Raw genomic sequence first — 922,746 nt, forward strand, 5'->3', positions numbered from 1 at the left:
AAATTTACTTACGAGCCCAATTATCCGTTGAACATTCCACAGGCAAATTTGCCAAAAAATGGCTCTTTGTATCATGCGGGAGAAGGATTAAGTTTATTTGATGATTCTCGTGCCCACAAAGTGGGTGACATCATCACCATTAATTTGGCAGAAAAATTTGATGCTAAAAAGAAAGACGAATCTAAATATGATAAAAGTAACAGTCAAGATTATGGCGTAACAACCCCCCTAAGTATGTTTGGACAAACGCCCATATCACCCATTAGTGCTCCATTTGCCGCAGGTTCTCCAACTGGTTTGGGCATTGGTTATGGCTCTGAAAGTAGTTTTTCTGGTAAGTCAGACGTTAAACAAAACTCTAGTTTAACCGGTGCAATTGCGGTAACGGTTGTCGAGGTGATTCCTAATGGTAACTTGGTTATTCGCGGTGAAAAATGGATTACTGTCCACGAAGGTGAAGAGGTGATTCGTTTTGCAGGCATTATTCGTCCACAAGATATTCGTCCAGACAATACGATTGACTCTGAAAAAGTTGCCGATGTCCGTTTAATCTACAAAGACATGGGAATGTCTGGCGACACAGGTCGTCCTGGGGCATTAACACAATGGCTTAATAAATATTGGCCACTATAGTTAAGTCGTTGTAAAATATAAATATAAGTTTCACACCGGCCTGTTTTTTCAATCTCCTTTTTGACAGGTCGGTTTTTTATTTTCAAAATACGCTCAAACCCCCAAAATTTAACCAGGCCTGGTTGTTTTTGGCGCGTTAAATCGGCTTGATTCGGCCAAATTTCATTTTCTTGAGTTATTTTTTTGCAATTCAATCTTTTGGCATAAGCTGTGCTGTACTTTCCGTAGAACAATAATAAAATCCTAAACAGTTGAAAAAATGCAGGAGAAAACAAATGTTGACCAGAAAGTTTGTCATTTTATTGACGGTATTACTGCTTTGGAGCAGTATCAGTTACGCAGAACGCGTTAAAGATGTAGCCGATGTGGCTGGTGTGCGCTCTAACGCCTTGATTGGTTATGGTTTGGTTGTGGGGCTAAATGGTACGGGGGATAAAACCGCCTATGCAGACCAAAGTTTAATGTCGATGTTAAACAAGTTCGGGATTAATTTACCCGCAGGTACTAAAACCAACTCTAAAAATATAGCCGCTGTTGCGGTGCATGCCGAACTACCCGCTTTTGCAAAACCCGGTCACAAAATTGATGTAACCGTTTCATCTTTGGGTAATGCCAAAAGTTTGCGTGGGGGTACTTTATTGTTAACGCCTTTGAAAGGGGTTGATGGTAATGTTTATGCTTTGGCACAAGGCAATATGATCGTGGGCGGTTTAGATGCTTCGGGAGCGGATGGTTCGAAAATTACCATTAATGTACCCAGCGTGGGTCGTGTTCCCAGTGGTGCCACGGTTGAACGCGAGGTAAATACAGGGTTTGATTTGGGTAATACTATCACGCTTAACCTTAAAAACCCTGACTTCACTACAGCAACGAATTTAATGAATGTGATTAACGAAACCTTGGGTAAAGGGACTGCGGTTGCTTTAGATGGTAATTCAGTAGAAGTGATGGCGCCAAGATTGCCCAGTCAACGTGTTTCATTTTTATCTATGCTTGAAAACTTTGAAGTGACTTCAGGCAGAGATTCAGCAAAAATTATTATTAATTCGAGAACTGGCACAGTGGTGATTGGTGCTGATGTAAAAGTTAGTGCAGCGGCAGTAACGCACGGTAGTTTGGTGGTTAAAATCACTGAGAGCACTGCCACTTCTCAGCCCAATCCTTTAGCGGGAGGCAATACTCAAGTAACCCCTAATAGCGATATCAATGTTGATAAAGGTGACGGTAGAATGTTTAAATTCCCAGAAGGGGTCTCTTTAGACGACATTGTACAAGCGGTTAATAAAGTAGGTGCTGCACCGGGTGACTTGGTTGCCATTTTAGAAGCGCTGAAACAAGCAGGTGCTTTAAAAGCCGAGCTAATGGTTATCTAATTGTTTATCTAAAGGGAGTTGGTCATGAGTGCAATTCAATCTAACCAAACACAACGCTTAAGTGATTACCAAGTTGTTACCGATATTGGCTCTTTGCAAAAGCTCAAAAATCAGGCTAAAGAAGATCCAAAAGCTGCATTGTTGCCAGTTGCTCAACAGTTTGAGGCCTTATTTGTTCAGCAGGTTTTAAAAGAATCGCGTAAAGTACAAATAGACGACGGTTTTATGGAAGGCGATCAGTCTGACTTTTATAAGTCTTGGCATGACGAACAATTGGCGCAACATATTTCTGCTAAAGGAAACCTAGGTTTTGCCGATAAAATAGTAGAGCAGCTTGCACCTAAGTCTTTACCTATGTCACAATCAGAGTTAGAAGCTTACCAGCAAAAATTACAACAAAAACAAAATGCTGCTTTAAATCCCGGTTTATCAGAATCATTGCCAGAGTTAAGTTCTCAAAGCACACAAGGGATTCTAAAACTTCGGGGATTGAATTAATCTTAATTCATTCAATATCATGACCAGATAAAAAAGGATAATGCCATGGGCGATTTATTTAATATGGCGGCGTTGACAACCAACACCTTCAAAAAAGCCATTGAAATCACCAGCCATAACGTGGCGAACGTTGCCACTGAAGGTTATCACCGTCAACAAGTTTCCATCAGTAGTAATGCTGGGCAAATGACAGCGGGAGGCACTTTGGGTGGCGGCTCCAAAATTGATGGTGTTTTAAGAATCTACGACCAATCCATTCAGCAGCAATTATCAACCGCCTACTCTGTCATGAGTCGTTACGAAGAACAACAAAGCCTTACCTCTCAGGTAGAAGGGATTGTTGCATCTAATGATGAGGGAGTACAACAATTTATGCAGCGTTTTTTTGATGCTGCACAAAACCTATCCAATAACCCCACTTCTGAAACCAGTCGGTCTTTATTGTTGAGCGAGGGCGCCAACTTTCAAAGCCATATTGGCAACCTACAACAAGTTTTGGCAGACACTACCGATCAAACCAATAATCAAATTACCGATATGGTAAAAGAAGTGAATACTCGTCTAGAAGCTCTTCAATCCATTAACAAAGAAATTGACCGTGCCAATAATTTTGGTTTAGATGCCCCAAATGATTTACTGGATCAGCGCGATCAAAATATTTATGAGCTGGGAAAATACATTGATGTTAAGTCTTATTACCAGCAAGATGGTTCGGTTGATCTTTACACCGGCGGAGGCAACTTACCTTTGCTGAGCTCAAATACCTTGACGAAAATTGAAGCAAAATATAGTGAGTATTCCAAAGAAGGTCGCGTTGAAGTTTATATGTCTATAGGGGCGACCAGTCAGAAAGTCAGTGAAAACTTTAGATCTGGCTCTTTGGCAGCCACCATAGACTTTAGAAATAAAGTGTTGGATAAATCGCAGGATGAACTGGGCGTGACTGTTGCGGCTATGGTGGCTTCAACCAATTGGCAAAATTATCAAGGTTATGATGCAAATGGTAATCCTGGGCAAAATATTTTTCAGCCGATGAGTTCAACGACCTTAGCCTCTGAAAATAACTTACCACCGCAGGCAGAAGATGGTACGCAAATCTTTGTTACGTTTGATCCTTTGCCAGATGCTACAAGTCCTAAACCACCTTATGCTTCTGCCGCAGCTTTAGATCAACCAGGAACCTACACCGCTAAAAACGCTGATTACCAAACAGCCTTAACAGCTATAGGTCAAATGAATCCAAGAGAATATTTAATTCAATCTGATGGTGCAGGGGGATTTAAATTTTATGATTATTTAACCCGAGAGGATATTACTGCTAAAGCCTCTCCAACCGGTACGGCTGGTGTTTATCAGTTAGAGGGCTTAAAGTTTGACATGTCAACAATCAGACCTACTTCTGATGGCGATCAATTTTTAGTAAAACCTTATAAAGATATGTTGGCTGATTTTAATGTGACTATGAAAAATGGCGCAGAAATAGCCACGCGTGGTCAAAGCCCTAACCCCGCAGATACTGCGCCAACAGCAGCGGCAGACGGCGATAATGTTAACATTGCAAACTTGGCAAACTTAGCCTCTAAGAAGTTGATGTTTGCTAACAACAGTAATCAAGCCTCAGAAACACTCTTTGGTGGTTATTCCCGAATGGCAACCAATGTTGGTATGTATGCTCGAGGTACAGATGTTCAATTAGCAGCACAAACAGCGGTGTATGATAATGCTAAGTCTCGAAGCGAAGGTTTGTCTGGTGTGAGTCTGGATGAAGAGGCGGCCAATTTAATGATGTATCAACAAGCTTATCAAGCTGCCGCACAATTGATTACTTCAACTAAACAAATGTTTGATACCTTAATCGGTGTAATGCGCTAACCATGGGTTTAGCTAGGAGAACAATATGAGAGTTTCGACATCACAATTTCAATATCAAGGCATGTCTGCCATCAATAAGCACCAGCAGGAAATCTTGAATATTCAAGAGAAAATGAGTACGGGTAAAAGAATTAACAAACCTTCAGATGATCCGGTAGGTATGAATCAAGTTCATAGTTTAAAAACGATGATGTCTAAAATTGATCAATTCAAAAACAATGGAGATTTTGCTAAATCTCAATTGAGCTTAGAAGAAACTCAGATAAGTAATGGTGTAGAAGCCATTCAGAGAGCTCGTGAATTATCTATTCAAATGGCTAACGGAACTTACAATGAATCTGATAGAAAAGCTGCGGCCGCAGAAGTTGGCCAATTGGTTTTAGAGCTGAAAAATATTATGAACTCAAGCAATCCAGAGCGAGAGTTATTGTTTGCAGGTAACAGTGTCACTGCGGATGCGGCTTTTGTACCAGATGCTAATAATGCGGCTAATGGTACAAATTATGTTGCCTATATTGGGAGTGCTAACTCAGATATTTCGGGTACGCCAATAGATGCGCAAGCTAATTACGGTGCACGATTTATCCAAGTTAGCTTCGACACTGATAACACCATCAATCCTGATGACCAGGGAGATCCTTCGAGGGTTAGGATTACCGATAATGGCGCTCAAATGTTTAATATTCCGGGAATAACAACGCAATTTAATGGTGGTTCAACTGGTGCAGTCGCCTTTGCAACCCAACCAGATCCTAATATATTAAATGTAATGATTGAATTTCAGTCGTATCTTCAAAATGGTGAAGCTCCTCCTTCTACAATCGCAGAAGATTTTGATTTAGGTTTACGCCACATTTCTCAAAATTTAGCCGAAATTGGTGGGCGCCAAAATCGTATTGAAAGCCAAGAAAATGCGGGTTCTTCTTTTAAACTTGCGTTGGAAGAACGACGAATGAATATTGAAGAAATGGATGTGGTTCAGGGTATTACTGACTTTACTCTTCGTCAAAATGCCTTACAAATGGCTCAACAAGTCTTTGCCAAAGTGCAAGACATGTCTTTGTTTAACTATATTCGCTAATATTATCTTAACCATACCTTAATTGGTATCTTAATTGCTCTTGTCAAAATATCATCTTATTTTGACAAGAGTTTATTGTGAATTTTTCCCGTACCCTAACCTATTTGCTCATTGCTTTCAGCCTGCTGCTTCTCAGTGGTGGCTTTATGACTGCTTTTCAAGCCTGGGTGGTTCAGCAACAAAATGCATCAAAAAGTACAATTAAAAATTATCCTACAGTTTCAGGTATCCGCAATATAGTCTCAACGCCTAAACCCGAGTCAATTTTTAAAACGCCTGAGCCTTTGCTATTTTCAACTCAGACAACCATAGAAGACCAATCTAATGGGGCTTTCTCTCCCGATTTATACTTGCCCCCTAATGTCGTAAACGCTGAATTGAGTTCAGATGATACTCCACAAAAATCTCCATCAAATGATGAGGGCATATTACCGACCTTGGCCGTTTTTCAGGATGCTTTAGTTGTGCAGTTTCCAAAACAAATTGCTTCATTTCAAAATATGCAAAAACACCTTAGCCACTTAATTTTATCCCCTACCTCTTATGATTCTATGGATTGGTTAACTGCAGAACAATTTCAAACAAGTTTGAAACCCTTTTTATATTCAAAAGTTAAAGATGCTCAAGGTCAGTCTATTCGTTATCCCAAACAAGCCTATACTTATGCTAAAACATTGATTGAAATGGCTTTATCCCAAGATGAGGATAACGAAAATTTTGTTAATGTAAGAATTCCGCTAGTAGAAAAAGGTCTTTCAGGTAAAGCCAAAGATTATGAGCAGTTGGTAAGCCAATATTCTAAAGATTTTCAGGTTGAACCTGCATTGGTATATGCGATTATGGAAGTAGAAAGTAATTTTAATCCTAAAGCAGTGAGCAAATCGAATGCGATAGGGTTAATGCAAATAAAACCCTTTGCAGCTGGTAAAGATGTTTTTGAACTGTTAGACGGTAGAGAGGATGCTCCTTCTGAGTTGGAATTATTTGATTCTGAGCAAAATATTCGTATAGGGGTAGGCTATTTAAATTTATTGAAATATGGATACTTAAAAGCTGTTAAAAATGATGAGGCGAGAGAAATTTTAACCATTTCTTCTTACAACGGTGGCTTGTCTACGGTCTTAAAATTATTTGGCGATAACCCAGACAAAGCAATTGCAAAAATCAACCGTATTTCTGCAAAAAGTATTTATGAAACGATACAGCAGAAACATCAATCGGAAGAAACGCGTAATTATTTGGAAAAAGTTTTGTCAGCAAAGCAAAAGTTTCAAGTTATTTTGAGTTGAATAAAGCTTTAAAAAATTTGTAAACAAGGGAAGGATTTTGTTGGTGTAAATGGTTAATTGATGCCACTAAACTTAAGGTATCATCCATAGCATTATGCTCTTGAAGTTCTAAGCATAAATTAAAGCGTTGATAGAGTTGTCCACTATTAATCTGGGTGTCTATGCCAAACTCGTCAAACAAAGGAATTAAGTTGTGAGATTTAAGCCAGTCGATATTCAGCTCATTAATTTGTGCGGTCTCTAACAGTGTAGGCAGATCATTTCCCCAACTAACAATTGGAATGGTGCCGTTGTTACAGAAATCTCTAACCTCTTTAAAAAATTGAGAGGGATGCAGTCCCATATCGACTTGGGTTTGTTTTATACCCGTTAAATTTTGGATGTACTTTGACAGGGTAGGGTTTTTTTGAGGTTGAATGAATTGACTAAAAATGTCTAGATGCTCAATTGAACGATGGCTAACATCAATTTTAATTCCTGCAAATTGTATGAGTTCTCTTGACTCCCAATCAAGCTCCCAGTTGCGCTGAAAAGAGCCTTCCCATGCGGTAAATTCAGTATCATAAATAATTATTTGCATAGGTTTAATTGCATTTTCATTTTGCCCAGTCAATTGTTTTAAAAATTATAGCCATAATTAATTCAAAAAAAAGGATATTTGGCCGATATTAAATTTTATAAGATTGATTTTTATGCAAACAAAAAAACTGACATAGTGTTGTGGCTACACTATTTCGTACCTAGATGATGTTATAAAATCATCATCCAAAGGAGACCCGAAATGGCCAATGCAAAATATGACCCTGAACTCAAAAAAGAAGTGATTGACGCTATCGTTAATGGCGGAAGAAGTTCAGCCCAAGCTGCCAGAGATTATGAGTTACCAGTAACCGTTGTTTACACATGGGTTCGTGCGCATAAACTTAAAAATGATTTGGCAGTGATTCCAAATCAATCTGAATCTCTAGAGCAAGAAAATAAACGGCTCAAAAAAGAACTTGCTCAAGCCAAGATGGAGCGAGATATCTTAAAAAAAGCCACCGCATACTTCGCCAGCCTCGACAAGTGAAGTATGTCTGGATACAAAAGCATCGAGAAGAATTCCTGCTTGCGCTGATGTGCAAGGTATTAAAAGTGCCTATCAGCAGCTTTCATAGCTGGCTAAAACTGGATTTGACAGATAAGGTCGGCGAACAAAAAGATAATGCTGACTTGATTAAAGATGCCTTTACCACCTTAAAAGGAAATGCAGGAGCAAGAGGCATAAAAGGTTATTTAGCCAACGAAAAGAAAGTGACGATGAGTCGGCGAAAAATCGCACGAATCATGAGAGAACAAGGCCTAATCGTGCAAACTCGTAAGAAGTTTAAGAAAGCCAATAGTGCGGCGATTAATGACCCCAAAATAAAGCCAAACCTACTCAAACGTGAGTTTAAAGTCTGCTATATCAACCAAGTATGGGTTGGTGACATAACACAAGTAAAAACCCAGCAAGGCTGGATGTACTTGGCGACCTACATCGACCTCTACTCAAGAAAAGTAGTCGGCTGGGCATTAGAATCACACATGCGTTCTGAGCTGATTGAAACCGCATTAAAAAGAGCCTTGTAGAATCGTAAGCCCCCTAAAGGACTGATGGTTCACACTGACCAAGGTAGTCAATTTATCAGTAATGATTATCGCAAACTGATTGCCCATTGGAGCATTAAGCAAAGCATGAGTCGTCGTGGAAATTGTTGGGATAATGCCGTCATTGAGAGCTTCTTTAAGTCTTTCAAAACAGAAACAATTTACCAGCTTAAAAAAATAATAAGCCAACAAGAAATGCGCTGGCTGGTTTCAGAATATATGGGTCACTACAACCATATCAGACCAAACAGTTCGAACGGTTATATTCCACCGGCAAAATTCGAGAAATTGAGATTAGACCGACTAAAAGAAATTGAAGAAAATCTAGGTACGAAAAAGTGTTGACACTCCATAGAATTAAGCCGCATAATGAAATCTGTAATTGCGCGATATAGCCTTGCAGTAAAACGGTTAGTAAAGCATTGAAGGAAAAAAATGTTTAATAATAAATCAATTATTATTACAGGCGGTACGGGATCTTTTGGCAAGCGCTACACCAAAACACTGTTAGAAAGATACAAACCGAAAAAAATTATCATTTTTTCTCGTGATGAACTCAAACAGTTCGAAATGCAGCAAACTTACAATAATCCTTGCATGCGTTATTTTATTGGTGATGTGCGTGATCGTTATCGTCTAGAAGAAGCGATGGAAGGGTTGGATTATGTCATTCATGCCGCCGCTTTGAAGCAAGTGCCTGCAGCAGAATATAATCCCATGGAATGTATTAAAACCAATATCAATGGTGCTGAAAATGTCATTCGCGCAGCCCTTAAAAATAATGTGCAAAAAGTCATCGCCTTATCAACAGACAAAGCTGCAAACCCTATTAATTTATATGGTGCAACCAAACTTGCCAGCGACAAATTGTTTGTGGCGGCAAATAACATAGCGGGTAAAAAACCCACGCGTTTTTCAGTGGTGCGTTATGGCAATGTGGTTGGCTCTCGTGGTTCTGTCGTTCCGTTTTTTCAAAAGTTGATTGATCAGGGGGCTGCTGAGTTACCCATTACCCATGAAAACATGACGCGTTTTATTATTACCCTGCAGCAAGGGGTTGATTTTGTTTTGAAAAACTTTGAGCGCATGCATGGTGGTGAAATTTTTGTACCCAAAATTCCTTCTATGAATATGGTTGAAGTGGCTAAAGCCATGGCGCCCAATTTGGATATTAAAATTGTGGGCATTAGACCGGGTGAAAAAATGCACGAAACCATGTGCCCTGCGGATGATAGCCACTTAACCCTGGAGTTTGATGATCATTTTGTTATTTGTCCGACCATTCAATTTAGCTATCAGTCAGATTTTTCAGTGAATAAAATTGGCGAAACAGGCCAGTCAGTGGCCATGGGATTCGAATATCAATCTGGCACAAATCCACAGTGGTTGTCTGCGGAAGGCTTTTTGGAAATGGCTAAAGAATACGTCGATTAATTCATGAACTTTATCCCTTACGGCAAACAAAGCATTACTCAGGCGGATATCGATGCGGTGGTTGAGGTATTGCAATCTGATTACCTCACTCAAGGTCCGCAAGTGCCTTTGTTTGAAAAAACAGTTGCGAATTATTGTGGTGCGGAGTTTGCAGTGGCGGTTAACAGTGCAACCTCCGCGTTACATATTGCTTGTTTGGCACTGGGTTTAGGTGAGGGGGATGTGCTTTGGACATCTCCCAATACTTTTGTGGCGTCGGCTAATTGCGGCCGCTATTGTGGTGCTGATGTGGATTTTGTAGATATAGATCCACAAACTTACAATATGTCGGTTGAGGCTCTAGAAGCCAAATTAGAGAAGGCAGAAATCAAAGGGCATTTACCCAAAATTGTGATCCCGGTGCATTTTGCGGGTCAACCTTGCGATATGAAAGCGATTCATGCCTTATCATTGAAGTATGGTTTTCATATCATCGAAGACGCCTCTCATGCCATTGGTGCACAATATCAGGGGCAATCGGTTGGCAACTGTCAATATTCAGATATTACCGTATTCAGCTTTCATCCCGTTAAAATCATAACCACTGCAGAAGGTGGTTTGGCCACCACAAACTCACCAGGCCTGGCTGAAAAAATGCAGCTGTTTCGCAGTCACGGTGTGACGAGAGAGCCACACTTAATGAGCAAAGCCTTGGAGGGCCCTTGGTATTATGAGCAGGTCGATTTAGGTTTAAACTACAGAATGACCGAGTTGCAAGCCGCTCTTGGGGTGAGTCAGATGGTTCGATTGGATAGTTTTGTGCAAACGCGTCATCAATTAGCCAAAGAATACGACGATTCTTTGCAGGGTTTACCTTTAAAGTTACCGTTTCAGAGCCATAAATCGTTTAGCACCTATCATTTGTATCCCGTTCTCATTGAGGCCGATTACATAAGTCGTAAAGCGGTGTTTGATGGCTTGCGCGAGAAAGGAATTGGCGTTAATGTTCATTATATTCCAGTACATACGCAACCCTACTACGCCAAAATGGGCTTTAAAGTGGGTGATTTTCCAGAGGCCGAGTCGTATTATCAAAAAGAAATTAGTATTCCATTATTTCCTGGGTTAACTCAGCAAGATCAACAAGCGGTGATTGATGTTTTATCGGACTTGCTCGGATGACGTTTAAAATTTATTTTTTCTTGTATTTTTTCTTAAGGGTTAGAGCGTTTACATGAGTGGTGAGATTAAAAAGTTATTGCCCATTGGAAAATCCACCTTCAAAACATTGATTGAAGAAAACTACCTGTACGTTGATAAAACCCAATATGCACTGACATTGATTCAATCAGGTACTTATTATTTTCTATCGCGTCCACGTCGTTTTGGTAAATCGTTATTTTTAGACACGCTGGCCACCATTTTCTCGGGCGAAAAGGAATTGTTTAAAGGACTGCATATTTATGATAAACATGCATTTCCCAAGCATCCTGTGATTCGTATCAGCTTTAATGACGGATTGATTCGCTCTAAAGCCGACTTTGATCAATACGTATATCAAATGTTGGACGAAAATCAACGCCATTTACAAATCAGTTGCCCCAAGGATTTTAATGGTGCCGGTTGCTTTAAACGCTTAATTGAAGAAGCCCACCAAAAATACCAAACCAAAGTCATCATCCTAATTGACGAATACGACAAGCCTATCTTAGACAACATCGAAAAACCCGACATAGCCACCGAACTGCGCGATGAACTCAAAGGGTTTTACAGCGTTATAAAAGGTGCCGATCAATACATTCAATTTGTATTTATGACCGGCGTGAGTAAATTCTCAAAATTAAGCCTATTTAGTGGGTTAAATAATTTAGAAGATATTACCTTGGATAAACGCTATGCCACCATTTGTGGCTACACGCAAAATGATATCGAAACCACGTTTGCCGCGCATTTAGAAGGGCAAGATTTTAACCAAATTAAAACCTGTTACAACGTCTATAAATGGTTAGGCGAAGGGGTCTATAACCCCTTTGATATTTTATTGTTTATCAGTAAAGGGTTCATATTTCGTAATTACTGGTTCTCAACCGGCACACCGACCTTTTTATTAAAAATATTGGAAAAAAACCAGTATTTTCTCCCCGACCTAGAAACCGTTGTGGCCGATGATTCTTTGCTGAACAGCTTTGATGTCAATCACATTCAGTTCGAAACTCTAATGTGGCAAACCGGTTATTTAACCATCAGCCACACCGAAACCATTTTAGACAGAATTGAATACCATTTAATCATCCCCAATAAAGAAGTCCAACAATCCTTACTAGGCGTGATTGCTCAGCACCTCACGCAGAGCGCCAATTTTGTGCAATTATCGAATGATGTTTTACGGGCCTTATTAAAACTAGATTTTGAAGCCCTCAAAAACCAACTCATCGCCCTCTATGCCAGCATTCCTTACGAACACTTTACCCACAGCAAAATGCACTTATACGAAGGCTATTACGTAAGCGTGTTTTACGCCTATTTAAAAGCGTTAGGGTTAGAATTAATCGCCGAAGACGCCACCAGCAAAGGCCGTATTGACTTAACCCTAAAACAGCCCGATGCCACAATAGTAATAGAGTTTAAAGCCGATGGCGCAACCGCCGAAGACGCGTTGGTGCAAATAAAAGGCAAAGGCTACGCCAACAAGTATTTAAATAACGGCAAGCCTGTGTACGCGGTAGGGATAGGGTTTGATAAAGAACAACGTAATATTGCAAATCTAGCGTATCAAATAGTTTGTTAGGGATTAAGCCGTGATAAGCAATGATAAGCCAGGCTAAGTCTTAATTTTTTACGCCAAATGAATCATTTAGGTCTCACAATGCAAATACAAACATTATGGCAATCCAACAAGCATTGCGCGTTTACCGATTTGGTTTATTGCAATCACGTTTGGTACTGTGTGTTTCGCGAGGGGTCAACCCACATGTCTTTAGACGGACAAATTGTGGTGCTTACCTCGGACGATGCCGTTTCTTGGCACAAGCACAGCGTATTAAGTTGGCAAGGCGGCGACCTGCGCGACCCTAAATTAAGTGTTACGCCAAGCAATACAGTCATTATGACCGCCGGAATTCGTTGGGCCGTGCCCAATACATCAGTCAGTCGTCTTTATTCAGTGGGTTGGCAATTGGCCAATAATGACCAGGCCTGGTCATCACCCATAATAGATAAAACCAGCGAAGGCACTTGGCGCTGGGCCACCACTTGGCATAAAGGTTACGCCTACAGCGTAGGTTATGGCGGACACGATCAGCAAGGTTGTTTGTATCGGTCGGACGATGGACTGCATTGGGAAGCTTGGCTAAAACCGTTCTTTACCGATGCCACGGTGTTCAGTAATGAAAGTTCGTTGGTCTCAGAGGGTGAAAACTTAGTGTGCTTAACGCGTCGCGATGCAGCCGGTGGCGCTAAAGCTATTTTAGGTTGTACGACCGATGAGCTTAAGGCTTGGCACTGGAAAACCTTACCCATAGCGATTGGCGGTCCCAAGTTGCTTAAACTTTCAAATGGCGAGTGGGTTATGGCGGTGCGACGTATAAATTATAAACGTGGCCTTGCCAAAACGCGTCTTTATAAGCTTAATCCGCACTCTGGTAAAACCAAACATTGGCGCACTTTACCCAGCGGTGGCGACACCAGTTATGCAGGAATGGTTGAGAAAAACGGCCAACTTTATATTAGCTACTATTCATCGCATCAAGACAGTCAAACTAATATCTATCTGGTTACCTTGCCATTAAAGGTAAAAAAACGAAGTCTAAAGTTCGCCAAGTAGCTTATCAAACTAAAGCCTTTAAGCTTTAGTTTGATAAGTCTTGGTCGATACAATATGAAATAACTCGGAATTTAAACCATGAACTAGACATGTTTCATGGTTTAGCTTATTAAATAGGTTATCTTAATGAAAATTGCTATCATCCCCGCGCGCGGTGGTTCAAAGCGCATTCCGCGCAAAAATATAAAAGATTTCTGTGGAAAACCAATAATTGCTTATCCTATCCAAGCTGCGCTTGAGTCTGAATTATTTGACCAAGTTGTTGTCTCAACCGATGATGATGGTATTGTGGAAGTAGCGAAGTCTTTTGGTGCCAAGCTGCCATTTAAACGTCCCAAGTCCTTGGCGGATGACCATGCTGCGACTGCTCCGGTGATTATTCATGCAATAGAGTGGTATGAATCTCAAGGGGTTGAAATTGAAGAGGTCTGTTTTTTATATCCTTGTACACCGTTTGTCACGGCGAAATTATTACAAAGCGCATACGCAGAGTGGAAAAGCAGTGATGCAGCCTATTGCTTTTCAGTGTGTGAGTTTGCATCTGCACCCCAACGTGCGCTTAAGCTGAATAACGATGGGCGATTAGAGAGTCTTTACCCTCAATATAGAGGCGCGCGTACCCAAGATCTAGATAGAGCGTTTTTTGATGCAGGACAGTTCTATTTTGTTAATCCTGACGTTTATAAGAAAAGAACACCTATTCATAGTCCAGCATCACTCCCTTATATCATCCCAAAGTATTTGGCACATGATATTGATACGCTAGCAGACTGGCAGCTGGCAGAAATGTTTTATCGGTTTTTACAAAATGAGAACATAAATGGATAACTGTAAAAAGTTGTTAAAAGAAATGGAACAAGCTTCAACGCTTTATCAGCCCGGTGTTTTCTGGCAAGAGGCTTCAAAGCTGATGTTTGAGTCGCTTAATAATCATGGTTTCGACTCCTTTAGGCGTTTACCTTGGTCGTTAATCTTCTTTGTGCCTACCTATGGTTCGCCGGGAAGTTCCTTATCGGGTAAACACATTGAAAGTCTGCAGGAGTGGATAGTTCAGCAGAACCTAAATTCCAAACAGACTCAGTTGTTATCAACGTTTTCGAGTGGCGAAGAAAGAGCATTAGCTGACTATCGAACTTTGGTAGCTAGCGAGTATCAAACAAGCCTGATGCCGCGTTTAGTTGATTTCAGTGAAAGTACAATCGGTGAACCGAAAGAACAGTTTGAATTTGATGGTAAAAGATATAGTCGTTCAGCCTTAAATTATTTATTGGGCTTGTCGTTTTTTAAAAAACATGCAGACTTAGATAACATTGGCATAATTATGGAGATCGGAGGTGGCTTTGGGACGATGGGTGAAATAGTCTATAAGCTGATGCCCACAACACGTTACATCAATATTGATATTCCTCCCACACTCTGTTGCTCAACTTACTATTTGCAGCAACTCGTAGGACGCACCGAAATCAAACATCCCCTCGAATTCTTAAGCTTTACTTCTATTCAAATTGAAGACCTAAATTTAATAAATGTTTTTGCTTCATGGCAAGTTGAAAAGTTAAAAGGCAAGATTGATTTATTTGTTAACTTTATCTCCTTTCAAGAGATGGAGCCTGAAATTGTTGAAAACTATTTGTTTCATGTATCACGCTTGCAAGCTGAATGGGTTCTTTTACGCAATATGCGAGAGGGCAAGCCTCTTAAAGCACAAAGGCGTTTTGGTGTTGATAAGCCCATTTATTCAGAAGACTATGCACGCATGTTAGAGGGTTATGAGTTAGTTGATACTAACGTCATTCCGTTTGGTTTTAAAACAGTTGATGGTTTTCATTCTGAGTTGATGTTATTTAAGCGCGCTGTCTATTAATGATGAAGGTTGTGATTCGGGTTGATGCCTCAATAACAATAGGAACAGGCCATGTGATGCGATGCCTAGCCTTGGCTGCTGGGCTCAGGCTTAAAGGTGCAAACGTTGTGTTTATTTGTCGTAATCACCCAAGTAATTTGATATCCATGTTACGCGATAAATCTTGGCCTGTTCATATGCTTGATAGTCAACAAAACGATCAATTAGCTTCAGCGAAACAAACGAATTCAGTTTTGAAACATGATAAATGGTTGGGTGTTTCACAGATGCAAGATGCCATTGAATGTAAACATATTTTGAAGACAATAAAACCAGATTGGTTAATTGTTGATCATTATGCGATAGACCAAGCCTGGCAAATGGAGCTGCAACCATATTATAAGAAACTGATGGTAATAGATGATTTAGGTGATAGGCAACATCTTTGTGATTTATTACTTGATCAAAACTATGGCTCGACGCAAGTCAAATATCAAAATTGTGTGCCGGACTATTGCAAAGCCATAACAGGTCCCAGGTATGCTTTGTTGAGGACTGAATTTGCAGAATGGAGAGATATCAGTCTGAGGCGCCGTTCCAAATGTACACAGCTTAAATCTTTATTGGTGACCATGGGAGGTGTTGATGCAGATAACCTTACAGGTCAAATTTTAAAACAGCTTAAAAGCTTAAGTTTGAAGACAGTAGAAGAAATTGTTGTGATAGCGGGTGTGCATTTAGAAACTGTAAAAAAACAGGCAGTATCCATGCCAATAAAAACGATAGTGAAAACCCATGTTAGCAATATGGCTGAACTGATGAGTAAAGCCGATTTGGCCATTGGCGCAGCGGGGGGGACAACTTGGGAGCGAGCCTGTTTGGGTTTGCCGTCTATCCAGCTTGTTATAGCCTTTAATCAAAGAGATGTTGCTGAGCAACTTGAACAAGCAGGCGTGGTTAAAACGGCGGATAATCCTAAAGACATTTTGTCTCTAATAGTCCACTCCGAAGATTGGATGTTAAGCGTTAGCCAGAAATCAGCTTTACTTTGCGATGGTTTAGGGGTTGATCGGGTTATTGAACAGTTACTTAATTTAAACAAATAGTTGGGGCATAAATCATGAAAGCTTATGTGCCGAATAATATCTTTAGACGCGCAACACACGATGATATGGCCTTAATTTGGCAGTGGCGAAATCAGGCGAATATTCGAAAAGTAATGTTTAATAGTCAGCCGATTGAATGGCTCAATCATCAAGATTGGTTTGTAAATATGCTAGCGAGTCATACGCCTGACTTTTGGGTATTCACGCAAAACAAGCGGCCAGTAGGGGTATTAAGTTTTTCCAATCCCCAAGAAAAATTTATTTACTTCGGATTTTATCTGGGTGAAGAGAATGTCTGGCCTGGAACAGGTATGCTAATGGAGGTCGCTGCGTTAGACTATATTTGCTCACTGCAAAAGTTTGCATTCTTACGCGCTGAAGTGCTCTCATCAAATCAACAGGTTATAAAACTGCATCAGCGTTTTGGCTATGAAATTGTTGATATTCAAGAAGGTTTTTTAGAACAGGAAGGGAGCTTGCTTGACAAAATAATTATGGAAAGAAAAGTTGATAACTGGCTGTCGGACAGGCATGTGTTAATGGACAAGCTCCCTCAGCATTATCAGTTAGCGTTAAACCAGCTTGTTTTTGAATAGTTACTAAGGACCAAGAAAATGAATATAGATGCGTTTGTACTACAGTTTGTCCAAATCTTTGGCGAGGAACAAAATAATCAGGCATTAATTAATGCATCTGAAGATACCCGCCTATTCGGTGAACATCTTGATAGTATGGGTATTGTATTTTTAGTGACTGACCTAGAAAGTCAAATTTTTGAAGAATTCGGCTTGGACATAACCCTAGCCGACGAGCGAGCAATGAGTCAGAAAACATCTCCTTTTAGGAGCGTGAAAACCCTAGCTAGTTATGTCGAAATCCTGATCACAGAGTCAAAGGCTGGAAAATGAGCCAAGCTGTTTATCTTATAACAGGAACTCGAAAGGGCTTGGGGAAAAAGCTGGCTGAACACTATCTGACACAGGGGCACTGGGTAGCCGGCTGCAGTCGCGGAAAGTCAACCATTGAACATCAAAATTACCTGCATTTTGAGTTAGATGTTGCCGATGAAAAAGCGGTTATTTCTATGGTGCGACAAGTGAAAAAAAAAGTGGGTTCTATTGATTTTCTGCTGAATAACGCGGGTATGGCCGCAATGAATCATATTTTTACAACGCCTTATCAGCATGCGCACAGTCTGTTTAAGACTAATTTTTTTGGCACGTTTTTGTTTGTACGCGAAGTGGGTAAACTTATGCTGAAGCAGCAGCGCGGTTCCATTGTTAATTTTACGAGTGTAGCGGCTCCGCTTAATCTTGAAGGCGAAGCAGTGTATGCGGCTAGTAAAGCAGCGATTGAAAGCTTTACGCGTGTGGCAGCAAAAGAATTGGGAGCATATGGTGTAAGAGTGAATGCGATTGGTCCAACGCCAGTTAAAACAGACTTGATTAAAAATGTGCCTGACCATAAGTTGCAAGATTTGTTAAATCAGCAAGCTATAAAACGTTTCGGTGAATTCGATGATGTTTTGAACGTAATTGATTTTTTTAATGCGGATAGGAGCCATTTTATTACGGGGCAGACGCTTTATTTAGGAGGCGTAGTTAGCTGATGTCTTGGCTTATTGAGCAGATCAAAACATTTTCAAGCAGGCCTGCTATTGTTGATGGTCAGGGATGTTATAGCTATGCCGATTTAGTAAATCAAATTGTTAGTTATAAAACGCAGCTTGATGCACAGTTTGAGGACGGGCAAGTAGTGGCCATTTTGTCCGATTACAATTTTAATGCAGTCGCGTTATTTTTTGCCCTTTATCAAAAAAAAGCGATTATTGTACCTATTGTATTTTCAAGCCATGATGAACTTGAAAAACGCATGAAAGTTGTAATGCCAGGGGTGGTGATCAAGTTAAATAAGACTGATTTAGTTTTTGATAAAAAAACAGCTATAAAAGATCGCCATCCGATGATCAAAGGATTGCAGGATGCTAAACAACCAGGACTGGTATTGTTTAGCAGCGGTAGCACTGGTGAGCCTAAGGCGATGATTCACAACCTTGCTGTACTGGTAAATAGTTATCAAGGCAAAAAAACAAAGAACCTTAATATATTAGTTTTCTTAATGTTTGATCATATAGGTGGTTTAAATACCCTGCTTAACAGCCTAGCTATGGGGGCGAAAATTGTGCTGCCTAGCTCGCGTAACCCTGATGTTATCGCCAGTTTAATAGCTACGCATCAAATTCATGTTCTGCCTGCATCGCCCACTTTCTTAAATTTGATGCTGATAGCGCGGGTTCAAGAGCGGTTTAATCTTAGTTCTTTGAAGATGATTACTTACGGCACCGAGTCGATGCCAGCAAGTTTGTTAAAAAAAATCAAGACACGCTTTCCAAGGATAAAGTTATTACAAACCTTTGGAACCAGTGAAACCGGCATTGCTCAAACAGCGAGTCGATCATCTGAGAGTTTGGAGTTAAAACTGGATGATCCAAATATCAAATATCAAGTGGTGGATGGTGAGTTGTGGCTGAAAAGTAATACCCAAATAATCGGTTATTTGAATGCGTCTATGGAAAGTTTTACTGAGGACGGTTGGTTTAAAACGGGTGACCTTGTTGAAGAGCTTGAAGATGGTTATATTTGTATTAAAGGACGCGCAAAAGAAGTGATTAATGTAGGGGGTGAAAAAGTTTTACCCGCCGAAGTAGAGTCGATTGTATTAGAACTAGACTTTATTAATGACTGTATGGCTTATAGTGAAAAACATGCGATAACAGGGCAGATTGTCGCTCTGCAGGTAGTTTTAAAGTCAGATATTTTACCAAATCAAGCTAAAAAGCTAATAAGAAAGCATTGCCATTCAAGACTAGCCGGCTACAAGGTGCCAGTCAAAATTGATTTTGTTGCAACAACTAGCTTTAGTGAAAGGTTTAAAAAGCGAAGATTACAGTCATGAATATTAATCACAGACTTATTGGCGCAGAACAACCGCCCTACATTATCGCTGAATTATCAGCTAATCATAATAAAGATATTGCACGCGCATACAAAATTATTGAAGCAGCCAAAATGGCCGGTGCTCATGCGATTAAATTACAATCCTATCGCCCTGATACCATTACGATGGATATGCGTACACCAGAGTTTTTGATTGAAGACGGTCTGTGGCAAGGTAAAAGCTTGTATGAGTTATATGAGTGGGCGCATATGCCCTGGGATTGGCATCAACCTTTGTTTGATTATGCGCATAAACTTGGTATGACAATTTTTAGTTCACCGTTTGATAAAACAGCGGTCGACTTGTTAGAAGATCTTGACGCACCTGCTTATAAAATTGCGAGTTTTGAGGCGATTGATTTACCATTAATTAAGTATGTCGCTCAGACCAACAAGCCAATGATTATCTCCACAGGCATGGCAAGCTTGGTTGAAATTGAAGAAGCCGTGGAGACGGCGCGTGAAGGGGGGTGCACTCAATTGGCCCTATTACATTGTGTCAGTGGTTACCCCGCGCCAGCCGATCAATATAATTTGCGCACATTGCTTGATATGCAACAGCGCTTCAATCTGCCCGTTGGTTTGTCTGATCACACATTAGACAATACTACCGCGATTGCCAGTGTCGCGCTGGGCGCATCCATTATTGAAAAGCATGTTACGCTTGATCGTCAAGGCGGCGGTCCGGACGATAGTTTTTCACTGGAACCAGCTGATTTAAAAGCCCTGTGCTTAGCCAGTCGAACAGCATGGCAAGCACTTGGGCAGGTTAATTATGACTTATTGCCCAGTGAGGTGATCAGTGTTCAACACCGCCGTTCACTCTATTTTACGCGTGATTTGCCTGCTGGCCATGTGCTAACGGAGCAAGACATCAAAAGTATTCGCCCAGGAAACGGCTTAGCCCCGAAGTACTTACCAGGCCTGCTAGGGCGAGTGTTGAGTCATGCTGTAACTTTGGGTTCGCCCGTTAAATGGAATCAGTTAGCATGAAAACAGTTATAACTTATGGAACATTTGATATGTTTCACATTGGTCACCTTCGGCTTATACAACGTCTACAAAAGCTTGGGGATCGCTTAATTGTTGCTGTATCAACAGATGAGTTTAATGACCTCAAGGGAAAAAAAACCTTAATTCCCTTTGATCAGCGCTCTGAGATTGTCGCAAGTATTATGGGTGTTGATTTAGTGATTGCAGAAAATACCTGGGAGCAAAAAAAGCAAGATATTATTAAATACAGTGTTGATGTTTTTGCAATGGGCGATGATTGGCAAGGCAAGTTTGATTTTTTAAAATCTGATTGTGAAGTTGTGTATTTACCTCGAACACGGGATGTTTCAACGACTCAACTTAAAGCAGCATTGGATCAATTTCTTTCTTTGCAAGGTGCTAAAGGGTTGTTGCAGTGAACCTAAAAAACAAGCGCATTTTAATCGCACCCTATACTCCCACATCAAGAGCATTAGCGAGCGCGTTGTTGGATGATGATTTCGATATTCAAGTTATTGGCTATATAGACAACTATAAAACCGGCGAGAACCTTTACTCTAATCAACAGATAGGTGCGTTAGATTATGATCTTGTTTTAATTCTATCGCCTAATCATTTCTCCAGCATCTACAAAAAATTGAAATCGGTTGTAGGGGGCGCAAAATTAATAAAAGTTGAAATCACAAACTATCAATATGCGTTTTTAACTGAAGAACAAATAAAACTTCAGCTTCGTGAAGTTTGGTGTCAAAATATTAAACTGCGGATTTTACATGGATTAAATCGTTTTTTTGATTTAGTTGGGCGCGATCCGAACCGCTTTGTTTTTTTGGCAAAATCGTTTGTTGGCGGCAATCTAAAGGCGTTTTATCTTTACACGGCTGAACAAAATAAAGACGTTACACTGGTTACAGACAATCAAGAAGTCTACCACGCATTTAACGAAGCGGGTTACCAGGTTACTTGGTTAGGGCGTTGGCAAAGTCTTTTTAGGATTGCAAAAGCAAGCTGGATAATTCAAGATCAAGCAAACCATACAGAATATTTCGCTAGTTTTGGCAAACAGCAAAAAACATTGCAAATGTGGCATGGTATCCCATTGAAAAAATTAAGCCCACAGAAAAATATTACCTATGACTTGTTGTTATCAACATCTGATTATGTTTCCAAAACCAGCCTCGCCTCGCTATTTCTTCATCGAAAAATTATCAATACTGGTTATCCCCGAAATGATCTTTTGCAACCAGGCCTGGTGAAAGACGAATACCTGCTAACAGAAAAAACAATTTTTGATTGGGTGCAGGCTGGCCGTGCTGAGTTGCAAAGAATTCTCATCTATATGCCAACCCATCGTGAGTATGATGTGGGTATCGATAAGCCTGGGATGAAAACAATCCCGCTTGATTGGAAGAGTTTAGATCAAGATTTAGCTAAAATGGATTGCTTAATGGTTCTTAAAATGCACCCATTTGTTGAGGCGCATTATCAAAAACTAGTGACCGACCTAAGTTTGAAGCGCGTGAAGGTTTACCCGGCGAAGAAAGATATCTATCCCATGCTGAAATATAGTGATCTACTGATCACGGATTACTCTTCTGTATATTTTGATTATTTACTCCTTGATAAGCCCATTGTGTTCTATTGTTATGATTTTGAGCAGTATGTCGATAATAAAGATGGTTGGACTTACCCTTTTGACGAATTTACACCGGGTGAAAAAGTTTATTCGGCTTGTTACAAAACCTTGATTGAGGCAATTGATAACAACTTGAGATTGGATACATACGTGGAATCAAGACTAAAACTAGCTACAAAACTGTTTCAGGAGGGTGAAGTGTTCAGTGAGGCTTTGTTACGTCAGTTGGATGGTTTGCAAACGGTAGGACTATTTTGAAAAGTATTAATCTAGCCGGAGGAACTGGAACTAGGCTTTATCCCATAACAAAAGGGGTATCGAAGCAATTGTTGCCCATTTACGACAAACCGATGATTTATTATCCATTAGCTGTGCTGATGCTGGCGGGGATTCAAGACACCCTAATCATAACGACGCCTGAAGACCAAGCCGGTTTTAAACGTATGTTGGGTGACGGTTCAGAATTCGGGATCAACTTAAGCTATGCCATCCAACCTAGCCCAGATGGTCTGACACAAGCTTTTATCATCGGCGAAGACTTTATCGGCAACGACAACGTCTGCCTAGTGCTCGGCGACAACATTTTCTGGGGACAAGGTTTTTGCCCGATTCTTAAACGCGCCGCCACCAGGCCTGGTGGCGCAACCGTATTCGGTTATCAAGTCAAAGACCCGGAACGTTTTGGCGTAGTTGCGTTTGACGAAAACAAAAAAGCCATTAGCATCGAAGAAAAACCAGAAAATCCAAAATCTAACTATGCCGTCACGGGTTTATACTTCTACGACAATTATGTGGTCGAAATCGCCAAACAAGTCAAACCCAGCCACCTAGGCGAACTCGAAATCACCACCATCAACCAAATATATATGGAGCGCGGTGACCTAAACGTTGAGCTCCTTGGACGTGGCTTCGCTTGGCTTGACACCGGCACACACGAAAGCCTGCTCGAAGCCGCCATGTTCGTCGAAACCATCGAAAAACGCCAAGGCTACAAAATCGCCTGCCTAGAAGAAATAGCCTGGCGCAACGGCTGGCTAAGTGACAAACAAGTCATGCAGACCGCACAAGCTCTATCTAAAAATAGTTATAGGCAATATTTGGCAAATTAATAGAGAATAAACTATGAGTCTGATTAAAACTCTCTACTTTAAGCCTTTAGGTGATGATCGCGGTTCGCTCGTCGCCCTTGAGGGCAATAAAACTGTGCCGTTTGATATTAAACGTGTGTATTACATTTTTGGTACAAAAGAGGGCGTCTCTCGTGGCTATCATGCACACCGTAATTTAAAGCAAGTAGCTGTTTGTGTTATTGGTTCATGTCGATTTGTTCTGGATAACGGAAAAGAGCGAGAAGAGGTTGTGCTTAACTCATCAACTAAGGGAATTATGATTGAGGACTTAACTTGGCGAGAAATGCATGATTTTACGCCCGATTGTGTATTGATGGTTTTGGCGAGTGAATATTACGATGATTCTGACTATATACGCGATTACCAAGAGTTTTTAAAGGTCGTCAATGATTAAATACAAAATCCACCCGCTCGCCGATGTGCAAACCAACAAAATAGGTGAAGGTACAACTATTTGGCAGTTCAGTGTGGTTCTTAAGCAGGCACAAATTGGTGCTAACTGCAATATCAACGCACTAACACTTATCGAAAATGATGTGATTATTGGCGACAATGTTACCGTCAAATCTGGCGTGCAAATCTGGGATGGCTTGCGCATTGAAAATAATGTTTTTATTGGCCCTAATGTAACGTTTACCAACGACTTTACCCCGCGCTCTAAACAACGCCCAGCCGAGTTTTTAAAAACTATTATTAAACATCAAGCCTCAATTGGTGCTAGTGCCACGATCATTGGTGGCCTTACCATTGGCGCATACGCCATGATTGGTGCAGGCAGTGTGGTTACCAAAGACGTACCTAATTATGCGTTGGTTTACGGCAACCCCGCAAAACAGCATGGGTGGGTATGCGAATGTGGCACAAAATTAAATAAATTAACGTGTTTAAGTTGCAACAAGGTTTATACAATGATTAACAATGCTCTAACAGAACAGAACAGAACAGAACAGAACAGCCGTAAATGACAATCTGTTTTATGCTAACACCCGGCAAGGTGTGGCATGAAGCTCATTCAAGGCAAAAACATAAACCTACGCCCAGCAAGAGTAGAGGATGCGGAATTTATTTTAGGTTTGCGATTGCAACAACATAAAACACAATATTTAAGCGAGGTAGAAAACAACCTCGCCAAGCAGCTGGCCTGGTTAAAAAGTTACCTACAAAAAGAACAGCAAGGCCTAGAGTATTATTTTGTGATTGAAAGTAAACAACACGAAAACCTAGGGCTGGTGAGAGTGTACGATTTACAACCCAATTCCTTCTGCTGGGGCAGTTGGCTGATAAAAGATGACGCGCCCAAAACCACAGCAATAGAATCGGCGTTATTGGTGAACGAATTTGGTTTTGGAGAACTAGGCTATAAACAAGCCCATTTCGATGTACGCAAAGGCAACGAGCGCGTGATCGCCTTCCACCAACGCTTTGGGGCAAGTATCACGCACGAAGATGAATTAAACTATTACTTCAACTACAAACATGAAGACTGTTTACAAATTAAACAAAAATACCGCCGTTACCTGAATTAAGCGGCTAGGAGGCAAGATGAGCCAGTTAGTGTTAGAAATAAAAAATGAAATGGTAAAAGAGCGGTTGCTTTGGCTTTTACAACACTTTAAAAAAGACGAGCTGGAAATTGTTGGCACCTACACCGTTAAAGACAACCAGGTCTGGTCAGATGAATACATCGAACAAAATTGGCGAGAATTGATCATCACATCATCAATGCAGCCGGATTATGAAAAAAGCAGTCAGTTTCGTGAAGAATTTGGCGAGTATTTGGCAGAGAAGAATAAATGAAAAAATTTTTAATTGATTTGAATATCCTGTTTGATAACTATGACGCTAATCGACAAGCTTTATTCCCGAACTCGATTGAGTCGCTTCAGCTTTTAAAGTGTGCACCTGACTGCGAGTTGTTTGTATCATCCAGTTCGTTGCATAATTTACAGTATATAAAAGCGACCAGCATAAAAAGAGAGCACGCTGCAATTACGAGACAAAATGCGGATAAACTGGCTAATCATTTCATCAAGGATGTTTTGTCTTACTGCAAGCTTGCCAAAACCCCAAGCTACATCGACATTGACTACGACGACATAGAAGACTCGCAAATCATCGCCTCCGCGCGAGCCATTGACGCCAAAGTCCTCACCCGTGACGAAGGCATGTTGACGAAATACCCAGATGAGACCATCAGCCCGGCTGAATTTTTAAAAAAAAAAACCGAGCCACAAAAAGTCAGCTTCTTAGATCTCAAGGCGATTAACCAACAATACATCCATGAGTTTGAACAAGCCTTCGACCAAGTGCTAAATTCCGGCTGGTATATCCAAGGCAACCAAGTTAAAGCCTTTGAGCAAGAATTCGCCGACTACTGCGGCACCAAGCACTGTATTGGCGTAGCAAATGGTCTTGATGCGTTGATCCTCATCCTAAGAGCCTACAAAGAACTCGGAAAACTCAAAGAAGGTGATGAGGTTATTGTGCCCGCCAATACCTATATTGCCAGTATTCTTGCTATAACCGAAAATCGCCTTAAGCCGATATTAGTAGAACCCGATGCACAAACCTACAACTTATCACCAGGCCTGGTTGAGACAGCAATAACCCCAAACACCAAGGCCATTTTAGCAGTGCATTTATACGGACAGCTTGCCGATATGCCAGCAATTAATGCCATAGCCCAAAAGCACAATCTATTGGTTATTGAAGATTCTGCACAATCGCATGGCGCAAGTATTGATGGACGAAAATCAGGCAACTGGGGCGATGCCTCTGGCTTTAGTTTTTACCCAGGTAAAAATCTAGGTGCGCTAGGCGATGCCGGCGCCATCACCACCAATGATGATGAGCTCGCGCAAACCATCCGCGCACTCGGAAACTACGGCAGCCATAAAAAATACGAAAACCTTTACCAAGGCCTAAACAGTCGCCTAGACGAAATGCAAGCTGCTTTTTTAAGGGTTAAACTAAAAACATTAGATCAGCAAATTGAAAAGCGCCGTCAGATTGCAACTTGGTATTGTTCGTATATTGATAATAAAAACATTGCTCTACCTGATCGACTACCAAGATCCGACATTCGACATGATACACATCATGTGTGGCATTTATTCGTCATTCGTACCAAGGAGCGTGCAAAACTGCAAGGTTATTTAGCTGAAGAAGGTGTTCATACTTTGATACATTATCCATTAGCCGTTCATAAGCAGCGCGCCTTTAATAATTGGCCAAAACATCATTATCCTGTTACTGAAGCTCTTTCAAGTGAAGTGTTGAGTTTACCAATTAGTCCTGTGATGACCGATGAAGATACATTATCAATTTGTAAGTTGATCAATGATTTTTCGAACTAAGAACCAAAAAAAGCCAATAGTGGTTGACTGCACCCTTCGAGATGGAGGATATTACAACGATGGGGATTTTGCACCAGGCTTGGTGGATGAGTATTTTGTAAGCGTCCGGCGCTACCACATTGAACCACCGCTAAATCCATGTAACCGTACATTCTAAGGCGTATTGACTAACTGACATCCTCAACTAACTTCACCAATCCCGGTGAGACTTTCCATTGACGTCTGTCTTCTGAGACGACAACAACTGTTTTACGATTCACTTTTATCAAGGTCCCAAAGACCTTACCATCCGGTGTATTAAAATGAACCTTGGCACCCAACCTTAACTTCATAATGGCCTGCATATCTTGTTTGGCACGCAGTTCATCTATGCGCTCACAGATAATTTGATTCATTTCCAAGAGTTGCTCGATGCTCATGTCTTCTAGTCGCATAAGGTGGCTTTTATCGGTTTTGCTTTAAATGGTTGTGTTTGTTTAAAAAAAATGGCTAAGCGGTGTTATTAAGTGGCGTTAATATTGAGCCTGTTTGCTCAGTGCTGAGTTTGTTTTGGTAAACAATTCTGATTTTAACGGATTATGGGCAAAAGTTGCTTTCCAGACTCTGGGTGTGAGTTGAATAATATCTTTAGCGGGATGTTGATTGATGCGCAGCAATACATCAGTCAGATAAGTATAGGGGTTGATGTCGTGTAGTTTACAGGTCGTGATTAAACTTTGAATAATCCCCACCTGTTCAGCCCCCATCTCTGTCCAGCAAAAGAGCCAGTTTTTGCGTCCCATAGGAATGGGTCTTAGGGCTATTTCTAAATGATTGGTATCCAGGGGAACCTCTGGGTCACTCAAAAATACCTGTAAAGCCGTTTGTTTGGTGAGCGCATAGTGGATGGCTTTTCTAAAGGGATCTTTAGGGGTAAGATCTGTGCGCTCACTTTGTTGAAGTGCCCATTCAAAAAACTGCTCTACTATGGGTTTTGAGTGTAATAGGCGGTAATTGCGTTTGAGTTCACCTTGTAGATGTTGTTGTTTGATTTGCTCTTCAAAATGATAGAGTTTGCCAATGAGATCTAAAGCCGTATTCACCGCTTCTGTGGCGTGTGTTTGAGCATTGATAAATTGTCGACGGGTATGTACCCAGCATTGGGCATGGGTAACCCCTTCAGCCTGTTGGGCAAAACGCGCATAGGCACTGTAGCCATCACTGATGAGTGTGCCGCAAAAGCGCTCTTTGAGTTGTTTTTCAATATGGAATCGCCCTCGACTGGTACTGAAGGTAAAGACCACTTCATCATCTTGTCCATAAATGGGCCAAAACCAAGCTTGTTTGAGTTTACCGGGGGATGAGAGTCCCGCTTTAATGGGGGTTTCATCCATGGCCAGGACTTTTGAGCGTAGAACATGGTCTAGTTGTGCCATCACGATCGGTCTGAGTAAATCAATGCTGCGTTGGCTAAGATTGGTCAAGGTGCTGCGAGATAGGGTAATACCGCCGTGATTGAGACGTTGGTGTTGACGATAGAATGGAATGTGGTATTGAAACTTGTCTATCAACAGTCCTACGATGAAGCTCACATCACTTAAGCTTTTATCTAACACATTGTCTGGTGCAGGACTGGGAGCGATCACTTGAGTGGTACGGTGTTTGATGATTGGGCGATCATAACGCAAGATGACATAGCTTGAGGGGCGTTGTGCGAGACGAAAGGTTTGTTTTAGGCCGATGATTTCATAATCATCGGCATCAGGGCCTTGCAGCTCAGCTGGCAGGATTTCAATCACTTCAACCGGTACCTGGTCATTAAAGCGTAAACCCGCTTCGTTTAAAGTGTCATCTGCTCGTAGTTTGCCTAAGCGACGTTGATAACTGACGGTGATGACTTCACCCTCAGGTGTTGAAGCCTTAACAGGCGGTGATAGTAAATCTAACAGACTGAGTTGTTCATCAGGAATTTCAACCAAACGCTTTTCAGTTTTTTGTCCAAACAATTGCTTTTTAAACCAATCGAGTTGGTTTTTGAGTAAACGAACTTCTTCTTTAAGTTCAAGATTTTCTTGGCTCAGTGCAATCACATTTTGGGACATATTAAGCGTCATGTAACAGGTCATTTTAAGGGATAAAATTGATTAAAATCACGGGACATATTTTACCATTTCAAAGGCTTTCAGGCCAGGATTAGAGGGCGGTTTTGCAGGGTTTTTGTCATCATTTTAAGAACTGATTGTTTTGGTTTATTGCGAGTATTTTCAACTGAGTTTTTTGCCTTGATAACGCTTGTGTTGATAGAGCTTTTTGACCTTAAGACCTGAGAGCATTAATTGCAGTTGTGTGGCACTAATGGCACTCGTGTTGGCGTCAATTTGAGGCGCTTGCGCCCATTGTCCTTGCTCTAAACGCTTTTGCCATATGGCATAACCATCGGGTTCAAAATACAGAATTTTAAGTTGGGTACGACGCCGATTAATGAAAACAAAATAATCACCGCTTAAGGGCTGGTAGTTCATCTTTTTAACTAAGCCAATTAAGCCGTGAAAAGAACAGCGCATATCGGCAGTGTCTGGATAGAGCCATATATTGGCAAATGGGGCTGGTGCAAACATAATGTGACTAAACCTGAGCTAATTGCAGCTCTATGCCATTAGGGAGTTTTAAGGTGATTTTCCAAGATTGATGGGCGCTTGGGTTTTCACAAGATGAAGTTGTCATCGAACTTAGGGGTGCTGTATTGATTAATTGAGCAAGAGTGTTTAGTTGAATAAGGTTGTGAGTGTCACGGGACTTTTTGACGGTAGGGATTGATGCGAGCCTGTAAATCAAACTGTGTAAACGCTCATAGATTAAAATCCTCAAAAAAGGAAAAAGCTATGAGCAACTTAGACCACAAAAAACTCCAAGAATTGGCCAAAGAACTTGCCAAGTCTGTTAAAACACAAGAAGACCTATCCAACCTTTCATCCATGCTGGTTAAGATGACTGTTGAAGCAGCCCTTGGCGCTGAGAAGGAAGAACATTTAGGCTACTCAAAAAACCAAGTTACCGACTCAACTAACAGCCGTAACGGCTACACCAGCAAAACCCTCAAAGGTGATCATGGTGAAGTTGAACTGTGCGTCCCTAGAGACCGTAACAGTACCTTTGAACCCGTCATCGTTAAAAAAGGCGCTACACGACTCACCCACATGGATGACCAGATTCTTAGCCTTTACGCTAAAGGTATGAGTACCCGAGACATCGTTGACGCCTTTAAAGAAATGTACGGTGCTGATGTTTCACCCACCCTCATTTCTAAAGTCACCGAATCTGTACTCGAGAAAGTTACCCAGTGGCAAGAACGACCCCTCGATGAAATCTACCCCATTATCTACCTTGACGGCATAGTGCTCAAAATCCGCCAAGACAAACAAGTGTTGCGCAAAACCATGTATGTAGCGCTGGGCATTAACCTAGAAGGTAGAAAAGAATGTTTGGGGCTTTGGTTATCAGAAAATGAATCTTCCAAGTTTTGGTTAAATGTTTTAAATGACCTTCACGCCCGTGGCGTGAAAGACATTCTCATCGCATCGGTTGATGGCCTAACAGGATTTCCTGAAGCGATTAATGCTGTCTACCCTAAAACAGATATACAGCTTTGTATTGTCCATATGGTGCGTAACTCACTCAAGTATGTCGGCTATAAAGAACGCAAACTGGTTGCCACTGATTTAAAAGACATTTACCAATCCGTCACTGAAGCAGGTGCTTTAATGGCGCTGGAGCGCTTTGAACAAAAATGGGATGCAAAATTTCCCGGTATCAGCAAATCCTGGCGAACTCACTGGGATAATGTCTCAACCTTGTTTTTATATCCAGAATCAATACGTAAAGCGATCTACACCACTAATGCCATAGAATCACTCAACTCTGTGATTCGCAAAGCGGTGAATAATCGCAAGATTTTTGGGCATGATAATTCGGCATTTAAAATTGTATTTTTGGCGATTGAATCGGCATCAAAAAAATGGACAATGCCGATTCGGGACTGGAATGCTGCGATGAATCAGTTTATACCCCTCAAGGGGGTACTATAAAGAGTGATTTTGCATGAAGACCGCCTTATAGGGCGGGTGTAACCAAATGGGCGTTTACACAGAATTATTTACAGGCTCATTGATGCAGATATTGCAGGATCTTTGGCTGATTCGGTGATGATTTTTCGCCATTTATAGAAACTTGACAGGGTTAAGCGGTGTTGTTTGCAGAATTGGGTAATGCTTAAACCCGATTGTTGGTGAGTTTCAATGATATTTTGCCATTGAGAAAAGTTGCGTTGTTGTGCCATATCGCCTCCTTGTGATTGAAGGCTGTAGCTTAGCGGGATTTTGGGAAATTGTTTAGTACGCCTTAGAATGTACGGTTACAATAGTAATCGTAATGTCGATTACGATTTTCTTGCTCAAAGATTTTATTATTTGGCTACTGTTTACCGAAGACTTTGCCCCCATGCGCGAACTGTTTTTGTGGCAGTTGGTTGGGGATGTGTTGATGTTGTCAGGGTTTTTGCTTTGTTATATTTCAGTGGCTAAAGCTATGACAAAAATATTTATTTTTAAACAAGTCTTTTTGGCGATGGTTTTTGTTTTGGCATCTGTTTATTTAATCGATCAATATGGCTTGGTAGGAGTGACATATGCTTATGTAGTGCTATACGTATTTGGAAATATTTTCGGCTATGTGGTCTATAAGCTTTATATGAAAAATTGGCGAGGCCTATTTGATTGAAGGATTGAGTGCACATGAAAAAGATAATATATAAATTTTTGAAGACCGTGGCTTATTTTTTACCACAACCGGTACAGGTAGTGCTGAAGAAAAAATTCATTTCTTTAACTCGTTTATACAGCTTAAGTATTCTCCCTAGAATTTTGGATGCCAAAAAAAAGAAGCTCGTCCAGAGTGTTTCTGGAAAAAAAACGGTTAGAGTTGTCTTTTTGGCAATTCATAAAAGTGTTTGGAAGGTTGATCCAGTCTTTCAAAAAATGCAGAAGGATTCGTATTTTGAACCTATCATTTTAGTATGCCCCTATGTTCAATATGGTCATCAAAGAATGTTAGACGACTTAAATGCGACTTATGAATATTTTGCTAGTAAGGGCTATCCTGTTTATTCTTCTTTCAATCCAGCGGATGATACTTGGTTGAACTTAGATGAACTGAAGCCAGATATTTTGTTTTTTACCAATCCCCACAACTTAACCCGCAAAGAATATTATTCTGATGTTTACAATGCATATCTGAGTGTTTATGTACCCTATTACTTTATGGCTACAAAACATGCGGGTGATGATTATGCAATGTATGGCAGCCCTTTCCTATCATCCATGTTTAAGGTTTTTTGGCCAAGTGAATATCACTTACAACAACAGAAAAAGGTTACCAGGGGGCAGGTAAAAAATGGTCTGGTAACAGGCTATCCTGCGATGGAACCTATTGTCGAAACAACTAAGGTTATAAAGGTATGGAAGTTGCAAGAAAACCAAAAGAAGAAAATCATCTTTGCGCCGCATCATACGATTGTTCAAGGTGAAAAGTCTCTTTCGTCTTTTTTAAAATTAGCAAGTTTTATACAATCATTGGCGATGCAATTTTCTGATCAAATACAATGGAGTTTTAAACCACATCCCATTTTAAAAGCAAAGCTGATAAAACACCCTGAATGGGGTAAAGAAAAAACGGAAGCTTATTACCAATTTTGGCTAACTAATACATTTACCCAGTTGGATGAAGGCGAGTATATTGATCTCTTCAAAGAATCTGATGCGATTATTCATGACAGTAGTTCGTTTATTGCCGAGTATGCTTTTTTAGAAAAGCCAGCTCTATTTCTTATGGATGAAGAAAAAGCAAACTATATTGTTAACTCTTTTGGCAAGATGTTTTTGCAACAATATCTAGTGACAGATAATAAAGAAGAGATAGTGGAATTTATAAAGGAAGTGTTGCAAGGCAGTATTACAGCAAGTAACAGCCCAAGCCTTAAAAATTACATTACAGAATTCTACATTGAAAACCAACCCTCTGAATTAGTGATAAACCATTTAAAAAAAGCATTATTAAGTTGATATGAAAAGCAAAATAGCAATTTTAGCTGCAGGTATGCCGCACTTTGGTGAACTACCATCTCTCAGTAGTAAAGTAGGTGGCTTGTCTATTCTCGATTGGCAATTAAATAGCTTAAAGGCGCTATCGGCTATAACAGATGTGGTTGTTGGTTTTCGTGCCTCTGAATTGGACCTTGCACAATATGCGAGTATTAATTTGATTGAGAATCCCCACTGGCAATCAACCGGCAGCGTAGGCTCTTTGTTATTGGTTGATATTGAAGATTGTGATGAATTATGGGTCAGTTATGGTGATGTTGTTTATCACCAGAAACCTATAGAGAGGATGTCTGAGATAGATTCGGATGTTGTCATCGCTTATGACAGTGAGTGGACTACACGATACTTGGGGCGTGATCTGTCAGATATTAAGAATGCGGAAAAAGTCATTTTGACAGGTCAAAATATTAGTCGATTAGGCCAAGATATCAATTTGGATTGGGCAACAGGTGAGTTTATCGGCCTCGTTAGAATAACTGGTGAAGCACTAGCAATACTTAAGAAGCTGAAAATAAAGCCTTTAAAAAATTTAGCAAATTTATCTTTACCTGATTTGCTTGAATTGCTTAGGTTGAAAGGTGCCCAATTAATAGGTTTCGATATTAAAGGTCAGTGGGCAGAGCTCAATGAATCTAGAGATTTAGCGCACTTTGTAATGGGGACAAAATCAGAAACACTTTTAAGATTGCATGGAATGTTGAAGTCTGCGGTGATTCAAGAGCAAGCATCTTTTTCAGTTGCTGATTGGAAAACACAATCGCAAGACTTGATTAGACAGATTCAGGCCAATTTACCTCATGAAAAACTTGTGGTGCGTTCAAGTGCGCTAAGTGAGGATGCTTTTACTCATTCTAATGCAGGCGCATATACCAGCGTTTTAAATGTACAGAACAATATAAAAGATCTAACAGATGCAATTATAAAAGTCATCAACTCTTATGATAACCTGCAACTTGATGATCAGGTTTTAGTACAGCCTATGCTGACAGATGTTGTGATGAGCGGGGTAGTCTTTACCAGAACATTGGAGCAGGGTGCGCCTTACTATGTTATTAACTATGAGGAGTCTGGTTCGACAGAGGGCATTACTTCAGGTCATGCGGCACAAAACTCCGTATTTTACTTTTATAAAAAAGCAAACCCAGATAAGGTTAGCTGTAAAAAGCTCAGAAACCTTATAATTTCTCTTCAAGAAATTGAGTTACTTCTTAATTATGATGCCTTAGATATTGAATTTGCCGTCGATAAAGCAGGTAGAATTCATATTTTTCAAGTTAGACCGATCAGTTTGCATCAAAACATTTCTTATCAAACCGATCAAGAGATTGCTCTGTCAATTGAGCAGGCAAAGCGTTTTTATCAACAATGTTGTCTTATGAATGACGGCTTGGTTGGCAATCGAACGATTTTAGGCAATATGCCTGATTGGAATCCAGCAGAGATTATTGGTACCAACCCTGGGAATTTATCTTATTCTTTATATAAATATCTTATTCTTGATGAAGTTTGGGCTCAGCAACGTGCAGAGTTTGGCTATCGTGATGTAAGGCCATATGGTTTGTTAAAGCGTTTTTTAGGCCAACCCTATGTTGATGTTAGAGCGAGCTTTAACTCTTTTATACCCAAGAACTTATCTAATGAACTAGCAGAGAAGCTTGTGAATTTTTACAGTGTTTGGCTAGTCTTAAATCCACACTTACATGACAAAATTGAATTTGAAGTGGTTCCAACTTGTTTGAGCTTAAACTTTGATCGTTGGAAGCAGCGTTTAATAAGAGAGGGTGGCTTTGATGCCAGTGAAGTAACTCAACTGAAAGAAGGTTTGAAAGAAGTCACTAATAATGCCATAACGCGTGTTGAATCAGATCTTAAGATAGTGGAGAAGCTAAAAGTTTTATTAGATACTCCAACCTATAATTCAGATAACTTCGTTAGTATATCTAGTATTAAGACGCTGTTAGATGATTGTAAGCGTTTAGGTACGCTTCCTTTTGCGCACCTCGCACGCGCTGGTTTTATAGCGATTACTTTTTTAAAGGACGCCGTGAAAGTTGGTGTTATTTCTAAACAAGCTCAAGAAGGCTTTTTGGAATCATTAAAAACGGTTTCGCATTCTTTCTCAGAAGATGCTTATTGTGTCAAAACTTCTTCAATGGCTTGGTTAGAGTTTGTTCAAAAGTATGGTCATTTAAGACCCGGAACTTATGACATAAATTCATCGGCATATCACGAGGATTCAGAACATTACTTAAAGCCGGCGGTTGAGCGATCTCAAAAACTAGTTAGTGATTTGGAAAAGCGAAATTGCTGGGAAAAAGAAAAAAACCGGCTATTCGATGGATTAAGAAAAATCGGAATCCTATCAGATGATGAACAGCTTGAGTCTTTTATGCGACAAGCGATAGAGGGAAGGGAAAAAGCAAAGTTTATTTTTAGTCGAAGTTTATCAAAAGCATTAGATCAATTAATTATTTGGGGGGATAGGAATCAGCTTTCGCGCGAATTCATAGCAGAGCTTTCAATAACACAAATTTTCGAACATATAGAGCAAATTTCTTTGAGTGAAACCGAGTGTAAGAAGTTAAAAGAGTTAGCCAATAACAGTTTGCAAATGCGTAAGACGAATTTAGCGTGTGAATTGCCACCACTGATTGTTTCAGAACAAGATTTTCACTATTTTACCTTAAATGAAAATCACCCAAATTATATTGGTTCAACCAAAGTATCTTCTGTAGTTATTGACTTATCAAAAACTGCACAAAATGACCAGGTGAGTGGGAAAATTGTTCTGATTCCGCAGGCTGACCCTGGTTATGATTGGTTATTTGGACAAGGTATTGTTGGACTGATTACGATGTATGGCGGAGCTAATTCGCACATGGCGATTCGTTCTGCAGAATTTGGTTTGCCTGCGGCTATCGGGGTGGGTGAAGCTTTATACAAGAAACTATCACAAGCAAACCAGCTTGAGTTGGACCCATCAAACTCTTTGATACGGTTGGTTCATTGATATGAAGAGAATAGGCATTTCCCAGCGCAGAGACGACGTTCCCAATAGAAACGAAACAAGAGATTCACTTGATGTCATATGGTCAAGTCTTCTGTGGCGGCTAAATATTATTCCAATTCCTCTGTGCAGTGAAATCCAAGATCATCTAAGTTATTTGGCGGCCCTTAATTTGGATGGTTTTATTTTATCGGGCGGAAATGATATAGGTGAAAGCCCTAAAAGAGATCATTTAGAAAATAGCATTCTTGATTATTCAAAAGCAAAAAATTTACCCGTCTTAGGTGTCTGTAGAGGTATGCAATACATAAATTTCTATCAAGGTGGGAGTTTGATCAATATCGGTGGCCATGTCGCAACTCAACATTCCAAGCTGGTGGGTGGATGGGTTTCGCAAAACAGTATTAATTATGTTAACAGCTTCCACAATTATGCAGTCACTGATCAAACAATAGGCGAGCAATTAGAGCCGCTTGCTCATACTGAAGATGGAGTTGTCGAAGCTTTACAGCATAAACACCATCCTTGGTTAGGCATTATGTGGCACCCAGAACGTGAACCCTATCAAACTTCAAACGATAGATTAATTCAACAACACTTTAAGGTTTAAAAGATGGTTTCGCTGATTGAAGAGATAAAAAAAGATTTAGATTATAAAAATCAATTTTTGATTGATCGCCTTTGCTTTTTAATTGATGTAAAAAAGATAATTCATAAAGCATATTCGGATAATGATTTGAAGCAGGGCGATCAAACGCTGACCGCGCCGGATTTAATGCAAATATGTGATTACTTAAAAAGCGCTTCCGAGCAAAAGGAAAATCTAGATTACAAAATTGTCAATAGTTTGCTAAAAATTCAATCGGGTGAAATAGTATGGCCTGAAAAATTTGTTTTCTCAGAAGATGTAGCGAGTTTTTTATATAAGGCTCTGAATGATTTGCAATTACCTAAAATAAAAAATAAGTCCGCTTTATGCAATATTGGTAGCTGGGTAAATGCAGTAAGTGTATCCCCAGGGCAGGCTATAAAAAAAATGGATTTTACATTTGTGAAATGGAATGAAACCCTTGGGAAAGCATATTCATTTGCATTAATGTCACAAAATATTTTGCCGACAAGTGTTATCAAGGTGCGACCCACACAAAGCTGGAAAAGAAGAGTTTTAGGCTTACTTCCAATAATGTTTCAAAAGTTTGTGTTTATCAAATTAAAACCTGGTCTTTTAAATACCGTATCTGTCAAAGGCAGTTTAAATATTTTTAATGAAGATCATTGTTTGCATAAAGTCTATGGCGATAGGCTTGTAATAAAAAATAGTATGGTTGTCAATGCATCAAACATTAATGAGCATAAAATTGTTGATGCGATGAAGAAAGGCAATGGGAGTGCTCTATTGTTTTCGGGTGGTGGTTTGGTTAGACAAAATACATTTGAGCAAGTAAATAAAAAATTTATTCATATGCATCCTGGAAAATTACCAGAAGTGAGGGGCGCGGATGGATTTTTCTGGTCAGTGTTGTTAAATGGTTATCCATCTTGTTCTGCCTTTTACCAAAATGTAGGTATAGATACAGGGGGTGTCATTCATGAAGAGAGTTTTGAGTTGCCAATGTTCAATACGTTATTGATAAGTGAATTAGAAAGTCACGCCAAATCTAATTTTTATGATGTAGTTTATCGTTCGATACTAGATTATTATGACCCAATGATGCGAGCGATTACATTGTCTGACGTTCTTGAGAAGGTGAATGCTGGTAGTTCAATAGATGATTTAGAGTTGCGCTCTCAAAAAGAGATTGAAGGACGCAATTATCATTTTATGCACCCTTCGCTAAGAAATAAGTTAATAGAATTAATTTTAAATAATAGAGAGAAAGTATGAGAATAATTATCCTTGCAGCGGGACAGGGGACACGCTTAAGACCTTACACAAATGATCGCCCAAAATGTATGGTAAGTTTAAATGGTAAACCACTGTTGCATTATCAACTCGATGTGATGAACGAATTGGGCATTGATAAGTCAGATATTGCTTTAGTTGGCGGATATTTACAAGAAGCCTTGGTTGCGCCGGGTATAAAACAGTATAGAAACGAAAAATTTGCTGAAACCAACATGTTGGAAACCCTCTTCTGTGCGGAAGAGTTTATGACGGATGATGATTTAATCATTGCCTATGGGGATATTGTCTATAAACCCGAGGTGCTACAGGCTTTGATTGATACTGAAGGCGATGTAGTGATTACTGCCGATTTGGAATGGGAGCAACTTTGGTCATTAAGAATGGAGAATCCATTGGATGACGCTGAAACCTTCAAAATGAATGATCAAGGTTTTGTTATAGAGTTAGGGAAGAAACCACAATCTAATGAAGAAGTTCAGGCTCAATATATGGGGTTGATTAAGGTTAGTCGTGAAAAAGTAAGAGCTTTTAAAAGTTTTTATCAGAGCTTGGATCGAAAAGCGATTTATGATGGCAAAGACTTTGACAATATGTATATGACCAGTTTTATTCAAAATCTAATTGATGGCGGTTGGAAAGTTAAACCCGCATTAATCAAAAATGGATGGGTAGAAGTGGATACAGTCGAAGAACTAAAGCTTTATGAAAAAATGAAGATCTTTTTACACACTAAGTTAAATAAATCATGATCGAATCCCTGATTGCCCCAGTATCTGAATGGTTGATTAAAAAAGGCCAGGATAAAATTAAGGAGTCGGCGGAGTTTCAAAACACACGCTTGGCGATACGGCAGGCGGTGGTTCGCGAATTACGCTTGAACAGGGCTTTTATTGACGAGGTAATAAAGCTTAAAGAAGACGTTACAGGTTTGACCCTTGCGATGGCTGAAGAATTAGAAGTCAGTGCATTTAATAAGCTAGAAGACTCGTTTATGCCGATTGAGCTTTTTTTCGATTGTGAACGCCCTGCGTTGGATGAAGAAAGTTCGGATGGCCAATTTTTAAACTGGGCCAGTCAGCTAGAAAATGAAGCCTTGTGGGTCGAGCGTATTTATATGCGGTTACGCATTTTAAGAGCACGCTGGCGTTGCAGCAAAGTCCCAAAAAACAAAAGCGTGCAATATGTACGGTGGTTAATCGATACTTGGTTAAAACAGCAGACAAACCGTAACCGTACATTCTAAGGCGTATTGACTAACTGACATCCTCAACTAACTTCACCAATCCTGGTGAGACTTTCCATTGACGTCTGTTGTGGCTACATTATTTCGTAACAAACAAGCGCAGCTTTTAGCGATGCAAAGACGACAAACAGCTTACAAAGCCATAAAGTTAACCTAAACTACGACAGACTGGCTTTCACAGCTCATTGAACAAGATTTAAGCCCACAGCAAGCTGTTGATTATCTGATGCGTGAAAAAGGCATTAGCCTTCATCACGAAACGGTGTACCAGTTTATTTATCGAGATAAAGCCAATGGCGGTCAATTGCATGAACACTTGAGAATTGCCAATAAGCCCTATCGCAAACGCTATGGAAAAAATGACCGCCGCGGGCAAATCAAAAACCGCATCTCAATTGAACAACGGCCTGAGATTGTTGAGCAAAAAACAAGGATTGGTGATTGGGAAGGTGACACAGTTATTGGCAAGGGACATAAAGGAGTATTACTAACGCTTGTAGAGCGTAAGACACTGTATACCCTCATAGTGCCATTACCAGACAAGCAATCTGAGAAGTTAGCCCAAGCAGTGATTAATGCCATGAAAGGCCTTAAATCTCAAGTACTGACGATTACCTATGACAATGGTAAAGAATTTGCTGACCATGAACGGATGGCAAAGGCGTTGGAAGCAGATATTTACTTTGCACACCCTTATGCTTCTTGGGAGCGTGGAATTAATGAAAATACCAATGGTCTGATACGCCAGTATTTTCCCAAAGGTATGGATTTAAGAGGTGTAACAATAGAGCAAACTCAGTATGTTATGGACAGATTAAACAATCGTCCAAGAAGTAGTCGAGGAGGTAAAACACCTAATGAATTATTTAAGGGGCTGCGAGTAGATTTACTGGCAGCGTGATTAAATTGCAGTTATTACTTAAAACCGCGTTTCATAATGATGTTAAGGTGAATCAATTTAATAATCAGCTGGAAATATGCTTTAGGCACTTTAATAAAGAAGATCAAGTTGAACCGTTAATGAAAAATCCGTCTAAACTGAAACCATTTACTATGCTTGAGTTAATGCAAACTACGGTTGATACTTTAATGGGACATGAGTTAAATCGACAGTTTGCGGAGCTAAAAGATTGTGAGATTAAAAATGGTTCATCATACTCATTAATTGATGTTTATGAAAGATGTCAGCTTTAGTGGTTTTTTTAAAAGAACATTTAAAGACCTTTGCACGAGAATCCTTTGAAAACTTCAAAATATTCTGATATTGTGAGTCAACTCCGTTGAGAAATATATAACCTTTTACAACTATAAACGAATCAATTCAGCGATTGATTATTTAACCCCAGTTCAAAAACGGCTGGAATTACAAAATGCGGCTTAGAAACACTACAGAAATACTTGACCATTACAAACGAACCATTGGGGTGGCAAAAAAATACTACGGTTTAGCCCATGCTAGATATATGGGGATTGAGCGTAACTAAGCAAGGCTGACCCTGATAAGCATTGTGCATAAGTTAAAAAGAGCGGCGAATGTTCAAAGGTCTTGTGCCTAAGACCTAGGGTTGGTATTTTCAAAATCTGGAAAATACCAACGAAAACCAACTAAAAGCTGAAATTTTCAGTTAGACTCAAAAAAATGCCGATTTTCGAAATCGGTCAAGTTTTGGGATAGTCTTACAAGAGTCTCATTTAGGAAAAATAAACTCATGTTAGCATCGATTAAATATCCGAAGGTTTCTTTTTTCTTAATGACCTATCAGCAAGAATCTTTTATTGAAGAGGCTGTTTTTTCAGTTTTGAATCAAGACTACCCTAATCTACAAATTGTAATTTCTGATGATGCATCTGAAGATGCAACCTACTCTAGAGTGCTAAGTGTGCTGAGCCATTATTCAGGGCCTCATCAAATTGTGACCAATCAGAATAAAAAAAATTTAGGTATCGGTCAGCACTTCGCCTATGTTATGGAAAGCTTTGTTGAGGGCGACCTAGTGGTAATGGGAGCGGGTGATGATGTGTCACTGTCTAATAGGGTTTCCAGAATTGTCGAGGAGTGGTTGGCGAACAATAAACCCAGTTTTGTTGCGCATGATTTGTTTGAAATTGACAAACAGGGCGTGACTATAATGGATAAGCGGACTCGTCAGTATGCTTTGCAACCCAGATTTGATCAAATGCCCATGGAATTAGCCTTGTTAGAATATACACAAAATCCATATCCCGTGCCCTACTTAGGGGCAGCATTGGCTTATGATAGAATGGTTTATACTCGATTTTCAACTCCAGAGCTTCTGCCGAGTTATGAAGATCATATGATGTACTTTAGAGCATTAATACTTGGAGGTGGAGTATATTTTTCAGAGAAACTTGTAAGATATCGCATTCATGATGATAACTTTACCAGAAAGAAATTAGTTCACGCTAAAGTTGAAGTCCCCAGTCTCTTATCTCCGTGGTTGGGATCCTATATTGAACTTAATCATGAAGGACTGTCGAATTATAGACTTTTTTTACTAGAATTCCAGGAGTGGCTTGATTATAAAAAGGGAGTATATTTAAAATTAATTTCTATAAACTACAACTTAGTTTACTTATTGTGGGAAAAAATTAACTATCGACGAGAGTTAATCGTGAAATTAATTGGAAATAAAAATAGCGTGTTACTATTTTCATCTGCTAACTTTATGCCTTTAAGAACAGTGTTATTTGGCACGGGTAACGTTGCAGTTAAAGTGATGAAAGATATTTCTGATGTTTTTAATGTAGTTGCTGTTTGTGATAACGATTCTAAAAAGCATGGTCAATTTTTTTTGGGCAAACCAGTAATGAGTCCCGATTTATTGAAAAAACAAGAGGAAGAGATTGATTGCATCTTAGTAGCCAGTTCATTTTTTTTCGAAATACAATATGATTTGATACACATCTATAATGTTTCACCTGCCAAGATTTGTCGCGCACCCATTGTATATTTGTAATCCCCCCGGAAAATAATCGAAGTCAAAAGTAGAATTTTCTCATAAACTAAACAAAGGAGATTCTGCATGATTAGGTGCCCCTTGAGGGTAAACATCAAACTTTACAGACAGCCAAATCATGGCGATTTTGAAACAAAATGAAGCAGGCATCAAGGTCCCAGACCTTTGCCGCGAACACAGTATTATTAGCGCTACGTTTTATAAGTGGCGCGCAAAATATGGTCGCATGGACACCTCGATGATAAAGCGTTTAAAAGAGCTTGAAGATGAAAACCGTCGGCTTAAAAAGATGTATGTTTGAGAGTGTCTAAAATCTCAGATTCGTCAGAAAGCACTTTGGGGAAAGTGGTAAAGCCATCTTTACGCAAAACAGAATGTCGTTGCACACAGAGGAATCAGCATTCGACTTGCATGCAATATTTTCGGTATTAGCCAAACTTGCTATCGCCATCAACCCAAGTTAGCGACTGAAAACGACATCATAGCCGACTGGTTATTGCGCTTAACGACCGCTCAAAAGAGCTGGGATTTGGGTTGTGTTTTGACCACCTGTCCAACGTCAAAAAGTTTGGCTGGAACCATAAGCGGGTCTATCGTATTTACCGTGAGTTGGAACTTAATTTACGGATTAAACCTAAACATCGAATTAAGCGCGATAAACCCGATGCCTTGAGTGTTCCAATCGGCATCCCCACGATAGCGGGGATTTCAAGCCGATTAAAAGATTCCCGCTTTCGTGGTAATGACGATTTTTGGCTTAACTTAACGGCATTGGGTCAGAGTAAAACTAAATAACGTTACTCTTACTCCAATTATTTTTTAATTTCTATTCAACACAAAATTTTTAATGAGGTGTATTCGATGAGTCAAGATAATGGTGAAATTTTTGAATCAGCTGTAAGAAACTACTATAGCCACATAGATTCAGACCCTCATCACCGGTTTATTTCTTGGGAGCATTGCTATCTAAGATTTTCATCATCAGATTTCTGTAAGAACGATTTTGAGAAGGATATAAGCGCATTACATTTGGCTTTTTATTTAGCAAGTTGGGGAATGTATAGAGGGTCAACAGATCTTTTAAATAAAGACTATAAAATACTTTTACCAATTATTGATGTCATTAAAAATCATAACGAGCTTAGGCAATATAATTATTTAGATAGTGACCAGTGGATATCTGATCATTATGTAAGTAAAGTCTTAGATGTAAATTCGGAACTCAGTGAAGTATTAAAGAAGGTCTTTAATGATGGCGCGACACCAACAGACACCCTTGTTTCTAAGATTTTACTTGGTACTTTGGGCTGTATACCGGCTTACGATAGATATGTTAAGCAGGGTATGAGTGCTGAAGAAGTAACTCAAGCCATCTCAGAGAAAGGTTTAAAATCTTTAATAAATTTTTGTAAAAATAAGAAAGATAAAATACACGCTTTATCTAATATCATGCGTTTAAAAGATGATAACAATCTTCATTATCCACCAATGAAAATTATTGATATGTACTTTTGGATAACAGGTTTATCTAAAGAAAAAGAAGTTTTGAATTGTGAAAAATGATGCCAATATGAAAACAGATCTAGATTTAAATGAAATTAAAAAAAACAAATTTGGTGATCAGTACTTTTCTGAAATAAACCATCTTACGTTTGACAAGCTGCCTGCAGAAACACTTTATTCGCGTGACTATAATGCGCTTTTTGATCAAGATTCATATTTGTACATTGTAGTAGGATCAGATTCTGGACTGTTTTATGAATTTGTTAAGAAAAAAAACCAAAATTTAGATGTTGCATTTTTGTTTATTGATTACAAAGAAGTTATTGAGTCTTCGATATACCTTAAGCAAGCAGGTTGGAACTCCACGCCGAAATTGGTGGATGAAAAATTTAACTTTACGGATCTACTCCTAACGTTTAAGCATTTTATTTTGAATAGAAAAATTATGCTTATCAAGTCTTATGCAGTTTTAGATGCGACGAAAGGTAGTGCTTATGAGCAGCTTTGGCACGATGTTGAGTTACGGTTCAGTCAGTTTATTAAGGGTGAATTTGATGCTCAAAGTGCTAAGGTTTTTGAAGTTGAGCGTATTTATAATGCGCCAGATAATTTAATCCCAGTTAAAGTGCTTGTGAAGTCTTTAGAAGGGTGTGATGCGGTTGTTCTTGGTGGGGGCCCAACGTTAGATGAGTCGATGGAATGGATTAAGAAAAACCAATCCAAGCTTATAATTTTTGCGGCGGCACGTATTGCTAATCGTATGGCTTATGAGGGAATTATTCCTGACTTTTTTGTCAGTGTGGATCCATTTCCTTGGAGCTTTGATAATGCAAAAGGCGTATTAGCTTTTTCAGAACAATCTGTTCTTATAACCAGTTTCCACGCACAGCATCGCCTAGTAAGTCAATGGCGGGGCGCGCATGTTTTTGCTGGTGAGCGTTTTGCTTGGCAACATGATGGTTATATTAATAATATCAGCGCACCCGGCCCAACGGTAACGAATGCTGCTTTACACATGGCGGTTTCTCTTGGCGCACGTAGGGTGTTTTTGGCAGGCGTTGATTTTTGTTTTGCCGGTGGAAAGACTCATGAATCCTTAAGTGAAGAAGCCAAAGCCAATGATTTATATGGCTACAAAAGTAAGATGAAACTAGAAGATAACTCTGGAAATCAAGTCGAAACAGAACCTGCTTTTTATTCTGCAAAACATGCGATGGAAGAGGCCATACGTTTTTATAAAAGCATGGCAGGTGTTGAAGTTTTTAGTTTGGGCGCATTATCTGCCAAAATCGCCGCAGTTTCTTACATGGCTACTCAAGACATTCTATTAAGTATGGAAGATAAAGCAACCGTTATGTCACCGGTGTTTGAAAAATGCCAAATTACTAAAGAGGCTCGCTTACAAACGCTTAAAAACATTGAAACTGAATTTAATAACCAGTTGAAGCGCTTTAACAAACTCAATAAGTTAGCCACGGACATTTTAAATACAATACCAAAGGTTTATGATCAAAAAACTCAACAATTAAAGGCAAAACCGGCGGCACAAGTTTCAAAAACAAAAAATAAGGTTATGCATTTAATTGGTAACGATGGCGACATGCTTGTGAATTATCAAGCCGCATTTTTTGCGGACAGTTTTAAGGCTGTAACGGACGAAAATAACATGTCCAATAATGAAGTTTCTGAACAATTAACCGCTTTTTTTCAAGGCGTTAAATTTTCTTCAAGCCACTTTTCAGAGGCTATTGAGCAAGGTTTAAAGCGCGTCAAAAATAGAATCCTAGAATCTAAGTCAACCGATCCTTGTGAATTGTTACCTATTTGGCGTGAGTCACATGAAATGGGCAGAGCTTACATTTGGCAGAGTAGCAATTTGAACTGTTCACTTAACGAAGTTCAGCAAGCTTGTTTACAGACTTCATTAGATGAATACGAGGCGGAGTTTTCAAAAAAAGATCATCATTATAGTAAAATGTTGGTTAAAAAAGTTTCTAACGTCGCCACCTTATTTCAGCGTGCAGAAGAAGCATACCGAAATCGAAATGTAATTGAGTTAAGGGGTTTATTTGATCATGCAAACAGTATGGAGTCTAAGGAAGCTTCACATAAAACGTCATTTGTTTACTTTGTTCAAGCAATGATTGAAGAATTAGAAGGTGATATAGAAGATGCGATTGATATTTACTTAAAAGTTGAAATGCCGTTTTTCAGACGGATATCACTTAACAGGATTCTAAATATAAAAATTAACCAAGAAAAATATGAAGAAGCGTTGTTTGTTTTAGAAGCTCTTTGTGAGTATTCATTTGATTTTATGCTTCCTTATGCGGATATGTTAAATCTATTGGGCAATCGTCTAGCGGCAATGGAAGTGTTAGGTATGTATATCAGCCAGAAACCAGAAGCGATTGATGCGCGCTTAAAGCTTGTCCAATTGCAAATCGAAATGGATCAAAAAAAAGAGGCAAAAAAAATCCTAAATCAGGTTTTAGATATTAGTGCCGAAAATAAAGCAGCAATTCATTTACTGTCACAAATCGATAACAGTGATTGATAGTCTGATTTTCCTCTACAATGCGTAAGTTCTAATATTTAAATAATTTCCCTTGTGTTTAGCGGCTCTTTAGCCGCTTTTTTATGTCCTGAATAAAATAAATTAAAAAATCCACTCAAGAAAGCGCCCGCAGTTCCGATAACTTAATTGAAGGCAGGAAACACTGCCAATGATCTCAAAGATCAACGAATTCAAAAGTTAAAAACACAAAACACAGATACAAGGGAGCACAATCATGGCAATGGTAATCAACACGAACATGGCATCACTGAACGCAGTTAGAATGCTAGACAGTACCTCAAAAGAACAATCCACATCAATGGAGCGCCTAACCTCAGGGCTCAGAATCAACCGAGCAGCAGATGATGCAGCAGGCTTAGCGGTTGCTATTGGGATGACCACTCAAATTCGAGGGACAGACATGGCTATTCGTAATGCCAATGACGGTATTGGAATGCTACAAACGCTAGATGGTGCAACCGAAGAAGTCATGAATATGCTTCAAAGAATGCGAGAACTGAGTATACAATCGATGAACGGTACCTACAACATGGACAACCGTCAACAAATGGATGCAGAAGTCACGCAACTACAAAAAGAAATTCAACGAGTGGCAGACACCACTAAATTCAACGGCATGAACATCATGAACGCCAGCTCATTTGGATCTGCCGCGGTTGCCGCATCCTTTGCCACCACAAGTGCTGGTGCTTTATCGGTTGCTGTATCAAACGCATCGGCGATGAAAATACACGCAGGTTGGGAAGGTTCAAGTGCCAACAAAATTGGTATACCACTACTGAACTTCAGCACGTTATCAGCATTAACCACAGCAGGTAACTTATACGCAACTGGTATGTCAAGTTTTGCCTCAGCTACTACAAAAGCCACAGAAGCCCTTAAAGTATTTGATACTGGGTTATCTGTTCTTAAAAACATGCGAGCTAACTGGGGTGCGCTACAAAACCGCTTAGAATCAACGGTTTCTAATTTACAAAATGTGAACGAAAACATTCAAGCATCACGTTCAAGAATATTAGACACAGACTTTGCTAAAGAAAGTGCCAACCTAGCAAGAACCCAAGTATTACAGCAAGCAGGCATGAGTATGCTTAGCCAAGCCAATCAACAATCGCAACAAGTTATGTCGCTACTGCAATAAGGCAATAAACATAAGCGTGCTGATGGAGTTAAACAAAAGCAAAAAAAAGCTAAAGTTTTCTTAAAAGCTGTCGTTACAGTCTTTGGAAAAATAGAAAAACTCACATACAGGGTTTTCATATAAACAAAAAGGAGATTTATCATGGCAATGGTAATCAATACAAATATGGGGGCTCTCAATGCCCAACGTATCCTAGATAGTTCATCAAAAGAGCAATCTACTTCAATGGAACGCCTAACCTCCGGGTTAAGAATTAATCGAGCAGCAGATGACGCAGCTGGACTAGCTGTTTCCACAGGTATGACCACGCAAATTCGTGGTACTGACCAAGCTATACGCAACGCCAATGATGGTATCGGTATGGTACAAACCCTAGATGGAGCAACAGAAGAAGTTGTCAACATGCTTCAACGCATGCGTGAGCTTACACTACAATCCATGAACGGTACCTACAACATGGACAACCGCAAACAAATGGACTCAGAATTTGTGCAGCTTCAAAATGAAATACAACGTGTCGCTGACACCACAAAATTCAACGGCATGAACATCATGAACAACAGCACATTTGGATCTGCCGCGGTTGCCGCCACCTTTGGCGCCACTAGCGCAGCTGCTATATCAGTTGCCGTAGCCAATGCATCGGCCATGAAAGTACATGTTGGCTGGGAAGGAGCTAGTGCTAATAAAATAGGTATTGCCTTACTCGACTTCTCAACTTTAAGTGCGATAGGCGCCACTATCACCCTTGCTAGCGGAGTAACCACATTCGGATCAGCGACGAAATTGGCCACAACGGCACTAACAGCGATTGATGGTAGTTTATCGGTCATCAAAAATATGCGAGCAAACTGGGGTGCGATTCAGAATCGACTAGACTCAACGGTATCGAACTTAAGTAATGTTACTGAAAATATTTCAGCCTCAAGATCGCGAATTCAAGATACAGATTTTGCGAAAGAAAGTGCTAACTTAGCAAGAACACAGGTTCTTCAGCAGGCAGGTATGAGTATGTTGTCTCAGTCAAATGCTAACTCTCAAAATGTATTGTCCTTGTTGAGATAAGTTTTGACGCCAAGGCTTTTTGAGCCTTGGCATAATCTATAGGTTGTCCACGGTCATATGACTTTTGAAATATTTTTATGTAATTTTTGACATGGTTTTATGCTTACAAAGATTTTGTAAAAATCATAATCTCTCTAAGCCCCCAAATTTTTTATTGGTTAATTATTGTATGAGTTTGCTAAAGTCTTTAAGCAAGCATAGTAATTAGTCCCAAGTTTTAAATGATTTCCCTTGTGTTTTAGCGGCTTTTTAGCCGCTTTTTTTATATTTTCGCTAAAGCTTTTTATTTTGTGCCGATAACTTAATTGAAGGCAGGAAACACTGCCCATGATCTAAAAGATCAACGAAGTCAAAAATTAAAAACACAAAACACAGATACAAGGGAGCACAATCATGGCAATGGTAATCAACACGAACATGGCATCACTGAACGCAGTTAGAATGCTAGACAGTACCTCAAAAGAACAATCCACATCAATGGAGCGCCTAACCTCAGGGCTCAGAATCAACCGAGCAGCAGATGATGCAGCAGGCTTAGCGGTTGCTATTGGGATGACCACTCAAATTCGAGGGACAGACATGGCTATTCGTAATGCCAATGACGGTATTGGAATGCTACAAACGCTAGATGGTGCAACCGAAGAAGTCATGAATATGCTTCAAAGAATGCGAGAACTGAGTATACAATCGATGAACGGTACCTACAACATGGACAACCGTCAACAAATGGATGCAGAAGTCACGCAACTACAAAAAGAAATTCAACGAGTGGCAGACACCACTAAATTCAACGGCATGAACATCATGAACGCCAGCTCATTTGGATCTGCCGCGGTTGCCGCATCCTTTGCCACCACAAGTGCTGGTGCTTTATCGGTTGCTGTATCAAACGCATCGGCGATGAAAATACACGCAGGTTGGGAAGGTTCAAGTGCCAACAAAATTGGTATACCACTACTGAACTTCAGCACGTTATCAGCATTAACCACAGCAGGTAACTTATACGCAACTGGTATGTCAAGTTTTGCCTCAGCTACTACAAAAGCCACAGAAGCCCTTAAAGTATTTGATACTGGGTTATCTGTTCTTAAAAACATGCGAGCTAACTGGGGTGCGCTACAAAACCGCTTAGAATCAACGGTTTCTAATTTACAAAATGTGAACGAAAACATTCAAGCATCACGTTCAAGAATATTAGACACAGACTTTGCTAAAGAAAGTGCCAACCTAGCAAGAACCCAAGTATTACAGCAAGCAGGCATGAGTATGCTTAGCCAAGCCAATCAACAATCGCAACAAGTTATGTCGCTACTGCAATAAGGCAATAAACATAAGCGTGCTGATGGAGTTAAACAAAAGCAAAAAAAAGCTAAAGTTTTCTTAAAAGCTGTCGTTACAGTCTTTGGAAAAATAGAAAAACTCACATACAGGGTTTTCATATAAACAAAAAGGAGATTTATCATGGCAATGGTAATCAATACAAATATGGGGGCTCTCAATGCCCAACGTATCCTAGATAGTTCATCAAAAGAGCAATCTACTTCAATGGAACGCCTAACCTCCGGGTTAAGAATTAATCGAGCAGCAGATGACGCAGCTGGACTAGCTGTTTCCACAGGTATGACCACGCAAATTCGTGGTACTGACCAAGCTATACGCAACGCCAATGATGGTATCGGTATGGTACAAACCCTAGATGGAGCAACAGAAGAAGTTGTCAACATGCTTCAACGCATGCGTGAGCTTACACTACAATCCATGAACGGTACCTACAACATGGACAACCGCAAACAAATGGACTCAGAATTTGTGCAGCTTCAAAATGAAATACAACGTGTCGCTGACACCACAAAATTCAACGGCATGAACATCATGAACAACAGCACATTTGGATCTGCCGCGGTTGCCGCCACCTTTGGCGCCACTAGCGCAGCTGCTATATCAGTTGCCGTAGCCAATGCATCGGCCATGAAAGTACATGTTGGCTGGGAAGGAGCTAGTGCTAATAAAATAGGTATTGCCTTACTCGACTTCTCAACTTTAAGTGCGATAGGCGCCACTATCACCCTTGCTAGCGGAGTAACCACATTCGGATCAGCGACGAAATTGGCCACAACGGCACTAACAGCGATTGATGGTAGTTTATCGGTCATCAAAAATATGCGAGCAAACTGGGGTGCGATTCAGAATCGACTAGACTCAACGGTATCGAACTTAAGTAATGTTACTGAAAATATTTCAGCCTCAAGATCGCGAATTCAAGATACAGATTTTGCGAAAGAAAGTGCTAACTTAGCAAGAACACAGGTTCTTCAGCAGGCAGGTATGAGTATGTTGTCTCAGTCAAATGCTAACTCTCAAAATGTCTTGTCCTTGTTGAGATAAGTTTTGACGCCAAGGTAGGTCAATCTACCTTGGCAACATTATTAAATGTAGATTTGAAATTTTTTAATGATTGACATGTTTTAATATAAATGGAATCATAAGAAATTATAAAGTTCTGATTTAATTCCATTCAAGGAGGTTGTTATGGATATCAATAGCTTGCAGGGTTCACTTGCGCTGAACTCATCAACAACTCCATCTTTTTTAGATAAACAAAAAAGTACAGAAACTGCTCGAGTAACAGAACAAACCAATTCACAAAACGCCCTAGACAGAGTAAGTACCGCTAATAATTTACCCCAAGGGGCTGAGGTACAGTCTAAAGAAAAAGTGGATAGTTTATTAACTGGTTTGAATAGTCAGTTGCAAACCTTGCAAAGTTTCTTAAAATTCGAAAAAGATGAAGATAATCAAAAAATGGTTTTCTTCATTAAAAATAGTGAAACTGGTGAGACGATTCGACAAATTCCCTCTCAGGATTTACTAGATATTTCTAAAAATATTTCCAAATATTTAGAAATGGCGCAACAGACGGACGTAGGAGGCAGAACACCTCCCCCTGTTGGCTTGATTACTAACCAAATAGCTTAATTTATTTTGATTTCCCTTGTGTGTTAGCGGTGTTAACTTTGTTTTCACCGCTTTTTTTGTTTTAAAGTTTTTAATTCGCTAGCCGATAACTTAAGTATAAGGTTGGCATTTAGTGTGCTAAAAGCCATAATAATAAAAATAGACATGACCAGAGGGCTAAGCAATGGCAAACGAAATAGGCTCCACACTTTTAAATAGTTTAACGAACAGTACATTTGATATAGGTAATATGGCAAAAGTACTTGCTGAGGCAGATGTCGCTAGTCAGCGCTCAATTGTTGACAAGGGTAAAACCAAAGCAACCACTGAATTAGATGCTTTAAAGTATTTAGAAATCAATCTTCAAGCTTTTAATAGCTATGTCACAGATTTGTCCAATCCCAAGTTGTTTTCTGAAAGACAAGCCAGTTCATCAAATGAATCTGTAATAAAGGTTACGGCTGATGAAACAGCTAGCCTTGGCTCTTTTTCAATTGAGTCCAAACAGTTGGCTCAAGCTCATAATATTGTAATCAATACCAGTTATGCATCTCCTTACGATGCGATTTCTACAGGAAGTTTAAGTATTTCTGTGGGTGGACAAACATTTGAACCAATAGTAGTTGACAGTAGTAACAATAACTTAGATTCCTTGCAACGCACCATTAATAGTGGTGATTACGGGGTAACAGCTTCTATTATCAATAATGCTGGAAATTACCAGCTCATGTTTACTTCGAAACAAACGGGTGCTGCTGGCGAAATTAGTATGTCCGGTATTACTGAATTTGACGATTTTACCACTACGGCTGAAGCACAAGATGCAGTTATGGTATTGAATGGTCTGACTATTTCTAACAGTACTAATACATTTGATGAGGTTGTTAAGGGTGTTTCTTTTACCCTAAATTCAGCTGCCGCAGGACAGAGTCAGGCAATTAATATTTCACAAGACCCAACTAAAGTGACAGATGCTGTCAAAAATTTTGTGGATGTTTACAACCAAATGAATACTATTTTGGATGAATTGGCTAAATATGATACTTCTAATTTAACCCCAGAACAGTTGGAGTCTGATGAGTATAAGTTTTATGGCGATCTTGCTGGCAACAGTACATTAAGAGAAGTGCGTAGCAATATAAAATCTTCTTTGTCGGGCGCTATTGACGAAATTTCAGGTAACTTCAATGCACTTAGTATCGTTGGTATGAAGTTTAACTTGGACGGTGAATTAGAGCTTGATGAAGATACCTTTAATACGGTAGCGACAAGTAATATGGAAGCATTGGGGCAGCTGTTTGCAAAGGGTGGAAGTAGCTCAGACAACTTAATTAATTTTTTGTCGAGTTCAAGTAGTACTCAAGCCGGGCTTTATGACCTGAATATAACTCGGCTGGCCACGAGAGCAACTTCCGATCCAGTGGCAGTTACCTTAGGTTCGGATCAACAAGCTTCTGGATCTCGGGTAACTGATAATGTTGCAGCACTAACAGTGGGGTCTGGTGCATCTTTTGATTTGACTATTGGAGGTGTTGTTAATTCTATTGCTTTGGCGGAAGCAACCTATAGTTCAAAGCAAGATTTGGCTGATGCCATGCAATTGGAAATTAACAACCAATTTGGCTCAGGGTTTGCTACTGTTAAATTTGATACATCACAGTCTAGATTTGAAATTCAAGCTGATCCAGGAAAAACGACGCTCAGTATCTCAAATGCCACAGGATTGGACGCACAGGGCTTTGTGACCGGCGATACTTACGATGGTCAGGGTATGATGGATTTAACCAGCGATGAGTCGTTTAGTATTAAAGTAGATGATTCAACCACTGCAGAAATAGATTTAGCTGCAGGGCGGTATACCTTAGAAGATTTGGCGTTTCAGTTAACGAACAATATTAATAATAATACAGATATCAAAGCGTCCGGAAACGCAGTTAACATAACTGCAATTGGTTCTGACTCGGATGGTTATAGCTTGATTATGACATCAAACCGTTATGGGGGGTATTCTAGTTTAGATATTACCGCCACAACCAGTAACTCTGGAATTTCTTTTGGTATTGCAGATACCTCTAAAACAGGTCTAAGTGTAGATGGTACTATTACGACCGATTTGGGTACGCTCAATCTCGGTGCCTATGCAGACCAAAAAGATGGAAGAAAAATAAATATTAGTGATTTTGCCTTTATAGGCTCAGAACCAGCCGAGGTTAGAGGCTTGTCTTTTGAAGTCTTGGGCGGTAGTTTAAATACAACGCGTCAAGTTTCTTTCGCTCAAGGTTTTGCCAGTCGTTTAGAAACAACTATTAATGACTTTTTCGAACAGGATACGGGGGTTGTTGCTCGTAGAACTGACACGCTTAGTTCAAAACTGAGTGATTATGACGAGAGAAATACTGCTTTAGATGAAAGATATGACAAATTAGAAATGAAATATCGACTTCAGTTTTCCTTGTTGCAGTCGATACTATCACAGTCACAGTCAACAAGAGATTCCTTGACTGCACAGTTTAGTAATAATTAACGATATTGTTTTTAAGAATATTAAAAAACCAAAAAAACAAGTTAAGGGGAAGAAGATGAGCTTAGCTGCCAGAAAAAATTTCGCACAACAATACGCTAATACTTATTTAGAAACATCTATATCTGAAGCATCGCCACATAGACTGATTGAGCTTTTGTATGAAGGTGCAATGAAAAACCTAAAATTGAGTAAAATTTTTATAGAACAAAAAAATTACGAAAAAAAATCTGAGCACTTAAACAAAACATTGTCTATTGTTATTAGTTTAAGAGAAGGGGTAAGTTTAGATAAAGGTGGCGATGTTGCGCAGAATTTATATGCATTGTACGACTACTGCTACCGCCGTTTAGTGAAAGCAAGTATTAAAAATGATATTGAAATTTTGGATGAAGTTTTGGGGTACATTGCAGAACTGAGTGAGGCTTGGAAGCAAATACCTGACAACTATAAAAAACTATCAAAAGATAGTTTAGATAAATTGGCAAGTTAATGGCAATCTTGAATAAAGATAAAACCTTAGATTTTAAAAAGTTGCATTTGCTTGGTCTTTCCAAGCAGATGCTTAATGCAGCCGAAAATGAAGACTGGGATGAGTTTTCAAGATTAAATGTTCAGTTTGATCGTTCTCGACAGCAATTGTTTGAACAATCACCTGATGCTCTAAAAGAGATATTGCCTTCTTTGCTTGACGACAATCAAAGGTATTTAAGTGCAATAAAAGTATCTATGAGCTCACTTTCGAAGCAGAGACTAAAAGACCTTTCAAACCTAAAAAAACTTAAGGCTTATATAAAAGAAACCTAAAGAATCGTGCTTTTAATTAAGAATTTAGCAAAAAAAATGTTATTTGTGCCAAAATTTTGACATTCGTCAAAAAACCCTATATAAAGACATCCTAAGTGTCATTAATATACGGCGGCAAAATGTCTCAAGAACGCTTATCTTCTTTGGTTGGTAGTGGACCGGCCATGCAAAAAGTCAAAAAACTGATTCAGCAAGTGGCGCAAACCGATGCCACTGTTTTGATTTTAGGTGAATCAGGCACGGGTAAAGAAGTTGTCGCCCAAGCTTTACATTCTGTTTCTACTCGTAATGAACGCGCTTTTATTCCCATCAATTGCGGTGCTATCCCCGCAGAACTTTTAGAATCTGAGTTGTTTGGTCACGAAAAAGGGGCGTTTACCGGAGCGATTACTGCTCGTAAAGGTCGTTTTGAAATGGCTGAGAAGGGCAGTATTTTTCTAGATGAAATTGGTGACATGCCTCTGCCTATGCAAGTGAAACTGTTGCGTGTCTTACAAGAGCGCATGTATGAACGGGTGGGTGGTAATAAAAGTTTTGAATGTGATGTGCGTGTGATTGCTGCAACTCATCGTAATCTAGAAGACAATATTGCCGATGGCAAGTTCCGCGAAGATTTATTTTACCGCCTAAATGTTTTTCCAATCGAAATGCCTGCTTTGCGTGAGCGGGTTGAAGATATTCCTGAGCTCATTGAGTTTATGTTGTCTAAGATTTCTGGCTCGGGTCGTCAATTGCCAAAGTTGACAGACAAAGCCATGATTGCCTTGCAAAATTATCCTTGGCCAGGCAATGTCCGTGAATTAGGCAATTTGGTTGAGCGCCTATCTATTTTATTCCCCAACCTTGAAGTCGATTACGACGATTTGCCAGAGCGTTATCAAGTGGAATTGCCCGAAGGCGCTAAGCTGATTTTGACTTCTGGAGAAGTCGATCAAGCCGAACAAACCATGCCAGAGCAAGAAGAGTCAGCAAATGATAATGGCGACGAAACTTCTGATGATGTTATTGCCAAAGAATCTTCAGTCAGTTCTATGGCGTTTGAGCGCCCTGATTTAAGTCAGGCGTTATCGCTTAATGATGGGATTGATTTAAAGTCTTATTTGGTTGAGATGGAAATTCAACTAATTCAAAAAGCGCTAGAACAAACCGAAGGCAATGTTTCCAAAGCGGCTAAGTTATTGCAGACCAATCGCACGACTCTAGTTGAAAAAATTCGTAAATTTAACCTCAGTTAACGGGTTCAAATTAAGATGCCGAATACTTTATCTGCCATTGAACAAAGTCGTTTAAAAGAGCTTGAGCAAGCGTTTGAGTTATTTAATCAAACCTCAACGCAACTCACCTATGCTTATGAATCTTTGCAACGCCAGGTTGTTGAGTTGCAAAGAAGATTAAACGCTTCTGACCAAGAGAAACGACGAGTTGCTGAACGCTTGGAGCAGTTGCTCAATCTTTTGCCCGCCGGCGTGATTGTTTTAGATGAAACCGACAAGATTGTTGAGATGAACCCCAGCGCTGAGGCAATTTTGGGTGCAGATGCTAAAGACAGATTTTGGGATGTTGTGGTGCGTAATGTCTTTTTAAGTCAGAACGATGCGGGCGAGTTGGTCACTCATGAACAGTTAACCTATCAGTTATCTGTTTCCCCCTTGTCGATGGCTCAGCCAGAACATGCCTCGCCGATGATGGGTAAAATATTATTGATTCAAGATGTAACACCGGCCAAAGAATTGCAGCGCCATATCGCTCGTCATCAGCGTTTAGATTCTATGGGGGATATGGCAGCTTCATTGGCGCATCAAATTCGCACACCTTTGGCGTCTGCATTGTTGTATGTGTCGCAAATGAACAGTGAAACTTTGGATGAAGCACAGCGTGAAAAGTTCACCACTAAGGCGCTGAAAAGTTTGCAGCACTTAGAAGCCTTGGTTAAAGATATGTTGCAATACGCCAAAGGTGGACGCGTTCATGACCAAAAGGTTGAAGTGGCTTCGTTGTTGGAGCTTTTAAAAGTAGCCGTTGAACCGAGTATTCAAAACACTCAAAGCAACATTATTTTTCACCCAATTCAACCAGGCTTGGTTGTTTTAGGCGACCAAGATGCCCTTTTAACCGCTTTGCAGAACCTAGTCAACAATGCTATGGATATTGTTTCAAGCTGCGCGCACATTGAAGTTTCTGCGAATGTGATTTCCAAAAATCGCATTGATTTGCTGGTGGTCGACCGTGGCCCAGGCTTAGATGAAAGTTTATTAGAAAAAGTGTTCGAACCTTTTTATACTAGTCGTGCTAAAGGCACTGGTTTAGGTTTGGCAGTGGTAAGAGCCATTGCAGAAGCGCACCAAGGTGAAGCCTGGGTGCGTTCCATCGTTGGGCGAGGCGCAACTTTTGGTTTAAGATTGCCGCTTTATGAGCAAAAGGATAAGGCATGAGTATTGCAAAAATTTTAGTCGTTGAAGATGATGCAGAATTGCAAGAAGCCTTGGTGGACACCCTAACCTTGAATCAATTTGAGGTGTTAAGTGTCAGCAGTGCTGAAGATGCTTTAGTGGCCTTAGATGATGAAATCGCCATGGTGTTTTCTGACATTCGTATGGATGGCATGGACGGTTACGAGTTGATGAAACGCATCCGTGCCATTAAACCTTATTTGCCAATTGTGTTGATGACGGCCTATGGCACCATTGAACAAGCCGTCGATGCCATGAAGTCTGGTGCGGTTGACTACATTGTAAAACCCTTTGAAGCGGATGTTTTGGTTGAAAAAGCCAAATCTTATTTTTACCGTGACGCATCCAGCGATGAAGATTTTGTGGTTGCAGATCCCGTGACTATACAGTTGAAATCCATGGCGAAGAAGGTTGCTGAAAGTGATGCAACCGTTCTGATTTTGGGTGCAAGTGGAACGGGTAAAGAGGTTTTGGCCAGATTTATTCATAATCACTCTAAGCGTGCCAAACAACCCTTTATCGCGATTAACTGTGCCGCTATTCCAGAAAATATGTTGGAAGCCACTTTGTTTGGCTACGAAAAAGGTTCCTTTACCGGTGCGATGAAAGCCATGCCTGGTAAGTTTGAACAGGCGCAAGGCGGAACCATTTTTTTAGATGAAATTGGTGAAATGAAGCCTGATCTCCAAGCCAAATTATTGCGTGTATTGCAAGAGCAAGAAGTTGAGCGTATTGGTAGCACTAAAATGATTCAATTGGATGTGCGGGTGTTAAGTGCATCCAATATCGATATGAAAAAGGCCATTGCTAGAGGTGATTTTAGAGAGGATTTGTTTTATCGTCTCAATGTGTTCCCCATGCGCTTACCGGCTTTAAAAGACCGCCCAAAAGATATTGCTGCCATCACCGAAAAATTGCTTCACCGCCACTGTGTTGGCTCAAGGGTAGAACCCATGATGTCGGCGCCAGCGTTAAAAAAGCTGCTGCAATACCCTTGGCCAGGCAATATCCGTGAATTAGATAATGTGATACAACGAGCTTTGGTGATGATTTCGGGGGATACCATTCATGCAGAAGATATTATTTTAGATGATGATTATGAATCTGCATTTACGGATGAAAATGTGACTCAAGATTCAGAAGCGATTGCAGCGCAGCCTGAAACCCTGCATGAAGCCATAGACTCAGAGCCGCTTAGTCTTGATTTGAAAGCAAGAGAAGTGCAGTTGATTTTGCAAACCTTGAAAGGTTTTGATGGCCATCGCCAAAAAACCGCCGAAACTTTAAATATCAGCCCCAGAACCTTGCGCTATAAGTTAGCCAAGCTAAAGGAAGAGGGGTATGATGTTCCTTAGGCTTTTTTAAACAGGCAGATGGCACAGCAATTGCTCAAACTTGCTGTGATTGTTGGATTTATGACATAATAAAACCATAAAAAACTTAAGTTACTGACCAAAGAAGTTCAGAATATCAAATAGTAGTTTTGGTTTTTCTGGCTTTAAAACGACTTATAAGAGCGAATTAGATGAACAATAGCATTGATACACAAAGTTTAATGTTGCAAATGCGCAGCTTAGCAGCAGAGGCAGCATCCCAATCAGCGCCGGTTGCCAAAATGGGCACAGGGGCAGAGGGTGCGGAAAATTTTGCCGATTTATTGTCAAAATCTGTCAATGCGGTCGCCACAGAACAAAATAAATCCTCAGAAATGAAAGATGCCTTTGAGCGTGGCGAGGATGTCGATTTGTCTGAGGTGATGTTACAAGTTCAAAAGGCCAGTTTGTCATTTCAAGCCATGACGCAAGTGCGTAATAAGCTGGTAGAAGCGTATCAAGATGTCACGCGTATGCCGATTTAAGTTTAATTAAATTCTGGTTTTGCAGCCGATTTGCAAAATCTTTTGTTAGTATCGTGAAACCTTTGCATGATCAACATTGTGCGAAGGTTTCTTGTTAAATAAAGAGCCTTTCAATGTCAGATCAACCGACTCTTGATCCCAGTTTAAATCCGTTATCATCGGAAGGCTCTACGCTCCTCAAAAATCTAACTTCTCTTTCCGTCGCTAAACAAGTCAGTTTAGTCATTGCCTTAGCGGCAACCCTTGCTTTAGCGGTCGGAATCGTGCTTTGGTCGCAAAACACGCAATACACCTTGCTCTTTGGCAGTATGGATGCCAAAGACATGAGCGAAGTCATCCAGACTTTAGATCAAGAAAAAGTTCCTTATAAACTTGAAGCTGCTTCTGGCGCTATCCTAGTCCCAGAAGATGTGGTTCACACTTTAAGATTGAAGTTGGCAGCAGCCGGTTTTCCTAAGCAAGCTGCGACTGGTTATCAAATTTTAGACTTGGATCAGGGCTTTGGGATTTCTCAGTTCAAAGAAACCACTAACTATCACCGTGCTTTAGAGGGCGAGTTAGCCAAGTCTGTTTCAACCATTAATTCGGTTAAGTCAGCCAGAGTCATGTTGGGATTACCCAAGCGCTCGGTGTTTGTTCGTAAGGAGCAAGAGCCCACGGCATCGGTTGTGGTGGTGTTATATCCGGGTCGTGGACTCGATGAGCAGCAAGTCAACGCTATCGTTTATTTGGTGTCTTCGAGTGTGCCAAATATGAAACCGCAAGGCGTTACGGTGGTTGATCAAAATGGGAATTTGTTGACCAGCAATAACCAAATTGGCACGATGCAAATGAGCTTAAAACAGCTTGATTATACCCGCACCGTTGAAGAAACCCTGTCAGGTAGAATTATTAAATTACTAGCGCCTATTGTTGGTGGACAAAACAAGGTGCGCGCTCAAGTCACCGCAGAACTCGACTTTACCCAACAAGAACAAACTCGCGAAAACTATGAGCCAGATCCAGCTGCCATTCGTTCTGAGCAAGAAGTCAAAGAAATTAACCGTAATGATGCGCCCGGCGGCATTCCTGGTGCTCTGACAAATCAACCGCCGAGAGCGGGTCTTGCGCCAGAAGAAAGTTACGATCCTGGCAAGGATCCAAATCTTAAAAACTCCAAAGAAAAGAAAACCAAAAACTATGAGCTTGACCGCACGGTTAGCCATATTAAAAACTCGGTTGGCAATATTCGCCGTTTATCAGTGGCGGTGGTCGTAGATGATAAGCTCACACTGGATGCCGAAGGCCAGGTGGTGCGCACGCCATTGACGGATGAAGAATTGCAGGGTTATCGTCGTTTGGTTACCGATACCGTTGGTTTGGATGAGGCGAGAGGCGATACCTTAAGTGTAGTCAATGCATCCTTTGTTCAAGAAGTGGAAGAAGTGGTTGAAGGTCCTGCAATTTGGGAGCAACCTTGGTTCTGGAATTTGGTGAAACAAGTCTTAGCTGGCTTAGCGGTCTTAATCATTATTTTCGGCGTGATTCGCCCTATGCTTAAAGATCTATCAAAGCGCGAAGAAACTTTTATGGATTACCCAGAGGATGTTGCTGAGGAAGAAGAAGAGCTTGAAAATACCGATGAGATTTCTAAAGCCCTTGAACAGATGAATGCCGAAGTAGAGCAGGTTGCTGAAGAAGCACAAGAAAACTCTAAAGAAGAACATGACTTGATTGAGAAAGTTAAAACAATTGTGGCTGCAGATCCTAAGTTGGCATCCTTTATTATTCGTGAATGGTTAAAAGCGGGAGGTAAATAATGGCAGTCTCTGCAATTGAAGAAATTGGTGAAGAAAAGCAACTCACAGGCCTTCAAAAAACATCCATTTTATTGCTCGCCTTAGGTAAGGATACCGCTTCAAAGGTGTTAAAACATTTGAATCCTCGTGAAGTACAACAGATAGGTACAGCCATGACTACCGTGGCTGATGTCACTCACAATGACATTCATAATGTGATGAAAAGCTTTTTAGATGAATTGGGTGAAGATGCCTTAGGGGTGAATCCTTCTGAATTTGCACAATCTCTGATGGTTGACGCCTTAGGTGAAGGTGGCGGCGGATTGATGGAAGCTGCTATGCTGGGTAACCAAGTCAAAGGGCTTGAAGCACTCAAGTGGATGCATCCTTCGACTATTTCAAATATGCTTAAAAATGAACACCCTCAGGTGGTTGCCATCATCTTGTCTTACTTTGATCCTGACTTATCGGCTCAAATTTTGGCAGGTATTCCAGAGCGTTTTCAAGATGAGGTTATTTATCGTATTGCAACCCTAACCACTATCCAGCCGCGTGCTTTATTTGATTTGAACGATGTGCTTGAAGCCGCTAATAGTGATGGTGAAGGTGGTAAATTAGCAACCATTGGTGGCGAGAAAAAAGCCGCTGAAATTTTGAACCTTGTCGGTGGTGGTATTGATTCGCGTATACTCGATGCCATAGCCGTTGAGCATGAAGATGTCAGTAAAGCCATTCAAGATAAAATGTTTGTATTTGATGACATCTCTGGCATCGATGGTCGTGGTATTCAAACCATCTTAGGTGAAGTACCTACGGATGTGCTGAAAGTCGCTCTAAAAGGTGCAGATCAAGAGATGAAAGACTTGTTCCTTAATAACATGTCTAAGCGTCAAGCAGAAATGTTGCGTGAAGAGTTGGAAATGTCGGGTCCTGTTAAACTCAGTGATGTGGAAACAGCCCAAAAAACCATTATCCAAACCGTGCGTCGTTTGGCGGATGAAGAGCGCATTATGATGCCTGGTGGTGGCGAGGAGTTTGTGTAGGTGGTGGATAAATCAACGCAAGGCTCTAAGCAAGCTGATGACATTGATGAGTTGCCAGAGGCAAAATTATTGCGCGCAGATCAATTGGGGCGTTTAGGTAATCCAGAAGTTAAAGCCTGGCGCTTTTCCGATTTGGCTCAGGATGAAGTTAAAGAGCAACAAGAATTAAGGGCCGATGTTTTAGCCCGAGTTCGAAAAGAAATTGCGCCTGAAGTCAGTCGTCAAACCACCTTATTGAAAAAAGAGGCTTTTGAAAAAGCCCATAAAGAAGGTTATGACGCGGGTTTTCAACAAGGTTTGGCACAGGGCAAGCAACAAGCCTACGACGAAGCGGTTTTAAAAGCAGATGCGGAGCTGAAACCCCAAGTAGAAAGATTGCTGTCGTTATTGGATTTTTTAAAATCCCCCTATGGGGCAATAGAACAGCAGGTTTTTAAATCTTTTGCGGATCTAGCGGTTGCCCTGGCAGAAAAATTGGTTAAAGCTCAGATTGCAGAATCCACGGATTGGGTAATTAAGGCAGTGCAAGATTCGGTGGATTTATTGCCGGAAGATACGGCAACGCTCGAGATTGAACTCAATCCACAAGACATTGATTTGGTCTCTAAATATCAAGCAGACTTTGACAAAACTTGGGTTTTAAAAAGAAACCCTGATATGCCTTTAGGCAGTTGCCGTGTAAAACAAAACTTTTCTGTCGTCGAAAATATCTGGCAAAAGCGTTTGGCAGAGTTATTGGACGAAACCCATCAAGTCATCAAGCATGCCGTTCAACCATCCCCAGATTCTAACGCCAATAACCCTTTAGGATGAACAGCGTATGACGCTCGATGCATCTCAACTGGCAGCTGCTTTAAATCAAGATGTTTTAAAAAAAGCTGCAAAATTATCCCAAACATTACCTTCTGTGCCCAAAATTCAAGTGGCGGGTCGCCTGGTTAGAATGGTCGGCATGACGCTCGAAGTGGTCGGAACCTATGCGCCTATGGGCGCACGTTGTCAAATCATCTCTAATAATCAAGAAACGGTTGAAGCCGAAGTGGTGGGTTTTAATCAAGACCGACTATTTTTAATGCCTATCGGACAAGTACATGGTCTTGAGCCGAATGCCAAAGTGATTCCGTTAGAGGGTGGTATTAAAGTTGGCGTGAGTCCCAGTATGTTAGGTCGTGTGATTGATGGCGCGGGTCACCCTTTAGATGGCAAAGGTCCTATTCCTGTTGAGGGCGAAGTGTCGCTTAACGGACAGCGCATCAACCCCTTGCACCGACACCCCATAGACACGCCTTTAGATGTGGGTATCAAAGCCATCAATGGTTTGTTAACTTTGGGTAAAGGGCAGCGGATAGGCTTAATGGCGGGTACAGGCGTGGGTAAAAGTGTGTTGCTAGGTATGATGACCAAGTTTACCAATGCGGATATAGTGGTGGTGGGGTTGATTGGTGAGCGTGGTCGAGAAGTGAATGAATTTGTGCGCCATAACCTCGGAGAAGAAGGTCTAAAACGCTCAGTGGTGGTTGCTACGCCGGCAGATGATCCGCCACTCATGCGCTTGCATGGTGCGATGTTGGCGACGGCGATTGCAGAATATTTTCGTGATCAGGGCAAGAGTGTTTTGTTACTGATGGATTCTTTAACCCGTTTTGCACAAGCCCAGCGTGAAATTGCTTTGGCGGTGGGTGAACCCCCAGCCAGTAAAGGTTATCCGCCGTCAGTGTTTGCAAAATTACCGCAGTTAGTTGAGCGAGCGGGTAATGGTGTCGAGGGCGGTGGCTCTATCACGGCTATTTATACCGTCTTGGCAGAGGGTGATGATCAGTCAGATCCCGTTGTGGATTCGGCGCGGGGTGTTTTGGATGGGCACATTGTTTTATCTCGCAGTATTGCAGACTCGGGGCGTTATCCTGCGATAGATGTTGAGGCATCTATCAGCCGTGTTATGGTTGAAATTGTATCTAAAGAACAGATTCAATTGGCGCGGCGTTTTAAACAGTTGTATTCCAGTTATCATCAAAATCATGATTTGATTTCTGTGGGTGCTTATCGCAAAGGTTCTGATCCAGAAGTGGATAAAGCCATTGAAAAATATCCGCAACTCAATCAGTTTTTATCTCAAGAAATTCAAGAACAATTTTCGTTAGAAGCCAGCTTATTGTCGCTGAAAAAAACAGTCTCTTAAACAGTGAAAGGTTAATCTTGCCATGTCTCAAGCACGCTTAAAAAAGATGGCAATTTTGTTGGACATTGCCCAAAAAGAACAAGATAAAGCATTGGAAACGCTAGGATTGTTTAGAAGCCAATTAAGTGCGCATGAAGAACAATTGGCATCACTCAAAGCCTATTTGCAAGAATATATTGACCGAATTAACAATGAAGGTTTAAGGTTGATGCCCATTCAACTTCAAACAACACAAACCTTTATTGACAAGTTAAACACGGCGATTCAGGCTCAAACCACCAAGGTAGAAGAGCAGAATCAGTTGGTTGCTCGCGCCCAGGAGGCCTGGGTAGAAAAGCGTGCGCGACTTAAAGGGTTTGAAACACTTTATAACAAAATTCAAAAAAATATCACCCTGACTTTGGATAAACGAGAACAAAAAATGTTAGATGATTTAGCCTCTCAGCAGTTTACCCAAAAGCAACTCAACGCCTGATAAAACGGACTTTATAACCTGCTCTTAATAATTGAATTTTTAAATTGGCTTGCTAATTGCTTTAACCCGTTTGAAATGAAATTACTTTGCTAATGCAGGTACCAATACCATGTTAGAAACTCAAAAAACACCACAACCTCAAGTCGCTCCGTTTATGGTTGCGTCACCCAAAAGCACTGACCGGCAAGCATTGCCGACAGAAGCGGGCAGCAGTCCATTTTTTGCGGGGTTAATGGCTTCTATGGCGCGCGAAGATAGCCCAGCAGCTGGAACGACAAACTTATTAGCCCAAAATACGGCGGAAACTTCAATGCCAGGGTTTGCTAATTTAGCCAGTTCAAGTGACTTGGTTTTGGCGCAATTGGGCGTAAAACCGGTCAATGCAGAAGCAGGAACCTTAGCTGAAGCAGCGCTGAAATCCTTGGAAATGCCCAAAATTCAACCAGGCCTGGTTAATTTAGAGTCTGATTTAGCCAATAATTTGACTGCTGCAGTGCCAGCTATGCCTGTTGAAACCTTGACCGCTGAGACTCAATCACTACCACAAGAACTTGTTTCCTTGAGCGATGTGCCATCTGATGACCTTTTGGTGGAGGTACCTGCTGCCGAGTTAGCTCAGGCTTCGGTGCTGCCCGTGGTTGCAGAGGCAGGTCAGGTGACTGAAGAAGTTTCAAAGCTTTCGGGTGAATCAACTTTAAAAGAAGTGGGTGACCCAGGTTTGGTTAACTCACTGTCGTCTAATAAAGCATCACCTGGTTTTGGTCAAGCAAACACTCAGACAGCTGCGGGTTCTAGTCCTTCTGTGCAATCGATGACCGCAAAAGCGGAACAAAAAGTTGAAGGTGTGAATCCTCAGGTCAGTGCTGCGGCACAAGCTTCAGTTGGCAATGAGAAATTAACTTCTGAAACTTCTGAAAAATTACCCGCTGGTTTCGATAAAATAGCCGCTAAACCTGAAAAGTCTGAAGGCTCAACAACTTGGGGAACGCAAAGCCAACAAGCGGCAACAGTAACCGCTCAGGCGATGCAGACGAGTTCACAAGGTCAGTCAAATCAGCAGGGACAGAATCATCAGTCGCAACAGCAGCAGTTAGCGCAAATGCAATTTCAGGCTCAGCAAAGCGTTGAGCAATCGGTGAAGTCTAGGTTTACTGAAGAAATGAATGCCGCTAAGTCAGCAGAATCATCCGAAAAAGATCGTTCAGCAAATGTGTTGGGGGATTTAGGCAATGCATTTGATAAGCGTGCTCAATTACCCTTAGGCTTGCAGTCTATCAATACACCGGTAAGACATCCGCAGTGGGGACAAGCTTTAGGTCAAAGAGTGGTGGTGATGGCGAATCAAAAAATTCAAGAAGCCAAAATTACCTTGAATCCTGAAAAGTTGGGTCCCGTACAAATTAAGTTGCATATGGATAAAGATCAACAAGTCCATGTGTCTATGTTGGCACAACATGGCACCACGCGTGAAGCGATGGAAAATGCCATTCCCAAATTAAAAGAAATGTTGGAACAAGCTGGAATTGCTTTTGGTTCTATGGATGTGGGTGATCAAAGAGATTTTGATCAGGCAAAAGAAGAATCGGCTTCTGAAAAAGGTGCTCAAAAGTCTTCAAGTCTGAGTTCTTTGGATGATGAAAAAGAAGATAAAACTGTCCTGTTACAAACAAAAAACAATAATTTAGTTGACTATTACGCTTAGGAGTCATGAATATGAAATTACAAAAAACATTATTCGCCAGTGCTTTGGCCATGGCTTCGAGTTCAGTGTTTGCTGACTCAGCCGTCGCTGGAATTCCAATGTTTGGATTTGTTGCCATAGCGGTGGTTGTGACGGCAGTCATTGTTGGCGCTTTGGTTTATTTAGTTTGGTGCAATCGTTCTGGCGTTTGTGAACAATCTGCTTTAGTTGCTCATTTAGAAAAATGCATTGACCAAAAAAGTTTTGATTCCAACATCAAGTCAGATGACTCAGACCCTAAATTACTAAGAGCGATTAATCAATTAATGTCGTTGGCTGATGAGCAAATTAAACATGAACAAGCTCAAGCTAAAAAGGCTAAACAATCTTTAGCCAGTTTAGAAGCGCAAATTGAAGAACTCAATGAGAGTTTGGCTTCGGCTTATGCTCAGGTTTCGAGTGCTAACCAAGCGGCAAAACCTGTGCCTTGTGACTTCTCTGAAATTCGTAGCTTAACGCAAAAATTATCGGAAGTGGTTGTCAAAATCAATGAAGGCTCTAAAGAAGGTGTGCATTCTGCTGAGATGGTTATCAGTGAAGTCAGCGGGTTAACCGATGAAGTGAATGAAGCCAGTGATGTCATTAAACGCCTTGAAAAAGACAGCAGCAACATCGGTACTGTTTTGGTCTTGATTCGCGATATTGCCGAGCAAACTAACTTGTTGGCATTGAATGCGGCCATCGAAGCAGCGCGAGCGGGTGAACATGGCAGAGGTTTTGCTGTGGTAGCTGATGAAGTCAGAATTTTGGCAGGTAAAACGCAACAAGCGACCACTGAAATTCAAAGTATTATCGAAGAACTGCAACAAAGAGCCAGAAATGCCGTTCAGGTTATGGAAAATGGCCAAGAAAAAGTTGAGTTAACGCAAGTACAAGCGGCTAAAGTCAGCACTTTCTTGCACGGTATTGTGAGTAATCTTGATCAATTAAAAGAAGCTCAGGCAGCCTTGTCTGCAGCCATTAAACGCTAAATTCGGTCAGAAACCCAATAAGAATCATTAAGGACCATTAGTTATGAAAGCTATCATCGGAACCGTTGTTGTTATCGCATGTCTACTGGGGGGATATTTACCTCACGGTAGCTTTGGGATACTCATTCAGCCGCTTGAAGTGGTGATCATCTGTGGTAGCGCATTGGGTGCCTTCATCATTGCAAACCCAGGCCATGTGGTTAAAGGCGCTTTTGGTGGGGCTTTGGGCCTAGCCAAACCAGCACCTTACAACAAAGATGTTTATATGGAATTATTGGGTTTAATGTTTCGTATTTTTAACAAAGCCAGACGCGAAGGTTTGATGGCGATTGAAGCCGATGTTGAAGATCCACACTCCAGTGAACTATTTAATGCCTCGCCTAAAGTGGCTCACGATCATCATGCGGTGGACTTTATTTGCGACTACTTGCGCTTAATGATCAGTGGTGCGAGTAACCCTTATCAGTTAGAAGACTTAATGATTTTAGAATTAGATTTGCACCATCATGAAGCGGCTGCGCCCGGTGAAGCGGTGGGCAAAGTGGCTGAAGCCTTGCCAGGTTTTGGTATCGTTGCTGCGGTACTGGGGATTATCGTCACCATGAGTTACTTGGATGCAGGTCCGTTAGAAATTGCTCACCATATGTCGGTGGCCTTGGTAGGAACCTTCTTGGGTATCTTGGTTGCCTACGGTATTGTTGGTCCAATTTCTTCAGATATGGCCAACCGCGCTCATGATGGTAGTGCTTTCTTTATGACGATTAAAACCTGTTTGATGGCTAACTTAAACGGGTATGCTCCTCAAATTGCAGTTGAGTTTGGGCGTAAATCTATTCCTGGGGTCAATCGTCCCAGTTTCCAAGAAGTCGATGAGTTTTTACAAACCCAAAAATAATTAAAATTTAACCAGGCCTGGTCATTTTTGACCGGCTTTTGAATGTTAAAGGTCGTGTAATCATGAGTGATGAACAATCCATCATCATAAAAAGAATCACCAAATGTCCACACTGTGCTCATGGTGGCGCGTGGAAGGTTGCATTCGCCGATTTCATGACCGCTGCGATGGCGTTCTTTTTGATGTTGTGGGTTTTGGGTGGTGTTAACGACGAACAAATGAAAGCCATGGCAGAGTTCTTTAGAGATCCTACTGTCATTGAGGCTTCACCACAGGTGTTGATGGAGTCTCAGTCCGCTGGTCAAACAACCGACTCTATGATTGATATGGGCGGCTTTATGGATGCGCCTAAAGGCAAAGAGGGCGATGAAGATGGCTCTGGCAAAGCTAAAGAAATCGAACAGATGGAAATGATGAAGCTGTTGATTGAACAAAAAATCGCCGAAAATCCGCTGACCAACGAACTCAAAAGCCAATTAAAAATTGATGTAACGCCAAATGGATTGCAAATACAAGTGTTAGATGACCGCAAAAGACCCATGTTTGGATCGGGGGTTGATTTGCCCAAAGACTATGCCGCTAAGCTGTTAGAAGAAGTCGGCAAAGTATTAAAAGTGACCCAAAATCGTATCAGTATTGCAGGGCACACGGATTCTTCAGGGTATACGGCCAATGCCGAATATACCAACTGGGAATTGTCTGCCGATCGTGCCAATGCCGCTAGAAGATTGTTATTAAGTGGTGGCGTAGATTCCAAAAAGATTGCTCAGGTAGTGGGCTTATCGGATACCGTACCATTTGACAGCGAAAATCCGTATAATCCACGCAATAGACGCATCAGTATTATTGTGCTTAATAAAGAAGCGGATGAGCGTTTAAGAAGCTTAAGTGAGGCACCTGGCTTAGAGGATTTGAGCCAAAACATGGCTAGACCTAATTTGGCGAATGAACACACGGGTGCTCACTAATTCAAGATTAACCGATTTTTTTAAAGGGGATTCGTATGGCAGCAAAACAACCCGCCGTTGAAGAAGAAGTTCAAGAAGAAAAGAAAAAAGGGGGCGGTAAAGGCCTCATTATTGTCTTATTGGTAGTGATTATTCTTTTGTTAGCCGGTATGGGTGCTATGGCATATATCATGTTGAGCGGGGGTGATCATAAAGAAGGTGATGCTGCGACAGACGCTGTTCATGGTGAAGCGGCTCATGGTGATGATGGTCATGGTGATGCTCACGCAGATGCAGGGCATGGTGAAGAAGGCCATGGCGAAGGGCATGCCAAACAATACTCTCCAAAATACAAACAATTTGAACCCCCATTACCAGATGCACACCCTGAATATTTTGTAATGGATAAATTTGTGGTGAATTTTTATGGCGATGGCCAAGCTAAGTTTTTAGCAGTTGATTTGCAGTTTATGTCTTATTATCCGCAAATTACTGGCGAAACTGGCGAGATGGAGCATTTGCGTCCCATTTTAAAAAATGACATCCAAAGATTATTGCGTAATCAGCACTTTAATGAATTAAATACCGCCGATGGCCCAGATCATTTGCGCACTGAGATTTTAGAGATTGCTCGTAAAGTCTTGGAAAAACACAATGTCTATCCAGACTTGTTGGAAGATGTTTACATGACTCGCTTTGTCATGCAGTAAAAACAGTTTTAATGAATGCAATCTGGTTTAGCAGGTTGGTTTTAGAGTCAATAATTAGGCATTTCCATGGATGATATTTTAAGTCAAGATGAAGTTGATGCTCTCCTACGCGGTATGGGCGGTGGAGATGTGGAAACTGAAAATGATAATTCCAGTGAGGGAAAAGCCGCTAAAGTTTATGACTTTACCAATCAAGAGCGAATCGTTCGTGGTCGTTTACCCGCACTTGATATCATCAACGAACGATTTGCGCGTGGTTTTCAAAGACATTTTAATGAAATGATTATGTCCAGCGTCGAAGTGACGGCTGGAGAGGTCAAAATCATTAAAATGATTGATTATCTTCGCAACCTGTATCAACCGACCAGCTTAAACATTTACCGCATTAATCCATTAAATGGGGTTTCGTTGTTCACCCTAGACTCAAAATTGATTTTTACGGCGGTAGATATTTATTTTGGGGGAACTGGCCTGTTACCTTTCAAAATAGAAGGTAGAGAATATACGCCTGTTGAAATGTCGATGGTGCGCAGTATTTTGGATATGGCTTCAGAAAATTTGCGAAAAGCCTGGGGGCCGGTCATGGATATCGAGATTGAATATCTCCATTCCGAAATGAACCCTAAATTTGCAAATATCGTTGATGCGACCGATATGATTGTGGTAAGCCCCATTAATATTCGTTTTGAAGGGGTTGAAGGTCGCGTTGATATCGTGATGCCTTATGCGATGCTCGAACCCGTGCGCGACAAACTTGAAGAAGGGATGTCTAACCTTCAGGGCGAATCTGATAATCGTTGGGCGAGAACCCTCAAGGAAGAAGCCAAAAATATTGAGATTGAAATTGCTGTTAATTTATTAGAACTCAAAATCAGTATTGAAGATTTAATGAACATGGAAAAAGGCGACATTATCCCAATAGAAATGCCTAAGCGTGTTTCTGTGAAAGCCGAGGGCATTACTTTCGTTCGAGGAAAACTGGGCGAGAGTAATGATAAAAAAGCCGTCAAAATTGAAGAGATTGTTCATCATCCTGCTTATCAGGAAAGAATGATTGAAAATGTAAAGGAATGGTACGATGAGTGATGAAGATGATTTAAGTGCATGGGGCGATGCTCTTGCTGAACAGGCAGAATCAGAGGGTGCTGATGATGATCCATGGGGGGCTGCGCTGTCTGAACAGGCTGAAGCAACCAGTGGTGAAATTGATGCAGCTTCATTTGACACACTTCAATCAAGCCGTGGTTCTGGAAAAGGTAAGGTTGATTTAGATGTCCTTTTGGATGTGCCAGTCACTTTACAGTTAGAAATCGGTAGAGCAAAAGTGTCTATTAGAAACCTGTTGTCTTATACGCAAGGCTCGGTGATTGAGATGGATCGTTTGGCGGGTGAGCCTTTGGATTTGTTGGTGAATGGTACCTTGATTGCTCATGGTGAAGTTGTTGTCATCAATGACAAGTTTGGTGTGCGCTTAACCGATGTGGTTAGCCCACAAGAGCGTATTAAAAAGTTGAAATAAACTCAAAATCTGACAAATATTGCACTTTTCAACCCAAGCCCACTTTCGTGGGCTTTTTTATTGGTGCAAAACTTGGGTCGATTCGATAGAATGAATCATTTTTACGGAATCCTAACGCGCCCTATTTATGAAGTTACTCAATTACTTACTATTCGTTTGGCTTCTCAGTGTCAGCTCATTTATTTTGGCAGCGGTTCCTGAGTCGGCAGAACACGCCATTATGAAATCCACCCCAGAACCCAGCCAATATTTAGGGCAGATTATTTTGTCTTTAGTGGCCGTTTTAACGCTCATTTTTTTAGCCGCTTGGTTACTCAAAAGTTTTAGCCGTTATCCAGGAGTGGCAAGTGGTCACTTAAGGATTTTAGGCGCATTGTCGGTTGGGCAAAAAGAAAAAATCATCTTACTTCAAGCGGGCAAAGAACAAATTGTTGTGGGGGTGACAACCACTGAAATTCGTTTGTTACATCAATTGAGTGAAACGGTTGAGGTGGAGGAGTTTAAAGCGCCCGTTTTCAATTCAGCTTTTTCAAAAAAACTTCAAGAAGCCTTAAGTGCGAGAAAACCAGATGAAAAGCTTTAAGTTTTTATCGCAACTGCTTTTTTTAGCAGCAACTTTTTTCCCGGTGCTTGTTTGGGCAGAACCCGGTGTTCCAGCGTTTACCGTAACAACCGATGGCCAAGGGAATCAAGATTATACTCTGACCATGCAAATCCTCATGTTGATGACGGGTTTGACTCTGCTGCCGTCAGCATTGATAGCCATGACGGCTTTTTTAAGAATTATTGTGGTGTTGGCGTTATTGCGTTTGGCTTTGGGAACTCAGCAAACACCTTCCAGTAAAGTCCTTATCGCTTTGGCGTTATTTTTAACTTTATTCATTATGTCGCCAATTTTAGATAAGGTTTACCAAACGGCTGTCAGCCCCTATTTAGAAGAACAAATTAAGTTTAAAGAGGCGATTGAGATTGGTTCTAAACCCATTCATGAGTTTATGATGCAACAAACTCGTGAAGACGATTTGGGTATGTTTGCAGAAATGGCAAATACCAAATTAGAAGACCCAGAGACAGTTCCTTTTACCGTGTTAATTCCTGCGTTTATGACCAGTGAGTTAAAAACGGCATTCCAAATAGGGTTTATGATTTTTATCCCTTTTTTAATCATTGACTTGGTCATAGCAACCTTGTTGATGTCCATGGGTATGATGATGTTGTCGCCGATGATTATTTCATTACCCTTTAAAATTATGTTATTTGTGTTGATTGATGGTTGGGCTTTAATCATGGGGACGATGGCAAATAGCTTCGTCGTAGCAGGAGGCGTGTAATGACACCAGAATTTGTACTGACCTTAGGGCAAAAAATGTTGGAAGTGACGGTGCTTTTATCGGCACCTCTCTTAATTCCGCCACTCATCGTAGGTTTGTTAGTGGGTATGTTTCAAGCAGCCACGCAAATCAATGAGATGACCTTGAGTTTTATTCCAAAAGTGGCCAGTGTCGGCATCGTCTTGGTGTTACTAGGGCCTTGGATGCTGAACACTTTGGTGTCTTTTACCCGAGAGTTGTTTGAAAATATCCCCGCTTTAATTGGTTAAGAGGTTTAAATGTCCTTTAGCTATGCTGAATACTTGCAAGTTTTAGGATTGTACTTCTGGCCGTTTGTCCGCATCTCGGCCATGTTGGCTTTAGTGCCTTTATACAGCGGTGTTTATATCACCGTTAAAGCCAGAATCATGCTGGCGATGCTCATCACTTTGGCTGTTGCGCCTACTTTACAAATGCCCGAACCGATCAGTCCTTTTACTTGGCATGGTATTTTAGTCATGATGCAACAAGTGGGGATTGGCTTGGCGATTGGGTTAATTTTTGCAGTGGTGTTTGAGGCATTTGTTATTGCCGGTCACCTAGCGTCTATGGCAATGGGTTTGGCCATGGCCAGTATGGTTGATCCTTCAACTGGGGTGAATACACCTGTTATAGGTCGTTATTATACGATTCTGGTTTCTTTGCTCTTTTTATTGATGAATGGACATATTTTTGTCTTTAAAGCCGTGTTGGATAGTTTTGAATACTTGCCCGTGGGATTGCATTTTTTAACACCAGATTCAGTAAAAAGTGTTTATGGCTTTGGCTCTGTGATGTTTGAAGCGGGTGTAATGATTGCTTTGCCCATAGTAGTTGCCTTATTAATTGTGAATATTTCTTTAGGGGTCATTTCAAGGGCAGCGCCATCGTTGAATGTTTTTGCGATTGGGTTTGCCATTACCATTTTAACGGGGTTTATAATGATCATTATCGTGACCCCTTTAATACTTCCGAATTTACAAACGCTCTTGACGGCTGCCTTTGAGGTCATCGAGCATTTTCAGCTTAACGATTAAGGTTTAAAAGAGACTGGTTATGGCAGAGAACGCAGACGGTACTGAAAAATCCGAAGACGCCTCTGAAAAGAAACTTCGAGAGGCTCGAGAAAAAGGACAAATCCCACGCTCAAAAGAGTTGACGACTTTATTGATGACCTTGGGTGCGGCTGTTTTTTTGTTGTTTTATGGTTATGTGATGTGGCAACAATTTGAAGCCATTGCCATTAAAGGGTTCAGTTTTGATAGAGCGCATGCGTTTGATTTTCAAATGATGACAAACTTGATTATTGGTATGACCATTGAAACCCTTTGGATGATTTTTCCTTTCTTGGCACTGATGGTCATTATAGCGATTATCTCGCCAACCCTGTTAGGCGGCTGGAACTTCAGTACTCAGGCGATGGCGCCTAAATTAAGTAAGCTTAACCCCATTTCTGGGATTGCTCGAATGTTTTCCGTGAATGCCTTAATGGAGCTGATTAAAGCCTTAGCAAAGTTTTTGTTAGTGGGTGGGGTGGCCGTGTTATTTTTATGGCTATCTTATGGCGAAATTATCAGTATTGGCAAAGAAGCATTAAAACCTGCCATGGCGCATGCAGCGACTTTAATCGTTGAAGCGTTTATTTTTGTCAGTTTATCTTTGCTGATTGTTGCCTTGATTGATGTGCCTTACCAAGTGATTCATCACATGAATCAATTAAAAATGACCAAACAAGAAGTTAAAGAAGAATACAAGCAACAAGAGGGTAACCCCGAGGTTAAAGGTCGTATTAGAGCTTTGCAGCGCGAAATGTCGCAGCGCCGTATGATGCAAGCTGTACCGCAAGCGGATGTCGTCATTACAAACCCTACGCATTTTGCAGTGGCTTTGAAGTATAATCCCGATGAAATGCCAGAACCCATGGTTTTAGCCATTGGCAGTGATTTTATGGCTGCACAGATTAGAACGCTTGCTAAAGAACACAATATTACCATTGTTGAAGCACCGCCTTTGGCAAGGGCTTTGTACTATAATGCCGAGGTTGATCGCCCAATACCTTATGATTTATTTAAAGCTGTGGCGGCTGTGTTAGCTTATGTTTATCAGTTGCGAGATGGTAAATCCGCTAAGCCCGTAGATTTTGCAAACCTTCCCATCCCAGAAGAGATGAAGACGGATGCGCCAACATAAAGACACTTGAATGGATTTAAACTACCTACTTGGCAAACTCAAAAACTCCTTCTCTCAAGGATTAGGTATTCCTATTGCTATCTTAGCTTTGCTAGCAATGGTTGTTGTTCCTTTACCCCCGTTTTTACTAGATGTCTTTTTTACCTTTAATATCGCCTTATCTTTGGTGGTATTGATGGTTACCTTGTATGCCAAGCGCCCTTTAGATTTTGCTATTTTTCCAACCATTATCCTCTTAACAACCCTTTTTCGTTTGGCGCTGAATATTGCCTCTACGCGCGTTATTTTGTTAGAAGGGCATAATGGTGGAGAAGCGGCGGGTAATGTTATCGCCTCCTTTGGTGAATTTGTTATTGGCGGTAACTTTGCGGTTGGTTTGGTTATCTTTGCTATTTTAGTCGTTATTAACTTTGTGGTTATCACCAAGGGTGCGGGCCGTGTGGCTGAAGTCAGTGCGCGTTTTACCTTGGATTCCATGCCTGGTAAACAAATGGCAATAGATGCCGATTTAAATGCGGGCTTAATTACCCAAGAACAAGCTCAAGAACGCCGCAAAGATATTACCGCTGAGGCTGATTTTTATGGTTCCATGGATGGGGCGAGTAAGTTTGTCAGAGGGGATGCTGTCGCTGGTATCATCATCTTGTTCATCAATATGATTGGTGGATTTGCCATAGGTGTTGGGCAGCATGATATGGCTTTCGCAGATGCAACGGAAGTCTATATCGTATTGACTTTGGGTGATGGCTTGGTTGCGCAAATTCCATCATTGTTATTGTCTACGGCAACAGCCATTATTGTAACCCGCGTCACGGGTGATACCCGTGATATGAACGAGCAGTTGTCAGATCAAATGTTCGCCAATCCTAAAGCACTCGGAATGACTTCTGGTATTGTGGGTGTTTTTGGCATCATTCCAGGTATGCCGAATGTGGCTTTTTTAACCTTTGCAGCCATTACGGGTGCAGGTGCTTATTTTATTTATAAAAGGCAAGATAAAAAGCCTGCGCCAGAAGCCATGTTGGCGGAAAATATAGAGTCTACCGACACCAAATCTCCTGAGCTGAGTTGGGATGATGTTCAGACCGTGGATGTACTTGGTTTGGAAGTGGGTTATCGTCTGATTCCTATGGTCGATCAATCTCAAAATGGACAATTGCTGGAGCGAGTCAAGGGTGTAAGACGCAAAGTTTCCCAAGAGTTGGGGTTTTTGGTACCTCCCGTGCATATTCGTGATAATTTGGACTTAAAGCCAAATCAATATAAAATCATGTTGATGGGGGTTTCTTCAGGTGGTGGAGAGGTTTTTCCTGACAAAGAATTGGCAATTAACCCGGGGCAGGTTTATGGCAAGATTCCAGGAACGGCGACCAAAGATCCAACATTTGGCTTAGATGCAGTATGGATTAATCCCGCAGATAGAGATCAAGCACAAGCACTGGGTTATACCGTTGTGGATGCCAGTACGGTTGTTGCTACCCATATCAGTCAAATCATTCAAGACTATGCGTTTGATTTATTGGGCTTTGATGAAACCCAGAAGCTGCTGGATAAATTGAAAGCCAGCTCACCTAAATTGGTGGACGAACTCATACCTGACCGCTTGTCGTTGGCGACTTTGGTTAAAGTTTTGCAAAACTTGTTGCAAGAGAAAGTGTCTATTCGTGACTTGCGTACCATTGTTGAGGCTTTGAGTGAATATGCGGGCAAAACACAAAGTCCCAACGATTTAACCATTCATGTCAGAACAGCTTTGGGTCGTTCAATCGTTCAAGATATTGTTGGCCCAGACGCCGAACTAAAGGTTATTACTTTGGAACCAAGATTGGAACAGTTATTGCTACAAGCAACACAAGGTGCGCCAGAAGGCCAGTTAGCCATAGAGCCTGGTCTGGCAGAAAGATTGCATGGCACATTAAAAGAAGAGTCCCAGAAGCTAGAAATGCAGGGAGATGCAGCCATTTTAATCGTTGCACCACAAATTCGAGCGCAATTGGCCAGACTATTTAGATATAGTTTGCCCAGTTTACATATTTTGGCGTATTCAGAAGTGCCAGAAAACCGACAGATCAGTGTGGTCGCTAATGTTGGGCAAGGGTGATAGATGAAATTAAAGCGTTATCTAGCGTCAAATATGCGTCAAGCGATGGCTTTAGTCCGGGATGAGCTGGGGATAGATGCTGTCATTATGTCAACGCGCAATACCCCTGAAGGGGTTGAAGTGGTTGCCGCAATTGACCCTGAAGCGCAAGAACACAAAACTCAATCGAATAAAGGGCATTCAGAGGCTAGGTCTAGTTTTGTTTCTAATGAACTGCGTGGCCAAACTCAAATGACGCCTCAGCAATCCACTGAAATCGCTCGTATGTCAGAAGAGCTTAAAGCGGTGCGTTCTTTGTTGGAGGATCAGCTTTCAGGTTTGGCTTGGGGCCAAGCTGAACAAAATGATCCTAATCGCGTGGCGATTTTAAAGCGATTGGTTCAGTTAGGTATTGGATGGGATTTAGCTCAAAAGTTAACCAATAGAGTGCAAATACATCGCGATTCTGCTTGGTCAGATATTTTATTTGAAATTGAAAAAAGCATCCCAGTTGAAGAGCGAGATGTGGTGGATAAAGGCGGCATAGTTGCTTTAGTTGGGCCAACAGGCGTGGGTAAAACCACAACCATTGCAAAAATGGCCAGCCGATTTGTCATGAGAAACTCCGCCAGTCAGTTAGCTTTGATCACCACGGATTGTTATAAAATTGGCGCTCAAGCACAGTTAAAAACATTTGCAGATTTATTGGGCGTGCCTGTTCATGTTGTCAATTCCGAGGGCGAGTTGTATACCCTGTTAAGTGCATTGACTTCGAAAAAACTGATTTTGATAGATACCGCTGGCATGAGCCAAAGAGATTTAAAGTTGTCACAACAACTGACAAAAGATCAAGCGGGTATGAATACCGTGCGAAATTATTTGGTGATGTCTGCCGCAACGCAATTAAGTGTTATGAAGGACATCGTCAAATCCTTTAAACAAGTAGGATTGACCGGCTGTATCTTAACCAAGGTAGATGAAGCCTTGCAGTTGGGCAACATTTTAACCGTACTGGTTGAACAGAAGTTGCCCATCAGTTATTTGTCTGATGGACAAAGGGTTCCAGAAGATTTAGCACCAATTAGAGTTAGAGATTTAATTGATAAAGCAATTGTGCTCGGTCAACAGCAGTCTAAAACCGAGTCAGAAGACAGTGCGTTCCGATTAGGAATGGGTAAGGAGATATCAGATGCTCAATGATCAAGCCTCAGGGTTAAGAGCAATGCAATCACATCAAGCAAAGACGCCACTTAAGTCTGGGGTAAAACCCATTCAAAAGAATAAACCTGTGCGCGTGATTGCGGTTGCCAGTGGTAAAGGTGGCGTGGGTAAAACCAATGTGTCAGTCAACCTGGGTATTTCTATGGCTAAGCTTGGTAATCGCGTTCTGCTGATGGATGCGGATATGGGGCTGGGCAATATAGATATTATGCTTGGCTTGCAAACCAAATATAATTTGTCGCATGTTTTGGACGGGCAAAAAACCCTGAAAGAAGTCATGGTTGATGCGCCAGGCGGTTTAAAAATTATTCCCGCGGCTTCAGGCGTGAGTCGTATGGCGCAACTCTCCCCCCTAGAAAACGCAGGAATCATTAACGCCTTTGCAGAATTGGATGGTATTTTAGATGTACTGCTGATTGATACTGCTGCAGGGATTGCCGACAGTGTGGTCAGTTTTTGTCGAGCTTCGCAAGATGTCATCGTGGTTGTGACCGATGAACCCGCATCCATGACTGATGCTTATGCTTTGATTAAAGTTCTTAGCCGTGAGCACAATGTTCGTCGTTTTCATTTGCTAGCAAACATGACCCGCTCGGTTGAGCATGGTAGAATACTTCACCAAAAAGTAGCCAAAGTGTGCGAACAGTTTTTAGATGTCACGATTGACTATCTCGGAACCGTGCCATTTGATTACGATTTGAGAGAAGCTGTGCAAAAGCAATCCCCTGTGGTGATTGCCAAACCTGATAGCTTGGCGGCTAAATCTTTTAAAGAAATTGCCCAAAAAGTTGAAAACTGGCCAATACCCACCAGTATCACAGGATATTTACAGTTTTTTGTAGAAAGTTTGATGCAACAGAACGCATAAGGAAAAACTATGAGCGGCATCCAGGCGTACGCAAATGTTCAAAAACAAACTTCAAATGAAGTGCTTGATATTGAAAGCTATCTTCCTTTAGTTAAAAGAATTGCGTATCACCTTAAAGGTCGTTTACCAGACAGTGTGATGGTGGAAGATTTGATTCAATCAGGTGTGATTGGACTGATTGAAGCGATGCAAAAATTTAATGCCAATCAAGGCGCCAGTTTTGAAACCTATGCGGGTATTCGAATTCGAGGTGCCATGTTAGACGAAATTCGCAAGGGCGATTGGACACCGCGTTCGGTGCATCGCAAGTCCCGAGAAGTGACTGCTGCTATCTCTGCTGTTGAAGCGCGGGTTGGTCGCGAAGCAAAAGATTCTGAAATTGCAGAAGAAATGGGGTTGTCGATTGAAGATTATCATTTTATTTTGCAAGACACTAACTCAGCGCAGCTACTGTCTATTGATGAGCCAGACCATGATGAGTTGGCGGAAGATCGCATCATCGGCACAGGAAAAACACCTTTAGCAGAGCTCAGTGACGAAGGCTTTCAACAAGCGCTGGTTGAGCAAATTGAAGATTTGCCTGAAAAAGAAAAATTGGTGATGGCTCTTTATTACGATGAAGAGTTAAACCTAAAAGAAATAGGCGAGATTTTAGAAGTGAGTGAATCTCGCGTGAGCCAAATTCATAGCCAAGCCATTAAACGCTTAAAGTCGCGTTTAAAAAACTGGATATAACCCATTTATAAAATGCATGAAGAGAGAGAATAAAAATGCAAATTGATAGAAATATGAACATCTTAGTGGTGGATGACTTTTCAACAATGCGCCGAATTGTTAAGAATTTGTTGAAAGAGCTTGGGTTTAGCAAGTTTGATGAAGCGGATGATGGTGCCACGGCATGGCCAATGGTTCAAAGTGGTAAGTATGACTTTATTGTCAGTGACTGGAATATGCCGCAAATGACAGGGTTAGACTTATTAAAAAATGTGCGCAAGTCGCCAGAATTGAAAGACACACCCTTTTTATTGATTACGGCAGAAGCCAAACGCAGCCAAATTTTAGAAGCGGCTGAGGCTGGGGTTGATGGCTATATTGTTAAGCCTTTTACCGCTGCAACTTTGAATGCCAAAATCCAAAAAATATTTGAGCGTGTAGCGGAAAGAGAAGCGGCAAAAGTTAAAAAATAAGTCGCCCAGTATCGATACCCCACCCCAAAAGCTCCATTATTGATTCAATAAGGGGCTTTTTTTTTGTTGATTGAATAGTGAGACCAGAAACTATGAAGAATATCCCAATTGAAGCTGTCGAAGAACTGCTCAGTGCTTTAAAGTCCGGTGATGAGCAAACTGCTCGTATTTTGTTTGATGAATTAACGCAGTTAAATCAATCAGATGTGGTTCATCAAGTTGAAGAGATTGCCATCAATCTTCATAACACGCTCGATAGCTTTGACGAGGATGCTGAATTATTAATGGCAACCAAACATGATTTGCCGGATGTTTCAGAAAGACTCCACTATGTCATGCAAACCACTGAAGAAGCCAGTAATAAAACCTTAGGTGCTGCTGAAAATACCCTTGCAATTTTGGATAATTTGGCCGAAAAGTTAGCCCATGATTCGCAAGCGCAAGCGTTATTAGAGCAAGCGCAAAATCAACTCACTGAAATTATGATGTCACAATCTTTTCAAGACCTGACAGGCCAAGTGCTCAATAGAGTGATGATGTTGGTGGGTTCTTTAGAGCAATCTTTGATGGATCTTATCGAAAAATCCGGTATCGATTACGCCAAAATTCCAGCACGCTCGCAAACAGATGCTGACAAAAAATCTGCAGAAATGCAGGGGATTGGACCGAATGTGACCCAAGCCTCGCAAAAGGATATTGCCAGTTCACAAGATGAAGTGGATGACTTACTCGGTGATTTAGGCATTTAGTTTTCAATAATGAAGCGGTAAAGGCATTTTTAATCCTAGCTTCGCTGTCAAAATGGTTTGATTCTTATGAGTGGCATATTCATTGCTTAAATCAGTTTAATTAAAAAACAACTGAAAATTGCCAGTAATTTGGCATCGCATGAATTTTAAGAGGGCGAAGACAGTGGATGAAGAAATATTACAGGACTTTTTAGTCGAAGCCACCGAACTGGTTGAAACCTTAGGCGAACAGCTGGTTGACCTAGAACAGTCACCCACCGATAAAGAGTTACTTAACGCAGTATTTCGTGGTTTTCACACCATTAAGGGTGGGGCAGGGTTTTTAGGTGTGACACCTTTAATTGAAGTGTGTCACCGTGCTGAAAATGTTTTCGACAAAATTCGTAATGGCGATGTGGATTATGATGCCGGTGCTGCCGACATTATCTTGCGTGCCTTTGATGTGATCAGTGATTTTATTGGTCAACTCAATGATGGCGCTCGTGAACTAGAAGATGCCGATGCTGGGTTATTGGCAGAACTCGACGCTTTAACAAAAGGCCAAATCTTAGGTGCTGTGGTAGACGCAGAGATAGTGGAAGAAGATTTCTCTGAAGTTGAAGTTGAGTCTGAAGTTGCTGAACCTTCATCACCCAAATTAGCCTTGCCAGACGGTGTTGATCCAGATGGTGATATTACCGATGACGAATTTGAAGCCTTGTTAAATCAAAGAGATACCCTAGATGAAGCGCCTGAGCCCAAAGCCGGATTAGCTTTGCCTGAAGGCGTTGATCCTGACGGCGATATCACGGATGATGAATTTGAAGCTTTATTAAACCAACGCGATTCTATGGAAACGGACAGTAAACCCGCTAAAGCTGGATTAAGTTTACCTGCAGGGGTTGATCCCGATGGTGACATCACCGATGATGAATTTGAAGCCTTGCTGAATATGCGTGATTTGATGGATGATGATGGCGAAGCGGCTGCGCCCGTAGCAGCCCCTGCGGCAAAACCCGCAGCTAAGTCAGCACCCGTGTCGTCCGCTAAGCCAGCGCCTAAGCCAGCCGTGGCAGCAAAACCTGCGCCAGCTCCCGCGCCTAAAGCACCTCCCAAACCGGCTTCTAAGCCATCTGCACCGGATGGTGACGACGATGAAAATAAAATGTCGGCTAAAAATGCCACGGAATCAACCGTTCGTGTCGATACGCGTCGTTTAGATGAAATCATGAATTTAGTGGGTGAGTTGGTTTTGGTTCGCAACCGCTTGTTAACGCTTAGAAGCAGTCACAGCGGGGATGAGGCCTTGTCAAATGCCGTGGGCAATCTTGACCATGTCACCACAGACCTGCAAGCCTCTGTCATGAAAACCCGTATGCAACCGGTTAAAAAGGTGTTTGGTCGTTTCCCTCGAGTGGTGCGTGATTTGGCGCGTAAACTGGGCAAAGAAATCGAATTAGAATTGCGTGGTGAAGAAACGGATTTAGATAAAAACTTGGTTGAAGCCCTAGCCGATCCTTTGGTGCATTTGGTGCGTAACTCGGTGGATCATGGGGTTGAAATGCCAGATGTAAGAGCAGCAGCTGGCAAACCGCGTCAAGGCACGGTCATTTTAGCCGCTGAGCAAGAAGGTGATCATATTCTGTTGTCGATTACCGATGATGGCAAAGGTATGGATCCTGATATGTTGCGCCGCAAAGCGGTTGAAAAAGGCATGATGGACGAAATGACTGCCAGTCAGTTAGATGACAGCGCTGCTTTCCAACTCATTATGGCGGCGGGTTTTTCAACCGCTGAAGTCATCAGTGATATTTCTGGTCGTGGTGTGGGGATGGATGTGGTGAAAACCATGATTACCAAACTCAACGGCAGTATTGACATTAAGTCAGTGGTTGGCGAAGGCACGCAAATCCGTATTAAAGTACCATTAACCCTAGCTATTTTACCGACCTTAATGGTGTCGTTTGGCGAAGACAGTTATGCGATTCCTCTTACCAGTGTGCAAGAAATTTTTGACTTTAAAGAAGAGCAAATCAATACGATTGACGGGATGAAAATGGTGCGACTACGCGAAAAGAGTATTCCGTTATTTTTCCTCACCGAATGGTTAGCGCCAGATACCATCAAAGAAAATTATAAAGGTGACAAGGTGATTATTGTGTCCATCGGTAATCAGCGTGTCGGTTTGGTGGTTGATCAGGTCAATGGCCAAGAAGAAGTGGTCATCAAGCCGCTGGGGGTCATGATGAAGCACATTGATGGCTATGCCGGTGCCACCATTACGGGTAACGGAAGCATTGCCCTAATTTTAGATTTGCCTGGAGTGGTTGAGCGTTTTGCGCTCTAAAGAAAACGCAAGGAACCTATATGAAAACTCGAGCCTTAACCAACTACGATTTGTCGCCAGACTCTGCTTTATTGGCGATAGAGGAACAAGAAAAATACTCAGGTCCTAGTATTCGCTGTGTTTTATTTCAACTGGACTCTGAAATTTACGGTATCCATGTTAAAAAAATTCGTGAAGTTTTACGCGTTGGCACAATTCGCCGTGTTGAAGGATCTGCTCGCAATGTGTTAGGTGTTATTAATGTGCGTGGCGTTATCGTCACCGTGGTGGATACTCGCATTACTTATGGCATGTGTCCTAAACCTGTTGATGACTTATCACGAATTATCATCGTTGAGTTAGATGAAGAAAATATTGTTGGCATGATGGTCGATTGTGTTCATGAAGTAAAAGACATTCCTGAAAAACAATTTGAACCCTTGTCCAGTACCAAAGAAGATGCATCGCGTTATATTCAAGGCATTGCCCACTTCCAGAAAAAGGTCATTATTTTAATTGATGTGGATACCATGTTTGGTCGTCGCTAGACCCCAGTAACAGACTTTAAAGCGCCTTTAAAAACTAAAAAAGCCCCCAGTTTTAACCAGGCCTGGTTGAAATTGGGGGCTTTTTGCTTTTAAAAATGAGTTGATTCTATTAAAAAATCCTATAATGAGCGGCTAACGATTTGAGAAAGGAAATAAACAATGCCCAAGGCGAATGAACTTAAAAAGGGAATGGTGGTTGAAGTCAATAATGAGCCACATATTGTGCGCACCACTCATTGTGCCAACCCGTCTGCTCGTGGAGCCGCCACACTTTATAAAATTCGTTTTAACAGTGTCAAAACGGGTCAGAAAGTTGATATTTCTTACAAGGGCGATGACTTTTTAAAACCCTTAGATTGTCAGCGTATTCCTGTGCAGTTTTCTTACAAAGATGGCGAAAACTATGTGTTTATGAACTTGGAAGACTACACTCAATATTCATTAACGCCAGACGAATTAGAAGGTCAGTTAGAATATATCACCGAAAGCCTAACCGGCATGGATGCCATGGTTTTGGATGAAAAAGTTATCTGTATCGAAATCCCAGTGACCATTACCCTAGAAGTGGTCGATACCGCACCTGGTATGAAAAATGCCTCTGCCAATAGCCGCACCAAACCAGCGACTTTAACCACGGGCTTAGAAGTGCAAGTGCCTGAATATATTGAACCCGGTGAAAAAATTAAAGTGAACTCTGAAACCGGCAAGTTCATCTCACGGGCTTAATGTCATGCAGCGCTTAGCCGCTTGGAGCCTTTTATTAAGCGTCAGTTTTGCCAATGTGTGGGCCGCAGACCTGTCTTTTTTAGAAGAACGGTTTACCGCCTCTGACCAAACTGGACTGTTGCTAACGGCTGCCAATGGGCAAGTGCTCGCGGCTAAAGATGCCCAACAACTTCGCACCCCAGCGTCGACCACCAAATTGCTCACCGCTTATTTGGCGTTGCAACATTGGGGTGCCGATTATCGTTTTCAAACCCGGTTTTATCTTCATCAGTTACCCAATCAAACGACTTATTTGGTGGTGCAAGGATTTGGCGATCCTTTTTTAACCTCCGAAGAATTGCAAACGGTGGCCAAGTCATTAGCACAGCGTTTGCAAACCCTGCAATTATCACAATTGGCGGGCATTCAACTCGACACAAGTTATTATGTGGCTAACCCAAGCCTGCCAGGCACGTTTAAATCGCAAAACCCTTACGATGCCATACCTTCGGCGATTACCGCCAATTTTAACACCGTGAATGTGATTAAAAATCAAGGACAAGTGCGTTCGGCTGAAGCGCAAACCCCTTTAACACTCACGGCACTAGCGCTCGCTCAAGCCTTAGACAGTTCCCCCAAAGCTCAAAGAATGAACAGTGGCGAACTGCGTGAAACCGGCGAGCAAAATTTTGCAGAACTCTTGGCGATTTTTTTAGCACAACAGGGGATTGCCGTTGGCAAGGAGGTGGTTTGGCAAAAGGTTGATGCGTTAGATACCTTAATGGTTACCCATCACAATAGCAAAACCCTGGCTGAAATGATTGCACCGATGATGCGATATTCGACTAACTTTATTGCCAATCAGTTGGCGTTGAACCTAAGTGCCGAGGCGTTTGGCCCACCGGCATCACCTGAAAAAGTGGCGAAGTTTTACCAGCAACAATTGCAAGCCTTAGGTTGGCAAGAGGCGTTGATTGAAGATGGCGCTGGTTTGTCGGCCAATAATCGGTTAAGCCCTCAGCAACTGGTTGAATTACTAGGGTTATTTGAACCCTATCGTGACTTATTACCAGAAATAGAACCGCGCATCTTTGCCAAGTCGGGCAGTTTAATTGGTGTGAGCACCTTGGCAGGTTACATTCAAAAAGACCAAGATTATTGGCCGTTTGCGCTGATGATGAATGAAAAAATGCCTTATCATTATCGCAATTTAGTGGCTAAACAATTACGCGATTCGCTGAATCCTTAGGGGTCTGTGTTAGGGGTTTGGGCTGGAGGTAATTTGTTTTTAGCTTCAATCCATTGCGCCATGTATTGCGTGCTTTTGTGCAAATGATGTCTGAGCATTTTGCCGGTAAAATTGCGTTTTCTTTCTTCGGTGAGGTGATTCTGCAAGACTTGAATGCGTTCAAAGAGTGCTTGTTCGTAAAACGATTTTTTTGCAAATTGCGCCTCAAATAAAGCATCGCCTTTAAGTTGTGCAGCTTGCCAAATCTCAGGGTTTTGATACAGCGCAATGGCTTGTTCCACAAAAGCGTCAAGGCTATCGACCACAGCACCATTCCATTCTTCAATCGACTGACACATACTTTCTGCACCCAAAGGGGTGGTCACCGAGGGCGTGCCACACAGCATGGCTTCGGCCAGTTTGCCTTTAATGCCAGCGCCAAAACGAAGCGGGGCGAGCATCACTTTTGCCGATTTAACCACCGTTAAGGCATCATCCGCCCAACCTTTGACATAAAAACCTTGTTTGGCATTATGCAGTTCGGTGGCTTTTTTGGGGGGATAAGCACCATAAATATGCAGTTCTGCGTTTGGCAATGCCTGACGAATTTGCGGCCAAATGTGTTTAAGGGTGAGTACCGCATCCCAATTAGGCGCATGGCGAAAATTGCCGATACAAATAAAGTGCTGACGGTTTTCAAATGAGGGTTTGCTGTTTGGGGAGGCGTCGGGGTAAATAAACGGTAAGGTAAACAGCAGTTGAGGGGCTAGATTAAATGCCGTTTGTAACAAGTTGGTTTCAAAGGCTGAAATCATTAGGGTTAAATCACAGCGCAAAATGGCCGAGATTTCTCGAATGGCCAAATCACTGCCAGACATTTTGTTAAACAGGGTCATACTATCTTGGCACAAAGCCGGTTGTAAATGATGACCCAGCGCGTCTTCTTTAACAGCATCTTTTAACATTTGCTGACGCACTTCTCGCAGACTGTGCAAATCTTCAGTATTGAGAATACGCAAGGCGTTGGGGCAATGTTTTTCAACCCGCCAACCAAACTGTTCTTCCATCATAAAGCGGTCAAAAATGACCAGGCCTGGTTGAAATTGCCTTAAAAAGTCGTCAAAACTGCTGTCGTTAAGCAGAATTTCTTGTTGTTGTATGCCCAGTGAATGTAAATCAAATTGATGTTCGCCAGGTTTGGCGGGGCTGGCAAAACATATTTCACAGGCTTGGGCTTGCAAGCTGTGTATCAGTTGCATCATGCGTGTGCCGGCCGCCGATGAATTGGGTTCTGGCCATACATATCCAATGATTAAAACTTTTTCTGCTAGCAAAGTGGTCATAGTGCGACTCAATCAATTAAAGTCGCATTATAGTGGGGGCGCGCTTTAAAATCGATAGCTTATACACAAGCCTTAAGTGCGTCATCAATTTGCGGATAGGTAAACTCAAACCCAGCGTCCAACAAACGCTGCGGGACGATGGCAGAAGAATGGGTAAGCACTTGAGCGCCTTCGCCAAACATCAGTTTCAGTTGCCATTCGGGCAAGGGTAACCAAAAGGGGCGATGCAATGCTTTGGCCAAGCTGGCACCAAACACCGCATTGCTGACTGGATTGGGCGCGGTGACATTGATGGGTCCTTCAAGTTCAGGGTGTTCAATGGCAAAGCTCATGATGCGCGCTAGGTCTTCTAGGTGAATCCAGCTAAAGCATTGTTGTCCACCCGCCACTGGTCCGCCTAAGCCCATTTTAAAGGGCGGTAACATTTTGGCTAAAGCGCCGCCATTTTTTCCCAGCACCACGCCAAATCTTAAAATCAACGGTTTGGGCAGCAGTTTTAGACTGGCTTCCTCCCAGGCCTTGCCCAATTGTCCTAAAACGCCCTCACCTATCTCTGTACAGGTTTCATCAATTAAGTTTGTACAGCTATTTTGCGGGTAAATGCCAATCGCTGAGGCACTGAAAATTCTGGCAGGTGGTTGCTTGCATTGGCTTAAGGCTTGCGCCAAGCGCGCGTTGGTGTTTAAACGACTGTCCCACAAGGCTTGTTTGTGTTGTTTGCTCCAGCGTTCGCCCACATTAGCGCCCGCCAGCATAATCACTAGGTCTTGCCCGTTGAGAGTGCTCGTTAGGTCAAAGTCTGGCGCAAAGGCTTGGCGCCCCAAGGCTTTGACTTGATGGAATTGTTGACTAAAATAGTTGGTTAAATAGTGCCCTATAAAGCCGGTGCCACCCAAAATGCAGATTTTCATGAGGATTCCTTTGGTTAGTTCCTGTACATTAATTATACATAGATAGTTAAATTTGTATAACTATTGCTTCATTTTAATTTACAATAGTGTTAAACCAACATTCCAAAGGTGTTAATTAGGAGGTTTTATGCAGTTTTTTGAACTCAGCGTGACGGGCAAAATTGATAAAGTCCGCCTGAATGGTCGTTCAAGCCAAGAAAAATTTCTTGATTGGATTTTAGAGGATACCCCCTTTGAGCCGGCACCGTTTAATGGCGGCTTTGATGAGGCTCAGCGTCGTTTAAAAAATCTTAACTGGCAAGCCTATGGCAAAACACGCAATCACATGGATGGTGCAGTGAGTCATTTGTCGCCTTATATTGAGCATGGCTTAATTGAACCTCATGCCATTTTGGGCTTTATTGATACCAATGATGACCGCATTCATGCCTATCATTTTTTGCAACAACTCAGTTGGCGCGACTTTTTCCAAAAGAAATATCAAGAAGACCCTAAGTTGATTTGGCAAGATATGGAGCCCTACAAAACGGGTTTCAGAGCCAGTGAATACAGCGATAAAATGCCACAAGACATCTTGTTGGGTAAAACCAATGTTGCAGTTATTAACCAGTTTATTCGTACCTTGCAAACCACAGGATATTTGCACAACCACGCACGCTTATACCTGGCTTCTTATGTGGTGCATTGGCGTCGCGTTAAATGGCAAACTGGCGCCAAGTGGATGTTGAGTTATTTGATTGATGGTAATTTAGCGTCTAATAATTATTCTTGGCAGTGGGTTGCCAGCACCGGCAGTAGTAAACCCTATATTTTCAATTTGGATAATGTTAAAAAGTTTGCCGGTGAAGGCTTGAACTTATCTGGCGCGGATAACTATCCGTTAGTGGGCAGTTATGACGAATTGAAAAAACGCTTGTTTCCGCACTTACAAGAAAGGATCGCGGTATGAAAACATCGGCTAAACCGCTCGAAATTACCAAGGGAGAAATCAAAACCCTCGTTTGGCTGCAAGCCAATCAACTGAATCCGCATCATGATATTTTTAGCAAAGTTGATGATGCGGATGGGGTTTTGTTTATTTGGGATGAAACCTTGTTTGAACAAGGCTTTTTTTCAAGACAGCGTTTGTATTTTATTTGGCAATGTCTGCAAGATTTTAAAGAGCAAGAGTTGCTGGTGATTAAGGGTGAAACCCATGAAGTGTTGATGACACTTTATAAACAAAACCCAGATTTAAAAATCGTGACGCCAGAAAATCCCAGCTTTAATTACGACCGCTGGAACTTTGTGCATAAACTCAAACAAAACCAGTTGGTTATTTATGATGGCAAAATGCCGTTTGGGTTTTTTAAGTTTTGGAAAGAAGCCGAACAACAATTGTTTGGTCAAACAAAAATCACCGGATTTGCACACAAATCGGTGGTTATGGAGTAGACAATGCTCAAAGAACATCACTGGTTAGGGTATGGGGGCTTGATTCCATTTGTGGGCTTAAGCCTGTTAATTTGGCTAACCCCTTGGCAGCTCGATGAGCAGTTGTTGGGGCATTTATTGCTGAATTATTCGGCCATGATTTTGAGTTTTTTGGGTGGTGTGATTTGGATGGCCAGCTTGGTTTATCGCTTACCTAAGCATGCCTTGTATGTGTCGGTTTTTGCCATGTTATGGCCTTGGTTAGTATTGATAGAAGCCGAAATCATGGGGCTTAGTTTACCGCTAGCCTTAAGCATTGCGGCCTTTAGTTTTATTGCCCTGTGGCTTTATGAAAAAAGATTTACCACCGCCGCTTATGATTATGCTTTTTTTAAATTGCGCACCCAATTATCTTGGGTAGCCGCACTTAGTTTATTGCTGGGAAGTCTGGGGTTATGAGTCACGAATTGCACGAGTTGTATAATCAAGACTTTAACAAACCCGCACAATGGCGATTTGTTTCCGATGGTGTTATGGGCGGTCAATCACAAGGCAAGGTCACTTTAGCAGAGCGCAATGAGTCTGGATGTTCCTGTTTAGAAGGGCAGGTGAGCCTAGCCAATAATGGTGGATTTATTCAAATGCAGCTGGATTTGCAAGCCTTTAACGATGGCGAAGTCTACAATGCGCAAGGGTTTGATGGTTTGTATTTAGAAGTGTTGGGTAACTCGCAAGAATACAGTGTGCATTTGCGCACCACCCAGTTATGGTTGCCTTGGCAATCTTTTCGCCAATCGTTTAAGGTGACACCACAATGGCAGCGTATTTATTTGCCATTTACCGATTTTGAGTCTTACAAAACCTTTGCCAAGTTGGATGTGCATAAATTAAAGCGCTTAGGCTTGCTGGCGATTGGTCGAGAGTTTGAAGCCGATGTTTGTGTAAGAAGCTTGGGCTTTTATAAAAACAAAACCATCAGCGTTTAGCTGACAATTAATTAAGAGAGTAGTGGGGGCAATATGGCGTTAACCGTCAAGCATTTTCAGTTAATGGAAGCCGATTATGGCATGGCAAAAAAATTGCGTTACCTTTTGGCACATTTGTATGGCTTTGATGTAGAAGTATCCTGTCGTGATTTTTTAGTGCAAGCCGGTGAAGCAGAGCAAGACACTTGGGTGGCGATTCAAAAAGCTTTTGCCCAAACCAAAGGTGCCAATATTCGCCTGCAACAACTCGCTGAAAAAGCCAACTTAGAATACCAAGTTGAACAAGCCTATGAAGCAGGACGCGTTTGTGCGCAAGAGCTATTGCCTGCACAACTCATTGCCCGAGGCATGGAGTTGCGTTACAGCAAAAACCCTTACTGGCAAAAGGCCGATGTGCCAGAACAAGTGCAACAAGCCTGGTCAGATGGTTTTCAAGAGTATTTAGAGCTGACACGAGAAGAATCTTGGTAGTTTTTTAAAGTTAACGACCATTTAAAAGTCCCTAAATTTAACCAGGCCTGGTTAAATTTAGGGACTTTTTTGTTTGGAAATACTTAAAAATTCAAGGCGCTAAACGAGAAATCACCCAGTCATCTTGGGTTTGTTGGGTATAGACGATACGGTCATGTAAGCGGTTTTCACCGCCTTGCCAAAATTCTATTTTGGTTGGGCGAATACGGTAGCCACCCCAAAAGTCTGGGAAGGGTACTTCGCCTTGTGAAAACTTCTGTTTGAGTTTTTCGTATTGCATTTTCAATAGATCTTTGGACGACACAATTTCACTCTGACGACTCACCCAAGCGCCAATCTGACTGCCTTTGGGGCGACTTAAAAAATAGCGCATGGATTCCGTGGTCGAAATTTTTTCAGCAGTGCCTAAGATTTTGATCTGACGCTCCAAATCTAACCACAAAAACTGCAAAGCCACTTTAGGATTTTGAGCGATATCTTGTGCTTTTTGACTGGTGTAGTTGGTAAAAAACACAAACCCTTGCTCATCAAAATACTTCAATAACACAGTACGCGTACTGGGTTGACCATCCGTATCTACCGTGGCAACAATCATGGCATTGGGTTCAATCAAATCGGCTTGTTGGGCTTGTTCAAACCAACTGGCAAATTGTTTGAAAGGATTGCTATCCATTTCATCTTCATTCAAACCGCCTTTGAGATAAGAACGGCGCAGTTCCTGTAGGTTAAGTTGAACCGAATCTTTGCTCATCAATAGTCCTCGTTTTCGCTTAAGGCTTGCACTTGTGGGTGGCCGTATTCGTCTAACAGAATTTTAAAATGGATGGGGCTGCAGCAGACTGAGCAGTCTTCAATGTAGTCTTGTTCTTCTAGGGTTGGGTCGACCATAATTTCAATTTGCTCCCAGCAATAGGGGCATTGCACTGTTTTCGCTCTTAACATGATTTTAATCCTCTAGAAATTGCTTGAGTGTTGTGGTGAATAGCGTTGGCCTTTCTATCCAAGGAAAATGCCCACATTTCTCAAAAACAGCCACCTGCTGAAAGGACCAATGCGCTTGCATGGCTTTTAAATTATAGGGCATTAAGTAGTCTTGTGTGCAGTCCATGAAATATTTTGGTAACTCAGCGGAAATCTGGTGGTATTTAATCGGGTTGGCATCATATTCTTTCCAGGTATTGACATTTAAATCGATATTAAAATCCGCCGCACTGAATTGTTGGGCATATTTTAAGCCGAGTTGATAATCATAAAAGTAGGTGGGTAAAACCTGTTGTATTTGTCGTAGCGTGATTTTATTCAGATCAATGTTTTCCGGAACACTATTGTCCCAATCCTCTTCAAGGGAAGTGTTATCAGAGGTTTCTTGGGTGTTTCTTTGGTCTATTTCGGTGGTTAAATGTTCCATGGCCTTTTTTTCTGGATCAACTGGGTTGAGCAAAATCAGTTTATTGACGCTATCAGGATGAGCTCTTTGATAGAGCATGGCCATGAGTGCGCCCCAAGAGTGGCCGATTAAGGTCACAGATTGGTTGGGTGCAAGGCTTTGTTTGACCGCTGCAATTTGAGTAATCCAGCTCGGTAGAATAGGCCCATTTAAAGGCGAGGCATTTTCGCCTATGCCTTGCATATCCATCAAAATAGCATAAAAACCCATATCGGCGACTTGTTGTTGAATGGGTTCTAAATTCCAACTGCTAAACGCTGGACCACCGCCTAAAATAAAGGCAACAGGATGCTCTTTTTGACCCATCGCATGATACTGAATGGTTGATTGTGAAGGCATTTGTATGGTTAACGCTGGGGTTGTAAAACCAGCTTGGCTGATGGCTGAATAAAAAATTAGCCATGACAGCATCAGCCAGTTTTGAATAAGGCGGGAAGAGAATGAATTCATTGAAAGACTCGAATAAAAAATGCCATCCCCGAAAAGAGAGAGATGGGGATGGCCATAAACTTGTGAGACTGTCCTGGTAAGGGGACACCCGACTGAGCGTTTAAATCAGTAGGGGCTCACAAGAGACTCTTAAAACTGAGACATAATCTATCTCAATTCCAATTGTAATGCTTTTGTATAGGTTTACCGCGCAGCGGCCTATCACAAACTTGGAGAAATCATGAATGGCTGGCTTGTAATGCTTTTAAATCTTCTATGACATCACGCACATGATGCGATGGGTCAACCGAGCGATAAATTTTAGCCAAGCGACCTTCTGGATTAATGATAAAACTTTGGCGTTTAGCAAACTTAATAAACTTTAAGTCCATCAAAGCATTATAGCTGCCGGTTACGCTACCTTGCGTGTCAGCCAATAGGTCAAAGGGCAGCTCATATTTGCGCTTAAAGGCTTGATGGCTTGCTTGGTCATCTAAAGAAACCCCAATGACTTTGGCTTTTTGAGCAATCAAGCGATTAATATTGTCACGAAAGCTACAGGCTTCGGTGGTGCAGCCGGGGGTGTCATTTTTGGGATAAAAATACAGCACCACCCATTGGCCTTTAAAGTCGCTCAAGGAAATGGTTGTGCCATTTTGATTGGGTAAGTTGAAAACAGGAGCTAAGTCGCCTTCTTGCAGATCATCTTGCGCATAACTCATGGGAGATAAAAAGGTCAGTAGACCAGCTATAAAAGTAAACCATAGGTGTTTCATATAAATATCGCCTTGTTTGAGAGGATTGGTTTAAAAAGACAGAGAGTTAAAAGTTGCTTTAATTATACATAAGCGGGCGGCTTTCTGTAAAAGTCTTGTATAATTTTAAAGCGATAAATAAATATTAATAATCATAGGTGTTTATAATCTTTACACCTAGACGCGGTTTTAGGTTCAAAAAGCGCCCTTTTCGTGACTTCTTGCTTGACCAAACTCAATTCAAGCGGGTAATATGAGTTTAGTTTTTGTTTGATCGAGAAAGGCATAAGTAATCCGATGAAAGACCCCAAATTAAGAAACAACTTATTATTGCAATTGGTTGAAAATGCCCAAGAAGGCATCGTCGTTGCAGAAAAAGAAGGTCAAGACACCATCTTAATTTATGTAAACCCTGCTTTTGAGCAGTTAACGGGTTATGAAGCCGAAGAAATCTTGTATCAAGATTGCCGTTTTTTACAGGGTGACGATACTGAACAGGATGCTGTAAAAACCATTCGTTCTGCGATTGATGTTCAAAAACCCGTGAGAACCGTTCTTAAAAATTATCGCAAAGATGGCTCAGTGTTTTGGAATGAACTAAGCGTAACGCCATTTTTTGATGAGATTGATGAGTTGACCTATTACATTGGTATTCAAAAGGATGTGACAGAAGAGGTTTTGTTACAAGAAGCCTTAGATGCCGCTAACGAGAAAATTGCACGCTTAGAAGCGCAACTGAACAATCAATAACCAACTGTTTTAATTTAAACAAAAACGCCCTCAATTGAGGGCGTTTTGCTTTTGGGCATTTGAAAAATAGGTCTTAAAAAACCTGATTTAAATTAAAGTAGTGGCATTGTAGTTTTCTGTCTAAATCTATGACGGGATCTTCATTTACAAAATAATAGAACTCTAGGGATTTATGCGAGTCGGTCCAAATATCCCATAGGGTGACATTCAGCGGCTTTTGATTGGCCACAACGGCAATCCCTTCACAGCGCAATTTTTGCAAGCCGTTAAATAGCGCTTGGTTGTCGATTTCAGGCAGTAGATGCAACACTGGGTAAATGCCCTGATGGGCAAAATATAAAGCAACTAAGAGCAGTAAAATTTCATCTGAGGTATTGCTGCTATCGGGTTGGAGCCAAATTTTTCGACAAGTGCTTAACGACAAATGGCGGGTTGCAAATCGCAAGCGCGTGTAAAGTCTGGGTAACAATTGGGTTTCCAGTAAAGCTAAATATTCTCTGGATAAATTTCCTGTTTCTAATACCAATATACGCAAATTGTGGTTTAAGGTGGTTTCATCCGCATCTGCAAACAGTAAATCTAGGGTATTGCTGAGTTTTGCCAAATCATATTCACTGAGAACTTGTTTGATTTGTGCAATCAAATCCAACTCTTCAATATTGGTGGTAAGCGGATTACGGGCGTTTTGGTTAACCAAGAGTTGTTTGACTTGGCTAATGGGAATGCCTTGTTCTGTCAATTTAATCGCGGCTTTAATTTGGTCGATATGCTCTTGCGTATAAAGGCGATGACCGCTTTCTGTGCGAATCGGCTCAATCAAACCATAGCGTCTTTCCCAGGCACGCAGCGTGATGGGATTAACACCAGCAATTCGACAAATTTCACGAATGGGGTAAAGGGCATCATTAGCTTTCATAGGCGGCGCTCAATTGGTTGGGTAAATATCTATGCATATCTTAGACAACTTCAGAATTTTTAGCAAATTGGGGTTTTAAGCGATTGCACCCTCGCCAAATGATCTTGGCGAGATTCAGCGAGATTAACAATCGGTTTTGGATAGGTTTTACCCAAAATAATGCCTTTCATTTGGCATTCTTGGGTGTGTTCCCAAGGTGCATGTATGGCTTTATTGGATAAGTTCTTCAACTCTGGCACCCAACGGCGAATATAAAGTCCCTCAGCATCAAATTTGACACTTTGCGTCACCGGATTAAACAATCGATAATAGGGCGCTGCATCCACGCCACAGCCAGCGACCCATTGCCAGCCCATGACATTATTGGCAGGGTCGGCATCAAACAAAGTAAAGTCAAACCAGTTTTTTCCCAACAGCCAATGTTGATGCAGGTTTTTGGTTAAGAGCGATGCGACCAGCATTCGCAATCGATTGTGCATGGTGCCGGTTGCCCAAAGTTCGCGCATGCCGGCATCGATAATCGGAATACCCGTTTGACTGAGTTGCCAGGCCTGGGTGTTTTCATCGGCATCTGCCCAATCCATAGCGTTGTATTTGGCCTGAAATGGCTGGGTTTCAGCATGCGGAAACCAGCAAAGCAAGTGGCGGGCAAACTCTTTCCAAACCAGTTGGCGCATCCAAGGTTGCACGGCTTCGGCTTTTAAACTGCCATTGGCAATACGCGCTTGGCATTCTGTAAATAATCCGCTGACCGAGATTTGGCCAAATTGCAAATAGGGCGATAAACGACTGCTGGCATCGATTGCCGGGAAATCACGATCGGTGTCATAGTTTTGTACCGAGTTGGCTAAAAAAGAATCGGCTTGTTGCCAAGCAGCGGCTTCGCTGATGTCCCAGTGCGCAAGTAGTTTTTGAGCCCAAGGTTTTTGAAGTAAGGCTTGTAAACTTTGGGGCAAATGTTTGGCAGACTCAGGCACAGGGATTTGTGCCGTAGCTTTTAAATCAGGAATGGCGGCATCGAGTGTGTGACATTGGTCTTGGCGTTGCATGAGGGCTTTGTAAAAAGGGGTAAACACCAAATAGGGTTTGCCTTGTTGATTACTAAAGCGGCTTGGCTCAATTAAAAACTCGGAATAGAGCGGTGTGAGTTTGACTTGATGTGTTTGGCAAATTTGCAGCGCTAAGTTTTGCTGGGTGACAAAGGGTTCACCCGGTTGAAAGCTGTAAATCACTTCAGTAATGTTATGGGTTTTTAGCAGTTGAGTAAACTGCTCTGCAAAGTCACCTTCGTGTATCCAAATAGCACCGCCCAGATTTTGAATATCCGTTTGCAGGGCTTGCAAGCTTTTTGCCAGCCACAAGCTGTTGGCAGATTCTGTGCCGCCAATAGTGAGTTTTGGGTCGTGAAAATAGCTAAAAATAACCAGATCTGGTTGTTTTAGCGCCATTTGCAGCCCTAAGTGATGTTGTAAACGCAGTTCTCTTTGGCACCAAACTAGGGTTGTCATGTGTTTTCTCGTGGCGTTTTGAGGTTAAGCAATTCTTTTTTTAGGGACGCAGACAGTGGGTTTTCACCCAACCAAATCCCAAAATACACCGCTTTAAAGCCAGCGGTTTTCGTGGTAAAGACCGTTTGCTCATTGAGTTGTAATTGTGTAATGCCATTTTCATAGCTGAGGCGGTAACAGTCATTGGGTTCGACCGCTTGATAGCTGGCGTGAAGTCCGTTGACGGCTGCTTGTAAATCGACCGATAAGTTGTCAGGCAATACTTCATTTGCGCCCTTTATCAAAATATCAGGGCTAATCGATTTGAAATAACATAACTCTAACTGCAAAGGTTGTTCATTACTTAAAAAGTTGGCCTTTAAGGACATTTTACTTTTAAGTTTGGCTTGGTAAATATCCATAAATAACCAAGTGGCGGTGCCTTGCGAAAGGGTTTGCCATTTGGCAGGCGTAGTGCTTTCAGCCCAACTCATTGAGCTGAATAAACATACACCTAGCCAAAGCCAAGGTAGGCGTTTCATGGCGCAGAATTCTCGAGCGTAGGTTTGCGAAAGAATAAGGTCACTTCGCCAACCTTAAATCCCCATTTGGTCACAGCGGCACGATTGACCATGGTTTGATCATCATGCAGATACATCCAATCGTCAAAGTTAACATGAATACTGCTGTCTTTGTAAGGCAGATCCAGTACATATGCCCAATTGAGTGCATTACCAGCCGACTGTCCCTTGGCTTCGCCAACCACATCGGCTGCAGTACCGATAAACTGATTGGGTTGGGTCTGTTTAATGGTCCAAACACGGGTTTGTTTTTCGCCATCGTTGTATAAAAACTGTTCATCGAGGATGAGTTGAGTTTTATCCGCTGAGAGCGTGCCAGTAATGTCCACCGTAAAACGACGCAATACCATGCCGCTGCGGTCTTGGAATTGACCCCAAGCCTGAGTTTTACCATTAAAAAATGCAAACAAATCCAGTTTGGGCGTTTCGTTAGCATAGTCTTGAATTTTCATGCTGCTGCATCCCGCGGTTAAACTGAGCAGTAGAACTGTCAGCGTCCATTTAAATAAAGCTTTCATGGCTATTTACTCTCAGGTGTCATTTTGCTTAGCACCAACTGGTGCACGGAAATACGACCTGTTTCGAAACCAACCGTGCAATAGTCAAGGTAGTAGTTCCACATTTTTTGGAATTTTCGGTCAAATCCCATGTTTTGTAACATCTCACCTTGCTGATTAAAATCGTGTTTCCAAAGTTGGCAGGTTTTGGCGTAATCTTGGCCAAACGCATAGACATCATCTACCCAAAAACCATGTTGCGTGGCAAGATTACGCAATTGCGTTAGGCTGGGTAATAGGCCGCCAGGGAAAATATAGGTTTGGATAAAATCGACATCTGCTTGATAGCTGTCCGCTACGCTTTCGTCAATTGTGATGATTTGCAAAGCCGCTTTACCATGCGGTTTCAAACAGTTTTGTAACTGCTCAAAATAGCTGTGCCAATATTCTTTGCCAACGGCTTCAAACATTTCAATACTGACAATGTGATCATATTGTTGCGCTTCGTGGCGATAATCTTGCAATGCCACTTCAAAGTGCGACTCATCGGCTTGCGACTCTAGGCGCTGAATGGCATATTTTTGTTGTTCTTCTGAAAGCGTTAGGCCTTTGACATGAGCGCCTCTTTTCAAAGCGGCTTCCATCAGTCCGCCCCAACCACAGCCAATTTCTAACAGCTTGTCGCCTTCTTCAATCCTTAAGGCATCCAGCAGGCGTTGATATTTGCGGTGTTGTGCGGCTTCAAGCGTGGTGTGTTCGTTATCAAAAATAGCACTGGAATAAGACATGGTGTTATCTAACCAACGGCTGTAAAAATCGTTTCCTAAATCATAGTGATACGAGATATTTTTACGGCTGTTTTGAACCGAGTTATGGCGCGAGCGATGTTGCCAAAGTTGCCATAGGTTTAAGGCTTTATTGGATAGAAGCTTGTTAAAAACTGCTTGATTGTCGCTGGCCAAATGCATCAATTGGTAGAGTGAGTGGGTATCCAGCGCATGCTCAAAATAGGCTTGTGCAAAACCCAGTTCGCCTTGGGTTTTAAGCAACCAATAGGTGCGTAAAGGATTGTGAATCGCCAACTCAGCATGACGACCAGATTCTTTGCCTTCAAAACGATGGGTTTCACCATATAAACTGAGGGTAATCGAGCCTGTTTGAATGTGTTTAAAAGGCAAATTTAATATGAACTTTTTAATCAACGAGGGGTGTACCAAGCGTTCTAGCCAGCTGGCTTTGGTCTGTGAAAGCGTTTTTAACATGACTTCATCTCCGTGTGACTGTAATTAACCTCGGCCAAGGCCGCAGGGGTTTTATGAAATTTTCCACCTTTTATCCAAATTTTGAGCGCCCACCAATGAATCATCCACAGCACTTTAAGCGTGTTAAACGGATATTTAAGGGCCGCTAATATAAGGTTGTTGGCGTTTAAGGGTTTGGCTTTGCCCACCTGAATGGCATTGAGCACTGGGGCATTATTTTCTTGTTGGTAAATGCCCACTTGATATCTTTCAGCCGGTTTAAAAAAGCGAAATTCGTAACGACAATCCATACCAATAAAAGGCGACACATGAAACACCTTGGTGGCTTGCGCGCGTATGCCTTCTTTAAGGGGCAGCCCCTTTTCGCACAGCACATAATGATGCCATTGCCCAAAGGTATTAGACACTTCACCAATCACCGCCACCATTTCGTCTTGTGCGTTGTAGGCATACCACATGGCAAGTGGATTAAAAGTAATCCCCAAAAACCTTGGAAAACACACCAGTTCAATGCGTGCGGCGGGTTTTGGTAAACCATAGTTGGCGAGCAGGGCATCTGCCCATGCGCGCCAAGGCTGCTCGTTGCGTGCACCATAGTCTTTAAAATGCACGCTGAATAAATTAAAGCGGTTTAAAGACAAACCCTGGGTATTTTGGGCTTCTTGTTCGATGGTGTCGATATCCACTTTTAAACTGACGACACCATAACGAAACTGGTATTGCATGGGCGCAAAACGCTGATGCATCACTTGTCCAAAATACAGGGCGCTGGACATCTTAGGCTCTTTTAGCTTGTGATGATTTAATGTCCGTTTCCCAGGGTAAATGTAAATCCCAAAGGCGTGCTAAGTTGACCGAGCTGGTGAGCCCATCTTCGTGGAAGCCATAACCAAAATAACTACCGCAGAACCAAAGGTTATGCTTGCCTTGAATGGCTGAGAGTTGTTTTTGAGCGCGCATGGCCGCACTGTCAAAAACAGGGTGTTCATACACCAAGCGCTCGTGGGTCAAACTTTCAGCGGGTGGTGTGTTGGGGTTTAGAGTGACCAATAAAGGTACTTCGGTTTCAAAGTTTTGCAATAGATTCATCCAATAGGTGACTGCCACTTTGTCTTGTGCGCTTTTGGTATCCCGCAAATAGTTCCAAGCCGCCCATGCCAATTTGCGTTTTGGCATCAGGTCTAGGTCAGAATGCAGGTAGGCAATGTTTTCTTGGTATTTAAAATGCGCCAATAAATTAAAATCGGGTTTGATTTTGTCATCTAAGGCTGCATAGGTTTGGTCGGCATGCGAGGCAAACACGACATGGTCAAAGGTTTCGTGATGGTCGTTGGTAAAATAAACGCTCAAACCCAAATCAGTTTTTTCAACCTTTTTAACTTGGTGATTTAACTGGATAGCAAAGGCATTAAGCTCCAGCAATTTATTAATATATTGCTGAGAACCATTCTTAACCGATTCCCACTGGGGTCTGTCTTCTACATTGAGTAAACCGTGGTTTTCAAAAAATCTTAAAAAGCTACCCACCGGAAACTTCAACATGGTTTCGGTTGGGCAAGACCAAATTGCTGCCGCCATGGGCAATAAATAATTATCACGCATATGGTTACTGAATTGGTGCATCAGCAAATAGTCGCCCAACGTATAAGTGAGCGGCGTGATGCTATTGAGGTCTTGCTTGGCTTGTTGATTAAAGCGCAAAATTTCTTTAAGCATACCCCAGTGTTTGGGCGACAAAAGATTACTGCGCTGTGCAAATAAGGTATTGAGGTTATTGCCAGAATATTCTAAGTGTCCACCATCCACACTCACTGAAAAACTCATATCCGTATTTTGCGTTTCAACTTCAAGGTGTTTAAAAAATGCTGTCAGGTTGGGGTAGTTAGGCGTGTTAAACACAATAAAACCGGTATCAACCGGTTGTACTTTATCTTTTAGTTGTAAAAAACTGGTATTGGTGTGACCACCAAGTTTGGCATTTTTTTCAAAAAGGGTGACATCATGTTGTTGACTGAGAAACCAAGCAGCACTTAAACCACTGATGCCTGAACCAATCACAGCCACTTTGCGAGGTTGTGGGGTATTTTTAACTGGGTTGGATGGCATGGTAAACTCCTGATGCTTTAAATGAAATTTTATTCTATACAAAAACTATACATCAATCCACTAAAAAGTTATACAATCATTGAAAAGATTCGCAAAAAGGAAGGTTTTTATGAAAACAACCCAGTTAACGAATCCCCAAATATCAGGGCGTCGCATTTGGTTAGTGGGCGGTTCAGAGGGAATCGGTTTGGCGATGACTCAACAACTTCTAGGGGCCAATCATCAACTGGTTGTGTCAGCTAGGGCTGCCGAACAGCACGAAGCCTTGTTAACATTACAGCAAAATTACCCAACGCAATTGTTTTTATTGAATTTAGATGTCACGCAAAAAGACGATTTGCCTGCCAAAATTGACCAGGCCTGGTCATTTTTAGGGGGTTTTGATGCTTGGATTTACAATGCTGGCGCTTATATTCCGATGACCATAGATGAATGGAATGTGGATGCCTTTGAGCAGATGAATGCCATTAATTATTTGGGTGCTGTATATATCATGCATGGACTGCTGCCAAAGTTTAAGGCGCAAGCGGCTGGAGAATTGTCACCCCAATGGCTGTGGAATATCAGTTTGGCTGGCGACTTTGGGTTGCCTTATGGTGGCGGGTATTCGGCGCCCAAAGCAGCATTACAAAACTTGGCAGAATCGCTTTACCCAGAGCTTAAGCAAGCTGGCATTGCATTAAAAGTAGTGAATCACGGATTTGTGCAAACGCGCTTAACCGCCAAAAATGATTTTGCCATGCTGGGGTTAATGACGCCCGAAGCGGCGGCCACGAAAATCATAGCCGCCTTAGACTCACACAAATTTGAACATCGTTTTCCATGGAATTTGGCATGGGTGTTGGGCACGATTAAACGCTTGCCCAAAAGTTGGGCGCTCAAAATTACGCAAGGAATGTTAAAAAAATGACTATTATGCCCGCAGATTTTCAAGCTGCCTTAGACAACTATGCTCAGGTTTTTGCCGCGCTTACGCCTGAAAACCTGCACACAACTTTGCCACAGGTGTTCGCGCCACAAGCCAAATTTAAAGACCCATTTAATGAGGTGGTGGGATTAGAAAAAATCATGGGCATTTTTGAACATATGTATGCCACCCTAGATGCACCGCATTTTGTGATCACGCATACCGCCCAAAAAGGTATGGTTGGTTATATTCACTGGCACTTTCATTTTCAACTTAAAGGGCAAGTGCAACCGCAAACTCTAGAAGGGCTGAGCCGCATTGTCTTTAACGAACAGCATCAAGTGATTGAGCACATCGATTATTGGGATGCAGGTGCCGCCATTTATGCCAAGATTCCGTTGCTGGGTTGGGGCGTACGCTGGGTTGCCAAAAAACTCAGTGCTCAGCAGGGTTGAGTGTTAAATGTCTTCGCCTGTGTCTGTGTCTAAATCCATATTAAACCGTTGGCAACTCCTCGGTTATGGCGCACTGGGTTGGCCTTTGGCCATGTTGGGCATTCCGCTGTATTTATATTTGCCAGCTTATTATCAGCAAAACACGGAGTTAAGTTTGGCGATTATTGGCATGGCGTTATTGGCTGCGCGCCTAACCGATGTACTCACAGACCCTTTGATTGGCCACTGGAGTGATGCCTTAACTGCAAAAGTGCCGCGCGCTTGGCAAGTGTTGAGTGGGTTTGGGCTTTTAATATTGGGCGTTTATCAGCTATTTTTTCCAATGGGCTTTTACGCACAATCCCTTGAAGCGGTCAGTGGTTGGCAACTCGTTTTTTGGAGTTTTGTCACCTACTTGGGTTGGACTTGGGTGCAGGTGCCTTATTTAACGCTGGCCTCAGAAAGAACCGATGATACCTTTAGCCAAAGTCGGCTATCAGCGAGTCGAGAAGGTTTGGCGATAGTCGGTGTGTTGAGCGTTTTATTGTTACCTCTGTTATTACAACAGTCGTTTACCGAGTTAGCGTTCTTTCAAAATCTGTTTTGGGTATTTGTCGGCTTACTGGGATTGGCGGGTTTTAGTTTGATCCTTTCAACCCCGCGTTTATTCGTTGCTAAAGATAGGCAAGCTCAACCTAATCCAGTCGCTGTGTTGCGCACTATTCTGCAGCAACAACCTATCCTGTTAAAACTTTTGCCGATTTATCTGCTCAATAATCTGGCAAACGCCTTGCCTGCCACCTTATTTGTGTTTTTTGTAGCGGATTATCTGCAGCTGGATGCCGACAAGGGATTGTTTTTATTGGTGTATTTTTTGTCAGGCGTTTTGGCTTTGCCACTGTGGCTGCAAATTTCTAAACGCTGGGGCAAGGCCTTTAGTTGGCAGTTATCGATGGGGTTGGCAGGGTTTAGTTTTATAGGCGTGTTTTGGCTAGACCCGAGCGACTTTTCAGGGTTTATGCTGATTTGTATTTTAACTGGCTTAAGTTTAGGGATTGATTTGGCCATGCCAGCATCTATGCAAGCCGATTTGGCGCAGCAGCAACCCCAATGGGCGGGCTTTTTATTTGGATTATGGGGCATGGTCACCAAATTCGCCTTAGCCTTAGCGGCTGGTTTGGCCTTGCCTTTGTATGATTGGGGGAAAAGTTTAGAACTCTCAACCGATTGGGTGTTGCTAGGGTTATATGCCGGGTTGCCCATTGTTTTAAAACTTTGGGCGATGGGATTGTTGCAGCGGTTTAAAAGTTTATAAACGGTTATAAACGGTTATATAAAACTGCGATAACAGCTAATGGCTTTTACCAAACATGGTTGCCGGCAAAATACGAAAAGCCCACCATGAAAGCAGCTTCTTGAAATTGCTTTAAACCGGTTTCAGCAAAGGTAATCGGTAGCGGATAGTGTTTGAGATTTTCTTTTTGTTGGGTGTTGCCCATAATTAGGGTTTTTAAACCTGGGGTCAGTTGCAATGCAGCTTCTAATTTAAAGCCGTTAGCGCCCCCAGAAAACTTGCCTTTCTTTTGGCGTTCTCTAATTACAAATAATTCAATTTTGTAATCTTCAGCCAACTTCGCCATGGTTTTTTGAAAGTATTGTAAGTCTTCCACACGGTCAGGATTGGCACAGGTGATGCGGCGGACTCGGCAATCTGGCAGGTGAAAGATTTCATCCTGCATTTTGAGTAAACTGATAATCGCATCATTGCCACTGAGTTCTACACCACATACCAGCATCTTGCTTCTCCTAACCGATGGTAAAGACGCTATTCTAGCAAACTCTGCTACTCATCATCTATTTTGCGGTGCTTTTTTGCGCATCCGCATCTGGTACAAACTTCAACACATTGCCATTAATGCAATAGCGTTTGTAAGTCGGTGCTGGGCCATCATCAAATACATGACCTAAATGAATGCCAGAACTGGCGCTACGCACCTCGGTTCGAATCATGCCATGAGATTTATCCACCACTTCAACGATTGAACCCTCAACAGGATTAAAGAAACTTGGCCAGCCAGTGCCGCTGTTAAACTTGGTGTCGCTTCTAAAGAGGGCCGCACCGGTAATCGGGTCTACAAAGGTGCCGGGACGCTTTTCATCCAAATGCGAACCAGTGAAGGCATATTCTGTGCCCTGTTCAAATGCTATATGGCGTTGCTCAGGGGTTAAGAGTCTAAAGCCCAGCCATTTCCAAAAGCGTTCCTTGTCGCCGTTATAACCGGTAAAGCGCGACACTTCTTTGCCGTCTTCAAACAACACGATGGTTGGTGTGGCAAATAAAGCTTTCTCTAAAGTCCAGCCTTTAGGCGGATTAGGGTTGAGCGTGGCGATAATCGGTACTTCAGATTGCCAAGTGTTCATCACTTCTTCTTTAAACTTGGCACAGAAAGGACAATCCTCTGCTTCAAATACAATCAGTTGACGCGTTTTGTTCAGATCAGTGGCATTCAGCAATGGGTGGGTTTTTGCTGTGCTGTGTTCTGAAGGATAAGCCACGCCCGTGCCACCTAATCCGCAATAGCCATTCGGGTTCTTTTTAAGATAATCTTGATGATACTCTTCGGCAGCGATGTAGTTGCGAAGTGGGGCAATTTCTGTGGTAATTTTGCCCAGGCCTGCCTTGCTCAGGGCTGTTTGATAGGTGTCACGCGTTTGGTTTGCTAAAGTAAGTTGCGCGTCACTTTTGGTATAAATCACACTGCGATAATTGGTACCGACATCATTGCCTTGGCGGTCGCCTTGGGTTGGATTGTGGTTTTCCCAAAACTTAATCATTAGGGTTTCTAAGTTAACTAAAGCTGGATTAAAGGTGACTTTAATCACTTCGGCATGATTACGCTTGTTGGATTTGCCCATTTGAATCAATTTTTCTAAGCCTAATACTTCATAGTAGCCGGCTTGGGTATCATCACCACCGGCATAACCACTTTCAACATCTAAAACGCCAGGCACTTCAGAAAGACGCTTTTCAGCGCCCCAAAAGCAACCCATACCAAAAACTATACTGTCGGTTTTAACATCGGGCATATCAGACATTTCAGGGTGTTTTTCGGTCATATTAGACTCCTTTGCGCAACTGGGTAAACTGAGAAAAAGCGGAAGGCACAAGGCTAGCCAGCGCCAAGAACTGCCCAAAAATTTGGGTCGTTGAATGTTCATTTGATAACCTCCTAAATTGGTCAGGTATTTTTGTGGTTATAATAACTCAAAAAAACTCAGTAGGAGTAGTTGAATGAACTCTATGCGTCAGAGGCTGTTACGCTTTTTTGTGTTGTTTAATGTTGTGGTTGGAGGAATAGGGATGCAGGCGGTTGTTGCGGATGAACACAATGTAGGTTTTGAGGTAACGCGTGCCGGACAGCAGATGGCATTTTCAGCGTTTTTAGCGGATTTAAAGACAGCTAAAGTGGCGATAGTTGGGGAGTATCATGATTCTGTGGCGGCTCATGAATTACAATTAAAGGTATTGCAAGGTCTGCAAACGCTCGAACCTCAACAATGGGCGTTAGGCATAGAATGGTTACCGGTTTCTGCCCAAGCCGCGATTGATGATTATTTAGCCGATAAAACCGATGATTTTCAGTTTTTACAAGCGTCAGACTATGTTAATCGTTGGGGATTTGATGCAAGGTTGGTGTTGCCTATTTTGCGTTATGCCAAAGAACACAACATAAAAGTGCTCGCGTTAAATGCGCCCAGCGAACTTACCCGCCAAGTTTCAAAAGAGGGCTTAGACAGTTTAAGTGCGGAGCAAAGAGCCTTGTTTCCCAATCCACTATTGCCTCAAAGCCCTCAGTATCTTGAGTTCTTAGAAGACTTTTTGAAAAACAATCATATTCCCGCGGATAAAAAAGAGATGATGCTAACGGTGCAGGCCATTTGGGATCAAACCATGGCGATGAGCGTTATTAATTTTTTAAAGCACTCTCCAAGTCAAAAGGTTTTGGTCTTGGCGGGTATGGTGCATGCGGCAAAAGGGCAGGGGATTCAAGATGCTTTGCAGCATTTAAACCCTCAGATGAGTATCAAAACCATTGGTAATGGCAGCCTTGAAAACGAAGAAGATTTTCCGTTTGATTATTTTGTGCATCTGCCAGAAATGAACTTGTCACCGGCGTTGGTTTTGGGGGTGATGTTGCAAACGGATCATCAAAAATTGACGGTTGAAGAAGTCAATGCAGAGGGCTTAGCAATAAAATTAGGGTTGCAAAAAGGGGATCAAATCCAGCAAATTGGCGACTATCTAACAAACACCCTGGCGGATTTAAAACTGGCTTTATGGTTGAGTACTGGGCAAAACCAAGTGGTTATCAAGTGGCTGCGCCATGATGATATTTTAGATATTGATTTACCTTATCAAGCTCTTTGGGTGGATTAGAAAGGGTTAAAGCCGTTAAAGCCGTTAAGGGCTTTAAGACAATGCCTTGACGCTTTGAATTAAGCCAATGCAGCCTGACCCAATGCAGGAATTGGGTTGTTGTGCATTCTTCTGTGCCGTTTGTTGGCTAAAATAATCCATTAAGGCAGCTTCAGAGGTTTGATTGGCATCATACACAAAGATACCGATTTGATCATCGGGTTGTAAATATCCCGTTTCTCCAAAAGGGGTATAGCGGGTTGCACCTAACGAGATGATGATTTGCGTTGGAAAACCCAAGTCTGTTAAGTATCCCATCAAGTTTTCAAGTGGCCCAAAGTCCGTTTGGGTATTGAGGGTCACCACGCACCAATCCAATAATTTTTGATAAAAATATTGATAATTGCGCACCGGGCTGTCCATGCCATAAGTCTGTACAACTTGGTTACGACAAATAAACGATGCAATGTGCAGGTTGTCTAGTGAGTCATTAGTATTAAAAGAGTCAATGGCTTGCCAATCTTGCGCCAGGCCGGTGCATTCTAATCCCCAGTTTTTCTTTTCACTGATTTTTTTGGCATTGGGTTTGCGAATAGAGCAATCATTAAACGCTGAAAATGCCTGCGGATGAAGGGTTTGAATGCGTTGATTGGCATCATAATCCACTTTAAATAACACGCACATTTCAGGTTCCATGTGCAGATTAATAGGGCTTGAAAAGTCCGCTTTAATCACATTGGATGACAGCGGATAAACGCCTAAAAAACTGCTGTGGTTGGGCAGATAAATGGGGAAAATCCCCTTTGGAGCCAAAGGGTCAGCCGTTTTGACCTTCACAAAATCGGCATCCTCGCCGGCTTGGCTAAGATGTTCGGCAAAGTTACCGGCGATGCCGAATACTGGGATTTGTTTTAATTGTTCGGTCGTAAAATTGATCATGAGTCTTTAACTTTTTTAAAACATCAACATTTGTAATTTGCGGCGGTAGTTTTTAACCAATTCTGGGTGGCTGTCTTTCAAGCTCTCGAAAAGTTCGACCAGCGTTTTTTGCGCAATATTGTCTTGGAAGTCTTTATGACTGCTGAACAATTTTAAAAGGGCTTTAAAAGCTTCTTCAAACGCATTATGAATAATCAGATAGCCCACCAAACCATATAGGGCTTCTGCGTTACCTGGGTCTTCACGAAGGGTTGCTTGAATGTCTTCAATACTGGGCGATTCGTCTACAATTTTGCCAAAACGCATCAGCAGTTTAAGTGGTTTGCCTTCGGGGGAGTTTTGCGCTTCTTCTGGCAATTTATCAAACAGACTTTGACCTTGTTCAAGATTGCCTGTGTGCAGATACATTTTGACTAAGTCTAAATGCACTCGGTAATTATTAGGGTTGGCTTGAGCCGCTTCGCCCAATAAACGCACCACTTCATCATAATTGCCAACTTGAAATGCTTCTTGTGCCTGCAAACGCAGTTCCTCTGAAGGCTCTGCTTTAAGGTGCGGTTCAAGCATTTCTTTAAATTTGGCTAGGGGGTGAGCGCCTTGCAATTCGGCAATCACTTTACCGTTTTTATAGAGCTTAAAAGAAGGAATGCTTTTAATCTGAAATTGATTGGCCAGTTCGGTTTGTTCTTCGGTATTGATTTTGGCCAAAATGAATCGTCCAGCCCAACTTTGGGCTAGGTTTTCAAGTTGCGGCAGTATTTGTTTGCAAGGGCCACACCAGGGGGCCCAAAAGTCTACCAAAACCGGTAAATGAAATGAGTTTTCTAACACCATTTGTTGAAAGTTGTCAGCGGTAATGTCCACAATCATGGCTTGCATTTTTGGAAGTCCTTCATTCATTTAAAATCTGTTAAAACACAACATTATAGTTGAAAAGTGACTCGAAGGGGTTCGCAATCCAAATCTCAAATAGGGATGCGTAAAATATCTTATTTTTAACGGGCTGAGACAAACAATGGGTGACAGGTGCGGTGGTTTGTAGTAATGTTTATTAGGTAAATTATTTTGGGGTTGTTGACGATGAATATTGAAATTAATGAGGTTCGCAAAAGCCTAATTGCTCGTTACTCACTCGCGCTATTTGTGGTGGCCCTGTTAGCGACCACCGCCTTTGCTGTTTTGGTGTCAGCCCTAAAGAGTTCTGAAGACACCGCCTATATTGTAAACCTGGCGGGTAAGCAAAGAGCGCTCAGTCAAGCCATCGTATTAGATGTGCATCGTTTACACCAAATAAGACTCAAAACGCATGAAGATGATTCCACCGAAAACACGCAAAAATTAAATGCGACTTTTAAGCATTTGCAGGGCTTAGTAAATGAAATGTCTTCTGCCAATCATCAATTGTCAAAAGGGCAGTTGGTTGGTAAAGCGCCTGTTACTTTGTCGTCGGAATTGCAAAATCTCTATTTTGGGCCCAAAAACCTAGCCCTAGAAGTGGAGGACTTTTTAGTTTTGGCTAGAGAAATGTTAGCCTCACAAGATTTGACCCAATCCCAAAATTTACTCAATTTGATGGATGGGTTGGCTTCGCCCTTACTGGTGCTATTAGACAGCGCAGTTAAACAATATCAGATTGAAGGTGAGAAAAAATTGGCTTTTATTGCCAAGTTAGAAACCTTTGTGTGGGGTGGCACTTTAATAACCTTGTTGTTTGAAGTGATTTTTATCTTTCAGCCGTTGGTGAGACGCTTGGTGGATTTGGATGTACAAAACGCAACCAATAGGCTTGAGCTGGAGCATTTGGTGGAAGTGCGTACCTTGAAGCTTGAAAAAGCGAATGAAAAACTTGCCAATCTTGCCTATCACGACTCTTTAACAGGCTTACATAATCGTCTTAATCTTGAGCAAGATTTGGAGAATATTGTTGAACAGTTTCATAGGCATAAATCACCATTTTCAGTATTTATGTTAGATATTGACTGGTTCAAAAAAGTGAATGACCAGCATGGTCATGACGCGGGGGATTTTGTTTTAAAGGAATTTGCAAATTTACTAACCACCTCTGTCAGACAAAACGATGTGGTGTATCGAGCTGGGGGTGAAGAGTTTGTCATTTTATTTGAACGCATGTCTTTAGCTGAAGCCATTAAAAAGGCTGAGGATATTCGTGCCTTAGTCGAACACCATGAGTTTAAATATCAAGACGAAAATATCAAGAAAACTGTCAGTATTGGCGTTTTTCACTCTGATTTAAGCGCCGTTATTAAGGTAAAAGAAGTGTTTAAATTGGTGGATGAGGCACTGTATTTAAGCAAAGCCTTAGGCCGAAATCGGGTTAGCTTGGTTGAAAGAAATCAAATAGCGCATGATGCCCAAATTCCCAAGGAATTTGTGAGCATAGTATTTAATGAGGCTTCATTTAGCGAGTTTGATAAAAATCCAACCTCTCAGGGTGGGCCTTGTATTGTGCCTAAAGTAGTCACGGACAATATTCAAAAATTGTTTGGTGTTCCAGCGGATGTTTTCCTGACAGCGGAAACTTGTTTGCGCAGTTTTATTCATCCAGATGATTATGATTTTGTAGATGAATTAGGCCGCATGGGGTCGGATTTAGAAAACTATCAGCAAAGCTATGTTGAAAAAACGCTGGTCAATTCGACAACCCTGAGGGTGGTCGATGTTCACAATAAAATCACTTTGGTTTATGTAGACATTTATTTTGAACCAGGTGTTTCATCTTACCAAGAGGCTAAACTTGAATTAAAAATTTACACCAGCCAGGATATGCACAGCCAAATCGAAGATGCATTAATGGTTTACAACTTTCATTCTATGCTCGAAAACAGCAATGACTATATTTACTTTAAAGATCGCTACCATGTGTTCACGGCGGCCAGTAAAACCTTGGTCGATGTCACCAATGTTGACAACCGCATGGATTTGGTTGGTAAAACGGATTACGAAGTCTTTCCTAAAGAATATGCCGACAAATACTTTAAGTTAGAAAAGCAGATTTTCAGTGGTGAAGTCGCTGTTGCTCAAGAATTTCAGCCAACCCTAGATAAAGCAGGAAACCACGGTTGGGTGGATAACCGCAAATATCCCATCAAAGATGAGAAGGGTGGAGTGATCGGCTTGTTTGGTATAGCACGGATTATTTCTAATACCGATTACGAAGGAATTATTCGTAAAGAGAAGTTGAAATAAGCATCTGGGTATCCTATGTATCTGAAAGCAGGGTTTTAAGTTGATAAAGGGCATCTAAAGCCATTTTGGGAGTCAGTTCATCTGGGTTAATGTCTTTAAGTGCTTGATGAAGTTTTTCCAGTTTAGGGTCGGGTAGAGCAAACATATCATATTGTGGACTTGTGTTTAGAACACTGGACTGACTGGCAACTTTTTCAATGGTTGGTATTTGATTGGCAACGGTTTGATTTTCAAGGGTATAAAGCACTTGCTTGGCTTGGGTGATGACACTTTGTGGCACACCAGCCAAAGCCGCCACTTGCAATCCATAACTTTGCGAAGCTGGCCCTTCTTGGACCTGATGCATAAAGACAATTTTGTCATTGTGCTCTAAGGCATCTAAATGAATGTTAATGGTATTCTCTAAGCTATCTGCTAAAGTGGTCAGCTCAAAATAGTGGGTCGCAAACAGGCAAAAACCTTGAATGTTCTTGGCCAAATGTTCCGCAATCGCCCAGGCGAGAGCCAATCCATCAAAAGTAGAGGTGCCACGCCCAACTTCATCCATTAAAATCAAGGAGTTGGGAGTTGCATGGTGCAAAATATTGGCGGTTTCTGTCATTTCGACCATAAAAGTAGAACGCCCAGAAGTTAGGTCGTCTGATGCACCAATCCGCGTAAAAATTCTATCTATATCGCCTAAGGTCGCAGATTCTGCCGGGACAAAGCTGCCCATCAATCCCATCAACACGATCAAAGCCGTTTGGCGCATAAAGGTCGATTTCCCCCCCATGTTCGGCCCCGTAATAATTTGGAGTTGGCGTTGTGCATTAAAAATAGCATCGTTGGGAATAAAGGGCGCTTTAGATAAGGCTTCAACGGTTAAATGTCGGCCTTGTTGAATGTGAATGCCCGGCTCTGTTTGCAGCTGTGGGCGAGTCAAGTTTAAGGCTTCTGCTTGATAAGCAAGGTTTACCAAGACATCGGTTTCTGCCAAGGCACTGGCGGTGGTTTGTAACGCCAATAAATGTTCGTTGATGGTTTCAAGCAAATTTTGATACAGCCATTTTTCACGCGCTAGAGATTTTTCGCCAGCCGATAAAACCTTATCTTCAAAGGTTTTCAGTTCTGGAATAATATAGCGTTCTGCGCCCTTAAGGGTTTGGCGGCGAATATATTCCGCCGGCACTTGCTCGGATTGCAGTTTGCTCACTTCAATATAATAGCCATGCACACGGTTATAACCGACCTTTAGGGTGCTGATGCCGGTGCGCTCTTTTTCTTGGGCTTCCAGTTTCAGCAAAAACTCACCGGCTTGGTTTTTTAAATTGCGAAGTTCATCCAATTCCGCATCAAACCCTTCGGCAATAACGCCACCATCACGCATGAGCATGGGTGGGTTTTCACAAATGGCACGACTGAGTAAATCAGCCAGTTCTGGATAGATGCTTAAACGCAGCGCTAACTGCTGTAATAAGTCACTGTTTTGGGCGGCCAGTTGTTGGGTTAAATCGGGCAGTTGATTCAGGGTGCGCCCTAAATGCAATAGATCACGCGGGCGCGCGGAATACAAAGCCACACGACTTAAAATGCGTTCAATATCGCCGACCGGTTTTAAATGGGTTTTAAAGTCGTCGAGCGTATTCAACGCCAAAATATCTTCAATGGCATCTAGGCGTTGATTAATTTTATGGGTATTGCGTAATGGCTGATTTAGCCAGCGCTTAAGCAAGCGACCGCCCATAGGTGTTGAGGTTTTATCCAAAATTTCTGCAAGGGTGTGGGCGGCTCCCCCTTGTAAATTACTGTCAATTTCAAGGTTACGACGACTGATAGCGTCCAAAATCACGGTATCGGTGGTGCGATAATGATGCAGACTAAACACATGGCTAAGCCCGTTTTGTAACATAGACTGGGCGTAGTGCATGACTGCACCGGCAGCCGAAGTCATGGCAGGGCTTTGTTCGCAACCATAAGCACTTAAATCTTGGGTTTTAAAATGTTGGGTTAAACGCAGTTTACAAGCCTTTAAATCAAAGTGCCAAGCGGGATATTTAACCAGGCCTGGTCGTTTTTGGAGGTTTTCTGGCAAGTTTTCAAACCAAACCGGATTATCCGGAATCAGCAATTCGGCGGGTTTAAGGCGTTCAATTTCGGCGAGCAGTTGCGCTTGATTGTCGCATTCTGTGGTTTCAAAACGACCACTCGCAACATCTAAAATGGCTAAGCCGAGTAGGTGATTGACTTCCACTATCGCCATTAATAAATTCTCTGAGCTTTCTTCCATTAAGGCTTCATCGACCAAAGTGCCGGGTGTAATCACGCGCACCACTTTTCTCTCCACTGGCCCTTTGGAGGTTGCCGGATCACCAACTTGTTCACAAATGGCAACCGACTCACCCAGCTTAACCAATCGCGCCAAATAGTTATCTGCTGCATGATGCGGAATGCCCGCCATGGGAATCGGGTTGCCACCCGATTTTCCGCGAGCCGTTAGGGTGATTTCTAACAGCTTAGAGGCTTTCACGGCATCGTCAAAAAACAATTCATAAAAATCGCCCATGCGATAAAACAGCAAGTGATTGGGGTGTTCCGCTTTCATAGCGAGGAACTGTTGCATCATAGGGGTGTGGGCAGAAAGGTCTATCGAGGTGCTGGACATAATGGGCTTAAGGGCTTTGAATTTTTAAGAGGCTGAATTATAACACCTCGCCAAACCAGCCTCAAAAATTGCCATGGCTGGAGCAGGATAAAATTTTAATAAAAATGTAAAAATTAATTTGACTTCAGCGTAGGAGTGCCTATAATACGCCTCATTCACAAAGCGCCCGTAGCTCAATTGGATAGAGTACTCGGCTACGAACCGAGCGGTTAGGGGTTCGACTCCCTTCGGGCGCACCATTATTCAGAACCCCAGTTAAGTTTTTAACTGGGGTTTTTTATTATCTAAATTTCAGTTTTTTGCACACCCCAGACGACTCTTTGCCATTTTTAAAGCCTTTAAAATTTACGCAATTTTAGACCTTCTTTGAGTTCTACAATCTTTGTTTTGTTTTGAGCTTTAAATAGTCTGATGCTAAGATGTTTTTAATCTTAGGGGAATTTACATGAAAAATGCTGCGGCCTCCCAGTTTTTAACCTTGCAAACACTGTTGCAATCTTTAGAGGATGCAGATATTCCTGTGACCATTTCTGATGCTTTGGCAGAAGATATGCCGCTGGTATTTGTGAACCAAGCCTTTTTAAACTTAACGGGTTACACAGAAGCCGATGTTATCGGTAAAAACTGTCGTTTTTTGCAAGGTAATTACCAACAACCTAATGCGACTTATCAAATTAGACAAGCCTTAGAAAAGGGCGAAGTTTGTAATGTTGACCTGGTTAACTACACCCGATCGGGTCGTGAGTTTATCAATCGTTTACATCTTTGTCCCATCAAAAATCATGGTCGAGTTGAGTATTTTTTGGGATTCCAAAAAAATATCAGCGACCATACTCTCGTTTTAATTGAAACGCTTTTTAATGCCAACCAAGATCACAAAACGCTCATTGATGCCATGTCTGAGGGGGTGGTGATTCATGATGCTACGGGCAAAATTGTGGAATGTAATTTAAGTGCTCAGCGTATTTTGGGTTTAACTTTAGACCAAATGCAGGGCGTAACTTCTATGGATAAACGTTGGCATGCGGTTCATGAAGATGGTAGTCCTTTTCCGGGGCAAGAGCATCCTGCCATGCGTGTGCTTCGAACAGGGGAGTCGGTGTTTGGGGAGATAATGGGTATTTATCATGCCTCTGGTGAGTTGCGCTGGTTGAGCATTAATGCCACTCAGTTAACGCACACTTACAACTCTGATGAACCAGGCAAGGTATTGGCGGTGTTTACCGATATTACCCTACAAAAGCATACAGAATGGCTGGCTGATCATGATGAGTTGAGTCGTTTATATAATCGCAGATACTTTAATCATGAAATGCCTAAAGTCATTCAACAGACGCCACCTAATGACCAGCGTTATTTTATGATGATTGATTGCGATTTCTTCAAAGGTTATAACGACAGCTATGGCCACAACGCGGGCGATGAAGTGATTCACCTGGTTGGTGAAATGATGTTAGATCAATTTAAGGGTGAGCAAGATATTTGTTTTCGAGTAGGTGGTGAGGAGTTTGCGATTTATTTTGTCGCGCCCAATAAAACGACTGCTTTTAATCAAGCCGAAAACCTAAGAAAAGCCATTGCAGATAAAGCCATCGCCCATAAAGAAAATATTCCTTGGTGTGTGATGACCGTATCGATAGGTCTTTATGAGTTACCCGATTCGCCTTCCTTGAGTTTAATGAAGGTGTACGATTCTGCTGACAAGGCTCTTTATTTATCTAAATCGAATGGCCGAAATCAGACGAATTGGTATGATGAAGTCATTGTTTAAATGATTGTTTTAAATATAAAAAATATCGAGAGGATTTATGGTTAGTTTAACAACGCCTATTTGTGAGTTTAATTTACCTGCAATTGATTTTGATTTATTGGGTGTTGATGGACAACGCTGGAATTTAGAAAAAGCCAAAGGCCCTAAGGGCTTATTGGTGATGTTTATATGCAATCATTGTCCCTATGTTAAATCCATTCAAACTCGTTTAGCCAATGATGCCCGCATTTTGCGAGATGAATTTGGCATACATTCGATTGCCATCATGGCTAACGATCCAAATGAATATGCCGAAGACTCTTTTGAAAACATGAAGTTAGTGGCAGAAAAGTTTGCCTATCCTTTTCCGTATGTGATCGATGACACTCAAGCCATTGCCAAAGCTTATGGTGCAGTTTGTACGCCGGATTTCTTTGGCTATAACGCAGATCTTAAATTGCAATATCGCGGTCGATTAGATGCCTCTCGCAAAGAAACCGCACCAGAAGATGTGCGCCGTGACTTATTAGAGGCGATGAAATTGGTCGCAACAACTGGGCAAGGGCCTTTAGAGCAAATCCCGAGTATGGGTTGCTCCATCAAATGGAAAGACCATTAAATCGAAAACTGCTGAAGCGTTTGGTGCACCTTTTCAAAGGTTAAAGGGTTGCTAAGATTCGCTTTGGCACAGTCATTTTGCAGTTGTCGCAATTTGGTCACCATCGTTTCTGAAACTTTTGAGTTTGGCGCTAAGCTAACCGTCATTAAATCATCAATTAAATAGGCAAAGGCCCGCAGTTCAAGGTGTTGGATCTGCTGTTTTTGGGGATTGCTCAGCTCATGATATTGACTGGCAGCGCCAAAATCGCCCATTAAGAGATCGGCATTGTCATTTATTAAAATATTGTGTGCGTAAAGGTCGCCATGGCTGATTTCGTGCTGATGTAGGTGTGCCATGGCACTGGAAACGGCTTGCAGTATTTTGAGTGTGGTGGTTTGATTGAGCTGTAACTCTGGCGCAAAAGTATCTCTTGAGCAGGTTTCTAATGACGGTGGCAAGCCGAGATTTTTGTAATCGCTCGGAATCAATTTCATCAATAAGCCCGTTTGCGGGTTTTCTGACGAGTGGTTGTCAAAATGCCCAAGCACTTCAATCCAGTTGGGATGATTGGGTATTTTTAAACTGGTCTGTAATTCATCTTGCGGGTAACCATCGCTGGTTAACTGTCCTTTAAAAATCTTGACGGCAAAATCTTCTTGAGTATGGGCTGTGTTTTTCTGCCAGCGTGCCCGATATATTAACCCTGATGCCCCTTGTCCCAGCAATTCGTCACATTCAAAGTCTTGAGAGTGAAATTTTGAATGTTCCAAGGCGGTTAAGTCGGCGGTGGCACAAAACGGATTGCCTGAAAAAGCTAACCATGCCAGCTTCGGTAGGGCTAAAAGCCAATCGGGCAAGTGGGTGAGTTGATTGGCTGAAATTCGGATGAGTGCCAAGTTTTCGCAGTGTTTGAGTGTTTCTGGCAAAGCCGCCAGTTGATTGCCCGCCAATGCCAGTTTTTCTAATCGAGGACATTGTCCAATGGCATTGGGTAACAGGGTGAGTTGGTTGTCTGTCAAAATCAGCCAGCGTAATTTGGGTGGCAAAGCATCTTCTGCAATGTGTTTTAAGCGGCAAGATTTAAAGCCAATCATTTCTAAGTTGGGGCAGAGTGCCAAAATGCTTGGAAAAATTTCTATGGGATTATTGGATAGAAAAATCACCTTTAAACGATGCAGTTTTGGCAGGTCTTGTGGCAAAGTCATGAGTTGATTGTTGGATAAATCTAGGATTTCTAGACTGTCTGCAAGCGAGTAAATCTCTGTGGGGAATTCAGTGAGGTTTGCAGACAAACTTAAACGCTTTATCCCATTTAATTCCCCGGCTTTCAGTTGTTCTAAAGTTTGCAAATCACTCTCCAATTCTGTGCATTCAATACTCACGGTCGGGTATCATAATTGATTAAAGTCTCAGCTCCAAATCTCTAAGGAATTCATTGTGCAATTTTTGACTGTCATGACATTGTTATTAATTTTTCAACTCTCAGGAGAGTTGTTGGTTTTGTCTTGGGACTTGCCTGTTCCTGGCCCTGTATTGGGAATGATGTTGATGTTTTTGGTATTGCTTTTTAAACATAAGGTGGCGCATCAAATGCGACCAGCCACTGAGCAGTTGTTGAGTCATCTATCTTTATTATTTATCCCCGCGGGGGTTGGGGTTATGGTGCATGTGGTTCGATTGGAGCAGGAATGGATTGCCATTTTGGTTGCCATTTTTTTAAGTACCCTGATAGGTTTATTAGTCACCGCTTGGACTATGCAGTTAATGATGAAACTCTTGCACAGCAAGGATATTAAATAATGCAAACACATTCGGCTATTTGGGTTTACCTTTCCGCCAGTCCTCTTTGGGGGCTGACTTTGACCTTGGTGTGTTATTTGTTGGCGCTTAAAATTTATCGTCAAGCTAATCATCATCCGTTACTCAATCCGGTAGGTTGGTCAATTTTGATGATTATTACGGTTTTGGTGGTCGGTGATATTTCTTATCCGAGTTATTTTTCGGGTGCGCAGTTTATTCACTTTTTGTTAGGTCCCGTAACGGTTGCTTTGGCGATTCCGTTATTTTTTCAGTTAGAAAAACTTAAAAAAGTTTGGTTACCTTTAAGCGTTGCTTTGGTGGTGGGGATGACCGTTTCTGGTTTTAGCGCCTACTTTATTGCACAAGCCTTGGGGGCGAGTGAACAGACCATGCTGTCGATGATTCCAAAGTCTGTGACGGCACCGGTGGCGATGGGGATTGCTGAAAAAACCGGAGGGTTGCCAACTTTGACCGCGGTTTTTGTGGTGATGACGGGTATTTTTGGTGCGTTTATTGGCACCAGTTTATTTAAGTTATTCAGAATTCAAGATGATACGGTGAAAGGGGTGGCCATGGGCGTGACGGCACATGGTCTAGGCACAGCAAGGTCTTTCCAAGTAAGCCCAGAAATGGGGGCGTTTGCCGGTTTGGCAATGGCGTTAGCGGCCTCTTTGTCGGCATTTGTTTTGCCGGTTGTATTGAGCTTGTTAAAGTCTTTTTAAGATTTTAAAAATATCTTAAGGTATAAAAAAGCAGGCCTTAAGCCTGCTTGGTTGTTTGGAGCGTGGCGCTAAAGGTTTTATTTGACCGCAATGTAACGCGTTAATTTTTGAGGCACATAATTGAATTCTAACGGACGAATGTCTGGTAGGCCGTGTTTGTAAGCCAAGGCTCTTTCACCTTTAATGAGTGGGGTTAAATACTCTAAGGCGGCAGGTGTAATGTCCATGCCATCTTCGGTGAGGTATTCATCAGGCACCGACTTTTCTAGGTCTGCCACTTCCATTAAATCCACATTTTTATAACGCCAAACCAACGGACAAGTATCAATCACTTCGATGACGGGTAATACGCCGTGCAATCCATCTAAAGCGGCTTGCACAGCGGCTTTGCCGGCACGATAGGCCATTTCCCAGTCAGTTTGTGAAACTAAATGGCTGGCAGAGCGTTGTAAATAATCTGGAATAGCACTGTGGGTTTTGCAACCAAATTCTTCTGCAACCATATGAGAAAGCGTGTGTGCAACGCCTCCTAATTGCGTGTAGGCATTGTTGTGGGTATGTTCGACATTTTCAATTGAAATGTAGTTGCCGTTTTCATCGGTTAAACCTTCGGATACGATACAAACGCAATAACCTTTGGTATTGATGAGATCACGAACCCGATTTAAAAATTTGGTTTTATTAAATTGTCTTTCGGCAGGCAATATCAGAAGTGGTACTTCAGGAATAATGTTTTTCACCAACCCGCCAGCAATGGTTAACCAGCCCACATTGCGCCCCATGGCTTCGAGTACAAAGAATTTGGTAGAGGTGTTGTGCATGGAATATAAATCCATGGTGGCTTCTAATAAACTGGTGGCTATGTATTTAGCAGCGCTCCCAAACCCTGGGCTGCAATGAGACAGTGCTAAATCGTTATCAATGGTTTTCGCAACCCCAATGCAAGTCATGGGGTGACCATTTTGCGTGCAATAATCCGCCACTTTCTGTGCGGTGACCATGCTGCCATTGCCGCCATTGTAGAAGAAGTAACCAATGTCATAAGCCTTAAAGACTTCTAAAATACGCTCATATTGCCCTGGGTTTTCTTCAAAAGTATCTAGGTCAAAACGACACGCCTCAAAAGCAGCGCCTGGCTGAATTTTTAAACGGTCCAGTTTATCTTCGGTCAGATGGGTGACATCAATAATTTCTTCTTCTAAAACCCCTTTAATACCATTGCGAGCGGCATAGATTTTATTAAAGGCCTCTGGATGACGCTTGGCCATTTCGATGACGCCGGCGGCACTGGCGTTAATGACTGCGGATACACCGCCGGCTTGGGCATAAATAACATTTTTGGATTGTTGTGACATGGCTGATATCTCTTAAATCTGGTATGGAATATTGGGAATTAGTCTACTCTAATGTCAGTTGCTGGTTTTGAATTTTTAATGACACTTCGCCCAAAAGTAACTTTTTAAAAGGCTGTTCAAAGACAAAATGTCGCCAACCTTTTAAAACAGCACTTGAAGATCGCACCATTGCGAGTAAATCCGCTTTATTGGCTAGATTATTGGGGGGGCAATTGATATCGTGGGCAATTTGGGTGAGCAACGCTTGGGCTAAATCAATCAGCTTGGCTTCCTCGGAAGAGGGTGGCGCTGGATGGCTGACTTTTGCTGGCCAAGTTTCAGGGTGCTGAAAAACATCATCAATAATGGCAATCCATTCTGCGCCATAGCTTTTGATAGATGACGACTTAATATTGGGCACTTTATAAAGTGCTTCAACAGTAATGGGAGGGCGTTTGGCAATATCCACAATACATTCGTCTGACAAAACCCAACGCTTGGGCTTATTGCGTGTGATGGCAAAATGCTCACGCCACTCCGCTAGACGAAAACAAATGGCCAGTTGTTTGGCATTTAAGCCTTTCGTGCCTTTAAGCTTGTGTCCGGCTTCGACTGGGGGATTGTCATAATGAATAGGGTTGAGTAGGTCTTGAAAATCGGCTTGTAAAACCGCAAGCTGTTCTTGGCTGAGTTGTTGCACGATTTTTTCATACAAGGGCGCTAAATATTTCACATCATCTGCGGCATAGGCGATTTGTTTGTCGCTGAGTGGACGGCGTTCCCAATGGGTACGGGTTTGGTCTTTTTCGAGAAGGATGCCTAATTCGGCTTCGACCATTTTTGCCAAACCGGCTAGATTGCCATAATTTAAGAAAACGCCTGCAATTTGGGTGTCAAAAATTGCAACAGGCATTTGCTGGCTAACTTGATACAATACTTCGATATCTTGACGGGCAGAATGGAAAACTTTGATGAGATTTGGATTGCTTAAACAGTCCCAAAAAACCTTCAGGTCTTGCATTTGGTTAAAGGCTAAGGGGTCAATCAACGCCAGTTGTCCCGCACTGCTTTGCACTTGAATTAAACAGAGTTCAGGGTAATAGGTGTCCACCCGCATAAATTCGGTGTCAATTGCCATCCATTTACAAGTCTGTAAGTGCGCACAAAATGGCGCTAGGGCATCGGTATTGGTGATGATGTTTGTCATAAAACGAAGTTTAGCATAGCTTAAGGAAGAAAAATTGAAGCATCCACAAAATAGTGATTTATGGGTTCATATTTTAGGTATTGCCGGCACCTTTATGGGGGGCATTGCGCAATTGGCGAAAGCCAAGGGCTTTAGAGTTTCAGGGTCTGATAAAGCCATTTATCCTCCAATGAGTACGCAATTACTGCAGGCTGGCATAGAGGTCACGCCTTATGAGCAAGATACCACGCTGAGTGTTTCAAATCACCATTTTCCGGATGTGGTGGTCATTGGTAATGCCTTGAGTCGTGGACATAATTTAGTGGAAGCAACCTTGAATGCGCAACAGTCTTATACCTCTGGCCCCCAATGGTTGGCTGAGCATATATTGGCCGACCGTTGGGTGGTGGCTGTGGCTGCAACCCACGGTAAAACCACTACTGCATCTATGGTGGCTTGGATTTTAGAGTATGCAGGTCTTAATCCTGGGTTTTTAATTGGCGGCGTGCCAGAAAATTTTGGGGTGTCAGCGCGTTTGGGTGAATCACCATTTTTTGTGGTTGAGGCCGATGAATACGATACGGCGTTTTTTGACAAGCGTTCTAAGTTCGTCCATTACCATCCGCGCACCTGTGTCATCAATAACTTAGAGTTTGATCATGCAGATATTTTTGAAAATCTTGCCGCCATTCAAAAGCAATTTCATCATTTAGTTCGTACGGTTCCAGGCAATGGCTTGATTATTAAGCCCAGTGATGAATTAAATGTGGATGAGGTATTGGCCAAAGGATGTTGGTCGCCAGTGCAGTCGCAAGGCTTGCAAAATGCGGATTGGACCTACCGTTTGTTAAAACAAGATGCCACTGAATTTGAGGTGCTTTTTAAAGGCGAGCTAAAAGGGCAAATTTATTGGGGCATGACAGGATTGCACTCTGTTCGTAATGCTTTGAGTGCGATTGCTGCTGCAGTGCATTGTGGCGTGCCGGTGGAGCATTGTATTGCGGGTTTGTGCGAGTTTAAAGGGGTGCGTCGTCGCATGACTTTGGTGGGTGAAACAGCCAAAGGTATTAAAATTTATGATGATTTTGCCCACCATCCAACTGCCATAGAAACCACACTTTTGGGTGCTAAAAATGCACTAAAAATAACCAGCACCCTAAAGGGCATAAAGCCTGGTCATAATTCTGCTCCAAATGGGCGTTTAGTCGCTGTTTTTGAACCGCGTTCTAATACCATGCGCATGGGTGTGCATCGAGATACCTTGCCTGCTGCGTTTGCCTGTGCTGATGAGGTGTTTGCATTTATTGACCCAGATTGGCATTGGCATCTACCAGCCAGTTTATTTACCCAGCCAGTGACCGTAATGTCTTCTTATGAAGCCTTGTTAGAGGTGTTGATTAAGCAGCTGCAGCCGAATGATACTGTGGTCATGATGAGTAATGGCAGTTTTGGTGGCTTGCACCATCGATTATTGGATGCTTTAAATCAAAAGGATAATGAGTGAGTATTTGGGTATTTTTAGAACTAGGGCTGTTTTTAGCCCTAGTGGTTTGGGTCGTCTGGATGATTCGCCGACGCTAATTTTTTTATTTGGCCAGCTCAGCGGCTTTTTCTTTTAAGGCTTCGATATTTTCGGGTGTAATGCTGTCTTTAACATAGTCCGTTGCGCTTTGGGTGGCATCTTTGGCCTTGTCTATGATGTTGGCTTCTGGCAACAATACGGCAATGGCCACAATAACGGCTAAAACAATCAAAACGGCTTTCATGCTGTTGAGTAAGATTTTGGCTAAAAAGAATATGGCCACTAAGGCGACCAAAACTGCAATCCCTGTGCTGACATCCCCAGCTTGCAGGTTTTCGAGCGTGGTGTTAACCCATTCAGGCATGGCAAACATAAAATGAACTCCGAATTTTCAAAAAACAAAAATCATAGCATATCGAAATGATTTTCATGCAATTTTGTCTAAAATCGGTCAAAATACGAGGTTTTAACCGATTTAGGATTGGCCCGTTTTGAAACGCCAAGATTTCCATTTTGATTTACCCGAACACTTGATTGCGCAGCAACCTGCCGCCACCCGTTTAGGCAGCCGCTTATTGGTACTCGATACCAATGGCGCGTTAATCGATCAACAGTTTCCCGATTTATTCGATTATGTTCAACCGAATGACTGTCTTATTTTTAACAACACTCGGGTGATTCCTGCCCGATTGTTTGGGCAAAGATTGACGGGTGGCAAGGTCGAATTGTTGATAGAACGCATCTTAGATCATTCTCGATTTTTAACCCATATTCGCGCCAGTAATGCCCCCAAAGCCGGCGCGGTGTTGCGCATTGCTGATGCGTTTGAAGTAGAGGTGTTGGGCAGAGATGGCGCATTATTTGAAGTGAAAGTGTTGTCAGATGAATCGGCACTCAGTTTGATTGAAGCGCATGGCCATATGCCTTTGCCGCCTTACATTCAGCGCGAAGACGAGTTAGAAGATAAAACCCGTTATCAAACCGTTTACTCTAGCAAACCGGGTGCGGTAGCGGCTCCGACCGCAGGATTACATTTTGATGAGCCTTTTTTAGAAAAGCTCCAACAAAAAGGCGTGCAGTTGGGTTATGTGACTTTGCATGTGGGGGCTGGCACTTTTAAACCGGTGCAGGTCGATGACATTAGCGAACACCGTATGCATTCTGAAGTGATTGAAATTCTGCCTGAAACTGTTGCCCTGATTCAACAAACCAAAGCCAAAGGTGGGCGGGTGTTTGCCATAGGCACCACCTCAGTGCGTTGTTTAGAAAGTGCCGCTTGGTTAAGTGCCACAGGTGAATTGGCACCTTATCAAGGCGAAACCGATATTTTTATAACGCCAGGTTATGAATTTAAAGTGGTGGATGTATTGCTGACCAATTTTCATTTACCTGAATCGACTTTAATTATGCTGGTGTCGGCTTTTGCCGGTTATCAGCCAACCATGAATGCCTATGCGCACGCGGTACAACAGCAGTATCGTTTTTTCAGTTATGGCGATGCCATGCTGGTTTTTAAAGGAAACTCTCCAAAATGAAGTTTGAATTAGACAAGACCGAAGGCCGAGCCAGACGCGGACGCATGAAATTTGACCGTGGCACGGTTGAAACCCCAGCCTTTATGCCGGTGGGAACCTACGGTTCGGTCAAGGGTATGACGCCAGAAGAAGTGCAAGCCACGGGTGCCCAAATTATTTTAGGCAATACCTTTCATTTGGCGTTGCGTCCTGGCACCGACATTATCGAATTGCACGGTGACTTGCATGACTTTATGCAATGGAAAGGCCCAATCTTGACCGATTCAGGTGGCTTTCAAGTGTTCAGCCTGGGCAAGATGCGCAAAATCAAAGAAGAAGGGGTCACTTTCAACAGCCCAGTGAACGGCTCTAAAATTTTTATGGGCCCCGAAGAGTCGATGGAAGTGCAACGCAAGTTGGGCTCGGATATTGTGATGATTTTTGATGAATGCACGCCTTATCCCGCCAGTCATGAAGTGGCAGCGGATTCCATGCGTTTGTCGATGCGTTGGGCAAAGCGCTCTAAGGATGCGCATGGCGATAATCCTTCGGCATTATTTGGCATCGTGCAGGGCGGTATGTATGAAGACCTGCGCATAGAGTCCATCAATGGTTTGACTGAAATTGGTTTTGATGGTTATGCCATAGGCGGGTTGTCGGTAGGCGAGCCGAAAGATGAAATGATGGCAACTTTGGATTTTACCGAACCCCACATGCCTAAAGATAAGCCGCGCTATTTAATGGGGGTTGGCAAACCAGAAGATTTAGTGGAAGGTGTGCGCCGCGGCATTGATATGTTTGATTGTGTGATGCCAACCCGCAATGCACGCAATGGGTTTTTGTTTACCCATGATGGCGTGGTTAAAATTCGTAATGCGGTTCATAAAACCAGTTTAGAGCCTTTGGATAAAAGATGTGACTGTTACACTTGTAAAAATTACAGTCGTGCCTATTTACATCATTTAGACAAGTGCGGTGAGATTCAGGGTGCACGTTTGAATACCATTCACAATTTGCATTATTACCAAATGTTGATGCGTGAGATGCGTGAGGCATTGGATGCTGGTCAGTTTGAAGCGTTTGTAGAATCTTTTTACGCTGACAGAGGCTGGCCTGTGCCGCCCTTGAATGCACTTAAAACCGCAAATAATGCTTGAAAATAACCAGGCCTGGTTAAATTTAAGTGTGTTTTGAGGTCTCTAAGATAAAAAAAATTTATAAAACGGCACTTGTTGTGCCAAAATAACCCCGATTTTTAATTTACGAAATAATGGAGAAGACCATGAGTTTTTTGATCAGTGATGCATTGGCTGAAGGTGGTGCGGCGGCACAAGGTGGCGGATTTGAAAGTTTAATCCCGTTAGTTTTATTGTTTGTGGTGTTTTATTTTTTATTGATTCGTCCACAACAAAAGAAAACCAAAGAACATAAGAAATTGGTTGAGTCGATTCAAAAGGGTGCTGAAGTAGTCACCTACGGTGGTTTGGCTGGCAAAATTCGTGGTTTAGATGATAACTTTATCGATTTAGAAGTGGCTGACAACATCACTGTAAAGGTCGAAAGACAAAATGTTGCGCGTGAATTACCCAAGGGAACTTTAAAAGGTACTGCTGAGTAATTTGCCTTAGGCAAACGATAACAAAGGGGCTTGGCCCCTTTTGTTGTTTAAAAAACATTCATTTTGCGATGATTTTTTAACCGAAAATCCGTTTTTTTAAACGCTTATCCGATTTGAATGGCGACCCCATTCAACAAAATAGAGTTTTCAATATGTTTCAAACGCAAGCTCCCATTATCAGTAATCAGTATCCTGCTTGGAAATACTTTTTATTGATTGTTATGACCGTTTTGGGTCTAACCTACGCGCTCCCTAATATTTTTGGGGATGATCCAGCGGTGCAAATTTCGCCGGCAAAATCGGTGCAATTTGATGCCTCGACTCAACAAAAAGTGACCGAGGCTTTGACGCAAGCTGGCATAGCGCCCAAATCGGTACAATTTGAAAATGGTCAGTTTTTAATTCGTTTGAACAACAGCGATGACCAACTCAAAACCAAATCGGTTGTCAAAGATTTGATCGGTCGTCAAGGTGTGGTCGCGCTTAACTTAGCGCCTGCTACGCCAGATTTTTTGCGAGCCCTAGGTGGTCAACCGATGTATTTAGGGTTGGATTTGCGCGGTGGGGTGCATTTCTTGATGGATGTCGATATGGAAGCGGCAGTCGAGAAAAGTTACCAGCGTTATTTGGATGAAATTCGTGCGCTATTGCGTAACGAAAAAGTGCGCTATTTAGGCATTGCTTACGAAAACCAAGAGTTGATGATTAAGTTTAGGGATTTGGACGGTTTAGCTCAAGCGCAAACCTTATTGTCGAATCAATATGGCCGTGAGTTTTTGTTGACCGAAAATACCGCCACGGCAGCGCCAAATTTATCAGTTAAGTTACAACCTGCCGCCATTAAAGAAGCGCAAGCCTATGCGTTGAAACAAAATATCACCACTTTGCGTAATCGTATCAATGAGCTAGGCGTTGCCGAACCAGTGATTCAACAGCAGGGTGATAGACGCATCGTGGTGCAATTGCCGGGCGTGCAAGACACGGCTCGTGCCAAAGAAATTTTAGGCGCCACCGCCACTTTAGAATTCCGTTTGGTAGAAGAAAAGGGCGATCCTTATCAAGCCAAAAAAACCGGTTATGCGCCTAATGGTTCTGAGATTTATCAGTTCCGTGATGGTCGTCCTATCTTATTGCAGCGTCGTATCATTATCTCAGGTGACAATGTCATCAACGCGCAATCGGGTATAGATCCACAATCGGGTTCGCCAGAAGTGAGCATTACGCTAGATGGTGTCGGTGGTCGTAAAATGATGTCGGTGACCAAAGAAAATATTGGTAATCGCATGGCGGTGGTGTTTATTGAAAACCGCACCGAAACCACCGAAGTGAATGGCGAAAAAGTCAAAAAACGCATCAGTACCCAAGATGTGATTAATGCGGCCACCATTCGTGGTCAGTTCTCAACGCGTTTTCAAATTACGGGCTTAGATAACCCCCAAGAAGCACAAGACCTTGCTTTATTGTTGCGTGCAGGGGCTTTAGCTGCACCCATGGAAATTGTTGAAGAACGCACCATTGGCCCAAGTTTAGGAAAAGACAATATCGAACAAGGTTTTATGTCTGTAGTGGTCGGTTTTATTTTGGTACTGATTTTAATGGCATGGCGTTATAAAACTTTTGGCTTGATTGCTAACCTAGCCTTAACTTTAAACTTAGTATTGATTTTTGCGGTGCTGTCTTTATTGCAAGCCACGCTCACCATGCCAGGGATTGCAGGTATCGTGTTAACAGTGGGGATGGCGGTTGATGCCAATGTCTTGATATTTGAGCGTATTCGAGAAGAATTGAAGGTTTCGTCTATTCAGTCGGCGATTTATGCCGGTTATGAGAAAGCCTTTGTGACCATTGCAGATGCCAACATCACCACGCTCTTAGCCGCAATTGTGTTGTTCAGTTTTGGCACTGGGCCGATTAAAGGGTTTGCGATTACCTTATCGATTGGGATTATCACCTCAATGTTTACCGCCATTTTAGGCACGCGTGCCATCGTTAATTTACTGTATGGCAATAAGCCCGTACAAAAATTATCGATTTAACTGCAACTCAACATAAAGAAGAGTGAACATGGAAGCACAAGTTACAAATACAAACACGGCTGCTGAACAGCCGGTTAAGCAAATCAACTTTATGAAGCACCGCGGTTTGGCGGTGATTTTATCGGCCGTGATGGTCATTGCCTCGATTGTTGGTTTGGTTTATAAAGGGCTAAATTTTGGTATCGACTTTACCGGCGGAACCATAATTGAGCTGGCCTACGATAAACCTGCCAATATTGAAACCATTCGTAACACCTTGCGTGGCAATGGATTTGATGATGCAGTGGTGCAAAACTTTGGCTCGGTTGAAGATGTGTTAATCCGCATTGCACCGCGTGAAGGCGTGAATGCCGCAACCGTTAGTAACCATCTGATGGATGTTTTAAAAGCGCAAGACAGTGGTTTTGAAATGCGTCGTGTGGAGTTTGTTGGACCTCAAGTGGGTGATGAACTGACCGAAGATGGCGCGTTAGCGGTTATTTATGCCTTGTTAGGGATTTTGATTTATGTCGCATTGCGTTTTGAATTTCGCTTTTCGGTCGGTTCGGTGGTGGCGTTAATTCACGATGTGGTCATTACCTTGGGTGTGTTTGCGTGGACTCAGGCACAATTTGATTTAACCGTATTAGCCGCGATTTTAGCGGTTATCGGTTATTCGTTGAACGATACCATCGTGGTCTTTGACCGAGTGCGTGAAAACTTTAGAACCGTGCGTGAAGGCTCGCCAGTGGAGGTGACTAACCTTGCCATTAACCAAATGTTGTCGCGTACCATTATGACCTCTCTAACCACTTTGATTGTTTTGATTGCGTTGTTTTTCTTGGGCGGCGAAATTATTCATAACTTTGCAATGGCTTTAATTGTAGGGATTTTTGTGGGCACTTATTCTTCAACCTATGTTGCCAGTGCCATAGCTTTGGCGATGGGGGTTTCTAAAGAAGATTTGATGAAACCACCCAAAGACAGCGCCGGCAAAGAGGAGCGCGAAGCCGAATTGACCCGTGCCTTCTTAGAAGAAGAAGCGCGCCGTGAAGCCAGAGAAGCCGCACGCGAAGCCGCTAAAGCGGCCAAACAAGCCAAATAAAGTCGCCTAAAAATAGGCTAAAAGTTCTGAAAAATGACCAGGCCTGGTCATTTTTTGGTTTTTAAAACAGGTTTTTTAACTCAAAAGTATTCAATCATGTCGTTAATTTTAGAAAAAAACAAACGCCGCACCTTTGCGATTATTTCGCATCCGGATGCGGGTAAAACCACCGTTACTGAAAAACTCTTGCTCTACGGAGGAGCTATTCAAATGGCCGGTGCGGTTAAGAGTCGTAAAACCGATCGTGCGGCCACTTCTGACTGGATGAAAATCGAGCAAGAGCGTGGGATTTCGGTCGCTTCCTCGGTGATGCAGTTTCCCTATAAAGATGTCATGATTAACCTGCTTGATACGCCCGGTCACGAAGACTTTTCGGAAGATACTTATCGTACTCTAACCGCCGTGGATTCTGCGCTCATGGTGATCGATGTGGCGAAAGGGGTTGAAGACAGAACCATTAAGCTCATGGAAGTTTGTCGTTTGCGTGATACGCCTATCTTAACTTTTATTAATAAACTTGACCGTGAAGGGAAAGAGCCCATAGAGTTATTGGATGAAGTCGAGGACATTTTAAAAATCAAATGTGCGCCTATTATCTGGCCGATTGGCATGGGCAAACGCTTTAAGGGCATTTATCACCTCTATAACGATACGGTGCGCTTGTTTGAATCGGCGCAAGGTTTGGTAGCCAGCCAAGGTGAGTTGATTCAAGGGTTAGATAATCCTCGTTTAGACCAGTTATTGGGTAGCCAAGCGCAAGAGCTGCGCGATGAAATTGAGCTGGTGCAGGGTGCGAGCCATGAGTTTGAGTTAGATGCTTTTTTAAATGGCGAGTTAACGCCGGTGTATTTTGGCTCGGCGGTGAATAACTTTGGTTTGCAAGAGTTATTGGATGGCTTTGCACAATATGCGCCTTCACCCGTTGGGCGTAATACTGAAACGCGTTTGGTCAAAGCCGATGAAGAGAAACTCACCGGTTTTATCTTTAAAATTCAGGCGAATATGGACCCAAAACACCGTGACCGTGTGGCCTTTATGCGCGTGGTGTCTGGACAATATGAAAAGGGCATGAGTTTAAAACATGTGCGTATTGGCAAGGATGTCAAGATTGCCAAAGCGATTACCTTTTTAGCCAATCGTCGTGACCAAGCTGAAGAAGCTTATCCGGGCGATATTATTGGTTTACATAACCACGGCACCATTAAAATTGGCGATACCTTCACTCAAGGTGAAGATTTAAAATTCACCGGCATTCCAAACTTTGCGCCAGAATTATTCAGACGCGCGCAATTAAAAGACCCGATGAAAATGAAGTCATTACAAAAAGGGCTAACGCAGTTGTCCGAAGAAGGTGCAACTCAGCTCTTTAGACCGATTGCCAATAATGATTTAATTTTGGGCGCGGTTGGTATCTTGCAGTTTGAGGTCGTTGCTCAGCGTTTACAAGACGAATACAATGTCGCTTGCTTTTTTGAGCCGGTGAATGTGTCCACAGCGCGTTGGGTGGTCGGGGATAAACTCGAGATTGAAAAGTTTCTTGCCAAGGTGCGTGATAATGTTGCTTATGATGCAGCGGATCAATTGGTTTATATTGCGCCAACCCGAGTTAATTTGAGTTTGATCGAGGAGCGTTGGCCAAACTTGAAGTTTGTGGCAACGAGAGAACATTAGAAATATTTGCAAGTTTGCAATAGTTTAGGAGAGGGTTGTTATGGAAAATTTTGATTTAAATATGTTGTGGGTGGATTACGCCATGCCTTGGGGTATTAAGCTCATCTTTGCATTGCTCATTTTCGTGCTTGGTAAATGGGTCATCGGTATGGTGATTGGGGTTGTGCGCAAGGTGCTTGATAAATCAAAGATGGATTCTATGTTATCCAACTTTATTTTATCGATAGCCAATGCCATTCTGTTGCTATTCGTAGTCATTGCAGCACTGAGTCAATTAGGTGTTGATACGACTTCGTTGATAGCATTAATTGGGGCTGCAGGTTTGGCAGTGGGTTTAGCCCTGCAAAACTCATTACAGAACTTTGCAGCAGGTGTGATGTTGATTGTATTCAAACCCTTTAAGGTGGGTGATTTTATTGATGCTGGTGGCGTTGTGGGTGTGGTTGAACAAGTCGGGATTTTCAGTTCAACTTTGCGTTCCGGTGACAACAAAGAAATCATAGTGCCAAATGGTTCGATTTATAGCAGCTCAATTACCAATTTTTCGGCCAGAGATACGCGTCGTGTCGATATGGTATTTGGCATCGGTTATGACGCCGATGTGAAGTTGGCGAAAAGTATTTTAGAAAAGCTGGTCACTGAAGATGAGCGCATTTTAAAAGACCCAGCACCGGTGGTTGCTGTTTCTGAACTCGCGGATTCGAGTATTAATTTTGTGGTGCGTCCTTGGGTGAATTCAGGGGATTATTGGGCGGTTTACTGGAGTATGAACGAGAAGGTGTTAGAAGCATTTGCTGAGGCAAATGTCAGCATTCCTTATCCGCAGATGGATGTTCATTTGTACAAAAAAGAAGCTTAAAACCGACTGAAAACGCTGGGGGATTAAATCTCCCCCAGCGTTTTTTTTTACAAATTTTAAATCAAAAGGAAAATTAAGATGAAGTTCAAGAAAATAGTGATGGCTACTGCCATTATCATGTCTAGCTCAGCTGCGATGGCAGATGAAGTTAAAACAGGTTTAAGTGGCGCAGGTGAAGCGGGTTATTCAAATACCACGGGTAATACGGTTTCTGAGTCTTTATTTGCTGGGATAAAGTTAGATTATTTGCAGGCAGACTACAAAGTTAAAGGTTTGATTGAAGCCAATAACAAAAAAGAAAGTGGCGTGCAAACCGCTGAGCGTTATGTGGGTGATTTTCAGGCAGATGTCTTCTTTAGTGATAACCAAAAAATGTATGGTTTTGGTCAAGCTCGCTGGGAAAATGACCGTTTTGCCGATATAGATTTAAGCAGCTATTATTTTGGCGGTGTGGGTTATAACTACTTTAATCAAAAAAATATTGTGTTAACGGTTGAAGCCGGTTTGGGTTATCAAAATGTTAATTACATGACTGCTAAAGACTTTGACCAAGGCGTGAGCAAACTTTATGCTAACTTTGAGTATGCAATTAATGCCAATGTGCGTTTCTTGCAAGATGTCACTGAATACTATGGTAGCGAACAGGCTAAGTTTGAATCGAATACTGGCGTTAAAGTTAAATTAGCAGATAGCCTAAGTATGAAAGCCTCTTATAAATATCGTCATAACAGCGACCCAGCAGCGGGTAAAAAGAATGAAGATACAGAAACTCTATTATCGGTCATGTATGATTTCTAACGCATTCCGTTAGTTTTGAATCCTGATGAAAGCCGACTAAAAGTCGGTTTTTTTATAGAATAATGATGGTGGCGAGGCCTAAAAATACAAAGAATCCTAGCGAGTCCGTGACGGTGGTTAACATGAGTCCGGCGGCGAGTGCAGGGTCAATTTTCATGCGATGCAGTCCTATGGGGATTAAAGCCCCAGCAAGCGCCGCAGCGATGAGGTTAATAAGCATAGCACCGGCAAAAATTAAGCCCAGCGTCCAATCTTGAAAAACTAAGAATACACCCGCAAAGGACATAATTGCCCAAACCAAACCGTTCAGTAAACCAACCGTGGCTTCTTTAAGGATTAACAGTTTAGAGTTGGCCTGACTGAGTTTTTGCGTTGAAATGGCACGAATGACGATGGTAGCCGTTTGGGTTCCGGCAATGCCGCCCATGCTGGCGATGATTGGCATTAACACCGCTAGAGCAACAATTTTTTCAATGGAAGCATCAAACAAGCCGATAACAAAAGAGGCGAATATGGCGGTCAGTAAATTAATGCCTAACCAAAAAGTACGGCGTTTGGCGGCGCGAGAAGGTGGCGAGAATAAGTCTTCTTCCTCATCTAAACCGGCACTGGCCATTTGATTGTGTTCTGCTTGGTCACGAATAATATCAACGACATCATCAATCGTGATACGACCTAACACGAAGTTTTTATCGTCCACAACGGTGGCGGCAATCAGGTCATATTTTTCAAAAATATGCGCTACCTCTTTAGCGGGCGTCATGCCGTGAATGGCGGCTTTGTGACGATCTACTAAGGCTGAAACAAGGGTGTCTTCATCATGGGTCAGTAGGTCATTGAGTTTGAGCGTACCCACATAGCGCCCATCTCTGTCGCGTACAATTAAATCCACCAAAGAATCAGGCAGTTCCCCTATTTTGCGTAACAAACGCATTACCACCTCAAGAGTAACTTCCTCACGCACGGCAATAAAATCGGTGGACATCATGCCGCCGGCGGTGTTTTCTGGATAAGTTAAGGCGATTTCAACGGCAAATCTATCTTCATCCGATAAGGCATTGAGCAGTGTTTTTTGTTCGGTTTCTGGGAGAGATTGCGCAATATCCACAATGTCATCAGTCTGTAAGTGCCCAACGACCTCTAAAATTTCATGTTGTTCCAGTTGGTCAAGCAAACTGCTGCGCACTTGATCATTAGTGTGTGCCAGTATTTCGCCCTGAAATTTAGGGTCTATCTGCTGCCATAGCGCATTTCTTTGGGCAGGGGGAGTTGCCTCAAGAATTTCAGAGATTTCTTCTGGCACAAGGCGTGACAATAAGCTTGCCACTGCAAGCAGATTATTATTGTTAATGGCGTCTAACAATTGTTCAGTCAGTAGGCCGGTATCATTTGGATGGTGTCTGGTGACCATAACAAGTCTCAAAAAAAGTTTTGTTTAATTCTATCAAGACTGGCTGTTAAAGTGCTTTTTATCTGTGTTTTAAAAACAAAAAAGCCCAAATTAATGGGCTTTTTGCTAGCGTTGTGAATCTTTTATGAAAGATTAAGCATCTACAGTGTGTAAGCTACGCGCGCCACCTGATTTTTGGTTGTGGCTAGAAATTTTTTCTTTGTGTTTGATGATTTGACGATCCAATTTGTCTAATAAACCATCAATGGATGCATACATATCTTCACTGCTATGCTGTGCAAATAAATCTCCACCAGAAACATGAACAGTTGCTTCAGCTTTTTGATCTTGTTTTTCAACTGTCAAGATGACATGAATATTGGTGACATGGTCAAAGTGACGCGTTAATTTGTCCATTTTTTCGTTAACATAATCTCTTAGCGCATCGGTAATATCAATGTGGTGACCAGTAATGTTGATTTGCATAATATCGCTCCTTTATATTTATATTTGCGATGGAGGAGAAGTGCTTTAACTTTATGCTCTTGTAACTCACTTCTTAACTTTCGATTTCAGTATAGCACAGTTTGATGGGCTTACAACTGCCTGGCAACAAAATTTGAAGCAACAAATATGAGCATAAGCTGGATGAAAAATGCTGAAAAGATGACAAGAAATTTTGGTTGAAATAGTCAGTGATTGTTGCCAATGTTAGGCAAAGTTTTCACCTAAATAAACGCGTTTAACTTCTTGATTTTGTAAGACCTCGGCGGGTGTGCCTGAGGCTAAAATGGTACCGGCATTCAAAATATAGGCTTGGTCACAAACGCCCAATGTTTCACGCACATTATGGTCAGTAATGAGAACCCCAATATTTTTGGCTTTCAAATGAAGGATGATATTTTGAATATCTTTAACAGAAATAGGGTCTACGCCCGCAAAGGGTTCGTCCAATAAGATAAACTGTGGCTCCATGGCTAAGGCGCGTGCAATTTCAACACGGCGTCTTTCACCACCGGATAAGGCTTGTCCAAGCTGTTCAGTAATATGCCCAATTTGTAGGTCGTCAATAAGATGGTTATAGATGCTGAGGCGTTGTTCGGCATTGAGTTCTGGACGCATTTCTAAAATGGCCATGATATTTTGGGTAACCGTCAGTTTTCTAAAAACAGAGGCTTCTTGTGGGAGATAACCAATACCCATTTGCGCTCTTTCATGAATGGCCAACTGGGTGATTTCTTGGTCGTCTAAATAGATATGACCTGCATCAGCGGCAACCAGTCCTGTCATCATATAAAAAGTGGTGGTTTTACCGGCACCATTAGGCCCGAGCAAGCCAACCACTTGTCCGCTGAAGACATCTAAGTCAACAGAGGTGACAACGGTTCTTTTTTTATAACTTTTGGCAAGGCCTTGGGCGTAAAAGTGTGCCATTTAAGGTTGCTCTGGTGTTGGTGTTGATGGGGTTTCTGCGGGCGTTTGAGGTGTAAAAATCACCTTAATACGCTGATCCGCTTCTCCTGAACCTTTAGCACGGAGTGTTTTTTGAGTGAGGTCATAAAAAATCTCTGGACCTTGTATCGAGTTTTCACCTTCTTGTTCAACTAAGGCATCCCCCTGAAACAAAAGGGTTTTGAGTTTGGCGTTATAGGTGATTTGTTCTGCGTGCCCCGTTAGCCATTTTTGTTGTTCGAGTGAATAGCGTTTAAAGGTTGCGGGTTTGCCAGTGGCAACGGCACTTTCTAAAACTGACAGCGGGTGTTCGATACTGACTTGGTCGCCAGTAATTTTGGTCGTGCCTTGGGTTATGACAACATCCCCAATATAGATACTTTTACCCAATTTTTCTGCCGCATCTAAACGGTTTGCAATCACTTCAACCGGTTGTTCTTCATCCGGTTTAGTGGTTTCAGAGGAAGATTCTGCCCAAACTAGACCGCTGGCGGAAAACAGCATGGATAATATCATTGCCTGTAAAATGCGTGTTTTAGATGTTAAAGCAAGGGTGTATTTCATGGTTTAGTCTTTTGTTGGGCTAAAAATTGTCGTCACTTTAGAGGCAAATTGGTAATGCCCCTCTTCTAAGTTGCCTTGAAAACCCTTGCCTGAAATGCGAGTTTTTGGATCAGTTAATACCACTTCAAGCGGGCTTTCTAATTGTTGAGTGTCGCTATTATAGGTAATCTGCTGAGTTTTTAAGGTTTTATTTGTTTGGTTGAGACTTTGGGATTGCATCAACACATTACCCTCAAACAGAATTTGCGTTTCATTGGTTGAGGTTGCAAATTGACTTTGAATGGTTGTTGTTTTGTCTGTTGACACTTGAATGATTCGAGGTTCGGTAAATTTAGCGACTTTTTGGGTCTCTTGATAGTAAATAGCTTTGGCGTTGATGATATTTTGCTGATTGGGTTTTTGAGCATCTAATGCCCAAGTCGTGGAGTCAAAAATTTGCCAGCTATAAGTCTCTAGGGGTTTAGGCGTGACTGCTGGCGCTTGGGTTGTGTAAGACATTTGTTGTGTCGCCAAAACAAACATTAGCAGCGATAATAGGATAAACAATAACCAGCTCAGTTTTTTGGACATGGTGTCTTCCTATAATTGCAGACTAAGCATCTCTTAAATAGAAGTCCATATGCGTTTGCCAAGCATCTTGCGATTTCATAATGATTTCGCACACTTCTCTTACACAGCCTTGACCGCCTTTGAATTGCGAAATGTAATCCACGCGAGATTTAACTTCTTGGTCGCCATCGGCAGGCGTTACTGATAAACCAACGCGTTTAAGAATGGGTAAATCTAAAATGTCATCACCCACATAAGCAACTTCAGACATTCTAAGCGACAGTTTTTCAACCAGCTCTAAAAAGGTCGGTAGTTTGTCAGGTACGCCTTGGTATAAATGTTTTACTTTCAAGTCGCGCATACGGTTTTCAACCAGTTGAGATTTGCGCCCAGTAATGATGCCTATGTCTATTCCTGATTTTTGTAGCATGACCATACCATGACCGTCACGGGTGTAAAAAGCTTTATATTCTTGACCATCGTCACCGTAAATTAAACGATTGTCCGTCATGACACCATCAACATCTAACAGTAATAATTTGATTTTTTTGGCTTTTAAAGTCAGTGCGTTGGAGACAGTGGTCATGGTGTTACCTCAAAGTTTGTTTAAGCAATCATTCGGAAATAAATTAACACGAGATAAGCAATAAAGCTACCTAAGAGTAAAAACCCTTCAAGCTTGGTAATCATGGCATTCCCTTTACGGGGCAAGGCAACCAATAACATTAAAAGCGTTAAGGTGAGCATAATAGGATAATCAATCAACAGCGTGTTGGCCTCAATGATTGAAGGCGCAATCAATGCGGGCATTGCCATTACCGCTAAAAGGTTAAATAGGTTAGAACCTAAAATGTTCCCAATCATCAAATCAGCCTCATTTTTGCGGGCAGCGCTGATAGCGGCTGCCAGTTCTGGTAGGCTGGTGCCAACGGCTACGATGGTTAAACCGATAATCATGTCAGGTACTTCAAAGAAATGAGCAATTTCAACTGCGCCCCAAACCATTAATTTTGCACTACCAATCAAAATGGCTAAACCGATACCCAACAGAACCAATGCCTTGTTAAGGGACATTTTGGGTAGGTCTTCAATTTCATGAAGCGTTTCTTCGGCTAATGGGTCTTTAGGGTCAATGTTTTTGTTGATTTTGATCATCCAAATCATGACTGCAAAAAACATGGCCAGCAAAATAAACCCGTCAGTTACATCTAAGTCTTTGTCTAATAATAAAATTAAACCAATTAAAGAAACGCCTAGTAAAACTGGAAACTCACGCTTGAGTAGAGATGATTTAATGGCAATGGGCGCAATAATGGCTGTGATGCCCAATACCAAACCGATATTCGCAATATTGGATCCGATAACATTTCCTATAGCTAATCCAGGGTTGCCTTCTACTGAGGCTAGAACAGAAACAATGACTTCGGGAAGTGAAGTACCAAAGCCTAATACGACAACGCCGATGATGAGAGGTGAGATTTTTAAGTGTAAAGAAGTGCTTGCTGCGCCATCGATAAAGATGTCTGAGCTCCAAACCAATAGAACTAATCCAATAATTAAACCCAGCGTTGGTAATATAAGCGTTTCTATCATTTAATAATCTTTGTTTTTTTGTTTCAAAGATTACTATTATAAATGGCAAGGCCTTTAAAATAAATATTATTTATGACTAGGGGTGTATTTAAGTGAATATTTTGGGCTAAAAATCATTAAAAAGGTGAAGTGTTTTGGAAAATTTAACCGTTGGCAGTTTTGGTTGGGATAGAGCGGAATGGCAAGAAATTTTCTATCCTGAAGACTTACCCTCTGAATGGTGTTTGGATTTTTACAGCAATGAGTTTCATTGTGTATTAATACCGCAAACCGAATGGTTAGCTTGGTCTGACGAAGAATTTGAGAGTGTTCTTGAGTCGATAGAAGGGCAAACTTTTGCTTTGTATTTTGCGGTTCAAACCGCATTAGATGCCTCTCAACAAAAGCAGTTGTTAAGATGTCATCAAAAATTTTATCAGTATGAAAAGGGTGTGGTGTTTTGGCAAGAAGCATTCAGACTTCCGTCAGGATGTGAGGATTTTTCTCAAACGCTGTTGCAGAAACTTGATGATAACCATAAAACTGAAGAATTCGAATGGTCTTGGACTTTTGACGGCTGGCGTTTATCTGGCATTCCTTTAGGGCTGGTTTTTAAAATACCCAGCGATGGCAAAGAACAAGCCAAAATGATTAAGTCGTTTGTTGAGAGTTTGCCAAAAGATCAAGTGGGTGCGCCATTTATCTTAGGCGACTTGAATACTCCCCTTGAAATTCAGGATTTGCGTGCGATTAAAACAATTGCCGAGTTATTGGGTTATTAGGGGTATTCTGATGAACGCTATAATTAAAATCTTTAATTCTGTTTTTAAACCGCTAAAATGGCTCTAAAAATAACCAGGCCTGGTTATTTTTAAGTCTAATTTTTGAGAAAAATATGCAGGAAACTACAACGCATACAATGCATCATTCTGAACAAGGTTCCAACGAATCTGGCATGGTGCCGTTAATTGAAATTAAAAATTTGGTCTTCAGTCGTGGCAATCGTAAGATTTTTGATGGCGTCAATTTGGTGATTCCACAAGGAAAAGTGACGGCAATCATGGGCCCGAGTGGCACAGGCAAGACCACCTTGTTAAAGTTAATCGCTGGACAACTTAAACCTGACTCGGGTGAGATTTGGGTGAAAGGACAAAATGTTCATAAGTTGCGCCGCACCAAACTTTACGAGTTGCGCAGTAAGATGGGTATGCTCTTTCAAAGTGGCGCGTTACTCACCGATTTAAATGTTTTTGATAATGTGGCTTTTCCAATTAGAGAACATTCAAATCTCCCCGAAGAAATTATTAAACCGTTGGTGCTGATGAAACTGCAGTCGGTTGGCTTAAGAGGTGCGCAACATTTGATGCCTTCGGAGTTGTCCGGTGGAATGTCGCGCCGAGTGGCCTTGGCTCGTGGTATTGCCCTAGATCCTGAAATGATTTTTTACGATGAGCCTTTTGTTGGGCAAGACCCGATTACCATGGGTGTGTTGGTTCAGCTGATTCGTAAACTTAACGACAGTTTAGATTTAACCAGCGTGGTGGTTTCGCATGATGTGGATGAGGTTTTATCCATTGCTGACTACGCCTGTGTATTGTCTGAAGGACGCATTGTTGCCGAAGGCACGCCAGAGTCTTTAATTGAATCTTCTAATGAAGCCGCTGCTTATGTCGAACAGTTTTTACAAGGAAAACCTGACGGTCCAGTGCCTTATCATTTTCCGGTTAAATCGTATCTAGAGGACTTAACACCATGAGTTCAACCCCAAAAACAAATCAAGTCAGTTCGGGCTGGGTGAATGGTCTGGCTTATTTAGGTTCAGGTTTTATTGGTTTTTTATCAAGTTTAGGGCGCGCAGCTATTTTTATTTTGTCTTTGCTGCCAGCCATGCCCAGTGCACTTTGGCGTTTTGAGCTACTGATTAAACAAGTCTATTTTGCCGGTGTTTTATCTTTGCCGATTATCTTAACGGCAGGCCTATTCGTGGGCATGGTACTCACCCTGCAAGGTTACAATGTTTTGGTTGATTATAACTCTGCCGAAGCGGTAGGTGCTATGACGGCGCTTTCCTTGTTACGCGAGTTAGGGCCCGTGGTTGCGGCATTATTATTTGCGGGTCGCGCAGGTTCAGCCATGACTGCCGAAATTGGTTTAATGAAATCGACCGAGCAATTATCAGCCTTAGAAATGATGGCAGTCGACCCCAATAAATTTGTATTTGCGCCAAGATTTTTAGCCACAGTCATTGCCTTACCTTTGTTGTCGTTACTGTTCATCGCAATGGGGATTTTAGGTGGATATTTAGTCGGTGTTGGCTGGTTAGGGGTTGATGAAGGCGCTTTTTGGTCGCAAATGACCAGTCATGTTGATTGGCAAGAAGATGCGGTCAATGGCATTATTAAGTCGATTGCCTTTGCATTTTTAGTGGCAATTATTGCGTTATATCAAGGCTATGATGCTATGCCCACTTCGGAAGGGGTGAGTGGTGCAACAACCAGAACCGTGGTTCATGCCTCGTTGGGTGTTTTGGGATTAGACTTTATCCTAACCGCCCTAATGTTTAACTAGTTTTATTTAATTTTGAATTATTGAATCAGGAATTTGTGTATGAGTCGTCAAAAGATAGTTGAGGTTTGGGTTGGGGCATTTGTGTTGATGTCACTGATTGCATTATCGGTTATTGCCTTTAAAGTCAGTAATTATCAAGGTTTACAAGAACGTGCAACCTACGAAATCAGCGGGCTTTTTAGTAACATTGGCGGTCTAAAGGTCAGAGCCCCCGTGAAGATTAGCGGTGTGGTGGTTGGGCGAATTAAGTCGATTGAAGTCGATGCTAAAACTTATCAGGCCTTGGTCAAAATGGACATTTATCAAGATTTTAATCAGTTATCGAGTGACACTTCGGGTGTTATTTTGACCTCTGGGTTGTTGGGCGATCAATATGTAGGATTAGAACCCGGTGGGTCTGATGAGTTATTGAAAAACGGCGATCGACTAGAACTCACGCAGCCAGCGTTGGTTTTAGAAGAGTTGATTGGTCAATTTTTAACCAAGTTTTCAGGCGACACTTCGAAGCCTTAGTTTTAATTGTTGGAGCAAAACATGACATTTTTAAAAGTTCAATTGGCGCGTTCTCTCATGGTTTTGGCAATGCTGATGGGATTGATTTCGCAGGCTTATGCCATTAATCAATCGAATCCTGAAACCATGGTCAAAGAAGTTTCAGAACAATTACTGAAAGAGTTGGAGTTGCAACGCGCTGAATTAGAAGGGCAGCCGCAAAAAATTAAGGTCTTTGCCGAACAGTTTGTGTTGCCTTATGTGGATACCCCCAAAATGGCCAGATATGTCATGGGGCGTTACTGGAAAATAGCCAGTGAAAAACAGCAACAAGCGTTTACAGAAGCCTTTACACAAACGCTGATGCGTTCTTATGCCAGTAGCATTTTAAAGCTCAAAGTCACCAGCGTTGTCGTAAAGCCGATGATTGAAGAAAAAGAAGGGCGTGTTCAAGTTCCTTCAGAAGTGACGCAGGCTGATGGGAATGTGACGGGAATTGTTTATCGTGCCTACCTAAACGCGGCTGAAAATAAGTGGTTTTTATATGATGTGTCGATTGAAGGCATTAGCATGTTGCTGAATTATCGCAAGTCTTATGGTTCTGAGTTAGATAAGGGGGGCATTGACCAAGTGATCAATGATATGCAAGCCAAAAATAAAGCTTTCTTAGAGGCAGCGTAAGTGTTTTTTAAATCCAAAAAAGCAGTTTTAAAGTTTTCAGTCAGTGATCAATGTCTTAACTTTGAAGGTCCTGTGAATGCCGATACGGTGAGTCAGTTTGTCAAACAGTGGCAAATTCATATTAAAAAGACACCGGTAGAAGTATTGAGTGTGGATTGGTCGGCGGTGACAGAAAGTGACTCTACGGGCTTGGCCTTAATGCTATCGATACAGGCAAAGCAAGCGGCGCATTTAAGCTTAAAAAATGTTCCGCCAAAATTGCTAACCTTATTGCATTTATATGATTTAGAAGAAGTTTTTGAATTGCCTGCGGCAGCACAATTATCTCACGGAGCAGTTTTGTGAGTGTACCAGCGGTTCAGTTTGAGGGGGTTTCTAAAAACTATCATCATCTGCGAGCACTAAACAACATCAGTTTTGATGTTGAAGAAGGCAGTTTTTTTGGATTATTAGGACCAAATGGTGCCGGTAAATCTACCTTAATCAATTGTATGTCTGGTTTGGTCAAACCATCTGACGGGCAAATTTTTATTAAGGGCGCCCATGTGATTAAGGATTATCGTCAAGCAAGACGCGCCTTGGGACTTGTACCGCAAGAACTGATTTCTGACCCTTTTTTTTCCATTAGAGAATTGTTGCGCATACAGTCGGGCTATTTCGGGTTGGTAGGCGCTAAACAATTGGCATGGGTGGATGAATTGCTGGAGCGTTTGGCACTTAGTGATAAAGCCGATCAAATTACCAATATGCTTTCGGGCGGAATGAAACGACGACTGCTGATTGCGATGGCGTTGGTTCATAAGCCACAAGTCTTGGTTTTAGATGAGCCTACGGCGGGTGTTGATGTAGATTTGCGCCGAACGCTATGGGAATTTGCCCAAGAACTTCATCAGCAAGGTCATACGATTATACTCACAACACATTATCTGGAAGAAGCAGAAGCTTTGTGTCAAAAGGTCGCTATTTTGCAACATGGTGAAGTTAAAGCCATGGACACAACAGCGGCGCTCTTATCAAAGCACCCATATCGTTTTGTTCGAGTATCAGGCACTGGCAATTATAAATCTTTGTTACCACCATTAGCAGAACGCTTGGTTGAGTTTGATGTAAATGGTGGCCTATTCAAAATGGAAAAAGATATGCCCTTACCCGAGATGCTGGGATGGTTGCATCAGAGTGGTTTAAATATTCAAGATATTAGTACCCGAGACGCTTCGTTAGAGGAGGTTTTTTTGAACCTAACAGGAGCCACTAAATGAACTGGACAGGCACTTGGGCACTTTTTGTAAAAGAAGTTAGACGATTTTATTCAGTAGCGGTGCAGACCATCTTTGCTCCGGTGGTTTCAACCTTGTTGTATTTGTTAATATTTGGCAAGGTCATCAGTGCGGATATCGAAGTTTTTTCGGGATTAAACTATAGCCAGTTTTTAATTCCAGGTTTGGTGATGATGGCGATTTTGCAGAATGCTTTTTCTAACAGTTCGTCGAGTTTGATTCAGTCAAAAATGCACGGTAATTTGTCTTTTGTGTTGCTCAGTCCTATCTCCCCGGTTGAACTTTATATCGCTTTTATTGCGGCCTCAATAGTGCGTGGCTTAGTGGTGGGTTTAGGTGTTTTGGTTGTCGGTGTTCTTTGGTTTGATTTAAGTTGGCAGTCACCGATGTGGATTTTGGTTTTTGCAATTTTAAGCGCGGGTTTGATGGGTGGAATAGGCATGACAGCCGGAATTTTGTCTGACAAATATGACCAATTGGCAGCATTTCAAAACTTTATTATTATGCCATTGACCTTTTTAAGCGGGGTTTTCTATTCCATTCACGCCTTGCCAGGTGTTTGGCAAACGCTGTCGCATTTCAATCCATTTTTCTATATGGTGGATGGTTTTAGGTATGGTTTTTTTGAGCAATCCGATGTTTCTGTTTATTTGAGTTTGACGGTCAGCTTTGGATTCTTCCTGCTTATTTCTGCGATAAATGTGATTTTATTGGTTAAAGGCGTTAAAATACGCAACTAAAATTTTTTTCAAGGTAGATTCATGTCCCCAGAACTCATTCAGCAAAAAATAATTGCTCACTTACCCGAAGCGCAAGTCACTATGGATGGCATGGACTGCAATTTTGCTGTAGAGGTAGTTTGCGCGTGCTTTGAAGGCAAGAGCCCCATTCAAAGACATCGTATGGTTAATGATATTTTTAAAGACGACTTTGCTTCAGGAGCATTGCACGCCTTGTCCATTAAAACCCGTACGCCTTAAGCTGAGTTAATATGGATAAAATAGTCATTAAAGGTCCTGGTAAATTGTCAGGCAAAGTTAGAGTGTCGGGATCCAAGAACGCTGCATTACCGATTTTAATGGGATGCTTGCTGGCAGAATCGCCCGTAACCCTGTCTAATGTTCCTCACCTTAAGGATGTCACCACGACCATACAGCTTCTTGCCAGTATGGGGGTTCAGGTTATGTTCGATGAGCGCTTAAATATTGAAATCGATGCTTCCGTGTTAACTTCGAAAGAAGCACCCTATGAGTTGGTTAAGACAATGCGCGCGTCAATCTTATCCCTTGGGCCGCTTTTGGCAAGATTTGGTGAGGCCAGAGTGTCATTGCCGGGTGGTTGCGCCATAGGATCTCGTCCGGTCAATATCCATATCGACGGTATGAAAAAGATGGGCGCAAATATTGTGGTCGAGAAAGGCTATATTATTGCCACAGCAGACAGACTTAAAGGTGCGGATATTTTGATGGAGCCGGTCACAGTCACCGGAACCGAAAATTTATTGATGGCTGCCGTTTTAGCGCAAGGCACAACGATTCTGCGTAACTCAGCGATGGAGCCAGAAGTTTCAGATTTAGCACATTTCTTAAATAAGATGGGTGCAAAAATTTCGGGTATCGGCACGCCAACACTCACTATTGAAGGCGTTGATAGCCTGCAAGGCTGTGATTATCGAGTGATTCCAGACCGAATTGAAGCGGGCACTTATTTAGCAGCGGCAGCCTTAACCCGCAGTAAGATTACCGTAACCCATGTTGATCCTTCACATTTAACCGCTGTTTTGGATAAGTTTGTAGAAGCAGGGGCTCAGTTAGAATTAACTGAAAACACCATAACATTAGATATGCGAGATCAAGCATTGAAGCCTGTGGATATCAGAACAGATCCCTATCCAGGCTTTCCGACAGATATGCAGGCGCAATTTTTGGTGATGAATACTCTGGCAGAAGGTGACTCTAAAGTTGAGGAAACCATTTTTGAGAATCGATTTATGCATGTCTCTGAATTGATTCGTATGGGGGCTGATATTTCCTTAGATGGTAATGTGGCTTACATTACAGGGGTTGATAAATTAATTGGCGCACCCGTGATGGCAACCGATTTAAGAGCCTCTGCAAGTTTAATTTTAGCCGGCCTTGCAGCAGAAGGTGAAACGGTGGTCAATCGTATTTATCATATTGACCGTGGTTATGAGTTGATAGAAGAAAAGTTTCATAAGTTAGGCAGTCAAATTTACCGAGCGTCCTAAAATCTAAAATTTGCTAAAGTAGAATAAAATGATGAATGAACAACTAACATTTGCCTTATCTAAAGGGCGCATTTACAAAGACACGCTTCCTTTATTGGAAGCAGCTGGCATTATTCCGTCGGAAGACCCAGATAAGTCACGCAAATTGATTATTTCAACCAATCATGCGCACATTAGACTATTGATTGTGCGAGCGACCGATGCACCAACCTATGTTGCTCATGGTGCAGCGGATATAGGTATTTCTGGTAAAGATGTTTTGATGGAAGCACCGACAGACAATCTTTATGAGCTTTTGGATTTAAATATTGCCAAGTGTAAGTTGATGGTTGCCGGACCTGCAGAGCCAAAGCCAGTAGGGCATCGCTTAAAGATAGCGACTAAATATCTTAAATCAGCCGAAGCTTATTATGCGCAAAAGGGTGAGCAGGTAGATTTAGTTAAGCTTTATGGCTCGATGGAAATTGCGCCTTTGATTGATTTGGCGGATTACATTGTTGACTTGGTTGATACAGGTAATACTTTAAAAGCGAATGGTTTGGTGCCGATGGAGCATATTGCGGACATCAGTTCACGCTTAATTGTAAATGAACATGCATATAAAACAAAATATGCACAAATAAATGAAATTGTTGAAAAAATAAAATCTGCAGTCGTCTAAGAGAGAAGAAAAAAGATGTTAAATATTAGAAGATTATCTGCCAATGCGACAGGCTTTAGAAAAGAGTTAGATCAACTTTTGGCCTGGGAAACGGTATCAAATGATGCTGTGAATGATATCGTCAAAGAAGTGGTTTTAGCGGTTAAATCGAAAGGTGATGCTGCGTTATTAGAATATACCGCACGCTTTGATAGATTGCAGCTTAAGAGTGGCTCTGATTTGGAGATTCCAACGAGCGAATTACACGCGGCTTTAGAGCGCATTCCACAAGACCAACGAGAAGGTTTAGAAATTTCTGCCGAGCGTGTTCGCGACTATCATCAAAAACAAATTCAAAATTCTTGGTCATACACCGAGTCTGATGGCACGCTTTTAGGTCAACAGGTTACCCCTTTAGATAAAGTGGGTTTGTATGTTCCCGGTGGAAAAGCGGCTTATCCATCATCGGTCATCATGAATGCCATTCCCGCTAAGGTGGCAGGTGTCAAAGAGTTAATTATGGTTGTTCCTACGCCAGATGGTGTGGTGAATGATATGGTTTTGGCAGCGGCAGCTATTTGTGGTGTAGATAGAGTCTTTACCTTGGGCGGCGCGCAAGCGGTTGCAGCTTTGGCTTATGGTACAGAAACTGTTCCTCAAGTTGATAAGATTGTTGGGCCAGGTAATATCTTTGTTGCTACCGCTAAGCGTATGGTTTTTGGTACTGTCGGTATTGATATGATTGCAGGCCCTTCTGAGATTTTGGTTTATTGCGATGGAAAAACCAATCCAGATTGGATTGCGATGGATTTGTTTTCTCAAGCGGAACACGATGAGGATGCACAATCTATTTTGGTGACGCAAGATGCAGCCTTTGCAGATCAAGTTCATGAAAGTATGAGTCGTTTGGTGAAAACCTTGCCACGCGAGGAAATTATCACTAAAGCCATCACTGACCGTGGTGCCATTATCGTGGTTGATGATGAAGAACAAGCCATGGAAATGATTAATATCATTGCGCCTGAGCACTTAGAGTTATCGGTTGAAGATCCACAGGCTTTATTACCCAAAATTCGTCACGCAGGCGCCATTTTTATGGGGCGTTACACTGCGGAAGCCTTGGGTGACTATTGTGCGGGTCCTAACCATGTGTTGCCAACTTCAAGAACCGCTAGATTTTCATCGCCTTTAGGGGTTTATGATTTTCAAAAGCGTTCAAGCTTAATTATGTGTTCTGCTGATGGTGCCAGTGAGTTGGGTAAAATTGCCGCAGTTCTAGCAGATGGTGAAGGTTTGCAGGCGCATGCGGCTTCTGCCAGATACCGCATCAAAAAAGACTAAGCTTTTAAGTTTGATAAATGATTGACCCCCTTTTTTGGGGGTTTTTTATAGGGGAAATAGATGAAAGTGACTGAATTATTGGCATATTGCCATGAGTTATTAGAGGTTAATGCTTATCAGGATTATGCACCCAATGGCTTACAGGTAGAGGGTAAGCAAGAAGTTACCAAAATTGTCACCGGTGTGACGGCTTGCCAATCCTTAATTAATAAAGCCATTGCCCTAAACGCAGACATGGTTTTGGTGCATCATGGATACTTTTGGCGAAATGAATCCCCTGTCATTTCTGGAATGAAACAAAAGCGCATCAAATCTTTGTTAGCAAATGATATTAATTTGGTCGCTTATCATCTGCCTTTAGATGGTCATTTAATTTATGGTAACAATGCTCAGTTAGCTAAGTTATGGTCAATAACAGATGAAACACCCCAACAAAACAGTTTGGTGAGAATGGGTCGTCTAGAATATGCCACCAATATTGAAGATTTTATTGAAATGGTCGCTAGTTCTTTAGGCAGATTGCCATTGCATTTACCTGGAGGGCCAGTCAGGGTGCAAAAGATAGCCTGGTGTAGCGGTGGGGCGCAAAATGATATTGAACAAGCCATAGAGTGGGGGGCTGATGTTTTTATCAGTGGGGAGGTTTCCGAGCAAACGACCCATCAAGCTTTGGAGAATGGAATTCATTATTTAGCGGCGGGTCACTATGCGACTGAAAGGCTGGGGGTGAAAGTGCTTGGAGAACATTTGGCTGAAATTTTTGGATTAGAAGTCATTTTTGTGGATGTTGATAATCCTGTTTAGTAGACTTGATATTAAGTATGGTTATGTCGTGGTATAATCAAAATTTATGGTAAGACCCTAAATAGGTCCTTTATTATTAGTAAAGTTTATAGGCGTATAAGCATATAGTCGTTTATGTTTTGTGAAACCTTGGGTAGAATACCCGCTTATAACTGAGTGAGAAAACCGAATTTCTCACTAATAACAACGGGTGATAGGACGAAATATGTCTCTAGAAAATAACAACGAAGTAAATTTATCTCGTAGAAAAGTCTTAACGGCTGCTACCGGTGTTGTGGGTGCAACTGGCGCTACTTTTTTAGCAGTGCCTTTTGTCAGTTCTTGGCAACCGAGTGAGAAAGCAAAAGCAGCGGGTGCGCCTGTAGATGCCGATATTAGTCATTTACAACCTGGGCAAATGTTGACGGTTTCTTGGCGCGGTAAACCTGTTTGGGTTGTTCGTAGAACACCAGATATGGTTCAAAAGCTCACTGGCAATGTGACTGAGTTAAGAGATCCAGGATCTGAGCAATCTATTCAGCCGAATTATTGTCAAAATGATTCCAGAGCAATTAATGCAGAGTTTTTTGTCGTTGTAGGGATTTGTACACATTTAGGTTGTGCGCCGCTATATCGTCCAGCCATTGGCTCTCCAGATGTTTCAGAAGATTGGCAGGGTGGTTTTTTCTGTCCATGTCATGGTTCAAAATTTGATTTAGCTGGCCGCGTTTACCAAGGGGTTCCAGCACCGACTAATTTAGAAGTTCCTCCCTATCGTTTTTTAAGCGAATCAATCGTGCGTGTGGGCGAAGATACGGTTGAAGGAGGCAAGGCATAATGGCAAATTCAAATCCAAATTCAAAGCCAACCAGTCAAAACTCGCTTTTAGGTTGGCTAGACGCGCGTTACCCTTTGGTCAGCACTTGGAATGAGCATGTTGGCGAATACTATGCACCTAAGAATTTCAATTTTTGGTACTTCTTCGGTTCTCTTGCTCTGCTGGTTTTAGTGAATCAGCTGATTACAGGCGTATGGTTAACCATGAGTTATAAGCCGAGTGCAGCAGAAGCATTTAATTCTATTGAATACATTATGCGTGATGTTGAGTGGGGTTGGTTAATCCGCTATATGCACTCTACAGGCGCCTCAGCCTTTTTCATCGTGGTCTATCTACACATGATGAGAGCATTGCTTTACGGTTCATACAAAAACCCTCGCGAGTTGATTTGGTTGTTAGGGATGTTGATTTTCTTAGTCCTGATGGCGGAAGCCTTTATGGGATATTTACTACCTTGGGGGCAAATGTCTTATTGGGGTGCACAGGTAATCATTTCATTGTTTGGTGCGATACCTATTGTTGGACCAGATTTGGCAATATGGGTGCGTGGTGATTTTGTTATTTCTGATGCAACCTTAAACCGTTTCTTTGCCTTGCATGTTATTGCTTTGCCATTGGTTTTATTAATATTAGTTTTCATGCACATAGTTGCTTTACACCAGGTGGGTTCTAACAATCCAGATGGTGTAGAAATTAAAAAGTATAAAAATAACGAAGGTTTACCTATCGATGGTATTCCTTTTCACCCTTATTATTCTGTTAAAGATTCGATGGGCGCGGTATTCTTTATGTTTATTTTTGCGGCGTTTGTATTCTTTATCCCAGAAGGGGGCGGTTATTTCCTTGAACCACCAAATTTTGAACCAGCAAACCCCTTAAAAACGCCTGAGCACATTGCGCCTGTTTGGTACTTCACACCTTTCTATGCCATTTTAAGAGCTGTGCCAGATAAGTTATTGGGAGTATTGGCAATGGGCGGTGCAATTGCCGTGTTATTTGCCATGCCTTGGTTAGATCGTTGTAAGGTCAAGTCGGTTCGCTACCGTGGCATTTCTTACAAATTATTGTTAACCATGCTCGTCATTAGCTTTATTGTGTTGGGTTGGTTAGGTACTCAGCCTGCAACCCCAGAATTAACTAAGTTGGCGAGAATCTTTACAGCGACATATTTTGCATTCTTTTTGGTATTGCCTTTTACCTCAATTAATGAAAAAACCAAGCCAGTACCAGAGAGGGTTCACTAATGAAAAAGATGTTTCAAGTTTTCAGTATGTTGACTCTAATCGCCTTAAGTTCTGCAGCTTCAGCTGCAGGCGGGCATGGCTTAGCACTCGATAAAGCGCATAACGATATCCGTGATACAGAGTCTTTGCAGCGTGGTGCGGTTTTATTTGCAAACTATTGTCTAGCCTGTCACTCACTAAAGTACATGCGTTATAACCGTATTGCTAATGATTTGGGCTGGTCTAATGAAGAAGTGGTTGCAAAACTAACTTATGGCATGAATAAGCCGGTTGATATTGTCAATAGCCATATGCAAGAAGGCGTTGCTTTGGATGTATTTGGAACTGAAGTTCCAGATTTATCTTTAATGGCGCGTTTGAAAGGCCCTGACTATATTTACACTTTTATTCGTGCTTATCATCAAGATGAGCAGGGTAATTGGGATAATAAAATCTTGGTTGGAACAGCCATGCCGAATGTCCTTGAAGGTTTGAAAAGACATCAGTCTGCTGAAGACTTTGATCAAACCACGCGTGATATTACCAACTTCTTGGAATATGTTGGAGAACCTATCAAAGTGACGCGTTACGACCTAGGTATTAAGGTGATGTTGTTCTTGTTTGTGTTATTCATCTTAACCTACTTGTTGAAAAGAGAATATTGGCGCGACATTAAACACTAATGTTGTTTATTTCGTGATCTCAATTTTCATTAAACCCGCGTCTGCGGGTTTATTTTTATGGAAATAACTATGGCAAAAGCAAAAGTGGCCTATGTGTGTTCTGAGTGCGGTGCAGATTATGCCCAATGGCAAGGCCAATGTATGGCGTGCAAATCTTGGAATACGCTCAAGGAATTTAAAGTCAGTGCCTCTAAATCTAAAGCTAGTTCATCTGGCGTAGTGGGTTACACCGGCGCACAAACTCAAAAAGTATTGTCTGTTAGTGAAGTTGATTTGGCTGAAGTGCCCAGGTTTGCCTCTGGGTTGAGTGAACTCGATAGAGTTTTGGGTGGTGGGATAGTGCCTGGCTCAGTCGTGCTTATTGGTGGGGATCCCGGTGTTGGTAAATCATCCATTTTGCTGCAAGTGTCTTGTTTATTAAGTCAGCAACTGAATGTACTTTATGTGACTGGAGAGGAATCATTACAGCAAGTGGCGATGCGCGCAACTCGTATGCAATTACCCGTTGATAAACTGCGACTGTTAACAGAAACTGATGTTGAGCGAATTGTAGAAGCTTCGGAAGTTGAAAAACCAAAGGTGATGATTGTTGACTCGATTCAGACCATGCAATTAGCAGAGGTTACCAGCGCAGCAGGCGGTGTTTCGCAGGTCAGAGAAACGGCTGCTTATTTAACGCGTTATGCCAAGCAAAATCAGGTGATGATTTTTTTGGTTGGGCATGTCACTAAGTCTGGAGAGGTTGCCGGGCCTCGTGTCTTAGAACATATTGTGGATACCGTCATTTTTTTAGAAGGGCAATCGGACAGTCGATACAGAACACTTCGTGCCATCAAGAACCGCTTTGGAGCGGTGAATGAGCTAGGTGTTTTTGCTATGACAGACAAAGGGATGCGTCAAATTAAAAATCCATCGGCCATCTTTTTATCACGCAGCGAAGAGCCTTCTTCAGGTTCTGTGGTCATGGTGCTTTGGGAGGGGTCTCGACCTTTATTGGTAGAAATTCAAGCTTTGGTGGATGACGCACCTTTTGGCTCACCAAGACGCGTGATGGTAGGCTTGGAGCAAAATCGTATTGCGATGCTTCTGGCTGTGTTGCATCGTCATGCCGGCGTACAAGCCAGTGATCAAGATGTTTATGTGAATGTGGTCGGTGGCGTTAAAATTACCGAAACCAGTGCAGACTTAGCGGTGTTATGTGCCATTGTTTCTAGTTTGCGTAATCGAGTTTTGCCTAACGATTTAATTGTGTTTGGCGAAGTGGGTTTATCTGGTGAAATTAGACCTGTTCCCAGTGGTCAAGAGCGATTATTTGAAGCGGTTAAGCATGGCTTTAAAACCGCAATTGTGCCGCAAGGGAATGTGCCCAAGGGCGGTGTTGCAGGAATGACCATACATGGCGTTTCAAATTTACAACAAGCCTTAGGGTATTTGATTTAAGATACACACATGCTTTTATGAAAAGAGATAACTATGATTGCCAATAAGCCCATCAAAGAACTGCAAGCAATTTTTGCCGATATGGCCATAGCTACAGCGATTATTAAGAGAAATGAAGACTCTGAGTGGTCAATTGTTTGGCAAAATAGTGCGGCGACATCGCTTTGGAGTGAATACGACATCGATGAAGATTTTGATCTCAAGTTATCTTTAATGGATGCTGCCTCCAAGACAGGCGCTTCCAGTTTTGTGTGCAAGTTAGTCAAAAACATTCAACCGTTTCGATTTATCGTTTCTGCTTACAGTGATAATGATTTCTTATTGCAATTTTTACCAGAAGTCGCCGTGAGCGAATATCGTGGAGAAAGACGCCGCAAAGAAGATGTTTATCAATTGGTTATTGAAGGCTCAAAAGTTGGGGTTTTTGATTGGAATATTGCAGACGAATTTATCAGTTACAGCGATAAGGTCTATGACCTTTGTGGTCTTAATCATTCTGAATTAGGCAATACCTTAGAGCAGTTTCTCAGTAGAGTGCATGCAGAGGATGTTGAAGGTTTAAAAGAATCTTTTGAAACGCATCTTGAGCAAAGATGGCCTTATGATTATTCTTTTAGAATCAAAACTTCTGTCGGCCATTATGTGTGGGTTCAAGTAACCGGTAAAGCCGTTTGGAACTCGGTAACGGCTGAGCCGATTCGATTTGTCGGTATGATGTTGAATATTTCAGCCCGTAAAAATGCCGAAGCACAAGTGCTGCAAAGGGAAGCGCTGATTGAACAAATCATTGATAGCCTGCCCATCAGCATTTATGTTAAAGACCACAATGGTTGCTTTAGATTTTTTAGTAAGCAAACTGAGCAAGATACGGGCGTCAGTCGAGAAGAGGCGATTGGGCGCACGGTTTATGAAATTTTTCCAACGACTTTGGCGCGTCAGCAATCCATCAGTGATCAGATAGCGATTACTGAAAATCGTATTTTGGTTTCAGAGGAAAATATTCAAATAGCCGGTTTCAGTCGCTGGCTTATGTTGGGTAAAGGTCCCATTAAGGTTAATCGCAACGGCGAAGATCAGGTTTGGATTTTAGGCTTTTCAATTGACATTACACAGCGTAAAGCTGTTGAAGAAATGTTAGAGCAGGCGAGAGATGCTGCTCAAAAAGCATCCCAGGCCAAATCTGAGTTTTTATCCGTCATGAGTCACGAAATTCGCACGCCCCTGAACTCAGTGATAGGAACGGCTGGTTTGTTGATTGATACCCCGCTCGATGCAGAACAAGCGCAACACGTTGAAATGATTAAACGCTCTGGTGAACACTTGTTACATTTAATTAACGATATTTTAGATTTCAATAAACTCGATGCCGGCAAAATGGAGCTTGAATCTCGTCCAATTGATTTGTATGCACAAATTCAAACCGTTTTTGCCATGTGTAATGTCAATGCGCGTTTAAAGGGGATTGAATTAAACTTTAGTTTCCCTGAGCATATGGGGCATTATTTCTTGGGTGATGAGGCAAGATTTCGTCAAATACTGTTGAACCTAATCGGCAATGCCATCAAGTTCACCGAAAAGGGTTCGGTGACACTAAAAATAATGACCCCTTCTACGGCCTTAGAGGCCGCAAGCGCCCAAAGAATTCGCTTTGAAGTGATAGATACCGGTATTGGTATACCTGCGGACAAAATTGGACTGTTATTTTCTGAGTTTACTCAGGTTGATGCCAGTACAACTCGTAAGTTTGGGGGTACAGGTTTAGGGTTGTCGATTTGCAAAAAATTGGTTGAGGCCATGGATGGCAAGATTGGCATTATCAGCAAATTAGGCGAAGGCAGTACTTTTTGGTTTGAAGTGCCGATGGAAGAAGTCGGTGAAATTGAGGCCAAGAAAGAATTTGCCGATGACTTACCTGAACTCACCCGTAGCCTGAATATTTTGGTAGCAGAAGATAATTTACCGAACCAATTATTAATTAAAGCGTTATTGAAAAAAATGGGGCATGAGGTCGTTTTGGCCGGTAATGGGCTAAAAGCGATTGAAGCCATTGAAGAGCGCGAGGCTGATCATGATTTACCCATGTTTGATTTGGTTTTAATGGATATGCAAATGCCTGAGATGGATGGTCTTGAAGCGACGGCTAAAATTAGAGCTTTAGAGTCAGATGTCTCCACCATTCCGATTATTGCTTTAACCGCTAATGTAATGTCTGGTGATAGAGATAGAGTGATAGAAGCTGGAATGAATGATTATTTAACCAAGCCAATCGATTTGGTGGCTTTAAAAAGAACTTTAAAAGTTTGGGGTTCGATTCGCCCTGAAATTTAAAGCTTCAGGGCTAGACGAGTATTGACCTATCTTTTTAAAGTTAAGATAGCTCTGTTGTCTTCAGAAAATTCTGCCATTCGGCAAAAAGTTCTGGGGTGGTTGCCGCAACAGCAGAGCGCTTAGTGACGGTTGGTACTAAAACGGACTCGCCATTCAGCGCAGCGCTTTGACCACCTGCTTCATTTAAAATGAGCCATCCTGCGGCATAATCCCAAATATTTTGTGCACCATGACAATAGACTTGTCCGCGACCTGCCGCAATCCAACACCAATCTAATGCAACCGAGCCAAAACTTCTTTGAGAGGCAAATGGTGGCGTGACAGCCAGGGTTTGTGCTAATTTTGCGGGTAGCCTTTTGAAATCAATAATTCCAATACACTGCTTAAGGGCTGTTTTAGCTGTTTTGGCAATGAGCGTTTTGTTGTTGAGTTCTGCGCCTAAGCCTAAGCGTGCGCCAAACATTTCATCGCGATAAGGATCGTAAATTAAGCCTGCAACCACTTGTCCTTTAACAACCAACGCTAAAGAAACTGAGAAAAATGCTATGCCACTGGCAAAGTTACTGGTGCCATCCACTGGGTCAAGAATCCAGCAACCCTGTTCTGATGAAAGCGCAGTCGTTTGATCTTCTGAGGTTGACTCTTCACCAAGGAATGCATATTTCGGCCAATGGGCTAATAAGAAGGCTTGGCTTTTAATTTGCATTTGGGTATCAGCTTCGGTCAGCAATGAACCATCTTGCTTAATTTCAGCAGACACTTTATTAAAACGGCTCAGCACTTCCTGTTTGGCTAATTCAATGATGCCTGTTTTGAGTTTTTGCCATTCTTGAGCGTTATTAAAGTGATTCATGTGTTTCTTCCTTTTTAAAAGTCGCTTCACTTTGGTCTTCTCGAATAGTGAGTTTGACCTTTTCGATGGCATTTGCAGAACGCTCAACCACTTCAAGCACATAGGTGTCTTTCAATAATAAGCAGGTTCCTACTTCCGGTAACGACTCAAGTTGTTCTTGGATTAGACCGTTTAAAGTCTTGGGTCCATCAATCGGTAGTTGAAAATTATATTCTTTGTTGATGTCACGAATAAATTCGCCTGCATCAAAGGTGATAGAGCCATCTTCATTAAAGAGCGTGGTTTCTTCTTCTGGATCTACTCGAGAGTCGGTCGTTAATTTACCGACGATTTCTTCCAGTAAGTCTTCCATGGTGAGCAAGCCTTGGATGTCACCATATTCATCAACAATCATCGCCATGCGGCGTTTATTTTGATTAAACTTCGCCAATTGGATATTTAAAGTGGTGGTTTCTGGCACAAAATAACCAGGCCTGGTCACTTTTATAATGTCTTTGAGGGTTGCATCTTCTTTTAAAAGAACCGGCAAAGCGCGTCTAAGATTTAAAATGCCAATAAAGTCATCATCAATACTGCCGCGATAAATTGGAATGCGAGTGTAGGGCGATTTTTGGATGTCTTTAATGATTTTTTTCAGGGGTTGGTCAACATCAACGCCATAAATATCTTGTTTGGGCATCATGACATCTTCAACGGTGACCGATTCTAAACGCAAAATACTGGTCAGCATACTGCGATATTGTTGCGGCAATTGTCCGGTTGCTTCATCAATCAGCGTTTGCAGTTCTTCTTGTGTTAGGCTGTGGTGATCAACGGCATTTTCTTTAACTCGAACGCCTAATAAGCTGAGTAAGTTATTTGAAAAGAAGTTAATCATGGCCACTAAAGGCGACAATATTTTAAGCAGTGGCGTTAGCGCGTAAGCGGCTGGGTAGGCGATTTTTTCTGGATAGAGCGCCGCTAAAGTTTTTGGCGCAACTTCTGAAAATACCAATACCACCATGGTGAGTAAACCTGCGGCAATGGCAATACCGGCTTCGCCCATCAAGCGCATGGCAATAATGGTTGCGATCGACGAGGCGAAGATATTAACAAAGTTATTGCCAAGCAAAATCACACCCAGCAAACGATCGGGCGACTCTAGAAGCTTTTGAACTCGAATGGCTTTGGGGCAACCTTCGTTAACGCGATGCTTTAAACGGTATTTATTAAGGGCCATCATGCCCGTTTCAGAACCTGAAAACAGGGCTGACAAAATAATGAGTAGGAATAAAATTCCAAAAAGAAAAGGTAAGGGTAAGGTACTCAAGAGCGTAAGTTTACATAGTCAATCGAAAAATTATTATAACCAACTATCGAAAAAACATGCAAAAACATTCCAGGTTTATGACCTTTGGTTTTATGCATTCATTAACATTAGAATTAATTGCGTTCCTAAGTAGCTGAGCAATAACAGAATATAGGCCCAAAGTGTATAGCGAGCAGCCTTTTGACCGCGCCAGCCGCGTTTGAAATGTCCCCATAAAAAGATGGCATAGACAATCCAGGATAAGATGGCAAAAAACGTTTTATGAATTAAATGTTGCGCAAACATATCTTCAATAAAAAAACCGCCAGTAACCAAAGCAAAGCTGAGCGCAATAAATCCCATTAACACCAGTTGTACAAGGGTTTTTTCCATAATTTGTAGAGGCGGCAAGGCTTTAAACAAAGAGGTTAAGCGCTTTTGACGAAATCTTTTTTCTTGAATGGAATAGAGAATTGCCTGAGCGGCGGCCAATCCCATAATGCTATAAGCCATAATTGACAATAATATGTGCACACCCAGCGTTAATTCAATGGATTGAACTTCAGGTTGCGCAAATGGCAGTAAGGTTGTGAGCGCCGCAATGGGAAATATGAAGATGCCCAACATTTCGGTATGTTTATTAATGTTGGTTAGCAGTAGCGCCGAAGCAGAAATCCAAGCAATCAGTGAAATAGAAATGGTTAGTGAAAATTGTAAGCTAATACCGTTGAATAACAGCGGCATAAAAGAAATTAAATGCAAGCCGCTGGCCAATAAAACAGTTTTTAGCAATTTTGCACGAGCAAATTCAACGGTTTTACCTTTGATTTTTTGCCAAAGCATATGGCTGGCATAAAGGTAACCAATGCTGGCAACAACTGCGCTGAGATTGCTAATAATCATTCAAAGTCCAATCTTAAGAAATTGTTTGTCGAAAGTCTTATAATAGCGAACATTAATAGTTAATGTAAAGAGAGCATTTCCATGTTTGATAATCTATCCGAACGCCTGTCCCAAACCTTTAAAAATCTAACGGGTCAAGGGCGTCTTAGCGAATCTAATATAAAAGATGCATTGCGAGATGTTCGTCGTGCGCTATTAGAAGCAGATGTGGCCTTACCGGTTGTTAAAAGTTTTATTGACCAAGTTCAAGAACGCGCCATAGGTACTGAAGTCTCAGCCAGTTTAAATCCTGGTCAGGCATTTATTAAAATCGTTCGCGATCAACTCACCGAAGTGATGGGTGCAGAAGCCGCACCGCTCAATTTTAATGTTGAACCTCCTGCGATTATTATGATGGCAGGTTTACAAGGCGCGGGTAAAACCACTTCTGTGGGTAAGTTGTCTAAATGGCTGCAAGAAAAACACAAGAAAAAAGTCATGGTGGTGTCTGCCGACGTTTATCGTCCTGCGGCGATTAAACAGTTGGAAACCCTAGCTGAACAAGTGGGGGCAAATTTCTTCCCTTCGACAGCGGAACAAAATCCCATAGACATCGTTAAGAACGCCCATAAAGAAGCGCGCCGTAAATTTATGGATGTGTTGATTGTGGATACGGCGGGTCGCTTGCACATCGATGATGAGATGATGCAAGAAATTAAGCAATTGCATGCCGCTATCAAACCGATTGAAACCCTGTTTGTGGTTGACTCTATGACGGGTCAAGATGCCGCCAATACCGCGAAAGCCTTTAATGATGCCTTACCCTTAACAGGTGTTATTTTGACTAAAACGGATGGTGATGCTCGCGGTGGTGCGGCCTTGTCGATTCGTCAGATTACGGGTAAACCCATTAAGTTTATTGGGGCGGGTGAAAAAACCGATGCTTTAGAGACTTTCCATCCAGAACGTATGGCCGGCCGAATTTTAGGTATGGGTGATATGCTCAGCTTAATTGAAGAAGCTGAGTCAAAAATTGATAAAGTCAAAGCTGAAAAGTTTGCTCAAAAAATTCAAAAGTCTGGTCAATTTGATTTAGAAGACTTTTTAGAGCAGTTGCAGCAAATTAATAAAATGGGCGGTGTTGGCGGTTTGATGGGCAAATTGCCTGGCATGGGTGCTTTAAAAGGGCAGGTGAATAACGAAGCCATGGAAAAAGATTTTAAACGCTTAGAAGCTATGATTTATTCCATGACACCTCACGAGCGTGCATTTCCGGCTGTGATTAAAGGTTCTCGTAAAAAGCGTATTGCTGCCGGTTCAGGAACACAGGTTCAGGACATTAATCGCATGATGAAACAGTTTGAACAAATGCAAAAAATGATGAAAAAAGTTTCCAAAGGCGGCATGAAAAACTTGATGCGCGGTATGGCTGGAAAAATGCCAGGTATGGGTGGCATGATGCCGCCAGGTCTTAAATAGATTTCACTTTATAAACCCATAAAAAAGGCGCTAATTTTGACCAGCACCCTTAATAGCAAACAGGGCATAAAGTCTGGTCATTTTTAGCGCCTTTTTTGTTTTTATAACTTTAAAAAAGTTTGTTAATAATCAGTTGCGCAAGCTAATGCTTGGCCAGTTTCTCTCTTTGGCGATGGTTTTTAAAACATCGTCACCATCGACCACAGTCGGATTTCCAACAGCTTCTAATAGCGGTAAATCATTTCTGGAGTCAGAATAAAAGTAGGCATCTTTCAAGTCAAAAGGATGTTCCTCTAACCAGTCATTTAAACGAATGACTTTGCCGTCTTGGAAAGAAGGGGTTCCTGAGACTTCTCCTGTAAAACAATGGTTGATGATTTCAGGGTCAGTGCCAATTAAATGATCTATGCCATATCGTAAACCAATCGGGCGGGTTACAAAGCTATTGGTGGCGGTAATGATTAACAGCGTGTCGCCATTGGCTTTGTGCTGGTTGACCAAGTCTTGCGCTTTTTGAAGGTAAATGGGTTCAATCATGGTTTGCATAAACTCTTGATGCCAATCAAGCAGGGTTTGCATCGGGTATTGGGTTAAAGGTTTTAAAGAAAACCTTTGGTATTCCATGATGTTTAGGGTGCCATTTTTATAATTGGCGTAAAAACGATCATTTTCAGCTTCAAAAAAGGCGGGGTCTACGGCACCTTTTTGAATTAAAAACTTTCCCCAAAGGTAGTCACTGTCGCCAGCAATTAAAGTGTTGTCTAGGTCAAATATGGCCAGTTTCATAAGGTCTGAGATTCCATTGCAAAATTTTTATTCATTTTATCTGAATGTTTCACAGATTGCAGTTGGATGTTATAAAAGCGCATTTATAAATTCTCATTAATTGGTTTTATGATTGATTTGGAAGATTTGGTTCTAAAAAAGTGCTCTAAGTTGTAAAATTAATTGAAAAATATGGGGGTTTCTTGCCATAATACCCTTTAATGAAATAAGCGTTTTTAATAGGGTTTACTGTGATCGATGTAGATGGGTATCGACCGAATGTCGGTATCATAATAGTCAATAAGCAAGGAAAGTTGTTTTGGGGTAAGCGAGTGTTTCAAGACGCTTGGCAGTTTCCTCAGGGAGGCGTGCGTGAATCCGAAACCCCTCAGCAAGCAGTTTTTCGTGAACTTAAAGAAGAAGTCGGTTTAGAGCCTTCTGATGTGCGAGTTTTAGGCAGAACCCAAGATTGGATTTCATACGACCTTCCTAAGCATTTAATTCGTCATAACAGTTTGCCGGTTTGTATTGGTCAAAAACAAATTTGGTTTTTATTGGGTTTAGAAACCGAAGAATCCAAAATCAATTTGGCTTTACACGAAACCCCTGAGTTTGAAACTTGGACTTGGGTCGATTATTGGCATCCAGTACAGGATGTGGTTGAGTTTAAAAAAGCGGTTTATCATCAAGCGCTATTAGAGCTTGAAGACTCATTAAAAAAATTCTGGCTGCCATAAGACGTCTTTTGCGGGTAATTTCAAACTTTTACCGCAACACTTCTGTTTGATATTCATTTCTAAAAAACATTTCTAAGTCTTTAAATCCATTCAAAAAATCTTTGTCAATCCTCTGTTTAAAGGGCTTGCTGGGCTTTTTGTTGTTTTGTTGAATTCGCACCTGCCCTTAAAAAGTGGTATTATTCGCTTTCATTAATTTGAATACTGGGTGTTTTATTGCCCATTAAGTGGTATTCAAGCCCCTTGGAAATACTAAGTAGCTGGAAACCAAGGCGGTTTTGAACTCTTAATTGAGTTCATCTGTTGGCGGTCGGCGTAAGAACTACGCTTGCTGAAGACACTCTGGTATTACCCAGCCTCCAGAGTCAAACCAAACCAACCAATGAGGTTAAAAAATTTTATGAGCGATCAGTTCGTTGACCAAGACCCACAAGAAACACAAGAGTGGCTTGATGCTTTAGAAGCCGTTGTATCTTTTGAAGGTACAGAAAAGGCACAACATATTATTGCAGCACTTATCGAAAAAGCCCGTGTTCACGGTATAGATGTGCCTTATGCGGCCAATACTCCTTACATCAACACCATCGCTGCAGAGCAGCAAGTGCAGTATCCAGGTGATATGGAATTAGAAACAAAGATGCGTGCCATGTTGCGTTGGAACGCCATGGCGATTGTTTCTGGGGCCAACAAAAACACCAGCGTTGGTGGTCACATTGCTTCTTACGCTTCAAGCTGTGTTTTGTATGAAGTCGGTATGAACCACTTCTTTAAAGGGCCTAAGCACCCACAAGGTGCGGATATGATTTTCTTCCAAGGGCATACCGCTCCTGGAATGTACGCTCGCTCATACATGGAAGGTCGTTTAACCGCTGAACAACTTCGCAACTATCGTCAAGAAGTAGATGGAAATGGTCTTTCTTCTTATCCTCATCCGTGGTTGATGCCCGATTATTGGCAGTTCCCAACCGTATCTATGGGTCTTGGTCCATTGATGGCTATTTATCAAGCCCGTTTTATGAAGTACATGGAAGCCCGCGGATTAGCCAAAACAGAAGGTCGTAAGGTTTGGGCATTCCTTGGGGATGGTGAAATGGACGAGCCAGAATCTCGTGGTGCCATTCAGCTAGCCAAACGCGAAAAATTAGATAACTTAGTTTTTGTGATCAACTGTAACCTCCAGCGTTTAGATGGCCCTGTGCGTGGCAACGACAGTATTATTCAAGAGCTGGAAGGCGTTTTCCGTGGCGCAGGTTGGGCAGTGACTAAAGTCATTTGGGGTTCTGGTTGGGATCGTCTATTACAAAAAGATGTTTCTGGAAAATTGATCGAGCGTATGGGCGAAGTCGTCGATGGTGAGTATCAAGCCTATAAGGCTAAAGACGGTGCCTTCGTTCGTGAGCATTTCTTTGGTAAATACCCAGAGTTATTAGAGTTGGTCTCAGATATGACCGACAAACAAATTTTTGCATTAACCCGCGGTGGTCATTCACCTCGTAAAGTCTATAACGCCTACAAGCGTGCTGAAGAAACTAAGGGTCAACCAACCGTTATTCTTGCGAAAACCATTAAAGGCTACGGCATGGGGCCTTATGGAGAGTCAGCTAACACGGCTCACCAGCAGAAAAAATTGGATTACGAAGGCTATAAATACTTCCGTGACCGTTTTGCGATTCCTTTTTCAGATGAAGATTTGCAAAAGCAAGTGCCTTTCTATACACCAGACGAAAGCTCAGATGTTATGCGCTATATGAAGGAGCGCCGTGAGGCACTTGGGGGTTCTTTACCTGTTCGTCTAGACAATGCAGAGCCTTTACCCGTTCCGAGTTTAGATACCTTTAAAATGCTCACAGAAGGCACGGGTGATCGTGAAATGTCGACTACCATGGCATTTGTGCGTTTAGTGTCTATCTTGTTGCGTGACAAGACTTTAGGGCCACGCGTTGTGCCAATCATTCCCGATGAAGCGCGTACTTTTGGTATGGAAGGTTTATTCCGCCAAGTTGGTATTTATGACCCAGCAGGACAATTGTATCAGCCAATGGATAACGATCAGTTGATGTGGTACAAAGAAGCTTCAAACGGCCAGGTATTTGAAGAAGGTATCAACGAAGCTGGTGCCATGGCTAACTGGATTGCAGCTGCAACCGCTTATGCCAACTACGGTGTGAGCATGATTCCTTTCTACATCTACTATTCCATGTTCGGTTTCCAACGCATTGGTGACTTGGCTTGGGCAGCGGGTGATTCGCGTGCTCGTGGATTCCTTATCGGTGGGACAGCCGGTCGTACCACGCTAGAAGGTGAAGGCTTACAGCACCAAGATGGTCACAACTTGATTCAATACGATCATGTGCCTAACTGTTTAAGCTATGACCCAACCTTTGCGTTTGAATTGGCTGTGATTATCCGTGATGGTATTAAACGCATGTTTAATGAAAAACAAGATGTGTACTACTACATCACCGCCATGAACGAAAACTATTCACATCCAGCCATGCCAGAAGGCGTTGAAGATGGCATTATTAAAGGGATTTACCCCTTTAAGAAGTCAGAATCAAAAGCCAAAAACAAGGTGCAGTTAATGGGGTCGGGTACCATCTTCCGTGAAGTGATTGCCGCCGCAGAAATGCTTGAAGCTGAGTGGGATGTGGCTGCTGATATTTGGGGCGTACCCAGCTTTAACCTATTGCGTCGTGATGGTATTGAAGTACATCGTTGGAATACCTTGCACCCAACAGAAACCCCGAAGGTGCCTTATGTCACTGAAGTATTATCTGCTTCAGAAGGCCCGTTCATCGTTGCAACCGATTATATTCGTGACTATCCAGAGCGTATTCGTCAATATGTGCCAGGCCACTATAGTGTGCTAGGTACCGATGGATTTGGTCGTTCAGATACGCGTGAACAGTTGCGTAAGTTCTTCGAAGTTAACCGTTTTTATGTGGTTGTTGAGGCGCTGAAGTCTTTAGCAGACACCGGCAAAATCAAGCCAGAAATCGTGGCGAAAGCCATCGAAAAATACGGATTAGACAGCGAAAAAACTTTCCCTGTTCATGCCTAAATGAAGTTAAGCCGCTTTTATGAAAACGGCTTTTTCAAACGAATTTAATCGAAACTGTCAGTCCAAACACTAAAAGTGCTGGCAGTTCCTAGCTATAGGAAATGATGAAATGGCTATACAGCAAATTAATATTCCCGATATCGGTGATTTTGACACAGTCGAAGTCATTGAGGTTTTGGTTGCGGTTGGCGACACCGTTGCCATAGATGATTCTTTGATGACCTTAGAATCGGATAAAGCCACCATGGAAATCCCATCTCCCGTGACCGGAAAAGTCACTAAGGTGATGGTCAAGGTTGGCGATAAGGTGTCTGAAGGCACCTACGTGTTAGATATCGAAGTCAGCGACTCAGCCGCAGCGCCAGCGCCGGCCAAAGCAGAAAAGCCAGCCCCTAAGGCAGAAGCACCTGCAGCAGTTCCAGAAAAAGTGGTTACACCAGCCGCCGCGCCAAGAACCGTTGAAGCCCCTTCAGCGCCTGCAGTAGCACCTGCAAAACCTGTGAATAATCAATCTATGGGCGCGAGCTCTCATGCTTCGCCTTCAGTTCGTGCTTTTGCCAGAAACCTTGGTGTTGATTTAACTTTAGTTTCTGGGACAGGTCCTAAAGGTCGTATTCAAAAGCATGATGTCGAATTATTGATTAAATCAGTGATGCAAGGCACTAAAACGGTTTCTGGTGCAGCACCTGCGGCTTCGGGCGCGGGCATTCCTCCTGTGCCAACCATTGATTTCAGTCAGTTTGGTGCAACTGAAACGGTTGAATTGGGTCGTATCAAAAAAATCTCTGGTAAGCATCTGCACACTAGCTGGTTGAATGTGCCTCATGTCACCCAGTTTGATGAGTGTGATATCACCGAAATGGATCAGTTCCGCGTTGACATGAAAGCAACGGCTGAAAAGCAAGGTGTCAAATTAACGCCTTTGGTATTTGTCATGAAAGCGGTGGTCAAAGCCTTGCAAGACTTCCCTAACTTTAATGCCTCTTTATCACCCGATGGTCAGTCGTTGATTAAAAAAGGCTATTACAACATAGGTGTGGCTGTTGATACACCCAATGGTTTAGTGGTTCCTGTTGTTAAAAATGTTGATCAAAAAGGCATCTATGAGCTTTCGCGTGACTTGATGGAAATTTCTAAAAAAGCGCGTGATGGCAAAATGTCGCCTGCCGATATGTCGGGCGGATGTTTCACCATTTCTAGCTTAGGCGGTATTGGCGGTACACAATTTACCCCAATCGTGAATGCTCCTGAAGTGGCCATTATGGGCTTATCAAAAGCCAAAATGCAGCCAGTTTGGAATGGACAAGAATTTGTACCGCGTTTAATCATGCCTTTCAGTGTGTCTTACGATCACCGCGTGATTGACGGTGCCGAAGGCGTTCGTTTTACCACCACGGTGGGTCAATATTTAACTGACTTGCGTCAATTATTAATGTAATCGGGAGTTTTTAACAAATGAGTACAATAGTTGACATTAAAGTTCCCGATATTGGTGATTTTGCAGAAGTTGAAGTGATTGAAGTGCTGGTGGAACCTGGCCATGAGATTATTCAAGACGATTCTTTACTAACCCTAGAATCTGACAAAGCCACCATGGAAATTCCAGCGCCCTTTGCAGGTAAGCTCATTTCTTTAACCGTTGCTATTGGCGACAAAGTTAAAGAAGGTACCGTTATCGGACAAATGGAAATTGCCAATGTCGAAACGGTTGCAGCCAATGTGGAAGAAAGCGTTACCGCCACCGCAGAGCCAGAAAAAACAGTTGCCCCAGCTGCAGCGACGGATGTTCCTGTTGCTGACAAGCAATGTGAAGTTTTGGTGTTAGGTTCTGGGCCTGGTGGTTATACGGCAGCTTTCCGTGCGGCAGATTTGGGCAAAAAAGTCATTATGATTGAGCGTTACGCTAGCATTGGTGGCGTCTGTTTGAATGTGGGCTGTATTCCTTCTAAAGCCTTATTGCACATGTCGGTGGTTTTGAATGAAACCCGCGAAATGCATCACCATGGCATTACCTTTGCAGAACCACAAATAGACACCAATAAAATGCGTGCCTTCAAAGATGGTGTTATCAATAAACTGACCGGCGGTTTGTCGGCTTTGGCTAAAGCACGCCAAGTTGAAGTGGTGCAGGGTTATGGCAAGTTCAGTTCTTCACACACAGTTACCGTCGAAAAAGCCGATGGCACGACCGAAACCATTGGCTTTGAAAATGCCATTATCGCGGCGGGTTCTCGTGTGGTTAAACTACCATTTATCCCACATGATGACCCTCGTGTGATGGATTCTACCGATGCGCTTGAGTTGGCAGAAATTCCTAAGCGTATGCTGGTGATTGGTGGCGGCATTATCGGTTTGGAAATGGCGCAGGTCTATGATTCACTTGGCGCTAAAATCACGGTAGTGGAACTGGGTGACACCATTATTCCCGGCGCGGATAAAGACATTTCTAAGCCGTTGTTAAAGAAAATTCAAAAGCAATATGAAAATGTTTTCTTGAGTTCAAAAGTCACAAATGTTGAAGCCAAGCCTGAAGGGTTGGTGGTGACTTTTGAAGGCAAAAAATGTCCAGCCACGGATACTTTTGATCGCATCTTAGTCGCCGTTGGTCGTGCACCTAACGGTAAATTGATTGATGCCGACAAAGCCGGTGTTGCGGTCAATGACTGGGGCTTTATCGAAGTCGATCAGCGTCAAAAAACCAATGTCGATCACATCTACGCCATTGGGGATATTGTTGGGCAACCCATGTTAGCACACAAAGCTGTTCACGAAGGAAAAGTGGCTGCGGAAGTGATTGCTGGCTTGCCAAGTGCCTTTACACCGATGAGCATTCCATCAGTGGCCTATACTGATCCAGAAGTGGCTTGGGCGGGTAAAACTGAGCAACAACTTAAAGACGAAGGCATCGAATACGAAAAAGGTGCTTTCCCATGGGCAGCTTCTGGCCGTAGCTTAAGCCTTGGGCGTGACGAAGGTTTAACCAAAGCCTTATTCTGTGCCGAAACGCATCGTTTATTGGGTGCGGGTATTGTCGGACCTAACGCAGGTGAACTGATTGCTGAAGCCATGTTGGCGATTGAAATGGGCGCTGATATGCAAGACATTGGGCTCACCATTCATCCGCACCCAACCCTGTCAGAAACCCTAGGGTTTGCGGCAGAAATGGCGGAAGGCACCATTACCGACTTGTTGCCACCGAAAAAGAAAAAGTAGTTTTAAGCGTTTTAAAACAACACTTACAATAGGTTTTTGCCCTTAAAACCCCACCAAAAATAACCAGGCCTGGTCAATTTTAGTGGGGTTTTTTGCTTTTATAGCCAATATGAATGCGCTCTAAGTGCCTGATGGAGATTTTCTTTGATAACCTTGAGTCCCATTAAGCGCCGCCTGACTTATGTGGTTTTGTTTGAAATTACTGCCATTATATTTTCAACGCTGGTATTGATGTTGTTAAGTGAGAGCGATGCCCAAGAGTCCTTACCCGTTGCGATTTTTATCTCGCTCGCAGCAGGTATTTGGAATTATCTGTTTAATACCGCATTCGAGTTTTGGGAGATGCGTCAGCAAATTCAAGAGCGAACTTTTGCTATTCGTAGTCTTCATGCCTTAGGATTTGAGGGTGGCTTGGTGCTGATTTGTTTGCCATTATATATGGTGTGGTATGGGGTTGACCTCTGGACTGCTTTTACAATGGAAGCGGCTTTGTTGCTTTTCTTTTTGGTTTATACCTTTATATTTACCTTACTTTTTGACCAATTATTTACGTTGCATCTGCCGTTAAGTAAATGATTAGCCCATTATCCAATTTTTGATTTAAGGAAGTTTTATGTCTTTCGCCACTTTAGGCTTATGTGATGAACTTTTGCAAGCGATTGCCGAGCAAGGATATACCTCGCCAACCGCAATACAACTTGAAGCGATTCCTGCAGTCTTAAGCGGGCGAGATGTCATGGCGGCTGCGCACACAGGTACCGGTAAAACAGCCAGTTTTACTTTGCCGATGTTGCAATTGTTGTCGAGAGGAGAGAGTCCGCAAGCCTTGCAGGTGCGTGCTTTGGTGCTCACCCCAACCCGAGAGTTAGCGGCTCAGGTGATGCAAAGTGTTCAAGTTTATAGCACACATTTAAAAATTCGCACTGCCGCCGTGTTTGGCGGAGTAAGAATCGAACCACAAATCGCCGAACTACAAATCGGGGTTGATGTGTTGGTGGGAACCCCGGGTCGCTTGTTGGATTTGCATAGTCAAGGCGCAATGAGCTTTGACACGCTAGAGATTTTGGTACTGGATGAAGCGGATCGTATGTTGGAGTTGGGGTTTATTGACGATATTCAGCGTATCCAGGCGTTACTGCCAGAGAAGCGTCAAACCTTAATGTTTTCAGCGACTTTTTCTGAAGCGATTAAGTCCCTTGCTCATAAAATGTTTACCAATCCGCTGATGATAGAAGCGGCAGCAGCTAATAGCACAGTCACTGCTATTAAGCAGTTGGTGCATCCGGTTGATCAAGAGCGCAAGAGCGAATTATTGATCGATTTGATTAAGAGAAATCAATGGCATCAAGTCTTAGTGTTTATCCGCACCAAAAAGGGTGCGGACATTTTGGTAAGTGAATTGAAAAAAGCGGGTATAAAAGCAGAATCTATTCATGCCGATAGGTCACAACACGCGCGCACTCAAGCCTTGGAAAACTTTAGAAATGGACAAATAGTGGCATTGATAGCAACTGATATTGCGGCACGAGGATTGGACGTCAGTCAACTGCCCTGTGTGGTGAATTTTGACTTGCCCTATGTCCCTGAAGATTATGTGCATCGGATTGGTCGCACAGGGCGTGCTGGGGCGGAGGGGTTGGCGGTATCTTTAGTCAGTGAGGCGGAATACAAACAATTAAAGTCGATTGAGCAACTCATTGGGCTGACCCTAGAACGCAAGATTTTGCGTGGTTTTATGCCCACAGAAAAAGCGCCCAAAAGCCCGTATGATGATGCCGAATATGGGTGTTTTGAGCCTGACAGAAAGCCTAGTAGCAAACCCAAATCTTCGCATCGGCGGGCAAAATCTTCCAGAAGAAGATAAGTTGCCAATATCAGCCAGCCTTTAGTTTGAGTCAGTCATGTTGATTTTATTGAGCCTCATTCATCGCCAGTGCCATGGCTTCTGCCACGCGTATGCCGTCTATGGCCGCTGACATAATGCCCCCTGCATAACCGGCACCTTCTCCAGCAGGGTACAAGCCTTTGGTGTTGATGCTTTGATAATCGTCACCGCGTTTGATACAAACAGGGGAGGAGGTGCGGGTTTCAACGCCGGTTAACATGGCATCTTTTAAAGCGAATCCGCTGATTTTTTTGTTAAAGGCTGGAATGGCTTCTTGAATCGCTTCAAGGCAATAGTCGGGTAATATTTTGGTTAAATCGGTGAGTTTTACACCAGGCTTATAAGAGGGTTCTATTTTGCCAAGCTGTGCAGAAGATTTACCGGCCAGATAATCGCCCACTAATTGTCCTGGTGCATCATAGTTTTCGCCACCCAAAACATAAGCGGCGCTTTCTAATTGGCGTTGCAGTTCAATGCCGGCCAAAGGGCTGTCGCTGGGGTAATCTTTGGGGTCTATGCCAACCACTATCGCACTGTTGGCGTTGCGTTCGTTGCGAGAGTATTGGCTCATGCCATTGGTCACCACACGTTTTTCTTCAGAGGTCGCTGCAACCACTGTACCACCAGGGCACATACAAAAACTGTAAACCGAGCGACCATTTTTGCAATGGTGTACCAACTTATAGTCAGCCGCACCCAGCAAAGGATTGCCGGCGTTTTTACCAAACAGCACCTCATCAATTGCGGATTGATTGTGTTCGATACGAAAGCCAATCGAAAAGGGTTTGGCTTCGATATACACCCCCTTATGATGCAACATTTCAAAGGTGTCGCGCGCACTGTGACCCGTGGCCAAGGCAATATATTTAGAATGGATTTGCTGACCATTTGAAAGGGTTAAGCCTGTGATTTGCCCATCTTCAATATGCAAGTCGTCAACTCTTGAATTGAAACGAATTTCACCACCCAACTCAATAATTTTAGCGCGCATTTTTTCAACCATGCCCACCAGTTTAAACGTACCGATGTGCGGTTTACTGACATACAAAATCTCAGCTGGCGCACCCGCATCTACGAAATCTTGCATCACCTTACGGCCGTAATGCTTTTTATCGTTGATTTGCGTCCATAACTTACCGTCCGAGAAAGTCCCCGCGCCGCCTTCGCCAAATTGCACATTCGACTCGGTGTTTAAGGTGCGGTTGCGCCAAAAGCCGAAAGTATCTTTGGTGCGTTCACGCACTTCTTTTCCTCTGTCTAAAATAATTGGTTTATAGCCCATTTCTGCCAAGACTAATCCTGTGAAAATACCACAAGGACCAAAGCCAACAACCACTGGGCGTTCTGTTAAATTTTCAGGGGCTTGAGCGACATATTTATAAGACATATCCGGAGTCGGGCGGATGTTTTGATTTTGGCTGTGTTTTTTAAGCAAGGCTTCATCATTGTAAGTTTCGACATCCAAGGTATACATCAAACTAATCTTGTGTTTGCTTCGTGCATCAAATCCTCGTCTAAATACCGTAAAGTCAAGCAACTGCTCTGCTTGGATTTTTAGGGTCGCGAGGATTTCGGCTTGCAGTTGGTCTGGGGTGTGATCTAGAGGGAGTTTGACATTGGTGATGCGAATCATGAGAAATCCAAAGTTTATGTTACTTAGTTATAGTAAAAATAAAGAAACACTCAAGGTTTAAAACAGGCTAGTAAGCTAGATTTTAGCTTGCAATCAGCCACTTAATCCGTAGTATACTGATGTTTAAAAGTGAGTGGTTAAACGTAAATTAACCCCAAATTTTAGCAGAAATCGACACTCTAAGGCGAAGAAAGAAAATGGCATTTGTAGTGACTGAAAATTGTATTAAATGTAAATACACTGATTGTGTGGCGGTTTGCCCGGTGGATGCCTTTCACGAAGGGCCAAACTTTTTGGTCATTAATCCAGAGGTGTGTATCGATTGCGATTTATGCTCGGCAGAATGTCCTGCACAAGCCATTTTTCAAGAAGACGCTCTGCCTGAAGGAATGGAAGAGTTTCGCAAAATCAATCTAGATTTAGCACACATTTGGCCAGTCATTAACGCAGTCATTCCTGCGCCAGCAGATGCCGATGAATGGAATGGTGTTGCAGACAAAGCCCAATACCTAGAAATAGAGTAACCCTAACAGTTGTTTTATACCCTAGTTTGTTCGGTAATTTAAAATAGAAATCGGTACGGTTTTTTTCACGGGAAACCCTTCGATTTCTTGGCGTTGAATGATATGCCCTAACAGGCTTTCAATGGCGCAAAGATTTTTAAAGTCGTCTTTCGAGACTAAAGAAATGGCTTCTCCAGTTTCACCCGCTCTGCCGGTTCTGCCAATACGGTGAATGTAATCTTCTGCAGGAAAAGGCAGGTCATAATTGACGACTCTTTCTAGCTTCTCCATATCCAGGCCACGCGCCGCTATGCCTGTGGCAACCAAATATTTTAATTTTCCCTCTTTAAAGCTTTGCCAAACGCTTTCGCGCATGGCTTGGCTTCGGCCACCATGAATTGAGTCGGCGAGGATGCCGCGTTTGCCGAGTTGTTCAACCAGTTTGGCAGCGGAGTGTTTTTTCTCAACAAAAATGAGTGCTTGATTCCAATGCTGTTCTTGAATTAAATGGCTCAATAGCGCTGATTTAGTGTCTTTGTCGACCGTTATTAGCCATTGCTTTATTTTTGGCGCACTTTTGGCGTTGGAGGACAGGCTGATTTCAATTGCATCATGATTGACGACCTTGGCTAAAAATCGAACGTCATCTGTCAGAGTGGCTGAAAACAATAAACTTTGACGATGTTCGGGCAGACGCTCGATGATTTTATGGAGGTCGTCGATGAACCCCATATCTAACATTCTGTCAGCTTCATCGAGAACTAAAAATTCTAAGTCATCAAAAAACAACGCTCTTTGATAGGCTAAGTCTAATAATCGACCTGGCGTGGCGACTAAAATATCTATGCCATTTGCGAGTGCTTGTTTTTGCGCTTCAAGGTCCGAACCGCCGTAAACCGCTAAAGAAGATATTTTTAAATATTTTGCATATGCCTGAATGTTCGCTTCAACTTGAATAACCAACTCGCGGGTCGGTGCTAAAACTAATGCCCGAATGGAACGACCACGCACCTCGCCCAAGCTACTGAGGGTTTGTAAAATAGGTAAACCAAAGGCGGCTGTTTTGCCAGTTCCGGTTTGTGCACCTGCAATGAGATCTTTGCCAGACAAAATCACAGGGATGGCTTTCTTTTGGATTTCAGTAGGGGTTTTGTAGCCTAATTCTGAAATGGCTTTTAAGAGTGGGTCGATGAGTCCAAGTTTTGAAAAGGGCATGGTTATCCTTGAAGGTTTGTTCGAGAAGATTCATTGTAAGAATATAATGATTGGCTCAAAATAAGCGATAAAAAACATCAAAATACGCTAAAAATAACCAGGCCTGGTCATTTTTAATGAGCTTTTTTAATGTTGACGACGGTCTTGAAATTCGCCTTTAATAATTTTTTGCTTTTTAACAAGCATGACGGCTTGATCGATTTCATCAAACAAAGCGTTGTAATCTTTGTCTCCATTAAAGTAGGCGGTTGCATAAGAGGCTTTTGCCAACTGATCTAATTGGTGGTTGATGTCATCTTGTGAAATCACGATAAACTCATCACCACCTATGCGGTAAATATTGAGGTTTTTAATTTTTTTGAGCAATTTAGAAATATCATTGGCCACTTCTTTAATGACTTCATCACCCGCTCTATAACCAAGTTGTTTATTAATGCTGTGCAGGTCATTGATGTCAATTAATGAAATATAAAAGGGCGTTGCCTCTTTCATTAGTTTGGTTATTTTTTTATCAAAATCTTGGCGCAATTCTAAGCCGGTCAAAAAGTCGTATTTGTAGACGGGAATGAACTTATTCAGGAGAATGCAGTTTTTAAGCTTGAAACTTAAAATCATAATGGTCATGGTAATTAATAAAATAATGAGATGAACAATATCATTTTCTAAGAATTCACGCATAGAGCAAGACCAGTTTGATTGATTAGGCTCAGCAGTTTATCAGCAACCGTCAGGCGTGTTGCAATAAATGCTGTTAAGCGTTGGAATGGTTTTTTATAAAATAGCGGAAAGCTTCTGGTGTCATGGGCTTGCCAATAAAATAGCCTTGCATTTGGTCGCAGCCCATTTCTTTGAGCAGGTCCATAACTTTTTGAGTTTCAATACCTTCTGCGATGACTTTTAAGCCTAAGTTGTGTCCGAGATTGATGGTTGAGCTGACAATTTTTCTGTCATTTGCGTCTTCATTCATTTCCATAATAAATGACTTATCGATCTTAAGTTCAGTCACTGGCAAGCGTTTTAAATAGGCTAGGGATGAAAAACCTGTACCAAAGTCATCAATAGAAATGCAAACCCCTAAATCATGCAATTTATTTAAAACCTCTAAAGAAACCGCCAGATTTTCCATCATGACGCTTTCAGTAATTTCGAGTGTTAAATAACCATAGTCTAATTGGTAGTTGTCCATAATCAATTTGACTTCATCTGTTAAGTCCAAGTTAGAGAGATCTCTAACGGATAGGTTGACAGAAACCGTGATAGGGAAGCCTGCTTTGTGCCATTGACTACATTCAGAAACGGCTTTATTGAGCATACTGAGTGATAGTTTGTGAATAAATCCCGCGCGTTCGGCACCTTCGACGACCTTTTCAGGAGAGATAAACCCATATTCTCGATGGTTCCATCTCAACAAGCCTTCGGCGCCACAAATCTCACCATTTTCGGCATTAATTTTGGGTTGGAAGTAAATTTCAAATTGATCTTGTTCTAAAGCTTCTGCAACATCGTGAATCAGGTTAAGTCTGGTTTTGCTATAGATGTTTTGGGTTGCGTCGTAAAAGGTTAGGCCTGTACGATTGCGTTTGGCGGTATACATCGCCATATCGGCATATTGAAATAAGCTTTCCATATCGGTAGCGTCTTCTGGATAGCTGACCATGCCTATACTGATACCAATATTGACCTTTTGACCATTGATTTCAACGGGTTGACTAATTTTTTGAATCAGATCTTCAGCAAGGCGGGTTGCACGCTCTTTGGATGCATCGGGCAATAGAATGGAAAACTCGTCCCCGCCTAATCTGGCTAAGGTATCCGATTTTTGAATGAGCTCTTGCATACGCTTTGAAACTTCTATAAGCAGCTGATCACCGGCGGCATGTCCCAAGGTATCGTTGATGTCTTTAAAAAAGTCTAAATCCATTAGGTAAAGCACAAACGGGCACTGGCGTCTTTCTGAATTTAGCAAGTGATACTCGATGCGTTGATTCAGTAAAAAACGATTAGGCAAGCCGGTTAAGTGATCGTGCATGGCTTGATGTTCAAGCGCAGTTTGGCGCAGGGTGACCTCTTTGTCCATTTCAACAAAGGCATCAATCAGTCGTCCAACTTCTCTGGTGTTTGACGAATGGATATTGGGCAAGTCTATGTCGAAAGCTTTAGAGCGCAGTGCTAAAGAAACTTTTTCAATCGGTGAAAACAGCATCCATTGCATAGAAACTAAAATAGAGGCAATAAATAACAAGAAAAGGGCAATGATGGCAAAAATTAGCTTGTTAAAAGCCTCGTCACTTTCTTTAAGGGCTTCGTCGGTACTGAGTTTTTCAGAGTGAATGGATTTTTCAATATCAATAATGTTTTGGCTGATGTCTTCAATCACTGGAAACACGCGGGTTTTAATGATTAGGGTATCTGAGCGCCATTGATCCGATTCTGAAATTTTTCTAAGATTAATGAAATCTTGATACCAATCTTGGCTGTTGTGTAATGCGTTCTTAAGTATGTCTTCGGCCTCAAAACTGTCTTCTTTGGAATACAAACTTTGCAGTTTTTGTAGGTTTTGAGTGAAAAGGGTGTGTATGTCTTTTAGGCTTTTTCCTTGATCTTCTAATATTTCGGTGGTGAAGGAAGCCAAACGATTAGCCATGTAAATGCGGGTTTGAGAGATGGCATTTATCCAAATAGATTGAGATTTCAATAATAACGGATAGATTTCGGGCGAATTGAGTTGAATGCTATTGGATTCAATTTCGTTAATTAAAATTTCAAACCCAGATTTTATAGAGTCTTGTTTACTTTCCATGATATTGGCGGATATATTCAAACCTGGATATTGTTTGTTGATATCCAAGCGATATTCAATCAAGTGCTCAACTTCTGTTTTCAGTTTTTTAACATTGTGAGCGGCTATGACAGTCAAAGCAGAAATATCTTGATGATAAGGATGTTTGGATTTACCCAGTGCATTTAAGCTTTTCAAAGCAGCGTTGGTATTGGCTGCAATTTTTTGAATGAGATTTTCGTTAAGCGGGTCTAGCAAAAATAGATTAATGTCTTTGTTGACGATCAGTAGGGTGTTTCTGACTTCTTCAATGTGAGTTTGTTCTTGAAGCAAACCTTCATAAGCCGCATTCACTGAATCTTTCGTAGTCACTAGATTTTGATAACTGAAAGAAACAATAATCGTGACAAATAACCCAATCAAAATGGTCAGCAGAATATATCGATTTCTTAAACTGGGTGGATTTTTGTCGATAGGTTTCATGGATTGCCTACTGAATTGCATTCATTTAAATTGAACAGCTGTTGAGCGGGTTAATTGTTAAGGTTTGAAGTTTATATTTTATTGCATTATTAAAAACCGCTGACCAAAAAGAATTAATGTGCTCATGCTTTTAACTTTTAGTATGCATAGCGGTCTTTACCGGCATGCTTGGCTTCATACAATTTTTCGTCGGCAATTTTAATAACTTGTTGGTAGTCTGGGTCTTGTTCAAATTGTGCTAAACCAATCGACACCGTTGCTTTCAAGGTTCTGCCATTGTCTAGTTTGACTTCATTTTGTCTAATGTTATCTAAGATTTTTTGAGCAGCAAGAATGCCATTTTCAAGAGAGGTTTCGGGCATCAAAATCATGAACTCTTCGCCACCAAATCTAAAGGCATAATCGGTCACTCTTAAAGCTCGTTTTAAATGGCGGCCTATGCTTGAAAGCACGGCATCGCCTGCTTGGTGACCGTGAATATCATTGACAGATTTAAAGTTATCAACATCAATCATCAGCAGGGTATAGGGCTCTTGGGTTTTAATCGCTAGCTGAGTTTCGCTTTGTAAAATAGGCGCCATAAAACGGCGTTCAATTAAACTGGTTAAAGCATCTTCACGCGTGGCGTCTTCGATATTTTTGTCGGCAATTTGCCCGAGCATCCAGCCACATTCATTGGTTAACGCATTGATTTTTTGAATGGTTTGCTCTTTGGGCGCATTAGGGGAATGGTGCAGTTCATTAAGGGAATCTTGTAGTTCATCTAAGTTATGGATGATTTTGTTGGTGACTCTTGGGTCGGTGCAAAAAAAGCCCAGTTTATGACGAATCCAGAGGGCAAATTCTTGATGATGAATATCCACTTTGCGGTGGGTAGAATGGGTTAGCAAATCAGACATAAATTGCGTCATCCAACCAAATAGAGCGCCTTTAACGCGTTCAATCTCAATCGCCATTTCATGCGCACTAGAACGGCTTCTGTATTCTTGTGCATGGCGCTCAGTGTTAACGCGTTGATCAAGGTAAGACTCATTGATGAGGCTCAGGGCTGAATCCAAGAGTAGGTTTAACAGAATGATTAAATCGGCTTTGAGTTTGTCTGGAATGTTGGCATCGTTACGCAGGTTAATAAATAAAACCTGCTTAATGGTGCTCATGGCGCTGTTAACCATATGCATGGGCACTTCAATGCGTGAATGCACTTCGCCAACCAGTCGTTGTTTATTCACTAGGGTTTGAATGTCTTCATCCGAGAATTTGGGGCTAAGGGTTTGTTTTATCCAAGCTTGTAATTCAATTTTAAGATGGTTTTCAACCAACTGATTGGTTAGATAACGCTTGGTTGCTGAGTCGGTGAGCAGTACATCATAAAAAGCTTGGGTGCATTCAGCGGCATTATTTTTAATAAATGTTTGATAGGCTTCTAATAGTTGGTTATTGTCTGGGGTGTAAAGGTTGCCAATAAAGAATTGTTGTAAAGTTTGCATTAGAAACCCTTCCCTGAGTTGTTAAGATAAGCGTAAATAATGATGTTACCACATAAATATTATTCTTAAAACAGTCGACTGCTCGGGTGTTTAAATGCGAACTGGATTATCGGTTTCGCCAAATATTAGATACGGCTTTATCACTGCCTAAAAATGCCACAATTAAACTGATGAATCCTATGGCCGCAAAAATAAAGGCGGGTAAAAGTGCAGCCATTTCGTTTGTCCGAAAGCCAAAATAAACCGCAACGCCTGCTAACATTAAAAACAAACTGCCTAAGATTTTTAGAAAGGTCCTGTGCGATGGTCGATAGTTTTCTGGCAAGTCACCTGTTTCAAATAAGTTTAAGATGGGGGCAAAAAGTTTGGTTAAGACGGATTTCATGTTGGGGCAGGGCTCTAAAGATAATTAAGCCTTCATTATAACGGGCTTTTTCAAGCCGTGTTTTTAACTCAACAGTTTTCATTAAATTCCCGATGTAAACACAAAAGTTATGGTTAGGTCTTTCGGGAGCGCGTTTTAGTTTAAAATTCATCCCCAATTGACTTGAGATGAACAAACGAGCATGAGATGACCACAGAGATTCAAGAATTAGGCATTTTGCCAGCCACCACAGAAGCCTATCAGTTGATTTATGCGGACGAAGATTTGGTGGTGGTGAATAAGCCCACTAAATTATTAACAGTGCCTGGTCGGCATCCCGCCAATCATGATTGCTTGGTCAGTCGTGTTCAAACTGAGTTTGCAAGCGCCATGGTGGTACATCGTTTGGATTACGATACCTCAGGCCTGGTTATTTTACCCCTGAATAAAGCGACTTTATCGGATGTGAGTAAACAGTTTCAAGCGCGCACAGTTCACAAACAATACACGGCAATTGTAGATGGTTTGATGACGGACGATGTTGGTGAGATTGATTTGCCGATTGCTAAAGATGACGCCAATCCACGATGCTACAAAATTTGTACCCAAACAGGCAAACCTTCTGTGACACGCTTTGAAGTGCTGGCCAGAGATTTTGAAAAACAGCAAACGCGTGTTTTGCTCAAACCCATCACAGGGCGCTCTCATCAATTGCGTTTACATTTGCGTGCCTTGAGTCATGCCATTTTGGGCGATGAATTTTATGCGTCCCCCAGGGTTTTAGACGCATCTCCAAGATTATTACTCCACTCTAATCAGATCGAATTTGTACATCCTGTGAGTAAAGCGTTGCTCACATTTAATAGCGTCGTGCCTTTTTAAGCCATGAAGATTTTGCAAACCCCAGCTTCAAATCGTCTTGCTTTAATAAGTTTGGCGATTGTTTTGTTAATCGTAACCAAAACCGTGCACATTATTGACTGGCACTATGCGGATGGTTATTGGGATTTAGACAGAGTTGTGGGGTTGGTTTTATTTTTGGGTGTGGTTCACCATTATATTGAACCACTCAAACTGGGTTCTTGGCTTTGGTTGCTGGGCTTGTTGGCGAGCTTTGTATTGCTGGATGCAATCACCTCGCAACTGGGATTGGCAAGGATTGTGCAGTTGTTCATTTTGACTGCGTTGGTTGAAGAAATTCTATTAAGAGGCGTTTTATTTGAAGGGTTACTTAAAAAATTGTCTCCTCGAACCGCGCTGTTATTGACCACGGTATTATTTACAATGGTACACACCAAAGCCTATTCAGACCCTTGGTATGCGCTGGCTTTACTCATCACGGGCGGATTATTAGGGGGCATCTATTTGCATTACCGACAACAGAGTTTGCAAAAAGCAATGTTATGGGCAACCAGTGTGCATATGGTGATTATTCTGATAGGGGTTAATCTTGCCATTGTTCAATGAGCTTAGCTTTTATAATCCCTCGCAGCAGATAACCATGGAGCGACGCTTGTCATGTCATCTTTTTATGAATTAACCGTGTTGGGCTCTGGGGCTGGCGCATCTTCGGTTTATGAAGGCTTAACCAGCAGTAGCTTTATGTTAAGTTGCGATGGGCAGCCGTTTTGTTTGGTGGATTTGGGCTTAGGCGTGGGCAGAGAAGTGATGCGTCAGTTTGGTGAGTTTCCATCAAAAGTCATCATTACCCATAATCATTCAGACCATGCCGGTGATTTGCCGGTCGTGGCTTTGGTAGAACTTAAGCGTGGCAATCGTCTGCAAATTATTGCTCAAACCGAGGTCATGCAACGCCTCAAACAACACCGCATGGCGGAACATCATCAACAAGCAAAGCCAGAAGCCTTAGCCGATTGGGTTGGTTTACCTGAAGGGGAATCTTTTGAACTGGGCTTTGGATTGACGCTGGCGTTTTACCGCGGTGAACATTCCGAGTTGAGTTTTGGTTTTAGGCTGATGGATGCGCAAGGGCAAATTCGATTGGCCTATACGGCAGATTCTTGTGTGAGCACTGCTTTATATGAGAAATTAGCGCCAGCCCAGGTGTTTATTTTGGATGCACGTCCTAAACCGAATGCTTGGCATGCCGATTTTGCGCAAATTCAGCCTTGGTTAAAGCCTGGTGTTTTTATATTGGGGCATGGTTTGTCAAAAGCCAAAGCCTATGAATCTTACCCTGAATTGCCACTATTGCTGGCAGGCCAAACCCTAGTCTTTTGAGGAACACAGAATGCGCTTAAATGTAGCTGAATTAGTCAAACAAATGATTCGATGGGTTTATGCCTTGTCACCATATTTTTGGATAGACCGTTATTTTAAGCAACAAGAACTGGCGTTTGAACCCGAGTCAGACGCTTGGCAAGCCTTGCGCAATAAGCGATTATTTTTGTCAGAGTTTTATATTGTCAGTTGGTTGGTCGGCTCGATGCTACTGGTTGGCCTAACGGTGGCGCTCAATTTAACAGGGGATGCAGATTCTATTTTAAATTCTGCCATTGTCACAGCGGTTGTGGTGTTATTGTTATTGCGAATTTTTGGCATAGTGAATAAAGAAATTGGTGTGATTTTATTTGGGATTTGCAAAATCACCGAAGGCACCATGGTTTCTGCCACCGGTCGGGTCATTGTTTTGGCAATGGTCAACTTTATGACTGCACTATTTTTGTTTGCCACGGTTTATCAATTGCAAGGTCAGTTTGAAGATGTGCCCAGCTTCTTTGGTGCACCTCATTCGTTTGCGGGATTGGTGCATTCTGTATCCTTACATTTTACGATGAATGGTGCTTTTACCCCGGCTGATGCCTTTACTTGGCTGGTGAGTATTTCGCAGGGCATTTTTTGTTTTGCGTTTGGCACCATTGTCATTTCACTGTTTGTGTCTTTATTAAATGTGAAACCGCTTCGAGCTTAAAACCCAGAAGCGGTTAGTGTTTTATTTCTCCCCCAACTTTTATTGCGAGTCTTTTATGGCCTTTAGTTTTGAACCCCAAGTCATTGGTTATATTGCTGGTTTTCTAACCACCATTTCATTTTTACCCCAAGCAATTAAAACCCTTCGCAGTCAAAGTACCGAGTCCATTTCGCTGTGGATGTATGGTTTGTTTGTGACGGGGGTCAGCTTATGGTTGGTCTATGGCTGGCTAATTGCCGATCCCACTTTGATTGCAGCCAATGCGATTACTCTGCTATTTGCCAGTCCTATTTTGATTTTAAAACTACGCCATGTTCTGTCTGCTCGGTAACCTTAAAGGCTAAGATGGACAATTACTTTTTATATTTACTCATTACCATCATCACCATCGCCAGTCCTGGGCCAGGCGTTTTACTCACCCTAACCAATGCCTTGCGTTATGGGTTTAGAGGGTCTTTGGCGGGTATTTTTGGCATTGCCGCAGGCATATTTGTGGTGGCAGTTTTGTCCGCAACCAGCATCGCTTTGGTGCTATCGACTTCGCCCATTGCATTTACGGTATTGAAATATCTAGGGGCTGCTTATTTGATGTATTTAGGGTTTAGACTGTGGCAAAGCCAACCGCAATATCGAGTAACGCAAACGGTTGTTGATAAAACCCATCGATTGAGATTTGTGGAAGGCGTGGGTATTACGGTGTTAAATCCCAAACCCATTTTCTTTTTTATGGCGGTGTTTCCGCAGTTTATTGCAGTCACAGATTCTGCACTAGACCCCTTGTGGCAGTTTTGGTTTTTGGTATTAACCTATTGTGTTTTGGTGGTGGTGATTCACAGTTTGTATGCGGTCATGGCAAAACTGGCGAGAGCGTCTTTGGCGTCAGAACATGGCAGTTATTGGGTGAGTAAAACCAGTGCTGTTTTTCATATTTTGTTGGGTTTAGGATTGGCCTTAGCCACTTAGCTAATCAATAGCATTGAAGTTAAGGTAATGCCAAAACTAAAAAACCGCACTGGGCGGTTTTTGTTAAAAAAAGCGTTAGGCGTTATCTATGATTACGCATTCATATAAGGATAGTCCGTGTAACCTTCTGGGCCTGGCGTATAGAAGGTATCTGGGTTGGCTTGGTTAAGTTCTGCACCTGCGGCAAAGCGCTCTGGTAAGTCTGGGTTGGCTATGTAGGGCACGCCAAATGCCACCGCCACTAATTCACCTCTGGCAATCGCTGCTTCGGCTTCGGCAGCGTCATAGCCCATATTGCTGATTAGGTTGCCTTGATAATTTTGGATGGCGGCGCTGAGAATATCAGTTTTTTGAATTCCAAAAAAGTCACTGCGCATGATGTGTAAATAGGCCAAATTAAAATCATTAAGTTTGCTGCTTAACCAAGCGGTTAAGGCGGCAGGATCACTGTCTTCCATGCTGTTAAAACTATTCACGGGAGAAATACGCAAACCCACACGGTCGTTGCCCCAAACCCCACAAACCCCTTCTAACACTTCAAGTAACAAACGCGCACGATTTTCAATCGATCCACCATAGCTGTCGGTGCGTTTATTACTGCCATCGCGTAAGAACTGGTCTAGCAAATAACCATTGGCACCATGCACTTCAACCCCATCAAACCCTGCCAGTTTTGCGTTAATGGCTGCTTGTTTAAAGCCTTCAATAATGCCAGGAATTTCTTCAAGCGTTAAAGCTCTCGGAACGGTATAAGCTTTTTTGCCTTCAGGGGTGTGAATTTCATCGTTGGTGATGGCAATTTCGCTCGGCGCAACAGGCTGTTTTCCACCGTTAAAATAGGGGTGACAGGCACGACCCCCATGCCAAATTTGTAAGAAAATGCGGCCGCCTTTCACATGAACGGCATCGGTGACTTTTTTCCAACCGGCAATTTGTTCAGCGGAATAGATGCCTGGTTCGGCGTAAAAAGCACTGCAACCTTCCATGGCCATGGTGGCTTCCGCAATTAATAAACCGCTAGAAGCGCGTTGCGCATAATGCTCTGCCATGAGGTCAGTTGGAATATGATTCGCTTCGGTTCTGGCGCGAGTTAAGGGGGCCATTAAAACTCGATTAGGCAGGTCAAGAGCGCCTAATTTCACGGGAGATAATAGGTGTGGATATGCGTTTTTCATGTTGCCTCACTTAGTGGTTGTGTTTAATAAAATGGTTAAATAATTCGGTTTATAGGGCTTTCCAAACTAAAATTCGGTTATTTTGCGGCATGATGATGTCGTCTAGCAGTTGCAAGCCTGCCAGTTTTGCAAGGCCATCACACCAGTCTTTATCTTTAATGCCGCTGAGCGGATTGCGTTGTTTTAGCCAGCAATCAAACTGTGCATTACTCTCACTGGTAAAACGCCCGTTAATATTAAATGGACCATAAATCATGACCAGGGTGCCCGTTTTTAATACTTTTGGCAGGTTGCTAAAAAAGTCGCTTACCTGTGCTTCACTCATAATGTGAAAACTATTGGCGCTGAAAATGGCGTCATAGGGTTGGGTTGGCCAATTAGCATCCGATACATTCAATGCCAAAGGTGCTAAAACATTGGGCAGCTGTGCTTCTTCTAGCCATTGCAAAATGCCGGGAATATTCTCGGCAAGCTCTGATGTTTGCCAAGTGAGATGCGGTAAGGCCTTACCAAAATGCACGGCGTGTTGACCTGTGCCAGAGGCAATTTCTAACATGCTTTGTTTATCAACTAGCAGAGGATGCAAGGCTTCTAAAATGATCTGTTTGTTTTCTTCGGCCGAGCCACTGAAAGGTTTTTGTTGTAAAAAGGTCATGATTTAATTCGCTGAGTTTTTAAAAAGAGAAACCACCCAAATTTGAGTGTCACAGATTTGATACTGAATGTTGAATTCATAGAGCTTAACACCAAAGTCGTTACGCTGGTCGATATTGCCAAAATGAATCGGACGCGGGTTGTGGCTTAAGGTCGATTCAATCAAGGCTTGCAGTTCTGGGTAACGCTCTTGCACCTCTAATAATTGTTGTCGTGCCAGCTCGCTAAAAGAAACGGGCAATAGATTACTTGCAGGTGCTTCATGCGCAAATCCTCCCAGCGCTTGCGGCACTTGATCGGCATAAGGCAAATAGGGTTTGATGTCGATGACCGGCGTCATGTCCAATAAATCTAAGCCTGATACCTTTAAAAACAATTTGCCATTCGATTTTTCCCAGCCATGATATTGCAAAACCGACATGCCAATCGGATTGGGTCGATAGGGTGAGCGGGTTGCAAACACCCCTTGGCGTTTCGCGCCTTCGCGTGGCGGACGCACGGTGGGTCGCCAATCTTCCAGCGGTTTAATCGCTTCATGAAAAATAAAGATGACCCAAATGTGGCTAAACCCCTCTAATCCATTTAAGGCTTCTTCGCGATTCCACGGTGCTAAGAGTTCAATTTTGCCAAGATTGCCTTTAATCAATCCTGTTTGGCGCGGAATGCCAAATTTTTCCTTAAAAGGGCTATGGACTAATCCAATTTGATGGCATGCAAATGGCAAGGGTTGATTCATGGTTTAAACGCCAAAGGATTCTGTGGGCACACTGGGTAAGGAATGTGTTCTAGGGTTTCAGTCATATATTCATCAATCATTTGTCGTTCGCGCTGGCAAAAATCACCAATCCCTTCTGGGAAAGGATTGCGGGTTAGCCAATGGCTTGATTGGGTTTGTACTGGCACAAAGCCGCGCGCAATTTTGTGCTCACCGCCCGCACCAGGTTCGAAAACTTGTAACCCATTTTGGATGGCAAATTCGATGCCTTGATAAAAACAACATTCAAAATGCAAAAAGGGCACATCGGCTACACAACCCCAATGGCGACCATATAAGTGGGTTGGCGAATGATACATTAAAGCGCCGGCAATACAGTTGCCCTTGGCATCGTCAGCCAATACCAACAAGACCTGCTCGGGAATTTTTTTGGCAACTGCTTTAAAAAAGGCTTCATTGAGCGTTGGGGTGCTCCATTTTTCGGTAAAGGTTTTGTGGTAAAAATGGCTAAAGTTTGCCCAATCTTCATCGCTTGCAGTGTGGCCGTTGAGTTGCCTAAATTGTATGCCCTGCGCCGCAAGCGCCTTGCGTTCTTGGCGAATATTTTTACGCTTCTTACCGGTCAGCGCCGCTAAAAAATCATCAAAAGATTGGTAGTTTTGGTTAAACCAATGAAACTGGCAATCGTGTCGCGTGATTTGAGCCGGTTGTTCATTCAACCAATCTTGTTGAGTGGGGTGGGCAAACAAAATGTGCAAGCCGCTGAGGTTGTTTTGCAGGCAGATTTGTTGTGCCCCATTAAGCAATGCCGTTTGACAGGCTTCGTCAGACAGGTCAGTGGCCGCAGGGTTTTTTAAAAAACGCTGTCCTAGGGCGGGAGTATAGGGAATGGCGCTAAGTAATTTTGGATAATAATTTAAACCCACTTGCTTCCAAGCATTTTCCCAACTTTGGTCGAATACAAACTCGCCATAGTTATTGTATTTTTGGTAAAGCGGTAGGGCGGCAATGAGCTGATTATTTTCATAGAGGGCTAGATGACACGGAATCCAGCCAAAGCGTTCACTGGCACAGTTGTGTGTTTCTAACTCTGACAGAAATGCGTGGCTTAAAAAAGGCGACTGCTGAACATTCATAGCATCCCAATCCTGCGCGGGGATGTCTGCAAGATTTGAAATTAATCGCAAAGTCAGCGTTTCAGAAATGGCCATGCCCTCGATTCCTTAAAAAAATAATTGACCATTTTAACAGACAATCCCTCACCGTTTTTTGATGTGACAAACCCCAAAAAAGCCCTAAATCTAACCAGACCTGGTTAAATTTAGGCGGTTTTTTGCTTAAAACTTGTCTTCTTGGTAATCCGTAAAGGCTTGTTCTATTTCTGCTTGGGTGTTCATGACAAAAGGTCCGCGTTGTACAATCGGCTCTCGAATGGGTTGCCCGGACACTAAAATCAAACGACTAATTTGTTCGAAGGTATTTTGCAAACTCACTTTATCACCCTGCGTCAAAATGGCTAGTTCGCCAGACTTTAAGGTTCTCTCACCAATCGATATTTGGCCTTCCAGTACAAACACAAAAGTTTGGTCGTCTGCCGCCAATGAATGTTGAAAGGATTCTTTTGACGTTAATTGAATGTCAAAAAAGGTGGGGTAAACCAGCGTATTTTTAACGGGGCCTTCTGTGCCTGCTTGTGTTTTACCGGCAATGACTCGAATTTGACCGCCAGTTTTGGAGTGCTCAATGGGCACGGCTTCTGGGGCAAAGTCTTGATATTTTGGGGGCGTCATTTTATGGCTGGCGGGTAAGTTGATCCACAGCTGAAACCCTTTTAATAGCCCATTGGTTTGTTCAGGCATTTCTGAGTGAATGATGCCGCGACCTGCGGTCATCCATTGCACGCCACCCGGTACAATCACGCCTTGATTACCCGCATTGTCTTGATGGCGCATTTTGCCATCAATTAAATAGGTCACAGTTTCAAAACCACGATGTGGATGGGGTGGAAACCCGCCAATGTAATCTTGTGGTTGGTCGGTTGAAAAAACATCGAGCATTAAAAATGGGTCAAGGTTACGAATTTCAGAAGTGCCGATATAGCGGCGCAATTGTACGCCTGCGCCATCACTGGTGGCTTGTCCATGAATGATTGTTTTAATTTGACGCATGGTGATTCTCCTTAATTTGATTCCAGTTTAATTGTTGCGTAAATTTTGATAAACCGTAAAATTAAGAAAACATTGTTCACTATAAAGGAATAATCGATGGGGCAGCTAGAAGAGATTGAAATTTTTATTCGGGTTGTTGAAGCCGGTGGGGTTGGCAAGGCAGCCGAGCAATTGAATATGGCGAAGTCTGCGGTTAGCCGCCGGTTAGCAGACTTAGAAGCTCGTTTGGGCATAAAACTCATCAGTCGCACCACACGCACTTCGAATCTAACCGAAGCCGGGCGTTTGTACTACGAAAAGTCGTTGCGATGGTTAGAAGCCTTGGAAGAAATGAATCATGAGGTGAGTAACCAAAATGCGTATTTAATGGGCAGCTTGCGGATGTCTGTGCCCTTGTCTTTTGGTTTATTGCATTTAAAACCTGCGATAGAAGCCTTTGCCAAACAGCACCCACAACTACATTTAGAAATAGACTTTACTGATAGAAAGGTGAATTTGATTGAAGAAGGGTTAGATTTAGCCTTGCGAATTGGGCGTTTGCAGGATTCCAGTATTCAAGCACGCAAGTTGTTCAGGGCGCAATTGGGTTTGTATGCCAGCCCAGATTATCTAGCCGAAAAAGGCGAGCCAAAAACTTTTGAGGATTTAGAGCATCACGCAATATTGCGCTATTCTAACGATCCGAATCCTAAGTTAGAAATGACAGATGCCAATGGTCAACTTTATGAAATGCCGATTAAGGGCAATATGAGCGCAAATAATGGTGAGTTTTTAAGAGATATGGCTGCAGCAGGACAAGGTTTGGTGGTATTACCAAGTTTTATTGCATGGCAAGCAGAGCAACAAGGCGCTTTAAAAAGAATTTTGCCGGATTTTGGGATTGCGGATGTGGCGGGATATTTGGTGTATCCGCAAAATCGCTATTTACCCCAAAAAAGTCGATTGTTTATTGATTATTTGGCGGCATATTTCGCCAAAAATAGAATTTGGGAACTCTAGACGCCCTAACTTGAAAAGCTAGGGCGATGTTTATTTTGGTATCAACTGGTTATTACGCAGGTTTTTTAGGCGATTTTTTGCCGTAGTTGGCTAATAACTGTTGATATTGTTCTGCTGTTAAAACCGATTTAACAAAATCACGACATTCAATTTTAGACATCATAATGTCATGACGCAGTTTGAAAGATTTTTCACCCAAACTGGCGATTTCTTTAGCATCGCCATCTTTTAGGGCCAATTCTTTAGCTTGTTTTTCTAAAGCCACCACTTCTTTCACTTGAGCCATGACCGCCGGAGAATTTTTCTCTTTGTAGGCTTTAAGTTTGGCAAACTGTTCATCGCTTAAATTTAACTCAGCACGGTTTTTCATCACAGCTTTCATCAAAACAGGCATGAAGTTACTGTGTTTAAGGGCTTTTGCAAAGGCCTTGTCATGTTGCGGTTTGGCAGATTGCATGGCAGCTGGTTTAGCTTCTGGCGCAGCGGCGTCATTGGCAAAACTCAATGAAGGTAGGGTAAAAAGTGAGGCTAGGGTCAGGGTCAGTAGGGTTTTTTTCATGATAAATTCCTATCAAGATGTTCAAAATTCGTAAAAAGGTTAAAAACTTTAATGCAGTTTTTTTAAGGCAAACCTATCTTAACGGATATTGCCCAAGTTGAATATAAAAATGAATGCTCAATTTGTTTAATTTTTTGGGTAGCTTGATGGCAGTTGCATTAGGATATGGCAATGATTAAAAAGTTTAAGCGTGAGCAGTCGCATGAGTTTTAAAAGGCGTTGGGATATTTTTTGTACGGTTATCGATAATTATGGTGACATAGGTGTCTGTTGGCGCTTGGCAAAATTGTTGGTTCAAGTGCATCAGCAAGCGGTGCGCTTATGGGTTGATGACTTAGCGGCTTTACAAAAGTTGCATCCGAACACTCAAATAGATCAAGCTAAGCAATGGCTGGAAGGGGTTGAGGTTTGCCACTGGACTTCAAGGGCATTTGACATGGTGAGCATGGGTGATGTCGCAGAAGTGGTGATTGAAGCCTTTGGCTGTGAATTACCCATCCAGTATCAACAGGCAATGGGGCAAAAAGGCGAAGCCTCTTGTGTTTGGATTAACCTAGAATATTTAACCGCTGAACCCTGGGCTGCAGAGTGTCATGGACTGGGCGCTTTGCAAAACAATGGTGTTAAACGGCATTTCTTTTTTCCAGGCATGACCAAGGGCACGGGCGGATTGATGTGTGAGCCCGATTATGAAGTGCGCAGAATGGAGTTTTTAAACAGTTTGACCCTGCAGCAGCGTTTTTGTCAGCGTTGGAATTTGCCGTTTGATGGGTTGGATGACGCAATTAAAGTATCCTTGTTTGCCTATGAAAATCAAGGATTGTTGGGTTTGCTAGACGCCTTTAAAAACTCAAGTCGTCGCGTGGTGGCTTTTTTGCCGGAAGGTAAATTGTTAAATGATTTAAACGCTCAGTTGGGGTTAAGTTTGCAAGCGGGGCAAACTTGGCAAACGGCGCAGCTCACGCTTGTAGTGATGCCTTTTTTACCCCAAGCAGCTTATGATGAGCTTTTATGGTTGTGTGACCTGAACTTTGTTAGAGGAGAGGAGTCTTTTGTTAGAGCGCAACTGGCTGCCAAACCCTTTGTTTGGCATATTTATCCCACCGAAGACCAGGCGCATTTTGATAAGCTCGATGCCTTTTTAGCCATTTACCCAACCTTAGCCATCTTAAAACAAGCCAATGTGGCATGGAATCAAGAGCAGTGGCACCTTGAGCATTGGCATACTATGGTGAATGTATTACCAGAATTACTGGAGTCTGCTGAGTCTTGGCAAAATTCTATAAAACAATTAGGTGAGCTCAGTGAGAATTTAATGACTTTTGCCAAAAAGTTATAAAAATGAATATAATATGCCACACTTTTGTAACTCTAGGAAATTGAAATGAAAACAGCACAAGAAATGCGCGTTGGTAATGTGTTTATGATGGGTAATGACCCAATGGTCATCCTAAAAGCAGAATTTAACAAATCTGGTCGTAACTCAGCCGTTGTTAAAATGAAGTTAAAGAATGTTTTAACTGGCCAAGGCACTGAAACTGTCTATAAAGCAGATGACAAATTAGAAGACATCGTTTTAGATAAGAAAGAATGTACTTATAGCTATTTCGCTGATCCTTTATTTGTATTCATGGACACAGAATACAACCAATATGAAATTGAAAAAGATGATCTAGGCGATGTTGCTAACTACATTGAAGACGGTATGTCAGACGTATGTGACGTGACTTTCTACAACGGTCGCCCAATTTCAGTTGAATTACCAACCATCATTGTGCGTGCCGTTGCCTATACTGAACCTGCCGCGCGTGGCGATACTTCTGGTAAAGTGATGAAAACAGCGACTCTATCAACGGGTGCAGAATTAACGGTCGCCAGCTACATCGAAATCGGTGAACTGATCGAAATCGACACTCGCACCGGTGAGTTCCGTAAGCGCGCTTAATTTTAAGCCTTTGCTTAAAATGGCTAAAGTAACCTGCTGCGGCAGGTTATTTTTTAAGGTCTTGTAATATTATTTAAGTAATATAAAACTTATTGATAGCCTTTTTGAAAAGACTAGGAAGACTCGTTAAATGTTAAAAATCATCCACACCGCTGACTGGCACTTAGGTAGAGTGTTGCACAATCAATCCTTATTGGCCGATCAAGCAGTTGTTTTAGAACAAATTTTGACCTATATAAAAGACCATCAAGTGGATGCCTTGCTAGTGGCAGGCGATATTTACGACCGTTCTATTCCACCGGCTGAAGCCATCAAACTGTTGAACGGCTTTATCAATCAACTCGCTCTAATCAATGTGCCCATTATTATGATTACCGGTAATCATGATGGTGCAGAGCGTTTAAGTTTTGCGTCTCAACAATTGCAAGCCGCCGGGGTTCATATTTTGGGCAATCTCAACCAAGTCACTGTGCCGGTGGTTTTGCAAAAAGCAGATGTCACCGTAAAGGTATATGGTATTCCCTATGCCGACCCAGAAAGTGTGCGTGATGCTTTTGGGTGTGAAGTCAAAGGCTATGATGAAGCCCATACTTTTTTGGTTGAGCAAGTGAAAGCCGTTTATGAGCATAACGCCAATAACCTGTTGATGAGTCATTGCTTTGTGGACGGTTGCGAAACCTCTGAGTCTGAAAAAACCCTTTCAATTGGCGGTTCAGACCGAGTGTCGTTTGAACCCATGATGGATTTTAACTATGTCGCCCTAGGACATTTACACAGTCCACAGCAAAGGGGGGCCGATCATATTCGCTATTCAGGATCCCTTCTTAAATACAGCTTCTCAGAGCATCAACAAAAAAAGGGCGTCACCCTGTTAGAGTTTGATGAGAAGGGTCTGGTTAAACACCAACATCTCACCCTTAAACCCCAAAAAGAAGTCAGAGTTTTAGAAGGCTTATTAGAGGAGGTTATTGCCCAAGGTAAAACTGATCCGCATAAAGAGGATTATATAATGGTGCGCCTCACCGACCAGACGGCATTACTCGACCCTATGGGAAAACTGCGCGTGGTTTATCCTAATATTTTGCACCTAGAAAAAACTCTATTAACGCAAGCCATGGGCAAAACCCCCAATAGAGATGCCTTAAAACGCGGCGCCGAGCATATGATTCAAGACTTCTTTAAGCAGGTCACCGGACATGAGATGACCCCAGAACAACTGACTATTATCGAAGCCACGCTAAAATCCATTCACACCCAAGAAGCCTAAGAGATTCAGCCATGAAAGCACTCGCCTTAACCATCCAAGCCTTTGGCCCCTTTGCCGATACCCAAACCATCGACTTTAATGCGTTTGGCGACAGTTCACTGTACCTGATTAATGGCAATACGGGATCGGGTAAAACCACTCTTTTGGACGCCATCAGTTTTGCCCTGTATGGCGATACCACCGGTAAAGAAAGAGATGCCACCGAGATGCGCTGCGATTATGCCAATGCGTCCTTACTCACGCAAGTCACCTTTGAATTTAAACTCGGGTCAAAAACCTATCGCATTCAACGCATCCCCAAGCAAGATGCGCCCAAAGCCAGAGGCGAGGGGATGACTTCTAAAGGCCCAGAAGCCTATTTATGGGAAATCCATGGGGATGCTTCAACCACTTTGCTGGCCTCTAAAAAAGTCACCGAAGTTACCCAAAAGGTGATTGAACTGCTCGGTCTTAACAGCGAACAATTTAGACAAGTGATGGTGTTACCCCAAGGGCGCTTTAGAGAACTGTTATTAGCCGATTCTAAAGATCGAGAGGAGATTTTTAGCCAGTTATTTCAAACCCAAATCTACAAACAAGTCGAAGACAAAATTAAAGAACAAGCCAAAGAAGTCAGTGACCAAATCAAGGCTTTTGAAACCAAGATTGCCGGTATTTTAGAAACCGTAGAGTTAAGCTCAAGCGATGCCGTAGACACAGAAATAACAACCCTTGCAGTTGAACATCAAATCAAGCTTCAGCAAAAAAACGACCTGGGTCAAGCACATCTAAAAGCCATCAAACAACATCAAGCAGGGCTTAATTGTCAGCAACAGTTTGACAACTTAACCGCTCAGCAAGAAAGGTTAAGCATCCACCTCAAAGAACAACCCAACATAGATCAATTAAAAGCGGCCATGAAGCGTGCGCTCTCGGCACAAAAAATCAGTCCTATGTTTGAGCAGATGGAATTACTCACCCAAGACAAACTTAAACTGGAAAATACTCTTCAAGATTTAAGGGTGTCTAATCAACAAGCCATTCAAGTCCTAGCAACGGCAGAACAGTCGGCCAAAACCGCCAATGACAATGCCAAAACCATTGAGCAGCTTAATCGAGAACTAGACAAGCTGCAAAGCTATCAAGACGCGCTTCAAAAATTACAACTCGCCCACGCAGACATGCAAACTGCGCATCAAGCGGCACAGCATCAGCAAGCCAACCTAACTCAAGCACAAGTGTCCATACAAACGCTTAAAGCCGCACAACACTCAGCCGAGCAGAGTTTAGAAGGCTTGCAAGCCCTTGTCACTCAAGAAACAGATGCAAGATTAAAGCAAGCTCAACTGCAAGAACAGCTGAAAATGGTCGCGGAGCTTGCCAGACTTGAATCGCTACTGAGCCATAAAAAACAAGAAGGCGAGCAAGCCAATCAACAAGTGCAAATCGCTTTGCAAGCACTCAATGCTGCCGAACAAACTGCAACAGAATGTCAAATGCGCTGGCACCTAGGGCAAGCCAATATTCTGGCAAAAACCCTCAAAAACAACCAGGCCTGCCCCGTCTGTGGCAGTTTAGAGCATCCTCAGCCCGCTCAATGGCAAGATGCCAGTCATGAAATAGAGCAATCCCATGTAGATGCCGCATTTGCCCAAGTGGCGGCTTGTCAGAAAAAACACGCTGAAGCCAGTAATCACTTAACCGCTCTTAGAACCCAATACTCAGAATTAAAATCTCAGCGCGATCAACTCAAACACGCTTTAACAACCGATGCCTCTGTTGAAGCCTTAAATCAGTCCTTGGCTGACATTCAAAACCAGATACAACACATTGAGTCCGCCAAGACGGAACAGAATAATACTCAAGCCAATCTTGGCAATATCAAACAACAACTTTCAGCCCTAGAAGCTAATCTGCAAGTTTTACAAACCGAAGTTTATCATTTACAAACGCAAGCCCAGTTAAAACACCAGGCCTGGTCAGATTTACAAACCCAGCTCCCAGAAGCCTACCGCAATTTAGAGGCATTAAACTCGGCTATTAACAATTTGCAACAGCGTTTAGCCGAGTTAAAGCAAGCTCAAGAAACCGCAAGACTGGCATTAGAAGCGGCAAGAAGTCGAGCCGATAAAGCACAGCAGTCGCTTGAAAGCAGCCAACAACAGCTTAAAGACTTAGCGCAAAAACAAGCAGCTAGTCAGCAACAATGGCAAATGGCACTCGAGGCGAGCGACTTCAAAGATGTAACGGAATTTAAGTCGGCACTATGGTCAGCGCAAGCGTTAGAGCAGCATCAAAAAACCATCAACACCTATGAAGAACAGCTCAACCAAATCAACGGTGCGATTCAACAACTTCAAACTAGCCTAGCAGATCAAGCAGCGCCCGACTTAAATCGCTTACAACAACAAGTGGATGAGGTTAAAGTTTTGCTGGATAACGCAGAACTTGAGTTTAAAGCGATTGATCAAAGAGTCACGCTGCTGAAATCCGTTCAACAAAAACTCGCCCTTGCTCATCAAGAAAACCAAACTCTGCAAGATGAATATCACTTGATAGGCACTCTAAGCCAAGTGCTCTCGGGTGCTGCGGGGGATAAGGTTAATCTACAAAGGTTTGTGTTGAGCTTGTTGTTAGCTGATGTGTTAGAGATTGCCTCGTTACGCTTAAAAATGATGAGCAATGGTCGTTATGAGCTGATTCGCAAAGAAGATAAAAGCAAAGGCAATAAAACATCCGGCCTAGATTTAGAAATTTTAGACACCTGGAATGACAGCAGCCGGGGCGTTGCAACCCTCTCGGGTGGCGAATCCTTTATGGCGGCATTGTCTTTAGCCTTAGGCTTGTCTGATGTTGTGCAGTCTTATTCGGGTGGCATCAAACTCGATACCCTGTTTATTGATGAGGGCTTTGGCAGTTTAGACCAAGAGTCACTGGATCGCTCCATTGAAATGCTTAAACAGCTTCAAGCCAGTGGGCGCAGTATTGGCATAATTTCTCATGTGTCTGAGTTGAAAGAACAAATGGCAATGAGGATTGATGTGCATGCCAGCGGGCAGGGCAGTTTTTTAAAGGTAGTGGTTTAAGAGCGGTGGTTTAAATAACTGTTGCAAAAGGAAGATGATGAACTGGTTTGAAAAATTAACAGGCTTTACCGAAACCGACTATCTCACCACACAATCGCAGTTGAGTCTGCAAGGCGAAACTCTGGTTTGCTTGCCCAGCGGCAAACGCTATCAAGCTGGGCTTCTTTTAACACCCACACTGGCAGACTTACGCCAAAAAAACCGCTTTATTGGCGCAAGATAAACAGCCAAATCAGCTGTCGGAATGGGTGGGCGATGTGCAAGTCTTGCATCAAGACCCTAAAAATCAAAACGCCATTTTCCAAGTTGCCTCGCAATTTAATCTACTAGAAATGGTGTCGCCCCGCGTAACCCCGCTAGCAGGTATTACGGGTTATGCATATGACAAAACCCAAGGCCCTGTTTGTGCGATGGCCTGTGCAGCAGGAACGCTTTATCGAAATTATCTAGTGGACATGGCAGGGCAGAAAGGGCAAACAGACCAATGCCAGCTGAATATGCTCGATGAATTCGAGCGAGCGGCCAATCATAAAAAACACGGTTTTTGGACCATGCAAAACGGTTATGTCATGCCCAGCAAGCCAGGCCTGGTTAAATTTAAGCAGTTTTTAAGCGCTTTAAGCACAGAAGAAGCAGAAAATCTTAAAGCCTTAATCAAAGTCGGTCTGCAACAAAATACCCAAGTCACCCTAAACCAAGCACAGCATTGTGTGAGTCAAGTGTATTGTTCTGCCTTGCCATTGGCTTATCACCCTTATCAAGACGACCTCTGGCAACCTTTCGCGCAGTGGGTGCTAGATGCCGCCTATGAAGCCACTTTTCATCACGCACTCCTAGAAAAACACCGCACCGGAAACCGACGCATCTACCTCACTTTATTGGGAGGCGGCGCCTTTGGAAATCCAACGGATTGGATTATCCATGCCATTGAAAAAAGTTTGCATCAATTTGCAAACTGCAATTTGGAAATCATATTTGTCAGCTATGGGCAAAGCAGTCAGGCCGTGCAAAGCCTGTTAAAAAGAGCAGGCGTATCCATATGATGGTGAGGTTTTTAATCTTCGCGCTTTATTAATATCCTATTGTTGTAGGATTTTATCCTTTGGATTGCATCATTTACCTATAATCCTCATGTGTTAGGATTTAAACATGGGTCTAAAGGATATGGTCAAAAAAGTGGTAACCTCTAAAGCTCCCTTGTTCGATGGGGAATTAGATATGAAGATCTTGGGTGAATATATTCGCTACCAACGAACCAATATTGGCATGACGCTGATGGATGCAGCTGCGCTGAGCGATTTATCTAAACAGACAATAGTCATAAAAATAATCACTTAATTGGTTGATGTATGCATAATTAAAAATGATTTTATGCTCGATTAGTTTCAAAGCAGTTGCGACGCAAATAAAAATGTCAGGAAAATTAGGGGTATTCTAAGGAAATTGGTACGACCGAGTGGACTCGAACCACCGACCCCCACCATGTCAAGGTGGTGCTCTAACCAGCTGAGCTACGGTCGTACAATAGGAATTGTACTTTTGAAGTATTCTAGAATGATGGTACCAGTGGTCGGACTCGAACCGACACGCTTTTAAAGGCACCGGATTTTGAATCCGGCGTGTCTACCAGTTTCACCACACTGGCATTCATAGAATGGAGCGCATTATAGACAGCCAGTTTGTCTAAGTCAAACCTTTTGTGATGCTTTTGTTAAAAAGGTTTAAATGTCTTCTAATGCGGTTGGGTGAAGGTGGTCTATGAGTTTTTGCACCTGTCTTTTGCAGCAGCCATTTCCATCAGATGCATAGGTTTGGCAACGCACAGCTTCTAAGGTATCTGCGCCCTCAATAATGGCTTCTATCACTTTAAGTCGAGGGACTTCATTGCATACACAGAGGTTTTTATCAAGATCTCTTGTTAAGGTTTCGGGTAGTTTTTCGAGATGGGTTTGAAGGTTTTTTGCCATGGCTTGCTCAGTGTTTGGGTTGCATCATGTTCATTAAATCTTTGAGGTGGTAAATTTGTCCGGCACCTCCCCAGTTTCCGTCGGCCACTTCATGAAACATCACCCAAACGCGCGCAGCATTCATAAGATTGTCATCTGTGCCTTCTAGTCGCAAAACCTCTTGAGTGAGTTGTTTTGTCAACTGAGATTTATGACGCTCCGTCATGGTATTGGCAAAAATAGAAACATCAAAACGATAATGCGGTTTTGCAACCCGTTTGCCACCAATAAAGTAATCGTTTTGCGGGTGTTTGTGAAAATAAACCCAGCTAAGCATTTGCGCCTTAGGATTTTGTTGCATGCCTTCTAAAGTGAGTAGGGCATTGGATGCAAATTGCGCCAGCTGTTCTTCTTGTTCGGCACTCAAAGCGTTTTGGGGAAGGGTTATATTGATTAAAGGCATGATGAACCTCCTTTTAATATCCTTTAAAGGGTTTAGGTGAGAATTGCATGGCGCAGATTTTTTTATCTTGGTTTAGATAGCGCTGAAACTTTTCTTTAAGAGAGACGGGTAGCACACTGTCGGATATCGTGTTAAAACCTAGCTTTTCGTAAAACTCTGTGAGATGTTCATAGGCAAAGCAATAGGTAGGGTGTGTTCCCATGACATACTGCATGCCCATAATCAAAGTTGAGCCGATGCCTTGTCTGCGTGAATTTTCTTCAATATAAACATTTCTTAGCCAATATGCATGATCTATCCATTCAAGGCGTGCTGCGCCTATGAGGGTTTGCTGGGTGTTTTTGACTACAAACAATTCGTCCTGTTTGCCGGCGGGTGTTTGTTTATGGTTTTTTAAAAACTGATTGCCCAAGCGCTTTTGCAGGTCATCTGCTTGCAGAATAATTAAATCTTTGTTCAGTTGTGATCGGGGATGTGGCATGATGTTTTTTTCGTAAAAAATTTAAAGTAAGAGTACCACAAAATATGTCGAGAAGTCGCTGCGAAGCGTGTTTGCGCTTAGAAAAGCTCTGTTTGTGCGATGCTGTGGTGAGTGTCGATAATGTTGTTGAGGTCTTATTCTTGCAGCATCCTTTGGAAACCTTGCAAGTTAAAAATACCGCTAGATTGGCTTATTTGAGTTTGCAAAATGCGCAGTGGTTAGCGGGCGAAAGTTTTGATGAAGAGGATTTGCTTAAGCGTTTAGCGGATAAGTCTTGGGTGTTGTTGTATCCAGAAACCGTAGAGGATCAAGCGCCTTTAGTAAAAGTCGAGCAGCTAAGAGAAAAGGTGGAATTGCATAATCTGGGTTTGGTGGTGTTAGATGGTACCTGGCGAAAAACGCGTAAGATGTTGTTCTTAAATCCGTTTTTAGCGAAGTTGCCAAGATTGCAAATTTGTATGGCAAAGAAGTCAGAGTATGACATTCGTAAACAAAAGAATGCGCAGACCTATTCAACACTGGAAGCAGTGCAACAGGCATTAAGCGATTTGGAAAATAATTCACAAAAATACGAAAAGATGACCGATGGTTTGCAGGCTTTAATAAGCCAGCAAAAATCTTTTAGCCAAACAGGAGCCCATTAAAACAACAAAAAACCGCCCAAAAACAACCAGGCCTGGTTATTTTTAAGCGCTTTTAGTTGATTTTTAAAGGATTTTAGTGACTTCTCTTGTGCCTTCCAACGCTTTTATGGCGGTGGTGACGCGTTTAAAGAGGTCTTCGCTGTGTTCAGTTTCTTGACGCAAATCAGTTACACCCGCGTGGCTGGTTAGGCAGGTGGTTTCGTTGTTGCCCAGTTTAATTTTTTGCGCCGAGATGGTTTCTTGCGCCAGCTTGGTAATTCGAAATGCATCGACAGCTTTCACTTCGGGTAACACCATCATAAATTGGTCGCAACTCATGCGGCCAATATACCCCAGTTCTTTAACGACATTTTTAATGGCATGCGCGGCCGTTAAAATGGCTTTGTCGCCCATTTCATGTCCATAGGCATCGGTGATGCGTTTGAAACAATCCAGGTTGATTTTGCATAAAGAAACCGGTTTGTTGTTGAGTTTGGCTTTGTTGATTTCTTCATCAACGATGTCCAGAAAATAGTCACGGTTATACAGGTTGGTTAAAGGATCGTTGGAGGACAAGTGTTCAATTTGTTCTTCCATGTGCTTGCGTTCAGTAATGTTAATGGCCAGCCAAATAACCGCCGGTTGGCCATAGGTTTCGGAGTCTATTGGATAGACTCGCGCTTCATACCATTGGCCTTCGGTGACGCGAGGAGACTCTATGCCATCCACATCGCCATCGGCAAGTTGATATTCAATTTCATTAAGGCGTCCGGTTTGAATGGCTTTTTGGACCACTTTTAAAAAGCGTTCTGCCATTTTTTCGGGTAAGACATCCTGATACTTGCGTCCAATTAAAGATTGTCCGTCGGCGTATAACGAGCGTTCTTTGCCGCCGATGATATCCAAGTAAGTGCCGTCTTGTCCCATCACAAAAATAGGGTCGGGCATGGCATTGGCAATGGCTTCGAGGTGCGAGTTAAGCTTGTTAAAGTTGTCCGTCATGGCGAGCTTCCTTTTAAGAGAACTACTTAGTAATAGGCTTGTATTTGATGCGATGCGGTTGTGCGGCATCGGCACCTTTGCGGCGTTTTAAATCGGCTTCGTAGTCAGAGAAGTTTCCTTCAAACCATTCCACATGAGATTCACCTTCGAATGCCAGCATGTGAGTAGCAATACGGTCTAAGAACCAACGGTCATGCGATATAACCACCGCACAACCTGCAAAGTCTAGCAGAGCTTCTTCGAGCGCACGCAAGGTTTCAATGTCTAAATCGTTGGTGGGTTCATCCAATAATAATAGGTTTCCGCCAGTACGTAAAATTTTGGCTAAATGGACTCTGTTGCGTTCGCCGCCCGACAAGGTGCCAATACGTTTTTGTTGATCATTGCCTTTAAAATTAAAGCGTCCGCAATAGGCGCGCGAGTTCACTTCGGTGTTACCAACCATGAAGATATCGTTGCCACCGGAAATTTCCTCCCAAACGGTGTTGTTATCGTTAAGTGCATCACGACTTTGGTCTACATAAGACAGTTGCACCGTTTCACCAAACTCTATGCTGCCTTGGTCAGGTTGCTCTTGACCAGTTAGCATTTTAAATAGGGTAGATTTACCTGCACCGTTTGGTCCGATAATCCCAACGATACCCCCTTGTGGTAAACGGAAAGATAAGTCATCAATGAGTAAACGATCTCCAAAGCCTTTTGAAATGCCATTCACTTCGATGACTTTTTCACCTAAGCGTTCTGCGACAGGAATGAAGATTTCTTTGGTTTCGTTACGCTTTTGCGTGTCTTGTGAACTGAGCTCTTCAAAGCGCGCCAAACGGGCTTTAGATTTTGCATGACGACCTTTTGCACCAGAGCGCACCCATTCCAGTTCACTTTGAATGGTTTTCATGCGAGCCGCTTCTTGTTTAGATTCCATCGCAAGGCGTTTTTCTTTCTGGTCTAGCCAAGAGGAATAGTTGCCTTCATAAGGGATACCTTCACCACGGTCTAGTTCCAAAATCCATTCTGCGGCATTGTCTAGGAAATAGCGGTCATGGGTGATTGCCACAACGGTGCCTTTAAAATCCAATAAAAATCTTTCTAACCAAGCAACCGATTCAGCATCTAAATGGTTGGTTGGTTCATCAAGCAATAACATGTCTGGTTTTTCGAGTAGTAGTTTACACAAAGCCACACGGCGTTTTTCACCCCCAGAGAGCTTGGTAACATCAGCATCCCAGGCAGGTAGACGCAAGGCATCCGCTGCGATTTCTAGGGTGCGATCCATGTTGTGGCCGTCTTTGGCTTGAATCAAATCTTCAATTTCGGCTTGTTTTTTTGCCAAAGCATCAAAGTCGGCATCCGGTTCAGCATAGGCTGCGTAAACCGCATCTAGTTCTGCTAATGCATCTTTAACATCTTGCATGGCCGATTCAATATTACCACGCACATCTTTGGTTTCGTCTAGTTGAGGTTCTTGCGCTAAATAACCAATTTTAATGCCAGGTTGTGGACGCGCTTCACCAATAATGTCTGTGTCTATGCCAGCCATAATTTTGAGTAAGGTTGACTTACCTGAACCATTTAAACCCAATACCCCGATTTTGGCGCCTGGAAAAAACGATAAAGAGATGTTCTTAAGAATATGCTTGGAAGGTGGCACGATTTTGCCAACACGATTCATGGTATAAACGAATTGAGCCATTTAAAAAACCTTATAAATGAATGAGATATTGTTATCAGTTTAACGACTTTTAAAAGTGTTTAATGGATAACGAAAGCGTTAATTTGTAAAAATAAACAAAACTTTACCTAAATTGCGGCGTTTTATAAAGAACTTTATTTTTAAATCATCTGAAGTGGTTTTTTGGTAAACTATGGCGCACTTATTTTTACCATTTGGAGATCACGAAGATGTTTGAAAAGTCTATGACGATTGCGGGTTACGACGACTTAATTGCCGACGCTATTAAAAATGAAGAAAAGCGTCAAGAGTCGCACATTGAGTTGATTGCGTCTGAAAACTACACCAGTCCTCGTGTGATGGAAGCTCAGGGGTCTTATTTTACAAACAAATATGCTGAAGGTTATCCAGGAAAACGCTATTACGGTGGGTGTGAATTTGCCGACATCGTTGAACAAGCGGCTATTGATCGTGCCAAAGAATTATTTGGCGCAGACTACGCTAACGTTCAGCCTCATTCAGGGTCACAAGCCAATGCGGCGGTTTATCTAGCCTTGTTAAATCCAGGCGACACGGTTTTAGGGATGAGCCTAGCGCACGGTGGTCACTTAACACACGGTTCGCATGTTAGCTTTTCAGGCAAAATTTACAATGCTGTTCAATACGGTATTGATCCGGTATCTGGTCAAATTGATTATGCTGAAGTGCAAGCACTTGCAACCGAACACAAGCCTAAAATGATTATCGCTGGCTTCTCAGCGTATTCTCAAGTGATCGATTGGTCAAAATTCCGTGAAATCGCCGATTCAGTGGGCGCTTATTTATTTGTCGACATGGCTCACGTAGCCGGTTTGGTTGCTGGTGGTATTTATCCAAACCCAGTCCCTTTTGCCGATGTGGTGACGACAACCACTCACAAAACTTTGCGCGGTCCTCGTGGTGGTTTGATTTTGGCTAAAGCTAATCCAGATTTAGAAAAGAAATTTAACTCTGCAATTTTCCCAGGTGGACAAGGTGGGCCTTTGGTTCATGTGATGGCCGCTAAAGCAGTGGCTTTCAAAGAATGTTTAGATCCAGGTTGGAAAGAATATTGCCAAGCGGTGGTTAACAACGCAAAAGCTATGGCAAAAGTCTTTATGGCGCGCGGATGTGACGTGGTTTCTGGCGGAACTGAAAACCATTTGTTCTTAGTCAGTTTGATTGAAAAAGGCCTAACAGGTAAGTTAGTTGATGCGGCTTTAGATGCGGCTCATATTACGGTTAATAAAAACTCAGTACCTAATGACCCTATGTCACCTTTTGTGACTTCAGGGATTCGTGTGGGTACAGCAGCGGCAACCACGCGTGGCTTTACAGAAGAAGACTGTACAAACCTTGCCACTTGGATGTGTGATGTTATTGATGCTTGTGACCAAGAAAATACCACTTGGGATGAAGCTGTGATTGCACAAGTACGCGATAAGGTTTCTGCTTTGTGTGCGGCTAAGCCTGTTTACAAATAACCCATTATTAAACGGACTTTAAACCATGCAATGCCCAATATGTGGCGCACCAGAAACGAAAGTCATTGATTCTCGGCTTGCCATGGATGGTGAGCAAGTACGTCGTCGCCGAGAGTGCTTAAGTTGTGGTGAGCGTTTTACCACCTATGAAGCGGTTGAGTTGATGCTGCCGCGGGTGGTCAAAAGTGACGGTAATCGAGAAAAGTTTGACGAAGATAAAATTCGTCGTGGCTTGGTCAAAGCACTTGAAAAACGTCCTGTTGCCAGTGAAGCGATTGAAAAAGTCATCCATCGTATTGCAAAAGATTTAATGGCAGAAGGTATTCGAGAAGTGCCTTCTTCTAGAATTGGCGAGCTGTTAATGGATGCTTTACGCGAGTTAGATCAGGTGGCTTATGTGCGTTTTGCCTCGGTGTATCGCTCTTTTCAAGATGTGAATGCGTTTCGTGAAGAAATTGAACGCTTGATGAAAGCCACTAAAAGTTAATGAAAGTTAATGAATTTTTCTGAGTTTGATGCGTTGATGATGCAACGCGCTTTGGATTTGGCAGAGAAGGGCATTTACTCGACCAAGCCGAACCCTGCGGTGGGATGTGTCATTACCCAAGACTCAAAAGTCATTGGCGAAGGTTGGCATCGCCAAGCCGGTCAACTCCATGCTGAGCGTTTAGCTTTATTAGATGCGCAGCAGCGGGGGTTCTTTGTTAAAGGCGCAACCGCTTATGTCACGCTTGAGCCCTGTTCTCACACGGGAAGAACATCGCCCTGTTCGGATGCTTTAATTGAGGCAGGCATCGGTCGAGTGGTGGTTGCCATGCAAGACCCTAATCCGTTAGTGTGTGGGCAAGGTATTCAAAAGTTACAAGCAGCGAACATACCTGTTGATGTTGGGCTAATGCAAGAACGAGCAGAGTCGCTGAATTTAGGATTTATTCAAACCATGAAAACACAATTACCTTTTGTGAGATTAAAAATGGCCACCAGTTTAGATGGCAGAACCGCGGCGGCTAATGGTGAAAGTCAGTGGATTACGGGTGATGAGGCACGCAAAGCGGTGCATTTTATGCGCGCTAAACATGGTGCTTTAATCACCGGTATTGGTACTGTTTTGGCAGACGACCCCAGTTTAACGGTTCGCTTAACTGATGAAGAATTGGCTTCTATTAACTTAACGCAAGACAATTGTCATCCGATTCGCGTTATTTTAGACCCTCACATGAGTATGCCATTAGATGCCAAAATGCTGTCTTTACCGGGGCGAACCATTGTTATGACCTCTAAGGCATCGGCTGAAAGTCAGCGTAGCCAAATTGATGCTTTTTATGCCAAGGGCATAGAGCTGGTTGCTGTGGCGGCGCAAGATGATGTCTTGGATTTAGAGTCGGTATTGCATTATTTGGCACAAGAAGAAAAAGTCACAGATGTAATGGTCGAAGCAGGTTCGATAGTGGCGGGCGCATTTATGCGTTCTGGGTTTGTTAATGAACTTCATTGTTTTGTGGCACCGACCATTATGGGTGATAAAGCCAAGCCTATGTTCACCTTGCCTGGCATAGAAGCCATGTCTGACAAATTACCGTTGGCATTCCAATCTTGTAACCTAGTTGGGCAAGATGTCCACCTTGTGTTAACTCCTACAACTCAAAAAGGTTAGTCATGTTTACAGGCATAATTGAAGCAGAAGGTCGCATCGCTAAAATCCAACCCGTCGGTGGAGATGTTCGCATGACCATTGAAACGGGTAAACTAGACATGAGCGATGTCAAAATTGGCGACAGCATTGCCTGCAATGGCGTTTGTTTAACAGCGATAGAATTAATGCCTAATGCTTACATTGCAGATGTGTCTGGCGAAACCTTAAAAGTGACAACCTTGGGACATCTAAAAATCGGTTCGGCGGTTAACCTTGAAAAAGCCTTGCGTTTACAAGACCGCTTAGGTGGTCATTTGGTGAGCGGACATGTGGATGGTGTAGGCAAGGTTACGCACATTAGCCAAGATGCACGCTCGTGGCGTTATCAGTTTGAAGCCCCTTTGGCCATTTGCAAATACATAGCCGCTAAAGGTTCCATCTGTATTAATGGCATTAGCTTGACGGTTAATGAGGTTGATGGGCAAGTTTTTGGGGTAAATATTGTGCCGCACACCCGCCAAGAAACCACCATTAAAGAGCTGCAGTTGGGGTCTGAGGTCAATTTAGAGGTTGATTTATTAGCCAGATACCTTGAGCGTATGGTCACTGCGCCGCAAGAAACGACTCATGCCAAACCTGAGATGACGATGGAATATCTCGCCCAACATGGGTTTGCGAAATAACTCACATTTATAAAATAGAACACTTTTAAAAGGCTGCTATGCAACTCAATACCATTGAAGAACTGATTGAAGACTATCGCCAAGGCAAAATGGTTATCCTAATGGATGACGAAGACCGCGAAAATGAAGGTGATTTATTAGTCCCCGCAGAAACCGTTACCGCAGCGGATATTAACTTTATGGCGCGTTATGGACGAGGGTTAATTTGTTTAACCTTAACCCGTGAGCGTTGCCAGCAGTTGCATTTACCTTTGATGGTACAAAATAATCAAGACCCGCATGGCACAAACTTTACCGTATCTATTGAAGCGGCAGAAGGGGTGACGACAGGGATTTCAGCTGCTGACAGAGCGGTGACGATTCGCACAGCCGTTAAAAAAGATGCGACCTCTGCAGACATAGTCACGCCAGGGCATATTTTTCCATTAATGGCACAGAGTGGCGGTGTATTAACCCGCGCAGGTCACACAGAAGCCGGTTGCGACCTAGCAAAATTATCGGGGTTTGAACCTTCGTCAGTGATTGTGGAAATCATGAATGAAGATGGCAGTATGGCGCGCCGCGATGATTTAGAAGATTATGCCAAAACTCACGGCTTAAAAATTGGCACCATTGCTGATTTGATTCAATACCGTTTACAAAATGAAAAAACCATCGAGCGGGTATCTGAGTGTAAATTGCCAACCAAATATGGCGATTTCAAGTTAATTGGTTACGAAGATATTTTAGAACACAGAACCCATTTCGCCCTAACTTACGGCAAAATTGACCCAGAGAAGCCAACGGCGGTGCGAGTGCATATGGCAGATACTTTATGCGACTTATTTGGCTCAACGCGTTCAGAATGTGGCTGGTCTATAGAAGCGGCGATGCAACAAATTGTGGCCGAAGGCAATGGCGCTTTGGTGGTGCTTCGTAAGCATGAAGATGGTGCGGCACTGCTGGATAAGATTCAACAATTTCATTTAAAAGACATGGGTATCAAAACGCCAGATACCATGTTGGATGATGACACCAAAACCTTTGGTTTAGGCGCGCAGATTTTGGCTGACCTAGGGTTAAAGAAAATTAAAGTCATCGGTTCAGCTTGGAAGATGACAGGGCTAGGGGGTTTCGGTTTAGAAATCGCTGGTAATATCGCAAAACAATAATAACGCGTCAATTTAGACATTTAGCAAAGAGAGAAAAACATGAATATTATCGAAGGACACTTAACCGCTCAAGGCATGAAAATCGGCATGGTTGTTGGTCGTTGGAATGGGTTTATTGTAGACAGTTTGGTTAAAGCAGCCATCGACACGGTGATTAGACATGGCGGGTCTGCAGATAATATTGACCAGGTCATGGTGCCAGGTGCATTTGAAATTCCATTGGTTGCGCAAAAAATGGCGGCTTCTGGCAAGTATGATGCAGTGGTTGCTTTAGGTGCGGTGATTCGTGGTGGAACGCCTCATTTTGAATATGTTGCAGGTGAGTGTGTTAAAGGTCTTGGGCAAGTACAACTGCAAACCGGTGTGCCGGTCGCATTTGGCGTTTTAACCGTTGATTCAATTGAACAAGCCATTGAGCGTGCGGGTACCAAAGCAGGAAACAAAGGCGAAGAGTGCACCCTAGCAGCCATTGAAATGGTTAATGTTTTAAAACAAATTTAACAGTTAGAAATGTCATGAATATAAAAGATTTTAAACCGGGTCAAGGTGAAGAGTTGCCGGATGATACGAAACCCTTAACACCTCGCTCTAAAGCCCGTGAAGTGGCAATGCAAGCCTTGTATCAGTGGCAGCTGAATACATCGGATGTTTATAGTTTAACAAAACAGTTTTCTGAAGATGGTTTGTTACGAGATATCGATATGTCACTTTATAACGATATTATTCGTTATGTCAGCACCGAATTTGAAGCGTTAGATGCCTTAATGGCTCCGCATTTAGATCGTCGTGTTGAAATGATCAATCCTGTCGAAAAAGCCATTTTGCGTATGGGCATTTTTGAGTTGAAAGAAAAACTCGAAATTCCATACCGTGTTGTCATCAACGAATCGGTTGAATTAACGAAGCGCTATGGTGCAGATGAAGGTCATAAGTATGTTAATGGCATTTTAGATAAGGTCGCACAAGTGTTGCGTCCTTTAGAGTTTGGTCAAGCCGTCCCAAAATCCTAGCAGTTGCTAGCCTTTACTTCTAGGTGCGTTAGATGATTGGTCTAACGCCTTTTCGCAGTGGTTTTGCCATGTCTCACGAATTTGATTTAATTAACCAATATTTTGCCCCCTTGTCTCAAGTTGATTCTGGAGAAGTCGGTATTGGGGATGATGGAGCTATCTTAAATTGCCCGGCCAATCATCAATTGGTAGTGGTCACCGATACGCTGATTGCTGGTCGACATTTTCCACTAAACACAACCCCTTATGATATTGCATGGAAAGCACTGGCCGTCAATTTAAGTGATTTGGCAGCGATGGGTGCTAAACCGGCTTTTTATTCGCTCGCTTTAACGCTTTCGCCACAAGAAAATAACCAGGCCTGGTTAAAAAGCTTCAGCTTGGGGCTTAAAACGCTCTCAGAACAAGCCCAAATTCGACTCATTGGTGGCGATACCACGCAAGGTCCTTTATCGATTACGGTGACTGCTCAGGGATGGGTGCCGAGTGGAAAAGGTTTGTTGCGCTCAGGCGCTTTGGCCTATGCTGATATTTATATTTCTGGCGCCTTAGGTAATGGTGGGCTAGGTTTGGCGAATGTGTTGAATCAATTGATGCCTGGTGATGTTGGGTATTGCACGGATGCCATTGCTAAACTCAATCGACCCGAGCCTCGCTTGTCTTTAGGACAAGCGTTGTTAGCACAAAATTTGGCCTTAGCCGCGATTGATATTTCAGATGGATTTTTAGCGGACTTGTCGCACATCTTAAAAGCATCTAACTTAGCCGCTAGCATTGACTACGATGCGTTGCCTCTTTCTGAGGCATTGATAGCCTGGGCCAAAAAACAATCAGATTCATTATTTGGTTTAAATACCGGTGATGATTATGAATTGTGTTTTGTGGCTCTCCCAGATAGTGCGTCAGCAATTAAGCAGTTGGCTGATTCTTTGGGATTAAGATTAAGCAGAGTCGGGCAAACCTTGCCTTATACTGCTGAGGGTGAACGCTTGGTTCTGAGGGATTCTGCAGGGAATGTTATGCCTATGAAACGATTGGGCTATCAGCACTTTTAATATTTTTTACATTACGGATACAAAAAAAGGGCGTAAAGCCCTTTTTGTTTTTCTAGTTTGCGAGTTGTATGGATTAAGCCTTTTCGCGTCTGGCTCTAACGCCTTCAGCAAGGGTGGCTAATAATTTTTCGCTATCTGCCCAATCAATACAAGCATCAGTAATACTTTGACCATAGACCAGTTCTTTACCCGGTTGAATGGATTGTGCACCTGCAACCAAATGACTTTCGACCATGACACCCATAATATTTTCACAGCCAGCTTCAAGTTGCTCTTTAATAGATTCTGCAACGATGAGTTGTCTTTCATGTTGCTTGCTGGAGTTTGCATGACTACAGTCAATCATCAGTTTATCTTGCACTTTTGCGGCTTGCAGTGCAGCTACGGCTTCGGCAACAAAAGGTGCTTCATAATTCGGGCCGTCATTACCACCACGCAAAATCACATGGCAATCTTGGTTACCTGTGGTTTCAAAAATTGCAGATTGTCCTGCTTTGGTTAAAGACATAAAAATGTGTGGGTTGTTGGCTGCACGAATCGCATCGACTGCAATTTTAAACCCACCATCAGTGCCGTTTTTAAATCCAATTGGGCAGGATAAACCAGAAGCCAATTCACGGTGACCTTGGCTCTCAGTGGTTCTAGCGCCAATGGCGCCCCAAGAAATCAAATCAGACACATATTGGGGCGAAATCAAATCTAAGAACTCAGTTGCGCAAGGAATACCCATGCTATTGACATCTAATAACAAGGAGCGAGCTAGTCCAAGACCTTTGTTAATTTCAAAAGATTCATTTAAGTCTGGATCATTAATTAAACCTTTCCAGCCAACTGTCGTACGGGGCTTTTCAAAGTAAACGCGCATAACAATCAAAAGGTCTTTGTTGTGCTGTTCAATTTGTCCTTTCAAACGCTCGGCATATTCACGGGCAGCGATGGGGTCGTGAATGGAGCAAGGTCCGATGACAACCAGAATTCTGTCATCACGACCAGAAAGAATGTTATGAATTTCTTGGCGAGTGTCATAAACCGTTTGAGAAGCATTATTCGTTATTGGATATTGAGAATGCAGTTCTTTAGGGGATTGAACTTCGGTAATGCTCTTGATGCGTAAATCATCGGTTTGATACTTGTGTGTCATTGCGAATAAACCTTGCTGAAATCATGACTATATTAAGGTGAAGTATTATGCCATTTTTAGAGGGTCTTGAGCGTAAAAAAACGCTTAAAAATAACCAGGCCTGGTTAAATTTTAAGGATTTTTAAAGGATAAGCGGTTTCGCTTTAAAAATTTTATGGTAAAATTCTGCAAAATTTAAAATTAAACATTTTTTTCATCATTCTGGAACCGTAAAGTGCATTGTAGATATATTATTCAAGGCGTCACTGAAGAAGGTAGAAAGTTTCGTCCAAGCGATTGGATTGATCGTATAGCTTCTATGGGTGCTTCTTATGGTACATCGCATCGTTTGGTGTTTTCTGATATGTTGCACCCTGAATTATATGAAGGCGAAAAATGCTTAATGATTGATACGGCGCTAGAAGAACAAAATCCAAACATGTTTGAATATGTGATGAATTTTGTAAAATCTAACAAACTCAAAATGACCCAAGTCTGTGAGATTGACGAAGAAAAGTTAGGGTCTTAACCCCAACTGATTTTTTGATTCCTGTCTTTGATTAATCCTACATTTGTTGGATTAAGTCACTTCCCCAAATTAACGAAACCCAACCGCCTATGGCTAAATAAGGTCCAAAAGGAATGGGGTCACTGAGCGGTTTTAAGCGTGTTACGGCTAAAAATACCCCTAAAATAATACTGCTGAGTGAGGCAATTAAGATAATTTGCGGTAGGCTGGCAATACCAAACCAAGCGCCCAACGCGGCCAGTAATTTGAAATCCCCATAGCCCATGCCTTCTTTTCCAGTGATTAACTTAAATATCTGGAATATCGTCCACAAAATCATATAACCCGCCGCGGCTCCCCAAATAGCTTCTATCGGCGAAGCAAAAGTTGATTGAGTATTGATTAATAAACCTATCCACATTAAAGGCAGGCTGAGTTTATCTAGGATCAGTTGATGTTCAATATCAATCACGCAAAGGGTGATGAGTATCCAAGTGAAAACCAGCGCATAAGCCGCAGTGATGTTTAAACCAAAGTGATACACCATAAAGAGCGTAAAAAGCCCGGTGATGAATTCAATCAGTGGGTAGCGAGCGGAAATAGGTGTTTTACATGCATGGCATTTTCCTCGGGAAGCCAACCAGCTAAACAGCGGGAATAGGCGATACCAAGGAAGGGGTGTTTGGCATTGGGGACAATGCGATCTGCTGATGCTGATGTTTTTGAGTTGTTCTTCTGGCGCTAGGTCTAGTATTCTTGGCAGGCGCCAAGTCAGCATGGAAATAAAACTGCCGATGATAATGCCAATTAGACCGCTGAAGAAATAGATTAAATAGGCATCATGCATCATCAGTATGATGTTTAAACCATCTTGAATAATTTTTCGAAATTGACGACTTCAAAAACTTTTAAAATTTGTTTAGAAACACCCTTGAGGGTAATGTTATTGGCATTTTCACCTTGAATGGTGCGCAGCTGCAACAGCATTCCTAATCCACCACTGTCAATGCTGTCAGTGTTTGAAAAATCAATAATCACGGATTCAAATTTTTTATTTTCATAGGTTGCTTGAAATTCAGGGAATAGGTTAATGGTAAATGAACCATTCACAAAGATAAAAAGTGTGCCATCTTCAATTTTTGAGCTAATCATTTTTGCGTACCTTGTTTGGAAATTGACTGTCAGTATAAGCCATCAGATTTTTAAAAAAAAGTGGGATATCAAGATAATTTAGAAAATAATGAATTTTTTAGCTAAAAGGATCAGATAGACTCACTGTAGGTCACGCAGTTACGATCATTTTCCCATACAGTTAGGCTGTGCATGGTTACTTCAGGGGTTTGAATTCGGCGTTCAATTTCTTTAAAAAGATAAACCGCAATGTTTTCGGCGGTAGGGTTTACCTCTTTGAAGTGGGGATGGTCGTTTAAAAAGGTGTGGTCGAGTTCTGCGACAACCAATTTTGCATGGCGCTTGATTTCTTTAAAATCGATAACCATACCAATGTCATTTAATTGTGAGCCGACAACTTGAACTTCAATCTTCCAGTTGTGTCCGTGCAATTTAGCGCAATCGCCTGGGTAGCCTCTAAGGCTGTGTGCCGATGCAAAATCCAGTAATGTTTTTAAAACGAATTTTTGTGCCATTTTGATGAGCGCTAACCATTTGAAAAAGAATAATTATATCAAATAATAACCTTTTAATGAAAGCCCTTTAATCGGGTTGCTGATTGAAGCCTTAATTAAATGGGCTTTTTTACCGTCAATGCTGTCGTTGAGCAATATAGTGAGTTAAATCCATTAAAAATGGGGAGTTTAAATTTAAGTCTAGGAGTAGGTTTTGGGCTTCGGTGATGAGTTGATCACGATAAACTTTGGCTTGCTTTAATCCCATTAATTTAGGGTAGGTCGATTTTGACAATTTCTCATCACTGCCTTGGGGTTTTCCAAGGGTTTCGGTGGTGCTTTCAATGTCGAGAATATCATCTTGAACTTGGAAGGCTAGGCCAATGGTTTCACCAAATAACCCAATTTTTGTGTGACGCTCTAAGTCATTGTCTAATAGCAGTGCGCCGAGTAAACAAGCCGCCTTTATGAGCTCCCCTGTTTTTAGAAGGTGCATTCTTTTTAAGTTTTCTAAGGAAGTAAGTTGGCCTTCTGATTGAATATCAATCATTTGACCTGCAATCATGCCTAAACTGCCACTGGCAGCACTTAGGATTTGAATGGCAGATACTTTTTGCTCAGCATTGAGATGATGATCGTTACTGATGACTGCAAACGCTAAGGTGAGTTGCGCATCGCCGACTAAGATGGCGGTGGCTTCATCAAATTGAATGTGACAGGTTGGACGACCTCTACGCAAGTCATCGTCATCCATTGCGGGTAAATCATCGTGAACTAAAGAGTAGCTGTGAATCAGTTCAATGGCGGCAGCTAAGCTATCCACTTTTTCCAAAGGGCATTTAAAGGCTTCTGCAAACGCATAAATTAATGCGGGTCTTAGACGCTTTCCTGGGTTAAGCGTGGCATAGCTCAATGCTTCGTAGAGCGGAGAATGACTTTGGGTATTGAGTATTTGGGTTAAAACTTGATTGGTGCGAGTTTCATACTTTTGTAATTGTTGTTTCAAGGCGTATCCAAAAAAAGGGTTACAAAGATGATTAAAAAAGCCGTCATATGACGGCTTTTAAATAGAGTTATGAACCTAATTATAAATTATAGTTCATCAGCATGTTGACTTAGATATTCAGCAACACCTTCAGGTGAATCTTTCATCCCTGCATCGCCTTTTTTCCAGCCTGCTGGGCAAACTTCACCGTATTGTTCGTGGAACTGAAGTGCTTCAACAGTACGAATGAGTTCATCCACATTGCGTCCTAGCGGTAAGTCGTTGACGACTTGGTGACGAACTACGCCCTTGTTATCAATTAGGAACGCACCTCTTAAAGCAACATTGGCAGGGTGAACAACACCGTAAGCTTCCATGATTGAACCACCTACATCGGCAACTAATGGGAATTTAACTGGGCCAAGACCACCTGCATTAACAGGAGTGTTACGCCATGCGTTGTGTGTAAACTGTGAGTCAATAGAAATACCGATAACTTCAGTGCCAAGTTCTTTGAAACGCTCTACGCGGTGATCAAATGCTAGAATTTCTGAAGGACATACAAAAGTGAAGTCTAAAGGGTAAAAGAAAACAACAGCATACTTGCCAGCAATATGGCTTTTTAAGTTAAAGTTGTCAACAATTGTGCCATCTGCTAATACGGCGGCGGCAGTGAAATCTGGGGCTGATTTTGTAACGAGTACAGACATGTTCTTTTCCTTTGATTAAAATTAAACAACTTAAATAGTATAGTAAATTTGTAGGTTATTTGTGAAGTGTTTTTTGAAGTTTTAAGCTTTTAGTCAGCTCGGCCGATACAGATAATAGGTGTAATGTTTTGCAATCAGTTTTAAATCTAATGAAGTCATTTTCAAAAGGTTTGGCTAAGAGGGTTTTGATGATGTTTATGGTTTATTCTCCAGAGGGTTCTAATGCCGTCAGTCCAGGACAATTGCATGCTGCTTTAAAAGTTGACCCCTCAAAAAAAGTGAATCCTGTGCAGCGCAGTGAGTTAGAGCAAATGCACCTAGAAGCAGAGGATGCGGCCAAAAAACAGTTACAAAATAGAGCGGCATTAAAACATTATCAGTCGACTCAAAATGTGGATCATGAGCGTCATATTGTTGTTAAAGCGTTTGAGATTATGAGCCAACCGGTTGTGACAGTTGATAAGCGCATGTCGATTGCGGATGCCTGGCAGTTTATGCAAGCGAAAAAGATTCATCATTTGCCTGTTTTGGAAAATCAACAGTTGATAGGTTTATGCAGTTCAAGTTGTATTTTGTCACGCGCAATTTTGGACAAAACAGGAGCCTTAGAAGAAATTAAAAATGAGACCGTTGAACAGGTAATGGTAAAAGAAGTGGTGACCACGCATCGTAATATGGATATTCGTAAAATTGCTTTGGTCATGAGTGAGTATGGGTTTGGTTGCTTGCCGATTATGTCTGAAACCGAATCCATTTTGGGTATCGTAACCCTTTCTGATATTGTGCGCAGGGTTGCGGCTGAACCCCCCTTAGGGTTGTATGCTTAGATTCAAAAAAAACGGGCAAGTAGCCCGTTTCGTTTTAAGAGAGTGTCAAACTTTTAGAGCGCAGCAAACTTAACCATCTTGGTTAATTTTTTTTATTAAAGCGCTTAAAGTGGTTTCTGCTTGATCATTTTCCACTTGGCAAGTACCCGCAGCCATATGGCCACCGCCACCATATTGAAGGCAGAGTTCACCAACATTGGTTTTAGATGAGCGATTCAAAATAGATTTACCAACAGCAAAAACAGTGTTCTGCTGCTTGAGTCCCCAAAGTACATGAATAGAAATATTGGTATCTGGGTAAAGCGCATAAATTAAGAAGCGATTAGTTGGGTGAATCAAGCTTTCGTTTCTTAAGTCTAAAACCACGAGGTTACCATGCACAGTCGCACATCTTTGTAGTTGTTCTTTGGCAGCTTCTTCATGTTCAAAGTATAAATCAACACGCTCTTTGACATCGGGTAAGGCTAAAATTTGTTCAATCGTGTGATCTCTACAATAATCAATGAGTTCCATCATTAATTGATAGTTAGAAATTCTAAATTCTCTAAAACGCCCTAATCCTGTGCGAGCATCCATTAAATAATTTAACAGCGGCCAGCCTGATGGGTTTAAGACTTCATCGCGATTAAAGCGAGCGGCATCACCCTTGTCGACAGCGTCCATTAAATCATCAGAAATTTTTGGGAATTTTGCTTTGCCACCATAGTAGTCATAAACCACGCGCGCAGCGGAGGGTGCATTCGCATCAATAATGTGGTTTTCAATTAAGCCATTACGAATACTTTCACTTAAATGGTGGTCAAAAGCTAAATGGCACCCAGGAACATATGGCAAATTAGTGGTTATGTCATTTTCAGTGATTTCGATTTTTTGATCTTGCATGTCTTTTGGGTGAACAAACAAAATGTCATCAATTAGGTCTAGGTCTTTCAATAAAACGGCACAGACTAACCCGTCAAAATCACTACGCGTAACCAAACGAAACTTTTTTTCGGCCATAATTCAATCCTCTGGTAAAACAAACGCTCTATTATAAGAGTCAGTAAAAGTTAATTGCTAAAAGATTAAGCTTTTTCTGCTTCGGCTGCAATATCTTTATGAACTTGTTCCATGTCTAAAGCTCTAAGTTGTTCAATGCCTTTTTCCAAGTCACCTTCAGGAATCAAACCTGGATTTGAATAAACAACAATTTTCTCGCGCATAAAAACGATAGTAGGAATTGAACGAACTTGGAACATACCCGCAAGTTGTTGTTGTTCTTCAACATTGACTTTGGCAAATACGATGTCAGGGTGCTTTTCAGAAACAGCTTCAAAAATTGGCCCAAACTGTTTACAAGGACCACACCATTCTGCCCAAAAATCGAAAATTAGTATGTCATTGTTAGCGATGGTGTCTTCAAATTGATTGATGTCTAAATTAACGGTGGCCATAATCAGCTCCTTTTTAAGAATGGGTTTAACTAGGCGGCATGATTGCCGCATAGCGACTAAACTTTTGGATTGCCGCCTTGGGTTAGTAAGGCTGGATTTAAATATTTTTTAAGGGTGTCTTCATCTAAGTCGGTCATTGATTTGGCAACTTCTAAAACGGGTAAGCCGGTTTTATAAGCTTCTTTTGCAATCGCAGCGCCTTTTTCATAGCCGACAACGGTATTCAGTGCAGTGACTAAAATTGGATTTATGTCTAATGCTTTTTGTAAATTGGCTTCGTTAACCGTGAATCCTGAGATGGCTTGAGTGGCTAGTTGAGTAGCGGCACTGGCTGCTAATTCAATACTTTGCAACAAATTGTGTGCAATCATCGGTAGCATGACATTTAATTGGAAATTGCCAGCTTGTCCACCAATGGTAATGGCAGTATGATTGCCCATAATTTGTGCCGCAACCATGCACACAGCTTCTGGGATAACAGGGTTCACTTTTCCTGGCATGATTGAACTGCCAGGTTGAAGCGCTGGCAATTGAATTTCGCCCAGGCCTGCAAGAGGGCCAGAGTTCATCCAGCGAAGATCATTGGCAATTTTCATTAAGCTGGTGGCTAAAACATTGAGCTGACCGCTAAGTTCAACAGCCGTATCTTGAGAGCTTAGGCCAACATAAAAGTTTGGCATGGACTCAAAATCGACAGCCGTAATGGTTGAAAGATTGGCACAAACAAGGGGCCCAAATTCTGAATCAGCATTAATGCCTGTACCCACAGCGGTTCCCCCTTGCGGAAGGCGCTGAATACGCTTTTGCGTATCGGCCAGTCTTTCAAGGTTATCTTGAATTTGAGCACGCCATCCCGAAAGTTCTTGTCCAAGTGTAATCGGAGTGGCATCCATTAAGTGGGTGCGACCGGTCTTAACAATATGGCCAATTTGCGCTTCTTTATCCAATAAAGTATCAATCAGCAATTGAAGAGCAGGGCGCAAAGTTTCTTCAACTGCGATGGCTGCAGCGACATGAATTGCTGTCGGGATAACATCGTTTGAGCTTTGGCTCATGTTGATGTCATCATTTGGATGGACTTCAATATTAGTGAGTTGTTGGGTTAAGGTGGCCAAAACTTCATTCATGTTCATGTTGGAACTGGTGCCTGAACCCGTTTGGAAAATATCAATAGGGAATTGGTCATCATATCTACCCTGTATGATTTCTTTACAGGCGATTTGAATGGCATCCATCTTTTGTTCTGAAAGCAATCCCAGTTCTTCATTTGCAGAAGCACAGGCAAACTTTACATAGGCTAATGCTTGAATAAATTGAGAGGGCATTCTCAAGCCGCTAATGGGGAAGTTTTGAATAGCTCGTTGAGTTTGGGCGCCATAAAGTGCGTTTACAGGGACTTCTAATTCCCCCATGCTGTCTTTGACAGTTTTAAATTTTGTTTGTGACATGAGTTTAAGGCTGGCAATTAAATGATTAAAATTTATGTTTTTTGTATTTTAGCTTATATTGTTTGGCGTGGTAGAGAGAATTTACCCTTAACCGATTGATTGCGTTTATGAGGTGTAATAAACAAAAGCTTTATGAAAAGAATAAAAGATTTGTGCGAAAACTTTGAATCCCAGCTTGTTCAACGGGTCTTATGGTGGAAAATTTGTGCCGATTTCCCAGAAAAAATTCAGTTTTCTGAAGCTATGGGTGAGTTAATCGGTGCGACTGAAATGGCAGTTGAGCATTTTTTGATGTTAATGCCTGAAGCCAATCGTCAGCCATTTATAGATAAGTTAGCGTGCCTTTTTTCAGAGAGCGATTGTAAAGAAGTTACACCTCAGTTTTTGTTAACCGTGACCCTTAGTCACAAAGTAAAGCATTTTCAATGTCAAGTTCATGACTTTAATTCGGATGGTGTTCAATGTCTTTGGGCGCAGTGCAGTAATGTTTCAGCTTTGGTTGATTTAGAAATGGAGTTAATTCTGTCGCAAAGTCAGTTAGCGCTTAGAGAAATGCAAGAGCAAGCTATTCAGGCTCAAAAGAACCAAGCAGAGTCTGAAGAAAAGTTTTTGCAACAATCCATATTTTTATCCATGCTCAGCCATGAATTGCGTTCACCTTTAGCGGGTATGTCACAACTCATCCAGCAGTCTAAATCTGCGTTGCAGGACGAGGAAAGGTTGCTGAATAATTTATCTTTGTTGAGCATGACAACGGAGCAGTTAACTTTTTTGGTTAATGATATTTTGACTTTTTCACAAAATCAGCACCATCGTTTGCAGTTAACTGAATCTCCTTTTGCCTTAGATGAAATGTTAAATTATGTGATACACCTAACCAAATCGATTGCAAAAGAACGCAATATGGTTGTGACAGCACGAAATCAAAATCCAAATGCGTGTTTTAAAGGGGATGTTTTAAGAATTTCGCAAATACTGATTAATATGATTGTGAATGGCATTAAATACACTCGATATGGCGGGGTGTTTGTAAAAGTAAAAGTGGATGGCGCTTTTGTAGAGTTTAAAGTGGTGGATTCCGGAGTGGGTATTGGTGTCGACAAAATTGATAAAATTTTTGCACCGTTTTCGCAGATTGATACTGGGATTGCTCAAAGTTATTTAGGGTCAGGATTAGGTCTGTCGGTTGTTAAACTTTTAGTTGATTTATTGGATGGTCAAATTAAGGTTACCTCAACAAGAGGAGTCGGTTCGACTTTTACCGTTAGGTTGCCTTTAGAACAAGTAGATTGTCATTGCGTTAATTTAGAAACGACTTCAAATCCAAGTGAACAAAAAAAGCTGGATTTACAAATTGGAAACAAAAAAGTCTTAATTGCAGATGATTCTCTGATAAACCGCAAAGTCTTGCAGCAGATGCTGGAGGAGTTTGGTTGTCAAGTTGAAGCCGTTGAAAATGGGTTGATGGCCTTTGAGCGATTTCAACAGTCGCATTTTGATTTGGTATTTTTGGATATGCAAATGCCAGAAATGAATGGCTGTGAAGCGGCGAAATCGATATTAAATTTGATGGGTTCTGTCGATTTCCCCAAGGTTAATCGAGATATTAAAATTGTTGCTCTGACCGCTGCCCATACTGAATCTGAGCTCCAAAGAATGAATATTAAAGTGGATAAGTCTTTATTTAATGCTTGGTTATTAAAACCCATTACCCAAGACCAAATCATGACGGTTTTGATTGATCATTTCGAGCAACCTGTAACACCAGAAATATTAGAGGTTGTTCATCCCAAAGAAAATTCAAGTCAGAGTGATGGATTTATTGATGAAATTCCCGCATCACTCAAAAGTTTTTTACCAGAGTTGCTCAGCTCGCTGAACAATGAGCTTGAATTATTGGTTAAAGCTTTTCAAGATTTTGATTTTAATACCATGCATGAGGTGGCGCATAAGATGAAAGGGTCGCTAATGATATTTGGGTGGCAACAACTGTTGGTTGAAATTAAAGAGTTAGAATTGGAAATTGATAAAAAAGATACGAAAGGCATTGGCTTAAAATTATATAATGTTAAGTCTATCTTGTTGAATGCACAGGAAAATAAGTAGTTTTTAGTAATATCAAGGGTTTATATGGCAGTTAACATACTTATCGCAGAAGATCACGACTTGGTACGACTTGGTTTTAAAACCATGTTGTCTGGTGAAAAGAACTTTAACATCATTGCAGAAGTTGCGGATGGAGAAGCCTGTTTAGAGGCTGTAGAACAATACAAGCCCGATTTACTACTACTAGATTTGTCTATGCCAAAGCTCAGCGGTATGGCGGTTATTGCTAAGCTTAAAAAGAAAAAGTCAGGTGTAAAGGTTGTGGTGTTAACCGCAGCGGAATCTGTAAAAGTATGGCAAGAGCTACTGGTGCTTGGTGTACAAGGTATTGTTCTAAAATCAGTAGGGCAGGCTGAGTTAATTGAAGGCTTACTTGCAGTCTCTAAGGGTGATTTGTTTTTACATTCGCAAATCTCTAGTCTTTTGGCGGCAGAAGATGCTGTTGAAGGAAATGCTCTGCAGAATGATGATGCCAACGAAGATCTGAATAAAACTAAGGTTGTTAAGTTGTCAGTGCGTGAAAAGCAAGTCATTAAGCTGGTTGCTGAAGGTCGTAAAACCAAAGAAATCGCAGATATTTTAGAAATCAGTGATAGAACTGTCTCAAAACATCGCGAAAATATCATGACCAAATTGGGTATGGACTCATCTGCTGATTTAGTCAACTATGCCAATCATATTGGTCTTTTAAAAGTCAGTATTGACGAAATCCAATAAAATTTTTTAGCTAATGGTTTCAAAGAATTTAGACTATTTGAGAAAAATAGTCTTGAATTCTGGGACTAATATGTAAAAGTCACGACTTCATCTGACACTGCTCTTGAAAAAGAGCAAGTTTCCCGTTTTGATATTAGGTGTCTAATCAAAATCAAAACAAAGGAAACTCACATGATTAATACTAATCAAAAAATCATCAAACATAAAGTCGGATTACTCAATCTTGCAGAAGAACTTGGCAATGTTTCAAAAGCCTGCAAAGTAATGGGCTTATCTCGAGATACTTTCTATCGTTATAAAGCTGCCGTTGATGACGGTGGTGTTGATGCTCTAATCGATAAAACCCGCCGGAAACCCAACCTTAAAAACCGAGTAGATGAAGTAACTGAACAAGCCGTTATTCAATATGCGATTGACTATCCTGCTTACGGTCAACTTAGAGCAAGCAATGAACTCAGAAAACTCGGTATATTCGTTTCATCTAGTGGCGTGCGCAGTATCTGGATCAGAAATGAACTGGCTAACTTCAAAGACCGTTTAAAAGCTTTAGAAGACAAGGTTGCCAACGACGGCATTATTCTGACCGAAGCGCAGGTCGTAGCCCTTGAAAAGAAAAAGCATGACGATGAAGTCAGCGGTGAAATTGATACTGCCCATCCAGGGTACTTGGGTTCGCAAGATACCTTCTATGTTGGCACCTTAAAAGGTGTTGGCAGAATCTATCAACAAACCTTTGTCGATACCTACTCAAAAGTAGCGTTTGCTAAGCTTTATGCCACCAAAACACCGATAACAGCGGCAGATACCCTTAATGATCGAGTGCTACCATTTTTTGAGCAACACGAACTGCCCATGCTCAGAATCCTGACTGACCGTGGCACTGAGTATTGTGGTAAAGCGGAGCAGCACGATTATCAATTATACTTGGCGCTAAATGATATTGAGCACACTAAAACCAAAGTCAAATCACCGCAAACCAATGGCATTTGTGAGCGCTTTCACAAAACCATTTTGCAGGAGTTTTACCAAATCACTTTCCGCAAAAAGATTTACACATCAATTGAACAACTTCAAACGGACCTGGATGAGTGGATTCATTTTTACAACCATCACAGAACTCATCAAGGTAAAATGTGTTGTGGAAGAACACCAATGGAAACATTGGAAGATGGCAAAAAGATATGGGCTGAAAAGTTCGTAGCTTAAACTTAAACTGACAGACACTCATAAAAAACGGGGAACTGTCAGATGAAGTCTGAATTTCTACAACTAATAGTTTATGTCTGTTATTTCATATTCCACTTGAGTGCCATTCGGTAATGAAATAACCACTTCGTCCCCCAAGTTTTTACCTAGCAAGCCTTTAGCGACGGGAGAATGGACTGAAATTTCTTTATGTTCAAGTCTTGCCTCTATGCCACCCACAATCCTATACTCAACAGAATCTCCTTCTAGGGTTTCTAGGGTAACCCATGCACCAAAAAATACTTTTTGGGTATTTCTAGGTTTGTCTCGAACAACTTGGATATCCTTGAGCTGTTTCTCTAGAAAACGAATCTTTCTATCTGTTTCTCTGAGCTCTTTCTTTCGGTAAATATACTCTGCGTTTTCAGAGCGATCGCCTTCTGCTGCGGCATCTGCCAGCGCTTTAACAATTGCTGGGCGTTTGACTTTCCAGAGGTAACCCGCTTCTTGAGTCAGTCTTTGATAACCCTCTAAGGTAATATAATTCATCAGTTTAGATTAAGCCTTTTTTCTGAGCGATGAAGCCAAGACCGTAAAATCCAATGAGGATACACGCTATTAACCAAGCATCCTCTAGTGAAAGCAAATACTTTAAACCTATGGGGGCTAGAACTGCGGTGAGAAAAGCAATACCAAACGCATAAAAAGCAATAAATAGGGATGTTTTAAGAATAAATTGCAATTGACCAAGGTGTTTTTTTAACATGATATTAATTGAGTTGCCAAAAACGACTAAGGATGTTGCTATGAATGCCAGAACTATCGTGCTTAGATATTCTCTTGTCCAATCGGCTGTTATTGTTAAAATTTGGGTTACAAAATCCATTTCATCCATCTTTCAATTTAATGGTTAAAAAGTGTTAAAAGTTGTTTTTAGGGTTAGGAATTGGCTTTTCAGAAATTTCGTAAGCAAAAATTAATACCTGAACAATCGCTTCATAAAGAATTTCAGGAATTTCGTTGTCCAATTCTACTTGAGATAGCAGAGCTGTTAATTCCGAATCACTTTTAATTGGGATATTGTGCTCAGCAGCAATGGCTAAAATCTGTTCTGCAATATGACCATATCCCTTGGCAGTTACTTTAGGGGCTTGATCATTTTCTTTGTAGCTAAGGGTAATGGCTACTTTTTGGTCTAAAGTGATTGGGGTAGAAACAGACAAGATAGGACCCAAAGTAAAAACACCCTAGAAGGGTGTTTGGCTACTTAGGAGATTTGAAGCTTTTCGATTAAGCCAATTTTCTCTGCACTGACTTTTAGGGTTTCTGAGACACCTTCCCAAAGGACAATTTTATCGTCAGCCATGGCATCTTTTATCAGAACAAGTATCGCTTGAAGGCCTGAGGTATCAATGGTATCGAGGTTTGCACCATTGATTTTAATGGTTGAAACATCAGATTGAAATGCGATTTTTAAATCACCAAATTGAGATTCTATGTGGTGAATCGTTAAACTTTCTGGTAAATCAATAGTAGTTTCACTCATTTATGACCTCTCAGGTATTTATTTTAAAGAACGCGACTGATGACAGATAACAATTTTTCTGGGCTAAAAGGCTTAACAATCCAGCCAGTCGCTCCTGCATCCTTACCTTTAGCTTTCATATCACCTGAAGACTCAGTGGTAAGACATAAAATAGGGGTAAATTTGAAGTTTGGCATAGCTCTTAAAGCGTGTATCAATTCAATCCCATTCATGTTTGGCATGTTAATGTCTGTAACAACTAAATCAAATTGTTCTCTTTTAGCAATATCTAAGGCAATCGCTCCATCTTCTGCCTCTGTGACATCATGTCCCGCTGATTTTAAGGACATACTAACCATTTGACGCATGGATTTAGAATCGTCTACTGCAAGAATTTTTGACATTATTCAATCTCTCACTTTATTAAATCTATAAAAATAATTTTTCGTAATTATACCGCTAATCTGTCAGTCCTAAAGACTTTTTAATCTCATGAACAATACCTGAGTTAATTAGTTGGTCAACGTGAAGCACAATAACCATTCTTTCACCAACGGTAGCAAGCCCATTAACATACTCAGTATGAATAGCGCCTGCCACTTCTGGGGCGGCTTGGATATCGCCTGTCATGGTATGCACATCAGACACACCATCTACAACGATTCCAATAATTTTTTCTGAACCTGTTGAATCATGTGCCCTTAAAATGATCACGACGGTGCTTTCATCATAAGTCACTTTTGATAATTCAAAACGCACTCTTAAATCAACAACGGGAACAACAGCGCCTCTTAGATTGATGACACCCATCACATATTCAGGTGTATTGGGTATGCTGGTTGTTTTTTCCCATCCTTTGATTTCTTGGACACGGAGTATGTCAACCCCATACTCTTCGTTGCCTAATATGAAACTTAGAATTTGGTTTTCATTTCTCGAGAAATTTTCAGTTTGTTCAATTTGCTCTTTGATAGTCCCAGTCTCGGCAACCATAATGCAAACCTCTATATTCAATTTAAACTCTTTAACTGTTTGCTTAAATTAACCGATTAAAATTAAAAGGTCTAGCGAAAAATGATAATTTTTACGAATCTTTAGCTTAAATTTTGTATAGATATATCAAAGAAATTATGCAAGTTTGGTGCCATATTTTGAATTTAATAATTTAAATGCTTTATTTAATTAAGTATTTTTTAAATGTGGATATCAATAAGCGCAATTTTGGTGGCATTTTTCGTGGTTATTGGCTTTGCTTTGGCTAGGGTAATCACAGATGTTTTGATGCCAGCGTCTTGAAAGCTTTGTTTGAGATTGGACAAATTTTCTTCAATCTGGGTTTCTAAGTATTGGTTTTCACCCCAAATAAAAGTGCTGACAGTTTCATCCTTGTCTAGGAGAAGTTTAGTAATCATTTCTCCCTCTTCAAGTTGCAGAGTTAAAAGGACTTCAAAGTTCAAACTGCTTTCAGGTGGCGATTTTCGAACATCAATTTCAATGGCTTTGATTTTACTATCAGGGTGTAAGGGAGGTTCAGCATAAATCGTTTGGGGATTTTCGAGTAACTGGATTTGCTGAATGGTTATTTTGTTAATGGCTTTTCCAAGTAAGGTGGCTAGTTTGGAGGTTGACTCGGATAGAGGCGCGTTATTAGCAGCCTCTTGAAGTTGCAATAATTTGGCCTTTAAATCTTGAGTGGGCGGCACTTTATTTTTTAAATTATTTTCTAAAAATAGCCCCGAGTTTTGGAGGCTGTCTTTAAGAGTTTCCCCTTTGAGATTTGCGTTGGGTCTTAAGAGTTGATTCAAAATGGTTTGAAGTTGATTTTGTAAACTTGGCGGAAGCAGTTGTAAAAGACTTGGTTGCGAGAGTATTTGGAATGCTTGGGGTAACGAAATTTGATTAGGCAGTAAAGCTTTTAAAGCATTTTGAATTAAAACTTGGGCTTGGGGAGATAGACTGGTTGAATTTGGTTTTGACGATAAGATTTCTAATTGTAAGCTAGGCTGAGTTGCTTTAACTTGTACTTGTAGGTTTCCTGTTTCCGTCATTGGAAGCGGTGTATTGGCTTTAAAAGTTTTTCCTTCATAAGAGAAGGTCGTTTGATTTTGGCTATTTTGGGTGACAAATATCGTTAATATCTGGCCTTGTGTCAGACGGATCGTGTTGGCTGCAGCAGGTGCGCTACTGGTTGTTGTTTGGTTTAAGCCTGATGAGGAAGTGGGCGAAGTACCTGGGGTTGTTTTGGGTGCGTTAATATTAGGTGTTGATGTTGGGGTTATTGCCATTTAAATAAGCTCATCAGGGATTCGTAAAACTCATAATAAACTGCAAAAAGCCGTTTTAGCAATTATAATTCAGAGGTATTTAATAAATCATTGGATGGTTGTAAATGAGTGAGAGAGAGTTTGATTTTGATGATAAAGATTTTGCTCGAGTTAAAAAGATGGTTTATGACTTTGCGGGCATTGATTTAAACGAATCTAAAAAAAATCTGGTCTACAATCGACTTGCGAAGCGTATTCGTTTTTTGTCGATGAGTTCATTTGGTGAATATTTAGATTATGTCAAAGCTCAAGGAGAATCTGAGTTTGTACATTTAATTAATGCCATAACGACTAACCTGACATTCTTCTTTAGAGAAATTCATCATTTTGAATACTTGGCTCAAACCATAATCCCCATGCTGCTAAAAACAAATGCAGCAAGTAAAAGAATTAGAATTTGGTCTGCGGGTTGTTCTACGGGTGAGGAACCCTATTCTTTAGCAATCACTCTAAAGGAATCTGTACCAGCAGGCTGGGATGCTCGTGTCATAGCCACTGATTTAGACACTAATGTGGTCGAAACGGGCATGGCCGGTTTGTATAAGGTTGATCGCTTAAAAGGCGTGTCTGAGCCCAGAAAAAAGCGTTGGTTCCTAAAAGGTACTGGCGCAAATGATGGCTGGGTAAAGGTTAAATCTGAGTTACAAGAAATCATCGATTTTGGGCAAATTAACCTGATGAATGATTGGCCGTTAAAGGGGCAAATTGATGTTATTTTTTGTCGAAATGTGGTTATTTATTTTGATAAAGAAACTCAGGCAAGATTATTTAACCGTTATGCAGATTTACTGCCGTCACACGGCCATTTATTTATAGGTCACTCGGAATCACTTTATAAAGTTTGTGACCGTTTTGAGTTGCTTGGGCAAACGATTTACAAAAAGAAATTTTAATAATTTGAAACCTTTGTACCTTGCAAAGGCCTCTACAAATTAAATGAGTTTAGAGATAATTTCAAAATTAGAATGGTTCAGCTAAGAATAGTTAGGAAATAAATTATGTCAAAAATAAAAGTTTTGATTGTTGATGATTCAGCGTTAGTTCGTCAAATGTTGCAAGAGATGCTGAATGGTGACCCTGATATTGAAGTAATTGGAACCGCTTCAGATCCTTATGATGCTCGTGAGAAGGTTAAATTACTGCACCCTGATGTGCTGACCCTAGATATCGAAATGCCGAAAATGGATGGGGTGACCTTCTTAAAAAATTTGATGCGCTTGCATCCTCTGCCGGTCGTTATGGTTTCGACTTTAACCGAGAAGGGGGCAGATGTTACTTTTGAGGCACTTGATTTGGGTGCCGTTGATTTTGTGACCAAACCAAAAATTGATTTAGCCCATACCTTTGAGCAATATGCAGATGAGATTCGTCGCAAAGTAAAATCAGCATCTCGTGTGACAAGAACCTCTCTTGAACAGCACTACGCTAGATATGCTGCAAACCAAGAGCATAAGCCAGCGGTGTTGGCTCGAACTCATGCCCCCACAAGTGTTGTAGAGAAATATTCTGCAGATGCTATTTTGCAAAAAACCTCATTCAACAATAAACATTTTAGAACAACCGATAAAATTATTGCTTTGGGCGCTTCAACGGGTGGAACCGAAGCCATTAAAGAAGTGCTCATGCGTTTACCGGCAGACACGCCCGCCATCGTCATTACGCAGCATATTCCCGCAGCCTTTAGTTTACCGTTCGCAAAGCGAATGGACACGGTCACAGAAATGAGTGTTTGTCAGGCTGAGGATGGCCAACAAATTTTGCCGGGCCATGTTTATATAGCACCTGGCGACAAGCATTTGTTGGTAGAAAGAGATGGCGCACGCTATGTTTGTCGCTTAAATGATGGCCCGCCAGTTAACCGCCATAAACCTTCAGTTGATGTGATGTTTCGTTCAGTTGCACAAAATGTTGGGCCCAATTCAATAGGTGTCATTCTAACGGGCATGGGAAATGATGGCGCTGCGGGCATGAAAGAATTACAGGCTGTTGGTGCGCCAACCATTGCGCAAGACCAAAAAACCAGTGTGGTTTGGGGGATGCCCGGAGAGGCGGTAAAGTTAGGTGCTGCGGATTCTATTTTGCCCTTGGATCAAATTCCTCAAAAGATGTTGTCGCATGTTAAATAAACCAAATTGTCGAATTTTTGGCATGTCTTATGCTTTGACAAAAGCAACTTACTTTAAATCGAAGGTATAAACATGCTAAATATCATTAAACGCTTTTGGGCAGCATGGTTGGTAACAATCTTGGGGGTCGTCGTAACCCTCATAGAGATTCCATTTGCAGGAATTATTTCTTTACTGTTGGTTTCGATTGTATGGACAATCTTAGCGGCAAAACTTGCCACTGAGTCCGTCTCGGAAGCTGTAGTCCACAAGACGCCTGCCCAAAGCTCATCGGCAGCATTTGATGCCAGTGTGGTTGATGAAGCCTTGCATGTCTTAATGGGGGATGTTGATGCAGTCATTGATCAAGAAGTTGAAATTGTTCGTGGTGAATTGCTTCAGGTTAAAGAATTGGTGGCAGAAGCGATTGAAACGCTTAATGACAGTTTTTCTGGATTGCATGAACAGACACAGATGGAATACCGTTTAGTTGTTTCACTGCTTGATAACCTAGGCGGCGGTGCTGGCGAAGGGATGAGTATTCAAAAATTCTCAACTGAAATTAAGTCAGTCTTGGGTTATTTGATTGAGTTATTAACAAAGTCTAGTCAACGCAGTTCTGAAACAGTAAACAAAATAGATAACATGGTGGGGCAGATTGAGTCTATTTTCGTTCTTTTAGAAGATGTTAAAGGTATTGCAGACCAAACAAATTTATTAGCCTTAAATGCGGCAATTGAAGCTGCGCGTGCTGGAGAAGCAGGCCGAGGTTTTGCGGTGGTTGCTGATGAGGTAAGAAAGTTATCTCTGAATTCTAACTTGCTTAACGAGCAAATTCGTAAACAGGCAGAAAAAGCAAAACAGACAGTGGATCAGGTTCGTAAAATTGTCAGTGAAACCGCTACCAAAGACTTGGAACAGGCCAATTCTTCACAAACCAAAGTGACTGGTTTGGTTCAAGACTTAGAGGATATGAATGATGGTATTTCAGATAAACTGGGTGATGTTTCAGGGATTATTTCACAAATTGAAACCAGTGTATCAAATGCTATGCGTTCACTTCAGTTTGAAGATATTGTAAGACAGTTAGTCGAGCAGGTTCTGAATCACCTTGAGAATTTGAGTGGATTTTCTCGCGAAATCAATATGTTTATTGCTGCCGGTAAAGATATGCCTGTTGCCTCTCTAAAAGAGCATCAAGAGCGCTTAGAAAACTTTAGACAAACGATTCATGACCAAAGAGAAGATATTGAATCGAAAAGAATGCGCCGTGTAACAGCGGCCTCAATGGATGAAGGTGAAATTGATTTATTCTAAAGAATAATGAATATGCACAAAAAAGCCCGATGGATACATCGGGCTTTTTTTTAATTTAAAGAATTAAGCCATTCCACCCATTTGATTGTTCCATAAACTGCCGAAAATTAAACTGAAAAATAAGCCAGTTGCAAACACAATGTACCAGCGTTGACGCTGTTTGGCGGCTGCTTTAACTTCTTCTTCGGTCATTTCTTTTTCTTCATCTCTATCTTTAAAGAAAACAGCCATAAATCCAATGGCTGAAATAAACCCCGCAATATTGGCAAAATAATGAATGCCGGTAATCATAGAAGTAATGCCTAGCGCCAAGATAGTGCTGTAAGTGATGAGTAAATATTTCATAATAAAGTTCCTAGAGTGTCATAATAATTTGCGATATTGTAAAAAATTTGGAGTATCTCATGTATAAATTTGTTTTCTTTGTGCCAGAAGCCTATTTAGAAAGTGTTAAAAAGGCGGTATTTGCCGCTGGCGCAGGTAAAGTGGGTACTTATGATTTTTGCAGTTGGCAAGTAAAAGGGTCTGGACAGTTTATGCCTAGGGCAGGGGCTAACCCTTTTTTAGGTAAGGTGAATGAGGTAGAAACGGTTGAAGAGTATCGTGTTGAAATGCTTTGTGAAGAAAACTTGATGCATCATGTCATAAGGGCATTTAAACATACCCACCCTTATGAAACACCCGCCTATGAAGTCCTTAAACTAGAAGATTTTTGAAAACATTAAAGGAAAGGACTTGCCTTTCCTTATTCAAAAAAGACTTAGCTTGATTGCTTCTCTTTGCTGGCCATAATAAATTCTATTGTAAATATTAAAGTGGCATTGGGTCCAATGATGTTGCCGGCACCTTTGGCACCATAACCCAGTGAAGGGGGAACATAAATTTCCCACTTAGCGCCTGGTTTCATGCGTTTTAATGCTTCACCCCAGCCTTGGATAACATCGCCCATTTGAAATTCAATGGGGGTTCCGCGATTATACGAGCTATCAAACTCTGTGCCGTCAATTAAAGTGCCTTTATAGTTAGCCGTAATATAGTCACCTTCTGCTGGGCTTTCACCTTGCCCTTCTTCTAGGACTAAATATTGTAATCCGTTAGGCAGAGTCACCACGCCTGGTTTTTTCTTGTTGGTAGCCATAAATTCGGCACCGGCTTTGGCATTAGCCTCGGCTATTTTTTGTTTTTCGGCAGCTTGTTTAGCCAGCATTTCTTTCTTGAGTGCCATGATAGAAGATTGCATTTGTTCTTCGGTGAGTTTCATGGGTTGTTTGTTAAGGTAATCTTGCATACCCTGCACTAAAGCACCTGTATCAATGTCAATGCCTTGACTTTCAAAGTTTTTGGCAAGGTCGGTTCCTAAGGTGTAGCTGGCTTGTTGTTGGGTTGTTTCAAGTTTAATGCTTTCATCTGCATATGAAAGCCCTGTGACAGCGGATAAAGCGATAATTAGTAATGTTTTTTTCATAATAGTTCGTCTTATTTAAGGTGTTAAAAAGCCCCAAAATAAAGGGGCTTTAGTGATTATTTATTATTATGCTTGCGCATCAAGTTGGTCTAGATATTTTTCAGCATCTAAAGCCGCCATACAACCCGCGCCAGATGAAGTAATGGCTTGTTTGTAGACTTGGTCCATAACATCGCCAGCCGCAAAAACCCCAGGGATGGAGGTTTGAGTTGCATTTCCTTGTAAGCCACTCTGCACTTTAATGTAGCCGTTAATCATTTCTAATTGGCCATCGAACAATTGGGTGTTCGGGGTATGTCCAATGGCAATAAATACGCCTGACAAATCAATATCTTTAGTTTCACCCGTATGCACATGCTTTAAACGCATCCCAGTGACGCCCATTTTGTCACCTAAAACTTCATCTAAAGTAGAGTTAAACTCGATTTTAATGTTGCCATTTTCCGCTTTTTCATGAAGGTGTTTGGCAAGAATTTTTTCAGAACTAAAGCTGTCTCTACGGTGAACAATGGTCACTTCTGCTGCAATATTAGATAAGTAAAGCGCTTCTTCAACAGCAGTGTTTCCGCCACCAATCACAGCAACTTTTTGATTACGATAAAAGAAACCATCACAAGTTGCGCAGGCAGAAACCCCTTTACCTTTAAAAGCTTCTTCAGAGGGTAGACCCAAATATTTGGCAGAAGCGCCTGTTGCGATAATCAGTGCGTCACAAGTATATTCACCCGAATCACCGGTTAATTTAAAAGGTTTGTTTTGTAAGTCTGCGGTGTGAATGTGATCAAAAATGATTTCTGTGCCAAAACGCTCAGCGTGTTTTTGCATACGAACCATTAGGTCTGGACCGGTAAGTCCTTCTACATCTCCTGGCCAATTATCAACTTCAGTGGTTGTTGTCAGTTGTCCGCCTTGCTGCATCCCGGTAATCATGACAGGTTGTAGGTTAGCGCGTGCAGCATAAACGGCCGCTGTATAGCCGGCAGGGCCTGAGCCTAAGATTAAAAGTTTACAATGCTTCGTTGCCATACTAAGTTTTCCTTTAGCGTTCAAATGTATTGATTGGAGTAATCTGTTATCTAATCCGCGTTTATAGCCAATACCTGGTGTTAAACGACAGTCTAGTGGAATAAATATGTTAAAATTTTAGCAGTTTTTCTAACTTTCATTTCAGTATATTAAAAATTAATAAAGAATCCCGTTAACCCAATGACTTTTAAGCAAGCCAAAAAACAAACGACACCTGCCGTCAAAGAAGAAAAAACCGAAAATGGTTTTTTTAGAATAGGTTTTCCTGACTTGGGGTGGGTGCTAAAAGACGGTTTGGTTTTAAGCAGTATTGGCCTCGCATTTTTTTTGTTTTTGGTATTGTTCAGTTACCACCCAACCGATCCAGGTTTTGATTCTGCCAGTGCTCAACAAGCCGTTAACAACTATGGTGGCAAAACTGGGGCTTGGCTGTCATCATTCATTCTTTACCTATTTGGAATTTTTGGTTTTTTGATTCCTTTTGGGGTCTTTATGGCCGCTTGGGTAACTTTAAAACTGCGGGCAGGCAGTGCCTTAGATGTGTCGCGTTTTATTTTCAGCTTGGTTGGCCTATTTTTCTTAATTCTGTCGGGTGCAGGGTTGAGCGCTTTGTATCTAGACCCAAACAATAGCTTGATTCAATTGCCTTATTCCGGTGGCGGGGTGATGGGCTATGAGTTGAGTCAAGGTTTAGTGGCTTCTATTGACTTGTTAGGTGCAACTTTAGTTTTGCTGGTTATGTTAGCCACTTCATTTAGTTTATTTACCAGCTACTCTTGGCTAACGATTGTCGAAGTAACGGGCGCTATCAGTTTCAGACTGTTTCAATTTTTAAAGGTTCAGACAGAAAGTTTCCAGTCTCAGATAGAACAAAAGAAAACGGAACAAACCTCTAATCAAAAAACCGTTGAAATTAAGGCACCCCATTCTAAAACCGCCAGTGATTCTCAAGAACATGACAAGGCTGAGCCTCAAAAGCCAATGTTAGGCGTTTTGAAAAATCAAAAAAATAAAGTCATGGCTTTATTGGCAGAAAAGAAAACGGTCAAGGATAAAACTGCAAAAGTAGAACCTAAAATTGTGTCTCCTGAGTTAACGCCAGAAGAACAGAGTGTTAAGCCTAAATTGGGCGGTCAAGTATCTAAGCGAGATAATGATTTAGATGAAGTTGATGAAGATATTGGTGACTATGAAGTAAAAATTGGTCAAAAAATATCTGCCAATAATGCGCTACCGTTTATTGAGTCAGGCGAGTTGCCCAGTGTGGAATTACTAGACCCTATTCCAGAATATGAGGATGGTTTTTCTGAAGAAACCTTAAAAAATCTCAGCTTCTTAGTAGAGCAGCGTCTTGAAGAGTTTGGTGTTAAGGTAAAAGTAGAATCTGTGCAACCTGGGCCTGTGGTTACGCGGTTTGAGGTATTGCCAGCTCCTGGCGTGAAAGTCAGTCAAATTAATAATTTGGCAAAAGATTTAGCGCGTGTTTTATCGGTTAAGTCGGTGCGAGTGGTGGATATTATTCCCGGCAAGTCGGTAGTCGGCATTGAAATTCCCAATGAAGAGCGTGAGGTGGTTAGTTTTAGAGAAGTGATTTCTTCGGAAGAGTTTCAAAAGTCACCTTCGCCCTTAACCATTGCTTTAGGTAAAGATATTGCCGGCAAAAGTGTTGTTGCAGATATCGGTAAAATGCCTCACTTGTTGGTTGCGGGAACCACAGGGGCAGGTAAATCGGTGGGGATTAACAGTATGATTTTAAGTCTGCTGTATAAGTCTACCCCTGAAGAGGTTCGCATGATTATGATTGACCCTAAAATGTTAGAGCTGTCAATTTACGAGGATATTCCGCACTTATTAACACCTGTGGTGACTGACATGAGTGACGCTGCCAATGCTTTGCGTTGGTGTGTGTTTGAAATGGATCGTCGTTATCAGTTGATGGCCAAGCTGGGGGTTAGAAATATTGCAGGTTATAACGCCAAAGTGAAAGGCGCTATTGAAGATGGAAAGCCCATTATTGATCCCTTGTACCAGCAGGTTGCCAGTTTTGGTTTAGAACCTGGGCAGAAGCCTCCAACTTTAGATGCCTTGCCTTATATCGTGGTCGTGGTTGATGAATTTGCCGATATGATAATGGTAGTGGGTAAAGAGGTTGAACAGCTCATAGCCCGTATTGCGCAAAAGGCGCGTGCCGCAGGCATACATCTCATTTTGGCAACTCAGCGACCTTCTGTGAATGTTATCACAGGGTTAATTAAAGCCAATATTCCAACGCGTATTTCCTTTATGGTGAACACCAAAATCGACTCTCGTACCATTTTAGATCAAGGCGGTGCAGAGCAGCTGTTGGGTATGGGGGATATGTTGTTTATGCCGCCAGGCAGTGGTTCGCCAAAGCGGGTGCATGGTGCTTATATGACGGATGACGAAGTGCATCGTGTGGCAGAGTTTGTGAAATCACAAGGTGAACCACAATATTTACCCAGCATTACTCAAGCCCCTAGTTCTAGTGAAGAGGGAGCTGGTGAAGAGGGTGAAGATGCTGAGCAAGACAAATTGTATGATGAAGTGGTCGAGTTTGTGATTGATGGTCGCCGTGTTTCAGTGTCTTCTGTGCAACGCCGCTTTAGCATTGGGTATAATCGCGCGGCTCGAATTGTTGAGGCGATGGAGCGTGCGGGTATTGTTTCTTCGATGCGCTCTAATGGTAATCGTGAAGTGCTGGTGCCTAAGTCCGAATAATGTTGTTATTGAGGTTGTCATTTGTTGTATTTTATTAAGATTTTAATGTTTTGGAGTTTGTCTTTTGCGGTTGTGGCCTCGGATGCCAAAATAGCCCCGTTGCAAAATTTTGTGAATCAGCTTAAAACATTTTCAGCGGATTTTGAGCAGACTCAACCTGAAGAAGAGTTAATGAAATTAAATCTATCTGAAGGCTCAATTTTATTAAAACGTCCTGGCAAACTCGTTTGGCAGTACACCAAACCTGACCCTCAAAAAATTGTGATTGATGGCATAAATTTATGGGTCTATGACACAGATTTAGATCAGGTAACAGTTAGAGCGGTTTCTGAAATTCAAAATGACTTACCACTCAGTTGGCTATTATTTCAAGAGCCGATTGAAACTAAATATCGCATTATTTATGGTGGAATCATAAAAGGTGTGGAGTGGTTTAATTTGGCACCCAAAGAAAATACTTTCTTTCAAAGTTTAGATGTTGGCATGCGCAATGGCGTAATGGTTGAAGTGCATATGTACCAAAACTCTGACAATGTGACCAAAGTTAAGTTCAAAAACATAAAAATCAACTCAGCACTTTCAGATGAGCAATTTGAATTCCGTGCCCCTAAGGGGGTTGATGTGATTGGTCAGCCACAATAATTTTATGAGCGAAGTGCACCTTTACCAACCCTTATCTGATCGCTTACGTCCTCAAACACTGGCGGACTTTGTGGGGCAAACGCATTTGCTGGGTGCTAATCGCGCGTTATCCAAAATGTTCGCGTCAGGTCGTTTGCACTCCATGGTTTTTTGGGGGCCGCCAGGCACTGGTAAAACAACCTTAGCCAGACTTATTGCCAAGCAATCTCAATTGCAATTTATCAGTTTGTCGGCAGTGTTAGATGGCGTCAAAGAAGTTCGTAAAGCGGTCGAACAAGCACAATTACATCGTGCGCAATTTCAACAAGGCACCTTGCTGTTTGTGGATGAAGTTCATCGTTTTAATAAGTCGCAGCAAGATGCGTTTTTGCCTTATGTAGAAGATGGTACTTTTGTCTTCATAGGGGCAACCACTGAAAACCCTTCGTTTGAACTCAACAACGCTTTATTATCCCGCGCCAGAGTCTATGTATTGCGCTCGCTAGATGAAGAAGACTTATTACAAGTGCTCAATCGAGGCATAGCGCTTTTGGCACAAGACATTGAAGCGGATTTGCAAATTGCAGAAGACGCTAAGCAAAAGCTGGTGCAGTTTAGCGATGGCGATGCCAGACGCTTATTAAACCTGCTAGAACAAGCAGTCGATTTCGCAGAAAGCGACCAAAATCAACCAGGCCTGGTTAAAATTACCGCCCAAAATTGCTCTGAGGTGGTTCAAGGTGGGCAGCGTCGTTTTGATAAGGGTGGTGAAGCCTTTTATGATCAAATCTCTGCTCTACATAAGTCAGTTCGTGGTTCAAATCCAGATGCAGCGCTTTATTGGTTGGTGCGTATGCTTGATGGCGGGGTAGATGCCCGTTATTTAGCGCGCCGACTGATTCGTATGGCCAGCGAAGAAATTGGCAATGCCGACCCCAAAGCGTTACAACTGGCTGTTAATGCCGCAGAAGCATATGAAAGATTGGGTTCTCCAGAAGGCGATTTGGCGTTGGCACATGCGGCCACCTATTTAGCAGTTGCACCCAAATCTAATGCAGTTTATATGGGCTATAAGGCAGCGCTCAAAGATATTCAAGAGCACGGCAGTTATGAGGTGCCTTTACATTTACGCAATGCGCCGACTAAACTGATGCAGCAATTAGATTATGGCGAAGGTTATCGCTACGCTCACGATGAGCCGGATGCGTATGCGGCTGGCGAAAATTATTTCCCTGAAGAAATGTTGCCAAGAGATTACTATCAGCCAGTGTTGCGTGGGTTAGAAATTAAAATTGTTGAAAAATTGCGCCATCTAAAACAGTTAGATGCGTCAAGTCCAAATAAACGCCAAAGAACCGAGAGGTAAATAAAATGTTCACATTTCACTGGATGCAATTAGTTGCGGTGGGCGCTGGCGGGGCAATGGGGGCAATGGGGCGCTTTTGGGTTTCCAATCAAATTTACCTGTGGTTGGGTCGAGATTTTGCCTGGGGAACGCTGGCGGTGAATGTATTGGGTTCTTTTGCAATTGGCTTGTTGATGATCTTGATGATTGACAAATTTCAAGCCAGCATAGAAATGCGCAGCTTTATGATTGTCGGTTTTTTGGGCGCTTTTACCACTTTTTCGACTTTTTCCTTTGAAACCTATCTGTATTTGCAAACAGGCGAGATTAATAAAGCCTTGTTAAATATAGCGATTAGTGTAATTACCTGTATTTTTGCCGTTTGGATAGGGATTTGGACTGGCAAACAATTTATAACCTCGTAGAATACGCAGCAACCGCAGAATAAAATTAAAGAGACACAATCATGTTAGATGCAAAACTCCTCAGAACTGAATTAGACACCGTCGCGCAAAAATTGAAAACGCGTGGTTTTGATTTGGATGTTGATACCATCAATAAATTAGAAGCGCAGCGCAAAGAATTGCAAAGCAAAACGCAAGAATTGCAGGCCTTAAGAAATAGCCGTTCAAAAGCCATCGGCAAGGCGAAAGCATCGGGTGAAGACATAGCGCCTTTATTGGCTGAAGTAGAAGACTTAGGTGCACAATTAGAAGCGGCAAAAGTTGGTTCTGAAGAAGCATTGGCTAAGTTAGATGAAATTTTTGCCGGTATTCCTAATTTGCCACATGTTTCAACGCCCATAGGTTCAGATGAGGAAGCCAATGTCGAAGTGCGTCGTTGGGGCGTGCCAGCGACATTTGATTTTGAAGTTAAGGATCATGTTGCGCTTTCAGAAATGAGAGGGTGGTATGACAATGATGCCGCCGTTAAAGTGACCTCTGCTCGTTTTGCGGTTTTAAGAGGGCCGATGGCAAAATTGCAACGCGCCTTAACCCAGTTTATGTTGGATGTGCACACTCAAGAACATGGCTACGAAGAAGTCTACGTGCCTTATTTAGTCAATCAAGACAGTATGCGTGGCACAGGTCAGTTGCCTAAATTTGAAAAAGACCTTTATAAGATTGCTAAAAATGATGAGCACGACACCAGTGATCGTGACTTATATTTGATTCCAACGGCCGAAGTGCCAATTACCAATTTACTGCGCGATGAAATTATTGATGAGGCCAACTTGCCCATTAAAATGGTCGGGCATACGCCTTGTTTCCGTTCAGAAGCGGGTTCTTACGGCAAGGATACGCGTGGATTAATTCGTCAGCACCAGTTTGAAAAAGTCGAGATGGTGCAGATAGTGCATCCTGAAAAGTCCTATCAAGTGTTAGAAGAATTAACCGGACATGCTGAAGCCATTTTGCAAAAGTTAGAATTGCCTTATCGTGTGATGTCTTTGTGCACCGGCGACATAGGTTTTTCATCGGCCAAAACCTATGATTTAGAAGTTTGGTTACCAGGGCAAGATACTTATCGAGAAATTTCATCTTGTTCAAACTTTGAAGACTTTCAAGCGCGCCGTTTAATGGCCAGATGTCGTGCCAATCAAACAGACAAACCACAATTAGTGCATACTTTAAACGGTTCTGGTTTGGCAGTGGGTCGCACCCTAGTAGCGGTGCTTGAAAACTATCAAAACGAAGATGGTTCAATTCGTGTGCCAGCAGTTTTACAACCCTATTTAGGTGGTTTGCAAGTTTTGTAATTTTTAAGAGAGTGGTTTGAGCGAGGTTAAACAAATCTCGTCAAAATTCACCAGTCGACCGTTTTCAATTAAAACGCCTTCAGCTTCTAGCCGTTGGCGTTTTTTTTCGCAACCCAAAACATAGTTTCCCAGTTCGCCTCGGCTATTGACCACTCGGTGGCAAGGGGTGTCTATCAAATTAGGATTACGGTTCATGGCATTTCCCACGGCTTGATAGGCTTTAGAATTTAAGGCTTCAGCAATGGCTTTATAGGTTGTCACCTTACCGGCAGGTACTTGTTTTAAAATTTCATAACAGCGTTGATCAAAGTTTAATTTTGATAAGTGCTTCATACAAAAGCCTTTTTAATAAAGTGTTTTTGCTATTGTAAAAAATTTTTAAATATTTAACAAAAAAGTGTCATATAGCACTTGCAATATCTGTTGGTCTAACTATAATACGCCACATCAAAACATTGGTGGACTGGCTGAGTGGCTTAAGGCGGCGGTCTTGAAAACCGTTGTAGGTTTGTAGCCTACCTGGGGTTCGAATCCCTAGTCCACCACCATATTTTGAAAAAAGCTCACAATTGTTTGTGGGCTTTTTTTTTGTCTAAATTTTAGGCTTATTTTTCACAAGAATTGACTGCATTTGAATTCTTGAGTGATGTAAAATGATTAAATAATTTACATCCAGTAGGAGATAGCGCTATGACAATGGAAGCTTTGGTCGCCAAAGTAGGCGAGGCCTTAAAGAATCATAATGTAATGATTGTGACTGCAGAGTCTTGTACTGGGGGGATGATTGCTGAAGCTTTAACTTCCATTGCAGGCAGTACGGCTTGGTTTGACAGAGCTTACATTACCTATAGTTATGAGTCTAAGCGCGAAATGCTCGGGGTTAAAGAAACCACCATTCAAAAGAAAGGCGCTATCAGTCAAGAGTGCGTTGAAGAAATGGCGATTGGCGGATTGCAAAATTCTCATGCCAAAGTCTGTGTGGCTTGTAGCGGTATCGCTGGGCCTGGTGGTGGAACGCCTGATAAGCCGGTTGGAACAGTTTGGATTTCATGGGCCATGCAAGGGCATGAGGAAATTGTTTCTAAGCTGTATCATTTTGAAGGTGATCGTGAAGCCATTCGTCGTCAAACAACAGAGACCTCTTTGCACGGTGTTTTGGATATATTAGGTGGCTGTGTTTAACTCAAAAACCATCAAACTCTCTATGCAAAATTAATTAAATTATGGGATAATTTCCTGTTCTGATTTTTAAGCCTTTGTGGCTCGGCTAAATGTCTGAGACACAGGGGCTTTTTAATGTCATCAAACTAAAAGTTCATGCAGTTAATGAAGAAATTTTAAGGAAACAGATCAATGGATGAGAATAAACAAAAAGCACTCGCAGCGGCCCTAGGTCAAATTGAAAAGCAGTTTGGTAAAGGGTCTATCATGCGTATGGGTGACAGTGCCGCCGCTCGTGATATTGATGCTGTTTCAACTGGCTCTTTAGGTTTGGACATAGCGTTGGGAATAGGCGGTTTGCCAAAAGGGCGAATTATAGAAATTTACGGCCCAGAGTCTTCTGGTAAAACCACCTTAACCTTGCATGTGATTGCCGAAATGCAAAAGCTCGGCGGCACGGCCGCTTTTATTGATGCTGAACATGCGCTTGACCCTATTTATGCTGAAAAATTAGGCGTGGATATTGATAACCTTTTGGTTTCGCAACCAGATACGGGTGAGCAGGCGTTAGAGATTACCGATTCATTGGTGCGCTCAGGTGCGGTTGATATTGTTGTTATTGACTCGGTGGCGGCTTTAACGCCAAAAGCAGAAATCGAAGGCGATATGGGTGACTCTCACATGGGGCTGCAAGCGCGTTTGATGTCACAGGCTTTGCGTAAACTGACTGCAAATATTAAGCGTACCAATACCTTGGTTATTTTTATTAACCAAATTCGTATGAAAATTGGCGTTATGTTTGGTAACCCAGAAACCACTACCGGTGGTAATGCGTTGAAGTTTTACGCATCCGTGCGTTTAGATATTCGTCGTATTGGCGCAGTGAAAAAAGGCGAAGAAATTTTAGGAAACGAAACACGCGTTAAGGTTGTTAAAAACAAGGTAGCGCCACCGTTTAAACAGGTTGAGTTTGATATTTTGTATGGTGAAGGGATTTCTCGTGAAGGAGAAATTATTGACCTAGGTGTTCAAGAAAAATTGATCGACAAAGCCGGTTCTTGGTATAGCTACAACGGTGAAAAAATTGGTCAAGGTAAAGATAATGTTCGTCAATTTTTGAAAGATAATCCAGAAATCAGCAAAACATTACAGGCCAAAATTAAAGAAGCCTTATTGCCTAAAGCAAAAGCTAAAGTCGCCATTGAAGTGGATGAAATAGATTTAGAATGATTGATTTAAATGATTTAACCAAACAGGTTGAATCAAGAGCTTTGGCGCTTTTAGCTATGCGTGAACATGGCGATTTGGAATTGGTTGCCAAGCTCAATCAGAAGTTTCCAGAGCTCGAAAATCAACCAGGCCTGGTTAAAATTGTGCTCGAAAATTGCCAAAAACAAGGTTGGCAAAATGATGAGCGGTTTATTGAAGCCTATGTGCGCCAAGCCTTAGATAAGGGGCATGGCCCTTATAAAATTCGCCAAGCATTACAAGGCAAAACCAGCCACTCAGAAAGTTTAGAAGCGGCATTGGATTTGGGTGATGAAGATTGGGTTGAGCTGGCGCAAGCGGCATTAGAAAAAAAATATGGTGACTTGGAAAAACCCAAAGCACGCAATGAGCAAGCAAAGCGTATGCGATTTTTGCAAAGCCGTGGGTTTACTCAGTCGCAAATTTATAAAGCCTTTCGTTAAGTCGTTGATTAACTTAAGCAAACAGAATTCATTTTAACTTTAGGGAAGTTCTCTATGACCAGTGCAGAAATCAGAAAAGCGTTCTTAGACTTTTTTGTTAAAAAAGGCCACACGGCTGTTCACTCTAGCCCCGTTGTGCCAAGCAATGACCCAACTTTGTTGTTTACCAATGCAGGGATGGTGCAGTTTAAAGAGACTTTCCTAGGGCAAGAAACCCGTGACTATACGCGTGCGACCACGGTACAGCGTTGTATTCGTGCCGGTGGAAAACACAACGACCTTGAGAATGTTGGCTATACCGCGCGTCACCACACTTTTTTTGAGATGTTGGGTAACTTCAGCTTTGGTGACTACTTTAAAGAAGACGCCATACGCTTTGCTTGGGAATTTTTAACGGTTGAACTGAAATTGCCAGCGGAAAAATTATGGGTCACGGTTTTTGAAGAAGACCAAGAAGCTGAGGACCTTTGGTTAAAAACCATGGGGATTTCGGCAGAGCGTTTTTCAAGATGTGGTGCTAAAGACAATTTTTGGTCAATGGGTGACACTGGGCCTTGCGGTCCTTGTACTGAAATTTTTTACGACCATGGCGCAGAAGTTGCCGGTGGCCCGCCAGGTTCTCCAGAAGAAGATGGTGATCGCTATATCGAAATCTGGAACCTGGTATTCATGCAATTCGACCGCTCGGCTGACGGTACTCTAACACCTTTACCTAAGCCTTCTGTAGATACAGGAATGGGGTTAGAGCGTTTAGCAGCTGTGATGCAGCATCAACACAACAACTATGACATTGATTTATTCCAAGCAATCGTTAAGAAAGCGTCAGAATTAACGGGTGAAAAAGATTTAAGCAACAGTTCTTTGCGCGTTATCGCCGACCATATTCGCTCTTGTGCCTTTACCATCACTGATGGCGTTATGCCGTCTAACGAAGGGCGCGGTTATGTATTACGCCGTATTATTCGTCGCGCGATTCGCCATGGTTACAAGTTGGGGCAAAGTGGTCTTTTCTTTCACCAGTTGGTCGGTGTTTTGGTCGAGCAAATGGGCGAAGCTTATCCTGAATTGGCAAAAGAGCAAGCCAATGTGGAACGCGTTTTAAAGTTAGAGGAAGAGCGTTTTGCTGAAACCCTTGAAAACGGGATGAAACTCTTAGAAGAATATATTGCCACAATGAAAACAAATGTCATTGCCGGCGAAATTGCTTTCAAATTATATGACACCTATGGTTTCCCATTAGACTTAACGGCCGATGTGGCTCGTGAAAAAAATCTCATTGTTGACGAAAAGGGCTTCGAAAAGGCCATGGAAGCCCAAAGAGAACGCGCGCGTTCAGCGAGTAATTTTGGTGCGGCCAGCAAAGGTAAAGTTAATTACAACGGCACAACCCAATTTATTGGTTACACGCAAGATAATGCCGACGCAAAAATCATGGCTATTTTTGTCAATGAACAGTCTGTTGACTCAGCCAGCGAAGGTCAAGATGCCATCGTATTGCTGGGCCGTACGCCGTTTTATGCTGAGTCAGGTGGTCAAGTCGGTGATACGGGCAGTTTGACCGAAGGTATGAACAGCTTTCATGTGTCTAACTGCCAAAAACAAGGTGCTAACCATTTGCACATTGGACAAGTCACTGCGGGCAACATCAAGGTTGGGCAAATTATTCATGCACAAATTGATGTTAAAGCCCGTCGTGCTTCTGAGCGAAATCACTCAGCGACGCATTTATTACACGCAGCGTTAAGAAGTGTTTTGGGTACCCATGTGCAACAAAAAGGCTCGTTGGTTCAGCCAGAAAGATTGCGTTTTGACTTTTCACATTTTGAACCGATTTCTGCCGAGCAATTGCTGGAAATTGAGAAACTCGTTAACCATAACATCATGCTCAACAACGATGTCGGCATGAACGAAATGGATATAGAGTCAGCTAAAGCCAAAGGCGCCATGGCGTTATTCGGTGAAAAATACGGTGATGTCGTGCGAGTGGTGGATATGGGTGACTTCTCTGTAGAATTATGTGGTGGAACCCATGTTAATTCAGCTGGCGATATTGGACCCTTCCGTATTCTTTCTGAAACGGGTATTGCCTCTGGTGTACGCCGTATTGAGGCTGTGACGGGTGAAGGCGCTTGGCAAGCCATTTACGAAAATGATGAAACCTTGTTAAGTGTTGCGGCTGCGGTTAAGTCTGACAAAGCATTGGTTGAAACCAAAGTGACTCAGTTAGTTGCTGACTATAAAGAGCTTGAAAAGCAGCTTAAAGCACTGCAATCTAAAATGGCAGCATCGCAAGGAGATGACTTGGTGAATCAAGCCATTAAAATTGGCGATGTCAGTATTTTAGCCGCAGAGATTCAAGGTGCGGATGCCAACACCCTGCGCGAAACACTCGATAAATTAAAAGATAAATTAGCTCCTGCTGCCATTGTGTTAGCGTCTGTAGAGGGCGATAAAGTAACCTTGGTTGCTGGTGTATCCAAAGAAATTACCCAAACCTTTAAAGCCGGCGAATTGGTCAACCATGTGGCCATGCAAGTGGGCGGTAAAGGTGGCGGAAGACCCGATATGGCGCAAGCGGGTGGGAAAGACCCTAGTAAATTGCAAGAAGCTCTTGCTTCTGTCCAAGCCTGGGCAGAGAGCAAATAGGAGACCTAAATAAATGGCATTAATTGTTCAAAAATACGGCGGAACCTCTGTCGGTAATATTGAAAGAATCCAAAATGTTGCAAACAAAGTTGCAAAATATGTGGATGAAGGACATCAAGTCGTGGTCGCAGTTTCTGCCATGAGTGGTGAAACCAATCGCTTGATGGCAATGGCACACGAAGTGCAGGCCAGACCATCGCGTCGTGAGTTAGATGTACTGCTCACCACGGGTGAGCAGGTTACCATTGCATTGTTGAGTATGGCGTTACAACAAAAAGGCTATGACGCAGTTTCTTACACGGGATGGCAAGTGCCTATCATGACGAATGCGGTGCATTTTAAAGCCCGTATTGAAGATATCGATGCTGAAAAATTGCACAGTCAGTTAAACAAAGGTAAGGTTGTTGTGGTTGCTGGTTTCCAGGGTGTGACTATGGAAGGTGACATTACAACACTTGGCCGTGGTGGTTCTGATACCACCGCTGTGGCTTTGGCTGCTGCTTTAAAAGCCGATGAATGCCAAATTTATACCGATGTGGATGGTGTTTATACCACCGATCCACGCGTAGTGCCAGAAGCTAAGCGTCTTGATTACATTACCTATGACGAAATGTTAGAGATGGCTAGCTTAGGTGCTAAGGTGTTGCAAATTCGTTCGGTTGAATTTGCCAGTAAATACAATGTACCACTTCGTGTTTTATCATCGCTTCAAGATGGCGGTGGAACACTGATTGTTTCTGAAGAAGCTATGAAGGAATTAGTTATGGAAAAACCCTTAATTTCAGGGATTGCTTTTAGTCGTGATGAGGCTAAAGTGATGATGTTAGGTGTACCTGATAAACCAGGTGTAGCTTATCAAATTTTAGGCCCAATTTCGGATGCTAACATCGAAATTGATATGATTATCCAAAACCAGGGTGTTGATGGAACGACAGATTTCACTTTCACGATTCCTCGCGGTGATTTTGACATGGCTTTAGACATCATGAAAGCCACTGCAGCCACATTAGGAGCTCGCGAAGTGATTTCAGATAAGAGTATTGTTAAAGTCTCTATGGTTGGGATTGGAATGAAATCACATTCAGGGATTGCTAGCCGTATGTTTAAAACCCTAGCAGATAACAATATCAATATTCAGATGATTGGTACGACAGAAATCAAAATTTCTGTGGTCATTGATGAAGTTCATTTAGATACAGCGGTTAAAGCCTTGCATGCCGCATTTGAACTGGATAAATAATATTAATCCCGTTTGAAGTGGATGAAAAACGCCCAGCTTTCCGCTGGGTTTTTTATGGGCTAAAAAAATTATCATCAAGTATAAATAAATTCTATGCCTCTATAAGTTAGACTATGTAAAGTCTTGATTTTGAGGATAGCATTATGTTAGTTTTAACAAGAAAAGTCGGTGAATCTTTAATCATTGGTGACAATGTGGTCATTACGGTTGTTTCCCAAAAAGGCGGGCAGGTGAGATTGGGCATAGAAGCACCTGCATCTGTGTCGATTCAGCGTGAAGAGATTGTTAATACGCCAAAATCGACAGAGGCTATGCCCAATTTACAGTCGGTTACCGCCTAAAAAAGTGCGTTTTTAGAAAACTTGCTTAAATTTTTTTGAATTTTTAAATTTAGCAGGAAATCTAAGGCCAAAAGTTATTTACAATTGTCATGATTGTTTGTATCATACGCGCCTACTGGAGATGTGGCCGAGAGGCTGAAGGCACACCCCTGCTAAGGGTGCATAGGGTTTGTAGCTCTATCGAGGGTTCGAATCCCTCCATCTCCACCATTATTCAAAAAAGCTAGACAGAAATGTCTGGCTTTTTTTTTGCCATTGAATAACTCACTTAAGTGTTCAGTCGCTTACACGAGAGGTTTTTTTACGATGAGCTTATGGTTATTTCCTGTTTTGGCAATCGCAGCATCCTGCTTGGCGTTTCTTTTTCCTGAGCTGTTGGTAGGTCAAAAAAGTCTGATTTTTCCGCTGTTAATTTTGATTATGCTTGGCATGGGTATGACTTTAAAGGTAACAGACTTCATCAGTATTTGGCGTTTAAAAAAACTGATTATGCTGGGCGTGGGAGTGCAGTTTTTAGTAATGCCACTGGCAGCTTGGGGATTGGCCAAAGTTTTTCAGTTGCCATTAGAGTTGTTAATTGGACTGGTTTTGGTGGGCAGCACTGCGGGTGGAACAGCATCGAATGTGATGGCTTATTTGGCTAAGGGAAATGTAGCACTTTCAGTGAGTATGACGCTGACATCAACCATTCTGGCGATTGGCGCTCTGCCTTTACTCACTTGGCTATTGTTAGGACAAGTGATTGCTGTGCCTACCCAGTCTTTGTTTGTGACCTTGTTAGAGTTAATTTTATTGCCCTTGATTTTGGGCATGGCGATTAATTATGTGCTGGGTGAAAAAATTAATATTATCCAGCGTTTCTTGCCCGGCATTTCAATGCTAAGTATTGTTTGGATTATTGCGATTATCGTTGCCTTGAATCATAGTAATCTTTATGCGTCGAGTTTAGTGTTGGTTTTTGCGGTCATGCTTCACAATCTAATAGGCATGTCTGCAGGTTATTGGGTAACCAGAGCCATGGGTTACGATTCGATTTTGGCGCGCACTTTAGCTATAGAAGTTGGGATGCAAAACTCAGGGTTAAGTGTTGCCTTAGCGTTGAAGTATTTCACGCCTATGAGTGCGTTGCCTGGTGCTCTTTTTAGTATTTGGCATAATGTTTCTGGAGCAATCTTTGCCAGTTATTGTCAAAAACGCAGTCAGTCAGTTGATTAGTGAATAGAATGTCTTTTCAATCTTTCAAAGTGGGTAAAAACGCATGATTAAAGGAACTGTTTTCATAACGGGTGCTACTTCTGGTTTTGGGCAGGCTTGCGCTCGTCAAATGGCCAAACAAGGATGTTCGTTGGTAATTTGTGGGCGACGAGAAGATCGCTTAATGACATTGGCCGACGAGCTTAGAGGCAGCGTTGCAGTTCATGCGGTGGTGTTAGATGTGCGCGATGCGCAAGCTGTTCAACAAGCCGTGGCAGATTTACCTTTGGAGTTTCAAGCAATTCAGGTATTGGTTAATAATGCCGGTTTAGCTTTGGCGCCAGAACCTGCGCCACAGGTTAGTTTGACAGATTGGCATACCATGATAGACACCAATGTCACAGGTTTAGTGAATGTCACCCATGCATTATTGCCCTGTTTGATTCAGTTTGGTTCAGGGGCTTCAATTATAAACATTGCGTCTTCAGCTTCGCAAACGCCTTATCCTGGTAGCCATGTTTATGGGGCAACTAAGGCTTTTGTGACGCAATTTTCATACAATTTGCGCTGCGATTTGCAAGGCACAGGGGTGCGTGTCACGGATTTATCTCCTGGAATGGCATTAACAGAATTTAGTTTAGTGAGAACCCATGGCAATGCGGATGCCGCAGATGCCGTTTATGCCAATACCGTGCCACTCTCAGCTGACGATGTGGCGGAACAAATTGTTTACATCGCTAATCTGCCTGCCCATATGAACATTAATCGATTAGAGATAGTGCCTGTTCGTCAAGCCTGGGGGCCTTATAACATTCATAGAGATGTGAGCGAATAATTTATAATTTAAAGTGTGTTATGATTTTAGACAATTTTAATGCAACGCAGGAGTTGGCCAATGTTGAAAATGAAAAGCACTTTTTTAAGAATGATAGGTTTATTGTTTTTACTGTTTAGTTTAGGATTTTCTGCTCAAGCAACGGCAGCAGACGCTGGCGCTAAGGTTGTTTATCATGTAGATTTCAATGACCCAACGCGTTATTCAGCAACCTTGACCTCGATTAATAATATTTTAAATTTTTATGAATCAGAGTTGATGGAAGCAGATGTTCAATTGGTGTTTGTGGGTTATGGATTGCGTTTTACGACGGACGATGATTTAAAAGGGACGCCTTATGAGGCAGATGAGGCGCTAAAAGAAAGACGCGCTGAATTAAAAGGGCGCTTACAATCTTTGATTAAAGTGCGTAATGTTAAGGCTTTTTTATGTGATAAAACACGAGATGAAGTGGGTTTGCCACAGTCTAAAGTGTATGAGGGTGTGCAGTTTGCACCGTCTGGCGTTGCTAAAATTGCCATTTTACAAAGCGAAGGCTATTCATACCTCAAAATTCAATAAGCAACCATTAACGATCGCATAAGGCGCAGTGTGAAATACTGCGCTCTTATGAGGTTGATGTTGCAGTTTTAATGGTGACTGCTCGATTGAAGATTTTCATAGGTTGCATCTGCCATGAGGTGTTCGATTTCATCTTGGGTTAAATATTCTAAATGATTGGGCTGAGCTCTAGCGACAATACTGGGTAAATCAAAGTCAATATAATCGAGTTGTTTGCGATTTAGGTCATTGGCAAATTTTTGTAATGCTTGAATCACTTGGCCATTCAAATCACGATTGGTTTGCTCTAAGATAATATCGTGTAACTGATTAACCCATTTCATTTGAGTATCTCTGACTTGACGCGCGTGTTCACTGAGCTGATTGGTTTTGATGGCTTCGGTATAACCTTGGGTTAGGGTGCGAATGTCGTCAATAATCATTTCTGCAATCTGAATGGTTTGCTCTGAAGTCGTTTCAAGACGCTGATCAATAAAGTCCAAGCAAGTAGTGACTTTTTCTGATGTATTCATTGAAGTTGCCATAGTGGTCTCCTGCGAAATTAAGTTGTCAAAAAAATGACGGTTTCATCCGAATATTTAGGATGTTTATTGAGTTATTACAAATAGTGTGCCAACTTTTAACTCTAGTTAAGTTGTTGATTATTAAAGTTTAGTTGGTGTCAAAAAAATGGAATCTTTACAGATTTTTTTTGAAAATGCAGATTTTGTGGTGGTCAATAAACCCGAAAATCTGAATTTTCACAGTGAAAATCAACCAGGCCTGGTTGTTTTTGTGCAGAAAATGTTCCCAAATGACACGATTTTTCCTGTGCATCGTTTGGATAAAATGACCTCTGGTTTGATTTTATTTGCCAAACACAAAACTGCCGCTCAGCAATTAGGAGAGTTATTTGCTGAAAGAAAATTACAAAAATTTTATCTGGCATTAGCGCATGGCAAACCCAAAAAAAAGCAAGGCTGGGTAAAAGGGGATATGCTGCCCGCTCGACGAGGCAGCTGGAAATTATCTAACACCTTAGAGAACCCCGCGATAACCCAATTTGTGTCGCAACTCACTGTGCCAGGTGAGCGATTGTATTTATTAAAATTGCATACGGGAAAAACACATCAAATTCGCGTGGCCATGAAAAGTTTAGGTGTTCCTATATTGGGGGACTTGCGCTATCAAGAAACTGCTAAAGCCAGTTTAGCTGATAGAGGTTATTTGCACGCTTACGCTGTAAAGTTTGATTTTAAAGGTCAAACTTATCAATTTGTTTTACCGCCTAGTCAAGGCGCAGAATTTCAAAAACCAGAGGTTCAAATGCTTATTCAACAATGGGCGCAACCTTGGCAATATTTTATTAAGGAATAACCATGCTAAAACCAACCTTACCCAAAAGCTATAAATCCTCTCAGGAAGTGGCCGCCCCAAAAGTGTCTAATGGGGATGCGCCATTTTGGGAAACCAAAACACTCGCTGAAATGAATTTTGAAGAATGGGAATCGCTCTGCGATGGCTGCGGTTTGTGTTGCTTAAATAAATTACAAGATGAAGACACCGACGAAATCGCTTACACCTGTGTGGTTTGTTCCTATTCAGATGTCACAACCGGTCGCTGTAAAGATTATGACAACCGTAATACGAATGTACCCACTTGCGTGCAGTTAACCGCAGAATTGGCCAGTGAATTTCACTGGTTACCAACGACTTGTGCTTATCGCTTATTGGCAGCAGGCGCCGCCTTACCCAGCTGGCATCCTCTAATCACTGGCGACCCTAAGAGTGTGCAACAAGCCAAAGTGGGATTAACCGCGATTAAAGTGGTCGTGGATAATGGTCAATTGGATTATGAAGACTATTTAATAGACGCTTTATAAATTCATTTTATAAAATCCTTATATAAGGTAATGGATTATGAAGACTATTTAATAGACGCTTTATAAATTCATTTTATAAAATCCTTATATAAGGTAAGTAAATAATTTTATCTCTTATCATAAAAAACTTTGTTTTCTCATTTGCGCTCTAATCCTATAGACTGCGTCCTGCTAATTAAACTATTTCTTGCAGGAGAGCAGGTATGAAAGAAACATCTTGGATTAATTTACCCAGTTTGTCATTGCCAGTGAAGGCGTTGTTTACAGGTTATATTTTTGTGGTAGGTTTAGGCCTGATGATGGCGGGTGCTCAGATCATGCTAACGCATGGTATGGCGGATGGGAAATTAGGTGTTTCTATCGATGACATCGTTTACAGCTACTACGGAAACCGTAATGGCTCAAAGTTAGAATCTAAATTATTAGGTTCAATGAAAGACAAAGCTTCCCCAGAAGAAAACATCACTATGATTAAATGGGCGCGTGATGGTGCTTCGGAAGCAGAATGGAAAACAACCATTAAGCCGATTGTGGATGCCAAATGTGCAATGTGTCACGCCAATATCCCAACTTTACCAAATATTACTAAGTTTGAAGAAATTGCAAAAATTGCTGAGGTTGATCATGGAGCCGATGTAACTGCATTAACCCGTGTTTCTCATATTCACTTATTTGGTATTTCGTTTATCTTCTTCTTTGTGGGTTTGATTTTCTCTTTATCTGTTGGTTTTAAACAATGGCATAAAGCGGTCATTATTTTTGTTCCGTTTGCTTTCTTAATCCTAGATATCGCATCTTGGTGGTTAACCAAAATGAATCCTAACTTTGCTTGGTTTGTGATTATCGGTGGTATCGGTTACAGCCTTGCAGCGGCGATTATGTTGTTTACTTCGCTTTATCAAATGTGGATTATGCCTTTGCGTGGTCAACATTCAGATACCAATGCATGGTTAGAACACAATTAAATTAATAATTATTGATAAAGGCTTCTTCAGAAGCCTTTTTTTTGATGAGTGAAACATAAAAACCTAGGAATAAACTAGGTTTTTTAACTTGATGTTTTTGTAAGCGAAAACCTTAAAAACCCACTGATTAACTAGGTTTATTCATATATAAAATTTATTTTACCTTATAAAAATAAGTGATTTTTATAGTGCATCACCTTTCTCTATACTAGCCGGGTTAATATTACTTCTAGAGCTGTTTTGTTAAAACAAAATGGCTCTCATTAAACAGGGATAAGTTTATGGCCTGGAAATTTCCTAAGCTCACACGCAGAACCTTCTTACAAGGCGCAGCCGCCGCTACTGCAGTTGGTACTTTAGCCACTTCTAAAATTGCTTCTGCACATCTTCCTTCTTGGGATGATTTAATGTTTGCAGATAGCAAACGTAAAGAGATGAAAGAAAAAATCAATTTTACGATTTGTAACTTCTGCTCATCATTATGTGACATTGAAATCAGAACGCTCACGGATGGCGAAAATAGTCGTATTGTAAAATTAGAGGGAAATCCTCACTCTACCCTAAACCGCGGCCGTGCTTGTGCGCGTGGACAATCAGGTGTCTTTCAAACCTATGATACAGACCGTATCAAGACGCCCTTGATTCGTGTAGAAGGCTCTAAGCGTGGCGAAATGGCTTTCCGTAAAGCCTCTTGGGAAGAAGCCTATGCTTATATCTCTAAAAACTCTGAAGGTGTCAAACCTTGGGAATGGACCACGGTCGGTGGTTGGACTAACTGTATTTTCTATATGAATTGGGCTGTGGCTTTCTCTATGGCCAACCAAATTCCAAACATTGTCGCCTCGCCCATGCAACACTGTGTGACCACAGGTCACTTAGGTACCGATGCGGTAACAGGTAACTTCAACATCCACGATGAAATTCTGCCTGATTTTGATAATGCGCGTTACATCATGTACATCGCCAACAATGGCTCGATGGGTGCTGTTTCTACGGCGCGTGTTGTTCGTGCCACAGAAGGGATTCAGCGTGGAGCTAAAGTGGTGGTATTAGACCCACGTTTATCAGAAACCGCTGCCAAGGCTGACGAATGGGTGCGTATTCGTCCTGGTACGGATTTAGATTTCACCATGGCCATGATGAACGAAATCATGTCTAAAGATTATTACGACAAAGAATTCTGTATTAAACACACCAACTTGCCTTTCTTTATTACCAAAGATGCTGATGGCGAGTGGCAAATTGTGCGTGATGCCAAAGGCAATTTTGCCATTTGGGACGAAGTCACAGAGCAAGCACAATGGGTTAAATCTCACGATAACGAAAATACCCGTGATATCAATGGCAAGCGTGTGATTCCAGTATTGCGTTTACCAGAAGGTTTTACGTTTAATGGCAAAGCAGTGCAAACTGTTTTTGAAGCGCAATTAGACGAGATTAAACATGTCACGCCTGAGTTTGCGGCCAAAACCACCACCATCCCAGCAGAAGACATCGTGCGTATTGCTTATGAGTATTCGCATATCAAACCTTCGATTATTGATCCAGGTTGGATGGGCGCACGTTATAACAATGTGCAAATGTTGCGTCGTACCCAAGCCATGTTACAAACATTGGTGGGTGGTATTGATGTGAAAGGTGGCTGGATTAACGCTGGTGAAGTGCGTGAAAAAGTTGAAAAAGCACATCACGCTCGCATGAAAGGTGAAACTCAACCCTATCCATTAGCAACGGTTGCCGGTATGCCATTTGCAGAAATGGTGGTCGATGTTTTCAGTAACCCTAAAAACTTTAACCATGGCAAACCTGCTTGGGCTTATGCATTTGCAGAACAACAAAAAGCGGCTGGCAAGCCTTGGGTGTCATTACCTGTGATGGCTGACACCGGTTTAGAAGAATCTGTGAAGGGTGAATTGATTTACAAAGGCGAACAATATTTAACCAAAGCCTTGTTTATCAACGGTGCTAACCCAGTACACCATTATTTCCCTGAAGGTATGTGGAAAGACATTTTGCAACACGACAATATGAAGTGTGTGGTGTGTATGGATGTTTTGCCATCCGATACAACGGCTTATGCCGATGTTATTTTGCCAAACTCAACCTATTTAGAGCGTGATGAGCCTGCAGTTTATGGTGGCGGTGTTAACCAAGACTTAAACCTAAGAACGCGTTTTAGAGCGATTGATCCTCTTTACGACACCAAAGAAGTCACCGATGTCATGTTCAAGATGACAGAGATTATTTCAGGTGCAGCAGGTGTTGAAGCCTACTTTAATACGATTGAATCTTTAGCAGGTATTTCAGCTAAAACAGCTAAGCAATATATAGCAGAAGAAGTGGCAAAAGGTACGCCAGATCCTTATGCGCAAGGTTTCCGTCGTTTAGGGTTTGAATTGGCGGCATCGAATGTGGGTGAAACCCCAGAAGCGCTTGAAAAAATTCTGCGTGAAAAGGGTGTTTACTACATTAAAACCATGGATGAGCTCCTTAAAGAAGCGGCCATGCCACAAAAAATGCCAGTGCCTACGCGTTCTGGTCGTTTAGAGTTTTATTCTGGATTGTTTGAAAACATTCGTGGCAAAAGCACCACTCGTGCGCCTAACTTTGGTGTTTTGGCAACGCATTTCCCATCAGGTATTTTTGGACCCAAAACCTTCCACGACAAAATGTTGGGTGAGCAAGAGTTTTACTTTACCTATGGTAAGTCACCCACGGTATCGCATGGTTCAACCAATGCCAACAACCCAGTGTTACACGCCATCAATGTGTTTAAAGAAGATATTTACACAGGGATTTGGATTAACCCAGCTCGTGCCGAGAAAATGGGCATAAAAACCGGTGACCAAATCAAACTGACCAATAATGAAGACGCCAACTTGAATGTACAGGGCAAAGCCTATGTCACCAAACAAGTGCAGCCAGAAGCCGTGTTTATGTATTCCTCTTTTGGAACAGAAAACAAAGCTTTAAGCCGTGCCTCAGGGTTCGGAAGCGCAATCAATAAAATCATTGGTTATAAAATTGACCCAGTCGTGGCAGGATTCCGTTCGCAAGAATTCACCATTACGGTAGAAAAAGTTTAAAGGAGATCACGGATGGCTCATTATGCAATGTTAATCGATCTAAACACCTGTACAGGCTGTAATGCTTGTATGGCAGCTTGTGCGATCGAAAACCAAACGCCTTTCTGGTCAGATAAATGGCGCACGAAAGTTCACGATTTAAGTCAAGGTTCAACGGATGAAGATGCGGTTCGCGTGTTTTTCCCAAGACTGTGTAACCATTGCGACAACCCACCTTGCGTAACCGTTTGCCCAACAGGAGCAACCTATAAGTTACCCAATGGGATTGTTGAAGTCGATGACGATATTTGTATGGGTTGTCAAGCCTGTACCTTGGCGTGTCCATATGACGAGCGTTATGCGTTAGATTACGAAGACAACACTGAGAAAAAAGCAGTATTTGGCGAAGAAACTTTAAAGAAAACCCGCCCAGGTGTCGATAAGTGTAACTTCTGTCGCGACCGTGTTGAAGATGGTCGTTTGCCTGCTTGTGTAGAAACTTGTGTTGGGAATGCTCGTCAGTTTGCGGACTTAGACAACCCCAATGATAAGGTTACTCAGTTAATCAAATCAGGGATTGCCCAACCCTTAATGGCGCATTTAGGGACTAAACCTAATGTGTATTACATTCCGGTGAAAAAACAAACCGTTTCTTATGAAAGAGCTGATTTTGGTTATCAAGGTCAAAACTCAGAAGGTGGGTTAAACCCAATGGGCGCGCCAGCAGGTACTTTTACACCTGAAAAAGCTGCTGAACACGCAGCGCACGAGCACGCGTCTTTATTTGATGCAGATAGTCCATTTGCACAACTGCAAGATATTCAAGCACACCAAATCAAAGGGGAGGTGTAATCATGTTCTATTTTGGTCAAGAAGCATGGAACTGGTTAGTCGCCGTCTATTTGTTTTTGGGGGGCATGGGTGCCATGGTGATGGCAATCTCAACCCTGGTGCACCGTTTAAAGGTTTATGGTCAAGACAATACGCAACTGATGATTTGGGGGAACTTAACCGGTTTTGCTATGTTATCGATTGGTTCGGGGATGTTGTTTTACCATCTACTCGATCATTTAGCGGTTTGGAATGTGTTGTTAGGCGTATTCCGTAAACCGGATGCTTGGATTGCTTGGGGTACTTGGTCAATTATTTTTGGCATGATTTGGGGCTTGGTTTACACCTTGCCACACATCCCAACGCCAAAGTTTTTGGGCTGGTGTCAACTGCTTAAATTCTTCAAATGGTTTGGTACTAAATATGCAGGCCCGATGGCTTGGGGTACGGTCTTTATGTCGGTGTTCACCGCTGTTTATACCGGTATGTTATTGCAGTCTTTCCCAGCAGTAGACCTATGGCATAACCCTGGGGTGCCTGTGTTGTTCACGGTATCAGCCACTTCAACGGCTTTGGCTGTGATGTTAATTTTGCAATATGTGGTGGTGCGTGCCAATGACCATGAGTTGCGTCACGGATTTGAGCGCCTAGATACTTGGTTGATTGGGATTGAGTTGGTCATTATTGCGGCCTTCTATTTCTACCTATCGCAAGGGACTTCTAACAGCTTGGTGTCGTTCAACATCTTGTTCTCTGACCCAATTTGGTTGTATGGTTTTATTGCACTTGGTTTAGTTGTGCCTTTCCTAATCAATTTAGCAATGGTGACTCACAAGATTCCAACCAGCGGATTTTTAGTTATCGTTTCGGCCTTGTTGGTATTGATGGGTGGTTACATCCTAAGACACTATATGTTGTTAGCCGGTATGTACGAACTGCCGTACCCACACTAATATTCTATAAATTATGATGTATAATAAGCCCCCGTTTTGGGGGCTTTTTATTCATAAGCCATTCAAAAAACGAAAGGAATCGTATGTCAGAAAAAATACAAGAATTGATTGTTCTATCAGGTTTGTTAGGGGAACCTTGCGAAGAATCCATGGAAGCCATTCAAGAATTAGCGCCGCAGTTAACGTGGTTATCGAATGAAGCAGTGGCTGAAATTGAAAACTTACCGCTAGAAAGATGGCAAATGGAACATACCCGTTTGTTTATTTCAGGGCACCCAAAAACGGAATGTGCCCCCTTTGAATCTGTTTGGGCAGAAGGGCGCATGATGGGCGAAACCACCCATGCCATACAAAGCCTTTATAACAAAGTCAATTACAAACCCGATGCAGAACTACCCGCAGATTATTTGGGTTCAGAGTTGGAGTTTTTAGCGTTTGTATTAGAAAACTATGGTGAACAAGAAGTGTTTTTGGTAGAAATTTTAGAGCATCTACACACTTGGATTCCTAAATTTGCCAAAGCCATCCGCATTCACAGCGACCTCGCGTTTTATCGTGACTATGCCAAGCGCCTAGAAGCCTTATTCGAGATGCATTAAGATGGCCGAAACCGATTCACCCATTAGCGACTTTAGCGACAATGGCGACTGGCAAACCTTACCTGCCAAGTCTTTAAGAGAAGCGCATGAGCAGATTACTCAGGCGTTTCAAACCATCTATCAACAAACTTTTGCCGATGCTTGGATGGGCGTTAATCGTAACCTAAGTGTTGAACTGCGTGGTTTTAAATATGTGGAAGGGTGGGTAACAGGCTTTTTGCTAACGCCTTGGATGCTGGCCAATATTTATATGCCCTTACAAACACCAGCCATCGAAGTGGATGCTGATTGGACCGCCCAAGCGCGACAAAATCAAAACTATGTGGTGATTGGACCTTTAAAAAGTTTTGAGTTGGCGGGCAAGTCTTTAAAGGGCAATCTCAATTATGACCCGCACTTAGGCCATTATTTGTTACAACCTTTGGTGCAGGTCATGGATAAGTATGCCAGTAACGAAGCAGCTTTTGCCGCATGGGCACAAGTGATCCAATTTAAACAAGACTACTACGCTAAGTTAGAAGCAGAGCAATTAGCCGCTGAACAACTGGCACAAGCCTCACAAGCGGAGCAAGAGGCAGCACTGACGCAACCATCCAGTCGCCGAGATTTCCTCTCGAAATGGCGCAGTTAATTAACCGTCAATTAGCCGTTAATTAAAGGCGCTCGGCACTCTAAAAAACCGCTAAAATGAATTATAAAACAGCCAGAATCAACCAGGCCTGGTTAAATTTGCGACTGTTTTTGCCTTTTTAACGGTTTTAAATGAGTTTTATCAATGCTTAAGCTGCCCCGGACATTTTCACTTTCACCGCTAGTTATCGCACTTTGTCTTAATCTAAGCACTTTGCCTTCGGCTCAAGCCCAGTTGTTACCCTTGGTAACGGACATCAATTTGTTACAACCTGATGTCACGCAAGATTGGTTAACGCTGAATACGCCGCATTTTCAAATTCATTATCAACCCGAACACCATGCCTTTGCCTTAGACATGGCCAGCCTTGCGGAAGGGGTGCATGCGCGTTTGTCACCTTGGTTAAAATGGACGCCTAAAGCCAAAACGCAAATTGTGATTAATGATTCGGTGGACGACTCAAATGGTGCTGCCACGCCCTTGCCTTATAACCGCTTTTTTATCTACATGAATGCGCCAGTCGATGGCGAATTAATGGATCAAACCGGTTGGATTGAGCAGGTGTTTACCCACGAATACACCCATTTGTTGCATCACGATCAAGTGTCTGGCACGGCGGAAAATGTGCGTGATATTTTCGGACGCGGTGGCATGATGAGTTTGTTTGCATTTCCAGAATTGTTTGCACCCCATTGGTCGTCTGAGGGAATTGCTATTTATGCCGAGTCTATGAACGGTTTTGGTCGCAATTACAATGCCACTTATGAAGCGAAAATGCGCCAAGAAGTCTATGCGGGGCTGCGTAGTTACAGTGCTGAAAGTTATGAGGGGTATAACAATTCTCGCTGGCCGTTTGGCCAGGTGTATTTGTATGGGGCTTATTTCTATCAGTTTATTGAAGACACCTATGGCAAAGACAAGGTGGTGGAATATATCACTAACTATAATGCCAATGTCATTCCGTGGCGCATGGATCAGCGCGCCAAACGCACCTTTGGACTGAGTGCTGAAAATCTTTGGAAGCAATTCCAAGCCTATTTAACCCAACGCTTTGAGCCGCAAATTACCAAATTATTACCACAGCAATCGCCTGCACAAGCCCTAGTGACCGATCCTTATTTGAATCAATTTCTCACGGCAACTGCCAATGATGCAGTGATTTTTTATCATAATGACATGATAACGCAACCGGAAATTCGTCAGGTCACTGCCCAAGGTGAGCAAACGGTGTTGCTCAAGTTGGATAAGGTGATTGGCTTAGAATGGCATGATCAACAAGGTTTGTTGATTCAGCGTTCCGAGGTGTTTGATAACACTCGAGTAGGGTCGGACTTATATTTATTCAATGTCCAAACACAAAAACTGCAGCGTTTAACCCACGGAGCACGCTTACCGCGCGCAGTTTGGATGCACAATGGCGAAAAGCTGCTGGCAGTGCAGGTGTCTGGCGGGCAAACCCAATTATTAGAACTGAGCTTAGCGGATTTAAAGGCCGGTTTGTTTAACCCCAAAATTCTGGTAGAGTTAAAGTTAGGCGAAGCTTTAGGTGACTTAAGCGTTGCGCCTAATGGACAAACAATAATAGCCAGTGTTAAACGGCCAAAAACCGGTTGGCAGTTGGAAGCGCTTAATCTTACAACCTTGCAATGGCAGGCGCTCACACAAAATGCCCAAAAACCACGCCAACCTAAATTCAGTGCCGATGGCCTGTCGCTTTATTACATTGGCGATGCCGAAAATGGTCATCAGGTAGAGCTGTATTATCTTGCGATGGGGTCTGAAACTGCTCAGCCAGTTACTCAAAGTTTAGGGTATGTGGTGGACTTTGCACTGAACCCTTCGCCTAAATTCCAGGATGTTTGGTTAACTCAATATTCGCGAACTGGGCAACAGATAGCATTACTCAAACCGCAAATCACAACGCCAAGCAATTATGCGGTGTCTTTAACGGGTGATTTACCCAACTTTAACCGCTTGATTGCAAATCATGCGCCTGCGCTCGCACTTGAATCCCCTCAGCCTTATCAGCCCTTAGACACCTTAAAACCCGTGGGTTGGACACCTTTTTGGTCAGCCGCCAATGATTACACCGCTCTAGGGGCATTGTTAACTGGGCAAGATGTATTGGGTTTTCACCGTTGGGCGGCTATGCCAACCTTAACATTTCTCGACAACCAAACTTTGGGTGGTGGTTCGCTCAGTTACGATTTTTACAATCGTTTGATGCTCAGTGCCAGTCAAACTGCGTTACCGAGATTTAGCAGTCGCACCAATCGCTTGGTCAATTACGATGCTGCAACACGCTTTCAGATGTTGGCGCATTATCCCAAAAACACCACCGAAGGCACTTTGGAGATGGGTTTAGGCTTGGCGCAAGAAACGGTGGATACCCATTGGGTGGATTATAACCTGGTGCAATCGTCGCAAAACCAGTTGGTGGGCGGCACGCTGCAATGGAATAATGTGCATCTTTATCCACATGGCATTTCAGTCACCGATGGTTATCAGCTCAATCTCACGCTTGAAAACTATGTCGGCGCATCCGACCATCAGGGGGTGGCAGGCATAGCAGAGTTGGCGGGCTATTTTGATTTGGGCAAAGGTAAGGTTTTAAAATTGGCTGGATTATTGGGGCAGGGCGATGATGGGATTAAGCCTTTTCAATTGGGTGGCAATTTAGACAGTTTGAGCGCTTTGGGACAAACCACTCAGCTTGGAAAACGTGAGTTTTATTTGCGAGGTTATAATGCCTCCAGCGCTTTACAAGGCACATGGATGGAACGAGGCACGCTTGAGTTGCGTTTTCCGTTAACGCAAATTTATGATGGGGGCTCGGTGTTTCCGATTGGGGTTGGTAAGGTCTATGGCAAGGTATTTGCCGATAGCGGCCGAGTCAGTTCTCAGGGACAAGCGATGTCTGATTTTTATACCGGGGTCGGTTTTGAGTTAAGTGCAGAAGCCTTGATAGGGTTTGATTCTGTCTTATTGCCCTTAACCTTGGGCGTGGCACAAGGTTTGGATAAAAACTTGGGCGATCAGCAGGTGTATGTACAGTTGAGTTTGCCCTTGTAGAAGCGTTTATGAAATGGATTGGCTTAAGAGTTGCAAATAATCGCGCATTTGAAAATAAGCCAGTATGGCTTCAAACATCATTCGCCAAGTCAGTTGCATCATTAAAAAGATGCTCAATCCCAGCCCCAATATTAAGAATTGGTCTTTAACACTGAGTTGTTTAAAACGGTTGGTTAAGGTTTGTTGGGCAAGCTGTTGCAATGGTTGCAACCGTTTAAACTTACCAACTAACCAGCGCGCAACCAGCCAACTAAAAACAGGCACCAACACCACACCAAAATAATACATTCCGATCAGAATATTGGGTGTGATGAAGGTTTTAAAGCTTAAAAAATCCAGCATCGCTTGCATCAGCATCACTCAAAGATTAAATTCAATGGCTTAAACATTCCATTTAATTTCTTTAATCTGCCCGCTCATTAAGTCTTGTTCTGTTTGTGGCACCACGGCTTCGAGTTCTGCAGCTTTTAAAATTAAAGACGCCGCTGCCTTGCGCGCCATATCTCTAAATAGTAGCGACACTTTGGCGGTAGGGTCTTTAAAGACCGTAGGCGCGCCATGATCGGTTTCTTCTTGAATGCGTTTGTCTAATGGCAACGAACCTAAAAAGGTCACCAAATATTGTAATGACATGAGTTGCGCGCCATCGTGCCCAAAAATATGTTCCTCGTGACCGCATTTAGGGCAGATAAACATATTCATATTTTCAATCACACCCAAAATCGGAATGTTCACTTGGTGAAACATCTTTAGCCCTTTTTTGGCATCTAATAAGGCAATCTCTTGTGGCGTGGATACAATAATGGCACCAGCGACTGGAATTTGTTGCGAGATGGTCAGTTGCACATCGCCCGTACCTGGCGGCATATCAATCACCAAATAATCAAGATTGTCCCATTCTGTGTCATGTAAAAGGGTTTGTAAGGCTGAATTGAGTTGCGCGCCACGCCAAATAAGTGGGGTGTCTTCGCGGTTTAAGTGGTTAGCGATGGTGGCGATTTGAATATCATGCGCCAAAATCGGTTTCATTTTCTTGCCGTTGATTTCGGGGCGCGCATTGTCAATACCAAACATTTTGGCTTGGCTGGGGCCATATAAATCAGCATCCAAAACTCCCACGCGGGCCCCTTCAGCTTGCAAAGCCAAGGCTAGGTTGGCGGTAATGGTCGATTTGCCCACGCCACCTTTCGCCGAAGACACGGCAATAATGTTTTTAACACCCGCAATCGGATGGTGCTTGGAAGCTGTGCGGTTAGCAATAATGTCGTAAGCAAAGTCTATTTGTGGCATTTTTAAGCCTAAATTTGACCAGGCCTGGTCAATTTTAGCACGCAAATCGGCTTCTGCACCCTGAGCTGGATAGGGTAAGGTTAGGGTGAGGTGTTGATCGTCGCCTTGTAAAAATTGGCTCAGAGGTTGGCCTAAATAAGCATCATTAAGTTGACTGAAAAGTTGAGTGATTTGTGCGTCCATGCGGGGTCTGCCAAGTTGTAGGTTTTTAAAAATTAATAAGGCATTTTAAAAGATTGTGAGCAAACGGATAATCAATTCTTTTAATACTATGCCATTCGGTGCAGTTGATGGGAGAAGATTTCAATTTAAGCCAATTCTGCTATGATGTTGAACAAAATTAAGGAGAGAAGGCAGCATGTTATTTTTTATGTTATTTATTACGGTGGCATCAGTGGCGATATTAATTCCCGTGTGGGTCAAAACCAACCGAGTGATTCCACAAAGTTCCTTATTGTTAGCCGTAACACCCTTTTCGCTGACCTTGTGGGTGATATTGGCATCGCAAGGCATCGGTGGCCAAGCACCGATTCATGGGCTTGAAATGTTGGGGGTTGCGCTCATCACTTTGGTGGCGACATTTTTAAAGCTATTGGTGTGGGACAAAGACCCCGCAAAAGTTGAAAAAACATTTGGTTGGGTGCTTACCGCTTCAGTGGTGAGCGTGTTTGCGTTTAGGCTTTTATTGGCTTAAAAGTACTTTAATCATAGAGCCACTTAGAGCGCAGACAGCGTTTGATTGGCCCAGCCGCTGGCTTTCATGTAGCTGGATGAAATCTCCATAATATTCATGCCTTCGTGACCCATCATAATAAATTGGGTATTTCCTTGTTCTAAGGCTCGAACAATAAATAGCGCTTTACCCATAGAGCCTTTTTGCTGGGTGAGTGCAATTTTGATTTCGTCAGTGATGGGCAGTTTGTCAACAATATCAACCATGGGCACTTTTAAAAAGGCGTTAAGGGTTGAAAACAGTCCGACCATAAAAAAGCGTTCGGAATCTACTTGATGACCCGTGTGCACAGCCACGGCTTCTAAAAATTTGGCGCGAATCAGTGCAGTTGCTAGGAGTTCTTTGGGTACGTCATCCACTTGCGACATCATAATCATATTCACCCAAAACTTAAGGCGCTTAAGCCCCATAAAACTCACGGCTTCTTTAAGGTTATCAATGAAATGTGGTAAGTCATTGCTGGGATGATTGATGGCAGACAGGAGTTTGTGGCTGAGTACCGCATCGGTTTTAATCAGGTTCACAACTTCTTCAAAAGTAATATCAGGGTTGTTGAGCGATGCTAAGAGTTTAACAAGGGCTAAGCGACTGCCTTCAAGTGGCTTGGCTTGTATGGCAATGACCGGCTCGGTAAAAAAATGGCCTTCAAATTGAGTAAAGCCAGCGGCAAGCAATTTTTCGCGCAGCTCTTCATTATCGACATGGGTCAAAATAACATCCGTATTGTTGGGCAGAGCTTGCGTGAGTACTTTGATGTGGTCTAACGAATGTGCTTGGCTAGAAATCTTAACGGTATGAGCAATACTGAGTAATTTCTTATCTTTTTCAGACCCTTGATAATCTTGTATAGACAAACGAATGCCTTGGCCGAGGATTTCTTTGAGGTTGGTCAGATAGGTTTTATTTTCAATGACGCTGGAATGCACTTCAATCCATAAATTGTCATGAGAAAAGTTAGGCAGACTGCTCACTTTTAGGGTTTCAGTGGGCGCAGAGTAAAAGGTTCTGAGTCCTTTAGTTAGGTTGTCAAAACCACCTGACTTTTCGACTTCAATATTTAATTCTGCAATCGCGTCTTGCCATTGCGCTTCATCCAGCGTTTTTTGCCCAACCACATCTAAGGACAAGTGAAACCCTAGCAAGGTATTTTGGGTGCTTAAAATCGGTTGTTTGTTAAATAAAACTGGCAATGAAGAATGTGACATAAGGTTTCCAGAAGCTTAGCGTAAAGGGAGTGTGCGAGACATTTCACCCACATGATACGATAAATTGTTAACAGTTTGGTTAAGTTGATGAAATTGACCATTCATGACTTGCATGTCTTGGTTAACACCCGTCATCGAGGTATTGATGGTTTCAAGGCTTGCATTCACGCCTTGCGTTGAGGTTGTCATGGTTTGCATATTCGACACAAATTTACCCAACTCTTCATTCATCACCGGAACTAACTGGGTTTTTTCACGCATGCTGAGCATGCTTTGATAGAGATCTGCCATTTGCGAAGACATACTGGCAATGTGCTCATGCATCCCCTCGATTTCAGTGACTAGGGTTTTTGCTTCTTGCGTCCATTCGTAGACAAAATAAAAGTTAATCAGCGCAAACAATAAGATAAATACAAAAAATATCGTCAGAATATTGTCTGTTTTGGCTTGAGAAGCGCCCATTTTATGTTGATTTTTTTGTGCATCCTGCTCAATTTGATCAAGCACTTCACCAAGGTTTTTGAGCCATTTTTGGCTAGAGAGTTCGTTCATCAAAGTATCCTTTAGCGGCTGAATGGATTCATCTTGTTAAAAATACGCATGGGTTTACTGAGCGTATCCACATCCGAGTTCAGTTTTTGCACATTGCCTTGCATTTGATAAAACTCTTGGTTCATGTTTTGCATGCTGCTTCGCACCTGCTGGACTTGGCTATCCATCTGGCTCATCCCCAATTGAATACTGAGCATAGATTGATTGAGTTGATCCATTTGTTGTGTCATGGTATTGATTTGACTGACCATGGGCGCCAAACTGCTCATGTCTTGGTTCATGCCTTGCAGCGACCCATTCATTCTAAACATGATTTGTGACATTTTATCCATATTTTGGTTCATAAAACGCAGGCTATCAACGCCTTTATGCATTTGAGTGGTCATCACATAAGCTGTGCCAGAAAAGGCCACTAGGATCAGTAAAAAACCTATGAGCACCATGCGATAAATAAATGAAATACGCTGATTTGCCAATTGATTGGCTTGTTCTTGCATCACCATAATGTGTTGGAATTTAGCCAGTGAGTTTTTGAGTTCAATTTGATCTTCGAGCAGATTCATTATGATTCCATGATTTTTAATTGATAAACCATGCCCAACTGATAAGCCACCGCCTCATCATGAGGATGGCTAATCGATAGAGCGTTAAATTTGGCTTGAGCTTCATCCAATTGATGATCCAATCGCAATTGTAATGCGGTTTCGTAGTCTTCTATAAAACTGGCCAAGCTGATGGAAAGTGGATCATTTTTCCAAGCAATCAACTCATACAGAGCCACTTCGTTTTGACTGATTTGAGTAAAGACTACATCTAATTTGCGCATTAAAAATTGGTCTTTAACTTTAGCATAAGTATGTTCGCAAACAATAATTTGAGTACCATATTGCGCATTATACAAGCTAAGATTTTGCGCTTCATTCACCTCGCCACCCACGGCGGTATAGACCATGCGATCAATCGAGCCAAAGTTTCCAACCACCGCGTTCCCTTGCATCAAACTGATGTAGGTGTTAATCATGGGATAACCTTCTTCGCTGAGCGTGGTGTTTAATTTATTGAGATGCTTTTTGGCGTTTAAGGCAGCTTGGCAGGCAAAAAAGACGTCATTCTCCGTGGCGATGGGCGCACCCCAATAAGCAAAAACCTGGTTGCCTTTAACCTGGTCAACAATGCCTTTTTTCTCATTAATAATGTCATACAAAACCGACTGATAAAGCGACAAAAAATGCACCATTTGTTTGGGGTTAAAGTCTGCGGTCAGTTGGGTGAATTTTGGGATGACAATATTCAACATAGACAAGCGCTTTAAATCACCATGCACTTCTAAGGCGTTAGCGGTGTGCTTGAGTTGTTCTATCAGCGGAGTCGGCACATAGCGCTGTATGGCTTCGTAGCGATTTTTTAGCTCTTGCAGTGAACCATCAATTTGCTGGTATTCCTCTACAAAAGTAAAGATGGGTTTCATTTCGTTGTAGCGTTGTGCGCTTAAGAGTTCGGCATTTTTTTGTACTTGTCTAAGGGGTTTTCCAGCTCGCAATGACAAGATAAAAATAATAAAGCTAATCCCGGTTAAAGAAAGGAGGGTTTGCCATAAAGTGCCTTGCAAATTGCGGTTGATGGGCGCTACCAATTCTGCACTGGAGATACTAATGACCAATTGCCAGTCAGTATTGTGATTGAGTTTTAAAGGGCTGCGAATCAAAATATTATCACCAGTTTGTAGCCGAGTGTTTTCAGTGAAATCGGGTAGGTTTTCTGGTTTAAACAGGGTGTTGTCTTGTGCGTCCAAAATATAAAAAATAGGTCTATCCATTTTGGCCATGACTTGATCTAGGTTTTGCGCCATTTGCGCCAGATTTAATTCCGTGCCGACTAACAGGGTTTGGCCGTTGGCAGAAGGCACAGCATACGCCAAATAAAAATTTTGTTCATCTTTATGCCAAGCAAACGCTTGTTGTTGAACTTGTTTGAATAAATCTTGCCAAACTTGAGGCACTGGCGATTGCACTTGAGTTTCTGCCAGGGGTTTTTGCGCGGGGTTAACATAGCGCTTTTGCGATAGGCCATCGGTATTGATGTATTCAGTCAGTGCGATGGGAAAAGCCACAGTATGCAAACTGCCTTGATTTTCAGTCACCAACCAGGCGGGCAGTTTTTGAACAGAACTCCATTGAGATAATTGAAATCTGAGCCAGTCTTGGTTTTGTGCCATAGACAGCGATTGCAACATCTTAGCCAGGGTTTGCAGTGCGGTATCTGTTTGGTTAAATTGATTTTCAATGGACTGAGATAAGATTTGAGTTTCTTGCTGCAAAATGGAGGATGTGAGTTGTTCCGCAGCTGCTTGGGTGCGGTAAAAACCATTGATGGAAAGCACAACCAGTGTCGACATCAACAAAATAATGAAGGGAATGAAGATGGCTTGGTAGAGCTTTACACGATAAAAGGGCTTCATGGGACTATCTCATTCGTAACAATCATTAAAAATTGGTTATTGAGATTTATATTACCCTATTCATAAGTCGAAAAATTCGATAAGTCAGGGCTTAAATCTAAAATTTACTGATGAGTTACTTTGTTTTATTTATGGTTGAAAATTGTGAGATTGAAAGTCGACTGCCAGAAAAGGTTTTTTCTGGCAGTCGATTCATGTAGAGAGAGATTAAAGTTGACCGTCTTGAATAGATGGTAAGAGTTGGTAAGGAATGTTGGCTTGTGGCAAGTCCGCTTTTAGGTGTTGCAACAAGGCACTCAGCAAGCTCTCAGGCACGGTGATTTCAATCATCATTTTTGGCGTAAAGCCATCTACCTGTTCGCGAATGCTGTGCAGTCGCTGATCGGCTTGATGGGATTGCACTTGATAGCTGATAAAACTCAATGGCATGGCTTCAAAGGTCAGCAGTGAATCCGTCACTGCATGTTTCAATTCTACTTCTAGGTTGAGTCTGAGTAATAGGGTTTGGCTCATTTTAAATCTCCCACGCTTGCCGCTTTAGGTTTTAAACCGAAACGACGATAAATAATCGGCAAAATCAGCAAGGTCAATAGGGTAGAGGAAATCAATCCGCCTATCACCACGATGGCCAAGGGGCGCTGGATTTCAGAACCCGGGCCGGTGGCAAATACCAAAGGAATTAACCCCAAGGCCGCAATGGATGCGGTCATAAGCACCGGTCTTAAACGACGCAAAGCACCCTCAACCACGATTTCGGTTAAGGCCATGCCTTTGGCCGCCAATTGGTTAAAGTAGGTAATCATGACCACACCGTTTAAAACGGCAATCCCTAGCAGGGCAATAAAACCAACCGACGCAGGCACAGAAAGATATTCACCCGCGCCCCACAGCGCAATGATGCCGCCAATCAAGGCGAAAGGCACATTGGTTAGCACCATGATGGCTTGTGGAATGGATTGAAAGGTGCTGAACAGAATAATAAAAATCAATACCAAGGCAATCGGCACAACCACGCTCAATTTAGCCGCAGCTCTTTGTTGGTTTTCAAATTGTCCGCCCCATTCCAAATAATAACCAGTGGGTAAGTCGAGTTCTGCCGCGGCTTTGGCTTTGGCTTCTTCTACAAAACTCACCAAGTCGCGCCCTTGCACATTAGAAACCACCACCGCAAAACGCTTGCTTTGCTCGCGCTTAACGGCTACGGGGCCTTCCACTTCAACGGCATCGACCAGTTGGTTTAGTAGAACACTTTGCCCATTATTGAGGGTTATGGGTTGTTGCAACATTTCGATTTTAGACGACTTGTAATCTTCTGGCCCACGCACCATCAGCGGGATTTGACGAATGCCTTGGTAAATATTACCCACCACCAAGCCATCAATTTGACTGCGTAATAGCGTTTGCACTTCGTCAACTGTGAGCCCTAAAACACCGGCCATTTGGCGATTCACTTGCAGTTGTAAATAACGCGAACCATCATTAGCCGGCGTGAAAACATCCACCGACCCGGGGATGGTTTTTAAAATCTCTACCAAATGTTCGGCAGTTTTGCTCAGCAGTGCAGGAGAGTCACCGAAAATATTAATGGCGATGTCGCCTCGCGCGCCGGTGAGCATTTCGTCAACGCGCATTTGAATGGGTTGCGTAAAGGCATAACCAAAGCTGGGGAATTGTTCTTCGATGACCTGACGAATGGCATCAATCAATTCTTCTTTGGTTTCCATGCGCCATTCATCTTTGGGCTTAAGCACTAAGAAAGTGTCTGTGTCATTCAAACTCATCGGGTCTAACCCCAGTTCGTCCGAGCCAACACGCGCCACGATTTTGGTGATTTCGGGCACTTGTTCCATCAGTGCTTTTTGCACTTGTAAATCTAAGCGCACGGTTTCCTTAAGGCTGATGGACGGGATTTTTTCAATCTGCAGAATAATCGCGCCTTCGTCCATTTGTGGCATAAAGGTTTTGCCCACTAGGGTGTACACATAGCCGGCGACGACCAATGCGACCAGTGCAAAACCAATAATAATTTTGTCGTGCGCCAAAGACCATATGAGCGTGGGTTTGTAAATGGCACTGAGTTTACGAATTAGCCAAGGTTCTTGGTGCGAAGGTTTACCCAAAATAAACGATGCCAAAGTTGGGATAATGGTTAAAGACAATACTAACGAACTGCCTAACGCAAAGATAATGGTTAAGGCCACAGGAATAAAGAGTTTGCCTTCAAGACCTTCGAGCGTCAGTAACGGTAAAAATACCGTCATGATAATCAAAATCCCTGAAATTACCGGCGTAGCAACTTCTTGCAATGCCCGATAAATAATGTGTAGCTTCGGCAAGTTGGCTTTATCGTTTTCTTGATGAGTTACAATATTTTCTACCACTACCACGGCAGCATCCACCAACATCCCCACGGCAATTGCTAAACCGCCGAGTGACATCAGGTTAGCGGACAATCCGAACCAATTCATAAACATAAAAGTCATGAGAGCAGACAAAGGCAGAATCAAAGCCACGGTGATTGCGGCACGAATATTACCTAAAAAGAGTAGCAAGGTTAGCACCACCAATACCACCGCTTCAGTGAGGGCTTTTGAAACCGTGTGAATGGCTTTATCAATCAAGTCACTGCGATTGTAAAACACCTCAACACTGATGCCTTTGGGTAGAGAAGGTTGCAACTCGACCAAGCGTTGTTCGATATTGGCAACCACTTCACGAGCATTGGCGCCACGCAGGGCTATGACCAAACCTTCAACCGCTTCGCCTTTGCCCGATTCGGTCACCGCGCCATTACGATAGAGTGAGTCGATTTTGACTTTGGCCAAATCTTTAACACGCACCGCCACGCTATTTTGGTAGGTGACCACAATGTTTTCGATGTCATCAATTGAGGTTAAGTTGCCTAAGGTGCGCACCAACATCACTTCTTCGCCTTGATTAAGGCGACCAGCACCATCGTTTTTATTGTTGGCTTCAATCGCCGCAATCAGTTGGTTAACAGAAATTTTAAAGGCTTGAAGTCTTTGAAAATCTGGCTGCACGCTATAAGTCCGCACCAAACCGCCTAAAGAGTTCACATCTGCCACGCCTGGCACTGAGCGCAACGCAGGACGAATTACCCAGTCCAATAGGTCGCGTTTTTCCATGTTATTGAGGGTATTGCCTTCAATAGTGAACATGAAAATATCACTTAAAGGGGTTGATAAAGGGGCAATGCCGCCGGTGACACCTGCGGGTAAGTCTATGGCATTGAGGCGTTCGGCCACCACTTGTCTGGCCCAATAAATATCAGTGCCAGGTTTAAAGTCGAGGGTGATGTCGGCAATGGCGTATTTGGCCAAAGAGCGCAAACTGTCTTGATTGGGGAGTCCGAGCACTTCCATTTCAATGGGGGAAATAATGCGTTGTTCAACTTCAGTGGGCGTCATTCCTGGTGCTTTAAAAATCATTTTGACTTGAATGGGCGACACATCTGGGAAGGCGTCAATCGGCGTTTTTTGAAACGCCATCCAGCCCCCAGACAGGATGCTTAAAATCATCAGCACCACCAAAATGCGCTGGGTGAGAAAAAATTGAATAAAATTCGATAGCATGATTATTCCTCACCGCCCATGGCTAGGGCTTTTAAGGCTGATGCACCTTGCACCACCACTTCGGCGGCATCGTTTGGCAAAGGTTGCAGGGCTTTAAAGGTCATCTCAGTGCCATTAAAGGTCAGCACTTGAATGGCAAAAGGTTTAAAGCCTTGAGCAGTTTTCACAAAGACTAAGTCTTGTCCATCCAGCTGGCTAATGGCAGAACGCTGAGTTTGATAAACCTGTGTTTGCTCGGTAAATTCGAATTTTGCGGTCAAAAACTGACCAGGCCTGGTTGTTTTTAGCGGGTTTGGCATGACCATATGTACTTCTACCGATTGTGTGGCAGGGTCGGTAAAGTTGGCGATGTGTTTAATGCTGGCGGCGTGGTTTTCACGCCCTTGAATAATCATCACGCTTTGACCTTCGTGCAGGGTGTCGGCATCTTCGGTGGGAATATTGGCATCTATCACAATGGGATCAACACGGCCGACTGAAATAATGGGGTCATTGGCATGTAAACGCTCACCGATTTTGGCTTGCAAATCAAACAGTTCTCCACTAATGGGAGATTTAATCTCAATTAAAGACGGCTGTAACTGACGCGTGTCTTTTAAGGCTTTTAACGCAGTAGCGTTCATGCCCATTAAGGTTAAGTCTTGAGTTTGTTGTTCGAGCATTTGATTAAGTTTGTCTTGATTAGATTGCGCTTCTTGTAATTTTTTAATCGATACCACGCCCGTTTTATTCAGCTGTATCGCACGCTGATATTCAGCCGTTGCTAAGCGGTAATCGGCATAGGTGTTTAAAAAATCTTTTTGTAAATTAAGCAATTCTGGGCTGAGCAACTCGGCAATGACTTCGCCTTTTTCAATCGGACCATGCACATAAAACAATTTTTGGATGAGACCATTTAAAGGTGTGGTGACCAAAAAAGTTTGCGCCAGTGGAATGACCGCTTGTGCTGGATAAGGATTACTAAAATAACTGCTCTGCGCTTGAAGGGCTGTGGTTTTCAGATTCAGTGCGCTGATTTGAGCATCGCTTAACGAGATAGCCGGTGCAGTACTTAGGTCTGCCGCTTGCGCCATAGGAAAGGCTAAGAGTGCGCTTAAAACAGTGGTAACTAAGGTTAAACGAGCTGGTTTTATATTGGTCAAAGTGTTCATTAAAAAGCAACTCCTGCAATTTGGTTAAAGTCGGCAATCGCCATAAAGGTTTTGGTTTTGGCCAAACGGGCGGCCAGCTTTTGTTCGAGGACGGTTTGTTGTGAAATTAGTAAATTTTGAATACTGGTTTCGCCTAAAAAGTAGGATTGTTTAGCGAGCATTAGGGTTTTTTCGGCATGGGTCAGTTGTTGTTCACTGAGTTGCTGTTGCGTTTGCGCTGAAAAAATGGCTTGTTGCGCTCTAAACAGATCTAAAGGATGGTTTTGCTCAAAGCGACGCAATTCGGCTTGTAAGCGACTGAGTTGGCTTTGCTGTTCAGCTTGCAAAACTTTTTGATGCCCCGCCAAGCTATCGAGCTGTAATGGATAATTAAACTGTGCAATTAAAAAGGTGTCGTTCACCCCTTGATTGCTTTGCTCATTTTTGCCCCCGACATACACGCTGGGATTGCTTTGTTGATTCGCTTTTAGTGCAGCTAATTTTGCGGTTTCAATTTGAATGAGTGCTTGCAATTTTAAGCGTTGTGGGTGTTGCTCTAACAAATCGGCTGGAGCTTGTTGCTCTGGCAAAAGGTCAGGTAGGGCTTGCGTATTAAGTTTGGCTTGGTAGGTATTGAGTGCTACTTCAAGTTCAAAATTGGCAGTGGCAAAATCACTTTGGGCGGCAAACAAAGATTTTTCGGCGAGCAATAAATCCAGTTTGGGGTTTTCACCTTGGGTGACTCTCTGGGTAACCATTTCAACTAAGGCTTGGGTTTGCTCTAGTGCTTTTTGAGAAAAATGGGCTTTGATTTTGGCGGTTTGGGTTTGCCATACTAGGTCACGCAGGGTTTGTGCCGTGAGCAGCTTAAGTTGTTGTTGTTCTGCAAGAAATAAGTTTTGGTAAGCCTGTGCCAATGCATCTTGGCTGTGAGCTTGCCCTGAGCGCCAAATCGGAAATTCCACCCCAGCTTCCCAGGTTTGTTTGGCTTTATTATCGGTCAAGGCATCGTTTTCATGATTAAGTTTAACGGTGACTTCACCTGGCAAGGTTTGGTTTGCATAGGACTGTGCAGCGCTTTGCAATTGTTGGGTATTCGCCAGTAAGGCCTGTTCTGGCAAAGTGGCTTGCAAGGTTGCCGCCAGAGTAGGGTAGTCAGCTGCCCAAACCGTTTGGGCAGTGGTGCTCAGCAAACAGCTGCCGAGCAAGGTATTGAGTAAAACACGTTTCATTTTCTAATCCTAGGATTGTTCAGTATTGCTGAGCAGTATAGAAAATGAAACTGAATTTAAGCTGAATGAAACTTAAAAATTAACCTTTTTGGCGAATGAGTTGATCTAATTTAGTATGCAAAGAAGCCAATTCTTGTTCCAGTTTTTGTTGATGGGCTTTTTGATCAGCCAACTGTTGGGCTTGCTCATTTAATAAAGCATTTTTTTCGTCTTGTTGTTCGTCGGCTAACATTTTGGAATGCTCTTCATCCAACACTTCAACCACGATACCAATCATCATGTTTAAAAATACAAACGCCGAAAAGAAAATAAAGGTCAGGTAATAAATCCAACTGAGTTTATAAACGGTCATGGTTTCATACATGACATCCGTCCAATCTTCAAAGGTTGCGACTCTAAAAAGCGTGAGTAAGCTAATGCCTAAATCGCCCCACAGGGTTGGGTTGATGCTAGAGAAAAGTAGGTTACCAATCACCGCATACAGATAAAAAATAATAAACATCAACAGCGCCACATATCCCATGCGTGGTAAAGCACTGAGCAGTGCCGTAACTAAAACACGCAGTTCTGGAATAAACGAAATCAAACGCATCACACGAAAGAGTCGCAGCATTCGGGCGATTAAAGCATATTCAGAGTCATCTAAAGGAATCAAACTGACCACGACTATGACAAAGTCAAAAACATTCCAACCCTTTTTAAAAAAGTTGAGTACGCGGTCTTCAGCGGCCATGCGAATTAAGATTTCGACCAAGAAAAACAGGGTGACCGCCGTGTCCATAAACACCAAAAACTGTTCAAGATTGGGGTGTAAAGGATAGGTTTTTAAACCGATTAAAAGCGATGACAAAATAATGATTGAAATCACGATCATTTCAAATAATTTGTTGTCACGCAGCTGTTGAAATTGCATTTGAAAAGATTGCCAAGTCATAAAACACCTATAAATAAAATTAATAAAGTGCGGGCATTTTACCGAAATTCAATCGGGTGCGACAATTTGTCGCAGTGATTTTTAAAGGCTAGGTTTTTATAATCTGCGAATTGAATTTTAAAAGCACTTTGCCGCTGCAAAGCTCGCTATAAGATGTTAAAACTTCGGCACAGCCGATTACCAATGGAATCTAATGACCATGAAAATGAAAACCCTAGCCTATTTTGTCGCCACTTGTTTTGTTGGCGTTGCTCATGCACAAGAAACAACCCTATCAACCATTGAAGTTGAAGCACCCATTGAAAAAACAGCTATGCCTCTTGAAGCCGCCCTAGAGCAGTCGGGAAACACAGAAGCTGGAAGTGTGTTACGCCAGATTTCTGGGGTTGAAGGTTCTCGAATGGGCGGTATTGGTTTAGATGTTTTAATTCGTGGTCAAGGCCAATCAGCAGTCAATGTATTGGTTGATGGCGGAAAAATTGAGGGCGGTTGTCCAAATCGTATGGACCCACCAACCCATTACACAGAATTAAATAGTTTTGACAGTATTGAAGTCATCAAAGGCGTACAGTCTTTGCAAACCGGTGTAGGTGGAACAGCTGGAACCGTTATTTTAGAGCGTAATGCGCCAACATTTGAACCAGGAAAACCCTATAACGGCAAAGTGTATGCGGCTACTAATTCGAACGGATTAACGCAAGATATCGGTGCTCAAGCAGCCGTTGGTAATGACCAGTTTTATGTTGTGCTACAAGGTTCTGACAAAATAGCCAAAAGTTATGAAGACGGTAATGGCAATACGGTAAACAGCAGCTACAAAACCCAACAAGGGCATATTGATTTAGGTTGGTCTCCCACGCCAGATCAGCAAATTAAATTATCGCATGAAATTTCAAATACCCAAGATGCTTTATATCAGGGTTCGACCATGGATGCCCCAAAATCCAATGGCACTATGACTCGTTTGAGTTACGAGGGTAAAAACTTTAAAGGGCCTGTCACTGAAGTTGAAGTATCTGGTTATGTTTCAGATGTCGAGCATGTTATGGATAACTTTAGTTTGCGTCCATTTAATCCTTTAATGAAAATGGAGACTCCCACCGATGTAACTACTAAAGGCGGTAAAGTTCGTTTAAGTAGCCAGCTTGCGCAAACTAAACTAGATTATGGTTTGTTGTTACAGACAATTGAAAAGCAAGCTTCTTTGTACTCTCGTTCAGCAGGAGCTCAGCTGGATAAATCTCAAGCGCTTATGTGGCCAGATGCTGTTACCGAACAAAACAGCTTGTTTGTTGAAGCTAATACAGCGATTTCAAATAGTCAAAATGTAGTTTACGGTGTTCGTGTTGATCAGGTTTCTGCTAAAGCTAGAAATGCTAATGAAACACCTGATAACACAACCAAACCAACGCCTGTTAGCGTTTATAACACTGTAAATGCCAATTATTCTGGCAAAACATCTGTGGATGAAACCAATTGGAATGGTTTGTTGCGATATGAGCAAAAACTGGCATCTTCTATGGCTTGGTTTGGCGGCGTGAGTTTAACGACCAATACTGCGGATGAAACTGAACGATTTATGGCAAAAGGGGCAGATTGGGCTGGTAATCCAGATTTAAAACCTGAAAAACATTTGCAGTTCGATTTGGGTTTGACTCAAAAAACCAGCCAGTTTAATTGGGGTGCGAATGTGTTTGCTGATCAAGTAACGGATTACATTTTACGAGATAAAGCAGCCAATCAAGCAAGTTTGAATGGAACAACAGGACAAGAACAAGGTTATGTGAATGTGGACGCTCAAATTATGGGTGCTGAATTTGACTGGGGTTACTCGCTCACTCGTGCCATTTCTTTGGCGGGTAACTTGGCTTACACCCAAGGGCGTAACACGACAGACAGCCGTAACCTAAGTAATATGTCGCCAATCAATGGTCAAGTGACCGCTCGTTATGATGTGACCAGCTGGTATTCAGGTGCACGCTTTAACTTTGCAACCGAACAAGGTGATGTGGATAGCGCTTATGGTGAGTTAAAAACCGCCGCTTGGAGCACCGTGGATGTTTTTGCAGGTTATCAACTTAACAAAACGCTACAATTTAAAGCGGGCGTAAATAATCTGTTTAATCATGCATATGTTACCAGTGTTAACCGTACCGACAGTTATAACGGCAATATTTATAAAGTGATGGAGCCTGGAGTGAATGTTTGGGCAAATGTGGAAGCTAAGTTTTAATTAAAAAAACAACTCTCCTAACGCAACTTAGGTTGCAAATTTAAAGCCAAAGAAGCCTCAGTTTCTTTGGCTTTTTTTATGGGGAGGGTTTTGATTTGTGGATATTAAGCAGGCTAAAGCCTGCGCCCCTAAGTGAGACGTTTGTAAAATTTCATGGGGCGAAGGCTTTAGCCTTCTTCAGTTTAGGCTTTAATTAGTCCTAAAAATAACCAATAACGCCCAGGCCTGGTTACATTTTGCTGGATATTACTTCTCGACAGGACGCTTTTGCAGTTTGCGTTGCAAAGTGCGGCGGTGCATGTTTAGGGCAGCGGCGGTGAGGGTGATATTGCCGTCGTGTTCCGTGAGGGTTTTTTGAATGTGTTCCCATTCGAGGCGTTTCACAGACATGGGAACAAAGTCTTGGGGATTGTCTGCTTCTGGTTGTTCTTCTGTAGGTTCAGAATTTGCACTGTCAGGTTTGGCAAATCTTAAGGCTTTAAGGATGTCGTCAATGCTGGCGGGTTTGCATAAATAATCTAAAGCGCCCAGTCGCATGGCTTCAACAGCCGTGGCAACACTGGCGTAGCCGGTTAATATCAAAACCTGGCAGTCGGGTAGTTGCTCAAGCAAATATTTGAGCAAATTCAGGCCGCTTTGTCCTTCTAGGTTTAAATCTAAAATGGCATAGCCGTAGGTATTTTGTTGAATTTTTGCTTCGGCTTCTTGTGGCGAATGAGCGGTATCAAGTGTGATGGACTGGTTCAAAAATGCCTGTTGGAGTATGCGTAAAAAAGTGGCATCGTCATCTACGGCTAAGATGGTTGATTGCGCTGGTTTTACAGACTCGTTCACTCAAGTTTCTCCGTTTATTTAACTTAAATCAAAGCGGGTTTTAGGTAGCCAAACGCTGGCTTTAAGGCCTTTTTTGGGTTTGTCAATTAGGCTAAAAAGTAACTTGCCTTGAAAGCGTTCAATAATCATACGACTTAAGAAAACGCCCATGCCAATACCGTGATATTCCTCTAAAGGCTGTTGCCCTAAATGCGCCAATTCACTTTCTGGCACGCCACCGCCTTCATCGCAAATGTTAAATAACAAGTGGGTTGCTGTGTGTTGAAATTCTATGACGATAGAGTCTGGGCTGTAACGCGCAGCATTGTCGAGTAGGTTCATAATGGCCAGTTTGAAGCTTTCATCGATCTTTAGATTGATGTTAGTGGCGGGCTCGCGAGTTTGTAAAACACTTTTGGGGTGCAATAGAGCAAATTCTTCTATCAGCGTTTGGATGAAGTTTTGTAGTGAAATGGTTTGTGGATTTTTAGTTTGGGCAAATTCAGCGCGTTTACGCAATCCTTGTAGAGCCTGAGTGCAGATTTGCACTTGCTCGCGATAGGTTTTCATCAAGTCTTTGCCCATGGGCGTGTGGACTTCGTTATCCAATAAAGATTCGAGTAATTTTAAGGTATTAAGCGGGGTGCTGAGTTGATGGGCCGATGCCGAGGCAATGCTGGCGACTGACAGCAAATATTCATTTTGTAAGGCTTGGTTACGCTGCTGTTCGATGGCATAGCGTTGTTGCTCTAGGCGCTTTTTAAGTGGCAAAATAAACATGGCCAAAAACACCACCAATAAAATAAACACCAACATAGATCCATGCAAATGCCAGGCAAAAAAGGCTTGCAAGCTTTGCACCTTAAGCGACATGACGGGCACATAGTGATAGTTGACTAGCCCATAGAGTGCGGCAGAGAGAAATGCCAAAGCGATAAAGTAGCGTGAAGAAAGGATGAGCATCCCTAAGGCTAAAGGCAGTAGCAATAAATGCACAAGGGGATTAATGGTGCCGCCGGTTTCATACAACAAGCCGGTTGTTAATAATAGCGTCCAAGCCAGTAACCCAAATCCCAGATGATCTTGTGAAATGGAAGCCTTATTTAAGTAGTGTTGCACTTGCTTGGTGTAAATGGCGATTAGGGTTAACAGCATCATCCCCATCCATAGGCCAACTTTTTCAAAAGAGAAATGGATGTTTAGGTGTAAATAAAACCAGCCAAGCGTAATGAGCCAAAGTAATGTTAATAAGATCAATAGGTTAGTAAAGTATTTGAAGGGTGCCATATTAATAAGCTTTGTTTTCTAAAGGGGCGTTTTTATGCGGTTCAAAAATCACAGTCACCTTTAACCCCCCCAATCCTGTTTTCGGGGAGCTAAACTGAATGTGAGCCTGATAGGCGCTCACCAAGTCTGCGACAATGGCCAATCCTAACCCTTGACCAGACTGTTGTTCATCTAACCGATAACCGCGTTCTTGAATCTTGGCCAGTTGGGCGGGTGCAACGCCTGGACCATCATCTTCAATGATGATAACAACGCCTGAGGCATGAGATTGAATATGGCAGTTCACTTGGTGTTGCGCCCATTTGCAAGCATTGTCGAGCAGGTTGCCAAACAATTCATAGCCATCTTCTTGGTCTAGACCGAGCTGACGAATAGCTTCATCAGAGCCCTTTAAATCAATTTGAATATTAGGGTAGAGAGTTTGCAAAGAGCTTACCAAGTCTTGAAGATGCTGGGCGTTTAAGCGAGCAGTTTGCACCGCATCGGCCGCAATACGGGCTTTTTTAAGCTCTCTTTCTAACAAACGATAAATGGTTTGTGCTTGTTGCTGCAAAGCCTCACGACTCTCGCTGGGAAGAATTGGGTTGTCGAGTAATTGATAGATGATATTGAGCGGTGTTTTGAGGGTGTGCGCAAGGTTAGCATTGGCATGACGCGATTTTTCCAGTTGTGCTTTGGCATTGCTGAAAGCTTGGTTTAAGTTTTTAATAAGTCCTGATATTTCATTAGGATAGTCTTCACTGTTTAAGTGGATAATCTTGTCATCTTGGAGGTCAATCAAGGCGCTTTCTAGCGGTTTGAGTTGACTAAAACCGCGCTTAAGCCAATAACGCTGTAGACCAAAAATGGTGATTAAAATGACCAAACTAAATCCACCGAAAATCATGTCAAAGGTAAATAGGCTTTGCTGAATCGGTGAGTGGTCTTCGGCCACCCAAATTTGAATGGGTTGATTTTGAATGCGTGCTTGGGTCGATAAAACCAGCACTAATTGTTGTTTGGGGCCTTTGGTTTCATACACCAAGGTTTGTTTGGGTGCAGCTTTGGCAAATAGGGGATAGTTTTCAAGGGAGTTAGAGGTAACATTGTTGTGAGGCGTTTTAATCACAAAATAGTGACCAGAATGTACCTGAGAGTAAATAGGGCTAATTTCTTGTTCTAAATGCCAGCTTTGCCCAGTCCAGATTAAATGTTTGATAATGGATTCTGTGTCGTGTTCTAAACGGGTGACAATGTATTGCTCGGTGACCTTATGAATGGCCGTAATCGATACCCACCAAAACAGACCAAACAGAACCACCAGGCTTAAACCCATTGAAGAACTGAGTTGTTTTTCAAGTGACTTCATGCGTTTTCCTCGGGTGGATTCAAATTGACCAAACGGTAGCCTTGTCCTCGCAAGGTTTCTATGGATTCTTTACCCAACAAACGGCGGAGTTTGGCGATGTACACCTCAATCAGATTACCGCTGGTGTCGCTGTGTTGGTCGCTGATTTTTTGTAACAGCTGGTCTTTTGAAAAGATTTGGTTGGGATGAGAAAAGAACAGGTGTAATAAACGATATTCGTTTTTGGTTAAACTAATGGTGTCAGACGCGGTTTTTAAACTGCGCATTTGACCGTCTAGGGTGAAGTTTTTATAGACAATGTTAAAGCTATTGTCGGGTGTTTTTCGCTTAATTAAGTTTTGAACTCTTGCCAGTAACTCTTCGAAATGAAAAGGTTTTCCTAAATAATCATCCGCCCCAGTTTTTAAGCCTATCACGCGGTCTTGCCAGGCATTGCGCGCGGTTAATACCAAGACAGGTGTGTGGGTATTTTGGATTCTAAACTGCTCTAAAACAACCAGGCCTGGTTGTTTTGGAAGCCCTAAATCGAGAATAATGCAATCATACTCAAACTCGTTTAATAGGTGTGAGGCTTCCTCACCATTACCGGCTAGGTCACATAAAAATCCGGCTTGCTGCAGATTTTTGGTCAGACTTTCTTGCAATAAAGGTTCGTCTTCAACGAGCAGTAATTTCATTTAGGGTTTCGACTCTTAAAGCGACAAAAGCCAGCTCTGGGCTGGCTTGTTAAAAGGTTGAATCGGTTGCGCTTAGTGGTGGTGATGTCCGCCAGCACCGTGTGCATGACCATGTTCAATTTCTTCTGCAGTCGCATCACGAATCCCCATGATTTCAACCGCAAAGGTTAAATCCATCCCTGCCAACTCATGGTTGCCATCCACAGTTACATGTTCATCAGAGACCTGAGTAATGACCACCGAATGCATGCCTTCATCTGACTGTGCTTGAAAACGCATCCCGACTTCTAAATTTTCTACGCCTTGGAACATTTCTTTTGGCACATTAGCCTGCACTAAATGATCCATTTTGGGGCCATAAGCATCCTCTGCGGGGATGGTGACGGTGAATTTATCAGAAACACTTTTGCCTTCTAATTCTTTTTCTAAACCGGGAATCAAATTGTGGTGGCCGTGCAAGTAGGCTAAAGGTTGGCCATTAGACGCATCGATTTGATTGCCTTCGGCATCCGACAGTACATATTCAATCAAGGCGACTTTGTTGTTTTCAATTTTCATGATTTCTTCCCATTTTTCAGTTTAAAAATCGTTATGATACTGCAAACAACTTAATCTATGGAGAAAATCAATGTTGTGGTTAAAAACTTTTCATATTCTTTTTATGATGTCTTGGATGGCAGGAATCTTTTACTTGCCGCGTATATTTGTGCATTTTGTAGAAGGGCAAGCGGCGGGTCAGCAAGTCGATAGATTGGCGATTATGGGGGATAAATTGTATAAGTTTATGACCATTATGATGATGTTGGCGATAGGCTCGGGTATTTGGTTATGGCTTGCTTATTGGCCCATTGCACAAGGTATGGGCTGGCTGCATGCCAAAATTGTGTTTGTCGGCTTAATGCTGGCTTATCACTTGTGGGCAAAAAAACGCGTCAAAGAAATGCAGTTGGGTCATTTAGACCACAGCGGTGTTTATTACCGTTGGGCCAATGAAATTCCATTATTGTTGGTCACGATTATTTTGATTTTGGTGGTGGTTAAGCCTTTTTAATTCAACACAGAGATTTAAAATATAAAAAGGCCTTTGTTGGCCTTTTTTTGGTTTTAAAGAAATGGATAATTAAATCCTTATTTAGTTGAAAGTGCGTAGTATTCGTTTTATGATGCATCTAACCATGGCATGTTTTTGATTGCCTAGACACCTTAAAGCTCTTAGATGGCCCTTGGATCGACTCGATGACTGAAAATTCATGTCTTAAAGCAAACTCGCTAATTTTTGAAGGCTTGTTAAAATCAATGCCGGTAATCGTGTTTGTGTTGGATCAGTCGGGCACTTTTTTATTTTCTAGAGGTGCGGCATTAAAACCTTTGGGGTTAAAAGACGATGAAGTGGTGGGTTTAAATTATTTAGATATTTATGCCGAGCAACCCAAGATTGTTGAGCAAATCAAAATAGCTTTATCAGAGGGTTTTTTGAATGCAGAAACCGAACTGAACGGTTTGCATTATCGACTTTTTTACCGTCCTTTGATGGATGGTCAAATCGTTGGGATTGCATTAGATCAAACCGAGTTTGCCCACCTTAAAAAACAGTCTGATTTTTTTATCAACGAGTTATTGACCGCTTATGAAGTGTCTAATGAGGGAATGTGGTCTTGGCAGGTTCAAGAAGGTACTGTTGAACATAACCGTCGCTGGAGACAAATATTTGGTTATTCTGAAGAAGAGCCGTCCAATCTCATTACACATTTCTCCAATAGAATCCACCCAGATGATTTGCCCAGAGTTTTAGCGACCGTTGAAGATGCTTTAAAGTCGGGTGAAACATTTTCACACGAATATCGTTTGAATACGCCTACCGGTCTTCGTTATGTTCAAGACCGTGGCAAAGTGGTCAGCCGAGATGATCAGGGCAATCCTCTCAGAATGACCGGTTCTTTAAACGACATTACTCAAGAACATCTCAATCAAATCAAACTAGAGATGTTGGCTTTTAAGGATGAGCTAACGGGTTTGCCCAATAAGGTTTCAAGTGAGAATTTTTGGAATCAACATATCCCTTTAAAAGACACGCAGCAAGTTGGTTTTGCCATTTTGGACATCGACAACTTTAAGTTGGTTAATGATGTTTTAGGGCATAAAGTGGGTGATGTGCTTATTCAAAATGTGTCCAATCTTATTTACAGCCAGTTAACCGATAAGGCCCAATTTTATCGCTTGGGTGGCGATGAGTTTTTAATCATCGGTCACAATATCACCCAAGAAAAATTTCTATCTCATTTAGGGGCTTTATTGGCTTCGGTCAAAAAAGTGGCCTTTCATAAAGATGTGAATATCAAAAATACCTTTTCTTGTGGCGTGGCGTTTTATCCCGCAGATGGTCAGCATTATGATGATTTGTTTAGACGCGCTGAAAACGCCTTATATCATGCCAAAAACCAAGGTAAAGACCAGTTGGTTAGGTTTGATATGGCCATGGAATCAGCCGTTGAACACCGCTATCAAATTTTGGTAAAACTGCAAAAGGCACTGGCTCGCAAACAATTTTTCTTTCATTATCAGCCACAAATTAGCCTAGAAGATGGGCGCTGTGTTGGCGCAGAAGTCTTATTAAGATGGCAAGACGATGAAGGCAATTTGATTCCACCAGATGTGTTTATTCCAATTGCCGAACAATCGCAGTTAATTATTCCGATGACCTATTGGATTATTGAGCAAGCTTTTTTAATCAAACAGAAATGGCATAAACAAAACGAGCCCAATATTGAGTTGGCCATTAATTTACCGGCACAATTTTTATCTGAGCCTAATTTGTTGACTTATTTGCAGCAGATGACGCAAAAGTTTCATTTACAAAATGATGAGATTACGCTGGAAATTACAGAATCTCAGCTTATGCAAAATCAACGGGTAGATTATTTTGAGGTTTTGAGAGCCTTAAGATCAAAGCATTTTGGACTAGCGGTCGATGATTTTGGAACAGGGTATTCAAATCTAGCCAATTTGGCTAACCTGTCATTTTCGAAGCTGAAAATAGATAAAAAATTTATTGATGCCTTGTGCATATCCACCGAACAATCCGCTCAGCCATTTGAGGGCACAGCCATTGTTAAAGCCATGCTGGGAATGGCAAAAGCCTTAAACCTTGAAGTGATTGCAGAAGGCGTTGAAACTTTGCCACAAGTGGAGTGGTTGAAGCAGAATGGCTGCGACCGAATTCAGGGTTATTATTTCTCAAAACCCTTATCAGAAAATGATTTCTTAAAATTCTTGAGACAATCGTCCTCAAAATAACCTTGTTTATCGCAAATGATATTCAATCGGCACGCTGATTACCCAATCGCCACGCGGCGTTTCTTTTGGGAAAGGCTTAAAGCGCTGATTCATTTGATCATAGAGTATCGATAGCGCTGCTTCATCTAAAATGCTGTAGTCAGATGAATTGACCAAATGAATATTGTGCATACTGCCATCAGCATGCAGCGTAAATCCTAAAACCACCAATCCTTGCCAGCCGCGGCGTTTTGCCCGATTGGGATAAGTGTCTTGTGCTAAAAGCGCCAAAGTGGTTGCTAACTCATGTAAATAGCTTTGTTCTGCACTGGCGATTTGTGCCTGTGAAAATTGTGGAGGCGCAGGTTTCGTTGGCTGAGGTGGCGTGGGTTTTACCACGGGCTTTGGCTCGGCAACGGGTTGGATTTTAGCCGGTTTTGGCGGTATTTTGGGCTCGGGCTTTACCTCAACAGGCTCAACCGGTTTGGGCTTAGGCAGTGGCTTGGGTTTTTCAACGATTGGTTTTTTAGGTTCAACTTTTGGCTCAGGCTTGGGTTTAGGCTTTGGTTTGGGTTCAACTTTAGGTTCGACTTTGGGTTCGACTTTGGGTTCGACTTTGGGTTCTGGCTTGGGCTGCTCAATCGGTTCAGATTTGGGGGCTTCTTCAACCACCGGTGGTACGGGTGCTAATTGAAACATCGCCATCTTGACAGACACGGGTTTTAAATCGACAGTTTTTTCTTCGATTTCAAGTGTGCTTAACCAAAAAACAAAACTGGCCAATAAGCCTGAAATGGCTAAAGCGCTGACAAAACTTTGAGTGTAGCAAGATTTCATAAGGGTTGATTATTCAGCTTGCGTCAGGATGGTGAGATTATCAAGTTTATGCAGTTTGAGTGCATCGATGAGTTTTACAAAGTGTTCAAAATCCGCTTTTTTATCCACTTGAATAACAATAGGGCGCTTGGGGTCTATATCGGCCAATTGGGTTGTCAAGTTGGCAAAATCTATTTCGACTTCGTTCATAAATAATTGATTTTGAGGGTTAATGGCAAAGTTAAGCGGGTTTTGTTCTTTAGGCGGCGTATAGCTGTGGGTGCTTTGGGTTTCGGGCAGGTCAATTTGCAGGCTGTCTTTCACAATAAAACTGGCCGTGGTTAAAACGATGGCAAGCAACACCAGCATGACATCAATCAAAGGAATAACATTAATGGTGTCAAAGCGTTTCATTTGCATAATGGGTTACCTTAATCTTGAGTTTTAAGGTCTTGATGCGCTTTAAATTGCGCGCTGAGTACATCCACTTTTCGCATCAGTCCGTTGTAAGCCATAATGCTGGGAATGGCCAAGGCTATGCCCGCAGCCGTGGCTTTAAGCGCCAAAGCTAAGCCCATCATAATCGCACCAGTTTCTAAGGTGTGTTGGTGACCGAGTTCATAAAAGGTAATCAAGATACCCAAAACGGTTCCCAGTAAGCCAATATAGGGTGCATTGGCGCCAATCGTTGAAATGGTGGTGAGGTTTTTGGTGAGGTCTACTTGAAGTAGTTCAATGTGATGGTAGTTTTCAGGTTGCACTTTTTTAAAGTAAAACAATCTTTCTAGGGTCATCCAAAGCGCAATAAAGGCCATAAAACCCAAAATGCCAAAAACGCTGATGTCTAAATAAGCTTTTAAAATTTCCACAAATCACACCCTTTTAAACGAATTAGGGTATTTTAGCGGTTTTGAATTGAGAATGTTTTAATAAAACCTTGAGTCATTCAAGCTCGCTTGGGTGATAAAAATCATTCAAATAGGTATGAAAATCGGATATTTGCTGACCAAATAGGATTGGAAAGTTGCCATACATTTTGATCATAAAGAGGGTTTTCAATCCATTGAATGCTGGGGCTGATAAAAAAGTTTTTAAAAGGTTGGTGGCGAACATAAACCTCAAGCAACTGGGCGTTTTTTTGATAGCGAGAATCCGACATTTTGTCGGAGGCTTTTGTCCAACTGTAACCTGAGCCCAATACCCAGTTGGGTCTTTTATATTCATACGCCAGCGACCAAAACCATTCTCCCGTTGAAACTTCGGGGTTAGCATAGGCGAGGCGCGTTTCTAAGCTGTGGCGTTCTATTTTTTTATAGGCATTGAGGTAACCCCCAAAGTTAATGAGATGATTATTTTGTGGGTCATTCAGTGATTCGTGTGGTGCTGTATGTGTCCAAACACCCGCAGTAAAGTATTGTGCTTTAGGCTGGTAGCTCAGTTCAGCATTGATAAACGCGCCTTTTTCATCCTTGCCCAGTTCAAATGCCTGGCTGTAATTGCGAGAGGCGTTATCAGCTAAGCCATGAGAAGAAGAAATTAATAAACGGCCAAAATACTTGGGTTGCAGTTTTTGCTCTAACACCATGCCTAATGCATAGTCAGGAAAATCGATAATAGGATTGTTCACCAAAGGAGCAGAAATAAATTGTAAGTTTTCATCATTGCTAATCACGCTGGTATCCATAAATGCAGTGGCATCTAATAACCCAGCAGTGAATTGAGTTTTGGGAGTCAGCTTATGGCTAAAATACAATTCTGAAAGCTGAATGCGTCCTTGATTGCGATCATCAATCGCTGAACCAGAGTCGGCATTTGTTTGTGGCAATACTTGAGCCGCGCCACCTGCTTGTGGCGTAGTTGCCGCTTCAAGGTGCGCATAAAATCGGGTTTTGTGCCACAAAAAATTAAGGTTTAAATCGCCCGATAAGGTAGCGTTTGATGATATTTGAGATTCACTGGGGTGTTGATAAATGACTGTGACAACACCATCGTAAGTCCAGTTTTTTTGAGGGGTTTCAGCGGCAGACAAGTTTAAACTGTTTAAAAGCACTAGACTGCTGATTAAGTATCTTAAGTTGACTAACTGAAGCATTGCTGCATTTTCCTCATTGAATCATTTAAAAATCTGACGCACAAAATTGTAAAAAGTCACATGGCGCATGATAAAGAATAACGCCAAAAATGCAATTCAATCATCAAACACCGCAAAGCTAATCAATCTTGCTGATAAATCAGGTAAAATATGGTCAATTTTTTTGGCATTTTTATTAAGAGATTTTTATGAGTAAACAAAAACCTACGGTCGGTATTGTCAGTTTGGGTTGCCCCAAAGCAACGGTGGATTCCGAACGAATTTTGACCCAATTACGCACCGAAGGCTATGAACTGACCAATTCTTATGAAGATGCCGATGCCGTGATTGTGAATACTTGCGGCTTTATAGACAGTGCAGTGCAAGAATCTTTAGACACCATTGGTGAAGCCTTAGAAGAAAATGGCAAGGTTATCGTAACGGGTTGTTTAGGCGCGCGTTCTGAAGAAATTACCAATGTGCATCCCAAAGTGTTAGCGGTTTCTGGGCCAGCGGCGTATCAAGAAGTATTGAATGCGGTGCATGATGCCATAGCACCACCGCCGCATAACCCATTTGTGGATTTAGTGCCGCCCCAGGGTATTAAGCTCACCCCTAAGCATTATGCCTATTTAAAAATATCTGAAGGCTGTAACCACCGTTGTACTTTCTGCATTATTCCTTCTATGCGTGGTGATTTGGTTAGCCGCTCGGTGGGGGATGTGATTGCCGAGGCCAAGCGTTTAAAAGCCGCTGGTGTTAAAGAGTTGTTGGTGGTTTCACAAGACACGGCCGCTTATGGTGTGGATGTTAAATACAAAACCGAATTTGCCGAAGGGCGTCCCACCAAAACCTCAATGGTTGGCTTAAGCGAAGCCTTGGGTGAATTGGGTGGTGTGGATGAGTTTTGGGTTCGCTTGCATTATGTTTATCCTTACCCGAATGTTGAGGAAGTGATTCCTTTAATGGCGGCAGGTAAAATTTTGCCTTATTTGGATATGCCATTGCAGCATGCCAATCCGCGAATTTTAAAAGCCATGAAGCGTCCGGGCAATGTGGAACAAACCCTAGAGCGCATCAAAAAATGGCGTGAAGCTGTGCCTAATTTAACCATCCGTTCCACTTTTATTGTCGGCTTCCCAGGTGAAACGGAAGAAGAATTCCAAGACTTGCTCGATTTCTTAGAAGAAGCGCAACTAGATCGCGTGGGTTGCTTTCAATATTCGCCAGTCACGGGTGCGGTTGCTAATGATTTAGCACCGCCTGTGCCTGATGAGGTTAAGCAAGATCGTTATGAGCGTTTTATGGAAACTCAGCAAGTCATCAGCGCCAATAAAATGAATGCAAAAATTGGTACGGTTATTCAGGTTCTGGTGGATGAAGTGGACGATGAAGGCGCTATTTGCCGTTCGCAGGCCGATGCCCCAGAAATTGATGGGCTGGTGTTTATTCCCGATGCTCAACATCTTAACCCAGGAGATTTTGTCACGGTCAAAGTGTTTGCCGCCGACGAATACGACCTTTGGGCCGAGCCTGTCGGGGACGAGTTTGTTGCGCAAGAAACCTCTTATATAGAGCTAGGTTAAAGTTCCTAATTAGGCTTAAAACGCCCTAAAAACAACCTAAAAACAACCAGGCATAGTTGAATTTAGATGATTTTTAGCCTGTTTTAAGCACTCAATTTGATTAAACCCGCGATGCAAATCGGCGGGTTTTTTATTGCTCAATTCAAAAGGTTGTATTACACTGTCTTACATTGAGATTTTATGGAGGCTAGGTCGTTATGGGGTCACTTACCATTCGGTTAGATGATGAGGCAGATGCATTGCTTGAACACTTTTCAAAAGTGCTCAACCAAAATAAATCTCACTTAGCACGAACAGGCATAATGAATTATTTGCAACAACAGCAAGTATTAGAGGAGCAAAAAGCAGCCTTAAAAAATGCCATTACCTTGGAGAGTCATGCAGAAGTTGCTAGCCGTGTTCGTGAATCAGAATTGAGTTATGTCTTGTCTGACGAAGAATATGAACAGGAAATGGATGCTTTTTTTGCCAAGGAATTGGGTTTAATTCGATGAGAATGATCAAAACCCGTTTTTATATTCAACAATTACAAATGATTTTGAAATATATTGCCCTCGATAATCCTTATGCTGCTTTGGGGTTTGAAAAGGAATTACAAGCAAAATTAAATCTTGTGCTCACACAACCTTACCTTTGCAGGGCATCGCGTTATATGGACGATCCGTCCTATCGAGATTTGATTCATCAGGGATACACGCTTATCTACAAAATTCACAAAGATCATTTGTTATTGCTCGATATTTTTAAATGGCAAGTTCGTTAGTGTCCTGTTCCACAATCACATCAGATTAATATTTTAGAAAGACTGCCTAAAATCTAATTTTTTCCTCATCTTCAGTTTCTATTCAGCTTTATGCGTTATGGTTTACTTCTTTGTGCCTTAGAATGTTTTTTATTTTAAGCAAAGGAGTTTAATCATGGTATTTAAAAAATTAATGTATGCAACCCTGCTCAGTGGTGCGGTTTTGTTTTCTCAAACTGCGATAGCGGATGCGCTTCAGTTAAAGCCACAAAGTTTTGAAACGCAGTTTGATCAAACCCTGTCTTTAGATGCTCAAACGCAATGGGTCATTTTTTCGACCACCAAAGATGGTGGTAATTGGGTGAAAGAGACTTTTGCCAAGTTAGAATTTAATGAAGCCACGCTGGACTCAAAACATCTTTTGTATGTTGCCGACATTCACAAAATGCCGTCGTTTATTTCTAAGATGTTTGCCATTCCCAAAATGCGTGATTATGGTTTTCCAATTGCTTTAGATAAAGAAGGCGAGGGTACGCAAGACTGGCCAACCCAAGAAAATGCCGTGAATGTTTATCAACTCAATCAATTAGAGGTGGTCAAAACTTTGCATTTTGCTAACCAAGCGGACTTGGAGAATTTCCTTAAAGGGATTTAGAATCAATTATTTAAGTTTAATCAGTTCAACCGTTTTATGGGTGTTATCAGGAGGGGATTCTCAATGAATGTGTTACGCTTTAGTCTGTGGATGTTTATGTTTATCTTTTTAATGACATTCATCGACATTGTGGGCGACTTCATGAGTGAAGGGGTGTTTGACACCCATTTAACGGTAGAACTCTTGGTTGCTTTGCTGGCAGTTTTTGCGTTTGGTATTTTATGGTTTTCTAGTTGGCAGCAACAGAAAGCGAATCGCCAGTTGATGACCAAAATGCAACGCATTCAAACCGATCTTACAGAAACTCAGGCACATACTCGCAAATTGATGGGTGAATTATCCGTGGTGATTCAGCAACAATTTGATGAATGGCAACTCACCCCAAGTGAAAAAGAAGTGTCATTGTTATTGCTGAAAGGCTTATCTTTAGATCAAATTGCCAGTGTGCGAAACTCTTCTGAAAAAACAGTTCGTCAACATGCCTCTAACTTGTACAAAAAAGCCCAAGTGTCTGGGCGTCATGAATTAGTGGCATTTTTCTTTGAAGATTTATTGCAGGTGCCTGAGCCCAATTAAATCTTAAAAGCTTTATGCCAAATGTTAAAAAAGCCCGCTGGTTGGTTTTGAACCCGCGGGCTTTTTGTTTTAAAGGTGACTATTGCAAGATGACTACTTAAAAGTATCTGCAAACAGATTACCCGCCCAATCCCGCATTTCAGAGAAATATTGGGTCGAAGGCGTTGGCGCACTTTTGACTACTTGTAAGTCCATGGTTTGCGTGGTGGCGTTGTAACGATACACGCCGCTTAACCAGGTAGCTGTTGTGCTGGAGAGCGGGCTGTAACAAGCAGAGTTGGTAACCGGCTGACTATAAGGTTGACCACCTGCCAATAATTGCAATACAGCTAAGGCACACACTTTGGCTTCAGAGTTGGCAATGTGTCCTGCTTTGGGTTGGCTGGTGGCTTGGCTATCGCCGATGACATGAATATTGGCTGCTGCAGTGGACTCATAACTCAGTGGATTAACCATGGCCCATTTGCCACTGCTGTCATTCGCAAGACCACTGTCGAGGATAATTTGTCCGGCTGTTTGATTGGGAATGACATTTAATACCTTAGCCATATAAGTTTTAGGCGTGCCATTTTGGTCAACGGTGACAGATTTTGCAGTGGAGTCGACAGAGGTCACCGTGCTGTTTGGCACATAGGTAATGCCATAGTTTGCAAATTGCGCACTGAAAGTTGTTTCTTCGACAATGATATTGGCATTTGCGTCTAATACGATGACTTTTGACCCAGGTTTGTTTCGAGCCAAATAATCGGCCACCACGCACGCACGCTCATAAGGTCCTGGTGGGCAGCGATAAGGTGCTTTGGGTATGGTCATCACAAAAGTATCGCCGGCATTCATGGCTGACAATTGCTCTTGAAGCAGGGTCGTTTGCGGGCCAGCTTTCCAGGCATGGGGTACAAGGTTATTGTCTAATCCGGTAATGGCTTCAAGCTCCATTCCGGGGGCTAGAATTAAACGGTCATAGGTCAGTTGTTTGCCAGATTCTAAATAAAGAATTTTGCCTGTTTTATCGATGGTTTTAACCGAGTCTTGTTCATGGGTAATGCCATAGCTGAGTAACTGGGTGTAGCTAAAGGTTAGGCTGCTTAAAGACATTTGTCCGGTGACGACTAGGTTGCTTAAGATGGGCGAAATATAGCTGGCATTGGGTTCAACCAAAATCACTTCTACATTATTTGCCCCCCAAAGTTTTAAATATTTAGCAGCCGTTGCACCCGCAAATCCGCCCCCAACCACCACCACTCTTGGAGTAGCGGCGACCGCTGGTTTAGTTAAAGCTAAGCTTATGCTAGCCGCTAGGCTGCCCAGTAAAAATTGTCTGCGGTTGAGATTAATCATCGTCACGATCTCCTGAAGTGATGGCCGTTCCACTAAGCCCCATAAAATATTGGCTCATCAGAGTTAATTCTGCATCGCTATAGGCAAGCGCATGAGGATACATAATATGGCTGGTTTTGCTGCGATACTCAGCCATTTCTTCAATAAACTCATCTGCCTCATTAATGATGCTGTCAATGCCGGTCACTGAAATTCCATAAGTGCCATGACACTGGGCACACTGAGACGCTAAAAGTTTGGCTTGAATGGGTAAGCTGGTATCTTCGGTAACACTGCGCAAATCATTGGTCGTAAGGGTGTTTAGGTTGTCTAAAGAAGTGGAGGATTCATAAGTGTCGGAATCAGATTCTGATGTAGATTCAGATTCAGATGCTCCGCCGCATCCAACGAGAAATAGACTGCTCAAGAGTAAACTTGAGAGCAGAGTTTTTTTAAATGGGTTTTTCATCAGTGAATTCCTTTGTAGGTTTGACTTGGTTATTAGCTTAACCTTCAATTCCGATACTTAACATCGGTGGAATGTCTTAATTCACTGTAAATGGTAGGGTAAATGATGTTTAGGACATATGTCCCGCACTGAAAACCCCATGAAACTGGGGTTTGTTGATTGAGCAGAGTGACAAAATAAACGGTTTATTTAAAAGTCCGATATAAAAATCTCACAAATACCGCGAGAGCAACCGCCATCCAAGGGTAAACAAACCAGCGAATCAACTCGTAGAATGATTGCATGGCGTCTGACATCTCGGATACGCCTTCAACGGTCAGTTGTCCGTTGGTGGAATGTGACAAGGTCATCAGGGCAACCATTAAAAAGATGGCAGCTAAGGCAGCGCCTCCGTATAAAAAGAGTCGAGTTAATAAGTCCATTAGGGCTCCTGTTTGGCTAGCTTGGCTTCTAAGTTAAGCACGAGTTGGGTGGTTTTAATCACACTGTCGGGGTTTAGGCTGATGGAGTTAACGCCCATCTCAACCAATTTTTGAGCAATTTCTGGGTAGTCGGATGGCGCTTGACCACAGACACCTGAATGCAGTCCGTTGCGTTTAGCGCCTTCGATGGCCCATTGAATCATTTTTAAAACCCCGGCATCTCGTTCATCATAATCATAAGCCACTAAGTCTGAATCTCGGTCAACGCCTAATACCAATTGCGTTAAATCATTGGTACCAATCGATATGCCGTCAAAGTAGGGCGCAAAATTATCAATTTCGAGCACATTATTGGGTATTTCACACATCATGTAAACTTTAAGGCCGTTTTCACCGCGGCGCAAGCCATATTTAGACAGGGTGCCGATGGTTTGTTTTGCCTCAGCCACTCGGCGCACAAACGGAATCATTATGTGCATATTGGTCAGCCCAAATTGCTCACGCACATTTTTAATGGCTTGGCACTCTAGGGCAAAGGCAGGCTCAAACAGGGCAGAACTGTAGCGTGATGCGCCTCTAAAACCAATCATGGGGTTTTCTTCTTCAGGTTCAAAACTCTTTCCACCAATTAAGCTGGCATATTCATTGGACTTAAAATCAGAAAGTCGCAAAATCACAGGTTTGGGGTAAAACGCCGCACTGAGCGTGGCTATGCCTTCGCTGAGGTGTTGAATAAAATAGTCGCCACCCGATTTAAAGCCCAAAATACGCTGCCGAATATTGGCCTGTTCGGTTTCATCGAGCACCTGTTCTGGGTGTAACAAGGCTAAAGGGTGCACTTGTATCGCTTGGTTGATGATAAATTCCATGCGCGCCAGTCCCACGCCTTGGTTAGGTAGAAAGCTGGTGCGAAACGCCATATCGGGATTGGCGAGATTGATTTGAATTTCAGTATTGGGCGTGCCCAAATCTGTGAGGTTGGTTTCGATAATTCTAAAAGGAATATGCCCAGAATACACCTGACCAATTTCACCTTCCGAGCAAGAAACCGTTACAAAAGGATTGTCTTGTAAAGATTCTGTGGCATCGCCACAGCCGACTATCGCAGGAATGCCCAGTTCCCGGGCAATAATGGCAGCATGGCAAGTACGGCCTCCACGATTGGTGATGAGTGCCGAAGCCAATTTCATGATGGGCTCCCAATCGGGGGTGGTGATGTCTGAAACCAAGATATTGCCAGGGACGAATTGGTGAATATAGGTCACATCGCTAATCACTTGCACCTGACCTTGTGCCACTTTTTGTCCAACGGCTCGGCCAGTAGTGAGTACTTTAGAGCCTTCGGGGACTTCAATTTCATAGCTAATCAGTTGATTAATTTGCGTTTGTGAGGTTACGGTTTCTGGACGCGCTTGCACAATATAGAGATGACCGTCTAGCCCATCTTTTGCCCATTCCATATCCATTGGCTTGCGATGTCCAGCCAGTTCGGAATAATAGTCTTCAATGCGAATAGCATAGTCTGCTAATACCAATACATCGGCATCGCTGATACAAAATTGTTGTTGTTCTTTGCTGCTGGTAGGAATGTTGCGCACGGGGCTTTTGGTGGTGTCAGCCGCATAAACCATTTTGATTTTTTTGGCGCCTAAGTGGCGTTTTAAAATGCCGCGATAGCCCAATTTAAAGGTGGGTTTGTGTACATAAAACTCGTCTGGGTCAACAGCACCCTGCACCACATTTTCGCCCAATCCATAAGCGCCGGTGATAAAGACGGCCTCTTGAAAACCTGTTTCGGTATCAATTGAAAACATGACGCCCGATGCCGCTAAATCAGAGCGCACCATTTTTTGTACGGCAATCGACAGCCCAATACTAAAGTGGTCGAACCCTTGATCAATCCGGTAGTGAATGGCGCGGTCGGTAAACAAACTGGCAAAACAGCGTTTGCAAGCATTAAGCAATGCCGCTTCGCCTGTAACATTTAAATAGGTGTCTTGCTGTCCTGCAAAACTGGCCGTGGGCAAATCTTCCGCAGTGGCCGAACTGCGGATTGCCAAACTTAGCTCACCATTAAATTCGTCACAGAGTTGTTGATGAGCCTGCAAAATTTCTTGGGTGAGCTTTTCGGGAAAGGGCGCATTAAAAATCAGCGTTCTGGCTTGGTTACCACGCAGGGCGAGGTCTTGCGGATTGTCTTCTTCTAGTGGGTCTAAAATAGCGTGTAAGTCTTGCCACAGATTATTTTCAGTGAGCAAGGCACGATAGGCTTCGGCGGTAATAGCAAAGCCATTTGGCACTCGCACGCCTTGCGGCGTAAGGGCTTGATACATTTCACCCAAAGAGGCATTTTTGCCGCCCACTAAAGGTACATCGTTAATCCCGATTTGATTAAAGAATCGCACATATTGAAAGCTGGGTTGGGTTTTTGTTGACTGTTCGTTCATATTAAACTCCTACGGATGGTTGTGCGAAGCTGGCTTTGGGAAAGTGGCGATCTAAAAATTTAAGCACCGCAATTTTGACTGCATCGTTGATAAACATCCAAATCAAGGCATAGAGCCAAATGAATCCAGCCATTTCCCAGCTGATCGGCGCAATAAAAATTCCATACACGGCAAACAGCGTGCCGAGGATTTCAGTGCCCAAAATGGCGCTGAACAGCCATGGTGATGGGAAGGGTTTTTCCCAAAACCAGCCTTCAGAGCGCAAAATCCACAGCGTAAAATGACCTGCCACCACCAGTTTTAGGAAAATCATCGATTGAATAATGTCCTCGGCAAAATTGAGATGTTGCAAAGTAAAAAACAATAAAAATGAAGAAATTACACCCGTAATGCCTAAAGTGGTAGATAGGGTCAGCATACGACTCATGCGCCATCTAACCGGGGTATTGCTGACTTTTACTTGGTCATAAGCAATCGCGAGAATCGGCAAGTCATTTAACAATGCCAGCATAATGACCATGATGGCGGTGATCGGATAGAAATTAAAAATCACGATCGACAGTGTCATAAACAAAATCAGTCGAATGGTTTCTGCAATCCGAAAAGTGGCATAGGTGCGCATACGCTCAAAGGTTTCGCGTGCTTGAGTAATGGCATCGTTAATAATCGATAATCCGGGTTGGGTAAGAATAATGTCGGCAGAAGCGCGGGCTGCATCCGTTGCCCCAGACACCGCAATACCGCAATCGGCCTTTTTAAGCGCAGGGGCATCATTCACCCCATCCCCCGTCATGCCCACAAAATGGCCGCCGCGTTGCAGTGTATCGACAATTTTGAATTTGTCTTCGGGAATGACTTCGGCAAAAATTTCGGTTCTTTCAATCAAAGCCACCAAGGCGGATTGATGTTCTGACAAAAACTCGCGGTCTAAGCGAGTGGTGTCATAGAGTTGATTGAGTTGTTGAATGACTTTACCGGCAAAATGTTTGGCTTGGGTTTCGGTCGCCTCAGTATCCAGGGTTTGATAGATGGCTTGGGTTAAAAACTCGGCCAGTTCTAACAAGACCTGACTGCCGCCACCGCTGAGTTTTGAGGCTTTGAGACTGGCGCCTTCTAATCCGAGTAAGCGCCCAATTTCTTGGGCAATGGCTAGGTTGTCACCAGTAACCATTTTGACTTGAACCCCGCGAGATTCAATTAAGTCTATGGTTTCTTTAGAGTCTTCTCTGGGTGGATCATACAGTGGAATTAAACCAATCAGTTCAAGAGTCGCGTCGGGTTCATCACTTTGACAAGCAACGGCTAGGGTTCGATACCCTTGGCTGGCAAGACTGTCTATGTGCAGTTGCATGAGGTTGCGAACTTCATTGGTGAGCGTACAGCGATTTAAAATCACTTGCGGCGCGCCTTTATAAGCCACAAAACTGCGCACTTCAAAAGTGTAACTGGCTTTGGTGAATTTGTCATTGGGGTTAAAAGGGGTGAATTTTTGTTGCCGATAAGCCAGGTGGTTCAATTCGGGTAATTGGCTTTGGGCATATTGAAATAGGGGCTGTTCAATCGGGTCGTGGTTTTCCAGTTTAGAAGCCATGAGTGCATTGGCAAACAGGTCTAGCTCGGTTTTGCCCTCAGCTAAGACAGGGCTAGAAACTTGCATTTTGTTTTGGGTTAATGTTCCCGTTTTATCGGAGCAGAAGATATCAATACCGGCCAGTTCTTCAATGGCCGTTAGCTTAGAGACTATGGCTTGGCGTTTGGCAAGATTCATGGCTCCCACCGCCATGGTGACGGATAGCACTGCGGGTAATGCCACGGGAATAGAGGCAACGGTGAGCACCAATACAAAGCGCAAAATATCGCCAATGGGATCGCCCCGACTCAGTGACACTAAAATAATAATCATCGCTAAAAAGACAGTGAGGGCGATTAAAAAATGCCCAATTTGCAATACCATTTTCTGAAAATGGCTGGTTTCAGATTGTTGGGTTTTGGTGATCAGAGCCACCACAGAATGAAAGCGGGTTTGAGCGGCGGTATGTATAATGACGGCCATCATTTGACCTTGTTTGACCACCGTATTGGCATAAGCGACTTCTTGAGATTGTTTATTGACAGGCAAAGATTCACCGGTGAGGGCGGATTCGTCAATCATTAAATAGTCGCCAGACACTAATTGCACATCGGCAGGAATCATATCGCCGATACGCAGTTGAATCAGGTCGCCGGGTACCAACTCGCGGCTGGGAATCTCGATAAATTTGCCATCACGAAGAGCGGTGGTTTGTGTGGCTAAACTGCTTTTTAGCACCTTTAAGGCATTCAGTGCACGGTGTTCTTGTAAGAAGTCTAATAGGCCGTTGACCAGCAACAGCACCATAATAATGGCAAAATCTTCCCACTTATTTGCGATGGCGGACAGCAGGGCAGCGACTTCAATCATCCATGGTATAGGGCCCCAAAAGCGTTGCAACAGGCGTTTTAAAAAAGAGACTTCATGGGTTTGAATTTCGTTGAAACCGAATTGTGACAAGCGTTGTTGCGCTTCGGTTTGGGAGAGTCCGGTGGACTCGGAAGTATTGAGTTCTTGCAGGGTGCTTTCAATAGGCTGCGATGCATATTGATCGGTGGTTTTCATGCTTTCCCCCTTGGTTGGGATAAAACTAGAATCATATTGATATAGCTAGTTTAAAGCATGAAAGTCAGTTTTTGCGAGAGATTACAAACCTTTCACGAAATTAAGCATGGCTTGTGCATGGTCGCTAGGGTCAACACCATATTCGGCATAGACCACGGTGCCCATTGCATTGATGACAAAAGTGGAACGCACGATGCCCATTTTCTTAACGCCATTTTTCTCTTTTTCACGCCACACATCATAGGCTTCACATAAGGTGCCTTCGGTGTCGGCTAGTAAATCTATGCCCAAATCAAACTTTTCAATAAAGTCTAAATGGCTCGAACAGCTGTCTTTGCTTACACCCACCACGGCAGTATTGGCTTCATTAAACTCAGCCGCCAAAGCGGTAAAGTCATTGGCTTCAATCGTACAACCGGGGGTGTCGTCTTTGGGGTAAAAATACAGCACTAGGTTTTTGCCCGCAAAATCATTAAGCGTAACCATTTTTTGGTGTTGATTGGGTTGTGAAAAATTTGGGGCGGCTTGCCCAACTTGAATACCAGTGGCGTTCATATCCATGGGGTTTTCCTTTATTGTTTGAGTTTTTTTAAGCAGATTTTCGGTAAAACGGTAAGAAAAAAATAACGCTGGCAAAATAATCGCAAAGCTAAAAAGCACGGTCAGCAAAATCTCAGTGAGTGGGGCACCCTGAAAATGCAATACGCCACCAATCACAAAAGACATAATAATGGCATTACGCAAAGCGCGTTTAAAGGGGGAAAGTGTGGGGGTGAAACGAGCAGTCATTTTAGGGCTCCATGCCAGTTTTTAAAGGGTTATTCGGTGAAATCATCCATTCTTGAATGGAACCATCATACAGGCTGACCTGCTCAAAACCGAGGTGTTTTAACATCGGAAAAAGACGAGCGGCACGATGTGCTGTATTGCAATACAGAATGATGGGGTGTTTTTTATCAGTCACTTGGGTTAGAGCGAGCATTTCCATCAGTTGCGCATCAGTGCGTTGTTGAAAACCATTTTTGCTGTCCAAGCTGGCATCCCACGGAAATAAAACAGCGCCAGGAATATGGCCTGTGCGCGGCTCTTTTGGGTCGCCAGTGTATTCTTCTAGCGTGCGCGTATCCATGAGCAAAGCCTGATGATTTTGTAAAACTTGGCTAACCTGTTGCTGAGTTGCCGTCAGACTGGCAGTATCATCTTGGGCAGGGGTTGGGTAATTTGCTGCCTGAATTTTAGGTAAATCTTGGGTCACTGCATAGCCTTGTAAAACCCAACTCACCAGGCCGCCGTTTAATAAATACACCTTTTGATGACGCAGTTTTTTAAGCTCCCAATACAAGCGACTGGCATCCAAATTCCCCATGCCGTCATACAGCACCAGCGTATCTTGCGGGGTAATACCCAGTTGCGATAAAACGCGCGCCATATAATCAGAGCCACCACTGAGCTCAATGCCTTCTTTGGGTTTAATCAACCACTTGTAATTCACCCAAAGGGCGTTAGGGAGGTGAAACTTTTGGTATTCCAATTGACTGCTTAGATCAATCAGCTTGATATTTTTTAGGTTTTGTTGCGTCCAAGCGGCGCTGACAAATACCGTTTTCTCTGAAGGATTTTCGCTCGCCCAACCATTTGAAAAGCCACTGAAAGTGGTTATTAATAACATTAATAAAATGGCTTTAGTTTTTGAAATCATTGACGAATCAGTCCTTTTAGGCAGGTTAAGTAAGTCGCCTCATCTGGCAAGGTATTATCTCGCTGTGACAACCATAGAGATTCCGCCAAACACTCCATCATGGCGTGTTCAGTGTCATGCACATCACCCAATTGATGGCCCAACTTTTGGTAAATCGCTTGAATCCCTTCGGGTCGATCCAAAGCCACTTGTTCTTGTAAACCCAAGTGTAGCCCCATGTGTAAGAATGGATTGGTTTGTCCCATTTCGGGATGATATTCATTGCCAAGGTGATGCGCGTTGCTCAACATTTGATGGTATTCGGGATGCATTTCAATCACTCGAGCAATGCGAGTTTCCATGGCATCTAAGGTTTGATGACTGCGAGCTTTTTGCCAAACATCGACATAGAATTGGCGCAGCTTGTCTCTTTCTTGGGTGTAAAACATAATGAGGATTTGCGTCTAAAGTTAAAGAATAATAGTTTACTAGATTTAAAGGTTATTTGAGCAGTTTCAGATTGAAATTTGACCAGGCCTGGTCATTTTTGATGGGTTTGATTAAGTTTAAAGAATCTTTCATGTGGGTTTGTTAATCTATCTTTTTGAATGGAGTTCGCCAATTTTGAAATCAGTGCTTGAAGTGTTTTGGCAGTTTTTGGGTTTAGGTTGGATTAGCTTTGGTGGACCGACGGCGCACATTGCGATTTTTCAGCGCCATTTTGTCGAGCAACGCCAATGGTTGGACATGGATACCTTTGGTAGACAGTTAGCGCTGGCGCAAATATTACCAGGCCCAACCTCAAGCCAGTTAGGGTTTTTAATTGGACTGCAGCGGGGTGGTGTTTGGGGCGCTTGGGCAGCTTTTTTAGGCTTTACACTGCCATCTTTTCTCATTATGTTCAGTTTGGCTTTGACTTTGGATGTGCTAAATCCCAATGTTTGGCAGGCGGTGTTGCAAGGCTTGCAATGGTTAATTGTGGTGATTGTATTGGATGCTTTATGGAGCATGAGTAAAAGTTTTTGCCAAACCCATCTAACCAAAATTTTAGCGTTACTTTCTGCACTGGCCATGATTTTTGTGCCTTCCATAGCATTACAGCTGACCATCTTAGTCTTAGCGGCGGTTTTGACTGGGTTGTGGCACAACCCTAAAGTTGTTGGATTGACAGAAGTTGAAAAGCCAACATCCAAAAGCCCCATACGACTCAATCTCGCCGCTTGGAGTTTTTTGGCGCTATGGTTGGGTTTACCCCTGTTGGCTCTGGTGTCATGGCCAAATCAAACAGCAAGCTCATTACTTGAGTTATTGAATGTTTTTTATCAAGCCGGTAGTTGGGTTTTTGGCGGCGGTCATGTGGTGTTGCCTTTGTTAGAGACCCTGTTGCAAAGTCAATTTACGGCCAATCAAGTGAGTTCTCAAACCCTATTATTAGGTTATGCTGCGGCACAAGCGGTGCCGGGCCCTATGTTTAGTATCGCTGCTTTTTTAGGCGCACTCTTTTGGAACTCAGCCCCTTGGATGGGCGCTTTGCTCGCCACGCTGATGATTTTCTTACCCGGCTTTTTATTGGCCTTAGCAATTCATCCACATTGGCAAACTTGGACAAACCAATCGGGCATTAAAGCCGCGCTCATGGGCGTGAACGCTGCCGTGGTTGGTTTGTTGTTGTCTGCCTGGATTCATCCAATTTTAAGCAATGTACATTGGGATAGCTATGCCCTAGTTGGAATTGCGATGGCGGCAATAGCCGTTAGGTCAAAAAAAGTGCCTATGTGGATATTGGTCATCAGTTTTGGCGCAGCTGGTTTTGTTTTATATGCTTAAAAATCGATAAAACAGTTCTAAAAACAACCAGGCCTAGTTGTTTTTAGGACTGTATTTTCGCCTTTAAACGGTTTTTTCTTTGAACTCGCATAGGTCATAAATGCAACAAGCGCCGCATCTGGGTTTGCGGGCGGTGCAGGTGTAGCGTCCGTGTAGGATGAGAAGATGGTGTGCGGGAATGATGTATTGTTTTGGGATGTTTTTAAGCAGGGCTTTTTCTACTTCTAACACATTTTTGCCTGGTGCCAATTTAGTGCGGTTGGAAACTCTAAAAATATGGGTGTCTACTGCCATGGTGGGATGCCCAAAGGCGGTATTCAGAACCACATTGGTGGTTTTTCTACCAACGCCTGGCAAGGCTTCGAGAGCAGCGCGGTCTTCTGGGATTTGTGAGCCGTGCAGCTCAATCAGCATTTTGCAGGTTTTGATAATATTGGCACCCTTGGTGTTAAACAGCCCAATGGTTTTGATATATTCTTTGAGTCCGTCCTCGCCGAGCGCATAGATAGCTTCAGGGGTGTTGGCGACGGGGAACAACTTAGCGGTGGCAATATTGACGCCCTTATCAGTGGCTTGTGCAGACAGGATAACTGCAATCAGGAGTTCAAACGGATTGCTGTAATTGAGTTCGGTTTCTGGGTTGGGAATCGCCTCAGATAGGCGTTGAAAAATCTCAAGGCGTTTTTGTTTATTCATGGGGTTCAAGCATTATTTGATGGGATTAACAGCAACTTGAATACCCAGTGCATTTTGCTTTTTCTCAGCTTTACGCAGTTCAATGGCATTTTTAGCTGCCACAAATAGACCCAGTGCTATGAAAGCGCCCGGCGGTAAAATCGCTAATAAAACAGGGTGAAAATCTTCGCTCAAATAGAAGGTCATGTTTTTGGCACCTTCACCAAACATCAAGTCCATCTGGTCAAACAAGGTGCCGTTGCCGATCAACTCACGCACAGCGCCAAGCAATACTAAAATGAGTGCAAATCCCAGCCCCATAAAGAGCGCGTCAACTATGGCTTTATCCACTGGGTTTTTGGAGGCATAGGCTTCTGCACGCCCAAGAATGGCGCAGTTGGTCACGATGAGTGGAATAAAGATCCCTAAAATGCCATGTAAGGTATGCAGATAAGCGTTCATCAATAAATCAATAATGGTCACTGCTGAGGCAATAATTGCAATGAAAACAGGAATGCGAATTTCATCTGAGACATAATCACGAATCAACGACACCAAAACATTTGATACCAATAAAACCGCCATGGTCGCTAAGCCTAACCCGATACCATTAACGGTATTGTTGGTGACAGCGAGCAATGGGCAGAGTCCCAGTAAAGCAACTAAGGCTTGGTTATTAGACCAAAGTCCGCTTTCGGCAATTTTTTGATATTCCGCCAATTTCATTTTTAAAAAGCTGGGTTGTGTGAGTTCAGTCATAGAGGGCATCTCTGTGTTGGTTGAGATAATCAAGGGTATTACGCACGGCTTTGACAACCGCTCTTGGGGTAATGGTAGCCCCAGTGAACTGGTCAAAATCACCACCATCTTTACGGACACGCCAGCGCGGGGCATTTTCATCACGCAAATTGCGGCCATCAAAAGTGCGAATCCATTGAGATTTTTTGATTTCTATTTTGTCACCTAACCCGGGGGTTTCTTTGTGCTCTAACACACGCACACCAGCAATGCGGCCATCCGCTAAAACGCCCATGAGGATATGAATATCCCCACTGTAACCATCGGGGGCTATGGTTTGCAAAATGACACCCGTGGGTTGTCCGTCTTTACGCACTCGATAAAGGGTGACTGGCTCAGAAGTTCCTAGAAATTCAGGTGCAATGATTTGTTTGGTATCGAGTAAGGGGTCGTTGTTATAGTTTTCGGGTGGCATCACCTGATTAAAGGTGTCTAAGATGGTTTGTTTTTGCGCGATGGCAATGGGTTCTGCGGTGATAAAGCGGATGCCAAGGAGCAAGCCAACACCGACCAAGGTAAATAGGCTTAAAGACACAGCAGATTTGGCCATTTGTTGCCAAAGGGTTTTTGAGGGGATTGGATTAGGTTGGCTCATTTTAAATCCATCATTTACGCACTAAACCATGCCCAAACACACGCGGTTGAGTGTATTGGTCAATCAGCGGGACACACATATTCATAATCAAAATCGCAAAGGCAATACCATCGGGGAAAGCGCCCCAATTACGAATCACATACAATAAAACGCCTATGCCTGCAGCATAAACCAAACGACCACGAGGGGTTGTTGAGGCGGTGACTGGGTCGGTGATAATAAAAAATGCCGCTAACATAGTGCCCCCTGAAAACAGATGGAAACTAACTGAGGCATATTTGGTTGGGTCGATTTCATGGAAAATAAATGCCATTAAGGCCAGCGAGCCTAAAAAAGCCACTGGAAAATGCCAACGAATCGAGCGGGTGTAGAGCATCCATAAGCCCCCAACAAAAAAGGCTAAGTTTACCCATGCCCAGCCAGCACCTAATTCTAGCGAGTTGAAAATGGTTGAGCCTAAGCTGTCGCCAATGCCACCACTGCTGGCCACTTGGGTTTTAACAAACCCTAAAGGCGTTGCACCGGTAATGGCATCTAGGGCAATGCCAGCTGTTGTGCCAAAAAAGATTAAATCAATTGAGTGCATAAAATCTAAATGCACGCCGCTGACACTGCTGGGAAGTGTCCAGACCGACATTTGCGCCGGAAAAGAAATCAGCAAAAACGCGAAGCCCAACATGGCTGGGTTGAACGGGTTATAGCCCAAACCACCATAAAGATGTTTACCAAAAATTAAAGCAAAAGCACTGCCGGAAACCACGACCCACCAAGGCGCTTCTGGGGGCAAACAAAACACCAAACCGGTCACGGTAATTAACGCACTAAAGTCGGTTAAGTAAGGCTTAATAGGGCGGCCGCGAAGTTTTAGCATGATCGATTCAACCACCAGTGCGGTGATGACTGCCAAAGTCCATTGAATGGTAATGCCCCATCCAAAAAAGTAAATGTGGGTCAGCATGGCAGGGATAGCGGCAATCTGTACCTGCATCATGGCTTTTTGCACGCTGTGAGCGCTGTGTGAGAAGGGCGAGGTATTTAAAATATTCAATTAAGCGTCCTCTTGGGCGGATTTGGCCAGTTGTGCCGCCTTGCGTTCGGCAGCTTTTTGTTGCGCAGCGGCCATGGCGGCTTTGCGCTTATCTGCAGCAGACTCAGTGGGCATTAACGGAGTTTCAACAGCGGTGGATTCTGCAAAAGGTTCATCACTTAAATCAGCTTTAACATCTGCTGAAGACGACAATAACTCGGCCACTTCAGGGGTTGATGTTGTAGGAGATGCGGCTTGTTTTTTGGCCAAAGCTCTGGCTTTAGCGGCTTCAACCGCCGCTTGGCGTTTGTCTACCAATGACGGCTCCGCTGGCTCTGCCGTCTCTGCCATTATTTGGGTAGATGGTTCGGTGGCTTCTTCCGTTGGTGTTGCAGCGGCTTGCTTTTTGGCGAGAGCTCTGGCTTTAGCAGCCTCAACCGCCGCTTGGCGTTTATCCACTAAAGTAGGTTCATTGGCTGTTGATTGTTCGGCATTAGGCGTTTTGGTATGTTGGCGTGCTGCTGCCATGGCTGCTTTTCTAACGGCAATGGCAGAAGGCGTTGTTGATTCTGAAGCTTCTTCGGTTTGTGAAGGCGTTACTGCTGCAGCTGCTTTAGTTGCGGCGCGCTTTTTAGCGGCTTCGATGGCTTTATCTCTGGCAGAAGGCACTGCGGTTGCTACCGATTCTGCTGTATTAGGTGCAGAAACCGGCGCAGTTAAATCAGTCGCTTGACCTGGCGCAACATCGCTGACCGGATGCTGATGACTTTTACCCGCTGCTTTTTGACGCGCAGCGGCGGCTCTAGCGGCTGCCGCGGCCGCACCACCGGCAGGTTTGGGTTTATCCGATTGCGGTGCGGGTTCTGCCTGAGCTTTATCAGCCGCTTGTTGTTTAACAGCTTCTTTTTTGGCTTTTAAACGCGCTTCTTTTTCTGCCTGCTCGCGTTCTATACGGGCAAGTTTGGCTTCGTGTCTTTGTTTGGCAAGTTCGGTGGCTTTTTCTTCTTGTTTGAGAATCTTTATTTCGGCCTTGGCATGGCGATAGTACTGCACCAATGGAATATGGCTTGGACATACAAAAGAGCAACACCCACATTCAATACAGTCGGCAATTTTCAGTTTTTCGACCTGTTGATATTCTTCAGCGCGCGCATACCAATACATTTGTTGCGGCAATAAATTAATTGGGCAGGCATCCATACATTCGCCACAGCGAATACAAGGTAGAGCTTCTTCAACCGGTTCAGGAGGGTTTGCCAAAACACAGTTGGTGGTTTTAATCACAGGCACTTGATTATTGGGCATTTTTACCCCCATCATAGGGCCGCCCATAATCAATGGGTAATCTAATGCCACTTTGGGTTTTGCTTGATTGGCAAGGTCTTCAAAAGAGGTGCCCAACAAGGTGTCTATGTTGTAAGGCTCATTAAGACCCAGTCCAGAAACTGTCACAAAACGCGAGGTTAAGGGGTTGCCATGTACGACGGCTTGATAAATGGCGGTATAGGTGGCGACATTCATCATCAATAAACCGATATCAACCGCATGGGCATGGGCTGGGATTTCGATACCGGTGAGCTCTTGAGTCAGCTGTTTTTGACCGCCCATTGGATAAACCGTGGGGACTTTACGAATTTCAACCAAGGTGCCTTGCGCGGCTTTTTTCATGGCGGCGATGGCTTGAGGTTTATTGCTCTCTATCCCACAAATGGCTTTGGTTGAGCCCAATGCCTTGGCGACAATCAGGGCACCTTGCACAATTTCTTGGGCTTTGATTTGCATGAGCAGATCGTCACAGGTAATAAAAGGCTCACATTCCGCACCATTGATTAATAGTGTGTGAATTTGCCCAGCTTTTTTGGGCAGTTTGGCAAAGGTTGGAAAACCTGCACCACCCATACCGACTATACCGGCATTATGCACAATGGTTTTAAGCGCATCGGGGGTTTCTGGCCATTCGCCATTAACGGCTAAAGCATTGTGAATGGCTTCGTCTTTAAAGTCTGGCGTAATCACAATACAGGGTGCACTCATACCAGAAACATGCGGAATCACACGGTTTTCAATGGCAGTAATGATGCCCGAAGTGGGCGCATGAATGGGTGCGCTTAGCCCTTTATCGGTATCGGCGATGCGTTGGTTTTTGAGAACGCGTTCCCCAACACTTACCAAAGGTTCGGCAGCGACGCCCACATGTTGCTGTAAAGGTAGCGTTAGAGTCTGTGGAATATAGTCCGACTTAAGCGGATGACTATTGCTGAGCTCTTTATTGTATTTTGGAAAAACGCCACCGTGAAAATGGTGGGTCCAGCGCTTAGCCATAGGGTATAAATAGGAGTAAATCTCACCAAACCATAGCAATAATTTAGGTTTGCGTTTTTTGGGTTTTGGGATGGCAATCGGCGTATATTTCATTTTAGTCCACCTGTTAAAGATGACTCTTCAGGTTTTGGCCAAGCCCAGTTTTTAAGTGTGGTTTCTTCAGGACGCATTTCAATGCAGTCCACAGGGCAGACCGGAATACATTTTTCGCAGCCAGTGCATTCTTGTTGAATGACGGTGTGCATGAGTTTGGTTGCGCCCATTATGGCATCCACTGGGCACTCTTTAATGCAGTGGGTACAACCAATGCAAAGGTCTTCATCAATAAATGCGGTGATTTTGCGCGGTTTGTCTTCTGGCACGGCATCCATTTCTTTGGGTTCACGATGGGTGATTTCAGAAATTAAAATCATCACCTCATTGCCACCGGGAATACAAAAATTCACTTCAGCCTCGCCATTAGCAAGCGCTTCGGCATAGGGTTTACAGCCCGGATACCCGCATTGTCCACATTGGGTTTGGGGCAATACCTTATCAATGGATTCTGCAATCGGATTGCCTTCGACTTTAAAGCGAATCGAACCATAGCCCAGCAGTAAACCAAATAGCAGTGATAAGCCTAAGAAAATGAGTAGCGCTTCTAACATGGTGAATAAGGTTCCTTATTTGACCAAACCGCCAAAGCCCATAAAGGCCACAGACATGAGTCCGGCAGTAATCAGGGCAATGGGTGCGCCACGAAAGGGTTTGGGTACATCCGCGTATTCAACACGCTCGCGAATTGAAGCAAATAATATCATGACTAAAGTGAAGCCCACCGCAGCACCAAAACCGTAAAATGCAGACTCTAAAAAGTTATTTTTTTCGCCAACATTTAGCAGCGCAACGCCCAAAACAGCACAATTGGTGGTAATGAGTGGCAAATAAATACCCAATACTTGATAGAGCGCTGGGCTGGTTTTATGAATGGCCATTTCAGTAAATCCGACGACCGCTGCAATAGCCAAAATAAAACCGATGGTTTGCAAAAACTCTAAGTGAAAGGGTTCTAGCAAGTAGGTGTAAATGAGGTAGCTCAACACGGAAGAAAGTGTCATCACAAATGTAGTAGCGAGCCCCATACCTAAAGCGGCATCTGTTTTTTTGGACACACCCATGAAAGGACATAAGCCCAAAAATTTGACCAATACAAAGTTGTTGACCAAAACGGTACTGATAATAATGAGTAGGTAATCTGTCATGGGTTGCTTTATTACATTTAAATAAAAGTTATGGTTAGATGAAAAATACGCTTTATTTTACACGCATTCCTGGTAACGCGCCTTCGTCAGGCGTGAGTAGAAAAATATCTGCCCCACCTGGTCCTGGTGCTAATACCATGCCTTCGGACATGCCAAAACGCATTTTTCGGGGTTTTAAATTGGCGACCATGACGGTGGTGCGGCCAATTAAGTCTTCAGCTTGATAGGCTGATTTAATGCCCGCAAACACTTGGCGTTGTTCAAACCCTAAATCTAAAGTGAGCTTTAAAAGTTTTTCTGCTTCTGGCACGGCTTCGGCGTTGATGATTTTGGCAACACGCAAATCTAGTTTTAAGAAGTCTTCAATTGTCACCTCAGGCGCAAGCGCTTCAAAGCCAGTTGCCTGAGTTGATGCTGTTTTTTCTGGCTTTTCAGCTTTTGATTTAGCAACCACTTTAGGTGCTTCCGTAGCTTTAGGGGCAGCAAGGCTTTGACGAGAGTCTTCTATCATTTTGTCGATGGCATCTTTGTCAACGCGTTGCATGAGCGCTTTAAAGGCGCTGATTTGATGGCCGAGTAAGGGCGTTTGGACGCTGTTCCAATCCATTACATCCAACTGTAAAAAGTCTTTTGACTTGGCCGCGGTTTCTGGTAACACGGGCGCTAAATAAGTCATGATGATTCTAAATAGGTTAATACCTACCGTGACAGATTCATGTAATTCAGCCTCTTTGCCTTCTTGTTTAGCCAGTACCCAAGGCGCGGTTTCGTCAATGTATTCATTGGCTAGATCGGCAATCGCCATAATTTCACGCATGGCTTGACCATAATCTCGAGCTTCGTAAAGGTCTGCAATTTTGTCTGCTTGAGCGGCGGCTTGTGCAACCAATCCTGCGGCTCTGTCAGACCAAGTAGTCGCCAGTTTGCCGTCAAATTTTTTGACCACAAACCCAGCGCAACGGCTGGCGATATTGACGACTTTACCGACCAAGTCTGAGTTGACGCGTTGTGCAAAATCCTCAAGGTTTAAGTCAATATCATCAATGCGACTTGAGAGTTTTGCAGCAAAATAATAGCGTAAGTATTCTGGGTTTAAATGTTTTAAGTAGGTGATGGCCATAATAAAAGTGCCGCGCGACTTAGACATTTTTTGGCCATCAACTGTTAAGAAGCCATGCGCAAAAATGGCATTAGGGGTTCTAAAACCAGCTCCAGACAACATAGCAGGCCAGAAAAGCGCGTGGAAGTAGATGATGTCTTTACCGATAAAATGGTAAACCTCAGCATCTGAGTCTTGTGCCCAGAAATCATCAAAGCTTGTGCCAGTTTTGTCGCAATAAGCTTTAAAACTGGCCATATAACCCACCGGCGCATCTAGCCAAACATAAAAGTATTTGTCGGTTTCGCCTGGAATTTCAAATCCGAAATAGGGCGCATCTCTTGAAATATCCCATCCGCGCAAACCAGATTCAAACCATTCATCGAGTTTATTAGCGATTTGGGTTTGTAAGTGGCCTTTGTGAGTCCAGTCTTTAAGCATTTCTTCAAAATGCGACAATTCAAAGAATAGGTGGTCCGTGTCTTTTTCAATGGGGGTTGCACCAGAAACCGCTGATTTTGGATTAATGAGTTCGGTGGGGCTATAGGTTGCACCACAGGCTTCACAGTTGTCACCGTATTGGTCTTCAGTGCCACATTTAGGACAAGTGCCTTTAATAAAACGGTCTGGCAAGAACATGGCTTTTTCGGGATCATAGAACTGCGAAATGGTTTTGCGGCTGATATGGCCTTGTTCTTTTAACTGGGTGTAAATGTAACTGGCAAAGTGCTTGTTTTCGGGTGAGTTGGTGCTGTGATATTGGTCAAAGCCAATATTAAAACCAGCAAAATCTGTTTGGTGTTCTTCTGATACTCGTGCAATTAAGGCTTCAGGCGTAATACCTTCGGATTGAGCACGTAACATAATAGGCGTGCCATGAGCGTCATCTGCACAAACATAAATACAATTATGGCCACGCATTTTTTGAAAACGCGCCCAAATGTCAGTTTGGATATACTCTACCAAGTGCCCCAAGTGAATCGGGCCATTGGCATAAGGCAAGGCGCTGGTAATTAAAATTTTGCGTTTGGCTTGATTGGTCGATGACGACATAGTTACTAACATCCCACTAGGTAACAAACCTTTCTATCTTTAAAATCAAGAAGGTTGAGTTTTAAAAGCGTTAAAAATGCCACTATTATAGCTTTTGATGGATTTAATTTTTGATAAAGTTAAGCTTCTTTGCCTAGGTTTTAAAGGGCGTTGTTTTAAAAAAGTGGTTAAATTTATGCTAACAATAAATTTATTTATTTTGCATGTTGCTGTTCTTCGATTTAAGATAAGCGCACATCACACATAAAAAATAAATAGGAATGAAACGATGTCTGTTACAAGTGAAGTTTTAAATGATGAAGTTAAGGTCATGATCGATGGTAACTTTGATATCGGTTGCTATGAGGACTTTAACGCAGTTGTCACTCAGAATATGGGTGGGCAGCGTGTCTTTGTGATAGACCTTTCTAGAACAACTTATTTAGACAGTTCAGCATTAGGGATGCTACTTTTGCTAAGAGAAAAAGTTGGCGGAGATACTTCTAGAATGCGTTTGGTTAATGTCAGTGAGTCAGTTTTAAAGGTTCTTAAAATGGCTAAGTTTGATATGCTTTTTAGCATTAATTAATTTTCATTGCCTAAAACGAAAAAAAACGCCGTAAGGCGTTTTTTTTCGTCATGAGAAAAGTCAGCAAAATATGTTTAGGGTTGTGAAATCGCTGGATTTTCAGAATCTTGCGCAAGCAATTTCAGGTTTAAATCAATGACCGCTTGGGTATTTTCTGCATTTTCCTGCATACCTAATTTTAGGTAGGAAACTTTCATCAATTCAAGTGCTTTAAAATTAACCATAGAGCGTGGATATTTTTCAATGACTAAGGCTGCACGATTGGCGGCTGCTAAATAGGCTTTGCGGTCAAAGTAATAAGACGCAACTTGATATTCGTGGCGTGCTAAGCGGTTGCGCAAAGCAATCAAGCGTTTTCTGGCAGTTGGAGAATAGCTGCTGGTCGGGAAGCGTTTAAGCAATTCTTCATAGGCATTATAGGCATCTTGAGTGGATGCCATATCTCTACGGGCTGGGTCCGAAAGCCACGAATCTAACCAGCTTTTGTTAATAGAGTCGGTTGCTAGGGCTTTTAAGTAATAGGCATAAGGCAAAGCACTGTGTTTTGGATAGGTTCTGATAAACTCGTTAAGTTCACGAATGGCAGATTCTGGTTCATCAAACTTGTAGTAGGCGTAAGCCAGTTCTAAATAAGATTGTTCGGCATATTTGCCATAAGGGAAATAGGCTTTTAGCTTTTCATAATACTGGGTTGCCGTATCCCATTGCTGGTCATCAAAGGCTTCTTTGGCATGGTCATAAAACTCTTGTACGGTCCATTCAGACTCATCTTTTTGGATGAGTGAGCAGCCTTGTAGAGATAAAAGCGGGATTAGGATGAGGGATAACAGCAGCTTGTTCATTTTTTGGGTAAAATAGCACAAAATTAAAAACCGAATCATAACATAAACCTTTATAGAGAGAGCTTATTTTGAGCAGCCAACAATTACAGTGTGTCATTCCAATCGATAAAATGGGGCAGCGTTTAGATGCGGCTTTGGCCGAGCAGTTTTCAGATTATTCGCGTAATCGGGTCCAAGATTGGATTAAAGCAGGGTGTGTGAGTGTTGATGGTCAAATCAAAACTAAGCCCAATGTAAAGCTGTTAGGCGGTGAACGCATTGTTTTGCAGGCGGACATTGAGGATGAAGTGAGTTCCGAAGCGCAAGATATTGAGTTGGATATCGTTTATGAAGACGATGATATTTTAGTCATTAACAAGCCAGTAGGCATGGTTGTGCATCCTGGAGCGGGTAATCCTGATGGCACCTTATTGAATGCTTTGTTGTTTCATTATCCAGAAGTCAGAGAAGTACCGCGTGCGGGTATCGTGCATCGTTTGGATAAAGATACCTCTGGCTTGATGGTAGTGGCCAAAACGGTTCCTGCCCAAACCCACCTGGTGGATCAGTTGCAGCGCCATGATGTTGAGCGTGTCTATGATGCGGTGGTCATCGGTAAAATGATTTCAGGTGGCAAGGTAGATAAGCCCATCGGTCGCCATCCGCATGATCGCAAAAAAATGTCGGTTGTTCCAGAGGGTGCGGGTAAACACGCGATTTCTCATTATCGCGTGTTAGAGCGTTTTAGAGAACACACGCTAGTACGCGTTCAATTAGAAACAGGTCGTACCCATCAGATTCGTGTCCATATGTCGCATTTGGGTTTTCCCTTAGTGGGTGACCCAGTGTATGGGGGTCGCTTAAGAATCCCACGCCAAATGGAGGCTGAGTATGTTGATTATATTAAAGGCTTTAATCGACAAGCGCTCCATGCCGGTAAACTTTCTTTAACACACCCCATTACCCAAAAAGAAATGACTTGGCGCGTGCCTATGGCTGACGATATGTCGGAGCTGATCGATATTTTGCGTGAAGATGTTGAAGCCTTTGCTAATCGTTTTGAGCAAGGTGATTATGACGAGTTTGATTATGATGATGGTATTGAATGGGCATGGGTAACGGATGCCGATATTCCCAATGAATGATACACAATCGGTCAAGTGGATTACGCCAGATTGGCCAGCGCCTTTATCGGTTAAGTCATTAGTCACGACTCGACAAGGCGGCGAGAGTTTAGCGCTGTTTGATGGCTTTAATTTAGCGCTGCATGTCGGTGACAACCCTATCCATGTGATGAAAAATCGTGAGCAATTGCAGGCACAAGCCTGTCTTCCCAGCACACCTTTTTGGCTGAATCAGCAGCACACCATAGACAGTGTTTACATTTCTGGTGATGTCTTAAATAAAACCCCGCCCATTGCCGATGCCAGTTGGACAGATTTGCCAGGGTTGGTGAGTGTGGTGATGACCGCGGATTGTTTACCTATATTGGTGACCAATCATGCGGGTTCTTTGGTGTGTGCCATTCATGCTGGTTGGAAAGGCTTGGCTGATGGGATTGTTGAAAAAACGCTAAAACAATTACCGGAGCATCCCAAAAACTTGCTGGTGTGGATAGGCCCAGCCATTAGCCAAAAGCACTTTGAAGTCGGCATGGATGTTTATCAAGCTTTTTGTGACAAGCGCCAGCATTTGGAGGCGTTTTTTGAACCAATTTTAACCAGGCCTGGTTATTTTTTGGCTGATTTGGTATCCATTTTAAAATTTATTCTGCATGAATTAGGGGTAAATGATATTTACGGCGGACATTTATGCAGCTATGCGGATGAGGCTTTGTTTTATTCTTATCGCCGAGATGGAAAAACTGGCCGCATGGCCAGTTTAATATGGTTGGATGCGGCAAAACCTTAAGCGAGTTAGGTATTTTGAATCACAATGTTTGGAAAAGCGTTGCTGTAGTTGCGGCGTTGTTTGGCAATCTCAGCGCTCACTTGGTAAGCAATATTTTTATACTTTAAGGTTATTTCGCTGGTGGGTTCGGCAACCACGGTGGGTTTTCCTTCATCAGCTTGTTGACGAATTTTGCCATTTAAAGGCATCGCCCCTAAAAAGTTTACCTGATAAGCTTCCGCCATTTTTTGGCCGCCATGTTCTCCAAAAATCGCTTCTTCAAATCCGCAATTAGAACAAATGTGGGTGCTCATGTTTTCAATAATGCCTAAAATCGGAATGTTGACTTTTTCAAACATTTTCAAGCCCTTGCGTGCATCAATCAGCGAAACTTCTTGAGGTGTTGTCACGATGACTGCACCCGTGACAGGGATTTGCTGTGCCAAGGTCAATTGCACATCGCCAGTTCCGGGCGGTAGGTCGATAATTAAATAATCTAAATCTTGCCAGTCGGTTTCTTTAAGCAATTGGATTAAGGTTTGAGTCACTAATGGACCACGCCAAACCATGGGTGTGTCGCTGTCCATTAAGGCGCCAATGGACATGGCTTGCAGGCCATAGGCTTGTAATGGCAACATGCTTTTGCCATCTTGGGTTTGAGGTTTTTCTTTAATATTGAGCATGGTGGGAATGCTCGGGCCGTAAATGTCTGCATCCAATATGCCAACTCGTGCGCCTTCTTGTTGTAAAGCCAAAGCCAAGTTAACGCTGGTGGTTGATTTACCAACCCCCCCTTTACCAGATGCCACAGCAATGATATTTTTAATATTGCTAAAAGGTGTGGTGCCTCCCTGCGTTTGACGAGTGGTAATTTCAGTTTTCCAAGTAAAAGTAATACTGTCAATTTCATCAATTTGCGTTAGGAGATGCGTGATTTGTTGTTCATAATGTGGCCATAAGCTTTTGGCAGGATAGGGCATTTTTAAATGAATGTCTAAAATGCCTTTTTTGAGCGATAAGGATTCTAGGGCTTTAGCCGCCATTAAATCTTGTTGCAAATTTTGGTCAACAATCAAAGCCAACTGTGTTTCGATTTGGTGTTGTAAATCTTCTGAAATGCCATTGCCAAATAATTTTTTTAAAAAACTCATATTGCGTTGCTCTTGGATAATATAAAAATATTTTGAGAAACTGGGATTGCCGATTGATCCCAGCTATTTAAGACTTATTGCGAGAGTAAATCGAGCTGTCTTTCTTGGCTAGGAAGCTGTTGGTCTTCCGTAATACGACTGGCTGTTGGGCCTTTTTGATTTTTGTATTTAGCATCTTTACGGGTGTTGTAAGGTTTGATGGATGCACTGGATAAGGTTTCAAAATTAATCGCACAAATATCCATGCCAGGTTTCAGTGCCAAGGGTAGCTTGCCGCTGTTAAAAATTTCTAACACGATTTGACCATGCCAGCCTGGATCAATTCGGTGAGCAGTAACATGCACCATTAACCCTAAACGCGCTAAACTTGAGCGACCATCTAACCATCCCACCAAATCATCAGGAATGGTGACCGATTCAAAAGTAGAGGCTAAAGCCAATTCGCCGGGGTGTAAGAAAAAAGATTGCCCTTCTTTAACTTCAATTTCATCACTCATAATGCTGTCCATGATTTTTTGGACTTCACTACTAGGACCGCTTAAGTCTACATAGGGCGCAGTATGGTCATTAAAAACTCTGAATTTATTATCCAGTCTTAAATCAACACTGATGCCCTTGATTTTATTTTGATCAGGTTGAGGGTCTATGGCAATTTTGCCAATTTTAAGGTGTTGAATAATATCTCTGTCGCTGAGTTTCATAGGTCTTCTATTTTTTAATAAAATTTAGGGGCTTTATTGATTTCTAACACAATACGGCGGTCTTTTTCTTTATTTAGAATTTCAATCCTGCCAGGAAAGTAGCCATATTGCGGAACAAGCCAAAGTTTGGCCTCTATTTTAGCATTCGAAAACTCAAAGCGTAATGCTGATATGGCATCGTCCACAAAATCAGGTTCGATATCATCCTCTATAAAGGTTTTTTTTAACTCGATGAGGGTTTGTTGTTTTTCATCTTGCAAATAGAAACCTTCCAAGGGACGCTTGTTAAGTACTTGATACTGAATGGCATAAGCAAGACTGATGACATCAAAGGCTAAAGGTTCTGCAGGCCAGGTTTTATCGCCTTCCAAGTAACGCAATTGTTTTGGCTGTGTTTCAAGTTGGATGGTATAAGTTTTGTGTTCTGTTTTGTCATCGTAGTGTCGAGTTAACAATTTTTTATACTCTAAAAGCTTAAATTGTTCTTCAGACATAGACAGCTGAATTTTTTCAATGGATTCTTCATTGATGAAACGGCGCGCCCAACTGGGTGGAATGGCTTCACTGACAAGATTGCATTGATGATCATCTTGGTCGCAGCTGAGGGTTTGCGTGGCTTCGCCAACATTAAAACCTAATACCCGAACATCAAAAGTGGCTTTAAAATCTTTGAGCGTAACAGCTTGAACTGTGTCGGTCATCAAGAGTAAAACAACGGGAATGAATGATTTGAGGAGTTGGCTATAGATTTTTGAATTCATGAACTACTCCAAATGTTGAAACACCAATGGGGCGCTTAAAACCTTTTGATTAAAAAGCGCTTGGTTGTCTACCAATTGAATTTTGCCTTGCGCCAACCAATCGGTGACCAGTGGATAAATCTTATACTCTTCTTGATGAATTTTATCTTGTAATGTTTCTGGGGTGTCATTGTCTGCAATTTGAATGACAGATTGCAAAATGACAGGACCACCATCTAATTCAGGGGTTACAAAGTGAATGCTGACGCCATGTTGTGAATCTTTGGCCTCTAATGCTCGCTGATGCGTATGCAGGCCTGGGTATTTTGGCAGTAAAGATGGGTGAATGTTGAGCATTCTGCCCAGAAAATGCTGGGTAAATTCCGGTGTGAGGATACGCATAAAGCCAGCCAAGATAACCCCTTCAATCTTGGCATCATCCAAAGCTGCCATAAGAGCTTTGTCAAAAGTTAGACGATCTGCATAGGTGGTATGGTCAAGCACAAGTGTTGGAATGTTTGCATTTTGAGCGCGAACCAACCCATAAGCCTGAGGTCTGTTGGAAATAACCAAAGCGATTTCATAATGCGCATGGCTTTGATAATCTATCAGGGCTTGAAGGTTGGAGCCACTTCCAGAGATAAGAACGGCAATTTTCATGGGATTCACGATACGGATCTTTTGTAAGGGCTCAAAAAACAGAATGCCCAAAAAGGGCATTCATTGGGTAACAATTTAAGTTGGTATTAACTAAGTTTAACAAAAGGTGCTTCTTGCTCAGAAGCTTCAATTTTACCTACGATAGAAACGGTTTCACCTAATTGCGTTAAGAGTTCAACCGCTTTGGTTTGGTCAGCGGCGGAAACCACAATGATTAAACCAATACCGCAGTTTAGAGTACGGTGCATTTCTTCAAACTTAACATTGCCCGCTTCTTGTATCCAATCAAACACCACCGGACGATTCCAAGATTTGGTGTCGATATGAGCAACCGTGTTGTTTGGCATAACACGCGGCACATTTTCTAACAAACCGCCACCCGTGATGTGTGAAATGGCATGAATTTCAACCGACTTCATTAACTCTAAAACAGACTTAACATAAATACGCGTTGGGGCCATTAAGGCATCAATTAGAGGTTGGCCGCCACAATCTTGTTGAGGGTCGGCTTTTGAAACTTCCATGATTTTACGAATTAAAGAATAACCGTTTGAGTGAGGGCCAGAAGAGGCAAGACCTAACAAAACATCACCGGCCTTAACTTTGGTGCCATCAATTAAGTCTGACTTTTCAACAATGCCCACACAGAAGCCTGCCAAATCGTAATCACCTTTTGGATACATTCCTGGCATTTCAGCGGTTTCACCACCAATCAGTGAACAACCAGATTGTAAACAACCTTCACCAATACCTTTAATAACAGAGGCTGCCACAGGCACATCCAAGTGGCCGGTTGCATAGTAGTCCAAGAAGAATAAAGGTTCTGCGCCTTGCACAATTAAGTCATTAACGCACATGGCAACCAAATCAATACCCACTTGGTCGTGTTTGCCGCTGTCGATCGCTAAACGCAATTTAGTCCCAACTCCGTCAGTTCCAGAAACCAAAAGAGGATTTTTGTACTTAGACATGTCTAGTTCAAAAAGGGCGCCAAAGCCCCCTAATGAAGCACTGACTTCTGGTCTAGCAGTTGCTTTTGCAATGGGTTTAATGGCTTCAACCAAGGCGTTTCCAGCATCAATGTCAACACCGGCATCTTTGTAACTAATGGATTGTTTTTCTGTCGTCATAAGTCGTATTTATTCTTATTTAGGGGGTTAAAATCGGATAACATATTGTAACTAAAATTCTTGAGGTTGATATGAGAAGTTTTGCAGTTTTATTATCCTTGGCTCTGGTGATGTCGCAGTCAGTCAGTTTAGCAGCCGAAGTGGCGGTTGCTGCCAATGACAAAACCGAAACTGCTTCGGTAACTGAAAAAGCAGATCAAACCAGTTTATTTAGAGTAGAGCTTGAACCCAATGCTCAGCAATCTTTTGCTTCTTTATTAAATGAGGCGATGCGCGTTGAGTTGGTTCGCTTAACCGGCAGCCGCCAAGTCTTCAATCAGCCTGAATCGCAGTATTTCTTAGATAATCCGAAATTATTACTCAAAACCTATGGCTACATTCCTCGTACGGTCGAGGGGGTTGTGGTTGGTCAAAATATCTATTTTGAATTTGATAACCAACGGTTTTACGAGCTTTTTCAAAAAAAGAATCTTCAAATTTGGCCTTTAGCAAAACGCCCCAAACTTTTGGTGATGATGTCTGAAAACTTAGCAGGCAGCATGACTTACTTTACCTCTCCTATCTTAGACGAACGCTTCGATGTCGATTTTAGAAAGGTGACTGAACGCTTGGCTTTGCCGGTGAGAGTACCTGTGTCTGAACAGGATTGGATGTTGCCAGATTCCGAATTAAAAAATGCCATGCTATTAGAAGTTTTACAGCAACAACAAGAAAACTACCTACTGAGCATACAATTACAACAGCCTAAATTAAACAAAACCACTTTAGTTTGGACACTTTACAATTCACAGCTTGAAATACTTGAAGAGAAAACACAGCCTTTAGAAAATAATGACAAGGTGGGTCAAGCTTTGTCCGATATGATTACGGGTTTGTTTGAAAATTTTTCAGAACCTTATTTGGCAAGTGCCAATGTTTTAGGGCAATTTAATTTAGAAGTATCTGGGCTTAATCAGTTTGAAGCTTTAAAACAGGTTGAAGATTTTTTACAATCTCAAAAACCTCAGTTTAGACAGGTTAAACTCTTATCTTTATCAAAAGGCGTGGCCGAATTTGATATAGAGTATCAAGGTGAATATACCGCGGTTATTGATAAAGTTCAGGCTTTAAAGACCTTGCAGTTGCTTGAAAATAATGCGGTTATTGGCATCGCAAAAGCTCAGTGGATTGACGCAAAATAATGAATTTATCTTTGATTAGTAAAAGGGTTTTAATGCTAGGGTTTATATGCTGAGTATTCAAATGCCCTTAAAAATTGGGTTAAGAGAAGAGGTGAGCTTTGATTCATTCGTTACCGAATCAGCAGCCACTGCGATTTCTTTAAATCAGTTTCAAAAGTCGTTACAACAATCTTCAGCGTCTGCTTTTTATTTACAAGGCGGTCCTGGGGTTGGTAAAACGCATCTTCTTCAAGCCGCTTGCCGGTTTAAAGCCAATCGACATGAGTCTGCCGTGTATTTACCTTTAAATGACTCAAGATTGCCGTTGATCGCAGATAGCCTAAATGGCCTAGATCAAACGGATTTGGTGTGTATTGATGATATTGATGTGAAAATAGTATCCGTTGAGTGGCAAAAGGCCTTAGCGAATTTACTCATAAAATCCCAAACCTCGGGTAATGTGGTAGTTTTTTCTGGACAGGATTCCTTTTTAAACTGGCCAGTGCAATTAACCGAATTAAACAGTGCTTTAGTCAGTGTACTCACTTTGCAAATTCCAGCGTTATCAAAAGGGGAAAGTTTAGTGGATGCCTTACAACGACATGCGCAAAAAAGAGGGTTTGAGCTTCCCTTAGAAGTTGGAAACTTTTTAGTGAAAAAGTTTTCGGCCGAAATATCCGAATTAATGGCTGTGCTACACTTATTAGAACAAGCAACCTTGGCAGAAAAACGCCGCCTAACGCTCCCATTTGTAAAAGATTTTTTAAAAAGATAAAGGAAAACGCTGATGTCACTCATTTTTAAACCTATGTTGGCTATGTTTGTAGCCTGTGTGATGTTATTAAGTGTGACTCAGGTTGCTCAAGCCAAAGAGACTAAAGATATTGCCTTTGTTGATTTAGAGGGCAAAGTGGTTAAATTATCTGATTTTAAAGGCAAATGGATTGTTGTTAATTTTTGGGCAACCTGGTGTCCTCCCTGCTTAAAAGAAATTCCAGATTTGACCTTATTTCATGACAAGCATTCAGAAAAAGATGCCGTCGTGCTGGGTGTTAATTACGAAACCAATTCCGTTGAAAAAGTAAAAGCCTTTGCTCAAGAACAAATGATTAATTTTCCAATTGTTCGCATTCAAGGGGGTGCAGATGGTCGCACTACGCCTTTTGGTGTTTTGAGAGGTTTACCTACCACCTATATGATTTCTCCAGAAGGTGACGCTGTTGCTGCGACAACGGGTATGGTTGATACGGATGCACTAGAGTCTTTTATTCAAAAATATGGTCAACAAGGTGAGGCAAAATGATGAAAAAGTGGTGGCAAAAATTAGCACAATCTTTAATGGTTTTAGCAATGCTTGGTTTACCGCTTCAAGCGGCTCAAGCCAGTGATTTTTTTGATGAAACATTTGGTAACTTGCAAGATGAGTTAGCAACTGCTAAAGAAAATGGTAAACAGGGTGTTTTTCTATTTTTTGAAATGGAAGAATGTCCGTTTTGTGATCGTATGAAAAAAACCATTTTGGTTCAGCCAGAAGTCATTAAATATTTTAAAGAACATTTTTTGACTTACCAAATTGACATAGAGGGTGCCAGTACTTTAATTGATTTTGATGGCACTGAAGGCACATCGCAAAGTATCTCTGAAAAAAAATATCGTGTTCGTGCCACGCCCGTCATGATGTTTTTTGACCTAGAAGGCAACCCTACGGCTCGTTATACCGGGCCTACCAAAACAGCGGATGAGTTTATGTTGTTAGGCAAATTTGTGGTAGAGGGCATTTACAAAGAGATGTCGTTTACCAAATACAAACGCTCGGTAACCACTGACACGGCGGCACAATAATGATGCAAACTTTACAGTATTCACACTTCAAAGTGCGGCCGTTGATTTTGGCGCTGGCGGTGTCAGGATTGTTTGTATCGGGACTAAACACTGCCAAAGCTGCGGAAAACACTGAAACTCAAGTGATTGAAGCGAATGCGGTCTCTTCCCTACCTTCGCCTTTAACCTTGCAAAGTCTGTTAGCTTTGCCTTTATCCGTTAGTCCGCAAGTTTTGATGCAACAGGCACAAGCAGACGCGGCGAGTGCTAAAGCACAACAACAAAATGCTCAAGATGCGTTAGAAGTGAATTTACAAGGGCGTTTGGCATGGCGTGAGTATGCGCAACAAACCGAGGATTTTCATTTATTAGCATTACATGTCGGCAAACAACTGTATGACTTTGGCCAAAGCAGTTCAGCCTATGAGGCGCAGCAAAAGTTTTCTGAAGCAGAAGCGACTTTAATTGATGATCAAATCAGTCAATACCAGTTAAGAATTATGCGCAATTTTTTCAATGTATTACTGGCTGATATGCAATACCGAGTGGAAAATGAAGCCATGGCGGTTTCTTACGTTAGCTTAGATAAAGCCAAAGATCGCTTGGAACTGAAGCGCATTTCTGAAGTCGATTATCTAAAGTTAGAAGCGGAATACCAGAGCATTTACGTGAATCGAGAACGTGCATCTTACGAACAAAGACGCACTCGTTCACTGTTGGTCAATATGGTTGGTCAACCTCAAAATTTACCCGATAAATTAGTATTGCCCAATCTAAAAACTTATGAAAATCGTCAGCTGGATGTGTTAGAAAAATATCAAACCCAAGCGCTAGCGCAAAATGTTCAATTACAAAGTCTTAAATTAAAACAACAAGCGGCTTTTTGCACTCTTGAGTCTGAAGCGGCGGGCAATAAACCAACTGTTCGAATGGATGCTTGGGGAGGTAAGTTGTCGTCTTATGAAAAAATAAGAGAAGGGGCTTGGCGTTTTGATTTATCCATTGATGTGCCGCTCTATGATGATGGTATGGTGTCTTCTAAGGTGAGTCAGGCTAAAGCTGAGCTTCAAAAAATCAATGCTCAAATTGCTCTTTTAGAGCAAAACCTGCGTGATGATGTGGCTAATATTTACTTTAAATTACAAATTTCAGCGGCAGAGCGCAAGCAGAATCAAGCGTTTGGTGCTTATAGTGACTTGTATTTAGATTTAAGCAGAGCCTTGTATGAAAACGAATCTACTACGGATTTGGGTGATGCCATGGTGCGCGTTACTCAAGCTAATTTGCAAGTGATGCAACAAGAGTTTTCACAAGCCTTAAATTGGGCACAACTCGACTATTTGACCGGACAAAAACTCTCGCTTGCTGCGTTATAATCAAAGGAACTTAGATGAAAAAAATGAAGCACTTTATATTAAAATCTTTTGCAGTTTCACTCGTCGCTGTGGCCTTACCTGCTTGGTCGCAAGTCATTCAGATTGGCTCCTTAGTAAGTGGCGAAGTGGTGCAAGTGTCTGTCAAAGCCGGTCAAGCCGTAACTGCAGGACAGTTACTGATGAAAATTGATGATGGGCGATATCAGGCAAAATTAAAAAGAGCTCAAGCAGATGCAGAAATGAGCCGTTTAACACTAGAAGACGCCAAAATTGAATTGGCACAAGCCTTAGATTTATTTGACAGAACCGTTTCAGCAAAACGCGAATTAGATGCTGCGCAATTAAAGCATGATGTAGCGGTGCAAGTCCTTAAAAAAGCGCAAGCAGAGCTTCAAGCAATGCAAGCTTGGGCAAGATATTATGTGATTAAATCCCCTGTGAGTGCCAAAGTAAAAGCCATTCAAGCGCCCCTTGGTAGCACGGTATTTAATGAGAACACGCCTTTAATTCAGTTAGAAAACTAAGCTAGAAAAATTAAAAGAGAAGACTAATGAAAAATAAATTATTGATGGTTTTGCTATCAGCATCCTTCTTGATTGGAGTGACAGCCTGCAGTTCAGCCCCTACTGGGCCAGACAAAGAGTATCAAAAACGCTCCGCGGAAGTATCCGATCAACAACTTGATCGTGAAGTCGACAAACTGAAAAAATAATCCAAAAGCTTATGATTAAGCAAGAGATAATTAAAAAATGAATAAAGTGAAACTAGGGTTTTACCTAAAGTATTGGAAGCTGGGAGCGCACCTGGTATTAAAAACCAAACATTTTGGGGTAAACAATCGTTGGTGGGTTAAGCAACCGTCAGCAATAGGCTGGGAATGGTATCAAATCATCTGGGGTGTTTTGACGATTATGCCGATTGTTCGTAACTATCAATCATTAAAAGTGCGTGCTTGTTTGGGATGGATGCCACAAGCAGATTGTGAAGCGCTTGGGTTTTCTCCAAAATCCTAAGGTTTTAAAAGGTAAGACATTATGATTCAACTAGACCTTGAACAACGCCAGTCCTCTCGTTTTTCGCGTCCATTTTGTGTGACCGATCATGAGGATACTGAGTTTGCTTTAGCTTTTGATGGCTTTGATGTGAACTTAACGGGGCTGAGTTTTTGGGTCGATGAACCGGATATGTTTTTACCTTCGCAGTTGCTCAGTATAAGAACACGCAATGAACAAACGGATGAAGTTTATTGTTTAGAAGGCGTAGAGGTGATTCATTTACGAGAGGTGAGTGGACGTTATCTATGTGGTTGCCATATTTCACAGGTGACATCGGGTCAGTTATTGGCACATCATCGTCTGGTGATGACCGATGAGCAAAGTGCATTGGTGTCTATGCAAGACTCTGAGTTATCTGAGTTTAACTTTGTTGAGGAAGGTTCAAAACTCTCTACTGATGAAGCTGATTTTCAGGAAGCCAGTATGGCGCTTAACCTTGCTGTCGCTCAGTCGGAAGCGAATCTTAGAGAAGTGGAAAGTTTTTTTGACCGCACGGCAAAGATTTTAACCTTACCGCTTCCCGCAGCGGCAAAGTTGATTGACTTAAAAGAAGAGTTTGAATATTTTAAGTCGCATGTAAAAACTATGAATGAAACCACCTTGGCATTTGCTACCTTAGCAAAATTATTGGCCCATACACCAGAGGGTGCGCGAGACAGACAAGCTTGGAAAACATTGATTTCAGATTTTGAAAATCGTTTTCTATCTGAAAAACAGCAAATTGCTTATGACTTTATGCATCAAGGCATGAGTGCCGGTGAAGCAATTCGTTTAGCAGAAGAATATTTGTCTAATCAATCGCATTAAGTATTAATAAATTATCTGGCTATTCGGCAACTAATTGTTCCGACCTAAAAAAGCCAGTTTTTGGTGCCAGCTGTTTAACTAAAAAGGCCAGCGCTTCATCTGCAGCAGCCTTTAAAGTCCAAGGCGGATTAATCACAATCATGCCACTACTGGTCATACCTTGCTCGCCATCTTTATGAATCCCCAACTCAAATAATTGGATATTACGAATACCACTTTTTACAAAAGTGTTTTCCAATTCGTCAATTCGATATCTGTCTACCACCGGATACCAAAGTGCATAAGTGCCTGTGGCAAATTTTTTGTGGGCAGCAATCAAACTGTTTACTGCGGTTTGATAATCTTGTTTAACTTCATAGGGCGGATCCATCAAGATATAGCCGCGTTTTTCTTTAGGGGGTAGCTGGCTTAAACAGGCATGGAATCCATCCGCTTGAAACGCTTTTAGGCGACGATCATCGGCAAAATTTGCGGTGAGGGTTTTAAATTCTCTAGGATGTAGCTCAAACAGCGAAGCTCGGTCAAATTCTCTTAACAAGAACTGAGCAAACCAAGGGGAGCCAGGATAATGGTTTAAAGTGGATTCTGCGTTGAATTCAGCGACTAAATCTAGGTAATTTTTAACCAGGCCTGGTAGATTTTGTTGGGTTTTTAAGTCCCAAAGCTGGCCAATGCCATTGAGATATTCTTGGTTTTTTTGCGCTTCAGCTTGTTTAAGACTGAATGCGCCGGTGCCTGAATGGGTATCTAAATAAAATAAGACCTTCGGCTTTTGCGTCATGTAATCCAAGATATGGACACTGATGCTATGCTTTAAAACATCGGCAAAATTGCCGGCATGAAAGGAATGTAAATAGCTGAGCATAAAGGCGTTACCTCTTAAGAGCGGCCGCGGCTGCGTTTATTGTTTTTTTGTTTACGCGCATCCAGTCTAGCTTGCTTTTTGGCTTCTTTTTCGGCACGAGCAATCTCTACTTGCGCCAGTTCTGCGTGCATCATTTCAGGCGTTTCTAGGGTAATGCCGCCAATCATAGTGGTGCGATATTCGTTAATAAAGATTCGTGAAATTTTATCTAAATCCACCATGCCGCCACTGCGTAAGCAGCCACGGCTGCGCCCTATGGATTCTAAAAATGCCATATCATTGCTAGGCAACACCTCAAAACCATAACGAGTTTTCATCAGTTCAGGATAGGCTTTTAGGAGGTATTCTGCCAGATAGCTTGAAATATCTGGCAATTCAAATGCGGTTTCTTTGATGCCACCGGTGGCTGCTAAGCGAAAACCTGATAAAGGGTTTTCTATGTTAGGCCAAAGCATGCCAGGTGTATCAATCAGCGTAATATTGTCTTCGAGCTTGATGCGCTGCTGCATTTTGGTCACGGCAGGTTCATTGCCCGTTTTGGCAATTTGACGACCTGCCAAGGCATTGATGAGCGTGGATTTTCCAACATTGGGAATTCCCATAATCAAAACATGTATGACACGCGTAGAATCCCCACGATTGGGCACCATTTTTTTGATTTGGTTGAGCACTAAATGTTTGCGATCAGCTTGTTGGGTGCTGAGTGCTAGGGTTTTAATGTTGTGCGTTTTTTCCATTTCTGCTTGCCAGACTTTTGTTAGCTCTGGGTCGGCCATATCGGATTTACTGAAAATTTTAAGCGTGGGTTTGTCTTGGCGCAACTCAGCAATGAGTGGATTTTGGCTACTGTAAGGGATGCGTGCATCAAGCACTTCGATGACCATATCGACTAAAGGAAAAATCTCTCGGACTTCTTTTTGGGCTTTGTGCATATGCCCTGGGAACCACTGAATTTGCATTGTGTTTTGCCTAATCTTGTTGAATAGCGCAATTATAGCGTTTTGTGAGGGAGGGCGGTTTTAAATCGAAAAAGAGGTGGTTTTGAAAATGCGACTATTTGAAGGATTCAAATAGTCTTTCATGGAGTCGGCTGAGTGTTTAAGACTGATAATTATCTTTGGCGTTTTGATAGACAGCAATCAGTTCTGCCATTTGTGTGGCATCATAGTCACGAAGACCACTTAAAATCATAGTCTTGCAACCTTTTCCGACCACCTTGTCTTGGTCAAAAATTTCAAACTCCATTTTGACCGAACCACGCTTGCCAGTCATCTGTAAGCGGCTGTTCGATAACTTCAGTGTGGGTGCAATCAAGTTAAGATGTTCAAATTGAAAAGCCATGCTTTCATAAATCACCATGGGTTTTTCCACGTTAATCATCACCTGATGTTGTTTCATTAGCGGCACCAAAATGTGCGGGAAACTGTGGCCAGAAAATGCCACATAGGCTTTAGAAAAACTCTCAATGACGGCAAGATTGTGAATGCTTTCGCCAGAACGCTCAAGTTCAAGATAGGTTTTATCATTAAGGTCTTTAATGGAAAGCGTGGTGGCTTCTGTCGGTGCAAAAACCAAGTCAGTATCTTTGCCCACCATGCCGGTGTACTTAAACGCCATCTTTTGTGATAAGCCGTATTTGGCTAAAACCAAAGCAAACAATAAATCACCGGGTACACAAAAACGCTTGGAGTCCGCATTATGAAGCGGATTAAAGTCATCTGAAATTTCTTTAGCAAATGCACTGCCTTGCTGAGGTGTAATCGAAATAAGGGTGTCTTGCGACTGGTGAAAAGCGTCTAAATACATGGTTTCTCGAAGGATAAAATTTTAAAGAAATGTAATGATACTCAATGCGCTTGTAATAATCACGCATAAATTGTTTTGCAAGGGATAAATGTGTTGAAAAAGTGTCTGAATCTATATTAATCAAGGGTTTAAGCAGATTGGGCACAATATATGCTGGATTTTTGCTGAAATCTGACTGATTATTTTGGCAAATAAGCCGATAAATGCTTTAAGGAAGGCTTTTCTGCCCCTCAAATTCGCTAAGAAGGAGATGGCCATGCTAGAAGTTTTACACTTAGTTTCTAACCCCGAAACGCTCCAGTCCCCTCGTGCGCAGCTAAAGGTTGCACCAGAACAAAGCAAGTCTGCTCAAAAATTGTACCCAATCAGCAAAGTGGTTCAATTTGTGCCGAAAGAAGTGGATATGATGCCAGGTAACTGGGCGGAACCAGGTAATCCAACGCCCTACGAATTATGCACCACTTTGCAAACCTGTAAACGCTTGTGGCATTTAAATAAAGAAGCCTTAACCTGTTTTGACTGTGATCAAGAAGTGACTTTACACAACATCAAAGTGCTTGAGAAATTGTATATTCATTTAATGGATTATTTAGTCGAATAGTGGGTCGAATCATTGGTTGGTGATTTGTTGCCTGTGCTTTGCCAGTCGGTTGAAATTGTCGTCTTAAGAAAGTCGCGCTTTCAACCCTTGGCAAAGTTTTGGAATATCAAGGTTTTTGATAGGGTTTTGCAAGGCTATCTTGCGTGAGTTTGATAATCACCGGCGATAATACCAACAGAGCGATTAAATTAGGAATGGCCATTAAAGCATTGAGCACATCCGCCAAAATGAGTACCGTATTAAAGTGGTTTGACAAAGCTGCGCCAGCAAATACGGCCAGCACCCATAAAATGCGATAGCCAGTAATGATGCGTGTGCCGGCCAAATATTCCGCACAGCGTTCACCGTAATAACTCCAACCGATGAGTGTGGTGAACGCAAAAATCGCCAGTCCAACCGCAACCACGATAGAACCACAATGCGAGTCTAACCCTGTCGTAAAAGCTAAAGCCGTTAAAGGCGAACCCGTTTCGCCACTTTGCCAGACACCGGTTACCATAATAACCAAAGCCGTCATGGTGCATATAATAATGGTGTCGATAAAGGTACCGAGCATAGCGATATGACCTTGTTGAATCGGGTCTTTGGTTTGAGCGGCAGCATGGGCAATGGGGGCAGTTCCCATGCCAGCTTCATTGGAAAATACCCCACGGGCAACACCAAACTGTAAAGCTGCAATGATGGTTGCGCCAGCAAAACCACCGGCAGCGGCACTGCCAGTAAAGGCACTTTCAACAATGGTGCTAAAAGCACTGGGTAATTGGTCAATATGGATGCCAATAATCAACAATGAAAAACCGATATAAACAATGGCCATCACGGGCACTAAGGCCGTGGCAGTTTTGGCGATACGGCTAATTCCACCAAATAAAACCAACCCCACCAAAACCATTAACACCAAACCGGTGATTTGATTGTCTATGCCAAAAGCACTTTCCATGGCACCTGCAACCGCGTTGGCTTGAACCATATTGCCTATCCCAAAAGCGGCGATGGTGCCGAATAACGCAAATGCAAACGCTAGGGGTTGCCATTTTTTACCCATGCCATTACGAATGTAATACATGGGGCCGCCAACATGTTTGCCATCGTCATCCACTTCTCGATATTTCACCGCAAGAACCGCTTCACTGTATTTGGTTGCCATGCCCACTAAAGCCGTCATCCACATCCAAAAAATTGCACCGGGTCCACCAATGAATAGAGCCGCTGCAACACCTGCAATATTGCCTGTGCCAACGGTTGCCGCTAGGGCGGTCATTAAGGCACTAAAAGGCGGAATGTCGCCCTCCGCGTTTGAGTGACGACCTTTCCATAGCAAACTGAACGCATAAAACAAATGGCGCATCGGTAAAAAACGCAAACGAATGGTGAGGTATATGCCTGTGCCGAGTAGCAAAGAGAGCATTAAAGGGCCCCAAGCCCAGCTGCTGGCCACTGATAAAATTTGATTAATGTCTTCCATAAAATCCCTTGCGTCGTTTGGTGCGCCAAAAAAATACCTAAACGCTATCCTAATATGCGCTCAGGCTCGGGTCAATTCATAAAAGGGTTATCACGAAGGTTTTTAAGCTGAATTTTTAAATGGGGAGATTGAGATGGTTTTGGCAAGATATTTGTCCCTAAAAATGACCAGGCCTGGTCATTTTTGGGGGAAAAATGGGGTCAAATGGTCAGTCTATCGATAATCATCGTCCGAGTGATCAAAGTCGATATCCAAGTTATCCTCGTAATCAGGTTCAAAATCATCGTCTAACTCAACTTGTTTTGATTTTGGTTTTGCTTTACGGCGACCAGGCTTAGCCAGGATTTCTAGGTAAAAAGACTTTAGGTGATTGTCCACCGCTCGCATAATTGAGGCATCAATTTGTGCAACATGGATGCTTTCGCTGTCTTCAGCATTAGCACCAAAAGCGCAGTCAAAATCCCAAAAGTCTACCCCGGTGGGTAGTGGCTTGTTGCGCTCTCGTTTTAGGTAACGGCGAATCTCGTGTTTAATGGATTCTACCAAACGGTCGGGGTGGATTTTTTCATGGGTTAATTTAAAGGTTTTTTTCATGGGGGTCTCAAGTAAAAATTCCCAAGGGCTTGGGAGGGTAGGCAATAAGTAAATTATAAGGGATTTTTTAGCACTTCATTAGGATACCTAGAAGTCTTGCGGCACATATTTAAGATTCGTTGGGTAGATAACGCTTTTTGATCCAAAGTAAGTGATAACCATGCACCGTTTTAAAAGGTCCTGTGATGGTTTCGAGGGGTTCTGAAAAAATGGCATTCTCTAATTCTGTGACAATCACGCCGGGTTTGGTTAAGCCAAGGTCGCCGCCAATTTTTGCGGAAGGACACAAAGAGTGTTGTTTAGCCAGTTCACAAAACTCGTCTAAACAATTAATTTTTGCCTTTAAGGTGATGGCGGTTTGTTCATCACTTAATAAAATATGATGTGCTTTGGCGCGTGCGTCAGGATGTAACATAAGGTTTCTCTAGGGGATTAAGATTAAATTTTAAAAGATTTGCATGGCTAACGATAGGTTAAAATAATGCCCAAAAATTGAATGGATGGAACACATGGCAGGCAATCTCTTTGATCAACTCAAAAAAGCAGGTTTGGTGAATGAACAAAAAGCCAAACAGCTAAAAAAAGAAAAATATCAACAAACCAAACAAAACAAAGGCAAACAGGTCGAAAACGAAGCCACTGCCTTGGCGGCAAAAGCAGCTCAAGAAAAAGCTGAAAAAGACCGTTTGCTCAACTTAGAGCGTCAAGCGGCTCAAGCCAAAAAAGCATTGCAGGCAGAAATCAAGCAAATCATCGAGTCGAACAAAATAACGGGTTATGACGGTGATTTAGTGTTTAATTTTGTCGATCAAGGTAAAGTTAAATCGTTAAATGTGAATGCCAAAATTCGCCAGAGATTGGTGGATGGCGTGATTCGCATTGCTTGCGTGGCTGGGGCTTATGTGCTGATTTCTGATGAAGCGTCTGCCAAAATTGAGCAACGCGATGCTAGCCTGTTAATTCCGCTCAAAGAAGCCGAAAAGATAGCCGACGAAGATGCGGAATACTATGCCAAATTTGCCATTCCGGATGATTTAGTGTGGTAGTGCGTTCACTTTAGTTTTTAGGTGCGGTAAATGGTTTCAATCAGGTGATAACCAAACTGGGTTTTCACAGGACCATGCACGGTGAGGAGCGGCAGTTTAAAGACCACCATATCAAATGCTTTGACCATGGCGCCGCGATTAAATTCGCCTAAGTCACCGCCTTTTTTTCCGGATGGACATAAGGAATGTTTTTTCGCGAGGGTAGCAAAATCGGCGCCTTTGGCTAATTGGGCTTTCAGTTTTTCAGCTTCTGCTTGCGTTTTCACGAGAATATGTCTTGCACAGGCTCTTGCCATAGCGTTCTCCTTAAGTTTTTTCTATTATAAAAGAGTCTTGTCAAAATAACAGTTTGTTTCAGTGACCTTTTAACCCTGCTCGCTTTCTAATAGAGACCAAGAGTAAGGCACGCTAAAAAATGGTTAAAATCCCTCGTTTTTTTCTCGCCTCACTCATGCAAAGGTTTATGAGTAATTTAGGTTAATATGGATAGCCAGTTTTGCCAAAAACCCGTTAATTATTTTTGGTCATGTTGATGACATTTGAGTACCCTAAGATAGGGTTAAGGAAGACCAGTGAATGTAAAAATGAATGTAGAAATGACCGCTTTTAAAAATGTTTTTCGAATTGAAAATGCTTGGACGAATCAAGACTACCATGCCATTTTGGCGCTCATGGAATTTGAAGACGACTTAGTTGGGCTGTCAGCCGCGGATTTAAAAGAAATGTGTTTAATGTCTTTGGCAGATTTAGAAGCTGAAGATGCAGCAATTATTGTTTTAAAGCATTTGTTTAAAGCTGACTTGGAAGCGGGTGATTTAACCGAAGGCAAGATTATTCAGGTAGCACATCAAATGCCAGAAGGTAATAGCTGGGAAGATTACCCTGATCCTTTAAAGCATCGAGATTTTTTTAACGCTTATGGCTTGTTGCGTGAAGCCTTTAATGGTCGCTTTGCTAAACCGACCGGTGTATTGATTAACTTGAAACTGAGTGCCAAACAAAAATCAGCCTTTGACATTTTTGCAATAAATCCTAAACCAACATTGGTTAGATTGCTGAGCTGTGGTTTAGACGAACATGCGATTTTGAATCGGTTGTATGATGAACAAATTTTAGGAAAAACATTTCCAGAAGCGCAAGGCATGATTTGGGATTTAAAATGGCTTGAACAGTCAGATACTACAAGAGAGGTTCAAATTTTAAGTTCTGCGTTATGGTTTGCCGATTTGGCGGAACAATTTGAAGGCACAACCCATCAAGATGAAGTTTAAAAGCCTATTTGCTAGGTTTGATAAAGCATCCTCAGAAAATTAAAATATTATCTGAGGTGCTCAAGCAATGGTGCTGATTAAGCAACGATTTCTAAGAGTTCAACATCAAAAATCAATGCTGAATAGGGCGCAATCTTAGCACCAGAACCCTGAGGCCCATAAGCCAAATTGTGCGGAATATACAAGCGCCATTTTGAACCGACTGGCATCATTTGCAAGGCTTCTGTCCAGCCTGCAATTACGCGGTTGACTGGGAACTGTGCCGGCTGTCCACGCACAACAGAGCTATCAAACACTGTGCCATCAATTAAAGTGCCGTGGTAGTGCGTTGAAACCGTTGAAGTGGCTGAAGGCATATCGCCTTGACCTTCGGTTAAGATTTCATACTGTAATCCAGATGCAGTAATCATCACGCCCGTTTTTTGCGCGTTTTCTGCTAAAAAAGCTTCACCAGCAGCGGCAGCCATTTTGCCTTTTTCGGCTTCTTTGTCAGCCATGATTTGGTGCATTTCTTCAAACGCTTTCATAAACGCCTGTTGGTCAATCGGGCTGGCTTTGCCTTCTAAAGCATCCATCACGCCTGCGGCAACCGCTGAAGGATTAACGCCTTCAAATGGGTCTGACGCCAATTGATCGCCCATTTGACGGCCAATGCCGTAACTAACGATTTCTGAAGTGGTGGTGAATTGCTGAGACATGGTTTGAAGTCCTGTTTTAAAAAAAGAGCGTAGTTTAGCATAAGTCAGCGTGACTTAAAAATCGCTGAAATTTTTGAGTTATTTAAACTGATGAATGGTAGCGGTTACCACACCCCAAATCACCACTTCAGATTCTTCTCTGACAGGAATAGGTGGGTAGTTATCATTCTCAGGTACCAGCCAAGTGCCTGTCGATTTAATGGAAAGGCGTTTCACAGTGAGTTCACCATCTAGTGCGGCGATAACGATTTTGCCGTCGCTGGGTTTCAGGCTTTTATCAACTACCAGTAAGTCGCCATCAAAAATGCCAATTTTTTTCATGGAATCCCCTTGTACGCGTAGCAAAAAAGTCGACTCTTTATGGGGGATGAGTTGGTCGTTTAGATTTAAGCGGTCTTCAATATAATCGTCCGCTGGACTCGGAAACCCAGCAACCACTTTATGGCTATAAAGGTTGAGCCTATTGGCCTCGGGATCTTGTTCATCAGTGGCTAAATAAACTTGTGCTTTATTTTTGGCGAGTGCTTGGAGTTCATTTTTAATTTGGCGTTGCTTGTCTATTTCGGCAGTTTCTCGCAGCCAGTTTTTAACTAAAGTGACTTTAGATTCTGGAATACGAATCACTTTGGTGTCTTCACCAAATAAGCCACTGCCTTTTTTGCGGCCTGCACCGCTGCGTTTTCCGCCATGTGTTTTTTCTGTCATTTTGAATTTTGTAACATTATTTTTGAATTAGAGTTAAAATTGTAACACTAATCAAAAAATGGAATGTGAATATTCATGAAAGTCTTGTCTAAATCGCCAGAAAAATCAGTCTTTGCGTTAATTGATGGCAACAGTTTTTATGCTTCCTGCGAAATCGCTTTTCAGCCGCATTTGAGCCATCGACCCGTAGTGGTTTTATCCAATAATGATGGTTGCATCGTTGCGGCTAACCAAATTGCCAAAGATTTGAATGCAGAGCTCATGCAAACGGTTAAAACGCTTGGGCCGGGTGGTTATCGTTCGGCAGTGATGGATAATATGATGTTTCAACCTTACTTTAAGGTGAAAGACATTTTAGAAAAATACCGAGCCGCTGTATTCAGTTCTAATTATGAGCTTTATGCGGATATGTCGAGTCGTATGCATCGCATTGTGGGTGAGTTTGCGCCTCGACAAGAAATTTACTCAATTGATGAGAGTTTTTTAGACTTAACCGGTATGCACAACTTTAACCTGACAACCTTAGCATTGCAGATTAAAGATAAGGTTAAGCAAGATATTGGTATTCCGGTGGCAGTTGGCATAGGGCATTCTAAAACACTGGCTAAGTTAGCCAATCACTTGGCTAAAAAGCAAGCTCAGCATCAGGGCGTTTTAGATTTAACTCAGTGGGATGAAACCACTTTAAATGCCGTGTTGGCTAAGGTGGATGTTGGTAAAGTGTGGGGCATTGGCTCACGCTTAAGCCAGCAACTTAAACAACAGGGGGTTGCAACGGTTGCTGATTTAAAACAGGCCAACCCTAAAACCATGCGTAAAACCTATGGCGTGGTGATGGAGCGCACTTGGCGAGAGTTGCACGGTGAGTCCTGCTTATCACTTGAAGAGGTCAGCGCCCATAAGAAGCAAATTATTTCTTCGCGTTCATTTGGTGTGCCGATTACGGCTTATGTGCAAATGGAGCAGGCGGTGGTTTCTTATACTTGCCGAGCCGCTGAAAAATTGCGCTCGCAAGGTTCGGTGTGTGCGTTTATCTCGGTGATGGTGACCACCAATCCTTTTGCTAAGGATGCGCCGTTTTATCGTAACCAACAAACAATAGGGCTTATTTATCCCAGTGATAACAGTATTTTATTAACGAAATTGGCCAAACGAGCTTTAAAGTCTATTTGGCGAGCCGGTTATGCTTATCATAAAGCCGGTGTCACCTTAGGTGATATTGATTTAAAGCGTGCGTTACAAGAAGATATTTTTGCACCCAATCCAAAGTATTCGGGCAATCCTAAGCAGGCGGCTTTAATGCAAGTGATGGATGGTATTAATCAACGAGATGGCCGCAATACGCTATTTTTAGGCGCATCGGGCATTAAAAGTAAAAATACTTGGCAGATGAGACGCAATCTGATGTCACCGCGTTATACCACGCGTTGGTCAGAATTATTGCAAGTACGCTAGCCGTTGGCGGCCGCCAATAAAAAAGGCCTTCAATTGAAGGCCTTAGTTAATTAGTTAAGGAGCATTATTTTGCCAGTTTGCTTTGTAAAAAGCTCATAAACTCCGCTTGCGGAATTTCTTGTGATTCTGCATCACGGCGATATTTATACTCTAACATGCCATTATCCAAGCCGCGCTCACCAATGACGATGCGATGTGGAATCCCAATCAAATCCATGTCGCTGAACATCACGCCAGGACGCTCACTGCGGTCATCTAACAAAACATCAATGCCTTGTGCTTGTAAATCTTTGTAAAGCTGTTGGGCGATTTCGGCCACGCGTGGTGACTTATGCATTTGCATAGGCACAATACACACTTGGAAAGGCGCAATGCTTTCTGGCCAAATAACGCCCTTGTCGTCGTAATTTTGTTCAATCGCTGCGGCAACCACGCGAGTCACGCCTATGCCGTAACAACCCATTTCTAAAATTTGCGCACGACTGTTTTCGTTTTGCACATTGGCATTGAGTGCGGTGGAATATTTGTTACCCAGTTGGAAAATGTGGCCGACTTCAATCCCGCGACGGATTTCAATATGCCCATGTCCGCAAGGAGAAGGGTCGCCTTTAACCACATTACGCAAGTCAGCCACTTCGGTAATTTGGGTATCTCTGTCCCAGTTAGCGCCTGTAAAATGGAAGCCATCTTCATTGGCACCACACACAAAGTCTGCCATATGCGCCGCAGAGCGGTCGACGATGACCGGAATTTTTAAATCAACCGGACCAATCGAGCCGGCCTTGCAACCCGCCGCATCCATAATGGCTTGATCAGAAGCAAAGGCAAACGGCTCTGCCACTAAGGGGTGTTTAACGGCTTTGATTTCATTGAGTTCATGATCACCACGCAATACCAAAGCCACCACAGGGTGTGCTTCGGTTGCCCCTTGCACCAACAGCGTTTTGGCGACTTTCTTTTGTTTTAGCTGTAAGAAATTACATACATCTTCAATGCTGTGTTTGTTGGGCGTTGCGACTTTGGTGAGTGCTTCGGTAGCTGCAGGGCGCTCACCTTTGGGTGCTAAGGCTTCTGCCAATTCGACGTTGGCCGCAAAATCTGAGTGGGTTGAGAAGGCAATGTCATCTTCACCCGAGTCGGCGAGTACATGAAATTCGTGCGAACCATCGCCACCGATTGACCCTGTATCAGCTTGCACAGGACGGAAATCTAAGCCCAAACGACTGAAGATTCGGCAATAAGCAGCATGCATTTCATCATAGGTTTCTTGTAAGCTTTCGCGGTCCATGTGAAAAGAGTAAGCGTCTTTCATAATGAATTCGCGTGAACGCATCACGCCAAATCTAGGACGAATTTCATCACGAAATTTGGTTTGAATTTGATAAAAGTTAACCGGTAGCTGTTTATAACTGCGAATTTCTTTGCGCACCAAATCGGTAATAATTTCTTCATGCGTTGGGCCTAAAGCAAAGTCGCGTTGATGACGGTCTTTAAAACGCAATAATTCTGGACCATAGTCATTAGCACGCCCAGACTCTTCCCAAAGTTCCATAGGTTGTACCACAGGCATTAACACTTCTTGTGCGCCAGAACGATTCATTTCTTCTCGAATAATCGCCTCTACTTTTCTTAAAACACGAACACCCAGTGGCAACCAGTTGTAAAGACCGCCCGCTAAGGGGCGGATAATACCGGCACGAATCATCAGCTGATGGCTAATGACAACGGCATCAGAAGGGGTTTCACGGGTTGTGGCAAGTAGAAGGTTGGATGTTTTCATGAAGTGATAAGACCTTAAAATGGGCAAAAATAATGGGGCGTATTTTAACACGCACGCGCTAAAAGACTTAAGTTAATCTTAGGTCAAATGTTGGATTGCGGATGTTTGTGACTGTGAGTCCATAGCAAAGTGTTTTTGGTTGTATTCTTGCAACCAAATTTCGAAGGCTTGGGCATTAAGAGGGCGTGAACCATAATACCCTTGATATTTCTGACAGTGAATAGCAGCTAGATAATTCACTTGATGCAGCGTTTCTATACCTTCTGCAACCACTTTGATATTAAGCGTTTTAGCGATATTAACCATGGTTTCTATAAATATAGCGCCCGTATTGGTGTCATAGTCATCCATAAAGGACTTGTCTATTTTTAAGGTATTGATGGGGAGTCGTTTTAGATAAGACAGGGATGAGTAGCCAGTACCAAAATCGTCTAAGGCAATACGAATACCTGTCGCACGCAATTTTTTAATTAAGCTTAGGTTGTCGTTGGAGTCTTCTAGTAACACTGATTCAGTCATTTCCAATTCAATATTTTGGGGTGCGGCTTCGGTTTCTTTCATTAGGTTTAAAAAGAATTTTTCAAACTGTGGGTCATTTAATTGGTGCGCGGATAAATTTATCGACATTTTTAGAGAACCAACATTAGCCTTAAGCCAAGCGGTTTGCTGGCGAATGGCGGTTTCTAAAATCCAGTAGCCAAGTTTTACGATGAGCCCGTTTTTTTCTGCGGCAGGAATAAACTCTAGGGGTGAAATCGTGCCTTTGGTCGGGTGATTCCAACGAATCAGGGCTTCTACGCCAACCACTTTTTGAGTGCGGAGTTCAATTTGAGGTTGGTAGTAGAGTTCGAAAGCATCGGTTTGCAATGCTTGTCGCAAATCGGCTTCCATGGACATTTCATAGTTCACTTGGTCTTGCAGGGATTGCGTGAAGTATTTATATTGGTTTTTACCAGACTTTTTAGCATCGTACATCGCCATATCGGCAGATTTCATCAAGCCAGTTAAGTCCACGCCATCATGCGGATAAAAGGCAACCCCTAAACTTGCAGAAACGCTTAGAGGGTGTTCTTGGACAAGAATGGGCTCTGACAAAGCTTGTAGCAAGCGGTCTAGAACATGATTTAAGTCACGCATACTTAAGTCATTGCTCATCACGATAACAAACTCATCTCCACCCACTCGAGCAATAATGTCGTATTCTCTGAGTTGATCACTCAAAATATGGGCAATGGATTTCAGCAGTTCATCACCAATATCATGCCCTAAGGTATCGTTAACCGTTTTAAAATTGTCTAGGTCAATAAATACCAGCGCAAATTCAGCGTTAGTTCTTTTGGACTTGGCAATTAACCATTTAAGGCGTTCTTGAAGTAGGTTGCGGTTAGCCAAACCACTAAGATTATCGGTTCTGGCAAGGTTGTAAAGGTCTTGTCTTTCTTCTTCTAGGCGTTGGAAGGTTTGTACCATAGAAGCACGAACATACTCCAACTCTTTAATTTTAAAAGGGGTGGGTTTTTCAGATTGGTAATAGGCATACTGGCGCAAGCGCTCAAAAGGAAAGGTGATGTATTTACGCAACACCAGCCAGAAAATCAGCAGCGTTAACAGGGGAAGCAAGCCAAACACAAATAAAAATCGATTTCTAATGTCTTGAAAATAATTTTGTAAGAATTTTTGATCACTGTAAAAATAAAGGCTTAAGAGCTCAGGTTGATCTTGAACAAAATAATGGACCTTAGCCTCATAAATGGGTTGTTTAAGTAACTGAGAGGTTGTTTTGGGGAGTGTGGTTGTTTTTAAGTCATGCGCTGAGGGTGGCGTAACAATGTTGGGGTTGGTGGTTAAAAGTACTTTTTGATCTTTAACCAGTGTAATTGCCGCATAGGATTTGGTATTCACTACTTTACGAATGAGTAAAGATTTAAATTGATTAACTGATTGTAGGTCTGTCATTTGTGACGAAATAATATACGACATTTCAGCGAGGTCTTGGCCAATACTGTCTAAAACTAGGTCGGTCTTTTTTTGTTGGTCTAAGTGAAAATAAACCATAAAAACCAAATAAAAAACGCCTGTTAAGGACAGGAGTGAAATCAAGAAAAATCGTTTAATACTCATTAGTTAAGCGTGGCCTCTAATGGAAATTGCGCTTCTTGAAGTCGCTGATTCAGTTCGGGAGAAATGTCTTTATTGAGCCATTGAATACTGTCTAGGCTAGATAAAAACTCTGGGTAACTTGGGTTTTCTAGATAGATTTTTACTTTTTCGTAATAAGCCTTGGGATGGGCGTGTAAATCTTGCAGGCTTCTGTCTAACAGTAATTTTAGGGTTCGAAATTGCGCTGCGTGTTTTTTAAATGTTTTGGGTTCAGTGTAAAGGGCATCTATGACCAACAGTTGCAAGTCATCGCCGGTTGAACTGATGGTTGTCATGCCTTGTTTATTTAATTGATGGTTAAAAGGCTCATAGGTAACCACGACAAAAAAAGGACTTTTGTTAGGATCCTCAGCTGGATTTTTTGCTTTAAAACGATTCGTCACTTCTGTGTGAATTTTAATTTGATCTTGGTTGATAAAATTAAATGACTTATTTGTCAGAGCGTTCGCTTTAATAAAATCTTTAAATATGAGCGAGTTAACGGAGTTGATTTCTAGATAAACATCTATCTGGCCAGGCGTTTCTTGGAGTTGCTTAATCGAGCCATTGCTCATGACCATGTCGCCACCATTTGACTTATCTAACATAATGACTGGCATTAAATCGGGTTTGGATTTTTTGGCTTGTTGATATTCGAACTGAGTGCCGGTAAAGGCGTCAAATCCAGCATTTTCATAAAGAGATAAACTTTCGCCTAAAGACACCACTGTGTAAAGTTCAATGTTGTTTTCAACCAACCAACCCTGTTCTTTAGCATAAAACAAAGGCGAGTACCCAATCCAAGAATTGGCAATAATCTTAAGAGGTTTTTCAGTTTGTAAAGAACAACCACTCAAGCTGATAGAGAGCCACAATCCCAAAAAAAGTACAAGGGTTTGATGGAAGCGGGTCATAGTGATTTTTTAAACCGTTACTTATCTAAAGTTTTGCATTTTTCAATCGCAGCCCAATATTTAGGATTGCTGGATTTAGAATTGCTGGTTGCTGTGGCATCCCAATACTGACTGGCATCAGCCTTGCATTTTTCGTATTCGGAAGTACTGCAAGCAAAAAGCGCAATGCTAAATGAAAAAAGCGTCAGGGTTAAAAGTACTTTCATGAAAAGATAACCTTTAAAAAGCTAATAATAAAAAATAAGTATAGACAAAAATACTCAATTTTTCTTTAAAAATAACCAGGCCTGGTTGTTTTTGAGTATGATTATTCAATAATTTAACTCAAAAGGTAAGCAACCTATGCAAGAAGAACTGTTATGGACCGAACGCTACACAGATTTTTTGGCAGACCAACCTTCTAGGCCTGCCAGAATTGTGTATCAACGAGACAGGGCGCGTGTTATCCATTCAGCTTCTTTTCGACGCTTACAAGCCAAAACTCAAATTTTTGGTCTGAATGAATCAGATTTTTATCGCACCCGTTTAACCCACTCGATGGAAGTCGCACAAATCGGTTCGGGCTTGGTTGAGCAGCTGATAACAGTGGGTGATGGTCAGGCATATATGGATTGGTTGCCTTCTTTTTATTTGATAGAAGCCATTTGTTTGGCGCATGACTTGGGGCATCCGCCTTATGGTCACGGTGGTGAAGTGGCTTTGAATTATATGATGCGCCATTACGGTGGGTTTGAAGGCAATGCACAAACTTTACGAATAATGGCCAATTTGGGTGAATATACCCCTCAAAATGGTATCGATTTATCAAGGCGCGCCACTTTAGGGGTTTTGAAATACCCTGCCTTTTATAACGACATTACTCGTCAAAACTCAGCCTATCAATTGCAACTACAAGAGCCTACGGTTTCAGACTTTAGAACCTTAGAAATGCGGCGCTGGAATCCCCCTAAAAGTAGCGTTTATTGTGAAGAAAAAAAGGTTTACGACTGGGTAATGTCGGCCTTTTGCGAAGCAGATAGAAAACTGTTTACCGAATTAGTCGATTCTGAAAGTGATTTAGGTTTTAAACGCACTCGTTACAAAGCCTTTGATACGACCATTATGGAATTGGCGGATGACATTGCCTATGGTATTCATGATTTAGAAGATGCCGTAGCCATGAAGATGGTGCCCAAGGTTTTGTGGGAAAAAGAGGTCATGCAACATCCTGATTTTTTAGCCAATCCTTTATGGGACGATGAGATGACCGAAATGTTGTTTAGCCACAGTTCTAAAGGGAGAAAGCACGCCATATCCAAAATGGTGGGAATCATGGTAGAAAGTATTTATGTCACTGAAAATACCGTGTTTGAACATCCACTGTTGCGCTACCAAGCCCGTTTAGGGGAGGCAGAAATGCGCATTTTAGAACGCCTCAAGCAATTTGTTTATACCCATGTGATTACCTTGCCAGAAGTGAAAAGTATGGAATACAAAGGACAGTTAATTGTGTTGGAGTTATTTAAGTCGTTACGCGCCAATCCTGCTGCTTTATTACCCAGAAGCACCTATGCAAAATACCAAAATGCAGAAAGCACCGTGGCGCAACAACGAGTCATTTCGGATTACATAGCGGGAATGACCAATACTTACGCCGCCAGAATGTATGCAAAACTGTTTATGCCAACGCAAGGGTCAATTTTTGATCGGATGTAAGAAAACCCTCTCTTCAATAGAGAGGGTTTGAGCAAGATTAAAGTTTTGCCATAACTCTATCTGCGGCGGCAATGGTGGCTTCAATATCAGCACTGGTATGTTTTGAAGATACAAAGCCAGCTTCATAAGCTGAAGGTGCCAAATAAATCCCTTCTTGTAACATACCGTGATAAAACGCTTTGAATTGTTCCATGTCACCTTTTGCAACTTGGACAAAACGGCTGATGTTTTTCTCTGTATTGAAAAAGAAACCAAACATACCGCCCACTTGGTTGGTGGTAAAAGCAATACCATGTTTATCAGCCGCAGCTTGCAAACCATCCACTAATTGTTTGGTTCTGGCTTCTAGGTTTTCAAAAAAACCATCTGCTTGAATCAATTCTAAGGTTTTTAAGCCCGCTGCCATAGCGATTGGATTACCCGACAAAGTACCTGCTTGGTAGATTGGACCTAAAGGCGCGATGCGTTCCATAATGGCGCGTTTACCCCCAAAAGCACCCACGGGCATTCCGCCGCCGATGACTTTACCAAAAGTGGTGATATCGGGAATCACATTAAAACGACCCTGCGCACCTTGTAATCCCACACGGAAACCGCACATCACTTCATCAAAAATCAATACTGTTCCATACTGATCGCAGACTTCACGCAAAGTTTCTAAAAATCCAGCTTCAGGGGGGATGCAGTTCATATTGCCCGCGACTGGCTCAACGATAATACAGGCAACTTCAGAACCAATTTCTGCAAACACTTGTTTGACTTGCTCGGCATCATTGTGCGTTAAAGTGATGGTGAGTTCAGCTAAAGCAGCGGGTACGCCGGGTGAAGAGGGTTCGCCCAAGGTCAACATGCCAGAGCCTGCTTTAACCAATAAAGAGTCCGAATGACCGTGGTAACAGCCTTCAAACTTAACGATTTTGTCGCGACCTGTGTAACCACGCGCTAACCGAATCGCTGTCATGGTGGCTTCTGTGCCTGAGCTCACCATGCGAACCATATCCATAGACGGAATCAGTTCACACACTTTATCCGCCATGGTCGTTTCGATTTCGGTTGGCGCACCAAACGACAAACCATCAACGGCTTTTTTCTGAACCGCTTCAATCACTTCTGGGTGAGCATGGCCTAAAATGGCAGGCCCCCAAGAGCCCACATAATCAATATATTGTTTGTCATCCGCATCAATTAAATAAGCGCCTTTGGCCGCTTTAAAAAATACGGGATCTCCCCCAACGCCTCTAAAGGCACGCACTGGCGAGTTAACACCACCAGGAATATGCTTTTGAGCCGCGATAAAAAGATCATGAGATTTTGACATGGAAATTCCTTTAAAAATAAATAGGGAGAGGGGATTTTAATTTTGTTTTGATTTTAACCAATCTAAGTAGCCGCCAAACATTACCCGCGCATTTTCATAGCCGAGTAGGCGTAAAGCCATATGTGCTTTAGATGACAAGATACCTGTATCGCAATAGAGGATGATCATCTTGTCTTTTGGTAATTCATCTAAGTGATTAAGAATGTCACGCCACTCAATATGAATGGCATTAGGAATGTGACTGACAGCATAATCTTGAGATTTGCGCGTATCAATGATTAGGGCTTGGTGTTGCATTTCATTCACTAAAGCAGGGGTTAAAACACCATCGCCAAAACTCGCAAACTCAAAATAACCCTGTAAGTTATCCAAAACTTCAGGATTGGGTTCGTCCGAAATGGCAAGTGGAGCATTCATCAACAGAGAACTGCCCAGAATCAGTGGTAAAAATTTTTGGATGCTTAGATTGGGTTTCATAATTTTGGACTCATCTGTTTAATGCGTTCTTCAACCTGAGCAAAATCAATGTCGCCAATTTTTTGGTAAACAATTTTGCCATTGGGGGCAATCAAAAAGCTGGTAGGTGTCAATAGGATGTCACCAAAATCTTTGGCGATTTTTCCATCAGAGTCCATGACAAAAACAAAAGGGTAATTATTAGCGGCAATAAATTTTTCAACCTGTTCTTTGGGATCATAGTCCATAGAAACGGCCACTAATTCAAAACGGTCGCCCAATTCTTTTTTCATGGCGGCAAGGTGTGGCATTTCTGCAACACAACCTGGGCATGAGGTTGCCCAAAAATTAACCAATACGGGCTTTAGGGGTTTGCTCAAATCAATTTGCTGTTCTTGAACAGTGACTTTGATATTAGGTGCTTGCCCTAAACCGTCACTGAAAACGGTTAGGTAAAGCAGTGTGCCCAATAGTAAAGCTACAAGCAAACCAAAAATTTTGCTGCCAATATTTTGCATAACCAAACTCCTAGAGTGAAATCAGTTTTTGAAAACCTGAGAAAAAAAACGGGCCGTAAAGCCCGTTTTGTTGGCGAATAAAGCCATTAGGCTTCTACTTTTTCAACGCCAGTTGGGGTGCCATATAAAATAACATCCGCTTTACGAGCGGCAAATAAGCCATTAGTGACCACACCAACAATGCCGTTTAACTCGTTTTCTAAAGCAACGGGATCGGTAATCTGCAAACCGTGTACATCCAAAATAACATTGCCATTGTCTGTAGTGAAACCATCACGCAAAACGGGTTCGCCGCCAAAGCGTTTTACAATTTCACGCGCCACATAACTTCTTGCCATAGGGATAACTTCAATTGGTAAGGGGAATTTACCCAATACGCCGACTTTTTTAGATTCATCTGCAATACACACAAATTTTTTGGCTACGGCTAAAACAATTTTTTCACGAGTTAAAGCACCACCGCCGCCTTTGACCAAATGGCAGCCTGCATCAGCTTCATCTGCGCCATCAATGTAGACAGAAATTTCTGCAACCGAATTTAAATCAAGCACTGGAATACCATGGCCTTTTAGACGAGCTGCAGAGGCTTCTGAAGAAGCTACTGTGCCTTCGATGGTATGTTTAATTTTAGCCAATTCGTCAATAAAAAAGTTGGCGGTTGAGCCAGTTCCAACCCCAATAATGGTTTCTGGAACAACATAATCGATAGCGGCTTTAGCAACGGCTTGTTTTAATTCATCTTGAGTCATGGTTTCTATCCTAGGTTTGGTTTATTTTCGAGTCATATTATTTTAAGCATTTTCGACCAAAAGTATAGTCAAAGCATAAATGGATGTGAAAACGCTTTTACTGACTGTGACTGCCGCCGGGTGTGTTGTAAATAACCGGTGGTGGTTGAACTGCAGGCACTTCATGAACCAATTGCGGGGGTAACTCGCCTTCTTTACGGTCTAAAATGTCCATAATCAGTCCAGATTGAGAAACATAATATTTATCTGGGTAGACATGAACAACTTTATAGGTCAAAGGGCGGAGTTGACGCGCTTGTTCTGCTAAAGGTTTACCTTTAATCATATAAAGACCACAGGTTGAGGAGCCTTTGTAAACTTCTCCTTTAGGCATACCTTCTTGGTCTTTAAAACTGATCATGCCGCGTCGGTCAATTTCGGTTTTTAAAACTTCTTTACGCTCTGCGTTAGCCGAGTTGTATTCCAAACATAAGTCAATCGTTCTAGAAACGGTTAAGTCTTCGGCTGCAAAAACGGAGCTATTTGCCATTAAAAGACAGCTTAGGGTAAGTGTTTTGATAGGTGTGCGCATTGGGCTTCCTTGCTAATTTAATCAGCATGTATTTTATCCAATAACGAAGGACAGTGCATTGAAGGAGTGTGAATGGGTTTTGCTTGAATAAAAAAAACGAGCGCTCTTTTAAGAAACGCTCGTTTGTTTGAGAGGGATTACAAAATATAAATTAGTGTTGCATGTGCATTTTCATGCCGCCCATGCCCATTAAAGATTTCACTGGCATTTCAACTGTTTTTTGGCTGCCATCTTCAAAGGTTAGGTCAACTTTAACCTGGTCACCAGCTTTAATGCCTTGGTTGAGGTTAATCAGCATGATGTGTAAACCACCCGGTTGCAAAGCGGTTTCACCATGCGCAGGAATAACAATGTTTGGAATTTGACGCATTTTCATCACGCCATTGTCGTGAGTGTGTTCGTGTAGTTCTACTTTTTTAGCCACAGTAGAGTTAGCGCTGACCAATTTAATGTCTTGGTCGCTGTTGTTTTTAAGCGTCATAAAGCTGGCAGAAGCCATAGCGGTTGGTGGCACTTCACGAGCGAAGGGGTTTTCAATCAAAATGTTTGCGGCTTCATTGGCCATCGCTGAAAAACTGCTGACTGAGGTTAAGCCAATAAGCGCCATTTTTAAAAGAGTTTTGTTGAGCATTTTAAGAGTTTCCTTTTTTATTTAAGGTTTTGTTGGATGGTTTTAATAAAATCGTCTGGAGCCGTTGCATGCGGTAATTGCGTTACTAGGTTGCCGTTTTGGTCAATCACATAAGTAAAGGCTGAGTGATCGACAGCGTAATATTCATCTTGTGGATTTTTTTGGTGTGACAAATATACCACCCCGTAGTTTCTGGCAATTTGAGTAATGTTTTCAGGTTTGCCGGTTAAGCCTATGGCGTTCATTTCAAAATAACCGGTGTATTGTTTTAGGCGTTCAGGCGTATCACGAACGGGGTCTACCGACACAAATAAGATTTGAACCTTGGCCTTCTGTTCAGGCGTTAAGCGCTGATAGGCAACAGATAAGTTGCCCAAATTGGTCGGGCAAATATCTGGGCAAAAGGTATAGCCAAAGTACAATAAAACCAATTTGCCTTTAAAGTCACTGAGCGATTGTGTGCCTTGCACACTCATCAATGAAAAATCGCCACCCTGAGGTCGGTCATTCGAAATTAAATTTGCGGTGCGTTCTTCAGAATTCTGAGTTATGGCTGGCCAAATAATAATGCCCAAGCCAATTAAAATGCCGGCAAGGATAATACCGAGAATAGATTTGTTCATGTAAGGTCCTAAGGTTTATCAACCCAAAAGGGAATCATTAATCTAAATTATTGTTTTGAATAAAGTTGCGATATGGCAAGATTTTATCAGAACATCCTAGGTTGAGATGAACCTAGTAAAGGCAAAAAACTGCTTGTTGATTCAAAAATTGGATTTTAAATGATTTTAGAGGTTTGCAAATTTTAAACTCTTAAGAAATTGGGTTAACTTATGAGAAATACTGTCAAAACCTTGAAGTGTGGGTGCTTAAATGATTCATATCAATTTTTAAAGCCGGCCGATGGGGTTTGTTATAATCATTCGATTAAACTTAAATGAAAGGATTGTGCATGCCCGTTGAAATTTTGCGTCGAGTTTTAAGTGCGCCTGTTTATGATGTGGCCATAGAGACGCCTTTAGAAAGAGCGCCGTTAATTTCTAAAAAAACCCTCAATGATGTTTGGCTAAAAAGAGAAGATTTACAACCGGTCTTTTCCTTTAAATTACGCGGCGCCTATAACCGTATGGTGCACTTAACAGAAGAGCAACGCGCCAAAGGCGTAATTGCGGCATCGGCGGGTAATCATGCGCAGGGCGTGGCTTTATCGGCGACCAAAATGGGGGTTAAGGCCATTATTGTGATGCCACGCACCACACCCTTAATTAAAGTGAATTCTGTGCGTAATTTGGGTGGCGAAGTGGTTTTGTTTGGTGACAGTTACGATGAAGCTTCCAAGCACGCTAAACAAATGTGTGAAGCGCAGGGTTTAACCTTTATACATCCTTATGATGATTTAGATGTTATTGCAGGGCAAGGCACCATTGCTTTAGAGATGTTACGCCAGCATAAACCGTTTGACATTATTTTTGTCTGCGTAGGCGGTGGCGGTTTAATTTCTGGCATAGCGTCAGTGATTAAACAAGTATCGCCCAGTACCAAAATTATCGGTGTTGAACCTGAAGATGCAGCTTGTATGACTGAGGCCTTAAAGGCGGATGAGCGCGTTATTTTAAAACAAGTCGGATTGTTTGCCGATGGCGTGGCAGTGGCTCAAGTGGGTGAAATTCCGTTTAGGATTGCCAAAACCTGTGTGGATGCAATGGTCACTGTAACGACCGATGAAATTTGCGCCGCCGTAAAAGATATCTTTGAAGACACCAGAGCTATTGCAGAGCCAGCCGGTGCGGTTGGTTTGGCGGGCATGAAAAAATATTTGGCAGAGAATCATTTAACCGGCTTAAGCATTGCTGTGACACTCAGTGGTGCCAATATGAATTTTGATCGTTTGCGCCATATTTCTGAGAGAACCGAAATCGGTGAAAAACGCGAAGCCGTTTTTGCGGTGACTATTGATGAAAAGCCGGGTAGCTTTAAGCGATTTTGTGAATTATTAGGGGATAGACGCGCCATTACGGAATTTAATTATCGTTATGCAGACAGTCAAAAAGCCATCGTATTTGTCGGTGTGAGAACAGAGGGTGGTACATCTGAAAAAGAAGCCTTAATTAAAGAGTTGCGGGGTTGTGGTTATGCCATTGAAGACATGAGCGACAACGAAATGGCTAAACTGCATTTGCGTTATATGGTGGGTGGTCATGCAAAAGGCATTGAAAACGAAACGCTGTATCGTTTTGAGTTTCCGGAAAGACCGGGCGCTTTGTTGCAGTTTTTAATTCAAATGAGCGAAGAGTGGAATATCAGCTTGTTTCATTATCGCAACCACGGTGCTGCTTTTGGGCGTGTATTGGTTGGTGTGCAAGTGCCTAAAGAGCAACATTCGCAATTTGAATGTTATCTCGAAAACTTGGGTTATCCTTATGTCTGCGAGCAAGATAATCCAGGCTATCAACTCTTTTTAAGACCGATTGCTTAAGCCTTTTATCAACTAAAAAGCCGCTAAAAATGACCAGGCCTGGTTGTTTTTAGCGGCTTTTTGCGTTTTTAGTCGGTTTAATTAGTGTGTTTTTAATCGGTTTAATTAATGTGTTTTAAAATGGTAAATTTGCTGTTCGCTGATTAATGCATCTAGTGGCACATCCCAGCTTGCACTGCTGATGAAACTGACTTTTTGGCATTCATGTGCCCAACCAACCAGTTTAGGTCGAGACATCATGGCTTTATGCTGTTGGCGTTTAAAAGCAAACGCTCTATCGTAAAAACCACCCCCCATGCCAATACGATGTCCTTGCTCATCAAAGCAAGTCAAAGGCACGATAATTAAATCAAGTTGTTTGCCGTGCAGATGATGTTGCTGTTTGATGTGAGGTTCAAGCATTTTTAAATGATTTTTAAACATTTTGCTTTTCGGAAGATACTCAGCAAAGGCCATAGGGCGACCACGCAAGGTTTTTAGAACGGGCAAATAAACACGATGCTGGCTATGCCAGAGTGCTTGAATAAGAGGGTTAGTCCCTAATTCGCCATCTTGAGATAAAAAAACGGCAATTTTTTTGGGTCGTTGTAACCAAGCAGATTTCAGTAAGCGTGAGGTGGCTTGTTTGGCATGTTGAATTTGTTGGCTATGACTCAGTGAACGGCGTTGTTCACGGCACCATTTGCGCAAAGATTTTGGATCAGAAGCGGGAGTTAAAGGATTCATAAAATTAACTCAGAAATGGGACATACGAGCCGGGCAAAAAACACCTTGAACCGTAAAGTTCAAGTGGCAGCCTCCACTTAAGATTTAGGTTTCTCGGACATAAGCGAGAATCTCACCATCGAAAGCTTCTGACCCCAGGGTCATAATTATCGGAACGGGGTTTAAAACCCAACCCGTATGCTTGGTTTTATTATAGCACCGGCTAAAATGAAGTGTTGTGTTTTGTTGCAAACTTTTAATTATTTAGCTGATTGGTCAGTAACTTGATTCAAAATGTCTTCAACTTGGCTGTCGAGTTGCAGGCAATATTGTGTTGCGTCATCTTTTAAACTTAAGTAATCATAGCAAAGATTTAATGCCACCATCAGAACCTTGCTCTCACCTTTTAAATTTTCGACTTGATCCAGTTTATCTTCTAGCAGTGTGGCGGCCTCAATCAAGCGGGCTTTATCTTCTTCTGCGCAGGGAACATGGAAGGTATGGTTCATGAGAGTCAGAGTAAGCATTGGGTGTCCCTTTGATGTTTTATTTGGGTCTTTGAGCCATTTTGGTCTCATTAAAACCCGATTAGTTTATGGTATTATTCACAAATTAGTTTCAGTAAACAAGGAAAGACAATGGATTTTAATCAAGTTAGTGAAGTTTTAGCACCGTTTCCAGAATTAGAGTCTGCCTCATTTGTACATGGTATGTTGGTGGGTCTAATGAGTGGTGACAGTGAAATTAAAGAAACTGTTTGGATTAAAAAACTCATCGAAGAAGCTGATATCAAATCAGTTAAAGAGTCTTTCTTGCAAGTGTTGCATCAACTTTACCTTGAAACAGATGCGGGATTAAACGGCTCCGGTTTTGATTTTGCACTGTGCATTCCTGACGATACTGAAGAGCTTGGATTTCGAGCCAGTATGTTGGGGCAATGGGCCGAGGGTTATCTGTATGGTATGGGGCTGTTAGGTAAATCTGACAAAGACTTGGCACGAGAAGTCATTGAGTTTTTAAGCGATCTAGGTGACATTGCTGGAATTGATGCGGCAGGTTTGAGCGAACCAGGTGATGAAGAAGAAGCAGATTTTATGGAAATCAGCGAGTTTGTGCGCATGGGGGTGCTGATGGTCAATGAAGAATTAAACCCAACGCAGGCGGCACCCATTATGGAAGCTGAGTGTCCAACGGATACCTTGCAATAATGACTCTGCAAAATTCTATTTGTGCCGCCAGAAGGGCAAAACTGCTGGGTGAATTGCCCATCAATTCTGTGGTATTGGTTCATTCGGGTGAAGAACTGATTCGCAATCATGATGTAGATTATCCTTTTAGAGCGCTGAGTGACTTTAATTACTTAACTGGTTTTGCTGAACCCGACAGTGTGCTGGTGTTGGTCAAAAAGGCAGAAGAAACTGCGGTTATTTTTTGTCGACCTAAAGATCCTGAGCAAGAAACTTGGCAAGGTAGACGCTTAGGTGTCGACAAAGCAGCCGCTACTTTGGGTGTGAATCAGGCATTTGCAATCGAACAGTTGGATGAGCAAGCGGAAATTTTTTTAGAAAATATCGAGCATGTTTTTTTCAGTTTTTCGCAATTGGCATTTTGGCAACCAAAGTTGTTAAATTGGTTACCAAAGTTAAAGTCCAAAGTTCGCAAAGGTATTCAAGCACCCAGCCAGCTCAGAGACCTAGATTTAATTTTGCATGAGTTGCGTTTGATTAAATCGGCCGATGAACTTCAACTGCTGCGCCAAGCCGCTCAAATATCCGTTCAAGGGCATTTATCGGCCTTAAAAATGACCAGGCCTGGTCAATTTGAGTATCAAATTCAAGCCAGTTTAGAGCATACTTTTAAACAATTAGGCTCTCCCAGAGTGGCATTTAATTCAATTGTCGCAGGTGGTGAAAATGCCTGTATTTTGCATTACACAGAAAATGATGCCGTTTTAAAACATGGTGATTTAATTTTAGTGGATGCGGGTGCTGAGTTTGCCGGTTATGCAGGTGACATTACCACCACCTTCCCTGTGAGTGGTCAATTCTCAGTCGCACAAAAACAGCTTTATGAAATTGTCTTGGCGGCTCAGCAAGCAGCCATTGCCGTTATAAAACCAGGTGTCGCCTACAACCAAATTCATCTTGCTGCTGCAAAAGTGATTATTGCAGGTTTGGTTAAATTGGGGTTGTTGCAGGGCGAAGAGTCAGAACTGCTAAAGGACGAAAGCTACAAACGATTTTTTATGCATGGAACTGGACACTGGTTAGGTCGGGATGTGCATGATGTTGGTTTGTACAAAATTAACGGTGACTGGCGAGATTTAGAGCTAGGCATGGTTGTTACGGTTGAGCCAGGCATTTATATTCCTTCGGAGAGTGAAGGGGTTGACTCAAAATATTGGGGCATCGGCATTCGTATTGAAGATGATGTGTGGGTTACCGACACAGGATGTGAAGTGTTGACACATGGTCTTCCAAGAACACCAGAGGAAATAGAACAATGGATGAAAAACAACTCCCTACATTAGATTCGGCTACCAAGAAAGTCTTTATTTCTGGTGGCGGCCCGGTGGGTTTAATGCTGGCGATAGGATTGGTGCAAAAAGGGTTTTCGGTTATTTTGGCAGAAAAGAATGCCGATTTTGCATCAGAGGGCGCGGCTCATCATGGGTCTTTTGATGGCAGAGTGCTGGCGTTAACTTACGCCTCTAAACTGTTTTTAGAGTCCTTAAATTTATGGTCATCCTTACAATCCAAAGTCACGGAGATTCATTCTGTCCATGTGTCTCAAAAAGGGTACTTAGGTGTGACCCATCTCCATGCCTCAGAAATGGGTGTTCCTGCGCTAGGTTATAGTATATCTGGCTCTGATTTAGGTCAGGTTTTATGGCAAGCCTGTCAACAGTTACAAGCAGCTGATCAGGCATGCTTACAGATTTTGTGCCCAGCAGAACTCATTGATTTGCAACAAGATGAATCGGCTGTTCAATTAAGTCTGCAAACAGAATTTGGGTCTCAGACACTGGATGTTGATTTTGTGGTTGGCGCTGATGGAACACAATCCAAGGTAAGAGAATTACTGGGTTTGCCCATTGAAATTAAAGATTACGATGCTTATGGTGTGATTGCCAAAATAGAAACAGAGCTTGCGCCAAATCATTGGGCCTATGAGCGTTTTACCACACAAGGGCCAGTTGCCTTGTTGCCAATGGGTGGCCATGCCAGTAAAGCAGTATTGGTGTGTGAGTCCAAAGATATTGACACTGTAAAAAGTTTGGATGACACAGCGTTTATGGCCTTATTTGCTGAAAAAATGGGCGAAAGACTCGGTGCGTTTACGCAGGTTTCTGAAAGAGTGTTTTATCCGTTAAAAGAAACTTATGTTCCACAAATGGTTCAGGGGCGAGTGGTTTTAATGGGGAATGCTGCCCATACTCAGCATCCAGTCGCGGCTCAAGGTTTAAACTTAGGCATTGCCGATATTGAGGCATTTTTGCAACAGGCTAATCACCTAATCAATCCTGAAATGGATGTGGCGCCTGTTCTTGAGTCTTACGCCAAACAACGCGCTGAGCATCATCAAAAAATAATGGGGCTTACCGATGGTTTAATTGAATTGTTTCAAGCGCCATCACCGGTAATTGGTCATCTAAGGGGTATTGGTCTAATGGCAATGCAGTCGTTGAGTCCGCTCAGAAAACGCTTCTCAAAATTAGGCATGGGGATAAATCAATAATGCAATCCAATCTACAAGTTGAAATTTCAGATGCTGAAAAAACCAATATTATCAATACTGTTTGGGATGTGGTCGTCGTTGGTGGCGGAATGGTTGGCGCTGCCGCTGCACTGGGTTTGGCTCAGGCAGACTTTAAAGTGCTGTTGCTAGAAAAAACACCTCCTCAATTGCAATGGTCTAATACTCATCCTTATGAAACGCGCGTCAGTGCTTTAACCAGAGCTTCAGAGAACATTCTGAGAAACCTGGGAGCCTGGTCTGGGGTTGTCTCTCGACGAGGACATGCATTTAAGGCAATGCATATTTGGGATGAAGCCAGTTCTGGCGAAGTGCATTTTTCGGCCGCTGACATACATGAACCCAATCTAGGTTTTGTGGTTGAAAACTCAGTCATTCAGGCGGCAATTTGGGATCAGATTGTTTTGTCAGACAAAATTACTACCCTATTTGATAGAACCGTTGGCGAGCTTTCATTAGAGGAAGATTTTGCAAAACTTGAACTGGAAGGACTTGGTCATGTTCAGACCAGGTTGATTGTTGGTGCCGATGGTGCGCAGTCGTTTATTCGAAATAAAGCGCATATTGGCCTTGAGACGCATGATTATGGTCAGTGTGCCGTGGTGGGTTGTGTTCAAACCGAGTTGCCTAATGAAGATACCTGTTGGCAGCGATATCAAAAAGACGGTCCGTTTGCGTTTCTAGCTATGGACGAACAAATGAGTTCTATTGCTTGGTATTTGCCGCTTGAAAAAATGGAGTGGGCATTGAGTTTGGACGATGCGTCTTTTGCAAAACAAATTGAAATAGCTTCCGAAGGTCGTTTAGGTAAGATTTTAAAAATTGCTGAAAAAGCAGCATTTCCTTTAACGCGACGCCATGCAGAAGCCTATGTCAAACCGCATTTAGTCTTGGTGGGGGATGCTGCTCATACCATCCATCCTCAAGCTGGACAAGGGGTAAATTTAGGGTTGCTAGATGTTGCGGCTTTAATCGAAACCCTGAGCAATGCAAAACTTGAAAATGCCCATAAGGACTGGTCTAGATTTGCGGTTTTGCGTCGTTATGAAAGATGGCGCAGAGGGGATAATGCAATTGTTCAGCGTTCAATGGAAGGTTTTGATTGGATGTTTAAGCAGGATACTCAACTTAAAAATTCGGTGCGAAGCGTGATACTACCTTTAGCAAACCGCCTAGCGCCTGCCAAAAATTGGTTAATGCTGCAAGCCCTTAAAGGGCGTGAGGCAACCCCTTTGTTGGCTAAAGGACTGGTTCATTAATATGGCAATTAACTACAAGGCTTTATTGGGGGTCGCAGGGGTTCATGCAAACGAGAATGATCGTGCACAGCGCTTCGGAACTTTATTTTCTTATTTGGTCTTGTTAGCACTTTTAGGTGTGGTTGTTCAGCTGATATTAGATTATTCAGAAGTTCATTTTAATGGGATTTGGTTGTCTTTGGCTGTTTGGTGGATATTTTTTGCGGAGTTTGTGGTTAGCTTAAGTTTGGTGGATCAAAAAGTTCGTTATATCCGCCATAATTGGTTGAATTTAGTCATTATTTTCTTAGCTTTTCCTTGGATGGAGTGGGGCGGTGATTGGGCAGTCATATTTAGAGCCTTGCGTTTAATTCTATTTGTAAGGGTGCTGGTAACGGTTATTGAAGATGTAGTGGCTATTTTAAGACGCAACAGTTTTGGGCGCGTTTTAGCGGCAGCAGTCGTGTTTGTGGTGATTTCAGCGGCCATTTTTTCGGCCATAGAAGATAAGCCTTTTACATCAGGTTTATGGTATGCCCTAGTTACCATCACTACGGTCGGTTATGGGGATGTTGTTCCCTTAACGGATAATGGGCGCTTTTATGGCGCCTTTTTAATTATATTTGGTGTGGTACTATTTTCTTTGTTAACTGCAAACATTTCAGCTTTTTTGGTGGGCGCTGAACAAAAGAAAATGGAAAGTGAAATTCTAAAATATGTGCAGTTAACCGAGCAACGCATGGCGGAGCAGTCTAAAAGGCATGAGCAAATGTTGGAGTCGATGTTAAAAGAAATTGATGACAGGCTTATTGTTCTTGAGAAAAAAATTCATGAGAAACAAACAGAAACCTTGCAAAATCATCTTAAAAGTATTGAACAACATTTGAAGGATAGGTCGAGATAATTTCTGTTTAATACCCCTCAATAGGCTTATATTAAAGCCTTCTAACAGGGTAATATAAAGATAATTTTGACTTTCATGTAATAAAGTTTTATATTCACCTCCATCAATTTTTTTTATAAAAAATTCACTTAATTAGTTTTTACTCTAAGGCAAATTTAATGGCTGATAGACGACTCCAAGTATTTCACACAGTAGCGCGTGTGATGAGCTTTACCAAAGCAGCTGAAACACTGCATATGACGCAACCCGCAGTGACTTTTCAGGTTAAGCAACTCGAAGAATTCTTTAACACTCGTTTATTTGATCGAACGCATAATAAAATCACACTGACCGACGCGGGCAAGGTGGTTTATGACTACTCAGAAAAGATTTTGGATAGTTATGAAAAGATGAACAACGAAGTTCGCGAATTAACAGGTGAAGTGACTGGAAGTCTGATTATTGGTGCCAGCACCACTATTGCAGAGTATTTGCTGCCAAGTCTATTAGGTGTTTTTAAAAAGCAGTTTGAAGATGTTAATATTCGTTTGCAAGTCGGTAACACGGATGCCATCGTTTCAATGGTTGAAAACAATATGATCGATTTGGGTGTTGTTGAAGCCCCTGTCTATAATAAAAACCTTGAAGTAGATGTTTGCCGCCTTGATGAGATGCAGTTGATCGTTCCTGTTAACCATCCTCTAGCCAATCGCAATAAAATTTCAGTTGAACAGATTCGTAAGTATGGCTACATCTCTCGTGAAGAGGGTTCTGGTTCGCGTGCAGTTATTGACAACTATATTCGTGAGCAAGGCTTAAGTTATAGCGACTTGAAGGTGGTTATGGAGCTTGGTAGCCCAGAGGCCGTCAAAATGTCGGTGGAATCTGATGTAGGTATTGCAATCGTTTCTCGCACCACTTTATCAAAAGAGTTGCAGTTAGGTACTTTAAAAGCCATTCCTTTAGATCCACCACTTTACAGACCTTTTTCTCATGTGAGACAAAAGCATAAGTTTAGACATAGAGCCGTTGGGGAATTGTTAGATTTTGCGGTTACCTATTGCAAAGAGCGAGCTTTAGAGCAAGGATTCCGTATTCCTACTGAAGAAGAGAAAGAAAAGTTTCGTTAATATTTGATGAATCTTAAGAAGTAAGAAAAAAGGCGGATTTACCGCCTTTTTTGTTTTTTGGACTTTGTTTTTGGACTTTTATAAGTTTTCGTTTGCAAACTCAGCCAATCGAGAGCGTTCACCTTGTTTTAAGGTGATGTGAGCACTGTGTTCCCAATATTTAAATCGATCCACAACATAAGTTAAGCCTGTGGTGGTTTCAGTTAGGTAGGGTGAATCAATTTGTCCAATGTTTCCTAAACAGACTATTTTTGACCCTTCGCCTGCACGAGTAATTAGTGTTTTCATTTGTTTAGGGGTTAAGTTTTGCGCTTCGTCTAGAATAATGAATTTTTTCTGAAAAGTACGCCCACGCATGAAGTTCATAGATTTTATTTTGATGCGGCGATTCATCAGTTCTGTGGTGGTGTCTTTCTCCCATTTGCTGACATGACCTTCAGTTTGCGACAAGACTTCAAGGTTATCCATTAATGCTCCCATCCAGGGCGTCATCTTTTCTTCTTCAGTGCCGGGTAAAAAACCAATATCTTCACCAACAGGTATGGTGGCACGGGTCATGATGATTTCTGAGTATAAATTGTCTTCAAGCGTTTGTTCTAAAGCTGCCGCAAGGGTTAAAAGGGTTTTACCCGTTCCCGCGACACCCAGTAAAGAGACAAATTCAATCTCAGGGTCCATTAAGAAATTAAGCGCCATATTTTGCTCTTCATTACGAGCGCTTATCCCCCAAATGCTTTTTTTGCTTTGCTGAAAGTTTTGCATATATTCAAGCGTTGCAATATTGTTTTCTACTTTTCGAACAATGGCACTAAATCCCGCTTCATTTGGGCTAATTAAACATTGATTGGGATACCAGTGAACCGTGTTATCGATTTCGATTTCATAAAAAGTTCGACCATCATTTAACCAAGACTTCATGCGATGCGCATTTTGCTCAAAAAAGTGTTCGTCTAAATAATCCCAACCGGTATAAAGCAAATCGGCATCTTCTAAGACGCGGTCATTGTAATAGTCTTCAGAGTGCAGTCCAACAGCGGAAGACTTTATTCTCATGTTGATGTCTTTGGTAACCAAAGTGACATTGCGCTGCGGATAGAGTTCTTTCAGCGCTAAGCCAGTTTGCAGAATATGGTTATCTGCTTTGTGGCTGGGGAGCGAGGCAGGTAATTCTGCTTTTAGGGGTTCAGTTTCAAAATAAAGTTTACCTAAATGCAGTGTTTGGCCATCTTTTAAGGGGTGAATGCGTTCAAGGCTGAGTCCTGCTTTGATTTCTTCAAAAGTGGCATTGCAAATGATTTGATCAATTAGGCGGTTTGTCTCGCGTACATTTCGAGAAACTTCAGACATCCCTTTTTTGCCAGCATCTAACTCTTCTAGAACGGTCATGGGTAATAAAATGTCATGTTCTTCAAAATTAAACAGCGCCATAGGGTCGTGCATCAGAACATTGGTATCTAGGATAAATAAGCGTTTAGAATCTTGATTCATTTGTGCTTCCTTAAAGTGTGAGTAATCGTGTATTTAGAGATAAGTTTTTAAAGTGTCTATAACCGATGCAACATGCCCTTTAACAGAAACTTTTCGCCATTCATGAATCAATTTACCTTCTGGGTTGATTAAAAAAGTAGATCGTTCAATGCCAAGGTATTCTTTGCCATAGTTTTTCTTTAATTTGATGACATCAAATAATTGGCAGAGGGTTTCATCAATATCCGCAATCAGTTCAAATTTAAAATTCTGTTTCGCGATGAAATTTTGATGCTTTTTTAAGCTGTCTTTTGATACCCCAATCACTTGTGTGTTGAGAGATTTTAATAATTCTACTTGCTCAGAAAACTCTAAACCTTCGGTTGTGCAACCAGGTGTGTTGTCTTTGGGGTAGAAATATAACACAGTGAATTGCCCCAGAAAGTCTTTTGAAGTCATGTATTTGTCGGGGGTTGATGTGACTGAAAACTCTGGAAGAGTATCGCCAATTTTGATGCTCATATGCTTACCTTTGAGAAGAAATACAAGGTTAGTATGCCGTCTTTAAATAGGATATTCCAATGAAATTTCGTTGAAATTAATTGAGGGTTTTTAAGCCCCGCAAAGTCGGGAATAATTGCTTGAAGAAAAGGGCTTTAGGCGGTAATATTACGCTCCTGTAACTTGTAAAGTAATTCTTAGGGAGTAAACCTGTGTTTAGAGGCAGCATGGTTGCGTTGGTAACCCCAATGCATGAGGATGAGTCTGTTGATTTTGAAGCTTTAGAGAAATTGGTTGAGTTTCACATAAAATCAAAGACCAAGGCCATCGTTGCGATGGGCACTACCGGTGAATCTGCCACTTTAACTTTTGAAGAACATTGTGAAGTCGTCAGATTTGTTGTTGAAAAAACAGCTGGTCGCATTCCAGTGATTGCAGGCACAGGAGCCAATTCTACTCAAGAAGCTATTGAATTGACTGAATGCGCCAAAAAAGCAGGGGCTGATGCTTGTTTACTGGTTACGCCTTATTACAATAAACCGACTCAAGAAGGCTTGTACCTTCACCATAAAAAAATAGCTGAATCGGTTGATATACCTCAAATTTTATACAATGTACCTGGGCGCACAGCCTGTGATATGTTGCCTGAAACCATTGCCAGATTAGCCAGCGTTAAAAATATTATTGGTGTAAAAGAAGCAACGGGTGATTTAACGCGTGTGACTAAAATTCAAGATTTACTCGCAGGTCAAGAGTTTGATTTATACACGGGTGATGATGCAACGGCCATCGATTTTATCTTGATGGGTGGACACGGTGGTATTTCAGTCACCGCAAATGTTGCCCCGCTTGAACTCAGTGAAGCCTATGACTTAGCCTTAGCAGGTAAAGCAGAAGAAGCCAAAGCCAAAGACGCACCTTTGCAGGGTTTACACAGCAAATTATTTGTAGAAGCCAATCCAATCCCCGTTAAATGGGCAATGAATCAAATGGGGCTGATTGGTCCCGCCTTGCGTTTACCTTTGACGCCCTTGTCAGCTCAATGTCATGATGTAGTTAAACAAGCGATGATCGAAGCAGGAATTATTTAAGTGTCTTATTCAAACAGTTTGCCTTACTCTTTAACCTCTCATAAAACTTTATGGACTTCTTGTGTTTTATCAGCTTTGTTAGCCTTATCAGGCTGTGAATCTTTAAACTCTAAAGATGCTTCTGGCTCAGAAGGGGATTACAGATCCACTGAGTCTTCGCTGTCACAATCACTTGAAATGCCCCCAAATCTCATAGCGCCCAACTTTCAAAAAGACGAGTTTTACAAAATTATTGATAGCGCTAGCACCGAAGAAACCAATTTGATTCCTTCTTATCAAGCTAAGGGCTTAGCAGTTAAGTCTAATTTGGGTGAACGCTGGTTAGAAATGGACACGGTTGATGGTGATAAGGTTTGGACCGGTCTAGAAGCATTTTTAAACTCTATGGGCTTTAGTATTAAATCGGCTCGTAAAGATATTGGGGTGATTGAAACCAACTTTACGCCTAGAAAAGAGTTGGTTCCGCTTGATGATCAAGGCCCTTTAACCAAGCTATTAAACAGCTGGCGTTCAGAGTTCGCAGAAGGTGCCTATGATCGTTTGATTGCCCGTGTTGAAATGGATGCGCAAACTCAAAAGACGCGTGTTTATTTTTATCATGCCAATATTTTCAGCGGGGTAGACGCAGATGGTGACACCACGCTGGGTAATTCCAAAATCCGTCCAAGCAATCCATTCTTTGAAGCAGAAGCTTTATATCAGGCAATGATTTTCTTCGGTGCTGTTCAAGCAGATGCATTGCAGCAAATTGAAATGACTGAAAATCGTATGGAGTTAACTCAGGGGACGGCTTTTGATGGTTTGAAACTAAAAGCTGGTTTAGAAGAATCCTGGACTTACTTTAAAGCCATGACTTATCGTGTCAATTGGTCCATTGAAAAAATGGATGCTGATAATCACCAGGCCTGGTTAAAATTACCTGACGAAATTAGAAAAGATACCTCACTCACTTCTAAGTTAGCTTTTTGGCGTGATAAAGATTCTATGGTGTTGCCAGAAATCATCAAGTTTAGTTTAACACCCATTGAAGATGCTAAGACTGGTCAGCCTATCGATCCACCTATGAGCCTTTTGCAGGCGCGTTCGCTTGATGAAGAAGTGCCTTTAGATGAGGCTGCCCGTAAATTGGTGTTTGAGCGTTTAGGGTTGCTCAATACAAAAAATTCTGAAAAAGATGTTGGCTCAAAATAAAGTCTGATTCAATTTAGGTTTTGATTTAAGCCTCTACAGATATTTAGAGGCTTTTTGTTATAAGGAAATATTATGCAAGTTATTTGGGGTAATTCAGCGCTTTCTGAATATCGTCGTGGTCAGCTTTTAACTAAGTTGAGTGCAGTGGGTGACATCACAGAAGTCCATGCGCAATATATTTATGTTATGGACTGCGATGAAATTCTTTCTGCGGAAGAAGAAAGTCATCTTAAGAAATTGCTCAATGGTGATCAGTCTGATAAGACCTTACCCTTAACCAAAAATGCTTGTATTGTTGCACCTCGTGTCGGCACCATTTCTCCTTGGGCCTCTAAAGCAACCGATATAACTCATACTTGCGGCATTAATCGTATCAAGCGAATTGAGCGAGCCATTGTTTATCGCTTTGTTGGCATTGAAGCAGGCTTGCAGTCACAAATGGAAGCCATGATTCACGACCGAATGATGCAAACAGTATTCCATGACATCGTCGATTTGAAGGCACTTTTTTCACATCAATCGCCAAAAGCTTACAGTGAAGTGGATGTTTTAGGTGGTGGCAGACCGGCATTAGAAGCCGCAAATAAATCCATGGGTTTGGCATTATCATCTGACGAAATTGATTATCTAGTGTCTGCTTTTGAAGGGTTAAAGCGCAATCCTGTTGACGCTGAGTTGATGATGTTTGCACAAGCGAACTCTGAACATTGTCGTCATAAAATTTTTAATGCTGATTGGACGATTAATGGTGAAGATAAATCTCATTCGTTGTTCGGCATGATTCGTAATACTTATCAAAAAAATCCTCAAGGCGTTTTATCTGCTTACAGTGATAACGCGGCAGTGGTTGAGGGGTCTTTGGCCTCCAGATTTTTTCCAGATCCAAAAACACGCGTATATGCAGCTCATCCAGAAAATGTACATTTTCAAATCAAGGTTGAAACCCATAACCATCCCACGGCTATCTCTCCTTGGCCAGGTGCTGCAACGGGTGCCGGTGGCGAAATACGAGATGAGGGGGCAACTGGCCGTGGTTCAAAACCTAAGTCAGGTTTAACAGGTTTTACCGTTTCTAACTTAAATATTCCAGGCTTTGAACAGCCATGGGAAAGACCTTATGGCAAACCCTCTCGTATTGTATCTGCTTTAGATATCATGATCGAAGGCCCTTTAGGCGCGGCTGGATTTAACAATGAGTTTGGTCGTCCTGCCATTAATGGTTATTTCCGTACCTATGAAAATGCCATGATTACGCATGATGGACTTGAAGTGCGTGGTTACCACAAACCCATTATGTTAGCGGGTGGTTTAGGGAATATTCGTGAACAGCACATTAAAAAGAATATGATTCCGGTTGGCGCAAAACTGGTTGTTTTGGGTGGCCCTGCGATGTTGATTGGTTTGGGTGGTGGAGCTGCTTCATCGGTTGACAGCGGCGCAGGCTCTGAAAAACTAGACTTTGCATCAGTGCAACGCGAAAACCCAGAAATGGAGCGTCGTGCCCAAGAGGTTATTGACCGTTGTACTTATTTAGGTGAAGAGTCTCCGATTGCATCAATTCATGATGTGGGTGCGGGTGGTTTATCCAATGCTTTCCCAGAGTTGGTCAATGATGCTGGGCGTGGTGGTAAATTTGATTTGCGTTCCGTGCCCAATGACGAACCCGGCATGTCTCCGATGGAAATCTGGTGTAACGAGTCACAAGAGCGTTATGTGATTGCCATTTATCCTGACAAAATTGCACAGTTTGAAGCCATATGTCAGCGTGAACGCTGTTTATATGCCATAGTCGGTGAGGCAACCGCTGAACAAAAGCTGGTGGTAAACGATACGGTTTTTGACAATAATCCCGTGGATATGCCCCTTAATGTGTTATTGGGCAAACCACCCAAAATGCACCGTACGGCAGAAAGCCGGCAAATTCCGCAGCCTGGTTTTGAAACGGCTGTGCTGGATTTAACAGATGTGACAGAGCGCTTATTAAGCTTGCCAACCATCGCCAGTAAAAGTTTTTTAATCACCATTGGTGACCGCTCTATTACCGGTATGGTGACGCGTGATCAAATGGTGGGTCCTTGGCAGGTTCCGGTAGCCAACGCTGGGATTACATGTAGTGATTATTTAGGTTACACCGGTGAAGCCATGGCTTCTGGGGAAAGACCGCCGGTGGCGTTGATTAACCCCAAGGCTTCAGCACGCTTGTCGATTGCAGAGGCGATTACCAATATAGCCTGTGCTAAGATCGCCAAAATGAGCGATATTAAAATTTCTGCTAACTGGATGGCAGCAGCTGGGCATCCGGGTGAAGATTCTGCGCTTTATGATGCAGTAGAAGCGGTGGGCATGGAGCTTTGCCCTGCACTGGGTATTGCGGTTCCAGTGGGTAAAGACTCTATGTCGATGAAGACCGTTTGGGAAGACAATGGGGTTGCAAAATCAGTTACTTCACCTATGTCACTCAATATTACCACCTTTGCACCTGTAGAAGATGTTCGTAAAACGGTCACACCGCAATTGCGTAACGATTTGGGTGCGACAGAATTGTTATTGATTGATTTGGGTCGCGGTCAAAACCGTGTCGGCGCGAGCTGCTTGGCTCAGGTTTACAATCAATTAGGTGATGTATCCGCTGACTTGGATAATGCGCAAGATTTATTGAATTTGTTTGATGCGGTGCAAGCCTTAATGGCTGATGACTTATTGTTGGCTTACCATGACCGCGCCGATGGTGGATTGTTAGTCACCCTGCTAGAAATGGCATTTGCAGGTCACACAGGTTTAAATGTGGATGTATCTACTTTAGGAGCTGAGCCGATTGCAGCTTTGTGTGCGGAAGAGGTCGGTGTTGTCATTCAAGTTAAACAAGCCGATAAAGACAAGGTTGAAGCCATATTGAATCAATTCAAGCTTGCTGATATGTCGCACTGGATTGCAGAGCCGTCAGATACGGATGACATTATTATTGTTTGTAATGACGAAGTATTGTTGGATGAGTCTCGTAAAGCATTGCAACAAATTTGGTCAGAAACTTCTTATCGTATGCAGGCCATTCGTGATAATGCGGATTGTGCGCAACAAGAGTTTGATGCCATCGAGCATGACGAAAATACGCATTTGAATCCGCTGGTCACTTTTGATATCAATGACGATATCACCTTGCCATATGCACATTTGCCAAGACCCAAAGTGGCTATTTTGCGGGAGCAGGGTGTTAATGGTCAGCAAGAAATGGCAGCGGCCTTTACGAAAGCAGGTTTTGATGCCGTTGATGTACATATGACGGATGTTTTATCTGGCGAACTCAGTTTTGATGACTTCCGCGGTCTAGTGGCTTGTGGTGGTTTCTCTTATGGGGATGTGTTGGGTGCAGGTCGCGGTTGGGCAAATTCTATTTTGTTTAACGATACAGCTCGCAGCACTTTTGAAACATTCTTCAAACGCCAAGATACTTTTACACTGGGTGTTTGTAATGGTTGCCAAATGTTGTCTAATCTTAAAGAGATTATTCCTGGGGCTGAAGGTTGGCCAGCTTTTGTGCGTAATCAGTCTGAACAATTTGAAGCGCGTTTTTCGCAGGTTGAAATTGTTGACTCTCCATCCGTGTTACTCAAAGGAATGGCGGGTTCTCGCATTCCGGTTGCTGTGGCACATGGTGAAGGTCGTATGGATTTTGGTGCAGGTTCAATGGCGGATGTTGAAGGTTTGGTTGGTGTGCGTTATGTTGATGCGGCTGGCAATCCGACTGAAGCTTATCCCTTTAATCCAAATGGAACTCAAGCAGGTTTAACCGGTTTGACCACACCCGATGGTCGCGTGACCATTATGATGCCACATCCAGAACGCGTTTTTAGAGCAGTGCAAAACTCTTGGCATCCAGATGACTGGATTGAAGATGCACCTTGGATGAGATTGTTTAGAAATGCTCGTAAATGGGTAGCCGACACGGTTGACGCCTAAGCTTTCTTGAGTTTGGGGTGTTTTGCGTATAAGTAAAACCTTATTGGTATATAACCACAGCTTATTAGACTTATGCGGTTAATTGCATTAGTATTAATAAAATTTATTTCAACGCTTGCGCTATTGAATTTATTTAATAGTTCAAGCCAATTTAACTGACTAAAACGGAGCGGACCTATGTCTCTAAATCGTCGTGAATTTCTTCATGTAATGTCTTTGGCAGCAGCAGCAGGTATGTTACCTGGTACTGCAAAAGCAATGTCTGGAAGTCCAGCTAAGAAAATGGGTTCAGCAGCCACTGCTGAAATGTACAATCTACCTATGAAAGGTAAGGTTCGTTTACTGCACATCACAGATACTCACGCACAATTAAAGCCAATTTATTTCCGCGAGCCTAATGTAAACCTAGGTACTGGTCCAGCATTCGGTAAGTTACCACACGTTGTTGGAACTAAATTATTGAAAGAAATTGGTGTTGCGGAAAACACACCTTTAGCACACGCATTTTCATATATTAACTTCCAAGATGCCTCTGAGCAATATGGTAAGGTTGGTGGTTTTGCACACGTTAAGACTTTGTTAGATAAGCTACGTGAAGCAGCTGGCGGACAAGACAATACCTTGACTATGGACGGTGGTGACTTGTGGCATGGTTCTGGTACGGCCCTTTGGACTCGTGGACAAGATATGGTTGAAGCCTCTAACTTGTTAGGTGTTGACATCATGACAGGTCACTGGGAATTCACTTACAAAGAAGAAGAAGTTTTAACAAACCTTAACAAGTTCAAAGGTGAATTTTTAGCGCAAAACATTCGTGTTAAAGAAGATTCCTTGTTTGGTGACGCTTACCGTGAAATGGTTGGTCAGCAAAATGGTATGGGTCTTTATGATGAAGAGTCAGCTCGCCCATTCAAACCTTACACTGTTAAAATCGTTAACGGTGAAAGAGTTGCTGTTGTTGGTCAAGCTTTCCCACGTACTGCAAATGCTAACCCACAATCTAACTTCCCAGACTGGTCATTTGGTTTACGTGAAGATGATTTACAAGACACTGTAAACCATATCCGTGAAAATGAAAAAGTGGCTGCAGTTGTGATGATTTCTCACAACGGTATGGACGTTGATATCAAAATGGCATCACGTGTTGATGGTATTGATGCAGTATTCGGTGGTCACACGCATGATGGTATTGCTAAGACAATCCCAGTTAAAACACCTAATGGTGGTGTTTGTCACGTAACTAACGCAGGTTCAAACGGTAAGTTTGTAGGTTGTATGGACTTAGACATTGTGAATGGTAAATTAAAAGGTGTTAACTACACTTTATTACCAGTGTTCTCAAATGTACTAGCAGCAGATGCAACCGTTCAAACATTTATTGATCACCTATACACTAAAAAGTATGATGAAAACATCATTGAATCTCGTGACCCATCGCGTGCTTACAGCAAAGAGCGTTTAGGTAAAACTTATGGTGAAATCTTAGGTGAAGAATTAGCTGTTGCTGAAGATACTTTATACCGTCGTGGTAACTTCATGGGTACTTGGGATCAAATCATTGTTAACGCCTTGCGTGAAGAGCACGATACTCAAATCGCTATGTCAGCAGGTGTTCGTTGGGGAACTTCAGTTCTTGCGGGTGAAATGATCACTATGGAACGTGTGATGGACGAAACTTCAATGACTTATGGTGAAACTTATAAGTCTGAAGTGACTGGTGCACAAATGAAAGATATCCTAGAAGGTATCTGTGAAAACCTATTCCAAAAAGACCCATACCTACAATCGGGTGGTGACATGGTTCGTTTAGGTGGTATGGATTACACTTGTGAGCCAAATGCTTCCTTAGGTAACCGTATTTCTGAAATGCGTTTAGATGATGGTACGCCACTTGAAGCCAACAAAAAGTACTCTGTTGCTGGTTGGGCTCAGGTTGAGGCCGTTGGTTCTGGTCGCTTAATGTGGGATGTGGCTGCTGATTACTTGCGTAACCACAAATCAAGCACTAAGTTGAAGAAAGTAAACCATCCTAAGCTTAAAGGCGTTAAAGACAACCCAGGTATCGAAAACTACCCAGGTCAAATGGCTTAATCATTTAAGATTAAGTTAGTAGAGTTACAAAAAACCCTCGATTCGAGGGTTTTTTTATTTGAGACCTTTTACAATTTATCTATCTACGCAATTGCGTAATCTGCAGTGCTTGATTTGGCTTTAATAAAAAGTTACATAAAATTTTGTAAGTATCCAATTCAATCATTAAATCTTCTTGTTTAGAAGTTATCAAATCTTCTAAGTCTGACTCATTATCCGCACTACCTAACCAGCACCATTGGTCAATTAAATGAATTTGTTCGATGTTTTCTGACATTTCTTTAACCAAGATCGGTGTTTTCCATGGCCAGACCTTTTGTTTAAGAGGTTGCAATGCCATTTCTAGGCGTAGATTATAAAGCTCTGGTTTTTCCTGCCCAACACAAGCGCCTTTGCAGCGTTTTAATTGAAATGCGAAGCAGGTCCCAGATTTTTTCTTTTCTAAACCTGTCAGTCGTTGGCAAAGTTGATGTTGAGCCACGCGTTTTTCTAAGTCTTCCAATGCTTGCTTTTTTGAACGATATAAACCATAAGATTGTATGAGTTCAGCGGGCGATAAATCACTTGTGGTGTTCAAAATTAAGGTGTTATAGCCAGCAGCATCTTTGCTTAACGCAAAGCGCCATAGGTGAGTTGTTTTTCTCAGTCGGACATTATAGGTTGGGCTAATGCGTTTAACTTCTCTGGCTTCAAGCAGTTGTGCTCCTAAATCTCCGCTGCACTCTGTCCAGTCAATATGAGCAATTTCTTGTGTTATTTTGTGATCTTTGGCAGTTTGTTGTCCGGCACTAAAGTGACTGAGAATTCGGGTGCGTAGGGTGACCGATTTGCCAACGTAGATAACTGTGCCAGCCGCATTATAAAACCGATACACGCCTGGGGAATCTGGGCAGTTTTCAAGGGTTTCTGCATCTAAATTTGGTGGCAAACTGGGTTGTTTTAATTGTTCAAGCAGGGCTTGCTCAATCACCGTGCTTGAATGATATTCTGGCAGTTTTTGAAAAAATTGCCATATCATTTCAGCATCGCCCATCGCTCTGTGTCGAGCATCGCAGGTGAGTTGAAAGTGTTCAATAATTTGGTCTAAACCGTGGCGTTGTGCTTCTGGAAAGAGCTGGCGAGACAATTTAACGCTACAAATAACAGGGGCTTTAAAGTCTAAGCCAACTTGCTTGAAGGCCGCTTTAATAAAACCATAATCAAAACGAGCATTATGTGCCACAAAGGTTTTATGGCTTAACCAAGCGGCTAATTCTTCTGCAATCTCTGCAAAAGAGGGCGCATCCATCACCATGGCGTTACTGATGCCCGTGAGGCGAGTAATCCAAGGCGGAATACTTTTTTGAGGTTTTAGAAGCGTTTGATAGCGTCCAACTTCTTCACCGTCACTGATGTGAATTAAGGCGATTTCGGTTATTTCTGCTTGATGGAGTTTGCCGCCGGTGGTTTCTATGTCAACAAAGACCAGATCTTTTAAATTTGCCATCTTACTCAGACTGACAACCAATCAAGAAAAATAGAGCGATAGAGATGAAAACAAAGGCCATCGCCAAATAGATAAAAATAGGGCTAAATTCAAGCATAAAGGATCTCTTTAAATTAATCTTAACTATCTTAATATTTTACCATTGGATAGAATTTGAAACTTTTGAAGCCTTAAGTTTTTAACTGTTTTTTTGGAGTTTAAATGAATTTTGCATGCATAAGATTAATCATAACAATGACTTAAAATTTATTTTTCAATATTATTTCATTCATCATTAACCAAGTCTTCATCTTTAGGTTTAACGGTTAAGTGATATTAATGCGGGGTTTTCAGTAGAATACTCTTTAATTGCAAAAGCCAAGGAGCTGAGATGATTTACAACAATTTAGGCGCTTCAGATATTCAGGTCAGCCGTATTTGTTTGGGCACTATGACTTGGGGAGAACAAAATACTCAAGAAGAAGCCTTTGCGCAAATGGATTATGCATTAGAGCAGGGCGTTAATTTTTGGGATACGGCCGAACTTTATGCGATTCCACCTAAAGCCGCGACTTACGGTAAAACTGAAATCATGATTGGTAATTGGTTTGCCAAAACTCATAAGCGTTCGCAAATTATTTTGGCTAGCAAAATGGCAGGGCCGGGCCCTGGATTTGTCGATCATATTCGAGGTGGACATAGCCAATTTAATGCTCAACAAATTCCATTAGCGATTGACGCATCTCTAAAGCGATTGCAAACAGATTACATTGATTTGTACCAACTTCATTGGCCCGAAAGACCGACCAATTATTTTGGACAATTAGGATTTCATGCACCCCAAAAACCCGCCGAGTTTACCCCGTTTGAAGAAACGCTCTTGGCATTAAGTGAACAGGTGAAGGCAGGCAAAATTCGCATGATAGGTTTGTCTAATGAAACCGCTTGGGGAGTGATGAAGTTTTTAGAAACGGCGCAACGCTTAGGCCTAGAAAAAATCATCACGATTCAAAACCCTTATAGCTTGCTGAACCGCAGTTTTGAAGTCAATTTAGCCGAAGTCAGTCATCATGAAAAAGTGGGCTTGTTGGCCTATTCACCTTTAGGTTTTGGTGTTCTCAGTGGTAAATATTTAAATGGTCAAAAACCTAAAGGGGCTCGTTTATCCTTATTTAACAATTACACACGCTATTCAAGTCCAAATGCCCAAAAAGCAACCGAGCTGTATGCCGCTTTAGCCAAAGGCAATGGCTTAACGCCCACCCAATTAGCGCTGGCATTTGTGAACAGTCGCCCCTTTGTGAGCGCAAATATTATTGGGGCAACCACCATGGAACAACTCAAAGAAAATATTGCATCCATAGAGATTCAGTTGTCTGACGAGGTGTTGGCCCAAATTGAGCGTATTCACAGCCAATATACTTATCCTTCTCCTTAAGGTTTTTTAGCGCCGATTAATGGATTCATAATCGGCAAACGAGTTTCCTCAAATGTTCTATTGGTTAATCCCTTTGCTGTTGATTGCGGCTTTTTTGGTGGCAATCCACATCAGTTTTCGTGCGCCGCGTTGTCCCAATCTTGAGCAACCAACCGCTTATGATTTACCCTTTAAGTTGATTGCTTTCAAAGGGCTACAAGGAACATTGTTGTCTGCGTGGTGGATTGAGGCAGCTCAAAAAAGTGATACGACCGTTTTAATCTTGCATGGCTGGGGTGCCAATAAAAGCATGATGTTACCCTTGGCCAAACCCTTTTATGCGGCGGGCTTTAATGTGTTATTGATAGATGCGCATAATCATGGAGACAGCCAAAAGAGAGGGGTATCGAATATGCCCAAATTTGCTGAAGACCTGAATTCAGCCATCAACTGGCTGCAAAAACACTATCCCACTGAAAATCAAAAGCAAATTATTGTAGGGCACTCAGTGGGTGCGGCGGCCACTTTATTGGCAGCCTCACAGGACATTCATGCCAATGCGTTTATCGCTATTTCGAGTTTTGCACACCCCAAGTTAATGATGCAAAGATATCTAAAACGCTTAGATGTTTTTCCTGGGTTAGTTACTTTGATTTCTAGTTATGTGCAATGGGTCATAGGCTATCGGTTTGATACGATTGCTCCGGTCAATACACTTCAGCAAATTCACAAACCTGTATTACTCATCCACGGTGATGCAGATCAGGTCATTCCGCTAAGTGACCATCTTTTGCTTTGCCAAGCGGCGGCAAAACAGTCGGTTGAGTGTCTGGAAATTGCTGGAGCAGATCACGATTCAATTGATAAAATAGAGCTGCATTTTAATAAGGTACTCAACTTTATTGAAAAATATTTAAATGCGTCTAGCAGTCAAAATTAAGCAAAAAAGCCCCTAAAACTAACCAGGCCTGGTTGTTTTTGGGTTAAAAATACCATAAAAACATTAGCTTATTTAACGGAGTTAACAATGAATCGAATTGTGTTGGTTGGCATACTTTTACTGTCTAACTTGTTAAGCTCTGTATCACACGCATCAGAAGAGGCTTTTTGGCAATTGCTTGAGGGCGGCCATAAAGTTTTGTTGGTCAGACATGCAACTCTCAGCGAAGAGTTTGGTAGTCCTTTTGTATTGGATGACAGTTGTTTTAGTGAACGCAATCTGAGTGATTTTGGAAGAGAACAGGCTCGCTGGATTAACCAGCAACTTAAAGCCCACTCTATTTTAGTTGAAGCTGTTATGGCAAGCCCACATTGTCGTACCCAAGAAACCGCACAACTCTTGGCTGAAGGATTGCAACAGGTAACGGTTAACCCCAGTTTGCGCTTAACCAAAGCGGTGAGTCCAGAAGTTGCAGAACGGAACATGGCAGCCACTCGAGATTTGATTCGCAATTATCAAGGCAAGGGAATTTTAATTTTGGTAACGCATCGACCCAATATTGGGGAATTAATTTATCAAAGTATTGAGCCGGCAGAAATGGCGGTTGTTGAAGCTTTTGCGGGTGATACCTTTGATATTTTAGCGCGCTTGCAAGTCCCTTTGATTAACCAAAATCAATAACCCTTGAGTGAGCTTAACTGCCATTGAGCTACATTTGGGTGTCGCAAAGCCTTTGAACATGAGAGCTGCCTGATCATTAACCGCATTTTGTTGGTGAATTTTGGCAGAGTTATTCAGATTTATTGGTAAACTTCGTCTTTTAAATGACAAGACCGACAACGCAATGCCACAGTAAGCCATTTTTAATATCCTAATGGCTCAGCGTTTAAAGTCTGCGCACTCAAACTTTTACGACAGCCCATCAAAGGTGATAGGTTAAACCGCCATCAAATTAAAATTTCTATACCTACAGGGAAAACCATGCACACAGAAAGCATAAAAACTTTAGATCGTTATTATCATCAGGTTTCCGATATTATTCTTGCTCGTCAAAATCCGATTACCGGTTTGCTGCCAGCCAGTACTGCCATTACGGCGCATGGCGATTATACCGATGCATGGGTTCGTGATAATGTTTACAGCATTCTGGCCATCTGGGGTTTAGGACTAGCCTATCGAAAAGTTAACGATACGGAAGGTCGTGCAGTGTTGCTTGAGCAGAGCGTTGTTAAGCTCATGCGTGGTTTACTGATTGCCATGATGAAGCAATCTCATAAAGTAGAAGCCTTTAAATTTACCCAAAATCCGTTGGATGCTTTGCACGCTAAATATTCCACCACCACAGGGGATTCGGTAGTGGGCGATGATGAGTGGGGACATTTACAATTAGATGCCACCAGCCTGTTTTTATTGATGCTGGCGCAAATGACTGCCTCAGGTTTGCACATCATTTACACGTTGGAAGAAGTCCACTTTATTCAAAACCTAGTGCATTATATTGGGCGCTCTTACCGCACCCCTGACTATGGTATTTGGGAGCGTGGCAACAAAATCAACCATGGTATTGCAGAGGTCAACAGCAGCTCAGTGGGAATGGCTAAGGCCGCACTAGAGGCCATGGATGGTTTTAACTGCTTTGGTTCAGAAGGGGGCATTAACAGTATTATTCATGTCATTCCCGATGAAATTGCCAGAGCGCGTATCACTTTAGAAGCAACTTTACCCGCAGAATCTCTCTCAAAAGAAGTCGATGCGGCAACGCTAAGTGTTATCGGCTTTCCAGCCTTTGCTTTAGAAGATGAGGAACTGGTTGACCTGACGCTTAATGAAGTGATTGATAAATTAGCGGGCAGATATGGTTGTAAGCGTTTCTTGCGAGATGGCCATCAAGCGGCGAATGAAGATGTTAATCGTCTGCATTACGAGCCAGAGGAGATGAAGCAGTTTGAGAATATTGAAAGCGAATGGCCGCTATTTTTCAGTTATCTGTTGCTGCATTTTTTATTCACCGACCAACCTGAAAAAGCCAAAGAATATCGTGAAAAACTAGAAGGTTTGCTGGTAGAACATAACGGGCAACAACTCTTACCAGAAATCTATTATGTGCCTTTAGAAAAGATAGAAGCGGAAAGACAAAATCCCGGTTCACAAGAGCGTCTTCCTAATGAAAATGTGCCTTTAGTGTGGGCGCAAAGTCTTTATCTGTTGGGCGCTTTAGTGCAAGATGGTTTGCTCGACATCAGTGATATTGATCCTTTAGGGCGTCACCAAAATATTGGTAAAAACATTGGCCGACAAATTCAGTTTTCTTTGATTGCTGAAAACGAAAAAGTTCAAGATAAACTGCATGAATATGGCTTAGTGACGCAAACGCTGGCACAATTAAAGCCGATAGAAATTTTGTCGGCCAGTTCGCTGGCAGAAGCGTTTGAATCCTTAGGGCGTTGTAAAAGTCTTGGGCTAACCGGGCGACCTCAGCGCAACCCCAGAGGCTTAACCACCGCTTGTGTTTATGAGTATCAAGGCAATCAGTTTATTTTCCAACCACAGTTTTTAAGTCGTCACGACTTTTATCTCACCCAAGATAACCGCATGTTGGTTAAGCGGTTAAAAATGGAAATGGGCTATATCTTTCGCCAATGGAATTTACCGGGAAGACCTTTGGTGGTCATGGTGGTGGATGAAGCAATGCTCAGCCGAGCGGGCAAAAGTGCGCTATTCAACTTTATGGAGGAGTGCCGTCACGGTAAAGTTGCGGATATCCCTGTAAAACTGGGTATGCTGAAAAACTTTTTACCAACATCCGCCAAAAGAAACTTACATTATTTAGAACATGCGCCAGGTGCTCACGAGCAAAGCGGTTTTTATTCTGAACAGTGTTTAGCGTTAAAGCAAATTCAAGCCAATTCTGCCAAAACGCTGGATGTGCAAGTGTGTCAAAAATGGGCAGATGCTGCTTTAATCGCGCAACTAGTGCATACCGAAAACTTGGCCGAGCAGTTTATGATGACTGAGATATTATTTCAGCGGCACGATGGCGCTTTCCAAACCGGATTATCGGGTTCTGATGGAACGCCCTGCACCTTGCAAAAACTGATGGAAGCCATTTATCTGCAAGCCAAAGAAGTTAACGACTGGAATATCATTCGTCGAGCAGCGGCTTGGTTAGGAAAGCATGATATTGACTTGGAAGGTGCGCTAACCGAAATTTTGGTGCGCAAAATTGCCCTAAGTGTTTCTCGCCAATACAGTAAACATTCCACCTTTAGACAACCTGCGGGTGCGGTAGAAATTCTTAGAATGATTAAAGAATTTAATCTGGATGACCTAAGAGCGCAAATTTTGACCCAAGAATTGATCTTAAATTTAGGCCTATTAATCCGCTCTCGCCCTGAGTTGCTCAATAATATGCCGTTGATCAGAACGGGCCAGCTATTGCAACTTTTGGCCGGCCATATTCGTTTTGCGCAAGGGCATGGCAGTGCTGATGATGCGTTGGATTTGTTAATGACCAAAGCACCTTACGAGATTGCTCAGGCACTTGAATATGTGCTTGAACACTACGCAGATGTTCAAGAGCAAATTTACAAACAAGAATTAATGACCTTCGATAAAACTGAGCACGACTTATATTTGCCAAAATTTGAGTCTAATATGAACCCCGAACTAGGCGAAGCGTTTGACTGGTATGAATGGCGAAAAATTCATGGCAGTATTGGCCGTTATTCACCGGGATTTTATGAAGGTGCTTGGGATGTGGTTAACCAAACGGCTGGCCTGAGTATTGGTGACCAATGGAATCCTAAGTTGCGTTTAAATCATGCGCTCAGTGCCAATATGACTCGTGGTGAAAAACTGTTTCAAGACAAGGTAGATCATTTATTAAATAAAACACCATTGCCAGAAGTGCGTCGCCTTTATGCCGAAGCCATCATGGTGCTGGGGTTAATTATGAAGGCCAATCAAGATTTGCACTCGCAAGACTTAATCTTTTTAGATGTGTTATTGGGGCATTCGGTGAGATTACACTGGTTATCCTTAGCCGACAATCAATTATCAGCTTATGAAGATGACCGCGAAAAAGCTTGGCAAGCCTTCTATTTGTTAGCACCCAATGAAGTTGCCAATGCGATAGTAGAGGCATTCCGTTTTTTACATAAAGCACAATAGTTTGCGCTGATTGAGTCGCATTACAATCAAGGAGTGAAGATGAAACAAATTCTAGCCGGAGATATTGGTGGCACTAAAACCGTGTTGGCGCTCTATCAGGTCAGCGATGACGGACTTAAAGAAGTTAAAAAATCCATGTTTGCCAGTGGCCAGCATGAACACTTTGAAGATTTATTGCGAGAGTTTTTGGGTTCCGCTACTCAAATCGATATGGCCTGTTTTGGGATTGCGGGCCCCATTAAAGAGCAGCGCTGTATTACAACCAACTTGCCTTGGACGATTGATGCCTTAGAAATCAGTCAAAGCCTAAAAATCCCTAAAGTACATTTGTTAAATGATTTAGAAGCCGCTGCTTATGGTATTTTGCAGTTGAATCAGTTTCATGAACTAAACCCTTCTGCAATTGAAAGAGCAGGGCATATCGGTGTCATAGCGGCGGGAACAGGCTTGGGTCAAGCCGTTTTATTTTTTGACGGTAAAAAACACCATGCCATGCCATCAGAAGGGGGGCACTGTGACTTTGCGCCACAAAGTCTGCAAGAAGATCAATTGCTCGTCTTTTTAAGAGAACGCTTTAAGGGGCATGTCAGCCTTGAGCGAATTTTGTCTGGTGATGGCTTTGGTCACCTGTATGACTTTTTAAAAGCGTCAGGTTTTGCTCAAGTGAATCCAGAACTAGAGGCGAAAATGCAAACGGGTGACCGCAATGCCTTGATTAGCCAAATGGGACTGGAACAATCAGACCCAATATGCACAGAAGCCTTGCGCCTGTTTTGCAGAATTTACGGCGCAGAAGCAGGAAATCTCGCGCTAAAAGTATTGCCATTGGGCGGGGTTTATATTGCCGGCGGCATTGCACCGAAAATTCGTCAAGCACTGGAGTCCGGTATTTTTATGGAAGGGTTTTTAGACAAAGGTCGTATGACAAGAGCGATTGAACAGATACCCGTTAGAATCGTCGATGACCCAGAAGCACCACTGTTAGGAGCAGCCTACTTTGCCAAAGTGTCTTTAAAAGATTAAATTGTTCCAAGTAAAAGCCTCAATTGACTTAATTTGACATAAAAATAACCAGGCCTGGTTATGGTTGCGTATTCAAGCGTTAGTATCTTCCAAAGGGAACCGACTTTAATCAAGTTACCCATAAACAGATAGATTTTGTTATGAACAGGCTAAACACTCGTCGTCGAAAAACACGAGATGGAAAACAACCCGCTGAGTTATTTTTAGGAAAAGCTGTTGATTTATTCGCTGCTTAAATGAAGTTGCACTTAATATGCGAATTCAAGATTAATAAACTACGCCATAAAAATGAATACCCAACTACAAATCCTCTATCAGACAAGGTTATTGAGCTTTTAAAATGTTGGCATGAGCAAAATGGTTCACCTCAATATGGATACGTGTTTGCAAATCCATCCACGGGAAAACCATTTTTACGTTTATACAAACCTTGGGAAAAGATTAAAGCCTTGGCTCAACTTCCAAATGAGCTTGAAAACTATACTTTAAGGCATAATTTTATCAGCCAGCTAGTAATGAATGGCGCAAACTTACTCAGTATCGCCAAGCTTGCAACCACCAGCGTAGAAATGATTGAACAACATTACGGCCATCTTCAGCCAGATCTACAAACAAGATATATTAATGACTTTGCCAATCAAACCGATAATAAAATTATCCAACTGGATAAAGTGGCGGTATAATCAATGATAATTAAAAAATTTAGATTGGATGGAGGCTATCCCTTTGATGAAAGCCTTGCACAAATTAAAGACCCATTGGCTAAGTCACGCGTCTTAGCCAGATTACGCCGACTAGAACTTGATAATCGCGGAGACTTTAAAAATATTGAAGGCTCTCTCTACGAATTGCGCATAGACGTTGGCCAAGGCTGGCGCGTTTATTATCAGCAAAAAGGAGATGAGCTTGTTTTGCTTTTCTTAACGGGAAACAAATCAACCCAATCTAAAGACATTGAAAAAGTAAAAGGATGGATTCATGAACAATCAAACTGAAGAAGATTTTAAAGTTTCAGATTATCTTCAAACCGCAGAGGATGTTAAAAATTATCTTCAAGCGGCTCTTGATGAAAACGACCCTGCTTTTTTTGTTGATGCGCTTGGAGTTGTCAGCAAATCAAAGGGGATGAAGCAAATTTCAGAACAAACTGGGCTTGGTTATCAAAGCCTTTATAAATCATTTGGCGAAGGTAAACACCCACGCTTTGAAACTGTTTACAAAGTCGTTCAAGCGCTAGGGCTAAACTTTAAATTAGTTGTATAATCATATCCTTAAATAAAATACCTACCTTATTTATAAATAATGTTGCATAACTTTAAAAAAATATAGATAAAAGTCCTTGAGAACATCCGTCTAAAATTTGGGGTGTATTTAGAAGTTCGCCTTGTGCGTTTCGGTCAGCCACTAAAAACCAAATGCTGGGACGTCCAAGGCATTGTTGAAAACGCTGGGCTTTGACGAGTGACCAAATCAATTAATTGGTCATTTCGATAGCTTCTCCAGCGGTTAATATCTTCAATATTCAGTTTTCGTGACTTGTTATTAAAGTTAGCAATCAGCAATTTTGAGTAGTTATCGACAAAGGTTTGTTGATAGATTCTGCCAACACCTTTTAAGGTGCCAACATAGATTCTTTTTGATGCTTCGCTCACACCCCTAAATAAGGGCCTGAAACGCCTATTATCGCCTCAAGAACCCCTAAGCTAAGGTTAATCGCAATGACTGGACGCATTTTTTGGTTCATTAATTTTCCTGCCTCAGGAAATTGTTGCTCCGCCACCAAGGTTTTAAACTTGGCAAACGGCACAAAATACAACCAAGCAAACAATACAATCATCAGCCAACCAATCCACTGCATGGCATGCAGATAGAGCGGCATGTGTGCTAAGTCGCCAAAACGGGCAAACCAGTCCCAATAGCCTGAGATAATCAGCGCAAAAATAAAGCCCCATACCCACGGGAAAAATCGCCCAAAAGCGTTCACCCAGAGTTGCAATCGCACAGGGGGTTCAAGCATCATCGCCGCAGGACGCAAAACACGATACGCGAAGAAAATACCGCCCACCCACAAAACCGCCGCAACGGTATGAATCGACATCATTATGCTGTCAAAGACCATAAAACACTCCTTTAAAATGGCAGTCCTTCTTCAATCGGCAACTCAGGGTTTCGTGACCATTCGTTCCAAGAACCAAAGTAGAGTTTTACATTATTCACACCCGCGGACTTCAGTGCAACCAAGGTATTAGAGGCGCGCGCACCTTTAAAGCAATACAAATAGACTGCAGAATCTTTGGTAATGCCCACGGTTTTACATTCGGCCAAAATTTCATCGGGGGTTTTTAATAAAGGCACTTTGCCAGGTTTCATCATGCGATACCATTCAATCCAAACTGCGCCTGGCAATCTGCCTTTGCGTGGGCAAAACTCTTTGCCGTAAGGCGAAGAACTGTCGGCAATCCATTCATCGACATCGCGCACATCCAACAAGACAATGTCCGTTCCAAGCGCTTTTAGAACCGCTTCTTGATCCACCATTAAACTGTCACCCGTGTCTTTCACTGGGAAGGATTTGGCGGCGGGCATCACCGGTTCCATATTGATTGGGTAACCACCTGCTAACCAAGATTGGTACCCTCCGTGCAAAATGCTAATTTTTTCATACCCTAAATAACCCAATATAAAATAACCACGGCAAGACTGACCAAAGCCCGTGTCCATTGAGTCTTCATAAAACACCGCGGTTTCGCTGCCCGATAAGCCCGCATCCCCAAACGCTTTGGCAAAGGTGGCTTTTAATTCTGCCAGGCCTTCTGGGCTAGACATGGCGAGATGAGTAAAAATACTGTGAATGTTGACGGCACCAGGAATATGACCTTGTTCAAAAGCCTCTGCTGAGCGGGTATCAATAATCACAACTGGCTCACGGTCAATCATTTGCGCCAAACTTGAAGCATTAATCAGTAATGGGGTGGACATTTTCTTTCTCCTTAACATTCAACCTTATTGGGTTGGTTTAGCTGATTTAAAATGCATCCCCACGCTGGGTGCTAACACAACAATCGTGTATTTTTCTATCTTAAAAGCAGGCAATAGACCACCAAAGCAATACGGTTAGATATCAATAAGTTATTAAAAATCATTAGGTTATTCCCATTTATTTATGTTTTTAAATGTAGATAAATGACAACATTAGGCAACAAACAAGAACATTCCAGTCTCTCGAAGTTGATTTTTCACCAGAACAGAAATTTAATTAGACTGTCGTTTTTAGAAATGTTGCGCCATTAAACTGTTCCAGTCTAATAATACCGAACACCTTTTTTGATAATCATCTTAAAGGGCTTAAATTTTGTTTTTAGTTGATGTATTGATGTCTATTAATTTGATATTTTTTAATGCGAGATGCAAGTGTGGTGGGTTTTATTTTTAATGCTTCTGCCGCGCCATTTTGTCCAAATATTTTGCCACGGCAAGCTTTAAGTGCATTAATAATATTTTGTTTATCTAGGTTCGATAGTTCTTGTTTAGTTTGTATTTGAAATGTATTTTCAATGTCGTTTTTTAAGGATGTGTAGTTCTGATTTGTTAGCGGTAGATTTAACTCCAGACGCGAATCGGTAGCTAAAATGATACCTCTTTCAATGACATTTAGTAATTCGCGAATGTTTCCAGGCCATTGATAATCAATTAATTTCTGTATATCACCTACGGTTAGTTGAATATTTGGTTTTACAAACTTTTTACGGGCAATTTTTAATAAGTGGTTAGCTAATAATGGAATATCTTCAGTCCTTTCACGCAGTGGGATTGACTCTATTGGGAAAACATTCAGTCTGAAAAACAAATCTTCTCGAAACTGTTTTTTTGCGACTTCTTCTTTTAAGTCTCGATTAGTTGCGGCAATGATTCTTACATCAACAGAGCGTGTTTTAGATTCACCGACGCGTTCAAATTGCTGTTCTTGAAGTACACGCAATAGTTTTCCTTGTAACTCAAAAGGTATTTCACCGACTTCATCTAAAAAAAGCGTTCCGCCATTTGCTAACTCAAAACGTCCTGCACGGTCATTTATTGCACCAGTAAAAGCCCCTTTAACATGACCGAAAAATTCACTCTCAAAGAGTTCTCTAGGGATAGAGGCGCAGTTCACTCTAATGAGTGGACGATTTTTGTGCTGACTACTATCATGAATTGCTCTGGCAATCAGTTCCTTACCTGTGCCTGACTCGCCACTAATGAGTACGCTAGCATCTGTAGGTGCAACCAGTTCAATTTGTTGAATGACTTTACGAATTGCGAGGCTTTTGCCAACAATTTCTTTATAGTGATGTTCTTCGCGATATTCTTCTTGTAAATAGGCATTTTCAAGTTCTAATCGTTTCTTTAGAGATTGCACTTCATTTAAGGCTTCGTGAAGTTTTCTTTCTGCAAGCTTCCTCTCGCTAACATCGCGAAAAATAACCACTGCACCTATGAGTTGATGGTTATCCATAATGGGCGTACTCGTGTATTCGACCGGAATAGGGTAATTATTTTTATGCCAAAAAATTTCATTATCTACATGACGCACTTCACCATCCCTAAAGGCTGCATAGATATGACAGTTTTTGCTTTCATAGTGATTCCCATCCTCACGGCTATGGTGAATCATTTCATGCATGCTTTTACCTATCAGTTCTTCAGATTTCCAACCCAATATTTTTTCAGCCGCTGGGTTTATGAAAGTAGTTTTTCCGTGAATGTCCACACCGTAAATGCCTTCACCAGCGGCCTCAAGAATAAGTTTATTTTCGTGTTCAAACTCACGAAAAATATGCTCTATGGTTTTCCAGTGTTCCAATCCATTTTGATGTAAAAATTTAGCGTCTGATTTAATCCGCCTGCGATTTATTTCTTGTTGGCTTTGTAGCGTAAGGCAAATAAACTCTTTTCTTTGATTGCTATTTTGGGATATTTTTCCCGCACTAACCTCGAGATAAATCGGTTGATCATCATTAAATTGGATGTGTAAATCTCTTGTCCAAGCGGTTGTTTTAATAAGTGCTTCTTCAGTAAAAGTGAACAGAGTAGGGATGCAGTGCCGAAATAATTGAGTTGCTTTTAAAGTTGTGAGTGTTTTATTTGATTGCTTTAGTAAAGCTTCAGCAGCTAGATTTACATAACAAATTTCATCCTTTACTGGGTCGATAATAATCATTGCATTAGGATTTTTGTTAAATGCATCACTAAAAATTTGAGACATGTTTAGACTCTTTCAAAAAGTATGATTGTATTAAATGAGTGCAAATGAGCGCGTTTTAATAAACAAAGCAAGGCTTATACCGATTACGAAATTTAGTAGTAGTGTTACGAAAAATTGTACTTTAACGAAAATTTGTAGTTATTTAGACGGTTGTTTTTAATGTAAAAATTCATGTTAAACAATTGGTTAAAAGTATTTTTATGTGCTGGCATATCTTCTGCTCAACATCTCATGATTTTAAAGAAATGAACACAATAGTTTAATTGCACCAAAATATTTACAAACCACGAGTCGAGGTATGAATCATGTCATTTAAAAGCTTGAACGATCCATTTAATGAAAAGAAAAGTTTGTTGCACAAAGCAGATTGCGATTGTCCAATTTGCAAAGTTGAATCATCACCGTTAAATCCATCTCAAAAGCAGGCTGAAGTTGAGCGTTCTGTTTATGAGTCATCTATTCAAGTTTACGGTAGTCATGAAATGCCAGAGCATAATTCGGCTTTAGATAGTAATGAAGCCATTATGGACAGGGCAATTGAGAGTGCGGTTGTACGCTCGGTGTTTGGACACAATGAATTTAGTCGCCGTTCATTTTTAAGTATGGTTGGAGCCGGTACGGCTGCTGCGGTTTTGGGTACTGTATTCCCAATGGAGGAGGCCAAAGCCGCTTTGAAAGAATCTATGGGTATGGGAAAACTTGAAAAAAGTAAGCTCAACATAGGTTTTGTACCGATTACTTGTGCTACGCCAATTATTATGGCTCACCCAATGGGTTTTTATGAAAAAAATGGTCTTGATGTCAGTCTAATTAAAACAGCTGGCTGGGCTGTGGCTCGTGATAAATCTTTAGCTAAAGAATATGATGCTGCACATATGTTGACACCTATGCCATTGGCAATGTCTATGGGGGCTGGTTCTACGGCTAAGCCATTCATTATGCCTACGGTTGAGAATATTAATGGTCAGGCAATAGTATTGCATGTTGATCACAAAGATAAGCGTGATCCAAAACAGTGGAAGGGCTTTAAGTTTGGCGTACCATTTGAGTATTCCATGCATAACTTCCTTCTTCGTTACTATGTTGCTGAACATGGTTTAGATCCAGATAAAGACATTCAAATTCGTGTCGTTCCACCACCAGAAATGGTTGCAAACTTACGAGCAGGAAACCTGGATGGTTACCTTTCACCTGACCCATTTAACCAGCGTGCAATTTGGGAAAAAGTCGGTTTTATTCATACATTAACTAAAGACATTTGGGAAGGACATCCTTGCTGTGCATTTGCCTGTAGCAAAGAGTTTGCTGTTGAAAACCCAAATACTTATGGTGCATTGTTAAGATCAATTATTGATGCAACTGAATATTCGGCCAAAGCTGAAAATCGCAAAGAAATATCTGCAGCGATTGCTCCTAAAAACTATCTAAATCAGCCTGTTCCAGTTATAGAGCAGGTATTAACGGGACGTTATGCTGATGGATTAGGTGGTGTTCAAAATGTTCCTGATCGAATCGATTTTGACCCTTTCCCATGGCATTCTATGGGTGTATGGATTCTAACGCAGATGAAGCGTTGGGGTTATATCGAAGGTAACATTGACTACAATAAAATCGCCGAAGAAGTTTATTTAGCTGCTGAAACTGGGAAAGTTATGAAGGAGTTAGGTTATGCGCCTCCTGAAAAAACTTACAAAAACTACTTCATCATGGGCAAGGAGTTTGACTACAACAAGCCAGAAGAATATATCGCTAGTTTTGCAATTAAACGTTAGCAATAGTCATTAAACCCTGTGACCAAGACTAAAGATATTGATTATCTTAGTCTTGGCTTAACTGAGAATTTATGAGTGGCTTGCTACTCATGTTTTGTCTAAAAATTATTGATTATTTTAATTTGTGTGTAAAAGCTGTACTAGGAGTCTTAAATGTTAAAATCGCTATCGCTTAGATCTGCACTGCTTTCAGTCGTCTTGTTAGCTGTTTTGCTGGGTTCTTGGGAGTTAATGAATCAAATTCCATCTGACAGCAAACCTATGACGGAATATGAAATGTTGATGGGTGGAGCCTCACAAGAAGCCCGTGTGCCGCCACCATCAGCAATTATTGAATTGGCAATAAAAGAACTGAGTGACCCTTTTTATGATGCTGGGCCAAATGATAAAGGAATCGGCATTCAGTTAGGGTATTCAATTTATCGTGTTTTGGTAGGTTTCTTTTTTGCTGCATTGATAGCCATTCCAGTCGGCTTTTTGATTGGAATGTCACCGTTAATGTATAACGCTCTAAATCCATATATTCAGGTTTTACGCCCCATTTCGCCTCTAGCTTGGATGCCTTTAGCACTCTTCATTATCAAAGACTCAGAAACGTCAGCAATATTTGTGATTTTTATTTGCTCTATATGGCCGATGTTATTGAATACTGCGTTTGGTGTATCAAATGTTCGCAAAGATTGGATTAATGTTGCTAAAACTCATGAACTTAGTCCTATTAAGACAGCTTTATTAGTTATTTTGCCAGCGGCTGCCCCAACAATTTTAACGGGGATGCGCATTTCAATTGGGATTGCCTGGTTGGTTATCGTTGCAGCAGAAATGTTGGTTGGTGGAACGGGTATAGGTTATTACGTTTGGAATGAATGGAATAACTTGGATCTTGCCAGTGTCATTTTTTCAATCCTGATGATTGGTTTGGTTGGCATGCTTTTGGATATGTTTTTGGCTTATGCCGCATTGTTAGTTGAATATAAAGAATAGGATTGCGCATGACATCAAAATTTCTTGAAGTACAAGGGTTAAAAAAGAGTTATCCGGGACAAAATAAGTCGGAATCTGTAACCATCTTTGAAAATGCCAATTTTAATATTGAAAAAGGGGAGTTTGTCTGTGTCATAGGACATTCTGGTTGTGGAAAATCAACAATTTTGAATATTTTGGCAGGTTTAGACGATGCCTCGGATGGGATTGTTTTAATGAATGGTCGAGAGGTTTCCGGCCCAAGTCTTGATCGAGGTGTTATTTTTCAAAACTACAGCTTATTGCCATGGCGTACTGCCTTGCAAAATATAACTTTTGCAGTGCAGGCTAGATGGCCGAACTGGAGTAAAGAAGATGTCTTGGCTCATAGCCAAAAATATTTAGATTTGGTGGGGCTTAAAGATGCCATACATAGAAAGCCGTCTCAACTTTCTGGGGGAATGCGTCAACGTGTTAGCATTGCGCGTGCGTTTGCTACTCAGCCTCAATTGTTGCTTATGGATGAACCATTTGGGGCTTTAGATGCTTTGACAAGAGGGGTCATTCAAGAGGAGTTAATTAAGATTTGGAGTGAGGACAAGCAAACCGTATTTATGATTACCCATGATGTTGATGAGGCCATTTTGCTGTCAGATAGAATTTTATTAATGACGAATGGTCCAAAGGCAAGAATTGCGGAATCCGTAAAAATATCGATACCAAGACCTCGAACACGCACGGATATTATTCATCATCCAAATTACTACAAAACCCGTAATCATTTGGTTGATTTTTTAGTTAACCGCTCCAAAACCCTTTCGGGTGAAAATCAAGAAACCGTTATAGGTAATTATCCAAAAGAAGTCATTTTTCATGATTAATATCCATAGGGTATTAGAGTTTAAATCTTAAAGTTAAAAGTAAAAAGAGGGGGATACGATGACTAAAATTGAAATGACAGAAGCGATTATTCTTGCCAAAGCATCAAAGAATGTAGGCTGGTCTGAAATTGCTGCCGCGACAGGATTGAGTGAAGTTTATACAACCTCTGCTTGTTTGGGTATGAATCACTTAGATTCTGAACCAGCAGCAAAATTATGTAATTTTTTAGGTTTAGACTCCACTGTAGAGGACACACTAAAAGCCTTTCCTCATAAGTCTTGGGATAAACTAGTGCCAACAGATCCATTAATTTATCGGCTATACGAAATTGTCGGCGTATATGGTCCGACTATGAAAGAGTTAATTCATGAAAAGTTTGGGGATGGCATTATGAGTGCTATCGACTTTACAATGGATATTGAAAAAGAAAAAAATCCAGCAGGAGACCGCGTGGTGATTACAATGAATGGTAAGTTTTTAGCTTATAAAGCTTGGTAATATTTCGAGAATATATTAAAAGTATTGATGATTTTCTTGCTCTATCCTGTCCCAAGGCGCAATTAAGTCATCAAATACTGATTAGACCCACTTCAACCCGATCTTTAATCACCTTGCCTGATGGAATGATTTGAAACAAGTCGCCGTTTTCGCCTAGCAATACAGTTTGTGCCAGTTGGTGTTCTTTAATTAACTGTGCGTGGGCTTGTAAGTCAATGGCTTCGCCATGTACCCTATTCGTAAAAAAGTAGAGCAAGAAGCCGCTTTTAAACTCCCTGTTAAAACCTATCAGGCACTTGGCTACGCCTGCAGCCGTATGTCTTTTAAAGGCTTGGGTGGTCGTTCTTTTAGCCCCTTTAATCAATCAAAACCATGGGGTTTTAAAAAAAAATAGAAAAAAAATTAGTTTTTGACCATAAAAAATTGTGTTTTTTAGTTATTTCAGTTAACTTTCTTTAGATTTTTCTAAAAATCTGCAACTGCTTGGTAAGCACATAAATTAAATATGTCTAAAATTGATTAGCTGTCTTTGAATAGCTTGCCGATAACTTGTTATTGGCCACAATTTTTCGATTAAATCAGACAAATTTTTAAACATTTTTTATCGATCAGTCGTGCAAAGCACATTCAACATTTCATAAAGGTGAATCTATTTGTAATGGGTTCGCGACTTAAAGCTGTTTTTTCAATTTAACGGATTGAATTTAGGAGATGCCAAACTCATGACGCCAATATTTAAAAAGCAACTGATGTTTGCGCTACCTATTTTTTTAATTATTTTAGGGTTAATGCTCGCGGTATTTGAAATTGATCAGTCCTTGCGTGAAAAGACCATTATTCACAACTTTAAAAATGACACCAAACACATCGCGGAACACATTCAAAACCATTTGGTTGGGGTGAATTCTGATGTGCTATTTCTTGCCGCGCAAAAAAAAGCTTTGGGGACGTTATGCTACCAACATGAAGATAAACTGTCCAGCGGCTTGTCTGCTGAGTATTTGAAATTTATGGAACTCAATCCTCAGTATATTCAATTACGCTTAATTGACCTTATGGGGCAAGAAGTGGTTAGAGTTGACCGTATCCAAGATCAAGTCATTGCGACTCCTTATGAGGCTTTGCAAGACAAATCAGGGCGCTATTACTTTAAGGAAGCCGAGCATATTACCCCAGGCACTGTCTACCAGTCTTTATTTGATTTAAATATAGAGCAGGGTGTGATTGAGCGGCCATTTAAACCCACAATTCGTTTTTTAAGCCCAGTGGTGGATGAACTTAATAAAACGGTGGGGTTTGTGGCGCTCAATTTAGACGCTTCTCGCCTATTAAATGAGCTTGAAATCTTTGCAAAAAATAGCAAAGGTGATGTTTATTGGGTGAATCGCAATGGCTATTATTTTATGAGCCCAGATGAAAGCCAAAACTGGGGTTTTATGTTTGGTAAAACGGCTTGGAGCCTAGCTTCCGAGTTTGCAGATGTTTGGAGAAACTTGCCTAACATAGATGCTCAGGGAGACTTGTTAGATAACTCAGTCTTTTATCAGCTAGAGGTTTTAAATAGTCAAACGCCTATGTCAGCTGAGCAATTTAATTATCATCAATTGCCTAATCAGGGGGCAGATATGCCTTGGTATGTGGTTGGTCGTTTAAATTTAAATGACTTGCCTGATTTGGTTTGGTGGCAACACTATTGGCCGTTGGTATTTTCCGCCTTATTAGCGCTGGTTTTATTATTTTTACTCAGATTGACGAGTCGCTTGGTGACAACGGTTTCAGAGCTGTCGCGTCGTGAGTCTGCATTAGTTGAGTCGCAAAATGCGGTGATGCAATCACAAACGCGATTCAAAGAATTGTTTGAAGCCGTCCCCGTTGGGTTGATGATTATTAATCAACATGGACAGGTTGAGTCGAGCAATCAACAAATTAAACAATTACTTAATCTGAGCTTACCAAGTAGGCCTGATGAACAATTGACTAATTTGGTAAAAGAACTCTTTAAGTTTGCTTTGCACCAAACGCTAGAGGATTTTTTTGCGGCGCCTAAAAGAGTTGAGGTCTTGCGTGATAACCCCTTTGTTTGCAGCTGCGATGGTGACATTCAAAAGTTTTTTGAGGTGATTATTGATCCTTTGTCTTATGGGCAAGAGCAGTTAGCGATTGTGGTGATGCGCGATGTGACTTCGGGGTTACAGATAGAAGATCAACTGCGACAAAGTCAAAAAATGGAAGCGATTGGGCAACTCACCGGTGGCATTGCTCACGATTTTAACAATATGCTGGGTATTGTAATGGGCAATTTAGAGTTGTTAAAATTGAACTCAGAACAGGACGAAAAACAGCTAACTCGCATTGATAATATGATGACCGCCCTTAAAAATGCTGCCAGTTTAACTCAGAAGTTGTTGGGTATTTCGCGCAAAAAAACGTTGAAGATTGAAACCATTGATGTGTCTTTGTTGATGAATGAAGTGCTTGAAATGTTGCATCGCACTATTAAACATCGCATCCAAATTCACTATCAGTCTGGGTCTGATTTACCGCTTATTCGGGTGGATGCATCCGAATTATTGAATGCGTTGATTAATCTAGCCGTCAATGCTAAGGATGCCATGCCGGACGGGGGCAGTATATTTATCAAAACTGAGCGCGTTTATTTGGATGAAGCTTATGTGAATTCAATAGCCGAAAGTATTCCAGAGGGTGAATATTTAAAAATTGAAGTTGAGGATACCGGTAGCGGCATTCCGCCAGAAATCATTGATAAGGTTCTAGAGCCTTTTTATACCACTAAAGAGATAGGTAAGGGCACGGGATTAGGCTTGGCGATGGTTTACGGGTTTATCAAACAATCTAATGGACACATGCATATTTATAGTGAGGTTGGCAAGGGTACCAATATTCACATCTATTTACCGGTAGTAGAGGATGGCAGCTTAAAAACCCTTAGCGCAACGCCTAGCACACAATCATTAATACATTTGGCAGGAAAAAAAGTATTGGTTGTGGATGACGAAATTCACTTAGCAAGCATTTTAAAAGACTATTTGTTGTTGGATGGTATGGAATGTGATTTGGCTTTTACAGGTGACCAGGCCTGGTTGAATTTAACCCAAAAAAGTTACGATTTGGTGATTTCTGATATCGTGATGCCCGGCAAAATTGATGGTATAAAACTGGCTGAATTGATTCTAACCCTAAAGCATCCTATGCCGGTGATTTTATGCAGTGGTTTTTCGAGTGATTTATTGGTGAAGCAACACCTAATGAATGGAGACATTTTATTTATTAAGAAACCTTATTCGCGCGATATTGTTCAACAAACGGTACTTAAGGCATTTAAATGCTTAGGAGCCAATCATGCCAGCTAAAGTTTTTGTATTAGATGATGAGTCTTTGTATGGACAGATGATTGCTGAGTTTGCTGATTTGTATCACCTAACAACCATTGCGCATGACGATGCCAGCAATTTGGAAACGCTGTTAACAGGTATTGATGATTTTAGTTTGTTCTTTTTAGATTTGCACATGCCCAAACACGATGGCATAGAGGTGTTACGCTTACTTGAGTCCTCGGGTTATCAAGGCAAAATTGTTTTAATGAGTGGATTTGATGAATCAGTATTGGCATCTGCGTATCACTTGGCAGTTACGCAAGGTTTGCGCGTAGTCGACACTTTAAGCAAGCCTTTTAATTTGGATAAATTGCGCGGCATCTTGGCTGAGTTTGCCAGTGAAAAAAATCCGCCTAACTTACCAGTGCGACAGGCGTCAGCTGAGATCTCAAAACTTTCTCACGAAATGGTGATTAAGTCTTTGTATGAAGACAGGTTTATTTTGCATTATCAACCGCAAATTCGTTTGGTCGATCACAAATTGATTGGGCTAGAATGTTTGGTTAGGCTTAAAGGCGACCAGGGTTTGATTTACCCTGGGCAGTTTATAGAAGTGATTGAACAAAATGCCTTAACCAACTATTTGATTATGGCCGTGGTTAGGAAACTATGCGAGGATTACCAACGCTGTTTATCACAAATCCACGAGGTGACTTTTTCAATTAACGTGTCTGCGTTGGACTTAGATAATTTAACCTTTCCAGATTTTTTAGCAGACTTAATTGCTAAATGTCAGTTGTCACCTCAGCAAATCGTAATTGAAATTACTGAAAGTCGTGCGATAGAGCAAATCAAAATTGGATTGGATGTTTTGACTCGCTTACGTTTAAAAGGGTTTCATTTATCGATTGATGATTTTGGCACTGGCACAGCTGTACTAAGTAATATTAAAAATATGCCGTTTAATGAACTCAAGATTGATAAGTCTTTTGTGGATAGGCTTACTCGTGATGGGAGGACTAATCAATTAACACAAGATTTGATTCATATGGCGCACAATTTAAAGTTGATGACCGTGGCTGAGGGTGTTGAGAATATCGAATCCTTAAATATTTTGAAAAAATTAGGTTGTCAAATCGTACAAGGTTATTACTTTGCCAAACCCATGGCAGCAGAAGACTTGATGAGTTGGGTTGCGCAAAATCAGTGGGATTAATTTGCGATTAGCGCTAAAAGTTTTACAATAATTTTTTACCAAAATAAGCGTCCTTAAAGTTGTTTGAGGATTTCAGGATGATTCTATTGCTCTATCCAGTCCTAAGGCGCAATTAAGTCATCAAATACTGATTAGACCCACTTCAACCCGATTTTTAATCACCTTGCCTGATGGAATGATTTGAAACAAGTCGCCGTTTTCGCCTAGCAATACAGTTTGCGCCAGTTGGTGTTCTTTAATTAACTGTGCGTGGGCTTGTAAGTGAATGGCTTCGCCATGTACCGGTATGACCAAGGGTGGTTTGAGGTGTTGATACAATTCTACGATGTCCTGTTGGCTTGGATGGCCTGATACATGAAGATGCTTATCTTTGTATTCTTCGGCGTGAATGACCGTGATGCCTTGCAATTTAAAGGCCTGTATCAAGTTTTGAATACGCACAAGGTTGTCTGGAATTTTGTTAGCACTGAATATAATGCAATCCTCCGCTTCAAGCCCCATAAATCTAGAGTTATTTCGAGCTAAACGCCATAAACCTGAGTTGGGTTCTCCTTGCGAGCCAGTCGTGATAAGCATGACTTCATGGCGGGGTAAATAACCCAGTTCATAAGGCGATAGTGCTTGCAGGTCGGCAGGCCAGTACCCATGAGCCTTGGCAAGACTGAGCATTTGCTCCATCGCACGCCCCATCACTGCAAAATATCGTCCTGATGCCTTAGCAACCCTAGCCAAAGTGATTAAGCGCGCTAGATTACTGCTAAAGCAACTGACCACAACTCGGTAGGGTTGTTGTTGAACGGTTTCCAACAGATCAGCAAAGCAGGCACTTTCTGAAGGCGTTTTACCAGGCTTTAAGGCGTTGGTCGAGTCACCAATCAGAGCAACCAAGTTTTTGATGTGACCAAACGGTTTAAAACTAAAAGGGGCTTCTAAAAGGGGATTGGCATCCATTTTCCAGTCGGCTGTGTGCAAAACAGTCCCCAAAGCCGTGGAAATCTGAAGACTATGAGATTGAACAATTGAATGAGTTACCGGTAACCATTGCACTTCAAAAAACCCAACCGTAACTGGGTTTAGGGTCGCAATGGTATAAAGAAATCGACTGATGTCCAACTCCGCCTGAGCAAACTTACGCTCAATCAAGGCAGCGCTAAAGGCACTGGCGTAGATAGGGACTTGAAGTTGTGGCCATACATGAACCAAAGCGCCTAAGTGGTCTTCATGGCCATGGGTAATCACTATGCCTTGTAAGCGATTTTTTTGGCTTAATAAAGGGCTAATGTCTGGCACAACGCGTTGGGTTTGAGTTATTTCATTTGGCAGGGATAAAAAGCCCATGCCACAATCCACCATCAAGTATTGCCCTGCATGACCATAAATCATCAGGTTTTGACCAATCTCTCCCACACCGCCAAGGGGCAAGCACCAGAGCTCACGCGAAGATGGAATGGGAAACTCTGGTTTTGTTGTAAAAAAATTCAGCATTATGTTGATTGATCAAAAATTCGTACACAAGAACCGGTTTTTAATTAACTTGCTTAATGCCCTTTGATTTGACTCACCGGGAAAAAATGCTTAAGCCCATAGGGGTTTTCGATTTCCTTTTCCATCAAGGATTCCATATCATCCATCAAACCAGGATACAGCAAGTCATATACGGTATTTAACTTTTCCAAGTCATCGTCTTCAACCTGAACTTCAATGACCATGGCTTCATCATTTTCGAAATATAAAATACTCATCGATTCCAAATTCATCTTATCGTTTTCAAAATCGTACTCATCTTCACATTCTTTAACAATCCAACCCATTTCATCGCTCCATCCAAACATTTTACGAATATTCACAATTCACCTGAGTAAGCTTGTGGATAAATCGTTATAAAAAACTTAAGTATTTGGCAGCAAAGCGAAAATTAAATTCTAAACAGTCCTGCCCATTTTTTAAGCAAACCTAGAGATTAGTCATAGGCTGCTTGCACAGTGTTTTCAAGCAAGGTTGCAATGGTCATAGGCCCAACACCACCAGGAACAGGCGTTATCCAGCTAGCCTTATCTTTGGCAATATCATATTCAACATCACCTACTAAACGACCATCGTCTAAGCGGTTAATACCCACATCAATCACAATTGCACCAGGTTTAATCCAAGCCCCTTTGACCATTTCTGGGATACCAACACCTACTACGACTAAATCTGCCTCGGATACCTTCTGAGCCAAATCCTGAGTCGCACTGTGGCAAACTGTTACAGTTGCACGAGCATTTAGCAATTCTAATGCCATAGGAACACCCACAATATTAGAAGCGCCAACCACAACTGCATTTAAACCACGCAATTGAATACCTGTTTTTGCCAACATGGTCATCACACCATGAGGTGTGCAAGGCGCTAAATTAAGGGTGCGAGTTGCCAATCTGCCCATATTGTAGGGATGAAAACCATCAACATCTTTTTTAGGGTCGATTCTTTCAATAATGGCTTCAGAGTTAATATGCTTAGGAACCGGTAATTGAACAATAATACCGTGAACATCTTCTCTTGCGTTGAGCTCATCAATCTTGGCTAACAATTCCTCTTGAGTTGTTTCAGCAGGTAACTCTAAAGAAACATCATTAAAGCCAGCTTTCTCACAAGCAATCTTTTTGTTTCTTACATAAACTTGAGATGCTGGGTCTGCCCCCACCAAAATAACCGCCAAACCTGGGCGTGCTTTACCTTTAGCAACTTCATCACTAATTTTTTGAGCAATTTTCTCTCTCAATTCCAAGGCAATCGCCTTACCATCTAAAATTTTTGCGGTCATTTTCAAAAATCCTTAAAACCAAATAAAAAAGTAAATATATGAATAATATTAAAAATCATAATGATAACTTAAAAGCTTGTCATCTAGATGTAAAATATTTTAAAAAAAGCTGAAATGCGTGTTGACAGCTACCATAGGCGTCTATACAATACGCCGCATCTTCACGGAGTATAGCGCAGCCCGGTAGCGCACCTGTTTTGGGTACAGGTGGTCGGGGGTTCAAATCCCTCTACTCCGACCAAATTCTATTTGGTTGAAACAACCTAGTTTCAGCCAGATGTTTAAAGCGGTTCGATTAAAGCGCCCATAGCTCAACTGGATAGAGCATCGCCCTTCTAAGGCGAGGGTTTCAGGTTCGAATCCTGATGGGCGCACCATTTCGGTGGGTCGATCACACCATTATGGCGGATGTAGCTCAGTTGGTAGAGCCCAGGATTGTGATTCCTGTTGTCGCGGGTTCGATCCCCGTCATTCGCCCCATTTATCTTTAAATTTTATGCACCTCCAAAATAATTAAACCCTGATATTCCTTAGTTTCAAAACCATTTTTGTTGGCTTTGTTTTACCTCAATACCTACATAAGATATTACAGATCAATTTAGTCCAAATTTTTGACTAGATAAAATACTCTTAGCCATTTTTCGCGCCTAATTTGCGCTAAACCCAACCTGAATTAAAATCACCCTAAGATTTAATTTAAACTCATTTCGTTTTGCAAATATGTTCTGTTCAAGAAAAACTGACAATTTTGATCTAGCAGAACCTTTGGATCGGCATAAGACAATATTACATATATTAAATACTTTGGATTTTTATTGTTTTGGCTCAGTAGCCATGAAATTTGCAAATTTATGGATGGAAAAGTCTTTAAAAATGCAGAACAAGTCAGCGCTAAAAGTGTCATTAGTCAAATTGCATTTTTAGATCAACCGCATTGTTACTGCTATTTGTTGGTTGAGCTGGATAGGAAGGTACAGTTTTTGAATCGATTGAAACTTAATTTTCGTCAAAGCGATTCTCAAATCAGTTTCACTTTTTGAGTTTGTTTACATAAAATAGACTTCAAATTTAAAACCGCTTAAAGCGGTTTTTTAATATTCAATCATTATGTTAGTAGGCTATTCAGCTTGATTGTTTTCTTCAGGAATAGGTTCTGGTGTTATCCCTAAATATTGGTTTTTAAAGTTTTCCATACCTTTTTGTACAAGGTCAGTGGTGGCGCTAAAGTTATCTTTAACGAGGCCATCAAACACTTTGAGGTCTGACAAGATATTTTGTGCTTCGTCAAATCCTTGTTGTAATCCGCCGCCAACTACTTCTAAGAATTTGTTCATTAACTCTTCACCTTGTAGTTCAGGATGTGCAGTTTGAAAGCCGCTTAAAAAGGCGGTGGCACTATTCACAATTCTTGCTGAAGTGTTTTCTGGATTCCAGTATTCGATGCCGCGTTTGTCCAAGTTTTCTTGAGTAATGGCATTGTCACCATAAGCATCACCCAGTTCGGCTTTGAATTTTTCGTTGAGTTTTTCAATAGCCGCTTGATAGGTCATTTTTAGACCATTTTCGGCGTTTTGGGTTTCGCCATTCCCAAACAAATGCGCTACTAAGCTGGCTTGTTTTTCATTGCGAATCGTCATCTGATCCACTTTGAGTTCACCCTTGCCTTGGCTGATAGATGAATAATCAATTTGGGTTTTTTCAGATGTTGTTTGAGTAAGGCCGGCCATTTTTTGGTAGGCGTTAACGCTGTTTGGAATTTGTGGAATAGACATGGCCATTTCCTCTTAAAACTAATGTGAATTCATTGTAAACCTAAAAGCATTCAATGACATCTTTCGACATTCAGTTATTCAAAAATCTAGGTTTGCAAATAAGTTAGCGGCTGCATTTTAAGAAACTTTAGATAAATTTTTGTTTTAAATGAGTTTCTTAGCCTATTCGATAAAGGTGTGCATGTGGTATTATTCCGCTTTTATTTTTCTAATGAGTTTTTAACAGTTATGGCCATGGAATTAAACCCCATTTACAACCGTATCAAAGATTATTCTGAACGCACCGTGACGATTAGGGGGTATCTTTGACTTTGATACTAAGCAAGAGCGTTTAGTTGAAGTCTCACGCGAGTTAGAAGCCCCTGATGTCTGGAATAATCCAGAGAATGCACAGGCACTTGGCAAAGAAAAATCGCAACTCGAAGTGGTTGTTGAAACCATTCTTGAGTTAGAAGATGGGCTTTCTTCAATTAAAGAAATCGTTGAGTTAGCTGAGATGGACGATGATCAAGGCATGGTTGATGAGGCGGTCGTGGAGCTGGATGAGCTGGGTGAGAAATTAGAAAAGCTCGAGTTTCAACGCATGTTCTCTGGTGAAATGGATCCCAATAATGCCTATCTTGAAATCCAGTCAGGTTCAGGCGGCACTGAGGCGCAAGACTGGGCGAATATGTTGCTCAGAATGTACTTGCGTTGGTGCGACCGTAAAGGCTTTAAAGCCGAAATCATGGAAATCTCAGATGGTGATGTGGCAGGCATTAAAGGCGCCACCATTCATGTGCAAGGGGATTATGCTTACGGTTGGCTAAGAACCGAGCTGGGTGTGCATCGTTTGGTGCGTAAATCACCGTTTGACTCTAACTCAAAACGCCATACTTCTTTCTCGTCGGTGTTTGTTTCGCCAGAAATTGATGACAGTTTTGAAATTGATATTAACCCAGCCGATTTGCGAATTGATGTTTATCGTGCCAGTGGGGCGGGTGGTCAGCATGTTAACCGAACAGAATCCGCCGTGCGTATTACCCACTTGCCAACCAATACAGTCACGCAATGTCAAAATGGTCGTTCACAACATCAAAACAAAGCCGAAGCCATGAAACAACTCAGAGCCAAACTCTATGAGCTAGAAATGCTGGCGCGTAATACCGAGAAACAAGCGCTTGAAGATTCTAAATCGGATATCGGCTGGGGCAGTCAAATTCGTTCTTATGTGTTAGATTCTGGGCGTATTAAAGATTTGCGCACCAGCGTTGAAACCGGCAACACCAGTGCGGTGTTAGATGGCGACCTAGATCAGTTTATTATTGCGTCGCTCAAAGCTGGCGTTTAAAACAAGGCAAAAAGCCTTAAAAAGTATTCAATTTTAACCAGGCCTGGTCAAATTTCAGGCAAAGTTTAAGGAAAAATCATGTCAAACGACAATCAAAATACGCCAGAAGCGGTCGCAGTTGATGAGAACAAAATTATCGCTGAACGACGCGCTAAACTCACTGCACTCAGAAAAGATTGCCCAGCCAATGCGCATCCAAACAAGTTTAGACGCGATGCTATGGCAGCGGACTTGCATGAAAAATATGATGCCATAGAGAAAGAAGCCATGGCAGAGATGGAGCCAATTCGCGTTAAGGTTTCGGGGCGTATGATGTTGCGTCGTATTATGGGTAAAGCCAGTTTTGCCACTTTGCAAGACATGTCGGGGCGTATTCAAATTTATGTAACTCGTGATGATTTGCCTGAAAACTTCTACAACGAACAATTTAAAAAATGGGATTTGGGTGACATTGTTGCCGCAGAAGGTTTCTTGTTTAAAACCAACACGGGTGAGTTATCGATTCATGTCGAGCGTATCGAATTATTGACTAAGTCATTGCGTCCGATGCCTGATAAGTTCCATGGTTTGCACGATAAAGAAATTCGTTATCGTCAGCGTTATATTGACCTTATGGTCAATCAAGAAAGCCGTGATGTTTTTCAAATGCGCTCCAAAATTGTGGCGCATGTGCGTGCCTTCTTAACCCGCAAAGGGTTTATGGAAGTTGAAACGCCCATGATGCATGTAATTCCCGGTGGTGCTTCGGCTAAACCTTTTAATACGCATCACAATGCTTTAGATATGCCTTTATTCTTGCGTATTGCGCCAGAACTTTACCTAAAGCGTTTGATTGTTGGTGGTTTTGAAAAGGTGTTTGAAATTAACCGTAGCTTCCGCAACGAAGGGTTATCAACACGCCATAATCCAGAATTTACCATGGTTGAGTTTTATGAAGCCTATGAAGATTATGTAACCTTAATGGATCATACCGAAGAGTTGCTTAAAGAATTAGCCGTCTTAACCAAAGGTCAAACAGAGTTTGAATATCAAGGCCAAGTCTTTGATTTTGGAAAACCTTTTGACCGTTTAACCATGAAAGAATCCGTGTTGAAATACAACCCCAGTATTTCAATGGAACAGCTAGAAGATTTGGAGCAAGCGCGTGCTTTGGCTAAAAAATTACATTGCCATATAGAAGAGTCTTACGGCATTGGTCGTGTGGTGACAGAAATTTTTGAAGCCACCGTAGAAGAAAAGTTGATTCAACCAACGTTTATCACTGAATACCCAGCCGAGATTTCTCCATTGGCACGTCGTAATGATGAAAATCCAGAAGTGACAGACCGTTTTGAGTTGTTTATTGGTGGTCGTGAATTAGCCAATGGTTTCTCAGAATTAAATGATGCAGAAGACCAAGCTGAACGTTTTAAAGCGCAGGTAGAAGCCAAAGATGCAGGCGACGAAGAAGCCATGCATTATGATGAAGACTACATTACTGCTTTGGAATATGGTATGCCGCCAACGGCTGGAGAAGGGATTGGGATTGACCGTTTGGTCATGCTGTTTACCAATTCGGCATCGATTCGTGATGTTTTGTTATTCCCACATATGCGTCCTGTTGAATGATTTAAGCCTTTCTAACAAACATTAAAAAACCCGCGCTCGCGGGTTTTTTAATGGGCTTAACATTGTTAAATCAAGACCTATTCATCGGTTAAATCGTAGGGCATAGGTTCAATCGAAACCGCAACGCCAGATTCTGTGGCTAAACCACCCGTGACATTTTCAAGCGGTTTAAGCGTTCCAACCCCTAACATCATAGAGCCTTTAAAAATGTCAGGATTTTTATTAATAATCATAAACTTATAATGTTTTTCTGCGGCATCATTTAAGATAATCTCCTCACCAATATTAACATCAACCGGTTCATCAAATCTCAAACGCATCATGCGTTTAGTGACTTTGCCACGGTAGTGCATGCGGGCAATAATCTCTTGCCCTGGAAAACAGCCTTTTTTAAAATTAATCCCCGAAAGTTTATCTAAATTTAAAAATTGCGCGACTAGCTTGCCTTGCGTTTGAAGATTGATACTGGGAATGCCCGCAGCAATGTTTAAAAGCTGCCAGTCATGTTGATTGGTTTGTTCCGAGTTACTGCGCAGTTTGCTCCATATAAACTCAGCAGAAGACGCATCCGCAAAAATTTCATAGCGATGGTAGGGGCCAGGCACTTTAATCAACGTGGCTTTGGCTTCTTCTTTATCTAACTGGGCAACTTCGTATTCATTTTTAAGTTTTGTGCCCAATAAACGCTGTACATCTAAATCGGCAAAATCACCTGCAAAACCAATGCGAATAAGGTTTTGAGATTCGTCAGTAATTTTGACTTTGGAGCGCATAACAAACATGGTTAAGCGCTTTTGAATGATTTCTTTTAGACTGCCATCAAAGCTTAAAAAGAAATCGTCGCCCACCTTAAAAATTAGAAATATGGCGAGCACATTCCCTTGCGGGTCGCAATAGGCTGATAATTGAGCGTTTTCAACGGTAACATCTTTAAGGTCATTTGAAAGTTGTCCTTGTAAAAATGCAAAGGTATCTTCACCGCTTAATTTGAGTAAACCTTGATGGGCTTGGCTGGTCATTACGGGACCATTTTTAATTAAGAATCTTTCTAGGTCTGGGTGTCCAAAACTGTCTACACCGAAATTATCGCCAAATATGGCGCCTTGAGAGGCGAGAAATGTTTGCCATTGCGGGTTAATCACGAATTTATCCTTTCTTTGAAAGATGCCTTAGAGGCAAGGTTAACAATTTAGCGTTGTATTATATCGAAATGCGGTTTTTTTTGCAGACGCCCTGGGTAACTATAAATAGGTTTCGTAGACCTTAGTGGTATTTTTATTTGAATAAGGTAAAAATTATCGGTAATATCACGAGTATTAAATTAGCGTAAGCAAAGGAACGAATAAAATCATGGCAACTGAAAAAAAAGAGTTTTTAACCTTTAAGTTGGCCCGCGAAGAATTTGCGGTTGAAATTAATCGAGTGCAAGAAATTCGTGGTTGGCAAGTTCCCAGCCCTTTACCCAATGTTCCGTCTTTTGTAAAAGGCGTTATCGATTTGCGTGGCACCATCGTGCCGATTTTAGATTTGCGTGACCGTTTTAAGTTGCCAGCTTCTTATAATGCAACAACGGTAGTCATTGTTGTTCATATTTTGACTAAACAAGGCGAGCGTATTGTTGGGTTAGTTGTGGATGCGGTGTCTGATGTAAATGAGTTTGATGTTAATAATCTTCAAGCTGCACCTGATATTTCTAACTCAATTGATAACCAGTTTATCTTAGGCTTGAGTACCATTTTTGACAGCAACTCGCAGTCTGCCGCGCAAGTGGTTTCTGGTCAGGATGCTAAACCTAAAAAAGGCCGAATGGTCATTTTGGTGGATATTGACAGCTTGGCAAGTGAAGGCTTGATTGATCAAATTTCTAGCAATGCTGATGGTGTGATTACTGGAAACGGTTAATAAACCATGCTAAAAAACATAAGAGCCGTGAGGCTCTTTTTTTTGGCTTATAAAAGTAACAGCTCTGACTATTTTTGAATAGCAGCAATTTGTTTTTTGGGTTTTAACACTGTATTTTTGGCCTTGCTGAGTTGTTTAGGGTAATCCAAGTTAAAATGTAACCCTCGGCTTTCTTTGCGTTTTAAGGCGCTCCTAACCATCAGCTCAGCGACTTGAACCAAATTGCGCAGTTCAAGCAGGTCGGTGTTTAGCGTATGAGAAAAATAGTAGTCATTAATTTCATCTTGCATAATTTCAATACGTTGTAGCGCACGTTTTAAGCGTTTATCACGGCGCACTATGCCCACATAATCCCACATCACTCGGCGCACTTCGTCCCAGTCATGGCTGATGGTGACTTTTTCTTTGGGGTCGGTGACAAAACTGCTGTCCCAATCTTTAATGCAAATCACTGGGCGTTCTTGAAAGTTTGCCAAAATGTGTTGATATGCTGTTTCGGCAAAAACCAAACCTTCTAACAAAGAATTACTGGCTAAGCGATTCGCGCCATGCAGTCCGGTATGGGCGGTTTCACCTATTGCATAAAGATTTTGAATATCCGTTGCGCCATTTAAATCGGTTTGAATACCGCCACAAGTGTAGTGCGCGGCGGGAACTACTGGAATCGGTTCTTTGGTGATATCAATCCCGACTTTTAAGCATCGAGCATAGATGGTGGGGAAATGTTCAATAATGAAGTGTTCTGATTTATGGGTAATGTCTAAATAAACACAGTCAATCCCGTGGCGTTTAATTTCTTCATCAATGGCACGGGCCACAATATCTCTAGGCGCTAAGTCTTTGCGAGGGTCATGGTCCTCCATAAAAGCATACCCATTGGGCAATCGTAAAATACCCCCTTCGCCACGCACCGCTTCAGAAATTAAAAACGAACGGTCTTTTGGGTGAAACAGGCAAGTAGGGTGAAATTGGTTAAACTCCATGTTTGTCACAGAGCAACCCGCACGCCAAGCCATGGCAATACCATCACCTGTTGAAGTATCCGGATTGCTGGTGTAAAGATAGGCTTTACTCGCACCGCCCGTTGCCAGAATCGTGACATTTGCTGTAATGCTGCTGATGACTCGGCTTTTTTTATTAAGCGCATAAGACCCAATACAACTGGATTTATCTTGTGACAAAATTAAATCAATGGTCATGTGATTGGGCATAAGTCGAATATTGGGATGTTTGGTCACCGCAGAAATCAGCGTGTCTATCACGGATTTGCCAGTATGGTCAGCAGCATGAATAACGCGTCTATGGCTGTGGCCACCTTCTTGGGTTAGGTGATATTGGTTGCCGATCTGATCTTTGCTAAAAGGCACACCCAGTTCAATCAGTTCATGAATTACGCCAGAGGCTTTTTCGGCGACTAATCGAATGGCCGCAACATCCCCAAGCCCCGCGCCGGCACTCAGGGTATCTTGAATGTGAGAATCAATGCTGTCAAATGGATCTAAAACGGCGGCGATGCCACCTTGTGCATATTGAGAGCTGCCTTCTGCAATATCTGATTTTGCCAGCAGGGTAACCTTGAAGTGTTTAGCCAGCTTTAGAGCAACAGACAAGCCTGCGATGCCGCTGCCAATGACTAAAATATCAGTATTTAGGTGAGTGTTATTGTCGGGTATCAAGGAAGTGTCCTAGCAAAGCTTGAAAAATAACAATTATGTTACCATATAGGTCATTAATCACGAATGCTCTAAACTAACAAAGACCAAGGTATTAAGCCTTAAATCTGAAAGGATCCCCCCATGCAACCTCAAGAATTAACAAATGCAGATGAATTAGAAGCTATTGGTAAGGTCGTGATGGCGGATGAATCGTTTATCTGGGTGAAAACACAGCGCCAGTCTGGGTGTTCTGGTTGTCAGTCTGAAAAAGGCTGCGGCACCTCAACCCTAGCCAAATTGTTTGCGCCCGAATCCAGTAGTCCGCTCAAAATTTTAAATACGCTCAACGCAAAAGAAGGGCAGCAAGTAATGTTATCTTTAAATGAGGCAGACTTAATAAAGCACTCCTTTATGGCTTATGGCTTGCCGTTGCTAGGATTGTTTGTCGGCGCATTTGCGTTACAACTGGTTTTAAAAGACGCCGTTAGCAGTGATTGGCCTGCCATTTTAGGCGGGTTTTTAGGCTTGTTTGCTGGCTGGGGTGTCACGCGCTGGATTTATAAACCCGTTCAGCCAACTTTAAAATCAATTATTTCTTAAATCTGTTCAAACATAAAACGGGTTTAATGTTAATTAACTTGAGCCGTAATAGCTCTATTAAAATCAGCTAGATTTGGAGTCATTTAAAATGATAATGAAATATGCGATGAAATCTACCCTCAAAGCAGCCAGTGGACTGATGATCGTTTGGGCACTGCTCTTACCCATCAATGCACAAGCCGCGCCGATGGTTTTACTACCTGACTTTTCTGTGCTGGCAGAAGAAAACAGCCCTGTGGTGGTCAACATCAGTACCACTAAAAAAGTGTCACGCTCTCAACAGCAGTTTCAAGGCATTCCAGATGAAATGCTGCGTTACTTCTTTGGTTTGCCAGGTGGCAAAGGCGGACATGGTCAAATGCCTAGAGATGAAGCACCTAAAGAAGAAGTTTCTTCTCTAGGGTCTGGATTTATCATCAGTGAAGATGGCTATATCGTGACCAATAATCATGTGATTGATGGCGCAGACGATATAGTGGTGCGTATGCGTAACCGCCAAGAGCTTAAAGCCAAAGTGGTCGGTGCGGATGCCAGAACAGACATTGCCTTGCTTAAAGTCGAAGCCACTGGGCTACCGATTGCCAAAATTGGATCCTCAGCTGCATTAAAAGTGGGGCAGTGGGTGGTAGCGATAGGCGAGCCTTTTGGATTAGATTACACCGTGACACACGGTATTGTCAGCGCTTTAGGTAGATCTTTGCCAGATGATACCTATGTGCCTTTTATTCAAACCGATGTGTCGATAAACCCTGGAAACTCAGGTGGGCCGTTGTTTGACATGAATGGTGAAGTGGTCGGGGTTAACTCACAAATATATAGCAAAAGTGGCGGTTCAATGGGCTTATCCTTTTCAATTCCGATCGACCTTGCCATGCATGTTGTTGAGCAAATCAAAAGCAATGGTAAAGTTAGCCGTGGTTTCTTAGGCGTACAAGTCCAAGAAGTGACTGCCGATTTGGCAAAATCTTTTGGAATGTCAAAACCCTCGGGCGCACTGGTTGCTGAAACCGTTAAAGGTTCTGCCGCTGAGAAAGCGGGTATTCAGTCGGGTGATGTCATTTTAGAATTTAACGGCCGTAAAATTAATAAGTCTTCAGATTTACCACCGGTGGTTGGCACCAGTCCGCTTGATAAAAAACTGCCCATTTTGATTTTGCGTAATGGTGAAGAAAAATCGTTAAAAGTAAAATTACAATCGATTGGCGATGATGAAATGGCTGACAACGGTGAGTCGGTGTTAGAAAGTAATGCTCTCAATGCTGAACTCGGTGAAGTGGACGCAGAAGTGCTTAAACGCGCCAACATTCCTTTTGGTGTTAGAGTGGTTCGCCTTGCAGAAGGTGCGGCACAACAAGCGGGCATGATGCCGGGCGACATTATCGTCACCATCAACTTTCAGCCCGTTAAATCGGTTGATGAGTTAACTAAAATACTCAAAAATGCACCTAAAGGGCGCTCAATTCCTGTCAGAGTTGTGCGAGATAAGCGTTCGTTGTTTTTACCTTTAGTACTTAAATAAAGCCAAAAAACAGGTCATTTACAGCCTAAAAGTAACCAGGCCTGGTTATTTTTAGGTGGCTTATGACCCATTTTGTGCTTCTAAAAGGATGCTTTAAAAGCATCCTTTTTATTATCCGCATTAAAAATATCTTCGCAAAGCTTAAGGTAAATCGCTTAAACACACGAAAATAATGAGATTTAAAAGGAATTAGCGTAAAATACGCCCATAATTTTTTGAGGCCTTGGGAATGATTCTGGGGTTTCTATTTTAAAAGAGGGAGTTCACCAGACTCCCTTTTTTGTTAGAGGTTTTAATGGCAAAGCAACAAATTAAACACATTCGAAATTTTTCAGTCATCGCCCACATAGATCACGGAAAGTCCACCTTATCTGATCGCTTTATTCAACTGTGCGGCGGCTTAACCGACCGTGAAATGTCAGCGCAAGTTTTGGATTCTATGGATTTAGAAAAAGAGCGTGGTATCACCATTAAAGCGCACAGTGTGACGCTTTACTACAAAGCAGACGATGGTGAAACTTATCAGCTTAACTTTATCGATACCCCTGGCCATGTTGACTTTTCTTACGAAGTATCGCGTTCTTTAGCGGCTTGTGAAGGCGCTATTTTGGTAGTAGATGCCTCGCAAGGGGTTGAGGCGCAAACCGTAGCCAACTGTTATACCGCGATTGAACAAGGTTTAGAAGTTTTGCCAGTGTTAAATAAAATCGATTTGCCTGCCGCTGAACCAGAGCGTGTAGTGGATGAAATTGAAGAAATCATTGGGATTGAAGCCCATGATGCTGTGCATTGTTCTGCTAAAGCCGGTATTGGCATTAAAGAAACCCTTGAAGAAATCGTTAAAAAAATTCCACCACCAGAAGGCGATTTAGACGCTCCGTTACGCGCCTTGATTATCGACTCTTGGTTTGATAATTACTTGGGCGTAGTGTCTTTGGTGCGCGTGATTGATGGCAAGATTGGTAAAAAAACCAAAATGAAAATCATCTCTACCCAAGAAGAGCATTTGGTAGATTCGGTTGGCGTTTTTACGCCAAAATTGACTCAAACAGAATTCCTAAAAGCGGGTGAAGTCGGTTTTGTGGTTGCTGGTATTAAAGACATAGATGGTGCGCCAGTGGGTGATACCATTACCCTAGCGGGCAATAATATCGAGCCTTTAGCCGGCTTTAAACCTGTGCAACCCCGTGTATTTGCTGGTTTATTCCCCATCAGTTCAGAAGATTATGAAGACTTGCGTGAAGCCCTGCGCAAACTGCGTTTAAATGATGCCGCGCTTCATTTTGAGCCAGAAAGCTCTGATGCCTTAGGTTTTGGTTTCCGTTGCGGATTCCTTGGAATGCTGCACATGGAAATCGTACAAGAACGCTTAGAGCGTGAGTACGACATGGACTTGATTACTACCGCTCCCACGGTGGTATATGAAGTGCTGACCAAAAAGGGCGATATTTTAAAAATAGATAACCCATCCAGTTTGCCCGATCCTAGCTTAATTGATGAAATTCGTGAGCCGATAATTCGTGCCAATATCTTGGTGCCACAAGACTATGTTGGGTCAGTGATGAAACTGTGTTTAGAAAAACGCGGTGTACAGAAAGATATGTCTTATGCCGGTAATCAGGTTTCAATCAATTATGAATTGCCTTTAAACGAAGTTGTATTGGATTTCTTTGATCGTTTAAAATCAACCAGTCGTGGTTATGCCTCGATGGACTATGAATTTTTAAGATTCCAAGCAGATCAATTGGTTAGAATGGACTTTTTAATAAACAGTGAGCCAGTTGATGCCTTGGCGATTATCGTGCACAAAAGCATGGCAGTTCAGCGCGGTAAGGTGTTGATTGAAAAATTGAAAGATATTATTCCAAGACAGATGTTCGATGTGGCCATTCAGGCCGCCATCGGGGCTAAAATTATTGGTCGTAGCAATGTTAAAGCGTTGCGCAAAAATGTAACCGCCAAGTGTTACGGTGGCGATGTGTCGCGTAAGAAGAAGCTACTACAAAAACAAAAAGAAGGTAAAAAACGCATGAAGTCTATCGGCAGTGTTGATTTACCGCAAGAAGCCTTCTTAGCGGTGTTGAACACCAGCGAAGATTAATGAATTAAGGAATAGGGATGAATTTTGAACTCATTTTAGTCATAGTGACCGCTGTCACAGGCATGATTTACTTCGTTGATAAGATGGTATGGAAGCCAAAGCGTGATCGTTCTGTGACCGGTGAAAAAGAACCTTTATTGGTTGAGTATTCGCGTTCATTATTCCCCGTTTTCATTATTGTCTTGGCATTGCGTTCTTTTGTTTTAGAACCTTTTAGAATTCCATCAGGGTCTATGTATCCAACGCTCGAAATTGGTGATTTTATTGTGGTCAATAAATTTGCCTACGGCGTCAAACTGCCTGTTTTGCAGACCAAGGTGATTCCTGTGAGTTTGCCTGAAAGAGGGGATGTGATTGTTTTCAAGTTTCCTAAAGACCCAAATGTGGATTACATCAAGCGTGTGATTGGATTACCCGGTGATGAAATTACCTATGTTGGCAGAACCTTGTTTGTGAATGGTAAAGTGGTTAACCAAAAGATGTTGGGTGCTTATGTAGGGCAAGGGTCAGGAAAAATGATGGATGGCGCTTCTCAGGTTGAAGAAACCAATATCGATCAAAAAACCTATCAAGTTTTGTTAGACATGGATAAATCTAGTTTAGACATGAACACCATCAAGGTGCCAGAAGACCATTATTTTGTGATGGGCGATAACCGCGACCACAGTAATGACAGTCGTTTTTGGGGCTTTGTACCTGAAGAAAATATCAAGGGTCAAGCCTTTGGTATTTGGATGAACTGGGATGATGGCGTTCACTTTAATCGCATAGGCCGTGGGATAAATTAGTGTGACTTCTGAATCTATGACATTTGAGCAACAGGCTAAAATTCAACGCTTAGAAAAAGCTTTGGGTTATACCTATCAAAATAAAGACTTTTTATTGCGTGCTTTAACACACCGCAGTGTGGGTGCAAGAAACAATGAACGCCTAGAGTTTTTAGGCGACAGTCTGGTCAATTTCATGATTGCTGATATTTTGTATCACCAATTTGAAAAAATTTCGGAAGGCGATTTGAGTCGTATTCGTGCACACCTAGTCAAAGGTGATACCCTGGCTGAAATTGGTAAAGAATTTAATCTCAGTGAGTTTTTAAAGCTCGGCCCGGGTGAGCTCAAAAGTGGCGGGTTCCGCCGTTTGTCAATTATTGCTGACGCGGTTGAGGCCATTATTGCTTCTATTTATGAGGATGGTGGATTAGATGAATGTCGTGAGTTTGTAAAACGCATTTATGTTTCTCGTTTAGAGGACTTAGATCCAAAAGAAGTCGGCAAAGACCCTAAAACTCGGTTACAAGAACTTTTACAGTCTATGCAAGAGCCTTTGCCTGAGTACAGTGTCATCAGTGTCAATGGACCTGCCCATGCACAAATGTTTACCATTTCTTGTTATGTGGCTAAACTCAACACTAAATTTGAAGCCACAGCTTCTAATCGTCGCAAAGCTGAACAAAAATCTGCTAAGCAAGCCTTGTCTAAACTTGAGGAAATAAAATGACCGAAACTCCAGAAACCCCTGCTGTTGAGGATTATCAAGCTGGCTTTGTCGCGGTGATTGGTCGCCCCAATGTGGGCAAATCTACTTTGATGAATGAATTGCTTGGTCAAAAATTAAGTATCACCTCTCCAAAACCCCAAACCACTAGACACCGCATTCATGGTGTGCACACTACAGCAACGCATCAAATCGTTTATGTGGACACGCCTGGAATGCACATAGGCGGCGAGCGTTCAATCAATGCCTATATGAATCGAACGGCCAATAGTGCTTTTGCTGATGTTGATTTGGTATTGTTTGTGGTGGAAGCAGGGCGTTGGACTCATGAAGATCAGGCTGTTGCAGATAAGTGTAAAACCATTGATGTGCCAGTGGTGATTTTGGTTAACAAAATAGACAAGTTTAAAAAGAAAGAAGAGCTCTTCCCGTTTTTACAAAAAATTGGCGAAAACGCTGAATTTACAACCTTAATCCCTGTGTCGGCTTATAAAAAATCTGGACTCGATTTGATTGAAAAAGAAGTGCTTAAGTATATTCCTCATCAATCTATGATTTTCCCTGAGGATTATATTACTGACCGTTCAACCCGTTTCTTAGCCTCTGAAATCGTGCGTGAAAAACTCATGCGTGTTTTGGGTGAGGAAGTACCTTATGGCGCTACGGTTGAAATCGAGCAGTTTAAATATGATGAGGCTGAAGGGCGCTGGATAGTCAATGCGTTGATTTTGGTAGAGCGCGAAGGCCAGAAACTCATCGTCATTGGGGCTAAGGGCGACATGATTAAGCAAATTGGAACTCAAGCTCGTAAAGATTTAATTACCTTGCTAGAAGGTCGTGTGCATTTAGAATTATGGGTTAAGGTTAAAGAAAACTGGGCAGATGATGAACGCGCTTTAGCCAGTTTGGGTTACAACGATACCCATTCTGGGTAACCATTTTACCCATGGGTATTGAAAGAGATTAGGCCGCTGCGATGGCTCTCGAAATTGAACAGGTGGCGTTGGTTTTACACAGCCGACCTTACAAAGAAACCAGTTTATTATTGACGCTCATTACCCCTGATCAAGGCAAAATCAATGCTTTGGTAAAAGGGGTCAGAAGCAAAAGCAAATCAGCTGCCATCAAACAAGCCTGGTGCCAGCCCTTTCAAGAAATCCGAGTGCGCTGGACTGAAAAAGGGCTTCAAAAACAACCAGGCCTGGTTAATATTCATCAGTTTGAGCCCACACAAATTCGCTTTCCGTTGCAGGGTGAAGCCAATATTTGTGGTTTGTATGTCAATGAATTACTGTACCGTTTGTTATATCCTCAAGTGCCTGTTGAATCCTTATATCAAATTTATCAGCAAACCCTCTATGATTTGGCCATTGCCCAAGATAGGCACGCTCAAGCTTGGGCGCTACGCCAGTTTGAATATGAATTGTTAATGTCACTTGGCATCGCATTTGAATTGTCTTTTGATACGCAACAGTTGCCGATTGAAGCGCATTTAAAATATCGCTTTTATCCAGAGTTGGGCGCAGTGCTTGAAACAACAGCCAGTCAGTCTTCAGAGTTGAGTGCTTTTGGCAGTCAAATTTCAGGGCAATGTTTGTTACAATTCGCGCAGTTTGAGCCGTGTGAAAGTTGCATGCAGGAATGGAAAAGATTATTTAGAAACCTGCTAAATCATTATTTGGGCGGCAAACCCATACAAACACGCGCTTTATTTCAGTCTTAAATTACTTTTCTATAAGGAATTACCACGATGCATCCTATTTTTCTTGGGTTAAATATTGACCATGTTGCCACACTTAGACAAGCACGAGGCACCCGTTACCCAGACCCGATTAAAGCAGCACTTGATGCAGAAATGGCAGGGGCAGATAGCATTACACTGCATTTAAGAGAAGACCGCCGTCATATTCAAGACCATGATGTGGCACGCATCAGTGCCATGCGTCAAACCAAGGTCAATTTGGAAATGGCGGCCACTCAAGAAATGTTAGACATTGCTTTGCAATTTCACCCAGAAGATGTCTGTTTAGTGCCAGAAAAACGCGAAGAGTTAACCACCGAAGGCGGCTTGGATGTGGCTGGTCAGCAACCTTGGTTGACAGAAGTCTGTGCAAAATTGGCAGAAATCGGTTCAAGAGTCAGCTTGTTTATTGACCCTGATAAAACACAAATTGACGCGGCAAAAGCGGTGGGCGCACCGGTAATCGAGTTGCATACCGGTACCTATGCTGAACTGGAAAAACCTGCCGAAATTGCCGCTGAATTACAGCGCATTCGTGAAGCGGCCGTTTATGCCAAATCGATTGGTTTAGTGGTTAACGCGGGTCATGGTTTACATTATCACAATGTGCAAGCCATTGCCGCCATCACCGAAATTGAAGAGCTCAATATTGGTCATGCCATCATTGCCCAAGCCGTTTTCAGTGGTTTACCTTCGGCCGTTTCAGAAATGAAGCGCTTGATGGTTGAAGCAAGACAGCAAGCTTACTTAGGTTAAAAGATTCAAAGCAGTTTGTGACTATGATTGTTGGCATCGGCACTGACATTGTTGAGATAGAACGCATTACCCAGGTGTATCAACGCCAAGGGGAAGCGTTTGCCAAACGCTTGCTCTCAAAAACAGAACTGCTTGAATTAGCCAAACACCGCTTCCCCGAGCGATTACTTGCCAAACGCTGGGCTTTAAAAGAAGCGGTTTCTAAGGCTTTAGGCACTGGCATTAGCCAAGGCGTTTGTTTTCATGATATGACCATTGCCCACCAAGCATCTGGCCAACCCTATCTTATTCTGACCGATAAAACGCTTGAAAAAGCCAATTCACTGGGCATAACGCATTGGTCAATCAGTGTCAGTGATGAAAAAAATCATGCCGTAGCATTTGTCATTGCTGAGAATCAAACTTTATAATCAGAGTTTCATCTCTTAAATCCATTCTTTAAATTTTAGAGGACTTTATGGATAAAAGTTTTTTAACCAATTTAATTGCCTTTTTCATCTTAGCAGCCGGTTTAATCCTTGAGAACTCTTTGTTAATTTGGGTTGGTCTATTTGCCTTGTCTGGTGCTTTAACCAATGCTTTAGCGATTCATATGCTGTTCGAAAAAGTACCAGGCCTGGTCGGTTCTGGGGTTATTCCTGCGCGTTTTGAGGCTTTTAAAGCAGCGATTAAACACCTAATGATGTCGCAGTTTTTTACTCAAGAAAATATTGATCGATTCATGAGCAACTCAAACACTGCAATGCCAACGCTGCAGTTAGCGCCTGTCATTGAAAAAGTGAATCTTGAGCCAGCCTTTGACAAACTGGTTGAAGTGATTATGCAGTCTTCTTTTGGCAGTATGCTTAGCATGTTTGGTGGAGCATGTGCTTTAACGCCTTTAAAAGAACCTTTTGTGATTAACCTAAAAGAGTCTTTGATTGAAATGACTGAAAAAGCAGAGTTTCACGAGTTGCTCAAACAAGAAGTTGATCAGCCTTCGGTGATGAGCAGCATTCAATCTAAGGTTGCTAATATTATTGATGCTCGACTTGAAGAATTAACGCCGCAAGTGGTTAAAGAGATGGTTCAAAACATGATTCATGAACATCTGGGTTGGCTGGTGGTTTGGGGTGGCGTTTTTGGTGGTTTAATTGGGGCCTTGTCGGTATTAATTCCCTACTTTTGGAGTTATTGATAAACACACCTTAACAAAAAACCGGGTTGCCCCGGTTTTTTTGTTTTAGCTGTTTTTAATGTCAGCTTATTTGACCAATTGTTTAACCCATGCTTCCATGGTTTCGTTGGCGATAGGGTTAGGGGCTTCCATAAAGTTGACGACAAATTTGTCTGCAAACTCAGTCACACCAATCGAGCGAGGGCGAACAGCCACAGGTTCTGCACCTGGCAGTTGCATCCCAAAACAAAGAATGATGTTTTGCGCATCTAAAATAGCAGGGTTAATTTCACCATTGATATTTTTAGTGTGGCTGTAATGGTCAAAGCGGGCAATATTAACTGCCTTAGCATGAGCATCAATTTGCGCGGCTAGAAAATCTAAAATAGCAGGCACATTGGCAAACTTACATTCTTCTTTAGAAATTTCTAAGGTAAAAATTGGGTATTTTTCTTTGAAAATAGATTGTTTCATTTTAATCCTAACTGTTTGTAAATATTAACGATATTGTCTTGTGTAAAACCATTCAAAGGCGCGCTTGGCATAATGCATCAAACGACAAGGAGGCAACATAATGGTGCCTTTTTCGGTGCGCTTAATTAATACGCCGTGAGTTAAGGTATCGACAATACAGACCAATTCATGTTTAAAGGTTTCAAAGTCGCTTTCACCCTTTAATTCTTTAATCAAATTACGAGCTGATGCTAAGGCTTGCAAATCTGCCATGTGTGCTTGCTTGGCCTGCCAGTCTGGCCCAGGATAACTCCCAGAATCGCCTGCAACATAAGTGTGGCTGTAACCCGGAATTTGGCAATGTTCGTTAGCTAAAATTAATCCACCTGCTGATTTTGGAATTTCAGAGTTAGCAGACCAAGCAGGGCCAGTCATTCCTGGCATAAACAAAATCAAATCTGCGTGGAATTCACCACCTTCGGTTTTCACTTTGTTGGCTTCAAAGGCTACCATCTTATGACCTAAATGCGTTTCGATATCACGCTTTTGCATCATCTTTAATACGGCAGCGGGTACTTTATCGCCTAGACGCATCCCAGGTTTGGCGGCCGGATTGAAGAAGATAATCTTAAACTTGTCACGGCGACCTTGCTTGCGTAGTAAGTTATCAATGCCAAATAAGAATTCAAACATTGGCCCACCACGCATGGCAGAAGGCTCGTTAGGGTTGCCCCCAAATCCAATGGCAATGGTGCCACCACTCAAAGCGTCTAAACGGCTTTTAATTTTTTCAGCGGCAGGAATCCCTTCACAAGGCGTGATGGCATTTTCAATGCCAGGCAATTTTTTAATAAAACGACCACCTGAGGCAATAATCAGACCATCATTTTTAAAATCACCTTGATCCGTTTTGACCGTGCGGCCTCCGTCTATAACATCTTCAACACGGGCTTTCACAAATTGCACATTCATGCGATTGAAAAAGTTGTGCAGATTAATACGAAGGTCATCTCCAGTGCGAATACCTGCCGGAATCCAAATTAAACTGGGGTAATAAATCATTTCTTTTTCAGGCGCTATCACCGTGATGATACTGCTGGGTGCTTGTTTTCTAACTTCTTTAATGGCTGTTAGAGCTGCAAAGCCCGCGCCTAAGATGGTAATGTTCATAACCTGGTAACCTCATATTGAATCATGGTTAGACGGATGCGATGAATCACCGCAATATCGTTATTATAAGAAAATTTTATCTAGGATTAATAGAATCTATTACTATTTACATATAAGTAATGATTATAGGCAATTCTGAGAACATTTGCACTTGTGGCTAACAGGAAAGAATCAATAACTCTGTTGATGTCTAGTAATAACAACTTAAAAGCCTTAAAATCAACGGGTATCAAAATTGGGTTGACTAACAACAAGGATAAAAACATGAAAAAAATTGCTTTAACTTTAACATTGTTATTTTCAGTAGTGACAACTGCGCAAGCTGGTTTTTGGGATGATGTAAAAGCAGATGCCGCAAAAGCATGGGAAGGCACTAAAGCAACGGCGGGTGGTATTGCCGATGATGCAAAAGAAGCCTACAAAGAAGGGGAAAATACTTCATTGGATAAAATCAAAGAAGATACTGAAAAACAAGGCTACTTACCCGTTAAACCTAAAACGGACGAAGCGGGCATTCCGCAGCAATAACACAAAGGTATCTACTTAAAGGTTGTCATGTGAAAAAATTTATTTTAATGTCTTCTTTTTTGACGCTATTACTCAGTCTTCAAGGTTGTGAAAAAGTGTCAAACAGCGCTAAAAATATTCAATCAGATTGGATAGGTTTGGATCGAAAGGTCGAACTTTATTCTTGCATGACTGGCCAATTAATCAAATCGTATCAAGGCAGTATTCGTTTAAATCCAGAGGACCAATACGGGACTTCTTTATTAATAAACGGAAAAAAACTTCATACCAATCTTTGTTATGTCATCAGTGAAATTGGTATTAAAGAAATGCCGATTTCAGTTGTCAAATAACGTTTAAATTAAAAGAATTTCATGAAACAAATTGCAACTTTATCCAGTTTAGTGGGCACTTTAGCAGTGCTTTTTTTATTCACCGGTTGTAGCTCTGTGCAAACTCAAGCTCTGCAAGCCGAGGATGGGGAGCAAAGATTTTTGTTGCAAGACTTTTATCATGAGCCTCCACAAGCCCTTGAAAGCCGATCTTTAGCATCGGCCGCTGAAGATGCTTGCCCTAAAGGTTATGACATTCTTTTAAAACAAGCCAGTAAGCATGCTCAATTTGGACAAGATCATGCCCAATGTGCTTCTCCTGGTGGCTGTGATTTTGTTTTGGAATGGCGAATTATATGCGCTGAAAAACCCGAGAAAAAATTCTCAATTTTCGGTAAATATTAATTTGGCTTTAAGTTAAATGATTCATTTAATCTGGCAACTGCCTTTAATGTGGTTTGCCTATTCTCAAATAACTGAAATTCAACACTGGCCAATCGCTTGGCAGTCTTTGCTGATGATGGCGCCTTATGTGATTTCCGCATTAGGCGTGTTTATTGCGGTTTGGTTAAACCGAGCCCAGCCTGTGATGATTTTGCTCACATTAATGGCCTTAAATGCCATGCTTTTTTACTTTTTGGGGCAAGAGCGTCACGACATCAGCGCTCAAGTTGCCTATCCTTTATTAACCATTCTATTGCCCTTGAGTTTTTTTGTTTGGCTCATTATTCCTGAGCGGGGCATTCAAAATAAACCCTATCTATTCTCGGCAGCCAGCATTTTTGCCATGCTAGGCGTGACTTTTTTCTGGGCGTTAGAAGGCTTACCGATTGATTTGATTAAACATTTATCCATGCCGGTGCAAAATATTTCAATGGCCATTAAAATCCCAATGATTGGCATGGTCATCTCATTAGTGATTTTATTATTAATGCTGACCCGAAATGCCATGTGCCAACGCTTAAAAGTGCTTGATAACACGCTGATTTTAGTGCTAATTCTGCTGATGATTGGTTTGAATGACTTTCAAACCTATGGTGTGATGGCATGGGTGTCGAGCTTATCGGCGTTGATGATTTTATTGGCCATTATTTTTGATGCGCATCACATGGCTTATGTTGATGAACTCACGGGTTTAAAGGGGCGACGAGCCCTATTTGAAACCTTTATGGGGCTCGGTCGAAAATATTCTATTGCGATGATGGATATTGACCATTTCAAAAAATTTAATGATACCTATGGGCATGATATTGGCGATGTGGTGTTACGAGCTGTGGCAGATAATCTCGCCATGATTGAAACGGGATCCGTTTATCGCTATGGTGGTGAGGAGTTTACGGTTGTGCTCAAAGGTAAAACACCTGAAGAAGCAAAACCCTATCTCGAACAAGTTCGCCAAGCGATTGAACACATGAAACTCAAAGTGCCTGTTAAAAATAAAATGACCGAAGTTAAGGTGACCGTTAGTTTTGGGGTTGCTGCCCGTGATGACACACATAAAAAACCCACGCAAGTCATGAAAGCTGCGGATGAGGCGCTTTATCAAGCCAAACAAGCAGGGCGCAACTGCACTTTTATTTCTGGCGAAAAAACCACTAAAACGCCCGCAAAAAGGATTAAGCAATGAACCAAACCTCCGAATCTCAAGTCCTATTAGTCACAGAAAATTCTCGTCTGGATATAGAATTTGAGCTGTCAGTATTTGATGGCCCACTGATTGAAAAAACCGCTGAGGGAGAAGTCTTTAGTTTTCAAATCGGCGATGGACAGTTATTGCCGCAACTAGAGAATTTGTTGATTGGTTTAGAAGTGGATACCACCGCAAAATTTACTTTAGTTCCAGAACAAGCCTTTGGCCGTAGTGACCCAAATAACTTTCAAGTCATGCCCAAAAGTGATTTTCCGGCAGATATGCCTTTAAGCTTGGGTCATGTGATTGGTTTTGACACCCCAACGGGTGATGAAGTTCCTGGGACGATTATCGCCGTGAATGGTGATGAGGTGACCATCAATTTTAATCACCCCTTAGCAGATAAAGTCATTGTTTTTAGCGCAACGATCAAAGCCATTTATCAAGATTGAGCCTTGTTAGCCATCTGGTGATGTGCTTCGCTACAATAAAAAGCATCTCCATCTTGGATGGCTTCATTTTGCGGTAAATGCACTTGGCACACTTGGCAAATCACCATGGTTTCTGCGGCGACTTTTTGCGCATGTTCTTGAGCTCTGGCTTCGGCGTCTTGTTGAGCGCGAATGAATCGAATGCGTTGTAAAGTAAAGCGAACGACCAAAAATATCAGAACAATCAACAGTAAAAAAAGGATAGCGCGCATATTTTTCCTTAAATTGTCAGGTTGTTTATAGCAACTAAACCCATATCCTACCCGATAAATAATGCATTTGTAGGGCAAAACTCATAAAATAAGCGTAATTTTTTGCATCTCACTTAATTCTTCAAAGGGTTGAAATGAATTTACACGAATACCAAGCCAAGGCTCTTTTTCAAGAAGTCGGCATAGCGGTTCCTGCTGGACAGTTAATCACGGAACTTTCACAATTAGACGCAGCATTGAATGCCATCAACAGCGATGGCTGGGTTGTAAAAGCGCAAATTCATGCGGGTGCACGCGGTAAAGCCGGTGGGGTTAAGTTGGTTAAAACCGCAACAGAAGCTCATGAAGTTGCTGCTAGCTTGTTGGGGTCTTCTTTGGCCACCATTCAAACCGCTGGAAAAGCCTTACCGATCAACAGTCTGTTAATTGAACAAACACTACAAATCCAAGAAGAATTATATTTAAGTTTATTGGTTGACCGAGAAGCCAAAAGCTACGCATTTGTGATTTCAGCCGCAGGCGGCATGGACATTGAAGCAGTTGCCGAGCATTCTCCTGAAAAAATCCTCAATTTCCCCATAGACCCTGTGGTGGGCGTGATGCCTTACCAAATGCGAGAAGCTGGGTTTGCCTTGGGGTTAACCGGCGATGCCTTTAAACAACTCGGTTCAATGATGCAAAAGTTTTATCAGTTAGCCTTAGACAAAGACATAGCGCTGTTAGAAATAAATCCATTAGTGGTTACAACTGACAATCAATTAATTGCCCTAGATGCCAAGGTTAATATTGATTCCAATGGCCTTTACAGACAACCAGGCCTGGTTAAAATTCGTGACTTTTCGCAAGAAGATACCCGCGAAGCCAAGGCTTCGGAGCACCAACTTAACTATATTGCCCTAGACGGTAACATTGGGTGTATGGTGAATGGTGCAGGTCTAGCAATGGCGACGATGGACCTGATCAAACTCTATGGTGGCGAGCCGGCTAACTTTTTAGATGTAGGTGGTGGCGCAACGCCTGAGCGAGTGTCTGAAGCATTTAAATTGATTTTGTCCTCCTCAGAAGTGAAATCGATTTTGGTCAATATCTTTGGCGGCATCGTGCGTTGTGATTTGATTGCTGAAGGCATTATTCAGGCGGTTAAGGAAGTTGGGTTGACCATTCCGGTGGTGGTGCGTTTAGAAGGTACCAATGTTGAACAAGGGCGTGCATTGTTAGCCCAAAGTGGATTGAGCATTATCAGCGCAACAGGATTAACCGATGCCGCACAACAAGCTGTGGCTGCCGCAGGAGTGAAGGCATGAGTATATTAATTAACAAAGACACCAAAGTCATTTGCCAAGGTTTTACCGGTAAACAAGGCACTTTTCACTCAGAACAAGCCATGGCTTATGGCACTAAAATGGTTGGCGGTGTGACACCAGGCAAGGGCGGTCAAACGCATTTAGGTCTGCCCGTTTTTAATACGGTGAGAGAAGCGGTTGAACAAGCGGGCGCAGAAGCCTCGATGATTTATGTGCCACCGGCCTTTGCCGCTGACTCCATTATTGAAGCCATTATGGCGGGTATTAAAGTCATTACCTGTATCACAGAAGGCATTCCCGTGGCGGATATGATTAAAGTAAAAGCGGTCTTAGAAAAGTCCGATGCTTATTTAATCGGTCCTAATTGCCCAGGTTTGATTACACCAGGTGTCAATGGAGAAGGCTGTAAAATCGGTATTATGCCAGGGCATATTCATCAGCCAGGCAGTATCGGTATCGTTTCTCGTTCGGGTACCTTAACCTATGAAGCTGTGCATCAAACCACCCAAGTCGGCTTGGGGCAATCCACCTGTGTGGGCATAGGCGGCGACCCGATTAATGGCATGAACTTTATCGATTGTTTGCGTTTGTTTGAGGCAGATTCTCAAACCCAAGGCATTATTATGGTGGGTGAAATCGGTGGACAAGCCGAAGAAAATGCGGCCGCCTTTATTCAAACCAAGGTAACCAAACCTGTTGTGGCTTATATTGCTGGGGTCACAGCTCCTGCGGGTAAACGCATGGGGCATGCTGGGGCAATCGTGTCAGGTGGTCAAGGAACGGCTGAGGCAAAATTTGCAGCCTTAGAAGCCGCTGGCGTGACAGTTGTGCGCTCACCCGCAGAACTGGGAACAGCCATTGCGGCAAGACTTAAAGCTTAATTCAGACAAACTCGGTTTAGCGACGCAAAGGAAACACTCACTATGTCAGAAAATATTATGGTTGTCATGGCGCAAATAAACCCGGTGGTGGGTGATATTGCGGGCAATGTTGCGCGTATTATCCAAACTGCACAACAAGCCAAAACCCAACACAATGCTGATATCGTGGTGTTTCCAGAAATGACCATCACCGGTTATCCGCCAGAAGATTTATTGTTGCGCCCCAGTTTATACACCCAAGTTAATCAAGCCTTAACTCAAATATGTGAAGCTGTAACCGATGTGGTTTTAGTGGTTGGTTACCCCATGCAAGATGATTTAGGCGACCGTTATAATATGGCTGCCTGGATTGAAAAGGGTGTGATTCAAGGCAGCTATATGAAGCAAAACTTGCCTAATTACAGTGTCTTTGATGAAAAACGCTATTTTTCGCCAGGCTCTTTGCCCTGTGTTTTGGAGTACCGTGGCGTTAAGTTTGGACTTTTGGTGTGCGAAGATATTTGGAAATTTTCTCCTAGCGAGCAAGCTGCGTCTGCGGGTGCCGATGTACTGCTTAATCTAAATGCCTCTCCTTTCTCGTCTGAAAAACATCAAGATCGTTTAGCGGTGGTAAAGCGTCGTGTATCAGAAGTAAAAAAACCCATCATTTATGTCAACCAAGTCGGTGGCCAAGATGATTTGGTGTTTGATGGTGGATCTTTCGCGGTCAGTGCCGATGGGGAAATTCAAGTTCAAGCACCAGAGTTTAAAGAATCTCTAACCACTGTGTCTATTCTTAAGCAATTAGATGCCATAGCAGTGATGCCAGGTGAACAGGCAGAATTGTATGAAGATGAAGCGCGTGTTTATCAAGCCTTGGTTTTAGGCGTTAAAGATTATATCCAGAAAAACGGCTTTCCAGGTGCGTTGTTAGGGCTTTCGGGTGGCATAGATTCCGCGCTAACCTTAGCCATAGCGGTAGATGCTTTGGGCGCTGAAAATGTTGAAGCGGTGATGATGCCGTTTCGTTATACCGAACAAATCAGCCAGTTAGATGCCGCAGAACAAGCCAAAACCATGCGTGTTCGTTATGAGTCTTTGCCGATTGAGTCAATTTATAGCGGTTTAGAAAATGTTCTATCGGAACGCTTTACAGGCTATGAACCTGATTTAACCGAAGAAAACTTACAAGCCAGAATTCGCGGCACTTTGCTGATGGCTATTTCAAACAAAACCGGGCGTTTAGTATTAGCGACCAGTAATAAAAGTGAAGTAGCGGTGGGTTATTCAACGCTTTATGGTGATATGGTCGGTGGATTCTCGCCCTTAAAAGATGTGCCAAAAACTTTGGTGTATCGATTAGCCAATTATCGCAACAGCTTGTCACCGGTGATTCCGCAAAGAGTGATTACCCGAGCTCCATCTGCCGAATTGCGTCCCAATCAAACCGATCAAGATTCATTGCCTGATTATGAGATTTTAGACAATATCATCAAAGCGTTTGTCAAACACGACCTTAGCCCCATGCAAATCGTTGAAACCTATGGTTATGATGAAACCGAAGTACGCCGTGTCATACAAATGATAAACCGTAGCGAATACAAACGCCGTCAATCGGCACCGGGTATTAAAATAACACCTCGCGCTTTTGGTCGTGACCGCCGCTATCCCATTACCAACCGTTATCAAGAGTAGTCACTGCTGGTTTAAAACAAAAGGCTTCCACTGGAAGCCTTTTTTTTGTGAGTTGAAAATCAGCGCGACCTATCAGAGTCCTATCAGCGACCCAATCGAATAAAGCTGGTAATTTTTTCGACATCTTCGGGTAATCCAGCCACAATTAAAATATCGTGGGCTCTTAGACGGGTTTTATCATCTGGAGAATCCCCTCTAACACTGCCACGCTTAATCCCTTGAACCGTTATATTCATATCCTTAAAAGGCAACTCTCGCAGTCTTTTGCCAACCCCATAGGCACTTTCTTCAAGCGGAATGGTTTGAATAATACTGCCGATAACCTGATGCTGTTCACTGGTAGACACATCCATTTCACCTGGGTAAAAATTGTCCAGAAAACGATAACGGTTTTTACGAACTTCGCGGGTTTGGCGCAGCACTTGACTGGGTGGATGACCAATCATTAACAACAAATGTGACGCTAACATGATGCTCGATTCAAAAATATCTGGCACAACTTCAGTGGCACCCGCTTCCAAAATATCATTGACATGGGAGTCATCCGTGGTTCTAACCAAGATGGGTAAATCGGTACGCAGGTTTTTAACGGCGCGAATAATTTTGAGGGTGGAGTGATAGTCACTGAAGGTGATGATTAAAATCTTGGCAGATTCAATATGCGTTGCCTCTAAAATACTTTGTCTTGAGGAATCACCATAAAAAACCCGTTCACCGGCTTGTTGAGCTTCTTTTACACGCGTGATGTCCAAGTCCAATGCCAAGTAGGGAACCCCAGATGTTTTTAGGAACTTAGCCGTGGTTTGACCAACACGACCAAAGCCGCAAAGGATGACATGGTCTTTGAGGTATTGCGTATCGATTTCGATTTTATGCTCAATATCGATAAAGTTTTGTTGATAGGTTTTTGAGAAAATACGCTTGGTGATTCGACCATTAAATTTAATTAAGAAGGCAGAAATCATCATACTCATCACCGCAGAGGTTAAGAGCAATTGACCCAACTCACCCGTTATTAAAGAATAACTCAGCGCGAGGGTAATCAATACCAGACCAAACTCACCGACTTGAGAAACCGATAAGGCTGTGCGCAGAGCAACGCCTTCTTCTTTCTTAAAACCGTATTTCATCATGCCGTAAATTACTGAGCCTTTCACAACAAAAATACCTAAGGTAATGAGCGCAATCATTGCCCAGTTTTCAATCACAATCATCGGTGAAATCATCATACCCACGGTGATAAAAAACAGACCTAACAGAATGTTTTGGAAAGGTTTAATGTCAGATTCAATTTGATGTCTAAACTCAGTTTCGCCCAGCATCATACCGGCTAAAAAAGCACCTAGCGTCATGGAAATATCCATTTCTTCGGTAAAGGCAGCTGCGGTTAATACCACCGTTAAGACGGTTAGGGTAAAGAGTTCGCTGGATTTTGAAGAGGCCACTTCATGAAATAATGGGCGCAATAAATAACGGCCTGCCAATAACATGACCACCACCACAAAAGCACCTTTCAAAAAGGCAATCGCCAAATCATTGGCAAGCGCATCGGCTGACGCCGTTCCCAAAGCAGGAATCAAAATCAACAAGGGAATGGCCATAATGTCTTGAAAAATTAAGATGCCAACGGCCGATTTCCCATGGCGCGATTGAATTTCAGATTGTTCAGACAGCTGTTTAATCACTATGGCTGTGGAAGAAAGCGCAAAAGCACTGGCAACGATGATGTTAGTCACACGGTCTAACCCAACGACTTCTCCGATGATAAAAGCCAGTAAAGTGGTGATAAAAACCTGTGCTGTGCCTAAGCCAAACACTTGTTTGCGCATTGCAATCATTTGCGATAGAGAAAACTCCAAGCCAATCGAGAAGAGTAAAAACACTATCCCAAATTCCGCTAGGAAATGTATATTGCCTTCGCTACGAATCCACTCAAAACCATAAGGCCCAACAATAATCCCAACAAAAATATAGTTGAGTATCGGGGGAACATGAATTCGACGCGACAGGGATACAATGATCACCGTTAAGGTGAGTAATAATACAATGCTAAATAAAATATGATCTTGCATAAGCCTTATTCTTTAAACTTGAAACGCATTGAAAAATCAATGGCTTGAACATGCTTAGTTAATGCTCCAGTTGAGATAAAATCGACGCCAGTTTTAACCAAGCCTGGTAGATTTTGGTGTTCTACATTGCCAGAAACCTCTAATTTTGCGGGCGTGGCATGGTGCTTATTGATAGCCACTGCTTCTGCGATTTGTGGCAAGGTAAAGTTGTCTAACATAACGATATTGGCCTTAGCATCTAAGGCCTCTCGAAGTTCGGTGAGGTTTTCGGTTTCTACTTCTATCGACACACCAGGGTGCATTTTTTGCGCCGCCTGAACCGCTTGCGTAATGCCACCTGCAGACATAATGTGATTTTCTTTAATCAAAATGGCATCATAAAGACCAATGCGATGATTGGTACCGCCACCACAAGCCACGGCATATTTTTGTGCCAAACGAAGTCCTGGAAGGGTTTTACGGGTGTCAAGTAATTTGGTTTGGGTGTTTCCCATAGCTTGAATGTAAGTGGCTGTTTGAGTGGCCGTTCCTGAAAGGGTTTGCAAAAAATTTAAGGCGGTTCTTTCTGCGGTTAAGATATGTGCCGCATTTCCTTGAACCGTAAAAATTAAAGTATCCTTAGCAACGCTTTGACCTTCTTCAACCAACCATTCTATCGTGAGGTGTTTATCGATTTGATGAAACACTTCATCTACCCAAGGGCGTCCGCAAATGATGGCGGTTTCGCGACAAAAAACTTGGGCAAATGCTTGTTCATTGGGTGAAATTAAGCCAGCCGTTAGGTCGCCTTGACCAATATCTTCGGCAAGGGCTCGACTGACGGTTTCAACAAGATCGGAAAAATAAAACTCTGGAAATTCAATGGACGACATAGGAAACTTTGGTATCAATTTTAAAAGATACTATACTATCATACTGTGAAAATTCTGCACTCCGAACCCCTAAAACTCTAGAAAAAATCAGCTATGGCCAACCAAAAAACTGTTTTTGAAATCGATTTAAATACCCACCTGCTTAAAAATGTAAGCTATGTCGCCAGCCCTAATTATGACGAACGACCCAATGACATCAATCCTGAGTTGATTGTGGTGCATGGTATCAGTCTGCCACCGCAACAATTTGGCGGGCCAGGGGTAGTGCAACTGTTTACCAATCAACTGAATCCCTTAGAGCACCCGTATTATGCTGAAATTCATCAGTTAAAAGTGTCTGCTCATGTGTTTATTAGACGGGATGGACAGGTTATTCAATTTGTCCCGTTTCATCAGCGAGCTTGGCATGCGGGTTTATCAAATTTTAACGGGCGTGAACGCTGTAATGATTTTTCGGTGGGTATAGAGTTAGAAGGAACGGATGATAAGCCTTATGAGCCGATTCAATATGAACAGCTGGCTAAGATTATTTTGGCACTGCGGAAAGCTTATCCAACCATCAAAACTGAAAATTTAGTTGGGCATAATGACATCTCGCCGGGGCGAAAAACTGACCCAGGCGAACACTTTTGCTGGCAAACTTTGCAGTCATCGTTAAACAAATCCGCCGAGCAAACTCAGGTTTAAGCGACCCAACCTGTTTTATTACTGGAGCGCGGTGGCGGTGGATTTTTGGGAGAAAACTTCAAACACTTTTCTCCAGAAGCGTCTAAAACCACGACACTGGGCATCAGGTGCGTTTTAAAACCAAACGCCTTACAACCCTTAGGATTGCTGGCTTCCCAAGTGACATAAAAGTGACGGCATTGAAAGCAGTCAATGATTTCGTTTTCAGAATTAGTTTTACTCATAATGACCGATAAAATTTTTTTGAATTGTCCGCCTAAACAAGTGTGCTAGAATTCAGCTATCAAATAAAGTGATGCGCTATAAATGAAATTTTGGGCGATAAAAGTCCAATCCCATTCATAGCAAAGTATTTTACCGAAAAATCAGAAACAAAAAGGATTAAACCATGAGCAAAGTTGGCCTATTCTATGGAACGGATACAGGAAACACCGAGCGCGTAGCCGATATGATTAAAGATAAAATCGGGGCAGATTTGGTTGAAGTGCATGATATTGCTTCAGCTTCTGTTGCCGATTTTGGTAAATATGACAAGATCATCTTAGGCCAACCGACCTGGTATTATGGTGAGTTGCAGAGCAGCTGGGATGATTTTTGGGAAGATTTCAAGACCATAGACTTCACGGATAAAACCGTCGCATGTTTTGGTTTAGGTGACCAAGCGGATTACTCAGAGTACTTTTTAGATGCCATGGGTATGATGCATGATATCGCGGTTGAAAATGGTGCCGCTCCAGCGGGTTACTGGCCAACAGCGGGTTATGAGTTTGATGAATCTAAAGCAGTGACTGACGACAACGAGTTTTTTGTGGGGCTTGCGATTGATGAAGATCAGCAACCTGAAAAAACCGCTGAACGCATTGATGTTTGGGTTGACCAAATCAAAGAAGAAATGGGTTTATAATTTTATTTTTTAACCCTTCAACTTTCTAAAAGCCCGATTTATCGGGCTTTTTTTATCTGATATATTACTACTATTATCGTGCGTTTATTGCACGTTTAGCCCGTCTTAGCTCACCTCCCTTAGTTCGTACGTTATTTGAATATTATTTTCGTGCAGATATTGCACGTTTCATTCTGAGATTAGTTTAGCTTGCGAAAAAACCGCTACAAATATAAACATGTACAGTATAATGTCCATGTTGTGATAAAATAATAAAAAAGGAGGTGCTTATGCAAGTTGTAAGCTATACAGACGCAAGAAACAGTCTAAAAAGCGTATTGGATTCTGTTGTCGATAATGTTGATGTCACAATCATTACACGTCGGGATGCTGATAACGCGGTAGTGATGTCTCAAGACTATTTTAATAGCCTAATGGAAACGGTACATTTATTGAAATCGCCTGCCAATGTGGCGCACCTGAAAGAATCTATTGCACAGTATCGTTCAGGCAAAACCATCCCAAAAGGTTTAATTGATGAAGATTGAAATTCTCTCTTGGACTGAATGTGCCTGGAGCGATTATCTTTACTGGCAAACTCAAGACAAAAAAACGCTTAAACGAATTAACAAACTCATTACTGATGCAATGCGTTCGCCATTTGAAGGAATCGGTAAGCCTGAACCATTAAAAGAAAACCTTTCAGGATTTTGGTCAAGACGCATAGATGAGTCAAATCGACTTGTTTATGCGGTTGATGATAACCAGATAACGATAATCGCTTGCCGATACCACTACGATTGATGGCAATAGTTAAGTTTGGCTAGTTAATAGTTCAGGTATCCCGTTGTGGCTAAAATTTCATTCAAGACTCAAAAATTCAGCGCTTAAACATTTAAGTGTTCAAGAACCTTTTCTTGTGAGAGTGTCCGGGTTTTTCAAGAAGCGGCTGTTCTGGCCAGCGATGTTTGGGATAGCGACCGCGCATTTCTTTAGCGATTTCAATATAGGAATTTTGCCAAAAATGATGTAAGTCAGCGGTCACTTGCAAAGGGCGCATGGCCGGAGACAACAATTCAAAGGTCAGAGCTTGCCCTTGACATCCACCTAAGATGGGCGAATGAACTTGACCAAATAATTCTTGGAGTTTAACGGATACAAAAGGTGAACGATGTAATTCATAGTGTATCGCAACCGTTTGACCACTTGGCGTTTGATAGTGCGCAGGCGCATCTTTGTCTAGGGTTTGCTGTTGTGAGTAATCTAAGCGATTCTGTAACAATGCCAAAAGGTTTAATTTTTTTAAATCATTTAAGCTCTTAAAGTTGGTGCAGTAGGGCATCAACCAATCATCCATACTTTCTAAAAGCGCAGCCATTGAAAAGTCTGGAAAGGTTTCTTGAACACTATGGAGCCACTGCGCTCGCTTAAGCCAATGCTCAGATGCGGGTGTCCAGTTTAGTAAACTCAGTTGAGTCTGCCGAAGGGCTTGTTTTAAACACATTAGAAATGCGCTGGCATCAAACTCTTGACTAGGTTGTTCAGCCAAAACCAACCCCTTAAATTGTTGTCGAGTGATTCCTAGAAGCGTATTTTTTTGAGCATCATACTCATAACGGGTCGAGCGAGTAATTTGGCTCTGATAAAGACTTTCTAGGTGCGACGGGCTTATTTCACAGGCTAAAAAAATACGCCCGCCTTGTCGTTGACCATCAATTTCTGCCGCAATTAACCAAGCAGCCTGTCCCAACCGATCCTCATTTGAAATGCTTGCCGCTTTTCCGTTGGACAGTAAATAATTGCCTTCAAGACCTGGGCGGCGTTTGGCAATACGATCTGGGTAAGCTATTGCCAAAAGGGCGGCTGTCCATTCGGCTAATTCAGCCGTGTTAAATGTGTTTGCGCGTTTAACCCCTAAGCGTTTTTGCCATTGCTGACCGAGTTGTTCAACTTGTTTTAAACGGTTTAAATGCACTTGCGTGGCCGAAAATGGCTGATGATGTTGTCTGGCATGAACATAATCGTGTAATAAACTTAACCGCTCTAAAACATCCACACTGGGGCGTTCACTCAGGTTTTTAAGGAAGTCTTGTTCAGACAAAATAGCGGCTAAATCACAGGCTAAAACAACCCATTCTTCGATATTCGATTGCTGAGCAAAGCTCATCATTTTCGCGACACGAGGTTCAAAACCCATTTGCAAGGTTTGCTGACCGATGGCTGGTAGCGTGCCTTGTGGTGTCATTAACCCCAACTCGATCAACAATGCCTTGGCTTTTGCAACATGGCTATTGGGTGGCGGTGTTAGCCAGTTGAGTTGATAGATGTCGGTTTCACCCCAGAGTGCTACTTCAAGACACAGTTGACTTAGGTCAGCACGCAGTATTTCAACGGTTTCATGGGGCGCTCGTTGATTGTTTTCAGCTTGCGTCCACAGTCGATAACATTTTCCGGGCCCTAAACGACCTGCACGACCACAGCGCTGTTGGCTGGCAGCTTGTGAAATGGTTTGAGTTTGTAAGCGACTCATGCCACTGCTAGGGTCATAAGTTTGTTGCCGCGCCAGACCTGAGTCAATTACACAACCAATATTGGGCAGGGTTAAACTGGTTTCGGCAATATTGGTGGCAAAAATGATTTTTCGTTGCGAATTTTGACCAGGCCTGGTGGCTAAATCTTGGTCTTGGGCGCTTAATCCTGCATATAAAGGGAGTAACAAAGGTTGTGGGGTTAAGCTGAGTTCTTTTGCCTGGGCGATGGCATTTAAAATTTCTCGCTGTCCCGGCAGAAACACCAAAATATCTTGTTGAGTTTGATGAAAGGCTTTACTCAAGGTTGGCATTAACGCATTTAACGCTTTGTGTGAAAAATTTTGGTGTGGATTGGCGTAAGATTGCAGATATTCAATGTCAACTGGATATTGGCGACCTTCACAAAACACACTATGGGCTTGGGGTAAAAAGGTTTGAATTTGTTGGGCATCAAGGGTTGCTGACATAATCAAGAGTTTTAAATCCTCTCGCAAAGCAGCCTGAATTTCTAAACTGAGTGCTAAAGACAAATCGGCTTGCAAAGAACGCTCGTGAAATTCATCAAAAATGATGAGCGCCACATCCTTAAGCTCTGGGTCAGACTGAATGCGGCGCGTTAATATCCCTTCGGTGACTATTTCGAGTTTAGTCTGTGCGCTAGACTTTTTATCGTTGCGAATGTGATAACCAATGGTTTGCCCAATGGGTTCATTTAGCAATTTGGCTAAATAACGCGCGATGGATTGCGCCGACAATCTGCGTGGCTCTAGCATAATGATTTTTTGCTGGCCTAACCAATCGGCCTTAAGCAAACTCAAAGGCACTTGGGTTGACTTACCCGCGCCCGGCTCTGCTTGCAAGACCACTTGCTGACTGAGTTGCAGGGCTTTTAAAATGTCGGGTAACTTGGCAACAATCGGCAGATTAGAATCAATGATGTGCATAGGGCGCAGAGGGGTTGATATTTAATCTAACGGAATATGCGAAAAATTAGGTTCGGAAAAATGAATAGATTTTAAAATTTTCCCGCCTCGATAGGCTTTACCATCTATACCTGTTTGGTCATGGGTGGAGCGTATTACAAAAAAATCATCGACTTTTTCATAACTCACAGCAACGTCCAAGGACTCTTTATAAAAGGCTTGGGTTTGTTGTGCTTCAGCTTCATGTTGACAAAACTTCGAGAGATTAGAACGCACCACTTCCTGAAAAACAGCCAAACTGACTTCATAAGGTTGTTTTAATTGCAGTTGATCCAACACATATAAAATCGACATTTGACTGGCCACCATGGGCGTTGTTTGCTGTAAGTGATGCGCTATGCCCCAAGCCACAAAAATCATATCCCCCAAGGCATCCAGTTTTTCTGTCAAATCTTGAGCGGATTGCGCATCCCAAAACTCTTTGGCTTCTTCATCATAAAAAAAGACATGGTTAATGGCATGTTGGGTAGCGGGTGCATTGCCGGCAATGGTTTGCCAGCGTGCTGTCGGTTCTAAGAATAAAGTTTGCGCTTCTGGTGAGTCAAAAAGGTGCTTTCTTAACATTGCTCAAACCTCTTATTGACTTTTTGCCATGAACAAAGCACTTTCAAAACTTTTGCAAACCGCCATAAAGCCAGACTTATGACAGAAAACTGCGTCTGTTAAACCTGTAACAGGGTTTAATTCATCTGCACGCAACCCTCTAAAACGCTCTGGTAAATGATTTTCTGCGCCATTGCAATAAATGCCATAACCTTCGTCACCTTTTGGGTAAACCACACGCTGTATTTCTGGGTGTGAGCGAATAAAATCTTTAAAGGGTAGGTTTTTATCCAAAATCAAAATGCCATCTTGAATATGGGTTGCCAATAATTTTGATAATTCGGTAAAAACCTCAGCTTCTTTCATGGCGGCTTTTAAAAAGTTGACCAAAATCCCTTGGGTAAAATCGATGGCTTTATAAAAAGCGGCAGTTTGCTGTTCCTCATCATCCGTCGATGAGGCGTTCATCATGCCTATCACTTGCGAAATAGAAGGGCGTGGGTCGTCATTAAACCAACCATTATCAACGGCATCGATATCACGAATAATTTTTTGATCTACCCATTGGGTTGCAAAATCAATTTCAGACGCATCCTTTAAACCCAGGTGTTTGAATATTTGCTCAGCATAGTGACGCCAAACCAAACCTGCCGTGGCAAACGGAATGCCATCGGCGCGGGTTTCTGTAAAACTGTTTTGATGATGGTCAAATCTTAAGTTAGCAGGGTCATATTCTGCGCCCACATCTAACACGATATTGGCTTGTTGAATCACCGCCATATCGCGTGATCGGGTAATGGTTTGTGGGCCAAGTAGGGTAATCATCGCAATGGCGAAAATCTCGTCGGCGTGAAAACGCCCTGAATGGGTAACAAGCATGGTTACAACCTTTAAAATCGGATTATAAAAAACAAAATCGCCGATGAACGGCGATTGGCAATGGGAGTTAGACCGTTTTATTGCATCACGAAACGCGTGATATAAACATCTTCTAACAAGTCTGGATAGATATTGTGATGTTCTAAAATTTTACGCGCTTCTTTTAAAATTTCTTCACGCAAAATATCTGGGCCATCCGGCTTGCTTAAGTTGGTGTAGGTTTGGTTTCTTAAAACACGATCTAAATTGTTTTTTAGAATTGGGCGTAGATGTTCCATTTCACCTTCTTCAGCGACAACTTGAGGATAGTAAGACATAAACTTCAAATCCACGGCTAAAAACTTTGCTTTACCTTCACCCCTAAAATTGACCACATTTTTTTCCATGGTGAAATAACTTGGAGGACTACCTGGGGCTGGCGGTGGAAACTGTTTAAATTTTGGCGAATATTGTTTTTCTAGGGGGTTGTGTTCATCACTGGCATGAACCATAGGTGTGACTAAAAATGATAAAAGAGCAAACGCATAGACGGCCAATTTCAACATTTTGATTCCTTATTAAATTTATTTATTTTAACTATTATACAAAAAGCCCCGCCAAAATAAATTTTAAGCGGGGCTTTTTAAGGGGAATCTTTAAAATGGCTTTAAAAGATTATTTACCGCGATAGGTAATACGACCTTTGGTTAAGTCATAAGGCGTTAATTCAACTTTAACTTTATCACCTGCAAGGATGCGAATGTAGTTTTTACGCATACGACCTGAGATGTGCGCCAGAATTTCATGACCATTTTCTAAGCGGACTTTGAACATAGTGTTGGGTAGGGTGTCGATGACTTCGCCATCAAATTCAATAACATCTTGTTTAGACATAAAAACCTGCTTATTAGGCACCTTTGTAAAAAATAAGCGCGGATTATACCAGTCACAACACTAATATACAATTAAAATTATATGACTTATCTTTTTGAAAAAACTCAGAGTTTTTAAAGGGCGCTGCTTTGGTGAGAAGAATCACATGGGATTGCCAAAAAAGGGGCTTGCCAATCGACTTCAAATTGCCAAGCTTTTGGAGGGAATTTTTTTTGCGTGTTTCGCTTTAAGATTGACTCAAAATGTTCGCGCGTAATGAGCTGTGTTCCGAGGGATTTTAAATGTTGGGTTTCAACCTGACTGTCAATAATTTCAAATCCCCAAGCCTTAAGCTGTTGGCATAAAGCCACAAAACCCACCTTGGAAGCATCTGAAACCAGACTGAACATCGATTCGCCATAGAACATTTTACCCAGCGCAACGCCGTATAATCCGCCAACCAATTCGCCGTTTTGCCAAACCTCTACCGAATGGGCATGTCCTTTTTGATGGAGCTGTGTATAGGCGTCACGCATTTTCGGTAAAATCCAGGTGCCATTTTGACCAGGCCTGGTTATTTTTGAACAGTTTTCCATCACTTTTTCAAAAGCCGTGTCTAAAGTCACCGTAAACTTTTGTTTACGAATCACTTTTATTAAACTTTTACGAACAATTAAATTCTCTAAAAATAAAACAGAACGCGGATTGGGTGACCACCATAAGATGGGGTCGTCTTCATTAAACCAAGGGAAAATACCTTTTTGATAGGCATTTAACAACCATTCAGGCGAGAGGTCGCCCCCTATGGCCAATAATCCATCTGGGTCGGTTAAGGCCAGTTGCGTGGGTGGAAACAGCACTGGATAAGGGTCAAGCCAAAAAGGTTTTTGAATAGGTCTGGCCATAAATGTCAACAAAAAACGGTGTTATAAAAAAGCCTATTTTGTCAGCGTTATCAGACAAATTGGCATAGAATACACCGCATATTATAAATAAAATCACCTAAGACGATACGCCACTTTCTATGACGCAATTTGTACACCTTCATGTTCACTCAGAATACTCTGTGATTGACTCAACACTTAAAGTGAAACCTTTGGTTGGTTTAGCCGCAAAAAATCAACAACCTGCTTTGGCTTTGACTGACCATATTAACTTGTTTGCGTTGATAAAATTTTATGGCGCAGCCATGAGTGCAGGGGTAAAACCCATTATTGGCGCCGATGTTTGGATTGAAAATGATGCCGGTGAAGTGTTTAAAGTGGTGCTGTTATGTCAAAACACCCCAGGTTATTTGAATTTATCGCATTTAATTTCACAGGCCTATTTAAAGAACCAAAAAGTCATCGACAACCAAAACCGTGCTTTGATTAAACAAAGCTGGTTAGCGCAAGGCAATGAGGGGTTAATTGTGCTGTCCGGGGGCCGAGAGGGCGATGTGGGGCAAGCCATCTTGGCAGAAAAACCCAATTTGGTGGCTTCTCGTTTAAAGTGGTGGCAACAATATTTTCCAGAGCGTTTTTATCTAGAGTTGGTGCGCACCGGCCGTGAAAACGAAGAAGTCTATATTGCCGATGCACTCGAGGTGGCATCGCGTTATGAGATTCCGGTGGTGGCCACCAATGATGTGCGTTTTGAAGAGCCTGAAGATTTTGATGCACATGAAGTGCGAGTTTGCATTAACGAAGGCTTTGTATTAGAAGACCCCAATCGTCCTAAGCGTTATTCTGAAGAACAATATTTTCGCAGTTCAGAAGAAATGATTGAGCTGTTTAAAGATATTCCAGAAGCCATTGAAAATACAGTAGAAATTGCTCGGCGTTGTAGTTTAAGTTTAACACTAGGTACTTATTTCTTACCGGATTTCCCGGTGCCAGAGGGCATGACCGAGGCTGAGTATTTTATTGATGAATCGCAAAAAGGCTTGGAAGAGCGTTTAGCGTTTTTATATGGCCATTTATCAGCGGAAGAATTTGCAGAAAAGCGTAAAGAATATGACGAACGCCTCAAGTTTGAGCTCGACATCATTATCCAAATGGGATTCCCCGGTTACTTCTTTATCGTTGCCGACTTTATTCAATGGGGTAAAGATCATGGGGTTCCGGTGGGGCCAGGGCGGGGTTCGGGTGCAGGTTCTTTGGTGGCTTATGTGCTTAAGATTACCGACCTTGACCCGCTTGAATATGATTTGCTGTTTGAGCGTTTCTTAAACCCAGAAAGGGTTTCCATGCCCGACTTTGATGTCGACTTTTGTATGGATCGTCGTGATGAAGTGATTGACTATGTGTCACGCAACTACGGCAAAGACCATGTATCGCAAATTGTCACTTTCGGTACCATGGCTGCCAAAGCGGTGGTGCGTGATGTTGGGCGAGTGCTGAGTTTGGGATATGGCATGGTAGATGGCATCGCCAAATTGATCCCCAATGATTTGGGTATTAAGCTCAAAGACGCTCTTAAGCAAGAAGAACAATTGCAACAGCGTTATGACACCGAAGAAGATGTTAAGCAACTCTTAGACTTGGCGCTCAAGCTCGAAGGCACTGTGCGTAATACCGGTAAACACGCCGGTGGCGTGGTGATCGCCCCCAAACCACTGGATTATTATTGCCCCATTTTGTGTGATGCTGATGGCAATAGCGTGGTCACGCAACTGGATAAAAACGATGTGGAATATGCAGGCCTGGTTAAATTTGACTTCTTGGGGCTGCGAACCCTCACGATTATCGACTGGGCTTTGCAAGAAATTAACGCCGGCAAAAAACCGGGAGACGAAGGGTTTGTGGATATTGCGCGAATTCCGCTGGATGATCCGCAAGTTTTTGAGTTGATTAAAACGGGTAAAACCACGGGGATTTTCCAGCTGGAATCTTCGGGTATGCAGAACCTCATTGTTAAACTAAAACCCGACTGTTTTGAAGACATTATCGCTTTGGTCGCCTTGTTCCGTCCCGGGCCATTGGATTCGGGAATGGTGGACAATTTTATTGCCCGTAAACATGGTAAAGAAAAGGTTTCTTATCCAGATGCGCAATATCAGCATATGTCGTTGCAACCGATTTTAGAGCCGACCTACGGGATTATTTTGTACCAAGAACAGGTCATGCAAATTGCACAGGTCTTGGCGGGTTATACGCTTGGCGGTGCGGATATGCTGCGTCGTGCCATGGGTAAAAAACAACCTGAAGAGATGGAAAAGCAACGCTCTATCTTTAAAGAAGGTGCCATCAAGAATAATGTCGATGGCGACCTAGCGATGAAAATTTTCGACTTGGTAGAAAAGTTTGCCGGTTATGGATTTAACAAATCTCACTCCGCCGCCTATGCTTTGGTGTCTTATCAATCGGCCTGGCTCAAAACGCATTTCCCGGCTGAATTTATGGCTGCACAGATTTCATCAGATATGGACAACACCGACAAGGTGGTTCACATGGTCAATGAGTGTTATTCGATGGGTTTAAAAGTGCGTCAGCCGCATATTAATGAATGCCAAATCCACTTTAAAGCCGTCAAAGGCAAACCTAAAGGTCAAGAAGAACTTTATTATGGATTGGGTGCGATTAAAGGCGTGGGTGCTGCGGCGTTAGAGGGCATTATTGAATCGCGTCAGCAAGATGGGCCTTATAAAGACTTGTTTGATTTTTGTATGCGTTCCAATAAAAAAGCCAATAAACGCGTTATGGAAGCTTTGATTTTGTCTGGGGCATTTGATTGTTTGCATGATAATCGTAATGCTATGTTAGAAAGCTTGCCAATGGCAATTCAAAAAGCCGAACAAAAACAAAAAGATATTGACGCGGGTCAAAGCGATTTGTTTGGCGATTTGATGGCGTTTGAAGACGAAAATGCCGATACTTTGTTGGATGTTGCTCCTTTTATCGACAAGGTTAAACTCAAACACGAAAAAGAAGTCTTGGGTCATTACATGACAGGCCACCCAATTCATGCCTATCGTCAAGAACTGGATGCTATCGTTGGATATCGTTTGAGCAGTTTAAAACCCGAAAAATGGAACAAACGCTGGGCGGCAGGCTTAATTGTTGAAACCCGCGCTAAAGTGACCAAATCCGGAACCAAGATGGGGTTTTTGGCATTAGATGACCAGACGGCGCGTTTAGAAGTGGTTTTAAAACCGGCGGTATTTGAGTCCTCTAGAGAAATTCTCAAAGTCGATACCGTGGTATTGGTTTTTGGCGAAGTGGCGGAAGACTCTTTTAACGGCGGTATTAAACTGGATGCTGAGCAGGTGGTTTCTTTAGCAGAATATCGGGCTGAAAAGGCTCGTGCCATTAAAATTCAAGCCAATGAGCAGACAGGCCTGGTTAAAATTGAGCAACTTTTAGCCTTGTTAAACGACTATCGCGTTGAACAATCGGATAGTGGATTGCCTTTGGTCGTCAATTATCAAAATGCCCAAGCAACCGCCCAGTTGGTCAGTCAAGAGGGGTGGTATTTATTACCTGAAGATGATTTATTAGATGTGTTGCGCAGTCAAGGTTGGCAACCTGAAGTGGTTAACTAGGCTAAGAACTCATCAGGTTGAAAAGGTTAAAGGTGCAATTTTGAAACTGGTTATCTCGGTATCACAACAAACAGCGTATCTTCTTGATGGCCTAGAGGTCATATTGGAGTGTGCCGTCAGCACCGCTTTAAATGGCGTTGGCTGTGAGAAAGGTTCCAACCAAACCCCTTTAGGAAAACACCTTGTGCGTGCCAAAATCGGGCAGGATGAACCGCTAAATGCGGTATTTAAAGGTCGTCGTCCAACCGGTGAGATTTACACGCCAGCTTTAGGCCAAGCCTACCCCAACAGAGATTGGATTTTAACCCGTATTTTATGGTTATCCGGCACGGAAAAAGGCAAAAATCGTTTAGGAAGCGTCGATACCATGCAGCGTTATATTTATATTCACGGAACCCCCGATACCGAACCGATGGGGATTGCACTCTCTCATGGTTGTATTCGTATGCGCAATAGCGATTTGGTGAAGCTGTTTGATTTAATTGCTGTTGGCACCCCTGTGGTGATTGAAGCATGATGGGTGATTTATGAAGGCTAATTTATGATCAGCTATTTAATGCGCTTAGGAATTAATGTGGCCTTTATTTCCTGGGTGGTGGGTTCTTTGGTGTTTTTATTGATTCATCTGGTGCCTGGTGATCCGGTGGCGGTGATGTTAGGCGATTGGGCCAGTCCGGCGGATGAAGAAGCCTTGCGTGAACAGTTAGGGTTAAATCTACCCTTAACCCAGCAGTATCTAAATTATTGGTTAGGGTTGGTGCAAGGTAATCTGGGGCAGTCGTTGTTTTTTAATCAACCTGTGTCGAGCTTAATTGGTGAGCGTTTTCCCTATACCTTGCAACTGGCATTATCTTCTTTGGCGATTGCTTTATTGATTTCTTTTCCGCTGGGCTTATGGGCTGCTTTGAAAGCAGGGCGTTGGCAAGATCATATGGCAATGACCGTGTCTTTAGTTGGGGTTTCTATTCCAAACTTTTGGCTAGGACCTATGTTGATTTTAGCTTTTTCGATAGGTTTGGCTTGGTTTCCTGTGAGTGGTGCAGAACAACCTTGGGCGTGGGTTTTGCCCTCAGTGACCCTGGGCACCGCCTTGGCTGCCATTCTTGCGCGGATGTTACGTGCCTCTTTACTAGAGATTTTTCATGAAGATTACATCCGCACCGCACAAGCCAAGGGTTTATCGGCTTGGGGCGTTTATGGCAATCATGCGCTCCGCAATGCATTATTACCCGTGGTGACCATTTTGGGATTACAGTTAGGCACGCTCTTAGGCGGAGCGGTGATTACCGAAGTGGTGTTTGATTGGCCGGGCTTAGGGCAACTTTTGGTGGAGTCGATTCAGCGTCGTGATTATCCAGTGGTGCAGGCATGTATTTTAATTATCAGCGTGGCTTACATTACGGTGAATGGATTAACCGAAATTGTCTATGCCGCCTTAGACCCTCGGATTAGGTTAGCCAAATGATGAATCGCTTCGCTTATTTGCTACTGATTATTTGGGTTTTGATGGCCTTAGGCGCGTTTGCGATAGGCGAGTCGGCTAATCAGGTGAACCTTGCTGGGTTTTTAAAGCCACCTTCGACTGATGCTTTACTGGGAACGGATGAATTAGGGCGATCTGTTTGGCAACGCTTGGTGTTAGGGGCGCAAACTTCTTTTGTGGTGGCGCTGGGCGTGGTGGTTTTTTCTGCCATTATTGGCACCACAATTGGCGTTTATTCGGCCTATCAAGGTGGTTGGGTAGATAAGCTGATTACCAAATTGATTGATGTATTTTTAGCGTTTCCGGGTTTATTATTAGCGATTGCCCTTGCTGCAATCTTAGGACCCGGCATTGAGAATGTGGTATTTGCATTGGTGGTGGTTGGCTGGGTGGGATATGCGCGTTTGGCGCGGGCGCAAACCCTCAGCCTAAAACACCGTGAACATATTTTGGCCGCTAAAGCCTTGGGTTCGAACACCTGGGTGATTATGACCCGTCATTTAATGCCGTTGATTTTAGCGCCCCTAGGGGTGGAGGCCACCTTTGGCATCGCTGGAGCGGTTATTTCTGAAGCCGGTTTAAGTTTTTTAGGATTAGGGGTACAAGCCCCAGATGCCTCTTGGGGCAGTATGATTCGGGAAGGCACGCGGTATTTATTGGTCGCTCCGCATTTGGTGCTCGCACCCGGTTTGGCCTTAATGCTGGTGGTGCTGGCGGTGAACATCGCCGGCGACCGATGGCGAGACAGTTTGGATGTTCGCAGTCGCCAAAGTCGTTAGTGCTTAAAGCCTAATTCCTAAAGCCAAAGTTTTAAAACCAAATAGGGGGTTAAGCCAAAAATGACGATGAGTATTTTATAAATGGCTAAAATCACAAAATAGGTCTGTGAAAATTGTGCTTCGGTCATTTTAAGTAATGGACAATACCATCGACAAATCAGTGGCTGAGCAAACAGCCAAATGGCAAAACTTAACAGTAAAAATCCAAAGTTAATCACGGTAAAACCCAGTAAAAAATTTTCTAAACTCATAATATCCACTGACATAAAGCGCTCCTTTGCTAAGTATTAATCTCATCTTAGCGCAAATGTCACTTAACCGAAAAGAAAAACACTTATGATGAAAAAACTGTCCGGAGAGTCGATGCCATTAGGTTGCGTAATGGTCGATTTGGCAGGCACGCAACTGCAACCTCACGAAAAAGTAAGATTGCTGGATCCTTTGGTGGCTGGGGTTATTTTATTTGCGCGTAATTATGAATCACCACAACAAATCGCTGAACTCTGTGAAACCATCCACAATTTGCGTCATCCACGACTGTTAATTGGGGTGGACCATGAAGGTGGCAGAGTACAACGCTTTAAAGAAGGCTTTACCCGCATTCCGCCGATGGGACTCTTGGGCAAACTATATCAACAAGCCCCCGACAAGGCCTTAGATTTGGCCGAAAAAGCAGGCTGGTTATTAGCCACTGAGCTGTTGTCCGTGGGTGTCGATTTTAGTTTTACCCCTGTTGTGGATTTGGATTATGGCGATAGCCGAGTGATCGGGGATAGAGCGTTTCACAGTGATCCCATCGTGGTGGGTAAGTTGGCCTTTAGGTTAATGAAGGGGATGCGAGAAGCCGGCATGGCGGCTGTGGCCAAACATTTTCCTGGGCATGGTTATATTCAAGCAGATACTCATGTAGAAATTGCCGTTGATGAGCGAAGCTTTGAACAAATCAGACTTCAAGATTTACAACCCTTTTTAAAGTTAATTGAAAATGGCGTTGATGCCATTATGCCTGCGCATGTGCGTTATCCCAAAGTGGATGATTTGCCGGCCGGTTTTTCAGCCACTTGGTTAAAACAGGTCTTGCGCCAGCAATGTCATTTTGAGGGCGTTATCGTCAGTGATGATTTATCCATGCATGCTGCGAGTGCTTATGGCGATGTGACCCAACGCGTTGCCATGGCACTGAATGCTGGGTGTGATTTGGCGTTGGTGTGTAATTCTCCGCAAGAAGCCGTTCAAGTATTGGCGCAATTAAAAGTCAGTGCCAATCCCTTGTCACACGCCCGCTTAATTCGATTACATGGACATGCGCACCACCATTATGCGCAACTGGCAACCAATCCTTTATGGCAAGCAGCCAGTTTAATTGTTAATAGAGCGCTATCGCAAGATGGACAACAGGAGTTAATTTAATGGAAATGATCTTTCCTTACATAGAACAAAACTGGCCTAATTTAGTTGCCGTATTTGGCGGTCATGTTTGGTTATTAATTGTAATGGTCATTTTAACGGCCACGCTCGTGATTGATCTGGTCACCAGAACCTTAATTAGAAAAACGCATTATTTATTGGCGCGCAAAAAAAAGCATGTTTTGGATGCATTTGTGGATGGATCCATCTCTCCGGTCAGCTTTTTTATTTGGGTCAATGGTTCTGTTTTAGCTTTAAGTTCAATCCTCACGACTTTTCAGTTGGGTTTAACGCTGATGGATTATGTTGAATCCACCAAATCTTCGGTTTTAATCTTAGCGCTGGGTTGGTATGTCATTCGGGTGGTCAATCGTCTGGAAGGGGAGCTCAAGCTCTATGCTCGTCATGACGAACACCTAGACGAAGTCACCGTTGAGGCGCTGGTTAAAATCATTAAACTCACGGCATTTGTCATTACGGGTTTAATTATTCTCAGTGCGTTTCATGTTAATTTAACCGGTTTATTGGCCTTTGGGGGCATGGGCGGTGTTGCTGTTGGGTTTGCTGCAAAAGATTTACTGGGCAATATTTTTGGTGGCCTTATGATTTATATGGATAAACCCTTTGTGGTTGGCGAATGGATTCGTTCTCCAAATCAAGAGTTAGAAGGGACGGTTGAAAAAATTGGCTGGCGCATGACCATCGTGCGTACTTTTGATAAACGCCCCTTGTATATTCCAAACGGAACCTTCTCTAATATTTCTATCGAGAACCCATCACGCATGAGTAATCGCCGTATCAAAGAGATCGTGGGGGTGCGTTATAACGATGTGCATCGTGTTAAAGCCATTAGCGATGGAATTCGTGAGATGTTAAAAAATCATCCTGAAATAGACACCAACCAAACCCTAATTGTGAATTTCTTAGAGTTTTCAGCGTCTTCATTGAACTTATTAGTTTATACCTTTACCAAAACCACTGATTGGGTAACTTTTCATCATATTAAAGAAGATGTCTTGTTGAAGATTGCACAGGTGATTGAGGATAATGGCGGTGAAATTGCCTTCCCAACACGCACTTTACATTTGGCTGAACCGCTTGAGTTTCAAAGCGTTCAGCAGACTGCGCCATGACATTTGGAAACTAGATAAGTTAGATACGATAGTTTAGATAATAATGACTTCTGGCTCTAAATGAATGCCGTATTTTTGGTCAACATCGCCCTGTATTTTATGGGCGAGTTGACGAATTTCTTCACCGCTGGCGCCGCCTAGGTTGACTAGAAATAGGGCATGTTTTTCAGAAACAGCGGCTTTTTCCTGTTTAACACCTTTCCAACCCGAGTTTTCAATCAACCAAGCAGCAGGGATTTTATATTGATTCTCAACCGTTTTATGATGAGGTAAATCAGGATAGGTTTCGAGCAGTTTTTCGAAATACTCTGGCGTAATCAAAGGGTTTTTGAAAAAACTGCCGGCATTGCCGTAAATTCTGGGGTCTGGAACACGCAGTTTGCGAATTTCGACCACCTTGTCATAGACTTCTTTGGGGGTTAATTTGGGAATCTGCTCATGCGGAAAAGCATCTCTTAGATGGTCATACACCAAATTAGCACGCCCATGACTTAGCTTTCTAAGACGAAAGGTCACTCGATGAACAAGCAGTTGATTGGTATAGCTTTGTTTAAAAATGCTGGTGCGATAACCAAAGTTGCATTCTGAATTACGAAATTCAATGCGCTCGCCACTGAAGAGATTCAAAGTTTGCACTCGGGTAATGGTGTCGCGAGCTTCGGCACCATAAGCCCCAATATTTTGCACGGGCGCAGCCCCCACTTTACCGGGAATTAACGCTAAATTCTCAAGTCCCCAGAGATTTTGCTCTACGGTGTAGGTCACCAAATCGTGCCAGTTCATACCAGCGCCAACCGAAATCCACACATTTTCCTCATCCTCTTTAACCACTTTGAGCTTGTCGTAGCTGCAAGTGACGATGACACAATTCATGTCGTGGGTAAACAGAATGTTGCTACCGCCACCGATAATGACCCAGGGCATAGAGGTTAATTTTAGGTCGGAGCGTAAAACCGGAATATCTGATTGCTTGGTCACTTCAACAAAATACTTTGCTGAAACATCAACCTTAAAGGAGTTGTGCGGTTTTAAGGAATAGTTCGCCTGAATATGCATATTTGTTTATAATCAAATTCAAATAATAATTATGTAATTATAGAGGAATTAATATGGCGCGGTTGAAACTTTCGCACCAAGCGTGGAGCACTCAAACAGCTTTTATTTTAGCGGCCATAGGTTCGGCGGTGGGATTAGGTAACCTATGGAAGTTTCCCTATATTACCGGTGAAAATGGTGGCGGGGCTTTTGTTTTGGTCTATCTTGGCTGCATTGTTTTAATTGGGTTGCCCATTTTAATCGCTGAACTTACCCTAGGGCGATCTGGGCAAGCCAGTCCGCCTCAAGCAATGGCTATTTTAGCGCAAGAAGCCAAAGCCTCTAAATCTTGGGTTTTTTTAGGGGTTAATGGTGTATTGGGTGGACTGTTTATTTTGTCATTTTATACCGTGATTGCCGGATGGGGTTTATCGTATTTTTTTGACAGTCTTTCGGGTCAATTTATCGCGATGGATGCTGATGCCGCAGGGGTTAATTTTGATGCGTTGGTTTCGAGCAGTGGACAGTTAATTTTTTGGCATTCTGTGGTCATGATCATTACGGTGTGGATTGTTTCTAAGGGCGTTAAAAGCGGACTCGAAAAAGCCATCAATTTAATGATGCCCGGCTTGTTTATTATTTTGGCGATTTTGCTAGGTTATGCCACCACAACCGGCGCTTTTAGCGAAAGTTTTCACTTTTTGTTTGATCCTGATTTTTCTAAACTGACATGGAATTCGGTTTTGATTGCATTGGGTCATGCCTTTTTTACCCTCAGTTTAGGGTTTGGCACCATGATGGTTTATGGTTCTTATATTCCAGCTCAATATTCAATTGTGCGTGCGGCTTTATGGATAGTGGTTGCGGATACGGTCATTGCTTTAGTGGCAGGCCTGGTTATTTTTTCGATTGTTTTTGGCAATAATTTGGCGGCAGGTTCGGGGCCAGGTTTACTTTTTCAAACCTTGCCAATTGCCTTTGGGCAAATGTCTGGCGGATGGATATTTGGCACTCTGTTTTTTGGTATGGTGGTTTTAGCGGCCTTGAGCTCATCAATTTCCATGATTGAACCAGGCATCAGTTGGCTTGAGCAAAATTGGGGATATAGTAGACAAAAGGCGGCGTGGAGTTTGGGTCTAGCGACTTGGGCATTAGGCCTAGGCACTGTTTGGTCATTTAATTGGCTGAGTGACATGCACTGGATTGGACAGCGCAACTTTTTTGAATCGCTCGACTTTTTAACCGCCAATGTCATGTTGCCTTTGGGTGGATTATTTACCGCTTTGTTTGTGGGTTGGGTTTGGTCTCAGACAAGACGCAACCAAGAAATTGAGCTGTCCAATCCAATGCAAAAAATCTTTAGCATAACCATTAGATGGGTTGCGCCGATACTGGTCGCCTTAGTCTTTGTTGCTAATCTTATACAGTCATAACATGATTTTCTAGACATAAAAAAACCGAGCAGTCCTCGGTTTTTTTATGGAATTTGCTATTTGCCAATTAGGTCATGTATTCATTTTTGACCATGCGTTGCATATCCATGTTTTCTTGCAGCATTCTGCGTTGCAATTGGTGCGAGAAGCGCAGAATTGAACGCATAACATTAAAGACAACTTTGGGGTGAGCGTCTAGCAAGCCTTCAAAGTCTTCTCTAGATAACACTAACACTTTAGAGGATTTACGCGCTTTAATTCGCATAGTGTGCGCATTACCATCAATAAAGCTCAACTCGCCAATCATGGCACCTTCTTTAAGCACATTAATGCTAACGCTGTTGTTAGGCCCCAATACCTTAATGATTTCTAATTTGCCTTCTATCAATAGGTAGAGGTTACCATCAACTGTATCTGGCTCAAATAAGACATCATCTAGCTCTAACGAGCGGTATTTGACGATTTCTGAAAGAATTTCACATTCAGCAATGGAAAGGTCGGTTCCTAATACGGACTCTGAAATGAGTTTTGCTTCGGCTTGTTTTGCCATATCTATCTGCCTTATAAAATTAAACCCAAAGATTGTACGCCTATTTATCCAGCCTTTCAACCGGGAAAAAGACATCCAAAAAGACGCTCATGCCCAATACAAACCCTAAAATAAGAACAAAAACAATCAATAACGAAAATGCTTGTTTATTTTGGATAAACTTTTCTTTCCACTCTTCATTCTTGAGGTGTGGCCAGATTAAGAAAATAAACAATGCTAAGGCAAAAATTTGTAACAATATTAACCAAGTACTCATGCTAACCCTTTATTTTAGAAGCAGTAATTCAAGCGTGCGCTGATAAATTGCGGTGAGCTTTTCTAAGTCAGCAACGCTGACACATTCGTTCACCTTGTGAATCGTGGCATTGAGTGGCCCCATTTCAATAACCTGAGCACCGGTGGGCGCGATAAATCGACCGTCTGAAGTGCCACCAGCGGTAGAAAGGTTAGGTTCGTAGCCCATCTCAATTTTAATGGCTTTACGAATCGCTTGAATCAGCTCTCCTTCAGCAGGTGTAATAAAAGGTAAGCCTGATAAATTCCAGTCAATCTCATACGCAAAATGATATTGATCGAGAATTGCGTGAATCCCTTTTTTTAGACTTTCTGGGGTTTGTTCCGTTGAAAAACGGAAGTTAAATAACATTTCAACATCACCCGGAATAATATTGGTCGCGCCAGTTCCTGAGTTAATGTTTGAAATTTGAAAAGAGGTGGGCGGAAAGTATTGATTGCCCGCATCCCAGCGCACATTCACCATTTGCTCTAATGCGGGTGCAAGCCTATGAATGGGATTGTCAGCCAACTCAGGATAGGCTATGTGCCCTTGAATCCCTTTAACAATCAATTTACCGTTTAATGAGCCGCGGCGACCATTTTTGATGGAGTCGCCTAATTTATCTGAGCTTGAAGGTTCGCCCACCAAACAATAATCTATTTTTTCTTGGCGCGCTTCTAAGGTCTCAATCACTTTAACCGTGCCATCAACCGCTGGACCTTCTTCATCACTGGTAATTAAAAAGCCAATCGAGCCTTTTGCATTAGGATGCTCTGCTAAAAACTGTTTGGTTGCCACCATAAAGCAGGCAATTGAGCTTTTCATATCGGCCGCACCGCGGGCATACAGCATGCCATCATCCGCAATGGTGGCTGAAAAGGGCGGGTATTTCCAAGCAGACTCTTTGCCGGTGGGCACCACATCTGTGTGGCCTGCAAAAACCACTAATGGGCCATCACTTCCTCTTCTGGCCCATAAATTGTCAACCTCGCCGAATTTCATCGGTTCAATATTAAACCCCAGTGGAGAGAGATAATCGGCGATCAAAATTTGGCAGCCTTTATCGTGAGGCGTAACCGAGTCAATGGTGAGGAGTTGTTGGGCAAGCTGAATGGTTTCTGACATGATGCGCTCTCTTAGGCCAATAAAGTTTGATACTGGGCTTCATTAAAGCCAAATATTACAAGGTTGTCGGAAAATAAGACCGGGCGTTTGATTAAAGTTGGATACTCAACCAACAGTCCAAGATCTTGTTGCGATTTAACCGCTTGTGTTTGTTCTGCGGTTAGTGTTTTCCAAGCGGTGCTTTTGGGGTTTAAAACCGTTTCAAAAGGCACTAATTTTAACCAGGCCTGGATGTCTTTTTGAGTAAAATCGCCTTTTCTAAAGTCTATAAACTCATGGGCAATCTGATGTGTTTCTAGCCATTTTCTGGCTTTGCGAACGGTATCACAGTTGGGTATGCCGTATAAAATCATACTTTTCCTAATGTTTAGTTTTCTAATCTGCCAATTTTAAAGCATTTTAAGCAGGGATGATGGATTCAGTCTAAAAAAACTCCAAGAAATGGCTGGTTTATAAACATTTGCTGCGGATAAATTGAAGCTTTTGGGGCGCAATTTATTCTCAGCTGGCGTTGGAGCGGGTATAATCTTGGCTTTATTTATTTTTGTGTTTATGTAAGAGAGTAGCATTATGACCATCAAACGAATCGGGCATCGTTATAGAGATTCTAAAACAGGCGTCACCTTGGATGTGTGGTTTCCACGCAGTAACAAAGAAATTGCGCGTAACTGTTTGGCTTTAAAAGCGGGCATCATTATGGGGGAATTTGTCACGGTTGAAATCGCATCGGTTGATGAAGCTCCTAAGTCTGCAGAAGACGCTTATTTGCGCCTACATTTATTATCAGAGTGCGCCTATAAACCTCATCAACTTAATCTAGATGGCATGTTCGGTTTGTTGGCAAATGTTGCTTGGACCTCTGCGGGTCCAGTTTTGCCTGCAGAAGTGGAAAACCTGCGCGAAGCGATTGCCGGTGAAACGCATCATTTAAATGTCACCTCTATCGACAAATTCCCACGCATGACGGACTATGTAATCCCTGAAGGTGTGCGTATTGGTGATGCAGACCGTGTGCGTTTAGGCGCACATTTAGCGCCAGGCACCACGGTTATGCACGAAGGTTTCTGTAACTTTAATGCCGGTACTCTAGGAAACTCTATGGTCGAAGGGCGTATCAGCGCCGGTGTTGTGGTCGCAGAAAACTCTGATATTGGCGGTGGCGCATCGATTATGGGCACACTTTCTGGGGGCGGTAAGCAAGTGATCTCTATGGGTCAAAGAAACCTATTGGGCGCAAATGCTGGCTTGGGGATTTCGTTGGGCGATGACTGTATTGTTGAATCAGGTCTTTATTTAACAGCGGGCACCAAAGTCCAAATGCCCGATGGTTCGATTGTTTCGGCACGCGATTTATCTGGGCAATCTAAATTATTGTTCAGACGCCATAGCCAAACGGGCGCAGTACAAGCCATCGTCACTGACGGCACTTTGTGGGGTGGTTTAAACACCACTTTGCATAGTAATGATTGATTAAAGGTCGCAAGCCGTTGAGTTAACGCTTTAGGTAACTCATTCTGCTGTAATCATCTTAACGCTCAGTCTTGCCTAGCAAGCTGAGCGTTTTTGTTTGTAGGACTTACTTTAAAGGAGCACACATGGCCAAAGTCATTGGATTCGATCATGTCAGTATTATTGTTAAAGACGCTGAAAAGTCGTTGAAGTTTTATCAAGATTTATTGGGCTTAAAACTTTTGGATAGACCTAATTTAGGTTTTCCAGGTTATTGGTTAGATTTGTTGGCTGGGCAGAGTTTGCACATTATGGAATTAAGCAATCCCAACGAAAATACTCTGCGTCCAGAACATGGCGGAAGAGATTATCATTTTGCGTTACGCGTGGATTCTATCGATGAGTATATAGAGGTTTTGGAAAATCAAAAGGCCATCTTTACCAAAAGTAAGTCAGGACGAAAAGCACTCTTTATCAAGGACTTAGATAACAATGCTTTTGAATTGTTTGCGGTTTAATCTTATATACAAAAAACCCAGCATGAGTGCTGGGTTTAAGTGATAAGTTTTTACTAATTAGTACTTAACACCGTAAGTTTTGAAATAAACTTTATCGGCTTCAATATTGTAAGTCCACTCAGCCCCAGAATGTTTCCAGCCACTGTGTGCACGGTAGCCTTTCAAATCACCGTCTTTGTTTTTGCCGCCTTCAAAACCATCAGTCATCACATACACATTTTTATAACCATATTGGTCCATTAGTTTTGCCACTGGCGCAGCACGAGTTGCCCCTGAGCGACACATAATGACATAAGTGGTTTTTTCATCTGCACCTAAGTCTGCAATTTTGTCTTCAAATTGTGAAATCCACTGTGGATTAGGGGCTGGCATATAACGAGGCTTGTTTTGTTTGGTATCCATTTGTGAATAATCAAACATCACGGCCGGTATCATGATTTGAGCTGCTTTGGTATAGCCAACAAACTGCCATTCTTCAGGCGTACGAACATCCACTAAAATAACGGAAGGATCTTTGGCCATCATGGCTTGGGTTTCTTTAGCATCTACATAAAGCCCTTGCGGAGATTGACGCGTTGGGTCTTTAGGTACGGGTGAAGCGTGACTGAAAGAAACTACACTCAAAAGTGTGGCTGCAGCAATTAATTTTAAAGAATGTTGCATTGATAATATCCCTATAGAGTTTAATAATCATTATTTCGGGCTCATTATCCTCAATTATATTAGAATATCCTAATACATTGTGCTTATGATCTTATCTAAAGATAATTTATGGCGTTCAGTTTATTTTGAAAAAGGAAACAATCATGTCATCTGAAAACTTTAAAATTCAAGATATCAGTCCAGAGCAATATCGCAAAAAATCACGCAACGCAACCCTCATTATTATGGGCATTTTTCTTGTCATAGGCTTTGCGATGGCCGTGTCTTTTGTGAACTGGTGGGGCGAATATACCCACAATCAATTGGTCTTAAATTTTATGGGCGCACTGGTGGGATTGGCCATTACGGCGATCATCGTCAAAACTTTTTTTATTAAACAACCTTGGATGGCCGAAGCAATGTATGGTGTGCGTCTTAAGCGTCATCTCATGATGGTTACTAATAAATTGCGCCCCGTTCAAGAAGCGGCAGAAAGCGGGGATGAGAACGCCATGAAGATTATGCGCTTTTATCATTTAGGGTTGACTCAAATGCATAAGTTTGAAAATAATCATACGGCTTTATTGGACATGGCCGCTGAAAAACAAACGCTAGAAAATCGTCTCATTGAGCACCAAATTGACCTAAACCAAATTGAGCTCAATCCAGAAATACTTGAACCTTATCAATATTCAGACAAACAATCAGATTCAGATTAAGAGTCGGGTTTTGTGTTTTCAAACAGGCTTTTATATTGTTTCATCACATTGAAAGCCGAGGTTTTAAAACGCACCGATACCTTTTGAATGGCCTCTTGCTTGGGTAAGCCGCTATCCATTAGCTGTTGCACTGCTTGAGCAATCGTGTCGTTATTGATTGCCGTATTCATTTGCGTATTTGGCTTTTGAAAAAACGCGGCCAGTAATTGTTGGTTTTTTTGGCTTTCGTCAAGTGCCAAGATAATTTGTTTCGCATAGTAGGGCAATACATTGTCTGGCAAAAGGCGGTGCTTTAATAATAAGGTCGCAATTCGAAAACTGTCGGTGTCAAACTCCACCACACCATTTTGCCAGCCTTTAATGAGTTCAGCGTGCTGACTCTTTAATTTTGTTTTTTCAATGGGATTCAGCGGGGTTAAATCAGTTGTTAATTCAATCATAATCTCAATTAAAACTCGTAGCGTAAAGAGGCGGTTGAATAGGCATTATCGTATCTGGGGTTAGAGCAATCTCTATCGTCATAACTTAAGCGAAGTTTAAGTTGCTTAGAAAGATTTGCACTATAAATGAAACCCCAAATACGCATATCGGTATTTAGCAAAATTTTATCAGGTGTTTGCGTTTGAATATAGCTTACCACAAGGGTTTGCTTAAGGTTTTTTGGGTAATAAAATGGCAGCTTAACCGCTAACTTTCCAGCTTGAGTGCCTGCAACCGCAGACGCTACCTGTCCCTCTGGGTTTAAAAAAGGGATACCGACAAATTCTGGATATCCACCCCAGTTACCAAATGCGGTGACTGTGTTTTCGTTGCCAGTATAGTGATTATATGCGGCAGAAAAAGTAATTTCTTTTGGTAAATATGTCAGATTGGCTTTTACACCAAAGAGTTCATAGTCGGCATTTAAATGTTTTGTTTCTAAAAAGTTTTTAAATTTACCAACAGCCGATACTTGATAAATTTGGGCTTGTATGGAAGCTTTAAAGGTTTCATTAAGCGTAAGTTTTAATTGCCCATCTGCATACCAAGTATTAAGCGTATCAACACCCAAATAATTCCATATTTGCAATGAATGGGTTTTGTCATATTGCCACCCCAGCATCCAAACCCCGTTGTGACCCACAACCGTTGATAAGTCAAGAATGTCACTGTTATCGGCATCAACTTGCCCCTGAGCATCCAAAGCCAATGAGGTATAAGCTTGCTGCGACATGCTTTTGAAATCTGAGAAACTCACCAAACTATCAAGGCCAGTCATCTTTTCTACATAAGAAATGGTTAGGCGTTGATTGTCAAAAGACTCATTGCTAAAGGTATAAGCTTGATAAAGGTTAGGGATAATTCGGTAATCGTAGGTTTCTATTAGCGGTGAAGATATTTCTTGGCGTCCCAAAATAAGCTCATTGTGATTTTTTTGATAGATCAACTGAGCTTCACCCAAAACTGAAAAAGGTTTTTTATCAATATCAAACATATACAAATCGGTTTCTTTGGCATTTTGGCTAGCCAATCCCAAATCCGTGGCGGTATAGCCCGCCAATTTGATTTTAAAGTCAGAAATTATCCCCGTTTCAACGCCTAATTTACCGCCGAAACCTGGTGTTAATTGGTCTAATCGACCACCTTTTTTGTCGTCATAAACCACCATGGATTTTGCAAAACCATAAACTTGAGATTGGCTGATTGCATCGATAAAGGTTTGTGCATAAAGAGCCGGGGCGCTCAATAAACCAATACAAAATAAGCTGACTTTTGAGGTTTTAACCACTAACAACTTGATTGCGCCCCTGTTTTTTTGCTAGGTAGAGCGCTCTATCCGCTCTTTCTATGAGCTGGTGGACTTCCTCATTATTTTGACAGCAAGCGATACCGAAACTGGCTGTTGTTTGATAATCATTTGCAAAGTGAAGGTCTTCAACGACCACTCTCAATTTTTCAGCATAGGTAAAAAGTCCTTCCAATTCAGTTTCTGGGCAAATAATCAGAAATTCTTCACCACCCCAACGACCGATAATATCAACTTCTCGGCTATGAGTTTGTAAGGTATTTGCAATGGCTTTCAAAACATCATCACCAAATTGGTGACCATATTGATCATTTACTTTTTTAAAAAAATCAATGTCCAGCAAAATAACCCCAAAAGTCTTTTGAGTTCGCTTAAATCTCATGTGCTCTTTTTCAAGAGTTTCATCGGTTTTCAATCGATTATAAAGGCCTGTTAAGCGATCCGTTATCGACAAAACTTCTAATTGTTTATTGAGCGAATTGAGTTTTCTAATCCACCAAAACAGTAACGCAAAAATTAAAAAAGAACCGATCAAAATTTGCAAAACTAAATAGATGTCAAAGCTTTTTTCAATTTTCACATTAATATAATTATTAACAATAGAATCGCGTTCTTGGAGGGTAATCGTTGCAATACCCTTATCTAAAATAGATTTTAAAATTGGCTGGTTTTTTAAAACCCCCATTCTAAGATGATTGGTATATTCAGGTACTTGCCCCGCAATTTTTAAGTTAAACCAACCTTCATTACGTATCGTGTAGGCAGCAATTATCAAAGACCGAATCGTTAAATCGGCTTTGCGTTGATCAATTAATCGGAAAGACTCTCTTTCATCTTCTGTGGTGATCATTTTCAGATTTGGATAATCATTTTGAATTCGCTCTTCAATCATGGTATCTCTAGGGACAGCAATTTTATGGTTACTAAGGCTATTGAGGTTTGCCACAAAACCATGTTCTTCGCGGGTAATAATGACATTGGGGTCAGACATCAAAGGTTGTGTAAAAACTAACCATTCTTCGCGTTCCGGCGTTTGATTTAAAAAGCTCATGGTTTCACACAAACCGTCTTTAGAGGCCTTAATGCTCTGGGCCCAAGTTTTAGTCGGATAGCGTGAAATGTTTATACCAATTCTATGAGAAAGAATTGCAATTAAGTCTGCCGAAATACCATAGAAATTCCCTTGTTGATCAATGGCTTCAAAAGGATACCAATCGGGATCGGTGCAAACATAAATTGATGGGTGAGAAGCGATGTAGTCTTTTTCTTGTTGAGTAAACTGTATATTGCTAGGCGAATTTTCTTCAGCAAAAGAAGGGGATACAAAAAAATTTATTAAAACAAGCAATATAATTTTTAGCATGAAAATGACTCAGGTTATTTACCTGTCATTTTAATTCAATTAAGTAAAACTTGGGATAAAAATAGAAATTTGACTTAGATATGATATCTAGAAAATGGTGCCCGGGGCCGGACTCGAACCGGCACGGAGTTTCCTCCGAGGGATTTTAAGTCGTAAACAATCGAATAATAGAGTTTTTTGATGTTACTTACAGTTCTTTATAATACCTTCAAATTCTTTGACTTACAAACTCTTTCAAGTAATTCTTCTTCACATGCATTACACATTAATATTTCCTTCATGTGTAAATATTGTCAGAAATTTACACACAAATTACTGCTGAGTATTGTGAGCCTATGGTGTTTACTGCTTAAAAAGTTTTAACTCTAATCTGTAGGGGGGTATTCGGTTAATGAATGATCTAATGCCATACAATGTTTGTGTGATCTTTTTTAATCTTATATCCAGTTTCAAATTCGGACTATCCAAGCGAAGATAACCACTCTCATTATAGGCAGGGTCAGGATTCGCCTTTAAATACTCTAAAAACTCCTCACGGCTCTTAAAGGTAATCCTTTCAGTACCTTTAGGCGTTGTTTAAAAAATGATTAGATGTGACATTCGCCTTCAATATTTCAATTCGCTCAGGGTCAGTAGATATCCAGAAACAACGTAATTGCAGTTTGAGAGTCTTGTCATGATTATTCTCAAAAAAGCACATAAATCTTTTAACTCAATGAAGACTTCTAATGTGTCTGTATTACCTGAACTACAACTTGCGCGGCTCGTGGACATTGGGCCCGGTCTAAATCAGACTATTTATAAATATATCTGAAGTCAAACAAGTGTGTACGTCTATACTTTTTGGGTAAAATAAAGCTTCCTGGTAAACATCGTTGTTATATCGACCAGTCAAATGTGCACTAAACTATTTTTAATGCACTGCCATAAGAAAAATTTCTAATTTTATTATTGGCCAAAAAATTGAATACCAAATGCACGTTAAATGCCTTATGGGTAGATAAAATTCGCTGGGATTTATCAGGGCAAAGATTCAATGAAATGTTAAGGAGACATATGATGATCTTCGAGTGGTGAATTAAATCCAGATAGAGTTTGTTAAATTCTAATTTTTTAGAACATCATGAGACGCTTCTAAATATGTTTATAAGTATTCCCTTTAGTCGCAAAAGCGAATGAAAGATTAAAGCGGGTTAGACAGTTGATTATTTGTATAGTCTGACCGATTCAATTATTAGTGAAGATTAAATGAAGCTAAAAGTACAATTTACAAATTTTTGGGTAGCACTACTTTTATTCACAGCAGCAATTTTCGTGATTTTTTTTGTGGTGCTTCATACTTGGGAGTCGATTGCAGGTTTTCTGGGATTATTAGATATCAACTTCGTTGAGAGCAAAGAAAATATTAAAGGTAATATTGTTGTCGACCCCGGTAAGTTCTTAGACTCAATCAGTAACTCATTGGGGTTAATTATCGGAGCTCCAGTTGCTCTGGCAGGCTCTGCTGTAGCGATTATTCTTGCACAAAGAGCATTGGCTGTATCCGAACGCCAAGAGTACAGTGATAACATAAATTTAATTGATGAAAAAGTAAGCGAATTAAAAGAATTGATTTGGAGTTTGTCAAAAGCATACAGAGAGTTTTCTAACAATGCTCAAAAGCTTACGATAAGCTACCATAACTATTATTTACTATTTAAAGATGATGAGCCTGAAAGAAAAAATTTTTTAGATTTATCTAAGAAGGTTGAAAATTCGCAGAAAGAATTTATAGATTGTTTTTTAAAAGCTGTGAAAAACCCAACTATCAATGAGTACATTAAGGATACAAAATATAGCTTATTTATCAATCAATTTATTGAGACTGTTTATAAAAACAATAGTTGTGAACGTTCTACATGGGGCGAACAAGAACTTTACCAAATTCCTGATTTAGCAGAGCTTGCTTTAAAGTTAGAGTTTGCATTTTGCGCAGATGATTATGAAAAAATGCTTGACGATTATTTTTCAGAGGTAAAAACAGCCATGCTTATTGGCCAAGGGAGTTTGGAGGGTTGGGATAAGGTTTATTTTGGATATTATACTTCAGGTTTTCATTTTTTTAAAGACAAGTCATCTTATGATTTTAATGAGCGCATTAAAGCCTCTATAATAAATTATTCTCCTGAAAAGTTTTTTATGGAAGGTGCTTTATTTAATAAGCAAGAATATTTTCTTTCAAGGTTCCGAGACGAACCTCTATTGAGCCTTGATGGCTCAGTCTACTACCCATATTCTGAATTTGTAAAGCTTGATTTTTATGACCCAGACGAATCATATGTATGGGATGAAATGGAAGGAGTTGTTTCAGATTTAAATTTAGGTTCTGCTTTTATTCTGGAGTTGGTAAACTTTTTAAAAATTGATAATGAAAAGTTAAAAGAACTTTTTATAAAAGGTAATCATCTTTTTTTTACACAGGAAAATAAATTGCTTAGAGAATTGGTTGATCGAGAATTCTCTACTATTCAGTTGACTTCTCTTCTACCCAAAAGAGTTTTTGATTATTTAGATTTTATAAAACATTATCAAATGTTTAACTTTGCAGATAGTAAGTTTGTTGGTTTCTATGAGATATTTGATTACATAGAGCTTATAAAAAAAGAACAAGATGTGTGGCCAGATGATCTTGAAACTATTACTAGTGAACAAGTTAAATTATTAGAATTGATTTTTGTAAGAAAGAAGAGAAATATTCCTAATGAGTCCGGACCTACTGATTTCGTTCAAGAAGATGATTTTCCTTTTTTTTAGTATTAAAGCATCTGTATTTTTATAAATCATAATAGGTTGTCAAAGACCTAACCTCTTATGGTTGATTTAACTTTAAATCTGGAGGCTATGAAGCCCTCAGTGCTTTATACTGCAGATATAAATCTTGGCCTCTCATGATCTAAAAACTCTTCGATGCCTTGTAGATATTCAAAACTCTAAATGCTGAGTAGGATGTAATACCTTGACCTCAGAAATATTAAAATGTCTAAGAATTTAAATATCAAACAAGTAACCGCAGCCATTGCGATACAAAATGGCAAGGTGTTAATAACTCGCCGGGCAACAAATGAAAAGTTAGCCGGCTTATGGGAATTTCCAGGCGGCAAGCTTGAAGCAAACGAAACACTCTTTGAATGCATTGAGCGTGAAATCAAAGAAGAGTTAGGTGTTCTGTGCTTGGCCAAAGAAATCTTCACCGAGGCCATTTACGAATATGAATTTGGAGCTATTAAACTGATAGCCATATTTATTGAATTTGAATCGACAGAATTTAAGCTTACTGTTCACGACCAAGCTGAATGGTGTTTTATAAGCGAGCTAGGGCAATATGAACTTGCGCCTGCAGATATCCCAATAGCAAAGGAACTCATTAAATGTCATCAATAGGCCTCTCAGAACTCAAGATCGGTAATATCCTTAATAATGGTGAGCTTTGTGAAGTTTTCAAATGCAGTCCCCAGGGAGGGATGAGACGTGCGCTTAAAACTAATTCACTCGTACTGATATCAAACCATGTTGATGCCATTTATGACGATCGTTGGGCAGAAGATGTATTGCACTATACCGGCATGGGGCAAATCGGCGATCAAAAGCTAGAGGGCAATCAAAACAAAACGCTTTATGAGTCAGAGAAAAACGGGGTTGATATTCACTTATTCGAAGTTTTTGAAGACAAACAGTACACTTACACAGGATTAATGGCCCTAGCAGATAAGCCATATCAAGAGATTCAGCCTGATATAGAAGGCAACCCTCGACTTGTATATGTTTTTCCTATTAAAAGGGCATTTGACTCCTCATATAAGCCTGCAAAAGAGCAATTCGAAAAGCCTTTTATTAAAAAACAAAAACAGGCGAGAAAGCTCTCAGATAAAGAATTATTAGCCAAAGCAAAACAAAACCCACATCAAGAACCAAGTTCTAGAGAAGTATCATCTAAGCAGTATATTCGAAGTCCTTGGGTAGTAGAACATGCGCTTAGGCAAGCGAACGGGGTTTGTCAACTATGCGATTCTCCGGCGCCCTTTAAGACGGTTGATGATAAACCTTTTCTTGAGGTCCACCACATCGTTTGGTTGGCAAACGGTGGTGCAGACAGCATCGATAATGCAGTTGCCCTATGCCCCAATTGTCATAGAAAAATGCACGCATTGAATATTCCAAGTGACGTACAAAAGCTCAAACTGAAAGTTAAAGGTATTACATGAAATGAATGTTTTCTCACCAATTATCATGATTACTTTAGCCTTATTTTGCGGCGTTTCATTAGTTCAAGCGGAAACCCTCACCGGCAAAGTTATTAGTGTCACTGACGGCGATACTATAAAGCTTTTGGTCAAAGAAGGTGACCATCAAACCCAAGTCAAAATAAGACTAGCCGAAATAGATGCGCCTGAAAAGAATCAGCCTTGGGGGCAGAAATCAAAACAGGCATTGTCTGACTTAATATTTGGAAAAATTATTACCGCTGAAGTACAAACAACAGATCGTTATGGGAGAAGGGTTGCTGACTTGTTTAAAGGGGAGTCTTGGATTAATGGAACTATGGTTCGTTCAGGACATGCATGGGTGTACACAAAGTACAGCAAGGATCCTCAAATAAGGGGGCTTGAGCAACAAGCTAAAGCAGAACGCTTAGGTTTATGGGGGCTACCTGAGCCAGAAAGAATACCGCCTTGGGAATGGCGACACAATAAGAAGAGTTCTTCGGCGACAGGAACTACTAGCTCATCTAGTCCAATCAAAAATTACCCAACCCAATCTAGTGTTCAAAGCCAAAGCAGAAAATGTGAGGGGAAAAGAACATGTGGGCAAATGACGTCCTGTTCTGAAGCATATTTTTATTTGAATCAGTGTGGAGTGGGTTCACTTGATAGAGACAGGGATGGTATTCCTTGCGAGAAGATTTGTAAATAAAGACTAATTTTTATATTGTCACGACATACTATCAGAATAATAATTATAGATCTTGAAACTTTTTTAAGTGTTTTGTGAAAAAACTGGGATACTCATGAATAAAAATTTAGATTTATCGAAAATTACATCTGAAATTAACAGCTTCAGAGACGATAGGGATTGGAAGAAATTTCACACAATTAAAAACCTATCAATGGCACTTTCCGTTGAGGCCTCTGAATTAATGGAGATATTTCAATGGGCCTCCTACGATGACTTAAGTAATTTAGTCGCTGAAAAGGAATTGGCTATTTCTGAAGAAATCGCAGATATATTCATTTATTTGTTACTCATTGCGAATGAGGCAAATATAGATATCGAGACAGCAGTTTTTAACAAAATGGCAAAGAACGCCAAGAAATACCCTATAGATAAGTCTAAAAGTTGCAGTAAAAAGTACTCAGAGCTTTAGTCATGTCATTTGAATTTATAGACAGAACCTTCATTTTTAGTTCTTTAACGTCCCAACAAATAACCTACGAATATCCTACTTACGTAAACTTTCCAGTTGTCTACATAATTTATTCTGAAAGTGAAGGGTTGGCATATGTTGGAGAATCAACAAATATTCCATTAAGGATCAAACAGCACTTAGGGAATGAGCAGAAAAAGGGTTTGAAAAATATTAAAGTGATTTTCAGCCATTTTTTTAATAAGTCAGCCGTGTGGGATATTGAATCAAATTTAATAAAGTACATGGGAGCTGATGGTACTTATAAACTTCTGAATGGTAATGATGGAATTTCTGGTCACCATTATTATCAAAGGCAACAGTATCACGAAGTCTTTAAAAATATCTGGAGTGGGTTGAAGCTAAATAATTTAGTCAAGACAGATTTACTAGATATCGAGAACTCTGATTTGTTCAAGTTTTCTCCATATAAAAAGCTTTCAGACGATCAATACCTTTCTCTAAAGGCATTTTTAGAGTTCACCGTTATGGGAAAGACTCAAACCGCCTTTTTTGAAGGTAGTGCTGGCACAGGTAAAACTATCCTAGCAATCTATTTAATCAAATTACTTTTGAATAATGTAAAAAAGGATGATTTAAAAGAGTCTTCTGAAAATAATTCATTAATAGAACTTGCAAATAAAGCAAAGCTTTCTCTTTTTATAGACCCAGAAAACCCAAAAATTGCTCTAGTTGTGCCCGTCAAGTCATTAAGAAAAACATTAAAAGGGGTATTTAAGAGCATATATGGATTATCACCCAAAATGGTTATTGGCCCTAGCGAAGTAACTAAGTTAAAGGACAAATATGACTTATTAATAGTTGATGAATCTCATCGACTTAAAAGAAGAAAAAATCTTGTAGGTTACGGTGCATTTGATACTACGAATATAGAGTTTGGATTAGATAAGTTAGACGGGACTGAATTAGATTGGGTTGTTTTATCGTCAAGGAGTATTGTTTTTTTCTATGATGATAAACAATCAATTAAACCATCAGATGTTCCAAAAGTTAAATTTGATCAGATTAAAGATCAATCAACTGTATTCAAACTCAAGTCTCAAATGAGAGTTCAAGGGGGTTCTGACTATATTGAGTTTGTTGATAAATTATTAAGCAATTCAGAGTCCTTGATTCCGTGGATTTCGGACGACTACGAAGTAAAATTATTTGAAAATATTCATGAATTTGTAGAGGCGATAAAGCAAAAAGAAGCTATATTTGGCCTGTGTCGTACTATTTCAGGATACTCATGGGAATGGCTTTCAAAAAAAGATAAAACTCAACCAGATATCACCATTGATGGAATAGAATTTTTTTGGAATAGAACAGACGAAGACTGGATAAACTCTACTAAAGATGTTTGCGAGATGGGGTGTATTCATACAACGCAAGGCTATGACCTAAACTATGCGGGCATTATTTTTGGGAGTGATATTACGTACAATGAGTATACCCAAAAAATAGAAATCATACCTTCAAACTACTTCGACAAAAAAGGTAAAGCAGGTGCTAGTGAAATCGAGCTACATGATTACATACTAAATATTTACAAAACAATTATGTACAGAGGTATTAAGGGAACATACGTATTTTGCTTTGATAAGAAATTAGAGAGTTATTTTAAGAAATATATTCCAGTTTAATTAAAAATAATTCAATTTAAACCTCAAAGGTTTATTTAGATTAAAGCAATTAATAGTTTAATATTCAACGATGAAAGACTTTAGAAGCATTCTATTTTATGCTGGGACTGGAGTACATGAAATCACAATAAAGGTCCTAGCTATTTAATAGACTAAACAGTAAAAAGGGACTTTTCTCTCAACATCTAAAGTTAGTTAATCCATAACTTTGTTATCACGCATCCAAGTCGGAATATCCAACAGCTCATCATTCGCATTCTGAGGCCGAATTCGCTCACTAAATGGAATGCCGAATACTTGCTTATGCGCGTTATTAATAATGGCTTGCAGATCCGTTTTATTAACCACATTCAAGACCAGTCCAGCCTCCATAAAACCCTCAATTTTAGGGTCCGACTTCTTACGCATGCCGCCATCTTTTATCAAGGTGTAATTCTCTATCAGTAACTGGGTTAAACGTTCTTGGTAGGGAAGGGTATCCATGGTCTGCTCCATATGTAAGATCAATAAAGATAAGTATCTTACTGTTTTTGATCGCCAAATATCAGCAGATGTTAAGCTATAAAAATAGAGTTACAAGTAAGTTAAGTTGTTGTTATTATTACATTTTAAGTGGTTTATGATATAATTAACTTGTTGAAATTAAACAGAATTAACCCAAATGAGCCTATACAAAATACGTCGCAAAATTCTTAATGTGATGCTCTTAGAAGCCTATGACAAGGCACAATCTGCAAAAGAAAAGATTGCTGCAATTAAGGTGCTGGGAAAAGTAAACGGGCTCTATCCACATAAAAGGAAAAAATATGACCATTATGTATGATCCCATCAAAGACCAACTCGACATCTATCTATTCGACAAAGACCATTTAGGCGAGCCTTTCAAACACGAATTGAACACGGATATAGAAATATGCCACTATGACCTAGAGCTACATGGCCCTAATTGCCCGCAGGTCATCAGTATTTCTAATGCATCACAACACGGTTTTTGGCCGATACAGTTAGCCAATTACAGCGGCAATCCTATCGCAGACCTACGACACAAGTACGGCTTAACTCAAGCGGATCTGGGAGCCATTATGAAGGTCAGCAAGGCCAGAATCAGTCAAATGGAAAATGGCGGCAATGTCAGTGTGGAAAACTTCGAGCGTGTGCGTAAGGCAGTAACAGGCTTAGCTTCCAGTCATTGGGCTAATAATAAGGTTACCACAGAGCTGCTCAGCTAAAGGCATAGCCAGCCGTTTAATAGGCTTGCGATTGGCCACCAGTCTGCTCACCTACGAGGCGGCAGTGCGTGCCGGTTAAGACTGCTTTACTTCTGTGATGCCGAACAACAAAAAAAGGCCACGATTGAGTGGCCTTAGTTTTTACCAACAATTTTTGATAGTTGGTCGATGTATCGATGTGGGTTAGGTGGGTTATGTGGGGTGGAATTTGCTTATAAGATAATTGATAATTTTAAAAACTATTTTTTTCACAGAATAAGAATTTACCCCACTTAACCCACTTTAACCTGCTCCAGCCCTTTAAATACAAGGCCTGCAGCTAGGTGGGTTATGCAAAAACAACCCCACTTTGACCCCACTATTTAGTGGGGTAGAGTAACACCTCCTTCGCTCGAACCTGCATCAAACCCCATAGCGACGGGCGAGATTGTAAGCCCTGGCTTAACCCGTGCAAGCGCAGAGGCAATTTGAGTTGCAAGATTTGCATCTAACACCTCAACCCAATAACTTTTAGAGCCACTGACATTAGTGCTTCTTAAGACAAGCCCCTTAGTAATGCGATCCACTCGGTAACTGAGTTGATTGCCAATGCTTCGGGCACTTTGAGCAGCATGTTGCCCTGCAAGCCCTGTTAAGGTTTCATAGACATTGGTCTCTGTCTCGCCAGCCATGCCGTTGCGGGCATGACGTATGTTATTGTGCAATTCACCAGCTTTAAAACGTTCTTGGTTAGGGTACAACTTGGCTAAGTTGTAAAGTAGCTCAAAAAGGTCATCAAGCTCTGGATTAGCTTGCGCATTTTTGAGCATTACCGTCATAGGATCAACCAACTTAGACTCGGGTAAAGTCCTTGCTAAGAATGCAATCGGCTGGCGGACTAACTTATCCCAGCTAGAAAAGGAAGCTGCGCGACCTTTTTCTTCTGGTGCACCTGCATCTATCCAGTATTGCACTAATGCCAACACTGACATAATGATTTTAGGTCGAGTTTCCCTAGCCAATTCAATCGGGTCAAAATCAAAAGTACGATTAATCGGTTGTTCAGATTGAGGATTAATACGACACATCAAAACCCGTCGACTCATATCGCCATTCATCTGCAGGTTATTACCCGTGAAGATAAAAACGCAGTTGTTAATAGTATCCTGCATGTGACTAATACCCAGTTCACGATCTGAATAGCCTTCTTGTGTTATGACCGAAGCCATAGAAGGTGAGTCAAATACACCAACCATATTGTCGAATATGGCAATCTGTTGATCGGCTATTAGGAGACTGAGCAATCGTTTACGGACTTCATCCTCCTTTCGACTATCCAGTGGTGCCATAGCGCTCACAATTTCGCCGGTGCCAATGACAGATAATGCAGTTGCCAGTAGCGTCTTGCCGGAACCTTGTAGCGGTGCATCAAAGCCAAAAGCAGGGCAAGTTTTAAGAATGGGTCGAAGTACAACACTAAATATAGCAGTAATAGCCACCGTAAGATCTGCGTTTGATTCGAACGGAAATTCACGGAAGGGCTCAAAGATCACTTTTAGGTGATGCAAGGCGCGCTGCGCGTCAATATTACGCTCAAAATCAGGGAAGTCATCCATGTTAAATACCCCCATAATTTCAGTAGAACTGTCATAACCGGGCTTTAGCATGGGTTTCAGATCGCCTCTGATAAGAGGGTGATCGGTAATTGCCTTCAAATGTTTCAAGCGATTGAGCTTGCCGACTTCGATGATGTTCTTAACAAGATTTTTACTGGGGTTAATGGGCTTACCATTCACCTCATAGTTAAAATTTAACCCAAGGAAGTGCTGCAATAAATGCTCATTAACAGGCACCATGCTCGTATTGTTTAACATGACCATATCATTGCCATGACAAAATATCTCTGAGCCCTTGCTTAATATCACTAAAGTATGCTCGACACCAACATCAAGCTGATTAGGTGCATAGGTCACCGTAAAACGCTTGTTGACTAGCTTAAAGGTTCTTTCGCCACGAGCAAAAGAATGAATGGACGGGTATTGTTGGTTAGAGTAGATTTTACCAACTGTACGACCGCCATCGTAGTCAGGCTCAATCGGATCTAAGCAGACCGCTCCATGATATTTAACCTTGTTAGACAAGATGTCATTAACAGTGGTAGGCTGCATTTCACCATACATTCGCACAACAATTGGCCAGTAACCCGGTAGATCAGCGCCATCTAAGGCCTTCTCAATTTCCGCTCTTACTACTTCAATATCGATTTTAGGATCAAATGCTTGAGCATCAGCAAGCTTATTTTCGATATAGTCTTTACGGATTGCATCTGCCTTAGATCTTGCCAATAACTTACCATTAGTCATTAGGTCACTAACACGATGAAGTTCAGCATCAGAAAGGTCAGGTAATGCGACCCTAGTATCGAGTAAAGGTTGCATACCTTTAATGAAGTCAGGCTCACCGCGTCGCTGCTCCAATGGGGCTACGCAGTGGGCTCCTGCAGCAAAATCTAAACGACTGGGCTGGTATACCGTCATGTCAAACGGCACACGCTCAAGCATAGTGCCAGCGGTTGTGATTTTGATATAACCATGTCCAGCAAGCCATAGTCTTTGCTCAATCACTTTAGCTGCACGAGGAATGTCAGTGCCATCAGCAACCATAATATAGATACGCTGGCCACTAACACCGCTGAGCTGTTCATCCGTATCCTTGTTGTAAATCAAAGAAGATGATGACCCCCACCACAAAAGGTCAACCGCCTTAACTCCTGGAACGTTAGAGCGTAGCAGATCTATTAAATAGTCTTTGCTTAAGGCACCTGCACCATCTTGAGGATCATAATCCAACATCATAATTGCAGGACCACATGGCCATCCAAAGTGTTCATTAGTACGACTAATGTAACCCGTCTTATCAGCAAGCTTATTGTAACTAGATGAAGTCACAACGGTTGCATCCGTAACACCATTTATGGGGATACCATAGGTTAGGGCTTGATGACTTTTGAGCGACACAAGGACTGCCTTAAAGTCGCTTAAATTGTTAAAAGTCTTAACCTCAGCTCGCCCATGAATAAGCTGTGCAGTTGGGGTTTTGACGATTTTGTCATCAACCAACTCTACTTTTTTGGTAAGTATTGAAGGGTTATTGGAAGTAATAACCGTAAAACGAGCAGCAGAATGAACGCCTTGCCAGTTGATAATGTTCATATCTGTGCTATCATTAACTTGTATAAATTTTGCCATGAGTCTAATCTCCTATATTGGCATTTAAATTGAATGTCACATACTTGTAATATGTGACACTTTAAAGCTGCGAACGGTTTAAACCCCCGTCAGCACAGGGCTTGAGTAGTGTTAAGCTAGTTAAGTCATATTTGAACCTCCGAAATTTTTTATAATTTTTTGGTGGGTTTGCTTCTGCTTTTATTACCCCTAGTCGCCTAGGCGATGGGGGCCAACCCTGATTTCGTTTTTTGCGGAAACGAAAATCAGGATTGGAAAAAGTGGAAATCAGTGATTATTCACTTCATGATAGATACCACTCAAAAAATCTTTCTGGGTTAACAAGACGACTCTTTCCTTTCGAGTTAAAAACGATTCCTTGGTCCCTTAACTCATAAAAGTTACGGTCAATCATTCTTCTTATTGCTTCTGGTTTAACGCCTATCTGAGGCGCAAACTCTTTAGCAAACGTTACGATCGGCTTAACTTGAATTTGCATTAGTTTTAGCTCCTGTGCATTAATTGAATAATCCATACCGGCAGTTTATTGCTGTTATGGTCTGTTCTTTGGGTTCGGTTTAAATTATGGCGGAGTTGAAATTTGATTGCTGATGTGTAGAGTTAAGAAAAAATCTTAAAAAATTAACGATTTTTTTATTGACACAAAAAAGCCGCTAAAAAGCGGCTTGAATTATCTCTTTAGTATGAATGATGGTGGCTTGGAAAGGTCAATGCTCATTATGATATTGAGCAAAGGTTCTATTGTGTTCGTATATCCGGATTCGTTTCTGTCTTTACCTAGCTCTGCATAATGAACTAAAGTTTTCCTAGCAAAACGTTTAGGTTTATTTACTGCCTCATAGAGCTTCAAATCTAGGTAAGCTAATAATGAATAATTAATTACATCTGACATTTTGATTAGTTTTTTTTTGGCCTCACCATAAACAACCAAGTTATTAGCCTGCCTTTTTCTATCAATAATAAGCTTCAACTCTGAGAAAATTTGTTGGTCACTTGCAGTAACATCAATTGTTATATTAACTAAGTCAACAGGAAGGGGGGTATCTAATTCATTTCGTTTAATTAAATAGAAATCTTCAGGTGAAAATTTTTCGCCATTTACTTCATTAACAAAGCACTCGTAAGGATTGTGTTGTATTGAAAAAAAGCTCGCTTCAATCTCTAAATGCGGGTCATTATAGATTTCATTCGGATTTGCAAACCATTCATCTAATGAATGTAGCTCTATGGTTAAGTTGCTTTCTTTAACGCTTCTAACATCAACTTCAATATAACTCTCATTTTCAAGATCGTTTTTTACATTCCCCATATCCAAAGCGCCAATTTCCAATATATATTTTGGAACTTGAATTAAGGAGGGTGGTATAGAAAGCGGGTTGTCGATGAGTTCGTTTATGGCCTCTTTAGAGCGCGCTAAATCTGTAGAAACTAACTCAAACAAGGTCCGCCTAACCCAAATAAGTTTAGCGAGCCTATCTAGTTCGATACCAAAAAGATCATATTTTTTTGCACTGAAAGACTTAGGTGGTTGCCTAATTTTCTTATTTTCATATGTCATATCATTATCCAGCCAAATAATTAACATCTCGTTTTAAAACAGTACTAACAATTTTAGCATGGTGAGCATAACGGTTCGTCATTTGGACTGATTTGTGATTAAGGGTTTGCTTAATATCTTCCAATGAAAACCCATCTTCAAGCATAGTGCTGGCGGTAGTGTGTCGTAGGTCGTGGATCCTTAAATTTGACGGCATATCAGATGCTTCTTTTGCACGTTTCCAGTAATAGTCAAAGTTTACCATTGGTTTTTTGGGGTTGTTAGGTATTGGGAAAACCCAATTTGAAAGAGGAGATTGCATCTTAAATGCTTTAAGCATTTTGACAGTTTCACTACTAATCAATATCTTATGGTCATCACCGTTTTTAGTGTTTGTAAGCAAGACAAATCCTTTTTTAAGGTCTACATTTTCCCATTTCAACTTAGCAATTTCGTTTCTACGTGCACCAGTAGTCAGGAGTAATGTTAATAATACCGGTAATCCAATCCAGCCAGCATTTTGAGACGCAATTAATAAGTCTGCTTGTTGTTGTTTAGATAGAAACACTTCTCTACCTTTAGACTCCTTGCGTCTAACAATACCGATGGTTGGATTAACAAGTTGTAGTTCTCGATATTTGCGTTGTTGAGCCGCCCATTTGAAAAGGCTTGATATTGCAGCTTGATATCGATTTATTGTGGGGCCAGCTAATGACTTTCTCTCTGCGATATCATCAAGTGCATTCTCGACCATAATCCGAGTTATTACATTGATCGGAGTATTCCCCCAAAAATCTAGAAAGTAATCTAATTGCTTTTGTGCGTGGTCACATTTAAGGCCTAAGTTTGCTGACTGGTAGTCCTGAACAACCTGAAAATAAGTAGGTGTTTTAGCTCGAATTTTAAGTTCGTCAATCTGTGTAAGCTCAGCTTTTGCAATTTTGCCAAGTGTTGTTTGGGTATTTGCGTGATTGATAAGACTTAACCAATCGTTTGCTTCTTGAAGCGTAGGAAAAGATTTAGAGTAGCGTTCACCATCAATCATTTTATTGACGCGATAACGAGTAGAGTTTTTAGTTTGATATTTAGAAATCGACATTTTGTAACTCCCGAAAACGGAGTCAAAAACAACAATTACGCATGAAATTACACATTGATGTTTTGACTAGAATTATGTTAAGTTTTAAGTCGAACCCAAAAAACAAAAATTATTCAATCAAATCAACGAGTTAAAATGGTGCCCGGGGCCGGACTCGAACCGGCACGGAGTTTCCTCCGAGGGATTTTAAGTCCCTTGCGTCTACCGATTTCGCCACCCGGGCATGGTGTCCAGTTAAAGAAATTAACTGAGTAGTGTCAAATTGTAATTACGATAAAACCATTTAGGAAATGATGGAGGCGGAGCCCGGAATCGAACCGAGATCCACGGATTTGCAATCCGCTGCATAACCACTCTGCCATTCCGCCGAAAATGGAGCGGGAAACGAGGATCGAACTCGCGACCCCAACCTTGGCAAGGTTGTGCTCTACCGCTGAGCTATTCCCGCTTCGTAATGTGTGCGTATTATAGGGGGCTCAAAGGAAAATACAAGGTTTTTTTTAATAAAAATGTCATTTTTTGATAAAAAAATAGCGGGGTTTAATCCGCTAGTTTTTAAGCTGATGTTTTTAATGAATTATCAGTTTTTTGGGTCGCTGTTCATAATAACAGGTAGGGCTGCTTTAGTGTATTGAACCCAAGTGATTAAAGTGAGTGTTGCTGCAAAATATAGCATTGGGAAGCCTAAATATCCCCAATCAATCCCCCAAAGCTCACCACCATAAATTAACCAGGTTAAAGCGGCCAGTTGTGAAGATGTTTTTATTTTACCTAGATTGGATACAGCAACCACTTCGCGGGCATTGTTTTCTGCCATCCATTCTCTGAGTGCTGAAATGCCTATTTCACGCATCATGATAATAATGGCAGATAGAATGACCCACAGGTTGTCATGATATTCAGCAGCCACCACAATTAAAGCGGCACTGACAATCAGCTTGTCGGCGACTGGGTCTAAAAAAGCACCTAGTTTAGAGCTCACACCGAGCTTTCTGGCAAGATAGCCATCAAACCAATCGGTGATGGCCGCAATCATAAAGGCTAAGCCTGCCCAAAAACGCGCATCTTCGATGGGCGCATAGTAACAAATGATAAAAACGGGTATTAGAAAAACTCGTGACCAAGTCATGAGCATGGGTAGGGATTTTAGGTTCATACAACAGGCTTTAATATCTTAAATTTTAAACAGCGATTAATTTGTTGAATATTATCATAATTGCTTAACAAGGCGTTAAGTCTTGAGATTTATATTTCACCATGAAAGAAGTCATAAACTTTTTCGGCAATGCTTTGACTGATTCCTGGAACTTTAGCGAGCTCTGAAACGGCGGCATTTTTTACTTCAGCCAGCCCGCCAAAATGCGTTAGTAATTTTTTGCGTGTTTTGGGACCCACGCCTGGAATATCTTCAATTTGCGAATGGGTTTGGGCTTTTTGTCTTCTAGAACGATGACTGGTAATGGCAAAGCGGTGCGCCTCATCCCGAATATGATTAATTAAATGAAGCGCTATATCATCCGCTTCTAGGTCAATGCCTTCCTCGTTATAGGGTGTATACAGAATTTCTAACCCCGCTTTTCGACCTTCGCCTTTGGCCACCGAAACCAGCGGCAGGTGTTCTAAGTCTAAGGATTTTAATACCTCGATGGCTTGGGTTAGCTGACCTTTACCGCCATCCACCACAATTAAATCGGGAAGTTCCGCATTTTGAGTTTTGAGTTTGGCATAACGACGACTCAAAACTTGATGCATCGCGGCGTAATCGTCGCCCCCCGTAATCCCCTCGATATTAAATTTTCGATAACGATTGGTATCGGGGACACCTTGATTAAACACCACACAGCTGGCAACAGTTTGATTGCCTTGGGTGTGGCTGATGTCAAAACACTCCATATAATTGGGTGCTTTTGCCAACATCAACACTTCTTTTAAAGCGTCGACGCGCGATTGTTGTGAGGCTTTTTGATTGAGATGTTGCTTGAGTCCAGACAAGGCATTGGTAACTGCCAATTGAACCAATTGCTTTTGCCCAGTTTGCTTGGCAACTTGCAGTTTTACATCACGATTTTGCTTGTCAGAAAGCCACTTTTTTAACCAGGCCTGGTCTTCTAAGTCGGTTTTAACCAATATTTGAGAGGGAATGGGGTGCTCAAAATAATGATGCGTGATAAAAGCCGTGATGATTTCTGATTCACTTGAATTGTGTTCAATCTTTGGAAAGCTGTTTTGACTTCCCCATAAATGCCCACCGCGATACATCATTAAAGTAAGACAAGTTTGGTTGGCTTCGGTTGCTAAAGCGATAACATCAATATCTTGATCAGTTGGTTGATTAATTAAGTGCTGATTTTGGATAGCGCGCATCGAGGCAATTTTGTCGCGAAACTCCGCGGCTAACTCAAACTCTAATGCTTCTGATGCGGTTTGCATTTTTTGCCCTAAAGATTCAATCACTTCAAAACTTTTACCGGCCAAAAAGTTTAAGGTATTTTTAACATCTTCTTGATAATCCGCATCAGACACCAAGCCCGCTACGCAGGGCCCAGAGCAGCGTTTAATTTGATATTGCAAACATGGGCGTGAGCGATGATTGAATACCGAGTCAGCACATTGGCGCACCTGAAAAATCTTTTGCATACTGTGCAAAGTTTGATGCACGGCAGCAGTATTAGGAAAGGGGCCAAAATAGTCGCCTTGGCGTCGTTTAGCGCCACGGTGATAGCTGAGTGCGGGATATTTTTTGTGCGTTGAAACATAAATATAGGGGTAAGACTTATCATCCCTAAACAAAATATTGTATTTGGGCATGAGTTTTTTGATGAGGGTGTTTTCTAAGATTAAGGCTTCACTCTCGGTATCTGTGACGATGGTTTCGATACGAGCCACCTGTGAAACCATGGATTCAGTCTTGATATCGGTATGTTGCTTATTAAAATAACTCGAAACACGACGCTTAAGGTTTTTGGCTTTTCCGACATAAATAATTTTGTCGGCTTCATTAAACATTTGGTAAACGCCAGGGCGTTCGGTTAGGTTTTTTAAAAAGGCTTGTATATCGAATTTTTCAGTCATGGGTTTTCAGGTAGAATGCCGTTTAATCTATTATTGATGTTAAATTATAATTGTTTTGAAGGATAAAGAGATGGAAGACAATCAACAAGGTTTGAATCGTCTGGCTAAAGCGGCAGAGATTTTTATTAAACAAGAGCGCTGGAGCCGCCGTTGGACCAATTTACTGAAGCTTTCTGTTATCGCCTATTTTGCGGTTTTAATTTGGATGATGACCGCACAGTTTTCACCAGAAGTTGAATCTATGAGCGGCAATGAGCACCTAGCCGTTGTTAAACTAGATGGTCCAATTATGCCTGGCACAAAAATCAGTGCTGAAGCTTTTAATCCTTTATTAGAAGAAGCCTTTAAAGACAAACAGGCTAAAGCGGTGGTGATTCAAGCCAATTCGCCTGGCGGCAGTCCGGTTCAGTCAGCCATGATTAATGATGAAATCACCCGCTTAAAGGCGCAATATAACAAGCCGGTTTATGTGGTGGTTGAAGATATGTGTGCTTCAGGCTGTTATTACATCGCCGTTGCTGCAGATAAAATTTATGCCAATAAAGGTTCTATTATTGGATCTATAGGCGTGCGAATGGACAGCTTTGGTTTTACCGGTTTAATGGACAAGCTCGGTATTGAAAACCGCTCTATGCATGCTGGTGAACACAAAACCTTTATTGATCCGTTTGGGCCTAAAGATGAAGCGGGCAGACAATTTTTTCAAGAGCGTATTTTAGAAAGAACCCATCAACAATTTATTGAAACGGTTAGAAAAGGCCGTGGCGACCGAATTAAAGAAACCCCAGAAACTTACACTGGATTGGTTTGGTTAGGAGATGAAGCCGTTGAAAACGGTATGATTGATGGCCTAGCGGATATCGGTAAAGTAAAACGCGATATGGGCTTAGAGGATGTTCGCGTGTTTGAAGGTGAGAAAAGCGTTATGCAACAGTTGATGGGCGATTTGGGATCGGAAGCCTCTTTGAGCTTTCAGCAGTTTTTAACCACCTTAAAGTAATCTTTTAAAGATACAAAAAAACCGAACTCAGTTCGGTTTTTTTGTTTTTAAGGGTTTTAAATTAATCTTCAACCGGCTGAACTTTTACCAAAGCACCAAACAGCGGATGGTCTATGTAATGAATTTCATCTTTCAATACTTTACGAGATTCTTTCAAATAAAAGCGCCATACAGGGGGCATGCCTACCATAGGCTCGACTATTTCCATTTTTTGTTGCTTTCCCAAGTCATCTCTGACTCTGCTCGGAATGGCTTTATCAACCTGAAACTCAACATCTATATGCGGATAACGCGATTTATAAAATAAAAAATCGCCTTTTACTTTAGAGGTCCATTCCGTTTCTGGGTAGTTTTCAAACGAAATGCGTGTTGCCTTTTCTTCTGGCAAGCCGTAAACCGCATAGGCTTGATGCATTAAAATTTTGTAACCAATCTCAGGTTTTAATTTTTTGGCTTGGGATGCCAGCATCAAATACTTATCATTAAGGGGCTCAGCGGGCACGCTACCATCTAGGTCTATATCGGTATCAATCAATGGCCAAGTTTCTTCTGTCCAACCGCGTATGGCTGTGGTTTCAAAAATTAAAAGTTCTACTTGGTATTTGGGATACGGCTGACTATTTTTGTCAGATGCCATCGTTGCTAAGGGCAATGTGGCCCAAGCAGCGAATATAACAGGAGTTAGTGAGCGTAAGTTCAATCGATTCATCTTTAACTTGAAATTCTCTTTAAGTGAGCTTTATTTAAAGCTCAAAATTATGAACGCACCCTAATACTTTCAACAATCACTTCGAGCGCCTGAATGCGTTGTTCAATATTAGGCATTGTAGCGAAATATTTCAGTTCGGTTTGACCTTTTAGTTGGTAGTGTTTAGGAGCATTTTGAATCAGTTTAATCAAAGACAAAGCATCTAGGCTAGGTTGTGGACCAAACTGGATGCGAATCATGCTGTCATTGGCTTCAACTTTTTGAAAATTCATGGGGTCGATTAACAGCTTGACCTGGGTGACTGCAAATAAGTGTTTGACTTGATCGGGCAATAAACCAAAACGGTCAATCATTTCGACCTCTAATTCTCGTAAAGCATTCTCGTCATTGGCACTGGCAATACGCTTGTAAAAAACCAAACGCGTGTGAATATCTGGCAGATAATCCTCTGGAATTAACGCGGGAACGCCCAAATTCACTTCACATCCTTGATGTAAAGAAGTACTCAGCTCTGGGCGTTTGCCAGATTTTAAAGCTCTCACGGCTCTATCAAGTAGTTCAGAGTAAAGGGTGAAACCAATTTCTTGGATTTGACCTGACTGGCCATCTCCCAGCAATTCTCCCGCACCTCGAATTTCCAAATCGTGACTGGCCAACATAAAGCCCGCCCCAAGGGTGTCGTGTTTGGCGATGGCGGTTAATCGCTTTTCGGCATCTTTGGTCAACAAAACCTTTGCAGGTGTAAACAAATACGCATAGGCTTTGTGATGCGAGCGTCCCACGCGACCACGCAATTGATGTAATTGTGCCAAACCAAACTTATCAGCACGATGAATAAGAATGGTATTTGCGGTCGGAATGTCGATCCCCGTTTCAATGATGGTGGTACAAACCAATATTTGAAATTTACGGTGATAAAAGTTTTCCATTACCTGCTCAAGTTCTCGTTCATGCATTTGGCCATGCGCAGAGGCAACTTTGGCTTCTGGTAGCAGAGCTTGCATTTCTTCGGTCATGGCTTCTATTTTGGCAACATCATTAAACAGTAAATAAATTTGACCACCACGGCGAATTTCACGCAAACAGGCCTCACGCACCACATCTGGATTCCATTCTTGCACAAAGGTTTGTACAGCAAGGCGTTTCGCAGGCGCTGTGGCAATAATGGATAAATCACGCAAATCATTCATGGCCATATTAAGCGTTCTAGGAATTGGCGTTGCGGTCATGGTGAGCACATCAATTTCGGCACGCATCTTTTTGAGTTGTTCTTTTTGACGCACCCCAAAACGATGTTCTTCATCAATAATAATCAAGCCTAAGTTGCCAAAAGCCATATCTTTTTGAATCAGCTTGTGTGTCCCGATAACAATATCCACCTGATTATTTTTGACCGCCTCTAAAATATCTTTTTGTTCTTTGGCGGTTTGAAAACGAGAAAGCCCTTCAACTCGAATTGGCCAGTCTGCAAAGCGGTTTCTAAAGTTTTCTAGGTGTTGCTGAGAAAGCAGGGTGGTTGGCACCAATACCGCAACTTGTTTACCCGCATAAGCGGCGGTAAAAGCGGCTCTCATGGCCACCTCTGTTTTACCAAAGCCAACATCGCCGCACACCAAACGATCCATGGGTTTATCGGAGTGCATATCTTGCAATACGGCTTCAATGGCAGCTTCTTGATCAGGCGTTTCTTCAAAGGGAAAGCCATTTTTAAAACGCGCATAGGCTTCTTCGTTAGATTCAAATGCAAAGCCAGATAAAGCAGCTCTTTGTGCATAGATGTCGAGCAATTCGGCAGCAACATCATGGACTTTTTCAGCGGCTTTGCGTTTGGCTTTTTCCCACTTATCAGAACCTAACTTATGCAAAGGAGCAGTTTCTGCACTGGCACCTGTGTATCGACTGACCAGGTGCAAAGAAGTAACAGGCACAAACAATTTGTCTTCGTTGGCGTATTCAATCATCAGAAACTCTTGTTCTTCTGCTTGAATAACCATTTTTTCTAAACCACGATAACGTCCAACACCATGATCTATATGCACAATTGGGCTACCCATGTCTAGTTCGATGAGGTTGGCAATGGCGGTGTTAAAGTCGCTGTGTTTGGTTTTACGACGGCGCTTTTGCACCACCGTTTTACCCAAAATTTGGCTCTCAGAGATAATACAAAACTCTGGCGTGACTAAAGAGTCTTCTAGAGGACCGACCACAATAGAATATTGAGCTTGCCCATTTTTAGACGGTTTAGACTGTTCAAGTCCTTGGGTAAATTCCAGCCAGCTTTCAATGGGCTTAGGATGATGTTTTTGCTTTTTCAAAAGCCCAATAAGCGTTTCTCTGCGGCCGGTTGACTCAGCACAAAACATCACTCGACCAGAATATTGGTCCAAAAATGCATTGAGTTTGGCCAGTGGATAATCGCTGTGATTTTGAATGGTTAGGTCAGGCAAGGCTTGCAGGTTAAAAAACAAGGTATGCTTTTGTTGCTTAGCTGCTTGCTCGTCTAAAAAAGAAACGCGATGAAATTGTTTAAGGTGTGTCAGGGTTTCCGTTTTATTTAAAACCAAAACCTCTGGCTTTAAAATCGGGTAATCAGGATTGTGCTGCCCGATTTGGTAGCGTTCTTGATAATCCGCATAGTTGGCATCCAACGGGTCTTCAATACTATTGTCATCAAAAAAGACCGTTGTGCTCGGCAAATAATCAAATAAGGTTGCCGTACTCTTGTGGAATAAGGGCAGATAATATTCCAACCCATCTACCATTTGTTTTTGGCTAACGCTTTTGTAAATGTGACTATTGCGAGCATCTTCACCAAACACCGTACGGAAAGCTTGGCGGAATTGTTCAATACCTTGCGGGTTTAAATCATATTCTTTGGCTGGCAATAATTGGATGCGCTCAATTTTTTCTAGCGAACGCTGAGTTTCTGGATCAAAACTGCGAATAGTTTCAATTTCAGTGTCAAACAAATCCAGTCGATAGGGGGTTTTACTGCCCATGGGAAACAAATCAATCAAAGCGCCTCTGACCGCAAATTCACCATGCTCATTCACTTGGCTAACTCTTTGGTAACCACCCACTTCTAGTTGGCTAATAAAAGATTCGATATCCAGCTCTTGTCCGCGATTGAGCAAAAAGGTGTATTGATCAATAAAGCTATGCGGCACGAGGCGCTGCATCAAGCCGGGCAAGGTAATCACTAAAATACCTTTTTGCGTGCTCGGCAATTGATAAAGTGTTTTTAAACGCTGTGAGATAATATCTTGATGAGGTGAAAACTGATCATAAGGCAAGGTTTCCCATTCCGGAAACTGTAGAATAGGCAAACTTTCATCTACAAAGAAAGACAACAATTCAGACATTTGATTGGCTAAAGTGCTGTTTTCAGCCAAATAAATAACCAGGCCTGGTTGTTTTTGAGCCTGATTAATCAGTGAAATGGCTTTTTCAGTCGGTGAGTTTAAGTGCCAATAAGAGCGATGACCTTGCATCAAAATGGCATCTTTGAACAGAATCGGGGTGGTTGCAGATTTTTTAGACATGAGTAACTGGTTTTCTTTCAAAAACCGTATTCTACCCTAAGCGTCGCCTAAGTTTGAGTGTTGCCGTCAGGATTCATAAAAGGAAAACATAAAATGGAAGGTGCTTGGGCATTTAATTGGGTACAAATCTTGAGACATCAGAGTCGCTCAGTTTGGCTATTAGGATTGACCTTAACAGGCTTTGCCTTGTGGGGATGGACTGGTTTTACTAACGATTTATGGCAGCCAGTTGTGTTGGCATTTATTGCGCTTGTTGTGATGAGTTTGCTCAGTATCTATTTATTAGATTCATTCAAATCCGCCGTATTTATTTTTGGCGCCAGTAGCCTATTGTTCATATTATTGATAGGGTTAGGTCTTCTTTTTAATGACAACTATCAAGAATCAACGGCGTTTGGCTGGGTCATTATTTTGATTATGATGATGAGCAATCTCACCCATATCATCACCACCTTACACCGCGAAATGGCGCGCGGCGCTCATCAATATGATGGCATTGCAGAAGCCATTCGAATCAACAGTGGGCCAATTTTCTTGTCTAACACAACCACCTTAGCTGGCTTTTTGATGGTGGGTTGGTTTGATACAACATTTCAAGAGATGGCGCTAACCGTTTTATTGGGTTGGGCTTTAATTACAATTTTGCTGCTGATCTTTTTACCCTGGATTATGATGAACTGGTTATTGGAATTCAGAGTAGGGCATTACCAAGACCGCCACGGTTTTTTATTTATTGCGGATTATTTGCAGAAATCTCCTGTGAGTGCTAAAGCACTCAGTGCTCTGTTAATTGCCTTGTCGGCAGTGGCATTAGGACTATTGGTTTGGGCATTTTCAGACTATCAGGCTCTATTAATGATGTTATTAAGCAGTGGTATTCTACTGGGCATTTTTTGGCAAAATTTAAAGCTTACCTTAGCTGTTTTGGCCGTCAGCGCCTTAGCAGTATTACTGGCATTTGCCATGATGAAGTTGAGCATTGCTTTCGATGAACAAGCACTCTTAATCACCTTAGTCATTCCTTTAGGGATAGTTTTGGATGATGCAATACATTTTTTTAGCCGAATTAGACGAGCTAAACAAGGATTTTATCGTGATGATTTATCCGCAATCCGCTTCACTTTAAGCAGTATTGGGCGCCCAATTTGGAATACAAGCCTGTTACTTTTTGTAGGGTTAACGGTTTTATTAATATTTGGTAACTCTATGATTTATCAGTTAAGTATCTTAACTTTACTTTCGATAGCATTGGCTACCTTTATGGTGCTAGTCTTATTGCCCGCACTTTATATTAGTAAATCCTTATAAGTAAAAATATTATTCCATTCATCAAACTTATTTATGGCAATTATTCATAAAATCTATTTTTAATTTTTGAGTATATACTGCAAGATAGGCGACACAAAAGTTACGGCAATTCATTTATGACTTCAAAATTCTTAAATGATTACCCATTTATAAAAATGCAATAAAGGAAATAATCAGATGGCAACTATTGTTATTGTAGGTTCAAGTACCGGTGGCTTACCCATGGCATACGATGTTCGTAAGCACCTAGGTAAAGAACACACTGTAAAAGTCGTTAACGCGGTAGAAGAATTTAGTTTCGTCCCTTCAAACCCATGGGTTGCAGTGGGCTGGCGTAAACCTGAAGATATTTCTTTCAAACTAGAACCTCACTTAACTCGTAAGGGTGTAGAGTTTTTCAACCAAACAGTCACCAAACTAGATGCAGACAATAACAAGCTAGTTTTAGACGATGGTTCTGAAATGGCTTATGACTACCTAATTTTAGCCACTGGCCCAGCCTTGGCATTCAATGAAGTGCCTGGTTTTGGTCCTAAGAGCCATGGTGGTAACACAGTGTCTGTTTGTACAACGCCTCATGCTGCTGAAGCTTATGAGCAATGGGAAGAATTCTGTCAAAACCCTGGTCCAATCATTATTGGTGCGGTTCAAGGTGCTTCATGTTTCGGTCCAGCATACGAATTTGCCATGATTATGGAAACAGATTTGCGTAAGCGTAAAATTCGTAGCCAAGTACCTATGACTTTTGTGACCGCAGAACCTTATATCGGACATTTAGGTTTGAATGGTGTTGGTGATTCTAAAGGTTTGATGGAAGCTGAAATGCGCGCACGTCACATCAACTGGATTTGTAACGCCAAAACAACCAAAATTGAAGATGGCGTCATGTATGTTGATGAACACAACTCTCGTGGTGATGTGATTGACCAACATGAATTACCTTTCAAATACTCAATGATGTTGCCTGCATTTAAAGGTTCACAGTTCCTAGTTGACTTGGTAGATCCTGATGCTTCAAAAATGGGTGGCCCATTAGTCAACCCACGTGGTTTTGTTAAGGTTGACCAATTTAGCCGTAACCCAACTTACCATAATATTTATGCTTTGGGTGTTGGTATTGCCATTCCGCCTGTTGACACTAAGTGCCCAGTTCCCTGTGGTACGCCAAAAACTGGCTTGATGATTGAGTCAATGGTAACGGCAATTTGTCACAACCTAGAAGCCAACTTGGAAGGCAAAGATCCACACGAAATCCCAACTTGGAACACTGTGTGTCTTGCTGACATGGGCGATACAGGTGCCGCTTTCGTTGCCTTACCTCAAATTCCTCCACGTAACTTAACTTGGGCTAAAAAAGGTAAGTGGGTGCATTTAGCGAAAATTGCGTTTGAGAAATACTTCATCCGCAATATGAAAGCAGGTAACTCTGAGCCAATTTATCAGAAGTACATCATGAAAATGCTAGGCATTACGCGTTTGAAGTCTGATAGTTAATTGAGTCATTATTGACGCTTCTTAAAAGCCCTCTTAAAGAGGGCTTTTTCATTTATAATGCTGCCTCAATTGCCTATTTGGTCTGAGGACTCGCACACATCATGGTTGAAATTTTTTCTGGCTTACACTATCTAGACATTTTGGGAACGATTGTTTTTGCGTTTTCAGGTCTGCTGGCAGCCAGCCGTAAACAACTGGATTTATTTGGCGCTATTGTCATTGCCATGGTGACAGCGATTGGTGGCGGTACCTTGCGAGACTTAATTCTAGACCAACCTATTTTTTGGGTTAAAGACCCTTCTTATATTTACATCATCACTGTCGCAACCATTTTTTTATTTTATTACGCGCGTTTCTATCATGTACCCATGAAATCCTTACTTTTTTTAGACGCCGTTGGACTCGCCGCCTTTACCGTTATTGGTGCTCACAAAGCCATCTTATTGGATTTAGATGATGCCATTATTATTATGACAGCCGTCATGACCGGGGTTGTCGGGGGTGTCATTCGTGATGTACTGGTTGGAGAGGTTCCTTTAATTTTTCGTAAAGAAATCTATGCCACGGCAGCATTTGTGGGCGCAAGTTTAATGTTACTGGGCATGAACTTTGGGCTGTCAATTGAATGGTCTATGTTCATTGCCATGCTGGTAACCTTTGGAATGCGATGGATGGCCATTAAATATAACTTTAGTTTGCCGGTTTTTAAGCCTGTATCGCACCAAGATTAGGAAACGATCTCATGTTCAAACTCCCTTTTGAAACTCTATTAGGTTTTCGCTATACCCGAGCCAAACGCCGCAATGGATTTATTTCTTTTATTTCCTTGTCATCTATGCTCGGCATAGGTTTAGGTGTGGCGGCCTTAATAACCATTATGTCGATTATGAATGGCTTTCAATCGGAATTACGCGACAGAATTCTGGGAATGACAGCCCACATGAACCTGTCTGAATCTAATGACAGACTCACACACTGGCCAGAACTTTACGAGATGGTTAAAAGCATTCCTGAGGTCACCGGTGCAGCGCCCAATATTACAGAGCAGGGCATGTTAACCAATGACCAGCGCGTTAAGGGGGTTATGGTGCGTGGCGTTTTGCCCGAGTACGAGCAGCAGGTCAGTGATGTTGATGGCAAAATGATTGTCGGTAAATTGGCCGACTTAAAAGCCAAAGAATACAGCATTATCTTAGGCGCAGAATTAGCATTAAGTTTAGGTGTTTCTGTGGGTGACAAAGTCACTTTGCTGGCACCCCAAGGCTCGGTTTCCCCCATGGGCATTGTCCCAAGAATCAAACGCTTTACCGTGGTCGGTATGTTTAAAGCGGGCATGTATGAATACGACAGCGGCTTGGCACTGATTCACCTTGAAGATGCCAAAAAAATATTTAAGTATGACGATGAAGTTGGGGTTTTACAGCTGAAACTTCTTGATATGTTCGACTTAGGACGCGTGAGAAATGCCATCGCTCAAAAAGCTGAAAGCACACTTTATATGCGAGATTGGACACAGCAACACGCCAACTTTTTTAAAGCCATCGAGATGGAAAAACGCATGATGTTCATTGTTTTAGCGCTGATTATTATGGTTGCTGCCTTTAATATCGTATCCACCATGGTGATGGTCGTCACCGATAAACAAAAGGACATTGCCGTTCTGCGTACCATTGGGGCATCCCCCATGAGTATTCAACGAATCTTTATTGTGCAGGGCTTGATTATTGGCATCATCGGTTCATTACTAGGTTTAGCAGGTGGTATTAGCTTGGCCTTAAACATTGATGTGATAGTTCCCTTTATAGAACAAATGCTTGGGGTTCATTTCTTCCCAGCAGACATTTACTATATCAGCGCAGTTCCGTCTGAATTGCACTGGGATGATGTGTGGCTAGTTTCAGGTCTGGCATTTGTTCTAACACTACTCGCAACGCTTTATCCAGCATGGCGCGCTTCTAAAACTCAACCTGCGGAGGCATTACGCTATGAGTAATCCAGTTCTTGAAGCTAACAACCTACAAAAAGCCTATCACGATGGCAAGCTATTAACTTCTGTGATTAAACAGGTCGATTTTCAATTAAATGCTAAAGAAAAATTGGCCATCGTCGGGAGCTCCGGTTCAGGTAAAAGTACTTTACTTCATTTATTGGCTGGTTTAGATACGCCCAGTGACGGCAAAGTGTCTTTAATGGGACAGAACTTTTCTGACTTAAACGAAGCCAAGCGTGGCTATTTGCGCAATGAACACTTGGGGTTTGTTTATCAATTCCATTTTTTACTGCCGGAATTAACAGCGCTTGAAAATGCCATGCTACCCTTAAGAGTTCGCCGTACGCCGGCCAAAGTTGCCGAAAAAGAAGCGCGCTTTCTATTAGAGCGCGTGGGATTGGGGCATCGTTTAGAGCACAAACCCAGTGAACTCTCCGGTGGCGAAAGACAGCGTGTTGCCATGGCAAGAGCCTTAATCACCAAACCTGCTTGTATCTTGGCAGATGAACCGACAGGCAACTTGGATGAACACTCGGCACAACAAGTTTTTGAGTTGATGCTAGAACTCAATCAAGAGCTGGAAACCGCTTTATTAATCGTGACGCATGATTTATCTTTGGCAGCCCGCATGGATCGCCAACTTTATTTGCGTGATGGTACTCTGCATGAAATGGCAGCTTCAAACTAAGCTTTTTACCTCAAATTTAACCAGGCCTGCACTTTTTTATGCTCTCAATTCAATCCATTTCTCTTAATGCTGGCATCAAACCCTTATTTGATAAAGCGTCCTTAACCCTACATCCAGGACAAAAAGTGGGTTTGATTGGACAAAATGGCACGGGAAAAACCACCTTATTTAAAGCCATTTTGGGCGAAGCCCACCTGGATAGCGGCAGCATACAAATGCCCACTACCTGGCAAATAGGTCATGTAGAACAAGAAGTACACGCCACAGAAATGCCCGCACTGGACTACGTTACCAGTGGCGATACCCTTTATGCGCAAATCATGGCGGATATCCGTTTAGCTGAACAAACGGATCACCATGATCAATTGGTGCACAGCTATGATGCTTTGGATAAAATTTCTGGTTACCAAGTACCTTTAAAGGCGCAACAGTTATTGTTTGGTTTGGGGTTTAGCGAAAGTGATTTTGCGAAAAAACTACACGAATTTTCAGGGGGTTGGCAGGTTCGTTTAAAACTGGCAAGAGCTTTAATGCAACGCGCAGACTTGCTACTGTTAGATGAACCGACCAACCATTTAGACATTGAAGCCGTCGCATGGTTAATTCAATGGCTTAAGCAATTTGAAGGCGCGGTAATTGTTATTTCGCATGATCGGCATTTTTTAGATGAAGTGGTGCAAGGCATTGCGCACGTTGATCAACAGAAACTATATTTGTACTCAGGTAATTTTGAAGCCTTTGAACGCCAGCGCAATGAACGCTTAATGCAGCAACAAAGTCTGCATGAAAAACAAAAGCTTCAAATGCAGCACTTAAAGTCATTTATTGATCGCTTTAAGGCAAAAGCTTCTAAAGCCAAACAAGCGCAAAGCCGTGTTAAAGCCCTAGAGCGCATGGAAGAAGTTGCCGCTGTACACGCCACCAATCCGTTTCAGTTTGAGTTTTTTGAGCCTGACCATTTGCCAGACCCCATGTTGCAAGCAGAAGGGTTATGCTTTCATTATGGTCAAGATACGGACATTATTCACCAAGCAAAATTTGTCTTGCGAGCAGGCGACCGTATAGGTTTGGTAGGGGTCAATGGTTCTGGTAAGTCAACGCTTTTAAAACTATTAGTGGGCGAACATAAGCCGCAAAGTGGCAAAATCCTAATCAGCAAAGGCGTATCGTTTGGTTATTTTGCGCAGCACCAATTAGAGTCTTTGTATTTGGATTTATCCCCAGTACAACATCTGCTTAAAATCTCTGAAACCATTAGCGACCAAGAAGCGCGAAACTTCTTAGGGCAGTTTGGTTTTTCTAGTGAAAAAGCGCTTGATCCGGTTAAGGTATTTTCTGGAGGCGAAAAGGCGCGCTTGTCTTTAGCCATCATGATTTACCAAAAACCTAACTTGATTATTTTAGATGAACCTACCAACCATTTAGACATGGAAACTCGCGACGCCCTAGACATTGCTTTACAGTCTTTTGACGGTGCCTTAATCTTGGTAACCCATGACCAGCATCTATTAGAAAGTATCGTAGACCAATATTGGTGGGTTCATGATAAGCAAGTCATTCATCATCACGGCGATTTAAATAGTTACTTGCAAGCGCGTTTAAAGCACATTAAACAGATGCAAGCGGCACTCAAAGAAGCTGAAAATTTGACCAGGCCTGGTCAAAATACCCCCACCAAAAAGGCGCAGCGCCAAGAAAATGCCGCACAAAGAAATGCCTTGCGTCAAGCCACCAAACAACAGACTCAAAAGTTGGCTAAAGTTGAAACACACATGGCTCAGGCACAACAAAAACTCGATGCTTTGCATCAAATGCTTGAGGATTCTTCTCTTTATGAAAGCGCACGCTCAGAAGAGTTAAAAAAGCTATTGATCGAAGAAGCGGCATTGAAAACGCAAATTGAACACTTTGAAGAAGATTGGTTGTTATTACAAACAGAAATTGAAGAAATTACCGAACAATTTTTAGGGTGATAAACAAAAAAGGCTGTTTAAAAACAGCCTTTTATATAAGATTTATCAACTGCGCTTATTTAAAAGCTGAACCATGTTGCAAACCAAATTTTTCTAGGATTTTAACCATAGGGCAGAATCCAGTAATACCAGAGAATAATAGGTTAGCGCCAACGAAAGCGGTTAAATAAATCCACTCAGGAGCGTGATAAATACTCAAAAGTGAAGACGCTAAAACCATGGTGCCTGCAGCCAATAAGACAACTTTTTCGATAATCATTTGAAATCCTTTAAAATTCAAAGTGAACGGTCATAAAAAAATAGAATCCAAAAATGATAAATTAATGCATTCATAAAAATAAATTATGGTAATTTTACCATGAGTTGCAAACTACGCAAAATAACTTTTTCTTTTCATAACGAATGTTAGTCAGTATAATCTAGCGTTTATTTTTTAAATCGATGGTATTGAGATTAAATCATGCAAGTAACAGTACAAAAACCAGAGCAAGGCCTTGAGCATAAAATTAGCGTTTCTTTCGCATCAACAAACATTGATTCTGCTGTTGAGAAAAAACTAGCAGAAATGCGTCGTACCGTTCGCATGGATGGCTTCCGTCCAGGAAAAGTACCTTTAAATGTTGTTAAAAAGCGTTATGGCATACAAGTTCGTCAAGAAGTCATGGGCGAAGAAGTTCAAAAATCATTTTATGATGCCCTAGATAAAGAATCTTTAAACATTGCTGGTTATCCTCGTTTTGACGAACTAAACGATCAAGATGGTAATATCACTTACACCGCATCTTTCGAAGTTTACCCAGAAATTACACTTCCAGAGTTTTCTGCCATTAAAGTAGAAAAAGTAACCGCTGCAGTGACTGATGCCGATGTTGACGGCATGGTTACTAAATTGCGTGAACAGCGCCAAGCTTGGAAGCCTGCCAGTGCCGCTAAAAAAGCCAAAAAAGATGAGCAAGTAATCATCGATTTCGTAGGCAAGCTAAATGGTGAAGAGTTTGAAGGCGGAAAAGCTGAGAATGTGCCTTTAGTTCTAGGCAGCGGCCGTATGATTCCTGGCTTTGAAGATGGCATCATTGGCATGAAAAAAGGGGAGGAAAAAACGATTGAAGTGACTTTCCCTGAAAACTACCACGCCGAAAACTTAAAAGGTCAAACAGTCACTTTTGACATCACTGTTCATTCTGTTCAAACTCAAGTTTTACCAGAGTTAGATGAAGAGTTTGTTAAAGCGTTTGGCATTGAAGATGGTAAAGCAGAAACCTTGATTGCTGAAATCAAATCAAACATGGAAAAAGAATTGAAGCGTGCTGTTGAAAATAAAAACCGCACCAATGTTCTAGAAGCACTTTCGCAAGTGGTTGATGTTCAATTACCTAAGTCAATTTTAGATCAAGAAATCAATGCCTTGATGAACCGCGCGGTCCAAAACATGCAGCAACAAGGTATGAAAGCTGAAGATGTTAAAATCTCTGCTTCTGAGTTTACCGAAGAAGCGACGATTCGCGTTAAGCTAGGGTTAATCTTGGGTGACATCATTAAAGCTCACGGTATTCAAGCAACTGAAGAAATGAAAATCGCTTTCATTGAAGATCAAGCGTCTTCTTATGAAGATCCTTCTGAAGTGATTAACTGGTACAAATCTAATCCAAAAGCAATGGCTGAAATCGAGTCTATTGTTGTTGAAAAAGAAATCGCCAATAAAATTTTAGAACAAGCTCAAGTCACTGAAGTTAATAAAACTTTTGATGAAATTGTAAACGCTCGTTAATCTAAAACTTTCATAAAAACTTAACGCTAAGAGGAAACTCTATAATAGATAGCGTTAAGTTTTTTTTTACCTGTCGTAAATAATCAGGTAAATTGTCACTATAAAAATTAAAAAAGGGATTTCTATGAGTATCGAGATGATTCAAAATGCATTGGTACCAATGGTTATTGAACAAACCAGTCGTGGCGAAAGATCCTATGACATTTATTCAAGACTGTTAAAAGAGCGCGTTATTTTCTTGGTTGGGCAAGTAGAAGACCACATGGCCAATTTAATTGTGGCTCAAATGTTGTTCTTGGAATCAGAAAATCCTGATAAAGATATTCACCTTTACATTAACTCGCCTGGTGGAAGCGTCACTGCCGGTATGGCCATTTATGACACCATGCGTTTTATTAAGCCTGATGTGAGCACTATGTGTATTGGTCAAGCTGCAAGCATGGGTTCATTTTTATTGTCAGCTGGCGCCAAAGGCAAACGCTTTGCACTGCCAAACTCTCGCGTGATGATTCACCAGCCTTTGGGTGGCTTCCAGGGGCAAGCGAGTGATATTGCGATCCACGCAAAAGAAATCATTTCTATCAAAGAAAAGTTAAACAATGCCTTGGCAGAACATACTGGTCAACCGGTAGAACGCATTGAACAGGATACCGATCGTGATAACTTTATGAGTGCACAACAAGCCTGTGATTATGGTTTAATTGATAAAGTTCTTACAAGCCGTAACGCTTAATACCCCTAAACACACAAAAGAGAGAAGCGAAAATGCCAGAAAAAAACCTCTATTGCTCTTTTTGCGGCAAAGGCCAAGAAGAAGTTCGCAAACTCATTGCAGGACCTTCAGTTTATATTTGCGATGAATGCGTTGATTTATGCAACGATATTTTGCGCGATGAATTCGGCACAGAAGCTTTAAGCTCTTTTGAGTTGGATAAACTTCCGACACCTAAAGAAATCAGCGCAATTTTGGATGATTATGTGATCGGCCAACACCAAGCCAAAAAAGTTTTGGCGGTCGCTGTATACAATCATTACAAGCGTTTACAAAATGGTTATCAAAAAGATGATGTTGAGTTAACCAAAAGTAACATTTTGTTTATTGGTCCAACGGGTTCTGGTAAAACGCTTCTTGCCCAAACTTTAGCTCGTTTATTGGACGTACCTTTTGCCATTGCAGATGCAACCACCTTAACCGAAGCTGGGTATGTAGGTGAAGATGTTGAAAGTATCGTTTTAAAACTGCTGCAGCGTTGTGACAATGATCCTGAAAAAGCTGAGCGCGGTATTATTTATATCGATGAAATTGATAAGATTACGCGTAAATCTGAAAACCCATCCATTACACGAGATGTATCTGGTGAAGGTGTTCAACAGGCTCTATTAAAGTTGATTGAAGGTACGGTTGCTAATATTCCTCCCCAAGGCGGCAGAAAACATCCTAATCAAGATATGATTCAGGTGGATACCTCTAAAATCTTATTTATTGTGGGCGGCGCTTTTGAAGGCTTAGATCGTATTATTGATCAGCGCATTGAAAAAAATGTGGGTATTGGCTTTTCTGCTGATGTGAAGTCAGCGGATGAAAAGAAAACTTTGTCTGAAAAATTCCAAAGCATTCAACCAGAAGACTTAATTAAGTTTGGGTTAATTCCAGAATTTGTGGGTCGTCTGCCGGTGATTGCATCTTTAGATGAATTGGATGAAGATGCTTTAGTGCGTATTTTAACAGAACCCAAAAACGCTCTAGTGAAGCAATTTCAAAAAATGTTTGAGTTGGAAGGCGCTCAATTGCAATTTAGAAAAGACGCGCTCTTGGAAGTTGCAAAAATGGCCATAAAAAGAAAAACAGGGGCTCGTGGTTTAAGATCTATTTTGGAGCAAACCTTGCTTGATACTATGTATGAGTTACCCAGTTTAGAAAATGTTGAATCTGTGGTCGTGAATAAATCGGTTATAGAAGGCAAAAAGAAACCCGTACTGGTTTACCAAGAAGCGGATAAAAAGGTCGTTAGCGAATAACTATAACGCCTCATTCACTTCCAATAAAACCCAGTCGACTCATAAATTAACACGCTTAATTTAGGTATCACTGGGTTTTTTGATTTTATAAAACTAAAACGCAATCCCATAACATAACAAAAGAAGAAGCCTATGGATATTAATCAAATTGACTATAAAACCAATGTATTTGTACTTGCCTTAAGAGATGTCGTGGTTTTTCCAGGGATGGTGGTGCCCTTATTTGTTGGGCGAGAAAAATCCCGCAATGCGCTTAAAGAAGCCATGAAACATGACAAACAAATCTTTTTGGTGACTCAAAAAAATAATACCGATGAATCTCCCAAAGCTTCTGATTTGTATCAAGTTGGGGTTATGGCCAATATTTTGCAAATTTTAAGACTGCCCGATGGCACAGATAAGGTGTTAATTGAAGGTGTAAAGCGTTTTGAATTGTTGTCTTTATATGATGAAGAAGCTTTTTTAACGGGGGATGTCAGACAAATCAGTTCAGATGACGAGTTATCCGCTGATGTCAGTATTTTGGTGCGCGCTATCCAAGATCGTTTTGCAACCTATGCGGATTTAAAGAAAAAAGTGCCATCAGAAGTCAAAAAGAGTGTCGCTTCAGCCACAGATGCCAATCGTTTAGTTGATATTATCTCTGCAAATCTTCGTTTGACCATTGAAGAAAAACAAACGCTGCTTGAAAAAATTTCTTTAATTGCCCGTCTTGAACACATTCTTGCAACCATTGAAACTGAAATTGATATTTTAGAATCAGAAACCCGAATTAATGCTCGTGTTAAAAAACACATGGACAAAACTCAGCGTAATTTTTATTTAAATACCAAGTTAAAAGCCATTCACGAAGAACTGGGTGAAGATGCCGTTGAAGAAGAGGGCGATGAACTCGCCAAGCTCAAAGAAAAAATTGAAGCCGCGGGCCTACCTGAAGCACCCATGAAAGTTGCGATGGATGAACTCAAAAAATTGCGTTCTATCCCCGCACAATCCCCAGAAGCCAATATTGTGCGCAACTACCTAGATTGGTTAGTGAGTATTCCATGGAAAAAGCGTTCACGCGTTTCTAAAGACCTAAACAAAGCACAAGTCATTCTGGATGAACAACATTATGGCCTTGAAAAAGTTAAAGAACGAATTGTTGAATATTTAGCCGTTCAACAGCGTGTTAATAAAATCAAAGGACCTATTTTGTGCCTAGTAGGGCCTCCAGGGGTCGGCAAAACCTCTTTAGCCAAATCAATTGCTGAGGCCACTAACCGAAATTTTGTGCGTATGTCGTTGGGTGGTGTGCGAGATGAAGCTGAAATTCGTGGTCATCGTAAAACCTACTTAGGGGCTTTACCAGGTCGTATTATTCAAAAAATGAAAAATGCTGGGACTAAAAACCCACTATTTTTATTAGATGAAATAGACAAAATGGCGCGAGATCAGCGAGGCGATCCAGCCAGTGCTTTATTAGAGGTGTTAGATCCAGAACAAAACAAAGCCTTTAACGACCATTACTTAGAAGTGGACTATGACTTGTCCGATGTTATGTTTATTGCCACTTCCAATTCCATGGATATGCCTGAGCCTTTGATGGATCGTATGGAAATCATTAATTTGTCTGGCTATACTGAAATTGAAAAATTGAACATTGCCACAGAACATTTATTGCCAAGAGAATTAAAAAATCATGGTTTAAAAGCAAATGAACTGGAAGTTCCTGCAGAAACCATCACTCAAATTATCCAAACCTATACTCGTGAAGCCGGTGTTAGACTGCTATCACAAGAATTGGCAAAAATTTGCCGTAAAGCGGTTAAGCGTATCGTTACTGGCGAAGCAACAGCACCCATTGTTGTATCACCGAATGATTTAAAAGATTATTTAGGCGTAGCAAGACACAGAATTGGTTTGGCGGATGAGAAAAATCAAATTGGTCAGGTTGCAGGTTTAGCCTGGACAAGAGTTGGTGGTGATTTATTGCGCATTGAAGCGACAGCCATGCCAGGAACAGGCAAAAACACCACGACTGGGCAATTAGGTAGTGTCATGCAAGAATCCACTCAAGCTGCTATGAGCGTCATCAGAAGCCGTACAGCCCAGTTAGGTTTAAAGCCCGACTTCTATGAAAAGCAAGATATTCATTTGCACTTCCCAGAAGGGGCTATTAAAAAAGATGGTCCTAGTGCCGGAATCGCGATTTGTACTGCCATTGCTTCGGTTTTAACGCAAATTCCGGTCAGAGCGGATGTTGCCATGACAGGTGAAATCACTTTAAGAGGTGAGGTATTACCCATAGGTGGTTTAAAAGAAAAACTTTTAGCCGCATTAAGAGGGGGCATTAAAACCGTCTTAATCCCTCACGATAATGTCAGAGATTTGGCCGAAATATCAGATGATATTAAATCAAAATTGGATATTCATCCGGTTCAATGGGTTGAAGAAGTCTTGAATTTAGCCCTAGAAAGTCAGCCAAAACCGCTTGATATGGCAATTGAAAAAATTGATGAAAGCCTGATATCTTCAGAGGTTGGAGGCGAAATCAAGGAAAACCAACCAAAAACACACTAAAAGTAATCGTTTTCCTTGACACAGGGGTTAAGTGCTTGATATAAATGTCGTAACCGCAAGGTGACAGGATTACTCAAAATTTTATGGAGAAACATACACATGAACAAGTCTGAACTAGTAAGCGCAATCGCAGAAGAATCAGGATTAACCAAAGCAGATTCTGCTAAAGCCCTTGACGCAACTGTAGCGGCGATTACAAAAGCGATGAGTGCTGGTGATTCAGTGGCAATTATTGGATTTGGTACATTTAAGGTTGGTGAGCGTGCTGCTCGTACTGGCCGTAACCCACAGACGGGTGCAGAGATGCAAATCCCAGCTGCTAAAGTACCTAAGTTCTCAGCAGGTAAAGCACTTAAAGACGCTGTAAACTAATAAGTATTTAGATTATTGAGTTGTTATTGACTTAAAGCTTAACAATTCATTTAATTAAAACCTTGCCTATAAATTCTGTAACTTGATGAATTTTATAGGCAAGGTTTTTTTTTGCCCAAAAACTGTCAAAAAATTGTAAAAATTCTCATTAAATGCGTTGACAACCCTCCACATCTCTTTATAATACGCCACATCAATTAGGGACCTGATAAACATTGTTTTAAGGCGCTTTAATTGTGTTGTAAATACTCAACAGCTACAGACTGGGTGATTAGCTCAGCTGGGAGAGCATCGCCCTTACAAGGCGAGGGTCACTGGTTCGAACCCAGTATCACCCACCAATTTGTTGCTTGTTGTTATGTACGGAGTGGTAGTTCAGCTGGTTAGAATGCTTGCCTGTCACGCAGGAGGTCGCGGGTTCGAGTCCCGTCCACTCCGCCATTATTTATAACAATTTCGAATTGTCATTGTATGATTACGATTCGGGTGATTAGCTCAGCTGGGAGAGCATCGCCCTTACAAGGCGAGGGTCACTGGTTCGAACCCAGTATCACCCACCATTTATTTTAGATAATTGCCCAAGTTATCAACTTTCCGGAGTGGTAGTTCAGCTGGTTAGAATGCTTGCCTGTCACGCAGGAGGTCGCGGGTTCGAGTCCCGTCCACTCCGCCATATTCAAATATTAAACCCTCTCATGAGGGTTTTTTATTGTCCAAAATAATTCAAATATCAACAAACCTTAAAGCTATTGGCCTTAACAAAATTTAAACCAAAAAAATCCCCAATTAAGGGGATTATTTTATCCAATCAATCAAAAATCAGGTTGAAGCGGTAATGTTGTAACCGCCATCGACATAAGTCACTTCACCGGTAATCCCCGAAGCCAAATCAGAACATAAAAAAGCTGCCGTATTGCCTACTTCTTCAATCGTTACATTTTGACGTAAAGGCGTTGCTAAGGCAGCTTTCTCAAGCATCGAGCGGAAATCTTTAATACCTGCCGCGGCAAGCGTACGGATTGGACCCGCAGAAACCGCATTTACACGAATACCATCTTGACCTAAGTCAGCCGCTAAGTAACGCACAGTGGCTTCTAGAGAGGCTTTAGCAATACCCATGACATTATAGTTAGGAACAGCACGCTCAGCCCCTAAGTAAGAAACGGTCATGACCGCGCCTTTGTTCTTTTTAAGGAGTTCATAACCGCCTTTGGTGAGTGCAGTTAAGCTGTAGGCTGAGATATCGTGTGCAATCGCAAAACCTTGACGAGTCGAAGCATCAATCATGCGTCCTTCTAGTTCTTCGCGAGGTGCGAAAGCCACTGAATGCACCAAAATATCTAGACCACCCCAAACTTTTTCAATTTCTGTGAAAACCGCGGTAATCTCTTCATCAGAAGTCACATCTAATGGCAAAACAATGCTGGTGCCTAGTTCTTCAGCAATCTTTTCAACACGACTTTTTAATTTTTCGCCTTGAAAGGTTAAGGCAATTTCTGCACCTTGTGCTTGCATTTGCTTGGCAATACCATAAGCAATTGATTTGTTATTGGCGACACCCACGATTAGGGCTTTTTTTCCGTCTAGAAATCCCATTTTGACTCCTTTGTTATAATGAGGCAGCGTTTAAGCAACGCTTAAAGGCTATTGAATAGATTTAAATTTTCAACAATTATAACCCGAAAATATCCTATATAATGCTTAACTTTAGGGTTTGATAAGGCATAATGTTTTTGAAAAAGCTTGCTTTGATCGGTATTTTTTTAAGTTTACCGGGATGTTCGGAACAGCCTTGGAATAACCCCTATGCTGAAAATACTGTTCAACAACCCATTCTATTCAGTTCTTTTTCTGCCCCCCCTAAACATCTTGATACAGTTATTTCTTATAGTTCGAATGAGTGGGGCATCAGTAGTCAAATCGTTGAGCCGTTGTTACAGTACCACTATTTTAAACAACCTTACACGCTCGAACCCTTAACCCTGCAAGCCATGCCAGAGCAGGTTTATTTGAATAATGATGAGGTTCAAGTCTCAGCAAACTCAAATGACATCGTTTTTACAGAATACCGCTTTAAGCTCAAAGACAATATCCAGTTTCAGCCACACCCTGCTTTTGTAAAAACAGCTGATAACGATTATCCGTTGCATCATTTATCGGAAAAAGCCTTACAAAATATTGTCAATATGACCGATTTTTCAGAAGTGGCTTCCAGACCCTTACGGGCCAGTGATTATGTTTATGCCATTAAACGCATGGGCTATGCCAAAAATCATTCGCCGATTTTAGGCTCCATGCAAGAGTATATTGTGGGCTTAAAAGCGTTTACTGAAAACTTAAAAGACTTACCCAAAGACAAAATAGATTTACGCAGTCTTGAAATTTCAGGGGTTAAAGTTATTAATGATTTTGAGTTTACGATTCGTATTCACGGGCAATATCCGCAATTTATTTATTGGTTAAGCATGAACTTCTTTGCGCCAGTGCCTTGGGAGGCTATAGCCTTTTACAATCAACCAGGCCTGGTTAAAAAGAACATCACTTATGACACCTATCCCGTTGGCACAGGGCCTTATATGTTGGTTGAAAACAACCCCAATAAACGCATGAGGCTTTTAGCTAACCCTAATTATCATCATGGATTTTATCCAACAGAAGGGCTTGCCGAAAAAGCGGATGCTGCTTTGTTAAAAGATGCCGGAAAACCTTTACCCTTTATTAAAGAATTGATCTATTCCCTTGAAAAAGAAAGTGTACCCTTGTGGAATAAATTTATGCAGGGTTACTACGATGCATCGGGTGTAAGCTCGGACAATTTCGACCAGGCCGTTTCGATTGGTGGCAATGGTTCGATGAACTTAACCGCTGAAATGCAAGATCGTGATATACAGTTTTTAAATACCATTGAGCCGAGTATTTTTTATTTTGGGTTTAATATGGCCGATGAAGTGGTGGGGGGCTATTCAGAAAAACAACGCAAACTTCGCCAAGCCTTAAGCCTTGCCATTAACTACGAAGAGTATATTTCTATCTTCCTAAATGGCCGAGGCGTTGCCGCCCAAGGGCCTATTCCACCGGGTATTTGGGGATTTCAAGAAGGTGAAAAGGGGGTCAACCCAATCCTGTATGACTGGAAAAATGGTCAAGCACAACGAAAATCCATAACAGAAGCCAAGCGTTTATTAGCCGAAGCCGGCTATCCCAACGGCAAAAAGCCAGATGGCACTAAACTTACCTTACATTACGACACCGCCGCAACCGGCCCAGACAGCAAAGCACAATTGAATTGGTATCGTAAACAATTTGAAAAGCTCGGTGTTGAATTGGTTATTAGAGGCACAGACTATAATCGCTTTCAAGAAAAGGTTCGTAATGCCAAGGTTCAGTTGTTTAGCTGGGGTTGGAATGCGGATTATCCCGATCCAGAAAACTTTTTATTTTTATTGGCAGGCGAAAATGCACCTATCAATAATCAAGGCACTGGGGTTAACGCTGCTAACTACGACAATCCTGAATACAATCAATTGTTTAAACAAATGAAAAGTTTAGAAAATGGTGAAGAGCGCCAAGTCATCATTGAAAAAATGCTACAAATTTTAAGAGCCGACGCCCCTTGGGCTTGGGGATTACACCCTAAGTCTTTAGTGCTTTACCATGGTTGGTATCAAAATGTATGGGCGAATCCTTTAGCGAACAACACTCTAAAATACAAAAAGTTAGATGAAGCATTGCGTTTCAAACAACAACAAACCTGGAACCAACCGGTTGTTTGGCCCTTGTGGTTGTTATTATTGGGTGCCGTCTTAATCAGTTATCCATTGGTTCGTGGCTACCGAGCCAGACAAAGAGCGGTGATTCAAACCGAGGTAAATCGCTAATGCTCAGTTATATTATTCGACGATTACTGTTCGCCATTCCCATTTTAATTGGGGTTAACTTCATCACCTTTGCCCTGTTTTTTATGGTCAATACACCAGATGACATGGCCAGAGCACAACTCGGTGCCAAACAAACCACACCTGAGATGATCGAAGCCTGGAAGCAGGACCATCATTATAATAAACCTTTATTTTTCAATGAGTCTGCAGCAGGTTTTGACAAGGTTCAAGAGACCTTATTTGTGCAAGAGTCGCTGAAATTATTTATGTTTGAGTTTGGTAAGTCAGATTCTGGACGCCAAATCTCCAGTGATATTTTAGAGCGCATGGTACCCAGCTTAACACTTGCTTTACCAACCTTTATCATCGGCCTAACCACCAATATTGCGTTAGCATTGCTGATTGTATTGTTTAGAGGTTCTCGACTGGACATGGCTGCCATGATGATTGCCGTTGCTATTATGTCGATTTCTGGACTGTTTTATATTATTGCCGGACAAGTCTTGTTCAGCAAAATTTGGCATTGGGTGCCTATTTCTGGATATGAAAGCGGCTGGGACAGTTTAAAGTTTATTGTATTGCCGGTGTTAATCGGGGTTTTTGCCGGCATAGGTTCTGGTTTACGCTGGTATCGCAGTCTATTTTTAGAAGAAATTAACAAAGATTATGTTAGAACGGCGCGCGCTAAAGGTTTGTCTGAAATCCAAGTACTCTTTAGACATGTATTTCAAAATGGTTTACTGCCCATTTTAACTGGCGTGGTCGTGGTTATTCCGAGCTTGTTTATGGGCAGTTTAATTATGGAATCTTTTTTTGGAATTCCAGGTTTGGGGAGTTACACCCTAGATGCCATCAACGCCCAAGATTTTGCCATCGTTAAAGCCATGGTGTTCCTGGGTTCGGTTTTATATATTATTGGATTAATACTCACAGATATTTCTTACACCTGGTTTGATCCAAGAGTGAGGTTATCCAAATGAGCCTGACTTTCTTATGGACCGATATCCTCGTTTGGGGCTTAGTCATTTCGTTGTTTATTTGGGGCAAACTCATTGGACGCTCTCCCCAAGTTCAGCAACAGTGGTTAAGAGTATTTAACTCTAAGGTCGCCATGGTGAGTGCAGTGTTATTACTCACCTATGTCCTGTTCGCGTTATTAGACTCAATTCATTTGGTTATCAATCAACACACCCATAGCTTGCTCGACCTAGCGCTTCAACATTTAATTGATAGCACAGAACGCACCTATTCAGCGCCATTTGCGCTCACAGAATATAACAAGAGCACCCAAGTGCTCGCAGACGGCACAACGGCTCAAATTTATTTGCCACTTAAATATGTCAATCCACAGCAATCCATTGGATTTTTAATCTTGCAAGGATTCAGCCTAGGCTTATTAATCAGTGTCTTATTGGTAACACTACATACTTACTGGAGAAGCCTTAAAAACAACCAGGCCTGGTTAATTTTAGCGCCCAAAATGCTCAAAAATGAAACACAACTGCCTTGGCTCACAGCCTATATCACTTTAACTCTCGTGCTCATCACCTTTAGTGTCATCTATCAACTCAGCCACCATTATCATGTTCTGGGCACGGATAAAGTGGGCGGCGATGTTCTGTATGAATCGCTTAAGAGCATTCGAACCGGCGTTTTAATTGGCGTACTCACAACCCTGGTGATGTTACCCGTGGCTCTGATTTTGGGCATCAGCGCTGGATTATTTAAGGGTTGGGTCGATGATGTTATTCAATATCTCTACACCACACTTAACTCCATTCCAGGCGTGCTATTAATTGCCGCAGCAGTCTTGGTGATGCAAGTGATTATGGGCAATCATCCCGACTGGTTTGCCAGTACTGAAGAGCGTGCTGATATTCGATTATTATTTTTAATTTTCATTTTGGGCCTCACCAGTTGGACTGGTCTGTGTCGACTGCTGCGTGCTGAAACGCTTAAAATCAGCCAAATAGAATTTGTCACTGCCTCTCGGGCGTTTGGCGTCAGTCGAATTAAAATCATTTACAAACATATTTTGCCAAATGTCATGCACATCGTCTTAATAGCCGTGGTATTAGACTTTAGTGGTTTGGTTTTAGCGGAAGCCGTATTATCCTATGTCGGCGTCGGGGTAGATCCCACCATGCATAGTTGGGGCAATATGATTAACCAAGCTCGCCTAGAAATGGCGCGTGAACCCATGGTTTGGTGGTCTTTGTTATCGGCTTTTTTCTTTATGTTTATTTTAGTATTGGCCGCTAACTTATTTTCGGACCGAGTACAATTTGTTCTAGACCCGCGTAACCAAGACGGGCGTTTTTAATATCAAGGCTTATGCATGACTCAAAAACCAGAAAATAATGCCGCTCAGCCAGTACTTGAAGTGAATCAGCTTTCTTTAAAAGTTGGTCAACAAGACTTGCTCAAAGCGGTGAGTTTTCAAATACAACCCTCAGAAATATTTGCCTTAGTGGGCGAATCGGGCAGTGGAAAATCCTTAACATCACTCGCTATCATGCGACTCTTACCTGATGCCATTCGGGTGACGCAAGGGAATATTCAGCTCAATCAATCTGACTTATTTTCTTTGCCAGAATCTAAAATGCAACGCATCAGAGGCCAACAAGTCGCCATGATATTTCAAGAACCCATGACCTCACTCAACCCAGTGATGACCGTGGGTGAACAGGTTGCTGAGGTGTTACGCCTTCACCTTGGGCTTAATCAAAAAACCGCACGCGCCCAAGTAATCGCTTTGTTTGACGAAGTCGGGATTCCGAGCGCTTCTGAACGCTACGACTGGTATCCACATCAATTATCAGGTGGGCAAAAACAACGCGTGATGATTGCCATGGCTTTGGCTTGCGAGCCAGATTTGTTGATTGCTGATGAACCTACCACGGCCCTAGATGTAACCATTCAAGCCCAGGTTTTGCAGTTGCTTAAAAAAATCAGAGCAGACCGCGGTTTATCGATTTTATTCATTACCCATGATATGGGGGTGGTGTATGAAATGGCAGATAGAGTTGCAGTAATGCAACAGGGGCAAATTGTGGAGCAAGCTGAAAAAGAAACTTTCTTTGCAAACCCCAAACATCCCTACACCCAAAAACTGTTAAATGATGCCATACCCAAGCGAATCTTTAAAGAACAAACATCCGCTGAAAAATTGCTCAACATTCAAGATTTAACCGTTTATTTCCCCATTAAAAAAGGCTTATTTCAACGAACGGTTGGGTTTGTCAAAGCAGTCGATGGTGTTTGTTTAAGTATTCCCAAGGGCAAAACTCTCGCACTGGTTGGCGAGTCTGGCAGTGGCAAAAGCACCATCGGACAAGCCATTTTAAAATTAATCGACACCACCTCTGGTGAGGTTAATTATTTTAATGATGCAGAACCGATTGATTTAGCAAAACTTTCTGAGCGCCAAATGAAGCCGTTGCGCAAAAAAATCCAAGTAATCTTTCAAGACCCTTTTTCAGCCCTCAATCCTAGAATGACAGTCGGTGAAATCATTAGAGAGGGCATGACCAGTTTGCAAGTTGGCCCACAAGATAAAGCATCGCAAAATACGCGTATTCAATCATTACTAGAACAAGTCGGTCTTTTGGCAGAACACATGCAACGCTATCCCCATGAATTTTCTGGCGGCCAGCGCCAACGCATTGGTATTGCCAGAGCTTTAGCGGTTGAGCCAGAATTGATTATTTGTGATGAACCCACCAGTGCATTAGATGTGTCTGTTAGAGCACAAGTCTTGAGTTTATTAGAAGATTTACAACAGACATACCAAATGTCTTATTTGTTTATCACCCATGACCTATCGATTATTCCCGCCATCGCTCATGAAGTTGCCGTGATGCAAGCAGGCAAAATCGTTGAACAGGGCCCAGTTGAAGCGATTATGAAAAACCCGCAACATCCTTATACCCAAGCACTGTTAAACTCAGCGCCCAGTTTAATTCGTCAAGTGATTTAGGTTTCCAGTAAGGCCAGTTTTTGCTGGCGAGTCATTTTTTTAATTTGGGCTTCGAATTGACTTGCTGATGAGCGATTCTCTTGCGACCAATGTTTTTTTAAGACAACAGGGCGACGCACTGCGGTATATTTGGCACCACCCACCAATTCACCATTATGCTGTTTCAGTCTTCGCACCAAATCATTGGTCACGCCACAATATAAAGTACCGTCGGCACACTCTAACAAATAGGTAAACCAAGTTTTGTTTGGGTTTTCTAAATTGTTTATTGAAATGCCTGTCATGAATTTGAGCCGACTTGCTTGGATAACTGTGTAAAGTCATCTTGAAAATCTTGCAGCTTTCGTTGAAGGTACTGTTTTTGGGAAGCATCCAAACTGCTTAACAAATCTGCTAAAAACTCACTGAAAACACTTTGATTCGTTGCCATTTTTTGATTTAGTTCATCAGACCAAAATTGGCGTCTATTTTCGAATAACGCTTTGATTGTTGTTAAACGACTGTTTTCTGGCATTTTAAAAGCATCTGCTAAACGCGCCTGCCAAGCTAAACGATTTTGATAAAAATCGGGCGACATCCAAACGGCGTCTTGCCCCCAGCGTTGTAATCTTTGCTGTTGCGCTGGCGTTAAATCGCCCAACCAGTCTTCCAAAAAATCTCGCATTTTATCAACGCCATACTCAATCGCTTTGGTTTTACCTGGCTCAATAAACTTTTCGCGGTATTCTGCGGTTTTCTCACTGAGATTTTCCAACAGTTCGGTTTGCTGTTCTGGGGTCATTTTCGCCATCAATGGGGCAAAGTTCACGCCAAACTGTTGAAATAATGCATCAGCAAAATCATCGCCCTTATGCATAAACTGCTGAACCTGTTCAGCGCTAACGCCCAAGGCTATTTGATCAGCAGCTTGCGATAAAAAATCCGCATACTCAGGCAGTTGAGTTTGACGATGCCATAACAATAATTGATTGAGCGCGGCTTTAAACTCTGGTTTTTGATAGTTTTCAAGCGTGACATAGTCGCTTAAATACCAAGGTACCAACCAATCTAATTGATTGTAAATAAACCGATTAGAACAAGCGCTTAGCAACACACTTAAACACAGTATGACTAGCCCAGCTCGCAACTGAGTCAGCGAAATATTTTTCATGACACCACCCGGTAAAGTGTTTTATGTAATTTTAAATCTAGTTATCATCATAAATGAATTTACCCAAAAAATGATGTAGATACAATGGCTTAAAGATAAACTTTGAAGCCATCCAACTTTACAACCACTTAAACCGCTTCAAGGTTTTGAGTTTCAAATTTTAATTCAAACCATTCCGTTTAGCCTAAACCTTTAAAAACGCATATAATTAGCGAATCTTAAAATTTGAAGACTACCACAAAACTATGTTACCCAACCCAAACTCTCGTCTTGAAAATAGTGCCAATCATTTCAGCGTTGCCCCGATGCTAGACTGGACAGACCGTCACTGCCGCTATTTTCACCGTTTGTTAACGCAACAGGCCTGGTTATATTCAGAAATGATTACCACCGGTGCAATTATTTATGGCCAGGATTTACCCAGATTTTTAGGACATGATCATGACCAACCAGTGGTTTTACAATTGGGCGGCAGTACACCCAAAGACATGGCCACTTGTGCAAAACTTGGACAAGAATGGGGTTATGCGGAAATCAACTTGAATGTGGGTTGCCCATCTGATCGCGTACAAAATAATATGATTGGCGCCTGCTTAATGGGGCACCCTGAGTTGGTTGCTGAAAATGTAGCGGCGATGAAATCAGCAGTCGATATCCCTGTAACGGTGAAAACGCGTATCGGAATTGATGAGCAGGAAGACTTTGAAACCTTGGTGCATTTTGTAGAAAGCTTGGTCGGTGCGGGTGTTGATGGTGTGATTATTCATGCCCGCAAGGCTTGGTTGCAAGGCTTGTCGCCTAAAGAAAATCGTGAAGTACCTCCCCTAAAATATGAATGGGTGCATCAACTCAAACAAACTTTCCCAGATTTGGCCATTGCCATTAATGGTGGATTACAAACCCTAGATGCCGCGCAATTGCATTTACAAAATTATGCCTTTGAGGGCCAAAACTTACCAGGCCTGGACGGTGTGATGCTGGGTAGAGCGGTTTACGAAAATCCTTATTTGCTGAGCAATGTTGATACCCAATATTATCAAGCAAAAACAGCTATTCCCAGTCGTGAAGCGGTGCTGGAACAATTGTATCCTTATATTGAAAATCATCTGAGCCAGGGCGGAAAGCTCAATCAGGTCAGCCGTCATATTTTAGGCCTTTTTTACGGTATGCCTGGTGGCAGAATGTGGCGTCGCCATATCTCAGAAAATGCATTTGCCACTGGCGCGGGTATTGAAGTGATTCAACAAGCCCATCAATTGGTTGCCACCGAAATTGAAAGAATGGCACAACAAATATCTGAAAGAGCAGGGCAATCATAATGTTGTTAGTTGTTCCCTTTGCTGAAAAAGAACAAGCAAAGTCTCTAGGCGCCCGCTGGAATCCGGTCGAAAAAAAATGGTATGTGCCAGACGACCTTTTGCATGACCTAAGCCCTTTTGCAAAATGGTTACCGCAAACTGCTCCATCACAATCGCTAAGTAATACAACCTTAAATCTTGAAATAGAGCCAAATGAGTTATCCGAAAAGGGCGTAACGCTCAGTCAATTGATGGCACAAGTGCAGGTCAGTTTGCGCCAAGCTTTTCCAGGTGCGGTTTGGGTCAAGGCAGAAATTGCCAATATCAGCGAGCGTCGCGGTCACTTGTATTTTGAATTGTCCGAAACCAATGAGGCGGGGCAGGTATTAGCCACTTGCCGTGCCATGATTTGGCAGGGTCAGGCGCAACGCATTTTGCAAACCTTTCAACAAGCAACCGGCAGTGCATTACAAGCGGGTCAAAAAATATTGTTATTAGCCGAACTCACCTTTCACGAAAAATTTGGTTTTTCATTGGCGATACAAGATATTGATCCCGCCTTCACTTTGGGAGAGTTAGAAGCCAATCTTAATCAAATTCGTCAGCAATTAATTGCCGAACAGCGTTATGACAAAAACAAACGCTTTAAATTGCCGAATGACTTTTTTCGGGTTGCTGTTATCGCTCCACCAGCGGCCGCAGGCTTAGGGGACTTTAGAGCAGATGCCGATCTGTTGCATCAACAAGGATTGTGCGACTTTAACTATTTTTATTCTGCTTTTCAGGGAGAGCAGGTTGAGTCAGAAATGCTCAGTGCCTTTGATGCTTTTTTAGCAATGCACCAAGCCAAACCGTTTGATGCCTTGGTCATTATTCGCGGTGGTGGCGCCAAGTTAGATTTAAACCCGCTTAATCTGTACAGCTTGGCGCGCATGATTGCCGACAGCCCTTTACCGGTATTAACCGGCATAGGTCACGAACGCGACTCGACTATTTTAGATGAAGTGGCTTGCCAAAGATTTGATACGCCCAGTAAAGTAATAGGCGCGATACGCCATGCTATATTTCATCAAGCACAGCAAGCCAAAAACCACTGGCAGCAAATTGAAAAATCCAGTTTAAATTACATCCAAAAACAGCAACAAAAATTACAACTACTAGACCAAACCGTTCAACAACAAAGTGTCACGGTGTTGCACAAATGGCAAGAAAAATTAACCCCCATGCATTATCAAATTCAACGCAAAAGCCAAAGCATCACCAATGATGCCAATGCACAGTTAGAGCGTTTATTTCATAATTTAGTTAATCGAGTGGAACAAAGTGTTGCCCTTAAAAAACACAGCTTAGAACAAATGCATCAAGCCATATTGGACAATCATCAAAAACCCCTGATGCAAGCCAAAAACCAATTACAACAATGGATGGCATTTATCTTAAGTTCTGGGCCAAAATCGCAAATGCAACGCGGTTTTGCCATGGTGAGTTCCGCTGAAGGTAAAATTTTAAAAACCGCTGCTTTAGCCCAGCAAGAAACCCAATTAAATTTAAAATTCATGGATGGCGAAGTATCCGTGAGCGTCAATCCAAAGGAGAAGGCATGAGCCAGTCAGCACAAAGCTTTAAAACCAATTATCAAAAACTGCAAGAAATTGCCCAGAAATTGTCTTATTCAGATGAAATTGATATTGATGAATTAGTACCCATGGTGGACGAAGCCACTCGAGCCTATAACTTATGTAAATCTCGAATTGAAGCGGTTGAAAAAGCCTTGAATCAACGCCTTGAAACTGAACCCAAAAACAACGAACCCACAACGGATTTGGTTTAAATCTATTTTATTGAGTGTTTAAAAGGGGCTTTCTATGACAAAACAAGCAACTATCTATCATAATCCGCGCTGCTCAAAAAGCCGTAGCTGTTTTGAGCTGCTCATGGCGCATGGCTATGAAGTTATGGAAGTGCGCTATCTAGATAATCCACCATCGCCACAAACTTTAGGGCAACTCATTCATGCCATGCAAAAATCTCCGTTAGAAATAACGCGCACCCAAGAAGATCTTTTTAAAGCTTTAAAATTAGACCAAAATCCCCCTAAAAATGACCAGGCCTGGTTAGAAATGCTGTCGCAAAACCCTAAATTAATCGAAAGACCCATTATCCAAATTGGCGAAAAAGTCATTATAGGGCGCCCACCAGAAGTTTTATTAAGCCTTTTGCAAAGTCTGCAAGCCCCATAACTCTTGTCAAAAATGAGTCATCAGTTTGCTATTTCAATGTCATTTATAGCCCTTATGCTCTTAAAACCTTCAAGCAAACTTTTAAGCATTTTGAGTTAAGCATAATGACACCGAAAACTTTTGACTCTTTTCTCGCCAAACCCTTAGTATTTTCATTCACGACCGCTTTGTTTTTACAAAGCAACTTAGCCATGGCAAATGTAGCACCTGAAGAACGGCTGTTTAAAGTAGATTTAACGCTCGAAAGCAGCCAATATCGCGCTGCAAAAATCAGTGATTCCTCCGGGAAATTAGGGGCAGAACACAGTAAGGTGTCGGTAGGTAACTTTTTAGTTACCGCCAGTTATGAACATTATCAATTTCAAAATGATGAGATTCAAAGCAGTGACTTGCATTATCCCATTCATCAACTCCACGAAGTTAAACTTGAAACTAAGTTGCCTTATCCTTTAAAAAAAGATTGGCTTTTAGTCGGTGGCTTACAACTCATTAACGCCTATGAAAAGCAATTTAGCAAAGATTTTACGGTTCAAGGATTTGGCTTGGTAAGCCATCAAGTTAAGCCATTGTTATCCTGGCAACTGGGCGGTTATGTCAGTTACCATCCCGTTGAAACGCAAATTTTGCCCATCATGGTATTAACCTATAACTATCAGTCACCGGAACATCGCGGATTTTATGGGCATCTAGGATTTCCCAAAACACAAATAGGTTATCACTTTACGCCAAAACTGCGTTCTGATATTGGGGCTATTTACCAAGAAGTGACCGGACAATTGGCTGAAAATAATCTGGTTGCCGCCAAGGGTTATTTTCAATTAACCAGTTGGCGCGCGGAATGGGCAACTTATTATGACTGGTCTAAAAAACTGGCCATCAAGCTGGCACTTAAAATGACCTTTGATAATGAGATTGATGTTTTCTCTAATCAGTATCAAAAACAAAAGAACCTAACCCTAGGAAATGAAAGCGGTTTTGGCGCAGGCTTGATTTATCATTTTTAAACTTTGGGGACGATAGGGGGTAGAAATGAGATAGGGGTTAAGCTGTAAACTATCAAATATCTAATTTAACATAATATACATTATGCGAACATTTATCCTAGTTACAAAAAAAGCGCCCTAAGGCGCTTTGACTATTTTCACTGATTAAATCAATAAGTTTTCATGCGAGATCTAAGACGCAAATTTGAAATGATGGCTAAGCACCATAATCATGGGTGCTGCAGAAACGATCGCTAACAAGATTGGAATCCAAGCTTTCTCTTCTTTATTTTTAAGTCCTATCAGACCAGCAATCACTGCAATCGGTGCGGCAACCCAAGCAATCGGCGGAAACACAAAAGCAAACAAAACAGCAACCAATCCGGCAACCATACCCAAAGTTGCTGAATTTCCTGGCTGGTAAGTTTTTGTATTACGCATATCGTCAGGTGTTGAGCTTGCTGATTGCATTCTTGAGATAATACTAGAAATCTGAGATTCAGAAAGTTCAGGCTGAACCACCTCTAAATCCGTCATTCCCAATGTAATTTTCTTTTCACGATACAAGGCTTTGACCAAATCATTCCATTGCGCATCATCTGCTAATCCGTCGACGATGGCGTGAGCTTCTTGTTTAATTGACATGTAATTTCCCGTTTATTAAGATTCTTTTACTCTGATAATTTAGAGCATTTGCACGACAGAATGCTTCAAAATGCTGGTTTTAGAGCGATTTAACGCCGTAAATCATGCAAGAAACATACCGATTTCATGAATTATCGATTATTATAGCGGTTATCATTTTTTACTCAAATTAAATAGACCGTACCCGTTATTCAAATTTTCAATAGCCGTTTTGATAAGCGTTAGGAGAATAGGTTCATGGCCCTCATGCCTGGTTTACAACTCAATATGGGACAACAGCTCAAGCTGACCCCACAATTGCAACAGTCAATCAAAATACTCCAATATTCTGCCCTTGAGGTACAGCAAACCATTGCCGCAACTCTCGAAACTAATTTTATGTTAGAGGTTGAAGAAGAACGCCCAGATGAAGATGAAGAAATCATCCAAACTCAACAAAATGCTGATAATGAAGAATTTTCTCTGAACCTAGATAAGTCAGAACAAGAAATTAACATTGAAAATGTGGACACCAATACCCTGTCTGACGATATGGATGTGGACTGTAATTGGGACGAAGTTTATTCCGATGTTACAGCGCCCTCTTCTTCCTCGGGTGATTCTGACGAATATGTATCTGCCGAAAACTACACTTCAGCTGAGCAAAGTTTGCACGACAAACTTTATTGGCAATCTGACATCTATCCTTGGAAAGGTGAACAAGAATTAATTGCGTCTTTTATTATTGATGAAATTAACGATGAAGGTTATCTATACACTGAACTCAGTGACATTTTAGAATCTATTCTGGCCAAAGAACCTGATTTAGGTTTAACCATGGTGGATATGGAAACGGTTTTAGCCATTATTCAACAGTTTGAACCCACAGGTGTTGGCGCGCGCTCAATTCAAGAATGTTTAACTTTACAGCTGGCACAACAAAAACAAACGCCTTTTGTGGTAACCGCCAAATACTTAGTTGCTGAAAACTTTGAATGGCTGGCGCTTCACGATTTTAAGAGAATTAAAAAGGTTTATGGTGTTAACGACGAAGAGTTAGAAAAAATTATTCGCGTCATTCAATCTCTTGACCCCAGACCTGGTCGAATTTATGCCTCCATTCAAAACGAAATTATTACGCCAGACTTAAAGTTAACCCGCGTTAAAAATGGCTTTATGGTTGAACTAAATCCAGATGCTTTTCCCCGATTATCGGTCAATTCAGCCTATATTGATATTGCCAACAGTTCTTCAGACAACGAACAAACCCGTAAAATTAAAGAACAGTTACTAGAAGCCAAAGGGTTAATCAAAAGCATTCAAAGCCGTGGCGAAACTTTATTACGCGTAGGGCGTTATATTGTCGAAAAACAAGCGCGCTTTTTTGAAGAAGGTGAACACTTCATGCAACCGATGGTGTTGCGAGATGTTGCGGAATATTTAGAACTCCATGAATCCACGATTTCCAGAGCGACCAATCAAAAATACATACAAACGCCCAGAGGCACTTTTGAATTAAAATATTTCTTTTCAACGGGTGTCGCTCAATACGGCAATGAAGATCAATCTTCCATTTCCATTAAAGCTTATATTAAAGAACTGATTTCTGCAGAGGATCCTAAAAAGCCTCTAAGTGATAATAAGCTCATGGATTTATTAGAAGAAAAAGAAATCAGTGTTGCCAGAAGAACCATTGCTAAATACCGCGAAGCCCTTGGTATTCCGTCGTCGAGTGACCGTAAAAAACTCAATAAATTTAAATAACCCCCCCTGCTGTAATGATAAAAAGCATTCAAAAACTTATCTTACACAGGCAAAGTAAACGATAAAACAAGGACGTTAATATTATGATTCCTAGCGCTGCCATCAATATTGAACAACGCCAAGAAGCCCAACAGCAATGGGAAAAAATGGCTGAATTTAAAGAGTATATGTCGGCTGTCAATCCGCCTATGCCAAAAATCGAGGTTAGAGATTTTCCTGCTGAAATGCATGAACAAGGTAATACTCGCATCATACCTCTCGATTTATCTGACATGATTAAAACCCAATACGAGGCAACAACCCCTAACTTATTGGCCAACTATCTAAAAATTAATACTTTAGATACCTTAAAAACAGATGCCAAAGTCACCTCACAGATGTTCTATGTAATTAGAGGTAAGGGAAAAACCCAAACAGAATACGGTACGATTCACTGGAAAGCGGGCGATCTATTTACTTTACCTTGCGTTAATGATGCTTTGCATACTGCGACAGAAGATACGGCTATCTACTGGGTGCATGATGCCCCACTCCTTAATTATTTGGGCGTTGCGCCAGCCAATGCCAGATTTGAACCGGTGCTGTACACCAAAGAAAGATTAAATGCAGAACTTAATAAAGTTCGTCAAGAAGGTGTCGGGCGTAATCGTACAGGGATATTATTAGCTCACCCTAACTTCCCCTTTACCATGACACTGACCCATACCCTATGGTCGCTTTACAATGTATTACCAGCAGGTATTGTTCAAAAACCCCATCGTCATAACTCAGTGGCTTTGGATTATTGTGTTTCTGCCGGCCCTAATACTTACACCATGATCGGCAAAGAAATTGATGAGAACGGTGAAATCATCAGCCCCATTAAAGCCATGTGGAAAGCAGGCTGTGTATTTGTAACACCGCCTGGTTGGTGGCATTCGCATCACAACGACTCTACTGAAGATGCAGTTGTACTGCCTATTCAAGATGCTGGATTAATAATGAATATGCAGATTCTTGACTTTAATTTTGTGGGATAAAAGCATTAGAATTGAATTTAGTTTTTTTAACCTAATCAGTTTACTGCTCATCTTGAATGGAAGGACCCAACAATGCAAAACATGGACTTTACAATTGCTGTCATCGAAGATGACCCAATACAATTGGAAAACTTGCAAACCGCATTAAAAGGGCAAGGTTTCTCTGTGGTTAGTTATGCTGATCGCGTCAGCGCGGAAAAAGGGTTTAATCAATCCTTACCAGACCTGGTTATTTCTGACATTATTTTGGGTACAGAAATGGATGGTGGATTCGATTTAGCCAAGCACCTATTAACATTTGAGCGCCCTATTCCGATTATTTTCTTATCTGAAAGACAGTCTGAGTTTGATATCTATACAGGGCACGCTTTAGGCGCCATTGATTATTTACCAAAACCCATCAGTTTGAATGTGATGATTGCTAAGGTCAAAAACCTGTTAAGAATTACAGGCTCTACTGCCAGCAACCCCACACAACCGCAAAGTGCATCGAAAATTGAAGGGCTTCACTTAGCAGACAATCAATTCAAAGCCTATTGGAATGATAAACCCTTAGACCTAACAGCAACCGAATACGAAATGCTACGCCAATTTGCCCTATCGGGTCAAAAAACAGTGGTTACTTATGACACTTTGCAAGAGTCGACTCAAGGGGTTGTAGAGCGCAATACCATCAATACCCATATTTGCCGTATTCGTAATGCGTTTAAGAAAGTTGATCAAGACTTTAATCTCATTCATAACGAATATGGGCGTGGTTATAGTTGGCAAAATAAAAACTAACTGAATTCAATTTTTGGATGATGCAATTTTATAAAAGAGACCCTGTGTCTCTTTTATTTTTTAAAGAAGGCGGTTTATGTTGAACTTAAAACACCGAAATTTTCGGGTATCGATAAGATCTCGATTTTTTATATTATTGCTCACCTTAACCATTCTGCCTTTTTTAGCTTATCGATTTGCCATAGACTTACATCATATCTTGCTTAAAAACCAAGCGACCATTCAGCATCAAACCGCCACAAACTTATCACTCATTTTAGAAAACCGTACTGACCTATGGGCACTCCAAATTTTAGAAGGGACCCCCACCAGCCAATTGGCGCACCTAAACTTGGAAAACTCTGTTTTATGGATAGTCAATGAACGCGGACAAACCACCTATGTGGTTGGACAATTTAATACCAAACTTCAACCCAATAAAGACCCATTTACTTGGCTAGGTAAAAGCATTATCGAAACCTTTGCCAGTATTTTTCCTTTTACACTGCCCTATCCCTATCCTCAGTCCGAGCATCCAGAAAGCACATTATTTCGTCAATCCATTCAAGGACAGACTTTTCAGCAATACCGACTCGACAAAAATCATCAGCCAGTTTCCCTCATGTCGTCTAGCCCTTTAAGGGTGAATGGTAAAACGCTTGGCATTATTGTGGTGGAGCAACAAATGTCTAGCTTGCTGGGTGACTCGCTCAATAACTTTTATCGGCTAATTGGTATGGGTGCACTTATCTTTTTATTTGTGATGCTCAGCGCTATTTTCCATATCGGTGCACTTTCTAATCGTATTGTGAGATTAGATGGCGATGTTCGCAAGACCCTCAGCATTAAGGGCAAAATATCGACCAATAATTTCCCTGACCGTTTTCAAACAACCTACCATGATGAACTCTCTGATTTACGCCATCACATTTATGAAATGCTACAACAACTGTCCTCTTATGAGCGCTATTTAAAACAATTTCCCAAAGCATTACGTCATGAATTGCACAATCCTTTAAACCGCTTGTCTATGTCTTTGTCATTATTAGAAAATGAAATTAACCACAAGCAACTAGACTTTGCACAACACGCCCTTCAACAACTCAAACAAATCATTGCCTCCTTAACCGAAGCGACAAGCATCGAAGACAGTTTGCAACTTCAAACCCCCGAAGCTTTTCCCATTGGCGAAATGATGCATCATTATCTCGATAACATTGCGACCTTAAATCAAGAAGCCCCTTTAAAAATTAAAAAGAACATTCCAATGGATGTGATGATTATGGGGGATGGATTTATGATTGAACAGTTGATGGACAAATTGTTAAGCAATGCCAAAGATTTTAATGATGAAAAAGCCCCGATTGAGGTTCAGACCTATCAGCAAAACAAATCGGTCATTATCAAAGTCATTAACTCTGGGCCTTTATTGCCCGCAGGTTTTGAATCTAGAATTTTTGACGGCATGACGAGTATCAGACCCATTAACCAAGATGATCAAGCCCACTTAGGATTAGGCTTGTATATTGTGAAATTAATCGCTGATTACCATAAAGGGAAAATTAATGCGCGCAATCGATTTGATATCAAAGCAACGGATGGAACAAGTGTCAATGGGGTTGAGTTTATATTAGAAATTCCAATACTGTAAAACTCTATACCCCGATTACCTTCAAAAGACTATTCAACTCTGACCGTCAAGTCTTTGATTTTTCTAACCCAAGGAGAGATATTGTGGTTAGCCTTTAAACTGTTGGCAGCTTTATCTGCTGCTTGTCGTTCGTTAAAACTGCCTACCAACAAAACATAAGAAGTTACGTCGTTTCGTGTTTGAGGAATAATTTTGGCATCTGCCAACCCTTTTTCATCTTTCATTTTTTGTGCCGACGCATAATCCGCTAAGCTGGCTAACTGCAAGGTAAAATTAAACGCCGGTTCATTCATCAGCCAATTCACTTCAGGAGAATAATTTTTTAAAGGATCTGAAGGTTCTTGAGGTTTTTCAGGCAACTTAACGGTTTTAACCAATTTCACCAAAGGTTGATCTAGCGTTTTAATACTGGGCGCCTGTGGCTCATTGATCGTTAGCGGCTCAAAGGTTTTTTCAGAGGATGCTTCTTTTGCTTTAGGTGACAAAACGGATTGAGATGCATCATTTTCAGCAGGCGAGGCTATTTTTAAAAATTGCATTATCAACTCTAGCTTACTGTCGATTTGCTCGGTATACACTTTTAACTTAGCATCGAGCACTTCATTAGTGACTAAATTACCGGCGTTAGCAGCGACTAAAACTTCTGACGCCTGTTCAACCGGAACAGCCTGAGCAGCTAGTGGCATTGCCGGTGGATTTTTAATCAATTCTGCTTGCTGCGCTTTTAATTGATTTAATTCTGTTTCTAAGGCGGCTACTTTTTCTTTTAAAGCATCAAAAGATTCGGTTTTACCGCCAGTAATCACGGTATTTTTTAACTCAGCAACCTGAGCCTGCATTTCAGTGAAGGCTTCATTCATATTTTTATTAGTCGCCATCACCTTTTGTAATTCGTTATGAATACTGGTGTATGCAATATAGAGAACACCCAAAATCGTCAACAACAAAGACAGCATAATAATCACGCCAAAAAAAGACGCCTTTGAGGTGGCTGGCTTATTGGTTGACTTAGCCGCACTGGCAGCAGCATTAGCGTTTCTTGGGGCGGCGGTATTTCTAACAGGACTTGTAGGCATAACTTCCTCTGCGGCATTTAACCAGTCTTTAAGTGTGTGTTCTACGGGAGCATCAGCATTTGTGCTGCGTTGACTGGAAAACTGTTGTGCCTGCGACTCTATGGCTTGCAGGAGTTCAGCGCGTTCTTTTTCCAGTTCGGAGATGGTTTGTGCCATTTTTGACTAAAATTCTATATTGAAAAGTGCCTTTATTGTAGAATGTTTAGCTTTAAAAGGAAAGGGATTCAACATGGAAAGTATCGGTCTAGACGAGGTAGGAAATGCGCTTCTAATCACATTGGGGTTATTAGTCGTTTCTATCTCAGTAGTGACTTTGGCGATGTGGGGTGTTTATCGTTTTTTTAAAACGAAAAATGATGACAAGCATTCAAACGAGCCAAAATCTGAGTAATTAAAGGTTTAAAAAATTTCCCCATCAATGTACATCCAGTGGCCAGCAGAATCTTTCTTAAACTGGCTCAATTCTTCTAAGATGCCTGATTCATTTGGCTCTAAACGATAACTGGCTTTAAAATGAACTTGCCCTCGTTTATCTTTGATTTGCCCCTTAACCACTTCAACAATTTCTAAACCTTGCCAAATAAGCCCTTTTTCAAACGAAAATTGACCAGGCCTGGTTGTTTTTGCCCAGGTTTTCAGCAAATAATCCGCATTTTGCAGCGCAAAAGCACTGTATCTTGAGCGCATTAAGGCTTCAGCTGTGCGCGGCCAAAGCGTTCCTTGATGGTAAGGTTGGCAACAATTTTGATAAGACTCATTCGAGCCACAAGGACAGAGTTGCATCATGACGCCATCTCCAACACAGTTCGTTTCATTAATTGTCTTAATTGAAAAGTTAAGATAACGGCTGCAAAGAAAATGCCAATAAAAATGCCCAACCAAAATCCTTCAACGCCCATGGCTGGCACTAAAATATCCGTTAAGGATAGGACATAACCCATTCCCAAACCTATCAGCCAATAACTGACAAATGTCACGACCATGGTAATCTTAGTATTATGTAATCCTCGCAACGCGCCGGCACTGGTCGACTGAATAGAATCAAAGACTTGATACGCTATCGCATAGAACAATAATATTAACGCCAATTGAGACACCGCTGCATCACTGGTAAACCAACCAACAATCGTTTGATTCAGTAGGTAAGTAAACGACATTAAAATCAAACCGACCGCTAAGGCTATCGCCATAGACACTTTATATACGCTCAGTAGACGCACTTTATTATTTTGACCATAAACGGTTGCAATTCGCACGCTCACCGCCATCGACAAACTTAAAGGCACCATAAAAACCAGTGAAGAATAACTCAAGGCTATTTGATGTGCAGCAATCACTACCGATCCTAACTGCGCAATAAACAAGGCAATTAAACTGAACAAACTCACCTCAAATAATAACGCTAAGGTATTGGGAATGCCCAAAGTGAGAATGCTTTTTATCGCCGAAAAATTGGGTTTTTCTAAAAGTTTGTTTAAGTATTGGCGTGTTTCAAATCCAGACAAGACATACCCAAGTCCAACCAAAAACATTGACCACATGACTAAACTACTGGCAATACCACAACCTGCCGCACCCTGAGCCTCAATGGGACCCAGTCCATAAATAAATATCGCATTCAGCGGAATGTTAATAAGCAATGCAAAAAAACTAATCAGCATGGTAGGCAGGGTTTTACCCAACCCTTCCCAAAAAAATCGAAGCGCCTGAAATAATGCGATGCCAGGCAAGCCCCAAGCAATATAGGTTAAATAATCTAAGGTCAGCCTAAAGACTTCGGGTTCTAAAGATAAGGAAAGTAGCAAAGGTTTAAGGTTTAATAACACTAGAGCCGCAATTGCCCCCAAAGGCAAAGCAACCCAAAGCCCTTGAATCAAAAACAGCCTAATTTGTAGATGATCTTGCTTGCCATAAGACTTAGCAATTAAAGGCGTTAAGGCCAGCAAAATACCTGTTGGAACCATAAATATCGGCAACAGAATACTGCTCCCTAACCCTATGGCTGCTAAATCATGCGTGCCCACCCAACTCGACATAAGCGTATCGACCACACCTAAACTGGTGAGCGCAATTTGGGCTAAAAATATCGGAATGGCTAACTGTATCAGCAGTTTGGCTTCTTGAATAAACTCAGCTCTTTTCATTGAGTAGCAGACATCGACATTAAACTTTATGACTCAAATCGTCAGATTTTTTAGGGTGTTCCATTTCTGCGGCATCTAAAAAGTCATCAGATTCTTCATCTAAATTTGTGTTTATGTGAATGATTGTGTGTGGAAAAAGTAAAATCACTAACAACTTTATTGACCAATACAAGAATGCATAAATGACGATTGCAAAAACCAATACAACCGGTAAGCCCAAGAGCAAATCCACCATTAAAGCCTTGCCTGCAAATACATTTTCTAAAAAAGACTTATGAATAAAACTGAAATATAGCCAATATAAGACCGTTCCCCAACTAATCAGGGAGGCTAAAAAATGAAACATGGGCGACAAACGCGCGTTTCTAAACAAACACAACATAAACGAAAATCTCAATTAAACCAGATACTCATCAACCTAGGCTGAATGAGTTAAAAAGGGAACTCTTTGAATGCCGTCAATTAAACGGCTAACTTTTGAAAAAACAGCCATTGCAAACCAATCAGCGTGCTGGCAACATTAAATTCTGCGGCCATTAAGCGTTGCTTAGCTTCAGAAAAAGACAGTTTCACCAAGCGAATATCTTCATGATCTTCTGCCAAACCTGCATAATCTGGAACCAGTTGGGCATCAATTTCAGCGGCAAACAAATGCAACACTTCATCACTCCCACCAGGACTGGGATAAAACTGATAGATAGGTTCAAATTCAAGTACCTGAATACTGGCTTCTTCTTGGCATTCTCTAACGCAAGCATCATAAGGCTTTTCACCGTGATCAATCATGCCAGCTACCGGTTCTAACAACCAAGCATTATTAGGATTTTCATAAGCGTGCATTAGAGCACCCGCTCGGCATTGTTCTACCAGAACGACCTGTTGGGTTGCCGTATCGTACAACAAAACAACCACTGCCTGACCCCTGCCAAACAATTCTCGGCTAATAATCGGCGTCATTCCACCTTGAAATAAACTGTGTTTAAATTCGATACAATCGATTTTAAAAAAACCATCATAGCCGCGCTTTTTGGAAATAATTTCTAATACTTTATTCATTGTCTGATTTCTCTGATTGAATTAAGAAGCACGAACTTCAATAATAGGAACGCGTGCCGTGACACCACACAACAATTCATAAGCAATGGTTGAAGCATGCTTGGCCACCTCATCAACGGGTAAACCTTCACCCCAAAGTATGGCTTCATCGCCAATTTGAACGCTATCAGCTAGGTCTGTTAAATCGACGGTAATCATATCCATAGATACTCGCCCGATCAAAGGTACGCGTTTTCCTGCCACTAAAACAGGTGTTCCCGATACGGCATGTCGTGGATAGCCATCTCCGTAGCCAACGGCTAAAACACCCACAAAAGATTTTTTAGTAGCCTTCCAGGTTTGTCCATAACCAACCGACTCACCCGCTTCTATCCATTTCAAACTGGTGACTTCCGTTTTTAAGGTCATCACAGGTTTTAAAGGGGATAATTGCTGACCTGTTGATAAATCACCCGCCCCATAAAGCATAATACCCGGGCGCACCCAATCAAAATGCGCCGCGGGCAAATTTTGAATCGCCGCAGAATTGGCTAAACTTTTGGCGCCATTCATTCCTTGCGTTAGTGAATTAAAACAATCTAATTGCTCCAGAGTAAACGCTGTCGATTCACCTGCCGATGCAAAATGCGACATAGTGATAATATTAGGCTGAACCTTGAGTGTTTGAAGCTTTTTAATGACCTTTGGAAAATGCTCTGGTAAAAAACCCAAACGGTGCATTCCAGTATCTATTTTTACCCAAACATTTAACGGTTGAGAATGATTTAAGCGCATCAGCCAGTCGAGTTGATGTTCGGAATGAATCACAAAATCTAGACGGTGTTGAATAACCAATGCAAATTCGGACTCACAAAACAGCCCTTCCAGTAACAAAATGCGATGCAAAAAACCCTTATGACGCAACTTAATCGCCTCATCAATAGAAGCAACACCAAACGCATCAGCCATAGAGAGTTGCTCAGCAACCCTTGTCATGCCATGACCATAACCATTGGCTTTAATCACCGCTAAAATCTTAGACTTAGGCGCAAAAGCTCTTACCTGTTTTAAGTTAGATTTTAGTGCTTCGAAATTAATAAAGGCTTTAACGGGACGATAGTTCATCATCTAATAACCCTGGTCTGGCACATTAAAACCAGCATGATTTTCAAATCTTGTGTATTTTCCAATAAAGGTGACTCTAACCGTGTCTAATGGCCCATTACGATGCTTACCAATAATAATTTCTGCCGTACCCTTATCTTCGGTATCAGGATGATAAACCTCATCTCTATAGATAAACAAAATCAAATCCGCATCCTGCTCAATGGCACCTGATTCACGCAAATCGGACATAACGGGACGCTTATTAGGGCGCTGCTCCAAGCTGCGATTTAACTGAGATAAGGCAATCACGGGAATATTTAATTCTTTGGCAAGTGCTTTAAGTCCTCTCGAAATCTCAGAAATCTCATTGACGCGGTTATCATTGCTATTAGAACCACGCATAAGTTGTAAGTAGTCAATCACCACCAAACCTAGGCCGGTAACTTTAGACTCAGGATTTTCAAACCCCTCTTCAGTTGCCTTTTTAAGTTGTTTGCTACGCACATCTTTATCAATGCGTCTGGCTCTGGCTCTGAGCTCTGTAATCATCAAAGCTGGCGAGTCATCAATATAAACATCTGCGCCGGATAGAACACTGACAGCCTTGTTTAATTTTGGCCAGTCATCTTGTTCAAAGCGCCCAGTTCTCATGCGCTGCGCATCAATTTTGCCGATAGAGCTAATCATACGCATGGCCAATTGTTCGCCGGGCATCTCCATACTGAATACCGCGACAGGCGTGCCATTTTTGGTGGCGATATTTTCAGCCAAGTTCATTGAAAAGGTTGTTTTACCCATAGAAGGACGACCCGCAACGATGATTAAATCACCTTTTTGCAAGCCAGAGGTGATCTCATCAAACTTGGTTATATGCGTTTCTAGCCCAGTAATGTTTCCGTTAGAGTTAAACAACTCATCAATCTTGACTATCGCCGACTCCAATAGGGTTTCCATGGTTTTATATTCGCGTTGCTTGCCAGAATTATGCTCAGCAATCCGCATAATACGAGATTCAGAAAAATCTAGAATTTCTCGAATATCCTTACCTTGGGGGTGGTAACAAGTTTCTGTAATCTCATTACATGAAGTAATTAATGAACGCAATATGGACTTTTCTCTGACCAACTGTGCGTAATAAAGAATATTGGCGGCACCTGGGGTGTTTTGCACCAACTCAACCAAATAGCCCTTTTGACCTGCAACTTCAAGCAATCCACTTGAGGTTAAAGATTCAATGACGGTGACTATATCAAAAGGCTTGTTTTTTTGATTTAGGTCAATAATCGCGCCGAAGATCACTTGATGTTGCTTAGTATAGAAATCAAATTCATTCACAATCACCGCAACATCTTCTATCTTTTCATTAGACAGCATCAAACCGCCCAATACCGATTGCTCAGCGTCGATGGAATGTGGTGGCGTTTTAAATAATTCTTCGTTATTGTTCATAATCGGGTCTATGTGATAAGGGTGTTTATTATAACGAAATTCAGGAAACAGATGAGTGACACTGCTGATTTAACCAGCAATTAATCTAGACAAAAAAAATGGAGCCGAAGCTCCATTTTTTGCAAAACAATTGAAAATTAAGCTTTAGTTGCTTTAACTTCAACCGTGATTGACGCAACCACATCAGTGTGTAATTGAACATCAATTTCGTAAGTACCCACATGACGCAATGCGCCTTCTGGCATACGAACAGCTTTACGCTCAACTTCAAAACCAGAAGCAATCAATGCATCAGCAATGTCATGCGTTCCGATAGAACCGAACAACTTACCTTCGTCACCAGCAACAGACTCAACAGCAACTACTAAACCGTTCATTTTTTCATAAACAGCTTGTGCATTCGCTAAAGCTTCAGCAGCTAATTTTTCTAATTCAGCACGACGCGCTTCAAACTCAGCAATGTTTTCTTTAGTTGCTGGCTTAGCTTTTCCTTGCGGAATCAAAAAGTTACGCGCGTAACCAGATTTAACAGTAACATTATCACCTAAGTTACCTAAGTTTTGTACTTTCTCAAGCAGAATAATATTCATAGCTCAAACCTCTAAAATTTAATCTTTTTGCAATCGAACACGGACATTCATCCAAATATCCAAAAGTCCAACCGTGGCTAAAACCAAAAGTGTTTGTGGAAACAACAACAATAAAACATATAAGCCTACTAGCCAGCCTGTGTTTAAAGCTCTTTGATTGACAGCAAAATGAATAATTGCCAATCCCTGAAACATTAAACCTGCCATCAGAACACTTGATAAATCTTGTATCAAATTATTGCCATCTAAAACCAGCCCTAGCACAGCAAAAACAACCGTGACATAGGCGACATTTTTAGGCAGTCTAAGTTGATAAAAATCTTCTCTAAAGCGACCTGGATAATACAACTTGCTTTGCCACCAACGACCCAACAGCACTATTGAAAACCAAAGTGTTACTGCAAAAATAGCCATTAACAAGGTAATCATAGATACCATTTGAGTGACATCCAACTCTTTAAAATCAACGCCTGCCTGCTCTAAGAGCGGGGCCAGTTGAGTGTTATAAAGTTGAATCCACCAGGCTTCTGTATCACCAACCATCAAATGAAAGCCGATAACCAGAAGCCCAACTAACATCATGATGGCATTTAATGCCAGTGCCAAAGAGTTAGTATTACGAAGAACGACGGAAGCAATCCATACTGGGAGCATATACTCCATAATGGAAACCAAACCCGGCCAATAACTTCCTAACATGGTCGTTGATAGTAAAATACTGGTGGCACCAGCGACTATCAATGTTTTTAACCCTTCAATCACCCCAATTCTAAGGGTTACCAGTGCAATTAAAGCACCAACAATAACACCAAATGGGGCTAACCAAACGGTCAGCGCTGAAAATACCAGGGTTGCAATAAAGGCTTGTGTAGCCCCTTTCATCGAAAAACTTGCAACTGCTAACATTTCAACCCCTTACTGCAGTTCTACAAACTTCTTATTTGTGTTGATCTGTGTAAGGCAACAACGCAATATAACGAGCGCGTTTGATAGCTGTTGCTAATTGACGCTGATATTTTGCACTTGTTCCAGTAATACGACTTGGAACAATTTTGCCAGTTTCAGTAATATAACTTCTTAAGATATCTAAATCTTTGTAGTCAATCTCTTTGATTCCATCAACTGTAAAACGACAGAATTTCTTTCTACCAAATCCTCTAGCCATTGTAAGCTCCTTGACGTTTTTCTTCTTTTTTACCTTGGAATACTGAAGGTTCAGTAACCGCTTCGTTACGCTTAATAATCATATTGCGTAAAACGGCATCGTTGTAGTAGAACAAGTTTTCTAGCTCTTTAAGCTCTACTTGACCACATTCGATGTTCATTAGGATGTAATGAGCTTTGTGTACTTTGTTGATTGGGTAGGCCAATTGACGACGACCTAAATCTTCAAGACGGTGAACTTTTCCACCTTTTTCTTCAATAACACCACGGTAGCGTTCAACCATTGCAGGTACTTGTTCGCTTTGATCAGGGTGAACTAAAAATACGACTTCATAATGACGCATTCAAATCTCCTTTTGGATTAAAAACAGCCCCCTGGCCTAATTAAAAAATCTTTTTAAAAATGAACCAGTGAAGCAAGGATTTCGGGCAACTTGCCGAAAGCGTGGATTATACCCATTTTGTAAATTTTAACAAGCTAAAATCTTAAAAAAACAGGTACTTAAATAGAGTTTTAGGCAATTGATTGATTGATTTGGTCTAACACTGCACTTGGATCATCCGCTTGAGTAATTGGTCGCCCCACGACAAGGTAATGTGAACCCGCCTGCATCGCTTCAGCGGGCGTCATGATACGCTGCTGATCATTAGCATCACTGCCTGCTGGACGAATCCCCGGAGTGACCAAACAAAAATCTTTACCCAACTCAGCTTTCAGAATTGAGGCTTCTTGTGCAGAACATACCACACCGTCCAAACCTGCTTTTTTTGCCAAACTCGCCAAACGCAACACATTCTCTGCGGGTGTTCCGGCAAGCCCAATTTGCTGTAAATCCTCTTGCCCCATACTGGTTAAAATGGTCACTGCAATTAAAATTGGCGGCTTTTCAAATTCTGCTAAAGCATTTTTAGCAGCCGTCATCATTTTATAACCCCCTAAGGCATGAACATTGACCATCCATACGCCCATTTTGGCTGCTGCTTGGCAGGCTTTTGCGACCGTATTTGGTATATCGTGATACTTTAAATCTAAAAAAACATCAAACCCTTGCTTAATAAGGGCTTCCACAAATTGTGGACCACCGACAGCAAACAATTCTTTACCAACCTTTAGACGACAACTCTTTGGTGAAACGGTGGATACAAAATTAAGCGCTGATTCAATCGTATTAAAGTCAAGTGCTATGAGAACTTTGGGATCTAACGACATGGTTTTTAAGCCTTTGTAAAATTATAAAAATCAATTTAAAGTTAAATTCTGGCTGGTTTCTAAAGATTTTTGACCAACCTTAAACTGTGTTATTTCTTTGGTTAATTGAACGAGCTGATCTGCTTGTTTTTGATTTTTTCTGACTTGCGCCTTGAGCAACCAACGCATTTTTAATACTTGTGCAAATACAATTAAAGCACCCAATAAAGCACCTAAAACCAAAGTTAAAGCGAGCAGCACTGATAAAGGTAACTCAAAAACAGCAAAAAATGCATCAAACTTGACCAAGGTAGGATTTAAAACCCCCAGCGCCAAACCAAACAACAAAACGCCTACAGTCACGATTAAAGATAAAATTTTCAACATAATTGGTCTATTTCTTCAATAAAAAAAAAGGATACAACGGAAAATCCATTGTACCCTTTTTTAAATTAAGGAGCGAATGATGCAAACCTAATTACATCTATCAAACCTTTAAAAAATCACTTTATGATATCGGTGTTATCTTTAGAAGCATCTACCCCTTCACGCAAGGATTTACCTGGCTTAAAGTGCGGTACACGCTTATCACTCAGCTCAACCTTTTCGCCCGTTTTAGGGTTACGACCAACTCTTGCTTTGCGATGATGCAAACTGAAACTCCCGAAACCGCGAATTTCAATTCTGTCACCCTGTGATAATGCATCTATCATAGAGTCTAAAACTTGATTAACTGCAAGCTCAACATCCTTCTGACTAAATTGAGTTTGTTTTCTTGCAATCAACTCTATCAATTCTGACTTGGTCATGCCATTTTCTCTATCTAATCATTAGAAAGGTGACAGGTGCAAATTTAATAATGAGCACCTGACCAAAACGACCCTTCTGAAGGGTACCTCAGGGTTGATTAACCTTTAAGGTCTTTCAACAAATCACCTAGCGTATTGCTAGAAACATCAGTAGAAGCAGAGTAATCTTTAATAGCATTAGCTTCTTCTTGTGCTTCTTTCGCTTTTACAGATAATGAAACTGAACGATTTTTGCGATCGATGTTGATGATTTTAGCTTCAACTTCATCACCTTCTTTCAACACAGTGCGTGCATCACGAGTATCTTCCATCAATTCAGAAGCGCGAAGGTAACCTTCAACTTCTTCACCTAGGTAAACAACAGCGCCTTTCTCATCAACAGAAGTCACTTTACCTGTAACGATAGAGTTTTTACCGTTAGTGCTGACATACTGTCCAAAAGGATCTTGCTCTAACTGCTTAAGACCTAAAGAAATACGCTCACGCTCAGGATCGATAGATAGGATGATTGTTTCTAATTCATCACCTTTCTTGAAATCACGAATGGCTTCTTCGCCAGTTTGTGACCAAGAAATATCAGTTAAGTGAACCAAACCATCGATGTTACCTTCTAGACCTAAGAAGATACCGAAGTCAGTGATAGACTTGATGTTACCAACAATCTTGTCACCTTTGTTGTGAGTTGCAGAGAAAGCTTCCCAAGGGTTAACAGTACATTGCTTGATAGACAAAGAAATACGACGACGCTCTTGATCAACATCTAGAATCTTAACGTTAACTTCTTGACCCAAATGAACCACTTTAGATGGGTGAATGTTACGGTTAGTCCAATCTAGTTCAGACGTATGAACCAAACCTTCAATACCATCTTCGATTTCAATGAAAGCGCCGTAATCAGTAATGTTAGCAACCTTACCTTTTACTTCAGCACCCATTGGGTAACGAGCAACCATATCAGACCATGGATCATCAGCCAATTGCTTCATACCTAGAGAAACACGGTTTTTCTCTTTGTCGAACTTAAGAACTTTAACATCAATCTCGTCACCCACTTGGATAACTTCTGAAGGATGGCTAACACGACGCCATGCCATGTCAGTAATGTGTAATAGACCGTCAATACCGCCTAGGTCGATAAATGCACCGTAGTCAGTTAGGTTCTTAACGATACCTTTTAGAACTGTGCCTTCTTCCATTGTGTCTAGTAACGCATCACGCTCTGCAGAGCTTTCTTGCTCGATAACAGCACGACGAGAAACAACAACGTTGTTACGCTTACGATCTAATTTAACTAATTTTGCTTCAACTTCTTTACCTTCTAGGAATCCGAAGTCACGGATAGGACGAATATCCACAAGAGAACCTGGCAAGAAACCACGAACGCCTTGAACATCAACCGTTAGACCACCTTTTACTTTACCAGTAACAAATGCAATAACAGTTTCTTTAGCTTCAAGAGCCGCTTCAAGAACATCCCAAGTCTTAGCGCGTTTCGCTTTTTCGCGTGACAAGCGAGTTTCACCGAAACCATCTTCTAGGCTTTCTAGGTAAACTTCTACTTGATCACCTACAGCAACTTCTAGTTTGCCGTTAGCGTCTAAGAATTGTGATTTTGGAACTGCTGACTCAGACTTCATGCCTGCATCAACAAGAACGGTTTCTTTGTCGATACCAACAACAGTACCGATAATTAATGAACCAGTTTGGAATCTGACTTGTTCGTCAGATTGTTCGAATAACTCAGCGAAAGATAATTCACTCATGGATAATTTACCAACATTTTTTCAAACCGTGTTTTTCTTCTGATTGGGGTTTCCAAAACAACAACGGGTCAATTATTAAAAGGTGCATTTCCCAATTAATGCAACCGAAAAATCTGTAAAAACAAAATCCCCGTTTAGGCAAACCCCAACGAGGATTATTAACTTTTATTATCAATGAGTTAAGTTAATTCGCTTATCACTCAAAGAAAAACATCATTTTAAAATGCCTGCTTTCCATAATAAATCAATGGCCTTATCGCACACTTGATTGATGGATAACTCGCTGGTATCTATAATCACCGAGTCACTGGCAGGCACTAAAGGCGAGGTGGTTCGAGTACGATCTCTTTCATCTCTAGCCATAATGTCCGAAGTTATCTGTACAATATTAGCACTAACCCCTTGAGATTTCAACTGATTTACTCTTCTTTCTGCACGAACTTCGGCAGAAGCTGTTAAAAATATTTTAACGGGGGCTTGTGGAAAAACAACGGTTCCCATATCTCGGCCATCAGCCACTAAGCCAGGCGCCATCGCAAATCCTTTTTGGCGTTTGAGTAAAGCCGCGCGTACCTCCGGAATTGCCGCCACTATAGAGGCAGCAGCAGCCACTTCTTCATTGCGCACTTTAGAGGTGACATCTTCACCCTCATAAATAATTGAGGTATCGACAAATTTAACGGGTAAATTTTCTGCTAAATTGACCAGGCCTGGTAGATTTTCCGCTGAAATATTGGATTTTAAAGCGCCAAAGGCTAAGGCGCGATAAATCGCCCCACTGTCCAATAAATTAAACCCTGTTTTACAACACAAGTATTGCGCCAAGGTCCCCTTACCGACCCCACTAGGGCCATCAATCGCAATGACTGGATGTGATAAAGCGTCCATTTATGCTTGCTCCGCAGTGACTTTTAAACCGACTTGATTGGCCAGGGTTAAAAAAGTTGGGAAAGAAGTATTCACATTCGCACAATCTTCAATCACCACTTCAGACACTGCCGTTAAACCGGCAATGGTCATCGCCATTGAAATACGGTGATCGTGATGACTTTGAATCTCATCTTTCTGAACTTGTTGCTTGCCACCCACAATCACCATACCATCATGGGTGGGTTGCGCGTGAATCCCAACGGCATTTAAGGCATCCGCCATAACTTGAATACGATCGGATTCTTTAACACGTAACTCTTCAGCGCCAAATAAAACCGTTTTACCTTCAGCCGTTGAGGCTGCAACAAACAACACCGGAAACTCATCAATGGCTAACGGAACCAAATCCTCAGGGATTTCAATACCTTTCAGAGGCGCATAACGCACATGCACATCTGCCACAGGTTCGCCACCGACAGTTTGTTCGTTTTCAAGCGTAATGTCCGCACCCATTAGTTTAAGAATATCGATAACACCCGTGCGGGTTGGATTAATACCAACATGCTCAATCACCAAATCAGAACCAGGTGCAATTGATGCTGCCACCATAAAGAAAGCCGCTGAGGATATATCTGAGGGCACATCAATATTCATCGCTGTTAGTGTTCCGCCGCCAGTGACTGTCATTTTTGACGCTGACCCATCAAGCTTTTCCGTGTGCACAGCATAGCCAAAACCATTCAACATTCTTTCTGTGTGGTCACGCGTTGGCGCTGGCTCAATGACTTCTGTTGTACCTTCAGCATAGAGTCCAGCCAAGATTAAACAAGATTTAACCTGGGCACTCGCCATTGGCAAAGTATATTGAATCCCTTTTAAAGGCTGACCTTTTTTTAATTTCAAAGGGGGCATACCGCCTTCTGCGGTATCAATTTCTGCGCCCATCTGTCTTAAAGGATCCGTCACGCGTTTCATGGGACGCTTTGATAAAGAAGCATCACCAATCAATTCACACTCAAAATCTTGCCCCGCTAAAATGCCTGCCATTAAACGCATCGCCGTGCCAGAGTTTCCCATATCCAAAGGCACTGAAGGCTTTTTCAAACCCCTTAAACCCACACCGTGGATTGTCACATCCCCGTTATGAGGGCCTTCAATTTGCACACCCATCGCCTGAAAAGCTTTTAAGGTAGCCAAACTGTCTTCGCCTTCTAAAAAGCCGCTAACATGGGTTACACCTTCGGCAATCGAACCCAACATAATACTGCGATGAGAAACAGATTTGTCACCCGGCACTCGAATACGACCTTTGATTGAACCACCAGGTTGGACTTTAAAACGGACATTTTTAGACATAATTTTCCTCAAACCTTACTCTTAATACTTCACGATTGAATGGGTTGTTTATTGACAATATGGGCATCACGAGCCGCTTTAGCACTGGCAAATAATTTGTATAAGGCGTCGCCATCTTGTTTTTGAATCAGCTCGCTCATGTGACGCAAAGCTTGTTGGTAGTTTTCTAACCATTTTAAAACGGCATCACTATTAGTGAGTGCTATGTCGCGCCACATGGTGGCATCACTGGAAGCAATACGCGTAAAATCTCGAAAACCGCCAGCGGTGTACTGAAATATATCACCTAACTCTTTGTGCTCGTTAAGCATATCCACTAAGCCAAACGCTAAAATATGGGGCAAATGACTGGTCGCCGCAAAAACTTCATCGTGAACATGCGATGGCATTTCTGTCACTAGCGCACCACAAGCTAACCAAAGCTGGCGAACCAATTCAACGGCTGCAGGATTTGTATCAGCCAAAGGCGTTAAGATCACCCGATGTTTTTGATACAACATCGCATCAGCCGCTGTCACGCCACTTTTTTCTTTTCCGGCAATCGGATGCCCTGGGACAAAATTAGCAGGAACTTTTCCATAAACGGATTCAACCGCACGAATGACCGCCATTTTAGCGCTGCCAGCGTCGGTCACTATCGTTTGTGGCTCTAAAAAAGGTTGCATGGCTTGCAGACTAGATGCCATTGCACCTAGGGGCACAGCCAGCATCACCAAATCTGCCCCCTTCACGGCACTTTCCATAGACAAGCTGTAACTGTCAATCACACCCAAGGCAACCGCAGTTTTTAAATTAGCCTCATTTTGACCAAAACCAACGATATTTTTAACCAGGCCTGTCTGCTTTAATGCTAAGGCAAAAGAGCCGCCAATTAAACCGACGCCTACAACCGTGAGCTTATCAATACCTTTAAACTCAGAAACTGCCGAATCAAGCATACAACGACTTTAAACTTTTAAGTACATCAATAAAATGCTGATTTTCAGCCACAGAACCAATCGAAACACGCAAATGATCAGGCATTTTATAACCCGCCAAAGGGCGCACAATAACACCCTGCTTTAGTAAAGCTTGGTTAATTTCTGCCGCCAGACCCGGCTTTTGCGCAAACTCCACACACACAAAATTGCCATATGAGGGAATATAATTTAACCCCATATCCGCAAAGGCATTAACCATTTGCTGCATGCCGACCTTATTTAAAGCGACACCCTTATTAACAAAGGCTTGATCTTGCAAAGCCGCCACTGCGCCAACCTGCGCAAACTGATTAATATTAAAAGGTTCGCGTAAACGGTTAAGATAGGCAATCACTTCCTCTGACCCTAACATAAAACCAACTCGCAATGATGCCAAGCCATAGGCTTTTGAAAAGGTTCTTGAAATCAATAAATTAGGGTAAGTTTCTAAATATTCGCGACCATTTGCATAGTCGGCATCCTCAACATATTCGACATAAGCCTCATCCAAAACCACGATGACCTGTTTTGGTACCTGGCTAATAAAAGCCTCCCATTCAGCTCTTCGAAACATCGTGCCGGTTGGGTTATTGGGATTTGCCAAAAACACCATTTTAGTCTTAGGCGTAATGGCTTTTAGCATTGCAGGTAAATCATGCCCCCAATTTTTAGCAGGCACTTCTACACCGGTTGCACCAACGGCTTGCGCACAAATAGGATAAACCGCAAAAGCATATTGTGAATAAACAATTTCATCGCCTGGGCCGGCAAACACACGAGCAGCCAGCTCTAACACTTCGTTAGAGCCATTCCCCAAAGCCACTTGTTGTTCAGTGACCTTAAAAAATTTGGCCAACTCAGACTTTAAATAAAAGGCATTGCCATCCGGATAACGCGCAATATCAGCAAATTCTGCTTGAATGGCTGCTGTCACTTTTAAGCTAGCACCTAATGGATTTTCGTTAGACGCTAATTTAGAAATACGCTTTAAACCCAGTTCACGCTGTAACTCGCTGATGGGTTTTCCAGGCACATAAGGACTAATCCCTAAAATTTGAGGTTGAATTTGATCGCAAAACATAGAGATTCCAAGAATTAGTCTAGAGGAGAAACGGGAAATGAGCCAAGCAACTTATAAAACAAAGACTTATCTTTCACTTCTTGCAAGGCTTCTTGCAATAAAGGTTCATCTTGATGCCCTAAAACATCAATAAAGAAAACATAGTCCCATTTTTTATTAACCGAAGGCGTTGAAATAATGCGCGTCATACTGATTTTACGATTGGCAAAGCTAGCCAACACATCCATCAAAGCCCCTGCCTTATTCGGCATAGACACAATCAAAGCCGTTTTATCAAGTCCACTCGGTGCAGTTTTTTCAGATCCAACAACCCAAAACTTAGTGGTATTGTCTTTTTGGTCTTCTATATTGGCTTCAAGAATATGCAATTCATATAACTGTGCCGCTTGTTCGGATGCAATCGCCGCAAGCGTTGGATCTTCCTTAGCCATTTTAGCGGCCAAGGCATTGGACTCAACAGGCATGAGTTGAACGCCAGGAAAATTATTTTTTAACCATTGTTCACACTGCCCAAGCGCTTGAGGATGTGCAGCAACGCGCTCAATGGTTTCTATGTCGTGACTCACCGAAAGTAGACAATGATGAATGGCTAAGTCCACTTCTCCGCTGATTTTTAAACCCGTTTTAATCAATTCGTTTTGGGTTTGCTTGACTACCCCTTCAGAGGAGTTCTCAACGGGCACTATACCGTAATCCGCTTCACCCTTTTCAACGGCTTTAAAAACATCTGAAATTGTAGAAACTGCTAAAGGATGGGCAGAAGTCCCAAATTGTTTGAGTGCGCTGGAGTGAGAATAACTGCCTTCTGGCCCAAGATAAGCCACTCGAGTCGGATGCTCTAACGCCAAACAGACTGACATAATTTCACGAAATAGTCGTGCCATGTCATTATCAGAAATTAAAGATTCATTGCGTTCACGCACCGCGCGGAGCACCTGCGCTTCTCTTTCAGGGCGGTAAAAAACCGCCTCAACTTTTCCGCCTTGTGTTTTGATGTCAGCAACTTTTTGGGCACATAAAGCGCGTTGCCCTATTAAGTCTTGAATCTGGCGATCAATGGCATCAATGGCATTGCGTATTTCGGTCAGCTGAATTTTTTCGAGTTCTGCCGCTTGGCTATCTTGCATAGAAAAACAGTTCCGTTGTGTTTAAGCGTTTTTAGCTTCAAAGGCTTTTAAAAATTCAACCAAAGCATCCACGCCTTCTTCGGGCATGGCATTGTAGATACTGGCTCGCATTCCACCATAAGCCTTATGACCTTTCAAACTTAAAAAACCAGCCGCTTTAGATTCTTTTAAAAAAGCATCTTCAAGGTCATGATTTTTAAACTTAAAGGTGACATTCATCCATGAGCGAACTGCAGGATCAACTTCGTTATAGTAAAGATTTGAAGCATCAATCAGGTCGTATAATTTTTGGGCTTTGCGTTGATTAATTTGACCAATGGCTTCAACACCACCCACTTCTTTAATCCATTCAAAAACCAAACCGGCTAAATACCAAGAGAAGGTTGCTGGGGTATTAAACATAGATTCGTTATCGTTGTAAGTTGCCCAATTTAAGAGTTTTGGCGTTTCAGGACGAGCATGACCGATTAAATCTTCGCGTACAATCACAATACACAAACCCGCTGGTCCAATGTTTTTTTGTGCACCGGCATAAATCACGCCATAGTCAGACACATTAATCGGACGCGACAAAATGGTTGATGAAAAATCAGCCACAATGATTTTATCGGTTTTAGGAACTTCTTGGAATTCAACCCCGGTAATGGTTTCGTTTTGGCAAATATGCACATATTTGGCATCTTTTGAAAACTGCCAAGTCGATTCTGCTGGAATACTATTTTCATCTTTGCAGACTTCATTCACTTGAATATATCGCTTGGCTTCTGTCATGGCCTTGTCTGACCAAACACCGGTATTAAAATAGTCGGCTGAATCACCTGCTTGCGTTAAATTCAATGGAATGGCTGAAAACTGTAAAGAAGCGCCACCGTGGGTAAACAACACTTTGTAATTATCTGGAATAGCCATCACTTCACGCAAAGTTGCTTCCATGCGGTGTGCCACAGCCATATATTCTTTACTGCGGTGACTGACTTCCATCACTGACATTCCAGAATGATCCCAGTCTAAAAATTCTGCATGTGCTTTGCGCATGACCGATTCAGGCAGCATGGCTGGACCCGCACTAAAATTAAAGGCTCTCATAAAGTTCTCTTTCAAAATAAAATTGCAACAAAGGTGCAGGCGTTTTAAACCTGCACATTTCGTTAATATTGTTATTATTCGGTTTGATCTGTGGTATCGGCTTCAGCGCTGGGTGCATCAGGGTTTGGGGCTTGACTTGCCGCTGTTTCAACAGAAGCGTCTAGGACATCTTCATCAGAATCCTCTTCCATATCGACCACTGCTATACCTACCACCAATTCGCCTTTGCCAACATTAATCAACTTAACGCCTTGGGTGTTGCGTCCAACAATCGACACCTCTGAAATGCGCGTACGCACTAGGGTGCCTTTATTGGTAATCAGCACCAACTCTTGGTCTGGTGTTACGGCAACAGAATCCACCACATTACCATTACGCTCGGATGTTTTGATGGATATCACACCTTGACCGCCACGGTTAATGGTCGAATAATCTTCAACAGGCGTACACTTGCCGTAACCATGTTCGGTGGCGGTCAAAATCAAGGTATTCTCAGAAGCAACTTGCATACTGATGATATGCATATCATCTTGCAGCTTCATACCACGAACACCACGGGCTTGACGACCCATCACGCGCACATCATTTTCATTAAAGCGTATGGCTTTACCGACATTACTGAACAACATAATGTCTTTCGAACCATCCGTCAGTGCAGTACCCACTAATTCGTCACCTTCATCTAGGTCAACGGCAATAATTCCGTTGGCTCTTGGGCGAGAGAAATCAGACAGAGCCACACGCTTAACAACCGACGAGCGCGTTGCCATAAATACGAAATGCTCACCATCAAACTGGCTGACTGGCAATACCGATGTAATGTGTTCGTTTTCATCTAAAGGCAACACATTCACTATGGGCTTACCTTTAGAACCTCGACTGGCGAGCGGCAATTGCCAAGTTTTTTGCCAATAAAGCTTACCTTTATTAGAGAAGCACAACAGCATGTCATGAGTGTTGGCGACAAAAATTTGCCCAACTTCATCTTCTTCTTTCATCTGAGTTGCAGATTTACCACGACCACCACGACGCTGAGCACGATAATCTGATAACGGCTGAGTTTTGATGTAACCATCTTGAGAAAGCGTGACGATTCTGTCTTCTGGGGTAATTAAGTCTTCTGCATCCAAATCTTGATAAGCATGGTCGATTTCAGTCCGACGCTTATCACCATAGTTTGCGACCACTTCTAACAACTCATCACGAACCACTTCGGTTAAACGGTCTGGGTTGCACAAGATTTCAAGATATTCAGCAATTTTAGCCAACAATTCTTTATATTCGGCAATGATTTTGTCTTGTTCTAAGCCCGTTAAACGGTGTAAGCGCATTTCTAAAATCGCTTGCGCCTGAACAGGAGATAGGCGATAAACATCCCCATCTGCACCAAAGCCTTCGGGTAAATCCTCTGGACGCACATCTTTCAATTCAACGCGCTCTAGTAATTCAGTCACCTTACCTATGGGCCATTGGCGCTCTAGCATGCGCTCTTTTGCAACCACAGGACTTGGTGAGGCTTTAATCAATTCGATCATTTCATCGATATTGGTCAACGCCAAGGCTAAACCTTCTAAAAGGTGTGCTTTTTCGCGGGCTTTACGCAATTCATAAATGGTTCTTCGGGTCACGACTTCGCGGCGATGTTTGATGAATGCCGTTAAGACCTCTTTCAAATTCAATAGCTTAGGCTGACCATCTATCAAGGCAACCATGTTAATACCAAACACGGTTTGCATGGCTGTTTGCTTGTAAAGGTTATTGATGATGACTTCAGGGACTTCATTACGACGCAATTCAATCACAATACGCATACCGTCTTTATCAGACTCATCACGAAGCGCCGTGATCCCTTCAATTTTCTTTTCTTTAACCAGTTCCGCAATACGCTCAATTAAACGCGCCTTGTTGACTTGATACGGAATTTCGTAAACAACAATGGTATTCTTGCCAGACTTATCGGTTTCAACTAGAGTTCTGGCACGCATTTGCACGCGGCCACGCCCTGTTTCATAGGCTTCACGAATACCCGCATTACCGTTGATAATGCCATAGGTGGGGAAGTCAGGGCCTGGTAAATAATCCATTAATTCACACACAGTCAAATTGGGATCATCAATCAACGCAATACAAGCACTCACGGTTTCATTGATATTATGGGGCGGAATATTGGTTGCCATACCCACCGCAATCCCCGACGAACCGTTCACCAATAGGTTAGGAATACGCGTGGGCAGCACATTTGGCTCAGACTCAGATTCATCGTAGTTAGGCGTAAAATCGACAGTTTCCTTGTCTAAATCTGCTAATAATTCATGAGCAATTTTAGCCATACGCACTTCGGTATAACGCATGGCGGCAGGTGCATCACCATCAATCGAACCAAAGTTACCTTGACCATCAACCAACATATAACGCAATGAGAAAGGCTGCGCCATACGAACGATGGTGTCATAAACCGCCGTATCGCCATGCGGATGGTATTTACCGATCACGTCACCGACAATACGAGCCGATTTTTTATAAGGTTTGTTCCAGCCGTTACCCAATACATTCATGGCATAAAGCACTCGACGATGCACTGGCTTCAAGCCATCACGCACATCAGGTAGTGCTCTGCCAACGATAACGCTCATGGCATAACTGAGGTAGGAAGTTTTCATCTCATCTTCGAGAGAAATGGGTATTATTTCGCGTGCAAAATCTGACATAGAATAAGTCGTTCTTTGGTTTTAAATGAATTTCGCATTATACCGAAATTTATTTGTAATAATCCACTAAATGCAAGGCCCTAACCCATTCATAGCTTTGCTTTCAAGGTTGTTTAGCAAGGTTTATTTTTCATCAAACGACAAAAACGCTATAATCTCGAACAATTTCATCAATTCAAAAAGCCAACCTATGACTCGCAATGCAGATCCGCAAGAACTTGACAACTTTAACCGCCTTTCTTCCACCTGGTGGGATACCGAAGGCGAATTTGGCGCACTTCACAAAATCAACCCCATTCGCTTGGAGTTTATCAAACACTTTCAGCCCATAAAAAACCAAACCGTTTTAGACATAGGGTGCGGTGGCGGTATTCTTTCAGAATCTTTGGCGCTGGCTGGCGCTAACACCACTGGAATTGATTTGGCTGAAGAAGTATTAACCATTGCAAAATTGCATTGTTTGGAAACCGGCATTCAAGTGAATTACCAATTGATTGCCGCTGAAACCTTTGCCGAGCAAAATCCCGAACAATTTGATGTGGTGACCTGTATGGAAATGTTAGAGCACGTCCCCGACCCAGCAGCCATCATCAAAGCGGCTGCGCTGGCTTGCAAACCCGGCGGTTGGATATTTTTTTCAACGCTCAACCGTAATTACAAGTCCTATTTACTGGCCATATTTGCTGCAGAGCAACTGCTCAACCTAGTCCCTAAAGGCACCCATACCCACGAAAAATTTATTAAACCTTCAGAATTAGATGCCATGGCGCGCCAAGCAGACTTGGTTTTAATGGATGGTCGCGGCATCCACTTTAATCCTTTAACCCAGCATGTTGGCCTATCCTTTAAAATGGATGTGAACTACCTGATGGCTTATCAAAAACCCTTATAATTTTTGGAAAAATCATGACTCAAGCCATTCAATGCGTTCTTTTTGACTTAGATGGTACGCTACTCGATACCTCTTACGACTTTACCTATGCGCTTAATGCCACCTGCCGACATTTCGATGCACCACCGCTTAATTATCAAGACATTCGTAAAGTGGTATCACAAGGTGGCATGGCCATGACAAAACTGGCTTTTCCAAACTTGCCAGAATCAGAATTAGAAGCGCGCCGCCAATTCTTTTTAGATATTTACAATGAGCATATTGATTGCCACACCCGGATTTTTCCAGGTCTGGAACTGGGTTTAGAAATCTTAGCTAAAAAGCAAATTCCTTGGGGAATCGTCACCAATAAACCCGGTTGGCTCACTGAAAAACTGATGATGTCTTTTTTATTCCCTAGCCAGCCTAAAACCGTTATTAGTGGTGATACTCTGGCAGTGCGTAAACCTTTTAGAGAACCCATGGATTTAGCCGCCAAAGAATGTGGCATTGCTAATGAAGCCTGTATTTACATTGGAGACCATCCGCGCGACATCGAAGCTGGCATTAATGCCCAGATGCAAACCGGAGCCGCCATGTATGGCTACCTACCTGAAACGGCCCGCTCAAAAGATTGGCCCGCCGATCATCGGTTTGACACCCCGTTTGATATCAGCTTATTCATTCAAAAAACCTTTACGGAGTAGTGCATGGCCGATTTTTCAACGCTTTGTTTGCCTAAAAACGCTCAAACCATTTTAATCACTGGCGCTGCAGAAGGTTTAGGTCGCGCGATGAGCTTGCTATTGGCGCAAAACCAAAATCAGTTATTGTTATTGGATAAAAACCAGCCAGCGCTCAACGCACTTTATGATGAGCTGGTTACCAAAGACTGTGAACCTGCGATTATTCCATTTGATTTACAAGGCGCTAATCCAGACGACTACCTACAGCTTGCAGAATCAATTCAGCAACAATATGGCAAACTGGATGTCTTATTTCTAAACGCGGCGACCCTACCCGGTTTTACACCCTTAGCAGCGTTTGACATCACGCAATGGTATCAAGTCATGCAAGTGAACTTAAACGCCAACTTTCATCTGATTCAAAATTGTTTGGCATTACTCAAGCAATCTTCTGACGGAAAACTGGTCAGCATTATTGACCAAGAAGTTGAAAAACACCCAGCCTATTATGGCGCCTACGGTGTTGCCAAAGCAGGGCTTGAACAACTGATGAAAACTCTGGCCAAAGAACAAAGCCAAAGTGGCATTACTTTTTATAATGCCAAACTAGAAGCCTTTGCCAGCAACACTCGCAGCCGACAGTTTCCCAGCGAAAACCCGAATAACCTACCCAGCACAACCCAAACTGCCACGCAACTCCTAGACATTGTATTCAATCACTTGCAGTCAGAATTTATCTTAAAACAACACTGATTTCAAAACCCTAAAATACAAAAAAGCCGCTAATTTTAACCAGGCCTGGTTATTTTTAGCGGCTTTTTAGGGTTTTAAGTGCTTTAAAGCCTTAGAGTTTAATCAAATCAAACCCTGCAGCTTCGGTGATGGCGCGCGTGCCTTCGTGTGTTAAGACAGCCCATGAAGCTTGCTCGGGTAGCAGGTATTTTTGCGCTACCGTGCGACATTGTTCAAGGGTGCAATTCAACACACCTAATCGATAGGCCATACGCAATTCGTAAGTTTTGCCATACAAATCTTGATAAAAGGCTTTTTTGGCTTCGCCAGCCGGTGAGCCGGGTTTATCCATGGCACTGATGATATTGAGTATCGCTTCTTCAACCTGTGCTTGTTTGGCATCCGAACTCATCAACCAGTCAATCGCACGGTCAAAATCTGCATAGGTTTCCATCAATCTTGGGTCACGGTACGAATAAAAATTAAACGCCGCCGACTCTGGATTAAAAGAAGCACCGCCGCCATAAGCACCGCCCTTTTCGCGCACTTGCGAGTGCAAAAAGCCATTACGCAATACCGCCGACAGCACCGATAAAATCGGTGCGTCTTCATGCCCAGCCCCCACCACCGGATAGGCTTTAGCGCAAAAGTTGACTTGTGAACTGGTTATCCAAGCTTGCTTCACCGACATCTGGGATGCCGATAAACGCAAACCTTGAGTCTGTGGTGCGTGATTAAGTTCTTGCCAAGCCGTCGGCAAGGTTTGCAATGCCAAGGCTTGTCCTGCTTCATCAGCCACTAATAAAGCCTGTTTGGGTGTATTCATCATTTTGCGTTGAATACCACTTAAGGTATTGGCAAATGCTTGTAACGCTTGTTGCCCATCTTCACCTTCAGTATTAATGTCTTTGTACAACTGCTTGATAAACTGAATACCGGCAAAACCACTGCGGTTAAATGCCCAGTTAGCCACCGGCGTAAAATGCTGACTGGCCGCCATCATTGCCAAGCCATGACCATTGCCGGTAACACCTTGGTCCACCGATGAGCGCACTTGCCCCATTAAATCATCTAAACGATCTAACTCGTCAAATCGAGCAGTTTGCAAGGTTTCTAGGAGCACTTGTGCTAAATCCGATTCATGGCGATTAAGCGCTTTGCCAGACAAGACCAAGTGACTTTTAAAAATTTGAGGATTAAGCAAATCCGTACGCAAATTGGTTTTGGCACTGATGCCGCCAGTGACTGCAGAGTGTCGTGCTTGCGTTGCTAAATAATCGCGACCTGCAGACCCAACCTCTGGTAAACAGGCATTAAATAAGGGCAGTAACGCCTGTTCTTGCGGCGTTAAATCTGGTACATCAATAATGATTTGTTCGTAAATCAGCCCATTAGTACCGGCCACATAATGAGTTAAAGGCAAGTCATTCACTTTATCTTGAACGCCGTGAATTTGTTTAATATCCGCTGGAATATCTGCTTTGGTCACTTCTGGCAAAATCGAAATATCATCTTCCAATTCTTGTCGAGCCTGCAAGGCCAAAGATTGGTCGATAATCGCCTGCGCCGCTTCAGGGCTTAACTGAGCTTTAATTTGCGCTAGGGCGGATTTTTCGGCCTGTTCTTTTTGCTCTGATAATTGTGCATCTGGCGCAAGGGTAAAACAGACTTGATGCGGATTATCTAACAACCAAGTTTGAATCATTTTTGGAATAAAACCAGGTTTTAGAGCTTCGACGCGCAATTTATTGAGCGCTGCATCTGTATCCAACAAGGCAATCGGATCACCATCATGCATAGCACCCGCTAAAGATTGCAGCATCAGTTGTAAGCCGTAGGGATAACCATCCCCACCAATTTCTCGTTGCGACAGTTCGAGTTGATGCAGCGCAGATTCAATCATTTCCGCATCCACATCTTCTTCTACCACCGCTTTTAGGGTTTGCAAAATGAGCGTTTTAATGGCATCGGTATGCGCTGCTTCGGAACCTTGCACACCCACAATAAAAGCCATTTCACGGTTAGAATCTTCCAAACCACACAAAGGCGACGGTGCATTGGCCAGCTCAGTGGTTTCTAGGACTTTGCGCAATGGAGAAGCACTGTTTTCGAGTAACACTGAAGACAACAAATGCCCTTTTAACACATCCATCGTATCTTTGTTTTCACCCAACAACCACCCCATCACGATATGAGTTTTGGCTTCTAAAGAAGCTTCGTTTAAGGCATACACACCCTGGGCAATTTTCGGTTCTGCATAGCGTTCTTCTAAGCTGACTTTAACCACAGGCACTTTATTTTTAAACCGTGCCAGCGCCAAATTTTCAAACTGAGTTTGATGCTCTGCCGCCGAAATATCGCCATAAGTCATAAACACCGAATTGGAGGGATGGTAGTGATAACGGTGAAACTCCACTAATTGCTCATGGGTTAACTCTGGAATATTAACTGGGTCACCACCTGAGTTGTAATGATAGGTGGAAGTGGGATACAACTCTGCCGAAAAATCTTGCCATAAGGTAGACACGGGAGAGCTCATAGCGCCTTTCATTTCATTGTAAACCACCCCTTTATAAACCAATTCTGATTCAGGATTCTCCATCTCGGCAAACTCTAAACGATGCCCTTCCTGAATAAAATCAAGTTTATTTAAATTGGGAAAAAATACTGCATCCATATAGACTTGCAAAAGGTTTTGAAAGTCTTTTCTATTTTCAGTGGCAAACGGATAAGCGGTCCAATCACTGGAAGTAAAAGCGTTCATAAAGGTATTGAGTGAGCGGCGTATCATCATAAAAAACGGATCACGCACCGGATATTTCTCACTGCCACACAAGGTGGTGTGCTCTAGAATGTGTGCCACACCGGTTGAGTCCATTGGCACCGTACGCAAAGCCACCATAAAGACATTTTGTGGGTCGTCAGCGGCTAAATGATAATGTTCAGCGCCCGTGATGCGATGACGATAATGCTCCACCACCACTTTTAGTGAGTCAATCGGTTGGGTTTTTAGCAATTCAAAAGGGTTTGATTTCATAACATCCTCAGATGATAAAAAAGGCCGTTAAAACGGCCTTATTAAAAAGTAAAAACAACGATTTAGGCTTTAGGTTCAGCTTCTTTCATAGACAACTTAACGCGACCTTGCTTATCGATATCAATTAACTTAACGCGAATTTCTTGACCTTCTGCTAGGTATTTAGAAACATCTTCAACACGCTCTTCGGCAATTTGAGACACATGCACTAGGCCTTCACGGCCTGGCATATAAGCCACAAAAGCACCAAAGTCGACAATCTTTTTAACGACCGCATCATAGGTCATACCAATTTCTGGCTCAGCAACAATTTCGGCAATTTTGCGTTTTGCGATTTCAGCAGAAACATCATCCGTAGCAGCAATTTTAACATTACCATCATCATCAATTTCAATCACACAACCTGACTCTTCCGTTAACGCACGGATGGTTGCGCCGCCTTTACCAATGATTTCACGCACTTTTTCAGGTTTTACTTTAACATTAAAGAAACGCGGTGCCGTGGTAGCGACTTCGGTATTTGAATGATTAATGGCAGAGTCCATGGCTTTTAAAATGTGCAGACGACCCGCTTTGGCTTGTTCTAGGGCAATTTGCATAATTTCTTCAGTAATACCCTGGATTTTGATATCCATTTGTAGAGCCGTAACGCCTTGATCGGTTCCAGCGACCTTAAAGTCCATGTCACCCAAATGATCTTCGTCACCTAAAATATCAGACAAAACCGCAAAACCAGAATCTTCTTTAATCAAGCCCATGGCAATCCCAGCGATAGGCGCTGCAATCGGCACACCCGCATGCATTAAAGACATAGAGGTACCGCAAACCGTTGCCATAGAAGAAGAACCGTTTGACTCTGTGATTTCAGACACCACACGAATGGTGTAGGGAAATTCATCGGCCGTTGGCAATAAGGCAGCAACACCACGACGCGCCAACATACCATGACCTATCTCACGACGCCCAGGCGAACCTGTACGACCACACTCACCAACAGAGAAAGGTGGGAAGTTATAATGCAACATAAAACGGTCATGATAAGAACCGGTTAATTCATCAACAATTTTGGCATCTTTTTCAGTCCCCAAAGTGGTCACGACCAATGCCTGAGTTTCGCCACGCGTAAACAAGGCAGAACCATGTACTTTTGGTAAAACGCCAACTTGGCAATTAATGGCACGAATTGTTTTGGTATCACGACCATCAATTCTTGGCTCGCCTGCAATGATGCGACTACGAACTATGTCTTTTTGCAATTTTTCAAACATGCCCTCAATCGCTTTGGCAGCATATCCTTGAGGATTCGTTTCCGTTGCAACCAAAGTTTCAAGTAATTTTGCTTTAGCAGCATCTAAAGCCGCATAACGCGCCATCTTGTCTGCAATGCTATAAGCCGCTTCCACATCCGCACGCGCCGCGGCATAGACGGCATCTTTTAATTCAACATTAACGGGTGCTGCTTGCCAATCCCAAGTGGGTTTGCCAACTTGCGCCTTAAACTCATTTATCGCATCAATGGCCACTTGCATTTGTTGGAAACCAAACATAACCGCGCCCAACATGATTTCTTCAGACAACTCAGCGGCTTCTGATTCAACCATCAACACCGCATCTCGCGTTCCTGCAACACTCAATTCTAAGTCAGAGGTTTCTAAATCTAATTCTGAAGGGTTTAGTAAATATTCACCGTCACGGTAACCGACGACAGCAGCACCTAAAGGTCCATCAAATGGAATACCAGAAATGGCTAAAGCCGCTGAAGTTCCTAGCATAGCGGCCACTTCAGTACCCACTTCTGGATCTAAAGCCAAAACGGTGGCAATGATTTGCACTTCGTTCATAAATCCTTTGGGAAATAAAGGACGAATCGGGCGGTCAATTAAACGAGAAGTTAAGGTTTCGTGCTCAGATGGACGCCCTTCACGCTTTAAAAACCCACCTGGAATTTTGCCAGCCGCAAAAGCTTTTTCTTGATAATTAACGGTTAGCGGGAAAAAATCTTGACCTTCGCTGACACTCTTTGACGCCACTGCCGTGACTAAAAGGCGCGTATCGCCCATGCCGATCATTACTGCACCGTCTGCTTGGCGCGCAATTTCACCTGTTTCTAGAGTTACCGTATGAGCGCCATACTGAAATGAATGTGTCACTTTTGCCATGATTTTTTCCTTTATCAAATTTCGAGCCGAAACCTGAATCCCAAGACAGTCTGCTATTTCAATAAACTCTCTAGGGATTCAGGCTTGAGGTTACCCTCATCTGGGTTTGCGACTCTTTTTTTCTTGAGTTACGAACAATTAAAAACCTTACCATTCTACCTGAATTTGACCGCAACGAAATCACCTTTGTAAGCATTAACCCACAATTTAGGCAAAAAAAAACCTCGCAATGCGAGGTTTCTTCTGTGACACCGCCCTAGCGATGATTACTTACGCAAGCCTAAACGCTTGATCAATTCGTAGTAACGCGGTGCGTTTTTACGGTGTAAATAATCTAATAACTTACGACGACGGCTAACTAAACGCAATAAACCAGTACGAGAATGGTTGTCATGAATGTGCGTTTTGAAGTGGTCAGTTAGGTATTTAATTCTGTGCGTTAAAAGTGCTACTTGAACTTCTGGTGAACCAGTATCGCCTTCAGCAGTTGCGTATTCTGCAACTAATGCTGCTTTATCTTCAGGTGTTAACATGTATTTTCCTTGTTAATCGGTTTATTAAAGTTAATTTCCACAACCGATGGTAGAAATTAATTTGCGCATTATACTCAAAAGTATTGTTAACACAAGTATTTAAAGTGGATTACGCAAATAAAATCAGCGTTTGCCGATACCAGACATGTAATTTTCAATATGAGACAAATCTGTCGACATATGACGAATCAAATGATCCAAACTGACAACGGCATTTTCAACCAAGTTTACCGCGATATAAGGATGTTCAACTTTTAGACGATCGTACATGGCACGCGTAATTTCTAATAAAACCACCTCTTTAGAAGCCGCCGTCATTTTAAGCATTCTAGGTTTACGGTCAAAAAACGACATCTCCCCAATTAAATTACCAGGCGTTTGGCGACCCACATCGGCTTCACACTGACCATCGTGCGTTGAAAAGGCAACCTTACCGGCAATAATAAAGTACATCGCATTTCCAACCTCACCCATGTCTGAGATAATTTGGTCTTTTTGAAAGTTTTTTTCCTGCAAATAATTTGTCATGGTCTCAACTTCATTACGCGTGAGAGATTCACAAATTTTATTTTGTTGAAAGTAATCAAATAATTGGGCTGCTGTCATTTCTTGCATGGAATTAACCTTTCTTTTGAGCGATAAACGAGGCCACGGGTCGGCCATCTGGAAGTGAGTCTATTCTATCAATTAAAATAGTGAAATCATGAAAAACTTCACTTAATTCAGCGGGTTTTAAAATGAAATTGGGATTTTTGGGGCTACCAAAAACTTCACAGCCTTCGGTAAAAGTCTGAAACACAACAAATCCTTTGGGGCGGATGGATTGACGCATGACTGGGAAAAGTTGACGATTCAAAAACCTGATACACACCACTAAATCCCAGCGTTCAAAATCTTGTTCACCATAACAATTTGGATCGGTTAAATCACAAGATTTAAAATCAATGGTTGCTTGATGGTGTTTGGCTAACTGCTGTGCACGCTCTAACACGGCGGGCTTGTGTTCAATGGCTTTAACAAACAATCCCTGTTGCGCCAAAAACACCGCATCGCGTCCACCGCCACACCCTAAGTCAATGGCTTTTAGGTTTTTTAATGGTTGATGCAAATCCGCTTGAACGAGCGTTAGCCATTCTTTGATTAAGGGGCTAGGCGACCACAAAATGCGCGATTCTGTGCCAAAACTAACCAGGCCTGGTTGTTTTTGAGTCAATTTTGCTTGCCAATCCACCTCTATTTTTACGCGATAACCTTTTGAAACTAAGTATGCTTGTGCAGCAATACAATCTGTTTCAGAGCCCATTATGCTTAATAATGCAGGACGAGCAGGTAATTCATTTAAGCGCTCGGGCAATTCTGCCCAAGGTATATGGGTGGCGCCAACCAAATGACCTGCACAATATTCTGGTGTGTTGCGTAAATCAATTAAGGGCAGATTCATCAAACAACTACAAATTAAAAAGACGCTTTGCTTTCACCATTTGCTTGGTATCGGACCATTCACCCACCCCAAAAAAAACACCCTCTGGGTTATAGAATTTGACCAATTCAGTGGCTGGTTTTGGCAAGGCTAGCATTCCGCCATGCTGGATAAAATCCGTTTGTTCTTGGCTTAAATTCAAGCTTTCTAAATGCCCCAAAGGTAAATCTAAGGGCAACAAGCCATAAGATTCATCCAAGGCAACTTTTGTGGCCAACTCATCCATATCCATCATTAAGTCGGCGGTTAAACAGCCTGTTAAAACCCGATGTAAGGCAATTAAATGCCCCACCGTACCTAAAGCTTGTGCAATGTCTTCTCCCAGGGTTCTTACATAAGTTCCTTTAGAACAATTCACTTCAAACTTAAGGGTGTCCGAGCCATTAAACTCAAGAAGTTTTAAATAACTTAAGTGAATATGTCTGGCAGGACGCTCAATTTCAATGCCTTGACGCGCATAACTATACAGGGGCTTACCTTGATATTTGAGTGCCGAATACATGGGGGGCACTTGAGTACTGTCGCCTAAAAAAGTTTCTAGGGTCGATGCTATCTGAGCGCTGGTTAAAACAGGCACTTCTGCGGTCAAAGCCGGCTCGCCATCTTTATCGCCCGAGTCAGTTGCTTGTCCTAATTTTAGGGTCGCAATATATCCCTTATCAGCATCTAGTAATAACCCAGAAATTTTTGTGGCTTCACCAAAACAAATGGGCAGTAATCCGGTGGCAAAAGGGTCTAAAGCACCGGTGTGTCCGGCTTTTTCTGCCGAATAAAAGCGCCGCACTTTTTGCAAAACTGCGTTTGAGGTTAAGCCTTCTGGCTTATTCACTATCACTAGGCCATTGACTTTTTTCCAAGTTTTCTTAGCCGGTTTTTCTAACTTATCGGTCATGCGAATGGAGGGCTTTTTGAATTAAAATTTCAATTTCACTGGCATTTTCAGCCACTTCATCATAAAAAAAGCGTAAATGTGGCGTAATGCGCAAACGCAAACGCTGTCCGATTTCTGAGCGAAAAAAAGCACTGGCTTTTTTGAAGGCTTCAACCGCATCCGTCACTTCTACATCACCTTTGTTACTGCCAATAATGGTGAAATAAACCGTGGCAATGCTCAAATCCTTAGAGATTTTGCACTCGGTAATATTGACCTTTGCTAAACGGGGATCTTTAGTTTCTGTGTGTAATAATTCGGCCAGCGTTTTGCGGATTTCTAATGCCACGCGCTTAGGGCGACTCACTTCGTTATTCATAATATTCCTAAAATAAAAAGGGTTAAACAAATATACCCCAGTAAAGGGGTATATTTAAATGGACTTACTAAAAACTAAACGCTTAATCTAAAGTACGCTTAATTTCAGTACGCTGGAAGACCTCAATTTGGTCACCGGCACGAACATCGTTGTAATCTTTAACACCGATACCGCACTCCATGCCTTGACGAACTTCTGCAACATCGTCTTTATAACGACGCAGAGATTCTAAAGCACCTTCATAGATAACCACATTGTCACGCAATACACGAATTGGCGCATTACGCTTAACAATACCATCAACCACCATACAACCAGCAATTGCACCAATTTTAGGGGCTTTAAAGACATCACGAACATCTGCGATACCGATAATTTCTTCTTTAAACTCAGGTGCAAGTTTACCTTCAATAGCACGCTTAACTTCATCAACCACTTCATAGATGATGCTGTAGTATTTCAAGAAAATACCTTCGTTATCAATCAAACGCTTGGCTTTCGTATCGGCACGAACATTGAAACCGAAAATTAAGGCTTCTGACGCTAGGGCTAAGTTAGCATCGGTTTCAGAGATCCCACCTACACCGCTCGAAACGATATTGACGCGAACTTCTTCGTTAGATAACTTGATTAACGCATCTGAAATAGCCTGAATTGAACCTTGCACATCCGCTTTAAGCACGATATTAACATTTTGCATATCGCCTTCAGCCATCTTGTTAAACATATTGTCTAACTTAGATTTTTGCTGACGCGCAATCTTCATTTCTTTGCTCTTCGTTTGACGGAACATGGCAACTTCACGAGCTTTTCTTTCAGACTCGACCGTAATCATGTCATCACCCGCAACCGGAATACCTGACAAACCTAAGATTTCTACTGGCATTGATGGGCCAGCACTCTTAACTTCAACACCTTTTTCATTGGTCAACATGCGCACACGGCCATATTCCATACCGCACAAGGCAATGTCACCTTTCTTTAAGGTACCTGTTTGAACCAACACAGTTGCAACCGCTCCGCGACCTTTATCCAAACGAGATTCAATAACGATCCCTTTTGCATGACCGTCAATCGGTGCTTCTAATTCAAGCATTTCTGATTGCAATAGAATGGCATCTAGCAGTTCATCAACCCCAAAACCAGTTTTAGCAGAAACAGGTACAAACTGAACATCGCCACCCCATTCCTCTGGAACAACTTCTTCAGCAACCAATTCTTGCATTACGCGGTCTGGGTTTGCGCCCTCTTTATCCATCTTGTTCATGGCAACCACCATACCAACACCTGCCGCTTTGGCATGTTGAATGGCTTCTTTGGTTTGTGGCATCACACCATCATCAGCTGCAACCACGATAACAACAATATCCGTTACCTTAGCACCACGCGCACGCATCGCCGTAAAGGCTTCGTGACCAGGTGTATCGATAAAGGTTACACCACCATGACCTGTGTCAACATTGTAGGCACCGATATGCTGGGTAATCCCACCGGCTTCACCAGAAGCGACCTTGGCTTTACGAATGTAATCCAACAAAGATGTTTTACCATGGTCAACATGCCCCATGATGGTCACAACGGGTGAACGGTGTACTGTTTTACCGGTATATTCTTGGTTTACAACGGAATCTTCTAGTGCATTCTCGTTAATAATTTCAACCTGATGCCCTAATTCTTCAACCACCAAAGTAGCTGTGTCTTGGTCTAACACCTGGTTAATGGTTGCTAAAGTGCCCATTTTCATGAGCTCTTTAATCACTTCAGCAGCCTTAACCGCCATTTTATCGGCCAGCTCTGAAACTAAAATTGTTTCACCCAAAGCAACGGTACGAACTTGTTTTTCAACCGGTTTTTGGAAACCATGTTCGTTATCCTGCTCATGTTTTTTGAACTTACGGCGACGACCAAAAGTACCCTCATCAGCAGCAAAGGCCAAGTCTTTTTTAGGCACTTTGATTTTTGTCTGAGGCTTGCCTTTATGGGCTTTCCCCTCTTTATCAGACAATTCTTTTTTGTGGGTTTTCTTAATGTCTTTTTCAACATTATGTTTAGGAATGCTTTTAGGCTCTTTTTTATCGGTGACGACAACAGCGGCACCTGCGCTATTATCCTCTACAACCGCTTCAACCTTAACATCTTCAACCGGTAAATCCACAACCGCTTCAACTTCTGGTGTTTTTGGAGCAACCGTTTCTACTATAGGTGCAGCAGCTTGTGCAACTTCGACAACGGGGGCTTCTGCAATGGGTTCAACCACTTCTTCAGCAACCACTTCGTCTGGTTTTTTAACATAAGTGCGCTTTTTGCGAACTTCAACATTGACGGTGCGCTTACCTGAACCAGAAGACAGGTTTAAAGTTTTGACTTGCTTACGCTTTAAAGTCACTTTTTGAGGTGCTTCAGCCGTATCACCGTGCAACGCTTTTAAATAACTTAAAAGCGTTTGTTTTTCTTCGTCACTGATAGAATCTTTAGCGGTTTTTTTACCAACACCGGCGGCTTCTAATTGTGCTAAGAGTCTTTCCTCAGAAAGATTTAAGGTTTCAGAAAATTGTTTAATCGTTACTCCGGACATACAGTTATATCCTCCTTTATTCAAACCATGGTGCACGAGCTTTCAGGATTAATTCTCCAGCAGCTTCTTCACTCATCGCTATAATTTCAATTAGTTCGTCAGTACCTAGTTCAGCCAAATCTTCTTGGGTGACAATACCTTTGCTGGCCAGTGTTTTAGCCATATCATCTGTCATACCGTCTAGTGCCAGCAAATCTTCCGCAGGCTCTGCCATCGCCAATTTCTCTTCTTTGGCAATTGCTTGAGTCAACAAGGCATCTTTAGCACGGTCTTTTAACTCTTGGACAATATCTTCATCAAAACCATCAATATCTAACATTTCAGCAGCAGGCACATAGGCCACTTCTTCAAGTGTTGTGAATCCTTCTGCAACTAAAACTTCAGCCAATTCTTCGTCAATATCTAAAGCCGTCATGAATAATGCTAACTGAACCTTAGACTCGTTATCGTGCTTGGCAGACATATCTGTTTGTGTCATCACATTCAAAGTCCAACCGGTTAACTCAGAAGCTAAACGAATGTTTTGCCCTGCTTTCCCTATGGCTTGCGACAATTGATCGTCCGCCACCGCTAAATCCATTGAATGCTTATCTTCGTCAACCATGATGGAAGTAACTTCAGCAGGCGCCATAGCGTTAATCACGAACTGAGCATCTTCTGGACTCCAAAGTACGATATCAATACGCTCACCATTTAGTTCATTCGTTACCGCTTGAACACGACCACCACGCATACCCACACAGGCACCGATGGGATCTAGACGAGGGTCATTAGCGCGAACAGCGACTTTAGCGCGCAAACCAACATCACGAGCAGCACTCATAATGTCAATTAAATCATCACCAATTTCAGGGACTTCAATTTTGAACAACTCTATCAACATTTCTTTACAGGCGCGTGACATCGTAATTTGTGGACCACGAGGACGGAATTCAACTTCTTGAACATAACCACGCACACGGTCACCCATTTTGAAAACTTCACGGTTAATCAATTCTGAGCGCGGAATAATGGCATCCACATTGTCACCCAAATCTAACACAACATCGCCACGATCAACACGCTTAACTTGACCAGTAATAATTTCACCCACGCGTTTTGAGTATTCTTCAACCACTTTCTTACGCTCAGCTTCACGCACTTTTTGCAAAATGACTTGCTTAGCTGTTTGGGCACCAATGCGACCAAACTCAATTGATTCGATTTCTTGTTCGATGAATTGACCCACTTCAATGTTTGGATCCTCTTCAACCGCATCCATCATGCGAATATACCAATAAGGGTTTTCTTCGATTTGAACATCATCTTCGATGACTTCCCAGCGCTGATAAGTGGTGTAATCACCTGTGTGGCGATTGATCTCTACCCGAGCATCTAACTCATCACCATGACTTTTACGGGTTGCTGTGGCCAATGCGGCTTCGATGGCTTCAAAAATAATGCCTCTATCAACACCTTTTTCGTTGGACATAATTTCAACAACAGCTAAAACTTCTTTGCTCATGTTATTTCCTTGCTTTTTTAATCTCTTAAATGACCTGACATTTCAGGCGTTTTATTAAAATTCGATCACCAGATTTGCTTTGTCTATTAAAGCGAAATCGATATTAAATATTTCACCATCGACTTCTATTTCGATATGGTCTGCGGTGACTTCTACTAGAGGGCCTTTAAAATTGCGGCGCCCCATAATAGCGCTGGTTGTTCTAACTCTTAATAAACGCCCTTTTTGAGGCGCATATTGCTCAGGTCTAAATAATTGACGATCAACACCTGGAGAAGAAACCTCTAGCATGTAAGCACTGCTAATCGGGTCTTCGACATCCATAATGGCACTGATTTGGCGGCTGACCAATCCACAATCATCCACCGTTACCCCTTCAGGCTTATCAATGTAGATTCGTAAAGTGGAGTGTTTGCCAGCAGCAAGATATTCACATCCCCAAAAATCGAAGCCCATAGATTCCACGGTGGGTTGACACAAATTTTGAATTTTTTCTTCTAAAGTCACAGATTATTCCAATCAAGTTAAGGGCTTCTTAAGCGTGTTTAAAACGAAATTCCTGAGTTTAAATAACAAAAAACCCCGTAAAAACGGGGTTTTTAAAATTTAAGCAGGCTATTCAATCGGGAGCGTCTTGTAATGATTTTGCTCAACCGATTGTTTTTAACACTCTTAAGAAGATTTCAAAAAACTGTGCGTATTATAGTAAAAATGCTTGTTTTGTCAAGCTTTTAGGCACTTTCAGCTTAATTTATCGTGTCTTTTTTAGGCCTTGTAACTTTACATAGATTAATGCGGTCATTAAAGCATCCGAAAACGCATCATGCTGCCCCAAATTAGGCAATTGCAATTCCTTCAAAATCGCCTGAAAACTCAAATCAATCATTTTTTGCGGAATCAAATCTTCTTTGAAGTCGTAATATAATTCAGACACTTCTATCGCTTGATTGGGCAAACTGATACCCAGCCAGGGTTTAATGACTTGATTGACCATGGCACGATCAAATTCCAAATAATAACCCACCAAAGGTCGATGGCCAATAAAGTTTAAAAATGCACTCATGGCTTGCTGCTCTGTCATGCCATCCTGAGCATCCATATTGCGAATATGATGCACCTTAATACTTTCTTCGTTTATCTGCGCTTGTTGTTGAATTTTTAAGGTCAGCGCATCACTGGTTAGAATTTGATTGCCGCGGATTTTAATGGCACTGAGGGTGATAATTTTGTCTTTCTTGGGGTTTAAACCGGTGGTTTCACAATCAAAACACACCACTTCATCGGTTAGCGCATCATCAAATAAAAATGCAAAATTAGCATCTTTAAGTTGGCGCTTTTGATAGTTTCTTATCCATCGACGAATCATTGGCTCATCCCTTAAAGCACATGGTGCAATTTAAAATGATGCTCTATCAATTTTTTAAAGCGATTGACCACCAAAAAGGATTCCTTTAACAAGCCTTGCTGCTGCTGGGTTAAACGATCGACTCTTACAAAATTATCCATCTCCAAACCAGCTTGCTGTTGGAACAACATTGCCTCTAAGCGTAATGAATTTAGATAGTTAAGGGTTTCACCTAACTCTAAACCAAACTTTTCGGTCAGGACTTTTTGATCCATCAAGGCTTTGATACGCCAATGGGTATTGTTTTTAGTAATGCCGCGTTCCATGGCCAAACAACGCACACCATGCACGATTGGGAATATGCCACCCTTTTTTAAATCAATTTTGGATTCTTGTTTAATATTCTCAGTCACCAAACTCCCAAAAAAACTCACAGGGGTTTCAAACTGCAAAACGGGTTTGGCAAAATGACTCAAAAACTGTTTATGGCCAGCAATCCAATCCAGCAACATTTTTTTGGTATCCAATAACAACTGCTCATCCCCACAAACAGGCTCTGCATCGACAAAAATTGCCAAATTCATAAAGGTATTTTCATTGGGTGAGCGCAGCCAGTCTTTAATCATGGTGTTAAATTCAGTGAATTTTTTTGACCAAAGCGGATTACAAACCATAATATTGCCAGAACATCTTGGAAACCCAAGTGTGACCAATGCCTGGGTTAAAGCGTCTGTATAGGCTTGCAACTCTGCTGTGGAATATTCAAGGGCATCTGGGAGTAAAAGTGCATTATCTTGGTCGGTGCGCAAAACCTGTTCTGCACGCCCTTCACTGCCCATAACTAAAAAGCAGGCCTGGTTAAATTGGTTATTTTTATCACAAATTTGCACCACCTTTTCAATCACTTTGCGATGCAACGCATTCACCAACTTAGCAATATAGTGGGTTTTTACCCCGCGGTTAAACAAGCTGGCCACCAAACTGTCTATTTGCCCCATGGCCGTTTTTAAAGTCTCTAAATCATCAGCCTGTTGTATCGAAAAAGTGACCAGGCCTGACTGATTGGCAAACATGGACATCAATTCTTTTTGATGCAAAAAGCCAATTAACCCCGTATCGCTTCTCACTGCCAGGCGATTGATATGGTGTTGCGTCATTTTGAGCAATGCATTAAACAAGTAATCAAACTGATGCACCGACACAACAGGATAATTCGCTAAGCTACCGATGGCGGATGACAAAGGCGCGTCTTTTAAAGCCAAAGCATTCAGCAGGTCAGTAATGGTGACAATACCTTGTTGCCCCTCATCCCCTTCAACAATACAAGCATCAGTATTAGCCTCATTCAGCGCCATCACGCAGGCTTTGATAGAAGTGGTTTGCGGCAAAATGACTAGCTTTTTTAAGGGTGCTTGAGAAACACTCGCCATCATCATTTCACTGGAAGATTCTGCTTGTAGCTGACTATGATGCTTGTTAAGTTTGGTTGTAATATCGTCAACAAAAAAACTCTTTACGGATTCAGAAGTTAAGCAAGCCAAAAAAATATCTTGTGGCAAACGATACAAAATAGCTTCTTCAGTCACCTCATAAAACAATCTATCTTCTTGCTTTAACAGCACCGCTTCACCAAAAAAGGTATGCGCGCCATAGGTTGCTTGATGGCGTTTAGCCGAGTCAAATTCTGCGACTCGACCTTTAATCACAAAAAATAAAAATGCATTTTCAGATAGAGAAATCTCAAACGACGCCCCCATTTGAAAATACACCACATCGACGGCACCCGCCATATCATTGAGTAACAATTGGCTCAACTCATTAAAGGGGGCAATATTTTCAATAAACTGGCGTTGTTGTTGAATAGACATAAATAACTCCCAATAAAATTGCGAAAAAAAAGGAGGCCTAAACCTCCTTCTTTTAACTTAACACACTAAAAAATTAATGCGCTGACGATGAAGTTTCAGCACCAATACCCGTTTGAGAACGGATAAATTGTGCTTCAAAACCTTCACGGTCTTTTTGTGCTCTGGCGGATTTGTCAGTAATTGAGAAGAACCAAATACCCACAAACGCAATCGCTACAGTGAACAAGGCTGGGAATTTGTAAGGCACAATCGCTTTACCCATATCCAAGATTTGTGTCCAAACCACTGGTCCTAACAATACCATGATGACCGCAGCCGCTAGACCTAAAGATCCACCGATAACCGCACCACGCGTTGTCATGTTGTTCCAGTACATAGACATAATCAAGACTGGGAAGTTAGCCGATGCCGCGATTGTAAAGGCCAAGGCCACTACGAATGCTATGTTTTGCTGTTTAAAGGCAATACCCGCAACAATCGCAGCAATACCAATCGCAATGGTTGCATACTTAGACACTTTCATCTCTTGCTCTTCAGTGGCATTTGGATTAATCACATTGGCATACAAATCGTGAGAAATCGCAGAAGCCCCTGCCAGCGTTAACCCTGAAACTACCGCAAGGATAGTTGCAAAAGCAACCGCAGAAATAAAGCCTAAGAACAAGTCACCACCCACTGCTTGAGACAAGTGAATCGCTGGCATGTTTTTACCACCGATCATTGACTTCATTGTTTCAGGATCAGTGAAGTATTGTGGGTTACCCATAACGAAAGCGACCGCACCAAAACCGATGATGAAAGCTAAGATATAGAAGTAACCGATAAAACCTGTTGCAAAGAAAACGGATTTACGCGCTTCTTTAGCATCCGGAACGGTGAAGAATCTCATCAAAATGTGTGGAAGACCTGCTGTACCAAACATTAACGCAATCCCTAAAGAAATCGCATTGATTGGGTCAGAAACCAAACCACCTGAGAACATAACCGCTTCACCCTTAGGGTGCTTGCTAACGGCTTCAGCGAACATTGCATCAAAACTGAAGTTGAAGTGAATCATCACCATTAAGGCCATGAAAGTTGCACCAGACAACAACAATACTGCTTTAATAATTTGTACCCAAGTCGTTGCCAACATACCACCAAAGGTGACATAAGCAATCATTAAGGCACCTACGCCAATAACCGCATAAGTGTAATTAACACCAAACAAAGTTTCGATCAATGAACCCGCACCTACCATCTGAGCAATCAGATACAAGATAACAACCGCAATTGAACTTAACGCGGCTAGAACACGAATCGGTGACTGTTGGAAACGGTAAGCGGCAACATCTGTAAAGGTATATTTACCCAGGTTACGCAAACGCTCAGACATTAAGAACAGAATGATTGGCCAACCCACTAAGAAACCGATGGCATAAATCAAACCGTCATAACCATTTAGGTAAACTGCCGCTGTAATCCCCAAGAATGAGGCAGCAGACATATAGTCACCCGCAATTGCCAAACCGTTTTGCAAACCAGTGATTCCACCACCTGCAGTATAGAAATCTTTCGCAGAACGAGTTCTCTTAGCTGCCCAATAAGTGATTCCTAAAGTTCCACCCACAAACAACAAAAACATGGTAATTGCAGAGTAGTTAACAGAATCACGCGCTTCCATCTCAACCATATCACCCGCAGCAAATGCCAATACGGGCATCAACGCTAAAGCAATGGCTAAAGATTTTTTAAAAAGAGACATTATAGACATTACTCCCCTACCTCTCTTTTAATCTGTGCAGTTAAATCGTCGAAATCTGCGTTGGCTTTTTTAACATAAACACCTGTTAACGCAAATGCAAACAGAATGATACCCACGCCAATTGGAAAACCAATGGTGGTGTGTTCACCCGCCACAACAATTTTAAAGAAGTCAGGGTTAAACGCTAACAACATGACATATCCGTAATATACCACCAACATGGTAATAGACAGCTTCCAAGCTAGGCTTGTGCGTTCTTTTACCAACTGGTGATATTGTGGAAGGCTTTTAACCTTCTCGATAGTTGACTGATCCAAGAGATCCTCCTTATATTTTTATACTCAACTTTGAGTTTAAACTTCTTTTAAAACAAAAGGTTAAAGATAAAACCTATAACCATTTGATTTAAAAGCATTAACCAAAAACACCCAAAACCTGCTTAAAAATAACCAGGCCTGGTTGTTTTTGGGTTAATTTCTACAACAAAAAGCGGTTTTAAAACCGCTTTTATTCACTTCTAAAAATTAATGTTTTTCCATAAACTGGGCAAGAATGGTTGGATCTTCTAGTGTTGAAGTATCGCCACACAAATCTTCACCCTTAGCAATGCCGCGCAGTAAACGACGCATAATTTTACCTGAACGGGTTTTAGGCAAGTTAGTGCCAAAACGAATCTCGTCAGGTTTTGCAATGGGGCCAATTTCTTTAGCAACCCACTCACGCAACTCCTGAACCATGGCCGCTTTTTCTGCCGCTTCATTCAAATTGTTAGACAAGACAACGAAAGCTGCAATTGCCTCACCCTTAACATCGTGTGGACGACCAACAACCGCCGCTTCAACTACCGCAGGATGCGACACTAAAGCTGATTCAATTTCCATAGTGCCTAAACGGTGACCGGATACATTCAAGACATCGTCAATACGCCCCATAATCCAGAAGTTGCCATCGGTATCTAAGTGCGCGCTGTCGCCCACCACATAATATTTGTTTTTAAACATGGCAAAATAGGTTTCTACAAAACGCGCATCATCATTCCAAATGGTACGAACCATCGAAGGCCATGGCTTGCGAATCACTAAATATCCACCCTCACCATGCGTTAACTCAGTGCCTTCTTCATCCACAATATGAGCATCAATCCCTGGAAGCGGCTTAGTACATGAACCAGGTTTAAGCGCAGTAACCCCAGGCAAAGGCGCAATCATGTGAGCACCGGTTTCAGTTTGCCACCAAGTATCCACAATTGGACATTCGCCACGACCGATAACATCGTGATACCAAATCCAGGCTTCTGGGTTAATTGGCTCACCGACCGTACCTAATAAACGCAATTTAGACAAATCATATTGCTTAGGCAAGTCGCTACCAAATTTCATCAGTGCACGAATAGCGGTTGGCGCAGTATAGAAAACGGTGACCGCATGATCTTGACAAACCTTCCAGAAACGACCTGCATCTGGATAAGTAGGAACCCCTTCAAACATCACAATGGTCATACCCATAGACAAAGGGCCATAAGCCACATAAGTGTGACCCGTAATCCAGCCCACATCCGCGGTACACCAGAACACATCATCATTTTTTAGGTCAAAAACCCATTCATTGGTTAGATGAGCATTCAAGAGATAACCACCCGTTGAATGTTGAATGCCTTTTGGCTTACCTGTTGAACCTGAGGTATACAATAAAAACAAAGGATGTTCAGCATTAACCATCACCGCATGGTGATAGTTAGACATACCAGCAATCGCATCATTCCAAGTTATGTCACGACCGGCCTTCATTTTGACGGCTTGCTTAGTTCTTTCGTAAACAATCACACTTTCAACTGAACGACCACCTTTCTCAAGTGCTTCGTCTACCGCATTTTTAAGTGCAACCGTTTTACCACCACGGAACCCACCATCGGCAGTAATGACCATCTTAGCGCCCGCATCTTCAATACGATCTTTTAAGGCTTCTGCAGAAAAACCACCAAATACGATAGAGTGAATGGCGCCAATTCGCGCACAGGCTTGCATGGCAAAAACCGCTTGAGGAATCATCGGCATATAAATAATAACGCGATCCCCTTTTTCGACGCCCTTAGCCACCAAAGCATTGGCTAAACGACACACTTCATCGTGCAAGTCTTTATAGGTATAAGTTTCGGTTGAACCGTCATCTGCTTCAAAGATAATGGCATTTTTGTATTCTTTTTCTTCAAGGTGGCGGTCAATACAGTTATAAGAAGCGTTCAATTCGCCATCGGTAAACCATTTATAAAAAGGCGCTTTTGAGTCATCTAATCCAACGCTAAAGTCTTTTGACCAGCTTAACTTTTCACGAGCTAGGTCGCTCCAAAAACCAACATAATCTGTTTCAGCTTTATCTTTGAGTTCTTGATATTTAGCATCATTGATGGTGGCTTGCGCTTTAAATGCTTCTGAAGGCGGGAATACACGGTTTTCGGTTAAGATGGATTCAATAGTATGCGACATCAATGTCTCCTATTTATACTGAATGTAAGGTCTGATCAATTATCTTTAACCCCAGCATTGGGTCAATATTGAACGCTAGATTCACAAATTTGTAAAATTACCGACAATTCTACTGACTCAAGCGCGCTATTAAAACCCCTGCTTAAGGTTTTTTCACTTATTGGGGGTAAAACCTAAGCAATTTAACCCAGTAAATGACTCTTTAAAAAAAAGGGAGTTAAAAAACCTCCCTTAATCGAATTAAATGAATCTTAAAATTTTGACTATTCAGACTTTTTTTGAGCTTCTTGCTCCGCCAAACGCACTTTGTTTTTGCGAGCAATTTCATCCCAATCAATATTGTTACAGGCTTCACATTCTTCTTTAAAAACACCAACCAACACTAACAAAGAATGAATTTTACAACCCACACAAAAACCTAATACCGTTTCCATCCACATAAAGCCCAAACAAATCCATACCAAAACCAATGGAATATAGGGGGACATATAGTTTTCGGTTGTCGGCAATAAGTTACTGCCCCAAACGGTATTGACCCAATGTGCAAAAACTTCGGGGTTGAAAAAAATTAAACAAACGATAATAAATGACGAACCCAAGCCCCAAGCAAAGCGTTTAGGTACTAATGGCTTCCAAACTGGCTTTTGTTTTCTGGCTAAAAAGCTTGAGATTAAAATGATAGGTGATAAACGAGAAGACCAAACAAACATCCCAGAAAGCATTTCTAATAACGCATAAATAAGAACATAGGTTTGAAAAGTGTAATCAAAGACGCGTCTGGTGGCATCTACATGATAAATAATGTGATTATCCCAGTCGATGTCGCCTGAATCGACCGCCGTATTGCCATCGACAACCCAATTAGAAACGAAAATGGCATCGTATAAAGTAAAACTCATAAAAATAGGAATGGCCAACAAGAAACCCGCTCGGATTCTAACCGCAACATCATTTATGAACAATGTTTCTTCTTTAACATCCCGAAACCACAGTTTTCGCAACACCTCTAACACATTAGCCTCCCAAGAGAAATTTAGTGAGTATTAGTTTTTTCTAATATGGTGATTATAACCGACTGCCATACTGGGTTATCACTCAGAGTTTTTATTGCCCCATATTATTTTTTAGGGACAACAACCCATCAAATCGCCCATCTGCAAACATTTTGACATCGCCTAAAGTGTTACGCGCCACCATAAACTGATCTTCATACCATAAAGGCAATACCGCTAAAGTATCTTGCAGGTGCGTCTGTAATTGTCGATAAAGCGCTTGTTGTTTTGCCAAGTCTTGAGTTTGCGTAGCTTCAGATATTAATTGGTCAGCCAAAGCATCTTGATAAAACCCTCTATTGGCGCCTTTGGGCGGCACCGCTTGGCTGTCAAAAACATACTGAAAAATATCAGGACTTTTTACCCCCACCCAAGCCAAACTGTAAAGTTGAAAACGACCCTGTTTGATATCGCTGTAAAAGGTTCCCCAATCATAGCTTTGAATTTTTAATAGGATGCCTATGGATTTGAGTTGCGCCTGATAAATGGTAGCCAAACGAATGCGGGTGGGATCAGATGATGTTTTGTAACTCAGCTCAATAAACCCCTCAGAATTGACCAGGCCTGGTGGAATTTTGCCGCTTTTTTTCAAATTAGCAATGAGTTGTTTGGCTTTTTCAGGTTGAAAATCAAAGCCCTCCAATCCCGCCACGCCGCACCAATGTTCTGGCACCAATAAACCACCGGCTAAACGCGCATGACCATCAAACATGGCATTGATAACTGAGCGACGATCGATGCCATAGGCAATGGCTTGACGCATTTCTAAATGCTGCAAAAGACTGTCTTTAAAATTAAAACCGACATACCCAAAACTGGTACCCGCATGCCAAGTTGCTTTTAAATCGGGATGTTTTTCACAGTAGTTCACTAACTCGGGCGACAAATCATTTTGAATAATGTCTAACTCGCCTTTTTGTAATTTTAAAACCCGTACAGTGGCATCTTTCACCGGCACAAAATGCAACTCGTGAGCATCAGAACGCTTTAAAACTAGGCGCTGCTCAGTCATAGATACAAATTGACATTCACCACAACCGATCGGATGTTTAGAAAACTCATAACTTGCTTGCAATAAATCTGCTGGCAAAATACCGATTACCAAACGCCCAACAAATAAGGCATCAGGCTCAACCAATTTAAAATCGATTGTTTGCTGATCGAGCGCTTCCACACTGGCAATATTCTTTAAAGACCCACGATGCGCAGAACCCGTACTCGGATCCAAAATACTCAAATAAGTGGCAACCACATCAACCGCCTCTAAGGGCTTACCATGATGAAATTGTGGAAACATTTGCAGTGTAAACCGATAGTGCGTCGGTGAGACTAATTGCCAAGTGGCTAAATCTGGAATGGTTTCAAATGACTCATTAAAGTCAATGAGCTGGCGATAAATCAAACGATTAACCCGACTGGACAAGGCATCCGTTGCTTGTCTGGGGTCTAACATGCGAGGGCGAGCGGTCACCCCCATATGGATTTGAGCAACACCTGAGGGTTCATGAGAACACCCTTGTGTGCTCAACAAAGATGCACCGCTTAAGACCAGTGCATGACTTTTAAGAAAGGCACGCCGACTGAGTCGGCTTTTAGACACAAAGCTTTCTAGTTTTGAGGAAGCACTCATCATGAAAGGAAAAGCATCATAACCAACCCTGTTTAATGGGTAGGCTCAGATAAAATTGCATCATAGCTAACCAATTTATCAGCATTCAAACTACCGGCCGCCACTTCTAAGCTTAGGCCAGACAAAATCACTTTGTGCAAAGCATCGGTTAAATCGCGTCTTGCTTTAAATTTATTGGTACGCGCCGTTAAGACTTCAAGCAAGTTTTTCAAACCCACTTTATAGCCTTCCTCCGCCGCTTCTAAAAACGCATCGTTAGATTTAACGGCTTCGCGTAAAGCATCTACTAAAGCCATGCCTCTCTCAAGGCTGCGCACCTGAACACGGGCTTCAAGCTTGGCTTGTTCGCGTGCATTTCTAAGGGCTTCAGTGGAAGACTTAAATTGATACTTAGCTTCAGCAACTTTTGAAGTCACGGCACCGCCTGAATAAATTGGCACATTCACATAAGCACCGACATAGGTATCTTGCTTATCCCTAAGTAATACCGAACTGGTATCAGGATAACGAGAATCGGTATAACTGGCTTGCAAACCTGCCGTCGGCAAATGCCCTGATTGCTGAGCTTCAATTTCTTGTTGAGCGATTTCTGATGCGGCTAAAAATTGTTTTACCGTTAAATTATCTTGTTCGGCTCTGGCTTCCCAATCGGCTATATTTAAACTGGGTTTTGGAAGATTAACATTGAGCGCTACAATTTTTAAAGATTCAATGGATTGCCCCGTTAATTTCATCAGTTGCTCATAGGCAACATCCAAATTGTTTTCTGCATTGATGCGCTCAGACTTGGATAAATCGTAACTGGATTTAGCTTGTAAAACATCGGTTTTACTGGCCAAGCCGACTTCAGCAGAAGCATTGGCTCTTTCCCACTGAGTTTTATCCGCTTCTTCTTTAGACTTAGCCAAACTCACATCTTCTTGACCTAACAATACATTAAAGTAGGCGTTAGCAACACGCAAAATAATGTCTTGCTCTGCTGCCTTAATTTCAGCTTCAGATTTTTCCAGTTGTAATTTGGATTGGTCATATTTCACAAAAGTGCTTTTGTTATAAAGAACTTGATCCAATGCCACTGAAAATTGCGCGGTACTCGCATCGTAATTAGAAGAGGAGCTGTAAGTCTTTCCAAGAGTCGCTCTGCCCGTTACTTGAGGCAACAAGGGCGATTTGGCAACAGTGACCACTTCTTGATTGGCTTCATAACTTGCTTTGGCTTGCGCTAAAACCGCATCATGTTCTAGAGCTAATTGATAAATATCCATCAAACCATAAGCGGCAAATGCCGATGGCGCCATCAAGCTGGTCGCTAGGGCAGAGCAAAGTGCTAAGTTCAGTTGAGTTTTAAATACTTTTTTCATGGGGTGTCCAATCCTTATAAGGTTTTTGTGACAAGCTGACATTGTAAAATCTGGGTATATTGGTGACTTCCTGGCCAATCCATTGCGGCAAAATAACCGCTTCGTCTTCTGAGCTCATTTCCACTTCAGCGACAATCAGTCCGCTATTATCACCCAAAAACTCATCTATTTCCCAGAGATGTTGTTCATAGGAAACCAAGTAACGAACTTTTTCAATCACTGGCCCAACTGCCAGAGTTTTTAACATATTTTGAGCATCTTTTAAATCAATCGGATACTCATATTCATCACGACTCAAGCCAATTTCAAGACTCTTGATATTGATATTAGCCACATCGCCTTCTATGCGAACTCGTACAGAACTCTTGGCACCCGATTGCTTAATGTCGTTTAAGTAGCCCTGTGCAAAATGCGTTTGTTGATGTGCTAAAGTTTTCCATGAGTCGCCTTTGACCAAAAACTTTCTTTCAATTTCTCTCGCCATGTTTTATCCAAATACCCCAGTTGATAAATATCGATCACCTCTGTCACAAACAATGGCCACTATAACGGCATTTTCAACCTCGCTGGCAACTTTTAATGCCGCTGCCATAGCGCCCCCAGATGAAACACCTGCAAAAATACCTTCCTGTGTGGCCATGGCGCGCATGGTATCTTCTGCCAAGGTTTGTGACATATCAATAATTCTATCAACACGAGTTGATTCATAAATTTTGGGCATATATTCCGCTGGCCAGCGACGAATCCCGGGAATAGCTGCACCATCTTCAGGTTGCACACCCACAATTTGTACTTGTGGATTTTGCTCTTTTAGATACATCGAAGTGCCCATAATTGTGCCGGTGGTTCCCATGGCACTGACAAAATGCGTGACTTTGCCTTGCGTATCTCGCCAAATTTCTGGGCCAGTTGAATGATAATGCGCCAATGGATTATCTGGATTGGCAAACTGGTCTAATACGATGCCTTGCCCTTCAGCTTGCATGCGATTAGCAAGATCACGCGCACCTTCCATACCCTCTTCTTTAGAGACCGTAATCAACTCTGCACCATAGGCTGCCATGGAGGCTTTGCGCTCCATCGACATATTTGAGGGCATAATCAGCTTCATTTTATAGCCCATCATGGCCGCCACCATCGCCAAAGCAATGCCTGTGTTGCCACTGGTGGCTTCAATCAGCGTATCGCCTGGTTTAATTTGCCCGCGTAATTGAGCCTGCTTAATCATATTAAACGCTGGACGATCTTTTACCGACCCCGCTGGATTATTACCCTCTAACTTACCCAAAACAATTGAGTTGGTTTGGGGGTTAACCAGTCTTTGGATTTTGACTAAAGGGGTATTGCCAACCTGATCCATTAAAGTTTTATACATAATTTTTTCTCAACATGATTAATGTGCTAAAAACAAACCGAGCGCAATCAGCAGCGGCGTTAAAATATTGACCGCCACATTTAAACCCAAAGCCGGCATCAGTCTTTCTAAATCATCGTGATAGGCTCGAACCTTTAATGCCAGTGGAACAGCCATCAACAAGGTTAAGCCCCCTAAAAGCGCCCATAAAGGCAAATATTCTAAGGCGACCAAAAACAAAATTACCAGATAACTGCTTAATAAAAATAAGTTAAAAATACCACCCGATGCTTTAGAGCCTAGTAATATCAAAACATTATAACGCCCCACCATTTTATCTGCGCTGGCATCCGGAAACTGATTGAGTAGCAATAGGTTATTCACTAAAAAGAAAGGCACTAGAGAAACGCCAAAAACCACCCAATCATATTCACCGGTTAAAACATAATAAGCCCCCATCACCATCAAAGGCCCAAAGGCAAACCCTGGCGCAATCAAACACAACCAAGGCATTTTGGTTATTTTAGAGGTATAAGCAACCACAATCAGCAACCCTATCAAGCCCAGCGGCAATAATCCCCAGCCCCGCAAGGCAATAAAATATACACCTAAGGCCGCAACAAATCCCAGAAAAAACCACCCCATCTGCAAGACCCAAGCTGCCGCTTCAGGTACCGCCTGAAGACTGCCACTACCACCACTAAAAGGTGTTTTGACCGTTAAGTCGTCTAAGCCAGAATGAAAGTCCTCATATTCATTGAGCATATTCACGGCGATATGTGCCGACAACCCACCCAGCAAAACCAAAACAAACAAGCTGACAGACCACTCTTGATTTTGAAAATTTGCCAAGGCAGCCGCCAAAGAAATCACCGCTAGGGTTAAAACCAAAAATGGCGGACGCATACTACCAATCACGGCTTTAAAAATTGCTTTATTAAACATTTAGTTGTTATAACCCTCTAGGCGTTTAAACCATCCCTTTAACCATCTCTGCTCATCGCGTTCTGGTGGTGATAAGGCTATGCGCTGTTGTAATTGTGTTTTAGCTTGCTTTATAAATTGCGGCAAGGCATCAGATTCAGTGATGTTTGCAGGTAAATTGGCTAAAGCATCCATCAAACCCCAACCCTTGCCTTGATATTGCTCTTTAGCATTAAAACCCAACCCCTTAAAGTTAAAGTAATCTATCACCGCATAAAGCCCCTTTTCTGAACTCAACAGCAAATTCAACTTGGCCGATAAACTTTGCTGCGTTTCTAAAGGCAAAGACACAAGTCGGTTTTGCCATTTTGCTAAAAACTGAGAAACAATAAATTCGGCTTGATATTGTTGAGTGCTAAACAGCCATTGTCGTAGCGCAATGAGATCTTTTTTTGACCAGGCCTGGTCAAATTCTGCCTTATTTTTCCAGGGAACTTCAAAAGGATTTAACGCATTCAGCCACAAGGGCGCAGGCACTTTAGTACTGACAAACGCAAACATTTGCGGAAAGGTTTCTTCAAAAACAACCTTAGATTGCTTGGCTTGCGGCGTAAGCCAAATAAAATGTCCAATGCCCAGAGAAGGAAAATCCTCTCCGGTATTCCAATGCGTCAAATAATCGGGATTAAGATTCGCTTCGTTTTTAAAAATCTTATCCGCCAGCTTTTGATAATTGACATCGTTTAAGCTGGGCAAATCTAGCTTCGATGGGTGATTGGATGCTTGCCCTGCTTTTGCTTGCACAGCGAAACAACACAACAACCCAACCAACAACAGCCGCTTTGCTAAGGTTAATTGCAAAACTACTTCACCAAACTGGCAAGATAACCGTTCATATTTTTAATCATGCCGCTATAAAGTTGAGGCAACTCGGGAACCACAGAAGACTGTACACATTCTCTGGCCAAACAGGCTTTAGACCAATGGGTTATTTTTGGCAAATCTCCTAAGAAATCAACACCACAGGTTTTGGAAATTAAATCCAAACGCATAAACAAGGGCGCATAAGCCGCGTCAATCAGTTGAAAAGTTTGTCCATTAAAAAAGTCATGGCCAGAATGCGCATCTTCTAAGCGCCCTAATTTAGTGAGCATTTCACCCTTAGCTTCTTCGTAGGCCGTGGCATCATGCGCACGAATCATTTTCATGGGGCCTTCAAAAACACCACCCGCAAAGGCAATCCATGCACGGTTTTTGGCTTTCAGTAAGCTGTCGGTGGGCATTAAAGTTGGTGGTGTAATTTCATCTACATATTCTTGTATAACGGAGGACTCGAAAAGCACATCATTCCCTACTTTTAAAACTGGCACTTGCCCAAGGGGTGACAAAGCTTTAAACCAATCTGGCGGGTTATTGAGGTCGATGAAAGTAATATCAAAATCCACCTGTTTGTTCTTTAAAACAATCACCGCTCTTTGCACAAATGGACACAACTTAAAACTGATTAACTCTAACTTTTGTGACATGACCTAACTCCTAAAGTGATATAAATCTGATAAGACATTATACAAACTCATTTCAGTTAATTCGGGCTAAATTCTGCTCTTAAATGCGCTTTCAAATCGGTTATATTAGCTTTTGATGAAATTCCTGAGAAACCCTTGATGAAAACCACTCATATTTTCACTTATGGCTCTTTAATGTACGATCCCGTTTGGCAATCTTTAGTGACACAAAACTATGCTTTTCAAACAGGACTTGTGCGCGGATTTACCCGCAAATCTGTGGTTCAACAAACCTATCCTGCGCTCATACCAAGCGCACACACGGCGAGTTGTGTTAGTGGAAAAGTTTATTTAAATGTTTCTGCTGAAGACTGCATCAAACTTGATGCTTTTGAAGGGGAAGAATATGATCGAATCAGCCTTAAGGTTGAACTAGAAACCGGCGGGCAGATTTTGGCGGATACCTATGTGTTTAAGCCTGAGTTTTATCATAGAGTTGATAAAAGCGACTGGTCTGTGGCCGAGTTTGAGAAACAAGGTTTGAACCAGTTTTTACAGCATTACAAGGGGTTTAAATAACTGTCAGCGCACCATCTTAGCTAAATAGCGTTTAAATTTTGTCGCTCAAAACAAGCTGTTCAAACTTTTCTAACAAGGTCGCCTTGTCTTCCACTCGGTTCGGATCGGTAATGATGCAATCAATCGGGCAAACGCTGATGCAAGTGGGCGTGTCATAAAAGCCAACACACTCGGTACACAGGTCTGGATTGATTTCATAAATTTTGGCACCGTACGAAATCGCTTTATTAGGGCACTCTGGCTCACACATATCGCAATTGGTACAGTTATCTAAAATTTTTAGCGCCATATCCTTAGACCGCTACTGCTTCTTTAGCCAATTTTGCATCTCGTGCGGCTGCGTCGCGTTTGGCATCTCCGCCCCAAGCTTCGTTGCGCATCACCAAACCAAAACGCAATACTTCCATACCTATGTCTTTAAACGGATTAGGAATACGCACTAACCAGCCAGAACCCAAAGCGGCTTCAACCGGTTTATCGTGATGGTCTTGCATTTCTGGTAAAACCAAGGTGACATTACCCACGGGTGTCATGATTTCAATAGAATCGCCCACGCAGAATTTGTTTTTTACATCCACTTCTAACAAGCTTTTGCCATCGCGCTCGATGACATCAACCACTTCACCCACAAAACGCTGACGGTCAGACTTAGAAACGCCGTATTCGTAGTTTTGATATTCAGAATGCACATGGCGACGCAAGAAGCCTTCGGTATAGCCACGACTGGCCAAGCCTTCTAGCTCGGATAATAAGTTGGTATCAAACGGTCTGCCTTCGGCGGCATCATCAATGGCTTTGCGATACACTTGTGCGGTACGCGCCACATAATAATGTGATTTGGTACGTCCTTCGATTTTTAAAGAATGCACGCCCATATCGACCAACTCAGGAATCAGCTCGACAGCACGCAGGTCTTTAGAGTTCATAATATAAGTACCATGCTCATCTTCATAAGCTGGCATATACTCACCGGGGCGCCCTTCTTCTTCTAACAATAAGACTTGGTCGGTCGTTTTCCCTACCCCTAAAGTCGGCTCTTCTGTGTAAGGATTTTGAGAACCGCCCGTTAAATCCGTGATGTTGCTGATTTTTTCAACCGGAATGCCAACAATATCGCCCGCATCGTTTTCTTTACCTTCGTAGGTATTGTAGTTCCAGCGACAGGCATTGGTGCAAGTGCCTTGATTGGCATCACGCTTATTAATATACCCAGACAATAAACAACGCCCTGAATAGGCAATACACAAAGCACCGTGCACAAACACTTCTAATTCCATGCCAGGAACTGCTTCGCCGATTTCACGAATTTCTTGCACCGACAGTTCTCGTGACAACACCACTCGGCTAATGCCTTGTTCATACCAAAACTTCACCGTGGCCCAGTTAACCGCATTGGATTGCACCGATAAATGAATTTCTTGTTCAGGATATTCGGCACGCACCATGGCAATCAAACCTGGGTCAGACATAATCAGCGCATCGGGTTTCATGGCAATAATGGGGGCAATATCACGCATATAGGTTTTAATTTTGGCATTGTGCGCAGCGATGTTACTGACCACATAAAACTTTTTACCCAAAGAATGCGCATATTTAATACCACGATCTAAGGTTTCCTCATCAAACTCATTATTTCGCACGCGTAAACTGTAACGAGGTTGTCCTGCGTAAACGGCATCTGCGCCATAAGCAAAGGCAAATTCCATGTTTTTAAAAGTGCCCGCAGGCGATAATAATTCGGGTCTAAAGTTGTCTGCTTTCAAGGCAAATTCCTTTTAATATGATGAAGAAATTAATAAAGCGCGTATTTTACTGTATTTTTTGTAAAATTTCTCGCCAAAACAACCACTTATCTTCTAGGGTTAAAGCCGCATTGGCGGGACTGGTGGATGGTAAACAAATCAGCTCTAAATCTGCTGGCAAATTTTGGTGTTTCAAAACCTGTTTTTTAAATAAATCGAGTGCGGCTTTACCATTAAAAATAATCCTTTTTAAGTCCGGATTTTCAATAAAAAGCGCTTCAAAGTCATTGGCTTGCGGCTGCTTAATGGCTGAATCTAAACTGCCTTGGCGTTCACAAGTTTGCAGCACATCCCAAAGCATAATATTGGCATTAAGTAATGCTTGTGTTTTTTGTTCGACTGTTTGTAAGTCACTATTTAAATAACGCGCCATGATTGCCCAAAAGGCATTACGAGGATGCGCATAGTAAAAATCATCTTCAATTGAACGCACACTGGGCATGGTTCCTAAAATAAGCACTTTAGGTTGGTCAGGTTTAATTGCTTGAAATCCCACAACATGATGATTGTTCATAATTTTTATATGGCCATTAAAAGAAACGCAATAACGCATTCGTGTTTTTTCTTATAATTTTATCGAAAAGCCCTTTAATTAAAGCTTTATTCTATTGTTAATGATTATTTAAGAAAGCGTTTTCAAGTGTCTAAATCTCATATTAACTATTATTGGATATTAGTACTTCTGCTCTCGCAATTCTGGGCGATGTCCGCCTGGGCAAAAACAGACTATACCATTGGTATCTTAGCATTTCGGCCTGCTGAAGTGGTCAAAGCAACCTGGCAACCGCTGGTTGATGAACTTCAAGAAAAAATTCCCAACGCTCGCTTCTCTCTGGTTCCTTACAATTATCCCGACCTAGAAAAAGCCGTTAACAATAAATCCATCGATTTTGTTTTTACCAACTCCGCCAACTACATTTTCTTACAGCACTTTCATCCGCGAATGACGCCGTTGGTGAGTTTGATTAACCAATATCAAAATCAACCACTCTATGGGTTTGGCGGTGTGGTTGTGGTTAGAGCAGACAGTAATATTCGTTTTCTCAACGACTTAAAAAACAAAACCATCGTCGCGCCAAACACCCATTCCTTGGGCGGTTATATGATGCAAGTTTTCGAACTTTTGAAGGCTGGAGTCCCAACAAATCAATACCAAGTAAACACTGTGGGTATGCCACATGACAAATCCATTAAAACCTTACTAGATGGCAAGGCAGATGCCGCTTTTGTGCGAACGGGCGTCTTAGAGCAATTATTCGCCAGTGGTGCTTTAAAACCCAATCAAGTCAGAGCGCTGCCCAATTTACAAGAAGCTCAATTCCCGCTCAAAATCTCCACTGAAATCTATCCTGAATGGCCATTTGTGGCGATGCCCCATATCGATGAAAAACTAGCCAGTCAAGTGGCGAGCGTGCTTTTGAGTATTCCACAACAAGGCGAGTTGGCCAAAAAGCTAGGTATTTTTGGGTTTAAAATTCCCAGCGACTATCAGCCTGTGCGTCAAATCTTGCAAGCGCTCCGCGCCGAACCCTATAACACCACACCAACTTTTACACTTGAAGATATTTGGTTCAAATTCCACACATCCATCTTAACGATTTCGGCCTTAAGCTTGGTGGTTTTGGTTTTGGTCGGATTGCTGTTTAATACCTATCGCAAGTTGCTCAAAAGCCACCAAAAACTCAAAGAAAACGCTGAAGAGCTGCAATTAACTGCTTTGTCTTTTAACAGTTACCAACCGATTTTAATCACCAACGATAAAAAAGAAATCATCAAAATCAACAAAGCTTTCACTGAAACCTTTGGCTACACCGAAAAAGAAGTTATCGGACAAAACCCCAGCATTTTTGCTTCTAGAGAACACAAACCCAATTTTTACAAAAATATTTGGGAGCAAGTCGAAATCAACGGATTTTGGCGGGGTGAAATTTGGGACAGAAAAAAATCGGGCGAATTATTTCCCGTGTCTTCAACCATTACCGCCATCAAAGACCCCACAGGCAAGGTCACTCACTACCACGCCTCTTATCTAGACATTACTTTCGATAAAGCCCTTGAAGAACATTATAAAAACCTCGCCTTAACGGATCCTTTAACCAAACTGGCCAATCGCACTTTACTGAAAGATCGCATTGAACATGCCATCGCCAGTGCAAAACGCTATAAAACCATTTATGCACTGGTCTTTATCGATTTGGATAATTTTAAAGTTCTTAACGACAACTATGGCCACCATCTTGGCGATTTGCTTTTAAAAGAAATCGCCAACCGACTCACCCATAATGTACGCGACCTAGATACCGTTGCGCGCTTGGGTGGTGATGAATTTGTTTTGCTCCTTGAGTCCTTAAGCACTAGCCCTGAAGAAGCCTATGAGTTCGCCGCCGAAATTGTCGGCAAAGTGCAACAAGCCATCTTAGTACCCTATTTACTTGATGAACTCAGCTATGAAGCCTCTGCCAGTTTTGGCATCACTTTATTCTCTGACCAAATCAGCAACGAAACGCTGATTATGAAGCAAGCAGATACTGCCATGTATCAAGCCAAAAACGCAGGCAAAAACACCATCAGCTTTTATCCTTATAACAGCAACGAAGAGTCGTTTTCTTAAAGACACCTCACCCAAACGCCCCCTATCTTATTTTGACATCCACTCATATTTGAGTATACTTCGGTTTTTTAGGTGCTTTGATGGGCTCTGCCCTCAAAGTTAAACGGGAAGTTTGGTGCGCTAATTTAATCGCAATGCCAACGCTGCCCCCGCAACGGTGATAGAGAAGACTTAACACTGGCCATTGAATGTACTGCATTTGAGAAGGCGTTAAGAAATGGCTCTTAAGCCCGGATACCGGCCTAAAAACAACCAGGCCTGGTTATTTTTAGTGCTTTTTTAAGCCTTTTGCCAGCCAAAACCGATTGCGGTGGGCAATGCGGCGTGAATTTATCTCTATTGAATACCTTAATTTATTTCTGATAAATCAAGGCTATTTACCTTTGTAAACTAACGACCCAATTGCCTTCGTTCATTAAATACTTTATGAATTGAAGGAAAATTCCATGAAACTTTCAAAATTAAGTTTGGCTATTTTAGCCACGCTCAATGCTTCTGCCATCTATGCAGAAACCTCAACAACGCAACTCAGTCAAGTGGTGGTTACCGCCAATAATACCGAACAACCTCTCAGTTCAGTGACAGCAAACACCACCATTATTACCGCTGAAGAAATTGCCGAAAAACAATATAAAACCTTAGATGAAGCGCTTAAACAAGTGCCAGGTATTTTTATCACAAACCAAGGCGGACTGGGTAAGCAAACCACTATTTTTATGAGAGGTGAAACCGGCAAACGCATTTTGTTTTTACAAGACGGTGTTGAACTCAATGATCCTACCAGTGTTGGCGGAACCCATGTTGAAGCCCTTTTACTGGATGATGTGGAGCGTATTGAAATCATTAAAGGGGCTCAATCCAGTGCTTGGGGAAGTGGCGCTATGGCGGGTGTTATTAATATCATCACCAAAAAGCCTGGGCAAAAAGCGCAAGCCACAATTAGCGCGGGTAGTTACGGTTATCAAAAATTAACCACCACTTTAGGCGCGGGCAATGAAAAAGTTGATTTCGTTGTGAATTTAACCGATGTGAGCAGTGAGGGTTTCACGGCAATCAAAGACGCTCATAAATCTGTGGATGGCTATGAAGCAGATCCTTATTCTCAAACAGACATCTCTTTTAAAATGGGCATAAACCCAACTCAAAACCAAAGAGTCCAATTGTTTGTTAAACAAAGTCAATATGCAACCAACATTGATTTTGGCAGTAGCCCAAGTACCGACTCACCGTCCACCTATCAATCACAATTAAGACAACTTTCTTATCAAGCCCGCATGGGTTCTTTCACGCCGAGTTTCGCATTGCAAGAAAATACCCTTGAGAGCACTTATAGCAAAGGTAAGCAAACCAAAGTTTCCACTCAAGTAAAGATGAATTATTTCAATAATCAATTTGCAACGCTGTTTATTGATAAGAAATTCTTAACCAACGAAAATAATGCTAAAAACAACTATGACAACTTGGGTTTTGGACTCAATAATACCAATTTGTTTTTAAAGCAAAAGCTGATCTTAACCCAATCATTAAGAAGCGACGAATATGACGCCTATCAAGATAAAGTAACCGGTAACTTGGGCGCAAAATTTCTGTTTACCAACACAATTTCCCTAGCGGCGAATATGGGTACTGGCTATCGTGCGCCCTCTTTGGCGGAGTTATCTTATGCAAGTGTGCCTGTTTACCCTGAAACCAAAGAATCTTACGATATTACGCTTGCGCTTTTGGGTTTAGAGCTGACTTATTTCAACTCCAAAATAGATCGTGAAATTGATTACGATAATAGTATTGGCAGCTATGGAAGCTATACTAACTTCACTGGCAGCTCAAAATATCAAGGGTTTGAAGCCTCCTATAAAATCAACTTTGGCAACATCCAAACCAATGCAGGCTTTAACTATACCGCCCAAACCGCTAAAGACGACAATAATCAATGGTTAGCGCGTCGTCCAGAACAACAAGCTGGTCTAACTTTGGATAACTATTCTCTAAACAACACTCACTTGGGGTTAAGCACTCGTTATATTGGCAAGGTCTATGACAAAGCCAATCAGGCTGGCGCGCAAGTTGGTGAATATTTTGTGACCGATTTAACTGCCGATTACCAAGCAACCCAGCATGTGAATGTGTTTGCTAAGGTAGAAAACCTGTTTAACCAAGATTACACCACCGCAGTAGCCGCTTACCAAGCCGATGGCGTTACACCGAGTTATGTTTATGCCAATGGTGGCACTCAATTGTTTGTTGGCGTCAAAGGCAGTTTATAAATGACAACAACCCTCATGATTCAAGGCTGCACATCGGATGCGGGCAAAAGCACTTTAGTGGCGGGATTATGTAGGGTTTTGGCAAGGCGCCATTTTTCGGTGGCGCCTTTTAAGCCGCAAAACATGGCACTTAACAGTGCCGTGACCCCAGATGGCGGAGAAATTGGCCGAGCCCAAGCCTTGCAAGCGCAAGCGGCTAAAATTCCAACATCGGTTCACATGAACCCAGTGTTACTCAAACCCAGCAGTGATACAGGCGCTCAAGTGATATTACAAGGTCATTCTATTGGCAATCTTAATGCCATGGATTACCACACTTATAAACCCAAAGCGGCAAAAGCCGTTTTCGATTCTTTTCAAATTCTCTCACAGCAATACCAGTCAATTTTGGTAGAAGGCGCAGGTTCACCTGCCGAAGTTAATTTGCGCCAAGGCGATATTGCCAATATGGGTTTTGCCGAAGCCGTGGATTGTCCGGTGATTTTAATTGCCGACATCGACAAAGGCGGTGTGTTTGCTCATATTGTAGGTACGCTGGCGTGTTTGAGTGAATCTGAAAGAAATCGCATCAAAGGCTTTGTGATTAATCGCTTTCGTGGCGATATTGCTCTATTACAAGGGGGGCTTGATTGGTTAGAAACCGAAACGGGCAAACCAGTGCTGGGCGTTTTGCCCTATTTGCATGGTTTACATTTAGATGCGGAAGATGCCATTGCCAGTGAAAACGCCAAATCTAAAACCAGTCAGGCAACTTTTAAAGTCATCGCCCCGCTCCTACCCCACATCTCAAACCACACGGATCTTGACCCGCTGATTTGTCATCCGCACATAGATTTTCAGTGGGTCAAACATTTAGAACCTATACCACCCTCAGACCTAGTCATTTTGCCAGGCAGCAAAAGTGTTGGGTTTGATTTGAATTGGCTTAAGTCTCAAGGTTGGGAAACCTATCTGCAAAAACATTTGCGCTACAACGGTAAACTCATCGGCATTTGCGGTGGTTTGCAAATGTTGGGGCAACACATTCTAGATCCATTAAAAATGGAATCTGAAGATTGCCAAATCACTGGGCTGAACTTAATGCCCTATTCCACCGAATTTAAAGCAGACAAACAACTCATACAACGCACCGGAACCCTTAACTTATCCAACCCATCGCCGGTTGTTGGCTACGAAATTCATCAGGGCATCACAGACTTTAAACATTTAACCCCAGCCATTCATTGGACGACAGGTGAACAAGATGGCGCAATTTCTGAAGACAATCAAATTTTAGTCAGCTACTGTCACGGATTGTTTGATCATCCTAACGCATTAAAATCATTGTTAGCTTGGTCAGGTCTCAATCAAACCGTGTATTTTGATATAGAGCAACAAAGGGAAACTCAATTGAATCGACTGGCCGATACCCTAGAAGCTCACCTAGATTGGCAAAAACTCAACCCTATTTTAGGCATTACGGAATAACAAACCCTTATTGTGATCATAAAATTCCAAACCCAAGAACACCTTGCGCTTGGTTTATAATGATTTTTTTAAGAAGAAAGAGATGAGATAAACACCATGAGCCAAACTGCTTTTATTTTTGATATTAACGCCCAAAACTTCGATGATTTAGTGCTCAAAAATTCACATAAACTGCCTGTGATTCTTGAGTTTATGGCTGTTTATTCGGGCCCTTGTATCACCTTAGAACAAACTTTAACCGCTGCCGCTAAAGACTGTGCAGGGCAGTTTGTGTTTGCAAAAGTGGATATTGATGAGCAGCCTGAACTGGCGCAACAATTTGATATTCAAAATGTACCCACGACCTTTGTCATGAAAAACGGTGATATCAGTGAAGCGGTTGAAGGGCTCATAAAACCCGATGAAGTGGCAGCTTTATTACGCAGCTTAGGCATTTTTAGAGTTTCAGATGATTTAAGAGAACAGGCAAGAACGGCTTATCTTTCAGGTCAAGTGGGTCATGCGATTCAACTATTAACCCAAGCCGCTCAACAAGACCCCAGCAATCCTCGCGTTGCCATGGATATGGTGCAAATCATGATTGATTTAGACCAATTTGAACAAGCTAAAACCATTTTTAACCAGTTACCAGACTCTGCTAAACAAAGTGATATGGGGCGTTCTTTATTAGGACAACTCACCTTTAAAGATTTGGCGGCAAAAACCCTTGGTAAAGAAAAGTTGATTCACCAAATTGCCCAAAATCCACAAGATGGCGATGCCTTATTTGATCTAGCTATCTGCCTGGTCGCAGAACATGACTATGAAACCGCTTTAAACCATTTGTTTACGCTTTACCAGCTAGACAAAGATTTTAAAAACGGTGCTGCAAAAGAAATGATTGTGAGTATTACCAATATGTTGGAAGCCAATGCGCCCGAGTTATGCAAAAAATTCCGCAAGCGTTTTGCCAATTTAAATGCGGCTTAATCAAGATTTAAAGTTTCATTAAGAGGCTTCTATGTTTAAAAAACTGCTATTGGTCATCACCTCCCTAACTACTTTCAGCTCGGCAAGCTTTGCTCAGCCATTTGAAGATGCGTATTTAAAAGGCTTTGAAACCTATGCTAAAGAAACCGGCATGGCTTCATTTCAAACCTATGTGGATGAGGTGAAAAAACTTCAAAAAGCTCAAGGTTATATTGGAGAAGCCTTGCCTTTACCTGAATTTAAAGAAATCATGCCCAATGTTTATACCATGACAGGTGCTTTGATGTGGGCCACCAAAGAAAACTTTGGACTGAATAATAACATCAGTTTTGTCATATTTCCGGAAGGCGTTTTTGTGTTTAATGCTGGGCCAAATCCTGTGGTGGCCTATAGCGCGCACAAAATGATAAAACGTATTACCTCAAAACCGATTAAGTGGATTGCCATTGAAAACAATCAAGGGCACGCCAACTTAGGTGCTAGCTATTGGTGGGATGTGGGTGTTCGCCATATTTATTCTCAAGAACTCGCGATTGAAGATTTTAATAAAAGTTATGACCGCAGTGTGCAGCGTGGCATGGAACGCGGTGATGAAGCCCTCTATGGCATTACGCGCAATATGTCGGCGCACTATACGCCTTTTAAAGACGCCCTAGATATTGATGTAGGGGGTGGCGAAAAAGTACAGTTGCGCTATTTTGGTGAAGCGCATACCCGCGGTTCGACAGTGGCTTATGTGCCCAGCAAAAAACTGCTCTTCACTGGTGACCTAGGCTACGCTGACCGCATGATTGCGGTATTCCCTTATACCAACACCCAAGACTGGATGGGCGCATTCGCCAAAATGCAAGCCTTTGCAGGTGACGATGCCACTGTGATTCCTGGACATGGTGGTGCGGCTTCCATGCAAAAAGTAAAAACCGACACCTACGACTACTTAGTTTATATGCGAGAAGAAGCACTGAAACTGATCAAACAAGGTAAGGGTGTTGAATCTGCAAGCGAAATAGATCAATCACAATTCAACTGGCGCCCTGTTTACGCTCAAACCCATGAGGGCAATGCTAAAAAGATTTTTAATGATGTTTTGCGTCATCTAAAACAACACCCTAATCCATAAACTTTAAGAGAATCTCATGTCTGAAAAACTGAATAATGAAGATCAAAAATCCAAATATCACAAGATTCGTATGGAACGCAAAAAAGCTCAAATTGATGCCGCCATTGCCAGCGCCACGCAAAAAAAAGGCTTGTTGCTGGTGATTACAGGGAACGGCAAGGGTAAATCCACTTCTGGCTTTGGCATGGTGGCTCGCGCTTTAGGACATGGTCTAAAGGTCGGTGTGTGTCAGTTTATTAAAAGTAGAACCGATACCGGAGAAGAAGCCTTTTTTAAAACGCACCCGAAATGTGAATGGCATGTTTTGGGAGATGGCTTTACTTGGGACACACAAGACCGAGCTGGCGATATTGCCACCTCCGAAAGAGGTTGGGCAATTGCCACCCAAATGCTGCAAGACCCCAGTTTTGATTTGGTGGTATTAGACGAACTGACCTATTTGCTGAGTTATGAATACCTCGATAAAGATACTGTGCTAAACACCATCAGCCATCGCCCTGACATGCAACATGTGGTGGTCACTGGGCGTTCAGCCATTGCTGAGCTGCGTGACATGGCCGATACCGTATCAGATATTAAAGATGAAAAGCACGCCTTTACCAGTGGCATTCAAGCACAACCCGGTTTTGATTTTTAATGCATTTTTTTCTGAGTTTACTGAGCGTCATTTTAGGCTTACAAAGCTGGCACTGCCAAGCAAACGCTCAGCAAATTGAACGCATTATTTCTTTGTCACCTGGCACCACAGAATTGGTTGCCAGCGCAGGGGGATTAGAAAAATTAGTGGGCGTTATTGAGTTCTCGGATTTCCCTGCCTTTGCAAAATCCCTACCCATCGTTGGCAATTCATCAGGCTTGAATATCGAAAAAATCATTCAACTGAAACCCGATTTAATTGTTGCTTGGCAAGGTGGCAATCGTTTACAAGACATCGAAAAATTACAATCTCTCTCTAAGCAATTAGATTTTAAATTAATGTTATTTAACGCCAAAACCTTAGAAGAAATTCCCAATACGATCAATATATTGGAACATATTATTCACAAAACTGCTTATAAAGCATCCATCGTCAATCAGCTTAAAAATCAACTGAATCATCAACGCAGTTTGTATCAAAACGCCAGACCTGTTTCCGTGTTTTATCAAATTTGGAACAGTCCTTTAATGACCATCGGCAAGGATCAATTCATCAGTCAAGCCATAGAAATCTGTGGTGGTAAAAATCTTTTTCACGACCTTAAACAGCCAGCTGCCGAAATCGGTTTAGAATCGATTATTACCCGTAACCCAGAAGTTATTTTGCTAGGTGGTCAATCCGCCACCCAAAAAGATTGGTTAAACACTTGGCAGCGCTGGCCTTTAATCGATGCGGTAAAACATAAACACATCTACCCTTTAGATGCTGATCAACTGCAACGCCCTACTGCGCGCTTAATTCAATCTTTACCGGTTCTCTGCAAGACCATTGACCAAGCCAGAATACCCCAAAAATAACCAGGCCTGGTTAAATTTGCACCTAAAATGCCCTTTTAATCCAGTTTATTGAATCGCTAAGATGCGCGTTATTCGTTGCGTTGCAAAACTTCCCAATGCACTTCGCAATCGCCTTTGGCAGTGGCAATATAAGCGGTATCGCCGCTAAAGGTCACCGAAAAATCTAAGGTGCGCTCTACCAACTTTGCCAAGGCTTGAATGCCATTCCAGTCAAAACGCACCACCTCTAATGCCAAGGTTTTAAATTGCGACTCACCTTGCAGCCACCAAACATCAGACTTGGAATTAAAACTATAAACCTTGGTTTTCTTGGCAATGCGAGTGGCTTTTTTAATACGCTCAAATGCCGGCTCTCCCACATCTATCCATAACAGTAATTGGTCATCTAAACTTTTGGCCCAGAGGGCGGGTTCGTCGTTATCATTTAACCCTTTGGTAAAGGTCAAGCCTTCAAGGGGTGCGTTTAGGCAATAGGCCAATACTTGCACCATCATGCGTTCTGCGGTTTCAGAGGGATGTTGCGCAAATGTTAAGCTTAATGCATCGTAATAGTCACGGTTCATGTCTGAAACCGCTGCTTTAAATTTATAAATGGTGGGTTTGAGTGCCAAGGGAATGCCTTAAATTAGGGAGTAAGATTAGAGGGTGTGTGACTAAGCTGCAATGAAAAACCACAGCATATAAGCGCCATAACAGGCAACCATGACGATGGCAAATAGGGTAATGGGACGCATACCCTGCTGCTGGATAACGATACCTTGAGCTTCTAGCTGACGATGTTTAAAGTGGCGCTTAATCATCCAATACACAAAATACAAAAAAGCGCCTATAAACACTAAATTTAAAAGCTTACTCATGTTAAACCGATAAGCCTTGCTTTTGTGCCATCAGCTGGCGCACCAAATTTAGTTGTTCCAGGGTATCCACCCCAACTCCGGCTTCACACAGGGCGTCCAACACCAAAATTTTCTCGCCATGCCACAATACACGCAATTGCTCGAGTTTTTCAATTTGTTCTAACGCACACTCGGGCCAAGCTACATATTGTTTTACAAAACCCGCACGATAGGCATACAAACCGATATGGCGCTTGTAATGCCAATTTTTTGGAAGTGTTTTAGGGTCTGTATTGAAAGTATCTCTTGACCAAGGCAAGGGCGCTCGGCTGAAATTGATGGCACGATTGGCAACATCACGACTGACTTTGACCGCATTGGTATTAAACAGCGTGGCGATATCTTCAATCGGTTCGCACAGGGTTGCCATAGAAATTTCTGGGTGATCTGCCAAACCATCAGCCACTTGATGAATTAGCTCAGAAGGCAACATGGGTTCATCACCTTGCACATTAACAATGATTTCATCACCGCCAATATGCGCTAAATCGATGACTTCGGCAATGCGCTCAGTCCCAGATTGATGATGTGCGCCGGTTAAACACACCTCGGCACCAAATGCTTCACAAACCGCTTTGACTTCAGCCGATTCCGTGGCAATAATAATGCGCTCTGCTCCAGATTGCTTGGCTTGAAGCCAAGTCCATTCAATCATGGGTTTGCCTAAAATATCCATTAGGGGTTTGCCGACTAGGCGGCTGGAGTCAAATCTGGCAGGAATAATAATGGTAAACGCCATATTATTTAGCTCTTTTTAGCGCGGTAAGTTTCAACTTCATCGCTACTGAGTTCGCGAGCCTCGTCTGCCAACATGATAGGAATACCATCTCTCACGGGATATGCTAACTTGGCTGCCGTTGAAATCAGTTCTTGAGATTTTTTGTCATAAAATAAAGTCGTTTTGGTAACGGGACAAACCAAGATATCAAGTAGTTTTGGATCCATTGTAGATTTCCTAAATTTTAGAAGTGCGTTGCTTACGCGCGATGATTGACTGAATGGTTTCTTTGACACGCATTGCAAATTCATCAGAACAGTGCGGCGAAATCTCTAAATACCAAGCGCTATCTGGCGCAAATTCTAAACATTTTACCGCATCTTTCTGAGTCATAATGATGGGATTTTCACTGCTGGGTAAATTATCAAAAATGGCTTTAGAAAATGCCTGATGGTCTTTTAGGGGCATTTCTAACAGTGACAGCCCCATTTTTTTGAGCGTTTCAAAAAAACGCTGCGGATTACCAATACCTGCCATCGCAGTGACAGTGTGCTTTGAATAGAGATGAACAAACTCATCTAAGGATTTAAAATGATTGGGATTATTCACTTGTCTAAAACCTATTGGCTTGAGTTGCATTTGCCAGTTTTCTGCAGCACTAGCCCCGTTATAGACCACAAAGTCTACGGCTTGCAAACGCCTTTGGGGTTCTCTTAAAGGACCTGCAGGTAAACACAAACCATTGCCAAGTTGGCGTTGCGCATCTATCAAAACAAACTCCAAATCACGCGCCATGGCAAAATGCTGTAATCCATCATCAGAAATAATCACATCCAATGCTTGTTCATTTAACAAAAATTCAATCGCCTCTGGACGCTTTGGGGAAACCGCTATTGGGCAACCCGTGGTTAACGCCAGTAATAATGGCTCGTCCCCCACCAGTGTAGGGTCAGAATCAGTGGTTACCTTGAGTGGCCAAACTTTTGATTGCCCTCCATACCCCCGACTGACAATGCCAACTGTGAGCTGCAAATCTTGACACTGCTGAACCAGCCATTGAATAAAAGGGGTTTTGCCACTGCCACCCACCACGATATTGCCCACCACTATAATCAGCGTGTTGCTGGAGGTTGCTAATTTTTGTTGTTTAAACTTGTTGAGGCGATGTTTTGCGATACGGCACACTAAGGCGCCCAGTGGCATAAGCAACCAAGTTTGCCATTGTTTTTTTACCCAAAATCTTGGCCAACTCACTGGTAAAACCTTCCTTTTTCATCTTCAAAACAGCGATGATGATACCATTTTGCGCTCAGTTCTCTAAAGCTTTCTATTTTAAGCTCGCTTTGCTTTTGCGCACTGATTGAAATGGCTGAAGCGCAAGCCGTGTTTAACCAAGTTACATTTTGCGCCTCAACCTGCTCAATCACCTGTTGATTAGGAAAACCAAATCGATTTTGATAACCACTACTAAAAATAACCATTTCCGGAGCGACCCCCTGTAAAAATTCTGTAGAACTGGCCGTTTTACTGCCATGATGCCCTGCCACTAACAGCGTAGATTTTAAAATATCGGTTTTCTGATAAAGAGCCACCAGTCTTTTTTCATAGGCTTGACTTAAATCCCCTGTCATTAAAATAGATTTTTCGCCTTTAAGTGTTGGAAAACTGGCTTTAATAACGCACGAATGATCATTGTCATTTTTAGGAACTGGCCAAACTTCAACATCGGAATCTGGTGCCAAAACGGCAAGACTCAAATCGTCAAATTGCCAAGTTTGCCCTGCTTGGCAGGGGGTAAAGGTGGTTGTGTTAAGGGCTTGATTGAGTTGAGTTGCTTGCCCTGAAACAGCTTTAATTATGGGTAAGCTATCCATCAGGCGTTGAGTACCGCCGCTATGGTCTAAATCGCTATGACTAACCACTAATAAATCAATTTTCTGGCGGTTTTGCGTTTTAAGATAGGGCAAAATCGCCATACTGGCGCCGTCCAGGTTAGCATTCCATCGACTGCCAGTGTCAACAACAATCGTGTGGTTTGGGGTTAATAAAACCACTGCTTGTGCCTGCCCAACATCTAAGATTTGAATGGTGATTCCCTCAAAGGATTTAGGCATAAAACCATACCCCAAAATACTTAAGATGGGTATCCATACAAGCAAGCGGCTCTTTATCCCCCAATGATTGTTAGGGTTTACCCACAAAAACAATCCCAAATAAATGAGCACAACTTGCCAAAGTGTCAGCGTTAAAGGCATTTGGTTAATTGGTGATAAGGTTAAAAAATTTAAATAACCCCATAACCCTTGCCAGGCATGATCATTCCAGCTCACCAATAAATTCATCCAATCAACCGGTAAAACCCAATCGAGCAACCCCAATAATAGTAATACTGGTAAACCATAAAAACTAACAAAAGGAACCGCTATCCAATTTGCCAGTAACGACATTAAAGGAAATTGTTGATAATAAAATGCAATTAAAGGTGCCAGCCCCAAAAACAATACCAGCTGTATCAACCAAAATTTTTGCCATTTGCTTTTAGGTTGTATTTTTGGATGAAACAAGGCACCAAAGATCAGCGCGACAGCCACAAAGGATAGCCAAAAACCTGGGCTTAGCACAGAAGTCGGTTGCCAAATGACAATCAATAATGCCGCTAATGCCAATGCTGCAAAGGGTTGAAAAGCCCTTTGTAAAAATACCATTAAAAGCACCACCAGCACCATTAACCAAGCGCGTTGCGTGGGGATTGCATAGCCAGCCAAGGTTAAATAAACCGTTGAAAATAGCAAAGCACCCAAGCCTGCAACCCAAATCTTTGGCGTGTTTAGCAGGCGATATTTAATCGCGCGGGGTAAGTTTGATGAAAAACGAATGCTTAACGACCAAAGTCCACCCAACAAAAAATAGCCTATGGCTGCCATAATCCCCATATGCAGTCCAGAAATCGCCATGAGATGAATGGTGCCCGTTGCTTGCAAGGTCTGCCAATCTGCTGAGTCTAGGTCGGTTTTTTGACCGACCAATAATGCCAAAAATAATCCTCTAAACTCAGAGTTTGAAAATAATTGACTCAATCTCTCTGTTAAGAAGGTTCGAGCATCCATCCCAAAAGCGCTTAAGGGTTGATTTTTAATAGATCCTTTAGATAAAACATAACCCGTGGCCGCAATACCCTCTCGAAACAAGTAGGTTTCGTAGTCAAATCCGCCAGGATTCAAGGAAGCATGATTCGGTTTTAATTTGACGGCTAACTGCCAAACTTCACCTGCTACGGGTTTTATGATTGCCCTATCTTCTGACGCAATCTGATACCAAGACAGGCGCACTTTGGGTCTAGACCCAAAGCCAAAAGTTTGTACAATTCCATTTGGCGTTTTCATGTCGTGTACACGCAAATCAAAACGCCATTTTTGTTGCTTTGATTTGCCTGACTGATCAGTTACCGATTCCTCTACCAACCCCTCAATCTGCCCGACCAATTCTATGGGTTGATTTAAAAATGTGGTTGGCACCTGTGGAATAAAAAAAGTCTGCCAAAAAACTAACTGAAACCCTATAATGAAGCCGTTTATAAAATCTACAGGGCCTTTAAGTCCCCGCAAGCGCCAAAACACAATCAACAAGATGATTGAACCTAAAGCGATTGCAAAAGATTTACTGACCGAGAAGACCGGAAGCTCGGGTATTTGATAAAAGCCAAAGGTGGCCGCTAAGACCCCTAATACAAAACGAATAAACATATGCCTAAAAAATTACTCCAGCGCTTTATTCCTAATCCGGAAAAAGTTCGCAATATGAAAGGCTTGGGATTTCTAAGTCAGTGGCTACACAAACCTTATTTATGGCACCTAAACAGAGTTCCTGTCAGTCGGGCTTTTTGGATTGGACTTTTTTGGATGTCTATTCCTATCCCATCTCAAATGGTTACTGCAGCCATCAGTGCGATTATTTTCAGAGCTAATTTACCATTAAGTGTTGCTTTAGTGTGGATTAGTAACCCCTTTACCATGCCGCCAATTTTTTACTTTAATTACTTAGTGGGCACCTGGATACTGGGGCAAACCGCTGAAGAAAGCCTTGGTTTTGATATGAGCTGGGATTGGATTTTAAATACCTTAGGAGAGTTATGGCTGCCCTTGTATCTTGGCAGTGTGGTTGTCGGTTTAGTTCTAGGGTTAATCAGTTATATTGCCATTCAGCTTTTTTGGCGCTGGCATGTGATTAAATCTTGGCGGAATAGAGTTAAACAAAAACAGCAGCTATAAAAGAAAAACCCTCTTGGCAGAGGGTTAACTTTAAAAAGCCATCAGCGTTTAAACACTAATCATCTTTGTCGTCTTTATCCTCTTTCTCATTGAGTTTTTCAAGTGCTGTGACAATTTTATAATTTAAACTGCCCTCTGGAAATTGCCCAAAAGCATTCGGTTTACCAGCCGGTAATCCTGTCATTAAACTTAAAGCATCATCGATGTGCGCCATCGCATAAATATGAAATTCACCCCGCTCAACCGCTTCCCTGACTGGAATATCCAACATTAAATGACACATATTGGCTGTTGGAATAATCACCCCTTGTTTACCCGTTAAGCCTCTTTCTTGGCAGATTTTGAAAAAGCCTTCTATTTTCTCATTCACACCACCAATAGGCTGTATCTCACCAAATTGATTAATGGCACCTGTAACGCCCAAATCTTGGCGCAAGGGCACTTGAGAAATGCTGGATAACAAGGCTAAAAGTTCTGCTGAAGAAGCACTGTCGCCTTCAATACCATCATAAGTTTGTTCCATCACGATCGACGCAGTAAAACCATGGGCTTTTTCACGCATATAGCGACCTCTTAAAAACCCTGAAATAATCAACATACCCTTTGAGTGAATTGGGCCAGACATATCTACTTCAGTTTCTATATCTATAACACCATCTTCACCTGCACTGGCTTGTGCGGTAATACGAACCGGTTGTCCAAAAGATTGTTTTCCAAAAGACACCACCGTTAAGCCATTAACCTGACCAATTTTTTGCCCTTCAGTACTGACTAAAACCTGTTGTTCAACAATCGCACGATGATGATATTCTTCAACCAAGCCCGTATGAAATGCCTTTTGTTGCAAAGTGGCTTCAATCGTTGCACGCGAGACATGACCTTCTTGATTTGCTCTGGCATAGGCATTAGCTTCGGCTAAAACATCTCTTAAGATTGCTTTGTTGGTGTACAAACGATTTTGATGTTCTGCCATGCGTGAGGCATATTCAATCAGTCTTTCTAGCGCAGAAGTATCCACGGGTAAATCTTCCCAGTCTTCAATTTCACCGGCTAATTTTTTGGCCAAGACTAACTCATGCTCGTGGGTGCGTTCCAGTTCCGTTTCAAACTCAACCTGAACCTTAAATAAACGATCAAACTGGCTATCGACTTCTTGCAGCGCGTAAAAATGCGAGGGTTGACCCAGCAAAACCAAAGTGACATTAATCGGAAAATCTGGCAAATGGTAAGGCACAACAGAGCTACTGGATGGAATTTCAAAAGTCATGCGTTTAGTCATCAAAGCGGCTTTTAAATTAGACCAAATTTCTGGGTCTTTTAATAGAGAGGCCACACTTAACATTAAAAAACCACCATGCGCTTTTTGTAATAAACCCGCTTGGTGATTCATGGCTAAGCTCACGGTATCTGTGGCATTGGCAGTGGCCGAATTAATGGTGTAACCAAATAATTTAGGCATGGATACATTCTGTTCATAAATCACAGGAGCATGTTCCATTCCGCGATGATCAACCAGTAGGTTAACTTCAAAAACGGCTAAACCTTGTTGTTCCGCCAACAGTTCTTCCATTGAGGTTTGCTGACTACTGGTGACCTGCTCAGAATTTTGATCCCAAAATAAATGCAACTTGTTAACAACGGCTTTTTGAAGAGAATCTAAATAATTTTTGATGTCATCTGTTTTGCCAAACTCCATACGCAAGGCATTAATCAGTGGCAATAAATGCTCATTGACCACTTGAGTATTTAGGCGTTTACCCGCATCCATAAACTCGTGTTGCAAAAATGGGAAATGGGTTAAACCCTTATTGAGTTCTGCCTCTACTTCATCTAAAGCCTGCATGAATTGACGCTGTACCGCTTCTTCTTGAGTTTTAAGATCTGCGGAACGAACCCTTTGGCCATCAATCAACGCATAGAGTACAAAGCTGTTTTCGGTTTGTTGAATTTCAATACTCAAAGATTCAGCCAAATCAAATGCATCTTCCAAAGCCGCTTCTTGCTTGGCTAATAATTCATTTTCTATTTGCTGACTTCTTAGCTGATAGTTATGACCATCAAAAATCACCGGCAACTGACTCTTTAATTGTGCAATGAACTCTTCTATCGCACTTTTAAAGATGTGTCCCTGCCCTGCATCAAAGTACAAATATTGTGTTTTGTTCGACTCATTAAAATCGGATACCAAAACCACATCGTGTGGCATAGGCTTATTTAAAGCCGCTCTGCGGAGCATGGCTTTGGTCATACCAATGCGTCCGACACCCGATTGCCCCATGATAAAAATATGGTTTTGATTGCGCTTTAGATGTAACCCAAAATTTAATGATTGATAAGCCCGTGGATGAAAACGCTCCATAAACTCAATGGTATCTGGCCCTGCATCATCAAAAGCTTTAGGGTCAATTTTTGTATAACGATAGAGTTGATCGGATGTTAATTTTTGCATAAGCCTATCTATGTATTGAAAAAGTTTTAAAATGAAGCAGAAGCCTAATTAAAACTCATATAAAAGAAAAACCCACAACTGTCAGTGTGGGTTGTTTGAAAAAATGGGTAAACTTTTAGGCGCTCAATTGTAGCGCTAAAATTAAAACTCTTCTCTTGGTGGATTTGCGTGAATTTTATGAATCGACAAATCGGCACCTAAATATTGGTCTTCATCAGACATTCTTAAGCCCATGGTTTTTTGAACCAGCTTGTAAATAATCCAACCACCAACAAATGCAACCAACACACCGACCAAAGCACCTATTATTTGTGACATTAACGAAACACCACCTAAACCACCTAAGGCCGCAGAACCAAATATACCGGCTGCAATGGCACCCCACAATCCGCAAAGACCGTGTAAAGGCCAAACACCTAAGACATCATCTACTTTTAGTTTATTTTGAGTCCAAGTAAAGGCTTTAACAAACATTGCACCTGCGACTAAACCAATGACTAAAGCACCGAGCGGGCTTACCACATCAGATCCAGCACAAATGGCTACCAGTCCAGCTAGAGGACCGTTGTGCACAAATCCAGGGTCTTTATCGCCAACCACAGTTGCCGCAATGATACCACCGACCATGGCCATCAATGAGTTCATGGCGACTAAACCTTGAATGCCTTCAATGGTTTGGGCTGACATCACATTAAAGCCAAACCAACCGACGGATAGAATCCAAGCACCCAACGCTAAAAATGGAATGCTTGAAGGTGGGTACACATGACGAATCGTGCCGTCTTGGTTGTAGCGATTGTGTCTTGCGCCTAACACCAAAATCGCTGCTAAGGCTATCCAACCACCCACTGCATGCACCACCACCGATCCAGCAAAATCATGAAAACCCGCACCAAAAGATTCTTTTAGCCAATCTTGAAAACCAAAGTTGCCATTCCAAGCCAAGCCTTCAAAAAATGGATAAACAAAAGCCACTGTTAAAAAAGTTGCCATTAAAACAGGATAAAATTTTGCTCTTTCTGCAATACCACCCGAAACAATCGCCGGAATCGCCGCAGCAAATGTCATCAAAAAGAAAAACTTAACCAACTCATAACCTGATTTTTCGGTCATCATTTGAGTTAGCTGTCCATCTAAATTGAAACCTAGAAAAACGCCATAAGAGACACCATAACCAATGAAGAAATAGGCAACGGTCGAAACGCCCAAATCTGTCATAATTTTAACCAAAGCATTGACTTGGTTTTTGTGTTGCACAGTTCCGACTTCTAAGAAAGCAAAACCTGCGTGCATGAATAACACTAAAATAGCGCCTAATAATATGAATAAAACATCCAAACTGGTGGTTAAGTGTTCCATAAGCTCTCCAAACTGGGAAAAAATTTCGTCATAAAACGCGCGCAATTATAACAAATGATTTATCCGATAGCCCAAAATTAACCTATGATGCCAAAAACTCCACTTTCGACAACCCCTTTGCAAATGCTAAAAAGCCCTTTGTTTGAAGATGCAAACATCGAAGTTTTTATGAAACGCGACGATTTAAACCATCCTGAAATACAAGGTAACAAATGGCATAAACTCAAATTTAACTTGGAACAAGCAAAACTTCAAAACAAAACTACTTTACTGACGTTTGGCGGTGCCTACTCAAATCACATTGCGGCCACGGCTGCGGCTGCCAAACTTTACGGTTTTTCAAGCATGGGTTTTATTCGAGGTGACGAACTGCAAAACACCCCATCAAAATGGAGCCATACTCTTAAAACTGCACACTTAAACGGTATGCAGTTACACTTTTTAAGCCGAACTGATTATCGACTAAAAAGTCAACTCAACTTTCAACACCAGCTTCAACAAAGTTATCCAGATGCATGGATTATTCCCGAGGGCGGCAGTAACGATTTGGCTATTGCCGGTCTACAAACACTTGCTACCGAAATAGACCAGCAATGCCCCAATTGGACGCATCTCATCACCGCTGTTGGCACAGGAGCCACTTTGTCTGGTTTGGTTCGCCATTTAAAAATGAACAGCGCTCAAACCGTTTTAGGGGTAGCTACACTGGGCAGTGGAGACTTTTTAAAAACGGATATTTGTCGGTGGATACAAAATGACAATGACTGGGTCGCTGAGAAAAACCCAAAAAATTGGGCATTTTTGAACCTTGAAAATCCCATTCGTTACGGCAAAATAACCCCCGAAATTGAATTAACTCAGCAGCAATTCAGAGCCGAGTTTGATATTGTTTTAGACCCCATTTACACGGCAAAAATGGTTTTGGGGTTTTACGAAGCCTTGAGTAAAAATCGCTTCCCACCCAACTCAAAGATTATTTTATTGCACACGGGGGGCCTACAAGGTTTGCAAACTCTTACAAGTGACCCGTTTTGACCAAAATCACCGTTTCCTCATTCACATAGGGATTATGTTGGCTTAAGTGTGGACTGCGCAACCAACTGCCAGCAGGATATACACCATGCTCATCACAAAACTCACCCGATAGAACTAAAATTTCCTCACCTCCCCAATGATGATGCGGTTGAAATTGTTCATTTTTAGGCCAATGCACTAAAGCGGTGTGCTGAGCCTTAAAGCTGTGCAAACTCATTACCTGCAATCCACCAATCCCAGGATGCCAAGGCGTTTCAAAGGTATTGAGCACCACTCGTTCCGAGTCTTCAGGGTCAAATTGATCCAACTTCACAAACAGCACGCATCCCTCTCGGCTGTAAGGCGAATGATATGAACCTGGCGGATTTCGAATGTAGGTACCCGCAGGATAGTGCCCCGTTTCGTCTGAAAACACGCCCGATAAAACTAAAATTTCCTCGCCAAGAGGATGAGAATGCTGCGGAAAACTGGCTCCCGGTAAAAAAGTGACCAAACTCGTTGTTCTGCCCGATTCTGCCAAAGCTCTTTCCAACGGTTTTCTGAGTACAAACTCTGAACGACTTCCTTGCCATTCTACCGCTTGGGTTTCTATAACCACTTTTTGGGTTAAATCTAAGTTGAAGTTTTCAACGGGCTTGGTATCGGCATTTAACGATTCTGGCACTCGATTTGGCACATCATAAACCGACGAAAAAACTTTCATGCATCACTCCTGCTCAATAAAACTTTATTAATGACTTGAATTACTCATCACAGTCCACGAAACTATAACAAATTTTACATTTCTGAAAGGATTACAAAATGACTTCATTAAACTTAGATGTTAAAAAACTTTTGAAGATTGCCTATGAAGAAGCGCTGATAGGTTTTAATGAAGGTGGGGTTCCTGTGGGTGCCGCTTTACTTGATTCGCAAGGTAACTTATTAGGTAAAGGGCGTAATCGTCGAGTGCAAGACGATGACCCATCGGTTCATGGCGAAACCGCGGCATTTAAAAACGCTGGGCGACAAACCTGTTATACCGATAAAATTTTAGTCACCACACTTGCACCCTGCTGGTACTGTTCGGGGTTGATTAGACAATTCAGAATTGGCACGGTTATCGTCGGCGAATCTCAAAATTTTGAGGGGCATTTAGATTGGTTAAGAGAAGCCGGTGTTGAGGTGATAGAGCTTAATGATGTTGGGTGCAAAGTTTTGATGGCAAAATTTATTCAACAAAATCCTGATATCTGGAACGAGGATATTGGTGAGTGTGGGAACCACACTCACGCATGATTTTCTAATACTATTAGCGAACAACACCTAACATTTCAGTTTCCACTTTCGTTAAAGTGTTCACGATTAAGTCAGTATCGACTTTACCGATAAAGTAGTTGGCCCCCATCTCAATAACTTCACGACTGTTATTTTCACTGGTCATGGAAGTATGAACAATGATAGGCATTTTCGCCGTTTTTGGATCCGCTCTTAACTCTTTAATGACCGTATGACCAGAGGCTTCAGGCATTTCAAGATCCGTAAAGATGACTGAAATGTCATTCATATTCGGCAAGTCTTTAATGTAATTCAACATCAAACGACCGTTATCAAAGCCCTTGTGTTTTAACCCTAACTGATCAAACACCATTCCCATGTATTTCTGAATGGATTTACTGTCTTCTGCAAATAAAATCGTGCCATTTTTGACTTTGTCACTGAACACATGTTTATTTTTATCAACTTGCTTGGCAGATGCAAAAATCTTTTCTGCCATAGCCGGCATGGCTTCAATCAGTAGTTTTTCGATATCCAAGATAAAACATAAGGTTTTACCATCATTCAAATAGGTATGGTTAACAATTTGGTTGGTATTAACATTCACATTGTAGTTGGATGCGGGACGAATCTCAGCCCAGTCTTTTTCTTCTACACCGTGAATATGGGCAACGCGCATCCCGATAAAGTTATGGCTAAAGTCAGAAACAATGATAATTGACTTATCTTTTTCTTCCGGCGTCATTTCAAAACCCATCCACTTAGGCAAGTCAATGACAGGCAAGTAAACGCCCCGCAACTCAATCATCCCTTCTATCAAAGCGTTCGAGTCTGGCATGGGTGATACATCATAGGCACGCGCTTCAAGCACTTCTCTCACCTTGAAAACATTCATCCCGTAATAAGGTGGTTGATAGTCAGGCTTAGGAAATTGCACCTGAAAAATCATCAAACTCATTTGATTATTTTTACTAAGTTGAGCGGTTTTTTCGACTTGTTCTAATGTAGTACTCATGAGTAACGATCACCTTATTGGAAGAATGGAATAATATTAACTCAAAGCAGGACTAAAAATCGACCCACTACGCTAAATTTACCCCAAAAATAACCAGGCCTGGTTAAATTTAGGCTGGGTTTTGACTTAAAATACACTTTACCGGTTTAAATGAAGTGCGATAGCCTTCAATTAAACCAAATTCTTGAATGGCTTTTAAATGTGCCTCTGTTGGATAACCTTTGTGCTGGGCAAACCCGTATTGCGGATAAAGAAGGTCTAAATCCATCATTTGCTGATCTCTATGAACCTTAGCCAAAATAGAAGCCGCTGAAATTGCCATGACTTTCGAATCCCCTTTCACAATGGCTTCACAGGCTGCCGTTATTTTAGGGCAGCGATTACCATCAACCAGCACCTTGTCAAAAGGTATTTTGATACCCGCTATCGCTCTTTGCATGGCCAACAGAGTGGCTTGTAAAATATTGATTTCATCTATTTCAGCCGGACTGGCCGATGCAATACAAAAAGCCAAGGCTTGCTCTTTGATTAAAGCCGAAAGCTCTAAACGGCGTTTTTCTGACAGCTTTTTTGAATCTCGCAAAGGCAAATCACAGTCGTCCGGTAAAATAACTGCTGCCGCAACCACTTCGCCAATCAAAGGCCCGCGCCCAACTTCATCAACTCCGACGACTCGTGCTGTCGCCAAACTAGAGTCTAAAATAGATAAATCTAACTGTTGCATTAACTTAATGAGTCAACGGCTGTGATAAATTTGCCCAATCAACCACTGCATCAGCCGCAAGCTCTGATGCATTTTGTTTAAGTTGATGATACTGAACATCAAAGGCCGCTAACTGTTTATGTTGTTGCTTGGTGTCTGCCATGAGTTTACCCAATGCAAGAGCAATCTTGTCAGCCGTTGCCTCTTCTTGAATAAACTCAGGTATCAGAGATTGTTGCGCCAAAACATTCGGCAAACCGATCCATTGGGTTGTTGAGAGCTTCTTCATTAACCAATAAGAAAAAGGGTGTACCTTGATTGCGATGATGATGGGGCGTTTCATTAGAGCCGCTTCTAAAGTGGCTGTGCCAGAGGTCACTATCAAAAAGTTAGACGCTTCCATCACCTTTTGCGCTTGCCCAGAAACCAAGGTTATTTGCTTTTGTAATCCCAGCAAAGCCACTTGCTCAGCAATCAGAAGTTGTGCGGCTTGATGCACACAGGGAATTAAAAAATGTAAATCGGGCATGATTTCTAACAGTTTTTTAGCTGCCTGCAAATAAACCGGAGTCATTAAGCGAATTTCACTCATTCGCGAACCCGGCAACAAACCGACCACAGTTTTCAAAACAGATAATTGAAAGTAAACCCGTGCCTGCTCTAAATTGGGTGACTCAGGGACTTCATTGGCTAACGGATGACCAACAAACTTAACCGGTATTTGATATTTGTCGTAATAGGGTGTTTCAAAAGGGAATAAAACCAAAACTCCATCGACACATTGCTTAATCTTGACTAAGCGTTTTTCTCGCCAGGCCCAAACGGATGGCCCAACATAATGAATGGTTTTAATGCCGTTTGATTTAAGTACTCGTTCTATCTTAAAGTTAAAGTCAGGAGCATCAATCCCAATAAATACATCTGGCTTAAGCGCTAGCAAAGTTTGAATCAAAGAACTGCGTAATTTGAGTAATTCAGGTAAGTGTTTTAAGACTTCAAAAATACCCATAACGGATAATTTTTCCATAGGGAAAAAAGACTGCAATCCCTGCCCAATCATTTTGGTGCCACCCACACCTATAAAGGTGGCGTGCGGAAAACGCTGTTTTAAGGAGCGAATAAGCCCTTCGCCCAAGGTATCACCAGAGGCCTCTCCTGCAACTAAAGCAATCACAGGATGCGAAATGGGTTGTTGAACTGACTTAGCGAACGATGCCACGACTGGAGTGTTGCAAGAAATGAATTAAATTAGATAGCGTGCCTTTTTCGTCATTTAATGATTCAATTTCATTAATCGCCGTTTCTAAACGATTGCCTGAACGATAAAGGGCGCGGTAGGATTTTTTAATGATATTGATCTGCTCTTTATCATAACCGCGTCTTTTAAGACCTTCTAAATTTAAGCCACGAGGTACGGCTAAGTTTCCAGAAACCGTCACGAAATTAGGCACATCTTGACTCAGAACACTGCCCATGCCACAAAAACTATGTTGACCGATATGGCAAAATTGATGCACCAAAGTATAGCCACCTAAAATTGCCCAGTCATGCACAGTAACATGCCCGGCTAAAGCCACAGCATTCGCAAAAATGACATTATTGCCAATGACACAATCATGCGCAATATGAACGCCCGCCATGATCCAGTTATCATCACCAATGGTGGTTTCGCCTCTATCTTGAACCGTCCCCCGATTAATGGTGACATTTTCTCGAAACATATTGCGATGACCAATCACTAAACGAGTGACATCACTGGCAACAAATTTTTTATCTTGAGGGGCTGCACCAATGGAGCCAAACGGATAAAAATGATTTTTTTCACCAATGACCGTAGGCCCAGAAATAACAACATGAGGCTCTAAAATACAACCTGAACCAATCGTTACATCCGCGCCTATGACACAAAAAGCACCAATTTTGACATCATCAGCAATGCAGGCACTAGAATCAATAATCGCTGTAGGATGAATAAGACTCATAAAATAGAATTAAACCTTTCTTTCCGCACACAATAAATCTGCTGAAGCAATGACTTTGCCATTAACTTTAGTGACACATTCAAACTTCCAAATGCCGCGTTTATTACCCGTAGTCACCACTTCAAAATCAAGACGATCACCTGGAACGGCAGGCTGACGAAAACGACAATTATCGACCGCTGCTAAATAATACATAGAAGAACCATCAGGTTTTTCACCCTGTGAACGGAAGGCTAAAATACCAGTACATTGTGCCATGGCTTCAATAATCATCACACCCGGCATAATCGGATTATTGGGAAAATGTCCGGTAAATTGTGGTTCGTTAAAGGTCACATTTTTATACCCTTTTAATGAAACGCCCGGCACAAACTCCGTCACACGATCTACCAATAAAAATGGGTATCTGTGGGGTAAATAGTCAAATATGTCTTTAACTTCCATCATTTTATTTTTCTTCCAGTTGATTTTTTAATTCTTTGATTGATTGCTCAAGGTCTTTAATTTGCAGAGCCATTTTCTGTAAGTTTTTAGCTCTAACGGTATTTTTTTGCCATTCACCTGTCGGTATGGCTGGAAAACCAGAGTAACTTCCAGGTTGTTTGAGCGAGTGAGTGACGCCCGCTTTTGCCATAACCATTACACCATCTGATATTTTTAAATGCCCCACAACACCAGCCTGCCCTGCAAAAATGCACTGTTTTCCGACTTGTGAGCTACCCGCAAATCCAGTTTGAGCAGCAATGGCACTGCCTTGTCCAATCTTAACATTATGAGCAATATGCACTAAGTTGTCTATAATGCAATCATCTTCAATCACGGTATCCTGTAAGGTGCCTCGATCAATGGTTGTATTGTTTCCAATGGAAACATGATTACCAATTATGACTCTACCAATTTGAGGAATTCTAATCCACTGCCCTGCCTGAGGCGCAAAACCAAAACCTTCGCCACCGATGACGCATCCGGCTTGCAAAATAACCTCATCACCCAAAACACAGTCATTCATAATCACCACATTTGGGCCTAAGTAACAGTTTTTTCCTAAAGTAACATTTTTACCTAAGTAACAACCCGCTGAAATTTGACAACCTTCTCCAAGAAGCACACCTGATTCTATAACAACATTCGGTCCGATATAACAGCTAGCAGGAACAACCACAGAACCGTCAACAACGGCTGAGGGGTGAATTCCTTTTTGACTGGGTAAAGGATTGAATTTTTGGGCAAGGAGCGCGTATACATAATAGGGATTTTTAACGATTAAGCGATTACAAACCGTTAAATCCGAAAATTCAGCCTTTAAAATAACCAGGCCTGCTTGAGTCGACTTTAATTGTTCTTTGCGTTTGGGGTCATTAAAAAAGGCAATCTCTTGAGAGGTTGCCTTTTCCAAATCTGCCACTTTTGTCAATGCTAGGGCATCTTTACCCTGATACTCAAACTCAATTTCATTTTGAGACAAAAATTCTAGTAATTCGTCCTTTTGCACAATTCTGCCTCAGAATTTATTGATTAAATCCAGCACGCTTGTCATTGTTGAGCTTTTTCAAATAATCCAAAACTGCCTGAGTGACATCTAAACGATTGTTAGTGTAAGCAATCCCTTCATAAAGGATAAGATCGAACTCTTGCTGCTTACCAATTTCTTTAATGGCCTGGTTCACCAAGCCTTGCAGTTTAGCCAGCTCCTCGTTACGACGAATATTAACCAATTCTTGGATGTCATTTTGTTTTCTTTGGACTTCGCGAGTCAACATGGTAATTTCGCGTTCTTTTGTGGCTTTTTGCGTTTCGGTTAACAGCATTTTATTCTTTTGGTAGTCTTGCTGCTTTTGCTCTAAATCTTTAGCGGCAGCCTTGAGTTCATTTTGCTGGGGGCCGAATTCTTTTTCCAAATTAGAGCTGGCCTGCTTAGCTTGTGGCGCTTGTTCTAACAATAAACCAACATTCACCACGCCTAATTTGGCGGGTGCTGATTCTGCAGCTTGAACAAATCCAACTAAAGAAGCAACACTTAAAATGACACCAAACAAAATATTAGAGGTTGAACGCATTTTACTAAACCTTTTCATTAACAAAACATTGAAACATTTTAACCCATTATTCTGGGCTAATTTAATCTTTTACATAGGGATGCCTAAGTTAAATTGGAACACCTGGGTTTTATCATCCGGCTGATCATTTAAGGCTCTTGCCAAACTGAATGCGAGCGGCCCAACTGGTGTGATCCAAGAGATCCCTAAACCTGTTGAGGCTCTGAACTCTTCAACTTTAACCTGATTAAAATCCGTGAAGACATTCCCTGCATCCAAAAATAAACTGACACGAATATTGGATGAGTCTTCAATAAATGGCATGGGAAATACCAATTCAGCACTTGAAATTAGCTTAACCCGACCACCCACAGGGCTACTTGAACCTTGAGTAGCGTAATCATACACAGGCCCTAAACTATTAGGCTCATACCCTCTAACAGAGCCAATGCCACCTGCATAAAAGTTTTCATAGAAGGGTAAACCTTTGTACCCCCCCAATCCATCACCGTAAGAAACATCACCCTTAACTTTCAATGAAACCGCATTGAAAAGTGGAACATAGACAGTTTCATTGGCATAAATTTTATAAAAAGCTATATTTGACTCATCAATCGGAGTAATAATTTCACCCGTTAAGCTGGTTGATTGTCCTTTACTTGGAAAATAAAAAGCATTTTTAGAATCATAGCTCCAGCCCATAGACAAACGAGCTGATCCAAAATGCGTTCCATAAACATCACTGTAATCTTTACAAGCGGTAAAGGTATCAATACAGATTAAATTTTGATCATCCAATTTAAGTCCATAAGACACATTACTGAACTCACTTAAGGGATAGCCCACATTTAAACGAACACCATAATTATTGGTTGAATAATCTGAAACGCCTAATTCAGCAGCATCGATTTCGCGATAATAAACACCGCCACCTAAAGAAACGCCATCTTGTGTAAAGTAAGGGTTGGTAATACTCAAATCTAATGATTTTGTAGAGGCGCTATAACGACCATTAAAACTAGCGGTATTACCCGAACCGATGACATTTCGTTCTGTAACCCCCATGGTTAAACTCATACCATCTATCTGAGAATACCCTATCCCCGCATTAAAAGAACCGGTTGACTGTTCTTCAACCTTAACCACCAAATCAACTTCGTCTTTACTGATGCGCTGGGTATCTACCTTAGCGACCTTAAAATAACCGAGTCGATTTAAACGGGTGTTAGATCTTTGTACCGCTTTCAAAGAATAAGGCGCCGCTTCAAATTGACGCATTTCGCGGCGAATCACATGATCCCTCGTACGCGTATTGCCTTCAATCAAAATTCTGCGCACATAGACTCGGTCTTTTGGCTCTATTCTGAAATCAATCTTGACCGTTCTTTGTTCTTTATTAAGTTGCGTTAAGGGCTCTACTTCTGCAAAAGCATAACCCTCTTCACTTAAGCGATCTCGAATGGCATTAACACTGCTAATCACCGCACTACGATTAAATAAATTATTATCTTCAATACTGAGAAGCTGCTTTAATTCGTCTTTAGGCAGTATGGTATTGCCTGAAAAAACAATATTTTCAACCGTGTATTGAGGACCTTCATTAAGATTAATGGTGATAAAAACTTTGGTTTTGTCCAGTGACAAGCTCACCTGTGAAGAAACGACCTCAAACTCCGCAAAACCTCGGTCCATGTAGTAAGACTTAAGGGTTTCTAAATCGGCTTGTAATTTTGGTTTGGCGTATTTATCACTGTCACCCATCAATGCAGACTCAGATAATAACAATTCGCCTTTTAGCAACTCATCAGCATAGGTTTTATTACCCACCAAAGTAATACGACCAATGGATGCTGGCTTACCTTCTTCCACTTTAATATTTAATGCCACGCGATTGCGCGGTAGCTCATCGACAACAATATTCACATCTGCCGCATAATAGCCCTGGTTTTGATAACGGCGTCTCAGGTCTAGAATGATTCGGTCCATTTGCGTTGCATTAAAAATACGACCCTTCTTAATGCCTAAGGCTTCTAAAGCCTGATTCATGTCATCTGTTTTGATCAGTTCATTACCTTCAATTTTAATATCAGAAATAGAAGGTCTTTCTAAGACTTTAACCACCAAAACATTTTCATCTTTTAAATAAAGACTGACATCTTTAAAAAACCCAGTTTTATAGAGCGCCTGAATACTGCCTTGAATCTTTTCGCTGGTCAGCTCTTGTCCTTTATTGATGGGCAAATAACTATTAACCGTTTCATAACTGATTCGCTGATTTCCCTCTACCTGAATCGACATGACTAAAGGTGCTGCTTGTGAACTCATCACAGGCAAAGCTATAAGACTGCACACTAAAGCAGTTTTTTTCAAAACATTTAAAAAATTAAGCATTATAGAGCCGAACCACATCATTAAAAATTACAAAAAATGTCAACATCAGAATCAAAAAGAGTCCAATTTTTTGACCAATCAACTGCACCGACTCATTAACCGGCGACCCCTTAATCATTTCGATTAAGTAATAAAACAAATGCCCCCCATCCAAAACAGGAATGGGCAATAAATTTAAAACACCTAAACTCAAGCTTAACAACCCAAGCAAACTTAAAAAAGAAATCCATCCCGTTTGCATGGCTTTACCTGAAAATTGTGCAATGCTGATAGGGCCTGATAAATTATTCATAGACACTTCGCCAAACAGCATGCGTTTAATCATAACCAAAGTCAAATCTATTAAATTGAGACTGTGTTCAGCACCTCTAACCATTGCTTCAACAGGACTGAAACTTTGCTGAATGATGTAGGGCTCCAAATCCGCAGGTCGCATCATGACTGAAATGCCCATAGAACCCTGCAAACCCTTTTCTGTCATGCGACTTTTCAGTGGTAAATCGACTGAATACTGCTGCTGATTTCTTAAAAATTTTAAACCGACTTTTCTATCAGGATTAACTCGAACGACCTCTACCAGTTCTTGCCAATTTGAAATGGTCACACCATCCATTTCAATGATTTGATCTCCCGTTTTAAGAGCCGCAATTTCAGCTGCCGAACCCGGCTGGATTTTATTAATAATCGCAGGAACTGGCGGTTGAAAAGGATCAAAGCCAAGTATTTTTAGCCAATCTTGCTTAGGGGCATCCAAATCTAAGCCTTTTAGACTCACCTGGACTTCAAGCGTTTGCTGGGTTGCAAAATTTTCAATCATCAGCGGTAACGAATTTTCATCTTTAACCAATCCACTCACCACAGATTGATAGACCTCTTGCCAAGAATAGATAGTCTGACCATCTATGGCTTTTATCTGCCAAACGGCTTGACTAAGATCCGTCATAGGATTTTCTTTAAGAATAGCGTTCGTCACAACTGATGCTTTGTTATCAGCAACAAATAACGGTTTTAAACCATTAATTCCAGAAACATAAATGAGTGAAAATGCAATCCACGCAAAGACTAAATTCACCAAAGGTCCGGCGGCAACAACCACAAAGCGTTTGTAAACCGACTGTCTATTGAAGGCCCGAGATAAATCTTCTGGCGCAACAGGACCTTCTCTTTCATCCACAAAACGGACAAAACCACCCAAAGGTATTGGACTTAAGCAAAACTGAGTTTCACCGACTTGTTTGGTATAAAAAGGTTTACCAAACCCTAAAGAAAATTGGAGGACTTTAATATTAAAAATTTTGGCGGCAAAATAATGACCATACTCATGGATAAACACCAGCAAACTCATGGCCACCAAAAAGCCTAATAAAGACCAAATAATATCCATTAGGCTTGAACCCAATACCACAATAAATAAAACATGGGCATGGCAATCATTAAGCTATCAACTCGATCCAGCATACCCCCGTGACCCGGAAAAATGACACCGCTATCCTTTATCGCTGCTTGACGCTTCAGTAGACTTTCGTACAGATCACCCACCACAGAAAATAAGGCAATTGCCGCCATTGCTAAGGCCATCCAAACATAAGAAATATGCAATTGCGGTGTTAACAATTGCAATCCTACCCAAGCAATCACAAACGACAACAAAAAGCCACCCACGACACCTTCCCAAGTTTTACCTGGACTGACATAAACAGCCAGCTTGTGCTTACCAAACTTTTTACCACTAAAGTAGGCGCCTGTGTCAATTGACCAAACCACAAACATACTAAAGAGCAAGAGCAGAGGGCTAAAAACCTCACGGAAATCGATTAGAACTTTGGAAAATAAAAAGATTGAAACTAACCCCAATAGTAAAATTAAGGCTCGAGAAGTTAACAAGGGTTGGCCTTGAGTTTTTTGATAGCGAACCACTGTAAAAAACATCCAAATGGCTGATAGAGCCGTTAACAACTCTAATCCAGAAAAACTTAAAAAAGGTAAAAGAAACCAAGTTAATAGCGTTACTAATATACTGTATTGAATTTTTTGAGCTATTTTTAAACCACTTGCAAACCCTGCCCATTCCCAAGCCGCCACGGCTGTTGCCAACAGAACAAACCCTTGCCAAACCAAAGCATTGGCTTTAAACAGTAAGATTCCAACAACACTCGCCAAAATAATGGCCGTAATGACTCTAGTTTTTAACATCTGCAACCTGTTCACTGGTTTGCCCGAAACGACGCTCGCGGCTTTTAAAAGAAGCGACTGCTCTATCCATAGACTGCTCATCTATTTCTGGCCAAAGCTCATCTGTAAAATAAAACTCAGCGTACGCCATTTGCCAAATTAAAAAATTGCTGATGCGCTGCTCTCCGCCGGTGCGTATCAACAAATCAGGCTCGGGCAAATCTGCCAAACAGACGCTTGCACTCAAATCAGCTTCCGTCATTTCAGCAACGCTTTTGGTTGGGTTATTTTGCTGCCAATGATGCACCGCATTCACAATATCCCAACGACCACCATAGTTGGCTGCAATGGTTAAGGTTAAACCGGTATTCTGCGCGGTTAGAGCTTCGGCTAAGTCAATATGGGTTTGAATGGCTTCATTAAATGGACTTCTATCTCCAATAATGCGTAACCGAACATTATTTTCATTTAAAAGTTCAACTTCTTTTTGGAGCGCCTTCAAAAAAAGTTTCATCAACTGTGAAACCTCTTCCGCGGGTCTTTTCCAGTTTTCGGTACTGAATGCAAATAAGGTTAGCGCATCAATTTGGTGATTGGCACAATAAGAAACCACTCTTTTAACCGCTGAAAGTCCACGCTGATGCCCTACAAATCTTGGCAAAAATCGCTTTTTAGCCCAACGACCGTTACCATCCATAATAATGGCAATATGGCGTGGCATATTTTGACTGATATTTTCTTTAGACAAATCAATCCCTTAAGCTTTTATGGAAATAAATCTAACAGCATTCAACGCAATTACACTGGAAAGTACTGCATAATTTGCACAAACAAAAACGGCCCGAAATAGTTAAACTTCAGGCCGTTTAATAACCTAGCACACAATTATGCCATACTAGGCAAGCATTTACGCTTAGATTTCGAGTAAAGTTTTTTCTTTTTCAGCCAATAACTCATCCACCTTAGCGGTAAATGCATCGGTTATTTTTTGAATGCCATCTTCCGCTTGGCGCAACTCATCATCGGTAATTTCTTTTTCTTTATTCAAGGCCTTAAAATCGCCATTAGCATCACGACGAATATTGCGAATCGCAACCTTAGCTTGTTCTGCCTCAGTGCGAGCGACCTTAACAAATTCACGACGACGCTCTTCCGTTAAGGGCGGCATAGGAATGCGAATTAAATTTCCAGAAGTCGCTGGATTAATACCCAAGTCAGACATCATAATCGCTTTTTCAACCTTGGCAATCATCGGATGCTCCCAAGGCTGAACCGTTAGGGTACGGGCATCTTCCACATTAATATTAGCAACTTGGCTAATAGGCACTTCTGTACCGTAATAATCCACCTTAACAGAATCCAAAATACTCGGATGAGCACGCCCCGTTCTTATTTTGGCAAAATTCACTTCTAAACTTTCGACAGACTTAGCCATTCTGGCTTTAGCATCTTCACGAATATCATTGAGCATTTTATTCTCCTCCAGAAACCAGGGTGCCTTCGGCTTCCCCTTTGACAATTCTAATGACGGCATCTTTTTTAAACATATCAAAAACACGAATGGGCATACGATGTTCACGACACAATACGAAAGCCGTCATATCCATAACTTGTAAGTTTTTTTGTATCACTTCATCGTATGATAAAAATTCATAGCGTGTAGCCGTTGGATTCTTCTTTGGATCTGCTGTGTAGATACCATCGACTTTAGTGGCTTTTAATACAATGTCTGCATCAATTTCAATACCACGCAATGCGGCTGCTGTGTCGGTGGTGAAAAATGGACTACCCGTTCCGGCTGCAAACAAAGCAATTTTACCTTGCTCTAATTGCTTTTTAACATGATTAGCATTAAAGCCATGCGAAACACCTTCAATCGACATTGCTGAAAATACGGTTGCATGCATACCCATATCTTCAATCACATCGCGTAATGCCAACGCATTAATCACGGTTGCCATCATACCCATATGGTCGCCAGTGGTTCTTTGAATGCCTGCACCCTGAATTTGTGCGCCACGGAAAATATTCCCGCCGCCCACAACAATACCAACTTCAACACCTAGGTCGTGCAATGCTTTAACTTCTGCCACAACTTGACGCAAAGTTTGAGCGTCTAAACCAAAATCCGCTGACCCCATCAAGGCTTCACCACTAAATTTAAGCAATACGCGTTGATACTTTAAAGCCATGTTAAACCTCTTTTAAAACTTAAACGATCATTGGATACTTTGTAAAAACCAATTGAGAACAACTCTAGTCAAAACCGTCTTTTAGAAAATATCTGCAAATCTTATATACAAAAAAGCCATGGCACACAAAACATACCATGGCTTTTTATCATAACAACAAATTAACCTTTTTGAGCCGCAGCTGCCGCAGCCGCTACTTCATCAGCAAAGTTAGTTTGTTCAATCACAATACCCTCACCCACTTCTAAACGAATGAAACCTTTACAAGCTGCATTGTTAGACTTAAGCAATTTTTCAACTGTTTGATCTGGATCTTTAATGAAAGACTGACCTAACAAAGTAATGTCTTGAAGGTATTTACGCATACGCCCTTCAATCATTTTCTCAATGATTTCCATTGGCTTGCCAGATTCTTGAGCTTGTTCGATTTGGAACTTGCGCTCTTTTTCTAAGACTTCAGGATCTACCTCATCAGAAGACAAGGCTTGTGGCTTAGAAGCCGCAACATGCATCGCTAAATCACGAGATAAAGCTTCATCTCCACCCTCTAAACTGACCACAACACCAATTTTTTCACCGTGTTGATATTGACCAATCTGACCAGAAGTTTCGACTAACTCCATGCGACGAACCGCCATGTTTTCACCGATACGAGCAATCATTTCACGACGAGTTTGATCAATTGTCTTACCAGAAGCCATTTTTTCGTTCATTAAACTTTCGATGTCTAGATTGCCAGTTGCTAAAGCAATCGCAGCGATTTCGTTTGCAAAGTTTTTAAATTCATCACCCTTAGCAACGAAATCTGTTTCACAGTTAACTTCTGCAATGATTGCTTTTTTCTTGTCATCAGAAACTGCAATTGCAATGACACCTTCTGCAGCAACACGGCCTGCTTTTTTATCAGCGCTTGCCATACCTTTTTTGCGAAGAAACTCAATCGCCGCTTCCATATCACCGTCAACTTCTGCCAACGCTTTTTTACAATCCATCATACCTGCGCCAGTCATTTCGCGCAGTTCTTTAACCATACCAGCTGTAATTGCCATGTTGTTAATGTCCTTGTCGTTATCTTGATAATCTAAAAACAAAAAGGCCCGGTTTTTGACCAGGCCTGGTTCAAATATCTAAACTTATTCTGCTTTTTCTGCTTCTACGAAGTCATCACCTTCAACAGTAGCACCTGTTGTAATGGTTGATTTGCCTTCGTTTACTGCTGCTGCAACGGCAGACAAGTATAAAGTGATGGCACGAATCGCATCATCGTTACCAGGAATAACATAATCTAATCCCATAGGGTCGTTATTAGTATCGACAACACCAACCACTGGAATACCTAAGTTTTTAGCTTCTTGAATAGCAATTTTTTCATTTCCTGTGTCGATAATGAAAATAGCATCTGGCATAGCGCGCATATCTTTGATACCGCCCAAAGAAAGCTCTAACTTAGCTTTTTGACGCGTTAACATCAAAGCTTCTTTTTTGGTGATTTTTTCAAAAGTACCATCTTGTTCCATAGTCTCAAGTTCTTTTAAACGCTTGATAGACTGTTTGATGGTTTTGAAGTTAGTCAACATACCACCCAACCAACGGTAGTCAACATAAGGCATGCCGCAGCTTTTAGCGAATTCAGCAACCAATGGACCTGCAGCTTTCTTAGTTCCAACAAAAAGGACACTGCCTTTTTTAGCTGCAACGCCACCTAAAAAGTTCAACGCGTCGTTAAACATAGGTAGTGTTTTTTCTAGGTTGATGATATGAATTTTGTTTCTTGCACCATAGATGTACTGAGACATCTTTGGGTTCCAATAACGCGTTTGGTGACCGAAGTGAACACCGGCTTCTAGCATTTCACGCATAGTGACTTTTGCCATGATTTTTTCTCCAATAGTTGGGTTATGCCTCCGCTTATCCCAAAAAACGAACTTTAAAAAGACTAACTTCTTAAAGCACCCCGTTTGATGTGCCGACAAGCGTGTGGATTTTTTGTTAAAATTAGCTCTCATTTGAGAAAGCGGCGCATTTATATCATAATTTAGCCAAAATAACAATCATCACCATTCAATTTAATGAATGCATAACAACTGACGACTTGTTACAGTCAGTTGGGTAGTAACGAGAAGCACATGACCATTAAAATCAAAACAGCCGAACAAATCGAAAAAATGCGTGTCGCGGGCAAATTGGCCGGCGAAGTCCTTAGCATGATAGAACCCTATGTCAAAGCTGGCGTATCAACGGGCGAACTAAATGATATCGCACATGATTACATGGTAAATGTTCAAGGCACCATTCCTGCCACTTTAAACTATCGCGGATTTCCGGCGTCTAGCTGCATATCTATCAACCAAGTGGTTTGCCATGGTATCCCTGATCCAAATAAAATCCTTAAAGACGGCGACATCGTTAATATAGACATTACAGTGATTAAAGATGGTTATCACGGTGACTCAAGTCGCATGTTTGAAATTGGTCAAGTTAAACCTTACGCCCATCGCTTATGCCAGGTAGCACTAGAATGTATGTGGCTTGGTATAGAACAAGTCAAGCCTGGCGCGACCTTATATGATGTTGCTCTAGCCATCGAAACCCATGCTCATAAAAACAATTATTCTGTAGTTGAAGAATATTGCGGCCATGGCATAGGCGCAGATTTTCATGAAGAACCTCAGGTTCTGCATTACGCCTCACCAGACTTAAAATCTATTGTTTTAAAAGAAGGGATGATTTTTACCATAGAGCCCATGATCAACATGGGGAAAGCAGGCGTTAAGGTTTTAGGCGATAATTGGACAGTGGTCACTAAAGATCGCAAGCTTTCCGCGCAATGGGAACACACTTTATTAGTAACCGCGAATGGCTACGAAGCGCTTACTTTAAGAGACCAAGAAACGCCAGTACTTCCGGGTCAAGCATGACAGACATAATTAAGGACTCAACACCTTCTTCAACTCCTTTTCCTGCGCTCAGTAATTTTGTTTTATTGTTGCAAAAACAAGACATGAATGAGGCCTTGAAAGTTGGCCGAAAACTTCTAAAAGCCTTTAATGAGCAGCAATTCCAAAACTTTGATGCACACACCAGTGTTGAGCTCCTTATTCAAGAGCGCACATCGTTTGTTGACCAATTGCTCAAGAAGATTTGGAAACATTTTATTCCCGTTACTGCCCAAAGCGAAGTTTCACTGATTGCAGTTGGGGGTTACGGACGCAAAGAGTTGCAGCCTTTTTCGGATATAGACATTTTATTAATCTCAGAGCAATGTACCGAGCTTGAAGAACCTTTTTCTAAATTGGTTACCTTTTTATGGGACATTGGCTTCAAAGTGGGTCATGCCATTCGAAGCTTTCAAGAAACCATCGACGCCGCTAAAGAAGATGTTGCGACGGCTACCAACCTTCTAGAGTCGCGCTGGCTGAGTGGTAACTATGAGCATTTTCAAAAATTACAAATGCTGTGGCGCTCTAAAAAGTTTTGGCCCAGCGAAGAATTTTATAACGCTAAAGTTGCTGAGCAAAATCAACGCCACAAACGCTTTAATGACGCCTTCTATCAACTTGAACCTAATATCAAAGAAAGCCCTGGTGGCTTGCGTGACTTACACACCTTGCTCTGGGTAGCCAAAAGACATTTTGGGGCAGACTCGTTGCAAGAACTGGTCGGCCGCTCGTTTATCAGCACCGAAGAATATCAAGAAATTAAATCGGCTTATTTATTTCTAAATCGCATTCGCTTTACTCTGCATCGCCTAAAAAACCGTTTAGAAGACCGCCTATTGTTTGACAACCAACAACAAGTAGCCCATGCACTCGGTTACATTGAAAACGATGAACGCAAAGCGGTCGAACACTTTATGAGTCGCTATTATCAAAATGTCAGCATCATTGCCAAACTCAATGAAATTTTGCTGCAACATTTTAATGAAGAAATCTTCAATCAAGGTAAACCTGTCATCACCGAAATTAACCCTAGGTTTCAAATCGTTAATGACTATCTTGATGTACAACAAGACAACCTATTTCAAAAAAACCCAACCGCTTTATTAGAAATTTTTATCATTCTTGAAAACTACACCCATGTTATCAAAGGTATTCGCTCAAGAACCATACGCTTAATTCGCACTCATTTGTATTTGATTGACGAACAATTTCGTAAAGACCCCATTAACAAAGCTTTATTCATTGAAATATTTCGTCAACCCAAAGGAGTTCACGCAGCCATCCAACGCATGCACAGTTATGGAATATTAGGCGCCTATTTGCCAGTATTTCAAAAAGTCTGTGGCTTGATGCAATTTAATATTTTTCACGCCTATACGGTTGATGAGCATACTATTTTGGTGATTCGCCATTTGCGTCGATTCTTTGTAGATGATTATGCCTATGAATACCCAACAGCTCATCAAGTGGCTAAAAATCTCTGCAAACCAGAAATTTTGATTTTATCTGGACTGTTTCACGACATTGCCAAAGGTCGAGGCGGCTCACATGAAGTTTTAGGCGCTGAAGATGCCAAACAATTTAGCACCTGTCACAACCTAACTCAAAAAGACAGTGACCTCCTAAGCTGGTTGGTTTTAAAGCATTTAGATTTCTCATCAGTTGCACAACGCAAAGATTTATCAGACCCAGAGGTCATTCAATCCTTTGCAAAACTGGTTGGTTCGCAAGAACGTTTAGACTATCTATATTTATTAACAGTCGCAGATGTATTATCGACCTCAAAAGAAGTTTGGAATGAATGGAAAAATTCTTTATTTTTGCAGCTCTACAATGCCACTTCTAAAGCACTTGATAAAGCCGATACCATCCCTAAAGATCGAAAAAAATTAGCCCTTTATAACCAAGAAAAAGCCAAAGATATTTTGATGCAACGCAACATCACCTCACAGGATTTTCAATGGTTTTGGGAAGATTTTGCCACAACCCATTTCTTTACTCAGCAGTCTGCTCGAGAAATTGCGCGCATGACTAAACTGCTCTACACACAAAACCCACAAGAAATCTATATACACATTGAAGCCAAAACCCAAAAAGGCGCCTCAGAACTCATTATTTTAATGCCTGGCAGAGATTATCTTTTTGCCCACTTTACTCACATTCTTGAACAGCTAAACCTCAACATTGTGGAAGCTAAACTTTATACAGGCAATGAAAATATCTCATTGGTCTTGGTGTACTTTCTCGATACCGCTCATAACCCTGTTACAGATGAAAACATTTTAAAACAAATTCAAGAAACTCTAGAAAACGGACTTAAACAAGAAGTCCCCTCCAAAACCATCAGTAAAGCGCTCAATCGTAGAATTAGATGCTTTGACACACCCACCGAAATTGTATTTGCACAACTTAACAGCAAATGGACAGAGCTGACCATCAACACCAAAGACATCCCTGGACTACTGGCTAAAATTGCGCAAGCATTTAAAAAATGCAAAGTACGCGTGCATGATGCTAAGATTCACACCATTGGGGAAAAAGCAGAGGATGTGTTTTTAATCAGCAACCTCAACAACGAAGCGCTTGAAGATGAGAAAATGCAATTACTACTGAAAGAAGAACTCTTAACCGCTATAGAATGCTGACTTCTAAACAACTTAAATTACAATTTTTTGGATATTAAAAATAAATGGTCAAACTTAAAAAACTAGCAAGTTCAATGATTTACATTTTTTTTACCCTGTTTTTGAGTGCTTGTGGTGGTGAAACTAGCTCCCAAATAACAACCGCAGGGCTCAACTTAACCAGTTTTACCCTAGCTTCTAACGGTATATCAACAACCACTATTCCCTCAAACGACACCGCAGTTATCAAAATTAAACTTCTCGACAGTTACAAACGACCTATCATTGGTGCAATTATTACGGTTTCCACTAATTTAGGAACAGTAAGTCAACCTCGTCTAACTGACACTAACGGTGAAACCAGTTTTAATGTAAGTCCGCCATCTGACTTAAGTACCAGTGCATCTGTCGGTACAATTACGATGACCTATGACACTTACACCACAACACAAAACTTTGAAGTTATTTCAACCTCAACAACAGGTACCAGTTCTTCAAGTGTCAGTTCAATTCAATTTATTTCAGCTGCCCCGACACAACTTTCTCTTAAGGGGACTGGCGGAATAGGTTTAGCTGAACAAGCTAAAGTCACATTCAAATTAGTCGATACTTCAGGATTTGCAGTTGAAGGGGCTACGCTTAATTTTAAGATCTCAACCTCTGTAGGCAATCTCAGCCTGACCAACAGTAGCGCCATCACAAATAGTGATGGTGAAGCTTTCACCTATGTTTTGTCAGGCACAGTACCTACTAGCGTTCGAGTAACCGCTTTTACGACAGATTTAAACGGAAACACTATCTCTATCCAATCAGATATCCTTGGTATAGCTACCAGCATACCGGATCAAAATAGTTTTGAAATAACACTAGAAACCCTAGCTCCTCAAGGGTGGTCTTATAGTGGCGAAGAAGTTTTGGTTACCGCTAGAGCTGCTGACCGAAACAACAATCCGGTTCCTAATGGAACCGCTGTTTACTTCACTGCAGAGGGTGGCAGCATTGAACCTGCTTGTCAAACAGATAATGGAGTATGCTCAGTTACTTGGCGTAGCCAAGCGCCTAGACCTGTCGATCACCGTGTTACCATTATGGCCTATACCATAGGTACAGAAACCTTCTATGATCGTGAAGGCGGAGAAGATGGCGTCTTTGATAATGTAGATATTTTTGATGACCTACCAGAAGCCTTTCGAGATGATGATGAAAATGGGGTTTATAATCCTATTGCTACATCAGGGTTTGTGAATGATCTAGCCAGAGATGAGCGCTATGTTGATTATGATAGTAGCAACACCTACACATCTGCTGACGGGAAATACAATGGTTTTCCTTGTAATCACCCAACGGATTGTCCTACTGATGCCAATAATCTCGCGGGGCGCTCCAATTTACTCACGCATGTGCGTGACAGTAAAGTCCTTATTCTTGCTGATAACCACCCCAATATTGAAATATATGAAACCAATGGCACAGTAAACACCTGCTTAACAGCTGCAGGAAAAATTGATACTGTTAACTGTTTAAATGCCAAAAATACGATTCAGCCTTTTGCTGTAGGAACTAGCAATCAATTTTTTTGGGTTTTAATTGAAGATACGGCTGCGAAATGTCAAACCAGTGCAACAAATTTAACTCGCATAGACACTATAGACCCTAATGCCGCTGCTTGCTTATATGCCGTTAGGCAGTCTGCACCAACCGGATCATCTTTATCTGTCAGTTCAGAGGTCGGAACACTGTCAGGGGTTCCGGAAAGTACTATAGCTAACAGCCGTCGTCACAGAGAATTTTTAGTGACAGTAACTTCAGCTCCAGATAACGACACCGTGATCTCAGGTAATTTTGAAGTGAGTATTATTTCACCAAAAGGCGAAGTAACCTCTGCGTCCGTAACTTTAAGTGACCCTATTAATTAACAAAGAACTCTCAAAAACAACCAGGCCTGGTTTAATCGGGAATGAACGATTTGCTTTCAATTTATATTGAGCGCAAATCGTATTGCTTATAAAACCCTTATTTTTCAGGCAAAACCAAATTCAACTCTAGCACTTCAAAGCCATTGGCTTCGTCTATGCTGATTTGTAGTTTGTCTTGATCTATTTCGACATACTTGGCGATGACATCCAAAATTTCTTTACGCAATTGGGGTAAATAATCTGGTGCATTGCGTTCTGACTTTTCATGTGCCAACAATATTTGCAGACGGTCTTTGGCGACATTGGCGCTTTTTTTCTTTTTCTGCCCGAGCAGATACTCTAATAATGCCATGGTTATTTCCCAAATAATTTCTTAAGTAGGCCTTTTTTCTCTACCGTGATAAAACGGTGTGCTTTTTCCTCACCCAAAAAGCGATCAACAATGTCTTTATAGGCTTCTGAAGCATGAGAAGTGTCATTCATAATGACCGGCTCACCAGAGTTAGAGGCATTCAAAACATCTTCTGATTCTGGTGTCACACCCAATAAATTGATTTTAAGTAAATCAATGACATCGTCCACAGACAACATTTCACCCGTTTCTACACGCTTAGGGTTGTAACGAGTTAACACCAAATGCTCTACGATTGGCTCTTCGCCTCTTTCAGCACGACGAGATTTGGCTTGTAAAATGCCCAAAATTCTATCTGAGTCACGCACTGATGAGACTTCTGGATTAGTGACCACTATGGCTTCATCTGCAAAATACAGCGCCAATTGCGCGCCTTTTTCAATTCCTGCGGGTGAATCACAAATGATAAAGTCAAAGCCATCTGCTTTTAGGTCTTCAATCACTTTCTCAACGCCTTCTTGAGTTAAGGCATCTTTGTCACGCGTTTGCGAGGCCGCTAAAATATGTAAATTAGGGACGCGTTTGTCTTTAATTAAGGCTTGCTTTAAAGAGGCTTCGCCTTGAACCACATTCACAAAATCGTAAACCACGCGGCGTTCACACCCCATGATTAAATCTAAATTACGCAAACCCACATCAAAATCGATCACGGCAACTTTATAGCCTTTTTGAGCTAATCCGGTTGAAAAACTGGCGCTGGTGGTTGTTTTTCCCACTCCGCCTTTTCCAGAGGTGACGACGATCACTTTAGACACGCTGGTGTACTCCTAAATCTGATTAGAGGTTAGTCTAATATTTTGGTATTAAAAATTAAATTATCGTTTTTTAATGAAACTTCAACAAAGCCTTGTTGAAATTCATTGGGAATGTCTTCTGCCAACTGATAGGCGCCCGCTATGCAGACCAATTCGGGTTTCAACTGTCTGGCAAAAATACGCGCACCGGTATCGCCAGATGCGCCGGCAAATACTTTGCCCATGACTTTGCCAAACACATGAACATGGCCGTCAGCCACCACTTCTGCACCAGGATTTACCGACCCATAAATAATTAAATCACGATTTTTGGCAAAAATCTGCTGGCCTGAGCGAACAGAAGTTTGAATCAGCATAGCGGTCTTTAACCCCTCTTCTGGCAATTCAACCGCAGTTTGTTCAGTCTTAGGCTTTTCTGCTTCTCGTACTTTTTTAGGTTTGATTTCTTTAGGAAAAACAGCCAAACCAATATACTCAGCCTGCTCTATCAATTGAGCATCTTCTGTTCGAATACCGATGGGAATCATTTGATATTGACGCAAAAACTCAAGCAACAAGGCTAAATAGGTGGCATCACCCAAAACCACTTTTGGCTCTAATACAACGGGAATCCCAGCAAAAAAACTGGGCGCCTGATCTATCTTATTGGCCAATGCAGCTTTGGTTTCCGCAATATTATCAGAATGCAATCTTAAAACGGTGAGCGATAAAATCGAACCTTTTAAGTCTATAATTTTGGACATAGTTTCTTTAATGAAGTTACAAAAAACCTCTGTACAGCTTTGTACAGAGGTTTTAAAAGGGTTAATTAAGCGACAGCAACGCCAATGTCAGACAATTTTTTTGGCGCAATCACTTCATAATCCGCCATTTCATCAAATTGTAAATAACGGTAAACTTCACCCGCCATGGTATTTAAGCGTTCAACGGCGGCTAAATATTCAGCATGCGTTGGAATTCTGCCCAATGAAGCACAAACCGCTGCCAATTCCGCAGACCCCAAATACACATTCGCCCCATTACCTAAACGGTTCGGGAAGTTACGAGTAGAGGTTGAGAAAACGGTCGCACCATCCGCCACTCGCGCTTGGTTACCCATACACAATGAACACCCTGGCATTTCGGTACGCGCGCCCACTTTGCCGTAAGTGCTGTAATAACCTTCTTCAATAAGTTGGCGTTGGTCCATTTTGGTTGGTGGTGCTATCCACAAACGCGTAGGCACATTACTCATGCCTTCCAACACCTTACCAGCTGCACGATAATGCCCGATATTGGTCATACAAGAGCCGATAAACACTTCATCAATTTTGGCATTTTCAACAGCAGACAAAAGTTTCACATCATCTGGGTCATTAGGACAAGCCACAATCGGTTCTTTGATAGTGTTCAAATCAATTTCAATCACTGCCGCATAATCGGCATCTGCATCGGCTTGCAACAGCACAGGATTATCAATCCAAGCTTGCATTTCATCACGGCGACGCAATAAGGTACGGGCATCTTGGTAACCGTTTTCAACCATCCAGTCAATCAATGCCATATTGGATTTTAGGAATTCAACAATCGGCTCAACACCCAACTTAACCACACAACCATTCGCAGAACGTTCGGCTGAGGCATCAGACAATTCAAACGCTTGTTCCGCTTTTAAATGCTCAAGCCCTTCAATTTCAAGCACACGGCCATTGAAAATATTTTTCTTACCTTTTTTCTCAACCGTCAAAAGCCCTTCTTGAATCGCTTGATAAGGAATGGCGTTAACCAAATCGCGCAAAGTAATGCCAGGTTGCATTTCACCTTTAAAACGCACCAATACTGATTCTGGCATATTTAAAGGCATTACTCCCAAAGTGGCGCCAAAAGCAACCAGGCCTGAGCCTGCTGGGAAAGAAATCCCGATTGGGAAACGAGTATGAGAGTCACCTCCCGTACCAACCGTATCTGGCAACAACAAACGGTTTAGCCAAGAGTGAATAACCCCATCCCCTGGGCGTAACGCTACCCCACCACGGCTGGTCATAAAGTCTGGCAAGCTGTGCTGTAATTTCACATCCACAGGTTTGGGATAAGCCGCCGTGTGACAGAAAGACTGCATGACTAAATCCGCTGAAAAACCTAAGCAAGCCAGTTCTTTCATTTCATCACGTGTCATGGCACCGGTGGTGTCTTGAGAACCCACAGTCGTCATGTGAGGCTCGCAGTACATACCTGGGCGAACTCCCGCTATTCCACAAGCTTGCCCAACCATTTTTTGAGCCAAAGTATACCCATGGTCAGCCTGAGATTTATCGGTTGGTAATATAAATAAGTCAGAAGTTGCCAAGCCTAAGGCTTTACGCGCTTTATTGGTTAAGCCGCGTCCAATGATTAAAGGCACTCGCCCACCCGCACGCACTTCGTCGGGCATGGTATCAGGTGCCAGTGTAAAGGTTGAAATGGTTTCACCCGCTTCATTAGTCACTTTACCAGCATAGGGATGAATGGTAATCACATCCCCCATTTGCATTTTAGAAACATCACATTCAATCGGTAGCGAACCTGAATCTTCCGCAGTGTTAAAGAAAATCGGCGCAATCGTGCCACCCAAGACCACGCCACCTTGGCGCTTATTAGGCACATAAGGAATATCATCACCAAAAAACCACATCACAGAGTTCATGGCTGATTTCCGAGAAGATCCCGTTCCGACCACATCACCCACATAAGCCACTGGATGCCCTTTGGCTTTTAGGCGATCTATAGTGCCAGGCACATCTTCCATTCTGGCGGCTAACATTTCTTTGGCGTGCAACGGAATATCAGGGCGCGACCAAGCAGCGGTTGCTGGAGATAAATCATCGGTATTGGTTTCACCATCCACTTTAAATACGGTGACCGTAATAGTTTCGGGTAATGCTGGGCGTGATGTAAACCACTCGCCGTCTGCCCAGGCTTGCATTACTTGTTGAGCATAAGCATTGGTTTTTGCCTTTTCAGCCACATCGTGGTAAGCATCATATACCAACAGGGTTTTTGAAAGCGCTGCAACGGCCGCTTCAGCAACACTGGCTTTAGAGGCATCTAATAAATCGATTAAAGGTTGCACATTATAGCCACCCAACATGGTGCCCAATAAAAACACCGCTCTTTCTTCGGAAATTAAAGAAGTTTTGACCACACCCTTGGCAACATCTGCTAAAAAGCTGGCCTTAACATAAGAAGCCTCATCTACCCCAGGAGGCACTCTATCGGTTAAAAGCTCAACTAAAAACTCACCTTCCCCAGCGGGAGGGTTTTTAATGAGTTCGACCAAGGCCGCGGTTTGTTTGGCATCTAATGGCAAAGGCGGGATGCCCTGAGCGAGTCTTTCTGCAACCTGTTGGCGATAGGCTTCTAACATAATCATGTCTCCTAAAAATGGATAAGTCTTAGATAAAATAATAGTTAACGCATTTTAGCACAGCGAAAACAGCGGTTTTCCAAAAATAGAACGCATTCGGTTGACAAAATTTTTAGCAACCCTTGAAAATCTTTGACAGAATCTATCAACTCAACCCTTTTAAAACAAGGTGTGTAAAGAATGATTGTTAAATGCAGGTCTTTTTAGACAATCATCGCTGAGATTAAATGAAAGTTTCAATTACAATCATTTAAAGTTTAAGCCAGCAAAGGAGCACTATCATGAACCTAAACAGCCCATTCAAAATTCATTTAGTCTTTTTTGGCTTGCTCTTCGTGTCGCTCAACGGCTTGGCGAATGACCCACAAAAAACTGATGACCTATCTCCTGAAGAAAGAGCTTGGTTAGAAGATGATTCTAGCGCACAAGCTAGAGAAATCAGTGGTGGTGAACTTCGTTGGGTCACCCCAGATAAAACGCTCAATCAATATCGACTAGAAAATACCTTAACACTCAATTCCGACAGCCTAAAAAGCGGTTGGATTGATTTTAGCCAATGCCATTACCAACTCGACCCCCGTATTGCAGTTGAAATTGTTTATGGGGTTAACCGCACTCAAAATCTTAAAGTGATCAGTAGCCAACTCATCGGCAGCATTGAAACCGCAGAAGACCATATCACCCTTAAAGACATTCAAAAAAATGCCCAAATTTGCATCTCTGGCAAAACAAAAGTGCTCAACCAACTCAGCCCCAAACACTACAAAATGTTGCGCGGGCCTTATATGCGTCGTTTTTTAGATGGTTTTTATCCGATGCAAGTCACAGAAACGATTCGCTGGGAAGGCGTGCCTATCAAACTCAACGACATCACAACCCAATCTGCCTTGGGTTATGACTTTAAGGTGAGCGACACAGAACTGATTGCCAACTATTGGTTTGAGGGACTTTTAAAACCCTTTTATGAATTTACCCTAGAGTCGAATTAATAAATCTTATAGATAACCGGGTTTTTCAACACTGGGATTTTCTTCGGGCTTTCTAGGAATGGGCGGATGCGACCAACCGTGTGGCATTTGACGCAAACGCTCTTGCACTGCTTTGCGCTGTGCTTCACGGAAGCGTTGCACCATGGTTACGCAAATGGCTTCTTCATCCGCAACCACTAAGGGCGGCGGATTTTGAATATCTGGAACATCCACATACCCTAACTTGGCTTGTCGTAACGCCGCAAAAGGCACTTCGCAACGCTCTCTCAAGCGTTTGCCGACCACTTCAGCGGTATCCGCTAAATGTTCCACCTCAGCAACCTGCTTATGTAAACAGGCGCGTATGGCGAGAGAAATCTGTTTTTCATCCAATTTGCGTTGTTCTGCAGTCATCGCCACCGCGTTAGAAGACTCAGAATGACTGCATGCCACTAGGCCGCCACTTAAACTGACTAACGCCACCCATAAAATATTTGCCTGCAATCTCAACATATTGCCTCCTAACGGACTCTATTTAAGAAATATCTTATCATTTTCACGAAACCCTGTTTTTTCAGACAAAAACGATTTACCGCCGCGCCATTCAACTAGAGGCAAAATTACGGTATAATCCGACGCAATTTTTCAATTTTGAACACAAGCATAACAAGGACCCGCCATGGAACTTTCTGAATTAACCGCCATTTCTCCCGTTGATGGACGCTACGGCGCTCGCTTAAGCAATCTAAAAGAAGTTTTCAGTGAATTTGGATTGATTAAAAATCGTGTTAAGGTCGAAGTTTTTTGGCTCAGAATGTTAGCCAACCATCCTGGCATTTCAGAAGTCCCTAAATTAAGCAGTGAAGCAGAAAACCATTTAATTAAATTGGTTGATGAGTTCAGCCTAGAAATGGCGCAACGCGTTAAAGAAATTGAACGCACCACCAACCACGATGTGAAAGCGGTTGAATACCTAATTAAAGAACATTTTGCGGGTAACGCTGAACTTCAAGCCGTGGGCGAATTTGTGCATTTTGCTTGTACATCTGAAGACATTAACAACCTAGCCTACGCGCTGATGTTAAAAGACGCTCGCGCCACCATCATCGTGCCAGAAATGCAAAAGCTAATCGACAAAATTGCTGAAATGGCAAACGACATGGCTCACATTCCTATGATGTCGCGCACCCACGGACAACCTGCCTCGCCAACCACCGCGGGTAAAGAATTTGCCAATGTTGCTTACCGTTTGCAGCGTCAAGTGAAACAACTGATGAATGTGCAAATCATGGGTAAAATTAATGGCGCAACGGGCAACTATAATGCTCACCTAGCCGCTTACCCAGCCATTAATTGGTATGAATTGTCAGAACAATTTGTACAAAGTTTAGGACTAGCATGGAACCCTTACACCATTCAAATTGAACCGCATGATTACATTGCTGAATATTTCCATGCCATGCAGCGCTTCAACACCATTTTGATTGATTTTGACCGTGACGTGTGGAGCTATATTTCGATTGGTTTCTTCAAGCAAAAAACCGTTGCTGGCGAGATTGGCTCATCTGCCATGCCTCACAAAGTGAATCCCATTGATTTTGAAAACTCCGAAGGTAACTTGGGGATTGCTAATGCCATCTTTGATCACTTGGGTCAAAAACTACCAATTTCAAGATGGCAGCGCGACCTAACCGACTCGACCGTGTTGCGCAATCTGGGTGTAGGGGTTGCTCACACCATGATTTCTTTACAAGCCACTTTGAAAGGCTTGGGCAAACTAGAAGTCAACGCCCAGGCCATGGCAGATGACCTAAACAATAACTGGGAAGTTTTAGCCGAAGCCATTCAAACAGTCATGCGCCGTTATGCGTTTGAGAAACCTTATGAGCGCTTAAAAGATTTAACGCGTGGTCAAAAGGTTAATCAAGAAATCATGCAGAATTTTATTGATGGACTGGAAGGCTTACCACCCGAAGCCAAAACCTATTTGCGCAACCTAACGCCCGCCACCTATATTGGTAACGCAGGTCAACAAGCTGCCAATATCGAATTGGCATTGACCATGTTAAAAGGCCGTTAGTCTAAAAAACGTATCAATTGCGCTTAAAAATGACCAGGCCTGGTTGTTTTTAGGCGCAATTTTGACTGATTAAAAATTTTTTTTAATACTCATAGCAAGCCTTAATCTTCTTTGCGTTAGGGCGTGCTACAATAATTTCATAATAAATTCCCTGCAAGGCTGCAGGTATCCAAATTCACTTTCCAGACTCTTAGAGCCTGTCGAACTTAAAAAATCAGCTGATTGACATAAGCTCTACAGACTCCATGACACTTCATCTGCCTTTAAGAGACCTCTGCAGATTTAAATCAAATTTTTTTAATTTCATTTAAAAGCGAAGGTTATTAATGTGGATGAACAATCCAAAAAACTACAAAAGGACTACAAAATGGCTTTGCAGGTGGCGATTTCCCATAAAACCAAGTATAAATTCGATCGTAAAGTTTCCCTGTCTCCACACATTTTTAGACTGAGACCTGCACCTCATAGCAGAACGCATATCGAATCCTATTCAATGAATATTTCCCCCAAAAATCATTTTATTAATTGGCAACAAGACCCCTTTGGCAATTATTTAGCGAGAGTAGTTTTCCCTGAACAGACTGAGGAACTCAGTGTTGAGATAGATATCGTTGCCGATATGAAAGTCCTTAACCCCTTTGACTTTTTTGTCGAAAAAAGTGCAGAACATTTTCCATTTAAATATTCAAATGTGCAAAAAAAAGAACTATTACCTTATTTAGAAGTCGATGAAAGTGATAAAAAACTTCTAAAATTTGTCAAAAACATCAGCACAGAAAAAAAACCCATAGTAGATTTTTTAGTCTATATCAATCAAACCATCTATCAACACCTAAACTACACGATAAGATTGGATCCAGGCGTCCAAACTTGTAGACATACCCTAAAACACAAAACCGGTTCTTGTCGTGATTATGCTTGGCTTTTTGTTCAAGTATTAAGACATCTTGGTTTGGCTGCCAGATTTGTATCGGGTTATTTAGTGCAACTGAAAGCCGATGTTGAATCACTCGATGGCCCCAGTGGGCCTGCGGAAGATTTCACCGACTTACATGCCTGGACAGAAGTTTATGTTCCCGGTGCCGGCTGGATAGGACTGGATGCCACCAGTGGACTCTTTGCCGGAGAAGGCCATATTCCGCTCGCTTGCACGCCCCACTACAATTCAGCGTCCCCTGTCGAGGGCGCAACGGATCAATGTGAGGTTGAGTTTGAGTTTTCAAACCACGTCACGCGAATTTTTGAGTCCCCTAGAATCACCAAGCCCTATAAAGATGAACAGTGGCAAGCGATTTATAATCTTGGCTTTCAAGTCGATCAAGATTTGCTAGAGGGTGATGTGAGATTAACCATGGGCGGAGAACCCACTTTTGTCAGCATCGACGATATGGAATCCCCCGAATGGAACACCGAGGCTGATGGTGAACATAAACGCGAACTTGCCGATGTTTTGACACAAAGACTTTGGAAGCGTTTTGCTCCCGGTGGCTTAATTCATCAAGCTCAAGGAAAATGGTATCCCGGTGAAGTCCTTCCTAGATGGGTGATGAGTTTATTTTGGCGCAAAGATGGTAAAGCGATTTGGCAAAATCCGCACCTTTTAGCCCGTAATAACGAAACCTATGATTACACCACCGAGGATGCCAAAAACTTTATGGGGGTTTTATGTCGTTATTTGGGGATTAGTGCACAAAATGTTTTACCTGTTTTTGAAGACCCCATTGAATATTTAGCGACTGAAATGAAGTTGCCACTCGATGACAATGCCAAGGAATTTAACCTCAAAGATGATATTGCTCGACAAAAATTGGCTGAAGTTTTGAGCATTGGACTTGACGAGGAGATGGGTTATGTATTGCCACTCAATTGGGAGCTGACAAAATGGATTACTTGTGGCTGGGAATTGAAACGCGGCAAGCTCTTTCTAACCCCTGGAAACTCTCCTATTGGTTTACGACTTCCCATCAACTCTTTACTTTTAAAACCCCATATTGAGCTCGAAAAATCTTTTGAGCCAAATTTGTTTGGTGACAATGGGGCTTTAGGTGATTACTTTGATCAAGTGGTCGCTCGTGGTAAAGATGCATCTGAAAAAACCACTCTTAACAATACTTATTCAAAATTCGTCCGTACGGCGCTTTGCGTTGAACAAAGAAATGGCAAAATTTATATTTTCTTACCCCCTTTAACCGACACAGAAAGCTTTTTAGATTTGATTGCCTGTATTGAAGCAACGGCTTTAGAGATGCAAATTGAAGTGGTTATAGAAGGCTATGAACCGCCCAAAGACAATCGCATTGAAGTTCTAAGAGTTACGCCAGATCCCGGAGTGATTGAAGTCAACACCCACCCAAGCAGCTCTTGGAGCGATCTGACAAAAAATACCATCGACCTTTATGAGGAAGCCAGACTGAGCAGACTTGGCACTGAAAAGTTTATGCTCGATGGTAAGCATACCGGTACAGGCGGAGGTAACCATGTCACCATCGGTGGAGTCACGCCCGCCGACAGCCCTTTACTTAGAAACCCTAATTTGTTGCGTAGCTTAATCACCTTTTGGCAGCATCATCCCAGTTTGAGCTACCTGTTTTCAGGCGCTTTTATCGGGCCAACCAGTCAAGCCCCTAGAGTGGATGAAGGCAGAGTTGAAAACTTGTATGAGCTTGAAATTGCCTTCAGCCAGATTCCTGAAGGTGAAGTGCCATTTTGGTTAACCGATAGACTTTTCAGACATCTTTTAACAGATATCACTGGAAACACCCATAGAAGTGAGTTTTGCATAGACAAACTTTATTCTCCAGATTCAAGCAGTGGCAGACTGGGGATTTTGGAGTTTAGAGGATTTGATATGCCGCCTCATGCGCAAATGAGTCTGGTGCAAATGTTGTTAATTCGCGCGCTGGTGTCTGTCTTTTGGAAAAACCCTTACAAACACAATCTGGTGCGTTGGGGCACCCAACTTCACGATAAATTTTTACTGGAGCACTATGTTAAACAAGACATGGCAGAAGTCGTCGACTTTCTGAATGATCATGGCTATGCGTTTAAATTAGACTGGTTTGATCCATTTTTTGAATTTAGATTCCCACTTTACGGCATGGTCACCGTTGGCAAAATGCACATCGAGGTACGAAGCGCCATAGAGCCTTGGAATGTCCTTGGCGAAGAAATGGGCAGTGGTGGAACCGCGCGCTATGTAGACTCATCTCTTGAGAGAGTTCAAATCAAAATCAATGACTTTAATGATGCCAGATATATTGTCACTTGCAATGGCGTGAAAGTACCCATGGTGGCGACCGACAAAAAAGGCGAATTTGTCTGTGGCGTAAGATATCGCGCTTGGCAGCCTTGGTCTGCACTGCATCCTACGATTGGGGTTGATACACCGCTGGTTTTCGATATTGTCGATACTTGGAATAGCAAGTCCGCTGGTGGATGCACTTATTTTGTATCGCACCCAGGTGGTCGCAGTTATGATTCCTACCCGGTCAATTCCTATGAAGCAGAATCGCGTCGAATCAATCGCTTCTGGGATTTGAGCTATCCTCAAAACGCTCACACACCAAAAGAAGAAGATAAACCCAAAGATTTATTTTTACGAGGCGAAGCAGAAACCCATATTGAAGTTAATAACCCTCAAAATGCATTTAGATATATTGAACTTCCACCCAATAATGAGTTCCCGCACATTTTAGATATGCGTAAAAAATGGCGTGTGAATTAAATTGCTCATGGCCTATCCCCAAGCTTAAATGGGGAAAGGTCTTGCTCTATATGGGTTCAATTTGATGCTATAATATCAACCCAAAATAACTAAAAACCACCAGGTCTGGTGGTTTTTTGTTTAAAAATTCCCTTTTTTTGCCATATTTTTTCGTTCTAGGAAAACACCATGATTCAGTTTCAACAAGTTGATTTAAAAACCTTTTTATCTGACTACTGGCAAAAAAAGCCCCTGCTCATTAAAAATGCCCTGCCCAATTTCATCACGCCTGTGAGTCCTGAAGAACTTGCTGGTTTATCCCTAGAGGAAGAAGTGGAAAGCCGTATCGTCATTCAACACTCGGCGACCGATTATGAACTGCAAACTGGGCCATTTGATGAGGATACTTACGAATCTCTACCCGAAAAAAACTGGACGCTGTTGGTACAAGGCATGGACCGTCTGTTGCCAGAAGTGGCAGACTTACTCAAAGATTTTGACTTTATCCCTCAATGGCGCATCGACGACATTATGATCAGCTACGCCACCGAAGGCGGTAATGTAGGCCCACATTTTGACCATTACGATGTCTTTTTACTGCAAGCCCAAGGCAAGCGTCGCTGGATGTTGAGCGCACAAGATTGTGACGAATCTAACTATATTAAGGGCGTTGACTTACGCTTAATGCAAAACTATGTGGTCGAAGACGAATACATCGTTGAAACAGGCGATATTCTCTATATTCCGCCAAAATGGGGACATCATGGCGTTGGCCTAACCGACGATTGCATGACTTTCTCAGTAGGTTATCGCACCTATCGTGGCATTGAACTTTGGGACAGCTTTGGTGATTATCTCGCCGAAACTGAGTCTTTTAGAACCCTTTACCAAGACCCTAACTGGAATGGCGCATCGCCCGGTCAAGTCACCGATGGCGCATGGCAACAGGCTAAAACTTTGTTACAAAGCGCACTCAATGATGATATGGCCATGAAACGCTGGTTTGGTCGTTTTGCCACGCAACTGGATGACGGCGCCAATCGATTATTACCTACGCCTTTAGATGAAGATGAAGCGCCCGACATGGAAACCTTAATCAGCGCTGCTTATGATGCCACTGGTATCGTGCGTGATGAAATTTGTCGTTTTGCCTATGCAGAGTTTGATCAACAAGTGGCTTTATATGTGAATAGTCAAGAATGGCCCCTTGAAAATGCTCAAAACGACTTTATTAGACACCTATGTAATTTTAAAGTCATTGAGGCACGCACTTTACAAGGGTTTTTAGAACACCCTGACAATCATGCCTTGTTTTATAGTTTATGGGTTCATCAATATATTAGTTTTGTCGAATAAGTAAAAAAGACTAAAATACGCAACTACTTTGCCATCCATTAGAATTTAGTTTCGTTTTACCCCGCAACCAAAAGGAAAAAGCGCTCATGCTGAATGCCGCACAGCAAATGGCTGAAAAAATTTTTAGCCAGCACGAGATTAACGATCAAATGTTGCATGCTTGTGAGCTCGCAATCGAAGCGCAAAACCTACCTCGGGTTGGAAAAGTCTTTAGCAGTGAAGTCGCCTTGATTCTAGCGGGTTTAAAACTCGACAAAGACACGCTCATTGCCGCCCTTCTCAGTGACATCAACTTAGAACCCTTTTACCCAATAGAACAACTGCGTGAGTCCTTTAGCGATAATATTGCCAACCTGGTGCAAGGTATTCGTAAACTCAATCAGTTTAAAGACCTGCATTCCAAGATAGAAACCAACGAAGTCCAAAACGAACGCCTGCGCCAAATGTTATTGGCCATGACTTCAGACATTCGCATTATGATTGTTAAGTTGGCTTATCGGGTTGCCCGCATGCGCAATCTTAAAATGGAAGATGACGAATCGCGCTTTCAGGTTGCCACTGAAACCCAGTTAATCTTTGCACCCTTAGCAAACCGTTTAGGCATGGCGCAACTCAAATGGGAATTGGAAGACTTATCTTTTCGCTACTTGCACCCCGAAACCTATAAATCGATTGCCAAGCAGTTAGATTCTAAACGCATTGGGCGCGAAGCCTATATTCAAGAAGTCATTGCGCTTTTTGAAAAACAAATGCAAGAATCTGAAATTCCTTACCAAATTTCTGGTCGCCCCAAGCACATCTATTCCATCTGGAAAAAGATGACCAAAAAACAATTACCCATTGATGAACTTTACGACCTTCGTGCCATTCGAATTTATGTTGAAACCGTTTCTCAGTGTTATGAAGTGTTGGGGATGATTCACAGTCGCTGGAATTATGTTAAAAGCGAATTTGATGACTACATTGCCAGCCCCAAAGAAAACGGTTACCAGTCAATTCATACGGTGATTTATGGCCCTGAGAACAAGACCGTTGAAATCCAAATTCGCACCCACGAAATGCACTACACCAGCGAATACGGTGTTGCTGCGCATTGGAAATATAAAGAAGGTGGTAAAAATATTGATGCCAGCCTAGAGCAAAGTATCAATATAGTGCGTCAAATGTTGGAGTACAACGACGACCCAGATTTGCTCAATCAAATCAGCACTGAACTACTCAGTGAACATATTTATGTCATGACGCCCACCAATGACATCATCACCTTAAGTGTGGGATCAACGGCGTTAGACTTTGCCTACCAAATTCACACCAATCTCGGACATGGTTGTCGTGGTGCCAAAATTAACGGCAAAATCATGCCCTTAACCACGCAACTGCAAACAGGTGATAAGGTTGAAGTGCTTGCTGTTAAAAATGGCGGCCCAAATCGTAATTGGCTAAACCCTAACTTGGGTTATTTAGGCAATGCACGCTCTCGTGCCAAAGTACGCACTTGGTTTAATCATCAAAACAAAGAAGCCAATATCGATGCGGGTGAAGCGCTCCTAAACAAAGAAATCAAACGCTTACACCTAGAAAAAGTCGACTATAAAGCGCTCTACCAAAAGTTTCATGTCAATAACAAAGAACAGTTCTTTGAAGCGATTGGTAAAGGCCAAATTAACGAACGCCAGCTGGCAAGCGCTTTACAAAAACAACTTCAACCCAAACCCGTTATGCCGCAGCGCCCCTTATTTGATTTGGATAAGGTCGCCGAAAAACCCAATGGGCAACAACCGGTTTTTGTGGTGGGTTCTCCCACGCTTAAAACGCATTTAGCACCTTGCTGTGAACCCCATGAAGGGGATGATATTGTTGGCTATGTGACGCGCGGGCGTGGGGTTACGGTTCATAAATCTGAATGTCCGAACATTTTAAATTTAACCCACGAAGAACTACAACGCATCATCGAAGTCGATTGGTTTGGTATTGATAAGCCGATTATGACCTACACGGCTCAAATTGACTTACTGGCATTTGACCGCAAAGGCCTATTGCGTGATGTGATGAATTGCTTAACGCAAAACGATATTAACTTAACAGCTTCTAATACCTTAACTGATCCGCATGAACGCACGGTGACCATGCATTTAACCGTTGAATTAGATGAAACCATTGATTTAGGAAACTTGCTCGACAAGATAGAACAAATTAAGAATGTCGAGTCAGCGTCCATTTTAACGCAGCCGACCTAAGCAATTTTAAGCGATGAATAACTGAGTGAAAGCTCACTCAGTTAACAAAACTTAATAGATGGATTAAATGAAGCCCGACAGGATTTAAGAATTATTGCGGCAACGCCGCAAAATCTAATAAGACTTCAGTGCGTTCTTGCCCCACCACTTGGCTAATGGGTAAAGGCTCACCCGCTAACCATTGTTGCACGGCGGGTTGTTTGCCTGCACCTGTGACCAATTTCATCACGAAGCGTGCATTGCTCAAACATTCAAAAGACAAAGACACTCGCTCGGGTGGCATTTTTGGTGAGTTAAATTCCGTCACCACCTTTTGTCCTGTTGGGTAATCATGGCCTGGGAACAAGCTGGCGGTATGCCCATCTTCACCCATGCCTAACATCACCACATCAAAACAAGACACCTCTTTGAGCACTTTTTCATAAGCGGCAGCCGCTGCCCTTGCGCCTAATTCCGCAGGCATAAAAAAGATATTTTGTGCCGGAATTTGCCCTAAATTTAACCAGGCCTGGTCAAGATTAAGGCTATTTCGCTCTTGATCGTCTGCGGGCAAACAACGCTCATCCCCCATATAAATAAACCATTTGGCCCATTCAATATCCGCTTTTGATGAAGTCAAGTCCGCTAATAAACGATAACAGGCCATCGGCGTTGTACCGCCCGCTGTCACTAGATGAAACGCCCCTCTTTCAGCAATCGCTTGAGTTGCGCGCTCTAGAATTAAATCCACAGTTGCCTGCGCCACAGTAGCGGCATCAGCATAAACCAACCAATGGTCTGGCAAGGTGGTTAAATTGGCATCCGCCACTTCAACTTCACTCATCTTACAAGCCTTCTGTTTTTAAGCTATAACGCCAGCCTTGATCCGCCGAATCAAATAACTTACTGGATCCCGCAGGCCCCCAAGAACCCGAAGGATAGGTATCAATATAAGACGCATCTGAAGCCCAAGCTTGTAAGATTGGGTCAACCACTTTCCAAGCCGCCTTCACTTCGTCGTAACGCAAGAACAAAGAACGGTCGCCTTTAATCACATCTAACAACAATTCTTCATAAGCATCATTAGATTGCTCACCTTCTTTTTTCATGGTGGCATTCAAGCTCATTTGTTGGGTGTTGATTTCTAAACCAGGCTGTTTGGCGGTCATTTCAATCCAAATAGACTCTTCTGGCTGAATACCAAACACTATCCAGTTAGGTTCCATTTTTTTGACCTGAGAATCTCTAAAGAATTGCTTAGGCGGATGTTTAAAGCAAATCGAAACCAAAGTCTTGTTTTTAGGCATGTTTTTACCGGTTTGAATATAAAACGGTACACCTGCCCAACGCCAGTTATCAATATAAACTTTTAAAGCTGCATAGGTTTCAGTGACACTGTCATCCGCCACACCAGGTTCATCCAGATAAGCCGGCACGGCTTTGCCATTCACCGTGCCTTCGGAGTACTGCGCACGATAAGCTTGAGAATTGACATTGTTTTTTGAAATGCTGCGAATAGACTTTAACAATTTCACTTTTTCATCACGCAAGTCTTCCGCATCCATCGACGCAGGCGGCTCCATCGCGACCAAGGCCAATAACTGCAAAAGATGCGATTGAATCATGTCACGCATCGCACCACTGGTGTCGTAATAACCCGCTCGAGTACCAATCGGTTTATCTTCTGCATGCGTGATTTGAATGTGGTCAATATAATTGCGGTTCCACAAGGGTTCCATCATTAAATTGGCAAAACGGAAAACCATGACATTTTGCACCATACCCTTGCCCAAATAATGGTCAATGCGGTAGGTTTGTTCTTCTTTTAAATACTGATTCAGTTGTAACTGAAGTTGTTTAGCACTGTCAGAATCATAGCCAAAAGGCTTTTCTAACACCACGCGCTTCCAGCCACGGGTTTCGTCCAATAAAGCGGATTTACCTAATTGCTTCACAACACCGGCAAACTGATCTGGCCCGAGCGATAAATAAAATGCCATGTTACAAGACCAATTTGAGTCTTCAACATGCTTTTGCAAGGCTTGGTAGGCCGCTGGATCGGTAATGTCCATTTGAAAATAATCCAAACGATCACAAAAACGCTTAAAAACGGTTTCATTAATCCCGCCGCGCGCTTTTGGCGAAACCGCTTCGCGAGCCACCTTAACCCATTCTTCACGAGACCATTCACGACGACCAATCGCTAAAATGTTCACTTCTTCTTGCAAGCGCCCCATTTCTTCTAAATGGTAAAAGGCTGGCATGAGTTTAGTGAGCGATAAATTTCCAGTGGCACCAAACACCACATAAGTACAAGCTTGTGGCATGATTAAACCTCGTAAGTGGTTGAAGACACTTTGCCACCCGACGCAATCCAGTCAGTGTGGAAATACTCACCACGCGGCGCATCAATACGCTCATAGGTGTGCGCGCCAAAATAATCGCGCTGCGCCTGTAATAAATTCGCTGATACCACCGCACTGCGGTAACCATCAAAAAACGCCAAGGCTGAGCTCAACGCTGGGGTTGGGATTTGTTGACGAATACCGAAAATAATCGCTTCACGCCAGTTGGCTTCTGAAGATTTGATGGCCTTCTCGAAGAAAGATGTCTGCAATAGGTTTTGTAAATTTGGCTCAGCATCATAAGCGGCTTTAATTTCACCTAAGAAGGTGCTGCGAATAATACAACCGCCACGCCACATTAAGGCAATACCACCGTAGTTTAAATCCCAGCTAAACTCTTTGGCGGCTTGTGCCATCAACATATAGCCTTGGGTATAAGAGATGATTTTTGATGCATATAACGCGTCATGAATGGCTTGTAAAATGCGTGATTTTTCTTCTGTTGATACGGCAACGGCGGCTTGTCTTGGATAAATTTTAGCCGCAACACCGCGTTCGTCTTTTAAGGCAGATAAACAGCGTGCATAAACTGACTCGGTAATTAATGTCAGCGGAATACCCAAATCTAAAGAGCTAATCCCTGTCCATTTGCCAGTGCCCTTTTGACCCGCAGCATCTAAAATCTTATCAACCAAAGGCGCACCATCGGTATCTTTAAAGGTCAAGATATTGGCTGTAATTTCAATCAGATAAGAATCCAACACCCCTTTGTTCCATTCGGCAAAGATTTCATGGCACTCATCCGCAGACATTCCCAAACCTTCGCGCATTAATTGATAACTTTCCGCAATCAATTGCATATCGCCATATTCAATGCCGTTGTGTACCATTTTGACATAATGCCCAGCGCCTTCTGGTCCAACCCAGTCACAACACGCCTCATCACCCGACTTAGCCGAGATGGCTTGAAAGATAGGCTTAACCGCAGGCCAAGCAGCAGGGTTTCCACCTGGCATAATCGATGGCCCGGTGCGCGCGCCTTCTTCTCCACCAGAAACGCCTGACCCCACAAACAAGATACCTTTGTCAGCAAGCGCTTGGGTGCGACGCGTAGAGTCGGTATATAGGGAATTACCGCCATCAATGATGATGTCACCCTTATCTAATAACGGTAATATCATATCAATAAAGCTATCTACCACGGCACCGGCTTTAACCATCAACATCACTTTACGCGGTGCTTTCAAAGAACCGACCAGCTCTTCCAAAGAATAAGTGCCCACAACCCCTTTTTCACCCGCCTCACCAGCAATGAATTCTTGGGTTTTTTCAGGAGAACGGTTATAAACCGACACTTTAAAACCGTGATCTGCCATGTTCAACACTAAGTTTTGGCCCATGACCGCCAAACCGATTAAACCGATATCTGAAGTTGCTGTAGACATATTTTTACTCCGAATAAAAAATTTTTGAATTGCGCCATTCTACAATTTTAAGCAGGTCTTTTACATGAATAACACGAAATAATTGGCAGGATTATGCAGAAAGTTTAAAAACCATGAGAAATTTAACCAGGCCTGGTTAAATTTGCGCTTAAAAAGCCTTATTTAAGGTTTTTGTAAAGCCGCTTTGCTCTATTGGGTTTTGATTATAGCGTTTTTTACAGGCAATAAAAAAGCCCGCAACGAAATTCATCATTGCGGGCTTTAGAATGTGGCGTCCCGTAGGGGAGTCGAACCCCTGTTACAGCCGTGAAAGGGCCGTGTCCTAGGCCTCTAGACGAACGGGACGAATTTATTGCACTATTTTGGATTATTTTTTCCAATCTCTTCGTTGTCCATCAGTCACATACAGGTGTATGCTCCTTCAGTCCGCCTCGACCTTAAAAAAAAAACTAATCGCAAACTAGTTGCAAAAATTGATTAAACACTATTAATGCTTAATCGAGTGTTGGTATTACAACCAACGGTTTATTGATACTCATCGTTCCGGCCTAGTGGAACTCCTATCAACAGACCTAAAAATGGAGCGGGAAACGAGGATCGAACTCGCGACCCCAACCTTGGCAAGGTTGTGCTCTACCGCTGAGCTATTCCCGCATAGTGGCGTCCCGTAGGGGAGTCGAACCCCTGTTACAGCCGTGAAAGGGCCGTGTCCTAGGCCTCTAGACGAACGGGACACTATATAAAAACACAATTACAAACTTAAATTATCAAACTACGGCCTAGTGTAATTTTTAGTGATAATTCAGTACACATTAGATGACTAAACCTGCTTACAACTTAAAATCAAATTGTAAATTGGTGGAGCTAAGCGGGATCGAACCGCTGACCTCAACACTGCCAGTGTTGCGCTCTCCCAGCTGAGCTATAGCCCCATTTAAAACATCGTTTTGCGCTAGGTAACTGATGGGTGCGTATTATATAGACTGGCTTTATAAGGTCAAGAGAATTTTTATCAAAAGATGACAATTTTTTTACGAATGTTTATCGGAGTGCTTTAAATACAATAAACGCCCAAGGATAAAACCCCTGAGCGCTTTGATAATGCTCACAATATTGTAAAAACTTAGGCGTTTTGGGCGCGCACTTTAATATAGTCTAAAGCCATACTGATGCGTGCCAAACATCTTTGTTGTCCAATGAGTTCTGCCGTTGCATCAATCGAAGGTGACTGTCCACCCCCCGTTATCGCAACGCGTAACGGCATACCCACTTTACCCATGCCCACTTCTAGCTCATCTGCTGCCGCTTGAATGGCTTGATGAATGTTTTCAGTTTGCCAATCCGCTAGGTCTGCAAATTTTTGCTGCACTAAAGCCAAAGCCTCTTCTGCCACAGGGCGTAGATGCTTTTTCGCAGCACCCTCTTCAAACTCACTAAAGTCTTGGTAAAAATAAACCGAGGCATCCGCCATTTCTACCAGCGTTTTAGCACGGTCGCGCAATAAATCCGCCACCTTAGCAAGCTCTGGGCCTTGTGTTAAATCAATTTCTTTTTGACCCAAAAACGGCGATAAATAACGCGCTAAGTGCTCTGCTGGTGCCGCTTGAATATGTTGCTGGTTAATCCAAAGCAATTTATCCATGTCGAAAGTGGATGGCGAACTGTTGACAGAATCTAAGTCAAAGTATTGCACCATTTCATCAATACTAAACACTTCTTGATCACCATGCGACCAACCTAGGCGTACTAAATAGTTCAGTAAAGCTTCTGGTAAAAAACCTTCTTCCTTAAACTGCAACACAGATACCGCCCCATGACGCTTGGATAAACGCGATCCATCAGCACCCAATACCATTGGGATGTGGGCAAACTTAGGAACTTCTGCACCTAGAGCTTTGTAGAGGTTAATTTGTCTTGGGGTATTGTTTAAGTGGTCATCGCCACGAATGACATGCGTCATTTTCATGTCCCAATCATCCACCACCACTGTTAAATTGTAAGTGGGCGTGCCGTCTGAACGAGCAATAATCAAATCATCAAGCTCGCGGTTATTGATAATCACCTGCCCTTTGACTAAATCATCAATCACCACATCACCCTCTAGAGGGTTTTTAAAACGTATAACAGGTTTAATGCCTTCCGGAGGAGTCCCGGTAAAATCACGATAACGCCCGTCATAACGCGGTTTTTCACCGCGCGCTTTCTGTTGTTCACGCATCTCATCCAGTTCTTCTGGCGAGGCATAACAATAATAAGCTTTTCCTTCGTCTAACAGCTGTTGTACTACGGCTTTATAACGGTCAAAACATTGTGTTTGATAAAAAGGACCCTTGTCGTAATCAAGCCCTAACCAAGCCATGCCTTCTAAAATGGCATCAACCGATTCTTGTGTGGAGCGCTCTAAATCAGTGTCTTCAATGCGCAAGGTAAATTCGCCGCCCATTTTTTTTGCATAAAGCCATGAAAACAAAGCGGTTCTTACACCACCTATGTGCAGATAACCGGTTGGACTGGGGGCAAAGCGAGTGCGAATCACAAGCATCTCCTAAATTATTAAACGGGTTAAAAAAATGTTGGCACATTATAAAGCCTAAAGCCGCCAATACGAAATTATTGCAAAGCGCTGTCGCCAAAACTTCATTTAAAAAACAACTTTACAAACTAACACAGGGGCTATAATTATGGGCAATCATATTTTTAACTTTGGAGTTTTTATGGAAACGCCTGCGTCAAGATTACAATTTTTTCCTATTGCATTATTCGGGTCAGTCATGGGGGTTGCGGGATTTAGTCTTGCCCTACAAAAAGCCACACCTGTCTTAGGCTTGCCACCTGCTTTAAGCTTGGCCTTTACTCTGTTAAGTGCTGTTTTCTTTATGCTGATGACCAGTATATACCTGGTCAAAAGCACGCGTTTTCCGCAGGCGGTTAAAAAGGAATTTAAAAATCCTGTGGGCGCACATTTTTTTGGTGCTTTCAGTATCAGCATTTTGCTCATTTCGTTGCTATTTCAAGACATTACCCCACAAGCTGCTCAAATACTCTGGTTTGTCGGCGTTATTTTGCACTTTGGTTTAACGCTGGTTTTATTAAACACTTGGCTACTCAATAATCCTTGGCACCTGGGGGAAATGACCCCCGCGTGGTTTTTACCCGCCGTGGGTAACATCATTATCCCGCTGGGAACGCCCATGTTTGCCGACCTAGAAACCGGCTGGTTTTTCTTTAGCACAGGTTTGGTCATGTGGCTAACACTTCTTATTATTGTGTTTTACCGCATCTTCTTCCATCCGCCCATGCCCAAAATTTTAGAACCCTTCTTATTCATTTTTATTGCGCCACCTGCCATGGGATTTTTAGCCTATGTCATGCTCAACGATGGATTGGTCGATAACTTTGCGCGTATTTTGTACTACATTGCCCTGTTCTTTGCTGTTTTCTTAATCACACAAACCCCAAGATTGATTAAGTTACCTTTTGCAATTTCATGGTGGGCTCTAACCTTCCCCTTGGCAGCATTTGCGAATGCCAGCTGGGTGATGTATTTCAGTTTATACTCACCGGTTTATCAAGGCTTAGCCTTGTTATCTATGGCCATGGTGTTATTACTGATTGGCTATCTCACCTTTAAAACCTTACAACTGGTTGCACAAAAAAAGCTGTGCCAACCACCGGTTGCACCACCGCCACAAGACCCTATTGATCCTGCCGAACAAAATCAACCTTCAGACTGAGGAAAAAATGCCTACCGCAAATATTCAATATCAACTCTGCCCCGAAGATCCAAAGGGGCATTTATTCAGCGTCAGTCTTAAAATCTTAAACCCAGAACCCACCGGGCAAACTTTGCATTTGCCCAACTGGATTCCTGGCAGCTATATGATTCGCGACTTTGCTAAACACATTATTCAACCCTTTGCCCAAACCACCGAAGGCAGACCTTTGGGTATGCACGCCATTTCAAAAAACGCTTGGCAAGTTGAACCCTTATCAGACAGTGAAGTCGAGCAAAATATAGGGCTCGACATTAGCTATCAAGTTTACGCTTGGGATTTATCGGTAAGAGGCGCGCACTTTGATGAGAGCCATGCTTTTATCAATGGCACTTCGGCATTTATGGCGGTCGACCATCATGAAGACACCCCCTGTCAGGTCTCCCTAACGCCCTCTCATCATGCGTTTATGAATGATTGGTCCGTTGCGACAACCCTGCCCAAAATCGATACCGATAAACAAGGATTCGGCACTTATTTAGTTCCTAATTATCGAGAGCTAATTGAATACCCCATCGAAATGGGTAATTTTTTAGATTTACAATTTGAAGCCAATGGCATACCACATCGCATTGTTTTCACAGGCCAAATAGAGCGTGACAAACTCGATGAAAATCAATTATTAGCCGACCTTAAAACCATTTGTGAAACAGAACTCAATCTATTTGGCAAACCCTACCCAATTGAAACCTATTTGTTTCAAGTGATGATTACTGCCGATGGCTATGGTGGACTAGAACACTTAAATTCCACGGCACTCATGGCCAGCCGCAATGATTTGCCTTATATCAATGACACCAAGCGAACCGATGGTTATATTCAATTTCTAGAACTTTGCGCCCATGAGTATTTTCACACCTGGAATGTTAAACGCATTCAGCCAGCCATTTATCAAACCACCGACCTAAATACTCCGGTCTATACCAATCAACTTTGGTGGTTTGAGGGTATTACCTCCTTTTACGATGGGCTGATTTTGCAACGCGCAGGCATTGTTTCTAAAGAAGACTATCTAACACGCTTAGCCAAAGAAATGACGCGTGTCTATCGCATGCCGGGGCGTTTTAAACAGTCGGTTGCAGAATCCAGCTTTTTAACCTGGACTAAGTTTTACCAGCAAGACGAAAACGCGCCTAATGCCATTATCAGCTATTACACCAAAGGCAGCTTAATTGCACTGGGCTTAGATTTAACCATTCGGGCACATACCCAAAACGAAAAATCACTCGATACCGTTTTACTCTATTTATGGCAGCATTATGGACTGACGGGCAAAGGTCTAAAAGAAGGTGAAATTGAAGCCATCTGCTCTCAAGTGAGCGGGCTGGGTTTAAAATCATTTTTTGATGCTTATTTGTACGGTACCGAAGATTTGCCCTTTGAAGAACTCTTTGCAGAACTTGGCATAGACTTTGAGCTGCGCCCAGCCACCTCTGCCAAAGATTTGGGCGGCCCCACTGATACAACTCAATTCCCGCTTAACCTAGGTGCTAATTTAGCGGCCACCGAGCATCAAACCGTTAAGGTCACCCATGTATGGGAAGCCTTAACGGCTTACCAAGCTGGACTGGCACCGGGTGATGAAATTATTGCGCTTAATCATTTCAAGATAACCAATCCACAAAGCCTAGAAGATTTTTTAAAACGCTATCAGGTGGGAGATATTCTAGATTGTCACTATTTCCGCCGTGACGAACTCAAACATACACAACTGGTGTTGCAAGCCCCTATTTGTGATCGTGTGGTTTTAAGTTGGCTAGACACTGCTGAAACGGCTGAAGAGGTGCTCGAATGGCTGAGCAATTAACCCAAACCATCCAAGCGTTGAATCTAAAAATTCAACAACTGGAAGAAAAGTCTGCCTATCAAGAGGATACCCTTGAAAGTTTAAACGACACGATTGGCAAACAACATCAAGACATTCAAAAGTTGCAAACTCAGATCAGACTCTTATCTGAGTTTATTAAAAACCTCAAATCTGATCTCGACTCTGGCATTAAACATGCCAGCGAAGAAACGCCGCCACCGCATTATTAAACAACGCTTAAAACGCAAAAAAGCCGCTAAAAACAACCAGGCCTGGTCATTTTTAGCGGCTTTTTAACGCTATACCGCAATCTCAATTCAACCCGAAATCCAAACCATAAGATTTAATATTTTTTGATTTTAAAGAAAGCCATATCACTCGACAAGGTAGAACTCTGTTCGTTTAGGCTTTCCGAGGCCGCCGATGTTTCTTCAACCAAAGCGGCATTTTGTTGCGTAACCGTATCGATTTGGTTGATTGCCGTATAGACTTGGCGAATGCCCGTCAGTTGTTCCTGAGAGGCAATCGAAATATGTTCAATCATGTCTGTGACGGTATCCACCGCTTCATTGATTTCGGTTAAAACTGCGCCAGAATCAGATGCCAACTTGGTTCCTTGATCAATTCGGCTAACACTTTCATTGATGAGTGAAGTAATATTTTTAGCAGCATCCGCTGATTTTTGTGCCAAATTACGCACCTCACCCGCAACCACCGCAAATCCTCGACCGTGATCGCCCGCTCTCGCAGCCTCAACAGCTGCATTCAACGCCAACAAATTAGTTTGGAAAGCAATGCTGTCAATCAAGGTCACAATTTCGGCAATTTTACGACTGGAATCTTGAATTTCATTCATGGCATCGATCGTTTGTTGCATGACTCTGGAGCCCTCTAAAGATTTGGCCTTAACCTTTTGCGCCACATCCGAAGCTTCTTTGGCATTATCAGAGTTATTTTTAACCGCTGAACTCATTTCTTCCATGGTTGAAGAGGTTTCTTCTAGAGCCGCGGCCTGTTCTTGTACACGCTGACTTAAATCTAACGCACCCTGCGCCACTTCGCTAGAAGCTGAATTGACCACATCAGCAGCATTCACTGCGCGTGCCACCACTTCTTGTAAACGGCTGGTGGTATCATTCACTGCTTTCTTTAATACCCCAAGTTCGCCGTCATAATGGTGAGTAATTTGTTGCGTTAAATCCCCTTTAGATTGGGCTAATACGATGGTAATCACATCTTTAATGGCACTTTCTAGTGCATCCATCGAAGTATTAATGCCGTTTTTCAAGGTCAGCAAATCACCTTTGGCATCCACAAGTACCCGCTGATTAAATTGCCCTTGTTGCATCGCATTCATCACCTCAATAATGGCGCGAATACTGGCATTAACAGATTGGGTCGTTTCAGCCGTGTTGTTAACCATGGTCAAGAATTCACCTTTCACAGCAGCCGTTAACGACAAATTAAATTGCCCGTTCTTCATGGACTCCATCACACGGCTCAGCTCTTTAATAACACTTTCGATAGATTCAGCCGATTGATTAACGCCTTTTTTCAACATCAATAAATCCCCTGAATAGTCCGCCTTAATTCGGGTATCCAGTTTGCCGTTTGCAATATCTGCAATCACACGGTTTGCATCATCTACCGCTTTTTTCAGATAATTTATGAGTTGGTTGAAAGCGATAATACTCTCACCCACCTCATCTTTTGAAGTGCAATCGACTGAGCTAGAAAGATCTCCCGACTTTAAGACATGCGCAACAACATCGCGCATTTTTTGAATCGGGCCTACGATTGTTCGCGTCACGAGCAAGGCAATTACTATACTGAGGAGCACAACAAAAAGTGTTCCGAACATTGTGAAGTTATTGGCAAAAGTGGCGGTGGCTTTTTGGTCTTCATTTCTGATGACAATCAAGCTTTCTTCCGCAGCCACAATATTATTGATTTCTGCACGAATCAAATCCATATAGTGCTTGCCAGTACCTTTAGTCATATCAGCAATCACATTTTCAATTGTGACAGGGTATTTGTTCATATCACGACGCGCATCGATTTCAACATTAGCCACTCTGGTTTGCCATTCTGACACCGCTTGACGAATCTCATTCACATTTTTGGTATAGGCATCTGAATACTTAGTCAGTTCCGTGACAGCAGCCAAGAGGTCTTTCTCGCCTTGAATGTATGGTTCTAATGACGCCTCAACACCACTAAGCAAAAACCCTCTCTGCCCGGTTTCCATATTCACTAGGGCAAGTAACGCTTGATTAGATAAAAGCTTTTCATGCAGATTATTTTTGGGGATTTGGGCATCTAAAGTCGCCAATTTAACGCGAATACCATCAAACAAAGTCTTGCCGAGTAATCTCGCAGACACCTGCTTGAAGTTAGCCAGTGACTTCTCACCTTGCGTAATGATTTTGCGCTGTGCAATTTGGGGTTCAGCCCACTTTTCAAGCCAAAGTTTTTTCATGTCTGCAACATTGGCCCAGCGTTTGACTTGGGCAGGATTGTCGCTGGTTAATTCCGCACCTTTTTGAACTAAGGTTTTAAACTGTTTGTCGCCAGCAAAATAGGGTTCTAAAAATTCTTCATTGCCAGTGACTAAAAAACCTCTTAAACCCGTTTCCATATCGACCATAGAAGCAGACAAACTTTCACCAACACGGATCACCTTGTGCGTATGGTCTACCCAGCCAGAAGTTTGAATCATCGAATTGATACTAGAATAAGAAATGACCGATAAGGTTGTCACAAGGATGAGCGTCAACCCAAAACCCAACCCTAATTTGTTACCTACTTTTAAGTTTTTAAACCAATCCATGGAGGACTCCTGCCGAGGTTACTCGAGATATTAATTATGATTGCATAATGAATTTAGACCCAAACCCTTCAAAACTCATAAGGCTCAAATTTAACACTATAAGTAATAATACACAATTAAAAAGCCAAAAAGCATCTCAATACTTGAATTCAAGCCTTAATGAGGATTTTATGAAAGATAATTGATAGCAATGACTGAATCAGACTTCTGAAGCAGAAAGGGTGCCAGAAACTGCGAGAGATGAAGTTGCTCAATAACCTGCCTTAATTGAAAGGGCGGGTTATTGGCTAGACAGCTAAGGGAATTTAAAACCGCAACAATTTACTTAGAATGTTGGCGAGTTGGTTTTTTTGCTGTTGTTTTAATAGAAGGTCTTCTTGCAGAAGACTTAGGACCTTTACGATTGCGTTCACGCTCTCTCAAAGTAGCGGCATGACGCAAATCTGGGCGTGGCTCTTCAGGCAAATCTAAACTTTTAAGCAGTTGATTAACTTGTTTCCAAGTTAACTCTTCCGTTTTAGAGCGGCGAAGACTGCGGGGTAAAGTAAAGTTGCCATAACGCGTTCGAATCAAACGATTCACTTGAACGCCTTGCGATTCCCAGATACGACGCACTTCTCGGTTGCGCCCTTCTTTAATAATAACCTTATACCATTGGTTAATGGAGTCATCATCTTGTTGCGGTAGTTTCGTGATGCGTTCAAATTTAGCCATGCCATCTTCTAACATCACGCCTTTACGGAGGTTGTTTAAAATTTCTTCAGTGATTTCTCCAAACACACGAACAGAATATTCACGCTCAACTTCATAGGATGGATGCATCATACGGTTTGCGAGTTCGCCGTTATTGGTCAAAATCAATAAGCCAGCGGTATTGATGTCTAAACGCCCAATACTGACCCAGCGGCCATTATAAATTCTGGGCAAATGATCAAAAATGGTTTCACGACCTTTTTCATCTTTACGAGAACAAATTTCACCTTCGGGTTTGTTATACAAAATCACCTTGGTGGCTTGTTTTTCTAAGCGCGTTTCTTTAACCAATTGGTCATTCACTTTTAAGGTATCCGCGGGCATGGCTCGATCACCTAAAGTCGCTGTTCTACCATTCACTTTAACCAAACCTTGAGAGATCATTTCCTCAACAGAGCGACGCGAACCAAACCCGGCACGCGCTAGAATTTTTTGAAGTTTTTCACCCGCCACTGTCGGTGCTTTAGGAGAAGGATGAGTAGATGTTTGTTCGGTCATGTTTTAGAGTCCAACCATAGAGAATAAGAATTGTTGTATTGCAACATAAGGCCCAGACAAAATCGGACCCAGAAAGCCTAAAAATAATAAGCCTAAAATAATAAAAAAACCATAAGGCTCCAAACGATTGTATGTATAAGCCAAGCGATTGGGTAACACAGCAGACAACACTCGACTGCCGTCTAAAGGTGGAATGGGGATCAGATTCAGCACCAATAATATTAAATTAATCGCCACACCCGCTAAACCACTGTAGGTCAAAAATTGCCCTATGCCTGGCATGCTAGGCTCTAGAATTAAGCCCAGTTTGGCAATCAATACCCAAATAATCGCCATGATTAAATTTGAGGCGGGGCCAGCAATGGCAACCCAAGCCATATCGGTTTTAGGACGATGTAAATTGTTCATATTCACCGGCACAGCTTTAGCCCAACCAAACACAAAACCACCTAAAACGAGTAGCACAGCCGGCACAAGAATCGTCCCTACCGGATCAATATGTTTGATAGGATTTAAGGTTAAACGACCCAATATTTGTGCAGTTTTGTCACCTAATTTAGAGGCAACCCACCCATGGGCAACCTCGTGAACTGTAATCGCTAAAATAACCGGAATGGTCCATACGGCTATTTTTTGCATCAGCGTCAGCTCATCCATCATTCCTGAAAAATTCCTTGTCCTTGACGAACTAACACCGGAACATCCTCCGTAAAATCAATCACAGTCGTCGGCTCGTGCCCACTGTAACCGCCATCCAAAACGGCATCTAGCGCATGCCCTAAAGTTTCTTGGATTGTCCAACCATCTGTCATGGGATGATCTTCACCCGGCAAAATAAGAGATACACTGATTAAAGGATGTTCAAAATAGGCCAATAACGCATTGGTGACCACATTTGGGGTCACTCTTAACCCAATGGTTTTCTTTTTGGGGGTTTGCAAACGGCGCGGTACTTCTCTGCTGGCCGGTAAAATAAAAGTATAAGGCCCTGGTAAATGGTTTTTGAGGTAACGATATTGCACATTGCCCACTTTAGCGTAATGTGACAAATTGCTTAAATCTTGGCACATAAGTGTAAAGTCGTGATTAGGTTCTAAACGACGAATTTCACGAATTCTATCAGCACCTTGTTTGCTCTCTAATAAACAACCTAGGGCATAGCCCGACTCTGTTGGATAGGCAATCACACCATCTTTTTCTAAAATTTCGACCACCTGCTGTAACAAGCGAGGTTGCGGGTTCACATCATGAACACTGATATAACGACTGTCTCGACTCACGCGTAAACTTCCATCAAACAAAATTGCACTTTTATCGACATCTTGGTCTATCCAGACAAAAGTGTTAAAAATAATCTTTTAGTAAAGCAGATACTACCTTACACATTTTAAAACAACATTATACCCGTTTAGCAAAAGCGTTTCAGACTAGGTATCGACACAGGCTTAACTTAAGGTTTTGAACGACAAAAAGGTAATGTCATCATCAAATTGCTGGCGTTGACTAAACCGATTAATAAAGGCTTCTATTTGTGCATGTAACGGTAAACCACTTTGATACTCTTGTTCAAGATAGGCCTGCAAGCCCTCTTCTTCTAGCATGTCACCCTGAGGATTCGTCATTTCGGTCAAACCATCACTAAATACAAACAACTGATCATTTTGGTTAATCGTACATTCATAAAAAGGCACATTAAAATCTTTACCAGCCATGACCCCTAAAGGCAAACTATTAGAAGCACAGCTTTGTTTTAAGACGCCTGCATGATAATGCAGTACATTAGGCAAACCAAAATTCCAAACCCTGATGACTTTGGTAGACAACTCAAACTCTATCAAAGTGCCCACCATAAACATATAGGCGGGAAGCTTTTCAGCCAACTCTTGATTGAGGGTCACAACCATTTGCTGTCCAGAAATGCCGTGAGAAACTTGTGTGTAAAATAGGGTAGAAACCACAGAACCACACAAAGCTGCCGCAAGGCCATGTCCGGTAAAGTCGCCAAGTAAAATCAATTGTCGATTATCCGGCGTTAAACCAGAGAAAACCACATCACCATTAGTGGCTTCCATCGGCTTAATAAATGCCTCAATATTTTTGGCATAAAAACGAGAATCTTCCGACATTTTTTGAACGATGTCGCCAATCCTGTTTTGTTCAAACACTAATTTTTGCGTAGCACTTCTAAGCTGAATATGGGTATTAATTCTAGATAACAAAATGGGGCCAGAAAAGGGCTTAACAATATAGTCTACCGCGCCGGCTTTCAAACCGCTCAATTCGTTTTCAATAAAGTTCATGGCTGACAAGAATAGGATGGGAACATCTTTAAAGTGCGGTAAGGCTTTAATTTTTCCGCAGAGCTCATAACCATCCATGCCTGGCATGTTGACATCTAACAGCATCAAATCAGGCCGCATATCATTCAGTATCTCAAGGCAATCTTCACCAGAAGTGGCCGTGGTTACCTCATAAGATTCCTCAAGTAGCTCCGCCAATAAAAATAAGTTTAATGGCTCATCATCCACTGCCAAAATTTTATGGCGTTTTTGAGTGTTCAAGATGCGCTCCTTCTGCTAAAAGTAAGTGTGGACTACCTTCTAAGGGTAGAGTAAAACTGAATCGAGCATATTCACCAACTTTCGATTCAGCCCATATATTTCCGTTATGGCGTTTAATGATTTCGCGACAAATACTCAAACCTAAACCCGTGCCCATTTGCAGTTTAGCATGCTTGTCTGCCTGTACAAATTTATCAAAAATACTCTCTAATTCCGCTTCTTCTATGCCTTCACCTTCATTATAAACATAAAATACTAAAACCGAAGGTGTGTCTATTTTTATAGACCATTTCACTTCAATTAAGCCGTATGCGGGGGTAAATTTAATGGCGTTAGATAATAAGTTTGCAATCACCTGATGAATACGTAAATCATCACAGACCACCTGCATTTCCGTGGAAGATGAGCGCATTTCTAAACGAATATTTTTACGCGCCATCTCACTGTTTTGTTCTCGCAAACAAGCCGCGACTAAGGCATTAAACTCTACACTTTTAAATTCAAATTTCATTTGCGTTGATTCTAGTTTTGCCAACTCTAAAATCTCTGTCAAAAGTTTCAAAAGGCGCTCACCACTGACTCGAATGGCTGAAAAATATGACTTAATTTTTTCAGAGTCCGCACGGGTTTCGCCTAAGGTTGCAAAACTCAATACGCCATGCAAAGGTGTGCGCAACTCATGTGACATATTGGCCAAAAACTCTGATTTTAAACGCCCTACTTTTTCGGATTGTTCTACCGCTGTTTCTAAAGCTTTAACTTGGTTTTTATAACCGGTTAAATCTTTGGCCAAGCAACTGTAGTAAGACTTGCCTTCTCGCTCAACTTTTAAAACTGAACATTGAACCGATACCACTGAACCATCTCTATTTTGTAAGTCTGTTTCGCCTTCCCAGGTTTCACCGACCAACAATCCCTCAAGGTTTTTTAGGAAAGATTGAGGATTTACCCAATAGTCTTCCAACTTTAAATCAATTAAGTGGTCATGACGGTAACCCAAAACTTCGCATGAACTTTGATTGACCTCAACCAAACGACCGGTCGCTGAGAATAAAAAATACAAATCAGAAGACTTATAAAATAGTGCCTGAACTCTATCTTGCTCAAATTCCAGTTGCTCTCTAAGTTTTAAAAAGCGGTTAAAATCTCGAACTGAAAAATATACAAAAAAGCCTAACAAGGTCGCAAATAACAAATACAGAAAAATATTTTGGCGAAACGCTGTTACTTGAGATTGATACTTTAAATTATTCTGCAAATCGATTTTAAAATTCATTTCCCACTGAGTTTCACCAAAGCCAAGCACTGCCCGATAACTGATGGGATAACTTGGGTAAATGGTTCCTAGTTTAGAAACGGTTGCTTCCGTTTTAAACATTTGATTATCCAACCAAATGGCTTTTTGAAGTCTAGAATCATCACCGACTTCAACCGAATAAAGGGTGATATCTTTTAAATCGTATCCCATGGGTTTAGAAAACCTAGCAATGAGCTGGCTCGCCTCTAGTATGTCTGGCACTCGTAAAATAAACAACACCACGCCTCGCAGTGCATCCGTTGCTTTTTCTTTAACGGGCATGTACAACAAAACGGACTTTTCATTAGATTCTTCTTGCACCAATTGAAATGGTGGTGAAAACAAGAAAGGAATGCCCTCTGATAACTGCTTAATCATCACCTTATTAAATGGTCGAGAGTTGACATCAAACCCGTGCGCTTTTTGATTGGGCAAAAAGGGTTCAACCCACATAACCGGATAATAAACCGCCTGAACACTGCGCTTTACCATCGCATTTTTATCGTTTCTTTCAGAAATTTGATAGGTTGGATAACCTAAAGCTTGTACCTCTGCTTCATGTGTTAAACGATCTTTATCCAAGACTTTGGGCAGAAATTCAACCGCCTTTATTTCTGGAGAATGCTCTAAAAATTTTTGACTTAACTCCACAAACTCAGATTGAGAAAAATCAGTGCGCTGGGTTAATACGGAGGCCAAAAGCCCGAGTTGATAAATATTATGTTGAACCACCTGCTGAATGGCTTGGGTATACTGAGTATTTTGCGATTTTAGCTGCTGCGCCATTTCGTGTTGTAATTGAGTGACGCTGTCAAAGTAACGATACAATCCAAAACTGGTAATTAATATAAATAGCAACAAGGCTGACGTAATCGGTGTCCATCGATGCAATGAATGCGGTATGGATGCGGGTAAAGATTTGTCTAACATTGCAAATGCTCAGTGGGTTGCCATAAAGACCACACGGGTTTACACTTTGCAGGCATTGGCGCCAACCAACCTAAACCTCGCCAATTTTGTTCTGGGCGATGAAAATCACTGCCTAAAGAAGCATAAAGTTCATAACGCACCGCTCTATCGGCCATGCCAGTTTGTTCCGCACAGACTCGTGGTTGATTAACCACTTCTATGGCTTGCCCACCTGCTGCTTTAAATTCAACAATCATTTGGTTGAGTTTTTTACTGGTCATTTTATAAATATGCGGATGCGCAATCACAGCAACCCCACCTGCTTGAGTAATCCAGCCCACCACCTCAGATAACTCTGGCCAATCAACCGCCGCATAGGCGGGTCGGCCTTTGGTTAAGTAACGGTCAAAGGCTTGTTGTTGACTAGACACTATGCCTCTTTGCAAGAGCAACTGCGCAAAATGTCCACGCCCCACCATACTGGTTTGCACCATTGGCATCAGGTCTTCAAACACTTGTTGAATATTTTTCTTTTGCAACTTGCTAATCATTTGAAAAGCTCTTTGCCAGCGCAAAATACGATTCCAAAGTAAACCGCCTTGCAGCACCGAATTATGTACATCAAAATTCAGCCCAACAATGTGAATGGTTTTTCCCTGCCATTGGCAAGAAACCTCAGTGCCCGAAATTAAATGAATGCCTTGTTGCTCGGCATAGCTTAAAACAGACTCATAACCTTTGGTGGTATCATGGTCGGTAATTGCTAAGTCGGTAATTTCATATTGTTTTGCTCGGTCTATCAAGGCTTCTGGGCTTAAACTGCCATCAGAAGCATTGGTATGGCAATGAAAATCTGCTTTCAATTGGGGGAATTCCTAGATAGAATGCTGGAACGAAATTTATAAACACTTGTTATTTAACTTAACATTTTAACAAACAAAATCAGACTTTATCTCTAATGAAACTTTTATTTGATCTTTTTCCCGTTATTCTATTTTTTATTGCCTTTAAGCTCTATGGCATCTATGTAGCCACCGCAGTTGCCATCGCAGCATCGGTTGTTCAGGTCAGTTATATGTACCTCAAACATAAAACCGTTGAGAAAATGCACCTTATTACCCTCGCGATTATCGTTGTCATGGGGGGTGCAACACTGATTTTGCATGATGAAGTTTTTATTATGTGGAAACCAACCGTGATCAACTGGGGATTTGCTTTAGTCTTTTTGGGTAGCCATTTCATTGGCAAAAAACCCATCATCAGACGTATGATGGACGGATCGCTCAGCCTTCCAGATAACATCTGGGTCAAATTGAGTGCCATGTGGATAGTGTTCTTTATTTTCTCAGGCTTTTTAAACCTGTATGTGGCTTATAACTACGATACAGACACTTGGGTAAACTTCAAACTGTTTGGTTTGATGGGCTTAACACTGGTATTTATTGTGATTCAAGGGATTTATATTTCGCGTTATTTGAAACCTGAAGATGAAGACAGTTTACAAGCCGTTAGCGACAAAGAATTAGACATCCTAAGCCAAGTGGAATTGGACAGTATTCACAGCCATGATGCCCAAAAAAATAACGATGATAAACCTTCGTCCAAAACCTTTTAATCTCTTGCACTGCTTTAAGGAACGCCCATGCTTTATTCTATTTTCGCTTATGATGTCGCTAACAGTTTACCCATGCGCAAAACCGCTCGACCAGCACATATTGAAAGACTACAAGCCCTAGCCGATCAAAACCGTTTAATATTAGCAGGACCCAATCCTGCCATTGACAGCGCTGATCCAGGCGAAGCCGGTTTTACAGGCAGTTTAATTGTTGCCGAATTTGAGTCTTTAGAGGCCGCACAAGTTTGGGCCAATGCAGACCCCTATTTGGCGGCGGGTGTTTATGAAAAAGTGGACGTCAAACCCTTTAAACAAGTGTTTCCTCAAGCTGTTTAATTTAAAAAACCTGTGAAGAATTAAGAAAATAAAGGTGTCGTTATGCCCAATGTTGCTTATCTCATCCCTAAACGCAATCAAAAACTCGCGTTAGAAACCGCCGATCCTTTAGAGTTGGTGGATTTGCAATTCGTAGAAATCCCATTACTGGGTTGGACATCTGCAGGTCAACCCATTCAAATGGAAATGGATTACGACACCGTGAGTGTGCCCAGCACCATGGTCAAAAAAGAAACCTTTGCGCTCAGAGTAAAAGGGAATTCGATGATTGAAGAAGACATCAAAGATGGCGATATTGTGATTATTGAACGCCGTTCTTCTGCTGAAAATGGTGAATCCGTGGTGGTCAGAATCAATAACGAAGTCGTCACCATGAAAAAGTTCTATATTGAAAAAACAGGGATTCGCTTACAACCGGCCAATGCCGATATGGAGCCCATTTTTATCACCAATGAACAAATCGAAATTCTAGGCATCGTTACCGGCATTTTGCGCACACCTTAAACATTAGAAAATTAATTCTAGGCCAGTCACTTTCATGCAAATTTTCATTACCGGCGGCACCCTTGATAAAGATTATCACCCGATTCAAGGGCAACTGACATTCGAGAAAACTCAGCTGCCAGAAATGCTCGCCCAAGCTAATCTAACGCAACCCACCGCCCTAAGTGTTTTAATGCTCAAAGACAGCTTAGAAATGACCGATGCCGATCGCAAAATCATCACCGAGTCTTGTTTGAACTGCAGCGACAACCAAATCCTCATTACCCATGGCACAGACACCATGCCCATAACAGCCGCCACCCTTCTCAAACATCATACGCAAATGCCCGAGAAAACCATTGTACTCACTGGCGCTATGCGTCCTTTTGCTTTAGGCAATTCTGATGCGACGTTTAATCTTGGCAGTGCCATTATGGCGTTAAATTTAACCAGGCCTGGTGTTTATATTGCCATGAATGGGCAATTATTTGAGGCAGGTAAAGTCACTAAAAACACCCAAAAAGGGCTTTTTGAAGTCACATCACCTAGCAACAACTTAACAACTTAATAACCTAACAACTTAATAACCTGAACATATCCTGACCTCTTTTTTCTCCAAAGGCATCCCTTGAAAATCATCTTAGCTTATAGCACCGTAGTTCTCATTTGGGCAACGACTCCCCTAGCCATTCAATGGAGTGGCCAAATGGATTGGTTTTTAGGGATTTCAGGGCGATTTTTTATCAGTGCAGCCTTGTGTTTACCGTTGATTTTTTGGTTTTCCAAAACACCCTTCTCACTGCAATGGCGAGAAATGCGCATTTATTTAGCGGCAGCTATTGGCATGGTCGGCGGCATGAGCGGCATGTACTATGCGGCGCAAACCATGCCTTCAGGTTGGATTTCACTGGTATTTGGTTTGACCCCAATTATGACAGGCATTTTAGCTGCAACCCTCTTTAAAAACCTGACCTTATCGCCTTCAAAATATTTAGGAATGTTGGTTAGCTTTATGGGGTTAGCGGTTATTTTTTACCCCAATCTCAATACTCGATGGACAGAACTCAGCCTAGAACAAACGCCACTCATTATTGGTTTGAGCATTGCCTTGGGTGCGGTTTTTTTGCATGCTCTAAGCACTTTATTGGTCAAAAAGGTCAACTATGGAATTTCTAGCCTACACTTGGTCGCTGGCACGGCTTGGATCAGCAGTTTGATTTACTTAATGATTGACCCAAGCTTTTTATGGAGCTGGACAAGTTTGCCCTCAAAATCACTTTGGTCAATTGCCTATTTAGGAACCTTTGGCTCGGTATTAGGATTTGTGCTTTACTACTTTTTGCTCAAACAAATCGATGCGATACGCTTAGGGTTTATCACCTTAATCACACCGGTTGTGGCGTTATTATTAGGGCATTATTTTAATGAAGAAGCCTTGAACCTAACCATTTGGCTGGGGGCAGGCCTGGTTATTTTTGGATTGGTTTTATATGAATTTGGCAGTCGGATTTGGAAGCGCACCAAACAAAAATCTGTTTAGTGCTGAGGTTTTTAAAGATTAAATTTGCCTACCACTCTAAGCCTTTCAAATACTGAAATAAAGCGCGTGCAGACTTAGGCGGTTTGTTTTCTTCGGCTTCTTTTTGTGCATTACGAATCCATGTACGCAACTGACTTCTGTCAGCATGGGTGTACATATCCATAAACTCATTTAAGGCTTCATCACCACCCGCTAACATACGGTCACGCCAGACTTCCAAGCGGTGAAAATGTGCATTCATTGCTTTGGCTTTAACTTCGGCCTCTTCTAACTTGGTTTTGATTTCAATAATAATTTCTTCATGTTGACGCAGTAGGCGACCCAAAAACAACTTTTGTCTTTTCATGGCAGGACCTTTGTCCATGCCTTTTAACATTAAAACAGCATCTTGCACTTCAATGGGCAATTGCATTTTTTTAATTTGTGTGACGGTCATTTCTGTTAATTGCTCACCCAAATCTGTCACGGCTTCAGCGGCTTTTTTAACTTCTGTTCGGCTTTTAAACTCCTCTTGTTCCCAATCGGGAACCTCTTTAGGAGCTACTTTGCGATTAATATTACGCGGTCTTACCATTTTTTATCCTTCAACCTGGGGCATCATTGCCAACCATTCATTTTCTGTTAAAACTGGGATACCTAAGGCTTCTGCCTTGGTTTTCTTGGAGCCAGCTTTATCGCCAGCCACCACAAAATCGGTTTTGGCAGAAACACTTCCCGTGACTTTTGCACCGACTTTTTCTAACAAGCGCTGCGCTTCGTCGCGCGCCATCACCGTCAGCGTGCCGGTTAAAACCACCACTTTATTGGCAAAGGGCGATTCAATATCTGCTATAAATTTTTGGATTGCTGGCCATTGTACGCCTAAATCACACAAGGCACGAATCACTTCTTGATTATGAGTTTGTTTAAAAAAGCTTTGGATGTGGCTTGCCACCACATCACCCACATCATCCACTGCAACCAAGTCTTCAAGACTGGCTTGCATCAAGGCATCCAAGGTTTCAAAGTGAAGCGCTAAGTTTTTCGCCGTTACTTCACCCACTTCGTTAATACCCAAACTGTATAAAAAACGGGGCAAGGTGGTATTTTTTGAAGCTTCTAAGGCATCCAAAACATTTTGTGCCGACTTTAACGCCATGCGTGGCAAGCTGGCTAAATCTTCCAGCGTTAGCCGGTAAAAATCATCTGGATGAGCAACCAAACCCTGTTCAACCAAAGTATCTATGAGTTTTTCACCCAAGCCCTGAATATCCATGGCTTTTCGCGACACAAAATGTGCCAAGGCGCGTTTGCGCTGGGCTGGACAAAATAGCCCACCCGTGCAGCGATGAACTGCCTTATCAAGCTCTTTTACAACATCCGACCCACATTCAGGGCAAGCGCTGGGCATCACAAATAACTGCGTAGTGTCTGGGCGTTTAGCCAACACAGGCCCGACAACTTCAGGAATCACATCCCCTGCTCGACGCACAATTACCGTATCGCCGACTCGAACATCCTTACGGTGTAATTCTTCTAAGTTATGTAAAGTGGCATTAGAAACCATAACACCACCCACCGAAACTGGCTCCAACCTAGCCACAGGCGTTAAAGCCCCCGTGCGCCCCACTTGAACTTCAATGTCTAGCAAAGTGGTCCAAACTTCTTGCGCAGGAAACTTTCTGGCAATGGCCCAACGCGGTGCTCTGGCAGTAAAGCCCAACAGTTTTTGTTGTGCAATTTGATCACATTTATAAACAATACCATCAATTTCATAAGCCAAACTAGCACGCTTATCCGCTAAGGATTGGTAATATTCCAACATCGCCTGTTTGCCAAGAACGACCTTTGCATCTGGGTTAATTGGCAAGCCCCAGCGCTTAAACTCCACCAAAACTTGGGTATAACGCTCCGGCAACTGAAACATTTCTGAAACCTCACCCCAACCATACACATAAAAACTTAAATGGCGTTTGGCAGTTATTTTAGGGTCCAGCTGGCGTAAAGAACCTGCCGCAGCATTTCTGGGATTTGCAAAGGGTTTTTCCCCTGAAGCCAGCTGGGTTTGATTGAGTTGTTCAAACGCTGATTTTGGCATAAAAACCTCACCACGCACTTCTAAAACCTTAGGCCAATCTTGGGTTAAAAGTTGCAAAGGAATGGTGCGAATGGTTCTGATATTGTGCGTGACATCTTCACCCGTTTGACCATCGCCACGTGTGGTGGCTTGTATGAGCTGGCCATTGTCATAGCGCAAATTAATTGCCAAACCATCCATCTTGGGTTCTGCCGAAAAACTCAACTCGCTGTTTTCAGAGAGATTTAAGCCTCTTAGAGCACGCTGATAAAATGCCATTAGGTCTTCATCACTAAAAGCATTATCTAAAGACATCATGGCCACAACATGCTTGACAGATTCAAAGCCTTTTAAAGGTTCAGAACCCACGCGTTGTGAGGGAGAGTCAGGGGAAATCCACTCTGGAAAACGAGCTTCAAGACTTAACAATTCTTGGAACAGGGCATCATATTGTGCATCACTGATTTGCGGATTATCCAAAGCATAATAGTTAACATTATGCATTTGAATTTCGGTTTTTAAGGTTTGATAGCGAACAGAATCCGTAGGATTTTGAGGGGTGTCGGCGTGAATAGGCTGGGGGTCATCACCAAATAAATCTAAATTAGACATCAATCAGTAAAACCATTAAATGCCAACGGTTTCGTAGGCAATTGCCGCATCGCGCATGGCTTGAATATCAGATTCTTTCAATAAATGTCTTTGCGCATCATACAGACGGCCATTTAAACGCTGTGATACTTTGCGAGCAATCATAATCATATCATTCATGGCTGCTGGCGCTTTCACACTGGTTGGCAGTGACAAGATCAGCACCACACCTTGTGTCGTGAATGCACTAAACCGTTCTTCTTCCATGGCAGGAAAAGTGCCTGGTTCCATAATATTGGCGACATGCAGGTAAGGCTTACCAAGGGTATCTTTTTTAACATAAATACCTTGAGGCGCAAAACTTAAACCAACACCTAATAACGATTTATTTAAAGCATCCATCGCAAAGTCTTGCGAACCCATCACCATCACCGCAAACACTTGCGGTTCAGTCACTTCGGCCAATTTATTTTCAGACTCGGTAACCGGCGTATTAGCGGGCTTGCCAAAAGAGGGTTGTTTGTCACCCGCCGCACCAATTGGCCCGACTTCATCCAATGTTTTTAAATCTTCAACTTCTAAAACAAAATGTTGCGGTGCGCGATTTTGAGTTTCAGCGCTTTCTTTGGTGGCTTTTTCTGCTTGAATTCTGGGTTTATACGCGGGTTCATGGTCATCAAATTCATCACCAAAGGGTAATTTTCCTTGATTCTCAGGAACGGTTTCAACATCTTCATCAGACTGGGCATGAAAACGCGCTTGGGTTTTATTAGACACCGGAATATGGCCTTCGCCAAATTCGTTCAACGCATGACTGGCTTTTTGACGGTGTTCAACGCTGTCAGCGTTGTCCGATTCAGGGCGCACACTTTTAGATGCTCTTCCTTTTGAGGCAGGTGTGGGCTGATTACGGTAATGTAAAAACACCATCACAGCGACCACAACTAGGGCGAATATCAGCAATACCAGCTGTAATTCATTCATGAAAACACTCCTAAAATCTTCCGTAAGCTTAGACTTGGGACAAAGCCATTACAATTCCAAATCCAGGCTGCAAAATTTTCGCTTTGACAAGCTGGCATAAATGACGACAATTCTAACCCTTGTGGCGGTTTTTTTCCACAAAAACCTCAAATCAACCTGGCTAAAATAGCCCTGACTATTTTAATTAAATGCAGCAATTTTTAATGCCGCTGACACTTGAAGAGAAACGCATGACACCAAAAGCTAGTCCGACTCAAAATGACCGCTCGCCTTTAATTTTGGGCATTGACCTAGGCACCTCTGGCATTCGTGGCGCGCTGATTGATACTCAAACTCGCCAGCCGATCGCTTTTTACGCGGTACCCCTGGCGCTACCCATCAGAAATGCCAACACCAGCGAGCAATCTCCAGAGCTGTGGCTTGAGGGTTTTGAACTGCTGTTACGCAAAATACAAAACGCCCAACAGACTGCGTTCATAGAACACATCATTCTTGACGCCACCTCATCAACCGTTTGCTTGGTTAATGCCGACTATCAGCCAGTATCAATGGCATTGATGTATGACGATAAACGCGCCACCGCAGAAGCGCAATTGATTGCCAAAATTGCACCGAGAAACAGCGGTGCACACGGTGCTTCCAGCACCTTAGCCAAAGTGATGTGGCTTTATGAAAACACCCCACACTCAGAATCGTTTTTTGTGTGCCACCAAATAGATTTTATCAATGTTTTTTTAACTGGCTTACCTCAAATTACCGATGCCAATAATGCTTTAAAAATGGGATTTGACCCCATCAACATGGTTTGGCCAGATTGGATTTCGCAATTACTCCCAACCATCACGCTGCCAAAAGTGGTGCTTCCAGGCGATTTTTTGGGCCAAATTCAACCAGGCCTGGTTGAAAAATATGGGTTTTCCAGCAAAACCAAAGTTTATGCTGGTACCACAGACAGTATTGCCGCTTTTTTAGCCAGTGGCGCTCACCAACTGGGGGATGCCGTAACATCATTAGGGTCAACCCTGGCACTTAAACTCATCACAGAAAAACCCATCTTTGCCCCAGAATATGGCATTTACAGTCATCGACTTAAAAATCAATGGCTGGTGGGCGGCGCCTCTAATACGGGCGGTGCCGTTTTGTTAAAGCACTTTGATTTAGAGGCGTTAATCGAGCATCTTAAAAAAATACCCGAGCGACCCCAAAATACGCATCTCGATTACTATCCCTTGCTTTGCCAAGGAGAAAGATTTCCCATTTCAGACCCCTGTTTTCAAGGCAATTTAGACCCAATACCCGATAATCCAGAAACATTTTTATTGGGTTTGATTGAAGGGTTGGTGTCTGTAGAAAAATTAGGATATCAGCGCTTAACTGAATTGGGCGCAAGCCCTGTGACTCGAATATTTACCGCGGGTGGAGGATTGAAAAACCGCGTATGGATGACTTTAAGAAGTCAAGAATTGAGCGCTCCAGTGCTGCAAAGTTTGCACACTGAAGCGGCTTTTGGTGTGACACAGTTACTTGAGATTCAATCGTTTAACGATCAAACTTAAGCATCAGCTTAAGAATAAACTTAAGCCTTGGCAAAAATTTCTTTAACCAAAGCAAGGTCTAACTTATTGCGACCATAAACCTCACCGGCAATCAATTCAAATGGCGTTTCATCGTCACCCATATGATTCAACACAACCGCGGCTTTAGAGAAGTCATCTTCTTTGGTATATTCGTTGATAGTCACAATGGTTTTAACATTGGCCGCAGATGAAGACAAGATTCCGTTTAATGAATCTTCAAAAGCAATGGCTTGGTCTGCTGTTAAACCCATTTGCTCGAGTGCCCAAATATAAATATCTGGTGCAGGCTTTTTAGCCGGAACGATATCACCCGCAGCAATCACCTCAAACCAAGACTCGGAATCTGGGCCTAAAGTGCTTTCTAATAATGCGGTCACATTGGCAGGCGTTGTTGTGGTCACCACCGCCATACGCATACCCTGCGCACGCGCTTCGTTAATCAGGGCTTCCACACCCGTTCTGAGCGGGATTTTGCCTTCTGCCATCAACTGGGTATAAAACTTTGTTTTGGCTTCATGTAAACCCTTAACAAAAGCATCAAAATTTTCAGGTTTTGCAAAAGTGGTATTAAACTTTTCTAGGTAAAAGCGAATACGCTCTTTACCGCCAGTAACCGCTAAAAGCTCGCCATATAAAGACTCATCCCAAAACCAATCTAAGCCTGCTTCATCAAATGCCATGTTAAAGGCAACACGGTGTCCATCTCTTTCTGTATCCGCTAAAGTACCGTCTACATCAAATAATAAGGCCTGTAAGTCCGCCATGGGATTCTCTCCAATTGTTATATTTAAAAGGTTAACCGAGTAAACTATACGGGATTTATCTTTAAATTTCTATGAGTGCGATAAAACTTTTTTGTTTGTTAAACCCTATAAAAATTGATATAAAAGCGAGTTAGTTTCACTGACATTGTTTCTTTTTGACGCCAGAAAAATAAACTAAACATTGTTTGTGTAACCCATTTTTGGTGATAAAATGCCTGCTTTAAAATTTGTTGTGATAAATCAAGTACAACTCCCTAACCGGCTTTTGTAATCAAGTTTAATGTAAGATTTATTTTAAATTTTTTTAACAATCGCCTAGAAGCCAATGATTTTATAAAGTTTTATAGAATCTAAAGTTGAGAAGAAAAATGAATACAAATACTGATTTCATTGAAGACTACCCACGCTACGAAATGGAGCCGGGTGAAGAATATATGAGCGCTAGAATGCGTGAGCATTTCAGAGGCAAGTTAATGGCCTGGAAACAACAGTTGTTAAATGAAGCGTCCATGACGGTCAGCCACCTTAAGAATGATTCAGTAACACCTGCCGACCCTAACGATAGAGCATCACAAGAAGAAGAATTTGCCCTAGAGCTAAGAACCCGTGATCGTGAAAGAAAGTTAATTTCAAAGATTGATAAGTCATTGGTAGACATCGAAACTGGCGAATACGGCTACTGTAAAATGAGTGGTGAAGAAATCGGTCTAGCACGCATGGAAGCTCGTCCAACAGCTGATCTGACGGTTGAAATGAAGCGCAAGCAAGAAATCCGCGAAAAACAAGGGATTGCTTAATATCTTCTGAAATGTTGGGGTTGAAACTTTTCAACCTCGGCATTTTTTTACCAAACCACCCTCAACAAAACACCCTTTTGAGATAGATTTTACTGTGCAAACAGAACAACTCATACAACATCTTCTCAATCCCAATACTTACACCCATCCCGTTAATTTGATCACCACCATAGAAACGCATATTTCGATCGTATTCTTAACTGGGGATTATGCTTATAAACTTAAAAAACCCGTTAATTTTGGCTTTTTAGACTTCTCTACCCTTGAAGCTCGCCAACAATTTTGCGGTTTAGAACTCACGCTAAATCGTCGTACAGCACCCGATTTATATTTGGATGTCTGCCCGCTTTTTGCTTCAGCAAATTTGGCGCAGTTAAGTTTTACACCGCTACGCCCAAATGATGAACCCATTGAATACCTCGTTAAAATGCGTCAATTTGACCCTAACCTAGTATTGGGTAAACATTTACAAACGGCTACTTTAAATCGTACTCAAGTGAGTTTTTTAGCCAAAACCATTGCTAATTTTCACCTCAACGCAGAATCGGTTAATCAGGATTGCGACTTTGGCCACCCTGATAATTTAATCCAACCTATGTTGGATAATTTTCCGTCTTTACTGAGTACCTTCGAACACCCAGAACTGCAATATCGCTTAAGACAATTAGCAGAATGGACGCACTTCACGCAAAAAACTTTTTGGGACAGTTTGTGGGCGCGCAAAGAAAATGGCTTTGTTAAGGCCTGCCATGGGGATATGCATCTTGATAATATCGCCTTGATTAACGATCAACCCATTTTGTTTGATGGCATTGAATTTAACGAGCAATTTCGATGGATCGACACGCTGAACGATTTGGCATTCTTGTTAATTGACTTAGATTATCGCCAGCAATTTAGTTTAAAGCGTCAAATTCTCAATGATTACATCAATGAAACAGTCGACTTTGCCGGTTTAAAGCATTTACGCTTTTACCAAGTTTATAGAGCCATGGTGCGTTCTAAAATTACTGCTTTGCGCTACCATCAGTTTCCAGCCAACAGCCTGCAAAGAACAGAATATTGGCAGCGTGCTTTAGACTATTTAAAACAAGCCGAAGACTACGCCTATCAAGTACCCAGTCCGCAACTCATTTTGATGCAGGGCATCTCAGGCTCTGGAAAGTCTTATTACGCCCAGCAAATCTTAAAACAACAAGATTATTTGACCATCAGCTCAGATAGAGAGCGCAAACGCCTGTTTGGTATTTCTGCACTCACCCGCGCCACGGAACAACAACGCGCAAAACTCTACTCGGCACAAATGAATCAAGCCACTTATGAGCGTCTTCAAGAATTGACCTCACAACTTTTAGCAGAAGGTTTTTCGGTAATTGTCGATGCAACCTTTTTAAAAGCACAGCATCGCCAACCCTACTTTGATATCGCTCGTCAAACTCGAGCCAGTTTAATGATCTTTAGCATTGCTACTAACCCAGAAATCGCGGGTCAACAAATTTTACAACGCCAAACCCTCAACCAAGACCCATCAGATGCAGATCTAAGCGTTATGCAGCATCAGCTAAATGTCAATGAAACACCCAATGCTGATTTTTATGTTTGGCAACAACCCGCGGGCACTGAGTTTGACCCCTTGAGCTTTTCAAATTGGGCGCAAGACACTCAAGAAAAATGGCAAGAAATCCTTAATGCCAGTGACATCGTCCCTTAAGTAATCGGTATGTCAGCCGATAGCATGACTATGAAAGTTTAAAGCTGTGACTCCACTTATGAATAATAAAAACTTAATCCTGACCATAACGCTGATTGTAAACAGCCTATTCCTCACGCCATCTTTGGCGGCTGTTAAAGATGTATCGTTTTTAGGCATGAAACTGCTTGAACAAGACCTTAACGGTGTTCGTAATCAACTGTGGAATATTGGTGGCTTTTTGCAAGACCCGTCAACCACTAAACAACGCAACATTGATAAGTTTTTTACCTGGTCAAACATTCGAGACAGCTACTATGTTGAGTTTCGTTATGATAATGCGGGCAAAGTCGCCTCCGCCATGCGTTTGTATCGACCTCAATCGATTTTAAATGCGAACAAAAGAACCCCCATTGAAACCCGTGATATTGCGCTTGAAATTATTGCGCAAATTGGTCAGCCCACCCAAGTCATTCGCAAAGGCTGGGGCGGCTCGCCAAGTTATCGCTCTTATATTTGGAAGGATGATGAGCTCACGGTCATTGTTGACCGGGAAGGCAGTGAAATTTATGGGAATGTATTTGTGAAATACATCGTTAACAAAGTTGACCCCTTTTTTGTTGAGCCAAAAGACAAAAAGCCTTAAACTAGTCAAATTACTCATTTAAAGGACAAGCCAATGAATATTTCAGGAAGCGCCCAAGCCAACGCCTACATGGGCATGCAAAAAGGGTTTGACAGCTTGGCCAATAACGCAAAACAAATAGCCGACCCCAATAACTCTGACTTAACCAAACCCCTGATTGGACAAATGATGGACAAAACACAGGTTGAGGTTAACGCCAAATCTTTTAAAAATGCCGATGATCGAATTGGAACCCTACTCGACCTTTTTGCTTAATATTCAAAAACTTGCTTTATCAATTGAAAACGCATCTAGCTGCAATTCTTTTTTAACAAACGCCAATACGCTTGGCCAAGCTTCTGTTAAATGATCAAACGCGTGACTTCCCCCTGGGTAACATAACACCTCTGCACTAGATTCATAAGCAGTCAAACTGGGCTGAAACGGAATCACCTCATCCCCTTCATCTAACAACAACAAGGTCGCTAAACTGGCATCGGGCTCACGGGTGAAGGCTTTTAATTCTGCTAAATACCACTCATCCAACACCAAGGTTTCCTGAGTTTTAGGGTGGACATGAGCGCCTTGATATTGGCCCAAAACTTCCACGGCTTGTAATGCAGGATTAATCATCACCAAAGGTTTCCGATACTTTTGCGCCAAATATTGTCCATAAAAACCACCCATGGACGACCCCATCACCAACCAATTTGAGGTGGCGGTCATCGCTTCTAAACGCTGAATTTCTGTTTCTAAAAACTCAATTGATTTTTGCGGCGAAGCGATGGGATAAGTCGGCGTGATCACGGCTATGCCTTCAGCGGCAAATGCCTGTTTAAACCATTGGCCTTTTGCACTTTGGCCGGTGCTTAAAAAACCATGTAAATAAAGAATCATGCTAAAATGCCTCACCATGAAAAAGACTCAAATTATCGAACGCCCTTACGCTGAAAGCGACTATTTAAATGCCCTAAAATTGGGAGTTACTGACCTACAAGCGCGTTTAATTGCCCGCAGAGTTTTTGACCCAAGCACAGAATCCCTGAGCATCGAACAACTGGATGCTATCGTCTTCCCAAAATTAAAACACATTCAGCACCCTAATGAGCTCAAAAACTCTCAGCAAGCAGCACAAATTATCGCTGACGCCGTGCAAAGCTCTGGCAAAATCGTCTTAGCCACAGACTATGATACTGATGGTGTTACCTCTGCTTGGGTAGCCACCACTGCACTGGTGCAATATTTTGGTGTATCACAAGAACGCATTGTACATATGATTGGCGAACGCAAAAATGGCTATGGCATAACAGATGCGATGTGCGATGCTATTTTGGCCATTCCTGATCCCGTGGACATCGTGATTTCTGCGGACCAAGGCTCCAGTGATGAACCGCGTATTCAACGCTTAGCGCAAGCTGGCATTCAAGTGTGTGTGACCGACCATCACCAAATGACGGTTGAAGGCGCACCACCGAGTGCCACTTGTACGGTTAATCCCCAACAAGCCGAATGCCAATACGACAAAACCGTGGCCGGCTGTTTTGTCATTTTTTTGGTGATGGGGCAAGTCAGAAATGAACTGATTCAACGCGGTGTACTCCCAGAAACAACGCCAACCCTCAAAGATTTAGCGCTCAATGTCGCCCTTGGTACGATTGCGGATAGCGTATCACTCAAAAGTCATAATAACCGCGCCATCGTGGCTTTTGGTTTATCACAAATCAATCAGTTTCAAAACCCTGCTTGGCAAGCCATGCGCCTTATGAACAACAACAACGAAGCCCCTTTTAATGCAGAATACCTGGGGTTTCAAGTCGCTACCCGCATCAATGCAGCCAGTCGCGTTAGCGATGTCACCACCGCATTTCGCTTTTTAAATGCGCCCAGTGTTGAAGAAGCACAAGCCTATTTAGCGCAATTGGATGCCGACAATCAAGACCGCCGCGAACAGCAACAAAGTATGTTGGAACAAGCTCAAAATCTTGCAAAAGCACTGTATCACCCCAAAAAATACAGCCTAGCCATCAAAATGCAAGGCAACGCTGGGATTCAAGGCATTATTGCCTCACGCATTGGCGAACAATATGGTGTGCCCACCTTGGCCATGACGGAATTAGAAGATGGCACCTTGGCTGGCAGCGGACGCGGCATAGTCCCCAGTGTGGATTTGCGTTTGGCGTTTCAATGGATGTCAGAACAGCATGAAGGACTATTCATTTCAATGGGCGGTCACAAGGGTGCGGCTGGTTGTATGATTCAGCTCCAGGATTTTGAACGCTTTGCTGAACTGTTAGAAATCGCCATCAAAAATCAGCTTGGCGATGACTCGCCAATTCCCACCATAGAAACCGATGGTGAATTGGCAGACCATGAGTTGACCACTGCACTGATGGACGAAATTAATTTATTAGAGCCTTTTGGCAGAGAATGGCCGCAACCCACTTTTTCAGGACACTTTCGGGTGATTGATATCAGAGAAGTCGGGCAAACCAAAACCCATTTATCTATGAAGTTGAAAACGCAAAATGGCTTAATCTTGTCTGCCATCTTTTTTAATGCCAAAACTTCTGAGCAAGAAGAAACCCCTTTCAGCGTAGACCAGCAAATTCAATGCGCTTATCAACCCAGCCTCAATCACTATTTTGGCAAAACTTCTTTACAGCTCAAAATTCAAGCGGCCACTTTAAGCTAAACAGTTTTAAACAGCCATAAAAAAACCCGAGCAAAGTCGGGCTTTAAACGCTTGATTTAAAATGATTATTTTAAAGTGGCAATATACTCAGACACTAAAGTAATGTCTTGATCTGATAATTGTGTCGCATTGGGAATCATCATAGAGCTCATCGGCCCGATTTCTTTACCTGCTTTATAAACCTGTAATTTTTGTGCTAAGTCTGCCACCGTTTGACCTTGTAATTTTGGCCCAACTCCACCCTCTCCAGCGGCACCATGGCAACCCACACAGGTCGCGTACACTTTTTCACCCATTACCTCAGCTTTAACCACCTCTGCAGGCGCTGCAACTTTTGCAGGCTCTGGTGCTGCAACAGGCGCAACAACCGGTGCGACTGGCGCAGGTGCTTGCGCTGGCGTATTGGCGGCGGCAACGGGTTTAGCGGGTTCTTCTTGTCCACAGGCTGTTAAGCCCAATACACCGGATAACGCCAAGGCGACCATTAATAATTTTGATTGAGTTTTCATCGACTGTCCTACCTCTAATTTTAGAAACAACATCTTCATTATAGTCAGCTGACATAAAACAAATCAAAAACTTACAAACTTTTTAACATTTTTTCAATGCGAGCAATCGACACTGGCTTTAGGGTTTTCATGGGTTGCGCAAATAAAGACAATCTTAACTCTTCCAAAGCCCAGCGAATTTCAACCAGGCCTGGTTGATTTTGGGGATTATTTTCCGCCAAAATGAGTTGATAGGTTTTTAATAACGGACTTAATTGTTCTAAAGCCGCTAAATCTTTAGTCGGATCGATATCCATTTTTTCTAAGCGTTTTTCAATGCCTTGCAAATAGCGCGGCATTTGCTCGAACCAAGTTTGCGGCGTCGTTCGCACAAACTCTTTAGAGATTAAGCCGTCTAATTGCCCCTGCAAATCTGCCAAAGAACCCAACCATCTTGGGTTTACCTTACCCCTTAAGCGTTGCGCAATTTTTTGATGTTGTAATAATAAGGCTTCCACCTGTTTAGCAATCTGTTGCGCATGATTAATCCACGCCAAACGCACCGTTTCTAGGGTTTCAAGATAGACAGCTTGGGTTCTGATAGACTCGGGCGTTGGCACCAAGTGTGTTAACGCACGGTCAATCACCTGTTGGGTTAAATCTTGGCAAGTGCCATAGGTGGCAAAACACAAGCAGGCTTTTTGCAAGGGCAGTTTCTTTTGTAGATACTTTTCTTTATCGGCCAATGCCAAACGCAACAACTGCAAAACCCCTTCGCCATGCAACTGTTTGGCAAAAGCAGCATCACTGACCAAGCCCAAAATCACCTGGTCTTTTTTTACTTGTAACGCAGGATAGGCCACCATTTCTAAGCCCTGATTTTTAAGGGTTTGTTGGGCGGGTAAATCGCCAAAGTCCCATTGCTCAATCACTTTTTCAGCTTGGCGTTTTTGATGGTGTTGATGAATTTTGCGCTCAACGAGATGTAAATAGTCATCTTTTAAAACCTGCAAATCCGCACCTTCTGCTAACTTTCTACCCCCTTCATCTTCCAAGATAAAATAGGGTTTTAAGTGTGACGGTAAATCGGCCACGGCAAAATCCGCTTCGGTGACGCGATGTTGTGCACGACGATTTAAACTCCACACCAACTGCGCTAATAATCCACCCTTTTTATCGGTGAATTCTTTTGAAAGTTCAGGCAAAACCAAATCGGCATACTGCGGCGCAGGGATAAATTGCTTTCGAAGTTGTTTGGGTAACAATTTGATTAAATTTGCAATTTTCTCTTTTAAAAACCCAGGGGTTAACCATTCAAACTCAGAAGCCTGTGCAACATTGAGCGCATTTAATGGAATGTGAAACACCACACCATCTTGTTGTTTTCCAGGGTCAAATTGATAATCAATTTTAAGCGGCAGCTGATTACGCAGCGCCATTTGTGATGGAAAGCTGTCTAGCAAACTTTCGTCAACGGCTTGTTTGAGCAAAAATTCTTGGGTTAAATAACAACTTTGCAAGGCATCTGCATTTTTAAAAAGGGACTTTTTAGCCCACTTTTCAAAGGCAGGTTTGTTATAAATGTGACTGGGAATACAGGCATCATAAAAATGATAAAGTGCCACATCGTCAATCATATAGTCCAAACGGCGCAGCTTTTGTTCGATGGATTGCACCTCTGCAATCAGCTTTTGGTTATGCACAAAAAAAGCGACCTTAGAATCCATTTCACCTTGCACCAACGCCCCTTGAATAAAGATTTTACGCGCTTCAACAGGGTTAATGGCGCCATAATTGCACGGGCGTCGATTAACAATTGGCAAACCATAAAGCGTGACTGACTCATAGGCACTGACCTGGCCTTTATTCTTTAACCAATGCGGATCGGCATAGGATTTTTTAATCAAATGCCCTGCCAAACGCTCAACCCAGGCCACATCAATGGCGGCATTAGTGCGCGCATAGAGCTTGGTGGTTTCAACCAATTCGGCAGACAATATCCATTTGGGTTTACTTTTAAAAAGCGCTGAACTGGGATGAATAAACAATTTGGTATTGCGCGCGCCCAGGTAACCGATTTCATCATCCCGCATTGCCAAATTACCTAACAAACCTGCCATTAATGAGCGATGCACACCAAAATGATGTATGTCTGCCAAGCGTTCGGTGACCTGATTGCCTTGGCGAACTTCTTCATAAAGATGACATTGAGGCACTTTGATACCGAGTTGTTTTAAACTCATTTCCAACTGGACAAACAAATCGTGCCATTCTTTCATGCGCATAAAGTTGAGTAGATTGGTTTTGCACAGTTTGCGCAGTTTGTTTTGCGATAAATGGCGACGCTGATTTTCGTAAAAGCGCCACAGATTTAAGAAAAACAAAAAGTCCGAGCGGCTGTCTTCAAATTTGGCATGCGCCTGTTTCGCAACTTGACGATTACTTTCGTTAATATCTCTGGGGTCTTGAATACTGATTGCGGCGGCAATCAATAATACTTCAGCGAGTACACCATTCGCTTGAGCTTCCATGACCATTTTGGCGATACGAGGATCAAGCGGCAAACGCGCAATTTGCTGCCCTGTTTCGGTCAGCTGGCGATGCTCGTCTAATGCGCCAATTTCATGAAGTTGGCGAAAGCCATCATTCACCGCCTTGTCTTCTGGTGGCTCAATAAATGGAAAATTGTGCACATCACCCAGCTTAAGTTGGGTCATTTGCAAAATAACCGACGCTAAAGAGGTGCGGTGAATTTCGGGCTCGGTAAACTCTGGGCGGGCATTAAAATCAGCTTCATCATATAACCGAATACACACCCCAGAGCTGACACGACCACAGCGGCCTTTGCGCTGGTTAGCAGAAGCTTGTGATATTTTTTCAATTGGCAAGCGTTGCACTTTAGAGCGCACCGAATAACGGCTGATGCGATTCAAACCTGGGTCTATGACGAACTTAATGCCTGGCACGGTGAGAGAGGTTTCGGCGACATTGGTGGATAAAATTACGCGGCGTTTTTGCGACAGTTGAAACACTTTGTTTTGCTCTGCCAAACTCAATCGTGCATAAAGCGGAATGATTTCGGTGTTGGGCAATTTGTGTTTTTTAAGTACTTCGGCGGTTTCTTTAATGTCTCGCTCACCAATTTGAAAAACCAGCACATCGCCAAAAGGGTCTTCTAATGCCAATTCATCCAAGGCATGCGCAATGCCTGTTGCAATGTCCTGCTCAAAAACATTGCCTTCATCATCTTCAAACTGACTCAAAGGTCGATAACGCACTTCAACAGGATAGGTACGCCCCGAAATTTCAACAATCGGTGCATTATCAAAGTGTTGAGAAAAACGCTGGGTATCAATCGTCGCCGAGGTAATAATCAGTTTTAGGTCAGGGCGCTTAGGTAATAGCTGCTTTAAGATGCCCAATAAAAAATCAATATTGATACTGCGTTCATGGGCTTCATCAATAATAATGGTGTCGTATTGATTGAGAAATTTATCATTTTGGATTTCGGCCAGCAAAATCCCGTCCGTCATCACCTTAATCAAACTTTGCTCATGCACCTGATCATGAAAACGCACTTGATAACCCACAAGGTTACCCAGGGTAGAACCCAACTCTTCGGCTATGCGCTCTGCCACACTGCGAGCCGCTAAGCGTCGTGGTTGGGTGCAGGCAATGCGACCAAAAATGCCACGCCCAGCTTCTAAACAAATTTTAGGGATTTGCGTGGTTTTACCAGAACCCGTTTCACCGGCTAAGACCACTACTTGATGTTGTTGAATCAGCGCCAGCAGTTCATCTTTTCGCGCTGCCACAGGAAGATTGGCATCAAACACGATGGGTTTAGGAACGGCTTGTCGTTTTAAAGCCACTTGCGCCTTGGAATGGGCGATTTTTTGCGCTAAATTTAACCAGGCCTGGTCATTTTTAGAAGCCAATTCCCCTAATTTACGATCAGAAAGTTGTAAAGCTTTGAGCTGTTTTGAAAAATAAAAACGATCCTTGACCAAACATTGCTTAATGGATTTGTATAAGTTTTGTTTATCTAAGTCACTATTTTCTATGACATTTTTAATACTGTGGTCAGGATTCAAGGCTTGCGGAGTCTCAGTTAATAGATATAATTATTTGTTAATATTACTGACTAAATAGGGGCTATTTTACATGAAAATCCGTCAGCTTTTCGATTACGACACCTGGACCTACACCTACATCGTTTGGGATGAGGCTACCCTGGAAGCCGCTATCATTGATACGGTTTTAGAAAAAGTCGATCGCGATGTACAGCACATCACAGAACTCGGACTCACGGTAAAATACCTTTTAGAAACCCATATTCACGCTGACCACATTACAGGCGCGGGCCCTATTCGCAAAAAACTGGGCGGACAAATCGTGGTTCACAAAAACTCCAATTCAGAATGCGCTGACATTTTGGCACAAGAAGGTGACGAATTTAAATTGGGTGAACAAACCATTCGTGTTTTACACACCCCTGGCCATACCAATAATGACATCACCTATTTAATTGATGGCGCAGCTTTTACTGGTGATACCCTATTGGTTAGAGATTGCGGTCGTACCGATTTTCAATTAGGCAGTAATGAGCAGATGTATCATTCCCTAACGGAAAAATTATTCAAATTGCCAGAAGACACTTTGGTGTTCCCAGCGCATGACTACAAAGGGTTTAGCCAATCTACGATTGGTGAAGAAAAACAATTTAATGTGCGTGTCGGCCAACAAAAAGCTTATCAAGATTTTGCGACCATTATGGATGGTTTGAATTTACCTAATCCCAAGCGTATCGATATCGCCGTGCCTGGCAATATGAAGTGCGGTAATCTTTAAAGTTATAGCCTCGTTCTCTATTAGAAACGGATAACTACTCCGCTAACAACTCTAATAAATACTCACACCCACGCGGTTCACTTGAGCCGTTGGGGTGTTGATTTCCCCCAGCGGAATCACTCGCCAATCCCAACTTTTTTGCACCTCTGGTACGCTGACTTCCCACAAGGGATCAAAGCCATCAACTTCTTGCCCCTGTGTGTCGATTTCGGTCACCCAACGATCCGCAATTAAACATTTCACGCCCGAGCAGGCGTTGAGCAAATTAAGGTGTTCGTTGATCAGCTGTTTGGCTAAAACATCTGCTTGCTGCTCAGAAATACCAAAGTGTTTCATTAACCAGGACACCGGAATCAGCGGCAGTTGAGATAATAAATTCAACGAAACTAAACAATCAACCTCACTTAAATCTAACCAGGCTTTATGACCTTGAGGGTTGAGGGCAGGTTTTGCTTGCACAGCGCCCTTTTGGCAGGCTGCCAAAGAATCGGTCACATCTTGTTCAATCAAACGGACATTTGAAAAAGGTTTAACCCTTTTTCTGGCGTCTTTTAAAAAAACCAAATCGATCAGACAAACTTCGTCAAACTCTTGAGCCAAATAATCCAAGGGCACATCCAATAAAGAACCCGCGCCCATAATGACTATTTTGCGTTTTTGCGTGCAACGCTCTACCGCTTCACGAATCGTGGTTTGGCAATTTTGAAAGTGCGTATCCCACTCAGCTCGGCAACGCTTGCGTCTGGCAGCCATGGCAATGGCTTCTTCTAAAAACCCCATTTCTTTTGCCAAAGGCAAAGCCACGGGGGTGGTGAAATATTGCCAAGCTTCCCAGAGCATGCTTAGTCATCCATGCCCAAAGCTTGCGTTTTGCGCGTAAGAGTATTACGCCCCCAGCCCATCAGTCTGGCCGCTTTTTGGCGGTGATTTAAGCTGGCTTTCATAGCCTCTTCAATCAATACTCTTTCAAACATGCCTTCGGCTTCGGTGTGCAGACCATCTTTACCTGAATACAAAAACTTTTCAGCCCACAAACGCAAAGGGGTTAACCAATCATCTTGCTCTGTGGTTTGTAATTGAGTCGCACTGCTGCCGCCTTGTAACTCTAAAGGCAAATCATCCATATGCACTTCTTTGTCGGGTGCCATAATGGTTAACCAAGTACACACACTGCGCAATTGGCGCACATTCCCCGGCCAAGGCAAGGTTGATAAGTAGGCTTCAACTTCTTTGCTGAGGGTTTTTTCATCCAAATTATATTGCTTGGCTTCTTCACTTAAATAGTAAGACAGCAAGGCTGGAATGTCGTCACGTCTTTCACGCAAGGCGGGTACTTTGATGCGAATAACATTAAAACGATACAGTAAATCCTCACGGAATTTACCCTGGCGCACCATTTCTTCCATGTTACGGTGGGTAGCGGCCACCACACGCACATCGGTTTTAATCGGCAATTTGCCACCCACGCGATAAAAAGTGCCATCATTTAACACACGCAATAATCGGGTTTGCAAATCAACCGGCATATCCCCTATTTCATCTAAAAATAGCGTGCCGCCATTGGCTTCTTCAAAGCGTCCAATACGCTGAGTGTGCGCACCGGTAAACGAGCCTTTTTCGTGACCAAATAATTCTGACTCTAATAACTCTCTTGGAATGGCCGCTGAGTTGATGGCCACAAAAGGTTGATCAGCACGGCGACTGAGTTCATGGAGTGCTTTGGCAACTAACTCTTTACCCGTTCCTGTTTCGCCATTAATCAACACGGTCACATCTACTTGCGACACTCGCCCCAAAATACGAAACACCTCTTGCATGGTCGGTGCTGAGCCGATGATGTTTAAAGGCTGTTTGGTGGTGCGTTTTTTACGCGTGCCACTTTTGCCACCCGATAATTGGCGACGCACCGCACGATCAATTAAGGCTAAGGCATCTTCAATTTCAAACGGCTTGGGCAAATAATCAAAAGCTTTACTCTGGAAAGACTTTACTGCTGTGTCTAAATCCGTATGAGCGGTCATAATAATGACCGGAATACTGGGATTGATTTCATGAACGGCTTCCATAAAGGTTAGCCCATCCATTTCAGGCATGCGTACATCACTGATGACCACGGTTGGCGGCTCATGCATATTTTGCAAAGCCGTTAAAGGGGAATCAAACGAGCGCACTATATAATCACGGTCTTCTAGCGCAGCGTCTAATACCCAGCGAATTGAGGCATCGTCGTCAACGACCCAAATGACAGGGGTAGTTTCCTGAATTTTAGTTTCGATCATGATGAGCTCCTTTCACTAACGGCAGCGTCGCCGCGATTATGGTCAAACGGTAAATAAACATTAAAAACGGTGTGTCCTGGCTCACTTTCAGCCACGATTAACCCACCATGGTTACGCACGATATTTTGCGAAACGGGCAAACCTAAGCCCGTACCCTCTTTTTTACTGGTCACCATGGGGTAGAAAATAGAATCAAAAAATTCTGGCAAAATGCCCTCTCCTTCATCAATGATGCTCACCACCGCGACTAAGGGATAAGTTTTAGAACCCAGGGTAAATTTAGATTCAACACGAGTACGAATGGTTAAAAACCCGCCATGTTGCTCCATGGCTTGCATGCCATTTTGTATCAAATTTAAAAAGGCCTGCACCATGGATTCAAAATCCATGGATATTTCGGGAATACTGGGATCATAGTCCAAACGGATGAAAATATGATTGGGTTTTTCGGGGGAAATCACATCCAGAACATAGCGAATAATTTCATGTAAATTCTGTGGCTCTTTTTCGGTTTTGGTGCCTGGCCCGAGCATACGATCCACTAAATTTTTAAGACGATTAACTTCATTGGAAATCACCTCTAAAAATTGTTTGGCTTTTTGATTTTCGGGAAATCGCTTTTGCAATAATTGGGTTGCGCCATAAATGCCGGCTAATGGGTTTTTAATTTCGTGAGCCAAGGTTTTGGCCAATAAGTTACCAGCCTCATATTGGTGCCATCTCTCATCTTCTTCAACAATTCGGTGATGGCGCTCGGTATTAAGTATTTCAACCAACCAACCGGCTTGCGAATCAAATTCATAATACGAAAAGGTGCAGGTGACACGCGTTTTTTGGCCATCGGGTAATTCAATGGAGTGCTCATGAATGGTTAAGCGCCCATAACCGCACGTATTTAAATCGGTCATTAAGCCAGGAAAAAGATTATGCCAACTCGCCCCGACAATTCTAGAAGGGCTCATTTGTAATAATTCTGCAGCGGCAATGTTTAGATACATCACTTCGTGCTGTAAATTGACCCAAAAAACCGCACAACTTAAGCCTTCTAAAATATGAATTGGCGTTATTTCGGGCAATAAATTGGCACTTAAATCTTCCGATAATAAAGGATTCAGGGTATTCATAAACAAGTCTCCGAAACCAAAATAGATTTGGCCATTCGATAATCTATAGAGCAAAGTTGGTTGGGTAAACTCAAGGTAACTGGCCCTTTAAAGGGGGCCTTAGATTTGACCTGAACACATATGCCTTTGGTTAAGCCGATGGATTCAAGGTAACGCAGCTCTTCTGGGGAACGATTTTGAATGCGCTCTATGGTCACTTGAGCATCTAGGGCTTGATTGGCCAAACAACCCCAGTTTTGCACCATCATTTGCCCTGATTCATCGGGAATGGGCGAACCATGGGGGTCTTGCGTGGGACACCCTAAGTCTTGCCACATACGATTGGCCAACTTGTCAGAAATGGCATGCTCTAAAATTTCCGCTTCCTCATCCACTTCATCCCAACCAAAGCCTAAACGCTCTACCAAAAACAATTCCACAATCCGATGACGACGAATCATATTAAGAGCGATTTTTTGGCCTTGCTCGGTTAAAGCAACCCCTTGGTAAGGCGCATAATCAATAAATCCCTGCTCCGACAACTTTTTCAGCATATTCGAAACCGAGGCTTTTGAGATATTCAACCGAGCGGCTATGTCAGTGGTGCTCACCCCCTTAGATGCGGGTAACCCCTCTTGAAGTTTGAAGATGATTTTCAAATAATCTTCTAAAGCCGTTGATGCCATAACCGCCTCTTAAATCCGTGTTATTCTGCCGTTTTCATCATTTCTTGCACCACGCTTGGGTCTGGAAAGGCGGCATAATAAAAGGCCGCAAATAACGCAAGGAAAATAAATCGCGTAGGGCCTTTTAATTGCAATACCGGATGCGACATCACCATAAAACCTAAAGCACTGGCTGCCGCGCTCCAAGCCGATAAAGTCAAAGCCATCAAACCCATCAAGGCGCCGAAAGCCATCAAATAATAGTGCCAAGTAAACTTTGCTTTTGGGGTATTCATTGGTAATATCTCACAACTAAACTTAAGGTTGCACTATTTTAATTCAAATAAGGTTCATTATGGAAAATTCAATTTTAAAATCACCGATTATCGTCGTGGGCATGGGAGAATTGGGCAGTGTTTTCGCCCGCGGGTTTTTAAAACTAGGCTGTCCAGTACAAGGCATCACCCGCAATATGTCGATGCAAACTGTGGCTGAAAGCTTGCCAACCCCTCAGGCAGTCTTAATTGCAGTGGGGGAAGCCGATATTCACGCCACGCTTAAAGCTTGCCCCAGCGAATGGGCTGATAAGGTTATCTTAATTCAAAACGAACTCCTCCCCCGCGACTGGCAAACTACGCATTTAATTGACCCTACCGTGATTTCCGTTTGGTTTGAAAAGAAAAAAGGCATGGACAGCAAACAAGTTATGCCCTCTCCGGTTTATGGACAACACGCGCAGCTAGTGGCCGATGCTTTGGCAGAACTTGGTTTAGAAACTCGCATTTTAGAAACGCCAGAACAACTTAATTATGAGTTGGTGCGCAAAAATTTATATATTTTAACCACCAATATTGCAGGACTAGAAGTGGGGGGTAATGTCGATGAGTTGGCTAAAAACCATGCAGCAGTGATGAACGCGGTTGCTTTAGATGTGCTGGCCATTCAGGATTTTCTCACCGCCCAACAAAATAGCGTTGAACCTCTTATGGCGGGTTTATTAGAAGCCTTTGCTGGTGACCCGCAACATGGCTGTATGGGTCGTTCTGCACCGGCCAGATTAAAACGCGCCCTGATGTTTGCCGACCAAGCCAATTTAAGTGTTCCTACCTTACGAAAAATTGCTGCTCAACATTTATAAAGAGAACTTTGCACGACTAAAAGCAGGTCTAAAAGCACGCCCAAAATGACCAGGCCTGGTCATTTTTTAGAGGCTTTTTTATCTAATTTGCCAACCAAGTTGGCAGATGCTGTTTTAAGGTTTTGGTCAGGTTTTGCGGGGTTTGAGTTAAGAGGATTTCAAGGGGCGTTTCAGGGGGTAAGTGTTCGTGAATACTGTGCAAGGCTTTAAACATGGGCAAATCTTGTAAACTGGCTTCTAGTTTGCCACAAATCGCAACACAAGGCACATGATGGCGTTGCGCCATCAGTGCAATTTGCGCCGGTAATTTACCATATTGCGTTTGCTCATCTATCTTGCCTTCCGCGGTAAGTACACAATCAATTTTTTGTTCTTCAAATAAATTTTCCAGCGCCAGTAAATCCGCCAACAGTGTAAAACCTGAGACAAGCTTGGCATCTAAAAAACCCACAAATCCGCCGGCCATCCCACCGGCTGCGCCAGCACCGGGCAAGTTTCTGACCGATCTTTTAAACCTACGCTCCATCAAGTCCGCAAAGTGTTGCAAGCTGGTTTCTATCATCGAATACAAGGCTGGGGTCACCCCTTTTTGAGGGCCAAAAACTGCCGTTGCACCCAAGGGCCCTAATAAAGGATTGGTGACATCACAGGCAATCACCCACTCTATACTTTGCAGCCGTTCAAGGGTTATTTGCCCTTGAGGTTCAAAGCCAATCTTAGATAATTCGCTCAGTCCCTTAGGGCCTGGGCCTATCGACTGATTATGAGAATTGAGCATTTGAAAACCCAAGGCCTGTAATGCACCCGCTCCGCCATCGTTGGTGGCACTGCCCCCAAGTCCTAACACAATTTTTTTAGCTCCCATTTCTATCGCTCTGACCAAAAGCTGGCCTGTGCCATAACTGGAGGCTTTAAGGGGATTGCGTTCATCTTGACTGAGCAAAGGCAAACCTGAAGCCTGAGCCATTTCAACAATGGCTGTGCGACTGTCTGGCTGCCATGCAAAGGTTGCCGAAACCGCTTTACCAATGGGGTTTTGCACCTCCAGCGTTACCGATTGAGCCAAGCCCGCATAAAGCACGGCATCCACAAAACCCTCACCCCCATCCGACATCGGCCGTGACACCACTTGAATTGGCCACCCCATTTTTTTGACGACTTTTTCAACACTTTGGCAGATGGCAACCGCACTGAGCGACCCCTTAAAAGAATCAGGCGCAACTAAGAGCGTTTTGGGCACTTGGGGGTGGATAGGATTCATGTGCTCAATGCCTCCGTGAATTTGGCCCCTGCCTTACTGACTGGCAGGCTTAGGCGCAGTAGGTGTGGGCGCGGTCTTCTTAAAGTTATCGGGTAGTTTTCCTGAGCTTTCAACCAGCTCATCAATAAAGCGCAGCTTGCCTTTAACGACTTCAGAAATGCTAAATGGGTAAGGGTCCATTAATCCCAAACTGCGATTTAGGGCCGTCATGACTTGTGCCACTTTACCCCATTCCGCAAACCAATCGTCAAAGTCGTTTTTCTTGGGTTCATAAACACTCAAACCATAACTGACGGCTGTTTCTAAAGTGTCTACCATGTGCAAATAATGCGCCCAAGTTTCCGCCCAATCTTCGTGCGGATGACTGCCTGCATAGGGTGTGATAAAACGACTCATCCAACGGTTTTGCAGCCCCATATCATAGTATTTTTTGAGTGCTTCACCATAATCGGCGCGTTCATCTCCAAAAACTTGTCTAAAGGCGTCATGTCTGCCTGGAATATCAATTAATCTACACCAAAAATAATGTCCAATTTCATGACGAAAGTGTCCTAATAATGTGCGATATTTTTCGCCCATTTGCTCTTTCATCACATGTAAAAAACCTTCATCGGCTTCGGCCACATTAATGGTGATTAAGCCTTGATAATGGCCGGATAATACATGTTCAATTTCGGATTTTGGGTTACTGCGTTTATCTTCAAGAAAATCAAACTTCAAACCTTTAATCGAATCACCTCCCATGGGAGAAATCAATTTCAAGTCTAACAGTGCGGCCATCATACGGCGCTTAGCCATTTCGAGCAGACGCACGCGTTTTTTATTTTTTCGTAATTTTAAATCTGGCTCAGTTTGAGTCGTCCGACAGGACAAACAAACACTCGAGCCATCTTCATCAAAACTACTCACGACCCAGTTGCAAGCTGCTTCTTTGAAGCGATTCTTGCATATTTTCATCACATACTGATTTTTGCCCGAGTTTGAATGAGCATAAAACTGATAACCCTTGCGTAATTCGCCACTCCACAAGGTTCTTGCAGAAGGGTCATAAACCAAATCTCTGGCACACTGATTACAGTACAGATTGTTAAAAAATACTTCTTGCCCACATTGACAAAAAAAGCGTTTCATTCGGGCATTATCCTTGTATTGCTTGCTTAATTAACATTAAGCTGCGAGTTGTTTGGGGTTAAACCATATTTCATAAAATTTATTATGTACCGTTGATAACGCCATTTGCAGTTCATCCAAATAGTCGTGTAAAGCAGTTGAACCCACCTCATAAACCGTGTCTTGGTCGATGTGCAAAACCAAAGCATCCAACTCTTCTTTAAGTTCGCTAGAATTGGGCAACTTGGACACCACCGAGCTGACAAAGTTAATGCAAAAACGCACCGAACGCGCAAACTCTTTGTCTTTCATTAAAAAGTCAACCACATGCTGGCCGGTGATTTCGGTTTGTACATTTTGACGATACATAAAATATGCACTGACAGATTTTAGCAAATTTGCCCATAAAATACTGTCTGAAGGATATTCATCATCCACCACCGTTTCTTGCGACACGAAAAAACCGCCCACATCCAAAATACGCGAAGTCATGTCGGCACGCTCAATGGCTGTGCCCAGCATAATGAAACGATAGGTGTTGTTTTGGCTCATGGTGCTGGTCATCATGCCGGTCCAAGACTGGCATCCTTTGATAATTTTGTCGAGCAAGGCATTGCGTTTACTGCGCGATTCAAAATCTTCTTTATTTTCTTTGACCATTAAATAAAGTTCGTTGATATGCACCCAAGCCTCTCTGGGTAAAATATCGCGTGTCGTGCGCATATTTTCACGCGCCCACCACAAAGAAGACAATAAAGAGGTACTGTTGTCACGATCACTGAGTAACATGCTCATGCAATTTTTTTCGGTTTTGGCTTCATAATGTGTGTCAAAAAACACCTCGTTACTGGTGATTTGCACCAAGGTATACCAGTTCAATTTGACCGCCTTAGGCAAGTCAAACATCAACTGCGAAAACACTTTTGCTAAACGCGCCGTATTTTCAACGCGCTCAATGTAACGCGCTGACCAATATAATCTTTCTGCCACTTTAGAGAGCATGTTGTTCCCCTTCTGATCTTTCTGTTTTGACAATCCAAGTATCTTTACTGCCACCGCCTTGCGATGAATTAACCACCAAACTGCCTTTACGCAAAGCCACACGCGTCAAGCCGCCAGCGGTGACATAGGTTTTAGCGCCTTGCAAAATAAAGGGTCTTAAATCGACATGACGAGGGTCAAGTTCATCGTCACAGACGGTAGGCACAGTGGATAGATTAAGCGTAGGTTGTGCGATGTAATTGCGTGGATTTTCTTGAATAAGACCTTTAAAGGTTTCTAATTCTTCTTCAGAGGCATGAGGACCAATCAACAAACCATAACCGCCTGACTCGTTAGCGGGTTTCACCACCAACTCAGCCAAATGCTCTAACACATAAGCTCTGTCTTTAGGGTTACTGCACAAATAGGTGGGTACATTCGGCACCAATGGCTCTTCATTTAAGTAAAAACGAATCATATCAGGCACATAGGCATAAACCACCTTATCGTCCGCCACTCCACAACCGGGCGCATTGGCAATGGCCACATTGCCTGATTTCCAGGCGCGCATTAAACCTGGCACACCTAGAGTTGAATCTTCTCGAAACACTTCAGGGTCCATAAAAGCATCATCAATTCTGCGGTAAATGACATCCACTTTTTTCAACCCATCGATGTTACGCATATAAACACAATCGTCACCCAATACCACCAAATCACTACCTTCTACCAATTCAGCACCCATTTCGTGTGCCAAATAAGCGTGCTCGTAATAAGCCGAGTTATAAACGCCCGGTGTGAGAACAACAACTTCAGGAATTGGGTCGTCATTTGGTGATAAAGAACGCAACATAGACAGCAAGTTGGTGGGATATTGGTCAACCGGCATAATGTTCATGTCGTGAAAAACTTCTGGCATGACTTGTTTCATTACCGCACGGTTTTCTAACATATAGGAAACCCCTGAAGGCACGCGCAGATTGTCTTCTAAGACATACATAACACCATCTGCGCCTCGCACTAAGTCAGTTCCGCAAATACAAGCCCAAGAACCATGCTTGAGTTTCATGCCCACACACTCTGGACGATAGTCTTTAGACGAGGTAATCACATCTAGCGGCATAATGCCTGCCTTAAAAATCTTTTGCTCGTTATACACATCTTCAATAAAGTGATTCAGTGCGCGCAAACGCTGTGTTAAGCCTTTAGAGGTTTGACTCCACTCTTTAACATCGATGGCTCTTGGGAAAACATCAAACGGCCACAGACGGTCAATATTGCCTTTGTCGCTGTAAACCGTAAAAGAAATCCCAAACTGCGCAATAGTCGTATTGGCGTTCTTTTGCAATTCTTTAAAGTCTTTCGACTCTAGTTTGCTCATGTAGTCAAATAATTGTTCAGAAGCCAATCTTGGCTTGCCGTCTGCTTGAACCGATTCATCATAGATCCCTTCGGTGGGGTAATCTGCTAAAAGATGCGCCATACTTATTCTCTGCTTTGAAAAATAAAATTGTGAAATGTTTAAAAATATCAAAAACGGTTGTTGTTAATCAGTCATGGGTGCCCATAAGGCAGACACCCCATCAACGCTTTCTGGCATTAGCCATAAAGATTGATAAGGTTGTACCACCAGCTTTTCTTCGGCACTGCTGACACCCTGGTTGTCTAATAAATTAATCCAATAACTGAATCGTTCAATGCCGACGATTTGAGCAATATTGAGCAATTTAATATCCGGCGTTAAATTGTGAATTGTCAGCAACGGAAACCGTAAATTGGGACCATCACGCCACAAGGCAAAAAAATCTGCCCCCAAATCCAATACCTGTTGCGGTGTATCTGGGTGGAATGCCAAATGTTTTTTGCGTCTTTGTAATATATTAATCAGTCTTTTCAGAACTTCAGCATTCGATGTTCGGCCACTTTCAATTAAAGCCTGCAAGTAATCATAATCCCAACGACGGCGATTAATCGATCGGGTGCGCCCAGTTTTTTCAACACCCTCTTTATCATTAGGCGTAGCGATTAAACTGTGAATATAAAATGCGGGTATGCCTTGTAAAGACATCATAATCGTTTGTGAACAAATAAATCGTTCTACTTGCCATTGATCCGGTCCATTTGAGCTATGAGTTTCTCTAAAGGCGCTGAATAATGCAATATTTAATTCATAAGGGCTTTCTGTGCCATCGGGATTTGCCTTCATAGACACAAATCCACCCAAGCGATGCATACTGGTGACCAAATCCTCAATTTCTCGGGGCGGTAAAATGCCTTCTACTGGTCGCACCCCTATCCCATCATGCGAGGCGGTAAAGTTTAAAAAACTGCACCCTGGTGGTGGTGGGGCTAATTTAAGTGCCCAATCGGTTAAGTATTGTCCATCCCCACGATGTAATGCATGCAAAATTAACGGCGCTAAAGCAAATTGATACACCATATGTGCTTCATCTTGTTCGCCAAAATACGACAAATTTTCTTTGTGCGGCACATTGGTTTCGGTCAATAAAATGGTATTAGGATTTACCAATTCCATCACATCGCGAATCAGCTTAACCACTTCGTGAGTTTGCGGCAAGTGAATACAAGTGGTGCCCAATGTTTTCCATAAAAAAGCAATTGCATCCAAACGGATGGTTTTGACACCTTTCTGCAGATAGAGCACCAAAACTTCTAGCATTTTGAGCAGCACTTGCGGATTTTTAAAGTTTAAATCTATCTGGTCTGCACTGAAAGTTGCCCACACCATTTTTCGACCACGATGGGTATAAGCCGGCACTAACAAAGGCGTATTACGGGGGCGCGTGACTTGAGAAACATCTTCGTCACCTTCCATTTCAATAAAAAACTCGTTATAGGGCGCCAAATTGGCTTTGTAATCCGTAAACCACAAACTTTCACGCGAGATGTGGTTAATAACCAAGTCAAACATGAGCTTGTAGTCTTGCCCTATGGACTCTATGTCTGGCCAATCGCCCAAATCTGGATTGACTTGGGTAAAATCAATCACCGAAAACCCATCATCTGAACTATAAGGGAAAAATGGCAAAATATGCACATTATTGATGGCATTTTTAATGTATTTGTCTAAGAAATCTTTTAGGGTTTCGAGCGGTTTTTGACCTTCTTGTAAAAAAGTATCTCCGTAGGTAATCAGCATAACATCTTCATGTGACCACTTCGATTGTCGATGCATATTTTGCGCTATTTTTGGCAATAAAAAACCCACTAGGTCAGTATAAACCCGAACGCCATCGCCCTTACCATAAATAGTGATTAATCGAGATTTTATTTGTTCAAATAGCGCATCATTCATCGTTCTTTCCTACACTTTTAGGCGGCTTACAACCTGTCTAAAATTGAGCGGGCTTTTAAGGCTGATTATCCAACTCTACCGCTTCTTGGATTTGAGCCAAAATGTCTGGACAAGCACTGACCACTCGATTCCAATTCGCCATAAATGGAATCTCCCCTGGGTTATCCATAAAATCTTGACCCGCTTCTAAAATGTTTTGAGCAAACAATTCAATCACCTGCTCCTCGGCGTGCAAATCCAACTTTAAGCCATTCATCTCCGCATCAAACGCATAAGACTCTAGTTGATCCAATGCGGTACGATAATATTGCGCTCTAATGGTTCTTAAGGTTGCTGGCGAAAACTCATGCCCGCGCACCGCTAACTTGCGATACAAGGACTTCGCGATGTCTTGGCTCATACGCGACAGGCCGGCTTGTTTGTTGTCAAACGACACATCTTGGTGTTTGTGGTCATACACATCAGCAATATCCACTTGGCAAACTCGGCGATTAGAGTAGTTACGCAAAACCTCAGACATCACGCCTATTTCAAGCCCCCAATCCGAGGGGATGCGAATGTCTTGTAAACACTGCACATCCATCGCAAATTCACCGGCTAAGGGGTAACGAAAACTGTCTAAATAACTCAAGAGCGTATCTTGCCCAACCACCCCTTTCAAAGCGCGCAATAAGGGTGTCACCAATAATCTTGAGGCCCTACCATTCAGTTTGCCATCGGCATAACGCGGATAAAAACCCTTGGCAAACACAAAATTAAAAGTGGGATGTGCCACCGGATAAATCAACCGTGCCAATAAACTGCGGTCATAGGTAATCACATCACAATCGTGTAAGGCCACCGCTTCGACTTTGTCTGAAGCCAATAAATAGCCAAAACAATTCCAAACATTACTGCCTTTGCCGCGCTCCTTTGGCGCTAAATCCATTTCTCTCAGTTTTTCAGTAATGGCCTGCATTCTAGGCCCATCATTCCAAATAATTTTGAAGTCTTGCGGAAGGCCCGAGAAATACTCTTTGGCATAAGCAAACTGTTTGGCATCTGCTCTATCAAGCCCTATCACGATTTGCGTGAGATAAGGCACTTTTTTGAGCTCTTCAACAATATTGGCCAAAGCTGGCGCTTCTAACTCACTGAATAACGAGGGTAAAATTAAACCCAACGGCTTTTTTTGACCAAATTTAATTAACTCTTTTTCTAACTCTTCAACGGGTCTATCCGTAATATTATGAAAAGTTGTAACATTGCCATTTTGAAAAAAATCACTCATTTACTCCCCCTTGAGTTTGCGTCTTGATGGTTTCAGGTGATTCACCAATTTAAAAAAAATAAATTAACCTGCCTTGGCGTTAGCAGAAAATAATAAGGATTCAACCGCATTCACCCAGCCCATAGGCGCGGGATCTGAAGCATAGATGGCATTAGACACTTCTAACACACGACCACTCGCATTGGGTAAAACCACTGCAAAATCGGCATAATTAAGCATAGATAAGTCATTTTCACTGTCACCCAAAGCAATGGTTTGACAATGCTGACCACATGAAAAGTATTCTTTATTGACTAAAAAGTGCATTGCATCAGCTTTATCGTGATTACCCATCACATGATAAAAGCGCCCGCCTTGCTTTAACACCAAATGTTCCGCCGCTAAAGCCTGCTTAAACAATTCTAAGTTTTCGGGCGAATCTTGCCATAAAATCGGCTCGGTCACTTCTCGCTCCATCGCCAGCACAGCATCATTAGAATGTAGACCGGTGTGCCCCATCACTTCTGAAACCGTCCAGTCCCCAAAACCTTCAAACTGCCAATGATAATGCTTACGCAAATGTTTGATATAAGAACGAATTTCAGCGTAGGGCTGACCAATGAGAATTTTATTTACACCAGTGCCTGTATTATTAAGCACTTGCAAAACACCACCATTTTCGGCAATTAGAGGTAAAGGAAGTGATAATTTAGACTGCCAAGCCTCAAGCTCAGCTAGGGTTTTGCTAGAATTTAAAATAACAGGAATATTGGCCGCTTTTAAGCGCGCCAAAATTGGACAGACTGCAGCGTAATCATAAGTATGATGATTTAACAAGGTTCCATCTAAATCGGTAAATATAATTAACTTGGACATCTTTGCGCACCAACCTTATAAACTACATAAGGCTTTTAAAGCTAAAGATAAACCAATAACTATATTTACATTACATTCATAAGGTTATTGACATTAGTTAAACTTTTTCAGCATTTAAAATGCAAAAATTGCACCAAATTTAACCAGGCCTGGTTAAATTTGGATGCTTTTTAAACAAAATAAACTCGCAATTTCAAGTAATCGTTTAATCACTATTTGGGCGTTTTTCTTGAACCCAATCATCATCTTGCCGCGGATCCATTTCAGCTAACATCTGTGCAGACGCTGCCGGAATAGCCACATATATATTTAAGTTTTCATCAGGAATTCGCTCATTCATCAGAGCATAGCCGCCCAACATTAAAGCAAAGCCTGTTAATACGACAAAAAAGAAATCCACCGAAAACCCTAAAACAAACCCCAATAATAAGGGCGCAAAAAAGGACCCTACGCCATAAGAAAACAACAGGCTACGACTGATTTCTATGATGTCTCTGTTTTCATCAAAAACATCATTGGCTCTTGCGACACTTAAAGGGTAAATACTAAATAAACTCATGCCCAATAAGAATCCTAAACCATACAAAATGACCAAACTATCGTGCCAGATTTGCGGTAAAAACAACATAAGCAGTAATACACCCGCACTAAAAAAGCCTGCCCAAGCCAAGAGTCTTCTGCGGCCAAAACGATCGGATAAAATCCCAACGGGCAATTGAGCAACCAGACCGCCTAAAATGGTCAAAGCCATAAAAACCGAAACCACATTCGTTTGCTCAAACACCCCTAAAATATACAGTGGCATCATAGTGTAAAAAGAGCCTACAAACACCCCGCCTATAAAACTGCCCACTAAAGCCAACGGTGCAATCGATAGCAACTTAGGCATACTGTAGCGTTCAAAAGGCTTTAAAACAGGCTGAATCACTCGAGTGATGGCCACTAACACCAAAGACCAAAGCACCAAAATAGAACCTAAAATAAAAATCGTGTTAGAAGACATTGCAAACATTAATAGCAATTGTCCCAAAGCCAATGCCAAGAAAAACACTATGGTGTAAATGGCTAAAATTTTGCCACGATCTTCTGTTGCACTTTTTTCATTCAGCCAGCTTTCTAACACGATGAGCATAGAATAAAACGCAAAACCCGAAAACAATCTGAGAACACCCCAAAACCAGGGATCAAACCAGAGTGCGTGACCCAAAAAAGTGATGACCATAATGGCCGAAAACGCGGAAAAACTTCGGGCATGCCCGACCGTCACAATGAGTTTTTGACTGAAAACGGCCGACAACATCGCCCCTAGAAAAAAGGCGGCATTGATTAAACCTATCACACCCGAACTGAGGCCTTCCTGCTTTAAGAATACGCCAATAAAAGTCATTAACAATCCATAACCCGTGGCCAGTAACGCGATTGAAAAAAACAAAGAAGAAATAGGCAGCAAAGCCCTTTTAAAAAACAAATGACACTCCAAACTTTATACAAAACACTCTAATTCAGTGGCTTATTCACAAATAACTTTTTTAATTTAAACATAGGCACAAGCCAGATAAAAGCAGTTATTGAAATGCCTAAAATCTTCATAAACGCCGAATACGCCATTTAAAGCCTCCATTTTTTTTGAATCCCTGAAAACTTTTTACCTGACATTTTTATTCTCAACCGAGGCAACTTTATAATCTGCGGCATGAGCTAATGGCTGCAAAAAAACCATAACTTTCCAGACCTACCGCTCATAATCCGTATAATGAAAATCCATTGTTAAATTTTTTAATTAAAATTATGGGTTAGTTTTTGTTAGTTATTACATTTTTAAGTTTTTTAATTCTCTTTTTATTCATAGGGTTAGCCTCCTACTTTTCTAGCCAGAAAACCACCGAAGACTATCTTCTTGCTGGCCGCTCAATCTCTCCTGCCCTGGTCGGTTTATCTGCAATAGCCACGAATAACAGTGGCTTTATGTTTATTGGCATGATTGGCATGACCTATACATCAGGGCTTTCAGCCATTTGGCTTGCCCTAGGCTGGATTCTGGGCGATTTTATTGCCAACTTTATTGCCGTTAAAAAAATACAAATCATCGGTCATCAAAAAAATATTCAATCTTATGGCGAACTTTTGGCAAGTTGGCAAGGCAAAAACTTTAAGAAAATTAGAGTGCTTGCCGGGTTTTTAACCCTTATTTTTCTGGTTGTTTACGCGGCAGCACAGCTAAAAGCTGGTAGTAAAGCAACGGAAACTATGCTGGATTGGTCGGCTTCAAGTGGCATAGTCATCAGTGCAATGATTATTTTGGCCTATAGTTTTGTCGGCGGACTTAGAGCCTCTATTTGGACAGATGTTGCCCAATCTATTGTGATGATATCTGGCATGTTATTGCTACTTTGGGTTGGCACCCATCATTTTGGTGGCATAACCAACACCCTTGCAAAGCTACAACTCGTTTCTGAAACTTACATGAATTGGTTTTCAGGCACCTATTTTGAATGGCTATTATTCTTTTCTGGCTGGGTCTTTGGAGGCTTAGGCGTTTTGGGGCAACCTCATATTGTTATTCGGTTCATGACTTTAGATAAGGTTGAAAATGTTAATAAAATGCGACTTTATTATTATTTTTGGTTTTTAATTGCTTTCTTAGCCACGATTGGCGTTGGGCTATTAACCCGCCTAGCAATTCCCGAATCTGCAGGTTTTGATGCCGAACTGGCGCTTCCAACTATGGCCAATCAACTCTTGCCAGAGTTTTTGGTCGGCATGGTTTTAGCCGCCATGTTTGCTGCAACCATGTCAACGGCTGACTCTTTAATTTTGGCGTGCTCCGCTGCCATCACCAAAGATTTATTACCGCATAAAAAGTTCAATCTCATCACAACCAAACTGATTACATTATCAATCTTAGTCTGCGCTACACTCATGGCATTAAGCAATAATGATACGGTTTTCACCTTGGTTTTATACGCTTGGGGAATATTAAGTTCGGCTTTTGTGCCGTTAATTTTAATCTACGCCTTCAACAAACCCATTACCGAAAAACTTGCCTTAATGATGATCATATCAGGCCCAATCGGCTATTTGTTTTGGAAACACTCAGACAATTCAGCCCTGATTTATGCCGTAGCTTTAGGGGTTATGAGTGGATTATTGGTTTATTTTATCGGGCAATTTCAAATAAAACGCATCAAACATGACTGAGATTACGACCCTTGAAAACCTAACAGCCTTATTTCCACAACCTAAGCCCTTGGTTTTAGATAAGGTGGTACAAAAGTTAGACCCTCACACGCGGCATTTTTTAAGCCTGTGTTCAATGGCTGTCTATAGCACCATTAACCCTCAAGGTCATGTTGATACATCGCCAAGAGGTGGGAAAGCTGGATTTATAAAGGTTTTGAATGATTCAACCTTATTACTCCCCGAATATGCGGGGAATCATCGCCTCGATACCTTAAAAAACATCCTTCTCTCAAGTGATCAAGAAATGGGCATTTTATGTTTCGCACCTGGCATCGAAGAAACTTTACGCCTAAAAGGGACTGCCAAAATATTCGACAAAACGGATAATGAAGCACTTTTTTGTCATTTTGATACTCAGCCAAAAATCGTTATTCAATTTCAGCTCCACACCTTATATTTTCAATGTTCATCGGCACTTAAGCTTGCTCAATTATGGCGCAAATCGCCCTATATTAAGGCAAAGGAGTGGCCCAGCATTTACAAAATAATTAACGACCAAATAATTTACAATTTACAAAATAAAGATAAATAAGTTTAATATTCATAATCTTAACTTGATATTTTAGAATAAATACTTATAATTAGCTCGCTTTACAACGCTTTAAAGGTTTTACAATTACATTCTCACAGACAAACAATGTTGTTTTTTCTGCACCAGAATTATCTGATGGACTTGCGATTTACCACCTAGTGAAATCCTGCCCACCCTTAGATTTAAATTCGTCTTACTTGTATTTTTTACAAGCCAGCCACTTTGCAGATACTTGTATTCTTGCCAAACAAAACAATAAAATTGTAGGCTTTATTTCTGCCTATATTCGTCCCGATGAAGCCAATAATCTTTTTATTTGGCAAGTTGCAGTTGCTGAAGAAATGCGCGGCCAAGGTTTAGCGAAACAACTGCTCAATCATTTGATAATGCGCCCACACTTAGCAAACATTGACACCATCACTACCACTATCAGTCCGTCAAATTTATCGTCTCAAGCTGTTTTTAGAAAAATGGCTCAACATTTTAACTGTGACATCACTGTTACCTCTTTTCTTGATTCAAGTATTTTTGGTCAAGACACTCATGAAGCTGAAGACTTATATACCCTCAAGTCTGCACAAGCAACGCCACTTATTAAATGCTTACAAAGCCAAAAGGATTAACCACATGCCTCTATCTATTTTTGACCAATATGAATCAGAAGTGCGCGGATATATTCGCTCATTCCCAACCATTTTTAGCCGAGCAAAAGGCGCTGAAATCTGGGATGAACAAGGTAAACGCTACATAGACTTTTTTGCCGGTGCTGGCGCTTTAAACTACGGCCACAACAACCCACTGATTAATGAAGCCATGATTGAACATCTTCAAAATGATGGTGTGCAACATGCACTAGACATGGGAACAACTGCTAAAAAAGACTTTATGCAAACCTTTGTAGACAACATTTTAATTCCTAGAAAACTAGACTACAAACTGCAATTTGTTGGACCAACAGGCACAAATGCTGTTGAAACTGCTTTAAAAATAGCTCGAAAAGTTAAAAAGCGTAAACAAGTGATAAGTTTTACCAATGGCTTTCATGGCATGTCAATGGGGGCTTTAAGTGTGACAGGCAATCGTTATTATCATGATGATAACTATGGTGTTCCTGCCTACACCACTCAAGTGCCTTTCCATAAATATATGGGGGCTGAAGTCAACACCATGGCGTATCTGCGAAAAATTTTAGACGATGCGTCTTCAGGACAAGATTTGCCGGCGGCCATTATTTTAGAAACCATTCAAGCCGAAGGTGGTATTAATGTTGCCTCGAATGAATGGCTTCAGGAATTACGCGCCATTTGCGACGATTTTGATATTTTGTTGATTGTTGACGATATTCAAACAGGCAATGGACGCTCTGGGGACTTTTTCAGTTTTGAGCGCTCAGGTATTACGCCAGACATAGTTACCCTTTCTAAGTCAATCGGTGCTGGACAACCCATGTCACTGCTACTTATGAAAAGAGAATTAGATCAATGGCTACCCGGCGAACATTCTGGAACTTTTCGCGGTAATAACCTTGCCTTTGTTGCGTCAGAAAAAGCCATATCTACCTATTGGAAAGATGCTGCATTTTCGGATGAAATTAAGAAAAAATCACGCTTAGTCGAACAACAAATGCAAACCATTAAAAACACTTACCCTGAACTGGTCAAAGAGGTTCGCGGATACGGCATGATTTGGGGAGTTGAGTTTAAAGACCCAGAATTGGTATCTCATATTTGCTCTAAGTCATTTGAACTTGGGCTTGTCATAGAAACAGCCGGTTCAGAAGGTCAAGTCATCAAATTTTTAGGCCCTCTAATCATCTCTGAAGACTTAATTAATGAAGGCTATGAGATTTTAAATCAAGCCATTCAAGAATCAATTGCGGCTTAAAACTCCCTAAAATTTGCAAAGGAAATTTCATGATTGTTAGAAACTTATATGATGACATTATAGGGTCAGAGTCAGATGTTGATACCCAACAATGGAACAGCAGACGACTTTTGCTGGCCAAAGATGGCATGGGATTTTCATTGCATGACACCATTATTAAAAAGGGTGAAGACCTACACCTTTGGTATAAACACCACTTTGAGGCGGTTTATTGCATAGAAGGTGAAGGACAAATTTTAGAAAAAAAAGATGGCAAAGTGCACGATATTCGACCTGGAACGGTTTATGCCCTCAACGAAAATGATGCTCATATTCTCAGTGCCAATAAGGGCTGTGATATGCGCATGGTTTGCGTATTTAACCCGCCTGTTACCGGTCAAGAAGTTCATGATAAAGATGGGGCTTATGCGCCACATCCTGAAGCGGACTAACACCATCAACAACCTTTCATCAGCGAATCTTTTCAATATTTGTCATGTAAAGATTCGCACATCGCTCATCATGCACATCCATAGGTTTAACCTAAAGAAGTTTTATCGATTTACCGACTTTAAAGAGTAGCACGCCATGAATTTACTCAAACAATTCACTTTAGGTCAACGCCGCGCGTTAACTTTTGCAACAGACACCCATACCCAGCTGAACGATCAAAAAACGATTGAGTTAATAGACTTTATCCTCAAATCAAACTTAGCATTGCCCAATACCCAAGCCTGTTTAAGTTTTGTAATCTTACAAACGGCTTATCGTTATTATGCTTTTTCAGAGCGTTTGCTCAACCAAATCGAAAAACCTGAAATGGCACAAAGCTATTCCCTTGAGCAATTGCCAAAACATTTAAAGGCACTTCAAAACACCCTCGGTTTTTATCAACATATTTCTGTTCAAGCCCATTTACCAGAAAATAATCTTGTCAGCGTGCAAAGCTGCACAAATCAATTATTTGCCATTTTTGCCTTGCACTTCAAACCACAACTCCTAGACTTAGAAACCCATTGGCAAAAAGCCTTATCACTCTTAATCCCTTTTAGCCGAGACGAGCTTATTTACGAACCTGCTTTCTCAGCAACCCATTTGGAGTTTATGAAAGCTGTCGATGAAACCCAATGCATTTTTGCGCCTACTGGCAAATATTGGGGAGCAAACGAATGGGATGAAACCTTGTCTTTTCAAAGTAATGTTGAAGGGTTTAGCCAAGACTTTTTCAGATTTATGAGTCTTGCTAAAAAAGAGGGATTTAAAGGATTTGCTGTGCGATTTCCGGCCAGTTATAGCGCATCGCTAGAAACCTTGTCACAAACCGTTGCGCAGTTTTTTCAGGCAATGAACCAAGTCGACCCCGCACAATCGGCTTGTTTAAAAAATAACATTACCGAGCCAGGTTGGAAATTTACCTGGGCAAATGAACCGATGTTTTTAACCGCTTTTGGGACCTGTTATCCGCTTAAGCACCCCAGAAATCCTTATGGATTTAACCATACTTATTTTTTCTTTCAACCTGATTTTGTTTTAAGAAAACATCCGGGCTTAACCGATGGTAAAGAACAACAATCTAGAGAACGCATCCTGCAAAATTTTACCCGCAACGACATGGCTTATGACAACCAAGGCAAAGAATTAGAAGTTCAACGCTATATTCGTCCCATGCAAGCCACCGACCCAGCGGTCAATTGGTGGCAATACTTGGTTTAAATTTGAGTGTAAACGCATAATATGAACGGTTTTCTAAATATAGCATATTTTTCAAAGCCTTAACTTTGTGAAAATATCAGTGCGATGACTTTATTTTCATAACTGTCGGTAATTTTATATTCACGATAACCTTGAGAAAGCTGATAACCCACCAGATAGTTGATGTGGTTAATCTCTACTTCAAAAGTACCATTGTCTGAGCGTAATGCACTTAGATTGAACCCTAATTGTAAATGAGAACCCACTTCAAAATTCATGGGGTTTTCGGTGATTGAAATCACTTGAGCATGATCATCTACAAAAGCGGCGAATGCGCCGGGAATACTTTGCCCATTCACATCTTTGGGTAAAAAATCTTCTAAAATGGCTTTAAACTCTGGCTCTGCATTAAACACCACGCCTACCCCGCCAACATTTTCATATCTTGATGAAATCGGTTTGGCAATCGACGCATAATAAATATAGGTAGGTTTATTTTGATAAAGAGGGGTTTTTTCAAACGCTGAAACACGGTAATCAATCGGGGTTTGCAATTTGAGCGCCGCTTTTACCCCCGATAAATGACCGATGTTTGAACCGAGCATCTTCTGATTTTTGGAATCAGACATCGCCACCACATCTGCATTTTTATCAAAAATAATAATATTTTCATAAACGGTATAGAGTTCGTTAATGGCTTTTAAGACATCCGTCAACTCATTCCTTTGCTGATGCGTCAGCGGTTCTTCAAGGCTAAGTAAGCGTCTAAAATTTGGATTGACCGACCACCAACGGCAGTCATTTGCCCGCTCATACAAGTTTCTGTCCATAATATCCATGGCCAGTTTGGCTAAAAAAGAAACCTCGGCGGCTAGGGTTTGATGGGTAACTTGGTAAATATGTTCTATGGAAGTCGCAAAGATTTGGCGGATTTGTTCACCAATTTCCTGAAAGGAGTCCAACACTGGTAAAAACGCTTTGACCTTATTTTTAAGGGAAATGATTTTGCCATTCAAGACAACGATCAACAAGGCCGTATTAATTTCAAGATTCAGTTCATTTAAATCATGGGGGAATAACGCAGAGGTTTCATTCAACTCAAAATGATGTTCTGCAGCATCACTTTTAAAGGCTACATCTAGCGGGTGTAAAACAACACTTTGCCAGGGCAGCCCTTTAAAACCTTGATAACCCTCTGCCTCTGTAACATAAGCAAAATATTGTCGGCCACTGAAAGACACTATTTCTAATTGATTGGACTTTAACGCGGGTAGAGACTTACCCATTTCTGTCGAATGCTTGGCAAACATTATGTTTTTGGCTTGATCACATAACAAAAAGTTTTCTGACGATGGCTCACTTTCTGCTGAATGGCTTAAAGTATCGCTGAGTTGCGTTAACTCATCTACAAACTTAAAACTTAAACATAAAATCCCTACCACCTTGCCCTGGCGATTGCAGATACGTTGCAAATAGCTTAAGGGCAAACTTTGTTTAGGAAAAATATCGAGCGGCTTATCGTATTCAATATAGCCATCATGCGTAACCACCTTTGACCAAATATCGTTATGAGATTGTATCGGCGCAATTTCTTTATCCTCACGCACCAATACCTTTCCAGTTGGACTCAGAATGGCCACATCATCATAAACGCTGTACTTCAGAACATAGGAAGTTAGGCGTTCTTGTAGGTGAAACAATTTTTCTTTAGAAAAATCTTCCGCCTCTAAAAAGCCAACAATATCATCATCTATGGCTAAAAATCCGACATCCGCGGTTCTTTCAAACAAGTTTCGATTGAGGGTATTGATAAAGGCTTGTGATTTCAGTTTTAGGCTAACGCTCACTTTATCCAAATAGCGTTGCACCATGTTCTCAATTAAATTGGCACGGAGCTTTTCAAACTGGGCTTGGGTTTCGGTAATGGATTCTAGTAGCTGACCATCCATGTCTTGATTATTCACTTTACCGACCATGGCAACCACTGTCCACCAAAGGTTTTGCTTTTCTAAATCGTCATCGTACTGACGAATTTTAGGAATAAACTTGGTCATTTGTGGAAGGTTATCTAACATGAGTTTGGTTTCCCTGGTTTACTTACTTTCCTAATTAAAAGCCACAATCATTTCAACTTTTGCAATTAATGCTCTATCGCTTCTAAACGGGACAGGGCTTGGTCAAGCTGTTGAGTCACTAGTACAAACTCATCTAACAAGGCATCTTTTTCTTTCATTAAGGCAACATTCACGCCGTTGGATTCAGACTCTTTTTGGGTTTGCATCAAGTCAATGACCTGCTTGACTAACCGATGCTGTCTAAGATGCAAATCAACCGTCTTTTTAAACTCACTTGAGCTTTGAATACTGGGGGCAGCTTGAGCAATTTTTTCCAGAGCAACGCCAACATTACATAAATCTGGATTGATGGCTTTTTCAACATCTATCTGAACATTAACCCCGTTTAAAAAAGACTGGGCGTTGGTTCGCCAAATACGCATACTTTGACGAACATCAGACAAATTAACGCCATAAAATTCGGACGAATTTTGAATTAAAGCGTGAGCCATTTGCTCATCAATCAGGAACTTGCTGGTTTCTTTGCCTAATAAAATTGCCTGCTCTTTTAGAGATTCTGCCGCAGACGAGGTTTCTTCAACCAAGGCGGCATTACTTTGAATATTACTGTCTAGGTGACCTATTGCCGTGGCAACTTCTGTGACGGAATGCTGCTGCTCTTTAATCGATAAAACCACCTTATCTAAGGCAGTTCCCATAGAAGTGACTTTTTCATTCACGATTTCAAAAGCCTGATTGGTTTCTTGTACTTTGCTAACCCCTTGTTGCACCTTACTGACCGACTCATCAATCAATAATTTAATTTCTTGTGCGGCAGTGGCTGATTTTTGCGCCAGACTTCTGACTTCTCCAGCAACCACGGCAAAGCCACGCCCATGATCCCCTGCGCGCGCCGCTTCTACCGCGGCATTTAGCGCGAGTAAATTGGTTTGAAAGGCAATGCCATCAATCAAAGAGATAATATTTGAGATTTTTTCTGAGGTTTGTTGAATATCTTCAATGGCAGACACAGTGGCTTCTAATGCACTTTTTGCCGTGGCATTTTCACCCATGGCTTGATTAGCCATGTCATTCACTGAGATCAGTTCTGCCGCATTTTCTTTTTGCAAACCATGCACCATTTGCATAGAGGCGTTAATTTGCTCTAAAGTGGCGGCAGCTTGTTGGGTTCTGTCAGACAAATCTAAGGCCGCTGCCGAAGATTCTTTAGCCGCGCTACTCACAGTTTCTGTGGCGCGTTTGATATAAAGTACAATACCACTCAAATTATCCAGCGACACATTGGTGGCACCTTTCATGGCTGCCAGAGAGCCTTGTAAATCTTTCTCTACTCGCCCTCTCAAATCACCGGTGGCTAGATTGGTCATTACCATCACCATGTTTTCAATAATGCTGTTAAGCTCAATCAGCAATGAGTTGATGTGATTGGAGGTATCGAGAAAAAAGCCGGACAAACCTGTGGTATTAATCGACAAATTGGTGTGTCCTAAAGCCGCCATTTCTAAAGTATCTTTAAGATTATTTTCAATTTTTCTTTGTTGGGTTAAATCCACCCACTCAATCACCGAACCAATTTGTTGTTGAGCATCATTAAAAACGGGTTGAATTTTTAAGTGAATAATTAACTCCCCTAAAACCACTTCGGACTCTTGGGCATGTTCCATATCGGCAAACACAGGCTGACTGAAGACTTCACTGATGGGACGACCCACTAGTTGGGTTTCGTCAAAGCCTTTTGAAATCGTTTTAAGATGAGCGCGATGCGCATTTAAGAATTTTTGCATTTGTTGGTTTAAATATAAAACTCGCCCGCGTTTATTAATCATCATCATATTCGCCGAGGCACTGTGTAATGCCGAGCGCAAGCGCGTGGTGCGCTCTAGTTGATTTTTGGCTTCGTCAACCATAGCACCGAGTTGAACTTGCATCATTTTCACCGCCGCAATCAAACGACTGAGAGAATGGTCACCATAAAAATCAACTTGCCCGGTAAAGTTGCCCTCGCGCATCATATCCATGACAACTTTAGCGCGTCCTAAACGCTTGAAGGCATAGGTTCTGCCCGCCAATGAAAATGCCAAAAACCCTAAGCCCAATAATAATGCCCAGCCACCGTGCAAGGTAAAGACATCAAATCCCGCTAAGATTAACAATAATCCCATCACGCCAATCATCATCACCATTAAATTAATGGGGTGAAAACGATTGAATAAACACATTCTTTGCAACGGATCTAACACATAACCATTGGTAATTTGCTTATTGCCGCGATGAATCTCTTTGTATAACTTGGCAGCAGCGGCTTTGGTTTCTTCTGAAATGGCGCGTCTAACCGACAAAAACCCAATGATTTTGCCATTTTCTAAAATAGGCGTAACATTGGCTTCTACCCAATAATACTGACCATCTTTACAGCGATTTTTAACAATTTGCACCCAAGGTTTGCCCGATTGCAAAGTGGCCCACATATCTTTAAACACGGCTTTAGGTACATCAGGATGGCGCAAAATATTATGCGGCTGACCAATGAGTTCTTCTTTTAAATAACCACTGGCATCTACAAAAGCATCATTCACTTCAAGAATAGTGCCTTTTAAATCCGTTTTAGAAACGATGGTTCCTAATCGTGAAATGTCTTTTTCAAAATCGCTCATGATGCCCCCATTGGCCTTATTCAAATAGAAATCTGTACCGTTGCTGCGGATTTGTCGTGATAAAACACATCAAAACACAGCACATATAATTGACCTTCTAGGGTCATGGATTTGGAGAGTGTTAAACAAAGTTGCATATCAATCAAAGAACGATATGGCTCTGAAACATACAATTGTTCTGGGTAAGTTTTGGCTTGTACAAAATAGCGGCGATTTTTCCAACACAAGCCCTTGCCTTTGCCCATAAATTCAATTCGGCTATCTAGGTTTTCCTTTAAATTTTCTTCACTGACTTGATAACCTCGTTCATTCAAAATGAAAAAACGCTTCACAAAACTTAAAGATACCCGCTCTTGCATGGCTTCTTCTAAATCTTGCAGCGTCAAACAGCTGTCTAAATTTTCGTATAAGGTTTCGTAACCTTTTTGCTGGATATTTTTAACAAACTTTTGTTCCGCCAAATAAGCCGGATACTGTTCCGTCACTTCACGAATGCAAGCTTCGCCTTTAGGCACTTGTTCAAGCAAAGCGTTAGGACGCGCAAAATAAAAACCCTGCACCAAATCTACCCCAACATCCATCGCCAATAAGGCTTGATCTTGCGTTTCAATGCCTTCTAATAAACACACGCTGCCAGACTGCTTTATCAAACGAACCAAGTTGCGCAAGGTATTTTGACTGCGCAAACTTTTGGTGGCTTCTACCAAAACTCCGCGGTCAAGTTTGACAATATCAGGCTCTACTTTCCAAATTCGGTCAACATTAGAATGCCCCGCACCAAAGTCATCCAGCGCAATCAAACACCCGATTGCTCTTAATTGCGTTATGATTTCTTTAAACAAAATCTCATCACGAATTTCACTTTCCACCACCTCAACCACAATTTCTCGACCATGAATGGTCATCTCACGCACTAAAGACTCTAAACATAAATCTTCAAGTCTTTTTATGGAGGCAATTTCGATATTGATAAACAACCATGCATTAGGCACTTTATGGTCTATCCAATTGTTTAAGTGCATCGCATTCAACTGATAAAAATAATCGGACGCATTAAAATCTTCTGGTATCTCCAAACACTCTGCAACTGGCACTTGAAAGCCCGTTACAGGATGTGTTCCTCGCACCAAAACCTCCGCCCCAATACAGGACTGATTGGAAAAGCTATAGATTGGCTGAAAAACTGAATAGAGCGTTTTATCTTTAAGCTGCATCGTGTGTTTCTTTTCCTGTTGAAAAGGCGATTTTTTAAACAATTGCACTTTGTTTTCCTATAGCAATCAGTGTTCTACTTTGCGTTGTTTTTCATATAAAAAACGCAACACTTCAGAACGATAATGGTTATAAGTAGGGTCATCCGCTAAAGCCAAACGGTCGCGCGGATGGGGTAATTCCACTTTTAAGATTTCACCAATCGTGGCTGCTGGCCCATTGGTCATCATGACAATTCGATCCGACAATAACACTGCCTCATCAACATCATGGGTAATCATAATCACGGTGTTGTTCAATTCCTTTTGAATTTCCATTAATGAATCTTGTAAATGCGCGCGGGTTAAGGCATCTAACGCACCAAACGGCTCATCCATCAACATGACTTCTGGCTGCATGGCCAACGCTCGGGCAATCCCCACACGCTGTTTCATCCCACCCGAAATTTCATCTGGGCGTTTGTGCATGGCATGATCCATGTGCACCAACTTGAGGTTATGCTCAATCCATTCTTTTTTCTCTGCGGCCGTTTTGGTTTTTTTAAACACCTGATCTACCGCCAATTCCACATTTTCGTATGCAGAAAGCCAAGGCAATAATGAATGGTTTTGAAACACCACCGCTCTTTCTGGACCAGGCGCATTCACTTCGCGACCATCCAATAAAACGCCGCCTTCTGTGGCTTCATACAAGCCCGCAACAATATTTAAAACCGTTGATTTACCGCAGCCCGAGTGACCTATCAAAGAGATAAACTCACCCTGCTCTATTTTTAAATTGACATCTTGTAAGGCTCTAAACGGGCCTTTAGGCGTGGGGAACTCTATCCCCACATTCGTTAATTCTAAATGTACTTCTGACATAGGATTCTCCAAAATTTTGATTAGCCGTTCTTAACGCAACGCGACCGATTTATCCCAAGACACCCAGCGTTGAATCATCAACATGCCTCTGTCTAAAAAGAAACCGACGATACCAATCACAATCACCGCTACCATAATTCGACCGAGCGAATTAGAGCTGCCATTTTGGAACTCGTCCCACACAAATTTGCCCAGGCCTGGGTTCTGTGCCAACATTTCTGCGGCAATTAACACCATCCAAGCAATCCCTAAAGAAATACGCAAACCGGTAAACATCATTGGAATAGAGCAAGGCAATACAATCTTGCGCACATGTGTCCACCAGCTTAAATTAAGCACCTTGCTGACATTTTTTAAATCTTGCGTCACCGTAGCCACACCCGCCGCGGTATTGATAATGGTTGGCCATAAACAACACAACAACACGGTAAACATCGAGTTTAAAAACGCCTTATCAAATGCAGGGTCGTCTGTGACATATACCGCCGACACCACCATAGTGACCAAAGGCAACCAAGCCAAAGGCGAAACCGGTTTAAAAATTTGAATTAACGGATTCACCGCCGAATAAGCATTGGCACTCAAACCAATCACTATGCCAATCGGCACGGCAATTAAAGATGCCAAAATAAATCCACTCATCACCGTAATTAAACTGCGACCAATTTGATCAAAAAAAGTTGGCGGCCCCACATAGTCACGAATGGTGACATCCGCACTCGGATCTTTTTCTAACTTTTTGGCATTACGCTCTTCTTGACGCTGATAAAACTTCTCTTCTTTAAGAGCAGCGGCTTTGGCTTCATCTTGTAATGAAACAAACTGCTCATAAGTTTGCACAGGACCAGGAAACTGCCCCAACGAGGTATTAATGTGCGAAGCCGCACCCTGCCAAACCATTAAAAAAATTAAAATGCCTGAAATCGGTAAGCCAATCATTTTTACAATGGTATTTAGCTGACCTCTGCGGTCTTCACCGATGGCTAATTTGTAAAAGGGCTCAATAAACGCCCACTTTAAAGGATTCATACGCTTCACCTTTGTATCGTGAAAAGCCCTGACTCAACAGGGCTAAAGGGTTTGAAAAAAAATTACAGCTTGTCTTGACCTTTCAAACCAATTTTTAAACTATCAATATAGGCGTTTGGCTTAGAGCCATCGTAAGGAATGCCATCCATAAAATCATTTTGCACACCACGGAAACCGTCTGTTGTCATGACTTCAGCAAACTCCGATTTTTGCATCACGCCATCTTTAATCAACTCTGCCACGGCCATTTTATAAATGTCTGGACGGTAAACTTTTTTCGCCATATCGGTATACCAACTGTCGGGCTTGTACTCAGAAATTTGCCCCCAACGACGCATTTGCGTCATATACCAAATGGCATCTGAATAATAAGGATAGGTGGCGTTATAACGGAAGAACACATTAAAGTCTGGCTCTGAACGCTTATCGCCCTTTTCATATTCAAAAGTACCTGTCATAGAGTTAGCGATAACTTTGTAATCTGCCCCCACAAAATTGGGTTTAGACAAAATTTTCACCGCTTCTGGGCGATTTTTGTTGTTCTCTTCATCCAACCATTTCGCCGCACGAATCATGGCTTTCACCACACGAATTGTCGTATTGGGGTACTGGGTATAAAAATCTTCACGCAAGCCAAATACTTTTTCTGGGTTGTTGGTTTGAATCGAGTTATCCGAAATCACTGGCACACCTATGCCTTTAAATACGGCTTGTTGGTTCCAAGGCTCACCAACGCAATAACCTTCAATCGTTCCAGCTTCCATGGTGGCAGGCATTTGAGGTGGTGGCGTGACCGATAACAACACATCAGCATCCAAGGTTCCGGCGGTGTTGCCTTTTTCTGGTGCATAAAACCCTGGCTTTAAACCACCTGCTGCTAACCAATAACGCAATTCATAGTTGTGCGTAGATACCGGGAAAACCATTCCCATTTTAAAAGGCTTGCCTTCATTTTTATATTGCTGAACCACCGGCTTCAAAGCCGCCGCGCTGATAGGATGCTTGGGCTTACCCCCTTCCATCTCAACATGAGGTTTCATCGCTTCCCAAGTTTTATTAGAAACCGTAATGGCATTACCATTTAAATCCATCGATAAAGGTGTAATAACATTAGCCTTAGTCCCATAGCCAATCGTCGCGGCAATTGGCTGACCCGCTAACATATGCGCGCCATCTAACTGACCATCAATCACTCGGTCTAATAATACTTTCCAGTTAGCCTGGGCTTCGAGTTGCACATAAAGACCTTCGTCTTCAAAAAAGCCTTTTTCATAGGCAATCGCAAGAGGCGCCATATCGGTAAGTTTAATAAAGCCGAATTTCAAATCAGGTTTTTCAGGTTCGCCCAGCGCCATGGCTGAAGTGCTATAAATACCTGAAGATAAAGCTAAGGCTGCTGAAACTGCTAGAACAGATTTCTTAAGAAAAGTACGACGAGAAGATGATGTTTTCATGAGTAAACCCCTTTAAAGTAAAAAAATCAAAATCGGCATTGTTCCCTAATGAACCATCTGACTTCCTTTTAAGGGGATGCTCAGTGAAACCTCTTTAAAAGTAAGAAGGTTCATCAGAGCATCAACACTCAATCTATCTACTTACAATAAAACAGTTAATAAGCCAACTCTAATATAGCCATATATTTCAATAATTTAAGATTTTTCATTAATTAAAAAGCACCGACAGAAACCCCACAATCACACCAAATAAAACATGGATGCACCAAAAAGAAAAATAATAGGCAATAAAAAACCCGACAGAGCGGGCTTTAAAATAATGGAATAAATCAAACCTATTAGCAGACTAAAGTCTACACCCCACAGTTTTGCAGGATTTGAGGCGAAGGCTTTAGCCTTCTTTTTTGACAGAATCGCGCAACTGAGCAGACTCAAGTCTGCGCCCCATATTTCAATTCAATCGGGGTGAAGGCTTTAGCCTTCCTTTTGGCATCATCGCAAAACTTAGCAGACTAAAGTCTGCGCCCCATAGTTTTGCAGGATTTGGGGCGAAGGCTTTAGCCTTCCTTTTGGCATCATCGCAAAACTTTGCAGGCTAAAGCCTGCGCCCCGTATTTCAATCCAATAGGGGCGAGGCCTTTTGATTTAAATTTTTAGAAATGTTTGGGTTAAATCGGGACGATAAACTTCTGTGGCTAGATGTTCTATAGAAACGGTTTCTGTTATTTGCCCTAGCGTTTGCATTTGGGTGAGTATCCATAATGCGTCTTGAATTTTGGGGAGATTGGCGTGATCTTTATAGGGTTTTGCAAACTCAGGCACCAAACGACAGGTTTGACTGGTTGGGTGACAGACTTTTCCAGCAAACGCATATTCCAATGCCGTTTGCGGCACCCCGACATACTCGGGCATAGACAAAAATGTCATTAACTGTGGATGATTTTCAGCCTTATCAATCCAAGCACTGGCTTGATAGAGGGCTTGCACCAATTTGGCGTGCTCTTCAGTATGGATTTCAGCCCATTCTTGAGTAACGCCCAAGACTTTTTCGGGAGCGTTGTTCCAAATTTCATAACCCGTGATTAAGGTCACCCCCACCCCTCCTATAGCGGCATGGCTATTCCAAGGCTCGCCCACACAATAGCCATCAATCACATCTTCTGCCAGGGCTTGCACAACCCGTGCCGGCGGCACTACCATAATTTCGACCTGCTCTAAAGCAATGCCACCACTGACCAACCAGTGATTTAACAAGTAATAATGCATCGAATAGGGAAACACCACTGCAAAACGCAATTTAGGTAAGCCAGCCGCCACACGCTGTTGAATCACTTGAGCCAAAGCACGGGCGGTTTGTTCAGGGGCATCCATTAAATTATCTGCAACCGCTTCTAGCTCGGCAAATACTGAATTAGAAACACTGATGGCATTGCCATTTAACCCAAAAGAATAGGCCGTACAGAGCGGTTTTTTTAGTCCCCCTAACCCTAAAGTGCAAGACATAAGCATGGGCGCAAGCAGGTGCGCAGCTTGGTATTCACCAAACACCAATTTGTCGCGAATATTAGACCAAGACACTTCTTTGCAAAGTTCAACATCCAACCCTAAATTGGCAAAAAACCCTAACTCTTTGGCAACCACAAGGGGCGCACTGTCGGTTAAGGCCGTAAATCCGATTTTTATCTTCTCTGACATCATCATCCCTTTACAACTGCATATCCAATACTTGGATAATATTTTGAGCCACTTCACTGACTGGCTTATTTTGATCCATGGACATTTTCATAATGGCTTTATGCGCCTCGTCTTCTGTGGCTTTTTTATGCTTCATCAGCAAGGCTTTGGCTTTTTGCATTAAGCGACTGGTTTCCAATTCCGATTTGGTTTGTTGTAACTCGTCTTTGAGCGCTTGATACTCGCGAAATCTGGCCACCGCCACTTTCATAATACTTTTGACGCGTTCGGGTTGAACATGGCTTGAAATATAACCACTCACCCCCGAACGAATGGCTTGTTGAATCACCGCTTCGCTTTCTTCATCAGCAAACATCACCACCGGTAAAGGATTGTGTTTATTCAATAAAGACACACTTTCTAACATATCTCTATCAGGGCAATCCGTATCTATCACAATCATGTCGGGCATGACTTGGGCAATTTTCGCCAGTAAACTGGGGCCAGGCGCAACGCGCGAAACCACTTGATAACCTTGGTCTTGTAAGGCTTGACTCAATAACGCTGAACGCGCCGAGTCGTTATCCACTAACATCACTTTCACGATGTTTTCTCCCGAGCTTGCCAGAGTTGTTCCGCTTTTAACAAAGCGCGTTCAGGGGTAAGGTTTTCTAAGCCAACCAAAACCATGGCTAGGGTTTGCAAAATCGTCGCTTGCCCAAAAGCATTTTCAGCTTCCCCTAACCAAACCGCTTTTAGCAAATCCAGCTGCATTTCTTTTGAGGTTGGATCGGCATTTTCAAAGGTTTTGGGCATTAAAAATGACCAGGCCTGGTTGTTTTTGGCGGCCTTGATGTCGGTTTGTTTGTCTGGACGCACTTCTGCTTCGCCGGCATCGCCACAAAACGCTAGGGTTTGTGTTTTGCTGTTGAGTAAAGTAGCGGTGATTTGATGTAAATCGTCATAACCTTTGTGAAAAACCCCATGCACCGAAACCTTGGCATTGAATGGGTTGAGCATTCTGGCCACTGTATGCACTGGCGAACGCAATCCAAGCTCGGCGCGGTGATCCATCAAGACTTTAATCTGCGGCACAAAAGTTTCTGCAGGCACATAGACCAAATTTTGCTGTGTTAAGAGTTCGCCTGCGTGCGTTAAAGAGTTGGCAATCGGCCAATCTAAATACTCAACCACTTCTTGGGTATATAGACGCCCAGTATCGGTGCCAACGATGCCATGCAAACACACCTTATACCCTTGTTGCGCCAACACCTGTAATGCCAATAAATACCAAGGCAAAACCCGTCTTTTACCGGCATAACTGCCCCAATCCAAATCCACTTGAAAAGGCAGTACTGGCGTTTCAAACACTTCTCGCAGGGCTTCCACAAAACCGGCCGCTTCTTCGGGGGTTTCTTCTCGCACGCGTATCAACATTAAAAAAGCACCCAACTGCATATCAGTCACCTTGCCTTGCAAAATTTGCTGCATGGCGGCTTTGGCTTCGGCTTGCGTTAAGCTACGGCGGCGCTTTTGACCGCGCCCGATGGTTTGAATATAAAACTGAAACGGCACTTTATTAGGGGTGTTCATGCGGATTCCTGTGCATAAAATTGTTTTTCTGATTCGCTTAGGGCTTGCGGATTTAATAAGCGTTCTCTCACCCGAATCACCTCGCCCACCACTAACAAGGAAGGCGGCTTAATGGTTTGTTTTTCAATGGTCATGGCCAATTCTCCCAAAGTAGTGACCGTGGTCTTTTGGTTTGCGCGCGTCCCATTTTCAATAATCGCAGCAGGGGTATTGGGGTTCATACCATGCTCCAAAAGTCCGGCTTGAATTTGCGGGGCATTTTTGATGCCCATGTAAAACACCATGGTATCACCTGACTGTGCCAAACGGGCATAATCTACACCCTTGGCTCCGGCTTGCTGATGCCCAGTGACCAACACCACCGACTGCGAAAACTCGCGATGTGTCAGCGGAAAACCGGCATAAGCCGAACAACCTGCCGCAGCGGTAATGCCAGGCACCACTTCAAAAGGCACCTTATGTTTAACCAACAATTCGGCTTCTTCGGCACCGCGTCCAAAAATATAAGGATCGCCACCTTTTAAACGAGCCACCCGCTTACCTTCTTTGGCTAAATCCACCATTAATTGATTGATGTCTTGTTGCGGTAGCTTATGCCATTTATCTTTTTTACCAACATAAATGCGTTCTGCCTCACGGCGCGCCATGTCTATAATTTCGGGGGCGACCAAACGGTCATACAACACCACATCGGCCTGTTGCAATAAGCGCAAGCCTTTAAAGGTCATTAGGTCTGGGTCACCTGGACCAGCGCCAATCAAATAAACTTCACCTTGCGGAATGGATTGGCCTTGCGTTTTAACCTGTTCAAGCGCTTCATCCAAAATGTGTTCGGCTTCTTGTTGCGAACCATGCACGACCTTATCAATAAACAGTCCACTCAGTGTCGCTTCCCAGAAGGCTTTACGCCCATCTAAATCGGCAATCGCATCTTTCACTTTTTGACGATAAGCACCCACCAATTCGGTTAAGCGGCTGAACCCATGCGGAATCAACATTTCCAAGCGGGCCTTCATAATACGCGCTAACACCGGCGAACGGCCACCGGTTGAAACCGCTATGGTCATGGGCGCACGGTCAATAATAGCAGGTAAAATAAAATCACAATACTCGGTTTGATCAGCGACATTCACTGGCACTTCTAGGGCTTTAAAGGTGTGATACACCGTCAGATTCACCGCTTGATCATCGGTGGCGCAAATCACTAATTTGGGTTTGGGCATCTCCGCAATTAACTCAGTTTCAAATTCTGCCATGTGCCACACAATATGACCATGCGATAAATGAAACTTCATTTCATTGCCCAGCTTGGGTGCAATCACGGTCACTATGGCGCCCGACTTGATAAACAAATCTGCCTTACGCGCTGCCACCGCGCCGCCGCCCACAATTAAACAGGGTTGATTTTTGATATTGATAAATATTGGTAAATAATCCATAGCTAACTTCTTTGTTAAGACAATTGAGTCACTTGCGACGCTAAAATTTCGGTGAGTTCTGGCACACAACTCCCACAATTCGTGCCGGCCTTTAAGGCTTTGCCGAGGGCTTCCACCGTGGTTAGGTTTTGCTGTTGCATGGCTTCTAAAATGGTATTGATGCCAACGCCATAACAGGCGCAAATGGTTTTGCCCACATCCTTAACACCCGATGCACTGCCCGCCAAAATGCTGCGGCGGTTAAAGTCGTTGATTTGGGTTGCCGAAAATAAGTCGCCCAACCAGCTACGCGAAGGCAGCTGATGGCTGGGCGCTATAAATACCACCCCAACCAATCTGCCATCAGACAAAACCGCTGCACGATAATGCCCAGCACGAGCATCTTCATACTCTAAAAAATCCTGATTTTCCTGCCAGTTTAGGCTTAATTTTGCCCAGGCCTGGTTATTTTTAGGCCAGTTTTTACCCGCAATTTCAATTCGGGTAAAGGCCTTGCCGGTTATTTTTGCCCAATAATCCAAGGCTTCTGTTTGATTGATTTGCACCGCGCTGAGTTGCTGGGTGGTTAAGATAAATCCGTGCCATGAGACTTCAAAAGGCACGATATTGACCACCGAATGTTTGGACTCTGGTTGCCCAGATAAGGCATCCACCCTAGGTGCTACGCAAACATCTGCACGACCTTGGCTGGCATATTGCGCTGTCCAGTGCATGGGGGCAAAGAGTTCGCCGGGTCTTTGAGAGTCACTGATTTCCACTCGCCCAACATACTCACCATAGGTATTAAACACTTTGGCTAAAGCACCTGCTTTTAAGGCTAATTTTTCAGCATCTAACGGGTGAACCGTGACATAGGGTTCATCAATATGTGCCATGAGTTTGGGCGTTTTAGCGGTGCGTGTCATGGTATGCCATTGATCACGAATACGCCCCGTATTAAATATAAAAGGCGCTTCTGCAGAGGGCTTACTAAAAGGGGCTTGTGGGGTAATGGCAATCAATTTTGCTTTACGATTTGGCGTAAAAAACAAGCCATCCTCAAACATGCGTTTTTTGCCTTTTGGATGTTGCGCATTCACAGGCCATTGAACGGGTTTAAAATCGGCATACTCTTGTGCGGTGATTTGCGAAAATGCGGAGATATCAAAATCACGACTGCCATTATTTTCAAACCCAGACAGCTGGGCGTGCTCTCTAAAAATATCGACTGCCGATCTATAATCAAACGCTTCTGGCCAGCCCATTTTTTTGGCCACTTCAGCTAAAATCCACCAATCAGGACGCGCCAATTCTGGGCCTTGGGTAAACTGGCGTTGTATCGAAAGGGTTCTATCCGAATTGGTCACTGCGCCATCGGTTTCCCCCCAAGTGAGTGCGGGTAACAAAATATTGCCAACGGCGGTGGTATCTGTGTGTTGATTGCAATCTTGCACTATGACGGTATCACAAGCTTGTAAAGCGGCTTTCACCGCATCGGCATTGGGCATAGACACCACGGGATTGGTGTTCATAATCCAAATGGCTTTAATTTTGCCCTCGGCCACGGCATTAAACATGTCCACCGCTTTCAAACCATTTTGTTGTGCCATATTGGGCGCCTGCCAAAAGCGTCGCACCAAATCGATATGCGCAGGATTGGCAAAATCCATGTGCGCTGCCAATTGATTGGCCAAACCACCCACTTCACGCCCGCCCATCGCATTGGGTTGCCCCGTAATTGAAAAAGGCCCAGCCCCTTCTTTACCAATACGCCCTGTCGCCAAATGACAGTTAATAATCGCATTGGATTTATCCACGCCTGTGGTGGATTGATTGACACCTTGCGAATAAAGCGTAACCATTTTAGGGGTTTTGGCGGCTAAATTTAACCAGGCCTGGAGGTCTTTAAGGGGCAAATCACATTGCTTTGCCAAAGCTTCAAGATCGCCCTGTAAACTTTGTGCCTGCGCTAAAGCGGCTTCAAATCCCTCAGTGTGCTGCTGAATGTACTCGGAATCAAGCGCATCGTTTTGTGCTAAATACGCCAATAAGCCATTAAATAATGCCGCATCCATGCCGGGTTTAATGGCTAAATGGATATCAGCGATATCACAAGTGGCAGTGCGGCGCGGATCAATCACCACCACTTTTAAGTTTGGGCGCGCCTTTTTAACCGCTGCAATCCGCTGATACACAATGGGATGCGCCCAAGCGGTATTAGAACCGACGATGGTAATTAAATCGGCATGGTCTAAGTCTTCATAAGAACAAGGCACGGTATCAGAACCAAATGCGCGCTTATAGCCCACCACGGCTGAGGCCATGCACAAGCGTGAATTGGTATCAATATTAGCCGTGCCGATAAACCCTTTAATCAGTTTATTGGCGACATAATAGTCTTCGGTTAAAAATTGACCCGACACATAAAATGCCACCGCATCCGGGCCATATTCTTGAATAATTTGGGTGAGTCGTGAAGCGACTTCGGAAATGGCGGTCTGCCAATCAACGGTTTCCCCGTTAATTTGAGGGGCGAGCATACGGCCTTCAAAGCCAGTGGTTTCGCCAGCCGATGAACCTTTAACACAAAGTTTGCCAAAGTTGGCTGGATGCAACTTGTCGCCCAACACTTTAACCTCTAAACCTTTAAGAGTCGTTTTGGTGGATACCTGCATACCGCAGCCTACGCCGCAATAGGGACAGTTAGTTTCAACCGTGTGAGTTTTGTTGGATGGATTCAAAGTGACACCTAATCTCGAGTAAAAAAAAAGCCCACCCAGTTCGATTGAACGGGGTGAGCTTCAACACTCTAACCTTATGAAAATGAAAACGAAAATTGCTCTGCTTCGCGCCTAAGATATAACAGACTATAGACCAACTTTAATAGAACTATAAAAATCAATTACTTAGAGTTAATAGATTTAAAAAGCCACTTTAAAAGATGCTTGCTTTAAATCGATATGCACCAAAAAGACTTCAAAATTTTTCTTTCGGTGCATTCTAGAAAATCCGTTATCAAACTTTAAATTTGGCCATCACACCAGCAAAGTCTTGCGCTTGCTGACTCATAGATTCTGCATCTTCTGAGGCCTCTGCCACTATATGTGTACTTTGTTGGGTTTCTTGGTCAATGCGGGCAATGGTTTTATTGACCTGCGAAATTTCTTGCGATTGCTGATTCAGTGCCAAACTCATTTGCGCAATCAAGGTTCCAACCTGATTAATGTTTTGGTTGATTTCGTTAAACGAATCATTGGTTTGATGCACCAACTCTGTTCCTGAATGAATTTGCTCAGTGGTGTTTTGAATGAGTGATTTGATGTCTTTAGCCGCTTCGGCTGATTTTTGAGCCAGGTTACGCACCTCGCCTGCAACCACCGCAAATCCTCGTCCATGCTCACCTGCACGCGCCGCTTCAACCGCCGCATTTAAGGCCAATAAGTTGGTTTGGAAAGCAATGCCATCAATTAAGTTCACAATATCATTAATTTGCGCGCTGGCTTGTTTGATAGACTCCATGGCTTGGGTGGTTCTTTGCATCACCTCAATACCCGATTGCGATGCCGTAACCGTTTGATTGGTTAAATCGTTGGCCTCTTGAGAATTTTGTGCCGTTTGCGTAACCACCTTGGTAATGTCTGAAACCGCTAAAGCCGTATCTTGCAAAATATTGGCTTGTTGCTGAGAGCGCGCCATTAAGTCATGACTGTTAGCGGCGATTTTAGAAGCCGATTGAGAAACAATCCCAGAAAGTTGATTGGCTTCATTAATTAAAGTGTTTACATTATTCAAAGACTCATTCATGCCCTTTTGCAAATCGGCTAAACGTCCTTTAAAGTCACCCTTAACCTGTTGGGTTAAATCGCCTTCACTTTGCGCTTGTACCGATTTAAAAATAGACTCAATAGATTGATTGACCTGCGTTAACGCCATATTTAAATTGGTTTTTAAAAGGTTTAATTCACCGGTCATCTCAGCTTGAATAGGCTTATTAAATTGACCCAACGACATTTGTTTGGCCACTTGATTAATTTCTGTAATCGCTTGATTAACCTGTAACAGGGTATTTTTTTCTAGTTGTAACAGCTCTTGAAATTGCCCAGAAAAGTGATCCGGAATTTTAAGATCAACATTAAACTCACCCTTAGACAAATGTAAAAGCCCAACCTCTAAATGCTGTATTGCGCTAGAAACCGTTTCCAAACTGGCATTCATGGAATCCTTGAGGCGATCCATTTCTGCCCCAATTTCGTACTCTACCTTGGCATCAAAATTCCCACTGGCCAGTGATTTAACCGATTCGTTGATTGAGTTAATGGCATATTGCGACATGTTCATTAAGTGGTTAAACGCCAAGGCAATTTTGTAGGTTTCATCATGACTGAGAGGCATTTTAATGCGCATATCTAAACGCCCAGACTCCATAAAACAACGCATTTTTGCCAAAGGATCTTTAATGGATTTAAACCCTATAAACACAAAGATTAAGATGGATACGATTAATATCGTGACCAATCCAGTGAGTATCCAAAAAACGCTTTGCGCTTTTTGATAAGCCTGTAATATTTTAAGATTTAGCGCATCCGCTAAAGCATCATCCACCACTTTTAATTGGTTAATTTTAGCCGTAATCGTATCAAACCAATCTTGTGCATTTATGCCAAAACCGCCTGTCAAATTGCGCTCTTTGGCGACCGCTCGCATCTCTTCAACTTTATTAAAAGACTCATCTTTAATCGCACGGTCGTAAACCGCTAAATTATCAGGCGTTGCATGGGATTTAAAGTTTTGCATATAGGTGTTTTGTTCGGAGACCAACCCTAAAAACCGCTCGTAAAACCCAGGAGCAAACTTGTCTTGGGCAAAGGTATTGGTTAAAACAGCACGCTCAATCCCTGCTCTTTCCTTAGATTGCAAAAATGAAGAGTAGGCAAACAAATCGTTAGAAAGCTGAGGGTCTTTTGAAATTTTGCTGAGCGATGCCACGCTGTCTAACATTTTGGCGTTTAAACTGGTGTAAAAGCTTAAGGCTTTTGGTACGGCAATTTGCAAGTTATCCACCGCTTTACGAGTGGGCTCCAACTGATTCAATTGATTGAGTATGGCTTTGACTTGTTCGCCAATCAAGTCTGATTTTTGCAATTGGTGTTCTTTCACAAAACGCTCAAAATCAGCACGACGCGCATCAAAGAGTCGTCGTTCGTCAGGTAATTGGGTTTTAAATTTCTCGCCTTTAGAACCCAAATAACCTGCGGTCATCCCGCGTTCTTTTTGCGATTCATGCACCCACAAACTATAAATGGCAGCAAATTCGGTGTAGACCTTCATCTCTTGCATATTATGTTGGGTTTGATAAGCATCTTTGATAAACCAGCCCGCCAAGATGACTGCAACCAATAAAGGAGGCAGAGTAGCCATAAAAAATTTGCCGGCAATGCTAAATTTTTGCATCCATACAATGGGATTAATCCAATTAAGCAAGGAGTTAGCGCCATAAATAGGGTAACCATTCACCAATTTTGCTTTACCCGCTTCGATATCGGCATAGAGTTGTGTGGCTTGTTGAATTTGAGCTTCGGAAGCAGGCGTTCTCACAGAAACATAACCGACCAGCTTTCCCGCTTCGTAGATTGGTGAAGTATTGGCTTCTACCCAGTAGGCATCACCTGATTTAGATCGATTTTTGACGATGGCATTCCAGTCTAAACCTGCTTTGATGGTTTGCCATAAGTCTGCAAACACCTGCTTAGGAACATCAGGATGGCGAATTATATTATGAGGTTGGCCAACCATTTCTTCGGCATTGCCATAACCAGATACTTCAACAAAGTCGGGAGAAACATGGGTTAAGGTTCCATGCAAGTCTGTTTTGGAAATTAACACAGCTTCTTCTGGAATGATGATTCGTCCATTTTGAACTTGTAACATAGCAACCCTGCCTTTTCTAAATCGGTAATGAAAACTGGAGAAGAATTTTTTTCTTCAAGTAATACTAAATTTTATATCGACCAATTGCAATAAAAGCTTATAAAGCAGTTTTAGAAATTTTGTGGCTCCTTACACCTCAATAAACACCCTATTATTTTTAAGTTGCACAGGATAGTTTTGCAAAACAACGCCCTCTTTATCCATACATGCGCCGGTTTCTAAGTTGTAATGTAACTTTTGTAAGGGCGAGGCAACCATGGGTTGTCCTTTTAAATCACCAATCATACCGCGCGACATCACATTAGCCTTACCCACGGGATCATAATTATTCAGGGCATAGACTTTGCCTGCCAACAAAAACAATGCGATTTGGGTGTCTTTTACCAAAGCAGCTACGCCTGCACCTTCTACCAAATCTTGTAAACCACACACCTCAATCCATTCTGACATTTTTAACCTCTGTTTCTGCGTTAAAAGGCCTGAAATTTAACCAGCACCCTAAAGGGCATAAAGCCTGGTTATTTTGGGGCCACTTTTTAGTTTATTTAGGCAATTTGTTTAATTTCAACCGCAATGCCAGACAGCTTTTCAGCTTCGGTGGCTGGGCGAATTTGACCTCGCTCTTGCACAAATAATTGCGGCGCGGGTGTATCCACGTTCACAAAAGAGCGGAAGCGCTTGGTAAACTCAGGATTTTCAATGGCCGTTTTCCAGTCACAGCGATAAGTTTGATGAATCGCTTCCATTTGGGCTTCAAACTGCTCACCCAAGCCTAACGAATCTTCAATTACTACTTTTTTGACATACTCTATGCCGCCCTCTAGGTTATCCAGCCAAGTGGCGGTGCGTTGCAAACGGTCGGCGGTTTTGATGTAAAACATCAGCAGTCTATCAATGTATTTAAACACTTCTTCTTTGCTGAGATTGGTAGCAAACAAATCGGCATGACGCGGTTTCATGCCTCCATTACCGCACACAAACAGGTTCCAGCCACTTTCGGTAGAAATTAAGCCGATGTCTTTGGCCTGCGCCTCGGCACATTCACGGGTACAGCCAGACACGCCCATTTTGAGTTTGTGTGGCGAACGCAATCCTTTGTAACGGTTTTCAAGTTCAATTGCCATGGTCACAGAATCGTCTAATCCAAAACGACACCAGGTTGACCCCACGCAAGACTTCACGGTGCGCAAGGCTTTGGCATAGGCTTGCCCAGATTCAAATCCGGCATCAATCAAAATTTTCCATATTGCGGGCAAATCATTCATCTGCGCGCCAAACAACACAATGCGTTGCCCACCGTTGACTTTGGTATAGAGCTTATATTTTTGTGCCACTTCACCTAAAACTATCAGTTTTTCGGGGGTAATTTCGCCGCCTGGCACGCGTGGAATCACTGAATAGGTGCCATCTTTTTGCATATTGCCCAGATAGTTATCATTGGTATCTTGTAACGGAATTTTGTCTTTTTCTAAGGCATAGCTGTTCCAAAGCGAGGCAAAAATACTGCCTGCCGCTTGCTTGCAAACTTCGCACCCACTGCCTTTACCATGCTGATGAATTAATGATGCAAAGTCTTTAATTTCTTCCACTTGACATAGGTGATACAACTCTTGGCGCGTATAGGCAAAATGCTCACAGATATCGGTATTGACTTCGACGCCCAGTTTTTCAAGCTCACTGTTCATCACCGAAGTGACCAACTGCACACAACCCCCACAGCCTGTGCCGGCTTGCGTGGTGGCTTTAATATCGCTTAGTGTGCAACAACCGCCCTTAACGGCTGTCGCAATTTCGCCCTTAGAAACATCATAACAAGAGCAAATTTGAGCCGTTTCTGGCAGGGCATCTGGGCCAAACAAATCATTGGATGCGCCATCCCGATTGGGCAAAATCAATGCATCTGGGTGTTCGGGTAAATCCATGTCATTGAGCATGATTTGCAAAAGGTTGCTAAAGTCACTGGCATCTCCCACCAATACGGCACCTAATAATTTTTTACCATTTGGGCTGACCACAATTTTTTTGTAAATTTCATCTGGACCGTTTTCGTATATATAAGATAAAGCGCCTTCATCTTTGCCATGTGGGTCACCAATCGAGCCGACATCTATCCCCATTAGCTTCAACTTGGTGCTCATATCCGCACCTTCAAAAGTGCCGGGTTTGTTATTTAACTGGTTCACCACCGCTGCCGCCATGGCATAACCTGGTGCAACCAATCCATAAATCATACCGTTATAGAGTGCGCACTCACCAATCGCATAAATGTCAGGGTCTGAAGTTAAGCATTCGCTATTAATTAAAATACCGCCGCGGGGTCCCAGTTCCAAGCCCATTTCTTTTGCCAAATCATCACGCGGACGAATCCCCGCGCTGAATAAAATCATGTCGGTTTCTAAGGTTTGCCCATCGGCAAACACCATTTTGTTTAAACTGCTTTCGCCCTCAACAATTTCGGTGGTGGCTTTGGAGGTATGCACCTTGACGCCTAATTTTTGAATTTTGCGTTTCAGTAAAGCAGCACCCCCCTCGTCTAACTGCACCGGCATCAATCTTGGCGCAAACTCCACCACATGGGTTTCTAAGCCTAAATCAACCAGCGCCTTAGCCGCTTCTAGCCCTAATAAACCGCCACCCACGACCACACCTACCTTGCCTTTGGCAGCGGTGGCTTTCATGGCTTCTAGATCCTCAATGGTGCGATACACCAAACAGCCTTCTCGATCATTACCCTTAATCGGTGGCACAAAGGGATAAGAACCCGTTGCCATAATCAATTTGTCGTAGCTAACCACTTCACCCTTGGAGGAAGTAACTGTTTTTGCAACTCTATCAACGGCAACAGCTTTGTCGTCTAATAACACTTGAATGTGATTATCTTCGTAAAACCCTGGTTTTACCAACGACAAATCTTCAGCGGTTTTGCCCGAAAAATAAGACGATAAATACACACGGTCGTAAGCCAGACGCGGCTCTTCACAAAAGGTGGTGATGCTGACCTCTGATTTGCCAGAAGCCACCAGCTTTTCAATAAAGTTATGACCCACCATTCCGTTACCAATAACGACTATTTTTTGTGACATACTGAACTCCTAATACGATTGATAACCCTGGCCAAATACCAAAGTGTCTCTAAATTTTGAAATATCGGTTTGCTGTTGCAACAATCCAAAATACCACTGGGCATCCGTAGTATCGCCAAATAAAACAGTGCCAACTAATTGATTGTCCTTGACCACCATTTTGCGATAAATGCCTTTTGCCGAATCTCGGTAGATAAGCGTTGCAGAATTTGGAGATTCTTTAAAATCACCCGCCGAAAATAATTCAATCCCCGTGACTTTAAGCTGGGTGGCTGTCAATGAACCTTGATAACTCGCCGCTTCACCGACTAAGGTTTTTGCCAAGACTTCTGCTTGCTCAAATAAAGGGGCGACCAACCCATAAACCTGCCCACGATGTTCGGTACATTCACCCAAAGCATAAATATTAGGTACCGATGTTTTGAGTTGGTCATCGACTAAAACGCCACGCTGAACAGCCAAACCTGATTGTTTAGCAAGATCTGTATTGGGTTGAATACCCGCAGCCATGACCACCAAGTCCGCTTTAAGCTCTGAGCCATCGCTAAATTGCACAGCTGTAATTCTATCTGACCCTAAAAAGGCTGAGGTTTGTTGATTCATGCAAAACTCTAAGCCGCGCGCGGCTAAACTTTGTTGCAGCAAATGACCGGCTTCTGCATCCATTTGCTGACTCATCAAAATAGGCCCACGATGCACCACCGTGACTTTCATCCCCTGCTTTTGCAGCCCATAAGCCGCTTCAAGCCCTAGCAAACCGCCGCCAATCACCACGGCATGTTGATATTGTTTAGATAAAGCAATCATGCGATTCACATCTCGAATATCCCTAAAACTAACCAGGCCTGGTAATTCTGAGCCAGGAATAGGCAAGATAACGGGTTTTGAACCGGTAGCGATGATTAAATCATCGTAAGGATAAATTTGACCTAAATCGGAAGTGACTGTTTTTTGTTGAGTATCAATAGATTTTATGGTGGTACTGCTGTGTAAATGAATGCCATGATTCATAAACCAGGTTGCATTGTGAGTAACGATATCTTGGAAAGACTTTTCACCTGCAAGCACAGGAGAAAGCATGATTCGATTATAGCCAGCAGCAGATTCTTTATTAAATACACGAATGTCAAAAGCCTGCGGGGCCAGTTGTAAGAGGTGGTCTAGAAAACGGTTGCCCGCCATCCCAGACCCTATGAGTATGAGTTTGCGCGCCATCACCGTTTCCTTCAAATTTTTACTAACTATAACACTTAGCGTGCCAAGTTTTTATTCACTTGTTTATCAACAAGTTACATTTTTTAATGACAAATATATTTGGTTATTTGCCCCATTTCAATTTCAAAAGTGGTGCAAAATTTCCAAAATATTACTGAACTTTCTCTTTTAAAGCATTTTCTTCTAAAGCCGCAATCACATTGCAAATCTCAGTCGCTATGTCTGCAATCTTCTTACCTTGATCCATCGCCATTTTCCGCATGGTGCTATAAGCCACATCCTCGGTCATGTGTTTATATTGCACCAACAAACCCTTGGCCTTTTCAATGACTGCGCGCTGTGAAAGTTTATCTTTAACTTGCGCTAATTCTTTTTTAACCGCTTGGCACTCGTTGAAACGCATCATGGCCACATCCAGAATGGGTTTTAGGCGTTTAACATCTTTACCTTCAACGATATAGGCGGTAACACCCGCTTTTACGGATTTTTCAATAATCTTGGTATCGCGTTCTTCACTAAAACATACGATGGGTTTAGGGCAGTATTCATTAGCAAATGAAAATTGTTCAAACAACATGGCAGTGGGTTTTTTGATATCCAAAACGATTAAGTCAGGGGAAAACTCATTCATTAACTTGAGTATATTTTCACTCACAGATGCCACATGCACCTTTTTTGCACCAGACATGATTAGCCCAGCATGCATTTCATCGGCAGACGACTCATCTGTCACTAACAACACTTCAAAATTAGAACGCATCTTTGCTCTCTCCCAAAATCTAACTGAATGAATGTGGTAGATAAAACAGGAATTAAACCAAAATAGCTTTTAAGTTATTTTTCAATGAGTTAACTATAAAATTAGCATCTAAGACAGCATCAGTGAAGTAGATTTGCACCAAAAGAGAATAATAAAATTTCAGATTGGAAGAAGTTAAAGTATTAGAGGCATTAGAAGAAAATGGTGGGTCGTGCGCGATTCGAACGCGCGACCAATTGGTTAAAAGCCAACTGCTCTACCGGCTGAGCTAACGACCCGGAAAGGTATTTAAAGTTTTGAACTTTAAAAGGATTTGAGATATTTCAGACTGTCCATTTAGGAAAATGGTGGGTCGTGCGCGATTCGAACGCGCGACCAATTGGTTAAAAGCCAACTGCTCTACCGGCTGAGCTAACGACCCGTCTGGAATGGGGCGTATTATACAATCCCAGCGCCTTTTGGCAAGCCATTTTTGACATTTTTTTTACATTTAAATGGCATAGGGAGTGGGGTCGTCAAGCCCTGCTTCTCTAAACCCTTGTTTTCTCAACAAACATGAATCACATTGACCACAGGCCAGCCCTTCTGAATTAGCCTGATAACAGGATACTGTTTTTGCATAATCCACCCCTAAAGCAACCCCTTGTTGGATAATCTCGGCTTTGCTTAAATGAATTAAAGGGGTTTGAATTTTGACTTTATGCCCTTCTAGAGCAGCCTGGGTCGCCAAATTGGCCATGGTTTCAAAAGCAGCAATATACTCTGGGCGACAATCTGGATAACCCGAATAATCAACGGCGTTAACCCCAATAAAAATATCTAAAGCGCCGACGACTTCCGCCAAGGCTAAGGCGTAAGACAAAAACACGGTATTACGAGCTGGCACATAGGTAATGGGGACAGTTTCAGATAAACCACCGGTAGGTACCGCAATATCCATATCGGTTAAAGCTGAGCCGCCTATGGCGTTCATATTCATTTGCATGACGCGATGGGTTTTGGCATGAAACTGCTCAGCAATTCTAACGGCCGCATCCAATTCCGAACGATGGCGCTGACCATAATCAAAACTCATGGTGTGGCACTCATAACCCTGAGCAGTTGCAATCGCCAAAACCGTGGCAGAATCTAATCCACCAGACAATAAAACGATGGCTTTTTTAACTTCATTAAAAGAGGATGTGCTTGGCTTCATATTATTTAACCAACCCTTCAATTCTGGTTTTGGCTTTTGCGGCTATGGTTGAATCGGGATGTTGTTTAATGAGTGATTCATAGAGCGCTTTGGCTTGTGATTTTTGATTGGTATCTCTTAAGGTATCTGCCTGACGCAGCATTGCGGCAGGCTTTTTAGACGAATCTGGATAGAGCGTTTGCACCACATCAAATGCGGCTATGGCCTTGTCTTTTTCACCCGAAATCAAATAGCCTTCGCCAGCCCAATAAGCGGCGTTACTTGAAAGAATGCTTTCTGGATAGCTTTTACGGAAATCTTCAAAAGCCTGAATCGACTCAGCATATTGTTTCTTTTTCATTAAATCGAAAGCCGCTTGATAAGCTGCTTTTTCTTCATCAGTTGCAGGGCGAGTTTTGATAGCCGTTGGATTAGCAACCGGTGAGACTTTCTCAGGTTTTACTTGAACCTGCGGAGTCGCTGGCTCAGCAGCTTGAGGCGTTTTATCAACTGGCGGTAGAGAAGCATCCGTCACACTGACCGGTAAAATCGCTGGCGTTAAAGGCACCGAGGTTGCCTCGGGTATCAGGTCATTTGGCATCGTTTCTGCATGACCAGGATTTCGATCTGCCTCTAGTTCGGTTAAGCGCGCATCAGAATCTCGGTAACGCTTGCCCGCTTGCTCTTTGAAATTTTTTAAATCAAATTGCAAACGGTCGATTTGGTCATACAAGCCCTGAATTTCACGCTGTTGATCTGCTAAACGACGACTTAACTGCAATAAAACAGGGTTATCAGCCATACGCTCTAAACGCTCTATGCGGTTTTGGAGATCCGTTGTATCCACTTGTGTTTTAACTGCAGGTGTTGTCGCTTGAGCCGTCGTATTAGGTTTAAACTCTGCTGCAGTGGCGTTGATACTCAACGTACTTAGCGCCAGCATTATAGATAAACATAAAGAATGTTTTTTAAACTCTGTCACACGATTCATGGGGTGAAATCCTTTAAGATTTTCAATTATTAACGAAACTGATTACAGAAAGACCTTTGCAAAAATCTCACTGACTAATACTAAACTCAACGCGACGATTTTGTGCCCAAGCTTCTTCGGTTTGTTCATCAATCACCGGCATTTCTTCACCCATGGTCACCAGACTAATGCGTGATTCATTCACACCGTATAACATAAAAATTTCTTTCACTGACTTGGCGCGTTTTTCGCCTAAGGCTAGATTATACTCGGGCGTTCCGCGGGCATCTGTGTGACCGGTTAAGGTAATTTTTTCTGCCAAATTTTGATTTAAATATTCTGCATAGTGCACGATGGTCGCCATATTTTGCTCATCTATGGCACTTTGGTCATAGCCAAAATACACAACAGGTCTAAACGTTTTGGCTGCCATGTCTTGTTGCTTGCGAATTTCTTCATCCGTTAAACTTTGAGCCTCTAAAGCAGAGTTTTGTGCCGCTTCATCAACCGCACCAATCACTTCAACTGGGGCTTTTTCGAAAGGCGCATTGCCTTTGTCGATGGTATTTTCATCCATTTGCCCTTCTGGCGTAATGGCTGTGGCATCATCATCTGAAGGTTGCGTTTGAGCGCCGCCACCACAAGCACTTAATAAGGTCACAAGAGAGAATGCAAAAATAAGATTTAATGTTTTCATAGGGTTTCCTTTATTGGGACAATCACAATTTGATGAATAAGTCAGTTAGTCTTTAAATGGGCCCCAAGCTGGCTCACGAACTTGACCAGATGTTGAACTGATAATTTGGGTAATTCGACCATCGACTGACACAGAAGCTAAGCGTCCAACACCGCCACGATTCATTGCATACAAAATCATTTCACCGTTAGGTGAAAAACTTGGCGACTCATCCAAAAATGTTTTGGTAATAATGGAAAAATCGTTGGTGTACAAATCTAGCACGCCTATGTGAAATCCACCACTACCATGCACCATGGCCAAATAGCGCCCATCTGGCGAAATCTCTGGATTGGCGTTGTAATTGCCTTCAAAAGACACACGGCGTTCTTCACCAGTATCTAAAAAGACTTGGAATATTTGAGGCTGACCGCGTCTATCCGAGTTATAAAACAATGAACGCCCATTTGAAGACCAAACAGCTTCGGTTTCTATCGCCCAATTCGTGGTTAAACGGCGCAAATTTTTAGTCTTTAAATCCATAATATAAATGTCAGCAGAACCATCTTTAGAAAGGGTTATTGCCATTTGTTTGCCGTCTGGCGACCAAGCTGGCGCACCATTAATGCCTTTAAAGCTGGCGAGCAATTCACGATACTTGCCATCTAAACTTTGCGCAAACACTTCTGAACGACCGTTTTCAAAAGACACATACGCCAATTGCTTGCCATCGGGTGACCAACTTGGAGACATGATGGGAAAGCTGGATTTAAGAATTTTTTGCGCCCCAAAACCATCGGCATCCGCAACCTCTAAAGCATAACGACGCTCGCCATCGACTTTTTCTAGGGTTACATAAGCAATTTGGGTACTGAAAGCGCCTCGAATCCCGGTCAGTTCTTTGTAGGCTAAATCACTCATTTGATGAGCGACTTTGCGTAACCATTTTTGAGGGATATTTGCCCAGCGTTTGGCAATGACTTGTTGACGACGCAACACATCAATTAAATATAAATCAATGGTATAAAAACCAGGGCTGTCTTCTTGTATGCTGCCGGTAATCAAAGTATCCACATCTAGATTACGCCATTGATCATAGCGCACTTCTTCTAAACTGTGCGGCAACTGCGGCATATCGGCTTCATCAATGGGTCTAAACTTTCCGGTGCGATGAAAGTTAGCGGCCATGACACTGGCTAGATCAACTGGTGCCGTTGACGCAGCGCCCTGCCAAGCTAAAGGCACCATGGCAATGGGTAAAGCATTTTCATCACTTTGATCAATTTCAATCGTTAAATCAGCATGCGCCAGGGTTAAACTGAACACCCAAATTAAACTGACTTTCAAAAATGACTTCAACATTGGACTACCTTTTTAATATTAGGGTTTAAAGTTAAATTGAATATTGCGTTCAAACAACTCTTTGACAGGAGGTGCTGGCAAAGGCGCCGAACGATAAACCGCTTTCTCAGCATCTTTTCTAAATTGCGCATTTGCCTGTGCATTACAGTTCAAAATATTCACACTGGTGATATCGCCAGTGGGCGTTTGAATAATGGCAATGTCACACTGCGCATCGGGCGAAACCTTGGCCGCGGTTTTCCAGTTGTCTTTGACTTTTGCGGCAATTGAAGTGACATAAGTTTCTTGCAAACTTTTCATTTCTTTGGCTTTTAAAGCCGCTCTGCGTTTGGTTTCTTCAGCTTCCAAAGTTCTTCTTAATTCGGCTTCTTCTTCCTCTTGTTCTTTCTGTAATTTAGCCAACAGCGCTTGTTGTTCTAATTTTTTCTTTTCGGCTTCTTTTTTCTCAATTTCAGCTTTTAACAACTGGGTTTTCTGCTCTTCTTCTTTGCGCTGCTTTTCCGCTTCTGCAATTTTTAAGCGCGCTTCTTTGCGTTGTTGTTCTGCCAAAACGGCTTCTTGCTTAGCTTGTTCGGCTTTCTTTTGCTCTGCTAAAGTGCGTTCTTTTTGAGCCTCTACCTTTTGCTTTTCAATTTCTGCTAAGCGTTTAGACTCTTCTGCTTTGCGCGCTTCTAACTCTGCAATGCGTTGCGATTCTTCTGCTTTGCGTTTTTCTAACAGAGCTTGTTGCTTAGCCGCCTCTGCTTTTTTTTGCTCTTCAAGTTGTTTTTGCTTTAAGAGCGCTAGATTTTGTTTTTCGGCTTGCGTCTTGGCATTTAAACGCTCTTGTTCACGCTGTTTTTCGGCTTCTGCTTCTTTTAACAAGGCCAATTGCTCTTCAACCACTTTGGCATCCACTGCAAAGGTTTTCATCGGTTGCATGGTTTCAACTTTGGGCTGAATGACACTGGTAGAATCGCCATCGACTGACACTTTCAACACCGTTGGTTTCATAAAATCTGCATAAGTAAAGCCCAAAATAATCAAGGAATGCAAAACTAAAGCAGCCAAAATGGCCATAGGATGGCGCGCTATAAATTGCATCATAACCCCTTGCCCTCCGGTTGCGTCATCAGCGAGACTTGGTCTACGCCATTGGCTTTTAGCAATACAAACAAATTCACCACCTTGCCATAAGCGGCTTGTTGGTCGCCTTGAATATAGACTGGCACATTAGGATTGAGCGTAACACGCGCCATGGTTTCCCCCACTAAAGCGGCTAGGTCTTTTTGGCTTAACATCACATTCGGGTTTTCACTGGTAGAATAAAGGCCATCTTTATTAACCGTAATCACGAAAGGCTTTTCAAACTCACCCACTTTTTGCTTTTTGTCTTTGATGGTAGGTGTTGCGGGTAAATCGACCTGTACCGCTTGTTGCACGATGGGTGCGGTAATCATAAAAATAATTAACAATACCAAGGTCACATCGATATAAGGCACGACATTAATTTCGGCCATCAAGCGTTTTTTATGGCGGTTGCTTCTAAATCCTGTTTGCATCATTTCATCCAATCAGTTGAGCGTCAATTGAGTCGTTATTAATCTGGGGTGTGCGCTTGTCTTTGCACAATGGTTAAAAAACCTTCTGCAAAGTTTTCATATTGATTAATCAAACGCTCTGTTTTATTGGTTAAGCGGTTATAAGCAATAACCGCAGGAATTGCCGCAAATAACCCAATCGCTGTGGCAATCAAGGCTTCTGAGATACCGGGAGCAACTGCCGCCAAGGTGGCATTTTGAATATCGCCTAACGCAGAAAAGGCATGCATAACCCCCCATACGGTTCCAAACAAACCAATATAAGGCGCTGATGAACCAACGGTGGCAAGCATGGGCGTATGATTTTCAAGGGATTCAATTTCACGACTAAAGCTGATTTTCATGGCGCGCTGCGTGCCGGCAACCAAGTCATTGGCATCGGTCACCCCTTGCTTTTTAAGATTAACAAATTCTTTGAAACCCGCTTCAAAAATGGCCGCTAACCCTTTATTAGTTTCATAATTACCGTTTAATTGATTATAAAGTTGCGTTAAATCTTGGGTATTCCAAAAAATTTCTTCAAACTCTTGGCTGGCATTGCGCGCTTTGCGTATTTGATGACTTTTGGAAAAGGTCACTGCCCACGCGGCAATTGACATTAACAGTAACAATCCCATCACCGCCTGAACGACTGGACTCGCATTCAGCACTAATAAATAGACAGATTGTTCATTCATTGTAATTTCCTCAGTTTTTAAGACCAACCTTAGGTCTTAATTTGCAATTAAAATTGTGTCAGTGTTTTATAAATCTGAAAGGGTTCTTACCAAACCCAAGTGGCGATAGCCATTATCCGTAACGACTCTGCCTCTAGGGGTGCGCATTAAAAAACCTTGTTGAACCAAAAAGGGTTCAATCACATCTTCAATGGTTCCGCGCTCTTCACCCAAAGCCGTCGCTAAACTATCTATACCCACCGGGCCGCCGTCAAATTTATGGACCATCATTTCTAATAAGCGACGATCCATTTTATCCAAGCCAAGATTGTCTACTTCTAAAAGGTTCAACGCTAAATTGGCAATAGGTTGAGTAATCACACCATCCCCTTTGACTTGCGCATAATCTCGAACGCGTCGCAACAAACGATTTGCAATGCGTGGTGTTCCGCGCGAACGCCTAGCAATTTCAAGTGCACCCTCTGGCTCAGCATGCAAACCTAAAATTTGCGCTGAACGCGTCACTATTTGCTCTAACTCTGCATCCGAATAAAACTCTAAGCGCTGCACTATGCCAAAACGGTCGCGTAACGGTGATGTCAATAAACCTGCGCGCGTGGTCGCCCCCACTAAAGTAAAAGGCGGAATATCAATTTTGACCGTTTGTGCTGCGGGCCCTTCCCCAATAATAATATCAATTTGGAAATCTTCCATGGCTGGATATAAGATTTCTTCAACAATTGGGCTAAGGCGATGAATTTCATCCACAAACAGCACATCATGCGGTTCAAGACGCGTCAAAATCGCAGCCAAATCACCGGGTTTATCAATGACCGGCCCAGAGGTTTGGCGTAAAGTCACGCCCATTTCGTGGGCAATAATATGGGACAAAGTGGTTTTACCCAAACCCGGTGGACCATACAGCAAAACATGATCTAAATGCTCACCGCGCATTTTGGCCGCGTGAATCGCCAATTCTAAATGTTCTCTGACCGCAACTTGCCCAATATAATCTTGAATAATTTGAGGGCGCACGGTTGGCATTACATACATGTCTTCTTCGACTTGCTGGCCGCCAACTAAACGATCTGTTTCTATCATCGGTTTCTCTTTTGTCCTTAAACCTTAACGGCTTGCAATGCTTTTTTAATTAAGGCTTCTAGGGTAAGGCCTTCGGCATCTATATCGCCAATCATACTTTCGGCTTGCGCAGTTTTATAACCTAAAGACTCTAGGGCATTAATTGCAGACCTTTGTACTTGCCCCAGGGTTTGAATTGGCGCGACCGAAGCGCCCTGAGAAACTAAACTCAACGGCTTTCCATTAGCAGCAAACATCAATGCCCAATTTTTCAAGCGGTCACGCATTTCAATCACCAAACGATCGGCTGTTTTTTTGCCAACCCCAGGTATTTTCGTTAAACCAGCACTGTTGGCTGCATCCACCGCAAACACAAAATCTTGCACCGACATAGATGACAAAATGGCTAAAGCCATCTTAGCACCCACACCATTGACTTTAATCAATTCTTTAAACAATGCACGCTCATGTTCGGTCGCAAACCCAAATAACAACATGGCATCTTCTCTGACATGCATATGGGTTAATAAAGTCACATCTGATCCTTCCGCGCCCAGCGCATAAAAAGTGGACATGGGTGCTTCAACCTCATAGCCAACGCCATTGACATTGACCAACAACAAGGGCGGTTGTTTGGCGTGTAATTTACCGATTAAAAATCCTATCATAATCTTCCAGTCAAACCCTTGAGGCTTCTATGAAAACCTAATTTAAAATCTCGTTAAAATCTTGTGCCTTTAGAAATGGCTTGCGGGTCTATGCCCAAGGTCATATAACGATCATGACAAAGCGCACACGCGAGCGCATCGGCGGCATCTTCTTGCGGACATTGCGTGAGCTTTAACAGATTTTGCACCATAAATTGAATCTGCGCCTTGCCCGCATGCCCTTGACCCACGATGGTACTTTTGATTTGAGTGGGCGTGTATTCCATAATGGGGATATTTTTTAAGGCTGCCGCGCACAAGATAACCCCACGAGCTTGACCTAAAATAATCGCTGAATTGGGATTTTTGTACACAAACACCTTTTCAACAGCCACCACATCAGGTTGATATTGTTCAATAATTTGTGTCACTGATTCAAAAATATTCTTAAGACGATCTGCGCCCGAATATTTTTCAACCCGAATCACGCCGCTCACCAAATATTTTGGATGATAACGGCCTGACTCTATCACACCAAACCCGGTTTTTCGTGACCCTGGATCTATGCCTAAAATACGACTGATTTTTGCCAAATGTGCCTCAATTTTGACCAGGCCTGGTCATTTTTATGCATGATTAGTGCATTTTTAGCGCGTTCTTATAACGAGTTTTTAGCGCATTTTAGGCCTGAATTTTCACCAAGCCTTGCTGACGCGAAAACTGCAACATACGCTCAACCGATGCCAAGGCTTTAACTCGAATAGACTCTTCAATTAAAACCTCACCTGTCATATTTTGTAAACAAGCTGCCAGGTTTTGCAAACTGTTCATCGCCATCCACGGGCAGTGCGCACATGAATTACAGGTATTTTTAGAACCGCCTGTGGGCGCGACTATGAGCGTTTTGCCCGGTGCGACCTGTTGCATCTTATAAAAAATGCCATAGTCAGTGGCGACAATAAATTTTTGATCGGGCATATTTTGCACCGCTTCAATCATAACGCGCGTTGAACCCACCACATCCGCCAAAGCCACCACTTCTTTTGGGGACTCAGGATGCACCAATACTTTAGCATCAGGATGTTTTTCTTTTAAGGCTTGCAACTCGTAGGTTTGAAATTCGTGATGCACGATGCAGTTGCCCTGCCAGCGAATCATTTCAATACCGGTTTGCTGCTCAATCCAATTACCCAAATGCTGATCCGGCGCCCAAATGATTTTTTCGCCTTGGGCTTTTAGGTGCGACACAATTTCCAAAGCATTGCCAGAGGTGACCACCCAGTCGGCAATGGCTTTCACTTCGGCACTGGTATTGGCGTAAACCACCACTTTATGGTCGGGATATTTGGCACAAAACTTAGCAAACTCTTCGGGCGGACAGCCTTCATCGAGCGAACAAGTGGCATTTAAATCTGGCATTAAAATGGTTTTTTCAGGGCTGAGCATTTTGGCGGTTTCGCCCATAAAACGCACCCCGCAAACCACCAAAATATCCGCCTTAGACTGGGCACCAAAATTCGCCATTTCTAAAGAATCGGCAACCTTGCCGCCGGTTTCTTCAGCCAAGGCTTGCAGTTCATCATCTACATAATAATGCGCAACCAGCTGGGCATTTTTTTGTTTGAGCAGGGTTTTGATGGTGTCTTTAAGGTGTTGTTTTTCAGCGGCAGAAAGCCAAGGAGCAGTAGGCGCAGCAATGGCCAAAGCATCAATTCGAGATTGCAATGCTGCAGGAATGCTTTTCGCTTGTAAATCTAGAATATCCATAATAGTCCTAAGCCCGCGTAAGCGGGCTTGGTAGAATCCTTAAATAAAGAAAAAACGCGGTTAAGACTTAGGTACTGCCGGTTTTCTAAAACGCAAATCTAAATCAATCAGTTGCTGATCATCCACAATACCAGGGGCTTCTGTTAACAAACAGGCGGCTGACTGAGTTTTCGGGAAGGCAATAACATCACGAATCGATTCGCGTTTAATCATTAACATGACTAAACGATCTAAACCAAACGCCATACCTGCATGTGGTGGGCAACCGTATTTAAGTGCATTGAGTAAGAAACCAAACTTCTCATTAGCATCTTCATCGCTAATACCTAATAACTTAAAGACCGCAGCCTGCATATTGGTATCGTGAATACGCACCGAACCACCGCCCACTTCAATACCGTTAATGACTAGATCATAAGCTTTGGCCAACATTTGGTGTGGCGCCGTGTGATTTAGAATTTCTTCGGTGGTGGCTTTAGGTTGTGTAAATGGGTGATGCACTGCGGTTAGACGCGCTTGTTTTTCATCCATTTCAAACATTGGGAAATCCACCACCCAAACAGGCGCCCATTCTTGTTCAATCAACCCTAAATCTTCACCAATTTTACAACGCAAAGCACCTAAAGCTTCGTTTACGATTTTGGCTTTGTCGGCACCAAAGAAAACTAAATCACCATCTTGTGCACCCACGCGCGCCAAAATTTCCATGACTTGGTCTGGGAAGAATTTAACAATCGGTGATTGCAATCCCTCAATACCCGCAGCCAAGTCATTGACTTTAATATAAGCCAAACCTTTAGCACCATAAATACTGACAAACTTGGTGTAATCATCAATTTCTTTACGGGTCATCTTGCCACCTTGTGGCACACGCAAAGCTGCTACGCGCCCCATAGGATCTTTGGCGGGTGCTGCAAATACTTTAAAGTCGATGTCTTGCAATAAATCAGCAACATCCACCAATTCCATCTTGATGCGTAAATCAGGACGGTCAATTCCGTATTTTGAAATTGCATCTGCATAGGTCATGCGAGGGAATTCATAATCAAAATGCACATCCACGCCTTCACGGAAAATGGTTTTGGCCAAACCTTCCATTAAGTCCATCACTTCTGCTTCAGACATAAAAGAAGTTTCAATATCTAATTGAGTGAATTCAGGTTGACGGTCGGCACGCAAATCTTCGTCACGGAAACAACGCGTGATTTGATAATAACGGTCAAAACCTGACATCATCAACAATTGTTTAAACAACTGCGGTGACTGAGGTAACGCAAAAAATTTGTTTAGGTGTGTACGACTGGGCACCAAATAATCACGCGCGCCTTCTGGGGTTGACTTGGTTAGGATAGGTGTTTCCATGTCCATAAACCCTTTATCATCTAAATAACGACGCATTGAGCGCGTGACTTTGTAACGGGTTTTCATGGCATATTGCATCTCTTCACGACGCAAATCTAAATAACGATAAGTTAAGCGCACTTCTTCAGAAATGGTTTTGTCGTCTAACTGGAACGGAATGGGGGCAGACACCGAAAGCACTTCAATATCGCTCGCTACAATTTCGATTTTACCGGTCGCCATACGCTCGTTAATGGTTTCTGGTACGCGGGCAGTCACTTGACCAATCACTTTTAATACATACTCAGAGCGAACTTTTTCGGCTTTAGCAAACTTCTCAGCATCGTCTGGGTTAACAACAATTTGCACTAAACCTTCACGGTCACGCAAGTCAATAAATATTACCCCACCGTGGTCACGGCGACGGTGAACCCAGCCAGAAACCGTGACTTGTTGACCTTCTAAAGCTTCAGTTACTTGTCCACAATAGTGTGTACGCATCATGTTGTTAAACCCTTTTATTCAAATATCTTTATTAAAATTTAGTGTGTTTCTTTAGCAGGCGGCTCAGACGATTCCGCGGCGTGACCTGCTTGTGGAGCAACCGCATCAGATTGAAGTGCAGTTGCCTGTTCTATTTTTTGCATTTGCTTGTGTTTTTCGAGTGGTACAACTACACCACCGGAAATGACCATTTTTAAAGCACTGTCTACTGACATGTCTAATTCAATAATTTCATTCTTAGAGGCCATTAAGAAAAAACCAGAAGTGGGGTTTGGCGTCGTCGGCACAAACATATTGACCACTTCGTTTAATCCTGTTTTGCGCTGCGCTTCACCCTGTTGCAAACTGGTTTGGAAAGCCAATGTCCAAAGCCCTTGGCGCGGGTATTGTATTAAGTACACCTTTTGAAAGGTTTGCGAGCCATTCCCAAACAAGGCTTCGGCAATTTGCTTTACTGCGGTATAAATAGACCGCACCAGAGGAATTCGCGATAACAAACCTTCCCACAGCCCTACAATTTTGCCACCCAAGAAGTTGGCCACCAACATACCGGTGATTAAAATCAATGCCAAAGAGAGCAAAATCCCAAAACCGGGTACATGGACGCCAAGCAATGCATCTGGGCGATATTGTGGCGGTAACAGTAATAAACTTTGATCAAACAAATTAATCAAAAATATTAAGGCCGCAATGGTGACACCCAAAGGTAACCAAACCAGTAAACCCGCAATTAAGTAGCGCTTTATCAATCCCATAATTCAACCTCTGCCGCAGCAGTAAATGTACTCTGAATACTTTGGAGCGCGTTATTATATTAAAAATTCCCAACAAACCTTTGATTAATTCAACGAATCTTGACAATTTTTAAAGGCAATTATGCTAAAGTTTGGAACAATTCATTCTGATTGGTAAAAGCCCTGTGTTATCTCAACAAAAACCCATTATTTTAATCACCGGCTGTTCTTCTGGTATTGGCTATAACGCTGCCAAAACTTGCCAAGCCAAAGGCTATCAAGTCATCGCCACTTGCCGTCAACAAGCAGATGTTGCGCGCCTTAACCAAGAGGGGCTCACTTGTTTTCAAATGGACATGGCCTGCAGCCAGTCCATTCAATTTGCTATGAGTCAAATTTTGCAATTCACCAACAACCGCTTAGATGTTTTATTCAATAATGCCGCATTTGGCTTACCGGGCGCCGTTGAAGACCTAAGCCGTGACGCCCTTCGTTTTCAATTTGAAACCAATGTGTTTGGCACACAAGAGCTCACTAATTTGGTCATTCCCGTGATGCGCACGCAAGGCAGTGGCAAAATTATTTATAACAGCTCTATTTTAGGGTTTGCAGCCATGCCTTATCGTGGCGCTTATAACGCCAGTAAATTTGCGATTGAGGGCTTGGCAGACACACTCAGACTAGAGCTTAAATCAGCCAATATTCAGGTCAGCATTATCGAACCAGGCCCAATACTGTCTAAATTTAGAGAAAATGCCTACACCCAGTTCAAACAATGGATTGCCGGCAAACCCTCTGCCCATCAAGAAAACTATCAAGCCATGATAAATCGCCTAGAAACCGTGGGGCCCAGCGCACCCTTTACCCTCGGCCCTGAGGCAGTGACCCAATGTTTGTTACATGCCATCAATAACCCAATTCCCAAAGTGCGTTATCGAGTCACCCTTCCCACAAAAGTCTTTGCCGTGCTCAAACGCTTATTACCCAGCCGCTGGCTTGACCAACTGTTAATTAAGGCCGGTGGCAACGGTAAAAGATGACATTCCATAATTTCAACACTAAAACCCTGCTGCAAATCCTGTTGGGCATGGTTTTAGCGCTTAATTTTAACCAGGCCTGGTCATTTTCAACTCAAAACAGTGTCGAAAATCGCCCTAAAATTGGACTTGTTTTGGCGGGTGGAGGTGCTCGTGGTCTAGCACATATCGGCGTAATTAAAGCCCTAGAGAAACAAAATATCCCTATCGACTACATCAGCGGCACCAGCATGGGGGCACTCATTGGCGGGCTATACGCTGCAGGCCTTAGCATCTCAGAAATTGAAACTTTTGCGACGCATATTGATTGGGAACAAATTCTCAATGACAATCCGCCACGCTACTATCTGTCTTTTCGCCGCAAACAAGACCAATATGGCTATTTTATCCCGGGTGAAATCGGCATGAACCACTGGGAATTGCTCTTTCCCAGCGGACTCTTGCAAGGACAGCAACAATACAACCTCTTAGAAGGATTACTGGTCAACAGCCCTATTCAGGGAAAATCCATCGACTTTAACCAACTTAAAATACCCTTTCGCGCAGTGGCTACCGATATCGAAAGCAGTGAATCGGTTATTTTAGACCATGGCAATCTCGCCAAAGCGTTACGCGCCAGTATGTCTGTGCCGGGTGTTTTTGCGCCGGTTAAAATCAACAATCATTTATTGGTCGATGGCGGCATTACCAACAACACCCCCATTGATGTGGTGCGCCAAATGGGCGCAAACATTGTGATCGTGTCAGACATCCATACACCCAAAACTAAAAAAGAAAATTTGGGTAGTTTTGTGGCGATTTCTGATCAAATAATTTCCAGCATGACCACCAATAACACCCTTGCGCAACTGGCTACTTTACAAGCACAGGACATCCACTTAATACCTCAATTAGGCAATATAGGCGCTGGAAACTTTGACCAGGCAGTCAAGTTAATTAAACTGGGCGAACAAGCGGTTGTACAACAACAAAATGCCCTAAAAAAATTGGCTTCTCGCCAAACTCTACCCGAAAAAACAACCTCGGCACCGCTGATTATTCACCGACTCAACATTCATAATCGCACCCGACTTTCAACCACCATGATTCAAGAGCATATTCGCCAGCCTTTAGGCGAGGAGTTCAATAAAACGCTACTGGATACCAATATCGCCACGCTCTATGGCACAGGATTTTTTCAGCTACTGCACTACGAAATCGAAGAACACCAACAGCAAAATGAACTGCACATTTACGCAGAAGAACCCTCCTGGGGACCCAACTTTTTTAAGCTGAAATTTGATTTAGCGTCAAACTTTTACGACACCAATATTTTTAATCTTGGGATTCGACACACCTATATGCCCGCTAATTCGATGGGCGGCGAATGGCGAAATGAAATGCAATTTGGTGACACCGTATTATTGCACACCGCCTACTATCAACCCTTTAATGACCGACATGAGTATTTTATAAAACCCTTTGTTGAATATCGTGACCATGTCTATCGAATTGTCGATACCGAAAATCGCAATTTGTATTCTGAATTTAGACTAGAACACCAAGCGCAATCTTTCGGTGTTTACTTTGGTTACAACCTATCTCAACAATTAAATGTCAGCCTAAAGCTTTATGCAGAAAAAGGTGAGTTAGCGCTCGGCCCTAAAACCAGCGCCCAAGTTAAAACCAATTACTATGACAAAATTACAGCGCTCGAATTGTCTTATGACACCCTCAATCAGGTGAGCTTTCCTGATCGCGGAACTCGCTTTAATGCGCAAATACTCAATAACCGTGAAAGCTGGAGCGACCTACCCTTGGCACAAGAGTGGCAAATGGAATTTTCTAAATTTCACTCCATCGGACGCCATACTTTTAACGGTTTTTTTCAATATAGTGATTCAGACAATAACTCCCTAGCCAACATTCACAGCTTTAAAACGCTGGGCGGCTTTCAACGCTTATCAGGTTATGCCGAAGACGCTCTATTTGGCGACCGCTTAATTTTTGGGCGTATTAAATACCAATATAGACTGTCCGGAAACACCAGCCGAACCCTCAATTTTCCACTTTATATTGGTACCACCTTAGAAGCGGGCAATGTGTTTGATGCCACCACAGCGGACAACAAAAGATCTAATATAGACTTGAACAAGTTGCTTTACGCCAGTAGTGTTTTCGTTGGACTCAATAGTTTTATTGGACCAGTCTATTTAGCTTATGGCTATCAAAACACCAAAAACCAATCGCTCTACTTGTATTTTGGCAAAGAATTCTACTAAGCTCACTTCTCTAAAAACGACAAAACCTTACACCAATGTTTACATTTGTAAACATTGGGTCATAAAAAATAACACCCTACCTCATCAAATTTTCTGATATTTTAGGTTAAATCTTTGATTTATATAAACTTTGTTAAGCTGGCATATCAACTGCAATAGCTGGGCAGAACAAGGAGATCACTGATATGAAAAAAAACTTACTAAGCAAGAACATCCAAGCCATCATTGCAACTTCTGCACTTGGCTTAACTTCACTATCAACCCCACAAATCGTCTTTGCTGATGAGTTCACAGATGCACTCACTGGCGGCAAAGCAACGGTTGATATTCGCGTGCGTTACGAAGGTGTTGACCAAAAAGGCACTGACAATGCCGCAGCCTTTACGGAAAGAACGCGTATCGGCTACATGACTGGTGACTTTAAAGGTTTTTCAGCATTTATGGAAATGTCTGACACCTCTTCATTAGGCGCTCGTGACGGTTACAAAGTACCACTAGGACCTGATGCAAACACTGGCACCAAAGCCATTGTTTTAGATCCATCAATCACTGTGTTAAACCAAGCGTGGATTGGATACAAAATCAGCGAAACCCAGTTAAAAGCAGGTGAGCAGCGCATTATTATCGACAACCGCTTTTTAGGGAATGTTGGCTGGCGTCAAAAAGAACAAACCTACACTGGCTTCTCTTTAAAATCAAAAGACATAGCCAGCACCCTAATTGACTATGCCTATATCACCAACGCCAGCAATCCGGTTGGCGTTGAATTACCTATGAAAACACATGCCTTCAAAGCACAGTACGATGGTTTTTCTTTCGCAAAACTTGAAGGTTATGCATTCTTAATTGATTACGACGCAGGCACAGACAGCAGTACCATGGGTGCTAGACTTTCTGGCGGCACACCCATCACTGAAGACATGAAAATCAAATACCACTTGGAATATGCTTCACAAGGGGATTATGCGGACAGTAAAAATATTACTGGAGGTGAATACACTCGTGCTGAATTAGGGCTGGCCTACAAAACTGGCTCTATCACCCTCGGTCAAGAGAAACTGGGCGGCGATGGCACCAAAAGTTTCAACACACCTTTAGCGACTTTACATCTTTACAACGGTTGGGCAGATAAATTCCTAGTAACGCCTGCAACAGGCCTGGTTGATAATTACATCGATATTTCAGGAAAAGCCTTCGGATTAAAACTCGCTGCAATTTACCACGACTTTAGCGCTGACAAAGGCAGCACTAAATACGGTACGGAATATGATTTATTGGTCGCTAAAAAATTCAATAAAATCTATACCGCTGGCATCAAATATGCGGCCTATAGTGCTGACAAACTTTATACAGACACTAATAAAGTATGGATCTGGGGAGAAGCTAAATTCTAATTTCAAATCAAAGGTAAACAATAAATTCATTAACCCGCTTTATGCGGGTTTTTTTATGCCAATTTGGAATTGCTGCACCAAAATACGCCAAATTACGAAAATGCGCCTGACAAATACCTACCAAATTAAGACAATTGTTAACAATTAATTACAAAAAAGACGCATTTTTAGCGAAATTTGCACTCTTAAATAGATATGTTGTTGATTTTAATACACTTTAAACATATGGCACTAAGCACGCTATGTATACATAAAATTAACTTATGAAAAAAGAGACTCACTATGCCCAGTAAAGCTTCAAATGTATGGATTGCCAACCTTTCGCATACTTTCAAAAAACAAACCAAACCAACACTTAAGGATATCAACCTATCCATTCCCAAGGGTCAGTTAACGGCCTTAATCGGTCGAAGCGGTTGTGGTAAGTCAACCCTTTTGCAAATGATTGCTGGTTTATTAATTCCTTCTGATGGTGCCATTCGCATCAATGGTCATACAGTGACTAAGCCGAGCGCCAAATGGAACATGATGTTCCAAAAGCCCTCGCTTTATCCTTGGATGACCGTTCGTGAAAATGCCGCTTTGGGATTGGTTTTTTCAGGAACCTACAAAGACAAAAAGGACAAGGTTGAAGACTTACTCGACATGGTCGGCTTGGCTGAACACAAAGACAAAAATGTTCAGCAATTGTCTGGCGGACAACAGCAAAGGGTAGCTTTGGCGCGCTCTTTGGCCACAGAACCAGAAATCCTACTTTTGGACGAACCTTTTTCTGCGCTAGATGCGTTTACCCGAACTTCTTTACAAAATGAAGTGTCGCAAATTTGTCACGACCAAGGCATCACTATGGTGATGGTAACACACGACATTGAAGAAGCCGTCGCCATGGCTGATAAAGTAATCATCATGAGCCAAAACCCAGGCGAAATTGTTGGCGAACTCAGCGTGGATTTTTCTTATCCAAGAGATCGCAGCTCTGATGCTTTTAATATTCTTAAAGAACAACTGTTTGCCGAATTCGAAAAAATTGACCAGGCCAAACAGAAAGCTCTGCAAGAAACCGCTTAACCCCATTTAACAAATTGACCGAATTAGCTATTAAATTTTAAAAAACCAGGAGTAAGAACCATGTGCCAATATTGCAATGTTGAAAATGAGTCCTCAAGATTAGATTATGTCTACAACCCTAAAAAAGGGCGTCGTGAATTTATATTAGATAGCCTAGCCACCGCTGGGGGCTTGGCCGCAGCCATGAGCTTGCCTTCGCAAGCTTTTGCCAATATGGAAATGCCAGAAGATGAAGTGGTTCGTATCGGCTATCTACCCATTACTGATGCCAGCGCCCTTTTGGTTGCTCATGCCATGGGCTTTTTTGAAGACGAGGGTTTAAAAACTGAAAAACCAACTCTTATCCGCGGTTGGTCACCTTTAATTGAAGGCTTTGCAGCGAAGAAATTTAACCTAGTCCATTTCTTAAAGCCCATTCCTGTCTGGATGCGGTATAACAATAAATTCCCTATCAAAATCACAGGTTGGGCACACACCAATGGCTCAGGGCTAGTGGTTGGAAAACATACGGGCATTGAAGAATTTTCGCAATTGGGTGGTAAACAAATCGCCGTGCCTTACTGGTATTCTATGCACAATATTGTGCTACAAATGGCCTTAAAAAATGCCGGTCTAGAACCTGTGATTCAAGACCAAAAAGATCCACTCAAACCTAATCAAGTCAACCTACAAATTATGCCTCCGCCAGATATGCCACCGGCTTTGGCTGCTAAAAAAATTGATGCTTTTATCGTAGCCGAACCCTTTAACGCGGCGGGCGAATTATTAGCCGGCGGAAAAATGTTGCGTTTTACCGGCGACATTTGGAAAAACCATCCTTGCTGCGTTATTTGTATGCATGATGATGATGTTGATAAAAAGAAAGAATGGTCACAAAAGGTTATGAATGCTGTGGTTCGTGGCGCACTTTATGCACAAGAGCACAAAGAAGAAGTAGCCCATATGCTTTCTCGTGAAGGCAAAAAATACTTACCTATGAAAGCCAATGTTGTTTTAAAAGCCATGACTGATTACTCGGTTGAGCATTATACAAAACCAGCCGCCATTGAACATGCCGACTGGGGCGTTGGTCGTATTGACTTTAACCCTTACCCTTATCCATCAGCCACCAAGTTCATTGTTGATCAACTCAAAGAAACCCTAGTGACAGGCGACATCACTTTCTTAAAAGATTTGGATACTGACTTTGTTGTGAAAGACTTAGTGAATTATGAATATGTTAAAAATGCGATGGACAAGTTCGATGCTTGGAAAAAAGTACCTGGTGTCAATCCAAATGACCCACTGAATCGTGAAGAGGTATTTGTATTATGAGTTCAATCGCGGTAACCCCTAAATTGACTTTGAGCGACTTGTCAAAACGCTTTAAAAGTTTACCCACAGGCGTGCAAGGCTTTGTATATGCAACCATGGGTATGGGCATTTTGCTATTCCTTTGGTGGATTGGGGGGTTATTAATTGCCTCTAATCCAAATACCGAAGCATTTGCCGCTTTTGCACCCGGCCCAACTTTTGTTGCCTTATGGGAACTGATTCTCAATGGCACGCTATGGGAAACCATTTACTCAAGTTTATACCGTATTATCTATGGTTTATTCTGGGGGATTGTGATTGGGGTTCCCATGGGTATTTTGGTCGGTTACTTTTTACCGGTTCGCCAAGTTGCTAACATGCCTTTTCAGTTTTTACGCATGATCAGTCCATTAGCCTGGATGCCCATCTCTGTTTTGGCTTTTGAAAGCTGGGACAATGCCATTATCTTCTTATTGGTTATGGCAACCGTTTGGCCGATCATTTTCGGGACTGCTCACGGTGTGCAACGCATCGATCCCAACTGGTTCCAAGTTGCTCGCAACCTAGGTGCTGATGGTTACCAAATGCTTAGACGCGTCATTCTGCCAGCCATCGCTCAAGATGTGTTTGCAGGGATTCGTTTAGCCATAGGCGTTGCTTGGGTTGTGTTAGTGCCCGCTGAATATCTTGGGGTAACCTCTGGATTAGGCTATGCCATTAACGATGCTCGCGACACTTTAGATTACGACAAACTGGCAGCCATCGTAGTGGTCATCGGTGCGATAGGTTACTTATTAGACTTTGTAGCCGTCAAACTCATCAAACGCTACTCTTGGCATGTTGAATAATTCGACAAAATCCATAAAACCAACCTTAATCGGTTGGTTTTATCATTTCTATGGCCAGTAACCCATCTAAATCTACCCATTCATCTGTCGCGCTGACAGCAAACTCTTTACCCGATTTAGCGGTTAAGGTCTTAATTTGTCCTTCGAATAATTTAGTTTTATCCTCAAACACCAAACGAACAGCTTGACGGTTTGAAGACATGATTTCCAATTGATCATATAACGAACATGCAATACCCATTTTACAAATCCTTACAAAGGTTAACAATTACATTTTACTTTAGCGGTAAACACCACCATAATAGATTTTAATGAAGTTAACAAAATACTATTTTCGCGCTTTTAGAACATTTTTGGGAGTTGCTTTTGAAAAAATATGAACGCATAGACATTACCAATCAAACTGAGTATTTGGTGATCAAAGAAGCAGCCGAAGAAATTGAAAATGCCTACCAGCCAGAAAAAGCCATACACACCATCTTAAGTTTGATTTCCCGACAAATCGGCTTAAATCGTGGGCGCGTTTTACTCCAAGAAGCTAACACCGGATTTTTAAAAGCCGCCTATGCTTATGGACTCACCCAAAATGAAATCGCCAAAAGCCGCTTTGCCATCAAAGAAGGGATTTCAGGCAAGGTCATGCACACTGGAACACCAATTATTGTGCCAGACATTGACCAAGAAACCGACTACCTATGCAGAACTGTTGATCGCTCCACCCTACCACAAGAAACCGTATCTTTTTTAGCAACACCAATTATCCGCAACGGCACTGTTGTGGGCGTCTTAGCGGTTAACCGTTTAAGAAAAAGCACTCGGTCTTTAGACAAAGATTTAAGCCTACTCAAATTAATTGCTGTTTTTATCAGTGAAATTCTCGCTGTACACAACATGCTTGAACGCCAAACCCAAATTCTTAAAGAAGAAAACGAACAATTAAAAGCCCTAACGACCAGCCAAGGCAGTCAGTATGGCATTATTGGCGAAAGCAGCAGCCTTATGAACGCTCTCAATCAAGTCAGTCGTGCAGCCAATGCAGCGGTCACGGTTTTATTAAAAGGCGAATCGGGCACTGGTAAAGAAAAATTCTCTCGAATGCTTCATTTATCATCAAGACGCCAAGATGGTCCGTTTATCGCCATTAACTGCGCCGCCATTCCAAAAGATTTACTGGAGTCAGAACTTTTTGGCCACGAAAAAGGTTCATTTACCGGTGCCGGTAAAACCAAACAAGGCCAAATGGAATTAGCCAATCAAGGCACGCTTTTTTTAGATGAGATTGCAGATTTAGACCTGAGCCTACAAGCCAAACTTTTAAGGGTGTTAGAAGATAAATCTGTGACCCGTGTTGGGGGTGTAAAACCGATTCCGGTGGATGTCAGAATCATTGTGGCATCTCATAAAGATTTAAATGAAGCCGTTAATCTTGGAAAATTTAGACTCGATTTATTTTATCGTCTAAATGTTTTCCCCATTGAATTGCCGCCTTTAAGAGATCGCGCGGGGGATATTCGATTATTAGCCAGACACTTTCTCAACCAAGCAAACCAAGAATATCAACTCAGCACTATTTTTGATGTCGGCGCGATGGAATTTTTAGAACATTACGACTGGCCTGGCAATATTCGTCAGCTTGAAAATGTGATTAAAAGAGCTGTTTTAATGGCAGACCAGCACAGGCTGATTAAAGCCCCTTTGATTCAATCGATTATCAGCGATGAAAAAGCCATCAACCTTGGTGGCAAGGCATCAAGTAACCGTCAAGCTGAAAAAACACCAGCCACTCCTCAAGGTTGGCCCATGCAACAAAATCCTTTTCCAAACACTAACATGGCCCCACAATCCCCAACCTTGGGGCAAGGACAATTTGCCAATTATGAGGGCGGCTACAACCCAGCCTTGAACTCAGCGCAACCTTTTCAACAACCTAACCCATTTGGACAAACGGGTTATTTTGAGAAAAGAGATTATTGGAAAGTGTCGGATGCCGAAGTTGAAACCCTAAAACAAGCCTTAGAAATGGCGCGCGGCAATAAAACCAGAGCCGCTTTAATGCTTAACATGACACCTAGACAATTCAGTTATCGTCTTAAAAAATTAGAGCTTGAAGAATAAGAATGAGACAAAGCTGGCTAATGCCAGCTTTGGAGAAGGTTTTTAGTTGATGGGTTTATAGGCGAAAGGGTTATAAATGATAAGTTTCTTTGTAAAGGGCATTGGCGGTTGAAACTAAGTCGCCACTTAAGGCAAACCCAGTCACTTCAGTGCCTTGGGTATAAAACAGTCTTTGGTTATCGCCCGCCTGCATATTCATTTCCCATTGACCGTGAGTCGCTTTTAAAGGCGGACTTAACATAATCGCCAAGCTCGGTGTTTTGGTTTTTATCAGCGTCGGGATAATATTAAACTGACTGCTATTATCGCCCGCAATATGACTAGCCAGCACTTTAACCTGACGACGAATGGGCTCTAAATAGGCTTGCACCACGCCATCGGTTTCTGCACAATCACCCACCGCATACACATCAGGATCACTGGTTTGACAATAGGCATTGATGCAAATACCCAGGTTTGTTTTTAGCTTAGCTTTTTTGGCTAATTCAATATTCGGTGCTAAGCCGATGGCAGCCAACACCAAACCAGACTCCAAAACTTCGCCTTGGTCGGTTTTTAATTGATAGCCACCCTTTTCTGAGGCATTCATTTCAATGACTTCAGAATTAAAAATAAGATTCACACCACGAGATTTCAATTTTTCGGCTAAGTTTCTCGAAATCATCTCTGGCATGATTTGGCTCATCAAATGCGCGCCTCTCACAATCATATCGACTTCGACACCAAAAGATCGCAAATCCTCCGCTAATTCAGTGGCAATCAAGCCGCCGCCAATCAAAGTGACCTTTGGCTTGTCTAATAGGAGTTTATAAAACTTTTTATAGGCATTTAAATCATTCACCGTCATCATTTCGTGAGCCGCATCACCTGCAATTTTCGGTGATAAAGCCTTAGCGCCTGTGGCTAACACCAGCTTTGCATAACTAAAACTGCCGGTCGTGGTGGTGACTTTTTTGCGCTGGGTATTAATCGACATGACTTTGGTGCGTGTTTTAACCCCTATGCCCAATTCGTTAGCTTTTTCATTGGCAGTTGCTTCAGGTAAATCGTCTGGCGTTCTGTTTTGACTGAGTGCCATTGACAGTGCTGGTTTAGGATAAACCGTGCCATCGTCTGCCGTTAATAAAGTAATCACAGAGTCTGGACTGGCTTTTCGAATAGCCTCAGCGGTTTGCCAACCTGCATAACCTGAACCGATTATTAACACATCTGCTTGATTACTGACTTTGGATTTTGGCTGGTCAGCAGAAGCTGATTTTGCTGATTCATCAATCAACACAAAATCATCTTTGCTCACCAAGCATAGTGGACAATACCAATCATCAGGAATATCAGCAAAACGAGTTCCAGGTGCTAAACCTGAATCTATATCCCCTAACTCTTCGTCATAAATTAAACCGCAAGTTCGGCAAATGTATTTCTGATATGGCTGAGTCATGGTGGCTCCTTAAGCGGCTTCTAGCCTAGCTATTTCTTTTCTTAAATGTTTAATTGACGGGGTAACGATAATCACAAAGTAAGCCTCTCGCTGTTTACGGTGCGCCGCAGCATCAACGATATACCCTTTAGCACCCGCATGTTGCATCACAGAATCCGCCGAGCGTTTGCAAATTTCCGCACCCAATAAACGCGCTTCTAACACAGACTTAATATAGTCTTCGCCTGGGGTATAGGGATCTTCACATAACCCTTGAATAAACTCTAAAGCGTCATCTAATTCTTCTTGAAGCTCTTCTGGCGAATCATCTAGGTAAGCATTGGTTTCACCCAAGGTTAGGTTAGATTTTTTCATTTCATTAATAGAACCCTGAATCACGCCGGCAGCCATTCCGGTTTGCAGCAATATAAATCCAGCTTTCATTTTTTTAAGCAGTGGTGTCACAGGATCTGACAATAAATACTTTTTAGGTAAAAACGCATTGTCAAAAATCAAAGCGTAAGTGCCTGTGCCTTCCATACCCACAAACTGCACCATTTGTTTCATGGTTAATCCATCTAGGTCACAAGGAATTAAAGCCATTGCATCACGGTCTGCTACGCCATCTTTACCATGGACGGTAAAAATTGAACCAAAGAAGTGCTTGCTTGAACCTTCTAAAAGGTTTGAAACCCAAGGTAAAGTGCCATTGATAATGTAACCTTCTTCTGTTTCTGTCGCAGACAATTTTAACTCTTCAATACCTGCAAAATACTTCATTGGGTTAGACAAAGAAGTCGCACCAAACAATTCGCCTTCAACCATCTTCGGCAAAATTTCAGTTTTAAGCCACTCGTTTTCAGAGTTTTCAATATACCAAGCACAAACTGTTTGTGCCCACATCATAAAGCCGGTTGACATACATTCTTCTGAAACCACCGCCATATCTGCAATGGTGCCAAACAAATTCAATTCACCATTATTTTGTGATGGAATATGATGACGAAATGCGCCTGCTTTACCTAACTTTTCTAAAATCTCAGTGGTATAAGTACCATGGTCAATTGAGAGTGTTAGCGGCTTTAAATCTTTTTTAACAATATTCTGAATCATTAGATTTACTCCAATTTAGGCCTGAAATTAACCAGGCCTGGTCAAATTTGGTTTTTATTAAGCGAGTTTTCCACTCATATTGACGGCATTTAAATAAGTATTTGCCACTGGCGACCACTTCATGGCATGAGCCACTAATTCTTCTAGCGTTTCCTTAGATGCGCCTGGAGATTCAATCACAAAAGTGGCACGCACATCTGTCACCCCTAATTTTTTGTTAGGGTCAATATCACCCGTACCCCAAACGGCGGTGATGTTAATATCACCTTCTAAATGCACTTCTAATTTTGTTAAAGGAATACCACGCTGAGTGGCGTTAGCTTGAACCCCAACAGACAAACAAGAACCCAAAGAGAGCAATGCCATTTCAGATGGGTTGGGTGCTGTATCTTCACCCAAAAGAACAGGTGGCTCATCAACGACCACTGGCTCTAAATCACGAACATAGTTAAAGTTCTTAAATTGCCCTTCAAGTACTGTCTTAGACTTTAAGGTTTTAATGGCGTTAGGGTTTGCTTTACCTGCTTCACCCAGTTTATTAAGTCCGTCAGTATCAATTGGACGAATGCAAGATGGGATGTAAATTTCAGTCATGTTGGAACTCCTAGATCGTTTTAATTAATTTTAAATTTATTTCGGTAATCGAAAGTTACCCAGACATAGCGACCAGAATGCCAACACAGCAATAACTATAAAATTCAATAAGTTATCTAATTTTTAGCCCAAACTGTGACTTAAATAATTCACAATTGTTAACAATTAGTTACATTTAACTTAACAATGTAACATTTTGTACGACAAAAAACCTTTTGACGCAATCAAAAATACATTTTATCAATACAAATCAAGCACTTAATAAGTCTGGCATATCGCTTGCATAAGAGTGTTCGTCTATTTATTTAATGTTCAAAAAAAGGAAGAAACTATGTTGTCTAAAGTAGCAATGACTGAAGCAATTATTTTGGCTAAAGCAGAAAAGAAAACCGGTTGGGTAGAAATCGCAGCCGCCACAGGTCTCAGTGAAGTCTATACAACCTCGGCTTGTTTAGGTATGAATCACTTAGAAGCAGAGCCAGCAGCAAAGCTGTGTGCATTTTTAGGATTGGACGCTGATGTTGAAGCGGCACTACAAACTTTCCCTCACAAATCTTGGGACAAGCTCGTACCGACAGACCCTTTAATTTATCGTTTGTATGAAATTGTGGGTGTGTATGGCCCAACCATGAAAGAACTCATTCATGAAAAGTTTGGTGACGGTATTATGAGCGCCATCGATTTCACAATGGATATTGATAAAGAAGAAAATCCAGCCGGTGACCGCGTTGTTGTTAAAATGAACGGTAAATTTTTAGCTTATAAAGCCTGGTAAAACAGGGTTTAGCAAAATTAAATGCCGTTACGCCCAATGGGATAACGGCTTTTGACGACGCCAAAACTTCTTAAAATGTTTAGGCGTGATATGAAAATATTGACCTAACCCTAAATCGATTAACAAGGATTCGATTTCACCAGCTCTGAGCTGCGCTTCAAATACTGAAAACCAATCATTTTCAAGGGTTTGCAAGGATTCTAACCATTGCGATTCTGTCACATCAGATAATTGATGATTCAATTTATCCGGGTAAACGAAATAGCGTTTTTTCGTGCTTAAATTTAACCAGGCCTGGTCGTTTTCAGTGTTAGCGTATGGGTTATTTTGAGGTAAATCTTGGACTGCTGAACCCGACCAATTCGCCAAACCTTTTAGATAAATATCTTCAGTTAAGAAGCACCAATCCTGAGCGATCTGATCAAATTCAGGCAATCGCCCCTCACCCCAAATCCAAACGCTGTTAATCTCAGGCAAGCCCTGCATTCGACGCGTTTCATTTACGGGGTGGGTATAAAACAACATTTGGGTTTCGTTGAGCAACTGTTTCCAATAGGTAGCCGCATTCCCTTTTGGTAGTTTATCTTGTATAGAACAACCCGCAGCTTTTTCAAGTGATGTTGATTGCACATCCACCACCTGCTTGATCGACAAATACCAACGCTGTGGCGCACCATATAACAATTGCACTTGATCTGCTGCAAAGTGCTCATTAAATGCCGTGATTAAAGCCTTAGCTTCACTTTCAGTGACCTTAAGGATATCTGGCGGCATCATCAAAAGTTGATCTCTATCAGGCACCATTTGAACAGGGTCAACCCTTAACCAAAACAAACTGGGATCAAAATTGGCTAAATCCATACTGGCGGTGATTGGCGCTACCGGCAAGGCGTGAGGATAATGCGCCAAGTGACACGCTTGTTCTGCAAATTCGCGAGACTTAGAGGAAAAGGCGTCTGCTTTGGATAGCAGGTTTTGTAGGTGGCGTAAGTTAAGTTTCTTTAACTCAGCGGTTGCGGATTGAACTCTGGCTGCCGGTAATGCATTCGGCAGCCAAAAGGTGACTATTTTGGGTGTCATACCAGCCAATTAAGCTAAAAACTTTAAAATTTCAGCTTCAATATCTTGTTTATTAATCACTGTTTTTTGCGCAATAGGCTTATCAAACAAGGCTTTAATCGGTGCAGGAATGGCAACACCTAAAGTTTCTGAAATGGATTTCAGTGCATCAATATCCTGACCATCCACTTCGCCCGTTAAAGCATTGGCAATTACCGGTGAAAACTTAGTCCATTCGGCAGTTGAATAGATAATGGATTTTAGTGTTTTATTTTCACGACAGGTGTCATGCGCCTTAAAACAAGTCGCGGTATGCGGATCCATCAAATACCCTAAATCATAAGCCTGTTTAATATAAACCTTGGTTTCTTCATCATTACAGAAATCTGCAGCAAAAATCGTTTGGACTTGCGCCAACTCTTCAGCCGTTAACTGATAAAACTTGTCCTTATCCAATGCCAACATCAACTCTTTGGTGCGAGCAGGACCAAACATATCAAACAATATACGCTCAATATTAGACGACTTTAAAATATCCATGGCAGGAGAAATGGTTGGAATAACCGACGTGTTGCGCAAGTCATAGCGCCCTTCGTTAATAAACTGCGTCAGCACATTGTTATTATTTGATGCAATGATGATTTTCTCTACTGGCAAGCCCATTTGGTAGGCATAGTATCCACCTAGAGCATTCCCAAAATTACCACTGGGCACATTTAAATAGACCTTGTCGCCCAATTTAATTTCGCCCTGACGCACCAACTCCAAATAACTATGAAGATGATAAATGGTTTGGAAAATAATACGACCAAAGTTGACCGAGTTCGCCGCAGACAAACTGATGTTATTTTTTTGTAATGTCGCCTTAAATTCATCAGAGGTTAGCAAGGTTTTTAAAGCACTTTGCGCATCATCAAAGTCGCCGTGAATCCCAATCACTTTTAAGTTTGCCGCATCTTCGGTGACCATTTGTAAGCGCTGAACATCTGAAGTTCCACCATCTGGATACATACAGGCCACTTGAATATTTTCTTTGTTTCTAAAGGTATCTAAAGCAGCAGGCCCAGTATCACCAGAGGTCGCAGCTAAAATCAAATATTTTTCGCCACGCGCTTTGGCAATTGCCGACAAAACCGAACCGAAGGGTTGCAAAGCCATATCTTTAAAGGCGCGTGTTGGGCCATGATAAAGCTCACTGACAAATAAGTCATTTGTTACCTTAACCACCGGCACAGGATTAGCAGGGTCATCAAAACCGTCGTATAAACTTAAAGCCTCATCCAAAACAGCTTCAGAAATGTCAATTTCGAATAACTGTAACATCGCTTTGGCGAGCGTTTTGTAGTGGGAATTTAAATGCGCTTCTAAAAACTCTAACCCCAAATGAGGGAGCTTTTCTGGCGAATAGAGTCCACCAAAAGAAGACATGGGGCTTAAAATGGCTTCTGAAAAGCTAAACGCTAAAGGAAAATGGCCGTCATTGCCACGAGTTTCAATAAAGTTCATGATGATTTTCCGTTTTATAAAACTGCTATAAACAAAAAGGCCATAAGGCCTTTCGTCTCTTAAAACCCAGCGTTGGCTTAGGCTTATAAATGATTCAATTATTTAGATTTTTGCCCTAACGCATCCACACGAATGCGCTGAATTGGCGTATCAATTTCAGACATTTGACTTAACTCTGCCAAGGCTTCGTTCATTTTAGACTCTAAGACTTTATTAGTAATCATAACCAAAGTCGCATCTTCTTCATTGTCTTCGTTTGGCTCTTGGTGCAAGTGTTCAATACTCACGGCATTCTTAGCTAAAATAGCCGTTACCTTGGCTAACACACCGGCATGGTCTTCGGCATAAAAGCGCAAGTAGAAAGCGGTTTTGATATTTTCGATTGGCTCAACGGGGGCTGACTGAAGTTGATCCAAAGCAAAGCCCAAGGCAGGTATTTGCGCAGCAGAATCTTGGCTAGATGCACGTACGATATCAATAATATCAGCCACAACCGCACTGGCGGTTGGACCCGCACCAGCACCTGGACCATTATAAAGCGTTGGCCCGACATGATTGCCCTGCACCATGACCGCATTCATCACCCCTTTAACATGCGACAATAATACAGTTTTAGGTACTAAAGTAGGGTGCACTCTTAAAGAATAGCCATTGGGCGTGCGAGAAGCCATGCCTAAATGTTTGATTTCATAACCTAATTTTTGTGCAAAACGAATGTCCGCCGCCGTAATCTTAGTAATGCCTTCGGTATAGACCTTATCAAATTGCAATTCTATGCCAAAAGCAATCGAAGCTAAAATGGTCAGTTTATGCGCAGCATCAATACCTTCCACATCAAAAGTTGGATCAGCTTCGGCATAACCTAAGTCTTGCGCCACTTTTAAAACTTTAGCAAAGTCGGCACCTGGCTTTTGCATTTCGGTCAGGATGTAGTTACCTGTACCATTGATAATACCCGCTAACCATTCAATTTTGTTGGCCGCTAAGCCTTCACGCAACGCTTTGATGATGGGGATACCACCTGCAACCGCGGCTTCATAGGCAATAATGACATTTTTGGCTTTTGCTTTAGCAAACAACTCATTACCAAACTCAGCAATCAAGGCTTTATTGGCAGTCACTATGTGTTTGCCATTGTCAATAGCGGTTTCTAAGCATTGTTTGGCTAAACCTGTACCGCCCATCAACTCAACAACGATATCGACTTCTGGGTTATTCACAACTGCCATCGGATCGTTGGTAATCGGGATATTTTTGGTATCTGCAGAACGAGCCTTGGTTAAATCGCGCACCGCAATTTGCACGATTTCAAGTGTTGCATAACCGCCTAAGCGTCTTTCAATTTCTGAAAGCGTTTGGTTTATAATCTCAACCGTTCCACCACCGACAGTTCCGAACCCTAATAAACCTAACTTAACCTGCTTCACTTGCTCTCCTACACTACTAGTAATTTTTTGAATCTAATTATAGATTGACTTCAATCAGCCCATCTTTACGGAACATATCACGAATCCCGCGAATCGCCTGACGCGTACGGTGTTCATTTTCAATCAAACCAAAACGCACATGGTCATCGCCATAATCGCCAAAACCGATTCCTGGAGAAACAGCAACCTTTGCTTCCGTTAATAACTTTTTAGAAAATTCAATGGATCCCATGGCTTTATATTCTTCTGGAATCGGCGCCCAAACAAACATGGTGGCCTTAGGCGGTACCACTGGCCAACCAATTGCATTAAGCCCTTGGCAAAGCACATCGCGACGGGCTTTGTACATATCAGAAATTTCTTGTACGCATTCTTGTGGCCCTTCTAAAGCCGTGATGGCTGCCACTTGAATCGGGGTAAAAGTACCATAATCCAAATAAGACTTCATACGCTTCAACGCATAAACCAACTCAGGATTACCCACCATAAAACCAACTCGCCATCCTGGCATATTGTAGCTTTTGGATAAGGTATAAAACTCAACGGCTATGTCTTTTGCACCAGGAACCTGCATGACTGAGGGGGCTTTATAACCATCAAATGCAATATCAGCGTAAGCTAAATCGTGAATCAACCAAATACCGTGCTCTTTACAAATGGCGACCACCTTTTCAAAGAAATCTAACTCAACTGTTTGAGTGGTTGGATTGCCAGGAAAGTTTAAAACCAACATTTTTGGTTTTGGCCAAGAGTCTTTAATCGCTTTTTCTAACTCTTCAAAAAAATCGACATCTGGCGTCATACGAACATGACGAATGTCGGCACCTGCAATCACAAACCCATAAGGGTGAATCGGATAAGCTGGATTAGGCACTAAGACAGTATCGCCTTTATCAACGGTCGCCAAAGCTAAATGTGCCAAGCCTTCTTTTGAACCGATGGTGACCACCACCTCTGAATCCATGTCTAGATCAACATCAAATTTGTTTTTATACCAGTTACAAATGGCTCTACGCAAACGCGGAATGCCTTGTGACACAGAATAGCGGTGGGTACCTTCACGCTGAACCACTTCAATAAGCTTATCAACGATATGCTTTGGCGTATCTTGGTCTGGATTTCCCATACCAAAGTCAATGATATCTTCACCTCGGCGGCGCGCTTCGGCCTTAAGTTCTCCAACTATATTGAACACATAGGGAGGAAGTCGTTTGATTCTTTGAAAGTCGGCAGTCACGAGCGTAAACCTTTTTAAAAGCCCAATTTTTCTTAGGGGTAGGTGTCAAAAATTTAATCTAATAATGATACAGAATTGTTTTTTTTCGTCAATTGAAATTACGCTATAATCGGCGTTAAATGCTCTTTAGGAACACTATTTTTTGGCTATATTGAGGCGTAATATTCATGAAATTTACTGAACACCGCGATTCTAATGTGTTGACCGTTCGCCAATATCAACCAGGCCTGGTTAAAATCAATGAACTTCAGATACAAAAAAGCTGCTTTTTTAACCAAAAAACCCTCATTCAAGATTGGCCATGCAGGGCGATTGAAGACCTTAATGAAACCTTATTGGATGACATTTTGGCTTTACAGCCTGAAGTGATTATTTTGGGTACAGGAGAAAACCAAATTTTTCCAGCACCTAAACTGTTTGCCTATTGTGCACAAAAAGGCATTGGATTAGAGGTTATGGACAATGCAGCGGCTTGCCGCACTTATAATGTATTAACCACAGAAGACAGACCCGTGGTTTTGGCGCTCATTTTTGGCAAAGCCCTCGAAAATTAAATGCTTTTATGGGAATTGAATTGCGCTAATGGGCTTTAAACAACCCCTTGGCGTTAACTTTGCGACCTAAATATCTAACTTCAAAATAAAGCTCAGGTTTTTGGGCATCCCCGCTCTGTCCAGCTCTCGCAATCATATCCCCTGCTTTGACTTGCTGACCTTTTTTAACTTCCAAAACATGATTATAGGCATAAACCGTTACATAACCATTATCATGCTTTAACACCACCAAATTGCCATAATGCGGTAAATCATCCCCTGCATAAGCCACTCGACCATCGTCTACCGCAAACACGGGCAAACCGATATCCGGAAAAAAAGACAATCCTGTTCTGCCTGATGAATCTAAGGTATAAGTATAGGGAACCGCATCTGCCATTGGCCAAACCCAATTAACGGGTGCATTATTTTGCAGCGCCTCTACCCCATTACGCCCCTCTTCATCACCTAACAAACTTGGCGCATCACCCACTTGTGGAACAAATAAAGTTTGTCCAGCCGTCAATCGATAAGGCGGCTCAAGATGGTTCAATTTAGCCAGTTGCACCATATCAATTTGGCATTTCAAAGCAATCTCACTGAGCGTGTCGCCCGGGACAATTCTATAATTGTAAGGACATTTATTTACCTTAGGTTTTTCAACCGTTGGCTTAATTTCAGTGTCATCAGCGGTTTCATACCAAGCACTATGCCTGGCTGAACCATTAGGATTGACCGCACAACTGGTTATGAATAAGGTTGTGAACAGCCATATTAAAACGCTCATGACATTTTTAATGATATTTTGCCGACTATCTAAACCCTTGAAAAAATTCAAAACTTACACCCATCCCAAGTATCTTAAAACGATGTATAAAACAATTAACACCACCAAACCATAACCTATCGCATCAACCGAGTTGCGAATTTGGGTTTGATATTTTTCGCCGCCCCAGCGCATCAAACCGGCCACAAGATAAAATCGCGCGCCCCGTCCGATTAAAGACGCTATTAAAAATGGCACAATAGCCATGTGCGTTGCGCCGGCAGCGATGGTAAACAATTTGTAGGGAATGGGACTAAACCCAGCAATAAATACCACCCAAACACCATAGTCTGCAAAAAAGGTTTCTATATGATGATATTTTTCAACATAATTAACCGATTCTAGCAGCGGCCAAATGGCATCTAACATCCAATAACCAATTAAGTACCCAAAAACACCGCCCAATAACGAAGAAAGCGTCGTAATCAGTGCAAAACGATAGGCCTTATCCGGTTGCGCCAAACTCATCGGCATAAGCATCACATCGGGTGGGATCGGAAAAAATGAAGACTCTGCAAAACTCATACCGCCCAAGTACCAAGGGGCTTTGGGGTGCTTAGACCAACTCATCGCTTTATCGTAAAGCGCTGAAAATATTTTCATCGTTCAATTCCTTGTTTCATAGGCACAAATAATACCTCTCCTAAACACTCTTCAATAACCCCTGTTGAGGTTTTCACATAGCCAAACAACAATTGCTGCGCTTCCCCCACCGGCATCACCAAACGCCCACCCTCAACCAGTTGTTCAAATAATTCTTCTGGCACTTTAGCTGGAGAAGCCGCTGAAATAATCCCATTAAAAGGCGCTTTTTGGCGCCAACCCCAATGACCATCATTTAACTCAAACTGAATATTATTGAGCTCTAAGCGTTTTAAAACAGCCTGCGCACGCAACAATAAAGGTTCAATACGCTCAACAGAATAAACCTGTTTAACCAAAAGACTGAGTATTGCCGTTTGATAACCTGAGCCAGTGCCAATTTCTAACACCTTAGTGACCTCACCGGTCTTTAATAACCACTGCGTCATTTTTGCAACCACCCAAGGCTGCGAAATGGTTTGTGCATACCCAATGGGCAAAGCAGTGTCTTCGTAAGCTCTTGAAGCCATTGCCTCATCCAAAAAAACATGGCGCGGAGTCACGCGCATGGCATTCAAAACCGCCAAATCTTCAATATGGTATTCCGCCTGCAAACGCTGCACCATTCGATTGCGAGTTCGCTGCGAGGTCATGCCCATGCCCTGCATGCTGGCAAAAGCCTCGTTGGGAAAAATTAGCGGTTCATTTAACGCATCTAACATAGAGTCTTTCACTTAGCGACTTAGGCTGGGGTTAAAGAAAAATCTGCCGCCCAGCTTTGCAGTAGCGTGTGCATACGGTAGTGGGTTAAATCAATTTGTAAGGGCGTAATGGACACATATCCCTTGTCAATCGCATCAAAATCAGTACCATCAGACGCATCCGCAGCACTGCCAGGTGGCCCAATCCAAAACAATGGCAACCCTCTGGGGTCGTTACCTCTCACCACCTTCTCCGATGCATGGCGGCGACCTAAGCGGGTAATTTTTAAGCCTTTGAGTTCTTCGTAGGGCAAATTTGGCACATTGATATTTAAAATGGTATTAGACTCTATGGGTAAATGTGAAAACTCACTCAATACCTGGGCTAATACTTTCGCTGCCGTGGCAAAATGCTCATAACCACACAAAGAAATCGCTATCGAAGGCTTACCCAAAAACCGACCTTCCGTTGCGGCAGCCACTGTTCCAGAGTAAAGAACATCATCCCCCATATTCGCACCAGCATTGATACCAGAGATGACCATATCGGGATCATCGTCTAAAGCGCCATTCACCCCTAAATGAACACAATCAGTTGGCGTTCCAGAAACGCTATAAACCCCCTCAGAATGCTGAGTCATGCGTAACGGATCTAATAAAGTTAAAGAGTTGCTGGCCGCACTGCGATTACGATCGGGCGCAATAACGGTTAGGGATTTACACAAGGGATGTTGACGCAAGGTTTCTGCCAAACACAGAATGCCCGGTGCAAAATAACCATCATCGTTCGATAAAAGAAGCTTCATACAGTAAAATACTCGCCAAAAGGTAATCGAGCAATTATAAATGACTGGTTTTAAAAAGGGTGACAAACATCAAAATACCCCCACACAAGGATACTCTGAAGAGGAGGATTTAGCCTTATTTCAAAATGCCATGCAAGGTGTCACCCGCTTAGCTACGGATAACAAGGTGCATGCAACGCCTAGCCAACCTAAAGCCAAAAAACTTAAGCACCTTCAAATGCAACCTGAAAGTCACTTGCAATTCGATTTTAATGTGCATGCGGCAGACAATACCCAAAGTGTTGGCACGGATGAATATCTGATGTTTCATCGCAAAGGTTTAAGACTGCAAGAATTGAGCCGACTGAAAAAAGGCGAGTTTCAAGTAGAAGCTGTTTTAGATTTACATGGCTTGATTGTGGACATTGCTGACCAGCAATTAAAGGCTTTTATTCACCAGGCCTGGTCAAAAAAATGCCGTTTTTTGTTGATTATTCATGGCAAGGGTTACAACTCAGAGGCAGGACACCCCATCTTAAAAAACTTAGTCAACCAGCGTTTGCAACAATATCCAAAAGTCTTGGCTTTTTGTAGCGCTTTGCCCAAAGATGGCAGCACGGGTGCGGTTTATGTTTTTTTAAAGGCCCAGTAAATCTTCAAGCTTATTCAGCGGGACCCGCGCCTTCCGGCTCAGATTCATCCAAAATGGGTACAGGCACATCAATGATGGGCAGACTCATCGCTTGAGGTATTTCTGGAACTTCAATCACCCGAACAAATACTTCATTTTCACCAATCATTCCCAGCTTGCGCCGCGCAATGGTTTCTATGGCTTCAGACCCTGACTGCAGATCTTCAACTTCTTGTCGCAATAATTGATTTTTTGCTCGCTGAGCAGCCACTTCTTCTGAAATGCCGTCAAGTCGAGAACTCAGAGAGAGGTATTCGCCTATTCCCCCATCAGAGGATAAAAGGCGAACACTCAATAGGAAAATCACGAACCCAAGAGCGATGAAAATGATTTTCAATGCAAAACCTCCTGGGTTAGAGAAAAACGCTTATTTTTTGAGATTGTAGAAAGTGGCTAAACCAGGGTAAACGGCTTCTGCACCCAAAGCTTCCTCAATACGAATCAATTGGTTGTATTTCGCAATACGGTCAGTACGCGACAAAGAACCTGTTTTGATTTGACCACAACCTGTCGCAACCGCAATGTCCGCAATTACAACATCTTCTGTTTCACCCGAGCGGTGCGAAACCACTGCGGTATAACCGGCTTTTTTCGCCATAGCAATGGCTTCAAAAGTTTCAGTCAAAGTACCAATTTGGTTGATTTTGATGAGGATAGAGTTACCAATCCCTTTTTCAATCCCTTCCGCTAGAATTTTAGGATTGGTCACGAATAAGTCATCACCCACGATTTGTAAACGGTGACCATCTTTTTCAGTTTGGTATTTGAAACCATCCCAGTCAGACTCATCTAAACCGTCTTCGATAGAGATAATTGGGTATTTATCAACCCAGCTAGACAATAAATCGACCATTTCTTTAGAAGACAAGACTTTGTTTTCAGAACCTAAAGTGTAAACACCATCTTTATATAGCTCAGAAGATGCCGCATCCATCGCGATCATAATGTCTTTACCAGCGATGTAACCCGCTTTTTCAATGGCTTCTAAAATAACGGTAATCGCTTCTTCATTAGACTTAAGATCCGGTGCAAAACCACCCTCATCGCCGACTGCGGTGTTATAGCCTTTATCATGTAACACTTTTTTCAAAGTATGGAATACTTCAGCACCGTAACGAATCGCTTCAGCCATGGTAGGTGCGCCGACAGGAACAATCATGAATTCTTGGAAATCCACTGAGTTATCCGCGTGTTCACCACCATTGATGATGTTCATCATGGGCACAGGCATTTTGTAATCATCTGTTTTTAAGTAGGCATACAAAGGCACATTTTTTGACTTGGCTGCTGCTTGAGCAACCGCAATTGAAACCGCCAAAATAGCATTTGCACCTAAACGCGCTTTGTTATGAGTGCCATCCAAAGCAATCATGGCGTTATCAATAGCAGCTTGATCCAAAGCATCTTTACCAATCAATAAGGCTCTGATTTCAGTGTTGATGTTGTTAACGGCTGTTAAAACACCTTTACCACCAAACTTAGACTTATCACCATCACGCAATTCAATCGCTTCACGAGAACCGGTTGAGGCACCAGACGGAGAAATTCCACGACCGATTGAACCGTCTTCTAAAATAACATCGGCTTCAACCGTAGGGTTTCCACGAGAATCGATGACTTGACGAGCTTTAATATCCTTGATAATTGACATTGTTTTTTCCTATCAAAATTAATACTGAACTTTTAAAATTTAATCATTGTAAGGGTTAGACATGACAGGCCAATGACAAGTCACCTGCCGCTCTCAACTTTGAGGTTTCTAACCTAAGAATTCACTTTCAATAAAGCCTTCTGACTTCACCAACGCATCTAAACGCTGCATGGTTTGTAATAAGGGTTTTAAATTGCCTAAAGGCCACATATTTGGACCATCGCTCAAGGCATTTTTAGGGTCTGGATGGGTTTCCATAAAAATCCCAGAAATCCCTGCCGCAATCGCGGCACGCGCCAATACAGGCACCATTTCACGCTGCCCACCCGAAGTCGTTCCATTGCCGCCCGGTTGTTGTACTGAATGCGTGGCATCAAACACCACAGGGCAACCGGTTTGGCGCATTGACGCCAAACCACGCATATCTGAAATCAAGGTGTTATAACCAAAAGAAGTGCCACGGTCACAAACCATAATGTGTTCATTACCCACTTCACGAGCCTTAGCAACCACCTGGTCCATATCCCAAGGCGCTTGAAACTGACCTTTTTTGATATTCACCGGAATACCTTGACGACAAACATTTTGAATAAAGTTGGTTTGGCGCACTAAAAAAGCAGGCGTTTGCATGACATCCACCACCGAAGCGACTTCATCCAAAGGCGTATCTTCATGGACGTCAGTCAATACAGGCACCCCAATTTCATCTTTCACTTTTTGCAAAATACGCAAACCTTCTTCAACCCCTAAACCACGAAAGCTTTTGGTTGAAGAGCGATTAGCTTTGTCATAAGAAGACTTATAGATAAATGGAATCCCTAACTCATCGGTCATTTCTTTCAATTTAAAAGCCGTTTCTAACGCCAAGGCTTCCGATTCAATGACGCAAGGGCCGGCAATTAAAAAAAGTGGCTGATCAATGCCGGCTTCAAAATGACATAATTTCATAAGGGGTTCTCTTATTTTTTAAATTGGTTAGCGGCTTCAACAAACGCTTTAAACAATGGATGACCGTTGCGGGGTGTTGAGGTAAATTCTGGGTGAAATTGACAAGCCACAAACCATGGGTGGTCGGCAATTTCAATGGTTTCTACCAAGCTACCATCTTCTGATTTTCCGGCAAAAATCAAACCCGCTTCCTCCAATCTTGGAATATAACCATCGTTTACTTCATAACGGTGTCTGTGTCTTTCACGGATGCTATCTGCGCCATAAATCGCGTGCATTTTGGAGCCAGGCGTTAGACTACAAGCTTGGCCACCTAAACGCATGGTTCCGCCTAAGTCAGCATGCTCATCGCGTTGAATGACTTGGCCTTCTTCATCGGTCCACTCGGTAATCAGTGCGACAACCGGATGAGTGGTCTTTGGATTGAGTTCTGTGGAGTGCGCATCTGCCATACCTGCAACATGACGAGCATATTCAACCACGGCCATTTGCATCCCTAAACAAATGCCTAAATAAGGAATCTTATTTTCACGGGCATACTGAATCGCAGCAATCTTTCCTTCCACGCCTCTTTCACCAAACCCACCGGGGACTAAAATCGCGTCTGCGCTTTCAATCATGCCTGTGCCGTCAGTTTCAATGTTTTCAGAGTCGATGTAATCAATATTAACTTTGGTTTTGGTATGAATGCCCGCATGAATCAAGGCTTCAATCAAAGACTTATAGGCTTCGGTTAAATCAACATATTTACCAACCATGGCAATCTTAACTTCTTTTTCTGGGTTAAGTTGCGCATCGACCACCGCATCCCAGTCTGATAAGTCTGCCGCAGGCAATTCCATTCTGAAACGATTAACAACCAAATCATCCAAACCTTGCTCATGTAACATTCTGGGGATTTGGTAAATGGTTTTAGCATCTAAAGAATTGATAACCGCCGCTTCTTGCACATTGGTAAACAAGGCAATTTTGCGTCTTTCGCTTTCAGCTAAGGGGCGCTCAGAGCGACAAATTAAAATATCAGGTTGAATCCCGATGGAGCGTAGTTCTTTAACTGAATGTTGCGTCGGTTTGGTTTTGACTTCACCGGCGACAGCAATATAAGGCAATAGGGTTAAATGCATAAAGATCGCACGGTCACGCCCGACTTCAATCGAAAGCTGACGAATCGCCTCTAAAAACGGCAAAGATTCAATATCCCCAACCGTGCCACCCACTTCCACCAAGGCAACATCAGCACCTGCGGCACCGAGTTTGATGCGGCGAATAATCTCATCGGTAATGTGAGGAATCACTTGAACAGTGCCGCCTAAATAATCACCGCGTCTTTCATTACGAATCACGCGATCATACACCTGACCGGTTGAAAAACTGTTGCGTTGCGTAAAATGACGCTGCACAAATCGTTCATAGTGACCCAAATCCAAATCGGTTTCTGCGCCATCATCGGTCACAAAAACTTCACCGTGTTGAAACGGGCTCATGGTGCCAGGATCGACATTGATGTAAGGATCCATTTTGAGCATGCTGACTTTTAAGCCACGCGCTTCTAAAAGCGCACCTAATGAGGCTGCTGCAATGCCTTTCCCAAGAGAAGAAACTACGCCACCCGTTACAAAGATAAATTTTGTCATGAAATCACTATTGAATTGAATAATCAGAATGGGTGTGAATTATAGCGTAAAGCAGGATTTACAGCAAACTATCTCAGGGGTTTAGACAGGCGGGTTTTGATATTGACTCAAGGTCTTGAACCCAAGAATTGCGACCAATTGATTTTCATACGCCAACACCGGCCAAATTTCACGCAGCCAAGGGGCAATTTTATGGTTTTTAAACCAAGTTTTGAGCCCGGGCATTGCTTGCAAATCACTCGGATGAATACTTCTAATCGAAAGCCCTTCTCGCAACCAAGCAAAATCTACTTGATGACTTAAAAACCATTTAGGAGAAATCAAAGTTTTAAAAGGATACCTCAAAGACAGCTTTGAAAAATTCTCAAAATCATAATGATAAGGACGACCTAACTCTGCCTGACAAAGGCAATATAACGAAAATCCATGAATCCGTAAAACATAGCCATTTGCCAAAGCAAAACTGGGCGAAGACGATGACCGATAAGACGCCAAAGTATGTCTTAGCCACTCAAAAATAGATTGGTTAATACCCAATTTTAAATGCGTTTGAAACCAATACTGCAAAACATTTTTTTGACGCGCCCAATCCAAACCGTCCAAAACTTGCAAATCCAATCCATAGACAGAGCAATTTTTATCCCCCACATCAATCAAAGCTAACTGCTCTAACAAACTGGCCGATTCATGCAATAAAGAGGCTGAAAGCGCAATATTTTGCTCTGAAAATGACCAGGCCTGGTTAAATTTAGGCAAGATTTCATGCCGCACGAAGTTGCGTTTAAAGTCGATATTTTGATTAGACGGATCTTCTACCCAAAACAATTGATGCTCAGTGGCATAAGCCAGCAAAGCTTCATACGGCACATTTAATAAGGGTCTTGCTTGGTGCAACTGAGTCGATTGAAAAGTTTTGTCCGTTTCTGGGGTCATCCCACTCAGGCCTTGTACACCTGACCCTCTTGCCAAAGCCATTAAAACGGTTTCTGCCTGATCTCGCTGATGATGTGCCGTTAATAAAACCCCTTGATCTCGAATTAAATGCGCAAAGGCTTCATAACGCTTTTGGCGAGCCACGGCTTCAATACCTTGACGAGCAACCGCTTTCACTTCAACTGGAATTGCAAAAAAAGTGACCAGCCAGTTATCACAGATTTGTTTGCAATGACTTTGCCAGTCATCGGCTGCTGCTTGCAAACCATGATGCACATAGACAGCTGTTAAATTCAGTTTGGGATTGGATAAACGCAGTTGCGTTAAGGCGTGTAATAAAACCGTAGAATCTAGGCCGCCACTAAAAGCAACCCAGAGAGGAGAGGTGTTTTGCGCCACAAAATCTTGTAACGCACTGACCACTTGTTGTGGCGAAGCATTATTGGCCACAATCAAAAAGCTTAAACGATTTCAAAGTTTCCATAACCCATGTAACGCTGATAACGGGCTGGCAATAATTGATCAATTGGCTTATCTCTGAGTAAAGTGAGTTGTGTCAGCAAGGCGTCTTTTAACGCAGAAGCTGAAGCCGCATGATCACGATGTGCACCGCCCAAAGGCTCAGGAACTATCACATCTACCAGCCCAAGTTCTTTTAAGCGCGAGGCAGTAATCCCTAAGGCAGCCGCCGCATCGGGTGCATTCGCCGCATCTTTCCAAAGAATGGAAGCGCAGCCTTCTGGCGAAATGACTGAATAGGTGCTGTATTGCATCATCATAGTGACATCACCAACGCCAATCGCCAAAGCGCCACCCGATCCACCTTCACCTATCACCGTGCAAATGACTGGCACTTTCAATTCTGACATTTCAATCAAATTACGCGCAATAGCTTCGCTTTGACCACGCTCTTCAGCATTAATCCCTGGATAAGCACCTGGCGTGTCAATAAAAGTTAAAATGGGCAGTTGAAATCTTTCGGCCATTTTCATTAGGCGCAAGGCTTTACGATAGCCTTCTGGGCGCGGCATCCCGAAATTGCGTTTAATTTTTTCTTTGGTATCTCGGCCTTTTTGTTGACCAATCACCATAACGGCTTCACCATTAATACGAGCCAAACCGCCCATAATAGCAGGATCATCTGCAAAAGCACGATCACCGTGTAATTCTTTAAAGTCGGTGAAAATATTTTTTAGATATTCTTTTAAATAGGGACGCTGAGGATGTCTGGCTACCTGAGCAATTTGCACATCACTGAGTTTCTTAAAGATGGCTTCTGTCAGGTTCTTGCTTTTCGATTCGAGCGCAGCCACCTCTTGAATTAAGTTCATATCTTGCCCATCTAAGTGGCGCAATTCTTCAATTTTGGCCTCTAATTCCGCGATGGGTTGTTCAAAATCTAAAAAATCTAATTTCATGAAGTGGTTCCCTAAGACAATTTCTGTCTAACTGACAGACGAAAATTTTTTTGAGCATTCTAACAAAATCCAACAATAAAATCAGCTTATATCAAATGGCCGTTACAGCACTTTGCTTGGCTTGATTCACTCTTTCATAGACTTTTAAAAGGCCTTGATGCTTCTGACTTTCAGCAAACATCGCCTGTCCAAAAGTCATTCCCCACAACACTTCTTCGCCTTCAATATTGGCCATCACTTGCTTAACCAATGTCTCTCCAAAGAGCGTTTTATGCACCTCTAGGTTAATTTCTGAATCCCAATCAGAGTCTTGCGCCGCCAAAATAAACCCTAACACCTGGTAGCGTTTGCCTAAATTTGCATCATGCACATAATAACTAGCCGTTTCTAATAATTCGCTCACCAAATAACGATCTGCAAAACTTAAGGCTAGCGCCAATTTAAGGTCAATCACTTTAAACTGTTTCCAAGGGCTGTTGTCATCCGGTAATAACCCAATTAAGTTTGCAACATTTTGATGGTCGCTAAATCCTAAGTGATCAATTTCTTCATAAGCAAACTCAAAATCTTGGGCGGCTTGGTCAGAGTCTGCCAATTCATTCAACAACTCACGCAAAGTTCTACCCAGATTTTGATTACGACTCAACAACTCATCCATGGGATAAATTTCGGACATTCCTGGCACTATCACCCTTGCCGCAGGCACGCCATAATAATCGTAAAAACCTGAATAAACGCCAAAACCTAGGTTTTGCACCTTGGTCACCAAATACTGCCATTGCTCTTGGGTCGTGCCCTCAAAATTCCATGGAACAAACGCATAATCATATTGATGAGAAATAAAATGCGCGTGCATCAAGCCACTGGAGTCAATAAAGTGATTTTCAATATTTTCATCATCTCCAACCAAGTCTTGGTCAAAAATCGGTAATTGAAAGCCATCCAATAACTCTAAACTACGCCCCTGTAATGACTCCGTTAAGGTTCTCTCCAAAGCCACCTCAAAAATTGGATGCGCGCCAAAAGAGGCAAAACAAGTGCCGGTATTTTGGTCAAACAAGGTGACATTCATCACCGGATAAAAACCGCCTAAAGAGGCATCTCTAATCGAAACGGCAATGCCTTGCGCTTGCAATTTGGCTCTGGCTTCGACAACGGTTGGCAAAGTTTGGATGATGGCTTCTGGTACTTCAGGCAAACAGAGATTTTCACGCAATATTTTGGCTTTAACCCAGCGCTCAAAAACCTCAGACAAACCCTGCACCTTGGCCTCTAACTCAGTATTTCCCGCGCACAACCCATTACTGGCGTACAAGTTACTGAACACACTCATCGGAAAATAAACCAACTCCCCGCTGGCCTCATCTTTTAAGGGCAAACAACGCACCTTTTGACTGTCATCATTTAAGCTGAGTAAATCTTCACCCGCCCATTCTTGCTCTGGGTCATATATATCCCAAAGTTCTGGGGTTAAGGCTTGGCGAAAGTCATCCACATTTAAAGATTTTTCATCTGGGTAATACAACCAACCCTGAGCCGTTTCTTGGCCCAGCCAAAAATCCGAGAAAAAGTAGTTGGTTTCAACACGCTCGAAAAATTCACCTAACGCACTGGCTAAGGTTGCTTTACGGCTGGCGCCTTTACCATTGGTAAACAGGGCGGGGCAAATGGCATCTTTAATATGAACCGAATACACATTGGGCACGGGATTCAACCAAGAGGCTTCTTGAATTTGAAATCCTGCGGTCGCTAAACCACTTTGCATCTTTTGAATCGATGCCTCAAGACAAGCGTCCTTACCCTTAATAAATGTTTGTTCAACCATCTTATTCACCCTTGTAGCCCGCTTAAATTCAAGCATCTGAGCCGTGTTAAAAAAATAATGCAATAACCTAGTAAATAGGTAGAATAATATTCACAAAAACCAAAAAACGGTTTTAATATTAATCATGAACTTTAGAAAAATTTGTATTTTAAGGAGTATGCTGATGAAACACCAACCACTTATTATAATGGGGCTGTCAACAATATTAATGTCTTCGGCATTTGCTAATGACGAAATGCCTGGAAAAGCCCTGCATGACGATGCCAACTGCTTAAAATGTCATGCCTCTAAACCTTATAATCCTGCTAAAACCAACACCTTTCCAAAGCTAGTTAAGGCGGTTTCGTTTTGTAACGACAACCTAAACAGCGGCTGGTTTGAGGACGAAATTCATCATGTTGCCGAGTATCTAAACGCAACCTACTACCATCACCCCAAATAATCCTTTCAAAACAAAAAAGGCAGATAATTTATCTGCCTTTTTTAATTCAGCCTGCCCACAAAACGCTAAACTTTTGCACCTAAAATTCTTAATCTTTCTCTAAATTGCTTTAAGACTGCTGGATCAACTTTATCCAAATCATCTTCCGCCGATTCATAGGATGCATCGAACAGTATTTTATCTAAGGCTTCAATTAAAAAATAATGCTGAGTTGAAATGGTTTTATTTTTCCAATCGCGAGATTTCTGACGCCACAATTGGTTCAACTGCTTATCCGACTTAAGCGTTGTGATGACATCGGCCATCAAATCATTCAATTTGGGAACCGCTTCGTACGGCCAATAAGGACGACCTATACCTGGCTCATAATAAGATTCGCGTTCCTTTTTGGCCAATACCAAGGCTGGAACCAACTCGCTTAGTCCTAAAGACTTGGCTTTTGCCATGGCAATATCAAATTGATCTAAGGTCATAATGGGTGCATTTGACTTCCAACGCGAAAAAGTAATGTATAAATTATTACGCTCTATAAAATCAAATTGCCCTGTTTGTAATTTACGCACATTGGCTTGAGGCACAATATATTGCATGCCCTTACCGAAAAGCTGAGTTCTATCTGTCCACATTTCCCAAACCACTTCATTGGTGGCTTGACCTAACTCATTTTCACGGATAGGTACACACGAAATTCCGTAATCATGGCCTTTGACATAATCTAAAACAGAAATTTGATAATCACCATTCTTCACTTGCTGGCGAACCAATCCGATGATGTAAGCATCGTCTTTGATATTATTTGCTGGATAAGCCACCATTACCGTTTCACCAGGTAAAAAGTCTTTAGCCCATGCGGTTGCATTTAGAGTTAAGAAAGTCAAACACACCCACAACACACTTTTGAAAAAATCTATTTTCAAATCAAACTCCCTTTTTCTTTTCAGCAACATTGTTTCTTAAATAAACCGGCACAGGCACTTTCTCTAATACCGAACAAGCTTGATCCATTCTTTGGCTAGCAATCATCGCAATTGCCGCCGCTTTGGGTAAATCTGCCTGCCAAAACGCTGTCATTTCAACCAGGTCTGGGTATTCTAATGCAATATCACCCACGCCATTTTTATCCTGTAAACGCTGCTCAGCGATTTCTAGAGAAACCAGTTCGGTTGGTTCACTAACCAAACGACCGTCAACAACAGACCCTTTCTGACAATAGACCTCTTTCATGCGCGCATCTAGACAGGCTTGCCATTCAGTTTTACCCGTTGCCTCATAAGCTTGCCAAATAAGCGCCTCTAAGGTAGAAACGCCAATCACTGGTTTTTGCCAACCATAAGCCAAGCCTTGAATAACCCCTGTGGCGACGCGAACCCCAGTAAATGCGCCCGGCCCTTCGCTAAAGGCTAAAGCATCTAATTGTCCTGGTAATAAACTCGCTTCGGCTAAAACCGCTTCCACCATGCCCAAAATTAAATTGGCATGTTTTTGAGGTGCCATTTCAAACCGCGAGAATAGCACGCCCTCTTTGTAAACACTGGCTGAGCAAGCTTGGGTTGCCGTTTCTATGGCTAAAATATTCATGCATCTTTCTCTTGTTTAGAATTCAGACTCTTGTCATTTTCTTTTAAAAAGCTTAAAACGGTTTGCACATCATACACCCAAGGAAAGCTAGGTAAACTTTTGGCGATCACTTTGCCATAAGGTTTTTGCGAAAGTCGTGGGTCGCATAACACCAAAATGCCGGTATCTTGCACATCTCGAATCAGACGACCTGCGCCTTGCTTCATGGCGATAATGGCTTCGGGCAATTGAAAATTAACAAAACCATGTAAACCCTTTTCTTTTAAATAGGCTTCTCTGGCCTGCACTATGGGGTCATCAGGCGGCGCAAAAGGAATACGGTCAATCATCACCACTTTTAAGGCCTCTCCCTTAACATCAACCCCTTCCCAGAAACTGCTGGTACCCAATAACAATGCTTTTTCGGATTCTCTAAAGCGTTGCAATAAAGCACTTTTAGGGGCATCGCCCTGCACCAACAAAGTTCCCTGCCAATGGGTTAATAAAATCTCGCGGGCTTCTTGTAAAGCCTTATGACTGGTAAACAGTAAAAATGCGCGACCTTCGGTTTGTGCCAACAAAGGCCAAATGGCTCTTAAACATATTTTGATATAGTCAGGGTCGCGGGGCTGAGGCAAACCAATTGGGTGGTAAATCAAGCCTTGCGAATCATAATCAAACGGACTGTCCCAACAAGCATTATCGGCATCTTCTAATCCCAAACGATTCGCAAAGTAACTAAACTGACCATTCACACTTAAGGTGGCGGATGTAAAAATCCAAGCGCCGCCCATTTCTTCACGATGCCGACTGAACGGCCCAGCCACACTCAAGGGCGTTAAGTTCAGTTTAAAACGAGCTTGCGAAGACTCTAACCACCGAATTTGAAACTCATTTTCAGCCTTTAACCAATGCGACAACTGTTTTTCAAACTCCTGCGCACGACGATGCACCGCTTGGATTTGCTTACCTCGTTCGGTCAAAGGCTTAAGATTATCCGCCACTTGCGTTAAATGATTCAGTAGCCGCTTGAGCATTTTTAGACTGGCTAAATCATTTTCAAACATTTCCCAAGTCCAGCGCTTTTCCCACTTACCCAAGGCATCACAAAAAGTCACCACCGTTTCTTCTAGGCCTTTGACTTTATCCATCACCTCTTGGGATTCGGGCGATTCCATTTTTAGCGCATTGATGGCATCTCTAGCCAAATCATCTAATTGGTGGCGACTCAGCGAAAAACCCAAAAACTGCGCCGCAATGTCCGGTAACTTATGTGCTTCATCAAAAATCACGATTTCGGCTTCAGGTAAAATTTCACCATAGCCGTTTTCTCGCAAGGCTAAATCGGCACAAAACAGATGGTGATTAACCACCAATATTTGTGCCTCGTTGGCTTGCTGTTTGATCTTGGGATAAAAACATTGGGTTTCAGGATGACAGTCCGCCGCTTGGCAAAACTCCATGCGTGAACACACTCTTGACCAAACAGGATCATTTTCATCCAACTCGGTCAACTCAGCCTTATCACCCACTTTGGTTTTTTCTGACCAATGTTGAATTTTGTTCAGTTTTGCCCAAACGGCTTTGGTATTGGCTTCTGCTGTTTGTGCTAACTCTAAGCGCTGCGGACACAGATAGTTTTCGCGCCCTTTTAAAAGTTGCACATGGCCCTTAATTTTGAGTGTTTTCAGTAACAGCGGTAAATCTTTTTCAACCAACTGTTCTTGAAGATTTTTAGTCGCCGTGGAAATAATGACCGTTTTGCCAGACAATAGAGCAGGTAATAAATAGGCATAAGTTTTACCTGTTCCCGTGCCCGCTTCTGCCAAAAAAGTACCGTCTGTCTCAATCACTTCAACCAATTTTTCGGCTAAAGCGATTTGCGCTTGGCGAGGTTCAAAACCTGGAATTTTTTGTGAGAGTTCACCGCCGTCAGCCAAATATAACTGAACTTGTTTGCTTAAAGTATCTGGATTCACAGAGGTCGTTAACTCGCATCAAAATGGAAAAAAGAAGAAGTAAAAGGCACTTTTGAGGGCCTATCCTAAAATAATGGAGGAATTTTAACAAACATCCTCTTAAAAACCAGATAAAAACTGGACAAACCGGCAAAAATAAGTAAAATACGGCGCTTCAAATTTGAACTTAAGCTAGATTGGTTTAGAAATATTTAGCACCCTCAGAGCACTCTGTGTAAGATACCTAGGAATTTTAAAATGAAAATTTTATCTTCATTAAAGTCTGCCAAAACTCGTCATAAAGATTGCCAAATCGTTAGACGTCGTGGCAAAGTTTATGTTATCAACAAAACTAACCCAAGATTCAAAGCGCGTCAGCGTTAATTGATTCTGCAAAGCCAAGACCCGTGTTTTAAGTGTCCACAAACCGCTTAAAATGCCAGTTTTAGACTGACGAGTTTAAAACTCAACGGCAGACAAATAAAAAACCCGCTCTAAGCGGGTTTTTTATTGTCCTTCAAAAGACGCTTTTAACGCCTAATCCACCAAAGCTTTTGCTAACAAGATGATCTCATCGTTTGCAACGCCTATTTCAACTTCACCACCGTCTTGCAACTCGCCGAACAAAATCAATTCAGACAGGGGCAGTTTAATTTTTTCTTGAATTAAACGATTCATCGGTCTGGCACCCATTAAAGGGTCATAGCCTTTTTTAGCCAACCATTGACGCGCATCGTCACGCAACACCACGGTGACCTTTTTATCTTGCAAGCTTTGCTCTAGCGCAAAAATAAACTTATTAACGACTGATGCCATAGAGGCTTCGGTTAAACGGTTAAATTGAATCACCGCATCTAAACGATTGCGAAACTCTGGCGTAAAGAGTTTTTTCAATTCTGCTTCAAAGTCCATCGTATGGTCTTGAACCGCAAATCCCATACTGGCGCGCGCCATTTGCTCGGCACCGACATTAGAGGTCATCATTAAAATGACATTTCTAAAATCCGCTTTGCGACCGTTGTTATCCGTTAGCGTGCCGTTATCCATAACTTGCAGCAAAATGTTAAAGACATCAGGGTGGGCTTTTTCGATTTCATCAAGCAACACCACCGAATGGGGATGTTTGGTGACTGCTTCAGTCAACTGTCCACCTTGATCGTATCCCACATATCCTGGTGGCGAACCAATCAAACGCGACACGGTATGGCGCTCCATATATTCCGACATATCAAAACGCAATAACTCTATGCCTAAATGTTTTGCCAACTGGGAGGTCAGTTCGGTTTTACCCACGCCAGTTGGCCCAGCCAACAGAAAAGAAGCCGTTGGACGATTGGCGTCATTCAAGCCTGAGCGCGCCAACTTAATGGCCGACACCACTTTTTTAACCGCATCATCTTGCCCAAAAACCACGCGCTTTAAGTCAGCTTCTAAATCAAACAACTTGTCTTTTTCTTTTTGGGTGATTTGTGAAATGGGAATACGCGCAAGATTGGCGACAATTTGCTGAATTTCTGGCACACCGAGCTGTTTACGGCGTTTAGATTTAGCCATCAAGCGCTGCTTTGCCCCCGCTTCATCAATCACATCAATCGCTTTGTCGGGCAAATGACGGTCGGTGATATAACGCGCTGATAAATCCACGGCTGCCTTTAAGGCTGGCAAGGTGTATTTAACATCGTGATGTTCTTCAAATTGGGTTTTAAGACCTTTGAGAATCTCATAGGTTTCTTGAATGGTGGGTTCTTTAACATCAATTTTTTGGAAGCGTCGCGCCAAAGCACGGTCTTTTTCAAAAATACCGCGATATTCTTCATAGGTGGTCGCACCCACACAACGCAACTTGCCAGAAGCCAAGGCTGGCTTCATCAGGTTAGAAGCATCCATTGCGCCACCCTGCACAGCACCTGCGCCGATGATGGTGTGGATTTCATCAATAAATAAAACCGCATGTGGCTGTTTTTCAAGCTGATTTAACAAGGCTTTAAAACGCTTTTCAAAATCACCTCGATAACGCGTACCCGCCAGCAAAGCGCCCATATCTAAGCTATAAACCACCGCGTCTTGTAACGATTCAGGAATCTCATTATTCACTATTTTATAAGCCAACCCTTCGGCAACCGCGGTTTTACCCACGCCTGGCTCGCCCACTAAGAGCGGATTATTTTTGCGACGACGCGATAAAATTTCTAGGGTGCGGTTCGACTCCCAACCACGACCGATTATCGGGTCTATCTGACCCTTTTTGACTTGCTGGTTCAAGTTGGTGGTGAAGTCAGCAATGGGGTCGGAGGCTTTTTCGCCATCCGAGGATGATTCTGATTTTGAACCTTCTGACGAAAGGAAATCCTGATCTTTTTGTTGTGCGGTAACACCATGCGAAATGTAACTTAATACATCCACTCGCAATAAACCGTTAGACTCTAGTAAATAAACGGCTTGTGAATCTTGCTCTGAGTACATAGAAGCCAAGACATGCACGCCTGTCACTTCAGTGTAGCCATTCGACTGCACCAAATAAATGGCTCGCTCTATTACTCGCTGAAAGGCAATCGTCGGCAATAATTCATGGTTGGTGTTAGCAATGGGTTCCGCTTCTAGAAAATTCTCCAACTCGGTTTCTAGGGCTTCAGGTTTAATGCCGCAGCCTTCAACCACTTCACGCACCGCTGGCAAACCCAACAGTTCTAACAAAAGGTGTTCTAGGGTAACAAACTCATGCTGATATTCATTGGCCACACTGAAGGCATTGCTCAGCGTAAGCTGTAATTCTTTACTTAACATTACACCACCTCCATTTGACATTGTAATGGGTGCTTATTTTGACGAGCATATTGATTGACTTGCTGGACTTTCATTTCTGCAACCTCGCGACTGTAAACACCACAAACCCCTTTACCTTGATGATGAACGGCTAACATCACCGCACTGGCCTTAGCCTCATCCATCCCAAAAAAGCGCATCAAAACATCCACCACAAACTCCATGGGGGTAAAGTCATCATTCAGTAAGACCACTTGATAGCGTTTGGGCGGTTTTACTTTTGCTTTAGCGACTTCTAAAATAACATGACCATCATCTTCATGCATCGACATACGACTATTCATAAAAAACCTTTGGGATTTGAAGACACCTAAGCGGCTATCAACTTGGTATAAAGATGCCCTGCTTGATAGTGACTATCAGCGGGCAACCCCATATTTTGAATTTTAATGTATTCTTCTGAAGAATAATTATAAGGGATTTGCAACATCATTGGGCCAGACGGCGTATCTATCTCAAGAGAATTGCCGGCAACCAACAGGGTTTTAGGAATGGTGACAGAACCATATAAGTCAGAGCCTTTTAATTCCCAGCGCAAAGACTCTAATTTAATCGAAAACTTCACCAAAAAATCCCCTGGTTCGCCGCCAAATAAACCGGTATACCCCTTGCCTCTCAGACGAAAAGTTTTATCGCTGAAAGCCTCACGGGTAAATTTCATTTTGACTTTCAGCCCAGGAATATAAAAGTAACCAATCTTTAAGAGTCTAATGGCATAACGCAAAGTTAAAGGGTAAGTAATCACCCTATCTTTACCACGAATGGGCTGCTGACGACGGTAACTGCCATAGCCACTGGATTGTTGACGACTGGAGTCTTGAGTGTGAGAAGTGTGCGATTGTTTAGATGTATTATCCGCAAAACCACTTTGGCTGTTATCCGAAGACTGGGTGCGCGTTTGTTGTGAATAATGGCGGCGATTGCTTCTGGCAAAGTCGGCACAATAACGCTCACGATGCTTGGTTAAAATCTCATAGGCCTCAGCAATTTCTTGAAACTTTTGCGTGGCATTGTGAATTTTAGAAACATCAGGATGATAGCGTCTTGCCATCTTACGATAAGCCAATTTGACGGTTTTTTCGCAAGCGTTGTAATGCACGCCCAGTACCGAAAAATAATCTATAGTCGCATCGTAATTTTGATTAAACATGAAAAGGGACAAAAACTCACTTAGTGGGAATGCTTATGTTTTATGAGACCACAAACAAATTTCAAAACATTTTACCTGTTTTCAAATGATTTTTTTACCCAATATTGGCTGGTATGGGTTGGTAATCGTTGGATTTAACCTGTTTTTTTGCTTTTAACGGCCAGATGGGCATAATACCCTAAACTAAAAACGGAGAAACTTATGAGTATAGAGCAAGCCTTATTAGAAAGAAGTGGCCATAAATGTGAATTATGCGGTGCAACGGATGATTTAAGTGTTTTTGAAGTCAGCCCATCCGATGGTTCTGAAGAGCAGTCTATTTGTATTTGCAGCACCTGCAAATCACAAATCGAAGCCCCAGAAACCGTTGATGCCAATCACTGGCGTTGTTTAAATGACAGCATGTGGAGCACGGTACCTGCCGTTCAGGTGATGGCATATCGTATGTTGAATAACCTGCGCGCCGAAGGATGGCCGCAAGATTTATTGGACATGATGTATCTCAATGATGAAACCAAAGCTTGGGCAGATGCTGGATTGGCCGGTGCGGTTGAAGATGACCGTGAACCCACCCTAGATAGCAATGGCGCTCGCTTAGTTGAAGGTGACAATGTCACCTTAATTAAAGACTTGGATGTTAAAGGGGCCAACTTCACAGCTAAACGCGGTACCGCGGTGCGTGGTATTCGTTTAACTGACAACCCTCTGCATGTAGAAGGTAAAGTCAATGGCACGGTCATCGTTTTGGTTGCCGCCTACTTGAAAAAAGCCTAACCACAAAACCTCACAAAAAGCCCTTAAAACGCTCCCAAAATTGACCAGCACCCAAAGGGCATAAAGCCTGGGTGTTTTAAGGGCTTTTTTGCTTGTTAAATCTCAATCAAAACCTTAGTTAAGATCCATGATTTTCCAGCATGGCCATTTTGATTCCGGTGAAGAGTAAAGTTAACCCCGCTGCACGATTGATCAAACGAATCAGCCAGGCTTTGAGCTTTTGGCGCGCCATATGAAATCCTAAATAGCCATACAAGCTATACACCAAACAATCTGCCAAAAACAAGGTTAACGCCATCACAGCCAATTGCATCAATAAGGGTTCGTTTGGGTTAATGAATTGCGGCAAAAGCGCTGAAAAATACATCAAGGCTTTCGGATTCGCCAACTGAATCACCAGCCCTTGTCTAAATAGTTTACCCGTTCGAGCATCGATTTTTTTGTTTTCAAACTGTATGGCAGACGCTTTACTCAATAAAACGCTCAATCCCAAATAAATCAAAAAGGCAACGCCCAACCATTTAATCACTGAAAACAGCGTACTTGAAGCCACGATGAGCGCTGAAATACCGGTGGCCGACAACCCAAAAAATATTAAATCGGCAGAGGCAATCCCCAAAACCCCAATAAAGGCTTTAGACGACTGCAAGCTGGCACCCTGCGCCGCTGCCGTTAAGGCAGAAGGCCCTGGCACAAGCACTAACAAAAAAGTGGTGATGAAAAAAATCGAGAAATGCTCAATATCCAATCTTTAAACTCCGCTTAGAAAGTTATTGTTAAAACAGATTACCCAACTGCACACCTAAACTCAGGGTGTTATTTTTGTAGTTATAATCAATCAGGCTTTCGCCATAGCCATAAAACCATTGCACATAACCATTCAAATTACGATGAATGGGATAGGTGTAACTCAACTCAAACGAGCCTTTATTATCATTCGCGTCAAAATTATTGCGCACTATCACCCTAAAATTTTGCTCATCGTATTTGGTAAGATAATAAAACTCGCCATAACCCATGTATTTCAAAATATCGGGATTGTCATCTGTTGGATCGGTTTCTGGCAGTCTAATCCAGGGCATAAACCCAAACGCAGAATTCTCCTGTTCAAATATAAACCTAAGATAAGCGCGATTCCAAGACCGAGATAATGCACCAGTTTGCCCATTAGACTGATGCACCACGCCCAAATCTACTAAACGATTTTGCCAGCCGAGTAGACGCCAATCATTGTCAAAACTGATCCAAGCCTCAGGCGCATGATTGGTTTCTCGAAACGGTGCAGAAATCGTGTGATTATAGGCCTGCCAAAATGAACGATTGGTGTAGCCAACAAACCAATGGTCACCCCAGCCTAAAAAGTTTTCTGAAATCGGTACTTTTAAACTGATTTGAAACTTCACCTCAACTGGGTCAAAAAACTCTTCACCCTCATAAACCTCTTTAAACGGTTTTTGATTGGTGCCTGAAAAGTTATAAGACCCAAACAACACATAATTGGGCAGGTAAGACTGAATTGAAAATTGATTATTGCGATTCAAACGCTCCTGCTGCAAGCGCTTTTCAAAAGCGGAAATCTCGATGTTTTTCGCTTCTTTTAAGACGCATTGTTTGCGAATCTCTTCGAGCGTAGTTGCGCTGTCCAACAAGGCTTTTTGGACACAATCAGTGTCGTATTGCGGTGCACCTTCTGCCAAAGCCAGTTGACTGCACAGCACTAACCCTGTGAAGAGTCCAACCTTAAATGCATTTAATATCATTCAAGTAGTCGAATTTGTGATGGTTCTATGGCAATTTTTTTCAGTTTTAATAAGCGCCCAATTGAGCGTTTATAATTGGCTTTACTGTCACGATAAACAGCAAAAATGGCCTCAGGCGTACTTTTATCGGTGAGGTTAGAAACCCCATTATTTTCCGCCAAATGCGCCAAAATTTTGCTCGACAAATCATCTACTGCCGCATGGCCTTGCTTATTGATGGATAAATTCAACTTGCCATCCGGACGCACTTCTTTGATATAACCCTTGAGTTTTTGTCCCATTCTTAAAGGCTGCAAAATTTCTGAGTTATGAATCAACCCCAAGTACGTGCCATTCACCACGGCGCTGTAACCTAAATCACTGCGACTGGCGACCAGCAAAGCCACTTCTTGCCCACGCTTAAAATTGCGACCCTCTTCACTTAAGTGCAAACTCAATTTGCTGGATGCGGCCATGCGTCCGGTATTGTCTTCATAAATATAAACACAATAAGAACGCCCTTCTTCCATGGGCACACGCTGTTCTGTGTAAGGTGCGAGCAAATCCTTAGGCATACCCCAATCCAAAAACGCACCGGTTTTATTGACTTGCGTCACCTTTAAAAAGGCCACTTCACCAATCGAAGCTAAGGGCTGATCTGTCGTTGCCACCAAACGATCTTGCGAGTCTAGATAAATAAACACTTCAAGGGATTGCCCAATTTCAGCATTGTCCGGCATATACCGTTTGGGCAATAAAATTTCGCCTAAATTGCCGCCATCTAAATAAACGCCAAACTCTACTGCTTTTACAATCTTGAGTTTATTGATTCTGCCGACTTGTGCCATGGGTTATTCCTTAATGTGAAAACTTAAAATTGAAATGGTTTGGAGGAGGTTTAATAACAACAGCAAGAAACTTAACGAAGGGGTTTAAGTTCAAAGTATTGTGCGCCATCTGCGGAAAATATAATCATTAATAAACCAATGATAATCAGCAACAATACAAAAGGAATCGCTCCCCAACTGGTCCAGTTGCCGCCAGATGATCGTTTGCCGTCAATAATAATCAACAATAAACTAAAAAGCCCCACCATCGTTAAAATGATGCCGCCAATATAAGCCCCTGCATAAAAGCCATAGCCAACTCCACCCAACACAGAAAAGCCAAGCAAGTTGCCAAAAATCGATGATTTTTTGGGATGAGCATGGACTTTTTCGCGCGTCTTTAAATAGTTGTTATACCATTGATCTGAGATACCTAAATCATCGTCAGACTCGGTCTTTAACGGATTTGAATCTTTCATTTTTATTCCTTAAAGACCCAAAAGCCTCTAATTTTGACCAGGCCTGGTCATTTTTAGAGGCTTTTATCATCATTTTAGACCTGAGTTATGTGGTAATAACGCGATTAAATCGAATCAATAATCGCGTTTAAGGTTGCACTGGGGCGCATTACCTTGGCGGTCAATTCAGGATTCGGTTGGTAATAACCGCCAATATCCACTGACTTGCCTTGCTCGTTAATCATCTCGGCAACAATTTTAGCTTCGGTGTCGGCCATCGCTTTGGCAACAGGCGTAAAACGCGCTTTCAAATCAGCATCCTTATCTTGATCTGCCAAAGCTTGTGCCCAATACATCGCCAAATAGAAATGACTGCCACGGTTATCAATGCCGCCGACTTTACGCGAAGGCGACTTGTCGTTTTCTAGGAATAATCCTGTCGCAGCATCCAAGGTGTCTGCCAAAACTTGTGCTTTGGCATTGCCAAAGGTATTGGCCAAATGTTCCAAAGACACTGCCAAGGCTAAAAACTCACCCAAGGAATCCCAACGCAAATAGTTTTCAGATAATAACTGTTGCACATGCTTAGGCGCAGAACCGCCCGCGCCCGTTTCAAACAAGCCGCCGCCATTCATTAAAGGCACAATCGACAACATTTTAGCCGAAGTACCCAACTCTAGGATTGGGAATAAATCGGTCAAATAGTCACGCAATACATTACCTGTCACCGAAATAACATCTTGACCATGCTTGATGTGGCGCAAGGTAAAACGCGTGGCTTCTTCTGGCGACATAATGTGAATTTCTAAACCCGTTAGGTCATGGTCTAATAGATATTGATTCACCTTAACAATCAACTCGTGGTCATGCGCACGCTTGGTGTCTAACCAAAAAACCGCAGGCGTTTTAGAGGCTCTGGCGCGATTCACTGCCAATTTTACCCAGTCTTGAATCGGTGCATCTTTGACCTGACACATACGAAAAATATCGCCTTCTTCAACCGTTTGCTCCAATAAAACTTCGCCCTTAGCATTTAACGCACGCACTTTTCCTGCGCCAGTCATTTGGAAAGTTTTATTGTGTGAACCATATTCTTCAGCCGCTTGCGCCATTAAGCCCACATTGGGCACGCTACCCATGGTGGTTGGGTCAAAAGCACCGTTATGCTTACAGAAGTTAATGGTTTCCTGATAAACACCGGCATAACAACGATCAGGAATCACCGCCAGCGTATCTTGTAGTTTGCCTTCAGCATTCCACATTTTGCCAGAGCTGCGAATCATTGCCGGCATAGAGGCATCTACAATCACATCACTTGGCACATGTAAATTGGTAATCCCTTTGTCGGAATCCACCATAGCAATTTGCGCTTGTGCCGCAATCGTGGCATGAATATCGGCTTCTATTTCGGAACGATGCCCTTCTGGCAAACTTTGAATCTTACTTAAAATATCACCCAATCCATTGTTTACATTGACTTTAAGCGCTGCCAACACTTCTGCATGTTTGGCAAATACATCTTTAAAATAAACACTGACCGCTTGACCAAATAAAATTGGGTCAGACACTTTCATCATGGTGGCTTTTAAATGTAGAGAGAACAAAATGCCTTTCTCTGCTGCTTCACTGATGGCTTTGGCATAAAAGGCTTGTAGCGCTTTTTGCGACATGACCGCCGCATCAATCACTTCACCCGCTTGTAAGGGCGCAAAATCTTTTAAAACTTTTTTAGTGCCATCTGCGGCTTCAAACTCAATCTTAAACTCTGTGGCTTCTGGCACGGTTAAAGATTTCTCTGAACCATAAAAATCGCCCTCACTCATATGAGCCACAGAAGTTAAAGAATCCGCGCTCCAAGCGCCCATGGAATGTGGATTTTTCTTGGCATAATTTTTTACAGACAAGGGCGCACGACGATCGGAATTACCTTCACGCAACACAGGGTTTACGGCACTGCCCAATACTTTTGCATAGGTGGCTTTAATGGCTTCTTCTTCAGCATTGGTTGGGTTGGCTGGATAATCTGGCACAGCAATGCCATGCGCTTGTAACTCGGCAATGGCGGCCACTAACTGTGGAACTGAAGCACTAATATTGGGCAATTTAATAATATTGGCATCCGGCTGCGTGGCTAAAATGCCGAGTTCTTTAAGGGTATCTGGCAATTGTTGTTCTGCAGGCAAACGATCTGAAAAATTGGCAATAATGCGCGCGGCCACAGAAATATCACGCGTTTCTACCACCACATCAGCAGCTTTGGTAAAGGCATTGACTATCGGTAACAAGGAATAAGTGGCTAAAGCAGGTGCTTCGTCAGTTAAGGTATAGATAATTTTGGATTTTGCTGTCATAAGAGTTCCTTAGAAAGAATGCCTCATCGTTGAGCGCTGGCAAGGGTCAAAGAGACCTTTGCGCGTGCAAAGGCTTCTTAAAATGTTAGAATTGGCATTATTCTAACCCAGCCACCTTGAAAATATAAGTCAACTCTTAACAGATGTCTCAAATACTCCTATTTAATAAACCTTTTAATGTGTTATGCCAATTTACGGATGAACCCGAGTTTAAAGGGCAAAGAGAAACCCTGGCCGATTATATTCAGTTGCCCAATTTTTATGCCGCAGGCCGTCTTGACCGAGATTCTGAAGGTTTACTCTTGCTAACGGACGATGGCAAATTGCAGCATAAAATTGCCGACCCGCAGCACAAGCAACCCAAAACCTATCTGGTGCAAGTCGAAGGTGAACTCAATGCTCAAGCCGTTGGGCAATTGCAAAAAGGCGTCACCCTTAAAGATGGCCTAACGCGCCCTGCCAAAGCCCGCAAGGTTAACGAACCCAAATGGATTTGGGAGAGAAACCCGCCAATTCGCCAACGCCAATCTATTCCAACCAGCTGGCTCGAATTGACCATTACTGAAGGCAAAAACCGCCAAGTAAGGCGTATGACCGCGGCGGTTGGCTTTCCCACTTTACGCCTCATTCGCATTCAAATCGGTGAATTCAAATTGGGTAATTTGCAACCTGGCGAGTCAGTATTGCAAACGATTTAAGTCAATATTCATGGTAAAATCACGCACAAATGAATTTAAATGAGTTAAAAATGTCACAAGAAAATGCACAAACCAAAGTCATCGTCGGTCTGTCTGGCGGGGTGGATTCCTCAGTGGCGGCTTTGTTGTTAAAACAACAAGGCTACCAAGTGGAAGGCCTGTTTATGAAAAATTGGGAAGGTGACGATACCGAAGACTATTGCCCGGCTGCCGAAGACTTAAAAGATGTACTGGCCATTTGTGAAAAGCTTGATATTCCCTTGCATATTGAAAACTTCTCAAAAGATTATTGGGACAGAGTATTTGCACATTTTTTAACTGAATATGGCGCAGGCCGTACGCCCAACCCTGATATTTTGTGTAACAAAGAAGTGAAATTTAAAGCCTTTTTAGACCACGCCTTAGACTTGGGCGCTGACTATATTGCCACCGGGCATTACACGCGAGTGAGTCAAGACGACCAAGGGCATTTTCATTTATTAAAAGGCTTAGACAATAATAAAGATCAAAGTTACTTTTTATATACCTTGCAACAAAACCAGTTAAAGCATTCCTTGTTTCCGGTGGGCGAGCTCGAAAAACCCTATGTGCGCCAACTTGCCGAAGAAGCGGATTTGATTACCCACAACAAAAAAGACAGCACGGGTATTTGTTTTATTGGGGAACGGAAATTCAAAGATTTTTTACAACAATTTTTACCCGCACAACCCGGCGATATTGTCACCACTGAAGGTAAAGTCATCGGTAAGCACGATGGATTGATGTATCACACGCTAGGGCAACGCAAAGGCTTGGGTATAGGCGGAGGGCATGGCGTAGAAGATATTCCATGGTATTCGGCAGACAAAAATCTTGCTACCAATCAATTGGTTGCCGTGCAGGGCTCGGATCACCCCCTACTCAACCATGCCATTTTAACTGCCAATACTTGCGACTGGGTTTCGGGGAAATGTCCGACGCTTAATTCGCCACTTAAAGCTAAGGTACGCTACCGTCAGCCAGAACAACCTTGTGAAATTGTGGCTGATGAGCTGGGACAAATCACTGTCGTTTTTCAAGAACCGCAAACCGCGATTACCCCCGGACAATCCGTGGTGTTTTATCAAGGTGACGACTGTTTAGGCGGCGCAATTATTACGGGTCGCTATCACCAATTGAATGAAATAAAGGCTTCTACCAGTTTATGAATTACACAGAACAAGATCGTGCCATTGCCCTTATCGGTATTTACCAGGCAGCCCAACAGGTTTTCGACCTAGCTACCACCGGTAAAACCGATGAAAAAGCCTATCATGCCTCTTTAGAATCGTTGTTTATACAAAACCCCGCGGATACCTTAGCCGTTTTTGGCGGTGATGTAGACAATATCCAATGGGGTGTGAATACCTTGTTGGCACAAATGAGTTCAGACATAGCCGTGTCTAACCGCAATATTGAAATTACCAAATATGTATTAAGTTTGATGATTCTGGAAAAAAACATCCAGCAGGCTGATGGCGTTTTTAACCAAATTTCAAAAGTGATTGACTCCGCACAGGCACAGCGCGCCCACTTTGGTGAGTTTCATGAAAATGTGATTGCCACCCTTGCCAGAGCTTACTCTGAAAATGTCAGCACTATTAATCCGCGCATTATGGTGAATGGTCAACATGGCCATTTACAAAACCCAAGAATTGCCAATAAAATTAGAGCCTTATTATTGGCAGGCATTCGTGCAGTGGTTTTGTGGCGACAAGTGGGCGGAACCCGCTGGGGATTGATTTGGAATCGTAAGAAATATCTCAGAGCCGCACAAGCATTGTATCGTGCACCCCAAGCAGACGATCATTCAGAGCCAACCAGTCTATTCAAAAAAGATTAACGAGCCTGACAAACATGACCATTCACATTCAACACCAACCCTCGCAAGACCAATTACAAACACTGGGCGTATTCAATTGGCCTATTTGGGAAAAAGAGAGTTCTGCTTTTGATTGGTTTTATGACGCTGAAGAGACTTGTTACCTATTAGAAGGCCAAGTGGTCGTTTCTTATGGTAAGGGAGAAGCGGTTAGCTTTGGGGCGGGGGATTTGGTCACTTTCCCCAAAGGACTGACTTGCCGCTGGGATATTCAAAAGGCTGTCAAAAAACACTATCAATTTGCTTAAAAAGCGCCAAAAAACAACCAGGCCTGGTTAAATTTTGGTCTTCAAACCTCTTTTTTAAACCACGTTTTAGATAACAAAAAGCCCCAATTAAGGGGCTTAGTGCATACTGCTAACGGGTATGTAGATTACTTTAAGGTTTTATAAACCGACTTTTTCTCAACTGTCGCTTCACTTACCAGGGTTTTAATTCGGGCATCGACTTCCGCCGTGCCATAAATCTCAACCAAAGTATCTTTTAATTGCGTTAATTGCTCAGCCGGTAAAGCTTGCTCTGCTTGCTTAACGCCTGCTAATTCCAATACCAGTGAATCACCCGTTGATAATTGCATCACTTGATAAGTTGACGCATTTTCAGCGGGTTTTGGCATTTTAAAAACAGTTTGGGTAATTTGCGGTAATACGCTACGGTTTTCATGACCAACCCATCCCACAACCGTCCATTCAATCCCCGGCGCTTCAAGGGACTTTATCTCAGCACCCTGCTTCACTTTTTCGAATAAAGACGCTGCCAATTCGCCAGATGCTTTAACCGCTGATAGGCGTTTTAACTCAGTGACAACGGCTTCGCGGACTTCAGCAAATGGCTTTTGTCTTTCGGCAACATAATCAGCAACTCTAACCACCACTGAAGACTTAGGCGACATTTCAATCGCGGCACTGTTCAATTTATTTTTTAAAACATCCTCTGAAAAGGCTGCTTCTAATACTTTAGCATTGGTTGTAATCGGCGAATCGCCACCTTGTTTTTGAAACAAAGGCGTGGTTTTTACCGTTAAACCGACAGCATCAGCCGCTGGAATTAAAGAGTCAGACTGCTCATAAGCTGCGGTGCTCATTTTTTCTAACAAATCAAAATACTGTTTTTCAGCTTCTTGCGCACGATAAGCAGAATCCACCTGGTCTTTGACCTTATCAAACGCTTGAATGACTTTAGGTTCAATTTTAATTAACTTAATTAGGTGATATCCAAAGTCAGTTTTGATAGGCTCACTGGTTTGACCTTCTTGCATCGTAAACACAGCTTCGTCAAACTCAGGCACCATCATGCCCTGTTGAAATAACCCTAAATCACCGCCTAACTTAGCAGAACCCGGGTCTTGAGAGTATTTCTTTGCCAATTCCGCAAAATCAGCACCAGCGGTCAATTCTTTTTGAACTTCTTGAATTTTTGCTAAAGCCTCTTTCTCCGAAGCTTCACTGCCTGGCGTGGTACGGATCAAAATATGACTTGCTTGACGTTTTTCAGGAATCACAAAGCTATTTTTATTGGCTTCATAATAAGCCGACAAATCATCTGCACTCACCGCTAAGTTTTTTGCCAATTCATCTTGTGACAACTCAATGTAATTTAGACTAACTTGCTCAGGCGCAACATAATCAGCCATGTGATCGGCATAATAGCCATCCACTTCTGCATCCGTGACGGTTGCTTTGGCTAGAAATGGTCGCTGATCAACACGCAGATAATTAAAAGATCTTTGTTGTGTTTGCAAAGCCACCAAACTATCGACTTGGGCAGGCATGGCCATGGCTGAGGATTGTGTCAATTGGCGCATTTGATTTTCAATTAAAAACTGACGTTGTTCATATTCAAAACGTGCAACACTTAAGCCATTACGCGCCAAAATATCTTCATAAACCGTTTGGTCAAACTTGCCATCTTTTTGAAAAACCGATGCTGAATGAATAGTCATCGCCAACTGCTGGTCAGACACTCTAAGATTATGCTTATCCGCCCATTGACGAATGGCTTCCGACTCAACCAAGGCTTGCATGACTTCATCACGCAACTGTTCGTCTTTGACTACTTGGTCATACATCTCGCCAAACTGCTGCTGTAACCGATTTTTTTGACGGTTATAGAGCGTTAAAAACTGACTGGCAGTGATGTCTTCACCGTTGACAGTCGCAACCACAACGGTTTTATCGCCTTTTGCATATTGTTCAATACCGAACAACGCAAACGTGAGAATAATCAATCCAACTATAACCCAAGCAATCCATCCTTGAGCGTGTTCTCTAATGGCTCGTAACATCCGACCTTTCCCTAGAAAAATAAAAACACTATTTTAACAAGGTATCATGGTGTTTTCAGGGTTATTTATGAACTATCCTGTGCTATTATTGTTTACTATTATTTGATTAGACAAAAGTGAGCAACAAATGACCAGTGTTTTATATATTGATGACGCATCTTCTATGAGAAAATTAGTAGAAATGGTTTTGGGAAGGGATTATCAATTAACCCTTGCAGAAAATGGTCAAGAAGGCCTGGACGCTCTTCAACTTAAGCAGTTTGATGTGATTATCTCTGATGTGAATATGCCGGTGATGGATGGCATTACTTTCTTAACTGAAGCGCGCAAATTAGCCGCCTATAAGTTCACGCCCATTTTGATGATGACGACAGAAGCCAGCCCAGAAATGAAAGCCAAAGGTAAAGAAGGCGGCGCAACGGGTTGGATTGTAAAACCTTTTGACCCTCAAAAACTTCCAGGGATCATCCAAAAAGTGGTTAGCTAAAACACATTTTGACTCAGTACCCAAAAAAATAAAACCCGCTTTCGCGGGTTTTGTTTTTTGAATGACTCAGATTTATTTCACTTTAAACTGCGACACCAGTCCAGTTAAAGCATCGGCTTCATCTCGCATGGTTTCTGCTGCCGCAGAGGTTTCTTCTACCAAAGCGGCATTTTGTTGCGTCACTTGGTCAATTTCAGAAATGGCCATCCCAATTTGGTTAATCGATGTGGATTGCTCATTAGACGCTGCTGTAATTTCAGAAACAATATCCCCTACTTTACGAATCGACTCGATAATGCCTTGCAAAGCGGCATCTGAATCTTCAGCACGCTGAGTGCCTTCATCTACGGCTTGAACCGCATTTTCGATTAAGGATTTAATATCTCTTGCCGCATCAGATGACTTACCGGCTAAGTTTCTCACCTCTCCAGCCACAACGGCAAATCCTCGACCATGTTCACCCGCTCTTGCCGCTTCAACCGCGGCGTTTAAGGCTAACAAGTTGGTTTGGAAAGCAATGCTGTCAATTAACGAAATGATCTCTTCAATTTTATGAGAAGCGGTTTTAATATTGCTCATCGAATCAATGGTAGAGCGCATAATCACAGCGCCCTTGTCGGCCTGAGATCTTGCCGAGGCCGCCAATTGATTGGCAGATCGAGCGTTGTCAGAGGTTTGGGCAACCGCTTGAGTGATGGCTTGCATGGTGGCCGTGGTTTCTTCTAAAGAGGCGGCTTGTCTTTGCGTTCTATCATTCAAATCTTGGCTGCCATGATGGATTTGATTCACATTATCCACCAAATTCACCACGCCTTGACGCGTCTGAGCAATTAGGTTTGATAGGTTTTGACTAGATTGCATTAACAATTTGACCACTTCACCAAACTTACCTTCGTATTGCGCACTGACTTGGCGCGTGAAATCACCCTCAGCCAAACCGGCAATCACAACCGAAATTTCTTCTAATGCTTTACCGGTTTGTTGAACGCGAACATTGATACGGCTCGACAATTTTCCAAACTCACCTTGCGATTGAACCTGTACTTGCTGGGTAAAATCACCTTTTTCCATGGCGGTAAGTACTCTATTTACATCTTCCATGACTTCTTGCATAGAGGTCATGGTTTTGTCGACCGACAAACGAATTTCGCCAGGAACTTTTTCATTCATACGAACCGTCAGGTCGCCAGCCTCTAGCGCTCTGACCACGCTATTGAGTTCGCGCATGGTATGGTCAACACTGGAGATAGACTTATTGGTTGAAGTTTTAAGATCTTCAAATGCCCCCACATATTGACCTTGAATACGCTTGGTAAAATCACCGCCCGCAACGGCTTGCATGACTTGATTGACCTCTTTCAAGGCATTTTCAACCATGCCAATTAAATTGTTGTTTGCACAAGCCGCTCGGCCAATTTCATCATTAGTAGCTACGCTAATACGATTATTTAACTGGCCTGTTTTTTGAATAGTTTCAACCATCCCAAGCATTTCATCTAGAGGTTTAAAGGCTTTAGACAACAAAAACTTAACTGCAAAATAAGCTATGAGCAACCAAATAATCACCAACAGCATGCCGACATTAAAGGCTGTTTTTTCGGCGTTTTTAAGCTCTGTGCCATTGGTCAGCGAAACCAAGTGTGCAATTGGCTTACCTTCAAAATCTGATAATGGCTGACTTACGACATGATAAACATTATTTTGAAAATCTAAATCTGTCAGTAAAAACTCAGATACATCCAATCCTAAACCGTTTAACGGAGCGGTCAACTCGTCTTTAGAGCCAGTGATGAGCGATTTTTGAGTATCAAACAGAAACAATTCATTGCCAGACACGCGGGCTTCGTTGCCAATAATGGCATCTAAACTGAGTGCTAAATCGATCACTGCAATCAACTGCCCTTTGGGCGCAATCGGAAATACAAAATGAATCTCAGGAATGGCATTACCCACTTTTTCGATGCCATTCTTAAGCATCATCTGATTTCTAGCCTGTTCAGCCAGCTTTAAAGGATATACGCCTGACTCAGATTCTTGACGAGTGAACAAGATTTGGTTGTTACCATCTAAAATTCTGAGATTGGAAATCACCCCCGTGGCCTCTAGTAAATTAGCTACGGTGTTAGCTTTGGCCGCAATACCTTTTAAATCGCCAGCCTTAATGGCTGACAGTAATTTTTCGTCGCGCGTAAATGAAAAAATACTTCTTTCCATTTCGGCAACTGCCTCACCCACCATCAGTTGTGTGACCACTTTTTGCTTTTCACTGAGTGACGTTTTAAGTTGTTGTTGCGCTTGATATTGGTTGACCATAAAAACAGCCCCAAAAATCCCTACCGTCATCAAAACCACCAGTACAGTAAAAACTTCTAAGCGTCTTTTTAAAGATGTTTGTTTCATATAAGACTCCGGCTTAGATTATTCGTAGGGAAATTGAGCGTTTTTCCATGATGGAAACCCTAATCGAAAATAATAGACTTGGGTGTAACCAAACTTAACCAGTAACTCGGCGCCCTTTTGCGCTCTATGGCAAAGCTCTGCATTGCAGTAGCTCACCACTGGTTGATCTTTAGCGACATATTGACCAATATAATTTGGATTAAATTCTGGATTTTTAACATTGATGTGCAGTGCACCAGGAATACGACCCGTTTCCCAGTCTGAAGAGCTGCGCGTATCAATAAAAGCTGCCCCCTTTAACCAGAGCGCTTTTGCTTCTTGAGCATCAATTGTTTTAGCACCCTCTACTGTTTCTGCAGAGGGCCCTGCCGCTAATACGCTCAGGCTTACTAGCCAACTCAAAGCCAAAGTCATCCCTTGGCTTAAAATCAAATGTCTTTTCATATCTAACACCCTGTTACCTGTGGCATTTTATGCCAAATTTTAGTACTAAAATAAATGCCTAATCATCATTCTTTAAATACTTTTATCGTTAAACTAGCGGTACAAGCGGTGATAAGTACCACCCTTCTCCAAGAGTTCGTCATGACTGCCTGTTTCTATAATATGACCATCTTCAAACACTAAAATTCTATCGGCTTGCTTAATAGAGCTGAGTCTATGCGCCACAATCAAAGTGGTTCTTCCGGCAAAAAACGGCGCCAAATCTTCATAGAGTTTACGCTCAGTTTCCATATCTAATGCAGAAGTGGCTTCATCCATAATCACCACTCTGGGGTTCTGCAAAATCATTCTGGCTATAGCCAATCGTTGGCGCTGTCCGCCAGATAATTTAATACCATTGCGCCCAACGACAGAATCCAGTCCTTCTTCTAATTCCTCAACGACTGACTTCATTTGAGCCATATCCAACGCAGCCCACAATTCATCATCCGCAATTTTACCCCCTAAAGTTAAGTTAAAGCGAATACTTTGATGAAAAAGCATCGGGGTTTGCAACACGATGGCGACATTTTGGCGTACCACATCTTGGCCAATTTGTTCCAAAGGAACATCGTTATAACAAATTTGACCGTCCGAATGATCGTATAGTCCAAGCAACAGCTGTACCAGCGTAGTTTTACCGCCGCCACTTGCGCCCACCAAAGCCAGTTTTTCGCCTGGATGAATATCAAAAGATAAATTATTTAAAACAGATTCTGTTTTGCCAGGATATTGAAAACTCAAGCCTTTTACCGAAACCGCAATCGGTTGCGTGCTTTCTTTAAAAGGGTTTCTTTCAGCAGGATAAGGCGTTTCTTGTTTTAAATCTAAGACATTATTGATGCGTTGCAGAGCGCCACTGGCGGCACTAAATCCATATTGAATGGCTAAAATTTCCTGTACCGGTCCCATCATAAACCACAGATAACCAAATACTGCCATCATCTGGCCAATTGATAGGTCAGACAGCACCACCATCATCATGCCAACGCCTCTAAAAATATCAAAGCCGACTAAAAAAATTAAAAATGATAAACGAGATGCCGCATCTGAACGCCAAGTAAAGGCTTCAGAATGAGTTTTGATGTCGTGCGCTTTGCCGCGAATTCGATCAAAAAATGAACTGTCTTGATTTGAAACTCTCACTTGCTGTAATGCATCTAGGGTTTCGGTTAAAGACTGCTGAAAAATTTCTATGGCAGAGTTTTCATTTTTTTTGAGAGTTTTAACTTGGCGTCCCATTACCATCGTGAAATAAACCACCAAAGGATTCATCAGAATAATAAATAACGCTAACTGCCAGTTAAGCCAAATCAATACCACAGAAACACCTATCAAGGAAAATACTGCAATGACAAGCTTACCAACCGTTGTGCCTAAAAAGTTATCAATGCTATTAACATCACTGACCATCGTGGAAGAAACGCTGCCACTGCCTAAGGTTTCATATTGCACCATAGCAACTTTTTGCACCCGCCCTAGCAAATCGTTACGAATTTGATAGGTCACCTCTTTACTAATCAGTGTAAATTGCTGCATTTGCCAAACACCTAACACCACGCCAATTAAGCGCAATAATATGGTAATCACGGTAATGATTAATATATAGCCCAGTGCCGTTTGCCAATTTTGCGGGATAAATTCATTTAAAGAATTGACGATAAATCCCGGTTGATTTAGTAGGACTTCATCAACTAATAAAGGGAGTAGCATGGGGAGCGCCACAGTAGATAACATGGCAAACAAGGCGATAAAGTGTGCTTTAATCAAGCGCGATTTATGACGAATCACCAAATCATAAATGCGTTCCCAAGAATATTGTCCGGTAACAGGACCGATTTTTTTAGGTAAATCTTGTGCCATTGATCTCATGATTAGACTCAGTTTTGTAAATGAAACAAACGATTAAAATTATCCGTGGTCGCTAAAGCAACCTCTTCAACTGCCAGACCTTTTAACTTGGCAATTTCCTCAACCACATAACGCGTGTAGCCGGGTTGATTGGTTTTGCCTCGATAAGGCATGGGGGCTAAATAGGGAGAGTCCGTTTCTACCAATATTTTGTCTAAAGGTAAAACGCGCGCGACCTCCTTTAACTCTTTGGCGTTTTTAAAGGTAACTATGCCGGAAAAGGAAATATAAAAATTAAGCGCAATAGCCTTTTGGGCAGTGTCTAAATCCTCAACAAAGCAATGCATAATACCGCCAACGGTTTGGGCATTTTCTTCTGCCAAAATCGCCAAGCAATCGGGGGTAGAATTTCTGGTGTGAATAATCAGCGGTTTATTTAGCTGTTTCGCGATACGAATATGCTGGCGAAAACGGTTTTTTTGCCACTCCATATCTTGAGTATCCGCCTCAAAATGGAAGTAATCCAAACCCACTTCACCGATAGCAATCACTTTGGGATGCGAGGCCGCGGCTATGAGTGCTTCATCTGTAACCTGAACACTTTCATCCTCGCAAGGATGAATACCCACTGAGGCAAAAACTGGCGCATATTGTTCTGCTAAAGCCAAATTTTCTGCCCACTTATCAGGACTAATCGCCACCGTCAGCATTCGGGTAACCCCCAATTCTTGTGCTTTGGCGATGACTGCCTCAATCGACCCAACCTGTTCGGATGGTAAGATATTTAAGTGGCAATGAGAATCCACAATCATTTACAACATTCCTCTTAACAATAATCCTTGCATGGGATTCGCTTCTGGCGAAATATCTGGCAGGTGACCTTGTTGATTTAACGCCACCCAATCCATGCAAAGATTTTCTAAAATTAATTCTTTATTGCCGTTGCCGTCCCAAGCCTGTTGAGCGACCAGCACTTGTTGCTGAAAACGCAACCAATCGTGATTGAGCGGGAACTTTTGTTGGTAGCTCGCCGCTCGAATTCTTTGAACAGTCCATAGATAAAAATAATCAAACACGACTTCGGGCTTTGACCATTTTTTCCATTTATCGACTGCCTGTGAAACACCCAATTGTCCTTGCATCAATTGCACCAAACTGTCTTGCCAGGCTTGCTCAGTTTCAAACTGCTTATCATTAATCCAGTCTAAGGCTTGCAGTGGCGCGCCCCAATTAATGCGTAAACTCTTTTTAATCAGCGCGTCATCTGCTTCTGGCAGCGCTAATTTTAACCAGGCCTGGGCAGTTTCAAGGCTTGGTTTGGCAAAACGCAGCAGTGCACAACGGCTTTTAATCGTTGCGGGTAAACGACTGGGTTGATAGGCCGTTAAAATTATGACCGTTTTGGCTGGCGGCTCTTCAATGGTTTTTAACAAAGCATTGAAGGCACTGGTGTTTAAGTGTTCCGCTTGCTTAATCAAAGCCACTTGATATCCGCCTTGATGCGCCGTTTGAAACAACTTGGCATTCAAGGCGCGAACTTGATCAATGCCCACTTCTTTTTTATCTTCTAACACTTCTAGTGAATAAAAATCCGGATGACTCATTTGTTCAAATAAATGGCATTGCGAACACTCACCACAAGCACCTTGGCTGTGATTTGGATGGTGACACAATAAAGTTTGCGCCATATCCAATGCAAATTGCGTTAAACCAATACCATCAGAACCGGTTAATAAATAAGCGTGCGCTAAACGGTCATTTTGGCTTAACCAAGACTGCCAAAGTTCAGTTTGCCAAGGATATTTTGGAGCTTGAAATGCCATCTTTTATTCAGCCTTGATGCTGCAACAATGTGAGCAGGTGAGTGTCTATTTCCGCTTGAACTTCTTCAAGGGTTTTAGCCGCATTTAAAACCGCATAGCGTTGTGGCGCTAAAGCGGCTCTTTGTAAGTAGGCATCGCGAACTTTTTCAAAGAAGTCGGCTTTTTCTTGTTCAAACCGATCGGTTTGGCCACCGCGGGCTTTAACGCGCTGCATGCCCACTTCAATGGGTAAATCAAATACAAAGGTTAAATCAGGTTGAAAGCCTTGCTGAACCCAATGTTCCAGTGACGCAATGCGATCAAACTCCAAACCTCGAGCTGCGCCTTGATAGGCATAGGACGCATCGGTAAATCTATCCGAAACCACCCATTTTCCGGCTTGTAATGCGGGTAATATTTTCTCTTCTATGTGTTGATTGCGTGCGGCAAACATTAATAACAACTCAGTATTAGCGGTCATTTCTGTAAATTCGGTATTTAATAAAATACCGCGAACCGCTTCACTGATGGGCGTACCCCCTGGTTCACGCGTCACCACCAATTCAATGCCCTTTTGAGCCAACCAGGCTTCAATATACTTTAAATTGGTGGATTTACCGGCACCTTCTGTGCCTTCAAGGGTAATAAATTTGCCGTGTAAACTCATACAAAAACCTTAGTCATAAAACACTGAGTGAGATAATTCAGTTAAAAAATTCAGCTAAAAACTTAATTTGATAGCTGATAGGTTCTGACCGCTTGATTATGTTCAATCAAAGTTTCAGAAAAATGATGCTGCCCTTGCCCTTTCGCCACAAAGTATAAGGCATGCGTTTCCGCAGGATGGCACACAGCCTCTAGCGCATTGCGACTGGCCAAAGCAATCGGCGTTGGCGGCAACCCATTGATGCGGTAGGTATTATAGGGCGTCAGTGCCAGTATATCTTTTTTGCGAATATTGCCATTAAAGGCATCGCCCATGCCATAAATAATGGTGGGGTCAGATTGCAAACGCATCCCCTTGCGTAGTCGGTTTAAAAACACAGCGGCAATCATTGGGCGCTCGGCAGCATCTCCAGATTCTTTTTCAACGATGGATGCCAAAATCAGTAATTGCTGCGGCGTTTTAATCGGCAGTCCTTCTTGGCAATTATCCCAAGTCTGCTCTAAGGTTTTTTGAAGCGCTTGATGCGCTCTAACCCAAAGGGATACTGCAGAATCTTCTCTAGAATAATGATAGGTTTCGGGTAAAAACTGTCCTTCAAGATGTGTCAAATTAAGCTGCTTTTTTAACACACTCTCCAATGATTCATTCGATTCTTTCAGTTGAGGATTTAAACTTTTTAACAATGCCATATTTTGGGCAACCGTTTTGCCTGCAATCAAGGTTGCCGGATATTGCACCGTTTTACCAGCAACCAACGCATCAATTAATTCATGAACCGTCCACTGAGGGTTAATTTCAAACTCGCCTGCTTTTAGAGATGCACTTTTACCTTCGTACTTTAAAACCCAAACAAACCAAGTCGGATGATGCAGCAATTTTTGTTGATACAACAGGTTTGCAACTTGTTTTGCCGAACGCCCCTCTGGAATGGTTAAAACCGGCTTAGTTTCCAGCTCGGTAAAACTGATGGGCTGAGTGACAAAGCGATAAAAACTCCATCCCTCTACCGACAACATAATCACTAAGAAACTGCTCAACAGCGTCCATAATAAGAGTTTAAGTTTTTTCATTGAGCCTTCTCTTCAAAGGTTGGGTTGGTTAAATAGGTCATTATTTGCTGGTGTAGCGCTTGACCTTGTTTGATAGACCAAGGCTGGCCTTCTAAACTTTCCATGGACATAATGCCACGCACGGCATTACAAAAAAAGACTTCATCAACCTGGTTTAAAAATGCCAAATCAAAATCGACTTCTTGCCAATCATACCCCATCGTCGGTGCCCAGTTTTTTAAGCTGGCCAAAAAAGTACCCTGAATGCCACATGAATCTAAATTAGGCGTTAATAAAGTTTTACCTTTTAGCAATACAATATTGGATTGAGTTCCCGAAATCACTCGACCAGCAGCATCCAACATAATGCCTTCAGACATGCCCTCTGCCAACTCATTACGCGCTAAAACATTATCAAGCCGATTGAGGTGTTTTAGCCCTGCCAACTGTTTGTTTTGGCTCCAAAGGGTCTGACAAATTTGTGCTTTTACGCAAAAAAACGACCAGGCCTGGTCATTTTTAACGGTTTTAGAAGCGATTTTAACGGCCGTTTTATCAGTTGCGGGATAAGGCAAGGTTTGCACTAAAATACGCGGGGTAGCCTCTGAGCTGGGTAAAGGTTGATAGCCTTTACCGCCGCATCCGCGAGTCACTATGATTTTGATCACCGCTGGTTCGCTCTGCGATATTGACGCCAATGCGCTCTGACACATTTGCTGTAAACTTTTCCAGTTTAATACCGGAAACTTTAAGCGTTCTGACGCTTCTTTTAAACGCTGTTCATGTCTTAGCCAGTTTACCAACTGGCCATTGATGACGAGCATGGTGGTAAAAAAACCATCGCCATAGGCCAAACCTCTATCGCAAGCTGGCATAACCTCTTGTTGCTGACCATCCACCCATATCATTTAGACGATAATCCAAACTTCACATGATTGAGCGCGTTAATAAGACCTTTGGCTTTATGGCGGGTTTCTTCCAATTCTTTATCCGCTATCGAATCGGCGACTATGCCCGCTCCTGCCCGAAAAGTCACTTGATTGCCTTGCATGAGCATGGTTCGAATGAGAATATTAAAATCTAAAGAGCCATCATGGTTGATATAACCCAGCGAACCTGTGTAAGCCTTTCTTGGCATTTGCTCAAGTTCAGCGATGATTTCCATACAACGCACCTTAGGGCAACCCGTAATGGTTCCCCCAGGGAAAACGGCATGAATAATGTCTAAAGGCAACATTCCTGCTTGCAGTTTGCCGCGAATATTGGAAACAATGTGATGTACATGCTCATAGGTTTCAACCACCATCAACTCATTGACTTCAACCGTTCCGGGCTGACAAATTCGTCCCAAATCATTGCGTTCCAAGTCAATCAGCATAATATGTTCAGCACGCTCTTTGGGATGTGAAATCAACTCGTCTATCAAGGCTTGATCCGCCAAGGCATCGGTGCTGCGTTTGCGAGTACCAGCAATGGGCCGTGTTTCTACCCAAGGATGCTGATACTTCACCAAGCGCTCGGGCGATGAGCTGAGCAATTGCCAATCGCCAAAATGAACACAAGCCGCAAAAGGCGCAGGATTATGCTTCCGTAATGCCCGATAAACATCTGCATAATTGTCACCGTCTAAAGCAACTGACCATTCACGGGATAAATTTACTTGGAAATTATCACCCGATAAAATGTAATCCTTAATCGCTTCCACACCAGACAAATACTTGGTTTCTGGCTCTTCCGAGGCACTCAAAATCACTGATGAATTGACAGTTTTAGTTGCTTGGGGGGCATGATTAACAGCTAGAACGCTGGCAATATCTGCTTCTATTTGAGGCAAAAGTGTTTGAAACTCAAACTCCGCCAATAAAAATAACGACTCAGTGGCGTGTTGCTTAATCAAAGCCGCAGGCATTCTGGTGAGCGTTGCCAAAGGCAAATCAGACATGGGTAAATTTAAAGAGGGCTCAACGACATTGGCATAGTCATAGCTAAAATAGCCAAACCATCCGCCACGAAATGGCAAATGTTCATCTAAATCATCGGCTAAAGATGAAGGCAAGGATGTTTGCAAAAACGCTTGATTAAATTTTTCAATAAAACCAGCGGCATCCTCTAAATTTTGGCAAGTGATGGTGTGCTGTGGATAAGCAAACAAAATATCAAACGCGCCCAAACTGCCATGAGCGACACTTTCCAGCAAGAAAGGATAACGCTCAGGAAACGCTTGATGTAAGTCTAAAAAATCCAGGTCTGCATAATGCGGACTCTGGATTTGAATCAAATTTGACGAGGCCAACTAAACTAGGCTCCGCATCAGAGCTTGCCTAAAATAATCGACGCATTGGTGCCACCAAAACCAAGAGAGTTTGATAGGGCGTAATCAATCTTAGCTTGACGCGCTTCACCTTGCACAAAATCCAAATCACAGCCTTCTTCTGGGTCTTCAAGGTTCATGGTGGGGGGCATCACTTGCTCATAAATCGCTAAAGCGGTAAATACAGCTTCCATCCCTCCAGCAGCACCGAGGGCGTGGCCTGTCATGGATTTGGTAGAACTAACGGTTAGGTTATAAGCATGTTGTCCAAACACTGATTTTACCGCCGCCGCTTCACACACATCACCCGCTGGGGTTGAAGTACCATGCGCATTGATGTACTGAATTTGATCAGGATTTAAGCCTGCATTCAGCAATGTTTGTTTGACACAGCGAGCACCACCTTCTCCTCCGTCTGCTGGCTTAGTCATGTGATAAGCATCACCCGACATTCCAAAGCCCATAAACTCAGCATAAATTCGAGCCCCGCGAGCTTTGGCGTGTTCATACTCTTCCAAAACCACAACACCCGCACCATCACTGAGTACAAATCCATCACGACCTTTATCCCAAGGACGACTGGCGCTTAGAGGATCATCGTTTCGAGTAGACAAGGCTTTAGCGGCTGCAAAGCCTGCCACACCTAAAGGCGTTGTGGCATATTCTGCGCCACCAGCGACCATGACATCGACATCCCCAAATTGGATTAAGCGTGCTGCATCGCCAATGGAGTGAGTTCCCGTGGCACAGGCGGTACTGATGGCTAAATTAGGACCTTTTAAACCATGCATAATAGAAAGGTTGCCTGAAATCATGTTAATGATTGAGCTGGGTACAAAAAATGGCGATACGCGTCTTGGTCCAGAATTGACTAAAGTAGCGTGTTGCTTCTCAATAGATGAAATCCCACCGATCCCTGAACCTATGGAGACGCCAATTCTAAAAGCATTTTCTTCCGTGACTTCTAAACCGGAGTCTAACAAAGCTTGAGTACCGGCCGCCATGCCATAGTGAATAAAGGGGTCCATCTTTTTGGCTTCTTTGGCAGAGATATAATCTTCTATATTAAATCCCTTAATTTCACCGCCAAAAGTAACGGCAAAACCTGTGGTATCAAAGCCTGTTAAAGGGGCAATACCACTTTTACCAGCCAAAATCGCATCCCAGGTATCCTTAACATTATTTCCCAAAGGTGTTACACAACCCAATCCAGTAATCACAACGCGGCGCTTGCTCAAAATTTAATCCTCAAAAATTTCAATAAAATTTAATTTTTTAAACCCTAACCTTAGAGACTAGAAAATTAACTCTCCGTTAAAAACAAAAAAAGCCGTCAAGACGGCTTTTTTGTTCTACTGACCTAAGAATTAAGCTTCTAGGTGGGCATTCACATAAGCAGTTGCTTGTGCAAGTGTAGAGATTTTTTCAGCTTCTTCATCAGGAATTTCGCAATCAAATTCTTCTTCTAAAGCCATAACTAGTTCAACTGTATCAAGAGAATCTGCACCTAAATCGTCAATGAATGATGCATCTGGTGTTACTTGAGATTCTTCAACACCTAGTTGCTCAACAACGATTTTCTTAACTCTTTCTTCAATACTGCTCATGGAATACTCCGGTTTTTTGTTTAAAAATTTTTATCAACATAATGTTTGTGGTGTATTTTCGCTCCAAGTGGATTTTTTATCAAGCTTTTTTAACAGCCTAGAAAAACCACCCTAAACAAATCAAGACGACATATACATGCCACCATTCACATTAATGGTTTGGCCTGTAATATAAGTGCCGCCTTGCGACGCCAAAAAGGTCACGGTTCTGGCAATATCTTCTGGCTCACCCAAGCGTTTCAGAGGGATTTGTTGTGCCAAAGCATCTCTTTGCTCTTGAGGTAAAGCACGCGTCATATCGGTATCTATAAAACCAGGTGCAACGGTATTAACCGTGACATTCTTTGAACCCACTTCGCGTGCCAAAGATTTGGTAAAGCCCATAATACCGGCCTTAGCTGCTGCATAATTGGTTTGACCTGCATTACCCATAACACCCACAACAGATGCGATATTGATAATACAACCACCTTTAGCTTTCATCATGCCGCGCAAACAAGCCTTAGACATACGGAATACTGAGGTTAAATTGGTTTGAATAATATCATCCCATTCCTCGTCTTTCATACGCATCAAAAGGTTATCGCGAGTAATCCCTGCGTTATTCACCAAAATAGTGGGAACACCAAACTGCTCTGTAATTTCAGCCAATACATCGGTAATCATTTGACCATCTGTGACATTTAAACATTTGCCAACGCCACCAAACTCTGCCAAATATTCGGTAATATTTGCAGCACCTGAATCAGAAGTCGCTGTCCCGATGACCGTTGCGCCATTCTTAGCCAAATCCAAGGCTATCGCCTTACCAATTCCACGGCTAGCGCCGGTTACAAATGCAATTTTTCCAGATAACATTTTAAATTCCTTATTTATAGCGTTTCAAGCGCTGCATTCAGCGAAGCAACATCTAAAACAGGCTTCATACCCATTTTGCGATCAATTCGACGGTTAAGCCCCATCAATACTTTGCCTGGCCCCAACTCATATAAATCTGTCACACCCTGCGCCTGCATCGTCTGAACGGTTTTTACCCATTGCACAGGTTGATACAATTGGGCCACCAGCGCTTGTTTAATTTGCGCGACATCTTGATAAGATTCTACCGCCACATTATGTAACACCGGCACTGTCGGCAAATTAAAGTCCATGGTAGACAACTTAATGGCTAAAGCATCTGCCGCCGGTTTCATGAGTGAACAATGAGACGGTACACTCACGGCTAAAGGCACAACACGACTTGCGCCAGCGGCTTCCATTTTGGGGATCGCTTCGTCAACGGCATCTTTTGTGCCTGCAATAACCACCTGCCCAGGAGAGTTAAAATTAACCGCTTCAACAACACCATCAACCTCGGCACACACAGTAACAACCTGAGCATCTTCTAAACCTAAAACAGCTGCCATAGCACCGGTACCCGCTGGTACAGCAGATTGCATTAAGCGCCCACGCTCGGCAACCAATTCAACGCCCTGTTCCAGCGTTAAGGCACCTGAAGCAACCAATGCCGTATATTCACCCAAAGAATGCCCCGCCATAAATGCTGGAGCTACAGCTTTTTGCGATAACAAAACTTGATAAACGGCATAGCCAGCAGTCAACATGGCGGGTTGAGTGACATCGGTTTTATTCAGCGTTTCTTCTGGTCCATTTTGAACCACATCCCACAAATCGTAACCCAAAACCGCAGAAGCTCTGGCAAAAATGTCTGTAACCAAGGGGTATTCTGCGGCCAATTCAGCCAACATACCAACCGATTGTGAGCCTTGACCCGGGAATACAAATGCATATGACATAAACAATTTCTCTATCAATATTTAATTAAAGCTGAACCCCAGGTGAATCCACCACCAAAGGCTTCTAATAATAAGGTTTGTCCGCGCTGAATTCGGCCATCACGAATGGCTTCATTTAAGGCCATAGGCACAGATGCGCTTGAAGTATTCGCGTGTTTATTAACGGTAATAACTGTTTGGTCATCACGCAATTTTAATTTTTTTGCCGTCGCCATAATAATCCGCATATTGGCTTGATGAGGCACTAGCCAGTCTAAATCTTCTTTGACCATGCCATTAGCTTCTAGGGTTTCACTGGCGATGGAACTGAGCGTATTCACAGCCACTTTAAATACTTCATTGCCTTTCATGCTCATGGTGCGTTCTGCAATATCGTCAGTTAGTGGACGCTTTGAAACACCCGAAGGTACATGTAACAATTCTTCGTATTGACCATCTGCGTGTATATGTGTTGAAAGAATGCCAGGCTTAGTCGATGCCTCTAAAATAACCGCACCCGCGCCATCGCCAAACAACACGCAAGTATTGCGATCTTCCCAGTTGGTGATACGAGACAGCGTTTCCGCACCAACCACCAACACTTTCTTTGCCATACCGGTTTGGATAAACTGATCTGCCACACTCAAGGCATAAACAAAGCCCGTGCAAACCGCCTGAATATCAAAAGCTGGCGCGCAACGATTACCCAAGCGCGTTTGTAGCAAACAAGCCGTACTCGGAAAAGTTTTATCAGGCGTCGTGGTTGCCACAATAATTAAATCTAATTCTTGTGAGTTTATCGCCGCCATTTTAAGGGCTTCAATGGATGCTTTTTCAGCCAAATCACAGGTTGTTTGGTCATCGGCGGCTATGCGTCTTTCTTCGATACCCGTGCGCTCACGAATCCATGCATCACTGGTTTCAACAATCTTTTCTAAGTCAAAATTAGTGACGACTTTTTCAGGTAAATACCCACCTGTTCCAATAATACGACTGTAGATTCTTTGATTCATGACAACATTCTTTTTATTATATTTCGTTATGAGTAGCTTCGATGACTTGGGGCGTTAATAAAGTAGCAACTTCTTGCGCTATTAATGCGGGTACATTTTTTTGCACTTCTAGACGCGCCTCAGCGATGGCGTGAAAGAAAGAAAATGCATCTGCGCCACCATGACTTTTAATCACAATTTTACGCAAGCCTAAAAATGAAGCACCATTATAGCGTCTTGGGTCGACTTTTTCTTTAAAAGCTTTCAAAACGGGATAAGACAACAAACCTATAAATTTAGTGAAAAGGTTACGATTAAAGGCTGCTTTTAAGTAAAAACCAATCATCTTGGCGACACCTTCGCTGGCTTTCAACGCAATATTGCCATCAAAACCATCACAAGACACCACATCCACATTGCCTTTGTAAATGTCATCGCCTTCCACATAACCAATATAGTTAATATCGATCAGCTTCAAAAGACTATTGGCATCTTTAATGCGTTGATGCCCCTTAATTTCTTCTTCGCCAATATTGAGCAAACCAATACGCGGCTTAGGATTTCCATCAATGGCTTTTGCCAAAACAGACCCCATCACGGCAAACTGCGCTAAGCTTTCGCCCTCTGAACCCACATTCGCGCCTAAATCCAAGACATGAACATGACCTTTCATGGTAGGCATACTGGTGCATATCGCTGGGCGATCAATACCCGGAATGGTTTTTAAAACAAACTTTGAAATGGCCATCAAAGCGCCGGTATTTCCCGCACTGACACACGCCTGAGCCACATCATCTTTCACCAAGTTAACAGCCAAGCGCATCGAAGATTGACGCTTGTTGCGTAACGCTTTAGAAGGCAGCTCATCCATATCAACCACTTGCTCTGCATGGGTAATGCTCAAGCGATTTTTATCAAATGATTTAGAAGCCAACTCGGCTTCAATCAATGCCTGATTTCCAACAAGATTAATATGAATATCTGAAAAATCTTTTAAAGCATGCAATGCTGCTGGCACAGTTACGGAAACTCCGTGGTCGCCGCCCATTGCGTCTATGGCAATATGAATTGTCAAAATGTCATCCCTAGTCACTCAGCTCAACGAAGGCGTTAAGTTTTGCGAAAAAAACCAATAAAAAAGGCGACTTCTTAAACCCAACCCAGGTTTGGGTCAGATTTAAGGCAGTCGCCTCAATCAAAATAAATTAGAGCAATTGCTAAATTTATTTCTCAATAACTTTTTTACCTTTGTAAAAACCGTCAGCAGTTACATGATGACGACGGTGCACTTCACCCGTTGTTTGATCAACAGTGATTGCAGCAGCGTTTAATGAATCATGCGAACGACGCATTCCGCGTCTTGATGGGGTTTTACGACTCTTTTGAACAGCCATGATTTTCTCCTAAGTTGTTACTTTTTTCCTAAGCCCTGCAAAACTGCAAAAGGATTCGGTTTCGATTCTAATTCTATTTCTGCTTCCGCCGTTTCTGGCAAAGTTCCCACCGAGATTAACAACATCTCTGACGACTCATCTATCGGTGCGAGCGGTATATTTAGCAACAACTCATCTTCAACTATTTCCATTAATGAGATAGTTTCAGAAGGTAATTCGTAAACTTCCACTTCTTCAGGCACATCGTCGGCTAGGGCTAACGATTCTACAAACACGCCTTTTACTTTAGCTTGAAATGGATAATCAAACGCTTTTAATGAGCGCTGACACTCTAATACTAAAGTGGTATTGAGTTGCATTTCGAAAGCTGGAAACTTTAGCCCTCGGTCGTAATAAAATGAAATTGATATTTCAACATCATTGTCATGCGACACAGTGGCTTCGACCAAACGCGGAAATAAACCCTGATTGACTCTGGCATCAAATCGCTTATGATGTTGCACAGCGTGAATCGGATCAATTAAATTTGGTAGCTTATTTAACATGGCGCGGATTTTACATTTTCCTTATAGTAAAGTCAAAAAAAATTAACAATTAATCCACAGAATCAAAACCCTTTAAACACAATAAAAACAACAGCCTATTTATCATGTCAAAAATTACAGACTTTCCGCAAATCATCCTAGCCTCTAGCTCGGTCTTTAGACGCCAACTCTTGGAAAAACTTCACATTCCTTTTCAATATGTTAGCCCAGATATTGATGAAACACGCTTAAGTCATGAAAGCCTAACAGACATGATTGACCGTCTGTCTATAGCAAAGGCTAAAGCCGTTGCCGACAGCCATAAAAACTGCATTATTATTGCGTCTGATCAAAGTGCCTTTTTGAATAACGAGGTACTTAACAAACCTGGTAACTATGAAACGGCATTTGAGCAACTTAAAAACGCCAGCGGGCAGATCATAGAATTTCACACCGGACTGGTCGTTTTAGACACTCGGAAAACGCCTATTAATATTCAATGTCATCATGACATCACGCGCGTTCACTTTAGAAACCTTAGCAAAGAGCAAATTCACAGCTACCTAACGCTTGAAGAACCCTTTCAATGTGCTGGCAGTTTTAAATCTGAAGGCTTGGGCATTACCCTCTTTAGCAAAATTGAGTCTACCGACCCGAATGCACTGATCGGCCTCCCTTTAATCGCCTTAACCGATTGCTTAAATACTCTAGGTATTGAATTGCCATACTTGGTTAAAAACGCTTAAAAAGTGCCTAAAACTAACCAGGCCTGGTTGCTTTTAGGCTTGATAAGCCTGGCAATTCTCTAACAACCACGCCTGCAACCCTGCTAAATCATCAAACAATTTGAGTGGTGCAAACTTTTGCAAGCGATCCGCTTCATGCACGCCATGCGTTAAACCCACTCTATCCATGCCAATACGATGCGCCATTTCCATATCAAATTCCGTATCACCGACCATCACGGCTTGGTGAGGTTGCAACTTAAAGGCTTCTAGGATTTGACTGAGCATCAGCGGATTAGGCTTAGAAGCAGATTCATGAGGGGTTCGTGTCATGTCAAACAGATGCCCCATACTATATTCGCGCAAAACCTGATCTAAACCGCGACGACTTTTACCCGTGGCAATGGCCACCTTGACACCTTGCTCTCTCAACGCAGCCAACAACTCTAGCGCACCTGAAAAGGTTTCCATCTGCTCATTAGAGTCCTGCAAAAAATGTTGCGAGTAAGCATTTGCCATACACTGCACTTGCGCTTCATCAGCTTGCGTATACAAAGCTCTAATCGCATTTTCTAGACTGAGCCCAATAATCTGCTTAGATTCAAAAGCCGATAAAACCGGGAAACCACATTTGGCTGCTGCAGCTTGAATGGAGGTCACAATTCTGGCCTCAGAATTCATCAAAGTCCCATCCCAATCAAAAATTACGCACTGGTATTGCTTAGTTGTCATATGTTTAACTAACCCTTTCTTAAAACCTGTAAAGCCTGTTTAAAATCTTCAAACAAGGGGGCTTCTAAACGAATCCATTGTTCGGTCACCGGATGCTTAAACCCTAAAAACTGCGCATGCAATGCCAAACGCTTTAAGCCGGTTGATTTAAATGCTTTATTAAAATCTTTATCACCATATTTATCATCGCCCACCAAAGGACAGCCTTGTGATAAGGCATGGACCCGAATCTGATGCGTACGGCCTGTTTTGAGTTTGACCGCCACTAAATCACAGTCTGCAAAGGTTTCTTGCACGGTAAAGTAACTGATTGAAGGTTTGCCATCTTTGGATACCTGCACCATGCGTTCACCGGATTGCAGGGTATTTTTTAACAAAGGCACATCAACCTTACACTTACCTTCTGGCCAATGCCCCTTCACCAAACACAAATATTCTTTCGACATTTCATCTTCACGAATTTGCTCATGAAGCAATTTCAAAACCTGTGCTTTTTTGGCCAACAAGATACAACCCGAGGTATCTCTATCTAAACGATGCACCAACTCCATGCGTTTTGCCAAAGGGCGTAAGGCACGCGCTGCTTCAATCAATCCCATTTGAATACCACTGCCACCATGCACCGCTAATCCAGAAGGTTTATTAAACGCAATAATATCGTTATCTTCGAACAAAATACTGGCTTCTAAAACCTCTAGCAATGAATCTGAAGGCGTTACCTCAAGCTTCTCAGGCACTGTCACCGGCGGAATGCGCACAATATCGCCGGCTTTAATTCGCGTATCTGGCTTAACTCGCCCTTTATTAATACGCACTTCGCCCTTACGAATAATTCTATAAATTAAGGATTTAGGCGCTTTTCTTAGATGGCGCATTAAAAAATTATCCAGCCTTTGACCTTCATCTTCGCTAGACGCTTCTACATATTGAACCGACATTCAGACACCGCACCTTGTTTGTGTTTTAAAATTTTGGGCTAGTTTACCGTTAAACCCGTCAAATGTCATTGCATGCACCGGCAAGGGGTGCTATATTTACGCAACTATTTTTTGTAGATGAAATAGTCGGTTATTTATGTTATTGGAAAAGAACATAAAACCACTTCGCAGAATAAAAATAATAATTGAAGGCGATCACAAGCCCTCATTAGACAACCTTCGAAGAACCGTCGCAAAAGAATAGAATTTTTTAAAACATTCACAATCGCAGCCGCCCAAAAGGTAAGGAACATAAGACGATTGATGAGTGATACGGAAAAACGAGTTGTAAACCCGGTTATGCCCGAACCCGATGCGAAACTATTGAAAGCCCATCATCCGACCATAACCTTGGCTAAGAGCTTAGACGGCACCAAAGTCTAAGCTCGAAAAAAACAATGCATATTTGAAACGAATTTAAGCAACCTGACACAGATGACCTTACAGGTTGCATCGCTATGGAAACGCCATAACGAGGCTGCATTAAGACGCCCCACCTCTGCCTATCCGTCCTTTAAAATCTCTATTCTCAGTGTCGAACTCTTCCCCAAACTTAAAAAGAGAATCGCATGAAAAGAATGCTGATTAACGCTACTCAAGCCGAAGAAACCCGCATCGCGCTGGTTGACGGCCAGCAGCTCTACGACCTAGATGTCGAAACCCCCCACCACCAAAAGAAAAAAGCCAACATTTACAAAGGTAAAGTCACGCGCATCGAGCAACACTTAGAAGCCGCTTTTGTAGACTATGGCTCAGATCGACACGGTTTTTTACCCTTCAAAGAACTTGCCGACGAATACTATCCTAATGGTCGCATCGACCACAAACTGACCATCAATGAAGTGCTTAAAGAAGGCCAAGAAATCATTGTTCAGGTACAAAAAGAAGAACGCGGAAACAAAGGCGCAGCCTTAACCACGCAAATCACTTTGGCCGGTCCTTATGTGGTTATGATGCCAAACAACCCCAAAGCGGGCGGTATTTCTCGTCGTATTGAAGGCGAAGACCGCAGTGAAACGCGTGATGTTCTGTCAGACCTAGATGTGCCAGAAGGCATGGGCATGATTATCCGTACCGCAGGTGTGGGTAAATCGACTGAAGAATTGCAATGGGGCGTTAACTACCTTGTGCAACTTTGGGAAGCCATTAAATCAACCGCAGCCGATAAAGCCGCACCGATGTTGATTCACCAAGAATCAGACATCGTCATTTTGGCGATTCGCGATTACCTGCGCCAAGACATTGGTGAAATCATTATCGACAATATGGAAGTGTTCCATAAAGCGCGTGAATTCATTCAACATGTTATGCCGCACCAAGTTTATAAAGTGAAACCTTACCAAGACAAGGTGCCTTTATTTACGCGCTTCCAAATTGAATCACAAATTGAAACCGCCTATCAGCGCGAAGTCACCTTGCCTTCTGGCGGCGTGATCGTGATTGATATCACCGAAGCCCTAACGGCGATCGACATCAACTCCAGCCGTTCGACCAAAGGTGGCGACATTGAAGAAACCGCTTTCCACACCAACATGGAAGCGGCTTGCGAAATTGCCCGTCAATTACGCCTGCGTGACTTAGGTGGTTTAGTGGTCATCGACTTTATCGATATGCACTCCAACAAACACCAACGAGATGTTGAAAACAAAATGCGTGATGCCGTAAAGTCGGACCGCGCTCGCGTGCAAATCGGCAAAATCTCTCGTTTTGGATTGCTAGAAATGTCGCGTCAAAGACTGCGTCCTTCGATTGAAGAATCGACTCAAGTGGTGTGCCCTCGCTGTAAAGGCGTTGGCGTGATTCGCGGCGTGGAATCTTTAGGATTGTCTATTCTTCGTTTATTAGAAGAAGAGTCTATGAAAGAGAACACCCGCCGCGTGACTGTACAGTTACCAGTTGATGTGGCGACTTTCTTACTCAATGAAAAGCGTAGCCAAATTACGCACATTGAAGATAGACACAAAATGCACATTTTAATCGTACCGAATGAGCATCTTTCAACGCCACAATATTTGATTGAACGCACACGCATCAATGACGATATTCCTGAAGGCGCAAGCTATGCCATGAAAGAAGTCATTGCCAAAGAAGAATATGCGTTCTCTGAACCTAAATCTCAACAAAAACAAGAAGAGCCTGCATTGAAAGGCATAGAGCAAATGAGCGCCCCAGCCCCAGTGGCTGTTGCGCAAGTTGCAACGCCTAAAAAACCTGGTTTGCTAACTCGCCTCTGGAATGCTTTATTCAGCGCCGCTGAAGAAAAAGAAGCCCAGGTTGAAGAACAGCAAAAAGAAGTGCGTCGCAACTCTCGCAATAACAACAATCGTAATCGTAACGACCGTAATGATCGCAATCGTCGTCGCAATAACAACCGCAATTCTCAAGAAGGTGACGCCAACACGGATACTGAAGAGAAGGTTGAACGCACCGACCGTAACCGCAATCGTAACGAGCGCCCTGAACGCAATGACGCGCCTCGCAACGATGCTGCAGAAGGCAATAGCAATCCTCGTCGTAGTCGTCGTAATCGTAAGCCTCAAACACCTGAAGCCTTAGAAGCTCTGGAACAAGACTTGGAAAACAACAACTCACCTTTAGTGACAGATGACTCGTCTGAAAAACGCCCTGCTAATGAACGCAATACGCGTTACAACAAGGCAAATGAAGAGAAAGTTGAAGTTGAAGATTCAACAGATGACAATCAAGAAGACACCGATGGTGAAGAGGGTGACAAACGCCGTCCAAGACGCCGCAGCCGTTATAACACCCGCAGTTACAATGGTCGTCGTCGCGCACCTGCTGGCGCTGCAGACTTGTCAATTCACTCAACTATGGAAGAAACAACTGAAACAGTTCCCACTGAAAGTGTTGAATCTACAAATGCAGAGTCGATGACACCGCCTACCGATGTGATTGCTGAAAAGCCAGAAACGGTGACTCAGGTTGAAACAGCCGAAACCACTGAAACAGTCGAAGCGCCTAAAGAAGCTGAAACTGTGACTGAAACGGTTGTTGAAGCGCCTGTTCAAGCAACAGAACCGCAGGTTGTTGAAGTTGCTGTTGCAGAGCCCGTTGCTAAAATGCTTGTTGAATCAACCTCAGAAGTTTCTGCACCTGCTGAAACCGAGGCTGTTGTTGCAACTGAAGTCACCACGCCAGAGGCACCAATATCAGAAGCGACGCAAACCGTTGCAGAAACGTCTGATACAGAAGAAAAGCCAAAAGTTTAAGCGATTCGTGCGCAAACCGCTTTCCTAAAGTTAGCGGTTTTTCGAATAAAACCTTAAATTTTGCACAAAAAATAACCAGGCCTGGCCTGGTTTTTTTGTATCTGGCGTTTGCAAAAGCCTTTTTAGAAACGGCTTTTACAATTGATTCAACTAAGAACGACGCCAGCTTGTACCCGCAGCCGAATCTAATAATTCAATGCCTTGCGCCAACAACTCATCGCGAATCTCATCTGAGCGTTTAAAGTTTTTGGCTTTTCTAGCCTCCGCTCTTTCGACAATCAGCGCTTCAATATCCGCATCACTCAAATCCGAATCTGAAGGTTGAGATTTAAAGAAAGCTTGTGGCTCCTGCTGTAATAACCCCACCTGATTGGCTAATTGTTTTAGCAAAGCACCTAAAGCGCCATCCTTTTGCTTATTAACCTCTTTAGCCAACTCGAACAACACCGCAAAGGCTTGTGGCGTATTAAAGTCATCATTCATAGCAGCCATAAAGGTGGCTTCAAATTCTGTGTTTTGCGTTGCTTGCTCAACCAAAACCACACCATCTAAGGCTGAATATAAACGCTCGACACTTGCCTTGGCGATTTGTAAATTGTCTTGCGAGTAATTCACCGCACTGCGATAGTGGCTTGACAATAAGAAATAACGAATCACTTCGGGATGGTAGGCTTTTAGCACTTCGCGAATGGTGAAAAAGTTATTGAGTGACTTGGACATTTTTTCATCATCTATGCGAACAAAACCACAGTGCATCCAAGTGTTCACATAATGTTCACCCGTGGCACACTCAGATTGCGCGATTTCGTTTTCATGGTGCGGAAATTGCAAATCCATACCGCCACCGTGAATATCAAAATGATTCCCTAAACATTTAGTCGACATAGCCGAACACTCAATATGCCAACCTGGACGCCCCTGTCCCCAAGGTGATTCCCAAGCCGGTTCGTTTTCTTTTGAGGCTTTCCACAATACAAAATCATTGGCATTTTGTTTGGCGGCATTAACCTCAACCCTTGCCCCAGCGGTTAAATCTTCTTGCTGTTTACCCGACAAGCGACCGTAAGACGCAAATGAATCCACTTTAAAATACACATCGCCATTGTCAGCCGCATAAGCGTGCCCTTTATCCACCAAGGCTTGAATCATGCTGGAAATTTCGCCAATATATTCGGTCGCTTTAGGTTCTTCATCGGGGCGCAATACATTCAATGCCGTTTCATCAGCGTGCATGGCTTCGATAAAACGACCGGTTAAACTTTGAATGGTTTCTTGATTTTCAATGGCGCGATTGATGATTTTGTCATCAATATCGGTGATGTTACGCACATATTTAACGTTATAACCCAAGGCTCGCAAATGACGCACCACGGTATCAAATACCACCATGACACGGGCATGACCCACATGGCAATAGTCATACACCGTTACCCCGCACACATACAAACCCACTTGATTTTCATGGATGGGTTTGAAGATTTCTTTTTGACGAGATTCAGTGTTATAAATTTGTAAGGCCATTGCGCTACCTGCGATGAATGTTAAAATAGCGCCTATTGTATCAAAACCAGACCTAAAAATCGGAGCACAAGATGTTAAAAAACCTATTGATCATGTTTCAAACCACCTTACTTTGTCTTGGACTGACTAGCCAAGCCATCGCACAGTCCGACGAACCGGCAACCGGAAATAATCCGATGGTGCTAATGGAAACCTCAATGGGCAATATTATGATTGAGTTGTATCCAGACAAAGCGCCAGAATCGGTTAAAAACTTTTTACGCTATGTGAACGAAGGGTTTTATGACGGCACCATCTTTCACCGCGTGATTCCCAACTTTATGGTGCAAGGCGGCGGCTTTAACAAAGACATGCAAAAGAAAATGACGCACGCGCCCATCACTAACGAAGCCGATAACGGTTTGCGTAACGAAATTGGCACACTTGCCATGGCTCGCACCAATGACCCACAATCAGCCACGGCGCAATTTTTTATTAATGTCGCTCAAAACTCGTTTTTAGACTTTAGAGAAAAAACGCCACGCGCCTGGGGCTATGCAGTTTTTGGTCGCGTCACCCAAGGCATGAAAGTGGTTAACTCAATTCGAAATGTCAAAACTGGCTTTAAAAATGGCATGGGCGATGTGCCAGTTGACACGGTTGAAATCATTAAAGCACGCCAAATTAAATAAAAGTAATCTAAAAATCAGCAAAAGGAAAAAACATGACACAAGTTGTATTTACCACCTCCATGGGTGACATCACCATCGAAGTTGACCACGAAAACGCGCCGATTGGTGCAGAAAACTTCGTACATTACGCCATGGAAGGCTTCTACAACGGCACCATTTTTCACCGTATCATCCAAGGATTTATGGTGCAAGGCGGCGGTATGCTACCTGGTCTAGAAGACAAAGAGTCTGGCGACCCCATTGAAAATGAAGGCGACAATGGTCTAAAAAATGTGCGTGGTTCATTGTCTTATGCGCGCACCATGGATCCGCATTCTGCCACCACGCAATTTTTTATGAACTTGGTTGATAATGATTTCCTAGACCACCGCTCCAAAACCACTCAAGGTTGGGGCTATGCCGTATTCGGTAAAATTGTTGAGGGTTTAGAAGTGATTGATGAAATGGCAAAAGTCAAAACCACTTCGCGCCGTGGCCATCAAGATGTGCCAGTAGATGATATTTTAATCATCAGTACCAAAGTGATTGAAGCCTAAAACGCAATCCAGTTTGCCTGGCTAAACAAGCATTTTCAACAAAAAAGCCCCTAAAAATGACCAGGCCTGGTCAGATTTAGGGGCTTTTTTCATTTCAGAACATGGAGAAATCAATGCAAAAAAACCTAACTGAAAGCATTTTAAAACACCATTTTGAGGCGTTTGACCGTCAAGATTTACCTGATTTACTCAGTGACTATGCAGAAAACGCCCTACTCTTGGTTCACGAAAAGTGCTATCAAGGGCATACTGAAATTAGCGTTTTTTTTAAAGACTTTATGCAAAATCAATTGGTTGCAGAATCAGACTTTGAATTACAGGTCATGCAAGTGGTCGATAATTTAGGCTATATTGTTTGGCGCGCAACCACCCCAACCCAAACATTTGAAATGGCAACAGATACTTTTGTCATTCAAGACGGCAAAATCCAACAACAAACCTTTGCTCGCTTATTAACCTCCAAAGCATAGACTTATCTGGATCTAAAATATCAAAATCTTGATTAACATAAACATCAAGTAGGCTAAAGCTTACGCCCCTATGGCAAAGAATGTAACGGGGCGAAGGCTTTAGTCCTCTCTTGCAAATATAAGCTGGTGTAGGTTACAGCTAAGAGCTTATTGACTCCAAGTATCTCTTAAACCAACCGTTTTGTTAAAAACCAAGCCGCTTTCGACATTATCGCGACAGAAATAGCCTTCTCTTTCAAATTGATAGGCCAGTTCTGGTTGTGCATTTGCGAGGGTTGGTTCTACAAAGCCCTGTTTGATAATGAGTGAATCAGGGTTTAACACGCTTTCAAAGTCTTCTGCTTTACCTGGATTTTCAACGGTGAATAAACGATCATACAGTCTAAATTCAGCAGCCACAGCCGTACTGGCTTCCACAAAGTGAATTACACCTTTTACTTTGCGACCATCCGCCGGATTTTTACCGTGGGTGTCTGGGTCATAGGTGCAGAACACGGTGGTTACCTTGCCATTGGCATCAGTTTCGAAGCGTTCGGCTTTGATGATATAGGCGTTACGCAGACGCACCTCTTTATCAATGGCCAAACGCTGAAACTTGCCATTGGGCGCAACCGGTTCAAAATCCGCAGCATCAATATACAACTCGCGCCCAAAATGAATTGGGCGTTTGCCCATGGCTTCGTTTTGCGGATGTACAGGTGCTTCAAGCGTTTCTAGGGTTCCTGGGTGGTTTTCGATAATCAGTTTAATCGGATCAATCACGCCCATGGTACGCGGTGCGACCACATTCAAATCATCACGAATGGCGGCTTCTAAAATGCTCATTTCGGTCATACTATCGACTTTTGAAATCCCTATACGCTCGGCAAAATCACGCAGCGCCGCTGGCGTATAGCCACGACGACGCATCCCCGAAATAGTAGGCATACGCGGGTCGTTCCAACCAGTCACCAATTTATCGGCAACTAACTGATGCAATTTGCGTTTTGACATCACGGTATAAGCCAAGTTTAAACGCGAAAATTCGTATTGGTGTGGTCGGTCAGGTTTATTAAAGTCGTTTAGATTGTCTAATACCCAGTCGTATAAACGGCGATTGTCTTGGAATTCTAAGGTGCACAAAGAATGGGTAATCCCTTCAATGGCATCAGAAATACAATGCGCAAAATCGTACATGGGATAGATACACCATGCATCGCCTGTTTGGTGATGGTGTTCAAAACGAATACGGTATAGGGCTGGGTCGCGCATACACATAAAGCTTGAGCTCATGTCGATTTTGGCGCGCAACACACATTCGCCCTCTTTAAAGCCACCGGCTTTCATTTTGGCAAACAAGGCCAAGTTTTCTTCAACTGAGGTATCACGATAAGGACTGTCTTTACCGGCTTCGGTCAAAGAACCGCGATAGGCGCGTGTTTCTTCGGCGTTTAAAAAACACACATAGGCTAAGCCTTTTTGAATGAGTTCAACCGCATAATCGTGGAACTGTTGAAAGTAGCCAGATGAATAGCGTGGTTCGCCTTGCCATTGAAAGCCTAACCATTTGACATCTTCCATAATGGAATTGACAAATTCCATATCCTCTTTGGCAGGATTGGTATCATCAAAACGCAAATTACATTGCCCTTGGTAATCTAAGGCAAGACCAAAGTTTAAACAAATCGACTTAGCATGACCTATGTGCAAATAGCCATTCGGCTCAGGCGGAAAGCGGGTTTGGATGGCTGTATGCTTGTGTTCTGCCAAATCGGCATCGATGATATTGCGAATAAAATTAGTGGGTTTGGTTTCTGACACTGGGTTAGACATACCGAAGGGCTCTCAAAAGTCATTAAAAAATTGGCATGAATTATATCATCAATTGGTACAATCTTGTTTATGAAACCCAACCCAAACCCCACAAACCGCCCTACCTTTTTGATTGCTGACATCCATTTACAGCCAGATGATGCACACCCCATCAATCAAGCCTTTCATCAATTTTTGACGACCCATGCCCAACAGGCAGCAGCCTTGTATATTTTGGGGGATTGTTTTGAAATGTGGGTGGGCGATGATGTGGGTTGCAAGGTTTATGGCAAAACCTTAAGTCTGTTTAAAGAATTAACGGCTAAGGGTTTGCCGATTTATATGATGTTTGGTAATCGCGATTTTTTAATGCGCCAACGCTTTTGGCAAATTACCGGAATTAGCCATATCAAAGAACCAGGCCTGGTTAAAATTGGCGACTTTTCTGCCCTGATTTGTCATGGCGATGGGTTATGTACTGATGATATTGAGTTTCAAAAAATGCGCAAAATTTTGCGCCACCCGATTATCACTTGGTTATTTCTGCGGTTGCCGCAAAAAAAACGCATTTCAATAGGTGAAGGGATGCGCGCTAAATCGCAAAAATATAATTTGAACAAGGCCGAGAACATTATGGATGTCAATCAACAGGCCGTTGAAGCTTTGTTTGATGCGCATCCTGGCGTTACCCACTTAATTCATGGTCACACCCATCGAGCAGCACATCATACTTATGAACTCAACAGCCAAACTTTTCACCGCTGGGTTTTAGGCGACTGGCGTCCTGAAATGCAATATCTCAAAATCCAAAATGGTGAAGCCAGTTTGCATAGCTGGTCACCTTTTGGTTAATATTTTAAGCGTCGAGCGTTAAAAACTTAAAGGTGACAACACCTTCTTCATCCAAGGTAAAACGCACTTTTTCAGACACGCGCCCCGACTCCTGAGTGCCAGAGCAAGTCCAAGCAATATCCCAATCGTAAGAATAATCGCATCGGTATAGATTGTCTTTGAGATGGGTCACCGCATCAATCTGCAAGCCACCATTGTATTTAGCGGCATCACTGATATGACGCAAATCCTGAATCAAGGAGTCTTCTAAAGTGGCTAAATGCTGCGTGAAAACTTTTGCCAAAATCTCTGACATTTCGGGACCTTGTTGAACGGGTGCTTCCACCAAACTTTCAAAAATAAATTTCATAGCTTTCCTAAAAATGTTTTGAAACCAATACCGATGTTTCACCTTCGGATTTTGCAATAATAATCGCACCCACCGAATCGCTAAAAACATTCACCGTGGTTCGCATCATATCCAAAAATCGATCAACCACCAACAACAGTCCTATGGCTTCGGCAGGCAAGCCCACGGCGACCAAAATAATGCTAATCGCAACCAAACTGGCCGATGGAATCCCTGCAACGCCAATAGAAGTCGTTAAGGCAATGAACACTATGAGCAATTGCGTTGCAAAATCCAACTGCACGCCAAATAACTGCGCAATAAAAATGGCCGCGACACATTCATAGAGCGCCGTACCATCCATATTCACCGTCGCGCCCAAGGGCAATACAAAACTGGATACTCGGTTAGAAACCCCGGCGCGTTCTTCTAAACTGCGAATGGTAATCGGCAAAGTTGACGACGAAGAACTGGTTGAAAATGCCGTCAACAAGGCGGGCGCCATGGCTTGGTAATGCAACCACGGGTTTTGCACCTTGCCGACATATTTGAGTAATAAGGGCATCACGATTAAAAAATGCACACCCAAGGCTAGGGTGACTGTTAAGAAAAACAGCGCTAAATTGCCAAACTGATCAAACCCGGTTTTAGCCACCGAAGCAGCCACCAAACCAAATACCCCTAAAGGCGCAAATTTCATCACCCATTCGGTCATCAACATCATCACATCAAAAATACCCTGCCATAAATTGGCTAGGCTTTCTTTGTAAGGAGTGTTGATTTTGGTCATAAAATAACCAAACAGCAAACTGAAGAAAATAATCCCAAGCATTTGACCTTCGGCAGCGGCATCCACAATATTGGTCGGAATCATGCGCAAAAACACTTCAACCACATCACCAGTCGATTTACCGGCCACCGCTGCTGCAACCTGACTGTTTTGTTCTAATACCGGCGCACCCTGATCGCTCACACCCGGTTCAATCCAGTTCACCAATACCAAGCCAATCATTATGGCAATAAAGCTGGTGGCAACATAATAGCTCAGCGTTTTTAACCCCATGCGTCCAAAACCACCTTGCGACCCTAGAGTGCCGATACCGGTAATAATGGCTGCCATGACTAAAGGCACGACGATCATTTTGAGCGCGTTTAAAAACAAAGTGCCAATAAAAGTATAAATGGCTAACCAGGTGACAGAGCCAATACTGCCCTCGGTTCCACTGAGTGATCCCATTACAACAGCTAAAGCCAGTGCTATGAGAATTTGCCAATGTAGTGCTAATTTCATGGGGTTTCCTTTTGATGTTTCGTCAAAATAAACTAAAAAAAAAGCACCGAGGGCGGTGCTTCTTTGCATAGGGCTAATCTATCAGGCGTCGGGACATTGAAACCAAACTTGGTAAGGCCCCATGTTATAAACTTCGTCAAATCCTAAAGACATTAAAATTTGCATTGCCATGTGTGAGCGCTGTCCAGAACGGCAGAAAACAATCACAGGCACATCTTTATTTAACATACTATCACCAACACGGTCGATGTCTTGAAGTGGAATATTCACGGCACCGGGTAACTTGCTCATTGAAAACTCTTCTGGGGTACGCACATCAATCAATTGTGCACGCTTTTCTTTAATCAATCTCTTCGTATCTTCACAAGATATAAACATCTAACCTACTCCACTTAACTCTTTTAACCGTAACTTGGTGTTTTACTGAATATTTTCCGGCAAATATACACCATCCACCATAAAAAATCCATATTGCACAGCCCAAATTATGATTATGGCATAACAAGCTGCAATAATATCATCCAGCATTATGCCTGCTCCGCCACTGACTTTTTGGTCTGCCCAATTGATTGGCCAAGGTTTAAAAATATCAAATACTCTAAAGGCAATAAATGCTGCCACCCAATACCACAGAGATTGTTCGGGTAGAAAAACCATCACCAACCAAATGCCCGCAAACTCATCCCAAACGATACCGCCATGGTCATGCACTTGCATCATATCGGCTGAACGACCACAGATAAAATTGCCAAACAGCACACTTAAAACCACCAGACCCCAAGCCGCCCACTCGTTCCACAAAATTAACGGAATCATGAGCAACAATCCTAAGAGCGTGCCCCAAGTGCCCGGACCAGGTTTTATCAACCCAGACCCTAAACCAAACCCCAACATTAAAACGGGCTGTTGCAATAGCTCTTTAAAACTGGGAAACCGCACCTGCATTTTATGAGACATATTACCTCCTTATGCACATCCCTAAACAAAAAAGCACGCTGAGTGCGTGCTTTCTAGAACTTTAAAACGCTTTATTTTAAGCGTTTTTTAGCGGCGGTTCTTAAACGCAAAGCATTCAACTTGATGAATCCTTCAGCATCTTTATGGTTGTAAGCACCACCATCTTCTTCAAAGGTGGCAATGGCTTCGTCAAACAAGCTGTATTCAGAAGTACGACCTACTATGACCACATTACCTTTGTACAATTTAACGCGCACATTACCGGTTACATAGGTTTGTGACTGGTCAATCAACGCTTGAAGCATTTCACGCTCTGGTGCAAACCAAAAACCGTTATAAATCATCTCAGCGTATTTAGGCATTAACTCATCTTTTAAATGCGCCGCATTACGGTCAAGCGTTAAAGACTCCATCGCGCGGTGCGTTTTTAGCATAATGGTTCCCGCTGGGGTTTCATAACAGCCGCGTGCTTTCATACCCACAAAGCGGTTTTCAACAATATCATCACGACCGATACCATTCGCACCGCCCACTTTGTTTAAGTATTCCATGACGGTTGCCGGCGACATAGCTTCACCATTGATCGATACGATGTCCCCTTTTTCAAAACCAATATCAAGGTAAGTGGGTTCATTAGGCGCGTTTTCTGGGGAAACACTCCATAACCACATATCTTCTTCGGGTTCGTTAGCAGGATCTTCAATCACGCCACCTTCATAAGAAATGTGCAGTAGGTTGGCATCCATCGAATAAGGCGACTTTTTGCCTTTTTTCTTTTCAATCGGAATATTGTGCTCTTCTGCATAGGCCATTAATTTTTCGCGAGATAATAAATCCCATTCACGCCAAGGGGCAATGACTTTAACATTGGGCATTAACGCATAAGCATTCAGCTCAAAACGCACTTGGTCGTTGCCTTTACCCGTTGCACCATGCGCAATCGCATCAGCACCCACCGCTTTGGCAATTTCAACCAAACGCTTAGAAATGAGCGGACGCGCAATTGAAGTCCCCAAACGGTATTCGCCTTCATACATGGCATTAGCACGCATCATGGGGTAAACGAAGTCGCGCGCAAATTCTTCACGCAAATCTTCGATGTAAATTTCTTTAATACCCATGGCTTTGGCTTTGGCGCGCGCTGGCTCTACTTCTTCGCCCTGACCGATGTCGGCAGTAAAAGTAACCACTTCACATTGGTACTCATCTTGTAACCATTTTGCGATGATAGAAGTATCCAAACCACCTGAATACGCCAATACAACCTTTTTTATGTCTGACACAGAAAGATTCCTCTCATTAATAACTGTTAATCCGCAAAATTATACATTAAAATCAGAGTAATTTTTACTTTCCAATAGGATGACCCATGGGTTTTATGGATTTTTTGAAGGTTACACCGCAGTACTTTATTCCAAAACATCTATTGTCTGAAGCCATGCATAGTTTCATGCAAATAGAGCAAACTTGGGTTAAAAATACCACGATTAAAATGCTCACCAAACTTTACGGTATTAACATCTCAGAAGCCTTGCATGAAGAACTGGACTATTACCCACATTTTAATGCTTTCTTTACCCGAGCCTTAAAACCCAGCGCCCGTCCGATTGATGACACCGATGGGCTTTGGGTCAGCCCAGTCGATGGCGTTATCAGCCAGTCATCGCCCATTCATCACAATATGATGATTCAAGCAAAACGCCACAACTATACGATTGAAGCCTTAGTGGGCGGCGATATTGAATACGCCAAGCACTTTCACAATGGTGACTCGGCAGTGATTTATCTATCGCCCAAGGACTATCACCGTATTCACCTACCTTACGCCGCAAAACTTATTTCCATGACTTATGTCCCCGGTGACCTGTTTGCGGTTAACCCGGCCACTGTGCGCCAAGTGGAAGGACTGTTTGCCCGCAATGAACGCTTAGTGATTCGTTTTGAAAACGAACACGGGCCTTTTTGCTTGGTGATGGTCGGTGCGATTTTTGTCGGTAGCATGGAAACGGTTTGGGAAGGAAAAATCACCCCAGAATATCAACCGACCTTGCAACATTGGGATTACTCTGAGCGTGACATGACATTTACAAAGGGTCAAGAGATTGGGCGTTTTAACATGGGATCTACCGTGGTTTTAACAACACCGGCCGGCATCATGCCAGAATTGGGGCAAATTCCGAATAATACCCCGATAAAAATGGGGCAACCGCTTGCCAATTATGCTCAATATGATGCACAATCACACAACACTGAAACACAAACTAACGAATCCAACGACAGTTACGAGGAAACCAACCTATGAAAATGATTACCGCTATTATCAAGCCCTTTAAATTAGACGATGTTCGTGAAGCACTTCATGAAATTGATGTCTTTGGTATGACTGTGACTGAAGTCAAAGGATTTGGTCGTCAAAAAGGTCACACAGAAATGTACCGCGGTGCAGAGTATGTGGTTGAGTTTTTGCCAAAAGTTAAAATCGAAATTGCGATTGCTGCAGACAAAGAAGAAATGGCGATTGAAGCCATCTTAAAAGCCGCTCAAACAGGCAAGATTGGTGATGGCAAAATTTTCGTAACCACCATTGAAAAAGCCATTCGTATTCGTACTGGTGAAATGGATGATGATGCATTGTAAGATTGCGTCAATTCGCTTAAAAGCACTCTAAAAACAACTAGGCCTGGTTATTTTTAGAGTATTGAATATTAAAAAGCCAATAAAAAAGCCCGAAATTTCGGGCTTTTTTATTGCTCAATTTTACTAGATATTATGCAAATGGATCTTGCAACACTAGAGTTTCGGCACGATCTGGCCCAGTGGATAAAATCGCAATCGGCACACCCACTTCTTTGGCTAAAAACTCAATGTAATTTTTAGCTTGGATGGGTAAACCCTCCCAAGAGTCAGTACCTACCGTAGAAGTTTGCCAACCTGGCATGGTCACATACTTAGGCTTAATCAACTCATACTCATCTGCACTGCTCGGGGGCAACAAGGTTTCATTACCACTCGCATCAATATAAGCCACACAAATAGACACCTCTTCTAAAGTATCCATAACATCTAGCTTAGTTAAACAAATGCCGCTTAGACCATTAATTTGCGCTGAACGGCGCAAAGCCACCGCATCAAACCAACCACAACGACGCTGACGACCGGTGGTTGCCCCAAACTCAAAACCGCGAGTTCCTAGAATTTTACCTATGGCATCACCGGTATCTTCCGCAGCATTATAAGGTAACTCGGTCGGGAAAGGCCCAGCACCCACACGCGTGGCATAAGCTTTAGTAATCCCCAAAACATAATCCACTTGAGTAGCACCCAAACCAGAACCTGCCGCCGCACCACCTGCCGTCGTGTTAGAGGAGGTCACATAAGGATAAGTTCCATGATCTATGTCTAAAAGCGTACCCTGTGCGCCTTCAAACATTAAACTCTTGCCTTGACGATTGTAGGTATCAATTAAATTTGGAATATCCGCAATCATAGGAATAATTAAGTCAGCATAGGCTTGACACTTTTCCCACTGCGCATCAAAAGACACTGCTTCGCAACCATAATAGTTGGTTAGCATATAGTTGTGATACGCCAAAGTCTCTTGAAGTTTTTGCTTAAAATGCTCTAAGTTTTTCAAATCGCCAGCACGCAAACCACGACGAGCCACCTTATCTTCATAAGCCGGACCTATACCACGACCCGTTGTGCCGATGGCTTTATTGCCACGAGCTCTTTCGCGCGCCTGATCTAAGGCAACATGGTAGTCCAAAATTAAAGGGCAAGCGTCACTGACTTTTAAACGGTTTCTCACCGACAAGCCAGTGGCTTCTAACTGGGTAACTTCTTTAGCCAACGCATCCGGCGCAAGAACCACACCATTACCAATAAAACATTCGACTTCTTCACGCAAAATACCAGAAGGAATTAAATGTAAAACGGTTTTCTTACCATTAATCACTAAGGTATGACCCGCATTGTGCCCACCTTGAAAACGCACGACAGCAGCCACTCTATCTGTTAAAAGGTCAACAATTTTGCCTTTACCTTCATCACCCCATTGAGTGCCTACAACGACGATATTTCGCTTTGACATATTTACTCTCTTCTTAATCTAAGCGTTAACCAAAACCCAAGCTGAGTTCTGTTTTTCTAATTTTAAACTGCCTTCTGGCAGGTCTGAATTGGGGAGCTGTCGAATCACACGATAGCCTTCTGCCTTTAATTTTTTCACCGCATCCACCAACGACAAATCATTACTGGTTGGAATAAACACCTTAGTCTTAACTGGCACAGGCTCTTTATCGAGCATATCCAGTGCACTGCGTAAATCCATACTAAAACCGGTCGCAGGATGCGATAACCCAAAGGTTTCACCGATACCGTCATAACGCCCGCCTTTGGCGATGGGATAAAGTTTTTGTCCAACACTGTAACAGGCAAAAATAATACCCGTATGGTAACGATATCCGCGTAAATCTGATAAATCTAGGTGCACTTTTACCTGAGGGTAATGCATAGAAACCGAGGTAACAATTTGATTTAAACGGTTTAAGTGCGGTTCAAACCCAAAATCTTTTTGGTTAAGGACAAACTGCGCTTTTTCAAGTACATCAGGGGCATCGCCCACCAAAGTCATCAAACCCAAAAACTGCTTGGTACTAACGCCATCTATGCCTAAAGAAGCAATAAAATCGGTAAACTCAGGAATTGCCTTACGCTGCAAAATATCAACCAAGGCTTCTCTTTGAGATGTCGACAACTTAGCATTATTCATCAAAGTTTCAACGATGCCCACATGACCCAAACTCAAGTTTAGGTTTTTTAATCCTAAACTTTGCATAGAATCGAGCATTAAATGGATTACTTCAATATCACTCTCTACACCAGAATCGCCGAACAATTCTGCCCCAATTTGGATAGGACTGCGAGAACCTTTGGCTTTATTGTTGAGCGTTTTAAGAACTTCACCCACATAGCACAGGCGAATAATCCCTTTTCTGTCCTTAAAACGATTCGACACAATTCTAGCAACCTGCGGCGTCATGTCTGCACGAACACCCATCATTTTGCCGCTCTCTTGATCGGTAAAACGACAGGTTTCGGTTGCCATCTGGCTGCCCGTTCCGGTTAATAAGGAATCGGTAAATTCAGCAACCGGTGGCAAAACAAGGTCATAACCGGACGCATCGAAACTATCCAGTAATTGACGGCGATAAAACTCCAGCGGTTTTGCTTGTTGGGGTAAAAGGTCTTCAATACCTTCAGGGGTAAACCAAGATTTCTGATTCATTCATCATCACTTTTTTCAGGAAATTTAATGACAGTGCGCCAATAAATTTAATAAAACAACCAGCTCAATCGACTGAACTGAATGCGTAAATTATGTCAATAAAAATAAAACACCCAAACCAATACAGACGCTTATAAAGCCCATGGTTCGCAACTGTTTTTCACTTAACAGTATGGCTTGCGACATCGTCTTACGCCAAAAGTTAGGAAAGACAAAAGGCAATAGTCCCTCAAAAATAAAGACTAAAGCAATTGCCGAAATGAGTATTGTATCCAAATTTTAGCCACTTCCATAAAAAAGGTGGGAATTTCCCACCTTTTTTAGTTTTTGATTAGGTTTTACTTCTGTGCATTGAAGTACTTAAAGAAATCAGACTTTGGATCAACTAAGACCACATCAGACTTGTCTTTAAAGGCTTCTTGATAAGCATTCAAACTTTGATAAAAGGCATAAAACTCTTTATCTTTGTTATATGCTTTGGCATAAATTTCAGCGGCTGAGGCATCCCCTTGACCACGAATAGTTTCAGCTTTTCTGAAAGCATCCGATAAGGTAACTACTTTTTGACGATCCGCGTCTGCACGAATTCTTTCAGCAGCTTCTGCCCCTTCTGAACGCAACTCTTTAGCAACACGCGTACGCTCTGCTTCCATACGACGGTAAACAGATTCAGAAACATCTTGTGGTAAGTCTACACGCTTAACACGCACATCTGCCAATTCAATACCGAATGACGCCACATCTTTTTGAGTGCTCACCGTAATGTCTTTGACAATGGTAGAACGATCACGAGAGATGGCTTCTTGAACAGTTCTATTACCAAACTCAGCACGCAAACTGTCTTTGATGATTTGCGCTAAACGCATATTGGCAATACGAATGTCGCCGTTAGTTGAGGTATAGAACTTTTTGGCGTCCACAATGCGCCACTTCACAAAAGAATCGATTATTAAGTTTTTCTTTTCTTTGGTTAGATAACGCTCTGGTTCTGCATCAAGGGTTTGTAAACGCGAATCAAAAGTTTTAACACTGTTAATAAAAGGCGTTTTAAAGTGCAACCCTGGCTCAACATCTGTTTGAACGATTTCCCCTAAGCGAAATACGATGGCAGTTTCACCCTGCTGTACCGTAAACAAAGCACTGCTACCGATAAACAAGGCTGCCGCTACAAATATGGATAATAAGGATTTCATCAACGAATCTCCCGCGTTCTTAAGTAATCACGAATGTTAGTTCTCTGGCCATTACTACCAGGCGTGTTTTCAGACGCAGCTTTTGCAGCAGCTTGCACATCTAACTCAGCGGGTTTAAAAGGCACTGTTGCTGGCGTACTGCTCATCATTTTATCAAGCGGAAGATACAATAAGTTAGTCCCAGAATCTGTGCCGACAAATACTTTAGAGGTTTTGCCTAAGACATCACCAATGGCATCCATGTATAGACGCTGGCGTGTGACGACTGGCGCTTTTTGATACTCAGCAACAATACTTTCAAAACGACTGGCTTTACCGGTTGCTACCGCGATGACTTGGTCGTGATAAGCGCTGGCTTCTTCCATTTGACGCGCGGCTTGACCACGTGCTTTAGGTAGAATATCGTTTGAATAAGCTTGTGCTTCGTTGATTAAACGCTCTTTATCTTCACGCGCTTTAACCACATCTGCAAACGCCGATTGCACTTGTTCTGGTGGCTGAGCGTCTTGCAAGTTAACCGAAGTAATGATTAAACCTGTGCGGTAAGTGTCCAAGTTGGCCTGAGCTAGCTCCCGAACCTTAGTGACCACCTCGTTACGGCCTTCAGTCAATACAAAATCCATTTTGTTTTGACCTACGACTTCACGCAACGCACTTTCTGTGACTGCGCGTAAAGAAACGTCTGGGTCTGAAACATCAAATAGATATTGACTGGCATTTTGAATTTTGTATTGAACCGCAATACGAATATCCACAATGTTTTCGTCTTGCGACAACATTAAAGATTCTGATGCAACACTACCCGTTTTATTACGAGCATCTGAGCGATAACCGATCTCTGCAGTACGAATTCTGTCCACATTCACTTTGGTGACGCTTTCAATTGGGTAAGGCAGATGCCAATGCGGACCTGCCGTCGTTTCTTCAACGTAGGCTCCGAAACGTGTTACCACGCCTCTCTCTGGTGAGTCGACGATATAAATACCGCTGAGTAGCCACAAGACTAAAACGACTAAAAATACGACTGAAGCACCCATGCCACCGATAAATCCATTATCGTTCATAGAGTTTTTTGCACCACCAAACAATTGCTGGGCTTTTTTGAGCATCTCGTCCAAGTCAGGATCATTTTTCGAGTTACGCGGTTTATTTGGCTTTTTAGGCTCTTCAGGTTGCTTCGATCCATTAGGATTCGAATTACCCCAAGGGTCTTGTCCAGGTTTACCAGGTTCATTCCAGGCCATGGTTTACTCCAATAAAAAAATTTAATGGTTATTCTAATTGCTTGAGGGGTAAAAGTCACGCCTAAAGACTTGAGGAACTCTCAAGCACTAAGCGCTTTGCTTTTGAAAAACCAAAAGTTCTGGCCACTTCTTTATTAAATCAGCTTCCAGTTGAGTCAGGCACATTTTAAAAGTACTGTTGCCAGCCTCATCAAATCCTTCTTCTAGAATCGTACCTAATTCATAAAGTTCCGAGCGTCTTTTGCCTGCCGCAGATGAAAGAACTAAATCTACATTCACAAACTCACCTCTAAAATAAGCCGCAACGGCATCCATCATTAGGTCTATACCTTGATTCTTTTGCGCCGAAATCCAAACGCGCTCCGGCAAGCCCTGCTCGTTAAAGTCTACTTTGGGTAATACTTCAGGCTCCAAAGCATCAATTTTATTGTAGACGATTAGCTGCGGGACTTCTTCCGCCCCAACTTCTTTAATAACAACCGCCACATCTCGCATTTTTTCTTCGCGGTGTGGATCGCTGGCATCCACTAAATGAATCAGTAGATTCGCTTCACTGGTTTCTTCAAGGGTCGAGCGAAAAGCCGCGACCAAATCATGCGGAATATGCCGAATAAAACCAACCGTATCTGCAAAGATAACCGAACCTGCGCCGGGTAATCGTACCTTGCGTAAAGTGGCATCAAGGGTTGCAAAGAGTCGATCTTCGGCATAAACCCCCGCTTGAGTCATTTGATTAAATAAGGTGGATTTACCCGCATTGGTATAACCGATAATAGCCACAGTTGGCATCTCTGATTTTTTACGAGAGCGACGCGCCAAAACTCGCTGTTGACGAACTCGTTCAATTTTTGATTCTAATTGTTTGATTTTACCTTGAATCAGTCGTCTATCACTTTCAAGCTGAGTTTCTCCAGGACCTCTTGCACCTATACCGCCTTGACGGTCAAGGTGAGTCCACCCTTTAACCAATCTTGTTGACATGCGCTTAAGCTGCGCCAACTCAACCTGAAGTTTACCTTCATGAGAGCGCGCGCGTTGTGCGAAGATATCTAGGATTAACCCCACTCGGTCAATGACATCGCATTCTAACATTCTAGAAAGATTGCGCTCTTGCGCTGGGGTGAGGGCATGGTTAACGATGACGATGTCTGCTTCATGCGCCCGAACTGCCTCTAGCACCTCTTCGGCTTTACCTTTGCCGATAAAGGTTTTGGAGTCTGGTGCAGAGCGTTTAGTCGTTAGGAGTTCACAAACTTCAGCGCCTGCTGAATCGACCAATTCATAAAACTCATCGAGTTCTTCGCGGTCGGTTTCGTGATAAAAGTCAACGTGAACCAAAATGGCTTTTTCGAGTTCTCGTTGTTTGATTTTGCCGAATAGTTCCATGTCGGATTAAACCTCCGCCCATAGAAAATTGCCCTGCGAACAGGGGCTTAACAAAAATATGATTTGCAAGATGGTTTATTCGTCTTTTTCGATAGGTGTTTCGTGCTCATACTCTTTAGGGTCACGAGCCGGCACGATGGTAGAAATTGCATGTTTATAGACCATTTGAGTTACATTGCTACGCAACAAAACTACAAATTGATCAAAAGAATCCACGCGTCCTTGTAACTTAACCCCATTTACCAAATAAATCGCTACACTGATTTTTTCTTTGCGTAATGCATTTAGGTAAGGGTCTTGAATTGGTAAAGCTTTTGCCACTGTTATTCTCCAGGATTTTTTATTATATTTTTATTTTCTATTTTTCTGCGCCATCAACAAAGATGCTAGCCCATAGAGTTTCACAAGAGCATACCATAATTTTAATGCATTGGAATCTCTGTTACGGACAAAAATTGATTACCCATCGATTAGGTAATTTTATATAAAGCAAAACTTGCGCCTGTATGCCTTCAAAACCCTTTAATAATGCCCAAATTTAACCAGGCCTGGTCATTTTTAGACACTTTTTGGGTTTTCAAGAAGCGATTGCGTGAAGTAATTTAATGTTTGGCTCAACAGTGCTTCTTTGGATAATTCAAACGAATCTAAACTTAATGCAGTCTGTTCTTTACGCAACCAAGTAATCTGACGCTTAGCCAGTTGACGAGTGGCTGAAATGCCTTGCTCTATAAAGGTTTCTTCATTCATTTCGCCCATCAAATATGACCAGGCCTGGCGGTAACCCACGCTGCGAATCGATGGTAAATCTGGGTGTAATTCGGGATTGGTCATCAGGGTTTCCACTTCACTTAACAAACCATGATCCAACATTTGCATAAATCTGAGTTTGATTTGATGATGCAACTCGGCTCTACTTTCTGGCAATAAAACCACCTTAACCAAATCAAATGCGCTTAGACCTTGGCCTTGCCCTTCTTGCTGGAGCACTGATAGCGGTTTGCCTGTGATTTCATAAACCTCAAGTGCGCGCATAATCCGCTGTTGATCATTGGCATGAATTCGCTGACAAATTTGGGGATCCACCGCCTGCAACTGGGCATAGACGGCCGCGGCATCTTCAAACCACTCAACCATTAAGCGCGATCGAATGGCCTCATTGGCTTCGGGCAGTTGCGCCATACCTTGTTGGAGCGCGTGAAAATACATCATAGTGCCGCCCACCAACACAGGCAGACGACCCCGCGCAAAAATTTCGGCCACTAATCGATGCGTATCAGCCACAAACTCTGAGGCTGAATAGGTTTGTGAAGGTGACAAAATATCAATCAAATGATGTGGCACCTTATCTAATTCTGCCGCAGTTGGCTTGGCGGTGCCAATATCCATATCACGATAAATCAGCGCCGAATCAACACTGATAATTTCAATCGGCAAAACCTCTGCCAAAGCCATCGACAAACGGCTTTTACCGCTGGCAGTTGGCCCCATGATGGCCAGTACTTTTTTTTGTTCTATCAGCTGCGCCAAAATTTGTGGCTCTAGCATGTCTATTGCCCTCTCATAAATAAGCTGTCGAGTTGCTCTAACGACAATTGCACCCAAGTGGGTCTTCCATGGTTACATTGATTGGAACTGGGGGTCATTTCCATATCTCGCAACAAGGCATTCATCTCTGGAATCGTTAATTGGCGATTGGCTCTCACCGAGCCAAAACAAGCCATGGTGCCTAAAATACGATTGATCTTTTCATTTGCCAATTCGGTTCGCCCCATCTCAGCCAGGTCTGACAACATGTCATTCATTAGGCGCACCAAATCCCCTTTGGCTAACAGCCCGGGCACCGTGGTAATTTTGAGTTGTTCTGGTCCATAAGCCTCAATTTCGAATCCAAGCTGTTCAAACACGCTTTGAAACTCTTCCCAGACCTGAACCTGCGAACTTTCCAAGGCAACCACCATAGGCACCAACAAGGGTTGTGAAATTAAGCGTTGGGTTTGCCATTGATTTTTGAGTCTTTCATACACGATGCGTTCATGCGCCGCATGCATGTCAACCAGCACCAACCCCTTGTCATTTTCGGCCAAAATAAAAATGCCATGAATTTGCGCTTTGGCGTATCCCAAAGGTGGTGAAGAGGATTGCGAATCTTGCCTTAAAACCTCAGCTGACGCGTCATAATGACTTTGGGATTCTGCTATGTGTGACAAGTTTAATGGCTGTGCCGATGATGGATTATATGCCTGATTAAATGATTGATTTAAGGGCTGTTGAAATTGCATACTGGCTTGGATTGCTCGTTCACTGGGCGATGGCGTTTGATAATGAGCAAAAACCGCAGGATTTGCGGCAACAGTTCCCCCTGAGGATAGCGGTTGTTGCCCTAAAGGTTGGGTCACTGCCTCACGCACCGAGCGTCTTAAAAAATCATACACCCAACTGCCATTGGCAAAACGCACCTCGTATTTTGCTGGATGCACATTCACATCCAATAACTCAGGCGGTATGTCTAAAAACAAGCAATAAGCAGGATGACGACCATGATACAAAACATCCGCATAGGCCTGCTTGACGGCAAAAGTCAGTAATTTATCGCGAACAATTCGGCCATTCACAAACAGATATTGCATATCTGCCTGGCTACGATTAAAGGTCGGTAACCCCGCCCAACCGCTTAAAGCTATGTCTTGCGCCTCATAACTCAACTGCAAGCTCTCTGCCATAAAAGGCGCGCCCATCAAACTTTGCATACGCTTGTGCAACTGGGCGTCATTACTGCTCACCGAAACCTGTCTAACTGGCTTTTGATTATGCATCAGCTTAATGGACACTTCTGGACGACTGAGCATGACCCGCTTAACCAACAAGTCTATTTGGGCAAATTCAGCGCGCGGCGTTTTTAAAAATTTTTTTCTGGCTGGGGTATTAAAAAATAAATCTGCAACCGTGACCCGCGTCCCCACGGGATGAGCCACTGGCTCAGGCGCTTGCCAGCGACCTTCGCCTTCACCTCTTAACAACCAAGCATGGTTGGAGCTGGCTTGTCGACTGGTGAGTTGAAACCGCGAAACAGAACTGATACTGGCTAAAGCCTCTCCTCTGAACCCCAAGGTGGTAATGGCGCTTAAATCTTCAACGCAGGCAATTTTGCTGGTGGCATGGCGACTCACCGCCAAAATCAGCTCTTCTTTAGCGATGCCTGCGCCATTATCAATCACTTCAATTAAAGATTCGCCCCCTTCTTCAATCCAAATTTCAATTTGGGTGGCGCCAGAATCTAAAGCATTCTCTAGCAGTTCTTTAACCACCGAGGCAGGTCTTTCAACCACTTCTCCGGCTGCGATTTGATCCGCCAAATGAGATGGGAGTAATTGAATTGAGGATGGCATTAACAAAAACTTGACCTTAACACGAAAATTAAAAAAGTCATTATAGCCAACTTTGCTCAAAATCAGGCGTTTGAAAACAAAAAAACCGAGAGGCTAACGCTGTCTCGGCAAGGATTAAACATGACCAGATGTTTAAATGAGGTTGGGCGAGCCTACAAAGAGGCCACCACAGATTCGGTCAGTGGAATCTTGAGTCTAAGACCGATATACAATTGATTGGAGTTTTTAATATTATTGAGTTTTTTCAGTTCAAGGGTTGAAATGTCGTAGTTTGCCGCAATTTGAGAAAGCGTATCACCCGCTTTAACTCGGTACTGCACATAAAGGACTTCTCCCCAGCGAGGCTCTCTGGCATTTTTACTGACAAAGGATGCAACTCCCTTGGCAATCGACTGAGCCATTTTGCTTTGATACGCATCATTGGTGAGTTTTTTCTCTTCCACTGGGTTAGAAATAAACGCGGTTTCTATCAATAATGAAGGCATATCAATCGATTTTAAAACGGCAAACTCTGCAGATTGAACGGTTTCTTTGTGTAACTCAATTTGATCACCCATCTCTCCTAATACGGCTTTGGCTAATTTACGGCTGGCGCGAATATTGGCTTCGCGGCTTAAATCGCTCAATACAAATGCCACATCACTTTCTTTACCCTTTAGCTTAATGTCATGTAAAGAGGCATTTTCACTTTTAGCCAATAATCTCGCCATCACACTCGATGCGCCATTGGTTGACAAAACATATACCGAGCCACCTCTTGCCTCAGCCGTTGGAAAAGAGTCGGCATGCAACGAGATAAAAATGTCAGCATCTTTTTGATGAGCAATTCTGACTCGCTGATTGAGTGGAATAAATTCATCTTCAGTACGCGTCAGTACCGCTTTAAGGCCGGGTTGTCTATCAATATATTTTTTTAGTTTCAAAGCCATTTCTAAAGTAATATCTTTTTCAAATACCTTGCCCGAGTGACCTATGGCGCCAACATCTTTACCGCCATGGCCTGCATCTATTGCGATGACCACTTCATCTTTGACGATTAAAGGCGTGCCTGCATTCAAAAGCTCATTGGTCGCTTTGGTTTCTTTTAAAGAAGACTTAGGCAATATGCTGACAACCGGTGCTGGCTGAGTCACTTTAGGCGCAGCGGCAATAACTGGATCTGAAGATTTTGCTTTAACAGGTTGCTCTTCTTTAACTGCTGCACTTGCCACAACTTTTGGCGCTGGCTTTGGTGTTGGCTTCTGTTCAACCTTGGGTTTGTTTGCTAATACCGTCGGGGCAGGTTGAGCAACTGGTTTTACCAAACTCGACTTGACATCAATCACTAATCGCTCAGCGCCCTGCTTTGTTTTAGCCAAGGTAAAATAGCGATAGTCAAAATCGTTGCGTAAATCCAAAACCACGCGTGTTCTGCGAGAATCATCATTCACTCTGATGGCTTTGACGCGCTTATCAAAGAGTTTTTTATAATCAAAAGCGATTTTGTTCTTGGCTTTAACAAAATCCACCACCAGTCTGCTGGGGTTGTTAAGCTGCTGAACTTCAAACGAATGATTATCTTTGATTTCGAAAACGACACGCGTATAGGCAGGATCTTGTCCAACACGAATTTTTTCTAATGAGGTTGCGTAGGCTTGCGAGGATGCAAATGCCGATGCCAAGACCGCCAATAAAATCAATAGTTTTTTAATTTGAGAAGACTGTTTAGCCATGTTTCTCTCCCATTTATTAGAATCATTAGAATCCTTTATTTAAAAAGACCTCTAGGGATACATGGGCTAGTAAACAATTAGCGTGCCAAGTGTTTGTGCCAAATAATTAACGACAGCTAAACCGGCTTGACTTTGAGGGGTTAAGGTCAGTTTTCTGCCAGGGGTTTGTGATGTGTTTTCTAAGTGAGTCAGCTCAACAACCATATCTGCCTCAGGTAGCTGGCCAGCGCCTTTTGAAGGCCATTCTATGAGTGCAATATAGGCGCCCGATAACAAATCCCTAAGCGCCAAAAACTCTAACTCTTCAGGGTCACATAAGCGGTATAAATCAAAATGCACAATCGTGCCTAAGGGAGTTAAATAACTTTCAACCAGCGTATATGTCGGACTTTTGACCTTTTGATTGGGTAAATAAGATTGAATAAAGGCTCTAGATAGATAAGACTTGCCGGCCCCTAAATCGCCTTCTAAAAAAATAACCAACCCTGCATCAAAGCCATTTAAAACTTTGCAACCTTGAGCAAACGCTTGTCCGAATCGTGTTGTGGCAGATTCATCTGCTAAATAAAAACTGACTTTGTTAAAATGCATTAATCAACACCAAGGTTAAATTCTAAAAAGGTAAAGATGTTACCAACCCAAGTTCTTGAACCTGCCGAACAACAAATGCTTAGCCAACAGATTAAAGACTGGGGCAAGGCTTTAGGCTTTGCAGATATCGGCATTACCGACACTGACCTGTCTTATTACGAAAACGCCTATTTTAAATGGATAGCGCAAAATTTTCAGGGTGAAATGGACTATTTAGCAAAACACGGCACGAAACGCACCCGACCCGCTGAATTAGAACCCGGCACTTTATCGATTATCAGTTGCCGAATGAATTATTTTGATGGCGATGCCAATAACGCGATTACCCAGCTCCAATCATCCAATCATGCCTATATTTCACGCTACGCACTGCACAAAGATTACCATAAACTGATGCGTAAGCGTTTAAACAGCTTGGCTGAAAAAATTCGTCAATCTGTACAACTTAACCACCCAAACTTGCAATTTCGGGTTTTTAGCGACTCTGCCCCGGTGATGGAAACCGCTTTGGCAGAAAAGGCTGGGCTGGGATTTAAGGGAAAACATTCATTGGTGATTCACCCCAAAGCCGGTTCTTGGTTTTTTTTGGGTGAAATATACCTGAGCATTGCTTTGCCGCCCGACCCACCTTTTCCAAAATCTGGCTGTGGGCCTTGTACAGCCTGTATTCAAGAATGTCCCACTCAGGCGATTATTGGCGATGGTCTGGTGGATGCGCGACGCTGCATTTCTTATTTAACCATTGAACACAAAGGCTCTATCGACGAGGCCTTGCGGCCCTTAATGGGTAATCGCATTTATGGGTGTGATGATTGTCAGCTGGTTTGCCCTTGGAATAAATTTGCCGAACCCACCACTGAGAACGCCTTTAAAGCCAGCCAACACGCACTTGACCAAGCCAGTTTGCTTGAGTTATTAGCTTGGGATGAGCCACAATTTCAAAAAAATTTTGAAGGCTCCCCCATTCGCCGCATTGGTTTTGAACAATGGCAACGCAACTTATGCATCTCACTGGGCAATGCCGAACCCAATCAACAAACGCTGCAAGCGTTAGAAGCTTTAATTACCGAGTCTGCACTGGTTAATGAACATCGACTTTGGGCACTTCAACAACTAAAAAACAGCCTAAAAACAACCAGGCCTGGTCATTTTTTAGTCAAAAATACACCTGCCAAAGCCAAAAAGTATTACTTACCTGCACAAGTCTTGATACGTCCAAATGACTCTAAATCTAAACAATAAAAACAATTGAATGGGTTATCAGGTATAGTCAAAGACTCTAAAAATGTAAGATTTATTAAGGGTATTCAATATGTGGCTAAAAACCCATTGTAATTTTGAGTTTACCATTACTGGTCCAACGCCTTTAGTGCTTATGTTGCGTCCCAGAAGTGGGGAAAACCAATGGATTACGCAAGAAGAATACCTGATAGAACCCTTTACGCCAGTGGTGGAATACACCGACATCTATGGCAACCTTTGCCAAAGACTGGTTGCCCAACCTGGCAAACTATCCATTCATACCTCGGCAAAGGTTAGAGTACCCAAAGTCCTTAAGTCGGCTCCTGGTGCACCCTTTGTTGAGGTTCAAAATTTACCCGACTCGGTATTGCAATATTTACTACCCAGTCGTTACTGTGAGTCAGATCGTTTTGGCAATATGGCCGCAGAGATTACCCAAGACTATTTATTGGGCTACGATCAAGTGGCCGCCATCGAAAAATGGATTAAAAGCAACTTTCGCTATGAACCTGGCTCTAGCATCACGCCTTTGTCTGCGATGGAGGTCAATGCCAATGATTATGCCGTTTGTCGGGATATGGCGCATTTAGGGATTGCGCTGTGTCGTGGCCTGAGTATTCCAGCCAGAATTGTGGTTGGTTTTTTACACGAACTGAAGCCTATGGATCTGCACGCCTGGTTTGAAGCCTATGTGGGTGATCAATGGTATACCTTTGATGCTACCCAAGGCGACGCCAAAGGTGGCTATGTTGCCGTGGGATATGGCAGAGATGCTGCAGATGTGGCCATTTACAATCAATTTGGCCCACAGACCTATCACGACGCTCAGTACATTCATGTAGAACAATTAGAGAATTAAGTCATAAATTCTTAAAAACTAAGCACATTTATCTTGTCATAGGCGTAAACTAAAAGTGATACCCATCACTTAAGGAAAACGCCATGCGAAAAACCATTATTGCCCCATCCGCTCCAACTCATGACCAACCAGATGTTCAATGGTTAAATGTGCCAGACATCGCACACATTGCGATTACCTCAGAAGCACCTGATTATCCCATCGAAAATGTGTTTGCTTTAACAGCAACGTCGGGTTGGCGAGCGGCCACCTCAGGACCCCAAATATTAAACCTGACTTTTGACCAGCCACAAGATCTCAAGTGCATTTGGCTTAAATTCATAGAAACAGAGCATCAAAGAACGCAAGAGTTTCTTTTAAGTTACTCCAAAGACCAAGGGCAAATTTTTCATGAGTTAGTCAGACAACAATGGAATTTTAATCCCCAAAATGCAACTCAAGAAATTGAAAACATCCAAGTTGACTTAACTGCTGTCACGACACTTCAACTCGTCATTACCCCTGATATGAGCAACTCCCCGCTCACGGCCAGCCTTTGCGAATGGAGAATGGCTTAACAAGCCAAATAAATGTAAATTTTTTACATTTATATTGACATCACCACCCACAAAGCTTAATATGCACTTAACAAATGTAAAAACTTTACATATTTTAAGCCGATGGGAGAAATCATCATGTTAAGCCAAACTTTCAAATTCAAAAAAATCACCCTAGCCATAGCACTGACCCTTCCGCTTTTAAATGGCTGTAGCGGAACCAGCGGCGCATCTTCAGCAGATACCAGCAACTTAACCACTACGGATATCACCGTAGAGCGTGGCCCAGTGCTGAATGCGGTGGTTAAAGATAAAAATGGCAAAATGGCGGTTGCGCAAGGCAACGGCGTTTATCGTTTCACAGGGGATTTCGAGTATCCGCTTGAAACCACGGGCGGAGTGATTGACTTAAATCACAACGGTCTAGTTGATGATGGCGATCTTAAAACCGATGGTTTAAAACTTCGCGCCAATGAAGGTAAAGTTTTAACCTTAGCGAGCACCCTTGCTATAAATACAGAGTTACAACAAAAACTGATTGATAATATTGATTTAACGGCAGATGCCATTCAAACGCATACCCCAACCAATGACAAAGCCATTGCCGCCTTAAGTGACGAAATTTATAAATACTGTATTGAAAACGGCATTACCGATGCATCTACCTTAACCACAGAACAATGGGAAGCCATTGAATTAAATATTCAAAACCGCATTGCCAACTATCTTGCATCCGAAAAAACTGCAGCTGAACTTGAACAAGAAATGGTTGATGGATTAGTTGACCCATTAAATCCACCCCCATTACTTTCTCAAGCAGAAATTGATGCCATTAACAACAATGAGGGCACTCATTCTTTAGAAGCAACCCTAGCCACTTTGCCAGTCTACGACCTAACCGATGAACAAAAAGCCACGCTGGCTTTTATGTGGAATGAAGAAAAAATGGCCAAAGATCTCTATTTTTCATTAAACGATCTTTACCCAAGCCAAACGCTTTATAACATTGCCACCAATGCAGAAACTGAGCATCAAAACTCAGTTGCAGCCTTACTGCAAAGATATAACTTGGACTTAGAATATTACACTGACCCAAGCTATTCGTTCTCTCAAGAACAGCTCGACAGTTACCCAACAGGCAGCTTTTCAAACAGTGATGTTCAAGCACTTTATAACGCACTTTACAGTGAAGGAGCGGCTTCCGCACAAGCCTCTTTAGAAGTGGGCTGTAAAGTAGAAGTAACTGACATTAATGATTTAAACACTTATATTGAAGTGGCTGGAGAAGCGCAAGATATTAAAATGGTATTCGAAAACCTTCGTAAAGGCAGCTATAGCCATTACTGGGGATTTGACACTGCCTTAAAAGCACAAGGCGTCACAGATGGTTGTTGTTCTTTGGGTGCGGACTTCTGCCATCCAGAATATCCTGCTAATGATATGCAACAACAAGGACAAGGGTCTGCTGATGGCACGGGTGAGGGCATGAGACTTCAAAAAGGCAAACATTAAGTCTCACATTTAGGCAAACTGAAGTCCAACTAAAAAGTGACTGATTAGCATGGTATAAAACGGGTTAATTCTAACTAGGCCTGGTTAAAATTGGCCCGATTTTATGCTAAATTTCAAGTATTTAATAGACTCAAAATATATATTTTTTACCCCATTGACTTGCCCAAATAGCTAATCAATACTATTGGCGAATATGTAAATTTCTTACATAGCACCCTATCCAGAAGGAAAAAATGTAAAATGAGTCACACGCTTAAAGCACTTTTTGTAACCGGCTTAATTTTAACTGCAAGCACCAGCTTTGCGGCAGACGAAGAAGATACCCAAGCCAAGTTGGCCAAATTTCAACCAACTGCAGCTCAATTGCAAGCTGGTTTAGATATGGAAGAACCCGAAAAGGATGAGTCAGCAAAAGCAGAACCTAGCAAGACTGAAACCCCCGCTGCAAAATAAGGGGATTAAGGTCTTTAGGTTCTTCTCCTAAAGGCCTTAAAATGACAAAACACAACACATCATTTTGGATTTTTTTAGTAGCAGGTGTTTACGCATCTGCCACTTTTTCAGACGACACGGCGATTTCAACGCAAATCACCAGCGGTTTTTTTATTAGCCAAGGCCAAAGTCAAACCTTAGGCAGCCCGAATTCAACAACCTATTCAATCCCTTTAATGATTTCCAGCCGCTCAGGTCGATTTCAAGGGGCGCTTATTACCAATTATTTGCAAGTCAACAATGATTACCCCACCGTCAACCTAACCAATCAGCAACAAGGCATGGGCGATACCATTTTATCTGTGGGTTATGATCTTCTTGAACAACCTTGGATAACGCTTAAACTCAAACATAAATTTGCCACAGGTGATAAAAATAAAGGCCTAAGCACCGGAAAAGACGATACTGCTTTGCAGTTAGACTGGTTAAACCAATTTCAACCCAATACCGCAGGCTATGCAACCCTGGGGTACAAGTGGGTTGGTCAAGTGAATGAATATGCCATGCAAAATAGTGGCTATGCCACAGCAGGTTTACTCCAGCGTTTAACCCCTCATAATCATTTAGGGGTTTCCTTGGACTACACTCAAACCAGCTATACCGAACTTAAAGATGCCCTAGGGGCAAGTTTATTTTTAAGTCATCAACTGAATACATCGATGACTTTAACCAGCCTTTCCAGTTATGACTCAACCTCTAGCAGCAATTTTGGTTTAACAATTACAAAACAATTTTAAGAGCCACCTATGCCCATTGAAGAAGAATTAAGCTTAAAAGACAAAGCCCTAACCAAAGCATTAAAAACCATGCTTAAGCCCTTAGTGCGCTTGCTGATTCAGCAAAATATCACTTTTATTGGCCTACAAAATTTGCTCAAACGCACCTTTGTTGAAGTGGCAGATGAATCTTTTTGTTTAGAAAATAAAAAACAAACTGACAGCCGTGTCAGTTTATTAACGGGTATTCACCGTGCAGATGTTAAACGCATTCGCAACGAAGACCCAACCCAACTCTCCGAAAAGGAAATCAAAGCCAGTTTAAGCGCACAAATTATTTCAGTATGGACGGGTAATACCCAATATCTCGACGAACAAAATCGCCCAAAACCCTTGTTAAGAACCAGCCAAGCCAATGCCAATCAGAAAAGTTTTGAAGAGTTAGTGCTGTCCATTTCCAAGGATAAACACCCCCGCTCTATTGTGGATGACTGGCTTAATCAGGGGATTATAGAACTTAAAACCGAAGGCGAAACCGAATGGGTTCTGCTCACCGAAAAAGGTTATGTACCAGAAGCTGACTTTGAAGAAAAGTTGTTTTTTGCTGGCAAAAATATTGGCGAACATTTGCATGTGGTGGCCAGCAATTTAGAAGGTCAAGCGGCACCCCTATTTGACCGAGCTGTTTATTATGAAGGGCTGTCAGCAGAAGCCATTTTAGAATTGGAAACACTCGCCAAACAAAAAATTTTACAAGTCATGGTCGAAGTAAACCAGCGCGCCAACCTTTTACAATCACAGCAAAAAGGCATGCCTGAGCCTTGTCAAAGTTTTCATTTTGGCGCTTATTTCAGCAAAACCACGCCCATCAGCCAAACGCAAACAGAGGAAAAATCATGATGAGCTTTTCTCTGTTCAACAAGCGCTCCTACCTTTTTATCCTAAGTATTTTAAGTTTGTTTGCACTGCTTTCGGCTTGCCAAATACAACCTACTCAAACCGCTAACACCTCTGGGTTTGGTGGCACCGGTTCGCCCATGATTGCCTTGCAAGATTCCATGAGCGGATTTGGCGGCACAGGTAAAACCTCGTCTGGGTTTGGTGGTACGGGTATCGTGGGCACCATTCAAGCATTTGGCAGTATTTGGGTGAATGGGATTGAAATTGGTTACGGCGAAAAAACCCAAATTGAGTCTAACTTAATGCGCCATGACACCTTAAAACTGGGACAACAAGTTCACTTAGAAACCTTGCCACTAGAAGACAAAACCCTCACCGGGCAAATTCATGTTTTTTACCCGATTGCAGGAGAGATTACCCAAATTGACGAACAAAACCTAACGATTAATCATCAGTTTATCGTGACCCGTGATGATGCCACCTATTACGATGACAATCTAACCCTTCAGGTTGGAGAATTTGTGGCCATCAATGGTTATCAAAATGCCGAGCAAACTTGGATGGCAACCCGCATTAATGCTAACCCAGACCATAAAACTTTTTACCAACCAGAACCTACGCTCAACTTTTCAAGTTCGGTGAAACAAATGGTGATTGAACAGCGCTTAATCAACTTTAAACCCTGGGAATCCTTGCAAAGACTTCAAGCCGTTCCGCTCAAACAAAATCATTTTGACAGCAAAATTTTGAGCAATGAACCCTTAGAAAATAAAGCGCATCCTGAACAGCCCATGCAAATCATGCAGCCTTTAAATCCACCAAAAACGGAAACTATGGCAAAACCAGAAATGCCACTGCAGCTTTTACAACAACAGAAAAGTTTAATGGATGTTCCTCGCGAACAGCGAGATTTAATGCAGTTGCAAAGAGATTTGCAAACCCAGCAACAAGGGCTTCGTGAGCAACAGCAAGGATTACAAAACTTAAAACCCTTGATGCAACTCAATAACCTCAGACCGCAAAGCCATCCCTAAAAGTGCCTATCTAGGCAAAAGAAATAGGCAATATAAAATATCACTTTTTAATCTTCAGAAAAACACATACTGTAGGGACGAGCCATGTCTTGTGCCACTTTTTGCAGACTAAAGGTGCGCACTTCTTCAAAAAACTTTTGGCCTGTAAAATAGACCTGCAAAGTTGGTAAACTCAACACGCCGTTTTGAGCACAAATATCCGTAGTGACATGGCAATCGACATAAGCCAAGGTCATTTTAGGGTAATGTTCCGCCATTAAATCAATCAACTTGGGTTTAATGACATGACATACATTACACTCTTTACCCCCAAACAACACCACCAAGCCGTCTTCAGTGGCTTTTAGGCTGTCTAATTCAGCAAAACTTTCTAAGGTTTTCATTGATTCTCCATTCACTCACATTGATTACAACCAAGCCGCTCCACGTACGCCACTGGAATCGCCCCATTTAGGCGGTTTTAAAACCGTTTCTACCACATCACTAAAAACCCACGCCTGCCAAAGCTCCGGCACGCGTTGATACAAATAATCAATATTCGACATTCCACCGCCTAATACGATGATATCTGGATCCACAATATTAATCACCGACGCTAAGCCTTTGGCTAACCAAACACAATAATTTTCTAAATGCTGTTGCGCAGTCGCATCGCCCTTTTGCGCCAATGCCACAATTTGCTGGGCACTCAAGGCTTGATGGGTTTTGTGGTGATAATGCGCCTGAAACCCCGAACCAGACAAAAAGGTTTCGGTGCAGCCTTGCAAACCACAGTAACAAGGCATCGCCACATCTTGCTGCGTTTGCCAGGGCAAAGGGTTATGTCCCCATTCGCCGCCTATGGCGTTAATGCCATTCAAAATTTTGCCGTTGACCACCAAACCGCCACCGCAACCCGTGCCAATAATCACACCAAAAACCACCTCTGCCCCTGCCGCAGCACCATCGCTGGCTTCAGACAAAGCAAAACAATTTGCATCATTGGCGAGTTTGACTGGCGAACTTAACTGACTTTGTATATCACCTTGTAAATCTTGACCTATCAACCAGGTAGAATTGGCATTCTTAATCAAACCTGTTTTTTTAGAAACAGCACCTGGAATACCGATGCCAATTGAGCGCGCGGTTTGTTGAGTCGCCTGCTCTGCTTGTTTGACCAAATCAATCAGGGCTGCAAGCGTTTTTGCATAATCCCCTTTAGGGGTATCCATACGCTGCTTAAAAATAACCGCACCCTTTTCATCCAGCGCCACTGCTTCAATTTTAGTGCCGCCTAAATCTATGCCGATACGCATGTCGTCCTCAATCCTTCTAAAGATCTTTTAGTAAAACCATTGTGAAGTCATTGGGTAAATAATCTTCAATACAAATCACTTCATTTGCCAAGCTGTCACAAAATACTGTCATGTCATGGGGATAAAAACTTTGCAAATCGGGGCGAGACGCTATCCAAGCTTCGTTACGGTTTAACAAATTAAAAACCACGCCCTGTTTGGCGAAACGCAACATCTGTTTTATCACCGAGTGTGCATATTTCCCAGAATCATCCACTACTTCATTTAACGCACCGGATAATATCACCCAATCAAAACTGTTATCTGGCCAGTTAAAATCAAAGATTTCTCCATTAAAAGTCACCAGGCCTGGGTATTTTAGCTGGCTGGCAGCGACCATATCAGGCGATACATCTATGCCAACATACTCAAACTCGCAAGCATTTTTAAGTGCATAGGCGTTAAAATCACCAAAACCACAACCCACATCTAATAGCTTTAAAGATTGCGTGACATCTGAAAATTCTGCTATCGCATTTAAAATGACCTGAAAGCGCAATTCTTGAATTTCTTTACTGCTCCAAAACAAAGCACTGGGCTCGTAACCATAACGCTCTATCGAATACTTGTGGCGCGCTTGAATACGCAAGCGTTGCTTTTCAGTTAAGGCCATTAGGCATTGGCCTTATTGGCAGCAACCGCTTTAGCACTCTGCGACTCGATAGAAGTCAACCAGGCAATTTCATCTTCACAAAATCCCGCGGCGATACGCGCTTCAATATTAAAGGGGCCTCGTAAATCACCGTGGTAATAATTTTCGAGAATTTCCTTAAAAGTATTAAATGGATTCAAACCTCGCTCGGCGCATAAGTAGCGGAACCATCGAGTACCGACTTCCACATGACCAATTTCATCACGCAATAAAATCTTTAAGATTTCTACCCCCCGCTTATCGCCAATCGCACGCAATTTTTGTAACATGGGTGGGGTCACATCCAAACCACGAGCTTCTAGAGTACGCGGCACCAAAGCCATACGCACTAAGGGATCATGGTCGGTTTCGTAGGTGGTTAACCACAAACCATTATGGGCGGTTAAATCCCCATACTCGGCACCTAGATGGTACAAATGCTCACGCACCATTTGAAAATGATAAGACTCCTCACCCGCAACGCCTAGCCAATCTTGATAATAAGCACGTGGCATTGTCTGAAATCGGTAAATGGCATCTAAGGCTAAGTTAACCGCATTAAACTCAATATGCGCAATCGAATGCATTAACGCAACTTGCCCTTCTTTTGATCCTAAACGGCGTTTAGGTAAATCCTTAGGGCTGACCAAAATCGGCAATTCAGGCCGACCTGCATCTGGAACACGATGAATTTCTGCGGTGGGCGTAAACTCAAAAGCATCTTCCGACCATAGTTCTTGCAAGGCTTGAAGTTTTTGGACTTTAGCATCCAGTTCTTGAGTCATTAAACACTCATAAACCGTCGTAAAAATATTGAGTTTAGCCATGGGGACCTTATTGAGCTGGAAGTTTCTAAACAAAAAAACCGGCACATGGCCGGCTTTTAACACATCGTTAACTCAAAAATTAACGGTAGTAAGATGCTTGTAGGAAAGGAACACCTTTAAATTGTTTAGCATCGATAGAATCAAACAATTTAGCCCACTTAGCACGATCTTCTGGAGTCATAACTGCTGAAGGGTTAACACCTTTAGTTGCGTCACCGTATTTAGCTTCAATCGCATTTAATTCTTCGTAGCATTGAGCAAGGGTGGTTTTTTGTTCAAGTGCCTTAGCTTCTTTGATGCCTTTAGCTTTTGCAGTAGAAATTAAGTTTTCTGCATCAGACACACACAAATTGTAAGTTGAATCTGCTGCTTGAGCATTCAATGAAAGAACTGCAAACGCAGAAATGAATAATGCTTTGATTGATAATGATTTCATTCTTGAGTAACTCCGAATAGGTTGTATTTGTTTTAACGGACACATTTTGACGGGTTTAGGGTAAAAATGCAACTTGAAAATATTAGAAAATAATGAATCCCTTATAAGGGTTTTTTATAATCCCCATATCTTAAGGCTTGCAGCCATTCTTATGATGGCTCGCCTCAAGTATCTAGTCATTTTTTAAATATATTGAACTTGAATAATCTCGTAGTCAATATTACCTTTAGGCGCCTCTACCACGATTTCGTCACCTTCAGATTTTCCAATCATGGCACGCGCAATCGGTGAATTGACAGAGATTTTATTGTGTTTTAGATCGGCTTCTTCGTTACCCACAATTTTGTAAGTTAACTCTTCGTCAGTATCAATATTTAAAACCGTCACTGTTGCCCCAAAAACGACCTTGCCATTCGGGTTTAATTTGGTCACATCAATGATTTGGATATTGCTTAAAATTGCTTCAATCTGCTTAATACGTGCTTCAATCATGCCCTGTTGTTCGCGTGCTGCATGATATTCAGCATTTTCCTTTAGATCACCATGTTCACGCGCAGTAGCGATGGCTTCGGTAATCGCAGGTCTATCTTCTTTTTTAAGCTTATTTAATTCTACTTGCAGCGCATCAGCGCCTTCTTTTGTCATAGGATGTCTTTGCATAACCCATCAACCTTATAATTTTATAATTTGAGCCCCACTCGTGCAAAGGTCTCAATTTGAATCTTTTGTATTATAAATAAAAACGCCAAGATCAAAGACCTCGGCGCTTTAAGTTCAAACCAGTTTTAGTGAATGTCTTGTAAACGAGTAACGGTTTGGTTGTCCAAAAACTCCATCGCCGCAACCATTGCCAAAGCTCCCGCCATGGTCGTGGTGTAACAAGTTTTATGCATCAAGGCTTCACGACGAATGCTCGATGAATCTTTAATACTGACCGAACCATCAGATGTATTCACAATCAAAGCCACTTCTTCATTCACAATTGAGTCCACAATATTTGGACGCCCTTCAGTAACTTTATTCACGATTTGACATTCAATATTGGCTTCTTGCAAGGCTTTCGCCGTGCCACGTGTTGCCAAAATGGTAAACCCTTTGGCAATCAATTGGCGAGCTAATTCAACCACTTTAATACGGTCTGCTTGGCGCACACTTAAGAATGCTTTGCCTGAAGTCGGCAGAATAGTTCCGCCCGCCAACAAGGCTTTTTGATAAGCCTCGGCAAAAGTTTGGCCGATCCCCATGACTTCACCCGTTGATTTCATTTCTGGCCCAAGAATTGGGTCAACACCCAAGAACTTGATGAATGGGAAAACCGCTTCTTTAACCGAATAAAAATCAGGGCGAATTTCTTTGGTAAACCCTTGATCAACCAATTTTTGCCCCACCATACAACGTGCGGCAATTTTAGCCAAAGGCTTGCCCATGGCTTTTGATACAAACGGTACCGTTCTTGAAGCACGAGGGTTAACTTCTAGAACATAAATGTCTTCGCCTTTAACCGCAAATTGTGTGTTCATAAGACCAACCACATTCAGACCTTTGGCCATTTTCTCGACTTGAGAACGAATTTCATCTTGAATATGCATTGGAATGCTGTAAGGCGGTAATGAACACGCTGAGTCACCTGAGTGAATACCCGCTTGCTCAATGTGTTCCATCACGCCACCAATGACAACGAGTTCGCCATCACATACCGCATCAACATCCAACTCAATCGCATCATCTAAGAAACGGTCTAATAACACTGGAGAATCATTAGAAACCGAAACCGCTTCAACCATATAACGCGATAAATCAGCATCGTTATAAACGATTTCCATGGCACGACCACCCAATACATAAGAAGGACGCACCACTAATGGATAACCAATTTCGTTAGCCAACACCAAGGCCTGGCTTTCACTGCGGGCAGTGCGGTTAGGCGGTTGTCTAAGTTCCAAAGTATTTAATAGCTGCTGGAAACGCTCACGGTCTTCTGCCAAGTCTATCGACTCTGGCGATGTACCTATAATCGGCACGCCGGCTGCTTCTAAATCTTCAGCCAATTTAAGCGGCGTTTGTCCACCGTACTGCACGATAACGCCTTTAGGCTTTTCAACATCAACAATTTCTAATACATCTTCAAGCGTTAAAGGCTCAAAGTACAAGCGGTCAGATGTGTCGTAATCGGTAGAAACGGTTTCTGGATTACAGTTCACCATAATGGTTTCATAACCATCTTCACGCATCGCCATGGCCGCATGAACACAGCAATAATCAAATTCAATGCCTTGACCAATTCGGTTTGGACCGCCGCCCAACACCATGATTTTGTCACGAGTGGTTGGATTCGCTTCACACTCATCTTCGTAAGTAGAATACATATAGGCCGTTGAGGTTTCAAATTCCGCCGCACAGGTGTCCACACGCTTATAAACCGGACGAACCCCAAGGGTATGACGGAATTTGCGAATAAAAGCCGCATCGGTTTTTAAAAGCGCCGCTAAACGGTTATCCGAAAAACCTTTACGCTTTAAACGACGCAAGTAGTCTTTATCCAACGCATCTAAACCGCGTTGTTTCAACTCGTCTTCCATGTCCACCAATTCTTTGATTTGCGCTAAGAACCAGTGATCAATTTGGCAGGTATCATAAACGGTTTCAATGTCCCAACCGGCACGGAAAGCATCTGCTACGTACCACAATCTATCTGGGCCAGGCATACGCAATTCGTGACGCAATACATCTTTAATATCTTTCTCATCCATGGTCGCCAAAGACATGACTTCATCCAGACCATTTTTACCCGTTTCTAAACCACGCAATGCTTTTTGTAAAGATTCTTGGAAGTTACGACCCATCGCCATGACTTCACCCACAGATTTCATCTGGGTGGTTAAACGCTTATTGGCTTGAGGGAATTTTTCAAAGGTAAAACGCGGAACTTTGGTGACCACATAGTCGATTGAAGGTTCGAAAGAGGCTGGGGTTGCACCATCGGTAATGTCGTTTTGAAGTTCATCCAGCGTATAACCAACCGCCAATTTCGCGGCCACTTTGGCAATCGGGAAACCAGTTGCTTTTGAAGCCAAGGCTGATGAACGCGATACACGCGGGTTCATCTCTATGATAATCATACGACCAGATTCAGGGTTAATCGAAAACTGGACGTTTGACCCCCCTGTTTCAACCCCAATTTCACGCAGAACAGCCAAAGAGGCATTACGCATGATTTGGTATTCTTTATCCGTAAGCGTTTGGGCAGGTGCAACAGTTATCGAGTCACCGGTATGCACCCCCATAGGATCCAAGTTTTCGATAGAACAAACAATAATGGCGTTGTCGTTTTTGTCACGCACCACTTCCATTTCGTATTCTTTCCAACCAATAATCGATTCTTCGATTAACAACTCATTGGTCGGTGACAAATCTAAACCAAACTTACAAATTTGTTCAAACTCATCTTTATTGTAAGCAATACCGCCCCCAGACCCCCCAAGCGTGAAGGATGGACGCACCACCGTTGGGAAACCGACTTGCGCTTGAATTGCCCAAGCTTCTTTCATGGTGTGAGCGACCGCAGAAGTGGGCATATCCAAGCCAATTTTTTGCATGGCGGTGCGGAAACGATCACGGTTTTCTGCTTTGTCGATGGCATCAGCATTCGCGCCGATCAACTCAACATTAAATTCTTTTAAAACACCGTGACGATCTAAATCCAAAGCACAGTTCAAGGCAGTTTGACCACCCATGGTTGGCAAAATCGCATCAGGGCGTTCTTTGGCAATGATGTTACGAACGGTTTTCCACTCAATCGGCTCGATGTAAGTAGCATCGGCCATTTCAGGATCGGTCATGATGGTCGCTGGGTTGGAGTTAACCAATACAACGCGGTAACCTTCTTCTTTCAAAGCCTTACAGGCTTGAACACCGGAATAGTCGAACTCGCAGGCCTGTCCTATGATGATAGGACCGGCACCAATGATCATAATACTTTTTAAATCACTTCTTTTGGGCATCTCTAAATTCCTATCAATTACACTTGAGTTTGTTTAAATTTTTGAATATTGGCAATGAACTGATCAAACAGCGGCGCAACATCATGAGGCCCTGGGCTGGCTTCAGGGTGACCTTGGAAGCTAAACGCAGCCTTATCTGTACGCTCAATCCCTTGCAATGAACCATCAAACAAAGACTTGTGAGTGGCTTTGACATTGGCTGGTAGCGTATCCGCATCCACCGCAAAGCCGTGGTTTTGCGCGGTAATCATCACTTTTTTGTTATCGATGTTTTGCACTGGGTGGTTACCCCCGTGGTGACCAAACTTCATCTTAACGGTCTTAGCACCTGACGCTAACGCTAACAATTGGTGACCTAAACAAATACCAAACACCGGAATATCAGTTTTTAAAATATCTTGAATCGCAGTAATTGCATAATCACAAGGCTCTGGATCACCAGGCCCGTTTGATAAAAATACTCCATCTGGATTCATGGCTAAAACTTCGGCAGCAGTTGTTTTAGCAGGCACAACAGTTAATTTACAACCACGGTCTGCCAACATACGCAAAATATTGCGTTTCACGCCATAGTCAAACGCAACCACATGATATTGATTATTGGCTGAGCAATCGGCATGCCCTGCATTTAATGCCCATGAACCTTCAGTCCACGAGTAAGTGGTCGGTGTAGTGACTTCTTTAGCTAAGTCCATACCTTTTAAGCCTGCAAATCCTTTAGCTTTGGCAACGGCATCTTCGGCATTGATATTATCACCGGCCACAATCACACCGGCTTGCGCACCCTTGTCACGCAAAATGCGTGTCAGTTTACGCGTATCAATATCGGCAATCGCCACGACATTTTGTTCTTTTAAATAGTCTGGCAAGGTTTTTTGCGCACGAAAGTTACTCATCACTGCTGGGCAATCTTTCACGATTAACCCTTGCGCCATAATTGCGTTTGACTCAGCATCTTCTTCGTTAACGCCAACATTACCAATGTGAGGATAAGTTAAGGTTACGATTTGTTTGAAATATGAAGGATCCGTTAGGATTTCTTGATAACCGGTCAATGAAGTATTAAACACTACTTCACCTACAGTTTCCCCTAACGCACCTAATGAGACTCCCCAAAAAAGGGTGCCGTCTTCTAATGCCAGTAAAGCCTGTGTCATGTGTATTTCCCGCCCGAGAGTTTGCCGATGTTTGCTGCTAACTAAATATGAAGGATTAAAAGATAAAAAGCGTATATAAAAAAACGGAGCCAATCCCCTTACAAGGATGTGCTCCGTTTATGAATGCCAAATGACTTTTGTCATCTCCGCTAAATACCCCGTTACCCGCTGCTAATGTCATTTTAAAGTCTTTTAGCCAGCTAATTTTAATTACGCGGATTTTACTCGATTAGCCTTGGCATGTCTAGGCGATATTCCGGAAAAAAACTGATTATTTGCAGCTAGGTAGCGTAACGCCAAATGAGATTTTGGCGCCCTATTCATGGATTAATTCGTTAATAATATTAAGGGCTTGTGGATTCTGCCAATCATAACTGCCAAACAAGGCATAGCGAATTTTACCCTGTTTATCGATTAAATAAGAACTGGGATAAGCAAACACCTGCCAATCTTGCACAGCTTGACCTTGCAAATCCATTAAGACAGGAAAATTTAAAGGATGCTGCTGCTTAAACTGCTTAATCACCGCTCGTTCTTCCGCCAAATTGACCGCCAAGATTTCAAAAGGTTTTTGATTGAGCTGGGTTTTTAAGTTTGCCATGGAAGGCATCTCATGCACACAAGGCGGACACCAACTCGCCCAAAAATTAAGCAACACCACCTTGCCATGCAAATCGGTCAAGCTCACCATATTACCTTCAAAGCTGGGCAAAGCGAGCGGTTTATTCGCCAGACCTTGATAAACTTGTAATCCAATCTTTCTATCTGGCACTTTAATTTCAGTTGCGATTTCAGCTTGCCCAACCGCTGAATTAAAGCGTTTTTCGGCTAAATAAGGATTTAATAACCTCATGGATTGCATCAAATCTGCTGCCAAAAACTGCGCTCTATCCTGCTCGTAGGCATTCGCATCGGCTCGAAAATAATAACGGTCGCGTAATTTTGGCAAGAGCTGTATAAAAACATCTGACCCACGCATGTTTAACTGCTCTTGCAAGGCTTGCAAGTGCCAACGAGAAGGCGCTAATTCAGCTTGGCGAATGTAAATGGGATAATTGACTCGTGAAACCTCTGGCCAATATTCTGCCAACTTGCCAGGTTCAGGCGTACTGATATAGAGATTGGGATTTAAAAAGATAAGACCCAAATTCTGCGATTTGGGTTTTGCCGCCAAGGCTTTTAAGGCCAAAGTGGCACCTCGATTTGAGGTGATTAAATAATGAGGCAAACTCGGCTGTTGTTTTTGAAACTGTGCTATTAATTCAGTGACATCAGCCACGGGCACTTTCAGCAAACTGCTGGGGGCAATGGGCAAAAAATAAGATTCAAACAAATCTGGCATCCAAACGGATATTTGTTGCTGCTCCAACGCTTGAGCCAAGGCTTTTTCTTGAGGCAAAACGCCTCTTTCAGAGGGCAGCCATAAAACCAATGCCTTTGGATTCTCAACCTTAAATTGCGTCAACTGAATCTCATCCGCAGATGCAAAAGCCGCTGCAAAGCCCATCCAGATTAACCATAAAACCCCCCAAAACTTAAGCATCTAAAACCCTGCCTCTTAATTGTTTTATCACACTGCGATTGGTTTTGGCTTCAAGGCGGCGGCGTTGCGAAGCTCGGGTTGGCCGAGTTGCTAAACGAGTTTTGGGCTGTATCATGGCTGTTTTTAGCAATTCCACTAAACGCGCCAAGGCATCTTCACGGTTTAACGCTTGGGTACGAAAACGCTGCGCCTTAATGACTAAGTCACCCTCTTTGGTAATGCGTTTATCGTTTGAGCTTAACAAGTTGTCTTTGACATAATTAGGCAAAGAACTGGTTGGAATATTAAAACGCAAATGAATGGCACTGGAAACCTTATTCACATTCTGACCACCCGCACCCTGCGCTCGCATGGCAGTAATCTCTATTTCGACTAGAGGCAGCGACAAGCGCGGTGAAAGCACTAACATTGTGCGCTTCCAACAGGCAATTTCAGGGCTAAATTTAACCAGGCCTGGTTAAAATTTGGGCTATTTTTTAACAAAAGTCGCCACATACAAGGCCTCAACTTCTGCTCTTGCCCAAGGGGTGCGGCGCAAAAACTTTAAACTGGATTTCACCGAGGGGTCTTGATTAAAACAATTAATTTTTACCCGCGAACCCAAACCACCCCAACCAAAGTGTTCATATAAATCCACCACCATTTTCTCAAGCGTGATGCCGTGTAATGGATTATTTTTTTGTTCAGTCACTGAAGTTTTCCTTGTTCGTTGCTGTATTAACTTGGCTTAAAGCCTGCACTTCTGGTGGCGTTAAGCGCCGACTTTGGCCAGGCAGCAAGGAGGCATCTAACTTTACAGGCCCTATTTGCACGCGATGTAATGCCATCACTCGATTACCTAACCGTTTAAACATGCGTTTGATTTGATGAAAGCGCCCTTCCCACAGGGTCACTTCTGCCAAATTTGGTGCCAAGATTTTTAACTTTGCAGGTCGAGTGGTGACCTGTTCGTAAGTCAAAAAAACACCTTCATTAAAGCCTTGCACCATTTGTTCCGTGAGTGGATTTTGTACCACCACCTGATATACCTTAGGCATTTTATTATGCGGCGCAATCATGGCTTGCGACCAACGCCCGTCATTGGTTAACAATAATAACCCAGAAGAGTGTAAATCTAAACGCCCCACCAAATGCAAATCTTGGCGTTGCACTACAGAAAGCGCTCTTAGACAATCCACCGCCACAGGATGTTTGGCATCTTGCGTGGCACTTAAAACACCGACGGGTTTATAGAGCATCCAATAATCTGGCGTTTTTTTAGCTAGAATTTGCCCCTCAACCCTCACTTCGCAAAATTCATCAACCGTTTGCTGAACGGACTGTGCGATTTGGTCATCTACCCAAATCTTGCGCTGCGCCACCAACATTCGCACTTGCGATTTACTGAGTGTCGTTTGCTGACTGATATAGCGATCAAGTCGGGTTTTGTGGCCAGACAATTCAAGACTCCAAAACAAAAAAGCATCCAAAATGGATGCTTTTATTGAGGTTATTACGTTTGTGTTTTAACGCAAGTTTAAAACATCTTGCATATCAAACAGACCTTTTTCCTTACTGCCTATCCAATGACAAGAGCGCGCCGCGCCCTTGGCAAAAGTCATGCGACTAGACGCCTTATGAGTGATTTCAACACGCTCACCTTCTGTGGCGAATAACACCGTGTGGTCACCAACGATATCGCCCGCTCTAACGGTTGCAAACCCAATGGTATTGGGGTCACGCGCGCCGGTAATGCCTTCACGACCATAGACCGCACAAGTTTTTAAATCACGCCCTAGGGTTTCGGCAACCACTTCACCCATGCGTAAAGCTGTGCCAGAGGGTGCATCTACTTTATGACGATGGTGACCTTCAATCACTTCAATATCATAGCCTTCATTCAAAACTTCTGCCGCTTGTTTAAGCAACTTTAAACATAGATTCACACCCACACTGTAGTTGGCAGCAAACACCACCCCGATAGTTTCTGCGGCTTGGTGAATGGCTTTCAATCCCGCTTCATCAAACCCTGTGGTGCCTATGACAATTTTTTTACCCTTGGCAACACACACTTCTAAATTGTGAACCGTGGTTACAGGTGTCGTAAAATCAATTAACACATCAAAATCATCCACCACCGTTTCTAATGAACCGACCAAAGCAACCCCAATTTTTCCAATGCCGGCTAATTCACCAGCATCCGCACCAACTAAGCTAGAATCTGGGCGCTCGATCGCGGCACTCACTTGCAAGCCTTCGGTTTCTTGAACCGCCACAATTAAGTTTTTCCCCATGCGCCCGGAGGCACCAATAATGGCTACTCTCATATTTTTTCCTTAATCAGTTCCAAGGACCGTCTTTTTTGTCATCGTCTTTTTTATCATCTTCACCTGTGAAGAAAGATTTCACCGAATCAAAAAAACTATGTTCTTTGGGGCTGTGTTGTTTGTGGTGTTTGCCTTGCAAACTGGCTTCGAATGAACGCAAGATTTCTTTTTGTTCTTCGGTTAATTTTACCGGTGTTTCAATTGACACCTGCACAATCATATCGCCAACATGCGAGGTGCGCACTGATTTAACACCTTTGCCAGCCAATTTAAAGCGTTGTCCAGACTGAGTACCGGCAGGAATTTTTAAACTGGCTTTGCCATTTAAGGTCGGCACATCAATTGCACCGCCTAAGGCTGCGGTTGTGAAAGCCAAGGGCAGTTCACAGTAAAGTGTGTTGCCATCGCGCTCAAAAATCTTGTGTTGTTTAACGCGAATGCGCACATATAAATCGCCACGAGGTGCGCCTGTTTCGCCAATTTCGCCTTCGCCTTGCAAACGAATACGATCACCATTATCCACGCCTGCTGGAATTTTAACCGACAAGGTTTTATGGCTATGGGTATAGCCTTCGCCACGACATTTTTTACAAGGCGTTTTAATAATCTTGCCTGCACCGTGACAGGTTGGACAGGTGCGTTGCACACTGAAAAAACCTTGTTGCATGCGCACTTGACCTTGACCATGGCAGGTTGGACAAACTTGAACATCTGAACCTTTTTCGGCACCAGAACCATCACAAGCATCACAGATTTCTTTGGTTGGAATACGAATATCCACCGTTGTGCCAGCCACGGCATCTTCTAATGAAACCTCTAGTTCATATTGCAAATCCGCACCCGGTTGTGGGCCGCGTTGACGACCGCCACTGAAGCCGCCGCCAAAAATATCACCAAAGATGTCACCAAAATCCGCGAATCCACCACCGCCGCCAAATCCGCCACGACCTGCCGAACCATCAACGCCCGCGTGACCGAATTGGTCATAGGCCTGGCGTTTTTGCGCATCCGACAAAATTTCATAAGCTTCTGAGGCTTCTTTGAATTTGTTTTCGGCTTCTTTGTTATCTGGATTGCGGTCAGGGTGATAGCGCATTGCCATCTTGCGGTAGGCTTTTTTAATTTCGGCTTCTGAGGCGGTTTTGGCCACTTCTAGAACTTCGTAATAATCTCTTTTGCTCATGGGAATTAATCGCTATTTTTAATCGTTAACATTCAAAATTGACCTAAAAACTCACTAAAAAACCCCTAAAAACAACCAGGCCTGGTTAGTTTTAGCAGACTTTTTGGCTTTGTAAGTCCTTTTTGAATGGTAACTATGGTGTTAATGGGTTAAATAAAAACGGGCAATTCTAAACGAATTGCCCGAGGTCTAACAGAATAATCTCAAAGATTATTTCTTGTCATCTTTAACTTCTTCAAATTCTGCATCAACGATATCGTCATCTGCTTTTGAAGAGCCTTGTTGTTGTGCACCCGCATTGGCATCAGTTGCTTGTTGTGAATAGGCTTTTTCAGTTACCTTTTGGCTTGCTGCTGCTAAGGCTTGCGACTTGGCTTCAATATCAGCTTTGTCATCGCCTTTGATAGCGGCTTCTAGGTCTGTAATCGCTTTTTCAATGGCTTCTTTTTCAGAAGCTTCAACGGCTTCACCTTGCTCAGTCAATAATTTACGCGTACCGTGAATCATTGCATCTGCTTGGTTACGCACTTCAACCAATTCTTTTAACTTACGATCTTCTTCAGCATGCGCTTCGGCATCTTTTACCATGGCTTCAATTTCTTCTTCAGATAAACCAGAAGACGATTTAATGGTGATGTGTTGCTCTTTGTTGGTTGCCTTGTCTTTAGCAGACACATTCAAAATACCGTTGGCATCAATGTCAAAGGTTACTTCGATTTGTGGCATACCGCGTGGCGCTGGTGGAATTTCGTCTAGGTTGAATTGACCTAAAGACTTGTTGCCAGACGCCATCTCGCGCTCACCTTGTAACACATGAATGGTTACCGCAGATTGATTGTCATCCGCTGTTGAGAAAGTTTGTGACTTACGCGTTGGGATTGTGGTGTTTTTGTCAATTAACTTAGTCATAACACCACCCATGGTTTCTATCCCTAAAGATAGCGGTGTTACATCCAACAACAACACATCGTTTACATCACCCGACAATACCCCACCTTGAATCGCAGCACCCATGGCCACCGCTTCATCTGGGTTAACATCACGACGAGGCTCTTTACCAAAGAACTCTTTAACACGCGCTTGTACCATAGGCACACGTGTTGAGCCCCCAACCAAAATAACATCATCAATTTCAGAAGCGGATAAACCAGCATCTTTCAGTGCAATACGGCAAGGTTCGATAGAACGCGCCACTAGGCCTTCAATTAAAGATTCAAACTTAGCACGGGTAATTTTTAAATTTAAGTGCTTAGGCCCAGTCGCATCTGCGGTGATGTAAGGCAAGTTAATATCCGTTTGCTCACGTGATGACAATTCGATTTTGGCTTTTTCAGCCGCTTCGCGTAAACGCTGTAACGCTAAAGGATCTGCCTTTAAGTTAACACCCTGTTCTTTTTTGAATTCTTCTACGAGGTACTCGATGATGACCATGTCAAAATCTTCACCGCCTAGGAAAGTGTCACCATTGGTAGACAAGACTTCAACTTGCTTTTCACCGTCCATGTCAGCCACTTCGATAATTGAAATATCGAAAGTACCACCACCTAAGTCGTAAACCGCAATTTTGCTGTCTACTTTAACTTTATCCATACCATAAGCTAAAGCCGCTGCTGTTGGCTCGTTGATGATACGCTTAACTTCTAAACCAGCGATCTTACCAGCGTCTTTAGTGGCTTGACGCTGTGAATCGTTGAAGTAAGCAGGAACCGTGATCACCGCTTCAGTCACTTCATAGCCTAAATAATCTTCAGCGGTTTTCTTCATTTTCATCAAAGTACGCGCTGAAACTTCTTGTGGTGAAAGTTTCTTACCATTGACTTCAACCCATGCATCGCCGTTATCTGCGGCAACGATGTTGTAAGGCACCATGTCTTTGTCTTTGGTCACAACCGCATCTGTGGCACGACGACCAATCAAACGCTTAATTGCAAATAAAGTATTTTTTGGATTAGTCACTGCTTGACGCTTTGCAGAATCCCCAACCAATACTTCACCATCATTGGTGTAAGCAACGATTGATGGGGTTGTACGCGCGCCTTCAGCGTTTGGGATAACTTTAACTTCTTTGCCTTCCATGATGGCTACGCAAGAGTTGGTAGTTCCTAAATCGATACCGATAATTTTTGCCATTTTTCTATTCTCCAATTTTGAAATCTGTTTTTTTCGTTAACCCTTTAATAAGGTTGTTTTGATGGCTTTCAAGGGTTAATTTAAAATTTATTTAATACTTTGCTTACTGAGCAACAATGACTCGCGCGGGTCTTACCAAACGCTCATTAAGGGTATAACCCTTTTGAATAACATCCACCACCGTATTACTTGCATGGTCTGGTGAAGGAATCATTGTTAAGGCTTCATGCAATTTCGGGTCAAATACTTCGCCTTTTGGGTCAATGCGTTCAACATTAAATTCATTTAAAACATCCAGTGTTTGCTTAAAAGTCATTTCTAACCCTTCACGAATGCTCTCAATACTGGCTTCGGTATTTCTCGCCGCCACTAATCCCATGTCCATCGAATCTAAAACAGGCATGAGCGCATTTACAAATTTTTCTAGCGCAAATTTATGAGCACTTTCAATATCGATACGCGTACGGCGTCTTAGGTTTTCCATGTCCGCCAGCGTTCTTAAAGCCAAATCTTTTTGCGCATCCGCTTCTTTCTTGGCTTCTGCCAACAAAGCCGTTAAGTCATCCGACACCGCTTGTTCGGCTTGTTCTAAGGTTTGTTCCGCATCATCCACCGTTGGGATTTGCTCTTCATTCAGTTCAGTTTGTTTATCAGACACGGGGTCTCTCCTAGGATGTCAAATTAAAATCTTTGGCTTTATGGGGTTAGCAATTTTTTTTTCAAGTCCTCAAGGGTTAAATAATTTAAAATAAAATGATTCAAACTCAGCAGATTCCTCATTATGTTTAATAACATCGTTATTTATGGCAAATACAACGGCATTCAATCTTGGGAGCTGATTGATAAGGCGATTCATTTTTTGCAAAGCCGCCACAAGACTGTTTTTTTGGACGCCTTTTCCTGTGCTGATTTCCCAATTGACCGCTATGGCGTAAAACTGGTGCATCGTGACGAAGACCTAGACAATATGGATTTGGCTATCGTCGTCGGTGGCGATGGAACTTTATTAGATGTGGCGCGCAGCATTGTCACCAAACACATTCCAGTCATTGGCATCAACCTAGGGCGTTTGGGATTTTTAACAGATATCTCACCGAGCGTGATGATTCAATCGCTCAGCGACATTATTAATGGCGAATATGACCACGAAAAACGCAATTTACTAGAAGTGACCATTATCAAAAACAATAAGGTGCTCTTTAACCAAGTCGCCTTTAATGATGTGGTATTACATAAAAACGACTCGCCACGCATGGTCGAGTTTGAAACCTTTATCGACAACCGCTTTCTGTCTAGCCAACGTTCAGATGGTTTAATTGTGGCCACCCCTACCGGCTCTACCGCTTATGCGCTGTCGGCTGGCGGCCCGATTTTAGACCCCACCATGGATGTATTCAGTTTGGTTTCAATCAATCCACACACCATGAGTAATCGCCCCTTGGTGATTTCTGGGCAAAGTGAAGTGATGATTCGCCCTCACGAAAACTGCGAAGGCAATGCCAGCATTATCTGTGATGGTCAGGTGACTTTTCACATCACAGCAGATCACAAAACTTTCATTAAGCGCCATGCCAATTTACTCACCATGATCCACCCTAAAGGTCACGACCATTTACAATTGTTACGCGCCAAACTCAATTGGGGACAAAAACTGTAACAAATTTCAAACTTGCTTTTCTTTAAGGTAATTATGATAGAATCTTGCGCACACTCAACTTAGGCACTGGACACATCATGCTGCAAGAACTCAGTATTCAAAATCTCGCTCTTATTGAAAAACTCACCCTAGAATTTAAAACGGGTTTCACCACCTTAACAGGCGAAACCGGTGCGGGTAAATCCATTTTATTAGACGCATTAGGCTTGTGCTTGGGCGAAAGAGCTGACAGCGGACTGGTGCGCTATGGTACGGATCGCGCGGATGTCACTGCCGACTTTGCCATCCAAAAAGTACCCCATGCCCTTGAATGGCTCAAGCAACAAGAGCTCGATGACGAGGACAATTGTTTATTACGCCGCACCGTAACCAGCGAAGGTCGCTCTAAGGCCTACATCAACGGACTGCCCGTGGCGATTGGGCAGCTCAAAGAACTCAGCGCCCTGCTGATTGACATACACGGTCAACACGAACACCAAACGCTCTTACACGCCAACCAACAACTTGCGTTATTGGATGCTTACGCGCAACACCCAGACTTGGTCGAAAAATGCCGTAAAAACTACCAGGCCTGGTCAAAATTAACGCAACATTATCAAAAATTAACCGCTGAACAGAGCGACAAAACCTCCAAAATAGAACTCCTAGAGTTTCAACTCAAAGAATTCAATAAGGTTTCACCACAAGCGGAAGAATTTGAATTATTGTCTGAGGAACAAAATGCCCTGTCACACGCCCAAGAAATCCAACAAGCCAGCTTAAATGCTTATGAACTGATTGATGGAGAAGATGGCGTGAGCGAACGCTTGGCCAGAGCAATTGATGAATTAGAGTCGGCGGTAGAATTTCAACCACAACTTAAAAACACCTTAACTCAGCTTAACTCATTATTGATAGAAGCCCAAGAAGCCGCTGCAGATTGCCAGCATCAAGGCAACAGCATTGAACTGGACCCAGAACGCTTACAACAAGTTGAAGAACGCTTGGCAGAGCTGTTTGGCTTGGCCAAAAAATACCACCTTTCGCCCGAAGAATTGGTGGGAAAACACCAACAACTGCGCCAAGAACTTGACCTACTCACCGACTCTTCTAACTCACTAGAACACTTGGAAACCGAAATTAAAAACGCTTTCCAAACATTCGAACAATCTGCCAAAACTTTGAGTGCATCGCGACAAAAATCGGCCAAAATTTTAGCCAAAACCGTCACCGCCTCTATGCACGAACTGGGTATGCCCAACGGTCAATTTGAAATAGCAATTACGCCTTTAGAAAAACCGCTGGCAACGGGCAGCGACAGGGTCGAACTTTTGGTGACCGCCAACAAAGGCCAACCTTTGCAACCACTTGCCAAAGTGGCTTCAGGAGGTGAATTGTCGCGCATCAGTCTAGCTATTCAAGTGGCAAGTGCCGAAGTCGCCAGTTTGCCAACTTTGATTTTTGATGAAGTGGATGTCGGCATCGGTGGCGGAATTGCCGAAGTGGTCGGGCAAAAAATGCAAACTCTCGGCAGCCATCGTCAAGTCTTGTCTATCACCCATTTGGCGCAAGTGGCCGCGCACGGCAATCAACATTACCACATTAGCAAAACCACCGAAAACGACTTAACCTTTACCCAAGTCAACGAACTGAACACCGCAGACCGCATTGAAGAACTCGCAAGAATGCTCGGCGGACTCAAAATCACCGAACAAACCCGCAGCCATGCACAAGAAATGCTAGAAACGGCGCAATCCATATCAACAAGCCCGAATTAATCGGGCTTTTGCTCAACATCCAACTCAAATCAGTGATGAATCACTGGCGTAGTTACACCCGTCAATTCGCCCTCTGGAACCTCTTGCCAAACCACTTCGTCCAACGGTTTGACATGCGCATCTCGGCTATAAATATAACTTTGCTCATCCACAATAACCTTGTAAGCCTTATTCAGCTGCAAAGCACGCTCGCGAGATGGAATCAAAAGCTCTGCAATATCATCGTGCAATAAGGACAACTGATCTTGCTTAATCGAGCCATCCGAATTCCAAAATTTAGTAATAACTTCATCATTGTTACGAAATTCATTGGCAGAATGGTTGTTTAACAAATATTCGGTATATTGATAAGTGCCATCTTTAAACTTAGGTTCTTTCAAACCCGCCAAACTTTTTTGCGTCCAGTGGTACCAACCTTGTTGATAATGCGAAGTATCTAATTTTCGTGGAAAGGCAAAGCTTGAATCGGTGGTAATGCCAATGCCTGAGTGACAACCCATACAATTGAGCGTTTCTTCAAAATTTTGTGGGCGCAACTTGCCATCAACATTTTCAATAAATCCTTGATAAACCCAACCGACCCCATTGGATAAGCCAAACTCCGCATCGCCTTTAATTCTTCTTAAACGATCAGGATTCAAATCGCCTTCTTTAATTTCTGATAAGGTCGCATTTTTTAATTGAAAATAGGTGTTCCAAAAAAGTTTCTTGCCATAACGCAATTCTTTGAGTCTGGGAGATAAAGTAACTTGGCCCTTGTCATCCAAAGCCAAATAACGCACCGAATGCAAAAACTCTGTGCCTTCTGGATACAAACCTGCCGCAAGATGCAAACTGCCCGCTTCTTGCAAAGATTTTGCTTTACCCACATAAAACATCAATTTATTTTCTAAGGGCGCCCAGTCATAAACTACTTGCTTAGCCTTATCCAGCTGACCATTTTTATTTAAATCAACACCGTAAATGTTTTCGTCGGTTTCTGGAATGGTAATGTTTTGTCGTTGAATCATCGCCAAAACAATCGACAGATTCAAATTGTAAACTTCTCGACTGTATTGCCCTTGGCTATCTTGACGCATGGATTCCGGCAAACGAATCAACACATCATCGGTGGAACCATTAGTTGGCCAAAAAGTCCCTAAAAAAGGTGAATATGCAAAAGCTCGCCAACCGGTATCTTTTCCAGACGGGTCTTGGTCATACCCCTCGGAATCAAAATGATAATAACAATCGGGGGTATAACCGTCCCACTTGCCATTACCGTCATAATCCCAGTTTTCGGGTAAGTTCTTTAAACGCTCCGCCAGCTCAATCTTGCCATCTCCGGTCAAATAGTTGGTTTTATTAACATAGTTTAAAATGGTATCATCAGATATTGCATTCACTGCGCTCGTGCGATCTTTAAATAGATTTGTCCAAGCGTTTTTTTGGGTGGTTGCCCTAAAGCCTGCCACCAACTGAAATTCACTATCGTCAATATAATTGGGTTCTTGTCCCACTGTATGACAACTAAAACATGGATTATGCACCTGACCTGCGACATTGGTTTTGGTGTAGCATTGGCTGGGAATATAGGCGTAAGGGTTATTTAATAAATCATTGGATTTAAGACTGATACCTAAATCACTTTTAGGAGCAGAACTACGTTTAGCTGAATCTGCGGATAAAGCGTTGTCAATAGGAATAACCGTCTCTTTTGCGACCTTATCATTATTGCCCTTAAAAGATACTACTAAAATAGCTGCCAATAATGCTAAGCCAGAAAACATGTATATTTTTTTCATTATTTTTCCTAAATACTCGTAATATTTTTAAGAAAAACCACTAAGACAATTAGCTTACTTAAAAACACTATTTACAAAAAAGGCGCACTAGGCGCCTTTTTAGGTTAATAAACCAAAGCTTTATTTCAACTTACTGAAATTGAAAGGGCCAATAACGCCTGTTTCAGTTTTTGATTCAACGCCAGTTGGACGTACATAAGTTGAAGACACTTCACCAAACGGATGTTGAGCCGTATTGGTTAAATAACCAAACCCGTTGATATCCTTGTACCAATAAGAATTGGTCATTTCAGAACCGAATGGACCTGTTGCAATACGCTGCATTTTGCCAGTATTGATGTCATATGACCAAACCATATCATTTGGATGCATATCAGTATCTTCACCAATGATTAATGTGCTAGTTCCTTCAAGGAACGTGACATTATCAGGGTTCGCAATACCATCTACATCACAGGTATTGCCTGACAATGCTGAAGTTGAAGAGTAAGTTGTAGGAATACCTGCAACAAGACCTTTCATGTTATAAGCAACATAATCTGAACCAATCGTTGTATCGGTAGCAACGCCTAAACTATAAACAGCACCACAAGAGTTTTTAGTTAATTTGATATCATTATTGCCGCCTAGATCATTAGAGGCATTATTGTCTTCCATACCGTTACCAATTTGAGACATAGCAATGTACATCACTTTGCCACTATCGTTAAAGGTAATACCTTCTTTTTTACGGAACTCAGAGGTTGCGCCTAAAATAGCACCCATGCGGCGAGACTCCAAACGACCTGCTAATGCTTGATCAGCTGCATCAACGGTTGAATCGCCATTAATGTCTTTAAGCTTCAAACACTCATTACCCCAAGAAGTATTCACACTTTTGAAACCTGTAGTCAAACCATCTCCAGGTGTAGGGCACACACCGGAAACTGGCGTTTCAGTATCAAAAATGTCAGCAAATTTAATCGCGTCAGTTCCGGTTGTTTTGTCATTGTCTTTATTCAATAAAGCTTCAATTTGAGCATTCGTTGCATGACCTAAACTGATCCAAGTTAAGTAAGCAGCCCCTGCTCCGACATCTGAAGTTTGATTCCATTTTGCAGCATACAAAGTACCCGCAGAAAGATCACCTGCAGTATCCGCTACAAACATGAACAACATACCGTTAGTTCCATCATCTGTTAAGTAAGTAGTTTTTTGGTCAGGCATGACATAAGCCAATTCATGCGCAAATCGCCCCATTGAATAATGTTTGGTATATACAGGATTACCAGAAGCATCAACAGAAACCTCTGGAGTCCATCCATAGTAGTAAGCACTAGACTTGCTATCGTCACCTTTCCAGAAGGCATCAACGGTTGCTTTGTAATACTTATCATCAGCAGAGGAAAGAATGTTACGAGCATTAGGTTCATACTCTTCTGAACCTAGGTGAGACTGCCAAGGTGTAGTCATACCCGCACAATGAACCCATCCACCAAAACCTTCCTTTTGACTTACAAATTTAAGCGTATTAGGGGTAGCTGACAAAGCACCAGTCGATGAATTTTGAGTGACTTCATTCATGTACATAGCGCCAGGCTCACACTCGAACTGTGACACCATATAAATTTTGCTGTTTTTTTGTAACAATGAAACGTGGTCTAAACCAGAACCAACACCTTCATCTGTACCGTTACAAAGATAAGTTGACCCATCTGAAGCTAAAGCGGGCTGATCTTGATAATCCTTTACAACACCAAAGGTTTCGCCGTTATCAGTATCACCCGTTTTCATTAAACGCGTGTAAGAAAGAGTTTGAGATTCACCCGCGATTTTTACAGCGGTTGTCGTACGAATCACATTTTTCTCTTCTGAAGTGATTGCTGGGGCAACTTCAGTAAAGTCAAGCTGGGTTGAATAGACTTCACCTGTAGCGCCAACCGCACCATCTTTTCCATCTGCACCACAACCAACCAAAGCTATTGTTGAAGCCGAAACAGCCATTGCCATCGCAATGTTTAATTTTGTAAATTTCATTGTAGGGTCACCCTTTAGATTTGAAGTTAAAAATAACATTGCAAATATTAGCGACCATTTGTTACGGTTTATTGACTCAAAAATGAAATTAATTTTGCGGATTTGTGACATCCATACACCCTTTGTGGCTTTGGTTTGAAAACAAAAAAACCAGGTTTCCCTGGCTCTTTGATTAGGTTTAATATATTTACTTATTCTTTACAAGTGCCATAAATCACCAGACTATGCCCTGAAAGCTCATAACCTTTTTCTTTAGCGATTTGTTGAATACGATCTTCGATGATTGGATCCACAAACTCTTTGACTCTTCCGGTTTTGACACACACTAAATGATCGTGGTTATCACCGGTATCTAGCTCAAAGGTTGATAAATTATTTTCAAAGTTTAAACGACGCACTATCCCAGCTTGTTCAAACTGGGTTAAAACTCTGTAAACCGTTGCTAAACCGACCTCTTCATCTTGTTCCAGCAAAATTTTATAAACATCTTCCGCTGTTAAATGATGATCTTCATCACCTTGTTGCTCAAGAATCTCTAAAATTTTTAATCTGGGCAAAGTCACCTTTAACCCAACTTTTTTTAATTCAGCACCACTCATAACAACCACATTCTTGATTAATAATAAAAGGTATAATAAACCAATTTAACACTCAACAAAACTGTTATTACCCTATGCTTTTATCAAAAACCTTTCAGCTGACTGCCATACTACTTGCCGCTTCCATATTAAATGGTTGCTCTTATCTCAAACCATACAAGGCGCCAATTACGCAAGGCACCATCATCAAACAAGAACAGGCTAATCTATTACAAGACGGCTTAACAATGCAGCAGGTGCAATCCATTTTAGGGCCACCTTATGGCAAAGATCCTTTTAACCCTTTGCACTGGGAGTATGTTTTTTATACCACGGATAAAGACTACTACCCGAATTCTATTCGCTATTTAGCGTTAAATTTTGACAGTGATTCATACTTAAAGAATTGGGAAATACGCAGTCAAGAAGTAGAAATAAATACCCATGATGGCTTTATTGACAGACTATTTTTAGAAGATTGATTGACAACTATAGTTATTTAATCGATTCTTTACGCTCTTTTTCCACAGAATCTCTGCGGCGTTTGCGCGGATCGATTTTTAAAGGGCGATACACTTCAATTCTATCGCCAGCTTTCAACACGGTTGAGGCTGGCATCAGTTTGGCAAAAATACCCACTTGCTCGTAGTTTAGATCAGGAATTTCTTTAATAAGCGGTGATAGTAAAACGGCTTGCTCGATAGTACTACCCTCTGGCACTTCAAATCCGTACAGATACTGTTTATCCACTAAACCGTAGGCAATTTCAACAAAAATCATTTTAGAATCAGCTTCCATAAACTTGCTTCGCTCTTTTGCAAAAAGAATCAACAAAGGTTGAGGCAATCTGCTCAAAAATTGGTCCTAATGCCATATTGAGTAATCCATTGCTTACCTCAAACTCCACCTCAAACTGTATCTTACAAGCCGAGTCATCGAGTTTTTTAAAAGACCACTCGCCCTGTAAATAACTAAAAGGTCCATCGACCAAAGTCATCAAAATCTGCTCCCCAGGAACCAATTGATTTTGAGTGGTAAAGGTTTTACTCAAACCGGCTTTAGCAATGGTTACACTGGCAGTCATTTGATGATCAGTTTCATTTAAAACTGCAGCTCCGCCACACCAAGGCAAAAACTCTGGATAGCTTGTAACATCATTCACCAGCAAGTAAACCTGTTGCGCTGAAAAAGGGATCAAGGCAGAACGAACAATTTTTTTCATAGGTCAGTCATCACTCGATTGAGTATTTTGTCTTTAAAACGGATATAATCCGCGTATTATGGCAAAGAAAAAACCAAAACAAAACAACTCAAACCAAATCGCCCAAAATAAAAAGGCGCGTTTTGACTATTTTATTGAAGCTGATTATCAAGCAGGTTTAGCTTTGGAAGGCTGGGAACTGAAAAGTTTGCGCGCCGGTAAGGTTCAAATTAGCGAAGCTTACATCATTATCAAAAACCATGAAATTTGGCTTTTTGGTGCTTTGATTACCCCTTTGATTACCGCTTCAACCCACTCCGTTCATGACCCGCTTCGTCTTCGTAAGTTGCTGATGCATCGCCGAGAAATCGACCGTCTCATGGGCATGATTGACCAAAAAGGCTATACTTTAGTGCCATTAAACCTTCACTGGTCAAAAGGCAAAGTAAAGGTTTCTGTGGGATTAGCCAAAGGTAAAAAACTCCATGACAAGCGCGCCACAGAAAAAGAACGCGATTGGAATCGTGATAAATTGCGAATTTTAAAAGGTGACCATTAATAGTCCAATTTAAAAGAGACTATTCAGTTATAATACAAAGCTAAATTTTTACCTACCTCTGGGGCTGCACTTGGTTTCGACGGGGAGTACAAAGTTTAAGATGCATGTCGAGCCTGAATGATGCTCGTTAATCCTTATTTCAATTTGTTATAGTTGCAAACGACGATAACTACGCTCTAGCCGCTTAAGCCGGCTAGTGCAGACTAGGACCGTTGTTCGTAGCCCCTAGTCTGTATCGACTTATACGGAATCGTGTTGTGCATGTGTTTGGATGTACCTCACTAAACTTTACAAACTCGCCGAATGTGATCCCTGCTAGTCGGGTAACAACTTGGTTAAATCAATAGACTAAATAAACATGTAGACTTTTAGATGGCGACTTTGCGGACGGCGGTTCGACTCCGCCCAGCTCCACCAAACACCTTTCCATTGACATCCGGCAGTGGTTTTAAAGCCCTTTTTAAGGGTTTTTTTATTGTTTGACTGATAAAAGAAGAACTCAGAATGACTCATCCTACCGAAAACCAAAAATACCTGGTCTCTTGGGACCAATTACACCGTGACTGCCGCAGTTTAACCAAACAGATTATTGCGATGGATCGTAAATGGGACGGCATTATTGCCATTACCCGTGGCGGCATGATTCCCGCTGCGATTATTGCGCGTGAATTGGGGATTCGTTTGGTCGATACCATTTCGGTGCGCACTTATAGCCACCAACAAATCTCTGAACCCGTCATCTTAAATGATGTGTCTGCCACCCAAGATGGTGAAAACTTTCTGTTGATTGATGATTTAGTGGATACCGGAAAAACCGCAAAATTTGTGCGTGAAAGATTGCCAAAAGCTTTTTTTGCAACGGTTTATGCCAAGCCAGAAGGCAAGCCATTGGTGGATGCATTTATCACCGAAGTGAGCCAAGACACTTGGATTTATTTTCCATGGGACTTGGCGTTAGATTATGTTAAACCGCTTTCAAAAACGGCAGACGAATAAACTAACCTTGTTACACAATACAAGGGCGAAGGCTTTAGCCTTCTGTTGATTTTTCTAGCAAACCTTAGCAGTCTAAAGCCTGCGCCCCATAAAGTATTGAGTCAAAATTTAATCCGTGATGAGTTTTTTTACACGGATTTGCGCTATCTTAATTAATTCGTTCAGAGCAATCGGCCATTCAGCTGCTTCAGTTGACTGAACCCGCACAGCCATCAGCTCTAAAATTTGTGATTTATTCAGCCCTGTCACCGCCACAACAAATGGAAAACCCATTTTCGTTTCATAAGCCTGATTCAGCGTTTGAAATTGCAACAACTCTTCATCACTTAACTGAGATAAACCCGCTTGCGCTTGTTCAGATTGTGAAAAACCTGGTTGTGCCTTGCCCACCCCCAATTTAGGGTGCAAACACAAGGCTTGTTTTTGCAATGCTAAAGGCGCACTTTTTAAAGCCAACCCTAATTTGTGCTGCATATCCTCAACACTCATAAAGGGTCGAGTTGCCGCTAACTGTGGCAACACCCAATCACAGTGTTCTAATAAAGGCTCGCAAACTGTTACAAAAGCTTGCAAAGATAGTTGGTTTAATTCAGTCAAAGTCATGGCTTACTACTAATTTCTAAACGCCCAACGGGTCATGCGTTTTTCTAAGACCGCAAAAACCGTGTACATGGCCAAACCTTCTACCGCTAATACCACCATGCCGGCAAACATTAAGGGCACATCAAAGTTAGCTTGCGCAGATAACATCAAATGTCCAATCCCTGAATTCGCTGCCACGGTTTCAGCCACCACCGAACCCACAAAGGCTAAGGTAATCGAGATTTTCAAGGCGCCAAAAAAATACGGCAAGGTATTGGGAATACCCACTTTAAATAAGATTTGGCGTTTACTGGCTTTTAACGCACGCATCACATCGACCACTTCTGGTTCAAGTGTCGCTAATCCTGTGGACACATTCACCACTATGGGAAAAAACGAAATAATCCATGCGGTAATAATCGCAGGGGTTGTGCCTATGCCAAACCACAAAACTAAAATCGGCACTACCGCCACTTTGGGGACGGTTTCAAAAGCAATAAACAATGGGTAGAGTGCATTATAAAGGGTTTTAGAGTTCCCAATAATGGCACCCACCGCCACGCCAAATACCACTGAAATCGCAAAACCGATCACCGTAGTTTTGAGGGTTTGCCAACCATTTTCTAACAAGGCTTCTTCGTAAGTGACTAGCGTTTCAGCAATTTTGAGCGGAGTGGGTAAGAAATACTCGGGGATATTCGCCCATACGCAAATCAACTGCCAGATTAATAAAGCGCCCACAAAAATACCAATCGGCGCGCCTATTTCAAAAGATTTAGACTGCGTTAAGGCTGTCCATCGGGTCTTTTTCATGCGGCCTCCTTAGCGGTTTTAATAAGGCCTCGCAGCTTTTGCACCAGCTTTGAAAACTGCGGTTCATAGCGCAAATTGATATCTCTGGGGCGTTCAAAACCAACCTTTTCATGATGAATAATCCGACCAGGACGCGATGACATCACATAAATATCATCCGCCAAATAAGCGGCTTCTTCTAAATCGTGGGTCACCAATAAAACCGTGAATTTTTTATCGGCTTGCAACTCACTCAATAAAATCCACAACTCTTCACGGGTAAAGGCATCTAAGGCGCCAAAAGGTTCATCTAAAATCAACAAACTTGGGTCATGCACCAACGCACGACAAATCGAAGCGCGTTGTTGCATGCCCCCCGAGAGCTCCCATGGAAAATGATATTCAAAGCCTTTTAAACCCACTTGTTGAATCAGCGCAATGGCTTTATCCACATAGGCCTGTTTGTTTTTGCGATATTTATATTCATAGTCTGGACTCACCTCAAACGGCAAGAGCACATTGTCTAAAATATTACGCCAAGGCAAGAGTGTGGATTTTTGAAACGCCATCCCCACGCCCGACACTGGCCCCTTGACCTCACGATTATTCATAAACACATAACCCAGTGTGGGTGCTTGTAAGCCAGATAAAAGTTTCATCATCGTCGACTTACCGCATCCGCTGGGGCCAACCACCGCAATAAAACTGCCTTCTTCAAAAGACAAATCTACTTGGTGAATGGCCATGTCTTCTAATCGCTCTGATCCGTTATAGCTAAGAGAAACCTTCTCTAGTTGGATAAAAGCGTTCATCAATTACATCTCTCTGGCTGATTTAGCTGGCAAATAAGCATCGGTAAAAATTGCTTTAGAAGTGGGTTTGTGATGAAAGTCATAAGTCATCCCAACCTGTTCAATCGCTTCATCCATACGACCATAATCAATACCACCAAATCCATTGGCTTTGACGTTATCGGTTACAACATTGTCTTTAAGACACATTTTTAAACGCTCGGTTTCAACAGCCTCATTGGCGATTTTGTTGCGTTCCAGCACATACTTAACACTTTCTTCGGGATGTGCGGCGGTGTATTGCCAACCTTTAATCGTGGCTGCCACAAATCCTTTTACCAAATCAGGATGCGCTTCGGCAAAGGCTGGATTGACTAGCAGAGTATTGCCATAAAGCTTTAGACCATAGTCTGCCATTAACATGACATGAATGTCTTCTGGCGCCATACCGATTTTTTTAAGGTTTAGGAAAGAGGAAAATGAAAAACCAGCAATGGCATCTACGCGTTTTTGCACCAACATAGATTCACGCACCGCAAAACTCACATTATCTATCTTAACTTTAGAGGCATCAATTCCAGCCACTTGGGTAAAGGCTTTCCACTGGGCATAAGCCCCATCAGGTGCTGGTGCCCCCAGCACTTTACCTTCTAAATCTTTTGGCGTGTTCACACCCGTTTGCTTAGAACCGATAATGGCAAACGGTGGTTTGTCGTATACCATTAAAATGCCTTGTAAGGGTGAATCAGGGTTTTGATCTTTAAATTTAATCAAAGAGTTGACATCTGCAAACCCAAATTCATAAGTGCCCGAGGCTACTTTTGGAATGGCGTCTAAAGAGCCGTTGCCCGAATCAATCGTGACATCCAAGCCTTGTTCTTTGTAAAAACCTTTTTCAAGCGCCACTAAATAAGCGGCGGCAGGGCCTTCAAATTTCCAATCAAGGGTAAATTTAACAGCGGTATTGGCTAAGGCCGAAAAGCTAGATAAAGAAGTCATGCCCACAAAGGCAGCAACAACAAGCGGTTTAAGTTTCATAGTGATCTCCTGATCTGAGTCTTTAAGGGAATTACTTTAAAACTAACGCCGTTGCTAATTTTAGGGGTTTTTATAAAAGTTGATTAAACTGGATAATGATGTTTCGTCCAATGCTGTGCAATTTGTTCACGAGTGCATAACCAAACTTGCTCATGCGATTTCACATAGTCCACAAAGCGTTTCAGCGCCAAAAAACGACCAGGCCTGCCGATTAGACGGCAGTGCAGCCCTATTGATAGCATCTTGGGCGCCACCTCACCTTCGTCATATAAAACATCAAAGGCATCTTTTAAATATTGAAAAAACTGTTCGCCCGAGTTAAATCCCTGAGGTGTGGCAAAGCGCATATCATTCACATCCAACGTATAGGGCACAATTAGATGGGGCTTTTCATTACCTTTTACCTCACTTTTTACCCAATAGGGTAAATCATCGGCATAAGAATCAGCATCATAGAGTGGCGTGGTCATTTCTAACAACAAACGGCGTGTGTGCTCACTGTTGCGCCCAATATACCAACCAGCAGGCGCTTTGCCAGTAAGCTGGGTGTGAATCTCCAGTGCTTTTTGTAAATGTTCGCGCTCCACCGCTTCGGTTTGCTGGGCATAATCAATCCAACGATAGCCGTGACTGGCAATTTCCCAATCAGCATCCAACATGGCTTGCACCACCTCTAGATTGCGTTGCAACGCCATTGCCACCCCAAACACAGTGACCGGAATTTGCTGTTCGGTAAATAAACGATGCAAACGCCAAAAGCCTGCTCGACTGCCATATTCGTAAATCGATTCCATATTCATGTGGCGTTGCCCCACCCAAGGACTTGCCCCGACGATTTCTGACAAAAAGGCTTCTGATGCTGGATCACCATGCAACACACAGTTTTCGCCACCTTCTTCATAGTTCACGACAAACTGCACCGCAATTTTTGCAGCATTGGGCCAAACCGCTTGCGGCGGTGTTGAACCATAGCCCACTAAATCTCTAGGGTAAACATCTGGCATCGTCAACTCCTTTGACCGATTGTTATGGCGCCTTAAATTGCGTAATCCATGCGGCTAACAAGGCTCTCTCGTCAGGCGTCATCTGCGTTAAATTGCCAATTGGCATGGCATGGGTTGCAATGGTTTGCGCATAAATGGCATCCACCTGCTGTTCAATTTTAGCTTGGGTGTCTAGTTCAACCCCCTTCGGGGCAACCTTAAAGGCAAGATCCGTGGGCGCGGCAGCGTGACAAGTGGCACAACGCAGCTCCATAATCGGTGCAATTTGCGCAAAGGTTACATTTGAAGTTAATGCCGTAGGCTCGGGGGTTTTAGGAAAGGTTAAATAAGCCAACACCACCATCAGCGACGCAGCCAAAGGCAACATCCACTGATGAACCTTGCCACGATTTTTTAAATTGAAGTAATGACGCGTCAACACACCAATCAACGAAATTGCCGCCAAAACTAACCAGGCCTGGTCATTTCCAAAGGTTTGTGGATAGTGTCCGCTGAGCATAATAAACAGCACAGGCAAGGTAAAATAATTATTATGGAAAGAGCGTTGAAAGCCTTTTTTACCTACACTGCCGTCTGGCACTTGACCAGCTTCCATGGCAGAAACCATTTTTTGTTGTGAGGGAATAATCGAGAAAAAGACATTGGCGACCATGATGGTACCCACCACGGCACCCATTTGGATGTAGGCGGCTCTAGGGCTAAATACTTGACTGAGCAAATAGGCCTCTAAGGTTAAGGCACCAAACACTATCCAAAAAACTAGGGCATTATTATGACCAATCGACGATTTACAAAGCTGGTCATAGGCTAACCAACTGATTAATAACGACGCTAAACTAATACTGATGGCTTGAAATGCAGTGATGTCAGCGACACTTTTGTCGATGAGATACAAATGCGGGCTGATATAGAAAACCAAAACTAATAATGCAAACCCGCTAATCCAAGTTAAATAGGCTTCCCATTTAAACCAATGCAAAGTGGTTGGCAGTTTTTCGGGGGCGACTTCGAATTTTTCAACATGATAAAAACCACCGCCATGCACCGCCCACAAATCACCCGCCACGCCTTTATTTAAACCGGCCTTGCCACGCTCTAAATTACCTTCTAACCAGTTAAAATAAAAAGAAGCCCCAATCCAAGCGATGCCCACAATTAAGTGAATCCATTTGACATTAAGGTTTATCCATTCGAGGATGAGTGCATCCATAATCTGCTCCAAAACTGTTAATTTCTAGAGCTTAAAACACTCTAGACTTCTTTTAACAGTGCATATAAATCGGGTTCTACTTCTTGTTTCTTTAAAAACAAACTTTCTTCAATGTGGCGTAAATGCACATCCATCAGTTTTTCAGCTTCATCGGGCGTGCCCTCTAAAACCACTTTTACCAAGGCCGAATGGTCCACACAAGCGCAGCCACCCGACCCAGACAAGTTATATTGCGCCACTATTAAAGAGGTGCGGGCAATCAACTGTTTAGCCATTTCTGCCAAGGGCTGATTTTTTGAGGCCTCGGCAATAAAAAAGTGAAACTCGGTTGACTTTCGCAGTCCTTTAGCACGGTTACCCGTATCAAAATAGCGATTTTCTTCGCGTACCATGGCTTGCAAAGTTTCTACCTGATAATGGCTGAGTTTGCCAACCACCATGCGAATCAAAGCACATTCCACAATGCGACGCGCTTCAAAATATTGCGCCACTTCTTCAGCGGGCGTGGTCACCACACTGGCGCCCACATTGGGTTTAATTTCAACCACACCTTCATGCGACAGTCGCAATAAAGCGCGGCGCACCACCGTGCGACTTACCCCAAAAATCTCAGACAAAGGCACTTCAACTAAACGCACCCCAGGCTGAAGTTTTTGCTCTAGAATGACATCAAATAAACGATCATAAATAATCTGTTCTTGATTTCTAGAACTTTTATTTTTTTCCATAAGGACGCTCCTGCTGTTTGGCAAGGCTTAACATTGTTGCAGAACCACTTCGTCCGTGTAAATGTTAAGTTAGATTGTATACAATTTATTAAAGGATAGTAAATAATAATTTTGATAATTTTAAGATTGCCATTAAAAAACTTTTAGAAAACTAGTCCTAAAATCCAGCTAAACTAAAATAATTTCAAACACTTAAACAGATTATTATTATTTACACAAACAAACACTTCATTAGGTCTATTTTAAACCTTAGCCCTCTAAAATTCTGACAATTTCTAACTAAAATTGTATTCAATAACCTCAAAACTTGTTTTTGACATCTCACCGCACTGCAAATAACTGCTTGCGATTGTATACAATTTAGATATAATTTTGTTTAACACTCAATTTACTTCTGCCAAAGGAAGTCACATGACAGCACTCACCACGCATATTCTTGACACCAGCAGCGGCAAACCCGCCGCTGCCATTATCATTTATCTTTATCAGTTATCGGGTGACCGCAAAACCCTTCTTACCCAAACCTACAGCAACCAAGATGGCCGAACCGACCAACCTTTATTGCAAGGAACCGCGTTTGTCGCAGGGCAGTATGAGTTGGTATTTGCGATGGGCGACTATTTAAAAGCCAGCCATGCCAACCTACCCGATCCATTATTTTTAGACGACATTGTGATTCGTTTTGGCATTGCCGACCCCAGCCGTCATTATCATGTGCCACTCCTAGTGTCACCTTTTGGTTACAGCACATATCGAGGGAGTTAGGTCATGGCACAAGACAACCCAATTTGTTTTTACCTAGGTCAAGAACTCAAAACCCTCAGCGAAGTGCCTGCCACCCTCACTGTCTTGAACTATCTGCGTTTGCAAGAAAATGCCATCGGCACCAAAGAAGGCTGCGCAGAAGGCGACTGTGGCGCTTGCACCGTAGTGTTGGGCGAACTGATTAATGGGCAACTGCAATATAAAGCGGTCAACGCTTGTATTCTGTTTGTGCCCATGCTGGATGGCAAACAACTGATCACTGTCGAACATTTAAAATCGTTTAATCAAGGACAACTCCATCCCGTGCAACAATTGTTGGTCGACACCCACGGTTCGCAATGCGGATTTTGTACACCGGGGTTTGTCATGTCAGGTTATGCACTTTACGAAAACACGCGAAAAGCGGGCAAAATTAACGAGGCCTGGTCAAATTTAACAGAACAAACAACCGATTTAACCAACACCATCAATAAAGCCTTTGCCGGTAATTTGTGTCGCTGCACGGGTTACGGCCCCATTATTGAAGCGGGTAAACAAATGGTGCAGCACGCCTTAAATGCCCCGCAAAATGAAAACGCTGAACAAGACAGCATGACCGCTAAGCTGCAAGCCATTCAACCCAGCCACCCAAAACAACAGCACACCGCAACCCAAACCTTTATTCAACCGCACACCATCACCGACCTCACCCAAGCCTTAGTAGATTTTCCTGAAGCCAAATTGCTGGCCGGCGCCACCGACTTAGGGCTGTGGGTGACCAAACAACACCGCCATTTGCCAGCGCTCATTTCGGTGAACCAAGTCCCAGAATTGCAACAGATCACCTTGCACACCACGCACCTTGAAATTGGCGCAGCGGTGACCTACAGTCAAGCCATGCCGGTGTTGTGTCAGTATTTTCCAATGCTGGAACCCTATCTTGAAAGACACAGCTCCACTCAAATTCGCAACTCTGGCACCATTGTTGGCAATATCGCCAACGGCTCGCCCATAGCCGATATGCCGCCCCCGCTGATGGCATTGGGCGCTACCCTACGTTTGCGCAATGCACAGGGCGTTCGAGACTTGTTGTTACAAGATTACTTTATTGAATATGGCCGCCAAGGCCTACAAGCTCATGAGTTTATTGAAAGCGTATCGATTCCATGGCTGAATTCGGCAGCTTACTTTCAAGTGTATAAAATTTCCAAGCGCTTTGAACAGGACATTTCCAGTGTCAGCGCAGCCTTTTATATTGAGCTCACCGACCAAAAAGTCAGCCAAGTGCGCCTATGTTTTGGCGGCATGGCGGGTACGCCTAAGCGTGCTGCACTCGCCGAAGCAGCCTTACTCAATCAACCTTGGCAAAACGCCACCCTAGACCAAGCCGTCGCTGCTTTGACGCAAGACTTTACGCCTTTAGACGACTTTAGAGCCTCTAAAACTTATCGCATGACCGTAGCGCAAAATCTTTTACGCAAATTTTTTATTGAAACCCAAACCACAGGTCAACCGCTTAGCCTAACGCATACTGGGGAAATCAAACATGCCTAACACCGCTCAAATCGCCCAACTTAAAAGCGGTGTCAAAGCCGCCTTGCAACACGACAGTGCGCTCAAACATGTCAGTGGCGAAGCACTCTATATAGACGACTTGCCCGAGCCCAAAGATTGTTTACACATTTATATTGCCCAAAGTCAGCACGCCCATGCCAAAGTTACCCAACTCGATGTCAGTGCCGTTAAAACCGCCCCAGGCGTGGTTAAAGTGCTCACTGCGCAAGATATTCCCGGCAAAAATGATTTTGGCGCCGTCATCGATGGCGACCCCATTTTTGCTGATGGCTTAGTGGAATATTTAGGGCAATCGCTCTTTGCGGTAGCGGCCACAGACATAACCTCTGCCAGAGCCGCTGCCAAATTAGCTGTGGTCAACTATGAACCCTTGCCAGCGTTCATTCATGTTAAAGAAGCTCTCGCCGCTCAATCCTTTGTATTAGATTCCAAAACCTTTTACCGCGGACAGCCAGAAGCCGAGTTGCCTTTGGCCACGTATCGTTTGCAGGGTGAAATCGAAATTGGTGGCCAAGACCATTTTTATTTGGAATCCAATATTGCCCTCGCGATTCCTGGTGAAGACCAAGATTTAAAAATCTACAGTTCCACGCAACATCCCACCGAAGTGCAACATTGCTGCGCCAAGGTGCTGGGATTACCCGACCATGCCATTCAAGTTGAAGTGCGCCGAATGGGCGGTGGCTTTGGTGGCAAAGAATCGCAACCCGCTTTATTTGCCAGCATTGCCGCCTTGGTGACCCATCACACCGGCAAACCCGCCAAGTTAAGACTGGATCGCGATGATGACATGACCTTAACGGGCAAGCGCCATGATTATGTGATTAGCTATGATGTGGGGTTTGACGATACCGGGCGCATCCGTGCGATTCAATTTGAAGCGGCATCTCGTTGTGGCATGTCGGCGGATTTATCTGGCTCAATTAACGACCGCACCATGTTTCACTTGGATAATGGCTATTATCTCGACCATGTCAAAATCGTGTCGCACCGTTGCAAAACTCATACGGTGTCTAATACCGCTTTCCGAGGGTTTGGTGGACCACAAGGCATGGTAGCGATGGAGCGTGTGATTGATGCCATTGCCTACCGTTTGCAACAAGACCCACTGATTATTCGCAAACGCAACTATTACGGCAAAACTGAACGCAATGTCACGCCCTATCACATGACCATTACCGACAATATTCTGCCAGAGATTACCGCCGAACTCGAAGGCGCATCCAACTACGAACAACGCCGCGCCCAAGTGCTGGCGTTTAACGCACAAAGCCCCTATTTGAAAAAAGGCATTGCTTTCACGCCGGTCAAGTTTGGAATTTCGTTTACCGCTACTCATCTCAACCAAGCCGGTGCATTGATTCATATTTACAGCGATGGCAGCATAACACTCAATCACGGCGGCACTGAAATGGGTCAAGGCCTGTTCACCAAGGTGGCGCAAATTGTGGCTGAAGAATTTCAAGTCGAAACCAGCCAAATCAAAATCACCGCCACCACCACTGATAAAGTGCCCAACACATCGCCCACGGCAGCTTCTAGCGGATGCGATTTAAACGGCAAGGCGGCACAAAATGCGGCGATTATTCTTAAAAATCGCTTAATTGAGTTCGCCGCCAATCACTATCAAGTAACAGCAGCCGACATACATTTCACCCCAGCAGGCGTGCAAATCGGCGCTAGCCTAGTGCCTTTTAAAACCCTAGTGCAACAGGCCTATTTTGCGCGGGTTTCTTTATCGACCACCGGCTTTTACAAAACGCCAAAAATTCATTTTGACCCAGCCCAAGGTAAAGGTCATCCGTTCTTTTATTTTGCTTATGGTGCGGCGGTGTCCGAAGTCACTATTGACACCTTCACTGGTGAATATAAGGTCGATAGAGTTGATATCGTGCATGATTGCGGCGACAGCATCAACCCTGCCCTAGACAGAGGACAGGTGGAAGGTGGGTTTATTCAAGGCATGGGTTGGCTCACCACCGAAGAATTGGTATACGACGCCAGCGGCAGACTGCGCACCCATGCGCCCTCTACCTATAAAATTCCAGCCTGCGGTGACCGCCCCAAAATTATGAACATCCATTTGCGCTGCGAAGCCAACCCCGAAAATACCGTCTACCGCTCCAAAGCCGTTGGCGAGCCGCCCTTAATGCTGGGCATCAGCGTCTTTAATGCGCTCACCGATGCCGTCGCCAGTGTCGGCAATTACCAAACTTGCCCCAACCTAAATACCCCAGCCACCCCAGAACGCGTTTTGCTGGCATGCCAAGCGTTGCGAGACACTACAGCGGAGCTAGCCCATGCTTAACTGGACACGCCTTGCCACCCTTGCTCAACAAACCGAAATCTTTATGCTGGTGAGCGTAGCCAAGGTACAAGGCTCATCCCCCAGAGAAGTGGGCGCAAAGATGGCGGTTTTCGCCAACCGAATTGAAGGCACCATTGGCGGCGGACATTTAGAATATGCCGCCATCGAGCAAGCCAAAACCTTGTTAAACCAAGCACCCGACCATCACATCAGCCTAACCCAAACCCCCTTAACCCCGCGCTTCGACCAATGTTGCGGCGGGCAGGTCACCTTGGTATTTGAAAAAATTAATCCAATAACATCACCTTGGTTAAACGATTTGGCAAGGCTTTTAAAGCCATTTTCAGCCGAAAAACCACCCAAATTTAACCAGGCCTGGTTAGTTTTTGACCCCATTTCGTTTAAAAAACATATTTCGCAAAGCCCACCGCAACCCGAAAAACACCTTATTATTGAAACCATCCAACCGCATCCGTTTCCAATTATGATTTTCGGTGCTGGTCATGTAGGTAAGGCGCTGGTGAACCAATTGCAATTTTTAGATGCCAAGGTCACGCTGGTCGATAGTCGTGCTGACCAATTTCCCGAGCAGCCACCCGCACATATTCAGTGTATCACCACGCAAAACTGGCAAAGCCTGATTGACTCGGCACCCAGCCACACTTACTTTTTAATTCTGACCCACAGCCATCAACTGGATTTTGCCTTGACCCAAGCCATTCTGCAAAAAGGACAATTTGCCTATTGCGGTCTGATTGGTTCTAAAACCAAAAAGGTGCGCTTTGAGCGTCAACTCAGTGCAAATGGCTTAACTCAGCCCCAAATAGCCAGTTTGACCTGCCCCATCGGATTGCACAACATCCCCGGAAAATCGCCCGAAATCTTAGCGATTTCTGTGGTGGCACAACTCTTGCAAATTCAAGCGCAAGCCAGCTCACTAAAACCTTCAACCCACAAGGAACTTCGCCATGTCACAGCCCAGCTTTGATGCCATTCAAAAAAACCTCATGCGCCATGCCATTCAACTGTCGCACGACAAAATGGTGGCCGGATTTGGCGGCCCGTTTGGCGCGGTCATCACCAAAGATGGCGAAGTGATTGCTGAAGGTTATAATCAAGTCACCTCCAGTAACGACCCTACGGCGCACGCCGAAGTCACCGCCATCCGCGAAGCCTGCAAAAAACTCAATACCTTTGATTTAAGCGGCTGTCAAATTTACACCAGCTGCGAACCCTGCCCCATGTGCCTAAGCGCCATTTACTGGGCGCGCCTCGACACCATCTATTACGCCAACTCGCGCCAAGACGCGGCAGACATAGGGTTTGATGACGAAATGCTCTACAACGAAATTCCCAAACCCATTTTAGAACGCTCTATTCCCACCTATCGATTGCTCGAAGACGAGGCCATTCATCCCTTTACTTTATGGAAAAATAAAAGCGACAAAATTCATTATTGATTGTCCAAGAGGATTGCACTATGTCACAGGCCAGATTACAGCTTGAACAAATCACCAAAGCCTTTCCCGGATGCCTTGCCAACGACCAAGTGCATTTGGCCATTTTACCCGGCGAAATTCATGCACTATTGGGCGAAAATGGCGCAGGAAAAAGCACCCTCGTTAAAATGATTTACGGCCTACTCAAACCCGACCAAGGCCAAATTTTATGGGAGGGCGAAGCGGTGGATATCAGCAGTCCCAAGGTTGCGCGCAGTTTGGGTATTGGCATGGTGTTTCAACATTTTTCGTTATTCGAAGCCCTCACCGTGCTGGAAAATATTGCGGTCGGTATGGATGGCGATTTTGATTTAAAAACACTTGAAAAGCGCATTAATGAAGTGTCGCAAAACTATGGTTTATTTATTGACCCTAAAATGACCATTCACGATTTATCGGTTGGCGAACGCCAACGCGTGGAAATTATTCGCTGTTTATTACAAGCGCCCAAATTGCTGATTATGGACGAACCCACCTCGGTGCTCACCCCACAAGAAGTCGATAAATTGTTTGTCACCCTCAAACGCCTGTCGGACGAAGGGGTGTCAATTTTATACATCAGCCATAAGCTAGACGAAATCAAAGCACTCTGCCACAAAGCCACTATTTTGCGGGGTGGACGCTACATTCAAGAACTCGATCCCACCGCAGAAACTGCCCAAAGTATGGCGCAATTGATGGTCGGCGAAAAAATCACGCCCCCAAAACGCACCGCCTCAACGGCATTTGGCAAGGAAGTCATTCGGGTTAAAAATCTATCGCTCAAGTCTTCTCAACCGTTTGGCAACGACATTAAAAATGTCAGCTTTATGATTCGCGAAGGTGAAATTTTGGGGGTGGCTGGCATCGCGGGCAATGGCCAAACGGAACTGCTGTCGGCACTCAGTGGCGAAGCCGATACCGCTGTCGATAGCATAGTGATTCACGGTCGTCCCAGTGGCAATTTACCGACCAATCAACGCCGAATGTTTGGCATGGCTTATGTACCTGAAGAACGCTTAGGTCATGCGTCTGTCCCCAATAATGCGCTCCATGAAAATGCGTTTTTAAGTGGTTACCAAACCCAAAACTTGCAAAAACTGGGATTCATTAATTTCAAAAAACGCAATGAATACGCTCAAATGATTTGCGACAAATACAAAGTTAAACACAGCGGCATTGGTGCAGCAGCTAAGAGTTTGTCGGGCGGGAATTTACAAAAATTTATCGTAGGTCGCGAAATCGAACAAGGCCCTAGCCTACTCATCGCCGCGCAACCCACCTGGGGCGTGGATGCGGGTGCCGCCGCGGCGATTCATCAATCGATTTTAAATCTGGCCGAAAAAAATAGCGCCGTGTTACTGCTCTCCCAAGATTTGGACGAGTTGTTTGCGGTCTGTGATTCGATTTGCGTGATTTATGAAGGCACGCTTTCAGCTGCCTACCCGGTCAATCAAATCAGTCGTGAACAAATTGGATTATTGATGGGGGGTGTCACGCCACCCGGTATGTCCGTCATGGACAATGCGAAATTAGGAGAAGATTATGATGCAGCTTAAACTCGAAGCGCGCAGTATGGCTTCCACCAAAATGACCTATTTATCCCCCATTTTGGCGGTGGTGCTCACCTTGATTTCTGGCATGATTTTATTTGCCAGCATGGGGCATTCGCCGTTAGAAGGTTTGTATGTATTTTTTGTTGAACCCATTACCAGCGTTTATGGCTTGGGCGAACTGGCGGTAAAAGCCACGCCACTCATTTTGATTGCCGTGGGATTGGCGATTGGGTTTAAAGCCAATGTTTGGAATATCGGTGCCGAAGGTCAATTGGTGATGGGCGCGATTGTGGGCGGCGGTTTGGCGTTGTTTTTTCATGAATCCGACAGCGCATGGGTGCTGCCACTGATGCTGATAGGCGGCATGCTTGGCGGCATGGCTTGGGCCGCAATTCCTGCGTTTTTGAAAACCCGCTTTAACACCAGCGAAATTCTCACCAGCTTGATGCTCACCTATGTCGCTATTTTACTGCTCAACTTTATGGTCAATGGCCCTTATCGTGATCCAACAGGCTACAACTTCCCAGAATCTCGCATGTTTGCCGAATCCGCTTTGTTGCCTATTTTATTAGAAGGCACACGCTTGAATTTGGGCAGCTTGATTACGCTGCTAATCCTTGCCGCTTTATGGGTAATGCTCTCCAGAACCATAATTGGTTTTCAAGTGCATGTGGTTGGCCAAGCGCCGAATGCAGCGCAATATGCCGGCTTTAATCACAAAAAGATTGTCTGGTTTACTTTTTTACTGGGCGGTGCTTTGGCGGGGTTGGCAGGGCTCATGGAAGTGGCAGGGCCAATTGGGCAACTCCTCCCTACCATTTCCCCAGGATACGGCTTTACAGCCATTATCGTCGCCTTTTTAGGGCGTTTACATCCTGTTGGCATTTTATTGGCGGGCCTGCTCATGGCTTTATCCTACTTGGGTGGCGAAACCGCACAAATCGAAATGGGCTTGCCGATTGCGCTCACAGGGGTTTTTCAAGGACTATTACTGTTCTTTTTACTGGCCGCCGATGTGCTGATTTTGTACCGCTTAAAACTAACTTTTAAATCCGCTCAAGGAGTGAACTGATATGGACTTTACCCTAGACACCTATTCACTCATCATCGTCACCATCATCGGTGCTGCCACGCCTTTATTATTAGCCGCACTCGGTGAGCTGATTAACGAAAAAGCTGGTGTGCTTAATTTAGGATTAGAAGGCATGATGATTGTCGGCGCAGTGGTCGCCTTTTTTACGGTCACCAGCACAGGCAGTGCAATCCTTGGCGTTTTAGCGGCCATTTTATCGGGCATGGCGATGGCTTTGGTATTTAGCTTTTTAACCCTGTCGTTGCAATCCAATCAAGTTGCAACCGGTCTGGCACTTACCATTTTTGGCATTGGCTTAAGCTCGTTGATTGGTAAAAGCCTAGTCGGCATTGCCTATGAAGGCTTACCCAAACTGGACATCCCTTATTTGACCGATTTACCCTTTATTGGCAATGTGTTATTCAGCCATGATATTTTGGTGTATTTCTCTATTTTCATGGTGTTTGCCACCACTTATTTCCTCAACAAAACCAAGTCAGGCTTGGTGTTAAGAGCCGTTGGCGAATCGCATGATGCCGCCCATTCCATTGGCTACCCAGTGATTAAAATTCGCTATATGGCCGCACTCTATGGTGGCGCTATGAGTGGTTTAGCGGGTGCTTATTTATCACTTTCCTACTCGCCCATGTGGGCCGACAATATGACCGCAGGTCGTGGTTGGATTGCTTTGGCGCTGGTGGTATTTGCGATGTGGATGCCATCTCGCGTATTGATGGGTGCCTACATGTTCGGTGGCATTACCATCTTGCAACTGCACGGACAAGGACTGGGCTTGGATGTCCCTTCCGAATTCTTATCCATGCTGCCCTATTTAGCCACCATCGTGGTGCTGGTACTTATCTCAAGACAAGCCCAAAACAACTTTGCACCCGCCTGTTTGGGCAAACCGTTTTATTCTAGTCACTGAATCAAGCACTATAATCACTCAAGCTCCCATGCTCCTGCATGGGAATCCCTCAAATTAGGGTCATCAAAAGCGACCTTAATTCAAAAACCACAAATTTTTTTTTGATTCCAGCTAAAAGCAGGCTAAAGCCTGCGCCCCAAAAATGGCAATTTCCATAGGGGCGAAGGCTTTAGCCTTCCTGGATTTTTACCCAAGCCTGTCTCCCCTGTTTGAGATTTTCATTTTAAGGTCGCTTTTGGGGATTGTATTTCTAAATGGGACTTCTGCCTCGCGCCCATGTAACTTTTTTGCTTCGCCAAAAAAGTCACCAAAAAAGGCGACCCCACTCATCCAATTCTAGCTCTCTAAGCTTGTCGCCAGACAGCTGCGAACTCGCTTCGCTCAAACATGCGCAGCTGTTTATCCGGCGCCTTCACTAAGAGGGCTTACGAATTGTCTTCAAGGGGGAAGCTGATCATTTCCTGAAAAACCGCAAGCCTTGTCAGAAGGAAACCTTTCTCCCCTTCTCAAAATTTCGTGATGCCCTTTAGCGAAGGGACTGGGAAAAAAATGGCGCTGTTTGAGCGCAGCGAGTTCGCCATTTTCCAGGCACGAGCTTAGGGGCATAGAAATTTTGAGTGGGTCGGTTTTTTGGTTACTTTTTGGGCGAGCCAAAAAGTAACAAGGGCGCTAGGCACAAAACATAATTTAGAAATACAAACCCAAAAAGCGACCTTAAACAGAAACCTTAAAAGCAGAAAAATAAACCGATGACTAATCCCAGAAGGCTAAAGCCTTCGCCCCATTAAACTTCGGAACCCAATAACTGGGGCGCAGGCTTTAGCCTGCTTTTAAATCCAAATAATTCAATGCCCAAAATAAATGCCTAATGAACAACCCGTCTTACGCACTCATCCAAAAAAATATTGCATTAAATTGGTGCAAATCATAACACAAAGCTCTCAAATAAAACCTATCCTTATGATTTATAAATGATTTTTGATTCGGCACGCCACTTGCTTATTACAAAATATAAAAATCGTAATAACGCATGATAACAAAGGCAGGATTATGGCTCTTTTCCCCACCGCTTGGACAACCCCTAGAGCACCATTGGACAATGGTTCGCGCCGCCTGCTGACTTTTACCAGTTTTCTGATTCCACTGTTGTTATGGAGTTTAGTCAGCTATGTGCCTTTTATTTGGCATCCACAAATGCAAATTACCCAACCCGGTGATGTGAGTTACTTTCGAGAGGGAACTTTGGTTGATAAAGAAGTGTTTTATCGAGAACTGGCCAAGTTAGAATCCCAAGCACAAGAAAAGACAGTGAATCTTCCACAAGGCAATCCCGCCAACCCTGTTTACCTGCCTGCACCCCACGAAGTGGCGATGGCACTTTACACCGCTTTTACCACCGAACCTAAACGCTCCAACGAACCTTGGTTTCATGAAAGTTTAGGGCATTCTATTCAAATCATTGCTTGGGGATTTTTCTGGTCAATGGTGTTTGGATTGCCTCTGGGGATTATGGCAGGCACCTATGAGTCGGCTTCCAAAATTGTTGAACCCTTTACCGAGTTCTTCCGCTATTTACCCGCCCCTGCCTTTGGGGCTTTAGCCGTTGCCATTTTGGGGATTTATGACGCCCCCAAAATTGCCATTATTTTTATCGGTACTTTTTTTCAAATGGTGCTCATTACCGCCAACACCACGCGCAAATTTAATCTAGCCATCATAGAAGCTGCCCAAACGCTGGGTTGCAAAGGGTTTTCCTTAATTCGTCGGGTGATTTTACCCGGCGTTTTGCCAGACCTTTATCGCGATATGCGCATCCTACTTGGTTGGGCATGGACCTATTTAATCGTGTCTGAATTGATTGGCGCCAGCTCTGGGATTACTTGGTTTATTACCCAACAAGCGCGCTACAAAAATTTTGACAATGTCTTCGCCGCGATTTTGATTATCGGTATTATCGGTATCGTGACTGACATAATTTTAGCCAAACTTGGCAAGCGACTTTTCCCTTGGAATAACGGACACTAAGAGGTCAAACTATGAATCACCAAACAGACACTCATCCGTTAACTGGCTTACAAACCCCTGAAATTGCTGATCGTTATCAGCGTATTTTTAAGCGTCCTCTAGCCCTAAAAATTGAAGGTTTGCACAAATCGTTTGAACACAAAGGTGTGTCGCACAAGGTGCTTAATAACATTGATTTTACGGCTTATAAACGCGAATTTATTTGCGTGGTGGGCCCATCTGGTTGCGGTAAATCAACCTTGGCGCGTTTGGTTGCTGGCTTAGAAACTCAAGAGCAAGGCCATATTTTGGTAGATGAGAAACCCGTTACTGAACCCGGCCCAGACCGCGGCATGGTGTTTCAAAGTTATTCGCTTTTTCCGTGGATGACGGTCAAACAAAATGTGATGTTTGGGATGACGCAAAACGGCATGTCGAAAAACGCTGCTGAATCTGAGGCTTTTCAATGGATTGATTTAGTCGGACTGACTAAATTTGTGGATGCTTATCCCCACCAACTTTCAGGCGGCATGAAACAGCGTGTGGCAATTATTCGTGCGCTGGCCACCCAACCGAAGATTTTACTGATGGACGAGCCTTTTGCTGCACTCGACCCGCAAAATCGTTTAAAAATGCAACAGTATTTATTAGAAATTTGGCAAAACATCGACATCACCATTTTTTTCATCACTCACGATTTAGATGAAGCCATTTTTTTAGCCGATCGCATTCTGGTGTTAGAAGCCAATCCTGGGCGCGTGCATGAAGTGATTAATGTGCCTTTAGCGCGCCCTCGCCCCAAGGATGTGCAAGATTCTGAGGCGTTTAAGGCAACCAAAACCTATATAGAAGCCTTGGTGCATCCGCCAACGCCAGAAGAAACCGACACTGAAGATAAACTCAGCATGGTGCGCCTAGTGCCCATCAATGCGCAAGTACCGGATATTTTTTAAATGACAAACACTCATGCAAATGCTCAATCTAAAGGACTGGTGCGAACCAGTGCCTCTTTGCCAGCGCAGGTGCTTGAAGACCTAGATCAGTTGGTGATTGACCGTGGTTTTCCCAACCGCTCGGCTTTGCTGGCTGAAATGATTCAAAAAGAAGTTTCCGCTTTTAGACAAGACTATACTAATGAGATTATGGCCGGCACCCTAACCATGGTCTATGAGCACAACACCCCTGGTTTGCAAATTAAACTCAATCAACTCAAACACTTGCATGTGGCCGAGATTATCTCATCTACCCAAGTTCAGCTGATGGACCAACAAACCCTAGAGGTGATTTTAATGCAAGGAGCAGCGCAAAAACTCAATAGCATTTCGCATGAATTACTGGCAAACCGTGGCGTTAAAACAGGCAATCTCTACTTAACTAATTCATCCTTACCCCCAATTTATACGCCTGATACTGCTTCACAGGAGACAAAATAATGAGCGATTTTCCAAAACCCAAACCCAGTTTTATCTGGTCTGAAATCCTGCCGGGTGGCGCACACTGGTCGGGTGTGATTCGTCGCGGCACCGTGTTGCGCCTCACCGATTTGGAGGGCAATGCCAATGTAGCTATGTTAATCAACAATCTCGAAGTCAAAAACGAACGCTACAACATGCCCGATACCCTCAAGGCGCAAAAAACCGCTTTTTTAACCGCACCCAATATGTGTTTTAGCGACATGGGGCGTGTGATGTGTTCCATTATTGCCGACACCTGCGGCTGGCACGATACGCTGGGCGGATTATCTAATGCCAGTTTGGTGCAAAAAAAATATGGCATCAAAACCTATCAGCAAGCCCACAACGACTATTTTAAAAATGCTTACGACAGCTTGCTTAACGAACTCGGCAAATGGGGGCTCAACGCCAGCGATGTGGTGCCCAATATCAATTGGTTTAGCAAAGTGCGCATTGAAGACTCAGGGCAAATGACTTTTGTGCCCAATCATTCGCAAGCAGGCAGCACTGTTGATTTGCGCTTTGAAATGGACTGCATTGTCTGCCTGTCTACCGTGCAACACCCGCTTGACCCTAATATTTACTATGCTCCAAAACCAGTAGAGTTAAGTGTGTCTAAAGCAAACCCCGTATTGGCTGATGACCCCTGCCGCAAACACCGCGCCGAAAATGAACGCGCTTATTACAACACCAAAACTTACTACGGAGAAAACCCCAATGAATAAGCAATTTTTTACCGAAAACAGGGTGGTTTACCGAGCAGTGGTGGCGGCTGGCGATCCGTGGATGTATGAAGTTAAAGCTGGGCAATATTTCCGTATTGTGGATTTAGAAGGCAATCAGGCTGTAGATACCCTGTTTTACAACGCCCAAGACCATTCCGAGCGTTACTCTGCAACCGACACCATTCGCGAACAGGGCAATATTTATTTGACCACGGGTTCGGTGCTGCAATCTAATCTCATCAACCCCATGTTAACCATAGTCGATGACACCTGCGGTCGTCACGACACCATTGGTGGCGCTTGTTCTGCTGAGAGTAACACAGTGCGTTATGCCATTGAAAAACGCTCAATGCATTCCTGTCGCGACTCTTTTTTAACGGCGCTTGGCAAATGCAGCTGTAATCATGATAAACCCATGACCAAAGCAGACCTTTCCAGCAACATAAACTTTTTTATGAATGTGCCTGTGTCACCCGATGGCCATTTAGATTTTGACGATGGCATTTCAGCACCCGGGCGTTATGTCGAAATGCAAGCCCATATGGATGTGTTGGTTTTGGTGAGCAATTGCCCACAACTCAACAATCCGTGTAATGGCTATAACCCAACCCCTGTTGAAATGATTATCTGGCAGTAAAATTTAAAACCGCTTTAACAAACGCTTTAACAACCACTTGGGACGACCCAAGATGCGAACCCACTTCAGAACGGTCTGAAAAAGGAAACCCCATGTTTAAAAAAGTGCTCATTGCCAATCGTGGCGCCATCGCCACGCGCATTATCCGTACCTTAAAAAAAATGAACATTCAGTCAGTCGCCCTCGCATCAGACGCCGACCGAGCGTCTTTGCATGTGCAAGCGGCGGATGAAGTTATTTTTTTAAAAGGCAATGCGGCTAGTGAAACCTATTTAAATGTGCCACTGATTTTAGAGCATGCCAAAGCCTTAGGGGTGGATGCTGTGCATCCAGGTTATGGATTCCTCAGCGAAAACACCTCATTTGCCGAAGCCTGTGAAGCCATCGGCATCACCTTTATCGGTCCAGAGCCCAAACACATTCGCGATTTTGGCCTTAAACACACCGCCCGCGAACTCGCCATTCAAGCTCAAGTGCCTTTATTGCCCGGCTCGGGCTTGTTGGAATCGATTGAACATGCCAAACAAGAAGCCAATCGAATTGGTTATCCCGTGATGCTTAAAAGTACCGCTGGCGGCGGTGGCATCGGCATGCAAAAATGTGACGACGAAAAAACCCTTGCCGACACTTTTGAACAGGTCGCCCGCATGAGCCAAAATGCCTTTGGGCAAAACGGCTTATTTTTAGAGAAGTTTGTGGTCAATGCACGCCATCTCGAAATTCAAATTTTTGGTGATGGGCAAGGCAAGGTGGTTTCCTTTGGCGAGCGTGACTGTTCATTACAACGCCGCAATCAAAAGGTGGTGGAAGAAACCCCAGCCTTTGGCGTCGCGCGTTCACAAATTGCCGAAATGGAAGCTCATGCCATTCGTTTGGGCGAGTTGGTCAACTACAAATCCGCCGGAACCGTGGAATATGTTTACGATGCCGACACTTCGCAATACTACTTTTTAGAAGTCAACACGCGTTTACAAGTAGAACACGGCATTACCGAAATGGTGAGAGAGGTTGATTTGGTGCAATGGATGGTGCATGTGGCTTATCACAGTGCTTTCCCAGAAGCTGTCAAGCCAGCCAAAGGTCATGCCATTGAAGTACGCGTCTATGCGGAAGACCCGTTTAAAAACTTCCAACCCAGCTCGGGCAAACTGACCGGTTGGCAAATGCCATCAAATTGTCGAATCGACACCTGGTGCGACCGTGGCATAGAAGTCAGTTCTTTTTATGACCCGATGTTGGCCAAAATCATCGTCACCGGACAAGACCGAAAAAGCGCCGTACAGGCTTTGCAAGCGGCTATGAGCAAAACCCGCATTGATGGATTTGAAACCAATATCGCTTTTTTAGAAGCCCTCAGTGCAGCGCCAGAATTTGTGGCCGCCGAGGGTTTATACACCCAGTTTTTAAACCGTTTTACCCATGCCCCTTACAGTGTTGAAGTACTTAACCCTGGCACCCATTCTATGCTCGTGAGTTATCCAGGGCGCGTGGGCTATTGGGATATAGGTGTACCACCCTCTGGCCCAATGGATGCCCTATCGCATCGTTTGGCCAACCGTTGTTTAAACAACCCTGAAGATGCCGCCACCATTGAAATGACCGTTTCGGGTGTGAGCCTCAGCTTTGACCGTGACACCATGATTTGCATCACCGGCGCAGACATTCAGCCGACTCTAGACAAACAACCCATTCCACAAAATGTTGCTGTGCCGGTTAAAGCCGGGCAACAACTCAAGTCCAAAGTGATTAAATCACTCGGTCAACGCGCTTATTTAGCCATCGCCGGTGGATTTGATGTGCCCGATTATATGCGCAGTAAAACGACTTTTTCTTTGGGCAAGTTTGGCGGACATGGCGGTCGACTATTGCGTGCGGGCGATGTGTTGCATTTAAGTAAAACCCAGGTACAAACCACCCCCAATGTTTTGCCTGCAGGCTTGCTCGCCAAACTGCAAAACGAAGTGGAAATTGCGGTGATTTATGGTCCGCAAGGTTGCCCAGATTTTTTCACCGAGCAGGACATAGCGACCTTTTTCGCCACCCAATGGGAAGTGCATTACAACTCCAGCCGCACGGGGATTCGTTTAATCGGCCCTAAACCCCAATGGGCGAGAAGCTCTGGCGGCGAAGCGGGCTTGCACCCATCTAATATTCACGACAATCCCTATGCCATAGGTGCCATCGACTTTACCGGGGATATGCCTGTTATTCTGGCGCAAGATGGCCCAAGTTTGGGAGGGTTTGTGTGCCCAGCCACCATTATCGAAGCCGAACAATGGAAAATGGGACAACTACGCCCTGGCGATAAAATTCGTTTTAAACCCGTATCAACCGAAATGGCGGAAGCTGCTTTAAAAGCACAAGAAGCCGCGCTGAATGCCTTAGATGCCAGTGCGTTACTGCCGCTTAGTTTTTTAGCGCACCCAACTGAACAATCTTGTTTGGCCGTTGAAGTCTCAACCGATGAGCACGAATTTGGTTATAAAATTCGTCGCTCTGGGGACAGTCATGTGTTGTTGGAATATGGCGCCATGGAATTGGATTTAGCATTGCGCTTTAGAATTCAAGTCTTGTTTGAACGCTTAAAAACCCTTAAAACTGAAGCCAAAAACAACCAGGCCTGGTCATTTTTAGAGGATTTAACGCCAGGAATTCGCTCTTTACAGGTGCATTACGATCCAAAACAAATTTCTCAAGGCGAGATGATAAAACGCTTGGTAATGCTTGAAAAAGAGATTGCATCAGCCAAAGACCTAACGGTTAAAAGCCGCATTGTGCGTTTGCCACTGTCTTGGGATGACCCAAGCACCAAATTAGCCATTGAAAAATATATGCAATCCGTGCGCCCTGATGCGCCTTGGTGTCCAAGTAATATTGAATTCATTCGCCGCATTAACGGGCTTGACTCTATTGAAGATGTGAAGCGCATTGTGTTTGATGCCAAATATTTGGTCATGGGCTTAGGCGATGTTTATCTAGGCGCACCGGTTGCCACGCCTTTAGACCCGCGCCATCGTTTGGTCACCACCAAATACAACCCTGCGCGTACTTGGACGCCTGAAAATGCGGTGGGTATTGGTGGCGCTTATATGTGCGTGTATGGCATGGAAGGCCCAGGCGGTTATCAGTTTGTGGGACGCACCATTCAAATGTGGAATGCTTATCACACCACCGAATTTTTCCCGGCTGGCAAACCTTGGTTATTAGATTTCTTTGACCAAATCCAGTTCTATCCGGTTAGCGAAGCAGAATTGGCGCAAGCGCGCCTAGATTTCCCCTTGGGGCGTTTCCATATAGATATTGAAGAAACTGAATTATCATTGTCAACCTATCAAAATTTCCTTGCCGAAGAAGCCGACAGCATTGCGCGTTTTAGAAACACGCAACAAGCAGCCTTTGAGGCCGAGCGTTTACGCTGGGAAGAAAGTGGGCAAGCCAACTATGAGTCCAACAATGCACAAGATGAAGTGCAAAGCGAATCTTTGGGCGAAATTCCCGAGGGCTTTGAAGCCGTCTTGTCACCCATTAGCGGAAGTGTATGGAAAATCACCGTCAAACCCGGTGACCTTGTCAAAGAAGGCGATGTGCTGGCCATTTTAGAAACCATGAAAATCGAAATTCCCATTGAAGCAGAAACCAATGGTGTGGTCACTGAAATCTTAATCAATGAAACGGATTTGGTACAAAACGGCCAAGCCTTGTGCATTTTGGAGGTCAAATGAACCTAACACTCGACACCCTTAAACAAGCCTATGCTGCAGGTAAAATCACGCCACGCAGTCTAGTCAAGCAGCTTTTAGCTGAGGCTAAGACCTATCAAGACCACAATATTTTTATCCACTTGCTCTCAGAGGCAGAACTGGAACCCTATCTCACCATGCTGGAGTCCAGCCATGTCAATTCCATGCCTTTGTGGGGTGTGCCGTTTGTCATCAAAGACAATATTGATTTAGCGGGCATTCCCACCACGGCGGCCTGCCCTGCTTTCAGTTTTGTACCAGAGAAATCCGCGTTTGTGGTGCAGCAACTCATTAATGCCGGCGCCATTCCCTTGGGCAAAAGCAACATGGACCAATTTGCCACAGGTTTGGTGGGCACTCGCTCACCTTATGGCGCGTGCCATAATGCCTTTGATTTTGACAAAATCTCAGGCGGTTCTAGCTCGGGTTCTGCCTTGGCTTTGGCATTAAACTTGTGCAGTTTTTCATTAGGCACCGACACCGCTGGCTCTGGGCGCGTGCCCGCAGCGTTTAATAATTTGATTGGTCTAAAACCTTCAAAAGGTTTGCTCAGCACCAGCGGTTTATTACCCGCGGTGCGTTCGCAAGATGTCATGAGTATTTTCGCCCTCAATGCTCAAGATGCTTATCAAGTATTTGAAATCGCATCCACCTATGACAAAGCCGATGAATACGCTCGCCAAGAACTGACCCTAACCCCTCCTGCTTGGCCGGCCAAACCGGTGATTGGCATTCCAGACAAGCTGAGTTTTTATAATGATGAACTGGCTAAAGCCCAATTTTTTGACACCCTAGCCACCCTTAAAAATCTGGGTTATGAAATCAAAGAAATCAACTTTGAGCCCTGGATAGAAACCGCCAAACTGCTGTATGGTGGAGCTTGGGTTGCGGAGCGTTATACGGCCATCAGCGAGTTTTTTGATGCGCATGAATCCGACATGGATCCTGCCGTTGCCAAAATCATTGCTGGGGCAACCTCTTTAAGCGCCCAACAGGCCTATCAAGGCAATTACGATTTACAAAAAGCCCAGCGTTTAACGCAAGCTGTTTGGCAAAAAGTCGACTGTATGCTCACGCCCACCACGCCGACTATTTTTGATATCAAAGCCGTGCAAGCGGATCCCATTAAGCTTAATTCGGTATTAGGCACTTACACCAATTTTATGAATTTATTGGACTATGCCGCTGTTGCCCTGCCAACGGGCTTTAGAACCGATGGTTTGCCCGCCGGGATTACGCTGTTTTCCGCCGCAGGTTCTGATCGCCAATTGCTTAAACTGGCCGATCAATTACACACCGAATTTGTGAACACTGCTGGCGCCAAACAAACACCTTTGCCTATTGCACAACCAGAACATTTCAACACACCACATCACATTCCCCTCGCCGTAGTGGGGGCACACTTAACGGGCTTTCCGTTAAACGGTCAGCTGATTGAGCGCGGTGCTAAGCTGCTTAAAACCACAAAAACTGCCCCTAAATATGCGTTTTATGAACTGGCTGGTGGCCCCATTTTAAAGCCAGGCCTGGTTAAAATTAACCCAGAAAGTGACCAAAAAGGCGCATCTATAGAAGTGGAAGTTTGGTCAATGCCCAAACAACATTTAGGCAGCTTTTTAGCCTTGATTCCCTCACCGTTAGGTTTGGGCAAAGTAGAATTGATAGATGGTAGCCAAGTAGTCGGTTTTATCTGCGAACCGATTGGATTAGAGGGTGCCACCAACATCAGCCATACAGGTGGCTGGCGCAACTGGATGAAAGAGCGCAACGCTTAGTTTATAAACAACTAAGTCTAAGGTTTTATGATTTGGCGGGCTGATGCGTTATTTCTGAGGAATGACTTTCTTTAAAGGCTTCGAGCAAGGTGGCACTTAAAATGAGGAGTCCGCCTATCGCCTCCCAAAAATGCAGCGTTTCATTGCCGATGAGAATGGCTGAAACCACCGCAACCACCAATTCCATCACCATAATAATGGATGAGCGACTGGCGGGTAAATGCGTTACGCTCCATTGAGAACCCAAATTGGCAATCAGCAACCAAACCAAGCCATAACCCGCTAACCAAAACCAATCTAAGCTACTGGTTTCTGTAGGTAACGTCGTTTGGGCAACGATACACAAGATGCCAGAAAAGATGAGTGTACCGATAAACAAAGCACCTAACTTGGGTACTAGAGGCAAGTCTTGATGGGCGCGAAATGCTAAATTATTCATGGCAAATAAAAATCCAGACAGGAGCGCGACACCATCTATCCAGGTGGGTGGCGTGGTAAAAATATCAAAGCCGCCAACAATTAAAAACGCCCCAGAAATCGCAAGCCCTGCCGCTAACCAGCCCAACCTGCCAACCTTTTCATGCAGCAAGAATTTGCCACCCAAAACACCCCATAAGGGCAATAAATAAAACAGCACCATGACTCGTATGACTTCGCCTTCTATCAGGGCAAAATTAAAGGCCAGATTGGCGCCACCGCCTAATAACAAAATGCTAAACCAGGCTTTAAAGTGTGATGCGATATAGGCACGGTAGCGCAATATCCAAGGTAAAAAAGCCAACGATAAAAGACCATAGGCAACCAATATAATGAGTGGTCCTTCAAAACCCAGTTGATTCAGCGTTTTAAGCGGCCACCAGCTTAAGCCCCAAAAAAATGAGGCAAAAACTAAAACCCAAACCGGTAACAGCGCTTTAAAAGATGGGCTCAAATCACTACTCCTGCCTGACTAAAATGGGCAAAATCTGAGCGTTCAACTTGGTTCATCCATTGATTAATTTTCCAATTATCCGCCACCGGCGTTTGAGTAAAAGGCACTTGTTGGCAATAGCCATCTGGTCCAAATTCTGGCGTTAAGGTCGTCAACTCAAACCCTCTATTCATTTGTGATTGCCAGATGGCTCGCCATATGGCTTGATGGCTGTGTAAGGCATTTTGGTATTCTGGAGAAGCGGGATGTGGCACTTGTGGACCTTGTGCATAACCCACTCGGGCATGAATGTGAAACACCTGCGGCAAAATCGCTTGAATACTGGGAAACTCTAAACTCATTAAGCGTTCACACACCACACACCAATGACTGATATCTGCCGTTAGCTTTAAGTTTGGCAAGGCTTTCACAATGCGTTCGGTGACCCATGGATTAAATAGTGAACGGCTGCGATGGGTTTCAAAACTTAAAGGAATGCCATATTTTTGTTCTAAGCTCATGGCCTGCTCTAAAAACTCGATACTTTGGGATTCTGACCAAGCATCACTGCCAGTGATTAAGGTGATTAATCTTGGATTGAGCGGCAAGGCTTTTTGGATTTGTGCCTCCATATCTTGCAAATGATAGGGCATCGTCCAACTTAAATCGGGCACATAATCACCGCCGGTGACCACTTCTAGCACAAAATCACATTCAAAGGCATAGAGCGCATTTTGCCAACGCTTAATGGCCGCAGGCGTCACGGGCGCTCGCCCCTCAATACCATCAAACCCTGCATTTTTAGCCTGAGCACAGGCTTCTTCAATAATCAGTTGATTACCCCAAAGTGTTTTATAGGTTTTGAGCTGCATCCAAAAAGTCCTTATTCGTAGGGTTTGGGAAAGGGATTGTGATTTTGAAAAAATGTCCAATCATGGTTGGGCCAAAGGTTAGCTTGATGCTCTAGCTCAAGCCGTTTTAGCTTTTGAATACTTTGAATTGCAAGGGTTTCGTTCTCTTGCCAACATAGGCCTGGGGCGATTTCGTCGGTGATATTTTCCACCAAATCTGCCGCATCCCCGGCTAAGAGAATGGGTTTACCTTTAGGCAGTTCAATCAACATCGACATATGCCCCGCGGTATGCCCGGGCGTTTCAATGGCACTCACGCCGGGCACCAAATCATACTCGCCCGTTTGCACTTTCCAGTTTAAGGGCAAGTCAAAATCGCTTTTAAAATAGGCTTCATCTGCTGGTAGCAAGGCGGCTTGCATTTCTTGCTGATGCACATGGACTTCGGCATGACAAAATTCACACAAACCCCCTGCGTGGTCAAAGTGCAAATGGCTGCAAAAAACCACATCCACATCCTCAGTTTTTAAACCCAGTCTTGCCAATTTATTGGGCAACTGTTGTTCTTCGGTCATGTCTGGCGGACCAAATGGAAAGCCTTCGTGCTCGTAATAGGTTTGGCGTAATTTAGGCTGTTGAATTTTTTGATAGTCACAGCCTACATCAAACAAAATTCTGCCATTTTGGGTTTCAATTAAATAGGCCAAAATAGGCGCTTGAATAATCTCACCCTGCCCGCGTCCTCGGGTTGATAAGGTTTTTTCGTAGCGATGTGTACCCGTCAAAATAGGCCAAAACTTTTTCACTTGCGTCACACACCCTCCTGCTTATTCTGTTTAATGTGCTGTTAAAAAAGATACGCCATCCACGCCAATGAAGGTTTCACCTTCATTGTGTTTAATGGGCAAGTTAATGGGGTCACCATTGAGTATTCTGGGCACTCTATAACGGTGATAACTTTTGATGAGATGTCGAAAAGTTAGGAGTTGCGAATAATCTCGACCATACATGGCTTGATGTAACGCCGGCAAACGATACCAAGGTTGCAATTGTTGGTCATGGTGCACATTGTGATAACAGAAATTGAGTACCAACAAATTTACCCAAGGATAACGAACTGACAACAAATTGGAGTAGGTATTGTGTTCTTCAAACTCACGATTGCGCAGTTTAGATTCTGCGCCCCTAGGTAAGTCTAGGGTTTCATACACTTCATAGGTATGCTGATGCACATCCATAAAGCGCATCACCGTTAAAAACAGCAAATAAGCAATCGGATATAACCATAAAACTTGCGGTGCCAGCATTGCCAAACCGGCAAAAAAACCAATTCTGAGTAACAAGACACTGATCACTCTAAGTCGTCGCGCTTTGCGATTGGGTTTGATAAACGGCAAAGCAATCACCAGAAAATGCATCCAGACTTCTAATGCTGGGATATAGGCCCATTCCAAGATTTGAATGAGTTTTAAAAACTTAGGGTGGCGTTGTAAAATTGGACGAAAATCAAATGACACTATATCGGCTCGGTCAATATGATGGCGGATGTGTTTGTGTTGAATATCGTCAAAATTCGAATAACTATTACCCGTTATCCACAAACAAAATTCGGCAAACCAACGGTTGTGGTTTTTAGATTTAAATACGCTGTAATGAGCAGCTTCGTGAATGAGATAGGCAGCAATAACCATCGCATGCGCCAATAACAAAATGCCCAGAATATTTAAGCTAATCGCATCTGACAATATGCCATAAAAGCCAAAAACATAGCCACTTAAAACATACAAAACTGCCAAAGCGGTGGGGATAAGGGCATCGGCTTGTCGAAAAACGGAGGACTGGGCTTTCATAACATCACCTAACACCTAAAATAATCTTTAATAAGCTAAAAATGACCTAATAATGAGGTGGCAATCTAAATTGAGGACTTTAGATTGCCAAGGGGGAGGAATTTTACATGGCGTTGGTTAAAGATCCATCCAAGTAACTATCGACATCTTGTGGCGTGTCGTAAACTTTGTTGGCCACATTGAAATCATCAGACAACTTGGTAGACCCATAAATTGAGGTTAAAGCAGAGCCTTTTTTGTAGGCCGCTTTGGCTTCTTCTAGGGTTAACAATTTGGTGCCTTTAAGAAATGGCGCATATTCTTCCGGCGCTAAACCAACACGGTTAGCCATGATTTTAATGGCATCGCCCTGAGTTTTAGGGTCTTGAATATAAGCAACCGTTTTATACCAAACTTTGAGCACCTTAGCCCAGTCTGCCTTGTGAGCCGATAAACTGGCAGGACTCACCGAAAGACCATCGTAAATAATCCCAGGATTATCCGCTGAGGTGAATACCGCTTTAGAACCTGGAACACCTGTTAAAGCCTGACCAGAACTGGGTTGCCAAGCAACAATGGCATCAACTTCGCCAGAGGCAAGCACCTGAGGCGTTTCATTGGTGGGTACATTCACTAGGGTGACATCACCCTCTTTCATACCATTGGCTTCAAGTGCGGTTAACAGTAACAAATGGCTCACAAAGCCCACTTCTACACCAATTTTTTTACCTTTTAAATCTTTAATAGAAGCGATGCCTGGCTTGGCAACCACCATGTCATTACCATTAGAATAATCGTTTAATAAAATCATCACGCTCTTAGCGCCAGTAGCCCCCGTGACCAACGCATCACCATTGGTCATGTGCACTGCGTCTAACTTGCCTGCAGCAAAAGCATCCATCGAAGCAACATAATCAAACCACTCAAACTGGACATCAACGCCTTCTTTCTCAAACCATTTTTTCTCAATGGCAACATCCCAGGCAACCCATCCTGGCCAATCACTGTAACCAATTTTTAAAGGTTCTGCGCTGACAGAAAATGCTTGGGCAGATAAAAATAAGCCTGCTAAAACACCGAGTACTTTTTTCTTTTGAAACATGATGGATACCTCGTTATTACAAAAACAAAAATTAGTAATAACTCATAAGCATACTTAATCCCACTTTAAATAAACTAAATAAAAACAATTATTTAGTTAAATATAAAACCTTAAAAACTCTTTTAAAATCGACAATTGCACCAATATTTTAATCAAAAAACCAAATATGCACCAATTAAGAAAGGAAAAACCTTTTTAACACCCAAAAAAAAGGGTCGCTGATGCGACCCTATTTAACTCAAGCAAGAAGGTTATTTAGGCAACTTACCTTCAACCCCTTCCACATACCAGTCCATGCCCAACAAAGCACCATCGGGTAAATGCTCACCCGCTTTTACCTTAAGCACACCGGCCTGATCTTTTATGGGCCCTTGGAAAGGATGAATAGAGCCATCCTCAATACCTGCTATGGTTTTTTCTGCCATGGCGACAACCTCTGGAGGCACGGCATCACTGAAAGGTGCAATACCGACCATGCCAGACTTAATTCCACCCCAAGTGTCTTCAGATTTCCAAGTACCGTCCATCACCGCTTTGACTTGGTCAACATAATAGCCACGCCAATTATCAATAATGGCACTCAACTGAGCTTTCGGTGCAAAGGCTTTCATGTCCGAGGCCTGACCTATACCATAAACCCCGCGCTGTTCAGCCACTTGCAAGGGCGCAGGCGAATCTGTGTGTTGAAAAACCACATCCACACCCTGGTCAATCAAAGCCTTAGCCGCATCGCCTTCTTTACCTGGGTCATACCAAGAGTTCACCCAAACCACTTTGATAGTTGCCTCTGGATTCACCGATTTTAGCCCCAATAAAGTCGCATTAATACCGCGCACCACTTCTGGAATAGGGAAAGAACCGATATAACCAATCACATTAGATTTAGTCATTTTACCGGCGACTTGCCCCATCACATAACGACCTTCATAAAAACGCGCACTGTAAACACCGACATTTTTAGCGGTTTTATAACCTGTCGCATGCTCAAATTTGACATTTGGAAATTGCTTAGCCACTTTTAAAGTAGGGTTCATAAAACCAAACGAAGTGGTAAAAATTAAATCGTGACCTGTTGAGGCAAGCTTACGAATAACGCGCTCAGCATCTGCGCCTTCGGGTACTTTTTCGACAAAGGTGGTTTCTACTTTATCGCCAAATTCTTTTTCAACCGCTAATCGCCCTTGGTCATGCTGATAACTCCAGCCATGGTCACCGACTGGCCCAACATACACAAAACCAACCTTAGTCTTATCTTCGGCTTGCGCCAAAGGTGCTGCTAAACCGGCAACGGATAAGGCCAGAGCAGCCACCAAAGGCTTTAAAAATGTTCTTCTATTCATGTGTTTCTCCACTTTGGCATTTAGAGCGTCTTTAAAATTAAACGCCCATTCAAATGATTAGAAAGTCCACTTAACAGCGGCTTGAGGAACACCTTCATCAATGCCTTTGGAACCATATTTGTTGTGCCAGTAGCTATACTCTACACCCACTGAAACTTTCTTTGGCGCACCAAAAAAGCTACCAACATCCATCGTCAAACGAGGTGAAGCAACAATGTTCTCAACTTTATTTACATCTTTTTCTTCAGTGGCGTAATCTAGATAACCTTCAAAAGTCCAACTCGTAGGACCTACATTAAAGGGTGACATCCAAACAATGGTGGCTTGTTGACCTGAACCTGTTTTACCTGGCGCAAATTTTGAAGTTGATGTTCTTTGATAAAGTGTAAGGCTTGCAACCGGAACACCTGGAATATCCAAAGCAAACCCAACACCTGCTAATAATGCATTGGTATTCTGACCCAACTCCCAAGTCCCTGCGATACTAACATCCTTAACAAAACCAAATGACATGTCTTTACCGGTCATTTTGCTTAATGAAAGCGATGGTGAGAATTCACCATAAAAACTACTCACACCGTCAGCAGAAGTGTCATTAAACGCTTTACCAGCAGAATTTGGGTTAGTGACATCAAAGAAGAAAAAGTTAGAACCATATTTCCAACCATCAACATGTTCTAGCGTTAAAACTTGTGTATTGAATTTGGTGTCGGCTGGCACATTTTTATAGCCTGCACCATCCAATAACAACATACTAGTCGAACTCCAATCCGCAGCTTGCGCTGATGCGCCCATTGCCAATCCTGCTACTAACGCTAAACTGCTTACTAAACTTTTTTTCTTAAATGAATTCATTGTTTGCCACCTTCTTTTGTAAAATTTTATGTAAACAACATTGTACACAATGTATTTAAAACAATTAAGCAATCGTTAGACCAACTTTGTCAAAGTTATGAATAAATTATGACAAAAATATTAACCTGTTGATTTATAATGATTTACTCATATTTATGATTAAATTTTGACCTAAAAACAACCAGGCCTGGTTATTTTTAATGCACTTTTATGGGTTTTTTGCACCATTTAAAACAAAATTTTGCACTTTAAATTTTCTAGGATTGTACACAATCTGTAATTTAACTGATTAATGAACGCGCGCTTTTGGAATGATTGGCCATCAAGGCACTGATATCTAAGCCCAATAACTGCCCGTCTACAACACGCCATTGCCCAGCAACCATTAAACGGTCTACTGCTTGTGCACCACACATGATTAAAGCCGCCAAAGGATCGCCCGCTCCTGAAAAACGCAGTTCATCTAATTTAAACAGTGCCAAGTCTGCTTGTTTGCCCACCGCAATTTCACCAATGTCCGAACGCCCTAAGCAGCCAGCAGAACCTTGTGTTGCCCAACGCAAGACATCCAAATGGGTTATTTCATCTGCTTGATAACGCAAGCGCCCAATCAATAAGGCCTGGCGTACTTCGTTAATCATATTCGAACCATCGTTTGACGCTGACCCATCAACCCCTATACCAACCGGACAACCCGACGCTTCTAACTCCAACCCTCGACAGATGCCCGAGGCCAACACCATATTGGACGATGGACAATGACTAATCCCCACGCCTGCTTGCCCTAAGCGCAACACTTCTGCATCATTAAAATGTATGCCATGCGCCAACCATACTCGATTGGAAAGCCAGTTTACTTTTTGCAAATAATCCAATGGGCGTAAGCCAAACATTTTGAGACAAAACGCATTTTCATCTTCGGTTTCCGCTAGATGGGTATGCAAGCGCACATCAAACTGTTCTGCCATGGCTGCTGATTGCACCATTAAATCTTCTGTGACCGAAAAGGGTGAACAGGGTGCAAGCGCAATGCGTGTCATCGCGCCATCTTGGCGTTGGTGATAGGTTTTAATCAGGCGTTCGCTGTCATCCAATATAACCTGCTCAGTTTGCACGGTATTTTGGGGCGGTAATCCCCCTTGTTCCACACCCAAACTCATTGAACCGCGGGTTAAATGGACACGCATCCCCAACTTTTGCGCCGCTGCAATTTGAATATCTATGGCATTTTCTAAGCCATCGGTAAATACATAATGGTGGTCAGAAGCCGTGGTACAGCCAGATAACATCAATTCGGCCATTGCCAAGGTTGAGGCAATTTCGAGTTGCGCTTGTTGCAAATTAGCCCACACAGGATACAAGGTTTTTAACCAAGGAAACAAGCGTTTATTGAGCGCTGGCGGATAGGCACGCGTCAGGGTTTGGTAAAAATGGTGATGAACATTGATAAGCCCAGGCAAAATAACCTGTTCGCTGGCATCAAAAACCTGATAGTTTGGCGTCTTGGGGATTGCGCCCTGCGCAACGAGTTCGATAATTTCGCTGCCCAGCACCACCAAACCGCCTCTTGCGTCTTGGTCGTTACCAGTAAAAATGGCTAAGGGGTTTTGAATCCACAGAGGTTGGCTTGAGGACATAACGCACTCCGTTGCTTACATTGTAAAATTAACATTGTATACAATCGGCGCAAATGGTTCAGAAAAAAGTGTTTGTAACTCAGTACATAATCAGTCTGTTTTTTAGGGATATTTTGAGATGTGCTTTTTGGCAGGCTAAAGCCTGCGCCCCGAAGTTGTCAGAATTCAACAGAGCGAAGGCTTTAGACTTTTAAGCGCTTGGACAAGCTCAATGAAAATAGTTTTCAAACTCAGGAAAAGAATGTGGCGTAACCAACAAACCGTCTTCATCCGCATACAAGGTATCGGTTGGCATGAGGGTCATATCAGCAAAAGTCAGGGGGACATTATGCTGTGCCTCGGTGAGGCGACTGCCTTTTTTAGGATAATGACCCAGCGCCCAAACTCCTAAAGGCAAGGTTTGCAAAATGGCAGTGTCGCGAATATACCCATTAATGACCACGCCTTTCCAACCATTTTTAACGGCAAGGTCAGCCATTTTGTCGCCCATGACCGCCCCGATGTCTGCGCCTGCATCCACCACCAAAATGCGTTGTTTGCCGGGCGTACGCAACAGTTCCCAAAACTTGGCGTTGTTTTGGTCAATTTTTAGGGTTTCAATCACACCCGTCATTCGGGTTAAGCCGCCGTAAGATTTAAAAATGGGTAAGGCAACCTGAATGTCTGCGCCATACTGGTCACAAATATCAGGGGTTCCGAGGGCATAGATGACATCACTCATGGGGTGACTCCTTGTTTTTCAAGATAACAAATGGCCAGTTTATCCAATGCTAACAGCACCGTTTCAACCGCTAAATCGGCATCTTCGGGTTCAACGGATTCCGCAGGATTATGACTAATGCCGCCTTTGCAACGCACAAAAATCATTCCGATATCGGTGATGGATGCCATATTCATGGCATCGTGCCCTGCACCGCTGACCAAAGTTTTGACATGCACTTTTTGTTCAGAAATAGACTGTTCAAACAATTGTCTAAAATCCACATGACAAGCTCTGGCTGGCGCCCAGTGATATTCTTTCCAGTAGATATCCAAACCGCGTTGCATACTGATGGCTTCGCTGGAGTGGAACATTAAATTCATGACTTTTTCACGCAAGGCATCATCATCACTGCGAATATCCACAGTGAATTCAACCATGCCTGGAATCACATTCACCGCATTCGGATAGGCTTTTATGTGCCCAACCGTCGCAACCAGCCCATGAATTTGGGCATTTTTTTCGATCATTAAAATAATTTCGGCGGTGGCAGCCAAAGCATCTTGGCGCAACATCATCGGCACGGTGCCGGCATGCCCAAATTCGCCTTCTACCATCACCTTAAAACGACGCGCCCCAGCAATGGCGCTGACCACACCCACGGGTAAATTTTCAACTTCTAATACAGGGCCTTGTTCCATGTGCACTTCCCAAAAGCCCAGTAAATTATCTTTGCTGCGGTCGGCTTTAGGATAGTCATGCGGATTTAGCCCACACTCTAATAAAGCTTTTTCTAAGGTCATGCCTTGGGCATCGGTTAATTCGAGCAAGGCATCTTCCCACTTACCTATGGCCGCACGACTGCCCAACATCGAGGCTTCAAAACGCAAGCCTTCTTCATCGCCAAACCCCACCACTTCTAAATGAAACGGCAAGGTTTTGCCTGTTTGCACCAAACGCTCGACCACTTCTATACCGGTCACCACCCCCAAAATACCATCAAACTTACCCGCATTGGGCACTGTGTCTAAATGGGATCCGATGATTAAGGTTGGCGCATCAGGGTTGGCGCATGCAAAGCGCCCCCATTGATTGCCAGCCGCATCCACCCAAGTGGTCATGCCCGCTTGTTGCATCCACTCGGCCACCAGCGCCAAACCCTGCATATAAGCGGGAGAAAGATAGATGCGAGTGATGCTACCGGGCGAATCCGTGATTGTGGCGAGTTGTTCACAGCGCGCGATAACTCGGGACATATTATTGCCCCTGTCCGTAAACAGCCATGGCACGATCTACCGCTTCGCCCATCGGCAACTTATGCCCCATGCGACGCAATACATTTTCAAGGGCCGCAAGGGTTACCAAAACCGCATCTTTACGGGCGTTGTATCCCATGGTGCCAATCCGCCAAATTTTGCCTTTTAAGGGACCAAACGAAGTGCCGATTTCAATACCAAAATCCAATAACATAGCAGTGCGAACCGCTTCACCTGGAATTCCCTCCGGAATATAAACGCCCAAGACATTGGTCATTTTATGGTCTTGGTCACCAAATAATTTTAAATTTAAGCCTTCTGCACCGGCACGCATGGCATCGCCATTGAGTTGATGACGCGTGATGCAAGCATCCAGCCCTTCTTGCAACACAATTCGGGCACATTCACGGGCGCAATAGAGCATGGAACTGGCTTCAGTATGGTGATTTAAACGCTCTTCGCCCCAGTAATCCAAAATCATCGGAATATCAAAATAGTTAGAGCGAATGATTTGCCCTGCACTGTCTTGATGATGCGCATCCCGAATACCCGCTTCAACATGCTGACGCTTACGCACCACTTCAACATAACGCTCACTAAAAGTCACCGGCGCACTCCCCGAAGGACCACCCAAACATTTTTGCAAGCCAACCGACACCGCATCCAAGCCCCAAGCATCAGTTTTAAAAGGGTTACCAGCAATTGAAGCGGTTGCGTCAGAATAAAATAGCACACCATAGCGTTGGCAAATTGCGCCTAATTCTTCTAGGGGTTGCAGCATGGTGGTGGAGGTATCGCCTTGCACCACCGCCAACATTTTGGGCTGTACTTTTTTAATAGCTTCTTCAATTTGCTCTGGCTTAAAGACTTCACCCCAAGGCATTTCAATGGTGTGCACCTCTGCGCCACAACGATGCGCGATTTCGGTGAGTAAATGCCCAAAGCGTCCAAACACTGGCACCAAAACCTTATCGCCAGGCTCAATCGCCGACACCAAAACGGCTTCAATCCCAGCGCGCGATGTGCCATCGATTAAAATCGTCCATTGATTTTGGGTTTCAAACACCTGACGATACAACGCCATGGTTTCGTTCATGTAATGCGTCATGGCAGGATCATATTGCCCAACCAGTTGTGCAGACATCGCACGCAACACTCTAGGGTCGGCGTTAATCGGACCCGGCCCCATCAGTAATCTGGCAGGCGGATTAATTTGATCGAAAATTTCAGACATTTTATACTCCATGATTGTGCCCCGCCTTAAACGCCAAGGGCTTGTAAAAACATACGCACGCCAGTGATTCCTAAGACGATTGCAAACACTTTCTTTAAAGTTTGAGCGGGTAACTTTTGCCCCAACTTAACGCCCAAGGGCGCAAATAAAACGGTTAAAGGCACTATGGCCAAAAAGCTTGGCAGGTTAACCAACCCAAAACTGCCCAAAGGGGCATTGGGCGGAGTTTGCCCCAACACAAACATCACCAAGGCACCTGGCAAGGCGATAATCAATCCAAAAGCCGCTGCCGTGCCCACGGCACGATGCGCCACCAATCCAAATTTTGATAACAGCGGTACGCCAATCGTGCCGCCGCCTATGCCGGCCATCACCGACAAACCGCCCAAGGCAGTGGCGCTGCTGCGTTGAATGCCAAGACTTGGCAAACGGGCATGAGCATTGGTTTGATGCAAGAACATCCTTACTGCAACACTCATGGCAATCAACGCAAACAAGCCAATAAAAATTGGGCTTTGAATTTGCGACACCAAAACACTGCCTAAAAATACGCCAAACAACATAAAAATTAACCAGGCCTGGGTGATTTCCCAGTCCACATTGCCCTTTTTATGATGCGCGCGTATCGATGAAATCGAGGTAGGTATAATGGTTGCCAAGGAGGTGCCCGTAGCCAAACTCATGGCATCCGCAGGGGTCATACCAAGATTTTGAAATATAAAATACATCACCGGCACGATCACAATACCGCCGCCCACACCGAGCAATCCAGCCAGCAATCCAGCCACTATGCCAGTGCCCATTAAAGACAGCAAAAATGGCCAATAATTGAAAAGTTCCAACTTACGCCCCTCCTTCAATGATTAAGGCAGCGCCATCACTGCGAGGGTCGGTGGCGGCACTGACATCACCATCTGGGAATAAAACAACCGCTCCGGCGTGTCCCATTTTTTCGGTTTGTTGTGGCAAGACTTGAAGCTCATGCCCCATACTTTGCAATGTTTGCCCGATGCGACTCGCCAAAGTCGGTTCCATTTTTAAATCGTGCTGTTGATCACCCCAAGTGCGCCCCAGCAACCAGCGGTCTTCGGCAATGGCTTGATTAAGCGATAGGTGCTGATAAGCATAGCGACTGTAAACCGCCGCTTGAGTTTGCGGCTGTCCTTCGCCCCCCATAGTGCCGTAGACCATTCTGCGTCCATCTTTGAAAACACACATCGCTGGATTCAGGGTATGAAACGGCTTCATGCGAGGCGCTAAGGCATTGCGACTTTTGGGGTCTAGGCTAAAGCTAGTACCCCGATTATTCCAGACTAAACCAAACTCTGGAATCACTACGCCCGAACCAAATTCCCAATAAATACTTTGAATATAGCTGACCATCACCCCTTGGGCATCCACACAACCCATCCAAACAGTATCGCCATGCGCTGGGGTGTGCGGCCAAGGCAAAGCCTGGTCTGCGCTGATATTGGTCAAACAAGTTTGCAATTGCGCTTCGCTCAACCACGACTGCAAATCAGCTGTCAGTCGGCTGGGGTCGGTAATCACGGCATCTCGAATTAAAAACGCTTGTTTAGTACATTCCACCAAATGATGAACCTGTTGCGCTTCGCTCCAATCGGGTTGCACCAAACGGTCATATAACGCCAAGATGAGCAAAGAGGCCAAGCCTTGCGTTGGTGCGCCCACATTGTAAAGCGTGCCTAAAGCGGTATCCGCACTGAGCACAGGCATCTCTTGCGCATGATAGGCATTTAAGTCTTCTGTTGTAATCGGGCTGCCAACTTGGCTTAGCACTGCGCCTATTTTTTGAGCAATGCCACCGCGGTAAAAATCGTCCAATCCCTGAGTAGCCAATTGATTTAACAGATCACCGAGTGCAGCATTTTGAAAACGTTCGCCTGCCACCAACGGACGACCTTCTGGCGCAAAACAGGCCGCAAACCCTGGAACCTCTTTAAGGGTTTCAAAGGTTAAGCGGCTCGCTGCAGCCAAACTGTCGGTGACTTCAATGCCTTGCTTAGCCAAATCCATTGCGGTTTGCAACACTTGATTTATGGGCAAATTCTCAAACCCAAAATCGACCATTTTGTGACGCGCCAATTGCCAACCGCTCACTGCGCCTGCCATCGTCAAGGCAGCTTTCGGACCACGTGCGGGAATGGCTTCTAACCCATCATACAAACTGACATCCGCCGCTTGTGCGGCCCAACCCGAGGCATCTAAAGCAAATGGCGCTTGACCTGGCACTTGCACCAGCCAAAACCCATCGCCCCCCAAACTGTTCATGTGCGGATAAGCCACAGCAACCGTCGCAGCCGCAGCTACCATGGCATCTACCGCATTGCCCCCCTGTTCCAAAATCGCCAAACCGGCTTGGGTTGCTTGATAATGCGGTGCGGTAAAGGCAATCTTAGCCATGCCATTTCTCCAAAAATTGAGTTGCCAAGGCAATCAGTTGACAATCAGACTGGGGCGCACCAAACAGTGACATACCCCAAGGTGCGCCCTGGTCTACCAAAATCGGTAAATGCAGTTGTGGGCGTTGCGTCAGCCCAGCTAGAGCGGTTAAACCCATTAATAAATTACGGTAACTCGCCAAATCCTCAGCGCTAGAATTGAGCAAAGGCGCTGCACCCGGTGTGGTTGGCAAGAGTGCTACATGCGACGGCGTGGGTAACCAAGCATTCATTTGAGCTTGAATGCTGGCTTGATCACATCTGGCTTGTTGTTGCTGTGCCTCAGTAATTGTGCTGCACCAGTCAAACCTTTCAGCAATGTCGGAGGCAAACACGGGGCGCGTTTTTTCAATCCACTCACCATGCACCTGCCAAGCGGCGTAGCCTTGTAAAGTACGATAGGTTTGGCTTGCAAAGGTTAAAAATTCTTGGGTTAATACCACTTCATCCGTTAAATCAACCCTTGGCAAACAGCTCTGCCAGCTGGATGTCAACTTAGATTCATTGGGCCATAAAATGCCATCTTGCAATTCTGGTTTAAAATAAACCAATTGCTGAGGTGTGCTATTGAAACGTTCAACCAAGGTGTCTTTAAAAATCACTTGCGCCACTGCACTCAGCGTTGCTAAATCGCGCGTTAACCAGCCCACCGTATCAAACTCGGGTGCCAGTGCCACCATGTTATCCATGGCAATCATGCCATGAGTCGGGCGCAGCCCAAACAAGCCGTTATAACTGGCCGGAACACGCACCGAACCGCCGGTGTCAGTGCCCAGCCCGATATCCACCAGTCCACAACTGACCGCCGCCGCCGAACCACTACTGGAACCACCGGGAATGCGCTCGGGTGCAGCAAAGTTGGTTGGGGTTCCATAATGGTAGTTAATACCATTCAAACTATAAGCCAGTTCATCGGTTAAGGTTTTGCAGACCAACTGCGCACCTGCATTCAAGAGTTTATTAACACTTGAAGCCGTTGCTTTGGGAATAGAATGAGTTTCGAGCCAATGCGGGTTGCCAGCAGAGGTAGGGAAACCTGCGATATCAAATAAATCTTTAACGCCCAGTTTAAAACCACTCAATGCCCCAGCCGCCTGAGACTCAGTGACTTTAAAGTGACTTTGCAGATCTTGAAATACGCCCCTTGAAACATTCATTAACTGAATTCCCACAACTAGATTTTAAAATGTAGACACAATTGTACACAATTTGTTAATTTATTTGAAACAATAATTTTTTAAGGCATGGGCAATTTGAATTGTGACGACTTTATAAACATGAAAAATAAGCCTTAAAACAAAAAAAGCCCCTAATTTTGACCAGCACCCTGAAGGGCATAAAGCTTGGTTAAAATTAGGGGCTTTTTAAAGCTTTTAGAAGGCTAAATTAATTAGGCAACTTCGAGCACTTCGATTTTGTAATCTAGGGTTTTGTCAGCCAATGGATGATTGCCATCTAGGAAAACTTTATCGCCATCAATTTCGGTAATCACAAACTCAATGGTTTCACCGTCTGGGTCTTCCGTTTCAACCACTTCACCCACTTTTAACTCAACACTGTCGTCAAAGTTATCCGCTTCTGCATACACCACTAAATCTTCCGTTCTCACGCCATAGCCGTCTTCTGGAGAAATGGTCACACGCGCAGTAAATCCAGGCTCTTCACCCTCTAAGAATTCCTCTAGGCCGGAGATCAATTCACCTTCGCCGTGAACATAATGAACCGGTTCTCCGCCAAAAGTAGAATCGATTAACTCGCCTTTTTCATCTCTTAATTCATAATGAAAAGTGACTTCACACCCTTTTTTAATTTTCATTTTCTGATTCCTAAATCATTTAAAATAACAGCACTATTCTAACTGATGGATTAAGTTCATGCGTCAAATTATTCTGGACACCGAAACAACAGGATTCAACCCTTTAACGGGCGATAAAATCATTGAAATCGGAGCTGTTGAACTGATTAAACGCCGCTTGACCGGTAATAATTACCACCAGTATATTCAACCCGAAAGAGAAGTTCCGCCGGATGCCATTGCGGTGCACGGCATTACCGATGCCTTTTTGAAGGATAAGCCCATCTTTAAAGATGTGGTTGAAGATTTTATGAATTATGTGGCGGGCGCAGAACTCATTATTCATAACGCACCTTTCGATGTTGGTTTTATCAATGCAGAGTTAGCGCAATTACCCAAAAACCCTTGGGGCAAAATTGAAGACCATTGCACCATTACCGACAGTTTAAAAATGGCTCGCAAGGCCTTTCCTGGGCAGCGCGCTTCTTTGGATGCTTTGTGTAAGCGTTTGGGCATTGATAATTCCAACCGAACCCTACACGGCGCTCTACTAGACTCTGAAATCTTGGCAGATGTTTATTTGATGATGACCGGCGGCCAGACAGATTTAATGCTGGCCAGCGCCTTTGAAAATGCGTCGGATAAACAAACCCGCAATGTTTCTTTACAAAAAAATCGCCATTCATTAAAAGTGATTCGTGCTACGGCAGAAGAGTTGGAAATGCATCACAATAAGCTGGCGGAAATTTCAAAAAAATTTGGCGCTACCTTAAACTGGTAACAAACTGAAAACGAATTTTTTGACTTTTAACTTGGCTAATTCAACCCTTCAGTGCTTGCAAACCGTTATAATATTACTCATTAAAATTATGTAGAAGTTGCTTAACTGCCCATGAATACCATTTCTTTAGTTGATGACAAAAATGCGTTCTTAAATTATTTATCGCAAATGGCATCGGTCAATGATTTATCTAAAGCGGCCATTGATTTTCTGATTCCATTGCTTAACGCCCGCCATGGCAGCTTGTACATTAATAACCCCTTCACTGAAAAAAATAAGCTCATTTATCAGACAAATGCGCATAAACCTCGTCCCATGCCAGCACCTAAGTCGTTTGCCATCTTATATGAAAATGGACAGGCCATTATTCCGCTAATGGATGACCAAACTCTCTTGGGCTACATGGTTTTTGAGGGCTTGCAAGAAGATCAACAACCCTTGCCGGGATTAGAAATCATCAAATTTACCCTGCCCTTTCTAGCCCTCAAAATGAAAGGTTTATTGGATAAAGAAACCCTAGAACATAAATTACGCGTGATTAACCAACACCAACTCAGTTATGAGCTTTCGCCCGATGGGTATTTGGTAGATATCAGCTGCGCTTTGGCGAATGCATTAGGTTATGAGCGACATGAACTCATCGGCAAACTACCCAACTTTTTAAATACCCATGACAATGATGATGCGAATGCCATGGAAGCACAAATCTTTAAAAAAGATGGTAGCCAAATTTGGGTAAAAACCGACATAGTGCCAGCCAAAGACATTTGGGGCGACGACTCTGGACGCAAAATTTGTTTTCAACAAAACATCTCACGAGAAAAGCAAATTGAAGAAATGGCCATCAGAGATGACTTAACCAAACTTTATAATCGCCGCTTCTTTAACCAAGTGTTTGCCAAACAAATTGATAACGCCATACGCAATCACAACTATTTGGCTTTTATGATTATCGACATCGATAATTTCAAAAAATATAACGACACCTACGGACACCAAGAAGGAGATCGCGTTTTAGCGTTGGTCGCCAAAACCATCGCAAGCGCTTACAAACGCAAAGGCGATTATAGCTTTAGATTGGGTGGAGAAGAGTTTGGGGTGATTTGTAATGTTACTCACCCAGAAGACGCTGAAGTGCTGGCTAATTATTGTCGCAATGCCATTTTAGAACTCGCGATTCCGCACACCGGCAACCCTGATTTTAAATTAGTAACCATTTCAACAGGCCTGGTCATTATTGATGGCGCAAACCTGTTAGATGCGAATGAAATCTATAAAACCGCAGACATTGCTTTGTATGAGGCCAAATCCTCTGGGCGTAACTGCGTAAAAGTCGCAGGCCAAGAAGATGATATTGAGCTCTTTTAGGTCTTTGCGACTTTATTGGTACACCAAACTTTAAAAAACATCTAAGCTGTAGAAATTCAGACTTCATCTGACAGTTCCCCGTTTTTTATGAGTGTCTGTCAGTTTAAGTTTAAGCTACGAACTTTTCAGCCCATATCTTTTTGCCATCTTCCAATGTTTCCATTGGTGTTCTTCCACAACACATTTTACCTTGATGAGTTCTGTGATGGTTGTAAAAATGAATCCACTCATCCAGGTCCGTTTGAAGTTGTTCAATTGATGTGTAAATCTTTTTGCGGAAAGTGATTTGGTAAAACTCCTGCAAAATGGTTTTGTGAAAGCGCTCACAAATGCCATTGGTTTGCGGTGATTTGACTTTGGTTTTAGTGTGCTCAATATCATTTAGCGCCAAGTATAATTGATAATCGTGCTGCTCCGCTTTACCACAATACTCAGTGCCACGGTCAGTCAGGATTCTGAGCATGGGCAGTTCGTGTTGCTCAAAAAATGGTAGCACTCGATCATTAAGGGTATCTGCCGCTGTTATCGGTGTTTTGGTGGCATAAAGCTTAGCAAACGCTACTTTTGAGTAGGTATCGACAAAGGTTTGTTGATAGATTCTGCCAACACCTTTTAAGGTGCCAACATAGAAGGTATCTTGCGAACCCAAGTACCCTGGATGGGCAGTATCAATTTCACCGCTGACTTCATCGTCATGCTTTTTCTTTTCAAGGGCTACGACCTGCGCTTCGGTCAGAATAATGCCGTCGTTGGCAACCTTGTCTTCTAAAGCTTTTAAACGGTCTTTGAAGTTAGCCAGTTCATTTCTGATCCAGATACTGCGCACGCCACTAGATGAAACGAATATACCGAGTTTTCTGAGTTCATTGCTTGCTCTAAGTTGACCGTAAGCAGGATAGTCAATCGCATATTGAATAACGGCTTGTTCAGTTACTTCATCTACTCGGTTTTTAAGGTTGGGTTTCCGGCGGGTTTTATCGATTAGAGCATCAACACCACCGTCATCAACGGCAGCTTTATAACGATAGAAAGTATCTCGAGATAAGCCCATTACTTTGCAGGCTTTTGAAACATTGCCAAGTTCTTCTGCAAGATTGAGTAATCCGACTTTATGTTTGATGATTTTTTGATTAGTATTAATCATGTGAGTTTCCTTTGTTTTGATTTTGATTAGACACCTAATATCAAAACGGGAAACTTGCTCTTTTTCAAGAGCAGTGTCAGATGAAGTCGTGACTTTTACATCTAAGCTTTTTTAGCACTAACCTAAGGCTTTAATTGCTGTGCTTCATCCATGGCTTGATTGGCTAACTCATCAACCCTTTCGTTTTCTGCATGACCGGCATGGCCTTTAACCCAAGCCCACTCAACTTGATGCTTTTGCACTGCCGCATCCAATCTTTGCCATAACTCTTTGTTTTTAACGGGTTGTTTGGCGGCAGTTTTCCATTGATTTTTCTTCCAATTAGCAATCCACTGAGTAATGCCGTTTTTGACATATTGAGAATCGGTGGTAATTCTCACCTGACATGGGCGAGTTAAAGCCTCTAAGCCTTGAATGGCCGCCATTAATTCCATTTGGTTATTGGTGGCTTCTAATGCATAGCCTTTAAGCTCTTTTTCAATCTGACCAAAGCGTAATAAAGCTCCCCAGCCACCCACACCAGGGTTGCCACGACAACCGCCATCTGTAAAAATTTCTACCATCACGCGCTTTTAACCCTTTTTCATTTTCGCATTTTTCATGGGCGCAGCCGGTTCTTGTCTTGAAGCCGCAGAAACGCTTTTACCCACTTTTCTAACACGCATCCAGTCTGATAACTTCCAGTTAAGCCCCACAGGCGTTGGGGAACTGATGCGCTTTTTAGCCATAATCGCATAAACATTGCCTGTTTCTAAACCCACAAAAGACATGGCTTGACCAAAACGCCGCGCTATTTTGCCGGAAGGTTTTGAGTTTGCCAAACAGGTTGTCGCACTAAAACCTATCCATTCAATGTCATAACCCAACAATCTTAACCAGTCGACAATGCGTGCCGGAGATATCAAATTGGCCTGTTTAAACATGGCTCTGTTTTGACCCACTTTTTGCATGAAAACCGCGCAGCCTATAGGGTTAAAACCTGTAATCAGAACTTTACCCTCAGCAATCAGTAAATCGTCAATTTGCCTTAACAAATGGTAAGGATCTTCAACGGTTTCCAAGGTATGCGGCAAAAAAACCATATCAACCGAATCGTTGCGAATGGGTAGATAATTTAGGTCGGCCACGATATAGGCATCAAAAAAATCTTCAACAATCGAGTCATCCACTAAAATTTTTTGAGTTAAGCGGCAAGAATCCAATAAAGGACGCCAACTGGTTAACCCAATTTGCAGCACATACAACCCAAAGGATTTACGCAAGGCAAAGTCAATCAGACTTTTTTCATCCCGTAATAATCCCTGGCAGGTTTCAGTTTGATAAAGTCGCATTAAAAACTGTTGAAAGTGCTTGTATATCATGATTTATCGCAATTATTTAACTTGATATTTGCTAGAATATTGACCGATTATAACAACTTAAGAACCCTACATGAAAATCATTGGTCTTCCCGCTCTGGTTGGCAGTTACGATAACTATATCTGGCTACTTGTCAAACAAGAAATGGTTTGGGTGATTGACCCTGGGCAAGCACAGCCGGTTCTTAACTATTTAGCAAGCCACTCGCTAAATTTAGCGGGTATTTTAATTACCCACTATCATCACGACCATGTTGATGGCATTGCCGAACTCAAAAAACAATTTCCTGCCGCTAGGGTTTATGGCCCGCAAAAAACACCTAATAACCTGATTGAGCAGCGTCTTGTAGACGGGGATGAGGTTAGCCTGTTTGATGATTATCATCTTAAGGTGATCGAAACACCAGGTCATACTTACGACCATATTGCTTATTATAATCAGCAAGACTTATTTTGTGGCGACACCCTCTTTGGCGCGGGATGCGGACGACAATTTGATGGGGGTTATGATGCCTTTGCCAAATCTTTGTTGAAACTTCGCGCCCTACCCGATGGTTTAAATTTTTATTCTGCCCATGAATATACCCTAAGCAATTTAAAGTTTGCCCAGTTTGCCGACCCATCGAATGTCGACCTGCAAAACCGCATCGCGACAACACACATTGAATATCCGCAGCCCCTAGTCGCACCGCAATCGACATTAAAACTCGAAAAAGCAACTAATCCATTTTTGCGTTTCGATCAGTTGCCGATTCAAGAAACTTTATTGGCTCGCGGCGCCCAAAACACCCCAGAAAGTCTTTTTAAAACCTTAAGAGACTGGAAAGATCACATAGACCAAAAAGGCTATCCAGCAAAATGATATACCGCTTTATTTCCAAGACCACTTTCGACCAAATTTGGCCAACCAAAGCAAAATGGGTTATTTTGTCTTGCAGCCTGACTTTGTTGTCGGCTTGCCAAACTGTGCCAACCCAAACCGCGCAAAATGCAATCTCCGAACCAACCCTGACCACTGATGAATCTCCTAAACTGCCTATTTTGGACTTAGAAATTCACAATGCAGAATCTGACATACCTGAAGACCTTGCTTTAAGGGTTTTGCAAAACACCCAGCAAAATCTTAATTTATTGGCCGACACGACACCTGAAGAACCCTTATCGATTTTTGTTAAGCCAACTGAGGGCGCTAAAGATCTTTGGCCAGTATTGTCTGAACGTTTTTTTATTACGCCCGCTAATACTCATAACTTTCAGGACTATTTAAACTATTACACCAAAAACCCTAATTATCTCACCCGCATTTCAGATAGAGCACGGCCTTATTTGTATTTTATTTTGCAAGAAGTCAAAAGTCGTCAAATGCCCTACGAAGTGGCTTTATTACCGGTGGTTGAAAGTGGTTTTCAACCCTATGCCAAGTCTTATCAAAGCGCTGCCGGACTTTGGCAGTTTATGCCCAATACAGGTGAAATGTTTGGGCTAGAACGCAACTGGTGGTATGACGGTCGTCAAGACATACATCGCAGTACTGAAGCCGCTTTAAATTACTTGCAACAACTCTATGTACAAAACGAATACGACTGGCTTTTGGCCCTAGCCTCTTATAATGCTGGTTATGGCAATGTGCTTAAGGCAAAACGACTTTACTTAAATAAAAACCCGAATGGGGATGCCAATTTTTGGAACATTCGTAAATATTTACCCAAAGAAACACAACATTATGTGCCGCAATTGCTAGCAGTAAGTTATTTGGTAAAGCACCGTCAGAGTTACCAAATCACTTTAAACCCCATTGAAAACCATGTGCATTTTGAAAAAGTCAACCTAAGCCAACAAGTGGACTTTATCAGCTTGGCTAAAATTACAGGGGTTGCTAAAGAACAATTAAAACTGTTAAACGCTGGGTATCTTCAACCCACGACACCGCCTAAGGGTCCATTTGAAATATTATTGCCTGTCGCAGCCAGTCAAACCTTTAAAGCGGCATTGGATAAACAGCCCGAAATTTTGGCAGTACAATGGACTAAACATGTCGTTAAAAAAGGCGAAAGCCTAAGCGTTATTGCCGAAAAATATAAAACCAGAGCAGCTGCCATCCAACGCCTCAATGAGATGAAAAATACCAATATCCGCGTTGGCAAAACCTTATTAATACCCGTACCCGTTCAATATGCCAAGCAGCTTTTAAAACCCAAAGAACCGGTTAAATATCAAGGATCGGTTGTTTTTCACAAGGTTAAAACAGGCGAATCCTTATGGACAATTGCACGCTATTACGACATAACAACCAAAGAGTTATGTCAATGGAATAATATCGGGATACGCGAGCCGTTATATAAAGGCCAAAACTTGAAAATTCGTTCCAATCAATATGGCAAACAAGTAACTTATACCCTGAAAAATGGGGATAGTTTATGGACTGTGGCTCAAAAATATAAAGTGTCAACCAATCAGTTAGCGCGATGGAATCAAATTTCGGAAGCCGAGGTGTTACAGCCTGGCCAAAAAATCAGCGTTTGGGTTAAAAGTTAGTGTTTTTTTTTAACGCTTATTGCCTAAAAAACAGTCATCACTCGCTTATTTACTTAGGCTTGTTTTTGCTTTTTTTTTCAAACCCCAATTTTGCAAAACCGGATATTGCCAGCCTAACCGAACAACAGCGCTTATTTTTAGAGGCTTACGATGCCATTAATAAAAAAGACCGTGCGCTCATTGCTGATTACAAAAAACGTCTTTCCGGTTATGTACTTGCTCCCTACTTAAGCTTTTTTGATTTTTATAAAAACATCGACAGCACGCCTAACAGCGCGATTGAACAGTTCGTTATCCAAAACAAAGACAATCATTTGTCTGGCCGCCTAAAATACTACTGGTTGAATCACTTAGGGCGAAGCCAACAATGGCGCAGTTTTCTAGCCCATTATAATTCTGAAGATTTTACGGCTCAGAACCTTAAATGTTATGCCACTTTGGCTGAACTCAACACCCAACCCAAACCAGAATCTTCAGACAAGGCTAAAGCGCTTTGGCAAACTGGCAAACCCCTGTCAAGAGCTTGCCAACCCCTAGAAAACTATTTAATCAAAAACAAGCTATTAACAGGCTCTATGGTTTGGGAAAATATCAATATGGCCATGGGTCGTGATGAAATCACCTATGCGACCAAGTTATCCAAACACTTATCGCAAAACGAGCGCAATATTTTCCAGGCCTGGTTAAAAATTCACAAAGATCCAAGCCAATTAACCCAGCCTTTACCCTCAGAGTATCCGGGGCAAGTTCGCCAAAATATTTTTATTCAAGGTATTAAAAAGCTTTCTAAAAAAGACCCTAAACTTGCCCAAAAATTGGTCACGCAAGACGCTAAGCGTTATGGGCTGAACCAAGCTGAAGAATTGAGTTTAATGAGAATTATCTCTTTACGCTTAGCAAGAAATTACCAGCCAGATGCTAAGTCCTTATTAGACCAGGTCAATGAAACAGACAGCTCTGAAAGCACGCTTCGTTGGCAGTTACAACTGGCTCTGCGCCATTCTGACTGGGCAAGTGTTCTTGAAGTCTATGAAAAACTAGAAGATGATGAAAAGACCACCGAAAAATGGCAATACTGGCTAGCAAGGGCACTCGATAACACCCAAGAACCCAAAAAAGCCCAGCAAATTTATAAAAACCTAGCCACAAAAAGAAACTTTTATGGTTTTTTAGCCGCGGATAAACTCAAGCAAGATTATCAATTTAACCCTAGCCCCTCTAAAAAAATAGATGTTAATGAATTAATTCAAAAATATTCACAACTTCCCAGAATTAAAGAGTTGCTGGCGATTGACTGGCTTTTGAATGCGAATCGAGAATGGTACCATCTGCTTCAAACGGCCAAAAATGATGAATTAGAAGCCATCAGTTATTTAGCGACCGACTGGCAACAACATAACATAGCGATTCGTGGACTGGCGATGGCAGAAAACTGGAATAATATTGAACTGCGCTTTCCGACACCCCATAAAACACCTGTGCTGCAAGCTGCTAAACAACATGCCGTTGACCCTGCATGGATTTATGGCGTTATGCGCCGAGAGAGTGCGTTTGCCACAGACATTCGCTCACCCGTAGGCGCAACTGGGTTAATGCAACTCATGCCCAATACGGCGCGATTTATTGGTCAGAAAATTGGGGTCAAACCACAGACCTACAAAAACCTAACCAATGCAGAATCTAACATTGAATTAGGGTCGGCCTATTTAAGTTATCTCAATGAGAAATTCCAAGGTAATCGTATCCTTGCAACCGCGGCCTATAATGCAGGGCCTAACCGCGTAGAAGATTGGATTCCAGATGATCAACAACTCCCCGCTGATCAATGGATTGACAGCATTCCCTTTAACGAAACGCGCCGTTATGTAAAAGCCGTTTTAGAATACACGATTATTTTTCAGTCATTATTGAATCAAAAATATGACCGCTTAGAAAATTACTTGCTACCGATTGGTCAATTGCAAAGTGCAAAATCTGATTCGTCAACTTTGGTAAAAAATTAACCAGACTCATTTTTGCTAGACGAAAAAAAACCCTAGGGACAACTAGGGCTTAAATAAATTACTTCAAATTCACTTATGAACTAGAAATAATCAGAGGAGGATACTCATGAAGAAACATGAATGGTTGCAGTATATTAGCAACTCCTTATCTTGTCAAATATAATTTTTAATATTTTTATGAGCCCCAAATTTTTTTTATGACAACTTAAGCGCTTGTTATTACTATAAATCCTTAAAAAAACAACCAGGCCTGGTTATTTTTAATTCAAAAATTCGACTTATTTGTGTAAGTATTTCTGCTCTATATCCGCCAATAGCCCAACTGAAGCGGCTTCTACCAAATCAAATACAAAATTAAATCCATCTGCACCGCCATAATATGGATCTGGCACTTCTTTCTGATTAAATTGCGGCGCAAACTCTAAAAATAAACGAATTTTATGACGATGCTCTGGCAATGCCATTTCTAATAGGTCAGCATAATTAGTTTCGTCCATCGCTAGAATATAATCAAACTCAATAATATCTCCCAAATCCACTTTTCTAGCGCGCAAATCATCCATGGCTATGCCACGCTGCTTGGCCACACTGCGCGAGCGTGCATCCGCCTGTTTGCCCACATGATAGGCTGCCGTGCCTGCCGAATCAATTTCAATATGATTCGCCCAACCCTTATCATTGACTAACTGTCTAAAAACACCATGCGCTGTTGGCGAACGGCAAATATTGCCCAAACACACAAATATTACAGATACCTTTTTCATATCACTGACTCTTTAAAGTTAAAATAATGTTTTGTTCATTATAAAGCCAAGCCACAATGAGTACAAAAGCGTCCACTGAAAACTTTTTATTCTCTGAGGATTGGATTATTTTCCAAGATGACGATATTTTAGTGGTTAACAAACCTTCTGGACTCTTATCCGTGCCCGGACGCTTAACGGATCCAAGTTTTTGTTTAGTTGGCCGCCTACCCGACAATTTGCAACACTGTTTAATCGTGCATCGCTTAGACATGGACACTTCGGGCATCATGATTTTAGCCAAACACAAAGACGCTCATAAACATTTGAGCATGCAATTTCAAAACCGAGAAACACAAAAACATTATCATGCATTGATAAGCGGCTATCCATCCTGCCATCAAGGACAAACAATGCTCCCAATGCGCTGCGACTGGGAAAACCGACCTTTACAAATGATTGATTTTACACATGGTAAAACCGCCCGCACCCTTTGGTCAATTGAAGAAACTCATCGAATACCGCAAACAAACACTTTTTATTCACTGGTTAAATTAACCCCTATTACGGGACGCTCTCATCAACTGCGATTACATATGAAAATGCTAGGACACCCCATCTTAGGTGATAACTTATACTCAGACAACTTAAGCTATCAGCTGACTAAACGGCTTTGCTTGCATGCAACAGAACTCACGATTCAACACCCAGCCACACACGCAACACTTACCTTTAATCAACCTATTAATTTGAACGAATACATTAACCCCATACTCAATGGCACAAATCATGCTTAGTGTCCAACAACCCATTTTATAAGCCGACTTAATACGGTTCTAGTGTCAAAAGGAAGAATTCTATGTCTATCAATACTGAAAAAGATGATCAGGCCACTCAAGAAATGATGGCGATGTTGGGCGTTCCCGAAGATGATAATAGCCTATCAGAAGTAGATGATTTATTAGATGCCATTGATGACTTAGATGCATTTGATACCGAAACCACCGCAGAAGTCGATAATGATGCTAATGACCCAACCGCAGAGCTTACTAAATCAGCGGATTTGTCTGCGTTTGATGCAGTGGAATCTGATGACACAGATATAGATTTAGACGAAATTGAACTCGACGCAGATGGACTCATCCCAGAGTTAACCGATGACCAACAAATCAGCACAGATGAAAGTGAATTAGAAGCCTTAGGTGTGTTAGATGACTTAGATTCCTCTACAGAAGTGCCCGACCTTGAAACGCCAGAAGCAGATAATTTACTTGATGACTTAGATGCATTAATCGATACGACAGAAGCCAGTGACGAAATACCTGAAGTTGAAGATTTAGAAATTGCTGACAACGCATCTGAAGAGCCAGAAGAAATTTTAGAAATCCCTGAAGATCATGATTCTATTGAACCTACTGAATTAAATGACTCTGAGATTGAAAATGAGCCTGAAACTCCTGAGGATGATCTTTTAGCATTAGATGAAGAAACTGGTGAAAATATTTCCGAAGATATTGACGAGAATATAGCTGAAGATGAACCCGAAACATCAATCGAAGATTTAGTAGAGGAAATTCCTTCATCAGATGATCAAATAACAGCGGAAGACGAAGAAGCCAATCTTGAGGCCGTTCGAGCAGAGCTACCAGATACCCTAGATGAAATTCCCCAAGATTTCGAAGACACTATTAATCAAGAAGAATCCTCACTTGATGACGAACTTGAGCTGGTCAACATTGAATTACCAGAGGTGCCTGAAGTGCCAAGTGTTAAATTACACAGTGAAACAGATCATCAACCAGATTTAGATCAAACAGCCGATGCAATTGATGAAATGAGTAAAGCGATAGCGGCGGATCAAGAGATTAAAGAAATTGCTCAAAAGCTGCACCAAACCGCACAAGAAGCCACTAAAATTGCATTAGCAACTGCCTTAGAGGCCCAAATTTCTGCCGAAAAAACTCAGGCAGCGATAAATGCGACCTTTGAAGCAACAGAAAGAGCTTTTAATGCTGCTAAAACAGCTGGATATGACATTGATTTAGAATCACTGAAACTTCCAGTAGACAACGAAGAATTGGCAACCAAAATTCAACAAATTAAAGCCAAAAATGACAGTATTAAACATCAAAATCTTGCGATAAAACAACGCGTAGATGCGTTACAAAAACCATAAAGGTCTTATCATGAACGACTTAACTGACGACATTCTCAGCGATTTAGCAGATCTAGAATCAAGCACTGAAGAATTAACACAGAAAACGAGCATGGCAAAAAATAAACATCATACCCTTGAAGGTTTAGATTCTGCGCAACGAATTGATTCTGCAACCTTAGTCTTAGAAGCCGCTAAAGCAGCCCAAGAAGCTGCAACGCAAAGCCAGCATGCGGCCGAATCTGCCATAAAACTTTCAAATGACTTCAAAGCGCAAATTATTGAACTCTCTGACTCAAATGCGTCATGGCGCCAAACAGCCAGAAGTACTTCGCAAGACATCTTAAAAAGTCGCAACGCAATGCTCGTTACCATGTCAATTACTGTGGTCATGGGCGTTATCACCACTAGCTTATCCGCATGGTTTTTATACTACAACAGTAAAAAACAAGAAATGTTTAAAGGTGAAGTGCTTGATTTAATACAAACTGAAAATGCGCTCAATAATAAAGGGATTACCCTAAAAGTAGACCAACTATCTTCTTTGATAGAAGCCCTTTCAGCCGATATTCAAGCGCTAAAAATTCCCAACATGACAACCAGCACCAGTGCAAAAGAACCTACTCACGCGCCAGTCAATATTCATGCCGTTAACGACGATGAGCCAATTGAAACGCCTGAAACTGCCAACGCACATGACAACGGACACAATGAGCACGCCCTACCAGATGCACACGCCGGTCACGCCCCTGTTGAAAATCATGTCAATCACAATGAGCAAATGCACCACCAAGATACACATGCGACAGAAAATAAACCTATAGCCCACAACTCTCCAACATCGCATGATAATCATGCAGCTGCTGAAGAGCATCAAGATACTCCTCATGCCGTGGCGCCAAAACAACATGAAGAGCATGCAAGCAACCCTATTGTGTCTGTAATGAACAATCAAAGTTATGAAGAACTTAAAAATTTAGTGAACTTGATTTTAGATAAGCAACAAAAACTTGAAGCGGCTATTTTGACGCAATCTCAATGGTTGCAAAAAAATAAAACCATGACAACCACACAACCCATTTTAGCCGAAAACTCAAACCTGTCTGATAAACAAGTAAAACAGTTGGACGGCATTGGTTGGTTAGTCAGAAAACAAGAAAAAACACTCAATGAAATTCAAGCAATTGTAAAAAGCTCTGGTAAAACAAGCGGTACGACAATTAGTAACGACCAAGGAATTCAAAACATCGAAAAATCACTGAATGAATTGAAAGCCCAAATACATAATTTAGCAGCGCAACAAAGAGATATCGAATCACAAGTAACCGACCTACAAGCGCAAACCAAAAAATTATCAGAGTCCCCTAAACCCTATAGCTACCAATCCAGATAAAAAATAAATCCCCGAATAGTTGGGGATTTTTTTATGCATCAACATTAATCTAAAAAGTCAATTGGGGCCAAAACTGTATGACAAACACTACACTTATTTTGGACATAAAAAAAGCGCTGAAACCAATATGATTTCAACGCCTTAGAATTTGGTAGCGGGGACAGGATTTGAACCTATGACCTTCGGGTTATGAGCCCGACGAGCTACCATGCTGCTCCACCCCGCATCAATTTGAATTATCAAAACAACTTGTTGTTTCGATGTGGCGTATTATAGGTTGTTACAGAATTATTGCAAGCCTTATTTAAGCGTTTTCTTATTTATTTTTAAAGATAAAACTGCGTAAATTATATCGATAAATAAACCCCGGAAACGCAAAGATGACAAACATAAAGAATGTCACCGCATAAAATTCCCAATCTTGTGGGGCAACATTACCCATACTTTTATTTTCTAATAAATATGCCAAAATGCCTGTGAGCATAAAATACAAAAACCACTCGGTTAAACCTATCAAAAAACTCTTATTTGGTGCAGGAACAAAGATAAACACCTTATGCATCATAATCCATGGAATATTCGCCAGAACGATAGCTGTTAGCAGTAACAACCAAACCGCTTGATCTAATGACATTCACTTTCTCCTAGGAATAAAAAAAGCCCTATTATAGGGCTTTTTGAGTATTGAAATATTAAGCTAAACTTGAATAACAAAGACTGATTAGCGATGACGGTAAAATACCCATTACCAATAAGGCGATGGCAACCAGGCTGACCGCCCAGTTGAGTTCACTACTAATGGTATCTACCTTAGATTTATCTTCATTGTTATCAAAGTACATGGCTTTAACAACTTTTAGATAATAGAAAGCACTGATAACTGCAGTTATGACCGCTACGACCGCAAGCCATGTAAACCCAGCGTTTACAACTTCTTCTATGACTAATAGTTTTGCATAGAATCCAACAAACGGTGGAACACCAGCCATAGAGAACATGATGAACAACATCATTAACGCCATCCAAGGATTGCGCTGATTTAGGCCAACAAAATCTGAAATTTTATCAAACTCATTACCTGTTTTCGCCAAGGCAACGATCATACCAAACCCAGCGACACCCGTGATAGCGTAGATAATCACATAGAACATGGCTGATGAATAACCTTCTGGGTTAGCCGCAATGAATCCTAATAAGATGAATCCAACATGCCCAATCCCCGAGTAAGCCAACATACGCTTCAAGTTATCTTGAACAATGGCTACAAATGCACCGACCACCATAGATAAAATTGAAATCATGATTAGCAAACCTTGCCAATCATGAACTAAACCGGGCAGACCATCAATCAAAATACGGTACATCATTGCAAAACCAGCAATTTTAGGCGCTGTTGCTAAATATAAAGTAACCGCAGATGGCGCACCTTGATAAACATCAGGCATCCACATGTGAAATGGAACTGCACCTAATTTAAACGCCAGACCTATGACTATAAAAACTAAGCCAAAAGATAACACGACCTTATCAGCATTACCCGCTTCGATAATTTTTGCCATCTCAGTAAAGGTAATTGAACCTGTTGCGCCATAGATCATTGAGAATCCATACAACAACATACCCGTAGCCAAAGCACCTAATACAAAGTACTTCATTGCAGATTCAACTGCATGAGCAGAGTCTTTACGCATTGCTATCATGGCATATAAAGATAATGACATGATTTCAAGACCCAAATACATAGTGATTAGATTATTGGCCGAAACCATAACAAACATACCCAATACACCAAAAAGTCCTAAAGAGAAAAATTCTCCAGCAAAGAACTTAAACTGTAATAGATACTCACGAGAAAATACAAAAATTCCGATTGTCGTTAAAACAATAAACAACTTCAAGATATCGGCAAAAGAATCTCTAACAAAACTTCCATCAAAAGTTATGACGGTTGACGTTGTGAAACTGGAAATAATTAAATAACCAACAAAAACTAATGATAGCTGAGCAGCGTAATAGGTAGCAAACTGGTATCTTTTAGACCAAAAAGTATCTGCAACCAAAATCAATGAAGTCAGCGCTAAAAGCACCATCTCCGGGATAGCGGGGGCAAAACTTGGAATGATAAAATTCATAAATTAACTCTCTACTCTTCTGCTGTTATAGTTTTGATGTGGTTGCTTGTACTAAAAGTTGAGCAACTGAAGAATGCATTACATCAATTAAAGGCGCAGGATAAACCCCTAAAACCACAATCGCGATTGCCAATGTCCACATAATCATCATTTCACGCTTGTTGAGGTCTTCTAAAACCGCAACATTATCATTGGCCACTGGACCAAAGAAAACGCGTTTTACCATCCATAAGGTATAAGCAGCACCAATAATAAGTGTAGAGGCCGCAACAAAACCATACCAAATATTTGCTTTAAATGACGCAATGATAACCATGAACTCACCTACAAACCCTGAAGTTCCAGGTAAACCAGCATTTGCCATGGCAAATAAAACCGCAAAGAATCCAAACCATGGCATTTTATTAACAACACCACCGTAAGCACTGATTTCACGAGTGTGCATTCGATCATATAGAACACCTATTGCCAAGAACATTGCTCCAGAGATGAATCCGTGAGATACCATCTGAATCATGGCTCCTTCTAAACCAATCATGGCACCTTGTGTTGATCCTGTATTTTGAACGATGTCATACACTAAGAACATACCAAGCGTTACAAAGCCCATATGAGAAATAGACGAATAAGCAACCAGTTTCTTCATATCATTCTGAACCAAGGCAACAAGCCCGATATACAGAATTGCAATTAGGGAAAGAATAATGACCAACCAGTCAAGTGTCATTGATGCGTCAGGGGTAATTGGCAAACTAAAGCGAACAAATCCGTAACCACCCATTTTCAACATAATTGCCGCTAGAACAACTGAACCAGCCGTTGGTGCCTCAACGTGAGCGTCTGGCAACCAAGTATGAACTGGAAACATTGGAATCTTCACCGCAAAAGCAACCAAAAAGGCTAAGAAGATGAAAATTTGTGCCGTCATAGCAATTGGCATATTTTGGAAGTCTAAGATAGAAAAACTTCCTGATTGGTAATGCATATATAAGAATGCAACCAACATAAATACCGAGCCTAGGAAGGTATACAAGAAAAACTTAAGCGTTGCATAAACTCTTCTTGGCCCACCCCACTTACCAATGACTACAAACATTGGAATTAATAAGGCTTCCCAAAAAACATAGAACAAAATTGCATCAAGGGCAGCGAAGACCCCGATCATGACGCCCTGCATAATCAGAAACGCACCCATATACTGCTCAACGCGCTCTTTAATAACTGTCCAAGCAGACAGCACAACTAAAACCTGTGTAAAGGTCGTTAGTAAAATTAAAGGCATAGATAAACCGTCAACACCCAAATAATACTGGATGTTAAATGTAGGGATCCAAGGCGTTTTTTCAACAAACTGCATGGCTGCAGTCGTTGTGTCAAACTGAGTCCATAATGGTAATGACAACAAGAAAGTTAAAACAGCGATTGCCAATGAAAACCACTTAGCAAAGTTATCACGATCTCTTCCTAAAAACAGAACCAGCAAACCACCAATAATCGGCAGCCAAATCAAAGTACTTAAAATTGGTAAACCCAGTGTCATGTAATCTAAATCCTTATCTTCTTATTCTGTTTAATTACCACAATACCCAAACCAGCATGCCGAGCAAACCGAAGATCATGACAAATGCATAATGGTATAAAAACCCTGTTTGACCTTGACGCAATACACCTGCAGCATTGTATACAGACATAAAGGTATTCGTCACCATACCAACATCAATGATTTTACGGTCAACGCTGCTAGAGAAAAATGCACCTAATTTACGACCACCGTCAACAAAAACAATTTCATTTAAGCGGTCAAAACCATAAGCATTATCCAGTATGTACTTACCTCTAGGGCATGCATTAGCCAATTTAACCGGTAAATCAGGGCGCTTCATATAGAAGAACCAAGCCAAACCTAATCCACCCAAGGCTAACCAAACAGGCGGAGACATAAAGCCATGCAAAATCATTCCAAAGACACCATGGTAAGACTCATAAACTGCTTTCATAACATCATGTTCAGGCAGAACTGTAATTGCATTTGCAAAATACTCACCTGACAAAATAGGTCCAATCATTGGTAGCCCCATTATTGCGGCGGGAATAGCCAACATAATCAAAGGCACAGTAACAACCCATGGAGATTCCTTAATCTGATGGGTACGGACATATTCACTTTCTTGACCATGGAAAACGATAAAGAACATTCTAAAGCTATAGAAAGCCGTTACGAAAACGCCAATCATTAATAAAGTCATTGCATAGGTTGAACCAAATAACTCACTTTGACCGACTGACAATAAGATCCCGTCCTTAGAGAAGAATCCTGAAAAGCCTGGGAATCCTATTAATGCTAGAGATCCAATCAATAAAGACCAGTAAGTGATGGGCATATACTTCTTAAGCCCTCCCATCTCACGAATATCTTGTTTATGGTGCATTGCAATGATGACAGAACCTGCCGCAAGGAAAAGCAGTGCTTTAAAGAATGCATGTGTTAATACATGGAACATTGCCATTGAATAGGCTGACACACCTAATGCAGCGGTCATATAACCCAACTGAGATAAGGTTGAGTAAGCAACTACACGCTTAATGTCATTTTGAATTAAGCCTAACATCCCCATCATGAAAGCTGTTGTTGCGCCCACAATTAAAACCACACTCAAAGCTGTTTCAGATAATTCGTAAGCGGGCGACAAACGCGCAACCATGAAGATACCCGCTGTAACCATTGTTGCCGCGTGAATCAAAGCAGAAATTGGGGTTGGACCTTCCATTGATTCTGGTAACCACACATGCAAAGGCATTTGCGCAGATTTACCCATAGCACCAATAAATAACAAGATGGCCATTACCGTAATCATAGACCACTCAACGCCTGGCCATACAGTAATCATCGTACCCTTATGATCATTGAGTCCTGCAAAAAACTCTTGATAATCCATCGTATTAAAGTAAACGAATACCACGGCAATACCTAAGATAAAACCAAAATCACCCACACGGTTCACCAAAAAGGCCTTTAAATTAGCCTGAATAGCCGATTCGCGCTTCATGTAGAAACCAATCAACAAATAAGACACTAAGCCTACTGCTTCCCAACCAAAAAACAGCTGCAAGAAATTGTTTGCCATAACCAATGACAACATTGAGAAAGTAAACAAAGAAATATAACTGAAGAATCTTTGGTAATAGGCATCGTGGTGATCATAATCTTCATCGTGATCCATATAACCAATCGTATAAATATGAACCATTAAGGATACAAATGTTACCACCAACATCATCGTCGCTGACAGGCTATCAATCATGTAACCTATCGAAAAATGAACTCCATCGCTCACAAACCAATGATAAACATTAACATTGTAGGGCTCTGCATTTTGCAGCACGAACAAATAGAACACATACATTGATAACACAGTAGAAACCGCAACACCAAAGATTGTTACGACATGCGCACCTTTACGACCAATTTGACGACCAAATAATCCCGCAGCCATCGCACCAAATAGTGGGGACAAAAGGATAATGGTTAAAATAAATTTTAAAAACATTCGACGACTACCCTTTTAGAGAACCAATATCATCAACATTGATGCTATTTTGTTTACGGAAGACTAATACAATAATAGCCAAACCTATCGCTGCTTCTGCCGCGGCGACCGTTAAAATGAAAAACACAAATATTTGTCCAGTGACATCATTCAAGTAACTTGAAAAGGCAACAAGATTGGTATTAACCGCTAACAACAATAATTCGATAGCCATTAATAAAATAATAATATTCTTACGATTTAAGAAAATGCCTGCCATGCTGATCATAAACAACACTGCGCCAAAAATAAGATAATCCGATAATGCAATCATTATGCTTTCTCCTGCGCTTCAATGGACTTTTCAACCGTTGCGTCCATCTTGACCATACGGAAACGATCTTTTGCAAGCGTCTTAACTTGTTTATCAATGTCTTGGTATAGCACTTCACTGTTTGGACGACGACGAAGTGTTAAGGTAATCGCCGCTACAATACCAACTAATAGCAATACAGCTGCCAAAATAAAGGCATAAGCATGAGTTGTATATAGAGGAATACCCAAGGCTTCAGTATTACTAAAATTAGCCGCAACTCTTTCTGGTGCTGCATAATGCTCTAAACCAAACCGCTCAGGACCAAGCACTAGCATCATCAAACCAAATATAGCTAATGACGCCACCACGCCAAGGGGTAAATAACGTGTAAAACCTTCTTTCATGACCGCTAAATTAATATCAATCATCATGACAACAAACAAGAATAAAACCATAACAGCGCCAACATACACCAGAATCAACACAAGCCCTAAAAATTCAGCTTGAGCCAAAATCCAAATACCCGCTGTTGATATAAATGCCAACACCAACCACAAAGCAGCTTTAACAGGATTTTTAATACTAATCATCATCAAACCTGAAACAACTGCTACAAATGCCAGTAAATAAAAAACAATTTGTTCAAAACTCATAAATTTTCTCTTTCTAGATTAGCGATACTTAGCATCTGCAGCTCTATCTGCTGCTATTTGAGCCTCATGCTCGTCACCAAACGCTAACAAGTGTTCTTTAGTAACAATATGTGGTCCTCTTTCATGGAATTCATATTCGAAAACACGGGTTTCAACGATGGCATCGACTGGGCAGGCTTCTTCACAAAAACCACAATAGATGCATTTGAACATGTCGATATCATATTGCGTTGTTCTACGAGTTCCGTCTGAACGCTCTTCAGCTTCGATGGTAATGGCATTCGCAGGGCAAACCGCCTCACACAATTTACAAGCGATACAACGCTCTTCACCATTTGCATAGCGGCGTAACGCGTGATGACCTCTGAATCGATTCGACAAAGGGGTTTTTTCTTCTGGGTAACGAACCGTAATCTTTTTCTTAAAAAGATACTTACCAGTGATAGCCAAACCTTTAAATAATTCAATTAATCCAAAGGTCTTTACTTGATGTTTGATAAAAGTAATCATTGATAAAAGCCCTTAATTAAACCAAGGTCCAAGTTGGACATATTGCATGATGCCCACTACAAACACCCATAGAATCGTGAGAGGAATAAATACCTTCCACCCTAAACGCATAATCTGGTCATAACGGTAGCGTGGGAAAGTCGCACGGAACCATAAAAACAAGAACAATAAAAATGCGACTTTGATAGACAACCATGCTAATTGCGGTACCCAAGAAAACAAGGCCTCTAAAAATGGAATACCTTCAAAAGGAGACAACCATCCCCCCAAGAACATTATAGATGTCATGAATGAAATGAGAATCATCATGGCGTATTCTGCCAACATGAAGACCCCAAAAGTCATCCCTGCATAGTCAACATGGAAACCGGCAACAATTTCAGCTTCACCTTCAACAACGTCAAAAGGCGTACGGTTAGTTTCTGCAAAACCTGAAATGAAATAAACAAAAAACATAGGCAGCAAAGGCAACAAATACCAGTGCCAAATGCCGCCTTTTTGTCCATTGACGATATCGGTTAAATTCATGCTGCCTGCAATCATTAAAACAGTAACCAGCGCAAAGCCCATGGCGATTTCATAAGAGATTTTTTGAGCTGAACCACGCAAGGCACCTAAAAATGCATATTTAGAGTTAGATGCCCACCCCGCAATGATAACACCGTAAACTAGAATTGATGAAACAGCCAATACATATAAAATGCCTGCATTAATATCAGCAACAACCACACCCTCAGAAAAAGGGATTACTGCCCAAACGGCTATGGCTGGCACTATGGCTAAAATAGGGGCTAGAATAAATAAAAATTTATTAGATTGCGCAGGAAAAATGATTTCCTTAGTCATTAGCTTTAAAGCGTCAGCAATCGGCTGCAGCCAACCACCTGGCCCAACTCGGTTAGGACCCATACGCACCTGCATATACCCGATGACCTTACGCTCAGCATAAGTTAACCAGGCAACCGTTAACATAATCGGCAACACAACCGCTACAGCCTGAATAACCAAAGTGATTAAAATAGCCAACCAATCAAATAAAAAGCCAGCCAACCAAGATTGTAAAGAATTAAACATATATTTCTCTCTATTACTGAGTTACAGGCACAGCTTGTGCATCTGGCGTAGCAAGCAACGCAGGTGATCTTCTGACTAAAACATCTACACTATAAATACCGTATAAACGATAACTTGGCATAACAGGTGCATGATTTACCAACTCTGTTTTTAATTCAGCAAAATTTACTGTCTTAGCTTGACCATTAACTTCTGCAAAGATTTGGTTAGTATGGGTATAATCAAATCCTTCAAAATTCAACATATTACCTAAAACACGCAAAATCTTCCAAGCCGGTTTTGAATCACCAATCGGTGTTGCAGCTGGTTTAAAAGACTGTTTTAAACCTTGAGCATTTACAAAAGTACCGGCAGTTTCAGCAAAAGTTGCTATCGGTAACAACACATCTGCATATTCTCTTTGAGTCGGCGTATCAAAAGCCGTAAAGTTAATAACTAAATCAGCGTTTTGCATGGCTTTTAGAGCCAAATCCCCTTCTTGGCAATCGTGTTCTGGCTCAATGCCGAAATTAATATAAGCTGGCAATTGTTTTGAAATCATTTGAACCGTATTCAAACCGTCTTTTGGCAAGAATTCAACCAGATGTGAACCCACTTCATTCGCGGCAAAAGGTAATACACTTAAGACAGCGCCTGTAGCCTTAGCAATGACTTGCGATAACTTCAAAATCAAACCATATTGCAGATCAGAAGACGCAATTTGACCCACCATAATAGAAGCTTTAGCCGCATTGGCTTTCAAATGTGCGGCTATGGCATCAGATTCTGCACTCACAGTCACGGAATTTAACCAGGCCTGGTCATTTTTAGCCGCATTTGCAGCAGATTTAGCCACTTGTGCCAATAAGCCTATGTAGTCCTGTGCAAATAACTCATGTTTTAAATCAAAGTTAACATCAAACTTTTCAGGATTAATCGTGAAAACCTGAGCACCATTTAGCTGAGCCTTGCGCACGCGATGGTTCAATAAAGGTAATTCTTTTCTAAGATATGAACCCACTAATAAAACCGACTTTAGTTGCTCAACTTCTGGGAAAGTATGATTTAACTTAGGGGTAAAGAAACCTAGAGAATCCATACTGAAATCGACTTGCTTTAGTCGTGTTTCGGTATTTTTAGTCCCAAGCGTATTAGTAAACTTCTTCAACAACGCTAATTCTTCAAGAGTTGAATTTGGAGACGCTAAAACGCCAATCTCTGATTTATCTGCAACTGTATTCAGTTTATCAACGGTAAAGGCTAGAGCCGTTTCCCAATCTACTTCGGACCAAACGCCATTCTTTTTAATCATAGGTTGCTTTAAACGCGATTCAGAATTAATGGCTTCATAAGAAAAACGATCGCGATCCGATATCCAAACTTCATTAATCGCTTCGTTTTCGTCGGGCACGACACGCTTCACTTCTCCATTTTTGCAATGCACGATAATGTTTGACCCCACCGAATCATGCGGAGCAATGGATTTGTGAGCTGTTAATTCCCAAGATCTGGCTGTGTAACGGAATGGCTTAGAAGTTAATGAACCTACTGGGCAAATATCAATCATGTTACCTGATAATTCAGAAACAATCGCACCCTCAATAAAAGTACCAATTTGCATAAACTCGCTACGACCAGTTGCCCCCAGTTCCATCATTCCGGCAATTTCTTGGCCAAAACGGACACAACGAGTGCAGTGAATACAACGGGTCATATCTGTTTGAATCAGCGAGCCCACATTACGATCACCTAAAATTCTCTTAGGTTCGCTGTAACGCGATACATCATCGCCATAATCCATAGCAACATCTTGCAATTCACACTCACCACCCTGATCGCAAATCGGGCAATCCAATGGATGGTTGATTAGTAAAAACTCCATAACAGACTTTTGCGCTGCAATCGCCTTAGCAGATTTGGTATGAACTTTCATACCGTCAGTAACCGGTGTTGCACAGGCTGGCAAAGGTTTCCAAGCACCTTCAACTTCAACCAAACACATACGGCAATTACCAGCGATGGACAGTTTTTTGTGGTAACAAAAACGCGGGATAGAAATCTGTGCTTGATCAGCAACATCTATCAACATATCGCCTTCATGCGCTTCGACAACTTGTCCATTAATCTCTATTTTGACCATATCTAAAACCTAATTTATTGTGGATGGGGCTTTACACCCATTTTCGCCAGTCTTTACTTACTGCTTATCAAAAATGCTACAACCGTGCTCTATGTAATGCAGGAACTCATTTTCAAATTGTTCTATGAAACTAGAGACAGGAATGGTCGCTGCATCACCGAGTCCGCAAATAACATGACCCATGATTTTGCCAGTCGTTCCTTTCAGTAATTCTAAATCTTCTGGGCGACCTTTACCTTGCGCGATACGATGCACAACACGATACATCCAGCCAGTTCCTTCACGACAAGGGGTACACTGACCACAAGACTCTTCATGATAAAACCAAGATAAGCGCTCTAGCACTTTAACCATATCGGTGGTTTCATCCATGATGATGACTGATCCAGCCCCCAAGAAAGACCCTGCTTTGGCAATGGAGTCATAATCCATATTCATGGCCATGGCTTTGTCAGCCGGTAAAACCGCTGTTGAGGCACCACCAGGAATAACCGCCTTTAGTTTGCGGCCCTTCCAAACGCCACCTGCCAGTTCCAAGAGGTCTTTAAAGGGGGTACCCATACGAACTTCAAAGTTACCTGGATTATTAACATGCCCAGAAACTGCATAGCATTTAGTGCCGCCTGCATTTTGAACACCTAAATCATTAAACCATTCACCACCTTTTGCCAAAATCATTGGGATAGAAGCAAGCGTTTCAGTGTTGTTAATGGTGGTCGGTTTACCGTATAAACCATAACTGGCTGGGAAAGGCGGCTTAAATCTTGGCAAACCTTTCTTACCTTCTAAAGATTCAATTAAAGAAGTTTCTTCACCACAAATGTAAGCACCCGCGCCCAAATGGGTATAAAGATCAAAATCGAAACCTGAACCTAATATGTTCTTACCCAACAAACCTAATTCACGGGCTTGGTTAATCGCATTGTCAAAACGCTTGTAAGGTTCCCAGAATTCGCCGCGAATGTAGTTATAACCTGCACAGGCACCAATGACATAGCCAGCAATCATCATCCCCTCAACCAATTGATGAGGGTTATAGCGAATAATGTCACGATCTTTGAAAGTACCAGGTTCACCTTCATCTGAGTTACACAGAATGTATTTGGGGCCTGGCGCATTACGATTCATAAAGCTCCACTTCAAGCCTGTTGGGAAACCTGCTCCCCCACGGCCACGAATACCTGAGGCTTTAACTTCTTCAATAATTTCTTGAGGCGTAATTTCACCTGCTAAAACTTGTTTCCAAACAGCGTAACCGCCATTGGCCATGTAGGTTTCAATATCCCAAGAGTTTTCTAAATGGTTTAGACGATAACAACATTCATTTTGTGGAATCATTTTGCTAACGCCTCCAACAATTCATCAACAGAAGCTTCTGTTAGATTCTCGTAATAATCTTTACCCACCATCATGGCAGGTGCGCCACCGCAGGCACCTAAGCATTCAACTTTTTTAATTGAGAAAAGTCCATCTTCAGTGACTTCACCCACATGAACACCTAATTTCTTTTCTAGGTACTCTAAAATTTCATCACTACCACGCAGCATACAAGAAATATTGGTACACAAGGCCAGTTTGTGTTTACCGACAGGCTTGTGTTCATACATTGAATAAAAGGTTGCCACTTCATAAACCGCAATTGGGCGCATGTCTAGATAAGCAGCCACTTCATTCATCAATTCAGTGGTTAAGTAACCACCATTTTCTTCTTGCACAATACGCAATGCTGGCATCACTGCAGAAACTTTTTGATCTGCAGGATAATGCGAAATCCAACGATCGATTCTTTCTTTGACGGAACCTTGGATCATAGCTTCTGAACTCATCGATCTACCTCTCCAAATACGATATCTTGTGTACCAATAATGGCAACCACATCTGCAATCATATGCCCTTTAGCCATTTCATCTAAAGCAGCAAGATGTGCAAAACCGGGCGCACGAACTTTCATGCGATAAGGTTTATTTGCCCCATCTGAAACCATATAAATACCAAACTCACCTTTTGGATGTTCAACAGCAGAATAAACCTCGCTGTTAGGTACGGTATAACCTTCTGTGAACAATTTGAAGTGGTGAATTAAGGCTTCCATATTTGACTTAGCATCTTCACGAGAAGGCGGAGCCACTTTATGGTCAGCGCTCATCACTGGTCCTGGATTGGCCTTTAACCAAGCAACACACTGTTTAATGATTTTATTAGATTCACGCATTTCAGCAACACGAACCAAATAACGATCATAACAATCACCGGTAACCCCGACAGGAATATCAAAATCTAGACGATCATAAACTTCATAAGGTTGTTTTTTGCGTAAATCCCAAGCAATTCCAGAACCTCTTAACATAGGCCCCGTGAAACCAAGTTGCAATGCACGCTCAGGGGAAACAATGCCAATATCCACAGTTCTTTGTTTCCAGATACGATTATCAGTTAAGAGTGTTTCATACTCATCAATGTAACCTGGGAAACGCTGCGTAAAGGCTTCAATAAAATCCAACAACGATCCTTCACGGGTTTCATTAAGTTGGTCTAAATTTTTACCAGAATGCCATTTAGACTCTTGATATTTCGCCATGGTGTCTGGTAAATCACGGTAAACCCCACCCGGACGGTAATAGGTAGCATGCATACGCGCACCAGAAACAGCTTCATAGCAATCCATTAAGTCTTCACGCTCACGGAAAGCATACAAGAATACCGTCATCGCCCCAATGTCCAATGCATGAGCGCCCAACCACATCAAATGGTTTAGTACACGAGTAATTTCATCGAACATGACACGAATATATTGAGCACGCTCAGGGACTTCAACGCCCAACATTTTTTCAATGGCCATAACATAAGCATGTTCGTTAGCCATCATAGAAACATAATCTAGACGGTCCATATAACCAATGGATTGATTAAACGGCTTATACTCCACAAGCTTTTCAGTGCCTCTATGAAGCAAACCGATATGCGGATCGGAGCGAACAATAGTTTCACCATCCAACTCTAGTACAAGACGCAACACACCATGCGCAGAGGGATGTTGCGGACCAAAGTTAAGCGTATAGTTACGAATTTCAGACATAATGTTTTCCTATAGTCTCCGTTCTTGCATCAAACTTCGTTCGCGCGAATCACGCGTGGGACATTAACACGGTTTTCAATTGAAACAGGTTCATAGACAACGCGCTCTTTTTCAGCGTCATAACGCATTTCGACATGACCAGTCAACGGGAAATCTTTTCTGAGTGGGTGTCCGACAAAACCATAGTCTGTCAAAATACGGCGCAAATCAGGGTGTCCACTAAAAATAATACCAAACAAATCAAATGCTTCACGCTCAAACCAATTTGCGCAATTCCAAACAGAAACCACTGACGGAACGACTGGCATAGCCGTATCATCAGGATAGACTTTCACACGAAGTCGTAAGTTTCTTTCAACGGACAATAAATGATACACAACCGCAAATCTTCGAGGTTGCATTAAGTCCTGATCAGACTCCTCTTCTGCAAAATCGAACACGCCACGGCTGTAACCAGTATTGGCGGCACCAAAGGTTTCCCAATTTGCTTTTCCGTAGGCTAGATAATCAACACCACACAAATCAACCATCTGTTCAAACTTTAATTGCGTTTTAAGCGTATCCATCGCTTCTAAGGCCATATCTGGCTTTAGTTCAATGGTCAATTCATCCAAATTAACCACTGAGTTAACAAGCGAGCTTGCTAGCACACTGGCAACTTCTTTCTGTAAATCTAAAATCGACTGTTTCATAGCAAATCTCTTTCTCTAGCGGGCGATTGTATTGGTACGCTTTATCTTATTTTGCAACTGAACAATACCATATAAAAGGGCTTCAGCCGTTGGAGGGCATCCTGGCACATAGACATCAACAGGCACGATACGATCGCATCCACGAACAACAGAGTAAGAATAATGATAGTAACCCCCGCCGTTCGCACAAGATCCCATGGAAATTACCCATCTAGGCTCAGCCATCTGATCGTAAACTTTACGCAATGCAGGCGCCATCTTATTCACCAAAGTTCCTGCAACAATCATGACATCAGACTGACGCGGACTGGGTCTAAAAATAATCCCAAAACGGTCTAAATCGTAGCGTGAAGCACCCGCATGCATCATTTCAACCGCACAACATGCCAATCCAAATGTCATGGGCCACAAAGAACCTGTACGCGCCCAGTTAATTAGTTTGTCAGCGGATGTGGTGACAACACCTTCCTTTAAAACGCCTTCTATTCCCACTCTAGCGCTCCTTTCTTCCACTCGTAAATAAATCCAACGACAAGGATGGTTAAAAACACACCCATAGCCAACAAGCCAAAAGTTCCGATTTCATCGAGAACAATGGCCCATGGAAATAAAAATGCGATTTCCAAGTCAAAGATGATAAATAAAATTGCAACAAGATAGAAGCGCACGTCAAACTTCATACGCGCATCTTCAAAGGCTTCGAAGCCACACTCATAAGGTGAGTTTTTTTCTGAGTCAGGTTTGTTAGGTCCTAGAATGAATCCAATGATAATTGGACCAAGACCAAAAAGAGCACCAAGCACGATAAACACGAGAACTGGTAAATAATTTTCTAGCATTGGTTTTCGACCTCATCTAGCTAGGAGCGTTCCTAGGTGTTAACAAATTACAATCACTGTAATCGATTGAGATAAACCCCTAGTATAACAACTAGGAGCAATGTATGGTGCCGATGGCCGGACTCGAACCGGCACAGCCTTAAGCCACTACCACCTCAAGGTAGCGTGTATACCAATTTCACCACATCGGCTTTAAAATTAAATTTTATTCTGGAACCACTGGCGAATTAGATTTCGCTGGTTCAACAGGTTGTTCTATTTTCTTAATAACACTTTCATAACCCTTGGCTTGTTCCGCACCCAAATAGGCAAGTGTCAGACTGGTTACAAAAAATAATGACGCCACTAAAACGGTGACTTTCAGCATAAATGAGCTGCCACCGCTACTGCCGAAAACACTCTGTGAAGATCCACCACCAAAGTTAGCACCAGCGTCAGCGCCTTTACCCTGTTGCAGCATTACTAACACAACCAATACAAAAGCAATTATTAAATGAATTGCCAAAATAATTTGAAACATCTTAAGCCCCTGCTGCTTGACAGATGGCCATAAAGTCATCTGCGTTTAGTGAAGCCCCACCAATTAAACCACCATCGATATCTGGCTGACCAAATAACTCTTTGGCATTATCTGGCTTTACGCTACCACCGTATTGAATTATAACTTTTTCTGCTACTGCTGGATTTAACCCAGCTAATTTACCACGAATAAATGCATGCACCTCTTGAGCCTGAGCAGAAGAAGCTGTCTTACCTGTGCCAATGGCCCAAACAGGCTCGTAAGCGATGACAATTGCAGAAAACTTATCAATACCTACTTTATTTAAAACCGCATCTAGTTGACGACCAATCACTGACTCAACCTGATTAGCTTCACGCTCTTCCAGCGTTTCACCTACACACAAAATTGGGGTTAAACCAGAATCTAATGCAACACTTACTTTTTCCGCTATTAGAGCATCTGTTTCGCCATAAATAGCGCGTCGTTCCGAATGTCCTAGAATAACATATTGACAGCCACAGTCTTTCAACATGCTTGCCGACAGTTCGCCAGTATAAGCACCTTGCCCTGGAACTTGGCACATATTTTGAGCTCCGACAAAAATTCCATCACCTGCTAAACATTTATGGGTGTAATCCAAATAAACCGCAGGTGGACAAATAGCCACAGTCACATCACCAATTAGGCCAGACTTTGCATTTAAACCTGTCATTAAATCTTTAATAGAGGCTTTTGAACCATGCATTTTCCAGTTTCCAGCTACAAATGGTTTTCTCATGAGTTTGTCTCCGACACAAAAATTCCCGCTATATTAGCTTTTAATTTTATAAATTACAATATTGACAAATTTATGAAAATTCTGTTTCAACCAATTTAGCCAATCTTTCTGCTAAATTTTGTATCAGTTTTGCATCCTCACCCTCAATCATCACTCGAATTAAAGATTCAGTTCCAGACGCTCTTAACAACACCCTACCCTTGCCCAACATCTCTGCTTCAACTTGCTCAACTGCAGCTCGTAATGCTTGATTACGCTCAAAGCCAGACTTATCTTTAACATGAACATTGATCAAAACTTGCGGATAAACTTGCATAGGTGCAATGAGTTCATCCAAGGTTTTGGACTGATTCACAATAATTGCCATCACCTGCAAGGAAGCAATAATGCCATCGCCTGTTGTTGTTTTATCCAAAGACAGTACATGTCCTGAAGATTCTGCACCCAACTGCCAATCCCGAGCCATTAAGGCTTCCATGACATAACGATCCCCAACCTGGGTACGAACAAAGTCTATATTTTTTTCTTTAAGGGCATTTTCTAAACCCATATTCGTCATCAGGGTTCCAACAACACCCCTAACTGGTTTTTTGGCATACACCGCCAAAAGATATAACAAGGCATCGCCATCCAAAATTCGACCTGAACCCGAAACCATCATGACGCGATCTCCGTCGCCGTCATAAGCAATGCCAAGATCAGCAGAACTGGACAACACTTTTTGTTGCAAAGCCGCCAAATCAGTCGCACCACACCCCAAATTGATATTTAGACCATTGGGGGAAACACCCATTTCGATGACTTCCGCACCCAACTCTTGAAACACCGAGGGGGCCACATGATAAGTCGCACCATTGGCACAGTCTAATACAATTTTAAAACCATCCAGTTTTCTTTGCGCATGATAGGTACTTTTACAAAATTCAATATACCGCCCCGCAGCATCGTCAATTCTTCGCGCTTTTCCAAGAAGCTCTGAAGACACGGTTTCTATTTCGCCTTCAAAAGCTGACTCAACCTCTAATTCTATCTCATCTGAAATTTTTAATCCCTTCGCAGAAAAGAACTTAATACCGTTATCATAATGCGGATTATGTGAAGCACTGATGACTATGCCGGCATCACAATGAAATGTTTGGGTTAAGTAAGCGATTGCAGGGGTTGGCATAGGACCCACCAAATAAACATCTATGCCTGCCGAAATAAAGCCTGCTTCAAGAGCTGATTCAAACATATAGCCAGATATTCGAGTATCTTTGCCGATTAGGACTGATTTTTCACCGTGTTTTTTAATGACTTTACCCGTAGCCCATCCCAGCTTCAAAATCTGGTCTGGACGAATCATTCCCTTGCCCACACGATTACGAATACCGTCTGTGCCAAAATATTTTTTTTTCATAACACCCTAATTTCTGTTAATTATGCAAACCCAACGCCGAAGCTACTCTTAGAGCTTGCAAGGTTTCTGGCACATCATGCACCCTTAGAATCTGAGCGCCTTTTTGCATGGCAACTATGGCTGCCGCAAGCGAACCCGCTAACCTTGATTCATTGAGATCCATCTTTTGGAGCGCGCCAATCATAGACTTTCGTGAAACCCCGACCAAGACAGGGCAATTTAACTGCTGAAAAACTTCTAAAGAGCCGAATAATTCTACATTATGTTGTAATGTTTTACCAAAGCCAAATCCAGGATCTACACAAATGTTACTGAGTTGAAGCCCTGATTCCTGACATTTTTCCAGTCGATTCTTCAGAAAACTCATCACCTCTTCAACCACATTTTCATAAGAGGGGCTTGCCTGCATGGTCTGTGGCGTGCCCTGCTTATGCATTAAACAAACTTTAACATCATGCTGAGCCAATAACTCTAGCGCTCCTGGAGCTTGCAAAGCATTGACATCATTAATCATCCAAACACCCTTAGAAAGCACTTCACGCATCACTTCTGTTTTGTAGGTGTCGATAGAAATCGGTAAATCACAAGCTTCTCTAATCCAATCCATCGCCGGTAAAACCCGCGCTAATTCTTCGTCTACTGAAACAATATTGGCACCAGGCCTGGTTGATTCTCCACCTATATCAATCAAATCAGCACCTGATTTTGCCATCATTTCTGCTGCTCTAATCACCGAGTCTCGATCGACAGTTTTACCACCATCCGAAAAGGAATCTGGCGTGACATTCAGGATTCCCATTACCAAAGGTAAAGCTTGCTTGTTATTATGCATCTTGAATTTCATCCATAAAAAAGCCCCATTGCTGGGGCTAAATTGCTAACGCTAAAAGGTTTAGCTTAATTTAACATCTGTCGCGCCGTCAATATCCACCGTTTTAGGAGATTCGACTTCAGTTTGAGTTGCTTTCTCATCTTGAGCAGCAACACTGCCGCTATCATTCTTATCAGAATGATCTTCACGATTCATTTCATGCCATTCTTTAGGTTCACCGGGTGGCTGTCTGTTCATTAAGTTCTTGACCTGATCTGCATCAATCGTTTCATAGGTCATCAAAGCGTCTGCCATTGCATGCAAGATATCAATATTATCTTCCAGGAGCTTTTGTGAGCGCTGGTAGTTACGATCAATAAACTTACGAATTTCTAAGTCAATTTCTTTAGAAATTTCACCAGATACATTGGCGTTACGAGATGACCCCATAATTGAACCATTGTCATCTTCTTCGTACATCAATGGACCTAAAGACTCAGACAAGCCCCACTTGGTCACCATATTACGAGCAATGTGAGTTGCACGCATAATGTCGTTGCTGGCACCGGTGGTTACGGCTTCTGCACCAAAAATCATTTCTTCTGCAATACGACCGCCATACAAACTTGAGAGCTGGCTTTCTAGCTTACGCTTAGAATACGAATAAGAATCTTCTAAGGGCAAATACATGGTGACACCCAAGGCTCTACCACGCGGCATAATACTGACTTTATAAACGGGATCATGCTCTGGCACTAAGAAACCGATAATGGCGTGCCCAGCTTCATGATAGGCCGTTAACTTTTTCTCTTCTTCGCTCATGACCATCGATTTACGCTCGACACCCATGAGGATTTTGTCTTTCGCTTTTTCAAAGTGAGCCTGAGTCACTATCTTATCGTTATTTCTGGCTGCAAATAACGCCGCTTCGTTAACTAGGTTAGCCAAGTCAGCACCCGAAAACCCTGGGGTTCCTCGAGCAATCATAGCGGGTTTGACACCAGGATCTAAAGGTACTTTTCGCATATGTACTTTTAAAATCTGCTCGCGACCACGCACATCGGGTAAACCAACAGTGACTTGACGATCGAAACGACCAGGGCGCAGTAAGGCAGGGTCTAAAACGTCTGCACGGTTAGTCGCTGCGATAACGATAACCCCTTCATTTCCTTCAAAACCATCCATCTCAACCAACATTTGGTTTAGCGTTTGTTCACGCTCATCATTACCACCGCCCATGCCAGCACCACGACTACGACCTACGGCATCGATTTCATCGATAAAGATGATGCAAGGCGCATGGGCTTTAGCCTGTTCAAACATGTCACGAACACGAGAAGCCCCAACCCCAACAAACATTTCTACAAAGTCTGAACCTGAAATACTGAAGAAGGGCACTTTCGCTTCACCCGCAATGGCTTTTGCCAAAAGTGTCTTACCAGTTCCTGGTGGTCCCACCATCAAAACGCCACGCGGAATATTTCCGCCTAGGTTTTGATATTTTTCGGGGTCTTTTAAGAAATCAACAATTTCACCCACTTCTTCTTTGGCTTCATCAGCACCAGCAACATCATCCAAGGTGACTTTAACTTGATCATCCGTCAGCATTTTGGCTTTTGACTTACCAAACGACATTGGGCCGCCCTTTCCACCCAGGCCGCCGCCCATGGAGCGCATAAAGAATATCCATATTCCAATCAATAACAACATTGGGAACCATGAAATGAAAATCTGCATCAAAACACTTTGCTGCTCAGGAGGCTGAGCATTAACGACGACTTTATTATCCAGTAGATCACCCATCAAACCTGGGTCACCTGGATTGTAAGTGGTGAATGCTTGACCGTTCGTGTAGGCACCACGAATGGTTGAACCTTCAATTGACACTTGACTCACGCCACCTTGACGAACTTGATCAATAAAGTCCGAATAAGCTAACTGAGAGCGTGACGATAATTGTTGGCCACTGAAATGATTAAAAATGGACATCATCACTGTTGCGACCACAGTCCAAATCAAAATGTTTTTCAACATATCATTTTTCATAGAATTCCTTTCAAAAATTCAATTTCAATAAATTGAAACTTTACCATAATTTAAGATAAATTTTACTTATAGTTCATTAGAGTTTACTAATACAATGCTGAATATATTATGAACTGGCCTCAAGGGTTGACTCTACAGTTTACGCCTTGCCAACACATAAATCTCTTTACTGCGAGGACGCGAAGCTTTAGGCTTGCGGGTAATGACCGTTTGATACTTCTGCTTTAAATCTTTCAGCAAAGCATCATACCCTTCACCTTGAAAAACTTTCATCAGTAAATCTCCACCTGTTTTCAATACTTGATCTGCCAAATCGACTGACAACTCCACCAAGTACATCGCTCTGGGGATATCCACGCCCGGATTACCGCTCATATTGGGCGCCATGTCCGACATCACCAAATCCACTTCACGGCCACCCAAGCTGTCAATTAAGTTTTGAAACACCTCATCTTCTTGAAAATCGCCTTGAATAAAGGTCACACCCGCAAAAGGTTCAACCGGCAAAATATCCAGTGCGAACACCTCGCCTTTGCTACCCACCTTGTGACTGGTCCATTGCGACCAACCGCCTGGCGCAGCGCCCAAATCTATGACCACCATCCCTGGTTTAAATAAATGGTCTTTCTCGTCTATTTCTTGTAATTTATAAATGGCTCGAGAACGCCAACCCTCTTGCTTGGCTTTGTTGACATAATAGTCATCAAAATGCTCTTTTAGCCACCCAGCACTCGATTTACTTCTCGCCATAATGAGATTTTCCTATAGAATATTATTTTTATAACGACTTACTTTGGAATTTCAATGTCGAATCAAAAAAACCTTACCCCGTCCCAAGTTAAATTTTTGCGCGGTATCGCCCACGGTTTAAACCCTATTATTATCATTGGGAGTAAAGGGGTGACTGAAAGCTTAATGGAAGAATTAGAATCTTCGCTTGAGCATCATGAGCTTTTAAAAATTAAAATTGCCATTGGCGAAAAAGATGACCGTAAAGAAATCATCGAACATATCGTTGCTCAAACACAATCGCAATTGGTTCAAAGCATCGGCAAAACTTGTGTCATCTTCAGAGCCAAAAAACAAACTGAAATCCAACTGCCTAAATAACTTAATCGTTTTGTAGTTGGTTTACAAAAAAAGCGCCGGCAAGGCGCTTTTTCTTTTTACACCAAGATTATTGGCTGATTAAATCTAATCCACGCTGAATATCTGCCTGAATATCCACAAAAGATTCTAATCCGACAGAAATACGCAATAAATTTTCGGTGATTCCCGAACGCTCTCTTTCGTCTGGTGAAATTCGACTGTGCGTTGTGGTTGCCGGATGGGTAATACTGGTTTTTACATCACCCAAGTTAGCGGTAATCGACAACATCTGAGTCGCATCCACCACTTTCCAGGCTGCTTCACGCCCACCTTTTACTCGAAAACTGACCAGGCCACCCGCAGCGGTTTGCTGTTTCTTCATTAACTCAAACTGGGGATGCGAAGGCAATCCGGGATAAAAAACTTGCTCAACTGCCGGATGCTGCTCTAACCACTCTGCCAAAGCTAGGGCTCTATGGCAGTGTGCTTCCATTCTAACGGGCAAAGTTTCCAAGCCTTTTAAAAACATCCAAGCATTAAATGGACTCATAGTAGGGCCAGCGGTGCGCATAAACCCACGGATTGGCTCTTCAACCAATTCACTAGAGCCAACCACTGCACCACCAATACCACGCCCCTGACCATCTAAAAACTTAGTTGCTGAATGAATTACCAAATCGGCACCTAAGGCTAAGGGCTTTTGTAGTACAGGTGTACAAAAACAATTATCAACCACCAATAAAACACTCTTGCCCTTAGCCAATTTAGACAAAGCAGATAAATCTGCAATTTCCGTTAAGGGATTAGAAGGTGTTTCACAAAAAAACGCTTTGGTATTGGGACGAACGGCTGCTTCCCATGCTTGCAAGTCAGTTAAAGCGACAAAGGTTGTTTCAACCCCAAATTTTGCCAAATACTTGGTAAACAAAACTTTAGTCGTGCCGAAAATACTTTGCGAAGAAACAATATGGTCACCAGCTTTTAAGTGCCCCATAAAGGTACTCAAAATAGCCGACATGCCAGAAGCCGTTGCAACACAAGACTCTCCACCTTCCATCGCGGCTAAACGATTTTCAAACGCTCGGACGGTTGGATTGGTAAAACGAGAGTAAACATTGCCCTTTTCAGCGCCGCTGAAACGATCGGCCGCCTGCTGAGCTGAGGCAAATCTAAAGCTCGATGTTGGAAAAATAGCCTCGCTATTTTCTAGCTCGGCCGTTTGCGTGTATCCAGCGCGAATGGCGAGCGTTTCTAACTCAAACGCCTCAGTCTTCATCTGAATCGCCATTATGAATACCAACGGATTCTTGAGCAACTTGTTGCTTTTTGGCTTGAGCATGATCATTTCGAGAAGAATCAATCGATGCTAAATATTCAGGTGTAATGTCGCCCGTAATGTAACAACCACTGAAACAACTGGTATCAAACTCTTTAATGGCTTTGTTGCCAAAACCAACGGCATCAACCAAATCATCTAAATCTTGGTAGAACAAACGATCTGCCCCAATAAACTCTGCTATTTGTGCGGTATCTCGTCCATTCGCCACCAACTCCGAGGCAGAAGGCATATCAATACCATAAACATAAGGAAAACGAACCGCAGGCGCGGCAGAAGCAAAATACACTTTCTTAGCACCCGCATCTCTGGCCATTTGCACGATTTCACCCGAGGTGGTTCCGCGCACAATAGAATCATCTACCAATAATACATTTTTACCCTCAAACTCTAAGGGCACAGGATTTAACTTTTGACGCACAGATTTTTTACGCAGGGTTTGCCCAGGCATAATAAAAGTTCGGCCAATATAACGATTTTTAATAAAACCTTCGCGGTAAGGTTTATTGAGAATAGTGGCCAACTCTAAGGCAGAAGTGCGGCTGGTGTCGGGAATGGGCATAACCACATCTATGTCATTATCTGGAAATTCTTTCATGATTCGATAAGCCAGCTTCTCGCCCATTCTTAGACGAGATTTGTAAACTGAAACACCATCAATCATGGAATCCGGACGAGCAAAATAAACATATTCAAATATACAAGGCGTTAATTGTGGTTTTGCCGCACATTGTTCAAATTGAATCAATCCTTCATTGGCAATCACCACCGCTTCACCAGGGTCTAGGTCACGCATTAACTGATAACCTGCCGCATCCAAAGCCACCGACTCTGAAGCCACCATATAATCAACACCCATTTCAGTGACGCGTTTGCCCACCACAATCGGACGCAAAGCAAACGGATCACGGAAAGCAAAAACACCAATACTGGGGATAATTCCCACAGCAGCATACCCACCTTTTGCGCGTTTATGAACACCGCGCACGGCGTTAAAAATATCTTCCGCATCAATGAATAATTTTTTCTGCTTCATAAGTTCATGAGCAAACACATTCAACAGGACTTCTGAATCAGAATTGGTATTTAGATGGCGTAAATCTTGTTCGTAAATTTCTTTAGTCAGTTGCTCGGCATTGGTTAAGTTACCATTGTGCCCCATGACTATTCCATAAGGAGAGTTTACATAGAAAGGCTGCGCTTCTGCACTAGAACTAGAGCCCGCAGTGGGATAACGGACATGCCCAATCCCGACCACGCCATGTAAATCGCGCATATGTCGAGTTCTGAAAACATCTTTAACCATGCCATTATCTTTTCTTTGATAGAGACGGCCTTTTTCACAGGTAACGATACCCGCTGCATCTTGACCACGATGCTGAAGCACCGTTAGCGCATCATATATCTCTTGATTGACAGGTGTATTTGCAACGACCCCAACAATACCGCACATTTTAACTCTCCAGTTCCTAGAACTTTATTCAACAGACCTTGCCAAGGGCAGCGATTTGTTGAAAAAAGTTAACTCATTGATAGGGAAAATATCCATACCAGCCACTTACCAATCACACGCATCTTACAACGAGGAAGGTGTAATTTTAACCAATTCTGACTTCACGCGTAAGAGTCGATTCAACTCATTTTGATCTTTCTTAGCCTGAGCTTCATCCAAATAAGGTCCAATCCGGACTGAATAATAGTCAGTTTTTGGAAAATACTTGATAAATGCCTCATAGTCATAACTTAAACGCGATCGCATTTCTTCGGCCATCTCTTTGTTTTTATAGGCAACAAGGCGCAAAATCCAAATAGATTGCTGTTTCTTGGCTTGAGTTTTAATAACACCCTGCTGTTCTTTGGCCTGAGTTGACTCAGTTGCTTGAGCGTCACTCTTTTTGTCGTCAGCCTTAGGTTTGGCAGATTTTTCAGCCGATTGCTTGGCCAAATCAGCTTCAACAAGCTTTGCAGGCTCTTCTTTTGACTTGGGTGAAGTGGTTTGAACCGGTGTTTTTGGCACAACCGCATCTTGCGGTAAAACAAACGCATGACTGACAACTGGCGTAGCCGGTTGTGAGGCATTCAGAGTATTTGAGGGATGAAAATCGACCGGATCGTTATACCAGATAGGTACCACAACCACCAACAGCAACAGCCAAACCACTGAACCGATTAAACGATTGCGACTGACAATGGCGTCTTGTACAGAATCGTCTTCAGCCTGGCTCATTGTTCTAAAACCGCTAAGGCTTGCGCAACCGTAATAAACGACCCCCAAACCAATACTCTAGAAGATTTAAGCCGTGCTGCTTTTACCGCTTGCGCGATCGACTCAAAACCACGCACTGCTTGTTCAGTCACCCCTGCGGTTTTCAGTAGTTTTTGCAGGTTCTCTAGGCTGGTTGCTCTAGGCACTTTTAAATCTGCAATCAACCACTGCGAAGCAAAAGGTTGAATGGCTTTTACCATTGGCAACATATCCTTGTCACTCAGTGCTGAGAAAATAACGCTGTCAAAATGCAATGTTTGACTCGCTAAATATTGTCCCAAAACGGCTGACGACTGGGGATTATGAGCAACATCGATTAACCATTCTTGCCCCTCAATCGTCAACCATTGCAAACGACCTGGGTGCTTGGCTTGCGCCAATCCTTGTGAAATTTGAGCGGGCGTAACTGGCAAAACCGCTTGCAAAGTTTGCACCACTGCCACAACGCCAGCGGCATTTTGAAATTGAAACTCTCCTGACAAACTGGGATTATCGAGCGTTAAAGTGGGGGAATTTTGGGCTAAAAACAACCAGGCCTGGTCATTTTTAGGCATTTTTTCGAACCCAAAATCTCTACCCAATAAACTTAAAGAAGTCGGTAATTGATTGGCAAAATCAATCAGGGTTTGTGGGACAGTGGGGTCAGAACAAATCGCTGGCTTACCAGCACGCATAATGCCCGCTTTTTCTAAGGCAATTTGATTTTTATCACTGCCCAACCAATCAATATGATCCACATCAATCGCAGTGACCAGTGCAATATCGGCATCCACAATATTTACCGCATCTAAACGACCGCCTAAGCCGACTTCCAAAACAATCACATCTAAGGGTTGCTGTGCAAAAACCCATAAGCCCGCCAAGGTGGCGAATTCAAAATAAGTGAGCTTGGTGGTGCCACGAGCCGCTTCTATCTCGGCAAAAGCCTCAACAATCGCTGAATCCGCTACAGGAGCGCCATTGATTTGAATGCGTTCATTAAAGCGTAAAATATGGGGAGAAGTGTAAGCGCCGACACCATAGCCAGCGGCTTGATAGATAGATTGCAAAAATGCAACACTTGAACCCTTGCCATTGGTACCGGCAACGGTAATGACTTTAGCTTTAGGCTGTAATAACCTTAAACGCTGACCCACTTCGCGCACACGCGTTAGACCAAGATCAATTTCTTGAGCGTGTAAGCTGAGCAACCAATCTAACCAATGGGTTAGGCTTGAATGTCGTGTGGGCTTTTCCATAAAATTTTAAATCACTAAAACGCAAGCCTTAGGCACTGCGTTTTAACAACATTTTGCAAAGGGCGGCTAATTCACTGCTAAGCTGATGGCGATGCACAATCATATCAATCGCACCATGCTCTAACAAAAACTCACTGCGTTGAAAGCCTTCTGGTAATTTCTCGCGCACCGTTTGCTCAATAACACGCGGACCGGCAAATCCAATTAAGGCTTTCGGTTCGGCGACATTAATATCACCTAGCATCGCAAAACTCGCCGATACGCCACCCATGGTCGGATCTGTTAAAACAGAGATAAATGGCAAACCTTCGGCACGCAATTTACCTAAAGCTGCGGAAGTTTTAGCCATTTGCATCAACGAAAACAAAGCCTCTTGCATACGCGCGCCACCACTGGCCGAAAACACAATTAATGGGCATTGTCTGGCTATCGCTTCGTTGACCGCACGCACAAATTTCTCGCCCATCACCGAGCCCATCGAACCGCCCATAAAATTAAACTCAAAAGCACCGGTGACGACTTCTAATCCTTGAATTTTACCTGTCATGGTAATGAATGAATCTTTTTCGCCGGTAACTTTTTGCGCTTGCGCCAAACGCGCCTTGTAGGCTTTGATGTCTTTAAATTTTAAACGATCAACGGGTGACACTTCTGCACCGATTTCAACGGCAGTTTTGTCATCCAAGAAATTCCACAAACGTTGACGGCCACCCAAACGCATATGATGATCACATTTTGGACAGACTTCTTGATTACGCGCCACTTCAGAACGATAAAGTGTACTTTCGCACTTTGGACATTTAGTCCATAGACCTTCAGGCACAGACTTTTTGCGCTCAGTCACTTGTTTAATACTCGGTAAAATTTTTTCAAACCAGTTCATATTGTTCTCCATTCAAGAAGCTTAGCACAATAGTGCCTCTGCGAAATCTAATGCGCGCATTCTACTGCGTAATGCGCCAGAAACCAAATTATGCTTCAGCGTCTGCTTTATCCAGTGCCGAACGAAACTCTTTCATTTTGTGGCTGATTAAATTCGCTAAGGTTTCATAACTGGCACCTGGCTGGTCTTCTACTAGGCGAACTAAAGCAGACCCCACAATAATGGCATCACCAATTTTGGCCATTTCATAAGCAATTTCACCGCTTGAAATCCCAAACCCTATGCCTACTGGTAAATTAGTTTTTGACTTTAAATGTGCCACATGGCTTTCAACATCTTTAACATCCAAAGCTTTTGAGCCGGTCACGCCTTTTAAAGAAACGTAATAAACAAACCCAGACCCTTTTTCGTTGACGGCTGCTAAACGACCATCGGGCGTGGTTGGTGAAACCAAAAATACTCTATCCAAACCATGATTCGATACCGACTCTAAATAACCCATAGTTTCTTCGGGTGGCATATCGACTGTTAAAACGCCATCGGCACCCGCAGCTTGTGCTTCTTGAGCAAAGGTTTCAAACCCTTTGGCTTCAATCGGATTTAAATATCCCATGAGTACAATCGGCGTGTGATGATCGGTAATACGAAATTCACGCACATAATTTAAAACGTCATCTAAGCTGACATTGTGCGCCAAAGCACGCTCAACGGCTTTTTGAATTACTGGGCCATCCGCCATAGGATCTGAAAACGGCACACCCAACTCAATGATGTCTGCGCCCTCTGACACCAATAAATGCATCAGCTTAACCGTCATGTCTGGATGAGGATCACCTGCGGTAATGTAAGGAATTAAAGCTGTTTTGTTTTGTGCTTTAAGGGCAGCGAGGGTTTTTTGTAGTTTGCTCATAGTCGTTTTATTTCCGTTAAATCTCGTAGCCTTCAATTTTAGCGATGGTGTTCATATCCTTATCGCCACGCCCTGACAAATTCACAATAATGGTTTGATCTTTACGC

879 protein-coding genes, 23 tRNA genes, 1 other RNA gene, 5 pseudogenes and 1 riboswitch (2 of these 909 only partly in view) are annotated in these 922,746 nt (G+C 42.4%); of the genes and pseudogenes, 425 read left to right on the forward strand and 483 right to left on the reverse strand.

From position 1 onward, the window contains the following. The 6 genes from THMIRH_RS04155 to THMIRH_RS04180 form a co-directional block, all read left to right on the forward strand. Nucleotides 1-633, forward strand: partial view of a flagellar basal body L-ring protein FlgH gene (locus tag THMIRH_RS04155; protein WP_173290906.1) — the 3' portion only. It extends 93 nt beyond the left edge of the window; only the last 633 of its 726 coding nucleotides appear in the window; its start codon lies beyond the left edge, outside the window; it ends in the stop codon at nt 631-633. A gap of 275 nt (nt 634-908) precedes the next feature. Continuing rightward, on the forward strand, nt 909-2,006 hold the full coding sequence (locus tag THMIRH_RS04160; RefSeq protein WP_279585852.1) for a flagellar basal body P-ring protein FlgI: 1,098 nt from the start codon (nt 909-911) through the stop codon (nt 2,004-2,006). 24 nt (nt 2,007-2,030) lie between these two features. Continuing rightward, a complete protein-coding gene (locus THMIRH_RS04165; protein ID WP_173290907.1) occupies nt 2,031-2,504 on the forward strand; it encodes a rod-binding protein in 474 nt (157 codons plus the stop codon). 45 nt (nt 2,505-2,549) lie between these two features. Then, a complete protein-coding gene (gene flgK / locus THMIRH_RS04170) occupies nt 2,550-4,376 on the forward strand; it encodes a flagellar hook-associated protein FlgK (protein WP_173290908.1) in 1,827 nt (608 codons plus the stop codon). 25 nt (nt 4,377-4,401) lie between these two features. After that, complete coding sequence (gene flgL, locus THMIRH_RS04175) at nt 4,402-5,457, forward strand: flagellar hook-associated protein FlgL (RefSeq protein ID WP_173290909.1); 1,056 nt, start codon at nt 4,402-4,404, stop codon at nt 5,455-5,457. A 77-nt stretch (nt 5,458-5,534) separates the two neighbouring features. Beyond that, nucleotides 5,535-6,746, forward strand: coding sequence for a murein transglycosylase domain-containing protein (locus THMIRH_RS04180; protein ID WP_173290910.1), 1,212 nt, complete (start codon nt 5,535-5,537; stop codon nt 6,744-6,746). Here the strand turns inward: THMIRH_RS04180 and THMIRH_RS04185 are convergent. After that, on the reverse strand, nt 6,733-7,326 hold the full coding sequence (locus THMIRH_RS04185) for a 3'-5' exonuclease (protein WP_173290911.1): 594 nt from the start codon (nt 7,324-7,326) through the stop codon (nt 6,733-6,735). The two genes, THMIRH_RS04180 and THMIRH_RS04185, sit on opposite strands and share 14 nt — an antisense overlap. A gap of 201 nt (nt 7,327-7,527) precedes the next feature. Here THMIRH_RS04185 and THMIRH_RS04190 point away from each other — a divergent pair, with 201 nt between their 5' ends. From THMIRH_RS04190 to THMIRH_RS04300, 22 genes and pseudogenes are all read left to right on the forward strand, one after another. Continuing rightward, nucleotides 7,528-7,815 carry a transposase gene (locus THMIRH_RS04190; protein ID WP_173290884.1) on the forward strand — a complete coding sequence of 96 codons (288 nt, stop codon included), beginning with the start codon at nt 7,528-7,530 and terminating at the stop codon, nt 7,813-7,815. Beyond that, nucleotides 7,812-8,720: pseudogene (locus tag THMIRH_RS12165) on the forward strand (IS3 family transposase). The gene THMIRH_RS04190 and the pseudogene THMIRH_RS12165 overlap by 4 nt, the downstream one beginning before the upstream one ends. 90 nt (nt 8,721-8,810) lie before the next feature. Continuing rightward, complete coding sequence (pseB, locus tag THMIRH_RS04205) at nt 8,811-9,809, forward strand: UDP-N-acetylglucosamine 4,6-dehydratase (inverting) (protein ID WP_173290913.1); 999 nt, start codon at nt 8,811-8,813, stop codon at nt 9,807-9,809. 3 nt (nt 9,810-9,812) lie between these two features. Further along, on the forward strand, nt 9,813-10,970 hold the full coding sequence (pseC, locus tag THMIRH_RS04210; protein WP_173290914.1) for a UDP-4-amino-4,6-dideoxy-N-acetyl-beta-L-altrosamine transaminase: 1,158 nt from the start codon (nt 9,813-9,815) through the stop codon (nt 10,968-10,970). 52 nt (nt 10,971-11,022) lie between these two features. After that, nucleotides 11,023-12,576, forward strand: coding sequence for an ATP-binding protein (locus THMIRH_RS04215; protein WP_173290915.1), 1,554 nt, complete (start codon nt 11,023-11,025; stop codon nt 12,574-12,576). 183 nt (nt 12,577-12,759) lie between these two features. Continuing rightward, entirely contained in the window at nt 12,760-13,611 is an 852-nt protein-coding gene (locus THMIRH_RS04220) for a sialidase family protein (RefSeq protein WP_173290916.1), read from the forward strand. 126 nt (nt 13,612-13,737) lie between these two features. Then, entirely contained in the window at nt 13,738-14,439 is a 702-nt protein-coding gene (pseF, locus tag THMIRH_RS04225) for a pseudaminic acid cytidylyltransferase (protein WP_173290917.1), read from the forward strand. Continuing rightward, nucleotides 14,432-15,475, forward strand: a complete 1,044-nt coding sequence (locus tag THMIRH_RS04230; RefSeq protein ID WP_173290918.1) for a putative sugar O-methyltransferase — start codon at nt 14,432-14,434, stop codon at nt 15,473-15,475. Before pseF ends, THMIRH_RS04230 begins: the two co-directional genes overlap by 8 nt. Then, entirely contained in the window at nt 15,475-16,560 is a 1,086-nt protein-coding gene (gene pseG, locus THMIRH_RS04235) for a UDP-2,4-diacetamido-2,4,6-trideoxy-beta-L-altropyranose hydrolase (RefSeq protein ID WP_173290919.1), read from the forward strand. Before THMIRH_RS04230 ends, pseG begins: the two co-directional genes overlap by 1 nt. 14 nt (nt 16,561-16,574) lie before the next feature. Beyond that, nucleotides 16,575-17,156, forward strand: coding sequence for a UDP-4-amino-4,6-dideoxy-N-acetyl-beta-L-altrosamine N-acetyltransferase (pseH, locus tag THMIRH_RS04240; RefSeq protein ID WP_173290920.1), 582 nt, complete (start codon nt 16,575-16,577; stop codon nt 17,154-17,156). Between the two features lie 18 nt (nt 17,157-17,174). After that, entirely contained in the window at nt 17,175-17,468 is a 294-nt protein-coding gene (locus THMIRH_RS04245) for a hypothetical protein (RefSeq protein WP_173290921.1), read from the forward strand. Continuing rightward, nucleotides 17,465-18,169 carry an SDR family NAD(P)-dependent oxidoreductase gene (locus THMIRH_RS04250; RefSeq protein ID WP_173290922.1) on the forward strand — a complete coding sequence of 235 codons (705 nt, stop codon included), beginning with the start codon at nt 17,465-17,467 and terminating at the stop codon, nt 18,167-18,169. The genes THMIRH_RS04245 and THMIRH_RS04250 overlap by 4 nt, the downstream gene beginning before the upstream one ends. Then, nucleotides 18,169-19,515 (forward strand): ANL family adenylate-forming protein, encoded by a 1,347-nt coding sequence (locus THMIRH_RS04255; protein WP_173290923.1) that lies wholly within the window; start codon nt 18,169-18,171, stop codon nt 19,513-19,515. Before THMIRH_RS04250 ends, THMIRH_RS04255 begins: the two co-directional genes overlap by 1 nt. Beyond that, a complete protein-coding gene (gene pseI, locus THMIRH_RS04260) occupies nt 19,512-20,549 on the forward strand; it encodes a pseudaminic acid synthase (RefSeq protein WP_173290924.1) in 1,038 nt (345 codons plus the stop codon). The genes THMIRH_RS04255 and pseI overlap by 4 nt, the downstream gene beginning before the upstream one ends. Further along, complete coding sequence (tagD, locus tag THMIRH_RS04265; protein WP_173290925.1) at nt 20,546-20,968, forward strand: glycerol-3-phosphate cytidylyltransferase; 423 nt, start codon at nt 20,546-20,548, stop codon at nt 20,966-20,968. Before pseI ends, tagD begins: the two co-directional genes overlap by 4 nt. After that, nucleotides 20,965-22,443, forward strand: coding sequence for a CDP-glycerol glycerophosphotransferase family protein (locus THMIRH_RS04270; RefSeq protein WP_173290926.1), 1,479 nt, complete (start codon nt 20,965-20,967; stop codon nt 22,441-22,443). Before tagD ends, THMIRH_RS04270 begins: the two co-directional genes overlap by 4 nt. Then, a complete protein-coding gene (gene rfbA / locus THMIRH_RS04275) occupies nt 22,440-23,294 on the forward strand; it encodes a glucose-1-phosphate thymidylyltransferase RfbA (protein WP_173290927.1) in 855 nt (284 codons plus the stop codon). The genes THMIRH_RS04270 and rfbA overlap by 4 nt, the downstream gene beginning before the upstream one ends. 13 nt (nt 23,295-23,307) lie before the next feature. Continuing rightward, nucleotides 23,308-23,709, forward strand: coding sequence for a sugar 3,4-ketoisomerase (locus tag THMIRH_RS04280; RefSeq protein WP_173290928.1), 402 nt, complete (start codon nt 23,308-23,310; stop codon nt 23,707-23,709). Beyond that, on the forward strand, nt 23,702-24,280 hold the full coding sequence (locus THMIRH_RS12140; RefSeq protein WP_173290929.1) for an acyltransferase: 579 nt from the start codon (nt 23,702-23,704) through the stop codon (nt 24,278-24,280). The genes THMIRH_RS04280 and THMIRH_RS12140 overlap by 8 nt, the downstream gene beginning before the upstream one ends. Nucleotides 24,281-24,316: 36 nt before the next feature. Continuing rightward, a complete protein-coding gene (locus THMIRH_RS04290) occupies nt 24,317-24,841 on the forward strand; it encodes a GNAT family N-acetyltransferase (protein WP_173290930.1) in 525 nt (174 codons plus the stop codon). Nucleotides 24,842-24,857: 16 nt separating this feature from the next. Beyond that, on the forward strand, nt 24,858-25,112 hold the full coding sequence (locus THMIRH_RS04295; RefSeq protein ID WP_173290931.1) for a hypothetical protein: 255 nt from the start codon (nt 24,858-24,860) through the stop codon (nt 25,110-25,112). Then, nucleotides 25,109-26,671: a DegT/DnrJ/EryC1/StrS family aminotransferase gene (locus THMIRH_RS04300; RefSeq protein ID WP_173290932.1), complete on the forward strand. Its 1,563-nt coding sequence runs from the start codon at nt 25,109-25,111 to the stop codon at nt 26,669-26,671. The genes THMIRH_RS04295 and THMIRH_RS04300 overlap by 4 nt, the downstream gene beginning before the upstream one ends. 167 nt (nt 26,672-26,838) lie before the next feature. Here the strand turns inward: THMIRH_RS04300 and THMIRH_RS04305 are convergent, their stop codons facing one another. The 3 genes and pseudogenes from THMIRH_RS04305 to tnpB all read right to left on the reverse strand — a co-directional run bounded on the left by THMIRH_RS04305 (nt 26,839) and on the right by tnpB (nt 29,268). After that, nucleotides 26,839-27,105, reverse strand: coding sequence for a transposase (locus tag THMIRH_RS04305; RefSeq protein WP_173290933.1), 267 nt, complete (start codon nt 27,103-27,105; stop codon nt 26,839-26,841). Between the two features lie 78 nt (nt 27,106-27,183). Beyond that, a pseudogene (tnpC, locus tag THMIRH_RS04310) lies at nt 27,184-28,731 on the reverse strand (IS66 family transposase); the annotation flags it as partial. A 183-nt stretch (nt 28,732-28,914) separates the two neighbouring features. Then, entirely contained in the window at nt 28,915-29,268 is a 354-nt protein-coding gene (gene tnpB / locus THMIRH_RS04315) for an IS66 family insertion sequence element accessory protein TnpB (protein ID WP_173290935.1), read from the reverse strand. 264 nt (nt 29,269-29,532) lie between these two features. Between tnpB and THMIRH_RS04320 the strand changes: the two genes are divergently transcribed. Beyond that, nucleotides 29,533-30,735, forward strand: a complete 1,203-nt coding sequence (locus tag THMIRH_RS04320) for an IS256 family transposase (protein ID WP_173290936.1) — start codon at nt 29,533-29,535, stop codon at nt 30,733-30,735. Nucleotides 30,736-30,803: 68 nt separating this feature from the next. Here THMIRH_RS04320 and tnpA read toward each other — a convergent pair whose 3' ends face one another. After that, nucleotides 30,804-30,986: an IS66 family insertion sequence element accessory protein TnpA gene (gene tnpA / locus THMIRH_RS04325; RefSeq protein ID WP_173290937.1), complete on the reverse strand. Its 183-nt coding sequence runs from the start codon at nt 30,984-30,986 to the stop codon at nt 30,804-30,806. A gap of 92 nt (nt 30,987-31,078) precedes the next feature. Here tnpA and THMIRH_RS04330 point away from each other — a divergent pair, with 92 nt between their 5' ends. The 53 genes and pseudogenes from THMIRH_RS04330 to THMIRH_RS04590 all read left to right on the forward strand — a co-directional run bounded on the left by THMIRH_RS04330 (nt 31,079) and on the right by THMIRH_RS04590 (nt 85,526). Continuing rightward, nucleotides 31,079-31,426 (forward strand): MATE family efflux transporter, encoded by a 348-nt coding sequence (locus tag THMIRH_RS04330; protein ID WP_207710571.1) that lies wholly within the window; start codon nt 31,079-31,081, stop codon nt 31,424-31,426. 14 nt (nt 31,427-31,440) lie between these two features. Continuing rightward, the gene (locus THMIRH_RS04335; RefSeq protein WP_173290939.1) at nt 31,441-32,766 is read left to right on the forward strand and encodes a CDP-glycerol glycerophosphotransferase family protein; all 1,326 of its coding nucleotides are present in this window, start codon (nt 31,441-31,443) and stop codon (nt 32,764-32,766) included. A 1-nt stretch (nt 32,767) separates the two neighbouring features. Further along, the gene (locus THMIRH_RS04340) at nt 32,768-35,815 is read left to right on the forward strand and encodes a PEP/pyruvate-binding domain-containing protein (RefSeq protein ID WP_173290940.1); all 3,048 of its coding nucleotides are present in this window, start codon (nt 32,768-32,770) and stop codon (nt 35,813-35,815) included. 1 nt (nt 35,816) lies between these two features. Then, nucleotides 35,817-36,422: a gamma-glutamyl-gamma-aminobutyrate hydrolase family protein gene (locus THMIRH_RS04345; RefSeq protein WP_173290941.1), complete on the forward strand. Its 606-nt coding sequence runs from the start codon at nt 35,817-35,819 to the stop codon at nt 36,420-36,422. 3 nt (nt 36,423-36,425) lie between these two features. Further along, nucleotides 36,426-37,697 carry a formyl transferase gene (locus THMIRH_RS04350; RefSeq protein ID WP_173290942.1) on the forward strand — a complete coding sequence of 424 codons (1,272 nt, stop codon included), beginning with the start codon at nt 36,426-36,428 and terminating at the stop codon, nt 37,695-37,697. Continuing rightward, complete coding sequence (locus THMIRH_RS04355) at nt 37,694-38,467, forward strand: phosphocholine cytidylyltransferase family protein (RefSeq protein ID WP_173290943.1); 774 nt, start codon at nt 37,694-37,696, stop codon at nt 38,465-38,467. The genes THMIRH_RS04350 and THMIRH_RS04355 overlap by 4 nt, the downstream gene beginning before the upstream one ends. Continuing rightward, entirely contained in the window at nt 38,464-38,961 is a 498-nt protein-coding gene (locus THMIRH_RS04360) for a hypothetical protein (RefSeq protein ID WP_173290944.1), read from the forward strand. The genes THMIRH_RS04355 and THMIRH_RS04360 overlap by 4 nt, the downstream gene beginning before the upstream one ends. A 91-nt stretch (nt 38,962-39,052) precedes the next feature. Beyond that, nucleotides 39,053-39,862 (forward strand): annotated as a pseudogene (locus THMIRH_RS04365) (IS30 family transposase); the annotation flags it as partial. A 47-nt stretch (nt 39,863-39,909) separates the two neighbouring features. Next, complete coding sequence (locus THMIRH_RS04370) at nt 39,910-40,155, forward strand: hypothetical protein (RefSeq protein ID WP_173290945.1); 246 nt, start codon at nt 39,910-39,912, stop codon at nt 40,153-40,155. Between the two features lie 76 nt (nt 40,156-40,231). After that, nucleotides 40,232-40,342 (forward strand): annotated as a pseudogene (locus THMIRH_RS04375) (IS3 family transposase); the annotation flags it as partial. 328 nt (nt 40,343-40,670) lie between these two features. Continuing rightward, on the forward strand, nt 40,671-41,939 hold the full coding sequence (locus THMIRH_RS04380) for a glycosyltransferase (RefSeq protein ID WP_173290946.1): 1,269 nt from the start codon (nt 40,671-40,673) through the stop codon (nt 41,937-41,939). Between the two features lie 118 nt (nt 41,940-42,057). Next, a pseudogene (locus THMIRH_RS12110) lies at nt 42,058-42,620 on the forward strand (transposase); the annotation flags it as partial. A gap of 180 nt (nt 42,621-42,800) precedes the next feature. Continuing rightward, nucleotides 42,801-43,502, forward strand: a complete 702-nt coding sequence (locus THMIRH_RS04390; RefSeq protein WP_173290948.1) for a hypothetical protein — start codon at nt 42,801-42,803, stop codon at nt 43,500-43,502. Then, entirely contained in the window at nt 43,492-45,999 is a 2,508-nt protein-coding gene (locus tag THMIRH_RS04395) for a 6-hydroxymethylpterin diphosphokinase MptE-like protein (protein WP_173290949.1), read from the forward strand. The genes THMIRH_RS04390 and THMIRH_RS04395 overlap by 11 nt, the downstream gene beginning before the upstream one ends. 235 nt (nt 46,000-46,234) lie before the next feature. After that, nucleotides 46,235-47,161: a flagellin N-terminal helical domain-containing protein gene (locus THMIRH_RS04400; RefSeq protein ID WP_173290950.1), complete on the forward strand. Its 927-nt coding sequence runs from the start codon at nt 46,235-46,237 to the stop codon at nt 47,159-47,161. Nucleotides 47,162-47,302: 141 nt separating this feature from the next. Further along, nucleotides 47,303-48,226 carry a flagellin N-terminal helical domain-containing protein gene (locus THMIRH_RS04405; RefSeq protein ID WP_173290951.1) on the forward strand — a complete coding sequence of 308 codons (924 nt, stop codon included), beginning with the start codon at nt 47,303-47,305 and terminating at the stop codon, nt 48,224-48,226. Between the two features lie 393 nt (nt 48,227-48,619). Then, nucleotides 48,620-49,546: a flagellin N-terminal helical domain-containing protein gene (locus THMIRH_RS04410; RefSeq protein WP_173290950.1), complete on the forward strand. Its 927-nt coding sequence runs from the start codon at nt 48,620-48,622 to the stop codon at nt 49,544-49,546. 141 nt (nt 49,547-49,687) lie between these two features. Next, nucleotides 49,688-50,611: a flagellin N-terminal helical domain-containing protein gene (locus THMIRH_RS04415; RefSeq protein ID WP_173290951.1), complete on the forward strand. Its 924-nt coding sequence runs from the start codon at nt 49,688-49,690 to the stop codon at nt 50,609-50,611. 144 nt (nt 50,612-50,755) lie between these two features. Further along, complete coding sequence (locus THMIRH_RS04420) at nt 50,756-51,202, forward strand: flagellar protein FlaG (protein ID WP_173290952.1); 447 nt, start codon at nt 50,756-50,758, stop codon at nt 51,200-51,202. A gap of 163 nt (nt 51,203-51,365) precedes the next feature. Further along, the gene (gene fliD / locus THMIRH_RS04425) at nt 51,366-53,705 is read left to right on the forward strand and encodes a flagellar filament capping protein FliD (RefSeq protein WP_173290953.1); all 2,340 of its coding nucleotides are present in this window, start codon (nt 51,366-51,368) and stop codon (nt 53,703-53,705) included. Nucleotides 53,706-53,760: 55 nt separating this feature from the next. Next, entirely contained in the window at nt 53,761-54,195 is a 435-nt protein-coding gene (gene fliS, locus THMIRH_RS04430) for a flagellar export chaperone FliS (protein ID WP_173290954.1), read from the forward strand. After that, nucleotides 54,195-54,509 carry a flagellar protein FliT gene (locus THMIRH_RS04435; RefSeq protein ID WP_173290955.1) on the forward strand — a complete coding sequence of 105 codons (315 nt, stop codon included), beginning with the start codon at nt 54,195-54,197 and terminating at the stop codon, nt 54,507-54,509. Before fliS ends, THMIRH_RS04435 begins: the two co-directional genes overlap by 1 nt. Before the next feature lie 119 nt (nt 54,510-54,628). Then, entirely contained in the window at nt 54,629-55,744 is a 1,116-nt protein-coding gene (locus THMIRH_RS04440; protein ID WP_173292387.1) for a sigma-54 interaction domain-containing protein, read from the forward strand. A 15-nt stretch (nt 55,745-55,759) separates the two neighbouring features. Further along, nucleotides 55,760-56,941, forward strand: a complete 1,182-nt coding sequence (locus tag THMIRH_RS04445; protein ID WP_173290956.1) for a sensor histidine kinase — start codon at nt 55,760-55,762, stop codon at nt 56,939-56,941. After that, nucleotides 56,938-58,314, forward strand: coding sequence for a sigma-54-dependent transcriptional regulator (locus tag THMIRH_RS04450; RefSeq protein WP_173290957.1), 1,377 nt, complete (start codon nt 56,938-56,940; stop codon nt 58,312-58,314). Before THMIRH_RS04445 ends, THMIRH_RS04450 begins: the two co-directional genes overlap by 4 nt. A gap of 170 nt (nt 58,315-58,484) precedes the next feature. Continuing rightward, nucleotides 58,485-58,817: a flagellar hook-basal body complex protein FliE gene (gene fliE / locus THMIRH_RS04455; RefSeq protein ID WP_173290958.1), complete on the forward strand. Its 333-nt coding sequence runs from the start codon at nt 58,485-58,487 to the stop codon at nt 58,815-58,817. Between the two features lie 113 nt (nt 58,818-58,930). After that, entirely contained in the window at nt 58,931-60,616 is a 1,686-nt protein-coding gene (gene fliF / locus THMIRH_RS04460; protein ID WP_173290959.1) for a flagellar basal-body MS-ring/collar protein FliF, read from the forward strand. Next, the gene (gene fliG / locus THMIRH_RS04465; RefSeq protein ID WP_173290960.1) at nt 60,616-61,638 is read left to right on the forward strand and encodes a flagellar motor switch protein FliG; all 1,023 of its coding nucleotides are present in this window, start codon (nt 60,616-60,618) and stop codon (nt 61,636-61,638) included. Before fliF ends, fliG begins: the two co-directional genes overlap by 1 nt. A 3-nt stretch (nt 61,639-61,641) precedes the next feature. Then, nucleotides 61,642-62,451: a FliH/SctL family protein gene (locus THMIRH_RS04470; RefSeq protein WP_173290961.1), complete on the forward strand. Its 810-nt coding sequence runs from the start codon at nt 61,642-61,644 to the stop codon at nt 62,449-62,451. Nucleotides 62,452-62,458: 7 nt separating this feature from the next. After that, nucleotides 62,459-63,817 (forward strand): flagellar protein export ATPase FliI, encoded by a 1,359-nt coding sequence (fliI, locus tag THMIRH_RS04475; RefSeq protein WP_173290962.1) that lies wholly within the window; start codon nt 62,459-62,461, stop codon nt 63,815-63,817. 22 nt (nt 63,818-63,839) lie between these two features. Then, entirely contained in the window at nt 63,840-64,292 is a 453-nt protein-coding gene (fliJ, locus tag THMIRH_RS04480) for a flagellar export protein FliJ (RefSeq protein ID WP_173290963.1), read from the forward strand. Between the two features lie 109 nt (nt 64,293-64,401). Beyond that, the gene (locus THMIRH_RS04485) at nt 64,402-65,994 is read left to right on the forward strand and encodes a flagellar hook-length control protein FliK (protein ID WP_173290964.1); all 1,593 of its coding nucleotides are present in this window, start codon (nt 64,402-64,404) and stop codon (nt 65,992-65,994) included. A gap of 11 nt (nt 65,995-66,005) precedes the next feature. Further along, nucleotides 66,006-67,004, forward strand: a complete 999-nt coding sequence (locus THMIRH_RS12145) for a methyl-accepting chemotaxis protein (protein ID WP_173290965.1) — start codon at nt 66,006-66,008, stop codon at nt 67,002-67,004. A gap of 43 nt (nt 67,005-67,047) precedes the next feature. Then, nucleotides 67,048-67,899, forward strand: a complete 852-nt coding sequence (gene motA, locus THMIRH_RS04495) for a flagellar motor stator protein MotA (protein WP_173290966.1) — start codon at nt 67,048-67,050, stop codon at nt 67,897-67,899. 62 nt (nt 67,900-67,961) lie between these two features. Next, nucleotides 67,962-68,867, forward strand: a complete 906-nt coding sequence (gene motB / locus THMIRH_RS04500; protein ID WP_173290967.1) for a flagellar motor protein MotB — start codon at nt 67,962-67,964, stop codon at nt 68,865-68,867. Nucleotides 68,868-68,902: 35 nt separating this feature from the next. Then, on the forward strand, nt 68,903-69,556 hold the full coding sequence (locus THMIRH_RS04505; protein WP_173290968.1) for a flagellar basal body-associated FliL family protein: 654 nt from the start codon (nt 68,903-68,905) through the stop codon (nt 69,554-69,556). A 66-nt stretch (nt 69,557-69,622) separates the two neighbouring features. Next, nucleotides 69,623-70,642, forward strand: coding sequence for a flagellar motor switch protein FliM (fliM, locus tag THMIRH_RS04510; RefSeq protein ID WP_173290969.1), 1,020 nt, complete (start codon nt 69,623-69,625; stop codon nt 70,640-70,642). After that, the gene (gene fliN, locus THMIRH_RS04515) at nt 70,635-71,075 is read left to right on the forward strand and encodes a flagellar motor switch protein FliN (protein ID WP_173290970.1); all 441 of its coding nucleotides are present in this window, start codon (nt 70,635-70,637) and stop codon (nt 71,073-71,075) included. Before fliM ends, fliN begins: the two co-directional genes overlap by 8 nt. A gap of 127 nt (nt 71,076-71,202) precedes the next feature. Further along, nucleotides 71,203-71,658, forward strand: a complete 456-nt coding sequence (gene fliO, locus THMIRH_RS04520) for a flagellar biosynthetic protein FliO (protein ID WP_173290971.1) — start codon at nt 71,203-71,205, stop codon at nt 71,656-71,658. Further along, entirely contained in the window at nt 71,645-72,406 is a 762-nt protein-coding gene (gene fliP, locus THMIRH_RS04525; protein ID WP_173290972.1) for a flagellar type III secretion system pore protein FliP, read from the forward strand. The genes fliO and fliP overlap by 14 nt, the downstream gene beginning before the upstream one ends. After that, complete coding sequence (fliQ, locus tag THMIRH_RS04530; RefSeq protein ID WP_173290973.1) at nt 72,406-72,675, forward strand: flagellar biosynthesis protein FliQ; 270 nt, start codon at nt 72,406-72,408, stop codon at nt 72,673-72,675. The genes fliP and fliQ overlap by 1 nt, the downstream gene beginning before the upstream one ends. Nucleotides 72,676-72,684: 9 nt before the next feature. Beyond that, on the forward strand, nt 72,685-73,461 hold the full coding sequence (gene fliR, locus THMIRH_RS04535; RefSeq protein WP_173290974.1) for a flagellar biosynthetic protein FliR: 777 nt from the start codon (nt 72,685-72,687) through the stop codon (nt 73,459-73,461). 19 nt (nt 73,462-73,480) lie between these two features. Further along, a complete protein-coding gene (gene flhB, locus THMIRH_RS04540) occupies nt 73,481-74,614 on the forward strand; it encodes a flagellar biosynthesis protein FlhB (protein WP_173290975.1) in 1,134 nt (377 codons plus the stop codon). A 10-nt stretch (nt 74,615-74,624) separates the two neighbouring features. Beyond that, the gene (flhA, locus tag THMIRH_RS04545) at nt 74,625-76,715 is read left to right on the forward strand and encodes a flagellar biosynthesis protein FlhA (RefSeq protein WP_173290976.1); all 2,091 of its coding nucleotides are present in this window, start codon (nt 74,625-74,627) and stop codon (nt 76,713-76,715) included. A 3-nt stretch (nt 76,716-76,718) separates the two neighbouring features. Further along, nucleotides 76,719-77,894, forward strand: coding sequence for a flagellar biosynthesis GTPase FlhF (gene flhF, locus THMIRH_RS04550; RefSeq protein WP_173290977.1), 1,176 nt, complete (start codon nt 76,719-76,721; stop codon nt 77,892-77,894). Next, nucleotides 77,884-78,783, forward strand: coding sequence for a MinD/ParA family protein (locus THMIRH_RS04555; RefSeq protein WP_173290978.1), 900 nt, complete (start codon nt 77,884-77,886; stop codon nt 78,781-78,783). Before flhF ends, THMIRH_RS04555 begins: the two co-directional genes overlap by 11 nt. Nucleotides 78,784-78,792: 9 nt before the next feature. Next, nucleotides 78,793-79,518: an RNA polymerase sigma factor FliA gene (locus THMIRH_RS04560; RefSeq protein WP_173290979.1), complete on the forward strand. Its 726-nt coding sequence runs from the start codon at nt 78,793-78,795 to the stop codon at nt 79,516-79,518. Nucleotides 79,519-79,553: 35 nt separating this feature from the next. After that, nucleotides 79,554-79,970, forward strand: a complete 417-nt coding sequence (locus THMIRH_RS04565) for a chemotaxis response regulator CheY (RefSeq protein WP_173290980.1) — start codon at nt 79,554-79,556, stop codon at nt 79,968-79,970. A 92-nt stretch (nt 79,971-80,062) separates the two neighbouring features. After that, nucleotides 80,063-80,719 (forward strand): protein phosphatase CheZ, encoded by a 657-nt coding sequence (locus THMIRH_RS04570; RefSeq protein WP_173290981.1) that lies wholly within the window; start codon nt 80,063-80,065, stop codon nt 80,717-80,719. A 163-nt stretch (nt 80,720-80,882) separates the two neighbouring features. Then, nucleotides 80,883-83,045: a chemotaxis protein CheA gene (locus tag THMIRH_RS04575; RefSeq protein ID WP_243831503.1), complete on the forward strand. Its 2,163-nt coding sequence runs from the start codon at nt 80,883-80,885 to the stop codon at nt 83,043-83,045. 20 nt (nt 83,046-83,065) lie between these two features. After that, entirely contained in the window at nt 83,066-83,572 is a 507-nt protein-coding gene (locus THMIRH_RS04580) for a chemotaxis protein CheW (protein ID WP_173290983.1), read from the forward strand. 159 nt (nt 83,573-83,731) lie between these two features. Then, nucleotides 83,732-84,298 (forward strand): elongation factor P-like protein EfpL, encoded by a 567-nt coding sequence (efpL, locus tag THMIRH_RS04585; protein ID WP_173290984.1) that lies wholly within the window; start codon nt 83,732-83,734, stop codon nt 84,296-84,298. A 4-nt stretch (nt 84,299-84,302) separates the two neighbouring features. Next, a complete protein-coding gene (locus tag THMIRH_RS04590; RefSeq protein WP_173290985.1) occupies nt 84,303-85,526 on the forward strand; it encodes a D-alanyl-D-alanine carboxypeptidase/D-alanyl-D-alanine-endopeptidase in 1,224 nt (407 codons plus the stop codon). Here the strand turns inward: THMIRH_RS04590 and THMIRH_RS04595 are convergent. Together THMIRH_RS04595 and THMIRH_RS04600 are read right to left on the reverse strand one after the other, a co-directional pair. After that, on the reverse strand, nt 85,523-86,848 hold the full coding sequence (locus tag THMIRH_RS04595) for a glycosyltransferase (RefSeq protein WP_173290986.1): 1,326 nt from the start codon (nt 86,846-86,848) through the stop codon (nt 85,523-85,525). The two genes, THMIRH_RS04590 and THMIRH_RS04595, sit on opposite strands and share 4 nt — an antisense overlap. Before the next feature lie 59 nt (nt 86,849-86,907). Further along, nucleotides 86,908-87,759, reverse strand: coding sequence for a TIGR01777 family oxidoreductase (locus THMIRH_RS04600; protein WP_173290987.1), 852 nt, complete (start codon nt 87,757-87,759; stop codon nt 86,908-86,910). Nucleotides 87,760-87,886: 127 nt separating this feature from the next. Here THMIRH_RS04600 and THMIRH_RS04605 point away from each other — a divergent pair, with 127 nt between their 5' ends. The 5 genes from THMIRH_RS04605 to THMIRH_RS04625 are packed head-to-tail and all read left to right on the forward strand — an operon-like array spanning nt 87,887 to nt 90,629. Then, nucleotides 87,887-88,708 carry an FAD-binding domain-containing protein gene (locus THMIRH_RS04605; RefSeq protein ID WP_173290988.1) on the forward strand — a complete coding sequence of 274 codons (822 nt, stop codon included), beginning with the start codon at nt 87,887-87,889 and terminating at the stop codon, nt 88,706-88,708. After that, nucleotides 88,705-89,193, forward strand: a complete 489-nt coding sequence (locus THMIRH_RS04610) for a cryptochrome/photolyase family protein (RefSeq protein WP_173290989.1) — start codon at nt 88,705-88,707, stop codon at nt 89,191-89,193. The genes THMIRH_RS04605 and THMIRH_RS04610 overlap by 4 nt, the downstream gene beginning before the upstream one ends. A 3-nt stretch (nt 89,194-89,196) precedes the next feature. Beyond that, the gene (locus tag THMIRH_RS04615; protein WP_173290990.1) at nt 89,197-89,631 is read left to right on the forward strand and encodes a DUF3429 domain-containing protein; all 435 of its coding nucleotides are present in this window, start codon (nt 89,197-89,199) and stop codon (nt 89,629-89,631) included. After that, entirely contained in the window at nt 89,628-90,158 is a 531-nt protein-coding gene (locus THMIRH_RS04620; protein WP_173290991.1) for a CIA30 family protein, read from the forward strand. Before THMIRH_RS04615 ends, THMIRH_RS04620 begins: the two co-directional genes overlap by 4 nt. A gap of 33 nt (nt 90,159-90,191) precedes the next feature. After that, a complete protein-coding gene (locus THMIRH_RS04625) occupies nt 90,192-90,629 on the forward strand; it encodes a hypothetical protein (RefSeq protein ID WP_173290992.1) in 438 nt (145 codons plus the stop codon). 91 nt (nt 90,630-90,720) lie between these two features. On the opposite strand, the gene pdxH is transcribed toward THMIRH_RS04625, so the two are convergent. From pdxH to THMIRH_RS04645, 4 genes are all read right to left on the reverse strand, one after another. Then, nucleotides 90,721-91,380, reverse strand: a complete 660-nt coding sequence (gene pdxH / locus THMIRH_RS04630; RefSeq protein WP_173290993.1) for a pyridoxamine 5'-phosphate oxidase — start codon at nt 91,378-91,380, stop codon at nt 90,721-90,723. Further along, a complete protein-coding gene (locus THMIRH_RS04635; protein ID WP_173290994.1) occupies nt 91,380-91,571 on the reverse strand; it encodes a CPXCG motif-containing cysteine-rich protein in 192 nt (63 codons plus the stop codon). The genes pdxH and THMIRH_RS04635 overlap by 1 nt, the downstream gene beginning before the upstream one ends. 4 nt (nt 91,572-91,575) lie before the next feature. Then, nucleotides 91,576-92,526, reverse strand: coding sequence for an alpha/beta fold hydrolase (locus THMIRH_RS04640; protein ID WP_173290995.1), 951 nt, complete (start codon nt 92,524-92,526; stop codon nt 91,576-91,578). Nucleotides 92,527-92,744: 218 nt separating this feature from the next. Beyond that, on the reverse strand, nt 92,745-93,281 hold the full coding sequence (locus THMIRH_RS04645; protein ID WP_173290996.1) for a peroxiredoxin: 537 nt from the start codon (nt 93,279-93,281) through the stop codon (nt 92,745-92,747). A gap of 276 nt (nt 93,282-93,557) precedes the next feature. On the opposite strand from THMIRH_RS04645, the gene THMIRH_RS04650 reads away from it, so the two are divergent. Further along, on the forward strand, nt 93,558-94,010 hold the full coding sequence (locus THMIRH_RS04650) for a PAS domain S-box protein (RefSeq protein ID WP_173290997.1): 453 nt from the start codon (nt 93,558-93,560) through the stop codon (nt 94,008-94,010). Nucleotides 94,011-94,083: 73 nt separating this feature from the next. Here THMIRH_RS04650 and THMIRH_RS04655 read toward each other — a convergent pair whose 3' ends face one another. Genes THMIRH_RS04655 through THMIRH_RS04685 form a run of 7 tightly spaced genes read right to left on the reverse strand, consistent with a single transcriptional unit; the run spans nt 94,084 to nt 100,859 of the window. After that, nucleotides 94,084-94,926: a MerR family transcriptional regulator gene (locus THMIRH_RS04655; protein WP_173290998.1), complete on the reverse strand. Its 843-nt coding sequence runs from the start codon at nt 94,924-94,926 to the stop codon at nt 94,084-94,086. 59 nt (nt 94,927-94,985) lie between these two features. Further along, nucleotides 94,986-96,434, reverse strand: a complete 1,449-nt coding sequence (locus tag THMIRH_RS04660) for a cryptochrome/photolyase family protein (protein ID WP_173290999.1) — start codon at nt 96,432-96,434, stop codon at nt 94,986-94,988. Continuing rightward, entirely contained in the window at nt 96,431-96,955 is a 525-nt protein-coding gene (locus THMIRH_RS04665; protein ID WP_173291000.1) for a chalcone isomerase family protein, read from the reverse strand. Before THMIRH_RS04665 ends, THMIRH_RS04660 begins: the two co-directional genes overlap by 4 nt. After that, on the reverse strand, nt 96,952-97,512 hold the full coding sequence (locus THMIRH_RS04670; protein ID WP_173291001.1) for a DUF3833 domain-containing protein: 561 nt from the start codon (nt 97,510-97,512) through the stop codon (nt 96,952-96,954). The genes THMIRH_RS04665 and THMIRH_RS04670 overlap by 4 nt, the downstream gene beginning before the upstream one ends. 2 nt (nt 97,513-97,514) lie before the next feature. After that, nucleotides 97,515-98,753, reverse strand: coding sequence for an SAM-dependent methyltransferase (locus THMIRH_RS04675; protein WP_173291002.1), 1,239 nt, complete (start codon nt 98,751-98,753; stop codon nt 97,515-97,517). Beyond that, nucleotides 98,747-99,529: a DUF1365 domain-containing protein gene (locus THMIRH_RS04680; protein ID WP_173291003.1), complete on the reverse strand. Its 783-nt coding sequence runs from the start codon at nt 99,527-99,529 to the stop codon at nt 98,747-98,749. Before THMIRH_RS04680 ends, THMIRH_RS04675 begins: the two co-directional genes overlap by 7 nt. Before the next feature lies 1 nt (nt 99,530). Then, nucleotides 99,531-100,859 carry an NAD(P)/FAD-dependent oxidoreductase gene (locus THMIRH_RS04685; RefSeq protein ID WP_173291004.1) on the reverse strand — a complete coding sequence of 443 codons (1,329 nt, stop codon included), beginning with the start codon at nt 100,857-100,859 and terminating at the stop codon, nt 99,531-99,533. Between the two features lie 109 nt (nt 100,860-100,968). Here THMIRH_RS04685 and THMIRH_RS04690 point away from each other — a divergent pair, with 109 nt between their 5' ends. From THMIRH_RS04690 to THMIRH_RS04700, 3 genes are read left to right on the forward strand one after another with little or no spacing between them, the layout of a single operon-like run. After that, nucleotides 100,969-101,769 (forward strand): SDR family NAD(P)-dependent oxidoreductase, encoded by an 801-nt coding sequence (locus tag THMIRH_RS04690; RefSeq protein ID WP_173291005.1) that lies wholly within the window; start codon nt 100,969-100,971, stop codon nt 101,767-101,769. Beyond that, entirely contained in the window at nt 101,766-102,221 is a 456-nt protein-coding gene (locus THMIRH_RS04695; protein ID WP_173291006.1) for a nuclear transport factor 2 family protein, read from the forward strand. Before THMIRH_RS04690 ends, THMIRH_RS04695 begins: the two co-directional genes overlap by 4 nt. Before the next feature lie 7 nt (nt 102,222-102,228). Next, nucleotides 102,229-103,515: an MFS transporter gene (locus THMIRH_RS04700; RefSeq protein ID WP_173291007.1), complete on the forward strand. Its 1,287-nt coding sequence runs from the start codon at nt 102,229-102,231 to the stop codon at nt 103,513-103,515. 46 nt (nt 103,516-103,561) lie between these two features. Here THMIRH_RS04700 and THMIRH_RS04705 read toward each other — a convergent pair whose 3' ends face one another. Together THMIRH_RS04705 and msrA are read right to left on the reverse strand one after the other, a co-directional pair. Next, nucleotides 103,562-103,996: a DUF3010 family protein gene (locus tag THMIRH_RS04705; protein ID WP_173291008.1), complete on the reverse strand. Its 435-nt coding sequence runs from the start codon at nt 103,994-103,996 to the stop codon at nt 103,562-103,564. A gap of 58 nt (nt 103,997-104,054) precedes the next feature. After that, nucleotides 104,055-105,317 (reverse strand): peptide-methionine (S)-S-oxide reductase MsrA, encoded by a 1,263-nt coding sequence (gene msrA / locus THMIRH_RS04710; protein ID WP_243831504.1) that lies wholly within the window; start codon nt 105,315-105,317, stop codon nt 104,055-104,057. A 175-nt stretch (nt 105,318-105,492) separates the two neighbouring features. Here msrA and THMIRH_RS04715 point away from each other — a divergent pair, with 175 nt between their 5' ends. Further along, nucleotides 105,493-106,638 (forward strand): ChaN family lipoprotein, encoded by a 1,146-nt coding sequence (locus tag THMIRH_RS04715; RefSeq protein ID WP_173291009.1) that lies wholly within the window; start codon nt 105,493-105,495, stop codon nt 106,636-106,638. 33 nt (nt 106,639-106,671) lie between these two features. Here the strand turns inward: THMIRH_RS04715 and THMIRH_RS04720 are convergent, their stop codons facing one another. Together THMIRH_RS04720 and THMIRH_RS04725 are read right to left on the reverse strand one after the other, a co-directional pair. Next, nucleotides 106,672-107,556 carry a DUF5718 family protein gene (locus THMIRH_RS04720; protein ID WP_173291010.1) on the reverse strand — a complete coding sequence of 295 codons (885 nt, stop codon included), beginning with the start codon at nt 107,554-107,556 and terminating at the stop codon, nt 106,672-106,674. A gap of 15 nt (nt 107,557-107,571) precedes the next feature. Further along, nucleotides 107,572-108,456, reverse strand: a complete 885-nt coding sequence (locus tag THMIRH_RS04725) for a tetratricopeptide repeat protein (RefSeq protein WP_243831505.1) — start codon at nt 108,454-108,456, stop codon at nt 107,572-107,574. Between the two features lie 180 nt (nt 108,457-108,636). On the opposite strand from THMIRH_RS04725, the gene THMIRH_RS04730 reads away from it, so the two are divergent. After that, on the forward strand, nt 108,637-110,763 hold the full coding sequence (locus THMIRH_RS04730; RefSeq protein WP_173291011.1) for a diguanylate cyclase: 2,127 nt from the start codon (nt 108,637-108,639) through the stop codon (nt 110,761-110,763). A 13-nt stretch (nt 110,764-110,776) separates the two neighbouring features. Here THMIRH_RS04730 and mutS read toward each other — a convergent pair whose 3' ends face one another. After that, nucleotides 110,777-113,404, reverse strand: coding sequence for a DNA mismatch repair protein MutS (gene mutS, locus THMIRH_RS04735; protein WP_173291012.1), 2,628 nt, complete (start codon nt 113,402-113,404; stop codon nt 110,777-110,779). Nucleotides 113,405-113,566: 162 nt separating this feature from the next. Here mutS and THMIRH_RS04740 point away from each other — a divergent pair. The 3 genes from THMIRH_RS04740 (at nt 113,567) to THMIRH_RS04750 (ending at nt 115,773) form a co-directional block, all read left to right on the forward strand. Beyond that, a tRNA-Arg gene (locus tag THMIRH_RS04740) sits at nt 113,567-113,643 on the forward strand. 206 nt (nt 113,644-113,849) lie between these two features. Then, on the forward strand, nt 113,850-115,175 hold the full coding sequence (locus THMIRH_RS04745) for a sensor domain-containing diguanylate cyclase (protein ID WP_173291013.1): 1,326 nt from the start codon (nt 113,850-113,852) through the stop codon (nt 115,173-115,175). 37 nt (nt 115,176-115,212) lie between these two features. Then, nucleotides 115,213-115,773 carry a thioredoxin family protein gene (locus THMIRH_RS04750; protein WP_173291014.1) on the forward strand — a complete coding sequence of 187 codons (561 nt, stop codon included), beginning with the start codon at nt 115,213-115,215 and terminating at the stop codon, nt 115,771-115,773. Here THMIRH_RS04750 and THMIRH_RS04755 read toward each other — a convergent pair. Next, entirely contained in the window at nt 115,770-117,137 is a 1,368-nt protein-coding gene (locus tag THMIRH_RS04755; RefSeq protein WP_207710572.1) for a leucine-rich repeat-containing protein kinase family protein, read from the reverse strand. The genes THMIRH_RS04750 and THMIRH_RS04755 overlap by 4 nt on opposite strands. Before the next feature lie 55 nt (nt 117,138-117,192). On the opposite strand from THMIRH_RS04755, the gene THMIRH_RS04760 reads away from it, so the two are divergent. Further along, nucleotides 117,193-117,555 (forward strand): CidA/LrgA family protein, encoded by a 363-nt coding sequence (locus THMIRH_RS04760; protein ID WP_173291016.1) that lies wholly within the window; start codon nt 117,193-117,195, stop codon nt 117,553-117,555. Then, complete coding sequence (locus tag THMIRH_RS04765; protein WP_173291017.1) at nt 117,555-118,277, forward strand: LrgB family protein; 723 nt, start codon at nt 117,555-117,557, stop codon at nt 118,275-118,277. Before THMIRH_RS04760 ends, THMIRH_RS04765 begins: the two co-directional genes overlap by 1 nt. A 77-nt stretch (nt 118,278-118,354) precedes the next feature. Here the strand turns inward: THMIRH_RS04765 and THMIRH_RS04770 are convergent, their stop codons facing one another. After that, on the reverse strand, nt 118,355-119,632 hold the full coding sequence (locus THMIRH_RS04770) for a 6-phosphofructokinase (protein WP_173291018.1): 1,278 nt from the start codon (nt 119,630-119,632) through the stop codon (nt 118,355-118,357). A 43-nt stretch (nt 119,633-119,675) separates the two neighbouring features. Then, a complete protein-coding gene (gene rnd / locus THMIRH_RS04775; RefSeq protein WP_173291019.1) occupies nt 119,676-120,818 on the reverse strand; it encodes a ribonuclease D in 1,143 nt (380 codons plus the stop codon). Between the two features lie 94 nt (nt 120,819-120,912). Between rnd and mpl the strand changes: the two genes are divergently transcribed. Beyond that, on the forward strand, nt 120,913-122,301 hold the full coding sequence (gene mpl, locus THMIRH_RS04780; RefSeq protein ID WP_173292390.1) for a UDP-N-acetylmuramate:L-alanyl-gamma-D-glutamyl-meso-diaminopimelate ligase: 1,389 nt from the start codon (nt 120,913-120,915) through the stop codon (nt 122,299-122,301). A gap of 82 nt (nt 122,302-122,383) precedes the next feature. Here the strand turns inward: mpl and THMIRH_RS04785 are convergent, their stop codons facing one another. Further along, nucleotides 122,384-122,692 carry a hypothetical protein gene (locus tag THMIRH_RS04785; protein ID WP_173291020.1) on the reverse strand — a complete coding sequence of 103 codons (309 nt, stop codon included), beginning with the start codon at nt 122,690-122,692 and terminating at the stop codon, nt 122,384-122,386. Between the two features lie 118 nt (nt 122,693-122,810). Here THMIRH_RS04785 and queA point away from each other — a divergent pair, with 118 nt between their 5' ends. From queA to THMIRH_RS04825, 8 genes are all read left to right on the forward strand, one after another. Then, nucleotides 122,811-123,854: a tRNA preQ1(34) S-adenosylmethionine ribosyltransferase-isomerase QueA gene (gene queA, locus THMIRH_RS04790; protein ID WP_173291021.1), complete on the forward strand. Its 1,044-nt coding sequence runs from the start codon at nt 122,811-122,813 to the stop codon at nt 123,852-123,854. Next, nucleotides 123,851-124,990 (forward strand): tRNA guanosine(34) transglycosylase Tgt, encoded by a 1,140-nt coding sequence (tgt, locus tag THMIRH_RS04795; RefSeq protein WP_173291022.1) that lies wholly within the window; start codon nt 123,851-123,853, stop codon nt 124,988-124,990. Before queA ends, tgt begins: the two co-directional genes overlap by 4 nt. Nucleotides 124,991-125,115: 125 nt before the next feature. Beyond that, nucleotides 125,116-125,451 (forward strand): preprotein translocase subunit YajC, encoded by a 336-nt coding sequence (gene yajC, locus THMIRH_RS04800; RefSeq protein ID WP_173291023.1) that lies wholly within the window; start codon nt 125,116-125,118, stop codon nt 125,449-125,451. A gap of 152 nt (nt 125,452-125,603) precedes the next feature. Continuing rightward, nucleotides 125,604-127,487 (forward strand): protein translocase subunit SecD, encoded by a 1,884-nt coding sequence (gene secD / locus THMIRH_RS04805; protein ID WP_173291024.1) that lies wholly within the window; start codon nt 125,604-125,606, stop codon nt 127,485-127,487. A gap of 28 nt (nt 127,488-127,515) precedes the next feature. Then, complete coding sequence (gene secF, locus THMIRH_RS04810; protein ID WP_173291025.1) at nt 127,516-128,571, forward strand: protein translocase subunit SecF; 1,056 nt, start codon at nt 127,516-127,518, stop codon at nt 128,569-128,571. 96 nt (nt 128,572-128,667) lie between these two features. After that, nucleotides 128,668-130,242 carry a peptide chain release factor 3 gene (locus THMIRH_RS04815; RefSeq protein WP_173291026.1) on the forward strand — a complete coding sequence of 525 codons (1,575 nt, stop codon included), beginning with the start codon at nt 128,668-128,670 and terminating at the stop codon, nt 130,240-130,242. A gap of 40 nt (nt 130,243-130,282) precedes the next feature. Continuing rightward, nucleotides 130,283-131,101, forward strand: a complete 819-nt coding sequence (locus THMIRH_RS04820; RefSeq protein WP_173291027.1) for a mechanosensitive ion channel family protein — start codon at nt 130,283-130,285, stop codon at nt 131,099-131,101. Between the two features lie 78 nt (nt 131,102-131,179). Then, the gene (locus tag THMIRH_RS04825; RefSeq protein ID WP_173291028.1) at nt 131,180-131,899 is read left to right on the forward strand and encodes a DUF481 domain-containing protein; all 720 of its coding nucleotides are present in this window, start codon (nt 131,180-131,182) and stop codon (nt 131,897-131,899) included. Between the two features lie 52 nt (nt 131,900-131,951). On the opposite strand, the gene mgtE is transcribed toward THMIRH_RS04825, so the two are convergent. The 7 genes from mgtE to THMIRH_RS04860 all read right to left on the reverse strand — a co-directional run bounded on the left by mgtE (nt 131,952) and on the right by THMIRH_RS04860 (nt 137,447). Then, nucleotides 131,952-133,310: a magnesium transporter gene (mgtE, locus tag THMIRH_RS04830; RefSeq protein ID WP_173291029.1), complete on the reverse strand. Its 1,359-nt coding sequence runs from the start codon at nt 133,308-133,310 to the stop codon at nt 131,952-131,954. Nucleotides 133,311-133,442: 132 nt separating this feature from the next. Continuing rightward, entirely contained in the window at nt 133,443-133,775 is a 333-nt protein-coding gene (hpf, locus tag THMIRH_RS04835) for a ribosome hibernation-promoting factor, HPF/YfiA family (protein ID WP_173291030.1), read from the reverse strand. A gap of 225 nt (nt 133,776-134,000) precedes the next feature. Further along, nucleotides 134,001-134,723, reverse strand: a complete 723-nt coding sequence (lptB, locus tag THMIRH_RS04840) for an LPS export ABC transporter ATP-binding protein (protein WP_173291031.1) — start codon at nt 134,721-134,723, stop codon at nt 134,001-134,003. Next, nucleotides 134,724-135,305 carry a lipopolysaccharide transport periplasmic protein LptA gene (lptA, locus tag THMIRH_RS04845; protein WP_173291032.1) on the reverse strand — a complete coding sequence of 194 codons (582 nt, stop codon included), beginning with the start codon at nt 135,303-135,305 and terminating at the stop codon, nt 134,724-134,726. A 3-nt stretch (nt 135,306-135,308) separates the two neighbouring features. Next, nucleotides 135,309-135,875, reverse strand: a complete 567-nt coding sequence (lptC, locus tag THMIRH_RS04850; protein ID WP_173291033.1) for an LPS export ABC transporter periplasmic protein LptC — start codon at nt 135,873-135,875, stop codon at nt 135,309-135,311. Between the two features lie 22 nt (nt 135,876-135,897). Next, the gene (gene kdsC / locus THMIRH_RS04855) at nt 135,898-136,440 is read right to left on the reverse strand and encodes a 3-deoxy-manno-octulosonate-8-phosphatase KdsC (RefSeq protein WP_173291034.1); all 543 of its coding nucleotides are present in this window, start codon (nt 136,438-136,440) and stop codon (nt 135,898-135,900) included. A 20-nt stretch (nt 136,441-136,460) separates the two neighbouring features. Continuing rightward, the gene (locus THMIRH_RS04860) at nt 136,461-137,447 is read right to left on the reverse strand and encodes a calcium/sodium antiporter (protein WP_173291035.1); all 987 of its coding nucleotides are present in this window, start codon (nt 137,445-137,447) and stop codon (nt 136,461-136,463) included. A gap of 134 nt (nt 137,448-137,581) precedes the next feature. Between THMIRH_RS04860 and THMIRH_RS04865 the strand changes: the two genes are divergently transcribed. The 18 genes from THMIRH_RS04865 to THMIRH_RS04950 all read left to right on the forward strand — a co-directional run bounded on the left by THMIRH_RS04865 (nt 137,582) and on the right by THMIRH_RS04950 (nt 153,968). Then, nucleotides 137,582-138,208, forward strand: coding sequence for a hypothetical protein (locus tag THMIRH_RS04865; protein ID WP_173291036.1), 627 nt, complete (start codon nt 137,582-137,584; stop codon nt 138,206-138,208). A 173-nt stretch (nt 138,209-138,381) separates the two neighbouring features. Next, the gene (locus tag THMIRH_RS04870) at nt 138,382-139,182 is read left to right on the forward strand and encodes an ATP-binding cassette domain-containing protein (protein ID WP_173292391.1); all 801 of its coding nucleotides are present in this window, start codon (nt 138,382-138,384) and stop codon (nt 139,180-139,182) included. Continuing rightward, complete coding sequence (gene mlaE / locus THMIRH_RS04875) at nt 139,179-139,994, forward strand: lipid asymmetry maintenance ABC transporter permease subunit MlaE (protein WP_173291037.1); 816 nt, start codon at nt 139,179-139,181, stop codon at nt 139,992-139,994. The genes THMIRH_RS04870 and mlaE overlap by 4 nt, the downstream gene beginning before the upstream one ends. 39 nt (nt 139,995-140,033) lie before the next feature. Then, nucleotides 140,034-140,507 carry an outer membrane lipid asymmetry maintenance protein MlaD gene (mlaD, locus tag THMIRH_RS04880; protein ID WP_173291038.1) on the forward strand — a complete coding sequence of 158 codons (474 nt, stop codon included), beginning with the start codon at nt 140,034-140,036 and terminating at the stop codon, nt 140,505-140,507. A 21-nt stretch (nt 140,508-140,528) separates the two neighbouring features. Beyond that, a complete protein-coding gene (locus tag THMIRH_RS04885) occupies nt 140,529-141,167 on the forward strand; it encodes an MlaC/ttg2D family ABC transporter substrate-binding protein (RefSeq protein ID WP_173291039.1) in 639 nt (212 codons plus the stop codon). Further along, on the forward strand, nt 141,168-141,512 hold the full coding sequence (locus THMIRH_RS04890; RefSeq protein WP_173291040.1) for an STAS domain-containing protein: 345 nt from the start codon (nt 141,168-141,170) through the stop codon (nt 141,510-141,512). Continuing rightward, complete coding sequence (locus tag THMIRH_RS04895; protein ID WP_173291041.1) at nt 141,509-142,426, forward strand: ABC transporter ATP-binding protein; 918 nt, start codon at nt 141,509-141,511, stop codon at nt 142,424-142,426. Before THMIRH_RS04890 ends, THMIRH_RS04895 begins: the two co-directional genes overlap by 4 nt. Further along, nucleotides 142,423-143,184 carry an ABC transporter permease gene (locus THMIRH_RS04900; RefSeq protein ID WP_173291042.1) on the forward strand — a complete coding sequence of 254 codons (762 nt, stop codon included), beginning with the start codon at nt 142,423-142,425 and terminating at the stop codon, nt 143,182-143,184. Before THMIRH_RS04895 ends, THMIRH_RS04900 begins: the two co-directional genes overlap by 4 nt. Nucleotides 143,185-143,205: 21 nt before the next feature. After that, on the forward strand, nt 143,206-143,424 hold the full coding sequence (locus THMIRH_RS04905) for a BolA family protein (RefSeq protein WP_173291043.1): 219 nt from the start codon (nt 143,206-143,208) through the stop codon (nt 143,422-143,424). 11 nt (nt 143,425-143,435) lie between these two features. Then, nucleotides 143,436-144,692, forward strand: coding sequence for a UDP-N-acetylglucosamine 1-carboxyvinyltransferase (gene murA, locus THMIRH_RS04910; protein WP_173291044.1), 1,257 nt, complete (start codon nt 143,436-143,438; stop codon nt 144,690-144,692). 31 nt (nt 144,693-144,723) lie between these two features. Continuing rightward, nucleotides 144,724-145,353 (forward strand): ATP phosphoribosyltransferase, encoded by a 630-nt coding sequence (hisG, locus tag THMIRH_RS04915; protein WP_173292392.1) that lies wholly within the window; start codon nt 144,724-144,726, stop codon nt 145,351-145,353. A gap of 15 nt (nt 145,354-145,368) precedes the next feature. Continuing rightward, nucleotides 145,369-146,673, forward strand: a complete 1,305-nt coding sequence (hisD, locus tag THMIRH_RS04920; RefSeq protein ID WP_173291045.1) for a histidinol dehydrogenase — start codon at nt 145,369-145,371, stop codon at nt 146,671-146,673. Nucleotides 146,674-146,733: 60 nt separating this feature from the next. Beyond that, complete coding sequence (locus tag THMIRH_RS04925; protein ID WP_173291046.1) at nt 146,734-147,477, forward strand: Nif3-like dinuclear metal center hexameric protein; 744 nt, start codon at nt 146,734-146,736, stop codon at nt 147,475-147,477. A gap of 205 nt (nt 147,478-147,682) precedes the next feature. Then, nucleotides 147,683-148,294 (forward strand): ubiquinol-cytochrome c reductase iron-sulfur subunit, encoded by a 612-nt coding sequence (gene petA / locus THMIRH_RS04930; RefSeq protein WP_173291047.1) that lies wholly within the window; start codon nt 147,683-147,685, stop codon nt 148,292-148,294. Then, on the forward strand, nt 148,294-149,538 hold the full coding sequence (locus THMIRH_RS04935; protein WP_173291048.1) for a cytochrome b: 1,245 nt from the start codon (nt 148,294-148,296) through the stop codon (nt 149,536-149,538). Before petA ends, THMIRH_RS04935 begins: the two co-directional genes overlap by 1 nt. Next, nucleotides 149,538-150,200, forward strand: a complete 663-nt coding sequence (locus THMIRH_RS04940) for a cytochrome c1 (protein ID WP_173291049.1) — start codon at nt 149,538-149,540, stop codon at nt 150,198-150,200. Before THMIRH_RS04935 ends, THMIRH_RS04940 begins: the two co-directional genes overlap by 1 nt. A gap of 69 nt (nt 150,201-150,269) precedes the next feature. Further along, nucleotides 150,270-151,640 carry a DNA repair protein RadA gene (radA, locus tag THMIRH_RS04945; protein ID WP_173291050.1) on the forward strand — a complete coding sequence of 457 codons (1,371 nt, stop codon included), beginning with the start codon at nt 150,270-150,272 and terminating at the stop codon, nt 151,638-151,640. A gap of 33 nt (nt 151,641-151,673) precedes the next feature. Next, entirely contained in the window at nt 151,674-153,968 is a 2,295-nt protein-coding gene (locus tag THMIRH_RS04950; protein ID WP_173291051.1) for a hybrid sensor histidine kinase/response regulator, read from the forward strand. 40 nt (nt 153,969-154,008) lie between these two features. On the opposite strand, the gene THMIRH_RS04955 is transcribed toward THMIRH_RS04950, so the two are convergent. From THMIRH_RS04955 to THMIRH_RS04965, 3 genes are all read right to left on the reverse strand, one after another. Next, a complete protein-coding gene (locus THMIRH_RS04955) occupies nt 154,009-154,821 on the reverse strand; it encodes an inositol monophosphatase family protein (RefSeq protein WP_173291052.1) in 813 nt (270 codons plus the stop codon). Next, on the reverse strand, nt 154,808-156,043 hold the full coding sequence (locus tag THMIRH_RS04960) for an HlyC/CorC family transporter (protein ID WP_243831506.1): 1,236 nt from the start codon (nt 156,041-156,043) through the stop codon (nt 154,808-154,810). Before THMIRH_RS04960 ends, THMIRH_RS04955 begins: the two co-directional genes overlap by 14 nt. A gap of 177 nt (nt 156,044-156,220) precedes the next feature. Beyond that, the gene (locus tag THMIRH_RS04965; RefSeq protein ID WP_173291054.1) at nt 156,221-157,012 is read right to left on the reverse strand and encodes a cytochrome C assembly family protein; all 792 of its coding nucleotides are present in this window, start codon (nt 157,010-157,012) and stop codon (nt 156,221-156,223) included. Between the two features lie 81 nt (nt 157,013-157,093). Here THMIRH_RS04965 and ffh point away from each other — a divergent pair, with 81 nt between their 5' ends. Next, a complete protein-coding gene (gene ffh, locus THMIRH_RS04970; protein ID WP_173291055.1) occupies nt 157,094-158,470 on the forward strand; it encodes a signal recognition particle protein in 1,377 nt (458 codons plus the stop codon). A 129-nt stretch (nt 158,471-158,599) separates the two neighbouring features. Here ffh and THMIRH_RS04975 read toward each other — a convergent pair whose 3' ends face one another. Continuing rightward, nucleotides 158,600-159,256, reverse strand: a complete 657-nt coding sequence (locus THMIRH_RS04975; protein ID WP_173291056.1) for a histidinol-phosphatase — start codon at nt 159,254-159,256, stop codon at nt 158,600-158,602. 230 nt (nt 159,257-159,486) lie between these two features. Between THMIRH_RS04975 and THMIRH_RS04980 the strand changes: the two genes are divergently transcribed. The 6 genes from THMIRH_RS04980 to THMIRH_RS05005 all read left to right on the forward strand — a co-directional run bounded on the left by THMIRH_RS04980 (nt 159,487) and on the right by THMIRH_RS05005 (nt 168,110). Continuing rightward, entirely contained in the window at nt 159,487-159,972 is a 486-nt protein-coding gene (locus tag THMIRH_RS04980) for an RNA pyrophosphohydrolase (RefSeq protein ID WP_173291057.1), read from the forward strand. Nucleotides 159,973-160,372: 400 nt separating this feature from the next. Beyond that, the gene (gene aceE / locus THMIRH_RS04985; RefSeq protein WP_173291058.1) at nt 160,373-163,033 is read left to right on the forward strand and encodes a pyruvate dehydrogenase (acetyl-transferring), homodimeric type; all 2,661 of its coding nucleotides are present in this window, start codon (nt 160,373-160,375) and stop codon (nt 163,031-163,033) included. A gap of 109 nt (nt 163,034-163,142) precedes the next feature. Further along, nucleotides 163,143-164,471 carry a dihydrolipoyllysine-residue acetyltransferase gene (gene aceF, locus THMIRH_RS04990; RefSeq protein ID WP_173291059.1) on the forward strand — a complete coding sequence of 443 codons (1,329 nt, stop codon included), beginning with the start codon at nt 163,143-163,145 and terminating at the stop codon, nt 164,469-164,471. A gap of 17 nt (nt 164,472-164,488) precedes the next feature. After that, nucleotides 164,489-166,246 carry a dihydrolipoyl dehydrogenase gene (gene lpdA, locus THMIRH_RS04995; protein ID WP_173291060.1) on the forward strand — a complete coding sequence of 586 codons (1,758 nt, stop codon included), beginning with the start codon at nt 164,489-164,491 and terminating at the stop codon, nt 166,244-166,246. A gap of 144 nt (nt 166,247-166,390) precedes the next feature. Continuing rightward, nucleotides 166,391-166,822 (forward strand): PACE efflux transporter, encoded by a 432-nt coding sequence (locus tag THMIRH_RS05000; protein ID WP_173291061.1) that lies wholly within the window; start codon nt 166,391-166,393, stop codon nt 166,820-166,822. 37 nt (nt 166,823-166,859) lie between these two features. Further along, nucleotides 166,860-168,110 (forward strand): DEAD/DEAH box helicase, encoded by a 1,251-nt coding sequence (locus THMIRH_RS05005; RefSeq protein ID WP_173291062.1) that lies wholly within the window; start codon nt 166,860-166,862, stop codon nt 168,108-168,110. A 46-nt stretch (nt 168,111-168,156) separates the two neighbouring features. On the opposite strand, the gene THMIRH_RS05010 is transcribed toward THMIRH_RS05005, so the two are convergent. After that, the gene (locus THMIRH_RS05010) at nt 168,157-169,764 is read right to left on the reverse strand and encodes an NAD(P)/FAD-dependent oxidoreductase (protein WP_173291063.1); all 1,608 of its coding nucleotides are present in this window, start codon (nt 169,762-169,764) and stop codon (nt 168,157-168,159) included. 197 nt (nt 169,765-169,961) lie between these two features. On the opposite strand from THMIRH_RS05010, the gene fdxA reads away from it, so the two are divergent. Further along, a complete protein-coding gene (gene fdxA / locus THMIRH_RS05015; protein WP_173291064.1) occupies nt 169,962-170,288 on the forward strand; it encodes a ferredoxin FdxA in 327 nt (108 codons plus the stop codon). Between the two features lie 21 nt (nt 170,289-170,309). Here fdxA and THMIRH_RS05020 read toward each other — a convergent pair whose 3' ends face one another. The 5 genes from THMIRH_RS05020 to THMIRH_RS05040 all read right to left on the reverse strand — a co-directional run bounded on the left by THMIRH_RS05020 (nt 170,310) and on the right by THMIRH_RS05040 (nt 176,616). Next, on the reverse strand, nt 170,310-171,482 hold the full coding sequence (locus THMIRH_RS05020) for a DEAD/DEAH box helicase (protein ID WP_173291065.1): 1,173 nt from the start codon (nt 171,480-171,482) through the stop codon (nt 170,310-170,312). Nucleotides 171,483-171,608: 126 nt separating this feature from the next. Further along, the gene (locus THMIRH_RS05025; RefSeq protein WP_173291066.1) at nt 171,609-172,160 is read right to left on the reverse strand and encodes a diguanylate cyclase domain-containing protein; all 552 of its coding nucleotides are present in this window, start codon (nt 172,158-172,160) and stop codon (nt 171,609-171,611) included. A gap of 73 nt (nt 172,161-172,233) precedes the next feature. Next, nucleotides 172,234-174,744, reverse strand: coding sequence for a putative bifunctional diguanylate cyclase/phosphodiesterase (locus THMIRH_RS05030; protein ID WP_173291067.1), 2,511 nt, complete (start codon nt 174,742-174,744; stop codon nt 172,234-172,236). A gap of 137 nt (nt 174,745-174,881) precedes the next feature. Then, nucleotides 174,882-176,231 (reverse strand): GGDEF domain-containing protein, encoded by a 1,350-nt coding sequence (locus THMIRH_RS05035; protein ID WP_173291068.1) that lies wholly within the window; start codon nt 176,229-176,231, stop codon nt 174,882-174,884. Nucleotides 176,232-176,337: 106 nt separating this feature from the next. Next, on the reverse strand, nt 176,338-176,616 hold the full coding sequence (locus THMIRH_RS05040) for a hypothetical protein (protein WP_173291069.1): 279 nt from the start codon (nt 176,614-176,616) through the stop codon (nt 176,338-176,340). A 186-nt stretch (nt 176,617-176,802) separates the two neighbouring features. Here THMIRH_RS05040 and THMIRH_RS05045 point away from each other — a divergent pair, with 186 nt between their 5' ends. From THMIRH_RS05045 to THMIRH_RS05070, 6 genes are read left to right on the forward strand one after another with little or no spacing between them, the layout of a single operon-like run. After that, on the forward strand, nt 176,803-177,477 hold the full coding sequence (locus tag THMIRH_RS05045) for an RluA family pseudouridine synthase (protein ID WP_173291070.1): 675 nt from the start codon (nt 176,803-176,805) through the stop codon (nt 177,475-177,477). Nucleotides 177,478-177,480: 3 nt separating this feature from the next. After that, nucleotides 177,481-178,062, forward strand: a complete 582-nt coding sequence (locus THMIRH_RS05050) for a CPBP family intramembrane glutamic endopeptidase (protein ID WP_173291071.1) — start codon at nt 177,481-177,483, stop codon at nt 178,060-178,062. Nucleotides 178,063-178,113: 51 nt separating this feature from the next. After that, nucleotides 178,114-178,836: an MBL fold metallo-hydrolase gene (locus tag THMIRH_RS05055; RefSeq protein ID WP_173291072.1), complete on the forward strand. Its 723-nt coding sequence runs from the start codon at nt 178,114-178,116 to the stop codon at nt 178,834-178,836. A gap of 10 nt (nt 178,837-178,846) precedes the next feature. Beyond that, nucleotides 178,847-179,527: a hypothetical protein gene (locus THMIRH_RS05060; protein WP_173291073.1), complete on the forward strand. Its 681-nt coding sequence runs from the start codon at nt 178,847-178,849 to the stop codon at nt 179,525-179,527. 55 nt (nt 179,528-179,582) lie between these two features. After that, the gene (locus THMIRH_RS05065; protein WP_173291074.1) at nt 179,583-179,858 is read left to right on the forward strand and encodes a SemiSWEET transporter; all 276 of its coding nucleotides are present in this window, start codon (nt 179,583-179,585) and stop codon (nt 179,856-179,858) included. A gap of 14 nt (nt 179,859-179,872) precedes the next feature. Then, nucleotides 179,873-180,490 (forward strand): LysE family translocator, encoded by a 618-nt coding sequence (locus THMIRH_RS05070; protein WP_173291075.1) that lies wholly within the window; start codon nt 179,873-179,875, stop codon nt 180,488-180,490. 92 nt (nt 180,491-180,582) lie between these two features. Here THMIRH_RS05070 and THMIRH_RS05075 read toward each other — a convergent pair whose 3' ends face one another. The 5 genes from THMIRH_RS05075 to THMIRH_RS05095 form a co-directional block, all read right to left on the reverse strand. Further along, on the reverse strand, nt 180,583-181,665 hold the full coding sequence (locus THMIRH_RS05075; RefSeq protein WP_173291076.1) for an alkene reductase: 1,083 nt from the start codon (nt 181,663-181,665) through the stop codon (nt 180,583-180,585). Between the two features lie 49 nt (nt 181,666-181,714). After that, on the reverse strand, nt 181,715-182,320 hold the full coding sequence (locus tag THMIRH_RS05080) for a DUF938 domain-containing protein (RefSeq protein WP_173291077.1): 606 nt from the start codon (nt 182,318-182,320) through the stop codon (nt 181,715-181,717). 3 nt (nt 182,321-182,323) lie between these two features. Further along, the gene (tsaA, locus tag THMIRH_RS05085; RefSeq protein WP_173291078.1) at nt 182,324-183,055 is read right to left on the reverse strand and encodes a tRNA (N6-threonylcarbamoyladenosine(37)-N6)-methyltransferase TrmO; all 732 of its coding nucleotides are present in this window, start codon (nt 183,053-183,055) and stop codon (nt 182,324-182,326) included. Next, nucleotides 183,052-184,245: a GNAT family N-acetyltransferase gene (locus tag THMIRH_RS05090; protein ID WP_173291079.1), complete on the reverse strand. Its 1,194-nt coding sequence runs from the start codon at nt 184,243-184,245 to the stop codon at nt 183,052-183,054. The genes tsaA and THMIRH_RS05090 overlap by 4 nt, the downstream gene beginning before the upstream one ends. Nucleotides 184,246-184,371: 126 nt before the next feature. Then, nucleotides 184,372-185,202: a pirin family protein gene (locus THMIRH_RS05095; RefSeq protein ID WP_173291080.1), complete on the reverse strand. Its 831-nt coding sequence runs from the start codon at nt 185,200-185,202 to the stop codon at nt 184,372-184,374. 96 nt (nt 185,203-185,298) lie between these two features. On the opposite strand from THMIRH_RS05095, the gene THMIRH_RS05100 reads away from it, so the two are divergent. Beyond that, the gene (locus tag THMIRH_RS05100) at nt 185,299-186,201 is read left to right on the forward strand and encodes a LysR family transcriptional regulator (protein ID WP_173291081.1); all 903 of its coding nucleotides are present in this window, start codon (nt 185,299-185,301) and stop codon (nt 186,199-186,201) included. Nucleotides 186,202-186,253: 52 nt separating this feature from the next. Here the strand turns inward: THMIRH_RS05100 and THMIRH_RS05105 are convergent, their stop codons facing one another. Further along, complete coding sequence (locus tag THMIRH_RS05105; RefSeq protein WP_173291082.1) at nt 186,254-186,760, reverse strand: Spy/CpxP family protein refolding chaperone; 507 nt, start codon at nt 186,758-186,760, stop codon at nt 186,254-186,256. Between the two features lie 202 nt (nt 186,761-186,962). Between THMIRH_RS05105 and earP the strand changes: the two genes are divergently transcribed. From earP to THMIRH_RS05135, 7 genes are all read left to right on the forward strand, one after another. Beyond that, a complete protein-coding gene (earP, locus tag THMIRH_RS05110) occupies nt 186,963-188,099 on the forward strand; it encodes an elongation factor P maturation arginine rhamnosyltransferase EarP (protein WP_173291083.1) in 1,137 nt (378 codons plus the stop codon). Nucleotides 188,100-188,144: 45 nt separating this feature from the next. Beyond that, a complete protein-coding gene (gene efp, locus THMIRH_RS05115) occupies nt 188,145-188,705 on the forward strand; it encodes an elongation factor P (RefSeq protein ID WP_173291084.1) in 561 nt (186 codons plus the stop codon). 130 nt (nt 188,706-188,835) lie between these two features. Beyond that, a complete protein-coding gene (locus THMIRH_RS05120; RefSeq protein ID WP_173291085.1) occupies nt 188,836-189,972 on the forward strand; it encodes an exonuclease SbcCD subunit D in 1,137 nt (378 codons plus the stop codon). Nucleotides 189,973-189,983: 11 nt separating this feature from the next. Then, nucleotides 189,984-193,037: an AAA family ATPase gene (locus THMIRH_RS05125; RefSeq protein WP_173291086.1), complete on the forward strand. Its 3,054-nt coding sequence runs from the start codon at nt 189,984-189,986 to the stop codon at nt 193,035-193,037. 37 nt (nt 193,038-193,074) lie between these two features. After that, a complete protein-coding gene (locus THMIRH_RS12075) occupies nt 193,075-193,260 on the forward strand; it encodes a hypothetical protein (protein WP_198415248.1) in 186 nt (61 codons plus the stop codon). Then, nucleotides 193,247-194,080: a hypothetical protein gene (locus THMIRH_RS05130; protein WP_198415249.1), complete on the forward strand. Its 834-nt coding sequence runs from the start codon at nt 193,247-193,249 to the stop codon at nt 194,078-194,080. The genes THMIRH_RS12075 and THMIRH_RS05130 overlap by 14 nt, the downstream gene beginning before the upstream one ends. 106 nt (nt 194,081-194,186) lie before the next feature. Beyond that, nucleotides 194,187-194,375, forward strand: a complete 189-nt coding sequence (locus THMIRH_RS05135) for a hypothetical protein (RefSeq protein WP_173291087.1) — start codon at nt 194,187-194,189, stop codon at nt 194,373-194,375. 106 nt (nt 194,376-194,481) lie between these two features. Here the strand turns inward: THMIRH_RS05135 and THMIRH_RS05140 are convergent. From THMIRH_RS05140 to THMIRH_RS05160, 5 genes are all read right to left on the reverse strand, one after another. Then, nucleotides 194,482-194,558 (reverse strand) — tRNA-Val (locus THMIRH_RS05140). 37 nt (nt 194,559-194,595) lie between these two features. Continuing rightward, nucleotides 194,596-194,682 (reverse strand) — tRNA-Leu (locus THMIRH_RS05145). A gap of 76 nt (nt 194,683-194,758) precedes the next feature. Further along, nucleotides 194,759-195,004, reverse strand: coding sequence for a (2Fe-2S)-binding protein (locus THMIRH_RS05150; RefSeq protein WP_173291088.1), 246 nt, complete (start codon nt 195,002-195,004; stop codon nt 194,759-194,761). A 7-nt stretch (nt 195,005-195,011) separates the two neighbouring features. Further along, nucleotides 195,012-195,446: a tautomerase family protein gene (locus tag THMIRH_RS05155; RefSeq protein WP_173291089.1), complete on the reverse strand. Its 435-nt coding sequence runs from the start codon at nt 195,444-195,446 to the stop codon at nt 195,012-195,014. 13 nt (nt 195,447-195,459) lie between these two features. Then, nucleotides 195,460-195,927 carry a GNAT family N-acetyltransferase gene (locus THMIRH_RS05160; RefSeq protein WP_173291090.1) on the reverse strand — a complete coding sequence of 156 codons (468 nt, stop codon included), beginning with the start codon at nt 195,925-195,927 and terminating at the stop codon, nt 195,460-195,462. Nucleotides 195,928-195,971: 44 nt separating this feature from the next. Here THMIRH_RS05160 and THMIRH_RS05165 point away from each other — a divergent pair, with 44 nt between their 5' ends. Next, a complete protein-coding gene (locus THMIRH_RS05165) occupies nt 195,972-196,571 on the forward strand; it encodes a tRNA-uridine aminocarboxypropyltransferase (RefSeq protein ID WP_173291091.1) in 600 nt (199 codons plus the stop codon). Nucleotides 196,572-196,634: 63 nt separating this feature from the next. Here THMIRH_RS05165 and THMIRH_RS05170 read toward each other — a convergent pair whose 3' ends face one another. Both THMIRH_RS05170 and ettA read right to left on the reverse strand, forming a co-directional pair. Beyond that, entirely contained in the window at nt 196,635-197,552 is a 918-nt protein-coding gene (locus THMIRH_RS05170) for a sensor domain-containing diguanylate cyclase (protein ID WP_173291092.1), read from the reverse strand. A gap of 22 nt (nt 197,553-197,574) precedes the next feature. After that, nucleotides 197,575-199,242 (reverse strand): energy-dependent translational throttle protein EttA, encoded by a 1,668-nt coding sequence (gene ettA / locus THMIRH_RS05175; protein WP_173291093.1) that lies wholly within the window; start codon nt 199,240-199,242, stop codon nt 197,575-197,577. Between the two features lie 209 nt (nt 199,243-199,451). Between ettA and glyA the strand changes: the two genes are divergently transcribed. From glyA to thiL, 8 genes are read left to right on the forward strand one after another with little or no spacing between them, the layout of a single operon-like run. Next, complete coding sequence (glyA, locus tag THMIRH_RS05180; RefSeq protein ID WP_173291094.1) at nt 199,452-200,723, forward strand: serine hydroxymethyltransferase; 1,272 nt, start codon at nt 199,452-199,454, stop codon at nt 200,721-200,723. 25 nt (nt 200,724-200,748) lie between these two features. Beyond that, nucleotides 200,749-201,210 (forward strand): transcriptional regulator NrdR, encoded by a 462-nt coding sequence (gene nrdR, locus THMIRH_RS05185; RefSeq protein WP_173291095.1) that lies wholly within the window; start codon nt 200,749-200,751, stop codon nt 201,208-201,210. 9 nt (nt 201,211-201,219) lie between these two features. Beyond that, on the forward strand, nt 201,220-202,377 hold the full coding sequence (ribD, locus tag THMIRH_RS05190) for a bifunctional diaminohydroxyphosphoribosylaminopyrimidine deaminase/5-amino-6-(5-phosphoribosylamino)uracil reductase RibD (protein ID WP_198415250.1): 1,158 nt from the start codon (nt 201,220-201,222) through the stop codon (nt 202,375-202,377). A gap of 2 nt (nt 202,378-202,379) precedes the next feature. Next, nucleotides 202,380-203,039, forward strand: coding sequence for a riboflavin synthase (locus THMIRH_RS05195; RefSeq protein ID WP_173291096.1), 660 nt, complete (start codon nt 202,380-202,382; stop codon nt 203,037-203,039). A 38-nt stretch (nt 203,040-203,077) separates the two neighbouring features. Beyond that, nucleotides 203,078-204,190, forward strand: a complete 1,113-nt coding sequence (gene ribBA / locus THMIRH_RS05200; protein ID WP_173291097.1) for a bifunctional 3,4-dihydroxy-2-butanone-4-phosphate synthase/GTP cyclohydrolase II — start codon at nt 203,078-203,080, stop codon at nt 204,188-204,190. 39 nt (nt 204,191-204,229) lie between these two features. After that, nucleotides 204,230-204,691: a 6,7-dimethyl-8-ribityllumazine synthase gene (ribH, locus tag THMIRH_RS05205; protein WP_173291098.1), complete on the forward strand. Its 462-nt coding sequence runs from the start codon at nt 204,230-204,232 to the stop codon at nt 204,689-204,691. A 14-nt stretch (nt 204,692-204,705) separates the two neighbouring features. Continuing rightward, nucleotides 204,706-205,200, forward strand: a complete 495-nt coding sequence (gene nusB, locus THMIRH_RS05210; protein WP_173291099.1) for a transcription antitermination factor NusB — start codon at nt 204,706-204,708, stop codon at nt 205,198-205,200. 32 nt (nt 205,201-205,232) lie between these two features. Continuing rightward, nucleotides 205,233-206,255, forward strand: coding sequence for a thiamine-phosphate kinase (thiL, locus tag THMIRH_RS05215; protein WP_243831507.1), 1,023 nt, complete (start codon nt 205,233-205,235; stop codon nt 206,253-206,255). Nucleotides 206,256-206,328: 73 nt separating this feature from the next. On the opposite strand, the gene THMIRH_RS05220 is transcribed toward thiL, so the two are convergent. Then, nucleotides 206,329-207,396: a 3-deoxy-7-phosphoheptulonate synthase gene (locus tag THMIRH_RS05220; RefSeq protein WP_173291100.1), complete on the reverse strand. Its 1,068-nt coding sequence runs from the start codon at nt 207,394-207,396 to the stop codon at nt 206,329-206,331. A 214-nt stretch (nt 207,397-207,610) separates the two neighbouring features. Here THMIRH_RS05220 and THMIRH_RS05225 point away from each other — a divergent pair, with 214 nt between their 5' ends. Then, on the forward strand, nt 207,611-207,904 hold the full coding sequence (locus THMIRH_RS05225; RefSeq protein ID WP_173291101.1) for a DUF3579 domain-containing protein: 294 nt from the start codon (nt 207,611-207,613) through the stop codon (nt 207,902-207,904). Between the two features lie 37 nt (nt 207,905-207,941). On the opposite strand, the gene THMIRH_RS05230 is transcribed toward THMIRH_RS05225, so the two are convergent. The 5 genes from THMIRH_RS05230 to THMIRH_RS05250 all read right to left on the reverse strand — a co-directional run bounded on the left by THMIRH_RS05230 (nt 207,942) and on the right by THMIRH_RS05250 (nt 211,203). Next, nucleotides 207,942-208,733 (reverse strand): prepilin peptidase, encoded by a 792-nt coding sequence (locus THMIRH_RS05230; protein ID WP_173291102.1) that lies wholly within the window; start codon nt 208,731-208,733, stop codon nt 207,942-207,944. A gap of 11 nt (nt 208,734-208,744) precedes the next feature. Next, on the reverse strand, nt 208,745-209,035 hold the full coding sequence (locus tag THMIRH_RS05235; protein WP_173291103.1) for an STAS domain-containing protein: 291 nt from the start codon (nt 209,033-209,035) through the stop codon (nt 208,745-208,747). A gap of 110 nt (nt 209,036-209,145) precedes the next feature. Then, a complete protein-coding gene (queD, locus tag THMIRH_RS05240) occupies nt 209,146-209,529 on the reverse strand; it encodes a 6-carboxytetrahydropterin synthase QueD (RefSeq protein ID WP_173291104.1) in 384 nt (127 codons plus the stop codon). 115 nt (nt 209,530-209,644) lie between these two features. Beyond that, nucleotides 209,645-210,514 (reverse strand): polyprenyl synthetase family protein, encoded by an 870-nt coding sequence (locus THMIRH_RS05245; protein ID WP_173291105.1) that lies wholly within the window; start codon nt 210,512-210,514, stop codon nt 209,645-209,647. An 86-nt stretch (nt 210,515-210,600) separates the two neighbouring features. Next, nucleotides 210,601-211,203, reverse strand: a complete 603-nt coding sequence (locus tag THMIRH_RS05250; RefSeq protein ID WP_173291106.1) for a peroxiredoxin — start codon at nt 211,201-211,203, stop codon at nt 210,601-210,603. Nucleotides 211,204-211,391: 188 nt separating this feature from the next. Between THMIRH_RS05250 and THMIRH_RS05255 the strand changes: the two genes are divergently transcribed. Then, a complete protein-coding gene (locus THMIRH_RS05255; protein ID WP_173291107.1) occupies nt 211,392-212,030 on the forward strand; it encodes a CBS domain-containing protein in 639 nt (212 codons plus the stop codon). A gap of 69 nt (nt 212,031-212,099) precedes the next feature. On the opposite strand, the gene THMIRH_RS05260 is transcribed toward THMIRH_RS05255, so the two are convergent. From THMIRH_RS05260 to THMIRH_RS05270, 3 genes are all read right to left on the reverse strand, one after another. Further along, entirely contained in the window at nt 212,100-213,029 is a 930-nt protein-coding gene (locus THMIRH_RS05260) for a DHH family phosphoesterase (protein ID WP_173291108.1), read from the reverse strand. Nucleotides 213,030-213,094: 65 nt separating this feature from the next. After that, on the reverse strand, nt 213,095-213,463 hold the full coding sequence (gene trxA, locus THMIRH_RS05265; protein WP_173291109.1) for a thioredoxin: 369 nt from the start codon (nt 213,461-213,463) through the stop codon (nt 213,095-213,097). 56 nt (nt 213,464-213,519) lie between these two features. Then, a complete protein-coding gene (locus THMIRH_RS05270; protein ID WP_173291110.1) occupies nt 213,520-214,911 on the reverse strand; it encodes a class II fumarate hydratase in 1,392 nt (463 codons plus the stop codon). A 132-nt stretch (nt 214,912-215,043) separates the two neighbouring features. Between THMIRH_RS05270 and THMIRH_RS05275 the strand changes: the two genes are divergently transcribed. The 3 genes from THMIRH_RS05275 to THMIRH_RS05285 all read left to right on the forward strand — a co-directional run bounded on the left by THMIRH_RS05275 (nt 215,044) and on the right by THMIRH_RS05285 (nt 218,940). Further along, on the forward strand, nt 215,044-217,017 hold the full coding sequence (locus THMIRH_RS05275) for a hybrid sensor histidine kinase/response regulator (RefSeq protein ID WP_173291111.1): 1,974 nt from the start codon (nt 215,044-215,046) through the stop codon (nt 217,015-217,017). Between the two features lie 24 nt (nt 217,018-217,041). Further along, nucleotides 217,042-217,734 carry a response regulator gene (locus tag THMIRH_RS05280; RefSeq protein ID WP_173291112.1) on the forward strand — a complete coding sequence of 231 codons (693 nt, stop codon included), beginning with the start codon at nt 217,042-217,044 and terminating at the stop codon, nt 217,732-217,734. A 171-nt stretch (nt 217,735-217,905) separates the two neighbouring features. Beyond that, on the forward strand, nt 217,906-218,940 hold the full coding sequence (locus THMIRH_RS05285) for an IS481 family transposase (RefSeq protein WP_173289970.1): 1,035 nt from the start codon (nt 217,906-217,908) through the stop codon (nt 218,938-218,940). 63 nt (nt 218,941-219,003) lie between these two features. On the opposite strand, the gene greB is transcribed toward THMIRH_RS05285, so the two are convergent. The 7 genes from greB to THMIRH_RS05320 all read right to left on the reverse strand — a co-directional run bounded on the left by greB (nt 219,004) and on the right by THMIRH_RS05320 (nt 222,729). Beyond that, the gene (gene greB / locus THMIRH_RS05290) at nt 219,004-219,468 is read right to left on the reverse strand and encodes a transcription elongation factor GreB (RefSeq protein ID WP_173291113.1); all 465 of its coding nucleotides are present in this window, start codon (nt 219,466-219,468) and stop codon (nt 219,004-219,006) included. Between the two features lie 4 nt (nt 219,469-219,472). Beyond that, on the reverse strand, nt 219,473-219,805 hold the full coding sequence (locus THMIRH_RS05295) for a DUF3392 family protein (protein ID WP_173291114.1): 333 nt from the start codon (nt 219,803-219,805) through the stop codon (nt 219,473-219,475). Nucleotides 219,806-219,839: 34 nt separating this feature from the next. Next, nucleotides 219,840-220,142, reverse strand: a complete 303-nt coding sequence (locus THMIRH_RS05300) for an EscU/YscU/HrcU family type III secretion system export apparatus switch protein (protein ID WP_341829834.1) — start codon at nt 220,140-220,142, stop codon at nt 219,840-219,842. 44 nt (nt 220,143-220,186) lie between these two features. Then, the gene (locus tag THMIRH_RS05305; protein WP_173291115.1) at nt 220,187-220,465 is read right to left on the reverse strand and encodes an STAS domain-containing protein; all 279 of its coding nucleotides are present in this window, start codon (nt 220,463-220,465) and stop codon (nt 220,187-220,189) included. A gap of 23 nt (nt 220,466-220,488) precedes the next feature. Next, the gene (locus THMIRH_RS05310) at nt 220,489-220,848 is read right to left on the reverse strand and encodes a response regulator (protein ID WP_173291116.1); all 360 of its coding nucleotides are present in this window, start codon (nt 220,846-220,848) and stop codon (nt 220,489-220,491) included. 55 nt (nt 220,849-220,903) lie between these two features. Continuing rightward, the gene (locus THMIRH_RS05315) at nt 220,904-221,437 is read right to left on the reverse strand and encodes a chemotaxis protein CheW (RefSeq protein ID WP_173291117.1); all 534 of its coding nucleotides are present in this window, start codon (nt 221,435-221,437) and stop codon (nt 220,904-220,906) included. Between the two features lie 200 nt (nt 221,438-221,637). Continuing rightward, a complete protein-coding gene (locus THMIRH_RS05320; RefSeq protein ID WP_173291118.1) occupies nt 221,638-222,729 on the reverse strand; it encodes a hypothetical protein in 1,092 nt (363 codons plus the stop codon). Nucleotides 222,730-222,833: 104 nt separating this feature from the next. On the opposite strand from THMIRH_RS05320, the gene THMIRH_RS05325 reads away from it, so the two are divergent. From THMIRH_RS05325 to THMIRH_RS05335, 3 genes are all read left to right on the forward strand, one after another. Then, the gene (locus tag THMIRH_RS05325; RefSeq protein WP_173291119.1) at nt 222,834-223,661 is read left to right on the forward strand and encodes a CheR family methyltransferase; all 828 of its coding nucleotides are present in this window, start codon (nt 222,834-222,836) and stop codon (nt 223,659-223,661) included. A 105-nt stretch (nt 223,662-223,766) separates the two neighbouring features. After that, nucleotides 223,767-224,894 carry a protein-glutamate methylesterase/protein-glutamine glutaminase gene (locus THMIRH_RS05330; RefSeq protein ID WP_173291120.1) on the forward strand — a complete coding sequence of 376 codons (1,128 nt, stop codon included), beginning with the start codon at nt 223,767-223,769 and terminating at the stop codon, nt 224,892-224,894. Between the two features lie 72 nt (nt 224,895-224,966). After that, nucleotides 224,967-226,190: a methyl-accepting chemotaxis protein gene (locus THMIRH_RS05335; RefSeq protein WP_173291121.1), complete on the forward strand. Its 1,224-nt coding sequence runs from the start codon at nt 224,967-224,969 to the stop codon at nt 226,188-226,190. A gap of 63 nt (nt 226,191-226,253) precedes the next feature. Here the strand turns inward: THMIRH_RS05335 and THMIRH_RS05340 are convergent, their stop codons facing one another. Further along, nucleotides 226,254-226,535: a hypothetical protein gene (locus tag THMIRH_RS05340; RefSeq protein WP_173291122.1), complete on the reverse strand. Its 282-nt coding sequence runs from the start codon at nt 226,533-226,535 to the stop codon at nt 226,254-226,256. Nucleotides 226,536-226,594: 59 nt separating this feature from the next. On the opposite strand from THMIRH_RS05340, the gene THMIRH_RS05345 reads away from it, so the two are divergent. Beyond that, nucleotides 226,595-226,906, forward strand: coding sequence for a YqfO family protein (locus tag THMIRH_RS05345; protein ID WP_173291123.1), 312 nt, complete (start codon nt 226,595-226,597; stop codon nt 226,904-226,906). Nucleotides 226,907-226,950: 44 nt separating this feature from the next. On the opposite strand, the gene THMIRH_RS05350 is transcribed toward THMIRH_RS05345, so the two are convergent. Together THMIRH_RS05350 and trxB are read right to left on the reverse strand one after the other, a co-directional pair. After that, entirely contained in the window at nt 226,951-227,655 is a 705-nt protein-coding gene (locus THMIRH_RS05350; RefSeq protein WP_173291124.1) for an FKBP-type peptidyl-prolyl cis-trans isomerase, read from the reverse strand. Nucleotides 227,656-227,721: 66 nt separating this feature from the next. Next, nucleotides 227,722-228,681 carry a thioredoxin-disulfide reductase gene (gene trxB / locus THMIRH_RS05355; RefSeq protein WP_173291125.1) on the reverse strand — a complete coding sequence of 320 codons (960 nt, stop codon included), beginning with the start codon at nt 228,679-228,681 and terminating at the stop codon, nt 227,722-227,724. Nucleotides 228,682-228,861: 180 nt separating this feature from the next. On the opposite strand from trxB, the gene THMIRH_RS05360 reads away from it, so the two are divergent. The 5 genes from THMIRH_RS05360 to serS are packed head-to-tail and all read left to right on the forward strand — an operon-like array spanning nt 228,862 to nt 235,145. Further along, complete coding sequence (locus tag THMIRH_RS05360) at nt 228,862-231,420, forward strand: DNA translocase FtsK (protein ID WP_173291126.1); 2,559 nt, start codon at nt 228,862-228,864, stop codon at nt 231,418-231,420. Between the two features lie 21 nt (nt 231,421-231,441). Next, nucleotides 231,442-232,062 (forward strand): outer membrane lipoprotein periplasmic chaperone LolA, encoded by a 621-nt coding sequence (gene lolA / locus THMIRH_RS05365; RefSeq protein ID WP_243831508.1) that lies wholly within the window; start codon nt 231,442-231,444, stop codon nt 232,060-232,062. 4 nt (nt 232,063-232,066) lie between these two features. Next, nucleotides 232,067-233,407 (forward strand): replication-associated recombination protein A, encoded by a 1,341-nt coding sequence (locus tag THMIRH_RS05370; protein ID WP_173291128.1) that lies wholly within the window; start codon nt 232,067-232,069, stop codon nt 233,405-233,407. Between the two features lie 5 nt (nt 233,408-233,412). Next, nucleotides 233,413-233,811 (forward strand): fluoride efflux transporter CrcB, encoded by a 399-nt coding sequence (gene crcB, locus THMIRH_RS05375; protein WP_173291129.1) that lies wholly within the window; start codon nt 233,413-233,415, stop codon nt 233,809-233,811. Nucleotides 233,812-233,852: 41 nt separating this feature from the next. Further along, complete coding sequence (gene serS / locus THMIRH_RS05380; protein WP_173291130.1) at nt 233,853-235,145, forward strand: serine--tRNA ligase; 1,293 nt, start codon at nt 233,853-233,855, stop codon at nt 235,143-235,145. Nucleotides 235,146-235,148: 3 nt separating this feature from the next. Here serS and THMIRH_RS05385 read toward each other — a convergent pair whose 3' ends face one another. Continuing rightward, nucleotides 235,149-235,478, reverse strand: coding sequence for an MGMT family protein (locus THMIRH_RS05385; RefSeq protein WP_173291131.1), 330 nt, complete (start codon nt 235,476-235,478; stop codon nt 235,149-235,151). A 124-nt stretch (nt 235,479-235,602) separates the two neighbouring features. On the opposite strand from THMIRH_RS05385, the gene THMIRH_RS05390 reads away from it, so the two are divergent. The 11 genes from THMIRH_RS05390 (at nt 235,603) to THMIRH_RS05440 (ending at nt 244,814) form a co-directional block, all read left to right on the forward strand. Continuing rightward, nucleotides 235,603-235,693 (forward strand) — tRNA-Ser (locus THMIRH_RS05390). Nucleotides 235,694-235,835: 142 nt separating this feature from the next. Then, nucleotides 235,836-236,327 carry a CinA family protein gene (locus tag THMIRH_RS05395; RefSeq protein ID WP_173291132.1) on the forward strand — a complete coding sequence of 164 codons (492 nt, stop codon included), beginning with the start codon at nt 235,836-235,838 and terminating at the stop codon, nt 236,325-236,327. A gap of 171 nt (nt 236,328-236,498) precedes the next feature. Continuing rightward, nucleotides 236,499-237,536 carry a recombinase RecA gene (gene recA / locus THMIRH_RS05400; protein ID WP_173291133.1) on the forward strand — a complete coding sequence of 346 codons (1,038 nt, stop codon included), beginning with the start codon at nt 236,499-236,501 and terminating at the stop codon, nt 237,534-237,536. Next, the gene (locus THMIRH_RS05405) at nt 237,533-237,997 is read left to right on the forward strand and encodes a regulatory protein RecX (protein ID WP_173291134.1); all 465 of its coding nucleotides are present in this window, start codon (nt 237,533-237,535) and stop codon (nt 237,995-237,997) included. The genes recA and THMIRH_RS05405 overlap by 4 nt, the downstream gene beginning before the upstream one ends. Nucleotides 237,998-238,051: 54 nt before the next feature. Beyond that, complete coding sequence (gene alaS / locus THMIRH_RS05410) at nt 238,052-240,643, forward strand: alanine--tRNA ligase (protein ID WP_173291135.1); 2,592 nt, start codon at nt 238,052-238,054, stop codon at nt 240,641-240,643. A gap of 13 nt (nt 240,644-240,656) precedes the next feature. Next, entirely contained in the window at nt 240,657-241,883 is a 1,227-nt protein-coding gene (locus THMIRH_RS05415) for an aspartate kinase (RefSeq protein WP_173291136.1), read from the forward strand. Between the two features lie 143 nt (nt 241,884-242,026). Then, on the forward strand, nt 242,027-242,224 hold the full coding sequence (csrA, locus tag THMIRH_RS05420; RefSeq protein WP_173291137.1) for a carbon storage regulator CsrA: 198 nt from the start codon (nt 242,027-242,029) through the stop codon (nt 242,222-242,224). A 117-nt stretch (nt 242,225-242,341) separates the two neighbouring features. Beyond that, nucleotides 242,342-242,434 (forward strand) — tRNA-Ser (locus tag THMIRH_RS05425). A 96-nt stretch (nt 242,435-242,530) separates the two neighbouring features. Next, nucleotides 242,531-243,439, forward strand: coding sequence for a bile acid:sodium symporter family protein (locus THMIRH_RS05430; RefSeq protein WP_173291138.1), 909 nt, complete (start codon nt 242,531-242,533; stop codon nt 243,437-243,439). 43 nt (nt 243,440-243,482) lie between these two features. Next, nucleotides 243,483-244,253, forward strand: coding sequence for an SDR family NAD(P)-dependent oxidoreductase (locus THMIRH_RS05435; protein WP_173291139.1), 771 nt, complete (start codon nt 243,483-243,485; stop codon nt 244,251-244,253). A 60-nt stretch (nt 244,254-244,313) separates the two neighbouring features. Beyond that, nucleotides 244,314-244,814, forward strand: coding sequence for a DsrE family protein (locus tag THMIRH_RS05440; RefSeq protein WP_173291140.1), 501 nt, complete (start codon nt 244,314-244,316; stop codon nt 244,812-244,814). 68 nt (nt 244,815-244,882) lie between these two features. Here the strand turns inward: THMIRH_RS05440 and THMIRH_RS05445 are convergent, their stop codons facing one another. Then, nucleotides 244,883-245,338 (reverse strand): hypothetical protein, encoded by a 456-nt coding sequence (locus tag THMIRH_RS05445; protein ID WP_173291141.1) that lies wholly within the window; start codon nt 245,336-245,338, stop codon nt 244,883-244,885. 145 nt (nt 245,339-245,483) lie between these two features. Here THMIRH_RS05445 and THMIRH_RS05450 point away from each other — a divergent pair, with 145 nt between their 5' ends. The 9 genes from THMIRH_RS05450 to THMIRH_RS05490 all read left to right on the forward strand — a co-directional run bounded on the left by THMIRH_RS05450 (nt 245,484) and on the right by THMIRH_RS05490 (nt 256,792). Next, nucleotides 245,484-246,170 carry a TIGR01621 family pseudouridine synthase gene (locus THMIRH_RS05450; RefSeq protein WP_173291142.1) on the forward strand — a complete coding sequence of 229 codons (687 nt, stop codon included), beginning with the start codon at nt 245,484-245,486 and terminating at the stop codon, nt 246,168-246,170. 2 nt (nt 246,171-246,172) lie between these two features. Further along, complete coding sequence (locus THMIRH_RS05455; protein ID WP_173291143.1) at nt 246,173-246,676, forward strand: YcgN family cysteine cluster protein; 504 nt, start codon at nt 246,173-246,175, stop codon at nt 246,674-246,676. A gap of 203 nt (nt 246,677-246,879) precedes the next feature. Continuing rightward, on the forward strand, nt 246,880-247,641 hold the full coding sequence (locus THMIRH_RS05460) for an elongation factor-1 alpha (protein WP_173291144.1): 762 nt from the start codon (nt 246,880-246,882) through the stop codon (nt 247,639-247,641). A gap of 281 nt (nt 247,642-247,922) precedes the next feature. Next, on the forward strand, nt 247,923-250,727 hold the full coding sequence (locus tag THMIRH_RS05465; RefSeq protein ID WP_173291145.1) for a molybdopterin-dependent oxidoreductase: 2,805 nt from the start codon (nt 247,923-247,925) through the stop codon (nt 250,725-250,727). Between the two features lie 12 nt (nt 250,728-250,739). Continuing rightward, nucleotides 250,740-251,558, forward strand: coding sequence for a 4Fe-4S dicluster domain-containing protein (locus tag THMIRH_RS05470; protein ID WP_173291146.1), 819 nt, complete (start codon nt 250,740-250,742; stop codon nt 251,556-251,558). Between the two features lie 2 nt (nt 251,559-251,560). After that, the gene (nrfD, locus tag THMIRH_RS05475; RefSeq protein WP_173291147.1) at nt 251,561-252,490 is read left to right on the forward strand and encodes an NrfD/PsrC family molybdoenzyme membrane anchor subunit; all 930 of its coding nucleotides are present in this window, start codon (nt 251,561-251,563) and stop codon (nt 252,488-252,490) included. An 83-nt stretch (nt 252,491-252,573) separates the two neighbouring features. Continuing rightward, on the forward strand, nt 252,574-253,089 hold the full coding sequence (locus THMIRH_RS05480; protein WP_173291148.1) for a TorD/DmsD family molecular chaperone: 516 nt from the start codon (nt 252,574-252,576) through the stop codon (nt 253,087-253,089). 1 nt (nt 253,090) lies between these two features. Then, entirely contained in the window at nt 253,091-253,720 is a 630-nt protein-coding gene (gene hybE / locus THMIRH_RS05485) for a [NiFe]-hydrogenase assembly chaperone HybE (protein WP_173291149.1), read from the forward strand. A 144-nt stretch (nt 253,721-253,864) separates the two neighbouring features. After that, nucleotides 253,865-256,792 (forward strand): BamA/TamA family outer membrane protein, encoded by a 2,928-nt coding sequence (locus THMIRH_RS05490; RefSeq protein ID WP_173291150.1) that lies wholly within the window; start codon nt 253,865-253,867, stop codon nt 256,790-256,792. Nucleotides 256,793-256,798: 6 nt separating this feature from the next. On the opposite strand, the gene THMIRH_RS05495 is transcribed toward THMIRH_RS05490, so the two are convergent. Then, a complete protein-coding gene (locus THMIRH_RS05495; RefSeq protein ID WP_173291151.1) occupies nt 256,799-257,143 on the reverse strand; it encodes a DUF4282 domain-containing protein in 345 nt (114 codons plus the stop codon). Nucleotides 257,144-257,173: 30 nt separating this feature from the next. Further along, on the reverse strand, nt 257,174-258,265 hold the full coding sequence (gene apbC, locus THMIRH_RS05500) for an iron-sulfur cluster carrier protein ApbC (RefSeq protein ID WP_173291152.1): 1,092 nt from the start codon (nt 258,263-258,265) through the stop codon (nt 257,174-257,176). Nucleotides 258,266-258,440: 175 nt separating this feature from the next. Between apbC (THMIRH_RS05500) and THMIRH_RS05505 the strand changes: the two genes are divergently transcribed. Continuing rightward, nucleotides 258,441-258,776: a hypothetical protein gene (locus THMIRH_RS05505; protein WP_173291153.1), complete on the forward strand. Its 336-nt coding sequence runs from the start codon at nt 258,441-258,443 to the stop codon at nt 258,774-258,776. Between the two features lie 23 nt (nt 258,777-258,799). Here the strand turns inward: THMIRH_RS05505 and THMIRH_RS05510 are convergent, their stop codons facing one another. The 9 genes from THMIRH_RS05510 to THMIRH_RS05550 all read right to left on the reverse strand — a co-directional run bounded on the left by THMIRH_RS05510 (nt 258,800) and on the right by THMIRH_RS05550 (nt 269,919). Next, nucleotides 258,800-260,020, reverse strand: coding sequence for an EAL and HDOD domain-containing protein (locus THMIRH_RS05510; RefSeq protein WP_173291154.1), 1,221 nt, complete (start codon nt 260,018-260,020; stop codon nt 258,800-258,802). A gap of 15 nt (nt 260,021-260,035) precedes the next feature. After that, nucleotides 260,036-260,572 carry a hypothetical protein gene (locus THMIRH_RS05515; protein ID WP_173291155.1) on the reverse strand — a complete coding sequence of 179 codons (537 nt, stop codon included), beginning with the start codon at nt 260,570-260,572 and terminating at the stop codon, nt 260,036-260,038. Nucleotides 260,573-260,583: 11 nt separating this feature from the next. Continuing rightward, nucleotides 260,584-261,135 (reverse strand): hypothetical protein, encoded by a 552-nt coding sequence (locus THMIRH_RS05520; RefSeq protein ID WP_173291156.1) that lies wholly within the window; start codon nt 261,133-261,135, stop codon nt 260,584-260,586. Next, on the reverse strand, nt 261,135-263,030 hold the full coding sequence (locus tag THMIRH_RS05525; RefSeq protein ID WP_173291157.1) for an adenylate/guanylate cyclase domain-containing protein: 1,896 nt from the start codon (nt 263,028-263,030) through the stop codon (nt 261,135-261,137). Before THMIRH_RS05525 ends, THMIRH_RS05520 begins: the two co-directional genes overlap by 1 nt. Before the next feature lie 207 nt (nt 263,031-263,237). Next, nucleotides 263,238-263,543, reverse strand: coding sequence for a DUF3240 family protein (locus THMIRH_RS05530; protein ID WP_173291158.1), 306 nt, complete (start codon nt 263,541-263,543; stop codon nt 263,238-263,240). Continuing rightward, nucleotides 263,540-266,623 carry an efflux RND transporter permease subunit gene (locus tag THMIRH_RS05535; protein WP_173291159.1) on the reverse strand — a complete coding sequence of 1,028 codons (3,084 nt, stop codon included), beginning with the start codon at nt 266,621-266,623 and terminating at the stop codon, nt 263,540-263,542. The genes THMIRH_RS05530 and THMIRH_RS05535 overlap by 4 nt, the downstream gene beginning before the upstream one ends. A gap of 2 nt (nt 266,624-266,625) precedes the next feature. Next, nucleotides 266,626-267,774 (reverse strand): efflux RND transporter periplasmic adaptor subunit, encoded by a 1,149-nt coding sequence (locus tag THMIRH_RS05540; protein WP_173291160.1) that lies wholly within the window; start codon nt 267,772-267,774, stop codon nt 266,626-266,628. Further along, nucleotides 267,774-268,985 (reverse strand): TolC family protein, encoded by a 1,212-nt coding sequence (locus THMIRH_RS05545; RefSeq protein WP_173291161.1) that lies wholly within the window; start codon nt 268,983-268,985, stop codon nt 267,774-267,776. Before THMIRH_RS05545 ends, THMIRH_RS05540 begins: the two co-directional genes overlap by 1 nt. A gap of 79 nt (nt 268,986-269,064) precedes the next feature. Beyond that, nucleotides 269,065-269,919 carry an ion transporter gene (locus THMIRH_RS05550; RefSeq protein WP_173291162.1) on the reverse strand — a complete coding sequence of 285 codons (855 nt, stop codon included), beginning with the start codon at nt 269,917-269,919 and terminating at the stop codon, nt 269,065-269,067. A gap of 193 nt (nt 269,920-270,112) precedes the next feature. Here THMIRH_RS05550 and THMIRH_RS05555 point away from each other — a divergent pair, with 193 nt between their 5' ends. Next, nucleotides 270,113-272,152, forward strand: coding sequence for a TonB-dependent receptor domain-containing protein (locus THMIRH_RS05555; protein WP_173291163.1), 2,040 nt, complete (start codon nt 270,113-270,115; stop codon nt 272,150-272,152). Nucleotides 272,153-272,398: 246 nt separating this feature from the next. Here the strand turns inward: THMIRH_RS05555 and THMIRH_RS05560 are convergent, their stop codons facing one another. From THMIRH_RS05560 to THMIRH_RS05580, 5 genes are all read right to left on the reverse strand, one after another. Continuing rightward, a complete protein-coding gene (locus THMIRH_RS05560) occupies nt 272,399-272,986 on the reverse strand; it encodes a response regulator transcription factor (RefSeq protein WP_173291164.1) in 588 nt (195 codons plus the stop codon). A gap of 18 nt (nt 272,987-273,004) precedes the next feature. Then, entirely contained in the window at nt 273,005-274,252 is a 1,248-nt protein-coding gene (locus tag THMIRH_RS05565) for a sensor histidine kinase (RefSeq protein ID WP_173291165.1), read from the reverse strand. 1 nt (nt 274,253) lies between these two features. Next, on the reverse strand, nt 274,254-275,600 hold the full coding sequence (locus THMIRH_RS05570) for a sensor histidine kinase (protein ID WP_173291166.1): 1,347 nt from the start codon (nt 275,598-275,600) through the stop codon (nt 274,254-274,256). Next, entirely contained in the window at nt 275,597-276,277 is a 681-nt protein-coding gene (locus tag THMIRH_RS05575) for a response regulator transcription factor (protein WP_173291167.1), read from the reverse strand. Before THMIRH_RS05575 ends, THMIRH_RS05570 begins: the two co-directional genes overlap by 4 nt. Nucleotides 276,278-276,349: 72 nt before the next feature. Next, nucleotides 276,350-276,835 (reverse strand): FKBP-type peptidyl-prolyl cis-trans isomerase, encoded by a 486-nt coding sequence (locus tag THMIRH_RS05580; RefSeq protein WP_173291168.1) that lies wholly within the window; start codon nt 276,833-276,835, stop codon nt 276,350-276,352. 70 nt (nt 276,836-276,905) lie between these two features. Here THMIRH_RS05580 and THMIRH_RS05585 point away from each other — a divergent pair, with 70 nt between their 5' ends. Both THMIRH_RS05585 and THMIRH_RS05590 read left to right on the forward strand, forming a co-directional pair. Then, on the forward strand, nt 276,906-277,328 hold the full coding sequence (locus THMIRH_RS05585; RefSeq protein WP_173291169.1) for a CopD family protein: 423 nt from the start codon (nt 276,906-276,908) through the stop codon (nt 277,326-277,328). Nucleotides 277,329-277,513: 185 nt separating this feature from the next. Further along, nucleotides 277,514-279,571 carry a sensor domain-containing protein gene (locus THMIRH_RS05590; protein WP_173291170.1) on the forward strand — a complete coding sequence of 686 codons (2,058 nt, stop codon included), beginning with the start codon at nt 277,514-277,516 and terminating at the stop codon, nt 279,569-279,571. Nucleotides 279,572-279,577: 6 nt separating this feature from the next. On the opposite strand, the gene THMIRH_RS05595 is transcribed toward THMIRH_RS05590, so the two are convergent. The 4 genes from THMIRH_RS05595 to THMIRH_RS05610 form a co-directional block, all read right to left on the reverse strand. Beyond that, nucleotides 279,578-280,387, reverse strand: a complete 810-nt coding sequence (locus tag THMIRH_RS05595) for an energy transducer TonB (RefSeq protein ID WP_173291171.1) — start codon at nt 280,385-280,387, stop codon at nt 279,578-279,580. A gap of 9 nt (nt 280,388-280,396) precedes the next feature. Next, nucleotides 280,397-280,786 carry an ExbD/TolR family protein gene (locus THMIRH_RS05600; protein WP_243831509.1) on the reverse strand — a complete coding sequence of 130 codons (390 nt, stop codon included), beginning with the start codon at nt 280,784-280,786 and terminating at the stop codon, nt 280,397-280,399. A gap of 11 nt (nt 280,787-280,797) precedes the next feature. Then, complete coding sequence (exbB, locus tag THMIRH_RS05605) at nt 280,798-281,235, reverse strand: TonB-system energizer ExbB (protein ID WP_173291172.1); 438 nt, start codon at nt 281,233-281,235, stop codon at nt 280,798-280,800. Between the two features lie 101 nt (nt 281,236-281,336). Beyond that, nucleotides 281,337-282,458, reverse strand: coding sequence for a carbohydrate porin (locus THMIRH_RS05610; RefSeq protein WP_173291173.1), 1,122 nt, complete (start codon nt 282,456-282,458; stop codon nt 281,337-281,339). Between the two features lie 188 nt (nt 282,459-282,646). Here THMIRH_RS05610 and rimO point away from each other — a divergent pair, with 188 nt between their 5' ends. The 5 genes from rimO (at nt 282,647) to THMIRH_RS05635 (ending at nt 285,996) form a co-directional block, all read left to right on the forward strand. Next, the gene (gene rimO, locus THMIRH_RS05615; RefSeq protein WP_198415251.1) at nt 282,647-284,023 is read left to right on the forward strand and encodes a 30S ribosomal protein S12 methylthiotransferase RimO; all 1,377 of its coding nucleotides are present in this window, start codon (nt 282,647-282,649) and stop codon (nt 284,021-284,023) included. 197 nt (nt 284,024-284,220) lie between these two features. Continuing rightward, nucleotides 284,221-284,517 carry a hypothetical protein gene (locus THMIRH_RS05620; protein ID WP_173291174.1) on the forward strand — a complete coding sequence of 99 codons (297 nt, stop codon included), beginning with the start codon at nt 284,221-284,223 and terminating at the stop codon, nt 284,515-284,517. Further along, nucleotides 284,514-284,786, forward strand: coding sequence for a type II toxin-antitoxin system RelE/ParE family toxin (locus tag THMIRH_RS05625; protein ID WP_173291175.1), 273 nt, complete (start codon nt 284,514-284,516; stop codon nt 284,784-284,786). The genes THMIRH_RS05620 and THMIRH_RS05625 overlap by 4 nt, the downstream gene beginning before the upstream one ends. Before the next feature lie 154 nt (nt 284,787-284,940). Next, nucleotides 284,941-285,420 carry a hypothetical protein gene (locus THMIRH_RS05630; RefSeq protein WP_173291176.1) on the forward strand — a complete coding sequence of 160 codons (480 nt, stop codon included), beginning with the start codon at nt 284,941-284,943 and terminating at the stop codon, nt 285,418-285,420. Between the two features lie 63 nt (nt 285,421-285,483). Beyond that, entirely contained in the window at nt 285,484-285,996 is a 513-nt protein-coding gene (locus THMIRH_RS05635) for a helix-turn-helix transcriptional regulator (RefSeq protein WP_243831510.1), read from the forward strand. Between the two features lie 93 nt (nt 285,997-286,089). Here the strand turns inward: THMIRH_RS05635 and THMIRH_RS05640 are convergent, their stop codons facing one another. The 8 genes from THMIRH_RS05640 to THMIRH_RS05675 all read right to left on the reverse strand — a co-directional run bounded on the left by THMIRH_RS05640 (nt 286,090) and on the right by THMIRH_RS05675 (nt 295,413). Then, complete coding sequence (locus tag THMIRH_RS05640) at nt 286,090-287,334, reverse strand: NAD(P)/FAD-dependent oxidoreductase (protein WP_173291177.1); 1,245 nt, start codon at nt 287,332-287,334, stop codon at nt 286,090-286,092. Further along, nucleotides 287,327-287,782, reverse strand: a complete 456-nt coding sequence (locus THMIRH_RS05645) for a c-type cytochrome (protein ID WP_173291178.1) — start codon at nt 287,780-287,782, stop codon at nt 287,327-287,329. The genes THMIRH_RS05640 and THMIRH_RS05645 overlap by 8 nt, the downstream gene beginning before the upstream one ends. A 185-nt stretch (nt 287,783-287,967) precedes the next feature. Continuing rightward, nucleotides 287,968-288,204 (reverse strand): hypothetical protein, encoded by a 237-nt coding sequence (locus THMIRH_RS05650; protein WP_173291179.1) that lies wholly within the window; start codon nt 288,202-288,204, stop codon nt 287,968-287,970. Beyond that, complete coding sequence (gene ppsA / locus THMIRH_RS05655) at nt 288,204-290,651, reverse strand: phosphoenolpyruvate synthase (RefSeq protein WP_173291180.1); 2,448 nt, start codon at nt 290,649-290,651, stop codon at nt 288,204-288,206. Before ppsA ends, THMIRH_RS05650 begins: the two co-directional genes overlap by 1 nt. Before the next feature lies 1 nt (nt 290,652). Next, complete coding sequence (locus THMIRH_RS05660; RefSeq protein WP_173291181.1) at nt 290,653-293,286, reverse strand: plasma-membrane proton-efflux P-type ATPase; 2,634 nt, start codon at nt 293,284-293,286, stop codon at nt 290,653-290,655. 81 nt (nt 293,287-293,367) lie between these two features. After that, nucleotides 293,368-294,075: a peroxiredoxin gene (locus THMIRH_RS05665; RefSeq protein ID WP_243831511.1), complete on the reverse strand. Its 708-nt coding sequence runs from the start codon at nt 294,073-294,075 to the stop codon at nt 293,368-293,370. A gap of 1 nt (nt 294,076) precedes the next feature. Continuing rightward, nucleotides 294,077-294,985: a sulfurtransferase gene (locus THMIRH_RS05670; RefSeq protein ID WP_173291182.1), complete on the reverse strand. Its 909-nt coding sequence runs from the start codon at nt 294,983-294,985 to the stop codon at nt 294,077-294,079. Continuing rightward, nucleotides 294,982-295,413, reverse strand: coding sequence for a DUF1841 family protein (locus THMIRH_RS05675; RefSeq protein ID WP_173291183.1), 432 nt, complete (start codon nt 295,411-295,413; stop codon nt 294,982-294,984). The genes THMIRH_RS05670 and THMIRH_RS05675 overlap by 4 nt, the downstream gene beginning before the upstream one ends. 184 nt (nt 295,414-295,597) lie before the next feature. Between THMIRH_RS05675 and chrA the strand changes: the two genes are divergently transcribed. Next, nucleotides 295,598-296,791 carry a chromate efflux transporter gene (chrA, locus tag THMIRH_RS05680; RefSeq protein ID WP_173292400.1) on the forward strand — a complete coding sequence of 398 codons (1,194 nt, stop codon included), beginning with the start codon at nt 295,598-295,600 and terminating at the stop codon, nt 296,789-296,791. Between the two features lie 63 nt (nt 296,792-296,854). On the opposite strand, the gene nth is transcribed toward chrA, so the two are convergent. From nth to metG, 8 genes are read right to left on the reverse strand one after another with little or no spacing between them, the layout of a single operon-like run. After that, nucleotides 296,855-297,487 (reverse strand): endonuclease III, encoded by a 633-nt coding sequence (gene nth, locus THMIRH_RS05685; RefSeq protein WP_173291184.1) that lies wholly within the window; start codon nt 297,485-297,487, stop codon nt 296,855-296,857. Between the two features lie 12 nt (nt 297,488-297,499). After that, a complete protein-coding gene (locus THMIRH_RS05690; RefSeq protein ID WP_243831512.1) occupies nt 297,500-298,225 on the reverse strand; it encodes an electron transport complex subunit E in 726 nt (241 codons plus the stop codon). Then, complete coding sequence (gene rsxG, locus THMIRH_RS05695) at nt 298,218-298,859, reverse strand: electron transport complex subunit RsxG (RefSeq protein WP_173291185.1); 642 nt, start codon at nt 298,857-298,859, stop codon at nt 298,218-298,220. The genes THMIRH_RS05690 and rsxG overlap by 8 nt, the downstream gene beginning before the upstream one ends. Before the next feature lie 10 nt (nt 298,860-298,869). Beyond that, nucleotides 298,870-299,907: an electron transport complex subunit RsxD gene (gene rsxD / locus THMIRH_RS05700; protein WP_173291186.1), complete on the reverse strand. Its 1,038-nt coding sequence runs from the start codon at nt 299,905-299,907 to the stop codon at nt 298,870-298,872. Next, nucleotides 299,908-302,301, reverse strand: a complete 2,394-nt coding sequence (rsxC, locus tag THMIRH_RS05705) for an electron transport complex subunit RsxC (RefSeq protein ID WP_173291187.1) — start codon at nt 302,299-302,301, stop codon at nt 299,908-299,910. Further along, complete coding sequence (gene rsxB / locus THMIRH_RS05710; RefSeq protein WP_173291188.1) at nt 302,298-302,855, reverse strand: electron transport complex subunit RsxB; 558 nt, start codon at nt 302,853-302,855, stop codon at nt 302,298-302,300. Before rsxB ends, rsxC begins: the two co-directional genes overlap by 4 nt. 15 nt (nt 302,856-302,870) lie before the next feature. Next, on the reverse strand, nt 302,871-303,449 hold the full coding sequence (gene rsxA, locus THMIRH_RS05715; RefSeq protein WP_173291189.1) for an electron transport complex subunit RsxA: 579 nt from the start codon (nt 303,447-303,449) through the stop codon (nt 302,871-302,873). 52 nt (nt 303,450-303,501) lie between these two features. Beyond that, on the reverse strand, nt 303,502-305,601 hold the full coding sequence (metG, locus tag THMIRH_RS05720; protein ID WP_173292402.1) for a methionine--tRNA ligase: 2,100 nt from the start codon (nt 305,599-305,601) through the stop codon (nt 303,502-303,504). Nucleotides 305,602-305,869: 268 nt separating this feature from the next. Between metG and THMIRH_RS05725 the strand changes: the two genes are divergently transcribed. Continuing rightward, a complete protein-coding gene (locus THMIRH_RS05725) occupies nt 305,870-306,169 on the forward strand; it encodes an STAS domain-containing protein (protein ID WP_173291190.1) in 300 nt (99 codons plus the stop codon). A gap of 74 nt (nt 306,170-306,243) precedes the next feature. Here THMIRH_RS05725 and THMIRH_RS05730 read toward each other — a convergent pair whose 3' ends face one another. Beyond that, complete coding sequence (locus THMIRH_RS05730) at nt 306,244-307,050, reverse strand: outer membrane protein assembly factor BamD (protein WP_243831513.1); 807 nt, start codon at nt 307,048-307,050, stop codon at nt 306,244-306,246. Nucleotides 307,051-307,079: 29 nt separating this feature from the next. Here THMIRH_RS05730 and rluD point away from each other — a divergent pair, with 29 nt between their 5' ends. Together rluD and pgeF are read left to right on the forward strand one after the other, a co-directional pair. Further along, on the forward strand, nt 307,080-308,135 hold the full coding sequence (gene rluD / locus THMIRH_RS05735) for a 23S rRNA pseudouridine(1911/1915/1917) synthase RluD (protein ID WP_173291191.1): 1,056 nt from the start codon (nt 307,080-307,082) through the stop codon (nt 308,133-308,135). Then, entirely contained in the window at nt 308,128-308,901 is a 774-nt protein-coding gene (pgeF, locus tag THMIRH_RS05740) for a peptidoglycan editing factor PgeF (RefSeq protein WP_173291192.1), read from the forward strand. Before rluD ends, pgeF begins: the two co-directional genes overlap by 8 nt. A gap of 5 nt (nt 308,902-308,906) precedes the next feature. On the opposite strand, the gene apbC (THMIRH_RS05745) is transcribed toward pgeF, so the two are convergent. The 5 genes from apbC (THMIRH_RS05745) to purM all read right to left on the reverse strand — a co-directional run bounded on the left by apbC (THMIRH_RS05745) (nt 308,907) and on the right by purM (nt 313,262). Further along, nucleotides 308,907-310,031, reverse strand: a complete 1,125-nt coding sequence (gene apbC, locus THMIRH_RS05745) for an iron-sulfur cluster carrier protein ApbC (RefSeq protein ID WP_198415254.1) — start codon at nt 310,029-310,031, stop codon at nt 308,907-308,909. Nucleotides 310,032-310,105: 74 nt separating this feature from the next. After that, complete coding sequence (gene dcd, locus THMIRH_RS05750) at nt 310,106-310,732, reverse strand: dCTP deaminase (protein ID WP_173291193.1); 627 nt, start codon at nt 310,730-310,732, stop codon at nt 310,106-310,108. 14 nt (nt 310,733-310,746) lie between these two features. Next, nucleotides 310,747-311,493 carry a DUF3108 domain-containing protein gene (locus THMIRH_RS05755; RefSeq protein ID WP_173291194.1) on the reverse strand — a complete coding sequence of 249 codons (747 nt, stop codon included), beginning with the start codon at nt 311,491-311,493 and terminating at the stop codon, nt 310,747-310,749. Between the two features lie 3 nt (nt 311,494-311,496). Further along, the gene (gene purN, locus THMIRH_RS05760) at nt 311,497-312,132 is read right to left on the reverse strand and encodes a phosphoribosylglycinamide formyltransferase (protein WP_198415268.1); all 636 of its coding nucleotides are present in this window, start codon (nt 312,130-312,132) and stop codon (nt 311,497-311,499) included. An 86-nt stretch (nt 312,133-312,218) separates the two neighbouring features. Continuing rightward, on the reverse strand, nt 312,219-313,262 hold the full coding sequence (gene purM, locus THMIRH_RS05765) for a phosphoribosylformylglycinamidine cyclo-ligase (RefSeq protein ID WP_173291196.1): 1,044 nt from the start codon (nt 313,260-313,262) through the stop codon (nt 312,219-312,221). Between the two features lie 71 nt (nt 313,263-313,333). Here purM and THMIRH_RS05770 point away from each other — a divergent pair, with 71 nt between their 5' ends. Genes THMIRH_RS05770 through THMIRH_RS05810 form a run of 9 tightly spaced genes read left to right on the forward strand, consistent with a single transcriptional unit; the run spans nt 313,334 to nt 319,481 of the window. Next, nucleotides 313,334-314,443 (forward strand): DUF2066 domain-containing protein, encoded by a 1,110-nt coding sequence (locus tag THMIRH_RS05770; protein WP_173291197.1) that lies wholly within the window; start codon nt 313,334-313,336, stop codon nt 314,441-314,443. 46 nt (nt 314,444-314,489) lie between these two features. Further along, nucleotides 314,490-315,197 carry a DnaA regulatory inactivator Hda gene (gene hda / locus THMIRH_RS05775; RefSeq protein ID WP_243831514.1) on the forward strand — a complete coding sequence of 236 codons (708 nt, stop codon included), beginning with the start codon at nt 314,490-314,492 and terminating at the stop codon, nt 315,195-315,197. 12 nt (nt 315,198-315,209) lie between these two features. Next, the gene (locus tag THMIRH_RS05780) at nt 315,210-315,725 is read left to right on the forward strand and encodes a TlpA family protein disulfide reductase (RefSeq protein ID WP_173291198.1); all 516 of its coding nucleotides are present in this window, start codon (nt 315,210-315,212) and stop codon (nt 315,723-315,725) included. After that, complete coding sequence (locus tag THMIRH_RS05785; RefSeq protein WP_243831515.1) at nt 315,722-316,264, forward strand: thioredoxin family protein; 543 nt, start codon at nt 315,722-315,724, stop codon at nt 316,262-316,264. Before THMIRH_RS05780 ends, THMIRH_RS05785 begins: the two co-directional genes overlap by 4 nt. Then, the gene (locus THMIRH_RS05790; protein WP_243831516.1) at nt 316,264-317,619 is read left to right on the forward strand and encodes a TolC family protein; all 1,356 of its coding nucleotides are present in this window, start codon (nt 316,264-316,266) and stop codon (nt 317,617-317,619) included. Before THMIRH_RS05785 ends, THMIRH_RS05790 begins: the two co-directional genes overlap by 1 nt. Nucleotides 317,620-317,633: 14 nt before the next feature. Continuing rightward, a complete protein-coding gene (locus tag THMIRH_RS05795; protein ID WP_243831517.1) occupies nt 317,634-318,143 on the forward strand; it encodes an efflux RND transporter periplasmic adaptor subunit in 510 nt (169 codons plus the stop codon). A 26-nt stretch (nt 318,144-318,169) separates the two neighbouring features. After that, nucleotides 318,170-318,331 (forward strand): hypothetical protein, encoded by a 162-nt coding sequence (locus tag THMIRH_RS05800; RefSeq protein ID WP_173291199.1) that lies wholly within the window; start codon nt 318,170-318,172, stop codon nt 318,329-318,331. A gap of 37 nt (nt 318,332-318,368) precedes the next feature. Beyond that, nucleotides 318,369-318,632 carry a hypothetical protein gene (locus tag THMIRH_RS05805; RefSeq protein WP_173291200.1) on the forward strand — a complete coding sequence of 88 codons (264 nt, stop codon included), beginning with the start codon at nt 318,369-318,371 and terminating at the stop codon, nt 318,630-318,632. Between the two features lie 21 nt (nt 318,633-318,653). Further along, nucleotides 318,654-319,481 (forward strand): PilZ domain-containing protein, encoded by an 828-nt coding sequence (locus THMIRH_RS05810; RefSeq protein ID WP_173291201.1) that lies wholly within the window; start codon nt 318,654-318,656, stop codon nt 319,479-319,481. A 19-nt stretch (nt 319,482-319,500) separates the two neighbouring features. Here THMIRH_RS05810 and THMIRH_RS05815 read toward each other — a convergent pair whose 3' ends face one another. From THMIRH_RS05815 to THMIRH_RS05825, 3 genes are all read right to left on the reverse strand, one after another. Next, complete coding sequence (locus THMIRH_RS05815; RefSeq protein ID WP_173291202.1) at nt 319,501-320,346, reverse strand: 23S rRNA (adenine(2030)-N(6))-methyltransferase RlmJ; 846 nt, start codon at nt 320,344-320,346, stop codon at nt 319,501-319,503. A 14-nt stretch (nt 320,347-320,360) separates the two neighbouring features. Further along, on the reverse strand, nt 320,361-321,305 hold the full coding sequence (gene ylqF, locus THMIRH_RS05820) for a ribosome biogenesis GTPase YlqF (RefSeq protein WP_173291203.1): 945 nt from the start codon (nt 321,303-321,305) through the stop codon (nt 320,361-320,363). A gap of 139 nt (nt 321,306-321,444) precedes the next feature. Further along, nucleotides 321,445-322,152, reverse strand: a complete 708-nt coding sequence (locus tag THMIRH_RS05825) for a DUF3581 family protein (RefSeq protein ID WP_173291204.1) — start codon at nt 322,150-322,152, stop codon at nt 321,445-321,447. Nucleotides 322,153-322,408: 256 nt separating this feature from the next. Between THMIRH_RS05825 and THMIRH_RS05830 the strand changes: the two genes are divergently transcribed. After that, the gene (locus tag THMIRH_RS05830) at nt 322,409-322,753 is read left to right on the forward strand and encodes a hypothetical protein (protein ID WP_173291205.1); all 345 of its coding nucleotides are present in this window, start codon (nt 322,409-322,411) and stop codon (nt 322,751-322,753) included. A gap of 106 nt (nt 322,754-322,859) precedes the next feature. Here THMIRH_RS05830 and THMIRH_RS05835 read toward each other — a convergent pair whose 3' ends face one another. The 3 genes from THMIRH_RS05835 to THMIRH_RS05845 all read right to left on the reverse strand — a co-directional run bounded on the left by THMIRH_RS05835 (nt 322,860) and on the right by THMIRH_RS05845 (nt 325,227). Then, nucleotides 322,860-324,218, reverse strand: a complete 1,359-nt coding sequence (locus THMIRH_RS05835; protein WP_173291206.1) for an alanine/glycine:cation symporter family protein — start codon at nt 324,216-324,218, stop codon at nt 322,860-322,862. 213 nt (nt 324,219-324,431) lie between these two features. Further along, on the reverse strand, nt 324,432-324,812 hold the full coding sequence (locus THMIRH_RS05840) for a DUF6172 family protein (protein ID WP_173291207.1): 381 nt from the start codon (nt 324,810-324,812) through the stop codon (nt 324,432-324,434). A gap of 109 nt (nt 324,813-324,921) precedes the next feature. After that, nucleotides 324,922-325,227: a peptidylprolyl isomerase gene (locus THMIRH_RS05845; protein ID WP_173291208.1), complete on the reverse strand. Its 306-nt coding sequence runs from the start codon at nt 325,225-325,227 to the stop codon at nt 324,922-324,924. Between the two features lie 94 nt (nt 325,228-325,321). Between THMIRH_RS05845 and THMIRH_RS05850 the strand changes: the two genes are divergently transcribed. After that, nucleotides 325,322-325,858 (forward strand): DUF2058 domain-containing protein, encoded by a 537-nt coding sequence (locus tag THMIRH_RS05850; protein WP_173291209.1) that lies wholly within the window; start codon nt 325,322-325,324, stop codon nt 325,856-325,858. A gap of 17 nt (nt 325,859-325,875) precedes the next feature. Here the strand turns inward: THMIRH_RS05850 and THMIRH_RS05855 are convergent, their stop codons facing one another. Continuing rightward, nucleotides 325,876-326,154: a peptidylprolyl isomerase gene (locus THMIRH_RS05855; protein ID WP_173291210.1), complete on the reverse strand. Its 279-nt coding sequence runs from the start codon at nt 326,152-326,154 to the stop codon at nt 325,876-325,878. 276 nt (nt 326,155-326,430) lie between these two features. Between THMIRH_RS05855 and THMIRH_RS05860 the strand changes: the two genes are divergently transcribed. Beyond that, complete coding sequence (locus THMIRH_RS05860) at nt 326,431-327,129, forward strand: hypothetical protein (RefSeq protein ID WP_173291211.1); 699 nt, start codon at nt 326,431-326,433, stop codon at nt 327,127-327,129. A 77-nt stretch (nt 327,130-327,206) separates the two neighbouring features. On the opposite strand, the gene bamJ is transcribed toward THMIRH_RS05860, so the two are convergent. Both bamJ and THMIRH_RS05870 read right to left on the reverse strand, forming a co-directional pair. Further along, the gene (gene bamJ, locus THMIRH_RS05865) at nt 327,207-327,827 is read right to left on the reverse strand and encodes a BamJ family beta-barrel-assembly machinery protein (protein WP_173291212.1); all 621 of its coding nucleotides are present in this window, start codon (nt 327,825-327,827) and stop codon (nt 327,207-327,209) included. A gap of 78 nt (nt 327,828-327,905) precedes the next feature. Next, nucleotides 327,906-328,532, reverse strand: a complete 627-nt coding sequence (locus THMIRH_RS05870) for a LexA family protein (protein ID WP_173291213.1) — start codon at nt 328,530-328,532, stop codon at nt 327,906-327,908. Nucleotides 328,533-328,607: 75 nt separating this feature from the next. Here THMIRH_RS05870 and THMIRH_RS05875 point away from each other — a divergent pair, with 75 nt between their 5' ends. Further along, nucleotides 328,608-329,987 (forward strand): Y-family DNA polymerase, encoded by a 1,380-nt coding sequence (locus tag THMIRH_RS05875; protein ID WP_173291214.1) that lies wholly within the window; start codon nt 328,608-328,610, stop codon nt 329,985-329,987. 64 nt (nt 329,988-330,051) lie between these two features. Here THMIRH_RS05875 and THMIRH_RS05880 read toward each other — a convergent pair whose 3' ends face one another. The 4 genes from THMIRH_RS05880 to THMIRH_RS05895 form a co-directional block, all read right to left on the reverse strand. Further along, the gene (locus THMIRH_RS05880; protein WP_173291215.1) at nt 330,052-331,767 is read right to left on the reverse strand and encodes a proline--tRNA ligase; all 1,716 of its coding nucleotides are present in this window, start codon (nt 331,765-331,767) and stop codon (nt 330,052-330,054) included. Between the two features lie 78 nt (nt 331,768-331,845). Further along, on the reverse strand, nt 331,846-333,888 hold the full coding sequence (locus THMIRH_RS05885) for a putative bifunctional diguanylate cyclase/phosphodiesterase (RefSeq protein ID WP_173291216.1): 2,043 nt from the start codon (nt 333,886-333,888) through the stop codon (nt 331,846-331,848). After that, nucleotides 333,888-334,820, reverse strand: a complete 933-nt coding sequence (locus THMIRH_RS05890) for a substrate-binding domain-containing protein (RefSeq protein WP_173291217.1) — start codon at nt 334,818-334,820, stop codon at nt 333,888-333,890. The genes THMIRH_RS05885 and THMIRH_RS05890 overlap by 1 nt, the downstream gene beginning before the upstream one ends. A gap of 17 nt (nt 334,821-334,837) precedes the next feature. Next, nucleotides 334,838-335,026: a hypothetical protein gene (locus tag THMIRH_RS05895; protein ID WP_173291218.1), complete on the reverse strand. Its 189-nt coding sequence runs from the start codon at nt 335,024-335,026 to the stop codon at nt 334,838-334,840. A 136-nt stretch (nt 335,027-335,162) separates the two neighbouring features. On the opposite strand from THMIRH_RS05895, the gene THMIRH_RS05900 reads away from it, so the two are divergent. After that, nucleotides 335,163-336,515, forward strand: a complete 1,353-nt coding sequence (locus tag THMIRH_RS05900; protein WP_173291219.1) for an anti-phage deoxyguanosine triphosphatase — start codon at nt 335,163-335,165, stop codon at nt 336,513-336,515. A gap of 37 nt (nt 336,516-336,552) precedes the next feature. Here the strand turns inward: THMIRH_RS05900 and hemL are convergent, their stop codons facing one another. From hemL to THMIRH_RS05935, 7 genes are all read right to left on the reverse strand, one after another. Further along, complete coding sequence (gene hemL, locus THMIRH_RS05905; RefSeq protein WP_173291220.1) at nt 336,553-337,833, reverse strand: glutamate-1-semialdehyde 2,1-aminomutase; 1,281 nt, start codon at nt 337,831-337,833, stop codon at nt 336,553-336,555. Between the two features lie 36 nt (nt 337,834-337,869). Beyond that, on the reverse strand, nt 337,870-338,310 hold the full coding sequence (locus THMIRH_RS05910; protein ID WP_173291221.1) for a rhodanese-like domain-containing protein: 441 nt from the start codon (nt 338,308-338,310) through the stop codon (nt 337,870-337,872). Continuing rightward, the gene (locus THMIRH_RS05915; RefSeq protein ID WP_173291222.1) at nt 338,307-338,807 is read right to left on the reverse strand and encodes a TlpA family protein disulfide reductase; all 501 of its coding nucleotides are present in this window, start codon (nt 338,805-338,807) and stop codon (nt 338,307-338,309) included. The genes THMIRH_RS05910 and THMIRH_RS05915 overlap by 4 nt, the downstream gene beginning before the upstream one ends. Nucleotides 338,808-338,893: 86 nt before the next feature. After that, nucleotides 338,894-339,556 carry a ribose-5-phosphate isomerase RpiA gene (rpiA, locus tag THMIRH_RS05920; RefSeq protein ID WP_173291223.1) on the reverse strand — a complete coding sequence of 221 codons (663 nt, stop codon included), beginning with the start codon at nt 339,554-339,556 and terminating at the stop codon, nt 338,894-338,896. Between the two features lie 97 nt (nt 339,557-339,653). Then, nucleotides 339,654-340,085 carry a hypothetical protein gene (locus THMIRH_RS05925; RefSeq protein ID WP_173291224.1) on the reverse strand — a complete coding sequence of 144 codons (432 nt, stop codon included), beginning with the start codon at nt 340,083-340,085 and terminating at the stop codon, nt 339,654-339,656. 193 nt (nt 340,086-340,278) lie between these two features. Further along, nucleotides 340,279-340,758: a copper chaperone PCu(A)C gene (locus THMIRH_RS05930; RefSeq protein WP_173291225.1), complete on the reverse strand. Its 480-nt coding sequence runs from the start codon at nt 340,756-340,758 to the stop codon at nt 340,279-340,281. A gap of 17 nt (nt 340,759-340,775) precedes the next feature. Further along, nucleotides 340,776-341,381 carry an SCO family protein gene (locus THMIRH_RS05935; protein ID WP_173291226.1) on the reverse strand — a complete coding sequence of 202 codons (606 nt, stop codon included), beginning with the start codon at nt 341,379-341,381 and terminating at the stop codon, nt 340,776-340,778. Nucleotides 341,382-341,710: 329 nt separating this feature from the next. Here THMIRH_RS05935 and ilvA point away from each other — a divergent pair, with 329 nt between their 5' ends. Continuing rightward, nucleotides 341,711-343,234 (forward strand): threonine ammonia-lyase, biosynthetic, encoded by a 1,524-nt coding sequence (gene ilvA, locus THMIRH_RS05940; RefSeq protein ID WP_173291227.1) that lies wholly within the window; start codon nt 341,711-341,713, stop codon nt 343,232-343,234. Nucleotides 343,235-343,339: 105 nt separating this feature from the next. Here the strand turns inward: ilvA and THMIRH_RS05945 are convergent, their stop codons facing one another. Together THMIRH_RS05945 and THMIRH_RS05950 are read right to left on the reverse strand one after the other, a co-directional pair. Beyond that, complete coding sequence (locus THMIRH_RS05945; protein ID WP_173291228.1) at nt 343,340-343,960, reverse strand: 5-formyltetrahydrofolate cyclo-ligase; 621 nt, start codon at nt 343,958-343,960, stop codon at nt 343,340-343,342. A 239-nt stretch (nt 343,961-344,199) separates the two neighbouring features. Beyond that, the gene (locus THMIRH_RS05950) at nt 344,200-344,466 is read right to left on the reverse strand and encodes a cell division protein ZapA (protein ID WP_173291229.1); all 267 of its coding nucleotides are present in this window, start codon (nt 344,464-344,466) and stop codon (nt 344,200-344,202) included. Nucleotides 344,467-344,577: 111 nt separating this feature from the next. On the opposite strand from THMIRH_RS05950, the gene THMIRH_RS05955 reads away from it, so the two are divergent. The 6 genes from THMIRH_RS05955 (at nt 344,578) to THMIRH_RS05980 (ending at nt 350,946) form a co-directional block, all read left to right on the forward strand. After that, nucleotides 344,578-345,147 (forward strand): UPF0149 family protein, encoded by a 570-nt coding sequence (locus THMIRH_RS05955; protein WP_173291230.1) that lies wholly within the window; start codon nt 344,578-344,580, stop codon nt 345,145-345,147. After that, on the forward strand, nt 345,147-346,469 hold the full coding sequence (locus THMIRH_RS05960; protein WP_173291231.1) for an aminopeptidase P N-terminal domain-containing protein: 1,323 nt from the start codon (nt 345,147-345,149) through the stop codon (nt 346,467-346,469). Before THMIRH_RS05955 ends, THMIRH_RS05960 begins: the two co-directional genes overlap by 1 nt. Then, entirely contained in the window at nt 346,442-347,677 is a 1,236-nt protein-coding gene (locus THMIRH_RS05965; RefSeq protein ID WP_173291232.1) for an FAD-dependent oxidoreductase, read from the forward strand. Before THMIRH_RS05960 ends, THMIRH_RS05965 begins: the two co-directional genes overlap by 28 nt. Then, nucleotides 347,677-348,954, forward strand: a complete 1,278-nt coding sequence (locus THMIRH_RS05970; RefSeq protein WP_173291233.1) for an FAD-dependent oxidoreductase — start codon at nt 347,677-347,679, stop codon at nt 348,952-348,954. The genes THMIRH_RS05965 and THMIRH_RS05970 overlap by 1 nt, the downstream gene beginning before the upstream one ends. Nucleotide 348,955: 1 nt before the next feature. Beyond that, a complete protein-coding gene (locus tag THMIRH_RS05975; protein ID WP_173291234.1) occupies nt 348,956-349,837 on the forward strand; it encodes a potassium channel family protein in 882 nt (293 codons plus the stop codon). Between the two features lie 158 nt (nt 349,838-349,995). Next, on the forward strand, nt 349,996-350,946 hold the full coding sequence (locus tag THMIRH_RS05980) for a LysR family transcriptional regulator (protein ID WP_173291235.1): 951 nt from the start codon (nt 349,996-349,998) through the stop codon (nt 350,944-350,946). Nucleotides 350,947-351,024: 78 nt separating this feature from the next. Here THMIRH_RS05980 and THMIRH_RS05985 read toward each other — a convergent pair whose 3' ends face one another. Beyond that, entirely contained in the window at nt 351,025-352,434 is a 1,410-nt protein-coding gene (locus tag THMIRH_RS05985; protein WP_173291236.1) for a PhoH family protein, read from the reverse strand. Between the two features lie 33 nt (nt 352,435-352,467). Continuing rightward, entirely contained in the window at nt 352,468-352,935 is a 468-nt protein-coding gene (locus THMIRH_RS05990) for a peroxiredoxin (RefSeq protein ID WP_198415255.1), read from the reverse strand. A gap of 191 nt (nt 352,936-353,126) precedes the next feature. Between THMIRH_RS05990 and dapA the strand changes: the two genes are divergently transcribed. The 4 genes from dapA (at nt 353,127) to THMIRH_RS06010 (ending at nt 361,244) form a co-directional block, all read left to right on the forward strand. After that, nucleotides 353,127-354,005 (forward strand): 4-hydroxy-tetrahydrodipicolinate synthase, encoded by an 879-nt coding sequence (dapA, locus tag THMIRH_RS05995; RefSeq protein WP_207710573.1) that lies wholly within the window; start codon nt 353,127-353,129, stop codon nt 354,003-354,005. Next, a complete protein-coding gene (locus tag THMIRH_RS06000; RefSeq protein WP_173291237.1) occupies nt 354,006-355,196 on the forward strand; it encodes an outer membrane protein assembly factor BamC in 1,191 nt (396 codons plus the stop codon). A 72-nt stretch (nt 355,197-355,268) separates the two neighbouring features. After that, the gene (purL, locus tag THMIRH_RS06005) at nt 355,269-359,153 is read left to right on the forward strand and encodes a phosphoribosylformylglycinamidine synthase (protein WP_173291238.1); all 3,885 of its coding nucleotides are present in this window, start codon (nt 355,269-355,271) and stop codon (nt 359,151-359,153) included. Between the two features lie 177 nt (nt 359,154-359,330). Further along, the gene (locus THMIRH_RS06010) at nt 359,331-361,244 is read left to right on the forward strand and encodes a 5'-nucleotidase C-terminal domain-containing protein (RefSeq protein ID WP_173291239.1); all 1,914 of its coding nucleotides are present in this window, start codon (nt 359,331-359,333) and stop codon (nt 361,242-361,244) included. Between the two features lie 79 nt (nt 361,245-361,323). Here THMIRH_RS06010 and THMIRH_RS06015 read toward each other — a convergent pair whose 3' ends face one another. After that, nucleotides 361,324-362,730: an exonuclease domain-containing protein gene (locus tag THMIRH_RS06015; RefSeq protein WP_173291240.1), complete on the reverse strand. Its 1,407-nt coding sequence runs from the start codon at nt 362,728-362,730 to the stop codon at nt 361,324-361,326. A gap of 370 nt (nt 362,731-363,100) precedes the next feature. Here THMIRH_RS06015 and THMIRH_RS06020 point away from each other — a divergent pair, with 370 nt between their 5' ends. The 8 genes from THMIRH_RS06020 (at nt 363,101) to THMIRH_RS06055 (ending at nt 371,522) form a co-directional block, all read left to right on the forward strand. Beyond that, complete coding sequence (locus THMIRH_RS06020; RefSeq protein WP_173291241.1) at nt 363,101-364,147, forward strand: NADP(H)-dependent aldo-keto reductase; 1,047 nt, start codon at nt 363,101-363,103, stop codon at nt 364,145-364,147. Nucleotides 364,148-364,199: 52 nt separating this feature from the next. Beyond that, the gene (locus tag THMIRH_RS06025) at nt 364,200-365,066 is read left to right on the forward strand and encodes an alpha/beta hydrolase (RefSeq protein WP_173291242.1); all 867 of its coding nucleotides are present in this window, start codon (nt 364,200-364,202) and stop codon (nt 365,064-365,066) included. A gap of 87 nt (nt 365,067-365,153) precedes the next feature. Next, a complete protein-coding gene (locus THMIRH_RS06030) occupies nt 365,154-365,747 on the forward strand; it encodes a histidine phosphatase family protein (protein ID WP_173291243.1) in 594 nt (197 codons plus the stop codon). A 300-nt stretch (nt 365,748-366,047) separates the two neighbouring features. Then, nucleotides 366,048-369,236, forward strand: coding sequence for a phosphorylase b kinase regulatory subunit alpha/beta (locus THMIRH_RS06035; protein ID WP_173291244.1), 3,189 nt, complete (start codon nt 366,048-366,050; stop codon nt 369,234-369,236). 39 nt (nt 369,237-369,275) lie between these two features. Beyond that, a complete protein-coding gene (gene glk, locus THMIRH_RS06040; protein ID WP_173291245.1) occupies nt 369,276-370,259 on the forward strand; it encodes a glucokinase in 984 nt (327 codons plus the stop codon). Between the two features lie 236 nt (nt 370,260-370,495). Next, the gene (locus THMIRH_RS06045; RefSeq protein ID WP_173291246.1) at nt 370,496-370,942 is read left to right on the forward strand and encodes a tyrosine-type recombinase/integrase; all 447 of its coding nucleotides are present in this window, start codon (nt 370,496-370,498) and stop codon (nt 370,940-370,942) included. A 3-nt stretch (nt 370,943-370,945) separates the two neighbouring features. Beyond that, nucleotides 370,946-371,254, forward strand: coding sequence for a type II toxin-antitoxin system RelE/ParE family toxin (locus THMIRH_RS06050; RefSeq protein WP_173291247.1), 309 nt, complete (start codon nt 370,946-370,948; stop codon nt 371,252-371,254). Next, nucleotides 371,238-371,522: an addiction module antidote protein gene (locus tag THMIRH_RS06055; protein WP_173291248.1), complete on the forward strand. Its 285-nt coding sequence runs from the start codon at nt 371,238-371,240 to the stop codon at nt 371,520-371,522. Before THMIRH_RS06050 ends, THMIRH_RS06055 begins: the two co-directional genes overlap by 17 nt. Before the next feature lie 134 nt (nt 371,523-371,656). Here the strand turns inward: THMIRH_RS06055 and THMIRH_RS06060 are convergent, their stop codons facing one another. From THMIRH_RS06060 to THMIRH_RS06075, 4 genes are all read right to left on the reverse strand, one after another. Continuing rightward, nucleotides 371,657-371,911 (reverse strand): hypothetical protein, encoded by a 255-nt coding sequence (locus THMIRH_RS06060; RefSeq protein ID WP_173289494.1) that lies wholly within the window; start codon nt 371,909-371,911, stop codon nt 371,657-371,659. After that, nucleotides 371,908-372,378: a CopD family protein gene (locus tag THMIRH_RS06065; RefSeq protein ID WP_173291249.1), complete on the reverse strand. Its 471-nt coding sequence runs from the start codon at nt 372,376-372,378 to the stop codon at nt 371,908-371,910. Before THMIRH_RS06065 ends, THMIRH_RS06060 begins: the two co-directional genes overlap by 4 nt. 11 nt (nt 372,379-372,389) lie before the next feature. Next, nucleotides 372,390-373,238, reverse strand: coding sequence for a sulfurtransferase (locus THMIRH_RS06070; RefSeq protein ID WP_173291250.1), 849 nt, complete (start codon nt 373,236-373,238; stop codon nt 372,390-372,392). 379 nt (nt 373,239-373,617) lie between these two features. Beyond that, complete coding sequence (locus THMIRH_RS06075) at nt 373,618-375,504, reverse strand: sigma 54-interacting transcriptional regulator (protein WP_173291251.1); 1,887 nt, start codon at nt 375,502-375,504, stop codon at nt 373,618-373,620. Between the two features lie 305 nt (nt 375,505-375,809). On the opposite strand from THMIRH_RS06075, the gene THMIRH_RS06080 reads away from it, so the two are divergent. The 4 genes from THMIRH_RS06080 to cynS (THMIRH_RS06095) all read left to right on the forward strand — a co-directional run bounded on the left by THMIRH_RS06080 (nt 375,810) and on the right by cynS (THMIRH_RS06095) (nt 379,619). Further along, entirely contained in the window at nt 375,810-377,276 is a 1,467-nt protein-coding gene (locus tag THMIRH_RS06080; RefSeq protein WP_173291252.1) for an ABC transporter substrate-binding protein, read from the forward strand. A 153-nt stretch (nt 377,277-377,429) separates the two neighbouring features. Then, the gene (gene ntrB / locus THMIRH_RS06085) at nt 377,430-378,260 is read left to right on the forward strand and encodes a nitrate ABC transporter permease (RefSeq protein WP_173291253.1); all 831 of its coding nucleotides are present in this window, start codon (nt 377,430-377,432) and stop codon (nt 378,258-378,260) included. 8 nt (nt 378,261-378,268) lie between these two features. Continuing rightward, a complete protein-coding gene (locus tag THMIRH_RS06090) occupies nt 378,269-379,120 on the forward strand; it encodes an ABC transporter ATP-binding protein (RefSeq protein WP_173291254.1) in 852 nt (283 codons plus the stop codon). 58 nt (nt 379,121-379,178) lie between these two features. After that, nucleotides 379,179-379,619: a cyanase gene (cynS, locus tag THMIRH_RS06095; RefSeq protein WP_173291255.1), complete on the forward strand. Its 441-nt coding sequence runs from the start codon at nt 379,179-379,181 to the stop codon at nt 379,617-379,619. A 70-nt stretch (nt 379,620-379,689) separates the two neighbouring features. On the opposite strand, the gene THMIRH_RS06100 is transcribed toward cynS (THMIRH_RS06095), so the two are convergent. After that, nucleotides 379,690-379,875: a hypothetical protein gene (locus THMIRH_RS06100; protein ID WP_173291256.1), complete on the reverse strand. Its 186-nt coding sequence runs from the start codon at nt 379,873-379,875 to the stop codon at nt 379,690-379,692. Between the two features lie 466 nt (nt 379,876-380,341). Here THMIRH_RS06100 and THMIRH_RS06105 point away from each other — a divergent pair, with 466 nt between their 5' ends. Both THMIRH_RS06105 and THMIRH_RS06110 read left to right on the forward strand, forming a co-directional pair. Beyond that, nucleotides 380,342-382,990: an ATP-binding protein gene (locus tag THMIRH_RS06105; RefSeq protein WP_173291257.1), complete on the forward strand. Its 2,649-nt coding sequence runs from the start codon at nt 380,342-380,344 to the stop codon at nt 382,988-382,990. Next, nucleotides 382,980-384,170, forward strand: a complete 1,191-nt coding sequence (locus tag THMIRH_RS06110; RefSeq protein ID WP_173291258.1) for an EAL domain-containing response regulator — start codon at nt 382,980-382,982, stop codon at nt 384,168-384,170. The genes THMIRH_RS06105 and THMIRH_RS06110 overlap by 11 nt, the downstream gene beginning before the upstream one ends. Before the next feature lie 120 nt (nt 384,171-384,290). Here THMIRH_RS06110 and THMIRH_RS06115 read toward each other — a convergent pair whose 3' ends face one another. The 3 genes from THMIRH_RS06115 to folD form a co-directional block, all read right to left on the reverse strand. Continuing rightward, entirely contained in the window at nt 384,291-385,655 is a 1,365-nt protein-coding gene (locus tag THMIRH_RS06115; RefSeq protein ID WP_173291259.1) for a ribonuclease J, read from the reverse strand. A 53-nt stretch (nt 385,656-385,708) separates the two neighbouring features. Beyond that, entirely contained in the window at nt 385,709-386,017 is a 309-nt protein-coding gene (locus THMIRH_RS06120) for a hypothetical protein (RefSeq protein WP_243831390.1), read from the reverse strand. 113 nt (nt 386,018-386,130) lie between these two features. Next, nucleotides 386,131-386,976, reverse strand: coding sequence for a bifunctional methylenetetrahydrofolate dehydrogenase/methenyltetrahydrofolate cyclohydrolase FolD (gene folD / locus THMIRH_RS06125; RefSeq protein ID WP_173291260.1), 846 nt, complete (start codon nt 386,974-386,976; stop codon nt 386,131-386,133). 164 nt (nt 386,977-387,140) lie between these two features. On the opposite strand from folD, the gene THMIRH_RS06130 reads away from it, so the two are divergent. The 3 genes from THMIRH_RS06130 to THMIRH_RS06140 all read left to right on the forward strand — a co-directional run bounded on the left by THMIRH_RS06130 (nt 387,141) and on the right by THMIRH_RS06140 (nt 387,456). After that, nucleotides 387,141-387,217 (forward strand) — tRNA-Pro (locus tag THMIRH_RS06130). A gap of 59 nt (nt 387,218-387,276) precedes the next feature. Next, nucleotides 387,277-387,353, forward strand: a tRNA-Arg gene (locus tag THMIRH_RS06135). 27 nt (nt 387,354-387,380) lie between these two features. Next, a tRNA-His gene (locus THMIRH_RS06140) sits at nt 387,381-387,456 on the forward strand. A 638-nt stretch (nt 387,457-388,094) separates the two neighbouring features. Here THMIRH_RS06140 and THMIRH_RS06145 read toward each other — a convergent pair. Continuing rightward, the gene (locus THMIRH_RS06145) at nt 388,095-388,748 is read right to left on the reverse strand and encodes a DUF5610 domain-containing protein (protein ID WP_173291261.1); all 654 of its coding nucleotides are present in this window, start codon (nt 388,746-388,748) and stop codon (nt 388,095-388,097) included. Between the two features lie 234 nt (nt 388,749-388,982). On the opposite strand from THMIRH_RS06145, the gene prfB reads away from it, so the two are divergent. Both prfB and lysS read left to right on the forward strand, forming a co-directional pair. Further along, a protein-coding gene (prfB, locus tag THMIRH_RS06150) for a peptide chain release factor 2 (protein WP_173292412.1) occupies nt 388,983-390,078 on the forward strand; the annotation gives its coding sequence in 2 pieces (ribosomal slippage) (nt 388,983-389,054 and nt 389,056-390,078; 1,095 coding nt in all). A gap of 78 nt (nt 390,079-390,156) precedes the next feature. Beyond that, on the forward strand, nt 390,157-391,686 hold the full coding sequence (gene lysS, locus THMIRH_RS06155) for a lysine--tRNA ligase (protein WP_173291262.1): 1,530 nt from the start codon (nt 390,157-390,159) through the stop codon (nt 391,684-391,686). A gap of 77 nt (nt 391,687-391,763) precedes the next feature. Here the strand turns inward: lysS and ygfZ are convergent, their stop codons facing one another. Continuing rightward, on the reverse strand, nt 391,764-392,828 hold the full coding sequence (gene ygfZ, locus THMIRH_RS06160; protein ID WP_173291263.1) for a CAF17-like 4Fe-4S cluster assembly/insertion protein YgfZ: 1,065 nt from the start codon (nt 392,826-392,828) through the stop codon (nt 391,764-391,766). Between the two features lie 208 nt (nt 392,829-393,036). Here ygfZ and THMIRH_RS06165 point away from each other — a divergent pair, with 208 nt between their 5' ends. Continuing rightward, nucleotides 393,037-393,588: a chemotaxis protein CheW gene (locus THMIRH_RS06165; protein ID WP_173291264.1), complete on the forward strand. Its 552-nt coding sequence runs from the start codon at nt 393,037-393,039 to the stop codon at nt 393,586-393,588. 68 nt (nt 393,589-393,656) lie between these two features. On the opposite strand, the gene nadB is transcribed toward THMIRH_RS06165, so the two are convergent. After that, on the reverse strand, nt 393,657-395,264 hold the full coding sequence (gene nadB / locus THMIRH_RS06170) for an L-aspartate oxidase (protein WP_243831391.1): 1,608 nt from the start codon (nt 395,262-395,264) through the stop codon (nt 393,657-393,659). A 120-nt stretch (nt 395,265-395,384) separates the two neighbouring features. Here nadB and THMIRH_RS06175 point away from each other — a divergent pair, with 120 nt between their 5' ends. The 10 genes from THMIRH_RS06175 (at nt 395,385) to THMIRH_RS06220 (ending at nt 404,631) form a co-directional block, all read left to right on the forward strand. After that, nucleotides 395,385-395,843 carry a SoxR reducing system RseC family protein gene (locus THMIRH_RS06175; RefSeq protein WP_173291265.1) on the forward strand — a complete coding sequence of 153 codons (459 nt, stop codon included), beginning with the start codon at nt 395,385-395,387 and terminating at the stop codon, nt 395,841-395,843. Between the two features lie 88 nt (nt 395,844-395,931). Beyond that, nucleotides 395,932-397,362, forward strand: a complete 1,431-nt coding sequence (locus THMIRH_RS06180; protein ID WP_243831392.1) for a DegQ family serine endoprotease — start codon at nt 395,932-395,934, stop codon at nt 397,360-397,362. A gap of 295 nt (nt 397,363-397,657) precedes the next feature. Then, nucleotides 397,658-399,463 carry a translation elongation factor 4 gene (gene lepA, locus THMIRH_RS06185; RefSeq protein ID WP_173291266.1) on the forward strand — a complete coding sequence of 602 codons (1,806 nt, stop codon included), beginning with the start codon at nt 397,658-397,660 and terminating at the stop codon, nt 399,461-399,463. A gap of 17 nt (nt 399,464-399,480) precedes the next feature. Then, nucleotides 399,481-400,251 carry a signal peptidase I gene (lepB, locus tag THMIRH_RS06190; RefSeq protein ID WP_173291267.1) on the forward strand — a complete coding sequence of 257 codons (771 nt, stop codon included), beginning with the start codon at nt 399,481-399,483 and terminating at the stop codon, nt 400,249-400,251. Nucleotides 400,252-400,267: 16 nt separating this feature from the next. Continuing rightward, a complete protein-coding gene (rnc, locus tag THMIRH_RS06195; protein WP_173292417.1) occupies nt 400,268-400,960 on the forward strand; it encodes a ribonuclease III in 693 nt (230 codons plus the stop codon). Beyond that, nucleotides 400,957-401,892, forward strand: coding sequence for a GTPase Era (era, locus tag THMIRH_RS06200; RefSeq protein WP_173291268.1), 936 nt, complete (start codon nt 400,957-400,959; stop codon nt 401,890-401,892). The genes rnc and era overlap by 4 nt, the downstream gene beginning before the upstream one ends. Before the next feature lie 41 nt (nt 401,893-401,933). Continuing rightward, nucleotides 401,934-402,680: a DNA repair protein RecO gene (gene recO / locus THMIRH_RS06205; protein WP_173291269.1), complete on the forward strand. Its 747-nt coding sequence runs from the start codon at nt 401,934-401,936 to the stop codon at nt 402,678-402,680. A 27-nt stretch (nt 402,681-402,707) separates the two neighbouring features. Next, nucleotides 402,708-403,454: a pyridoxine 5'-phosphate synthase gene (gene pdxJ / locus THMIRH_RS06210; RefSeq protein ID WP_173291270.1), complete on the forward strand. Its 747-nt coding sequence runs from the start codon at nt 402,708-402,710 to the stop codon at nt 403,452-403,454. Nucleotides 403,455-403,477: 23 nt separating this feature from the next. After that, nucleotides 403,478-403,864: a holo-ACP synthase gene (gene acpS / locus THMIRH_RS06215; RefSeq protein WP_173291271.1), complete on the forward strand. Its 387-nt coding sequence runs from the start codon at nt 403,478-403,480 to the stop codon at nt 403,862-403,864. A gap of 47 nt (nt 403,865-403,911) precedes the next feature. Then, the gene (locus THMIRH_RS06220) at nt 403,912-404,631 is read left to right on the forward strand and encodes a DUF445 domain-containing protein (protein ID WP_173291272.1); all 720 of its coding nucleotides are present in this window, start codon (nt 403,912-403,914) and stop codon (nt 404,629-404,631) included. Nucleotides 404,632-404,697: 66 nt separating this feature from the next. Here THMIRH_RS06220 and THMIRH_RS06225 read toward each other — a convergent pair whose 3' ends face one another. Beyond that, nucleotides 404,698-405,084 (reverse strand): DUF6858 family protein, encoded by a 387-nt coding sequence (locus THMIRH_RS06225; RefSeq protein WP_173291273.1) that lies wholly within the window; start codon nt 405,082-405,084, stop codon nt 404,698-404,700. Nucleotides 405,085-405,108: 24 nt separating this feature from the next. Continuing rightward, nucleotides 405,109-406,233, reverse strand: a complete 1,125-nt coding sequence (locus tag THMIRH_RS06230; RefSeq protein WP_173291274.1) for an NAD(P)/FAD-dependent oxidoreductase — start codon at nt 406,231-406,233, stop codon at nt 405,109-405,111. Between the two features lie 264 nt (nt 406,234-406,497). Here THMIRH_RS06230 and THMIRH_RS06235 point away from each other — a divergent pair, with 264 nt between their 5' ends. Genes THMIRH_RS06235 through THMIRH_RS06255 form a run of 5 tightly spaced genes read left to right on the forward strand, consistent with a single transcriptional unit; the run spans nt 406,498 to nt 409,154 of the window. Continuing rightward, nucleotides 406,498-406,761 (forward strand): hypothetical protein, encoded by a 264-nt coding sequence (locus tag THMIRH_RS06235; protein WP_173291275.1) that lies wholly within the window; start codon nt 406,498-406,500, stop codon nt 406,759-406,761. Nucleotides 406,762-406,790: 29 nt separating this feature from the next. Further along, the gene (locus THMIRH_RS06240; protein ID WP_243831393.1) at nt 406,791-407,093 is read left to right on the forward strand and encodes a hypothetical protein; all 303 of its coding nucleotides are present in this window, start codon (nt 406,791-406,793) and stop codon (nt 407,091-407,093) included. 21 nt (nt 407,094-407,114) lie between these two features. Next, nucleotides 407,115-407,477, forward strand: coding sequence for a hypothetical protein (locus THMIRH_RS06245; RefSeq protein ID WP_173291276.1), 363 nt, complete (start codon nt 407,115-407,117; stop codon nt 407,475-407,477). A gap of 16 nt (nt 407,478-407,493) precedes the next feature. After that, nucleotides 407,494-408,699, forward strand: a complete 1,206-nt coding sequence (locus THMIRH_RS06250) for a GGDEF domain-containing protein (RefSeq protein ID WP_173291277.1) — start codon at nt 407,494-407,496, stop codon at nt 408,697-408,699. Further along, the gene (locus THMIRH_RS06255) at nt 408,696-409,154 is read left to right on the forward strand and encodes an FKBP-type peptidyl-prolyl cis-trans isomerase (protein WP_173291278.1); all 459 of its coding nucleotides are present in this window, start codon (nt 408,696-408,698) and stop codon (nt 409,152-409,154) included. Before THMIRH_RS06250 ends, THMIRH_RS06255 begins: the two co-directional genes overlap by 4 nt. Here the strand turns inward: THMIRH_RS06255 and THMIRH_RS06260 are convergent. Further along, complete coding sequence (locus THMIRH_RS06260) at nt 409,145-409,405, reverse strand: PP0621 family protein (protein ID WP_173291279.1); 261 nt, start codon at nt 409,403-409,405, stop codon at nt 409,145-409,147. The two genes, THMIRH_RS06255 and THMIRH_RS06260, sit on opposite strands and share 10 nt — an antisense overlap. A 134-nt stretch (nt 409,406-409,539) precedes the next feature. On the opposite strand from THMIRH_RS06260, the gene sucC reads away from it, so the two are divergent. From sucC to THMIRH_RS06275, 3 genes are read left to right on the forward strand one after another with little or no spacing between them, the layout of a single operon-like run. Further along, nucleotides 409,540-410,709, forward strand: a complete 1,170-nt coding sequence (gene sucC, locus THMIRH_RS06265; protein ID WP_173291280.1) for an ADP-forming succinate--CoA ligase subunit beta — start codon at nt 409,540-409,542, stop codon at nt 410,707-410,709. Continuing rightward, nucleotides 410,706-411,590: a succinate--CoA ligase subunit alpha gene (gene sucD, locus THMIRH_RS06270; RefSeq protein WP_173291281.1), complete on the forward strand. Its 885-nt coding sequence runs from the start codon at nt 410,706-410,708 to the stop codon at nt 411,588-411,590. The genes sucC and sucD overlap by 4 nt, the downstream gene beginning before the upstream one ends. Before the next feature lie 42 nt (nt 411,591-411,632). After that, nucleotides 411,633-413,264: an NAD+ synthase gene (locus THMIRH_RS06275; RefSeq protein ID WP_173291282.1), complete on the forward strand. Its 1,632-nt coding sequence runs from the start codon at nt 411,633-411,635 to the stop codon at nt 413,262-413,264. Between the two features lie 83 nt (nt 413,265-413,347). Here THMIRH_RS06275 and THMIRH_RS06280 read toward each other — a convergent pair whose 3' ends face one another. Both THMIRH_RS06280 and nadC read right to left on the reverse strand, forming a co-directional pair. Further along, entirely contained in the window at nt 413,348-415,336 is a 1,989-nt protein-coding gene (locus tag THMIRH_RS06280; RefSeq protein ID WP_173291283.1) for a cation:proton antiporter, read from the reverse strand. A 5-nt stretch (nt 415,337-415,341) separates the two neighbouring features. Then, the gene (gene nadC, locus THMIRH_RS06285; RefSeq protein ID WP_173291284.1) at nt 415,342-416,208 is read right to left on the reverse strand and encodes a carboxylating nicotinate-nucleotide diphosphorylase; all 867 of its coding nucleotides are present in this window, start codon (nt 416,206-416,208) and stop codon (nt 415,342-415,344) included. A gap of 93 nt (nt 416,209-416,301) precedes the next feature. Between nadC and ampD the strand changes: the two genes are divergently transcribed. After that, on the forward strand, nt 416,302-416,895 hold the full coding sequence (gene ampD / locus THMIRH_RS06290) for a 1,6-anhydro-N-acetylmuramyl-L-alanine amidase AmpD (RefSeq protein WP_173291285.1): 594 nt from the start codon (nt 416,302-416,304) through the stop codon (nt 416,893-416,895). Here ampD and THMIRH_RS06295 read toward each other — a convergent pair. Next, entirely contained in the window at nt 416,892-417,119 is a 228-nt protein-coding gene (locus THMIRH_RS06295; protein WP_173291286.1) for a uracil-DNA glycosylase, read from the reverse strand. The genes ampD and THMIRH_RS06295 overlap by 4 nt on opposite strands. Nucleotides 417,120-417,283: 164 nt before the next feature. On the opposite strand from THMIRH_RS06295, the gene fldA reads away from it, so the two are divergent. The 3 genes from fldA (at nt 417,284) to THMIRH_RS06310 (ending at nt 418,582) form a co-directional block, all read left to right on the forward strand. Next, entirely contained in the window at nt 417,284-417,799 is a 516-nt protein-coding gene (gene fldA / locus THMIRH_RS06300; protein WP_173291287.1) for a flavodoxin FldA, read from the forward strand. A 269-nt stretch (nt 417,800-418,068) separates the two neighbouring features. Beyond that, entirely contained in the window at nt 418,069-418,326 is a 258-nt protein-coding gene (locus THMIRH_RS06305) for a type II toxin-antitoxin system Phd/YefM family antitoxin (RefSeq protein WP_173291288.1), read from the forward strand. Continuing rightward, nucleotides 418,316-418,582 (forward strand): Txe/YoeB family addiction module toxin, encoded by a 267-nt coding sequence (locus THMIRH_RS06310; RefSeq protein WP_173291289.1) that lies wholly within the window; start codon nt 418,316-418,318, stop codon nt 418,580-418,582. The genes THMIRH_RS06305 and THMIRH_RS06310 overlap by 11 nt, the downstream gene beginning before the upstream one ends. Before the next feature lie 91 nt (nt 418,583-418,673). Here the strand turns inward: THMIRH_RS06310 and hrpB are convergent, their stop codons facing one another. The 6 genes from hrpB to aat all read right to left on the reverse strand — a co-directional run bounded on the left by hrpB (nt 418,674) and on the right by aat (nt 424,471). Further along, nucleotides 418,674-421,253 carry an ATP-dependent helicase HrpB gene (hrpB, locus tag THMIRH_RS06315; RefSeq protein WP_173291290.1) on the reverse strand — a complete coding sequence of 860 codons (2,580 nt, stop codon included), beginning with the start codon at nt 421,251-421,253 and terminating at the stop codon, nt 418,674-418,676. Between the two features lie 21 nt (nt 421,254-421,274). Continuing rightward, nucleotides 421,275-421,856 (reverse strand): pyrophosphohydrolase domain-containing protein, encoded by a 582-nt coding sequence (locus THMIRH_RS06320; protein WP_173291291.1) that lies wholly within the window; start codon nt 421,854-421,856, stop codon nt 421,275-421,277. 12 nt (nt 421,857-421,868) lie between these two features. Next, nucleotides 421,869-422,714 carry an MYG1 family protein gene (locus tag THMIRH_RS06325; protein WP_173291292.1) on the reverse strand — a complete coding sequence of 282 codons (846 nt, stop codon included), beginning with the start codon at nt 422,712-422,714 and terminating at the stop codon, nt 421,869-421,871. A 77-nt stretch (nt 422,715-422,791) separates the two neighbouring features. Continuing rightward, nucleotides 422,792-423,259 (reverse strand): flagellar basal body-associated FliL family protein, encoded by a 468-nt coding sequence (locus THMIRH_RS06330; RefSeq protein WP_173291293.1) that lies wholly within the window; start codon nt 423,257-423,259, stop codon nt 422,792-422,794. Nucleotides 423,260-423,368: 109 nt separating this feature from the next. Then, the gene (gene infA / locus THMIRH_RS06335; protein WP_173291294.1) at nt 423,369-423,587 is read right to left on the reverse strand and encodes a translation initiation factor IF-1; all 219 of its coding nucleotides are present in this window, start codon (nt 423,585-423,587) and stop codon (nt 423,369-423,371) included. 113 nt (nt 423,588-423,700) lie between these two features. Next, nucleotides 423,701-424,471, reverse strand: coding sequence for a leucyl/phenylalanyl-tRNA--protein transferase (gene aat, locus THMIRH_RS06340; protein WP_173291295.1), 771 nt, complete (start codon nt 424,469-424,471; stop codon nt 423,701-423,703). A gap of 119 nt (nt 424,472-424,590) precedes the next feature. On the opposite strand from aat, the gene dnaE reads away from it, so the two are divergent. From dnaE to THMIRH_RS06360, 4 genes are read left to right on the forward strand one after another with little or no spacing between them, the layout of a single operon-like run. Next, a complete protein-coding gene (gene dnaE / locus THMIRH_RS06345; protein WP_173291296.1) occupies nt 424,591-428,088 on the forward strand; it encodes a DNA polymerase III subunit alpha in 3,498 nt (1,165 codons plus the stop codon). Between the two features lie 40 nt (nt 428,089-428,128). After that, nucleotides 428,129-428,605 (forward strand): L,D-transpeptidase, encoded by a 477-nt coding sequence (locus THMIRH_RS06350; protein ID WP_243831394.1) that lies wholly within the window; start codon nt 428,129-428,131, stop codon nt 428,603-428,605. Between the two features lie 24 nt (nt 428,606-428,629). Beyond that, nucleotides 428,630-429,553, forward strand: a complete 924-nt coding sequence (gene nikB / locus THMIRH_RS06355) for a nickel ABC transporter permease (RefSeq protein ID WP_173291298.1) — start codon at nt 428,630-428,632, stop codon at nt 429,551-429,553. Then, complete coding sequence (locus THMIRH_RS06360; protein WP_173291299.1) at nt 429,550-430,350, forward strand: ABC transporter permease; 801 nt, start codon at nt 429,550-429,552, stop codon at nt 430,348-430,350. The genes nikB and THMIRH_RS06360 overlap by 4 nt, the downstream gene beginning before the upstream one ends. Nucleotides 430,351-430,367: 17 nt before the next feature. Here THMIRH_RS06360 and THMIRH_RS06365 read toward each other — a convergent pair whose 3' ends face one another. Then, entirely contained in the window at nt 430,368-430,616 is a 249-nt protein-coding gene (locus THMIRH_RS06365) for a DUF6868 family protein (protein ID WP_173291300.1), read from the reverse strand. A gap of 70 nt (nt 430,617-430,686) precedes the next feature. On the opposite strand from THMIRH_RS06365, the gene nagZ reads away from it, so the two are divergent. Next, nucleotides 430,687-431,760: a beta-N-acetylhexosaminidase gene (nagZ, locus tag THMIRH_RS06370; RefSeq protein WP_243831395.1), complete on the forward strand. Its 1,074-nt coding sequence runs from the start codon at nt 430,687-430,689 to the stop codon at nt 431,758-431,760. Beyond that, on the forward strand, nt 431,760-432,890 hold the full coding sequence (locus THMIRH_RS06375) for a mechanosensitive ion channel family protein (protein ID WP_198415217.1): 1,131 nt from the start codon (nt 431,760-431,762) through the stop codon (nt 432,888-432,890). Before nagZ ends, THMIRH_RS06375 begins: the two co-directional genes overlap by 1 nt. A gap of 33 nt (nt 432,891-432,923) precedes the next feature. On the opposite strand, the gene murB is transcribed toward THMIRH_RS06375, so the two are convergent. Then, nucleotides 432,924-433,946, reverse strand: coding sequence for a UDP-N-acetylmuramate dehydrogenase (murB, locus tag THMIRH_RS06380; protein WP_173291301.1), 1,023 nt, complete (start codon nt 433,944-433,946; stop codon nt 432,924-432,926). Between the two features lie 53 nt (nt 433,947-433,999). Here murB and THMIRH_RS06385 point away from each other — a divergent pair, with 53 nt between their 5' ends. Next, entirely contained in the window at nt 434,000-435,358 is a 1,359-nt protein-coding gene (locus THMIRH_RS06385) for a sodium-dependent transporter (protein ID WP_173291302.1), read from the forward strand. A 67-nt stretch (nt 435,359-435,425) separates the two neighbouring features. Here THMIRH_RS06385 and THMIRH_RS06390 read toward each other — a convergent pair whose 3' ends face one another. The 4 genes from THMIRH_RS06390 to THMIRH_RS06405 are packed head-to-tail and all read right to left on the reverse strand — an operon-like array spanning nt 435,426 to nt 437,663. Beyond that, nucleotides 435,426-435,908, reverse strand: a complete 483-nt coding sequence (locus THMIRH_RS06390; protein WP_173291303.1) for a Crp/Fnr family transcriptional regulator — start codon at nt 435,906-435,908, stop codon at nt 435,426-435,428. A gap of 40 nt (nt 435,909-435,948) precedes the next feature. Further along, nucleotides 435,949-436,164: a hypothetical protein gene (locus THMIRH_RS06395; RefSeq protein ID WP_173291304.1), complete on the reverse strand. Its 216-nt coding sequence runs from the start codon at nt 436,162-436,164 to the stop codon at nt 435,949-435,951. A 9-nt stretch (nt 436,165-436,173) separates the two neighbouring features. Beyond that, nucleotides 436,174-437,310, reverse strand: a complete 1,137-nt coding sequence (dapE, locus tag THMIRH_RS06400; RefSeq protein ID WP_173291305.1) for a succinyl-diaminopimelate desuccinylase — start codon at nt 437,308-437,310, stop codon at nt 436,174-436,176. An 11-nt stretch (nt 437,311-437,321) separates the two neighbouring features. Continuing rightward, nucleotides 437,322-437,663, reverse strand: a complete 342-nt coding sequence (locus THMIRH_RS06405; RefSeq protein ID WP_173291306.1) for a Spx/MgsR family RNA polymerase-binding regulatory protein — start codon at nt 437,661-437,663, stop codon at nt 437,322-437,324. Between the two features lie 217 nt (nt 437,664-437,880). Here THMIRH_RS06405 and THMIRH_RS06410 point away from each other — a divergent pair, with 217 nt between their 5' ends. Continuing rightward, a complete protein-coding gene (locus THMIRH_RS06410) occupies nt 437,881-438,780 on the forward strand; it encodes a DapH/DapD/GlmU-related protein (RefSeq protein WP_173291307.1) in 900 nt (299 codons plus the stop codon). A 125-nt stretch (nt 438,781-438,905) separates the two neighbouring features. After that, nucleotides 438,906-439,277 (forward strand): VOC family protein, encoded by a 372-nt coding sequence (locus tag THMIRH_RS06415; protein WP_173291308.1) that lies wholly within the window; start codon nt 438,906-438,908, stop codon nt 439,275-439,277. Nucleotides 439,278-439,334: 57 nt separating this feature from the next. On the opposite strand, the gene THMIRH_RS06420 is transcribed toward THMIRH_RS06415, so the two are convergent. Then, entirely contained in the window at nt 439,335-439,940 is a 606-nt protein-coding gene (locus THMIRH_RS06420; protein WP_173291309.1) for a rhodanese-like domain-containing protein, read from the reverse strand. Between the two features lie 143 nt (nt 439,941-440,083). On the opposite strand from THMIRH_RS06420, the gene THMIRH_RS06425 reads away from it, so the two are divergent. Then, nucleotides 440,084-440,638, forward strand: coding sequence for a DUF3087 family protein (locus THMIRH_RS06425; RefSeq protein WP_173291310.1), 555 nt, complete (start codon nt 440,084-440,086; stop codon nt 440,636-440,638). Here the strand turns inward: THMIRH_RS06425 and THMIRH_RS06430 are convergent. The 3 genes from THMIRH_RS06430 to THMIRH_RS06440 are packed head-to-tail and all read right to left on the reverse strand — an operon-like array spanning nt 440,635 to nt 443,787. After that, nucleotides 440,635-441,078, reverse strand: a complete 444-nt coding sequence (locus THMIRH_RS06430; RefSeq protein WP_173291311.1) for a hypothetical protein — start codon at nt 441,076-441,078, stop codon at nt 440,635-440,637. The two genes, THMIRH_RS06425 and THMIRH_RS06430, sit on opposite strands and share 4 nt — an antisense overlap. 8 nt (nt 441,079-441,086) lie before the next feature. Beyond that, nucleotides 441,087-442,412 carry a hypothetical protein gene (locus THMIRH_RS06435; RefSeq protein ID WP_173291312.1) on the reverse strand — a complete coding sequence of 442 codons (1,326 nt, stop codon included), beginning with the start codon at nt 442,410-442,412 and terminating at the stop codon, nt 441,087-441,089. Continuing rightward, nucleotides 442,399-443,787 carry a diguanylate cyclase gene (locus THMIRH_RS06440; RefSeq protein WP_173291313.1) on the reverse strand — a complete coding sequence of 463 codons (1,389 nt, stop codon included), beginning with the start codon at nt 443,785-443,787 and terminating at the stop codon, nt 442,399-442,401. Before THMIRH_RS06440 ends, THMIRH_RS06435 begins: the two co-directional genes overlap by 14 nt. Before the next feature lie 1,248 nt (nt 443,788-445,035). Between THMIRH_RS06440 and THMIRH_RS06445 the strand changes: the two genes are divergently transcribed. The 6 genes from THMIRH_RS06445 (at nt 445,036) to THMIRH_RS06470 (ending at nt 450,873) form a co-directional block, all read left to right on the forward strand. Next, nucleotides 445,036-446,580, forward strand: coding sequence for a hypothetical protein (locus THMIRH_RS06445; RefSeq protein ID WP_173291314.1), 1,545 nt, complete (start codon nt 445,036-445,038; stop codon nt 446,578-446,580). Nucleotides 446,581-446,802: 222 nt separating this feature from the next. Further along, on the forward strand, nt 446,803-447,207 hold the full coding sequence (locus THMIRH_RS06450; RefSeq protein WP_173291315.1) for a (deoxy)nucleoside triphosphate pyrophosphohydrolase: 405 nt from the start codon (nt 446,803-446,805) through the stop codon (nt 447,205-447,207). Beyond that, entirely contained in the window at nt 447,195-448,028 is an 834-nt protein-coding gene (locus THMIRH_RS06455) for an HNH endonuclease (protein ID WP_173291316.1), read from the forward strand. The genes THMIRH_RS06450 and THMIRH_RS06455 overlap by 13 nt, the downstream gene beginning before the upstream one ends. Before the next feature lies 1 nt (nt 448,029). Then, the gene (locus THMIRH_RS06460; protein ID WP_198415270.1) at nt 448,030-448,737 is read left to right on the forward strand and encodes a thermonuclease family protein; all 708 of its coding nucleotides are present in this window, start codon (nt 448,030-448,032) and stop codon (nt 448,735-448,737) included. A gap of 94 nt (nt 448,738-448,831) precedes the next feature. Next, entirely contained in the window at nt 448,832-449,188 is a 357-nt protein-coding gene (locus THMIRH_RS06465; RefSeq protein WP_173291317.1) for a nucleotide pyrophosphohydrolase, read from the forward strand. Nucleotides 449,189-449,190: 2 nt separating this feature from the next. After that, a complete protein-coding gene (locus THMIRH_RS06470) occupies nt 449,191-450,873 on the forward strand; it encodes a DUF2075 domain-containing protein (protein ID WP_173291318.1) in 1,683 nt (560 codons plus the stop codon). Between the two features lie 195 nt (nt 450,874-451,068). Here THMIRH_RS06470 and THMIRH_RS06475 read toward each other — a convergent pair whose 3' ends face one another. Further along, nucleotides 451,069-451,356, reverse strand: a complete 288-nt coding sequence (locus tag THMIRH_RS06475; RefSeq protein ID WP_173291319.1) for a hypothetical protein — start codon at nt 451,354-451,356, stop codon at nt 451,069-451,071. Between the two features lie 323 nt (nt 451,357-451,679). Here THMIRH_RS06475 and THMIRH_RS06480 point away from each other — a divergent pair, with 323 nt between their 5' ends. Further along, nucleotides 451,680-452,102 (forward strand): helix-turn-helix domain-containing protein, encoded by a 423-nt coding sequence (locus THMIRH_RS06480; RefSeq protein ID WP_173291320.1) that lies wholly within the window; start codon nt 451,680-451,682, stop codon nt 452,100-452,102. Between the two features lie 362 nt (nt 452,103-452,464). Here THMIRH_RS06480 and THMIRH_RS06485 read toward each other — a convergent pair whose 3' ends face one another. From THMIRH_RS06485 to uvrC, 9 genes are all read right to left on the reverse strand, one after another. Then, the gene (locus tag THMIRH_RS06485) at nt 452,465-455,329 is read right to left on the reverse strand and encodes a hypothetical protein (RefSeq protein WP_173291321.1); all 2,865 of its coding nucleotides are present in this window, start codon (nt 455,327-455,329) and stop codon (nt 452,465-452,467) included. A gap of 283 nt (nt 455,330-455,612) precedes the next feature. Beyond that, nucleotides 455,613-455,807, reverse strand: coding sequence for a hypothetical protein (locus tag THMIRH_RS06490; RefSeq protein ID WP_173291322.1), 195 nt, complete (start codon nt 455,805-455,807; stop codon nt 455,613-455,615). Nucleotides 455,808-455,999: 192 nt separating this feature from the next. Beyond that, the gene (locus tag THMIRH_RS06495) at nt 456,000-456,887 is read right to left on the reverse strand and encodes a DUF6387 family protein (protein ID WP_173291323.1); all 888 of its coding nucleotides are present in this window, start codon (nt 456,885-456,887) and stop codon (nt 456,000-456,002) included. Nucleotides 456,888-456,891: 4 nt separating this feature from the next. Then, on the reverse strand, nt 456,892-457,965 hold the full coding sequence (locus tag THMIRH_RS06500; protein WP_173291324.1) for a tyrosine-type recombinase/integrase: 1,074 nt from the start codon (nt 457,963-457,965) through the stop codon (nt 456,892-456,894). A gap of 136 nt (nt 457,966-458,101) precedes the next feature. Continuing rightward, nucleotides 458,102-458,188 (reverse strand) — tRNA-Leu (locus THMIRH_RS06505). A 71-nt stretch (nt 458,189-458,259) separates the two neighbouring features. Then, nucleotides 458,260-458,333, reverse strand: a tRNA-Cys gene (locus tag THMIRH_RS06510). Between the two features lie 5 nt (nt 458,334-458,338). Beyond that, a tRNA-Gly gene (locus THMIRH_RS06515) sits at nt 458,339-458,413 on the reverse strand. Between the two features lie 132 nt (nt 458,414-458,545). Continuing rightward, nucleotides 458,546-459,121, reverse strand: a complete 576-nt coding sequence (gene pgsA, locus THMIRH_RS06520; RefSeq protein ID WP_243831396.1) for a CDP-diacylglycerol--glycerol-3-phosphate 3-phosphatidyltransferase — start codon at nt 459,119-459,121, stop codon at nt 458,546-458,548. A gap of 89 nt (nt 459,122-459,210) precedes the next feature. Next, a complete protein-coding gene (gene uvrC / locus THMIRH_RS06525; protein ID WP_173291325.1) occupies nt 459,211-461,037 on the reverse strand; it encodes an excinuclease ABC subunit UvrC in 1,827 nt (608 codons plus the stop codon). A 70-nt stretch (nt 461,038-461,107) separates the two neighbouring features. Between uvrC and THMIRH_RS06530 the strand changes: the two genes are divergently transcribed. Beyond that, nucleotides 461,108-462,037: a S49 family peptidase gene (locus tag THMIRH_RS06530; protein WP_173291326.1), complete on the forward strand. Its 930-nt coding sequence runs from the start codon at nt 461,108-461,110 to the stop codon at nt 462,035-462,037. 61 nt (nt 462,038-462,098) lie between these two features. On the opposite strand, the gene THMIRH_RS06535 is transcribed toward THMIRH_RS06530, so the two are convergent. After that, complete coding sequence (locus THMIRH_RS06535; protein WP_173291327.1) at nt 462,099-462,689, reverse strand: CsiV family protein; 591 nt, start codon at nt 462,687-462,689, stop codon at nt 462,099-462,101. A gap of 104 nt (nt 462,690-462,793) precedes the next feature. Continuing rightward, a complete protein-coding gene (mfd, locus tag THMIRH_RS06540) occupies nt 462,794-466,288 on the reverse strand; it encodes a transcription-repair coupling factor (protein ID WP_173291328.1) in 3,495 nt (1,164 codons plus the stop codon). A 93-nt stretch (nt 466,289-466,381) separates the two neighbouring features. On the opposite strand from mfd, the gene THMIRH_RS06545 reads away from it, so the two are divergent. The 6 genes from THMIRH_RS06545 (at nt 466,382) to THMIRH_RS06570 (ending at nt 473,741) form a co-directional block, all read left to right on the forward strand. Then, nucleotides 466,382-467,596, forward strand: a complete 1,215-nt coding sequence (locus THMIRH_RS06545; RefSeq protein WP_173291329.1) for a hypothetical protein — start codon at nt 466,382-466,384, stop codon at nt 467,594-467,596. A 177-nt stretch (nt 467,597-467,773) separates the two neighbouring features. Beyond that, nucleotides 467,774-469,090: an NAD(P)/FAD-dependent oxidoreductase gene (locus THMIRH_RS06550; protein WP_173291330.1), complete on the forward strand. Its 1,317-nt coding sequence runs from the start codon at nt 467,774-467,776 to the stop codon at nt 469,088-469,090. Between the two features lie 101 nt (nt 469,091-469,191). Beyond that, nucleotides 469,192-469,821: a trimeric intracellular cation channel family protein gene (locus THMIRH_RS06555; RefSeq protein WP_173291331.1), complete on the forward strand. Its 630-nt coding sequence runs from the start codon at nt 469,192-469,194 to the stop codon at nt 469,819-469,821. Between the two features lie 11 nt (nt 469,822-469,832). Further along, nucleotides 469,833-471,083, forward strand: coding sequence for a lipoprotein-releasing ABC transporter permease subunit (locus THMIRH_RS06560; protein ID WP_173291332.1), 1,251 nt, complete (start codon nt 469,833-469,835; stop codon nt 471,081-471,083). Further along, nucleotides 471,076-471,768 (forward strand): lipoprotein-releasing ABC transporter ATP-binding protein LolD, encoded by a 693-nt coding sequence (gene lolD, locus THMIRH_RS06565; protein ID WP_173291333.1) that lies wholly within the window; start codon nt 471,076-471,078, stop codon nt 471,766-471,768. Before THMIRH_RS06560 ends, lolD begins: the two co-directional genes overlap by 8 nt. Nucleotides 471,769-471,806: 38 nt before the next feature. Beyond that, a complete protein-coding gene (locus tag THMIRH_RS06570) occupies nt 471,807-473,741 on the forward strand; it encodes an ATP-binding cassette domain-containing protein (protein ID WP_173291334.1) in 1,935 nt (644 codons plus the stop codon). 55 nt (nt 473,742-473,796) lie between these two features. Here the strand turns inward: THMIRH_RS06570 and THMIRH_RS06575 are convergent, their stop codons facing one another. Then, nucleotides 473,797-474,000, reverse strand: a complete 204-nt coding sequence (locus THMIRH_RS06575) for a YgaP family membrane protein (RefSeq protein WP_173291335.1) — start codon at nt 473,998-474,000, stop codon at nt 473,797-473,799. Nucleotides 474,001-474,201: 201 nt separating this feature from the next. Here THMIRH_RS06575 and tig point away from each other — a divergent pair, with 201 nt between their 5' ends. The 9 genes from tig to THMIRH_RS06620 all read left to right on the forward strand — a co-directional run bounded on the left by tig (nt 474,202) and on the right by THMIRH_RS06620 (nt 481,135). Further along, a complete protein-coding gene (gene tig / locus THMIRH_RS06580; protein ID WP_173291336.1) occupies nt 474,202-475,509 on the forward strand; it encodes a trigger factor in 1,308 nt (435 codons plus the stop codon). 124 nt (nt 475,510-475,633) lie between these two features. After that, the gene (clpP, locus tag THMIRH_RS06585) at nt 475,634-476,242 is read left to right on the forward strand and encodes an ATP-dependent Clp endopeptidase proteolytic subunit ClpP (protein ID WP_173291337.1); all 609 of its coding nucleotides are present in this window, start codon (nt 475,634-475,636) and stop codon (nt 476,240-476,242) included. 32 nt (nt 476,243-476,274) lie between these two features. Then, entirely contained in the window at nt 476,275-477,528 is a 1,254-nt protein-coding gene (gene clpX / locus THMIRH_RS06590; protein ID WP_173291338.1) for an ATP-dependent Clp protease ATP-binding subunit ClpX, read from the forward strand. Nucleotides 477,529-477,660: 132 nt separating this feature from the next. Further along, nucleotides 477,661-480,090, forward strand: a complete 2,430-nt coding sequence (gene lon, locus THMIRH_RS06595) for an endopeptidase La (RefSeq protein WP_173291339.1) — start codon at nt 477,661-477,663, stop codon at nt 480,088-480,090. Between the two features lie 99 nt (nt 480,091-480,189). Further along, nucleotides 480,190-480,462 (forward strand): HU family DNA-binding protein, encoded by a 273-nt coding sequence (locus tag THMIRH_RS06600; RefSeq protein ID WP_173291340.1) that lies wholly within the window; start codon nt 480,190-480,192, stop codon nt 480,460-480,462. Between the two features lie 265 nt (nt 480,463-480,727). Beyond that, a tRNA-Val gene (locus THMIRH_RS06605) sits at nt 480,728-480,803 on the forward strand. Between the two features lie 23 nt (nt 480,804-480,826). Then, nucleotides 480,827-480,903: transfer RNA gene (locus THMIRH_RS06610), tRNA-Asp, on the forward strand. Between the two features lie 43 nt (nt 480,904-480,946). Further along, nucleotides 480,947-481,022, forward strand: a tRNA-Val gene (locus THMIRH_RS06615). 36 nt (nt 481,023-481,058) lie between these two features. Further along, a tRNA-Asp gene (locus tag THMIRH_RS06620) sits at nt 481,059-481,135 on the forward strand. 146 nt (nt 481,136-481,281) lie between these two features. Here THMIRH_RS06620 and THMIRH_RS06625 read toward each other — a convergent pair. Next, entirely contained in the window at nt 481,282-482,058 is a 777-nt protein-coding gene (locus THMIRH_RS06625; RefSeq protein ID WP_173291341.1) for an enoyl-ACP reductase FabI, read from the reverse strand. A 131-nt stretch (nt 482,059-482,189) separates the two neighbouring features. Here THMIRH_RS06625 and THMIRH_RS06630 point away from each other — a divergent pair, with 131 nt between their 5' ends. From THMIRH_RS06630 to THMIRH_RS06645, 4 genes are read left to right on the forward strand one after another with little or no spacing between them, the layout of a single operon-like run. Next, nucleotides 482,190-484,340, forward strand: a complete 2,151-nt coding sequence (locus THMIRH_RS06630) for an ABC transporter substrate-binding protein (RefSeq protein ID WP_173291342.1) — start codon at nt 482,190-482,192, stop codon at nt 484,338-484,340. Further along, on the forward strand, nt 484,340-485,320 hold the full coding sequence (locus THMIRH_RS06635) for an ABC transporter permease (protein ID WP_173291343.1): 981 nt from the start codon (nt 484,340-484,342) through the stop codon (nt 485,318-485,320). The genes THMIRH_RS06630 and THMIRH_RS06635 overlap by 1 nt, the downstream gene beginning before the upstream one ends. Then, on the forward strand, nt 485,317-486,663 hold the full coding sequence (locus THMIRH_RS06640; RefSeq protein WP_173291344.1) for an ABC transporter permease: 1,347 nt from the start codon (nt 485,317-485,319) through the stop codon (nt 486,661-486,663). Before THMIRH_RS06635 ends, THMIRH_RS06640 begins: the two co-directional genes overlap by 4 nt. Nucleotides 486,664-486,678: 15 nt before the next feature. Continuing rightward, a complete protein-coding gene (locus THMIRH_RS06645) occupies nt 486,679-488,319 on the forward strand; it encodes an ABC transporter ATP-binding protein (RefSeq protein WP_173291345.1) in 1,641 nt (546 codons plus the stop codon). On the opposite strand, the gene THMIRH_RS06650 is transcribed toward THMIRH_RS06645, so the two are convergent. Then, nucleotides 488,316-488,603 (reverse strand): GIY-YIG nuclease family protein, encoded by a 288-nt coding sequence (locus THMIRH_RS06650; RefSeq protein WP_173291346.1) that lies wholly within the window; start codon nt 488,601-488,603, stop codon nt 488,316-488,318. The genes THMIRH_RS06645 and THMIRH_RS06650 overlap by 4 nt on opposite strands. Beyond that, on the reverse strand, nt 488,600-489,469 hold the full coding sequence (locus THMIRH_RS06655) for a DUF6279 family lipoprotein (protein ID WP_173291347.1): 870 nt from the start codon (nt 489,467-489,469) through the stop codon (nt 488,600-488,602). Before THMIRH_RS06655 ends, THMIRH_RS06650 begins: the two co-directional genes overlap by 4 nt. Before the next feature lie 245 nt (nt 489,470-489,714). On the opposite strand from THMIRH_RS06655, the gene dusA reads away from it, so the two are divergent. From dusA to THMIRH_RS06680, 5 genes are all read left to right on the forward strand, one after another. Next, the gene (gene dusA, locus THMIRH_RS06660) at nt 489,715-490,788 is read left to right on the forward strand and encodes a tRNA dihydrouridine(20/20a) synthase DusA (RefSeq protein ID WP_173291348.1); all 1,074 of its coding nucleotides are present in this window, start codon (nt 489,715-489,717) and stop codon (nt 490,786-490,788) included. Then, the gene (gene xseA / locus THMIRH_RS06665; protein ID WP_243831397.1) at nt 490,788-492,371 is read left to right on the forward strand and encodes an exodeoxyribonuclease VII large subunit; all 1,584 of its coding nucleotides are present in this window, start codon (nt 490,788-490,790) and stop codon (nt 492,369-492,371) included. Before dusA ends, xseA begins: the two co-directional genes overlap by 1 nt. Then, on the forward strand, nt 492,368-492,598 hold the full coding sequence (gene xseB, locus THMIRH_RS06670; protein WP_173291349.1) for an exodeoxyribonuclease VII small subunit: 231 nt from the start codon (nt 492,368-492,370) through the stop codon (nt 492,596-492,598). The genes xseA and xseB overlap by 4 nt, the downstream gene beginning before the upstream one ends. A gap of 34 nt (nt 492,599-492,632) precedes the next feature. Beyond that, complete coding sequence (locus THMIRH_RS06675; protein WP_173291350.1) at nt 492,633-493,007, forward strand: ArsC/Spx/MgsR family protein; 375 nt, start codon at nt 492,633-492,635, stop codon at nt 493,005-493,007. 191 nt (nt 493,008-493,198) lie between these two features. Beyond that, entirely contained in the window at nt 493,199-494,011 is an 813-nt protein-coding gene (locus THMIRH_RS06680) for a hypothetical protein (RefSeq protein ID WP_173291351.1), read from the forward strand. Nucleotides 494,012-494,182: 171 nt separating this feature from the next. On the opposite strand, the gene THMIRH_RS06685 is transcribed toward THMIRH_RS06680, so the two are convergent. Continuing rightward, nucleotides 494,183-494,635: a hypothetical protein gene (locus tag THMIRH_RS06685; RefSeq protein WP_173291352.1), complete on the reverse strand. Its 453-nt coding sequence runs from the start codon at nt 494,633-494,635 to the stop codon at nt 494,183-494,185. Between the two features lie 237 nt (nt 494,636-494,872). Here THMIRH_RS06685 and THMIRH_RS06690 point away from each other — a divergent pair, with 237 nt between their 5' ends. The 4 genes from THMIRH_RS06690 to THMIRH_RS06705 all read left to right on the forward strand — a co-directional run bounded on the left by THMIRH_RS06690 (nt 494,873) and on the right by THMIRH_RS06705 (nt 499,810). Continuing rightward, the gene (locus THMIRH_RS06690) at nt 494,873-496,378 is read left to right on the forward strand and encodes an RNA polymerase factor sigma-54 (RefSeq protein ID WP_173291353.1); all 1,506 of its coding nucleotides are present in this window, start codon (nt 494,873-494,875) and stop codon (nt 496,376-496,378) included. Between the two features lie 83 nt (nt 496,379-496,461). Next, nucleotides 496,462-497,397 carry a cupin domain-containing protein gene (locus THMIRH_RS06695; RefSeq protein WP_173291354.1) on the forward strand — a complete coding sequence of 312 codons (936 nt, stop codon included), beginning with the start codon at nt 496,462-496,464 and terminating at the stop codon, nt 497,395-497,397. A 72-nt stretch (nt 497,398-497,469) separates the two neighbouring features. Then, nucleotides 497,470-498,180: a response regulator transcription factor gene (locus tag THMIRH_RS06700; protein ID WP_173291355.1), complete on the forward strand. Its 711-nt coding sequence runs from the start codon at nt 497,470-497,472 to the stop codon at nt 498,178-498,180. Nucleotides 498,181-498,256: 76 nt separating this feature from the next. Further along, nucleotides 498,257-499,810 carry an ATP-binding protein gene (locus THMIRH_RS06705; RefSeq protein ID WP_173291356.1) on the forward strand — a complete coding sequence of 518 codons (1,554 nt, stop codon included), beginning with the start codon at nt 498,257-498,259 and terminating at the stop codon, nt 499,808-499,810. Nucleotides 499,811-499,839: 29 nt separating this feature from the next. Here the strand turns inward: THMIRH_RS06705 and THMIRH_RS06710 are convergent, their stop codons facing one another. After that, nucleotides 499,840-501,042, reverse strand: a complete 1,203-nt coding sequence (locus THMIRH_RS06710; protein ID WP_173291357.1) for an SPOR domain-containing protein — start codon at nt 501,040-501,042, stop codon at nt 499,840-499,842. A gap of 73 nt (nt 501,043-501,115) precedes the next feature. Here THMIRH_RS06710 and THMIRH_RS06715 point away from each other — a divergent pair, with 73 nt between their 5' ends. Next, entirely contained in the window at nt 501,116-501,277 is a 162-nt protein-coding gene (locus tag THMIRH_RS06715) for a hypothetical protein (RefSeq protein WP_173291358.1), read from the forward strand. Nucleotides 501,278-501,285: 8 nt separating this feature from the next. Here the strand turns inward: THMIRH_RS06715 and THMIRH_RS06720 are convergent, their stop codons facing one another. The 21 genes from THMIRH_RS06720 to gyrA form a co-directional block, all read right to left on the reverse strand. After that, entirely contained in the window at nt 501,286-501,672 is a 387-nt protein-coding gene (locus THMIRH_RS06720; protein WP_173291359.1) for a YchJ family protein, read from the reverse strand. Next, complete coding sequence (locus tag THMIRH_RS06725; protein ID WP_173291360.1) at nt 501,669-503,030, reverse strand: MATE family efflux transporter; 1,362 nt, start codon at nt 503,028-503,030, stop codon at nt 501,669-501,671. The genes THMIRH_RS06720 and THMIRH_RS06725 overlap by 4 nt, the downstream gene beginning before the upstream one ends. Before the next feature lie 19 nt (nt 503,031-503,049). Continuing rightward, a complete protein-coding gene (locus THMIRH_RS06730) occupies nt 503,050-503,376 on the reverse strand; it encodes a hypothetical protein (protein WP_173291361.1) in 327 nt (108 codons plus the stop codon). 116 nt (nt 503,377-503,492) lie between these two features. Continuing rightward, nucleotides 503,493-504,086, reverse strand: a complete 594-nt coding sequence (locus THMIRH_RS06735) for an NUDIX domain-containing protein (RefSeq protein ID WP_173291362.1) — start codon at nt 504,084-504,086, stop codon at nt 503,493-503,495. A 21-nt stretch (nt 504,087-504,107) separates the two neighbouring features. Continuing rightward, on the reverse strand, nt 504,108-505,193 hold the full coding sequence (gene alr, locus THMIRH_RS06740) for an alanine racemase (protein WP_243831398.1): 1,086 nt from the start codon (nt 505,191-505,193) through the stop codon (nt 504,108-504,110). Further along, on the reverse strand, nt 505,194-506,621 hold the full coding sequence (dnaB, locus tag THMIRH_RS06745; RefSeq protein ID WP_173291363.1) for a replicative DNA helicase: 1,428 nt from the start codon (nt 506,619-506,621) through the stop codon (nt 505,194-505,196). A 137-nt stretch (nt 506,622-506,758) separates the two neighbouring features. Further along, nucleotides 506,759-507,211 carry a 50S ribosomal protein L9 gene (gene rplI, locus THMIRH_RS06750; protein WP_173291364.1) on the reverse strand — a complete coding sequence of 151 codons (453 nt, stop codon included), beginning with the start codon at nt 507,209-507,211 and terminating at the stop codon, nt 506,759-506,761. Nucleotides 507,212-507,229: 18 nt separating this feature from the next. Next, nucleotides 507,230-508,117, reverse strand: coding sequence for a DUF2232 domain-containing protein (locus THMIRH_RS06755; protein ID WP_173291365.1), 888 nt, complete (start codon nt 508,115-508,117; stop codon nt 507,230-507,232). Between the two features lie 31 nt (nt 508,118-508,148). Further along, on the reverse strand, nt 508,149-508,376 hold the full coding sequence (gene rpsR / locus THMIRH_RS06760) for a 30S ribosomal protein S18 (RefSeq protein WP_173291366.1): 228 nt from the start codon (nt 508,374-508,376) through the stop codon (nt 508,149-508,151). Next, the gene (rpsF, locus tag THMIRH_RS06765) at nt 508,369-508,719 is read right to left on the reverse strand and encodes a 30S ribosomal protein S6 (protein WP_173291367.1); all 351 of its coding nucleotides are present in this window, start codon (nt 508,717-508,719) and stop codon (nt 508,369-508,371) included. Before rpsF ends, rpsR begins: the two co-directional genes overlap by 8 nt. A 170-nt stretch (nt 508,720-508,889) precedes the next feature. Continuing rightward, complete coding sequence (gene pyrF, locus THMIRH_RS06770; RefSeq protein ID WP_173291368.1) at nt 508,890-509,585, reverse strand: orotidine-5'-phosphate decarboxylase; 696 nt, start codon at nt 509,583-509,585, stop codon at nt 508,890-508,892. A 30-nt stretch (nt 509,586-509,615) separates the two neighbouring features. Continuing rightward, nucleotides 509,616-509,951, reverse strand: a complete 336-nt coding sequence (locus THMIRH_RS06775; RefSeq protein ID WP_173291369.1) for a lipopolysaccharide assembly protein LapA domain-containing protein — start codon at nt 509,949-509,951, stop codon at nt 509,616-509,618. Nucleotides 509,952-510,067: 116 nt separating this feature from the next. Then, the gene (locus THMIRH_RS06780; RefSeq protein ID WP_173291370.1) at nt 510,068-510,373 is read right to left on the reverse strand and encodes an integration host factor subunit beta; all 306 of its coding nucleotides are present in this window, start codon (nt 510,371-510,373) and stop codon (nt 510,068-510,070) included. A 98-nt stretch (nt 510,374-510,471) separates the two neighbouring features. After that, the gene (gene rpsA / locus THMIRH_RS06785; RefSeq protein WP_173291371.1) at nt 510,472-512,136 is read right to left on the reverse strand and encodes a 30S ribosomal protein S1; all 1,665 of its coding nucleotides are present in this window, start codon (nt 512,134-512,136) and stop codon (nt 510,472-510,474) included. Nucleotides 512,137-512,349: 213 nt separating this feature from the next. Then, nucleotides 512,350-513,024, reverse strand: coding sequence for a (d)CMP kinase (gene cmk / locus THMIRH_RS06790; protein WP_173291372.1), 675 nt, complete (start codon nt 513,022-513,024; stop codon nt 512,350-512,352). Continuing rightward, the gene (gene aroA / locus THMIRH_RS06795) at nt 513,025-514,362 is read right to left on the reverse strand and encodes a 3-phosphoshikimate 1-carboxyvinyltransferase (RefSeq protein WP_173291373.1); all 1,338 of its coding nucleotides are present in this window, start codon (nt 514,360-514,362) and stop codon (nt 513,025-513,027) included. A 29-nt stretch (nt 514,363-514,391) separates the two neighbouring features. Beyond that, the gene (locus tag THMIRH_RS06800; protein WP_173291374.1) at nt 514,392-515,300 is read right to left on the reverse strand and encodes a prephenate dehydrogenase; all 909 of its coding nucleotides are present in this window, start codon (nt 515,298-515,300) and stop codon (nt 514,392-514,394) included. Beyond that, the gene (hisC, locus tag THMIRH_RS06805; RefSeq protein WP_173291375.1) at nt 515,293-516,402 is read right to left on the reverse strand and encodes a histidinol-phosphate transaminase; all 1,110 of its coding nucleotides are present in this window, start codon (nt 516,400-516,402) and stop codon (nt 515,293-515,295) included. Before hisC ends, THMIRH_RS06800 begins: the two co-directional genes overlap by 8 nt. A gap of 14 nt (nt 516,403-516,416) precedes the next feature. Continuing rightward, the gene (gene pheA, locus THMIRH_RS06810; RefSeq protein WP_173291376.1) at nt 516,417-517,529 is read right to left on the reverse strand and encodes a prephenate dehydratase; all 1,113 of its coding nucleotides are present in this window, start codon (nt 517,527-517,529) and stop codon (nt 516,417-516,419) included. A 21-nt stretch (nt 517,530-517,550) separates the two neighbouring features. Then, nucleotides 517,551-518,615, reverse strand: coding sequence for a 3-phosphoserine/phosphohydroxythreonine transaminase (gene serC / locus THMIRH_RS06815; RefSeq protein WP_173291377.1), 1,065 nt, complete (start codon nt 518,613-518,615; stop codon nt 517,551-517,553). A gap of 74 nt (nt 518,616-518,689) precedes the next feature. Beyond that, on the reverse strand, nt 518,690-521,323 hold the full coding sequence (gyrA, locus tag THMIRH_RS06820) for a DNA gyrase subunit A (protein ID WP_173291378.1): 2,634 nt from the start codon (nt 521,321-521,323) through the stop codon (nt 518,690-518,692). A gap of 190 nt (nt 521,324-521,513) precedes the next feature. Between gyrA and ubiG the strand changes: the two genes are divergently transcribed. From ubiG to THMIRH_RS06835, 3 genes are read left to right on the forward strand one after another with little or no spacing between them, the layout of a single operon-like run. Next, on the forward strand, nt 521,514-522,215 hold the full coding sequence (gene ubiG / locus THMIRH_RS06825; RefSeq protein ID WP_173291379.1) for a bifunctional 2-polyprenyl-6-hydroxyphenol methylase/3-demethylubiquinol 3-O-methyltransferase UbiG: 702 nt from the start codon (nt 521,514-521,516) through the stop codon (nt 522,213-522,215). 14 nt (nt 522,216-522,229) lie between these two features. Continuing rightward, nucleotides 522,230-522,901, forward strand: a complete 672-nt coding sequence (locus tag THMIRH_RS06830; RefSeq protein ID WP_173291380.1) for an HAD family hydrolase — start codon at nt 522,230-522,232, stop codon at nt 522,899-522,901. Between the two features lie 3 nt (nt 522,902-522,904). Next, entirely contained in the window at nt 522,905-523,633 is a 729-nt protein-coding gene (locus THMIRH_RS06835) for an SDR family NAD(P)-dependent oxidoreductase (RefSeq protein WP_173291381.1), read from the forward strand. A gap of 91 nt (nt 523,634-523,724) precedes the next feature. On the opposite strand, the gene THMIRH_RS06840 is transcribed toward THMIRH_RS06835, so the two are convergent. The 23 genes from THMIRH_RS06840 to THMIRH_RS06950 all read right to left on the reverse strand — a co-directional run bounded on the left by THMIRH_RS06840 (nt 523,725) and on the right by THMIRH_RS06950 (nt 551,437). Next, nucleotides 523,725-526,649 (reverse strand): insulinase family protein, encoded by a 2,925-nt coding sequence (locus THMIRH_RS06840; protein WP_173291382.1) that lies wholly within the window; start codon nt 526,647-526,649, stop codon nt 523,725-523,727. A gap of 62 nt (nt 526,650-526,711) precedes the next feature. Then, nucleotides 526,712-528,808: a polyribonucleotide nucleotidyltransferase gene (gene pnp, locus THMIRH_RS06845; protein WP_173291383.1), complete on the reverse strand. Its 2,097-nt coding sequence runs from the start codon at nt 528,806-528,808 to the stop codon at nt 526,712-526,714. A 266-nt stretch (nt 528,809-529,074) separates the two neighbouring features. Further along, nucleotides 529,075-529,341, reverse strand: a complete 267-nt coding sequence (rpsO, locus tag THMIRH_RS06850) for a 30S ribosomal protein S15 (RefSeq protein ID WP_173291384.1) — start codon at nt 529,339-529,341, stop codon at nt 529,075-529,077. A 123-nt stretch (nt 529,342-529,464) separates the two neighbouring features. Beyond that, the gene (locus tag THMIRH_RS06855) at nt 529,465-529,956 is read right to left on the reverse strand and encodes a Crp/Fnr family transcriptional regulator (RefSeq protein ID WP_173291385.1); all 492 of its coding nucleotides are present in this window, start codon (nt 529,954-529,956) and stop codon (nt 529,465-529,467) included. Nucleotides 529,957-529,960: 4 nt separating this feature from the next. After that, nucleotides 529,961-530,782, reverse strand: coding sequence for a methyltransferase domain-containing protein (locus THMIRH_RS06860; protein WP_173291386.1), 822 nt, complete (start codon nt 530,780-530,782; stop codon nt 529,961-529,963). A gap of 7 nt (nt 530,783-530,789) precedes the next feature. Beyond that, nucleotides 530,790-531,713 carry a tRNA pseudouridine(55) synthase TruB gene (gene truB / locus THMIRH_RS06865; protein WP_173291387.1) on the reverse strand — a complete coding sequence of 308 codons (924 nt, stop codon included), beginning with the start codon at nt 531,711-531,713 and terminating at the stop codon, nt 530,790-530,792. Next, nucleotides 531,703-532,071, reverse strand: coding sequence for a 30S ribosome-binding factor RbfA (gene rbfA / locus THMIRH_RS06870; protein ID WP_173291388.1), 369 nt, complete (start codon nt 532,069-532,071; stop codon nt 531,703-531,705). Before rbfA ends, truB begins: the two co-directional genes overlap by 11 nt. An 82-nt stretch (nt 532,072-532,153) precedes the next feature. Further along, a complete protein-coding gene (gene infB, locus THMIRH_RS06875; protein WP_173291389.1) occupies nt 532,154-534,646 on the reverse strand; it encodes a translation initiation factor IF-2 in 2,493 nt (830 codons plus the stop codon). Nucleotides 534,647-534,662: 16 nt separating this feature from the next. Further along, nucleotides 534,663-536,150: a transcription termination factor NusA gene (gene nusA / locus THMIRH_RS06880; protein WP_173291390.1), complete on the reverse strand. Its 1,488-nt coding sequence runs from the start codon at nt 536,148-536,150 to the stop codon at nt 534,663-534,665. Between the two features lie 54 nt (nt 536,151-536,204). Continuing rightward, complete coding sequence (rimP, locus tag THMIRH_RS06885; RefSeq protein ID WP_173291391.1) at nt 536,205-536,657, reverse strand: ribosome maturation factor RimP; 453 nt, start codon at nt 536,655-536,657, stop codon at nt 536,205-536,207. Between the two features lie 244 nt (nt 536,658-536,901). Continuing rightward, on the reverse strand, nt 536,902-537,516 hold the full coding sequence (locus THMIRH_RS06890; protein ID WP_173291392.1) for a 3'-5' exonuclease: 615 nt from the start codon (nt 537,514-537,516) through the stop codon (nt 536,902-536,904). An 11-nt stretch (nt 537,517-537,527) separates the two neighbouring features. Then, nucleotides 537,528-539,363, reverse strand: coding sequence for a putative nucleotidyltransferase substrate binding domain-containing protein (locus THMIRH_RS06895; protein ID WP_173291393.1), 1,836 nt, complete (start codon nt 539,361-539,363; stop codon nt 537,528-537,530). Nucleotides 539,364-539,436: 73 nt separating this feature from the next. Further along, nucleotides 539,437-541,107 carry a cation acetate symporter gene (locus tag THMIRH_RS06900; protein ID WP_173291394.1) on the reverse strand — a complete coding sequence of 557 codons (1,671 nt, stop codon included), beginning with the start codon at nt 541,105-541,107 and terminating at the stop codon, nt 539,437-539,439. Between the two features lie 8 nt (nt 541,108-541,115). Next, a complete protein-coding gene (locus tag THMIRH_RS06905) occupies nt 541,116-541,424 on the reverse strand; it encodes a DUF485 domain-containing protein (protein ID WP_173291395.1) in 309 nt (102 codons plus the stop codon). 207 nt (nt 541,425-541,631) lie between these two features. Next, nucleotides 541,632-543,590, reverse strand: coding sequence for an acetate--CoA ligase (acs, locus tag THMIRH_RS06910; RefSeq protein WP_173291396.1), 1,959 nt, complete (start codon nt 543,588-543,590; stop codon nt 541,632-541,634). Between the two features lie 263 nt (nt 543,591-543,853). Further along, the gene (locus tag THMIRH_RS06915) at nt 543,854-544,603 is read right to left on the reverse strand and encodes a DUF4395 domain-containing protein (protein ID WP_173291397.1); all 750 of its coding nucleotides are present in this window, start codon (nt 544,601-544,603) and stop codon (nt 543,854-543,856) included. A 91-nt stretch (nt 544,604-544,694) separates the two neighbouring features. Next, nucleotides 544,695-546,275: an ABC transporter substrate-binding protein gene (locus THMIRH_RS06920; RefSeq protein ID WP_243831399.1), complete on the reverse strand. Its 1,581-nt coding sequence runs from the start codon at nt 546,273-546,275 to the stop codon at nt 544,695-544,697. 29 nt (nt 546,276-546,304) lie between these two features. After that, entirely contained in the window at nt 546,305-547,633 is a 1,329-nt protein-coding gene (locus THMIRH_RS06925; protein ID WP_243831400.1) for a TolC family outer membrane protein, read from the reverse strand. Next, nucleotides 547,617-548,117 carry a CYTH domain-containing protein gene (locus THMIRH_RS06930; RefSeq protein WP_173291399.1) on the reverse strand — a complete coding sequence of 167 codons (501 nt, stop codon included), beginning with the start codon at nt 548,115-548,117 and terminating at the stop codon, nt 547,617-547,619. The genes THMIRH_RS06925 and THMIRH_RS06930 overlap by 17 nt, the downstream gene beginning before the upstream one ends. 3 nt (nt 548,118-548,120) lie before the next feature. Continuing rightward, nucleotides 548,121-549,008: a cysteine synthase CysM gene (gene cysM, locus THMIRH_RS06935; protein ID WP_173291400.1), complete on the reverse strand. Its 888-nt coding sequence runs from the start codon at nt 549,006-549,008 to the stop codon at nt 548,121-548,123. Nucleotides 549,009-549,026: 18 nt separating this feature from the next. After that, the gene (locus tag THMIRH_RS06940; protein WP_173291401.1) at nt 549,027-549,932 is read right to left on the reverse strand and encodes a prenyltransferase; all 906 of its coding nucleotides are present in this window, start codon (nt 549,930-549,932) and stop codon (nt 549,027-549,029) included. Beyond that, nucleotides 549,933-550,772 (reverse strand): hypothetical protein, encoded by an 840-nt coding sequence (locus tag THMIRH_RS06945; protein WP_173291402.1) that lies wholly within the window; start codon nt 550,770-550,772, stop codon nt 549,933-549,935. 2 nt (nt 550,773-550,774) lie between these two features. After that, complete coding sequence (locus THMIRH_RS06950) at nt 550,775-551,437, reverse strand: glutathione S-transferase family protein (RefSeq protein WP_173291403.1); 663 nt, start codon at nt 551,435-551,437, stop codon at nt 550,775-550,777. Nucleotides 551,438-551,575: 138 nt separating this feature from the next. On the opposite strand from THMIRH_RS06950, the gene THMIRH_RS06955 reads away from it, so the two are divergent. Next, entirely contained in the window at nt 551,576-551,995 is a 420-nt protein-coding gene (locus tag THMIRH_RS06955) for a gamma-glutamylcyclotransferase family protein (protein WP_173291404.1), read from the forward strand. A gap of 31 nt (nt 551,996-552,026) precedes the next feature. Here the strand turns inward: THMIRH_RS06955 and THMIRH_RS06960 are convergent, their stop codons facing one another. From THMIRH_RS06960 to THMIRH_RS06970, 3 genes are all read right to left on the reverse strand, one after another. Next, a complete protein-coding gene (locus THMIRH_RS06960) occupies nt 552,027-552,284 on the reverse strand; it encodes a YfhL family 4Fe-4S dicluster ferredoxin (protein ID WP_173291405.1) in 258 nt (85 codons plus the stop codon). Between the two features lie 4 nt (nt 552,285-552,288). Continuing rightward, nucleotides 552,289-553,701: a prephenate-dependent tRNA uridine(34) hydroxylase TrhP gene (gene trhP, locus THMIRH_RS06965; RefSeq protein ID WP_243831526.1), complete on the reverse strand. Its 1,413-nt coding sequence runs from the start codon at nt 553,699-553,701 to the stop codon at nt 552,289-552,291. Between the two features lie 103 nt (nt 553,702-553,804). Next, complete coding sequence (locus THMIRH_RS06970) at nt 553,805-554,311, reverse strand: DNA-deoxyinosine glycosylase (RefSeq protein ID WP_173291407.1); 507 nt, start codon at nt 554,309-554,311, stop codon at nt 553,805-553,807. 189 nt (nt 554,312-554,500) lie between these two features. Between THMIRH_RS06970 and THMIRH_RS06975 the strand changes: the two genes are divergently transcribed. From THMIRH_RS06975 to THMIRH_RS07005, 7 genes are all read left to right on the forward strand, one after another. Then, nucleotides 554,501-556,408: a diguanylate cyclase domain-containing protein gene (locus THMIRH_RS06975; RefSeq protein WP_173291408.1), complete on the forward strand. Its 1,908-nt coding sequence runs from the start codon at nt 554,501-554,503 to the stop codon at nt 556,406-556,408. Nucleotides 556,409-556,461: 53 nt separating this feature from the next. Then, nucleotides 556,462-556,668: riboswitch (cobalamin riboswitch) on the forward strand. A 186-nt stretch (nt 556,669-556,854) separates the two neighbouring features. Next, the gene (locus THMIRH_RS06980) at nt 556,855-558,672 is read left to right on the forward strand and encodes a TonB-dependent receptor plug domain-containing protein (RefSeq protein WP_173291409.1); all 1,818 of its coding nucleotides are present in this window, start codon (nt 556,855-556,857) and stop codon (nt 558,670-558,672) included. Then, nucleotides 558,673-560,139 (forward strand): cobyric acid synthase, encoded by a 1,467-nt coding sequence (locus tag THMIRH_RS06985; RefSeq protein ID WP_173291410.1) that lies wholly within the window; start codon nt 558,673-558,675, stop codon nt 560,137-560,139. Between the two features lie 96 nt (nt 560,140-560,235). Next, nucleotides 560,236-561,108, forward strand: a complete 873-nt coding sequence (locus THMIRH_RS06990) for a tetratricopeptide repeat protein (protein ID WP_173291411.1) — start codon at nt 560,236-560,238, stop codon at nt 561,106-561,108. A 31-nt stretch (nt 561,109-561,139) separates the two neighbouring features. Beyond that, entirely contained in the window at nt 561,140-562,228 is a 1,089-nt protein-coding gene (locus tag THMIRH_RS06995) for an MBL fold metallo-hydrolase (RefSeq protein ID WP_173291412.1), read from the forward strand. Between the two features lie 16 nt (nt 562,229-562,244). Continuing rightward, a complete protein-coding gene (cobO, locus tag THMIRH_RS07000; RefSeq protein WP_173291413.1) occupies nt 562,245-562,865 on the forward strand; it encodes a cob(I)yrinic acid a,c-diamide adenosyltransferase in 621 nt (206 codons plus the stop codon). After that, a complete protein-coding gene (locus THMIRH_RS07005) occupies nt 562,865-563,722 on the forward strand; it encodes a cobalamin-binding protein (protein WP_173291414.1) in 858 nt (285 codons plus the stop codon). The genes cobO and THMIRH_RS07005 overlap by 1 nt, the downstream gene beginning before the upstream one ends. 68 nt (nt 563,723-563,790) lie before the next feature. Here the strand turns inward: THMIRH_RS07005 and THMIRH_RS07010 are convergent, their stop codons facing one another. From THMIRH_RS07010 to THMIRH_RS07035, 6 genes are read right to left on the reverse strand one after another with little or no spacing between them, the layout of a single operon-like run. Next, a complete protein-coding gene (locus THMIRH_RS07010) occupies nt 563,791-564,333 on the reverse strand; it encodes a YaeQ family protein (RefSeq protein ID WP_173291415.1) in 543 nt (180 codons plus the stop codon). 42 nt (nt 564,334-564,375) lie between these two features. Continuing rightward, nucleotides 564,376-564,579 carry a hypothetical protein gene (locus THMIRH_RS07015; RefSeq protein WP_173291416.1) on the reverse strand — a complete coding sequence of 68 codons (204 nt, stop codon included), beginning with the start codon at nt 564,577-564,579 and terminating at the stop codon, nt 564,376-564,378. Nucleotide 564,580: 1 nt separating this feature from the next. After that, nucleotides 564,581-565,357 (reverse strand): 3-deoxy-manno-octulosonate cytidylyltransferase, encoded by a 777-nt coding sequence (gene kdsB, locus THMIRH_RS07020; protein WP_173291417.1) that lies wholly within the window; start codon nt 565,355-565,357, stop codon nt 564,581-564,583. Nucleotides 565,358-565,362: 5 nt separating this feature from the next. Next, entirely contained in the window at nt 565,363-565,563 is a 201-nt protein-coding gene (locus tag THMIRH_RS07025; protein WP_173291418.1) for a Trm112 family protein, read from the reverse strand. Nucleotides 565,564-565,573: 10 nt separating this feature from the next. Further along, nucleotides 565,574-566,590: a tetraacyldisaccharide 4'-kinase gene (gene lpxK, locus THMIRH_RS07030; RefSeq protein ID WP_173291419.1), complete on the reverse strand. Its 1,017-nt coding sequence runs from the start codon at nt 566,588-566,590 to the stop codon at nt 565,574-565,576. Beyond that, nucleotides 566,587-569,079, reverse strand: a complete 2,493-nt coding sequence (locus tag THMIRH_RS07035; protein ID WP_173291420.1) for a DNA internalization-related competence protein ComEC/Rec2 — start codon at nt 569,077-569,079, stop codon at nt 566,587-566,589. The genes lpxK and THMIRH_RS07035 overlap by 4 nt, the downstream gene beginning before the upstream one ends. Here THMIRH_RS07035 and THMIRH_RS07040 point away from each other — a divergent pair, their 5' ends adjacent. Beyond that, nucleotides 569,080-569,604: a DUF2062 domain-containing protein gene (locus THMIRH_RS07040; protein ID WP_173291421.1), complete on the forward strand. Its 525-nt coding sequence runs from the start codon at nt 569,080-569,082 to the stop codon at nt 569,602-569,604. It begins immediately after the preceding gene. A 55-nt stretch (nt 569,605-569,659) separates the two neighbouring features. Here the strand turns inward: THMIRH_RS07040 and THMIRH_RS07045 are convergent, their stop codons facing one another. Next, nucleotides 569,660-572,053, reverse strand: coding sequence for a Lon protease family protein (locus tag THMIRH_RS07045; RefSeq protein ID WP_173291422.1), 2,394 nt, complete (start codon nt 572,051-572,053; stop codon nt 569,660-569,662). A 141-nt stretch (nt 572,054-572,194) separates the two neighbouring features. Next, nucleotides 572,195-573,412 (reverse strand): ammonium transporter, encoded by a 1,218-nt coding sequence (locus tag THMIRH_RS07050; RefSeq protein ID WP_173291423.1) that lies wholly within the window; start codon nt 573,410-573,412, stop codon nt 572,195-572,197. Between the two features lie 84 nt (nt 573,413-573,496). Between THMIRH_RS07050 and THMIRH_RS07055 the strand changes: the two genes are divergently transcribed. Further along, nucleotides 573,497-574,447 (forward strand): 1-aminocyclopropane-1-carboxylate deaminase/D-cysteine desulfhydrase, encoded by a 951-nt coding sequence (locus tag THMIRH_RS07055; protein WP_173291424.1) that lies wholly within the window; start codon nt 573,497-573,499, stop codon nt 574,445-574,447. Here the strand turns inward: THMIRH_RS07055 and THMIRH_RS07060 are convergent. Further along, the gene (locus tag THMIRH_RS07060) at nt 574,428-575,150 is read right to left on the reverse strand and encodes a cupin domain-containing protein (protein WP_173291425.1); all 723 of its coding nucleotides are present in this window, start codon (nt 575,148-575,150) and stop codon (nt 574,428-574,430) included. The genes THMIRH_RS07055 and THMIRH_RS07060 overlap by 20 nt on opposite strands. 98 nt (nt 575,151-575,248) lie before the next feature. On the opposite strand from THMIRH_RS07060, the gene THMIRH_RS07065 reads away from it, so the two are divergent. Beyond that, nucleotides 575,249-575,725: a nucleoside deaminase gene (locus tag THMIRH_RS07065; protein ID WP_173291426.1), complete on the forward strand. Its 477-nt coding sequence runs from the start codon at nt 575,249-575,251 to the stop codon at nt 575,723-575,725. A 13-nt stretch (nt 575,726-575,738) separates the two neighbouring features. Here THMIRH_RS07065 and THMIRH_RS07070 read toward each other — a convergent pair whose 3' ends face one another. The 15 genes from THMIRH_RS07070 to rpsB all read right to left on the reverse strand — a co-directional run bounded on the left by THMIRH_RS07070 (nt 575,739) and on the right by rpsB (nt 590,069). After that, nucleotides 575,739-576,719 (reverse strand): chemotaxis protein, encoded by a 981-nt coding sequence (locus THMIRH_RS07070; RefSeq protein WP_173291427.1) that lies wholly within the window; start codon nt 576,717-576,719, stop codon nt 575,739-575,741. 109 nt (nt 576,720-576,828) lie between these two features. Then, nucleotides 576,829-577,443 carry a ribonuclease HII gene (gene rnhB, locus THMIRH_RS07075; protein WP_173291428.1) on the reverse strand — a complete coding sequence of 205 codons (615 nt, stop codon included), beginning with the start codon at nt 577,441-577,443 and terminating at the stop codon, nt 576,829-576,831. A gap of 4 nt (nt 577,444-577,447) precedes the next feature. Then, nucleotides 577,448-578,641 carry a lipid-A-disaccharide synthase gene (lpxB, locus tag THMIRH_RS07080; protein WP_243831401.1) on the reverse strand — a complete coding sequence of 398 codons (1,194 nt, stop codon included), beginning with the start codon at nt 578,639-578,641 and terminating at the stop codon, nt 577,448-577,450. Continuing rightward, nucleotides 578,625-579,404, reverse strand: coding sequence for an acyl-ACP--UDP-N-acetylglucosamine O-acyltransferase (gene lpxA / locus THMIRH_RS07085; protein WP_173291429.1), 780 nt, complete (start codon nt 579,402-579,404; stop codon nt 578,625-578,627). The genes lpxB and lpxA overlap by 17 nt, the downstream gene beginning before the upstream one ends. Before the next feature lie 9 nt (nt 579,405-579,413). Then, on the reverse strand, nt 579,414-579,851 hold the full coding sequence (fabZ, locus tag THMIRH_RS07090; RefSeq protein ID WP_173291430.1) for a 3-hydroxyacyl-ACP dehydratase FabZ: 438 nt from the start codon (nt 579,849-579,851) through the stop codon (nt 579,414-579,416). 1 nt (nt 579,852) lies between these two features. Continuing rightward, on the reverse strand, nt 579,853-580,896 hold the full coding sequence (lpxD, locus tag THMIRH_RS07095) for a UDP-3-O-(3-hydroxymyristoyl)glucosamine N-acyltransferase (protein WP_173291431.1): 1,044 nt from the start codon (nt 580,894-580,896) through the stop codon (nt 579,853-579,855). 16 nt (nt 580,897-580,912) lie between these two features. Further along, entirely contained in the window at nt 580,913-581,461 is a 549-nt protein-coding gene (locus tag THMIRH_RS07100) for an OmpH/Skp family outer membrane protein (protein ID WP_173291432.1), read from the reverse strand. A 69-nt stretch (nt 581,462-581,530) separates the two neighbouring features. Further along, complete coding sequence (gene bamA, locus THMIRH_RS07105; protein WP_243831402.1) at nt 581,531-583,765, reverse strand: outer membrane protein assembly factor BamA; 2,235 nt, start codon at nt 583,763-583,765, stop codon at nt 581,531-581,533. Nucleotides 583,766-583,823: 58 nt separating this feature from the next. Next, the gene (gene rseP / locus THMIRH_RS07110; RefSeq protein WP_173291434.1) at nt 583,824-585,215 is read right to left on the reverse strand and encodes an RIP metalloprotease RseP; all 1,392 of its coding nucleotides are present in this window, start codon (nt 585,213-585,215) and stop codon (nt 583,824-583,826) included. Then, complete coding sequence (locus tag THMIRH_RS07115) at nt 585,215-586,024, reverse strand: phosphatidate cytidylyltransferase (protein ID WP_173291435.1); 810 nt, start codon at nt 586,022-586,024, stop codon at nt 585,215-585,217. The genes rseP and THMIRH_RS07115 overlap by 1 nt, the downstream gene beginning before the upstream one ends. Further along, nucleotides 586,011-586,724 carry a polyprenyl diphosphate synthase gene (gene uppS / locus THMIRH_RS07120; RefSeq protein ID WP_243831527.1) on the reverse strand — a complete coding sequence of 238 codons (714 nt, stop codon included), beginning with the start codon at nt 586,722-586,724 and terminating at the stop codon, nt 586,011-586,013. The genes THMIRH_RS07115 and uppS overlap by 14 nt, the downstream gene beginning before the upstream one ends. 192 nt (nt 586,725-586,916) lie before the next feature. Further along, on the reverse strand, nt 586,917-587,474 hold the full coding sequence (frr, locus tag THMIRH_RS07125) for a ribosome recycling factor (protein WP_173291436.1): 558 nt from the start codon (nt 587,472-587,474) through the stop codon (nt 586,917-586,919). 1 nt (nt 587,475) lies between these two features. Next, nucleotides 587,476-588,195, reverse strand: coding sequence for a UMP kinase (pyrH, locus tag THMIRH_RS07130; protein WP_173291437.1), 720 nt, complete (start codon nt 588,193-588,195; stop codon nt 587,476-587,478). 161 nt (nt 588,196-588,356) lie between these two features. Continuing rightward, the gene (gene tsf / locus THMIRH_RS07135) at nt 588,357-589,244 is read right to left on the reverse strand and encodes a translation elongation factor Ts (protein WP_173291438.1); all 888 of its coding nucleotides are present in this window, start codon (nt 589,242-589,244) and stop codon (nt 588,357-588,359) included. 84 nt (nt 589,245-589,328) lie between these two features. After that, nucleotides 589,329-590,069, reverse strand: coding sequence for a 30S ribosomal protein S2 (gene rpsB / locus THMIRH_RS07140; protein WP_173291439.1), 741 nt, complete (start codon nt 590,067-590,069; stop codon nt 589,329-589,331). Nucleotides 590,070-590,321: 252 nt separating this feature from the next. Here rpsB and map point away from each other — a divergent pair, with 252 nt between their 5' ends. Genes map through THMIRH_RS07155 form a run of 3 tightly spaced genes read left to right on the forward strand, consistent with a single transcriptional unit; the run spans nt 590,322 to nt 595,674 of the window. Continuing rightward, the gene (map, locus tag THMIRH_RS07145; RefSeq protein WP_173291440.1) at nt 590,322-591,113 is read left to right on the forward strand and encodes a type I methionyl aminopeptidase; all 792 of its coding nucleotides are present in this window, start codon (nt 590,322-590,324) and stop codon (nt 591,111-591,113) included. Then, complete coding sequence (gene glnD, locus THMIRH_RS07150; protein ID WP_173291441.1) at nt 591,110-593,779, forward strand: [protein-PII] uridylyltransferase; 2,670 nt, start codon at nt 591,110-591,112, stop codon at nt 593,777-593,779. The genes map and glnD overlap by 4 nt, the downstream gene beginning before the upstream one ends. A gap of 44 nt (nt 593,780-593,823) precedes the next feature. Next, nucleotides 593,824-595,674 (forward strand): Ig-like domain-containing protein, encoded by a 1,851-nt coding sequence (locus THMIRH_RS07155; RefSeq protein WP_173291442.1) that lies wholly within the window; start codon nt 593,824-593,826, stop codon nt 595,672-595,674. A 97-nt stretch (nt 595,675-595,771) separates the two neighbouring features. Here the strand turns inward: THMIRH_RS07155 and minE are convergent, their stop codons facing one another. The 4 genes from minE to acnB form a co-directional block, all read right to left on the reverse strand. Continuing rightward, nucleotides 595,772-596,026, reverse strand: coding sequence for a cell division topological specificity factor MinE (minE, locus tag THMIRH_RS07160; protein WP_173291443.1), 255 nt, complete (start codon nt 596,024-596,026; stop codon nt 595,772-595,774). 2 nt (nt 596,027-596,028) lie between these two features. Then, on the reverse strand, nt 596,029-596,841 hold the full coding sequence (gene minD, locus THMIRH_RS07165; protein WP_173291444.1) for a septum site-determining protein MinD: 813 nt from the start codon (nt 596,839-596,841) through the stop codon (nt 596,029-596,031). A 29-nt stretch (nt 596,842-596,870) separates the two neighbouring features. Next, nucleotides 596,871-597,584, reverse strand: coding sequence for a septum site-determining protein MinC (gene minC, locus THMIRH_RS07170; RefSeq protein WP_173291445.1), 714 nt, complete (start codon nt 597,582-597,584; stop codon nt 596,871-596,873). A 65-nt stretch (nt 597,585-597,649) separates the two neighbouring features. Then, nucleotides 597,650-600,223 carry a bifunctional aconitate hydratase 2/2-methylisocitrate dehydratase gene (gene acnB, locus THMIRH_RS07175; RefSeq protein ID WP_173291446.1) on the reverse strand — a complete coding sequence of 858 codons (2,574 nt, stop codon included), beginning with the start codon at nt 600,221-600,223 and terminating at the stop codon, nt 597,650-597,652. A 281-nt stretch (nt 600,224-600,504) separates the two neighbouring features. Here acnB and THMIRH_RS07180 point away from each other — a divergent pair, with 281 nt between their 5' ends. Continuing rightward, entirely contained in the window at nt 600,505-601,212 is a 708-nt protein-coding gene (locus tag THMIRH_RS07180) for a hypothetical protein (RefSeq protein ID WP_173291447.1), read from the forward strand. Nucleotides 601,213-601,218: 6 nt separating this feature from the next. Here THMIRH_RS07180 and THMIRH_RS07185 read toward each other — a convergent pair whose 3' ends face one another. Then, nucleotides 601,219-601,704, reverse strand: coding sequence for a hypothetical protein (locus THMIRH_RS07185; RefSeq protein WP_173291448.1), 486 nt, complete (start codon nt 601,702-601,704; stop codon nt 601,219-601,221). A 166-nt stretch (nt 601,705-601,870) separates the two neighbouring features. On the opposite strand from THMIRH_RS07185, the gene purB reads away from it, so the two are divergent. The 4 genes from purB (at nt 601,871) to THMIRH_RS07205 (ending at nt 610,567) form a co-directional block, all read left to right on the forward strand. Beyond that, entirely contained in the window at nt 601,871-603,271 is a 1,401-nt protein-coding gene (gene purB / locus THMIRH_RS07190; RefSeq protein WP_173291449.1) for an adenylosuccinate lyase, read from the forward strand. Between the two features lie 367 nt (nt 603,272-603,638). Beyond that, nucleotides 603,639-606,995 carry a transglutaminase family protein gene (locus THMIRH_RS07195; protein ID WP_173292432.1) on the forward strand — a complete coding sequence of 1,119 codons (3,357 nt, stop codon included), beginning with the start codon at nt 603,639-603,641 and terminating at the stop codon, nt 606,993-606,995. A 168-nt stretch (nt 606,996-607,163) separates the two neighbouring features. After that, nucleotides 607,164-608,330 carry a cupin domain-containing protein gene (locus THMIRH_RS07200; protein WP_173291450.1) on the forward strand — a complete coding sequence of 389 codons (1,167 nt, stop codon included), beginning with the start codon at nt 607,164-607,166 and terminating at the stop codon, nt 608,328-608,330. An 86-nt stretch (nt 608,331-608,416) separates the two neighbouring features. Continuing rightward, nucleotides 608,417-610,567 (forward strand): RelA/SpoT family protein, encoded by a 2,151-nt coding sequence (locus THMIRH_RS07205; RefSeq protein ID WP_173291451.1) that lies wholly within the window; start codon nt 608,417-608,419, stop codon nt 610,565-610,567. 91 nt (nt 610,568-610,658) lie between these two features. Here THMIRH_RS07205 and pgl read toward each other — a convergent pair whose 3' ends face one another. From pgl to gltX, 8 genes are all read right to left on the reverse strand, one after another. Further along, on the reverse strand, nt 610,659-611,390 hold the full coding sequence (gene pgl, locus THMIRH_RS07210; protein ID WP_173291452.1) for a 6-phosphogluconolactonase: 732 nt from the start codon (nt 611,388-611,390) through the stop codon (nt 610,659-610,661). A 1-nt stretch (nt 611,391) separates the two neighbouring features. Further along, entirely contained in the window at nt 611,392-612,873 is a 1,482-nt protein-coding gene (gene zwf, locus THMIRH_RS07215; protein ID WP_173291453.1) for a glucose-6-phosphate dehydrogenase, read from the reverse strand. 2 nt (nt 612,874-612,875) lie between these two features. Beyond that, on the reverse strand, nt 612,876-614,336 hold the full coding sequence (gene gnd / locus THMIRH_RS07220; protein ID WP_173291454.1) for a decarboxylating NADP(+)-dependent phosphogluconate dehydrogenase: 1,461 nt from the start codon (nt 614,334-614,336) through the stop codon (nt 612,876-612,878). A gap of 269 nt (nt 614,337-614,605) precedes the next feature. Beyond that, a tRNA-Glu gene (locus THMIRH_RS07225) sits at nt 614,606-614,681 on the reverse strand. 234 nt (nt 614,682-614,915) lie between these two features. After that, nucleotides 614,916-614,990 (reverse strand) — tRNA-Gly (locus THMIRH_RS07230). Between the two features lie 4 nt (nt 614,991-614,994). Further along, nucleotides 614,995-615,070, reverse strand: a tRNA-Glu gene (locus THMIRH_RS07235). Between the two features lie 122 nt (nt 615,071-615,192). Continuing rightward, nucleotides 615,193-615,268: transfer RNA gene (locus THMIRH_RS07240), tRNA-Ala, on the reverse strand. Nucleotides 615,269-615,459: 191 nt separating this feature from the next. Then, the gene (gene gltX / locus THMIRH_RS07245; protein WP_173291455.1) at nt 615,460-616,872 is read right to left on the reverse strand and encodes a glutamate--tRNA ligase; all 1,413 of its coding nucleotides are present in this window, start codon (nt 616,870-616,872) and stop codon (nt 615,460-615,462) included. A gap of 178 nt (nt 616,873-617,050) precedes the next feature. Here gltX and THMIRH_RS07250 point away from each other — a divergent pair, with 178 nt between their 5' ends. The 3 genes from THMIRH_RS07250 to THMIRH_RS07260 are packed head-to-tail and all read left to right on the forward strand — an operon-like array spanning nt 617,051 to nt 620,146. Then, the gene (locus THMIRH_RS07250) at nt 617,051-618,070 is read left to right on the forward strand and encodes an SLAC1 anion channel family protein (protein ID WP_173291456.1); all 1,020 of its coding nucleotides are present in this window, start codon (nt 617,051-617,053) and stop codon (nt 618,068-618,070) included. Nucleotides 618,071-618,077: 7 nt separating this feature from the next. Further along, complete coding sequence (locus THMIRH_RS07255; RefSeq protein WP_173291457.1) at nt 618,078-619,916, forward strand: M61 family metallopeptidase; 1,839 nt, start codon at nt 618,078-618,080, stop codon at nt 619,914-619,916. Next, entirely contained in the window at nt 619,901-620,146 is a 246-nt protein-coding gene (locus THMIRH_RS07260) for a SlyX family protein (protein WP_173291458.1), read from the forward strand. The genes THMIRH_RS07255 and THMIRH_RS07260 overlap by 16 nt, the downstream gene beginning before the upstream one ends. A gap of 113 nt (nt 620,147-620,259) precedes the next feature. Here the strand turns inward: THMIRH_RS07260 and THMIRH_RS07265 are convergent, their stop codons facing one another. The 7 genes from THMIRH_RS07265 to THMIRH_RS07295 all read right to left on the reverse strand — a co-directional run bounded on the left by THMIRH_RS07265 (nt 620,260) and on the right by THMIRH_RS07295 (nt 629,627). Next, complete coding sequence (locus THMIRH_RS07265; RefSeq protein ID WP_173291459.1) at nt 620,260-622,746, reverse strand: CHASE3 domain-containing protein; 2,487 nt, start codon at nt 622,744-622,746, stop codon at nt 620,260-620,262. A gap of 321 nt (nt 622,747-623,067) precedes the next feature. Beyond that, complete coding sequence (gene rluB / locus THMIRH_RS07270) at nt 623,068-623,997, reverse strand: 23S rRNA pseudouridine(2605) synthase RluB (protein ID WP_173291460.1); 930 nt, start codon at nt 623,995-623,997, stop codon at nt 623,068-623,070. A gap of 3 nt (nt 623,998-624,000) precedes the next feature. Then, nucleotides 624,001-624,654, reverse strand: a complete 654-nt coding sequence (locus THMIRH_RS07275) for a site-2 protease family protein (protein WP_173292433.1) — start codon at nt 624,652-624,654, stop codon at nt 624,001-624,003. After that, complete coding sequence (locus THMIRH_RS07280; RefSeq protein ID WP_173291461.1) at nt 624,654-625,277, reverse strand: L-threonylcarbamoyladenylate synthase; 624 nt, start codon at nt 625,275-625,277, stop codon at nt 624,654-624,656. The genes THMIRH_RS07275 and THMIRH_RS07280 overlap by 1 nt, the downstream gene beginning before the upstream one ends. Before the next feature lie 165 nt (nt 625,278-625,442). Beyond that, nucleotides 625,443-626,558 (reverse strand): fused response regulator/phosphatase, encoded by a 1,116-nt coding sequence (locus THMIRH_RS07285; RefSeq protein WP_173291462.1) that lies wholly within the window; start codon nt 626,556-626,558, stop codon nt 625,443-625,445. Then, a complete protein-coding gene (locus THMIRH_RS07290; RefSeq protein WP_173291463.1) occupies nt 626,536-628,785 on the reverse strand; it encodes a CHASE domain-containing protein in 2,250 nt (749 codons plus the stop codon). The genes THMIRH_RS07285 and THMIRH_RS07290 overlap by 23 nt, the downstream gene beginning before the upstream one ends. Then, nucleotides 628,779-629,627, reverse strand: a complete 849-nt coding sequence (locus tag THMIRH_RS07295; protein ID WP_173291464.1) for a PHP domain-containing protein — start codon at nt 629,625-629,627, stop codon at nt 628,779-628,781. Before THMIRH_RS07295 ends, THMIRH_RS07290 begins: the two co-directional genes overlap by 7 nt. Nucleotides 629,628-629,722: 95 nt before the next feature. On the opposite strand from THMIRH_RS07295, the gene THMIRH_RS07300 reads away from it, so the two are divergent. Genes THMIRH_RS07300 through THMIRH_RS07320 form a run of 5 tightly spaced genes read left to right on the forward strand, consistent with a single transcriptional unit; the run spans nt 629,723 to nt 632,738 of the window. After that, nucleotides 629,723-630,379 (forward strand): septation protein A, encoded by a 657-nt coding sequence (locus tag THMIRH_RS07300; protein ID WP_173291465.1) that lies wholly within the window; start codon nt 629,723-629,725, stop codon nt 630,377-630,379. Between the two features lie 27 nt (nt 630,380-630,406). Then, nucleotides 630,407-630,715 (forward strand): YciI family protein, encoded by a 309-nt coding sequence (locus THMIRH_RS07305; RefSeq protein WP_173291466.1) that lies wholly within the window; start codon nt 630,407-630,409, stop codon nt 630,713-630,715. A gap of 42 nt (nt 630,716-630,757) precedes the next feature. Then, nucleotides 630,758-631,219: a LexA family protein gene (locus tag THMIRH_RS07310; RefSeq protein ID WP_173291467.1), complete on the forward strand. Its 462-nt coding sequence runs from the start codon at nt 630,758-630,760 to the stop codon at nt 631,217-631,219. A 34-nt stretch (nt 631,220-631,253) separates the two neighbouring features. Then, the gene (locus THMIRH_RS07315; RefSeq protein WP_173291468.1) at nt 631,254-631,766 is read left to right on the forward strand and encodes an asparaginase domain-containing protein; all 513 of its coding nucleotides are present in this window, start codon (nt 631,254-631,256) and stop codon (nt 631,764-631,766) included. 60 nt (nt 631,767-631,826) lie between these two features. Then, entirely contained in the window at nt 631,827-632,738 is a 912-nt protein-coding gene (locus THMIRH_RS07320) for a DMT family transporter (RefSeq protein WP_173291469.1), read from the forward strand. A 28-nt stretch (nt 632,739-632,766) separates the two neighbouring features. Here THMIRH_RS07320 and yjgA read toward each other — a convergent pair whose 3' ends face one another. The 3 genes from yjgA to THMIRH_RS07335 all read right to left on the reverse strand — a co-directional run bounded on the left by yjgA (nt 632,767) and on the right by THMIRH_RS07335 (nt 636,369). Then, nucleotides 632,767-633,312, reverse strand: a complete 546-nt coding sequence (gene yjgA, locus THMIRH_RS07325; RefSeq protein ID WP_173291470.1) for a ribosome biogenesis factor YjgA — start codon at nt 633,310-633,312, stop codon at nt 632,767-632,769. 3 nt (nt 633,313-633,315) lie between these two features. Beyond that, nucleotides 633,316-635,298, reverse strand: a complete 1,983-nt coding sequence (gene ligA, locus THMIRH_RS07330) for an NAD-dependent DNA ligase LigA (RefSeq protein ID WP_243831528.1) — start codon at nt 635,296-635,298, stop codon at nt 633,316-633,318. Between the two features lie 123 nt (nt 635,299-635,421). Further along, the gene (locus THMIRH_RS07335; RefSeq protein ID WP_173291472.1) at nt 635,422-636,369 is read right to left on the reverse strand and encodes a cell division protein ZipA; all 948 of its coding nucleotides are present in this window, start codon (nt 636,367-636,369) and stop codon (nt 635,422-635,424) included. 230 nt (nt 636,370-636,599) lie between these two features. Between THMIRH_RS07335 and THMIRH_RS07340 the strand changes: the two genes are divergently transcribed. Next, the gene (locus THMIRH_RS07340; protein ID WP_173291473.1) at nt 636,600-637,925 is read left to right on the forward strand and encodes an FGGY-family carbohydrate kinase; all 1,326 of its coding nucleotides are present in this window, start codon (nt 636,600-636,602) and stop codon (nt 637,923-637,925) included. Between the two features lie 20 nt (nt 637,926-637,945). On the opposite strand, the gene THMIRH_RS07345 is transcribed toward THMIRH_RS07340, so the two are convergent. Continuing rightward, complete coding sequence (locus tag THMIRH_RS07345) at nt 637,946-638,710, reverse strand: HAD family hydrolase (protein ID WP_173291474.1); 765 nt, start codon at nt 638,708-638,710, stop codon at nt 637,946-637,948. Nucleotides 638,711-639,078: 368 nt separating this feature from the next. On the opposite strand from THMIRH_RS07345, the gene dksA reads away from it, so the two are divergent. From dksA to THMIRH_RS07365, 4 genes are all read left to right on the forward strand, one after another. After that, nucleotides 639,079-639,507: an RNA polymerase-binding protein DksA gene (gene dksA / locus THMIRH_RS07350; protein WP_173291475.1), complete on the forward strand. Its 429-nt coding sequence runs from the start codon at nt 639,079-639,081 to the stop codon at nt 639,505-639,507. 94 nt (nt 639,508-639,601) lie between these two features. Further along, on the forward strand, nt 639,602-641,218 hold the full coding sequence (locus tag THMIRH_RS07355; protein ID WP_173291476.1) for a bifunctional aminoglycoside phosphotransferase/ATP-binding protein: 1,617 nt from the start codon (nt 639,602-639,604) through the stop codon (nt 641,216-641,218). Nucleotides 641,219-641,276: 58 nt separating this feature from the next. After that, the gene (locus THMIRH_RS07360) at nt 641,277-641,843 is read left to right on the forward strand and encodes a hypothetical protein (protein ID WP_173291477.1); all 567 of its coding nucleotides are present in this window, start codon (nt 641,277-641,279) and stop codon (nt 641,841-641,843) included. A gap of 33 nt (nt 641,844-641,876) precedes the next feature. Beyond that, entirely contained in the window at nt 641,877-642,098 is a 222-nt protein-coding gene (locus THMIRH_RS07365; RefSeq protein WP_173291478.1) for a hypothetical protein, read from the forward strand. 3 nt (nt 642,099-642,101) lie between these two features. On the opposite strand, the gene THMIRH_RS07370 is transcribed toward THMIRH_RS07365, so the two are convergent. Then, the gene (locus THMIRH_RS07370; protein ID WP_173291479.1) at nt 642,102-642,719 is read right to left on the reverse strand and encodes a YqiA/YcfP family alpha/beta fold hydrolase; all 618 of its coding nucleotides are present in this window, start codon (nt 642,717-642,719) and stop codon (nt 642,102-642,104) included. A gap of 16 nt (nt 642,720-642,735) precedes the next feature. On the opposite strand from THMIRH_RS07370, the gene THMIRH_RS07375 reads away from it, so the two are divergent. Continuing rightward, on the forward strand, nt 642,736-644,514 hold the full coding sequence (locus tag THMIRH_RS07375; RefSeq protein WP_243831404.1) for a single-stranded-DNA-specific exonuclease RecJ: 1,779 nt from the start codon (nt 642,736-642,738) through the stop codon (nt 644,512-644,514). Between the two features lie 65 nt (nt 644,515-644,579). On the opposite strand, the gene THMIRH_RS12120 is transcribed toward THMIRH_RS07375, so the two are convergent. Both THMIRH_RS12120 and hrpA read right to left on the reverse strand, forming a co-directional pair. After that, entirely contained in the window at nt 644,580-645,023 is a 444-nt protein-coding gene (locus tag THMIRH_RS12120; protein ID WP_243831405.1) for a c-type cytochrome, read from the reverse strand. A gap of 71 nt (nt 645,024-645,094) precedes the next feature. Continuing rightward, the gene (gene hrpA / locus THMIRH_RS07385) at nt 645,095-649,096 is read right to left on the reverse strand and encodes an ATP-dependent RNA helicase HrpA (RefSeq protein WP_243831406.1); all 4,002 of its coding nucleotides are present in this window, start codon (nt 649,094-649,096) and stop codon (nt 645,095-645,097) included. 70 nt (nt 649,097-649,166) lie between these two features. Between hrpA and THMIRH_RS07390 the strand changes: the two genes are divergently transcribed. Then, nucleotides 649,167-649,853 (forward strand): MBL fold metallo-hydrolase, encoded by a 687-nt coding sequence (locus THMIRH_RS07390; protein WP_173291481.1) that lies wholly within the window; start codon nt 649,167-649,169, stop codon nt 649,851-649,853. Nucleotides 649,854-649,904: 51 nt separating this feature from the next. Here the strand turns inward: THMIRH_RS07390 and THMIRH_RS07395 are convergent, their stop codons facing one another. Genes THMIRH_RS07395 through THMIRH_RS07415 form a run of 5 tightly spaced genes read right to left on the reverse strand, consistent with a single transcriptional unit; the run spans nt 649,905 to nt 654,196 of the window. Beyond that, the gene (locus THMIRH_RS07395) at nt 649,905-650,693 is read right to left on the reverse strand and encodes a hypothetical protein (protein ID WP_173291482.1); all 789 of its coding nucleotides are present in this window, start codon (nt 650,691-650,693) and stop codon (nt 649,905-649,907) included. A gap of 2 nt (nt 650,694-650,695) precedes the next feature. Then, nucleotides 650,696-652,132, reverse strand: coding sequence for a nitrogen regulation protein NR(I) (ntrC, locus tag THMIRH_RS07400; protein WP_173291483.1), 1,437 nt, complete (start codon nt 652,130-652,132; stop codon nt 650,696-650,698). After that, nucleotides 652,129-653,256 carry a nitrogen regulation protein NR(II) gene (gene glnL / locus THMIRH_RS07405; RefSeq protein ID WP_173291484.1) on the reverse strand — a complete coding sequence of 376 codons (1,128 nt, stop codon included), beginning with the start codon at nt 653,254-653,256 and terminating at the stop codon, nt 652,129-652,131. Before glnL ends, ntrC begins: the two co-directional genes overlap by 4 nt. Next, a complete protein-coding gene (locus THMIRH_RS07410) occupies nt 653,253-653,921 on the reverse strand; it encodes a metal-dependent transcriptional regulator (RefSeq protein ID WP_173291485.1) in 669 nt (222 codons plus the stop codon). The genes glnL and THMIRH_RS07410 overlap by 4 nt, the downstream gene beginning before the upstream one ends. 20 nt (nt 653,922-653,941) lie before the next feature. Further along, nucleotides 653,942-654,196 carry a hypothetical protein gene (locus tag THMIRH_RS07415; RefSeq protein WP_173291486.1) on the reverse strand — a complete coding sequence of 85 codons (255 nt, stop codon included), beginning with the start codon at nt 654,194-654,196 and terminating at the stop codon, nt 653,942-653,944. Nucleotides 654,197-654,255: 59 nt separating this feature from the next. On the opposite strand from THMIRH_RS07415, the gene THMIRH_RS07420 reads away from it, so the two are divergent. Beyond that, the gene (locus THMIRH_RS07420) at nt 654,256-655,038 is read left to right on the forward strand and encodes a hypothetical protein (protein WP_173291487.1); all 783 of its coding nucleotides are present in this window, start codon (nt 654,256-654,258) and stop codon (nt 655,036-655,038) included. Between the two features lie 82 nt (nt 655,039-655,120). Here the strand turns inward: THMIRH_RS07420 and THMIRH_RS07425 are convergent, their stop codons facing one another. The 8 genes from THMIRH_RS07425 to THMIRH_RS07460 all read right to left on the reverse strand — a co-directional run bounded on the left by THMIRH_RS07425 (nt 655,121) and on the right by THMIRH_RS07460 (nt 665,218). Continuing rightward, a complete protein-coding gene (locus tag THMIRH_RS07425; RefSeq protein ID WP_173291488.1) occupies nt 655,121-656,299 on the reverse strand; it encodes a glycerate kinase in 1,179 nt (392 codons plus the stop codon). Between the two features lie 33 nt (nt 656,300-656,332). Beyond that, entirely contained in the window at nt 656,333-657,430 is a 1,098-nt protein-coding gene (locus THMIRH_RS07430; protein ID WP_173291489.1) for a zinc-binding metallopeptidase family protein, read from the reverse strand. Nucleotides 657,431-657,466: 36 nt separating this feature from the next. Continuing rightward, nucleotides 657,467-658,411 carry an alpha-E domain-containing protein gene (locus tag THMIRH_RS07435; RefSeq protein ID WP_173291490.1) on the reverse strand — a complete coding sequence of 315 codons (945 nt, stop codon included), beginning with the start codon at nt 658,409-658,411 and terminating at the stop codon, nt 657,467-657,469. After that, nucleotides 658,401-659,873 carry a circularly permuted type 2 ATP-grasp protein gene (locus tag THMIRH_RS07440; protein WP_173291491.1) on the reverse strand — a complete coding sequence of 491 codons (1,473 nt, stop codon included), beginning with the start codon at nt 659,871-659,873 and terminating at the stop codon, nt 658,401-658,403. Before THMIRH_RS07440 ends, THMIRH_RS07435 begins: the two co-directional genes overlap by 11 nt. A 63-nt stretch (nt 659,874-659,936) precedes the next feature. Further along, complete coding sequence (locus THMIRH_RS07445; protein WP_173291492.1) at nt 659,937-661,706, reverse strand: sugar phosphorylase; 1,770 nt, start codon at nt 661,704-661,706, stop codon at nt 659,937-659,939. Nucleotides 661,707-661,761: 55 nt separating this feature from the next. Beyond that, nucleotides 661,762-662,976, reverse strand: a complete 1,215-nt coding sequence (locus tag THMIRH_RS07450; RefSeq protein ID WP_173291493.1) for a glycosyltransferase family protein — start codon at nt 662,974-662,976, stop codon at nt 661,762-661,764. 63 nt (nt 662,977-663,039) lie between these two features. Continuing rightward, nucleotides 663,040-663,831, reverse strand: coding sequence for an HAD-IIB family hydrolase (locus tag THMIRH_RS07455; protein WP_173291494.1), 792 nt, complete (start codon nt 663,829-663,831; stop codon nt 663,040-663,042). Nucleotides 663,832-664,036: 205 nt separating this feature from the next. Further along, complete coding sequence (locus THMIRH_RS07460) at nt 664,037-665,218, reverse strand: MFS transporter (RefSeq protein ID WP_243831407.1); 1,182 nt, start codon at nt 665,216-665,218, stop codon at nt 664,037-664,039. Nucleotides 665,219-665,631: 413 nt separating this feature from the next. On the opposite strand from THMIRH_RS07460, the gene THMIRH_RS07465 reads away from it, so the two are divergent. The 6 genes from THMIRH_RS07465 to THMIRH_RS07490 all read left to right on the forward strand — a co-directional run bounded on the left by THMIRH_RS07465 (nt 665,632) and on the right by THMIRH_RS07490 (nt 671,179). Next, nucleotides 665,632-667,029 (forward strand): sodium/proline symporter, encoded by a 1,398-nt coding sequence (locus THMIRH_RS07465; RefSeq protein ID WP_173291496.1) that lies wholly within the window; start codon nt 665,632-665,634, stop codon nt 667,027-667,029. Next, nucleotides 667,022-667,603 carry a pyridoxamine 5'-phosphate oxidase family protein gene (locus tag THMIRH_RS07470; protein WP_173291497.1) on the forward strand — a complete coding sequence of 194 codons (582 nt, stop codon included), beginning with the start codon at nt 667,022-667,024 and terminating at the stop codon, nt 667,601-667,603. The genes THMIRH_RS07465 and THMIRH_RS07470 overlap by 8 nt, the downstream gene beginning before the upstream one ends. 158 nt (nt 667,604-667,761) lie before the next feature. Further along, the gene (gene ectA / locus THMIRH_RS07475; RefSeq protein ID WP_243831408.1) at nt 667,762-668,226 is read left to right on the forward strand and encodes a diaminobutyrate acetyltransferase; all 465 of its coding nucleotides are present in this window, start codon (nt 667,762-667,764) and stop codon (nt 668,224-668,226) included. 4 nt (nt 668,227-668,230) lie between these two features. Next, complete coding sequence (gene ectB / locus THMIRH_RS07480; protein WP_173291498.1) at nt 668,231-669,487, forward strand: diaminobutyrate--2-oxoglutarate transaminase; 1,257 nt, start codon at nt 668,231-668,233, stop codon at nt 669,485-669,487. Between the two features lie 29 nt (nt 669,488-669,516). Next, the gene (locus THMIRH_RS07485; RefSeq protein ID WP_173291499.1) at nt 669,517-669,918 is read left to right on the forward strand and encodes an ectoine synthase; all 402 of its coding nucleotides are present in this window, start codon (nt 669,517-669,519) and stop codon (nt 669,916-669,918) included. A 136-nt stretch (nt 669,919-670,054) separates the two neighbouring features. After that, entirely contained in the window at nt 670,055-671,179 is a 1,125-nt protein-coding gene (locus THMIRH_RS07490) for a YqcI/YcgG family protein (protein WP_173291500.1), read from the forward strand. Between the two features lie 59 nt (nt 671,180-671,238). On the opposite strand, the gene THMIRH_RS07495 is transcribed toward THMIRH_RS07490, so the two are convergent. The 31 genes from THMIRH_RS07495 to THMIRH_RS07645 all read right to left on the reverse strand — a co-directional run bounded on the left by THMIRH_RS07495 (nt 671,239) and on the right by THMIRH_RS07645 (nt 708,628). Then, nucleotides 671,239-673,233: a cache domain-containing protein gene (locus THMIRH_RS07495; RefSeq protein WP_173291501.1), complete on the reverse strand. Its 1,995-nt coding sequence runs from the start codon at nt 673,231-673,233 to the stop codon at nt 671,239-671,241. 65 nt (nt 673,234-673,298) lie between these two features. Further along, a complete protein-coding gene (locus THMIRH_RS07500) occupies nt 673,299-675,887 on the reverse strand; it encodes a methyl-accepting chemotaxis protein (protein ID WP_173291502.1) in 2,589 nt (862 codons plus the stop codon). A 20-nt stretch (nt 675,888-675,907) separates the two neighbouring features. Beyond that, complete coding sequence (locus tag THMIRH_RS07505) at nt 675,908-677,149, reverse strand: sensor domain-containing phosphodiesterase (RefSeq protein WP_173291503.1); 1,242 nt, start codon at nt 677,147-677,149, stop codon at nt 675,908-675,910. A gap of 18 nt (nt 677,150-677,167) precedes the next feature. Then, complete coding sequence (locus tag THMIRH_RS07510; RefSeq protein ID WP_173291504.1) at nt 677,168-677,962, reverse strand: ABC transporter ATP-binding protein; 795 nt, start codon at nt 677,960-677,962, stop codon at nt 677,168-677,170. A gap of 30 nt (nt 677,963-677,992) precedes the next feature. Beyond that, the gene (locus tag THMIRH_RS07515; protein ID WP_173291505.1) at nt 677,993-678,991 is read right to left on the reverse strand and encodes an ABC transporter permease; all 999 of its coding nucleotides are present in this window, start codon (nt 678,989-678,991) and stop codon (nt 677,993-677,995) included. A gap of 62 nt (nt 678,992-679,053) precedes the next feature. Next, nucleotides 679,054-680,445 carry a CmpA/NrtA family ABC transporter substrate-binding protein gene (locus THMIRH_RS07520; protein ID WP_173291506.1) on the reverse strand — a complete coding sequence of 464 codons (1,392 nt, stop codon included), beginning with the start codon at nt 680,443-680,445 and terminating at the stop codon, nt 679,054-679,056. A gap of 645 nt (nt 680,446-681,090) precedes the next feature. Next, the gene (locus tag THMIRH_RS07525; RefSeq protein WP_173291507.1) at nt 681,091-682,140 is read right to left on the reverse strand and encodes a CmpA/NrtA family ABC transporter substrate-binding protein; all 1,050 of its coding nucleotides are present in this window, start codon (nt 682,138-682,140) and stop codon (nt 681,091-681,093) included. A 10-nt stretch (nt 682,141-682,150) separates the two neighbouring features. Next, nucleotides 682,151-682,714 (reverse strand): ANTAR domain-containing response regulator, encoded by a 564-nt coding sequence (locus THMIRH_RS07530; RefSeq protein WP_173292437.1) that lies wholly within the window; start codon nt 682,712-682,714, stop codon nt 682,151-682,153. Nucleotides 682,715-682,719: 5 nt separating this feature from the next. After that, the gene (locus THMIRH_RS07535) at nt 682,720-683,712 is read right to left on the reverse strand and encodes a glycosyl transferase family protein (RefSeq protein ID WP_173291508.1); all 993 of its coding nucleotides are present in this window, start codon (nt 683,710-683,712) and stop codon (nt 682,720-682,722) included. Continuing rightward, the gene (cysG, locus tag THMIRH_RS07540) at nt 683,709-685,151 is read right to left on the reverse strand and encodes a siroheme synthase CysG (RefSeq protein ID WP_173291509.1); all 1,443 of its coding nucleotides are present in this window, start codon (nt 685,149-685,151) and stop codon (nt 683,709-683,711) included. The genes THMIRH_RS07535 and cysG overlap by 4 nt, the downstream gene beginning before the upstream one ends. A 14-nt stretch (nt 685,152-685,165) precedes the next feature. Then, complete coding sequence (locus tag THMIRH_RS07545) at nt 685,166-687,871, reverse strand: nitrate reductase (protein ID WP_279585846.1); 2,706 nt, start codon at nt 687,869-687,871, stop codon at nt 685,166-685,168. 274 nt (nt 687,872-688,145) lie between these two features. Beyond that, nucleotides 688,146-691,058, reverse strand: a complete 2,913-nt coding sequence (locus THMIRH_RS07550) for a nitrate- and nitrite sensing domain-containing protein (protein ID WP_173291510.1) — start codon at nt 691,056-691,058, stop codon at nt 688,146-688,148. Nucleotides 691,059-691,187: 129 nt separating this feature from the next. Further along, complete coding sequence (nirD, locus tag THMIRH_RS07555) at nt 691,188-691,508, reverse strand: nitrite reductase small subunit NirD (protein WP_173291511.1); 321 nt, start codon at nt 691,506-691,508, stop codon at nt 691,188-691,190. Nucleotides 691,509-691,603: 95 nt separating this feature from the next. After that, nucleotides 691,604-694,141 carry a nitrite reductase large subunit NirB gene (gene nirB / locus THMIRH_RS07560; RefSeq protein WP_173291512.1) on the reverse strand — a complete coding sequence of 846 codons (2,538 nt, stop codon included), beginning with the start codon at nt 694,139-694,141 and terminating at the stop codon, nt 691,604-691,606. A gap of 9 nt (nt 694,142-694,150) precedes the next feature. Further along, on the reverse strand, nt 694,151-695,356 hold the full coding sequence (locus THMIRH_RS07565) for an NAD(P)/FAD-dependent oxidoreductase (protein ID WP_173291513.1): 1,206 nt from the start codon (nt 695,354-695,356) through the stop codon (nt 694,151-694,153). Nucleotides 695,357-695,507: 151 nt separating this feature from the next. Further along, nucleotides 695,508-696,116, reverse strand: coding sequence for an ANTAR domain-containing response regulator (locus THMIRH_RS07570; protein ID WP_173291514.1), 609 nt, complete (start codon nt 696,114-696,116; stop codon nt 695,508-695,510). A 202-nt stretch (nt 696,117-696,318) separates the two neighbouring features. Further along, nucleotides 696,319-696,394: transfer RNA gene (locus THMIRH_RS07575), tRNA-Lys, on the reverse strand. Nucleotides 696,395-696,461: 67 nt separating this feature from the next. After that, a tRNA-Lys gene (locus THMIRH_RS07580) sits at nt 696,462-696,537 on the reverse strand. Between the two features lie 69 nt (nt 696,538-696,606). After that, nucleotides 696,607-697,311, reverse strand: coding sequence for a 7-cyano-7-deazaguanine synthase QueC (queC, locus tag THMIRH_RS07585; RefSeq protein WP_173291515.1), 705 nt, complete (start codon nt 697,309-697,311; stop codon nt 696,607-696,609). A 1-nt stretch (nt 697,312) separates the two neighbouring features. After that, nucleotides 697,313-698,281, reverse strand: coding sequence for a tol-pal system protein YbgF (ybgF, locus tag THMIRH_RS07590; protein ID WP_173291516.1), 969 nt, complete (start codon nt 698,279-698,281; stop codon nt 697,313-697,315). Nucleotides 698,282-698,348: 67 nt separating this feature from the next. After that, entirely contained in the window at nt 698,349-698,957 is a 609-nt protein-coding gene (locus THMIRH_RS07595; protein WP_173291517.1) for an OmpA family protein, read from the reverse strand. 45 nt (nt 698,958-699,002) lie between these two features. After that, entirely contained in the window at nt 699,003-700,298 is a 1,296-nt protein-coding gene (gene tolB / locus THMIRH_RS07600) for a Tol-Pal system beta propeller repeat protein TolB (protein ID WP_173291518.1), read from the reverse strand. An 18-nt stretch (nt 700,299-700,316) separates the two neighbouring features. After that, complete coding sequence (tolA, locus tag THMIRH_RS07605; protein ID WP_173291519.1) at nt 700,317-701,384, reverse strand: cell envelope integrity protein TolA; 1,068 nt, start codon at nt 701,382-701,384, stop codon at nt 700,317-700,319. After that, nucleotides 701,381-701,839, reverse strand: coding sequence for an ExbD/TolR family protein (locus THMIRH_RS07610; RefSeq protein ID WP_173291520.1), 459 nt, complete (start codon nt 701,837-701,839; stop codon nt 701,381-701,383). Before THMIRH_RS07610 ends, tolA begins: the two co-directional genes overlap by 4 nt. A gap of 38 nt (nt 701,840-701,877) precedes the next feature. Then, nucleotides 701,878-702,555 carry a protein TolQ gene (gene tolQ, locus THMIRH_RS07615; protein ID WP_173291521.1) on the reverse strand — a complete coding sequence of 226 codons (678 nt, stop codon included), beginning with the start codon at nt 702,553-702,555 and terminating at the stop codon, nt 701,878-701,880. Between the two features lie 66 nt (nt 702,556-702,621). Next, nucleotides 702,622-703,635 (reverse strand): Holliday junction branch migration DNA helicase RuvB, encoded by a 1,014-nt coding sequence (gene ruvB, locus THMIRH_RS07620; protein WP_173291522.1) that lies wholly within the window; start codon nt 703,633-703,635, stop codon nt 702,622-702,624. Nucleotides 703,636-703,652: 17 nt separating this feature from the next. Beyond that, nucleotides 703,653-704,282 carry a Holliday junction branch migration protein RuvA gene (gene ruvA, locus THMIRH_RS07625; RefSeq protein WP_173291523.1) on the reverse strand — a complete coding sequence of 210 codons (630 nt, stop codon included), beginning with the start codon at nt 704,280-704,282 and terminating at the stop codon, nt 703,653-703,655. Nucleotides 704,283-704,335: 53 nt separating this feature from the next. After that, nucleotides 704,336-704,854, reverse strand: coding sequence for a crossover junction endodeoxyribonuclease RuvC (gene ruvC, locus THMIRH_RS07630; RefSeq protein ID WP_173291524.1), 519 nt, complete (start codon nt 704,852-704,854; stop codon nt 704,336-704,338). 88 nt (nt 704,855-704,942) lie between these two features. Next, nucleotides 704,943-706,028, reverse strand: coding sequence for a quinolinate synthase NadA (gene nadA / locus THMIRH_RS07635; RefSeq protein WP_173291525.1), 1,086 nt, complete (start codon nt 706,026-706,028; stop codon nt 704,943-704,945). Nucleotides 706,029-706,088: 60 nt separating this feature from the next. Next, on the reverse strand, nt 706,089-707,870 hold the full coding sequence (gene aspS, locus THMIRH_RS07640; RefSeq protein WP_173292439.1) for an aspartate--tRNA ligase: 1,782 nt from the start codon (nt 707,868-707,870) through the stop codon (nt 706,089-706,091). A gap of 41 nt (nt 707,871-707,911) precedes the next feature. After that, the gene (locus tag THMIRH_RS07645; protein ID WP_173291526.1) at nt 707,912-708,628 is read right to left on the reverse strand and encodes a DUF502 domain-containing protein; all 717 of its coding nucleotides are present in this window, start codon (nt 708,626-708,628) and stop codon (nt 707,912-707,914) included. Nucleotides 708,629-708,759: 131 nt separating this feature from the next. Here THMIRH_RS07645 and THMIRH_RS07650 point away from each other — a divergent pair, with 131 nt between their 5' ends. From THMIRH_RS07650 to THMIRH_RS07675, 6 genes are all read left to right on the forward strand, one after another. Next, nucleotides 708,760-709,647 carry an SDR family oxidoreductase gene (locus THMIRH_RS07650; protein ID WP_243831409.1) on the forward strand — a complete coding sequence of 296 codons (888 nt, stop codon included), beginning with the start codon at nt 708,760-708,762 and terminating at the stop codon, nt 709,645-709,647. After that, nucleotides 709,644-711,905 carry a patatin-like phospholipase family protein gene (locus tag THMIRH_RS07655; RefSeq protein ID WP_173291528.1) on the forward strand — a complete coding sequence of 754 codons (2,262 nt, stop codon included), beginning with the start codon at nt 709,644-709,646 and terminating at the stop codon, nt 711,903-711,905. The genes THMIRH_RS07650 and THMIRH_RS07655 overlap by 4 nt, the downstream gene beginning before the upstream one ends. 185 nt (nt 711,906-712,090) lie before the next feature. Further along, complete coding sequence (locus THMIRH_RS07660; protein WP_173291529.1) at nt 712,091-713,299, forward strand: hypothetical protein; 1,209 nt, start codon at nt 712,091-712,093, stop codon at nt 713,297-713,299. A gap of 282 nt (nt 713,300-713,581) precedes the next feature. Continuing rightward, a complete protein-coding gene (locus tag THMIRH_RS07665) occupies nt 713,582-714,367 on the forward strand; it encodes an ABC transporter ATP-binding protein (protein ID WP_173291530.1) in 786 nt (261 codons plus the stop codon). 60 nt (nt 714,368-714,427) lie between these two features. Continuing rightward, nucleotides 714,428-715,681: an ABC transporter substrate-binding protein gene (locus THMIRH_RS07670; RefSeq protein WP_173291531.1), complete on the forward strand. Its 1,254-nt coding sequence runs from the start codon at nt 714,428-714,430 to the stop codon at nt 715,679-715,681. Continuing rightward, the gene (locus THMIRH_RS07675) at nt 715,678-716,508 is read left to right on the forward strand and encodes an ABC transporter permease (RefSeq protein WP_173291532.1); all 831 of its coding nucleotides are present in this window, start codon (nt 715,678-715,680) and stop codon (nt 716,506-716,508) included. Before THMIRH_RS07670 ends, THMIRH_RS07675 begins: the two co-directional genes overlap by 4 nt. A gap of 25 nt (nt 716,509-716,533) precedes the next feature. Here the strand turns inward: THMIRH_RS07675 and THMIRH_RS07680 are convergent, their stop codons facing one another. After that, the gene (locus THMIRH_RS07680) at nt 716,534-716,749 is read right to left on the reverse strand and encodes a hypothetical protein (RefSeq protein ID WP_173291533.1); all 216 of its coding nucleotides are present in this window, start codon (nt 716,747-716,749) and stop codon (nt 716,534-716,536) included. A gap of 125 nt (nt 716,750-716,874) precedes the next feature. On the opposite strand from THMIRH_RS07680, the gene THMIRH_RS07685 reads away from it, so the two are divergent. Next, nucleotides 716,875-718,623 (forward strand): sigma-54 interaction domain-containing protein, encoded by a 1,749-nt coding sequence (locus THMIRH_RS07685; protein WP_173291534.1) that lies wholly within the window; start codon nt 716,875-716,877, stop codon nt 718,621-718,623. 70 nt (nt 718,624-718,693) lie between these two features. Here THMIRH_RS07685 and THMIRH_RS07690 read toward each other — a convergent pair whose 3' ends face one another. The 3 genes from THMIRH_RS07690 to THMIRH_RS07700 are packed head-to-tail and all read right to left on the reverse strand — an operon-like array spanning nt 718,694 to nt 721,747. Further along, nucleotides 718,694-720,061 (reverse strand): FAD-dependent oxidoreductase, encoded by a 1,368-nt coding sequence (locus THMIRH_RS07690; RefSeq protein ID WP_173291535.1) that lies wholly within the window; start codon nt 720,059-720,061, stop codon nt 718,694-718,696. Nucleotides 720,062-720,070: 9 nt separating this feature from the next. Beyond that, complete coding sequence (locus THMIRH_RS07695; RefSeq protein WP_173291536.1) at nt 720,071-721,153, reverse strand: acyl-CoA dehydrogenase family protein; 1,083 nt, start codon at nt 721,151-721,153, stop codon at nt 720,071-720,073. Nucleotides 721,154-721,210: 57 nt separating this feature from the next. After that, on the reverse strand, nt 721,211-721,747 hold the full coding sequence (locus tag THMIRH_RS07700; RefSeq protein WP_173291537.1) for an OsmC family protein: 537 nt from the start codon (nt 721,745-721,747) through the stop codon (nt 721,211-721,213). Between the two features lie 331 nt (nt 721,748-722,078). Between THMIRH_RS07700 and cynS (THMIRH_RS07705) the strand changes: the two genes are divergently transcribed. Next, nucleotides 722,079-722,522: a cyanase gene (gene cynS, locus THMIRH_RS07705; RefSeq protein ID WP_173291538.1), complete on the forward strand. Its 444-nt coding sequence runs from the start codon at nt 722,079-722,081 to the stop codon at nt 722,520-722,522. A gap of 27 nt (nt 722,523-722,549) precedes the next feature. On the opposite strand, the gene THMIRH_RS07710 is transcribed toward cynS (THMIRH_RS07705), so the two are convergent. The 4 genes from THMIRH_RS07710 to alaC form a co-directional block, all read right to left on the reverse strand. After that, nucleotides 722,550-723,602, reverse strand: coding sequence for a hypothetical protein (locus THMIRH_RS07710; protein ID WP_173291539.1), 1,053 nt, complete (start codon nt 723,600-723,602; stop codon nt 722,550-722,552). A 9-nt stretch (nt 723,603-723,611) separates the two neighbouring features. Continuing rightward, nucleotides 723,612-725,087: a threonine synthase gene (gene thrC, locus THMIRH_RS07715; protein WP_173291540.1), complete on the reverse strand. Its 1,476-nt coding sequence runs from the start codon at nt 725,085-725,087 to the stop codon at nt 723,612-723,614. A 98-nt stretch (nt 725,088-725,185) separates the two neighbouring features. Beyond that, complete coding sequence (locus THMIRH_RS07720; RefSeq protein WP_173291541.1) at nt 725,186-726,514, reverse strand: homoserine dehydrogenase; 1,329 nt, start codon at nt 726,512-726,514, stop codon at nt 725,186-725,188. A gap of 37 nt (nt 726,515-726,551) precedes the next feature. Beyond that, nucleotides 726,552-727,751 carry an alanine transaminase gene (alaC, locus tag THMIRH_RS07725; RefSeq protein WP_173291542.1) on the reverse strand — a complete coding sequence of 400 codons (1,200 nt, stop codon included), beginning with the start codon at nt 727,749-727,751 and terminating at the stop codon, nt 726,552-726,554. 167 nt (nt 727,752-727,918) lie between these two features. Between alaC and THMIRH_RS07730 the strand changes: the two genes are divergently transcribed. Then, nucleotides 727,919-728,305, forward strand: coding sequence for an Mth938-like domain-containing protein (locus THMIRH_RS07730; protein WP_173291543.1), 387 nt, complete (start codon nt 727,919-727,921; stop codon nt 728,303-728,305). 25 nt (nt 728,306-728,330) lie between these two features. On the opposite strand, the gene THMIRH_RS07735 is transcribed toward THMIRH_RS07730, so the two are convergent. Genes THMIRH_RS07735 through surE form a run of 4 tightly spaced genes read right to left on the reverse strand, consistent with a single transcriptional unit; the run spans nt 728,331 to nt 731,199 of the window. After that, the gene (locus tag THMIRH_RS07735) at nt 728,331-729,122 is read right to left on the reverse strand and encodes a LysM peptidoglycan-binding domain-containing M23 family metallopeptidase (RefSeq protein ID WP_173291544.1); all 792 of its coding nucleotides are present in this window, start codon (nt 729,120-729,122) and stop codon (nt 728,331-728,333) included. Between the two features lie 3 nt (nt 729,123-729,125). Beyond that, the gene (locus THMIRH_RS07740) at nt 729,126-729,713 is read right to left on the reverse strand and encodes a YqaA family protein (protein WP_173291545.1); all 588 of its coding nucleotides are present in this window, start codon (nt 729,711-729,713) and stop codon (nt 729,126-729,128) included. Further along, nucleotides 729,710-730,426, reverse strand: coding sequence for a protein-L-isoaspartate(D-aspartate) O-methyltransferase (locus THMIRH_RS07745; protein ID WP_243831410.1), 717 nt, complete (start codon nt 730,424-730,426; stop codon nt 729,710-729,712). The genes THMIRH_RS07740 and THMIRH_RS07745 overlap by 4 nt, the downstream gene beginning before the upstream one ends. Before the next feature lie 8 nt (nt 730,427-730,434). Beyond that, on the reverse strand, nt 730,435-731,199 hold the full coding sequence (gene surE / locus THMIRH_RS07750) for a 5'/3'-nucleotidase SurE (RefSeq protein ID WP_173291546.1): 765 nt from the start codon (nt 731,197-731,199) through the stop codon (nt 730,435-730,437). A 40-nt stretch (nt 731,200-731,239) separates the two neighbouring features. On the opposite strand from surE, the gene THMIRH_RS07755 reads away from it, so the two are divergent. Next, a complete protein-coding gene (locus THMIRH_RS07755; protein WP_173291547.1) occupies nt 731,240-731,830 on the forward strand; it encodes a Smr/MutS family protein in 591 nt (196 codons plus the stop codon). A 10-nt stretch (nt 731,831-731,840) separates the two neighbouring features. On the opposite strand, the gene THMIRH_RS07760 is transcribed toward THMIRH_RS07755, so the two are convergent. From THMIRH_RS07760 to ycaO, 7 genes are all read right to left on the reverse strand, one after another. Next, nucleotides 731,841-732,164: an FtsB family cell division protein gene (locus THMIRH_RS07760; RefSeq protein ID WP_243831411.1), complete on the reverse strand. Its 324-nt coding sequence runs from the start codon at nt 732,162-732,164 to the stop codon at nt 731,841-731,843. Nucleotides 732,165-732,236: 72 nt separating this feature from the next. Further along, nucleotides 732,237-733,520, reverse strand: coding sequence for a phosphopyruvate hydratase (gene eno / locus THMIRH_RS07765; protein ID WP_173291549.1), 1,284 nt, complete (start codon nt 733,518-733,520; stop codon nt 732,237-732,239). A 108-nt stretch (nt 733,521-733,628) separates the two neighbouring features. Beyond that, nucleotides 733,629-734,468: a 3-deoxy-8-phosphooctulonate synthase gene (gene kdsA / locus THMIRH_RS07770; RefSeq protein ID WP_173291550.1), complete on the reverse strand. Its 840-nt coding sequence runs from the start codon at nt 734,466-734,468 to the stop codon at nt 733,629-733,631. 11 nt (nt 734,469-734,479) lie between these two features. Beyond that, complete coding sequence (locus THMIRH_RS07775; RefSeq protein WP_173291551.1) at nt 734,480-736,102, reverse strand: CTP synthase; 1,623 nt, start codon at nt 736,100-736,102, stop codon at nt 734,480-734,482. Between the two features lie 81 nt (nt 736,103-736,183). Beyond that, nucleotides 736,184-737,485, reverse strand: coding sequence for a tRNA lysidine(34) synthetase TilS (tilS, locus tag THMIRH_RS07780; RefSeq protein ID WP_173291552.1), 1,302 nt, complete (start codon nt 737,483-737,485; stop codon nt 736,184-736,186). Between the two features lie 11 nt (nt 737,486-737,496). Next, complete coding sequence (locus THMIRH_RS07785) at nt 737,497-738,453, reverse strand: acetyl-CoA carboxylase carboxyltransferase subunit alpha (protein ID WP_173291553.1); 957 nt, start codon at nt 738,451-738,453, stop codon at nt 737,497-737,499. Between the two features lie 91 nt (nt 738,454-738,544). After that, on the reverse strand, nt 738,545-740,278 hold the full coding sequence (gene ycaO, locus THMIRH_RS07790; RefSeq protein ID WP_173291554.1) for a 30S ribosomal protein S12 methylthiotransferase accessory factor YcaO: 1,734 nt from the start codon (nt 740,276-740,278) through the stop codon (nt 738,545-738,547). 163 nt (nt 740,279-740,441) lie between these two features. Here ycaO and THMIRH_RS07795 point away from each other — a divergent pair, with 163 nt between their 5' ends. Then, the gene (locus THMIRH_RS07795) at nt 740,442-740,720 is read left to right on the forward strand and encodes a hypothetical protein (protein WP_173291555.1); all 279 of its coding nucleotides are present in this window, start codon (nt 740,442-740,444) and stop codon (nt 740,718-740,720) included. 65 nt (nt 740,721-740,785) lie between these two features. Here THMIRH_RS07795 and THMIRH_RS07800 read toward each other — a convergent pair whose 3' ends face one another. The 3 genes from THMIRH_RS07800 to yoaA are packed head-to-tail and all read right to left on the reverse strand — an operon-like array spanning nt 740,786 to nt 744,256. Next, nucleotides 740,786-741,637: a hypothetical protein gene (locus THMIRH_RS07800; RefSeq protein ID WP_173291556.1), complete on the reverse strand. Its 852-nt coding sequence runs from the start codon at nt 741,635-741,637 to the stop codon at nt 740,786-740,788. 1 nt (nt 741,638) lies between these two features. Then, nucleotides 741,639-742,298, reverse strand: coding sequence for a tRNA (adenosine(37)-N6)-threonylcarbamoyltransferase complex dimerization subunit type 1 TsaB (gene tsaB, locus THMIRH_RS07805; RefSeq protein WP_173291557.1), 660 nt, complete (start codon nt 742,296-742,298; stop codon nt 741,639-741,641). Further along, nucleotides 742,295-744,256 (reverse strand): DNA repair helicase YoaA, encoded by a 1,962-nt coding sequence (gene yoaA / locus THMIRH_RS07810; protein WP_243831412.1) that lies wholly within the window; start codon nt 744,254-744,256, stop codon nt 742,295-742,297. The genes tsaB and yoaA overlap by 4 nt, the downstream gene beginning before the upstream one ends. A 237-nt stretch (nt 744,257-744,493) precedes the next feature. Between yoaA and ykgO the strand changes: the two genes are divergently transcribed. Next, nucleotides 744,494-744,619 carry a type B 50S ribosomal protein L36 gene (gene ykgO / locus THMIRH_RS07815; RefSeq protein WP_012823010.1) on the forward strand — a complete coding sequence of 42 codons (126 nt, stop codon included), beginning with the start codon at nt 744,494-744,496 and terminating at the stop codon, nt 744,617-744,619. Nucleotides 744,620-744,772: 153 nt separating this feature from the next. Here ykgO and clpA read toward each other — a convergent pair whose 3' ends face one another. The 3 genes from clpA to THMIRH_RS07830 are packed head-to-tail and all read right to left on the reverse strand — an operon-like array spanning nt 744,773 to nt 748,208. After that, nucleotides 744,773-747,019 carry an ATP-dependent Clp protease ATP-binding subunit ClpA gene (gene clpA, locus THMIRH_RS07820; RefSeq protein WP_173291558.1) on the reverse strand — a complete coding sequence of 749 codons (2,247 nt, stop codon included), beginning with the start codon at nt 747,017-747,019 and terminating at the stop codon, nt 744,773-744,775. Continuing rightward, nucleotides 747,019-747,342 carry an ATP-dependent Clp protease adapter ClpS gene (gene clpS / locus THMIRH_RS07825; protein WP_243831413.1) on the reverse strand — a complete coding sequence of 108 codons (324 nt, stop codon included), beginning with the start codon at nt 747,340-747,342 and terminating at the stop codon, nt 747,019-747,021. The genes clpA and clpS overlap by 1 nt, the downstream gene beginning before the upstream one ends. A 26-nt stretch (nt 747,343-747,368) precedes the next feature. Then, nucleotides 747,369-748,208 (reverse strand): DnaJ domain-containing protein, encoded by an 840-nt coding sequence (locus tag THMIRH_RS07830; protein WP_173291559.1) that lies wholly within the window; start codon nt 748,206-748,208, stop codon nt 747,369-747,371. 201 nt (nt 748,209-748,409) lie between these two features. Here THMIRH_RS07830 and THMIRH_RS07835 point away from each other — a divergent pair, with 201 nt between their 5' ends. Then, the gene (locus tag THMIRH_RS07835; RefSeq protein ID WP_173291560.1) at nt 748,410-748,982 is read left to right on the forward strand and encodes a PhnA domain-containing protein; all 573 of its coding nucleotides are present in this window, start codon (nt 748,410-748,412) and stop codon (nt 748,980-748,982) included. Nucleotides 748,983-749,100: 118 nt separating this feature from the next. Here the strand turns inward: THMIRH_RS07835 and THMIRH_RS07840 are convergent, their stop codons facing one another. The 5 genes from THMIRH_RS07840 to THMIRH_RS07860 all read right to left on the reverse strand — a co-directional run bounded on the left by THMIRH_RS07840 (nt 749,101) and on the right by THMIRH_RS07860 (nt 754,357). After that, on the reverse strand, nt 749,101-749,730 hold the full coding sequence (locus tag THMIRH_RS07840; protein WP_173291561.1) for a LysE family translocator: 630 nt from the start codon (nt 749,728-749,730) through the stop codon (nt 749,101-749,103). Between the two features lie 28 nt (nt 749,731-749,758). Then, nucleotides 749,759-750,742, reverse strand: coding sequence for a phospholipase A (locus THMIRH_RS07845; protein WP_173291562.1), 984 nt, complete (start codon nt 750,740-750,742; stop codon nt 749,759-749,761). After that, nucleotides 750,739-751,569 carry a CvfB family protein gene (locus THMIRH_RS07850; RefSeq protein WP_173291563.1) on the reverse strand — a complete coding sequence of 277 codons (831 nt, stop codon included), beginning with the start codon at nt 751,567-751,569 and terminating at the stop codon, nt 750,739-750,741. The genes THMIRH_RS07845 and THMIRH_RS07850 overlap by 4 nt, the downstream gene beginning before the upstream one ends. 71 nt (nt 751,570-751,640) lie before the next feature. Next, nucleotides 751,641-752,027, reverse strand: coding sequence for a hypothetical protein (locus tag THMIRH_RS07855; protein WP_173291564.1), 387 nt, complete (start codon nt 752,025-752,027; stop codon nt 751,641-751,643). A gap of 104 nt (nt 752,028-752,131) precedes the next feature. Further along, nucleotides 752,132-754,357: an NADP-dependent isocitrate dehydrogenase gene (locus tag THMIRH_RS07860; RefSeq protein ID WP_173291565.1), complete on the reverse strand. Its 2,226-nt coding sequence runs from the start codon at nt 754,355-754,357 to the stop codon at nt 752,132-752,134. 143 nt (nt 754,358-754,500) lie between these two features. Here THMIRH_RS07860 and THMIRH_RS07865 point away from each other — a divergent pair, with 143 nt between their 5' ends. The 4 genes from THMIRH_RS07865 to THMIRH_RS07880 are packed head-to-tail and all read left to right on the forward strand — an operon-like array spanning nt 754,501 to nt 757,203. Then, entirely contained in the window at nt 754,501-755,055 is a 555-nt protein-coding gene (locus THMIRH_RS07865; RefSeq protein ID WP_173291566.1) for an rRNA large subunit pseudouridine synthase E, read from the forward strand. 50 nt (nt 755,056-755,105) lie between these two features. Then, nucleotides 755,106-756,242 (forward strand): tRNA 2-thiouridine(34) synthase MnmA, encoded by a 1,137-nt coding sequence (mnmA, locus tag THMIRH_RS07870; protein ID WP_173291567.1) that lies wholly within the window; start codon nt 755,106-755,108, stop codon nt 756,240-756,242. Then, complete coding sequence (gene hflD, locus THMIRH_RS07875; protein ID WP_173291568.1) at nt 756,239-756,916, forward strand: high frequency lysogenization protein HflD; 678 nt, start codon at nt 756,239-756,241, stop codon at nt 756,914-756,916. Before mnmA ends, hflD begins: the two co-directional genes overlap by 4 nt. A 14-nt stretch (nt 756,917-756,930) precedes the next feature. Continuing rightward, nucleotides 756,931-757,203 carry a cupin domain-containing protein gene (locus tag THMIRH_RS07880; protein ID WP_173291569.1) on the forward strand — a complete coding sequence of 91 codons (273 nt, stop codon included), beginning with the start codon at nt 756,931-756,933 and terminating at the stop codon, nt 757,201-757,203. A 125-nt stretch (nt 757,204-757,328) separates the two neighbouring features. On the opposite strand, the gene THMIRH_RS07885 is transcribed toward THMIRH_RS07880, so the two are convergent. Then, a complete protein-coding gene (locus THMIRH_RS07885; RefSeq protein ID WP_173291570.1) occupies nt 757,329-759,239 on the reverse strand; it encodes a SurA N-terminal domain-containing protein in 1,911 nt (636 codons plus the stop codon). A gap of 127 nt (nt 759,240-759,366) precedes the next feature. On the opposite strand from THMIRH_RS07885, the gene THMIRH_RS07890 reads away from it, so the two are divergent. Further along, nucleotides 759,367-759,726, forward strand: a complete 360-nt coding sequence (locus tag THMIRH_RS07890) for a response regulator (RefSeq protein ID WP_173291571.1) — start codon at nt 759,367-759,369, stop codon at nt 759,724-759,726. 72 nt (nt 759,727-759,798) lie between these two features. On the opposite strand, the gene THMIRH_RS07895 is transcribed toward THMIRH_RS07890, so the two are convergent. The 17 genes from THMIRH_RS07895 to THMIRH_RS07975 form a co-directional block, all read right to left on the reverse strand. Next, entirely contained in the window at nt 759,799-762,126 is a 2,328-nt protein-coding gene (locus THMIRH_RS07895) for a methyl-accepting chemotaxis protein (RefSeq protein ID WP_173291572.1), read from the reverse strand. 18 nt (nt 762,127-762,144) lie between these two features. Continuing rightward, nucleotides 762,145-762,570, reverse strand: coding sequence for a rhodanese-like domain-containing protein (locus THMIRH_RS07900; protein WP_173291573.1), 426 nt, complete (start codon nt 762,568-762,570; stop codon nt 762,145-762,147). A gap of 93 nt (nt 762,571-762,663) precedes the next feature. After that, the gene (locus THMIRH_RS07905; protein WP_173291574.1) at nt 762,664-764,481 is read right to left on the reverse strand and encodes an ABC transporter ATP-binding protein; all 1,818 of its coding nucleotides are present in this window, start codon (nt 764,479-764,481) and stop codon (nt 762,664-762,666) included. Between the two features lie 8 nt (nt 764,482-764,489). Continuing rightward, nucleotides 764,490-765,272 (reverse strand): TatD family hydrolase, encoded by a 783-nt coding sequence (locus THMIRH_RS07910; RefSeq protein ID WP_173291575.1) that lies wholly within the window; start codon nt 765,270-765,272, stop codon nt 764,490-764,492. After that, a complete protein-coding gene (gene holB / locus THMIRH_RS07915) occupies nt 765,273-766,283 on the reverse strand; it encodes a DNA polymerase III subunit delta' (protein WP_173291576.1) in 1,011 nt (336 codons plus the stop codon). It abuts the gene before it with no gap. A 7-nt stretch (nt 766,284-766,290) separates the two neighbouring features. After that, a complete protein-coding gene (gene tmk / locus THMIRH_RS07920) occupies nt 766,291-766,929 on the reverse strand; it encodes a dTMP kinase (protein WP_173291577.1) in 639 nt (212 codons plus the stop codon). Between the two features lie 62 nt (nt 766,930-766,991). After that, nucleotides 766,992-767,999, reverse strand: coding sequence for an endolytic transglycosylase MltG (gene mltG, locus THMIRH_RS07925; protein ID WP_173291578.1), 1,008 nt, complete (start codon nt 767,997-767,999; stop codon nt 766,992-766,994). Further along, a complete protein-coding gene (gene pabC / locus THMIRH_RS07930; protein ID WP_173291579.1) occupies nt 767,996-768,886 on the reverse strand; it encodes an aminodeoxychorismate lyase in 891 nt (296 codons plus the stop codon). The genes mltG and pabC overlap by 4 nt, the downstream gene beginning before the upstream one ends. Further along, nucleotides 768,883-770,256 (reverse strand): aminodeoxychorismate synthase component I, encoded by a 1,374-nt coding sequence (locus THMIRH_RS07935; protein ID WP_243831414.1) that lies wholly within the window; start codon nt 770,254-770,256, stop codon nt 768,883-768,885. The genes pabC and THMIRH_RS07935 overlap by 4 nt, the downstream gene beginning before the upstream one ends. A gap of 32 nt (nt 770,257-770,288) precedes the next feature. Next, the gene (gene fabF / locus THMIRH_RS07940) at nt 770,289-771,527 is read right to left on the reverse strand and encodes a beta-ketoacyl-ACP synthase II (protein WP_173291580.1); all 1,239 of its coding nucleotides are present in this window, start codon (nt 771,525-771,527) and stop codon (nt 770,289-770,291) included. A gap of 129 nt (nt 771,528-771,656) precedes the next feature. Continuing rightward, on the reverse strand, nt 771,657-771,896 hold the full coding sequence (gene acpP / locus THMIRH_RS07945) for an acyl carrier protein (RefSeq protein WP_173291581.1): 240 nt from the start codon (nt 771,894-771,896) through the stop codon (nt 771,657-771,659). Between the two features lie 120 nt (nt 771,897-772,016). Next, nucleotides 772,017-772,754: a 3-oxoacyl-ACP reductase FabG gene (fabG, locus tag THMIRH_RS07950; RefSeq protein ID WP_173291582.1), complete on the reverse strand. Its 738-nt coding sequence runs from the start codon at nt 772,752-772,754 to the stop codon at nt 772,017-772,019. 14 nt (nt 772,755-772,768) lie between these two features. Further along, nucleotides 772,769-773,692 carry an ACP S-malonyltransferase gene (gene fabD, locus THMIRH_RS07955; protein ID WP_173291583.1) on the reverse strand — a complete coding sequence of 308 codons (924 nt, stop codon included), beginning with the start codon at nt 773,690-773,692 and terminating at the stop codon, nt 772,769-772,771. A gap of 14 nt (nt 773,693-773,706) precedes the next feature. Beyond that, nucleotides 773,707-774,684, reverse strand: coding sequence for a beta-ketoacyl-ACP synthase III (locus THMIRH_RS07960; RefSeq protein ID WP_279585847.1), 978 nt, complete (start codon nt 774,682-774,684; stop codon nt 773,707-773,709). A 16-nt stretch (nt 774,685-774,700) separates the two neighbouring features. After that, nucleotides 774,701-775,738 carry a phosphate acyltransferase PlsX gene (gene plsX, locus THMIRH_RS07965; RefSeq protein ID WP_173291584.1) on the reverse strand — a complete coding sequence of 346 codons (1,038 nt, stop codon included), beginning with the start codon at nt 775,736-775,738 and terminating at the stop codon, nt 774,701-774,703. A gap of 148 nt (nt 775,739-775,886) precedes the next feature. Then, complete coding sequence (gene rpmF, locus THMIRH_RS07970) at nt 775,887-776,057, reverse strand: 50S ribosomal protein L32 (RefSeq protein WP_173291585.1); 171 nt, start codon at nt 776,055-776,057, stop codon at nt 775,887-775,889. Between the two features lie 17 nt (nt 776,058-776,074). After that, a complete protein-coding gene (locus tag THMIRH_RS07975) occupies nt 776,075-776,602 on the reverse strand; it encodes a YceD family protein (RefSeq protein WP_173291586.1) in 528 nt (175 codons plus the stop codon). A gap of 104 nt (nt 776,603-776,706) precedes the next feature. Here THMIRH_RS07975 and THMIRH_RS07980 point away from each other — a divergent pair, with 104 nt between their 5' ends. Continuing rightward, nucleotides 776,707-777,327 (forward strand): Maf family protein, encoded by a 621-nt coding sequence (locus THMIRH_RS07980; protein WP_173291587.1) that lies wholly within the window; start codon nt 776,707-776,709, stop codon nt 777,325-777,327. Nucleotides 777,328-777,360: 33 nt separating this feature from the next. On the opposite strand, the gene THMIRH_RS07985 is transcribed toward THMIRH_RS07980, so the two are convergent. Together THMIRH_RS07985 and rluC are read right to left on the reverse strand one after the other, a co-directional pair. Next, a complete protein-coding gene (locus THMIRH_RS07985) occupies nt 777,361-778,038 on the reverse strand; it encodes an HAD family hydrolase (protein ID WP_173291588.1) in 678 nt (225 codons plus the stop codon). An 8-nt stretch (nt 778,039-778,046) separates the two neighbouring features. Continuing rightward, nucleotides 778,047-778,976: a 23S rRNA pseudouridine(955/2504/2580) synthase RluC gene (gene rluC / locus THMIRH_RS07990; protein ID WP_173291589.1), complete on the reverse strand. Its 930-nt coding sequence runs from the start codon at nt 778,974-778,976 to the stop codon at nt 778,047-778,049. A gap of 608 nt (nt 778,977-779,584) precedes the next feature. On the opposite strand from rluC, the gene THMIRH_RS07995 reads away from it, so the two are divergent. Beyond that, nucleotides 779,585-782,245, forward strand: coding sequence for an Rne/Rng family ribonuclease (locus tag THMIRH_RS07995; protein WP_173291590.1), 2,661 nt, complete (start codon nt 779,585-779,587; stop codon nt 782,243-782,245). A 150-nt stretch (nt 782,246-782,395) separates the two neighbouring features. Here the strand turns inward: THMIRH_RS07995 and cysS are convergent, their stop codons facing one another. Next, nucleotides 782,396-783,766 carry a cysteine--tRNA ligase gene (gene cysS, locus THMIRH_RS08000; RefSeq protein ID WP_173291591.1) on the reverse strand — a complete coding sequence of 457 codons (1,371 nt, stop codon included), beginning with the start codon at nt 783,764-783,766 and terminating at the stop codon, nt 782,396-782,398. A gap of 71 nt (nt 783,767-783,837) precedes the next feature. Here cysS and THMIRH_RS08005 point away from each other — a divergent pair, with 71 nt between their 5' ends. From THMIRH_RS08005 to THMIRH_RS08015, 3 genes are all read left to right on the forward strand, one after another. After that, nucleotides 783,838-784,437 carry a peptidylprolyl isomerase gene (locus tag THMIRH_RS08005; RefSeq protein WP_173291592.1) on the forward strand — a complete coding sequence of 200 codons (600 nt, stop codon included), beginning with the start codon at nt 783,838-783,840 and terminating at the stop codon, nt 784,435-784,437. A gap of 32 nt (nt 784,438-784,469) precedes the next feature. Next, the gene (locus THMIRH_RS08010; protein WP_173291593.1) at nt 784,470-784,973 is read left to right on the forward strand and encodes a peptidylprolyl isomerase; all 504 of its coding nucleotides are present in this window, start codon (nt 784,470-784,472) and stop codon (nt 784,971-784,973) included. Nucleotides 784,974-785,086: 113 nt separating this feature from the next. Continuing rightward, nucleotides 785,087-785,443, forward strand: coding sequence for a nuclear transport factor 2 family protein (locus tag THMIRH_RS08015; RefSeq protein WP_173291594.1), 357 nt, complete (start codon nt 785,087-785,089; stop codon nt 785,441-785,443). Between the two features lie 147 nt (nt 785,444-785,590). Here THMIRH_RS08015 and THMIRH_RS08020 read toward each other — a convergent pair whose 3' ends face one another. Further along, the gene (locus tag THMIRH_RS08020) at nt 785,591-787,255 is read right to left on the reverse strand and encodes a glutamine--tRNA ligase/YqeY domain fusion protein (protein ID WP_173291595.1); all 1,665 of its coding nucleotides are present in this window, start codon (nt 787,253-787,255) and stop codon (nt 785,591-785,593) included. A gap of 69 nt (nt 787,256-787,324) precedes the next feature. Between THMIRH_RS08020 and THMIRH_RS08025 the strand changes: the two genes are divergently transcribed. After that, nucleotides 787,325-788,086: a UDP-2,3-diacylglucosamine diphosphatase gene (locus tag THMIRH_RS08025; protein ID WP_173291596.1), complete on the forward strand. Its 762-nt coding sequence runs from the start codon at nt 787,325-787,327 to the stop codon at nt 788,084-788,086. A gap of 4 nt (nt 788,087-788,090) precedes the next feature. Here THMIRH_RS08025 and THMIRH_RS08030 read toward each other — a convergent pair whose 3' ends face one another. The 5 genes from THMIRH_RS08030 to THMIRH_RS08050 all read right to left on the reverse strand — a co-directional run bounded on the left by THMIRH_RS08030 (nt 788,091) and on the right by THMIRH_RS08050 (nt 791,945). After that, nucleotides 788,091-788,435, reverse strand: a complete 345-nt coding sequence (locus THMIRH_RS08030; protein ID WP_173291597.1) for a hypothetical protein — start codon at nt 788,433-788,435, stop codon at nt 788,091-788,093. Between the two features lie 7 nt (nt 788,436-788,442). Next, a complete protein-coding gene (locus THMIRH_RS08035; protein ID WP_173291598.1) occupies nt 788,443-789,705 on the reverse strand; it encodes a dicarboxylate/amino acid:cation symporter in 1,263 nt (420 codons plus the stop codon). A gap of 81 nt (nt 789,706-789,786) precedes the next feature. Then, the gene (locus THMIRH_RS08040; RefSeq protein ID WP_173291599.1) at nt 789,787-790,083 is read right to left on the reverse strand and encodes a rhodanese-like domain-containing protein; all 297 of its coding nucleotides are present in this window, start codon (nt 790,081-790,083) and stop codon (nt 789,787-789,789) included. 42 nt (nt 790,084-790,125) lie between these two features. After that, nucleotides 790,126-790,662 (reverse strand): phosphatidylglycerophosphatase A family protein, encoded by a 537-nt coding sequence (locus THMIRH_RS08045; RefSeq protein WP_173291600.1) that lies wholly within the window; start codon nt 790,660-790,662, stop codon nt 790,126-790,128. Nucleotides 790,663-790,733: 71 nt separating this feature from the next. Next, complete coding sequence (locus THMIRH_RS08050) at nt 790,734-791,945, reverse strand: argininosuccinate synthase (protein WP_173291601.1); 1,212 nt, start codon at nt 791,943-791,945, stop codon at nt 790,734-790,736. A gap of 86 nt (nt 791,946-792,031) precedes the next feature. On the opposite strand from THMIRH_RS08050, the gene asd reads away from it, so the two are divergent. Both asd and THMIRH_RS08060 read left to right on the forward strand, forming a co-directional pair. Continuing rightward, the gene (gene asd / locus THMIRH_RS08055) at nt 792,032-792,964 is read left to right on the forward strand and encodes an archaetidylserine decarboxylase (RefSeq protein ID WP_173291602.1); all 933 of its coding nucleotides are present in this window, start codon (nt 792,032-792,034) and stop codon (nt 792,962-792,964) included. Continuing rightward, nucleotides 792,961-793,299, forward strand: coding sequence for a P-II family nitrogen regulator (locus THMIRH_RS08060; protein ID WP_173291603.1), 339 nt, complete (start codon nt 792,961-792,963; stop codon nt 793,297-793,299). Before asd ends, THMIRH_RS08060 begins: the two co-directional genes overlap by 4 nt. 130 nt (nt 793,300-793,429) lie before the next feature. On the opposite strand, the gene THMIRH_RS08065 is transcribed toward THMIRH_RS08060, so the two are convergent. From THMIRH_RS08065 to tsaE, 11 genes are all read right to left on the reverse strand, one after another. Beyond that, nucleotides 793,430-794,752 carry an adenylosuccinate synthase gene (locus THMIRH_RS08065; RefSeq protein ID WP_173291604.1) on the reverse strand — a complete coding sequence of 441 codons (1,323 nt, stop codon included), beginning with the start codon at nt 794,750-794,752 and terminating at the stop codon, nt 793,430-793,432. A gap of 18 nt (nt 794,753-794,770) precedes the next feature. Continuing rightward, the gene (locus THMIRH_RS08070; protein ID WP_173291605.1) at nt 794,771-795,949 is read right to left on the reverse strand and encodes an ATP phosphoribosyltransferase regulatory subunit; all 1,179 of its coding nucleotides are present in this window, start codon (nt 795,947-795,949) and stop codon (nt 794,771-794,773) included. 90 nt (nt 795,950-796,039) lie between these two features. Continuing rightward, on the reverse strand, nt 796,040-796,225 hold the full coding sequence (locus THMIRH_RS08075) for a DUF2065 domain-containing protein (RefSeq protein WP_173291606.1): 186 nt from the start codon (nt 796,223-796,225) through the stop codon (nt 796,040-796,042). A 62-nt stretch (nt 796,226-796,287) separates the two neighbouring features. After that, nucleotides 796,288-797,142: a protease modulator HflC gene (gene hflC / locus THMIRH_RS08080; protein ID WP_173291607.1), complete on the reverse strand. Its 855-nt coding sequence runs from the start codon at nt 797,140-797,142 to the stop codon at nt 796,288-796,290. Next, nucleotides 797,142-798,386, reverse strand: coding sequence for an FtsH protease activity modulator HflK (gene hflK, locus THMIRH_RS08085; RefSeq protein ID WP_173291608.1), 1,245 nt, complete (start codon nt 798,384-798,386; stop codon nt 797,142-797,144). The genes hflC and hflK overlap by 1 nt, the downstream gene beginning before the upstream one ends. An 87-nt stretch (nt 798,387-798,473) precedes the next feature. Beyond that, on the reverse strand, nt 798,474-799,772 hold the full coding sequence (gene hflX, locus THMIRH_RS08090; protein ID WP_173291609.1) for a ribosome rescue GTPase HflX: 1,299 nt from the start codon (nt 799,770-799,772) through the stop codon (nt 798,474-798,476). Between the two features lie 75 nt (nt 799,773-799,847). Beyond that, complete coding sequence (hfq, locus tag THMIRH_RS08095) at nt 799,848-800,093, reverse strand: RNA chaperone Hfq (protein ID WP_173291610.1); 246 nt, start codon at nt 800,091-800,093, stop codon at nt 799,848-799,850. Between the two features lie 237 nt (nt 800,094-800,330). Further along, nucleotides 800,331-801,320: a tRNA (adenosine(37)-N6)-dimethylallyltransferase MiaA gene (gene miaA / locus THMIRH_RS08100; protein WP_173291611.1), complete on the reverse strand. Its 990-nt coding sequence runs from the start codon at nt 801,318-801,320 to the stop codon at nt 800,331-800,333. A gap of 2 nt (nt 801,321-801,322) precedes the next feature. Further along, a complete protein-coding gene (gene mutL, locus THMIRH_RS08105) occupies nt 801,323-803,161 on the reverse strand; it encodes a DNA mismatch repair endonuclease MutL (protein ID WP_173291612.1) in 1,839 nt (612 codons plus the stop codon). Between the two features lie 152 nt (nt 803,162-803,313). After that, the gene (locus THMIRH_RS08110; protein ID WP_173291613.1) at nt 803,314-804,873 is read right to left on the reverse strand and encodes an N-acetylmuramoyl-L-alanine amidase; all 1,560 of its coding nucleotides are present in this window, start codon (nt 804,871-804,873) and stop codon (nt 803,314-803,316) included. Between the two features lie 66 nt (nt 804,874-804,939). Beyond that, nucleotides 804,940-805,464, reverse strand: a complete 525-nt coding sequence (gene tsaE, locus THMIRH_RS08115) for a tRNA (adenosine(37)-N6)-threonylcarbamoyltransferase complex ATPase subunit type 1 TsaE (RefSeq protein ID WP_173291614.1) — start codon at nt 805,462-805,464, stop codon at nt 804,940-804,942. A gap of 36 nt (nt 805,465-805,500) precedes the next feature. Between tsaE and queG the strand changes: the two genes are divergently transcribed. From queG to THMIRH_RS08155, 8 genes are all read left to right on the forward strand, one after another. Next, nucleotides 805,501-806,706 (forward strand): tRNA epoxyqueuosine(34) reductase QueG, encoded by a 1,206-nt coding sequence (gene queG, locus THMIRH_RS08120; protein WP_173291615.1) that lies wholly within the window; start codon nt 805,501-805,503, stop codon nt 806,704-806,706. 70 nt (nt 806,707-806,776) lie between these two features. Further along, a complete protein-coding gene (locus tag THMIRH_RS08125; RefSeq protein ID WP_173291616.1) occupies nt 806,777-807,565 on the forward strand; it encodes a transglutaminase domain-containing protein in 789 nt (262 codons plus the stop codon). An 83-nt stretch (nt 807,566-807,648) separates the two neighbouring features. Then, the gene (locus THMIRH_RS08130; RefSeq protein WP_173291617.1) at nt 807,649-808,122 is read left to right on the forward strand and encodes a carbohydrate-binding protein; all 474 of its coding nucleotides are present in this window, start codon (nt 807,649-807,651) and stop codon (nt 808,120-808,122) included. 117 nt (nt 808,123-808,239) lie between these two features. Continuing rightward, nucleotides 808,240-809,613 carry a ferritin-like domain-containing protein gene (locus THMIRH_RS08135; RefSeq protein WP_173291618.1) on the forward strand — a complete coding sequence of 458 codons (1,374 nt, stop codon included), beginning with the start codon at nt 808,240-808,242 and terminating at the stop codon, nt 809,611-809,613. A 240-nt stretch (nt 809,614-809,853) separates the two neighbouring features. Further along, entirely contained in the window at nt 809,854-810,066 is a 213-nt protein-coding gene (locus THMIRH_RS08140) for a hypothetical protein (RefSeq protein WP_173291619.1), read from the forward strand. 41 nt (nt 810,067-810,107) lie between these two features. Continuing rightward, nucleotides 810,108-810,842 carry a hypothetical protein gene (locus THMIRH_RS08145; RefSeq protein WP_173291620.1) on the forward strand — a complete coding sequence of 245 codons (735 nt, stop codon included), beginning with the start codon at nt 810,108-810,110 and terminating at the stop codon, nt 810,840-810,842. 9 nt (nt 810,843-810,851) lie between these two features. After that, a complete protein-coding gene (locus THMIRH_RS08150) occupies nt 810,852-811,721 on the forward strand; it encodes a DUF6502 family protein (protein ID WP_173291621.1) in 870 nt (289 codons plus the stop codon). Further along, nucleotides 811,718-812,755 carry a DUF5666 domain-containing protein gene (locus THMIRH_RS08155; RefSeq protein ID WP_173291622.1) on the forward strand — a complete coding sequence of 346 codons (1,038 nt, stop codon included), beginning with the start codon at nt 811,718-811,720 and terminating at the stop codon, nt 812,753-812,755. Before THMIRH_RS08150 ends, THMIRH_RS08155 begins: the two co-directional genes overlap by 4 nt. Before the next feature lie 47 nt (nt 812,756-812,802). On the opposite strand, the gene THMIRH_RS08160 is transcribed toward THMIRH_RS08155, so the two are convergent. The 16 genes from THMIRH_RS08160 to grpE all read right to left on the reverse strand — a co-directional run bounded on the left by THMIRH_RS08160 (nt 812,803) and on the right by grpE (nt 828,961). After that, entirely contained in the window at nt 812,803-813,138 is a 336-nt protein-coding gene (locus THMIRH_RS08160) for a thioredoxin family protein (RefSeq protein WP_173291623.1), read from the reverse strand. A gap of 24 nt (nt 813,139-813,162) precedes the next feature. After that, nucleotides 813,163-814,050 (reverse strand): ROK family protein, encoded by an 888-nt coding sequence (locus THMIRH_RS08165; protein WP_173291624.1) that lies wholly within the window; start codon nt 814,048-814,050, stop codon nt 813,163-813,165. Between the two features lie 16 nt (nt 814,051-814,066). Continuing rightward, nucleotides 814,067-814,702 carry a class I SAM-dependent methyltransferase gene (locus THMIRH_RS08170; RefSeq protein ID WP_173291625.1) on the reverse strand — a complete coding sequence of 212 codons (636 nt, stop codon included), beginning with the start codon at nt 814,700-814,702 and terminating at the stop codon, nt 814,067-814,069. After that, the gene (locus tag THMIRH_RS08175; RefSeq protein ID WP_243831415.1) at nt 814,702-815,547 is read right to left on the reverse strand and encodes a ferritin-like domain-containing protein; all 846 of its coding nucleotides are present in this window, start codon (nt 815,545-815,547) and stop codon (nt 814,702-814,704) included. Before THMIRH_RS08175 ends, THMIRH_RS08170 begins: the two co-directional genes overlap by 1 nt. Nucleotides 815,548-815,626: 79 nt before the next feature. Continuing rightward, complete coding sequence (locus THMIRH_RS08180; RefSeq protein ID WP_173291626.1) at nt 815,627-815,983, reverse strand: hypothetical protein; 357 nt, start codon at nt 815,981-815,983, stop codon at nt 815,627-815,629. Nucleotides 815,984-816,166: 183 nt separating this feature from the next. Continuing rightward, nucleotides 816,167-816,643 carry a transcription elongation factor GreA gene (greA, locus tag THMIRH_RS08185; protein ID WP_173291627.1) on the reverse strand — a complete coding sequence of 159 codons (477 nt, stop codon included), beginning with the start codon at nt 816,641-816,643 and terminating at the stop codon, nt 816,167-816,169. Between the two features lie 125 nt (nt 816,644-816,768). Continuing rightward, the gene (gene carB / locus THMIRH_RS08190) at nt 816,769-819,984 is read right to left on the reverse strand and encodes a carbamoyl-phosphate synthase large subunit (protein ID WP_173291628.1); all 3,216 of its coding nucleotides are present in this window, start codon (nt 819,982-819,984) and stop codon (nt 816,769-816,771) included. A gap of 17 nt (nt 819,985-820,001) precedes the next feature. Next, complete coding sequence (gene carA, locus THMIRH_RS08195) at nt 820,002-821,141, reverse strand: glutamine-hydrolyzing carbamoyl-phosphate synthase small subunit (protein ID WP_173291629.1); 1,140 nt, start codon at nt 821,139-821,141, stop codon at nt 820,002-820,004. Between the two features lie 316 nt (nt 821,142-821,457). Further along, nucleotides 821,458-822,684 carry a redoxin domain-containing protein gene (locus tag THMIRH_RS08200; protein ID WP_173291630.1) on the reverse strand — a complete coding sequence of 409 codons (1,227 nt, stop codon included), beginning with the start codon at nt 822,682-822,684 and terminating at the stop codon, nt 821,458-821,460. Further along, the gene (arfB, locus tag THMIRH_RS08205; protein ID WP_173291631.1) at nt 822,677-823,093 is read right to left on the reverse strand and encodes an alternative ribosome rescue aminoacyl-tRNA hydrolase ArfB; all 417 of its coding nucleotides are present in this window, start codon (nt 823,091-823,093) and stop codon (nt 822,677-822,679) included. The genes THMIRH_RS08200 and arfB overlap by 8 nt, the downstream gene beginning before the upstream one ends. A gap of 60 nt (nt 823,094-823,153) precedes the next feature. Continuing rightward, on the reverse strand, nt 823,154-823,375 hold the full coding sequence (locus THMIRH_RS08210; RefSeq protein ID WP_173291632.1) for a VF530 family protein: 222 nt from the start codon (nt 823,373-823,375) through the stop codon (nt 823,154-823,156). Then, nucleotides 823,368-824,141, reverse strand: coding sequence for a pseudouridine synthase (locus THMIRH_RS08215; RefSeq protein ID WP_198415221.1), 774 nt, complete (start codon nt 824,139-824,141; stop codon nt 823,368-823,370). The genes THMIRH_RS08210 and THMIRH_RS08215 overlap by 8 nt, the downstream gene beginning before the upstream one ends. A gap of 48 nt (nt 824,142-824,189) precedes the next feature. Beyond that, nucleotides 824,190-824,990, reverse strand: coding sequence for a 4-hydroxy-tetrahydrodipicolinate reductase (gene dapB / locus THMIRH_RS08220; RefSeq protein ID WP_173291633.1), 801 nt, complete (start codon nt 824,988-824,990; stop codon nt 824,190-824,192). Nucleotides 824,991-825,003: 13 nt separating this feature from the next. Continuing rightward, nucleotides 825,004-826,173, reverse strand: coding sequence for a molecular chaperone DnaJ (dnaJ, locus tag THMIRH_RS08225; RefSeq protein WP_173291634.1), 1,170 nt, complete (start codon nt 826,171-826,173; stop codon nt 825,004-825,006). Between the two features lie 210 nt (nt 826,174-826,383). Continuing rightward, nucleotides 826,384-828,303 (reverse strand): molecular chaperone DnaK, encoded by a 1,920-nt coding sequence (gene dnaK / locus THMIRH_RS08230; protein ID WP_173291635.1) that lies wholly within the window; start codon nt 828,301-828,303, stop codon nt 826,384-826,386. 103 nt (nt 828,304-828,406) lie between these two features. Further along, on the reverse strand, nt 828,407-828,961 hold the full coding sequence (grpE, locus tag THMIRH_RS08235) for a nucleotide exchange factor GrpE (RefSeq protein WP_173291636.1): 555 nt from the start codon (nt 828,959-828,961) through the stop codon (nt 828,407-828,409). A gap of 123 nt (nt 828,962-829,084) precedes the next feature. Here grpE and THMIRH_RS08240 point away from each other — a divergent pair, with 123 nt between their 5' ends. Beyond that, nucleotides 829,085-829,960, forward strand: coding sequence for an NAD(+) kinase (locus THMIRH_RS08240; RefSeq protein WP_173291637.1), 876 nt, complete (start codon nt 829,085-829,087; stop codon nt 829,958-829,960). Between the two features lie 44 nt (nt 829,961-830,004). Next, the gene (gene recN, locus THMIRH_RS08245) at nt 830,005-831,717 is read left to right on the forward strand and encodes a DNA repair protein RecN (protein WP_243831416.1); all 1,713 of its coding nucleotides are present in this window, start codon (nt 830,005-830,007) and stop codon (nt 831,715-831,717) included. Between the two features lie 29 nt (nt 831,718-831,746). On the opposite strand, the gene THMIRH_RS08250 is transcribed toward recN, so the two are convergent. The 3 genes from THMIRH_RS08250 to fur form a co-directional block, all read right to left on the reverse strand. Continuing rightward, the gene (locus THMIRH_RS08250; protein WP_243831417.1) at nt 831,747-833,501 is read right to left on the reverse strand and encodes a hypothetical protein; all 1,755 of its coding nucleotides are present in this window, start codon (nt 833,499-833,501) and stop codon (nt 831,747-831,749) included. 120 nt (nt 833,502-833,621) lie between these two features. After that, nucleotides 833,622-835,628: an alkaline phosphatase PhoX gene (locus THMIRH_RS08255; protein WP_243831418.1), complete on the reverse strand. Its 2,007-nt coding sequence runs from the start codon at nt 835,626-835,628 to the stop codon at nt 833,622-833,624. Nucleotides 835,629-835,708: 80 nt separating this feature from the next. Next, nucleotides 835,709-836,116, reverse strand: coding sequence for a ferric iron uptake transcriptional regulator (fur, locus tag THMIRH_RS08260; RefSeq protein WP_173291638.1), 408 nt, complete (start codon nt 836,114-836,116; stop codon nt 835,709-835,711). A gap of 74 nt (nt 836,117-836,190) precedes the next feature. Here fur and THMIRH_RS08265 point away from each other — a divergent pair, with 74 nt between their 5' ends. Beyond that, the gene (locus THMIRH_RS08265; RefSeq protein ID WP_173291639.1) at nt 836,191-836,577 is read left to right on the forward strand and encodes an outer membrane protein assembly factor BamE; all 387 of its coding nucleotides are present in this window, start codon (nt 836,191-836,193) and stop codon (nt 836,575-836,577) included. A gap of 13 nt (nt 836,578-836,590) precedes the next feature. Here THMIRH_RS08265 and THMIRH_RS08270 read toward each other — a convergent pair whose 3' ends face one another. Both THMIRH_RS08270 and THMIRH_RS08275 read right to left on the reverse strand, forming a co-directional pair. Next, nucleotides 836,591-836,893: an RnfH family protein gene (locus THMIRH_RS08270; RefSeq protein WP_243831419.1), complete on the reverse strand. Its 303-nt coding sequence runs from the start codon at nt 836,891-836,893 to the stop codon at nt 836,591-836,593. Then, nucleotides 836,883-837,317, reverse strand: a complete 435-nt coding sequence (locus tag THMIRH_RS08275; RefSeq protein ID WP_173291640.1) for a type II toxin-antitoxin system RatA family toxin — start codon at nt 837,315-837,317, stop codon at nt 836,883-836,885. Before THMIRH_RS08275 ends, THMIRH_RS08270 begins: the two co-directional genes overlap by 11 nt. A 58-nt stretch (nt 837,318-837,375) precedes the next feature. Between THMIRH_RS08275 and smpB the strand changes: the two genes are divergently transcribed. The 3 genes from smpB (at nt 837,376) to gpt (ending at nt 838,851) form a co-directional block, all read left to right on the forward strand. Next, nucleotides 837,376-837,855, forward strand: a complete 480-nt coding sequence (smpB, locus tag THMIRH_RS08280; protein ID WP_173291641.1) for an SsrA-binding protein SmpB — start codon at nt 837,376-837,378, stop codon at nt 837,853-837,855. 60 nt (nt 837,856-837,915) lie between these two features. Then, nucleotides 837,916-838,272, forward strand: a transfer-messenger RNA (tmRNA) gene (gene ssrA / locus THMIRH_RS08285). 87 nt (nt 838,273-838,359) lie between these two features. Further along, nucleotides 838,360-838,851: a xanthine phosphoribosyltransferase gene (gene gpt / locus THMIRH_RS08290; RefSeq protein WP_173291642.1), complete on the forward strand. Its 492-nt coding sequence runs from the start codon at nt 838,360-838,362 to the stop codon at nt 838,849-838,851. 108 nt (nt 838,852-838,959) lie between these two features. Here gpt and uraD read toward each other — a convergent pair whose 3' ends face one another. The 7 genes from uraD to THMIRH_RS08325 all read right to left on the reverse strand — a co-directional run bounded on the left by uraD (nt 838,960) and on the right by THMIRH_RS08325 (nt 844,996). Continuing rightward, a complete protein-coding gene (uraD, locus tag THMIRH_RS08295) occupies nt 838,960-839,454 on the reverse strand; it encodes a 2-oxo-4-hydroxy-4-carboxy-5-ureidoimidazoline decarboxylase (protein WP_173291643.1) in 495 nt (164 codons plus the stop codon). Nucleotides 839,455-839,463: 9 nt separating this feature from the next. Then, entirely contained in the window at nt 839,464-840,246 is a 783-nt protein-coding gene (locus tag THMIRH_RS08300; protein ID WP_173291644.1) for an ABC transporter permease, read from the reverse strand. After that, nucleotides 840,243-841,037 (reverse strand): ABC transporter ATP-binding protein, encoded by a 795-nt coding sequence (locus THMIRH_RS08305; protein WP_173291645.1) that lies wholly within the window; start codon nt 841,035-841,037, stop codon nt 840,243-840,245. Before THMIRH_RS08305 ends, THMIRH_RS08300 begins: the two co-directional genes overlap by 4 nt. Nucleotides 841,038-841,040: 3 nt before the next feature. After that, nucleotides 841,041-842,054 carry an ABC transporter substrate-binding protein gene (locus THMIRH_RS08310; protein ID WP_173291646.1) on the reverse strand — a complete coding sequence of 338 codons (1,014 nt, stop codon included), beginning with the start codon at nt 842,052-842,054 and terminating at the stop codon, nt 841,041-841,043. Nucleotides 842,055-842,137: 83 nt separating this feature from the next. After that, the gene (puuE, locus tag THMIRH_RS08315) at nt 842,138-843,058 is read right to left on the reverse strand and encodes an allantoinase PuuE (protein WP_173291647.1); all 921 of its coding nucleotides are present in this window, start codon (nt 843,056-843,058) and stop codon (nt 842,138-842,140) included. Nucleotides 843,059-843,080: 22 nt separating this feature from the next. Then, nucleotides 843,081-844,268 (reverse strand): urate hydroxylase PuuD, encoded by a 1,188-nt coding sequence (locus THMIRH_RS08320; protein ID WP_173291648.1) that lies wholly within the window; start codon nt 844,266-844,268, stop codon nt 843,081-843,083. A 41-nt stretch (nt 844,269-844,309) separates the two neighbouring features. Continuing rightward, nucleotides 844,310-844,996 (reverse strand): GntR family transcriptional regulator, encoded by a 687-nt coding sequence (locus tag THMIRH_RS08325; RefSeq protein WP_173291649.1) that lies wholly within the window; start codon nt 844,994-844,996, stop codon nt 844,310-844,312. A gap of 411 nt (nt 844,997-845,407) precedes the next feature. Between THMIRH_RS08325 and uraH the strand changes: the two genes are divergently transcribed. From uraH to atzF, 15 genes are all read left to right on the forward strand, one after another. Continuing rightward, a complete protein-coding gene (uraH, locus tag THMIRH_RS08330) occupies nt 845,408-845,761 on the forward strand; it encodes a hydroxyisourate hydrolase (protein ID WP_173291650.1) in 354 nt (117 codons plus the stop codon). A gap of 3 nt (nt 845,762-845,764) precedes the next feature. After that, the gene (xdhA, locus tag THMIRH_RS08335) at nt 845,765-847,294 is read left to right on the forward strand and encodes a xanthine dehydrogenase small subunit (RefSeq protein ID WP_173291651.1); all 1,530 of its coding nucleotides are present in this window, start codon (nt 845,765-845,767) and stop codon (nt 847,292-847,294) included. After that, nucleotides 847,287-849,623 carry a xanthine dehydrogenase molybdopterin binding subunit gene (gene xdhB / locus THMIRH_RS08340; RefSeq protein WP_173291652.1) on the forward strand — a complete coding sequence of 779 codons (2,337 nt, stop codon included), beginning with the start codon at nt 847,287-847,289 and terminating at the stop codon, nt 849,621-849,623. Before xdhA ends, xdhB begins: the two co-directional genes overlap by 8 nt. Beyond that, nucleotides 849,616-850,611, forward strand: a complete 996-nt coding sequence (gene xdhC / locus THMIRH_RS08345) for a xanthine dehydrogenase accessory protein XdhC (protein WP_173291653.1) — start codon at nt 849,616-849,618, stop codon at nt 850,609-850,611. Before xdhB ends, xdhC begins: the two co-directional genes overlap by 8 nt. Next, nucleotides 850,592-851,083, forward strand: coding sequence for a nucleoside deaminase (locus THMIRH_RS08350; RefSeq protein WP_243831420.1), 492 nt, complete (start codon nt 850,592-850,594; stop codon nt 851,081-851,083). The genes xdhC and THMIRH_RS08350 overlap by 20 nt, the downstream gene beginning before the upstream one ends. A 20-nt stretch (nt 851,084-851,103) precedes the next feature. Beyond that, nucleotides 851,104-852,660, forward strand: coding sequence for an ABC transporter ATP-binding protein (locus tag THMIRH_RS08355; protein ID WP_173291654.1), 1,557 nt, complete (start codon nt 851,104-851,106; stop codon nt 852,658-852,660). Beyond that, nucleotides 852,647-853,729 carry an ABC transporter permease gene (locus THMIRH_RS08360; protein ID WP_173291655.1) on the forward strand — a complete coding sequence of 361 codons (1,083 nt, stop codon included), beginning with the start codon at nt 852,647-852,649 and terminating at the stop codon, nt 853,727-853,729. The genes THMIRH_RS08355 and THMIRH_RS08360 overlap by 14 nt, the downstream gene beginning before the upstream one ends. 1 nt (nt 853,730) lies before the next feature. After that, the gene (locus THMIRH_RS08365; protein WP_173291656.1) at nt 853,731-854,657 is read left to right on the forward strand and encodes an ABC transporter permease; all 927 of its coding nucleotides are present in this window, start codon (nt 853,731-853,733) and stop codon (nt 854,655-854,657) included. 1,050 nt (nt 854,658-855,707) lie between these two features. Next, nucleotides 855,708-856,682 (forward strand): ABC transporter permease, encoded by a 975-nt coding sequence (locus THMIRH_RS08370; protein WP_173291657.1) that lies wholly within the window; start codon nt 855,708-855,710, stop codon nt 856,680-856,682. 11 nt (nt 856,683-856,693) lie between these two features. Further along, on the forward strand, nt 856,694-857,614 hold the full coding sequence (locus THMIRH_RS08375) for an ABC transporter ATP-binding protein (RefSeq protein WP_173291658.1): 921 nt from the start codon (nt 856,694-856,696) through the stop codon (nt 857,612-857,614). Beyond that, nucleotides 857,615-858,094 (forward strand): CopG family ribbon-helix-helix protein, encoded by a 480-nt coding sequence (locus tag THMIRH_RS08380; RefSeq protein ID WP_173291659.1) that lies wholly within the window; start codon nt 857,615-857,617, stop codon nt 858,092-858,094. Continuing rightward, on the forward strand, nt 858,094-858,840 hold the full coding sequence (locus THMIRH_RS08385) for an urea amidolyase associated protein UAAP1 (protein WP_173291660.1): 747 nt from the start codon (nt 858,094-858,096) through the stop codon (nt 858,838-858,840). The genes THMIRH_RS08380 and THMIRH_RS08385 overlap by 1 nt, the downstream gene beginning before the upstream one ends. Then, nucleotides 858,833-859,477, forward strand: a complete 645-nt coding sequence (locus THMIRH_RS08390; RefSeq protein ID WP_173291661.1) for an urea amidolyase associated protein UAAP2 — start codon at nt 858,833-858,835, stop codon at nt 859,475-859,477. Before THMIRH_RS08385 ends, THMIRH_RS08390 begins: the two co-directional genes overlap by 8 nt. A gap of 92 nt (nt 859,478-859,569) precedes the next feature. Further along, nucleotides 859,570-863,199, forward strand: a complete 3,630-nt coding sequence (uca, locus tag THMIRH_RS08395; RefSeq protein WP_173291662.1) for an urea carboxylase — start codon at nt 859,570-859,572, stop codon at nt 863,197-863,199. Next, a complete protein-coding gene (gene atzF, locus THMIRH_RS08400) occupies nt 863,196-864,992 on the forward strand; it encodes an allophanate hydrolase (protein ID WP_173291663.1) in 1,797 nt (598 codons plus the stop codon). Before uca ends, atzF begins: the two co-directional genes overlap by 4 nt. A 25-nt stretch (nt 864,993-865,017) precedes the next feature. Here the strand turns inward: atzF and THMIRH_RS08405 are convergent, their stop codons facing one another. The 15 genes from THMIRH_RS08405 to THMIRH_RS08475 all read right to left on the reverse strand — a co-directional run bounded on the left by THMIRH_RS08405 (nt 865,018) and on the right by THMIRH_RS08475 (nt 880,984). Next, complete coding sequence (locus THMIRH_RS08405) at nt 865,018-865,923, reverse strand: DMT family transporter (RefSeq protein ID WP_243831421.1); 906 nt, start codon at nt 865,921-865,923, stop codon at nt 865,018-865,020. Further along, the gene (locus tag THMIRH_RS08410; RefSeq protein WP_173291664.1) at nt 865,920-866,774 is read right to left on the reverse strand and encodes a sugar phosphate isomerase/epimerase family protein; all 855 of its coding nucleotides are present in this window, start codon (nt 866,772-866,774) and stop codon (nt 865,920-865,922) included. The genes THMIRH_RS08405 and THMIRH_RS08410 overlap by 4 nt, the downstream gene beginning before the upstream one ends. An 11-nt stretch (nt 866,775-866,785) precedes the next feature. Continuing rightward, on the reverse strand, nt 866,786-867,568 hold the full coding sequence (locus tag THMIRH_RS08415; protein WP_173291665.1) for an N-acyl homoserine lactonase family protein: 783 nt from the start codon (nt 867,566-867,568) through the stop codon (nt 866,786-866,788). Nucleotides 867,569-867,589: 21 nt separating this feature from the next. Next, nucleotides 867,590-868,603 (reverse strand): fatty acid desaturase, encoded by a 1,014-nt coding sequence (locus tag THMIRH_RS08420; RefSeq protein WP_173291666.1) that lies wholly within the window; start codon nt 868,601-868,603, stop codon nt 867,590-867,592. Nucleotides 868,604-868,706: 103 nt separating this feature from the next. Continuing rightward, a complete protein-coding gene (locus tag THMIRH_RS08425) occupies nt 868,707-869,684 on the reverse strand; it encodes an ABC transporter substrate-binding protein (protein WP_173291667.1) in 978 nt (325 codons plus the stop codon). A 251-nt stretch (nt 869,685-869,935) separates the two neighbouring features. Next, complete coding sequence (locus THMIRH_RS08430) at nt 869,936-871,024, reverse strand: BMP family ABC transporter substrate-binding protein (protein WP_173291668.1); 1,089 nt, start codon at nt 871,022-871,024, stop codon at nt 869,936-869,938. Between the two features lie 57 nt (nt 871,025-871,081). Beyond that, on the reverse strand, nt 871,082-871,879 hold the full coding sequence (locus THMIRH_RS08435) for an outer membrane protein OmpK (RefSeq protein WP_173291669.1): 798 nt from the start codon (nt 871,877-871,879) through the stop codon (nt 871,082-871,084). A gap of 281 nt (nt 871,880-872,160) precedes the next feature. Continuing rightward, entirely contained in the window at nt 872,161-873,516 is a 1,356-nt protein-coding gene (locus THMIRH_RS08440) for an 8-oxoguanine deaminase (RefSeq protein ID WP_173291670.1), read from the reverse strand. A 208-nt stretch (nt 873,517-873,724) separates the two neighbouring features. Then, the gene (rraA, locus tag THMIRH_RS08445) at nt 873,725-874,237 is read right to left on the reverse strand and encodes a ribonuclease E activity regulator RraA (RefSeq protein WP_173291671.1); all 513 of its coding nucleotides are present in this window, start codon (nt 874,235-874,237) and stop codon (nt 873,725-873,727) included. Continuing rightward, a complete protein-coding gene (locus THMIRH_RS08450) occupies nt 874,234-875,472 on the reverse strand; it encodes an allantoate amidohydrolase (RefSeq protein WP_173291672.1) in 1,239 nt (412 codons plus the stop codon). Before THMIRH_RS08450 ends, rraA begins: the two co-directional genes overlap by 4 nt. A gap of 1 nt (nt 875,473) precedes the next feature. Then, nucleotides 875,474-876,706 (reverse strand): pyridoxal-phosphate-dependent aminotransferase family protein, encoded by a 1,233-nt coding sequence (locus THMIRH_RS08455; protein WP_173291673.1) that lies wholly within the window; start codon nt 876,704-876,706, stop codon nt 875,474-875,476. Nucleotides 876,707-876,732: 26 nt separating this feature from the next. After that, nucleotides 876,733-877,548: a sulfite exporter TauE/SafE family protein gene (locus THMIRH_RS08460; RefSeq protein WP_243831422.1), complete on the reverse strand. Its 816-nt coding sequence runs from the start codon at nt 877,546-877,548 to the stop codon at nt 876,733-876,735. Between the two features lies 1 nt (nt 877,549). Continuing rightward, nucleotides 877,550-879,130, reverse strand: coding sequence for a gamma-glutamyltransferase family protein (locus tag THMIRH_RS08465; protein WP_173291674.1), 1,581 nt, complete (start codon nt 879,128-879,130; stop codon nt 877,550-877,552). Beyond that, on the reverse strand, nt 879,123-880,325 hold the full coding sequence (locus tag THMIRH_RS08470; RefSeq protein ID WP_173291675.1) for an amidase: 1,203 nt from the start codon (nt 880,323-880,325) through the stop codon (nt 879,123-879,125). The genes THMIRH_RS08465 and THMIRH_RS08470 overlap by 8 nt, the downstream gene beginning before the upstream one ends. A gap of 233 nt (nt 880,326-880,558) precedes the next feature. Then, nucleotides 880,559-880,984: an FKBP-type peptidyl-prolyl cis-trans isomerase gene (locus THMIRH_RS08475; RefSeq protein WP_173291676.1), complete on the reverse strand. Its 426-nt coding sequence runs from the start codon at nt 880,982-880,984 to the stop codon at nt 880,559-880,561. A gap of 58 nt (nt 880,985-881,042) precedes the next feature. On the opposite strand from THMIRH_RS08475, the gene dnaQ reads away from it, so the two are divergent. Both dnaQ and THMIRH_RS08485 read left to right on the forward strand, forming a co-directional pair. Next, entirely contained in the window at nt 881,043-881,744 is a 702-nt protein-coding gene (gene dnaQ, locus THMIRH_RS08480) for a DNA polymerase III subunit epsilon (RefSeq protein ID WP_173291677.1), read from the forward strand. A 111-nt stretch (nt 881,745-881,855) separates the two neighbouring features. Beyond that, a complete protein-coding gene (locus THMIRH_RS08485) occupies nt 881,856-883,112 on the forward strand; it encodes a GGDEF domain-containing protein (protein WP_173291678.1) in 1,257 nt (418 codons plus the stop codon). A gap of 109 nt (nt 883,113-883,221) precedes the next feature. Here THMIRH_RS08485 and THMIRH_RS08490 read toward each other — a convergent pair whose 3' ends face one another. The 3 genes from THMIRH_RS08490 to THMIRH_RS08500 all read right to left on the reverse strand — a co-directional run bounded on the left by THMIRH_RS08490 (nt 883,222) and on the right by THMIRH_RS08500 (nt 885,617). Continuing rightward, on the reverse strand, nt 883,222-884,256 hold the full coding sequence (locus THMIRH_RS08490) for an IS481 family transposase (RefSeq protein ID WP_173289970.1): 1,035 nt from the start codon (nt 884,254-884,256) through the stop codon (nt 883,222-883,224). A 122-nt stretch (nt 884,257-884,378) separates the two neighbouring features. Beyond that, a complete protein-coding gene (rnhA, locus tag THMIRH_RS08495; RefSeq protein WP_173291679.1) occupies nt 884,379-884,819 on the reverse strand; it encodes a ribonuclease HI in 441 nt (146 codons plus the stop codon). A 9-nt stretch (nt 884,820-884,828) separates the two neighbouring features. Then, on the reverse strand, nt 884,829-885,617 hold the full coding sequence (locus tag THMIRH_RS08500; protein ID WP_173291680.1) for a methyltransferase domain-containing protein: 789 nt from the start codon (nt 885,615-885,617) through the stop codon (nt 884,829-884,831). A 70-nt stretch (nt 885,618-885,687) separates the two neighbouring features. On the opposite strand from THMIRH_RS08500, the gene gloB reads away from it, so the two are divergent. The 3 genes from gloB (at nt 885,688) to THMIRH_RS08515 (ending at nt 890,152) form a co-directional block, all read left to right on the forward strand. After that, a complete protein-coding gene (gene gloB / locus THMIRH_RS08505) occupies nt 885,688-886,476 on the forward strand; it encodes a hydroxyacylglutathione hydrolase (RefSeq protein WP_173291681.1) in 789 nt (262 codons plus the stop codon). Between the two features lie 65 nt (nt 886,477-886,541). Next, entirely contained in the window at nt 886,542-888,149 is a 1,608-nt protein-coding gene (locus tag THMIRH_RS08510) for a LysM peptidoglycan-binding domain-containing protein (protein ID WP_207710564.1), read from the forward strand. Nucleotides 888,150-888,214: 65 nt separating this feature from the next. After that, nucleotides 888,215-890,152, forward strand: a complete 1,938-nt coding sequence (locus THMIRH_RS08515) for a transglycosylase SLT domain-containing protein (protein ID WP_173291683.1) — start codon at nt 888,215-888,217, stop codon at nt 890,150-890,152. A gap of 278 nt (nt 890,153-890,430) precedes the next feature. Here the strand turns inward: THMIRH_RS08515 and THMIRH_RS08520 are convergent, their stop codons facing one another. After that, nucleotides 890,431-890,916 (reverse strand): low molecular weight protein-tyrosine-phosphatase, encoded by a 486-nt coding sequence (locus tag THMIRH_RS08520; protein ID WP_173291684.1) that lies wholly within the window; start codon nt 890,914-890,916, stop codon nt 890,431-890,433. A gap of 56 nt (nt 890,917-890,972) precedes the next feature. Here THMIRH_RS08520 and THMIRH_RS08525 point away from each other — a divergent pair, with 56 nt between their 5' ends. From THMIRH_RS08525 to THMIRH_RS08535, 3 genes are all read left to right on the forward strand, one after another. Next, nucleotides 890,973-891,692, forward strand: a complete 720-nt coding sequence (locus THMIRH_RS08525) for an RluA family pseudouridine synthase (RefSeq protein ID WP_173291685.1) — start codon at nt 890,973-890,975, stop codon at nt 891,690-891,692. Nucleotides 891,693-891,754: 62 nt separating this feature from the next. Further along, nucleotides 891,755-893,071: a midas domain-containing protein gene (locus THMIRH_RS08530; protein ID WP_173291686.1), complete on the forward strand. Its 1,317-nt coding sequence runs from the start codon at nt 891,755-891,757 to the stop codon at nt 893,069-893,071. 10 nt (nt 893,072-893,081) lie between these two features. Then, entirely contained in the window at nt 893,082-894,443 is a 1,362-nt protein-coding gene (locus tag THMIRH_RS08535; protein WP_173291687.1) for a hypothetical protein, read from the forward strand. A gap of 149 nt (nt 894,444-894,592) precedes the next feature. On the opposite strand, the gene THMIRH_RS08540 is transcribed toward THMIRH_RS08535, so the two are convergent. The 23 genes from THMIRH_RS08540 to rlmE all read right to left on the reverse strand — a co-directional run bounded on the left by THMIRH_RS08540 (nt 894,593) and on the right by rlmE (nt 915,667). Beyond that, nucleotides 894,593-894,669, reverse strand: a tRNA-Met gene (locus tag THMIRH_RS08540). Between the two features lie 90 nt (nt 894,670-894,759). Beyond that, nucleotides 894,760-895,077 carry a DUF2818 family protein gene (locus THMIRH_RS08545; protein WP_173291688.1) on the reverse strand — a complete coding sequence of 106 codons (318 nt, stop codon included), beginning with the start codon at nt 895,075-895,077 and terminating at the stop codon, nt 894,760-894,762. A gap of 58 nt (nt 895,078-895,135) precedes the next feature. Beyond that, nucleotides 895,136-896,575, reverse strand: a complete 1,440-nt coding sequence (gene nuoN, locus THMIRH_RS08550; protein WP_173291689.1) for an NADH-quinone oxidoreductase subunit NuoN — start codon at nt 896,573-896,575, stop codon at nt 895,136-895,138. Between the two features lie 25 nt (nt 896,576-896,600). Beyond that, nucleotides 896,601-898,115: an NADH-quinone oxidoreductase subunit M gene (locus THMIRH_RS08555; protein WP_173291690.1), complete on the reverse strand. Its 1,515-nt coding sequence runs from the start codon at nt 898,113-898,115 to the stop codon at nt 896,601-896,603. A gap of 34 nt (nt 898,116-898,149) precedes the next feature. Continuing rightward, nucleotides 898,150-900,123 carry an NADH-quinone oxidoreductase subunit L gene (gene nuoL, locus THMIRH_RS08560; protein WP_173291691.1) on the reverse strand — a complete coding sequence of 658 codons (1,974 nt, stop codon included), beginning with the start codon at nt 900,121-900,123 and terminating at the stop codon, nt 898,150-898,152. Between the two features lie 7 nt (nt 900,124-900,130). After that, entirely contained in the window at nt 900,131-900,436 is a 306-nt protein-coding gene (gene nuoK, locus THMIRH_RS08565; protein ID WP_173291692.1) for an NADH-quinone oxidoreductase subunit NuoK, read from the reverse strand. After that, on the reverse strand, nt 900,436-901,071 hold the full coding sequence (locus THMIRH_RS08570) for an NADH-quinone oxidoreductase subunit J (protein ID WP_173291693.1): 636 nt from the start codon (nt 901,069-901,071) through the stop codon (nt 900,436-900,438). Before THMIRH_RS08570 ends, nuoK begins: the two co-directional genes overlap by 1 nt. Nucleotides 901,072-901,089: 18 nt before the next feature. Continuing rightward, entirely contained in the window at nt 901,090-901,581 is a 492-nt protein-coding gene (gene nuoI, locus THMIRH_RS08575; protein WP_173291694.1) for an NADH-quinone oxidoreductase subunit NuoI, read from the reverse strand. 12 nt (nt 901,582-901,593) lie between these two features. Next, nucleotides 901,594-902,655, reverse strand: coding sequence for an NADH-quinone oxidoreductase subunit NuoH (gene nuoH / locus THMIRH_RS08580; RefSeq protein WP_173291695.1), 1,062 nt, complete (start codon nt 902,653-902,655; stop codon nt 901,594-901,596). Between the two features lie 13 nt (nt 902,656-902,668). After that, complete coding sequence (gene nuoG, locus THMIRH_RS08585) at nt 902,669-904,774, reverse strand: NADH-quinone oxidoreductase subunit NuoG (RefSeq protein ID WP_173291696.1); 2,106 nt, start codon at nt 904,772-904,774, stop codon at nt 902,669-902,671. 57 nt (nt 904,775-904,831) lie between these two features. Next, entirely contained in the window at nt 904,832-906,112 is a 1,281-nt protein-coding gene (gene nuoF / locus THMIRH_RS08590) for an NADH-quinone oxidoreductase subunit NuoF (RefSeq protein WP_173291697.1), read from the reverse strand. Beyond that, complete coding sequence (gene nuoE / locus THMIRH_RS08595) at nt 906,109-906,600, reverse strand: NADH-quinone oxidoreductase subunit NuoE (protein WP_243831423.1); 492 nt, start codon at nt 906,598-906,600, stop codon at nt 906,109-906,111. The genes nuoF and nuoE overlap by 4 nt, the downstream gene beginning before the upstream one ends. Then, entirely contained in the window at nt 906,597-907,850 is a 1,254-nt protein-coding gene (locus tag THMIRH_RS08600) for an NADH-quinone oxidoreductase subunit D (RefSeq protein WP_173291698.1), read from the reverse strand. The genes nuoE and THMIRH_RS08600 overlap by 4 nt, the downstream gene beginning before the upstream one ends. A gap of 29 nt (nt 907,851-907,879) precedes the next feature. Further along, nucleotides 907,880-908,542, reverse strand: a complete 663-nt coding sequence (locus THMIRH_RS08605; protein ID WP_173291699.1) for an NADH-quinone oxidoreductase subunit C — start codon at nt 908,540-908,542, stop codon at nt 907,880-907,882. A 15-nt stretch (nt 908,543-908,557) separates the two neighbouring features. Then, nucleotides 908,558-909,034 carry a NuoB/complex I 20 kDa subunit family protein gene (locus tag THMIRH_RS08610; protein ID WP_173291700.1) on the reverse strand — a complete coding sequence of 159 codons (477 nt, stop codon included), beginning with the start codon at nt 909,032-909,034 and terminating at the stop codon, nt 908,558-908,560. Then, complete coding sequence (locus THMIRH_RS08615) at nt 909,025-909,381, reverse strand: NADH-quinone oxidoreductase subunit A (protein WP_173291701.1); 357 nt, start codon at nt 909,379-909,381, stop codon at nt 909,025-909,027. The genes THMIRH_RS08610 and THMIRH_RS08615 overlap by 10 nt, the downstream gene beginning before the upstream one ends. A 105-nt stretch (nt 909,382-909,486) precedes the next feature. Next, nucleotides 909,487-909,572: transfer RNA gene (locus THMIRH_RS08620), tRNA-Leu, on the reverse strand. A gap of 14 nt (nt 909,573-909,586) precedes the next feature. Continuing rightward, nucleotides 909,587-909,901, reverse strand: coding sequence for a preprotein translocase subunit SecG (gene secG, locus THMIRH_RS08625; RefSeq protein WP_173291702.1), 315 nt, complete (start codon nt 909,899-909,901; stop codon nt 909,587-909,589). A 1-nt stretch (nt 909,902) separates the two neighbouring features. After that, nucleotides 909,903-910,661 carry a triose-phosphate isomerase gene (gene tpiA / locus THMIRH_RS08630; RefSeq protein WP_173291703.1) on the reverse strand — a complete coding sequence of 253 codons (759 nt, stop codon included), beginning with the start codon at nt 910,659-910,661 and terminating at the stop codon, nt 909,903-909,905. Nucleotides 910,662-910,731: 70 nt separating this feature from the next. Continuing rightward, nucleotides 910,732-912,060, reverse strand: a complete 1,329-nt coding sequence (gene glmM / locus THMIRH_RS08635; RefSeq protein ID WP_173291704.1) for a phosphoglucosamine mutase — start codon at nt 912,058-912,060, stop codon at nt 910,732-910,734. Between the two features lie 16 nt (nt 912,061-912,076). Continuing rightward, a complete protein-coding gene (folP, locus tag THMIRH_RS08640) occupies nt 912,077-912,892 on the reverse strand; it encodes a dihydropteroate synthase (protein ID WP_243831424.1) in 816 nt (271 codons plus the stop codon). 60 nt (nt 912,893-912,952) lie between these two features. Next, complete coding sequence (gene ftsH / locus THMIRH_RS08645; RefSeq protein WP_173291706.1) at nt 912,953-914,917, reverse strand: ATP-dependent zinc metalloprotease FtsH; 1,965 nt, start codon at nt 914,915-914,917, stop codon at nt 912,953-912,955. Between the two features lie 132 nt (nt 914,918-915,049). Beyond that, on the reverse strand, nt 915,050-915,667 hold the full coding sequence (gene rlmE, locus THMIRH_RS08650) for a 23S rRNA (uridine(2552)-2'-O)-methyltransferase RlmE (protein ID WP_173291707.1): 618 nt from the start codon (nt 915,665-915,667) through the stop codon (nt 915,050-915,052). Between the two features lie 54 nt (nt 915,668-915,721). On the opposite strand from rlmE, the gene yhbY reads away from it, so the two are divergent. Beyond that, nucleotides 915,722-916,027 carry a ribosome assembly RNA-binding protein YhbY gene (gene yhbY / locus THMIRH_RS08655; RefSeq protein WP_173291708.1) on the forward strand — a complete coding sequence of 102 codons (306 nt, stop codon included), beginning with the start codon at nt 915,722-915,724 and terminating at the stop codon, nt 916,025-916,027. A 67-nt stretch (nt 916,028-916,094) separates the two neighbouring features. Here yhbY and THMIRH_RS08660 read toward each other — a convergent pair whose 3' ends face one another. The 7 genes from THMIRH_RS08660 to trpB all read right to left on the reverse strand — a co-directional run. Further along, complete coding sequence (locus THMIRH_RS08660; protein ID WP_243831425.1) at nt 916,095-917,294, reverse strand: O-succinylhomoserine sulfhydrylase; 1,200 nt, start codon at nt 917,292-917,294, stop codon at nt 916,095-916,097. Next, nucleotides 917,272-918,795 (reverse strand): amidophosphoribosyltransferase, encoded by a 1,524-nt coding sequence (gene purF / locus THMIRH_RS08665; protein ID WP_173291710.1) that lies wholly within the window; start codon nt 918,793-918,795, stop codon nt 917,272-917,274. Before purF ends, THMIRH_RS08660 begins: the two co-directional genes overlap by 23 nt. A 123-nt stretch (nt 918,796-918,918) precedes the next feature. After that, nucleotides 918,919-919,569, reverse strand: coding sequence for an SPOR domain-containing protein (locus THMIRH_RS08670; protein ID WP_173291711.1), 651 nt, complete (start codon nt 919,567-919,569; stop codon nt 918,919-918,921). Then, entirely contained in the window at nt 919,566-920,846 is a 1,281-nt protein-coding gene (gene folC, locus THMIRH_RS08675; protein WP_173291712.1) for a bifunctional tetrahydrofolate synthase/dihydrofolate synthase, read from the reverse strand. Before folC ends, THMIRH_RS08670 begins: the two co-directional genes overlap by 4 nt. 28 nt (nt 920,847-920,874) lie before the next feature. Further along, complete coding sequence (accD, locus tag THMIRH_RS08680; RefSeq protein WP_173291713.1) at nt 920,875-921,729, reverse strand: acetyl-CoA carboxylase, carboxyltransferase subunit beta; 855 nt, start codon at nt 921,727-921,729, stop codon at nt 920,875-920,877. Nucleotides 921,730-921,817: 88 nt separating this feature from the next. Beyond that, the gene (gene trpA / locus THMIRH_RS08685) at nt 921,818-922,639 is read right to left on the reverse strand and encodes a tryptophan synthase subunit alpha (RefSeq protein WP_173291714.1); all 822 of its coding nucleotides are present in this window, start codon (nt 922,637-922,639) and stop codon (nt 921,818-921,820) included. Nucleotides 922,640-922,655: 16 nt separating this feature from the next. Next, nucleotides 922,656-922,746, reverse strand: the 3' portion of a protein-coding gene (gene trpB, locus THMIRH_RS08690; RefSeq protein ID WP_173291715.1) for a tryptophan synthase subunit beta. The gene runs 1,115 nt beyond the window's last position; only the last 91 of its 1,206 coding nucleotides appear in the window; its start codon lies beyond the right edge, outside the window; its stop codon occupies nt 922,656-922,658.

Origin of the sequence: Thiosulfativibrio zosterae (assembly GCF_011398155.1) — a bacterium.
GTDB lineage: Bacteria > Pseudomonadota > Gammaproteobacteria > Thiomicrospirales > Thiomicrospiraceae > Thiosulfativibrio > Thiosulfativibrio zosterae.

Excerpts from the sequence above, each read along its gene's own strand:
- THMIRH_RS05495 (WP_173291151.1), bottom strand. The coding sequence starts at position 257,143 with ATGCAAGCGATGCTGGATTTTTTAAGCTTTAAAACCTTCATCACACCC.
- THMIRH_RS04590 (WP_173290985.1), top strand. The coding sequence starts at position 84,303 with ATGCAGCGCTTAGCCGCTTGGAGCCTTTTATTAAGCGTCAGTTTTGCC.
- THMIRH_RS05315 (WP_173291117.1), bottom strand. The coding sequence starts at position 221,437 with ATGGTTGCCGAGACTGGGACTATCAAAGAGCAAATTGAACAAACTGAA.
- fldA (WP_173291287.1), top strand. The coding sequence starts at position 417,284 with ATGAGCAAAGTTGGCCTATTCTATGGAACGGATACAGGAAACACCGAG.
- THMIRH_RS08555 (WP_173291690.1), bottom strand. The coding sequence starts at position 898,115 with ATGACACTGGGTTTACCAATTTTAAGTACTTTGATTTGGCTGCCGATT.
- THMIRH_RS08040 (WP_173291599.1), bottom strand. The coding sequence starts at position 790,083 with ATGTTTATATCTTGTGAAGATACGAAGAGATTGATTAAAGAAAAGCGT.
- eno (WP_173291549.1), bottom strand. The coding sequence starts at position 733,520 with ATGTCAATTATCAAGGATATTAAAGCTCGTCAAGTCATCGATTCTCGT.
- holB (WP_173291576.1), bottom strand. The coding sequence starts at position 766,283 with ATGGCATTTCAAGCTCCAAAATATCCTTGGCAAACTGAACTTTGGCAG.
- gyrA (WP_173291378.1), bottom strand. The coding sequence starts at position 521,323 with ATGTCAGATTTTGCACGCGAAATAATACCCATTTCTCTCGAAGATGAG.
- dapE (WP_173291305.1), bottom strand. The coding sequence starts at position 437,310 with ATGTCAGAAACCATTCAGCTTGCCCAACAACTCCTCACCATTGACTCG.
- hybE (WP_173291149.1), top strand. The coding sequence starts at position 253,091 with ATGGCCGAAACCGATTCACCCATTAGCGACTTTAGCGACAATGGCGAC.
- tgt (WP_173291022.1), top strand. The coding sequence starts at position 123,851 with ATGAAGTTTGAATTAGACAAGACCGAAGGCCGAGCCAGACGCGGACGC.
- aceE (WP_173291058.1), top strand. The coding sequence starts at position 160,373 with ATGAGCGATCAGTTCGTTGACCAAGACCCACAAGAAACACAAGAGTGG.
- THMIRH_RS07645 (WP_173291526.1), bottom strand. The coding sequence starts at position 708,628 with ATGGGATTGATAAAGCGCTACTTAATTGCGGGTTTACTGGTTTGGTTA.
- THMIRH_RS05805 (WP_173291200.1), top strand. The coding sequence starts at position 318,369 with ATGAATAAAGTGAAACTAGGGTTTTACCTAAAGTATTGGAAGCTGGGA.
- THMIRH_RS05310 (WP_173291116.1), bottom strand. The coding sequence starts at position 220,848 with ATGTCAAAAATTCTTGCAGTAGACGATTCTAAATCCATGCGTCAAATG.
- THMIRH_RS05915 (WP_173291222.1), bottom strand. The coding sequence starts at position 338,807 with ATGCAAAATATTGGCAGCAAAATTTTTGGTTTGCTTGTAGCTTTACTA.
- THMIRH_RS06165 (WP_173291264.1), top strand. The coding sequence starts at position 393,037 with ATGGCAACTGAAAAAAAAGAGTTTTTAACCTTTAAGTTGGCCCGCGAA.
- THMIRH_RS08435 (WP_173291669.1), bottom strand. The coding sequence starts at position 871,879 with ATGAATTCATTTAAGAAAAAAAGTTTAGTAAGCAGTTTAGCGTTAGTA.
- THMIRH_RS05630 (WP_173291176.1), top strand. The coding sequence starts at position 284,941 with ATGGTATTTAAAAAATTAATGTATGCAACCCTGCTCAGTGGTGCGGTT.
- rluC (WP_173291589.1), bottom strand. The coding sequence starts at position 778,976 with ATGTCGGTTCAATATGTAGAAGCGTCTAGCGAAGATGAAGGTCAAAGG.
- THMIRH_RS04765 (WP_173291017.1), top strand. The coding sequence starts at position 117,555 with ATGCAAACACATTCGGCTATTTGGGTTTACCTTTCCGCCAGTCCTCTT.
- ampD (WP_173291285.1), top strand. The coding sequence starts at position 416,302 with ATGGCCAACCAAAAAACTGTTTTTGAAATCGATTTAAATACCCACCTG.
- THMIRH_RS05675 (WP_173291183.1), bottom strand. The coding sequence starts at position 295,413 with ATGTTTTACACCCAAGAAAGAGACAAGCTGCGCCAATTCTATGTCGAT.
- dusA (WP_173291348.1), top strand. The coding sequence starts at position 489,715 with ATGTTACCCAACCCAAACTCTCGTCTTGAAAATAGTGCCAATCATTTC.
- aceF (WP_173291059.1), top strand. The coding sequence starts at position 163,143 with ATGGCTATACAGCAAATTAATATTCCCGATATCGGTGATTTTGACACA.
- pgl (WP_173291452.1), bottom strand. The coding sequence starts at position 611,390 with ATGAGTGAAGTTGAAGTGGCGGATGCCAATTTAACCACCTTGCCAGAC.
- THMIRH_RS07195 (WP_173292432.1), top strand. The coding sequence starts at position 603,639 with ATGGCTTTGCAGGTGGCGATTTCCCATAAAACCAAGTATAAATTCGAT.
- THMIRH_RS05455 (WP_173291143.1), top strand. The coding sequence starts at position 246,173 with ATGCTAAAACCAACCTTACCCAAAAGCTATAAATCCTCTCAGGAAGTG.
- THMIRH_RS07415 (WP_173291486.1), bottom strand. The coding sequence starts at position 654,196 with ATGAATACCCCAAAAGCAAAGTTTACTTGGCACTATTATTTGATGGCT.
- THMIRH_RS08070 (WP_173291605.1), bottom strand. The coding sequence starts at position 795,949 with ATGAATCAGAAATCTTGGTTTACCCCTGAAGGTATTGAAGACCTTTTA.
- THMIRH_RS07180 (WP_173291447.1), top strand. The coding sequence starts at position 600,505 with ATGAACCTAAACAGCCCATTCAAAATTCATTTAGTCTTTTTTGGCTTG.
- THMIRH_RS06680 (WP_173291351.1), top strand. The coding sequence starts at position 493,199 with ATGGCAAATGTAGCACCTGAAGAACGGCTGTTTAAAGTAGATTTAACG.
- THMIRH_RS04400 (WP_173290950.1), top strand. The coding sequence starts at position 46,235 with ATGGCAATGGTAATCAACACGAACATGGCATCACTGAACGCAGTTAGA.
- THMIRH_RS05545 (WP_173291161.1), bottom strand. The coding sequence starts at position 268,985 with ATGAAACGTGTTTTACTCAATACCTTGCTCGGCAGCTGTTTGCTGAGC.
- THMIRH_RS07430 (WP_173291489.1), bottom strand. The coding sequence starts at position 657,430 with ATGAAACGCTTTTTTTGTCAATGTGGGCAAGAAGTATTTTTTAACAAT.
- dapB (WP_173291633.1), bottom strand. The coding sequence starts at position 824,990 with ATGAGAGTAGCCATTATTGGTGCCTCCGGGCGCATGGGGAAAAACTTA.
- THMIRH_RS08615 (WP_173291701.1), bottom strand. The coding sequence starts at position 909,381 with ATGCTAGAAAATTATTTACCAGTTCTCGTGTTTATCGTGCTTGGTGCT.
- ntrB (WP_173291253.1), top strand. The coding sequence starts at position 377,430 with ATGTTAAAATCGCTATCGCTTAGATCTGCACTGCTTTCAGTCGTCTTG.
- trhP (WP_243831526.1), bottom strand. The coding sequence starts at position 553,701 with ATGGAATTTGCCTTTGCTTATGGCGCAGATGCCGTTTACGCAGGACAA.
- THMIRH_RS06420 (WP_173291309.1), bottom strand. The coding sequence starts at position 439,940 with ATGCAACATTCTTTAAAATTAATTGCTGCAGCCACACTTTTGAGTGTA.
- THMIRH_RS07310 (WP_173291467.1), top strand. The coding sequence starts at position 630,758 with ATGCCCAATGTTGCTTATCTCATCCCTAAACGCAATCAAAAACTCGCG.
- THMIRH_RS05520 (WP_173291156.1), bottom strand. The coding sequence starts at position 261,135 with ATGAATCTGCTCGAAGATCAAATTGAACTCAAAAACTCACTGGCTAAA.
- tolA (WP_173291519.1), bottom strand. The coding sequence starts at position 701,384 with ATGATGCAATTTATAGCGCGCCATCCTATGGCCATTTTGGCTGCTTTA.
- THMIRH_RS05050 (WP_173291071.1), top strand. The coding sequence starts at position 177,481 with ATGAAGATTTTGCAAACCCCAGCTTCAAATCGTCTTGCTTTAATAAGT.
- uca (WP_173291662.1), top strand. The coding sequence starts at position 859,570 with ATGTTTAAAAAAGTGCTCATTGCCAATCGTGGCGCCATCGCCACGCGC.
- recO (WP_173291269.1), top strand. The coding sequence starts at position 401,934 with ATGGCTCTCGAAATTGAACAGGTGGCGTTGGTTTTACACAGCCGACCT.
- smpB (WP_173291641.1), top strand. The coding sequence starts at position 837,376 with ATGGCAAAGAAAAAACCAAAACAAAACAACTCAAACCAAATCGCCCAA.
- THMIRH_RS04745 (WP_173291013.1), top strand. The coding sequence starts at position 113,850 with ATGAAAAATGCTGCGGCCTCCCAGTTTTTAACCTTGCAAACACTGTTG.
- THMIRH_RS06600 (WP_173291340.1), top strand. The coding sequence starts at position 480,190 with ATGAACAAGTCTGAACTAGTAAGCGCAATCGCAGAAGAATCAGGATTA.
- THMIRH_RS08270 (WP_243831419.1), bottom strand. The coding sequence starts at position 836,893 with ATGGAAGCTGATTCTAAAATGATTTTTGTTGAAATTGCCTACGGTTTA.
- THMIRH_RS05690 (WP_243831512.1), bottom strand. The coding sequence starts at position 298,225 with ATGACTGAACTCACACAACCCAGCTTTTTAAAAATGAAATTGGCGGAA.
- mutS (WP_173291012.1), bottom strand. The coding sequence starts at position 113,404 with ATGTCCAGCACCTCGATAGACCTTTCTGCCCACACCCCTATGATGCAA.
- rnc (WP_173292417.1), top strand. The coding sequence starts at position 400,268 with ATGACATTTGAGCAACAGGCTAAAATTCAACGCTTAGAAAAAGCTTTG.
- THMIRH_RS06635 (WP_173291343.1), top strand. The coding sequence starts at position 484,340 with ATGCTCAGTTATATTATTCGACGATTACTGTTCGCCATTCCCATTTTA.
- ribH (WP_173291098.1), top strand. The coding sequence starts at position 204,230 with ATGAATATTATCGAAGGACACTTAACCGCTCAAGGCATGAAAATCGGC.
- nirB (WP_173291512.1), bottom strand. The coding sequence starts at position 694,141 with ATGTCACAAAAAATAGTCGTTATTGGTAACGGAATGGTGGGTCATAAC.
- THMIRH_RS08350 (WP_243831420.1), top strand. The coding sequence starts at position 850,592 with ATGTCACAGCCCAGCTTTGATGCCATTCAAAAAAACCTCATGCGCCAT.
- THMIRH_RS04185 (WP_173290911.1), bottom strand. The coding sequence starts at position 7,326 with ATGCAAATAATTATTTATGATACTGAATTTACCGCATGGGAAGGCTCT.
- THMIRH_RS05270 (WP_173291110.1), bottom strand. The coding sequence starts at position 214,911 with ATGTCACAAACAAAATTTAAAACTGTCAAAGACAGCATGGGGGAATTA.
- THMIRH_RS06500 (WP_173291324.1), bottom strand. The coding sequence starts at position 457,965 with ATGTCGATTTCTAAATATCAAACTAAAAACTCTACTCGTTATCGCGTC.
- THMIRH_RS06675 (WP_173291350.1), top strand. The coding sequence starts at position 492,633 with ATGACAAAACAAGCAACTATCTATCATAATCCGCGCTGCTCAAAAAGC.
- kdsC (WP_173291034.1), bottom strand. The coding sequence starts at position 136,440 with ATGACCACTGTCTCCAACGCACTGACTTTAAAAGCCAAAAAAATCAAA.
- THMIRH_RS08030 (WP_173291597.1), bottom strand. The coding sequence starts at position 788,435 with ATGAAATTTATTTTTGAAAGTTTGGTGGAAGCACCCGTTCAACAAGGT.
- pseB (WP_173290913.1), top strand. The coding sequence starts at position 8,811 with ATGTTTAATAATAAATCAATTATTATTACAGGCGGTACGGGATCTTTT.
- THMIRH_RS07905 (WP_173291574.1), bottom strand. The coding sequence starts at position 764,481 with ATGAGATCAATGGCACAAGATTTACCTAAAAAAATCGGTCCTGTTACC.
- THMIRH_RS05770 (WP_173291197.1), top strand. The coding sequence starts at position 313,334 with ATGAGAAGTTTTGCAGTTTTATTATCCTTGGCTCTGGTGATGTCGCAG.
- THMIRH_RS04825 (WP_173291028.1), top strand. The coding sequence starts at position 131,180 with ATGAAGTTCAAGAAAATAGTGATGGCTACTGCCATTATCATGTCTAGC.
- THMIRH_RS06975 (WP_173291408.1), top strand. The coding sequence starts at position 554,501 with ATGTCCGCCTGGGCAAAAACAGACTATACCATTGGTATCTTAGCATTT.
- THMIRH_RS06715 (WP_173291358.1), top strand. The coding sequence starts at position 501,116 with ATGGAAAGTATCGGTCTAGACGAGGTAGGAAATGCGCTTCTAATCACA.
- THMIRH_RS08255 (WP_243831418.1), bottom strand. The coding sequence starts at position 835,628 with ATGTCACAAATCCGCAAAATTAATTTCATTTTTGAGTCAATAAACCGT.
- nikB (WP_173291298.1), top strand. The coding sequence starts at position 428,630 with ATGATCAGCTATTTAATGCGCTTAGGAATTAATGTGGCCTTTATTTCC.
- nuoL (WP_173291691.1), bottom strand. The coding sequence starts at position 900,123 with ATGTTTTTAAAATTTATTTTAACCATTATCCTTTTGTCCCCACTATTT.
- THMIRH_RS06105 (WP_173291257.1), top strand. The coding sequence starts at position 380,342 with ATGACGCCAATATTTAAAAAGCAACTGATGTTTGCGCTACCTATTTTT.
- THMIRH_RS04295 (WP_173290931.1), top strand. The coding sequence starts at position 24,858 with ATGAGCCAGTTAGTGTTAGAAATAAAAAATGAAATGGTAAAAGAGCGG.
- aspS (WP_173292439.1), bottom strand. The coding sequence starts at position 707,870 with ATGCGTACACACTATTGTGGACAAGTAACTGAAGCTTTAGAAGGTCAA.
- THMIRH_RS04450 (WP_173290957.1), top strand. The coding sequence starts at position 56,938 with ATGAGTATTGCAAAAATTTTAGTCGTTGAAGATGATGCAGAATTGCAA.
- THMIRH_RS04305 (WP_173290933.1), bottom strand. The coding sequence starts at position 27,105 with ATGCGACTAGAAGACATGAGCATCGAGCAACTCTTGGAAATGAATCAA.
- tolB (WP_173291518.1), bottom strand. The coding sequence starts at position 700,298 with ATGTTGAAGTCATTTTTGAAAGTCAGTTTAATTTGGGTGTTCAGTTTA.
- THMIRH_RS04380 (WP_173290946.1), top strand. The coding sequence starts at position 40,671 with ATGTTAGCATCGATTAAATATCCGAAGGTTTCTTTTTTCTTAATGACC.
- hflC (WP_173291607.1), bottom strand. The coding sequence starts at position 797,142 with ATGAAATCCTTATTATCCATATTTGTAGCGGCAGCCTTGTTTATCGGT.
- flhF (WP_173290977.1), top strand. The coding sequence starts at position 76,719 with ATGAAATTAAAGCGTTATCTAGCGTCAAATATGCGTCAAGCGATGGCT.
- THMIRH_RS05285 (WP_173289970.1), top strand. The coding sequence starts at position 217,906 with ATGATTAATACTAATCAAAAAATCATCAAACATAAAGTCGGATTACTC.
- ycaO (WP_173291554.1), bottom strand. The coding sequence starts at position 740,278 with ATGGTTGAACAAACATTTATTAAGGGTAAGGACGCTTGTCTTGAGGCA.
- aroA (WP_173291373.1), bottom strand. The coding sequence starts at position 514,362 with ATGTCTAAAAATGTCCGTTTTAAAGTCCAACCTGGTGGTTCAATCAAA.
- THMIRH_RS04665 (WP_173291000.1), bottom strand. The coding sequence starts at position 96,955 with ATGAAACGCCTACCTTGGCTTTGGCTAGGTGTATGTTTATTCAGCTCA.
- hflK (WP_173291608.1), bottom strand. The coding sequence starts at position 798,386 with ATGGCCTGGAATGAACCTGGTAAACCTGGACAAGACCCTTGGGGTAAT.
- THMIRH_RS05970 (WP_173291233.1), top strand. The coding sequence starts at position 347,677 with ATGCAATCCAATCTACAAGTTGAAATTTCAGATGCTGAAAAAACCAAT.
- mutL (WP_173291612.1), bottom strand. The coding sequence starts at position 803,161 with ATGCCATCCTCAATTCAATTACTCCCATCTCATTTGGCGGATCAAATC.
- THMIRH_RS08065 (WP_173291604.1), bottom strand. The coding sequence starts at position 794,752 with ATGTCAAAGCGAAATATCGTCGTTGTAGGCACTCAATGGGGTGATGAA.
- THMIRH_RS07510 (WP_173291504.1), bottom strand. The coding sequence starts at position 677,962 with ATGTCAGAAGTACATTTAGAATTAACGAATGTGGGGATAGAGTTCCCC.
- rnhA (WP_173291679.1), bottom strand. The coding sequence starts at position 884,819 with ATGGTAGAAATTTTTACAGATGGCGGTTGTCGTGGCAACCCTGGTGTG.
- fur (WP_173291638.1), bottom strand. The coding sequence starts at position 836,116 with ATGAGTGGTGCTGAATTAAAAAAAGTTGGGTTAAAGGTGACTTTGCCC.
- THMIRH_RS05815 (WP_173291202.1), bottom strand. The coding sequence starts at position 320,346 with ATGCTCAGCTATTTACATTCCTTTCATGCCGGCAATTTTGCCGATGTT.
- THMIRH_RS06970 (WP_173291407.1), bottom strand. The coding sequence starts at position 554,311 with ATGAACAATCATCATGTTGTGGGATTTCAAGCAATTAAACCTGACCAA.
- THMIRH_RS05250 (WP_173291106.1), bottom strand. The coding sequence starts at position 211,203 with ATGTCTGTACTCGTTACAAAATCAGCCCCAGATTTCACTGCCGCCGCC.
- kdsA (WP_173291550.1), bottom strand. The coding sequence starts at position 734,468 with ATGAAATTATGTCATTTTGAAGCCGGCATTGATCAGCCACTTTTTTTA.
- THMIRH_RS06010 (WP_173291239.1), top strand. The coding sequence starts at position 359,331 with ATGTCTCTAAATCGTCGTGAATTTCTTCATGTAATGTCTTTGGCAGCA.
- ppsA (WP_173291180.1), bottom strand. The coding sequence starts at position 290,651 with ATGAACGAACAGTCAACAAAAACCCAACCCAGCTTTCAATATGTGCGA.
- THMIRH_RS06725 (WP_173291360.1), bottom strand. The coding sequence starts at position 503,030 with ATGAAAAGAGCTGAGTTTATTCAAGAAGCCAAACTGCTGATACAGTTA.
- THMIRH_RS06960 (WP_173291405.1), bottom strand. The coding sequence starts at position 552,284 with ATGGCGCTAAAAATTTTAGATAACTGTACCAATTGCGATATGTGTGAG.
- THMIRH_RS07860 (WP_173291565.1), bottom strand. The coding sequence starts at position 754,357 with ATGACAGCAAAATCCAAAATTATCTATACCTTAACTGACGAAGCACCT.
- THMIRH_RS07495 (WP_173291501.1), bottom strand. The coding sequence starts at position 673,233 with ATGTTAGATAACCTTCCACAAATGACCAAGTTTATTCCTAAAATTCGT.
- THMIRH_RS04950 (WP_173291051.1), top strand. The coding sequence starts at position 151,674 with ATGATTGCCAATAAGCCCATCAAAGAACTGCAAGCAATTTTTGCCGAT.
- THMIRH_RS06415 (WP_173291308.1), top strand. The coding sequence starts at position 438,906 with ATGGCCAAAGTCATTGGATTCGATCATGTCAGTATTATTGTTAAAGAC.
- THMIRH_RS04280 (WP_173290928.1), top strand. The coding sequence starts at position 23,308 with ATGAGTCTGATTAAAACTCTCTACTTTAAGCCTTTAGGTGATGATCGC.
- flhB (WP_173290975.1), top strand. The coding sequence starts at position 73,481 with ATGGCAGAGAACGCAGACGGTACTGAAAAATCCGAAGACGCCTCTGAA.
- THMIRH_RS06800 (WP_173291374.1), bottom strand. The coding sequence starts at position 515,300 with ATGCTTGATTCGGCAGTTTCTGAGTTTAAAGGTATTGATAAGCTCACG.
- THMIRH_RS06645 (WP_173291345.1), top strand. The coding sequence starts at position 486,679 with ATGACTCAAAAACCAGAAAATAATGCCGCTCAGCCAGTACTTGAAGTG.
- THMIRH_RS07850 (WP_173291563.1), bottom strand. The coding sequence starts at position 751,569 with ATGGCACAAGTCGGCAGAATCAATAAACTCAAGATTGTAAAAGCAGTA.
- THMIRH_RS05610 (WP_173291173.1), bottom strand. The coding sequence starts at position 282,458 with ATGCTTCAGTTAGTCAACTTAAGATACTTAATCAGCAGTCTAGTGCTT.
- THMIRH_RS04935 (WP_173291048.1), top strand. The coding sequence starts at position 148,294 with ATGGCAAATTCAAATCCAAATTCAAAGCCAACCAGTCAAAACTCGCTT.
- THMIRH_RS05625 (WP_173291175.1), top strand. The coding sequence starts at position 284,514 with ATGAGAATGATCAAAACCCGTTTTTATATTCAACAATTACAAATGATT.
- THMIRH_RS05415 (WP_173291136.1), top strand. The coding sequence starts at position 240,657 with ATGGCATTAATTGTTCAAAAATACGGCGGAACCTCTGTCGGTAATATT.
- THMIRH_RS05135 (WP_173291087.1), top strand. The coding sequence starts at position 194,187 with ATGGGTCTAAAGGATATGGTCAAAAAAGTGGTAACCTCTAAAGCTCCC.
- fliD (WP_173290953.1), top strand. The coding sequence starts at position 51,366 with ATGGCAAACGAAATAGGCTCCACACTTTTAAATAGTTTAACGAACAGT.
- THMIRH_RS06735 (WP_173291362.1), bottom strand. The coding sequence starts at position 504,086 with ATGAATAAAGTATTAGAAATTATTTCCAAAAAGCGCGGCTATGATGGT.
- THMIRH_RS05985 (WP_173291236.1), bottom strand. The coding sequence starts at position 352,434 with ATGAATCAAGATTCTAAACGCTTATTTATCCTAGATACCAATGTTCTG.
- THMIRH_RS04860 (WP_173291035.1), bottom strand. The coding sequence starts at position 137,447 with ATGATAGAAACGCTTATATTACCAACGCTGGGTTTAATTATTGGATTA.
- THMIRH_RS05965 (WP_173291232.1), top strand. The coding sequence starts at position 346,442 with ATGGATGAAAAACAACTCCCTACATTAGATTCGGCTACCAAGAAAGTC.
- tolQ (WP_173291521.1), bottom strand. The coding sequence starts at position 702,555 with ATGAATGAACAATCTGTCTATTTATTAGTGCTGAATGCGAGTCCAGTC.
- THMIRH_RS05450 (WP_173291142.1), top strand. The coding sequence starts at position 245,484 with ATGGAATCTTTACAGATTTTTTTTGAAAATGCAGATTTTGTGGTGGTC.
- fliQ (WP_173290973.1), top strand. The coding sequence starts at position 72,406 with ATGACACCAGAATTTGTACTGACCTTAGGGCAAAAAATGTTGGAAGTG.
- THMIRH_RS07390 (WP_173291481.1), top strand. The coding sequence starts at position 649,167 with ATGAAAATCCGTCAGCTTTTCGATTACGACACCTGGACCTACACCTAC.
- THMIRH_RS05530 (WP_173291158.1), bottom strand. The coding sequence starts at position 263,543 with ATGAGCCAAACCCTATTACTCAGACTCAACCTAGAAGTAGAATTGAAA.
- THMIRH_RS05755 (WP_173291194.1), bottom strand. The coding sequence starts at position 311,493 with ATGAATTCAAAAATCTATAGCCAACTCCTCAAATCATTCATTCCCGTT.
- THMIRH_RS04720 (WP_173291010.1), bottom strand. The coding sequence starts at position 107,556 with ATGATCAATTTTACGACCGAACAATTAAAACAAATCCCAGTATTCGGC.
- THMIRH_RS08660 (WP_243831425.1), bottom strand. The coding sequence starts at position 917,294 with ATGGCGATTCAGATGAAGACTGAGGCGTTTGAGTTAGAAACGCTCGCC.
- tsaB (WP_173291557.1), bottom strand. The coding sequence starts at position 742,298 with ATGAATATTTTAGCCATAGAAACGGCAACCCAAGCTTGCTCAGCCAGT.
- fliF (WP_173290959.1), top strand. The coding sequence starts at position 58,931 with ATGTCAGATCAACCGACTCTTGATCCCAGTTTAAATCCGTTATCATCG.
- THMIRH_RS06180 (WP_243831392.1), top strand. The coding sequence starts at position 395,932 with ATGATAATGAAATATGCGATGAAATCTACCCTCAAAGCAGCCAGTGGA.
- THMIRH_RS06090 (WP_173291254.1), top strand. The coding sequence starts at position 378,269 with ATGACATCAAAATTTCTTGAAGTACAAGGGTTAAAAAAGAGTTATCCG.
- lptB (WP_173291031.1), bottom strand. The coding sequence starts at position 134,723 with ATGGCACACTTTTACGCCCAAGGCCTTGCCAAAAGTTATAAAAAAAGA.
- THMIRH_RS06325 (WP_173291292.1), bottom strand. The coding sequence starts at position 422,714 with ATGCTTGTTACCCATTCAGGGCGTTTTCACGCCGACGAGATTTTCGCC.
- lepB (WP_173291267.1), top strand. The coding sequence starts at position 399,481 with ATGAATTTTGAACTCATTTTAGTCATAGTGACCGCTGTCACAGGCATG.
- clpA (WP_173291558.1), bottom strand. The coding sequence starts at position 747,019 with ATGTTAAGTAAAGAATTACAGCTTACGCTGAGCAATGCCTTCAGTGTG.
- folC (WP_173291712.1), bottom strand. The coding sequence starts at position 920,846 with ATGGAAAAGCCCACACGACATTCAAGCCTAACCCATTGGTTAGATTGG.
- THMIRH_RS08450 (WP_173291672.1), bottom strand. The coding sequence starts at position 875,472 with ATGTCCCGAGTTATCGCGCGCTGTGAACAACTCGCCACAATCACGGAT.
- lpdA (WP_173291060.1), top strand. The coding sequence starts at position 164,489 with ATGAGTACAATAGTTGACATTAAAGTTCCCGATATTGGTGATTTTGCA.
- hrpB (WP_173291290.1), bottom strand. The coding sequence starts at position 421,253 with ATGCACATCATTGATTCTAATCTGCCGATTGTTGCCAAGTTACCCGAC.
- THMIRH_RS08110 (WP_173291613.1), bottom strand. The coding sequence starts at position 804,873 with ATGGCTAAACAGTCTTCTCAAATTAAAAAACTATTGATTTTATTGGCG.
- THMIRH_RS07445 (WP_173291492.1), bottom strand. The coding sequence starts at position 661,706 with ATGAATGATGCGCTATTTGAACAAATAAAATCTCGATTAATCACTATT.
- purF (WP_173291710.1), bottom strand. The coding sequence starts at position 918,795 with ATGTGCGGTATTGTTGGGGTCGTTGCAAATACACCTGTCAATCAAGAG.
- THMIRH_RS05030 (WP_173291067.1), bottom strand. The coding sequence starts at position 174,744 with ATGAAACCTATCGACAAAAATCCACCCAGTTTAAGAAATCGATATATT.
- THMIRH_RS06320 (WP_173291291.1), bottom strand. The coding sequence starts at position 421,856 with ATGTTAAGAAAGCACCTTTTTGACTCACCAGAAGCGCAAACTTTATTC.
- hflD (WP_173291568.1), top strand. The coding sequence starts at position 756,239 with ATGAATTACACAGAACAAGATCGTGCCATTGCCCTTATCGGTATTTAC.
- THMIRH_RS06545 (WP_173291329.1), top strand. The coding sequence starts at position 466,382 with ATGGAAGGTGCTTGGGCATTTAATTGGGTACAAATCTTGAGACATCAG.
- nuoN (WP_173291689.1), bottom strand. The coding sequence starts at position 896,575 with ATGAATTTTATCATTCCAAGTTTTGCCCCCGCTATCCCGGAGATGGTG.
- flhA (WP_173290976.1), top strand. The coding sequence starts at position 74,625 with ATGGATTTAAACTACCTACTTGGCAAACTCAAAAACTCCTTCTCTCAA.
- THMIRH_RS05890 (WP_173291217.1), bottom strand. The coding sequence starts at position 334,820 with ATGACCCGCTTCCATCAAACCCTTGTACTTTTTTTGGGATTGTGGCTC.
- THMIRH_RS04960 (WP_243831506.1), bottom strand. The coding sequence starts at position 156,043 with ATGATGGCCCTTAATAAATACCGTTTAAAGCATCGCGTTAACGAAGGT.
- THMIRH_RS06755 (WP_173291365.1), bottom strand. The coding sequence starts at position 508,117 with ATGTTAGCAGTTGCAAGTTTTTCGATGAAAGGGGCTACACAAGCCTTT.
- THMIRH_RS05275 (WP_173291111.1), top strand. The coding sequence starts at position 215,044 with ATGAAAAGAATAAAAGATTTGTGCGAAAACTTTGAATCCCAGCTTGTT.
- THMIRH_RS05570 (WP_173291166.1), bottom strand. The coding sequence starts at position 275,600 with ATGAAGTCACTTGAAAAACAACTCAGTTCTTCAATGGGTTTAAGCCTG.
- earP (WP_173291083.1), top strand. The coding sequence starts at position 186,963 with ATGAGTTTTAAAAGGCGTTGGGATATTTTTTGTACGGTTATCGATAAT.
- THMIRH_RS12140 (WP_173290929.1), top strand. The coding sequence starts at position 23,702 with ATGATTAAATACAAAATCCACCCGCTCGCCGATGTGCAAACCAACAAA.
- THMIRH_RS04390 (WP_173290948.1), top strand. The coding sequence starts at position 42,801 with ATGAGTCAAGATAATGGTGAAATTTTTGAATCAGCTGTAAGAAACTAC.
- THMIRH_RS08570 (WP_173291693.1), bottom strand. The coding sequence starts at position 901,071 with ATGAGTTTTGAACAAATTGTTTTTTATTTACTGGCATTTGTAGCAGTT.
- nuoG (WP_173291696.1), bottom strand. The coding sequence starts at position 904,774 with ATGGTCAAAATAGAGATTAATGGACAAGTTGTCGAAGCGCATGAAGGC.
- THMIRH_RS04975 (WP_173291056.1), bottom strand. The coding sequence starts at position 159,256 with ATGAAACTGGCCATATTTGACCTAGACAACACTTTAATTGCTGGCGAC.
- lon (WP_173291339.1), top strand. The coding sequence starts at position 477,661 with ATGGATATTAATCAAATTGACTATAAAACCAATGTATTTGTACTTGCC.
- THMIRH_RS06465 (WP_173291317.1), top strand. The coding sequence starts at position 448,832 with ATGAATAAAAATTTAGATTTATCGAAAATTACATCTGAAATTAACAGC.
- dnaE (WP_173291296.1), top strand. The coding sequence starts at position 424,591 with ATGACGCAATTTGTACACCTTCATGTTCACTCAGAATACTCTGTGATT.
- THMIRH_RS06980 (WP_173291409.1), top strand. The coding sequence starts at position 556,855 with ATGAAACTTTCAAAATTAAGTTTGGCTATTTTAGCCACGCTCAATGCT.
- greB (WP_173291113.1), bottom strand. The coding sequence starts at position 219,468 with ATGAATTATATTACCTTAGAGGGTTATCAAAGACTGACTCAAGAAGCG.
- hisD (WP_173291045.1), top strand. The coding sequence starts at position 145,369 with ATGTTAAATATTAGAAGATTATCTGCCAATGCGACAGGCTTTAGAAAA.
- purB (WP_173291449.1), top strand. The coding sequence starts at position 601,871 with ATGGAACTTTCTGAATTAACCGCCATTTCTCCCGTTGATGGACGCTAC.
- THMIRH_RS05295 (WP_173291114.1), bottom strand. The coding sequence starts at position 219,805 with ATGGATTTTGTAACCCAAATTTTAACAATAACAGCCGATTGGACAAGA.
- THMIRH_RS04640 (WP_173290995.1), bottom strand. The coding sequence starts at position 92,526 with ATGAATTCATTCTCTTCCCGCCTTATTCAAAACTGGCTGATGCTGTCA.
- acs (WP_173291396.1), bottom strand. The coding sequence starts at position 543,590 with ATGTCGCATACTATTGAATCCATCTTAACCGAAAACCGTGTATTCCCG.
- THMIRH_RS08125 (WP_173291616.1), top strand. The coding sequence starts at position 806,777 with ATGTGGCTAAAAACCCATTGTAATTTTGAGTTTACCATTACTGGTCCA.
- ectB (WP_173291498.1), top strand. The coding sequence starts at position 668,231 with ATGCCTCTATCTATTTTTGACCAATATGAATCAGAAGTGCGCGGATAT.
- THMIRH_RS07670 (WP_173291531.1), top strand. The coding sequence starts at position 714,428 with ATGTGCCAATATTGCAATGTTGAAAATGAGTCCTCAAGATTAGATTAT.
- msrA (WP_243831504.1), bottom strand. The coding sequence starts at position 105,317 with ATGACCGAAAAACACCCTGAAATGTCTGATATGCCCGATGTTAAAACC.
- THMIRH_RS07265 (WP_173291459.1), bottom strand. The coding sequence starts at position 622,746 with ATGGATTGGTTTAAAAACTTAAAAGTAGGTAACAAATTAGGGTTGGGT.
- nusA (WP_173291390.1), bottom strand. The coding sequence starts at position 536,150 with ATGAGCAAAGAAGTTTTAGCTGTTGTTGAAATTATGTCCAACGAAAAA.
- infB (WP_173291389.1), bottom strand. The coding sequence starts at position 534,646 with ATGTCCGGAGTAACGATTAAACAATTTTCTGAAACCTTAAATCTTTCT.
- THMIRH_RS07070 (WP_173291427.1), bottom strand. The coding sequence starts at position 576,719 with ATGAGTACTACATTAGAACAAGTCGAAAAAACCGCTCAACTTAGTAAA.
- ruvB (WP_173291522.1), bottom strand. The coding sequence starts at position 703,635 with ATGATAGAAACAGATCGTTTAGTTGGCGGCCAGCAAGTCGAAGAAGAC.
- ylqF (WP_173291203.1), bottom strand. The coding sequence starts at position 321,305 with ATGCAAATTCAGTGGTTCCCAGGGCATATGCACAAAGCCCAAAAAGAA.
- THMIRH_RS08010 (WP_173291593.1), top strand. The coding sequence starts at position 784,470 with ATGACACAAGTTGTATTTACCACCTCCATGGGTGACATCACCATCGAA.
- THMIRH_RS08325 (WP_173291649.1), bottom strand. The coding sequence starts at position 844,996 with ATGGAAAAAAATAAAAGTTCTAGAAATCAAGAACAGATTATTTATGAT.
- THMIRH_RS06175 (WP_173291265.1), top strand. The coding sequence starts at position 395,385 with ATGCAACCTCAAGAATTAACAAATGCAGATGAATTAGAAGCTATTGGT.
- rraA (WP_173291671.1), bottom strand. The coding sequence starts at position 874,237 with ATGAGTGATGTCATCTATGCCCTCGGAACCCCTGATATTTGTGACCAG.
- THMIRH_RS06065 (WP_173291249.1), bottom strand. The coding sequence starts at position 372,378 with ATGGTCTTTGACAGCATAATGATGTCGATTCATACCGTTGCGGCGGTT.
- tnpB (WP_173290935.1), bottom strand. The coding sequence starts at position 29,268 with ATGTTTGCACCAGCCCCATTTGCCAATATATGGCTCTATCCAGACACT.
- efp (WP_173291084.1), top strand. The coding sequence starts at position 188,145 with ATGAAAACAGCACAAGAAATGCGCGTTGGTAATGTGTTTATGATGGGT.
- era (WP_173291268.1), top strand. The coding sequence starts at position 400,957 with ATGACCGAAACTCCAGAAACCCCTGCTGTTGAGGATTATCAAGCTGGC.
- THMIRH_RS06985 (WP_173291410.1), top strand. The coding sequence starts at position 558,673 with ATGACAACAACCCTCATGATTCAAGGCTGCACATCGGATGCGGGCAAA.
- folD (WP_173291260.1), bottom strand. The coding sequence starts at position 386,976 with ATGACCGCAAAAATTTTAGATGGTAAGGCGATTGCCTTGGAATTGAGA.
- lptA (WP_173291032.1), bottom strand. The coding sequence starts at position 135,305 with ATGAAATACACCCTTGCTTTAACATCTAAAACACGCATTTTACAGGCA.
- THMIRH_RS06940 (WP_173291401.1), bottom strand. The coding sequence starts at position 549,932 with ATGTTTAATAAAGCAATTTTTAAAGCCGTGATTGGTAGTATGCGTCCG.
- recA (WP_173291133.1), top strand. The coding sequence starts at position 236,499 with ATGGATGAGAATAAACAAAAAGCACTCGCAGCGGCCCTAGGTCAAATT.
- THMIRH_RS06530 (WP_173291326.1), top strand. The coding sequence starts at position 461,108 with ATGGAAGACAATCAACAAGGTTTGAATCGTCTGGCTAAAGCGGCAGAG.
- apbC (WP_198415254.1), bottom strand. The coding sequence starts at position 310,031 with ATGAGTTTTTTAAAAAAATTATTTGGCAATGGCATTTCAGAAGATTTA.
- THMIRH_RS07205 (WP_173291451.1), top strand. The coding sequence starts at position 608,417 with ATGCTGAATGCCGCACAGCAAATGGCTGAAAAAATTTTTAGCCAGCAC.
- fliM (WP_173290969.1), top strand. The coding sequence starts at position 69,623 with ATGGATGATATTTTAAGTCAAGATGAAGTTGATGCTCTCCTACGCGGT.
- THMIRH_RS06995 (WP_173291412.1), top strand. The coding sequence starts at position 561,140 with ATGTTTAAAAAACTGCTATTGGTCATCACCTCCCTAACTACTTTCAGC.
- tsaE (WP_173291614.1), bottom strand. The coding sequence starts at position 805,464 with ATGCATTTTAACAAAGTCAGTTTTTATTTAGCAGATGAATCTGCCACA.
- THMIRH_RS06860 (WP_173291386.1), bottom strand. The coding sequence starts at position 530,782 with ATGAATCTGCCCTTAATTGATTTACGCAACACACCAGAATATTGTGCA.
- THMIRH_RS06925 (WP_243831400.1), bottom strand. The coding sequence starts at position 547,633 with ATGAAAAAAGTATTTAAAACTCAACTGAACTTAGCACTTTGCTCTGCC.
- pdxJ (WP_173291270.1), top strand. The coding sequence starts at position 402,708 with ATGCATCCTATTTTTCTTGGGTTAAATATTGACCATGTTGCCACACTT.
- THMIRH_RS06430 (WP_173291311.1), bottom strand. The coding sequence starts at position 441,078 with ATGATTGAATTAACAACTGATTTAACCCCGCTGAATCCCATTGAAAAA.
- THMIRH_RS07570 (WP_173291514.1), bottom strand. The coding sequence starts at position 696,116 with ATGCGTTCTAATTTTGAAGTGTTGTTAGTGACAGATGAGTCGTCTGCC.
- THMIRH_RS04900 (WP_173291042.1), top strand. The coding sequence starts at position 142,423 with ATGAACTGGACAGGCACTTGGGCACTTTTTGTAAAAGAAGTTAGACGA.
- THMIRH_RS06310 (WP_173291289.1), top strand. The coding sequence starts at position 418,316 with ATGAAGATTGAAATTCTCTCTTGGACTGAATGTGCCTGGAGCGATTAT.
- THMIRH_RS07855 (WP_173291564.1), bottom strand. The coding sequence starts at position 752,027 with ATGAAAGATTCAAATCCGTTAAAGACCGAGTCTGACGATGATTTAGGT.
- THMIRH_RS04415 (WP_173290951.1), top strand. The coding sequence starts at position 49,688 with ATGGCAATGGTAATCAATACAAATATGGGGGCTCTCAATGCCCAACGT.
- dnaK (WP_173291635.1), bottom strand. The coding sequence starts at position 828,303 with ATGGCAAAAATTATCGGTATCGATTTAGGAACTACCAACTCTTGCGTA.
- THMIRH_RS04655 (WP_173290998.1), bottom strand. The coding sequence starts at position 94,926 with ATGAAAGCTAATGATGCCCTTTACCCCATTCGTGAAATTTGTCGAATT.
- ybgF (WP_173291516.1), bottom strand. The coding sequence starts at position 698,281 with ATGAATCGTGTGACAGAGTTTAAAAAACATTCTTTATGTTTATCTATA.
- THMIRH_RS06255 (WP_173291278.1), top strand. The coding sequence starts at position 408,696 with ATGAACCAAACCTCCGAATCTCAAGTCCTATTAGTCACAGAAAATTCT.
- THMIRH_RS06115 (WP_173291259.1), bottom strand. The coding sequence starts at position 385,655 with ATGCTGAATTTTTTTACAACAAAACCAGAGTTTCCCATTCCATCTTCG.
- ffh (WP_173291055.1), top strand. The coding sequence starts at position 157,094 with ATGTTTGATAATCTATCCGAACGCCTGTCCCAAACCTTTAAAAATCTA.
- mgtE (WP_173291029.1), bottom strand. The coding sequence starts at position 133,310 with ATGGTCACCAGACACCATCCAAATGATACCGGCCTACTGACTGAACAA.
- THMIRH_RS06075 (WP_173291251.1), bottom strand. The coding sequence starts at position 375,504 with ATGTCTCAAATTTTTAGTGATGCATTTAACAAAAATCCTAATGCAATG.
- THMIRH_RS08300 (WP_173291644.1), bottom strand. The coding sequence starts at position 840,246 with ATGAAAAAGACCCGATGGACAGCCTTAACGCAGTCTAAATCTTTTGAA.
- THMIRH_RS08455 (WP_173291673.1), bottom strand. The coding sequence starts at position 876,706 with ATGTCTGAAATTTTCGATCAAATTAATCCGCCTGCCAGATTACTGATG.
- THMIRH_RS05575 (WP_173291167.1), bottom strand. The coding sequence starts at position 276,277 with ATGAAATTACTGCTCGTTGAAGACGAACCTTTATTGCAAGAAAGTCTG.
- THMIRH_RS05810 (WP_173291201.1), top strand. The coding sequence starts at position 318,654 with ATGATTCAACTAGACCTTGAACAACGCCAGTCCTCTCGTTTTTCGCGT.
- dnaQ (WP_173291677.1), top strand. The coding sequence starts at position 881,043 with ATGCGTCAAATTATTCTGGACACCGAAACAACAGGATTCAACCCTTTA.
- THMIRH_RS05535 (WP_173291159.1), bottom strand. The coding sequence starts at position 266,623 with ATGCTATCGAATTTTATTCAATTTTTTCTCACCCAGCGCATTTTGGTG.
- alr (WP_243831398.1), bottom strand. The coding sequence starts at position 505,193 with ATGATGAACTATCGTCCCGTTAAAGCCTTTATTAATTTCGAAGCACTA.
- THMIRH_RS07610 (WP_173291520.1), bottom strand. The coding sequence starts at position 701,839 with ATGCAAACAGGATTTAGAAGCAACCGCCATAAAAAACGCTTGATGGCC.
- asd (WP_173291602.1), top strand. The coding sequence starts at position 792,032 with ATGGGTTTTATGGATTTTTTGAAGGTTACACCGCAGTACTTTATTCCA.
- THMIRH_RS07655 (WP_173291528.1), top strand. The coding sequence starts at position 709,644 with ATGACATTCCATAATTTCAACACTAAAACCCTGCTGCAAATCCTGTTG.
- THMIRH_RS05850 (WP_173291209.1), top strand. The coding sequence starts at position 325,322 with ATGGCAGGCAATCTCTTTGATCAACTCAAAAAAGCAGGTTTGGTGAAT.
- THMIRH_RS05070 (WP_173291075.1), top strand. The coding sequence starts at position 179,873 with ATGGACAATTACTTTTTATATTTACTCATTACCATCATCACCATCGCC.
- THMIRH_RS06020 (WP_173291241.1), top strand. The coding sequence starts at position 363,101 with ATGATTTACAACAATTTAGGCGCTTCAGATATTCAGGTCAGCCGTATT.
- pabC (WP_173291579.1), bottom strand. The coding sequence starts at position 768,886 with ATGATATGGGTGGATGGTCAGCAACAAGAGGTTATGCCAGCTTGCGAT.
- THMIRH_RS05385 (WP_173291131.1), bottom strand. The coding sequence starts at position 235,478 with ATGAAGCACTTATCAAAATTAAACTTTGATCAACGCTGTTATGAAATT.
- THMIRH_RS07530 (WP_173292437.1), bottom strand. The coding sequence starts at position 682,714 with ATGTTAGTGGATAACGACTCGGCGCGTTCAGCGTTATTGAGTCAAGCC.
- pyrH (WP_173291437.1), bottom strand. The coding sequence starts at position 588,195 with ATGGCTTTAAAGTATCAACGCGTATTGCTTAAATTTAGTGGTGAAGCC.
- THMIRH_RS04485 (WP_173290964.1), top strand. The coding sequence starts at position 64,402 with ATGTTAGAAACTCAAAAAACACCACAACCTCAAGTCGCTCCGTTTATG.
- serC (WP_173291377.1), bottom strand. The coding sequence starts at position 518,615 with ATGAGAGCCTTTAATTTTAGTGCGGGTCCAGCCATGCTGCCTGAATCG.
- hflX (WP_173291609.1), bottom strand. The coding sequence starts at position 799,772 with ATGGAACTATTCGGCAAAATCAAACAACGAGAACTCGAAAAAGCCATT.
- bamA (WP_243831402.1), bottom strand. The coding sequence starts at position 583,765 with ATGAGTTCACAAGCAGCACCTTTAGTCATGTCGATTCAGGTAGAGGGA.
- THMIRH_RS05440 (WP_173291140.1), top strand. The coding sequence starts at position 244,314 with ATGTTGAAAATGAAAAGCACTTTTTTAAGAATGATAGGTTTATTGTTT.
- THMIRH_RS06655 (WP_173291347.1), bottom strand. The coding sequence starts at position 489,469 with ATGAAAAATATTTCGCTGACTCAGTTGCGAGCTGGGCTAGTCATACTG.
- gloB (WP_173291681.1), top strand. The coding sequence starts at position 885,688 with ATGAAAATCATTGGTCTTCCCGCTCTGGTTGGCAGTTACGATAACTAT.
- xdhB (WP_173291652.1), top strand. The coding sequence starts at position 847,287 with ATGCCTAACACCGCTCAAATCGCCCAACTTAAAAGCGGTGTCAAAGCC.
- atzF (WP_173291663.1), top strand. The coding sequence starts at position 863,196 with ATGAACCTAACACTCGACACCCTTAAACAAGCCTATGCTGCAGGTAAA.
- THMIRH_RS04320 (WP_173290936.1), top strand. The coding sequence starts at position 29,533 with ATGAGCAACTTAGACCACAAAAAACTCCAAGAATTGGCCAAAGAACTT.
- THMIRH_RS04505 (WP_173290968.1), top strand. The coding sequence starts at position 68,903 with ATGGCAGCAAAACAACCCGCCGTTGAAGAAGAAGTTCAAGAAGAAAAG.
- THMIRH_RS06250 (WP_173291277.1), top strand. The coding sequence starts at position 407,494 with ATGATTCATTTAATCTGGCAACTGCCTTTAATGTGGTTTGCCTATTCT.
- THMIRH_RS05855 (WP_173291210.1), bottom strand. The coding sequence starts at position 326,154 with ATGGCAAGAGCCTGTGCAAGACATATTCTCGTGAAAACGCAAGCAGAA.
- THMIRH_RS06360 (WP_173291299.1), top strand. The coding sequence starts at position 429,550 with ATGATGAATCGCTTCGCTTATTTGCTACTGATTATTTGGGTTTTGATG.
- THMIRH_RS07155 (WP_173291442.1), top strand. The coding sequence starts at position 593,824 with ATGGTCAAACTTAAAAAACTAGCAAGTTCAATGATTTACATTTTTTTT.
- THMIRH_RS07200 (WP_173291450.1), top strand. The coding sequence starts at position 607,164 with ATGATTCAGTTTCAACAAGTTGATTTAAAAACCTTTTTATCTGACTAC.
- THMIRH_RS06720 (WP_173291359.1), bottom strand. The coding sequence starts at position 501,672 with ATGATGCAACTCTGTCCTTGTGGCTCGAATGAGTCTTATCAAAATTGT.
- tnpA (WP_173290937.1), bottom strand. The coding sequence starts at position 30,986 with ATGGCACAACAACGCAACTTTTCTCAATGGCAAAATATCATTGAAACT.
- THMIRH_RS07115 (WP_173291435.1), bottom strand. The coding sequence starts at position 586,024 with ATGTTAAAAACTAGAGTCATTACGGCCATTATTTTGGCGAGTGTTGTT.
- THMIRH_RS07900 (WP_173291573.1), bottom strand. The coding sequence starts at position 762,570 with ATGAAAAGACATTTGATTTTAAGCCAAGGGATGACTTTGGCTTTGAGT.
- ykgO (WP_012823010.1), top strand. The coding sequence starts at position 744,494 with ATGAAAATTTTATCTTCATTAAAGTCTGCCAAAACTCGTCATAAAGAT.
- THMIRH_RS04965 (WP_173291054.1), bottom strand. The coding sequence starts at position 157,012 with ATGATTATTAGCAATCTCAGCGCAGTTGTTGCCAGCATTGGTTACCTT.
- nuoH (WP_173291695.1), bottom strand. The coding sequence starts at position 902,655 with ATGTTTAATTCTTTACAATCTTGGTTGGCTGGCTTTTTATTTGATTGG.
- THMIRH_RS06295 (WP_173291286.1), bottom strand. The coding sequence starts at position 417,119 with ATGAGTAAAACTAATTCTGAAAACGAAATCATTGACTGCTTTCAATGC.
- lolD (WP_173291333.1), top strand. The coding sequence starts at position 471,076 with ATGAGTAATCCAGTTCTTGAAGCTAACAACCTACAAAAAGCCTATCAC.
- THMIRH_RS07420 (WP_173291487.1), top strand. The coding sequence starts at position 654,256 with ATGGAAAATTCAATTTTAAAATCACCGATTATCGTCGTGGGCATGGGA.
- purN (WP_198415268.1), bottom strand. The coding sequence starts at position 312,132 with ATGAAAATTGCCGTTCTTATCTCTGGAAGTGGCTCCAACCTTCAAGCC.
- THMIRH_RS04715 (WP_173291009.1), top strand. The coding sequence starts at position 105,493 with ATGAACTCTATGCGTCAGAGGCTGTTACGCTTTTTTGTGTTGTTTAAT.
- THMIRH_RS07985 (WP_173291588.1), bottom strand. The coding sequence starts at position 778,038 with ATGACAACTAAGCAATACCAGTGCGTAATTTTTGATTGGGATGGGACT.
- THMIRH_RS04625 (WP_173290992.1), top strand. The coding sequence starts at position 90,192 with ATGGCGTTAACCGTCAAGCATTTTCAGTTAATGGAAGCCGATTATGGC.
- THMIRH_RS08470 (WP_173291675.1), bottom strand. The coding sequence starts at position 880,325 with ATGAATGTTTCAAGGGGCGTATTTCAAGATCTGCAAAGTCACTTTAAA.
- rsxC (WP_173291187.1), bottom strand. The coding sequence starts at position 302,301 with ATGAAATATACGCCGATTGCCATCCCAAAACCCAAAAAACGCAAACCT.
- THMIRH_RS06990 (WP_173291411.1), top strand. The coding sequence starts at position 560,236 with ATGAGCCAAACTGCTTTTATTTTTGATATTAACGCCCAAAACTTCGAT.
- glnD (WP_173291441.1), top strand. The coding sequence starts at position 591,110 with ATGACAGACATAATTAAGGACTCAACACCTTCTTCAACTCCTTTTCCT.
- THMIRH_RS04650 (WP_173290997.1), top strand. The coding sequence starts at position 93,558 with ATGAAAGACCCCAAATTAAGAAACAACTTATTATTGCAATTGGTTGAA.
- THMIRH_RS06780 (WP_173291370.1), bottom strand. The coding sequence starts at position 510,373 with ATGACCAAGTCAGAATTGATAGAGTTGATTGCAAGAAAACAAACTCAA.
- THMIRH_RS07500 (WP_173291502.1), bottom strand. The coding sequence starts at position 675,887 with ATGAGCGATTTTGAAAAAGACATTTCACGATTAGGAACCATCGTTTCT.
- THMIRH_RS07710 (WP_173291539.1), bottom strand. The coding sequence starts at position 723,602 with ATGACACCCAAAATAGTCACCTTTTGGCTGCCGAATGCATTACCGGCA.
- THMIRH_RS06890 (WP_173291392.1), bottom strand. The coding sequence starts at position 537,516 with ATGATTCGTCGATGGATAAGAAACTATCAAAAGCGCCAACTTAAAGAT.
- THMIRH_RS05055 (WP_173291072.1), top strand. The coding sequence starts at position 178,114 with ATGTCATCTTTTTATGAATTAACCGTGTTGGGCTCTGGGGCTGGCGCA.
- THMIRH_RS04645 (WP_173290996.1), bottom strand. The coding sequence starts at position 93,281 with ATGAAACACCTATGGTTTACTTTTATAGCTGGTCTACTGACCTTTTTA.
- THMIRH_RS04215 (WP_173290915.1), top strand. The coding sequence starts at position 11,023 with ATGAGTGGTGAGATTAAAAAGTTATTGCCCATTGGAAAATCCACCTTC.
- motA (WP_173290966.1), top strand. The coding sequence starts at position 67,048 with ATGAAAGCTATCATCGGAACCGTTGTTGTTATCGCATGTCTACTGGGG.
- puuE (WP_173291647.1), bottom strand. The coding sequence starts at position 843,058 with ATGCCAGATGTTTACCCTAGAGATTTAGTGGGCTATGGTTCAACACCG.
- THMIRH_RS08385 (WP_173291660.1), top strand. The coding sequence starts at position 858,094 with ATGAGCGATTTTCCAAAACCCAAACCCAGTTTTATCTGGTCTGAAATC.
- THMIRH_RS06080 (WP_173291252.1), top strand. The coding sequence starts at position 375,810 with ATGTCATTTAAAAGCTTGAACGATCCATTTAATGAAAAGAAAAGTTTG.
- THMIRH_RS07060 (WP_173291425.1), bottom strand. The coding sequence starts at position 575,150 with ATGAAAGTTTTTTCGTCGGTTTATGATGTGCCAAATCGAGTGCCAGAA.
- THMIRH_RS05975 (WP_173291234.1), top strand. The coding sequence starts at position 348,956 with ATGGCAATTAACTACAAGGCTTTATTGGGGGTCGCAGGGGTTCATGCA.
- yjgA (WP_173291470.1), bottom strand. The coding sequence starts at position 633,312 with ATGGTAAGACCGCGTAATATTAATCGCAAAGTAGCTCCTAAAGAGGTT.
- THMIRH_RS04770 (WP_173291018.1), bottom strand. The coding sequence starts at position 119,632 with ATGTCACAACAATCCAAAAATGTTATTTATGCCCAAGCCGGCGGTGTA.
- murA (WP_173291044.1), top strand. The coding sequence starts at position 143,436 with ATGGATAAAATAGTCATTAAAGGTCCTGGTAAATTGTCAGGCAAAGTT.
- THMIRH_RS07370 (WP_173291479.1), bottom strand. The coding sequence starts at position 642,719 with ATGATTCTTTATTTACATGGTTTTTTAAGCACCGGCCAAAGTGCAAAA.
- THMIRH_RS08410 (WP_173291664.1), bottom strand. The coding sequence starts at position 866,774 with ATGCAGCTCAAAACCTATAAAACACTTTGGGGTAATCAACTGATTATT.
- THMIRH_RS04250 (WP_173290922.1), top strand. The coding sequence starts at position 17,465 with ATGAGCCAAGCTGTTTATCTTATAACAGGAACTCGAAAGGGCTTGGGG.
- THMIRH_RS08475 (WP_173291676.1), bottom strand. The coding sequence starts at position 880,984 with ATGAAAATTAAAAAAGGGTGTGAAGTCACTTTTCATTATGAATTAAGA.
- THMIRH_RS04340 (WP_173290940.1), top strand. The coding sequence starts at position 32,768 with ATGAAAAGCAAAATAGCAATTTTAGCTGCAGGTATGCCGCACTTTGGT.
- THMIRH_RS07460 (WP_243831407.1), bottom strand. The coding sequence starts at position 665,218 with ATGACTTTTATTGGCGTATTCTTAAAGCAGGAAGGCCTCAGTTCGGGT.
- THMIRH_RS06485 (WP_173291321.1), bottom strand. The coding sequence starts at position 455,329 with ATGGCAAAATTTATACAAGTTAATGATAGCACAGATATGAACATTATC.
- THMIRH_RS07690 (WP_173291535.1), bottom strand. The coding sequence starts at position 720,061 with ATGACTCAGCCATATCAGAAATACATTTGCCGAACTTGCGGTTTAATT.
- THMIRH_RS05090 (WP_173291079.1), bottom strand. The coding sequence starts at position 184,245 with ATGGCCATTTCTGAAACGCTGACTTTGCGATTAATTTCAAATCTTGCA.
- THMIRH_RS08600 (WP_173291698.1), bottom strand. The coding sequence starts at position 907,850 with ATGTCTGAAATTCGTAACTATACGCTTAACTTTGGTCCGCAACATCCC.
- THMIRH_RS07785 (WP_173291553.1), bottom strand. The coding sequence starts at position 738,453 with ATGAAATTAGATTTTTTAGATTTTGAACAACCCATCGCGGAATTAGAG.
- queC (WP_173291515.1), bottom strand. The coding sequence starts at position 697,311 with ATGAAGCCAAGCACATCCTCTTTTAATGAAGTTAAAAAAGCCATCGTT.
- THMIRH_RS08530 (WP_173291686.1), top strand. The coding sequence starts at position 891,755 with ATGTCTATCAATACTGAAAAAGATGATCAGGCCACTCAAGAAATGATG.
- sucC (WP_173291280.1), top strand. The coding sequence starts at position 409,540 with ATGAATTTACACGAATACCAAGCCAAGGCTCTTTTTCAAGAAGTCGGC.
- THMIRH_RS07015 (WP_173291416.1), bottom strand. The coding sequence starts at position 564,579 with ATGAGTAAGCTTTTAAATTTAGTGTTTATAGGCGCTTTTTTGTATTTT.
- minE (WP_173291443.1), bottom strand. The coding sequence starts at position 596,026 with ATGGCATTATTAGAGTATCTGCTCGGGCAGAAAAAGAAAAAAAGCGCC.
- rpsO (WP_173291384.1), bottom strand. The coding sequence starts at position 529,341 with ATGTTAACACCTGAAGATAAAGCAGCATTAGTTGCAGAATACGCAACT.
- THMIRH_RS05445 (WP_173291141.1), bottom strand. The coding sequence starts at position 245,338 with ATGGCAACTTCAATGAATACATCAGAAAAAGTCACTACTTGCTTGGAC.
- THMIRH_RS05620 (WP_173291174.1), top strand. The coding sequence starts at position 284,221 with ATGGGGTCACTTACCATTCGGTTAGATGATGAGGCAGATGCATTGCTT.
- THMIRH_RS08240 (WP_173291637.1), top strand. The coding sequence starts at position 829,085 with ATGTTTAATAACATCGTTATTTATGGCAAATACAACGGCATTCAATCT.
- THMIRH_RS07335 (WP_173291472.1), bottom strand. The coding sequence starts at position 636,369 with ATGAATGAATTACAGCTGGTATTGCTGATATTCGCCCTAGTTGTGGTC.
- serS (WP_173291130.1), top strand. The coding sequence starts at position 233,853 with ATGTTAGATGCAAAACTCCTCAGAACTGAATTAGACACCGTCGCGCAA.
- THMIRH_RS05945 (WP_173291228.1), bottom strand. The coding sequence starts at position 343,960 with ATGAATCCTTTAACTCCCGCTTCTGATCCAAAATCTTTGCGCAAATGG.
- THMIRH_RS05835 (WP_173291206.1), bottom strand. The coding sequence starts at position 324,218 with ATGGAAGACATTAATCAAATTTTATCAGTGGCCAGCAGCTGGGCTTGG.
- THMIRH_RS07260 (WP_173291458.1), top strand. The coding sequence starts at position 619,901 with ATGGCTGAGCAATTAACCCAAACCATCCAAGCGTTGAATCTAAAAATT.
- ettA (WP_173291093.1), bottom strand. The coding sequence starts at position 199,242 with ATGGCTCAATTCGTTTATACCATGAATCGTGTTGGCAAAATCGTGCCA.
- THMIRH_RS08605 (WP_173291699.1), bottom strand. The coding sequence starts at position 908,542 with ATGAAACAGTCGATTTTAGATTTACAGAAAGAAGTTGCCAGTGTGCTA.
- THMIRH_RS05595 (WP_173291171.1), bottom strand. The coding sequence starts at position 280,387 with ATGAAATCTTGCTACACTCAAAGTTTTGTCAGCGCTTTAGCCATTTCA.
- pseG (WP_173290919.1), top strand. The coding sequence starts at position 15,475 with ATGATGAAGGTTGTGATTCGGGTTGATGCCTCAATAACAATAGGAACA.
- THMIRH_RS08670 (WP_173291711.1), bottom strand. The coding sequence starts at position 919,569 with ATGAGCCAGGCTGAAGACGATTCTGTACAAGACGCCATTGTCAGTCGC.
- nrdR (WP_173291095.1), top strand. The coding sequence starts at position 200,749 with ATGCAATGCCCAATATGTGGCGCACCAGAAACGAAAGTCATTGATTCT.
- THMIRH_RS08165 (WP_173291624.1), bottom strand. The coding sequence starts at position 814,050 with ATGCGTATCGGCATAGATTTAGGCGGCACTAAAATTGAAGCAGTGGCG.
- THMIRH_RS06640 (WP_173291344.1), top strand. The coding sequence starts at position 485,317 with ATGAGCCTGACTTTCTTATGGACCGATATCCTCGTTTGGGGCTTAGTC.
- THMIRH_RS08310 (WP_173291646.1), bottom strand. The coding sequence starts at position 842,054 with ATGAAACTTAAACCGCTTGTTGTTGCTGCCTTTGTGGGCATGACTTCT.
- THMIRH_RS05465 (WP_173291145.1), top strand. The coding sequence starts at position 247,923 with ATGGCCTGGAAATTTCCTAAGCTCACACGCAGAACCTTCTTACAAGGC.
- trxA (WP_173291109.1), bottom strand. The coding sequence starts at position 213,463 with ATGGCCACCGTTAATTTAGACATCAATCAATTTGAAGACACCATCGCT.
- cysM (WP_173291400.1), bottom strand. The coding sequence starts at position 549,008 with ATGTATAAAACTTTAATGGATCAGGTTGGCAATACCCCTTTAGTCAAA.
- THMIRH_RS08015 (WP_173291594.1), top strand. The coding sequence starts at position 785,087 with ATGCAAAAAAACCTAACTGAAAGCATTTTAAAACACCATTTTGAGGCG.
- THMIRH_RS05635 (WP_243831510.1), top strand. The coding sequence starts at position 285,484 with ATGAATGTGTTACGCTTTAGTCTGTGGATGTTTATGTTTATCTTTTTA.
- THMIRH_RS05020 (WP_173291065.1), bottom strand. The coding sequence starts at position 171,482 with ATGCCCTTTTCAAAACTTGGACTCATCGACCCACTCTTAAAAGCCATT.
- THMIRH_RS07300 (WP_173291465.1), top strand. The coding sequence starts at position 629,723 with ATGAAACTTTTATTTGATCTTTTTCCCGTTATTCTATTTTTTATTGCC.
- THMIRH_RS05640 (WP_173291177.1), bottom strand. The coding sequence starts at position 287,334 with ATGATTAATCTCAACCGCAGACAATTTTTACTGGGCAGCCTAGCGGCT.
- cysG (WP_173291509.1), bottom strand. The coding sequence starts at position 685,151 with ATGGATTATTTACCAATATTTATCAATATCAAAAATCAACCCTGTTTA.
- tsf (WP_173291438.1), bottom strand. The coding sequence starts at position 589,244 with ATGGCAATTACAGCTGGTATGGTTAAAGAACTGCGCGAAATGACTGGC.
- THMIRH_RS06225 (WP_173291273.1), bottom strand. The coding sequence starts at position 405,084 with ATGAAACAATCTATTTTCAAAGAAAAATACCCAATTTTTACCTTAGAA.
- THMIRH_RS05155 (WP_173291089.1), bottom strand. The coding sequence starts at position 195,446 with ATGCCTTTAATCAATATAACCCTTCCCCAAAACGCTTTGAGTGCCGAA.
- THMIRH_RS04165 (WP_173290907.1), top strand. The coding sequence starts at position 2,031 with ATGAGTGCAATTCAATCTAACCAAACACAACGCTTAAGTGATTACCAA.
- THMIRH_RS06070 (WP_173291250.1), bottom strand. The coding sequence starts at position 373,238 with ATGTCCACCCCATTACTGATTAATGCTTCAAGTTTGGCGCAAATGATT.
- efpL (WP_173290984.1), top strand. The coding sequence starts at position 83,732 with ATGCCCAAGGCGAATGAACTTAAAAAGGGAATGGTGGTTGAAGTCAAT.
- THMIRH_RS06230 (WP_173291274.1), bottom strand. The coding sequence starts at position 406,233 with ATGAACATTACCATCTTAGGCGCGGGCTTTGCAGCTCTAACAGCCATT.
- fabG (WP_173291582.1), bottom strand. The coding sequence starts at position 772,754 with ATGTTATCTGGAAAAATTGCATTTGTAACCGGCGCTAGCCGTGGAATT.
- THMIRH_RS07340 (WP_173291473.1), top strand. The coding sequence starts at position 636,600 with ATGACACCAAAAGCTAGTCCGACTCAAAATGACCGCTCGCCTTTAATT.
- THMIRH_RS05960 (WP_173291231.1), top strand. The coding sequence starts at position 345,147 with ATGACTCTGCAAAATTCTATTTGTGCCGCCAGAAGGGCAAAACTGCTG.
- dcd (WP_173291193.1), bottom strand. The coding sequence starts at position 310,732 with ATGAAACTCAGCGACAGAGATATTATTCAACACCTTAAAATTGGCAAA.
- THMIRH_RS07835 (WP_173291560.1), top strand. The coding sequence starts at position 748,410 with ATGAGTATAGAGCAAGCCTTATTAGAAAGAAGTGGCCATAAATGTGAA.
- petA (WP_173291047.1), top strand. The coding sequence starts at position 147,683 with ATGTCTCTAGAAAATAACAACGAAGTAAATTTATCTCGTAGAAAAGTC.
- THMIRH_RS05525 (WP_173291157.1), bottom strand. The coding sequence starts at position 263,030 with ATGAAGCCCTTTTATCGTGTAAAGCTCTACCAAGCCATCTTCATTCCC.
- THMIRH_RS04300 (WP_173290932.1), top strand. The coding sequence starts at position 25,109 with ATGAAAAAATTTTTAATTGATTTGAATATCCTGTTTGATAACTATGAC.
- pgeF (WP_173291192.1), top strand. The coding sequence starts at position 308,128 with ATGAATGATACACAATCGGTCAAGTGGATTACGCCAGATTGGCCAGCG.
- motB (WP_173290967.1), top strand. The coding sequence starts at position 67,962 with ATGAGTGATGAACAATCCATCATCATAAAAAGAATCACCAAATGTCCA.
- THMIRH_RS05435 (WP_173291139.1), top strand. The coding sequence starts at position 243,483 with ATGATTAAAGGAACTGTTTTCATAACGGGTGCTACTTCTGGTTTTGGG.
- THMIRH_RS05880 (WP_173291215.1), bottom strand. The coding sequence starts at position 331,767 with ATGAAAACATCCAACCTTCTACTTGCCACAACCCGTGAAACCCCTTCT.
- ilvA (WP_173291227.1), top strand. The coding sequence starts at position 341,711 with ATGCCCGTTGAAATTTTGCGTCGAGTTTTAAGTGCGCCTGTTTATGAT.
- THMIRH_RS05875 (WP_173291214.1), top strand. The coding sequence starts at position 328,608 with ATGAAAGTCTTGTCTAAATCGCCAGAAAAATCAGTCTTTGCGTTAATT.
- THMIRH_RS06480 (WP_173291320.1), top strand. The coding sequence starts at position 451,680 with ATGACCATTATGTATGATCCCATCAAAGACCAACTCGACATCTATCTA.
- pgsA (WP_243831396.1), bottom strand. The coding sequence starts at position 459,121 with ATGAACCTAAAATCCCTACCCATGCTCATGACTTGGTCACGAGTTTTT.
- THMIRH_RS06495 (WP_173291323.1), bottom strand. The coding sequence starts at position 456,887 with ATGACATATGAAAATAAGAAAATTAGGCAACCACCTAAGTCTTTCAGT.
- ligA (WP_243831528.1), bottom strand. The coding sequence starts at position 635,298 with ATGCATAATGTTAACTATTATGCTTTGGATAATCCGCAAATCAGTGAT.
- ribBA (WP_173291097.1), top strand. The coding sequence starts at position 203,078 with ATGCAACTCAATACCATTGAAGAACTGATTGAAGACTATCGCCAAGGC.
- THMIRH_RS05955 (WP_173291230.1), top strand. The coding sequence starts at position 344,578 with ATGGATTTTAATCAAGTTAGTGAAGTTTTAGCACCGTTTCCAGAATTA.
- ruvA (WP_173291523.1), bottom strand. The coding sequence starts at position 704,282 with ATGATAGGATTTTTAATCGGTAAATTACACGCCAAACAACCGCCCTTG.
- THMIRH_RS08060 (WP_173291603.1), top strand. The coding sequence starts at position 792,961 with ATGAAAATGATTACCGCTATTATCAAGCCCTTTAAATTAGACGATGTT.
- THMIRH_RS04885 (WP_173291039.1), top strand. The coding sequence starts at position 140,529 with ATGACATTTTTAAAAGTTCAATTGGCGCGTTCTCTCATGGTTTTGGCA.
- THMIRH_RS05405 (WP_173291134.1), top strand. The coding sequence starts at position 237,533 with ATGATTGATTTAAATGATTTAACCAAACAGGTTGAATCAAGAGCTTTG.
- THMIRH_RS07435 (WP_173291490.1), bottom strand. The coding sequence starts at position 658,411 with ATGCTCTCTAAAGTGGCAGAAAGATTATATTGGTCAGCGCGTTACATT.
- THMIRH_RS06710 (WP_173291357.1), bottom strand. The coding sequence starts at position 501,042 with ATGGCACAAACCATCTCCGAACTGGAAAAAGAACGCGCTGAACTCCTG.
- THMIRH_RS07535 (WP_173291508.1), bottom strand. The coding sequence starts at position 683,712 with ATGAACACCCCTAATAAAGTGCCGTTTCAGTTTTATATTCAAACCATC.
- rpsR (WP_173291366.1), bottom strand. The coding sequence starts at position 508,376 with ATGGCTAGAGGATTTGGTAGAAAGAAATTCTGTCGTTTTACAGTTGAT.
- apbC (WP_173291152.1), bottom strand. The coding sequence starts at position 258,265 with ATGGACGCACAAATCACTCAACTTTTCAGTCAACTTAATGATGCTTAT.
- THMIRH_RS06275 (WP_173291282.1), top strand. The coding sequence starts at position 411,633 with ATGTCAGAAAATATTATGGTTGTCATGGCGCAAATAAACCCGGTGGTG.
- nuoF (WP_173291697.1), bottom strand. The coding sequence starts at position 906,112 with ATGATTCCACAAAATGAATGTTGTTATCGTCTAAACCATTTAGAAAAC.
- nth (WP_173291184.1), bottom strand. The coding sequence starts at position 297,487 with ATGAATAAACAAAAACGCCTTGAGATTTTTCAACGCCTATCTGAGGCG.
- THMIRH_RS06220 (WP_173291272.1), top strand. The coding sequence starts at position 403,912 with ATGGATAAAAGTTTTTTAACCAATTTAATTGCCTTTTTCATCTTAGCA.
- THMIRH_RS08375 (WP_173291658.1), top strand. The coding sequence starts at position 856,694 with ATGAATCACCAAACAGACACTCATCCGTTAACTGGCTTACAAACCCCT.
- THMIRH_RS04245 (WP_173290921.1), top strand. The coding sequence starts at position 17,175 with ATGAATATAGATGCGTTTGTACTACAGTTTGTCCAAATCTTTGGCGAG.
- hda (WP_243831514.1), top strand. The coding sequence starts at position 314,490 with ATGCTGAGTATTCAAATGCCCTTAAAAATTGGGTTAAGAGAAGAGGTG.
- infA (WP_173291294.1), bottom strand. The coding sequence starts at position 423,587 with ATGTCTAAACAAGATGTTATTGAATTTGATGGCGAAGTCATCGACACC.
- THMIRH_RS07315 (WP_173291468.1), top strand. The coding sequence starts at position 631,254 with ATGCAAATTTTCATTACCGGCGGCACCCTTGATAAAGATTATCACCCG.
- THMIRH_RS05160 (WP_173291090.1), bottom strand. The coding sequence starts at position 195,927 with ATGCCACATCCCCGATCACAACTGAACAAAGATTTAATTATTCTGCAA.
- alaS (WP_173291135.1), top strand. The coding sequence starts at position 238,052 with ATGACCAGTGCAGAAATCAGAAAAGCGTTCTTAGACTTTTTTGTTAAA.
- THMIRH_RS06695 (WP_173291354.1), top strand. The coding sequence starts at position 496,462 with ATGATTCCTAGCGCTGCCATCAATATTGAACAACGCCAAGAAGCCCAA.
- THMIRH_RS06685 (WP_173291352.1), bottom strand. The coding sequence starts at position 494,635 with ATGTCAATTAAACAAGAAGCTCACGCCATCGTCGACGGATTAGCAGAT.
- THMIRH_RS05780 (WP_173291198.1), top strand. The coding sequence starts at position 315,210 with ATGTCACTCATTTTTAAACCTATGTTGGCTATGTTTGTAGCCTGTGTG.
- THMIRH_RS07365 (WP_173291478.1), top strand. The coding sequence starts at position 641,877 with ATGAATATTTCAGGAAGCGCCCAAGCCAACGCCTACATGGGCATGCAA.
- THMIRH_RS06630 (WP_173291342.1), top strand. The coding sequence starts at position 482,190 with ATGTTTTTGAAAAAGCTTGCTTTGATCGGTATTTTTTTAAGTTTACCG.
- THMIRH_RS07065 (WP_173291426.1), top strand. The coding sequence starts at position 575,249 with ATGACTTCATTAAACTTAGATGTTAAAAAACTTTTGAAGATTGCCTAT.
- THMIRH_RS06550 (WP_173291330.1), top strand. The coding sequence starts at position 467,774 with ATGGCAACTATTGTTATTGTAGGTTCAAGTACCGGTGGCTTACCCATG.
- lysS (WP_173291262.1), top strand. The coding sequence starts at position 390,157 with ATGTCAAACGACAATCAAAATACGCCAGAAGCGGTCGCAGTTGATGAG.
- nuoI (WP_173291694.1), bottom strand. The coding sequence starts at position 901,581 with ATGATTACTTTTATCAAACATCAAGTAAAGACCTTTGGATTAATTGAA.
- THMIRH_RS04580 (WP_173290983.1), top strand. The coding sequence starts at position 83,066 with ATGAAAACTCGAGCCTTAACCAACTACGATTTGTCGCCAGACTCTGCT.
- THMIRH_RS05280 (WP_173291112.1), top strand. The coding sequence starts at position 217,042 with ATGGCAGTTAACATACTTATCGCAGAAGATCACGACTTGGTACGACTT.
- THMIRH_RS05335 (WP_173291121.1), top strand. The coding sequence starts at position 224,967 with ATGCTAAATATCATTAAACGCTTTTGGGCAGCATGGTTGGTAACAATC.
- THMIRH_RS08155 (WP_173291622.1), top strand. The coding sequence starts at position 811,718 with ATGATGAGCTTTTCTCTGTTCAACAAGCGCTCCTACCTTTTTATCCTA.
- THMIRH_RS06385 (WP_173291302.1), top strand. The coding sequence starts at position 434,000 with ATGGCGCGGTTGAAACTTTCGCACCAAGCGTGGAGCACTCAAACAGCT.
- THMIRH_RS08425 (WP_173291667.1), bottom strand. The coding sequence starts at position 869,684 with ATGTTTCAAAAGAAAAAAGTACTCGGTGTTTTAGCAGGCTTATTTTTA.
- rpsB (WP_173291439.1), bottom strand. The coding sequence starts at position 590,069 with ATGGCAAAAGTCACTATGCGTGAAATGCTAGAAGCCGGTGTTCACTTC.
- THMIRH_RS04955 (WP_173291052.1), bottom strand. The coding sequence starts at position 154,821 with ATGAATCACTTTAATAACGCTCAAGAATGGCAAAAACTCAAAACAGGC.
- hpf (WP_173291030.1), bottom strand. The coding sequence starts at position 133,775 with ATGCAAATCAACATTACTGGTCACCACATTGATATTACCGATGCGCTA.
- THMIRH_RS05430 (WP_173291138.1), top strand. The coding sequence starts at position 242,531 with ATGAGCTTATGGTTATTTCCTGTTTTGGCAATCGCAGCATCCTGCTTG.
- THMIRH_RS04345 (WP_173290941.1), top strand. The coding sequence starts at position 35,817 with ATGAAGAGAATAGGCATTTCCCAGCGCAGAGACGACGTTCCCAATAGA.
- ubiG (WP_173291379.1), top strand. The coding sequence starts at position 521,514 with ATGACTCGCAATGCAGATCCGCAAGAACTTGACAACTTTAACCGCCTT.
- murB (WP_173291301.1), bottom strand. The coding sequence starts at position 433,946 with ATGCATATTCAGGCGAACTATTCCTTAAAACCGCACAACTCCTTTAAG.
- THMIRH_RS06235 (WP_173291275.1), top strand. The coding sequence starts at position 406,498 with ATGAAAAAAATTGCTTTAACTTTAACATTGTTATTTTCAGTAGTGACA.
- THMIRH_RS05840 (WP_173291207.1), bottom strand. The coding sequence starts at position 324,812 with ATGAAAAAAACCTTTAAATTAACCCATGAAAAAATCCACCCCGACCGT.
- THMIRH_RS05305 (WP_173291115.1), bottom strand. The coding sequence starts at position 220,465 with ATGAGTGAAACTACTATTGATTTACCAGAAAGTTTAACGATTCACCAC.
- ftsH (WP_173291706.1), bottom strand. The coding sequence starts at position 914,917 with ATGAAAAATGATATGTTGAAAAACATTTTGATTTGGACTGTGGTCGCA.
- THMIRH_RS04705 (WP_173291008.1), bottom strand. The coding sequence starts at position 103,996 with ATGCTGGTATGTGGTGTAGAACTCAGTGGCAATGATGCGATTATCAGT.
- arfB (WP_173291631.1), bottom strand. The coding sequence starts at position 823,093 with ATGTTAGTGCTTTCACCGCGCTTGTCGCTGCCTCTAGTCGAAATAGAG.
- THMIRH_RS06405 (WP_173291306.1), bottom strand. The coding sequence starts at position 437,663 with ATGATTTTATACGGCATACCCAACTGTGATACCGTTCGCAAAGCCAGA.
- THMIRH_RS05515 (WP_173291155.1), bottom strand. The coding sequence starts at position 260,572 with ATGAACGAACTCTCTAGCCAAAAATGGCTCAAAAACCTTGGTGAAGTG.
- THMIRH_RS05980 (WP_173291235.1), top strand. The coding sequence starts at position 349,996 with ATGGCTGATAGACGACTCCAAGTATTTCACACAGTAGCGCGTGTGATG.
- THMIRH_RS06305 (WP_173291288.1), top strand. The coding sequence starts at position 418,069 with ATGCAAGTTGTAAGCTATACAGACGCAAGAAACAGTCTAAAAAGCGTA.
- THMIRH_RS07425 (WP_173291488.1), bottom strand. The coding sequence starts at position 656,299 with ATGAATCCTATCCACCCCCAAGTGCCCAAAACGCTCTTAGTTGCGCCT.
- gpt (WP_173291642.1), top strand. The coding sequence starts at position 838,360 with ATGACTCATCCTACCGAAAACCAAAAATACCTGGTCTCTTGGGACCAA.
- cynS (WP_173291538.1), top strand. The coding sequence starts at position 722,079 with ATGTTGTCTAAAGTAGCAATGACTGAAGCAATTATTTTGGCTAAAGCA.
- lepA (WP_173291266.1), top strand. The coding sequence starts at position 397,658 with ATGGCAAAGCAACAAATTAAACACATTCGAAATTTTTCAGTCATCGCC.
- frr (WP_173291436.1), bottom strand. The coding sequence starts at position 587,474 with ATGCTCAATGATATTCGTGAAGATGCTAAAGCCAGAATGGCTAAGTCT.
- THMIRH_RS06560 (WP_173291332.1), top strand. The coding sequence starts at position 469,833 with ATGTTCAAACTCCCTTTTGAAACTCTATTAGGTTTTCGCTATACCCGA.
- THMIRH_RS05585 (WP_173291169.1), top strand. The coding sequence starts at position 276,906 with ATGTTGTGGTTAAAAACTTTTCATATTCTTTTTATGATGTCTTGGATG.
- fliO (WP_173290971.1), top strand. The coding sequence starts at position 71,203 with ATGAAGTTACTCAATTACTTACTATTCGTTTGGCTTCTCAGTGTCAGC.
- rsxA (WP_173291189.1), bottom strand. The coding sequence starts at position 303,449 with ATGACAGATTACCTACTCATTATTATCAGTACCGTTTTGGTCAACAAC.
- THMIRH_RS12075 (WP_198415248.1), top strand. The coding sequence starts at position 193,075 with ATGAACTGGTTTGAAAAATTAACAGGCTTTACCGAAACCGACTATCTC.
- nuoE (WP_243831423.1), bottom strand. The coding sequence starts at position 906,600 with ATGAGTTCAGAAGCTATGATCCAAGGTTCCGTCAAAGAAAGAATCGAT.
- THMIRH_RS07025 (WP_173291418.1), bottom strand. The coding sequence starts at position 565,563 with ATGGATCCAAAACTACTTGATATCTTGGTTTGTCCCGTTACCAAAACG.
- acnB (WP_173291446.1), bottom strand. The coding sequence starts at position 600,223 with ATGTTAGAAGCCTATCGCCAACAGGTTGCAGAAAGACTCGCTCAGGGC.
- THMIRH_RS07565 (WP_173291513.1), bottom strand. The coding sequence starts at position 695,356 with ATGGCGCGCAAACTCATACTCATAGGGTCTGGGATGGCGGGCAACCGT.
- THMIRH_RS06700 (WP_173291355.1), top strand. The coding sequence starts at position 497,470 with ATGCAAAACATGGACTTTACAATTGCTGTCATCGAAGATGACCCAATA.
- THMIRH_RS05540 (WP_173291160.1), bottom strand. The coding sequence starts at position 267,774 with ATGAACACTTTGACCAATATAAAACCAGCTCGTTTAACCTTAGTTACC.
- tmk (WP_173291577.1), bottom strand. The coding sequence starts at position 766,929 with ATGAGTTTACACGGCAAATTTATTACCCTTGAAGGCACAGAAGGTGCC.
- rnhB (WP_173291428.1), bottom strand. The coding sequence starts at position 577,443 with ATGCAACAGTTAGATTTATCTATTTTAGACTCTAGTTTGGCGACAGCA.
- THMIRH_RS04290 (WP_173290930.1), top strand. The coding sequence starts at position 24,317 with ATGAAGCTCATTCAAGGCAAAAACATAAACCTACGCCCAGCAAGAGTA.
- surE (WP_173291546.1), bottom strand. The coding sequence starts at position 731,199 with ATGAAGCTTCTTTTATCGAACGATGATGGTTATTTTGCACCGGGCATT.
- THMIRH_RS05870 (WP_173291213.1), bottom strand. The coding sequence starts at position 328,532 with ATGACAGAAAAAACACATGGCGGAAAACGCAGCGGTGCAGGCCGCAAA.
- THMIRH_RS05950 (WP_173291229.1), bottom strand. The coding sequence starts at position 344,466 with ATGCTTACTCTGACTCTCATGAACCATACCTTCCATGTTCCCTGCGCA.
- THMIRH_RS05935 (WP_173291226.1), bottom strand. The coding sequence starts at position 341,381 with ATGAACAAATCTATTCTCGGTATTATCCTTGCCGGCATTTTAATTGGC.
- THMIRH_RS08265 (WP_173291639.1), top strand. The coding sequence starts at position 836,191 with ATGCTTTTATCAAAAACCTTTCAGCTGACTGCCATACTACTTGCCGCT.
- tig (WP_173291336.1), top strand. The coding sequence starts at position 474,202 with ATGCAAGTAACAGTACAAAAACCAGAGCAAGGCCTTGAGCATAAAATT.
- uvrC (WP_173291325.1), bottom strand. The coding sequence starts at position 461,037 with ATGACTGAAAAATTCGATATACAAGCCTTTTTAAAAAACCTAACCGAA.
- THMIRH_RS07305 (WP_173291466.1), top strand. The coding sequence starts at position 630,407 with ATGCTTTATTCTATTTTCGCTTATGATGTCGCTAACAGTTTACCCATG.
- thiL (WP_243831507.1), top strand. The coding sequence starts at position 205,233 with ATGATTGGTCTAACGCCTTTTCGCAGTGGTTTTGCCATGTCTCACGAA.
- THMIRH_RS06705 (WP_173291356.1), top strand. The coding sequence starts at position 498,257 with ATGTTGAACTTAAAACACCGAAATTTTCGGGTATCGATAAGATCTCGA.
- THMIRH_RS05005 (WP_173291062.1), top strand. The coding sequence starts at position 166,860 with ATGTCTTTCGCCACTTTAGGCTTATGTGATGAACTTTTGCAAGCGATT.
- THMIRH_RS07515 (WP_173291505.1), bottom strand. The coding sequence starts at position 678,991 with ATGAATCCTTTAAAGTGGGCGTTTATTGAGCCCTTTTACAAATTAGCC.
- xdhC (WP_173291653.1), top strand. The coding sequence starts at position 849,616 with ATGCTTAACTGGACACGCCTTGCCACCCTTGCTCAACAAACCGAAATC.
- tpiA (WP_173291703.1), bottom strand. The coding sequence starts at position 910,661 with ATGAGAAAACCATTTGTAGCTGGAAACTGGAAAATGCATGGTTCAAAA.
- THMIRH_RS06055 (WP_173291248.1), top strand. The coding sequence starts at position 371,238 with ATGAACAATCAAACTGAAGAAGATTTTAAAGTTTCAGATTATCTTCAA.
- THMIRH_RS05150 (WP_173291088.1), bottom strand. The coding sequence starts at position 195,004 with ATGGCAAAAAACCTTCAAACCCATCTCGAAAAACTACCCGAAACCTTA.
- THMIRH_RS05845 (WP_173291208.1), bottom strand. The coding sequence starts at position 325,227 with ATGTTACATCCTGACGCACGCGCCAAAGCACATCATATTTTATTAAGT.
- THMIRH_RS07410 (WP_173291485.1), bottom strand. The coding sequence starts at position 653,921 with ATGGCATCAACGGCTTTAGAAGATTATTTGAAAATCATCTTCAAACTT.
- THMIRH_RS04595 (WP_173290986.1), bottom strand. The coding sequence starts at position 86,848 with ATGACCACTTTGCTAGCAGAAAAAGTTTTAATCATTGGATATGTATGG.
- THMIRH_RS08500 (WP_173291680.1), bottom strand. The coding sequence starts at position 885,617 with ATGATATACAAGCACTTTCAACAGTTTTTAATGCGACTTTATCAAACT.
- THMIRH_RS04255 (WP_173290923.1), top strand. The coding sequence starts at position 18,169 with ATGTCTTGGCTTATTGAGCAGATCAAAACATTTTCAAGCAGGCCTGCT.
- THMIRH_RS06280 (WP_173291283.1), bottom strand. The coding sequence starts at position 415,336 with ATGCAAGATCATATTTTATTTAGCATTGTATTATTACTCACCTTAACG.
- uraD (WP_173291643.1), bottom strand. The coding sequence starts at position 839,454 with ATGACTTTGACTGAATTAAACCAACTATCTTTGCAAGCTTTTGTAACA.
- THMIRH_RS07045 (WP_173291422.1), bottom strand. The coding sequence starts at position 572,053 with ATGCAAAAATTAACATCCGATCAACTCTATCGTTATACAAAAATTGAC.
- THMIRH_RS04690 (WP_173291005.1), top strand. The coding sequence starts at position 100,969 with ATGAAAACAACCCAGTTAACGAATCCCCAAATATCAGGGCGTCGCATT.
- THMIRH_RS05725 (WP_173291190.1), top strand. The coding sequence starts at position 305,870 with ATGTCTGTTACAAGTGAAGTTTTAAATGATGAAGTTAAGGTCATGATC.
- THMIRH_RS06445 (WP_173291314.1), top strand. The coding sequence starts at position 445,036 with ATGAAGCTAAAAGTACAATTTACAAATTTTTGGGTAGCACTACTTTTA.
- clpX (WP_173291338.1), top strand. The coding sequence starts at position 476,275 with ATGCCAGAAAAAAACCTCTATTGCTCTTTTTGCGGCAAAGGCCAAGAA.
- yajC (WP_173291023.1), top strand. The coding sequence starts at position 125,116 with ATGAGTTTTTTGATCAGTGATGCATTGGCTGAAGGTGGTGCGGCGGCA.
- THMIRH_RS08545 (WP_173291688.1), bottom strand. The coding sequence starts at position 895,077 with ATGTCATTAGATCAAGCGGTTTGGTTGTTACTGCTAACAGCTATCGTT.
- csrA (WP_173291137.1), top strand. The coding sequence starts at position 242,027 with ATGTTAGTTTTAACAAGAAAAGTCGGTGAATCTTTAATCATTGGTGAC.
- THMIRH_RS07975 (WP_173291586.1), bottom strand. The coding sequence starts at position 776,602 with ATGTTAAATAAGCTACCAAATTTAATTGATCCGATTCACGCTGTGCAA.
- THMIRH_RS04445 (WP_173290956.1), top strand. The coding sequence starts at position 55,760 with ATGCCGAATACTTTATCTGCCATTGAACAAAGTCGTTTAAAAGAGCTT.
- THMIRH_RS04565 (WP_173290980.1), top strand. The coding sequence starts at position 79,554 with ATGCAAATTGATAGAAATATGAACATCTTAGTGGTGGATGACTTTTCA.
- THMIRH_RS04605 (WP_173290988.1), top strand. The coding sequence starts at position 87,887 with ATGCAGTTTTTTGAACTCAGCGTGACGGGCAAAATTGATAAAGTCCGC.
- acpS (WP_173291271.1), top strand. The coding sequence starts at position 403,478 with ATGATTGTTGGCATCGGCACTGACATTGTTGAGATAGAACGCATTACC.
- THMIRH_RS08525 (WP_173291685.1), top strand. The coding sequence starts at position 890,973 with ATGAGTACAAAAGCGTCCACTGAAAACTTTTTATTCTCTGAGGATTGG.
- THMIRH_RS07895 (WP_173291572.1), bottom strand. The coding sequence starts at position 762,126 with ATGAAACAAACATCTTTAAAAAGACGCTTAGAAGTTTTTACTGTACTG.
- xseA (WP_243831397.1), top strand. The coding sequence starts at position 490,788 with ATGTTGTTAGTTGTTCCCTTTGCTGAAAAAGAACAAGCAAAGTCTCTA.
- THMIRH_RS05800 (WP_173291199.1), top strand. The coding sequence starts at position 318,170 with ATGAAAAATAAATTATTGATGGTTTTGCTATCAGCATCCTTCTTGATT.
- THMIRH_RS06045 (WP_173291246.1), top strand. The coding sequence starts at position 370,496 with ATGAAGTTGCACTTAATATGCGAATTCAAGATTAATAAACTACGCCAT.
- miaA (WP_173291611.1), bottom strand. The coding sequence starts at position 801,320 with ATGCTAGAGCCACAAATTTTGGCGCAGCTGATAGAACAAAAAAAAGTA.
- THMIRH_RS06025 (WP_173291242.1), top strand. The coding sequence starts at position 364,200 with ATGTTCTATTGGTTAATCCCTTTGCTGTTGATTGCGGCTTTTTTGGTG.
- dksA (WP_173291475.1), top strand. The coding sequence starts at position 639,079 with ATGAATACAAATACTGATTTCATTGAAGACTACCCACGCTACGAAATG.
- THMIRH_RS06145 (WP_173291261.1), bottom strand. The coding sequence starts at position 388,748 with ATGTCTATTCCACAAATTCCAAACAGCGTTAACGCCTACCAAAAAATG.
- THMIRH_RS04925 (WP_173291046.1), top strand. The coding sequence starts at position 146,734 with ATGAAAGTGACTGAATTATTGGCATATTGCCATGAGTTATTAGAGGTT.
- pnp (WP_173291383.1), bottom strand. The coding sequence starts at position 528,808 with ATGGCAAAAGTGACACATTCATTTCAGTATGGCGCTCATACGGTAACT.
- THMIRH_RS07675 (WP_173291532.1), top strand. The coding sequence starts at position 715,678 with ATGAGTTCAATCGCGGTAACCCCTAAATTGACTTTGAGCGACTTGTCA.
- lpxA (WP_173291429.1), bottom strand. The coding sequence starts at position 579,404 with ATGAGTCTTATTCATCCTACAGCGATTATTGATTCTAGTGCCTGCATT.
- THMIRH_RS12120 (WP_243831405.1), bottom strand. The coding sequence starts at position 645,023 with ATGAAAACTCAATCAAAATTATTAATGGTCGCCTTGGCGTTATCCGGT.
- rluB (WP_173291460.1), bottom strand. The coding sequence starts at position 623,997 with ATGACCGAACAAACATCTACTCATCCTTCTCCTAAAGCACCGACAGTG.
- pheA (WP_173291376.1), bottom strand. The coding sequence starts at position 517,529 with ATGCAAGATAGCCAAGCGGCAGAACTCGAAAAAATTCAGCTGACCGAA.
- THMIRH_RS06375 (WP_198415217.1), top strand. The coding sequence starts at position 431,760 with ATGGAAATGATCTTTCCTTACATAGAACAAAACTGGCCTAATTTAGTT.
- THMIRH_RS07845 (WP_173291562.1), bottom strand. The coding sequence starts at position 750,742 with ATGATATTAAATGCATTTAAGGTTGGACTCTTCACAGGGTTAGTGCTG.
- pyrF (WP_173291368.1), bottom strand. The coding sequence starts at position 509,585 with ATGTCGTTAGATCCCAAAGTTCTCATAGCACTTGACTTTAATACGATT.
- THMIRH_RS07910 (WP_173291575.1), bottom strand. The coding sequence starts at position 765,272 with ATGATTGTGGATTCTCATTGCCACTTAAATATCTTACCATCCGAACAG.
- THMIRH_RS05035 (WP_173291068.1), bottom strand. The coding sequence starts at position 176,231 with ATGCAAACTTTACAACAATTCTTTATTGGCAACCTTTACACCCCAGAC.
- rpmF (WP_173291585.1), bottom strand. The coding sequence starts at position 776,057 with ATGGCTGTTCAAAAGAGTCGTAAAACCCCATCAAGACGCGGAATGCGT.
- THMIRH_RS04190 (WP_173290884.1), top strand. The coding sequence starts at position 7,528 with ATGGCCAATGCAAAATATGACCCTGAACTCAAAAAAGAAGTGATTGAC.
- THMIRH_RS06895 (WP_173291393.1), bottom strand. The coding sequence starts at position 539,363 with ATGTCTATTCAACAACAACGCCAGTTTATTGAAAATATTGCCCCCTTT.
- THMIRH_RS05340 (WP_173291122.1), bottom strand. The coding sequence starts at position 226,535 with ATGAAATATTTACTCATCACTTACAGCACTATCTTGGCGCTAGGCATT.
- purM (WP_173291196.1), bottom strand. The coding sequence starts at position 313,262 with ATGACGACAGAAAAACAATCCATTAGTTACAAAGATGCCGGTGTTGAC.
- THMIRH_RS05040 (WP_173291069.1), bottom strand. The coding sequence starts at position 176,616 with ATGAAATCCGTCTTAACCAAACTTTTTGCCCCCATCTTAAACTTATTT.
- queD (WP_173291104.1), bottom strand. The coding sequence starts at position 209,529 with ATGGCACAAAAATTCGTTTTAAAAACATTACTGGATTTTGCATCGGCA.
- mpl (WP_173292390.1), top strand. The coding sequence starts at position 120,913 with ATGGGGGGCATTGCGCAATTGGCGAAAGCCAAGGGCTTTAGAGTTTCA.
- THMIRH_RS04440 (WP_173292387.1), top strand. The coding sequence starts at position 54,629 with ATGTCTCAAGAACGCTTATCTTCTTTGGTTGGTAGTGGACCGGCCATG.
- THMIRH_RS05170 (WP_173291092.1), bottom strand. The coding sequence starts at position 197,552 with ATGACGGACAACTTTAACAAGCTTAACTCGCACCTCGAAGCCATTGCC.
- rbfA (WP_173291388.1), bottom strand. The coding sequence starts at position 532,071 with ATGAATAACGAAGTGAGTCGCCCTAAGCGCGTGGCATTAGAAATCCGC.
- THMIRH_RS08180 (WP_173291626.1), bottom strand. The coding sequence starts at position 815,983 with ATGAAATCATTATCAATCAAAGCATTATTCATTTCTGCGTTTGCAGTT.
- THMIRH_RS05660 (WP_173291181.1), bottom strand. The coding sequence starts at position 293,286 with ATGAAAACCACCGATCAATATGCATCGCAGCCTATTGAAAGCACCCTG.
- THMIRH_RS04725 (WP_243831505.1), bottom strand. The coding sequence starts at position 108,456 with ATGAATGAAGGACTTCCAAAAATGCAAGCCATGATTGTGGACATTACC.
- rsxB (WP_173291188.1), bottom strand. The coding sequence starts at position 302,855 with ATGTTAGAAGCGCTACTCATTTTCTTAGGCTTATCACTGCTATTTGGT.
- THMIRH_RS05320 (WP_173291118.1), bottom strand. The coding sequence starts at position 222,729 with ATGGCAATAACCCCAACATCAACACCTAATATTAACGCACCCAAAACA.
- THMIRH_RS07250 (WP_173291456.1), top strand. The coding sequence starts at position 617,051 with ATGGAAACGCCTGCGTCAAGATTACAATTTTTTCCTATTGCATTATTC.
- THMIRH_RS05580 (WP_173291168.1), bottom strand. The coding sequence starts at position 276,835 with ATGAAAATTGAAAACAACAAAGTCGCCTTGATTGAATATGTACTGTCG.
- THMIRH_RS07830 (WP_173291559.1), bottom strand. The coding sequence starts at position 748,208 with ATGTTTAATCAAAATTACGATGCGACTATAGATTATTTTTCGGTACTG.
- ribD (WP_198415250.1), top strand. The coding sequence starts at position 201,220 with ATGAATTTTTCTGAGTTTGATGCGTTGATGATGCAACGCGCTTTGGAT.
- THMIRH_RS05460 (WP_173291144.1), top strand. The coding sequence starts at position 246,880 with ATGAAAGAAACATCTTGGATTAATTTACCCAGTTTGTCATTGCCAGTG.
- thrC (WP_173291540.1), bottom strand. The coding sequence starts at position 725,087 with ATGAACTTTATTGAAACTCGTGGCAATGACGGCCATTTTCCTTTAGCG.
- THMIRH_RS04350 (WP_173290942.1), top strand. The coding sequence starts at position 36,426 with ATGGTTTCGCTGATTGAAGAGATAAAAAAAGATTTAGATTATAAAAAT.
- THMIRH_RS05220 (WP_173291100.1), bottom strand. The coding sequence starts at position 207,396 with ATGACACACAAGTATCAAACCGATGATTTACGCATCAAGAGCATTACC.
- pdxH (WP_173290993.1), bottom strand. The coding sequence starts at position 91,380 with ATGAGCAAAGATTCGGTTCAACTTAACCTACAGGAACTGCGCCGTTCT.
- THMIRH_RS08320 (WP_173291648.1), bottom strand. The coding sequence starts at position 844,268 with ATGGATGCACTCATCCTCGAATGGATAAACCTTAATGTCAAATGGATT.
- THMIRH_RS04435 (WP_173290955.1), top strand. The coding sequence starts at position 54,195 with ATGGCAATCTTGAATAAAGATAAAACCTTAGATTTTAAAAAGTTGCAT.
- rnd (WP_173291019.1), bottom strand. The coding sequence starts at position 120,818 with ATGACAAACATCATCACCAATACCGATGCCCTAGCGCCATTTTGTGCG.
- mfd (WP_173291328.1), bottom strand. The coding sequence starts at position 466,288 with ATGTCTAAAAAATCTGCAACCACCCCGATTCTGTTCAAAGATGCCATT.
- metG (WP_173292402.1), bottom strand. The coding sequence starts at position 305,601 with ATGTCGTCATCGACCAATCAAGCCAAACGCAAAATTTTAATTACCAGC.
- THMIRH_RS06690 (WP_173291353.1), top strand. The coding sequence starts at position 494,873 with ATGGCCCTCATGCCTGGTTTACAACTCAATATGGGACAACAGCTCAAG.
- THMIRH_RS05830 (WP_173291205.1), top strand. The coding sequence starts at position 322,409 with ATGCTAGAAGTTTTACACTTAGTTTCTAACCCCGAAACGCTCCAGTCC.
- minC (WP_173291445.1), bottom strand. The coding sequence starts at position 597,584 with ATGTCCAAAATTATAGACTTAAAAGGTTCGATTTTATCGCTCACCGTT.
- THMIRH_RS07290 (WP_173291463.1), bottom strand. The coding sequence starts at position 628,785 with ATGTTAGACAAATCTTTACCCGCATCCATACCGCATTCATTGCATCGA.
- THMIRH_RS04355 (WP_173290943.1), top strand. The coding sequence starts at position 37,694 with ATGAGAATAATTATCCTTGCAGCGGGACAGGGGACACGCTTAAGACCT.
- THMIRH_RS07740 (WP_173291545.1), bottom strand. The coding sequence starts at position 729,713 with ATGAAAATATTTTCAGCGCTTTACGATAAAGCGATGAGTTGGTCTAAG.
- uraH (WP_173291650.1), top strand. The coding sequence starts at position 845,408 with ATGACAGCACTCACCACGCATATTCTTGACACCAGCAGCGGCAAACCC.
- THMIRH_RS05650 (WP_173291179.1), bottom strand. The coding sequence starts at position 288,204 with ATGGACTTATTAACTCGACTCTTTTTATACGGAGGCGCTGCCTTAGCT.
- THMIRH_RS06390 (WP_173291303.1), bottom strand. The coding sequence starts at position 435,908 with ATGGCAAAACAAGCCGAAGCAAAACTCATTTCAGAGTCCGTATTAGGA.
- THMIRH_RS08130 (WP_173291617.1), top strand. The coding sequence starts at position 807,649 with ATGCGAAAAACCATTATTGCCCCATCCGCTCCAACTCATGACCAACCA.
- THMIRH_RS08025 (WP_173291596.1), top strand. The coding sequence starts at position 787,325 with ATGAAACCCAACCCAAACCCCACAAACCGCCCTACCTTTTTGATTGCT.
- THMIRH_RS05895 (WP_173291218.1), bottom strand. The coding sequence starts at position 335,026 with ATGAAAGTACTTTTAACCCTGACGCTTTTTTCATTTAGCATTGCGCTT.
- THMIRH_RS07595 (WP_173291517.1), bottom strand. The coding sequence starts at position 698,957 with ATGAAAACATTAAATCTTATTTTTGCATTCTCTCTTGTGACCTTATTA.
- xseB (WP_173291349.1), top strand. The coding sequence starts at position 492,368 with ATGAGCCAGTCAGCACAAAGCTTTAAAACCAATTATCAAAAACTGCAA.
- THMIRH_RS04420 (WP_173290952.1), top strand. The coding sequence starts at position 50,756 with ATGGATATCAATAGCTTGCAGGGTTCACTTGCGCTGAACTCATCAACA.
- THMIRH_RS07375 (WP_243831404.1), top strand. The coding sequence starts at position 642,736 with ATGAAAAAGACTCAAATTATCGAACGCCCTTACGCTGAAAGCGACTAT.
- uppS (WP_243831527.1), bottom strand. The coding sequence starts at position 586,724 with ATGCCACGCCATATTGCCATTATTATGGATGGTAACGGTCGTTGGGCT.
- dnaB (WP_173291363.1), bottom strand. The coding sequence starts at position 506,621 with ATGAACAATAACGAAGAATTATTTAAAACGCCACCACATTCCATCGAC.
- THMIRH_RS06775 (WP_173291369.1), bottom strand. The coding sequence starts at position 509,951 with ATGTTGAAAATTTTATCTTTAATCGTGACTGTAGGCGTTTTGTTGTTT.
- THMIRH_RS08355 (WP_173291654.1), top strand. The coding sequence starts at position 851,104 with ATGTCACAGGCCAGATTACAGCTTGAACAAATCACCAAAGCCTTTCCC.
- THMIRH_RS04675 (WP_173291002.1), bottom strand. The coding sequence starts at position 98,753 with ATGTTAAAAACGCTTTCACAGACCAAAGCCAGCTGGCTAGAACGCTTG.
- THMIRH_RS05590 (WP_173291170.1), top strand. The coding sequence starts at position 277,514 with ATGACTGAAAATTCATGTCTTAAAGCAAACTCGCTAATTTTTGAAGGC.
- lptC (WP_173291033.1), bottom strand. The coding sequence starts at position 135,875 with ATGTCCAAAAAACTGAGCTGGTTATTGTTTATCCTATTATCGCTGCTA.
- THMIRH_RS08370 (WP_173291657.1), top strand. The coding sequence starts at position 855,708 with ATGGCTCTTTTCCCCACCGCTTGGACAACCCCTAGAGCACCATTGGAC.
- secF (WP_173291025.1), top strand. The coding sequence starts at position 127,516 with ATGGAAGCACAAGTTACAAATACAAACACGGCTGCTGAACAGCCGGTT.
- acpP (WP_173291581.1), bottom strand. The coding sequence starts at position 771,896 with ATGAGCAGTATTGAAGAAAGAGTTAAGAAAATCGTTGTTGAGCAACTA.
- THMIRH_RS05990 (WP_198415255.1), bottom strand. The coding sequence starts at position 352,935 with ATGAGCATCAAAATTGGCGATACTCTTCCAGAGTTTTCAGTCACATCA.
- THMIRH_RS05550 (WP_173291162.1), bottom strand. The coding sequence starts at position 269,919 with ATGACTTGGCAATCTTTTCAAATGCAATTTCAACAGCTGCGTGACAAC.
- trpA (WP_173291714.1), bottom strand. The coding sequence starts at position 922,639 with ATGAGCAAACTACAAAAAACCCTCGCTGCCCTTAAAGCACAAAACAAA.
- THMIRH_RS05255 (WP_173291107.1), top strand. The coding sequence starts at position 211,392 with ATGATGTTTATGGTTTATTCTCCAGAGGGTTCTAATGCCGTCAGTCCA.
- THMIRH_RS07885 (WP_173291570.1), bottom strand. The coding sequence starts at position 759,239 with ATGTTACGAGCCATTAGAGAACACGCTCAAGGATGGATTGCTTGGGTT.
- THMIRH_RS06920 (WP_243831399.1), bottom strand. The coding sequence starts at position 546,275 with ATGATGAGTGCTTCCTCAAAACTAGAAAGCTTTGTGTCTAAAAGCCGA.
- THMIRH_RS06110 (WP_173291258.1), top strand. The coding sequence starts at position 382,980 with ATGCCAGCTAAAGTTTTTGTATTAGATGATGAGTCTTTGTATGGACAG.
- pseH (WP_173290920.1), top strand. The coding sequence starts at position 16,575 with ATGAAAGCTTATGTGCCGAATAATATCTTTAGACGCGCAACACACGAT.
- fliR (WP_173290974.1), top strand. The coding sequence starts at position 72,685 with ATGTCCTTTAGCTATGCTGAATACTTGCAAGTTTTAGGATTGTACTTC.
- hemL (WP_173291220.1), bottom strand. The coding sequence starts at position 337,833 with ATGTCAAAATCTCATGATCTTTTTATCGCGGCTCAAAAGCATATTCCT.
- THMIRH_RS06555 (WP_173291331.1), top strand. The coding sequence starts at position 469,192 with ATGGTTGAAATTTTTTCTGGCTTACACTATCTAGACATTTTGGGAACG.
- THMIRH_RS04360 (WP_173290944.1), top strand. The coding sequence starts at position 38,464 with ATGATCGAATCCCTGATTGCCCCAGTATCTGAATGGTTGATTAAAAAA.
- THMIRH_RS06455 (WP_173291316.1), top strand. The coding sequence starts at position 447,195 with ATGTCATCAATAGGCCTCTCAGAACTCAAGATCGGTAATATCCTTAAT.
- THMIRH_RS04570 (WP_173290981.1), top strand. The coding sequence starts at position 80,063 with ATGAAGAATATCCCAATTGAAGCTGTCGAAGAACTGCTCAGTGCTTTA.
- kdsB (WP_173291417.1), bottom strand. The coding sequence starts at position 565,357 with ATGGCGTTTACCATTATTATTCCTGCCAGATTTGACTCCAGCCGCCTA.
- THMIRH_RS04700 (WP_173291007.1), top strand. The coding sequence starts at position 102,229 with ATGTCTTCGCCTGTGTCTGTGTCTAAATCCATATTAAACCGTTGGCAA.
- THMIRH_RS05065 (WP_173291074.1), top strand. The coding sequence starts at position 179,583 with ATGGCCTTTAGTTTTGAACCCCAAGTCATTGGTTATATTGCTGGTTTT.
- folP (WP_243831424.1), bottom strand. The coding sequence starts at position 912,892 with ATGCATAATAACAAGCAAGCTTTACCTTTGGTAATGGGAATCCTGAAT.
- THMIRH_RS05095 (WP_173291080.1), bottom strand. The coding sequence starts at position 185,202 with ATGCGTCAAATTAAAACAATCATTCATGGACAAGCCACCAGTGATGGC.
- THMIRH_RS05790 (WP_243831516.1), top strand. The coding sequence starts at position 316,264 with ATGATGCAAACTTTACAGTATTCACACTTCAAAGTGCGGCCGTTGATT.
- truB (WP_173291387.1), bottom strand. The coding sequence starts at position 531,713 with ATGACCGATAAGTTAGAAAAACCGGCTAAGAAAACTTGGAAAAAAGTC.
- THMIRH_RS04660 (WP_173290999.1), bottom strand. The coding sequence starts at position 96,434 with ATGACAACCCTAGTTTGGTGCCAAAGAGAACTGCGTTTACAACATCAC.
- queG (WP_173291615.1), top strand. The coding sequence starts at position 805,501 with ATGTTACCAACCCAAGTTCTTGAACCTGCCGAACAACAAATGCTTAGC.
- fliE (WP_173290958.1), top strand. The coding sequence starts at position 58,485 with ATGAACAATAGCATTGATACACAAAGTTTAATGTTGCAAATGCGCAGC.
- THMIRH_RS05370 (WP_173291128.1), top strand. The coding sequence starts at position 232,067 with ATGAGCGAAGTGCACCTTTACCAACCCTTATCTGATCGCTTACGTCCT.
- THMIRH_RS04615 (WP_173290990.1), top strand. The coding sequence starts at position 89,197 with ATGCTCAAAGAACATCACTGGTTAGGGTATGGGGGCTTGATTCCATTT.
- THMIRH_RS08035 (WP_173291598.1), bottom strand. The coding sequence starts at position 789,705 with ATGAAATTAGCACTACATTGGCAAATTCTCATAGCACTGGCTTTAGCT.
- THMIRH_RS05825 (WP_173291204.1), bottom strand. The coding sequence starts at position 322,152 with ATGTATTTAGACGCTTTTCACCAGTCGCAAGACACCCTTATTTCGATT.
- THMIRH_RS06470 (WP_173291318.1), top strand. The coding sequence starts at position 449,191 with ATGTCATTTGAATTTATAGACAGAACCTTCATTTTTAGTTCTTTAACG.
- THMIRH_RS05100 (WP_173291081.1), top strand. The coding sequence starts at position 185,299 with ATGGGGCAGCTAGAAGAGATTGAAATTTTTATTCGGGTTGTTGAAGCC.
- THMIRH_RS08020 (WP_173291595.1), bottom strand. The coding sequence starts at position 787,255 with ATGTCTAACCCAGTGTCAGAAACCAAACCCACTAATTTTATTCGCAAT.
- THMIRH_RS07485 (WP_173291499.1), top strand. The coding sequence starts at position 669,517 with ATGATTGTTAGAAACTTATATGATGACATTATAGGGTCAGAGTCAGAT.
- THMIRH_RS06950 (WP_173291403.1), bottom strand. The coding sequence starts at position 551,437 with ATGTCACAAAAGTTAGAGTTAATCAGTTTTAAGTTGTGTCCATTTGTG.
- THMIRH_RS06840 (WP_173291382.1), bottom strand. The coding sequence starts at position 526,649 with ATGAAATCAAACCCTTTTGAATTGCTAAAAACCCAACCGATTGACTCA.
- zwf (WP_173291453.1), bottom strand. The coding sequence starts at position 612,873 with ATGCCACAAGCTTGTACTTATGTGGTGTTTGGTGCCACTGGAAATTTA.
- THMIRH_RS06015 (WP_173291240.1), bottom strand. The coding sequence starts at position 362,730 with ATGGCAAATTTAAAAGATCTGGTCTTTGTTGACATAGAAACCACCGGC.
- THMIRH_RS08485 (WP_173291678.1), top strand. The coding sequence starts at position 881,856 with ATGAATACCATTTCTTTAGTTGATGACAAAAATGCGTTCTTAAATTAT.
- THMIRH_RS07005 (WP_173291414.1), top strand. The coding sequence starts at position 562,865 with ATGCATTTTTTTCTGAGTTTACTGAGCGTCATTTTAGGCTTACAAAGC.
- THMIRH_RS08275 (WP_173291640.1), bottom strand. The coding sequence starts at position 837,317 with ATGAAAAAAATTGTTCGTTCTGCCTTGATCCCTTTTTCAGCGCAACAG.
- THMIRH_RS07550 (WP_173291510.1), bottom strand. The coding sequence starts at position 691,058 with ATGTTACAAGTTCAAAATGGACGAATCATCATTCCAGAAGAAGCTGTG.
- THMIRH_RS05195 (WP_173291096.1), top strand. The coding sequence starts at position 202,380 with ATGTTTACAGGCATAATTGAAGCAGAAGGTCGCATCGCTAAAATCCAA.
- THMIRH_RS06410 (WP_173291307.1), top strand. The coding sequence starts at position 437,881 with ATGACCATCAAACGAATCGGGCATCGTTATAGAGATTCTAAAACAGGC.
- rseP (WP_173291434.1), bottom strand. The coding sequence starts at position 585,215 with ATGGATATTATTTGGTCTTTATTAGGCTTTTTGGTGGCCATGAGTTTG.
- fliJ (WP_173290963.1), top strand. The coding sequence starts at position 63,840 with ATGTCTCAAGCACGCTTAAAAAAGATGGCAATTTTGTTGGACATTGCC.
- fabZ (WP_173291430.1), bottom strand. The coding sequence starts at position 579,851 with ATGATGGAAGTTAAAGACATATTTGACTATTTACCCCACAGATACCCA.
- THMIRH_RS06830 (WP_173291380.1), top strand. The coding sequence starts at position 522,230 with ATGACTCAAGCCATTCAATGCGTTCTTTTTGACTTAGATGGTACGCTA.
- mlaD (WP_173291038.1), top strand. The coding sequence starts at position 140,034 with ATGAGTCGTCAAAAGATAGTTGAGGTTTGGGTTGGGGCATTTGTGTTG.
- THMIRH_RS06730 (WP_173291361.1), bottom strand. The coding sequence starts at position 503,376 with ATGTTTCATTTTTTAGCCTCCCTGATTAGTTGGGGAACGGTCTTATAT.
- radA (WP_173291050.1), top strand. The coding sequence starts at position 150,270 with ATGGCAAAAGCAAAAGTGGCCTATGTGTGTTCTGAGTGCGGTGCAGAT.
- THMIRH_RS07795 (WP_173291555.1), top strand. The coding sequence starts at position 740,442 with ATGAAACACCAACCACTTATTATAATGGGGCTGTCAACAATATTAATG.
- THMIRH_RS05230 (WP_173291102.1), bottom strand. The coding sequence starts at position 208,733 with ATGATGCATGATGCCTATTTAATCTATTTCTTCAGCGGTCTAATTGGC.
- THMIRH_RS04220 (WP_173290916.1), top strand. The coding sequence starts at position 12,760 with ATGTCTTTAGACGGACAAATTGTGGTGCTTACCTCGGACGATGCCGTT.
- THMIRH_RS05785 (WP_243831515.1), top strand. The coding sequence starts at position 315,722 with ATGATGAAAAAGTGGTGGCAAAAATTAGCACAATCTTTAATGGTTTTA.
- flgK (WP_173290908.1), top strand. The coding sequence starts at position 2,550 with ATGGGCGATTTATTTAATATGGCGGCGTTGACAACCAACACCTTCAAA.
- nrfD (WP_173291147.1), top strand. The coding sequence starts at position 251,561 with ATGTTCTATTTTGGTCAAGAAGCATGGAACTGGTTAGTCGCCGTCTAT.
- mnmA (WP_173291567.1), top strand. The coding sequence starts at position 755,106 with ATGTCACAAGAAAATGCACAAACCAAAGTCATCGTCGGTCTGTCTGGC.
- THMIRH_RS05910 (WP_173291221.1), bottom strand. The coding sequence starts at position 338,310 with ATGAAACCCAATCTAAGCATCCAAAAATTTTTACCACTGATTCTGGGC.
- THMIRH_RS04635 (WP_173290994.1), bottom strand. The coding sequence starts at position 91,571 with ATGTTAAGAGCGAAAACAGTGCAATGCCCCTATTGCTGGGAGCAAATT.
- THMIRH_RS08440 (WP_173291670.1), bottom strand. The coding sequence starts at position 873,516 with ATGTCCTCAAGCCAACCTCTGTGGATTCAAAACCCCTTAGCCATTTTT.
- clpP (WP_173291337.1), top strand. The coding sequence starts at position 475,634 with ATGAGTATCGAGATGATTCAAAATGCATTGGTACCAATGGTTATTGAA.
- THMIRH_RS04600 (WP_173290987.1), bottom strand. The coding sequence starts at position 87,759 with ATGAAAATCTGCATTTTGGGTGGCACCGGCTTTATAGGGCACTATTTA.
- THMIRH_RS07880 (WP_173291569.1), top strand. The coding sequence starts at position 756,931 with ATGACCATTCACATTCAACACCAACCCTCGCAAGACCAATTACAAACA.
- THMIRH_RS05010 (WP_173291063.1), bottom strand. The coding sequence starts at position 169,764 with ATGATTCGCATCACCAATGTCAAACTCCCTCTAGATCACACCCCAGAC.
- THMIRH_RS04685 (WP_173291004.1), bottom strand. The coding sequence starts at position 100,859 with ATGCCATCCAACCCAGTTAAAAATACCCCACAACCTCGCAAAGTGGCT.
- rpsF (WP_173291367.1), bottom strand. The coding sequence starts at position 508,719 with ATGCGTCATTATGAAGTCGTATTTTTAGTTCACCCTGATCAAAGCGAA.
- THMIRH_RS06425 (WP_173291310.1), top strand. The coding sequence starts at position 440,084 with ATGTCATCTGAAAACTTTAAAATTCAAGATATCAGTCCAGAGCAATAT.
- THMIRH_RS07980 (WP_173291587.1), top strand. The coding sequence starts at position 776,707 with ATGTCAAAAATTACAGACTTTCCGCAAATCATCCTAGCCTCTAGCTCG.
- THMIRH_RS04620 (WP_173290991.1), top strand. The coding sequence starts at position 89,628 with ATGAGTCACGAATTGCACGAGTTGTATAATCAAGACTTTAACAAACCC.
- THMIRH_RS05885 (WP_173291216.1), bottom strand. The coding sequence starts at position 333,888 with ATGAGTATTAAACGATTTTTCTTGATTTCACTCCTGTCCTTAACAGGC.
- THMIRH_RS07050 (WP_173291423.1), bottom strand. The coding sequence starts at position 573,412 with ATGGAACACTTAACCACCAGTTTGGATGTTTTATTCATATTATTAGGC.
- glnL (WP_173291484.1), bottom strand. The coding sequence starts at position 653,256 with ATGAATACCCTGAATCCTTTATTATCGGAAGATTTAAGTGCCAATTTA.
- THMIRH_RS04820 (WP_173291027.1), top strand. The coding sequence starts at position 130,283 with ATGGAAAATTTTGATTTAAATATGTTGTGGGTGGATTACGCCATGCCT.
- THMIRH_RS06365 (WP_173291300.1), bottom strand. The coding sequence starts at position 430,616 with ATGTCAGTGGATATTATGAGTTTAGAAAATTTTTTACTGGGTTTTACC.
- THMIRH_RS05350 (WP_173291124.1), bottom strand. The coding sequence starts at position 227,655 with ATGAAAAAAACATTACTAATTATCGCTTTATCCGCTGTCACAGGGCTT.
- THMIRH_RS05060 (WP_173291073.1), top strand. The coding sequence starts at position 178,847 with ATGCGCTTAAATGTAGCTGAATTAGTCAAACAAATGATTCGATGGGTT.
- THMIRH_RS08420 (WP_173291666.1), bottom strand. The coding sequence starts at position 868,603 with ATGAAAGCCCAGTCCTCCGTTTTTCGACAAGCCGATGCCCTTATCCCC.
- THMIRH_RS07700 (WP_173291537.1), bottom strand. The coding sequence starts at position 721,747 with ATGACTGAAATTTACATCCCATCTTGCATTCGTCCAATTGATACTGAC.
- THMIRH_RS04610 (WP_173290989.1), top strand. The coding sequence starts at position 88,705 with ATGAAAACATCGGCTAAACCGCTCGAAATTACCAAGGGAGAAATCAAA.
- dnaJ (WP_173291634.1), bottom strand. The coding sequence starts at position 826,173 with ATGAGCAAAAGAGATTATTACGAAGTTCTAGAAGTGGCCAAAACCGCC.
- THMIRH_RS07185 (WP_173291448.1), bottom strand. The coding sequence starts at position 601,704 with ATGTTGAGATTGCAGGCAAATATTTTATGGGTGGCGTTAGTCAGTTTA.
- THMIRH_RS06460 (WP_198415270.1), top strand. The coding sequence starts at position 448,030 with ATGAATGTTTTCTCACCAATTATCATGATTACTTTAGCCTTATTTTGC.
- THMIRH_RS05730 (WP_243831513.1), bottom strand. The coding sequence starts at position 307,050 with ATGATTCGGTTTTTAATTTTGTGCTATTTTACCCAAAAAATGAACAAG.
- THMIRH_RS05900 (WP_173291219.1), top strand. The coding sequence starts at position 335,163 with ATGCAAGAAGAACTGTTATGGACCGAACGCTACACAGATTTTTTGGCA.
- pseC (WP_173290914.1), top strand. The coding sequence starts at position 9,813 with ATGAACTTTATCCCTTACGGCAAACAAAGCATTACTCAGGCGGATATC.
- THMIRH_RS07395 (WP_173291482.1), bottom strand. The coding sequence starts at position 650,693 with ATGCTCTGGGAAGCTTGGCAATATTTCACCACCCCCGTGGCTTTGCCT.
- THMIRH_RS08170 (WP_173291625.1), bottom strand. The coding sequence starts at position 814,702 with ATGGCCTTAACTGAAAAGCAACGCTTGCGTATTCAAGCGCGCCACAAG.
- THMIRH_RS07450 (WP_173291493.1), bottom strand. The coding sequence starts at position 662,976 with ATGAGTGATTTTTTTCAAAATGGCAATGTTACAACTTTTCATAATATT.
- pseF (WP_173290917.1), top strand. The coding sequence starts at position 13,738 with ATGAAAATTGCTATCATCCCCGCGCGCGGTGGTTCAAAGCGCATTCCG.
- THMIRH_RS06955 (WP_173291404.1), top strand. The coding sequence starts at position 551,576 with ATGAAAACCACTCATATTTTCACTTATGGCTCTTTAATGTACGATCCC.
- rpiA (WP_173291223.1), bottom strand. The coding sequence starts at position 339,556 with ATGACTCAAGATGAATTAAAACAAGCCGTTGCTAAAGCCGCTATCGAT.
- bamJ (WP_173291212.1), bottom strand. The coding sequence starts at position 327,827 with ATGTCTCAGCAATTCACCACCACTTCAGAAATCGTTAGTTACGGCATT.
- THMIRH_RS07890 (WP_173291571.1), top strand. The coding sequence starts at position 759,367 with ATGACCAGTGTTTTATATATTGATGACGCATCTTCTATGAGAAAATTA.
- fabD (WP_173291583.1), bottom strand. The coding sequence starts at position 773,692 with ATGTCATATGCATTTGTATTCCCGGGTCAAGGCTCACAATCGGTTGGT.
- THMIRH_RS06930 (WP_173291399.1), bottom strand. The coding sequence starts at position 548,117 with ATGGCGAGAGAAATTGAAAGAAAGTTTTTGGTCAAAGGCGACTCATGG.
- THMIRH_RS05665 (WP_243831511.1), bottom strand. The coding sequence starts at position 294,075 with ATGACTGCTCGTTTCACCCCCACACTTTCCCCCTTTAAACGCGCTTTG.
- THMIRH_RS05930 (WP_173291225.1), bottom strand. The coding sequence starts at position 340,758 with ATGCTCAACAAAACTCTTTTAAAAATGGCGCTTATTGGCTTAACCTCA.
- hisG (WP_173292392.1), top strand. The coding sequence starts at position 144,724 with ATGAATGAACAACTAACATTTGCCTTATCTAAAGGGCGCATTTACAAA.
- THMIRH_RS04870 (WP_173292391.1), top strand. The coding sequence starts at position 138,382 with ATGGTGCCGTTAATTGAAATTAAAAATTTGGTCTTCAGTCGTGGCAAT.
- secD (WP_173291024.1), top strand. The coding sequence starts at position 125,604 with ATGTTTCAAACGCAAGCTCCCATTATCAGTAATCAGTATCCTGCTTGG.
- THMIRH_RS08305 (WP_173291645.1), bottom strand. The coding sequence starts at position 841,037 with ATGAACGCTTTTATCCAACTAGAGAAGGTTTCTCTTAGCTATAACGGA.
- THMIRH_RS05795 (WP_243831517.1), top strand. The coding sequence starts at position 317,634 with ATGAAAAAAATGAAGCACTTTATATTAAAATCTTTTGCAGTTTCACTC.
- greA (WP_173291627.1), bottom strand. The coding sequence starts at position 816,643 with ATGCAAAGACATCCTATGACAAAAGAAGGCGCTGATGCGCTGCAAGTA.
- THMIRH_RS04555 (WP_173290978.1), top strand. The coding sequence starts at position 77,884 with ATGCTCAATGATCAAGCCTCAGGGTTAAGAGCAATGCAATCACATCAA.
- THMIRH_RS07695 (WP_173291536.1), bottom strand. The coding sequence starts at position 721,153 with ATGATTCAGAATATTGTTAAAAAAGATTTAAAGCCGCTAACACTCTCA.
- THMIRH_RS04330 (WP_207710571.1), top strand. The coding sequence starts at position 31,079 with ATGTCGATTACGATTTTCTTGCTCAAAGATTTTATTATTTGGCTACTG.
- THMIRH_RS07455 (WP_173291494.1), bottom strand. The coding sequence starts at position 663,831 with ATGTCCAAGTTAATTATATTTACCGATTTAGATGGAACCTTGTTAAAT.
- mltG (WP_173291578.1), bottom strand. The coding sequence starts at position 767,999 with ATGAAAAAACTTAAACTCTTATTATGGACGCTGTTGAGCAGTTTCTTA.
- THMIRH_RS07665 (WP_173291530.1), top strand. The coding sequence starts at position 713,582 with ATGCCCAGTAAAGCTTCAAATGTATGGATTGCCAACCTTTCGCATACT.
- THMIRH_RS06440 (WP_173291313.1), bottom strand. The coding sequence starts at position 443,787 with ATGCTAAAAATTATATTGCTTGTTTTAATAAATTTTTTTGTATCCCCT.
- THMIRH_RS08045 (WP_173291600.1), bottom strand. The coding sequence starts at position 790,662 with ATGTCTCATAAAATGCAGGTGCGGTTTCCCAGTTTTAAAGAGCTATTG.
- THMIRH_RS08135 (WP_173291618.1), top strand. The coding sequence starts at position 808,240 with ATGTTAAGCCAAACTTTCAAATTCAAAAAAATCACCCTAGCCATAGCA.
- THMIRH_RS05105 (WP_173291082.1), bottom strand. The coding sequence starts at position 186,760 with ATGAAAAAAACCCTACTGACCCTGACCCTAGCCTCACTTTTTACCCTA.
- THMIRH_RS06835 (WP_173291381.1), top strand. The coding sequence starts at position 522,905 with ATGGCCGATTTTTCAACGCTTTGTTTGCCTAAAAACGCTCAAACCATT.
- xdhA (WP_173291651.1), top strand. The coding sequence starts at position 845,765 with ATGGCACAAGACAACCCAATTTGTTTTTACCTAGGTCAAGAACTCAAA.
- THMIRH_RS08160 (WP_173291623.1), bottom strand. The coding sequence starts at position 813,138 with ATGAAAACCTTAGAAAGTTTTGCTGAATTAGACAGCCTAAAAGCCACT.
- THMIRH_RS05260 (WP_173291108.1), bottom strand. The coding sequence starts at position 213,029 with ATGGCCGAAAAAAAGTTTCGTTTGGTTACGCGTAGTGATTTTGACGGG.
- THMIRH_RS08490 (WP_173289970.1), bottom strand. The coding sequence starts at position 884,256 with ATGATTAATACTAATCAAAAAATCATCAAACATAAAGTCGGATTACTC.
- THMIRH_RS06575 (WP_173291335.1), bottom strand. The coding sequence starts at position 474,000 with ATGATTATCGAAAAAGTTGTCTTATTGGCTGCAGGCACCATGGTTTTA.
- THMIRH_RS06330 (WP_173291293.1), bottom strand. The coding sequence starts at position 423,259 with ATGTTGAAATTGGCCGTCTATGCGTTTGCTCTTTTATCATTTTTAGTC.
- rimO (WP_198415251.1), top strand. The coding sequence starts at position 282,647 with ATGAGTAAACAAAAACCTACGGTCGGTATTGTCAGTTTGGGTTGCCCC.
- THMIRH_RS05325 (WP_173291119.1), top strand. The coding sequence starts at position 222,834 with ATGAGTGAGAGAGAGTTTGATTTTGATGATAAAGATTTTGCTCGAGTT.
- accD (WP_173291713.1), bottom strand. The coding sequence starts at position 921,729 with ATGAACTGGTTTGAAAAAATTTTACCGAGTATTAAACAAGTGACTGAG.
- tagD (WP_173290925.1), top strand. The coding sequence starts at position 20,546 with ATGAAAACAGTTATAACTTATGGAACATTTGATATGTTTCACATTGGT.
- THMIRH_RS07520 (WP_173291506.1), bottom strand. The coding sequence starts at position 680,445 with ATGAAAACATCATCTTCTCGTCGTACTTTTCTTAAGAAATCTGTTCTA.
- THMIRH_RS06650 (WP_173291346.1), bottom strand. The coding sequence starts at position 488,603 with ATGACAGGCATTTCAATAAACAATTTAGAAAACCCAAACAAAACTTGG.
- THMIRH_RS07490 (WP_173291500.1), top strand. The coding sequence starts at position 670,055 with ATGAATTTACTCAAACAATTCACTTTAGGTCAACGCCGCGCGTTAACT.
- THMIRH_RS05470 (WP_173291146.1), top strand. The coding sequence starts at position 250,740 with ATGGCTCATTATGCAATGTTAATCGATCTAAACACCTGTACAGGCTGT.
- THMIRH_RS08145 (WP_173291620.1), top strand. The coding sequence starts at position 810,108 with ATGACAAAACACAACACATCATTTTGGATTTTTTTAGTAGCAGGTGTT.
- THMIRH_RS08140 (WP_173291619.1), top strand. The coding sequence starts at position 809,854 with ATGAGTCACACGCTTAAAGCACTTTTTGTAACCGGCTTAATTTTAACT.
- THMIRH_RS04730 (WP_173291011.1), top strand. The coding sequence starts at position 108,637 with ATGAATATTGAAATTAATGAGGTTCGCAAAAGCCTAATTGCTCGTTAC.
- THMIRH_RS08360 (WP_173291655.1), top strand. The coding sequence starts at position 852,647 with ATGATGCAGCTTAAACTCGAAGCGCGCAGTATGGCTTCCACCAAAATG.
- nusB (WP_173291099.1), top strand. The coding sequence starts at position 204,706 with ATGAATATAAAAGATTTTAAACCGGGTCAAGGTGAAGAGTTGCCGGAT.
- THMIRH_RS07775 (WP_173291551.1), bottom strand. The coding sequence starts at position 736,102 with ATGACAAAATTTATCTTTGTAACGGGTGGCGTAGTTTCTTCTCTTGGG.
- THMIRH_RS05165 (WP_173291091.1), top strand. The coding sequence starts at position 195,972 with ATGTCGAGAAGTCGCTGCGAAGCGTGTTTGCGCTTAGAAAAGCTCTGT.
- THMIRH_RS04410 (WP_173290950.1), top strand. The coding sequence starts at position 48,620 with ATGGCAATGGTAATCAACACGAACATGGCATCACTGAACGCAGTTAGA.
- nadA (WP_173291525.1), bottom strand. The coding sequence starts at position 706,028 with ATGGATATTCTAGATTTACAAGCGAAAAGCATTCCTGCAGCATTGCAA.
- THMIRH_RS08380 (WP_173291659.1), top strand. The coding sequence starts at position 857,615 with ATGACAAACACTCATGCAAATGCTCAATCTAAAGGACTGGTGCGAACC.
- aat (WP_173291295.1), bottom strand. The coding sequence starts at position 424,471 with ATGGCCAGACCTATTCAAAAACCTTTTTGGCTTGACCCTTATCCAGTG.
- cysS (WP_173291591.1), bottom strand. The coding sequence starts at position 783,766 with ATGGCCTTACAAATTTATAACACTGAATCTCGTCAAAAAGAAATCTTC.
- THMIRH_RS04670 (WP_173291001.1), bottom strand. The coding sequence starts at position 97,512 with ATGAAAGCTTTATTTAAATGGACGCTGACAGTTCTACTGCTCAGTTTA.
- fliP (WP_173290972.1), top strand. The coding sequence starts at position 71,645 with ATGAAAAGCTTTAAGTTTTTATCGCAACTGCTTTTTTTAGCAGCAACT.
- rsxG (WP_173291185.1), bottom strand. The coding sequence starts at position 298,859 with ATGAGCCAACCTAATCCAATCCCCTCAAAAACCCTTTGGCAACAAATG.
- carA (WP_173291629.1), bottom strand. The coding sequence starts at position 821,141 with ATGACACAGGCTTTACTGGCATTAGAAGACGGCACCCTTTTTTGGGGA.
- THMIRH_RS08430 (WP_173291668.1), bottom strand. The coding sequence starts at position 871,024 with ATGAATAGAAGAACATTTTTAAAGCCTTTGGTGGCTGCTCTGGCCTTA.
- THMIRH_RS05360 (WP_173291126.1), top strand. The coding sequence starts at position 228,862 with ATGACTTTTAAGCAAGCCAAAAAACAAACGACACCTGCCGTCAAAGAA.
- THMIRH_RS04815 (WP_173291026.1), top strand. The coding sequence starts at position 128,668 with ATGTCGTTAATTTTAGAAAAAAACAAACGCCGCACCTTTGCGATTATT.
- THMIRH_RS07755 (WP_173291547.1), top strand. The coding sequence starts at position 731,240 with ATGACTGGTTTTAAAAAGGGTGACAAACATCAAAATACCCCCACACAA.
- THMIRH_RS05505 (WP_173291153.1), top strand. The coding sequence starts at position 258,441 with ATGTTATTTTTTATGTTATTTATTACGGTGGCATCAGTGGCGATATTA.
- THMIRH_RS05510 (WP_173291154.1), bottom strand. The coding sequence starts at position 260,020 with ATGTCACATTCTTCATTGCCAGTTTTATTTAACAAACAACCGATTTTA.
- THMIRH_RS07995 (WP_173291590.1), top strand. The coding sequence starts at position 779,585 with ATGAAAAGAATGCTGATTAACGCTACTCAAGCCGAAGAAACCCGCATC.
- THMIRH_RS06260 (WP_173291279.1), bottom strand. The coding sequence starts at position 409,405 with ATGCGCGCTATCCTTTTTTTACTGTTGATTGTTCTGATATTTTTGGTC.
- cobO (WP_173291413.1), top strand. The coding sequence starts at position 562,245 with ATGTCTGAAAAACTGAATAATGAAGATCAAAAATCCAAATATCACAAG.
- THMIRH_RS05555 (WP_173291163.1), top strand. The coding sequence starts at position 270,113 with ATGACCATGAAAATGAAAACCCTAGCCTATTTTGTCGCCACTTGTTTT.
- THMIRH_RS05670 (WP_173291182.1), bottom strand. The coding sequence starts at position 294,985 with ATGATTTCAAAAACTAAAGCCATTTTATTAATGTTATTAATAACCACT.
- carB (WP_173291628.1), bottom strand. The coding sequence starts at position 819,984 with ATGCCCAAAAGAAGTGATTTAAAAAGTATTATGATCATTGGTGCCGGT.
- THMIRH_RS06570 (WP_173291334.1), top strand. The coding sequence starts at position 471,807 with ATGCTCTCAATTCAATCCATTTCTCTTAATGCTGGCATCAAACCCTTA.
- THMIRH_RS08150 (WP_173291621.1), top strand. The coding sequence starts at position 810,852 with ATGCCCATTGAAGAAGAATTAAGCTTAAAAGACAAAGCCCTAACCAAA.
- THMIRH_RS05045 (WP_173291070.1), top strand. The coding sequence starts at position 176,803 with ATGACCACAGAGATTCAAGAATTAGGCATTTTGCCAGCCACCACAGAA.
- yhbY (WP_173291708.1), top strand. The coding sequence starts at position 915,722 with ATGTCGAATCAAAAAAACCTTACCCCGTCCCAAGTTAAATTTTTGCGC.
- nirD (WP_173291511.1), bottom strand. The coding sequence starts at position 691,508 with ATGTCAGAATGGATTGAGGTGTGTGGTTTACAAGATTTGGTAGAAGGT.
- flgL (WP_173290909.1), top strand. The coding sequence starts at position 4,402 with ATGAGAGTTTCGACATCACAATTTCAATATCAAGGCATGTCTGCCATC.
- THMIRH_RS06625 (WP_173291341.1), bottom strand. The coding sequence starts at position 482,058 with ATGGGATTTCTAGACGGAAAAAAAGCCCTAATCGTGGGTGTCGCCAAT.
- THMIRH_RS05080 (WP_173291077.1), bottom strand. The coding sequence starts at position 182,320 with ATGACCTTTTTACAACAAAAACCTTTCAGTGGCTCGGCCGAAGAAAAC.
- hisC (WP_173291375.1), bottom strand. The coding sequence starts at position 516,402 with ATGTTTTGCGATCAAATTCAACCTCAAATTTTAGGGATTAGTCCTTAT.
- fliG (WP_173290960.1), top strand. The coding sequence starts at position 60,616 with ATGGCAGTCTCTGCAATTGAAGAAATTGGTGAAGAAAAGCAACTCACA.
- THMIRH_RS07345 (WP_173291474.1), bottom strand. The coding sequence starts at position 638,710 with ATGGCGGACTTACAGGCCTTATTATTTGATGTAGACGGTACTTTAGCG.
- pseI (WP_173290924.1), top strand. The coding sequence starts at position 19,512 with ATGAATATTAATCACAGACTTATTGGCGCAGAACAACCGCCCTACATT.
- THMIRH_RS07730 (WP_173291543.1), top strand. The coding sequence starts at position 727,919 with ATGAAATTTACTGAACACCGCGATTCTAATGTGTTGACCGTTCGCCAA.
- cynS (WP_173291255.1), top strand. The coding sequence starts at position 379,179 with ATGACTAAAATTGAAATGACAGAAGCGATTATTCTTGCCAAAGCATCA.
- THMIRH_RS07680 (WP_173291533.1), bottom strand. The coding sequence starts at position 716,749 with ATGGGTATTGCATGTTCGTTATATGATCAATTGGAAATCATGTCTTCA.
- THMIRH_RS06395 (WP_173291304.1), bottom strand. The coding sequence starts at position 436,164 with ATGAGTACTTGGTTAATATTGTTACAAATTTTTGCCTTAGCATTGTTT.
- cmk (WP_173291372.1), bottom strand. The coding sequence starts at position 513,024 with ATGGACGCTTTATCACATCCAGTCATTGCGATTGATGGCCCTAGTGGG.
- fliI (WP_173290962.1), top strand. The coding sequence starts at position 62,459 with ATGACGCTCGATGCATCTCAACTGGCAGCTGCTTTAAATCAAGATGTT.
- THMIRH_RS06450 (WP_173291315.1), top strand. The coding sequence starts at position 446,803 with ATGTCTAAGAATTTAAATATCAAACAAGTAACCGCAGCCATTGCGATA.
- THMIRH_RS06475 (WP_173291319.1), bottom strand. The coding sequence starts at position 451,356 with ATGGATACCCTTCCCTACCAAGAACGTTTAACCCAGTTACTGATAGAG.
- rpsA (WP_173291371.1), bottom strand. The coding sequence starts at position 512,136 with ATGAGTGAATTATCTTTCGCTGAGTTATTCGAACAATCTGACGAACAA.
- map (WP_173291440.1), top strand. The coding sequence starts at position 590,322 with ATGACCATTAAAATCAAAACAGCCGAACAAATCGAAAAAATGCGTGTC.
- THMIRH_RS04750 (WP_173291014.1), top strand. The coding sequence starts at position 115,213 with ATGGTTAGTTTAACAACGCCTATTTGTGAGTTTAATTTACCTGCAATT.
- THMIRH_RS08520 (WP_173291684.1), bottom strand. The coding sequence starts at position 890,916 with ATGAAAAAGGTATCTGTAATATTTGTGTGTTTGGGCAATATTTGCCGT.
- THMIRH_RS07055 (WP_173291424.1), top strand. The coding sequence starts at position 573,497 with ATGATGCCAAAAACTCCACTTTCGACAACCCCTTTGCAAATGCTAAAA.
- rplI (WP_173291364.1), bottom strand. The coding sequence starts at position 507,211 with ATGAATATTATTCTGCTTGAGAAAGTACAAAACTTAGGTAACTTAGGT.
- THMIRH_RS06245 (WP_173291276.1), top strand. The coding sequence starts at position 407,115 with ATGAAACAAATTGCAACTTTATCCAGTTTAGTGGGCACTTTAGCAGTG.
- THMIRH_RS04405 (WP_173290951.1), top strand. The coding sequence starts at position 47,303 with ATGGCAATGGTAATCAATACAAATATGGGGGCTCTCAATGCCCAACGT.
- THMIRH_RS04160 (WP_279585852.1), top strand. The coding sequence starts at position 909 with ATGTTGACCAGAAAGTTTGTCATTTTATTGACGGTATTACTGCTTTGG.
- THMIRH_RS12145 (WP_173290965.1), top strand. The coding sequence starts at position 66,006 with ATGAAATTACAAAAAACATTATTCGCCAGTGCTTTGGCCATGGCTTCG.
- nagZ (WP_243831395.1), top strand. The coding sequence starts at position 430,687 with ATGATGAAAAAACTGTCCGGAGAGTCGATGCCATTAGGTTGCGTAATG.
- THMIRH_RS04335 (WP_173290939.1), top strand. The coding sequence starts at position 31,441 with ATGAAAAAGATAATATATAAATTTTTGAAGACCGTGGCTTATTTTTTA.
- THMIRH_RS04905 (WP_173291043.1), top strand. The coding sequence starts at position 143,206 with ATGTCCCCAGAACTCATTCAGCAAAAAATAATTGCTCACTTACCCGAA.
- THMIRH_RS05025 (WP_173291066.1), bottom strand. The coding sequence starts at position 172,160 with ATGCGTGAATTCTTAGAAAATGATATTGTTCATCTCATTATTTTATTA.
- ntrC (WP_173291483.1), bottom strand. The coding sequence starts at position 652,132 with ATGATCGAAACTAAAATTCAGGAAACTACCCCTGTCATTTGGGTCGTT.
- THMIRH_RS05125 (WP_173291086.1), top strand. The coding sequence starts at position 189,984 with ATGAAAGCACTCGCCTTAACCATCCAAGCCTTTGGCCCCTTTGCCGAT.
- THMIRH_RS04560 (WP_173290979.1), top strand. The coding sequence starts at position 78,793 with ATGAGCGGCATCCAGGCGTACGCAAATGTTCAAAAACAAACTTCAAAT.
- THMIRH_RS07525 (WP_173291507.1), bottom strand. The coding sequence starts at position 682,140 with ATGTCAGAGAAGATAAAAATCGGATTTACGGCCTTAACCGACAGTGCG.
- THMIRH_RS06030 (WP_173291243.1), top strand. The coding sequence starts at position 365,154 with ATGAATCGAATTGTGTTGGTTGGCATACTTTTACTGTCTAACTTGTTA.
- glyA (WP_173291094.1), top strand. The coding sequence starts at position 199,452 with ATGTTTGAAAAGTCTATGACGATTGCGGGTTACGACGACTTAATTGCC.
- THMIRH_RS07255 (WP_173291457.1), top strand. The coding sequence starts at position 618,078 with ATGCCTACCGCAAATATTCAATATCAACTCTGCCCCGAAGATCCAAAG.
- THMIRH_RS07960 (WP_279585847.1), bottom strand. The coding sequence starts at position 774,684 with ATGAATCAAAGAATCTACAGTCGTATTATTGGAACAGGTGGGTATTTA.
- fliN (WP_173290970.1), top strand. The coding sequence starts at position 70,635 with ATGAGTGATGAAGATGATTTAAGTGCATGGGGCGATGCTCTTGCTGAA.
- THMIRH_RS04785 (WP_173291020.1), bottom strand. The coding sequence starts at position 122,692 with ATGTTTGCCATGCCTGAATGGGTTAACACCACGCTCGAAAACCTGCAA.
- THMIRH_RS08465 (WP_173291674.1), bottom strand. The coding sequence starts at position 879,130 with ATGGCTAAGATTGCCTTTACCGCACCGCATTATCAAGCAACCCAAGCC.
- THMIRH_RS06900 (WP_173291394.1), bottom strand. The coding sequence starts at position 541,107 with ATGTCTCTTTTTAAAAAATCTTTAGCCATTGCTTTAGCGTTGATGCCC.
- THMIRH_RS08390 (WP_173291661.1), top strand. The coding sequence starts at position 858,833 with ATGAATAAGCAATTTTTTACCGAAAACAGGGTGGTTTACCGAGCAGTG.
- fdxA (WP_173291064.1), top strand. The coding sequence starts at position 169,962 with ATGGCATTTGTAGTGACTGAAAATTGTATTAAATGTAAATACACTGAT.
- THMIRH_RS07360 (WP_173291477.1), top strand. The coding sequence starts at position 641,277 with ATGAATAATAAAAACTTAATCCTGACCATAACGCTGATTGTAAACAGC.
- THMIRH_RS04680 (WP_173291003.1), bottom strand. The coding sequence starts at position 99,529 with ATGTCCAGCGCCCTGTATTTTGGACAAGTGATGCATCAGCGTTTTGCG.
- THMIRH_RS08250 (WP_243831417.1), bottom strand. The coding sequence starts at position 833,501 with ATGAAAAAAATATACATGTTTTCTGGCTTAGCATTATTGGCAGCTATT.
- THMIRH_RS08200 (WP_173291630.1), bottom strand. The coding sequence starts at position 822,684 with ATGCTTAAGTTTTGGGGGGTTTTATGGTTAATCTGGATGGGCTTTGCA.
- THMIRH_RS07040 (WP_173291421.1), top strand. The coding sequence starts at position 569,080 with ATGCCTAAAAAATTACTCCAGCGCTTTATTCCTAATCCGGAAAAAGTT.
- THMIRH_RS07470 (WP_173291497.1), top strand. The coding sequence starts at position 667,022 with ATGACTGAGATTACGACCCTTGAAAACCTAACAGCCTTATTTCCACAA.
- sucD (WP_173291281.1), top strand. The coding sequence starts at position 410,706 with ATGAGTATATTAATTAACAAAGACACCAAAGTCATTTGCCAAGGTTTT.
- THMIRH_RS07440 (WP_173291491.1), bottom strand. The coding sequence starts at position 659,873 with ATGGCGCATCTTTTAGCAGATTACCCCACCGAAGGGATCTATGATGAA.
- THMIRH_RS07275 (WP_173292433.1), bottom strand. The coding sequence starts at position 624,654 with ATGGATGAGCTGACGCTGATGCAAAAAATAGCCGTATGGACCATTCCG.
- trxB (WP_173291125.1), bottom strand. The coding sequence starts at position 228,681 with ATGGCAACGAAGCATTGTAAACTTTTAATCTTAGGCTCAGGCCCTGCC.
- THMIRH_RS08535 (WP_173291687.1), top strand. The coding sequence starts at position 893,082 with ATGAACGACTTAACTGACGACATTCTCAGCGATTTAGCAGATCTAGAA.
- glmM (WP_173291704.1), bottom strand. The coding sequence starts at position 912,060 with ATGAAAAAAAAATATTTTGGCACAGACGGTATTCGTAATCGTGTGGGC.
- gnd (WP_173291454.1), bottom strand. The coding sequence starts at position 614,336 with ATGTCTACAGCAACTTCAGATATCGGTTTAATCGGTTTGGCGGTCATG.
- tsaA (WP_173291078.1), bottom strand. The coding sequence starts at position 183,055 with ATGAATCAACCCTTGCCATTTGCATGCCATCAAATTGGATTAGTCCAT.
- THMIRH_RS07035 (WP_173291420.1), bottom strand. The coding sequence starts at position 569,079 with ATGTTTATTCGTTTTGTATTAGGGGTCTTAGCGGCCACCTTTGGCTTT.
- THMIRH_RS05600 (WP_243831509.1), bottom strand. The coding sequence starts at position 280,786 with ATGCAAATGAAACGCTTTGACACCATTAATGTTATTCCTTTGATTGAT.
- THMIRH_RS08005 (WP_173291592.1), top strand. The coding sequence starts at position 783,838 with ATGTTAAAAAACCTATTGATCATGTTTCAAACCACCTTACTTTGTCTT.
- THMIRH_RS07865 (WP_173291566.1), top strand. The coding sequence starts at position 754,501 with ATGTCTCAAATACTCCTATTTAATAAACCTTTTAATGTGTTATGCCAA.
- THMIRH_RS04695 (WP_173291006.1), top strand. The coding sequence starts at position 101,766 with ATGACTATTATGCCCGCAGATTTTCAAGCTGCCTTAGACAACTATGCT.
- THMIRH_RS07100 (WP_173291432.1), bottom strand. The coding sequence starts at position 581,461 with ATGCGTTCAACCTCTAATATTTTGTTTGGTGTCATTTTAAGTGTTGCT.
- rlmE (WP_173291707.1), bottom strand. The coding sequence starts at position 915,667 with ATGGCGAGAAGTAAATCGAGTGCTGGGTGGCTAAAAGAGCATTTTGAT.
- THMIRH_RS05330 (WP_173291120.1), top strand. The coding sequence starts at position 223,767 with ATGTCAAAAATAAAAGTTTTGATTGTTGATGATTCAGCGTTAGTTCGT.
- THMIRH_RS05565 (WP_173291165.1), bottom strand. The coding sequence starts at position 274,252 with ATGGCACCCTTCAAATACTTTACTAACCTATTGATCTTATTAACATTA.
- purL (WP_173291238.1), top strand. The coding sequence starts at position 355,269 with ATGCAAGTTATTTGGGGTAATTCAGCGCTTTCTGAATATCGTCGTGGT.
- THMIRH_RS07660 (WP_173291529.1), top strand. The coding sequence starts at position 712,091 with ATGAAAAAAAACTTACTAAGCAAGAACATCCAAGCCATCATTGCAACT.
- THMIRH_RS06855 (WP_173291385.1), bottom strand. The coding sequence starts at position 529,956 with ATGCAAGAAATGACAGCAGCCCAATTATTTGATTACTTTCAACAAAAT.
- THMIRH_RS05235 (WP_173291103.1), bottom strand. The coding sequence starts at position 209,035 with ATGATTAGCTCAAAAATTGAAGATGGCACACTTTTTATCTTTGTGAAT.
- THMIRH_RS04940 (WP_173291049.1), top strand. The coding sequence starts at position 149,538 with ATGAAAAAGATGTTTCAAGTTTTCAGTATGTTGACTCTAATCGCCTTA.
- THMIRH_RS06035 (WP_173291244.1), top strand. The coding sequence starts at position 366,048 with ATGCACACAGAAAGCATAAAAACTTTAGATCGTTATTATCATCAGGTT.
- THMIRH_RS08175 (WP_243831415.1), bottom strand. The coding sequence starts at position 815,547 with ATGGCTAAACTCAATATTTTTACGACGGTTTATGAGTGTTTAATGACT.
- THMIRH_RS06050 (WP_173291247.1), top strand. The coding sequence starts at position 370,946 with ATGATAATTAAAAAATTTAGATTGGATGGAGGCTATCCCTTTGATGAA.
- nuoK (WP_173291692.1), bottom strand. The coding sequence starts at position 900,436 with ATGATTGCATTATCGGATTATCTTATTTTTGGCGCAGTGTTGTTTATG.
- secG (WP_173291702.1), bottom strand. The coding sequence starts at position 909,901 with ATGTTTCAAATTATTTTGGCAATTCATTTAATAATTGCTTTTGTATTG.
- THMIRH_RS05345 (WP_173291123.1), top strand. The coding sequence starts at position 226,595 with ATGTATAAATTTGTTTTCTTTGTGCCAGAAGCCTATTTAGAAAGTGTT.
- glk (WP_173291245.1), top strand. The coding sequence starts at position 369,276 with ATGAAACAAATTCTAGCCGGAGATATTGGTGGCACTAAAACCGTGTTG.
- THMIRH_RS05480 (WP_173291148.1), top strand. The coding sequence starts at position 252,574 with ATGTCAGAAAAAATACAAGAATTGATTGTTCTATCAGGTTTGTTAGGG.
- clpS (WP_243831413.1), bottom strand. The coding sequence starts at position 747,342 with ATGAATAGTCGTATGTCGATGCATGAAGATGATGGTCATGTTATTTTA.
- THMIRH_RS05075 (WP_173291076.1), bottom strand. The coding sequence starts at position 181,665 with ATGAAAAACGCATATCCACACCTATTATCTCCCGTGAAATTAGGCGCT.
- crcB (WP_173291129.1), top strand. The coding sequence starts at position 233,413 with ATGTTCACATTTCACTGGATGCAATTAGTTGCGGTGGGCGCTGGCGGG.
- THMIRH_RS05490 (WP_173291150.1), top strand. The coding sequence starts at position 253,865 with ATGCTTAAGCTGCCCCGGACATTTTCACTTTCACCGCTAGTTATCGCA.
- THMIRH_RS05120 (WP_173291085.1), top strand. The coding sequence starts at position 188,836 with ATGTTAAAAATCATCCACACCGCTGACTGGCACTTAGGTAGAGTGTTG.
- THMIRH_RS05395 (WP_173291132.1), top strand. The coding sequence starts at position 235,836 with ATGACAATGGAAGCTTTGGTCGCCAAAGTAGGCGAGGCCTTAAAGAAT.
- THMIRH_RS06490 (WP_173291322.1), bottom strand. The coding sequence starts at position 455,807 with ATGCAAATTCAAGTTAAGCCGATCGTAACGTTTGCTAAAGAGTTTGCG.
- fliS (WP_173290954.1), top strand. The coding sequence starts at position 53,761 with ATGAGCTTAGCTGCCAGAAAAAATTTCGCACAACAATACGCTAATACT.
- THMIRH_RS05645 (WP_173291178.1), bottom strand. The coding sequence starts at position 287,782 with ATGAAAAACCCATTTAAAAAAACTCTGCTCTCAAGTTTACTCTTGAGC.
- THMIRH_RS08365 (WP_173291656.1), top strand. The coding sequence starts at position 853,731 with ATGGACTTTACCCTAGACACCTATTCACTCATCATCGTCACCATCATC.
- nadC (WP_173291284.1), bottom strand. The coding sequence starts at position 416,208 with ATGTCGTCCATTGAATTTCCAGAGTTTTATTTTTCCGATCTTGTTGAA.
- THMIRH_RS04230 (WP_173290918.1), top strand. The coding sequence starts at position 14,432 with ATGGATAACTGTAAAAAGTTGTTAAAAGAAATGGAACAAGCTTCAACG.
- THMIRH_RS05925 (WP_173291224.1), bottom strand. The coding sequence starts at position 340,085 with ATGGCAAATAGCTCCGTTTTTGCAGCCGAAGACTTAACCGTTTCTAGA.
- mlaE (WP_173291037.1), top strand. The coding sequence starts at position 139,179 with ATGAGTTCAACCCCAAAAACAAATCAAGTCAGTTCGGGCTGGGTGAAT.